Origin of the sequence: Nocardioides cavernae, assembly GCF_016907475.1 — a bacterium.
Taxonomy (GTDB): Bacteria; Actinomycetota; Actinomycetes; order Propionibacteriales; family Nocardioidaceae; genus Nocardioides; species Nocardioides cavernae.
This window is the reverse complement of record NZ_JAFBCA010000001.1, coordinates 623484-1532803: the sequence shown is the minus strand read 5'-3', so window position 1 is coordinate 1532803 and position 909320 is coordinate 623484. Positions and strand designations below refer to the sequence as shown.

General features: G+C 71.5%; 824 protein-coding genes, 9 tRNA genes and 1 pseudogene (2 of these 834 cut by a window edge). 379 read left to right on the top strand and 455 right to left on the bottom strand.

The genetic code is table 11. The features are described from left to right. Positions 1-846, bottom strand: the 5' portion of a protein-coding gene (gene hemE / locus JOD65_RS07100; RefSeq protein WP_307820997.1) for a uroporphyrinogen decarboxylase. It extends 207 nt beyond the left edge of the window; only the first 846 of its 1053 coding nucleotides appear in the window; its start codon is at positions 844-846; its stop codon lies beyond the left edge, outside the window. A gap of 71 nt (positions 847-917) precedes the next feature. On the opposite strand from hemE, the gene JOD65_RS07095 reads away from it, so the two are divergent. Then, complete coding sequence (locus JOD65_RS07095; protein ID WP_191193092.1) at positions 918-1538, top strand: DUF3000 domain-containing protein; 621 nt, start codon at positions 918-920, stop codon at positions 1536-1538. Between the two features lie 4 nt (positions 1539-1542). Next, entirely contained in the window at positions 1543-2886 is a 1344-nt protein-coding gene (locus tag JOD65_RS07090; RefSeq protein WP_191193093.1) for an HRDC domain-containing protein, read from the top strand. 19 nt (positions 2887-2905) lie between these two features. Here the strand turns inward: JOD65_RS07090 and JOD65_RS07085 are convergent, their stop codons facing one another. From JOD65_RS07085 to JOD65_RS07065, 5 genes are all read right to left on the bottom strand, one after another. Beyond that, positions 2906-4315, bottom strand: a complete 1410-nt coding sequence (locus JOD65_RS07085) for an ABC transporter substrate-binding protein (protein WP_191193094.1) — start codon at positions 4313-4315, stop codon at positions 2906-2908. Positions 4316-4324: 9 nt separating this feature from the next. After that, positions 4325-4795, bottom strand: coding sequence for a type II toxin-antitoxin system PemK/MazF family toxin (locus tag JOD65_RS23150; RefSeq protein ID WP_191193095.1), 471 nt, complete (start codon positions 4793-4795; stop codon positions 4325-4327). A gap of 149 nt (positions 4796-4944) precedes the next feature. After that, complete coding sequence (locus JOD65_RS07075) at positions 4945-5541, bottom strand: hypothetical protein (RefSeq protein WP_307820996.1); 597 nt, start codon at positions 5539-5541, stop codon at positions 4945-4947. A gap of 55 nt (positions 5542-5596) precedes the next feature. Then, positions 5597-9403 carry an ATP-dependent RNA helicase HrpA gene (hrpA, locus tag JOD65_RS07070; protein ID WP_191193096.1) on the bottom strand — a complete coding sequence of 1269 codons (3807 nt, stop codon included), beginning with the start codon at positions 9401-9403 and terminating at the stop codon, positions 5597-5599. A gap of 184 nt (positions 9404-9587) precedes the next feature. Next, on the bottom strand, positions 9588-10031 hold the full coding sequence (locus JOD65_RS07065; protein ID WP_191193097.1) for a hypothetical protein: 444 nt from the start codon (positions 10029-10031) through the stop codon (positions 9588-9590). 143 nt (positions 10032-10174) lie between these two features. Here JOD65_RS07065 and JOD65_RS07060 point away from each other — a divergent pair, with 143 nt between their 5' ends. The 6 genes from JOD65_RS07060 to JOD65_RS07035 all read left to right on the top strand — a co-directional run bounded on the left by JOD65_RS07060 (position 10175) and on the right by JOD65_RS07035 (position 15530). Then, the gene (locus JOD65_RS07060; protein WP_204811000.1) at positions 10175-10579 is read left to right on the top strand and encodes a YciI family protein; all 405 of its coding nucleotides are present in this window, start codon (positions 10175-10177) and stop codon (positions 10577-10579) included. A gap of 4 nt (positions 10580-10583) precedes the next feature. Then, complete coding sequence (locus JOD65_RS07055) at positions 10584-11795, top strand: RNA polymerase sigma factor (RefSeq protein ID WP_191193099.1); 1212 nt, start codon at positions 10584-10586, stop codon at positions 11793-11795. 39 nt (positions 11796-11834) lie between these two features. Further along, positions 11835-12560 carry a response regulator transcription factor gene (locus tag JOD65_RS07050; protein ID WP_191193100.1) on the top strand — a complete coding sequence of 242 codons (726 nt, stop codon included), beginning with the start codon at positions 11835-11837 and terminating at the stop codon, positions 12558-12560. Continuing rightward, positions 12557-13981 carry a sensor histidine kinase gene (locus JOD65_RS07045; RefSeq protein ID WP_191193101.1) on the top strand — a complete coding sequence of 475 codons (1425 nt, stop codon included), beginning with the start codon at positions 12557-12559 and terminating at the stop codon, positions 13979-13981. The genes JOD65_RS07050 and JOD65_RS07045 overlap by 4 nt, the downstream gene beginning before the upstream one ends. Before the next feature lie 20 nt (positions 13982-14001). Beyond that, positions 14002-14829 carry an SDR family NAD(P)-dependent oxidoreductase gene (locus JOD65_RS07040; RefSeq protein ID WP_191193102.1) on the top strand — a complete coding sequence of 276 codons (828 nt, stop codon included), beginning with the start codon at positions 14002-14004 and terminating at the stop codon, positions 14827-14829. Between the two features lie 131 nt (positions 14830-14960). After that, the gene (locus JOD65_RS07035) at positions 14961-15530 is read left to right on the top strand and encodes a ribonuclease FAU-1 family protein (protein ID WP_191193103.1); all 570 of its coding nucleotides are present in this window, start codon (positions 14961-14963) and stop codon (positions 15528-15530) included. Here JOD65_RS07035 and JOD65_RS07030 read toward each other — a convergent pair. Then, positions 15508-16929 carry a threonine/serine exporter family protein gene (locus JOD65_RS07030; RefSeq protein ID WP_307820995.1) on the bottom strand — a complete coding sequence of 474 codons (1422 nt, stop codon included), beginning with the start codon at positions 16927-16929 and terminating at the stop codon, positions 15508-15510. The genes JOD65_RS07035 and JOD65_RS07030 overlap by 23 nt on opposite strands. 79 nt (positions 16930-17008) lie before the next feature. Between JOD65_RS07030 and JOD65_RS07025 the strand changes: the two genes are divergently transcribed. Then, on the top strand, positions 17009-18142 hold the full coding sequence (locus tag JOD65_RS07025; RefSeq protein WP_191193104.1) for a glutamate--cysteine ligase: 1134 nt from the start codon (positions 17009-17011) through the stop codon (positions 18140-18142). Between the two features lie 115 nt (positions 18143-18257). Continuing rightward, complete coding sequence (locus tag JOD65_RS07020) at positions 18258-19661, top strand: WS/DGAT/MGAT family O-acyltransferase (RefSeq protein ID WP_204810990.1); 1404 nt, start codon at positions 18258-18260, stop codon at positions 19659-19661. 71 nt (positions 19662-19732) lie between these two features. Here the strand turns inward: JOD65_RS07020 and JOD65_RS07015 are convergent, their stop codons facing one another. After that, entirely contained in the window at positions 19733-20965 is a 1233-nt protein-coding gene (locus JOD65_RS07015; protein ID WP_307820994.1) for a site-specific DNA-methyltransferase, read from the bottom strand. Between the two features lie 104 nt (positions 20966-21069). Between JOD65_RS07015 and JOD65_RS07010 the strand changes: the two genes are divergently transcribed. Further along, entirely contained in the window at positions 21070-22518 is a 1449-nt protein-coding gene (locus JOD65_RS07010; protein ID WP_191193106.1) for a phosphodiester glycosidase family protein, read from the top strand. 13 nt (positions 22519-22531) lie between these two features. Here JOD65_RS07010 and JOD65_RS07005 read toward each other — a convergent pair whose 3' ends face one another. Then, the gene (locus JOD65_RS07005) at positions 22532-23119 is read right to left on the bottom strand and encodes a hypothetical protein (RefSeq protein WP_191193107.1); all 588 of its coding nucleotides are present in this window, start codon (positions 23117-23119) and stop codon (positions 22532-22534) included. Positions 23120-23218: 99 nt separating this feature from the next. Here JOD65_RS07005 and JOD65_RS07000 point away from each other — a divergent pair, with 99 nt between their 5' ends. Together JOD65_RS07000 and JOD65_RS06995 are read left to right on the top strand one after the other, a co-directional pair. Continuing rightward, the gene (locus JOD65_RS07000; RefSeq protein ID WP_191193108.1) at positions 23219-24217 is read left to right on the top strand and encodes a GTP pyrophosphokinase; all 999 of its coding nucleotides are present in this window, start codon (positions 23219-23221) and stop codon (positions 24215-24217) included. 46 nt (positions 24218-24263) lie between these two features. Then, positions 24264-25436, top strand: coding sequence for a calcium:cation antiporter (locus JOD65_RS06995; RefSeq protein ID WP_191193109.1), 1173 nt, complete (start codon positions 24264-24266; stop codon positions 25434-25436). A gap of 56 nt (positions 25437-25492) precedes the next feature. Here the strand turns inward: JOD65_RS06995 and JOD65_RS06990 are convergent, their stop codons facing one another. The 6 genes from JOD65_RS06990 to JOD65_RS06965 form a co-directional block, all read right to left on the bottom strand. Continuing rightward, positions 25493-26308, bottom strand: coding sequence for an ABC transporter substrate-binding protein (locus JOD65_RS06990; RefSeq protein ID WP_191193110.1), 816 nt, complete (start codon positions 26306-26308; stop codon positions 25493-25495). Between the two features lie 4 nt (positions 26309-26312). Further along, positions 26313-26909 carry a GTP-binding protein gene (locus JOD65_RS06985; protein ID WP_307820992.1) on the bottom strand — a complete coding sequence of 199 codons (597 nt, stop codon included), beginning with the start codon at positions 26907-26909 and terminating at the stop codon, positions 26313-26315. Next, complete coding sequence (locus JOD65_RS06980) at positions 26890-27258, bottom strand: DUF742 domain-containing protein (protein ID WP_191193112.1); 369 nt, start codon at positions 27256-27258, stop codon at positions 26890-26892. Before JOD65_RS06980 ends, JOD65_RS06985 begins: the two co-directional genes overlap by 20 nt. A 14-nt stretch (positions 27259-27272) precedes the next feature. Continuing rightward, the gene (locus JOD65_RS06975; RefSeq protein WP_191193113.1) at positions 27273-27710 is read right to left on the bottom strand and encodes a roadblock/LC7 domain-containing protein; all 438 of its coding nucleotides are present in this window, start codon (positions 27708-27710) and stop codon (positions 27273-27275) included. Then, a complete protein-coding gene (locus tag JOD65_RS06970) occupies positions 27707-31093 on the bottom strand; it encodes an ATP-binding protein (protein WP_191193114.1) in 3387 nt (1128 codons plus the stop codon). Before JOD65_RS06970 ends, JOD65_RS06975 begins: the two co-directional genes overlap by 4 nt. A 318-nt stretch (positions 31094-31411) precedes the next feature. Continuing rightward, on the bottom strand, positions 31412-31972 hold the full coding sequence (locus tag JOD65_RS06965) for a helix-turn-helix domain-containing protein (RefSeq protein WP_191193115.1): 561 nt from the start codon (positions 31970-31972) through the stop codon (positions 31412-31414). Between the two features lie 66 nt (positions 31973-32038). On the opposite strand from JOD65_RS06965, the gene JOD65_RS23145 reads away from it, so the two are divergent. After that, positions 32039-33610: a bifunctional NAD(P)/FAD-dependent oxidoreductase/class I SAM-dependent methyltransferase gene (locus tag JOD65_RS23145; protein ID WP_191193116.1), complete on the top strand. Its 1572-nt coding sequence runs from the start codon at positions 32039-32041 to the stop codon at positions 33608-33610. Between the two features lie 12 nt (positions 33611-33622). Here JOD65_RS23145 and JOD65_RS06955 read toward each other — a convergent pair whose 3' ends face one another. Together JOD65_RS06955 and JOD65_RS06950 are read right to left on the bottom strand one after the other, a co-directional pair. Continuing rightward, complete coding sequence (locus JOD65_RS06955; RefSeq protein WP_191193117.1) at positions 33623-34138, bottom strand: gluconokinase; 516 nt, start codon at positions 34136-34138, stop codon at positions 33623-33625. 70 nt (positions 34139-34208) lie between these two features. After that, positions 34209-35576, bottom strand: coding sequence for a GntP family permease (locus JOD65_RS06950; RefSeq protein WP_224747232.1), 1368 nt, complete (start codon positions 35574-35576; stop codon positions 34209-34211). A 167-nt stretch (positions 35577-35743) separates the two neighbouring features. On the opposite strand from JOD65_RS06950, the gene JOD65_RS06945 reads away from it, so the two are divergent. Next, entirely contained in the window at positions 35744-36064 is a 321-nt protein-coding gene (locus JOD65_RS06945; protein WP_191193119.1) for a hypothetical protein, read from the top strand. A 9-nt stretch (positions 36065-36073) separates the two neighbouring features. On the opposite strand, the gene JOD65_RS06940 is transcribed toward JOD65_RS06945, so the two are convergent. The 4 genes from JOD65_RS06940 to JOD65_RS06925 are packed head-to-tail and all read right to left on the bottom strand — an operon-like array spanning position 36074 to position 40387. Next, positions 36074-36832, bottom strand: coding sequence for an MOSC domain-containing protein (locus JOD65_RS06940; RefSeq protein WP_191193120.1), 759 nt, complete (start codon positions 36830-36832; stop codon positions 36074-36076). A 26-nt stretch (positions 36833-36858) separates the two neighbouring features. Further along, positions 36859-38424, bottom strand: coding sequence for an acyl-CoA synthetase (locus JOD65_RS06935; protein WP_191193121.1), 1566 nt, complete (start codon positions 38422-38424; stop codon positions 36859-36861). Between the two features lie 12 nt (positions 38425-38436). Continuing rightward, the gene (locus tag JOD65_RS06930; protein WP_191193122.1) at positions 38437-39564 is read right to left on the bottom strand and encodes a DUF5938 domain-containing protein; all 1128 of its coding nucleotides are present in this window, start codon (positions 39562-39564) and stop codon (positions 38437-38439) included. Positions 39565-39595: 31 nt separating this feature from the next. Continuing rightward, entirely contained in the window at positions 39596-40387 is a 792-nt protein-coding gene (locus tag JOD65_RS06925; RefSeq protein WP_191193123.1) for an SDR family NAD(P)-dependent oxidoreductase, read from the bottom strand. Between the two features lie 147 nt (positions 40388-40534). Here JOD65_RS06925 and JOD65_RS06920 point away from each other — a divergent pair, with 147 nt between their 5' ends. Both JOD65_RS06920 and JOD65_RS06915 read left to right on the top strand, forming a co-directional pair. Next, positions 40535-41185 (top strand): TetR/AcrR family transcriptional regulator, encoded by a 651-nt coding sequence (locus tag JOD65_RS06920; protein ID WP_307820990.1) that lies wholly within the window; start codon positions 40535-40537, stop codon positions 41183-41185. Between the two features lie 73 nt (positions 41186-41258). Then, positions 41259-41990: a matrixin family metalloprotease gene (locus JOD65_RS06915; RefSeq protein ID WP_191193124.1), complete on the top strand. Its 732-nt coding sequence runs from the start codon at positions 41259-41261 to the stop codon at positions 41988-41990. A gap of 290 nt (positions 41991-42280) precedes the next feature. Here JOD65_RS06915 and JOD65_RS06910 read toward each other — a convergent pair whose 3' ends face one another. From JOD65_RS06910 to JOD65_RS06875, 8 genes are all read right to left on the bottom strand, one after another. Further along, positions 42281-43756, bottom strand: a complete 1476-nt coding sequence (locus tag JOD65_RS06910; RefSeq protein WP_191193125.1) for a cryptochrome/photolyase family protein — start codon at positions 43754-43756, stop codon at positions 42281-42283. Between the two features lie 40 nt (positions 43757-43796). Beyond that, a complete protein-coding gene (locus tag JOD65_RS06905) occupies positions 43797-44018 on the bottom strand; it encodes a hypothetical protein (protein WP_191193126.1) in 222 nt (73 codons plus the stop codon). Between the two features lie 58 nt (positions 44019-44076). Further along, positions 44077-44577, bottom strand: coding sequence for a mycothiol transferase (locus JOD65_RS06900; protein WP_191193127.1), 501 nt, complete (start codon positions 44575-44577; stop codon positions 44077-44079). Between the two features lie 4 nt (positions 44578-44581). Next, positions 44582-44821 (bottom strand): hypothetical protein, encoded by a 240-nt coding sequence (locus JOD65_RS06895; protein WP_191193128.1) that lies wholly within the window; start codon positions 44819-44821, stop codon positions 44582-44584. A 93-nt stretch (positions 44822-44914) separates the two neighbouring features. Beyond that, complete coding sequence (locus JOD65_RS06890; RefSeq protein WP_191193129.1) at positions 44915-46078, bottom strand: ABC transporter permease; 1164 nt, start codon at positions 46076-46078, stop codon at positions 44915-44917. Beyond that, positions 46075-47250, bottom strand: a complete 1176-nt coding sequence (locus tag JOD65_RS06885; RefSeq protein WP_191193130.1) for an ABC transporter permease — start codon at positions 47248-47250, stop codon at positions 46075-46077. The genes JOD65_RS06890 and JOD65_RS06885 overlap by 4 nt, the downstream gene beginning before the upstream one ends. A 4-nt stretch (positions 47251-47254) precedes the next feature. Beyond that, a complete protein-coding gene (locus JOD65_RS06880; protein WP_191193131.1) occupies positions 47255-48199 on the bottom strand; it encodes an ABC transporter ATP-binding protein in 945 nt (314 codons plus the stop codon). Between the two features lie 59 nt (positions 48200-48258). Then, a complete protein-coding gene (locus JOD65_RS06875; RefSeq protein WP_191193132.1) occupies positions 48259-49377 on the bottom strand; it encodes a serine hydrolase domain-containing protein in 1119 nt (372 codons plus the stop codon). 22 nt (positions 49378-49399) lie between these two features. On the opposite strand from JOD65_RS06875, the gene JOD65_RS06870 reads away from it, so the two are divergent. Beyond that, complete coding sequence (locus JOD65_RS06870) at positions 49400-50227, top strand: oxidoreductase (RefSeq protein ID WP_191193133.1); 828 nt, start codon at positions 49400-49402, stop codon at positions 50225-50227. A 10-nt stretch (positions 50228-50237) separates the two neighbouring features. On the opposite strand, the gene JOD65_RS06865 is transcribed toward JOD65_RS06870, so the two are convergent. Beyond that, positions 50238-51407, bottom strand: coding sequence for a hypothetical protein (locus tag JOD65_RS06865; RefSeq protein ID WP_191193134.1), 1170 nt, complete (start codon positions 51405-51407; stop codon positions 50238-50240). Positions 51408-51527: 120 nt separating this feature from the next. On the opposite strand from JOD65_RS06865, the gene JOD65_RS06860 reads away from it, so the two are divergent. From JOD65_RS06860 to JOD65_RS06830, 7 genes are all read left to right on the top strand, one after another. Beyond that, the gene (locus JOD65_RS06860; RefSeq protein ID WP_191193135.1) at positions 51528-51935 is read left to right on the top strand and encodes a hypothetical protein; all 408 of its coding nucleotides are present in this window, start codon (positions 51528-51530) and stop codon (positions 51933-51935) included. A gap of 72 nt (positions 51936-52007) precedes the next feature. Continuing rightward, a complete protein-coding gene (locus tag JOD65_RS06855) occupies positions 52008-52649 on the top strand; it encodes a nucleoside/nucleotide kinase family protein (protein ID WP_191193136.1) in 642 nt (213 codons plus the stop codon). 141 nt (positions 52650-52790) lie between these two features. Then, positions 52791-53915: a flavin-containing monooxygenase gene (locus tag JOD65_RS06850; RefSeq protein ID WP_191193137.1), complete on the top strand. Its 1125-nt coding sequence runs from the start codon at positions 52791-52793 to the stop codon at positions 53913-53915. 19 nt (positions 53916-53934) lie between these two features. After that, positions 53935-55545: a helix-turn-helix transcriptional regulator gene (locus JOD65_RS23935; RefSeq protein WP_191193138.1), complete on the top strand. Its 1611-nt coding sequence runs from the start codon at positions 53935-53937 to the stop codon at positions 55543-55545. 92 nt (positions 55546-55637) lie between these two features. After that, positions 55638-55937, top strand: coding sequence for a hypothetical protein (locus JOD65_RS06840; protein WP_191193139.1), 300 nt, complete (start codon positions 55638-55640; stop codon positions 55935-55937). Continuing rightward, on the top strand, positions 55934-56383 hold the full coding sequence (locus tag JOD65_RS06835) for a methyltransferase family protein (RefSeq protein ID WP_191193140.1): 450 nt from the start codon (positions 55934-55936) through the stop codon (positions 56381-56383). Before JOD65_RS06840 ends, JOD65_RS06835 begins: the two co-directional genes overlap by 4 nt. Positions 56384-56438: 55 nt before the next feature. Continuing rightward, positions 56439-57089, top strand: coding sequence for an endonuclease/exonuclease/phosphatase family protein (locus JOD65_RS06830; protein ID WP_191193141.1), 651 nt, complete (start codon positions 56439-56441; stop codon positions 57087-57089). 28 nt (positions 57090-57117) lie between these two features. Here JOD65_RS06830 and JOD65_RS06825 read toward each other — a convergent pair whose 3' ends face one another. Further along, positions 57118-58782, bottom strand: coding sequence for a nuclease-related domain-containing DEAD/DEAH box helicase (locus tag JOD65_RS06825; RefSeq protein WP_191193142.1), 1665 nt, complete (start codon positions 58780-58782; stop codon positions 57118-57120). 46 nt (positions 58783-58828) lie between these two features. Further along, positions 58829-60103, bottom strand: coding sequence for a TY-Chap domain-containing protein (locus JOD65_RS06820; protein WP_191193143.1), 1275 nt, complete (start codon positions 60101-60103; stop codon positions 58829-58831). Positions 60104-60308: 205 nt separating this feature from the next. Between JOD65_RS06820 and JOD65_RS06815 the strand changes: the two genes are divergently transcribed. Continuing rightward, complete coding sequence (locus tag JOD65_RS06815; protein WP_191193144.1) at positions 60309-60902, top strand: hypothetical protein; 594 nt, start codon at positions 60309-60311, stop codon at positions 60900-60902. 44 nt (positions 60903-60946) lie between these two features. Here JOD65_RS06815 and JOD65_RS06810 read toward each other — a convergent pair whose 3' ends face one another. Both JOD65_RS06810 and JOD65_RS06805 read right to left on the bottom strand, forming a co-directional pair. Continuing rightward, positions 60947-61570 carry a VC0807 family protein gene (locus tag JOD65_RS06810; protein WP_191193145.1) on the bottom strand — a complete coding sequence of 208 codons (624 nt, stop codon included), beginning with the start codon at positions 61568-61570 and terminating at the stop codon, positions 60947-60949. Further along, complete coding sequence (locus JOD65_RS06805) at positions 61567-62157, bottom strand: TetR/AcrR family transcriptional regulator (RefSeq protein ID WP_191193146.1); 591 nt, start codon at positions 62155-62157, stop codon at positions 61567-61569. Before JOD65_RS06805 ends, JOD65_RS06810 begins: the two co-directional genes overlap by 4 nt. Positions 62158-62273: 116 nt before the next feature. On the opposite strand from JOD65_RS06805, the gene JOD65_RS06800 reads away from it, so the two are divergent. Together JOD65_RS06800 and JOD65_RS06795 are read left to right on the top strand one after the other, a co-directional pair. Then, positions 62274-63212, top strand: coding sequence for an acyl-ACP desaturase (locus JOD65_RS06800; protein WP_191193147.1), 939 nt, complete (start codon positions 62274-62276; stop codon positions 63210-63212). 83 nt (positions 63213-63295) lie between these two features. Continuing rightward, on the top strand, positions 63296-63868 hold the full coding sequence (locus JOD65_RS06795) for a cupin domain-containing protein (RefSeq protein WP_191193148.1): 573 nt from the start codon (positions 63296-63298) through the stop codon (positions 63866-63868). 33 nt (positions 63869-63901) lie between these two features. Here the strand turns inward: JOD65_RS06795 and JOD65_RS06790 are convergent, their stop codons facing one another. Both JOD65_RS06790 and JOD65_RS06785 read right to left on the bottom strand, forming a co-directional pair. Then, on the bottom strand, positions 63902-64609 hold the full coding sequence (locus JOD65_RS06790) for a hypothetical protein (protein WP_191193149.1): 708 nt from the start codon (positions 64607-64609) through the stop codon (positions 63902-63904). A 12-nt stretch (positions 64610-64621) separates the two neighbouring features. Then, the gene (locus JOD65_RS06785; protein WP_191193150.1) at positions 64622-65350 is read right to left on the bottom strand and encodes a hemerythrin domain-containing protein; all 729 of its coding nucleotides are present in this window, start codon (positions 65348-65350) and stop codon (positions 64622-64624) included. 96 nt (positions 65351-65446) lie between these two features. Here JOD65_RS06785 and JOD65_RS06780 point away from each other — a divergent pair, with 96 nt between their 5' ends. From JOD65_RS06780 to JOD65_RS06770, 3 genes are all read left to right on the top strand, one after another. After that, the gene (locus JOD65_RS06780) at positions 65447-68872 is read left to right on the top strand and encodes an ATP-binding protein (RefSeq protein ID WP_191193151.1); all 3426 of its coding nucleotides are present in this window, start codon (positions 65447-65449) and stop codon (positions 68870-68872) included. Positions 68873-68993: 121 nt separating this feature from the next. Continuing rightward, entirely contained in the window at positions 68994-71105 is a 2112-nt protein-coding gene (locus JOD65_RS06775) for an MMPL family transporter (RefSeq protein ID WP_191193152.1), read from the top strand. Positions 71106-71173: 68 nt separating this feature from the next. Continuing rightward, positions 71174-71563 (top strand): DUF2237 family protein, encoded by a 390-nt coding sequence (locus JOD65_RS06770; RefSeq protein ID WP_191193153.1) that lies wholly within the window; start codon positions 71174-71176, stop codon positions 71561-71563. Positions 71564-71576: 13 nt separating this feature from the next. On the opposite strand, the gene JOD65_RS06765 is transcribed toward JOD65_RS06770, so the two are convergent. From JOD65_RS06765 to JOD65_RS06745, 5 genes are all read right to left on the bottom strand, one after another. After that, entirely contained in the window at positions 71577-71765 is a 189-nt protein-coding gene (locus JOD65_RS06765) for a DUF1918 domain-containing protein (RefSeq protein ID WP_191193154.1), read from the bottom strand. A gap of 6 nt (positions 71766-71771) precedes the next feature. Beyond that, a complete protein-coding gene (locus tag JOD65_RS06760; RefSeq protein ID WP_204810988.1) occupies positions 71772-72038 on the bottom strand; it encodes a DUF8691 family protein in 267 nt (88 codons plus the stop codon). Further along, positions 72035-72694: a DUF2306 domain-containing protein gene (locus JOD65_RS06755; protein ID WP_191193155.1), complete on the bottom strand. Its 660-nt coding sequence runs from the start codon at positions 72692-72694 to the stop codon at positions 72035-72037. Before JOD65_RS06755 ends, JOD65_RS06760 begins: the two co-directional genes overlap by 4 nt. Further along, a complete protein-coding gene (locus tag JOD65_RS06750; RefSeq protein ID WP_191193156.1) occupies positions 72691-73374 on the bottom strand; it encodes a hypothetical protein in 684 nt (227 codons plus the stop codon). Before JOD65_RS06750 ends, JOD65_RS06755 begins: the two co-directional genes overlap by 4 nt. Before the next feature lie 109 nt (positions 73375-73483). Continuing rightward, positions 73484-76150 carry a winged helix-turn-helix domain-containing protein gene (locus tag JOD65_RS06745; RefSeq protein ID WP_191193157.1) on the bottom strand — a complete coding sequence of 889 codons (2667 nt, stop codon included), beginning with the start codon at positions 76148-76150 and terminating at the stop codon, positions 73484-73486. An 89-nt stretch (positions 76151-76239) separates the two neighbouring features. Here JOD65_RS06745 and JOD65_RS06740 point away from each other — a divergent pair, with 89 nt between their 5' ends. From JOD65_RS06740 to JOD65_RS06730, 3 genes are all read left to right on the top strand, one after another. Further along, on the top strand, positions 76240-76428 hold the full coding sequence (locus JOD65_RS06740; protein ID WP_191193158.1) for a hypothetical protein: 189 nt from the start codon (positions 76240-76242) through the stop codon (positions 76426-76428). A 185-nt stretch (positions 76429-76613) separates the two neighbouring features. Beyond that, the gene (locus tag JOD65_RS06735; protein WP_191193159.1) at positions 76614-79958 is read left to right on the top strand and encodes an Ig-like domain-containing protein; all 3345 of its coding nucleotides are present in this window, start codon (positions 76614-76616) and stop codon (positions 79956-79958) included. 12 nt (positions 79959-79970) lie between these two features. Beyond that, positions 79971-80351 carry a hypothetical protein gene (locus JOD65_RS06730; RefSeq protein WP_191193160.1) on the top strand — a complete coding sequence of 127 codons (381 nt, stop codon included), beginning with the start codon at positions 79971-79973 and terminating at the stop codon, positions 80349-80351. Positions 80352-80403: 52 nt separating this feature from the next. Here the strand turns inward: JOD65_RS06730 and JOD65_RS06725 are convergent, their stop codons facing one another. From JOD65_RS06725 to JOD65_RS06715, 3 genes are all read right to left on the bottom strand, one after another. Continuing rightward, positions 80404-81771: an FAD-binding oxidoreductase gene (locus JOD65_RS06725; RefSeq protein ID WP_191193161.1), complete on the bottom strand. Its 1368-nt coding sequence runs from the start codon at positions 81769-81771 to the stop codon at positions 80404-80406. A gap of 90 nt (positions 81772-81861) precedes the next feature. Next, positions 81862-83226, bottom strand: coding sequence for an FAD-binding oxidoreductase (locus JOD65_RS06720; protein ID WP_204810986.1), 1365 nt, complete (start codon positions 83224-83226; stop codon positions 81862-81864). A 4-nt stretch (positions 83227-83230) separates the two neighbouring features. Beyond that, the gene (locus tag JOD65_RS06715) at positions 83231-85108 is read right to left on the bottom strand and encodes an ATP-binding protein (protein WP_191193163.1); all 1878 of its coding nucleotides are present in this window, start codon (positions 85106-85108) and stop codon (positions 83231-83233) included. A gap of 162 nt (positions 85109-85270) precedes the next feature. Here JOD65_RS06715 and JOD65_RS06710 point away from each other — a divergent pair, with 162 nt between their 5' ends. Next, complete coding sequence (locus JOD65_RS06710; RefSeq protein WP_191193164.1) at positions 85271-85750, top strand: hypothetical protein; 480 nt, start codon at positions 85271-85273, stop codon at positions 85748-85750. A 6-nt stretch (positions 85751-85756) separates the two neighbouring features. On the opposite strand, the gene JOD65_RS23930 is transcribed toward JOD65_RS06710, so the two are convergent. Both JOD65_RS23930 and JOD65_RS06700 read right to left on the bottom strand, forming a co-directional pair. Beyond that, entirely contained in the window at positions 85757-86719 is a 963-nt protein-coding gene (locus tag JOD65_RS23930; protein WP_307820987.1) for a LuxR C-terminal-related transcriptional regulator, read from the bottom strand. Further along, a complete protein-coding gene (locus tag JOD65_RS06700; protein WP_191193165.1) occupies positions 86716-87441 on the bottom strand; it encodes a hypothetical protein in 726 nt (241 codons plus the stop codon). Before JOD65_RS06700 ends, JOD65_RS23930 begins: the two co-directional genes overlap by 4 nt. A gap of 90 nt (positions 87442-87531) precedes the next feature. On the opposite strand from JOD65_RS06700, the gene JOD65_RS06695 reads away from it, so the two are divergent. After that, the gene (locus tag JOD65_RS06695) at positions 87532-88365 is read left to right on the top strand and encodes an alpha/beta hydrolase (RefSeq protein WP_191193166.1); all 834 of its coding nucleotides are present in this window, start codon (positions 87532-87534) and stop codon (positions 88363-88365) included. A gap of 75 nt (positions 88366-88440) precedes the next feature. On the opposite strand, the gene JOD65_RS06690 is transcribed toward JOD65_RS06695, so the two are convergent. Then, the gene (locus tag JOD65_RS06690) at positions 88441-92127 is read right to left on the bottom strand and encodes a S8 family serine peptidase (RefSeq protein WP_191193167.1); all 3687 of its coding nucleotides are present in this window, start codon (positions 92125-92127) and stop codon (positions 88441-88443) included. A gap of 133 nt (positions 92128-92260) precedes the next feature. Here JOD65_RS06690 and JOD65_RS06685 point away from each other — a divergent pair, with 133 nt between their 5' ends. Together JOD65_RS06685 and JOD65_RS06680 are read left to right on the top strand one after the other, a co-directional pair. Beyond that, entirely contained in the window at positions 92261-93247 is a 987-nt protein-coding gene (locus tag JOD65_RS06685; protein WP_191193168.1) for a helix-turn-helix domain-containing protein, read from the top strand. A gap of 84 nt (positions 93248-93331) precedes the next feature. Continuing rightward, positions 93332-94882 carry a TIR domain-containing protein gene (locus tag JOD65_RS06680; protein WP_191193169.1) on the top strand — a complete coding sequence of 517 codons (1551 nt, stop codon included), beginning with the start codon at positions 93332-93334 and terminating at the stop codon, positions 94880-94882. On the opposite strand, the gene JOD65_RS06675 is transcribed toward JOD65_RS06680, so the two are convergent. The 9 genes from JOD65_RS06675 to JOD65_RS06635 form a co-directional block, all read right to left on the bottom strand. After that, positions 94879-96510, bottom strand: coding sequence for an NAD-binding protein (locus tag JOD65_RS06675; RefSeq protein WP_191193170.1), 1632 nt, complete (start codon positions 96508-96510; stop codon positions 94879-94881). The two genes, JOD65_RS06680 and JOD65_RS06675, sit on opposite strands and share 4 nt — an antisense overlap. A gap of 393 nt (positions 96511-96903) precedes the next feature. After that, positions 96904-97530: a hypothetical protein gene (locus JOD65_RS06670; protein WP_191193171.1), complete on the bottom strand. Its 627-nt coding sequence runs from the start codon at positions 97528-97530 to the stop codon at positions 96904-96906. 12 nt (positions 97531-97542) lie between these two features. Then, on the bottom strand, positions 97543-97815 hold the full coding sequence (locus JOD65_RS06665; protein WP_191193172.1) for a hypothetical protein: 273 nt from the start codon (positions 97813-97815) through the stop codon (positions 97543-97545). A gap of 73 nt (positions 97816-97888) precedes the next feature. Then, positions 97889-98377 carry a hypothetical protein gene (locus JOD65_RS06660; protein WP_191193173.1) on the bottom strand — a complete coding sequence of 163 codons (489 nt, stop codon included), beginning with the start codon at positions 98375-98377 and terminating at the stop codon, positions 97889-97891. Next, the gene (locus JOD65_RS06655) at positions 98370-100367 is read right to left on the bottom strand and encodes a PGN_0703 family putative restriction endonuclease (RefSeq protein WP_191193174.1); all 1998 of its coding nucleotides are present in this window, start codon (positions 100365-100367) and stop codon (positions 98370-98372) included. Before JOD65_RS06655 ends, JOD65_RS06660 begins: the two co-directional genes overlap by 8 nt. 100 nt (positions 100368-100467) lie before the next feature. Then, entirely contained in the window at positions 100468-101949 is a 1482-nt protein-coding gene (locus tag JOD65_RS06650; RefSeq protein WP_191193175.1) for an ADP-ribosylglycohydrolase family protein, read from the bottom strand. 142 nt (positions 101950-102091) lie between these two features. After that, positions 102092-102967 (bottom strand): ARPP-1 family domain-containing protein, encoded by an 876-nt coding sequence (locus JOD65_RS06645; protein WP_191193176.1) that lies wholly within the window; start codon positions 102965-102967, stop codon positions 102092-102094. A gap of 70 nt (positions 102968-103037) precedes the next feature. Further along, on the bottom strand, positions 103038-103754 hold the full coding sequence (locus JOD65_RS06640; protein ID WP_191193177.1) for a hypothetical protein: 717 nt from the start codon (positions 103752-103754) through the stop codon (positions 103038-103040). 4 nt (positions 103755-103758) lie between these two features. Then, positions 103759-104625: a ScoMcrA-related endonuclease gene (locus tag JOD65_RS06635; protein ID WP_191193178.1), complete on the bottom strand. Its 867-nt coding sequence runs from the start codon at positions 104623-104625 to the stop codon at positions 103759-103761. Positions 104626-104974: 349 nt separating this feature from the next. Here JOD65_RS06635 and JOD65_RS06630 point away from each other — a divergent pair, with 349 nt between their 5' ends. The 5 genes from JOD65_RS06630 to JOD65_RS06610 all read left to right on the top strand — a co-directional run bounded on the left by JOD65_RS06630 (position 104975) and on the right by JOD65_RS06610 (position 112971). Then, positions 104975-107350 (top strand): DUF262 domain-containing HNH endonuclease family protein, encoded by a 2376-nt coding sequence (locus tag JOD65_RS06630; protein ID WP_191193179.1) that lies wholly within the window; start codon positions 104975-104977, stop codon positions 107348-107350. A 516-nt stretch (positions 107351-107866) separates the two neighbouring features. Then, positions 107867-109231, top strand: a complete 1365-nt coding sequence (locus JOD65_RS06625) for a DEAD/DEAH box helicase (protein ID WP_204810983.1) — start codon at positions 107867-107869, stop codon at positions 109229-109231. Between the two features lie 2 nt (positions 109232-109233). Then, on the top strand, positions 109234-111051 hold the full coding sequence (locus JOD65_RS06620; protein ID WP_191193180.1) for an ATP-binding protein: 1818 nt from the start codon (positions 109234-109236) through the stop codon (positions 111049-111051). Between the two features lie 760 nt (positions 111052-111811). Beyond that, the gene (locus JOD65_RS06615) at positions 111812-112564 is read left to right on the top strand and encodes a phospholipase D-like domain-containing protein (protein WP_191193181.1); all 753 of its coding nucleotides are present in this window, start codon (positions 111812-111814) and stop codon (positions 112562-112564) included. A 20-nt stretch (positions 112565-112584) separates the two neighbouring features. Next, the gene (locus tag JOD65_RS06610) at positions 112585-112971 is read left to right on the top strand and encodes a T3SS (YopN, CesT) and YbjN peptide-binding chaperone 1 (protein ID WP_191193182.1); all 387 of its coding nucleotides are present in this window, start codon (positions 112585-112587) and stop codon (positions 112969-112971) included. On the opposite strand, the gene JOD65_RS06605 is transcribed toward JOD65_RS06610, so the two are convergent. The 6 genes from JOD65_RS06605 to nrdR form a co-directional block, all read right to left on the bottom strand. After that, the gene (locus JOD65_RS06605; RefSeq protein ID WP_191193183.1) at positions 112972-113823 is read right to left on the bottom strand and encodes a phosphoadenosine phosphosulfate reductase domain-containing protein; all 852 of its coding nucleotides are present in this window, start codon (positions 113821-113823) and stop codon (positions 112972-112974) included. It lies immediately after the preceding gene. After that, the gene (locus JOD65_RS06600) at positions 113820-117314 is read right to left on the bottom strand and encodes a hypothetical protein (protein WP_191193184.1); all 3495 of its coding nucleotides are present in this window, start codon (positions 117312-117314) and stop codon (positions 113820-113822) included. Before JOD65_RS06600 ends, JOD65_RS06605 begins: the two co-directional genes overlap by 4 nt. Then, positions 117311-118273, bottom strand: coding sequence for a DUF4007 family protein (locus JOD65_RS06595; protein ID WP_191193185.1), 963 nt, complete (start codon positions 118271-118273; stop codon positions 117311-117313). The genes JOD65_RS06600 and JOD65_RS06595 overlap by 4 nt, the downstream gene beginning before the upstream one ends. A gap of 12 nt (positions 118274-118285) precedes the next feature. Next, positions 118286-119437 carry a cysteine desulfurase family protein gene (locus JOD65_RS06590; RefSeq protein ID WP_204810981.1) on the bottom strand — a complete coding sequence of 384 codons (1152 nt, stop codon included), beginning with the start codon at positions 119435-119437 and terminating at the stop codon, positions 118286-118288. 109 nt (positions 119438-119546) lie between these two features. Beyond that, positions 119547-122414 (bottom strand): vitamin B12-dependent ribonucleotide reductase, encoded by a 2868-nt coding sequence (locus tag JOD65_RS06585; RefSeq protein ID WP_191193186.1) that lies wholly within the window; start codon positions 122412-122414, stop codon positions 119547-119549. 107 nt (positions 122415-122521) lie between these two features. Continuing rightward, positions 122522-122998, bottom strand: a complete 477-nt coding sequence (nrdR, locus tag JOD65_RS06580) for a transcriptional regulator NrdR (RefSeq protein ID WP_191193187.1) — start codon at positions 122996-122998, stop codon at positions 122522-122524. Positions 122999-123388: 390 nt separating this feature from the next. On the opposite strand from nrdR, the gene JOD65_RS06575 reads away from it, so the two are divergent. Further along, positions 123389-123670 (top strand): hypothetical protein, encoded by a 282-nt coding sequence (locus JOD65_RS06575; RefSeq protein ID WP_191193188.1) that lies wholly within the window; start codon positions 123389-123391, stop codon positions 123668-123670. 55 nt (positions 123671-123725) lie between these two features. Here the strand turns inward: JOD65_RS06575 and JOD65_RS06570 are convergent, their stop codons facing one another. From JOD65_RS06570 to JOD65_RS06555, 4 genes are all read right to left on the bottom strand, one after another. Further along, on the bottom strand, positions 123726-124490 hold the full coding sequence (locus JOD65_RS06570; RefSeq protein ID WP_191193189.1) for a hypothetical protein: 765 nt from the start codon (positions 124488-124490) through the stop codon (positions 123726-123728). Further along, complete coding sequence (locus tag JOD65_RS06565; protein ID WP_191193190.1) at positions 124490-125008, bottom strand: hypothetical protein; 519 nt, start codon at positions 125006-125008, stop codon at positions 124490-124492. The genes JOD65_RS06570 and JOD65_RS06565 overlap by 1 nt, the downstream gene beginning before the upstream one ends. Before the next feature lie 320 nt (positions 125009-125328). Next, positions 125329-125679 (bottom strand): LysM peptidoglycan-binding domain-containing protein, encoded by a 351-nt coding sequence (locus tag JOD65_RS06560; RefSeq protein ID WP_191193191.1) that lies wholly within the window; start codon positions 125677-125679, stop codon positions 125329-125331. A 189-nt stretch (positions 125680-125868) separates the two neighbouring features. After that, positions 125869-126663 (bottom strand): SDR family NAD(P)-dependent oxidoreductase, encoded by a 795-nt coding sequence (locus JOD65_RS06555; protein WP_191193192.1) that lies wholly within the window; start codon positions 126661-126663, stop codon positions 125869-125871. Between the two features lie 128 nt (positions 126664-126791). Between JOD65_RS06555 and lexA the strand changes: the two genes are divergently transcribed. Genes lexA through JOD65_RS06540 form a run of 3 tightly spaced genes read left to right on the top strand, consistent with a single transcriptional unit; the run spans position 126792 to position 129542 of the window. Further along, positions 126792-127514 (top strand): transcriptional repressor LexA, encoded by a 723-nt coding sequence (gene lexA / locus JOD65_RS06550; protein WP_224747113.1) that lies wholly within the window; start codon positions 126792-126794, stop codon positions 127512-127514. Between the two features lie 46 nt (positions 127515-127560). After that, positions 127561-128778 carry an NAD(P)/FAD-dependent oxidoreductase gene (locus JOD65_RS06545; RefSeq protein WP_191193193.1) on the top strand — a complete coding sequence of 406 codons (1218 nt, stop codon included), beginning with the start codon at positions 127561-127563 and terminating at the stop codon, positions 128776-128778. A 32-nt stretch (positions 128779-128810) separates the two neighbouring features. Beyond that, positions 128811-129542, top strand: coding sequence for a sulfotransferase family 2 domain-containing protein (locus JOD65_RS06540; RefSeq protein ID WP_191193194.1), 732 nt, complete (start codon positions 128811-128813; stop codon positions 129540-129542). A 140-nt stretch (positions 129543-129682) separates the two neighbouring features. Here JOD65_RS06540 and JOD65_RS06535 read toward each other — a convergent pair whose 3' ends face one another. The 3 genes from JOD65_RS06535 to secD form a co-directional block, all read right to left on the bottom strand. Beyond that, positions 129683-131686, bottom strand: a complete 2004-nt coding sequence (locus tag JOD65_RS06535) for an ATP-dependent DNA helicase (RefSeq protein WP_372440148.1) — start codon at positions 131684-131686, stop codon at positions 129683-129685. A 65-nt stretch (positions 131687-131751) separates the two neighbouring features. Next, on the bottom strand, positions 131752-131883 hold the full coding sequence (locus JOD65_RS23660; protein ID WP_263575278.1) for a hypothetical protein: 132 nt from the start codon (positions 131881-131883) through the stop codon (positions 131752-131754). A gap of 134 nt (positions 131884-132017) precedes the next feature. Further along, positions 132018-134303: a protein translocase subunit SecD gene (gene secD, locus JOD65_RS06530; protein WP_191193195.1), complete on the bottom strand. Its 2286-nt coding sequence runs from the start codon at positions 134301-134303 to the stop codon at positions 132018-132020. 211 nt (positions 134304-134514) lie between these two features. On the opposite strand from secD, the gene JOD65_RS06525 reads away from it, so the two are divergent. Next, on the top strand, positions 134515-136656 hold the full coding sequence (locus JOD65_RS06525; protein ID WP_191193196.1) for a M14 family metallopeptidase: 2142 nt from the start codon (positions 134515-134517) through the stop codon (positions 136654-136656). A gap of 114 nt (positions 136657-136770) precedes the next feature. On the opposite strand, the gene hflX is transcribed toward JOD65_RS06525, so the two are convergent. The 7 genes from hflX to JOD65_RS06490 all read right to left on the bottom strand — a co-directional run bounded on the left by hflX (position 136771) and on the right by JOD65_RS06490 (position 144053). Next, positions 136771-138294: a GTPase HflX gene (hflX, locus tag JOD65_RS06520; protein ID WP_191193197.1), complete on the bottom strand. Its 1524-nt coding sequence runs from the start codon at positions 138292-138294 to the stop codon at positions 136771-136773. 72 nt (positions 138295-138366) lie between these two features. After that, positions 138367-139074, bottom strand: a complete 708-nt coding sequence (locus tag JOD65_RS06515; protein WP_191193198.1) for an NYN domain-containing protein — start codon at positions 139072-139074, stop codon at positions 138367-138369. A 136-nt stretch (positions 139075-139210) separates the two neighbouring features. Next, complete coding sequence (locus JOD65_RS06510) at positions 139211-139987, bottom strand: SDR family oxidoreductase (protein WP_191193199.1); 777 nt, start codon at positions 139985-139987, stop codon at positions 139211-139213. Positions 139988-140149: 162 nt separating this feature from the next. Further along, positions 140150-140935: a diaminopimelate epimerase gene (gene dapF / locus JOD65_RS06505; RefSeq protein WP_191193200.1), complete on the bottom strand. Its 786-nt coding sequence runs from the start codon at positions 140933-140935 to the stop codon at positions 140150-140152. A 28-nt stretch (positions 140936-140963) separates the two neighbouring features. Next, positions 140964-142832 (bottom strand): gamma-glutamyltransferase, encoded by a 1869-nt coding sequence (gene ggt, locus JOD65_RS06500; protein WP_191193201.1) that lies wholly within the window; start codon positions 142830-142832, stop codon positions 140964-140966. 78 nt (positions 142833-142910) lie between these two features. Then, the gene (locus JOD65_RS06495) at positions 142911-143429 is read right to left on the bottom strand and encodes a dihydrofolate reductase family protein (protein WP_191193202.1); all 519 of its coding nucleotides are present in this window, start codon (positions 143427-143429) and stop codon (positions 142911-142913) included. 48 nt (positions 143430-143477) lie between these two features. Further along, the gene (locus JOD65_RS06490; RefSeq protein WP_191193203.1) at positions 143478-144053 is read right to left on the bottom strand and encodes a TetR/AcrR family transcriptional regulator; all 576 of its coding nucleotides are present in this window, start codon (positions 144051-144053) and stop codon (positions 143478-143480) included. A 66-nt stretch (positions 144054-144119) separates the two neighbouring features. On the opposite strand from JOD65_RS06490, the gene JOD65_RS06485 reads away from it, so the two are divergent. Continuing rightward, positions 144120-144749 carry an NAD(P)H-dependent oxidoreductase gene (locus JOD65_RS06485; RefSeq protein ID WP_191193204.1) on the top strand — a complete coding sequence of 210 codons (630 nt, stop codon included), beginning with the start codon at positions 144120-144122 and terminating at the stop codon, positions 144747-144749. 1 nt (position 144750) lies between these two features. Here JOD65_RS06485 and miaA read toward each other — a convergent pair whose 3' ends face one another. Then, on the bottom strand, positions 144751-145665 hold the full coding sequence (gene miaA, locus JOD65_RS06480) for a tRNA (adenosine(37)-N6)-dimethylallyltransferase MiaA (RefSeq protein ID WP_191193205.1): 915 nt from the start codon (positions 145663-145665) through the stop codon (positions 144751-144753). Between the two features lie 85 nt (positions 145666-145750). Between miaA and JOD65_RS06475 the strand changes: the two genes are divergently transcribed. Genes JOD65_RS06475 through JOD65_RS06465 form a run of 3 tightly spaced genes read left to right on the top strand, consistent with a single transcriptional unit; the run spans position 145751 to position 146827 of the window. Then, positions 145751-145969, top strand: coding sequence for an antitoxin (locus tag JOD65_RS06475; RefSeq protein WP_191193206.1), 219 nt, complete (start codon positions 145751-145753; stop codon positions 145967-145969). A 20-nt stretch (positions 145970-145989) separates the two neighbouring features. Continuing rightward, a complete protein-coding gene (locus JOD65_RS06470) occupies positions 145990-146499 on the top strand; it encodes an NUDIX domain-containing protein (protein WP_191193207.1) in 510 nt (169 codons plus the stop codon). A 16-nt stretch (positions 146500-146515) separates the two neighbouring features. After that, the gene (locus tag JOD65_RS06465) at positions 146516-146827 is read left to right on the top strand and encodes a hypothetical protein (RefSeq protein ID WP_191193208.1); all 312 of its coding nucleotides are present in this window, start codon (positions 146516-146518) and stop codon (positions 146825-146827) included. 48 nt (positions 146828-146875) lie between these two features. Here JOD65_RS06465 and JOD65_RS06460 read toward each other — a convergent pair whose 3' ends face one another. After that, positions 146876-147853, bottom strand: coding sequence for a putative endonuclease domain-containing protein (locus JOD65_RS06460; RefSeq protein WP_191193209.1), 978 nt, complete (start codon positions 147851-147853; stop codon positions 146876-146878). A gap of 144 nt (positions 147854-147997) precedes the next feature. Beyond that, positions 147998-149503: a tRNA (N6-isopentenyl adenosine(37)-C2)-methylthiotransferase MiaB gene (miaB, locus tag JOD65_RS06455; RefSeq protein ID WP_191193210.1), complete on the bottom strand. Its 1506-nt coding sequence runs from the start codon at positions 149501-149503 to the stop codon at positions 147998-148000. Positions 149504-149790: 287 nt separating this feature from the next. On the opposite strand from miaB, the gene JOD65_RS06450 reads away from it, so the two are divergent. The 6 genes from JOD65_RS06450 (at position 149791) to JOD65_RS06425 (ending at position 154883) form a co-directional block, all read left to right on the top strand. Continuing rightward, positions 149791-150906 (top strand): glycoside hydrolase family 16 protein, encoded by a 1116-nt coding sequence (locus tag JOD65_RS06450; protein ID WP_191193211.1) that lies wholly within the window; start codon positions 149791-149793, stop codon positions 150904-150906. 43 nt (positions 150907-150949) lie between these two features. Then, a complete protein-coding gene (locus JOD65_RS06445) occupies positions 150950-151447 on the top strand; it encodes a 2'-5' RNA ligase family protein (RefSeq protein ID WP_191193212.1) in 498 nt (165 codons plus the stop codon). A 59-nt stretch (positions 151448-151506) separates the two neighbouring features. Beyond that, positions 151507-152283, top strand: a complete 777-nt coding sequence (locus tag JOD65_RS06440; RefSeq protein ID WP_191193213.1) for an amino acid ABC transporter ATP-binding protein — start codon at positions 151507-151509, stop codon at positions 152281-152283. Positions 152284-152334: 51 nt separating this feature from the next. Continuing rightward, positions 152335-153225, top strand: a complete 891-nt coding sequence (locus tag JOD65_RS06435; RefSeq protein WP_191193214.1) for a glutamate ABC transporter substrate-binding protein — start codon at positions 152335-152337, stop codon at positions 153223-153225. Between the two features lie 102 nt (positions 153226-153327). Then, positions 153328-154017, top strand: a complete 690-nt coding sequence (locus JOD65_RS06430; protein WP_191193215.1) for an amino acid ABC transporter permease — start codon at positions 153328-153330, stop codon at positions 154015-154017. Next, positions 154014-154883, top strand: a complete 870-nt coding sequence (locus JOD65_RS06425; protein WP_191193216.1) for an amino acid ABC transporter permease — start codon at positions 154014-154016, stop codon at positions 154881-154883. Before JOD65_RS06430 ends, JOD65_RS06425 begins: the two co-directional genes overlap by 4 nt. A gap of 61 nt (positions 154884-154944) precedes the next feature. Here JOD65_RS06425 and JOD65_RS06420 read toward each other — a convergent pair whose 3' ends face one another. The 5 genes from JOD65_RS06420 to JOD65_RS06400 all read right to left on the bottom strand — a co-directional run bounded on the left by JOD65_RS06420 (position 154945) and on the right by JOD65_RS06400 (position 158461). Further along, positions 154945-155421 (bottom strand): hotdog fold domain-containing protein, encoded by a 477-nt coding sequence (locus JOD65_RS06420; RefSeq protein ID WP_191193217.1) that lies wholly within the window; start codon positions 155419-155421, stop codon positions 154945-154947. A 33-nt stretch (positions 155422-155454) separates the two neighbouring features. Continuing rightward, positions 155455-156363, bottom strand: a complete 909-nt coding sequence (locus JOD65_RS06415) for a N5-glutamine methyltransferase family protein (protein ID WP_191193218.1) — start codon at positions 156361-156363, stop codon at positions 155455-155457. Beyond that, positions 156360-157208 carry an SGNH/GDSL hydrolase family protein gene (locus JOD65_RS06410; RefSeq protein WP_191193219.1) on the bottom strand — a complete coding sequence of 283 codons (849 nt, stop codon included), beginning with the start codon at positions 157206-157208 and terminating at the stop codon, positions 156360-156362. Before JOD65_RS06410 ends, JOD65_RS06415 begins: the two co-directional genes overlap by 4 nt. 75 nt (positions 157209-157283) lie before the next feature. Continuing rightward, positions 157284-157646 carry a VOC family protein gene (locus tag JOD65_RS06405; protein ID WP_307820978.1) on the bottom strand — a complete coding sequence of 121 codons (363 nt, stop codon included), beginning with the start codon at positions 157644-157646 and terminating at the stop codon, positions 157284-157286. 11 nt (positions 157647-157657) lie between these two features. Further along, a complete protein-coding gene (locus JOD65_RS06400; protein WP_191193221.1) occupies positions 157658-158461 on the bottom strand; it encodes a trans-aconitate 2-methyltransferase in 804 nt (267 codons plus the stop codon). 221 nt (positions 158462-158682) lie between these two features. On the opposite strand from JOD65_RS06400, the gene JOD65_RS06395 reads away from it, so the two are divergent. Then, a complete protein-coding gene (locus JOD65_RS06395; protein WP_191193222.1) occupies positions 158683-159168 on the top strand; it encodes a MarR family winged helix-turn-helix transcriptional regulator in 486 nt (161 codons plus the stop codon). Between the two features lie 29 nt (positions 159169-159197). Here JOD65_RS06395 and JOD65_RS06390 read toward each other — a convergent pair whose 3' ends face one another. From JOD65_RS06390 to rsmI, 8 genes are all read right to left on the bottom strand, one after another. Next, a complete protein-coding gene (locus JOD65_RS06390) occupies positions 159198-161069 on the bottom strand; it encodes an ABC-F family ATP-binding cassette domain-containing protein (RefSeq protein WP_191193223.1) in 1872 nt (623 codons plus the stop codon). Between the two features lie 217 nt (positions 161070-161286). Then, positions 161287-162828 carry a flotillin family protein gene (locus JOD65_RS06385; protein WP_191193224.1) on the bottom strand — a complete coding sequence of 514 codons (1542 nt, stop codon included), beginning with the start codon at positions 162826-162828 and terminating at the stop codon, positions 161287-161289. Positions 162829-162868: 40 nt separating this feature from the next. Further along, the gene (locus JOD65_RS06380; protein WP_191193225.1) at positions 162869-163369 is read right to left on the bottom strand and encodes an NfeD C-terminal domain-containing protein; all 501 of its coding nucleotides are present in this window, start codon (positions 163367-163369) and stop codon (positions 162869-162871) included. 111 nt (positions 163370-163480) lie between these two features. Continuing rightward, the gene (locus tag JOD65_RS06375) at positions 163481-164392 is read right to left on the bottom strand and encodes a 4-(cytidine 5'-diphospho)-2-C-methyl-D-erythritol kinase (protein ID WP_191193226.1); all 912 of its coding nucleotides are present in this window, start codon (positions 164390-164392) and stop codon (positions 163481-163483) included. Then, positions 164389-165285, bottom strand: a complete 897-nt coding sequence (gene rsmA / locus JOD65_RS06370; RefSeq protein WP_191193227.1) for a 16S rRNA (adenine(1518)-N(6)/adenine(1519)-N(6))-dimethyltransferase RsmA — start codon at positions 165283-165285, stop codon at positions 164389-164391. Before rsmA ends, JOD65_RS06375 begins: the two co-directional genes overlap by 4 nt. A gap of 30 nt (positions 165286-165315) precedes the next feature. Beyond that, a complete protein-coding gene (locus JOD65_RS23655) occupies positions 165316-166455 on the bottom strand; it encodes a resuscitation-promoting factor (RefSeq protein WP_307820977.1) in 1140 nt (379 codons plus the stop codon). A 266-nt stretch (positions 166456-166721) separates the two neighbouring features. After that, the gene (locus tag JOD65_RS06360) at positions 166722-167627 is read right to left on the bottom strand and encodes a TatD family hydrolase (RefSeq protein ID WP_191193228.1); all 906 of its coding nucleotides are present in this window, start codon (positions 167625-167627) and stop codon (positions 166722-166724) included. Then, positions 167614-168444: a 16S rRNA (cytidine(1402)-2'-O)-methyltransferase gene (gene rsmI / locus JOD65_RS06355; protein ID WP_191193229.1), complete on the bottom strand. Its 831-nt coding sequence runs from the start codon at positions 168442-168444 to the stop codon at positions 167614-167616. Before rsmI ends, JOD65_RS06360 begins: the two co-directional genes overlap by 14 nt. 65 nt (positions 168445-168509) lie before the next feature. Here rsmI and JOD65_RS06350 point away from each other — a divergent pair, with 65 nt between their 5' ends. Continuing rightward, positions 168510-170081: a dolichyl-phosphate-mannose--protein mannosyltransferase gene (locus tag JOD65_RS06350; RefSeq protein ID WP_307820974.1), complete on the top strand. Its 1572-nt coding sequence runs from the start codon at positions 168510-168512 to the stop codon at positions 170079-170081. 180 nt (positions 170082-170261) lie between these two features. Beyond that, complete coding sequence (locus JOD65_RS06345) at positions 170262-170489, top strand: hypothetical protein (RefSeq protein WP_191193230.1); 228 nt, start codon at positions 170262-170264, stop codon at positions 170487-170489. 16 nt (positions 170490-170505) lie between these two features. Here JOD65_RS06345 and JOD65_RS06340 read toward each other — a convergent pair whose 3' ends face one another. After that, entirely contained in the window at positions 170506-171378 is an 873-nt protein-coding gene (locus JOD65_RS06340; RefSeq protein WP_191193231.1) for a LysR family transcriptional regulator, read from the bottom strand. A gap of 70 nt (positions 171379-171448) precedes the next feature. Here JOD65_RS06340 and JOD65_RS06335 point away from each other — a divergent pair, with 70 nt between their 5' ends. Beyond that, on the top strand, positions 171449-172699 hold the full coding sequence (locus JOD65_RS06335) for an MFS transporter (protein WP_307820973.1): 1251 nt from the start codon (positions 171449-171451) through the stop codon (positions 172697-172699). A 26-nt stretch (positions 172700-172725) separates the two neighbouring features. Here JOD65_RS06335 and JOD65_RS06330 read toward each other — a convergent pair whose 3' ends face one another. Then, positions 172726-173337: a hypothetical protein gene (locus tag JOD65_RS06330; protein WP_191193232.1), complete on the bottom strand. Its 612-nt coding sequence runs from the start codon at positions 173335-173337 to the stop codon at positions 172726-172728. Positions 173338-173378: 41 nt separating this feature from the next. Here JOD65_RS06330 and JOD65_RS06325 point away from each other — a divergent pair, with 41 nt between their 5' ends. The 3 genes from JOD65_RS06325 to JOD65_RS06315 all read left to right on the top strand — a co-directional run bounded on the left by JOD65_RS06325 (position 173379) and on the right by JOD65_RS06315 (position 175413). Next, complete coding sequence (locus tag JOD65_RS06325; RefSeq protein WP_191193233.1) at positions 173379-174035, top strand: Type 1 glutamine amidotransferase-like domain-containing protein; 657 nt, start codon at positions 173379-173381, stop codon at positions 174033-174035. A 63-nt stretch (positions 174036-174098) separates the two neighbouring features. Further along, the gene (locus tag JOD65_RS06320) at positions 174099-174710 is read left to right on the top strand and encodes a sulfite oxidase-like oxidoreductase (protein WP_191193234.1); all 612 of its coding nucleotides are present in this window, start codon (positions 174099-174101) and stop codon (positions 174708-174710) included. Continuing rightward, positions 174700-175413: an FAD-binding oxidoreductase gene (locus JOD65_RS06315; protein WP_307820972.1), complete on the top strand. Its 714-nt coding sequence runs from the start codon at positions 174700-174702 to the stop codon at positions 175411-175413. Before JOD65_RS06320 ends, JOD65_RS06315 begins: the two co-directional genes overlap by 11 nt. 240 nt (positions 175414-175653) lie before the next feature. Here JOD65_RS06315 and JOD65_RS06310 read toward each other — a convergent pair whose 3' ends face one another. Then, entirely contained in the window at positions 175654-176784 is a 1131-nt protein-coding gene (locus JOD65_RS06310; RefSeq protein WP_191195528.1) for a hypothetical protein, read from the bottom strand. Positions 176785-177242: 458 nt separating this feature from the next. Here JOD65_RS06310 and JOD65_RS23925 point away from each other — a divergent pair, with 458 nt between their 5' ends. Next, positions 177243-179399: a DUF5005 domain-containing protein gene (locus JOD65_RS23925; RefSeq protein WP_191193235.1), complete on the top strand. Its 2157-nt coding sequence runs from the start codon at positions 177243-177245 to the stop codon at positions 179397-179399. On the opposite strand, the gene JOD65_RS06300 is transcribed toward JOD65_RS23925, so the two are convergent. Together JOD65_RS06300 and JOD65_RS06295 are read right to left on the bottom strand one after the other, a co-directional pair. Further along, positions 179341-182424 (bottom strand): MMPL family transporter, encoded by a 3084-nt coding sequence (locus JOD65_RS06300; RefSeq protein WP_191193236.1) that lies wholly within the window; start codon positions 182422-182424, stop codon positions 179341-179343. The genes JOD65_RS23925 and JOD65_RS06300 overlap by 59 nt on opposite strands. A gap of 173 nt (positions 182425-182597) precedes the next feature. Continuing rightward, entirely contained in the window at positions 182598-183698 is a 1101-nt protein-coding gene (locus JOD65_RS06295; protein ID WP_191193237.1) for a hypothetical protein, read from the bottom strand. Positions 183699-184204: 506 nt separating this feature from the next. Between JOD65_RS06295 and JOD65_RS06290 the strand changes: the two genes are divergently transcribed. After that, positions 184205-185398, top strand: coding sequence for a cation:proton antiporter (locus tag JOD65_RS06290; RefSeq protein ID WP_191193238.1), 1194 nt, complete (start codon positions 184205-184207; stop codon positions 185396-185398). Between the two features lie 21 nt (positions 185399-185419). Here JOD65_RS06290 and JOD65_RS06285 read toward each other — a convergent pair whose 3' ends face one another. Genes JOD65_RS06285 through JOD65_RS06270 form a run of 4 tightly spaced genes read right to left on the bottom strand, consistent with a single transcriptional unit; the run spans position 185420 to position 190869 of the window. Continuing rightward, entirely contained in the window at positions 185420-186454 is a 1035-nt protein-coding gene (locus JOD65_RS06285; RefSeq protein ID WP_191193239.1) for a cytochrome d ubiquinol oxidase subunit II, read from the bottom strand. Next, positions 186454-187884 carry a cytochrome ubiquinol oxidase subunit I gene (locus JOD65_RS06280; RefSeq protein ID WP_191193240.1) on the bottom strand — a complete coding sequence of 477 codons (1431 nt, stop codon included), beginning with the start codon at positions 187882-187884 and terminating at the stop codon, positions 186454-186456. The genes JOD65_RS06285 and JOD65_RS06280 overlap by 1 nt, the downstream gene beginning before the upstream one ends. Then, positions 187881-189278: an NAD(P)/FAD-dependent oxidoreductase gene (locus JOD65_RS06275; protein WP_191193241.1), complete on the bottom strand. Its 1398-nt coding sequence runs from the start codon at positions 189276-189278 to the stop codon at positions 187881-187883. The genes JOD65_RS06280 and JOD65_RS06275 overlap by 4 nt, the downstream gene beginning before the upstream one ends. Before the next feature lie 10 nt (positions 189279-189288). Continuing rightward, positions 189289-190869, bottom strand: coding sequence for a GMC oxidoreductase (locus JOD65_RS06270; protein WP_191193242.1), 1581 nt, complete (start codon positions 190867-190869; stop codon positions 189289-189291). Positions 190870-191060: 191 nt separating this feature from the next. On the opposite strand from JOD65_RS06270, the gene zwf reads away from it, so the two are divergent. The 3 genes from zwf to JOD65_RS06255 are packed head-to-tail and all read left to right on the top strand — an operon-like array spanning position 191061 to position 195352. Continuing rightward, complete coding sequence (gene zwf / locus JOD65_RS06265; RefSeq protein WP_204810979.1) at positions 191061-192467, top strand: glucose-6-phosphate dehydrogenase; 1407 nt, start codon at positions 191061-191063, stop codon at positions 192465-192467. Next, a complete protein-coding gene (locus tag JOD65_RS06260; protein ID WP_224747114.1) occupies positions 192464-194344 on the top strand; it encodes a glycoside hydrolase family 15 protein in 1881 nt (626 codons plus the stop codon). Before zwf ends, JOD65_RS06260 begins: the two co-directional genes overlap by 4 nt. A 60-nt stretch (positions 194345-194404) precedes the next feature. Next, on the top strand, positions 194405-195352 hold the full coding sequence (locus JOD65_RS06255; protein WP_191193244.1) for an aldose 1-epimerase family protein: 948 nt from the start codon (positions 194405-194407) through the stop codon (positions 195350-195352). A 15-nt stretch (positions 195353-195367) separates the two neighbouring features. Here the strand turns inward: JOD65_RS06255 and JOD65_RS06250 are convergent, their stop codons facing one another. From JOD65_RS06250 to JOD65_RS06210, 9 genes are all read right to left on the bottom strand, one after another. After that, positions 195368-195796 (bottom strand): hypothetical protein, encoded by a 429-nt coding sequence (locus JOD65_RS06250; RefSeq protein ID WP_191193245.1) that lies wholly within the window; start codon positions 195794-195796, stop codon positions 195368-195370. An 86-nt stretch (positions 195797-195882) separates the two neighbouring features. After that, positions 195883-197187: a DUF2254 domain-containing protein gene (locus JOD65_RS06245; RefSeq protein WP_191193246.1), complete on the bottom strand. Its 1305-nt coding sequence runs from the start codon at positions 197185-197187 to the stop codon at positions 195883-195885. Positions 197188-197372: 185 nt separating this feature from the next. Then, a tRNA-Ala gene (locus JOD65_RS06240) sits at positions 197373-197448 on the bottom strand. An 80-nt stretch (positions 197449-197528) separates the two neighbouring features. Then, on the bottom strand, positions 197529-198458 hold the full coding sequence (sepX, locus tag JOD65_RS06235; RefSeq protein WP_191193247.1) for a divisome protein SepX/GlpR: 930 nt from the start codon (positions 198456-198458) through the stop codon (positions 197529-197531). Positions 198459-198518: 60 nt separating this feature from the next. Continuing rightward, complete coding sequence (locus tag JOD65_RS06230) at positions 198519-199139, bottom strand: GNAT family N-acetyltransferase (protein ID WP_224747115.1); 621 nt, start codon at positions 199137-199139, stop codon at positions 198519-198521. Next, positions 199136-199612: a MogA/MoaB family molybdenum cofactor biosynthesis protein gene (locus JOD65_RS06225; RefSeq protein ID WP_191193248.1), complete on the bottom strand. Its 477-nt coding sequence runs from the start codon at positions 199610-199612 to the stop codon at positions 199136-199138. Before JOD65_RS06225 ends, JOD65_RS06230 begins: the two co-directional genes overlap by 4 nt. Positions 199613-199625: 13 nt before the next feature. Beyond that, positions 199626-200105, bottom strand: a complete 480-nt coding sequence (gene moaC / locus JOD65_RS06220) for a cyclic pyranopterin monophosphate synthase MoaC (protein ID WP_191193249.1) — start codon at positions 200103-200105, stop codon at positions 199626-199628. Next, positions 200105-201334, bottom strand: coding sequence for a molybdotransferase-like divisome protein Glp (gene glp, locus JOD65_RS06215; protein ID WP_191193250.1), 1230 nt, complete (start codon positions 201332-201334; stop codon positions 200105-200107). Before glp ends, moaC begins: the two co-directional genes overlap by 1 nt. Continuing rightward, positions 201327-202742: a UTP--glucose-1-phosphate uridylyltransferase gene (locus JOD65_RS06210; protein WP_191193251.1), complete on the bottom strand. Its 1416-nt coding sequence runs from the start codon at positions 202740-202742 to the stop codon at positions 201327-201329. Before JOD65_RS06210 ends, glp begins: the two co-directional genes overlap by 8 nt. Positions 202743-202764: 22 nt before the next feature. On the opposite strand from JOD65_RS06210, the gene JOD65_RS06205 reads away from it, so the two are divergent. Then, positions 202765-203367, top strand: coding sequence for a 5-formyltetrahydrofolate cyclo-ligase (locus tag JOD65_RS06205; RefSeq protein WP_191193252.1), 603 nt, complete (start codon positions 202765-202767; stop codon positions 203365-203367). A gap of 81 nt (positions 203368-203448) precedes the next feature. Here the strand turns inward: JOD65_RS06205 and JOD65_RS06200 are convergent, their stop codons facing one another. After that, positions 203449-206118, bottom strand: a complete 2670-nt coding sequence (locus JOD65_RS06200; RefSeq protein WP_191193253.1) for a penicillin acylase family protein — start codon at positions 206116-206118, stop codon at positions 203449-203451. Positions 206119-206222: 104 nt separating this feature from the next. Between JOD65_RS06200 and JOD65_RS06195 the strand changes: the two genes are divergently transcribed. The 3 genes from JOD65_RS06195 (at position 206223) to JOD65_RS06185 (ending at position 207693) form a co-directional block, all read left to right on the top strand. Next, positions 206223-206552, top strand: coding sequence for an FmdB family zinc ribbon protein (locus tag JOD65_RS06195; RefSeq protein WP_191193254.1), 330 nt, complete (start codon positions 206223-206225; stop codon positions 206550-206552). A 102-nt stretch (positions 206553-206654) separates the two neighbouring features. Continuing rightward, a complete protein-coding gene (locus tag JOD65_RS06190; RefSeq protein ID WP_191193255.1) occupies positions 206655-207287 on the top strand; it encodes an SAF domain-containing protein in 633 nt (210 codons plus the stop codon). A gap of 55 nt (positions 207288-207342) precedes the next feature. After that, positions 207343-207693: an MscL family protein gene (locus JOD65_RS06185; RefSeq protein WP_191193256.1), complete on the top strand. Its 351-nt coding sequence runs from the start codon at positions 207343-207345 to the stop codon at positions 207691-207693. 147 nt (positions 207694-207840) lie between these two features. Here JOD65_RS06185 and JOD65_RS06180 read toward each other — a convergent pair whose 3' ends face one another. Beyond that, a complete protein-coding gene (locus JOD65_RS06180) occupies positions 207841-208101 on the bottom strand; it encodes a hypothetical protein (RefSeq protein WP_191195529.1) in 261 nt (86 codons plus the stop codon). Between the two features lie 8 nt (positions 208102-208109). Further along, the gene (locus JOD65_RS06175; RefSeq protein WP_191193257.1) at positions 208110-209390 is read right to left on the bottom strand and encodes an LCP family glycopolymer transferase; all 1281 of its coding nucleotides are present in this window, start codon (positions 209388-209390) and stop codon (positions 208110-208112) included. Positions 209391-209568: 178 nt separating this feature from the next. Here JOD65_RS06175 and JOD65_RS06170 point away from each other — a divergent pair. Next, a tRNA-Arg gene (locus JOD65_RS06170) sits at positions 209569-209644 on the top strand. Between the two features lie 27 nt (positions 209645-209671). Here the strand turns inward: JOD65_RS06170 and JOD65_RS06165 are convergent. Both JOD65_RS06165 and JOD65_RS06160 read right to left on the bottom strand, forming a co-directional pair. Then, positions 209672-210571 (bottom strand): CHAD domain-containing protein, encoded by a 900-nt coding sequence (locus JOD65_RS06165; RefSeq protein WP_191193258.1) that lies wholly within the window; start codon positions 210569-210571, stop codon positions 209672-209674. Positions 210572-210593: 22 nt separating this feature from the next. Then, the gene (locus tag JOD65_RS06160) at positions 210594-211784 is read right to left on the bottom strand and encodes a saccharopine dehydrogenase family protein (RefSeq protein WP_191193259.1); all 1191 of its coding nucleotides are present in this window, start codon (positions 211782-211784) and stop codon (positions 210594-210596) included. A 52-nt stretch (positions 211785-211836) separates the two neighbouring features. Here JOD65_RS06160 and JOD65_RS06155 point away from each other — a divergent pair, with 52 nt between their 5' ends. Genes JOD65_RS06155 through JOD65_RS06145 form a run of 3 tightly spaced genes read left to right on the top strand, consistent with a single transcriptional unit; the run spans position 211837 to position 214897 of the window. Beyond that, positions 211837-213708, top strand: a complete 1872-nt coding sequence (locus JOD65_RS06155) for a beta-propeller domain-containing protein (protein ID WP_191193260.1) — start codon at positions 211837-211839, stop codon at positions 213706-213708. 41 nt (positions 213709-213749) lie between these two features. After that, entirely contained in the window at positions 213750-214016 is a 267-nt protein-coding gene (locus tag JOD65_RS06150) for a DUF2277 domain-containing protein (protein ID WP_191193261.1), read from the top strand. Beyond that, the gene (locus JOD65_RS06145) at positions 214013-214897 is read left to right on the top strand and encodes a Sir2 family NAD-dependent protein deacetylase (protein ID WP_191193262.1); all 885 of its coding nucleotides are present in this window, start codon (positions 214013-214015) and stop codon (positions 214895-214897) included. The genes JOD65_RS06150 and JOD65_RS06145 overlap by 4 nt, the downstream gene beginning before the upstream one ends. A 28-nt stretch (positions 214898-214925) precedes the next feature. On the opposite strand, the gene JOD65_RS06140 is transcribed toward JOD65_RS06145, so the two are convergent. Then, positions 214926-215606 carry an iron-dependent transcriptional repressor DtxR gene (locus JOD65_RS06140; protein WP_191193263.1) on the bottom strand — a complete coding sequence of 227 codons (681 nt, stop codon included), beginning with the start codon at positions 215604-215606 and terminating at the stop codon, positions 214926-214928. Positions 215607-215668: 62 nt separating this feature from the next. Between JOD65_RS06140 and JOD65_RS06135 the strand changes: the two genes are divergently transcribed. After that, positions 215669-216460, top strand: a complete 792-nt coding sequence (locus JOD65_RS06135; protein ID WP_191193264.1) for a hotdog family protein — start codon at positions 215669-215671, stop codon at positions 216458-216460. A gap of 27 nt (positions 216461-216487) precedes the next feature. Beyond that, positions 216488-218086 carry a glycoside hydrolase family 13 protein gene (locus JOD65_RS06130; RefSeq protein ID WP_443678554.1) on the top strand — a complete coding sequence of 533 codons (1599 nt, stop codon included), beginning with the start codon at positions 216488-216490 and terminating at the stop codon, positions 218084-218086. Between the two features lie 106 nt (positions 218087-218192). On the opposite strand, the gene JOD65_RS06125 is transcribed toward JOD65_RS06130, so the two are convergent. The 5 genes from JOD65_RS06125 to JOD65_RS06105 form a co-directional block, all read right to left on the bottom strand. Further along, positions 218193-218639, bottom strand: a complete 447-nt coding sequence (locus tag JOD65_RS06125) for a MarR family winged helix-turn-helix transcriptional regulator (RefSeq protein WP_307820969.1) — start codon at positions 218637-218639, stop codon at positions 218193-218195. An 8-nt stretch (positions 218640-218647) separates the two neighbouring features. Beyond that, complete coding sequence (locus tag JOD65_RS06120) at positions 218648-220216, bottom strand: MDR family MFS transporter (RefSeq protein ID WP_307820968.1); 1569 nt, start codon at positions 220214-220216, stop codon at positions 218648-218650. Between the two features lie 717 nt (positions 220217-220933). Next, positions 220934-222946 (bottom strand): ABC transporter ATP-binding protein, encoded by a 2013-nt coding sequence (locus JOD65_RS06115; protein ID WP_191193267.1) that lies wholly within the window; start codon positions 222944-222946, stop codon positions 220934-220936. Next, complete coding sequence (locus JOD65_RS06110) at positions 222943-224676, bottom strand: ABC transporter ATP-binding protein (RefSeq protein ID WP_191193268.1); 1734 nt, start codon at positions 224674-224676, stop codon at positions 222943-222945. The genes JOD65_RS06115 and JOD65_RS06110 overlap by 4 nt, the downstream gene beginning before the upstream one ends. After that, on the bottom strand, positions 224676-225251 hold the full coding sequence (locus JOD65_RS06105; protein ID WP_191193269.1) for a TetR/AcrR family transcriptional regulator: 576 nt from the start codon (positions 225249-225251) through the stop codon (positions 224676-224678). Before JOD65_RS06105 ends, JOD65_RS06110 begins: the two co-directional genes overlap by 1 nt. 174 nt (positions 225252-225425) lie before the next feature. Between JOD65_RS06105 and JOD65_RS06100 the strand changes: the two genes are divergently transcribed. Next, complete coding sequence (locus JOD65_RS06100) at positions 225426-228356, top strand: hypothetical protein (protein WP_191193270.1); 2931 nt, start codon at positions 225426-225428, stop codon at positions 228354-228356. 6 nt (positions 228357-228362) lie between these two features. Here the strand turns inward: JOD65_RS06100 and JOD65_RS06095 are convergent, their stop codons facing one another. Further along, positions 228363-229322, bottom strand: coding sequence for an ATP-binding protein (locus JOD65_RS06095; protein WP_191193271.1), 960 nt, complete (start codon positions 229320-229322; stop codon positions 228363-228365). Between the two features lie 103 nt (positions 229323-229425). Beyond that, positions 229426-230064 carry a pyridoxamine 5'-phosphate oxidase gene (gene pdxH, locus JOD65_RS06090; protein WP_191193272.1) on the bottom strand — a complete coding sequence of 213 codons (639 nt, stop codon included), beginning with the start codon at positions 230062-230064 and terminating at the stop codon, positions 229426-229428. A 156-nt stretch (positions 230065-230220) separates the two neighbouring features. Between pdxH and JOD65_RS06085 the strand changes: the two genes are divergently transcribed. Further along, positions 230221-231327, top strand: a complete 1107-nt coding sequence (locus tag JOD65_RS06085) for a citrate synthase 2 (protein WP_191193273.1) — start codon at positions 230221-230223, stop codon at positions 231325-231327. A gap of 1 nt (position 231328) precedes the next feature. On the opposite strand, the gene JOD65_RS06080 is transcribed toward JOD65_RS06085, so the two are convergent. From JOD65_RS06080 to JOD65_RS06070, 3 genes are all read right to left on the bottom strand, one after another. Further along, the gene (locus JOD65_RS06080) at positions 231329-231967 is read right to left on the bottom strand and encodes a VldE C-terminal domain-containing protein (protein ID WP_191193274.1); all 639 of its coding nucleotides are present in this window, start codon (positions 231965-231967) and stop codon (positions 231329-231331) included. An 87-nt stretch (positions 231968-232054) separates the two neighbouring features. Next, on the bottom strand, positions 232055-232420 hold the full coding sequence (locus JOD65_RS06075) for a thiol-disulfide oxidoreductase DCC family protein (RefSeq protein ID WP_191193275.1): 366 nt from the start codon (positions 232418-232420) through the stop codon (positions 232055-232057). A gap of 26 nt (positions 232421-232446) precedes the next feature. Beyond that, complete coding sequence (locus tag JOD65_RS06070; protein WP_307820966.1) at positions 232447-232950, bottom strand: GNAT family N-acetyltransferase; 504 nt, start codon at positions 232948-232950, stop codon at positions 232447-232449. A gap of 105 nt (positions 232951-233055) precedes the next feature. On the opposite strand from JOD65_RS06070, the gene serC reads away from it, so the two are divergent. Next, on the top strand, positions 233056-234192 hold the full coding sequence (gene serC / locus JOD65_RS06065) for a phosphoserine transaminase (RefSeq protein WP_191193276.1): 1137 nt from the start codon (positions 233056-233058) through the stop codon (positions 234190-234192). Between the two features lie 217 nt (positions 234193-234409). On the opposite strand, the gene JOD65_RS06060 is transcribed toward serC, so the two are convergent. Genes JOD65_RS06060 through JOD65_RS06045 form a run of 4 tightly spaced genes read right to left on the bottom strand, consistent with a single transcriptional unit; the run spans position 234410 to position 238118 of the window. After that, complete coding sequence (locus JOD65_RS06060; RefSeq protein ID WP_191193277.1) at positions 234410-235405, bottom strand: DNA topoisomerase IB; 996 nt, start codon at positions 235403-235405, stop codon at positions 234410-234412. A gap of 35 nt (positions 235406-235440) precedes the next feature. Continuing rightward, the gene (locus JOD65_RS06055; protein WP_191193278.1) at positions 235441-235953 is read right to left on the bottom strand and encodes an O-acetyl-ADP-ribose deacetylase; all 513 of its coding nucleotides are present in this window, start codon (positions 235951-235953) and stop codon (positions 235441-235443) included. 3 nt (positions 235954-235956) lie between these two features. After that, the gene (locus tag JOD65_RS06050) at positions 235957-237327 is read right to left on the bottom strand and encodes a protealysin inhibitor emfourin (RefSeq protein ID WP_191193279.1); all 1371 of its coding nucleotides are present in this window, start codon (positions 237325-237327) and stop codon (positions 235957-235959) included. Positions 237328-237377: 50 nt separating this feature from the next. Further along, entirely contained in the window at positions 237378-238118 is a 741-nt protein-coding gene (locus JOD65_RS06045; protein WP_191193280.1) for a hypothetical protein, read from the bottom strand. Between the two features lie 284 nt (positions 238119-238402). On the opposite strand from JOD65_RS06045, the gene typA reads away from it, so the two are divergent. Next, positions 238403-240295 (top strand): translational GTPase TypA, encoded by a 1893-nt coding sequence (gene typA / locus JOD65_RS06040; protein WP_191193281.1) that lies wholly within the window; start codon positions 238403-238405, stop codon positions 240293-240295. Between the two features lie 7 nt (positions 240296-240302). Further along, positions 240303-240956: a hypothetical protein gene (locus JOD65_RS06035; RefSeq protein ID WP_191193282.1), complete on the top strand. Its 654-nt coding sequence runs from the start codon at positions 240303-240305 to the stop codon at positions 240954-240956. Between the two features lie 17 nt (positions 240957-240973). Here the strand turns inward: JOD65_RS06035 and JOD65_RS06030 are convergent, their stop codons facing one another. Together JOD65_RS06030 and JOD65_RS06025 are read right to left on the bottom strand one after the other, a co-directional pair. Next, the gene (locus JOD65_RS06030; protein ID WP_307820965.1) at positions 240974-244189 is read right to left on the bottom strand and encodes a reprolysin-like metallopeptidase; all 3216 of its coding nucleotides are present in this window, start codon (positions 244187-244189) and stop codon (positions 240974-240976) included. Positions 244190-244269: 80 nt separating this feature from the next. Continuing rightward, positions 244270-245622, bottom strand: coding sequence for an MFS transporter (locus tag JOD65_RS06025; RefSeq protein WP_191193283.1), 1353 nt, complete (start codon positions 245620-245622; stop codon positions 244270-244272). Between the two features lie 94 nt (positions 245623-245716). Between JOD65_RS06025 and JOD65_RS06020 the strand changes: the two genes are divergently transcribed. From JOD65_RS06020 to JOD65_RS06010, 3 genes are read left to right on the top strand one after another with little or no spacing between them, the layout of a single operon-like run. Beyond that, on the top strand, positions 245717-246199 hold the full coding sequence (locus tag JOD65_RS06020) for a DUF1707 SHOCT-like domain-containing protein (protein WP_191193284.1): 483 nt from the start codon (positions 245717-245719) through the stop codon (positions 246197-246199). Positions 246200-246241: 42 nt separating this feature from the next. Beyond that, positions 246242-247402: an acyl-CoA dehydrogenase family protein gene (locus JOD65_RS06015; RefSeq protein ID WP_191193285.1), complete on the top strand. Its 1161-nt coding sequence runs from the start codon at positions 246242-246244 to the stop codon at positions 247400-247402. A 57-nt stretch (positions 247403-247459) separates the two neighbouring features. Next, positions 247460-247984, top strand: a complete 525-nt coding sequence (locus tag JOD65_RS06010; RefSeq protein WP_191193286.1) for a type 1 glutamine amidotransferase domain-containing protein — start codon at positions 247460-247462, stop codon at positions 247982-247984. A gap of 3 nt (positions 247985-247987) precedes the next feature. On the opposite strand, the gene JOD65_RS06005 is transcribed toward JOD65_RS06010, so the two are convergent. After that, positions 247988-248665, bottom strand: coding sequence for a dihydrofolate reductase family protein (locus JOD65_RS06005; RefSeq protein ID WP_307820964.1), 678 nt, complete (start codon positions 248663-248665; stop codon positions 247988-247990). A gap of 31 nt (positions 248666-248696) precedes the next feature. Here JOD65_RS06005 and JOD65_RS06000 point away from each other — a divergent pair, with 31 nt between their 5' ends. Next, positions 248697-249599, top strand: coding sequence for a dihydropteroate synthase (locus JOD65_RS06000; protein WP_191193288.1), 903 nt, complete (start codon positions 248697-248699; stop codon positions 249597-249599). Between the two features lie 46 nt (positions 249600-249645). Here the strand turns inward: JOD65_RS06000 and JOD65_RS05995 are convergent, their stop codons facing one another. The 3 genes from JOD65_RS05995 to galE form a co-directional block, all read right to left on the bottom strand. Then, positions 249646-250518 (bottom strand): PDDEXK family nuclease, encoded by an 873-nt coding sequence (locus JOD65_RS05995; RefSeq protein WP_191193289.1) that lies wholly within the window; start codon positions 250516-250518, stop codon positions 249646-249648. Positions 250519-250650: 132 nt separating this feature from the next. Beyond that, positions 250651-251439 (bottom strand): N-acetylmuramoyl-L-alanine amidase family protein, encoded by a 789-nt coding sequence (locus tag JOD65_RS05990; protein WP_191193290.1) that lies wholly within the window; start codon positions 251437-251439, stop codon positions 250651-250653. Continuing rightward, positions 251439-252452, bottom strand: a complete 1014-nt coding sequence (galE, locus tag JOD65_RS05985) for a UDP-glucose 4-epimerase GalE (protein WP_191193291.1) — start codon at positions 252450-252452, stop codon at positions 251439-251441. The genes JOD65_RS05990 and galE overlap by 1 nt, the downstream gene beginning before the upstream one ends. Before the next feature lie 42 nt (positions 252453-252494). Between galE and gmd the strand changes: the two genes are divergently transcribed. Next, positions 252495-253475 (top strand): GDP-mannose 4,6-dehydratase, encoded by a 981-nt coding sequence (gmd, locus tag JOD65_RS05980; protein ID WP_191193292.1) that lies wholly within the window; start codon positions 252495-252497, stop codon positions 253473-253475. Beyond that, positions 253472-254407: a GDP-mannose 4,6-dehydratase gene (locus JOD65_RS05975; RefSeq protein WP_307820962.1), complete on the top strand. Its 936-nt coding sequence runs from the start codon at positions 253472-253474 to the stop codon at positions 254405-254407. Before gmd ends, JOD65_RS05975 begins: the two co-directional genes overlap by 4 nt. Before the next feature lie 7 nt (positions 254408-254414). Here the strand turns inward: JOD65_RS05975 and JOD65_RS05970 are convergent, their stop codons facing one another. The 5 genes from JOD65_RS05970 to rfbA all read right to left on the bottom strand — a co-directional run bounded on the left by JOD65_RS05970 (position 254415) and on the right by rfbA (position 258545). Next, on the bottom strand, positions 254415-254930 hold the full coding sequence (locus JOD65_RS05970; RefSeq protein WP_191193293.1) for a hypothetical protein: 516 nt from the start codon (positions 254928-254930) through the stop codon (positions 254415-254417). A gap of 11 nt (positions 254931-254941) precedes the next feature. Next, positions 254942-256717 (bottom strand): alpha/beta hydrolase, encoded by a 1776-nt coding sequence (locus JOD65_RS23650; protein WP_191193294.1) that lies wholly within the window; start codon positions 256715-256717, stop codon positions 254942-254944. Further along, positions 256714-257025: a hypothetical protein gene (locus JOD65_RS05960; protein WP_191193295.1), complete on the bottom strand. Its 312-nt coding sequence runs from the start codon at positions 257023-257025 to the stop codon at positions 256714-256716. Before JOD65_RS05960 ends, JOD65_RS23650 begins: the two co-directional genes overlap by 4 nt. Then, positions 257022-257600, bottom strand: coding sequence for a hypothetical protein (locus JOD65_RS05955; RefSeq protein WP_191193296.1), 579 nt, complete (start codon positions 257598-257600; stop codon positions 257022-257024). Before JOD65_RS05955 ends, JOD65_RS05960 begins: the two co-directional genes overlap by 4 nt. Before the next feature lie 78 nt (positions 257601-257678). Then, complete coding sequence (gene rfbA, locus JOD65_RS05950; protein WP_191193297.1) at positions 257679-258545, bottom strand: glucose-1-phosphate thymidylyltransferase RfbA; 867 nt, start codon at positions 258543-258545, stop codon at positions 257679-257681. Positions 258546-258608: 63 nt separating this feature from the next. On the opposite strand from rfbA, the gene JOD65_RS05945 reads away from it, so the two are divergent. The 4 genes from JOD65_RS05945 to JOD65_RS05930 all read left to right on the top strand — a co-directional run bounded on the left by JOD65_RS05945 (position 258609) and on the right by JOD65_RS05930 (position 263707). After that, positions 258609-260507 (top strand): DUF4012 domain-containing protein, encoded by a 1899-nt coding sequence (locus JOD65_RS05945; protein ID WP_191193298.1) that lies wholly within the window; start codon positions 258609-258611, stop codon positions 260505-260507. Between the two features lie 10 nt (positions 260508-260517). Continuing rightward, complete coding sequence (rfbB, locus tag JOD65_RS05940) at positions 260518-261516, top strand: dTDP-glucose 4,6-dehydratase (RefSeq protein ID WP_191193299.1); 999 nt, start codon at positions 260518-260520, stop codon at positions 261514-261516. Beyond that, positions 261513-262928 (top strand): sugar nucleotide-binding protein, encoded by a 1416-nt coding sequence (locus JOD65_RS05935; protein WP_191193300.1) that lies wholly within the window; start codon positions 261513-261515, stop codon positions 262926-262928. The genes rfbB and JOD65_RS05935 overlap by 4 nt, the downstream gene beginning before the upstream one ends. A gap of 146 nt (positions 262929-263074) precedes the next feature. Next, positions 263075-263707: a TetR/AcrR family transcriptional regulator gene (locus JOD65_RS05930; RefSeq protein ID WP_191193301.1), complete on the top strand. Its 633-nt coding sequence runs from the start codon at positions 263075-263077 to the stop codon at positions 263705-263707. On the opposite strand, the gene JOD65_RS05925 is transcribed toward JOD65_RS05930, so the two are convergent. The 4 genes from JOD65_RS05925 to JOD65_RS05910 form a co-directional block, all read right to left on the bottom strand. After that, entirely contained in the window at positions 263691-263984 is a 294-nt protein-coding gene (locus JOD65_RS05925; RefSeq protein WP_191193302.1) for a DUF2516 family protein, read from the bottom strand. The genes JOD65_RS05930 and JOD65_RS05925 overlap by 17 nt on opposite strands. A 50-nt stretch (positions 263985-264034) precedes the next feature. Further along, complete coding sequence (locus JOD65_RS05920; RefSeq protein ID WP_191193303.1) at positions 264035-266575, bottom strand: hypothetical protein; 2541 nt, start codon at positions 266573-266575, stop codon at positions 264035-264037. Between the two features lie 188 nt (positions 266576-266763). Then, the gene (locus JOD65_RS05915) at positions 266764-267486 is read right to left on the bottom strand and encodes a hypothetical protein (RefSeq protein ID WP_191193304.1); all 723 of its coding nucleotides are present in this window, start codon (positions 267484-267486) and stop codon (positions 266764-266766) included. 57 nt (positions 267487-267543) lie between these two features. Next, the gene (locus JOD65_RS05910) at positions 267544-268038 is read right to left on the bottom strand and encodes a helix-turn-helix domain-containing protein (protein ID WP_224747117.1); all 495 of its coding nucleotides are present in this window, start codon (positions 268036-268038) and stop codon (positions 267544-267546) included. A gap of 143 nt (positions 268039-268181) precedes the next feature. Here JOD65_RS05910 and JOD65_RS23115 point away from each other — a divergent pair, with 143 nt between their 5' ends. Further along, positions 268182-268691 (top strand): VanZ family protein, encoded by a 510-nt coding sequence (locus JOD65_RS23115; protein ID WP_191193305.1) that lies wholly within the window; start codon positions 268182-268184, stop codon positions 268689-268691. Here JOD65_RS23115 and JOD65_RS05900 read toward each other — a convergent pair. Beyond that, the gene (locus JOD65_RS05900) at positions 268626-269612 is read right to left on the bottom strand and encodes an asparaginase (protein ID WP_191193306.1); all 987 of its coding nucleotides are present in this window, start codon (positions 269610-269612) and stop codon (positions 268626-268628) included. The two genes, JOD65_RS23115 and JOD65_RS05900, sit on opposite strands and share 66 nt — an antisense overlap. 40 nt (positions 269613-269652) lie before the next feature. Here JOD65_RS05900 and cysC point away from each other — a divergent pair, with 40 nt between their 5' ends. The 4 genes from cysC to JOD65_RS05885 all read left to right on the top strand — a co-directional run bounded on the left by cysC (position 269653) and on the right by JOD65_RS05885 (position 273879). Beyond that, the gene (cysC, locus tag JOD65_RS23110) at positions 269653-270846 is read left to right on the top strand and encodes an adenylyl-sulfate kinase (protein WP_307820961.1); all 1194 of its coding nucleotides are present in this window, start codon (positions 269653-269655) and stop codon (positions 270844-270846) included. Next, complete coding sequence (locus JOD65_RS23105) at positions 270839-271375, top strand: arsenate reductase/protein-tyrosine-phosphatase family protein (RefSeq protein ID WP_191193307.1); 537 nt, start codon at positions 270839-270841, stop codon at positions 271373-271375. Before cysC ends, JOD65_RS23105 begins: the two co-directional genes overlap by 8 nt. After that, on the top strand, positions 271368-272378 hold the full coding sequence (locus JOD65_RS05890; protein WP_191193308.1) for a sulfite exporter TauE/SafE family protein: 1011 nt from the start codon (positions 271368-271370) through the stop codon (positions 272376-272378). The genes JOD65_RS23105 and JOD65_RS05890 overlap by 8 nt, the downstream gene beginning before the upstream one ends. A 109-nt stretch (positions 272379-272487) precedes the next feature. Further along, entirely contained in the window at positions 272488-273879 is a 1392-nt protein-coding gene (locus JOD65_RS05885; RefSeq protein ID WP_191193309.1) for a tyrosine-protein kinase domain-containing protein, read from the top strand. 15 nt (positions 273880-273894) lie between these two features. On the opposite strand, the gene JOD65_RS05880 is transcribed toward JOD65_RS05885, so the two are convergent. Continuing rightward, positions 273895-274716, bottom strand: coding sequence for a beta-keto acid cleavage family enzyme (locus JOD65_RS05880; protein WP_191193310.1), 822 nt, complete (start codon positions 274714-274716; stop codon positions 273895-273897). 23 nt (positions 274717-274739) lie between these two features. Here JOD65_RS05880 and JOD65_RS05875 point away from each other — a divergent pair, with 23 nt between their 5' ends. Both JOD65_RS05875 and dtd read left to right on the top strand, forming a co-directional pair. Next, on the top strand, positions 274740-275894 hold the full coding sequence (locus tag JOD65_RS05875) for an ATP-binding protein (RefSeq protein ID WP_191193311.1): 1155 nt from the start codon (positions 274740-274742) through the stop codon (positions 275892-275894). Positions 275895-275913: 19 nt separating this feature from the next. Continuing rightward, positions 275914-276357, top strand: coding sequence for a D-aminoacyl-tRNA deacylase (gene dtd / locus JOD65_RS05870; protein WP_191193312.1), 444 nt, complete (start codon positions 275914-275916; stop codon positions 276355-276357). 386 nt (positions 276358-276743) lie between these two features. Here dtd and JOD65_RS05865 read toward each other — a convergent pair whose 3' ends face one another. Together JOD65_RS05865 and JOD65_RS05860 are read right to left on the bottom strand one after the other, a co-directional pair. After that, positions 276744-278117 (bottom strand): hypothetical protein, encoded by a 1374-nt coding sequence (locus tag JOD65_RS05865; RefSeq protein WP_191193313.1) that lies wholly within the window; start codon positions 278115-278117, stop codon positions 276744-276746. Positions 278118-278219: 102 nt separating this feature from the next. Beyond that, a complete protein-coding gene (locus tag JOD65_RS05860) occupies positions 278220-279365 on the bottom strand; it encodes a glycoside hydrolase family 16 protein (RefSeq protein WP_191193314.1) in 1146 nt (381 codons plus the stop codon). Between the two features lie 512 nt (positions 279366-279877). Here JOD65_RS05860 and cysD point away from each other — a divergent pair. From cysD to JOD65_RS05820, 8 genes are all read left to right on the top strand, one after another. Beyond that, the gene (gene cysD / locus JOD65_RS05855; protein WP_191193315.1) at positions 279878-280792 is read left to right on the top strand and encodes a sulfate adenylyltransferase subunit CysD; all 915 of its coding nucleotides are present in this window, start codon (positions 279878-279880) and stop codon (positions 280790-280792) included. Further along, positions 280792-282084, top strand: a complete 1293-nt coding sequence (gene cysN, locus JOD65_RS05850; RefSeq protein ID WP_191193316.1) for a sulfate adenylyltransferase subunit CysN — start codon at positions 280792-280794, stop codon at positions 282082-282084. Before cysD ends, cysN begins: the two co-directional genes overlap by 1 nt. 131 nt (positions 282085-282215) lie before the next feature. After that, entirely contained in the window at positions 282216-283154 is a 939-nt protein-coding gene (locus JOD65_RS05845) for a glycosyltransferase (RefSeq protein WP_191193317.1), read from the top strand. A 180-nt stretch (positions 283155-283334) separates the two neighbouring features. Beyond that, positions 283335-283994, top strand: a complete 660-nt coding sequence (locus JOD65_RS05840) for a hypothetical protein (RefSeq protein ID WP_191193318.1) — start codon at positions 283335-283337, stop codon at positions 283992-283994. A 72-nt stretch (positions 283995-284066) separates the two neighbouring features. Next, positions 284067-284612 (top strand): DapH/DapD/GlmU-related protein, encoded by a 546-nt coding sequence (locus JOD65_RS23645; RefSeq protein WP_191193319.1) that lies wholly within the window; start codon positions 284067-284069, stop codon positions 284610-284612. A gap of 17 nt (positions 284613-284629) precedes the next feature. Continuing rightward, positions 284630-285925 carry a hypothetical protein gene (locus JOD65_RS05830; RefSeq protein WP_191193320.1) on the top strand — a complete coding sequence of 432 codons (1296 nt, stop codon included), beginning with the start codon at positions 284630-284632 and terminating at the stop codon, positions 285923-285925. 194 nt (positions 285926-286119) lie between these two features. Then, complete coding sequence (locus JOD65_RS05825) at positions 286120-286824, top strand: hypothetical protein (protein WP_191193321.1); 705 nt, start codon at positions 286120-286122, stop codon at positions 286822-286824. Next, entirely contained in the window at positions 286821-288155 is a 1335-nt protein-coding gene (locus JOD65_RS05820; protein WP_224747118.1) for a lipopolysaccharide biosynthesis protein, read from the top strand. The genes JOD65_RS05825 and JOD65_RS05820 overlap by 4 nt, the downstream gene beginning before the upstream one ends. A 305-nt stretch (positions 288156-288460) precedes the next feature. Here JOD65_RS05820 and JOD65_RS05815 read toward each other — a convergent pair whose 3' ends face one another. Continuing rightward, positions 288461-290062 carry a sugar transferase gene (locus JOD65_RS05815; protein ID WP_224747261.1) on the bottom strand — a complete coding sequence of 534 codons (1602 nt, stop codon included), beginning with the start codon at positions 290060-290062 and terminating at the stop codon, positions 288461-288463. A 167-nt stretch (positions 290063-290229) separates the two neighbouring features. On the opposite strand from JOD65_RS05815, the gene JOD65_RS05810 reads away from it, so the two are divergent. Next, positions 290230-291669 (top strand): helix-turn-helix domain-containing protein, encoded by a 1440-nt coding sequence (locus JOD65_RS05810; protein ID WP_191193324.1) that lies wholly within the window; start codon positions 290230-290232, stop codon positions 291667-291669. A gap of 10 nt (positions 291670-291679) precedes the next feature. Here the strand turns inward: JOD65_RS05810 and JOD65_RS23640 are convergent, their stop codons facing one another. Further along, complete coding sequence (locus JOD65_RS23640; protein WP_263575279.1) at positions 291680-291805, bottom strand: hypothetical protein; 126 nt, start codon at positions 291803-291805, stop codon at positions 291680-291682. 288 nt (positions 291806-292093) lie between these two features. Between JOD65_RS23640 and JOD65_RS05805 the strand changes: the two genes are divergently transcribed. Both JOD65_RS05805 and JOD65_RS05800 read left to right on the top strand, forming a co-directional pair. Beyond that, positions 292094-292855, top strand: coding sequence for a hypothetical protein (locus JOD65_RS05805; protein WP_191193325.1), 762 nt, complete (start codon positions 292094-292096; stop codon positions 292853-292855). Beyond that, positions 292852-294324, top strand: a complete 1473-nt coding sequence (locus tag JOD65_RS05800) for a nucleotidyltransferase domain-containing protein (protein ID WP_191193326.1) — start codon at positions 292852-292854, stop codon at positions 294322-294324. The genes JOD65_RS05805 and JOD65_RS05800 overlap by 4 nt, the downstream gene beginning before the upstream one ends. A gap of 15 nt (positions 294325-294339) precedes the next feature. Here JOD65_RS05800 and JOD65_RS05795 read toward each other — a convergent pair whose 3' ends face one another. Next, the gene (locus JOD65_RS05795; RefSeq protein ID WP_191193327.1) at positions 294340-294822 is read right to left on the bottom strand and encodes a hypothetical protein; all 483 of its coding nucleotides are present in this window, start codon (positions 294820-294822) and stop codon (positions 294340-294342) included. 237 nt (positions 294823-295059) lie between these two features. Here JOD65_RS05795 and JOD65_RS23095 point away from each other — a divergent pair, with 237 nt between their 5' ends. Next, positions 295060-296457, top strand: a complete 1398-nt coding sequence (locus JOD65_RS23095; RefSeq protein ID WP_191193328.1) for a tyrosine-protein kinase domain-containing protein — start codon at positions 295060-295062, stop codon at positions 296455-296457. Between the two features lie 165 nt (positions 296458-296622). Next, the gene (locus JOD65_RS05785; RefSeq protein WP_191193329.1) at positions 296623-297558 is read left to right on the top strand and encodes a hypothetical protein; all 936 of its coding nucleotides are present in this window, start codon (positions 296623-296625) and stop codon (positions 297556-297558) included. A gap of 18 nt (positions 297559-297576) precedes the next feature. On the opposite strand, the gene JOD65_RS05780 is transcribed toward JOD65_RS05785, so the two are convergent. The 7 genes from JOD65_RS05780 to JOD65_RS05750 form a co-directional block, all read right to left on the bottom strand. After that, positions 297577-299052: a sensor histidine kinase gene (locus tag JOD65_RS05780; protein WP_191193330.1), complete on the bottom strand. Its 1476-nt coding sequence runs from the start codon at positions 299050-299052 to the stop codon at positions 297577-297579. A gap of 199 nt (positions 299053-299251) precedes the next feature. Then, positions 299252-299557: a DUF1416 domain-containing protein gene (locus tag JOD65_RS05775; RefSeq protein ID WP_191193331.1), complete on the bottom strand. Its 306-nt coding sequence runs from the start codon at positions 299555-299557 to the stop codon at positions 299252-299254. A 1-nt stretch (position 299558) separates the two neighbouring features. Beyond that, the gene (locus JOD65_RS05770; protein WP_191193332.1) at positions 299559-300422 is read right to left on the bottom strand and encodes a sulfurtransferase; all 864 of its coding nucleotides are present in this window, start codon (positions 300420-300422) and stop codon (positions 299559-299561) included. A 28-nt stretch (positions 300423-300450) separates the two neighbouring features. Continuing rightward, positions 300451-300933: a DUF4395 domain-containing protein gene (locus tag JOD65_RS05765; protein ID WP_191193333.1), complete on the bottom strand. Its 483-nt coding sequence runs from the start codon at positions 300931-300933 to the stop codon at positions 300451-300453. Positions 300934-301220: 287 nt separating this feature from the next. Beyond that, positions 301221-301691, bottom strand: coding sequence for a TlpA family protein disulfide reductase (locus tag JOD65_RS05760; protein WP_191193334.1), 471 nt, complete (start codon positions 301689-301691; stop codon positions 301221-301223). Positions 301692-301807: 116 nt separating this feature from the next. After that, positions 301808-304006, bottom strand: a complete 2199-nt coding sequence (locus JOD65_RS05755; RefSeq protein WP_191193335.1) for a carboxypeptidase regulatory-like domain-containing protein — start codon at positions 304004-304006, stop codon at positions 301808-301810. Positions 304007-304116: 110 nt separating this feature from the next. Then, complete coding sequence (locus tag JOD65_RS05750) at positions 304117-304425, bottom strand: MoaD/ThiS family protein (RefSeq protein ID WP_191193336.1); 309 nt, start codon at positions 304423-304425, stop codon at positions 304117-304119. Positions 304426-304504: 79 nt separating this feature from the next. Here JOD65_RS05750 and JOD65_RS05745 point away from each other — a divergent pair, with 79 nt between their 5' ends. Further along, positions 304505-305224, top strand: coding sequence for a winged helix-turn-helix transcriptional regulator (locus JOD65_RS05745; protein WP_191193337.1), 720 nt, complete (start codon positions 304505-304507; stop codon positions 305222-305224). 143 nt (positions 305225-305367) lie between these two features. Beyond that, positions 305368-306186, top strand: coding sequence for a mycothiol synthase (gene mshD / locus JOD65_RS05740; protein ID WP_191193338.1), 819 nt, complete (start codon positions 305368-305370; stop codon positions 306184-306186). Between the two features lie 131 nt (positions 306187-306317). Here the strand turns inward: mshD and ygfZ are convergent, their stop codons facing one another. The 5 genes from ygfZ to JOD65_RS05715 form a co-directional block, all read right to left on the bottom strand. Beyond that, positions 306318-307253, bottom strand: a complete 936-nt coding sequence (gene ygfZ, locus JOD65_RS05735) for a CAF17-like 4Fe-4S cluster assembly/insertion protein YgfZ (protein ID WP_191193339.1) — start codon at positions 307251-307253, stop codon at positions 306318-306320. A gap of 62 nt (positions 307254-307315) precedes the next feature. Continuing rightward, positions 307316-308563: an MFS transporter gene (locus JOD65_RS05730; RefSeq protein ID WP_191193340.1), complete on the bottom strand. Its 1248-nt coding sequence runs from the start codon at positions 308561-308563 to the stop codon at positions 307316-307318. After that, positions 308560-309123, bottom strand: a complete 564-nt coding sequence (locus JOD65_RS05725) for a winged helix-turn-helix domain-containing protein (protein WP_191193341.1) — start codon at positions 309121-309123, stop codon at positions 308560-308562. Before JOD65_RS05725 ends, JOD65_RS05730 begins: the two co-directional genes overlap by 4 nt. A gap of 152 nt (positions 309124-309275) precedes the next feature. Next, on the bottom strand, positions 309276-309695 hold the full coding sequence (locus JOD65_RS05720) for a Fur family transcriptional regulator (protein WP_191193342.1): 420 nt from the start codon (positions 309693-309695) through the stop codon (positions 309276-309278). Between the two features lie 6 nt (positions 309696-309701). Then, positions 309702-310196, bottom strand: a complete 495-nt coding sequence (locus JOD65_RS05715; RefSeq protein WP_191193343.1) for a heme-binding beta-barrel domain-containing protein — start codon at positions 310194-310196, stop codon at positions 309702-309704. Between the two features lie 23 nt (positions 310197-310219). On the opposite strand from JOD65_RS05715, the gene JOD65_RS05710 reads away from it, so the two are divergent. The 4 genes from JOD65_RS05710 (at position 310220) to JOD65_RS05695 (ending at position 314575) form a co-directional block, all read left to right on the top strand. Continuing rightward, the gene (locus tag JOD65_RS05710) at positions 310220-310582 is read left to right on the top strand and encodes a DsrE family protein (RefSeq protein ID WP_191193344.1); all 363 of its coding nucleotides are present in this window, start codon (positions 310220-310222) and stop codon (positions 310580-310582) included. A 46-nt stretch (positions 310583-310628) separates the two neighbouring features. Further along, complete coding sequence (locus JOD65_RS05705) at positions 310629-312806, top strand: RNA degradosome polyphosphate kinase (RefSeq protein ID WP_191193345.1); 2178 nt, start codon at positions 310629-310631, stop codon at positions 312804-312806. A gap of 106 nt (positions 312807-312912) precedes the next feature. After that, positions 312913-313530, top strand: coding sequence for a DUF47 domain-containing protein (locus tag JOD65_RS05700; protein ID WP_191193346.1), 618 nt, complete (start codon positions 312913-312915; stop codon positions 313528-313530). A 49-nt stretch (positions 313531-313579) separates the two neighbouring features. Then, entirely contained in the window at positions 313580-314575 is a 996-nt protein-coding gene (locus JOD65_RS05695) for an inorganic phosphate transporter (protein WP_191193347.1), read from the top strand. A gap of 124 nt (positions 314576-314699) precedes the next feature. Here JOD65_RS05695 and JOD65_RS05690 read toward each other — a convergent pair whose 3' ends face one another. From JOD65_RS05690 to JOD65_RS05665, 6 genes are all read right to left on the bottom strand, one after another. Continuing rightward, positions 314700-315806 (bottom strand): hypothetical protein, encoded by a 1107-nt coding sequence (locus JOD65_RS05690; protein WP_191193348.1) that lies wholly within the window; start codon positions 315804-315806, stop codon positions 314700-314702. A 235-nt stretch (positions 315807-316041) separates the two neighbouring features. Then, a complete protein-coding gene (gene pstB, locus JOD65_RS05685; RefSeq protein ID WP_191193349.1) occupies positions 316042-316821 on the bottom strand; it encodes a phosphate ABC transporter ATP-binding protein PstB in 780 nt (259 codons plus the stop codon). A 31-nt stretch (positions 316822-316852) separates the two neighbouring features. Then, a complete protein-coding gene (pstA, locus tag JOD65_RS05680) occupies positions 316853-317944 on the bottom strand; it encodes a phosphate ABC transporter permease PstA (protein ID WP_191193350.1) in 1092 nt (363 codons plus the stop codon). Next, positions 317941-318876: a phosphate ABC transporter permease subunit PstC gene (gene pstC, locus JOD65_RS05675; protein WP_191193351.1), complete on the bottom strand. Its 936-nt coding sequence runs from the start codon at positions 318874-318876 to the stop codon at positions 317941-317943. Before pstC ends, pstA begins: the two co-directional genes overlap by 4 nt. 104 nt (positions 318877-318980) lie before the next feature. Next, positions 318981-320099 (bottom strand): phosphate ABC transporter substrate-binding protein PstS, encoded by a 1119-nt coding sequence (locus JOD65_RS05670; protein WP_191193352.1) that lies wholly within the window; start codon positions 320097-320099, stop codon positions 318981-318983. A 203-nt stretch (positions 320100-320302) separates the two neighbouring features. Further along, positions 320303-321169: an NUDIX hydrolase gene (locus JOD65_RS05665; protein ID WP_191193353.1), complete on the bottom strand. Its 867-nt coding sequence runs from the start codon at positions 321167-321169 to the stop codon at positions 320303-320305. Between the two features lie 40 nt (positions 321170-321209). Between JOD65_RS05665 and JOD65_RS05660 the strand changes: the two genes are divergently transcribed. After that, positions 321210-322295 (top strand): hypothetical protein, encoded by a 1086-nt coding sequence (locus JOD65_RS05660; protein ID WP_191193354.1) that lies wholly within the window; start codon positions 321210-321212, stop codon positions 322293-322295. A gap of 15 nt (positions 322296-322310) precedes the next feature. Here the strand turns inward: JOD65_RS05660 and JOD65_RS05655 are convergent, their stop codons facing one another. Next, positions 322311-322472: a hypothetical protein gene (locus JOD65_RS05655; RefSeq protein WP_191193355.1), complete on the bottom strand. Its 162-nt coding sequence runs from the start codon at positions 322470-322472 to the stop codon at positions 322311-322313. A 197-nt stretch (positions 322473-322669) separates the two neighbouring features. Next, complete coding sequence (locus JOD65_RS05650) at positions 322670-322873, bottom strand: cold-shock protein (protein ID WP_056598399.1); 204 nt, start codon at positions 322871-322873, stop codon at positions 322670-322672. A 284-nt stretch (positions 322874-323157) separates the two neighbouring features. On the opposite strand from JOD65_RS05650, the gene JOD65_RS23920 reads away from it, so the two are divergent. Next, the gene (locus JOD65_RS23920; RefSeq protein WP_307820958.1) at positions 323158-324687 is read left to right on the top strand and encodes a M81 family metallopeptidase; all 1530 of its coding nucleotides are present in this window, start codon (positions 323158-323160) and stop codon (positions 324685-324687) included. Here the strand turns inward: JOD65_RS23920 and JOD65_RS05640 are convergent. Beyond that, positions 324670-325398 carry a copper homeostasis protein CutC gene (locus tag JOD65_RS05640; protein ID WP_191193356.1) on the bottom strand — a complete coding sequence of 243 codons (729 nt, stop codon included), beginning with the start codon at positions 325396-325398 and terminating at the stop codon, positions 324670-324672. The genes JOD65_RS23920 and JOD65_RS05640 overlap by 18 nt on opposite strands. Positions 325399-325432: 34 nt before the next feature. Continuing rightward, positions 325433-326599, bottom strand: a complete 1167-nt coding sequence (locus JOD65_RS05635) for an enolase C-terminal domain-like protein (RefSeq protein WP_191193357.1) — start codon at positions 326597-326599, stop codon at positions 325433-325435. A gap of 89 nt (positions 326600-326688) precedes the next feature. Between JOD65_RS05635 and JOD65_RS23915 the strand changes: the two genes are divergently transcribed. Then, positions 326689-327354 (top strand): GntR family transcriptional regulator, encoded by a 666-nt coding sequence (locus JOD65_RS23915; protein ID WP_191193358.1) that lies wholly within the window; start codon positions 326689-326691, stop codon positions 327352-327354. A 28-nt stretch (positions 327355-327382) separates the two neighbouring features. On the opposite strand, the gene JOD65_RS05625 is transcribed toward JOD65_RS23915, so the two are convergent. The 6 genes from JOD65_RS05625 to JOD65_RS05600 form a co-directional block, all read right to left on the bottom strand. After that, positions 327383-334960, bottom strand: coding sequence for an SdrD B-like domain-containing protein (locus JOD65_RS05625; RefSeq protein ID WP_191193359.1), 7578 nt, complete (start codon positions 334958-334960; stop codon positions 327383-327385). Positions 334961-335077: 117 nt separating this feature from the next. Then, positions 335078-335734, bottom strand: a complete 657-nt coding sequence (locus JOD65_RS05620) for a class E sortase (RefSeq protein ID WP_372440103.1) — start codon at positions 335732-335734, stop codon at positions 335078-335080. A gap of 177 nt (positions 335735-335911) precedes the next feature. Then, on the bottom strand, positions 335912-337702 hold the full coding sequence (locus JOD65_RS05615) for a histidine kinase N-terminal 7TM domain-containing protein (RefSeq protein ID WP_191193361.1): 1791 nt from the start codon (positions 337700-337702) through the stop codon (positions 335912-335914). 533 nt (positions 337703-338235) lie between these two features. After that, entirely contained in the window at positions 338236-338631 is a 396-nt protein-coding gene (locus tag JOD65_RS05610; protein WP_191193362.1) for an ATP-binding protein, read from the bottom strand. Between the two features lie 150 nt (positions 338632-338781). Next, positions 338782-339264 (bottom strand): DUF305 domain-containing protein, encoded by a 483-nt coding sequence (locus JOD65_RS05605; RefSeq protein WP_191193363.1) that lies wholly within the window; start codon positions 339262-339264, stop codon positions 338782-338784. Continuing rightward, positions 339261-340352, bottom strand: a complete 1092-nt coding sequence (locus JOD65_RS05600; RefSeq protein WP_191193364.1) for a glycosyltransferase family 4 protein — start codon at positions 340350-340352, stop codon at positions 339261-339263. Before JOD65_RS05600 ends, JOD65_RS05605 begins: the two co-directional genes overlap by 4 nt. 504 nt (positions 340353-340856) lie before the next feature. Between JOD65_RS05600 and JOD65_RS05595 the strand changes: the two genes are divergently transcribed. After that, a tRNA-Lys gene (locus tag JOD65_RS05595) sits at positions 340857-340932 on the top strand. Here the strand turns inward: JOD65_RS05595 and JOD65_RS05590 are convergent. Then, a complete protein-coding gene (locus JOD65_RS05590; RefSeq protein ID WP_191193365.1) occupies positions 340927-343551 on the bottom strand; it encodes a hypothetical protein in 2625 nt (874 codons plus the stop codon). The genes JOD65_RS05595 and JOD65_RS05590 overlap by 6 nt on opposite strands. Before the next feature lie 226 nt (positions 343552-343777). Between JOD65_RS05590 and JOD65_RS05585 the strand changes: the two genes are divergently transcribed. Continuing rightward, positions 343778-344866 (top strand): phosphatase PAP2 family protein, encoded by a 1089-nt coding sequence (locus JOD65_RS05585; RefSeq protein ID WP_191193366.1) that lies wholly within the window; start codon positions 343778-343780, stop codon positions 344864-344866. Positions 344867-344902: 36 nt separating this feature from the next. Here the strand turns inward: JOD65_RS05585 and JOD65_RS05580 are convergent, their stop codons facing one another. Further along, positions 344903-346390 (bottom strand): NAD(P)/FAD-dependent oxidoreductase, encoded by a 1488-nt coding sequence (locus tag JOD65_RS05580; RefSeq protein ID WP_191193367.1) that lies wholly within the window; start codon positions 346388-346390, stop codon positions 344903-344905. A gap of 226 nt (positions 346391-346616) precedes the next feature. Here JOD65_RS05580 and JOD65_RS05575 point away from each other — a divergent pair, with 226 nt between their 5' ends. The 3 genes from JOD65_RS05575 to JOD65_RS05565 all read left to right on the top strand — a co-directional run bounded on the left by JOD65_RS05575 (position 346617) and on the right by JOD65_RS05565 (position 348338). Beyond that, positions 346617-347546 (top strand): ATP-binding protein, encoded by a 930-nt coding sequence (locus tag JOD65_RS05575; protein WP_204810976.1) that lies wholly within the window; start codon positions 346617-346619, stop codon positions 347544-347546. Beyond that, positions 347543-347944, top strand: coding sequence for a fluoride efflux transporter FluC (locus JOD65_RS05570; RefSeq protein ID WP_204810974.1), 402 nt, complete (start codon positions 347543-347545; stop codon positions 347942-347944). The genes JOD65_RS05575 and JOD65_RS05570 overlap by 4 nt, the downstream gene beginning before the upstream one ends. 61 nt (positions 347945-348005) lie before the next feature. Then, entirely contained in the window at positions 348006-348338 is a 333-nt protein-coding gene (locus tag JOD65_RS05565) for a fluoride efflux transporter FluC (protein ID WP_191193368.1), read from the top strand. Between the two features lie 7 nt (positions 348339-348345). On the opposite strand, the gene JOD65_RS05560 is transcribed toward JOD65_RS05565, so the two are convergent. The 3 genes from JOD65_RS05560 to JOD65_RS05550 form a co-directional block, all read right to left on the bottom strand. After that, on the bottom strand, positions 348346-348699 hold the full coding sequence (locus JOD65_RS05560) for a metallopeptidase family protein (protein WP_191193369.1): 354 nt from the start codon (positions 348697-348699) through the stop codon (positions 348346-348348). Positions 348700-348801: 102 nt separating this feature from the next. Beyond that, a tRNA-Asp gene (locus JOD65_RS05555) sits at positions 348802-348878 on the bottom strand. A 99-nt stretch (positions 348879-348977) separates the two neighbouring features. Beyond that, a tRNA-Glu gene (locus JOD65_RS05550) sits at positions 348978-349050 on the bottom strand. Between the two features lie 171 nt (positions 349051-349221). Here JOD65_RS05550 and JOD65_RS05545 point away from each other — a divergent pair. The 7 genes from JOD65_RS05545 to JOD65_RS05515 all read left to right on the top strand — a co-directional run bounded on the left by JOD65_RS05545 (position 349222) and on the right by JOD65_RS05515 (position 355859). Next, entirely contained in the window at positions 349222-349611 is a 390-nt protein-coding gene (locus JOD65_RS05545; RefSeq protein ID WP_191193370.1) for a response regulator, read from the top strand. Positions 349612-350174: 563 nt separating this feature from the next. Then, positions 350175-350945, top strand: coding sequence for a cytochrome P450 (locus JOD65_RS05540; RefSeq protein ID WP_204810966.1), 771 nt, complete (start codon positions 350175-350177; stop codon positions 350943-350945). Continuing rightward, positions 350942-352273: a sensor histidine kinase gene (locus tag JOD65_RS05535; RefSeq protein ID WP_191193372.1), complete on the top strand. Its 1332-nt coding sequence runs from the start codon at positions 350942-350944 to the stop codon at positions 352271-352273. The genes JOD65_RS05540 and JOD65_RS05535 overlap by 4 nt, the downstream gene beginning before the upstream one ends. A gap of 47 nt (positions 352274-352320) precedes the next feature. Beyond that, positions 352321-352394: transfer RNA gene (locus tag JOD65_RS05530), tRNA-Phe, on the top strand. Between the two features lie 106 nt (positions 352395-352500). Further along, a complete protein-coding gene (locus tag JOD65_RS05525) occupies positions 352501-353295 on the top strand; it encodes an alpha/beta fold hydrolase (protein ID WP_191193373.1) in 795 nt (264 codons plus the stop codon). Positions 353296-353314: 19 nt separating this feature from the next. Continuing rightward, the gene (locus tag JOD65_RS05520) at positions 353315-354649 is read left to right on the top strand and encodes a hypothetical protein (RefSeq protein ID WP_191193374.1); all 1335 of its coding nucleotides are present in this window, start codon (positions 353315-353317) and stop codon (positions 354647-354649) included. 112 nt (positions 354650-354761) lie between these two features. Next, positions 354762-355859: a Glu/Leu/Phe/Val family dehydrogenase gene (locus JOD65_RS05515; RefSeq protein WP_224747121.1), complete on the top strand. Its 1098-nt coding sequence runs from the start codon at positions 354762-354764 to the stop codon at positions 355857-355859. A gap of 184 nt (positions 355860-356043) precedes the next feature. Here the strand turns inward: JOD65_RS05515 and JOD65_RS05510 are convergent, their stop codons facing one another. The 11 genes from JOD65_RS05510 to JOD65_RS05460 all read right to left on the bottom strand — a co-directional run bounded on the left by JOD65_RS05510 (position 356044) and on the right by JOD65_RS05460 (position 367241). After that, the gene (locus JOD65_RS05510; protein WP_191193375.1) at positions 356044-356232 is read right to left on the bottom strand and encodes a DUF3073 domain-containing protein; all 189 of its coding nucleotides are present in this window, start codon (positions 356230-356232) and stop codon (positions 356044-356046) included. Between the two features lie 156 nt (positions 356233-356388). After that, entirely contained in the window at positions 356389-357471 is a 1083-nt protein-coding gene (gene purM / locus JOD65_RS05505) for a phosphoribosylformylglycinamidine cyclo-ligase (RefSeq protein ID WP_191193376.1), read from the bottom strand. Between the two features lie 41 nt (positions 357472-357512). Continuing rightward, on the bottom strand, positions 357513-359051 hold the full coding sequence (gene purF / locus JOD65_RS05500) for an amidophosphoribosyltransferase (RefSeq protein WP_307820955.1): 1539 nt from the start codon (positions 359049-359051) through the stop codon (positions 357513-357515). 57 nt (positions 359052-359108) lie between these two features. Continuing rightward, on the bottom strand, positions 359109-360149 hold the full coding sequence (locus JOD65_RS05495; protein WP_191193377.1) for an NAD(P)H-binding protein: 1041 nt from the start codon (positions 360147-360149) through the stop codon (positions 359109-359111). Next, complete coding sequence (locus JOD65_RS05490; protein ID WP_191193378.1) at positions 360146-360613, bottom strand: SRPBCC family protein; 468 nt, start codon at positions 360611-360613, stop codon at positions 360146-360148. Before JOD65_RS05490 ends, JOD65_RS05495 begins: the two co-directional genes overlap by 4 nt. A gap of 107 nt (positions 360614-360720) precedes the next feature. Further along, the gene (locus JOD65_RS05485; protein ID WP_191193379.1) at positions 360721-362070 is read right to left on the bottom strand and encodes a dipeptidase; all 1350 of its coding nucleotides are present in this window, start codon (positions 362068-362070) and stop codon (positions 360721-360723) included. Positions 362071-362093: 23 nt separating this feature from the next. Beyond that, positions 362094-362900: a GNAT family N-acetyltransferase gene (locus JOD65_RS05480; RefSeq protein WP_191193380.1), complete on the bottom strand. Its 807-nt coding sequence runs from the start codon at positions 362898-362900 to the stop codon at positions 362094-362096. Between the two features lie 10 nt (positions 362901-362910). Continuing rightward, entirely contained in the window at positions 362911-365328 is a 2418-nt protein-coding gene (locus JOD65_RS05475; protein ID WP_191193381.1) for a phosphoketolase family protein, read from the bottom strand. A 64-nt stretch (positions 365329-365392) separates the two neighbouring features. Continuing rightward, positions 365393-365725, bottom strand: coding sequence for a sterol carrier family protein (locus JOD65_RS05470; protein ID WP_191193382.1), 333 nt, complete (start codon positions 365723-365725; stop codon positions 365393-365395). Between the two features lie 101 nt (positions 365726-365826). Beyond that, positions 365827-366660 carry an alpha/beta hydrolase gene (locus JOD65_RS05465; protein WP_204810964.1) on the bottom strand — a complete coding sequence of 278 codons (834 nt, stop codon included), beginning with the start codon at positions 366658-366660 and terminating at the stop codon, positions 365827-365829. After that, the gene (locus tag JOD65_RS05460) at positions 366657-367241 is read right to left on the bottom strand and encodes an ArsR/SmtB family transcription factor (RefSeq protein WP_191193383.1); all 585 of its coding nucleotides are present in this window, start codon (positions 367239-367241) and stop codon (positions 366657-366659) included. The genes JOD65_RS05465 and JOD65_RS05460 overlap by 4 nt, the downstream gene beginning before the upstream one ends. Before the next feature lie 68 nt (positions 367242-367309). Between JOD65_RS05460 and JOD65_RS05455 the strand changes: the two genes are divergently transcribed. Then, positions 367310-368566 (top strand): MFS transporter, encoded by a 1257-nt coding sequence (locus JOD65_RS05455; RefSeq protein ID WP_191193384.1) that lies wholly within the window; start codon positions 367310-367312, stop codon positions 368564-368566. A 117-nt stretch (positions 368567-368683) separates the two neighbouring features. On the opposite strand, the gene JOD65_RS05450 is transcribed toward JOD65_RS05455, so the two are convergent. Further along, positions 368684-369631: a helix-turn-helix transcriptional regulator gene (locus JOD65_RS05450; RefSeq protein WP_204810963.1), complete on the bottom strand. Its 948-nt coding sequence runs from the start codon at positions 369629-369631 to the stop codon at positions 368684-368686. Between the two features lie 62 nt (positions 369632-369693). On the opposite strand from JOD65_RS05450, the gene JOD65_RS05445 reads away from it, so the two are divergent. Both JOD65_RS05445 and JOD65_RS05440 read left to right on the top strand, forming a co-directional pair. After that, entirely contained in the window at positions 369694-370731 is a 1038-nt protein-coding gene (locus tag JOD65_RS05445; protein ID WP_191193385.1) for an ATP-binding cassette domain-containing protein, read from the top strand. Continuing rightward, on the top strand, positions 370728-371474 hold the full coding sequence (locus tag JOD65_RS05440; RefSeq protein WP_191193386.1) for an ABC transporter permease: 747 nt from the start codon (positions 370728-370730) through the stop codon (positions 371472-371474). The genes JOD65_RS05445 and JOD65_RS05440 overlap by 4 nt, the downstream gene beginning before the upstream one ends. Before the next feature lie 103 nt (positions 371475-371577). Here the strand turns inward: JOD65_RS05440 and purL are convergent, their stop codons facing one another. Beyond that, positions 371578-373824, bottom strand: coding sequence for a phosphoribosylformylglycinamidine synthase subunit PurL (gene purL, locus JOD65_RS05435; RefSeq protein WP_204811428.1), 2247 nt, complete (start codon positions 373822-373824; stop codon positions 371578-371580). A gap of 155 nt (positions 373825-373979) precedes the next feature. Next, on the bottom strand, positions 373980-374528 hold the full coding sequence (locus JOD65_RS05430; protein WP_191193388.1) for a TetR/AcrR family transcriptional regulator: 549 nt from the start codon (positions 374526-374528) through the stop codon (positions 373980-373982). 121 nt (positions 374529-374649) lie between these two features. Between JOD65_RS05430 and JOD65_RS05425 the strand changes: the two genes are divergently transcribed. Next, the gene (locus JOD65_RS05425; protein ID WP_191193389.1) at positions 374650-376128 is read left to right on the top strand and encodes an MFS transporter; all 1479 of its coding nucleotides are present in this window, start codon (positions 374650-374652) and stop codon (positions 376126-376128) included. Between the two features lie 33 nt (positions 376129-376161). Here JOD65_RS05425 and JOD65_RS05420 read toward each other — a convergent pair whose 3' ends face one another. Beyond that, positions 376162-377385, bottom strand: a complete 1224-nt coding sequence (locus JOD65_RS05420; RefSeq protein ID WP_191193390.1) for a hypothetical protein — start codon at positions 377383-377385, stop codon at positions 376162-376164. Positions 377386-377387: 2 nt separating this feature from the next. Further along, positions 377388-377741 carry a hypothetical protein gene (locus JOD65_RS05415; RefSeq protein ID WP_191193391.1) on the bottom strand — a complete coding sequence of 118 codons (354 nt, stop codon included), beginning with the start codon at positions 377739-377741 and terminating at the stop codon, positions 377388-377390. A gap of 171 nt (positions 377742-377912) precedes the next feature. On the opposite strand from JOD65_RS05415, the gene JOD65_RS05410 reads away from it, so the two are divergent. The 3 genes from JOD65_RS05410 (at position 377913) to JOD65_RS05400 (ending at position 380897) form a co-directional block, all read left to right on the top strand. Beyond that, a complete protein-coding gene (locus JOD65_RS05410) occupies positions 377913-378992 on the top strand; it encodes a type VII secretion target (RefSeq protein WP_191193392.1) in 1080 nt (359 codons plus the stop codon). 9 nt (positions 378993-379001) lie between these two features. Next, a complete protein-coding gene (locus tag JOD65_RS05405; RefSeq protein ID WP_191193393.1) occupies positions 379002-379397 on the top strand; it encodes a hypothetical protein in 396 nt (131 codons plus the stop codon). Between the two features lie 162 nt (positions 379398-379559). Then, positions 379560-380897, top strand: coding sequence for a glycoside hydrolase domain-containing protein (locus JOD65_RS05400; RefSeq protein ID WP_191193394.1), 1338 nt, complete (start codon positions 379560-379562; stop codon positions 380895-380897). A gap of 53 nt (positions 380898-380950) precedes the next feature. Here the strand turns inward: JOD65_RS05400 and JOD65_RS05395 are convergent, their stop codons facing one another. The 5 genes from JOD65_RS05395 to JOD65_RS05375 form a co-directional block, all read right to left on the bottom strand. Beyond that, positions 380951-381394, bottom strand: coding sequence for a DUF3817 domain-containing protein (locus tag JOD65_RS05395; protein WP_191193395.1), 444 nt, complete (start codon positions 381392-381394; stop codon positions 380951-380953). Then, positions 381391-382059: a phosphoribosylformylglycinamidine synthase subunit PurQ gene (purQ, locus tag JOD65_RS05390; RefSeq protein WP_191193396.1), complete on the bottom strand. Its 669-nt coding sequence runs from the start codon at positions 382057-382059 to the stop codon at positions 381391-381393. Before purQ ends, JOD65_RS05395 begins: the two co-directional genes overlap by 4 nt. After that, complete coding sequence (gene purS, locus JOD65_RS05385) at positions 382056-382340, bottom strand: phosphoribosylformylglycinamidine synthase subunit PurS (protein ID WP_191193397.1); 285 nt, start codon at positions 382338-382340, stop codon at positions 382056-382058. The genes purQ and purS overlap by 4 nt, the downstream gene beginning before the upstream one ends. A 218-nt stretch (positions 382341-382558) precedes the next feature. Further along, complete coding sequence (locus JOD65_RS05380) at positions 382559-382744, bottom strand: hypothetical protein (protein WP_191193398.1); 186 nt, start codon at positions 382742-382744, stop codon at positions 382559-382561. Further along, positions 382744-384309, bottom strand: a complete 1566-nt coding sequence (locus JOD65_RS05375) for a long-chain-fatty-acid--CoA ligase (protein WP_191193399.1) — start codon at positions 384307-384309, stop codon at positions 382744-382746. Before JOD65_RS05375 ends, JOD65_RS05380 begins: the two co-directional genes overlap by 1 nt. A 259-nt stretch (positions 384310-384568) precedes the next feature. On the opposite strand from JOD65_RS05375, the gene JOD65_RS05370 reads away from it, so the two are divergent. Further along, complete coding sequence (locus tag JOD65_RS05370; protein WP_191193400.1) at positions 384569-384733, top strand: hypothetical protein; 165 nt, start codon at positions 384569-384571, stop codon at positions 384731-384733. 5 nt (positions 384734-384738) lie between these two features. Here JOD65_RS05370 and JOD65_RS05365 read toward each other — a convergent pair whose 3' ends face one another. From JOD65_RS05365 to JOD65_RS05355, 3 genes are read right to left on the bottom strand one after another with little or no spacing between them, the layout of a single operon-like run. Beyond that, positions 384739-385176 (bottom strand): SRPBCC family protein, encoded by a 438-nt coding sequence (locus JOD65_RS05365; RefSeq protein ID WP_224747283.1) that lies wholly within the window; start codon positions 385174-385176, stop codon positions 384739-384741. Beyond that, the gene (locus JOD65_RS05360) at positions 385173-386066 is read right to left on the bottom strand and encodes a phosphoribosylaminoimidazolesuccinocarboxamide synthase (protein WP_191193401.1); all 894 of its coding nucleotides are present in this window, start codon (positions 386064-386066) and stop codon (positions 385173-385175) included. Before JOD65_RS05360 ends, JOD65_RS05365 begins: the two co-directional genes overlap by 4 nt. A gap of 16 nt (positions 386067-386082) precedes the next feature. After that, complete coding sequence (locus tag JOD65_RS05355; RefSeq protein WP_191193402.1) at positions 386083-386634, bottom strand: antibiotic biosynthesis monooxygenase; 552 nt, start codon at positions 386632-386634, stop codon at positions 386083-386085. A 187-nt stretch (positions 386635-386821) separates the two neighbouring features. On the opposite strand from JOD65_RS05355, the gene JOD65_RS05350 reads away from it, so the two are divergent. From JOD65_RS05350 to JOD65_RS05340, 3 genes are all read left to right on the top strand, one after another. Further along, positions 386822-387013, top strand: coding sequence for a hypothetical protein (locus JOD65_RS05350; RefSeq protein WP_191193403.1), 192 nt, complete (start codon positions 386822-386824; stop codon positions 387011-387013). A gap of 65 nt (positions 387014-387078) precedes the next feature. Further along, positions 387079-389919, top strand: a complete 2841-nt coding sequence (locus JOD65_RS05345; RefSeq protein WP_191193404.1) for a helix-turn-helix transcriptional regulator — start codon at positions 387079-387081, stop codon at positions 389917-389919. Between the two features lie 119 nt (positions 389920-390038). Further along, positions 390039-391091 carry a sulfotransferase family protein gene (locus JOD65_RS05340; protein ID WP_191193405.1) on the top strand — a complete coding sequence of 351 codons (1053 nt, stop codon included), beginning with the start codon at positions 390039-390041 and terminating at the stop codon, positions 391089-391091. On the opposite strand, the gene JOD65_RS05335 is transcribed toward JOD65_RS05340, so the two are convergent. Further along, positions 391075-391953 carry a hypothetical protein gene (locus JOD65_RS05335; protein ID WP_191193406.1) on the bottom strand — a complete coding sequence of 293 codons (879 nt, stop codon included), beginning with the start codon at positions 391951-391953 and terminating at the stop codon, positions 391075-391077. The two genes, JOD65_RS05340 and JOD65_RS05335, sit on opposite strands and share 17 nt — an antisense overlap. A 53-nt stretch (positions 391954-392006) precedes the next feature. Next, positions 392007-392276 (bottom strand): acylphosphatase, encoded by a 270-nt coding sequence (locus tag JOD65_RS05330; protein WP_191193407.1) that lies wholly within the window; start codon positions 392274-392276, stop codon positions 392007-392009. Positions 392277-392341: 65 nt separating this feature from the next. Between JOD65_RS05330 and JOD65_RS05325 the strand changes: the two genes are divergently transcribed. Beyond that, positions 392342-393793: an MFS transporter gene (locus tag JOD65_RS05325; protein WP_191193408.1), complete on the top strand. Its 1452-nt coding sequence runs from the start codon at positions 392342-392344 to the stop codon at positions 393791-393793. Between the two features lie 124 nt (positions 393794-393917). On the opposite strand, the gene purB is transcribed toward JOD65_RS05325, so the two are convergent. The 4 genes from purB to JOD65_RS05305 form a co-directional block, all read right to left on the bottom strand. After that, complete coding sequence (gene purB, locus JOD65_RS05320; protein WP_443678553.1) at positions 393918-395336, bottom strand: adenylosuccinate lyase; 1419 nt, start codon at positions 395334-395336, stop codon at positions 393918-393920. 101 nt (positions 395337-395437) lie between these two features. Then, on the bottom strand, positions 395438-395983 hold the full coding sequence (locus tag JOD65_RS05315; RefSeq protein WP_191193410.1) for a ribonuclease FAU-1 family protein: 546 nt from the start codon (positions 395981-395983) through the stop codon (positions 395438-395440). Continuing rightward, on the bottom strand, positions 395976-397244 hold the full coding sequence (gene purD / locus JOD65_RS05310) for a phosphoribosylamine--glycine ligase (RefSeq protein WP_191193411.1): 1269 nt from the start codon (positions 397242-397244) through the stop codon (positions 395976-395978). Before purD ends, JOD65_RS05315 begins: the two co-directional genes overlap by 8 nt. Next, complete coding sequence (locus tag JOD65_RS05305; RefSeq protein WP_191193412.1) at positions 397241-398524, bottom strand: adenylosuccinate synthase; 1284 nt, start codon at positions 398522-398524, stop codon at positions 397241-397243. Before JOD65_RS05305 ends, purD begins: the two co-directional genes overlap by 4 nt. 126 nt (positions 398525-398650) lie before the next feature. Between JOD65_RS05305 and JOD65_RS05300 the strand changes: the two genes are divergently transcribed. After that, entirely contained in the window at positions 398651-399565 is a 915-nt protein-coding gene (locus tag JOD65_RS05300; RefSeq protein WP_191193413.1) for a diacylglycerol/lipid kinase family protein, read from the top strand. Positions 399566-399594: 29 nt separating this feature from the next. Here JOD65_RS05300 and JOD65_RS05295 read toward each other — a convergent pair whose 3' ends face one another. Next, the gene (locus JOD65_RS05295; protein WP_191193414.1) at positions 399595-400584 is read right to left on the bottom strand and encodes a helix-turn-helix transcriptional regulator; all 990 of its coding nucleotides are present in this window, start codon (positions 400582-400584) and stop codon (positions 399595-399597) included. Between the two features lie 175 nt (positions 400585-400759). Here JOD65_RS05295 and lysS point away from each other — a divergent pair, with 175 nt between their 5' ends. Continuing rightward, entirely contained in the window at positions 400760-402484 is a 1725-nt protein-coding gene (gene lysS, locus JOD65_RS05290) for a lysine--tRNA ligase (protein WP_191193415.1), read from the top strand. 104 nt (positions 402485-402588) lie between these two features. Then, the gene (locus tag JOD65_RS05285; RefSeq protein WP_191193416.1) at positions 402589-403113 is read left to right on the top strand and encodes a hypothetical protein; all 525 of its coding nucleotides are present in this window, start codon (positions 402589-402591) and stop codon (positions 403111-403113) included. Between the two features lie 74 nt (positions 403114-403187). Here the strand turns inward: JOD65_RS05285 and JOD65_RS05280 are convergent, their stop codons facing one another. Then, positions 403188-403652 carry an acyl-CoA thioesterase gene (locus tag JOD65_RS05280; protein WP_191193417.1) on the bottom strand — a complete coding sequence of 155 codons (465 nt, stop codon included), beginning with the start codon at positions 403650-403652 and terminating at the stop codon, positions 403188-403190. Positions 403653-403689: 37 nt separating this feature from the next. On the opposite strand from JOD65_RS05280, the gene JOD65_RS05275 reads away from it, so the two are divergent. From JOD65_RS05275 to mctP, 3 genes are all read left to right on the top strand, one after another. After that, on the top strand, positions 403690-404115 hold the full coding sequence (locus JOD65_RS05275; RefSeq protein ID WP_191193418.1) for a DUF3151 domain-containing protein: 426 nt from the start codon (positions 403690-403692) through the stop codon (positions 404113-404115). Positions 404116-404206: 91 nt separating this feature from the next. Beyond that, positions 404207-404491, top strand: a complete 285-nt coding sequence (locus JOD65_RS23070) for a DUF3311 domain-containing protein (RefSeq protein ID WP_204810961.1) — start codon at positions 404207-404209, stop codon at positions 404489-404491. Then, positions 404488-406206, top strand: coding sequence for a monocarboxylate uptake permease MctP (mctP, locus tag JOD65_RS05265; RefSeq protein ID WP_191193419.1), 1719 nt, complete (start codon positions 404488-404490; stop codon positions 406204-406206). Before JOD65_RS23070 ends, mctP begins: the two co-directional genes overlap by 4 nt. Before the next feature lie 171 nt (positions 406207-406377). Here mctP and fbaA read toward each other — a convergent pair whose 3' ends face one another. Beyond that, the gene (gene fbaA, locus JOD65_RS05260) at positions 406378-407412 is read right to left on the bottom strand and encodes a class II fructose-bisphosphate aldolase (RefSeq protein WP_191193420.1); all 1035 of its coding nucleotides are present in this window, start codon (positions 407410-407412) and stop codon (positions 406378-406380) included. Positions 407413-407592: 180 nt separating this feature from the next. On the opposite strand from fbaA, the gene JOD65_RS05255 reads away from it, so the two are divergent. From JOD65_RS05255 to JOD65_RS05245, 3 genes are all read left to right on the top strand, one after another. Next, on the top strand, positions 407593-408516 hold the full coding sequence (locus JOD65_RS05255; protein ID WP_191193421.1) for a P1/P2 acidic ribosomal protein: 924 nt from the start codon (positions 407593-407595) through the stop codon (positions 408514-408516). Beyond that, the gene (locus tag JOD65_RS05250; RefSeq protein ID WP_191193422.1) at positions 408513-409004 is read left to right on the top strand and encodes a SigE family RNA polymerase sigma factor; all 492 of its coding nucleotides are present in this window, start codon (positions 408513-408515) and stop codon (positions 409002-409004) included. The genes JOD65_RS05255 and JOD65_RS05250 overlap by 4 nt, the downstream gene beginning before the upstream one ends. A gap of 73 nt (positions 409005-409077) precedes the next feature. Further along, entirely contained in the window at positions 409078-409815 is a 738-nt protein-coding gene (locus JOD65_RS05245; protein ID WP_191193423.1) for a septum formation family protein, read from the top strand. Positions 409816-409890: 75 nt separating this feature from the next. Here JOD65_RS05245 and JOD65_RS05240 read toward each other — a convergent pair whose 3' ends face one another. Further along, positions 409891-410547, bottom strand: coding sequence for a TrmH family RNA methyltransferase (locus JOD65_RS05240; protein WP_191195333.1), 657 nt, complete (start codon positions 410545-410547; stop codon positions 409891-409893). A gap of 157 nt (positions 410548-410704) precedes the next feature. Here JOD65_RS05240 and JOD65_RS05235 point away from each other — a divergent pair, with 157 nt between their 5' ends. Then, positions 410705-411463, top strand: coding sequence for a DedA family protein (locus JOD65_RS05235; RefSeq protein ID WP_307820950.1), 759 nt, complete (start codon positions 410705-410707; stop codon positions 411461-411463). A gap of 167 nt (positions 411464-411630) precedes the next feature. On the opposite strand, the gene pyrE is transcribed toward JOD65_RS05235, so the two are convergent. Next, the gene (gene pyrE / locus JOD65_RS05230) at positions 411631-412161 is read right to left on the bottom strand and encodes an orotate phosphoribosyltransferase (RefSeq protein ID WP_191193424.1); all 531 of its coding nucleotides are present in this window, start codon (positions 412159-412161) and stop codon (positions 411631-411633) included. Between the two features lie 54 nt (positions 412162-412215). Here pyrE and JOD65_RS05225 point away from each other — a divergent pair, with 54 nt between their 5' ends. Further along, the gene (locus tag JOD65_RS05225; RefSeq protein ID WP_191193425.1) at positions 412216-413400 is read left to right on the top strand and encodes a pyridoxal phosphate-dependent aminotransferase; all 1185 of its coding nucleotides are present in this window, start codon (positions 412216-412218) and stop codon (positions 413398-413400) included. Between the two features lie 66 nt (positions 413401-413466). Here JOD65_RS05225 and JOD65_RS05220 read toward each other — a convergent pair whose 3' ends face one another. Next, positions 413467-414315, bottom strand: a complete 849-nt coding sequence (locus JOD65_RS05220) for a DUF4064 domain-containing protein (protein WP_191195531.1) — start codon at positions 414313-414315, stop codon at positions 413467-413469. A gap of 61 nt (positions 414316-414376) precedes the next feature. After that, positions 414377-415570 (bottom strand): hypothetical protein, encoded by a 1194-nt coding sequence (locus tag JOD65_RS05215; protein ID WP_191193426.1) that lies wholly within the window; start codon positions 415568-415570, stop codon positions 414377-414379. A gap of 143 nt (positions 415571-415713) precedes the next feature. Between JOD65_RS05215 and JOD65_RS05210 the strand changes: the two genes are divergently transcribed. From JOD65_RS05210 to JOD65_RS05190, 5 genes are all read left to right on the top strand, one after another. Beyond that, positions 415714-416619 (top strand): ABC transporter ATP-binding protein, encoded by a 906-nt coding sequence (locus tag JOD65_RS05210; RefSeq protein ID WP_191193427.1) that lies wholly within the window; start codon positions 415714-415716, stop codon positions 416617-416619. Beyond that, complete coding sequence (locus JOD65_RS05205) at positions 416616-417452, top strand: ABC transporter permease (RefSeq protein ID WP_224747122.1); 837 nt, start codon at positions 416616-416618, stop codon at positions 417450-417452. Before JOD65_RS05210 ends, JOD65_RS05205 begins: the two co-directional genes overlap by 4 nt. 187 nt (positions 417453-417639) lie before the next feature. Then, complete coding sequence (locus JOD65_RS05200; protein ID WP_191193428.1) at positions 417640-418182, top strand: cysteine hydrolase family protein; 543 nt, start codon at positions 417640-417642, stop codon at positions 418180-418182. Positions 418183-418187: 5 nt separating this feature from the next. Further along, complete coding sequence (locus tag JOD65_RS05195; protein ID WP_307821366.1) at positions 418188-419117, top strand: PfkB family carbohydrate kinase; 930 nt, start codon at positions 418188-418190, stop codon at positions 419115-419117. Between the two features lie 45 nt (positions 419118-419162). Next, positions 419163-419750: a hypothetical protein gene (locus JOD65_RS05190; RefSeq protein ID WP_191193430.1), complete on the top strand. Its 588-nt coding sequence runs from the start codon at positions 419163-419165 to the stop codon at positions 419748-419750. Between the two features lie 15 nt (positions 419751-419765). Here the strand turns inward: JOD65_RS05190 and JOD65_RS05185 are convergent, their stop codons facing one another. The 7 genes from JOD65_RS05185 to JOD65_RS05155 all read right to left on the bottom strand — a co-directional run bounded on the left by JOD65_RS05185 (position 419766) and on the right by JOD65_RS05155 (position 427574). After that, a complete protein-coding gene (locus JOD65_RS05185) occupies positions 419766-420845 on the bottom strand; it encodes a YihY/virulence factor BrkB family protein (RefSeq protein ID WP_191193431.1) in 1080 nt (359 codons plus the stop codon). A gap of 1 nt (position 420846) precedes the next feature. Continuing rightward, complete coding sequence (locus JOD65_RS05180) at positions 420847-422106, bottom strand: cytochrome P450 (RefSeq protein WP_191193432.1); 1260 nt, start codon at positions 422104-422106, stop codon at positions 420847-420849. 145 nt (positions 422107-422251) lie between these two features. Continuing rightward, on the bottom strand, positions 422252-423190 hold the full coding sequence (locus JOD65_RS05175; RefSeq protein WP_204810959.1) for an alpha/beta hydrolase: 939 nt from the start codon (positions 423188-423190) through the stop codon (positions 422252-422254). Between the two features lie 12 nt (positions 423191-423202). Then, a complete protein-coding gene (locus tag JOD65_RS05170; protein WP_191193433.1) occupies positions 423203-424531 on the bottom strand; it encodes an enolase C-terminal domain-like protein in 1329 nt (442 codons plus the stop codon). After that, positions 424528-426027: an aldehyde dehydrogenase (NADP(+)) gene (locus JOD65_RS05165; protein ID WP_191193434.1), complete on the bottom strand. Its 1500-nt coding sequence runs from the start codon at positions 426025-426027 to the stop codon at positions 424528-424530. Before JOD65_RS05165 ends, JOD65_RS05170 begins: the two co-directional genes overlap by 4 nt. 36 nt (positions 426028-426063) lie before the next feature. Then, positions 426064-426990: a 5-dehydro-4-deoxyglucarate dehydratase gene (gene kdgD / locus JOD65_RS05160; protein WP_191193435.1), complete on the bottom strand. Its 927-nt coding sequence runs from the start codon at positions 426988-426990 to the stop codon at positions 426064-426066. Between the two features lie 122 nt (positions 426991-427112). Further along, on the bottom strand, positions 427113-427574 hold the full coding sequence (locus tag JOD65_RS05155; protein ID WP_191193436.1) for a methyltransferase family protein: 462 nt from the start codon (positions 427572-427574) through the stop codon (positions 427113-427115). A gap of 64 nt (positions 427575-427638) precedes the next feature. Here JOD65_RS05155 and JOD65_RS05150 point away from each other — a divergent pair, with 64 nt between their 5' ends. From JOD65_RS05150 to JOD65_RS05140, 3 genes are all read left to right on the top strand, one after another. Then, positions 427639-428457 (top strand): Rossmann-fold NAD(P)-binding domain-containing protein, encoded by an 819-nt coding sequence (locus JOD65_RS05150; protein ID WP_191193437.1) that lies wholly within the window; start codon positions 427639-427641, stop codon positions 428455-428457. A 70-nt stretch (positions 428458-428527) separates the two neighbouring features. After that, positions 428528-428962, top strand: a complete 435-nt coding sequence (locus JOD65_RS05145) for a hypothetical protein (RefSeq protein WP_191193438.1) — start codon at positions 428528-428530, stop codon at positions 428960-428962. 152 nt (positions 428963-429114) lie between these two features. After that, complete coding sequence (locus JOD65_RS05140) at positions 429115-430284, top strand: M14 family zinc carboxypeptidase (RefSeq protein WP_191193439.1); 1170 nt, start codon at positions 429115-429117, stop codon at positions 430282-430284. Between the two features lie 88 nt (positions 430285-430372). Here the strand turns inward: JOD65_RS05140 and JOD65_RS05135 are convergent, their stop codons facing one another. Beyond that, positions 430373-431746: an NAD(P)-binding protein gene (locus JOD65_RS05135; RefSeq protein ID WP_191193440.1), complete on the bottom strand. Its 1374-nt coding sequence runs from the start codon at positions 431744-431746 to the stop codon at positions 430373-430375. A 97-nt stretch (positions 431747-431843) separates the two neighbouring features. Between JOD65_RS05135 and JOD65_RS05130 the strand changes: the two genes are divergently transcribed. Then, positions 431844-432308, top strand: a complete 465-nt coding sequence (locus tag JOD65_RS05130; RefSeq protein WP_204810957.1) for a GNAT family N-acetyltransferase — start codon at positions 431844-431846, stop codon at positions 432306-432308. Here JOD65_RS05130 and JOD65_RS05125 read toward each other — a convergent pair. Beyond that, a complete protein-coding gene (locus tag JOD65_RS05125; protein ID WP_191193442.1) occupies positions 432280-434085 on the bottom strand; it encodes a GAF domain-containing sensor histidine kinase in 1806 nt (601 codons plus the stop codon). The two genes, JOD65_RS05130 and JOD65_RS05125, sit on opposite strands and share 29 nt — an antisense overlap. A 109-nt stretch (positions 434086-434194) precedes the next feature. After that, positions 434195-435106: a LysR substrate-binding domain-containing protein gene (locus tag JOD65_RS05120; RefSeq protein WP_191193443.1), complete on the bottom strand. Its 912-nt coding sequence runs from the start codon at positions 435104-435106 to the stop codon at positions 434195-434197. Between the two features lie 112 nt (positions 435107-435218). On the opposite strand from JOD65_RS05120, the gene JOD65_RS05115 reads away from it, so the two are divergent. The 7 genes from JOD65_RS05115 to JOD65_RS05085 all read left to right on the top strand — a co-directional run bounded on the left by JOD65_RS05115 (position 435219) and on the right by JOD65_RS05085 (position 441058). Beyond that, on the top strand, positions 435219-436211 hold the full coding sequence (locus JOD65_RS05115; RefSeq protein WP_191193444.1) for a Bug family tripartite tricarboxylate transporter substrate binding protein: 993 nt from the start codon (positions 435219-435221) through the stop codon (positions 436209-436211). Between the two features lie 40 nt (positions 436212-436251). Further along, positions 436252-436788, top strand: coding sequence for a tripartite tricarboxylate transporter TctB family protein (locus tag JOD65_RS05110; protein WP_191193445.1), 537 nt, complete (start codon positions 436252-436254; stop codon positions 436786-436788). A gap of 11 nt (positions 436789-436799) precedes the next feature. Beyond that, the gene (locus JOD65_RS05105; RefSeq protein ID WP_191193446.1) at positions 436800-438317 is read left to right on the top strand and encodes a tripartite tricarboxylate transporter permease; all 1518 of its coding nucleotides are present in this window, start codon (positions 436800-436802) and stop codon (positions 438315-438317) included. Continuing rightward, positions 438314-438721, top strand: a complete 408-nt coding sequence (locus JOD65_RS05100; protein WP_191193447.1) for a universal stress protein — start codon at positions 438314-438316, stop codon at positions 438719-438721. The genes JOD65_RS05105 and JOD65_RS05100 overlap by 4 nt, the downstream gene beginning before the upstream one ends. Before the next feature lie 7 nt (positions 438722-438728). Continuing rightward, on the top strand, positions 438729-439994 hold the full coding sequence (locus JOD65_RS05095) for a glucarate dehydratase family protein (RefSeq protein WP_191193448.1): 1266 nt from the start codon (positions 438729-438731) through the stop codon (positions 439992-439994). Positions 439995-440087: 93 nt separating this feature from the next. Further along, positions 440088-440729 (top strand): SRPBCC family protein, encoded by a 642-nt coding sequence (locus JOD65_RS05090; protein WP_191193449.1) that lies wholly within the window; start codon positions 440088-440090, stop codon positions 440727-440729. Positions 440730-440731: 2 nt separating this feature from the next. After that, positions 440732-441058 carry an ArsR/SmtB family transcription factor gene (locus tag JOD65_RS05085; RefSeq protein WP_191193450.1) on the top strand — a complete coding sequence of 109 codons (327 nt, stop codon included), beginning with the start codon at positions 440732-440734 and terminating at the stop codon, positions 441056-441058. A gap of 34 nt (positions 441059-441092) precedes the next feature. Here the strand turns inward: JOD65_RS05085 and JOD65_RS05080 are convergent, their stop codons facing one another. After that, positions 441093-441764: a FadR/GntR family transcriptional regulator gene (locus JOD65_RS05080; protein ID WP_191193451.1), complete on the bottom strand. Its 672-nt coding sequence runs from the start codon at positions 441762-441764 to the stop codon at positions 441093-441095. Continuing rightward, positions 441761-442924 (bottom strand): L-talarate/galactarate dehydratase, encoded by a 1164-nt coding sequence (locus JOD65_RS05075; RefSeq protein ID WP_191193452.1) that lies wholly within the window; start codon positions 442922-442924, stop codon positions 441761-441763. Before JOD65_RS05075 ends, JOD65_RS05080 begins: the two co-directional genes overlap by 4 nt. 87 nt (positions 442925-443011) lie before the next feature. On the opposite strand from JOD65_RS05075, the gene JOD65_RS05070 reads away from it, so the two are divergent. Further along, complete coding sequence (locus tag JOD65_RS05070; RefSeq protein WP_191193453.1) at positions 443012-444244, top strand: alpha-hydroxy acid oxidase; 1233 nt, start codon at positions 443012-443014, stop codon at positions 444242-444244. A gap of 74 nt (positions 444245-444318) precedes the next feature. Here JOD65_RS05070 and JOD65_RS05065 read toward each other — a convergent pair whose 3' ends face one another. After that, positions 444319-445251, bottom strand: coding sequence for a 2-hydroxyacid dehydrogenase (locus tag JOD65_RS05065; RefSeq protein ID WP_307820947.1), 933 nt, complete (start codon positions 445249-445251; stop codon positions 444319-444321). Between the two features lie 95 nt (positions 445252-445346). On the opposite strand from JOD65_RS05065, the gene JOD65_RS05060 reads away from it, so the two are divergent. The 4 genes from JOD65_RS05060 (at position 445347) to JOD65_RS05045 (ending at position 450122) form a co-directional block, all read left to right on the top strand. After that, complete coding sequence (locus tag JOD65_RS05060; RefSeq protein WP_191193454.1) at positions 445347-446258, top strand: AEC family transporter; 912 nt, start codon at positions 445347-445349, stop codon at positions 446256-446258. A 32-nt stretch (positions 446259-446290) separates the two neighbouring features. Next, entirely contained in the window at positions 446291-447718 is a 1428-nt protein-coding gene (locus JOD65_RS05055) for an FAD-binding oxidoreductase (protein ID WP_191193455.1), read from the top strand. A 22-nt stretch (positions 447719-447740) separates the two neighbouring features. Continuing rightward, positions 447741-448178: a DoxX family protein gene (locus tag JOD65_RS05050; RefSeq protein WP_191193456.1), complete on the top strand. Its 438-nt coding sequence runs from the start codon at positions 447741-447743 to the stop codon at positions 448176-448178. A 66-nt stretch (positions 448179-448244) separates the two neighbouring features. Further along, positions 448245-450122, top strand: a complete 1878-nt coding sequence (locus JOD65_RS05045) for a reprolysin-like metallopeptidase (protein WP_191193457.1) — start codon at positions 448245-448247, stop codon at positions 450120-450122. 19 nt (positions 450123-450141) lie between these two features. Here JOD65_RS05045 and JOD65_RS05040 read toward each other — a convergent pair whose 3' ends face one another. Next, a complete protein-coding gene (locus JOD65_RS05040) occupies positions 450142-450975 on the bottom strand; it encodes a CPBP family intramembrane glutamic endopeptidase (RefSeq protein ID WP_307820945.1) in 834 nt (277 codons plus the stop codon). Positions 450976-451055: 80 nt separating this feature from the next. On the opposite strand from JOD65_RS05040, the gene JOD65_RS05035 reads away from it, so the two are divergent. After that, positions 451056-451514: a globin domain-containing protein gene (locus JOD65_RS05035; RefSeq protein WP_191193458.1), complete on the top strand. Its 459-nt coding sequence runs from the start codon at positions 451056-451058 to the stop codon at positions 451512-451514. Here the strand turns inward: JOD65_RS05035 and clpB are convergent. Continuing rightward, positions 451507-454089 (bottom strand): ATP-dependent chaperone ClpB, encoded by a 2583-nt coding sequence (gene clpB / locus JOD65_RS05030; protein ID WP_191193459.1) that lies wholly within the window; start codon positions 454087-454089, stop codon positions 451507-451509. The genes JOD65_RS05035 and clpB overlap by 8 nt on opposite strands. 349 nt (positions 454090-454438) lie before the next feature. Here clpB and JOD65_RS05025 point away from each other — a divergent pair, with 349 nt between their 5' ends. The 3 genes from JOD65_RS05025 to JOD65_RS05015 all read left to right on the top strand — a co-directional run bounded on the left by JOD65_RS05025 (position 454439) and on the right by JOD65_RS05015 (position 457056). Beyond that, a complete protein-coding gene (locus JOD65_RS05025; protein WP_191193460.1) occupies positions 454439-455224 on the top strand; it encodes a pentapeptide repeat-containing protein in 786 nt (261 codons plus the stop codon). 41 nt (positions 455225-455265) lie between these two features. Continuing rightward, the gene (locus JOD65_RS05020) at positions 455266-456111 is read left to right on the top strand and encodes an aldo/keto reductase (protein WP_191193461.1); all 846 of its coding nucleotides are present in this window, start codon (positions 455266-455268) and stop codon (positions 456109-456111) included. 177 nt (positions 456112-456288) lie between these two features. Continuing rightward, the gene (locus JOD65_RS05015; RefSeq protein WP_191193462.1) at positions 456289-457056 is read left to right on the top strand and encodes a lysophospholipid acyltransferase family protein; all 768 of its coding nucleotides are present in this window, start codon (positions 456289-456291) and stop codon (positions 457054-457056) included. An 18-nt stretch (positions 457057-457074) separates the two neighbouring features. On the opposite strand, the gene JOD65_RS05010 is transcribed toward JOD65_RS05015, so the two are convergent. From JOD65_RS05010 to dnaK, 7 genes are all read right to left on the bottom strand, one after another. Next, positions 457075-457335 carry a hypothetical protein gene (locus JOD65_RS05010; protein WP_191193463.1) on the bottom strand — a complete coding sequence of 87 codons (261 nt, stop codon included), beginning with the start codon at positions 457333-457335 and terminating at the stop codon, positions 457075-457077. 55 nt (positions 457336-457390) lie between these two features. Beyond that, on the bottom strand, positions 457391-458701 hold the full coding sequence (locus JOD65_RS05005; protein ID WP_191193464.1) for a reverse transcriptase family protein: 1311 nt from the start codon (positions 458699-458701) through the stop codon (positions 457391-457393). A gap of 252 nt (positions 458702-458953) precedes the next feature. Beyond that, positions 458954-459415: an SRPBCC domain-containing protein gene (locus JOD65_RS05000; RefSeq protein WP_191193465.1), complete on the bottom strand. Its 462-nt coding sequence runs from the start codon at positions 459413-459415 to the stop codon at positions 458954-458956. Position 459416: 1 nt separating this feature from the next. Continuing rightward, positions 459417-459830, bottom strand: a complete 414-nt coding sequence (locus JOD65_RS04995; protein ID WP_191193466.1) for a heat shock protein transcriptional repressor HspR — start codon at positions 459828-459830, stop codon at positions 459417-459419. Between the two features lie 7 nt (positions 459831-459837). Beyond that, the gene (dnaJ, locus tag JOD65_RS04990) at positions 459838-461016 is read right to left on the bottom strand and encodes a molecular chaperone DnaJ (RefSeq protein ID WP_191193467.1); all 1179 of its coding nucleotides are present in this window, start codon (positions 461014-461016) and stop codon (positions 459838-459840) included. Positions 461017-461067: 51 nt separating this feature from the next. Beyond that, complete coding sequence (gene grpE / locus JOD65_RS04985; RefSeq protein ID WP_307820944.1) at positions 461068-461703, bottom strand: nucleotide exchange factor GrpE; 636 nt, start codon at positions 461701-461703, stop codon at positions 461068-461070. Continuing rightward, a complete protein-coding gene (gene dnaK, locus JOD65_RS04980) occupies positions 461700-463592 on the bottom strand; it encodes a molecular chaperone DnaK (protein ID WP_191193468.1) in 1893 nt (630 codons plus the stop codon). Before dnaK ends, grpE begins: the two co-directional genes overlap by 4 nt. 187 nt (positions 463593-463779) lie before the next feature. On the opposite strand from dnaK, the gene JOD65_RS04975 reads away from it, so the two are divergent. Then, complete coding sequence (locus JOD65_RS04975) at positions 463780-464070, top strand: Dabb family protein (RefSeq protein ID WP_191193469.1); 291 nt, start codon at positions 463780-463782, stop codon at positions 464068-464070. A 105-nt stretch (positions 464071-464175) separates the two neighbouring features. On the opposite strand, the gene JOD65_RS04970 is transcribed toward JOD65_RS04975, so the two are convergent. Beyond that, positions 464176-464976 carry a GNAT family N-acetyltransferase gene (locus JOD65_RS04970; RefSeq protein ID WP_191193470.1) on the bottom strand — a complete coding sequence of 267 codons (801 nt, stop codon included), beginning with the start codon at positions 464974-464976 and terminating at the stop codon, positions 464176-464178. 84 nt (positions 464977-465060) lie between these two features. Between JOD65_RS04970 and JOD65_RS04965 the strand changes: the two genes are divergently transcribed. Both JOD65_RS04965 and JOD65_RS04960 read left to right on the top strand, forming a co-directional pair. Next, positions 465061-465771 (top strand): SGNH/GDSL hydrolase family protein, encoded by a 711-nt coding sequence (locus JOD65_RS04965; protein ID WP_191193471.1) that lies wholly within the window; start codon positions 465061-465063, stop codon positions 465769-465771. A gap of 231 nt (positions 465772-466002) precedes the next feature. Then, positions 466003-468009 (top strand): M4 family metallopeptidase, encoded by a 2007-nt coding sequence (locus tag JOD65_RS04960; RefSeq protein WP_191193472.1) that lies wholly within the window; start codon positions 466003-466005, stop codon positions 468007-468009. 57 nt (positions 468010-468066) lie between these two features. Here JOD65_RS04960 and JOD65_RS04955 read toward each other — a convergent pair whose 3' ends face one another. Next, positions 468067-470010 (bottom strand): M3 family metallopeptidase, encoded by a 1944-nt coding sequence (locus tag JOD65_RS04955; protein WP_191193473.1) that lies wholly within the window; start codon positions 470008-470010, stop codon positions 468067-468069. Positions 470011-470119: 109 nt separating this feature from the next. Here JOD65_RS04955 and JOD65_RS04950 point away from each other — a divergent pair, with 109 nt between their 5' ends. Further along, positions 470120-471334, top strand: coding sequence for an MFS transporter (locus JOD65_RS04950; RefSeq protein ID WP_307820943.1), 1215 nt, complete (start codon positions 470120-470122; stop codon positions 471332-471334). On the opposite strand, the gene JOD65_RS04945 is transcribed toward JOD65_RS04950, so the two are convergent. Next, positions 471321-471848, bottom strand: coding sequence for a hypothetical protein (locus tag JOD65_RS04945; protein WP_191193475.1), 528 nt, complete (start codon positions 471846-471848; stop codon positions 471321-471323). The two genes, JOD65_RS04950 and JOD65_RS04945, sit on opposite strands and share 14 nt — an antisense overlap. 127 nt (positions 471849-471975) lie before the next feature. Between JOD65_RS04945 and JOD65_RS04940 the strand changes: the two genes are divergently transcribed. The 3 genes from JOD65_RS04940 (at position 471976) to JOD65_RS04930 (ending at position 474283) form a co-directional block, all read left to right on the top strand. Next, positions 471976-472764 (top strand): hypothetical protein, encoded by a 789-nt coding sequence (locus JOD65_RS04940; protein ID WP_191193476.1) that lies wholly within the window; start codon positions 471976-471978, stop codon positions 472762-472764. 209 nt (positions 472765-472973) lie between these two features. Continuing rightward, on the top strand, positions 472974-473273 hold the full coding sequence (locus JOD65_RS04935) for a hypothetical protein (RefSeq protein WP_191193477.1): 300 nt from the start codon (positions 472974-472976) through the stop codon (positions 473271-473273). Continuing rightward, positions 473270-474283 carry a hypothetical protein gene (locus JOD65_RS04930; protein ID WP_191193478.1) on the top strand — a complete coding sequence of 338 codons (1014 nt, stop codon included), beginning with the start codon at positions 473270-473272 and terminating at the stop codon, positions 474281-474283. The genes JOD65_RS04935 and JOD65_RS04930 overlap by 4 nt, the downstream gene beginning before the upstream one ends. Positions 474284-474296: 13 nt before the next feature. Here JOD65_RS04930 and JOD65_RS04925 read toward each other — a convergent pair whose 3' ends face one another. The 9 genes from JOD65_RS04925 to JOD65_RS04885 form a co-directional block, all read right to left on the bottom strand. Beyond that, complete coding sequence (locus JOD65_RS04925) at positions 474297-475592, bottom strand: MFS transporter (protein ID WP_307820941.1); 1296 nt, start codon at positions 475590-475592, stop codon at positions 474297-474299. A gap of 46 nt (positions 475593-475638) precedes the next feature. Further along, on the bottom strand, positions 475639-476538 hold the full coding sequence (locus tag JOD65_RS04920) for a ferredoxin family protein (RefSeq protein ID WP_191193479.1): 900 nt from the start codon (positions 476536-476538) through the stop codon (positions 475639-475641). Continuing rightward, a complete protein-coding gene (locus tag JOD65_RS04915) occupies positions 476538-477554 on the bottom strand; it encodes a JmjC domain-containing protein (RefSeq protein WP_307820940.1) in 1017 nt (338 codons plus the stop codon). Before JOD65_RS04915 ends, JOD65_RS04920 begins: the two co-directional genes overlap by 1 nt. A 101-nt stretch (positions 477555-477655) precedes the next feature. Continuing rightward, positions 477656-477907, bottom strand: coding sequence for a hypothetical protein (locus JOD65_RS04910; RefSeq protein WP_191193480.1), 252 nt, complete (start codon positions 477905-477907; stop codon positions 477656-477658). Between the two features lie 98 nt (positions 477908-478005). Then, a complete protein-coding gene (locus tag JOD65_RS04905) occupies positions 478006-478776 on the bottom strand; it encodes a sucrase ferredoxin (protein WP_191193481.1) in 771 nt (256 codons plus the stop codon). 71 nt (positions 478777-478847) lie between these two features. Then, positions 478848-481796, bottom strand: coding sequence for a helix-turn-helix transcriptional regulator (locus tag JOD65_RS23625; protein ID WP_191193482.1), 2949 nt, complete (start codon positions 481794-481796; stop codon positions 478848-478850). A gap of 389 nt (positions 481797-482185) precedes the next feature. After that, positions 482186-483358, bottom strand: a complete 1173-nt coding sequence (gene hutI, locus JOD65_RS04895) for an imidazolonepropionase (RefSeq protein WP_191193483.1) — start codon at positions 483356-483358, stop codon at positions 482186-482188. Further along, entirely contained in the window at positions 483355-484683 is a 1329-nt protein-coding gene (locus JOD65_RS04890; protein WP_191193484.1) for a formimidoylglutamate deiminase, read from the bottom strand. The genes hutI and JOD65_RS04890 overlap by 4 nt, the downstream gene beginning before the upstream one ends. 256 nt (positions 484684-484939) lie before the next feature. Further along, the gene (locus JOD65_RS04885; RefSeq protein WP_204810955.1) at positions 484940-486157 is read right to left on the bottom strand and encodes an allantoate amidohydrolase; all 1218 of its coding nucleotides are present in this window, start codon (positions 486155-486157) and stop codon (positions 484940-484942) included. Between the two features lie 199 nt (positions 486158-486356). Here JOD65_RS04885 and JOD65_RS04880 point away from each other — a divergent pair, with 199 nt between their 5' ends. Then, entirely contained in the window at positions 486357-486953 is a 597-nt protein-coding gene (locus JOD65_RS04880; protein ID WP_191193485.1) for a nitroreductase family protein, read from the top strand. On the opposite strand, the gene JOD65_RS04875 is transcribed toward JOD65_RS04880, so the two are convergent. From JOD65_RS04875 to JOD65_RS04865, 3 genes are all read right to left on the bottom strand, one after another. Next, positions 486900-487754 (bottom strand): serine/threonine-protein kinase, encoded by an 855-nt coding sequence (locus tag JOD65_RS04875; protein WP_191193486.1) that lies wholly within the window; start codon positions 487752-487754, stop codon positions 486900-486902. The genes JOD65_RS04880 and JOD65_RS04875 overlap by 54 nt on opposite strands. Further along, positions 487751-489505 (bottom strand): ABC transporter ATP-binding protein, encoded by a 1755-nt coding sequence (locus JOD65_RS04870; RefSeq protein ID WP_191193487.1) that lies wholly within the window; start codon positions 489503-489505, stop codon positions 487751-487753. Before JOD65_RS04870 ends, JOD65_RS04875 begins: the two co-directional genes overlap by 4 nt. Positions 489506-489600: 95 nt before the next feature. Next, the gene (locus tag JOD65_RS04865) at positions 489601-489738 is read right to left on the bottom strand and encodes a hypothetical protein (RefSeq protein ID WP_191193488.1); all 138 of its coding nucleotides are present in this window, start codon (positions 489736-489738) and stop codon (positions 489601-489603) included. 133 nt (positions 489739-489871) lie between these two features. Between JOD65_RS04865 and JOD65_RS04860 the strand changes: the two genes are divergently transcribed. From JOD65_RS04860 to JOD65_RS04850, 3 genes are all read left to right on the top strand, one after another. Then, the gene (locus JOD65_RS04860) at positions 489872-491206 is read left to right on the top strand and encodes a M20/M25/M40 family metallo-hydrolase (protein WP_191193489.1); all 1335 of its coding nucleotides are present in this window, start codon (positions 489872-489874) and stop codon (positions 491204-491206) included. Next, complete coding sequence (locus JOD65_RS04855; RefSeq protein WP_191193490.1) at positions 491203-492666, top strand: MFS transporter; 1464 nt, start codon at positions 491203-491205, stop codon at positions 492664-492666. The genes JOD65_RS04860 and JOD65_RS04855 overlap by 4 nt, the downstream gene beginning before the upstream one ends. A gap of 75 nt (positions 492667-492741) precedes the next feature. Next, positions 492742-493092 carry a hypothetical protein gene (locus tag JOD65_RS04850; protein ID WP_191193491.1) on the top strand — a complete coding sequence of 117 codons (351 nt, stop codon included), beginning with the start codon at positions 492742-492744 and terminating at the stop codon, positions 493090-493092. 204 nt (positions 493093-493296) lie between these two features. On the opposite strand, the gene JOD65_RS04845 is transcribed toward JOD65_RS04850, so the two are convergent. The 3 genes from JOD65_RS04845 to JOD65_RS04835 all read right to left on the bottom strand — a co-directional run bounded on the left by JOD65_RS04845 (position 493297) and on the right by JOD65_RS04835 (position 495082). Next, entirely contained in the window at positions 493297-494073 is a 777-nt protein-coding gene (locus tag JOD65_RS04845; protein WP_204810953.1) for a DUF427 domain-containing protein, read from the bottom strand. 67 nt (positions 494074-494140) lie between these two features. Then, positions 494141-494770: a maleylpyruvate isomerase family mycothiol-dependent enzyme gene (locus JOD65_RS04840; RefSeq protein ID WP_191193492.1), complete on the bottom strand. Its 630-nt coding sequence runs from the start codon at positions 494768-494770 to the stop codon at positions 494141-494143. A 60-nt stretch (positions 494771-494830) separates the two neighbouring features. Next, positions 494831-495082, bottom strand: coding sequence for a PspC domain-containing protein (locus JOD65_RS04835; RefSeq protein WP_191193493.1), 252 nt, complete (start codon positions 495080-495082; stop codon positions 494831-494833). Between the two features lie 122 nt (positions 495083-495204). Between JOD65_RS04835 and JOD65_RS04830 the strand changes: the two genes are divergently transcribed. Next, complete coding sequence (locus JOD65_RS04830; RefSeq protein WP_191193494.1) at positions 495205-495765, top strand: DnaJ family domain-containing protein; 561 nt, start codon at positions 495205-495207, stop codon at positions 495763-495765. Positions 495766-495881: 116 nt separating this feature from the next. Then, the gene (locus tag JOD65_RS04825; RefSeq protein ID WP_191193495.1) at positions 495882-501392 is read left to right on the top strand and encodes an Ig-like domain repeat protein; all 5511 of its coding nucleotides are present in this window, start codon (positions 495882-495884) and stop codon (positions 501390-501392) included. Positions 501393-501400: 8 nt separating this feature from the next. Here the strand turns inward: JOD65_RS04825 and JOD65_RS04820 are convergent, their stop codons facing one another. After that, a complete protein-coding gene (locus tag JOD65_RS04820) occupies positions 501401-501763 on the bottom strand; it encodes an NADH-quinone oxidoreductase subunit A (RefSeq protein WP_191193496.1) in 363 nt (120 codons plus the stop codon). Positions 501764-501866: 103 nt separating this feature from the next. On the opposite strand from JOD65_RS04820, the gene JOD65_RS04815 reads away from it, so the two are divergent. From JOD65_RS04815 to JOD65_RS04790, 6 genes are all read left to right on the top strand, one after another. Continuing rightward, the gene (locus JOD65_RS04815; RefSeq protein WP_191193497.1) at positions 501867-503477 is read left to right on the top strand and encodes a helix-turn-helix domain-containing protein; all 1611 of its coding nucleotides are present in this window, start codon (positions 501867-501869) and stop codon (positions 503475-503477) included. 108 nt (positions 503478-503585) lie between these two features. Further along, positions 503586-504668, top strand: coding sequence for a class I SAM-dependent methyltransferase (locus JOD65_RS04810; protein ID WP_191193498.1), 1083 nt, complete (start codon positions 503586-503588; stop codon positions 504666-504668). Between the two features lie 59 nt (positions 504669-504727). Next, entirely contained in the window at positions 504728-505822 is a 1095-nt protein-coding gene (locus tag JOD65_RS04805; RefSeq protein ID WP_191193499.1) for an HpcH/HpaI aldolase/citrate lyase family protein, read from the top strand. Next, positions 505819-506688, top strand: a complete 870-nt coding sequence (locus tag JOD65_RS04800) for an HpcH/HpaI aldolase/citrate lyase family protein (protein ID WP_191193500.1) — start codon at positions 505819-505821, stop codon at positions 506686-506688. Before JOD65_RS04805 ends, JOD65_RS04800 begins: the two co-directional genes overlap by 4 nt. A 150-nt stretch (positions 506689-506838) precedes the next feature. Beyond that, positions 506839-506982 (top strand): hypothetical protein, encoded by a 144-nt coding sequence (locus JOD65_RS04795; RefSeq protein WP_191193501.1) that lies wholly within the window; start codon positions 506839-506841, stop codon positions 506980-506982. Positions 506983-507094: 112 nt separating this feature from the next. Further along, a complete protein-coding gene (locus JOD65_RS04790; RefSeq protein WP_191193502.1) occupies positions 507095-508411 on the top strand; it encodes a phosphotransferase family protein in 1317 nt (438 codons plus the stop codon). A 29-nt stretch (positions 508412-508440) separates the two neighbouring features. On the opposite strand, the gene JOD65_RS04785 is transcribed toward JOD65_RS04790, so the two are convergent. The 5 genes from JOD65_RS04785 to hutH form a co-directional block, all read right to left on the bottom strand. Next, on the bottom strand, positions 508441-509469 hold the full coding sequence (locus JOD65_RS04785; RefSeq protein ID WP_191193503.1) for a M48 family metallopeptidase: 1029 nt from the start codon (positions 509467-509469) through the stop codon (positions 508441-508443). Positions 509470-509528: 59 nt separating this feature from the next. Next, positions 509529-510110 carry a DinB family protein gene (locus JOD65_RS04780; RefSeq protein ID WP_191193504.1) on the bottom strand — a complete coding sequence of 194 codons (582 nt, stop codon included), beginning with the start codon at positions 510108-510110 and terminating at the stop codon, positions 509529-509531. A gap of 39 nt (positions 510111-510149) precedes the next feature. Beyond that, positions 510150-511289: a M14 family zinc carboxypeptidase gene (locus JOD65_RS04775; protein ID WP_191193505.1), complete on the bottom strand. Its 1140-nt coding sequence runs from the start codon at positions 511287-511289 to the stop codon at positions 510150-510152. 102 nt (positions 511290-511391) lie between these two features. Next, positions 511392-513110 carry a urocanate hydratase gene (hutU, locus tag JOD65_RS04770; protein WP_191193506.1) on the bottom strand — a complete coding sequence of 573 codons (1719 nt, stop codon included), beginning with the start codon at positions 513108-513110 and terminating at the stop codon, positions 511392-511394. A 475-nt stretch (positions 513111-513585) separates the two neighbouring features. Beyond that, on the bottom strand, positions 513586-515124 hold the full coding sequence (hutH, locus tag JOD65_RS04765; RefSeq protein ID WP_191193507.1) for a histidine ammonia-lyase: 1539 nt from the start codon (positions 515122-515124) through the stop codon (positions 513586-513588). Between the two features lie 182 nt (positions 515125-515306). Between hutH and JOD65_RS04760 the strand changes: the two genes are divergently transcribed. The 5 genes from JOD65_RS04760 (at position 515307) to JOD65_RS04740 (ending at position 519394) form a co-directional block, all read left to right on the top strand. Further along, entirely contained in the window at positions 515307-515759 is a 453-nt protein-coding gene (locus tag JOD65_RS04760) for a hypothetical protein (protein WP_191193508.1), read from the top strand. Positions 515760-515843: 84 nt separating this feature from the next. Then, positions 515844-516485, top strand: a complete 642-nt coding sequence (locus JOD65_RS04755; RefSeq protein ID WP_191193509.1) for a hypothetical protein — start codon at positions 515844-515846, stop codon at positions 516483-516485. A 71-nt stretch (positions 516486-516556) separates the two neighbouring features. Continuing rightward, on the top strand, positions 516557-517264 hold the full coding sequence (locus JOD65_RS04750) for a helix-turn-helix transcriptional regulator (RefSeq protein WP_191193510.1): 708 nt from the start codon (positions 516557-516559) through the stop codon (positions 517262-517264). 85 nt (positions 517265-517349) lie between these two features. Then, positions 517350-518603, top strand: coding sequence for a vanadium-dependent haloperoxidase (locus JOD65_RS04745; protein ID WP_191193511.1), 1254 nt, complete (start codon positions 517350-517352; stop codon positions 518601-518603). A 26-nt stretch (positions 518604-518629) separates the two neighbouring features. After that, positions 518630-519394 carry an IclR family transcriptional regulator gene (locus tag JOD65_RS04740; RefSeq protein WP_191193512.1) on the top strand — a complete coding sequence of 255 codons (765 nt, stop codon included), beginning with the start codon at positions 518630-518632 and terminating at the stop codon, positions 519392-519394. On the opposite strand, the gene JOD65_RS04735 is transcribed toward JOD65_RS04740, so the two are convergent. Then, positions 519366-519899 (bottom strand): class F sortase, encoded by a 534-nt coding sequence (locus tag JOD65_RS04735; RefSeq protein ID WP_191193513.1) that lies wholly within the window; start codon positions 519897-519899, stop codon positions 519366-519368. The two genes, JOD65_RS04740 and JOD65_RS04735, sit on opposite strands and share 29 nt — an antisense overlap. Before the next feature lie 199 nt (positions 519900-520098). Between JOD65_RS04735 and JOD65_RS04730 the strand changes: the two genes are divergently transcribed. Further along, on the top strand, positions 520099-522684 hold the full coding sequence (locus JOD65_RS04730; RefSeq protein WP_191193514.1) for an amidohydrolase family protein: 2586 nt from the start codon (positions 520099-520101) through the stop codon (positions 522682-522684). Between the two features lie 3 nt (positions 522685-522687). Here the strand turns inward: JOD65_RS04730 and JOD65_RS04725 are convergent, their stop codons facing one another. From JOD65_RS04725 to JOD65_RS04705, 5 genes are read right to left on the bottom strand one after another with little or no spacing between them, the layout of a single operon-like run. Beyond that, positions 522688-524001, bottom strand: coding sequence for an ADP-ribosylglycohydrolase family protein (locus JOD65_RS04725; RefSeq protein ID WP_191193515.1), 1314 nt, complete (start codon positions 523999-524001; stop codon positions 522688-522690). An 8-nt stretch (positions 524002-524009) separates the two neighbouring features. Continuing rightward, positions 524010-524843 (bottom strand): hypothetical protein, encoded by an 834-nt coding sequence (locus JOD65_RS04720; RefSeq protein WP_191193516.1) that lies wholly within the window; start codon positions 524841-524843, stop codon positions 524010-524012. Next, entirely contained in the window at positions 524836-525234 is a 399-nt protein-coding gene (locus tag JOD65_RS04715) for a hypothetical protein (protein ID WP_191193517.1), read from the bottom strand. Before JOD65_RS04715 ends, JOD65_RS04720 begins: the two co-directional genes overlap by 8 nt. 2 nt (positions 525235-525236) lie before the next feature. Continuing rightward, entirely contained in the window at positions 525237-526979 is a 1743-nt protein-coding gene (locus JOD65_RS04710) for a putative T7SS-secreted protein (RefSeq protein WP_191193518.1), read from the bottom strand. A 1-nt stretch (position 526980) separates the two neighbouring features. Next, positions 526981-527304: a hypothetical protein gene (locus JOD65_RS04705; RefSeq protein ID WP_191193519.1), complete on the bottom strand. Its 324-nt coding sequence runs from the start codon at positions 527302-527304 to the stop codon at positions 526981-526983. Between the two features lie 122 nt (positions 527305-527426). On the opposite strand from JOD65_RS04705, the gene JOD65_RS04700 reads away from it, so the two are divergent. The 5 genes from JOD65_RS04700 to JOD65_RS04680 all read left to right on the top strand — a co-directional run bounded on the left by JOD65_RS04700 (position 527427) and on the right by JOD65_RS04680 (position 533623). Next, positions 527427-527747 (top strand): WXG100 family type VII secretion target, encoded by a 321-nt coding sequence (locus tag JOD65_RS04700; RefSeq protein ID WP_191193520.1) that lies wholly within the window; start codon positions 527427-527429, stop codon positions 527745-527747. Further along, positions 527744-528043 carry a hypothetical protein gene (locus JOD65_RS04695; protein WP_191193521.1) on the top strand — a complete coding sequence of 100 codons (300 nt, stop codon included), beginning with the start codon at positions 527744-527746 and terminating at the stop codon, positions 528041-528043. The genes JOD65_RS04700 and JOD65_RS04695 overlap by 4 nt, the downstream gene beginning before the upstream one ends. A 128-nt stretch (positions 528044-528171) precedes the next feature. Further along, entirely contained in the window at positions 528172-531966 is a 3795-nt protein-coding gene (locus JOD65_RS04690) for a (Fe-S)-binding protein (RefSeq protein WP_191193522.1), read from the top strand. A gap of 173 nt (positions 531967-532139) precedes the next feature. Beyond that, positions 532140-532688 (top strand): toxin-antitoxin system HicB family antitoxin, encoded by a 549-nt coding sequence (locus tag JOD65_RS04685; RefSeq protein ID WP_191193523.1) that lies wholly within the window; start codon positions 532140-532142, stop codon positions 532686-532688. A gap of 101 nt (positions 532689-532789) precedes the next feature. Beyond that, positions 532790-533623 (top strand): DUF4097 family beta strand repeat-containing protein, encoded by an 834-nt coding sequence (locus JOD65_RS04680; RefSeq protein ID WP_191193524.1) that lies wholly within the window; start codon positions 532790-532792, stop codon positions 533621-533623. A gap of 165 nt (positions 533624-533788) precedes the next feature. Here the strand turns inward: JOD65_RS04680 and JOD65_RS04675 are convergent, their stop codons facing one another. The 6 genes from JOD65_RS04675 to dcd all read right to left on the bottom strand — a co-directional run bounded on the left by JOD65_RS04675 (position 533789) and on the right by dcd (position 539434). Then, entirely contained in the window at positions 533789-534739 is a 951-nt protein-coding gene (locus tag JOD65_RS04675) for a siderophore-interacting protein (RefSeq protein ID WP_224747125.1), read from the bottom strand. Further along, entirely contained in the window at positions 534736-535599 is an 864-nt protein-coding gene (locus tag JOD65_RS04670) for an ABC transporter ATP-binding protein (protein WP_191193525.1), read from the bottom strand. The genes JOD65_RS04675 and JOD65_RS04670 overlap by 4 nt, the downstream gene beginning before the upstream one ends. Further along, positions 535596-536681: a FecCD family ABC transporter permease gene (locus tag JOD65_RS04665; protein ID WP_307820936.1), complete on the bottom strand. Its 1086-nt coding sequence runs from the start codon at positions 536679-536681 to the stop codon at positions 535596-535598. Before JOD65_RS04665 ends, JOD65_RS04670 begins: the two co-directional genes overlap by 4 nt. Then, positions 536678-537712, bottom strand: a complete 1035-nt coding sequence (locus JOD65_RS04660) for a FecCD family ABC transporter permease (RefSeq protein WP_191193526.1) — start codon at positions 537710-537712, stop codon at positions 536678-536680. The genes JOD65_RS04665 and JOD65_RS04660 overlap by 4 nt, the downstream gene beginning before the upstream one ends. Continuing rightward, positions 537712-538746, bottom strand: coding sequence for an iron-siderophore ABC transporter substrate-binding protein (locus JOD65_RS04655; RefSeq protein WP_191193527.1), 1035 nt, complete (start codon positions 538744-538746; stop codon positions 537712-537714). The genes JOD65_RS04660 and JOD65_RS04655 overlap by 1 nt, the downstream gene beginning before the upstream one ends. A gap of 112 nt (positions 538747-538858) precedes the next feature. Continuing rightward, a complete protein-coding gene (dcd, locus tag JOD65_RS04650; protein ID WP_191193528.1) occupies positions 538859-539434 on the bottom strand; it encodes a dCTP deaminase in 576 nt (191 codons plus the stop codon). A 56-nt stretch (positions 539435-539490) separates the two neighbouring features. Between dcd and JOD65_RS04645 the strand changes: the two genes are divergently transcribed. The 5 genes from JOD65_RS04645 (at position 539491) to JOD65_RS04625 (ending at position 543946) form a co-directional block, all read left to right on the top strand. Further along, entirely contained in the window at positions 539491-540264 is a 774-nt protein-coding gene (locus tag JOD65_RS04645; RefSeq protein ID WP_191193529.1) for an SGNH/GDSL hydrolase family protein, read from the top strand. A 42-nt stretch (positions 540265-540306) separates the two neighbouring features. Next, positions 540307-540382, top strand: a tRNA-Gly gene (locus JOD65_RS04640). Positions 540383-540944: 562 nt separating this feature from the next. Next, a complete protein-coding gene (locus tag JOD65_RS04635; protein WP_191193530.1) occupies positions 540945-542174 on the top strand; it encodes a C39 family peptidase in 1230 nt (409 codons plus the stop codon). 1 nt (position 542175) lies between these two features. Beyond that, positions 542176-543312 carry a hypothetical protein gene (locus JOD65_RS04630; RefSeq protein ID WP_191193531.1) on the top strand — a complete coding sequence of 379 codons (1137 nt, stop codon included), beginning with the start codon at positions 542176-542178 and terminating at the stop codon, positions 543310-543312. Between the two features lies 1 nt (position 543313). After that, positions 543314-543946, top strand: a complete 633-nt coding sequence (locus JOD65_RS04625) for a DUF2461 domain-containing protein (RefSeq protein WP_191193532.1) — start codon at positions 543314-543316, stop codon at positions 543944-543946. A gap of 3 nt (positions 543947-543949) precedes the next feature. Here the strand turns inward: JOD65_RS04625 and JOD65_RS04620 are convergent, their stop codons facing one another. Both JOD65_RS04620 and JOD65_RS04615 read right to left on the bottom strand, forming a co-directional pair. Further along, positions 543950-544729 (bottom strand): hypothetical protein, encoded by a 780-nt coding sequence (locus tag JOD65_RS04620; RefSeq protein WP_191193533.1) that lies wholly within the window; start codon positions 544727-544729, stop codon positions 543950-543952. Between the two features lie 8 nt (positions 544730-544737). Further along, entirely contained in the window at positions 544738-545244 is a 507-nt protein-coding gene (locus JOD65_RS04615; protein ID WP_191193534.1) for a SigE family RNA polymerase sigma factor, read from the bottom strand. 155 nt (positions 545245-545399) lie between these two features. On the opposite strand from JOD65_RS04615, the gene JOD65_RS04610 reads away from it, so the two are divergent. After that, the gene (locus JOD65_RS04610) at positions 545400-545933 is read left to right on the top strand and encodes a hypothetical protein (RefSeq protein WP_191193535.1); all 534 of its coding nucleotides are present in this window, start codon (positions 545400-545402) and stop codon (positions 545931-545933) included. A gap of 9 nt (positions 545934-545942) precedes the next feature. Here the strand turns inward: JOD65_RS04610 and JOD65_RS04605 are convergent, their stop codons facing one another. Next, on the bottom strand, positions 545943-546401 hold the full coding sequence (locus tag JOD65_RS04605) for an RrF2 family transcriptional regulator (RefSeq protein WP_191193536.1): 459 nt from the start codon (positions 546399-546401) through the stop codon (positions 545943-545945). Between the two features lie 121 nt (positions 546402-546522). After that, positions 546523-547428, bottom strand: a complete 906-nt coding sequence (locus JOD65_RS04600; protein ID WP_191193537.1) for a sulfite exporter TauE/SafE family protein — start codon at positions 547426-547428, stop codon at positions 546523-546525. A 295-nt stretch (positions 547429-547723) separates the two neighbouring features. Here JOD65_RS04600 and JOD65_RS04595 point away from each other — a divergent pair, with 295 nt between their 5' ends. From JOD65_RS04595 to JOD65_RS04570, 6 genes are all read left to right on the top strand, one after another. Beyond that, positions 547724-549598 carry an acyl-CoA dehydrogenase gene (locus JOD65_RS04595; RefSeq protein WP_191193538.1) on the top strand — a complete coding sequence of 625 codons (1875 nt, stop codon included), beginning with the start codon at positions 547724-547726 and terminating at the stop codon, positions 549596-549598. Positions 549599-549780: 182 nt separating this feature from the next. Continuing rightward, positions 549781-550650: an ABC transporter ATP-binding protein gene (locus tag JOD65_RS04590; protein WP_191193539.1), complete on the top strand. Its 870-nt coding sequence runs from the start codon at positions 549781-549783 to the stop codon at positions 550648-550650. Then, the gene (locus tag JOD65_RS04585) at positions 550647-551465 is read left to right on the top strand and encodes an ABC transporter permease (RefSeq protein WP_224747126.1); all 819 of its coding nucleotides are present in this window, start codon (positions 550647-550649) and stop codon (positions 551463-551465) included. The genes JOD65_RS04590 and JOD65_RS04585 overlap by 4 nt, the downstream gene beginning before the upstream one ends. After that, positions 551402-552508 (top strand): sensor histidine kinase, encoded by a 1107-nt coding sequence (locus JOD65_RS23910; protein ID WP_191193540.1) that lies wholly within the window; start codon positions 551402-551404, stop codon positions 552506-552508. The genes JOD65_RS04585 and JOD65_RS23910 overlap by 64 nt, the downstream gene beginning before the upstream one ends. Continuing rightward, positions 552505-553110, top strand: a complete 606-nt coding sequence (locus JOD65_RS04575; RefSeq protein WP_191193541.1) for a response regulator transcription factor — start codon at positions 552505-552507, stop codon at positions 553108-553110. The genes JOD65_RS23910 and JOD65_RS04575 overlap by 4 nt, the downstream gene beginning before the upstream one ends. A gap of 73 nt (positions 553111-553183) precedes the next feature. After that, the gene (locus tag JOD65_RS04570) at positions 553184-553330 is read left to right on the top strand and encodes a hypothetical protein (RefSeq protein WP_191193542.1); all 147 of its coding nucleotides are present in this window, start codon (positions 553184-553186) and stop codon (positions 553328-553330) included. Between the two features lie 5 nt (positions 553331-553335). Here JOD65_RS04570 and JOD65_RS04565 read toward each other — a convergent pair whose 3' ends face one another. Beyond that, the gene (locus tag JOD65_RS04565; RefSeq protein ID WP_191193543.1) at positions 553336-553548 is read right to left on the bottom strand and encodes a DUF6458 family protein; all 213 of its coding nucleotides are present in this window, start codon (positions 553546-553548) and stop codon (positions 553336-553338) included. A 135-nt stretch (positions 553549-553683) separates the two neighbouring features. On the opposite strand from JOD65_RS04565, the gene JOD65_RS04560 reads away from it, so the two are divergent. Both JOD65_RS04560 and JOD65_RS04555 read left to right on the top strand, forming a co-directional pair. Then, positions 553684-554547: a maleylpyruvate isomerase family mycothiol-dependent enzyme gene (locus JOD65_RS04560; protein WP_191193544.1), complete on the top strand. Its 864-nt coding sequence runs from the start codon at positions 553684-553686 to the stop codon at positions 554545-554547. After that, on the top strand, positions 554544-555482 hold the full coding sequence (locus tag JOD65_RS04555; protein WP_191193545.1) for an oxidoreductase: 939 nt from the start codon (positions 554544-554546) through the stop codon (positions 555480-555482). Before JOD65_RS04560 ends, JOD65_RS04555 begins: the two co-directional genes overlap by 4 nt. Here the strand turns inward: JOD65_RS04555 and JOD65_RS04550 are convergent. From JOD65_RS04550 to JOD65_RS04530, 5 genes are all read right to left on the bottom strand, one after another. Beyond that, positions 555479-556981: an NHL repeat-containing protein gene (locus tag JOD65_RS04550; RefSeq protein ID WP_191193546.1), complete on the bottom strand. Its 1503-nt coding sequence runs from the start codon at positions 556979-556981 to the stop codon at positions 555479-555481. The two genes, JOD65_RS04555 and JOD65_RS04550, sit on opposite strands and share 4 nt — an antisense overlap. A gap of 75 nt (positions 556982-557056) precedes the next feature. Beyond that, positions 557057-557320 carry a hypothetical protein gene (locus JOD65_RS04545; RefSeq protein WP_191193547.1) on the bottom strand — a complete coding sequence of 88 codons (264 nt, stop codon included), beginning with the start codon at positions 557318-557320 and terminating at the stop codon, positions 557057-557059. Positions 557321-558040: 720 nt separating this feature from the next. Next, complete coding sequence (locus tag JOD65_RS04540) at positions 558041-560026, bottom strand: carboxypeptidase regulatory-like domain-containing protein (RefSeq protein ID WP_191193548.1); 1986 nt, start codon at positions 560024-560026, stop codon at positions 558041-558043. A gap of 175 nt (positions 560027-560201) precedes the next feature. Continuing rightward, the gene (locus JOD65_RS04535; protein ID WP_191193549.1) at positions 560202-561434 is read right to left on the bottom strand and encodes a fatty acid desaturase family protein; all 1233 of its coding nucleotides are present in this window, start codon (positions 561432-561434) and stop codon (positions 560202-560204) included. A 33-nt stretch (positions 561435-561467) separates the two neighbouring features. Then, positions 561468-562598, bottom strand: coding sequence for a ferredoxin reductase (locus JOD65_RS04530; RefSeq protein ID WP_191193550.1), 1131 nt, complete (start codon positions 562596-562598; stop codon positions 561468-561470). A 102-nt stretch (positions 562599-562700) separates the two neighbouring features. Here JOD65_RS04530 and JOD65_RS04525 point away from each other — a divergent pair, with 102 nt between their 5' ends. After that, a complete protein-coding gene (locus JOD65_RS04525; RefSeq protein WP_191193551.1) occupies positions 562701-563885 on the top strand; it encodes a PucR family transcriptional regulator in 1185 nt (394 codons plus the stop codon). A gap of 77 nt (positions 563886-563962) precedes the next feature. Here the strand turns inward: JOD65_RS04525 and JOD65_RS04520 are convergent, their stop codons facing one another. Together JOD65_RS04520 and JOD65_RS04515 are read right to left on the bottom strand one after the other, a co-directional pair. Further along, a complete protein-coding gene (locus JOD65_RS04520; RefSeq protein WP_191193552.1) occupies positions 563963-565444 on the bottom strand; it encodes an amidohydrolase in 1482 nt (493 codons plus the stop codon). Between the two features lie 49 nt (positions 565445-565493). After that, positions 565494-566747, bottom strand: a complete 1254-nt coding sequence (locus JOD65_RS04515; protein WP_191193553.1) for an amidohydrolase family protein — start codon at positions 566745-566747, stop codon at positions 565494-565496. An 87-nt stretch (positions 566748-566834) separates the two neighbouring features. Between JOD65_RS04515 and JOD65_RS04510 the strand changes: the two genes are divergently transcribed. Both JOD65_RS04510 and JOD65_RS04505 read left to right on the top strand, forming a co-directional pair. Next, positions 566835-567488, top strand: a complete 654-nt coding sequence (locus JOD65_RS04510) for a hypothetical protein (RefSeq protein ID WP_191193554.1) — start codon at positions 566835-566837, stop codon at positions 567486-567488. A gap of 28 nt (positions 567489-567516) precedes the next feature. Further along, on the top strand, positions 567517-568146 hold the full coding sequence (locus JOD65_RS04505) for a hypothetical protein (protein WP_191193555.1): 630 nt from the start codon (positions 567517-567519) through the stop codon (positions 568144-568146). Positions 568147-568156: 10 nt separating this feature from the next. On the opposite strand, the gene JOD65_RS04500 is transcribed toward JOD65_RS04505, so the two are convergent. Then, a complete protein-coding gene (locus tag JOD65_RS04500) occupies positions 568157-569611 on the bottom strand; it encodes a serine/threonine-protein kinase (RefSeq protein WP_191193556.1) in 1455 nt (484 codons plus the stop codon). Between the two features lie 20 nt (positions 569612-569631). Between JOD65_RS04500 and JOD65_RS04495 the strand changes: the two genes are divergently transcribed. Next, positions 569632-570210, top strand: a complete 579-nt coding sequence (locus tag JOD65_RS04495) for an RNA polymerase sigma factor (protein WP_191193557.1) — start codon at positions 569632-569634, stop codon at positions 570208-570210. Then, positions 570207-571736: a M1 family metallopeptidase gene (locus JOD65_RS04490; protein WP_191193558.1), complete on the top strand. Its 1530-nt coding sequence runs from the start codon at positions 570207-570209 to the stop codon at positions 571734-571736. The genes JOD65_RS04495 and JOD65_RS04490 overlap by 4 nt, the downstream gene beginning before the upstream one ends. Positions 571737-571747: 11 nt before the next feature. On the opposite strand, the gene JOD65_RS04485 is transcribed toward JOD65_RS04490, so the two are convergent. After that, a complete protein-coding gene (locus tag JOD65_RS04485) occupies positions 571748-577534 on the bottom strand; it encodes a carboxypeptidase regulatory-like domain-containing protein (protein ID WP_191193559.1) in 5787 nt (1928 codons plus the stop codon). 178 nt (positions 577535-577712) lie between these two features. On the opposite strand from JOD65_RS04485, the gene JOD65_RS04480 reads away from it, so the two are divergent. After that, positions 577713-579188 (top strand): carboxyl transferase domain-containing protein, encoded by a 1476-nt coding sequence (locus JOD65_RS04480; RefSeq protein WP_191193560.1) that lies wholly within the window; start codon positions 577713-577715, stop codon positions 579186-579188. 97 nt (positions 579189-579285) lie between these two features. Here JOD65_RS04480 and JOD65_RS04475 read toward each other — a convergent pair whose 3' ends face one another. Both JOD65_RS04475 and JOD65_RS04470 read right to left on the bottom strand, forming a co-directional pair. Beyond that, a complete protein-coding gene (locus JOD65_RS04475; RefSeq protein ID WP_191193561.1) occupies positions 579286-580329 on the bottom strand; it encodes a coiled-coil domain-containing protein in 1044 nt (347 codons plus the stop codon). Continuing rightward, complete coding sequence (locus JOD65_RS04470; protein WP_191193562.1) at positions 580322-581797, bottom strand: coiled-coil domain-containing protein; 1476 nt, start codon at positions 581795-581797, stop codon at positions 580322-580324. Before JOD65_RS04470 ends, JOD65_RS04475 begins: the two co-directional genes overlap by 8 nt. 136 nt (positions 581798-581933) lie before the next feature. Between JOD65_RS04470 and JOD65_RS04465 the strand changes: the two genes are divergently transcribed. Next, entirely contained in the window at positions 581934-582884 is a 951-nt protein-coding gene (locus tag JOD65_RS04465; RefSeq protein WP_191193563.1) for an NAD-dependent epimerase/dehydratase family protein, read from the top strand. A gap of 103 nt (positions 582885-582987) precedes the next feature. Here the strand turns inward: JOD65_RS04465 and JOD65_RS04460 are convergent, their stop codons facing one another. The 5 genes from JOD65_RS04460 to JOD65_RS04440 form a co-directional block, all read right to left on the bottom strand. Next, positions 582988-584523: a dihydrolipoamide acetyltransferase family protein gene (locus JOD65_RS04460; protein ID WP_191193564.1), complete on the bottom strand. Its 1536-nt coding sequence runs from the start codon at positions 584521-584523 to the stop codon at positions 582988-582990. A gap of 14 nt (positions 584524-584537) precedes the next feature. Then, a complete protein-coding gene (locus tag JOD65_RS04455; protein WP_191193565.1) occupies positions 584538-585524 on the bottom strand; it encodes an alpha-ketoacid dehydrogenase subunit beta in 987 nt (328 codons plus the stop codon). Between the two features lies 1 nt (position 585525). Continuing rightward, the gene (gene pdhA, locus JOD65_RS04450; protein WP_191193566.1) at positions 585526-586680 is read right to left on the bottom strand and encodes a pyruvate dehydrogenase (acetyl-transferring) E1 component subunit alpha; all 1155 of its coding nucleotides are present in this window, start codon (positions 586678-586680) and stop codon (positions 585526-585528) included. 289 nt (positions 586681-586969) lie between these two features. Further along, positions 586970-592036 (bottom strand): prealbumin-like fold domain-containing protein, encoded by a 5067-nt coding sequence (locus tag JOD65_RS04445; protein WP_191193567.1) that lies wholly within the window; start codon positions 592034-592036, stop codon positions 586970-586972. A 355-nt stretch (positions 592037-592391) separates the two neighbouring features. After that, a complete protein-coding gene (locus JOD65_RS04440) occupies positions 592392-593381 on the bottom strand; it encodes a glutathione S-transferase family protein (RefSeq protein ID WP_307820932.1) in 990 nt (329 codons plus the stop codon). 45 nt (positions 593382-593426) lie between these two features. Here JOD65_RS04440 and JOD65_RS04435 point away from each other — a divergent pair, with 45 nt between their 5' ends. Continuing rightward, on the top strand, positions 593427-594212 hold the full coding sequence (locus JOD65_RS04435) for a metallophosphoesterase (protein ID WP_191193568.1): 786 nt from the start codon (positions 593427-593429) through the stop codon (positions 594210-594212). 83 nt (positions 594213-594295) lie between these two features. Here the strand turns inward: JOD65_RS04435 and hisC are convergent, their stop codons facing one another. Together hisC and JOD65_RS04425 are read right to left on the bottom strand one after the other, a co-directional pair. Next, entirely contained in the window at positions 594296-595387 is a 1092-nt protein-coding gene (gene hisC, locus JOD65_RS04430; protein WP_191193569.1) for a histidinol-phosphate transaminase, read from the bottom strand. A gap of 10 nt (positions 595388-595397) precedes the next feature. After that, a complete protein-coding gene (locus JOD65_RS04425; RefSeq protein ID WP_191193570.1) occupies positions 595398-595973 on the bottom strand; it encodes a VanZ family protein in 576 nt (191 codons plus the stop codon). Between the two features lie 152 nt (positions 595974-596125). On the opposite strand from JOD65_RS04425, the gene JOD65_RS04420 reads away from it, so the two are divergent. Genes JOD65_RS04420 through JOD65_RS04410 form a run of 3 tightly spaced genes read left to right on the top strand, consistent with a single transcriptional unit; the run spans position 596126 to position 597905 of the window. After that, positions 596126-596515, top strand: coding sequence for a phage holin family protein (locus tag JOD65_RS04420; protein WP_191193571.1), 390 nt, complete (start codon positions 596126-596128; stop codon positions 596513-596515). Beyond that, positions 596515-597042 carry a low molecular weight protein-tyrosine-phosphatase gene (locus tag JOD65_RS04415; RefSeq protein WP_191193572.1) on the top strand — a complete coding sequence of 176 codons (528 nt, stop codon included), beginning with the start codon at positions 596515-596517 and terminating at the stop codon, positions 597040-597042. The genes JOD65_RS04420 and JOD65_RS04415 overlap by 1 nt, the downstream gene beginning before the upstream one ends. Beyond that, positions 597042-597905 carry a fructosamine kinase family protein gene (locus JOD65_RS04410; protein WP_191193573.1) on the top strand — a complete coding sequence of 288 codons (864 nt, stop codon included), beginning with the start codon at positions 597042-597044 and terminating at the stop codon, positions 597903-597905. Before JOD65_RS04415 ends, JOD65_RS04410 begins: the two co-directional genes overlap by 1 nt. A 16-nt stretch (positions 597906-597921) precedes the next feature. Here JOD65_RS04410 and JOD65_RS04405 read toward each other — a convergent pair whose 3' ends face one another. Beyond that, complete coding sequence (locus tag JOD65_RS04405) at positions 597922-599049, bottom strand: hypothetical protein (protein WP_191193574.1); 1128 nt, start codon at positions 599047-599049, stop codon at positions 597922-597924. Positions 599050-599153: 104 nt separating this feature from the next. Between JOD65_RS04405 and JOD65_RS04400 the strand changes: the two genes are divergently transcribed. Next, the gene (locus JOD65_RS04400) at positions 599154-599849 is read left to right on the top strand and encodes a response regulator transcription factor (RefSeq protein WP_191193575.1); all 696 of its coding nucleotides are present in this window, start codon (positions 599154-599156) and stop codon (positions 599847-599849) included. Beyond that, the gene (locus JOD65_RS04395; protein ID WP_191193576.1) at positions 599846-601240 is read left to right on the top strand and encodes a sensor histidine kinase; all 1395 of its coding nucleotides are present in this window, start codon (positions 599846-599848) and stop codon (positions 601238-601240) included. The genes JOD65_RS04400 and JOD65_RS04395 overlap by 4 nt, the downstream gene beginning before the upstream one ends. Positions 601241-601291: 51 nt before the next feature. Here the strand turns inward: JOD65_RS04395 and JOD65_RS04390 are convergent, their stop codons facing one another. The 5 genes from JOD65_RS04390 to JOD65_RS04370 all read right to left on the bottom strand — a co-directional run bounded on the left by JOD65_RS04390 (position 601292) and on the right by JOD65_RS04370 (position 608160). Beyond that, positions 601292-602572, bottom strand: coding sequence for an anthranilate synthase component I family protein (locus JOD65_RS04390; RefSeq protein WP_191193577.1), 1281 nt, complete (start codon positions 602570-602572; stop codon positions 601292-601294). Beyond that, positions 602569-603192 carry an anthranilate synthase component II gene (locus tag JOD65_RS04385; RefSeq protein ID WP_191193578.1) on the bottom strand — a complete coding sequence of 208 codons (624 nt, stop codon included), beginning with the start codon at positions 603190-603192 and terminating at the stop codon, positions 602569-602571. Before JOD65_RS04385 ends, JOD65_RS04390 begins: the two co-directional genes overlap by 4 nt. 25 nt (positions 603193-603217) lie before the next feature. After that, on the bottom strand, positions 603218-604990 hold the full coding sequence (locus JOD65_RS04380; protein ID WP_191193579.1) for a sulfatase-like hydrolase/transferase: 1773 nt from the start codon (positions 604988-604990) through the stop codon (positions 603218-603220). Between the two features lie 156 nt (positions 604991-605146). Further along, positions 605147-607039 (bottom strand): anthranilate synthase family protein, encoded by a 1893-nt coding sequence (locus JOD65_RS04375; RefSeq protein ID WP_191193580.1) that lies wholly within the window; start codon positions 607037-607039, stop codon positions 605147-605149. 44 nt (positions 607040-607083) lie between these two features. Next, positions 607084-608160 (bottom strand): NAD-dependent epimerase/dehydratase family protein, encoded by a 1077-nt coding sequence (locus JOD65_RS04370; RefSeq protein ID WP_191193581.1) that lies wholly within the window; start codon positions 608158-608160, stop codon positions 607084-607086. 174 nt (positions 608161-608334) lie between these two features. On the opposite strand from JOD65_RS04370, the gene JOD65_RS04365 reads away from it, so the two are divergent. Then, a complete protein-coding gene (locus JOD65_RS04365; protein ID WP_191193582.1) occupies positions 608335-609285 on the top strand; it encodes a DMT family transporter in 951 nt (316 codons plus the stop codon). Here JOD65_RS04365 and JOD65_RS04360 read toward each other — a convergent pair. The 9 genes from JOD65_RS04360 to JOD65_RS04320 all read right to left on the bottom strand — a co-directional run bounded on the left by JOD65_RS04360 (position 609276) and on the right by JOD65_RS04320 (position 619701). Beyond that, entirely contained in the window at positions 609276-610154 is an 879-nt protein-coding gene (locus JOD65_RS04360; protein WP_191193583.1) for a hypothetical protein, read from the bottom strand. The two genes, JOD65_RS04365 and JOD65_RS04360, sit on opposite strands and share 10 nt — an antisense overlap. 345 nt (positions 610155-610499) lie before the next feature. Beyond that, positions 610500-611105 (bottom strand): class I SAM-dependent methyltransferase, encoded by a 606-nt coding sequence (locus JOD65_RS04355; protein WP_239557992.1) that lies wholly within the window; start codon positions 611103-611105, stop codon positions 610500-610502. Positions 611106-611167: 62 nt separating this feature from the next. Beyond that, positions 611168-612202 carry an NAD-dependent epimerase/dehydratase family protein gene (locus JOD65_RS04350; protein ID WP_191193584.1) on the bottom strand — a complete coding sequence of 345 codons (1035 nt, stop codon included), beginning with the start codon at positions 612200-612202 and terminating at the stop codon, positions 611168-611170. Then, on the bottom strand, positions 612195-612968 hold the full coding sequence (locus JOD65_RS04345) for a glycosyltransferase family 2 protein (RefSeq protein WP_191193585.1): 774 nt from the start codon (positions 612966-612968) through the stop codon (positions 612195-612197). Before JOD65_RS04345 ends, JOD65_RS04350 begins: the two co-directional genes overlap by 8 nt. Further along, positions 612965-614182: a nucleotide sugar dehydrogenase gene (locus JOD65_RS04340; protein ID WP_204810949.1), complete on the bottom strand. Its 1218-nt coding sequence runs from the start codon at positions 614180-614182 to the stop codon at positions 612965-612967. Before JOD65_RS04340 ends, JOD65_RS04345 begins: the two co-directional genes overlap by 4 nt. Before the next feature lie 117 nt (positions 614183-614299). Next, positions 614300-615970, bottom strand: a complete 1671-nt coding sequence (locus JOD65_RS04335) for a hypothetical protein (RefSeq protein WP_191193586.1) — start codon at positions 615968-615970, stop codon at positions 614300-614302. A gap of 169 nt (positions 615971-616139) precedes the next feature. Next, complete coding sequence (locus tag JOD65_RS04330; RefSeq protein WP_191193587.1) at positions 616140-618317, bottom strand: HelD family protein; 2178 nt, start codon at positions 618315-618317, stop codon at positions 616140-616142. Between the two features lie 115 nt (positions 618318-618432). Next, the gene (locus JOD65_RS04325) at positions 618433-618873 is read right to left on the bottom strand and encodes a DUF1772 domain-containing protein (protein ID WP_191193588.1); all 441 of its coding nucleotides are present in this window, start codon (positions 618871-618873) and stop codon (positions 618433-618435) included. A 69-nt stretch (positions 618874-618942) separates the two neighbouring features. Next, positions 618943-619701 (bottom strand): enoyl-CoA hydratase-related protein, encoded by a 759-nt coding sequence (locus JOD65_RS04320; protein ID WP_307820931.1) that lies wholly within the window; start codon positions 619699-619701, stop codon positions 618943-618945. 352 nt (positions 619702-620053) lie between these two features. On the opposite strand from JOD65_RS04320, the gene JOD65_RS04315 reads away from it, so the two are divergent. From JOD65_RS04315 to JOD65_RS04300, 4 genes are read left to right on the top strand one after another with little or no spacing between them, the layout of a single operon-like run. Next, positions 620054-622027, top strand: a complete 1974-nt coding sequence (locus tag JOD65_RS04315) for a glycosyltransferase family 4 protein (RefSeq protein ID WP_191193590.1) — start codon at positions 620054-620056, stop codon at positions 622025-622027. Positions 622028-622031: 4 nt separating this feature from the next. After that, positions 622032-623000: an NAD-dependent epimerase/dehydratase family protein gene (locus JOD65_RS04310; protein ID WP_191193591.1), complete on the top strand. Its 969-nt coding sequence runs from the start codon at positions 622032-622034 to the stop codon at positions 622998-623000. After that, on the top strand, positions 622993-623706 hold the full coding sequence (locus JOD65_RS04305) for a class I SAM-dependent methyltransferase (RefSeq protein ID WP_191193592.1): 714 nt from the start codon (positions 622993-622995) through the stop codon (positions 623704-623706). The genes JOD65_RS04310 and JOD65_RS04305 overlap by 8 nt, the downstream gene beginning before the upstream one ends. Continuing rightward, positions 623703-626366, top strand: coding sequence for a glycosyltransferase (locus JOD65_RS04300; protein WP_191193593.1), 2664 nt, complete (start codon positions 623703-623705; stop codon positions 626364-626366). Before JOD65_RS04305 ends, JOD65_RS04300 begins: the two co-directional genes overlap by 4 nt. Here the strand turns inward: JOD65_RS04300 and JOD65_RS23905 are convergent. Beyond that, entirely contained in the window at positions 626354-628477 is a 2124-nt protein-coding gene (locus JOD65_RS23905) for an acyltransferase family protein (RefSeq protein ID WP_191193594.1), read from the bottom strand. The genes JOD65_RS04300 and JOD65_RS23905 overlap by 13 nt on opposite strands. Positions 628478-628556: 79 nt before the next feature. Here JOD65_RS23905 and JOD65_RS04290 point away from each other — a divergent pair, with 79 nt between their 5' ends. The 14 genes from JOD65_RS04290 to JOD65_RS04225 all read left to right on the top strand — a co-directional run bounded on the left by JOD65_RS04290 (position 628557) and on the right by JOD65_RS04225 (position 641816). Then, entirely contained in the window at positions 628557-630098 is a 1542-nt protein-coding gene (locus tag JOD65_RS04290) for a molybdopterin-dependent oxidoreductase (protein ID WP_191193595.1), read from the top strand. Between the two features lie 227 nt (positions 630099-630325). Next, positions 630326-630988 carry a fasciclin domain-containing protein gene (locus tag JOD65_RS04285; RefSeq protein ID WP_191193596.1) on the top strand — a complete coding sequence of 221 codons (663 nt, stop codon included), beginning with the start codon at positions 630326-630328 and terminating at the stop codon, positions 630986-630988. 27 nt (positions 630989-631015) lie between these two features. Then, positions 631016-631630 carry an ECF RNA polymerase sigma factor SigK gene (gene sigK, locus JOD65_RS04280; RefSeq protein WP_191193597.1) on the top strand — a complete coding sequence of 205 codons (615 nt, stop codon included), beginning with the start codon at positions 631016-631018 and terminating at the stop codon, positions 631628-631630. Beyond that, on the top strand, positions 631627-632364 hold the full coding sequence (locus tag JOD65_RS04275) for an anti-sigma factor (RefSeq protein WP_191193598.1): 738 nt from the start codon (positions 631627-631629) through the stop codon (positions 632362-632364). Before sigK ends, JOD65_RS04275 begins: the two co-directional genes overlap by 4 nt. Beyond that, a complete protein-coding gene (locus JOD65_RS04270) occupies positions 632361-634394 on the top strand; it encodes an FAD-dependent oxidoreductase (protein WP_191193599.1) in 2034 nt (677 codons plus the stop codon). The genes JOD65_RS04275 and JOD65_RS04270 overlap by 4 nt, the downstream gene beginning before the upstream one ends. Continuing rightward, entirely contained in the window at positions 634391-635779 is a 1389-nt protein-coding gene (locus JOD65_RS04265; protein WP_224747127.1) for an SAM-dependent methyltransferase, read from the top strand. The genes JOD65_RS04270 and JOD65_RS04265 overlap by 4 nt, the downstream gene beginning before the upstream one ends. Before the next feature lie 5 nt (positions 635780-635784). Next, on the top strand, positions 635785-637101 hold the full coding sequence (locus JOD65_RS04260; protein ID WP_191193600.1) for a class I SAM-dependent methyltransferase: 1317 nt from the start codon (positions 635785-635787) through the stop codon (positions 637099-637101). Then, on the top strand, positions 637095-637871 hold the full coding sequence (locus tag JOD65_RS04255; protein ID WP_307820928.1) for a DUF1295 domain-containing protein: 777 nt from the start codon (positions 637095-637097) through the stop codon (positions 637869-637871). The genes JOD65_RS04260 and JOD65_RS04255 overlap by 7 nt, the downstream gene beginning before the upstream one ends. A gap of 76 nt (positions 637872-637947) precedes the next feature. Then, positions 637948-638499 carry an RNA polymerase sigma factor gene (locus JOD65_RS04250; RefSeq protein WP_204810946.1) on the top strand — a complete coding sequence of 184 codons (552 nt, stop codon included), beginning with the start codon at positions 637948-637950 and terminating at the stop codon, positions 638497-638499. A 34-nt stretch (positions 638500-638533) separates the two neighbouring features. Further along, complete coding sequence (locus tag JOD65_RS04245) at positions 638534-639640, top strand: hypothetical protein (RefSeq protein WP_191193601.1); 1107 nt, start codon at positions 638534-638536, stop codon at positions 639638-639640. Between the two features lie 202 nt (positions 639641-639842). Continuing rightward, positions 639843-640334, top strand: a complete 492-nt coding sequence (locus tag JOD65_RS04240) for a helix-turn-helix domain-containing protein (RefSeq protein ID WP_191193602.1) — start codon at positions 639843-639845, stop codon at positions 640332-640334. Between the two features lie 10 nt (positions 640335-640344). Further along, positions 640345-640764, top strand: coding sequence for a VOC family protein (locus JOD65_RS04235; RefSeq protein WP_191193603.1), 420 nt, complete (start codon positions 640345-640347; stop codon positions 640762-640764). 10 nt (positions 640765-640774) lie between these two features. Beyond that, positions 640775-641254: a cupin domain-containing protein gene (locus JOD65_RS04230; protein WP_191193604.1), complete on the top strand. Its 480-nt coding sequence runs from the start codon at positions 640775-640777 to the stop codon at positions 641252-641254. A 10-nt stretch (positions 641255-641264) separates the two neighbouring features. Continuing rightward, positions 641265-641816 (top strand): protein-L-isoaspartate O-methyltransferase family protein, encoded by a 552-nt coding sequence (locus tag JOD65_RS04225; RefSeq protein ID WP_191193605.1) that lies wholly within the window; start codon positions 641265-641267, stop codon positions 641814-641816. Here JOD65_RS04225 and JOD65_RS04220 read toward each other — a convergent pair. The 15 genes from JOD65_RS04220 to JOD65_RS04150 all read right to left on the bottom strand — a co-directional run bounded on the left by JOD65_RS04220 (position 641792) and on the right by JOD65_RS04150 (position 662016). Continuing rightward, positions 641792-642922 (bottom strand): heparan-alpha-glucosaminide N-acetyltransferase domain-containing protein, encoded by a 1131-nt coding sequence (locus JOD65_RS04220; protein ID WP_191193606.1) that lies wholly within the window; start codon positions 642920-642922, stop codon positions 641792-641794. The two genes, JOD65_RS04225 and JOD65_RS04220, sit on opposite strands and share 25 nt — an antisense overlap. 42 nt (positions 642923-642964) lie before the next feature. Continuing rightward, positions 642965-643342, bottom strand: coding sequence for an MmcQ/YjbR family DNA-binding protein (locus JOD65_RS04215; protein ID WP_307820926.1), 378 nt, complete (start codon positions 643340-643342; stop codon positions 642965-642967). A 214-nt stretch (positions 643343-643556) separates the two neighbouring features. Beyond that, positions 643557-646010 carry an Ig-like domain-containing protein gene (locus JOD65_RS04210; protein ID WP_191193607.1) on the bottom strand — a complete coding sequence of 818 codons (2454 nt, stop codon included), beginning with the start codon at positions 646008-646010 and terminating at the stop codon, positions 643557-643559. A 107-nt stretch (positions 646011-646117) separates the two neighbouring features. Then, positions 646118-647533: a fibronectin type III domain-containing protein gene (locus tag JOD65_RS04205; protein ID WP_204810944.1), complete on the bottom strand. Its 1416-nt coding sequence runs from the start codon at positions 647531-647533 to the stop codon at positions 646118-646120. Positions 647534-647564: 31 nt separating this feature from the next. Next, complete coding sequence (locus JOD65_RS04200) at positions 647565-649022, bottom strand: dicarboxylate/amino acid:cation symporter (protein ID WP_191193609.1); 1458 nt, start codon at positions 649020-649022, stop codon at positions 647565-647567. A 211-nt stretch (positions 649023-649233) separates the two neighbouring features. Then, entirely contained in the window at positions 649234-650394 is a 1161-nt protein-coding gene (locus JOD65_RS04195; protein ID WP_191193610.1) for an acyl-CoA dehydrogenase family protein, read from the bottom strand. Then, positions 650391-652382, bottom strand: a complete 1992-nt coding sequence (locus tag JOD65_RS04190; protein WP_191193611.1) for an ATP-binding protein — start codon at positions 652380-652382, stop codon at positions 650391-650393. The genes JOD65_RS04195 and JOD65_RS04190 overlap by 4 nt, the downstream gene beginning before the upstream one ends. Then, the gene (locus JOD65_RS04185; protein ID WP_191193612.1) at positions 652379-654022 is read right to left on the bottom strand and encodes an acyl-CoA carboxylase subunit beta; all 1644 of its coding nucleotides are present in this window, start codon (positions 654020-654022) and stop codon (positions 652379-652381) included. Before JOD65_RS04185 ends, JOD65_RS04190 begins: the two co-directional genes overlap by 4 nt. Next, positions 654019-654489, bottom strand: a complete 471-nt coding sequence (locus JOD65_RS04180) for an SRPBCC family protein (protein WP_224747128.1) — start codon at positions 654487-654489, stop codon at positions 654019-654021. The genes JOD65_RS04185 and JOD65_RS04180 overlap by 4 nt, the downstream gene beginning before the upstream one ends. A gap of 11 nt (positions 654490-654500) precedes the next feature. Next, entirely contained in the window at positions 654501-655634 is a 1134-nt protein-coding gene (locus JOD65_RS04175) for an acyl-CoA dehydrogenase family protein (protein ID WP_191193613.1), read from the bottom strand. Next, positions 655631-657367, bottom strand: coding sequence for an acyclic terpene utilization AtuA family protein (locus tag JOD65_RS04170; RefSeq protein WP_307820925.1), 1737 nt, complete (start codon positions 657365-657367; stop codon positions 655631-655633). The genes JOD65_RS04175 and JOD65_RS04170 overlap by 4 nt, the downstream gene beginning before the upstream one ends. Then, the gene (locus JOD65_RS04165; protein ID WP_191193614.1) at positions 657364-658143 is read right to left on the bottom strand and encodes a TIGR03084 family metal-binding protein; all 780 of its coding nucleotides are present in this window, start codon (positions 658141-658143) and stop codon (positions 657364-657366) included. Before JOD65_RS04165 ends, JOD65_RS04170 begins: the two co-directional genes overlap by 4 nt. Continuing rightward, on the bottom strand, positions 658140-658787 hold the full coding sequence (locus JOD65_RS04160; RefSeq protein WP_307820924.1) for a TetR/AcrR family transcriptional regulator: 648 nt from the start codon (positions 658785-658787) through the stop codon (positions 658140-658142). Before JOD65_RS04160 ends, JOD65_RS04165 begins: the two co-directional genes overlap by 4 nt. Before the next feature lie 46 nt (positions 658788-658833). Then, positions 658834-660387, bottom strand: coding sequence for an Ig-like domain-containing protein (locus tag JOD65_RS04155; RefSeq protein WP_191193615.1), 1554 nt, complete (start codon positions 660385-660387; stop codon positions 658834-658836). 12 nt (positions 660388-660399) lie between these two features. Continuing rightward, on the bottom strand, positions 660400-662016 hold the full coding sequence (locus JOD65_RS04150; protein WP_191193616.1) for an AfsR/SARP family transcriptional regulator: 1617 nt from the start codon (positions 662014-662016) through the stop codon (positions 660400-660402). Positions 662017-662268: 252 nt separating this feature from the next. Here JOD65_RS04150 and JOD65_RS04145 point away from each other — a divergent pair, with 252 nt between their 5' ends. The 5 genes from JOD65_RS04145 to JOD65_RS04125 all read left to right on the top strand — a co-directional run bounded on the left by JOD65_RS04145 (position 662269) and on the right by JOD65_RS04125 (position 666899). Then, positions 662269-662463 carry a hypothetical protein gene (locus JOD65_RS04145; protein ID WP_191193617.1) on the top strand — a complete coding sequence of 65 codons (195 nt, stop codon included), beginning with the start codon at positions 662269-662271 and terminating at the stop codon, positions 662461-662463. Between the two features lie 86 nt (positions 662464-662549). Further along, positions 662550-662765: a hypothetical protein gene (locus JOD65_RS04140; RefSeq protein ID WP_191193618.1), complete on the top strand. Its 216-nt coding sequence runs from the start codon at positions 662550-662552 to the stop codon at positions 662763-662765. Between the two features lie 84 nt (positions 662766-662849). Next, positions 662850-665129, top strand: a complete 2280-nt coding sequence (locus tag JOD65_RS04135; protein WP_191193619.1) for a MinD/ParA family ATP-binding protein — start codon at positions 662850-662852, stop codon at positions 665127-665129. Further along, entirely contained in the window at positions 665126-665821 is a 696-nt protein-coding gene (locus JOD65_RS04130) for a hypothetical protein (protein ID WP_191193620.1), read from the top strand. Before JOD65_RS04135 ends, JOD65_RS04130 begins: the two co-directional genes overlap by 4 nt. A 130-nt stretch (positions 665822-665951) precedes the next feature. Next, entirely contained in the window at positions 665952-666899 is a 948-nt protein-coding gene (locus JOD65_RS04125; RefSeq protein ID WP_191193621.1) for a GNAT family N-acetyltransferase, read from the top strand. 75 nt (positions 666900-666974) lie between these two features. Here JOD65_RS04125 and JOD65_RS04120 read toward each other — a convergent pair whose 3' ends face one another. The 7 genes from JOD65_RS04120 to JOD65_RS04090 form a co-directional block, all read right to left on the bottom strand. Then, positions 666975-669641, bottom strand: coding sequence for an FtsX-like permease family protein (locus JOD65_RS04120; RefSeq protein WP_191193622.1), 2667 nt, complete (start codon positions 669639-669641; stop codon positions 666975-666977). A 43-nt stretch (positions 669642-669684) separates the two neighbouring features. Then, positions 669685-670407, bottom strand: a complete 723-nt coding sequence (locus JOD65_RS04115; protein ID WP_191193623.1) for an ABC transporter ATP-binding protein — start codon at positions 670405-670407, stop codon at positions 669685-669687. Beyond that, positions 670404-671039, bottom strand: a complete 636-nt coding sequence (locus tag JOD65_RS04110) for a PadR family transcriptional regulator (RefSeq protein ID WP_191193624.1) — start codon at positions 671037-671039, stop codon at positions 670404-670406. Before JOD65_RS04110 ends, JOD65_RS04115 begins: the two co-directional genes overlap by 4 nt. A gap of 209 nt (positions 671040-671248) precedes the next feature. Then, entirely contained in the window at positions 671249-672799 is a 1551-nt protein-coding gene (locus JOD65_RS04105) for a hypothetical protein (RefSeq protein ID WP_191193625.1), read from the bottom strand. Further along, positions 672783-673481 (bottom strand): ABC transporter ATP-binding protein, encoded by a 699-nt coding sequence (locus tag JOD65_RS04100; protein WP_307820923.1) that lies wholly within the window; start codon positions 673479-673481, stop codon positions 672783-672785. The genes JOD65_RS04105 and JOD65_RS04100 overlap by 17 nt, the downstream gene beginning before the upstream one ends. Positions 673482-673668: 187 nt before the next feature. Then, positions 673669-675891 (bottom strand): 3-hydroxyacyl-CoA dehydrogenase NAD-binding domain-containing protein, encoded by a 2223-nt coding sequence (locus JOD65_RS04095; protein WP_191193627.1) that lies wholly within the window; start codon positions 675889-675891, stop codon positions 673669-673671. Positions 675892-676057: 166 nt separating this feature from the next. Further along, positions 676058-677269, bottom strand: a complete 1212-nt coding sequence (locus JOD65_RS04090) for an acetyl-CoA C-acetyltransferase (protein ID WP_191193628.1) — start codon at positions 677267-677269, stop codon at positions 676058-676060. 106 nt (positions 677270-677375) lie between these two features. On the opposite strand from JOD65_RS04090, the gene JOD65_RS04085 reads away from it, so the two are divergent. Genes JOD65_RS04085 through JOD65_RS04075 form a run of 3 tightly spaced genes read left to right on the top strand, consistent with a single transcriptional unit; the run spans position 677376 to position 680272 of the window. Further along, positions 677376-677984: a helix-turn-helix domain-containing protein gene (locus JOD65_RS04085; protein ID WP_204810940.1), complete on the top strand. Its 609-nt coding sequence runs from the start codon at positions 677376-677378 to the stop codon at positions 677982-677984. Beyond that, the gene (locus JOD65_RS04080) at positions 677981-679312 is read left to right on the top strand and encodes a cation:proton antiporter domain-containing protein (RefSeq protein ID WP_191193629.1); all 1332 of its coding nucleotides are present in this window, start codon (positions 677981-677983) and stop codon (positions 679310-679312) included. Before JOD65_RS04085 ends, JOD65_RS04080 begins: the two co-directional genes overlap by 4 nt. Positions 679313-679357: 45 nt before the next feature. Further along, the gene (locus JOD65_RS04075; RefSeq protein ID WP_191193630.1) at positions 679358-680272 is read left to right on the top strand and encodes an NAD(P)H-binding protein; all 915 of its coding nucleotides are present in this window, start codon (positions 679358-679360) and stop codon (positions 680270-680272) included. Here the strand turns inward: JOD65_RS04075 and JOD65_RS04070 are convergent. The 11 genes from JOD65_RS04070 to JOD65_RS04020 form a co-directional block, all read right to left on the bottom strand. Beyond that, entirely contained in the window at positions 680255-680941 is a 687-nt protein-coding gene (locus tag JOD65_RS04070; RefSeq protein WP_191193631.1) for a CPBP family intramembrane glutamic endopeptidase, read from the bottom strand. The two genes, JOD65_RS04075 and JOD65_RS04070, sit on opposite strands and share 18 nt — an antisense overlap. Positions 680942-680965: 24 nt before the next feature. After that, entirely contained in the window at positions 680966-682033 is a 1068-nt protein-coding gene (locus JOD65_RS04065) for an LLM class flavin-dependent oxidoreductase (RefSeq protein ID WP_191193632.1), read from the bottom strand. 241 nt (positions 682034-682274) lie between these two features. After that, complete coding sequence (locus JOD65_RS04060) at positions 682275-683798, bottom strand: DEAD/DEAH box helicase (protein WP_191193633.1); 1524 nt, start codon at positions 683796-683798, stop codon at positions 682275-682277. 199 nt (positions 683799-683997) lie between these two features. Further along, positions 683998-685032 carry a LacI family DNA-binding transcriptional regulator gene (locus JOD65_RS04055; RefSeq protein WP_307820922.1) on the bottom strand — a complete coding sequence of 345 codons (1035 nt, stop codon included), beginning with the start codon at positions 685030-685032 and terminating at the stop codon, positions 683998-684000. Positions 685033-685042: 10 nt separating this feature from the next. Further along, on the bottom strand, positions 685043-686515 hold the full coding sequence (locus tag JOD65_RS04050; protein WP_191193634.1) for a GH1 family beta-glucosidase: 1473 nt from the start codon (positions 686513-686515) through the stop codon (positions 685043-685045). Beyond that, the gene (locus JOD65_RS04045; protein WP_191193635.1) at positions 686512-687330 is read right to left on the bottom strand and encodes a carbohydrate ABC transporter permease; all 819 of its coding nucleotides are present in this window, start codon (positions 687328-687330) and stop codon (positions 686512-686514) included. Before JOD65_RS04045 ends, JOD65_RS04050 begins: the two co-directional genes overlap by 4 nt. Beyond that, a complete protein-coding gene (locus JOD65_RS04040; protein ID WP_307820920.1) occupies positions 687327-688346 on the bottom strand; it encodes a carbohydrate ABC transporter permease in 1020 nt (339 codons plus the stop codon). Before JOD65_RS04040 ends, JOD65_RS04045 begins: the two co-directional genes overlap by 4 nt. Positions 688347-688365: 19 nt before the next feature. Continuing rightward, entirely contained in the window at positions 688366-689646 is a 1281-nt protein-coding gene (locus JOD65_RS04035; RefSeq protein WP_191193636.1) for an ABC transporter substrate-binding protein, read from the bottom strand. A gap of 179 nt (positions 689647-689825) precedes the next feature. After that, positions 689826-691274 carry a flavin-containing monooxygenase gene (locus JOD65_RS04030; RefSeq protein WP_191193637.1) on the bottom strand — a complete coding sequence of 483 codons (1449 nt, stop codon included), beginning with the start codon at positions 691272-691274 and terminating at the stop codon, positions 689826-689828. Then, positions 691271-692011 carry a glutamine amidotransferase gene (locus JOD65_RS04025; protein ID WP_191193638.1) on the bottom strand — a complete coding sequence of 247 codons (741 nt, stop codon included), beginning with the start codon at positions 692009-692011 and terminating at the stop codon, positions 691271-691273. The genes JOD65_RS04030 and JOD65_RS04025 overlap by 4 nt, the downstream gene beginning before the upstream one ends. 91 nt (positions 692012-692102) lie before the next feature. Continuing rightward, a complete protein-coding gene (locus tag JOD65_RS04020; RefSeq protein ID WP_191193639.1) occupies positions 692103-693251 on the bottom strand; it encodes a CaiB/BaiF CoA transferase family protein in 1149 nt (382 codons plus the stop codon). Between the two features lie 202 nt (positions 693252-693453). Between JOD65_RS04020 and JOD65_RS04015 the strand changes: the two genes are divergently transcribed. The 5 genes from JOD65_RS04015 (at position 693454) to JOD65_RS03995 (ending at position 699181) form a co-directional block, all read left to right on the top strand. Next, the gene (locus JOD65_RS04015; protein WP_191193640.1) at positions 693454-693990 is read left to right on the top strand and encodes a PadR family transcriptional regulator; all 537 of its coding nucleotides are present in this window, start codon (positions 693454-693456) and stop codon (positions 693988-693990) included. A 1-nt stretch (position 693991) separates the two neighbouring features. Further along, entirely contained in the window at positions 693992-696004 is a 2013-nt protein-coding gene (locus tag JOD65_RS04010) for an NADPH-dependent 2,4-dienoyl-CoA reductase (protein WP_191193641.1), read from the top strand. Between the two features lie 58 nt (positions 696005-696062). Further along, a complete protein-coding gene (locus tag JOD65_RS04005) occupies positions 696063-697760 on the top strand; it encodes a long-chain-fatty-acid--CoA ligase (protein ID WP_307820918.1) in 1698 nt (565 codons plus the stop codon). Positions 697761-697797: 37 nt separating this feature from the next. Then, entirely contained in the window at positions 697798-698562 is a 765-nt protein-coding gene (gene ddaH / locus JOD65_RS04000) for a dimethylargininase (protein WP_191193643.1), read from the top strand. 97 nt (positions 698563-698659) lie between these two features. After that, the gene (locus tag JOD65_RS03995; protein ID WP_191193644.1) at positions 698660-699181 is read left to right on the top strand and encodes a nucleotidyltransferase domain-containing protein; all 522 of its coding nucleotides are present in this window, start codon (positions 698660-698662) and stop codon (positions 699179-699181) included. Positions 699182-699497: 316 nt separating this feature from the next. Here JOD65_RS03995 and JOD65_RS03990 read toward each other — a convergent pair whose 3' ends face one another. From JOD65_RS03990 to JOD65_RS03980, 3 genes are read right to left on the bottom strand one after another with little or no spacing between them, the layout of a single operon-like run. Then, positions 699498-699983 carry an SRPBCC family protein gene (locus tag JOD65_RS03990; protein WP_191193645.1) on the bottom strand — a complete coding sequence of 162 codons (486 nt, stop codon included), beginning with the start codon at positions 699981-699983 and terminating at the stop codon, positions 699498-699500. A 41-nt stretch (positions 699984-700024) separates the two neighbouring features. Beyond that, positions 700025-700363, bottom strand: coding sequence for an ArsR/SmtB family transcription factor (locus JOD65_RS03985; protein WP_191193646.1), 339 nt, complete (start codon positions 700361-700363; stop codon positions 700025-700027). Next, a complete protein-coding gene (locus JOD65_RS03980; RefSeq protein WP_191193647.1) occupies positions 700360-700818 on the bottom strand; it encodes an SRPBCC domain-containing protein in 459 nt (152 codons plus the stop codon). Before JOD65_RS03980 ends, JOD65_RS03985 begins: the two co-directional genes overlap by 4 nt. A 112-nt stretch (positions 700819-700930) precedes the next feature. Here JOD65_RS03980 and JOD65_RS03975 point away from each other — a divergent pair, with 112 nt between their 5' ends. Then, complete coding sequence (locus tag JOD65_RS03975) at positions 700931-701722, top strand: alpha/beta fold hydrolase (protein ID WP_191193648.1); 792 nt, start codon at positions 700931-700933, stop codon at positions 701720-701722. 6 nt (positions 701723-701728) lie between these two features. Here JOD65_RS03975 and JOD65_RS03970 read toward each other — a convergent pair whose 3' ends face one another. Genes JOD65_RS03970 through JOD65_RS23605 form a run of 3 tightly spaced genes read right to left on the bottom strand, consistent with a single transcriptional unit; the run spans position 701729 to position 703898 of the window. Continuing rightward, positions 701729-702658: an NADP-dependent oxidoreductase gene (locus JOD65_RS03970; RefSeq protein ID WP_191193649.1), complete on the bottom strand. Its 930-nt coding sequence runs from the start codon at positions 702656-702658 to the stop codon at positions 701729-701731. A gap of 60 nt (positions 702659-702718) precedes the next feature. Continuing rightward, entirely contained in the window at positions 702719-703732 is a 1014-nt protein-coding gene (locus JOD65_RS03965) for a beta-ketoacyl-ACP synthase III (protein ID WP_191193650.1), read from the bottom strand. 31 nt (positions 703733-703763) lie between these two features. After that, complete coding sequence (locus JOD65_RS23605) at positions 703764-703898, bottom strand: hypothetical protein (protein WP_263575283.1); 135 nt, start codon at positions 703896-703898, stop codon at positions 703764-703766. An 81-nt stretch (positions 703899-703979) separates the two neighbouring features. On the opposite strand from JOD65_RS23605, the gene JOD65_RS03960 reads away from it, so the two are divergent. Beyond that, complete coding sequence (locus tag JOD65_RS03960; RefSeq protein WP_191193651.1) at positions 703980-704606, top strand: DUF998 domain-containing protein; 627 nt, start codon at positions 703980-703982, stop codon at positions 704604-704606. Here the strand turns inward: JOD65_RS03960 and JOD65_RS03955 are convergent. Continuing rightward, entirely contained in the window at positions 704600-704737 is a 138-nt protein-coding gene (locus JOD65_RS03955) for a hypothetical protein (RefSeq protein WP_191193652.1), read from the bottom strand. The genes JOD65_RS03960 and JOD65_RS03955 overlap by 7 nt on opposite strands. 141 nt (positions 704738-704878) lie before the next feature. Here JOD65_RS03955 and JOD65_RS03950 point away from each other — a divergent pair, with 141 nt between their 5' ends. From JOD65_RS03950 to JOD65_RS03940, 3 genes are read left to right on the top strand one after another with little or no spacing between them, the layout of a single operon-like run. Beyond that, positions 704879-705613, top strand: coding sequence for a hypothetical protein (locus tag JOD65_RS03950; protein ID WP_191193653.1), 735 nt, complete (start codon positions 704879-704881; stop codon positions 705611-705613). Between the two features lie 35 nt (positions 705614-705648). Further along, on the top strand, positions 705649-706362 hold the full coding sequence (locus tag JOD65_RS03945) for a hypothetical protein (RefSeq protein WP_191193654.1): 714 nt from the start codon (positions 705649-705651) through the stop codon (positions 706360-706362). A 46-nt stretch (positions 706363-706408) separates the two neighbouring features. Beyond that, the gene (locus tag JOD65_RS03940; protein ID WP_224747339.1) at positions 706409-707539 is read left to right on the top strand and encodes a nucleotide sugar dehydrogenase; all 1131 of its coding nucleotides are present in this window, start codon (positions 706409-706411) and stop codon (positions 707537-707539) included. 24 nt (positions 707540-707563) lie between these two features. On the opposite strand, the gene JOD65_RS03935 is transcribed toward JOD65_RS03940, so the two are convergent. The 6 genes from JOD65_RS03935 to JOD65_RS03910 form a co-directional block, all read right to left on the bottom strand. Continuing rightward, on the bottom strand, positions 707564-709150 hold the full coding sequence (locus tag JOD65_RS03935; protein ID WP_191193655.1) for a glycosyltransferase family A protein: 1587 nt from the start codon (positions 709148-709150) through the stop codon (positions 707564-707566). Positions 709151-709153: 3 nt separating this feature from the next. Beyond that, the gene (locus JOD65_RS03930; RefSeq protein WP_191193656.1) at positions 709154-710932 is read right to left on the bottom strand and encodes a glycosyltransferase family protein; all 1779 of its coding nucleotides are present in this window, start codon (positions 710930-710932) and stop codon (positions 709154-709156) included. Further along, positions 710929-711882, bottom strand: coding sequence for a glycosyltransferase family protein (locus JOD65_RS03925; RefSeq protein WP_191193657.1), 954 nt, complete (start codon positions 711880-711882; stop codon positions 710929-710931). Before JOD65_RS03925 ends, JOD65_RS03930 begins: the two co-directional genes overlap by 4 nt. Then, positions 711882-712955 (bottom strand): sulfotransferase family protein, encoded by a 1074-nt coding sequence (locus tag JOD65_RS03920; RefSeq protein ID WP_191193658.1) that lies wholly within the window; start codon positions 712953-712955, stop codon positions 711882-711884. The genes JOD65_RS03925 and JOD65_RS03920 overlap by 1 nt, the downstream gene beginning before the upstream one ends. A gap of 101 nt (positions 712956-713056) precedes the next feature. After that, complete coding sequence (locus JOD65_RS03915) at positions 713057-713566, bottom strand: hypothetical protein (RefSeq protein WP_191193659.1); 510 nt, start codon at positions 713564-713566, stop codon at positions 713057-713059. An 81-nt stretch (positions 713567-713647) separates the two neighbouring features. Further along, a complete protein-coding gene (locus JOD65_RS03910; protein ID WP_307820915.1) occupies positions 713648-714997 on the bottom strand; it encodes a GH1 family beta-glucosidase in 1350 nt (449 codons plus the stop codon). A gap of 18 nt (positions 714998-715015) precedes the next feature. Between JOD65_RS03910 and JOD65_RS03905 the strand changes: the two genes are divergently transcribed. Next, positions 715016-715711 (top strand): pirin family protein, encoded by a 696-nt coding sequence (locus JOD65_RS03905; RefSeq protein ID WP_191193661.1) that lies wholly within the window; start codon positions 715016-715018, stop codon positions 715709-715711. Positions 715712-715810: 99 nt separating this feature from the next. Here JOD65_RS03905 and JOD65_RS03900 read toward each other — a convergent pair whose 3' ends face one another. After that, the gene (locus JOD65_RS03900) at positions 715811-717376 is read right to left on the bottom strand and encodes an FAD-binding oxidoreductase (RefSeq protein WP_191193662.1); all 1566 of its coding nucleotides are present in this window, start codon (positions 717374-717376) and stop codon (positions 715811-715813) included. Positions 717377-717393: 17 nt separating this feature from the next. Here JOD65_RS03900 and JOD65_RS03895 point away from each other — a divergent pair, with 17 nt between their 5' ends. Both JOD65_RS03895 and JOD65_RS03890 read left to right on the top strand, forming a co-directional pair. Further along, positions 717394-717996 (top strand): TetR/AcrR family transcriptional regulator, encoded by a 603-nt coding sequence (locus JOD65_RS03895; RefSeq protein ID WP_191193663.1) that lies wholly within the window; start codon positions 717394-717396, stop codon positions 717994-717996. Continuing rightward, positions 717996-719543, top strand: coding sequence for a glycerol-3-phosphate dehydrogenase/oxidase (locus tag JOD65_RS03890; protein WP_191195361.1), 1548 nt, complete (start codon positions 717996-717998; stop codon positions 719541-719543). Before JOD65_RS03895 ends, JOD65_RS03890 begins: the two co-directional genes overlap by 1 nt. 150 nt (positions 719544-719693) lie before the next feature. Here the strand turns inward: JOD65_RS03890 and glmS are convergent, their stop codons facing one another. Then, positions 719694-721517, bottom strand: coding sequence for a glutamine--fructose-6-phosphate transaminase (isomerizing) (glmS, locus tag JOD65_RS03885; RefSeq protein WP_191193664.1), 1824 nt, complete (start codon positions 721515-721517; stop codon positions 719694-719696). 11 nt (positions 721518-721528) lie between these two features. Next, positions 721529-721789 carry a hypothetical protein gene (locus JOD65_RS03880; protein WP_191193665.1) on the bottom strand — a complete coding sequence of 87 codons (261 nt, stop codon included), beginning with the start codon at positions 721787-721789 and terminating at the stop codon, positions 721529-721531. Positions 721790-722036: 247 nt separating this feature from the next. Here JOD65_RS03880 and JOD65_RS23600 point away from each other — a divergent pair, with 247 nt between their 5' ends. Both JOD65_RS23600 and JOD65_RS03875 read left to right on the top strand, forming a co-directional pair. Next, positions 722037-722162, top strand: coding sequence for a hypothetical protein (locus JOD65_RS23600; RefSeq protein ID WP_263575284.1), 126 nt, complete (start codon positions 722037-722039; stop codon positions 722160-722162). A 171-nt stretch (positions 722163-722333) separates the two neighbouring features. After that, positions 722334-722903, top strand: a complete 570-nt coding sequence (locus JOD65_RS03875) for a YceI family protein (protein WP_191193666.1) — start codon at positions 722334-722336, stop codon at positions 722901-722903. Between the two features lie 305 nt (positions 722904-723208). Here the strand turns inward: JOD65_RS03875 and JOD65_RS03870 are convergent, their stop codons facing one another. After that, positions 723209-724942 (bottom strand): DEAD/DEAH box helicase, encoded by a 1734-nt coding sequence (locus JOD65_RS03870; RefSeq protein WP_307820914.1) that lies wholly within the window; start codon positions 724940-724942, stop codon positions 723209-723211. A gap of 93 nt (positions 724943-725035) precedes the next feature. On the opposite strand from JOD65_RS03870, the gene JOD65_RS03865 reads away from it, so the two are divergent. From JOD65_RS03865 to JOD65_RS03845, 5 genes are all read left to right on the top strand, one after another. Beyond that, on the top strand, positions 725036-725953 hold the full coding sequence (locus JOD65_RS03865) for a GNAT family N-acetyltransferase (RefSeq protein WP_224747130.1): 918 nt from the start codon (positions 725036-725038) through the stop codon (positions 725951-725953). 178 nt (positions 725954-726131) lie between these two features. After that, positions 726132-726983, top strand: a complete 852-nt coding sequence (locus tag JOD65_RS03860; RefSeq protein WP_191193668.1) for a response regulator transcription factor — start codon at positions 726132-726134, stop codon at positions 726981-726983. A 195-nt stretch (positions 726984-727178) separates the two neighbouring features. Further along, positions 727179-727928, top strand: coding sequence for a response regulator transcription factor (locus JOD65_RS03855; protein WP_191193669.1), 750 nt, complete (start codon positions 727179-727181; stop codon positions 727926-727928). A 127-nt stretch (positions 727929-728055) separates the two neighbouring features. After that, positions 728056-728706: a response regulator transcription factor gene (locus JOD65_RS03850; RefSeq protein WP_191193670.1), complete on the top strand. Its 651-nt coding sequence runs from the start codon at positions 728056-728058 to the stop codon at positions 728704-728706. 68 nt (positions 728707-728774) lie between these two features. Next, positions 728775-730271: an SDR family NAD(P)-dependent oxidoreductase gene (locus JOD65_RS03845; RefSeq protein ID WP_307820913.1), complete on the top strand. Its 1497-nt coding sequence runs from the start codon at positions 728775-728777 to the stop codon at positions 730269-730271. A gap of 9 nt (positions 730272-730280) precedes the next feature. On the opposite strand, the gene JOD65_RS03840 is transcribed toward JOD65_RS03845, so the two are convergent. After that, the gene (locus JOD65_RS03840; RefSeq protein ID WP_191193672.1) at positions 730281-730745 is read right to left on the bottom strand and encodes an SRPBCC family protein; all 465 of its coding nucleotides are present in this window, start codon (positions 730743-730745) and stop codon (positions 730281-730283) included. 71 nt (positions 730746-730816) lie between these two features. Here JOD65_RS03840 and JOD65_RS03835 point away from each other — a divergent pair, with 71 nt between their 5' ends. Then, on the top strand, positions 730817-731455 hold the full coding sequence (locus JOD65_RS03835; RefSeq protein WP_191193673.1) for a hypothetical protein: 639 nt from the start codon (positions 730817-730819) through the stop codon (positions 731453-731455). A gap of 27 nt (positions 731456-731482) precedes the next feature. On the opposite strand, the gene JOD65_RS03830 is transcribed toward JOD65_RS03835, so the two are convergent. The 5 genes from JOD65_RS03830 to JOD65_RS03810 form a co-directional block, all read right to left on the bottom strand. Further along, positions 731483-731902, bottom strand: a complete 420-nt coding sequence (locus JOD65_RS03830; RefSeq protein WP_224747131.1) for a VOC family protein — start codon at positions 731900-731902, stop codon at positions 731483-731485. 130 nt (positions 731903-732032) lie between these two features. Continuing rightward, on the bottom strand, positions 732033-732377 hold the full coding sequence (locus JOD65_RS03825) for a PRC-barrel domain-containing protein (protein ID WP_191193675.1): 345 nt from the start codon (positions 732375-732377) through the stop codon (positions 732033-732035). Between the two features lie 138 nt (positions 732378-732515). Then, positions 732516-734585 carry a catalase gene (locus tag JOD65_RS03820; RefSeq protein WP_191193676.1) on the bottom strand — a complete coding sequence of 690 codons (2070 nt, stop codon included), beginning with the start codon at positions 734583-734585 and terminating at the stop codon, positions 732516-732518. Positions 734586-734713: 128 nt separating this feature from the next. Beyond that, positions 734714-735352: a LuxR C-terminal-related transcriptional regulator gene (locus JOD65_RS03815; protein ID WP_191193677.1), complete on the bottom strand. Its 639-nt coding sequence runs from the start codon at positions 735350-735352 to the stop codon at positions 734714-734716. Next, positions 735304-736452 carry a sensor histidine kinase gene (locus JOD65_RS03810; protein ID WP_191193678.1) on the bottom strand — a complete coding sequence of 383 codons (1149 nt, stop codon included), beginning with the start codon at positions 736450-736452 and terminating at the stop codon, positions 735304-735306. Before JOD65_RS03810 ends, JOD65_RS03815 begins: the two co-directional genes overlap by 49 nt. Positions 736453-736590: 138 nt before the next feature. Between JOD65_RS03810 and JOD65_RS03805 the strand changes: the two genes are divergently transcribed. Continuing rightward, positions 736591-738759, top strand: a complete 2169-nt coding sequence (locus JOD65_RS03805; protein ID WP_191193679.1) for an MMPL family transporter — start codon at positions 736591-736593, stop codon at positions 738757-738759. Positions 738760-738792: 33 nt separating this feature from the next. On the opposite strand, the gene JOD65_RS03800 is transcribed toward JOD65_RS03805, so the two are convergent. Both JOD65_RS03800 and JOD65_RS03795 read right to left on the bottom strand, forming a co-directional pair. After that, a complete protein-coding gene (locus JOD65_RS03800; protein ID WP_191193680.1) occupies positions 738793-739455 on the bottom strand; it encodes an FMN reductase in 663 nt (220 codons plus the stop codon). Continuing rightward, positions 739452-740603, bottom strand: a complete 1152-nt coding sequence (locus tag JOD65_RS03795; RefSeq protein ID WP_191193681.1) for an LLM class flavin-dependent oxidoreductase — start codon at positions 740601-740603, stop codon at positions 739452-739454. Before JOD65_RS03795 ends, JOD65_RS03800 begins: the two co-directional genes overlap by 4 nt. Before the next feature lie 208 nt (positions 740604-740811). Between JOD65_RS03795 and JOD65_RS03790 the strand changes: the two genes are divergently transcribed. Continuing rightward, positions 740812-741198 carry a tetratricopeptide repeat protein gene (locus tag JOD65_RS03790; protein ID WP_191193682.1) on the top strand — a complete coding sequence of 129 codons (387 nt, stop codon included), beginning with the start codon at positions 740812-740814 and terminating at the stop codon, positions 741196-741198. A 3-nt stretch (positions 741199-741201) separates the two neighbouring features. On the opposite strand, the gene JOD65_RS03785 is transcribed toward JOD65_RS03790, so the two are convergent. Next, entirely contained in the window at positions 741202-742017 is an 816-nt protein-coding gene (locus JOD65_RS03785; RefSeq protein WP_191193683.1) for a DUF1963 domain-containing protein, read from the bottom strand. 159 nt (positions 742018-742176) lie between these two features. On the opposite strand from JOD65_RS03785, the gene JOD65_RS03780 reads away from it, so the two are divergent. Further along, positions 742177-743001 (top strand): glycerophosphodiester phosphodiesterase family protein, encoded by an 825-nt coding sequence (locus JOD65_RS03780; RefSeq protein ID WP_204810938.1) that lies wholly within the window; start codon positions 742177-742179, stop codon positions 742999-743001. A 9-nt stretch (positions 743002-743010) separates the two neighbouring features. Here the strand turns inward: JOD65_RS03780 and JOD65_RS03775 are convergent, their stop codons facing one another. Further along, positions 743011-743628 carry a response regulator transcription factor gene (locus tag JOD65_RS03775; protein ID WP_191193684.1) on the bottom strand — a complete coding sequence of 206 codons (618 nt, stop codon included), beginning with the start codon at positions 743626-743628 and terminating at the stop codon, positions 743011-743013. Positions 743629-743814: 186 nt separating this feature from the next. On the opposite strand from JOD65_RS03775, the gene JOD65_RS03770 reads away from it, so the two are divergent. The 7 genes from JOD65_RS03770 (at position 743815) to JOD65_RS03740 (ending at position 751011) form a co-directional block, all read left to right on the top strand. Continuing rightward, positions 743815-744117 (top strand): metal-sensitive transcriptional regulator, encoded by a 303-nt coding sequence (locus JOD65_RS03770; RefSeq protein ID WP_129477404.1) that lies wholly within the window; start codon positions 743815-743817, stop codon positions 744115-744117. A 33-nt stretch (positions 744118-744150) separates the two neighbouring features. Continuing rightward, positions 744151-744357, top strand: a complete 207-nt coding sequence (locus tag JOD65_RS03765) for a heavy-metal-associated domain-containing protein (protein ID WP_191193685.1) — start codon at positions 744151-744153, stop codon at positions 744355-744357. Positions 744358-744443: 86 nt separating this feature from the next. Beyond that, positions 744444-745388, top strand: coding sequence for a DUF8832 domain-containing protein (locus JOD65_RS03760; protein WP_191193686.1), 945 nt, complete (start codon positions 744444-744446; stop codon positions 745386-745388). After that, the gene (locus JOD65_RS03755; RefSeq protein ID WP_191193687.1) at positions 745378-747681 is read left to right on the top strand and encodes a heavy metal translocating P-type ATPase; all 2304 of its coding nucleotides are present in this window, start codon (positions 745378-745380) and stop codon (positions 747679-747681) included. The genes JOD65_RS03760 and JOD65_RS03755 overlap by 11 nt, the downstream gene beginning before the upstream one ends. Positions 747682-748011: 330 nt before the next feature. Next, positions 748012-749004, top strand: coding sequence for a tripartite tricarboxylate transporter substrate-binding protein (locus JOD65_RS03750; RefSeq protein WP_191193688.1), 993 nt, complete (start codon positions 748012-748014; stop codon positions 749002-749004). Further along, positions 749001-749510: a tripartite tricarboxylate transporter TctB family protein gene (locus JOD65_RS03745; protein ID WP_191193689.1), complete on the top strand. Its 510-nt coding sequence runs from the start codon at positions 749001-749003 to the stop codon at positions 749508-749510. Before JOD65_RS03750 ends, JOD65_RS03745 begins: the two co-directional genes overlap by 4 nt. A 1-nt stretch (position 749511) precedes the next feature. After that, positions 749512-751011, top strand: a complete 1500-nt coding sequence (locus JOD65_RS03740) for a tripartite tricarboxylate transporter permease (RefSeq protein ID WP_191193690.1) — start codon at positions 749512-749514, stop codon at positions 751009-751011. Between the two features lie 84 nt (positions 751012-751095). Here JOD65_RS03740 and JOD65_RS03735 read toward each other — a convergent pair whose 3' ends face one another. The 3 genes from JOD65_RS03735 to JOD65_RS03725 are packed head-to-tail and all read right to left on the bottom strand — an operon-like array spanning position 751096 to position 754918. Continuing rightward, positions 751096-751776 carry a response regulator gene (locus tag JOD65_RS03735; RefSeq protein WP_191193691.1) on the bottom strand — a complete coding sequence of 227 codons (681 nt, stop codon included), beginning with the start codon at positions 751774-751776 and terminating at the stop codon, positions 751096-751098. Beyond that, the gene (locus tag JOD65_RS03730; protein WP_307820910.1) at positions 751773-753455 is read right to left on the bottom strand and encodes a sensor histidine kinase; all 1683 of its coding nucleotides are present in this window, start codon (positions 753453-753455) and stop codon (positions 751773-751775) included. The genes JOD65_RS03735 and JOD65_RS03730 overlap by 4 nt, the downstream gene beginning before the upstream one ends. A 50-nt stretch (positions 753456-753505) precedes the next feature. Beyond that, positions 753506-754918: an alpha/beta hydrolase family protein gene (locus JOD65_RS03725; protein ID WP_191193693.1), complete on the bottom strand. Its 1413-nt coding sequence runs from the start codon at positions 754916-754918 to the stop codon at positions 753506-753508. 104 nt (positions 754919-755022) lie between these two features. Between JOD65_RS03725 and JOD65_RS03720 the strand changes: the two genes are divergently transcribed. Continuing rightward, a complete protein-coding gene (locus JOD65_RS03720) occupies positions 755023-755730 on the top strand; it encodes an EcsC family protein (protein WP_191193694.1) in 708 nt (235 codons plus the stop codon). On the opposite strand, the gene JOD65_RS03715 is transcribed toward JOD65_RS03720, so the two are convergent. The 3 genes from JOD65_RS03715 to JOD65_RS03705 form a co-directional block, all read right to left on the bottom strand. Beyond that, positions 755651-756817 (bottom strand): glycosyltransferase 87 family protein, encoded by a 1167-nt coding sequence (locus tag JOD65_RS03715; protein WP_191193695.1) that lies wholly within the window; start codon positions 756815-756817, stop codon positions 755651-755653. The two genes, JOD65_RS03720 and JOD65_RS03715, sit on opposite strands and share 80 nt — an antisense overlap. A 204-nt stretch (positions 756818-757021) precedes the next feature. Beyond that, positions 757022-757807 (bottom strand): VTC domain-containing protein, encoded by a 786-nt coding sequence (locus tag JOD65_RS03710; RefSeq protein ID WP_191193696.1) that lies wholly within the window; start codon positions 757805-757807, stop codon positions 757022-757024. Next, a complete protein-coding gene (locus JOD65_RS03705) occupies positions 757804-758403 on the bottom strand; it encodes a DUF4956 domain-containing protein (RefSeq protein ID WP_191193697.1) in 600 nt (199 codons plus the stop codon). Before JOD65_RS03705 ends, JOD65_RS03710 begins: the two co-directional genes overlap by 4 nt. Before the next feature lie 113 nt (positions 758404-758516). Here JOD65_RS03705 and JOD65_RS03700 point away from each other — a divergent pair, with 113 nt between their 5' ends. Then, positions 758517-758876 carry a hypothetical protein gene (locus JOD65_RS03700; protein ID WP_191193698.1) on the top strand — a complete coding sequence of 120 codons (360 nt, stop codon included), beginning with the start codon at positions 758517-758519 and terminating at the stop codon, positions 758874-758876. After that, complete coding sequence (locus tag JOD65_RS03695; RefSeq protein WP_191193699.1) at positions 758873-759277, top strand: hypothetical protein; 405 nt, start codon at positions 758873-758875, stop codon at positions 759275-759277. Before JOD65_RS03700 ends, JOD65_RS03695 begins: the two co-directional genes overlap by 4 nt. A 37-nt stretch (positions 759278-759314) precedes the next feature. Here JOD65_RS03695 and JOD65_RS03690 read toward each other — a convergent pair whose 3' ends face one another. Then, complete coding sequence (locus JOD65_RS03690) at positions 759315-760523, bottom strand: DUF1963 domain-containing protein (RefSeq protein WP_191193700.1); 1209 nt, start codon at positions 760521-760523, stop codon at positions 759315-759317. Between the two features lie 94 nt (positions 760524-760617). Between JOD65_RS03690 and JOD65_RS03685 the strand changes: the two genes are divergently transcribed. Then, a complete protein-coding gene (locus tag JOD65_RS03685) occupies positions 760618-761640 on the top strand; it encodes a GNAT family N-acetyltransferase (RefSeq protein WP_191193701.1) in 1023 nt (340 codons plus the stop codon). A 7-nt stretch (positions 761641-761647) separates the two neighbouring features. Here the strand turns inward: JOD65_RS03685 and JOD65_RS03680 are convergent, their stop codons facing one another. Both JOD65_RS03680 and JOD65_RS03675 read right to left on the bottom strand, forming a co-directional pair. After that, the gene (locus JOD65_RS03680) at positions 761648-762136 is read right to left on the bottom strand and encodes a nitroreductase/quinone reductase family protein (RefSeq protein WP_191193702.1); all 489 of its coding nucleotides are present in this window, start codon (positions 762134-762136) and stop codon (positions 761648-761650) included. Between the two features lie 212 nt (positions 762137-762348). After that, positions 762349-763875, bottom strand: coding sequence for an LVIVD repeat-containing protein (locus JOD65_RS03675; protein WP_204810936.1), 1527 nt, complete (start codon positions 763873-763875; stop codon positions 762349-762351). 182 nt (positions 763876-764057) lie between these two features. Here JOD65_RS03675 and JOD65_RS23595 point away from each other — a divergent pair, with 182 nt between their 5' ends. Continuing rightward, entirely contained in the window at positions 764058-764753 is a 696-nt protein-coding gene (locus JOD65_RS23595) for a DUF305 domain-containing protein (RefSeq protein WP_191193703.1), read from the top strand. A 2-nt stretch (positions 764754-764755) separates the two neighbouring features. On the opposite strand, the gene serA is transcribed toward JOD65_RS23595, so the two are convergent. The 3 genes from serA to JOD65_RS03655 form a co-directional block, all read right to left on the bottom strand. Continuing rightward, positions 764756-765949 carry a phosphoglycerate dehydrogenase gene (serA, locus tag JOD65_RS03665; protein WP_191193704.1) on the bottom strand — a complete coding sequence of 398 codons (1194 nt, stop codon included), beginning with the start codon at positions 765947-765949 and terminating at the stop codon, positions 764756-764758. Positions 765950-766033: 84 nt separating this feature from the next. After that, on the bottom strand, positions 766034-766606 hold the full coding sequence (locus JOD65_RS03660; RefSeq protein ID WP_191193705.1) for a CGNR zinc finger domain-containing protein: 573 nt from the start codon (positions 766604-766606) through the stop codon (positions 766034-766036). Positions 766607-766823: 217 nt separating this feature from the next. Further along, entirely contained in the window at positions 766824-767465 is a 642-nt protein-coding gene (locus JOD65_RS03655) for a M23 family metallopeptidase (RefSeq protein ID WP_191193706.1), read from the bottom strand. 135 nt (positions 767466-767600) lie between these two features. On the opposite strand from JOD65_RS03655, the gene JOD65_RS03650 reads away from it, so the two are divergent. Further along, positions 767601-767999, top strand: a complete 399-nt coding sequence (locus JOD65_RS03650; RefSeq protein WP_191193707.1) for a SpoIIAA family protein — start codon at positions 767601-767603, stop codon at positions 767997-767999. A 291-nt stretch (positions 768000-768290) separates the two neighbouring features. Here the strand turns inward: JOD65_RS03650 and JOD65_RS03645 are convergent, their stop codons facing one another. Both JOD65_RS03645 and JOD65_RS03640 read right to left on the bottom strand, forming a co-directional pair. Then, on the bottom strand, positions 768291-769106 hold the full coding sequence (locus tag JOD65_RS03645) for an ABC transporter permease (RefSeq protein WP_191193708.1): 816 nt from the start codon (positions 769104-769106) through the stop codon (positions 768291-768293). Continuing rightward, positions 769103-770002 (bottom strand): ABC transporter ATP-binding protein, encoded by a 900-nt coding sequence (locus JOD65_RS03640; RefSeq protein ID WP_191193709.1) that lies wholly within the window; start codon positions 770000-770002, stop codon positions 769103-769105. The genes JOD65_RS03645 and JOD65_RS03640 overlap by 4 nt, the downstream gene beginning before the upstream one ends. 943 nt (positions 770003-770945) lie before the next feature. Here JOD65_RS03640 and JOD65_RS03635 point away from each other — a divergent pair. The 5 genes from JOD65_RS03635 to JOD65_RS03615 all read left to right on the top strand — a co-directional run bounded on the left by JOD65_RS03635 (position 770946) and on the right by JOD65_RS03615 (position 774601). Then, complete coding sequence (locus tag JOD65_RS03635) at positions 770946-771383, top strand: hypothetical protein (protein ID WP_191193710.1); 438 nt, start codon at positions 770946-770948, stop codon at positions 771381-771383. Positions 771384-771389: 6 nt separating this feature from the next. Continuing rightward, positions 771390-772589 (top strand): collagen-like domain-containing protein, encoded by a 1200-nt coding sequence (locus tag JOD65_RS03630; RefSeq protein ID WP_204810934.1) that lies wholly within the window; start codon positions 771390-771392, stop codon positions 772587-772589. A 956-nt stretch (positions 772590-773545) separates the two neighbouring features. After that, the gene (locus JOD65_RS03625) at positions 773546-773743 is read left to right on the top strand and encodes a hypothetical protein (protein ID WP_191193711.1); all 198 of its coding nucleotides are present in this window, start codon (positions 773546-773548) and stop codon (positions 773741-773743) included. 70 nt (positions 773744-773813) lie between these two features. Next, positions 773814-774029 carry a hypothetical protein gene (locus tag JOD65_RS03620; RefSeq protein WP_191193712.1) on the top strand — a complete coding sequence of 72 codons (216 nt, stop codon included), beginning with the start codon at positions 773814-773816 and terminating at the stop codon, positions 774027-774029. Continuing rightward, positions 774026-774601: a hypothetical protein gene (locus tag JOD65_RS03615; RefSeq protein WP_191193713.1), complete on the top strand. Its 576-nt coding sequence runs from the start codon at positions 774026-774028 to the stop codon at positions 774599-774601. Before JOD65_RS03620 ends, JOD65_RS03615 begins: the two co-directional genes overlap by 4 nt. A 569-nt stretch (positions 774602-775170) precedes the next feature. On the opposite strand, the gene JOD65_RS03610 is transcribed toward JOD65_RS03615, so the two are convergent. From JOD65_RS03610 to JOD65_RS03595, 4 genes are all read right to left on the bottom strand, one after another. Then, positions 775171-776394 carry an HNH endonuclease signature motif containing protein gene (locus tag JOD65_RS03610; protein WP_191193714.1) on the bottom strand — a complete coding sequence of 408 codons (1224 nt, stop codon included), beginning with the start codon at positions 776392-776394 and terminating at the stop codon, positions 775171-775173. A gap of 250 nt (positions 776395-776644) precedes the next feature. Continuing rightward, positions 776645-778225 carry an MFS transporter gene (locus JOD65_RS03605; RefSeq protein WP_191193715.1) on the bottom strand — a complete coding sequence of 527 codons (1581 nt, stop codon included), beginning with the start codon at positions 778223-778225 and terminating at the stop codon, positions 776645-776647. Positions 778226-778404: 179 nt separating this feature from the next. Next, on the bottom strand, positions 778405-784194 hold the full coding sequence (locus JOD65_RS03600; protein WP_191193716.1) for a CLIPPER-2 domain-containing protein: 5790 nt from the start codon (positions 784192-784194) through the stop codon (positions 778405-778407). Positions 784195-784246: 52 nt separating this feature from the next. Further along, the gene (locus JOD65_RS03595) at positions 784247-785437 is read right to left on the bottom strand and encodes a RimK family alpha-L-glutamate ligase (protein WP_191193717.1); all 1191 of its coding nucleotides are present in this window, start codon (positions 785435-785437) and stop codon (positions 784247-784249) included. Positions 785438-785489: 52 nt separating this feature from the next. On the opposite strand from JOD65_RS03595, the gene JOD65_RS03590 reads away from it, so the two are divergent. Continuing rightward, on the top strand, positions 785490-785984 hold the full coding sequence (locus tag JOD65_RS03590) for an ATP-dependent zinc protease family protein (protein WP_307820909.1): 495 nt from the start codon (positions 785490-785492) through the stop codon (positions 785982-785984). On the opposite strand, the gene JOD65_RS03585 is transcribed toward JOD65_RS03590, so the two are convergent. Beyond that, positions 785981-787321: a hypothetical protein gene (locus tag JOD65_RS03585; protein WP_191193719.1), complete on the bottom strand. Its 1341-nt coding sequence runs from the start codon at positions 787319-787321 to the stop codon at positions 785981-785983. The two genes, JOD65_RS03590 and JOD65_RS03585, sit on opposite strands and share 4 nt — an antisense overlap. Positions 787322-787444: 123 nt before the next feature. Here JOD65_RS03585 and JOD65_RS03580 point away from each other — a divergent pair, with 123 nt between their 5' ends. The 7 genes from JOD65_RS03580 to JOD65_RS03550 all read left to right on the top strand — a co-directional run bounded on the left by JOD65_RS03580 (position 787445) and on the right by JOD65_RS03550 (position 793912). Continuing rightward, a complete protein-coding gene (locus JOD65_RS03580) occupies positions 787445-788956 on the top strand; it encodes a carbohydrate-binding domain-containing protein (RefSeq protein WP_191193720.1) in 1512 nt (503 codons plus the stop codon). 42 nt (positions 788957-788998) lie between these two features. Beyond that, positions 788999-789439: a hypothetical protein gene (locus JOD65_RS03575; protein WP_191193721.1), complete on the top strand. Its 441-nt coding sequence runs from the start codon at positions 788999-789001 to the stop codon at positions 789437-789439. Positions 789440-789580: 141 nt separating this feature from the next. Beyond that, complete coding sequence (locus JOD65_RS03570) at positions 789581-790498, top strand: succinylglutamate desuccinylase/aspartoacylase family protein (RefSeq protein WP_204810932.1); 918 nt, start codon at positions 789581-789583, stop codon at positions 790496-790498. A 20-nt stretch (positions 790499-790518) separates the two neighbouring features. Next, positions 790519-791733 (top strand): cysteine desulfurase-like protein, encoded by a 1215-nt coding sequence (locus JOD65_RS03565; protein WP_191193723.1) that lies wholly within the window; start codon positions 790519-790521, stop codon positions 791731-791733. A 106-nt stretch (positions 791734-791839) separates the two neighbouring features. Then, positions 791840-792469 carry a hypothetical protein gene (locus JOD65_RS03560; RefSeq protein WP_191193724.1) on the top strand — a complete coding sequence of 210 codons (630 nt, stop codon included), beginning with the start codon at positions 791840-791842 and terminating at the stop codon, positions 792467-792469. Positions 792470-792548: 79 nt separating this feature from the next. Next, positions 792549-793070, top strand: a complete 522-nt coding sequence (locus JOD65_RS03555; RefSeq protein WP_191193725.1) for a SigE family RNA polymerase sigma factor — start codon at positions 792549-792551, stop codon at positions 793068-793070. Beyond that, positions 793067-793912, top strand: coding sequence for a hypothetical protein (locus tag JOD65_RS03550; protein WP_191193726.1), 846 nt, complete (start codon positions 793067-793069; stop codon positions 793910-793912). Before JOD65_RS03555 ends, JOD65_RS03550 begins: the two co-directional genes overlap by 4 nt. Before the next feature lie 104 nt (positions 793913-794016). Here JOD65_RS03550 and JOD65_RS03545 read toward each other — a convergent pair whose 3' ends face one another. Then, entirely contained in the window at positions 794017-794262 is a 246-nt protein-coding gene (locus JOD65_RS03545) for a hypothetical protein (RefSeq protein WP_191193727.1), read from the bottom strand. A 151-nt stretch (positions 794263-794413) separates the two neighbouring features. Between JOD65_RS03545 and JOD65_RS03540 the strand changes: the two genes are divergently transcribed. Beyond that, positions 794414-795457, top strand: a complete 1044-nt coding sequence (locus JOD65_RS03540) for a DNA polymerase IV (protein ID WP_191193728.1) — start codon at positions 794414-794416, stop codon at positions 795455-795457. 48 nt (positions 795458-795505) lie between these two features. Here JOD65_RS03540 and JOD65_RS03535 read toward each other — a convergent pair whose 3' ends face one another. From JOD65_RS03535 to JOD65_RS03525, 3 genes are all read right to left on the bottom strand, one after another. Continuing rightward, complete coding sequence (locus tag JOD65_RS03535; RefSeq protein ID WP_191193729.1) at positions 795506-796216, bottom strand: ZIP family metal transporter; 711 nt, start codon at positions 796214-796216, stop codon at positions 795506-795508. Positions 796217-796397: 181 nt separating this feature from the next. Continuing rightward, on the bottom strand, positions 796398-798941 hold the full coding sequence (locus tag JOD65_RS03530) for an ABC transporter permease (protein ID WP_191193730.1): 2544 nt from the start codon (positions 798939-798941) through the stop codon (positions 796398-796400). Between the two features lie 3 nt (positions 798942-798944). After that, positions 798945-799721, bottom strand: a complete 777-nt coding sequence (locus JOD65_RS03525) for an ABC transporter ATP-binding protein (RefSeq protein WP_191193731.1) — start codon at positions 799719-799721, stop codon at positions 798945-798947. Between the two features lie 115 nt (positions 799722-799836). On the opposite strand from JOD65_RS03525, the gene JOD65_RS03520 reads away from it, so the two are divergent. After that, positions 799837-800439 (top strand): LysE/ArgO family amino acid transporter, encoded by a 603-nt coding sequence (locus tag JOD65_RS03520; protein WP_307820908.1) that lies wholly within the window; start codon positions 799837-799839, stop codon positions 800437-800439. Positions 800440-800500: 61 nt separating this feature from the next. Next, entirely contained in the window at positions 800501-800914 is a 414-nt protein-coding gene (locus tag JOD65_RS03515) for a DUF1801 domain-containing protein (RefSeq protein ID WP_191193733.1), read from the top strand. 2 nt (positions 800915-800916) lie between these two features. On the opposite strand, the gene JOD65_RS03510 is transcribed toward JOD65_RS03515, so the two are convergent. After that, positions 800917-801099, bottom strand: coding sequence for a hypothetical protein (locus JOD65_RS03510; protein WP_191193734.1), 183 nt, complete (start codon positions 801097-801099; stop codon positions 800917-800919). A 47-nt stretch (positions 801100-801146) separates the two neighbouring features. On the opposite strand from JOD65_RS03510, the gene JOD65_RS03505 reads away from it, so the two are divergent. Continuing rightward, a complete protein-coding gene (locus tag JOD65_RS03505; RefSeq protein WP_191193735.1) occupies positions 801147-801773 on the top strand; it encodes a hypothetical protein in 627 nt (208 codons plus the stop codon). Between the two features lie 55 nt (positions 801774-801828). Here JOD65_RS03505 and JOD65_RS03500 read toward each other — a convergent pair whose 3' ends face one another. Beyond that, positions 801829-802782, bottom strand: a complete 954-nt coding sequence (locus tag JOD65_RS03500; RefSeq protein ID WP_191193736.1) for a helix-turn-helix transcriptional regulator — start codon at positions 802780-802782, stop codon at positions 801829-801831. A 94-nt stretch (positions 802783-802876) separates the two neighbouring features. Here JOD65_RS03500 and JOD65_RS03495 point away from each other — a divergent pair, with 94 nt between their 5' ends. After that, positions 802877-803560 (top strand): alpha/beta fold hydrolase, encoded by a 684-nt coding sequence (locus JOD65_RS03495; protein ID WP_191193737.1) that lies wholly within the window; start codon positions 802877-802879, stop codon positions 803558-803560. Between the two features lie 178 nt (positions 803561-803738). On the opposite strand, the gene JOD65_RS03490 is transcribed toward JOD65_RS03495, so the two are convergent. Beyond that, complete coding sequence (locus JOD65_RS03490) at positions 803739-804716, bottom strand: serine/threonine-protein kinase (RefSeq protein ID WP_204810930.1); 978 nt, start codon at positions 804714-804716, stop codon at positions 803739-803741. Positions 804717-804886: 170 nt separating this feature from the next. Here JOD65_RS03490 and JOD65_RS03485 point away from each other — a divergent pair, with 170 nt between their 5' ends. From JOD65_RS03485 to JOD65_RS03450, 8 genes are all read left to right on the top strand, one after another. Continuing rightward, positions 804887-805252: an ArsR/SmtB family transcription factor gene (locus JOD65_RS03485; protein WP_191193739.1), complete on the top strand. Its 366-nt coding sequence runs from the start codon at positions 804887-804889 to the stop codon at positions 805250-805252. Between the two features lie 12 nt (positions 805253-805264). Then, positions 805265-805753 (top strand): SRPBCC family protein, encoded by a 489-nt coding sequence (locus tag JOD65_RS03480; protein WP_191193740.1) that lies wholly within the window; start codon positions 805265-805267, stop codon positions 805751-805753. Positions 805754-805796: 43 nt separating this feature from the next. After that, complete coding sequence (locus tag JOD65_RS03475) at positions 805797-806360, top strand: dihydrofolate reductase family protein (RefSeq protein ID WP_191193741.1); 564 nt, start codon at positions 805797-805799, stop codon at positions 806358-806360. 69 nt (positions 806361-806429) lie between these two features. Continuing rightward, positions 806430-808268: a Na+/H+ antiporter gene (locus JOD65_RS03470; RefSeq protein ID WP_191193742.1), complete on the top strand. Its 1839-nt coding sequence runs from the start codon at positions 806430-806432 to the stop codon at positions 808266-808268. Positions 808269-808391: 123 nt separating this feature from the next. Then, entirely contained in the window at positions 808392-810053 is a 1662-nt protein-coding gene (locus JOD65_RS03465) for an NAD(P)/FAD-dependent oxidoreductase (protein WP_191193743.1), read from the top strand. 76 nt (positions 810054-810129) lie between these two features. Beyond that, the gene (locus JOD65_RS03460) at positions 810130-810675 is read left to right on the top strand and encodes an RNA polymerase sigma factor (RefSeq protein ID WP_191193744.1); all 546 of its coding nucleotides are present in this window, start codon (positions 810130-810132) and stop codon (positions 810673-810675) included. Then, positions 810672-811364 carry a hypothetical protein gene (locus JOD65_RS03455; RefSeq protein WP_191193745.1) on the top strand — a complete coding sequence of 231 codons (693 nt, stop codon included), beginning with the start codon at positions 810672-810674 and terminating at the stop codon, positions 811362-811364. Before JOD65_RS03460 ends, JOD65_RS03455 begins: the two co-directional genes overlap by 4 nt. Next, on the top strand, positions 811361-812305 hold the full coding sequence (locus JOD65_RS03450; protein ID WP_191193746.1) for an alpha/beta fold hydrolase: 945 nt from the start codon (positions 811361-811363) through the stop codon (positions 812303-812305). The genes JOD65_RS03455 and JOD65_RS03450 overlap by 4 nt, the downstream gene beginning before the upstream one ends. Position 812306: 1 nt before the next feature. On the opposite strand, the gene JOD65_RS03445 is transcribed toward JOD65_RS03450, so the two are convergent. Next, positions 812307-812684 carry a DUF1304 domain-containing protein gene (locus JOD65_RS03445; RefSeq protein ID WP_191193747.1) on the bottom strand — a complete coding sequence of 126 codons (378 nt, stop codon included), beginning with the start codon at positions 812682-812684 and terminating at the stop codon, positions 812307-812309. A 108-nt stretch (positions 812685-812792) separates the two neighbouring features. On the opposite strand from JOD65_RS03445, the gene JOD65_RS03440 reads away from it, so the two are divergent. After that, positions 812793-813008: a hypothetical protein gene (locus tag JOD65_RS03440; RefSeq protein WP_191193748.1), complete on the top strand. Its 216-nt coding sequence runs from the start codon at positions 812793-812795 to the stop codon at positions 813006-813008. Here the strand turns inward: JOD65_RS03440 and JOD65_RS03435 are convergent, their stop codons facing one another. The 6 genes from JOD65_RS03435 to JOD65_RS03410 form a co-directional block, all read right to left on the bottom strand. Beyond that, positions 813009-813230, bottom strand: a complete 222-nt coding sequence (locus JOD65_RS03435) for a hypothetical protein (RefSeq protein WP_191193749.1) — start codon at positions 813228-813230, stop codon at positions 813009-813011. A 1-nt stretch (position 813231) separates the two neighbouring features. Then, positions 813232-814269, bottom strand: a complete 1038-nt coding sequence (locus JOD65_RS03430) for a WD40 repeat domain-containing protein (protein WP_191193750.1) — start codon at positions 814267-814269, stop codon at positions 813232-813234. Continuing rightward, positions 814266-814796, bottom strand: coding sequence for a DUF4919 domain-containing protein (locus tag JOD65_RS03425; RefSeq protein WP_191193751.1), 531 nt, complete (start codon positions 814794-814796; stop codon positions 814266-814268). Before JOD65_RS03425 ends, JOD65_RS03430 begins: the two co-directional genes overlap by 4 nt. Next, positions 814793-815854: a hypothetical protein gene (locus JOD65_RS03420; protein ID WP_191193752.1), complete on the bottom strand. Its 1062-nt coding sequence runs from the start codon at positions 815852-815854 to the stop codon at positions 814793-814795. The genes JOD65_RS03425 and JOD65_RS03420 overlap by 4 nt, the downstream gene beginning before the upstream one ends. Further along, the gene (locus tag JOD65_RS03415; protein ID WP_191193753.1) at positions 815851-816165 is read right to left on the bottom strand and encodes a hypothetical protein; all 315 of its coding nucleotides are present in this window, start codon (positions 816163-816165) and stop codon (positions 815851-815853) included. Before JOD65_RS03415 ends, JOD65_RS03420 begins: the two co-directional genes overlap by 4 nt. A 74-nt stretch (positions 816166-816239) precedes the next feature. Further along, entirely contained in the window at positions 816240-816824 is a 585-nt protein-coding gene (locus JOD65_RS03410) for a mycothiol transferase (RefSeq protein WP_191193754.1), read from the bottom strand. A gap of 106 nt (positions 816825-816930) precedes the next feature. Here JOD65_RS03410 and JOD65_RS03405 point away from each other — a divergent pair, with 106 nt between their 5' ends. Together JOD65_RS03405 and JOD65_RS03400 are read left to right on the top strand one after the other, a co-directional pair. Then, entirely contained in the window at positions 816931-818019 is a 1089-nt protein-coding gene (locus JOD65_RS03405) for a beta propeller repeat protein (protein WP_191193755.1), read from the top strand. Positions 818020-818039: 20 nt separating this feature from the next. Then, positions 818040-818354 (top strand): hypothetical protein, encoded by a 315-nt coding sequence (locus tag JOD65_RS03400; protein WP_191193756.1) that lies wholly within the window; start codon positions 818040-818042, stop codon positions 818352-818354. Positions 818355-818373: 19 nt separating this feature from the next. Here the strand turns inward: JOD65_RS03400 and JOD65_RS03395 are convergent, their stop codons facing one another. Beyond that, the gene (locus JOD65_RS03395) at positions 818374-818610 is read right to left on the bottom strand and encodes a DUF1059 domain-containing protein (protein ID WP_191193757.1); all 237 of its coding nucleotides are present in this window, start codon (positions 818608-818610) and stop codon (positions 818374-818376) included. 163 nt (positions 818611-818773) lie between these two features. Further along, a complete protein-coding gene (locus JOD65_RS03390) occupies positions 818774-819640 on the bottom strand; it encodes a sigma-70 family RNA polymerase sigma factor (protein WP_191193758.1) in 867 nt (288 codons plus the stop codon). Between the two features lie 109 nt (positions 819641-819749). Here JOD65_RS03390 and JOD65_RS03385 point away from each other — a divergent pair, with 109 nt between their 5' ends. Then, a complete protein-coding gene (locus JOD65_RS03385) occupies positions 819750-820871 on the top strand; it encodes a prolyl oligopeptidase family serine peptidase (RefSeq protein WP_224747133.1) in 1122 nt (373 codons plus the stop codon). 16 nt (positions 820872-820887) lie between these two features. Here JOD65_RS03385 and JOD65_RS03380 read toward each other — a convergent pair whose 3' ends face one another. Both JOD65_RS03380 and JOD65_RS03375 read right to left on the bottom strand, forming a co-directional pair. Continuing rightward, entirely contained in the window at positions 820888-822300 is a 1413-nt protein-coding gene (locus JOD65_RS03380) for an MFS transporter (protein WP_224747362.1), read from the bottom strand. Between the two features lie 110 nt (positions 822301-822410). Beyond that, positions 822411-823007 carry a DinB family protein gene (locus JOD65_RS03375; RefSeq protein ID WP_191193759.1) on the bottom strand — a complete coding sequence of 199 codons (597 nt, stop codon included), beginning with the start codon at positions 823005-823007 and terminating at the stop codon, positions 822411-822413. 122 nt (positions 823008-823129) lie between these two features. Between JOD65_RS03375 and JOD65_RS03370 the strand changes: the two genes are divergently transcribed. Next, entirely contained in the window at positions 823130-823579 is a 450-nt protein-coding gene (locus tag JOD65_RS03370) for an MOSC domain-containing protein (RefSeq protein ID WP_204810928.1), read from the top strand. Here JOD65_RS03370 and JOD65_RS03365 read toward each other — a convergent pair. The 12 genes from JOD65_RS03365 to JOD65_RS03315 all read right to left on the bottom strand — a co-directional run bounded on the left by JOD65_RS03365 (position 823576) and on the right by JOD65_RS03315 (position 833344). Further along, positions 823576-823938 (bottom strand): bleomycin resistance protein, encoded by a 363-nt coding sequence (locus JOD65_RS03365; protein ID WP_191193761.1) that lies wholly within the window; start codon positions 823936-823938, stop codon positions 823576-823578. The genes JOD65_RS03370 and JOD65_RS03365 overlap by 4 nt on opposite strands. Positions 823939-823947: 9 nt before the next feature. Continuing rightward, complete coding sequence (locus JOD65_RS03360; RefSeq protein ID WP_191193762.1) at positions 823948-824418, bottom strand: hemerythrin domain-containing protein; 471 nt, start codon at positions 824416-824418, stop codon at positions 823948-823950. 12 nt (positions 824419-824430) lie between these two features. Then, positions 824431-825315 (bottom strand): RNA polymerase sigma-70 factor, encoded by an 885-nt coding sequence (locus JOD65_RS03355; protein WP_191193763.1) that lies wholly within the window; start codon positions 825313-825315, stop codon positions 824431-824433. Beyond that, positions 825312-825899 (bottom strand): carboxymuconolactone decarboxylase family protein, encoded by a 588-nt coding sequence (locus JOD65_RS03350; RefSeq protein WP_191193764.1) that lies wholly within the window; start codon positions 825897-825899, stop codon positions 825312-825314. The genes JOD65_RS03355 and JOD65_RS03350 overlap by 4 nt, the downstream gene beginning before the upstream one ends. A gap of 143 nt (positions 825900-826042) precedes the next feature. Continuing rightward, the gene (gene katG / locus JOD65_RS03345) at positions 826043-828220 is read right to left on the bottom strand and encodes a catalase/peroxidase HPI (protein WP_191195367.1); all 2178 of its coding nucleotides are present in this window, start codon (positions 828218-828220) and stop codon (positions 826043-826045) included. A gap of 104 nt (positions 828221-828324) precedes the next feature. Then, positions 828325-828771: a Fur family transcriptional regulator gene (locus JOD65_RS03340; protein ID WP_191193765.1), complete on the bottom strand. Its 447-nt coding sequence runs from the start codon at positions 828769-828771 to the stop codon at positions 828325-828327. A 33-nt stretch (positions 828772-828804) separates the two neighbouring features. Beyond that, a complete protein-coding gene (locus JOD65_RS03335) occupies positions 828805-829353 on the bottom strand; it encodes a GNAT family N-acetyltransferase (RefSeq protein WP_191193766.1) in 549 nt (182 codons plus the stop codon). 10 nt (positions 829354-829363) lie between these two features. Beyond that, complete coding sequence (locus JOD65_RS03330; protein ID WP_191193767.1) at positions 829364-830341, bottom strand: SDR family NAD(P)-dependent oxidoreductase; 978 nt, start codon at positions 830339-830341, stop codon at positions 829364-829366. 26 nt (positions 830342-830367) lie between these two features. Then, positions 830368-831237, bottom strand: a complete 870-nt coding sequence (locus JOD65_RS03325; RefSeq protein ID WP_191193768.1) for an aldo/keto reductase — start codon at positions 831235-831237, stop codon at positions 830368-830370. A gap of 25 nt (positions 831238-831262) precedes the next feature. Further along, positions 831263-831766: an LLM class flavin-dependent oxidoreductase gene (locus tag JOD65_RS23590; RefSeq protein ID WP_263575306.1), complete on the bottom strand. Its 504-nt coding sequence runs from the start codon at positions 831764-831766 to the stop codon at positions 831263-831265. 2 nt (positions 831767-831768) lie between these two features. Beyond that, positions 831769-832716: an LLM class flavin-dependent oxidoreductase gene (locus tag JOD65_RS23900; protein WP_307820906.1), complete on the bottom strand. Its 948-nt coding sequence runs from the start codon at positions 832714-832716 to the stop codon at positions 831769-831771. A gap of 178 nt (positions 832717-832894) precedes the next feature. Next, positions 832895-833344, bottom strand: coding sequence for a BLUF domain-containing protein (locus JOD65_RS03315; protein WP_191193769.1), 450 nt, complete (start codon positions 833342-833344; stop codon positions 832895-832897). A gap of 112 nt (positions 833345-833456) precedes the next feature. Between JOD65_RS03315 and JOD65_RS03310 the strand changes: the two genes are divergently transcribed. Beyond that, entirely contained in the window at positions 833457-833813 is a 357-nt protein-coding gene (locus tag JOD65_RS03310; RefSeq protein WP_191193770.1) for an MmcQ/YjbR family DNA-binding protein, read from the top strand. Positions 833814-833929: 116 nt separating this feature from the next. Further along, positions 833930-836134: an acyltransferase family protein gene (locus tag JOD65_RS03305; RefSeq protein WP_191193771.1), complete on the top strand. Its 2205-nt coding sequence runs from the start codon at positions 833930-833932 to the stop codon at positions 836132-836134. A 7-nt stretch (positions 836135-836141) separates the two neighbouring features. Here the strand turns inward: JOD65_RS03305 and JOD65_RS03300 are convergent, their stop codons facing one another. Both JOD65_RS03300 and JOD65_RS03295 read right to left on the bottom strand, forming a co-directional pair. Beyond that, on the bottom strand, positions 836142-836531 hold the full coding sequence (locus JOD65_RS03300) for a DUF6069 family protein (RefSeq protein ID WP_191193772.1): 390 nt from the start codon (positions 836529-836531) through the stop codon (positions 836142-836144). Continuing rightward, positions 836528-837541: an RNA polymerase subunit sigma-70 gene (locus JOD65_RS03295; protein WP_191193773.1), complete on the bottom strand. Its 1014-nt coding sequence runs from the start codon at positions 837539-837541 to the stop codon at positions 836528-836530. The genes JOD65_RS03300 and JOD65_RS03295 overlap by 4 nt, the downstream gene beginning before the upstream one ends. 174 nt (positions 837542-837715) lie before the next feature. Here JOD65_RS03295 and JOD65_RS03290 point away from each other — a divergent pair, with 174 nt between their 5' ends. Then, positions 837716-838276: a DUF4203 domain-containing protein gene (locus JOD65_RS03290; RefSeq protein WP_191193774.1), complete on the top strand. Its 561-nt coding sequence runs from the start codon at positions 837716-837718 to the stop codon at positions 838274-838276. 86 nt (positions 838277-838362) lie between these two features. Then, positions 838363-839343: a lysylphosphatidylglycerol synthase domain-containing protein gene (locus tag JOD65_RS03285; RefSeq protein ID WP_191193775.1), complete on the top strand. Its 981-nt coding sequence runs from the start codon at positions 838363-838365 to the stop codon at positions 839341-839343. A 6-nt stretch (positions 839344-839349) separates the two neighbouring features. On the opposite strand, the gene JOD65_RS03280 is transcribed toward JOD65_RS03285, so the two are convergent. Continuing rightward, positions 839350-840192 (bottom strand): META domain-containing protein, encoded by an 843-nt coding sequence (locus tag JOD65_RS03280; RefSeq protein WP_191193776.1) that lies wholly within the window; start codon positions 840190-840192, stop codon positions 839350-839352. Between the two features lie 125 nt (positions 840193-840317). On the opposite strand from JOD65_RS03280, the gene nhaC reads away from it, so the two are divergent. Genes nhaC through JOD65_RS03260 form a run of 4 tightly spaced genes read left to right on the top strand, consistent with a single transcriptional unit; the run spans position 840318 to position 846237 of the window. Beyond that, the gene (nhaC, locus tag JOD65_RS03275) at positions 840318-841793 is read left to right on the top strand and encodes a Na+/H+ antiporter NhaC (protein WP_191193777.1); all 1476 of its coding nucleotides are present in this window, start codon (positions 840318-840320) and stop codon (positions 841791-841793) included. Further along, the gene (locus JOD65_RS03270; RefSeq protein ID WP_191193778.1) at positions 841790-843250 is read left to right on the top strand and encodes a basic amino acid/polyamine antiporter; all 1461 of its coding nucleotides are present in this window, start codon (positions 841790-841792) and stop codon (positions 843248-843250) included. The genes nhaC and JOD65_RS03270 overlap by 4 nt, the downstream gene beginning before the upstream one ends. A gap of 25 nt (positions 843251-843275) precedes the next feature. Next, on the top strand, positions 843276-844562 hold the full coding sequence (locus tag JOD65_RS03265) for an arginine deiminase (protein ID WP_191193779.1): 1287 nt from the start codon (positions 843276-843278) through the stop codon (positions 844560-844562). Positions 844563-844581: 19 nt separating this feature from the next. Beyond that, positions 844582-846237 (top strand): alpha/beta hydrolase, encoded by a 1656-nt coding sequence (locus JOD65_RS03260; RefSeq protein ID WP_204810926.1) that lies wholly within the window; start codon positions 844582-844584, stop codon positions 846235-846237. A 71-nt stretch (positions 846238-846308) separates the two neighbouring features. On the opposite strand, the gene JOD65_RS03255 is transcribed toward JOD65_RS03260, so the two are convergent. From JOD65_RS03255 to dnaB, 4 genes are all read right to left on the bottom strand, one after another. After that, the gene (locus JOD65_RS03255) at positions 846309-847163 is read right to left on the bottom strand and encodes a CPBP family intramembrane glutamic endopeptidase (protein ID WP_191193780.1); all 855 of its coding nucleotides are present in this window, start codon (positions 847161-847163) and stop codon (positions 846309-846311) included. A gap of 112 nt (positions 847164-847275) precedes the next feature. Further along, a complete protein-coding gene (locus JOD65_RS03250; RefSeq protein ID WP_191193781.1) occupies positions 847276-847935 on the bottom strand; it encodes a response regulator in 660 nt (219 codons plus the stop codon). Next, on the bottom strand, positions 847932-849158 hold the full coding sequence (locus tag JOD65_RS03245; protein ID WP_191193782.1) for a sensor histidine kinase: 1227 nt from the start codon (positions 849156-849158) through the stop codon (positions 847932-847934). Before JOD65_RS03245 ends, JOD65_RS03250 begins: the two co-directional genes overlap by 4 nt. 107 nt (positions 849159-849265) lie before the next feature. Beyond that, positions 849266-850669, bottom strand: a complete 1404-nt coding sequence (gene dnaB, locus JOD65_RS03240) for a replicative DNA helicase (RefSeq protein WP_307820904.1) — start codon at positions 850667-850669, stop codon at positions 849266-849268. 526 nt (positions 850670-851195) lie between these two features. Here dnaB and JOD65_RS03235 point away from each other — a divergent pair. The 4 genes from JOD65_RS03235 to JOD65_RS03220 all read left to right on the top strand — a co-directional run bounded on the left by JOD65_RS03235 (position 851196) and on the right by JOD65_RS03220 (position 859177). Then, positions 851196-852533: an MATE family efflux transporter gene (locus JOD65_RS03235; protein ID WP_191193783.1), complete on the top strand. Its 1338-nt coding sequence runs from the start codon at positions 851196-851198 to the stop codon at positions 852531-852533. Between the two features lie 46 nt (positions 852534-852579). Beyond that, positions 852580-853740, top strand: a complete 1161-nt coding sequence (locus JOD65_RS03230; RefSeq protein ID WP_191193784.1) for a hypothetical protein — start codon at positions 852580-852582, stop codon at positions 853738-853740. 189 nt (positions 853741-853929) lie between these two features. Beyond that, entirely contained in the window at positions 853930-858660 is a 4731-nt protein-coding gene (locus JOD65_RS03225; protein WP_191193785.1) for a S8 family serine peptidase, read from the top strand. A gap of 106 nt (positions 858661-858766) precedes the next feature. Next, positions 858767-859177, top strand: coding sequence for a DUF8738 domain-containing protein (locus tag JOD65_RS03220; RefSeq protein ID WP_191193786.1), 411 nt, complete (start codon positions 858767-858769; stop codon positions 859175-859177). A 70-nt stretch (positions 859178-859247) separates the two neighbouring features. Here JOD65_RS03220 and rplI read toward each other — a convergent pair whose 3' ends face one another. The 4 genes from rplI to rpsF form a co-directional block, all read right to left on the bottom strand. Then, a complete protein-coding gene (gene rplI / locus JOD65_RS03215) occupies positions 859248-859694 on the bottom strand; it encodes a 50S ribosomal protein L9 (RefSeq protein WP_191193787.1) in 447 nt (148 codons plus the stop codon). 14 nt (positions 859695-859708) lie between these two features. Next, a complete protein-coding gene (gene rpsR, locus JOD65_RS03210) occupies positions 859709-859945 on the bottom strand; it encodes a 30S ribosomal protein S18 (RefSeq protein WP_056603689.1) in 237 nt (78 codons plus the stop codon). A 193-nt stretch (positions 859946-860138) separates the two neighbouring features. Next, positions 860139-860753: a single-stranded DNA-binding protein gene (locus tag JOD65_RS03205; protein WP_191193788.1), complete on the bottom strand. Its 615-nt coding sequence runs from the start codon at positions 860751-860753 to the stop codon at positions 860139-860141. Positions 860754-860876: 123 nt separating this feature from the next. Beyond that, positions 860877-861167: a 30S ribosomal protein S6 gene (gene rpsF, locus JOD65_RS03200; protein WP_129456612.1), complete on the bottom strand. Its 291-nt coding sequence runs from the start codon at positions 861165-861167 to the stop codon at positions 860877-860879. Positions 861168-861381: 214 nt separating this feature from the next. Between rpsF and JOD65_RS03195 the strand changes: the two genes are divergently transcribed. Beyond that, positions 861382-862341, top strand: coding sequence for a serine/threonine-protein kinase (locus JOD65_RS03195; RefSeq protein WP_191193789.1), 960 nt, complete (start codon positions 861382-861384; stop codon positions 862339-862341). Continuing rightward, positions 862338-863138, top strand: a complete 801-nt coding sequence (locus JOD65_RS03190) for a deoxyribonuclease IV (RefSeq protein WP_191193790.1) — start codon at positions 862338-862340, stop codon at positions 863136-863138. Before JOD65_RS03195 ends, JOD65_RS03190 begins: the two co-directional genes overlap by 4 nt. Here JOD65_RS03190 and JOD65_RS23575 read toward each other — a convergent pair whose 3' ends face one another. Both JOD65_RS23575 and JOD65_RS03180 read right to left on the bottom strand, forming a co-directional pair. After that, on the bottom strand, positions 863139-863816 hold the full coding sequence (locus JOD65_RS23575) for a class F sortase (RefSeq protein WP_307820901.1): 678 nt from the start codon (positions 863814-863816) through the stop codon (positions 863139-863141). Next, positions 863809-864777, bottom strand: coding sequence for a hypothetical protein (locus JOD65_RS03180; protein ID WP_191193791.1), 969 nt, complete (start codon positions 864775-864777; stop codon positions 863809-863811). The genes JOD65_RS23575 and JOD65_RS03180 overlap by 8 nt, the downstream gene beginning before the upstream one ends. 376 nt (positions 864778-865153) lie before the next feature. Between JOD65_RS03180 and JOD65_RS03175 the strand changes: the two genes are divergently transcribed. Together JOD65_RS03175 and JOD65_RS03170 are read left to right on the top strand one after the other, a co-directional pair. Continuing rightward, on the top strand, positions 865154-866290 hold the full coding sequence (locus tag JOD65_RS03175) for a lipid II:glycine glycyltransferase FemX (protein ID WP_307820900.1): 1137 nt from the start codon (positions 865154-865156) through the stop codon (positions 866288-866290). Between the two features lie 84 nt (positions 866291-866374). Then, entirely contained in the window at positions 866375-867454 is a 1080-nt protein-coding gene (locus tag JOD65_RS03170; protein WP_191193793.1) for an alanine racemase, read from the top strand. On the opposite strand, the gene JOD65_RS03165 is transcribed toward JOD65_RS03170, so the two are convergent. Together JOD65_RS03165 and JOD65_RS03160 are read right to left on the bottom strand one after the other, a co-directional pair. Beyond that, positions 867365-868636 carry a glycosyltransferase family protein gene (locus JOD65_RS03165; RefSeq protein ID WP_191193794.1) on the bottom strand — a complete coding sequence of 424 codons (1272 nt, stop codon included), beginning with the start codon at positions 868634-868636 and terminating at the stop codon, positions 867365-867367. The genes JOD65_RS03170 and JOD65_RS03165 overlap by 90 nt on opposite strands. An 8-nt stretch (positions 868637-868644) precedes the next feature. Beyond that, positions 868645-870996 carry a transglycosylase domain-containing protein gene (locus JOD65_RS03160; RefSeq protein WP_191193795.1) on the bottom strand — a complete coding sequence of 784 codons (2352 nt, stop codon included), beginning with the start codon at positions 870994-870996 and terminating at the stop codon, positions 868645-868647. Between the two features lie 74 nt (positions 870997-871070). On the opposite strand from JOD65_RS03160, the gene JOD65_RS03155 reads away from it, so the two are divergent. The 3 genes from JOD65_RS03155 (at position 871071) to JOD65_RS03145 (ending at position 873542) form a co-directional block, all read left to right on the top strand. Continuing rightward, on the top strand, positions 871071-871658 hold the full coding sequence (locus JOD65_RS03155) for a PadR family transcriptional regulator (RefSeq protein WP_191193796.1): 588 nt from the start codon (positions 871071-871073) through the stop codon (positions 871656-871658). Between the two features lie 73 nt (positions 871659-871731). After that, complete coding sequence (locus JOD65_RS03150; RefSeq protein ID WP_191193797.1) at positions 871732-872814, top strand: inositol-3-phosphate synthase; 1083 nt, start codon at positions 871732-871734, stop codon at positions 872812-872814. Between the two features lie 98 nt (positions 872815-872912). Then, complete coding sequence (locus tag JOD65_RS03145; protein WP_191193798.1) at positions 872913-873542, top strand: HAD family hydrolase; 630 nt, start codon at positions 872913-872915, stop codon at positions 873540-873542. Positions 873543-873548: 6 nt separating this feature from the next. Here the strand turns inward: JOD65_RS03145 and JOD65_RS03140 are convergent, their stop codons facing one another. Continuing rightward, a complete protein-coding gene (locus JOD65_RS03140; RefSeq protein WP_443678559.1) occupies positions 873549-874958 on the bottom strand; it encodes a CCA tRNA nucleotidyltransferase in 1410 nt (469 codons plus the stop codon). Between the two features lie 92 nt (positions 874959-875050). Between JOD65_RS03140 and JOD65_RS23035 the strand changes: the two genes are divergently transcribed. From JOD65_RS23035 to trxB, 6 genes are all read left to right on the top strand, one after another. Beyond that, the gene (locus JOD65_RS23035; RefSeq protein ID WP_191193800.1) at positions 875051-877345 is read left to right on the top strand and encodes a DUF6049 family protein; all 2295 of its coding nucleotides are present in this window, start codon (positions 875051-875053) and stop codon (positions 877343-877345) included. Further along, positions 877342-878979, top strand: a complete 1638-nt coding sequence (gene murJ / locus JOD65_RS23030) for a murein biosynthesis integral membrane protein MurJ (protein ID WP_307820898.1) — start codon at positions 877342-877344, stop codon at positions 878977-878979. Before JOD65_RS23035 ends, murJ begins: the two co-directional genes overlap by 4 nt. A gap of 59 nt (positions 878980-879038) precedes the next feature. Then, positions 879039-881015 (top strand): protein kinase family protein, encoded by a 1977-nt coding sequence (locus tag JOD65_RS03130; protein ID WP_191193801.1) that lies wholly within the window; start codon positions 879039-879041, stop codon positions 881013-881015. Beyond that, the gene (gene sigM / locus JOD65_RS03125) at positions 881012-881683 is read left to right on the top strand and encodes an RNA polymerase sigma factor SigM (RefSeq protein ID WP_191193802.1); all 672 of its coding nucleotides are present in this window, start codon (positions 881012-881014) and stop codon (positions 881681-881683) included. Before JOD65_RS03130 ends, sigM begins: the two co-directional genes overlap by 4 nt. 101 nt (positions 881684-881784) lie before the next feature. Continuing rightward, a complete protein-coding gene (locus tag JOD65_RS03120) occupies positions 881785-882576 on the top strand; it encodes a hypothetical protein (RefSeq protein WP_191193803.1) in 792 nt (263 codons plus the stop codon). A gap of 100 nt (positions 882577-882676) precedes the next feature. Next, positions 882677-883690: a thioredoxin-disulfide reductase gene (gene trxB, locus JOD65_RS03115; RefSeq protein WP_191193804.1), complete on the top strand. Its 1014-nt coding sequence runs from the start codon at positions 882677-882679 to the stop codon at positions 883688-883690. On the opposite strand, the gene JOD65_RS03110 is transcribed toward trxB, so the two are convergent. Further along, positions 883659-884282, bottom strand: a complete 624-nt coding sequence (locus JOD65_RS03110) for a hypothetical protein (RefSeq protein WP_191193805.1) — start codon at positions 884280-884282, stop codon at positions 883659-883661. The genes trxB and JOD65_RS03110 overlap by 32 nt on opposite strands. Next, a complete protein-coding gene (locus JOD65_RS03105; RefSeq protein ID WP_191193806.1) occupies positions 884279-884731 on the bottom strand; it encodes a MarR family winged helix-turn-helix transcriptional regulator in 453 nt (150 codons plus the stop codon). The genes JOD65_RS03110 and JOD65_RS03105 overlap by 4 nt, the downstream gene beginning before the upstream one ends. Before the next feature lie 179 nt (positions 884732-884910). Here JOD65_RS03105 and trxA point away from each other — a divergent pair, with 179 nt between their 5' ends. Further along, on the top strand, positions 884911-885252 hold the full coding sequence (gene trxA / locus JOD65_RS03100) for a thioredoxin (RefSeq protein WP_204810924.1): 342 nt from the start codon (positions 884911-884913) through the stop codon (positions 885250-885252). A 155-nt stretch (positions 885253-885407) separates the two neighbouring features. Here trxA and JOD65_RS03095 read toward each other — a convergent pair whose 3' ends face one another. Beyond that, positions 885408-886052, bottom strand: coding sequence for a GNAT family N-acetyltransferase (locus JOD65_RS03095; protein ID WP_191193807.1), 645 nt, complete (start codon positions 886050-886052; stop codon positions 885408-885410). A 41-nt stretch (positions 886053-886093) separates the two neighbouring features. Here JOD65_RS03095 and JOD65_RS03090 point away from each other — a divergent pair, with 41 nt between their 5' ends. Next, positions 886094-887308, top strand: a complete 1215-nt coding sequence (locus tag JOD65_RS03090) for a pyridoxal phosphate-dependent aminotransferase (RefSeq protein WP_191193808.1) — start codon at positions 886094-886096, stop codon at positions 887306-887308. 47 nt (positions 887309-887355) lie between these two features. Beyond that, the gene (locus JOD65_RS03085; protein WP_191193809.1) at positions 887356-888132 is read left to right on the top strand and encodes a lysophospholipid acyltransferase family protein; all 777 of its coding nucleotides are present in this window, start codon (positions 887356-887358) and stop codon (positions 888130-888132) included. Positions 888133-888339: 207 nt separating this feature from the next. Here the strand turns inward: JOD65_RS03085 and JOD65_RS03080 are convergent, their stop codons facing one another. From JOD65_RS03080 to rpmH, 8 genes are all read right to left on the bottom strand, one after another. Beyond that, on the bottom strand, positions 888340-889335 hold the full coding sequence (locus JOD65_RS03080) for a ParB/RepB/Spo0J family partition protein (RefSeq protein ID WP_191193810.1): 996 nt from the start codon (positions 889333-889335) through the stop codon (positions 888340-888342). Between the two features lie 13 nt (positions 889336-889348). Next, positions 889349-890287: a ParA family protein gene (locus JOD65_RS03075; protein WP_307820897.1), complete on the bottom strand. Its 939-nt coding sequence runs from the start codon at positions 890285-890287 to the stop codon at positions 889349-889351. 202 nt (positions 890288-890489) lie between these two features. Next, complete coding sequence (gene rsmG, locus JOD65_RS03070; protein ID WP_191193812.1) at positions 890490-891173, bottom strand: 16S rRNA (guanine(527)-N(7))-methyltransferase RsmG; 684 nt, start codon at positions 891171-891173, stop codon at positions 890490-890492. Between the two features lie 89 nt (positions 891174-891262). Continuing rightward, the gene (locus tag JOD65_RS03065; protein WP_443678552.1) at positions 891263-891814 is read right to left on the bottom strand and encodes a Jag family protein; all 552 of its coding nucleotides are present in this window, start codon (positions 891812-891814) and stop codon (positions 891263-891265) included. 65 nt (positions 891815-891879) lie between these two features. Further along, a complete protein-coding gene (yidC, locus tag JOD65_RS03060) occupies positions 891880-892851 on the bottom strand; it encodes a membrane protein insertase YidC (RefSeq protein WP_191193813.1) in 972 nt (323 codons plus the stop codon). Further along, positions 892852-893112, bottom strand: a complete 261-nt coding sequence (yidD, locus tag JOD65_RS03055) for a membrane protein insertion efficiency factor YidD (protein ID WP_191193814.1) — start codon at positions 893110-893112, stop codon at positions 892852-892854. After that, complete coding sequence (gene rnpA / locus JOD65_RS03050) at positions 893109-893549, bottom strand: ribonuclease P protein component (RefSeq protein WP_307820896.1); 441 nt, start codon at positions 893547-893549, stop codon at positions 893109-893111. Before rnpA ends, yidD begins: the two co-directional genes overlap by 4 nt. Continuing rightward, positions 893488-893625 carry a 50S ribosomal protein L34 gene (gene rpmH / locus JOD65_RS03045; RefSeq protein WP_300048438.1) on the bottom strand — a complete coding sequence of 46 codons (138 nt, stop codon included), beginning with the start codon at positions 893623-893625 and terminating at the stop codon, positions 893488-893490. Before rpmH ends, rnpA begins: the two co-directional genes overlap by 62 nt. A gap of 504 nt (positions 893626-894129) precedes the next feature. Between rpmH and dnaA the strand changes: the two genes are divergently transcribed. From dnaA to JOD65_RS02975, 15 genes and pseudogenes are all read left to right on the top strand, one after another. Beyond that, positions 894130-895593 carry a chromosomal replication initiator protein DnaA gene (gene dnaA, locus JOD65_RS03040; protein ID WP_191193816.1) on the top strand — a complete coding sequence of 488 codons (1464 nt, stop codon included), beginning with the start codon at positions 894130-894132 and terminating at the stop codon, positions 895591-895593. Between the two features lie 406 nt (positions 895594-895999). Further along, positions 896000-897136 carry a DNA polymerase III subunit beta gene (dnaN, locus tag JOD65_RS03035; protein ID WP_191193817.1) on the top strand — a complete coding sequence of 379 codons (1137 nt, stop codon included), beginning with the start codon at positions 896000-896002 and terminating at the stop codon, positions 897134-897136. A 103-nt stretch (positions 897137-897239) separates the two neighbouring features. Next, positions 897240-898226, top strand: a pseudogene (gnd, locus tag JOD65_RS03030) (phosphogluconate dehydrogenase (NAD(+)-dependent, decarboxylating)); the annotation flags it as partial. A gap of 7 nt (positions 898227-898233) precedes the next feature. Then, positions 898234-899400, top strand: a complete 1167-nt coding sequence (gene recF, locus JOD65_RS03025) for a DNA replication/repair protein RecF (protein WP_191193819.1) — start codon at positions 898234-898236, stop codon at positions 899398-899400. Then, positions 899390-899965: a DciA family protein gene (locus JOD65_RS03020; RefSeq protein ID WP_191193820.1), complete on the top strand. Its 576-nt coding sequence runs from the start codon at positions 899390-899392 to the stop codon at positions 899963-899965. Before recF ends, JOD65_RS03020 begins: the two co-directional genes overlap by 11 nt. Before the next feature lie 392 nt (positions 899966-900357). Continuing rightward, positions 900358-902448 (top strand): DNA topoisomerase (ATP-hydrolyzing) subunit B, encoded by a 2091-nt coding sequence (gene gyrB, locus JOD65_RS03015; RefSeq protein ID WP_307821362.1) that lies wholly within the window; start codon positions 900358-900360, stop codon positions 902446-902448. 61 nt (positions 902449-902509) lie between these two features. Next, entirely contained in the window at positions 902510-905239 is a 2730-nt protein-coding gene (gene gyrA / locus JOD65_RS03010; RefSeq protein WP_191193821.1) for a DNA gyrase subunit A, read from the top strand. Between the two features lie 7 nt (positions 905240-905246). After that, positions 905247-905792 (top strand): DUF3566 domain-containing protein, encoded by a 546-nt coding sequence (locus tag JOD65_RS03005; RefSeq protein WP_191193822.1) that lies wholly within the window; start codon positions 905247-905249, stop codon positions 905790-905792. A gap of 83 nt (positions 905793-905875) precedes the next feature. Continuing rightward, positions 905876-905949, top strand: a tRNA-Ile gene (locus JOD65_RS03000). 35 nt (positions 905950-905984) lie between these two features. Beyond that, complete coding sequence (locus JOD65_RS23025; RefSeq protein WP_224747136.1) at positions 905985-906110, top strand: DLW-39 family protein; 126 nt, start codon at positions 905985-905987, stop codon at positions 906108-906110. A 33-nt stretch (positions 906111-906143) separates the two neighbouring features. Next, positions 906144-906219 (top strand) — tRNA-Ala (locus JOD65_RS02995). Positions 906220-906384: 165 nt separating this feature from the next. After that, positions 906385-907056, top strand: a complete 672-nt coding sequence (leuE, locus tag JOD65_RS02990; RefSeq protein ID WP_191193823.1) for a leucine efflux protein LeuE — start codon at positions 906385-906387, stop codon at positions 907054-907056. 122 nt (positions 907057-907178) lie between these two features. Beyond that, positions 907179-907511: a YciI family protein gene (locus JOD65_RS02985; protein ID WP_191193824.1), complete on the top strand. Its 333-nt coding sequence runs from the start codon at positions 907179-907181 to the stop codon at positions 907509-907511. 4 nt (positions 907512-907515) lie between these two features. Beyond that, a complete protein-coding gene (locus tag JOD65_RS02980; protein WP_191193825.1) occupies positions 907516-908793 on the top strand; it encodes an RNA polymerase sigma factor in 1278 nt (425 codons plus the stop codon). A gap of 25 nt (positions 908794-908818) precedes the next feature. Beyond that, positions 908819-909320, top strand: partial view of an SURF1 family protein gene (locus JOD65_RS02975; RefSeq protein ID WP_191193826.1) — the 5' portion only. The gene runs 239 nt beyond the window's last position; only the first 502 of its 741 coding nucleotides appear in the window; the start codon lies at positions 908819-908821; its stop codon lies off the right edge, out of view.

Here is a 909320-nt window from a genome sequence, read left to right as displayed (position 1 = left end):
CAGCGGGATCGCGTGCTCCAGCGGCGTACGCCAGTCGACACCGACCACGTCGGCGCCGGCCTCGCCCATCAGGCCGAGCAGGTTGCTGGTGCCGACGCCGAAGTGGATCCGCGGCACGCCGAGCTCACCCGCCGCAGCGAGCACCCGGTCGGAGTGCGGCATGACGGAGGCGCGGTAGTCGGCCGCGGTGAGGGCGCCGGCCCACGAGTCGAAGAGCTGCACGGCCGAGGCCCCGGCCTCGACCTGGATGCGGAGGTAGGCCGCGGCGATGCCGGCGATCTTGCGCATCAGCGCGTCCCACACGTCGGGGGCGCCGAACATCATCGCCTTGGTCTTCGCGTGCTCCTTCGACGGCCCGCCCTCGACGAGGTACGACGCCACGGTGAAGGGCGCGCCGGCGAAGCCGATCAGCGGCGTGGCACCGAGCTCGGCCACGAGCTGGCGCACGGCCTGCGAGATGTAGGGGACGTGCTCGGGCGTCAGGTCGGGGATGGCCTCGACGTCGGCGAGGGTGCGCACCGGTGAAGCCACGACCGGGCCGACGCCCGGCTTGATGTCGAGGTCGACGCCGACCGCCTTGAGCGGCAGCACGATGTCGGAGAAGAAGATGGCCGCGTCCACGCCGTAGCGACGTACGGGCTGCAGGGTGATCTCGGTGACCAGGTCGGCGTCCATGCAGGACTCCAGCATCCCGATGCCCTCGCGCACCTTGAGGTACTCCGGCAGGGAGCGACCGGCCTGACGCATGAACCAGACCGGGGTGTGGGACGGCGTCTCGCCGCGCGCCGCCGCGAGGAAGGGGCTCCGGGCCAGTCCGGGATGGGGCGTGCGCACAGCGTCGGTCACCCGCGAATCTTCGCAGGTCAGGCGGCGTGGCGGCACATCGGCGAAGCCGGGCGCTGGCCTACTCTGACCTCATGGTGGCCCGTCACGAGACCCACCCGGGCAACGCTGCCGCGGCTGGGCCCGCGGAGTTCCGCGCGGCTGTGGAGTCGATGCGTCGGGCCTCGCTGCGCCCTGAGGTCTTCTGCGAGGAGATGCCCGCGCCCCAGCGGATCGCGCCGTGGTCGTCGGCGCTGAGCGGCGACGTCACGGTCGACGAGGAGGACCTCGGCACCGGGCGGCTGATCCTGCTGCACGACCCCGCCGGCAACGACGCGTGGGACGGCACCTTCCGCTGCGTGGCCTACGCCCGCGCCGACATCGACCCCGAGCTCGGCTCCGACCCGATGCTGGCCGCCGTCGGTTGGTCGTGGCTGGTCGAGGCGCTCGACGCCCACGGGGCCGGCCACCACGCCGCGTCCGGGACGGTCACGTGCGTCACCACCGAGAGCTTCGGCGGGATGGCCGACGAGGCCGGCACCGCCCAGGTCGAGATCCGCGCCTCGTGGACCCCCGACGTCGACGAGGACGGAGGGCTCGACATGAGCGCGCACGTCGAGGCGTGGGGCGAGCTGATGTGCACCGCGGTCGGGCTGCCGCCGGTGCCCGAGGGCGTGACGGCCATCCCCAGCCGGCGCGGGCAGCGCGGCACCTGACCTGATGCCCGACAACGCGGACCACTCCCCCGCCGGAGCCCGACTCGAGGGCGAGCCGGACGACCCCGTCGACACCGGCACCGGACCCGATACCGGGCTGGACGGGACGCCCGTCGAGGACGACACCCCGCCCCCGCCGCCTGCTCCGCTGCTCGAGCTGCGCGACGGCCTCCCCGACGTGGTCGACACCGACGAGGGCCTGCTGGAGGCGTGCGCCGCGCTGGCCGCGGCGACCGGTCCGGTCGCCATCGACGCCGAACGGGCGTCCGGCTACCGCTACTCCAACCGCGCCTACCTCATCCAGCTGCGCCGCGAGGGGGCCAGCACGTGGCTCGTCGACCCGATCGGGATGACGACCCTGGCCCCGCTCCAGGAGGCCCTCGAGGGCACCGAGTGGATCCTGCACGCCGCGACGCAGGACCTGCCGTGCCTGCGTGAGGTGGGCCTCACCCCGACCAGCCTCTTCGACACCGAGCTCGCCGGCCGCCTCCTCGGCTACCCCCGCGTCGGTCTCGCCACCCTGGTGGAGACGGTGCTGGGGCAGCGGATGCGCAAGGAGCACTCCGCGGCCGACTGGTCGACGCGCCCGCTGCCCACGCCGTGGCTCGAGTACGCCGCTCTCGACGTCGAGGTCCTCGTCGAGCTCCGCGACCACATGGCCACCGAGCTCGAGCGGGCCGGCAAGGCGGAGTGGGCGCGCCAGGAGTTCGACCACCTGCTGGGCTTCGAGCCGGCCGTCCGGGTCGACGCGTGGCGTCGTACGTCCGGGGTGCACCGGCTGCGCGGGCGGCGCGCCCTCGGTGCGGCGCGGGCGCTGTGGGAGGCCCGCGACTCCATCGCCGCTGAGCGCGACGTGACCCCCGGGCGGATCCTGCCCGACTCGGCCATCGTGGTCGCGGCGACGGCGATGCCGACCGACCGTCGGGAACTGCTGGCGACGCAGGGCTTCCACGGCCGAGGGGCGAGCCGCTACGCGCCCGCCTGGGTCGAGGCGCTGCGCCAGGTCCGCGAGATGGAGGAGGACGACCTCCCCACCCGCGCACCGCGCGGCGACGGCCCGCCGCACCCGCGCACCTGGGCCGAGCGCGAGCCGGTCGCCGACCGCCGCTTCAAGGCCGCGCGCGAGGCGATGCTCAACCTCGCCGAGGTGCACCACCTGCCGGTGGAGAACCTCCTCACCCCCGACTACCTCCGCCGGCTCATGTGGGCGCCTCCGGCGACCCGGGAGCCGGCCGAGCTGGCCGAGGCCGTCCGCGCCCAGCTGGCGTCGTACGGCGCCCGGCCCTGGCAGGCCGGGCTGGTCACCGGCGCGCTGGTCGGCGCGATCCTCGGCGCCGAGCGCGACTAGGGACACGCCCTAGCGCCGTCTACTCCGACGGGGACTCGCTCGGGTCCTCCGTGGGCTCGGGCGTCTCGGTCTCCTCGGGCGAGAGGATCTCCTGGGAGGCCAGGTCGATCTCCTCGGTCGTCGCCTCGAGGTCCAGCGGGCCGGGGGCCGTGACGAGCTGCTCGAGCAACGGCGTGACCGCCTCGATGAGCTCCTCGCGCTGGTCGATGAACGGCGGCACCACCATGTAGCGGATGCTCTGGTTGTAGACCTCGGCGCTGGCCGGCTCGTCGTCGGGCGCGAGGAACTCCGGCGAGGCGGCGACCGAGGTGTTGGCCGGGACGATGTAGCCGGTCGAGGCGACGGTCGCGATCGCCGCGTCGGAGACGGCGTAGGCGATGAAGTCGGCGGCGTCGCCGGTCACCTCGGAGTCCGCCGAGATGCACAGCCCGCTGATGTCGCCGACGGTGGCGCGCGTGTCGATGGTCGGCATCGGCAGCACGTCGAAGTCGAGGTCGTCGGCCTCGCGCATCTCCGGGACGAGGTTGCGGAAGCCGGCGACCATTGCGAGCTCGCCGCGCTTGAAGAGCTGGACGGGCGTCGCCCGGGCGAGCTGGGCGTTGGTCGGCGTCAGCGACGAGTCGCGGAGGATGAAGAGCGTCTGGCTCAGCGCTTCGCGCGTGTTGTCGTCGGAGAAGGCCAGGGACGTCGGCTCCTGGTCGTCGTCGAAGACCTGGCCGTCGCCGGAGTAGATGAACGGCGCCAGCCCCTGCAGCGTCGGGTCGATCCAGACGCCGCGCGGGTCGCCGCGCCGCGACGCGAAGCGGGCGGCCGCCTCGAACTCGGCCAGCGTCCAGCGCTCGCGCTTGCCCTCGTCGGTGACGCTCGGGACGTCGAGCCCCCGCCGCTCCATCTTGTCGAAGTCGACGAGGTCGGTGTTGTAGTAGACGACCATCGGGGAGACCGAGTAGGCCATGCACTGGAGCTCGTCGTCCATCGCGAAGGCGTCGACGGCGTCGCGGGAGAACCGGTCGCCGAAGTCGACGCCGCGCTCGTCGAGCAGCAGGCTCACCGGCTGCAGCGCCTCGCCGTCGACGAGCTCGTCGAGGTCGATGCGCGAGGTGAGGAAGGCGTCGGGCGCGTTGCCGGCGAGCACGTCGGCGAGCGCGGACTCGTGGTCCGGCCACGACTGCAGGGTGACCTTGCGGGTCGTGGAGGAGGCATTGAACGAGTCCACGACGCTCTGGAAGGCCGCGACCTCCTCGTCGGTGCCGTAGGCGCCGAAGGTGACCTCGCGCGGCTTCTCCGTCGGCTTGCCGGACTGCCCGTTGCTCGGCGACCGGGTCGGCTCGGGGTCGGGCTCGGCGTCACCGGAGCACGCAGCCGTCGTCAGGGCGACCGTGAGGGCCGTCGCGAGCAGGGCACTGCGGCGGAAGGAGGGGCGAGACACGCGCAGACCCTATCCGGACAGACCACGCCTGGCCTCGACGACGGCAGTGAAGATCGTCTCGTCCAGCGCGGCTCCCTCCCGTCGTACGCCGTCGCGCTCGAGGCGGATCAGCCGGTCGAGGCGCACCTCGCTGGGCCGGCCCTGGGAGTCCCACCCGCCGGTGCCGACGTCCATCCAGTGCCGACCCCAGCGGGCCTCGTCCTCGGCGTCGCGGTCGTGGTCCTGGCTGCTGAGCATCAGCCCGACCCAGCCGTCCCCGTCGGTGTCGAGGACCAGGACGGGCCGGTCCTTGCCCTGGCTCGGGTCGTCCTCGTAGGGCACCCAGGCCCACACCACCTCGCCGGGGTCGGGCTCGCCGTCGCGCTCGGGGGCGTACGTCGCGCCGGGACCGGACGCCGGGGCGGGCGTGGTGCCGGTGGCGGTCGTGCCAGTCCGGGAGATGCCCGAGAGGAAGGCGCCGATGCGCTTGCCGATGCTCACCCCGGGAGCCTAGACCGGACGCCGACATCACCTGGGGTGAGTGAGTGCGCCGGACCGGGAGCGCCTCACGGCGCGTGGCCGCTCGTAGCGGCTAATTTTGGGACCCGGGGCTGCCACAGCCCGACGCACTCAGGGGATATTTTAACGCCTCAGGCGAGCTTGTCCCTGATTTCCACGTGTCCGGCGGCCTCGAGCTGCTCCGACAGGGCCAGCATCCGGGTGATCTCCCCGTGCGAGGCGGAGCCGAGGGCGGCACGGCCGGCGGCGACGATGCGGGCGAAGGCGGCGGCGCGGAAGAGGGTGACCGCGAAGTCGCCGCGGGTGATCCCGCGCAGCACCTCGTCGACCATCCGGCGCAGCTCGTCGGGGCCGGGCGGGTCGGCGACCCCCGCGACGACGCGAGCGACGTCGACGCGACGCTGCCCGGCCTCGTAGTCCCGGACCACCCGGTCGGGGTCGGCGTGCACCCACGAGCGGAGCAGGAACAGCCGCCAGAGGCTCCCCGCGAGCGTGTCGGCGGGAGCACCCGACCACACCTCCGCGAGCGTCTCGAGTCCCTCGGTGTCGGCGAGGTGGACCACGCGCTCGGCCAGCTCGGGGTCGTCGGACTCACGGGCGCCCCGCACGAGGACGGTCGCGGCCAGGTCTCCGGCCTCGCGCACCTGCGCGGGGTCGGCTCCTCCCACGATGTCGGCGAAGAACCCGTCGCCGGGCGTCATCGGGCGGTGGTGCGTGCGGCCGGTCACCGGTCCAGCCTAGGTCGAGTGCGCAGTCTCGGTGCGACTACTACCTCGAGCGCACTCAACCGGTGCGCGCCATCACCTTGCGGATGCGCTGGTCGCTGACCTTCTCGCGGGTGCCGAGCTGCTGGGCGAAGAGGGAGACGCGGTACTCCTCGAGCATCCACCGCGCGTCGCGCAGGTGCTGCGGCACCGGCTGGCCGTCGGGCAGGGCCGCGACGGCGTGCAGCCACGCCTCCTGGAGGCCCGCGAGCTGGTCCATCAGCTGGCGGTCGCGCGCGACCTGCCCGTCGAGGCGCTCGCGGCGGTGGGTCACGGCACCGAGATAGCGCGGGTAGTCGCGCAGCCGGCGGACGCCCGCGTCCCCCACGAAGCCGGTCGCCATCAGCCGGGAGACCTGCGCGCGCATGTCGGTGAGGGCTGGGAGCGTCATCAGGTCGGCGCGCCCGGAGATCGCCTTGTCGGTGGTGCGCCACGCCTCCAGCACCCGCATCACGTCGTGCACGGCCGGGCCGAGCCCCGACGCGACGGCCTCACGGGAGGCGGCCACCACGGCGTCGTACGCCGTCTCGTCACGCACGGTGGGGTGCTGGTCGACGACCTCGCCGACGATGCCGGCGCGCACGTCGGCGAGGAGGTCGGCCACCGACGGGTAGGGCGACCCGACGAGGGCGAGCTTGGCGCGCTGGTCGAGGCCGGCCCCGGCGAGCACCTCGTCGACGGGGTCGGCCGGGCCGAGCGCGAGGAGCACGAGGCGTCGTACGCCGAGTCGGTGGTGCGCCGCGGCCTCGTCGGCCGTGGCGAGCACCTGCAGGCCGACGGTCGCCCCCTCGTCGACGAGGGCCGGGAAGCCCCGGACCTCGTGGCCCGCGCGGCGCTGGACGAACGACTCCTCGACCGTGCCGAAGGTCCATGCCGTCTGGCCGGTGGCGGTCACGCCGGAGTCGGACGCGACGTCGGCCATCGCCTGCTCGAAGGTGGGCCGCAGCGGCTCCTTGAGCGCGTCGAGGTCCTTGCCGCGACCGGCCTCGGCGCCCTTCTCGGTCATCACCCGGTAGGTCGGTCGCAGGTGGGCCGGGACCTTGGACCAGTCCCACGCCTCGCGCGGGATGACGAGGCTCCGGGTGCTCCGCGCGAACCGCTCGAGTGCGTCGAGCAGCGGCTCGGCCCCCGGTGGCGTCGCGTCGAGGAACTCGCGGGCGGTGTTGGGTGCGGGCACCATCGCGACGCGGAGGTTCTTGGGCAGCGAGCGGATCAGCTCGGTGACCAGCTCCTCACGGAGCCCCGGCACCAGCCACGAGAAGTCGTCGGCCTCGATGCGGTTGAGGGTGGCGACCGGGACGTCGATGGTGAGCCCGTCGTCGGCGGCGCCGGGCTCGAAGTGGTAGCTGATCGGGAACGTCAGCCCGGCCTCGTCGCTGTCGTGCCACTGGGTCGGGAAGTCGTGGGCGCGCACCTCGCCGGCCGTGTCGTGGGTGAGCATCTCGGGGTCGAAGGTGAGCAGGTCGGGCTTCTTCTGCCGCGCGCGCTTCCACCACTGGTCGAAGTGCTGCCCGCTGACGACGTCGGCGCCGACGCGGGCGTCGTAGAACTCGAAGAGGGTCTCCTCGTCGACGACGATGTCGCGGCGTCGGGCCCGGTGCTCGAGCTCCTCGGCCTCCTCGAGGAGGCGGGTGTTCTCGGCGAGGAACCGGTGCCGGGAGTCCCACTCCCGCTGGACGAGGGCGTGCCGGATGAAGAGCTCGCGGGCCAGCGGCGCGTCGATCCGGCCGTACTGCACGAGGCGGTCGGCGACCAGCGGGACGCCGTACAGCGTGACTCGCTCGCGGGCCATCACCGCCGCGCGCTTGCGGGACCAGTGCGGCTCCGAGTAGGTCCGCTTGACCAGGTGGGCGCCGAGACGCTCGGCCCACTCGGCCTTGATGGCGGCGTTCTGCCGGGCCCAGAGGCGCGAGGTCTCGACCAGCTCGGCGCTCATCAGGAAGTCGGGGTTGCGGCCCTTCAGCACGCTGCCGGGGAAGACCGCGAAGCGGGCGTTGCGGGCACCGAGGTACTCCCGCATCGGGCGCCGCTCCCCCGGCTTGCCCTTCTCACGCTCCTCGAGCGCGCCGATGTGGCTGAGCAGGCCGGACAGCAGCGCCTGGTGGATGCCGTCCTCGTCGGGGGTGTCCGACGGGTGGCCCACGTCGAGCTTCATTTCTTTCGCCACCTGGCGCAGCTGGGACTCGTAGTCCTGCCACTCGCGGATGCGCATGTAGTTGAGGTGCTCGCGCTTGCACATCCGGCGGAACGCGCTCGAGGACAGCTCGCGCTGCTGCTGCTTGATGTGGCGCCAGAGGTTGAGCCAGGTGAGGAAGTCGCTGGACTCGTGCTTGAAGCGGGCGTGCTGCTGGTCGGCCTGCGCCCGCTGCTCCTCCGGGCGCTCGCGCGGGTCCTGGATGGACAGCGCGGCGGCGATGACGAGGACGTCGCGCAGGCAGCCGAGGCGCTCGGCCTCGAGGATCATCCGGCCGAGGCGCGGGTCGATCGGAAGCCGGGCAAGCCGACGACCGACGTCGGTCAGGCGGACGCCCTTCCCGCGGTCGTCGGGCTGGGCGGTCACCGCGCCGAGCTCCTCGAGGAGGTCGGTGCCGGCCTTGACGTTGCGGCGGTCGGGCGGCTCGACGAACGGGAAGCGGGCGATGTCACCGAGCCGGAGGGAGGCCATCTGGAGGATGACGCTGGCGAGGTTGGTCCGCAGGATCTCGGGGTCGGTGAACTCCGGGCGCGCCTCGAAGTCCTCCTCGGAGTACAGCCGGATCGCGATGCCCTCCGAGACGCGGCCGCAGCGCCCGGACCGCTGGTTGGCCGAGGCCTGGCTGATCGGCTCGATCGGCAACCGCTGCACCTTGGTACGCACCGAGTAGCGGCTGATCCGCGCGACGCCGGTGTCGACGACGTACCGGATGCCGGGAACGGTCAGCGACGTCTCGGCGACGTTGGTGGCGAGCACGACGCGGCGCACGATCGAGGAGTGGCTGGAGAAGACCTTGTGCTGGTCGGCGGCGCTGAGGCGGGAGTAGAGCGGCACGATCTCGAGGCGGTCGCTCTTGAGCGCGTCGAACGCGTCGGCGGTGTCCCGGATCTCCCGCTCACCCGGCAGGAAGACGAGCACGTCGCCCGGTCCCTCGGCGGACAGCTCGCGGACCGCGTCGAGGATCGCCTCGGTCTGGTCGCGCTGGACCGGGTCGCCCTCCTCGTCCTCCTCCGGCAGCTCGAGGAGCGGGCGGTAGCGGACCTCGACGGGGTACGTACGACCCGAGACCTCGACCACCGGGGCCTTGAAGTGAGCGGCGAAGCGGTCGACGTCGATCGTGGCGCTGGTGATGATCACCTTGAGGTCGGGCCGGCGCGGCAGCAGGCGCCTGAGGTAGCCGAGCAGGAAGTCGATGTTGAGGCTGCGCTCGTGGGCCTCGTCGATGATGATCGTGTCGTACCTGCGCAGGTCGCGGTCGCGCTGCAGCTCCGCCAGCAGGATGCCGTCCGTCATCAGCTTGACCCGGCTCGCGCGGCTGGTGCGGTCAGTGAAGCGCACCTGGTAGCCGACGACGTCGCCGAGCTCGGTGCCGAGCTCCTCGGCGATCCGCTCCGCCACCGACCGGGCGGCGATGCGGCGCGGCTGGGTGTGGCCGATCAGCTGGCCGCCCTCGGCCGACCCGAGGCCGCGACCCAGCTCGAGGCAGATCTTGGGCAGCTGGGTGGTCTTCCCCGAGCCGGTCTCGCCGGCGACGATGACGACCTGGTGGTCGCGGATGGCAGCGGCGATGTCGTCGCGGCGCGCGGAGACCGGGAGCTCGGCCGGGTAGGTGATCTTCACAACGGGCGCCATTCTCGCCCACGGGTGGAAGCGGTTTTCCGACTGCCCATGCTGACGCCTCGAAGGTGGCGGCAGATTGCACCAACCGGACGCCCTCACCTGCGAGGTGCCGCCACCCCCAGGTGACGCGACGCGGAGGTGGCGGCAGATGGCGCCGACCGGGGCCTTTCACCAGCGATGTGCCGCCACCTCGGGCTCAGGAGGCGGAGCCGTCCTCGTCCTCCGGCGCAGTGGTGGGCGGCAGCTGACCCGGTACGCCGCGGGGCCCGCCGTGCATGCCGCCACGGCCGCCCGGGCCGCGGTCGTCGTCGCGCTGGACCCAGCCGTCGCGCCCCGGTCCGTGGTCGTCACCGGTGGCCGCGTCGACAGCGGCGAAGCCGAGACCGCCGACGATGACGCCGGCGAGGGCCGACGCGATCAGCGCCGCGAGCCCGAACGTGCGTCCGCCCTCCCCTCGCGAGCCCCGCCAGGTGCGGAACCGCTCGCGGAGGCCGCGCCTCGCGACCGGCGCCTCCGCTGGGGCGGCCGCGGCCGCTTCCGCCACGGGTGGGGCGGTGGGGATGGCCCCGGCTGCGGGCGGCGTCGCGGCGCTGTCCGGACGGACCGGCTGGGTCTCGTCCTGCTTGTCGTTCTCGCTCATGTCAGGAGCGTCCGCCCCGAACCTGTGACGGGGCTGTGCCTCGGCCGTGAGAAATCTGCCGGAGCATGTCGAGAAGCCCCGCACGGCTCCGTCCCCGGGGTGGACGCAGCCACAATGGGCCGCACCTGACAAGGAGCACCGACATGCCGAAGTACCTGATCCTCAAGCACTACCGCGGCGCGCCCGCCACCGTGAACGACGTCTCGATGGACCAGTGGGCACCCGAGGAGGTCGACGCGCACATGCAGTTCATGGCCGACTTCGGCAAGCGGCTGGAGGAGAGCGGCGAGTACGTCGACGCGCAGGCCCTCTCGCCCGAGGGCGCCTGGGTGCGGGCCGACGAGCAGCGCCAGCCGGCCACCGACGGCCCGTTCGCCGAGACCAAGGACCTCATCGCCGGGTGGTACGTCGTCGACGTCGACGGCTGGGACCGTGCCGTCACGCTGGCCGGCGAGCTGTCGCTGGCCCCGGGCAAGGACGGCAAGCCGATCCACGAGTGGCTCGAGGTGCGTCCCTTCTACGGCGCCCCCTCCGCGACCGACGCCTGAGCCGGTGACCCCCGCCGACGCGCCCGATGCCCCCGGGGCCCTCGACGGGGCTTTCGACACGGCCACGCTGCGACCGCTCGTGCCGGCGGTCATCGGCGTCCTCGTCCGCCGCGGAGCCGACTTCGCGACGGCCGAGGACGCCGTGCAGGAGGCGCTCGTCGAGGCCTGGCGCACCTTCGGCGCCGGGTCCGCGGAGCCGCCGCGCGACCTCAAGGGCTGGCTGGTCACCGTCGCCTGGCGGCGCTTCCTCGACGTCGTACGGTCCGAGACCGCGCGGCAGCGGCGTGAGGTCGCGGTGGACCTCGAGCCGGAGCGGGGTCCGGCGGAGACGGCCGACGAGACGTTGCGCATCTTCTTCCTCTGCGCGCACCCGGCGCTGACGCCGGCCTCGGCCGTCGCGCTGACCCTGCGCGCCGTCGCCGGACTGACCACCCGGCAGGTCGCCGAGGCCTACCTGGTGCCCGAGGCGACGATGGCGCAACGCATCAGCCGGGCGAAGCGGACCGTCTCGGGCGAGGCGTTCGACCGGCCGGGGGACCTCGCCACGGTGCGGCGCGTGCTCTACCTCGTCTTCAACGAGGGCTACTCCGGCGACGTCGACCTGGCCGCCGAGGCGATCCGGCTCACCCGCCAGCTGGCCGCGCTGGCCGGCCCCGACGGACAGGACCCGGAGACCGACGGGCTGCTCGCGCTGATGCTGCTCCACCACGCGCGACGCCCGGCGCGCCGGCGCGACGACGGGACGCTCGTCCCCCTCGCCGACCAGGACCGCTCCCGGTGGGACACCGGGCTAATCGAGGAGGGCGTCACCGTCCTGCAGGCCGCGCTCGCCCAGCAGCGACGCGGCGAGTACCAGCTCCAGGCGGCCATCGCCGCCCTGCACGCCGACGCCCCCAGCGCCGCGGAGACCGACTGGGTGCAGGTGGTGCAGTGGTACGACGAGCTGCTGGCGCTCACCGGCAGCCCGGTCGTGCGGCTCAACCGGGCCGTGGCGGTGGGCGAGGCCGACGGCGCCCGGGCCGGACTCGCGGCGCTCGCCGAGGTCGACCCCGCCCTGCCCCGCCACCGAGCCGCATCGGCGTACCTCCACGAGAAGGACGGCGACCTCGTCACGGCGGCGCGGCTCTACGCCGAGGCCGCCGGGCTCGCGACCAACCTCGCCGAGCGGACCCACCTGACCCGGGAGGCCGCCCGGCTCAACCGGGCAGCCCGCTGACAGGCGCCGCACAGCAACCTCACAGGTTGTCCCGGCAGGATGCTGCCCGTGCAGCAGCTCACCCGCCCCGACGGCTCCCCCGTGCGTGTCCTTGTCGTCGACGACGAGGTCAACATCGCCGAGCTCCTCGCGATGGCCCTGCGCTACGAGGGCTGGGACCTCCGGATGGCGCACAGCGGGGGCGACGCGGTCGCCACGGCGCGCGACTTCCGGCCCGACGCCGTGGTGCTCGACATCATGCTCCCGGACTTCGACGGCCTCGAGGTGCTGCGCCGGATGCGCGCCGACGGCAGCGACGTCCCCGTCCTCTTCCTGACCGCGAAGGACGCCGTCGAGGACCGCATCGCCGGTCTCACGGCGGGCGGCGACGACTACGTCACCAAGCCGTTCTCGCTGGAGGAGGTCGTGGCCCGGCTGCGCGGGCTGATCCGGCGCGGCGGCACGGCGGCGCAGGCCGAGGCCGGCAACGTGCTGGTCGTCGGCGACCTCACCCTCGACGAGGACAGCCACGAGGTGCACCGCGCCGGCGACGAGATCGCCCTGACCGCCACCGAGTTCGAGCTGCTGCGCTTCCTCATGCGCAACCCACGACGGGTGCTGAGCAAGGCGCAGATCCTCGACCGCGTCTGGCAGTACGACTTCGGCGGCCAGGCCAACGTCGTCGAGCTCTACATCTCCTACCTGCGCAAGAAGGTCGACGCCGGCCGCGAGCCGATGATCCACACGATGCGCGGCGCCGGGTACGTCCTGAAGCCGGCGGCATGACCCTCCGACCGCGGCGGCCGCTCACCCTCACCGCCCGGCTGGTGGCGGTGGTCGTGCTGCTGGTCGCGGTGTCCGCGCTCCTCATCGGCACCGCGACGACGCTGGCCATGCAGCAGAACCTGGACCGGCGCCTCGATGCGGACGTGCGCGACGCGGCCCGCTTCGCTGCCGGCCCCCGTCACCCGGACCGCGACGGCGACGACTTCGGCCCCGGGCAGCAGTTCGGCTCGTTGCAGGCCTACTACCCCGATGCGGGCGCGTCCCGGGGGCTCGTGCTCTCCGAGCAGGAGGGCGACGGATGGTCGGCGTCCACCGCGCTCGACGAGGCCGAGCTCGCCGCCATGGAGGCCCTCGGCGCCGCCCGCGACCCCCAGACCGTCGACCTGCCCGACCTCGGCAGCTACCGGGTGTTGGTGACCGACGTGCCCGGGGGGACGTTCGTCGCCGGTCTCCCACGCAGCGAGGTGGAGGAGACGGTCGAACGACTCGTCCAGCTGGAGCTGCTGACCGGGCTGCTCGGCGTGCTCGCCGCGGCGGGCGTGGGCATGGTCGTCGTACGCCGTCAGCTCTCGCCGCTGCGCGAGGTCGCCGCCACGGCGCACCGGGTCGCCGAGCTGCCGCTGGCGTCCGGGGAGATCGAGATGGCCGACCGCGTGCCGGAACGGCTGACCGACGAGCGCACCGAGGTCGGCCAGGTCGGCTCGGCGCTCAACGCCATGCTCGACCACGTCGAGCACTCGCTCGGCCAGCGCCACCGGAGCGAGCAGCAGGTGCGGCAGTTCGTCGCCGACGCGTCCCACGAGCTGCGGACGCCGCTCGCGACGATCGCCGGCTACACCGAGCTGGCCCGGCACCGTCCCGAGACCGGCGGCACCGCCCTCGCCAAGGTCGAGACGGAGTCGGCGCGGATGACCGCCCTCGTCGAGGACCTGCTCCTCCTGGCACGCCTCGACTCGGGCCGCCCGCTGGAGCGGCGGGCCGTCGACCTCTCCCGGCTGCTGCTCGAGGCGGTCGACGACGCCCGCGTGGTCGACCCCGACCGGTCCTGGCGCCTCTCGCTGCCCGACGAGCCCATCACGGTCACCGGCGACGAGGCCCGTCTGCACCAGGTCGTGAGCAACCTGCTCGCCAACGCCCGCAAGCACACGCCGCCGGGCAGCACGGTGACGATCACCGGCACGGCTGGTGCCGCCGGAGCCGGATTCACCGTGCACGACGACGGCCCGGGCTTCGCGCCCGACCTCGCCCCCCGCGCGTTCGAGCGCTTCACCCGCGGCGACGCGGCCCGCACCCGGGGCGGCGCCGGTCTGGGGTTGTCCCTCGTGGAGGCGATCGTCGGCGCCCACGGTGGTGCCGTGACGCTCGACAGCCGGCCCGGCGACACCACGATCACCGTCGTCCTGCCCTCCCCGTCGGCGTAGACGCCAATTACGGTGGCGACATGAGCCTGACCACCCTCACGGACAAGGTCGTCGTCATCACCGGTGCCGGATCGGGGATCGGCCGGGCGCTCGCGCTCCGCAGCGCACGGGCGGGCGCCCTGCTCGCCCTGTCCGACTGGGACCGCGACGGCCTCGCCGAGACGGTCGCGCTCGCCGAGCAGGCCGGCGCGGCGAAGGTCCGCCAGGACGTCGTCGACGTGTCGGACCGGGCAGCGGTCGCGACGTGGGCGGCCGGCGTGGTCGAGGAGCTCGGTCGCGTCAACCTCGTCGTCAACAACGCCGGCGTGAGCGCCACCGGCGACTTCTCCGACCTCACCTACGACGACCTCGACTGGATCGTCGGCATCAACTTCTGGGGCGTGGTCCACGGCTCCAAGGAGTTCCTGCCCCACCTCGTCGCGAGCGGCGACGGCGCCCTGGTCAACATCTCCTCGCTCTTCGGGCTGGTGTCCGTGCCCGGCCAGTCGGCGTACAACGCCACGAAGTACGCCGTTCGCGGGCTGACCGAGGCGATCCGCGAGGAGATGCTCGTCAACCGCCACCCGGTGACGGTCACCTGCGTCCACCCCGGCGGCATCCGCACCGGCATCAGCCGCCACGGCCGCAAGGCGGCCGGCCTCGACGCCGCCCGCATCGACGCGCTCTTCGAGAAGAAGCTCGCCAGGATGTCGCCCGACCGTGCCGCCGAGATCATCCTCGACGGCGCCCTCGCCGGGAAGCCGCGCGTCCTCGTCGGCCTCGACGCGCACCTGATCCACCAGTTCGGCCGGATCGCGGGTGCCCGCTACCAGGACGTCGTCGCCCGCCTCGCCGCTCGCACCCGCTGACCGGGCACTTCCTCGCGCATCACACCGCCGACCGGGCACTTCCTCGCGCTGATCTGTCCCTGTTCCGCGAGGAACTGCCCGGTGGACGCCTGCTGGCGCGAGGAAGTGCCCGATCACCTAGGTTGAGGCCCATGGAGCCCGGGACCGCCATCCGCTGCGAGACGAGCAAGTGGGGCGACCGGCCGCACTGGCAGTTCGAGGGGGTCTTCCTCGGCTCCGACGAGCACGGCGACTGGATCGGTGTCCCGCAGGGCACCCACCACCACCGCCCCGGGTTCGAGTTCCACTCGGACGTCGACGCGGTGACGCTCGTGCCGACCGACGGGTGGTACGCCGCCACCTTCCACCGGCCGGGGATCTGGTGCCACCTCTACATCGACGTCGCCACGCCGGGCCGCTGGGACGGCACCGTGCTGCGGATGGTCGACCTCGACCTCGACGTGGTGCAGATGTCCGACCCACTGCCGGCGGCACTCCACGCCGCGGCGGAGGAGGCGGGGCGCGCCGCCGGTGAGATCTTCGTGGACGACGAGGACGAGTTCGTAGAGCACCAGGTGCTCTACGGCTACCCCGCCGAGGTCGTCTCCGGCGCGCAGGCCAGCTGCGACGCCCTGGTCCCCGCCGTCCACGCAGGCCTGCCGCCGTACGACGGCACCCACCAGCGCTGGTTGGCGGAGCTCACTCGTCTGACGTCCGTCTGAGGGCACGCCGCTCGGCGCGGGTCATCGCCCGGAACGGTCCGACCAGGCGGGGGCCGGCCAGCCGGCTCTCCAGCTTGCGCGCCTCGCGCTTGAGCGGCTGGGCGACGTACTCACCCAGGATCACGCCCGAGGCCAGCGCGATGGCGACCGAGATCGCCGTCATCAGCGCGAGGATGCCCTGGGAGACGAAGAAGCCGCCCTCGGCGAGGAACGTGAGGCCGCGGTAGATCGATAGGCCGGGCAGGAACGGCACGATCGCCGGCACCGCCACGACCAGCGGCGGCACCCGCACCCGGCCGGCGACGGCGTACGCCACGAGACCGATGAAGAAGGCCGCCGCGCCCGCCGACATCACCCGGCCGAAGCCCAGCAGCGCCACCCCTTGCGAGATCGACGCCGCGACAGCGGTGGTGAGGGCGATCGGAACGACCGCGCGCCGCGGGGCGTACGACGCGATGCTGAACGCGGCCGCCGACACCGCTGCACCGCCGAGGACCGCCGGGAGCTCCGAGACACCGAGCGCGCCCGGGACGAGCTGGCCCAGCTCGAGGCCGATCCCGTCGGCCACCGCGATGCCGATCGCGACGCCGGCAATGATGCCGGCGGTCGCCATCATCGCCTCGATGAGGCGGGCGCTGGAGGTCAGGTAGAAGCCGGTGAGCGCGTCCTGCACGGCTCCCATCAGGCCGATCCCGGCGAGCAGCAGGATGATGTTGGCGGTCACGACCAGCGACGGGTCGACCTCGATCGGTGTCGCGGCCACCGCGCCGGCCAGCAGCGTCGCGATCGCACCTCCGGCGACCTGCAGGTAGAAGTACGGCAGCCGCCGTCGGGCCAGCACGATCTGCACGCGGTCGATGAGGCCGGCCGCCACCGCGGCGGTGACCGACACCACCGGCCCACCGCCGAGGAAGACGCCGACGGCCGCGGCCATCACCATCCACGCGAGGGTCACGGCCCAGCGCGGGAAGGCGTGGCCGAGCGAGACGATGGTGGCCATCCGCGACCGGGCGAGGTAGAGGTCGGCCTCGTCGGTGAGGACGTCGCGGACGAGGTGGTCGACCGCGGTGAGGTCCTCGTAGTCGATGTCGCGCTGCTGCACGTGGCGCAGCATGAGCGTCGGTACGTCGTCCAGCGAGCGCTGGTGGCTCATCGACAGGGCCGTGAACGTCACGTCGATCTCGGCTGCGCGCAGGCCGAGGTGGTCGGCCACCGAGCGCATCGTCGCGGTCACGTCCGCGGCGCCTGCGCCCGACGACAGGAGCATCTCCCCGATGCGCAGGCAGAGGTCCATCGTCAGGTGGACCTCGCGGGCCCGTTCGGCCTCGAGGCGGGCCTCCAGATCGACCTGGGGATCGTCCTCGTCGGGCGTGCGCGCTCGTCCGTCCTGCTGGTCCACCCGGCCATGGTGACAAAGGCCGAATCCCACCCGGCACAGGGGTGAGCCTTGGACGCTGGGTCGTCCTTAGACTCGTGGCATGCGCATCGACTTCCACGCGTCGCCGGAGCCGACGCTCGGCGTGGAGTGGGAGCTGGCGCTCGTCGACCGGGCCAGCCGCGACCTCGTCAGCATCGCCTCGGAGGTGCACGAGCTCGCTGGCGGTCGGCTCGAGCGACCCGAGCGGCTGCACAAGGAGCTGCTGCGCAACACCGTCGAGGTCGTCACCGGCATCTGCGACACCGTCGGGGAGGCCGTCACCGACCTGCGGGACACCCTCGCCGTCGTCGCCCCCGCTGCGGCCGAGCTCGGGGTGGACCTCCTCGGCGCCGGGTCACACCCCTTCGCCGACTGGTCGCACCAGCAGCTCACCGAGGGCCACCGCTACGCCGAGCTGATCAACCGCACGCAGTGGTGGGGCCGCCAGATGCTGATCTGGGGCGTCCACGTCCACGTGGGGATGCCCGAGCGCGACCGGGTGATGCCGGTCCTGGCGTCGATGCTGACGACGTACCCCCACCTCCTCGCGCTCTCGGCGAGCTCCCCGATCTGGGCCGGCCAGGACACCGGCTACGCGTCCAACCGGGCCCTGATGTTCCAGCAGCTGCCGACCGCGGGACTGCCCTTCGCCTTCGACACGTGGTCCGAGTTCGAGAAGTGCATCGCCGACCAGACCACGACCGGGATCATCGACTCGATGTCCGACGTCCGCTGGGACCTGCGCCCCGCGCCGCACCTCGGCACCCTCGAGCACCGGGTCTGCGACGGCATGTCCGACCTGGGCGAGCTCGCCGCCCTCACCGCGCTCGTCCACTGCCTCGTCGTCGACCTCGACACGCGGCTCGCGGCCGGCGAGGACCTGCCGACGCTGCCGCCGTGGCAGGTGCAGGAGAACAAGTGGCGCGCCGCGCGCTACGGCCTCGACGCGATCATCATCCTCGACGACCACAACCGCGAGCGGCTCGTCACCGAGGACCTCGACGACCTGCTCGAGCGGCTCACCCCCGTGGCCAAGCGGCTCGACTGCGAGGCCGAGCTGCGCAGCGTCGCCGACATCCCCGTCCGCGGGGCGTCCTACCAGCGCCAGCGGGCCGTCGCCCGCGAGTCGGGTGGCGACCTCGTCGCGGTCGTCGACGCGCTCGTCGCGGAGCTCGCCCACTCGCTGGAGTCCTGACGCCGCTTCGGCCGCCCGCCCTTGTGGCGGGTCACCGCGGGGCGAGAGGATGCCCGGACCTCCCCGCCTCGCTCGGCGTCGAGGCCGACGGAGGATCCGAACCGAGGAGCAGCCAGTGGTGGACCCGATCGATCCGACCGCGACCGGCTTCCTCCTCGCCGAGAACCGCAACATGCCGATGCACGTCGGCGGCCTCCAGCTCTTCGAGAAGCCCGCCGGCGCCGGCCGCGGCTACGTCCGCGAGATGTACGAGCAGATGCGCGACGTCGAGCAGGTCGCACCGCTCTTCCTGAAGCACCCGCACCGCTCGACGCGTACGGCGGGCCAGCTGGTGTGGGTGCCCGACGAGCAGTTCGACATCGAGCACCACGTCCGGCACAGCGCGCTGCCCAAGCCGGGCCGCGTGCGCGAGCTGCTCGAGCTCTGCTCGCGGCTGCACAGCACCCGCCTGGCGTGGGAGCGACCGCTCTGGGAGGCCACGGTCATCGAGGGCCTGCGCGACGGGCGCGTGGCGATGTACACCAAGACCCACCACGCCCTCGTCGACGGCGTCTCCGCGATGCGCCTGCTGGCGAGCGTGCTGTCGACCGATCCCGACGAGCGCGGCATGCCCGCCCCCTGGGCGATGCGTCCGCGCCCGCCGCGCGAGGAGCCCGCGAGCACGGGTGGCGCGTCGCTGTCCGGCGTCACCACCGCCACGGTGCGTACGGCGCTCGCGATCGCGTCGGAGGCCGCCGGCATGCCCGGCGCGCTGGTCCGCACCCTCAACAAGAGCGTGCGCAACGAGACGTCCGCGTTGTCGCTCTACGCCCCGCGCACCATGCTCAACCAGAACATCACCGGCTCGCGGCGCTTCGCCGCCCAGGACTGGCCTGTCGAGCGGCTGCGGGCTGTGGGTCGTGCGAGCGGCACCACCATCAACGACGTGGTGCTCGCGATGGTCAGCGGCGCGATGCGGACCTACCTGCTCGACCTCGACGCGCTGCCCGACACCTCCCTGATCTCGATGGTGCCGGTCGGCCTCAACGCCAAGCAGTCCCAGCTCGCCTCGGGCGACGGGGGCAACGCGGTCGGCTCGGTGATGGTGCAGCTCGGCACCCACCTGCCCGACCCCGCCGACCGCCTCGCGGCGATCCACCGCTCGATGGTGGACGGCAAGGACAGCCTGTCGGCGATGACGCCGACGCAGATCCTGGCGATGAGCGCGCTCGGGCAGGCTCCCGCCATCCTGGGTCCGATCTTCCGGATGCAGGGCATCGTGCGCCCGCCCTACAACCTCGTCGTCAGCAACGTCCCGGGCCCGCGCACCACCCACTACTGGAACGGCGCCAGGCTCACCGGCACCTACCCGCTGTCGATCCCGATCAACGGGATGGCGCTCAACATCACGTGCACGTCCTACGACGGCAAGATGTGCTTCGGCCTCACCGGCTGCCGCCGCACCGTCCCCCACCTCCAGGTCCTGCTCCAGTACCTCGACGAGGAGCTGACCGCCCTCGAACGGGCCGCCGGCGTCTGACCGCGAAAGTCCCCGGATATCCGGGGAGTTTCACACTGTGCACCCGAGATCTGGTGTGACAAGTGTGAGAGTCACCGGATATCCGGGGACTTCACGACGACCTCGAGGCCGCCGCCGACGAGCTCGGCGACGGCGGCGAGGCGGGCGCGGGTGATGTCGGCGACCGTGGCGAGGCCGGCGAGCTGCGCGTTGGAGCCCGCGCGGGTGGGCTCGGCGGAGTTGATGCTGATGCAACGGCGGGCGCCGCCGTCGGCGGCGTTGGCGAGCGCGACGGCGTGACCGGTGGTGCCGCTGCCGGCGAAGGGGTCGAGCACGACGACGTCGGCGGGCAGCGTGGACAGGATCCGGCGGACCAGGCCGGTGGGCTTGGGCGACTCGAACACGTGGCCGACCACCGCCTTGAGCTCGGCGACCGCGGTGTCGGTCGAGCCGATCTCCTCAGCCAGCCAGATGGTGCGCAGCTTCTTGCGGCGCCCGCCCTCGCGGTGCAGCCAGTCGCGCTGGAAGATGTCGGCGCGCTCACCGCTGCGGCCGCGGATCACTCGGCACTCGAGGTCGTCGGGGCGCTCCTCCACGCGCGGCCGCGACCACCGCCACACCGCGGGGCGGCCGTCGCCGAAGACGGGGGTCAGCGCCGTGCTGCCGTCGAACTCGCTGACCGAGACCCGACCGGTCGCCGGGTCGCCGTGCAGCGGGTAGTGGAGCGTCGGCGTGCTGACCGGGTTGAACTTCTTGTTGGTGTTGCGCAGGGGCAGGTAGCGGAACCGGCGCCCGTCGGGAGTGGTCAGCGGGAAGTCGGCCTCGTCGACGGCCTCGGTCGACGCCCCGTCCACCGCGCAGGACGGCAGGTGGCGGGCGTACGCCAGGACGTACTCGTGGCTGGTCGCGAACCCGCGGCCGAGCTGACGGCCCTTCGGGTTGAGGTTGACCACGACCTGGGCGAGGAAGTTGGCCTCCCCGAAGACCTCGTCCATCAGCAGTCGCAGGTGGGCGGCCTCGTTGTCGTCGATGCTGACGAACACCGCTCCGTGCGGCGCCAGCACCTCGCGGACGGCCTCGAGGCGCGGACGCATCATCGCCGTCCACGCGGCGTGCCGACCGGCGTACGGGTCGGCGTGGGAGCCGTCGCGGAAGCGGTCGGCGTACGCGAAGTCGTTGCCCGTGTTGTAGGGCGGGTCGGTGTAGACGACGTCGACCGATGCCGCCGGGAGCAGCGGCAGCACGTCGAGGTTGTCCCCGACGTGGAGCGTGTTCCACACCGGGCCTCGCGCACCACCGGCAGCGGACGCGGGCTCGTCGGGCACGCGCGCCAGCCTAGGCGCTGGCCGGGCGTCGGCACCGGGTCACGTCGCAAACTGCTGATCCCAATATTCCCACCAGCCCCACTACGTCCTTTACTGTGGACGGCGTGTCTTCCTCCACGCGCCGCTCACGCCTCTCCCCACGCCGCTCCGCCCCCGCTCGCGGGCGGGCGCTGACGGTCGCCACCGCCGGCGTCCTGATCGCGGGCCTCGCCCTCAACGCAGGCGTCAGTCCCTCGGTGGCCGACGACGGCGACCGGACGGACAAGGCGCAGAGCCGCGGACTGTCCTACGGCGGCGACAGCGGCTACCGGGGCCGCAACCAGACCTCCGACGGCAAGCCCGGCCTTGTCGTCGGTCCGCCGATCAACGCCCGCGGACGCGCGGTCACCGTGTTGAACGACGTCAGCTACGAGATCGCGCCCGGAGTTGTGCTCCGGGAGTGGGACCAGGTCGACGGTCGCCAGCCGATCGGGCAGGTCCGGATGAACCTGCTCTCCGTCAGCCTCGACGCCCCCAACATCTCCTTCGAGGAGTTCTCCCCCACCTACGTCACCAGCCGCAAGAAGGTCAGCCAGCTCGGCGGGTGGAACGACGCCCTCGGCGCGGTCAACGGCGACTTCTTCGACATCGGCAGCACCGACGCCCCGCTCGGCGTGACGATCAACCGCGAGAAGGGCGTCCTCGGCGGGTCGCGCGAGGGCTGGATCCCCGGCGTCAACTCGTCCCTCTGGTTCGACGACTCCGGCCCGCACGTCAGCCCGCTGGCCCTCGAGTGGACGATCCGCCAGCGCAGGGCGTGGACCGTCAGCGGGGTCAACCACCCGCGCGTCCCGTCGGGCCAGATCGGCGTCTTCACCTCCGACTGGCACCGCACGTCGGGCTACAAGGTGACGGCGGGCAAGAAGCGCGCCCGCGAGGTCGTGCTCCGCAAGAACCGCGTCATCTCCAACAAGCCGAAGCTCTCCACCGGCCGCAAGATCAAGCAGAAGGAGCGGGTGCTGATCGGCACCGGTCCCGCCGCCGCCAAGCTGAAGAACCTCAAGCGGGGCAAGAGGATCACGCTGTCGCAGCGCATAGCAGGCGGCAAGCCGACGGTCGCGATCAGCGGCGACCGCCCGCTGCTCACGAACGGCGTCCGCACCGTCGTCAACAACACCATCGCCCACCCGCGTACGGCGGTCGGCATCGACGCCGACGGCCGCAAGCTGCTCATCCTCGTGGTCGACGGACGCTCCGCGGTCAGCCGCGGCTACACGATGGTCGAGCTCGCCGACATCATGACCGCCCTCGGCGCGGAGAACGCGATCAACCTCGACGGCGGCGGCTCCTCGGCGATGTACACCCGCACCGGCACCGGCGCCTTCGGCATCGTGAACGAGCCGTCCGACGGCAACGAACGACTGGTGCCGAACTCGTTCGGCCTCGTCTACCACGGCGAGCTGCCGCCGGTGGTGCCGATCCTGCCGCCCACCCCGACGCCCACCCCGACGCCCACTCCGACGGTGCCGCCGACCACGCCCCCGACCACTCCGCCGACGACGCCGGCTCCCTGACCGGAGAGGCGGCTCAGGCGTCGGGCGCGGCGAAGACCACGACGTACGTCACCGGCGCGAGGCACTGCACGGTGCTCTTCGGCAGGGCGGGAACGACCTGGAAGCCGGCCTCGCCGGCGTCGATCGCGACGCTGCGCGGGGGCTCGCACCCGGTCGCGACGACGGCACCGTAGGGGGTCGTGCCCGGCGCGCGGAGGTCCTCCACCGCGGCGGCGACCTCGTCCGGGAGACCGCTCTGGAGCCCCACGACGAAGTCGGCGACGGCCTGGTCGGTGTCGAGCGCGAAGGCCATCTCCGACGGCGAGCCGCCGCCCTCGGTGGCGTCGACCAGCACGGCGTCGGTGACACCGGCGGACCCTTCGACGCGGATCGGCGCGGCGTCGCCGCCCGGGGACGGGTCCTCCGACGGGCTCTCGGACGGAGACGGGGTCTCGCTCGGGGTGTCGGACGGGCTCGGTGTGCTCGTCGTCGCTGCCGGGTCGGTCGCCGTCCCGCCGTCGTCGTCCCCGCACGCCGAGAACCCTCCTGCCAGGGCGAGGGCGGCGAGGAGGGCGGAGGCGGACCGGGTGCGGGCGCCCGAGCGGCGCGGTGAGGGGCTCATGGTGCTTCGACGATATCGACGGGCGCCCGGCTCCGCCGGAAGGCTCGCACGCGGGACGTCGCGTCGACGCCGTGCGGTCCGCACTGGCAGGCTGGCGCCATGAGTGACCCCGAGAACCAGGCCGAGCCGGTCCGCCAGGCCGTCCGCGCCTACGCGGCGCTCCAGCCGCAGCTGGCCTCGGCCACCCAGGCTTATGTCGCCCTCATCCAGGTGCTCCTCGACGACGCCGGCATCGACTACCTCAGCGTCACCGGGCGTACGAAGAGCGTCGCGTCGTTCGCCGCGAAGGCCAACCGCACCGAGGGTGACGGTCCGCTCTACCCCGACCCGTTGGAGCAGATCACCGACCAGATCGGCGTCCGCGTCATCACCTACGTCCACAGCGACGTCGCGGCGGTCGCGGAGGTCCTCGACGACGAGCTGTCGATGCTCGACGACCGCGACCTGGGCGAGGAGACCGCCAGGTCGGGTCGCTTCGGCTACGCCAGCCGGCACCTACTGGTCCAGACCCACCCGGGCGCCGAGCTCCCGACGCTGGAGGGGCACCGGGCCAGCGTGCAGGTGCGCACCGTGCTGCAGCACGCCTGGGCGGAGTTCGAGCACGACATCCGCTACAAGGGCAACGTCCCGGAGGACGCCGCCGCCGACCTCGACCGCCGCTTCACCCTCGCCGCCGGGCTCATCGAGCTGGCCGACCGCGAGTTCGCCACCATCCGTGAGCGCATCCAGGCGGCCGCACCCGGCAGCCTGGCGGAGCTCGACGCCGACCACATCGTCGGGCAGGAGCTGGCCACCTTCCTGGCCGGCCACTACAGCGACGCCGGCTGGTCGCACACCGACCACTACGACTGGATCGCCGGCCTGCTCACCCAGCTCGGCATCGACTCGGTCGACGACCTCGCCGACCTGCTCACCTCGGTCGACGCCGACGCGGTGATCCGGCGGATGGGCTACCGCTACCCCGCCGGTGCCGTACGACGCCTCGACGACGCGCTGCTGGCGATCTTCGGCGAGCAGTACGTCACCCTCGAGGGCAACAGCCACCGGGTCCCGCTGCTGCGCGCCCGGCTGGAGAAGCTCAGCACGCCCGAGGGCTGACGGGCAGGCGTCGGTCGGCTGCCGGGGGCGCCCCTAGGGTTGTGCCATGCCCCGGCTGTCGTGGACCACCGTCACTCCTCTGCTGGCCGCTGTGGCGCTGGCCGTCGCCTGGCCCCTGCACCCGGACAGCGCACCCGTGCTCGGCGTCCTCTCGATCCTGCTGGTCGGCGTCGTGCTCGCCGCCGTGCACCACGCGGAGGTCGTCGCCCACCGGGTCGGCGAGCCCTACGGCTCGCTGGTGCTGGCGGTCGCGGTGACGATCATCGAGGTCGGGCTCATCGTCACGCTGATGGTCACCACCGACAAGGACACCGCCGGGCTGGCGCGCGACACCGTCTTCGCGGCGGTGATGATCACCCTCAACGGCATCGTGGGCATCTCGCTGCTCGTCGGCGCCCTCAAGCACCACCTCGCGGTCTTCAACCCCGAGGGCACCGGCGCCGCGCTGGCCACCGTCATCGCCCTCGCCGTGCTCTGCCTCGTCGTGCCGTCGGTGACCACGTCCCAGCCCGGGCCGGAGTTCACCGGCGCGCAGCTGGCCTTCGCGGCGATCGCGTCGCTCGCGCTCTACGGGATGTTCGTCTTCACCCAGGCCATCCGGCACCGTGACTTCTTCCTCCCGGTGACCCAGGACGCCCACTCTCCGCTCGTCACCTCCCAGGCCGCGACGGACGCCGCCGCCGCCCGCGCGGCCGCCGACGCCGGCTCCTTCGAGCACGAGCCGGTCGACCTCGACCAGGACGGGCACGCCGACCCGCCCACCGACCGGGCCGCCCTCACCAGCCTCGGCCTGCTCGTCGTCTCGCTGGTGGCCGTCGTCGGCCTGGCCAAGATCGAGTCGCCGGCCATCGAGTCCGGCGTGGCAGCGCTCGGCTTCCCGCCGGCGGTCGTCGGCGTCGTGATCGCGCTCCTCGTCCTCGCACCCGAGACGATCGCGGCCGTCCGGGCCGCGACCCTCAACCGGGTCCAGGTCAGCCTCAACCTCGCGCTCGGCTCGGCGATGGCGTCCATCGGCCTCACCATCCCCGCAATCGCGATCGCCAGCATCTGGCTGGACGGGCCGCTCGAGCTCGGCCTCAACCAGCTCCAGGTCGTGCTGCTGACCCTCACCGCGGCGGTCGCGATCCTCACCGTCGTACCGGGTCGCGCCAAGCCGCTCCAGGGCGGCGTGCACCTCGTCCTGCTCGCGGCGTTCCTGTTCCTCACCGTCGCGCCGTAGTACGGAAATGCGCCGCGGCCCGGCAGGAGTCCTGCCGGGCCGCGTGCGCGTGTGGATCAGCCGAAGTACGTGGCGTAGATCTTGTCGTAGGTGCCGTCCTCGCGGAGGTCGGCAAGCGTGCTGTTGATGGCGCGCAGGAGCGGGATGTTGCCGTCCTTCTTCACCGCCATGCCGTACTGCTCACCGGTGTCGAACTCCCGGGCCAGCTTGAGCTTGCGGTTCTCGGAGACGAACTGGCCGGACACGGTGTTGTCGAGCATCGCCGCGTCGAGCTGGCCCGCCGCGAGCGCGGCCTGCAGACCCGCCGCGTCCTCGTACGCCGTCACCTGCGTGGTCTCCGGGGCGAAGTCGCTCAGGTAGGTCTCGCCGGTGGTCTCCTTCTGGACGCCGACCCGCTTGCCGGCGAGCTCGGGGAGCTGGTCCAGGCCCGAGCCGCGCGGCGTGATGAGCGCCTGCTTGGCGTCGAAGTAGGGGCTCGAGAAGTCGAGGACGCGGGCCCGCTCGCCGGTGATGGTCATCGCCGAGATGGCGAGGTCGCACACGTCGTTGTTGAGCGAGTTGCCCGAGGTGATGTCGTCGAACGACACGTCGATCACGTCGAGGTCGGCGTCGAGGCTGTCCGCGACCTTGCGCACCAGGTCGATGTCGAAGCCGGTGGGCTTGCCACCCTCCTCGTACTCGAACGGTGCATAGGGCATGTCGGTGCAGACGGTGAGAGCGCCGCTGAAGACCAGCGACACCTCGCTCAGGGCGTCGGCCTCGTCGGCGCTGGCGCTGCCGCCGCAGGCGCTCAGCGTGGCCATCAGGGCCACGGAGGACAGGGCGGCGAGGGCCGTGCGGGCAGGGCCGGGCCGTCGGACGGTGCGGGTCATGGCGTCAGTTCGCATTCACGGTGAGCGACTCACGCAGTCGCGTGAGGGCGTATTCGGTGATCTTCACGAGCGCACCCTTGGCCTGCTCGCGGTCGCGGGCGTCGAGGCTGATGATCGGTACGTCGGCGGGCAGGGCCAGCGCGGCGGCGATCTCCTCGGCGGGGTAGCGCGGGACGCCGTCGAACTCGTTGACGGCGACGATGAAGGGGATGCCCTTGGACTCGAAGTAGTCCAGCGGCGAGAACGACTCGTCGAGGCGCGCCACGTCGACCAGCACGATGGCGCCGATGGCGCCGCGGCACAGGTCGTCCCACATGAACCAGAAACGACGCTGCCCGGGCGTGCCGAAGAGGTAGAGCACGAGGTCCTCGGCCAGTGTCAGGCGGCCGAAGTCCATCGCCACGGTCGTGGTGGCCTTGGTGGGCACGGCGGCGAGATCGTCGACGCCCTCGGACTCGTTGGTGACGAGTGCCTCGGTGCGCAGCGGGTCGATCTCCGACACGGCGCCGACGAGCGTCGACTTGCCGACGCCGAAGCCGCCTGCGATGACGATCTTCGTCGACGCGGCCGCGCGCTGTGCCTTAGTAGTTTCGAAGTCCACGGAGGGTCCTTTCGATGAGCTCGAGCCGCTCATCTGTCGACGTGCTGTCGGTGATGGTGGCCTGGATGCGTACCAGGCCCTGCTCGATCAGGTCACCCAGCAGCACCCGGGTGACGCCGATCGGCATCTTGGTGAGGGCCGACACCTCGGCCACGGAACGCCGATCGCAGACCTCGAGAACCTGCGCAGCAGACGGAGAGAGCACGGGGGCTTCCGCACCCGCCTGCAGGCGGAGCGTGGCCTCCAGGGCCAGCTCGACCTTCGCGGCCGTCCGACCTGCGGTGAGGGTGTAGGACCGGATCAGTCGAGGGCGGTAGCCCTCGTCCTCCGGCTCGGGTGGCGGCGTCATGGCGCGAAGTCCGGTCAGCCGCCCGTACCGACGCGGGCCTGAGCCTCGACGGTACGTCCCACGCGGTCCACCAGCAGGGCCATCTCGTAGCCCACCTGGCCGATGTCGGCCTCCTCGGTCGTGAGCACGGTGAGGTTGGAGCCGTCACCGACGCTCATGAGCATCAGGAAGCCCATCTCCATCTCGACGATGGTCTGCATCACCGAGCCGCCCTCGAAGAGGCGGGCGGCGCCGACCGCGAGGCTGGCCAGACCGGAGGAGACGGCCGCGACCTGCTCGGCGCGCTCTCCCGGGATGCTGGTGCTCGAGGCCATGAGGAGACCGTCCGCGGACACGAGGATCGCGTGCGCCGCGTCGGGTACGTCGTCGACGAATCGCGACATCACCCAGTCGAGGTCTCGGTCGTCACCAGCCGTGCTGGCGACGGGGGCGGCGGAGGTGTCGTGAATCATGAGGGGCCTGCTTCCGTGTGCTGGGTGGAACTCTGGGCTGCTCGGCGACCGCGGGAGACTCCTGCGGTGTGAGCCTGGAGACGGCGTCGGATTGCTTCGGGGTCACGCGTCTTGGCGGCCGTGGGCGGGGTCACGCTACCGGGCACGAGACGCTCACCGGGGGCACGTCGCGGAAGTCCGACCGGCGTGGACTCGACGACCGGCGCCGGCTCCGAGACGTGCTCGGCGATCTCCCAGCCACGGTCGACCTCGGTCTCGTGCCACTCGCCCTTGCCCTCGCCGTCGAGCCAGCCGGAGCGCATCGACTTGAAGATCGGGGACTCGCCACCGGCGCGGGCCGGTTCGGCAGCGTGCGACAGGCCGTTCGAGCCGTGACCGTTCGAGCCGTGGCCGTTCGAGCCGTGGCCGTTCGTGCCGTTGGTACCGTGGCCGTTGAGGCCGTGGCCGTCGGTGAGCAGCGCGGCGGCGTCGTACGACGGCACCGGCTCGAGCTCGGGCTCGGCGTGCTCCTCGAGCTGGGGCTCGGGCTCGGCCACGGGCTCGGCCGCGACCTCGCTGACGGGCTCCGGCTCGGGCTGGTCGACCGTCTGGTCGGCCGGCTGGTCGGCCGGCTGGTCGACGGGCTCCGCCGGACGGGCAGGGGCTCCGAGACCCAGCGGGTCGTCGGCGTCGACCTCGACCTCGTCCTGCACCTCGACCTCGTCGGCCTGGGCCGCGGGCTCGGGCTGGACGTCGGCCTCGGGCTGGACGTCGACCTCGGCGATGGGCTCGGACTGCACGGCGGCAGCGGGCTCGTCGAAGGCGTCGGCGGGCAGCGGGTCGGACAACGGGTCGGACAGCGGGTCGTGGGCCCGGGCGGGCTGCTCGACGGACTGCTCGACCGGCTGCTCGGGCTGCTCGACGGACTGCTCGACCGGCGGCTCGGACGGCTCCTCGGCGGGAGTCTCGGCGGAGGCCTCGGCGCTCCGCGCCTCCTGCTCGGCCTGCGCTCGCTGGCGCGAGGCCAGGGCGGTGATCGGGACGACGCGGGCGACCTTCTCGGCGCGCTCGGTCGGCGCGGCCTCGTCACCGGCGGCGTCCGCCTCGGCGGCGGGTGCGGCGGTGTCGGCACGCTTGCCGAAGAGCGGGCCCGTGGCGCCGGAGGTCTCCGGCGGCAGGAATGCGTCGGCACCCGTGCGGGGCATGTTGGCGCCGGGGTCGCGGCGCGGCAGGAGGCTGCCGAGCGGCGGACGGTCCGGGGTCGGCTCCGACGAGGACGCGGCAGCGGCCGGCGCGCTCGACGCGTCGTCCGCGGCGGTCGTCGTACCGGTCGCGGCCGGCAGCGGCTCCAGGTCGGCCTCCGCCTTGGCGGACTTGGCCTTGGCCTTGGCCTCGGAGGCGGCGGCGCGCTCGGCGGCCTTCGCCTCGGCCTTCTCGGCGCGGGCCCGGTTGCGCGCCTCCCGCTTGGAGACGACCGGGCCGGCTGCCGCGGCACCGACGAGCTCGGCCGAGCCCGTCGACGTGGTGGCCGGGGCCGATGGAGCAGCCGTGGTGGTCGCGACCGGGGCGGCGGGCGCACCGGACTGCGACACGTCGGGGAGCACGGACAGCGGGAGCAGGACGCTGGCCGTCATGCCGCCACCCGGGTTGCGGGCCAGGTGGGCGGTGATGTCGTGGCGCTCGGCGAGGCGCGACACCACGAACAGGCCCATGCGGCGGGCGGTGTCGGGCGTGGCCTCGGCACCGTGCTGGAGGTCGCCGTTGAGCTGCTCGAGCTCGGCCGGGGGCACGCCCAGGCCGGAGTCGGTGATCGTGATGGTGACGCCCTCGGGGCCCTGCTTGGCGGCCAGGCGCACCGGCTCGGCCGGCGGCGAGAAGCTGAGCGCGTTGTCGACCAGCTCGGTGAGCAGGTGGACGACGTCGGGCGCGGCCTCGTCACCGACGCGGGTGTTGAGGTTGGAGAGGATCTGCACGCGCTGGTAGTCCTGCACACCGGACGTCGCGGCCTGCAGCGCCTCGCCGACGGTGAGGCTGAACTGGCCGGCGGCACGGTTCGGGGCGTCGGCCAGGATCAGCAGGGAGTCGGCCGTACGACGCATGCGCGAGGCGAGGTGGTCGAGGCGGAACAGCGACTCGAGGCGCTTGGGGTCCTCTTCGTCGTGCTCGAGGCGCTCGATCTGCGCGAGCTGCTGGTTGACCAGCGAGGTCGAGCGGCGCGACAGCGTCACGAACATCGCGTTGACGGTCTGGCGGAGCTGGGCCTCGCCCGAGGCGAGGTGGATGGCCTGGCGGTGGAGGTCGTCGACCGCTCGCGCGACCTGGCCGATCTCCTCGTTGGTGTGGACGTCGATCGTCTTGATCGGCTCCGGCTCCTGGCCGGCGCGGATCCGGGCGACCGCGTCGGGCAGGCGGTGGCGGGCCACCGCGAGGGCGCCGTCGCGGACCTTGCCGATCGGGCCGAGGAGGCTGCGGGCGATGAAGAACGCGAGGGCGATCGCCGCGGCGAGCGCGAGGAGCGTGAGCACGGCGCCGATGAGGGCGTTGCGCTGGGCGACACCGGCCGCGTCGTCGAGGGTCTTGGTCACACCGCTGACGAGCGTCTCGGTGATCTCGTCGTACGGCGCGTAGGCGTCGCGTCCGTCGAGGTCGGTGGCGGCGTCGTCGCGGATCTGCCCGGCGTGGCGGGTGTTCTGCTGGCGCAGGAGGGCGGTCTGGTCGTCCGCGCCCTCGACGGATCCGGCGAGACGGTCGATGGCCGCGGCCTCGACGCCGATCTCGGAGAAGAGCTCCTGCGAGCTGGACTGCGACAGCGTGGTCGCGAGCAGGCCCTGCTGGAGGGCGAGGGACAGGCGACCGCTCATGGCCTGGGAGAGCTGCTCGAGACGGGGCTCGGGCGTCTCCTGGGCGGCGTTCACGGTGGTGATGAGCTGGGAGACGCTGGACTCGAGCTGACGCACGAGGGCGATCCAGGTGGCCGGGCCGAGCGTCTCGGCACCCTCGCCGCGCATGGCCTGGCTGAGGTCGAGCAGCGCGTTGACGTGGGCGGTCTGCAGCTCGTCGAGCTCGGCCCCGTCGCGGGCCTGGACCAGCGCCTCGGCGTTCGTGGAGATGTCGCTGATCGCGTCGATCAGGTCGCCCTGGCTGGCGGCGCTGTCGGACTGCGCGGCCACCATCGCGGTCTCGGACGCGGTCAGGTAGTCCACCGCGGGCTGGATGATCGTGACCTGCTGGGCGCTCCGCGCAGCCTGGCGCGAGTCGCCGTAGTCGCCGGCCACGCGCAGGCCACCGAGGACGGCAGCGAGCAGCAGCGGGATCGCCAGTGCCAGGGCCATCTTCCGGCCCAGTGGCCAACCGGCGACCGAGAGTCCCGCGCCCTTCCGGGCCTGGGCTGCATCCTGAGTCATGTGTGCCTCGCGTGAGTGTGAGCGACTACGTCGTAAGTGCAGAACACCGATCGGGGACCGGCGCAGGCTCAACCTAAGGAGTTCGGCGACATTCCGTGGCGTTTTCCGAGAACTCGGGTCACGGCGGTGTAAGGAGCAATTCGGGGCCTCTGCCCTTCCGCCCCGGCGCGCTCAGGCCCGCTCGGACCAGACCCGGCGCGTCGGACGACCAGAAGTCGGGTACGCCGCCATCTGTCCCGCTCAGATCACGGCCGCTCGCTGACTTGTGGTCGTCCGACGCGCCGCGCGTACGTCGTTGGCGTACCCCGGGCCCACCCCTCAGGAGCGGACATGCATCCGTTCGCCCTGGGGGCCGAAGATCGCCAGCACCTCGGCGGGCGTCGGCCCCGGGTTGCCGATCCAGTGGGGCGTGCGGGTGTCGAACTCGGCCACCTCGCCGGGCTCGAGCACCAGGTCGCGGGTCCCGAGCACCAGCCGGACCTTGCCGCTGAGGACGTAGAGCCACTCGTAGCCCTCGTGGGTCTGCAACGTCGGGCGCGGGTCCTTCTCGACCGGCATCACCATCTTGAAGGACTGCAGCCCCCCGGGCCGGCGGGTCAGCGAGATGAAGGTGCGTCCGTGCCGCACCACCGGCTTGGAGCGGATCCGCGGGTCACCGGTCTCGGGCGCGTCGACCAGCTCGTCGAGGGCGACGCGGTGGGCCCGGGCCAGCGGCAGCAGCAGCTCGAGGGTGGGCTTGCGCTGGCCGGACTCCAGCCGCGACAGGGTGCTCACCGAGATGCCGGTCTCCTCGGCGAGGTCGGTCAGGGTCGCCTCCCGCTCGAGCCGCAGCTGGCGCAGCCGCGGACCGACGGCGCGCAGCACTCCTTCGTCGTCCATGCCCCCAGTTTGCCACTCCAGCAAGATTGTTTGTCAATCGCGCACGGCCCCTGCATGCTCGGTGACATGAGTGAGAACGAGACGTACGACGTGGTGGTCATCGGTGGTGGCGCGGCCGGGCTGAGCGGTGCGATGGCGCTGGGCAGGTCGAGGCGTTCGGTGCTGGTCATCGACGCCGGCGAGCCCCGCAACGCCCCCGCCGCCCACGCCCACAACTACCTGGGCCGCGAGGGCGTCCCCCCGCTGCAGCTGCTCGAGGACGGCCGCGCCGAGGTGGCGGCGTACGGCGTCGAGGTGCTGACCGACCGGGTGGTCGGTCTGTCCGGCGCTGCCGACTCCTTCCTGGTCACCACGGAGGGTGGTCGGAGGTACGGCGCCCGGCGGGTGCTGGTCACCGGCGGCGTCGTCGACGAGCTGCCCGACGTGCCGGGGCTGGCCGAGCGGTGGGGCGTCGACGTGCTGCACTGCCCCTACTGCCACGGCTGGGAGGTGCGCGACCAGGCGATCGCCGTCCTCGCGACGACCCCGATGGCCGCACACCAGGCGCTGCTGTTCCGTCAGCTGTCAGACGACGTCGTGGTGGTCGTCCACGACGGCGTCGAGCTGCCCCCGGAGGAGACGGAGAAGCTCGGCGCGATCGGCGTGCGCTTCGCCCACGGCACCCCGCAGGAGGTCGTCACCGACGGCGACGACCTCGTCGGGCTGCGACTGGCGGACGGAACGGTCCTCGAGCGGGACGCGATCGTCGTCGCGTCGAAGCCCCACGTGCGTGCCGACTTCCTCGGCCCGGTGGGCATCGAGCCCAAGCCCTTCGAGATGAACGGCATCGCCTTCGGGTCGGTGATCGAGGTCGAGCCGAGCACGGGAGCGACCACGGTCCCCGGCATCTTCGCTGCCGGCAACGCCACGGACATCGCGATGATCCTGGTCGCCTCCGCGGCCCACGGAACCCGTGTCGGCGCGTGGATCAACGCCGAGCTCGCCAACGCGGACGCGACGACGGCGGTGCAGACGCTCCGCGACGACTTCTTCGAGCAGCCCGCCTGGGAGGGCCGCTACTCGGGTGACCGCGTCTGGAGCGGCCGGGTCAACGTCCAGCTCGAGGCCGAGGCCGCCGACCTCGAGCCGGGACGCGCGCTCGACGTCGGGTGCGGTGAGGGCGGCGACGCCCTGTGGCTGGCGCAGCACGGCTGGCAGGTGACGGCGTCCGACTTCGCCGACGCGGCGCTGGAACGGGTCGCCGAGCACGCCGTGGATGCCGGCGTCGGCGACCGGGTCGAGACCAGGCGCATCGACGTCCGCACCTTCGAGCCCGGCGGCGAGACGTGGGACCTCGTCACCTCACACTTCGTGCACCTGCCCGACGGCGGCATGGTCGATGTCGTACGCCGCCTGGCCTCGGCGGTGGCGCCCGGCGGGACGCTCCTCGTGGTCGGCCACGCGCCGAGCGACGTCCACACCGGCCTGCGGCACGGCCACCACTCGTTCATGCACACCGCCGACCAGCTGATCCCGGCCCTCGACGACTCGTGGGAGGTCGAGGTGTGCGAGTCGCGACCGAGGTCGCAGGCCCATCCGGAGACCGGTGAGGAGATCGACATCGAGGACGCGGTGCTGCGCGCACGACGCGTGCGCTGACCCGACGAGCGGTCAGGCCAGGCCGAGCCGGGCGAGCACCATCGCGGCGAGGCGGTCGACCGGCAGCGCCGGGTCGACGTCCATCCCGTGCTCGTCCGGCTCGAGCGCCTCGAGGGTGTCGAGCTGCGACTCCAGCAGGCTCGGCGGCATGAAGTGGTCGCGGGCGCTCATCCGCTCCAGCAGCAGGTGCTTGTCGCCGGTGGAGTGCACGAAGAACGTGCCCTCGCCCCCGCGCCTCAGCACGTCACGGTAGGCCTTGCGAAGGGCGCTGCAGGCGATGAGCGTCGGCTCGCCGCGGGCGTCGCGCTCGGCGGTCCACTCCGCGAGCGACTCCAGCCACCCCCAGCGGTCGGCGTCCTTGAGCGGGATGCCCTCCCGCATCTTCGCGACGTTCTCCGGCGGGTGGAAGTCGTCGCCCTCGGCGAGCTCCCAGCCCAGCCGCTCCTGGACCGCCCGCGCCACGGTGGACTTCCCCGAGCCGGAGACTCCCATGAAGACGAGGTGGAGCGGCGCGTCGGGTGTTGTCATTTCGGGGTCCCCGCGGCGTTGTTCGCAGGAGGAGCGAAGCGGGGGAGGCGAAGAACGTCGTGGGGTGTTCTCATCCGACGGCCCAGATGCCGAGGGAGAGCACGAAGATCGTGACGCCGAGCGTGGTCTCCATGACGGTCCAGGTCCGCAGGGTCGTCTTGACGTCCATCCCGAAGAACCGGCTGACCAGCCAGAAGCCGGAGTCGTTGACGTGCGAGAGCACGGTCGCGCCGGCCGCGATCGCCAGCACGAGGGCGACGAGCTGGAGGCTGGACGGGTCGGCGGCAGCGACGCCGGCGGAGATCAGGCCGGCCGTGGTGGTCAGCGCGACGGTCGCCGAGCCCTGCGCGACCCGCAGGATCGTGGCGATGACGAACGCGCTCACGATGAGCGGCAGGCCGAGGTCGGCGAGGGAGTCGGAGAGCGCGTCGCCGATGCCGCTGTAGCGGAGCACGCCGCCGAACATGCCGCCGGCGCCGGTGATGAGGATGATCGCGCAGATCGGGCCCAGCGCGTCGTTGAGCAGCGTCTCGACCTCCTCGCGCGAGTAGCGGCGGATCGCGAGGGTGTAGGTCGCGACGAGCAGCGCGATCAGCAGCGCGACCGGGGTCTGGCCGACGAAGATCACGATGTCGGCCAGCGTGCCCTCCGCGGGGATGCTGCCGTTGGTCCGCAGCGTCGTGAGGACGGTGTTCGCACCGATCAGCACCAGGGGCAGCAGCAGGATCGAGAGGACGTGGGCGAACGCCGGCGGGTTGCTCGTGTCGGGCTCGCGCCCGCCGGTCAGGACCGAGTCGTCGATCGGGACGTAGATCTTGCCGAGCCACCCGACCGTGACGGCGTACACGCCGATGAACCACGCGACGACGGCGACCACCACGCCCACGACCAGGGTGAGGCCGATGCTGGCGCCGATCTCGGTGGCCGCGGTGACGGGCCCCGGGTGCGGAGGCACGATGGCGTGCATGCTGGCGAACGCGCCGGCGGCAGGGAGCGCGTACATCAGGACGGAGCCGCCGAACCGCTTGGCGACCGAGAAGATGATCGGGAGGAAGACGACCAGGCCGGCGTCGAAGAAGATCGGCAGGCCGAAGAGCAGGGCGGCGATGCCCAGCGCCATCGGCGCGCGCTTCTCGCCGAAGCGGCTCACCAGGGTGTCGGCGAGCACCTGCGCGCCGCCCGTCACCTCCAGCAGGCGACCGATCATCACGCCGAGCCCCACGAGCAGGGCCACGGTGCCGAGCGTGGTGCTGAAGGCGGCGATCGCGATGACCGGTACTTCCGGGAGGGGCACGCCGGCAGCGATCGCGGTGCCGAAGCTGACGAGCACGAGCGCCACGAAGGCGTGCATGCGCAGCACGATGATCAGGACGAGCAGGGCGGCGACGGCGGCTGCGGCGATCAGCAGCAGGGTGGCCGAGCCGTAGACGGGGGTCATGGTGTCCACGTAGGAGCCTCCGAGATAGGCGGGGGTGGTCGCACCACCCTAGGTCCCCCACCGGGCCGACCTCCGCGGCGCTCCGCAGGTGCAAGGAGCACTCTCGATCGTCTCCAGATCTCGTCAAGCGCGTGTAGGCCCACCCGGGGCGTGGGTAGTGGACATCCATGATCATCTCCGGCCACCTCCAGCACGATCTTTCGGGCCGCGCAGTGGTCTCCTCCTTCGCGGCCGCCCGCGTCGCCGAGGTCGACGTCCGCCGGCGCGCCGCCGAGGCGAGCATCGACGCCCTCGTCGTGGCCTGGCAGGGCGGCACCGCACGGCACCAGGGCTCGGGCTGGCAGGAGTGGGACAACGCTGCCCACGACGCCATCGACGCGCTGGCGGCGCTCCTCGGGTCGCTGGACCTCGCGCGCCAGGAGCTCGCGGAGCTCGAACAGCGGCCGATGGTCCCGCGCCAGGTCGACAGACGCGAGCTCGACCGCTGACGAGCGGCGTCAGCTACTCACGGCGACCCGCCCGGGTCGGGTGCACGTCGCGTAGACCCCCAGCACCGGCTCACCGGCCCGGTTGGTCGGGCGCTCGCGCACCAGGGCCCTCAGCAGTCGGAGGTCCTTCGCGCCGGTCTCCGGGTGGTGGTCGAGGACGGCGCACCGCGGGACCGGTCCGCCGATCCGCACCGTGGCCTCCCCCACCACCACGTCGCGTCCCGCCCACGAGTCCTCGACGTAGGGCGTGTCGGTCTCGACGACCAGCGTCGACCGGAAGCGCGCAGCCTGGTCGGCGAGCGCCTCGTGGCCCGTACGCCGGGCCAGCTCGTGCAGCGACGCCGTGCCGACGACGGTGAGCGGGTCGCCGAACACCACCCCGCCGCGAGGCGCGACCGCGAGCTGCACGCGCCGACCCAGCCAGGCGGAGAGGAGCGCGGCGTGCGGACCGTCGGTGAGCTCGAGGTCGACGCGACGGCCCCAGTAGTCACAGGTGATCGTCCGGCCGATCCTGTCGGCTCGCGCGACCACGGACGCTCCGGTCGGGAGCGTCAGTCCGAGGACGTCCCCGTCCGCCCGCGCCACCACGCCGATCAGCACCGGGTGCTGCACCGTCCTCAGGACGCGCGCGGCGTCGACGTCGACCAGGCAGTAGGACCGGTCGCCGATGGCGCCCCGCTCGTCGAGGTCGACCGCGTCGAGGGCGAGGTGCCGCATGCCCTTGACCGGTGCGAACCCGGCCTGGCGTACGACGAGCTCGGCCGGCATACGGCCATGGTTCCACGCACCGTCGGTCAGGACGGTTCGCGCTCCCCGATCCGCTCCTTGATCTCGGTCTTGAGGACCTTGCCGACCTTCGAGCGCGGCAGGTCGGGCCAGACGTGCACCTCCTTGGGCGCCTTCACCGACCCGATCCGCTGCTTGACGAAGGCCGTCAGGTCGTCGGGGTCGACCGTCGCGCCCGCGTAGGGCTGCACGACGACCACGACGCGCTCGCCCCACTTGTCGTCCGGTCGTCCGACCACCGCGCAGTCCTGCACGGACTCGTGCGCCAGCACCGCCTGCTCGACCTCGGTGGAGTACACGTTGAAGCCGCCCGTGATGATCATGTCCTTGGCCCTGTCGACGATGTGGAGGAAGCCCTCCTCGTCCAGGAACCCGATGTCGCCGGTGTGCAGCCAGCCGTTGCGCAGGGTGCGTGCGGTCTCGTCGGCGTTCTCCCAGTAGCCCGTCATCACCAGCGACGACCGGGCACAGATCTCGCCCCGCTCCCCCGCAGGCACCGGCCGGTCGTCCTTGTCGAGGATCGCGACGATGACCAGGGGCGCCGGGCGGCCGGCGCTGGCGAGACGCTCGGTGGCCACCGACCCGTCCGCACGGAAGTGGTCGGCCGGCGGCATCATCGAGATCATCATCGGCGCCTCGGTCTGCCCGAACAGCTGGGCCATCACCGGCCCGATGCGGGTCAACGCCTCCTCGAGGCGGGACGCCGACATGGGGGCGGCGCCGTACCAGAAGCACTGGAGGCTGCTCAGGTCCGTCGCGTCGAGGTCGGGGCTGCCGAGCACCATGTAGATCAGCGTCGGTGGCAGGAACGTGTGCGTGACGCGGTGCTCGTGCACCAGCCGCAGGAAGCCGGTGACGTCGGGCGCACGCATGATCACCACCTCGCCACCGAGCGAGAGCACCGGGAAGCACAGCACGCCCGCGGCATGGGTGAGCGGAGCGAGCGCGAGATAGACCGGCGGGCCGTCGAAGGGATAGCCCATCAGCGTCAGCGCCGTCATGGTCTCGAGGTTGCCCGGGGTGAGCATCACGCCCTTCGGCCGACCGGTCGTGCCGCCGGTGCCGACGAGCATCGCGAGCTCGTCGGCACCGGGGCGTCCGGGGCGCTCGGGCACCGGCGCGGTGGCACCCGAGGTGAGGAGCTCGGCGAACGACAGCGAGCCGTCGTCCGCCGAGTCCGGGTCGGAGTCGAGGCAGACCCACGTGTGGACCGCCGGCAGCTGGTCGCGGATCGCCGCCACCAGCGGCGCGAAGCCCGACTGGTAGAGCACGACCTCCGCGCCGAAGAGCTCGAGGAGCTCCTGGTTCTCCGCGGCCTCGTTGCGCGGGTTGATCGGGCACCACACGCCTCCCGCCCGGCTGATCCCGAAGACGCAGGTGAACGCGACCGGGTCGTTGGCCGAGAGGATCGCGACGCGCGCCCCCACCCTGAGGCCGCGTCCGACCAGGGCCGCGGCGACCTGGTGCGACAGCCCCACCACGTCGGCGTACGACATCGTGGTGCCGTCGGTGGTCAGGCACGGTCGGTCCGGGCCCAGGCTCGCGCCCTTGTCGAGGTAGTCGTGCAGCCGCATGTCGGTCCCGGCCTAGTCCTGGGTCGTGAGCACCGGCGGGGAGACCAGGCCGAAGGTCCGCAGCACCCCGAGCAGCTCGTGGTGGCCGAACGCCTGGCACCCGGACGCGAAGCCGACGCGGCGCGGAGGCTGCTGCAGGAGCGAGTACGCGGCGTACGCCTGCATGAGTCCGGTCTGCTTGTAGTTGGAGTTGCCGTGGATCACGCAGTGCGCGCGCCCGAGGGGCCCGGAGGCGTGCACGGAGTCGAGGGACTTGTTGACGCGCGGGTTCTCGCGCGGCGGCATCTGGTCCATCACCTGGCGCGCGGTGGCGGTGAGAGCGGCCGCCTTGTCCTCCGCGCTCATCTCCTTGGTGGCCTCGAGCGCGCCGGCGACGATCTGGGGCACGCCGTTCATCAGGGCTGCGTTGAACACGCCGCCCTGCGCCTTGCAGTTGGCCACCCGCGGGTCGCGCTTGAACCACACGGGGTGCGACGTGCCGCCCCACGGCAGCGACAGCGCGAGGTCGTGCTGGCCGGGCACCACGAGCGACACGAGGCCCTGACCGGGGTCCCAGGGGACGTACGCGTTCTGGTCGAGGAAGTGCGCGGCCGAGTTCGCGGCGTTGACGAGGATCGTCTCGGTCGACGCGATGGTCGGCGAGCCGCCCCAGAAGACCGCGATGTCGAGGGTGTCGAGGCCGGGCTTCTCCAGGCAGAGCTGCGCGGCGATCTCGCCGGTGGTGTACATCTGAGCGATGCCCGGCGAGAGCAGCAGGCCCGCCTCGGCGTACTTGTCACCCCACTGGTCGTCGCAGTCCATCAACCAGTCCTGCTCGCCGGTGGTGTCGGTGTAGTGGACGCCGGCCTTCAGCGCCGCCTCGACGACGGTGGGGCCGAGGGTGCTGAACGGGCCGACGGTGTTGCACACGACCGAGGCGCCGTCGAACAGCTCGGCGAGGCTCTCGACGTCGTGGTCGACGGTGCGGATCTCGTAGTCGGCGGTCTCGATGCCGGCGACGTTGGTGGCCAGGGACGACTCGAGCTTCTCCTGGCTGCGGCCGGCCGCGATGAACGGCACGTGGTACTCGCGGAGGTACTCGCAGATCAGGCGGCCGGTGTAGCCCGACGCTCCGTAGACGACGACCTTCTTCTCGCTCATGACTGTGCTCTCCTGGTCTCGGGTGGTCCGGTCACATGCCCATGCCGCCGTCGACAGGGATGCCGGCGCCGTTGATGAATCGGGACTGGTCGGAGGCGAGGAAGACGACGGCGTCGGCCATGTCCTCGACCTCGCCGAGGCGGCCTGACGGGGTCAGCTCGATGACCGCGCCGACCGCCTCCTCGGGGCTGCCGTAGAGCCCGAGGCTCGCCATGTCGTTGGCGAGGCCGGCACCCATGGCGGTGGGGACGAGGCCCGGGTAGATGCAGTTGACGCGTACGCCGTAGCCGAGCTTGCCGGACTCCATCGCCGCCACCCGGGTCATCCGGTCCACCGCGGACTTGGTGCCGGAGTAGATGGAGATCGCCGGGAACGCGATGGTCGCGGCGACCGACGAGATGTTGATGATCGAGCCGCCCGTGCCGGCCGCGCCGCCCGGCCGCATGGTGCGCAGCCCGTGCTTCAGGCCGAGGGCCGTGCCGAGCACGTTGACGTCGAGCATCTTGCGGATGTCGTCGACCTGCACCTCGGTGATGAGGCTGCTGATCTCGATGCCGGCGTTGTTGACGAGGACGTCGAGGCCGCCGAGCTGCTCGACGGTCGACGCGGTGGCCGACTCCCAGCCGGCGTCGTCGCTGACGTCGAGGCGTACGAACCCGTGCCCGTCGCCGAGGCTCGCGGCCGTGTCGGCACCCGCCTCGTTGACGTCGGCGATCATCACCTTCGCCCCGGCTGCGGCCAGCGCGCGGGCCATGCCCTCCCCGAGGCCCTGGGCACCTCCCGTCACGAGTGCGACGCGTCCGGTCAGGTCGGTTGCGGTCATCGAGGTCTCCTCGGGTAGCGGTGCGGTCGGGTGATGGCGATCACACTGACGCGAGTTCTTGACAACTGTCAAGGAAATCTTTGGTCACATGTCAAGACGAATGCGAGTCCCCGGTTCCACGCACCGTGCGGCGCGTACGATGCGGGCGTGCCTGCCTCGTCCTCTGCCTCCGTCGCCGACCCGATGGCGTCGGCGGCTGCGCGCGTCAGCAAGCACGAGGACCGCCGCGACCAGCTCGCGGAGTCGGCCCTGGTCACCCTCGGCAAGCTGGGCTACGCGAAGACCTCGCTGCGCGAGATCGCGCAGCACTCGCCGTTCTCGCACGGCGTCGTGCACTACTACTTCTCCAACAAGGAGGAGCTGATCACCTACTGCGTGCGCTACTACAAGCGCACGTGCGTGACGCGCTACGACGCGATCGTGGCTTCGTCGACGTCCGCCGACGAGCTCCAGGAGCGGTTCGCCGCGAAGCTGGCCGAGACCATCCGCGAGGAGGGTCCGATGCACCAGCTCTGGTACGACCTGCGCAACCAGTCGATGTTCGAGCCGGCGCTGCGCGAGGTGGTCCTCGAGATCGACGGCCAGCTCGAGCAGATGATCTGGCGCGTGGTGACCCGCTACTCCGAGCTCGCCGGCAGGCGGGCGGCACTCGACCCGGCGACGACCTACGGCATGCTCGACGGCCTGTTCGCCCAGGCGCTGCTGCTCTGGGCGACCGGCCCGACCGAGGACCGCGAGGACGTGCTGTCGGTGCTCACCAACCGCGTCGATGCGCTGATGCCGTCGCTCCTGGCCTGACCGGGACGCCTGCACCTCGCGCACAGATCGCATTGCCCGTCTGCGGCGCCCGAGTGTCGGCCACACTGTCCCGGTGCCCCGTTCCGCGACGACCGTGACGATCGCAGCCACCGCCGCGATGCTGGCTGCGGTCGTGGCGTGGCACCCGGCCGAGCAGCTCGACCCCGTGCGGCGTGCGGTGGGACTGGGGCCTGACCGGCCGCTGCCGGCGCCCAGCGTCGTACGACAGGGCGGGACCTTCGCCTGGGCGATGACCCAGCCGGGCAGCGACGAGCCGGTCGGCTGGGACCCGTGCGAGCAGGTCCGCTACCGGATCAACCCGGCCGGCGAGCCGCCCGGCGGGAGCGAGCTGGTCCGCCGGGCACTGGACCGGGCGAGCGCGGCGACGGGGCTGGAGTTCACCGACGAGGGCGAGACCGACGACCGGCCGTTCCCCGGCGGCGTGAAGCTCTTCGGGCGCCCGGACCCGGTCGTCATCGGCTGGGCCGACGCCGCGGAGTACCCCGACCTCGCCGGCCAGGTCGCCGGAGTGGGCGGTGCCGTCGCCGAGCGCGGCAGCAGTGGGCGGCTCCGGTTCGTCAGCGGAGGCATCGTCCTCGACGTCGAGGCGTTCACCGCCTCGGCCGTCGCGCAGCAGCCACGGGTGATGGAGGGGATCGTCCTCCACGAGGTCGCCCACGTCGTCGGGCTCGGTCACGTCAGCGAGCCGATGGAGCTGATGTACGCCTCCAACATCGGGCAGGTCGAGCTCGGGCCCGGCGACCGGGAGGGCCTCGCCCGCCTCGGCTCCCTCCCCTGCCGCTGAGGATCTCGGCCCGTCCCGAGACCCGACCAGCGTAGGCAGTTGGGACCGCTGCCCGCGGCCACCACGCTCGGCCCGCTGCCCCGAACGGCGAACTGCCTACGTTGCTCGCCCAGGAGCGCGCACGTGCGGCGGCCGTGGCCCTCAAACGCGCTCGACGGGGGCCCACATCCACCGCACGTGCGAGCTCAGGGCGTGCACCATGCAGGCAGTTCGCGCGTCCGGCTCCGGGTCCCACGCTCAGTCGGCCGCCGCGAGTCACGAACTGCCTGCACGGTGCTGGCCCGCGGACGTCAGGGCGCTCGGTTGCCCCGCGCGTCCTCCTGCTCGACGAGCTCGGAGAGGTCCTTGAGCCGGTCGAGCCCGCGGACCGCACGCGACATGCGGTGGTTGCCCTCGAACGTCTCGCGGTGCCGGTCGAGGAACCACCAGTAGCCCGCGCTGAACGGGCACGCGTCCTCCCCCACCCGCACCTTGGGGTCGAAGCGGCACGACCCGCAGTGGTCGCTCATCGTGTTGATGTAGGCGCCGCCCGACGTGTAGGGCTTCGTCATCATCTGGCCACCGTCGGCGTGCTGCGACATCCCGACGATGTTGGGCACCATCACCCAGTCGTAGCCGTCGACGAACGCCCGGTGGAACCAGTCGGTGACCTGCGTCGGCGCCCACCCGCGCTGCAGAGCGTACGACCCCAGCACCATGAGCCGCGGGATGTGGTGCACCCAGCCGTGCTCCGCGACCTGGTCGAGGGTGTGGGAGAGGCAGCGCGCGTCGGTCGCCGCCCCGTCGAGCTCGGCGAACCACTGCGGGATCCGCTCCTGGGCGGCCAGCGAGTTCTCGCGGCGGTAGCCGTCGCCCATGTGCCAGTAGACGTGCCAGACGTAGTCGCGCCACCCGATGACCTGGCGGACGAAGCCCTCGACGCTCTCGATCGGCGCCGCGCCGCTGCGGTAGGCCTCCTCCGCCCGTTCGACGACCTCGAGCGGGTCGAGCAGGCCGAGGTTCATCGGCGCGCTGATCAGGCTGTGCGCCATCCACGGGTCGCCCTCGAGGATCGCGTCCTCGTGCGCCCCGAACTCCGGCAGCCGGTGCTCCACGAAGTGCTCGAGCGCCGCCAGCGCCTGGCGCCGGGTGGCCGGGAAGATCCGCGGCCCGTCACGTCCGATGAACGACACCTCGCCGTCGCGCTCCCAGCGGTCGAGGTCCTCGCGCACCTGCGCGTCGATGTCGTCCTCGCTCGGCCACCAGGGCTCGGTGACCCCGAGCGTGTCGGCGCCCTTCGGTGGCGGCTGCCGGTTGTCGTGGTCGAAGTTCCACTGGCCGCCGGCCGGCTCGCCGGCGTCGAGGAGCACGCCGTGCGCCTGGCGCGCCCGCCGGTAGAAGTCCTCCATCAGCAGCCGCTTGCCGCGACGTCCCTCGGCCCAGCGCTCGAAGTCCTCCCGCGCGGTGGCGAAGCCGCGAGGTGGCAGGACGGTGCAGCCGAGCCGCTCGACCAGCCCCAGCGCGGCGTACGACGTCGGGTGCACGACCTCGACGTCACCGCCGACCTCGCGCACCACCTCGGCGTACGTCTCCGCCTGCACGTAGGTCAGCCGGTCGCCGAGCTCGGCGGCACGGTGCCGCATCGCGCTCAGCACGAGGTGCGCCTTGGCCCGGTGGAAGCGGCGACGACGGAGGACACCGATCGACTCCACCATCAGCAGCGGGCCGCGGTGGTCGTCGACGAAGTGCGGTCCGAGCTGGTCGCCGAAGAGCCACCGCGTCGTCATGCGGCCAGCCTAGGCAGCCGCCCGAGCGGGCGGCAGCGCCTCAGAGGTGGTGCAGCTTGGGGTAGGGGTGCGCGATCCGCACGTTCTTCGACCCGAAGTCCGCGGTCACCGCGTGGCTGTCGACGTGGGTCACCTGACCGAGGCCGTAGATGTCGTGGGTGACGCGGTCGCCAACCTCGAACACCTCGACGACCGGCTCAACCGCCGGCTTGAACGGACTGCTGGCAAGGTGCTTCGGCCGTCGGCCGCTCGGAGTGGTCATCACCCCCAAGTATGGCCCTCTCGAGCCGTTTGTGGGGCATCCGGGCGGAAACGATGCGTCAGCCCCCGAGAAGTCCCTTCACGTAGGCAGCCTGCCCCAGGTGCTGCAGGCAGTCGCCCTGGATGCTGATCAGCCGCTGTCCCGCGGTCACCGGCGGGTCCCACCGCTGGTCGACCTCGCGCTCGAGCTCCGCCTCGTCGACGGTCTGCAGGTAGCGCGCGGTGGCGAGCGTGACCTCGTGGTGGTACTCCGCGAGCAGCGCCGGGTCGTCGATCCGCAGCGCGTCGACCTGCTCGCTGGTGTGGCCGTAGCCGATGTCGCCGGTGCCGTTGGGCAGGCCGAAGCGGTCCTGGAACCGCTCCCAGACCTGCGGCTCCCCGGCGAGGTCGGCGACGTGGTCGTCCTGCACCCGCGCCAGGTGCCACAGCAGCCACCCGACCGGGTTGCCGGTGCCGCCGGGACGGTGGTGGAGGGTCTCGTCGTCGAGGTCCTCGGCGATGCCGGCGTACAGCTCGGTGATGCGGCCGAAGCCCTCGGTCAGCAGCCCGCGCACGTCCATGACGTCACTCCGCCGGCGCCGCGGACCGGACCTGCGGAGCGGAGGACTTCTCGTCCTTCATGCCGTCGATCTCCGCGAGGATGCGGGTGCGCTCGTCGCCGCTCACCGACACCTTCGCCTTGGTCAGGCCCTCGTCGAGCTGCTCGGCGATGGTGCTGTCCTCGGCGCTGTACTGCAAGGAGGAGACCTCGTCGACCACTCGCTGTGCGGCCTCGATCGCTGCCTGCTTCACCTCGTCAGTCATGCATCCACGGTAGTGAGCCTCGAGGTGGGGACAACCGTCCAACGGGGTGTGCTCCCCATCGGTGTCGAACGGGGGCGAGGCACGAGCGTCGGCTCACATCGCCCGCGCCAGGCTGCGCCGCAGCGACCAGCTGCCGAGCGTGACGAGCACGGCGGCCATCGCCGCGAGCACCCCGAGCTCCGGCAGCACCTCCACGAACCCGGCGCCTCGGCGCTGGACGTCGGCGAGCGCCTCGTAGGCCCACGAGTGCGGGGTCAAGCGGGAGATCGTGCGCATGGTGTCGGGGAAGAGCTCGAGGGGGAACATCGAACCCCCCAGAGCGGCCAGCACCAAGCCGGCCCCGATCCCCGCCCCCGCGGCCGCGCCCTCGTTCTCCAGCAGGGTGCCGAGCAGGATCGCGGCCCCGGCGGCGACGAGGCTGAACAGCAGCAGGACGAGGAGCGCGAGCGGGACGCTGCCCCAGCCGACACCGAAGAGCAGGCTGCTCGCGACCATGAGGTAGGCGCCCTGGAAGAGCCCGATCGCCCACCGACCCAGCACCTGTCCGGCGACCAGCTCCTCCGCCGCCACCGGACCCGCGAGCATGCGCGACACCACACCGAGCCGTCGGGCCTGGATCAGCGTGGCCGACCCGCCGAGGCACGCGAGGAAGACGAACAGCAGCAGCTGTCCCGCGGCTCCGAACTCGAACTGCCCCATCCCCTCGAACTCCTGGCTGAGCCGGTCGACGCTCGTCACCTCGAGCCGTGGTGCGCTGACCTCGCCCTCGGCGGTGGCGAGCGCTTCCTGCGCGCGGTCGGTCGGCACGCCGCGCGTCTCCAGCGCCAGGACGCGGCTGCGCTCAGAGCGCAGGGCCTCGACGGCGACGCGGACATCCTGCTCGACGACCTGCGCGTCGCCCAACGGGCCGCGCACCACCTCGAGCGTCACCGCCTCCCCGGCCTCGTACGCCGCCGCGGCCGCCGCGTCGACGCGCACGGCAACGTCGAGCCGCCCGCGCGCGAGCAGGGCCAGCGCGTCGTCCCACGCGGGGTCACTGACGACGACGTCGTCTGCCTCGAGCCGCTCGACGAGCCCGGACTGCAGCGAGGACTCCCCACCGCTCACCGCGACGCGACCGGACGTCGCGCCCTCGCCGAACTGCAGGCCGATCATCAGCACCAGCAGCAGCGGGAAGACGAAGACGAAGAACAGGTTGGAGCGGTCGCGCAGGAAGAGCCGCAGCTCGGCACCGGCGATCGTGAGGGCGTTCCTCATGACAGCACTCCCCGGTCCGGGACCAGACGCGAGACGAGCAGCATCACGACGGCGAAGCCGAGCATGATCGCGACCGGGGGGCCGATGTCGGTCAGCCCGCCGCCACCCGACGTGGTGCCGAGCCCCCGCAGCAGCGCGGCGACGGGGTTGAGGTCGAGCACTCCCGACAGGGCACCGGTCGCGCTCACGGGGAAGAACGCGCCACCGCCGATGCCCAGCACCAGCGCCACGATCGACGTCACGATGCCGGCCTGCTCACTCGTGCGGGCGACGCGGACGACCAGGAACATCACCGACGTGCCGGCGGCGGCCGCGCACAGCACGAGCACCGCCACAGCGGGGACGGAGCCGAAGTCGGCGTCGAACAGGTAGCTCCCGACCGTCAGCAGCACGCCGGTCGCCACCACGCCGAGGACGAAGCTGACCAGAGCCTTCGCCGCGACGATCACCCACCCGGGGATCGGCATGGACCGCAGCCGGGCCAGCGTGCCGGACTCGCGGTCGATGAGCAGCCCGGTCACGCCGAAGCTGACGGTGAAGAGGAGGAACAGTCCTGCCTGCCCGGCGACGAGCGCCGCACCCGCACCCAGCTGCTCGTCGGAGGCCTGCCCGGTCTCGACGTCGTACGCCGGTCCGCCGGACGTGGCCTGCTCGACGAGCGCCCCGATGTCGGCCGGCGCGACTCCCTCGGCCAGGCCGGCCCGGGCGGTGACCGCGCCGGAGGCGACCTGGTCGAGCACACCGTCAACCACCGAGAGCACGATGTCGGCGCCGATGCCGGCCTCGTCCCCGCGCACGGCGTCGACGGTGACCGGCTCGCCGGCGCGCGCTGCCTCGCCGAAGCCAGCCGGCACCACGAGGGCGAGGGCCGCGTCCCCGTCCCGGACCTGCCGGCGACCGGCGCTCCCGTCGGTCTCGACGACGGTGACGTCGAGCTCGTCGGTGCCGTCGAGCGCCCGCACGACGCCGGTCAGCGCCTGCGCGAGGTCGTCGTCCGCGGGTGCGCTGATCACGACGGTGACGGGGTCGATCTCGAGGTCGTCGGCGGCGCCGAAGACCAGGTTGAAGACGGTCATCAGCGCCAGAGGCACGAGCAGCGCGAAGATCAGCACCGACTTGTCGCGCATCCGCTGCAGCAGGTCGGAGCTGGTGAGGGCCAGGAGCTGGCGCATCGCGCTAGTCCCTCAGGCCCTTGCCGGTGAGGTGCAGGAAGACCGACTCGAGGTCGGGGCGCGAGATCTCGACGTCGGAGAGGGTCACGCCGTGGTCTGCGGCCGTGCCGACCACCTGCGCCACCAGCGCGGGGGCGTCCTTGACGGTCAGGGTCGCCGACCGGCGATCGACCTGAACCCGTTCGACACCGGGGATCTGGCGGAGCTCCTCTGCTGCCGCGGCCAGGTCGCCGCCCGTGGCGCCGAGCCGGATGGTGTCGACGCCGCCGGTCAGCCGGATCAGGTCGTCGCGCGTGCCCTCGGCCTGCAGGCGCCCGGAGTCGATGATGCCGATGCGGTCGCAGAGCCGCTCGGCCTCCTCCATGTAGTGCGTCGTGTAGAGCACCGCCATCCCCTCACCCGACAGCGCCTCGACCGACTCCAGGATCGCGTGCCGCGACTGCGGGTCGACCCCGACCGTCGGCTCGTCGAGGATCAGCAGCGTGGGCCGGTTGAGCAGGCCGATGCCGATGTTGAGTCGGCGCTTCATCCCGCCGCTGTACTCCTTGCTGCGGTCCTTCGCGCGGTCCGCGAGCCCGATCAGGCTGAGCACCTCGTCGACACGACTCCTGAGCTCGGAGCCGCGCAGGCCCTGCAGCCTGCCGAAGAGGGTCAGGTTCTCCCGGCCCGTCAGGTCCGGGTAGATCGCGAGCTCCTGCGGCACGAGCCCGAGGTGCCGCTTCGGCTCGGTCGTCCGCGGCGTCATCGGCTCGCCCGCGACCGTCACGGTGCCCGCGTCCGCGGCGATGAGTCCGGCGACCATCGAGATCGTCGTCGTCTTGCCCGCCCCGTTCGGCCCGAGCAGCCCGTACGTCTCCCCCGGCGCGATGCGGAACGACACCTCGTCCACCGCGGTCAGGTCCCCGAACCGGCGGACCAGCGAGTCCACCACCAGCACGTCGTCCGTCATCGGCGTCCCTCCCACCCCTCACGCTAGGGAGCGACGCGCGGGCCCAGCAGGGCCGAACGTCACCGGGTGGACGTCCAGAACGCCTTCAACAGGTCCTCGACACCGGGCGAGCCGATCACGACCTGCGTCAGGAGTATCCCGACGACGCCGTCGGGATGGACGTACGCCGACGTGCCGGTGCCGCCGACCCAGCCGTAGCGGCCGACCACGTTCCACGGGTCGATCACCTCGGTGTCGACCCCACCACCGAACCCCCACCCCTGGCCGTCGAGGAAGAAGCCGCCCGTCTCCCGGAGCCGCGGCGTCGTGTGGTCGGTCGTCATCTGGCGCACCGACGCCTCGCTCAGCACGTCGCCGCCCCCGGCGAGCAGCATCCGGCCGAAGGCCAGCCAGTCGTCCGCGGTGGTGACGAGCCCGCCGGACCCGGACGGAAACGCCGGCGGGCGTGTGAAGAACCCGTCCGGCTCGTCCCGCACGACCAGTCCGCCGTCGCCGGCGCCGTACATCGTGGTGAGACGGTCGACCTTGCCGGCGGGCACGTGGAAGCCCGTGTCCGCCATGCCGAGCGGGTCGAGCAGCCGCTCGGCCATCACGTCGGCCAGGTCCTGCCCGGCAGCGCGCGCGACGAGGACGCCGAGCACGTCGTAGGAGGCGTTGTAGGTCCAGGCATCGCCCGGCTGGTGCATCAGCGGGATCGTCGAGAGCCGGCTCATCCACTCGTCCGGCGCCGGGACCTCGTGGATGTCGTCCGCCGCCTGGTGCAGCCGCTCCATCAGCAGCGGCGTGACCGCGGAGTCCCAGGTGCTGAAGCCGTGCCCCGCCGTCCCGGTGAGGAGGTGCCGGGCGGTGATCGGCCGCTCGCACGCGACCGTGTCCTCGAGCGGGCTCCCCAGTGTCCGGAGCACTCGCGGCTCCGCGAGCTCGGGGAGCAGGTCGGCGACGGGGGCGTCGAGGTCGATGCGGCCGTCCTCGACCAGCGCCATCGTCAGCGCCGCCGTCACCGGCTTGGCGATCGAGGCCCCGCGGAACAGCGAGTCGCGCCGCATCGGCGTACCGCTCGAGTCGCGGGTGCCGAGGGCGACGACCTCGACGTCCTCGCCCCGCGCCACCAGGGCGACCAGGCCCGGGATGTCACCGGAGTCCACGAACGGGTGCAGCGTCTCCTCGAGGTCCGCCATGTGCCGACCGTACGCTCGCTCCATGACCTCCCCCGTCGCCCTCGTCACAGGTGGCTCGTCCGGTATCGGCGAGAGCACCGCACGCGCCCTGCTGGCCAAGGGTTTCGTCGTGTACGCCGTCGCGCGCCGCGTCGACCGGATGGCCTCCCTGTCCGACCTCGGCGTGCACACGTTCGCGATGGACGTCACCGACGACGCCTCGATGGTCGCCGGCATCGACCGGATCATCGACGAGCAGGGGCGCATCGACCTCCTCGTCAACAACGCCGGCTACGGCTCGTACGGCGCCGTCGAGGACGTGCCGATCGACGAGGCGCGGCGGCAGTTCGAGGTCAACGTCTTCGGCCTCGCCCGCCTCGTCCAGCTCGTCACCCCGCACATGCGCGTCCAGGAGTCGGGGCGGATCATCAACATCTCCTCGATCGGCGGGAAGTTCTACGAGCCGTTCGGCGCGTGGTACCACGCCACCAAGTTCGCCGTGGAGGGCTTCAGCGACAGCCTCCGCATGGAGCTGCGGCCCTTCGGCATCCAGGTCGTGCTGATCGAGCCCGGCCCGATCCGCACCGAGTGGAACGAGATCGCCCGCGACTCGCTGCTCGAGCGGTCCGGCGACGGCCCCTACGCGTCGTACGCCCGTCACGCCCACGGCGTCATGGAGCGCTTCGACGAGCCGTCTCGTGCGTCGACGCCCGAGGAGGTGGCGGACAAGATCGTGAAGGCCGCGCTGGCGAAGCGTCCGGCCGCGCGCTACCCCGTCGGCCGCGGCGCGCGGACGATCACGACATCGCGCGACCTGCTGCCCGACCGGGTCTTCGACGAGGTCGTCAGTCGGACCTACGGGACGCGGTAGCCACCGGCTGTCATCCGGCGGCCCGGCACGCCTCGGCGAAGTCGAGGAGCAGACCACGCGCCGGCTCGTGCACCAGCGCCGCCCACCGCGCCCAGACGTCGTACTGGCCCTCGCGGACCAGCATCCTGCGCGCGTCGGCACGCGCACGTGGCTGGAGGACCGCCGCCGCCACGTGCGAAGCGTCGGACTGCAACATGTCGCCGTCGGCGGCTCGCCGCAGGATGCGGAACGCCGCCCGTGGGATCTCGTCACGCCCCGATCGCAGCTGCGCGGTGACCCGCTCGAGGTCCGTGGGCGCCGTACCGATCCGGAGCAGGTCGATCGACAGCACGTCGGTCACCAGCTCGTGGTCGGCCCGCATGAAGCGACGCTCCACGAGCCTGCCCTCGTCGAGCGCCTCCTTGATGCGCATCCACGGTTGCGGCGATTCCGCCACGTCCCGGGCCACGGTCTCGGGCACCGAGATGGGTGGGGTGTCGAACATGAGGAGGTCGTCGACCGCGCTCGGCACCAGGCGCCCGAGGACCCACCCCTCGTCGCCGGCGTCGGACCGGGCACCGAGATCGAGGACCTCGAGCCAGGAGCCGGCGGCCGGATCGTGGACGCGCAGCCGCCCGCTGGGCAGGCTCGCTCCGACCTGGTAGCCGCCCAGCCGTGCGCCCACCCAGGACCGCGCCAGCTCGGCGTGCTCGGCGAGACGACCGGTCGCGAGCTCGTCGACGAAGCGCTCCAGCCCGCCCAGCTCGTGGACGAGGACCTGGTGGAACAACCACGACTCCGACGCCACCCACGCGACCACCCTGACCGGGTCGCCCCCGTCGGCGTGGCAGTCGGCGAGCTGGTCGCCGTGGAAGGTCTCGATGGCGTACTTGAGTGCGAGCCGTTGGGCCTGTCCCGTCTCCGAGCCCGGGTCCTCGCAGCGAATGGCCTGGTAGGCCATCCAGCGCGCCCACACCCATTCGGGGACGTGGTCGCCGAGCGCGGCGAGCTGGGCCAGCAGGACGTGGTGGCGGCTCCGGAGGTTGAGCGCCGGGACGCTGGAGTGCAGCTCGAGGGCACGGGCGGCATCACCGCTCCGCTCGGCGGCGAGGGACTGCTTGACGAGGTCGAAGTGGGCCGCGGTCATCCGGTCGGCGACGCGTGGCAGCCGGCGAAAGCCGGGAGTGGGGTTCCGAGACATGCCTCCACCCAAGGCCCGCGCGGATCGCCGCCACAAGCCGTTCGAACGGATCTGTGGACAACCGCTGACCCTGTGGAGACGCGTTCGCCACGCGCCGCTTCCGGGGGCAGTCTCGACGCCATGTACGAACCAGTCCTCACCACCCAGTCGCAGCTGGAGGACGCGTGGCGCGAGCTGATGGGCCCGTGGAGCTACGGCGGCCACAGCGTCTGGATGATGCTCATCGTCGACGACCGCCCGCTGCCCCAGCTGACCGAGATCGCAGACGCCGCGCACCCACCCGGCACCGAGGAGCTCGACGGCCTCGCGAAGCTCCTGGTCATGCTCGAGCGCGAGGTCGCGCCCGGCCTTCGGGTCGCGTTCCTCCGCTCCCGGCCGGGCAAGGGAACGATCACCGACACCGACCGCGCTTGGGCGACAAGCCTCTACGCCGCCGCACGCCGCGCCGCCGTGCCGTGCGAGGTCGTCCACCTCGCCACCCGTGGTGCGATCCGTCCGATCCCGGCCGACGTCGTCGGGATCCGGTAGTCGGCCCAGGCGGTGTGACTACCCTCGCGACATGCGCACACCGGAGATCCCGACCGAGGGCGCACCAGCCCAGTGACCCTCTCCTTGGCCGCGCTCGTCGACCGCGCGACGTCGCTCCTCGACCGGCCGGGTCGCGTCCTGCTCGGCGTCACCGGCGCACCGGGTGCCGGCAAGTCGACCCTCACCGAGACGCTGATGTCGCACCTGCGCGCGGAGATGGGCCCGGACGCGGTCGGCCACCTCCCGATGGACGGCTTCCACCTCGCGGACGTCCAGCTCGACCGGCTGGGACGCCGCAGTCGCAAGGGTGCTCCGGACACCTTCGACGTCGACGGCTACGTCGCCGCGCTGCGCCGTCTGCACGACGAACCCGACCGCACGCTCTTCGCCCCCGGCTTCGAGCGCGACCTCGAGCAACCCATCGCCGCCGCCATGGCGATCCCACCGTCGGCACGGCTCGTGGTCACGGAGGGCAACTACCTCCTCCTGCCCGACCGCGGTTGGGAGCGCGTACGCCCGCTGCTGACCGAGGTCTGGCACGTCGAGGTCCACGACGACGTACGCCGTGAGCGGCTGGTGCGCCGTCACGAGCAGTACGGCAAGTCACCCGAGGCCGCTCGGGCCTGGGTCGACCAGGTCGACCAACCCAACGCACGACTCATCAGCGCCACCCGCGACGCGGCCGACCTGATCGTTGCTGTCGACGTCCCCTGAACCCGCCACCGGCCCGGCAGACGAGACCGGCCGGTAGTCCGCCGCGGACTGCGAAGTGGGTGCATCCACCCATCGGGCGGGCGTCCGAGATGGGCATCGCGCCCGACGCGGACCGGGGCCCGCGCGAAATATCGTCGCGGCATGGACACCGACGACACCACCACAGACATCGACACCGTGATCATCGGCGCCGGCCAGGCCGGCCTCTCGACCGCTTACCACCTTCAGCGCCGCGGCATCCCGTGCGTCGTCCTCGACGCCGCAGCCCGCGTCGGCGACGGCTGGCGCCGGCAGTGGGACAGCCTCAAGCTCTACTCACCCGCCCACGTCGACGGCCTCCCGGGCCTGCCGTTCCCCGCACCACGCTGGACCTTCCCGGGCAAGGACGCGGTGGGCGACTACCTCGAGACCTACGCCCGGACGTTCGGCCTGCCGGTACGCCTCGGGACGCGGGTGCAGGCCCTCGACGGCGACGGCGACGGCTACGTCGTCTCGACCGACCGCGGGCGCTACACCTGCCGCAGCGTCGTCGTCTGCACGGGGACCTTCGGCCGCACCGGCGCGGTCCCCGACATCGCGGCGGTGCTCGACCCGGCCATCCTGCAGCTGCACTCCAGCGAGTACCGCCGCCCCGGTCAGGTCAACGACGGACCGGTGCTGGTCGTCGGCGCAAGCCACTCCGGCACCGACATCGCCTTCGAGCTGGCCGAGACGCACCCGACGATCCTGGCCGGACGCGACTGCGGCGAGATCCCACCCCGGCTGGGGTCGCCGGCGTTCCGCGTCGTCTTCCCCGTCCTGCTCTTCGCCTGGAAGCACGTGCTCACCCGGCGCAGCCCGATGCGCGCCAAACTGATGGGCGAGCTGCGCAACCACGGCGGACCGATGCTCCGCGTCAAGCGCCGCGACCTCCTCGCGCGTGGCGTCGAGCGCGTGACCAGCCGGGTCGAGGAGGTCCGCGACGGCCGTCCGGTGGTCGGCGGGACTCCCCGCGACGTCACCACCGTCGTGTGGGCCACGGGCTTCCGGCAGGTCTTCGACTGGATCCACCTGCCGATCCTCGGCGAGGACGGGTGGCCGAGGGAGATGCGCGGCGTCGTCGACGACGCGCCGGGACTGTTCTTCTGCGGTCTGTGCTTCCAGTACGCGTTCAGCTCGATGGTCCTGCCCGGTGTCGGCCGGGACGCGGCGTACGTCGCCGACCGGATCGCGGCCCGCTCCCACACGCTGGGGAAGGCCACGACGAGCCTGCCCACGGCGGCCTGACCCGCCGTACCCTCGAACCGTGAGTCGGGCCACTGACCACTTCGCGCGCGGCGACTGGCAGGCCGCGTACGACGCGTGGTCCCGAGACGGGCTCGACGACCTGACCGCCACCGAGCTCGACCGGTTCAGCACGGCCGTCGAGCTCGTGGGCCACCACGACGAGGTGGTGCGGGTGCTGCAGCTCGCCTTCCTGGCCCACCGGGACGCGGGGGACCTCAACGGCGCCGTGGGATGTGCCTTCCGGCTCGCGATGAGCACAGCCGCCCACGGCGAACCCGCGCTCGCCGGCGGCTGGGCGGCTCGCGCTGGCGAGCTGGTCGAGGAGATCGGCGAGGACTGCGTCGAGCGCGGGTGGCTCGCGTTCCTGACGATGTTCCGCGCGCTCGGTGAGGGGGACCTGGCAACGGCCGGCAGCCTCGCGGACGAGGCCCACGACGCGGGCCGCCGCTTCCACGACGCCGACCTGCTCGCGATGAGCACCTGCGCGCAGGGCCGGGTCTCGATCATGGCCGGTCGCTTCGGCGAGGGCCTGGCGCAGCTCGACGACGCCATGGTCCGGGTCGTGTCCGGCGAGACATCCCCGTTCATCGCCGGGCACGTCTACTGCACCGCCATCGAGGGCGTGCAGGAGATCAGCGACTTCGGCCGGGCCGCCGAGTGGACGACGGCCCTCGAGCGCTGGTGCGCCGCCCAGCCAGGACTCCTCGCCTTCACCGGCCAGTGCGCGGTGCATCGTGGCCAGCTCATGCGGCTCAGGGGTGCGTGGGACGACGCGCTGCGCGAGTACGCCAGCGCCGCCGACCGCTACCTCGCAGCAGGCACACCCGCCGCCATCGGGCTGACCGCGATCGAGACCGGCGACCTGATGCGGCTGCGCGGCTCGCTCGAGGAGGCGGACGCGGCCTACCAGCGAGCCGCCGACCTCGGCGTGGACCCGCAGCCCGGCCTGGCGCTGCTGTGGCTCGCCGGCGGCCGGGGCACGGCAGCGCTCGCCGCGGTGGAGCGACTGCTCGCCCCGCCCGACGGACCCGTGCAGCGGTGCCGGCTGCTGCCGGCAGCCATCGAGGTGCTGCTCGCCACGGGCGACGTCGACCGGGCCCGCTCCCTGGCGCTCGAGCTGTCGTCGTTGGCCTCCTCCGTGGGTGCCACCGCGCTCGCTGCTGCCGCAGCACAGGCACTGGGTGCCGTCGAGCTGGAGGCGGGCGACGCCGCCGGCGCACTCCCCTACCTGCGCAAGGCCCACCAGCTGTGGGCGCAGTCGTCCGCGCAGTACGACGCTGCCGTCGCGCGTCTGCTCATCGGCCGCTGCCTCCTCGCGCTCTCGGACAGGTCGTCGGCCGAGCGCGAGCTCACCGCGGCCCGGGCGTCGTTCCGGCACGTCGGCGCCCAGCCCATGGCGGACCTGGCCTCGTCGCTGCTGGCGCCCGCGTCGCTGCCCGCCGGACTCACCGCCCGCGAGCTCGAGGTCCTCCGCCTGGTCGCGTCCGGTCGCAGCAACTCGCAGATCGCGGCTGAGCTGGTGCTGAGCGAGAAGACCGTCGCCCGGCACCTCTCCAACATCTTCGGCAAGCTCGAGGTGGGCTCGCGCACGGCCGCCGCGGCGTACGCGTTCGAGCACGGGCTCGTGTGACGCCGATGGGTCGTCCTTCCCACCTGGCGCCCCAGCTGGGATGCGTGTTTCGCTCGATGCCGCCAGCAGGGTCGCGCGCCTAGCGTTGGCACATGGACGCGACGCTGCCGATGCTCGCGGGGACAGTCTCCACGATCGTCTTCGCCGGCAGTGTCGTGCCGATGCTCCGCAAGGCGCTCAGGACGCGTGAGCTGTCGTCCTACAGCTTCGGCAACATCGCCTTGGCCAACCTCGGCAACGCGGTGCACTCCGTCTACGTCTTCAACCTGCCACCCGGTCCGATCTGGGTGCTGCACACGTTCTACGTGGGCAGCTCTGCGCTGATGCTGTACTGGTACCTCCGCAACCGTCAGGCCCACCGCGAAGCGCCGGTGTCAGCGGGTGCGCCATGACCGCCTCGTGGCGCCTCGCTGCGGTGGTCGACAGCATCCCGTTGCCCGGCGACACACTCGGTGGCGTGGCGGTGGGCATGCTCGCGCAGCGGGTGCGGCCGCTGCGGCTCCCGGCTCCAGCCCGTCTGGTCGGCCGCGCGTGCGTGGCAGGCGGCCTCCTCCTGGTTGCGGCCGCCTGGCGAGAGCGCGGCCCCGGCTCCCTGGAGGACCCCTCGTCGCTCGTGTCGACCGGCGTGCACGGGCTCTCGCGCAACCCGCTGTACGTCGGCTTCACGACGTTCCACCTGGGCCTCGCTGGGGCAACCCGCAACGGCTGGATGCTCGCCACCGTCCCGATCAGCGCGGCCCTCGTGCACCGCTGGGTGCTGCGCGAGGAACGCTGGCTGGCCGACCGGTTCGGCGCCGAGTACGCCGACTACCTGGACAGGGTCCCGCGCTACCTGTGACTCGTAGGTCGAGCCCTGTGCGCGCGGCGTGAGGTCCGTCCGCCATGATGCCGCCGTGCGCATCGGGACGTGGAACCTCGCCGGACGCTGGTCGGACGAGCACCGGGGACTGATGCTCGATGCCGACTGCGACGTGTGGTTGCTGACCGAGGTCAACGAACGGACGAGCCTTCCCCGCTACGCCGTCAGCCCGTCGCTGGCACTGATGGCCCGGCGACGGCGCTGGGCGGCGGTCGCCAGCAGGCTGCCCCTGACCTCGAGCCCGGACCCGCACCCGGCGAGCGCCGCGGCGCAGATCCGCGCGACGACGTACGTCAGCTCGGTGCTGCCGTGGACGTCCTGCGGATCGCGGCATCCATGGGTCGGGGACCGTCACGCCGACAAGACCAGGCACGCTGTCGACGACCTCCTCCTGCGCCTTCGCGCAGCCGACTCGCTCATCTGGGGAGGCGATTGGAACCACGCCCTGGACGGGCGTGAGCACGCCGGGTCGCAGGGCGGTCGCCGCGAGATCGCGCGGGCTCTCGACGAGCTCGGGCTGGTGGTCCCGACTGCCGAGCTGCCGCACCCGATCGAGGGCCTGCTCAGCATCGACCACGTCGCCGTCCCAAGAGGCACGGCGGCGACGGCCAGACGGGTTGAAGCCACGCACGAGGGCAAGCGCCTGTCCGACCACGACGCCTACGTCGTCGACACCGACCTCTGAGCATCCGAGACGCCTCGGGACGCGCAGCTCACAACCCCAACCTCCGCGCCACGTCCTCGCCCGCCACCCAGCGAACGGTGTCGGGATCTCCGACGACCACCAGCTCGTCGGTGGCACGCGACATCCCTACATAGAGCCGCTCGCGGGCACGGTCGCGTGATCCGTCCTCGTTGAGGCAGAGCACGACTGCCCGGCGTTCGAGTCCCTTGCAGCCGAGCACGTGGCCGTAGAACACGTCGTCGTCCCAGTAGGTGCGCCAGTAGCCCTTCTGGTCGTGGAAGTCGGTCCGCTCGACCTGGACCGGGTGGCGATGACCGGTGGTGAGGAGGGCGACGTTGCGTGGCTCCCAGCCGGACTCGAGGAGCGAGTCGACGGCGTCATCGGCCGCCTCGACGGCGTCCTCCTGAGTGGAAGGGACGAACCGGACTGCCGGACCGTGGCCACCCCGCGAGTACATCCGGCTGGGCGCGAGGGGTCCGAAGGAGTCGTGGATCTGCTGGGTGTTGCGGAGGTTGTGGTCGAGCACGAGCGGCACGAGGGCAACCGGGGGACGGCCGAAGCGCGCGAAGATCCGTTGGTTCTCGTCTGAGTAGACGTAGAGACCGCCCTGCTCCTCGTCGCGCAGCGACCGGAGCACCGGCGTCCACCACGAGTCCGCGAAGTCCTGCGCCTCGTCGACGATCACCGCGTCGTACTTGTGCTTGTCGGGCAGCTCCGCGGCCAGCTCGGCCATCTCGGCCGGCAGCCGCTCCTCCCAGAACTCGCTGTCCGTGCGATCGCCCTCGGCTGCGCCCCACTGCTGGCCGAACGCGTGGAAGGTGCCCACGAACGCCGGCCGGTGGCGCCGGTCCCACGTCGCGACCTGGCGGCGGAGGTGCTCCGCGAGCCCAATCGAGTAGCAGAGCAGCGCGACGCGCTGCGACTTGCGGCCCTGACCGCCACGAGCCAGCTCCTTGGCTTGCTGGAGGGCGAGCACGGTCTTGCCGCTGCCGGCACCGCCGCGCACCTCGACGCGGGTCAGCAGGCGGGTCACGCGCAGGATCGAGGCCTGCTCCATGGTGAGCCGGTCGAACTCGGCCGCGCGGTCGTCCGACTCCGCGTTGACGTCGTAGGGCGTCGGGAACCGCCCGGTCAGGATGTCGGTGAGCACCTCGACGTCGTCGTGCGTCGGCGGGCGGTCGCCGTGCTGCATCCACCACGCCGCGTCGCGGACCCGCTCCGCGAGCACCAACTGGTCGTCCTTGTCGTGGAGCGACCAGCGCGGCAGCTCAGGGACGCTGAAGTCCGCGTCGAACCGCGCGTAGGGAACGACCACCCCGTGTCCCCACGCCACCCGGCGGGTGGTCCCGCCGCGCGCGTGCTGGTCGACGTAGCGGCGCAGTGCGTGCTTGGTGCCGCGCGCCTGGTCGACGGGGCGGATCTGCCGGCGCCCGCCCCCGCTCTGGGTCCACCACCGGTGTCCCTCGGCGTCGTCCGGCTCGACTGTGACACTGCCGCCCTTCACCTCCAGCACGAGCACGCCGATGTCGGGCATGAGCACGACGATGTCGGCCTCGTGATCCTTGTCGCCGTCAGTGAGGCGGAGGTTGGCCAGCAGCACGTCGTCGTCGGCGAGTGTGTCGCGCAGCCGCTCCCACACCTCCTTCTCGGAGCCAGTGGTGAAGGTCGGGCTCTCCGGGATCAGGCGCGGCATGAGACCACCCCACCATCGATCCGATCCGCACGTGGGCCGAACGCGGTCACCGGGTGGTCCCGGCCTCGTCCTCGTCGAAGAGCGCGAGCTGGTCGAGCTGCACCTTGCGCACGGGCGCGTCGACCATCAGTCGCAGCCCGGCCCGCATCCGCGCGGCCAGGTCGCGGAGGTAGTCGTGCCGCGCCTGGAGCACCTTCTCCTTGCTGCGCTGTCCCGCTGCCCGTGCCTCCCGGATCCGCGTGCGCGTCTCGCGGCGGCGCTTCTCGGTGATCCGGACCGCCTTGAGCAGGAGGCCGGTGTCGTTGCCGTAGATGCGCACCATCGCGGCCGGACCCACCGACCCGCGGTCGTCGCGCTCGAGCTCGGCCATCACGGCGTACGCCGTCTCGAACCGGCTGCCCGGCCGCTCGCCCGCAGGCTCAGGCGCCGTGCGGACGCGCTCGGCGAGGTCGCGGGCCCACCCGTCGACCTGCGACAGCATCCGGAGGACCTCGATCCGGACGGCGGCGGGCTCGGCCACCTCGAGCCCGAGCTCGCGCGTGACGCTGATGCGCTGGTCGCTGAGGTGGAACGTCAGGCCGAACTCGGTGCGGTTGAGCCGGTTGACCTCGACCAGCGCGGCCTGGCGGTCCGCCACGTCGTCGACCAGCAGGCAGGACAGCAGGGCACGTGGAGCGTTCTTGTTGACCGACACCCACACGAGGTGGTCCTCCGTCGGCAGCGGGAGGTCACCGTCGTCGTCCCACTCCGGCGCCTCGTCGAAGATGTCGGCGACCGCGAGGTCGATGACCGCCCGCACCTCCTCGACCGACGACGGTCGGACGACCTCGTCCGGGTCGGGCTCGGCGCGCTGCGGCTTCGGCGGCAGAGGGCGTACGGCACCCTCCGGCTCCAGCCCGTCGGCGTCGAGGTAGACGGGGTGGAGCACGCCGTAGACCTCGCGCAGCGCACGGACCACCACCACGGCTGCCCGGTCGGCCTCCCGCAGCTCGAGGTCGAGCCAGAAGTTGGTCTCGCCCTCGGACCAGTCCTCGGCCTCGGGTCGCTGGAAGCCGAGCCCCTCGAGGGCACGCTCCTGCTCCTCGTCGAGCTCGGACCCGGCGGCGAGGTAGACGTTGCTCACCGCCTCGACCCGCACCATCGCTTCGCCGCCTGCCACCTGGCAGTAGGGGGCCGCTCCGGCCTCCTGCTGCTGCGGCACCTCGACGACGATCGAGTCGTCCTCACCCAACCCCGCGACGTGGTCGGCCAGGCGCTGGCGGAACTCCCGCCAGGCCCCCTCCACCGCGTCGTCCCACCGACGCTCCAGCTCTCCGCCCATGCTTCGACCCCTCACCGGATCGCCCCCGCGATCCCCACGAGGACGACTCTAGGGACGACCACCGACAGTGGTCCCCGGTGCGGATCGAGGCGGTCCAGACCGATCCGGCGTTCCTGTCACCGGCCCGCCCATCGGCGTAGATTCGAGGACTGCCCTCCCACCCCCCATTCCCGAGAGGTGGGTGACCACACCGAGGAGGGGCAGCGTGTTCATCCAGATCATCCAAGGCACATGCACGCGCCAGCAGGAGCTCCACGAGCACCTGGACACGTGGCGCAACGAGCTCAGCTCCGGAGCACAGGGCTGGCTCGGAGGGACCTACGGGTTCACCGACGACGACACGTTCGTGGGCGTCGTCCGATTCGATTCGCGGGACTCCGCGATGTCCAACTCCGGCAGGCCCGAGCAGGACGCCTGGGCCGCCCGCATGATGGAGCTCTTCGACGGTCCGGTCGAGTTCCACGACTGCGACGACGTCACCCTCCTGATGGACGGCGGGTCCGACAGCGCGGGCTTCGTCCAGATCATCCGGGGCAGGGTCGACGACGTCGACCGGCTCAAGTCGATGATGACCTCCGACACCGACTCGCTGCACCAGATGCGGCCCGACATCATCGGCGGCACGCTCGCCGTCGAGCCGGACGGCACCTTCACGGAGACCGTCGCGTTCACCAGCGAGGCCGACGCGCGGCAGGGCGAGCAGGTCGAGCCGCCGCCCGAGGTGCGGTCCGACCTCGAGTACGCCATGGCGGACGCACAGTTCTACGACCTGCACCGCCCCTGGTTCGCGTCGCGCTGAGACGCCACGTGGGTGCACCGGGGCGCTCGGGAGCCCCGGGCAGCTCACCCCGCCACCGGCGTCCGCCGACGCCGCCCCAGGGCACCTGCCCGGACGTAGACGACGGTCGTCACCACGTTGAGCACGACGGCGGTCGCGACGTACATCGCCAGGTTGAGCCCGGGCACCACGTCGGGCGGCAGGGTGTACGCCATGACGACCCGCGCGACGGCGTCGAGCAGCGTGCCGATCGCCCAGAGCGTGCTCGACGTACGCCACATCTGGCGGAACCACGGCTCGCGTTCCCAGAGCCCTTCCCAGTCGCCGGGCCAGCCGAGCCGGCCCTCGGCCATCGGCCTGGCGAACTGGTAGGCCAGCGGCCGGTCGGCCCACCGCAGGCTGGCGAGGAACCACAGGCCGACGCCGCTGGTGACCAGCGCGTCCTTGGCGAGCAGGAACCGCTCGTCGCCGGGGAGCAGGGAGATCGCGAAGCTCGCGAAGAGCAGGACGGTGAAGAATGCCTCGAGCCCGCTGGGGCGGTTGCCGCGGAGCATCGACACGCACGCCGGGACCAGGGACAGCACTGCGCCGACGACCAGCGCGGCGTACACGCTGACGCCGAGGTGACGCATCAGGTAGTAGAGCGCCGTCGACCCGACGATGCCGAGGAGCGGTCGAATCAGCGTCACTGATCGGCCCTCGTCGCGCGGTCGAAGAGCTCCACCAGCTCGGCGGCGTACGCCGTGCAGTCGAGGTCGGCGTCGGCCTCCAGCTGGAAGGGCACTGCCTCGACGGCTCGCTGGATCGTGCTGGCCATGACGTGGGTGTCGAACTCCCGCATCGCGCCGGAGCGCTGACCGTCGGCGAGGATCCTCTCGAGGTGGCTCACGTCGCTCGGCGCCGGCCTGCCGTCGCCCCAGGCGCCGGACATCACCACCTGGAGCAAGGCCGACATCGGCGCGCGGTGCGTGTCGGCGTACCCCACGACGCCCTCGATGTAGGCCCGGAGCCGCTCGCCCGGCGTCTCCGCCGCCATGACCAGGGCGCCGACGTGGTCGCCGATCCCGGCGACGACGTGCTCGACCAACGCCGCCACAAGCTCGGCCTTGCCGGCGAAGTGGTAGCTGATCAGCCGGGTGCTGGACAGGCCCGCCCGCTCGCAGATCCGGGCGAACGACGCCTTGGCGAAGCCGTCCTCCGCGACGACGTCGATCGTCGCCTCGAGGACCTGGGCCCGCCGCGCGGTCGCCGCCGCCGAGCGCTCCGTTACTTGCACAAGTAAGAGACTAGCCCCGTCGGATACGACCGGCGAGCCTTTCCACCGGACCGCCCTCGGGTGTAGGCAAGGAGCGTGAGGCGCCCGTCCTCGCGACCGCCCGGTGAGGAGACCCCATGGCCGCACTCGAGAGCACCCAGCTGCTGACCGAGCTCGAGCCGGTGGTCGAGGAGAACCTCAACCGGCACCTGTCGATCGCCGACGAGTGGATGCCCCACGAGTACGTCCCGTGGAGCCTGGGCCGCGACTTCGCCGACCTCGGCGGCGATCCCTGGGAGGTGGCGCAGTCCCAGCTGTCGTCCATCGCGCGCACCGCGCTCGAGGTCAACCTGCTCACCGAGGACAACCTGCCGAGCTACCACCGTGAGATCGACCGCGCCTTCGGCCGCGACAGCGCGTGGGGCACCTGGGTGAACCGGTGGACCGCCGAGGAGGGTCGGCACGCGTTCTGCATCCGCGACTACCTCCTCGTCACCCGAGGCGTCGACCCCGTCGAGCTCGAGCGCGCGCGGATGGAGACGATGGAGACGGGCTACGAGGCGATGGACAAGTCGCTGCTCAACGTCTGCGCGTACGTCTCGTTCCAGGAGCTCGCCACCCGCGTCTCGCACCGCAACACCGGCCGCTACACCGAGGAGCCGATCGCCGACAAGCTGCTCGCCCGCGTGGCCAAGGACGAGAACCTCCACATGATCTTCTACCGCAACCTCGTCAGCGCGGCCCTCGAGCTGTCGCCCAGCCAGACGATGCGCGCGATCACCGAGGAGGTCGTCGGGTTCGAGATGCCGGGCAGCGTGATCCCGGGCTTCTCACGCAAGGCGGTGCAGATGGCCAAGGCCGGCATCTACGACCTCCGCATCCACCACGACGACATCGTCACCCCGCTGCTGCGGCAGTGGGGGGTGTGGGAGCTGTCCGACCTGGATGCCGACGGCGAGGCGGCCCGCGACGAGCTGGCCGCCGCCGTCGCTGCGCTCGACGGCGAGGCGACGCGGTTCGTCGAGCGGCGGGACGAGGCGGCAGCAAAGAAGGCGGCGCGCCAGGCAGCTGGTTGAGGATGCGGGCTTGACCCCCTCCACTTGGTGATGACGCGTCGGCAGCGGCCGTCCTACAGTCGACTGTCGGCTGGAGGTGTGCCATGGCCAGGGCAGGTGACGTGCTGGAGCACCCGCGAACGGGCGAGATGGTCGTGTGGCTCAGGGTCGCGGGCGACACCGACGGTCGGCTCCTCGAGGGCGACATCTTCGCCAAGCCCGGCGGGCACCCGGCCGCCGCCCACGTGCACCCGCACCAGGAGGAGCGCTTCCGGGTCGTCCACGGCACCGTGAGGTTCGAGGTCGACGGCGACGAACGGGTCCTCGGAGCCGGGGAGACGACCGCCGTCCCTCCGGGCCGGGCCCACACCTGGGCCAACGTCGGCGACGACGAGGCGTGCGTGCGGGTCGAGTTCGCGCCGGCCCTGCGCACGGAGATGTTCTTCGAGACCTTCTTCGGGCTGGCCAAGGACGGCAGGACGAACAGCAAGGGACTGCCCAACCCGCTGAGCATGGCGGTGCTCCTGCGGGAGTACGACGCCGAGGTGCAGCTCGCTCGCCCGCCCGCCGTCGTCCAGCGAGCCGTCTTCACCCCCCTCGCGCTGCTCGGCCGGACGCTCGGTTACCGGGGCTGGTACCCGCGCTACACCTCCGAGCCGATGCCGCGGCCTCGGTGACCGCAGCGCCGGAGCGAGCACCGGGCATGGTCGTCAGACGGAGGTGCGCTCCGAGCGGAGCCAGTGCCAGGCGACAGCCCCGACCCACAGCTCGTACCCGAGGGTGCTCAGCGCGAGCAGCGGGAAGAGCGCGTCGGTGAGCAGGGTCGCGCTGCCGAGCAGGCTCAGGGGCAGCAGCACGAGGCCGGTCCGGTGCAGCCAGGGCGACCTCCCGGCCGACCGGAGGCCCAGCACGATCGCACCGACGAAGAAGATCCGCGGGAACACGGAGAAGGCGAGCGAGTACGGCGCGATCGCGTCCCACCCGGCCAGGAGGCGTACGTCGGTACGGTCGGCGGCGGCGCGCAGCGCGACGTCGTGCAGCACGCCCGCGAGCGGCCAGACCAGCGCCAGCATCGTGCCGGCAGCGACGGCGACGGTGGCCAGGACGCCGCTGGGATCGACCCGGCGGAGGCGGACGTGCACGGCGCCGAGGAACCCCAGCAACAACGTCCCGGCGACCATGAAGGCGTAGTTGCTCACGCGGTAGGCGGTCTCGACGTCGAGGATGGCCTGCCCGCGCTCTGCCGCCGGATCGCCGGGCGTGCCGACGCCCGGCAGGACGAAGGCCGCCATCGCGATCATCACCAGCAGCTGGCAGGCGGTGAACGCGATGCCGAAGCGGGCACTCAGCCGGGTCAGGTCGTGTTCGGACGCGACAGGGGTGCCGGGGACGGTCCCTCGGTCGACGGTGGTGGTCATGTCGGTGTCCTCTCAGGCGAACCGGAAGGCGAGACGTTCGACGCGCTCGTAGCGGCGTCGGAAGACCCGCAGGAGCAGGCCGTAGCCGGGCGGGGTGGACTCGAGCAGGCGATCGCGGGCGTCGGACGGCACCCCGTCCATCGCCCACGGGAGGAGGAACGGGATCGATCGCAGCGGGTAGCGCTTCTCGACCGCCTTCTCGAAGGCCGTGTTCTCCTCCTCGCTCAGGCTCCGCTGCAGCATCGGCAGGGCGTGCTGCTCCTCGTGGGCCAGGTGCGACAGCAGGAGCTCGTGGGCGGCGCCGAGCCGGATCTCCAGTGCGTTGCGGTGATCGGTGCACGGGTGCACGCCCATCGAGGCGAAGGCGTCACGGACGTTCTCGAGCGCGGGGTCGATGTCGTCGTGCTCGTCGTCCATGTCGGCGAGCACCCGGAGGCCGGCCGTGTCGCCGGCGGCCTCCGCGTGCTGCTGCAGCAGCGGCCACAGCTCGTCGTCCTCGGCGGAGTGGTGGTGGTGCAGCACGTCGGCCATCGCGACCCAGCGCCGCTCCAGCGCGGCCCACACCTCGTGCTCCACGATCGGCGTGCCCTCCACGGCGGCGGCGAACCTGTCGAAGTCGCGCCGCAGCGCGTGGTGCATCACGTACATCCCCGTCTGGTCGTGCGGACCCTCGGCGGTGTGCGCCTGCCCGGGCAGGGTCAGCTGTGGGCGGTACGACGGGGTGGTCCCGGTGTGCTTCATCGGCTCTCCTCGGCTGGTGGTGCAAGCACGATCTCCCCCGAGTCTTGAGCCGCACTCCAGCGCGACTTGGGCCGCTTTCCCGCTACGTTGCTGCGCGTGTGGGTCCGCGTGCTCGGAACGAGCCAGGTGGCGCTCGCCGACGATCCGGCAGCCACCGTGGACGTCGGCGCCCGCAAGCCGCGCTCGGTCCTGGCCGCACTCGCTCTCCGGCTCGGCAGCGACGTCCCGCCCGACGCGCTGGTCCGGCTGGTCTGGGGCGAGGACGCGCCCCGCGGCGCCCACGGCACCCTGCACTCCTACCTCTCCGGCGTACGTCGTGTCCTCGAGCCGGGGCTCGGCCCCCGGGAGAAGCCCCGCGTCCTGCTGACCAGCGACCACGGCTACCGGCTGGCGCTCGGCCGCGAGCACGTCGATGCGCACCGCTTCGCCGACGAGGTCCGCACCCTCCACCGGTCGCTCTCTCCCCTCGCCGCACACCTCACCACCGGGCCGAGCGCCGACTGGCCGACCCGCGCGGAGATCTCGCGCAGCGTGGACCGGATCGAGGAGCTGCTCGCCCTGTGGACGGGTGACGCGTACGCCGACCTCCCCGACGAGCCCGAGGTCGTCCTCGAGCGGACGTCGCTCGACCAGCTCCGGCTCGACGCCGAGGAGGCGCGCGTCCTGGGCCTGCTCGCGCTCGGCGACCACGCGGTGGTCGTGGCCGCCACCGAGGAGGCGACCGCGAGGTACCCGCTCCGCGAACGCGTCTGGGCGCTGCACGCGCTCGCCCTGACCCGCACCGGCCGGCAGGCCGAGGCGCTGGCCGCGCTGCGCCAGATCCGGTCCGTCCTGGCCGACGAGCTCGGCCTCGACCCGGGGCACGAGCTGCGCGAGCTCGAGCAGGCCGTGCTCGTCCAGGACCCCGCGCTGCACCAGTGGTTGCGTGCCCCCGCTCCCGTCACCTCCGGGTCCGCGCCCGGTCCTTCGCCAGCCGCGGCGCCTGCCACGGCCCCGGCTCCGGTCGGTACGACGACCGGCTGGCCGACGGTCGGCCGCGAGGTCGAGGAGGCCGCGCTGCTGGACGTGCTGGCCCGCGCCGAGGCGGGCACGCCGGCGACCGCCCTGCTCGTCGGCGAGCCCGGCATCGGCAAGTCGCGGCTGGTCGCCAGGGTCATGGCCGTGGCGCGCGAGCGCGGCTTCCGGGTGGCGACCGGAAGGTGCTCGCAGGACGACGGCGCCCCCAGCCTGTGGCCCTGGAGCCAGGCCCTGCGCGAGCTCGCCGACGGCTGCGAGCTCGACACGCACGTCGAGGAGCTGCTGACCGGCGCACCGTCGGGCACCGGCGAGAGCGCCGAGCGCGAGGCGTTCCGCGCCCGGGAGACCTTGGCGCACGAGCTCACCTCCCGGTCGTCGTCCGAGCCGGTCCTCCTGGTGCTCGACGACCTGCACTGGGCCGACACCGCCTCCCTCAAGGTGCTGCGACACCTCGTCGCGAGCGCCGCACCCGGACACCGGCTGGCGGTCGTCGCCACGCGACGGAGGCTGCCCGAGCCGACCGGCGACCTGGCCGAGGTCGGTGAGGAGCTGGCGCGCCACCACGTGACCCGGCTGGACCTGTCCGGCCTGACGCCGGCGGAGGCCCGGAGCCTGGTGGATGCCGTGACCGGCACCGTCGTGCCCGACGAGGTGGTGGACGACTGGCACCGACGGTCCGACGGCAACCCCTACTTCCTCGTCGAGCTCGCCCGGCTCGACGCCCGTGACAGCACGACGCTGCCCGCGACCGTCCGGGACGTCATCGTCCGGCGCCTGCAGGGCCTGCCCGAGCCGACTCGCGAGCTGCTCCTCCTCGCCGCTGTCCTGGGCCGGCGCTTCTCGCTGGACCTGCTGGCAGCGGTCGCCGGCGAGCCGGCGGAGGACGTCGACGACGCCCTGACCCCGGCGCGCGAGGCGGGGCTGGTGGAGGACCCCGAGGCCGGGACCGCGGCCTTCACCCACGCCCTCACCCGCGACGCCGTCCTGACGACCGCGAGCCCGTCACGGCTCGCACGGCTCCACGCGCAGGCGGCCCATACCCTCGCCGACGACGCCGCGGTCGGCGGGATGGTCGGCCGCGAGGAGCGGGTCGCCGAGCTCGCCCGGCACTGGCTCGCCGCCGGACCCACCCACGTCGGCCGGGCCTGGCGGGCCGCGGCGGACGCGGCCGCGCAGGCGCGCCGTACCTTCTCGTGGGTCGAGGCCGAGCGGCTCGTCGCGGCGGCGATCGACGCGCACCGACGCGACCCACTCGGCACGACCACCGAGCGGATCGACCTGCTGCTGACCCGGGCCGGCGACTGCCGCCCCAACGCGGAGTGGGACCAGGTGCTGCCTTGCGCGGAGGAGGCGATCGCGCTGGCCCGGCGCGAGGACGACCTGCCCCGGCTCGCGGCGGCGGCAGCGGCGTCCACCGACGGGTCGGTCTGGATGCCCCAGCAGTGGAACGAGGTGCCGGAGGACGCGGTCGAGGACCTGCGCTGGGCGATGGCCGAGCTGCCCCACGGCGACTCGACGGAGCGCTGCCAGGTGATGCTCGCGCTCGCGGTGCTGCTCTACTACGAGCCCTCGGCCCGGGCCGAGGTGAGGGCGCTCGCCGAGGAGGGCGTCGCCATGGCCCGCCGGATCGGCGATCCCGCCCTCCTGGCCTGGGCGGCGTCGAACGCCTGGAAGGCCCTCTGGACACCGGTCCATGCAGACCTCCGGCTCGAGCTGGCGCAGGAGGGGCTCCGCGCCACCCGGGAGGCAGCGGACCCGGATGCCGAGGTCGTCGCGTCGGTCCTGCTGACGGGCAGCCTGATCGAGGTGGGCGACCGGACGGCGTACGTCGACACCGCTGCGGCCACCGCCCGGCTCGCATCGCGCCGCCGCAACTCGTACGCGCGGGTGGCGCTGGGGTGGATCGACCTCAGCCTCGCCTCCCTGCGGAGCGACGAGGCGGCCGTGGACCGGCTCGCGGCCGAGCTGCACGCCCTGCGGCCGCGGCTGAACCCCGGCAACGAGGCACTGCACCTGATGGGCATCCACTACATGTCGCACCTGTGGGACGAGCGCATCGGCGAGCTGATCGAGCCGATCGCTGCGGCCATCGCGGTCGCCGACAACGACCTGGCCGCGGACGTCCTGCTCCTCGCGATCGCCCGTGCGGGCGACCCCGACCGGTTGCGCGCGCAGCTGCTCACCCCCATCACGCACCGGGTGGACAACTGGAGCAGCACCAGCACGTGGTGCGGCGTGGCCGAGGCCGCCGCGGTCGCGGGCGACGTACCCCTGGCCGAGCAGATGGCCGCTCACCTGGCGCCGCTCCACGGGCGGATGGCGATCAGCGGGATCTCTACCGTGATGGGTCCGGTCGACGGCTACCTCGCGCTGGCCCTGGCCGCCACCGGCCGGCAGCGCGAGGCGGCCGACGCGGCGGCGCGCGCGACCGACCAGTGCGACTCTTGGGGCTTCACGGCGTACGCCGACTGGCTCGGCGCACACCGCGCGCGACTCGGGTTCTGAGGGTCTCGGGGCGGCTCGTGGGCCTGCTCTTGGGTCGACCACCCAAGCGGCGCCCAAGTGCGCCCGAAGGTGGGGGCCGCAAGGTCATCGGGTCAGCCCGACCCGCACCCAGGAGACCGCCATGTCGTCGTACCTCTACCGTCTCGGCCGCTCGTCCGCCGCCCATCCCTGGCGGGTGATCAGCGCCTGGATCCTGCTCGTGGCCACCGCCGCGGCGCTCGCCTCGTCGTTCGGCGCACCGATGCGCGACGACTGGGACGTCCCCGGCGCCCGGGCACAGCAGGGCATCGACCTGCTCCGCGAGCACGGGGTCGGCGGCTTCGCCAGCGCCCGCGTCGTGGTCCACGACCGCGAGGGCGACCCCCTCCCCTCCGCCGAGATCGGCACGTTGACCGAGCGGCTGCGCGGCCTCGAGCACGTCGCCGACGTCGGGCCCGCCCGGCTCAGCGGCGACCGCGACACCGCCGTGCTGACGGTGCAGTACGCCGAGCCCATCACGCACCCCGACCTGATGGGCAACATCGAGCCGCTCGGGGGCGCGATCTCCGGGACGGTCGACTCGGGCCTGCAGGTGGAGCTCGGCGGCGAGGTCCCCGACACCGCGGGCGAGGCCTTCGGGGGCACCGGTGAGCTCGTCGGCGTGGGCATCGCCCTGCTGATCCTCGTCATCGCCCTCGGCTCCGCCGTCGGCGCGGGGCTGCCGATCGCCGCTGCCGTGGCCGGCCTGGCAGCGGGCAGCTCCGGCATCGCCCTGCTCGCCGCCACCATGACGGTCAGCACGTCCGCGCCGATGGTCGCCTCGATGGTCGGGCTCGGCGTGGGGATCGACTACGCGCTGCTCCTGGTCACCCGCCACGTGGAGCACCTCCGGCTCGGGCATGACGCCGTCGAGTCCGCGGGGCGCGCGGTCGCGACGTCCGGACGGTCGGTGGTGTTCGCCGCGGTGACCGTGCTGGTCTCGCTGATGGGCCTGCGCCTCGCCGGCCTGTCGACGTACGACTCGTTCGGCCTGGCCACCGCCATCGCCGTCGTGTTCGTCGCTGCGGCCGCCCTCACCCTGGTGCCGGCGCTGTGCCGGCTGGGTGGTCGCAAGCTGCTCCCCCGTGCCGTACGTCGCAACCGTCCGCTGCGCACCCGGGAGCCGCTCACCGCCCGCTGGGCCGCCCGCGTCGGCCGCAAGCCGCTCGTCTGGGCGCTGGTCAGCCTCGGCGCCCTGCTGGTGCTCGCCGCGCCCGTGCTCGACCTGCGCACCTGGCCCGGCGACGCGAGCAGCCAGCCGGCGGGCAACACCACGCGCCAGGCGTACGACCTGGTCGCCGCCGAGCTCGGTCCCGGCGCGAACGGGCCGCTGACCGTGGTGGTGCCGACCTCCGCCACGGGTGCCGCGGACGAGGCGGTGGCGACGCTGCGTGCGGACGACCGCATCGCAGGCCTCGAACCCGTGGTGACGACGCCGGACGGCGCGCTCTCGATCATCACCGCCGAGCCCGCCTTCAGGCCCACCGACGAGCGGACCCCGGACCTGATCGACGACCTGCGCGCCGCGCTCCCGGCGAGTGCGGAGGTGACCGGTTGGACGCCGTTCTTCTCCGACATCTCCGACATGCTGCAGGAGCGCCTGTGGTTGGTGATCGCGTTCGTCGTCGGCGTCTCGGTCCTGCTGCTCGCGCTGATGTTCAGGTCGGTGCTGGTGCCCCTCAAGGCCGCGGCGATGAACCTGCTCTCCATCACCGCCGCCTACGGCGTGCTCGTCGCGGTCTTCCAGTGGGGCTGGGCCGCGGAGCTGATCGGCGTCGACCAGCCGATGCCGATCTCGAGCTGGATGCCGATCCTGCAGTTCGCGATCCTGTTCGGCCTGTCGATGGACTACGAGGTGTTCCTGCTGTCGCGGATCCGGGAGGACTACCTGCGCACCGGCGACCCGCGCGGCAGCGTGGTCCGCGGCCTCTCGGCCACCGGCCGGGTGATCACCTCCGCCGCCGCGATCATGGTGGTCGTGTTCCTCGGCTTCGCCACCGAGGGCGACGTGGTCGTCAAGCAGCTCGGGCTCGGAATGGCCGTCGCGATCGTCCTGGACGCGACCCTCGTCCGGATGGTGCTCGTCCCGGCCACGATGTCGCTGCTGGGCCACTGGAACTGGTGGCTCCCGGGCTGGCTGGACCGGCTGCTGCCCACCGTGCGCGTCGAGGTCGAGGACGAGCCGGCTCCCGAGCGCGAGCTGGTCGGGGTCTGACCGTCGTGATCGGCCGGGCCGGCGCCCCCTGCGGGGGTGCCGGTCCGGCCACGCGCGATGATCGACCCATGACGGAGCGCAACGTCCTCGGCGGCGACCTGGACCCGTGTGGCACCGACCCGCTGACCGGCTTCCACCGCGACGGCACCTGCACGGTCGGGCCGCAGGACGTCGGCCTGCACGCCGTCTGCGCGGTGATGACCGAGGAGTTCCTGGCTCACCAGGCCTCGGTGGGCAACGACCTGTCCACCCCGCGCCCGGAGTGGCACTTCCCCGGCCTCGTCCCGGGTGACCGCTGGTGCGTGGTCGCGGTCCGCTGGCTCCAGGCGTACGACGACGGGGTGGCGGCGCCCGTCGTGCTGGCGGCCACGTCGGAGCGCGCGCTCGACGTCGTACCGCTCGAGGTGCTGCGGACGCACGCCGTGGACGTGCCCCCGGACCTCAGCACCCTGGACTGACCCGGCTTTCTCCTCAGAGTCCGGCCGGCACCACGTGGGCGTCGTCGCCGGGGTAGACGAGTCCTTCGTGGCCGTCGCCCCACCGGACGACGTACGGCGGGCCGCCGTCCGTCCCGCGGACCTCGACGATCTGGCCCTCGCGTCTGGGCGCGTCGACCCTGTTGCTCTCGGCCACCAGCCGGTCACCGACCTGCGCGTGCATCGCTGCTCACCACCCCTGTCCTGGTTCCTGTTCCCACGATGCGCCCGGGACGTCGGCGTCGGCAAGGGGCATCAGGTCTACAGACCGCAACGCGGCGCCGATGTCGCGCAGCCCCGACAGCACGCCGTACAGCTCGGCCTGGTCGGCCAGCGGGCCGGTGAGGGTGGTGGTGCCGTCGGCGTTGCGCGTGATCGCCAGGCCGCCGAGCCGGTCGGACCAGTGGTCGTCGAGGTGGCCCGCGACGCGGATCTCGTACGTCGCCGCGCCGGTCATCGCGACCCGACCTCCACGGGCACCGCGCGAGGCGTACGACGCCGGGCGGGCCGTCGGATCACCCACTCGGCAACGGCCAGGTTGATCGCCCAGCCGGCCGCCTTGAGCAGGTCGCCGCGCAGCTCGCCGTCGCCGACGACGGCCTCGCCGAAGCCCTGCGTGAAGACCTGGGTGCCGGCGGCGACGGCGAGCGCGTAGGCGCGGATCATCCACGCTCGGTGCGTGGCGAAGTCGCGGCGGCGGGCGGCGGCGACGCCAACGACGAGGCAGCCGACCATTGCCGACGCGACGACGAGGCGCAGGACGAAGAGCAGCGGACCGGTGCCGGGCTGCGGGTCGTAGAAGAGCGTGAGCCACAGCGCCGAGCCGGCGACCATCAGGCCGGCCACGGCGAGCACCCGGCCCGCCCGCCGGTGCCAGCGCGGGTGCCGGCGACGGATGCCCGCGACGAGCTGGAACGCGCCGACCAGGGCGAAGACCGCTGCGCCCACGATGTGCACGACCAGCGCGACCGGCCAGCCGGCCCACCGGTCGTCGGCCGGCATGATCTCGGGGCCTCCGGCCAGCTGGACCAGCCGGAGGCTTCCCGACATCACGGGCACGAAGCAGAGGGCGAACAGGGCGACGGGGATCGCCCAGCCGGTGCGGCGGCTCATCGGACCGAGGGCGAGAGCACCGCTGCGGCGGGCTCGGCGGTGCGGGCGTGGACGTCGACGGGGTTGCGCCACAGGGCGACGCCCAGGCCGATCAGCGCGATGCCCTCGGGAACGGCGAACGGCCGGTTGAAGGCCCCAGGCAGGAAGGCGAGAGCTGCGGTGCTGACGGTGCTGACGGCGAGCAGCGCCGAGGCCCAGCGGGGCAGGATGCCCGTGCGGAAGAGGGCGATGCCGAAGAGCAGACCGCCGAGGATGTAGCCGGCGCCGGCGATGTTGAGGACGACCTGCATGCCGCCGATGTCACCGTCCGGGGTGCCTCCGGCGGCGGCGCTCACGACGTCCATGACGTAGACCGGGTCGCTGTCGAGCAGCGTCGGGAGGACCGCGGCAGCGATGACCTCGACGCTGAGCAGCGTCAGGTAGCCGAGCGCGAAGACGGCGTAGCCGACGAGCCCGAGCGGCCCGGCCTGCCGGTGCTGGCGGAGGTACATGCCGGTGATGCCCGCGAGGGCGAGCACCGCCATCAGGGCCTTGGCGGTGCACCGCACGACCCACTCGGTGGTCTCGGTGTCGAAGGCGGCCTCGGCGGGGTGGTTGACCTGGACGGCGATGAAGATGCTCCCGGCGACCGCGGCGGCGACGCCGGCGGCCTTGGTCAGGCCGCTACTGGTGACGTTCATGGTGGGCTCCTGGACTCGTGGTGGCCGGAGGTTCCGGCGATGTCCAGGACGCTAGGAAGCGATGGGGTGACCCCACATCACATGACGATGTGACTCGGGTGGTGATCCCTCAGAGGAGCTCGCGCTCGGCAGCCCGTCGTACGGCTGCCCGGCGGGTGTTGACGTCGAGCTTGGTGAAGATGTGCTTGGTATGGGTGCGCAGGGTGTTGAGCGAGACGAAGAGCCGCTGCGCGATCTCGGGTCCGGTCAGCTCTGTGGCGAGGAGGCGCAGCACCTCCAGCTCGCGCTCGCTGAGCCCGTCGGGCTGCGGCGACCGGGGCGGGGGCTCCTCCCGCGCGGCAGCCGCGAGCACGGTGGTCGCGTGCTCGCCCCCGTGCGCCGCCAGCAGCTCGACCATCGCCGCACCCTCGTCGAGGTAGAGCCGGCGATACCCGGCCGGCACCCCGCGCTCGAGCGCCTCCCCCAACGCCGAGAGGGCTGCGTCGCGGTCACCCTTCGCGTGGTGGGCGAGGGCTCGTACGACGTGCGCGTCGACCACGCTGCCTCCGCGCCCGGCGGCCCCGGCCTCGGTCGCGATCCGCTCGGTCGCGGCGACGACGTCGTCGAGACGATCGACCTCCGCCACCAGCAGCCGGGCGAGGGTCAACCGGTCGACCTCCCCGAGGTAGGTGGCGTCGCCGAGGTCGACGCGGTGCTCGGACGCCCACGTGCGGGCGTCGTCGAGCCGATCCTGAGCGATGCGGATCCGCGCCCCCAATGCGGGGATCGGGCGCACGTCGGGGAAGTACCCGGGCAGGAGGAGCGCCTGCGCCTCGCCCAGCGCAGTAACGGCCGCGTCGAGGTCGCCGCGCGCCCGGAGCAGCGCGGCTCGCGCGACGTGGACGCGGTGCCGGTTCTCGATCAGCGACGCCCGCTCACCCAGCTCCACGACCGTCCGCAGGTGCGACTCGGCCTCGGCCAGCGACCCCTGCTCGACCAGCACCTCGGCGAGCGCCACGTGCAGGTCGCCGGTCGTCGACAGCGGCGGGCCCGGGGTCGACTCCGCGGCCGCGAGCGCGTGCTCGAGGAGGCGCCTCGCCTCGTCGGGCCGACCTCGCCCGCGAACGATCTCGGCCAGCACGACGGTCATCCCGAGCCCGTCGGCGACGTTCCCCGCGGCCCGGATGTGGTTCGCCGCCTCGCCGAACGTGTCGGCGGCGGCCGCCAGGTCCCCGGCGGCCCAGGCCGCCAGCCCGAGGAAGCCCGACGACGCCCCGAGCACGAAGTGGTCGTCGGGCCCGACGAGGTCGCGGGCCCGGCTCGCGTGGGCCGTCGTCGCGGCGACGTCGCCGCGGGCCTGGGCGACGGTCGCCCGGTAGACCTCGACCATCGCCGGCAGGGTGGCCAGGTCCTGGTCGCGAGCTGCCCTCGCGGTCGCCGGGCCCGTCGACGGCGGGGGCGCCTCCTGCGACTCCAACGCTGCCTCGGCGACGTCGAGCCACCGGTCGAGCCCGTCGAGGTCGCCCTCGGAGAGCCGCGCCCACGCGAGGTGCATCGCCAGCAGCGGGCGGTGTCGTACGACGTCCTCCGGCAGGGCCCGCAGCCACTCGCGCATCGCCCGGTCCTCGCGGCGCTGACGCATCCCGGGCACGGCGAGCTCCACCAGGTCGGCGGCCTGGTGGACGTAGCCGCCGGCGAGGGCGTGCCGGACGGCGTCGGGCAGGCGGTCGTGCTCGGCGTACCAGTCGGCGGCGTGCTGGTGCAGGCGCCCGACGTGCTCGGCGCCCCCGGCCGTGAGTCGCGCGCGCAGCGCCTCGCCGAAGAGGTGGTGGTAGCGCCACCACTGCCGCTCGTCGTCGAGCGGGACCACGAAGAGGTTGGCCCGCTCGAGCGCCTCCAGCACCTGCTGCCCGTCGGAGCGACCGGTGACCGCGTCGCACAGCGGCCCGCAGAGGTCGTCGAGGACGGAGGTGTCGAGCAGGAACGACCGGACGTCGGCGGGCTGGCCGGCGAGCACCTCGTCGACGAGGTAGTCGAGGACGAACCGGTGGCTGCCGGCGAACGCGTCGACGAACCCGTCCGGGTCGGCGGTGCCGGCAGCGGAGAGGGCGGCGAGCTGCAGTCCGGTGGCCCAGCCCTCGGTCCGGCGCTCGAGCGCGGCGACGTGCTCCGGCTCCAGGCCGAGACCCATGACGTCGTTGAGGAACGCCGTCGCCTCGGCGGTGGTGAACCGAAGGTCGGCAGCCCTGACCTCGAGCAGCTCCCCGCGGGCCCGGAGCCGCGACAGGGCCAGCGGCGGATCGGCCCGCGTCGTCATCGCCACGCTGACCTGCGGTGGCAGGTTGTCGAGCAGGAAGGCGACCGCCTCGTGCACCTCGGCGCCGTCGATCACGTGGTAGTCGTCGAGCGCGATGACCGTCGGTCCGGACAGCGCGTCGAGCTCGTCGACCAGGACGGCCAGCACGTCCTCCGCCCGCACCGTCCGCTCGTCCTCGAGCAGCGCCGTCTCCTCAACGCCGACCTCCGGGCTGGCGACGCGGACGGACGCCACGAGGTGCGTGAGGAACCGCCGCAGGTCGTCGTCTGCGACGTCGAGCGACAGCCAGGCGGTCCGGACGTCACCGGCCGCCAGCCACTGGGTCAGCAGCGTCGTCTTCCCGGACCCGGCCGGCGCCGCCACCAGCACCAGCCGCGGCATCTGGCCACGGCCAGTGGGCAGCCGGTCCGTGAGGCGGCTGCGGTCCACGAGCTGCCGGCGCGACAGCGGGACGCGCAGCTTCGTGCCGAGCACCGCCATGGCGTCAGGTTAGTGGCGGGGACGGGCCGAAGGACCCTGCCGGGCAGGTCGTCCCCCGGCCTAGCGTGGCCGGCGAAGGGAGCACCACCATGAGCGATCGCACCAGCACGGCCTCCGGTCAGGCCGGCAACGCCATCTACGGTCTCGGCATCTTCGGCGCCTGGGTCTACTTCTGGATGGAGGCGGACGGCCTCTGGCAGCACCTGCTCGCCATCCTGGAGGGCCTCGTCTGGCCGGCCTTCGCCGTCTACTACGGCCTCGACGCGCTGGGCGCGTGACACGACTCCTGGCCGCCACCAACCTGGGGCCACGAGCCGCAGGGGAGCCGGAACGGTAAAGGAATGCGCGAACCACTGGCGGCACCTGTGGAGGACCCCTAGCGTCGCGGCAACATCCAGCAAAGACGGGGGACGTCAGCATGCTCGGAAGGAATCGTGGTGCCCGCTCAAGGCGGGCCTTCGGCGTGATCGTGACCTTGGGACTCGGGGTGGCCAGCCTGGCGGCGACGGCCCCGGCCAGCGCCCAGACGACCGTGGTCACGGCACCGATCAACCAGGGCGGGACGGTCGCCGTGCCCGCCGGCAAGACCAAGAAGCCCGACAAGCCCTGCCCCAACGCCGGGCGCCCGGCGCCTCCGTCGGAGCTCGGCCCGAGCGTCCCGGCGGGGAAGCTCGCTGCAGGGCTGAAGGACGGGGCTGCGCCCGGTCACTGCCGGTTCGCCTACACGGCCGTGCTCGACGTCCAGCTCCCGCCCCCTCCCGCGAACAGCTCGCTGGTGGCGGCCAAGCTCCGCATGACGGTGTCCGAGGTGCCGTCCCCCACCGACCTGGCGGTCTTCGCGACGACGACCGAGGCACCGCAGGGCACTGTCCTCTCCGAGACGGCGCCATCGGTGGATTCACCCGCGGCGACCACCTCCGTCGCTTCTCCCGGTGCGGTCGTCCTCGACGCCCTCCCGGCCGTCGAGTCGCTGCTCGGAGGGAGCACGTCCTCTCTCGCCGTGTCCGGGCTCCCCGCCCGCGCGCTGTTCGCGGCGCCGGGCACGGCCGGCGCGCCCACCCTCGAGCTGACCTACGAGGGCAGCGAGACCGATGACACCACCGCGCCCACCGTCAAGATCACCGCGCCCACGTTCGGCGAGAGCGTGTTCGGTGACGTGATCGTCGACGTGGACGCGGCCGACGACACCGCCGTCGCCGCCGTGACGGTCACCCTCGGCGGTCGCCTCGTCGGCACCGACGAGCAGGCGCCGTTCTCGGTCGTGGTCGACACCTCCGGCCTGCCCAACGGCGAGCAGCCGCTGGCCGTGGAGGCCGTCGACGCCGCCGGCAACACCGCGCGCGACCTGATCCCCGTCGTCGTCGACAACTCGGGAGGTCCGTTGCGCCGACTCGACCTGGACTACCGGGCGGGCCGAATCGACGTCGACACCTACGTGCTGCAGTCGATGTACGCCGTGCTGGGCCAGCCCGAGCTGAACCCCCGCTACCTCGGCCAGCTCCCCGACGAGGTCTCCTCGTGGACGTGGCTGGTGCTCCAGCACCGGCACCTGATGTCCACCGGCGCGCGTGCCCGGCTGGACGCGATGCTGACCCCGGTGGACGAGGTCCCGGCGCAGCCCATGGCCCGCGCCGCTGGCCCCAGCACCCTCGAGCTCGCCAGCACCGACGACGTGTCCGACCCCGACTGCAGCCGCCTGCGGAGCCTGCTCAATGACGGCTACGACTGCGTCGGCAAGGTCGGCGAGGTCACGCTGTGGTGGGACAGCGAGGACTACAGCGAGCCCAAGGGGGACGTTCCGGCCGAGGTGGCCGAGGCCGCAGCGGGCTTGGCGAACGCGCAGTCCTACTTCGACTCCCGCTCCTGGCAGTCCATCTCCCGGGTAGACGCCTACATGGCGCAGGGCGGATATCAGGGACGTGCAGTCTCGCTGCCCTACGTCAAGCAGATCTTCCTCAACCGCGACGACGCCGACCTGGCGGCAACCGCGGGTCACGAGCTGTTCCACCAGTACGAGTACGAGTACCTCAACGCCATCGACGTGCTCGACCCGCGCGACACCCTGGAGTTCCAGGACATCACGTGGATGCTCGAGGCCTCGGCCGAGTGGGCGAGCCACCAGCTGGTGGCGGCGTACCCGAGTGACTACAACGACTCCGACAAGACCGAGTACTACCGCAACATCGACCTGTTCCTCGAGGAGCCGCAGCGCGACCTGCTCGCCTGGGACTCGTCCACCAACCGGCAGTACGGCGCCTTCCCCGTCATCGAGTGGATCGAGGCGCAGGACGGTGCGGACGGCGTGCGCGAGCTCTGGGAGTCGATCGACGACAGCGGCAAGGTCCGCGACGAGCTCGCCACCGCCATCTCGCCGCTCGGCGACCTGATGTGGCGCGACCTCTACATGCTGGACATCGACATCCCCGGCCGGGTGGACCGCGCAGTGACGGACAACTGGCGCGGCGAGCTCGTTGACAACTCGAACGACGCACCGTATGCCTCGTCCGGGCGACGGCCGGTGGAGACGAGCCTCAGCCTCGGCAACGGCGACAGCGCCAGCGTCCCCGTGTCGCTGGGAGCCGGGGGCGCGACCTTCATCGAGGTCGACGTCGACCTCGACCAGCGCAGCGTGATCCGGCTGTCTCCGTCCATGGACGAGGGCGACGTCTCGATCGGGGCGTTCCCGCTCACCGACTACGACCTTGACCCGACGACGGCTCCCCCGACCTGCGCCACGCCCGTCCCGGACGGGGACGACTGGGTCATCGAGTACGACCCCGACACCTGCAAGGGCGTGAGCATCGTGGTGTCGAACCCCGACTTCCACGGCAGCGCGAGCGGGTCGCTGAACGTCGCGGTCGGCGACCGCGTCGACACCACCATCACCAACGGGCTGATCCGGATGGGCGTGCACGCCGAGGGTCACCTGAACGTCCCCGGTTACGACGCCTCGTCCGGCACCGGGACGACGACGGTCGGACTGCGGTGGGTGCCGACCAACGCCGACGCGCTGGCACCGGGTTGCGTGTGCGAAGGATGGGGCATCGCGGACGTGGACGCCGGCGTCGGCGGCTGGGCCAACGCGGACTGGGGCGGCACCCAGGACCTCACCCTCCGCAACGCGGCGTTCGACTCCGCGTCGGGCACCTCGGAGGTCGGCGCAGGCGCCGGTTCCCCCTTCGTGGTCGAGCACGACTTCTCCGTCGCCCGGGAGACGGCGAACCTGTTCCAGGTCGACGTCACCATCACCAACAACACCACGGCGCTCGGCGAGCTGCTCGGGTTCTACGACTACGGCCCGCTCACGCCCACCTACCGCCGGGTCATGGACTGGGACGTCGAGCCCACCGCGTTCAGCGAGTACGTCACGATCGGGGCCAAGGGCGGGCAGCTGCCCGCAGAGGTGGTGAACGCAACCAACGACGGGTTCGCCAGCCCCGACCCGCGGGACGCCGCGACCGACCTGGGGGCCCGTGGCCTCTTCGAGGACTTCGGACCGGACGACCACGGCACGCTGTTCGACGTACAGCTGCCGGAGATCGACCCGGGCGAGTCCGTGACGTTCACGCTGTTCTACGGCGCTGGAGCCACCTCCGCGATGGCCAAGGACGCGCTGCGCCTGGTCGACGCCGAGGCCTGGAGCCTCGCCGAGCCGGACGTGGCGGATGGCGCCACCACGGGCGAGCCGAACACCTTCGCCTTCGGGTTGCGGTTCGACCGGCCCATCCCCGCCCTGGCACGTGGGCTGGTGGCGGAGCCTGCTCCGGAGCTCGAACCCGCGCGGAACGACGGACAGGTGCGGCAGTAGGAGGATGAGGTCATGACCGTTCGTCGCCGCCTCGTCCCCGCGCTGGCGCTCGCCGGCCTGCTTTCGGGCGCGCTGGTCGGCTGCACCGGGGGCGAGGCGAGCGACGACGGCACGGCGCTGCTCACCAACACGTCGGACCGGGACGACCTGCGCGTCGTCGTGCTCGACGGGGACGGCCAGCCGTTCAGGGAGGCCGCCCTGGACCCGGCGTTCCGGTTCGACACGCAGTTCACCGACCGCGAGCGGCAGTGCCTGGTGGCCGGGGACGGCTCGTTCGAGGTGCGCGATGCCGCCGGCACGGTGATCGTCCGGCACGACTTCGCGGACCGCGAGATCTGCGAGCACCAGGAGCTCGAGATCACCGACGACCTCGAGCTGGAGTGGGTCGACTGACCGCCAACGGCCCGTGGCCCCACCAACCAGGGGGCCACGGGTCGTAGGGGTTTCACGCCAGCACGCCGCCGATCATCAGCACGCCGGCCGGGTCGTACGTCCGCCGCGCCCGTCGCAGCCGGGCGAGGGTGACCTCGTCGTACGCGTCGGCGTACTCCTCCGGCGTGAACGTGAAGTTCGGCAGCCGGTGCCCACCCACCCACGGCGCCATCGCGTCGAGGATCGCGGCGGCATGGTCCTCCACGCCCGGGACCTCCGAGATCCCGACGACGAGCAGCGAGTACGCCGCGTCGCGCGAGGCGAAGGCGGCCGGGTGCTCACCCGGCCGGGCGTAGGCGCCGCCGAGCTGGCGTACCTCCACCAGGATCTGCGGCGACACGACACCGGGACCGGTGAGCGCGAGCAGCGCGTCGGCGGCCTCCGCGGGGAACTCGGCGAGCACGTCGGCCGCCTCGTGGGCGGGGGTCGGGTCGAGCGGGTCGGTGTGGACCGAGTCGATCGCGGTGTAGGGCTTGTCGGCCACGTCGTCGAGGATCGCCGGGGCAGCGGCCCGCATCGCGGCGAACCAGCGCTCCCCCTCCTCGGCGGAGCCCGTCCAGACGAAGCGCACGGACAGCGTCAGGCGACCGGCGAGCATCGGCGGCACGCCCTCCATGTCGGGCAGCTGGAAGAGCGCGAACGACGTGGTGCCCTCCTCGGGCAGCTCCGCCGACCACGTGCGCCAGGCGTCGATGACCGCCGGGGCGTCCGCACCGTCGAACCACGTCGAGCCGCCGTAGAAGCTCGGCTGGTCGACCAGGTCGAACTCGATCGCCGTGACGATGCCGAGCATCCCCTTCGCGCCGCGCAGGGCGAAGAAGAGCTCCGGGTGCTCGGTCGGCGTCGCGCGCCGGAGAACGCCGTCGCCGGTGACGACCTCGATGGCGCGGACCTTGTCGATGGCGAGGCCGTGGGTGCGGGCCATCGGCCCGAGGCCACCGCCGGTGGTGTAGCCGACGATCCCGACGTCGGTGATCGAGCCCGAGAGCGGCGCCAGGCCGTACGGCGCGGCGGCCTCCACGACCTTCAGCCACTTCACGCCGGCTCCGGCGCGGGCCCAGCCCTCCTCAGGGTGGATGACCACCTCGTCGAGGTCCTTGGTGGTGACGAGCAGCTCGGTGGTCAGCTCCGCCATCGGGCCGTGGCCGGTGGCCTGCGGGGTGACGCGGAGGCCGTGGCGGGCCGCGAACTGCACGGCCTCGACGACGTCCTGGGCGTCGAAGGCGGCCAGGACGGCGGCCGGCTGGACCGGGACGGCGAGGTTCCACGGCGAGACGAGGGCGTCGTACGCCCTGTCGCCGGGCACCGCGACGGTGCCGATCGTGAGTGCGTCCAGCTCCGCGAACGGTACGGCTGCGGGGCTGGTCTGGGCGATGGTCATTGCTTCCTCCGTTGGGTCGTTGTTGACCCTCCGAAGGTGCACCCGAGCACTTGCGGGCAACTTGAGGGCAACTTGAGCCCTGTCGCGGATTCAGTCGTTCGAGGACGCGCGTGGTGCCACAAACACGCGATTCGGGTCCACAGACTCACGAATCCGCACCAGCCGCTCGTACGCCTCCGGCGCGAATCCCCGTCGCGCGGCGGCCTCGTAGGCCATCGAGAGGTACGACGCGCGCGAGGACCAGGGCGCGAGCGAGTCGAGGATCCGCATGGCGTCCGCGCGGACGGCGTCCCACCCGGTGCCCACGTCGAGCCCGACGCCGAGCACGAGGAACGCGGCGGGCAGGTGGTCGAGCGCACCGCCTCGGGGCGAGGGCCGCGCGAGGGCGCCGCCCAGCTGGCGCAGCTCCACGAAGAGCAGGTTGCTGCCCGACTCGGGGCCGGCGGCCTCGACGAGCGCGTCGACCGCGCCGGCGGGAAAGCCCTCGACGAGGACGCTGTTGGCGTAGACGGCCGTGGGCTCCTGCGGGTCGAGCTGCAGGTGGGCGATGTCAGGCGCGGACATCTCCGCGAACGTGTCGATCTCGGGCTTCAGCGCGCGCAGCGGGGCGATCGAGCGGGCGCCGGTCTCGGGGTCGCCGAGCGCCACGGCGTCGATCATCACCATCTTCCGACCGCGCAGCTGGTCGGGCAGCCACTCGATGTCGGGCACCTGGAAGATCCGCGCGACGCTCGTGACCGACTCGGGCGCGTCGGCCGTCCACTCGCCCCAGCCGGTGAGGACGCGCTGCGCGTGCCGCCAGTCCCACGCGAGCATGCCGGCGTACGCCGTCCGGACCGGCAGCAGGTCGAACTCGAGCGCGGTGACGACCCCGAAGCCGCCGCTGCCGCCGCGGGCCGCCCAGAGCAGGTCGGGGTCCTGGTCGTCGGTGGCCCGCACGAAGGTGCCGTCGGCGAGCACCAGCTCGACGGCGGTGATCGCGCTGCACTGCAGGCCGTGCTGACGGGAGTACCAGCTCACCCCGCCGCCGAGCGATGAGCCGACGACGCCGACACCAGGGCTGGACATGTGCTGTCCGGCCAGCCCGACGCGGCCGGCGCGGGCGACGACGTCGCCCCACAGCACGCCGGCCTCGGCGCGGGCCGTACGGCCGGCGGCGTCGACGCGCAGCCCGGTCATGGCCGAGGTGCGCAGCAGGACGGCGTCGCCGAGCCGGCCCGCGAGCGGCGGGGCTCCGTGGCCGGTGCCCTGCGGCGCGACGCGGAGGCCGGCCGCCGCGGCGGCGCGGACGATCCGGGCGACCTCGTGGGGGTCGGCCGGGTAGGCGACCGCGGCGGGGTGCTCGTCGACCTGGAGGTTCCACGGCATCCGCGCCTCGTCGTAGAGGGGGTCGCCGGGCAGGTGGACAGCACCGCCCGCCAGTGGGCGTAGACCCTCGGCCTGCTGCACCGTCACCACCTCACGATCTCGGCGCTTCAGCATGGTCAGCGGAACTTGAGGATGACTTGAGCCGCCGGTTCAGCCGCTCGACGAGGAGGGCGCGCTCGCCCGTCGGTACGTCGGCGTGGATGGCGTCGCGGACGAGCGGGTTCACGAAGTCCAGCGGGTGCCCGTCGCGGAGGATCTCGCTGCGGGCGAGCAGGTCGAGGGCGCTCGCGACGTCTTCCTCCGAGTGCTGCGAGAGGTCGGCGACGCTCCGCAGGTCGGCCATCGGACCGAGCATCGCGACCGCTCGCGCGACCGTCGTCACCGCTTTGGGCATCCGGCGCAGGCGAAGGGTGACGAGCGAAGTGACCGCGCGCGAGCCCACCGCCCGGACGGTGTCCACGTGGGCCGCGTCCGGCGGGACGCCCTGGTCCGCCAAAGCGCGGAGCAGCTGGCGCAGCAGCAGCGGGTTGCCCGACGTCATCCGGTGGCAGGTCGCGACGAACGCGTCGGCACCGCGACCGAGCCGGTCGGTCACCAGCGCGGCGGTCCCCTGCTCGGTGAGCGGCTCGGGGCGTACGACGGTCACCGTCTCGTCCGCGACCAGCTCGGCGAGGTCGTCGGCTTGCTGCTGCTCGCCGGTGCGCATCGCCAGGACGATGAGGACGGGAAGTCCCTCGAGGCGCCGGACCAGGTAGGCGAGGAACTGCAGCGACGCCTCGTCGCACCGCTGGACGTCGTCGACGCACAACACGAACGGCGCCTCCTCGGCCAGCTGGGTCGTCAGCTCGCACAGCCCTCGGAGCACTGCGAAGCGCTCCTCGCGTTCCAGTAGGTCGTCCACGCCCGCGCCGAACAGCTGCCGGGCCACTCCCCACTCGAAGTCCTGCTCCAGCGCGCTGCTCCTCGCGGACCGCACGAAGACGCCTCTACTGACCGCCAGCCGTCGTAGCTCCTCGAGCAGGCGGGTCTTGCCGATGCCGGCGGGGCCCTCGACAAGCAGGCACCCGGAGGTCCCGTCGGCCAGGTCGTCGAGCTTCTGCCTCAGGAGGGCCATCTCGTCGTCCCGATCGACGAGCCCGTCGGGGGTCCGGGGGCGCGGGAGCAGCGTCACAGGGGGCGTGGTCGGTGCGGGTCTCGGCCCGTCGAGGTCTGGCGACTGGGCGAGGACCTCCGCCTCAAGCGCGCGCAGGGCAGGGCCGGGGTCGACGCCGAGCTCGTCGGCGAGCACCGCTCGCGCCCGGCGCAGCGCCTCGAGCGCGGAGGCCTGGCGATGTGCCCGGTAGAGCGCGAGCGTCAGCAGCCGCCAGCGCTCCTCGCGCAGCGGGTCCTCCTTGACCAGCGCCTCGAGGTCGCCGATGACGAGCTGCGCCTCGCCGAGCTCGAGCCGCGTCGCGAGCAGCCGCTCGCGGGCGACCCCGCGCAGCTCGGTGAGCCGGGCGGCCTCCGCCTCGGCCCACGCCTCCCCGGCGTAGTCGGCGTACGCCGGTCCGCGCCAGGTCCGCAGTGACGTCTCCAGCGTGCACACCGCGTCCCCCGGCGCCTGGCCGGCGGCGGACTCGACGGCCGCCTCGAAGGCCCACGCGTCGACGGCGTCAGGTGGGAGCCGCAGCACGTATCCCGGCCCGGCACGGGCGATGACACCCCCGCGCTGCCGGGCGGTCGCGTCGGGCTCGAGCCGCCGGCGCAGGTGGCTGACGTACGCCTGCAGCGCCCCGGTCGCATTGGCGGGCGGGTGGTCGCCCCAGACGCAGTCGACGAGGTGGTCCACCGTCACGACCTGGTCGCGCTGCATGGCCAGGCCCGCCAGCACGGCGCGCTGCCGTCGCCCGCCGAGATCCACGACCGCGCCATCCCGGGTGGCCGTGAGCTCGCCGAGCACGTGCAGGTTGAGTTCCGGCTGTCCGTCCACCCCATTCCTCGCGTCGCCTCAGTCGAGCGTAGGGCGTCGCTTCGCGGTGTGCCGCCCCGAAATTGGGCACGTGTCCCCCGACCCCTCAAGTCACCCCCAAGTCGTCGTCAAGCCACCCGGGGCAAGGTCGTCTCCTCGACCGAACACCTCAGGAGCCCATCGATGAACCGCATCACCCAGACCATCACCCTGGCCGTCGCCGCCCTCGCCGTGCCGGCCATCGCCTCCCCCGCCGTCGCCGCGCCCAAGCCCCTCGTGGACCTCCGCGGCGCCGACGTCGGCACGTACTCGCTGGACGCGACCGGCACCGCCCACCTGTCCGGCTCCGTGATCGGCGATCCGTTCGACGGCACGTACGTCGCCACGCTGTCCGCCGACGACGGCTCGCTGCCGGCACCCGGATCCTGCGAGCCCGCCACCGGCACCCTCGACGTGACCTCACCCAAGCGGACGCTGCGTCTCGACGCCGTCGGCGAGGTGTGTGGCGAGTACGCGGATGCCACGTACGTCGTCACCCACCGGTTCGTCGGTGGCTACGTCGTCACCGACGCCACGCACCGGAAGCTGCGCGGCACCGACGGCTGGATCTCGCTGATCCTGGCCACCGAGGGACGGGCCAACGTGGAGGCGTTCGACTCCTGAGGCCGACTAGCGCTGCGAGCGCGCCAGCCATGCGGCGGCCTGCGTCCGGTTGTCCAGCCCGAGCTTGCCGAGGATCCGGCTGACGTGGTTGCGCGCGGTGACCGGGGAGATGACCAGTCGTTCGGCGATCTGGCGGTTGGTCAGGCCCTGCGCGACGAGGTCCAGGACCTCGCGCTCGCGCGCCGACAGCGCCGCGAGCCGCGCGTCGTCGTACGCGCCGGCCGGCTCGTCCGGCTTCTCCGGCGCCGGGGTCGGGCGGTGCAGGAGCGTCACCGTCAGGCCCGCGCCGAGGATGACGGCGCCGAGCACGTCCAGGGCGTCCGCCGCCGCCGGCACCATCGAGTGCCCGACGAGGGCGAGGACGGCGAAGCCGAGCGCTCCGGCCAACACCCAGCTCAGGCCCGCCCGATCGGCGGGTCGCCGGAGCCGTACGGCGATCGCGGCAGCTGCCAGCAGCAGCGGCGCCTGCAGCAGCCAGTCGGCCGCTGCGTCCACCCCGCCCGACCAGGACGCCGGCAGCACGCCGAGCGGGTTCGAGTCCCCCTCGACGAGGCTCCATGCGAGGACGCACGCCACCTGTACGCCGAACGCCGCCGCCACGACGGGACGCCACCTCGGGCCCGGCAGGTGGCCATCAGGCAGCAGGACGAGCGCGAGGAACATCAGCGGTACGACGATCGCGCCCGCCCGGTCGACCAGCCACGACGCCCACTCCCCCGCAGACCCCGCCGGCGAGGCCTGCCCGGCCAGCCCCATCGCCGACAGGACGCACGCCGTGGCGAGGAGCAGCCAGCCGACGGGGTTGCGCGGGTGCTCGGTGGCCGCGAGGGCACCCGGCAACCCGAGGGCCAGCGCGACGAGCAGCATCTTCCACAGCGAGCCCTCCGAGCTCGAGGCAAGGGCCGTCAGCACCGCTCCCAGCGTCACCGCCGCAGCGGCCACGACCAGGGCTGGGTGGCGGAGCCTCACCCGGCCAGTATCGGTCCGGCCGCGGTCTCGTGTCCCGGATCTGCCCACTCGGCCTGCGGCATCCGCACCAGCGCGACACCGAGCCACACCAGCGCGACGGCGAGCAGCAGGTGCGGCTCCAGCGGCCCGACCGAGGGCAGCAGGAAGTCCCACACGAGGAAGGCGATGAGCAGCACCAGCGGGGCCCGCGGCAGCGACACGCTGCGCAGCCCGGCGATCGCGAGCAGCATCAGGCCGAGGAAGGAGCCGAGCAGGTGCGGCAGCAGGGCCGTGACCGTCGTGCCGAGATGGTCGAGGAAGCCCTCGTTGAGCGCGACCGCGGAGTCGGTCCCGATCGCGCCCGGACCGACGGTTCCGGCGGCGTACCCCAGCGCGACGACGTTGTGGAACCCCCACATGCCCCACAGCGTGAGCACGATGCCCACCGCGGTCAGCCGCGGTGCCGCCCACCGGGTCACGTTGGCCAGGCCGAGGAGGCCGAGCGGGAGCGCGAGCATGCTGACGAGCAGAGCCGTCTGCTCGGCGGTGTGCACCGCGGGGTGATCGGCGCCCCAGCGGATCTGGGCGCTGAAGTCCGCGAGGTCGGGCGTCAGGAGCTCGCCGACGTACTGGCCCAGGCCGTTGGTGAGTCCCGCCGCGATCAGGCAGGCACCGGCTCCGAGGCGGGCAGCTCGGGAGAGCGGCGGCGACGAGGTGGTCGTGTGTCCATGGGTGAGTGTCATGCCCCGAGGGTGGGCGTCACGACGGCTCCCCCGCATGGTGCATGTGCACCAATTGATGTGCTGACGGGCGCACGATGCCACGATGAGGTGATGGCGCGGTCCCGCATCAGGAGGCTCGTCGTGACGCTCGTGGTCGTCCTGCTCGTCGCCGGGCTGGCCCTGGTCGCCGTCTGGGGTGTGCAGCGGCAGCTGATCTACTTCCCCGACGCGAGCGACGTACCACCTGCCGGGGAGGTGCTCCCGGGCGCTCGCGACGTGACCCTGGAGACGGCTGACGGGCTCGAGCTGGGCGCGTGGTACCTGCCTGCCGACGCCGAGCGTGACACCGGCATGGCCGTCCTGATGGCTCCGGGCAACGGTGGCAACCGTGCCGGCCGGGCCGACCTCGCCCACGCGCTCGGCGACCGGGGGTTCGCAGTGCTGGTCATGGACTACCGCGGCTACGGCGGCAATCCCGGCAGCCCCAGCGAGGACGGGCTCGCCGCCGACGCCGATGCAGCCGTACGTGCGTTGGTCGACCTCGGCCATCCCCTCGACCGCACGATCTACTTCGGCGAGTCATTGGGGACCGGCGTCGTCGCCGGCCTCCAGCAGCGGCACCCTCCGGCCGGGATCGTGCTGAGGTCACCGTTCACCAACCTCGCCGACGTCGGTCGTCATCACTATCCGTGGCTGCCCGTGCGCACGCTCCTCCGCGACCGTCTCCCGGTGCTCGACCCGATCGCCGCCAGCGACGTACCCGTCACCGTGATCTACGGCGACAGCGACGACGTGGTGCCGACCGAGCTCAGCGTGCGGGTCGCCGACGGCGCGCCGGCGCTCGTCGAGCGCGTCGTGCTCGAGGGTGCCGGCCACAACGACGCGGTCATGTTCGGTCCGCGGGTCGCCGATGCTGTCGTACGCCTTGCGCGCGCGGTGGGCTGACGACGGTCGAGGTCATCAGGAGCGCGCGGACGCCCGCCGGAGGTGGGGTCTCCGGCGGGCGTCCTCAGGTCGTGGTCAGCGCACCCCAGCGGCGCGGACCACCTCCTGCGTGACGCGGTTGCCCGCGTCGTCCGAGGCCGTGGCGCGCAGCGAGAGGTGGGCGACCCTCGCTGGGATGCGCACCGTCGCCGACCATGCGCCGACCTTCTCGCGGACGAGCTCGGCCCGCTTCCACGTGGCCCCGTCGTCGTACGACACCTCGAGCGTCGCGTCCGCGACCCTGCCGGCACCCTCGACGGAGGGCGGCTGGAAGGCACGCAGCCCGACCTCCTGCGTACGACCCGTCAAGCGGCCGCCCAGGTCGGTGTCGAGGTCGTAGTCGAGCTGGAGCAGCGGCAGGTTGACCCAGTCGCCCGACTCGCTCGTCTGCGCCCGGAAGTCCCACACCGTCGACGTACGCGTCGCGAGGCGCCAGCCATCGGGGCGGGTCGTGTCCATCTCGAACCGGTAGTCGGACCAGCCGTCGGTGGCCGGCACCTCGCGCTGCACCGCCTGGAAGGGACTCTCGTCGATGAGATCGTCACCGGCGTAGAGACGCGTCACGACGGTCGATCCGTCCTCCATCGAGCCGGTGACACCATCGTCACCGGTGCTCGCGAACGGCACGTTGACGGCGAAGAAGTTACCGCTGCGCCTGGGCTGCCAGTAACCCGGGCCGGTCCGCGGCCGGGCGACCGGCTCGAACCAGCCGAGCGTGCGCTCCTCGCCACGACGGTAGGGCCGCTCCTCGCCGCGCTGCTCCCACCCGCGGACGTCGCGCACGCCCTCGTACCAGGTCGAGCCGGCCTGCGTGCTGACGTAGTCCGTGCGCTCGGTGCCGAGGTGGACCGGCTCGAAGTACTCCATGCACGGCGGCCAGTTCCAGTCCCGGCAGTCCGCCCGGCTCTCGATCGCGAGCCGGCCCTCCTCACCAATGAAGCGGCTGGTGACGGTCGCCAGGTCGCGCTTGGCCGGCGCCCACGCCAGACCGGCGGGGATCTCCCCGTCGAAGGAGCGGACGAGGTCGTAGACGTAGTCTGCCTGCTCGGTGCCGTCGAGCGTGAGGGTCACCGTGCGACCGCGGGCGAGCTTGTCGAGCAGCGGCTGCCCCTCGGCCTGCGTCAGCGTCACGACCGGTAGGTCGGTGCCCCCTGCGTAGGCGACGTAGCGTCCGGACCGGTCGTTGACCACGACCACGAGCCGGGCACCGGCGCGGGCCGCGGTCTCGGCGATCTCGTAGGCCGGCACGGCGTCGGAGCGTCGCACCAGGACCGCCTTGCCACGGACGTCGCGGCCGGTGAAGTCGTCCGGGGTGCCGGTGCCGGCTGCCACGGCATCGAGCCTCGCCACGCCGTCCCAGCGCCGAGCCGAGGGCATGTTGCGCGCGTCGAGCTCGGTGCCGCCGGTGCTCATCGAGAGCAACGGGGCCGTGCGCCGCCAGCGCATGAGGAACTCGTAGCGGGCGCCGGCGACCTCACCGGTCGGCGCGGCATAGACATGGTCCACGGCAGGCGAGACGTCGTACTGGTTGACGAACGCCGAGAACGGGCTGTCGATGCCGGAGTCGTGGACGTAGCCGGGCCGGCGTGCGCCGTCGATGCTCGGCCGCGGGGTGCGCACCGAGATCTCGTTGGCCTTCCGAGCGTCCAGGGTGATCGACCGGTCGGCCTCACCCACGACGACGTGCGGGTCGCCGACGAGCGCGACACCGCTGGCGTCGGCGTCCACGGGAAGCCAGCTGGTGACGTTGTAGATGCCGGGGCGGAGGCGCTGGGTCGGGATCGTGCCGGTCGCCGGGTCGAGCTCGAGGGTGCTGACGAACTGGTCGCCGTAGCGGTACATCGTCACGTAGCCGGCGGCCGGCTTGCCGCCCCGGTCGAGCGCATTGATGTCGAGGTCGTAGCGCTCCTCCTCCTTGACGAGGCCGACGGCGGTCTGGGCGACCTGCTCGCCGGCGAGCGAGGCGACGACGGTGCCGGAGTAGGTCGTCCCCGGCGCGCCGGCGGTCGGCGTGCCGGTCACCGTCACGTCGGCCGTGCCGCCCGCGGGGACGGTGACCTGCTCGGCGGACAGGGTGACCAGACCGTCGGGTGCCGGCGCGAGCGCGTCGTCGGTGACGGCCTCGGAGAGGTCGACCGTGACGTCGGCGTCGGTGAGGTTGGTGTAGGTGATCGTCCGGTCGACCGGGGCATCGTCGTCGGACGGCCACGCGTGGTAGCCGAGCTCGACGCTCGCGGTGGCGACGACATCGCCGAAGGCCGCGGACGGTACGTCGAGGCGACCACCGCCGACCTGGTAGGCCGTCTGGCCGTTGAGCGGCTTGGCCGTGCTGACGAGGGCGTCGCGGATCTGCTCTCCCGTCCAGTCGGGGTGCTGCTGGGCCAGGATCGCGGCGGCGCCGGCGACGTGGGGCGTTGCCATCGACGTGCCCGACAGCGAGACGTACGACCCCTCACCCGGCGAGGCTGACGACCGGGCGGCGAGCACGTCGACGCCGGGCGCGACGATCTCGGGCTTGACGACGGCGTCACCGAGGCGCGGGCCCATGTCCTGGAAGTACGCCCGCTCGTCGGCGCCGTCGACGGCGCCGACGGTGAGCGCGGACTGCGCTGCGCCGGGTGAGCCGATGCCGCTGACCCGGCCGTAGTTGCCGGCGGCGATCACGAAGAGCGCGTCGGTCGACTCGCTGAGCGCGTCGACGGCGAGCGCCATCGGGTCGGTGCCGTCGCTGGCCTCTTGGCTGCCGAGGCTCATCGAGACCACGTCGGCGACCGAGGCGCCCCACTCCATCCCCTCGATGATCCAGGAGGCGGCGCCGGAGCCGCCGTTGTCCAGCACCTTGCCGATCGCCAGGTCGGCGCCGGGCGCGACGCCCTTCTCGCGTCCGTCGGACGCGGCACCCGTACCGGCGACGGTGGACGCGACGTGCGTGCCGTGGCCGTCGACGTCGGTGACCGTCTCGCCGGGGACGAAGCTGCGGGTCTGGGTGACCTGCTCGGCGAGGTCGGGGTGCGTCTGGTCGACGCCGGTGTCGAGGACGGCGACCGTCACACCGGTGCCGTCGAGACCCTCCGCCCAGGCGTCGGGGGCGCCGACCTGCGCGACGGTGTCGGCGAGGCTCGCCTCGACCTTCTCGTCGAGGTGGATCTTCGCGATGCCGCCGGAGAACCGGGCCCTCGACTCGTTGGCGAGGTCGGCCCAGAAGTCGGTCGCGTCCTCCTTGCTGGCGGCGATGGCGGCGCCGTGGATGCTGGTGAGCACGACGCTCTTCTCCGAGTGCTCAGGAGCGGCGGCACTCGCCGCGCGGACGCCGGGCCCGTACTGGACGATCAGCGGGATCGACGAAACCGAGGCGTCGTCGTACCCCTGCTCGACGAGCTCGGTGACGTTGAAGAGGTCGGCGTCGACGCGCCCGTTGGCGAGGAACGGGAGCGCGGCGTCGGGTACGACGTGGAGGTCGCCGCCGATCGTGTGGGTCTGGACGCCGCCGGTGCTGCCCGGCGCACGGTCGATGGAGACTGTGTCCCGGCCGGCGGCCGTGCTGGTCAGGGTGACGACGTCACCGGTGAGGAGCGTGACCGTCGTGGTCTTCGCGATGGCCGGCGCGGCCGTGGCGGGTGCCTCGGCGGCTGGGCCGGCTGCGGCGCTCGGCATCGTGAGCACGGCGGCGGTGACCGCGAGCGTCGCGAGGCCGGCGGCGGCGCCGGGGAGGGAGGGGGACATGTCGTGGGGTCCTTTCCGAGAGGTGAGCAGGCATGAACCTGCCACCGATGAGTACGCTGCTCAATGGCGGAGATACGCCATGACGCATCCCCGCCCCGCTCGCCCCTCACCTCTGCGTCGGAAGGACGGCAGCATGCTCGACGTGCTGGGACTCGATGCGACGGAGGAGGGCGCCTACCGGCGCCTCGTGACGCTCCCCTCGGCTTCCGCGGAGGACCTGGCCGAGGTGATGACGTCCTCGGTCTCGGCCCTGGCCACGGCACTGTCTGCCCTCGAGTCGAAGGGGCTCGTCGCGCGGTCGACCGGCCAGCCCGGCCACTTCGTCGCCTCTCCCCCGTCCCTGGCGTTGGGGTCGCTCATCGTGCAACGCGAGGAGGAGATCCGCCGCGCACAGCTCGAGCTCGGCCGACTCACCGAGCAGTACCGCGGCTCCGTCGCCGACCGCACCGGCGCCGACGTCGTCGACGTCGTCCGCGGTTCGCAGGCGGTGGCCGACCGGTTCGCCCAGATGCAGCGCGGAGCGACTTCGGAGGTCGTCGCCCTCGTGAAGACGTCGGTCGCGGTGGTTACCGCGGAGGAGAACACCGCTTCCGAGGACGTAGCCGTCGCGCGAGGCGTCGCCTACCGGGTCGTGCTCGAACGGTCGGCCTTCGAGCAGCCGGGTTTCATGGGCCGGGTGGTCGACTCGATCTCCGCCGGGGAGAAGGTGCGGGTGACGGACTCACTCCCGCTGCGGCTGGTCATCGCCGACCGGTCGCTCGCGCTCCTGCCCCTCGCTCCGACGGCGTCGAACTCCGGCGGTGGTGCGCTGCTCGTGCACGAGTCCGGGCTGCTGGACGCGCTGCTCCACCTCTTCGACCTGGTCTGGGCCTCGTCCAACGAGGTCGTGCCGTCGTCCTCGGGTGTCTCGTTCCTGGACGCCGACCGCATCGAGGACGTCGACGCGCAGATCCTCACCCTCCTGCTCGCCGGCCTCACCGATCAGGCGATCGGCGGTCAGCTGGGGATGTCCCTGCGTACGGTCCAGCGCCGGGTGTCGGGGTTGATGGACCGGGCCGCTGTCGTGACGCGGTTTCAGCTCGGGCACGAGGCTTGCCGGCGGGGGTGGGTGGGGGTGTGAGGTCACCCGTGCATGTCGTGCCCGACGACATCACCATCCGATTTCCGGACGATTGAAGGGTGCGATCCCGCGTCTTGGGTGACAATGCGAGGCATCCACGATGGTGGGCCAAAGCCGCAACACGTAAACGGGGAACTCATGAGCGCCGCAGCTGAGCAACGCATCTTCATCTCCTACCGGCGAAGCGATTGCCAGTCCCAGGCCAATGGCTTGAACGATGGGCTGCGGCACCGCCTGCCGGAGGCCCGGGTGTTCATGGACATCGACTCGATCCCCATCGGTGCCGATTTCGAGGAGCACATCCGAGGGGAGATCGAGCAGTGCCACGTCGCCCTGATCCTCATCGGGGACAATTGGCTCGACGCACGGCCCGGGTCTGACCTCCGGCGAATCGACGAAGCCAACGACTTCGTCCGCCTGGAGGTCGAGTCCTCGCTCGCAGCCAAGCACCTCCGGGTCATCCCTGTCCTGGTCGAAGGCGCCACGATGCCGACTCCGGACGAGCTGCCCGAGAGCATCCAGCGCCTGGCTCGACTGAACGCATTCGAGATGTCCGACCAGCGGTGGAGCACCGACATCGAGCGTCTGACGCAGCAGCTGCAACAGCTGACCGGCGCCGCCACCACACTCGCTGCCGAGAGCGCCCCAACCATGTCGTTCGCCGACGTGGATGACGCCGCCATCCGCTACGCGATGTCGACGTTGCCTGACAGGTTCAAGACGAAAGACCTGTCCGAGCATCCGGCTGTGCTGGCGACACACACCGAGGTGTCCGAGCTCCGGAACTACCACACCATCATCGGGCGGTACCTGATGAAGCACCGTGCAGCCCTCGGTCTGGATGAGCCGGGGAAGCCGGTCGACAAGCGCGGATCTGTGTGGACCAAGACCAACAGCAGGTCGGACTACGCACCGCCTCCCCCTCGGACCCCGTCTCCGCAGACCTCCACCGCCCCCCCGCCCCGTACCTCCTATCCCGAGCCGCCCGTGCCCGCAAAGAAGGGCCGGAAGGCGCGAACCATGATCCTCTGGTGCGTCCTGACGATGGGGCTCGCCTCGTGGGCCGCCCCGCTGTGGGCGGCGAACCGGCGCCCGTACGACAAGGCGTTCCGCAAGCGCATGCAGGTGCTCGCCGCCATCCTCGGAATCGCCGCGCTGGCCGCATTCGTGCTCGTCGGTTCGGGACCTGAGGACGCCACCGGCACGCCCACCGGGGCCGCTTCTGACGCCGGTGGCACCTTGCTCCTCCTCACCATCGCGGCTGGGGTCGCCGTCGTCCTGATCTTCAGGAAGCCGCAGGTCGCCCTTGCCGGCATGGAGTCCGTCCTGGCCCGCCGCGACAGCCGCGAGCGCTATCGACAGCTGGTCGAGAAGGACCGTCCCCTGGCCAGGTCGATGAACGTCGGCAGACCGGACGTCTCGCGCGACTACGACGACGGCGGACTCGTCGACGTGAACAGCGCGCCCGTGCACACGCTCTCGCAGCACGGTGGACTGGACCACGCCGAGGCTGCCCGGATCGTCGAGCTCCGCGGCCAGCTGGGTCGCTTCGTGAGCATGGACGAGCTGCTGGCGTACGTCGACCTGCCCGAGTCGACTGCCACCCGGTTGCGGGACGTCGCGGTCTTCGTCTAGCGGCCGGCGGGCACGTCGAGGGCATAGCCCACGCGAGCGAGCATCCGCGGGATCGCCCGGATCGCGTCGCGGTCCTTCTCGCGCTCGGGCTCGTCGAGATCGTCCCAGCCGATGATCAACGGGTGGGTCTTGAGCTCCGGATCCTTGGGACCGGACGAATAGGTCCACCCGTCGCGGACCAGGTCGTTCATCCACCGGTCGTGCTCCCGCTTCGCGAGCGTCTCCATTCGCGCGCTGCTGACGGGGATCGCGTCGGCGTCCAGCGGACGCCCCAGGGGCACCAGTCCGGCTCCGAGCTCATTGAGGACCGACCCGACGGCGACGGCGAAGCTGCGATTGGAGTCCTTCAGGCTCTCGGGCAGGTCGTCCCAGCTGACCAGGGACGGGTTGTCCCGGCTTGTGATGCCGCGTAGACGCTCCGCCGCGCAGTAGTCCTCGTGTCGGGCCATGGCCATGAGCTCGATCCAGGAGTGGCCGAAGAAGGACTCCGGCTCCCGGAAGGCAGATCCCGCCGGGACCAGGTGGATCTTGTCGGACACGCCCTTCAGGTCCAGCACAGCCCGCCCTCGGGGAAGGGTCGAGCACACGAACACGTCGGTCACATGACGTTCTCCTGCGACGGCCAGTGCCGCGCTCAGCGCCGTGCCGTCCGAGCCCTCCCGGCATACCAGACCAACGGCGCACGAAGCGGGGACGTTCGCCGCGGTGCTGATGAGCGACTCCAGCCACGGTTGCGTGGCGAGCAGTGGGTCCACCACGGCGGAGTACGTGGCCGGGCTGACGTGCACGATCGCGCGTGCCCCCTCTGCGAGTCGTCTCTGGCACCACCGTACGAGGACCCGTTGAGCGAGACCGCCCTCACCGGAGAGGTGCACGACCGGGGCCATCATCTCGAGCGACCGGTCCACGACGTCGATGAAGGCCAGGGCTTTGCGGTCGTCGGCGTGGAAGAAGTCGAACGAGCCGGAGTCGCTGGCCTCCTCCACCTGGACCCGTCCCAGCACCGACCAGAGCGACTCGTCATCGATCGCCGCATGGACCGTCGTTGCGTCGCTGACCATGTGTGTGAGCACTTCGCAGACTTCGACGTTGATCGAGTCGTGTCCCGTGGTGACCACCACTTGCTGGGCGGTGTCGACTCGACACCGCCGCAGCTGACCGGGTTGGCGGGCATCTCCGATGATGACCACCGCACCGCGGCTCTGCACCTCGGCAAGCGCTGGGTGCGCCGGGTCCGCCTCGAGCACTACGACCTTCTGGTCTCGCTCGCGCAGGGCACGAGCGAGCTCGGTCCCGGTCTCGCTGAGGCCGATGAGCACGACGTGGTCCCGGCCGCGCCACCGGAGGATGGCCCGGCGGATCTGCTGCCCGGCCACCGCCAGGACTGCCGCGAGCGTTGCGGCTGCGAGCGAGAGTGGTGCGGTGAACCGGGCAATGTTGAGGGCCACGGGCGGGTCGTCGAGATCTGTCTGCGTCTCCATGAAGAACAGCTGGATCGCCCCGAAGGCGGCGTCGGTCCGTGACATCGACGCGTCGGCAAGGCTCCGGTACCCGACGTAGCCGAGCAACAACGACAACGGGATGAGGATGACTCCCAGCCACACGCTGACTCGGTTGAGCGTTCCCATCAAGTCCCCCTCGTCGAGCCACTGGCCGGCTGCGTGATCACCCTAGAAGCACTGGGACCGGCAGCGGGGGCGATCCAGAGGAGCCGTGCGTGCGGGTCGTGCCCGCTGGCCGAGGCGAGCCGTCCCTCCCAGCACCCGGGACACATTCACCGGCCGTCAGCCGACCTGGAACCGGATGGGCGCGTGGTCGGAGATTGCTCCCTGGGCGACGCCGTCCTCGGTCCAGGAGTCATCCACGGCAGCTGAGCGGACGAGTCGAGCGACAGCCGGCGTCGCCAGGGCGTGGTCCAGCTGGAACGACGCGCCGCCGGGAGCGAACTACGTACGCCGTTCTCCGCTCCACCCGCGGTGGAATGGGAGCTCGAGAATGCCTCCTGCCCGGACCCGCTCGTGTCACCTGGCGCCCCACTGACCGCTGTGGGTGTCATCCCACGCGAGGCACTCGTTGAAGTCGCCGACGGCGAGCACCTCGTAGTCGCCCGCCAGCAACCGACAGGTTGCGACAACCATGTCCGAGTCCCACAGCGTGCCTTCGCTCCGACCTGCTCGGGCGTCGCGCGCAATCGGCAACACACCATGCCCAGGAGACGTCGTGGGCCTCCTGGAGGACCGGCCGACCCACGTCGACTTGTCCGCATCGGAGACCGGGGACGGGCTCGCATGGACACTCAGAACAGCGACTTCCCTCTCGAGCCCACGAATGGCCAGCTTCCGGCCAGCGACGTAGGACCCGTGATAGTCCGCAGTGGGCAGGTCCAGCGGGCCGAGATCTTCCACCTCGCGCCAGAGCAACGCCGAACGCACGCGGTATCTCGGCCCTTCCGTCACCGAGACATCCCAGCCTTCGGTCCTCCATGCATCCAGCCACTGGTCGTTCGGTACCTCCTGGGCGAACACGAGGTGCGGCTCTTCTAGACGACGCACTCGCTCGGCCCACTCGACCGCAGCAGCCTGTCGGGCTGGGAGGACGCGTGAGGGAGACGCGCATCCGAGGTTTGCAGAAACGGCTCTCAACTCCATGGCCGGCTCCTTCTACTCGTCGTCGTCCAGCTCGACCTCGTCCGACGCCTCGGCGTGCAGCTCGTCGAGCGTCTCCCAGAACGCATCGATCCTGATCGGGAACTCGAACCCGACGCCTCGTGTCCCGAAACGCACGGTCAGCTGCTTGCCGTCGAGCAGCGCTTCTGCGTCGAGCTCGTAGTCCTCCGAGATCAAGTCACTGAGCTGCTCGAGCGTCGTGGTGTCGGCCGCCGACATGAGGGTGGCGAGGTCGGCGAACTCCTCCAGCTCGCGCTCGCCGGTCACATTCGCGTGGCCCTCAGCGCAGCGACGGCTGGCATCGTCAGCGGACGGCGAGACCCCCACGGGAGCGAACGGGTCATTCGCAGGCATCACAGCGTCCACCCACCATCGCAAGGAAGTGCGTCGAGCAGAGCTCGTTCGTCTGAGCCTGGGTGGCCTTGGGCCGGCCGCCCTCGTATGCAGTGCCTGCCTCGCTCTTGTCGACGGCTGCGAGGAGAGTCTGCACCGCGAGGTCGCGGGTCCCCATGTCGCTGAGGGCGTCAGCATCGATCCGGACGAAGCCGGTCTCACCGTTGGTCTTGACCAGCTTCCAGCCACGGGAGCGGTGCAGCTTCTCAGCCATGCCCGGACTGACTGCGACGTCCACGTACGTCTTGTGGAAGTAGGCCGACACGTTTCCCCACACGGCGGGCCGCACGGCGACGTACCCCTTGCCCGGCGGGTCCGCGGTGATCGATCGTTGTGAGGCGACTTCCCGCACCAGGCGTCGCATAGGCTCCAGGACCGCGTAGTGATCGAGGCCGACGACGATCTCGGCCGGGGTGAAGTCCTGTGCCTCAGTCATCGATGCCTCCGTACCGGAGCACGTACTCCTCGCTCGTCACGTGCGGGTCGAGGAAGACGGCCGGGTCGAGGCTCACGAACCTTCCGGGCACCCGCAGCAAGGACTGCCAGACTTCGCTGACGGTTGCCCCACGACCCCGAAGAGACGGCGAGACGTAGGACCGCTGGTACGCCGCATTCTCCGGAGAGAGCACGTGCACGACCGTGACGACGTCCGCCTTGACCCTGACGTCGCGCTCCATCTCCCGAGCGAGAAGCTGTTGCCGCACGAGCTGGTAGATGGGCTCGTGGAAGAGATCGGTCAGCTCGACGCCGTCAACGGCGATCGGACCGTCCTCGCTCTGCAAGGCTCTGGTGTAGCGACTCGAGCGGGTGGCCTTCTTGCGGTCTGCACCGCCGTCGGCCGTCGGGTAGGTCTCGGTGAACTTCCACTCGACAAGAGCGAGCGCGTCGCGGCCGTTGCCGTCGACATACGCGAACGCAGCGTCGACACTCGTCGACTGCGAGCCGCGCGTCAGTACGCCCGCCTTGCCCTCCCCGAAGTAGTCATGCAGTCCGACGAACTCGAAGGTGAGGCATCTACCCTTTTCAGCCGGGTCGATCTCGCCGAAGTCACGAACCTCGCCGATTTCGAGCACGCGGCCGAAGGCCGTCCTGATCCGATCCGGGTCCGCCATCATCTGACCGAGCGCGTTGACGCACTGGACCTGCGACGACCGCAGGTGGTTGGTCGGCCCTCCGTGGATGGACTGGTGCCAGGCGATCTCGTGCTTCTCGAACAGCTCGAGGGCCATGTCCCTCACCTCCGGCAGCAGGTTGTGGCTGGCGTACGCCTCCGGCAGGGCGTAGTCCACGTCGTACGTCCCTCCCCACCCACGGACCGCGCCTGGTCCCCGCGCCTCGTCAGGCAGCGCAGACGTGTTGTGCTTCCAGTGGACCGCCCGCTCGTTCGACTCGCGCGCATAGTTGCGCCGAGCGACCGGTCGGCCGTCAGGGAGTCGGGACTCGTCGAGCGGGATCCACTCGCCGATCAGGTTCACCTCGTAGATCTCCACCGGCTCGACGCCCATGTCGGCCGCGCTGAGGACGTCGCGCACCTTCAGCATGCGGCGCACCATCTCCGGCGAGGCGCCTCGCTGCAAGGCCACGACAGGGGTCACCCGCAGCTGGTCAGGGAGTGCGACCTCGAGCGGAGGCGCCAACCGCACCGCGTGGCGCTGGGCCAGCATGCCCCGCAGGACGTGGGCGGGTCCGTCGGCGCCCGTGTCGTCGAGGTCGATCCACCGCTGCAGGATGCGGGCGTACATGACCGCCTGAGCCGCGACCCAGGCGATGCTGCCGACCGCGAGCGGCTTGACCTCGACTGCCAGGACTCGCCCGGCGTGGTCGATCGCGAGGGCATCGCACTCGTTGCCGAGCTTCGCAGGCACCCCGCCGAACCCCAGGTCCGCTTTCGCGAGCGCTTCCAGGATCGGGCGCTGGCACTCCTCCATGAACTGCTTCTTGAACGCCGCGTCTCGGAACGAAGGAGTGACCTCGCGATCCAGGACGATCCGCTCACGCGACCGGTGGGCGGCGACTGCGGCCTGGACTGCACCCTCCTTCGTGCCGTGGGACCGCGCAGCCATGGGGATGACCCGATCGAGGTAGAGCTCGACGTCCGGCCAGATCGCGGCCAGCTCGTCAGGCGTCCTCAGGGCGCTCCAGCCCGGGTCGAACTTGCCGTTCTGCTGGTGCGTCTGGTGGACCTTGAGCCTCAGCTTGCCGGACTTGGCGTGGTGGACATCAAGGACCGACGTCAGTCCCACGTAGAGCGACACGTGTTCGGCCTGCGTCTTCACGTCCCTGCGGAAGCGGAGGTCGAGCGGAAACAAGGCGCTCTTGGCATAGACCGCCAGGGAGGCGAGCACGCCCCCCGGCAGCAGATGCGCCAAGAACCCTTCCGACAGGCGCCGGTCGTATCGCACGTCGAAGGCACTGGTCTTGCTCACGGTGTTTCCCCTGTGTCGTCATCACTCGCCGGCGCTTTCGCAAAGCGTGACCGGTCAGTCCGGCTCACGGTGACGGATTGATGAAATCTGTGGCGCAATCTCATCTCGAGTCGCCTTCGGCCGCCGCGCGATCGTTCCTGTCCAAGGTTCTGAGCGCGTCGATGAGGAACGCCCGGGGCCTCGCCGCAGGCAGGGCCGCTACCACGGCGGTCACGGACTCCTCGAGCGAGTGGCCGTCGAGCATCGCGATGCGCGCGGCCACGGTCGGCGTACGACTGTGGGCCGCAACGCAGTGCAGGAACACCCGCTTGCCCTCGTTCCTCAGCCGCAGCACGGTCCTTGCGGCGTCGTCGATGACGAAGGCGACGTTGGGGTTGTCCTCCGCGACTGTGTCCAGGAGACGTACGGCGTGACTTGCGACATGGTCGGGGACCTGCCTGGTCCCCACACGACACAGGCTGACCACCGCGTCGATGTCCTCGGGCAGGTCGTCGAGCGGCAGCGCGCCGCCAATCCAGACACCGTCCACCAGCGGGTGCGTGACATACGTCGACTCGCCTCCGTAGCCGCGGTAGTCCATGCGCTCGCAGAGCGGCCAGTCGTCGCGGCCGCGCGTGCGACCGCCCTGGACCGTGGTGGTCGCCAGGGCGACCAGCGAGACGGCACCTTGGTCGACGCCCCATCCGTGGAGCGGCGCCTGCCACTCCTGGGGTACGGCGCTCGCTCCCCAGCGTGCCCCGAGCAGCGCCCCTGCGATCGCGGCCACCGTGTCGGTGTCGTTGCCGATCCCGATCGCTGTGGCGAGCCCCTCCTGTAGGTGTCGGCACGGCATGTCCTGCGGCTCGGGCGTGTGCCGGATCGCCGACCAGGCGGCTTGCAGAGCGCCGACGACCCATCCGTTCTGGTGGAAGTGGCCCGGCTCCTTCGCGTCGGCTTCGGCGAGCACAGCAGCCCAGTCGTGGACAGTGTCGCCGAGCATGGGCAGGACGTCGCTGGCGTCGGGGAACCGCCCGTCCAGCACGGCGTGCCGGATCGCCAGACACCAGAGTGCAGCACCTTCCCCGGCGATCGGGTCGTGGTGGGTCAGTGCGCTGACCGCATTCGCCGCGGCGACGAGCGCCACGGGGTCATCGAGGTGTGCCAGCGCGACCGTGACAGTCCGCATCAGCGACCCGTTTCCCGCCGACCGTCCACCGAGCTGAGCGTGGACGAACCTGGCCGCGTCGGACATCGTGCGCCCCGTGGCGTCGCGGCCGGCGCGGCGCAGCACGGTGCCGGTCTGGACGCCCACGTCGTCCGGCCCGCCGGCGTACCATTCGGCGAAGCCGGCTGCGATCGCGTCGAGGGCCTCCTCGGACCGCAGGTCCGCTCCCGTCGCCGCGACCCGAGCGATCGCGACGGCCTGGGCGGTGTCGTCCGTCCACTCGCCAGGAGCGAAGCCGCCGAGGCCACCACCGATCATCGCGGGCCACCCGCCGTACGGCGCCGACCCGAACTCGTAGCCGGCCCCCAACGCGTCGCCCACCGCGGAGCCCAGGAGCGCACCGACCGCGCGGTCGAGCTGGGCATTGTCGAGTCTCATTGCGCACCTCCCAGGAGGGATGCCCGCCTCAGCCCCTCCACCTCGGCCGCATTGTGAGGGCCGGCCGCCGCGACGAGGCGCGCGATCTCTGGCGCAGCGTCCTCGACCGAGACCAGGCCGTCACGCACCTGACTCAGCTCGTTCACCGTAGTCGTGACTCCCCCTGACATCCCGCTACCAGCATCGGGTGGCGCACGTTGGACAGGCGGGTGTGGACGTCGCGTCCCTCCCACGTCAGGCTGGTCGCGTCGACGTACGCCGAGCGACCTCGCACCTCCTCGCCGATCCCGGCGGGTCCCACGAGCTCGGTGCGCAGCGCCCCACAGCGCTCGGCGAATCGGCGTGCCCGCCGACCGGGCGTCTCGACGCCCGGTGCCCATTGCGCGTCGAGGGCGGCCGCCTCGACGATTGCGGCGAACTGCCGGCGCAACGTCTGCGGCGAATCGAAGACCTCGGCTACGTACGGCTGGCCCCCGATGCCGATCAGCACACCGGACTGCCCCGGCAACGGTCGCAGGTCCGACCAGACGGTGAGGCCGCCCGCGGCCCTGTCGAGGTGCTCCACGAGCGACCCGGTGAGGTTGGGGGTGCCGTTCGTGTGCCGTGCGACGCGGTTCCACACCTCGCCCTGGACGTCGCCACCCCCGCGAGCGGCGTCCCTGACGTACGGCGTCGCACGGCGTCCCCGCGACGGCTGCTGTCGCTCCCCGGACCAACGACCTTGCTCGACGCAGGCGACCTCGACCGGGATCCGCTCGTGCACGCCCACCATCAGCGACCGCATCGACATCCGGTGCTGCCACCCGCCCTCGAACAGCTGCCCCTCCAGCACCAGAGCCGGACGCTTGCCCAGGTTGCCGACCATCAAGGTGCCCACGTCGGGACCGCTGTCCACCTCGCTCACATCCAGGTGCTTGGCCAGCGTCGTGTACCGGCCGACGCCGCCTGAGGTGGTCCACAGCGGGAACACCGTCATCGCCCCGCGGGTAGTGCCGCGGCCCACGTGCAGATCCATCATTTTCTCTCTCCTCCCGGCCCCACGCGGGCCGACACCGAAGAGGATGCAGAAGCAGGCCGACAGAACGGGGTTACCCGGGCAATCCCACGTCGCGGAGCTGCGGCGGCAGGTCGTCCCATGTGACGTTGCGCGTCAGTCGCACCAGGTAGTGGCCGAGCTGGTCCGTGGTCTGCAGGTTCAGCCACCGCTCGGCGTTGACCTTCTTGCGGACGCTCACCATCACGTTCTTGACCGCCTGCTCACTCTTGCCCAGTCGCTGAGCGGCCGCGAGTGCGACGTTGGCTGGAGGCGCTTGATCTCGGACCATCAAGTGCCGGAACGCAACGGCAAGGATCAGCCTGTGCGAGCCCGGCATGTCGATCCTCTCCCCGGCGTACTGCGTACGTCGCCTCGGCTCGACGTCGAGATCAGCGCCGTCCTGGAGCACAGGAAGACCCTCCGCCTGTCCCGCACCGATCACTACCCCCAGCCCACAGAAGTCGTCGAGCTCCGGGAAGTGGAGGCCAGTACGACCGGGTTGCAGCGCCACGACTGACCGCGCCGGGAAGACCACCCTGCCCAAGTACTTGTTCCGCACCTCGACGCGAGCTCGTCCGACCTGCACCAGCCAGCCAAGCTCGTACGGCATGAACCGGCACAGGCGAATTGGCACCCAGGACTCGCGGATGTGAAGCCCGGCCGCAGGGAGCCGGCCGACGGACACGTTCTCCCACTTGGGCAAGGCCCAAGTCCCGCGGACGGTGTCGGCGACCTTGAGGGTCAGGCGTCCGTCGAAGATGGGCTCCACCTGATCACTCGTCACACATGGGGCAGACGCCCGTCACAGACTTCTGAAGGAAGTGAACGTCGCATAGCTCGATGGGCTTCGTTGAGCTTGCAGACGCCCTTACCAACGACGGCTGCGCGACGGGACGTTGCGGGTAGCCAAGTACCTCGGCCGCCAAGAGGCGGAAGACCAGGACCTTTCGAAGGTCTCCAGCAGTGTCGGGCGCGTCCTCGCGCACGTACGGCGCCTCCGGGTCGACAGCGAAGGCCCCGACGTACCGGTGGAGCTTTCCACCTGGCTGCTGCTTGCCATCCACCGCGGCCCACAGGCGGAGTACGCGTCCCGAATCGTCGTGCTCGAGGATCGCACGGTTTCCGTGGGTCAGCTCCTGGTCGCCGAACCGTCCCTCACCCGTGTAGTAGAAAACGCCCGGCTCGCCGACCGCCCACTCGTCGAACTTGTACCCATGAGAAACACCTTCACTCGGGTCCGTGTACAGCATGACGTTGGGAGACGTGTTGGAAGGCTCGATGCCTCCATAGATGCTGCCCCCATACAGGCTCGTGATCTCCGCCTTCGTCATCACCGCGCCGATCGGTGTGGTCCAGCGTCGATCGGGTTGGGTCACGTAGAACCCGAGTCCAGTGAGCTTGCGCGCCACGGTGTCATGCCCCCCGCTGAACTCTTCAGACCTAAGCGGTCGAGCGTGCTGCTTGCCGTAGGCCACTCCAGCGATCGCCTTGCTGTCGTAGCGGCGTCCGCCGTACTCGAGGAAGTACGTACGGGCCTCGCCGAACCCGTAGCGGTCGAGGAAGGCATCGCGGCCCAGCTTGTCGCACTCCTCTATGGCTGCGAGCACGGCTTCGGTCGAGGTCAAGTCCTGGAGAGACACGGTCCGAGGGTATGCCTACGCCCGCGCCTCAGCGGGAGGTTCCGCTGCGTTCTCCGAGCTCGTTGGATCGGCGCCCCTATGCGCCATCAGTCACGCGCGAGCCTCCAGCGGGGAATGCGGTTCTTGGCGGTGTCAACCAAATTGATAGCAACGGTCTCGTGGTCACTCTGCTGGCTCTGCCGGAGTTGGGGTTTGATCGAGTTGCGGTTGACGCCGTACTCGCCAAGCTGGCAGAGCGCCCGGCATCCGCTGTGCGCTGCCGCAAGAAACCAGGTACACCTCGCACCTACCCCACTAGGAGCCGATACGTGGATGCGATGAAGCATTCGCCCGCATCAGACAGCTCCAGATGGCAGGATCGCGCACAGCCAACCGGAAGGTCCTTGTGACTACAACAGACGTCGACGCGCTCTTCAAACCCACCTCCGCCTCTGTCCGTCAACTCCTTTCGGATCTCGTCGGTGGGTTCAGCATTCCCTCCTATCAGCGGCCCTATAGATGGATGCCGGCGGATATGCGCAGACTTTGCGAGGACCTTATTGCCGGACTGGACAGACTGGTAAAGGACCCTTCTGCAGTTGCGTTTGTTGGAGCGATCATCACCGTTAGTGGTGCGGGTGACGAACATCCCACGGCACCGTCGGACGCCCGGCAAATAATTGATGGACAGCAGCGGCTCACTACGATCGTGATGCTTGCCATCGCGTTACATGAACAATTGGGAAACGTGCATGACAAACTGAGCACGTCGAGGTCAATACCCTCGGAAGAGGCGGAGTGGTTCGACGAGCACATTTCCGAGGTGCGCGGACAGCTCTTCCTTTGCCTCAGCGATCAAAAAAACTATGGGGATGAAGCCTTCAAAAAGCTCCCGAAGATTACACGGGGGATCACGGATCTATGGGGAAATCGCGCGTCCACAGCTCGCTACCTGTCCCCGATAGCCAATCTCATTCACGGCTACCTGGTGCACACTGATGGCGTGCTTTACACACCAGAACGACCCGCGCTAGAAATCAAACCCGAATCAACTGGAAGCTCCCCCGCCGACTTCGACTACCTACATCTGCGATACCAACAACTGCGCAGGATGACGCGGGACATCGCGAAGGGATCAGAAGGCGACCTCGCTGACAGCATAGACCTGCAAAGCGTTCTCGGAAGCGGTTCTGCCGTCCTGAAGTCGCTCTTTAAGACATCGTCAGATACCGCGCCCGCACTGCGTGCACTCGCCTCTACCAACGAGGACGTTGCGCACGCACTCAGACTATTGCTTTTTGCGCGCTTCCTTCTAGAGCGCGTCGCAGTAACTCAAATCAATGCAAAAGACGAGTCCTACGCATTCGATTTGTTCGATTCCTTGAATACGACGGGCGAGCCTCTCACGGCTTTCGAGACATTCGTCCCGCTTGTGGTACAGGCGGAGGGATTTGAGGACTACGCATCGTCTGACAGCTTTGAGCATATTGCGCTGACGAGCCGACTCCTCAGCGCCGACGAAGGCAATGTGCAACGCCAGACCGAACGACTAATGACCAGCTTCATACTCGCTGACGCCGGCGTGAAGGTTGCGAGCAAACACAATGAGCAGCGTCGAGAGCTTACGAGGCTCTATCGGACAGCGGAGAACGATGCACAGCGCAGAGCGATGACGAGGCAACTTGCCGATTGCGCCCTCTGCTACTTCCACCTATGGCAACGATTGGAACTTGCGCGCGGGGCGACCGGAGTTGAGGGATCGCTTGGCGAAGAATCGCTCTTCTCGTTGCGCTTTCTAGCGAAACTGAACCACACAATCGTCCTAGCGCCGCTGTCGCGCTACTACTCCCGATGGGTCATGGACCCGACGGCTGCATCCGTTGCGCAGCTGGAAGTAGTAATCAAGGCATCCACAGCATTTTCAGTGCTGTGGCGAACTGCTCACGGCGGTACAGATGGCATCGACGGTGTTTATCGCAGGTTGATGTCCCAAGGTTGCGGCATCATCAGTGCACCGCTTGCGCGCACAGATGGCCAGACTCACGACATACGCTCGCTTCCTCCTGCGCAGGACGTAGTCGATGCCTACCGACACCTTCTGGCCAACTCGAACACTTTCGCCGTGTCATCTATCGAAGATTGGCTCGGTCACGCAGCTGCGCGGCCGATCTATGACGACCAGGCAGAGCTGTCGCGATTCCTTCTTCTGGTTGCGGGCCATCACGCAGTAGCTGACGGTTCGACCGGGTTGACGAAGGACGGGCAGGAAGCTGACCACACAGCAATGCTTCGCGCGGAGCGTTATACGTCTGACGACAGACTTGCCACCGTCGAACATGTCGCGCCGCAAACCCGGGGAGACAATGGCTGGAATGCTGACATATACATGTCGCCAAGCGCGGTGTCCATGCTCGGAAATCTAACGCTGCTTCCGATCGACGACAACAGCTTTATCAGCAATCGGCCCTGGTGCGAAAAGAAGGCGATATATGGCGCGCTCTCTGCGGACGCCCCTGACGAGACTAAAAATATCCTCGAGACAGCCGTGTCCGCAGGCCTGGGCCTGACGCCCGAGAAGCAAGAGTATCTGGTTGAGCGTCGACAACACCTGCCGATGTTGCGAGCAATTAGCCAGTACGACGGTGAGTGGACTCGCGAATTCATTCAAGCGCGCACTCTTCATTTGCTTGGGCGTGCGTGGTCAAAATTGGATGCCTGGTTGCCCGATGAAGAACAGGAAGTATAGAGGAAAGATCTCACATGCCTTTGCGTGACGCAGTAACATTCTCAAGTTGCTCCTCGATCGAGATTTTGACGGTCGAGGGGCTTCGCGTTCGGCCGCGCGTCGGAACGGTTCTGCCACGTATGGACGCTATTCGCGGCCTCCCAAGACCCAGCCAGACCTCATGGGATGCGCGGCGCGCGCGGCGTTGGATGGTGAGCGTCGGCAGTTTTTCCACGAGGCACGACCCGCGTGTACTAGTCTCCCTCGAAACTTTGCGAGTGGGGGCGCTGCCGCATGATCACGTTTGAAGACTTGCTAGCGCGAGCTTCGGACACCCTCCTACAGGCCCTTGTAGGACGCCGAGTCGTTCGCCTGTTGGCAAGACTGGACCCAGATCTCGCGAGCCCGGACCGGTTACGCGAGGTACTGACTGACTTGCGCTCTCCGGCGGCATTGCTGCTAGATCCCGCAACCAGAGCAGAACTGCTCCAGCTCCTCCCCTTCGAACAAGCGCGTTCGCTTGCCATCGACCTAGGCGTGGATGCGGACCAGCCGTACGACGCACTCGCAGCGCTTGCCATACGACGCTCGACAGCTCGTGGTGCGGCGCTCTTGGACTTCTTTTCGGTTGCCGATGACGAGCCCACAGGGGATGAGCAGAAGCCATCACTCGAGCTGGTCGAAGGCAGACATGGCTTGTTTGCGCACCAGCGAGTCGCCGCTCGGGCAGTCCTCCGTGACTTGGAGGTGGAACCACATCGCGTGTTGCTCCACATGCCCACAGGTTCGGGCAAGACACGAACCGCGATGAATGCCATATGTGAGCTGCTTAATCGGCATGAGCCATTTCTCGTAGTCTGGCTCGCGCATTCGGAGGAACTCTGCGAGCAAGCCGCCTCCGAGTTCGCCGTAGCCTGGCGGAGCCTGGGAAATCGACAACTCCCCGTGCAACGCTGGTGGGGTCGGCACACCCTCGCCCCGGACGGGCAGAAGGATGGAATTATCATCGCCGGTCTTCCCAAGGCCTTCGCGTCCGCCAAACGTGAATGGCGCGAACTCGGCGGCCTGGCCGGCCGCGTCGGGCTAGTGGTGATGGACGAGGCGCACCAAGCAGTTGCACCGAGCTACCAGCTAGTTCTTGACCTGCTTTCGCAGGCCGGGTCAGCTACTCCCCTTCTTGGACTCAGTGCCACTCCGGGTCGCACGTGGAACGATGTGGACGAGGACCAGCGACTGGCGGACTTCTTCTTCCACCGTAAGGTGAAGCTGACGGTTCCCGGGTACGACAACCCAGTGGACTATTTGGTGGATGAAGGATACCTAGCGGACTCCCAGTTTGAGAGTCTGCACTCTGCAGTAGGCATCGAACTGAGCCCGAAAGACGTCAGCGACCTCGCCGACGGGCTCGATATTCCCGCTCGCGTTTTACAGCAACTTGCCGAGGATGAACAGCGAAACCTTCTCATCGTGCACCGCACAGAGGCGATGGCACGAACTCATCCGCGGATCATCATCTTCGCTGCAACCGTAGAGCACGCAGTGGTCTTGGCTACTGTCTTGCGCTCGCGTGGAATTCGGGCGCGCGCAGTTACGGGCACGACCCCGGAGGGAGAACGAGCGAGGGCCATCCGTGACTTTCGTGATCCCTCGATGGAAACACGAATACTCGTCAATTACGGCGTACTGACCACTGGCTTCGATGCGCCTACAACGAGCGCCGCGATTATTGCGCGCCCGACCGCGAGCCTTGTCCTCTACAGCCAGATGGTCGGACGCGCAATCAGAGGGCCTCGAGCGGGTGGAAACGCGACAGCAACTATCGCGACGGTCGTCGATCCCGGCCTTGAAGGTTTCGCATCGCCAGCCGACGCATTTATCAATTGGGAAGACGTGTGGGAGTGAACATGACTGATTACGACATCGTGCCAACCTCGCTCGCTGTGAAGGCGATGCGCGACAACGGCTACAAGAACGCCGCTTACGCTTTGGCCGAGCTGATGGACAACTCGATTCAAGCGGGGGCAGGGCAGGTCTCGGTGCTGTGCGCAGACCAGGAGGGCATGGTCGACCAGCGTATGCGCCGGCGGCTCAGCTCTGTCGCGGTGCTCGATGACGGTAGTGGCATGGATGAGGCCACACTCCAGATCGCCTTGCAATTCGGCAACGGAACTCGTCTCTCCGACGAGAATGCTGCGAAAGGCATGGGGCGCTTTGGCATGGGTCTTCCCAGCGCTTCAATCTCACAGTGTCGGCGAGTCGACGTGTGGAGCTGGCAGGCAGGTCCCGAGTCAGCCCTGCATAGCTACATCGATCTCGCTGAGATTGAGTCCGGTGATCTCAAGACCGTGCCCCGGCCGGAGCTCAAAGCAATACCGAGAATTTGGACTGCGGGATCCGGGCGGCGCGACCTCGGCGAGTCCGGAACGCTAGTCGTGTGGAGCAAGATCGATCGGTCCCTCTGGCGAACCTCCAAGGCACTGATCGACAACTCCGAAGAGTTGATCGGGCGCATGTACCGCTACTGGATCGACCGCGGTGATGTCCAGATTCACTTACGCAGCTTCCTCGATGACAACCCCCAAGCGCCGGTCATCGAGAAGCGCGCCCGGCCCAACGACCCGCTGTACCTCATGAGCGATACGACGTGCCCCTCCCCGTTCGACAACAAGCCGATGTTCGAGCCATTCCCGTCCGCAGATGCATACGAGATCGAAACGAAGATTCGTTTCCAAGGACAGGACCATGTCGTCAAGACAAGACTCGCCCTGGCCACTGAGGAGGCTCGTGCGGGCGACAACGCCGGAAGTCGCGCGCACGGCCGACACGCCGCGCGAAACGTCGGAGTGTCGGTGGTCCGTGCGGGTCGCGAGCTTGAGCTCGATCCTGCCTGGACCACGACCTATGATCCACGCGAGCGCTGGTGGGGCGTCGAGGTCAGCTTCGAGCCCGGCCTTGACGAACTGTTCGGCGTTGCCAACAACAAGCAGTCAGCACGCAACTTCGCAGAAGCAGCCAGGATCGACACGGCGGCAATGGTGAAGGAGCACGGCGGCTCGATAAGCAGAGCTCGTCAGGCCCTCGCCGATGACGAGGACCCCCTCGAGCCCCTCCTCGAACTCGTCCATCGCATTCAGACCAACATCCGCGAGATGCGCAAGCTCATCGGCGTACAGGCCGAAGGACGCAGGCGGAAGCGACACCAGAATCAGACGGCTGAGGCCCAGGCCACCGAAGCGGTCCGCAAGCGCCAAGAAGCCGGGCATCGAGGTCAGAGCGATGCGGATGAATCCAAACCCGCGGATGAACGGGCAACCGAACTCGCGGAACAGCTCGAGGCCTCCGGACATTCGCATGAAGCAGCCAAAGCTCTTGCCGCTGAGACGATCGACAAGGGCTTGAAGTACCGCATGGACGTCTCGTCTCTCGAAGGGGGCGCGTTCTTCTCCGTGCAGCCAAGGGGTGGAGTACTCCTTGTCACGCTCAACACAGACCACCCTGCGTACAGCCTGCTGCTCGGCGCGCAGGACCCCGCCGCGCTGCCAGAGGACCCCGAAGCCCTAAAAGCGAAGCTCCTTGCCTCCCAAGCTGGGCTGGAGATGATGCTCTTCGCGTGGGCACGCTACGAGGATGAGCAAACCTCGCCCGACCAGCGTAGGGCTGCGCAGAATGTGCGGCATGACTGGGGTCGCATGGCCGAAGGCTTCTTGGATAACCGGGCGTAGAGGTGGAACCTCCAGAGCAGGTCAAGCACGCCTTGTCCGAGTCGGCCACGCCACTCTCGGTCTCGCAGGTTGCGGCAGCGACCGGTCTACCCGACCGGGAGGTCGACGCCATTCTTTGGGGCCGGCCCGGGGACTTCGTCTGGCAGCCAGGTCATCGGTGGTCGTTGAAGACTTCGAAGCAACGTCGGGAGTCCTCTACAACACACAGTGCTGTAGCGGACTCCAAGCCTGAGCTCTTGTCGTCGAAGCCCGCGAAGGAGCTCGGAGCGCTAACGCTTTCCAATGGGCTAACTATAAGAATGCAGCGTCGCGCCCTCGACACTGACGCATTCTTCACAGTGAGGTCCTCCGGCAACACGATCGAGCTTGTCTTGAACTCCGTGCATGAGGTCTTCGCACGACTTCCAACCCCTTTTGATTCAGACGACTCCGACGCATCGTCTCCCTATAAGGAGCTCGTGGAAATCCTTTTGGCGTCTTGGGCTCTGTACGAGGATGGGGCTTCGGGCGCCGGAGCGAGGCGCAGCCTTGAGGACGCACGCCTGTTCTGGGGTCGCCGAGCTATCGAACTGATGCGCGAATGAACGACTCAACGCATGGCGACGACCTCGCGCGCTTGGTCAGCACTTCCGAGCGGGAACTCGTGCTTTGTGCCCCTTTTGTCAAACGCCCGAGCGTCGAGCGGCTTTTTGCTCGCCTTGACAGAACCCCAGACATCACTCTCATAACGCGCTGGCGTCCAGAGGAGGTGGCTGCCGGGGTGACTGACTTGGAGGTCCTCGAGGTTGTAGAAAGCCGAGGAGGCAGAGTGGTTCTGCACGATAGACTTCATGCAAAGTACTATCGCAATGATTCCGAAGTGCTTCTCGGCTCAGCCAACCTGACGGCCACCGCCCTCGGCTGGGCAACGTGCAGCAATCTTGAACTCCTCATTCCTGCCAAGCGTCAGCATGTGCGCGCGCTAGAGCAGCGCCTGCTGGCCGAGGGCATCCGAGCCAGTGCCAGCCTCGCCTCCGAGATCGCAGCCCTGGCGCTCCGGCTGCAGCCGCTGCCGCCAGCGGCCGAATCGTTGGCGCACGACGAGTCGACGACAGACTGGTCCCGGTGGACTCCTGGATTACGCCATCCATCGGACCTATACCGCGCCTACTCGCTGGGACCCGACATCCTCACGAGCGGTTCACGAGAGACAGCTCGCGCGGACTTGTCTTGGTTAGATCTTCCTCAGGGCCTGGACTCTGGCGACTTCACGGTGCTAACTGGGGGACGACTGCTTCAGCATCCATTGATTCATGAGGTTGATGAATTGCTCGTGCGCGGCCAGAGATTCGGCGCAATGCGCGATCTCCTTCGCGATCGTCTCGCGCTGGATCCGCAGGCGGCCGATCTCGCCTGGCAAACACTCATGCGTTGGCTGATGGAGTTTCTCCCCAGTAGGTACGTGGTCAGGACGCCTAACCGAAGTGAGGTCATGTTTCGCGTCGCAGCTCTCAAAGAAGGGGAAGAACGATGATCCAACGAGCGCGCGCACACGTGGAATCCATCCTCGAAGGAAACGGCCTTAGCTGGACCGGAGCCGCCGATGCTCTAACTTTTCGATTCTCCAGTGCACTTGTGAGCGTTTCTTTCCGATCCTGGGGCTCACAGTCCCTTATCGAGATTAGATCGGATGTCTTGCGCCACGTAGAGGCGGAGGACGGTCGTGTACTGACTCGTCTAAACGAGCTCAACTGCCGGGAAGTCTTCGGTCGCTGGGCCTATTACTCACGCGAGCGGGTGATCGCTTTGGAGTACGACATGCTGGGCGACCACCTTCAGGAGCCCGAGTTGATGGCTGCCTTCACGTCGATGGCTCAACTCGCCGACTATCATGATGACCTTCTCCAGGCCGAGTTGGGCGGATCGCGCGGCGTTGACTAGCTATAGCGCGCAGACCACGCACGCGTCGCTATCGTCATCCTCGTCGAGGGCGCCGGAGAGGACCTCGATCAGGGGAAGATTGCGTCGGCTCTTCGCCGCCCTTGCCATTGCCTCTGCGTGCTTCTTCAGGATCTCCTCACGGCGATCAAGAAGTTCGCTAAGGGTCTCTCCGTTCGACCAAGTGTAGTCGCGTCCCTGCATCGCCTGGCCCTGGTAGCTGACGTCGCCGGAAGCGCCCCCATCCTTGAGCACTTTCTGCTCGATCGCCACTGCGCGCTCGAACAGCTCCGGGTGACGGTCGGCAAGCCCGACCCACTCCGCCTTGCGCTGGTAGAAGCAGAAGTAGCAACCACTTCGTGTGCGCCATTCGTAGTAGGCCGGCAAACCGACGCCCGCTTCGTCCAAAATGCGAAGGACGCCCTCATGATCGACCTCTTCCTCCACGAAAGGGAAGACCGCACTTATGTTGGGCTTGGTGGACACATAGCCCTTACGGTTCTTTTCGTCGGCGCGGATTGCCACATAGCTGATGGCTTCGTCGTCGCCGAGCCACGCCTCGAGGGGCTTGATCTTCACAAGCTTGGTACACCACCGCATCTGTGGCGACGGGAGTGTCCCGCGGTACACCTCGAACCAATGGTCAAAGCCCTTGTCCGCATTGAGGCGAGCGATCGGCTTGCCCAAGACGACCTCGAGCTTGTTGAGGTACTCGTACGTCTCAGGCAGCTCAGCACCGGTGTCGCAGAAGAAGTACTCCATCTCTGGAACTCGATCACGAAGGTAGATGGCCAGAGCACTGGAGTCCTTACCCCCCGATATCCCGCATACGTGCCTAACCTGGTTCGCGCTCATGCGTGCCGCTCCTCGCTTTGGGTCTTTCCCTCACCGTACGTGGCGAGACGGACATCGGCCTGATCCCGGGCAGTCGAGAGCTCCGCCTCCAGTAGATGCGCCAGAATCCATTCGCGAGCCTCGGTCTCACTCACCCCGGTGTTGATGAGCTTCAGCATCGCGGGTTCGAGCGCTGCAGCCACTACGTCCGCTCGTTGATCGTCGAGCTGCACGAGACGGACGAGGTCACCGCCACGCGACGAGTTGACAGCGATGCGCAATGCCTCGAAGTCGCCGGACCCGGCGCGCATATCAGCGGTAAGTGCTTCGATGCGCAGGAACGCCATGCCGAGGTCACGTATCGACATGTGGAACCGCTCGGCCTCGTCATCCCCCCAGCTGTCGGGAGGTGACCCGACAACCTGCATGGCCACGTAATCCAGCCATTCGGGTCCGTCCATGTCCGCCTGGAGCGCGGTCGAAAGTCCCTTCAAACGCGGGTCCAAAATCTTTTCGTGAACCTGCTGGCTGCGCACCGACAACGCCTCCTGCGGATCGCCAACCACCTTCAGCTCCACTGCGAGCGAGCTCGCTAGGGAGTCCGAGAGGCGGGCGCGCGCCGCGGACAACTCCCCTAGCGAGGAGGCGATGCTCCTTGCTAGTGCCTCTAGTTCGGCAATCTCCCGCTCGTCCCGAGCACCGACAGGGGCCGCAGCGACGGCGGTTGGGAGGCGCCCGAAGAGCAATTCATCCGGCTCGGTCGCCTCGAGGATTGCCAAGCGGACTGCCATTGCATGCTCGCTGAGCCGTTTCGTCTTCTTGGCGTATTGAGTCAGCATATTAAGTTGCGCGACCATGGAAGAAACGACCGACACCACGCTTGCAGGCCGACCATCTCGCGTGGGGTCGAGAGCTTGCGCAACGGCCTCGATGAACTCACGCCGAGGCTTGCTTCGCGTGCCGAAACACTTGACCTCGAAGTTTCCCGGGTTGCGCAGCAGACGTTCGACCAGGTCAGCACCGAGTCGGGGTCGGAAGGTGCCGTGTTCGTACATGGCGAACTCATCAGAATGGGCGCATAGGACTGCGATCAAGACGAGTGGAGCGACGCCTGCTCGAAGGCCAAACGGCGGTAGAGAAAGCGATTCGAAGAGGCTTCCCACGTTGAGCCGAGCGCCCGTCGCCTGTCGAAGCTCCGCCACGAAGGCGTCCCACACTGGGTAGGCCGGGTTCGACTTCTCTGGCGAGGCAAACATCCACTGCCCGCCGCGCTGCTGATGGATACCGAACTCAGACAGCAGGGATAGATACAGCGTCCGGTCCGGGCCGAAGCCTTCCAGACCCAAGGCCGGCAAGTGCTGCCGAGCTTGCATGATCTCCGCTACCTCGCGTCTTGCCTTTGCAGCCTGCGAGGAGAGTTCGTGCCGATTGATCAGGTCGTTGCGTAGGGGAAGGGCGGACGAGTAGCTCTGGTCGGCGATCACTGAGGCCACAGCCGGGAGCGAACCGTATAGGCGCTTCCTCCTGGAGTGCTCGCTGTTGACCCACGACCAGGACACGTCCGCAAGCGGGCCGTACGCCGCTTCGAACTGGCGCTTAGTCTCGACCAGCGAGACAACGAGGCGTTCGTTCAGTTCCTTCCGGACGACCCAATCATGAGGCGCTACTTCCTCACTAGTAAGGAGCTCTCGCAGCGCCAGTACCTCGCGCGCCGCGTCTGCGAGCCGAGTCGAATCAGCTTCCCCCAGGACAATGGGCTTGTCCCTCGTACCACTGGCAACGCTGCCGGCGAACTGCCCTCCGACTACGTAAGCGACAAGTCCGTCTCCCCGATCAGTCGCCGTCAAGGGAGACACAGCCGCACGAGCGTCGATCCACGTGCGTTCGAATGCTCGCAGGGTGCCGCGCTGATGCGAATGCCTCGCTGCGACCACAGGCGATAGCGGAAGAACAGCGGTCAGGACCTCGTTGTCAGGCATGTCACGGAGGCGCCGACGGGCATTCTCAACAGCTGTCTTGATGTCGAAGTCGCTGCCCTGCCAGACGCGGTACTCGTCGGCAAAGTCCCGATATGTGATAAGTCCTTGACGAATCAGCCGCCGCAGCGACTTCTTGAGATGCTCTGGCGAGGTGTCGCAATTCGAATCGGCGTACTCCAGTATGTGCTCGCTCGCCCGGAGCGATCCGCCAGTCGAAGTGAGGTTAAGCACTCCAATTGTTTTCAACAATCGACGGTCATCATCAGTTACATCGCGTGCGTCGCGAATACGTGTGTCGATCTCAATCCAGCGCGACGCGTCCGCGGAGATGCCGACCATGTTGGAGGCCGAATCGATGAAGTAGTCATACAAACGGTCGAGACCGACCGCGGGAAGCGACTGGGACGTCTCCCAGGTCGTCTCCTGAAGAAAGCGCCCTACGCTCATCGGCTCACGGCTAGCCAGGAACGAGAACATGGTCCGTTCGTTCTGCCCGTAACGATTGCAGAGAGCAGGGAGCACTGCGAGGGCAAGCGGGTGCAACGGCCAGCTGCGGCTCAGGATATCTGGGCTCTCCGCGAGATCACTTAGTCCGATCTCCCGCAAACGAGCACTGTGCGTGTCGGCCCAGCCAGACAAGGAATTGGCCAACTCCGCCTGCGGGGCGTCAAATGCGGCCGCGATGAGAGCGCGCGTCTGCGTCGGCGTATCAACGAAGGGAATGTCTTCGAACCGACCTTGGATCTTCATCCATTCGCGACGCTGAACACCACTCGTGCCAACTGCGTAGTCGCCAAAGGCCATGTGCTGCATCGTGACCAGAGCCACGGGGTGCCGGCCGGGAGCTGACCTCGTCCACTCCGCGAGCTCCTGGAGTAAGAACAGATCGCTGTTTCCGGGGTTCTCTACGAATGCCTCAAGGTTCTTCCCGAACTCATCGATGATGATGAGCAGAGGCGCAACCGCACTCGCCTGGCGAATGAGATCTCGGACTTGGCGAGTTTCGACTATCGACCCGGCTGATCCAACAAGCTCCCTCAGCTGTGATACCTGGTTAGTCAGCTCCGCCAGCGCCTTCCTTCGGTTCGACGGCGCGGAGTATCGACTGAGTCCGTGCTCAAGGGCGCGGAGCACAGTGTTGGCGATTGGTTCCCGCTGCGCCGTGACGACAGCGCGGACGAAGCCGTGCTGCTCAGCGCTCGCCTTGGACCGAGCGGCAGCGACGCTCTCCATCACCTTGGGCGCTGCTGCCGTGAGTGCTGCCTCGGCCGACTTTCTACCGGCATAGTTAGATGGAGCAAAGAGGCAGTCGAGCCACAGGGCAAGCGACGACTTGCCCGTGCCGTACGGACCCGTGACTGAGAGCGCTACCTCGCCTTGCCCCAACATTGCCGTGGCGAGGCGGTCGACGCTGTCGATCGCGCGTCCAACCGGGAGATACCCATCGATGGCATGAGAACCCGAGTCCCGTTCGACGTTCACCGAACGGGCAAACCTTTCGCGGGGAGCCTTGAGGTCGATAAGAGCTGTCATGCCACACCACTCACAGCATTCGACCCCACATCGAATGTCGCGCCGAACTGTCCGTAGTGGTCACTTAGGAGGCGGTGCATTACGTCACGCGGGTGCTCGGACATCGAGAGCTGCGGCATTCCATTGGACATTCGAAGCTGCACGGCGTTCGACGTCACCGCTGCCTCCTCCAGCAGTTCATGCGCTGCACTATCGGTCAGGCGGAAGGCACGTCCCGGCGAACCAGGCTCAACCAAAGCGCGACTCATGCTGACAATTCGATCCTCGCTGCCAGCACGAAGCGTGAAGTCGATGACCGCCGCAGCGAAGATCAGTGGCGGCAGAGTGGCTTTCGGACCCACAAGGAAGCGGTAGGCACCGGAGTTGCTAGTGCTGGGCTGGATGAGTGAGAGCTCTCGGAATGGACTATCGATCTTATCCTCGAATGTCGCGCGTGTTGCGTGCCCTGACGAGTACATACGGAGCAGCACGCTCACGTCCTTCTTCAACGAGGAAGCGTTCGGCTTACCGAAGCCCTCGAGGCGATCCGAGATGAACGCAACCAACTCCTCTTCAGTGAACTCGATGCCAGCGAACTCATTGAACGTCACCCACCAGACAGGGGCTTGACTTAGGGGCGCCAGCAGCCACCAGTGAAGCAGCCAGCTCGTTCCAGGCAACTCCATGTAGGGGTCGGCGCCTACTTCGTCGTCGAAGAGTGCCGCACCGATGCTTGTTGGCTGCAGGATCGGAGTCCGCTGACCGTTCACCCTCAACGCCTGTAGAATCTTGAACGCGAGGCTCCAGTGGCGGATGGACTTCACCATGTTCTTTCCGACCCCCATGCGTACGACGGCCGCGTCCTTGGTGAAGATGTTCGGGTCGCTCGACGCATCGAATCCCTTCTTCACCCAGCCATAGCGCGGATGGAAGGTCTCGTGGCGGGCGAACACTGGCTCGCACGACTCGTCAAGCCTCACAGGCACTCCTTCTCACGACAGTTCTCTAACCCTCTCGACGGCAGACGCAACACAATCAGCTGCCACCGACATCTCCTCAGCGGTGGTCTCTCGCCCAACACTGAAGCGGAGGCACTCGTACGCCTCCTCCTGGCTACGTCCCATCGCCTGGAGGACATGAGACGCGTCGGGCACGCGGGACGTACAAGCGGATCCTGTCGACATCAAGACGTTAGGTGCGTTCACCATGACTGCCTCGCCGTCAGCGCCCGGGAAGCGCAGATTGACGGTGTTTGGAAGCCGCTTCGCGGTCCCCGTCACAACTTCCGCTCCGGGGAGCTTCTCATTGATGCAACCGATGAGCAGATCGATGAGCCGCTGGCTTTGCTCCACACTCTTGGCCAGGTTCTGTTGGGCCAGAGTCGATGCCGCCCCCATCCCGACGACCCCGGGAACGTTCGTCGTCCCACTTCGCAATCCAGCCTCGTGACCGCCGCCCAGCTGCTGTGGACTCAGGCTCACGCCGCGCCTCACGTAAAGCGCCCCCACACCCTTCGGACCGTAGAACTTGTGCGCGGAGAAGGACGCCAGATCCAGGCCGAGCTCCTGCACATCGATCTGCATACGCCCGGGCGCTTGAGTAGCGTCAGAGTGCACCAGCGCGCCGGAGTGATGCGCCAACCGAGCGATCTGATCGATCGGCTGGATTACGCCTGTCTCGTTATTGGCCAGCATGACCGACACCAGCGCAACGTCGCCCCCGAGTGCGGTCGATAGGTACTCCAGGTCCACCAGACCGTCACGATGAACCGGGAGCATCTCTACCTTTACGCCAGACGCGGTGAGGGCCTCTGCCGTCTCAAGCACAGCCTTGTGTTCAGTAGCTGCCACCAGCACTCGACGTCGGTCCGTCGCGGTATCCAGGCTTCCTCGGATCGCGAGGTTGTTCGCTTCCGTGGAGCCGGAGGTAAAGACGATCTCTTTCGGTCGTGCGCCGATCAGGTCGGCCACCTCTCCGCGAGCCGTCTCAACAGCTCCCAGCGCAATACGCCCTCCCACGTGCGCGGACGCGGCATTCCATGGCTTCTCGATCATCCAGGGGATCATGAGCTCGAGGACTTCGGGCGCGAGCGGCGTCGTAGCGTTGTAGTCGAGATAGACCAACTCAGACACTTCAACCTCCACTCACAACCGTAGGCGCCGGGAGTCGCGTTTTGGCGAACATCCACAGCCTTTCGAACAGGCGTGTGGCGCCGACAGGATCCCCGGACGGCGCCACACTCCGTTTAGCTCATCAACTGCAGCCGCTGGTGCTTCCGCAGCCCTCACACACGTAGCAGGACCCAGCGGGCCGCATCTTCGTGCCGCAGGTCATGCAGAGCGGGGAGTCGACGGCGGTGCCGGTGAGCTTCTCGAAGAGCTCGGCCGTGGTCTTGGCCTCGGCGGGCGCCGGCTTGGCTGTGGCCTCGACGACGTCCTGGGCAGCAGCCGGAGCAGCACGCGTTGAGACGACCTCGGCCTCGACGAGCTCGGCGGCCGAGCCGGTCTCCTCCACGAGCGGCTCGTAGGAGCCGGTCTCGAGGTGGCGCTGGCGCTCCTCGGCGGAGTAGATGCCGAGCATCGAGCGGTCCTCGAAGGTCAGGTAGTCCAGCGCCAGGCGGCGGAAGATGTAGTCCATGATCGACTGCGACATCCGCACGTCGGGGTCGTCGGTGAGGCCGGCGGGCTCGAAGCGCAGGTTGGTGAACTTCGAGACGTAGGTCTCCAGCGGGACGCCGTACTGCAGGCCGATCGACACCGCGATCGAGAAGGCGTCCATCACGCCGGCCAGGGTCGAGCCCTGCTTGCCGAGCTTGAGGAAGACCTCGCCGAGCTGGCCGTCGTCGTGGGCGCCGGAGGTCATGTAGCCCTCGGCACCGCCGACGGTGAACGACGTCGTGCGGGAGACGCGCGACTTCGGCAGGCGCTTGCGGACCGGGGCGTAGACGACCTTCTCGACGACCTTGGTCTCGACCGCAGCCGAGGCGGCAGCCTTGTCGGCCTCGTCCTTCTTGGCCTTGCCACCACCGTCGGACAGCGGCTGGCCGACCTTGCAGTTGTCGCGGTAGACCGCGGTCGCCTTGAGGCCGAGCTTCCAGGACTGCAGGTAGACGTCCTCGATCTCCTCGACCGTGGCGTCCTCGGGCAGGTTGACCGTCTTCGAGATCGCGCCGGAGAGGAACGGCTGCGCGGCCGCCATCATCCGCACGTGGCCCATCGGCTTGAGCGAGCGGGCGCCCATCGCGGTGTCGAAGATCTCGTAGTGCTCGGTCTTCAGGCCCGGGGCGTCGACCACGTGGCCGTGCTCGGCGATGTAGGCGACGATCGCCTCGATCTGCTCGGGCTGGTAGCCCATCTTCTTCAGCGCCCGCGGGATCGTCTGGTTGACGATCTGCATCGAACCGCCGCCGACGAGCTTCTTGAACTTCACCAGCGAGAAGTCGGGCTCGATGCCGGTGGTGTCGCAGTCCATCATGAAGCCGATGGTGCCGGTGGGCGCGAGGACCGAGGCCTGCGCGTTGCGGAAGCCGTTCTTCTCGCCGGTCTTGATCACGTCGGCCCACGCCTTGGTGGCCAGCTTGTGCACTCGGCCGTCCTCGGTGTGCAGCACGCGGACGACGTCGTTGGCCGCCTGGTGCTTGCGCATCACGCGCTTGTGGGCGTCGGCGTTGCGGGCGTAGCCGGCGTAGGGGCCGACGATCCCGGCGAGCTCGGCGCTGCGCTTGTACGACGTACCGGTCATGAGCGACGTGATCGCGGCAGCCATCGAGCGGCCACCCTCGGAGTCGTAGCCCAGGCCCATCGCCATCAGCAGCGCGCCGAGGTTGGCGTAGCCGATGCCGAGCTGGCGGTAGTCGACGGTGGTCTTGCCGATCGCCTCGGTCGGGAAGTCGGCGAAGCAGATCGAGATGTCCATCGCGGTGATGATGAACTCGACGGCCTTCGCGAAGAGCGCGGCGTCGAAGGTGTCGTCGTCCTTGAGGAACTTCAGCAGGTTGAGCGACGCCAGGTTGCACGAGGAGTTGTCGAGCGACATGTACTCCGAGCACGGGTTGGACGCGGTGATGCGGCCGGTCTCGGGGTTGGTGTGCCAGTCGTTGATCGTGTCGTCGTACTGCAGGCCCGGGTCGGCGCACTCCCACGCGGCCGTGCTGATCTTGCGGAACAGGTCGCGGGCGTCGACGGTCTCGATGACCTCGCCGGTGCCGCGCGAGCGCAGGCCGAACTCGGTGCCGTCCTCGACCGCACGCATGAACTCGTCGCTGACGCGGACCGAGTTGTTGGCGTTCTGGTACTGGACGGAGGTGATGTCGGCGCCGCCGAGGTCCATGTCGAAGCCGGCGTCACGGAGGGCGCGGATCTTGTCCTCCTCGCGCGCCTTCGTCATCACGAACTCCTCGATGTCCGGGTGGTCGACGTCGAGGACGACCATCTTGGCCGCACGACGCGTGGCGCCGCCCGACTTGATGGTGCCCGCGGACGCGTCGGCGCCGCGCATGAAGGAGACGGGGCCGGACGCCGTACCGCCGGAGGAGAGGAGCTCCTTGGAGGAGCGGATGCGGGAGAGGTTGAGGCCGGCACCGGAGCCGCCCTTGAAGATGAAGCCCTCCTCCTTGTACCAGTTGAGGATCGAGTCCATCGAGTCGTCGACCGAGAGGATGAAGCAGGCCGAGACCTGCTGCGGCGACGGGGTGCCGACGTTGAACCACACCGGGGAGTTGAAGGAGAAGTACTGGTTGACCAGCAGCCAGGTCAGCTCGTGCTCGAAGACCTCGGCGTCGGCGTCACCGGCGAAGTAGCCGTGGTCGATGCCGGCCTTGGTGTAGGTCTTCACGACCCGGTCGATGAGCTCCTTGAGGCTCCACTCGCGTACGTCGGTGCCGACCGCGCCGCGGAAGTACTTGGTGGTGACGATGGTGGAGGCGTTGACCGACCAGAAGTCGGGGAACTCCACGCCGCGCTGCTCGAAGACGGTCTCGCCGGTCTTCCAGTTCTGCTGGACGACGTCGCGACGCTCCCACGTGATGGCGTCGTAGGGGTGGGTGCCCTCGGTGCTGAAGACGCGCTCCATCTTGAGGCCCCTGCCCTTCGCCTTGGCGCGGGTGCTCACCGTCTCGGTCATGCCGTCTCCTGTGGTGGTGGTGTTGGTTTCAACGTCGCGAGTCGTCTCGCGGGTGCTTGGTGAGCCCGGCAGACCGCTTCCCCACGGTCTGCCGGGCCGTATGTGGGTCAGCCCGTCTGGACGGGCTGAACAATGGCGGCTCGTTCGAGCCGCAGCATCTTGATCTCGGCGTCGAAGTCGTCAGCCGACTCGAACGCGCGGTAGACGCTCGCGAAGCGGAGGTAGGCCACCTCGTCGAGCGCGCGGAGCGGGGCCAGGATCGCGAGCCCGACCTCGTTGGCGTCGAACTCGGCTTGGCCACTGAGACGCAGGGCGTCCTCGACGTCCTGGCCGAGGCACGCGAGCTGGGCGTCGGTGACCGGGCGGCCCTTGCAGGCCTTGCGGACGCCGGCGATCGCCTTGTCACGGTTGAACGGCTCGGTGGCGCCGGAGCGCTTGAGCACCGTGAGCTGCATCTTCTCGACCGTGGTGAAGCGACGGTCGCAGGCGGCGCACGTACGACGCCGACGGATCGAACCGCCGTCGTCGGCGACCCGGGAGTCGAGAACCTTGGTGTCCTCGTTCTTGCAGTTCGGACAGTGCATGGCGGTCCTCCTCTCGGGCGCGCTCCACACACCCGTGCAACAGGGTGTGGGTTGGGGATGTTCCTGTGGACAACTAGCCTGTAGCTGTGGGGTTCGCCCTCTGGCCTGTGCACCAGATGTGGATAACTACAGCGGTGTAACTACTAGATGTAGTGGTAACCGTACGCCCCGACCACTAGGTCTGACAAGCGAACGGATGAGTTCCTCCGAGGTTTTTGCCGGGGTCGGTAAAACCGCAGGTCAGTGGCGTTTGGGGACTCCGGGGCGGCGTGTCGGCAGGCTTCTCCTGGCATGTTCGACTGCCCCACTCAGGCCACATCGGCCACAATGATCTCCGTGTCCACGGGGAAGAGAGCAGGGTCGCGCCGGGCGGCTCCGGCGCCCCGGAAAATGAACAAGGCCGCCCTCGTCCTGGGCGCCGCGATCACCCTCTGCATGGTCGCCTGGGGCTACCTCGTCTACGCGGCCATCGACTTCGGTACGGCGGCGCGCAGCGGCTCCGGCGGATCGGCCTGGAGCTTCATGGCCCTGGCCTGCCTCGGCGCGATCGCCTGCCTCTTCGTCGGGCTGCTGCTCGTCGCCCGCCTGATGCGGGCGCTGGGGATCTCCCAACCCCCGCCCTCGGACGACGCTCCCCCGCGTCCGGTCGGCGGTAAGCGCGCCGCGCGCTGATCGCGGAGTCTCTGAGTCACCTGGTGACCTTGGAACTCCGCGTTGTCGCCTTGGACTACTCGAGGACCAGCTGCGGGAGCGCCTCGACGATCCCGAGGTCCTGCCCGGCACCTTCGACGGTCAGGGTGTCCGGGATGGACGTCCATTCTCCCTGGCCAATCCGATACTCGCCGGAATAGGTCGTGTCCACCCGTACGACGACGTCGCCGGTCCGCGCGTACGCGTGGGTGATCTCGAGGTCGGGGTGCGGGCTGCCGGGGCTCGCGGTCGTCGTGCTGTCGTCGTCGCCGAAGTAGTAGGTGTACGAGACGGGGACCGCGCGGATCACCACCGACTGTCCGGCGACGGTGACGGACTGGTCGATCGACCGGTGGTCGGGTGTGTAGAAGTTGGTCTCGAAGTTCACCAGGGTGCGCCCGCCCCGCGGTTGCACGACCAGCTTGGACGACGGCCAGGCGATCCGTTTGAACTCGCGGATGATCAGCATGGCGAGGTCGACCTGCTGGACCGCGTTCTGTGGCACGCAGACATCACCCACGTCGGACCCGTCCATGTAGACGTCGTGGACGTAGCCCTCCTGCCCGCCCTCCACGCATTCGACGTACTCCGTGCAGATGCCGCCGTTGTCGCACTGGATGGAGACCACCCAGGTGTGCCCGTCGCCGGAGCCGGAGGAGCTCTGGTAGTCCGAGTAGCTCCAGACACACTCTGCTGACACGCCGTCCATCCCGACCGCGAGGCATCCCTCGGCCTGCGCAGCGGAAGGTCCCGCCAAAACGCCGGCCACAGCCATCGCGACCGCAAGGACGACTCGAAGCATCAGAGGATCCCGTAGTAGGAGATAGCCCACCCATCCGGCTTGGGTTTCAGGATGACGAGAAGCGTGGTCCGTCCTGACGGCAGGACCTCGGGATCTGAACCCTTCTCTCGACGGATGACCGTTTCCGGGAGGGTCTTCGTTAGCGCGAAGGTAGGCGGCTTGCGCTCTCGTCTCTTGATGCTGTTGACCTTGGAGCCCGCGAACTCGACCGAACCTCCATTGCCGTAGACGTCCTTCACTGAGTCGACGAATGACGCGCAGGCCTTGCATGTCCCATCGACGAGGCTCGAGTACTCAGCCGTCTCCCCCGTCACCTGCATCTCGTCCCCAGCCTTGACCCAGCGTCGAATGAAGTCCTCCGGACTCTCCGCCTCCGGCGTCTCGGACTCGGTGGGAGTCGGCGTGGGCGACGAGGTGGTGGTCTCCGGGATCTTCGGCTTCGGCTCGGGGTCGTCGGAGCACCCGGCCAGCAGGACGGGGACCGCGAGGGTCAGCGCGAGTGCGCGGCGTACGTGCATGAGGTGCCTCCCGAGAACAACGTCAGCACGCTGAAACTACCCATCCGGGCGACCGCGGAACCAGACCGACGGCAAAACCTGTGGAGAACCGACCCCAAGGTGGCGGCAGACGACAGCATTCCGGACGCCACCGGCGCAATGTGCCGCCACCTCCCCAAGCGCCACCCCCGGCGCCCGGTCTCGATACGTCCGCTCGTTCCTCGCGGACTACTCGACCAACAATCTGAAATGCGCCGAGGGGCGGGCCACTGGGCCCGCCCCTCGGTCTTCCCCTTGGTTCCACCAGCCGGGGTCGAAGCGGCTGATGGAGGCCTCACACGTCAGTCGGAGACGACTGGGACGCGGAGCTTCTGGCCGGCCGCGAGGCCGGCGGACTCGAGGGCGTTGAGCCGCTCGATCTCGCTCATCATGGAGCGGACGTCGCCGTCGGTGGCGATCTCGCTGGCGATCCCCCACAGCGTGTCGCCGGGCGCGACCTGGACGATCTCGGTGGGGGCCGGCTGGCCGGCCTCGCCGGTGCCGACCGCGCCACCGGCGAGCATGAACGCCACGCCGAGGACGAGGAACAGCGACGTCAGGAAGACCGCCAGGCGGCCGCGACGGGTCAGACGGACCGTCGAGCGGGCACGCGGGATGGCGGTGAAAGCGGGGGCAAGGCTGAGGGTGCTCATGGTGGCCTCCTGGGGAAGTTCAGCCGGTCGTGTTCTGTCGAGCGAATGTCTAGTCGGACCCACCGACAGTGGCCTTGGCCACCGGGTGTCGATCAGATGTTCGATCGAACGTGTGTACGACGTTAGAGCACGTGTTCGAACAACTCAAGCACCTTGTCGAACAAATGTTCGGCGTGTTCGAACGGACCGTCAGCGGCGCTTCATGGCCCGTCGCCCCTGGGCAGCGAAGAGCCCGGCCGCGTGCTGCATCAACCCGGGCGCGAGCGCCGAGCCGCGGACGACTCCCCCGCGCCAGCCCGGCACCGCCCGTACGACGCGCCGAGATCCGACCAGTGCGACAGCCGCGGCCGCGACGTCGGACACGTCAAGGATCGGGCCGCCGGAGTACACCAGCTGCGAGCCGAGGCCGGACGGGTCCTGGGCGGCGAGCATCGCGGTGTCGACCCCGTCGGGGCACAGGGCGTGGACCCGCACGCGACGCGGGGTCTCGGCGTTGACGGAGGTGGAGAGCGAGACGACCGCGGCCTTCGTGGCGGCGTACATGCTGTAGCCCGGCACGGGCCCGAGGCCCGCGAGCGAGGCGATGTTGACGACGTCCCCGCCGGCTGCGCCGAACGCCGCGAGCGCCGCGCGGGTGCCCCACGTCGTACCCAGCAGGTTGACCTCGACCAGCCGGCGCACCTGCTCCTCCGAGAGGTCGGCGAGAGCTCCGTCGTCACCGACACCGGCGTTGTTGAACCACGCGCTCAGCTCGCCGTGCCGCACAGCCTCCTCGACGACAAGACGGTGAGACGAGGGATCGCGTACGTCCTGGGCGAGGCCGGCGACCGCGCCGATCTCCGCCGCCGTCGCGGCGGCCGCCCGGCCGTCGAGGTCACCAATGACGACGCGGTGCCCGCGGGCGACCATCAGCTCGGCGATCCCGCGCCCGATCCCACGGGCCCCACCCGTCACGACACAAGAGGAAGGAGAGTTGGTCGACATGCCCGGACACTAGCGACACGCGGCTTCGAACAGGTGTTTGATCCTGTGGCGTCCCGAGGTCTACGGTGGGCGCACCAGATCCTCCCTGTCCAGCCGCGGACGGAGGGGTCGACGCAAGTGGAGGACGCATGGCCAAGCAGGACGACAAGAACGTCATCGAGATGCCCGACGGCCCCCCGGACGCCACCGGCCTGACCCCGCGCCAGCAGCGGGTGCTCGCCACGATCAAGGACTCGATCGAGACCAAGGGCTACCCGCCCTCGATGCGTGAGATCGGCCAGGCCGTCGGCCTCACCTCGTCGTCCAGCGTCGCCCACCAGCTCCGCGTGCTCGAGGGCAAGGGCTTCCTCAAGCGCGACCCCAACCGCCCCCGCGCCCTCGAGGTGTTCCTGCCCGAGGTGATGGCTGCGCGGCGCAGCATGTCGAGCAACGACGAGACGTCCTACGACGAGACCGGCATCGGCGACGCCAACCCCGTCGCCACCAACGTCCCGGTCGTCGGCCGCATCGCCGCCGGTGGCCCGATCCTCGCCGAGGAGCAGGTCACCGACGTGTTCCCGCTGCCCAAGCAGCTCGTCGGCGAGGGCACCCTCTTCCTCCTCGAGGTCTCCGGTGACTCGATGGTCGACGCGGCGATCTGCAACGGCGACTACGTCGTCATCCGCCAGGAGCAGACCGCCGAGAACGGCCAGATCGTCGCGGCGATGATCGAGGGCGAGGCGACCGTCAAGACGTTCCAGCGCAAGGACGGCCACGTGTGGCTGCTCCCCCACAACGACGCCTACGACCCGATCCCGGGCGACAACGCCACGATCCTCGGCGTCGTGACGGCGGTGCTCCGCAGCCTCTGACGAGCAGCGAGAGGCGCGCCGACCAGCCAGGGTGCACGATGGCGGCATGAGCAACGTCGAGCAGTCCTATGACTACGTCATCGTCGGTGCGGGGGTAGCTGCGGCAAGCGCCGTGAAGGGCATCCGTTCGCAGGACGGGGCCGGCCGCATCGCCGTCCTCGGCTCCGAGCCCGACAAGCCGGTCTACCGGCCCGTCCTGACCAAGGACCTCTGGCTCAAGGACGACGAGACCCTCGAGGGTTCCTCGCTCGCTGGCGACCTCGACGACGACGCCGCCGTCGACCTGGTCACCGACACCACGGTGACCGAGATCGACCCCGGCGCGCACGTCGTACGCCTCGCCGACGGCAGCAGCGTCGGCTACGGCAAGCTGCTGCTCGCCACCGGCGCCGAGCCCCGCGTGCTCGCCGTCGACCCCGGACCGCGGGTCATCTACTACCGCACCGCCGCCGACTACCAGCGGCTGCGCGCCGTCGCCACCGAGGGCAGCCACGTCGCGGTCATCGGCGGTGGCTACATCGGCTCGGAGATCACCTCCGCCCTCGTGCAGAACGGCGTGCAGGTCACCCTCGTGCTCGACCTCGAGGACGTGCAGGAGCAGATGTTCCCCCGCGCCCTCGCCGCCACCCTCACCAAGGCGTTCGCCGACCGCGGCGTGACCGTCGTGCACGGCTCGGTGGAGGGCGGCCAGGAGGACGACGGCGGCGTACGGATCCGCCTCGGCGACGGCACCTCCATCACCGCCGACGCAGCCGTGATCGGCGTCGGCGTCCTCCCGCGCACGGGCCTCGCCGAGGCCGCCGGGCTCGAGGTCGACAACGGCGTCGTGGTGGACGAGCACCTGCGCACCAGCGACGCGGACGTGTACGCCGCGGGCGACGTCGCGTCGTACCCCGACGCCCTCCTCGGGCGCCGCCGCGTCGAGCACGTCGACCACGCCGAGAAGTCCGGCGAGCACGCCGGCAAGGTGATGGCCGGCGCCGACGAGGCCTACGGCTACACGCCCTTCTTCTGGTCCGACATCCTCGACTACGGCTACGAGGCCGTCGGCGAGACCAGCAGCCGGCTCGACATGGTGGAGGACTGGAAGGACGGCGAGATCGGCACCGGCGTCGTCTACTACCTGAAGTCGGGGCAGGTCCGCGGCGTGCTGCTGTGGAACGTCTGGGACAGCGTCGACAAGGCCCGCGCGCTCATCGAGGAGACCAGCGAGACCCCCATCCCCGACCCGGAGTCGCTGCGGGGGCGCATCCCGTTCGGGTGAGGGAGGGGCGCGGTCCGTGTAGCCTCGCGGCGATGTCTGCCGCCGGCCCCGACGCTCCGCCTCCGGAGCTCTTCCGCACCCGTCCGGGCAACCGGCGCCGGCTGACTCCTGACGCCCAGGCCGAGGTCGACCGGCTGGCCGCAGCAGGCGAGGCGTCCGCGTGGCTCAGCCCGCTGGCGTACAACCTCACGATCAGCCACAGCCATCGGTTCGTCTGGTACCGCGTGGCCAAGGTCGCGACGCGCACGATCCGCCACCACTGCGAAACGCACGGCATGAGCATGGACGTCGACCACGCGATGCGGGTGCGCTACCCGCTGGCGAGCTTCGCCGACTACTTCACCTTCGCCTTCGTGCGCGACCCGCTGGATCGCTTCGTCTCCGCGTGGCACGACAAGGTCATCGACAACAACTACTACGACTTCGACCCGGCCACCCACGAGCGGATGCAGGTGGTCGAGGAGTTCGCGCGCTGGACCGCAGCGCAGGACCTGTCCGCCGTTCCCGGCACCGACCAGCACCTCACCCTGCAGAGCCGGATGATCGACCTCAACCGGGTCGACTTCGTGGGTCGGCTGGAGACGTTCGACCGGGACTTCGCCGAGGTGTGCGAGCGCATCGGAGCACCCGCCGTGCCGTCGGCGCCGAAGAACCAGACCGCCCCCGGCGGCCGCGACCGGCAGGTCTCCGCCGAGCTCCGGGAGCTGGTGGCCACGATGTACCGACGCGACTACCAGGTCCTCGGCTACGAGCCGCCCGCCTGACTCCGTCCGTACGTCATGGGCACCGGTTGCTGCGACGACCGCATGCCATGACGTCGTCGGCGTACGTCATGGGGCGTGGCCGTCCGGACGACCCCGCACCATGACGTCCGGGCGCAGACGGACGGGGTCGAGACGCGCGCCTACTGACCGAGCCGCTTGAGGGCCTGGCGGACGAGCGCCGGATCGGTGGTCGACCACATCGGCGGAAGTGACGCCTTGAGGAAGCGGCCGTAGCGCGCGGTCTCGAGGCGCGGGTCGAGCACGGCGACGATGCCGCGGTCGGAGGTCGTGCGGATGAGCCGGCCGGCGCCCTGGGCGAGCAGGAGCGCGGCGTGGGTGGCGGCGACCTGCATGAAGCCGTTGCCGCCCGCCTGGTCGGCGGCCTTCTGGCGCGCGGACATCAGCGGGTCGTCGGGCCGCGGGAACGGGATCCGGTCGATGATCACCAGCTGGCAGGTGTCGCCGGGGACGTCGAGGCCCTGCCACAGCGAGAGCGTGCCGAAGAGGCAGGTGTGCGGGTCCTCGACGAACTGCTTGGCGAGCTCCGGCAGCTGTGCGTCGCCCTGGGCGAGCGTGGTCAGGTGGGGCAGGCGCGCGCGCACGGCCTCGGCCGCGGTCTCCGCGGCCCGCCGGGACGAGAAGAGGCCGAGCGTGCGGCCGTCGAGGGAATCGACGAGGTCGCAGATCTCGTCGAGCTGGGCGGGGCCGAGGCCGTCACGGCCGGGCTGCGGCAGGTGGCGGGCGACGTAGAGGATCGACTGCTGGCCGTAGTCGAAGGGCGAGCCGACGTCGATGCCCTTCCACGGCAACGCGTCGTCGGCGTCGGTGGTGGCGACCTGGTGGCCGACCCGCTCGGTGGGCTTGAGGCCGAGCGAGGTGGCGACGGCGCCGAACTCGCCGCCGAGCATCAGCGTCGCGCTGGTGAAGACGACGGTCTTGTCGGTGAGCAGCTTGTCGCGCATCGGGCCCCACACCTGCAGGGGCGCGACGTGCAGCCGAGCCGGGAAGCGGTCGCGGGCCTCGCCCAGCCACAGCACGTCGGCCTGGGAGCCGGCCGCCATCCGCTCGGCGTTGACGAAGACCTCCTGCACCATGCCCTTGGCCTGGGTGCGGCCGGCGTCGGCCTCGCCCTCGCCCCCGGACTCGCGCGGGAACGCCGACAGGCACCCGCGCGCCGCGTCGCGGACGAGCACGAGGGCGTCGGAGAGCTGGGTCGACACCTGGTCGATGCGGCCGGGCGGCGTCGCCTCGATCGCCTCGGCCAGCTGCTGAGCGGCGTCCTCGAGGTCGCCGGCGGGGTCGCCGTCACCGTCGGTCCAGCGCAGGGCGCGGCGGGCGGCCCGCTCGATGTCGGACACCCCGAGCTCGTCGGTCGCCGCCTGCGTGACGCGCGCGGTCAGCTCGTGGGCCTCGTCGATGACGACCGTGTCGTAGTCGGGGATCATCGGCACGTCCTCGATCGCGTCGATCGCGAGGAGGGAGTGGTTGGTGACGATCAGGTGGCTGCGGTGCGCCTTCTCGCGGGCGAGCTCGGCGAAGCACTCCGCGCCGAACGGGCACTTGCTCGCACCGAGGCACTCGCGGTGGTTGACCGAGACCTGCCGCCACTCGCGGTCGGTGTGGCGCGGGGCGTTGTCGCGCTCGCCGCTGCCGCCCTGCTCGGTCTCCTCCTCGGCCCACGCCCGCAGCTCGAGGACCTTCTCGGCCATGGCGCCGAGCGGCACGTCGACGAGCGTGCCCTGGTCGTCGGGGACGCCGGCGCGGATCCGGTGGAGGCAGGCGTAGTTGGAGCGCCCCTTGAGGACGGCGTACGACGTGTCGAGGCCGGGCACGTCCTTCACCGCCTCGACCAGCCGCGGCAGGTCGCGCTCGACGAGCTGGTGCTGGAGGGCGAGGGTCGCGGTGGCGACCACGACGCGCTTGTCGTGGAGCATCGCCGGGACGAGGTAGCCCAGCGACTTGCCGGTGCCGGTGCCGGCCTGCACGAGGAGGTGGCGGCCCTCCTCCATCGCCTCGGCGACCTCGGTCGCCATCTGCACCTGGCCGTCGCGCTGCTGCCCGCCGAGGGCGGCGACCGCCGTGCTCAGCACCTCGCTGACGGGCGTCCCGACGGAGGGAGCGGCGGTGGCGGTCTCGGGCACCAGAGCACCCTACGTGGCGGCGCCGACGCTCCGTCGTACGCCGTCCACAGCCGACGTCAGGATGTCGGTCAGTAGTTCTTCTTGCGGCCGATCTGACGCTCGATGCGGCGCTCGGGCTGGCCGAGCACGCGGGCGAGGATCTTGACCCGGTAGCGGTAGGCGACCACGCCCAGGACGACGATCAACAGGATCCACAACATGCAGCGATCCTACGCGGCGCCGACAACGCCGACATGTAGGCGAAGTCCGACACCTGGAGGGGGTTGCAACCCCCTACACGCGACGAAGTCCCCGCACGAGCGGGGACTTCGACACGGACAAGGGACAGGAGGGGTCAGACGACGGCGCCGGAGTCCTCGGGCGTCCGCTCGACCTTCTCCTTCTTCACCCGGCTCATCGGCCACTTCTGGTGGAAGTAGGTGAGGAGCGGGGTGGCGACCACGACCGAGGAGAACGTGCCGACCACGAGGCCGACGAGCAGCGCGATCGCGAAGTCCTGGAGCGAGTCACCGCCGAGGACGACGAGCGCGGCCAGGATGAACATCGAGCCGAGACCCGTGTTGACCGTGCGCGGGATGGTCTCGACGGCGGCCCGGTTCGAGACGTCCATGAAGTCGTCGTCGGGCTTGGAGCCCCACCAGCGTTCGCGGATGCGGTCGAAGACGACGACGGTGTCGTTGACCGACAGACCGACGATCGTCATCGCCGCGGCGAGGAAGATGCCGTCGATCGGCTTCTGCAGCCACGCGAAGAGGCCGACGACGAGGATCACGTCGTGCGCCATCGCCAGCACGGCGGCGACACCGAAGGTCCACTTGAAGCGGATGGCGAGGTAGAGCAGCTGGGCCAGGAACGCGACACCGAAGGCGATGAGCGCGTTGTTGCGCAGCTGGTCGCCGAGCGAGGCACCGATCGTCTGGTCGTCGACCTTGTCGACCGTGCCACCGACCGCGGCTAGCTCCTCCTCGATCCGCTGCTCCTCGTCGTTCGAGATCTCGCCGGTGCGGACGGTGAAGTCGGCGGTGTCGGCGGTCTGCACGACGGCCTCGGGGAAGCCCGCGGCCGCGACGGCCTCACGCGCCTGGTCGACCGAGATGTCCTTGCTCAGCGAGTAGTCGAGCTGGCGGCCACCGGTGAACTCGACACCGAGCTGCAGGCCCTGGGTGGCGATGCCGGCGATGGCGACCACGAGCGCCGCGGCCGAGATGCCCAGCCACGTCCTGCGACGCGCCATGAGCTGTGGGTCCTTGCGGTCCAGCCAGGTGCGGACCTTGCCCAGGTGGCTCAGGCCGCTGATGGCGGGATGGTTTGCGACAGGCTTGTTGGACACGGCGATGTCACACAGGACGCGGGCGACGATCAGCGCCGAGACCATCGAGGCGATGACACCGATCGACAGCGTGACACCGAATCCCTTGATCGGGCCGGAGCCGAGGAAGAACAGCAGGCCGGCGGCGAGCAGGGTGGTGACGTTGGAGTCGATGATCGCGCTCCACGCCTTGTTGAAGCCGACGGTGAGCGCGCGCCTCAGCCCCGCGGACGGGTAGGCGACGTACTCCTCCCTGGCTCTCTCGAAGACGAGGACGTTGGCGTCGATCGCCATGCCGATCGCGAGCACGAATCCCGCGAGGCCGGGCAATGTCAGCGTCGAGCCGAGGCCCACGAGCATGGCGTAGGCGAGCAGGGCGTACGACGCCAGTGCGACCGTGGCGGCGAAGCCGACGAGCCGGTAGACGAAGATGATGAAGAGGCCGGTCAGCGCGATACCGATGATGCCGGCCTCGATGGACGCGTCGATGGCCGCGGCACCCAGCGAGGGGCCGACGAGGCGGTCGGAGATCGCCTTCAGCTCGAGCGGCAGCGCGCCGCCCTCGATCAGCGCGGCCAGGTCCTTGGCCTCGGTCGTGGTGAAGTTGCCGGTGATGTCGGTGGAGCCGCCGCGGATGCCGACGTCACAGCCGACGTCGGTGTTGACCTCGGGCGAGGAGATGACCTCGCCGTCGAGGACGATCGCGATGCGGCGCTTGGGGTCGCCGGACGGGTTGCAGGCGGCCTTGCCGGTGATGTCGGCCCAGGTGTTGCCGCCCTTGCCGTTGAAGTCGATCGACACGACCCACTCGACGCTCTGGTCGCGCTGCACGGCGCTCGCGCCGCTGATCTCCTCACCCTGGATGACGGTGGGGCCGACCTCGATCGTGTCGCCCTGGTCGGACGGCAGGACCTGGTTGTCCTTCTTCGCGGGCTTGGCGTCCGGCTGGGCGGTGCCGATCACCTCGTGGATGGTCAGCTTGGCGGTGCTGCCGATCCGCTCCTCGGCCTGCTGCGCCTCCTCGTCGTTGGTGACACCGGGGAGCTCGACGAGGATCCGGTTCTCACCCTGGCGGGCCAGCGTCGACTCGGCGACACCGAGGGCGTCGACGCGGCCGCGGAGCACCTCGAGGGTCTTGTCGACGTTCTCCGAGCTGGCGGGCGTCTGGTCGGTGCCCTCGGCCTCGAAGATGAACTGTGCTCCGCCGCGGAGGTCGAGGCCCAGGTTGGGCTTGACGTTGACAGCGAGTGCCAGGCACCCGACCAGGAGGCCGAGGACGAGGAAGAAGCGGACCCAGACACCACGTGACATGCGCGACATCCTCCCTGACAAGACTTCGAACGCCCGAATCCGGGCACGGACGGGTCAACGGGTGGCCGCAGCGGAAGGTTCCGGAAGGTTCCGTGACACAAAACGCGAGTGACTGTACGCCGTCGTAGGTATCGACACGGCAACAGCCCGCAGTGTTGTGTGGGTCACACTCGCGAATCCCCCCTCGCGGGACAACCTTCCGGGAGCACACATGTCACCACGCATTCCACTTCCACGTGCCAGCGCCACCAGGCTGGCCACCGTCACCGCCCTCGTCGCCGCAGGACTCGCCGCCACCGCGGCGGGCGCCACTGGCAGCGCCGGGCGCGACGACGCACCACGCGACCTGGCCCGCACCGCTGACGGCGACGCGACCCAGATCGTGATGGTGCAGGCACCGACCGTCGACGACCGCAACGAGGTGATCGCCCTCGGTCTCGACGTGACCGAGCACGCCAACCAGCGCGGCATCGAGGTCGTCCTCCACGACGCGCAGGACGCCCAGACCCTGCGCGACGCGGGCTTCACCTGGCGGGTCACCGTCAAGGACCTCGAGGCGCTGACGAAGAAGAACCGCAAGGCCGACAAGGTGTACGCCGCCTCGGTGGCCGCGTCGGGGCTGCCCAGCGGCCGCACGTCCTACCGCACCTACGCCGACTACCTCAGCGACATGGACCAGCTCGCTCGGGACTACCCGTCCATGACCCGCCCGCTGACGCTGGCCAACAAGACCGTCCTCGGGGAGGACATCCGCGGCATCGAGGTCACCGTCGACGCCGACAACGTCAAGGACGGCAAGCCGACCTTCCTGCTCATGGGCGCCCACCACGCCCGCGAGTGGCCCAGCGCCGAGCACACCATGGAGTTCGCCTTCGACCTCCTCCAGTCCTACCAGGCCGGCGACGCGCGGGCTCGTGACCTGCTGTCCCGCTCGCGGGTCATCCTGGTGCCCGTCGTCAACGTCGACGGCTTCAAGATCTCGCGCGCGGCCACCCCGCTCGGCAACTTCAGCACCTTCGACTACGAGATGAAGCGCAAGAACTGCTCGATCTCGGCCGCCACCCCGGCGCAGTTCCGCACCGGCACGTGCGCCAACAACCCTGCGGGCCGCCTGCGCGGCACCGACCTCAACCGCAACTACCCCGGCTTCTGGGGCGGCGGCGGCGCCAGCCCGAACTGGTCGAACGACACCTTCCGCGGCGACGGACCCGGGAGCGAGCCGGAGAGCGACGCGGTCCGCAAGCTCATCTCCGAGCGCGCGGTCACGATGATGATCTCCAACCACACCTTCAGCAACCTGGTGCTGCGTCCCCCGGCCATCGCCGCCACGGGCCTCGCGATCGACGAGCCCGAGCTGAAGGCCCTCGGTGACGCGATGGCCTCGAAGAACGACTACACGAGCCAGGCGTCCTACCAGCTCTACGACACGTCCGGCTCGACCGAGGACTGGAGCTACTGGATCACCGGCGGCTTCGGCTACACCTTCGAGATCGGCGATGAGGGCTTCCACCCGGCCTACGAGGAGGCGGTGGTCGGCGAGTACCTCGGCCTGGCACCCGCCGACGGCGCCGGTCTCGGCGGCAACCGCGAGGCGTACTGGCTCGCGACGCAGGCAGCGGCCGACCGCAACCTGCACTCGGTCATCAGCGGCACCGCCCCGGCCAAGCACACGATCAGCGTGTCCAAGACGGTGACGTCGGAGACCTCGCCGGTCATCCAGCTCGACGGCACGACCGGAGAGCCGCTGCTCTACACCGACACCCTGACCACCGACTACACCTCCAAGGGAGGCCAGTTCGACTTCGACGTCAACCCCTCGACCCGGCCGCTCGTGATGGGTCGATCCGGTCGCGACGCCCTGGCACCGCCGCAGGCGCCGATCACGCTGACCAACCCCGCCGGCGTCCCGGCGGTCGGAGCCAGCGAGTCCACCACCTTCACGGTGCAGGGCCTTCCGGCCGTCGACAACGGCTGGATGGAGGTGTCGGTCGGCTGGCCGGCCACCGCCGACCCGGAGGCGCAGGACTGGGACTACACGCTCTACGGTCCTGACGGCGCGGCCGTGGGCTCGGGCGCCACGTTGGCCAATCCCGAGGTCATCACGATCCCCGACCCGCAGCCGGGCACGTACACCCTCGTGGCCGACAACTACCTCGGCGGATCGGCGCAGTACGACTGGTCGGGCACGGTGACCTTCAGGAACCCGAACCCGCCCAGCCCGACCGGCACCAAGGAGGCCTGGCTGCTGAGCTGCGCCGACAAGCGCGGCAACGTGCTGGCCACCCGCGAGGTGGTCGTCGACCGCGGTGAGACCGTCGACGTCGGCAACGCCTGCAAGAGGGTCAAGAGCTAGTCATCGACAAGTTCAGGGATCCCCGGTCAGCCGGGGATCCCTGAACTTGTCGGCCCGTGCAACGCCTGACACGTTCAGCGATCCCCGGTCAGCCGGGATCGCTGAAAGGCAGGTTCAGCGGGCGTACGCCTCGAGCTCGCCGGCGAGGTCGGCGTTGGCGCGGCCGACCACGAGCGTGCCGTCGCCGGTGTGCTCCATCGAGCCGATCTCGGCCTCCTGGTGGATCCGGTTGACGAGGTCGCCGCGCTCGTAGGGCAGGAGCACGTCGAACTCGACCTGCGGCCGGGGCAGCTCGGACTCGATCGTCCGCACCGCCTCCTCGATGCCCTCGCCGGTCCTGGCGCTCACCACCACGCTGTGCGGCTCGCGCGCCCTGAGCCGGCTGATCGCCAGCGGATCGGCGGCGTCGGCCTTGTTGATCACGATGATCTCGGGGACCTTGGTCGCGCCGATCTCGGCGAGCACCTCACGCACCGCGGCGATCTGGCCCTCGGGGTCGGGGTGCGACCCGTCGACGACGTGCAGCAGCAGGTCGGAGTCGGCGACCTCCTCCAGCGTCGAGCGGAACGCCTCGACGAGGCCGTGCGGGAGGTGGCGGACGAAGCCGACGGTGTCGGACATCGTGTAGACCCGGCCGTCACTGGTCGTCGTACGACGCGTCGTGGGGTCGAGGGTCGCGAACAGGGAGTCCTCCACCAGCACGCCGGCGTCGGTCAGCCGGTTGAGCAGCGAGGACTTGCCGGCGTTGGTGTAGCCGGCGATCGCGACGCTGGGGATGTGGTTGCGGCGCCGCGACTGGCGCTTGACGTCGCGGGTGCCGCGCATCTCCTTGAGCTCGCGGCGCAGCTTGGCGATCTTGGTGTTGATGCGGCGCCGGTCGGTCTCGATCTTGGTCTCACCGGGGCCGCGGCCACCGATGCCGTCACCGCCGGCAGCACGGCCACCGGCCTGGCGGGAGAGGTTGCCACCCCAGCCGCGGAGGCGCTGCTTCATGTACTGCAGCTGGGCCAGCTCGACCTGCGCCTGGCCCTCCTTGGACTTCGCGTGCTGGGCGAAGATGTCGAGGATCAGGGCGGTGCGGTCGACGACCTTGACCTTGATCTTGTCCTCGAGGTTGCGCAGCTGGCTGGGCGCGAGCTCGCCGTCGCAGATCACGGTGTCGGCGCCGGTCGCCTGGACGATCTCGCGGATCGCCTCGACCTTGCCGCGACCGATGAAGGTCGCCGGGTCGGGCGACTGGCGGCGCTGGAAGACGGCCTCCAGCACCTCGGAGCCGGCGGTCTCGGCGAGCAGCGCGAGCTCGGCCATCGAGTTCTCGGCGTCGGTCACGGTGCCGCCGGTCCACACGCCGACGAGCACGACCTTCTCCAGCCGGAGCTGGCGGTACTCGACCTCGGTGATGTCCTCGAGCTCGGTGCGCAGGCTCGCCACGCGCCGCAGGGCATGCCGCTCGGCCAGCTCCTGGGCGCCGACCGTCAGCTCCTCGGGGTCGGCGTCGTCGTAGTCGACGTCGTCGGCGTAGCCGGACTCGAAGTCGTCGCCCTCGAGCAGCTCGTCGTCGAGCTGGATCGTGTCGTCGTCCCAGGCGCGGGTGGCGTCGAGGGCGTCACGCAGGTTGAAGTCAGGTGCGTTCGTCATATGTCGACAAGGGTAGGTCGCCCGGGCTCACCTGCGCGAACGGTTTCGCGCAGGGCTGACGCGCGCCCGGTCTCAGGCGCGGTGTCGCCCGACCGCGACCGCGGGCTCGCCCACGAGCGAGCCGTCGTCCACGAACTCATCGCACGCCGCCCGCACGTCGTGCGGCGTGTGCCCGGGACCCACCACCACGACGCGTACGCCGGCCGCGTGCAGGCGGTGCAGCAGCGGCAGCATCGAGGTCATGTCGCCGGCCAGGACCACCTCGTCGACGGATGCCTCACGAGCGATGTCGACGGCGTCGATGGCCAGCGCCACACGCGCCTGCTCGTCGTCGTCGGCGACCTGGTGGAACGAGTGCAGCCCCTGCCGACGCAGGTGCTCGACCCACGACCCGAGGTCGGAGGACGTCCAGTCGGCGTAGGCGCGGCACACGGTGACCGAGCCGCGCCCCGGCAGGCGGTCCAGCAGCCCGGCGGCGGCGTCGGCCGAGATACGGCGGGCGTCGATCAGCACGGCCACGCGCCTCGCCTGCTCGGGCTCGTCGCCGACCGGCCGGCGCGGAAGCGGGCGGACTGCGGCCGGTGGCGGTCGCTCGGTCACGCCGAGCGACGCCGCCGGCTCGGGCGCGGGTCCTGGTCGTGCCGACTCCGTGCGGGCAGGCTTCTCGGGCGCGACCCGCAGGGCACCACCGCGGCGCACCCCCATCCACCGTCGTACGAGCGTCGCCAGCTCGCTGTCGTCGCTGTCAGCCGCTGCGCGCGGCTCCACCACGTTCGTCATCGTTCGCCCCCCACAGGCAGTGATGCATTGTTCCCTCCCGCACCATCCACCCTTTCGGGCGTCCCGTGCCCGGGATCGCCCGAATCGTGGACGACGGTCTGGACCAGTCAGCCGGCGGCAGGCGTGGGGCCGGACCTCACTTGGGTGGCATCCGGATGCCGCCGTCGACGCGGATCGTCTCGCCGTTCATGTAGGAGTTGGTCAGGCACTCCACGACCATGCTGGCGAGCTCCTCGGCGTGACCGAGGCGCTTGGGGAAGAGCACGTTCTGGCCGAGGTTGGCCTTGAACTCGTCGGGGTTGGGGAACGCGTCGTAGATCGGGGTGTCGATCAGCCCGGGCGCCACCGTGTTGAGCCGGATGCCGGCCGCGGACAGGTCGCGCGCGACCGGGAGGGTCATGCCGACGACGCCGCCCTTGGAGGCGGAGTACGACGCCTGGCCGATCTGACCGTCGAAGGCGGCGACCGAGGCGAGGTTGACGATCGCGCCGCGCTGGCCGTCGGCGTCGGGCTCGTTGCGGCTCATCACGGTCGCGGCCTGGCGGGTCATGTCGAAGGTGCCGATGAGGTTGATCTCGACGACCTTGCGGAAGGCGTCGAGGTCGTGCGCCTGCTCCAGCAGCCCGTCGCGGCCGATGGTGCGCTGGGCCCAGCCGATGCCGGCTGAGTTCACGCACGCGCGCAGCGGGGCGATCTCGGCAGCGGCCTCGACGGCGGCGGCGACCTGGTCGGTCTTCGTCACGTCCACGGAGGCGAAGACGCCGCCGATCTCGGCGGCCAGCGCCTCGCCCTTCTCGGCGTTGAGGTCGGCGACGACGACCACCGCGCCCTTCGCAGCGAGGGCGCGGGCGACGGCGGCACCGATGCCGCTCGCGCCGCCGGTGACGATGGCGGTGGATCCGGTGATGTCCATGGCCGGGATGCTATGAGACGGGCAGCGACGACCGACGCAGGAGGTCGGCACGTGGGGCGGGGTCTCGGTACAGCCGTGCGCGCCTTCGTTCCTCAGACGCGCGGCCACTCGACCTGGTCGAGCCCACCCGTCGACCTCGTCCCTCGGTCGACGCTGCTCGCCTCACAAGTCGGTGACGCCCTCGGCGACGAGCAGGGCGGGGCCGGTCATCAGCACCCGGTCGTCCTCGGTCCACACCACGTGCAGCGTCCCGCCGGGGACGTCCACGCGGTACGTCGTCCCGCGGGGCGCGTCGTCGGCAAGTGCCGTGGCGACGGCCACCGCGCACGCGCCGGTGCCGCACGAGCGGGTCTCCCCCGACCCGCGCTCGTGGACGCGCATGGCGACGTGGCGCTCGCCGCGGCGCACCACGAACTCGACGTTGACACCCTCGGGGTAGATCGAGTCGTCGTGCTCCGGCGGCTCGAGCAGCGGGCCCGGCTCGGCCAGGTTGTCGACGTACGCCACGGCGTGGGGGTTGCCCATCGAGACGTGGAGCGCCGGCCACGACCGGCCCATCACCGACACCTCGGTCTCGCCCAGCACCTCGGGTCGGCCCATGTCGGCCGTGAACTCCTCGCCGGACCGGTCGAGGACCTTCACCCCGGCGCGGGTCCGGATGTTCATCGGGAAGGCCTCGCCCTCGCGCTCGTGGAGGTAGCGAGCGAAGACCCGGATGCCGTTGCCGCACATCTCGCTGACCGACCCGTCGGCATTGCGGTAGTCCATGAACCACCCGTCGCCCTCACGGACCGCCCGCAGCACCCCGTCACCGCCGATGCCGGAGCGCCGGTCACACAGGGCCCGCACCCGCTCTTCGGACAGGTCGCCGTGCACGGTGCCGTCGGCGTCGGGCAGCACGACGAAGTCGTTCTCCGTGCCGTGGCCCTTGAGGAAGGGGTAGCTCACGCCGAGAGTGTCCCACCCCGACCGGCAGCTAGCGCGCGTCGACCACCTTCGCCGAACCCTTGCCGCGACGGCTCGGCTCGGCCACCGCGGTCATCCGGTTGCGCGGACCGAGCTCGATCGCCGTCGCCGCGCCGATCTCTGCGGCACTGGTGAACGCGTCGCCCGCCGGGACGAGGGTGTGACCGAGGGCGGTCAGCGCCGGCCCGTAGGTCGCGATGAACGCCGGCTCGGCGGTCACGTTGGCGGAGTTGCGCTGGGTGGCGCGCGGCGCCGCGATGGCCTCCTCGATCGTCATGCCGAGGTCGATGCGGTTGACCAGCATCTGCAGCACGGTCGTGATGATCGTCGAGCCGCCGGGCGAGCCGAGCGCCAGGAACGCCTTGCCGTCCTTCAGCACGATCGTCGGCGACATCGAGCTGCGCGGGCGCTTGCCCGGCTGGATGCGGTTGGGGTCGGCGGCGTCGTACACCGTCGAGAAGTCGGTGAGCTCGTTGTTCAGCAGGAAGCCGTGACCCGGCACGACCATGCCCGAGCCGCCGGTCTGCTCGATGGTGAGGGTGTACTCGACGACGTTGCCCCACTGGTCGGCGACCGTGAGGTTGGTGGTCGAGATGTTCTCGGTGTCGGCGTCGGTCGTGCCCTTCGCGGACGACGCGGCGGTGCACACGCCGTCGTACGACGTCACGTCGCCGGCCGGGACCGGCTTGGTCGCCGCCTTCGTCGGGTTGAGGGAGCAGGCCCGCTCGGCAGCGAACTTGTCGTCGAGGAGCCGCTTGGTCGGGACGTCGACGAAGGCCGGGTCGCCGAGGTACTTGCCGCGGTCGGCGTAGGCCAGCGCGCTGGCCTCGAGGTAGTGGTGGAGCGCCTGCTCGGGGGTCATCGCCGAGAGGTCGTAGCGCTCGAGGATGTTGAGCGCCTCCCCGACGGTCGTGCCGCCCGACGACGACGGCGCCATGCCGTAGACGTCGTGGCCGCGGTAGCTCGTCTTCGCGGCGCGCTGCGAGCGGACCTTGTAGTCGCGCAGGTCGCGCGCGGTGAGCCATCCGGCGGGCACGGGGAGGTCGGTGTTCTTGGACGTGCGCGGCTTGCGCACCACCTCCGACATGAGCCGCGCCAGCGTCCCGCGGTAGAACGCCTTGGTGCCGCGCTGGGCGATCAGGTCGTAGGTGTCGGCGAGCTCGGGGTTGCGGAAGATCGATCCGATCTTCGGTGCGTCGCCCTGGGGCAGGAACAGCTTCTTCGTGTCCTTGAACGCCGCGAAGCGCTCCTCGTTGTCGAGGGTCTGCTGGCGGAACGTCTCGTCGACCTTGAACCCGCGGCGCGCGACCTTGGTGGCGGGCGCGAGGGCGTCGCCGAGCGACAGCGTGCCCCAGTTGCCGAGCGCCTTGTCCCAGGTCGCGAGGGTGCCGGGCGTGCCGACGCTCGCACCGCTGGTGACCAGGTCGGGGGTGAACGTGTAGGGCTTGCCGGTCGCGTCGTCGATGAACGCGTCCTGCGGCATCTTCATCGGCGCGGTCTCGCGGCCGTCGAGGGTGCGGACCTTGCCGGACTTGGCGTTGTAGTAGACGAAGTAGCCGCCACCGCCGATGCCCGCGCTGTAGGGCTCGGTGACGCCGAGCGTCGCCGCTGCCGCCACCGCGGCGTCGACGGCGTTGCCGCCCGCCTTGAGCACCTTGAGCCCGGCCGCGCTGGCCTCGGGGTCGACCGTGCTGATCGCGCCGCCCTTGCCGACCGCGGTCGGGTCCTTGACGGTCGGGCGCTCAGACGTGGTCGACGGCGCCGGCGCGGCCTGCGCTGCGGGCTGGGCGGGCACCGGTGTGGCGACGAGGGCTGCGGCGACGGCCAGTCCACTGGCAGCCGAGACGCCGGCGGTGACGCGGCGGGCGAGGTGGGGCATGGGGATCCTCCCGAGAGTCGATGTCCCCACCCTGCCGCTGCCCCTGCGGGTTGTCCAACACCCCCGGGGGTGCGTCGGTCAGCGGACGACCGAGTAGCGCCCGCACATGAAGTCGCGGTTGCGAGCGACCTCCTCGAGGCGCAGCTCGACGTGTCGCGGCAGCACGGGAGCACCGCTGCCGACGGTCACCGGCGCGTACTGGATCCACACCTCGTCGAGCAGGCCAGCGTCGTGGAACTGCCCGACCAGCTCGCCGCCGCCCACGACCCACAGGTCCTTGCCGTCGGCGGCCTCGGTCATCTCGGCGTGGACCCGCTGGACGTCGTCACGGTCGAACCGCACGCTCGGCGGCGCCTCCGGGAAGGTGCGGTGGGTCAGCACCCACGTCGGCAGCGGGCCCCACGGGTCGTCGTCGTGGTCGAGGATCCACTGCCACGTGGTCGCGCCCATCACGCACGCCCCGAGCCGCTCACGGAACCCCGGGTAGCCCATCGGGCCCTCCATGTCGATGTCGCGCGAGGTGAGCCAGTCGAGCGAGTGGTCGTCGGTCGCGATGAAGCCGTCGAGCGTGCAGCCGGTGTAGTAGATCGTCGCCATCGGACCACCATGGCACCGACCACCGACACCGCGCTTGATCGAGCGTGCCTATCGGACGAGGGCGTCGAGCGCGGGCTGGGCCGCCTCGACCGGGAGGTGCCCGAGGGTGATCAGCTGCGCCATCCCGTGCACGGTCGACCACAGCGCGGCCGAGAGGGCCATCGGGTCGCGCCCCTCGTAGCCGGGCTCCTGCACCAGCTCGCCGACCAGGGAGCCGAGCAGCTCCTCGTTGCGGGTGATCAGCGGCGCCATCTCCGCACTGGGCGCACCGGCGGCGCAGTAGTCGGGGTCGAAGACGAGCGCGAACGCCTGCGGGTGGGCGGCGGCGTAGCTCACGTAGGCCAGCCCGAGCGCCCGCACCTTCTCGACCGTCCCGTCCGCCGCAGCGACCGCCTCCTCCTGGGCGGCCAGCAGCGCCGCCATGCCGCGTACGCCGAGCGCGCTGAGCAGCGCGGCCCGGTCGCCGAAGTGGTGGTAGGGCGCGTTGTGGCTCACGCCGGCCCGGCGCGCGACCTCACGCAGGCTGATCTTCGCCGCGGACGTGGTCTCGAGCAGGTCGAGCGCGGCGTCCTCGAGCGCGGCCTGGAGATTGCCGTGGTGGTATCCGCTCGCAGATCTTGACATGAGCAACATCCTACTCCAATGTGGACGTTGTCCAGATTCTTGTCACTGTCCAGATAGGAGCCCGCCATGGGCAACGTCCTCGTCATCGACGGCCACCCCGACCCCGCCTCGCTCACCGCGCACCTCGCCACGTCGTACGCCGCCGGCGCCGCCGCGTCCGCCACCTCGCTCGTGCTGCGCGACCTCGACTTCGACCTCACCTTGCGCACCGGCTACCGCACCCCGCAGGTGCTCGAGCCCGACCTCGCCCGCGCCCAGGCGCTGCTCGAGTGGGCCGACCACGTCGCCGTCTTCACCCCGCTCTGGTGGGGCTCGGTGCCCGCCCTCCTCAAGGGCTTCTTCGACCGCACGCTCGAGCGCGGCTGGGCCTTCCGCTACAAGGACAACGGCATGCCGGAAGGCCTCCTCGCCGGGCGCACCGGGCGGCTCGCGGTCACCTCCGACTCGCCGCGGTGGTACCTCCCGCTCGTCGGCGACAGCACCGTCAAGCAGGTCCGCGGCCGCACCATGGAGTTCTGCGGCATCAAGCCCACCAGGCTGACCCGGTACGCCGACGTCCGCGGTCGCACGGAGGAGCAGCTCGCCACCTGGATCCGGGACGCGGCCGACCTCGGGGCCGCCGACGCTGCTCGACCGGGTCGCCCCGACCGACCGGGCCACCCCGACGTCGTACGACCGGAGCCGGCCGCGGCCTGATTCAGCCGCCGAGCCGCTCGACCGCCCCGACCGCCTTCTCCACGCGGTCGGGGTCGTCGTGCGCGACCCACACGATGCGCGGGTCCTTGCGGAACCACGAGTCCTGGCGGCGCGCGAAGCGGCGGGTGGCGACGGTCGTCTGCTCGATCGCCGCGGCGAGGGTGCGGTCGCCGTCGAGGTAGCCCATCACCTCCCGGTAGCCGATGGCCCGCGACGCGGTGCGCGCGTCGGCGAGGCCGCGGGAGAGCAGCGCCTCGACCTCCTCGACGAACCCGCCCGAGAACATCTCCTCGACCCGCCGGGCGATCCGCGCGTCGAGCGTCGGCCGGTCGATGTCGACGCCGACCTGCACGGTCAGCGGGTCGACGTACTCGAGCTGCGGGAGGCTCGCGCTGTACGGCCTCCCGGTGAGCGCGACGACCTCCAGTGCACGGACGACGCGGCGTCCGTTGTCGGGCACGATCTGCGCGGCCGCCTCGGGGTCGACCCCCGCCAGTCGCTGGTGCAGCGCGTGGCTGCCGACCCGCTCGAGCTCGACCTCGAGCTCGCGCCGCAGCGACTCGTCGGTGCCCGGGAACTCGAAGCGGTCGACGATCGCGCGGGTGTAGAGCGCCGATCCGCCGACCAGCACGGGGGTGGCGTCGCGGCCGCGGATGTCGGCGATCGCGTCGCGCGCCCAGCCCTGGAAGAGCGCGACGGTCGCCGGGGCGGTGACCTCGTAGAGGTCGAGCAGGTGGTGCGGGATCCCGCGGCGCTCCGAGGCGGGCAGCTTGGCAGTGCCGACGTCCATCCCGCGGTAGACCTGCATCGCATCGGTGTTGACGACCTCTCCCCCGAGCCGCTCGGCGAGGTCGAGGCTCAGGCCCGTCTTGCCCGACGCCGTGGCACCGACGAGGGCGACGACCGGACGAGGCATGCCCCGATTGTCGCAGCGTGGCTAGGGTCGACAGTGCCGGAGTCCTCACCCGCCGTGGTGGGCCGGCCCGTCCCGAGGAGGACCCATGAGTTTCCTGGACAAGGCGAAGGCAAAGCTCACCGACGCCGTCGACCAGCACGGCGACAGGATCGCGCAAGGCATCGACAAGGCCGGCAGCGTCGTCAACGAGAAGACCGGCGGCAAGCACGCCGACAAGATCGACCAGGCCACCGGCAAGGCGCGCGACGCCCTCGACTCCCTCGACGGCAAGAACGACGACATCCCGCCCGGCACCACCCGCTGACCGACCCCTACGGTGGCCGCGTGACCGACCGCTTCGCCCTCGTCCCGGCGTCCTACGTCTACCTGCTGCGCGACGGGGCGGACGGCGCGGAGGTGCTCCTCCAGCGACGGGGGCCCGTCCCCTACATGGCCGGCCACTGGGCGGCCGCGGCCGCCGGGCACGTCGAGCCCGGCGAGACGGCGTACGACGCGGCGCATCGCGAGGCGCTCGAGGAGCTCGGCATCACCGACCTCGACCTCGACTTCGTGCTCACGATGCAGCGCAGCCAGTTCGGCCCCGCCGTCGAGGAGCGGGTCGACTGGTTCTTCACCGCGCGCTCGTGGACCGGCGAGCCGCGGATCGTGGAGCCCGAGAAGGCGGCGTCGCTGGGGTGGTTCGCGCTGGACGCCCTCCCGGAGCCGATGGTGCCGCACGAGGCGCACGCCCTCGCGCACCTCTTCTCCGGGGTCCGCTACCTCACCTTCGGGTGGGACGCTCCCCCGAGCGGGGGTGGCCCGAGCGCGCCGGCCGCGACAGGATCGAACGAGTGACCCAGGGAGGGAATGCATGGCCAACGATGAACTGAGCCCGATGCCCGAGCCGTACGCCGAGGAGCCCCAGCTGGTGCCCGGCGGCGTCGACGCGCTGGAGGAGGACCCGGCTGACGCGGGCCTCCCGCGTGACCTCGACCCGGACGACAACCCCGCCGTCGACGACGTCCTGCCCGACGAGATCGCCGAGCCGGACGAGAAGTCCCAGGCGCCCGAGGGCGAGGCGGAGGACGCGGAGTCCGACACTCCGCGCAGCGGCTCCGACTCCGACGACAGCCCCAGCGCCGGCCAGGAGGCGGAGGACGGCTCGCCCGAGCCTCCCGCCTGACCGGTTCGTGGAGGATCCGGGTCACCTGGTGACCCGGATCCTCCACGATCACGCCGCCCGGGTGAACGCGCAGTCGCCGCCGCACGCCCGGCCCGGAGGCCAGCCGTCCCGCTCCAGCAGGGCCGAGACCTTGACGGCCGTCGAGCACGGCCGGCCGACGACCTGGCCCCAGGTGAGCCGCACGGTGTCGTGTCCCTCGACAGCGGCATCCAGGTCTCGCTCGAAGTCCCGGTCCCGCTGCTCGGCGGTGTCGTGCCAGAACCGGCCGTCCAGCTCGATGACCCGTTCGTCGATCACCGCGTCGCGGTAGACGACGCCCGTGGCCGTGCCGGCCCGCTGTTGCCGCTCGGCGCGCGGCAGCCCGTGCGGCCGCTCGATCCGGGTGAGATAGGCGTGCTCGAGCACTGAGCACGTCCCCTGCGCCACGTCGCGCAGCACGGCGTCGAGGAACTCGCGACGGGGCGCCTTCTTCCGTGAGGCGAGTGCCTGCTGCATGCGTACGGCGGTGGTGTGGCGACCTTGGACCGCTCGGGCAACCGCTCCCACGGCGGCGAAATCTCCGCTGGCGAGGAGGGCGACATCGAGCGCGGCCTCGTCGTAGCGCAGCCGCGGCGGCCCGAGGTTCCAGTGCACCCTGTCGCGCAGGAGGAAGGTGCGCGTCACCGTGACACCTCGCGGTGCCACCACCCGACGACTACGTGGCACGACCACCTGGATCGGCCCGCCGTCGGCACCGGGTCGGCCGGGACCGTCGGCGGCCCGCATGGCGGAGGCGCCGGCGAGTGCCGCTCCGAGGTCGACACCTGCCAGCCCACGTGGGCTCGAGCAGACCAGCACCGCACCCCAGGCGCGCTGCACCCAGGACGGCTCGCCGGTGTGATCGACGTACACGCCGGGAAGAAGCAGCGCGAGCTCACGACGGCGCACGAACCGGCGTAGGTCGTGGGCCTGCAGACCCACCTGCAAGGCCTGGGCTCGTGAGACGACGCCGCACTGGGCGAGGAGGAGTGCGTCGAGATCCGTCACCGCACCACGATCACCGGGCTCCGGCCCGGGGCGCGACCCGTCCGGACGGATCTGTGGACAACGAGATGGTGGAGGAATCGAGTCAGCCGGTGGCTCGGATCCTCCCCGATCCGTCGGAAGTCACCGGATATCCGGGGACTTCATTCAGCTGCAGGCGTTGACCGCGGGCGGGAGAGGCGCCGGTACGCCGACCGACGGCATGCCGAGCCCGACGGCGGACGCGGCGGGCGGGGCGGATGTACGACGCTCCCAGGCGTCGCCGGCGCGGGTGCGGCGGACCGACTGGATCGCGCCGTCGGCGACGAGGTGGTGGGGGGCGGCGTAGGTGATCTCGACCGTCACCATGTCGCCCGGACGCACCGAGTCGGCGTCCACGAGGGAGAAGTCGGCGGCGAAGTGCACGAGCCGGTTGTCGCGCGCCCGGCCGGACAGGCGCTTGGTCTCGGCGTTCTTGCGGCCCTCGCCCTCCGCGACCATCAGCTCGACGGTGCGGCCGACGAGCGCCTTGTTCTCCGACCACGCGATCTCGTCGACGACGGCGGCGAGGCGGAGATAGCGGTCCTTGACCACGTCGGGCGCGATCTGGTCGTCGAGCACGGCTGCCGGGGTGCCGGGGCGCTTGGAGTACTGGAAGGTGAAGGCCGACGAGAAGCGCGCGGCCCGGACGACGTCGAGCGTCGCCTGGAAGTCCTCCTCGGTCTCGCCCGGGAAGCCCACGATGATGTCGGTGGTGATCGCGGCGTCGGGGATCGCGGCCCGCACCCGCTCGATGATCCCGAGGTACTTCGACTGGCGGTAGGACCGGCGCATCGCACGCAGGACCGCATCCGATCCCGACTGCAGCGGCATGTGCAGCGACGGCATCACGTTGGGCGTCTCGGCCATCGCCTCGATGACGTCGTCGGTGAACTCCGCGGGGTGCGGGGAGGTGAAGCGCACACGCTCCAGCCCCTCGATCGAACCGCACGCGCGCAGCAGCTTGGAGAACGCCTGGCGGTCGCCGAACTCGACGCCGTAGGCGTTGACGTTCTGCCCGAGCAGGGTGATCTCGGTGACGCCCTCGGCGACGAGCGCCTCGACCTCGGCGAGGATCTCGCCGGGCCGGCGGTCCTTCTCCTTGCCGCGCAGCGCCGGCACGATGCAGAACGTGCACGTGTTGTTGCACCCGACCGAGATCGACACCCAGGCGGCGTACGCCGACTCGCGCTTGGTGGGCAGCGTCGAGGGGAAGACCGACAGCGACTCGAGGATCTCGACCTGCGCCTCCTCGGCCACCCGCGCGCGCTCGAGCAGTACCGGCAGCGAGCCGATGTTGTGGGTGCCGAAGACGACGTCGACGTAGGGCGCCTTCTCGGTGATCGTCGCGCGGTCCTTCTGCGCGAGGCAGCCGCCGACGGCGATCTGCATCCCCGGGCGGGCGGCCTTCACCGGCGCGAGGTGGCTGAGGTTGCCGTAGAGCTTGTTGTCCGCGTTCTCCCGGACCGCGCAGGTGTTGAAGACGACGACGTCGGCCTGCTCGTCCGTGTCGGCGCGGACGTAGCCCGCGTCCTCCAGCAGGCCGCTGAGCCGCTCGGAGTCGTGGACGTTCATCTGGCACCCGTGGGTCTTGACCTCGTAGGTGCGTGCGGGGGTCTCTGCGACGGCGCTCATCTCGGGGTCAAGGGTACGGCGGCCGGCGGGGGCCCGGGAATCGCGAGGCCGCGCTAGTCCACTCCGCGCCCGGCTGGGGTAATACCGGCCGGTGACTGGCGGCCCGCCGCGGCGAGGAGCACACTCGGGGATAATCCACAGATGGGTAACAACGAGACCTGTGAGCGACTGTCTCGGGAGGCCCCGTGCAGACATCGTCCGTCCCCACCGCGCCGCGCCAGCAGCGCCATCACCTGAGCGCCAGGCCCGCCTGCGGTGTTGTTACCGTCCTGTTGATCACGGCGTCGATGCAGCTCCTGGCGACCGGCGCACCCGCCTCGGCCGATCAGGGCCGGCGCCACGACGTACGGGTGACGGTCGACGTGCTGCCACCCATCGCGCAGCCCGGCACGGAGCCGGAAGACCCGGTCCGCGGAGCAGCCCTGGTCGCGCAGTTCGCTCCTGCGTCACCGGGCAGCGACGTCGCGTTCGAGCGGGCGGTGCGCGGGGGCGGCTGGCGCGTGGTCGGACGTGACGTCCAGGACAGCGCCGGCACCGCGACCCTCGCCGTACGCCGAGGCCGCTACCGCGTGAGCACCGAGGCGGGCGGGCGCGCCTGGTCGTCGCGCCCCGTGCGGGCGCGCCGATGGACACCCGACTTCGAGGACACCTTCCCCGGCAGCCGGCTGGACACGTCGGTGTGGAACGACCAGGAGCGCGAGCACGAGTCCGTCCTCGCGCCGCGGACGTGCGCCCTCGTCGACGCGGGTGCGCGATCGGTCGGCGGCGGCGTCCTCCACCTGGGGGTGGCGCTGGACCCCGCGCGTGCGGGCCAGCCCTGCGACTACGAGTGGAAGGGGAGCGCCGGCCGCAGCCCCTACCTGCTCACCACGCAGGTCGCGACCGAGCACACGTACCTCACCCAGTACGGCATCGCTGCCGCGCGGATCAAGCTGCAGCGCGCCGACGGCATGCACTCGGCGTTCTGGATGCTTCCCGAGCACAGCGCGTTCTACGACGACGACCCCGCCCGGGGCGCCGAGATCGACGTCATGGAGTTCTGGGGCGACACGGGCCGCGGCGCGGAGACCATCGGATCGTTCGTGACCTGGCACGGGCCAGGCTGGTCGTCCCGGAGCCTCGGCGGGAAGTTCCCTGACGCGCGGCGCGCCCTGGGCGCCGACCGGGAGTGGTGGCAGGAGTTCCACGTGTTCTCGGTCGAGTGGACCCCGGAGGAGTACGTCTTCCGCGTCGACGGCCGCGAGTACTACCGCGAGAGCCAGGCGGTGTCCCACGTGCCGGGCTACCTCGTGCTGTCGATGCTGGCCGCGGACTACGAGCTCGACGACCTCGGCGCCGGCGACCTCCACGACACCGCCGAGGTGGACTGGGTCCAGGTCTACGAGGGGGCGTCGTCCCCCTAGACACGGACGCCGCCACCAGAGGCCGCCGACCTAGGCTCGCGGCATGCCCCGCATGCACGCGCTCGAGCTGCTGCCCGACGACGCCGGCTGCGACGTCGTACGCCGTGACTGGCAGGTGCTGCGCGACGCCGGCCTGCCCTCCCAGCTCGACCACCGCGGCGCCACCAACAGCCCGCACGTCACGGCGCTGGCCGCGCCGGCAATCGGCGCGGCCGACGAGCAACGCGCCGCGGAGCTGGTGGCGAGGCTGCTGCCGGTGCAGGTCCGGGCGTCGGGGATCGCGCTCCTCGGCGGTCGTCGCGTCTCCGTGGTCCGCGTCCTCGACGTGCCCGACGAGCTGGCGCGCGCCGTGCTGCGCCTCCGGTCGCAGGTGCGCGACGTGCAGCACCTCGGGTGGCTGCCGCACGTCACCCTCGCCCGGCGGATGGACCGCGCCGACGTGGGCCGCGCCGTGGAGGCGCTGGGGCACGAGGACGCGGTCCTGACGCTCACGTCGCTGCGCCGCTGGGATCCCGACGCGGGAATCGTCACCACTCTGTAATAGTCCGAACAGGCCATGCGTGATGGCCCTTGCGGTCCACGTGCCGATAGGTTGCGCCTATGACCGCGCAGGAAACGGGCACCGTCAGCGCCGGCCGGGGTGAGCCCCTCGTCGTGCTGGACGGCGTCCAGAAGCACTTCGGGCAGCTCCACGCACTCAAGGACATCGAGCTCACCGTCAAGCGCGGCGAGGTCGTGGTCGTGATCGGGCCGTCCGGCTCGGGCAAGTCCACCCTGTGCCGCACCATCAACCGGCTGGAGACCATCGACGAGGGCACGATCACCCTCGACGGCAAGGACCTCCCCCAGGAGGGCAAGGCGCTCGCCGCGCTGCGCGCCGAGGTCGGCATGGTCTTCCAGAGCTTCAACCTCTTCGCCCACAAGACGATCCTCGAGAACGTCACGCTCGGCCCGATCAAGGTCCGCGGCATGGGCAAGGCCGAGGCCGAGAAGAAGGCACGCGAGCTCCTCGACCGCGTCGGTGTCGGCCACCAGGCCGAGAAGTACCCCGCCCAGCTCTCCGGCGGCCAGCAGCAGCGCGTGGCCATCGCCCGTGCGCTGGCGATGGAGCCGAAGGTGATGCTCTTCGACGAGCCGACCTCCGCGCTCGACCCGGAGATGATCAAGGAGGTCCTCGACGTCATGGTCGACCTCGCCAAGCAGGGCATGACGATGGTCGTCGTCACCCACGAGATGGGCTTCGCCCGCACGGCCGCCGACCGCGTCGTCTTCATGGCCGACGGCGCGATCATCGAGGAGAACACCCCGGAGGAGTTCTTCACCCACCCCCGCTCGGACCGCGCCAAGGACTTCCTCGGCAAGATCCTCAAGCACTGAGGCATCGCGTCCGGCCACGAGTTCCCGCACCACAGACATAGGGAGAAGCAGATGCGATTCATCCGTACCAAGGCCGTCATCGCGACGGTCGGGCTCGCCCTCTCGCTCGCTGCCTGCGGCGACGCAGGTGACGACGGCGGCGAGACCACCGACGTCGAGGTCCAGGAGAACGCCGGCGACGAGTTCGACGACGGGACGGCGATGAAGGAGTTCGCCGACTCGGGCGAGATCACCATCGGCGTGAAGTACGACCAGCCCGGTATCGGCTTCAAGGGCGCCACGGACGACATGCCGGTGGGCTTCGACCCCGAGATCGGCAAGATCCTCGCCGCGTCGCTCGGCATCGCCGCCGAGGACATCACCTGGAAGGAGACGATCTCCGACAACCGCGAGCCGTTCCTCCAGGAGGGCGAGGTCGACCTCGTCATCGCGTCGTACTCCATCACCGACGAGCGTCGCCAGGTCGTGGGCCAGGCCGGCCCCTACTACGTCACGGGCCAGCAGCTGCTGGTGAAGTCCGACAGCGACATCGCGTCCCTCGACGACGTCAAGGGCACCGAGGTCTGCTCCGTGACCGGCTCCACGTCGCTGGAGAACATCAAGGCCGAGGGCGCCAAGCCGCGCGGCTTCGACACCTACTCCGAGTGCGTCGACCAGGTCCTCAGCGGGACCGTGGACGCGATGACCACCGACGGCGCGATCCTGCTCGGCTACGCCGCGGAGAACCCCGACGAGCTCAAGGTCGTCGTGGACCCGTTCTCCGAGGAGCGCTACGGCGTCGGCTACAGCCTGGACAAGCCCGAGATGTGCCAGTGGATCGTGGACACGATCACCCAGGCGCAGGAGGACGGCGACTGGGGCTCGGCCTTCGAGGCCACCCTGGGCCAGTCGGGCGTCGACACGCCCGAGCCGCCGGCCATGGACGAGTGCCCGGCTGCCTGACGCAGCACCAATCACCACCTGAATCACCACTGAACCACCACTGATCGGACGCCGGCGGGCCACGAGGCCCGCCGGCGTCCCACAGAGAGGAGCCCGCAGCCCATGGACGCGGTGATCTCGAACTTCGACGAGTACCTCAAGGCGTTCGGCCTGACGATCGGGCTGTTCGTCGTCTCAGGCATCGCCTCGCTGGTGTTCGGCACCATCCTCGCCGTCCTCCGGGTCGGCCCGGTGTCGATCCTCAACAAGGCGGCGGCCCTCTACGTCACGCTGTTCCGCAACACGCCGCTGCTGATGATCTTCGTCTTCATCTTCATCGCGATGCCGGTGCTGGGCTACAACTTCAAGGTCGTCGAGAACGTCGAGATCGCGGGCTACAACGTCTCGGCCTTCTTCTTCCGCGCCTGCCTGGCGCTCACCCTCTACACCGCCGCCTTCGTCTGCGAGGCGATGCGCTCGGGCGTCAACGCCGTCCCCCTCGGACAGGCCGAGGCCGGCCGTGCGATCGGCCTCACGTTCTCCCAGTCGATGACCCTCGTCATCCTTCCCCAGGCGACGCGCGCGGTGATCCCGCCGATGACCAGCGTCATGATCGCCCTGGCCAAGAACACCTCCATCGCGGCAGCCTTCGGCCTCGCCGAGGCGACGGCCACGATGCGCGCCTTCACCAACAACAACGCCGACCAGCGGATCGGGATCTTCCTCGCGTTCGCGATCGGCTACATCATCGTCGTCGAGGTCATCTCGCTGTCGTCCTACCTCGTCGAGCGAAAGGTGAGGGTGGCCCGATGAGCGCATCAGTCCTCTTCGACGCGCCCGGTCCCAGGACCGTCGCCCGGCACCGCATCTACACCGTCATCAGCATCGCCGTGCTGGTCGCGATGGTCGGCTTCGCCGTCTGGACGCTCTACGACGCCGGGCAGCTCGAGTACGCGCTCTGGGAGCCGTTCGTCACTCCCGAGTACGTCGAGTACATCCTCGTCGACGGCCTCCTCGAGACCCTCAAGATGGCCTTCTTCTCGATCATCTTCGCGGTGGTCTTCGGCCTCGTCTTCGGTGTCGCCAAGCTCTCCGACCGCGACTGGGTGCGCTGGCCGGCGTGGCTCGTCGTGGAGTTCTTCCGCGCCGTGCCCGTCCTGCTCCTGATGGTCTTCACGTTCTTCCTGCTGGCCATCGGCAACGGGCCGCTGACGTCGTTCTGGTGCGTCGTGATCGCGCTGACCCTCTACAACGGGTCGGTGCTCGCCGAGGTGTTCCGCGCCGGCATCAACGCCGTGCCGCGCGGCCAGGCCGAGGCGGCGTACGCCATCGGCATGCGCAAGTCGCAGGTGATGACGACGGTGCTGCTGCCGCAGGCGGTGAAGATCATGCTGCCGGCCATCATCAGCCAGATGGTCGTCGCGCTGAAGGACACCAGCCTCGGCTACTACATCCTCGCCCCCGGCCTGACGGCGGTGGCCAAGCCGATCTACCTCGAGTTCTCCAACCAGGTGCCGACGGCCATCGTCATCACCGGCATCTACGTCGCGGTCAACCTGGTCCTCACCTGGATCGCGACCATCGTGCAGAAGCGCCTGGTCGGCGAGAAGAAGGTGCTCGACGTGCCGATGGTGGGCGCCCCGACCGGGCCCAACGCCGGCAACGCGACGGCGCTCTAGCGCTTCTCGAACGGTTGCGCCCTCGCCAGCCCGGCCACATTGAAGACGTCGAAGCGCGTCGCTACGCTCCGCGCTTCTCAGTCAACCAGAGCCGGATCTCGCCCTCGATCACCACGGTGCCGTCGGTGCGTACGCCCCGCACGCGCACCGGCAGGTCGTACCCCTCCCCCACCTCCGCCGTCCACTGCCCGGGGTCGGTCTCGGCGATGCACGTGATGTCGGTCGTGGCCTTGGCGGTGTAGGCCACCTCCATGCCCTTGGGGATCCAGCGCCGGTCGCGCGGGATCGTCGACTCGGCCAGCGCGCCCATGGCGGCCTCGAGGCCGTTGCACAGGGCGATGGCGTGCACCGTCCCGATGTGGTTGTGCACCCCGCGGCGCTTGGGGATCACCAGCTCGACGTGGTCCGGCTCGACCACGGTGAACCGCGGCCGGATGGAGGCGAAGTAGGGCGCCTTCTGGCTGAAGGCGATCGAGAAGATCCGGTTGCCCAGCGGGAGCGCAGAGGTCTTCTTCCAGAGGTCCAGGACGGTAGCCATGCCGCGATGCTACCAGCGGGTAACTTCGGGGCGTCAGGTCCGGCGGGCCGTGATCACCCGGATGTTGCCCTCGTCGTCCTCCACCGGCTCCACGACCTCCCAGCCGGGGAACCGAGGGATCCGCTTCTGCCAGTACGCCCCCTGGCCCAGGCCGATCTCGAAGCACAGCCAGCCACCCGGCCGCAGCCAGTCGGGCGCCTCCTGGACGAGCCGGCTGACGATCGAGAGCCCGAGGCTGCCGCCGTCGAACGCCATCCGGGGCTCGTGCTCGGAGATCTCCGCGGCCATCTCCCCCACCCGCGCCGACGAGATGTAGGGCGGGTTGCAGATCAGCACGTCGACGCTGCCCTCGAGGTCGGCGGGCAGGGCGTCGAAGAGGTCGCCGTCGGACAGGGTCACGCGGTCGGCGACGCCGGTGAAGACCATGTTGGCCCGGGCCAGCCCGACGGCGGACGTCGAGAGGTCGGCGGCGTGCAGCGTGACCTGGGGTGCCGCCACGGCGACGGCCGCTGCGAGGTTGCCCGCACCCGTGCAGAGGTCGACGACGAGGGACCCGTCGGTGGAGCGGACCAGGTCGAGGGCTGTGCGGCCGAGGATCTCGGTCTCCACGCGGGGTACGAGCGCCTCCGGGCCGGCCAGCAGCTCGACACCCATGAAGCTCTGCCGACCAGTCAGGTGACCCAGCGGCGAACCGGCGACCCGACGCTCGACCAGGGCGCCGAGCAGGCGCTCACCCTCCTCTGTCAGCGGGGCGAGAGGCACGGCGGCCGCGGCCGTCACCGAGAGGGGGTGACCTGCAGCAGCCGCCCACAGCGCACGGAGCGTCGACTCGGGCGTCTCCTCTGGATGGTCCGGAAGAATCTCGGCCTCGGCCTCGAGACGGGCCAGGTGGCGAGCGAAGAGGGGCGGTGCGTCGACTACGGCGGTGGAGGTGGCGGTCATGCGGGTGCTCCCTGCGTGAGGAGGTCGAGGAATCGGGCCGCCAGCACGGCGGAGCCGGTGGCGTTGAGGTGCTCGCGGTCGGCATCGGCCCATCCGGGAGCGAGCGTGGCGAGCCGGGTCCCGTCGGCGGTGGTGCTCTCGACGGCGGCGATGTCGAAGAGGTCGTCGTCGGCGTAGGCCTCGCGCACGAGGTCGTTGAACTGCTCGCGGGCGGCGTTGTCGTCGCCGCGCAGGAGGACCTTGAGGTGCTGCTTGATGCCGGACGGCGCCGCGGTCAGCGGCACCGTCGCGTGGACGAACCTGACGTCCGGGAAGTCGCGCTGCAGGCCGTCGAGCGTCTCCTGGTAGGCGGCGAAGACCTGCTCGACGTCCGTCCTCGCCGTCACGTCGGTGAAGCAGAGCTTGACCATGGCGACGTCGACCTCGTCGGCGAGACCGGAGCGCATGGCCGTGTCGAAGTTGGCGAGCTTGCCCAGCGGGTCGCCGTTGACGCCGATCTCCGTGTGGACGACGGCCCCCTGACCCTCCGGCAGGTCCGGCGGCGGGTCGCCGACCGACACCTGCACGACCTCCGCCTCGGGGACGTCCGCGTCGGCGTACAGGCGCTGGAGGCCGTCGAGCATGTTCCAGCCGATCGACATGTGGCCGATGAAGACCCGCTGCCCAGCGGCCGCGCCGAGCTCGGCCGGAGTGACGGCCGGGGTGACGGCGTCCGGCGACGGCTCCGGCTCGCGCGGCCCCCAGAAACGGACCAGCACGACGGCGCCGACCGCCAGGACGACGGCAGCGCCCAGCAGCACCCGCCCGACGGCGCGTGCCCGCGTCCCCCTGCGCTCCCTCAGCACCCGGCCACCGTAGGGAGGGCTCAGCCGACCTCGCCCCCGATCCGGTCGAGGTGCCCCCATTCTGGGGACGGCCCGTCAGACCGGCTGCAGCACCTCGACCCGGTTGCCGTGGCCGTCGAAGGCGTGGAGGCGGACGTGACCGGGGAACGAGTCCCGCTGGCTCTCGTCGACCTCGTAGCCGAGGGTGCGCAGCCGACCGGCCACCGCGGCCAGGTCGTCGACGACGAAGGCCGGGTGTGCCTTGCGGGCCGGTGCGAACGGGTCCTCGACGCCGACGTGCAGCTCGGCCGCCACGGAGCCGGTGTCGTCGTACGCCCGGAACCAGCACCCGCCGCGCGCCACCAGGTCGGCCGGCTTGTCGACCTCGGTCATGCCGAGCGCCTCGGCGTAGAAGCGGCGGGCCTCGTCCTCGCCCCCGCGCGGGCACGCGACCTGCACGTGGTGGAGCCTCACGGGACCGGCACGCCCTGCGGCTTGCGCGCCACCACGAAGATGCGTCGGAAGGGCAGGACCACGCGGCCGGCGGCGTCGGCCGGGTAGGCCTCGCGCAGCAGCGACTTGAACTCGTCCTCGAAGAGCGGACGCAGGTCGTCCGGCAGCGCCTGCAGCGTCGGACGGGCTCCAGTCCCGGAGACCCAGTCGAAGACGGGGTCCTCACCGGTGAGGACGTGGAGGTACGTCGTCTCCCACGCGTCGACCTCGCACCCGAGGTCGAGCAGGACCCGGGCGTAGTCCGCCGGGTCGTGGCTCGTCGGGACGCGGGCGTCGCGCACGTGCTCGGCGTACGGCTCGCGCGCGGCGAGGTCGGTGCGGGTGGTGTGGCTGGGCTCGTCGAAGTTGCCGGGCACCTGGAAGGCGAACCAGCCACCGGGCTGCAGCCGGTCGACCAGGCCCGGCAGCAGCTCGAGGTGCTCCGGTATCCACTGGAGGGTGGCGTTGGAGACCAGCACGTCGATCGGCGCGCGCATGGCCAGCGGGTCGGGGCGCGCCCACTCGCGCAGGTCGCCGACCTCCCAGTGGACGCCGTCGACGGCGCGCGCAGCCTCGATCATCTCGGGGCTGCTGTCGACGCCCGTCACGTCGGCGCCGCGCCAGCGGTCGGCCAGCAGTGCGGTGAGGTTGCCGGGGCCGCAGCCGAGGTCGACGACCACGCGCGGATTCTCGGCGGGCACCCGGGCGAGCAGGTCGACGAACGGCCTGCCGCGCTCGTCGGCGTACGCGAGGTAGCGGTCGGGGTCCCAGGTGTGGCTCATGGCGTCCTCCACGGGTGTTCGGTCGTCGGTCGCGGCGCCTTCACGTCTCCCCCATGGGATATCTAGGGACGGGTTGGTAGGTCAATCGGTCGTTTCGCCTACCAGAACGTCCCTAGATACCGAGAGGGGCGCGCGAAGATGTCTTGATATCGAGATACTCCCACCCTCGACCGAAACAGTCTCGATGTCAAGATTCTCGACCAATCTGGCACGATGTCGTCATGCGTGACGAGGTGGACGACCTGGTCGAGGCGTGGGGCCGCGAGCGCGGCGACCTGGACCTCGCGCCCGTCGCGGTGTTCTCCCGCATCAGCCGGCTGGCCCGCCACCTCGACCTCGCCCGGCGCGTCGCGTTCACCGCCCAGGGCATCGAGTCGTGGGAGTTCGACGTCCTCGCGGCGCTGCGCCGGGCCGGACAGCCGTACGAGCTCTCCCCCGGCCGGCTGCTCCGGGAGACCCTCGTGACCAGCGGCACGATGACCAACCGGGTGGACCGGCTGACCGCGCGCGGTCTCGTCGAGCGGCTCCCCGACCCCCACGACCGCCGCGGCGTGCTGGTGCGGCTGACCGCCGACGGCAAGGCCGCGGTCGACGGCGCCTTCGAGGCGCTGCTGGCGGCGGAGGCCGACCTGCTCGCCGACCTCTCCGACCGCGACCGCACCCAGCTCGCCGGCCTGCTGCGCTCGCTGCTCGCGCCCTTCAGCTGACCTGGCTGGGCGAGTTCGGCGCAGGGCGTCTAGTCGACGACCTCGGAGGCCTCGAGCCACTCCATCTCCAGCTCCTCCTTCTCCGCCGCGAGCTCGCCGAGCTGCCCGCCGACCCGCGCGAGCAGGTCGTAGTCGGTGAGGTTGGCCTCCATCTCCGCGTGCAGCTCCGCCTCGCGTACGGCGATGCGCTCGAGCTGCTTCTCGACCCGGGCGAGCACCTTGCGGGCGGCGCGGTCCTCCGCGCTTCCGGCCCGCGCCTTCTGTGAGGGTGGCGGCAGATCGCTTCCGTCGGCGGTCGCCACCTGCGATGTGCCGCCACCACCGGGCGAGGGTGGCGGCAGATCGCGCACGGGAGCGCCCGACGTATGCGATGTGCCGCCACCACCGGCGCCCAGGGACGCGGACGAGGCGGACGCGGCCCGTCGCTCGAGGTACTCGTCCACCCCGCGAGGCAGCATCGAGACCTGGCCGTCGCCGAGGAGCGCCCAGACGGAGTCGGTGACCCGCTCGAGGAAGTAGCGGTCGTGCGAGACCACGATGAGCGTGCCGGGCCAGGAGTCGAGGAAGTCCTCGAGGACGTTGAGGGTGTCGATGTCGAGGTCGTTGGTCGGCTCGTCGAGGAGCAGCACGTTGGGCTCGATCAGCAGCAGCTTGAGCAGCTGGAAGCGTCGTCGCTCGCCGCCGGACAGGTCGCCGAGCCGCGCGGTGAGCCGGTCGCCGGTGAAGCCGAAGCGCTCCAGCAGCGAGGTGGCGGTGACCTCCTGGCCGTCGAGGGTCTTGCTGACCCGCCGGATCGACTCGACCGTCGGCAGCACCCGCGCCTCGGGGTCGATCTCGTCGAGCGCCTGCGTGAGGTGCTGCATCTCGACCGTCCGGCCCTGCTTCACTCGGCCGACGTCGGGCGCGAGCGTCCCGGCGATCAGCGACAGCAGCGACGTCTTGCCGGCGCCGTTGACGCCGACGATCCCGATCCGGTCGCCCGGGCCGATGCGCCAGGTCGCGTGGTCGAGCAGGACGCGCTCGCCGCGCTTGAGGTCCACGTCCTCGATGTCGATGACGTCCTTGCCGAGCCGCTGGCTGGCGAACCGCTGGAGCTCGAGCCGGTCACGCGGGTCGGGCACGTCGTCGATCAGGGCGTTGGCCGCGTCGATGCGGAACTTCGGCTTCGACGTACGCGCCGGGGCGCCGCGCCGCAGCCAGGCGAGCTCCTTGCGGGCGAGGTTCTGCCGCCGCGTCTCGGTGGCGGCCGCCTGCCGCTGACGCTCGGCCTTGGCGAGGACGTACGCCGCATAGCCGCCCTCGTAGGAGTCGACCGCGCCGTCGTGCACCTCCCACGTCGTCTGGCAGACCGCGTCGAGGAACCACCGGTCGTGGGTCACCACGATCAGCGCGCTCGGGAGGCCGACGAGGTGTCCGGCCAGCCAGGCCACGGCCTCGACGTCGAGGTGGTTGGTGGGCTCGTCGAGCACGATCAGGTCGTGACGCGAGAGCAGCAGCGCGGCGAGCGCGCAGCGACGTCGCTCGCCACCGGACAGGCCGACGACCGCGCGGTCGAGGGTCACCCCGGCGAGCAGCTCCTCGACGACCTGTCGCGTGGTGGGGTCGGCGGCCCACTCGTGGTCCTGCCGCCCACCGAGCACCGCCTCGCGGACGGAGTGGCTGTCGACGAGCTCGTCGCCCTGGTGGAGGTAGCCGATCTCGACACCACGGGTGCGGGAGACGCGGCCGGTGTCGGGCTGCTCGATGCCGGTCATCACCTCGAGCAGGGTCGTCTTGCCGTCACCGTTGCGGCCCACGACGCCGACGCGCTCACCCAGCGAGATGCCGAGCGAGACGTTGTCGAGCAGGGGCCGTACGCCGTAGGACTTCGAGACGCGCTCGAGGTTGATCAGGTTCGCCATGTCCGGGCGATCCTCTCAGGTGCACCCCAGCGGCGACGGATCGGCGTACGCCCCCTCACGGGCGGTGCGTGAGCCACATCTCGCCGCCGCTCGGAGGTGGCTGGCACACCGCCCGCCCGGTGCGTCCCGCACGACACGCCGACGGGCGGTGACCCAGCCACATCCACGGGCTCCGGAATGTGGCTGGCGCACCGCCCACGGCGGCGTCCCGAGGAGGTCAGGAAGCAGGCGAGCCGTCCGCCGGGGCCTGGGCTGCCGGGTCGAGCTGCGGCGTGGACCCGTTGGTGCCGGAGTACTTCTTGATCAGCGACTCGACGTCGAGCCCGGTGGTGGTCTTGAGCAGCTCCATCGTCTGCACGAAGTTGTTGGTCACCTGCTTGGGCAGCTCGCCTGCGCCGTCGGACGAGATGACCGTCAGCTTGTCGATCTGGCCCATCGGGCGGGCCAGCTCGGCGGCCACCTTGGGCATCACCTCGATCAGCATCTGGAGCACGGCTGCCTCGTTGTAGCCGGCGAAGGCCGCGGCCTTCTTGTCCATGGCCTCCGCCTCGGCCTGGCCGGCCGCGAGGATGGCGGCGCCCTGGGCCTCGCCCTCCGCGCGGAGGGCGTCGGCCTCGGCGACGCGGCGGGCCTTCTCGGCCTCACCCCGCTTGGCGCCCTCGATGGCCTCCGCCTCGGCGAGCGCGGAACGTCGTGACTTCTCACCCTCACCGGTCAGGCGGGCCTTCTCGGCCTCCGCCTCGGCGTTGGCGATCGACGCGGCCTTGCGGGCCTCGGCCTCGAGGATCGCGGAGCTGCGGCGGCCCTGCGCCTCGGTCTCGACGCGGTAGCGCTCGGCGTCGGCGGGCTTGCGGACCTCGGTGTCGAGCTGGCGCTCCTTGAGGGCGGCCTGCCGGACGGCGACCTTCTCCTGCTCGAGGAGGATCGCCTGGTCGCGGTCGGCCTGGGCGAGCGGCCCGGCGGCCGCGGCCTGCGCGTTGGCGGCGTCGGTCTCCGCCTTGATCTCGGCGCTCTTGAGGGCGAGGGCGCGCTGGGTGACCGCGATCTCCTGCTCCGCGGCGATGCGGGCCTGCTCGGCCGCCTGGCGGGCGTTGGCCTCGGCGATGGAGGCGAGCTGGTTGAGCTTGGCGGCCTCGGGGCGACCGAGGTCGGCGAGGTAGGAGCCGTCGTCGGTGATGTCCTGGATCTGGAACGTGTCGAGCACCAGGCCCTGGCCGGTGAGCGAGGACTCGGACTCCTCGGCCACCCGCTGGGCGAAGGCGGCGCGGTCGCGGATGATCTGCTCGACGGACATGGAGCCGACGATCGAGCGCAGCGCACCGGCGAGGACCTCCTGGGTGAAGGTCTCGATGTCGGCCTGCTGGCTGAGGAAGCGCTGGCCGGCCGCGCGGATGGAGTCCTCGTTGCCGCCGACCTTGACCAGCGCGACGCCGTCGAGGTTGAGCTTGATGCCCTGCCCGGAGACCGCCCCGCGGATCTGCACCGAGATGCGGCGCGAGGAGAGGTCGAGGGTGGCGAGGCGCTGCACGAACGGGATGACGAACACGCCGCCGCCCATGACGACCTTCTGGCCGGACAGGTCGGTGGAGATCTCGCCGGTCTCCGGGTTGCGCACCTCGCCCTTGCCCTTGCGGCCGGTGATGATGAACGACTCGTTGGGGCCGGCCACCTTGTAGCGCGTGGTCACCAGCAGCGCGAGCAGCACCAGCAGGAGGACGAAGCCGGCCACAGCAGTGACGACCGGGGACAGAGTGAACATGGGCAGTGCTCCTTGTGTGGTGCGACGTGGGGCGGTGGGGTCAGGGAAGGAAGAGGGGCTCGACCTGGACGGCGGTGGGCGAGATGACCTGCGTGACGCTCACCTGGGTGCCGGCGGGCACGGCGACGCTCGAGCGGGCGTTGAGGCGCGTGATGTGGCCGCCGACGCTGAGCGAGACCACGCCGAAGCCGCCCCCGTCGGGGATCGCGCTGACCACCGAGCCGATCTTCTCGAGCATGTCGGCGGTGCGCACCGTGTCGCCCTTGCCGTCGCCGTGCAGGTACGCCGAGGCCCGGACCGCGAGCCAGCCGAGCAGGACGCCGAGCACCAGGCCGACGACGACCGCCAGCGAGGTCGAGCCGGTCACCTCCAGGGCGATCGCGCCGCCGAAGCCGAGGGCGCCGAGGAAACCGGCGAGCGCCTCGGTCGAGAAGAACCCGGCGCTGAGGCCTTCGAGGGCACCGTCGAGGACGTCGCCGACGACCAGCGCCACGAGCAGCAGCAGGACGCCGACGGCGCCCACCACCAAGAACACGGTCACGATGCCTCCCCCAGGCGATCAGCGCGACGTCGTCGACGCCGCGCACAACATAACGGCATGCTTCCCCGCCCGCTGCGGTTCACACCACCCGGTCCGGACCCCATCCGGGACCTATCGCAGGTCCCACTCCGCTTCGCGGGTGCTGACGACGTGGGCGCCGGCAACGGGACCGATCGCGGAGAGCACGACGTCGTACGACGCCGACAGGGCGGTGACCACCTCCATGGAGCCGACCTGGGAGTCGCAGAGGAAGACGCAGGTCGGGCCCGAGCCGCTCACCATGCCGCGGAGGGCACCCTCGGCCTCCCCGAGCGCGATCAGGTCGCCGAGCTCGGGTCGCAGGTCGATGGCCGGCTCCTGCAGGTCGTTGTGGAGCGCGCGCGCCAGCCGGACGGGCTCGCCGCTCGCCAGCGCGGCCAGCAGCTCCGTCGGCTCGGCGGGCTGCGCCGGGGCGTCGGGGTGCAGCCGGTCGAAGTGGCGGTAGACCTCCGGCGTCGAGAGCCCGACGGCGGCCGGCACGACGACCCACCACCACGTGCCGTGGTCGACGATCGGCTCGACGACCTCGCCGCGGCCCCGGCCCCGCGCCGTACCTCCCACGAGCGAGAACGGGACGTCGCTGCCGAGCCGGGCGGCCTGCGCGAGGAGCACGTCGTCCGGCTGGCCCAGGTCGTGCAGCCGGTCGTGCGCGAGCAGGGCGGCCGCGCCGTCGGCGGAGCCACCCGCCATCCCGCCTGCGACGGGGATCTGCTTGGTGATCTGGACGTGGTGCGGCCCCCCGCACGGCGCCTCGGCGAGGGCGCGCACAGCGATGTTGGTGGCGTCGGTCGGCACGCCGGACACGTCGATGTGGGGAGTGCCGGACACGGCGATCGTGTCCTCGCCGGCGTCGGAGACGGTGACGTCGTCGTAGAGCGAGATGGCCTGGTAGACCGTGTCGAGCGGGTGGAAGCCGTCCTCGCGGGGCGCGCCGACCCCGAGGTGGAGGTTGATCTTCGCGGCCGCGCGGACCGTGGTGCTCACTCGGCGCCCTGGTCCGGCGCCGCGGCCCGGGTGGCCGCCAGGCCCTCGGCGATGCGTGAGAAGTCGTGCACGTCGAGCACCTCGCCGCGGGCCGTCGGGTCGACGCCTGCGGCCTCGAGCGCGGCGGTCGCCGTCTCCGCCGAGCCGGCCAGCCCGCGCAGGGCGGCGCGCACCTGCTTGCGGCGCTGGGCGAAGGCCGCGTCGACGACCGCGAAGACCTGCTGGCGGGTCGCGGTGGTGTCCGGGGGTTCGCGCCGGGTCCAGGCGACGAGACCGGAGTCGACGTTGGGGGCCGGCCAGAAGACGTTGCGACCGATCGCGCCGGCACGGCGTACGTCGGCGAACCACGCGGCCTTCACGCTCGGCACGCCGTAGGTCTTCGACCCGGGCGGCGCGGCGAGGCGGTCGGCGACCTCCGCCTGCACCATCACCAGCCCGCGCTCGAGCGACGGCAGCAGCGTGAGGAGGTGGATGAGCACCGGCACCGAGACGTTGTAGGGCAGGTTGGCGACCAGCGCGGTCGGCGGCGGGCCGGGCACGGAGTCCACGCGCATCGCGTCGGCCAGCACCACCTCGAAGCGGTCGACCTGCCCCGGGGCGTACGCCGCGATCGTGGCGGGCAACCGCTCGGCCAGGAGCGGGTCGACCTCGATCGCGATGACCCGACGGGCGACCTCGAGCAGCGCGAGGGTCAGCGACCCGAGCCCGGGTCCGACCTCGACGACCACGTCGTCGCCGGTGATGCCGGACTCGCGGACGATCCGGCGCACGGTGTTGGCGTCGATGACGAAGTTCTGCCCGCGCTGCTTGGTGGGTCGCAGGTCGAGCTCGGCGGCCAGCTGACGCACCTCGGCCGGCCCGAGGAGTCTCGGGCCGGCCGGGTTCGTGGTCATGGGGGTGAAGCCTAGGTGGTCAGCGTTCGATCAGCGGGGCAGGCCGAGCTTGGCCGCGCACCCGGGCCACGAGCCGTAGCCACCGGTGGCGTCACGCAGGCGGGTGGCCACGGCGATCTGGGTCTCGCGGGAGGCCTGGTGCGGGTAGCCCGTGCCGCCGTAGGCACGCCAGGTGCCGACGTTGAACTGGAGGCCGCCGTAGTAGCCGTTGCCGGTGTTGATGGCCCAGTTGCCGCCTGACTCGCACTGCGCGAGCGAGTCCCACACGGTGCTGCCGCCGGAGAAGTCGGCAGCCGGCTCCTCGGGCTTCTCCTTGGTGCCGACCGCGACGACGCGGGGCACGGCCTTGCGGCGCACGTCGGACCGGACGACCTTGCGGGCCGCGAGGTCGCCGTTGACGAAGCGGAGCTGGTAGGTCACGTTGCGGACGCCGTCGCGACCGGCGCGCACGACCTCCTGCTCGCCCTCGAACATCGAGGAGTCCTCGCGCTCGACGACGGGGGCGTCGACGACCTCGCGCTGCACCTTCTTGGTGGCCACGCGGATGTCGGTGACGACGATCTTGTCGCCGTCCGCGATCTCGGTCGTCAGCGAGGGACGCACCTTGTCGTGCCTGTCGACGTCGAAGCCGGCCGACTTGAGCACGTCGGCGACCGTCAGTGCGGTCATCTTGCGCTTCTTGAGCTGCTTGGCGCCGAGCTTGAGGTGGACGACCTTCGGCGTGACGACGTCGAGGGTCAACCCGCTGCGTCCGATCGAGGAGCCGCGGCTGGCCGACAGGTCGGCGCCCTCGAAGCGGCGCCCGATCTCGCCGAGCGCGCTCGCGACGTTGGTCGAGTTCACCCAGTAGGTGTGCGACTCGCCGTCGACGGCGAGCTCGAGCGGTCGCCCGAACTGCACGGCGATGGCCGAGCCGTCGGTGACGGCCTCGTCGACCGCCGGGGCGACCAGGTCCTTGTCGGTGACCTCGATGCCCTCGGCCGCGAGCACGTCAGCGACGGTGCCGCCGATGGCGCTGACCTGACGGGTCTCCCCGTCGAGGGTGAGGGTCACGTCCTTGCTGAGGGCGGCATAGCCGACCGTCGTACCTCCGACGGCCGCCACGACCAGCGCCACGAGGGTCGCCAGGACGGTCTTGGACCTGCTGAGCTGCGCGAGACGAGAGCGCACGATTCTCCGAACGTCGTACTTTCCGGTTCTCGGGGGCAGCACCCCCCCGGCCGAGCGTTGCGCGGCATCCACGACCAGGTCGCGGGAGCCGTACGACGTGCGAGCGGGGGTCTCGCAGGACCGGCCCGAACCGGTCCTCGTGCTGCCGGTATTCGCTCCCGATCCCGGCCAACAATCACAAGACGATAACGATGACCGGCGATGACGCAAACTCCTGACGGCAAAATCCGGCGTGTGACCGCTCACGGTTCTACCTGTCAGCCGACCTACCAGGGGCCTCCGAAGGCGCGCTCGGTGCTGGTGTCGATCGCCCGGCACAGCTCCTCGAGGTCGACCCTCAGCACCTCTGCCATGGCCCGCACAGTGTGCGGCACGAGGTAGGAGGCGTTGGGCCGACCGCGCCACGGCGTGGGCGTCAGGTAGGGCGCGTCGGTCTCGACCAGCACCCGGTCGAGGGGCGTGACGGCGAGCGCGTCGCGCAGCGGTTGCGCGTTCTTGAAGGTCACGGTCCCGGCGAAGCTGAGGAAGGCCCCGCGGTCGAGGCAGCGACGGGCGAAGGCCTCGTCGCCCGAGAAGCAGTGCATCACCCAGCGCTCGGGCGCTCCCTCGGAGTCGACGATGCGCAGCACGTCGTCGTGGGCGTCTCGGTCGTGGATGACGAGCGTCTTGTCGAGACGCTTGGCCAGGTCTATGTGACGCCGGAAGCTCTCCTCCTGCGCCGCCCGACCGTCCTCGCCGGTGCGGAAGGCGTCGAGCCCGGTCTCGCCGACGGCCCGCACCTTGTCGTGGGCCTGCGCGAGCTGCTCGATCTCCGCGAGCGCCTCCTCGAGGCGACCGGCCTCGGCGAGGCGGGGCGCCTCGTTCGGGTGGAGCGCGACGCCTGCGACGAGCGCGTCGTGCTCGGCCGCCGCGGCCACCGCCCAGCGGGCGCCGGGGAGGTCGCAGCCGATCTGCACGATCCGCGGCACGCCGACGGCAGCCGCGGCCGCGACGGCGTCCGCCGTGTCGAGCCAGTCGCCGTCGGCGATGTCGAGGTGGCAGTGGTTGTCGACGACGGGGTGCGGCAGCGGCTCGGGTGCGGGCGGGCGCTCGCGGTCGCGCCGGGCGCCCGACGTCTCCTCCGTCGCCGCGCGGCTGCGGGTCGGCCCGGCTCCGCCCTCAGCGGTGGACAACGTCGTACACCTCCCGCTTGGGCAGGCCGGCCCGCTTGGCGACCTCGGCGATCGCCTCCTTGCGGGTGGAGCCGGCGGCCTCGAGGTCGGCGACGGCCGCGCGCAGGGTGCCGGGGTCGGTGTCGAGGGCCGGGGCTCCGCCCGAGCCCTCGACGACGATGGTGACCTCGCCGCGCACGCCGTCGGCCGCCCACGCGACCAGCTCGGCCAGCGGTCCTCGGCGCACCTCCTCGTACGTCTTCGTCAGCTCGCGGCAGACCGCCGCCGGGCGGTCCCCGCCCAGCGCCTCGGCCATCGCCGCCAGCGCCGCCTCGGTGCGGTGCGGCGCCTCGAAGAAGACCATCGTGCGCTCCTCCGCGGCCAGGGCGGCGAGCCGCCGCCCGCGCTCGCCCGCCTTGCGCGGCAGGAAGCCCTCGAAGCAGAACCGGTCGACCGGCAGCCCGCTGACGGCCAGCGCGGTCAGCACGGCGCTGGGTCCGGGCACAGCCGTGACGCGTACGTCGTGCTCGACCGCGGCCGTGACCAGCCGGTAGCCCGGGTCGGACACGCTCGGCATCCCCGCATCGGTCACCAGCACGACCCGCTCGCCGGCCAGCAGCGCCTCGAGCAGGACAGGTGTGCGGGCCTGCTCGTTGCCCTCGAAGTAGGACACGACCCGACCGGACAGGGTGATCCCGAGGTCGGCGCACAGCCGCTTGAGCCGTCGGGTGTCCTCGGCCGCGACGACGTCGGCACCCGAGAGCTCGGCGGCCAGCCGCGGTGGTGCGTCGCCGGCCTGCCCGATCGGGGTGCCCGCGAGGACGAGGACGCCAGTCATGGGGTTCACCGTAGAGGCTCGCGGGGAGGGCCGAGTCGTCGGTGGCGTCTGGCTAGAGTGCCCGCGTGAGCCCGACTGCCGCCGAGCGGAATCGTCCGCGTTGGCGGTCGGAGGACCCGATGTTCGGGTGGGCCGGCGCGCTCTGCCTCGCCAGCCTGGCGTTCTTCCTGCGCCGCTGGCACCTCGGCACGCCGCACGCGTTCTCCTTCGACGAGACCTACTACGCCAAGGACGCGTGGTCGCTGCTCCACCACGGCTACGTGCGCGGCTACGTCGAGGACGCCGACAAGACGATCCTCAACGGCAACCTGACCGGGCTGTTCCAGGACGGTCCGTCGATGATCGTCCATCCCGAGGTCGGCAAGTGGCTGATCGCCGCCGGGATCAAGGTGTTCGGGATGGACCCCACCGGCTGGCGGACGGCGTCGGCGGTGGTGGGCGCGCTGATGGTCCTGCTCATGTGCCGCTTCGCCCGGCGCGTCACCGGCTCGACGGTCCTCGGGCTCGTCGCGGGCCTCCTGCTGTCCGTCGACGGTCTCCAGCTCGTGCTCTCGCGGCTCGCGCTGCTCGACATCTTCCTGGCGTTCTTCACCCTCTGCGGTGTGCACTGCGTGGTCGCCGACCGCCAGTGGCTGCGCGACCGGCTGGCCGCCGGCGCGACACGGACGTGGTGGCGTCCCTGGCTGGTCCTCGGCGGGGTCAGCTTCGGCCTGGCGTGCGGCACGAAGTGGTCCGCGGTCTACGCGCTGGCCGTCTTCGGCCTCCTCGCCTGGCTGTGGAGCGCCGGGGCGCGGCGGGCGTTCGGCCAGCGTCGGCCGCTGCTCCGCTCGATCGTCCTCGACGGGGCGCCGGCGTTCGTCGCGCTGGTGGGCGTCGCGCTGGCGACGTACGTCGCGTCGTGGACGGGCTGGCTGGTGCACGCCGACGTCTACGAGGACGCGTTCAACAACACGCAGTACACGTCCTACGGTGGCGGGAAGCCGTGGCCGACCGCGAGCGAGCCGGACGCCGACGGCCTCGGGGAGGTGACGCAGTCGCTGCGATCGCTGTGGTCGTACCACCAGGACGTCTACACCTTCCACAGCCACTTCCTCAACGACTCGACGCACGTCTACGCCTCCAAGCCGTCGACGTGGCTGGTCATGGGCCGCCCGGTCGGCGTCGACGCCCAGACCGACATCCAGCCCGGCTCACAGGGGTGCGCGGCCCCCTCGGGCTCGAGCTGCATCCGGCAGGTCCTGCTCCTCGGCAACCCGGTGATCTGGTGGGGCGGCAGCCTCGCGGCGGTGGCCTCGCTGCTGCTGTGGGCCGGGGCCCGCGACTGGCGCCACGGCGTCGTGGTCGCCGGTCTCGCCAGCACGTGGCTCCCCTGGTTCGCGTTCGACGACCGACCGATCTTCTTCTTCTACGCGATCACCGCCCTGCCGTTCCTCGTGCTGTCGGTCGCGCTGGTCATGGGGCACCTGATCGGGACGTCCGACGTGCCGACGCCGCGGCGCACCTTCGGCGTGGTCGTCGCGGGCAGCTACACCGTGCTCGCCCTCATCGCCTTCGCGTGGTTCTGGCCGATCTGGACCGACGTCCTGCTCACGAAGTCGGAGTGGGACGCGCGCATCTGGTTCCAGCGCTGGATCTGACCCCTCGAGGCCACTCCGGCACTCGATCCGGTGAACCCGGCATGAACGACCGAGGTTTCCTCAAGATGGGCCGCAGTTCGACTCCCACCCATTCTCTTTCCGCGAGGTCCCCACGACGATGGTCGAACCAGGCACACACGGGGGTTTGTGCCCGGGCTCGACGCGAGGGAGGGAGCGTTGATGGACTCGACGATGATCCACGTCTGCCTGCAGACCGAGGGAGCACCGACCGGCGAGCACCACGAGGTGGGTGAGCGCTGGGTCTGCTCGTGCGGCGACAACTTCGTCTACCGCGAGGGCTTCAACCGCGCCGGCCACCCGAGCCTCGAGTGGTGGCCCGCCCCGGCGATCCCGCAGCCGCGCAAGACCGCACGCCGCGGGCTGCTCTTCGGCCCGCGCAAGGGCTGACCAACCCCGTCCGGCGTCAGCCGGCCCACGTCCGGCCGCGCACGAACGCCAGGAACCGCTCGGCCGGCGGCGCGAGCGGCCTGTCGGTGCGCCAGGTGAGACCGATCGTGCGCGTCGCCGACGGGGACGACAGCGCGAGCCCCACCGACCCCGACTGACCGGCGAACGCCTCCGGCACGATCGCCACCCCGAGCCCGGCGGCCACCAGACCCTCGATCGTGGCCAGGTCGGCGCTCTCGAAGGAGATCCGGGGGCTCACGCCGGCCTCGGCGAGCAGGGCCTGCACGAGCGCGCTGTGGCCGAAGCCCGGCGGTGTCGTGACCAGCTCGTCGTCGGCCAGTGCGGCGAGGTCGATGCGCGTGCGGCCGCGGAAGCGGTGTGTGGGCGGCACCACCACCACGAGCCGCTCACGCTGCACCGCCAGCCAGCCGAGGTCCTCGGCCCGGTCCATGGTGAGCCCGAGCTCGACGGCACCGCGGTCCAGGTCGCTGCGGATGTCGTGCGCGGGCTCCTGGCTCAGCACGACCTTCACGGCCGGCGCCTCGGCGTGGAAGGCACGCAGCAGCTTGGGGACCAGCGTGGTGGCCATCGAGTCCAGGAACGCGAGCCGGACGATCCCGGTGTCCGGGTCGAGCCGGTTGGCCAGGTCGGCGCGCAGCTGCTGGTGGCGTACGACGAGGTCGCGGGCGGCGTCGAGGACCACCCGCCCGTCAGGAGTGACCTCGAGACCGGCCGGCGTCCGCTCGAAGACGCGCACCCCGAGCTCCGCCTCGATCCGGGCGAGCGAACGCGACAGCGTGGGCTGGCTCGTGCCGAGCGACGCCGCCGTCTCGGTGACGTGGCCGAGGTCGCCGAGCTCCACCAGCCAGCCGAGGTCACGGAGCATCATGCGCAGATCGTATCGCCATGCCCGCTTTCCGACATTGGACGCATGAGCCGGGAGGGCGGACCATCGACGGGTGCACACCGCCCAGCTCTCACCCGTCGACGCCGGCCCGACGCCGTACCTCCCGGGCACCGCCGGCTACCGCCGCGTGATGGTGGCGGTGTTCGCCGCCGGGATGGCGACGTTCGTGCTGCTGTACGACGTCCAGGCGCTGCTGCCCGAGCTCGTCGAGGCGTACGACGTCTCCCCCACGCGCGCGACCCTGGCGATGTCACTGACGACCGCGTCCCTCGCCGTGGCGCTGCTCGTCGCGGGACCGGTGTCGGAGGCGGTCGGCCGCACGCCCTTGATCCACCTCGCCCTGTGGTCCGCGGCGGTCGTGGGCGTCCTGTGCGCCCTGGCGCCGTCGTGGGAGGCGTTGCTCGGCCTCCGGATGCTGCAGGGCGTGACCCTCGCCGGGCTGCCGGCCGTCGCCACGGCGTACCTCCGCGAGGAGCTGCACCCCTCCGCGCACGGTCGGGCGTTCGGCCTCTACATCGCCGGCACCGCCCTGGGCGGCATGGCCGGCCGGGTGGTCACCGCGCCGGTCGCCGACGCCGCGGGCTGGCGCTGGGGGATGGCGGCCGCCGCGCTCGCCGCGCTCGCGTGCGCGGCCGTCGTGGCGTGGCTGCTGCCGGCGTCGCGACACTTCGTGCGCCGGCCGGCCGACCTGCGGTCGGTGCTCGACGGCGCCCGCGCAGCGGTGCGCGACCGGGCCCTGCTGGCGCTCTACGTCCTGGGCGCCTGCGGGATCGGCACGATGGTGGCGGTCTTCAACGCGCTCGGCTTCCGGCTCAGCTCGGCGCCCTACGGGCTCTCGGTCGGCACGATCAGCCTGGTCTACCTCGTCTACGCCCTGGGCTCCGTCAGCTCGGCGACGTCCGGCCGGATCGCCGACCGCATCGGCCGTCGCGCCACCATCCCGGTCGGCTGCGCGTTCGCGCTGGTGGGGGTGTGGCTGACCCTGGCCGACGCCCTGCCGGTCGTCGTCCTGGGCATGGCGGCGCTCACCGTCGGCTTCTTCTGCATCCACGGCCTGGCGAGCGGGTGGGTCACCGCGCGTGCCCACCTCGCGGGCGTCCGCACCGGGCAGGCGGCGGCGTTCTACCTCTTCGCCTACTACCTGGGCGCGTCGGTCTTCGGCAACCTTGGCAGCGCCGCCTGGAGCCACGCCGGCTGGCCGGGCGTGGTCGCCCTCGCCTCGACGCTGCTGCTCACCGTCTGCGCGATGGTCGTCGTGCTGCGGCGCACGCCCGCCCTGGCCGCACCGGGCGCCCCCGCCTGACGTCCGACGCCCGACGGGCCGAGGCCTCACCAGGCGCCGGGGAACCTCGCCGATCCGGCGATGGCGAGCAGCGAGACGCCGAGCGCCACCGCGACCGCGATGAGCACCGACAGGCCGAGCCAGCGACGCGTAGGCAGCGTCAGCAACCCGAGCCCGACCACGGCCGCCAGCGCGGGCAGCGACCAGACCGGCACCACCGCGGACAGCAGGAACACCAGCAGGGCGAGGGCCACCCCCGCAGCGGCCGCGCGACCGAGCGGCACCGGCCGCGGCCCCCGCGGGAGGCCGACCTCGGTGACGGGGCCGGAGGTGGGCAGCTGGTCGGGCGCCAGCACCCGCAGCAGGAGGGTGATGGTGGACGGGTCGGCCACCACCACGACGTCACGGAACCGGTCGGCGACCGCGTGGCGTCGCACGACCTCGTCGAGCCGGTGACCGCGGTCCACGTCGGGGAAGCGGACCGGTGCCAGCACCACCTCCGGGTGGGCGGTGTGACCGAGCCCCTGCACGATGCGCTTGCCGTCGGCGGTCGGGGCGGTGATGACGACCGCGGACGACCCGATGCCGGCCCGAACCCGCGCGACCTCCGCCGCGTCAGCCCGTGTGCTGACCACGAGGATCCGCTGGTAGTCGCTCACGGGACGACCGTAGCGCCGGGCCACCCTGCGACGATGCAGGGATGAAGCTCCTGCTCACCTCCGGCGGCGTGACCAACGACAGCATCCGCGCGGCCCTCGTCGACCTGCTCGGCAAACCGGTCGAGGAGTCGAGCGCGCTGTGCATCCCGACGGCCCAGTGGGGTCACCCGATGTGTGGGCCGGAGTCGCTGCGGCGCTTCGTCACCGACGGGTCGCCGCCGACGATGACCGGCCTCGGCTGGCGGTCCGTCGGGTTCCTCGAGCTGACGGCGCTCCCCACGATCAGCACCGACCGCTGGGTGCCGTGGGTGCGCGCGGCCGACGTGCTGCTCGTCGACGGCGGCGAGGCGACGTACCTCGCCCACTGGCTGCGGGAGTCCGGGCTCGCGGACCTGTTGCCCGAGCTGACCGACACCGTCTGGGTCGGCGTCAGCGCCGGCAGCATGGCGCTCACCCCGCGCATCGGCGACCTGTTCGTCGAGTGGCGGCCCGAGGAGGGCGACCGGACCCTCGGCCTCGTCGACTTCTCGCTGTTCCCGCACGTCGGCCTGTTCCCGGGCAACACCCTGGAGGTGGCCGGGCAGTGGGCCGCCGAGCTCGGCAACCCGGCGTACGCCCTCGACGAGCAGTCCGCTGTCCTCGTGGACGGCGACCGGGTCGAGGTCGTCTCGGAAGGCGAGTGGAGACACTTCGCGTAGGCGTCCCGCCACGGCAGACTGGCCCTCGTCCGGTCGAGCACGAGCCGACTCCCAGGAGCATCGATGCCTGTCACCCGAGGATTCCACCGCCGCCGCCCCGAGCCGGAGCGCGGTCGGCTCCCACCCGGGCAGTACGACACCGGCTCGTCGTGGCCGGTGCTGAGCGCCGAGGCGACGCCCCACCAGCCCGAGGAGTCGTGGACGTTCAGCATCGACGGCCTCGTCGAGTCGCCGCACACGTGGACCTGGCAGGAGCTGCACGCCCTCCCGGGCTCGACCTACTTCGGCGACATCCACTGCGTGACCACGTGGTCCAAGCTCGACACCACCTTCAGCGGGGTCAGCGTCGACGACCTGCTCGCGGTCGCCGAGCCGGACACCTCGGCGGCGTACGTCCTGGCGCACTCGGTGACCGGCTACACGACCAACCTGCCGCTGGCCGACGTCACCGGCGGCCGCGCCTGGGTGGTGTGGAGCTTCGACGGCAAGCCGCTCCCCCGCCAGCACGGTGGTCCGCTCCGGCTGCTGGTGCCGCACCTGTACTTCTGGAAGTCGGCCAAGTGGCTCTCCCGCCTCGAGCTGATGACCGAGGACCGGCCGGGCTTCTGGGAGCAGAACGGCTACCACGACCGCGGCGACCCGTGGCGCGAGCAGCGCTACCAGGGTGACGACTGACGTGGCCCCGGCTCCCATGGCGGCCTGGAGCGACGGCCGCATCATCGAGAAGGACCAGCCCACCACGAACACGGTCCGGCTGCGGCTGCACGTGGACGACCGGCCCCACCACCTGCCCGGTCAGCACTACATCCTCAGGCTGCGCGCACCCGACGGCTACACCGCCCAGCGCTCGTACTCCCTGGCCTCCGACAGCGACGACCCACTGCTCGAGCTGCTCGTCGAGCGGCAGCCGGACGGTGAGGTCTCGGAGTTCCTCGCCGACGTCGCCGAGGTCGGCGACGTGCTCGAGCTGCGCGGACCGATCGGTCGCTGGTTCGTCTGGGACACCAGGTCCCGTGTCCTGTGCCTCGTCGGCGGCACCGGGGTCGTGCCCGCTGTCGCCATGGCCCGCACGGCACGCCGGCTCGGGCGCACCGACCTGCTGCGCATCGCCGCGATGGGCCGCACCCCCGACGAGCTCGCCTACGCCCCCGAGCTCCGGCGCTATGGAGCGACCCTCGCGTTCACGCGGACCGACGTCGGAGACCGGCCGGCCGGTCCGTTCACGACCGAGGAGCTGGGCCCGCTGCTCGAGGGCGTCGACCTCGGCTACGTCTGCGGCTCGGCCCGCTTCGCTTCCTACGCCGAGGACCTGCTCGTCGCGGCCGGCCTCGACCCCGCGGCCATCCGCGTCGAGCGCTTCGGACCGACGGGCGACTGAGGCCGCCCAGGCCGCCGCGGAAGATCAGCGGCGGGCCCGGGTGCTCAGGATGTGAGCACCCGGGCCGCCACCAGGCAGTCCATCCCCCCGGATCGAACGCCTTCGGTCCACGGTACAGCCCGGGGGGCCGCGCACGACAGGGGAACAGCGGCGCGACCTCGATCCGGGGGGAAATGGTCGCGCCGCTGCCCTCTTCACTTCAGCGCCGTGAAGGTCGAGCGTGTTACGGGTCGGGGACGGTCAGGGGGTCAGGGGCTCGCCGGAGTCCCAGGTGTTGCCCGTCCACTCGTTGCCGGTCGCGGTGGACTGGAACGACGTGACGGGCCCGTAGACGCCACACCGGCGGTTGGTGCCGCGCTCGAAGACGTTGCCGATGAACCGGATGCCGGTGGCGATCGGGTACCGCTTGCTGGGCTGGTAGCCGCCGTACGCGCAGTACGAGATCGACGAGGCGTTGGCCTTCAGCAGGTTCCGCTCCACGAGCACGTCGGAGACGGGACCGAAGTCGCCGAACAAGGACACGTCGGCGGTGCACCCGCCGTCGGTGCTGTTCAGGATCGAGTCGCAGTGCAGCGTGTTGTGCCGGAGCACGATGCCGCTGCCGCCGTTCGTGAGGAAGGCGTTGGTGTGGTACGACCCGCCGGCGGGGTTGTACTGGCCGTGGAGCCAGGAGTCCACGATGGTGCAGTCGTCCTCGCAGTGCACGGAGTGCTGGCCGCCGGTGACCTCGACGCGGGTGGCCGTGATGTTCGATCCCCACAGCGCGCCGTCGGACCAGGCGCCCGCGACGACCTCGCTGTCCCTGATGTCGAGGCTCTGGCCGCTGTTGGTGACCTCGATGCGGGGCACCCGGCTGTTGCGGACGGTCAAGGCGAACGGGTGGTAGGCCAACAGCTCGCCGCACTTCGCCCGGACGTCCTTGCCGTCGATCACCGCTGAGGAGCCGTTGGACTCGCGGAAGATGCACGGCCCGGTGTAGGGCTCGAGGGTGACGCCGGCCGGCACACCGGTGGTCGCGGCGTTGGGGAAGCCGCCCGCAGGCGTCGGGGTGGGCGTGGGCGTCGGGGTCGGCGTGGGCGTCGGGGTCGGCGTGGGCGTCGGGGTCGGCGTGGGCGTCGGGGTCGGGGTGGGCGTCGGGGTCGGGGTGGGCGTCGGGGTGGGGGTGGGCGTCGGGGTGGGGGTGGGCGTCGGCGTCGGCCGGTCCTCCTCGAGCGCGGTCACCCGTCGCTCGAGCGCCGTGACGCGGCTCTCGAGCGTGGGATCGTCCGTGCCCGAGCCCGGGGCGGACTGGGCGCCGACAGCGATGGCGAGTGTGGCGATGCATCCGAGAGCGAGCCCGGCGGGCCCGTATCGGCGAAGGTGGTGGTTCATGGGGGTTCCCTTCTGGGGGCGGTGTAACAGCTGGACATCACGTGGCAGTGCGTCGCTCGCGACGGGATCCGCGCTGGCGCGCGGGGAGCCGGCAGCGGGCGTGGGCGAATGCCACGGACGACGCGGTGGGCGGCGCACGGGTGCGGAGGACGGCCCTGGAGGGCCGTGGTGAGCCGCGTCGGCTGCGGTGGGCAGCGGGCCGGGTCGCGGGCCGCTGGCCGAGGGGGTGTCGCATGATGCGCCCGTCCGATGAGGGAACCCCCGACGTGTCGCCGTACCCCGTCCGATCAGGTCCATGCATGCGAGCACGAAGACGTCGGGCACCGGGCCCGTCACCGGCTGCTCGACAGCTCGGCATCTCGAAGGACGTCGAGGCCGAGCACGTCTAGTCGACCATGGTCCGACCAGCGAACCTCTGGGACACTCTCACCACCTGATCGACCGTCGGACGGTGTGGTGTGGCATCGAGGCAGCCCGCGCGTCGCTGGACGGTGGCGGCGTGCCTGGTCGTCATCGTCGCCCAGGGCGTCGCCCTGGCAACGATCACCCTGCGCGGTGACGCCCGGGAGCCGCACCGGGTCCCGCTGCTGATCGCCGCGCCGGCCGTGGTGGCGCTGTCGCTCTCCCACGACGCCGACGCGATGTCGGGCACGCCGTTCGATGCCACCTGGACCGATGACGAGGACGAGGCCCGCTCCGAGGTCCTCGACGGCACCGTGGTGGCGGCCGTGCTCGTCGACCTGCGCAAGACGCAGGACGTCGTGCTCGTCAACGCGCGCACGGATGGCAAGCTCAACGACGCGGTCGTCGACCGGGTCACGGCGATCTCCGCCTCGCACGACCGGACCGTCACGGTCCAGGAGGTCGCCGGGTCGGGCTCGGCCCGTGCGGCCAGCCGCGTCCGCTGGTTCGTCATCCTGAGCGGCCTGCTGGGGTTCGGCTTCGTGCTCGGGATCTCCTTGGTCAGGGGGCCTGTCGCAGGGGCCGCGCGGCTCGGCATGCTGCGGGTCCTCGGCCTCGGCGTGGTCGCGGTCGCTGGTGCCTTCCTGCTGCAGCTGCTCCCGTGGACGCGACTGCCCGGCGACGACCTCACCATCATCGGGCTGGGCGCTCTCTACGTCTTCACGATGGGTGCGATCACCCTCGCAGTCGAGGCGCTGGCCGGGCTCGTCGGACTGGCGGCCGCGGCGGCGACCTACCTCGTCCTGGCCACCCCCTTGCTGACCGGCACCAGCCACTACCTGCTACCAGCGCCCTGGCCGGCCGTGACGCCGTGGATGCCGACCGGCGCTGCCCAGGCCACGCTGGCCGACGTGGCCTACTTCGGTCGCGGTGTCGATCGCCCGCAGCTGCTGGTGGTCACCGCCGGCGCGCTGGTGGCCGTGGTCACCCTGGTGCTCGCCCGCCGGCTGAGCGGGCTCTCCCAGGGTTCAGGGAAGGTGGAGGCGGTGCCCGTGCGGCACTGGCAGCTGCGGGTGCTCGGTGCGGTCCTGCCGCTCGCGGTGCTTGCGGGGCTGGTGGTCGCCTTCGTGCCGACGGACGTCGTCGCCACGCCCGCGTTGCCGAGCGTGGCCACGCAGACGACGTGCGTCGATCGCGGCGGTCGCCCCAGGACGGTGACCGAGCTGAACGACCAGATCGCCCACCTCCAGGGGACCCCGGCATTCCAGGGCGCCGACGTCGGTGCCGACGCCGAGCTCGGGGACGGTCGGTTCCTCGTCGTGTTCGGCGACACGCTGCGCAGCGAGGACTTCGACGGACCTCTGTTCGCGCGCAACTCGATGCTGCTGTGGGACACCGACTGCGTGTCGGTGGTGCTGCCGCCCTCCCAGGGCGCCCTCATCCCCGACCGCAGGGACGGTGTCGGCTACTGGCCGATGTCGACCGCCGTGGCCCACCGACCCGGCTACGACCTCGTGCTGGTCTCGGCCCAGCGGGTGAGGGCCACCGGCGCCGGCTCGTTCGACTTCGCCAACCTCGGGCCGTCGCTGGCGGTGTTCGTGGTGGCCCAGGGTGGGACACCGCAGCTGATCTCCGTCAGGGACATCGGACCTGACGACCCGAAGCGGAGCCGGCCGGAGTGGGGCGCGGCGATGGCCGTCGACGACAACTGGCTCTACCTCTACGGGACCGCCAACCCGGACACCGAGGGTGTCTTCGGGTTCTCCCTCCAGGTCGCGCGGGTGCGGCCGGACCACGTGCTCGACGCCTCGGCGTGGCGCTTCTGGGACGGCAGCACGTGGCAGCGCGACGCCCGCGAATCGGCCCAGCTGGTGGCGGCCGTCGAGGGTGTGTCGCAGACGCTGAGCGTCTTCCACCGCGGCGACCGCTGGTACGCGCTGAGCAAGAAGGACGGAGACCTCGGCGACCAGATGGCCTTCTGGACCGCCCCGCGAGCAACCGGACCCTTCACGCCCACCGAGCCGGTCGCGGATCTACCCGCCGACCAGGACACCGGCGCGATCACCTACATGCCGCTCGCGCACCCACAGATCTTCCCCCAGCCGGGGACCATGGTGACGTCGTACAGCAACAACAACACCGACCCCCAGAAGATCAAGGAAGATCCGACGCTCTACCGTCCGACGTTCCTGCGGGTTCCGCTGCCGAGGTGACGGCGGGCTCGCCCTCGATCGAGACGTGCGGCAGGATCCGGTCCAGCCAGCGCGGGAGCCACCACGCCGCCCGCCCGAAGAGCACGAGGATCGCGGGCGCCAGTGTCACGACCAGGATGCCGGCGAGCAGCACCGCCACCGACAGACCGACGCCGAACTGCTTGATGGTCGGGTCGATGTTGAGGATGAAGCTGGCGAAGACCGACGCCATGATCAACGCCGCGGCGGTCGTGATGCGCGCGCTCGACGCCAGCGCCGCCTGCACCGCCTCGCGCGCCTCCTCGCCGGCGTGGTGGTGCTGCTGCACGTGGCTGACGAGGAACACCTCGTAGTCCATCGACAGCCCGAAGAGCCCGGCGAACATCATCAGCGGCACGTAGCTGGCGATCGGCACGGACCCGTCGGCGGTGTCGATTCCCAGCAACGAGATCCCCCAGCCCCACTGGAAGGCGGCGGTCAGCACCCCGAACGCGGCGGCGGCCGAGAGGAGGTTGGTGATCGCCGCCTGCAGCGGGATCAGCAGCGAGCGGAACGCGACCATCAGCAGGAGGAAGCCCAGCAGGATGACCGTCCCGATCACCAGGAGCAGCCGCGCGGAGATCAACGAGGCCAGGTCGACGTACGACGCCGTGTAGCCGCCGACGTGCGACGTGATGCCCCCTTCCTCGTTGGTGTCCGGGAGCACCGTGTCGCGCACGTGCACGACGAGGTCGGCGGTGTCGTCGGAGGCCGGCGAGGTCTCCGGGACGGCCGAGAGGAGCACGACGTCACCCTTCTTGTTCAGCTGCGGCGGGGTCAGCGCCACCACTCCTGCCGTGGCCGACAGGCCCTTCTGGAGGCGCACGACGCGCGGGTCGGTGCCGCGCTCGTCGCCTCCGGCCGTGGTGACCATGTCGGTGAGCTGCTGCTTGAGCTTCTCGGCCTGGGCCTGCTCCTGCTGGGCCTGCTTCTGCTGGGGCTTGAGGTCATCGGCCTGCTGCTGCAGCTCAGTCGCCTGCTGCTGGAGCTCGTCGCCCTGCCGGCGCAGCGAGTCCGCCTGCTGCTGGAGCTGGTCGCCCTCGCGCTGGAGCTCTGCGGCCTGCTGCTCCAGCGAGGTCTTCTGCCGCTGGAGGCCGTCGGCCCGGCGCTGCAGCGCGTCGGCCTGCTGCTTGAGCCGGGCTGCCTCGGATCGCAGCCGCCGGGCCTGCTCCGCGAGCCGCCGGGCCTCCGCGGTGAGAGGGCGCAGCCGAGCTCGCACCTCGACCTGGCGCTCGCGGACCTCGACCAGACGGGCGCGCAGCCGCGCGACCCGGACCGGGTTGCCCTCGGCACGCTGGATGCGACGCTGGAGCACGCGCTCGCGCAGGCCGAGCCGGGCGAGCTCGCGGGTCAACGACCTGATCCGGCCGGCGACCGCACGGGCCCTTCGCTCGAGGGCTGATGCCTGGGCCTCCAGCCCTGTCTGCTCGGCCTCGAGACGGCGTTGCTCGGCCTGCAGGGCCGCGGCCTGGCGCTCGAGGCCCGCCTGCTCCCCCTGGAGCTGGTCGGCCCGCGCCTCCAGCGAGGCCTGGTCGCTCTCGAGCCCTGCCTGCTGGTCCTCGAGGGACTGCTGCTGGGCCTCCAGCTGCTGCTGCTGCCGCTGGAGCTGCTTCTTCTGCGCAGTCAGGTCCTTCTGCTTCTGCTGGAGATCTGCCTTCAGCGACTGCGCCTTGTCGTACTTCCGGGTGTAGGTGGCGCTCGGTGCGGCCACCGGGTCGAGGGCGGACGCGACCTGGAGGGGGCCGTTGTAGCCCACTCCGAACCCGTCGGTGACCAGGTCGTACGCCTGTCGCTCGGTCGTCTCCGGAGACGTCGCACCGACGTCCTCCTGGCCGAGCTCGAGGCTGAGGGCCGGGATGACCAGCGGCACCAGCGCTGCCAGCGACACGGCTGCGACGACGGCGGGGTGTCGGCGTACGACACCGGCCCAACGGGCCCACAGGCCGGCGCGGCGACTGCTCCGCGGACGCATGAACGCCGGCAGCGAAAGCCAGGCGATCCGGTGACCGAGCAGGCCCAGGAATGCGGGGAGCAGGGTGATGGCGACCAGCACGGCCGCGACGACGGCGATCGCGGAGGCCAGGCCCAGCGCGCTGACCAGCGGGATGCCCGCGACTCCCAGCGAGAGCAGGGCGATGACGACGGTGCAGCCCGCGAACACGATGGCGCTGCCCGATGTCGCGACGGCCTGCGCGGCGGACTCGACCGTCGACAGGCCGTCGCGGAGGTTCTCCTGGTGGCGGGTGATCAGGAAGAGGGCGTAGTCGATGCCGACGCCGAGCCCGATCATCGTGGCGAGCGTCGGACCGCTGGACGGGATGGCGACGGCGTGCCCCAGCAGCCCGACGACACCCAGGGCCACGGCGAGCCCCACCACGGCGGTGACGATCGGCAGCCCCATCGCCACCAGGCTGCCCAGCACCAGGGTCAGGATGATCATCGCGGCCACGATGCCGACGACCTCGCTGATCTCGGAGTCGTCGGTCGACAGCGTGGAGCCCACCGAGCCGCCGGCGGCCACGGTGATGCCGGCCCTGGTGGCGGGCGCCGTCGCGTCCACCACCTGCTGGGCCAGCTCGGGCGTCAGGTCTCCGGATCCGATGTCGAGGAGCACCGGCGCGAAGGCCGTCTGGCCGTCGTCGGCCAGCAGTCCTGCGGTCTGGCCGTCGCTGCTGACCGGGTCGGTGACGCTCGCGACATGGGGCACGGCAGCGATCGCCTTGACCGACTCGGAGACCGCCTTCTTCGCGTCGTCGTCGGTCAGCTTGCCGGTCGACACGTCGAAGACGATCGGGTTGACGCCGTTCTGCTGCGGCGGGAAGCGTTCCTGCAGGAGGTCCTTGGCCGCCTGGCTGTCCGTGCCGGGCAGGGAGAGGTCGTTGTTGGTCTGCGCGCCGAAGGTCGTCACCGCGGCACCGACACCGATGCCGATCAGCGCCCAGATCGCGATGACCACGAAACCGTGGCGGGCGCACCACGAGCCCAGCGAGCGCAGGAGGCGAGCCACGTCCCGAGGATCCCTAGGTCACCCGAAAGGGTGCAAGCGGGCAGGGACGATATCCCCGATCTGGGGTGGGTGCGCACGGGTCCGGGACCAGGTGGTCTCGACCACCTCGTGCCTGTCATCGGGCGGCCTGTCTCCCGGACGCCAGGGGAGACGGGGTCATGGCGGCGCCGCCCCTAGCGGGCATCGACCGGAACCGACTCTCCTTCTGGCGGCGCAGCCACGGCGGTGTCCTTGCCTGCACCGACGAGCACCTGGACGACGCACAGGCCCAGGACCACCGTCGCGAGGGACCACCAGAACCGCTCCATGGTGATCTCGTTGCCCCAGATCAGGACCAGCACCCCCACGAGGACGGCGAGGACGCGCAGCCAGCCCTGGTTCCCCGTCACCCAACGCCCTGCGCTCCCCACATGGTCGCCGCCCACCCGTGCCCCGAGGCTCTCGAGTCCCGAGCCCAGGCTCGTGCGGACCGCTGTGCCGTACCTGTTGGCGCCGGCGAAGCACCCTGCGACGACCAGCAGCAGCCCGAGCGCGAGGAGGACGCCCCGCCCGCGCTCGAGGTAGGCGAGCAGGGTGTCGTAGAAGACCTTGCTCGCGGGGCCGAAGACCGTGCCCGAGAGCTGGTTGACGAACAGCTGGCGCCCGATGCTGAGGCACAGGGCCAGCAGGACGGCATTGGCGGCGAGAACTGCTCCGATCAGCACACCCATCCGCGGGCGGCGTCGGGCCAGCACGAAGGCGAGGAGGTAGAGCACCGCCACGACGGGGAGCATCCAGATGGCCAGCGGGTTCCCGAAGGCATAGATGGTGCGGAGCTGCTCGAGCTCGTCGGACTGCACCAGCACGATCTGACGGTCGGTGGCCGGGATCGGGACGTTCTCGACCAAGGTCAGCCCGCGGGCGACGAGCCGCTCCTTCACCGCCTTGATGACCTCGTCGACATCGAGCACGAGCTGGTCGCCCTGGACCGTGACAGCGCCCGTGCCCTCGCCCGTCAGGACGCGCTGCAGCGCCTGCTGCGCCCTGATGTTGACCTGCAGCCACAGCTCGGCGAACTCGTCGGAGGCGATGAAGGCGCGGACCTCCCGCTCCACCAGACTGTTGATCGCTGCCGACAGGGGCCCGACCAGCTGCTCCAGTCGCGGCCTCTCGGTGATCACGCCCTCGAAGACGTTGTTGAGGACGGCCTCGATGTCGACCTGCTTCTCGATGGCGGCTGTCACCGTGGTGGCGATGGCGTCCTGCACCTCGGGCGAGTCGATCAACGGATCCACGGTCGCGACGTACCGCTCGGTGTCGTTCAGGGTGCGTTGACCCCAGTACGCGACCCCCGCGGGTGTGGTCAGGAGCCCGGCCAGCACCAGGCAGATGACCGCCGCTATCGAGCGGCCCCGAGACGGTTTCTCGGGTGCAGGCACTGTCTCCGTCGGGGTGGTGGGCGTGATCGGTGGCGAGAGTTGCGACATGGCTTCTCCGTCGAGAGTGAGGGAGGGAGGGCGCGACCGTGGTCGAGCCGCCTCGGTCCCGAACGTAGATCGACCGCCCCGCCCGTCACCTCCCCCGAGTCGGGTGAGGGCCGGCCGTCACGAGAGCACGGACGAGGCTGGTCAGGCATGGGGCGTTCGACGCGTGTCTCACCCACGGCGGAGGATGCCGCTCCGCGCGCGGTCGGCCACGATCGGCCACCTCGGCGTCTCTGCGGTGCGTGCCTGGCGCGAGGTGTTCCGACCTCTGACGGGACGCCGGCTCCAGTCGGTCGTGAGCGTCGAGAGGTGGGCGGATGGACGTCGAGACGGAGCTGCAGGCGCTGTTGGTCGTCTCCGTCGTCTCGTTCGCCGCGCCTTTCATCAGCGCGTTCCTGGCGCGGTTGCTGGTGCCGCAGGTGGTGGTGCTGATCGCGGGCGGCGTGCTGATCGGACCGCAGGTCGGCGGGCTGGCGCAGGCGGAGTCCGTGGAGCTGGTCGCCAACGTCGGGCTGGGCTTCCTGTTCCTGCTCGCTGGCTACGAGCTGGAGCTCGACCACTTCCGGGAGCGGTCCGGACGACTCGCCATCGCGGGCTGGACGGTCAGCGCGGTCCTCTCGATCGGCGTGACCGGGGCGTTGTCGGCAGCCGGCCTGGTGAACGCCTTCGTTCCAGTCGCGCTGGCCCTCACCACGACGGCACTGGGGACACTGCTGCCGATCCTGCGCGACAACGACATGCTGGACGGCCCCCTGGGACGGTTCATCATGCCTGCCGGGGCCGTGGGCGAGTTCCTGCCCATTGCCGGCATCGCGATCTTCCTGGGCTCGCAGGGTCGCCTGGTCGGCCTGATCTCCCTCGTGGCGATGTGCGCGGTCGCGCTCGGTCTCGCGTGGCTCCCACGGCTGGGCCGGCTGCCCCGGATCGAGGCGATCTCCCGTGAGGGCGAGCACGCGACGTCGCAGATCACGCTCCGACTCACCCTGATGCTCCTCTTCGGCCTGCTCGTGCTCGCCAGCGACGTCGGCCTCGACGTGGTGCTCGGCGCGTTCCTCGCCGGCGTGATCCTGCGCCACTGGGCTCCCGGCGACGTGGCGGCCCTGGAGGAAAAGCTCGATGCCGTCGGGTACGGGTTCTTCATCCCCGTCTTCTTCGTCTCCTCCGGCATGAGCCTGGACCTGGCCTCGATCCGGGAGGCTCCGCTGCGTCTGGTCGCCTTCTTCGTGCTGCTGCTGGCGGTGCGTGGACTTCCCTCGTTCGTCCTCTACCGCCGCGACCTGGACGTGCGGCAACGCGCTCAGATGATGCTGCTCACCGCGACCTCGCTCCCCCTGCTGGTGGCGCTCGCCACGGTGGGCCTGGACACCGGGCACATGCTCCCGGAGAACGCCGCCGCGCTCATCGGCGCCGGCGTCCTGTCGGTGATGTTCTTCCCTGGCCTGGCCGTCGCCCTCGACCGCAGCACGCCACGGCCACACCGCGGTGACGAAGAACCGTCGGACCGGCGCTGACGTGGCCATCCCGGCTCCGGCTCACGGGGACGTCGGTCCGGGCACGGGCTCGGGCACGCCCTCCTCGGGCAGCAGTGACTTCTGGTCCAGGACGTACAGCAGCACGAAGGCCGGAACGATCAGCACCACCGCGAGGCCCGTGGCGACCAGCACCGCCGTGATCGTGCCTGTCGGCGCGGCCGCCGCCGAGACGGTCAGTGACTCGGGGAGCACGTAGTCCCACTGGGCCACGCCCCAGGCGAGGACCACGCCGACGACCGCCCCGACCGCGGCCAGGCGCGCGCCCCGACGGATGCGACGCGCGACCAGCACGAGCGCGGCCACGCCCGACGCTGCGGACAGGACCACCAACGCCAGGGCTCGCGAGGTGAGGCCGTCGAAGAGGTACTCGGCATCCCGTTGCATCACGACGATCCCGACCGCGGCTGCCACGCCGGCTGCGACCGCCGCGACGGTCGCCCGGCGGCGGAAGTAGGCGATCATCGTCTCGTCGGAGAGCCGGTCCGCGTCGCGGACCAGGAAGAACGCGGCCAGGTAGGCGTCCAGGCACACCACCAGGAGCCCGACGACCACGGACGTCGGGTTGACCCAGCTGTCCCACGGGTCACCGGCCTTGCCTCCTGCCGGGACCCGGCCCGAAGCGATGCCGCCGACCACGGCACCGAAGCAGTAGGGCACGAGCACCGACGAGACCGCGAACGCTGCGCCGAAGTTGCGACGGTCCCGGGTCGCGAACACCGCCTTGCGGAACGCGAAGCTCGCTCCCCGCAGCACGATGCCGAGCGCGGCGAGGGTGAGCGGGACGAACATCGTCAGGGTGATGGACGCGTACGCCTCCGGGAAGCAGGTCCACAGCAGCACGAAGACGAAGATCAGCCAGACGTGGTTGGCCTCCCAGACCGGAGCGATGGCGTGGTCGATGACCTCGCGAGGCCGTCGCCCGCGCCTGCTGCCCCCGGCCACGAGGTCCCAGAACCCGGCTCCGAAGTCAGCACCTCCGAGGACGGCGTACGCGATGACCGCGACGAACAGGATCACGGCAGCCGTCGTGGCCATCACACCGGGACCTTCTCGTCGTCCGCGGGGGAGGACGGGTCCGGGTCGTTCGGCCCGTACGGCACGTCGGCCTCGCCGTTGCGGTCACCCTCCCGGAACCTGCGGCTCATCTGCCGCAGCACGAGGATCGTGGTCACGCCCAGGCCGACGTAGAGCAGCACCACGCCGATGAACGTGATCCAGATCCCGGTGTTGCCGGTGGCGGCGTCCTCGACCTTCATCTTCTCGTAGACGATCCACGGCTGCCGTCCGACCTCACTGACGACCCAGCCCGCCTCCATGGTGATCACCGCGAGCACCCCGGAGGCTGCCGAGGCCCGGAGGAACCACCTGCTCCGGGGCATGTCCCGCCGGAAGATCCAGGCCGCCCACCACCACAGGGTCAGCAGGAACAACATCGTGCCCAGGCCGATCATCAGGTCCCAGGCGAGGTGGGTCACGTTCACCTGGTGGTTGGTGGGGCGGTCCGCGGCGGGGGTCTCCTCGAGGCCCTGGATCTCGGTCGACGTCCCCTTGCCGGGGTCGGACAGGATCGATGCCAGCCCCGGGATGGGGATCCCGCCGACCACCTCACCCTCCGAGTCGAGGTGTCCGAGCAGCACCTCCGGCACGTCGCTGCTGGTCTTGGGCACCATCTCGATCGCCGCGAACTTGGTGGGCTGGTTGTTGTAGACCCAACGCGCGAGTCCGTCACCGACGCCCATCTGCACGGGCGTCGCGATCGCCGCCACCGTGAAGGCGATGACGAAGCCGGTCCGGTGGTAGTGGTCGGCGCGCCCGCGCAGCATTCCCACCGCGTACACCGAGGCGACCATGAAGCCGCCCACCAGGTAGGCAGCCACCACCATGTGGGCCGCCATCAACGGCATCGCGTCGTTGAAGATGACCCTCATCGGGTCGACATCGGTGACCTTGCCCGACGCGTCGAGCGTCACGCCCTGGGGCGAGTTCATCCACGCGTTGGCCGACACCACCGCGATGCTGCCGAAGATGCCGGCGACCGCGATGGGCACACCCGTCCAGAAGTGGGTCCACGGCTTCAGGCGCCGCCACCCGAAGATGTAGATCGAGATGAACACGGCCTCGGCGAAGAAGAAGATCCCTTCGAACGCGAACGGCACGCCGAAGGCCGCACCCCACTGCCCCATGAACTTCGGCCACAGCAGGCCGAACTCGAAGGACAGCACCGTCCCCGTCACGGCGCCCACCGCGAAGGTGACCGCCATGTACTTCGACCATCGCTGCGCGAGCAGCAGGGCGTCCGCGTCGTCGTGCTTGATCCCCCGGTAGTTGGCGATCAGGGCCATCACGGACCACGACACCCCCAGCGGGACGAGGATGATGTGGAAGGCCAGCGTGAACGCCATCTGCGACCGTGCCCACGGCACCGGGTCGACGGCGAGGGGGACGCTCGTCAGGACCTCGATCATGGCGGCGGATGTCCGTCGTCCGGGGCTGCGTCGCCGGCGTCGTCGTGTCGCACGAACGGTGGCACCACTCGAGCGATGTCACCCTCGCCGGCCTGCTCGAGGACGACCCGACCGACCGTCTGCCGCACCGTGATGGTGCGTTCGGCGCGCCCGCCCGCCGCGAACGTCCCGGTCCAGTGGAACATCGCGGAGAGCCGGTTCCTGAAGCCGGTGAGGAAGGTGATGTGCACCAGGAGCCACATCAGCCAGCCGAGGAAGCCGGACAGCCGGAGCTTCCTGAAGCTGACCACGGCGTGGAACCGGGAGATGGTGGCCATGCTGCCGAGGTCCCGGTAGGTGAACATCGCCGCTTCCTCGCCGTGCAGCCGGCGCTTGATCGTGTTGGCGGCGTGGATGCCTGACTGCATGGCCACCTCGGCGACACCGGGAAGGTCGCGGAGCGCCATCATGTCGCCGATCGCGAAGACCTCCGGGTGGCCGGGAAGCGTGCAGTCGTCGTTCACGACGATGCGACCGGCACGGTCGCACGTGGCCCCGCCGGCCTCGGCGAGCAGTCGGGCCAGCGGCGACGCCTGCACGCCGGCGGCCCAGATCTTCGTGCGACACACGATCCGCTCGGTCGTCCCGTCGGCGCCGCGGACCTCGACCCCGAACGGGTCGACGTCCGTGACGACGGACTTGCTGCGGATCGTGACCCCGAGCCGGCGCAGCTCGGCGGCCGCCTTCGCCGAGAGGCGGTCGCCGAACGTCGCCAGGACCTCCTTGCCGCCGTCGACGAGCAGGACCTCGGCCTCCGAGGGGTCGATCCGGCGGAAGTTGCCCTGGAGCCCCGTGCGGGCCAGCTCCGCGATCTGGCCCGCGATCTCGACCCCGGTCGGTCCCCCACCGACCACGACGAAGGTGAGCCAGGCGCGACGCGCCTCCGGGTCCGGCTCGTTCTCCGCCATCTCGAAGGCACCGAAGATCCGGCCACGCAGCTCGAGGGCGTCGTCGATCGTCTTCATCCCCGGCGCGTAGCGGGAGAACTCGTCGTGGCCGAAGTACGACTGCGCTGCTCCGGCGGCGACGACCAGGCTGTCGTACGGGTAGGTGCGGACCGTGCCGTCGGGCCGCTGCGCCGTGACGGTCCGGGCGGCCAGGTCGAAGCCCTCGACCGTGGCCATCTCGACGGTGACGTTCGCGTGCCGCCGCAGGATCTCCCGCAGCGGGGGCGCGACCTCGCCCTCGGACAGGATCCCGGTCGCCAGCTGGTAGAGCAGCGGCTGGAAGAGGTGGTAGTTCCTCGCGTCGACGAGCGTCACCTCCACAGGCGCCCGGCGCAAGAACTTGGCAGCGAACAGCCCGCCGAAGCCACCTCCGACGATGACGACCTGGTGAACCGGGGAGTCGGCCATCGCGCCGCGGTCAGGCCAGCCGCTCGGCCAGGTGGTCGCCGACACGTAGCGCGTTGGCGATGGCGGTCAGGGAGGGGTTCACGGCGCCGATGCTGGGGAAGAAGCTGGTGTCGACCACGTAGAGGTTGTCCAGGTCGTGGGCCTTGCAGTTCACGTCGAGTGCGCTCGAGACGGGGTCGCGGCCGAACCTGACGGTGCCGGCCTGGTGGGCCGTCGCACCGATGGGCATGCTCTTGTGCAGGTAGAGGCTGCGGTCCAGCAGGTGGTGTCGCCGCATGCCCAGCTTGTCGAGCATCCCGTCGAGCTTGTGGCGCAGGCGCTTGACGCCCTCGACGTTGTTCTTCTCCTCGACGTTCAGGTGGATGGCGCCGTCGCGGTCGAGCGTCACCCGGCTCTCCGGCAGCGGCAGGTCCTCCCCGCAGAGCCAGAAGTCGACCGCGTGGTGCGCCAGGACCTCGAAGGGCAGGTCCGGTGAGAGCCGGCCGGCCCAGCGCGGCGCCTGGGCGTGGATCTCCTCGTCGTCGGACTTGCCGAGCATCTGCATGCCGCCGAGGGGGAAGTCCCAGTCGTCCGCACCCAGGTACCAGTCGTTCATCGCGAGCGTCTTCTGGAACCTGGTGGGGTTGGGCTCGCGCGAGACGGCCATCAGGGCGACGTTGTTGTGCCTCATGTAGTGACGGCCGACCACGCCCGAGCCGTTGGCCAGGCCGGTCGGGTAGCGATCGTTGTGAGACCTCAGCAGGAGGGCCGCGGAGTTCACCGCGCCACACGCGACCACGACGAGGTCACCGGTGAACGTGGTGACCGTGCCGTCGTCCAGGGTGGCGACGACACCGGTGACCGTGTGGCCGGACGCGTCGGTCTCGAGGCGCTGCACGTGCGCGCCGGTCACGAGGGTGACGTTGTCCTGGGCGAGGACCGGGTCGACGCAGATGACCTGCGCGTCCGACTTGGCGTCGAGCAGGCACGGGAAGCCGTCCACCCGGTCGCAGCGGATGCACGCGCTCGCATGTGCTGCGACGCCGGGCGCCGCCTCCTGGAGGTTCACGCCGATGGGCAGGTGGAACGGGTGGAGACCCTGCTTCTCCAGATCGTCGCTCAGCTGCTGGATGCGGGGCTCGTGGGAGACCGGCGGGTGGAGGTACTGCTCGCTGGCATGGCCCTCGCTCGGGTCCTCGCCGTGATGGCCGTGCACGAGGTACAGGTGCTCGGCCTGGGTGTAGAAGGGTTCGAGGTCGTCGTACGAGATGGGCCAGGCCGGCGAGATGCCGCCGTGGTGGCGCACCTGTCCGAAGTCCTCCGGTCGCAGCCGGAAGAGGGCCGCTCCGTAGAACTTCGTGTTGCCACCGACGTAGTAGTTGACCTCGGGCTGGAAGTCGTGGCCGTGCCCGTCGTACCAGACCTCTGGTGCGAGGTACTTGCCGCGGACGAACACCGCCTGCGTCTCCCAGTTGTCACGCTCCCTGGGCAGGAAGTCCCCGCGCTCGAGCCAGAGCACCTTCACGCCCCGTGTGGCGAGCCGGTGCCCGAGGGTCCCTCCCCCGGCTCCTGTCCCGATGATCACCACGTCGTAGTGCTGGTCGTCTGCCATGGTCGAACACCTCTTCTGGCAAGCGGTTCCGCCGAACGTGGCGCACCTACCCAGATTTGGCATCACCCCCTCCGGGTGATGTCCCTCTCGGCCTCGCGTCGGATCATCCGACGGAGCGGGGAGGCGCTGCGGTCACGGTGCTGTCCCGCCCCCATGTGGGGATGCGTGAGCAGAGGCTGAGGGGAAAGACGGTGGCACCGACGCAGAGCTCCGACCAGCGCCCGGCAGACGTCCTCGTGGTCTTCGGGATCACCGGAGACCTGGCGAGGGTGATGACGTTCCGGTCGTTGTACCGGCTGGAGGCCCGGGGGCTGCTCGACTGTCCCGTCGTGGGCGTCGCCGCCGACGACTGGAGCCTCGACCAGCTCGTCGCGCGCGCCCGCGAGTCGATCGAGGGCACGGGCGAGGTGATCGACCCGGCGGTGTTCGACCGTTTCACCGGGAGGCTGTCGTACGTGCACGGCGACTTCACCGACCCCGCCACCTACCAGCGGGTCGCTGACGCGATCAAGGGCGCTGAGTGCCCGGTGTTCTACCTCGAGATCCCGCCCTTCCTCTTCGGGAGGGTGGTGCACGGCCTCGCCGAGGCCGACCTGACCGGCTCGGCTCGCGTGGTCGTGGAGAAGCCGTTCGGGCACGACCAGGCATCTGCCGGGGAGCTCGCAGACGAGCTGCACCAGTACATCGACGAGTCGCAGCTGTTCCGCATCGACCACTACCTCGGGAAGATGGGGATCGACGAGATCCTGCACCTGCGCTTCGCGAACACGATCCTCGAGCCGGTCTGGAACCGGAACTACGTCTCGCACGTGCAGATCAACATGTCGGAGGACTTCGGCGTCGAGGACCGTGGCCACTTCTACGACCCCGTCGGGGCGATGCGCGACGTCGTGGTCAACCACCTGATGCAGGTCGTGTCGGCGGCGGCGATGGAGGCGCCCTCGCGCGGTGACCTGACGTCGATCAAGGATGCGCAGGTGGCCCTCTTCAAGGCGGTCGTCGCGGCGGACCCGGCTCACTACGTCCGGGGGCAGTACGCCGGGTATCTCGACATCGACGGGGTGGCACCGGACTCGGCCACGGAGACCTACGCAGCGATGCGGCTCGAGGTCGAGAACTGGCGGTGGTCGGGTGTCCCGTTCTTCATCCGGACCGGCAAGCGGCTCCCCGTCACCCAGACCGAGCTGCGGCTCGTCTTCAAACGTCCGCCACCGTTGGGCTTCGGCGTCATGGGGCCGCAGACGGAAGCGAACCAGGTCGTCGTCAAGCTGGACCCGTCGACGGGGATCCGCGTGATCCTGGACGCCCGCCGCAGCGACCTCTCGGCCGTCGGGAGGATCGACCTCGACATGGAGTTCGCCGACCAGGGCGGTGAGGGCGCCACGCCCTACGAGGTCCTCCTGCATGCGGCGCTGCGCGGGGACAGCACCCGGTTCACCCGGCAGGACGGGGTCGACGAGACCTGGCGGATCATGCAGCCGCTGCTCGACGCACCACCTCCGGTCCATGCGTACGCCCCGGGATCCTGGGGACCGGCGGAGGCAGACCGGCTGACGGCCGACTACGGCGGCTGGCACGACCCGTGGAACGCGCGATGAGCGACACGATGCCCCAGAGCGCCGCCGCGCCGTCGCCGTTCCCACCCATCGCCGACTACGCGTTCCTGTCCGACTGCCACACCGGCGCCCTGGTGGCGCCCGACGGGGCGATCGACTGGTTGTGCCTCCCGGGCTTCGACTCGCCCAGCGTGTTCGGCACCCTCCTCGACCGACAGGCGGGCTACTTCCGGCTCGGGCCCTTCGGGATCAACCACCCGACGTCACGCGCGTACGTGCCCGGCACGAACGTCCTCGAGACGACGTGGAAGACGCCGTCCGGCTGGGTGCTGGTCCGCGATGCGCTGACGATGGGCCCGCGGACGACCGACGACGTGGTGACGCCCCACACCCGGCCTCCGGCGGACGACGACGCCGACCACCTCCTGGTGCGGACGGTCCGCTGCCTGTCGGGGACCGTCGAGCTGGACCTCGTCTGCGAGCCGGCCTTCGACTACGGGCGTACGACGGCGGACTGGACGCTGGTCGACGACGAGCGGCACGCCGCCGACGCGACAGCCGACGGCCAGACCATGCGGTTGCGCACCGACCTCGCGCTCGGGGTGGAGGGCAACCGGGTCCGGGCACGGCACGTGCTCACCGCCGGCGAGGAGTGCTTCTGCGCCCTGTCGTGGGCCGACGGGCTGGCCGCGCCGGCCGATGTCGACGAGGCGAACGCCCGGATCGAGGCCACGGTCCGGTTCTGGCGCGCGTGGCTCGGACGGGCGCGGATGCCCGACCATCGCTGGCGCGACCCGATCCAGCGGTCGGCCCTGGCCATCAAGGGCCTCACGTACATGCCGACCGGTGCCACCGTGGCGGCCCTCACGACCTCGCTGCCCGAGACGCCTGGCGGCGAACGGAACTGGGACTACCGCTACACCTGGATGCGCGACAGCACCTTCACGTTGCAGGCACTGCACTACCTCAACCTGGACTGGGAGGCCGACGAGTTCATGCAGTTCGTCGCCGACCTCGAGCCGACCGAGTCGGGGGCCCTGCAGATCATGTACGGCATCGACGGCCGGCGCGACCTGACGGAGTCCACCCGCGACGACCTGTCGGGCTACGCGGGCGCTCGACCGGTGCGGGTCGGGAACGGGGCGTTCGACCAACGCCAGAACGACGTGTTCGGCGCGGTGCTGGACTCCGTCCTGCTGCACACCCGCCGCAGCCAACGCCTCCCGCGAAGGCTGTGGCCGATCGTCCAGTCACAGGCCCGATGTGCCAGTGAGGTGTGGCGTGAGCCCGACCAGGGGATCTGGGAGGCCCGCGGCGCCCCGCAGCACTACGTGTCGTCGAAGCTGATGGGCTGGGTCGCGCTGGACCGTGCGTCGAAGCTCGCGGAGATCCGGGGCGACGCGGAGCTCACGGTGACGTGGCGGGAGACCGCCGACGAGATCAAGGCCGACATCCTGGCGAACGGTGTCGACCACCGCGGCGTCCTGCGTCAGCACTACGGGACGGACGCACTGGACGCATCGACCCTGCTGGCGGCGCTCTTCGGCTTCCTTCCCGCCACCGACGAGCGGCTGCGCGCCAGCGTGCTCGCGATCGCCGACGAGCTCACCGAGCACGGCTTCGTGCTGCGCTACCGCACCGACGAGACCGACGACGGACTGTCCGGCAAGGAGGGAACCTTCCTCATCTGCTCCTTCTGGCTGGTGTCCGCACTGTCGATCATCGGCGAGGAGCAGCGGGCCCAGGACCTGATGGAGCGGCTCCTCCGGGTCGCCTCACCGCTGGGGCTCTTCGCCGAGGAGTTCGACGTCGAGACCGGTCGACACCTCGGGAACTTCCCGCAGGCGTTCTCACACCTCGCCCTCATCGAGGCCGCCGGACGCATCATCGCCGCCGAGATCGTCAGTGAGCTCACGTGAGTGCGCCTGCGTCGCGCTCTCCCCGACCGACGGAGACCTCGGACGTGGAAGGGGCGACGCATGCGGGCCCCGCCGTCGGGTGAGCAGTACGGCATCGCGCACCGCGACTCGGAAGCGGTCGTCACACAGGTCGGTGCGACCCTCCGCCACTACAGCGTGGGCGCGATGGACGTGGTCGACGGCTTCGGAGCCGGCAGGCGCGCCACCGACGGCCGGGGACAGGTGCTCGCACCCTGGCCCAACAGGCTGACCGACGGGCACTACGAGTATCGCGGCCGTCCTTGTCAGGCGCCGCTGAACGAGATCGGTCGACACGACGCCATCCACGGACTGGTGCGCTGGCTCGACTGGACCCTCGTCGAGCGGGACGCCGCTGCGGTCACCCTGGCCTGCGCCGTTCGCCCGCAACCCGGGTACGAGTGGCACCTCCACCTCCAGGTCACCTACGCGCTGGACGAGTCGGGGTTGACGGTGACCCTCGAGGCGGTCAATGCCGATCGTGACCCAGCACCGTTCGGGGTCGGCTTCCATCCCTACCTCACGCTCGGCACGGCGTCGATCGACGGACTCGACCTGACCGTCCCTGCTGCCGCCTTCGTCGATCCGGACGGTCCGGCCGGCGTGACGACGTCGACCGGCGTGGCCGGGACCCCGCACGACTTCCGGCAGCCGCGCAGGATCGGACCGATCGAGCTGGACACGGCGTTCAGCGACCTCGTCGTCGGCCGCGACGGACGTGCGGTGGCTCGTCTGGGCGACCCGGCTGACGGACGGTCCGTCGAGCTGTGGGTCGACCACGCCTTTCGTCACCTCATGGTCTACACCGCAGACCAGGTGAGCGAGCCGCACCGACGGCGCACAGCCGTTGCCATCGAGCCGATGACCTGTCCTCCGGACGCCTTCCGCACCGGCGTGGACCTCCTCGAGCTGGAGCCGGGAACACCGTGGCGGTGCTCGTGGGGGCTGCGTCCGGTCGTCGATCCGACGCGCCTGAGCGACGCGCGCTGACAACCGGGGCGGGCGTCAGCAGGTGCTGTCGACCGCGTCGACCAGCGCGCTGATCGACGTACCCAGGGCCTGGGACGCCGCGCCCACCGCGGCGATGTTCGGAGCAGTCGGTCCTGAGACGGCTGCGTCGAGGCTCGTGCCGAGGTCGGACATGGCCTCCTCGACGGTGTCCACCTCGTCCGCGTACTCGCGCTTGGCGTCCTTCACCACTGTGCTCAGGTTCGACCTCACCTTGTCGAAGGCCTTCTGGAACGTGTCCAGTGCGCCTCGCTCGACCTGCACGTCGGTCAGGGCTGTGACAGAGGACCGCAGGGCATCGACGCTGGAGCAGACGGCGGGGGTGTCGTCCTCACCGGATCCGGATCCACAGCCGGCAAGCGTCGCCACCAGCACCACGAGCGCGCCCGCCCACCAGAGGCGGAGGCGCGCGGCGATCAGGTCCATGATCGTCACGCTGCTCGATGGAGCGGCAGGCAGCATCCTCCACGGCGGGTGAACCGGGTGCCTCCTCGCACGAAGGTGATCAGACGCTACTCCCCGTCAGCGACGTGGGCCACGGGCGGCGCCTGGGAGGCCCCGCCGATTCCCTGCCGGTCCCGTCCGAGCGCGAACGCCTGGTCGGGGCCCTCGATGAAGGAGAGCCGTACGGTCCGGTCCAGCACCTCGAGCTCGCGTCGGACCGCGGGCCGATTGACGGGCAGGACGGTGTCCTCGAGGTCTGCGAGCATCGCCCTCAGGCGACGGCACACCTGCGGAGAACCCCGCCCGTACTCCCGGATCTCCGAGACACCGAGGTGGAGGTAGTCGTCCCAGGTGCGCATGCGAAAGGCGAGCCTCAGATGTCCCTCCGCGTCGAACAGGTACCCGTGCCTGCCCAGCTCCCGCTCTCCGACGTCAGTGAGCACGGCGCCCAGGTAGTTGATCATCTGCGTTGCTGTGGTGGGGTCGTTCACAGCGGGCGAGAGTGCCCGGATGGCGATGTCGACGATGATCCGCAGCGCGTACGCGGGGTCCTGGTCGATCGTTCGTTCGTGCCCCAACGCGATCTTCCCGCGGAGCCGTCGCAGCACGCGGCGGTCCGGTGAGCCGTAGACGTCCATGACCACCGAGCCGGCGTTCACGAAGTCGCCGACGGAGCACGTGAGCACGCACGTGAGGTCGTGCCGGGTGGCGACGGCGACCATCCCGCGCGCGTCCATCGCCTGGATCGCGCCCGACTTCCTCGACCGGACCTGGGCCCTGCGGCCCTGCACCTCCCGGGGACTCTGGTTCCCGGCCTGCAGGTCGATCCCGGCGTCATCGACCTCGGCGACGACAGCTCGACCCGACCGCGCCACCGCTGCGGCGACCGCGACCGGACGCAGCGCGTGCACGAAACGGTCCAGGTACAACAACAGCAGCACCAGGTCGACGGCGACGGCGAAGCCGGCCATGGTCACCCCGAGATCCGGTACTGACCCAGCCTCGATGGTGCCGAGCAGCGCGAACGAGAAGGCGAAGGTCGCGGTGAACGCAGCGAGCACCAGCTTTTGCAGGCGGTCGCGATACCAAAGTCGCATGAAGCGCGGCGAGAGGGTGCCGGTGGCCATCTGGACGACGAGGACGCCGACCGTGACGACGAGGCCCAGGAGCCCGACCATCGCCCCGGACACCGTCGTCAGCACGCTGATCGCGGTCGACGGCGAGTAGGACCACGATCCAGGCATCGTGACCCGAGCCTCCACACCCAGGTCGATGACGGCGAGTCCCGCGCCGGCGATCGCACCCAGCAGGGGCACTGCCCACAGGCTCTGGCGGAAGTGCTGCCGCAGCTGGAAACGGGCGGCCCAGCTCATCCGCCTCGTCTCCGCCCTGCAGGTCTGGACATCACTGCTCCCTCCTGTCCGCGCTGCACCTTGCTCTCAGGCTGGGACGACCGGCCGACTTGCACCTCACGCAGGGTGGGTGAGAGCGGTGGGGCCACTGCGCCGAAATGCGAGAAACCCGCAGGTCATGTCGACCTACGGGTTCTTCGGCGTGCTGGTGGAGCTGAGGGGATTCGAACCCCTGACCTTCTCATTGCGAACGAGACGCGCTACCAACTGCGCCACAGCCCCATGCGCCCGGAGGCGCGACGCCAAGATACACGAGCGGTTCGACGCCCACCCAATCGCCCTGGCGTCCGGCGGAGCAGGGCTCAGGCGCCGCTGGCGCGGCGGGTCTCGCCGGCCTCGCGCGCCGCCTTGGCGGACTGCTCGGCCGAGCGCGCGAGGGCGGAGTCGCCGTCGTTGTGGCCGCTCGACCAGACGCCTGTGGAGTCGAGGTCGATCGTGGAGACCGTACGCCGCTGGGCGGCCGGCTTGCTCACGTAGGTCGGCAGCGTGGTGGGCACCATGTCCCAGGCGCCGACGACCTGGACCTCGCCGGTGACCACGGCGGGGGCGTCGGCCGCGGGCGAGGCCGGGGCGTCGGGCACGCGGGGTTGGGGCGGGGTCACCGTGATCTCGCCGGTGTGGTCGGAGTCGTCGAGCTCCTCCTCGACGATCGGCGGCATGCCGATCTCGATCGCGGAGCGGGCGGCGCGCTGGCGGCGCTCTGCGCGCACCGACACCCGGCAGGCCACCAACCAGGCGACCAGGACGGCGACCGGCGCGGCGACCCACGGCCAGCCGACGACCTTCGCGACAGCGAGGCCGACCACGACGGCGTTGGCGAGCAGGACGAGCGCGAGGACGTTGCGGCGGCGCTTCGCGGCCCGGCGGGCGGACGCCCGCTCGGCGACCGGCGACAGGGCACGCGACGGCTGGCTCGTCGGCGTACGGCCCGCGGTGACGGTGGTGGTGACCTCACGGGTCACCTCGGTGGTGACCGACGCGGCGACGACCTCGGGCTCGGCGTGGGCCTTGGTCTCGACCGGCGGGCGCAGCGCGGCGCGGATCGGCGAGACGACCAGGCGCGCGTTGCGGCGGTCGACGGGCTCGCGTCGGGCGAGGACGCGCATCGTGTGGGAGAACTTCTCGACGGAACGGCTGCGGACGACCTCGTCATGGTGCTTGAGGGCCTTGGGGATCAGGTAGACGGCCCACGCCACGGCAAGGGCGACGAAGATGAGAGCGCTCAGGTCCACGTTCGAAGCGTAGGAGCGGGGAGCGTGAGCGAGGCGGATGTCAAGTGGTGTGTCGCAGAACTACTGGTGTGACTGGTGTGTCTCGAGCCGCGTGACCACACCCTCAGGGGCCTCCTCAGCCGTGACCGCGAAGATCCGGTGGTCGCGCCACGCCCCGTCGATGTGCAGGAAGCGTGGGGCGTACCCCACCTGCTCGAGACCCAGCTTCTCCACCACGCGCAGGGAGTTGGTGTTCTCTGGACGGACGCAGATCTCGACGCGGTGCAGCCCGACGGGGCCGAGGCAGTGGTCGATCACCATGCCCACTGCGCGGGGCGCGATCCCGCGGCCGGCGACCTCGGCGGCGACCCAGTAGCCGATCGACCCCCACTGCGCCGAGCCGCGCGCGACGTTGCTCACCGTGACCTGGCCGGCGAAGCTGCCCCCTACCTCGATGACGAAGGGCAGGCACTGCCCCAGCTTGGCCTGGTGGAGCAGGGAACGGGTGACCACCTTGTACGACGACGGGCGCGGCGATGCGCCCGGCGGCACGGTGGCGTCCCACGGCCGCAGCCAGTCGTGGTTGCGGGCGCGCACGGCCTGCCACTCGTCGGCGTCGGACCTGCGAAGGGCGCGCACGACCAGGCCCTGCGACTCCAGCCGGGCGGGCCACCCGGGAGAGGTGACGGACAGGCCGCTCAATGGTCGCTCCCGACGACCTGCTCCACGGCGTGGCGGACGACGGGCTCGAGGACGCCCAGGCCGTCCTTCACCCCGCCGCGGGAGCCGGGGAGGTTGACGACCAGGCAGTCGCCGGTGATCCCGGCGAGGCCACGCGAGAGCATCGCCGTCGGCACGCCCTTGGCCACCCCGGCCGCGCGGATCGCCTCGGCGATCCCGGGCACCTCGCGGTCGAGCAGCGGCGCGGTTGCCTCCGGTGTGCGGTCGGTGGGCGTGAGACCGGTGCCACCGGTGGTGAGGACCAGCCGGGCGCCGGCGGCCACGGCCGCGGCAATCGCCTCGCGCACCGGGTCGCCGTCGGGGACGACGGCGGGGTCGCCGCACTCGAAGCCCTGCTCGCGCAGCCAGCCGGCGATCAGCGGCCCGGTCTCGTCGGCGTACGTCCCGGCCGCGGCGCGGTTGGACGCGACGACCACCGCCGCCTGGAGGCTCATCGCTGCCACGGTGTCACCGCTTCCAGGGGCCCGAGCGACCGCCGCTCTTGCTCTCGACCTGGATGTCGGTGATGGTCGCGGCCTTGTCGACCGCCTTGACCATGTCGACGACGGTCAGCGCGGCCACCGAGACGGCGGTCAGCGCCTCCATCTCGACGCCGGTGCGGTCGGTGGTGCGGACGGTCGCGGTGATGTCGACGGACTCGTCGGTGACCTCGAGGTCGACGGTCACGCCGGAGATCGCCAGCGGGTGGCACAGCGGGATCAACGCGGGCGTCTGCTTGGCACCCATGATCCCGGCGATGCGGGCCACCGCCAGCGCGTCGCCCTTGGGCACGCCCTCGCCGCGCAGCAGCTCGATCACGGCCGGACTGACGAGCACGCGGCCGGTGGCGGACGCCGTACGGGTCGTGACGGGCTTGTCACCCACGTCGACCATGCGAGCGGCACCGTGCTCGTCCACGTGGGTCAGCCGACCCTGCTGGTCCCCCATCAGAACTCCTCGTCGAGCTTGCGGATGGCGACCATCTCGCCGGCCGGGATCGCGGTCGTGTCGGCGGGCACCTCGATGAGGCAGTTGGCCGCAGCGAGGTCGCCGATGAGGTGCGAGCCGTGACCGCCGACGGGCGACACGAAGGTGCCGCCACGGTCGGTCTCGTAGTGGCCGCGGACGAGCTGCACCTTGCCCTCCGGCGACGACAGGCCGTGGGTGAGCCGGGCGCGCCCGGCGGGCCGGGCGTAGGGCAGCTTGCCCATCATCCGGCGGATCGCGGGCAGCACGAACATCTCGAACGAGACGTAGGACGAGACCGGGTTGCCGGGGAGGGTGAAGACCGGAGTGTCGTCCTCGCCGACGGTGCCGAAGCCCTGCGGCTTGCCGGGCTGCATGCCGACGCCGCCGAACCACATCGAGCCGTGGTGCGACAACGACTCCTTGACGACGTCGAAGTCGCCCTCGCTCACGCCGCCGCTCGTGACGACGATGTCGGCACGGACGAGCTGGTCGCTCAGCGCCTCGGAGAAGGCGTGCGTCTCGTCGGGAACGATGCCGACGCGGTAGGCGATCGCACCGGCCGCGCGGGCGGCGGCGGCCAGGAGGTAGGAGTTGCCGTCGTAGATCGAGTCGCGGCCCAGCGGCGTACCGGGGTCGCGGAGCTCGGAGCCGGTGGAGATGACGACGACGCGCGGGCGGGGCCGGGTGCGGACGGTCGCGCGACCCACGGCGGCGAGCATGCCGAGGTGGCGCGGCCCCAGGACCGTGCCCTCCTCCAGCAGCATGTCGCCCTCGGTGATGTCGTCGCCGGTCGGCCGGATGTGCTGGCCGGGCGTGGCGGCGCGGCCGATCCGCACGTTGGCGACGCCGCGGTCGGTCCACTCGTAGGGCACGACCGTCGTCGCGCCGGCCGGCACTGGGGCGCCGGTCATGATCTTGACCGCGGTGCCCGGCGACAGGGCCAGGATCGAGGACTGGCCGGCACCGATCTCACCGACGACAGGGAGGGTGACCGGGGCGTCCTCGCTCGCGCCGGCGACGTCCTCGGCGACCACGGCGTAGCCGTCCATCGCGGAGTTGTCGAAGCTCGGCAGCGAGATCGGTGCGACCACGTCCTCGGCCAGGGCGAGCCCGAGGGCCTCCATCAGGGGCTGCGGGAAGGCCGGCAGCGGGGAGACCGTGGCGAGGATGCGCTCGACGTAGTCGGCAACGGGCAGCAGGTCAGCCATCGGTGCCCTGGGCCGGGTCCGGCTCGCTCAGGACGGTGCCGCCCTCGATGCGCTGGGCGGAGGAGGCCCCGAGCGCGACGTCGCCCACGACGCGCACGCCCTTGCCGAAGGTCCAGTCGCCCTCGACGGTGAACGACTCGGCCTCCCGCAGCGACGGGGCGCCCTCGGGGAAGCGCTTGTCGAAGTCACCGACCAGCTTGTAGAAGTCGCCGTCCAGCGACACGAACGGCACCTCGTCGCCCGTCTGGTCGAGCACGAAGTCGCGGCCGAGGTCGTAGACGTCGGAGCGCAGCACGAGCAGGTCGTCGGTCGTCTTCACGGGGACGAAGCGGTCGCGGCCGACCTCGATCGTGAGCGCGCCCTCGAACACCTCGATCGCGGCGCCCATCGCCGTCTCGATCTGGATGACCTCGGGCGTCGAGCTGTCGGCCGGGTCGAGGTGCTTGACGTTCTTGATCAGCGGCAGGCCGAGGATGCCGCCGCGGGCGTCGAGCGCGTCGACCATCGCCTGCAGGTCGAACCACAGGTTGTTGGTCGAGCAGTACTTGTGGCGGGTGAGGTCGGCCAGCGCGTCCTTGTCGGCGTCGAGCGTCTGCGCGGACTCGCGCAGCACGATGCGGCCGTCGGCCTTCCGGCGGGCGAAGTGGCCGCCCTTGCGGTCCGAGGGCGTACGACGCACGGCCTCGATGGCGAACGGCGCCCCGCTCTGGGCGAACCAGCCGGCCACCCGCGCGTCGGGCACCGCGCCGAGGTTGTCGGAGTTGGAGACGAAGACGTAGCGGTAGCCGGCGTCGAGCAGCCGCGCCAGCAGGCCGGTGCCGCGCAGCGCGGTGTAGATGTCGCCGTGGCCGGGCGGGCACCACTCGAGGTCGGGCTGCTTCGGGTAGGCCGCGGGCATCAGGTCGGCGGCGAGGAGCTTGGGCTCCTTGTTCTGCAGGAACTCCAGCGGCAGGCCCTCGACCGGAAGGTCCTCGTAGCGCGCGAGCGCGGCCATGGTGTCGGACGAGGTGCGGAAGGAGTTCATGAACAGCAGCGGCAGCGTGGCGTCGTACTCCTTGCGGAGGTGCAGCACCTGCCGGGCGATGATGTCGAGGAAGCTCAGGCCGCGGCGCACGCACAGCAGCGACTTCGCTCGCTCCATGCCCATCGACGTGCCGAGGCCGCCGTTGAGCTTGATGACCGCGGTCTTGCGGACGGCCTCGGCGGCGTCGCCCTCGGCGACCTCGACGTCGGCCAGCGACTCCATGTCGAGGGGCTCGATCGAGCCCTCGGCGATCATGCCGGTCTCACCGTGCTCGAGGAGCCGGTAGTAGTGCGCGAACGTGTCGATCGCGACGTCGTCCACGCCGGCCTGGCGCATCTTCTCGCGCGCGAGCGCGAGGCCCTGCGGGTTGCCCTTGCTTGCCATGCTTCGATCGTAGGCTGCCGGTGTGGGACCAGGACACTCGGCGGCCAAGACCGCACTGCGCGACCAGGTGCTGGCTGCCCGCAAGCGGCGCCCGCTCGAGGCCGCCGGCGGGTTCGCGGCGTCCGTCGCCGACGCGGCGCTGGCGTGGGAGCCGGTCCGGTCCGCCGCCACCGTCGCGGCGTACGTCTCGGTCGGCAGCGAGCCCGGCACCGGCCTCCTGCTCGACGTGCTCGCCGCAGCCGGCAAGCGGGTGCTGCTGCCGGTGGTGCTGCCGGGGCTCGACCTCGACTGGGCCGAGTACACCGGTCGGGAGGGCCTCGCCCCCGCGGTGCGCGGCCTCCTCGAGCCGACCGCGCCACGACTCGGGCGCGAGGCGATCGCGCAGGCCGACGTCGTCCTCGTGCCGGGCACCGGGGTCTCGCTGTCCGGAGCGCGGCTCGGCCAGGGCGGCGGGTGCTACGACCGCGCCCTGCCCCGCGTCTCCCCCGGCACCCCCGTCGCCGTGGTGCTGTACGACGACGAGGTCGGCCTCGCCGTGCCCGCCGAGCCCCACGACGTGCGGGTCGGCTTCGCCCTGACGTCGCACGGGGTCAGGGCCCTGCTGGAGTCACCGGATATCCGGTGAGACTCACACTTTGCACCCGGGATCTTGGGTGCAAAGTGTGAAAGTCACCGGATATCCGGTGACTCCCGGGACGGGTGGGACTCACTCCGCAGGCGTGAGCACCAGGGTGTCCTCGGCCGCCGCCTGGACGGCGCCACGGGTGAAGGCCCAGGGCAGCGTCTCGCCGTCGACGTAGAGCTCGGTCTGGTCGGAGAAGTGCGACGAGGCCGGGTGCCCGGAGACGCCGGTGAGGTTGATCCACCGCGAGTCGTCCCAGTCGGCGAGCGAGACGACCATCCGCATCGACGGTGCGGCGGTGACCTCGAAGCCCTCGACGGCGTTCCACGACGTGGCGTCGACGATGGACGAGCCGCCGCCCACCTCCCAGTCGTTGCGGTTGAAGAGGCGCTCGACCGGCGCGACGCCCGACTCGCCGAGCGTGGGGTTGCGGAGGTTCATGCGGTGCAGGTGCCCCCACTCCCACAGGCGCGGGTCGCGGGACTGACGGCGCGTCATCTCGTCGCGGGCGTCGATGAGCGAGGCCCGCAGGATGTCGTCACGGGTCTCCACCGTGTCGTCGGTGCGTACGTCGTCCCACCACGGCCCGGCGGGCTCCGACAGCAGCTGGCTGACCACGCGGAACCACCGGTCGCCGCCGTCGGGCCAGGTGCGCTGCCGCAGCTCGTCGTGGAAGGTCTTGTCGAGGATCGTGCGCCACACGACGTTGAAGTAGGCGGCGGCCGGACTGTCGACCGGCGAGGAGAAGTCCCAGTCGCGCAGCAGGTTCTGGGCGTTGCGGTAGTAGGGGGACGGCAGCGCCTCGACGTCGAGGAGGTAGGGCACCAGCGTCTCGGCCATCGGGTTGGTGGAGTCGAGCTGGAGCCCGGCCATCTCCGAGACGGACAGCTCGCCCTCGCTCTCGAGCACCTCGCGGATGCGCGTCGAGCGGTAGCCGTAGTCCCAGTCCTTGGTGAGGAGGTAGGGGTAGCGCTCGTCGATGACGGCCTGGTTGGCCGTCGCGATGAAGCCCTCCTCCGGGTCCAGCACGCCCGGCAGCCCGTCGAAGGGGATGTACTCGCCGGTCCAGTCGTTGGCGCTGACCCAGCCCTCCACCGGCATGGTGCCGTCGTTGCCGGCCCGGCGGATCGGGATCCGGCCGGGCGACTGGTAGCCGATGTGGCCCTCCCGGTCGGCGTAGACGAGGTTCTGCGCAGGCACCGAGAAGTCGGCGGCGGCCGCACGGAACGAGTCCCAGTCCGAGGCGCGGTTGAGGGCGAGGATCGCGTCGGCGGTCGGCGCCGGCTCGAGGGCGGTCCATGCCAGCGCGACGGCGTACCCGCTCCCCCGCTCGCCCGGCTCATCGGTGGGTGCGTTGGCGCCGACGGTCGCGAACTCCGTCGAGACGTCGCTGATCAGCGGCCCGTGGACCGTCTCGCGCACGCGCATCTCGACGTCGTCCCCGCCGCGCACCTTGATCGTCTCGGTGTGCACCTCCATCGCCTCGGTCGCGCCGTCGCGGACGTAGCGGTCGTCGCCCTCGGTCTGCTCGAGGAAGAGGTCGGTGACGTCGGGGCCGAGGTTGGTCATCCCCCACGCGATGTCGGCGTTGTGGCCGATGATGACGCCCGGCACCCCGGAGAACGTGAAGCCCGACGTGTCGAGCGTGCAGTCGGCCGTCCGCGCGCGGCAGTGCAGACCCATCTGCATCCAGATGCCGGGCTGGCTGATGCCGAGGTGGGGGTCGTTGGCCAGGATCGGCTTGCCGGTCGCGCTGTGCTCCCCGTCGACGACCCACGAGTTGCTGCCGATCCCGCGGCCCTTGCCGATCAGCTCGGGCATCGCGTCGAGCCGGTCGCGCACCCGCTCGAGGGCGGCGACGACACCCGGGGCGTACGCCGGCCGGCGGGGGTTGCGGGTCGCGTTGCCCGAGGCGTTCTGCTCGAAGACCCCGTCGACGACCCCGCCGCCGCTGACGATCGGCGGGTGCTCGTCGAAGGGGTAGGCGGGCCACAGCGAGGCGATCTCGTCCTCGGTGTGGTCGAGCGAGAGCAGCACCCGGTCGACCTCGGCGTCCATGTTGCCGCGCAGGTCCCACGCCATCGCCTTGAGCCAGGCGAGCGAGTCGATCGGGTCCCACTCCGCCGGGGAGTAGTCGAGGCCGGTGAGCCCCAGCACGCTGTACTCAGCCGCCAGCTGCGACGGGCTGCGGTCGGCGATGTAGGCGTTGACCCCGGCGGCGTACGCCGTCAGCGCGTCACGCGTCGCCGGCTCCAGCAGCGCCCACTCGCGCTCGGCGACGCGGCGCCAGCCCATCGTGCGGATGAAGCGGTCGGTCTCGAGGGTGTCGGAACCGAAGATCTCCGAGAGCCGACCCGCGGTCACGTGGCGGCGGAAGTCCATCTCGAAGAAGCGTTCCTGCGCGTGCACGAAGCCCTGCGCGAACATCAGGTCGGCGTCGGTGTCGGCGTAGACCTGCGCGATGCCCTGCTCGTCGCGGACCACCTCGACGCTCGCCGACAGGCCGGGGACCTCGATCTCGCCGTCGGTCTGCGGCAGCGGCCGGCGTACGACGACCACGGCCGCCGCGGCGAGCACCAGGAGCAGCACCACGAGGCCCAGCGCCGTCCAGGCCGTCCATCGCACCGCCCGGGGCGCACGCTTGAAGGCCTGCCAGCGCGAGCCGCGACCGGAGTCGCTGGCGGGCTCGGTGGTCTGCTCGGTCGCGGGGGTGGAGTCGGGGGTGGAGTCGGGGGTGTCGGCAGGCTCGGTCATCGCTCGACCATTGTGCCGTACCATTGGCAGTCGAAGGGCCCGAGTGCCAGCGCGTCGCGCCGGCCCGGCCGATCCCGCACCACCGTCGCTGCCAGAGGACCCACATGCCGACCTACCAGTACGCCTGCACCGAGTGCGGCCACTCGTTCGAGCAGTTCCAGAGCTTCAGCGAGGACGCCCTGACCGTCTGCCCGGAGTGCGACGGCCGGCTGCGCAAGCTCTTCAACGCCGTGGGCGTGGTGTTCAAGGGCTCGGGCTTCTACCGCACCGACAGCCGCTCGGACTCCGGCTCCTCGACGCCGGCTTCGTCGTCCACCGGCTCCAGCTCCTCGTCGTCCTCGACCCCGTCGACCAGCTCGTCGAGCCCGTCCTCCGGCTCGTCCTCCTCGAGCTCGTCGTCGGGGTCGTCCTCCAGCTCGTCCTCCTCGGACTGACCGACCGCCCCGCCGCTGGTCGAGGAGGTCGCGCAGCGGCCGTCACCAGACCCCCTGTGGAGAGGCCGAGCGGGCGTCGTCGCCCCGGCCTAGCGTCAACGCATGTTCCCGGGACTCCCGCCGGCCAGGCGCCGGCTGCGCGCCGTACGACACCAGCTGCGGCGTCGCCGTCGCCTGATCGCCGCCGCGCTCACCGCCGTCGCCGCCCTCGGCGCGCTGCGCACCCTGGCGCCGCCCCCGGCCGAGACCGTCGAGGTGCTGGTCGCCGCGCGCGACCTGCCCTCCGGCTCGCTCCTGGCGGAGGACGACCTCGTCCCCCGCGACTGGCCGGCCGACCTCGTCCCGGGCCGGGCCGCGGCAGCCCCGGCCGGGCGGGTGCTGGCCGCGGCAATCGGCCGCGGCGAGGTGGTGACCGACGTACGCCTCGTCGGGCCGGGTCTGGCACTCGCCCAGCCCGGAGAGACGATCGTGCCGGTGCGGCTTCCCGACGCCGGCATGGCCGCCCTGCTGCGCCCGGGCGACGAGGTCGACCTCCTCGCCACCGACCCGGGCACCGGCGAGGCGGCCCTCGTGGCGCGCGACGTCACCATTCTCGCCACCCCGACCGGCGTGCCCGACGGGCCCGCGGGCGGGACCGGTGGTGCGCTGGTCGTGGTCGGGGCGAGCGCCGAGGAGGCGGTCACGCTGGCCGGTGCAGCGCTGACGCGATACCTCACGGTGTCGTGGAACCGCTAGCGTGAGGTGCGTTCACCGTCGCGGCCTCTCGGGGCCCCACCAGAGGAGATCCAGCATGAGCGGCTTCAAGGCATTCGTCCTCAAGGGCAACCTGATCGAGATCGCCACCGGCCTGATCATGGCGCTTGCCTTCGCGGCGGTCGTCACCACGTTCACCGCGTGGCTCACCGGCCTGCTGCCGAACACCGAGGACTTCTTCAGTGACGAGACGGGCAGCTTCGGCGCCTTCCTCAACGCCCTGATCGCGTTCCTCATCATGGGCGCGGTCGTCTACTTCTTCATCGTGGTGCCCTACACCAAGGCCCGCGAGCGCTTCTACCCGACCGAGGAGGCCGGTGCGGCGCCCGACGTCGCCCTCCTCGAGGAGATCCGCGACCTGCTCCGCGCCCGCGGCGGGGCCGTCTGACCTTCGTCCGGCAGGACTTCGTGCGGCCCGTCCCCGACCGGGGGCGGGCCGTTCGTCGTCCCGCCGATGACGCGTCCTGCTGAGCGGTCGCTGGGCCACATTCCGCGGCGTACGAAGGTGGCTGGGACACCGCTCGGCGGAGGCTGGTCAGCCGTGGTGGGGCGGCACCTGGTCGCGGTACCAGTCGTCGCCCTTGCCCGAGCGGTCCTCACCCGGGTCGCGGTCGTCGCTCGTCTGGTCGGGACCGCTGTCACCGAACACCGCCGCCAGTCGGCGGCGGCGCTTCCACTCCGGCTCGCGCTCGTCCGGCCCGTCCGGCGCCGCCGCCTCGGCGGGCGACGAGTCGGGCGTCGAGTCGGACGTCGAGTCAGCCTCGGCGTCCGGCTCGACCGGGGTGTCAGGATCCACGGGACTGGTCAGGCGCAGATGCCCGGGACGGGGTCGGGCTCGGTGGTCGCGGGCGCCTCGGGAGTGGCGGTCTCGCTGGCCGTCTCGGACGGGGTCTCCGACGGAGTCTCGGACGGGGTCTCGGAGGGAGTCTCGGACGGGGTCTCCGACGGGCTCTCTCCGTCGGCGCTCGGCGACGGCGTCTCGGAGGATCCGGGCGGGCCTTCGGCGCTCACCGAGTTGCCACCGAGCAGCCGCGGCGGGATCACCTTGTCCTCGTTGACCAGCTTCCAGATCTCCTCCGCCTCCGGCGTCCAGTAGACCTTGCCCCAGAACTCGGAGTCGCGCGGGTAGTACTCGGTCGGCAGCGTGACGAACTTGACCTTGTCGAGGCCGATGTTCTGCAGCTGCATCGCCACCTTGCCGAGGCGGGTGACCGAGGCGAACTCCTCGTCGGTGGTCAGCGACTTGGTGGCCGCGTCGAGGAACTTCACGACCTTGTCGAGCCGGGTCAGCGTGCCCGCCGACTGCACCTCGCGGACGAGGGCGCCGATGAACTCCTGCTGGCGTCGGATCCGGGAGATGTCGTTCTGCTGGAGCTGCTCGCCCACGTAGCGCGCGCGGACGTAGTCGAGGGCCTCGTCGCCCGAGAGGACCGACGGATTGCCCTTGGGGACGAAGATCTGGTGCTCGCGGTCGACGATGTCCTCGGGCACGCAGACCGGGACGCCGCCGACGGCGTCGACCATGTCGCCGAAGCTGGCGAAGTCCACGACGATGAAGTGGTCGACGTAGATGTCGGTGTTGAACTCGAGCTGGTCGAGCGTGCAGACGGGGCCGCCCACGCCGTAGGCGGCGTTCCACATCACGTCGGTCGCAGCGGCGGAGTCGCCGGCGTTGCACTCGGGTCGGTCGATGATCGAGTCACGCGGGATCGAGACGGCGTACGCCCGGCTGCGGTCCGCGGACAGGTGCACGAGGATGGTGGTGTCGGAGCCGCCGCCGCCCTCCTTGTCGATGCCGCAGCCCTCGCAGTCGCGCGAGTCGGAGCCCATCACCAGGATGTTGAGCGGCTCGCCGTTGCCGGTGTAGACCTTCTCGGGACGCTCGTCGTCGCCGAGCGCGTCCAGGGAGAGCCCCTCGATGTTGCCGTTGAGGTGGCGGATGAAGTAGACGGTGCCCAGCCCGGTGATGAGTGCGAGCACGAGCGCGCTGATCAGGACCACGCGGCCGACGGTGTGCTTGCGGGCCACCTTCCCGCGGCGTTTGGGTGCGCCGTCGGACGGCTCAGGGCGCGGCTCGTCCGACACGGGCTCACCTTCGTTGGGGTGGGGAGGGGCTGACCGGACTGAACCTACTTCACCGCGACAAGATTTCCGCTCCCGCCGAGCGGCGGCCACGCCGGGCCAGGCACCCTGCTGATGCCCGAGGGCGTACGACGTCGTGGCAGGATGCTTCCCGCCGCGCCACCTCGGGTGCCGCAGCGCCGCCCCAGTAGCTCAGTGGATAGAGCAGCCGCCTCCTAAGCGAAAGGTCGCAAGTTCGACTCTTGCCTGGGGCACCAGCACCGCGCGACCAGCCTCCTCCGGGACTAGCTGGCCCTGCGTGTCCGGATCCTGCAGGCCTCCACGTGGGCCCACGCGTGCTCGAAGTCCTCGGTCGCCGCTGCGGCACGAGCCTCCTCGATCACGTGCAGCCGGCCGAGGGTGAACCCGTTCATCCCGTCGAGGTGCGTGCGTGCCCCTAGCTCGCGCAGGAACCTCCGCGACATCACCGTGTCCTGGTGCTCCCCCAGTGCCTCCTGCACCTCCTCGGCGGCAGAGGCCAGCTTCTCCGCCGGCTCTCCCAGGGCCGGGACCGCCAGCTCGGCGGCGTACCGCAGCCGCTTCGCCTTCTTGCGCGCGTTGTGCAGTGCCGCATCGTGCGCCTCGCCGGACTCGACCTCCCGAGCGGCCCGGACCGCGCGACGCAGCCGCTTGGTGTCGCGGCGGAGCAGGCCGGGGAACACGTCGCCCGCAGGCCTGGCTCCCTCCCCCGTCATCGGGAGGTCGCGCACGAGGGCGTCGAGGTCGTCCAGCAGGCGGCGGTACCGCGAGTCCCCCAACACCACGAGCGCGTGTGCGCGCCCGCGCTGCTCGGCGGCGCTGAGCTCGTCGTCGATCAGGACGTCCACCGGGCCCATCACCAGGTCCGGCGGTTGGGCCGACACGAGGTCTCGGAGTCGCTCCCGAAGCACCTGGGCGTCGCGGGCGACGCTCAGCGCGCGACCGAGCCAGCGCAGCTCGTCGCTGAGGGCGTCGGTGCTCTGCTCGAACAGCGGCTGACACGTCCGGAGCGACGTTCGAAGGCGTCGTGCGGCGATGCGCATCTTGTGGACGCCGCTCGTCTCCCCCGAACGGACTCGTGCCTCCTCCTCGTGCAACCTCGCGACGTTCTCGGCCAGGTGGGCGCGCACGACGTCAGCAGCCGTCGGGTGCCGTTCGACCGTCATCACCCCATCATCCGGCAGAGGGTCAGCCGGCGAGCGTCTCGAACCGGATCCCGGCTTTCTGCAACCGTTCGAGCAACGCATCGCCCATGGCCTGGGCCGGCGTGACCTGGCCCGCCGCGTCGGGGTTGTCGTCGAGGGCGAGGCACAGCGCGGCCTCGCTGAGCATCTTGGCGGTCTCGGTGTAGCCCGGATCGCCGCCCGAGACGCGGGTACGGACCGTTCGCTCGCCGGCCTCGCCGAGGAAGTCGACGGTGAACCACGACTTCGCGCGCTTGGCGTCGTCGGGCCCGGAACCCTTCGGCACCTTGGACGTGATGAGCTCGCGCAGCGGCTTGACCTGGGCGGCCAGCGTCAGCGCTCCCACCCCCACCGCGCCGCCGGCGGCGTAGCGCAGGGTCTTGGTGCCGACCCAGTGGGAGTAACGGAACTTCGGACCGTACGACGCCAGCGCGGCGCCGGTGCGGGCCACGATGATCGGGTCGATCGTCGGCAGCGGGAGCAGCCAGTAGCCGAGCACCGGGTCGCGGTGGGGCTTGCCGCGCACCGCGCGCGACGACCGTCCCTCGGGTCGCGCCTCGGCGCGCCGGCGGGCGGCGTACGTCGCGCGCATCTGCTTGGCCCGGGCGAACTGCTCCATCGCCGAATGGAAGGTGCCGCCGGAGAAGGCGCCGCCGGACCGGACGACGCCTCGCACGGTGATCGGCTCGTCGTCGGGCAGCTGCTGCACGGTGTAGTAGGCGCCCAGGTCGTGCGGGATCGAGTCGAAGCCGCAGGCGTGGACGAGGCGGGCGCCGGTGCGCACCGCGGTCTGGTGGTGCTCGAGGAACATCCGGTCCACGAACTCCGGCTCGCCGGTGAGGTCGAGGTAGTCGGTGCCGGCCTCCGCGCAGGCGGCGACCAGCGGGGCGCCGTGCTCGAGGTAGGGCCCGATCGTGGTGGCGACCACGCGGGCGCGGCGGGCGATGTCGGACAGGGCCGCGGCGTCGGTCGACTCGGCGACCAGCACCTCGACGTCGCTCGCCCCGGCCTCGGCGAGCCGCCGTCGTACGGCCTCGAGCTTGTCGGCGTTGCGGCCGGCGATCGCCCAGCGCAGCCCGGCCGGCGCGGCGGCGGCGAGGTAGTCGGCGGTGAGCCCGCCGGTGAACCCGGTGGCGCCGAAGAGGACGAGGTCCAGGTCGCGGTCGGGGCGGCTGTCGGCGCGGCGGTCGCTCATCGCGCCATCGTGTCACGCGGAACCGCGCCCACGGAGGGCCCGTCCCACCGCCATGCCCACTGCGCAGCGCGTTCGCAACCTCGTCACTGGTGCCACGGTCGTCACCAGCCTCGCCGCAGCCGTCGGCGTCGGCTACGCGCTCGGCAACGACCCCGACGGCGGTCGTCCGCCCGCCTCGCCGCCGATCGTCCTCGCCAACGCCGACCTCACGGTCGCCGCGGGGTGCGACGAGCTCCTCGCCTCCTACGTCGACCGGGCGCTCGAAGCGGTCGGCCCCTACGGCTGGGGCGGCGATGTCATGTACGACGTCATGACCAGTGAAGACGCCGGTGCCGCGGCCGCTCCGAGCTCGGAGGCCGCCCGGTCGACCGTGTCGACCTCCCGCAGCACCAGCAACGAGTCCGGCACCAACGTCCAGGAGGCCGGCGTCGACGAGGCCGACGTGGTGAAGGTGGCCGGCAGCCTGCTGCTACGGCTGCGTGACGGCGAGCTGCTGGCGTACGACGTCTCGGGCGACGAGCCGCGCCTGCTGTCCTCCACCCGCCTCGAGGACGCCCGCGGCAGCAGCGGGTGGGTCGGCGATCCCGGCGGGGAGATGGTCCTCGTCGACGGGCGCGCGGTGGTCCTCGGAACCTCGACGGACGGGATGTCGACGACGATCACCACGGTCGACCTCGCCGACCCCACCTCGCCCGCAGTCGTCGACACGACCGAGGTCCGAGGCCGCGCGTCGGCGGTGCGCCTGCACGGCGACGTCGTGCGTGTCGTGCTGCAGAACGGTCTGCCCGAGCTCGACTTCACCGCCCCCGACGGGACCCTCGGCCAGCTGCGGGCGCGGCTGAGCAACCGCGCGCTCGTGCGCGACACCACCCTGGCCGACTGGCTCCCCACGGTCGACGGCGCACCGGTCGTCGACTGCGAGGACGTCGCCATCCCGGACGACGACCTGGCCCTGGGCACCACCACCTTGCTGGCCTTCGACCCCGCCGAGCCGACCGCGCTCACGACCACCGCGGTGGCCACCGACTCCGCCATCTCCTACTTCTCGACCGACCGGTTCTACCTCGCCGCGTCCGCACCCCAGTGGGGCTGGGTCGACTGCATGAACTGCCGCCCGACCGGCTTCCCCGGCACCGACGGCACGACCCCCCTGTTCGCCTTCGGACTCGACGGGACAGAGGCGACGTACGTCGCCTCGGGCGAGGTGGAGGGCAGCATCGCGGACCGCTGGTCGATGGACGCCGTGGGCGGTTCGCTCCGCGTCGCGGTCGGGCCGAGCAGCGAGACCGGCAACTTCAACTCGGTGCTGACGCTCCGCGAGGAGGGCTCGGACCTCGTCGAGGACGGACGGGTCGACCAGCTCGGCGTCGGAGAGGAGATCAAGTCCGTGCGGTGGTTCGACGACCTCGCGATCGTGGTCACCTTCCGCCAGACCGACCCGCTCTACGCGATCGACCTCAGCGACCCGACCGCCCCGCGGCTGGTGGGCGAGCTGAAGATCCCCGGCTTCTCCGAGTACCTCCACCCGCTCGGCGAGCAGCGGCTCATCGGGATGGGCCAGGACGCCACGCTCGACGGCGTCACCCGCGGCGCACAGGCGGCGCTCTTCGACGTCACCGACCTCGCCGACCCGCGCCAGCTCGACGTCGTCCGCTACGACGAGGGCACGCAGGCCGGAGCGGCGACCGACCCGCGCCAGTTCACCTGGCTGCCCGAGCAGCGCACGGTCCTCACCGTCGTCAGCCAGGGGTGGACCGGCACCACGGGCTGGGTCTCGGTCCTCTCGCTGGCCGACGGGTCGATGAGCAACCGGATGGTCGAGGTGGAGCACGGCACCGACGTCGCCGACGTACGCCTCGTGCCCCTCGCCTCGGGCAAGGTCGCGCTCGTGACGGGCGAGGACGTCACGTTCTTCGCGCTCTGAGCCCCCTCGGCGGGCGAGGATTCCGGCGTACCCTCGACGCCATGTGCCGCAACATCCGCCCGCTCAACAACTTCGAGCCGCCCGCGACGCGTGACGAGGTCACCGCGGCTGCCCTGCAGTACGTGCGCAAGGTGGCCGGCACGACGAAGCCGTCGCAGGCCAACGAGGAGGTCTTCTACGCCGCGGTGAAGGAGATCGCCCACATCACCGAGCACCTGCTCGACGACCTCGTCACTGCCGCGCCGCCGAAGAACCGCGACGTCGAGGCAGCGAAGGCCCGAGCCCGCGCCCAGGCGCGCTACGCGTGACCCTCACGGCCCGCCTCTCCGCCGAGGACGAGGCCCTCGACCTGCTCGCCTCGCGGCCGCTGGTCGTGCTCACCGGCGCCGGGCTGTCCACCGACTCCGGGATACCCGACTACCGCGGCCCGGGCGCGCCGACGCGTGCGCCGATGACCTACCAGGAGTTCGTCGCCACGCCTGAGGCGCAGCAGCGCTACTGGGCGCGCAGCCACCTCGGGTGGCAGCGGATGGGCCGCGCCGAGCCCAACGCCGGTCACCAGGCCCTCGCCGCCCTCGACCCCGAGCTCCTCATCACCCAGAACGTCGACGGCCTGCACGAGGCCGCCGGGTCACGTCACCTCGTCGCCCTCCACGGCCGCGTGGCCGAGGTCGTCTGCCTCACCTGCCGTACGACGTCCTCCCGCGCCGCGCTCGAGCGCGAGCTGGACGCCCTCAACCCCGGCTGGCTCGAGCGGCACGGCTGGGTGGAGTCGCGTCCCGACGGTGACGTCGACCTCGACGACACCCACGACTTCGTGGTGCCGCGGTGCCCGTGCGGCGGACCGCTCAAGCCCGACGTGGTCTTCTTCGGCGAGAACGTGCCGCCCGACCGGGTGGCACGCTGCTACGCCGCCGTCGAGGCGCTCGGCACGTCGGGGGCGCTGCTCGTCGCCGGGTCGTCACTGACGGTGATGAGCGGGCTGCGGTTCGTCAAGCGGGCGGCCCAGGGCAGGACGCCGGTCGTCATCGTGAACCGTGGTGTGACCCGCGGCGACGCGCTGGCGTCGTACAAGCTCGAGGTGGGGTGCAGCGAGTTCCTCGCCGGACTTGTCAGGCGTTCGCTGAACTTGTCAGGCCGTGCACGGGCCGACAAGTTCAGTGATCCCCGGTCAGCCGGGGATCACTGAGACGACGACCTCGACGACCTCAGCGACCTCAGCGCCGGACGAAGATGTGCTCGGCCGCCTCGACGACGAGCTCGGCGGTCTCGCCGCCGGACCCGATGAGGATGCCCTCCTCGGTGCGGGCGATCGTGACGGTCTTGCCGGGGAGCGCGCCGACGCGGCGGAGCAGGCCCATCAGCTCCTCGTCCTTCTGCATCTCCTCGGAGATCCGCTTGACGTGGACCCGCTGGTCCTCCGCGACCGCGGCGCCCGAGAGCGGCTCGACGTTGTCCATGAAGTCCTCGCCGCCGACGTCGCCCAGCTCGTCGAGCCCCGGGATGGGGTTGCCGTAGGGCGACTCGGTCGGGTGGTCGAGCAGCTCGAGGAGCCGGCGCTCGACGGTCTCCGACATCACGTGCTCCCAGCGGCACGCCTCGGCGTGGACGAGCTCCCAGTCGAGGCCGATGACGTCGGTCAGCAGCCTCTCGGCGAGCCGGTGCTTGCGCATGACGCGGGTGGCCAGGAGCTGGCCCTCACCGGTGAGCTCGAGGTGTCGATCGCCCTGCACGGTGAGCAGTCCGTCGCGCTCCATCCGGGCCACGGTCTGCGACACCGTCGGGCCCGACTGGTGCAGCCGCTCGGCGATGCGGGCACGCAGCGGCACGATGCCCTCCTCCACGAGCTCGTAGATCGTGCGGAGGTACATCTCGGTGGTGTCGATCAGGTCACTCACGGTGGTCATTGTGTCCCATCCGGCAACTGCGAGCCGCATGTGCGTCGTGGGACAGTGAACCGGTGACCGAGCTCATCGTGCCCCGACGCTTCTGCGGACCTCCCGACTCCGGCAACGGTGGCTGGACCGCCGGCGCGCTGGCCGCCCTCGACGACGCCGACGCGCCGGACGACCACTGCGGCAGCTGGCCGCCGATCGAGGTGTCGCTGCGCCAGCCGCCGCCGCTCGACACCCCGCTCGACGTCACCGCCGAGGCCGGCGTCACGACCGCGTCGTTCGGCGGCGCTCCGATCGCCACGGCGCACCGCGTCGACCGGGCGCTCGCCGAGGTGGACCCGGTCGACCCGGACGCCGCCGCGGCCGCCTCGTCGTCGTACCCGGGCCACACGTTCCACCCCTTCCCCACCTGCTTCGCGTGCGGCACGGCGCGCGAGGAGGCCGACGGCCTGCGGATCTTTCCCGGCCCGGTCGGCGAGGGCGCCGACGGCGAGCGCGTCGCAGCACCCTGGACGCCGCACCCGAGCCTCCACGAGGACTGGCACACCTACGTCGACGAGCACCCACGCGCGTCGGTCGCCGTCACCTGGGCGGCGCTCGACTGCATCGGCGGCTGGGCGGGCGACCTGACGGAGCGGCTCATGGTGCTCGGGCGGATGACCGCGCGCATCGACGACCTGCCGGTGATCGGCGAGCCGCACGTCGTGGTCGGCGAGGGCCGCGGCCGGGACGGGCGCAAGACCTTCACCGCCTCGACGCTGTACGACGCCGACGGCCGCGTCGTGGCCACTGCCGAGCACACCTGGATCGCCGTCGACCCGGCGCTGTTCGGCGGCCGTGCCCCGTCCTCGGATTGACCGGCCCCGCCGGCGGTTTGAGAGGATATGGCCATGGCTGATTTGAACGATCCAAAGACCTACTGGTGGCGCAACGCGGTCATCTACCAGGTCTACGTCCGGAGCTTCGCCGACAGCGACGGCGACGGCATCGGCGACCTGCCGGGCATCACCTCGCGCCTGCCGCACCTCGCCGACCTGGGCGTCGACGCCCTGTGGATCACGCCGTTCTACACCTCGCCGCAGCACGACCACGGCTACGACGTCGCCGACTACCGCGACGTCGACCCGCTCTTCGGCTCGCTGTCCGACGCCGACGACCTGGTCGCGCGCGCCCACGAGCTCGGCCTGCGCGTCGTGGTCGACCTGGTGCCCAACCACACGTCCGACCAGCACGAGTGGTTCCAGGCGGCCCTGGCCGCCGGTCCGGGCAGCCCGGAGCGCGGCCGCTACCTGTTCCGGGACGACGTGGACGGCACCCCGCCCAACAACTGGGAGTCGGTCTTCGGCGGCCCGGCGTGGACGCAGGTCGACGACGGCCAGTGGTACCTCCACCTCTTCGACTCCACGCAGCCTGACCTCGACTGGCGCAACCCCGAGGTGCCGGCGATGTTCGAGGACGTCCTGCGCTTCTGGCTCGACCGAGGCGTCGACGGGTTCCGCGTGGACGTGGCGCACGGCCTGTTCAAGGAGGCCAGCCTGCGCGACCAGGTGGTCGCCGAGGGCGGCCGGGCCAGCTCCGGCCAGGTCAACACCGACCACTCGATGGTCTCGCGCGACCTCAAGGACGAGCCCATGTGGGACCAGCCGGAGGTCCACGACGTCTACCGCGCGTGGCACCGCGTCCTGGACGAGGCGGGCCCGGACCGGATGGCCGTGGCCGAGGCCTGGACCCAGACCCCCGAGTCGATGGCAGCGTTCGTGCGACCCGACGAGCTCGACCAGGCGTTCAACTTCGCCTGGCTGCTCGCCGACTGGTCGGCCGAGTCCTTCGCGACCGTCATCACCGACACGCTTTCCGCGGTCGAGCCGGTCGGTGCCTCGCCGACCTGGGTGCTCAGCAACCACGACGTCGTACGCCATGTGACCCGCTACGGCGGCGGCGCGAAGGGTCTCGCCCGCGGCCGCGCCGCGACGCTCGCGATGCTCGCGCTCCCCGGCTCCAGCTACCTCTACCAGGGCGAGGAGCTCGGCCTCGAGCAGGTCGACGTCGCCCCGGAGGACCGCCAGGACCCGTCGTACCTCCGCACCGGCGAGGTCGGCCGCGACGGCTGCCGCGTCCCGATCCCGTGGGGCGGCGGCGAGGCGCCGTACGCCTTCGGGCCGGGCGACGGCCAGCCGTGGATCCCGCAGCCGGCCGACTGGGCCTCGCTCACCGTCGACGCCCAGACCGGGGCCGAGGGCTCGACGCTCGAGTTCTACCGCGCCGCGCTCGGGGCCCGGCGCGAGTTCGCCTGGACCGCCGGCGAGGAGGTCGAGCTGCTCGACCTCGGCACCGACGTGATGGCGTTCCGACGCGGCCCCGTCACGGTCGTGCTCAACTGCGGCGAGGCCGCGGTCGAGCTCCCCGCGGGCGAGCTGCTGCTGGCCAGCGGGCCGGTCGACGGCGGCAAGCTGCCGGGCGACACCGCGGCCTGGCTGCGCTGATCGCCTGCATCTGAGGACGACGCTGCCTCCGGTGCTGCGTCATACGAATCGCCACCCATGGGTGCGGGTCCGTATGACGCAGGCGCCGGAGGCGGATTGTCCCTGGTCAGTCGTCGCTGAGGGCGCGGTTGTACGCCGCCAGCTGGTCGCTGAACCCGGCGAGCTCCTCGTCGCTCCAGGCTGAGAGCCGCTCGTCGAACCTGTTGCTGCGATTGAGGGTCATCGCCTCCAGCCGGCTGCGGCCCTCGTCGCTGGCGTCCAGCAGGATGGCGCGACGGTCCTCGGCTGCGGGTCGGCGCTCGACGAGACCGAGGTCGACCAGCGTCTGCACCTGCCGGCTGACGCCGCCCTTGTCCATGCCGAACGCGTCGGACAGGTCAGCGGCGCGCAGCGGACCGTGCTGCGCCAGGTGGGTGAGGATGAAGTACGTCATCGGGTGCAGGTCGGGGTGGACCTCTCGGGCCCGCTCCCCCATGACCCGCTTGACGCGGCGGATCAGCGTCCCGACCTCGGCCTCGATGCGGCGCAGGTCGTCGTACCTCGTGGTGGTCACGGAGGAGATCATGCCTGCGTGGCCTCCGCCATGAGCTCGTCCTCGCGCTTCACCGACGTGCGCAGGGGCACCTCCTTGATGAACAGGACGGCGATCAGCGCGCCCACCGCGAACGGCAGGGCCACCAGGAAGATGTGACCGGTCGCGTCGCCGAAGGCGCTCTCGAAGATCGCCCGGACCGGCGCCGGCATGCCGGACACGTCCGGGATGCCGCCGGTGTCGTGGGAGACGGCCGAGGCGTACTCCGGGTGGATCGTCAGCAGCTTCGTCAGGCCGGACTGGACCGCGTCGGCGACCTGGTGGGCCAGCACGGCACCCAGGGCGGCGATGCCGACCGAGCCGCCGAGGGACCGGAAGAACGCGACGACCGAGGAGCCCGCGCCCATGTCGGACAGGGCGATGGTGTTCTGCACGGCGAGGACGAGGTTCTGCATCGTGGCGCCGAGGCCGAGGCCGAGGACGGCCATGAAGATGCCGGTGTGCCACAGCGGGGTGCCCGCGTCGATCGTGGACAGCAGCGCGATGCCGGCGATGACGGCGACCATGCCGCCGACGAGCCAGCGCTTCCAGACACCCGTGTTGGAGATGACCCGGCCGCTGACGATGCTCGAGACGAGCAGGCCGCCCACCATGCAGATCGACATCAGGCCGGCCTCGGTGGGGCTCATGTCCTTGGCGCGCTGGAAGTAGAGGCTCAGGTAGACCGTCGAGCCGAACATCGCCACACCGATGAGCACCGAGGCGACCGTGGCGAGGGTGAGGGTGCGGTCCTTGAACAGGCGCAGCGGGATGACCGGGTCCTTGGCGACGTTGGCCTCGACGTGGATGGCCGCACCGACGACGGCGACGGCGCCGACGACGAGCAGCGCGCTGGTCCAGGAGACCCACTCGAAGTTCTGGCCGCCGAGCGAGACCCAGACCAGCAGGATCGAGACGCCGCCGACGAGCAGGAAGGCGCCGAGGTAGTCGATCGAGACGTCATCGCGCTTCACCACCGGGAGGCGCAGCGTCTTCTGCAGCACGACGAAGGCGAGGGCCGCGACCGGGAGACCGGCGAAGAAGCACCAGCGCCAGCCGACGGTGTCCACGAGGACGCCACCGACGAGCGGTCCGCTGACCGTGGCGAGCGCGAAGACGGCGCCGATGTAGCCGCTGTAGCGGCCGCGCTCCCGCGGGGAGACCATCGAGGCGATGACGACCTGGACGAGCGCCGTCAGGCCGCCGACGCCGAGGCCCTGCACGACGCGGGCCCCGATCAGCACCTCCATCGACGGCGCGAAGCCGGCGATGAGCGAGCCGATCGAGAAGATGATCAGGGCCGTCTGCACGAGCAGCTTCTTGTCGAAGAGGTCGGCGAACTTGCCCCAGATCGGCGTGGTCGCGGTCATCGCGAGCATGGTGGCGACGACGACCCAGGTGTAGCCGGTCTGGCTGCCCTGCAGGTCGTCGACGATGGTCGGCAGCGCGTTGCTGACGATCGTGCTGGACAGCATCGCGACGAACATCGCGAGGAGGAGGCCGCTGAGGGCCTCGAGCACCTGGCGGTGCGTCATCTCGCCGCTCTGCTCGGCGGTCACGGGGGGAGCCTGGGTCACTGCAGTCCTTCGTTCGGTTGCGATCAGCAATAGTTGCTCACCACAACCATACGTGCGCAGAGTTTGTTCCGCCATCCGGCGGCGACGAGACCTGGATCACCCGGGGGCTCCCCCGCTCAGGCGTACGACGGCGTCATGCGAAGGCGTACTCACAGACGCCGGTCCGCGTGACGCTCACGCGCGGAGCCGGACGGCCACTGGACAGTGAGTCGCTGGGAGACGCAACGGGCATCCCGGGCGTGTCGGCGGTCGCCAGACGCGGGCCGAGAGAGTGTGCGGGCGGAGCCGGGAAATGCAGCGACCCGCAGGCCAGCTGCCCCTCGAAGAGGGGCCCCGGGGGATGACACCGGGAGCCTGCGGGTCGGGTGGCTGCGATGGATTCGCCGGCAGCTGTCGGCGGACCGGGCTGCCTTAGCGGGCAGCCACCTCACTCATCCGAAAAGAACTCATTCTTCGGATCACCTCCCTTCTGTGTGCCCCAACCGTACGTCGGAGCGCGGAGGTGCTCAATGGATTAAGCGACCGAACCTCGGACGGTGGCGGCACCTCGCACCCCGATGCACCGCCAGCGTGCAATGTGCCGCCACCCCCACCACCCGTCGCACCGGGGTGGCGGCACATCGCAGTTACCGGGCCTCCCCGACTGCAATGTGCCGCCACCATCGAGGGCACCGATCACTGGACAGCGGACGCCGGACCTCAGACCACGACGTCCTCGACGGCCGCCTCGAACTGCGAGCGGTAGAGCCGGGCGTAGGCGCCGTCCACCTCGAGCAGCTGCTCGTGCGAGCCCTGCTCGACGATCGAGCCGTCCTCCATGACGAGGATCAGGTCGGCGTCGCGGATCGTGGAGAGGCGGTGCGCGATCACGAACGACGTCCGGTCCGAGCGCAGCGCCGCCATCGCCTGCTGGAGCAGCAGCTCGGTGCGGGTGTCGACCGACGAGGTGGCCTCGTCGAGGATCAGCAGCGCCGGGTCGGACAGGAAGGCGCGCGCGATCGTCACCAGCTGGCGCTCGCCCGCCGACAGGTTCGAGCCGTCCTCGTCGATGACGGTGTCGTAGCCGTCGGGCAGCGAGTGCACGAAGCGGTCGACGAAGGTGGCCCTCGCTGCCTCGAGGATCTGCTCCTCGGAGGCGTCGGGCCGGCCGTAGGCGATGTTGTCGCGGATCGTGCCGGCGAAGAGCCAGGTGTCCTGGAGCACCATCCCGATCCGGCCGCGCAGCACGCCGCGCGGGATCGAGGTGATGTCGACGCCGTCGATGAGGATGCGGCCCGACTGCGGGTCGTAGAAGCGCATCACCAGGTTGACCATCGTCGTCTTGCCCGCGCCCGTCGGGCCGACGATCGCGACCGTGTGGCCGGGTTCGGCCACGAGCGACAGGTGCTCGATGAGCGGCCGCTCCGGGTCGTAGGCGAACGACACGTCGTCGAAGCGCACCTCGCCCCGAGCATCCGCGGCAGAGGCCGGGCGGCCGGTCGCGTCGGCCGACTCCTCCTCGGCGTCGAGCAGCTCGAAGACGCGCTCCGCGGACGCGACGCCCGACTGCAGCAGGTTGAGCATCGAGGCCACCTGCGTCAAGGGCTGGGTGAACTGGCGCGAGTACTGGATGAAGGCCTGCACGTCACCGAGCGACATCGTCCCGCTGGCGACCCGGAGACCGCCGAGGACGGCGATGACGACGTAGTTCAGGTTCCCGACGAACATCATGATCGGCATGATCAGGCCGCTGACGAACTGAGCGCCGTACGACGCCTGGTAGAGGTCGTCGTTCTGCTCGGCGAACACCCGCTCGGCCTCGTGCTGCCGGCCGAAGACCTTGACGATCGCGTGCCCGGAGAAGGTCTCCTCGATGTGGGCGTTGAGGGTGCCCGTGCGCCGCCACTGCTGGATGAACATCCCCTGCGAGCGCTTCATCACCGCACCGGTGATGAACATCGCGATCGGCACCGAGACCAGCGCGACCGCCGCCAGCAGCGGCGAGATCCAGAACATCATCGCCAGCACCGCGAAGACGGTGAGCAGCGAGTTGAGCATCTGGCTCATCGTCTGCTGCAGGGTCTGGCTGACGTTGTCGATGTCGTTGGTGACGCGGCTGAGCAGCTCGCCGCGCGGCTGCTTGTCGAAGTAGCCCAGCGGCAGCCGGTGCACCTTGTCCTCGACCTCGGACCGCATCCGCAGGACGGTGCCCTGCACGACGTCGTTGAGGAGGTAGCCGCCGAGCCACGCCAGCAGCGACGCGGCGACGTACACGGCCAGCACGACCAGCAGGACGTCGGCGACAGCCGAGAAGTCGACGCCGTCGGTGAGGTCCATCGACGCGAGCATGTCAGCCTGGTTGTCCTCGCCACGGGCGCGCAGCGCCTCGATGGCCTGCTCCTGAGTCGCTCCGGTCGCGAGCACGTCCCGGCCGATCAGCCCCGCGAAGATCAGGTCGGTCGCCCGGCCGAGGATCCACGGACCGACGGCGGTGGCGATGACGCTGAGCAGCGTCAGCACCAGGACGGCGTACGCCTTGTGGCGCTCCGGGTGCAGCCGGGCGAGCAGCCGCTTGAGCGAGGGCCAGAACGTGTCGGCCTTCTGCCCGATCATGCCGCCGCCCATCGGGCCGCGGCCGGGACCACCCGGTCCGGTCTGGACGCGCTCGGTCTCCTTGAGCTGGCCGTCCTTGGCCGGGGCTTCTGTCGTGGTCTGGCTGGTGCTCGTGTTCATGCCACCTCCTCGGCGGTCAGCTGGGACTCGACGATCTCCCGGTAGGTCGTGCAGGTCTCGAGCAGCTCGTCATGGGTGCCGCTGCCGACGACGGCGCCGTCCTCCATCACCACGATCCGGTCGGCGTGACGGATGGTCGCGACGCGCTGGGCCACGATCACCACCGTCGAGTCCCGCGTCACCGGCCTCAGCGCCGCCCGCAGCCGGGCGTCGGTGGTGAGGTCGAGCGCCGAGAACGAGTCGTCGAACAGGTAGATCTCGGGGCGGCGGATCACCGCGCGCGCGATCGCCATGCGCTGGCGCTGTCCGCCGCTGAGGCTGGTCCCGCCCTGGGCCACCTCGGACTCCAGCCCGTCGGGCATCGCCTCGACGAACTCCCGCGCCTGGGAGATCTCGAGCGCCGCCCACATCTCCTCCTCGGTCGCGTCGGGCTTGCCGTAGCGCAGGTTGTCGGCGATGGTCCCGCGGAAGAGGAAGGCCTTCTGCGGCACCAGGCCGAGCCGGGACCACAGCGTCTCGGGGTCGATGTCGCGTACGTCGACCCCGCCGACGCGCACCGCTCCCCCGGTCGCGTCGAACAGGCGCGGGACGAGGTTGACGAGCGTCGACTTGCCGGCGCCGGTCGACCCGACGATCGCCACCGTCTCCCCGGGTCGGGCCGTCATCGTGACCTCGCGCAGCACCGGCTCGTCGGCGCCGGGGTAGGCGAAGGTGACCGCGTCGAGGTCGAGGGCGAGGCGCTCGGGCAGCTCGGTGACCGCGTCGGCCGGCGGGACGACCGACGACTCGGTGTCGAGGACGTCGGTGATCCGGTCGGCGCACACCGCGGCGCGCGGGACCATCATCAGCATGAACATCGCCATCATCACCGACATGACGATCTGCATCAGGTAGGAGATGTAGGCGGTGAGCGCCCCGACCTCCATGTGACCGGCCTCGACGCGGTGCCCGCCGAACCACAGCACCCCGACGGTCGCGACGTTGGCCACGACCATCACCGTCGGGAACATCGCGGCCTGCCAGCGGCCGGCGCGGATCGCGACCTCGGTCAGCTGCGCGTTGGCGTCGGCGAACCGGGCGGTCTCGTGCTCCTCGCGCACGAACGCCCGCACGACGCGGACGCCGGTGATCTGCTCGCGCAGCAACCGGTTGACCTCGTCGATGCGCTCCTGCATCAGCCGGAAGCTCGGCACCATCTGGCGGATGATGAGGCCGATGGAGACGCCGAGGACCGGTACGACGGCGAGGACCAGCCAGGACAGGCCGATGTCCTCACGCGCGGCCATGATGATGCCGCCGACCATCATGATCGGGGCCGCCACCATGAGCGTGCCGCCCATCAGCACGAGCATCTGCACCTGCTGCACGTCGTTGGTCTCGCGGGTGATCAGCGACGGGGCGCCGAAGTGCTGCACCTCGCGGGTGGAGAAGGAGCCGACGCGACGGAAGATGGCGGCCCGTAGGTCGCGGCCGAAGCCCATCGCGTTGCGCGCGGAGAACCACACCGCCGCGATCGAGCAGACGACCTGCACCAGCGAGACCGCGAGCATCAGCCCGCCGTGGCGCACGATGTAGCCCGTGTCGCCGGTGACGACGCCGTTGTCGATGATGTCGGCATTCAGGCTGGGCAGGTAGAGCGCGGCCATCGTGCCGACGAACTGGAGCGCGACGACGGCGGCCAGCGGGGCGGCGTACGGCTTGAGGTAGGTGCGGACGAGTCGCAGCAGCATCAGGAGTCCTTCTTGAGCACGCCGTTGAGGACGGTGTCGACGATCTCCTCGGCGGACAGCGGGTTGCCGTCGGAGATGTGGGGATGGGTTCCGGAGAAGGTCAGCAGCCTGACCACGTGCATCAGCTGGCCCGGCGGGACGCGCAGGGAGTCGCGGTGCCGCTCGGCGAGCCCCTCGAGGATCACGGCCACCTTCTCGCGCTCGGCCTCCATGTGCCGGTGGGCCTTGGGCGGTCCGACCATGCCCATCCGGGTCATCAGCTGGAACACCCGGGAGAAGCGCCGCTGGAAGAGCTCGACGACCTCCAGCAGCATGGCTCCGAGCTCCTGGTCGGGCTCGACCTGCTGGAGCTGGGCGATGAACGGGTCGAGGTCGAGCGCGTGCTCGAGGGCCGCCATGACCAGGTCGTCCTTGGAGTCGAAGACCCGGAAGATCGTCCCCTCGGCGATGCCGGCGGCGTCGGCGATCTGCCGGGTGGTCACGCTGCGCCCGTGCTCGAGCAGCAGCGGGACGGTGGCGTCGACGAGGGCGGCGCGGCGGTCGTCGGGCGAGAGGGGTTTGGCGCGAGGTGGCACGCCCTCCACTGTAAGTGAGTGAGCACTCACTCACAAGTCGGTTTGCCGAGCGGGCACTTCCTCGCGCTCAGGCACGCTGACCGGGCAGTTCCTCGCGCACCTGTCGCGAGGAACTGCCCGGTCGGCGCGCTCAAGCGCGAGGAAGTGCCCGGTCGATCTCACTAGAGTGCGGCCGTGACGACCAGACGGGGGCTGCAAGTCGTCGTCACCCTGCTCGTCCTCGCCCTCCTCGGCGGGCTGGTCGCGACCGGCATCTCCAGCGCGCTCGGCATCCGGGTCGAGCCCAAGGAGGTCCCCGTCGAGGAGCTGGCCGCGGCACCGCCGCGGGAGACGGTCCCTCCCCCGCGTGTCCGCGTCACCGCACCCGACGGCGTACGCCTCGACGCCGCGCGGGCCGAGCTGCGCGACGCGACCGCCGACGGCGAGGGGACGGCGACCCTGAGGGTCCGCTTCGGGGACGGCGACCCCGACGACGACTCGTACCGCCTGGCGGGCACCGCCGACCGGCTGCGGATCAGCGCGGCGTCCGAGACCGGGGCGGTCCGGGGCGTCTACGACCTCGCCCAGGCGGCGTGGGCGCACCGGCCGCTCACCGAGCGGCTGGGCGAGACGGTCACCTCCCGGCTGCCGTTCCGGATGGTCGACCTCGGCGCGGCGGGAGTCGACCCCGACCCCGAGCAGTGGCGCGGCGGCACCGACTACTCGCACTACTCCCGAGCGTTCGAGGACGTCCTGCTGCCCAAGGAGCCGTGGATCGACGAGGCGGCTCTCGCCGACGCGCGCGAGGACCTCCGCGACTTCGCCGAGCACGTGCTGGCGCAGGGCTACAACGCCGTCACCGTGCCCGGCTTCCTGGAGTACGTCACCTTCGCCGAGGTGCCGGAGGTCTACGCCGACGACCCGGAGTACGTCGCCCGGGCGGAGGCGGTGCGGGACGCGTTCGGCCCGCTCTGGGCCGAGCTCGACGAGCTGGGCCTCGACGTCTACCTCCGCACCGACATGCTCGTGCTCAGCACCCCGCTGGAGCGCCACCTCACCGAGCGGTTCGACCTCGACCCCACCGACCCCGGGCTCTGGGACGTCTACGAGGCGGCGCTCGACGAGCTCTACGCCGAGCTCCCGCAGCTGTCCGGGGTCGTGCTGCGGATCGGCGAGGGCGGGTCGATCTACAACACCCCGGGCATCGACTACTTCTCCGAGATCACGGTGACCACGGCGCCCGCCGTCCGGGCGATGCTCGACGCCTTCACCGGTCAGGCGGAGCGCGCCGGCAAGGACGTCGTCTTCCGGACATGGAGCGTCGGCGTGGGTGCGGTGGGTGACATGCACACCAACCCCGAGTCGTACGACGAGGTGCTCGCGGGCGTCGACTCCCCGCGGCTGGTGGTCTCGACGAAGTACAGCCTCGGCGACTTCTACTCGTGGCTCCCGCTCAACGAGACGCTCGAGCAGGGCACCCAGCGGCGCATCGTCGAGCTGCAGAGCCGGCGCGAGTTCGAGTCGTTCGGGACGGTCCCCAACGACCTCGGTGTGCTCCACCAGCTCGCGTTGCGCCGCTTCCTCGCCGCCAACCCGCACGTGGAGGGGGTCTGGGCGTGGACCCAGGACGGCGGTCCGTGGCGTGCCGGGCCCAGGTCGCTGCTGCTGACCACCGGCTTCTGGCAGCTCTACGACCTCAACACCGAGGTCGCCGGTCGGCTGGCGCGCGACCCGGACGCCGACCCCGCCGAGCTCACCGCCGACTGGGTGCGGCGCTGGCTCTCCACCGACCCCGACACGGTCGCGCAGGTCACCGAGGCCCTCGCCCTCTCCCGCGAGGCGGTCACCCACGGGCAGTACGTCCCGCAGTTCGCCGAGGTGCGCGCCTACGCCCTCGGCCTCGAGCCACCGCCGCAGATGCTGCTGTTCGAGTGGGACATCCTCACCGGTGACAGCGCGGTGCTCGACGTCCTCTACGCCGTCACCCGCGACTCCTCCCCCGCGAACGGCGCCGTGGACGGGGTGACGGAGGCGATCGACGACGGGCAGCACGCGATCGACGTCGCCATGACCATGCGCGACCTCGTCGCCGGCACCGACGCGACGACCTACCGCGACCCGGCGCTGCGCGAGCAGCTGCTCGCCTCGCTCGACTATCAGGTCGACCTGCACGCCCTGCTCGGCGCCTACCGCGAGATGGTGCTGCGCCACGCGCAGTGGCTCGACACCGGCGAGGGCCGCCACGTCTGGGAGTCCGCCCGTCAGCGGTTCGACGCGGCCGCGGCACAGCACGAGGAGACGTACGGCGACGACCTGGCACTGCCGGCCTACAACCTCACCGCCGCCCGGATCGGCGAGGAGCGCGCGGCCCGCGACCTCCCGATGGCGTGGCTGGCCCGCGGCGGCCTGCTTGCCCTGCTGCTCGGGCTCGGCCTGACCCGCACCGGCCGCACGCTCGTCCGCACCGCGGTCACGCCGTGGCGCGACCCCGGCCCGGTGTCGCGGTGGCTGGTGGTGGCGCTGCCGGTGGTCGCGGTGGCGTGGAGCCGCCTGGTGCTGACCTGGTTCCTGGCGCCGAGCCACCTGATCGCCGTCGGCCTCGGGTGGGGCGTGCTCGCCGCGGTCGTCGCCGTCGCGACGTGGCGCACCCGCTCGTGGCACGTCGCGACCGCGGTCGGCGGCGCGGTGGTCCTCCGCTCGCTGCTGCTCCTCGCTGTCCTGGCGTGGCGGGGTCCGGGTGGCTACTGGTTCGTCTTCTGGACCGAGCCGCGCGTGCGGACGGCGTACGTCGTGGTGGCGGTCGTCCTGGCCGGCTGGGTCCTCGCCGCACTGGTGTGGTCGCTGGCCGCTCGGTCCGTGGGCCGGCGGGCCGTGGCGACGGCCGCCGGAACCGTCGGTGCCGTGATGCTCGCGCTGGGGGCCCTGCTCGCGGCGGTCGGCCTCGAGGACGCGTTGACCGTCTGGAACGACCAGCTCGCGCTGCTCCCGTGGGGCATGGCGCGCATCCTCGGGATCACGACGTTCCTCGGCATCCCCGCCGGCCTGCCCACCTGGCTCGCAGCGGCTGGCGCCGGGGTGGGGTTCGTTGCGCTCGCGCTGGGCCTGCCGCGCCGGCGCGACGCCTGATCGACCTCAGGCCGACGAGGTGGCGGCGACCCACTCCGGCCAGGACATCGGCGCCGATCCGCTGCTCGTCTGCGCCACCACCTCGTGGGTCATCCAGGCCCGCAGCGCGCGCACCTCGGGCGGGGACGCCAGGGTCAGCAGCACGCCCTCCTCGCACAGCCGGTCGGCCCGGTCGACGGCCTGTTGCAGCTGCTCGACCATCACGCCGAACTCGCGCGGCATGGCCAGCTCGACGTCGACGAGGTCGAGGCCCTCGTCTCGTGCCTGCTCGACGGCCCGGCGAGCGGTGAGCCGGGCGTGTGCCGGCGAGACCAGGAGCTCCTGGATCTCCTCGGCCAGGGCAGCCGACTCGCTGTCGTGCTCGTCGACCGCAAGCAGCTGCAGCTCACGGACCAGCTCGTCGAGGTGGCTGTCCTGCCGCAGGCTCAGCGCGACCGGGGACTGCACGTGGCGGACGAGCGTCCAGCCGGGCGGCAGCTCGCCGTCCGACGGTCCCGCGTCGGTCTCGGCGCGTTCGGGGTCGAGCGCCTCGTGGACCGGCTCGGGGTCCACCAGGTCGGCCCACACCCGCTTGCCGCGCCGCGTCTCGTCGACGCCCCAGCGTCCGGCCAGCAGGGCGACGATGGTCAGCCCGCGGCCCGTGGCGTCGAGCTCGTCCCAGTCGAGGTCGTCGCCTGCCCGTGTCCGCGGCAGCACGGCCTCGACCCCCACCGGCCCGTCGTCCTCGACCGCGACCCGTACGCCGTCGGCGACGTCGGCAGGGCGCTCGAGCGTGACGTGCATGAACTCCGCCATCGCGTGCAGGGCGGCGTTGCTCGACAGCTCGCTCGCCACCAGCTCGGCGGCGTCGACCAGCCGGCCCTCGCCCCACGCGGTCAGGCCGTCGGCGACGAAGCGGCGCACGGCCGGGACGCTGGCGGCGTCGGCGGCCAGTCGCACCTGCAACCTGCTCGGCGCGCCCTGCATGGCTCAGAACCTAGCCCCATGAGCCGCTGTCCACACGCGAGAAACCGGCGGTGTTCCGCCGAGATTTGCCGCGCTCCCGGCGCGGCTCCCGGCCCGTCGTGGTTCAGGGGGCGAGTCGTTCGGTGGTCCAGCCGTCGTCCGTGCGCCGGTAGACCAGGCGGTCGTGCATCCGGCTCGGGCGTCCCTGCCAGAACTCCACGACCTCGGGACGCACCCGGTAGCCGCCCCACTCCGGAGGCACCGGCACCGGGCCGTCGTCGCCGAAGCGCTCCTGCACCCGGGCGTACGACGCCGCCAGCGCGGAGCGCGAGGCGACCGGCCGCGACTGGTCCGAGGCCCACGCCCCGAGCTGGGCGCCGCGCGGGCGGGAGCGGAAGTAGGCCTCGACCTCGGCCTCGGGGATCACCGATGCGGCACCCTCGACGCGGACCTGCCGCTCGAGCGGGTGCCAGGGGAACAGGAGCGCACACCGCGGGTCTGCGGCGAGCTCCGCGCCCTTGCGGGAGGCGCGGTTGGTGTAGAAGACGAAACCGTCGGACCCGACACCCTTGAGCAGCACCATGCGGCTCGAAGGCCCACCCTCGGGCGTCGCCGTGGACAGCACCATCGCGTTGGGCTCGTGCATCCCGGCCTCGACCGACTGTCGCAGCCAGCGCTCGAACATCTCGATCGGATCGGCGGTCAGGTCGGGAAGGTCCAGCCCGCCGCGGCCGTACTCCTCGCGCAGTCCGGACAGGTCCATGTCACGACCCTAGTGGGGCGCGAGGCACGAGCGCCGGGCGTGGGGAGGGAGATCGAGTGGCCCCGCGGTCGAGCTCGCGAGGCCGCGACGGGGCGTATCGAGATCCGCGGGTCCTGTGGGGCGCGAGGAACGAGAGCCGGGTGCAGAATGACGGCCATGACCGAGATCCAGCACGGCCTCGAAGGTGTCGTCGCGTTCGAGACGCAGATCGCCGAGCCCGACAAGGAGGGCTCGGCCCTCCGCTACCGCGGCGTCGACATCGAGGAGCTGGTGGGCCGCGTCCCCTTCGAGAACGTCTGGGGCCTGCTTGTCGACGGCGCCTACAGGCCCGGCCTCCCGCCGGCCGAGCCCTACAACATCTCGATCCACACCGGCGACGTCCGGGCCGACGTGCAGGCCGCAGTCGCGATGCTCGCGCCGATGCTCGGCATGGGCCAGACCTACGACATCTCCGACGAGCAGGCGCGCCTCGACCTGTCGCGCGTGGCCGTCATGGTGCTGTCGTACGCCGCCCAGTCGGCGCGCGGCCTCGGCAAGCCGGTCGTCACCCAGGCCGAGGTCGACCGGGGCAGGACCCTCGCCGAGCGGTTCCTGATCCGGTGGCGCGGCGAGGCGGACCCCCAGCACGCCCACGCGATCGACGCCTACTGGTCGTCCGCGGCCGAGCACGGGATGAACGCCTCCACCTTCACCGCCCGCGTCATCACCTCGACCGGCGCCGACGTGGCGGCCGCGTTCTCCGGTGCCATCGGCGCGATGTCGGGTCCGCTCCACGGCGGCGCGCCGTCGCGGGTGCTCGGGATGATCGAGGAGGTCGAGAGGCGCGACGGCGACGCGTCGTCGTACGTCAAGGAGCTGCTCGACAACGGCGAGCGGCTGATGGGCTTCGGCCACCGCGTCTACCGCGCCGAGGACCCGCGAGCGCGCGTGCTGCGGCGCACGGCCCGCGAGCTCGACGCCCCGCGCTACGAGGTCGCCGAGGCGCTGGAAAAGGCCGCGCTGGAGGAGCTGCGCTCGCGTCGACCCGACCGGGTGCTGGAGACCAACGTCGAGTTCTGGGCGGCCATCGTCCTCGACTTCGCCGAGGTGCCGGCGCACATGTTCACCTCGATGTTCACCTGCGCGCGCACCGGTGGGTGGTCGGCGCACATCCTCGAGCAGAAGACCACGGGGCGGCTGATCCGGCCGTCCGCGGTCTACGCGGGCCCGACCACGCGCCCGGCCGACGAGATCGAGGGCTGGGACGCGGGCTGGAGCGCCTGAGTCAGACGGTGGGCGGCACCTGCGCGTAGTACCAGGACGTGATGCCCTTCGCCCCCTGGCGGGTCAGCGAGACGTGCAGGTGGTCGCGGTGCCGCAGCGTCGGCGAGCAGGTACGACGATTGCGGCAGCCGGAGCTCAGGTAGCGCTTCTCGACGAACCCGTCGTAGGACGCCCACATCCGGTCGTTCCAGATGATGTACATGATCCCCATCCGGCGCGCGAGCGCGTGCGGCTGGCCGGTGTCGTCGGGGGCGAGGACCTCGTCGAGCAGGGCGGCGGCGAGCGCGGCGTCGGCGGGATCGGTCGCGTCGAGGAGCCAGTCGAACGCCCGGGACTCCTTGTGCTCGCTGCGGCTCGAGCCGGCGCACGTCCGACTGATCGGGCCGTAGCCGCCGCCGCGTGCGACGAGCCAGTCGGCCAGCATCAGCACGCCCGGCTTCGGCGTGCGCCGGCACGACGTCTGCGGCTGGTAGCCGGCGTACGGCTCCATCGGCATGAGGAACGGCGCCGACGCCGTGACGGTCCCGCGGCGACTGCTGATCTCGTCGGCCGAGGCCGCGGTGAGACTGCCCGCGAGCAGGCCGAGGAGCAGGGTGCTGATCCCCGCAACGAGTGCGGCAGCGCGCAGCGACGCTCGCATCGAGTAGTCCCACCTTCCCCTGAGATCACATGTGGCACAGGGACCGTAAGCGGCCCCACGAGCCACCGTCAGGGGATCGTCAGAACATCAACGCTGTAGTTCGCAGGCGGCCGTCCCGCCGGGCAGGCGGTGCCGGTTGGCGGCCACCCAGGCGTACGTGCGGCGGGCGATCGGCTCGACCGGACGGGACTCGATCAGCCGTCCGACGACCCGCCAGGGCAGCGGCCCGGTGCGGAGGATCGAGGCGAAGGCGCGGTGGCCGTAGTCGACCCGGCCGTCGGGGTGGACGTACGGCATCTCGACGACCGCGCGCACCGGGTCGACGCCCAGCGCCTCGAGGTCGGCGGCCTGGACGGTCGAGCTGTCGACGTCGACTCCGAGCCTCGGCACCAGGCGGCCGGTGCGCATGCAGAAGCCGCAATCGGCGTCGTTCAGCATCAGTCCGCGGGTCACGCGGGCAAGGCTACGTCGGTCGAACCTCAGGCGCTGTCGATCCGGCGGGCGAAGCAGCGGCTGAGGTCGGAGTCGCTGTAGTAGCCGAAGCCGGGGATCGGCTCGTAGCCCGACGACAGGTAGAGCTCGATGGCCTCCGGCTGCTTCATCCCCGTCTCGAGGACGAGCGCCTGGATGCCGGCGCCCCTTGCCGTCGCCTCGAGGTGGGCCAGCATCCGCCTGGCCACCCCGCGACGCTGCGCCGCGGGGACGACGTACATCCGCTTGACCTCCGCGGTGACGTCGGCGCCGAGCGCGGTGACCGACGACCGTCGCCATGCGCCGGTCGCGACCGGGACGCCGTCGAGGTAGCCGACGAAGAACTGCCCGAGCGGGTCCTCGAAGTCGCGCGGGTCGACCGGCGACTCGTCGCGTCCGCCGTAGCGGGCGACGTACTCCTCCTGCACGGCCTCGACCAGGAGCTGGGCGTCGGGGTGCGTGATCTGGAGTCGCTCGATGCGCGGTGCAGTGACGGACAGGCGGTCAGGCACGCGTGGAATCCCCCGATGTGAGATGAGGTCGAGCAGGTGACAGGATAGGACTCGCTGACAGCGTCGTCAGGACCCACCGTTCCGCATCCCACGTGAGGCCATTCGATGACCGACGCCCAGACCGACCACACGCTGAAGATCCCCGCGGACCTTCTTCCCGCCGACGGCCGCTTCGGCGCCGGCCCGTCCAAGATCCAGACCAGCCACCTCGACGCGCTCGCCGCGACCGGCTCGACGCTGATGGGCACGTCCCACCGGCAGGCCCCGGTGAAGAAGACGGTCGGTCGGGTACGCGAGGGTCTGGCGGCGCTGTTCGACCTGCCCGACGGCTACGAGGTCGTGCTCGGCAACGGTGGCGCGACCGCATTCTGGGACATCGCCTGCTTCGGCCTCATCCGCGAGAAGAGCCAGCACCTGGCGTTCGGTGAGTTCTCCTCCAAGTTCGCCACGTCGGCCAAGAAGGCGCCGTGGCTCGCGGACCCGACGGTCATCAGCAGCGAGCCGGGCTCGCGTCCCGACCCGGTCGCCGAGGACGGCGTCGACGCCTACGCGTGGGCACACAACGAGACCTCGACCGCGGTCATGGCGCCGGTGCTCCGCCCCGCCGGCGTGGCCGACGACGCGCTCGTGCTGGTCGACGCCACCTCCGGTGCCGGGGGCCTGCCCGTCGACCTCGACCAGGTCGACGCCTACTACTTCGCCCCGCAGAAGTCGTTCGCCTCCGACGGTGGCCTCTGGATCGCCCTGATGTCGCCGCGGGCGCTGGCGCGCGCCGAGGAGATCGCGGCGAGCGACCGCTACGTGCCGCCCTTCTTCGACCTGCCGACCGCGATCGACAACTCCTCGAAGAACCAGACCTACAACACCCCGTCGGTGGCCACGCTCTTCCTGATGGCCGAGCAGCTCGACTGGATGAACAGCCAGGGCGGGCTCAAGGGCATGGTCGAGCGCACGACCGCCAGCTCGGACGCGCTCTACGGCTGGGCGGAGCGCACCTCCTACACGACGCCCTACGTCGCCGAGCCGGCCGACCGGTCACTGGTGATCGGCACCATCGACTTCGACGACTCGATCGACGCCGCCGCGATCGCCGCCACCCTGCGGGCCAACGGCATCGTCGACACCGAGCCCTACCGCAAGCTCGGCCGCAACCAGCTGCGGATCGCGATGTACCCCGCGATCGACCCGGCCGACGTCGAGAAGCTCACCGCCGCGATCGATCACGTCGTCGCCAACAGCTGAGTTGCTGGTCGAGGAGGGCGCCCTGGCGCCCGTCACGAGACCCCGCGCCGTGCTCAGCCTCGATCCAGCGATCGACGCCGTCGCGAGCGGCCCCAGGCGGGTGTGATGGCAAGGCGGAGTGCCGAAGGCGGGCCGCCAGGCCCGTCGAGTGTGCGACAACGCAGCCAGTGCGCCTGCATGGTGACGCGCAGCAGGCGAGAGGTCGGTGGATCGAGGCTCAGGCTGCCAGCAGCTTGAGCACGGCTCGCTCGAGCGCCGCCTGCCGGGCGTCGTCGGTGTCGTACTTGCCCCGCACCTTGATCGTCCGGCCCCGCTCGTAGGCCTCGACGACCCGCGGGTCGACGTAGGCCGTGCGGGCCAGGGTGGGCGTGTTGCCGAGGAACTCCGAGACCTCCTTCATGGCAGTGGTGACAGCGCGCTTACGGGAGGCCTTCGTCTTGCCCGGCTCATCGGTCTCGGCGAGCACGGACGCGGCGATCACCGTCGCGTGCCAGGTGCGGAAGTCCTTTGCCGTCGCCTCGATGCCGAAGCAGCCGCGGATGTAGTCGTTGACGTCGGCGGACGACAGGTCCCGCCAGGTGCGGCCGTCCTTCCAGGCCAGCAGCTCGTCGCCGCCACCGCGCCGGCGACGCATCACGTCGAGCGCGCTGACCGCCGCGGGGTCGTCGATGTCGATGCAGTGCTCGACGCCCGACTTGCCCGTGAAGCAGAAGCGCAGCCCGCCCCGGTGCCGCGACACGTGCTCCTTGAGCATCGTGGTGAGGCCGAAGGAGCCGTTGGTGTCGGTGTAGACGTCGTTGCCGATGCGGAAGTAGCCGAGGTCGAGCAGGCGTACGGCGACGGCGCAGGCGCGCTCCTGCGACATGCCCTCCGCGCCGATGTCGGCCAGCACCCGCTCGCGGGCCTTCGACAGCGCCTTGCCGAAGCCGAGGATCCGGTCGAACTTCGCGGCGTCGCGGCTGGTGCGCCACTGCGGGTGGTAGAGGTACTGGCGGCGCCCGGCGTCGTCGGTGCCGACGGCCTGCAGGTGGCCGTTGGGGTGGGGCGTGATCCACACGTCCTTCCACGCCGGCGGGATGACGAGGTCCTTGCAGCGCTGCACCTGGTCGGCATCGAGGCGGTTGCCGTGCTCGTCGAGGTAGGTGAAACCCGAGCCGGACCGGCGGCGGGTCCAGCCGGGCTGGTCGGGGAACGTACGCCTCAGTCGCGGCATGCGGTGAACCTAGCGAAAGGTTCCGCCCCCCGCCGTCACCCTGAGGGAGGTCTGCTCGAGAGGGCTGCCGCGATCTCGTCGAAGGCCTGACGGCCGAACGCGATCAGCCGGGCCTCCTCCACCGACGTCGACGTCGAGCGCAACGTGTCGACCGCCGCTGCGATCGCGTCGTCCTTCGGCCACCCGTAGATGCCTGCGCTGACGAGTGGGAACGCCACCGTGCGCGCGCCGATCTCGTCGGCCACCGCGAGCGCTCCGGAGTAGCACGACTCCAGCAGCGACCGGTCGCGCTCGCCGGCGGTCCAGTTGGGACCGACCACGTGGATCACCCACCGGGCCGGCATCCGGCCGGCGGTGGTCCACCCGGCGGCCCCGGTGGCGAGGCCGTCGGGGAAGCGTCGCCGGCAGTCCTCGAGGACCTCGGGACCGCCGGCCGCGTGGATCGCGCCGTCGACCCCGCCGCCGCCGCGCATCCGGCGGTTGGCGGCATTGACCACGGCGTCGACGTCCTGCGTGGTGATGTCGCCCTCGACGACCGTGACCTCCACGACTCAGGCCTCCCAGCCGGAGGTCGATCCCGTCGCCGGGTCGGGGCGCAGGATCCGCCGCGCCAGCTCGGCCTGGCTGGCCGTCAGCAGGTGCTCGGGCACGCGCACCGGGTCACCGTCGTCGACGGTGAAGGTGTAGACGAACATGTCGGGCCGGGGCGGGCCGTCCGAGGTCGCGGACGCCAGCACCGCCTCCGTCACCAGCTGCCCGAGGTCGGGGTCGTCGACCTGGCCGAGGTCGACCTCGGCGGTCTCCGTGCGGCCGGCGAAGCCGCCGCTGCGCTCCACGCGCAGCCGGCCGCCCGGTTGCGGCGACGGGGGCTGGGGCGTCGGGAGCGGCTGCTGGTCGGTCTCCCCCGCCGCTGCGTCGATCTCGACACCGACCTGGGCCCACGCGTCCTGGACGGCGTCGGCGTGGTCGCCGGCGGCCGCGACGGTCGCCGCTGCGAAGGTGGCGAAGGTGGCGCCCGAGGGCACGTCGCCGCCCACCAGGGCGTCGTACCAGATCCGGCCGGCACCGGAGATCGACGTGCCACCGATCGCGACCGCGGCGAGCTGGAACGCCTTGTTGGGGATGCCGGAGTTGAGGTGGACGCCGCCGTTGTCGGCCGTGGTCTCGACGTAGTCGTCCATGTGGCCGACCTGCGGGTCGGCGCCGATCTCGGGGTCGTCGTAGGCCGTGCCGGGCGCGGCCATGTCGCGCAGGGCGCGGGCCTGGATGGACGGGGTGAAGATGCCCTGCCCGATCAGCCAGTCGCCCTCGCCGGCGTCCTGGCCGAGGAGCCGCTGCTTGAGGCAGGAGGCGAACGCGTCGGCGACCGACTCGTTGAGCGCGCCGGACTGGCCCCGGTAGGTGAGGTCGGCCGTGTGCTCGACGACTGCGTGGGAGAACTCGTGGGCCAGGACGTCGACGGGCTTGGTGAACCGCTCGAAGACGCGGCCGTCGCCGTCACCGAAGACGAGCTGGGTGCCGTCCCAGAACGCGTTGTTGTAGCGCGAGCCGTAGTGGACGGTCAGGCTGACCGGGCCACCTCTGCCGTCGTACGAGTCGCGCGCGAGGTCGTCGAGGAACATCTGCAGGGTCGCCTCGATGCCGGTCGCGGCCTCGTCCACCGCCACGTCACCGGTCGCGGGGTCCCCGGCGCTGCGGGCGGGCTGGCCGGGCAGCGTGGTGCGTGACTCCGCGTCGTGGACCGTCCAGTCCGGCGCGGCGACGACACCCTCGGCCGACGGGGGCGTCGGCCGAGGGGCGCGTCCCCGGAGGGAGCGCTCGCGTCGGAGCTCGTCGTCGCGAGCCGCCCGCTCGGGGCCGTCGACCCGCTCCACCAGCCATGGTGGGATGAAGGTGCAGCGGGTCGCCCGAGGTGTCGTCATGCCACCTGTCTACTCCCCGGCACCGACAGGGCACCAGAGAGCAGAAGACGTCAGCAGGACGACGAGGTGAAGGAGAAGTTGCTCAGCCAGATGCGCTGGTTGCTGCCTCCGACCGAGGTCCAGTAGACGAGGGAGATCGAGCTCACAGCTTCGGTGTACGTCACGGTCACGGTCCCGCGGCTGTCACCACTGTTCGGCAGGACCGTGTTGCCGTCGTAGTAGTACCAAGGAGCACCCTGGACCCCCGATCCGAGGACGTGAGTGTTCCGTCGGCCTCTCGGCGCCACCTCGAACTTCCGCGCACCACTGAGCTCGACACGGTCCCACCAGCCACCCTGGCTGCTGTCGACGTCCTTGATCGAGAACGTCAGCCCAGAGACCTGGCGCGAGAAGTTGAAGGTCACCGTCTGCCGGTGTTCGCGACCAGCTGAGATCGGGCTGGCGTGGTGGAGCTCCAGTCCCTGCGCAGAGCCGAGCAGGTTCTGGGCCGTCCGCACCACCCGACTGCTGCTGACGCTGCTGGTGACGACGACGTTGACCGGCTGCGCACCGATCGCGGCGCCCGGGACGACTGCCGCGCCGGAGGCGGCGCTGGACCGCGTGTAGACCCCGGAACCCCAGCTGAGCGCGTAGGACGAGGGCTTGGCGCTGGCCGGCGAGCACGCGGCGTACGCCGGGACGGCCACGGCGACGGAGACTGCGGGTGCGGTCCAGGCGGCTGCGCGGAGCACGGTGCGCCGGCTCGGGACGTACGAGTCGGGTCTGGCAGGTCGTGACGACGTGATGGTCATGCGGATCATCCCTCCCGGATGACAGTGCGACACCGGGCTCGGCCACATCCCCACGCGGCCCCTCCCGGTCTGTGACCACGACGCTATTGACGGGTACTTCGACATCGAGACGCTTTTGCCGTGCAGTTGCCGTCCCGTACGCGATCTGTCTCCCCGCCGTGGCGGTCGCCGTCGGGATTGAGTGCCTCACCGGTGCCGCCGGTAACCTTGACCAGCGATCTGTGCCCTCGTGCGTTCGGCTCTCAGCCGCGTCGCCACCTCATCTCCGCCCGGAAGGCCCCTGCATGCCCACCCAGTCCCGCTCCGACCTGCGCAACGTCGCGATCGTCGCCCACGTCGACCACGGCAAGACCACGCTGGTCGACGCGATGCTCCGCCAGGCCGGCGCCTTCACCGCGCACCAGGCCGAGAGCGTGGCCGACCGCGTCATGGACTCCGGCGACCTCGAGCGCGAGAAGGGCATCACGATCCTCGCGAAGAACACCGCGGTCCACTACGCCGGTCCGGCCGGCGGCGGCCAGCCGATGGTCATCAACATCATCGACACCCCCGGCCACGCCGACTTCGGCGGCGAGGTCGAGCGCGGCCTGTCCATGGTCGACGGCATCGTGCTCCTGGTGGACGCCTCCGAGGGCCCGCTCCCCCAGACCCGCTTCGTGCTGCGCAAGGCGCTCAACGCCGACATGCCGGTGATCCTGGTCGTCAACAAGACCGACCGCAGCGACGCCCGCATCACCGAGGTCGTCGACGAGTCCTACGAGCTCTTCATGGACCTCCTCGACGAGTCGCACAGCCAGGACGCCCTCGACTTCCCGGTCGTCTACGCCTCCGGCAAGGCCGGCATCGCCTCGCTCGAGCAGCCCGAGAACGGCACGATGCCCGAGGGCACCGACCTCGAGCCGCTCTTCAAGACGATCCTCGAGACGATCCCGGCCCCGCAGTACGACGAGGGCGCGCCGCTGCAGGCCCACGTGACCAACCTCGACTCGTCGCCGTTCCTCGGCCGGCTCGCGCTCCTCCGCGTCCACCAGGGCACCCTGAGGAAGGGCCAGACCGTGGCCTGGATGCGTCGTGACGGCGAGGTCAAGAACGTCCGCATCACCGAGCTCCTCGTCACCGAGGGCCTCGAGCGCAAGCCCGGCGAGTCCGCCGGTCCCGGCGACATCGTCGCCATCGCCGGCATCCCGGAGATCACCATCGGCGAGACCCTCGCCGACGCGGAGAACCCGATCGCGCTGCCGCTCATCCACGTCGACGACCCGGCCATCTCGATGACCATCGGCACCAACACCTCGCCGATGGTCGGCAAGGTCAAGGGCGCCAAGGTCACCGCCCGCCTGGTCAAGGACCGCCTCGACTCCGAGCTCATCGGCAACGTGTCGCTCCGCGTGCTGCCGACCGAGCGGCCCGACGCCTGGGAGGTGCAGGGCCGCGGCGAGCTGGCGCTCGCGATCCTCGTCGAGCAGATGCGCCGCGAGGGCTTCGAGCTCACCGTCGGCAAGCCGCAGGTCGTCACCAGGGAGGTCGACGGCAAGATGCACGAGCCCTTCGAGCGGCTCACCATCGACGCCCCGGAGGAGTACCTCGGCACCATCACCGAGCTCCTCGCGACCCGCAAGGGCCGCATGGAGGGCATGACCAACCACGGCACCGGCTGGGTCCGGATGGACTTCGTCGTCCCCTCGCGCGGCCTGATCGGCTTCCGCACCGAGTTCCTCACCGAGACCCGCGGCACCGGCATCGCCCACCACATCTCCGAGGGCTACCACCCGTGGGCAGGCGAGATCCGCTCGCGCAACAACGGCTCGCTGGTGGCCGACCGCTCCGGTGCGGCGACGGCGTACGCCATGACGTCGCTGCAGGAGCGCGGCGTGCTCTTCGTCGAGCCCACCACCGAGGTCTACGAGGGCATGATCGTCGGCGAGAACTCCCGCGCCGACGACATGGACGTCAACATCACCAAGGAGAAGCAGCAGACCAACATCCGGTCCGCCACCTCCGACAACTTCGAGAAGCTGATCCCGCCGAAGCGGCTCTCGCTCGAGCAGTGCCTGGAGTTCTGCCGCGAGGACGAGTGCGTCGAGGTCACGCCCGAGATGGTGCGCATCCGCAAGGTCGTGCTCGACGCCAACGCCCGCGCCAAGACCGCGTCGCGGGCGCGCAAGGCCAACAAGTAGTCGCCGCGTGGCCGAGGTGCCCGACGTCCAGCCCGCGCTCGCAGCAGAGCTCGCGGGCTGGCTCGAGCACCTCGGCCTGAGCGGCCAGCTCGCCGCGGCCGGGCTGCCGACGTTTGACCGCGATGGCGACGTGGTGCGCTGGCGCGACCCGGCGACCGGTGAGGAGCTCGATGCCGAGCGGCTCACCGAGCTCGACCGGGCCCTCCGCTCGATGGGTGACGACCCCGCGCACGGCGTGCCCGTCGAGCTCGTGCGGCTACGACGCGACGCCGACGTGCGGCAGTCCCTCCTCGACGGCGGCTGGCTGGACTACACCGGCGTCGGCCGCCTGCGCGGCACCTCGGAGAACGCCGCGCGCTTCGCCCTGCACAAGGCCGCCCAGCGCCGGACCGTGCTCCTCGTCCAGCACGAGGGCGGCACCCTCGTCCCGGCCTTCCAGCTCGACGACACAGGCGAGGTGCGCGAGGAGCTGCTGGCCGTGCTGGAGCCGCTGCTCGCCGCCGGCGTCGACCCCTGGCGCGCCTGGATCTGGCTGACCACGCCGGCCGCACTGCTCGGTGGAGCGGTGCCGCACGTGGCGGCACGCGACCCCGAGGAGCTGTCCGTCGTGCAGCACGCCGCGGTCGCCCTGGCCGAGCGGACTCGCTCGGCGCAGGGCTGACCCGGCGTCCTCCTGCGTCAGCCGGTCTTCTTGGTGGTCACGACCGCGACACCCTCGATCCGGACCGGCTTGTTCTTCGCCACGACGACGCGCAGCTTGCCCTTGCGGGCCCGGGGCAGCTCGAAGGTGCGGAGCTGGCTGAACTTCTGCTTGCCCGCGAACTTCACGACTCCCAGCTTGCGCTTGCCGAGGAACACGCGCGCCGTGCCGCCGTTCTTCACCTTGCCGATGACGAGCACGATGCGCTCGGTGGTCGGCACGCGGGTGACGAGCTCGGAGCCCTTGCGCCGCGAGGTGACGTAGTCGCCGTACAGGGCCCGCTTGTCCTTCGTACGGTTCCAGGTGCCCTTCCTCGCGAAGGTGCTCTCGTCGCGCGGCACCGTGAACGACACGGTCGCGGGCGTCGGGTCGGCGACACCGGCGGCGTTGACCGCGGCGACGCCGAACGTGTGCGTGCCCGCCCGGAAGCGGCTGGTCACGCCGAAGGCGTCGCACGGCAGCATCTCCTCGTCGACCGTGCACCTGAAGGTCGCAGGGGTGACGCTCGAGGAGTAGGTGAACTTCTGGCGCCGCTCCAGCACGATCGAGTCGTTCGCGGGTCCGGACGTGATCGTCGTCTCGGGGGCGGACGAGGGCGGCGTCGTCGGCGAGGCCGCCAGGGCGAACGACGCGTCATTGACGGCGAAGAAGTAGTTGTCGACCGCCTCGATCTTGATGCGTACGTCGCCCGCGGTGACGTTGGGCATGGCGAGGGTCTCCGACCCGTCGTTGGGCGTGGACGCCGCCAGCACGGTGCCGAACGTCGTGCCGCCGTCAGTCGACAGCGAGATCCTGACCGACGGGGCGAGCCGCCGCGAGCCGTTGACCTCCCACGTCACCGGCGCCGATGACCCGCCGGCGAGGGTCGTCCCCCGCGCGGCCTGCGAGGTGACCAGGAAGGGCCCGGCGCTCCTGTCCACGGTGAGCGCGACGTCACCGTGGGCCACGCCGCCGCCGCTGGGGAACAAGTCCCGGGCGGTCAGTCGGAAGTTCAGGACGCTCCCGGCTCCGTCGGAGCCACCCACGTAGTCGATGGTCGGCAGGAACTCCGAGTAGCAGTCGAGGGCCTTGTCGGGGAGCTGTTCGTCGGCGGGCCACGGCTCGCCCTCGGGCGTGCGCGGCTTCGGGCAGGTGCCGGTGGCGGCGTTGGTGTTGCCCGCCAGCACCTGCGCCATGTCGGGGAAGACCCGCGTCGGACTGCCGTCGGCGAGGTTGATGCCCGGCGAGGGCGACTTCAGGGAGTCGGCGGGGCTGACGACCGCGTCGTCGCCGAACACCCGGAACAGCGGACCGTTGAACTTGCGGTTGTCCGCCAGTCGCGTGCCCTCGCCACGGTCGGTCTGTTCCCACAGGTAGGTCAGCGAGTCACCGTCGGTGTCCGTGCCCGACCCGGTCAGGGCGAACGGTGTGCGGACCGGGATGGTCTTCGGCTCGGGCGGTGTCACCGCGGGAGCGCGGTTGTCAGCGACCTCGCTGATCGCCGGGTCGTCGATGCCGTTGGTGCTGGCCGGCCCGCCCCGCTCGGTCTCGCCGACAAAGCCGGTGACGTCGCCGGACCCGGTGACCTCGAGGGAGGGCAGGTCGACGTCGTCGGCGTCGCCGACGGTGAAGGCGACCGGCTCCTCGTTGAAGATCACCTGGAAGCCGGTGTCGTCGATCGGGCTGACGACGGGGTTGCCGTCGTCGTCGGAGTTGAAGACCTCGTCGAAGCCCCACTGCGCGATCGAGACGTCGCGCCCGGTGATCGCCTCGACGGCCGCCTCGACGCCCGCGTTGGTGTAGTCGACGCCACGGGTGATCGTCGCGGTGTCGCCCTCGTAGCCGAGGGTGATGGTCTCGCCGTCGGTGTCGAAGTCGCGCAGCGAGACCGTCTGCACCTCGACCACGTTGTAGGGGGTGGCCTGGACGGCCTCCACCTCGTCGATCGTCAGGAAGGAGAAGTAGGGGTCGGTGTGCGGCTGGAGGTCGTCCTCGCCGCAGATGCCGGCGTAGGCCATCACCGAGGAGCCCGAGCCCGGCTCGACCGACGCTTCGGAGATGTTGCCCCCACAATTGCCGGAGGCGCCGTTGAAGGTGTGGTTGCCGCCGAACTGGTGGCCGATCTCGTGGGCGACGTAGTCGATGGCGAAGAAGTCACCCTTGGGCTGCGGGAGGCCGGTGCAGCCGCCACCCTTGTAGGCACCGCCGACGACACCGAGGTAGGCGACGCCACCGCCGTTCTTGCCGAGGGCGATGTGGCCGACGTCGTAGCTGGAGGCCCCGATCAACTGGCCGAGGACGGTGCGATTCTGGGAGAGCGTCAGGATGCTGCAGAAGTCGAGGTCGCCGGGGAGGCCCCCGGCTGCCACGTCGAAGCAGGGAGCGGCGCCGCACGGACCGTTGGCACCGGTCGCCTCCGCCTGGGTGTCCAGATTGAGCTTGTCGGTGTCGTTGACGAGCCGCAGCTCCGTGCCGAGGTCGGCGTTGTAGATCTGGTTGACCCGGTTGATCAGGGTGACCTTCTCGGCCAGCACGTTGTCCGTGCCGAAGTAGGCGGCGTAGGACGGGTCGCTGGTCAGCGCCAGCCGGTAGAAGTGGCGCTGGACGGGCTGGCCCGCTTCCGGGTCCCTGTCGGCGGCCCTGGCCTGCGTGACGGTGTCACGCAGCGCGGTGACCTCACCCTCCTGGCGCCGCCTCTCCGGTGCAGGAAGGTCCGTGGAGCGATAGCTGAGGTGGGCGGTGGTCCCGCGGCGGTTGTAGGCCGGGTCGACGTACCAGTCGGCCTGCGCACCGGGCTCGCGGACGAAGGCGTGGAAGCCCATCGGCGTGATGTCGAGGGCGATCGAGACGCGCGGGTCATCGACGCCGCGTCCCGACCACGTCGCGATCTCCGGGTGGGCCGCAGCGAGCTCGGACTCCATGGTCTGGGTGCGCTGGACGCGGAAGGCCTGCAGCCGACCCTCAGGGTCGGGGACCTCGACGACGGACCACTCGGAGCCGCGCGGCAGCTCGCCTTGCAGCGCACCGAGGTCGGCGCGGGTGGCGGCGTAGTCCGTGGGCTCGACGCGGACCTTCGCGCCGGACGGCTCGAAGCCGCGCAGGGGTGCAAATGCCTGGTCGTCGGGGGCGGCGGCGACCGGAGCGATCGAGCTCAGCGCACCTGCTCCCGCGACCAGGGCCAGACAAGCGGCAAGACGGCGAGAGCGAGACGGCACACGAGCTCCTTCGAAGACGGAACTCGCAGCCTAGGTAGGCCCACCGACACGCGCCATACCTCTTTGGTAGCGATTGGGGCTCAGGCCTCGACCGGCGCCTCGCGCAGCGTCGGGGCAAGCACGACGAGCCCGAGCAGCGGGAGCGCGGCGAGCACGAGCAGCGCCGCGGGCATCCCCAGTGGCCCGCTGATGCCGGCCACCACAGCCGAGCCGACGCTTCCGCCGATCAGGAACAGGAGCGTCGAGACACCCATCGCCACACCGCGTACGTCGTCGTGCACGGCGTCGTTGACAACGGCGCTGAGGGCCGGCTGGCCGAGGCCGAAGGCGAAGGTCACCAGGATGATGCCGGCGACCAGCACGGGCGCGCTCGCCCAGAGGGCGCCCACGGTGGCGACCAGCAGCGCCGCCGAGGCGACCAGCCCGGCGATCGCCAGGGACCGGCTCGGGCCGACGCGGGTCAGCATCGGACCGGCGACCTGCGGCACGAGCAGCGCGACCGCGGCGCTCGGCACCATGGCCAGGCCGACCTGCCACGCCTCCCAGCCCTCGGCCAGCAGCACCGCGGGCAGCGCGATGAGCATCGCGAACCAGGCCGCCGGGACCGCCGAGGCGGCGACGGCGCTGCGCACGACGGTCGCGTTGCGGATCACCTCGACCGGCAGGAAGCCGTCGGGGCGACGTCGTACGCTCGCACGGACCGCCGGCACGCCGAGCACGAGCAGGCTCGCGCCGACCGCGGCGACCAGCAGCCCCGCCGAGGGTGACTGCACCAGCAGCACCATGCCGGACGCCGTGAGGGCGACCACGATCGCGCCGACGACGTCGAGGCGGGCCCCGCTGCCGCCCGTGGGCAGCGCGCGCCACAGCAGCGGCACGACGAGCGCGCCGAGGATGGGCAGCGCCATGACGGCGCGCCAGCCCCACACCGCCTCGACGAGGCCGCCGATCAGGGGGCCGAGGCAGCTGACGGCGGCCGCGACGCCGGCGAGGCGGCCGAAGGCGAAGCCGCGGACCTCGCCGGAGTACTTGGCGGACAGGATGGTGACGCCGAGCGTCGGCACGGCGGCAGCGCCCGCGCCCTGCAGCATGCGCGCTCCGAGCAGCACCTCGAAGGTCGGCGCGAGCGCCGCGACCAGCGCGCCGACCGACATCAGCACGAGCCCGGCGAGCAGTGGGGCGCGGACGCCGACCAGGTCGGAGATCCGCCCGTAGAGCGCCGTGGTGACCGCCAGCATCAGGACGTAGAGGCTGATCGCCCAGGCGGCCAGCCCGGCGCTCACCCCGAGGTCCTCGGCGAGGAGAGCGAGCGCCACGGCGGCGCTCGAGGAACCCATTCCGGCGAGGCCGAACAGCAGGCCCAGGAGCATCGAGACCCGTCGCGAGTCGTCCGGGGCGTCGGTGCGGCCGGTGGCCGGGCTCGGTGTCGTCATCGACGTGCGACAACAGCGAGCGCCCCTGGGCCATTCCCCGCGGATCCGCCCAACACCGCCTCGCGGCCCGGGCCGGCGCCGTACCCTGTGGCGCATGAGCATGCCGTACGACGCCCCGTCGGGACCGGGCGACGAGGCCTATCGGCGGTGGCGGCTGCTCCAGGAGCGGGCCGACGCCGAGCACGACTCGCTGCTCGTCTCCGACGCCGAGCGCGACGGGGTGTGCCGGCGGCTGTCCGCCGCCTTCAGCGAAGGTCGCATCACCTCACCCGAGCTCGACGAGCGCACGTCCCGTGCCCTCGCCGCGCGCACCTACGGCGACCTCGAGGACGTGATGGCCGGGCTGGAACCCCCCGCCACGACGTCGTACCGCCCCGTGATGCAGGGCCACGTGCCGCCCGAGCGCAGCGTCGTGCCGCGGCTGCTCTTCTGGTTGGTCGGGCTCGTCACCGCTCCCTTCATCCTCGTCGGCGCCCTGCTCACGCTCTCCGGTGAGTCGGTCTTCGGCGTGGTCCTGCTCCTGCTGTTCCTGCCCGGGCTCATCGCCCTCTACCGGTGGGCCCACCCGCGCACCTGACCGATCGGTCGGTCTCGACCCGTCGCGGGTAACGTGCGCGACATGACCGCTCGCCGCCAGCTGCCCACCGACGAGTCCCGCGACCTGCTCGCCCTCACCCGCGAGATCGCGACCAAGGAGCTCGCGCCGCGGTCGGCGGAGGCGGAGGCCACCGAGACCTTCCCGCGCGACGTCTTCCGGATGCTCGGCCAGGCCGGCCTGCTGTCGCTGCCCTACCCCGAGGAGCACGGCGGCGGCGACCAGCCCTACGAGGTCTACCTCCAGGTCCTCGAGGAGATCGGCGCCGTGTGGTCCTCGGTCGGCGTCGGGGTGTCGGTGCACGCGCTCTCCTGCTTCGGCCTGGCCTACTACGGCACCGACGAGCAGCGCGCCGAGTGGCTGCCCGGCATGCTGAGCGGCGACCTGCTCGGCGCCTACTGCCTCTCCGAGGCGCACGCCGGCTCCGACCCCGCCGCGATGCGTACGACGGCCCGCCGCGACGGCGACTCCTACGTCCTCAACGGCGCCAAGGCCTGGACGACGCACGGCGGCCACGCCGACTTCTACAAGGTCATGGCCCGCACGTCCGACGACCGCAACGGGATCTCCTGCTTCCTCGTCCCGGCCTCCGCCGAGGGCCTCAGCGCCGACCCGCCGGAGCGCAAGATGGGCCTCACCGGCTCGGCCACCGCCACGATGCGCTTCGACAACGTGCGCGTCGACGCCTCCCGCCGGCTCGGCGCGGAGGGCGAGGGGCTGCGCATCGCGCTGGCCGGGCTCGACTCCGGCCGCCTCGGCATCGCCGCCGTCGCGGTGGGCCTCGCCCAGGGCGCCCTCGACTCCGCCGTCGCCTATGCCCGCGAGCGCGAGACCTTCGGCACCCGCATCATCGACCACCAGGGCCTGGCCTTCGTGCTCGCCGACATGGAGGCCGCCATCGTCTCGGCCCGCGCCACGATGCTCCACGCCGCACGGCTGCGCGACGCCGGGCTGCCCTTCTCGCGGGAGGCGTCGGTCGCCAAGCTGGTCGCCACCGACAACGCCATGAAGGTCACCACCGACGCCGTCCAGGTGCTCGGCGGCTACGGCTACACCCGCGACTTCCCGGTCGAGCGCTACATGCGCGAGGCCAAGGTCATGCAGATCTTCGAGGGCACCAACCAGATCCAGCGGATGGTCATCTCGCGCTCGCTCGCGAAGGACAACGCCGGGGTCATCGGGTAGGTCGCTCCACCCCTTGGTGTGTTGTCCGCCTCCCGAGGCCGAGCGACGGTGGAACGCATGTCCAAGCGCATCGCATTCCTGACCGCATCCGAAGGCGTCGAGGAGGTCGAGCTCACCAAGCCCTGGCAGGCAGCCGTCGACGCCGGCCACACCGCGGAGCTGCTCTCCATCGACGAGGGCGAGGTGCAGCTGTTCGAGCACCTCGACAAGTCCAGCACCCAGCGGGTCGACCGGCGGGTGTCCGACGTCGCCGTCGCCGACTACGACGCCCTCGTCCTGCCGGGTGGCGTCGCCAACCCCGACGCCCTTCGCACGGACGTGGAGGCGGTCGCGTTCATCCGCGACTTCGTCGACTCCGGCAAGCCCGTCGCCGCCATCTGCCACGCATCCTGGACCCTCGTCGAGGCCGACCGCGTGAAGGGCAAGCGCCTGGCCAGCTGGCCGAGCCTGCAGACCGACATCCGCAACGGTGGCGGCGAGTGGGTGGACGAGGAGGTCGTCGTCGACGGCAACCTCATCACCAGCCGCAACCCCGACGACATCCCGGCCTTCTCGAAGGCCCTGCTCGACGCGCTGGGCTGAGCCTCACTCCACCAGCCAGCGCCCCAGCAACGTCCCGTCCTGCTCGAGCAGCAGGGCGGGACGCAGCGCGACGTCAACATCGGCGCCCGTGGCGATGCGTACGGCGTCGCCGCCGGTCAGCCTCGGCACGAGGGTCCAACACAGCTCATCGACGACGCCCGCCGCGAGCATGTCGGCGAAGAGCGACGGCCCGCCCTCGCACAGCTGCTCGGTCCAGCCGCGTTCGGCCAGCGCGGCCTTGAGCGCGGCGAGGTCGATCTGCTCCTCGCCGAGGACCAGCACGTTGTCCTCGCCCAGCCTGTCGCGCGCCTCCGCGAGACCGTCCGAGGTCGCGACCGTCGCCATCAGCACCCGCCCGGGCGGCGCCTCGGCCAACGTCGGCGGTACGTCGGCGGACCGGCTCACCACGACGATCGGCACCCGCGGGACGTCGTACTCCTCCTCGCGGATCGTGCCCGCCCCGACCACCAGGCAGTGCGCCCGCCGGCGGAGGGTGTCGAAGACCCGCTTGTCGGCGTCGTTGTTGATCGTGCCGCTCAGCCCGTCCGACCCCGTGGCTGCCCCGTCGACGGTGCTGACGAAGTTGACCCGCAGCCACGGCTCGCGCTCCGGCGTGTAGGCGGCCGCGAGCTCGTCGTCGGACAGGTCGGCGAGGTGCTGCAGCTCGAGGGGGTCGCTCACGACCTTCATCCTGCCGCCTACGCTGGAAGGCGTGATCACCCTTGCGGATCTGGCGGCCCTGCACGCCCAGCACGGCGCGTCGTGGGACAGCCCCGTCACCCCGGTCGTCCTCGACGGACCCCTGGGTCCGGTGTCGATCGGCGACGGGGCGGTGACGCTCATGGGCTGCATCAACCTCTCGCGCGACTCGACCTACCGCGAGAGCGTGGCCACCGGCCCCGCCGACGCCGTGCGCATGGGCCGCGTCCAGGCCGCGCAGGGTGCCGCGCTGATCGACCTCGGCGCCGAGTCGAGCAACGCCCGGGCGGCGCGCGTGTCGGCTGCCGACCAGATCGCCACCCTCGTGCCCGCCGTGAAGCAGCTCGCCGCCGAGGCCATCGTGTCGGTCGAGACCTACGAGCCGGAGGTGGTCCGCGCCTGCCTCGACGCCGGTGCCCGCGTGCTCAACATGACCGGCCGCCAGCACGAGGACGACATGCTCGCCCTCGCTGCGGAGTACGACGCCGCAGTCGTCATGTGCTTCGGCACCACCGCCAACGTCCGCGAGATCGCCGACGTGCCGCCCGACGCCGACCCGATGCCGGTGCTGCTCGACCACTTCGGTCCCCGGCTCGAGCACGCCCGATCCCTCGGCGTGCACAAGGTCGTCGTCGACCCCGGCATGGGCTTCTACTACGGCAACCTCGTCGACCCGATGACCCGCGCCCGCCACCAGTCCCGCGTGCTCGCCCAGACCTTCCAGCTGCGCCCCCTCGGCGTACCCGTCTGCAACGTGCTCCCCCACACCTACGACATCTTCGGCGACGAGTTCCGCAAGGCCGAGGGCTTCTACGGCGTCCTCGCCGCGCTCGGTGGCTCCCACCTGCTCCGGATCCACGAGGTCGCGCACCTCCGCGTCGTCCTCCGCGCCATGGCGGAGCTCGAGGTCCGCTGACCGGCACCATGAAGGCAGTTCGTGGCGCTGCCCCGGTGTCGCACGCTCAGGCGACCAGTCCGTGGCGCCCAACTGCCTGCATGGTGCGCCAGCGGACGACGTCCTCGATGGCCGCACGCACGTCGTCGGGTCGGAACATGACGTCCATCCAGGAGAACCGGAGCACCACCAGTCCGAGCCGAGCGGCCTTCGTGTAGCGGTCGACGTCTCGCTGGAGGCCCGCCTTGGTCCAGTGGTGCTCCAGCGACTCCGCCTCGATCACCATCCCCAAGGCCCGGTCGAGCAGGTCCACGCGACCCACGCCAGGGACCTCGCCCTGGGGAACGACGTCGAGGCCCGGCACCGACATCGCGATCACGTGGAGGCAGGTCTCGAACGGGTTGGCCCGCAACGGGGAGGCAGCCCGGGCGACCCTCAGTGCCTTGGCTCGGCCCGTGCGTGGGCTACGCGCAGCGGCGATGACGAGGTCGTCGGCGTCGAGGATGCCCTCACGCAAGGCCGAGTCGGCCACACACAGCGCCACGTCGAAGTCGTACGCCCGCGCGCAGTCGATGACCGTGCGCGTCCGGGAGGTGACGTCGCGTCGCAGCTCGCGCTCGGACAGATCGGCCCAGTGCAGCTCGTACGCGCCCTCCGGCTTGCGGGCACTGCGCGGCAGCGTGATGCAGGGCCGCACCGGGTCGTGCTTGAGCTTCCACCCGAACTCCAGCGCGGCGCTGAGGTGTGAAGCGGTTCCTCCGGTCCGGGCCACTGCGCGCATCGAGCCGTCGAGGTCGGCGAGGCAGTACCTGTTGTGGCGCGGTTTGTGGATCCGGCCGGCGGCGAGCGCGGCGGAGAGCTGCGACCGGTTCGTGTACGCCAGCAGCTCGCGCAGCGTGCCCACGCCACCGAGCTCTCGGAGCGCCACCGCCGGGTCCATGGTCCGACACTGGCACCGGTCAGCTGTCGGCCGCTCCGCCAATCCACAGGCACCATGCATGCAGTTCGAGCCGGCGCTGGTCCCGGCCACGCTCAGCCGACCGCATCCGCGGTCGAACTGCCTGCATGGTGCTCAGCTCAGGAAGCGGCGGACCCCGGAGACCAGGCCGTGGGCGTAACGCGCGCGGCCTGCGGGCGAGGTCATCACCCGCGCCTCGGACGCGCGGCGCATGTTGCCGAGCTCGACCATCACGGTGGGGACGTCGGAGAGGTTGAGGGTGGCGAGGTCGGAGCGTACGTCGATCCCGTCCCCGCCAGCGGTGTAGGTCGCGACGCCGAAGCGCCGGGACTGCAGGCCCGCCTTCACCGAGCTCGCCAGCCGCATCGACGGCCGGTGGATGTCGGCGGTCCACGGCGCCCGGTCGGGTGGGGCGATGACGTGGAAGCCGCGCGCGCCGGCGGCGTACGACCCGTCGGCGTGGACCGACAGCTTGAGGTCCGCACCGGGACGGGACGAGGTGGCGTTCCCGGCCCGGCCACGCTCGTCGACGCACGGACCCCAGCGGTCCTGGCGGTTGCTCTGCCGGGTCAGGTGCACCGTCGCCCCCAGCTCGCGCAGCCGCGCGGCGACGAGTCGCGACACCTGCCAGGCAAGGGTGGCCTCCGGGTAGCCGCCGTCGGTCGCCGTGCCGGTGGTGTTGCACGGCTTGGTGAAGCCGCCGGCAGGCACCGGTCGGTTGATGCGGCGCGGGAAGTTGTGGTTGCCGAGCTGGTGGCCGGGGTCGATGACGACCACCCGGCCGGCGAGGGGTTCGGCCGATACCTGAGGACGCGGATCCGGCGTTCCGGCGACCGCCAGGTCCTCAGATACTCCGAGCAGAGGGAGCAGCAGGAGGAGGACGACCGCGGCCCGGCGAGGCATCAGCCGGCGAAGCCCCGGGGGTTCTGCGACTGCCAGCGCCACGTGTCGGCGGCCATGTCGTCGACCGTCTTGACGGTGCTCCAGCCGAGCTCGCGGTTGGCCTTGGAGGGGTCGGCGTACGACGTCGCGACGTCGCCGGCGCGGCGGTCGACGATCTCGTAGGGGATCTCGCGGCCGACGGCCTTCTCGAACGCCCGCACCATCTCGAGCACGCTGGTGCCGTGACCGGAGCCGAGGTTCCAGGTGTGGACCGCCTCGTCGGTGTCGGCAAGCGCCTTCAGCGCAGCGATGTGACCGGCGGCGAGGTCCTCGACGTGGATGTAGTCGCGCACGCCGGTGCCGTCGACCGTGTCGTAGTCGCCGCCGAAGACCATGAGCTTCTCGCGCTTGCCGACCGCCACCTGGGCGATGTAGGGCACGAGGTTGTTGGGGATGCCCGACGGGTCCTCGCCGATCGTGCCGGAGGGGTGCGCGCCGACCGGGTTGAAGTAGCGCAGCAGCCCGAACCGCATCCGGGGACGAGCGATCGCGACGTCGCGCAGGATCTGCTCCTGCATGACCTTGGTCCAGCCGTAGGGGTTGGTGGCGTAGGTGCGGCGGTCCTCGGTCGCAGCGGCCTGGTCCTCGCCGTAGACCGTCGCGCTGGAGGAGAAGACGAGCTTGTCGACGTCGTAGCGCTGCATCGCGCGCACCAGCGCGAAGGTGGAGACCAGGTTGTTCTCGTAGTACTCCAGCGGCTTCTCGACGCTCTCCCCGACCGCCTTGTGCCCGGCGAAGTGGATCACGCCGTCGAAGTGCTCGGTCGCGAAGAGGTGCTCGGTCTTGTCGTGGTCGGTGAGGTCGAAGGAGTGCAGCGGGATCCGCGTCCCGGTCAGCGCTTCGAGCCGCCCCGTCACCGTCGGGTGCGAGTTGCTGAAGTTGTCGACGATGACGACGTCAAAACCGGCGGCGACGAGCTGGACGACGGTGTGCGAGCCGATGTAGCCGGCACCGCCGCTCACGAGGATCTTCATGCGGCCACCCTAACGATGAGGCGCCCTGACAGAATGCCTCGCATGCCCAGCGCACTCATCACCGGAATCACCGGCCAGGACGGTCTCTACCTCGCCGAGCTCCTGCTCGAGAAGGGATACGACGTCCACGGACTGATCCGCGGCCAGAACAACCCCCGCCGAGCGCTCGTCGAGGACCTCGTCCCGGACGTCACGCTGCACAACGGTGACCTCACCGATCTGTCCAGCCTGATGCGGGCGATGCGCGACTCGCAGCCCGACGAGGTCTACAACCTCGGAGCGATCTCCTTCGTCGCCTACTCCTGGGAGAACGCCTTCGTGACCAGCGACGTCACCGGCATGGGCGTGCTCAACATGCTCGAGTCCGTACGCCTCCACGCCGGCGACGACCCGTCGTCCATCCGGTTCTACCAGGCCTCGAGCTCGGAGATGTTCGGCAAGGTGCAGGAGGTCCCCCAGTCGGAGAGCACCCTGCTGTGGCCCCGCTCGCCCTACGGCGTGAGCAAGGTCTACGGCCACTACATGACCATCAACTACCGCGAGTCCTACGGCATGCACGCCTCCTCCGGCATCCTGTTCAACCACGAGTCGCCGCGTCGCGGGCCGGAGTTCGTCACCCGCAAGATCAGCCAGGCGGTCGCCCGCATCCACCTCGGCCAGCAGGACTCCATGGCACTGGGCAACCTCGACGCCCGACGCGACTGGGGTTACGCCGGCGACTACGTCGAGGCGATGTGGCGGATGCTGCAGCAGGACGAGGCCGACGACTACGTCATCTCCACCGGTGAGACCTGGTCGATCCGCGACTTCCTCGACCTCGCGTTCGCCCACGTCGGTGTCGACGACTGGGCCAAGCACGTCACCCAGGACCCGCGCTTCATGCGCCCCGCCGAGGTCGAGCTCCTCATCGGCGACGCGAGCAAGGCGAAGGACAAGCTCGGCTGGACGCCCACGGTCTCCTTCGCCGAGCTGGTGGCGATGATGGTCGACGCCGACATCGCGGCAGCCAAGGCGGGCTGGTGACCGCAGCCGCGTTCATCACCGGCATCGGCGGCCAGGACGGCACCTACCTCGCCGAGCGGCTGGTGGCCGAGGGCATGGAGGTGCACGCGCTCGTCCTCGAGGCCGACGGCCACCCGGCCCACTGCCCGGAGCAGGTCGTGCTCCACGCCGGTGACCTCGGCGACGTCGAGGCGACCCGAGGGCTCGTACGCGAGATCGCGCCGCGCGAGGTCTACAACCTCGCCGCGATCAGCTCGGTCGCCCAGTCGTGGGACGAGCCCGACCGCACCGCGCACGTCAACGGCCTGGCAGCGGTGGCCCTGATGGAGTCGGCGCGCCACGTCGACGGCGTACGTCTCGTGCAGGCCTCGAGCGCGGAGATCTTCGGCGAGGCGAGCACCTCGCCCCAGGACGAGGACACCCCGATCGCGCCGGTCAACCCGTACGGCGCCGCGAAGGCCTTCGCCCACCTGTCCGCCCGCGTCTTCCGCCAGCGCGACCTGCACGTGTCGAGCGCGATCCTCTACAACCACGAGTCGCCGCGCCGGCACCCGCGCTTCGTGACCCGCAAGATCACCTCGACGGTCGCCGCCATCGCCCGCGGCGAGGCCGACGAGCTGGTCCTCGGCAACATCGACGTCCGCCGCGACTGGGGGTGGGCCCCCGACTACGTCGACGCGATGGTGCGCGCCGCCCGCGCGGACGAGCCGGGCGACTACGTCATCGCGACCGGCACCGCCCACTCGGTGCGCGACTTCGTGGCCGCCGCCTTCGCCGCCGCCGGCGTCGACGACTGGGAGCACCTCGTGCGGCAGGACGCGGCGTTCTTCCGGCCGGCCGACCCGACCGAGCTGGTCGGCGACGCGAGCCGCGCCCGCGATGAGCTGGGCTGGGCGCCCACGGTGGACTTCGCCGAGATCGTGCGGCGCATGGTCGCCACCGACCTCGCCTGAACGACCGTCAGTCGAGGGGGATGTCCTCGGAGTTGTCCCGCTCGACCGGCTCGGAGTCCTTGGGCACCTCGACCTCGCCCTCCTGGTCGAGGGTGAGCACGAGCTCGCGCTCGCCGACCTTGGTCCAGCCGATGGTGGTGCGGAAGTCGTCGCGCTCGAGCTGGGCCCACGGCTCGGAGGCGTCGAGGCCGTCGGACGTCCGCGACCACCCGGCCTCCTCGAGCGCCGTCGCCGCCTGGTCGACCTGCTCGCCCTCGGCGCCCTCGCCGACGACGACCGCCGACGCCTTGTAGTCCTCGGCGCGGTAGGTCGACATGCCCTCGCTCTCGACCCGGCCCTGCGCGCGCTCGACGGCGAGCCCGGTGCCGGTGATCGCGGCGGCCATGTCGCGGAGCTCGGCGTTGACCGCCTGCTTCATCGACGCCAGGTCGTCGGCAGCCTGCTCGGGGTCGGGGTCGCCGCACGACCCCAGCCCCACGGCGAGCGCGAGGGCCAGGAGGAGCCGGAGCGGGAGGAGTCTCATGCGCTCCATCCTCACCGGTCGGGGCTCGTGTCGGAACGACCGGGCTGGTTGGCGGTGGGGTCGCGGTCCCACTCGGGGTCCTGGGGCGGGCCCCACCACGGGTCGTAGCTCTGCTCCGCGGCGTTGATGTCGTCGCCGTGGCCGTCGACGATGCGGCCGATGTTGTAGAGCGACTCGGTGTCCTGGTCGAGGTAGGAGCTGTGCGCGTCGCCGGTGTTGCGGTGCCAGCTGCGGTCGACGTCCTCGGCCTCGAAGCGGTTGGCGTCGAAGTCCTCCGACGACGGGTCGGTGCCCAACCCGATGCCGAACTTGCCGACCCACCCCTCGTCGCCCAGCACGGCCACGAAGTCGCGGCTGTCGCGACCGACGTAGACGTGGTCGGCGCCGGGCCCGAGGTCGCTGGCGTGGTCGGCCGGACCCGCGCCGGGGCTGCCGATGAGGACCACCTCGTCGACGTCGGACGTGTCCCCGTGGGTGGCGTACGACGTCGTGGTCGAGCCGTAGCTGTGGCCGACGGCGGTCAGGTGGGCGGGGTCGTCGGGCCGGGAGGCACGCAGTCCGTCGATGGCATCGGCGAGGTTGCGACCGCCCTCCTCGGCGCGTCCCTCGCTGGCCGTCGCGAGGTCGGTCGGTCCGTGAGGTGCGTCGTAGCCGAGCCAGAACATGGTGGCGACGCTGGAGCCGTCGCCGTTGTAGCGCGTCGACTCGTAGAGGTTCATCATCCGGTCGGTGTAGTAGGTGGTGTCGCCCATGTCGGTGTTGATGCCCGGCGTGAAGACCGCGACGTCGGTCGCGTGGTCGAGGTCGCCGACCGCGACGGCGACGCGGCCGTCGCCCTCGTAGTCAGCGGGGTCGTAGAGCCACAGCACGCCGCCGGGCTTCAGGTCGGGGTCGAGCGGGTCGGTGTAGGCGTCGGCGTTGGCGAGGGCGTCGCGTGCCTGCCCGGCGTTGGCGAACACCTTGCGCTCGAGCGGGGAGATGGTGCCGTCCTCGTCCTTGGCGGCGAGCCGCGCGAGGTCGTCGTCGAGCAGCACCCGGTTGGCCTGGTCGCGCGCGCCTGCCGGCAGCCCGTCACCCTGGCCGATCCGCTCGGGGTAGGCCGCGATCACGGCCTCGCGCTCGGCCTCGGTGAGGTTCTCCCACCAGCGCTGCACCTCCTCGGGCGTCGCGCCGCTGCCGGGCGCGCCGGGACGGTTCATCGCCGACTCCGCCATCGGCGGGATGCCGCCGTCGGACGACAAGGACTCCGGCAGGGTGTCGGCGGCCTGGAAGACCTGGCGCAGCAGCGTCTCGTTGTCACGGACGCGTCGCTGCAGGTCGTCGTCTGCGGTGACCAGCTCGGAGTAGTCGATGCGCAGCTCGACCGCCCGCTCGCGGAAGGCGGCGATCTCGTTGTCGGTGGCCTCGGTGGCGGCGTTGATGTCGGCGACAAGTGCGGTGCGCCGGTCGTCGAGGCCGCGCTTGCGCTCGACGAGGTCCTCGTGGTCGCGCAGCAGGTCGCGCAGGGTGTCGGCGAAGGCGGTCACGCCCCGCCCGACGCGGCGTACGGTCGTGGCCATCGCTGAGTGCTCGGTCGACGCCTCACCGGAGGCCTTCTTGTAGGACTGGTAGGCGATGCCGGCCCAGCTGCCGAGCTCCTGCAGCTCGCGGCAGCGGTCGGCGAACTCCTCGTAGCGCCCGGCCGCGGCGTAGACGGTCGTGGCGAGCCCGTCGGCCCCGCCCGCGTCGCCCTCGGGCTTCTTGATCTGCGCCGGGACCGACGCCGGGATCTCGATCGTGACCGTCATCGGGCCGACCCCAGTCGTCCGTCGAGGTCGCTGAACTGCCGGTCGGTGGCATCGTCGGTGGTCGAGTAGTCGTCGGCGGTCGCGTGCAGCGCCCCCACGAAGCCCTGCGCGATGGCGGCGCTCTCCCCGGCGTAGCCGGCCCACCGCGTCAGGAACGTCGTCGCCGCGCCCTGCACGCTCGGCGGCAGCGACGAGGCGGAGGCGGCGCCGAGCTCGCGCGCCGAGCTCTCCATCAGCGTCTCCTGCGACTCCCACCCCTGGGTGCCGCGGCGGAGGGTCTCCATCTGCCAGACCAGCGGGTCGCTCATCGCGCGCCCCCGCCGATCGCCTCGGCCGCGGCGGCCTCGCCGACGACGACGAGAGCGGAGCGGATCCTCAGCACCACCCGGCCGGCGGCCGGGGCCAGGACCTGCACGTCCTCACGGCCGATCGTCCCGGGGCGTCCGGCCAGGACACGGGGTACGCCGTCGGGCGGAGCCAGCACGCGCCACCCGTCGGCCTCGTCGAGCAGCTCCTGCGCCCGCTGGAGGGCGCCGGACGCGACGACCGGATCGAGGTCGTCGAAGGTCGCGGTGCCCTGCCACCGGAGGGTGCCGGGCGCGGACCCGGCGAACCACACGTCGTCGAGGCGGGTCGGCTCGACGTCGAGGCCGAGGGCCGCCCAGAGCCCGGCCATCCGGGCCCGCAGCTCCTGACGCGCCGCGTCGGGCTCGACGGTCGGCTCGCCGGCCGGGACCTCGGTGCGGTCGGGCGCCTCGGGCGGGAGCACCACGAGGTCGACGTCGTCATGGCGTCGCAGCACCGTCGCCCAGAACGGGTCCTGCAGCACCTGTCGGGCCGCGGGCGCACCCGAGACGAGGTCGAGCGAGGTCGGATCGGGCACAGGGTCTCCTTCAGGATGCGGCTGGGGTGCTCTCCGCTACTCCTGACCCTCCCCCGCCGGAGACCCGCCCAAACGCGGTCAGCCGTGCTTGAGGAGACCCAGCAGGTACTCGCCGTAGCCGCTCTTGCGCAGCGGCTCGGCGCGGGCGACGAGCTCGTCGTCGGAGAGGAAGCCCATCCGCCAGGCGACCTCCTCGGGCGCGCCGACCTTGAAGCCCTGCCGACCCTCGATGGTGCGGACGAAGTTGGAGGCGTCGTTCAGCGAGTCGAAGGTGCCGGTGTCGAGCCACGCGGTGCCGCGCGGCAGCACCTCGACGTGGAGGCGACCCTCCTCGAGGTAGCGCCGGTTGAGGTCGGTGATCTCCAGCTCGCCGCGCGCGGACGGCGCCAGCTCGGCGGCGTACTGCACCACGTCGTTGTCGTAGAAGTAGAGGCCCGGCACCGCGAAGTCGCTCTTCGGGTGCTCCGGCTTCTCCTCCAGCGACAGCGCCCGGCCCTGGTCGTCGAACTCCACCACGCCGTAGGCGCGGGGGTCGGCGACGTGGTAGCCGAAGACCGCGGCGCCGTCGAGCTCGGAGAAGCGCAGCAGCTGCTGGCCGAGGCCGGAGCCGTAGAAGATGTTGTCGCCGAGGACGAGGGCCGACCGCTCTGCGCCGATGTGGTCGGCACCGATGATGAAGGCCTGCGCGAGGCCGTCGGGGCTCGGCTGCACCGCGAAGGTCAGGTTGATGCCGAACTGCGACCCGTCGCCGAGCAGCCGGTGGAAGGCGTCGGCCTCGTGGGGCGTCGTGATGATCAGGACGTCCCGGATCCCCGCCAGCATCAGCGTGGAGAGCGGGTAGTAGATCATCGGCTTGTCGTAGACCGGCACCAGCTGCTTGCTGATTCCCTGGGTGATCGGGTGCAGTCGCGAACCGGTGCCACCGGCCAGGATGATTCCACGCATGGGTGAACCCTAGGGTGCGTCCGGGATTCTCGTGGGTTCGAGCCCCTTTGGCACCATGTGCGCATGCCGTCCACCCGTCGCGCCGCACCGCGACGGCTGATCCGGCCCGCGACCGTCATCGGGGGGCTGCTCCTGCTGCTGGTGGTCCTGGTCCTGCTGGCCATCCCGTTCCTCTCGGCCCCGGGCCACGCCGAGGACGCGCGCGCCGAGCTCACCGCCGCCAAGGACGCGCTGGACGCCGGTGACACCGACGCCGCGGTCGCGGCCGTGGAGCGGGCCCGCTCGGAGACCGACGACCTGCAGGGATCCGTCCAGGGGATCGGCGGCGACGTGTGGAGCTGGGTGCCGGTCGCCGGCGGCCCGGTGCGCGACGTACGACGGCTCGGCAACGCCCTCGACCAGCTCGTCGCCGTGGCGGAGACCGGCGTACGCATCCTGCCGCAGGTGCGCGGCGAGGAGTCGACCCTCGTCGACGACGGCAACGTCGACATCGACGTGCTGGAGGACGTGATCGACGACCTGCGCGAGGTGTCGACGCGGCTGGCCGACGCGCAGGCCGAGCTCGCCGACGTCGCCGACTCCCGTGCCGTGGTCGGCCACCGGCTCGCCGAGGCCCGCGACCAGGCGCAGAACGAGGTGGACCCCCTGGCCGAGGGCCTCGAGACGATCGACCCGTTGCTCGACCAGCTGCCCAAGGTCCTCGGCCGCGACGCCAGCCGGCAGTACCTCGTGGCCCTGCTCAACCCCGCCGAGATGCTCTACTCCGGCGGCACCCCGCAGACGTTCGTGCCCGTCGACCTCGACCGGGGCCGGCTGTCGATGGGCGAGACGGTCGACCTGTCGACCGCCCCCGGCGCGGCCCAGCCCCGCTACTGGAGGAAGGTCAGCGGGAACCCGCTCCACCGCGGGCAGATGAAGCCGGCGCTGGCCACCATGGCCCCCGACTGGGAGGTCTCGGGCAACGAGCTGGCCAACGCCTGGCGCAGCCTGCGCGGCCGCCGGCTCGCCGGCGTGGTCGTGATCGACGTGGTCGCGCTGTCCAAGCTGCTCGAGGTCTCCGGCCCGATCGAGGTGCCGACCCTCGGCACCCTGACCGGTGACAACCTGGTCGAGAAGCTCATCGGCAGCTACGACGACTACCCCGACCCCGCCGCGCGCAAGGCGGTCAACCGTGCACTCGCCCCGGTCTTCGTCGAGCGCCTGCTCTCCGGCAACGACCCGGTCGGCACCGGCCGAGTGCTGGGCGAGGCCGCCGACGAGCGGCGCTTCGCCCTCTACTTCCGCGACCCCGACGAGCAGGCGGCCTTCGACGGGCTCGGCCTCACCGGCCGGCTGTCCGACAGCGAGCACGACTACATCGGTGTCTTCACGCAGAACAAGGTGCCCAGCAAGTCCGACTACTGGCAGCGCCGCACGGTCAGCACCGACGTCGCGCTGCGGGAGGACGGCAGCGCGCGCGTGCGGATGGAGGTCGAGGTCCACAACGACTCCCCGCCCTACGTCCAGCCGGTGCCCGACCCGCGCAACGGCTACTTCACCCGCTGGAACACCCTCAGCGTCGCGCCGTTCCTGCCCACCGGCGCCACCTTCGAATCCGTGGAGGTCGACGGCGAGCCCGTCGAGACGTCGCCGCGCAACTTCTTCGGTCGCTACTTCATCCGCCCCGAGATCGAGTTCGCGCCGCAGGCCCGCCACACCCTCACGGTGACGTACGACGTCCCTGCCGCCGCCGTGCGCGACGGCGACGGGCTCGCCTACCGGCTGGCGCTCGACCCGCAGGGCATGGTCGATCCGCAGGACGTCCGGGTCCGGGTCAGCTTCCCGCGCGGCTACGCGGTCGATGCCAGCCCGTCCGGCACCAGCCTGCCCGACGGCTGGTCGACGCGCGGTGGGCGCGTGGCGACCTACACCACCGACGCGCTCGAGGTGGTCGAGTCGTTCGAGATCGTCGCTCGCCCCTAGACTCCGCGGCATGGAACGCCTTCTCGTGACCGGGGGCGCGGGGTTCATCGGGTCGAACTTCGTGCACCACCTCGTCGACCACACCGACCTGAAGATCACCGTCCTCGACAAGCTGACCTACGCCGCCTCCCAGGAGTCGCTGGCGGGTCTGCCCGAGGACCGGGTGCAGCTGGTGGTCGGCGACATCGCCGACGAGGACGTCGTCGACCCTCTGGTGGCGGCCCACGACGCGGTCGTCCACTACGCGGCCGAGTCGCACAACGACAACTCGCTCAACGACCCGAGCCCGTTCATCCGCACCAACATCCTCGGGACCTACACGATCCTCGAGGCGGTGCGGAAGCACGACAAGCGCCTGCACCACGTCTCGACCGACGAGGTCTACGGCGACCTCGAGCTCGACGACCCCAAGCGCTTCACCGAGGACACCCCCTACAACCCGTCCTCCCCCTACTCCGCCTCCAAGGCCGGGTCCGACCACCTGGTGCGCGCCTGGGTCCGCAGCTTCGGCGTGCGGGCGACGGTCTCGAACTGCTCGAACAACTACGGGCCGTGGCAGCACATCGAGAAGTTCATCCCGCGCCAGATCACCAACGTCATCGACGGCGTGCGCCCCAAGCTCTACGGCTCGGGCGAGAACGTCCGCGACTGGATCCACGCCGACGACCACTCCTCGGCCGTGCTCACGATCCTCGAGAAGGGCCGCATCGGCGAGACCTACCTCATCGGCGCCGACGGCGAGAAGAACAACCTCGAGGTCGTCCGCCTGATCCTCACGCTGATGGGCAGGTCGGAGGACGACTTCGACCACGTCAACGACCGTGCCGGCCACGACATGCGCTACGCCATCGAGTCGGGCAAGCTGCGCCAGGAGCTCGGCTGGCAGCCGCAGTTCCAGGACTTCGAGGCGGGCCTGGCGAACACGATCGAGTGGTACCAGACCCACGAGGACTGGTGGCGGCCGCACAAGGACGCGACGGAGGCGAAGTACGCGGAGAAGGGTCAGTGACCCTCTCCCCCCAGAGTCTGCCGAGCCTCGAGACGTCGCCGATCCCGGGCCTCGTCGTCGTACGGCTCGACCGCCGCGACGACTCTCGCGGGTTCTTCAAGGAGAACTGGCAGCGCGAGAAGATGCTCGCGATCGGCCTGCCCGACTTCGGGCCGGTGCAGAACAACGTCTCCTTCAACGCCGACCGCGGCGTGACGCGCGGCATCCACACCGAGCCGTGGGACAAGTTCGTCTCGCTGGCCACCGGCCGGATCTTCGGCGCCTGGGTCGACATGCGCGAGGGCGACAGCTTCGGCGCGACCTTCACCCTCGAGATGGACACCTCGGTCGCGGTCTTCGTGCCGCGCGGCGTCGGCAACAGCTACCAGGTGCTCGAGGACGCCACGGCCTACACCTACCTGGTCAACGCGCACTGGCGCCCCGGCATCGCCTACCCGGCGCTGGCCCTCGACGACAGCACGGTGGCGATCGACTGGCCGATCCCGCTGGGCGAGGCCATCATCAGCGAGAAGGACCAGAACAACCCCGGCCTCGACCCGTCGACGGCGATCCCCGCCAAGAAGACGCTCGTCCTCGGCGGCGGCGGCCAGCTCGGCCTCGCCCTCGCGGACGCCTTCCCGGGCTGCGACACGGCCACCCGCGCGGAGCTCGACGTCACCGACGCCGACGCCGTCGCCGCCTGGCCCTGGCACGAGTACGCCGTCGTGCTCAACGCCGCGGCCTACACCGCCGTCGACGCCGCGGAGACGCCCGAGGGGCGGGTCGCCGCGTGGGCGGCCAACACCACCGGCCCTGCCACCCTCGCCGGCCTCGCCCGCGAGCACGGGTTCACCCTCGTCCACTACTCCTCGGACTACGTCTTCGACGGCACCGCGCCCCTCGACCCCGGCCACACCGAGGACGAACCGCTCTCGCCGCTCGGCGTCTACGCGCAGACCAAGGCGGCCGGCGACGTCGCCGTCTCGCTGGCCCCGCGCCACTACGTCCTGCGCACGTCGTGGGTGATCGGCGAGGGCAAGAACTTCGTCCGCACCATGCAGTCGCTCGCCGAGAAGGGCGTCTCCCCCAGCGTGGTCGACGACCAGGTCGGCCGGCTCACCTTCACCGACGAGCTGGTCCGGGCCACCCGCCACCTCCTCGACAGCGACGCCACGTTCGGCACGTACCACGTGTCCAACGGCGGCCCCGCCATGTCGTGGCGTGAGATCGCGCAGGCCGTCTTCGAGCGCTCCGGCCGCAGCGCCGCCGACGTGTCGGGCACGAGCACCGAGTCGTACGCCGAGGGGGTGCTGGCGCAGGGCAACCCGTTCGCCCCGCGTCCGCTCAACTCCGCGATGTCGCTCGAGAAGCTCCGCGCGACCGGGTTCGAGCCCGAGGACGCGATGTCCGCCCTCGACCGCTACCTGGCGTGAGTCACCGGGGCACCCCGGGTCCTGAGGCACGACATCGCGAACTGAATTGACGTCAGTTCAGAACTCGAGTGCGTCTCGCGTCGGGGATGCCTGACCCTGTGGATGATCACTGCGGGCAGGGCCGACGATCTGGTGTGCTGCCGACCATGGACGACGAGATCCGCTACATCCCGCGCTCGGGCCCGATGTTCTCCGGCGGCAGCGTCGCGAAAGCAGACATGGCGACCAACCTCGCCATCCCGCTCCTCGCGGAGGGGGGCTGGTCCGCTCTCACCCTGCGCAACGTGGCGCGGGCCAGCAACGTGACGCCCCAAGCCATCGCAGCCTGGTTCCCTTCCGTGGATGCGATGCGCGCGGCTGTGGCGGGAAGGTACGGGCAACGGTGGATCCGCGAGCGAGGCTTTCTGGCCCGCCGGAGGATCCTGCAGTGGCGGATCGCCGAGCAGTCCGTCTCACTTCCTCAGGTCGCGCTCGCCCTGCTGCCACAGACGTGGCTGGAGCAGGTGTACGACGGCGTGTGGCTCACCCTGGTCGAGGCTGCCCGCTGGGACGAGGCGCTCAGTCGCGAAGTGTCGACGACAGAGGAGGCGGAGCGTGACCTGGTTGCCGATCTGCTGCACGACCTGGGCGAGCGTGACGCGGACCGGCTCGAGCGCCACGTGGACCTGGTGCTGGCGTTCGTCCGTGGAATGCGGATGGCCCTCACCTCACCGCGCGACCCGATGTCGCCGGAGCGCGCCGCCGAGGTGCTGGTCGACTCGCTCAGCGGCGTGACGTGACCTCGGCAAGAGCCGGGCGCACGTCGGCGATGTAGACGAGCGAGGCGATGGTGAAGACGAGGTGGATCAGCCCGAGGGGCGAGGAGCCGATGAGGATCAGCTGGGCGGCGAAGCCGAGGCCGGTGATCGCGCACCACGCCTGCTTGGTCAGCTTGCCGGCCGCCTCGTAGGCCTCGGCCGAGTAGGTCAGCGAGTTGATGAACGCGAATCCCTTGACCGCGAGCAGCACGACGAGCACCACCAGCATGAGAGTGCTCTGGAACGCGTAGATGTTCACGGAACGAGCGTAGCCGGACACGCGCGACGTGGGGAGCCGTCGCCGACCGCTCAGTCGTGGGCCTGGTAGTCGACCGGGCCCATCATCTCGCCCGCGTCGTCGGTCGCGTCGGCGGTCGCGGCGCCGGACTCCGGGCGTACGTCCTCGCGCGGGGTCGGCACCGACGGGGTGCGGCCCGAGGTCGTGTCCAGGGTCCGGGTGGCCAGCCACTCGACGGCGTCGTCCCAGTCCGGGGACAGCGCGAAGTGGCTGTGCTGCATCATCGACGTGAGGGGTTCGGCGTGCAGCTCGCGGTCAGGAGGGCTCGGGTCCAGAAGCCGCCAGTCGCGTCCGCACTCGCGTCGCCCGGTGCGGATGGCGGGCAGGAGGTCGGGCACCAACGGCCACGGGTCCTCCGTACGCGCCGGCGGGCCCAGCCGGCGTGAGCGCAGCACCTGCTGCGTCTCCTCACCGGTGTGCGCCCAGCTGAGCACCGGGCCCGCGATGGGGTCGGTGTCGCGGAAGAGGTTGATCCAGCGACCTTCGAGCGCGCGGTCGAGCGCCGTGAGCACGTGGTAGCTCGCGTACGCCGGGAACGCGCGCGGGAAGATCACCTGCAGCTGGGAGCCGAAGGTGAGGAAGCCGACGCGCGAGAGCTCGTACGGGTTCAGCCACAGCAGCGCGGCGACCGAGATGAAGCTGCCCTGGCTGTGCGCCTCCACGACGACCGCGTCGGCGACCTCGGTGGTCGACGGCTCCGCCTCCGTGCAGGTGCCGAGGTGGTGGCGGATCCGGTCGCGCAGCGACTGCACCGCGAACTGTGAGTACGGCGGCGGCACGAAGGGGTGCACCGACCGCGGCCAGAACGACACGACGTCCCACACGACGTTGACGACCCGCTGCCGGTCGCGGGCACGCAGGGACTGGCGCGCCGTGGTCATGAGCAGGCCGGCCAGCGCGATCAGCGTGAGGGCGCCGAGCCGGGAGATCACCTCCACCCACTCGTCGGGCAGTGCGTCGCGCGGGGCGCCCACGCCGGTCATCAGGTCGATGGCGAGCAGCACCGCGAGCACCATGCCGAGGAACGAGAAGCAGACGAGCACGACGGGCAGCCCGAGCTTGACCCGCGCGATCGCGCTCGCCGTCGCGATCCGGCGCACGCGCTCGTCCGTGAGCCACGTCGGCTCGTCGGACCCGCCCGACCCGCCCGACCCGTAGACCAGGCCGTAGCTGCGCCGTACCCGCTCGGTACGCCAGGCGCGGTCCGTCCACGTGCGAAACCCGAGCACGAGGCCGACGGCCACGAGGAGCAGCACGGAGACGCCCCAGGTGAAGGTGACGCCCTCGACCAGCTTGGGCATCGCGGCGTCGTCGACCAGCAGCTCGGCGCTGGCCAGCAGCAGCGCCGCCGAGTAGCCGACGGCGAGGAAGCCGCCGAGGGCGGCGACGACCGGCGCCGCCATCCCGGCGGCGTAGCGGCGGAAGGGTCGCGGCACCTCCGCGTCGAGGTGCCGGGTCGCGTGCGCGAGGCCCGCGGAGGCGGCGAACAGGACCAGCAGGGTGGCCGTCAGGACCACCACGAGCGTGTTGGACACCCCGTCCACGGCGGCGAGCGGGTTGTCGGGGTTGACCCCGCGCAGCACCAGCATCACCACCGACGACAGCAGGACCGCGAGCGCCAGGGACGCGGCCGTCAGGCCCACCGCCGGTCGCTGGAGGACCCGGTTCCAGTTCTCCAGCACCGAGTCGCGCTCCCACGACCGGGGAGCGCTGTGCTCGGGGTCGCCGAGCACTGCCACCAGCACGGCGAGGGCGGCCAGCAGCCCCGCGCTGGCGGCGTACACGAACGAGCTCAGGCTGGTGGCGAGCTGCGCGTCGCCGTCGGTGAGGCTGCCGACGAGGGCCACCGTCGCCCAGCCGCCCGCGAGGTGGAGGCGTCCGAGGCTGGTGGCGTCGGGGTCGCCGGCGTAGAAGTTCTCCCGGGTCAGGCCGGACGTCTCGCCCAGCGAGCGGCCCAGGGTGTCGGCGGCGTCGGGTGGATGGCGCACGGTCGTGTTGCGCCGCCCCAGCCGGTAGAGCACCAGCACGGCACCGGCCGCGACCAGCGCGCCGGCCGCCAGGAGCGTGCCCTCCCCCAGCGCCTCACCGAGTCGGGTGGTGGCGAGCCGTTGCCGCGCGACCAGGTCGATGCTGATCGACGACGCGGCCAGGGCGAACGTCGCGGTCAGCCCGAGGGCGAGCAGCCGCAGCGCCCCGCCGACGAGGGTGTGGAAGAACCGCTCGCGGAACGACGAGGGCGGGCTGAGCATGAACTGCGCGGCGTTGACCATGCCGAACGGGACCAGCGCCAGCCAGAGCGCCTGCCGCCAGTTGCCCGAGGTGTAGCGGCCCCAGTGGAAGCCCTCGAGCCTCGTCGACCGCACGTGCGGACCGTTGCCGTCCTCGATCGGATCGGGCGGCTTGTCGCCGAAGCAGTCGACCGCGACGAAGAACCGCGAGTACTCGTCGCCGGCCTCCTGCCGGGCATGGTGCGTCTCGAGCATCTCCTCCGGCGGCGTCCCGCTGACGCCGTGGACCCGCAGCTCCACGATCTTCGCGCTCGTGACATCCATGGCCAGCCTCCGCGGCCCCCGCGGCGGGTCGAGAACTCACCGCTGCCGCCCCTCCCATTGGAGCGGAGTTGCCCACAGTTGTCCACGCCGGGCAAAGGCGGGCAACGACAGAGGGCCCCCGCCCTGACGGACGGAGGCCCACGGCCGTGTCAGAACAGCATCAGCTGCTGCTCATCGGCTGGTGCTCTTCAGTCGCCGACCTTCTCGGCGGCGTCGGCGACGGCCTGGACCGCGTTGGTCGCGGTGGCGGTGGCGGCGCTGGCGGTGGCCTTGGCGCTGCTCTGCGCGGTGGCGGTCTTCTTCGCCGCGGTCTTGCGGGCGGTGGTCGCGGCGGCCTTCTTGCCCGCGGCCTTCTGGGTGGCCTTCTTGGCGGTCGGCTTCGGCTTGGGGGCGACCTTGGTGGCGGCCGTCTTGTCGGCGGCGGCGGTGGTGGCCTCAGCAGCCTTCTTGGCCTGGGTCGCGGTGGTCTTCGCCTTCGTCACGGTGGTCTTGGCGGAGGTCACGGCGGCCTTGGTCGACTCCTGGCGGCGGATGCGACCCACGAGGGACTCGCCGCGCTTGACGAGGTCGGTGTAGGTGGCGTTGGCCGCGGAGACGTTGCCGTCGACGAGCGCGGAGAACTGCGTGGTCACCTTGGCCGGGTACGCCCGGGCCTCGGTCTGCAGCTCGGCGACGCGGGCCTCGATGGCGGCGCGACGGGCCTGGGCCTGCTTGCGCAGCGCCTTCGGGTCGGTTGCGGTCTTCTGCACGTCGCTCACGCGGGTGGTGACGTCCTTCTGCACGGCGGCGACGCGCTTCTGCACGTCGGCCACGGCCTCACGGACGGCCTCGACGGCCAGGTCGGTGACGCCGACGCCGGCGAGGACGGGCTTGAGGGCTTCGGTCTTGAGGTCGCGCTTGGTGGTGGCCATGGGGTTCTCCTTCAGGTGGGGGGTGGTGCTGACGGTGTTCTGGTGGTCGGTGTGCGGCTAGAGCTCGTCGGCGGGCTCGACGATCTCGACCGGCTCGACGGGTAGTGCCGGCGCCACGTCACGCTCGTTGAGCGCGAGAAAGGAGGCGTACACGTCGAGCAGCGAGTGCTTCTGGCGCTCGGTGAGCGTGGTGTCGGCGAGGATCGCGAGCTCCACCGATCCGGGCTGCCCGGGGTCGGGGTGGACGATGCCGGCGCGGACATAGAGCTGCTCGGCGCTGACGCGCAGGGCGCGGGCCAGCTGCTGGAGCACCTCGGCCGACGGCTTGCGCAGGCCGCGCTCGATCTGGCTCAGGTAAGGGTTGCTCACCCCGACCTGGTCGGCGAGCTGTCGTAGGGAGAGCTGCGCGCCGAGGCGCTGCTCCTTGAGGTAGTCCCCCAGCGTGCCGAGCGAGCCGACGACCGCCTTGCTGGTCTTGCCGCTGGCCTTGGAAGCCGCCTTCGACGCCTTCTTCGAGCTCACCCTGGCCGGGGTCATCTTGTCCTTGGCCATGTCCCCATTGTGCTAACAAGTGTTAGCAGAATTCAAATCGAGCGCGGGTGAGTCCTCTCACAAGTCCTTTGCCGAAGCCCGGTTCAGCGCTAGCAGACGGTTCGCACAGGGTGTCGAAAGCGGTGCCGACCTAGGATCCACCCGTGTCCGTCCGTCCCCTGAGCCGCAGAGCGCGTACGGCGCTGGGCGCCGCCCTGGTCGCCTGGGTCGTGCTGCTGTCGGTCGTCCTGCTGGCGCCGTCGTCGAGCGGCCCGGACTGGGTGATCCTCCACCTGACGGAGGTGCTGCAGCGGCTCGGCCTCCCGGAGGTCCTGACCTCCTTCGGGCGCGTGGAGTCGATGCTCAACGTGGTGGCGTTCGTGCCGCTGAGCCTGCTGGGCAGCCTGCTCTGGACGCGACCCACCTGGCGGGACTGGACGGCGGTCGGCTTCGTGGTGTCGTTCGCCGTCGAGGTGGTGCAGGCCGTGGCGCTCGACGCGCGGCAGGCGACCAACGCCGATGTCGTCGCCAACACCCTCGGCATGCTGGTCGGCGCGCTCCTGGGGCTGCTGGTGCTGAGGCTCCTGGACCGACGGGACCGAGGGGCCTCAGAAGGCGGCGCGGATCTCGCCGACCGGCAGTCCCCCGCCGAGGAGCTCGAACCGCCCCGTTGAGCGGACCGCGTCGGCGTCGACGCCGTCCTCGTCGAGCACGCCCGAGCGACGCAGCGCCTCGGCCATCAGCACAGGGCGCACGCGCGGGGCTCCGTCGTCGGTCTTGAGCGCCCAGGCGCGTCCGTCGGGAAGCGCGACGGCGTAGCAGGACTCGGCGCCGGCCTTGCCGATCAGCCCGGGGACGGCCCGGTGCAGGGCGAGCTCGTCGCGTGTGGTGCCGCTGACGTACTCGGGGTGGCGCCGGATCGCGTCGGCGACGCGGCGCTCCGGACCGTCGGTCGCGGTGGCGAGGGACGAGAACGCCCGCGCCAGCCCGGTGAGCGACGTGGACAGCAGCGGCGCACCGCACCCGTCGACGGCGACCGCGTCGATCGGCTCCCCGGTGAGCCGGGCGAAGGTGTCGGCGATCGCGACCTGGAGCGGGTGGGCGGGGTCGAGGTAGGTGGCGGTGTCCCAGCCCCGCAGCACGCACGTCGCGAGCATCGCCGCGTGCTTGCCGGAGCAGTTCATCAGGACCGGCGACTTCGCACCCCCGGCCCGTACGACGGCCTCGCGGGCGTCGTCGTCGAGGGGATAGTCGGCGGGCGTCTGGAGCGCCGACTCGTCGAGGCCGGCGGAGGCCAGCGTGCGGCGTACGCCCTCGATGTGGAACGGCTCGCCGGAGTGCGAGGCGCACGCCAGGGCGAGCAGGTCGTCGGGCAGGTCGAGGCCGAGCTCGACCATCGCGAGGGCCTGGACGGGCTTGTTGCTCGACCGCGGCAGCAGCTGGGCCGCGACCTCGCCGACCGACCACTCGACGGACCCGTCGGCGGCCAGGGCCACGACAGAGCCGTAGTGGTGCCCCTCGACGAACCCGGAGCGGACGATCTCGGCGACGACGGGGAGACCGACAGACACAGCAACAGACCCAGCGACAGACATGGCGGCAGGCTACTCACCGCAGTTCTGAGAGGATGCGCGGGTGATCCAGCACTGCCCGACGCCGACCGAGCTCGACGACCTGGAGCTCCTGGTCTCCGGCGCCTACGCCCCGCTCACCCGATTCAACGAGGACGGGAGCGTCGTCACCCTCGACCTGCCCGACGGGGCCACCGATGCCGAGCTCGTCGACCCCGAGGGCCTGCCGCTGGCCCGGGTCGCCGCCGACGGCTCGCTGGAGCCCCTCACGCACGCGCAGTACGGCCCCTTCCGCCGGCTGCACCTCACTCCCACGCAGGCGCGCGAGCAGCACGCCGGCGCCACCTTCGTCCCCGTCGTCGACGCGCTCACCGACGCCGACCTCGAGGAGCTGCGCGGGCTCGGCCGGGTCGTGCTCCTGGCCCTGATGGGCACCGGCACCTCGTCGCTGTCCCCCGTCGCGCTGGTGCGCGCCACGCTGGGGGCCGCCGACCTGCTCGACGACGCGTCCGTCGTGGCTGTCCCGCTCCCCGCCCACGGTGACGCCGACGCCGACCACGCCCTCGGCGCCCAGGTGGTCGAGACCTACGCCGGCGGCGACCCGGTCCACGCCCTGGCGGACTCCTCTTCGTCCGGTGACCCGGTGGGCCACCCCGCGGCCATCGCAGCGATCGTCGACGCGGACCAGCCGGAGCCCGAGGAGCAGGGCCTCGTGCTCTTCTTCACCGGCCTGTCCGGGAGCGGCAAGTCGACGCTCGCCCGCGCGCTGATGGACCTGGTGCTGGAGCAGGGCGGCCGCACGGTGACCAGCCTCGACGGCGACGTCGTACGACGTCACCTGTCCGCGGGGCTGACCTTCAGCAAGGCCGACCGCGAGACCAACATCCGTCGCATCGGCTGGGTGGCCGCGGAGATCGCCCGCCACGGTGGGGTCGCGGTCTGCTCGCCGATCGCGCCGTTCGCCGAGACCCGCGAGCAGGTGCAGGAGATGGTCGAGGCCGCCGGGGGCGCGTTCTTCCTCGTCCACGTCGCCACCCCGCTGGAGGAGTGCGAACGCCGCGACCGCAAGGGCCTCTACGCCAAGGCGCGCGCCGGCGAGATCCCCGAGTTCACCGGCATCTCCTCGCCCTACGAGGAGCCCGTCGACCCGGCGGTGCGCGTCGACACGACCGGCCGCACGATCGAGGACGCGCTCGACGACGTCCTGGTCGCGCTCGACGAGGCCGGCTACCTCCACCTGCGGGGCACCGATGACTGAGCCGCTCGCGGTGCTCTTCGTCTGCACCGCCAACATCTGCCGCTCGCCCTTCCTCGAGCTCACCGCGCGCCGCCTGTCCGGCCCCGACTCGGGGGTCGAGTTCTCCAGCGCGGGCACCCACGGCTTCGACAGCCACGCGATGGACGACGCCATGGTCGCCACGCTCGCCGAGGACACCTCGTCCGGCTTCGCCAGCCGCCGCCTCACCGGGCCGATCCTCGCCGAGGCCGACCTGGTGCTGACCGCGGAGGCCACGCACCGCAGCTTCATCCTGGAGGAGTTCCCCCAGCACCTGCGCAAGGTCTTCACCGTCGGCCAGTTCGCCGCAGCGGCGGAGGAGCACCCCGACCTGCGCGGGCGCGAGCTGGTCGCCGCGGTCGGCGCACGTCGTACGGCGGCGCGCCGCGAGCACGACATCGCCGACCCCTACCGGCGCGGGGAATCGGCTGCGGCCACGGCAGCAGACACAATGTCGCGAATGTTGGGTGTGATCGTCCCTCGGCTCGCTCCAGGAGGCTCCGGTGGCTGAGCTGCTGACCGTCACGTTCTTCTCGATCCTCGCTGCCGGCTTCCTCGTCGGCATCGTCGTCGGCCTGACCGGCATGGGCGGTGGCGCCCTGATGACCCCGGCGCTGCTGTTCCTCGGCGTCGGGGAGGCCGCCACCGTCGTGACCGCCGACCTCACCGCGGCCGCGGTCTACAAGTCCGGCGGCGCGATCGTGCACAAGCGCGAGGGCTCGCCCAACATGCGGCTCGCGATGTGGCTGATGATCGGCTCCATCCCGATGGCGCTGCTCGGGCCCCACCTGGTCGCGTGGTTCACCGACGACACCGAAGAGCTCAACCACGTGCTGGTCATCAGCATCGGCTTCGCGCTCCTGCTCGCCGCGGCGACGTACGCCCTGCGCCTCTACGTCAACCTCCGCCGCGTCCGCGCGGGCACCCACGTCCACGACGACAACCCCGCCATCCGGATCGTGCCGACGCTGCTCGTCGGCATGCTTGGCGGCCTGCTCGTGGGCATCACCAGCGTCGGCTCCGGCTCGGTCATCATGATCGCCCTGCTGATGCTCTACCCCGGCCTGTCGGCCGTGCGGCTCGTCGGCACCGACCTCGTGCAGGCCGTGCCGCTGGTCCTGGCCGCGGCGATCTCCAACATCGCCCTCCACGGCATCGACTGGACGATCCTGATCCCCCTCCTCATCGGCTCGGTGCCCGGCACGATCCTCGGGTCCAGCCTCGCCCCGCGCGTGCCGCAGTCCTTCATCCGCCGCGGCATCGTGGTCGTGCTGACGATGAGCGGCGTCGCGCTGCTCGACAAGTCGGGCTGGGCGCCCCTCGGCGTCGAGGAGACCCACCCCATGCTCATCGCCGGCATCGGCCTCGTCGTGCTGGTGGTCCTGCCCATCGTCTGGGGCTTCCTGCGCAAGCAGCAGGGCCTGCCGATGTTCGGCTCGCCGACCATCGCCCAGCTCGAGGACCCGGACTACCAGCCCGGGCTCGTGGGGATGAAGAAGGTCGACCGGCCCTAGCCGAATTCCCCGCGCCCGGCCCCGTTCCGCCCCGCCCGCGAGGATGAAGGAGGAGGGCGACCGAGCGCTTACTCTTGTCAAAGTTTCGTTGACAAGCAGAGGAAAAAGCGTGGAGCTGCAGGACTACTGGCGCACCGTTCGACGGCGGTGGCGGCTGGTTCTCGGGAGTGTCCTGGTGGTCCTGGCGGTCGCCGCGGTGTGGACCTGGTCGGTGACCCCGACCTACGCCTCCACCACCCGGATCTTCGTCTCGACCAGCCAGACCGACGAGAACTCCGCCTACACCGGCAACCTGTTCGCCACCCAGCGCGTGGCGTCGTACGCCGACCTGGTGACCAGCAACCAGCTCGCCGAGCGCGTGGCCGACGACCTCGGCGACACCGACGCGATGGACCTGCGCGAGCAGGTCACCGCCTCGGCCGTCCCGGAGACGGTGCTCCTCGAGATCCAGGCCACTGACGCCGACGCGGAGCGCGCCCGCGACATCGCGCAGGCCTACGCCGAGCAGCTGCAGCTCCTCGTGGAGGAGCTCGAGACGCCCCGCGGCGAGACCACTGCCGTCGTCAAGGCCACCCTCATCGACGACGCCCAGGTCGCCCGCACGCCCGTCGCGCCGCAACCGCTGCGCAACCTCGCGCTCGCCGGCATCCTCGGGCTCCTGCTGGGCGTCGGCCTGGCCGTGGCACGCGAGCTCCTCGACACCAGCGTCAAGACCGCCGACGACATCGCCGAGATCACCTCGGCCCCGGTCCTCGGCAACATCTTCCAGGACACCGACGCCAAGCGCGCCCCGAGCGAGGTGCTCTTCACCGCGACCCCGTGGGCCGAGGCGTTCCGCGTGCTGCGCACCAGCATGCAGTACGTCGACATCGACAACGCCCAGAAGGTCATCGTCATCACCAGCTCGCTGCCCGGCGAGGGCAAGAGCACGACCGCGGTGAACCTCGCGGTCACCCTCACCCAGGCCGGCCAGAAGGTCGCCCTGGTCGAGTGCGACCTCCGCCGTCCGCTCATCGCCGACCGCCTCGAGCTCGACGGCGCGATCGGCACCACCAGCGTGCTGATCGGCAAGGTCAGCGCCCAGGACGTCATGCAGCAGTACGCCGACACGTCGCTCGACGTCATGGTCTGCGGCCAGATCCCGCCCAACCCGTCGGAGCTCCTGCAGTCGCAGGCGATGGAGATGCTGCTGCTCGACCTGCGGCAGCGCTACGACGTCGTCATCCTCGACGCGCCGCCGCTGCTGCCGGTGACCGACGCCGCACTGCTCGCCACCCGCGCCGACGGTGCGGTCGTCGTGGTCAGCCACGGGCGTACGACGCGCGACCAGCTGTCGACGGCCATCGAGCGGCTCGGCTCCGTCGACGCCACCACGCTGGGCGTGGTGGTCAACCAGGCGCCTGCCAAGAAGTCCGCGAGCGGCTACGGCTATGGCTACGGCTACGCCCCGCTCGAGGACGAGGCCGTGACGGCCGGGGGCGGCAAGCGCCGCCGTCGCTGAACCAGCCCAGCAGGCTCAGGCCAGCCCGAGCAGCTCGCGGCACTGCGCAGGCTTCATCGGCGTACGCTGCGCGATCCGTCCCAGCTCGACCGCGCGCTCGACGAGCTGGGCGTTGGACTCGACCGGCACGCCGCGGCTGATGGTGAGCACGTCCTCCATGCCGACGCGCAGGTGGCCGCCCATCGACAGCGAGGCCATCGCGACCGACAGCGTGGAGCGGCCGATGCCGGTGGCCGACCACGAGGTCACCTCGGGCGGGAGCGCGGCGACGCCGGCGACGAGCGCGGGGGCGGTGCCGGGCATGCCGCCGGGGACGCCCATCACGAAGTCGACGTGCACCTTGCCGCCGGCCGGGACGCCGTACTGCCGGATGAGGCGGCCGAGCGCGTGCACCTGCCCGAGGTCGAAGAGCTCGAACTCCGGCGCCACACCGCGCTCCAGGGCGAGCTGGTAGAGGTCCTTCACGAAGGGCCACGGGTTGAGGAAGACGTCGTCGCCGAAGTTGGTCGTGCCCATGGTGAGCGAGCACGAGTCGGGCTCGGCGTCGAGCACCTTGAGCCGCTCGTCGAGCGGGTCGTGCACCGAGCCGCCGGTGGAGAGCTGGACGACGAGCGAGGACGACTCGCGCACCGCGGCGACCCACTCGCGCAGCAGGCCCTGGTCGAGGGTGGGCTGGTGGGAGGTGTCGCGCACGTGGATGTGGATCATCGCCGCGCCGGCCGCTTCGCAGTCGGCCGCCGTGCGGGCCACCTCCTCCGGGGTGGTCGGGAGCTGCGGGCAGTCGGCCTTCGCCGTCTCGGCGCCCGTCGGTGCCACCGTGATGAGGAGTTCGTCCATGCGCGCACCTTAGACTCCCGCGAGTGACTCTCTCGGCCAGCCCTCACCACGTCGTCGCCGTGACAGCTCTCGGGACCCAGGTGCATGTCGAGGTCGCCGGGGGCAACGCCGGCAGCGTCGCCGCCGACCTGCTCCGCGCGTGGTCACGCTGTGACGCCCGGCAGGTCGACGATGTGCAGGGCCGAAGCGTGCGCGTGCTGGTCGACGACGACCCCGCCGCGGTCGAGGACGCCGCGGCGCGAGGCGCCATCGCAGGTCCCAGCGGGTCGGTCGTCGGCGACCAGGTCGCCCTGGCCGTCACCCTCCAGGCGATGGAGGCCAACGAGGGCGACCTCCTGATGCTGCGTGCCGCGGCCGTCGCCGACCCGGAGACGGGCCGATGCGTCGTGCTGGTCGGCCCCGCCGGCAGTGGGCGGTCGACCGCAGCCCGGACGCTCGCGCGCCACTTCGGCTACGTCACCGACGACACCGTCGCCTTCACCGCGGCACTCGACCTGCTGCCCTACAGCAAGCCGCTGCTCGCGACCGACGACCCGGCGCAGGGCCTGCAGTCCCCCGACGACCTCGGCCTGCGCCAGGCACCGGGCGACCTCCGCCCGGCGGCGGTGCTCCTGCTCGAGCGCCACGCCGAGGGCTTCGTCCCGCCCGTGCTCACCGAGGTCCCCACCGCGGAGGCGATCGCCCACCTGTCGGGCAACGCGTCCTACCTGCGCTCGCTCGACAAGCCCCTGCACCGCCTGGCAGCGCTCGTCGAGGAGGTCGGCGGCGTGCAACGGGTCGACTACCGCGAGGCCGACGACCTGGTCGCCGTCACCCAGCAGCTGCTCAACCGCCCGACGCCGCGCGACGTCGAGACGGAGTCGGCGCCCGAGCCGACCGTCGTCGAGCTCCTCGGACCCGACACCGCCGACGGCGGCGGGCGCGTACGCCGCAGCGACTTCGTCGACTTCCACGTCAGCGACGGCATCGGCTGCGTGATGCTCGGCGAGACCGTCGTCGCGCTGTCCTTCCTGGCCACCCGCGTCCTCACCCTGCTCGGAGAGGGGTCGGCCACCCTCGACCGGCTCGCCGAGGCGCTCCTCGTCGAGCTCGGCGAGCCCGAGTCCGGCGACGCCAAGTCGCTGGTGCAGACCCACGTCGACGACCTCGTCGAGGTCGGCGTCCTCACCCGCGTCTGACGCGGGCGGGAGCCACGACATGCGTGCCGTCATCCAGCGGGTGCTGTCCGCCAGCGTGCGGGTCGACGGCGAGGTCGTCGGCGAGCTCGACCGCCCGGGGCTCCTCGTCTACCTAGGCGTCACCCATGACGACGCCGCGACCGAGGTCGCATGGACGGCCCGCAAGATCTGGGACCTGCGCCTTCTGCGCGACGAGCAGAGCGCCAGCGACGTCCGCGCGCCCGTGCTGGTCGTCAGCCAGTTCACGCTGTACGGCGACGCGCGCAAGGGCCGCCGCCCGACGTGGCAGGCGGCCGCACCCGGCCCGGTGAGCGAGCCGCTCTACGACGCTGTCTGCACCGAGCTCGAGCGCCTCGGCGCCCACGTGGAGCGCGGCCGCTTCGGCGCCGACATGCGCGTCGAGAGCGTCAACGACGGCCCGATCACCCTCGTCCTCGACACTCCGCCCTCGCTGGTCGAGTAGCCCACGCAGCGAGCGCTTCCTCGCTGGTCGAGTAGCCCGCGAGGAACGAGCGGGCGTATCGAGACCCGAGACCCGACTCAGTAGGGCAGCTGCGTCGCCAGCCACCCCGCCATGAACCACGCGACGACTGCCACGGCCCAGAACAGCACAGCCCCCCGGTGCGTCATCGGACTGCCTACTCGTCCGAGAACCGGTGGTAGTAGCTGTTGTGCGGGCACGCTCGCCCGTATCTGACCCTGCATCGTCCCCAGCGCATCGCGCCGACCCCCAGTCGCTTCACGCGACGAGTCTGCGCGGCCGGCGACCTCGGGGCTGCCACAGGAGGCCCACATGTCGTCCACGACCACCGGTGGCCGAGGGGGCGCGCCAACGCCTTTGCTCTCGCCCTACGAAACCGACGGTGGCCAGGACCAGGCCGAGATCCGTTTCCCGTCGTACCAAAGGACCATTCCGCCACCGCCGGGATGAACCGTTCCGACCGGGACCACGCCAGCTGCTTCCGGCGGCAGGTCGGTTGGGACTGACCACGGTCCGTCATCTCCAGACCGATAGGAAACTGATGAAGCCGCCTCGAGGTCGAGATACCGCTCCCAGACCGCCATGGCAGCCCCGTCGTCGTTCGCCCAGAGGCCCAACGGTGTCAGGCTCCCACCCTCAGCGATCGATAGCGGAGCGCCGTAATCCTCACCCTCGGCCCTGGTGATGACGTGCAGGAGACACGTACACGCGCCCCGGCCACCGACGAGAATGGTGGCGGTGTGGTCGTTCATCACGTGACCAGGTGTGTCGTAGTACGTGTCCTCCTGCGCTGGGGGCGACACCCGGACCGGCACCGACCACGCTCCGTTTTCGCGGTGGGCAGCGAAGATCACGGACCCGCCACCCTGGCGCACCATCTTGCTCAGCAGGACGCTCGTGGTGGTGCCGTCGGGGGACAGGGCTGCATCCACGATCCCGCTGCCGAGCGGCCAGTCCTCGGGGAGCCGCTTGCCCTTGACGCAGGTTGCGCTGTCGCAACGCATCAGCCGCTGCGCCCGGTCCTTGTACGTCACGAGCACGGCCGCGCCGTTGTCGTCGACGTCCGCGACAGAACCTCCGTCCTGGATGGACGGTAGGTGGACGGGCCGCCAGTGACCCTCAGGCGGTCGGTACGCCGCGTGGAGCCGACTACTCGACTCGCTTCCCTCGTCGGAAGGGTCTGTGAGGTCGACAACCCAGGACAGCACCGTCGATCCGTCCCCGCCCATAACCAGGCTCGGGGTCGAGATGGCGTTCCACTCGTAGCGAGAGACGAATTCGTCCATCACCTTCGGCGTGGACCATTCACCGTTCGGGAGTCGTCTGGCGGTCACGAGCCACGACGTGCCCAGCCCCGTCCTGACCACCCAAGCGGCCGTGATCCGACCGTGGCCGTCGCTGGTCACCGACACGGAGTCGGACTGCCCTCGTACGCGCCCCCGGGGGAAAGCCGCCCTGGGCTGCCAGACGCCGCCGACGGGCATGACCCTGTGTTCGAGGGTCGGCCCGCGAGGCCATACCGCCACCGTGCCGACCACGGGATCGGAGACAACCGCTGGCGTGCCCAAGGAAGATCCCTTCCTCAGCGACACGACAGTGGGTTGTGAGGTGGTGACGGACGGTCCCTCGGCGACGGAGTGCCTCTGCGGCTCCGCTCGGCTGTCGGGTTGTGCGACGTCAACGACGGCGAGGGCCATGGCCGCGACGAAGGCGCCGATCAGATACACGCGGAGAGCGGCCATGCTCGTTGCTCCAGCTCGACGATGCACACCAGCATGCGCGCATCGTCGGTGCAGAGAAAGGCCGGTCTAGCAGCAATCCCGACGGGCGACCTCTGCGGTCCGCTACTTCGGCCCCGTCTCCCACACCCGCGCCCAGTCGACCTCCATGGTCTGGGGCAGCTTGCCGTTGAAGCGCGGCAGCTCGTAGTCCGACGACAGCAGGCTGAGGATGAGGAACTCCGGACGCCCGGAGGTCACGCCCTTGAGGCGCTGGGTGACCTTGTCGTCGATGCGGAAGACGTACTCCTTGGGCGTCCACTCGACGGAGAAGACGTGGTACTGCTCAGCCCAGTCGTCACCCAGCTCGTCGGCGTTGGGGAGCCAACCGCCGACGGTCTGCTTCTTGCCGTTCTTGTCGAGGAAGTAGGTGAAGCTGGTCAGCCCACCTTCGGGGTGGTCGTCGCCGAAGTACTCGATGACGTCGATCTCGGCGCCACCCTTCTTCGGACCGCCGGTCCCCTGTCCGCCGACCGCCTGCATCCAGAAGGCGGCGTGCTGACCGCGGGCAGCCTGGGTCTTGATGCGCGCGGCCGCGAAGCCGTAGGTGAAGGCCAGACGGCCCTCCGTCCCGACGTGGCCGTTGACGCGGTACGGGAACTTCTTGCGCTTCCCGGGGAGCTGGCACTCGTCGCCCTCGCGGTCGGGATCCTCCGCCACGCTCAGTCGCAGCACCCCATCGGTGACCTCGACCGCATCCGCGCTGGCCTTGGAGCACGTTCGGACGCCGGTGTAGCCCTGGTCACGGGTGTGCCAGAAGGCGTCGGGGCCGTCGACGCTGTCCTCGTCGTCGAAGTCGTCGGTGAAGGTCGCCTCGGGGGCGTCGTCGGTCGAGACCTTCGCGCCGATGGCGTCGTCGCCGTCGCCGACCACCACGTGGAGGTCGCCGGAGTCGCGACTGGTGAGCGAGACGCGGCCCTTGGCGTCGGTCTCCTGCTCGTCGACCTCGGACCAGCCGTCGTCATCCTTCGCGACCAGGGTGACCGAGGTCCCCTCCTCCGCGTCGGCGATCGTGGCGTCCACGACCCAGGCGGCGTCGGCGGCGGACTCGACCTCTTCGCCGTTGGCAGCGAGCTGGGGCAGCACCTGCGCCCGCACGCTGCCGCTCTTCTCGTACGACGGCGGGGTGGGGTCACCGTCGTCCGAGCTGCAGCCGGTGACGAGGAGGGCGCCTGCGAGAACGGCCGCAAGGGCCCGGGGGGTGGTCCGCATGCGCGCCATTGTGGCCAAGGGACCGTGACCGCGACCAATCGTCCCGGCACCCGTCTGACCGTCAGGGGTGAGCTTCACCCGGTGATGCGTGCAGCGCTCCCGGCCGTCACTGCCACCCGTCGGCGCGACGTGGCGAGCGCCCGTGCCTCGTGTGCCCATCGCGAGGCCTCGCCGCGGCGGCACTCGACGCGTGAGAGGTGTGCCACTCGGTCCACGACGACGGACGGCACCTGGACGGGCACGGCCACGCTGTGGGGACGGGCCGCAAACATCCGGCCGACAACCATGGCCACGGGCAAAGACAGCAGGATCCACGCTGCGAGGATCAGAGCCGCCCAGAGAAGCATGCCGATCTAGTACCCCCTGTGCCGGGCGCCAAACCTCCAGGAATGTTTCGGTCTGGACCGGACCCCGCGGTCACGGGCTGACCACGCCCGGGAGTGCGAATCGTCCGAGGCGCTGCCCGTCGCTACGATGATGGCTGCTGTCCCTAGAGAGGTCCTTGCAACGCCATGACCAACACCCATGTCGACTACCAGCTGAGTCAGCTGGACCAGCTCGAGGCAGAGTCGATCCACATCTTCCGCGAGGTCGCCGCCGAGTTCGAGAAGCCGGTGCTGATGTTCTCCGGCGGCAAGGACTCCATCGTCATGCTCCGCCTGGCGGAGAAGGCGTTCTTCCCGGCCAAGCTCCCGTTCCCGCTGCTCCAGGTCGACACCGGCCTCGACTTCGACGAGGTGCTGACCACCCGCGACTCCTGGGTCGAGCGGCTGGGTGCGCGGATGATCGTGGCCACGATCGATGAGGCGATTGCTGCGGGCCACGTGGTCGATGACGGCAAGACCAGCCGCAACCGCATGCAGATCGGCACGTTGCTCGGCGCGATCGAGGAGAACGGCTTCACCGCCGCGTTCGGTGGCGGTCGCCGCGACGAGGAGAAGGCCCGCGCCAAGGAGCGCGTCTACTCCCACCGCGACGACTTCGGCCAGTGGGACCCGAAGATGCAGCGCCCCGAGCTGTGGAGCCTCTACAACGGCCGTATCCACGCCGGCGAGCACATGCGCATCTTCCCGCTGTCCAACTGGACCGAGCTCGACATCTGGCACTACATCCACCGCGAGGAGATCGAGATCCCCTCCATCTACTTCGCCCACGAGCGCGAGGTCGTCGAGCGCGACGGCATGCTGCTCTCCATCGGCCAGGAGATCCAGCCCAAGGGTGGCGAGAAGGTCGAGAAGAAGATGGTGCGCTTCCGCACCGTGGGTGACCGCACGCAGACCGGCTGCGTGGAGTCGGTGGCCACCGACACCGCAGCCATCATCGACGAGATCGCCATCGCCCGAGTGACGGAGCGAGGCGCCACGCGAGGCGACGACCGCTTCTCCGAGGCAGCCATGGAAGACCGCAAGAAGGAAGGCTACTTCTGATGGCCAGCACCACTGACGCCCACACCGCCGCCCAGGGCGAGATGGACCTGCTCCGCTTCGCGACCGCCGGCTCGGTCGACGACGGCAAGTCCACGCTCATCGGCCGCCTGCTGCTGGACTCGAAGTCGATCTTCGAGGACCAGCTCGAGGCGGTGGAGTCGACCAGCCAGTCCAAGGGCTACGACTACACCGACCTGGCGCTGCTGACCGACGGCCTGCGCTCCGAGCGCGAGCAGGGCATCACCATCGACGTGGCCTACCGCTACTTCGCCACTCCAGCGCGCAAGTTCATCATCGCCGACACCCCGGGCCACATCCAGTACACCCGCAACATGGTGACCGGCGCCTCGACGGCCGACCTGGGCCTTGTCCTCGTCGACGCCCGCCAGGGCCTCACCGAGCAGTCCCGCCGCCACGCGGTCCTGCTCTCGCTGCTGCGCGTGCCGCACCTCGTGCTGGCCATCAACAAGATGGACCTCGTCGACTGGTCGCAGGAGGTCTACGAGAAGATCCACAAGGAGTTCTCGTCGTTCGCGACCAAGCTCAACATCCCTGACCTCGAGGTCATCCCGATCTCGGCGCTGCAGGGCGACAACGTCGTCAACCGGTCCGAGAACACCCCGTGGTACTCCGGCCCGACGCTCATGCACCACCTCGAGCACGTCCACGTCGCCTCCGACCGCGACCTCGTGGACACCCGCTTCCCGGTGCAGTACGTCATCCGCCCCAAGTCCGACCAGTACCACGACTTCCGCGGGTACGCCGGTCAGGTGGCCGGCGGCGTGCTCAAGAAGGGCGACGAGGTCGTCGTTCTGCCGAGTGGCATGACATCGACCATCTCCAAGGTCGAGCTCTTCGACCAGGAGATCCCCGAGGCATTCCCGCCCATGTCGGTGACGATCCACCTCGAGGACGACGTCGACGTCTCCCGCGGCGACATGATCGCCCGCCCGAAGAACGCCCCCAAGCCCAGCCAGGACATCGACGCGATGATCTGCTGGATGACCAACGAGCCGCTGCGTCCGCGCCAGAAGCTCGCCATCAAGCACACGACCCGCATGGGCCGCGCGATGGTCAAGGACATCCAGTACCGCCTCGACGTGAACTCGCTGCACCGCGACCAGGAGGCCGGCGAGCTCTCGCTCAACGAGATCGGCCGCGTCCAGCTGCGCACCACCGTGCCGCTGCTGTGCGACCCGTACTCGAAGAACCGCACCACGGGCTCGTTCATCCTGATCGACGAGGCCACCGGGGTCACCGTCGGCGCCGGCATGATCAACACCGCCAGCTGAGGCTTGTGTGGATCGTTCGCTCCGAGTTCTTCGGCGCCGACCATTCGCACAATCGAGACCACGCGCGCAGGAACAGAGTCAGGTCAACCCGACGGGCTCGCCAGGGACTCGTCGCAACGGGGGAATACAGCATGACGTCCATCGCACCCACGCCTGATGCGATCGCGGCAGGCATCGTGGCGTTTGAACCAGATGTCGATCTACTGCTCCGCAATGTCTCGGCCATCAAGGATCAAGTGACGACCGTCTGGGTCTATGACAACGGATCATCAAACGTGGAGGCCGCAGCTGAGGCGCTGCGTCCGATCTCGGGCGTGCGATTGGTTCGTAGCGGCTCAAACGACGGCATTGCCGCAGCATTCAATGCCGTCGCCCGCATGGCTCGCGACGCTGGTTTCAAATGGCTGGTGACTTTGGATCAAGACAGCGTGGCGCCGGCTGGCATGGTCGCGGCTCTTGCTTCTAAAGCCAAACCGGGCACGCCACTCATCGCGCCGCACATTGTTGACCGGAACAAGACAACCGTTGCCGCCGTACAAGCCACTGCCCTCCCACCCGTCGAATACTTCTCCAGAGCCGCGAGCAAAGGAGCGATAACTTCTGGAGCCCTCCTCGATCTGGGCGTCCTCGAAGAAGTCGGAGGTTTCGATGAGACGTTTTTCATTGACTACGTCGACTACGACCTAAACATGCGTCTCATGCGAGCGGGTTACAAGATTGCGCGGGCGAACGATACACATCTATCGCACGCCGTCGGCGAAGCTCGCCAAACCTGGCTCTTTACGCCTCGGCGCGGCGTTGATGGCCGCTGGCGAATCGAACGCTTCTACGCTTTCGGGCACAGCCCCACAAGGTGCTACTACAAGGCACGCAACAGGGTTCTCTACTCGAGGAAACATTGGCGAAGCGTGGGGCTCCGCAACGAGGGAATTGTTCAGATCCCGCAGCAAATTGCGCTTACGCTGTTGTTCGAAGACCAAAAGATCGCGAAATTGAGGGCGTTCGCAAGGGGCACCTATGAGGGTTTCCGCGCGCCGCTAGACAATGGCCGCCAGGCGAGGAAGGCCTAAACGATGTCCTCCGGCGATACTCCCGCGCCTTCGACCCCAAAGCGCGTGGTCTACTCGGCACTTCTTGGCAACTACGAGAAGCCAATTCGGCGGCCCGTCAGTTGCGACAACGGGTCGATTGACTTCGTCTTTCTGACTGACGCTGCAGACGCGGATCCTGGTCCAGGATGGCGAGTCGTCGTGATCGAGCCGCACTTTCCACACGACCAGGTCCGAAGTGCACGAAGATTGAAGATCTTAGGTCACCCGGCGGTCAATGGTTACGAACAGACGTTATGGATCGACAACCGGATCGTGCTGAAGGATCGCGGATTGCGCCTCTTTGACCTTCTCGACGACGCCGACATCGTCGTTCCGAAACACTCCTACCGGGAGACGGTTCACGACGAATTTGTCGAGGTAATCGCATCGGGCTACGACGACCCCGTCGCAGTACGACGCATGCACGCGATCAGCCGGGATAATGGCGTCCTAGAAGATGAACCACTCTGGACAGGTCTGCTGCTTCGAAATAATTCCGCGACCGTCCGGGCGGCAATGGAACGTTGGTTCGACTACCTCCTATTGACCACAAGGCGTGACCAACTCTCAGTGAATGCAGCTCTAGCGGGGCGGCCCAGCGTCACTATTCACCGCCTTTCGATCGACAACGGAGAGTCCGAGTATCACGAGTGGCTCAACTTGAACAATCTCCTGCGCAATCGGTCAGTTCAAATGTGGCGACCCCCTTATCGCAGGCCACTCCTCGTCATCGCGGACATGATCAGGGCGCGGCCGTACGGACGCAAGCTTGCGCGCCTCCTGACCCGATTGGGCGTGCGCGTGCCCACGCTGACCTAACGCCCGTAAAGGTCCGCGTAACCGTCGCGCATGCCCTAGTGTTGCGAACACGATGCCTAGGAAGGCGTAGTCATGTTTCTTGTAACCATTGCCAAACGCATCCTCTTCAACCGACTGCCTGAGACGAAGCGGGTGCGGATGTGGCCGTCGCTCGGGCAGGTGGGCAGCGACGTGCGACTAACTGGTTATCCGAATTTTGGGTCGGAACCCTTTCTCATTGAAATCGGTTCACATGTGACAATTTCGGCAAACGTTGCCTTCGTCAACCACGATGGTGGCGCCAGAGTGTTTCGCGACGCGAGCCCCAATCTGCACGTATATAACCGCATCTCGGTCGGCAGCCACGTGTTCATAGGAATGGGCACGATTATTCTCCCTGGTGTAACGATCGGTGATCGTTGCGTCATCGGAGCCGGGAGCGTAGTCACACGCGACATCCCAGATGGTTCCGTGGCGGTAGGCGTCCCGTGCAGAGTGATCAAGTCGATTGACGAGTACGAGACCGGCGTTCGTCTGAAGGGAATAGATTGGCCGATTGGTCAGTACGACGAGTCGTGGCGCCGCAAACTTCTCTCTCTTTACCCATCCCCGGCCGTTTCTAAACAGCGCCACACATAGCACAGAGGTACCAAAAGGTGTTTCCGGAGCCGCTCACAATCGGCATCTGCGCGCTGTTGGCGCTGGTGTTGCGGCGACGACCGCTCGAACTGCTTGTTCTTGTTCAAGTATTGGTTCTACTGGTCCCGATTTCCGTTCAGGAGTATTACTTCCCGGGAATCCACCCAGCAGCCGTACTGATTGTGTTGTATTACGTAATCGCTCCGCGCCCCAGCGCCAACGAGCAACTGCGCGGCGTTACGCCAGGCCGAGGACTTCACGTCGCTGCACTTGTGCTGGCCCTTTTCAGCTCGGACCTGCCGGGCGAGCTGACATCGCTGACGAAGATCGCTGTCACCGTCCTGCTCGCACCTCTCGCATACGTCCTCATAGCGTGGAGGACAATCGCGTCCCGACCGGAGGGTGTGAAGCGTTTGCGCTGGGCACTCTTCGGACTGTTGGGGTTTAACGTCGCCTTTGCCGCACTGCAGCAGGCATTCTCGTCGCCCGTCGTGTTCGAGGACATCAATACCGCTTACTACAACTGGGGCGTCGTAACGTCGGGACGCCGAGCTGGCCTAATGGGCACGCCGCTCGACCTCGGACTGCTATGTGCGGTCTGCACGCCCTTGGTCGCCGCGGTGCGGTCACCAACTGCGCGGTATGTCTTAGTTGCGACGTGCACCGCCGGGGCCGTACTGGCGCAATCGCGCACCGCCTTGATTGTAGTTGTTCTTGTCGCATTCTATGTCGTATTGAGCGATACACGCCGGCTAGTAGGCAACGTAATTGCGGGAGCGGTTATTCTGGCGGGCGGCGCGTATCTGGCCAACGAGTTGGGTCTCTTCGAATCGATCGGGAGCCGATTTAGTGGGGGATACGGCGATGCGTACAGACTTAGCGCTTACGGTTGGTTCGTCGATAACTACCAGAGTTTCCTAATCTTCGGCAATGGTCCTTTCTCCGATCCCCGCAGCACTGGGGCAATTACAAGTAGTCTCGAGAACACCTATCTGGTGTATGCCTATAACTTTGGCGTTCTATTCGCACTGGCTCTTTTCGCCATTCACCTTTCCTACGCACATCGCGCGGGGCAGTCCAGGGAACACCGGTCCGCGCTCGTGGTTGCGTGCCTGGTCTTTATCCTCATGATCTGTTCATACTCGGGCGTGGCCGCCTCCCCTCAACTTGCTCTGATTCTCGCAATGGTCGCCGGCCAGGCGCTTCTGGGGCATAGATTTGTGACCACGTCAGGCACCACGATCCGGACAGTCACGGGCCGACGGGACAGCAGCGCAGGGTACCGCCGAGTTTCGAAACCAAAGGACGGTTGAGTTTGTTTTCGCAGACGGCGCTCTATCGAGACGTTGAATCGCCCGGTCCGTTTCGCCGAGGCATCCGCAAGGTAGCTGGATACGCGGGCTGCGTTGCCATGCAGGCTCGGTCCATATTCAGCCGGCAGAGACTTGTGGATCCACACAACGAGGCAGTGGTTTCGCTTACGTCCTACGGTTCGCGGATTCGATCGGTGCATCTCACGATCGAGTCAATCGGCGCTGGAAAGGTCAAACCCAGCCGGATCGTCCTATGGCTCGATGAATTCGAGGCCCTGGAGAGGCTACCGCGCGGTCTCAAGCGAGCCAGTAGGCGCGGGCTAGAGATACGCAACTGCGAGAATCTCGGGCCGCACAAGAAGTACTACCCCTACGTTTCTGAGGCGGTCCACGAGACGTCAACTGTCCTTGTTACCGCGGACGACGACGTTCTCTACCCGCGAGGTTGGATGTCCGACCTGTCGGACGCGCATAGCCAGTGGCCGAACGACGTGTTGTGCTTCCGTGCCCACCGGATCCGGCTCGCCAATGATGGGATCGCTCCCTACCTCGAATGGGGCCGGGAATCGTCGACGGTTGCGTCGCATACGGTCTTCGCGACCGGTGTCTCCGGGGTCCTGTATCCGTCCGAGATGGTGCGGCAATTGCGCGCGGCCGGACGCGCCTTTGATCCAGTGGCGCGGTCAACAGACGACATCTGGTTGCATCGAGTTGCGCTACGCAGCGGGATCAAGGCGCGGCAGGTTGTAGCGCCAGCACGCCTGTTCCTCTCCATCCCATCAACCAATAGGGTGCAGTTGGCATCAGACAACGTTGCGGGCGGCAAGAACGACGCCATCATTTCCGAGCTTTACGAGCCAAGCGACGTACGCACCATCCAGAACGAGATTCGCAGTTGAGCGAGTCTTCTAGCCCAGCAAGCGACTCAGGGGCTGGATCCTCGGCACGAGGTATCAAGTCCACGCTCATCGGCGTGGCGGCGCCCCCTATTGCAACACTTGTCGCCTACAGCGTCTTGGCACAACTTCTCGGCCCCGAGGGTCGTGGCTTCGCGGCCGCGGCAACCGCTCCGCTTCTTCTGATCACGTCGGCACTGACGCTTGGGTTGCCAGAAGCCCTAACCTACTTCGAGTCCCAGACGGCCGTGCGCCGCCGCGTCTCGGCGGGCGCCATCGCCGCCCTGCTTTTCGCGGGAATGGTGGGCACAGCCCTCACCTACTGGGCTAGCGACTCCCTCAGCGGTGGCGATGCTGATCTGGCGCAGACGATGACCTGGGTGGCCGCCTTTTCTGCGCCGGCGCTCTTAGTTGCCGGCCTCCGCGGTATCGCACTCGCAAGGCAGCGTTGGTCCCTGGTTGCGACAGAGCGCATCTTGAGTGCCCTACTTCGACTCACATCGATCTTGGTCCTCGCTCTAGTCCTTGGGCTTACACCCACGAACGCTGCGCTGGCGCTGGGCGCCACGCTAGCGGTTGGCGGCGTGGTGTACGTTCGCCTACTTCGTCGAGAGCCGAGGCGCCAGGAGCTCGCGCGCGAGGCCCAGGGACCGACGTACCGGCAACTTCACGGCTACGGCCTTCGTGCGTGGCTCGGATCGATTGCCGGCATCTTGCTCATGCGGCTTGACCAGCTCCTCCTCACGCCGCTCGCCGGGCTCCAGCAACTGGGGTTCTACGTGGTCGCAGTCAACGTCGCGGAGGCAGCGTTGATCTTCAACGCGGCGGTGCGAGAAGTGGTCTTCTCAAAGCAGTCGTCACGGGGTGACGTGCGCCAGCTCGCACGGGCCTCGCGGATGTCGACTGTTGTGACCCTGGCTCTGGTCATTGCGTTAGCTTCGTTGGCGCCAGTGGCTATCCCGATCGTTTTCGGTGACGCCTTTAGCCCCTCGATTGGGCCGACCATGATCTTGCTCGCCGCCGTTCTGCTCGGGAACCCCGGGTCAGTCGTGGGGGCTGGACTAGCTGCGTCTGGACGTCCGGAGCTGCGCAGTTTCAGCCTTCTTGCCGGGCTTGTGGTGAACGTCGTCATAATCGTCACGTTGGCTCCGCAGTGGGGCGCAGCGGGAGCAGCCCTCGCCACCCTGGCAGGCAACGTCGTTTCGGCCGGCCTTAACATCCGGTGGTACTGCCGGATCGCCGAAGCGCGCCCGCGCGACTTCCTCGTTCTTCGGGCATCCGATTTTCGAGACACCGTCGCCGTGGCTAGGACGACACTTCGTCGTCACCGCTAGCCGGGCTGAAGCCTCGCTCTAAGAGCGGCGGTTCCCCGGTACACGGTGGTCCGGAGCGGAAGAGACGCGTCGCGAGCCCGAGACTGAGACCTGCGCGCCAGCCCGAGTCCAAGCTGGACCACGAGTCATGCGCCCCAGCGAGGGCCGAGAGGCACCCGCTGTGCCGAGCCAACGCACCTGAGTCAAGGCCCCGGCCGCGGCCGCCGCGTCTCCCACGTGAAGACCTCGCGCGATGGGCATGGCGGCACCGCGCAATCGTGGGGGGCCTCTCCCCAAGCGCTCCCGCGCGTAACGGCAGCGTTACGTTAGTAGGCGCCGTCCGAACCAACGACAGCTCGGGCGGTACGCCAGAGAATTGAGAGGTCGGTCATCATCGACCAGTTCTCGACATAGTGGACATCGAGGCTGATTGCTTCGCTGTACGCGAGGTCAGACCGTCCAGAGACCTGCCACAGTCCAGTCATGCCCGGTCGCACGGTCAGACGCCTGTGCGCAACGTGGTCGTACTGCGCAACCTCGAAGTCGCGCTGCGGTCGCGGTCCCACCAGGCTCATGTCGCCCTTGATGACGTTGAGAAGTTGCGGGAGCTCGTCGATGGAGAACCGCCTGATGAACGCGCCGACCGGCGTAACGCGAGGGTCCTTGGTCAACTTCGGAAGCTCGGACAACGACTTGCCCTCGGCCGCGAGTAGCGACGCCAACTGACTGTCTGCGTCCGACCGCATCGATCGGAACTTGATCATTCCGAAGCTGTCGCCGCGTCGACCGATGCGCTCCTGGCGGTAGAAGACTGACCCGGGGCTCGAGAGCCTGATCGCCAGCGCCGTAGCCACGAACAAGGGAGTCGCCACAACCAGGATCGCGGTAGCGCCAACAATGTCGAAGAGCCGCTTCGTGAGGCGGGCGGCGCCGGCGTACTGCGGCTCGCTGACGTGAAGCATCGGCATGCCCGACACGTCCTGGAGGTACAGGCGAGACGACGACACGTTGAGGACGTTCGGGGACAGGATCAGGTCGATGTTCGACCCTTCGAGCTGCCAGGCCAGGTCACGAAGAGACTCGTGGCCGAGGTGTTCGGTGTCTGTGACTACCACTGTCGTAGCGCCGGAGATGGCTAGAGCCTCGGCGAAGTCCGTGTGAGATGACATCACGGGCACGCTCGCGATTGCGCCCTCCTGGACGATTGCGAGCGGCATGCTCTCGTCTGGCACCCACACGCCACAAACTTCATAGCCCGCCGTCTTGTGCTTCGCGAACCACTTCGCCAACTCAGTGGCTGTGCGCTCTCCGCCCACGACCAGTACTCGGACGGTGGCCATGCCCTGCTTGCGCGCTCGGTGCAGCCCCACTCGAGCGAGCTTGCGCTCGACGAGCAGGCCGACAAGGCCGAGCGGAAAAGCCGTGGCGAAGTAGAGGCGGGAGGCGTCAATCTTGAGAACGAGTGAGACCATCGCCAGCACCGCAAACACGCGGAATGTCGCCACGATGACGCGCCGGTACTCTTCCGATCCGTGTCCGACCACCAGCGGGTTGCGCGACTGGTTCATCTGCAGAGACGCCCACCACACCACGGCCAGCGCCAGACCGAGACCGGCGTAGGTGATCCCCAGCCCGTCTACCTCGGGAGCGGCCATGAACCCGAACTTGGCGATCTGGGCGGTGCCGAGCGCCAGCGCCAGCACGATAAGGTCGCCCAGCAGGAGTGCACGCGCATGACGTCGACGCCAGACAGATGCGTCGACCTCCCTCTCACGGGTGCCGACAACTTGAAGCGAGCGATGCTTGACATCGCCGCTGGGTCGTTCCAACTCTGGCGCACGACTGACTACGGACATTGCATCCCCCACGGATGACTTAAACCCGAGGCTCAACCCCGAGAACGACGTCAACCAACCCCTGACTGACATGTACACGCTAAGCGACTACCGGTTGGATCGTGGAAAGTTGGACGAACATGAACCGTTTTTGAGGTGTGCTGTTGCTCACGGCTTACTCATCGACCCCCCTTACGGGTGGTGCCTCCTCGAAAGCAGCCGCCATCCGGCTGAGCCACCTCGCGGTTCCGAAGTGACCATTGTCGGCGAATCTGACGGTCAGTTTTGCCAGAATTCAACAACTCCGCTCGCCGGACCCTCACAATGGCCGGATGGACGCACGTCAGGCCGAACTGCTCGCCCAGGCCGATGCCCACGAGCTGGGTCGCCGGCTTCGCTCGATCCGTGTCGCCCGGGGGCTGACCCAGGGCGAGGTGGTCGGCGACACAATGTCGGTTGCCTATCTCTCCCGCCTGGAGACCGGCGCGCGTAAGCCGACGGTGAAGGCGCTCAGCGCGCTCGCCGCGCGACTCGACGTGACGATCGATGCATTGCTCGCGGTCGAGCCGGGTCAGGATCCTGACGAGGTGCGGCTGGCGCTGGACTATGCAGAGCTTGCCCTCGAGTCCGGCGAACCCGCCGAAGCCGCACAGCACCTCGACGCAGCCATGAGCCGGGTGGGCGACGTGGCCGGGACCGGCCTGCGGGAGCGCGCCAAGCTTCTGCACGCTCGCTCGCTGGAGGCCAGCGGCCAAGAGGACGAGGCCATCATCGAGCTCGAGACGCTCCTGGAGGACAGCACCGTGAGCGAGGTCAGCCGCATCAAGGCTGGCATCGCCCTCAGCCGTATCCACCGGGAGACCGGCGACCTGGGCCGAGCGATCACCTGCGGCGAGGAGGTGCTGTCACAGTTGCGCACCGCCGGCCTCGACGCGAGCGACGAAGCCGTGCAGCTCTCCGTCACGGTGGCGGCGGCCTATTTCGAGCGCGGCGACACGGCCCATGCGGTTCGACTCTGCGCCAAGGCGATCACCCAGGCCGAGACCCTCGACTCGCCCCGGGCCCGGGCGTCGGCGTACTGGAACGCCAGCGTGATGCAGGCCAACCGGGGCGACATCACTGCGGCAGTCCCGCTCGCCGAGCGCGCCCTTGCCCTGCTCGGGGAGGGGCAGGACGCCCGCAACCTGGCGCGCCTGCGCGCCGAGGTCGGGCGCCTCCAGCTCGAGCTGGAGCCTCCTGCAGTGGACGACGCACGCAGCAACCTGCAGCAGGCGGTCACTGAGATGGAGTGGAGCAGCGCGACCCCGGTGGACCGGGCGTGGACGCTGCTGGGCCTAGCCCGTGCAGCATTCCTCAGCGACGACCACGACGAGTGCCGCCGCCTGCTCGCGGACGTCCACGCCACGTCCGACGGCCAGTCACCGCTGGCCGAGGCCGAGGCGCTCGCCCTCGAGGGACGCATCAGTGCCGCCCGAGCGGACACCAACGAAGCGGCTCGCTGCTACCAGGCTGCTGTCCTGAAGCTCTCGAGCATCGGCGCCGACAAGAGCGCGGCGCAGTTGTGGTTCGACCTTGCAGCTCTCCTGGAGAGCGTCGGCCTGATCGAGGCCGCGACCGACGCCTACCGTCGCGCCGCAGCCTCGACCGGCCTTCGTGCTCGCACGACCGCGCCTGCGGTCACGCGTGAGCTGACGTCGTAGGGGACGGGGCTCAGCAGCACCAGATGTTGCGCTGCTGGACGTCCTTCGGGGCCGCGGTGGCCGGAGCTGCCATGCCGGAGATGCTGACCATGACGATGGCGGTGGTGGCAACGACGAGGCGGGCGATGTTCTTCATGGGGTGACTCCTTGTGGGGTGTGGGCTGACCGAGCGACCCGGGCAAACGGGTCGCTCGCGGCGATTGTGTCAAAAATGCTGCGCGGACGCGCCGTGTCTGGCAAACTCAGTCAAGACAGATTGGCAAACGCCCCCGCCGAGACGTCTGCTCATCAAGTGCCCCCCACTTCGAGCCAAGTAGATGCGCTTCACCCCACGGAGCGCCCGGAGCCCCCCGCACCCCACGCGGGGGGCCCATTCTTTTCCATCCCGGATGGGGCCGGGTCGATCGGCTCTAGGGTTGCGGGCATGTCCAGCACCGACAAGATCGAGTCCGAGCGAGACGTGGTTGCCCACGTCTCGGCCTTCGGCGTCGTGGTGCCGGTCCGAGCCTCTCCAGCACTGCGCGGGCCCGTGCTGGAGGCGTGGCGCGACGCGCTGACGGACGCCGAGCCGACCACCGCTGTGGTGGACGCCGTCGGGCAAGACGTCGCGAGCGCCCTTCACCACCTGTCCCCAGCCGTCACCACCGCCGCGATCGACGCTCGGGCGGGGGACCTCGTCATGCTGCACGCTGCGGCCCTCGCCGATCCTGCGACCGGCCGGACCGCGGTGCTCGTCGCGGCGTCGGGCACCGGCAAGACCACCGCGTCGGTGACATTGGGGAGGACGTTCGCGTACCTCACCGACGAGACGTCAGCCATCACCCCGGACGGAGTCGTGCTGACCTACCGCAAGCCACTGTCCATCATCGACGGCGGGCACCTGAAGAAGCAGGTCGCCCCGTCCGAGCTCGGACTGCTCGCAACCGAGCGCGAGTGCCGGCTGGCCGCCCTGCTCGTGATCGAGCGGGATCCACAGCACCGGGGCGGGCCGACCGTCGAGCCACTCGAGACCGTGGACGCCATCGCCGCCATCGCGCCGCAGTCGTCCTACCTGCCCAGCATGGACAAGCCGCTCCACCGCCTGGCCGAGCTGATCCACCTCGTGGGCGGCGCTCGGCATGTTCGCTACGCCGAGTCGGCGGACCTCGAACCCGTGCTGACCGAGCTCCTGGCCGTGCCGTCGTGATCGTCAGGCGTGGCGCGCTCACCGACCACTACGTCGAGGACGAACGCAGCGTGGTCATGGTCGACGAGAGCGTCCTCGGTCTGTCGCCGGTCGCCACGGCAATTCTCGAAGCCGTCCCCGAGGGCGTCGACGTCGGCCTCCCGGCCGTGACGAAGCACGTCGTTGCCACGTTCGGGCCGCCTGCGGGGACCGAGTCGGCGGAGGCCCTCACCGAGCAACAGATCTGGGACCTCGTGGCGCACCGAGTCCTGGTGGTGGTCGAGGGCGACGACCACCCGGCACGCGAGGCGTCACCGCACGGGACGGAGCGCCGGCCCGGCCCGGTCGGCGACGACCCCGAAGGTGCAGTCACAGCGCTGCGGGACGCGCTACGGCACCTGCGCTCCGACGACAACGGGCGGTGGGCGGCGCCCGATTCACTGACCCCTCGAGGACTCGTGGTCGCAGCGCGCCAGCATCACGTCGTTCCCTACCTGGCAGCCAATCTCGACCGTCTCGACATCCCGGGACAGGCGAGGTCAGAGCTGGAAGCCGCGGCCGGGCGTCAGCACGCGGGGGCAGTGATGCTGGCGGCCGACCTGGCATTGGCAATCGAGACACTTCGCGAAGCGAACGTTCGAGCTCTGGCATTCAAAGGCGTGACGCTTGCTGCTCAGGCGTACGGGGACTTCAGGACGCGCGGCACCGGAGACCTCGACCTCTTGGTAGCCCCGCAGGATCTCGCCCGAGCGCACCTAGCGCTCACGAAGTCCGGTTGGCATCCCGCCAGCGGTTACCCGGCGCCGGGTCCCTCATGGGCTTGGCGCCACTTCGGGCGCACAGGGAACGAGCTGACCTTCCTCGGCACCCACTCCGATATTGATCTCCACTGGCACCTGGTGCCAACCCGCGGCACGTTCCCGGACTTCGACACTCTGTGGTCCCGGCGTGCGGCTGCCGTGGTCGCCGGTCATCCGACGCCCACCCTCTCCCCCTACGACGCGCTGGCTCACTCGGCTGGGCACGCTGCCAAGGATGGGTGGCGGTGGTTGCGGAGCCTGCTCGATGTGCACCATCTGGCCAGTCAGCCCTCGACCTGGTCGTCCGTCGATCGGCCACTCCGCGGGGACCAGATGCTCAGCCTCGGACTGGCTGTTCGAATGTTCGGCCCGACGAACAGCAGCCCAGCTGACCTCGAGAAGGCATGCGTCATGCTCACCAACCGGGTCTGGGATTCCGTGATGCGCCAGCAGGTGGCCACTGGCGAAGCACACCGCGCATTCCGAGTGGCTGGGCCGGCCTTCGTTCACAATCTGCGCGGGCTTGTCCGCACAGGCGCGCCCATCCGGGAAACGGCGAGGTTGATCAGCCGGAGCGTCTTCCCGGTGTGGCACACGTCCGAAGAGCTTTCACCGCACGCCGTCGTCGCCGCACCCAGAGCACTGGCTAGAAGAGCGTCAGAGGTGGCGCACAGACTGCGCCACCTCTGAATGGCGTTTTGCGCGTCACTTGACGAGAGTGAACTCCTGGCTAGGACCGATGCTGAACTGCACCGTCGCTTTCACCGTCTTGTCGTCGTTGCTGCCGAGGATCACAACCGGGTTGAACGACACGGTCGCGGGGAGAGGGTTCGTCGGCCCGGCGTAGGTGTAAGTGGCCGTGCGACGGTTGGGGGAGATGACACCAGCCGACCATCCCGCCGGCGCATTCGCCGAGGAAATCGAGTTCTTGTCGACAGTGACACTGACAGTCCCGAAGGTCGTGGTCGACCCTCGCGTAAGCGTCGTCATGATGTGGAGCTCTTTACCAGCACGGTAGGTGCCGCTGCTCGTCATCGCAGGCGGCGTCGTCACCGATGCCGCCGCGATGTTCGGCGTCGCCACGACGACCGTGACCGCCGATGCGGACCACGCTGCCCCACGCAGCGCGGTCCGACGGGTGATGCCGCTCTCGTTCGAGCGTGACTGACTGGTGAGCTGATCGCTCATTGTTGGTGCCCCCACCTAGGAAGTTGTGAGTGGTCGCCCCCGACCACTGCCGGTCGACTCGTGCCGTCCGGGTGATCGGAAGGCTATACATCGGAATCCGGGGTTCCGTCGAGTTTTACCGGAATGAGGGTTTCCTCGATGAATGTTGTACTTCCCCACGGACCACCCGATTCGCGGGACGTCCCACGCGGCGGCACCTACGCTTCTCAAGACATTCGGGAAAGTAAAGGGGATCCGGTGGAGCTCGCCGACTACCTGCGCATCTTGCGCAACCACTGGATCGCCGTGACGGCGTTCATCCTCGTGGCCGCGCTGGCCGCCTTCGGGTGGAGCAGCATCCAGCCCAAGGTCTACGCCGCGAGCTCGTCGGGCTTCGTCACCTCCGGTGGCGGCGGCGACCCGGGCCTCGACAGCCTCAACGACTCGCTGTCCAAGTCGCGCGCTGCCTCGTACGTCGTGCTGGCGAAGGACCGCGAGACCGCGTCGATCGTCATCGACGACCTCGGGCTCGACACCTCGCCCGAGGGCCTGGTCGGCAGCATCGACGCCGCCCAGACGCCCGACACCGTCGTCATCTCCATCACCGCACGCGCCGGCACGCCCGAAGCGGCGCAGCAGCTCGCCGACGCGTGGGTGGGCGCGCTCGCGCAGCGGGTCAAGAGCGTCGAGGCCGGCAAGTCCAGCGGCAACCAGGGCATGCGCATCGAGGTGTCGGAGTCGGCACAGCTGCCAACGAGCCCGGTGTCACCGCAGGTCGAGCGCAACGTGCTCCTCGGCGCCGTGCTCGGCGCCCTGCTCGGGCTCGGCTACGCCGTCGTCCGCAGCCTGCTCGACCGCCGCATCCGCTCGAGCGAGGACGTCGAGCGCGACACCGGCGTCCCGGTCGTGGGTTCGGTGCCCGACGTCGGCAAGACGCCCGGCATCTTCGTCGGCACGGCCACCGGCAACGCGGCCCTCGCGGCGGAGGGCGTACGCCGCCTGCGCACCAACCTGTCCTACATGGACGTCGACAACCCGCCACGCGCGATCGTCGTCACCAGCCCCAAGCAGGGCGACGGCAAGTCGACCGTCGCGGCCAACCTCGCCGCCGCCATCGCCAGCTCCGGGCAGTCCGTGACCCTTGTCGACGCCGACCTGCGCCGGCCCACCGTCGCGGCTGCGGCCGGGGTCGACGACACCGTCGGCCTCACCGACGTGCTGACCGGGCGCCTCGAGCTGGCCGACGCCCTCCAGTCGCACCCGACCATCGAGGGCCTCAGCGTGCTCACCTCGGGATCGCGGCCGCCCAACCCGAGCGAGATCCTGGGGTCGCAGGCCATGCGCGGCGTCATCGCCGACCTGACCGCCAAGGGGATGCTGATCATCGACGCTCCTCCCCTGCTGCCCGTGACCGATGCTGCTGTCGTCGCGCACGCCGCCGACGGTGCGTTCATCGTGGTCTCGGCAGGCCGGACCCTCGACACGGAGCTCGACAACGCCCTGGGCCACCTGCGCACGGTCAACGCCCGTCCGCTCGGCATCATCCTCAACCGGGTCTCGAAGCGGACCGTGGGAGCCGGCAACTACGGCCACTACGGCTACGGCACCGACGACTACGTCGAGAGCACCAGCGGGCGGCGCAAGAACCGACGCTGACCCGGGGAAGGTCGAAGGTCTGTACCAGCGGACCAGACCGCTCGGTGGCCAGGTCAAGGTTTCCCGCACGTTCCGTCCAGCCCGGCTGCAACAGCCTGAAGTCGACCTACGCTCGCCGAACCAGCCCGTGGGGGCGCTGGTTTCGTCGAAACGTGGGGGTACACCGTGTCCGATCAGGCACGCATGGGGTCGACCGTGCTCAGCAGGCGCGCAGCCGTCCGCGGAGCCGTGTGGGCGCTGCCCGCGGTCACCGTCGCGACGACCGCGCCCGCCTTCGCCAACACCTCGGGCCGGCCCGCAGTCACGGAGCTCGTCGCCTCCTACGTGCCGGGCCAACCCGAAGAGCTCACTGTGTCGGCGACCGTCACCGGCTTCGACGCCAGCTATCAGCTGGCGCTCACGCTCCCAGCTGGTGTCTTCGACAGCGTCGGCTCGGAGGCCGCGTCCGGGCCGGCCAGCACCGGCTTGGACACGAGCCACACCCTGCTCTTCACCGGCACCACGTCCCAGTTCCAGGCAACCCTCCACCTCGGGTCGCAGACCCAGATCCCCTGGCGAGGGTTCCGTGGTTCGGCCTTCACCCTCAGCGCGATCGCCATGTCGGGCGCCCAGCAGTCCGACCCCAGGCCGGCAGCCGTCCCGCCCTGCGACATGCCCAACACTCCACTCAGCTTCGAGCCCATCGCAGCCGCCAGCCTCCGGCGCCTCTCCGCCTACGACATCGCTGCGCACCCTGAATACGCGGGCGTGATCGGCAAGATCGTCCTCGTCATCGCTGTCCCCAAGGTCGCCGGCGCAGACATGCCCGAGACTGCAGCCATCCACAGCGCGTGGACGCGCACCGAGGTCGTCGACGGGTCGGACAAGTGGCTCTACCGATTCACGACGACGCAGTCACACCACACGTCCAGGACCGGTCCGCAAGGCGGCAACTCGGACCGCGGCCCCGCCCCTGACTCCTCCGGCGGCAACCACTACGAGTTCTGGGCCGACATGCAGGGCATGCCGCCCTCGCTGGTCGACAGCGACGCTGTGTTCAACTTCTCCGTCGAGGGTGACGCTGACGCGCGGTTCTGGCGACTGGGGACCATCACGGCCTGAGGGGTCGCCAGGCACCGCTCAGCGGGGCAGCAGCACGCAGACGCTGGTGCCCTCGCCGGGCGTGCTCTCGAGCGACACCACGCCGCCGTGCGCCTCGACGATGCTGCGCACGATCGTGAGGCCCAGGCCCGTGCCGGGCACCTGGAGCCGGCGGGCGTTCTCACCTCGGTAGAAGCGGCCGAACACCTGCTCCAGCTCGGCGGGGTCGATGCCGGTGCCCTCGTCGGTGATCGTCAGCACCACGTGTTCATCACGCGCCGCCAGGTCGACCGTCACGAAGCAGCCCTCGCGGCTGTAGGCGATCGCGTTGTCGAGCAGGTTGTCGAAGACCTGGCGCAGGCGCATCCCGTCGACGACGGCGAGCAGGGAGCCAGGCATCCGACTGGTGATGCGCACGCCCCGGCTGTCGGCGGCGAGCGAGGCCGCGTCGACCGCCTCGCACAGGATCACGGCGAGGTCGACCCGGTAGGGGTCCACCAGCGGCGAGCCGGCCGAGACGCGCGTGGTGAAGAGGAGGTCGGCGACCAGGTGCGAGAGCCGCAGCATGTTGCGCCTCGCGGCGGTCACCTGCTGGTGGCCCTCGGGCGTGACGTCGGTCGACTCGTCGAGCAGCTCGAGGTAGGCCAGCGCCGCCGTGAGCGGCGTACGCAGCTCGTGGGAGATCGTCGAGACGAACTCGTCCTTCACGCCCATCGCGCGGACCAGGTCGGTGACGTCGTGGTAGGCGAGGACGGCACCCGCGAGCGCACCCGAGCGGTCGAGCACCCGGCGCGCGGAGACGGACAGCGCCCGGCGCGAGTGGGGGTCCTCCCCCACCCACAGTCGTACGTCGTCGAACTCCTCGCCGCGTGACGCGCGCACCGACGGCATGTCGTCGTGCTCCAGCGGCCGCTGGTCGACGTCGTAGGCGAAGCCGGTCTGCCCGGCCTGGCCGAGGTGACCCTCGGGGAAGGCGAGGTCGAGGAACTCGCGGTGCCGGCTGTTGGTGGCGAGGTAGCGGCCCTGGGCGTCGATCCGGAGCAGTCCGACCGCGACGCCCTCGAAGATCGCCTGGGCCGTACGACGATCCGCGTCCGCCGCGGCCTCAGCGGCGTCGAGCCGGTCGACGAACGCCTGGCGCTCGCTGAGGTCGACGATCTGGGAGATGAAGTGGATCGGGGTGCCCAGCTGGTCGCGCAGGAGGGCGACGGACAGGTCGCCGACCAGGATGCTGCCGTCGGCGCGGAGATAGCGCTTGGTGATCCGGTAGGAGCTGATCTCGCCCGCGAGCGTCTGCTCGAACAGGCGCAGGTCGGCGTCGAGGTCGTCGGGGTGGGTGATGTCCTGGAAGGACTTCGTGACGAGCACGTCGGACTCGTGGCCGAGCATCTCGCACAGCGCGACGTTGGCCGTCACGAAGCCGCCCGTCGGGGACACGATCGCCATCCCGACCGGCGAGTGCTCCATCGTCAGGCGCCAGAGCTCGTCCGTCTCGGGCGCGTGTGGAGGCGCCATCTCAGCGACCATCACCACCTCCGCTCCTCCCGACACGACCCAAGACAAGGCACGCGGCCTGAACCGCAACGGTAGGACTCGCGCGACCGCGTCGACCGGGGTGTGGGGGAACAGTGGCGAAAATGAGAGGAACGCCCCACGCTCAGTGCGCGAGACGTCCCTCTCGTGGTCTGGACCAGTCGTGGTCCCAGGGGTCGTTTCAGGCGGTGACGAGCACCTGCACCTCGGCGACCGAGCCCGTCGCGGCGACGACGCGGGTGTCGACCGGCTGGGCCTTCGGCGCCAGCGTCCGCAGGGTCCACTCGCCGTCGCCGGCGAAGAAGCGGAAGTGCCCCGTCGCGGACGTCGGCACCTCGGCGGTGAACTCGCCGGTGCGGTCGAGCAGCCGGACGTACGCGTTGGCGACGGGCTCGTCACCGCTGCGCAGCACCTGGCCCTGGATCACGGCTTCCTTGGCGACGTTGACGCCGTCGAGCGACAGGCCGCCTTCCTTGGCTCCGCACATGTCAGTTGCCCTTCCCGTCGGCGCTGCCGGGCTCGTCGCCGAGGGCGACCGGGACGCCGACGAGCGAGCCGTACTCGGTCCAGGAGCCGTCGTAGTTCTTCACGTTCTTGCGGCCGAGGAGCTCGGTCAGCACGAACCACGTCAGCGAGGAGCGCTCACCGATGCGGCACAGCGCGATCGTGTCCTTGCCGGTGTCGAAGCCGACCTCGTCGTAGAGCGCGGTCAGCTCCTCGTCGGACTTGAAGGTGCCGTCGTCGTTGGCGTTCTTGCTCCACGGCACGTTGACCGACGTCGGGATGTGGCCGGCACGCTGGGCCTGCTCCTGCGGGAGGTGGGCCGGGGCGAGCAGCCGGCCGGCGTACTCGTCGGGGCTGCGCACGTCGACGAGGTTCTGCGTGCCGATCGCGGCGACGACCTCGTCGCGGAACGCGCGGATCGAGGGGTCCTGCTCCTGCGCGGTGTAGGACGCCTTCGCGCGGGTCGGGAGCTCGTCGGTCAGCTCGCGGGAGTCGAGCTCCCACTTCTTGCGGCCGCCGTCGAGGAGCTTGACGTCCTCGTGGCCGTAGAGCTTGAAGTACCAGTAGGCGTAGGCGGCGAACCAGTTGTTGTTGCCGCCGTAGAGCACGACGGTGTCGTCGTTGGAGACGCCGCGCCCGGACAGCAGGGCCTCGAACTGCTCCTTGTTGACGAAGTCGCGGCGGACCTGGTCCTGGAGGTCGGTGGTCCAGTCGAGCTTGATGGCGCCCCGGATGTGGCCCTTGTCGTAGGCGGTGGTGTCCTCGTCGACCTCGATGAGGACGACGCCGTCGGTGTCGAGGTTGTCCTCGACCCACTGGGCGGTGACGAGCGAGTTCTCGCGGCTCATGGTTGGTGTGCTCCTTGTGTTTTCTGGATCAGACGGTGGCGATGAAGCGGCGGACGAGCAGGTAGACCTCGCATCCCAGGCAGAAGGCGAAGACGGCGTTGAGGAGGGCGGCGACGAGCGCGAAGCCGACCGCCACCTGGGCGACGACGGTGGCGCCGGCCGCGAAGGCGACCAGCCCGACGAGCGCGAACGCGAGGCCCACGGCCTGGGCGAAGCGCGGCGGCTCGGGGGCCTCCCACTCGGTGGGCGGGGCCAGTCGCGGGCGGACGAGCGTGCGGAACAGCCAGGCGTGCGGCGTCGATTGCACCCCGCGCACCGCACCCACGGCGAACAGCACCGCCTGCACGGCGAGCAGCGCGACGGCGTACGGCGTGGGGAGCAGCAGCACGGCCACCAGGACGACGGCGGTCAGGGCGGCGGCGAGCTGCGGGCCGCGGGGGTCGATCGCCCCCTCCGGACGGAGGGCGGCATCGGGACCCTGGGCAGGTCTGGGCGTGGCGGTGGCGGTCATGTCTCTCCTGAGGTCGGTCGGCACGGCGGGGCCGGGCACGCCGGGGCAGGGCCCGGCATGCGGGTCCCACCGACCGAGCACGGTCCGGCGACGTCAGGCCGGACGGAGGGGCTCAGGCGAGCGGTGGGACCGCTACGACATTCGACACAGCGCCGAGCGCACGCGGCAGTGGTCCACTGCGCGGCGCTTCGTGAGCATGGTCGAGGACATGACGACGACCCTAGGCGCTCCGACCATCTCGACCCCGCTTCGTCTCACGATGTGACCCACGCATCCATATCGTGAGATCACACGCGCGCCAAGGCGGTCAGGACCTGGTCGCGGGTGGGTGCCCCGGTCGCGCGGGTCACCTCGGCGCCGGCGGCGTCGAGCACGAGGGTGGTGGGCGTGCGGAGGATGCCGAGGGTCCGCGTGGCCTCGAGGTGGTGCTCGGCGTCGATCTCCACGTGGGCGACGCCGTCGACCAGCCCGGTCACCTCGCCCAGCACCCGCCGGGTGGCCCGGCACGGGGCGCAGAACGCGCTGGAGAACTGCAGCAGCGTCGCCCGCTCCCCCAGCTGCTGGCCCACGGCGGCGACCAGCTCGGCGCCGGGTCTCGTGTCGGGCGCCTCGTCGGTCGCGACGTCGGGCGCGACGTCGGTTCCGGGACGGCGTACGAGCCTGGTGCCGCGGAAGCGGCCGTCGGTCGCGAGCCGCCGCAGGCCGAACGACAGCGCCAGCACGACGGCGACGACGACGATCCAGGCTCCGGTGGTCACACCCGCCCAACGACGGCGCGCGACGGATTTGTTCCGCGCTCCGGGCCGCCGGAAATGGAGCGAGGCCCCGGGACGGATCCCGGGGCCTCGCGTGGTGGTGCAGGTGGAGCAGGTGGTCAGCGCTTGAGCTTGATCTTCTTCTCGATGTCGCCCGAGCCGACCTTGCCCTTGCCCTTCACTGTGAAGACGAGCTTGTGCTTGCCCTTGCCGAGCGCCTTCTTGAAGGTGACCTTGCCGGTGCCCTTCTTGATCTTGCCCTTGCCGAGCTTCTTGAGCTTGTCGTCGCCGTTCTTCTTCGTGCCGACGATCTCGAACACGGTGATCGTGGCCTTGACCTTCTTGGCCTTGAGCGGCTTCACCTTGAGGGTGATGGCGGCGGACTTCTTGGAGACCTTCGCCTTCACCTTCGGCTTGTAGCCGACCTTGTAGGTGGCCTTCGTGACGGCCTGACCCTGCGTGAAGCCGAGGTCGTTGGTGACGCGGCCGGTGACCTTGTCGCCGAGATTCTTCTTGGTGAGCTTGAGCGAGGGACCGGTCGCAACGACCGCGCCCTTGACCAGCCACTCGTAGGTGAACTCGTTGTCGGCCATCTGGGTCCACACGCCCTTGTCGAGGCGCAGGGTCTTGCCGACCCAGGCGTCGCCCGTGACGGTCGGGCGCTCAACGGCCTTGACGTCCTTCGCCAGGGCGGCGGAGATGCCCGTCACCACCTCGCCGGGCTTGACCGTGACGGTCTTCGCCTCGGCGGCGACAGCGTTGTCCCACCACTCCGACACGTGGTAGTCGGCGCGGAGCTGGACGGTGTAGTCGCCGGGCCACAGGTTGCGGTTCTCGTAGGTGCCGTCGGCCTTGTGCTCGTCGGCGTTGTCCGCGTAGTTGCGGTCGGCGTCGTAGAACGCGACCTGCGGGTTGTCCGGGATGCCACCGGCCTCGCTGGTGATCGCACCGGAGACACCACCCGCGACCGGCTGGACGAAGTCGACGACCCGGGGGGCCGCGGTGACCGCGGCGGCGGTCTCGTAGCCGTACTTCTGACCGGTCCAGACGGTGCGGCGGGCGAAGTCGCCGTCCTCACGGGCCGGCTCACCGACCACCTCGATCTTGAACTCGGTCTCGCCACCCACGCGGTCGAGCGTGGTGAACGCGTAGCCGCCGGCACGGTTGGAGATGGTCGTGGCGACGACCTCCTTGTCGACCGGGTTGGCGGGAGTGTTGTAGGCGCGGACCGTGTAGCCCACACCGACGCCGCCGAGCTGGTCGCGGACGGTGCCGCTGAGGTCGACGCCCGTCGGGGCGGGCTTGCCGGTGGGCGCGAGGCCGGCGTCGACGCCGGCCACGGCCTGACCGGGGGCAACGGTGACGACGGTCGGAGGCGACACCGGGCTGCCGTACTGGTCGACGCCGACGTTGTTGTAGTACTCGGTGCGGAACTCGCCGATCGGGTCGGAGAAGCTCACCTGGTGGGCACCGGTGGTCACGTTCTCGATCAGGTAGAGGCCGGTGGCGTCGGTGAAGTCGCAGTTGGAGTTCGAGCAGACCTCGACCCGGTGCAGTGCCGCGCCGGCGTCGCTGGTGACGCGACCCGCGATCGAGCCGCCGGGAGCGAGGGTGACGGTGCCGACGCTGGTGCCGGGGGCGACCGCGTCGGCGGACGCGATGTCGGCCTTGTCGGAGTAGTACTCCATCGCCAGCGACTTCTTGGTCTTCGGGTCGTAGCCGGAGAACTGCAGCTTGACCGCCTCGGTCGCGCCGATGCGGAACCCGCCCGTGGAGTTGGTCGTGTAGGTGGCGAGGGTCGCGTTGTCGTCAGCGGCGTAGGCCACCACTGAGGCGTTGTCGACCGGACGGCCGTCGGTGGTCGTGACCGTGCCGGTCACGGTCGGGATCGCGTCGATCGTCCACGCCGGGAGCGTCTGGGCGGCGCCGGCCACCGTGATGAAGTCGGCGGACACGAGGGCGGCCTTGTCGCGGTAGTACTCGCTGACGAACTCGGAGCTGTCGAAGTCCGGTCGGAACTGGAGCTTGTAGAGGCCGTCCTCGAGGTTGAGGTCGAAGGCACCCCCCTCGGTCTGCACCGATGGCAAGGAGTCGTACTCGAACTCCTCGACTGTGCCGTCGCCGTCCTCGTCGGAGAACTTGTAGATCGAGACGAAGCCGTCGACGTAGTTGCCCGCGGCGTCGATGGTGCTGCCGCTGATCGTGACTGCGGCGTGGGCCGGCGCTGCCAACCCGATCGTGAAGCCAGCCAGCGCCGTCGCGGCGGCGGCGCCACCTGCGACGAGGCGCGCGAAGGCTCCCCCGTTAGTGCTCATCATGCTTGTGTCCCCCTTGGACTCATGTCTGCACGCACGTGCACGACACGCAAGCCATCCCCCGTAGGAGGCCTGTCGGGACGTAGTTCTATCGCATGTCTGTGTGGTTGCGCTCACCCTCCCGCAAACGGGGGCAGGAGCTCGACGACGTCACCCGGGCGTACGACGACCGCGTCCGGGTCCTGCGTGCGGACCGGCCGGTCGCCGAGGAGCACCGAGCAGACGCCGACCGTACGGGCCATCTGCTCACCCGGGTGACGCTCGAGGACGCGGGCGACGACGTCGGCGAGACTGAGCTCGCCCGTCGTCTCGTCGGTCTCCCAGACGTCCTCCGCGGTCCCCGCCGCGGCCCGGGCGCCTGCCCAGTAGCGCACGGTGATCGCTGTCTCACGACTCCGCTCAGCGTCCGTCGGGTGGCTCATGCGGGATATCCTTCCTCATCCCCGGCTGACGCCTCCGGCTGACGCCCCGGCTGATCCCCCGCACGAGGAGGGCCCCGCGATGAGCGCACTGCTGCTGCTCACGAGCGCGCTGCAGCCCTCCGCCGAGGTGCTCCCCGGGCTCGCGCTGCTGTCGCACACCGTGAAGATCGTCCCGGCCCAGGGCAGCGCGCTGCTCGACGCGCCCGAGTCCGATCTCGTCCTCGTCGACGGGCGCCAGGACCTCGCCGCGGCCCGTGACCTGTGCCGGCTGATCCGCACCACCGGCACCGACGCCCCGGTCCTGCTCATCGTCACCGAGGGCGGCCTCGCCGTCGTCGCCCACGACTGGGGCATGGACGACGTCGTCCTCCACACCTGCGGCCCGGCCGAGCTCGACGCCCGGATCCGCCTCGCGATCGGCCGCGCGAGCGCCGCCGCGCCCGACGACCCTGCCGCCCACGTGATCCACCGCGGCGAGGTCGTCGTCGACGACGCCACCTACACCGCCCGCATCGGCGGGCGCCCCCTCGACCTGACCTACAAGGAGTTCGAGCTCCTGAAGTACCTCGCCCAGCACCCGGGCCGGGTCTTCAGCCGCGAGCAGCTGCTCCAGGAGGTCTGGGGCTACGACTACTTCGGCGGCACCCGCACCGTCGACGTCCACGTCCGCCGCCTCCGCGCCAAGCTCGGCACCGAGCACGAGCACCACATCGGCACCGTCCGCAACGTCGGCTACCGCTTCGTCGTGCCCACCCGCGACCCCGCTCCGGAGACCGCTCCCTCCTCGACGTCCTCCTGATCCCGGTCTCTTCCCCGGTCTCCCCCTGGGGGTATCTAGGGACGAAATGGTCGTCGACGTGCGCGATCCACGACCATTTCGTCCCTAGATACCCGGGTTCGGCCCCGGGCGACGGGCTGGCGGGCGCCGCTAGGGTCGACCGCATGCAGGCCCCCGTCCCAGGAAGAGTCGCGCAGATCGCCGGCGAGGCCGCGGCCGCAGACGGGGCCGACCCGCTCGACGAGGCGGCCCGCATCGCCCTCGCCGACGGTGCCGCGTCCGTCATCGCGGAGGACGACGCCTTCGCCCTCCTCCATGCCGGCGACCTGTCACTCGTCGTCCGCCCGACGGCCCGCGGCCGCGGCCTCGGGTCCGCGCTGCTCACGCGCGCCGAGTCGTCGTACGGCACCGGGCTGACGGCGTGGTCGCACGGCAACCACCCGGCCGCTGCCAGGCTCGCCGCCCGCCACGAATGGGAGCGGGTGCGCGACCTCTGGGTGATGCGCCGGCCGACCTCCCTCCCCCTGCCCGCCCTCGAGGTGCCGGACGGCGTGACGATCCGGTCCTACCGCGACTCCGACGCCGCCGACGTGGTCGCGGTCAACGCTGCCGCGTTCGCCGACCACCCCGAACAGGGCGCGATGGACCTCGACAACCTCAGCCGACGGATGGCGGAGCCGTGGTTCGACCCGGCCGGGCTGCTCGTCGCGGAGGACGAGTCGGGGATGCTCGGCTTCCACTGGACCAAGCAGCACGACGCCCGCCTCGGTGAGGTGTACGTCGTCGGCGTCGCGCCGGCCGCACAGGGCCGCGGGCTCGGCAAGGTGCTCACCCTGGCCGGGCTGCACCACCTCGCCGGACTAGGCGTGGACGAGGTGCTGCTCTACGTCGAGTCCGACAACGCGCCCGCCGTCGCCGTCTACTCCCGCCTCGGCTTCGGGCACGCCGACACCGACACGCACGTGCAGTACCGCCGCCCCTGATCGGGCGGGCCCAGCTGCGTCATACGAAGTCGCACCGATAACTGCCGATCCGTATGACGCTCAGCCCGTGCCAGCCCGCTGCGTCATACGAAGCCGCACCGATATGTGCGGGTTCGTATGACGCGGGCGCGTCAGCGGAGAGGGCGGACGTGCAGGCCGACCTCGGGGTCGACGACGACCTCCTGCGCGGCCGGCATCTCGTCGACCGTCAGGGCAGCGTCGACCGGCACGTTGCGCTTGACCAGCGCAAGCGCGATCGGGCCGAGCTCGTGGTGGCGGGCGCTGGAGCCGACGAAGCCGACGTCACGACCCTCGTAGGACACCGGGGACCCGACGGGCGGCAGGCGGTTCTCCGACCCGTCGAGGTGCAGCAGCACCAGCCGGCGGGGCGGACGGCCGAGCGTGTGGACCCGCGCGACGGTCTCCTGGCCGCGGTAGCAGCCCTTGTCGAGGTGCACCGCGGCGCCGATCCAGCCGACCTCGTTGGGGATGGTGCGGTGGTCGGTGTCGAGGCCGAGCCGCGGCTCGCCGCGCTCGATGCGCAGCGCCTCGAAGGCCCAGAGCCCGCACGCCGGCCCGGCCGCTTCGGCGTACGCCTCGAGGCGGTCGCGGGGCACGAGGTCGTAGCGACCGATCCCCTCGCCCGGGCGCCACATCACGGCGACGTCGTCGACGAGGGAGACCTCGACGCGGGTCATGAACTTCATCCGCTCGAGCCACTCCGCCAGCGCCGCACCGGCGCCCGGCTCGGTGTGGGCGGTGAACGCCTCGCCGTCGTCGACGCCGGTGAAGGCGTGCTCGACGTGGCCCTGCGGGCTCAGCACGAGCGCCTGCGTCCAGGTGCCGGGGGCGAGGCCGTCGAAGTACTGCGTGGTCAGGTTGTGCAGCCACGACAGCCGCTCGGGTCCGGAGATGCGTACGACGTCGCGGTGCGAGAGGTCGACGAACCCGTCGCCGCGCGCGAGGCTGCGCTGCTCGGTGTTGAAGGAGCCGTAGTGGGCGGCGACCGGGGCGTCGATCCCGTCGCCCGCGACGGCACCGGGCAGGGCGAGGAGCGGGGACTGCATGCCACGAGTCTAGGCGCCGACACCATGAAGGCAGTTGGGCTGCCGCATGCCGTTCACCACGCTCAGCCCGGGCCCACGAGGTCCGAACTGCCTTCATGGTGCTCGACGGAGTCCGGCTCGGCATCGCGTCGCACCAGCTGGTCGCGCAGCCAGAAGGCGACGTGCCCAGCGCCGGCCAGCGTCGCGACGCCGATGACGAGGAAGATCCACCGCCAGTCGACGACGGTCACCAGTGCGGCACCGAGGGCGAGCGAGACCGCGCTCGGCACGGTCATCACGACCTCGGCGGCCGTCGAGACGCGACCCATCAGCCGCTGCGGCGTACGACGCTGCAGCAGCGTCATGTAGGCGACGACCAGCAGCGGGAGCGAGACGCCGAAGAACACGATGCTCACCAGCACGCCCGCCATCACCGGGGATGCCGCGATGCCGAGTGCGCTGACCCCGAGGAGCACCAGCCCCAGCACGCTCGTCGCGACCTCGCCGAGACGTCGTACGCACCGGGCGGAGGCGATGCCGCCGACGACCGCGCCGATGCCCTGCACCGACACGATCACGCTGACGTAGGTGGCGGGGCGGTCGAAGTGGTCGGTGAGCGCGAAGATCGCCGACTCCGTGAAGCCGAGGACGAGCATGGACAGGCCGAACCCGATCAGGAGGTGGCCGAGCACCCGGTCGTGCACGAGGTGGCGCAGGCCGTCGGTGAGCTGGTTCCAGTAGGCGGCCTGCTCGTGCTCGGGCGTCTCCTCCTCGACCCGGATCGTCGAGATGATGGCGGCCGCGACGAGGAAGGACGCGGCGTCGACGAGGGCGACCGCCCAGCCGCCGAGCCAGGCGAAGAGCGCGGCGCCGAGCAGCGGGCCGAAGAGCCGGTAGGACTCCTTGACGGTCTGGATGCTCGAGTTGGCGTCGACGAGCATCCGCTCGGGCATCAGCTCCTTGAGCAGGCCGTTGAGGCCGGCGGGCAGGACGACGAAGCTGACGCCGTAGAGCCCGGCGACCGTCCAGATGATCCAGACGTCGCCGGCGTCGCGGACCAGCAGCAGCAGCAGGACGGCGACGGCCGAGAGGACGTTGCCCCACACCAGCATCGGCTTGCGCTTGATCCGGTCGAGCCAGACGCCGACGAACGGCGCGAAGATCGCCGGGATGCACATGAAGAAGAACGTGAAGCCGGCCATCGCGCTCGAGCCGGTGAGGGTCTTCACCCAGATGCTCAGCACCAGCAGCATGATCGAGTCGCCGAGCATCGACGTCGTCAGGCCGGCGAAGAGCCGCGTGAAGCCCGGCTGGGCGAAGGCGGCCCTCATCGCTCGATCTCCACGGCCGCGCCCCAGGCGACGATCTCGCACAGGCGGGCGCCCTCGGGACGCTCGCCGGTGCCGAGGCGGTCGTCGTACGTGCCCGCCAGCTCGGCCAGCCGGCCGGTCAGGTCGCCGAGCTCCTCGGGCGTGAGCCACGCGACGTGCTGGGTCAGCCCGGCGCTGTCGCGCCAGCCCGGGTCCGTCTCGCGCTCGCTCGCGCCGAGGAACCGGTCGACCCACCGCTCGAGCAGCATCCGGCTCAGCGCCTGCCCGGCGCGCAGCTCGTCACGACCGACGTCGTCGTCCTCGGCCCACGACATCCCGATGTGCCGCATCTGCCACGGCCGCTGGCGTCCGGTGCCGCCGGCCGCCTCTTCGATGAAGTCGTGCTCGGCGAGCTTGCGCAGGTGCCACGAGCAGTTGGCCGGGGTCTCGTCGAGCTGGTCGGCGAGCTCCGTGGCGGTCATCGGCCCGTGGACCGACAGCAGCTCGATGATCCCCATCCGGACCGGGTGGGCGACGGCGGCGAGGGCTCGGGGATCGCGGAGGCGGCGAGGGTTGGACATCTGTCGAAAGTAGTCTTTCGAAAGAGTTCTTGCAATAGGTCGGCACCGCCGAAAGTCACCGGATATCCGGTGACCTCCCCGCTTTGCACCCGAGATCTCGGCCGCGAAGTGTGAGTCTCGGGTGCGAGGTTGGGCTTGAGTCGCTCAGAGACTCAGGACCCAGCAGCCGAGCAGTCGGCGCAGGTGCCGAAGATCGCGAGGTGCCCGACGTCCACGGAGAAGCCGTCCTCCCCCAGCGCCGCGACGAGCGACGCCACGATCTCGGGGTCGTACGAGCGCACGGAGCCGCAGCCGCGGCACACGACGTGGATGTGCTCGTGCTCGCGGGTCGAGTGGTACGTCGGCGCGCGGTCGCTGAGGTGCGTGTGGCGCACCAGCCCGAGCTCCTCGAGCACCTCGAGCGTGCGGTAGACGGTGGAGGCGTTGACCGAGCTCACCTGGCCGCGCACGTGGGCCAGCACCTCGTCGGGCGTGGCGTGGCGCAGCTCCTCGACGGCCCGCAGGATCAGCTCGCGCTGCGGGGTGAGCCGCAGCCCCTGCTCCCGCAGCCGCGCCGCCAGGTCGTCGCTCATGACCGTTCAGGCACGCTGGAGGCGCGCCCAGGTGTGGGGCTGGAGCTCCTGGCCCACAGCCGCCATGTCGAAGGCGTAGAGCAGGTCGCCCTCGACGTTGCCGTACATCCGGGAGCCGGCCGTGACCTCCTTGGCCGTCTCGGTGAAGGAGACGCCGGCGGTGTGCATCTCGACCTTGCCGCCGTCGGCCGCGCCGTACCAGATCTCCGAGAAGCCGATGTTGTGCGAGAGCAGGAACTCGACCTTCCCGGGCTCGGGGCAACGCAGGAAGCCGGTCTCCATGGCGGCGTCGCGGACGAACTCGCCCTCCTCGTCGACGATCCACGCGCGCGACATGTAGTGGAAGAACGGACGGCCGTCGTGGGTGAAGATCAGCTCCTGGCCGAACTGGAACGACTCGATCGTCGGGTAGGTCCCGTGGCCGTTGCCGCGCCAGGTGCCGAGCAGCCACGCGACGGGGCCGCAGTTGGGGTGCAGGTTGTCCGGCAGCTCGAAAGGCATGGACCCGACTCTAGTCTGGGCGCATGCCTCGCTCACTGGTCGTCAAGGTCACCTGCGGCGCCGAGGAGCCCGAGCGCCTCAACCAGGGCTTCACCGTCGCCGCCGCCGCCGCGGCGTCCGGCGCCGAGGTGTCGCTGTGGCTGACCGGCGACGCCGCCTGGTTCGGCGTACCGGGTCGCGCCGAGGAGTTCGAGCTCGAGCTCGCCACGCCCCTCGACCAGCTGATCGCAGCGGTCCTCACGAGCGGGACGATCACCGTCTGCTCGCAGTGCGCAGCCCGCCGCGGCATCGTCGCCGGCGACCTCCGCGAGGGCGTCACCATCGCCGGCGCGGCCGTCTTCGCCGAGCAGGTCCTGGGCGAGGGCGTCCAGGCGTTGGTCTACTGAGACGACGGTCATCCGGCGTTCACCTTCCGATGCCACACTGAGTGGCATGTCCGACCCGGCCACCCTCACCAGCGCAGCCTCCCCGTCGGTGGACGAAGGGCCGGTCGCCGAGCCCTTCGGGCACCCCACCGACACCTTCGACGTCGAGCCGCCCTACCAGCCCGACGCCGAGGCCATCGCGGGCGTGGAGAAGTACGAGGACCGCTTCATCGACCGGGAGATCTCCTGGGTCCGCTTCAACCAGCGGGTCCTCGAGCTCGCCGAGGACCCGACGCTCCCGCTGCTGGAGCGGGCACGGTTCCTGGCGATCTTCGCCAGCAACCTCGACGAGTTCTTCATGGTCCGCGTCGCCGGCCTCAAGCGACGCATCGCCGCGGGGGTCGCCGTGCGGGCGGCCAGCGGACTGATGCCGCGCGAGCAGCTCGAGACGCTGTGGACCGAGAGCCGCGCCTTGATGGAGCGGCACGCGCAGGCACTGGTCGACCTGCTGCCCGAGCTGGGCGGCCAGGGCATCGAGATCGTCCGGTGGGCCGAGCTCGACCGCGAGGAGCAGAAGATCTGCAAGAAGCTCTTCAAGGACCGGATCTTCCCGGTCCTCACCCCCCTCGCCGTCGACCCCGCGCACCCGTTCCCCTACATCTCCGGGCTGTCGCTCAACCTCGCGGTCGTCGTACGCCACCCGCAGACCGGCACCGAGCACTTCGCGCGAGTCAAGGTGCCGCCGACGTTCGGCCGCTTCGTCGGGGTCGGCAACCAGCGCTTCGTACCGATCGAGGACGTCATCGGCGAGCACCTGAAGAAGCTCTTCACCGGCATGGACGTGCTGGCCTCCCACACCTTCCGGGTCACCCGCAACGAGGACCTCGAGGTGGAGGAGGACGACGCGGAGAACCTCCTCAAGGCGCTCGAGAAGGAGCTGCAGCGGCGCCGCTTCGGCCCGCCGGTGCGGCTCGAGGTCGAGGAGTCGATGGACCCGAAGGTGCTCGAGCTGCTCGTCTCCGAGCTCGGCGTCGGGCGCGACGAGGTCGTCTCGCTGCCCGGCCCGCTCGACCTGACCGGCCTCCACTCGATCGCCGACCTGCCGCGCGACGACCTCAAGTACGCCGCCTTCCTCCCGTCGACGCACCCGAGCCTGGCGGAGGTCGAGTCGTCGTCGCCGGTCGACGTCTTCGACTCCGTGTCGCGCCACGACGTGCTGCTGCACCACCCCTACGACTCCTTCGCCACGTCGGTGCAGCGCTTCCTCGAGCAGGCCGCCGCCGACCCGCACGTGCTGGCGATCAAGCAGACGCTCTACCGCACCTCCGGCGACAGCCCGATCATCGAGGCGCTCATCGACGCCGCCGAGGCCGGCAAGCAGGTGCTGGTGATCGTGGAGATCAAGGCCCGCTTCGACGAGCAGGCCAACATCCGCTGGGCGCGCAAGCTCGAGCAGGCCGGCTGCCACGTCGTCTACGGCCTCGTCGGGCTCAAGACCCACTGCAAGCTGTCGATGGTCGTGCGCGACGAGCCCGAGGGCATCCGCCGCTACGTCCACCTCGGCACCGGCAACTACAACCCCAAGACCGCGCGCCTCTACGAGGACCTCGGCCTGCTGACGGCCAACCCCGAGATCGGCGAGGACGTCGCGCTGCTCTTCAACAACCTCTCGGGCGTCAGCCGCAACCGCACCTACGACCACCTCCTCGTCGCGCCCCACAGCGTGCGCGAGGGCCTGGTCGCACAGATCCACCAGGAGATCGCCCACCACCAGGCCGGCCGGCCCGCAGGGATCCGGATCAAGGCGAACTCGGTGGTCGACGAGGCGGTGATCGACGCGCTCTACCTCGCCTCGCAGGAGGGCGTACGCATCGAGCTGCTCATCCGCGGCATCTGCGCGATGCGACCCGGCGTACAAGGCCTGTCCGAGACGGTCCGGGTGCGCTCGATCCTGGGGCGCTTCCTCGAGCACAGCCGGATCTTCTGGTTCGACAACGGCGGCGACCCGGCCGCGTGGATCGGGTCGGCCGACATGATGCACCGCAACCTCGACCGCCGCGTGGAGGTGCTCGTACGCCTGCGCGACCCGCACGTCGTCGAGGAGGTCGGGGCCCTCCTCGACCTGGCGCTCGACCCGGGGACGACGGCGTGGGAGCTGGGGTCGGACGGCGAGTGGCGGATGCACCGCGGCGAGCGGCACCTGCAGGACGAGCTGATCGTCCGCCAGCGCGTACGCCGCCGCTGAGCGCCGCGTCACACGGGCACCCGGACGGGGCCCCGGTTTTGCGTCGATGGGCCGATCACCCCCTACCATGAACCACGGTTCATCCGCCCCCCGTTCGGAGTTCACCGTGCGTTTGAAGTTCCGCCCTGTCGACAGCTCGTTCTACGACCTGTTCGCCGAAGCCGCCAACCACCTCGTCGTCGGCGCGCAGCTCCTCAGCGAGATGCTGTCGGCCGGCAACTCCAAGGCCGAGATCGCCCAGCGCATGCGCGAGGCCGAGCACGCTGCCGACGAGACGACCCACTCGATCATCCGACGGGTGAACAGCACGTTCGTCACCCCGTTCGACCGTGAGGACATCTACTCCCTCGCCTCGGCGCTCGACGACGTCATGGACATGATGGACGAGGCCGTCGACCTGGTCCTCCTCTACGAGGTCACGTCGCTGCCGCCGGAGACCACCCAGCAGGTCGAGGTGCTGCAGCGCTGCGCCGAGCTGACCGCTGCCGCGATGCCGCAGCTGGAGTCGATGGGCTCGCTCGACGAGTACTGGATCGAGATCAACCGTCTCGAGAACACCGGCGACAAGTCCTACCGCCGCATCCTGGCCAACCTCTTCAGCGGCGAGCACGAGGCCCTCGAGGTCCTGAAGCTCAAGGACATCGTCGAGTCCCTCGAGGGGGCGATCGACGCGTTCGAGAAGGTCGCCAACATCGTGGAGCAGATCGCGGTCAAGGAGTCCTGATCCTGATGCCTGCCATCACCTCGATCTTGCGCGCCCGGAGCGTGGCCTGATGGAGATCGCGATCATCATCGCGGTCGTCCTCGTCGCCCTGGTGTTCGACTACACCAACGGCTTCCACGACGCGGCCAACGCGATCGCGACGTCCGTCTCGACGGGCGCCCTCAAGCCCCGCGTGGCGCTCGCCATGGCGGCGATCATGAACTTCGTCGGCGCCTTCCTCGGCCAGAAGGTCGCGCACACGGTGTCCGACACGATCAATCCGGGGTCGGGCAGCCACGGGCTCGTGATCGTGATGTGCGGCCTCCTCGGCGCCATCACGTGGAACCTGGTCACCTGGTGGCTCGGGCTTCCCTCCTCGTCCTCCCAGGCCTTGATCGGCGGCCTCGTCGGCGCCGCGATCGCGGCCGGCACGACCGCCAACTGGGACGTCGTGGTCGAGAAGGTCGTCCTCCCGATGCTGATCTCCCCGGTGATCGCCTTCACCCTGGGCTTCGCCCTGATGGTCGCGATCATGTGGATCTTCCGCCGGGCCAACCCGGGCCGCGCCAACCGCGGCTTCAAGATGGCCCAGACCGTCTCGGCCGCCGCGATGGCGCTCGGCCACGGCCTGCAGGACGCCCAGAAGACGATGGGCGTGATCTTCCTGGCGCTGCTCACCGGCGGCTACGTCGCCGAGGGCGACCCGCTCCCGCTGTGGGTCATCTTCACCTCGGCCGCCGCGATCTCGCTCGGCACCTGGTCCGGCGGCTGGCGCATCATGCGCACCCTCGGACGCCGGATCATCCACCTCGACCCCGCCCGCGGCTTCGCCGCCGAGTCGGTGGCGTCGGGCGTGCTCTACACCACCGCCTACGTCTTCGAGGCGCCGATCTCGACCACCCACACCATCACCTCCGCGGTCATGGGCGTCGGCGCGACCAAGCGCCTCTCCGCCGTCCGCTGGGGTGTGGCACGGTCGATCCTGATCGCCTGGGTGCTCACCTTCCCAGCGGCCGCCTCCGTTGCCGCCATCTGCTACTGGGTCGCCCGCGTCTTCCTCCCCTGATCGTCCTTCCGACCCGGCCGTCCTCAGACCCTCTCGATCCCGCCTCGGCTCCTCCGGCGTCCCGCGCGGGGTATCTAGGGATGATCTGGTAGTCGAAATGCGCCTTCGGCCTACCAATTCGTCCCTAGATACATTTGCTGGACAGGGGCAGGGTCAGGCAGCCCGGCGATACCGCAGCAGTCGTGCGCGGTCGTACGCCGACAGCGCGCGGCGCTGCGCCACGGTCGCGGTCGGCACCCACCAGCCAGGCGGCTCGGGCAGCCACAGGCGGGTGTCCGCAGGCCGTCGGCTCCGCGCGGGCGTACGCCTCACCCAGCCGGACCTCGAAGGCACTGCTGTCGTTCAGGTCGCCGGACATCATGGTGGCGCCTTCCAGCCCCAGCCGCCGGTAGGCCGCCTCCTTGGCGACGTCGGCGTGCCGCACCTCACCGACCAGATGCAGTCCGCCGTCGTACATCCCATAGACGCCGGCTATCGGGTCAAGCAGGTCAGGAGTGCCGACGAAACGGCCCGACAGGTCGAACACCGGCGCATTCGCTCGAGGTCGTGGAGCCCCCGAGCGCATCCATGCCAGCCGCATGAGGGGCTCCATGGGAGACCACGAGTTCTCCTCGAGGAGGGTCAGGATCTCACGGACCCGCGGGACGCCCTGCCGGATCCAGAGCGCCGACCGGGTGAAGGACGTCAGCTCGGCGACGGACACCAGGTCGTCGTACGCAGCCATCTCGAAGGCCACCACCGCGGCCTCGACGGTCGAGGCCTTCCGCATCTCGAAGGCCACGCTCCAGCACGAGCTCGTCACGCGGAGGCCCCGAAGACGGTGGATGTCACCTGGCGGCACGTGCTCCTGGCTCACCCGCACCTGGCCTCCCGGTCGCAGCGTGTGCCGTGTGCCGAGCGCAAGGGTGACCGGAATCGGAGCGCCCTGCGACCCGATCCCGTCGAACCAGCGGGCACCAGCCCAGCGCAGCGCGGCCCAGCCCGTCACGGCGCCGTGCGCCGGCAGCCGCGCGGCGGCCTCGACGGTCCGCTGGCCCGCAGAGGACGGCACCTCCGTCGGCACCCAGTTGCCGCCGCCCGAGCTGCGGAAGGCGCCGGACCGGGTCTGCCACTGCGTCGGCCCTCCAGCCTCGCCGCGCCTGCTCGGCCACACGAGGCCGGGAGGCAGGCCCTCCCGCGGTCCGATCCCGCGCAGCGGTCCAGCACCTGCCGTCCAGTCGTCGTACTCCATCGCCCGAACGTCCCCCGACGGGACACTTCATGGCGGCGGTCGTCCCCAACCACCGCGAGCGGGCGGCTTCGGCCGACGTTGTGGACGATTGGCGGCCACCGACGGGGCACTCCCGCACTCTCTGTCTGGGTATCTAGGGACGATCTGGTTGGCCAAACCCCCGATCGACCAACCAGATCGTCCCTAGATACCCACACGAGGCAGGCGGGCATGAGCCCCGGGGCAGGGAGGGAGCTCAGCCGAAGCGGCCGGAGATGTAGGCCTCGGTGGACTCGTTGTCCGGGTTGGCGAACATCTTCTGGGTGGAGTTGAACTCGACGAGGTGGCCGGGCTGGCCGGCGGCCTTGAGGTTGAAGAAGCCGGTCTCGTCGGAGACACGGGCGGCCTGCTGCATGTTGTGGGTGACGATGACGATCGTGTAGTCGGACTTCAGCTCGTGGATGAGGTCCTCGATCGCGGAGGTCGAGATCGGGTCGAGCGCGGAGCACGGCTCGTCCATCAGCAGCACCTGCGGCTCGACGGCGATCGCCCGGGCGATGCAGAGGCGCTGCTGCTGGCCGCCGGAGAGACCCATGCCGGGCTTGTTCAGGCGATCCTTCACCTCGTTCCAGAGGTTCGCGCCCTTGAGGGAGCGCTCGACGATGTTGTCGGCCTCTGCCTTCTTCATCTTCTTGGAGTTGAGGCGATTGCCGGCAAGGACGTTCTCGTAGATCGACATCGTCGGGAACGGGTTCGGCCGCTGGAAGACCATGCCGATCTGGCGACGTACGGCGACCGGGTCGACGGCGCTGTCGTAGAGCGACTGCCCGTCGACCATCACCTTGCCCTCGACGCGTGCGCCGGGGATGACCTCGTGCATGCGGTTGAGCGAGCGCAGGAACGTGGACTTGCCGCATCCGGACGGACCGATGAAGGCGGTGACCGAGCGCGCCTTGATGGTCATGTTGACGCCCTGCACGGCGAGGAAGTCGCCGTAGTAGATGTCGAGGTCGCCGACGGTGATGCTCTTGGCCATGGGGTGAGTCTCTCTGGTATCTGTTCGGGGCCTAGTGGCCGGTCTTGGGGGCGAAGATCGCGCCGATGATGCGCGCCACGAGGTTCAGCATCATGACGATCAGGATCAGCACCAGCGCGCCGCCCCAGGCGATCTCGATGCCGGGCGGCGTGCCACCCGGAGTCTCGGCGATCCCGGGGTTGGCGTTCTGGGTGTAGATCAGCACCGGCAGGGTGGTCATCCGCTCCGAGAACACGTTGAAGTTCGTGCGGGTCGTCAGGCCGGCGATCAGGAGCAGCGGGGCGGTCTCGCCGACGACGCGGGCGATGGCCAACGTGACGCCCGTGACGATGCCGCCGAGGGCCGTCGGGAGGACGACCTTGACGATCGTGCGCCACTTCGGCACGCCCAGGGCGTACGACGCCTCGCGCAGGTCGGCTGGAACCAGCCGCAGCATCTCCTCGGTCGAGCGGACCACCACCGGGATCATCAGCAGCGACAGCGCCACCGAGCCGCCGATCCCGACTCTGGTGGACGGACCGAAGATGAGGATGAACAGCGAGAACGCGAACAGACCGGCCACGATCGACGGGATGCCGGTCATCACGTCCACCAGGAACGTGATCCAGCGGGCGAGGCGGCTGCCCTTGCCGTACTCGATGAGGTAGATCGCCGCCATGATGCCGATCGGCACCGAGATGACGGCGGCTCCCAGGGTGATCAGGAGGGTGCCGATCAGCGCGTGATAGATGCCCACCTCCTGATCGAGCTCGGTCCGGTACATCGAGTAGGTCAGGAAGGTCGAGTTGATCGCGGGGAGACCCCGGTCGACGACCGTGTAGAGCAGCGAGACCAGCGGCACGATGGCGACGAGGCACGCCCCCCACACGAGCCCGGTGACCATCCGGTCCGCAGCTCCGCGCCGTCCCTCCACGACCCGCGCCCAGGCGGGCAGCGCGACGAGGTAGGTGACACCGGCGACGAGGGCCCACGCGATCAGGCCCCAGTCGAGCAGGAGCACAGGCAGGGCCGCCGCGGCGATGGCCACGACGCCGACGAGGACGGGCGCCACGCGAGGCAGCTTGGCCTGCGTGAACGCGACCGGCTCCGAGGTGGGCCGGGCGGGGGCTGTGGCGACGGTCATCTGGCCAGCTTCCTCTCGTTGCGGGTGACGACCCACCGGGCGGCGAAGTTGACCAGGAACGTCACGAGGAAGAGCACCAGACCGGTCGCGATCAGCACCTGGATCTTGCCCGGGGTGCCCTCCTTGTAGTTGGAGGCGATGTTGGACGCGATCGAGGCCGGGTTGCTGCTCGAGATCAGGTTGAAGGAGATGCCGCCGCCAGCAGAGAGCACCATGGCCACGGCCATCGTCTCGCCGAGCGCGCGGCCGAGGCCGAGCATCACCGCGGAGACCATGCCGGAGCGGGCGTAGGGGAAGACCGCCATCCGGATCATCTCCCAGCGGGTGGCGCCCAGCGCGAGGGCGGCCTCCTCGTGCAGTCGCGGCGTCTGCGAGAACACCTCGCGCGAGATGGCGGTGATGATCGGGAGGATCATGATCGCCAGCACCAGGCCCGCGGTGAGGATGGTACGACCCGTGCCGGAGGCCGGACCGGCGAAGAAGGGCACCCAGCCCATGTTCTCGTCCAGCCAGACGTAACCCGGCTGCAGGTGGCGCGCCAGGACGCTGATGCCCCAGAGACCGAAGACCACCGAGGGCACCGCGGCGAGCAGGTCGATGACGTAGGCGATCGGGGTGGCGATCGACTTCGGCGCGTAGTGGCTCACCACCAGCGCGATGCCCCAGGCGAGCGGGACTGCCACGATCAGCGCGATCACGGCGGCGAGGACGGTGCCGAACAGCAGCGGGGCGACGTAGCCCCAGAAGTTGGTCGCCTCGCCGTAGAACTCAGCCGGCTTGGCCAGACCCGGGACGCCCTCGATCGCCAGGAAGATGAAGACGCCTGCCAGGGCGAGAAGGATCGCGATCCCGGCGGCCAGGGCGGTGGCGGAGAAGACCCGGTCGCCCAGCCTCGCCGGGCCTGTCTCCTGATCAGCGGCGATGGTTGCCACGTGCTACCTCATTCATTCGGTTCATGCGTCGGTGCGGCGGGCCGGATGTCCGACCCGCCGCACGCGGCGATGGGTGGCCGGGGCAGCTGGCCCCGGCCGTGGGATCAGCCCGCGGAGATGGCGTCCACGATGCTCTGCGCCTGCTCGGCGACCGAGGCGGAGAGCGGCGCGGAGCCGGCCTCCTGCGAAGCGGCCGCCTGGCCCTCGTCGGAGACGATGTAGGACAGGTAGCCGCTGACGAGGTCGGCCTCGGCCTGGTCCTCGTAGGTCTGGCAGGCGATCAGGTAGCTGAGCAGGACGACCGGGTAGGCGCCCGACTCGGTGGTGGTGCGGTCGATGTCGACGGCCATGTCGACGTCGGCCCGACCCTCGGCGGCCGGCGAGGTCTCGACGACCTTGGCGGCACCCTCGGCGGACGGAGCGACGTACTCCTCGCCCACCTTGACCGAGACGACGGACAGGTCGCCGACCTGGCTCTCGTCGGCGTAGCCGATCGTGCCCTTGCCGCCGGAGACGGCGGAGATCACACCGGACGTGCCCTCGGCGGCCTCGCCCCCCTTGACCGGGAAGGCGTCCTCGGCCTCGTAGGACCACGAGCCGCTGGCCTTGCCGAGGTAGTCGGTGAAGTTCTTCGTGGTGCCCGAGTCGTCGGAGCGGTGCACGGGCGTGATGGCCAGGTCGGGCAGCGTCGCGTCAGGGTTCTGGTCGGCGATCGCCTTGTCGTTCCAGTTCGTGATCTTGTTGTCGAAGATCATCGCGATCGTGTCGGCGTCGAGGTTGAGCGCGTCGACACCGTCGAGGTTGAACGCCACGGCGATCGGCGAGACGTAGGCCGGGACCTCGATCGGGTCCTCGCCACCGCAGCGCTCCTTGGCGGCGCTGAGCTCGCCCTCGTCGTCGTTGAGGTAGGAGTCGGAGCCGGCGAAGCTGACGCCGCCCTCGATGAAGTTGGTGCGCCCGTCACCGGAGCCGACGGGGTCGTAGTTGACCGTCACGTTGCCGTCGTTCATGCCCTGGAAGCCGGTGGACCAGGCGCCCTGCGCCTTCTCCTGCGAGGACGCGCCGGCGCCGTTCAGGTCACCGGACAGGCCGCCGGCCTCAGAGGTGTCGCCGCCCGACTCGGCGCCGGCCTCGTTGGAGGCACCGCACGCGGTGAGGGAGATCGAGAGGGCAAGCACAGCGACGCTCGGGGCGAGCAGCTTGCGGAAGGAAGTGCGATTCACTTCGGGTGCTCCTGATGGAAGTCTGATGAGTGCTGACGATCAGGAAGGTAGGCACCGCAGGAGAACGACCACGGCGCCGTCGGTGAACGCGGGGTGAACTCGACCAGACCGGTTGGCATCACCTGTTCGGGTGTGAGACGACGATCACATGAACTCGTCCCGGCGCGCTTGACGAGCGGCCGTCGAGAGCAATAGAGGGACGCTCAGGGCTCCACGTGCTGGGTCGCCACGACGCGGCCCTTGCGGTGGTGCACCACGAGCATCGACCCGGGCTCGAGCTCGACGTCGGGCACCTGCAGCGCGTCGAGCACGGTCGGGAGCACCGGCCGGTGGGTGCACAGCACCGCGCTGCCGGCGTCGAGGTCGCCGTCGAGGAACCCATCGACGAGGTCGACGACGCCCTCGACGGTCGCGCCCTCCTCGCTCAGCTCGTCGTAGACCTTCACCGGCCAGCCGGTCACGTCGGCGTACGGCACCACCGTCTGCACGCAGCGGGTGCTGGTGGAGGTGTGCGCGGCCGTGACGTCGAAGGCGGCCAAGAGCGGCACGAGCCGCTGGGCCTGGGTCTCCCCGAGCCGGACCAGCGGTCGTCGCCGGTCGTCCTTCTTCCACCCGTTGCGGGAGCGCGCCTCGGCGTGGCGCAGCACCGCCAGCGCCCGGGTACGCCGTCGCAGCGGGCGTGCCTCGGCCAGGGTGGCGCGGTCGTAGGAGTAGGTGAGCCGCTGCTGCGCGTCCTTCCAGTCCACCCACTCGACCGCGTCGACCTCGTCATTGGGGCGGTAGCGGCTCACGTCGTCGCTGCCGGCGACCCGGGCGGTCCAGTAGTCCACGGCCTTCCAGCGGCCGTTGGACATCCGGTAGCGCTGCCTCGACAGCGCCGGCCCGAGGTGCACGTCGAGCCCGGTCTCCTCGGCCACCTCGCGCACCGCGGCGGTGATCACGTGCTCCCCGCGGTCGAGCTTGCCCTTGGGGAAGGACCAGTCGTCGTACTTGGGCCGGTGCACCAGGAGCACCTCGCCGCCCTTGCGGGTCACCACGGCACCAGCAGCGCGCACGTCGCGGGGCTCCATGGAAGTAGTCTCACATCCACCCCGACCCGCGAGGAGCCCCGTGCCACATCGTGACGTCCCGCGCGCCGGGACCCGCGGCCGGAGCCGGGGCCGGACCCGCGCCGCGCTGGCCGTCGTCGCGGTGCTCGTCGTGGCAGCCGCCGGGATCGTCGTGTGGCGCGCCCTCACGCCCTCGACGCCCCTCCAGCAGGCGATGGAGCTGGCGCCGGCCGACGCGACCCGCTTCTCCTGGACCGACTGGGACGGCGTACGCCGCGAGCTGGACGCCGGCGTCGGCGCGGACTCGTCGGCCGAGGAGGTCGACGCCTTCCTGGTCGAGGCCTTCGCCGCCGACCTGTCGTCCACGTCGGCGCTCGGGACGTCAGCCGGTGTGATGCAGGAGGAGCTGGGCTTCTCCCCCGCCACCGTCTCGTGGGAGCTGCTCGCCCAGTCGGGCGCGGGAGCGGTCGACGTGCTGAAGGTCGACGACGACGTCGACCTGGACGCGGTCGCGGACCGCCTGGCCGACCTGGGCTGGACCGAGCCCGACGAGGAGGACGGCGTGTGGGTCGGTGGTCCCGACGTGCTGGCCGGGGTCGGCTCGATGCTGACCCCCGAGCTGCAGCACGTCGCCCTGCTCGCCGACGACAACCTCGTGCTGACCTCCGACCAGGCCCCCTTCCTGGAGCAGGTGTTGGAGGGGGACGGCGCGCCCGACGACCTGGCCGACCTCGCCGCGTCGCTGGACGAACCGCTGGCCGCGGCGGTTTACGACGGCGCGTACGCCTGCGAGCACCTCGCCATGGCGCAGGCCGACGAGGACGCGCAGGCCGAGGCCGACCAGCTCGTCGAGGCGGCGGGCGAGGTCCACCCGCTGACCGGGTTCGCCATGGGCGTACTGCCGGGGGGCGACGTACGCGCGGTGCTGCAGGTCGAGGACGCGGACGACGCCGCCGATGACGCGGAGGCGCGTGCGCGGCTGGCGGCGGGACCGGCGCCCGGGCAGGGCGGGGAGTTCGCCGACAGGTTCTCGGTGGAGCGGGCCGGCGCCGAGGGGCGCGAGGTGGTGCTCGACCTGCGCCCGGTCGAGGGCAGCTACGTGCTCTCGGACCTCACGAGCGGCCCGGTGCTGTTCGCCACCTGCTGAGCCAGGGCGGCGCTGTCAGTCCTGCGGCTTGCGGGGCGTGACCCCGAGGAGGCGGTCGATCTCCTCCTGCGACAAGTGGTCGTCGGACTCGCTTGCCGCGATGATCAGCGTGGTCGTGAGCTCGACCTCGCCGAGGAGGTCACCATCCTCGAGGGTCACGTCGAACTGGTCATGCATCGTCACCCTCCTGACGTCCTCGACTGTTTGTTGGGCCACACGACTTTATGCGTCCGAGCCAAGTCTGACCGACCCGGAAGCGGCGCAACATGACCCGAATGAGTCAAGTGTGCCCCGAAATCGAGTCTGGCCCCACCCCACTGAGGGGGAGGAGCCAGACTCTTGATCAGATCTGGAACAGGTCCAGCGTCAGCCGATCAGAGCGGACGGACGTTCTCCGCCTGCGGGCCCTTCGGGCCCTGGGTGACGTCGAACTCGACCTTCTGGTTCTCATCCAGCGACTTGTAGCCGTTGGACTGGATGGCCGAGTAGTGCACGAAGACGTCGTCGCCGCCGTCCTCCTGCGCAATGAAGCCGAAACCCTTCTCGGCGTTGAACCACTTCACGGTGCCTTGAGCCATGTGCTCGGTACTCCTGTTATCGGAACGAGAAGCCATCACGTCGACGGCTCCGCATCAAGTGCGGTGACACGTCGCTCCGACTTACAAGCTGGAAAGGCCCGAAGAGGGAAACGCCGTTGGATCACAAACTCCGCGGGCGTCAACCTGCTGGAACTTGCACCTGTTGCAGGACCAACCCTACCAACAAATCGCCCGACGTCACCGGTCGCGGACCACCTACTGGTGAACAGTCGACCAACGGACCTGCCGACCGGCCTCCCGGACGCCCCTGACACCATCCAGAAGTGACCAGCGACGTCGTCCTTCCGCACCTTCCGCGCGTCGCTGTGTGCGGCATCAGCCTCGAGGCGTCGACGTTCTCCCCCGCCCTCACGACGGCGGCGATGCTGGCCCCCCGGCGGGGCCGCGAGGTGCTCGACGCGTGGGAGTTCTGGCGGCCCGGCGGTGCCCTGGCGGACCGTGCTCGGTGGCTCGGCGTCCTCCAGGCGCGCAGCATCGCGGGTGGCGCCATCCCGGCCGACGACTACGTCCTGCTCAAGGCCGAGATCCTCGCCGGGCTCGTCGCGGCCGTGGCCGACGCGCCCCTCGACGGCGTGGTGCTCGACATCCACGGAGCCGCGAGCGTCGCCGGCCTCGTCGACATGGAGGGCGACCTGGCGGTCGCCGTGCGCGACGTGGTGGGGCCGGCCTGCCTGATCAGCAGCGGGATGGACCTCCACGGCAATGTGTCGCGCACCCTCGCGGAGACGGTCGACCTGCTGACGACGTACCGCACCGCGCCGCACGTCGACTGGCAGGAGACGAAGGAGCGGGCCGCCCGCAACCTCCTCGACCGGCTCGCGCTGCCGCCGGGGCGTCGCCGCCCGGCGAAGGCCTGGGTGCCGGTGCCGATCCTGCTGCCCGGCGAGATGACCAGCACCCGCCAGGAGCCGGCGACGAGCCTGTACGCCCGCGTGCCGGAGATCGAGGCGCTCGACGGGATCCTCGACGCGGGGATCTGGATCGGCTACCCGTGGGCCGACGAGCCGCGCAACGGGGCGGTCGTGATGGTCGTCGGCGACGACGCCGACCTGGCGATGACCGAGGCGACCGCGCTGGCCAGCGACCTGTGGGAGCGGCGCGAGGAGTTCGGCTTCGTCGCGCCGACCGGGTCGTTCGACGAGGTGATGGCAGCCGCCCTCGCGTCACCCGTCACGCCCTACTTCGTGTCCGACTCCGGCGACAACCCCACCGCCGGCGGCGCCGGCGACGTGACCTGGACGCTCACCGAGCTGCTGGCCAGCGAGGAGCTGGCGGCGAGCGGCAGGCGCGCGATCTACGCCTCCATCCCCGACGCCATGGGCGCGCTGGCGGCCGCGGAGGCCGGGGTCGGCGCCGACGTGCGCCTCACGCTGGGCGCTCGGGTCGACGCCCGCCCGGCCCCGCCGGTGGAGGTCGCCGGCGAGGTGGTGGCGGTCGTGCCGTCCGACGACAACCTGGAGGTCGTCGTGCGCACGGCGACGGTCGACGTCATCGTCACCCGCCGGCGCCGGCCGTACCACCTCGAGCAGGACTTCACCCGGCTCGGCCTGGACCCGCGCAGCGCCGACGTCGTCGTGGTCAAGATCGGCTACCTCGAGCCCGAGCTCTTCGACATGGCCGCCGACTGGATGCTGGCGCTCACCCCGGGCGGCGTGGACCAGGACCTGGTGCGGCTCGGTCACCGGCGGGTCCGGCGCCCGATGTTCCCGCTCGACGACGTCAGCGGCGTCGACCCGCTCGCGGACGCCGAGCTGTTCCCCGGCGACACCGCCCGGCTATCTCCCGAGGGCTGACATCACCTCGGCGAGCACCTCGGCGCTGGTCACGCTGCGACGCCCGTCGTCGTAGCCGGCGGACGACCCCGCCGCCACGACCGTGCCCGGGGCGCGCAGGTGCACCTCGCGGGCGCCGGTCTCCGCGACGATGCGCGCTGCGTTCGCCGGTCGTACGCCACCCCCGACCGCGATGCGCACGTCCTCGCCGCCGCGGCGCACCAGGTCGGCGAGCTCCGGGAGGTGGTCGAGCGCCGCGCCGGGGCCGCCCGAGGTCAGCACGCGGGAGACGCCGAGGTCGGCCAACAGCGCCAGCGCGGACGGCTGGTCCGGCACGGAGTCGAAGGCCTTGTGGAAGGTGACCGGTGCGTCGCCGCTCGCGGCCACGAGTCGTCGTACGGCACCCGCGTCGACGTCGCCGTCGGGTGTCAGGGTGCCGACGACGAACCCGAGCCGCGCCGACCCCGCGAGCGCCCCGCGCACCGCCTCGATGTCGGCGACCATGACCTCGACCTCCTCCGGGGAGTGGACGAAGTCGCCTGGCCGGGCGCGCACGAGCACCCGGATCTCGAGCCCGGGGGCCGCGGCCGCGCAGTGCCGCACGAAGCCGAGCGTCGGCGTCGTGCCGCCGTCGGCCAGCCCGGCGCACACCTCCAGGGCGTCCGCGCCCGCCGCAGCGGCGAGCGCGGCCCCACCGACGTCCTCCAGGCAGATCTCGACCAGGGTGTGCATGGACCCACGCTAGGGCGTGTCCCTGGGCGTGCGGTCACGCGTGCAGGTCGCGGAGCACGCGGTGGAAGGCGGCCTTGCCCTCGAAGCCGATGCCGGGGCGGTCGTCGAGCCGCACCCGTCCGCCCTCCACGACGGCGTCGTCGGCGAATCCGCCGGTCGGCTGGAACTCGCCCGGGTAGGACTCGTTGCCGCCGAGCCGCAGGGCGGCGGCGATGTGGAGGGAGAACTGGTGGCCGCCGTGCGGGATGCAGCGTCGCGAGGACCAGCCGTGCTGGGTGAGCATGTCCTGGATGCGGCGGTACTCCACGAGGCCGTAGCTCAGGGCCGGGTCCACCTGGATCCAGTCGCGGTCGGGCCGCAGTCCGCCGTAGCGGACGAGGTTGCGGGCGTCCTGGAGGGAGAACAGGTTCTCCCCCGTGGCGATCGGGCCGCGGTAGTGCTCGGCGAGGGTCGCGTTGAGCCGGTAGTCCAGCGGGTCGCCGACCTCCTCGTACCAGAACAGCCCGTAGGGGTCGATCGCCCGGCCGTAGGCCAGCGCGGTGTCGAGGTCGAAGCGTCCGTTGACGTCCACCGCGAGCCGCGACCCGTCGCCGCCCAGCACCTCGATCACGGCTTCGATGCGACGCAGGTCCTCGGCCAGGTCAGCTCCGCCGATCTTCATCTTGACCACCTCGTAGCCCGCGTCGAGGAAGCGGCGCATCTCGTCCCGCAGGTCGCCCAGCGTCTTGCCGGGCGCGTAGTAGCCGCCCGCGGCGTAGACGAACACCGACTCGTCGGACCCGCCGTCGCCGTAGTGCTCGGCGATCCAGCGGTGCAGCGGCACGCCCGCGACCTTGGCCGCGAGGTCGTGCAGCGCCATGTCGACGACGCCGACGGCGACCGACCGCTCCCCGTGGCCGCCGGGCTTCTCGTTGCGCATCATCACGTCCCAGGCCGCGCTCGGCGACAGGCCGCCCGTCTCGTCGAGGAGGCTCTCGGGGTCGGCCTCGAGGAGTCGCGGCAGGATGCGGCGGCGCAGGATCTCGCCCGCGGAGTAGCGGCCGTTGGAGTTGAAGCCGTAGCCGACGACCGGCTCGCCGTCGACCAGGACGTCGCTCACCAGCGCGAGGACCGAGCAGTCCATCGTCGAGAAGTCGATGAAGGCGTTGCTCATCGACGAGCTGATCGGGATGACGCCCTCGTGGGCGGAGACGATCCTCATGGCATGGCTCCCAGTTCTTATAAGATGCGAGATCTGCACCCTACGCACACGCCGCCACTACTCGCGAATCGGTCTTATAAGATCAGCGCGTGGCCGATCCCCTCTTCACCAGCAAGGCCGACGTCGCCTACGCGCGCATCCGCCAGCAGATCCTCGACGGCTCGCTCGAGGCCGGCTCGCCCCTCGCGCAGTACGAGCTCGCCGCCGAGCTGGGCATCAGCATCACGCCGCTCCGCGAGGCCGTACGACGACTCAGCGGGGAGGGCTGGATCCGGCTCGACACCCACCGCAACGCCCGCGTCGCCGAGCTCGACCTCCACGAGGCCCGGCAGCTGCTCGAGGCCCGGCGTGCCCTCGAGCCGGCAGCCGTCGCGCTGGCCGCCGAGCGCCGCACGGACGAGGACGTCGTACGGATGCAGGCGGCGCTCAAGCGGCTCAAGCCCGTCACCCGGAAGTGGGGCGAGACGGCGCTCGCCGCGCACCGCGACGTCCACCGCGCCCTCTACTCCGCCTCGCACAACGACGTCGTCGTCCGCATGCTCGACGACCTCTGGGACAAGTCGGACCGCTACCGGCGCGTCGGGCTGCAGCTGCCACCGGGCGGGGAGGACCGCACCCGCGACTTCGAGGAGCACCACGAGCTCGTCCGGCTCGTCGTGGACGGGGACGCCGCTGCCGCGGCCGAGCTGATGGCCGCCCACATCGACCACAGCCTCGCCGCGGCCGTGCTCACGGCGGACGCCGACCACAGCTGAGTGCGCCAGGTGCCGCGAGAGTGACCGGTCAGGAGCGACGTCGGGCCAGCAGCATCGCAAGCCCCGCCAGCACGAGTCCCAGCCCGAGCAGGATCCACCACGGGCGGACGGTGCTCCCCGTGTCCGGGAGAGCCCCCGTGTCCGGCAGAGCCTCGCACTCGCCCGTGACCTGCACGTCGCGCGTCACGGTGACGGTTCCGCCCCGGTCGTCGGTGACCTGCCAGCTGATCGTGACGTCGGTGGCAGCCAGCGCCTCGACCAGCAGGTCGCCGGAGTCGGTGATCGTCACGTCGACGCCGTTCGGTGCCTGCACCGAACCGGGGACGAGCCGGAGCTCGTCACCGTTGGCGTCCGTGACCCCCTCGATCGGATCGAGGGTGACACCATCGTCGCAGTCGACGAGGACCGCCTCGGCCGGCGCCACCTCGGGGGCGACGTTGCGGAACACGCCGAAGTCGGCATCGGTCACCGGCTCGGTCGTCAGCCGGACCAGGGTCTCGGCCGGGTCCCCGCCGTCGCGGTCGGACAAGGGAGTCGTCCGGTCCGGCAGGGTCGTGGGGTCGAGCTCCACGAGGTACGCGCCGGGCACCAGGCCGGGCACCAGGTAGAACGGCTCTCCCGGTCGGGGCTCGCCACCGGTGAACGCCGCGCGGACCCGGCGGCCCTGTCGTGGCGTGAACGATCCGCCGGACGGGGTGGTCCTGGTGGCCAGCGCGACGTCGTCGCCACCACCCACGGCACCGTCAGGCCCCAGGTAGGTGACGGTCACACCTACGTCACCGAGGGCGGGCTCGGACCGCTGACGCGCCTCGTCACGGTTGACGTCGCCCCACACGAGATCTCCCACGGCGAGTCCGCCGGCGTACCCGAAGTCGAGGTCGAGGTTGGTGGCTCCGATGGCAAGGGTGAACGACGCGGCGGAGTCGCGGGTGCCGTCGGGGTCGAAGGTCTGGGCCATGCCTGCGCGGAGGGTGTCGGTGGCGACGGCGACCCGGAACTCCCCGGCCGGCAGTCCGGTGAACAGGTAACCGCCGGAGGCGTCGGTGACCTGCACCAGCTGGCCGTCGTCGGCGTTGCCCAGGACGCCGTCCGACCCGGCCCAGCGCAGCGTCAACCGCGTGCCCGGGAGCCCGGGCTCGTCCTCGTCCTGGACGCCGTCGGCGTCGAGGTCCCACCACACCCGGTCGCCGGCCCTGCCGGTGCCGCGATAGCCGAAGTCGACGTCGCGGGCGTCCTCGCCCCGGGCGAGTGTCCGGTCTGCGGTCTGGTCCAGTCCCCCGTCGAGGTCGAAGGTGGGGACGAGCCCGGCCGGGACCGTGGCTCGGTCGACGGTCACGCGCACGCCGCCGGGCGGCAGGTTCCGGGCCACGTACAGGCCACCGGTGCCGGTCGTGACCGTCCCGAAGCCGACGTCGTCGGCCGTGCCGAGGTCGCCGTCGAAGCCGGCCCAGGTGACGCGCAGCCCGACGCCCGGGATCGGCGGCTCGCCTGCCTCTGGTACGCCGTCGGCGTCGAGGTCGACCCACACCAGGTCGCCCACCGACCCGGTGCCGGCGAGGCCGAAGTCGATGTCGAGGTCGTCGCCGGTGATGGTGCGGTCGGTGGTGCCGTCCAGCGTGCTGTCGGGGTCGGCGGTGACGGCCAGGGTGGTCGCAGGAGCACCGGCGAGCGCCACCCTGACCTCGCCGTCCGGGACCCCGGTGACCGACCAGCGGCCATCGGCGCCGGTCCTCCCGGCCGGGAGCGCCACGTCGTCGGCCGTGCCGAAGTCGCCGTCGGCACCCGCCCACAGCACCGTCACGCGCTGGCCCGGCACCCCTGGTTCGGCCGGGTCACCCGTGTCGGGGCCGAGCCCGTCGGCGTCGACGTCGAGCCAGACCAGGTCGCCGATCTCGTGGATGCCGCGGTAGCCGAAGTCCGCCCCGCGGTCATCGAGACCGGTGACGAGCACCCTGGTCGTCTCGTCGTCCAGCGTGCCGTCCGGGTCGAAGGTCTGGCTCGTGCCCGGCGCGAGGGTCGCGGAGACGACCGTGACGCGCACCTGTCCCGCCGGGAGGTTCCGCACGAGGTACAACCCGTCGGCATCGGTGGTCCGGGACACCGGGATGTCGTCGGCGGTGTCGAGGTCGCCGTCGAAGCCGGCCCAGACGACGTCCAGGTCGACGCCCGCGAGGCCCGGCTCGAGGAGGTCCTGGACGCCGTCGCCGTTGCTGTCGAACCACACCCGGTCGCCGACGCTGGCGGTGCCGGCGTACCCGAAGTCGACGTCGTCGGCGTCCTCCGCGGGCCCCAGGTCCCGGACGGCTCGTCCGTCGGGATCGTCGGTGCCGCCGTCGAGGTCGTACGTCGGCACGACGCCCACGGGCAGGCTCCCGGGGTCGACGACGACGCGGGTCCGGCCCGGCGGCAGCCCGGTGACCAGGTATCCACCGGCCGGCCCCGTGGTCACCGTGCCGAGGTCGACGTCATCGTCGGTGCCGAACTCGTCGTCGAAGCCGACCCACGTGATCTCGAGGTCGACCCCGGGGATGCCCGGCTCGCCGGCTTGCTGGGAGCCGTCGGCATCGAGGTCCAGCCACACGGTGTCCCCGAGGCTGCGGGTACCGGTGTAGCCGAAGTCCTGGGTGAGGTCGACCTCGTTGTCGGCGAGCTGCGTTTGCGCCGTGGAATCGTTGCCCCCGTCGGGGTCGGCGGTGTTGGCCAGCCCGGCCGGCGGGGCCACGGTGATGGTGTAGGCACCCGGGGGCAGCCAGTCCGAGGCGATGTCCGGGTCGTCGGTCGACCAGCGTCCGTCGGCAGCGGTGACGCGGGTCAGTGTGCGTCCGCCGGGTCCTTCGATCGTCACCCTCACGCCCGGGATCCCCGGCTCGTCGGAGTCGCCGGTGTCGGGTCCGAGTCCGTCTTCGTCGACGTCGAGCCACACCAGGTCGCCGAGGACACCTCCGGCCAGGTCCACGTGCCCCTCGTCGGTGATCGGGGGGTCGTCGGGCCCCAGGTAGTCGCGCACGTCCGGGTTGCCCTCGCGGTCGGCGGCGACCAGCCCGTGGAAGTCCGTGACCTCCGCGACGTTGACGAACTCGGGACCCGCGATGAGCTCCGAGCGGGGGAAGTCAGGCGGCACCAGCAGCTGGTAGGTGATCCGGATGGTGTCGCCGGGCAGCAGCGCCGGGACCAGGAAGCCCAGGCACGCGTCACCCGGCCCCAGGGTCCGGTCGGTGGCCTCCCAGCCCGGACCGCTGGTCACGCTCGCCACGGTCAGCCGGGCGTCGCCGGTGCAGCTGCCGCCCGAGCTCACGCTGTCCGGCTCGTCGACGACCTCCACGTCGTACGCCGTCCAGTCGCCGTCGTTGGTCACTGCCACCTCATAGGTGACCGTGCCACCACGGACCCCGAGCTTGGGCGTGGTCGGTGTCGTCTGCTCGAAGCCTCCGTCCGCCGCGGTCTGCACCCGCTTGACCATCGACACGTCCGGCTCGGCGATGTCGATGGTCGCGTCGTCGGTCAGGGTGTCGTTGGTGTAGTCGAGGGTGGCGGTGTTGGTCAGGCTGTCACCCGCCCCGAGTGCCGGGTCGTCCTCGACCCGGACGCGGTAGGTGATGAACACGCGCCGCGGCACGTCGCTTGCGTCGAGGACGGCGAGGTCCCAGCGCGGGGTGTCGGTGCCGGCGGTGCCGTTCTCCTCAGGTGTCGCGTACTGCGCGCGCTCGGCGTCGCTGCATCCGGTGCAGGTGGCCGTCACGGTCTCCAGGAAGGTCGTCGCACCGCCGGAGAGGTCGTCGGTGAACGTGACCACGTCGGGCCCGAAGTCGAGGTGGGCGGGGAAGAAGAGCTCGACGGTGTAGGTCGCCTGGTCGCCGATGGTGTGCAGGACGGGTTCGACGCTCTTGGCGATGGACGGCCCGCCGACCGTGATCGAGGCGGAGTCGGTCGCGACGTAGCCCGGGCAGCCGGCGGGCGAGCACGGCGAGGCCGCGGAGCGTTCGCCGTCCTGGGCGCCTTGCAGCGAGCTGGTCGTGACCCGGGCGGTGTTGGTCAGGGTGGCGCCGGCCTGGAGGTCGTCCTCGAGCCGCACGGTGTAGCCGAGCGTGAACGACGCGCCGGGGGCCAGGCCGGGTCGGCCATCGCCGTCGGGGTCGGGCGGGAGCGTCCAGGTGATGGTGTCGCCTGCGACGGTGCCGCCGTCGGGGTTGTCGACGATCTCGGCAACGGCGGAGCCGCTAAAGTCGTCGGTCACGGTCAGGTCGTGGGCGGTGGACACCTGGGTGCCGGACAGGTTGGTGACGACGAGCTGGTAGCCGACCTCGGTGCCGGGCAGCACGGTCTCCGTGGTCGAGGCTCGCTTGTCGATCGCGATGTTCGGCTCCACCAGCTGGGTGTCGACCTGCCGGCTGACCGTGCGGGTGGCCGTGCCAGCTCCCGTGTCGATGTCGAAGCTCAGCTGTGCCACGTTGCGCACGAACCCCGGGCGGCGGTTCAACGGCTCACCGCCACCGGACGGCACGTCCTCGACGACGGCGTCGAACCTCAGGACCGCGCACCCGTCCTGGCTACCCAGGACCACCTCGTCGATGGTGTAGGTGATGAGGTCCCCGGCCACGATCAGGGGGCCGCCCGGGGTGGGCGTGATGGGAGGGTCGGCGTAGGCGCAGGGGGCACCGACGGCTACTTCCGCGGTCTGCACCTGCACCGTGGCCGGCAGGAGTCGCAGACCACGGTCGGCGAGGTTGTCGGTCAGCACGTAGTCGGTGGCCGTGGTGTTGGCCGACTGGCGGCCCTCGACGGTGAAGGAGATCACCTCACCGATCGTCGCCTGGTTCGTCCGCGCGTTGCCCGGTTCGGTGCCGTTCGGCGGGGGGACGGACGTCACTCGCGTCTTGGTGAGCGCGATGCCCGGCGAGAACACGTGGGCGTCGTCGCGCGCCGGGTCGGTGTTGGCGTCGGGGTTGCGGCTCGGGTCGATGTTGTCGCGCGGGACGTACTCGAAGTCGGCGCCGGTGTTGGTGGTCGAGTGGTACTCGACGACTCCCGCCTGGTTGGTCCAGCTGACGGCGACCGGGACCGGGTTGGGCATGGTCCACACGTAGGACAGCGTGATCGTCTCCCCCGCGGGGATCGTGAGCCCGGTCCAGACGATGTCGTTGCCGGAGCACCCACCGCCGCTGCTGATGTCACTGACCTGGCTGTCGCAGTCGGCGTCCAGCCCCCCGAGGCCCTGGTCGTCGACTGGCAGCAGGTCACGCACCTCGATGTCGACCGCGTCGCTGGTGCCGTCGTTGGTCACCTCGAGGGCATAGGTGACCTGGGTGCCACCAGCGACGTTGGTGACGGTGTCGGCCGGCGGGTCGAAGGTGGTGCCCGGGTCGGTCTCGGCGATCCCCTTGACCAGGTCGAGGTGCGCCTCGGTGAGCTCGACGACCGCATCGTCGGGGACCACGAAGATCTCGCCGCTGGTGTTCTGGTACTGGACGCGGGCGCTGTTCGTGAGCGTGCCCCCGGACTCGATCAGATCCGGTGGCACGCCGCCGTCGAGCACCGCTCCGAACACCACCTGGGCGGTCTGCGCCGGCTCTACCGAGTTGGGTGGGAGCAGCGTCCAGTCGATCCGCTGTCCGGTGGCCGGCGTGCCGGAGACGTCGGCCGGCTCGACGTTGTCGGGCGGGACCTCGTTGTCCGGTCCGGGCACGGCCCCGGGCGGGTCCTCGTATCGCAGACCAGGGGGCAGGAAGTCGGTCATCGTGGCTTCGATCGTGTCCAGCCCGTCGGGGGGATCGGCGGTCAGCCGGAAGCAGACCCGGTCCCCCGGACCGGTGCTGGCGACGCTGTCGGGGTTCCAGTCGACATCCGCGCCGTCCCCGCACTCCTCACCGTCCGGGGCCCGACCGACGTCCTTGCGGAACGACACGCCAGAACCCGACTGCTCGGCGGCGGAGTCGTCGACGACCTCGTTGGTGTCGAACCCGGCCGGCTCGTCCGGACCCTCCGACCCGAAGGTGGTGACGTCCGCCGCCAGGTCGACGGTGTTGGTCCAGGTGTCGTTGGCCGACACCGGCGCGCCGTTCGCGTACGACGTCAGCGCCTCGGTGGCGAAGCTGACGATGAACGTCTCCGACGGGCCGAAGGTCTCAGTCAGGTCCCACTCGAGGGTGGTCTGCCCGGGACCGGGCACGTTGTAGGTGGTGGCGGTGTAGGGCGGCACCGGGTCCGGCTGCGTCACCGTGCACCGCGGGTTGGCGCTGCCGATCGGGCAGACGCCGTCGGGCGCGACATCGACCAGGGTGAGGCCCGCGACGCCGCCGTCCACGACGTACTCCGAGGTCTCGAGGTAGAGCTGCCAGCTCGAGACCGCTCCCTGGTCGATCTGGGGGCTGTCGACGAACTTGTGCACCGACAGGTCGACCGCCTGCACGGTCTCGGAGTCCTCGACGGTGGTCGAGGTGCCCTCGAAGACGGTGTCCAGCCGGATGCTGTTGGTGTACGACGTCCCCTCACCGACCTGCGTCGTGAACGGGCCGGTGTTGTTGTCGAGGTTGGACCCCTGGTTGCCCGACTCCGGTGTGGGCTCGCCGTTGGGCCACTGCAGGGTGTTCTCCCGCTGCGGGATGCCGGCGACGTACGAGCGTCGGATGATGGTGTCCGGTGGCACGGCGGTGCCGATGTCCCACACGACGTGCGTGTACACCCCGGCGGGCAGGCCTGGAGGGAGCCCGCTCGCGACGGTCTCCACCAGCGTCGGCTCGACGCAGCCTCCGGGGAGGGCCGGTGCGTTGCCCGGGTTCAGTGGGCCCGAGCCCGGGTACTCCTCGGTCAGCGAGTTGTCCTCGTCGCCGCAGCCGAGAAACTCCAGGCCCGCGGGGATCCAGTCATCCACCTGCTCGATCGCGACGCCGGACTCCGCGGAGCCGGTCTCGACCTCGACGGTGTACACGGTCTGGTGGTCGTGCACGCCACGCAGCAGCTCGCCCTCGGTGGAGGGCTCGGACTTCGTGAGCAGCAGCGGCACGAGGGTCGTCGATCCGCCGGCCGAGCCGGTCTGGGTGAAGTCGGTGACCACGACGGTGACCGGGTCGCCGCCGGTCGAGGCGTCGATCTGTGGAACCACGGCGTCCTGGTCGTTGACGAACGCCTCCACGTCCGTGTCGATCGTCTCCCCGACCGCCCACAGGTCCGGGCCGTCCCCCTGGTCGTGCGCCAGGGAGTACCGGAACCGGAACCGGCCACCGGGCACGATGTCGACGATGTTCTCCCACGCCACCACCGTGGCGACCACGTCACCCGCGGCGTTCGTCTCGGTGATGACCTGGGACGGCGACTGGTCCGACGAGGAGACCGACACGCCGGGCGGCAGCCGGACGAAGAAGCCGAGGTTGTAGGCGGTGTCGTCGCCCGGGTTGGTGAAGGTCAGCTCGACCGAGGTCTCACGGCCGATGAGCGTCTGGGCCGGGATGCTCTGCGACACCTCGATCGCAGGCGCGGCCGACGCGGGCACGTTCCACCCGGTGACGTACTGCAGGCACGCGGCGATGAGGCACGCAGCGATCAGCGTGCCTGCGAGCCGAGATCCGCGCCCCCGCAGGGGGGCCCCTCCCAGGCGTGACCGTCGCTCCATCTGCCTCCTCGGTGGAGGCCCGCGGTCCGGCGACCCCGAGCGCCTACCCATGCTACGGCGAGCCGAGCCTCACGCGGGAGACCGAACGGTGCCTCACCCGTCCCGGGTGACGCGCGGTCAGCGAGGCACGCTCGAGACGAGGTGACCGAACGCGACCAGCCTGTCGTCGGTATGGAACAGCTCTGCGCACGTCGTCAGCGTCAACAGCCGCTGTCCTGGGCGCTGCCGTGGCTGCGTCTCCCCGGCCGGGTTCGTGGGCAGGCGACCCAGCACCCACGTCTCGTCGAACCCGACCGTCAGGTCGTCCCCGCCTGTGTCGAGGACGTAGGTGTGGACGGCCTCGGCGGTCTCCACGAGCACCTGGTCCCCCGGTTGCAGGTCCGGCATGTCGGCGAGCGGTTCACCGTGCGTCACCCGGTGCCCGGCGATCGCGACGTTCCCCACCTCGCCCGGTTGTGCCGTGCCCTCGACGTGCCCGAACCCTGCGGCCAGCGCCTCGTCCGAGGTGCCCTCGACAAGAGGGACGGCGTAGTCGTCCCCGAACGCCGGGATCCTGACGAGCGCCGTCACCTCACCCTCGTCCACCGTCGTCACCGGCTGGCCGACCTCCCACTCCTGCCGGAGCTCGTCGGCGATCGCGGCATGCCGGCGCTCGGACACCCATGTGGTGCCCCAGAACTGCCACGCGACCCAGCCGAGGACCGCCACGCCCGCGAGGATGAGCAGCGCACCCGCCGCGAGCCGAAAGCGTCCTCGGGATCCCGACCTGGCCACGACCCAGTGTGACAGGTTGGCGCGCTGGCCAGTCTGGGATGAGCGCCGCAGGCAAGGGGTCCTCCGCCTTCGTCCACGGGCGCGTGAAGTACGCACGTGCGCCCGCGCCCACAGACACGAAGCGCCCATCCCGATCGTCGGGCCCGTCATCCCCGACTGAGGACGACGCCGCGGGGCCTACGACGGAGCCTGCGGACTCAGCACCGTTCGCACGAGCAGAATGGCGAGGTCGTCGGCGAGCTGGTCGCCGTGGAAGTCGTGGACCGCGTCGACGAGGCGGGTCGAGATCTCGGCCGCAGTACCCGCGGCGGCACATCGAAGGACGGCGGTGACGCGCTCGACCCCGAACATCTCGCGTTCCCGACGTGCCTCGACGAGGCCGTCGGTGAAGACGCACAGGAGGTCCGCAGGGCCCAGGTGGACGGTGGTGTCGTGGAGCTCGGGATCGTCGAACAACGCGAGCGCGGTCCCCAAGGCACCTACCTCCTCGGCCTCACCGGCGGCCCGGAGCACGATCGGAGGGTGGTGCCCGGCCAAGGTGAACACCACGGTGGCCCCCTCGTGCTCCGGGCGCACCTGCCCGTACACAAGCGTGCAGTGACGCTCGAGGCCGGCGTGGCCCAGCAGGCTGGTGTTCACCTTCCGCACCGTCTCGCTGGGCAAGGCGTCGGCGGCCGCCAGGGCACGAAGTGTGTACCTCGTGGCCGCACTCACCGTCGCCGCCTCCGCGCCCTTCCCGCTCACGTCGCCCAGCACGAAGCCCCACGTGTCCTGGCCCAGGTCGAACACGTCCAGGAAGTCACCACCCACCTCCCGACCGTCCCCCGCAGGCAGGTACTGGCTCGCGAGCTCGATGCCCCGGACGTCGGGAAGCGTCGGCGGCACCATGCTGGCCTGCAAGGCCGCCGCCACCCGCGACTGGTCCTCCAGGATGCGCTCGAGGCGCTGTCGGTCGTGGACCCGCTCGGTGATCTCGTGCAGCACCACCACGACACCCGCCGGACGGCCTGCCCCGTCGCTGAGCTGCTGGCGGGAGACGTCGAACGTCCGGCGGTGCACGGCTCCATCGAGACCGGGCAGGTCCAGCTCCACCGTCCCTTCGTCCGAGGCGTCGGTCGGCACGACGTCCTCCAGCCACCGGCCCAGCGACGCGGTGCGGCTCGTTCCGAGCAGCTCGATGGCTGCCGGGTTGTGGTCGACGATGCGCCCATAGGGGTCGGTGACGAAGACGGCGTCGGCCATCCTCTCGAGCACGGCGCTGCGGGCGAGGGGCCCGAGGTCGACCAGCCGCTCGTGGAAGAGCCCCCAGACCAGCACCGCCCCGGTGAGGGTGAACGCGAACGGGGTGAGGTCGATGGACGCGAACCACCCGACGTTGGTGTTGTACAGCGCGTTCACCGCCAGGGGGACGAGCGCGGCGACGACGAGCACCACGGCCATCCGACGGTAGGTGCGTGCCAGGCGCCCCGTGGTGACGACGAACAGCACGGTGGCGCCGACGAGGACGAGGTAGTTGTAGCCGAAGAACGTGTTGAACAACGGCCCCGCCTGGACCTCGGGGACCTCGCCGTCCGCGGCCGGGGGGTACGACCTCATCAGGTCGTGCGTCGCTGGGACCGCGAGCAGCAGCGTCGTGACCACTGGTACGACGGCGAGGGCGCACAGCAGCCGCCACGTCACCCACCGCTGCCGGCCGACGTACTGCAGCACGAACACCAGCCACGCCGGCGCGAGGATGACGATGCCGAGGTACTTGAGGTCACCCACCCTGCTCTTCAGCGCGATGTCGTCGACGCCCAGCTCGACCGCGTAGGCGAGCCCCCACCAGGCCCCCGCCAGGAGCAGGACGGCCAGGCTCCAGCCCATGCGCGCGTCCCGGCGCCAGGCGACGTACGCCGCCAGGCAGGCCAGAGCGATCCCCGCCGTCGCCATGACCGTCGCGAAGGACGTCAGCACCCCGAGTCCCATTCCGCCCCCTCAAGCGGCACAACTCCCGACCACCGCCCCCCACGAAACCGCGACGGGAGCAGCTGGCCGCGATCCGTTCATTGTCGTGACACGCCAACACCTACTGTCACGACCTCGTCCACCTCCCCAGTTTTGGGGTCATGTCCAGTACCGGACTCGACACCACAGCAGTCGCGCACGGGATCTCGGGGCGCTTGCGAGCCGACGGCCGCGATCACGCGGGTCCGTCGAGAGGCACGCTGGCGAACCGGCCTCAGGCGGACCTCTCGCTGGGTCTCGGCAGGCTGACACTGACCAAGAAGTCGCCGGTTCAACCATGGTTGTGCCAACGCGATGCCCGGGATAGACCTAGTCCTGCTCACGGGGTTCCCGACGATGCTCGCTCACGCAGCGAGCGCCGGCGGGCACCTCGTGAGACCAGCTCGCGACACGACCGAGCTCGCAACAACCTCGATCGCCACCCCCACCTACATCTTGGTTGCCTTCACGGCCTCAGCAACGTGACGACCGCACATGTCGATGAGCGGGCTCACTCACTGATGCCGCTCGGGGAAGGTCGCCCACACCGACTTGAACCCGCGATCGTCGGTGCTGAAGCCCCATGCGCTGCTGAGCGACTCCACGATCACCAGTCCACGGCCGTGGACGTCCATGCAGCCCGACGCGGATCGAACTGGGATCGCATCCGAGCCGTCCTGTACGCCGAGCAGGACTGTCCCGCCCGCCATCGACAGGGTTACGACGAACGGTGTCCGAGCATGATCCATGGCGTTGGTTGCAAGTTCGCTGGCGACCAGGCGGATGTCCTCCACGAGATGCGGGAGGCGGTGCGCCGCGAGGTGACGGCACACGAAGTCACGTGCCCGACCAGCGCTCACGGCCTCGCATTCAAGGACGACCTGGTGCGACCAGTCCGGCGGACTCGCCATGCCAGACCCTCCATCGCCTCACAGTCACGGGCCGGGCAAGGGCAGGCGCTACGCGCGAATGCGGGGCAGGACCTTCAATGTATGCCTTGCCAACGCGCGTGCACCATCACAGCGGCTGGCATCCATGGACCCGACGCCAGGAGCGACGAGTCACTTGCGCAGGTCTCCCGCGGAGGCTGCGACGAGAAGCAGACCCTGCAGCGCCGCGAGCTGTCGATCGCCCGCGTGGATGGCGTGCTCGGCCAGGTGCCGCGTCGACCTACTCGCGCCGGCGATCAGCTCGGCACGGGAGCTCAGTATGGAGGCGCGAGCATGAGCGGCCAGCCGGTCCACGAACAACTTGTCCAGCGCCTCCCCGTCGAGCCCGACGAGAGTCTCGGCGACCGGTGGACTGGTCCTCTCGGCCCTTCCCCAGTCGCGCAGCAGGGCCGAGATGGCGTCGAAGCGCTCGGTCTGGACCGACAAGGTTTCACGGGCCAGGGCTCGGACTTTCGGGCTCGAGCTGCGGGCCGCGTCCGCACAGATCGCCATGATCGGCTCCAGCGCCGCCACGGCGTACTCCAGGTAGCGGAGGTCGGTGGCGTTGCCCTCCGGCTTCGCGTGACCCTCCGGTCGTCCGGCCCAGATGATCACGGTGACCCCACTGCTCGTACCGGCAACGCCGAGCGGACGGTCTCGCTCTGGATGCCTGGGGACTGGACGGCGGGACGGATGTGCGGCTCGGCCGCGGACGGGAGCGCCACCAGCTCCTCGAGCGCCTGGATGACCTCCATGGGGGTCGGACCCGTCACACCCTCGATGACCGCCAGCAGCGCCGTGACGGAGTCGGCGACCGTGAAGTCCCGGCAGGCGTCCAGGCGTTCGTGCTCGAGGACCGGTCCCAAGCGGCGAGCGGTCACGATGCCCTGGGCCAGCGCCTCGGCGTCGTCGGCATCCACGAGCACCAGCGCGCCGCAGTCGGTCTCCGGCAACCCGCCATCGCGCGAGGCGACCACTCGGCAGCCGGCGTGCTGGGCCTCGATCGACAGTATCCCGAAGGTCTCGTGCCAGTACTGCGCGTTCGAAGGCATCACGACCACGTCGTGCTCGACGAGCAACGACGCCATGTCGGCGGGCGTGCGCCGGGCGGGAACGAGAGCGATGTCGGGGTGCGATCGCAGCAACCGTTCGATGATCGCGCCCTGCGGCTTGTCAGCGCCGGCCGACGTCACCGTGACGGAGACGGAGTCAGGATCGAACAAGTCGGTGTGCAGCGCCGAGAGCAGGGTGTAGATCCCCTTCTCGGGCGTGAGCCGCCCGGCGTACAGGACGCGGGTCACCTCGTCGTTCCTGTCCGCCCGAGGCCGGGTCGCGAACTCCGGTTCGGCGAACGGGTAGACCACATGGATCGTGTCGAGTCCTACGTCGAGGAAGTCCGCCCAGAGTGCGGCTGCGTAGCGGCTGGTCGCGATGAGCGTGCGGTCCCGTGTCCCGGCCACCACGGATGCTTGCGCCTGCTGTCGCAGCGGTGGGGGCACGTGGAGGACCTGGTAGGCGGGGTGCATGGTGGTCGTCGGAGGGGCCTCGCTGACGAACACGAGAGTGTCGTCCAGACTCCCCAGGGCGCCGAGGGCGGCGACCGAGTGGAAGGGGACGTCGTCGAACTCGTCACGGCCGTCGGCCGTCCCCAGTCCGATGGTGACCACGCGAGCCTCGATCCCGCGCCGGGTGAGTTCGCGCACCTGACCCACCGTGTAGTTCTCCGACCCACCCGTGCCGGCCGGCAGACGCTCTCCGGGTGACCAGACGAACGAGATCACTCGACACCTGACCTGCGTAGGTGATCCGCGTGCTCGAGGGGCCGTGCCGTGCTGAGCTGCGAGGTCATCTCGCTACCGCCTGGGATTGCTGCCTACGTCAGAGCCCGCACGCCTCGTGACCGTGGCACGGACCTGACACTGGCAGTCGACCTCCAACCTAGCGCGGTCCTCCCGACGCCGAGGACGGGTCTCACCGCCCGTGGTCCGAGATCCGGCTGGTCTCTGCGAGGACGGCGTCGCCACACAGTCCCCCCGCACTGCTGGGCCCTGCTCAGAAGCCGTGGCGGTGAAGGGCCACACGGATCACACACGTGTCCTGAGGTTTGTTCCTACCCGACGTGTCCGGGTAGCCGGCCGCCTCTGAGAGGATCCGCAGCAGGAGCATGGGTTGTCTGAGGGTTCATCGGATTGAAGTCCCCATGTCCCGGGCCTCTAGCTCAATTGGTAGAGCAGCGGACTTTTAATCCGTTGGTTCAGGGTTCGAGCCCCTGGAGGCCTACCAGTCGTACCGCTCCACCCGCAGGGTCGCTGTGCCCGTCGCCCGGGGGCCGGCGTAGACGAAGAAGGTCGCCTCGTCCCACAGGAATGTCGTCGACAGCCAGAAGTCGGCGGCGGTGCCCGGATGACCTCCGGTGGATCCCGCCGAGTCGCCGCGGGACCAGCCGACGTGGAACAACGTGTCGGCCGCGAAGGACGAGTCGGCGAACGACACGTCGACGCGGTCGCTCGTCACGGAGGGGCCGGCGTCGTAGGGGACGACGGTGACCTGGCCCGGCGTCGACACCGCGATGTCGACGTCGGTGGTCCAGAGCGTGTCGTCGTCACCCAGCGGCGTGGGGACCGGTGTCATCTCGGGGGCGACCACCGCTGTCACGACGCGGATCCTGCCGGTGTCGTCGCACGGGTTGACCGACATCACCAGGTCACCGGTGCGGTAGGTCCACAGCACGGGTGGGTACTGAGGGCTCACGACGTTCTGCGAGACCATCGTCCACAGAGGGCCTTCGTCCACGAAGCCGATGCGCCGGCCGCACAGCTCGCCGTCCGCGTCGAGCACCTCGACGGAGAAGACCTGCTCGGCCGTCGTGATGGGCACCCGAACGAGCGTGGACGCGTCGGGGACTCCGCCCAGGTCGTACGTCACCAGGGGTCCGTCGACGGTCGCCGTCAGGGTGCCGGGTGCGGAGGCGAAGTAGCGGGCACCTGTCGGGCCGAAGGGGTAGGACACCAGCTGGGTGTAGGTGCCGGCGACGGTCGGCGAGACCTTCGGCGACGTCGTGTAGGTGTCGATCGGCTCGCCGTCGGGACCGAAGAGCTCCTCGAGGAGGTGCGCCGGGCCGTCGTCGGACAACGTCACCGTCAGCCCGGCCGGGACCGTGGTCCGCACGACGGCCACCCGTCCGGGTTGCTCGAGCGAGATGCGGTCGGTCCGGTCGAGGGACACGTCGGCGACCCGCGCCGAGAGCACCACCTGACCGGGTCGGTCAACCACGTCGTGGGGCCCAGGCGTGAAGCGCAGGGTGTACGCACCGGTCTCGGGCAGCCGCCAGACGTGGCCCTCCCGCTGCAGCCGCCCCCAGCGGGGTACGACGTCGCCGGACGGCGCGATCAGCGTCGGGGTGCTGCGCGGGAGTGCGCCGGTCTCGGGCGGTCGCGCGTACTCCGAGACGACGGATCCGGCGTCGCCGTCGAAGGCCATCTCCACCAGCTGTCCGGGCAGCGAGCTGACCAGGTCTCGTGCCGGCTCGTCGACCTCGGCGGGGACCACCCGGGGCGTGGACAGGGTGATGCTGCCGGTCGCCTCCGACCACAGGTCCTCGCGCGTCAGCCGGATCGTGTGGTCGCCGGACCGGTCAGCGGTCCGGGTGACGGCGTCGCCACTGAGCAGCACCGGCTCCCCCGTCGGCGGCACCAGGGTGGCTGACGCCACCGGCGTGCCCACCCAGGTCCAGCGCTGACCGGCCTGCAGGTCGACGACGAGGTCGAGGACGCGCTGCCCGGGCTGGAAGGTCACGGACGTGGTCGCGTCGAGGGGGACGCTCCGCGGGCCGGGCGAGGCGAAGCCGAAGCTGTCGGACACCGCGCCGGCGCGCTCGCCCGCCGCCGGGACGACGTACCGGTAGGACAGCCCGAGCTCGATGCGGAACACGTCGGAGAACCGGCCGTCGGCCTCGACCCCGACGGGGGCACCTTCAGGCGTCCACCCGCCGTCCCGCTGCACCTCGCGCTGCACCTGGTCGTCGCTCGTCAGACCGGTGCTCGTGCCGACGACCTGGGCGAAGCCGGACGACGGGTAGTGGGTCGCGATCGCGGTGAGGGTGGGCGCGACATCCGGATCGGGGTCGGGCGTCGGGTCGGGCGTCGGACTCGGGTCCGGCGTGGGCTGGGGGGCCGGATCCGGGTCCGGCGCGGGAGGCGTCGGCAGGGCAGCGACTGTGACGTCGCTGGTGGCCGCCGCCTGCCGGGCACCGCCCGCGGGCGCCACCCAGCGCAGCTGCCACCCGGGCTCGCTGGTCACCGTGTCGGCCCAGGAGCCGTCGCCGGACACGAGCGCCGAACCCGCAGCCGCCCAGGCTCCGTCGACCGGCCGTCGCTGCCGCTCGAGGAGGACGCCGCCCAGCTCGGGCGCGGCACCCACCACCCGGGTGACCACGCCACCACCGGCAGCAGCGTCGTACGACACCGCGGTGAGCGTCAGCGCCGGGGTCCACGTCGCGCGGACGGTCACGAGCTGCGACCGCGCCCGGGACTGCCCCGTGCGGCGCGGGAGGAGGACCCGGAAGGTGCTGTCCCCGCGCGGCGGCACGGTGCGGAAGCCGTAGCCCCCGAACCGGTTCGTCCGGTCGACGCCGACCCGGCGCCATCCGCCAGCGGTCCTGATCTCCAGCCGCACCTGCGACCGCGGCGCGACGTGACGCACCATGCCCGTGAGCGCGACCGGCCTCCCGGCGTCGACGATCGACGGCCGCACCCTGATCCCCACCGACGGCGGGACGGCGTGCGTGCGCTCGGAGGACGACCCGCTCGGCCCGCTCGGCCCGGGCACCGGGGCGGCGTACGACGGCACGGCGACCGCAGCAGCCACCAGCGTGGTCACCCACCACGTCGCCAGTCGTCCCACCGCACACCCCCGAGTCGGGCGCACCAGACCGGGTCCCCGATCGTCGGGCCGGTGGGCGCTGGCTGATTCCAGCACGCGCGCGGGTCGTCGACAAGCCTCCCCAGAGGGGGGTCGAAGCGGGCCTCGCGCGCCCGTCAGCCCGAGATCACACCCGCGCCGACTGGGAGGGTTTGGCCCGGCTGGCGAGAATGGCTCCTCACGCCCGCCCCTGCACCACCGGAGTCACATGTCCGCGCCATCGCCTGCTGTCCTCGACGCAACGACCGGGATCCGGGACAGCGAGCGTCAGCCCTACGCGTTCCTGGTGGCCAACGCAGCGCTCATCGGTGCCGTCACGTTCGTCGCCAGCTGGATGCTGGACCGGCCGGTGGCCGACCCCGAGGGCAGCTTCCTGGGGCCGTCGTGGGTCCGCCTTCCGGTGCTGTGCCTGACGGCGATCGTCCTCGACGTGCTCCCGCGCGCGCTGTGGCAGGGACGGCTCGACCCGGCCCGCACGGTCGCGGCGGTGCGGCACCGCGTGCGCACGCACTGGACCCGCGCACGCCTGCAGCTGGTGGTCGTCGGGATCTCGTGCTTCTACGTGGTCTACGTCGCCTACCGCAACCTCAAGTCCCTGCTGCCGCTGGTGCGGGACATGAAGTACGACAGCGAGCTGCGCGTGCTGGACCGCCTCCTGCTCCTGGGGCACGACCCCGCGACCCTGACGCAGGACCTCTTCGGGACCGGCTTCTCGGCGCACGTGCTGTCCGCGGTCTACCTCGCCTACATCCCACTCGTCGCGATCCTGGTGACCGTCTGGCTGGTCTGGTCACGCAACATCGGCCACGGCTGGTGGTTCGTCACCGCGCAGGGGATCGCGTGGACGCTCGGCACGGTGTCCTACTACCTGCTGCCGACGCTGGGCCCGGGGATCATGTACCCCTGGCTGACCAGCGACCTCATCCCCAACGGCACGTCCGACCTGATGGACTCGCTCGTCTACTCGCGCCACGGGTTCCTCTGGGGCGAGGGCGACTACCAGGGCGTCGCCGGCTTCGCCAGCCTGCACACCGCGATCGCCCTGCTCTGGGCGCTCATGGCGCAGCACACGGTCCGCAGCCAGGTGATCCGCACCGTCTTCTGGGTCAACTTCGCGCTGACGGTCGTCGCGACGCTCTACTTCGGCTGGCACTACATCGCCGACGACCTGGCCGGCGCCGCCATCGCGATCGTCGCGTTCCGGCTCGCGGCCCGGGTCACCGGCAACCGCCTCCCGTCCCGGCGGCGCTCATCAGAGGTCACCGAGCACGGCCCTCGACCTGCGGTGGCGGACTGACGACCCATCTGGCCGTCAGCCGACGGGCGTACGACGTCAGGCGCCGCCGACGCGGTCGGCCGGAACGCCGCGAGCGCCGGAGTCGGTGAGCTCCGCCTCGCGGGCCGCTGCGGCCTCCAGCTCCTGGCGACGGGTCTCCTCCATCATCACGCGAGAGGCGTCGTAGATCCCCGGGTCGGAGACCAGGTCGGCCGCGCCACGACGCAGCCGCGCGAGCGCTGCGCGAGCGAAGACCTGCTGCTCGGTGGTGGTGCGCTCCGAGCGGTTGTTGCTGGCGAAGGTGATCGCCCAGCGCATCAGCGCGGAGACCTGGTTCTTGAAGCCGGTGAGGTAGACGAGGTGGACCCCGAGCCACATCAGCCAGGCGACGATGCCGGTGAGCCGGAGCTTGCCGACCATCGCGACGGCGTCGAACCGGCTGATGATCGCCATCGAGCCCTTGTCGAAGTACTTGAACGGCGGCTGGGGCTGCTTGCCCTCGATCCGGTTGCGGATCTCCTTGGAGGCGTACTTCGCACCCTGGATCGCCACCTGCGCCACACCCGGGAGGTTGTCGAGGGCGATCATGTCGCCGACGACGAACACCTCGGGGTGGCCGGGCAGCGTGAGGTCGGGGTTGACCGCGATGCGACCGGCGCGGTCGAGCGGGGCGCCGGTCTGCTCGGACAGGGTCTTGCCGAGCGGATTGGCCTGCACGCCCGCGGCCCAGATCTTCGCGACGGAGTTGATCCGCTCGGTGCGGCCGTCCTTGAACTTGACCTCGAGACCGCGTTCGTCGACCTCGGTCACCATCCCACCGAGCATCACCTCGACGCCGAGCTTCTCCAGCTCGCCCTTGGCCTTCTCGCCGAGCTTGGCGCCGAACGGCGGCAGCACCTGGCCGGCGGCGTCGATGAGGACCACGCGTGCAGTGCGGGTGTTGATGGCGCGGAAGTCCTTGCGGAGCGTGCGGTGCGCGAGCTCGGCGATCTGGCCGGCCATCTCCACACCGGTGGGGCCGGCGCCGACGACCACGAAGGTCAGGAGGTGGTCGACGTCGTCACCGCGCGTCGCGCCCAGCTCGGCCATCTCGAAGGCGCCGAAGATGCGGCCGCGCAGCTCGAGGGCGTCGTCGATGCTCTTCATGCCGGGCGCGAACTCGGCGAAGTGGTCGTTGCCGAAGTAGGACTGGCCGGCGCCCGCGGCGACCAGCAGCGAGTCGTACGACGTCACGGTGTCGCGGCCCAGCACCTGCGAGGTGACCGTCTTGGCGGTGAGGTCGATGTCGGTGACCTCGCCCAGGATCACCGTGGCGTTGTCCTGCGAGCTGAGAACCTCGCGGGTGGGCGGGGCGATCTCGCCCTCCGACAGGATGCCGGTCGCGACCTGGTAGAGCAGCGGCTGGAACAGGTGGTGCGTGGTCTTCGCGATGACGGTGACGTCGACGTCCGCGTGGCGGAGCGCCTTCGTGCCGAAGAGACCGCCGAAGCCGGACCCGATCACCACGACCTTGTGTCGGGGGGATTGCGTCGCGGGCGAGGTCATGGAAGCTCCTGGGGTCGAAGGTGCGTCGTGCCGTCCACTGCCACGTCCATTCTCCTCCTCGGCCGTGCGCCGCGCGAAACGCCGGGCGCGTCGCCTTGCTCACACCACTACCCACACTCGCGAAGAACTATGGTGACGTCGAGGTTTGAACCACCCGCTCCTGGGCAATCATGGCTCCACTGGACTGTCCACCCCCGGCCCTCACCCCCCGTTGAAAAGAGTCCCAGTGCCGCTGACCTCCGAGTTGACGCTGGCGTCCTCGCCGCGCGCTGCGGCCGACGCGCGTCGCTGGGTGGGCGACGTCTGCGAGCGCCTCGACCGGTCCGACCTCGTCGAGTGCGCCGAGCTGGGGGTCTCCGAGCTGGTGGCCAACGCGATCCTGCATGCGGCCGCCCCCTACAAGGTCCGCGTGCGGGGCACCGCCTCGCACCCGCGCATCGAGGTGGTCGACGGCTCGCCCCGGCCCCCGGTGCCGCCCATCCCGGTCGAGGGCGACGACCTCGACCTGCTGCTCACCTTCGGTCGCGGGTTGTCGATGGTCGCCCAGTGCGCCGTGGCCTGGGGCGCGACGATCGAGTCCGACGGCAAGATCGTCTGGTTCGAGCCGGCGCCCGAGATGACCGACGCCGGGTCGGTCGAGTGGGTCATCGACCACCACGACCGCACTGCGCCCGAGCCGACCAGCGAGGGCGCGGTCGACGTACGCCTGCTCCGCATCGACGTCCCGCTCTACACCTCGCTCAAGCAGCAGTACCACGAGCTGCGCCGCGAGCTGCGCCTGCTGTCGCTCTCGCACCAGTCCGACTACCCGCTCGCCGGGGACCTGACGTCGATGTTCGCCAACTTCGAGCGGCAGTTCCCCGACACCTTCCGCGAGCAGATCGCCGTGGCGGAGACGCGCGGGCTCCCCCGCGTGGACGTCGCGTTCCCGATGGTTCGCGAGGCCGGCCCCATCTTCGTGACCATGACCGAGATGTTCGACGTCGCCGACGCGTTCTGCCGGGCCGAGCGACTGCTGTCCATGGCCCGCACGCCGCGCCAGCGCGCGCTGCACAACTGGCTGCTCGCCGAGCTGGTCCACCAGCTCGACGGTGCGTCCGCCCGGCCGTGGGACGGCAGCCCGGGCTCGGCGTCCTCCACGAGCCGGGTCGGGTGACGCGCCGCCCCCTCCGGGCCGTCGACGTCCTGCTCGTCGCTGCCGGCGGTGCCGTCGGCGCGGTGCTGCGCCACCTCGTCGACGTCGCCGCTCCCGACACGTTGTTCCCCTGGCCCACGCTGGCCATCAACGTCGTCGGGGCGTTCGTCCTCGGGGCGCTGCCCATCCTGGCCGTCGTACGCCGATCGCCTCGGGTCGCGGCGACCCTCGGCCCGGGCCTCCTGGGTGGCTTCACGACGGTGTCGGCCTGGGCCGGGCAGACGCGCGACCTCGCCGCCGGTGGCCACGTCGTCGTCGCCGGCGCCTACCTCGCCCTCACCCTCGCCGCCGGGCTGTCCGCCGCCGCGCTCGGCCAGCACCTGTCCGGCCGCCCCGAGCCCGAGGAGGCCGTGGCATGAGCACCCCCCGACGTTCTTCTCCTCCGCTTCGCTCCCCCGAACGACGCCGCGGGGACCCCGCATGACGGTGCTCCTCGTCGCCCTCGGCGCCGCGGTGGGCGCTCCGCTGCGCTACGTCGTCGCGCGGCTCGACGGCTACGTCCCGCGCGGGATGCTCGCGGTCAACACCGTCGGGTCGGGTTTGTTCGGGCTGTTCGCCGCGCTGTCGCTCGGCGAGGCCGCGTGGGCGCTGCTGGCGACGGGCTTCTGCGGTGGCTTCACGTCGTTCTCGACCTTCGCCGTGCAGGCCGTCGAGCGTCCGGCGCGTGCGGCCGCGGGCTACGTCGTCGCCACGACCGTGCTCGCGGTGGCGGCCTGCGCCCTCGGCTACGCGGTCGGCGCCGGCCTGTCCTGACGGACCGCTAGCCCCAGCCGAGCTCGTGGAGGCGCCCGTCGTCGAGCCCGAAGTGGTGCGCGACCTCGTGGACGACGGTGATGCGCACCTCCTCCTCGAGGTCCTCGACGGTGTCGGCCATGTCGAGCAGCGGGCCACGGAAGAGCAGGATCCGGTCGGGCAGCATGCCAGCGTGGTTGGCCGGCCGCTCGGTGAGCGCCAGCCCGTCGTAGAGGCCGAGCAGGTCGGGGTCGTCCGCCGGCGCCTCCGGCTCGACGAGCACCACGACGTTGTCCACGAGCCGCGCGAGGTCGTCGGGGAGGCCGTCGAGGGCCCGCTCCACCATGGCGTCGAACGCGGCGGGGTCGAGGTCGATCGGCATGCCACCACCCTAGGAGCGGCGTCGAAACGGCCACCCGCGTCGTCGTACGGCGCCGAAATGACCGAAAGGGTGAGCCTGTGGCTCACCCTTTCGGTCATGCGTTGGCGACCCCGACGGGACTCGAACCCGCGGCCTCCGCCGTGACAGGGCGGCGCGCTAACCAACTGCGCTACGGGGCCAGGATGCTGCTGCTTCTCCGGTCGTGCTGGTGAAGCGGGTGGAACTCTAACCCATGCTCTTCGGTGACACCCAATCGGCGTCGAACCCCGGCCGGATCGCACCCCCAACCGGATTCGAACCGGCGCTACCGCCGTGAAAGGGCGGGGTCCTGGGCCGCTAGACGATGGGGGCCAGCTCGTCCGGGACGGACCCGATCGAGCAGCGCCCAGCATAGGGGCAGCGGCCTCCGGGCTCCCAACCATTGCCGATCCGTGGCCCGAACGACGCGGATCACTGCCCGACCCGCGGACAAGTTTTGGCAGACGCCACACGACTTGCCAAACGTTTGACTAATCTTGCCTCGTGAGCAACGAGCGGCAGCTGCGTTTCCTCGTGGTCGATGACAACGAGGACATTCGCGACGTCTTCTGCCGCCTGGTCGAGCGAGCCGGTCACGTCGCCTCCACGGCGTACGACGGCCAGGACGCAGTGGAGACCCTGGAGCGCGACCGCTTCGACGTCATGCTGCTCGACCTGACCATGCCTCGGATGACGGGCGTCGAGGTGGTGCGCTGGCTGCGCGACCGGCCCGACGTGGCGCCTGCGCTGCGCATCGTCGTCATCTCCGCCTGGGCCGGCGAGAACCGCGCGGTCCTCCAAGAACTCGGCATCACGACAGTCATGCAGAAGCCGCTTCGCATCCAGCAGCTGACCGACCTGATCGCCGAGACGCTGCGCGACCTGGAGTCCTGACCCCGACCCCTGTCATCACCACGGGAGACGAGCTCCGCGTAGTACCCCAGTACGCCGACCCCGGCGTGCACCGTCCACCCCACCCTGGAGAAACAACATGATGAACCGCATCCGCACCGCCATCGAGCGCAAGCGCATCGTCAGCGCGATGCCCTACGGCTGGCGTCCCGGCCCGCCGCGCAGCTGAAGCATCGGTGCTCGGGAGCAATCACGACACCGTGGTGAACATGGACAGCGTCGAGTTGGCCGGTGGCCAGCTCGGCGCTGTCCTCACTGCACCCCGAGGTGGGATGGCGCCCTTGGCCCCCGGGGGGCCCTGGCTCGCCACCACTCCCGCCTTGGTCAAGGAAGTCCTCACCGACCCGGAGCGATTCGACTTCCCCGGAGACGTCAGCCGAGGGAGCGACCTGTCCGGCAGTCGTGGCGAGACGCGGACGGGCCACACGCTCTACTCGCCGGTTCCTGCTGCTGCGGTGTCTCGAGGTTCCGACGTCTTCGGCTCCGAGTGGCGCACCGCTCTGGCCGAGCACGAGCACGTCCGAGCGGACGAGCCGTACGACGCGATGCAGCTGCTCCGCCGACCAGTCGCCCGCTCCACCACGTCGGCCGTACTGCCGCACCTGGACACAGCGACCCGCGACGCCGTCGGTGACCTCGTGCTGGACTGGATCGACGCGCTTGCCCCGGTCATCGCTTCGCACCGGCCGCCACGCCGCTGGACCCGCATCCGCCGTGCCGAGACCGCCGCACGGGTGGCCCTCGAGGACTTTCTGGCCTCGGTGCGCGGCCTCGAACAGACGCCCCAACAGGTCGCCACCATGTTGGCGGCAGGCATCCAGGTACCCATCGCAGCCGGGGCCTTCCTGCTCGCTTGGTCGGGCGCACATCGAGACGAGCCGGACGCCGATCCTGTTCACGTCGTGTGGGAGACCCTGCGCCTGACCTCTCCCTCCTGGATCACGGCGCGGGTCACCACACGCAGAGTGGAGATCGGCGGGGCCACGATCCCGGCCGGCCGGGTGGTGTTCGCCAGCCCGCTGCTCCTGGGTCGGTTCCCTGAGCTGGTCCCTGGCGACCCATCGGAGATCGCGTCATTCGATCCCACCCGCTGGCAGACGCACGAGCAGCGGCCGGGAGCGTGGCTACCCTTCGGGGCAGGCCCCCACATGTGCCCCGGGCGCAACCTGGGCATCGCTCAGCTCACGACCGTGGCACAGTGGGCATCAGCTTTTGAGATCAGTCTGAGCGAGCACGTCTCGATCGACCAGAGTCGTGGCATCGCACCGTCCCCGTGCCGCTTCACCGTCACCCCCCGGAGGAGTTCGTCGCCGTGATCGAGCACGCCTCGCTGCAGGCCGTCTCTTCACGCGAACCCGCCTCCCCGGAGGCCGTTGACCTGGCGATGACGATCCTTGCCGGCGAGATCAGCGTCGACGACGCCATCGCCCGCGCGGCAGACCACCTCCTGACCATCGACCGTGTCGAAGCCGTCGTGATCGCGCTGACCACGTTCCTGCCCACTGACCAAACGGGCTGGACCGTCCTCGGGGGCCGCGCCTGGTTGCGGGAGTGGGTGCGAGATGGTGCGCCCGGAAAGATCGTCCCGCCACCGGGGGCGGGGCCGGAGCAGGCCCTGAGCATGCCTTGGCTCTCCCAAGTCGGTCGCCGCGGCGTCGCCGTGCTCCCCGACCGCGAGCTGCTACCCCCCGAGGCGGCGCAGGACCGCACCGAGCTGGCAGCCGTGGGCGTGGCGGCTCTGGGCATGACCGCCTTCCTGGCCGACGGTCGCATGTTCGGCAGCGTCGCCATCACGAGCTCCGTCGCGGGCGCATGGCAGCAGGCCACGGTCCAGGACTTCCGGCTCCTGGCGTCCGCCATCAAGGTCCGGCTCACCCTCGAGCAGTCCCGCCGCTCGCTGGCCGAGGCCATCGAGGCGGGCGCAGAGGCACAGCTGGCCACCCAGCAGCTCTTCGGTGCGGTGGGGCACGAGCTGCGTACGCCACTGTCCGCAATCCTCGGCTACACCGAGGTCCTGCTCGACGACGCCGAGCACGGGTCCGCCGACGACGTCTCCTCCGGCATGAAGCGCGACGGACCGGTCATCGTGCGCTCCTGCGAGCGGCTGCTCACCATCGTCGACAGCCTCCTCGGGGCGGGCCGCGCCCTGTCGACCGACGACCAGCGCCAGGAGATCTCGTTGGCCGACGCGGTCGCCGACGTCATCCACTGGCACCGCACCCCCGCGCGCACGGCCGGCGTCGACATGCAGGCGGTGGTCGACCCGTCCCTCGCGGCGTGGGGCCACCCCTCCGCCGTGCGACAGGTCCTCGCCAACCTCCTGGGCAACGCGATCGCCCACCACCGCCCCACCGGCGGCTCCGTGCACCTCACCGCCGAGGCGCTCGTGGGCGAGAGCGCCAAGCCGATGGTGCGCATCGTCGTCCGCGACGACGGCCCGGGGCTCACGCCCGAGCAGCTCCAGCACGCCTTCGAGCCGTTCGTCCGCTTCGCCGCGCCGACCACCCAGGGCAGCGGGCTGGGCCTGTCGCTGTCCCGCACCATCGCCGAGCGCGAGGGCGGCGCGGTCCGTGGCGAGTCGACCCTGGGCACCGGTTCGTCGTTCTGGCTCGAGCTGCCCGCCTACGTCCCGCGGAGCGACTGAGCCGATTGCCGTCCGCCCGCGGGGCTCATGTATCCTCGTCCCCGCTTGGGCAGGTAGCTCAGTTGGTACGAGCGATCGCCTGAAAAGTGATAGGTCGGCGGTTCGACCCCGCCCCTGCCCACAAGCACAGAAGGGCCCCGGTCACGTCCCGACCGGGGCCCTTCTGCGTGTCCTCGCCCGGTCTGGTCCGGGCGGACGGATCGGCACCCGCGGCCTACCGTGGTGTGGTGCCGCAGGTCGAGGAAGGCACCTTCAGCAACGGAGTGCCCTACCTGAGGACCGGCCGCGGGCCGGTGCTCCTGGTGGCGGCCGGGCTCACGACCGAGCACGCCACGCCGAAGGGGACCGCCCGACGGGCGTCGCTCGCGTGGGCAGCGCCGTTCGCCGCCCACTTCACCGTCTACCTCGTCAACCGGCGCCCGGGCCTTTCCGCCGGGACCTCGATGTCCGACCTGGCCGCGGACTACGCGTCGGTCATCGAGGACGACCTCGGCGAGCCGGTCCTCCTCCACGGGACGTCGACGGGCGGGTCGGTCGCGCTCCAGCTCGCGGTGGACCGGCCCGCGCTCGTACGCCGTCTCGTGGTCGCCGCCGCCGCGTGCCGGCTCTCGCCCGTGGGGAGGTCGGTGATGGTGGAGGTGGCACGGCTGACCGAGGTGGGTGACACCCGTGCCGCGACCGCTGCCATGGTGGCCGCCGGCACGCCTCCCCGGCTGCGCCTCCTGACCCGTCCGGCCGGTTGGGTGATGGGGCAGTTCACCGCCAAGGACCAGAGCGACATGCTCGTCGTGATCGCCGCCGAGGACGTCTTCGACACCGAGCCGCACCTCGACCGGGTCACGGCGCCGACCCTGGTGCTGGGCGGGACGGCCGACGGCTTCTACTCCCGCGACCTCTTCGAACGGACGGCCGCAGGCATCCCCCGAGGACGGGCGGTCGTGTGGGAGGGCCGGTCGCACGTCGGCGTGGCGGGCGGACGGGTGCCGGCCGCGGTGGGACTGGGCTACCTGCTGGCCGAGTGAGGTCCGGCAGGATGGGCCGGTGCTCCCCCGCCTCGAGATCGTCCGCCGGCTGCGCCCGGTCGACCTGGTCGCACCCGGTTCCGTGCAGGTCGACACCGACCGGGCGGGCGAGGTCGCGATGCCGGCCGTGGCGCCGTACGTCGCAGCGACCACGGCCGGTCTCGACGGACCGGTGGCGCTGCACCTCGGCGAGCACCGCTTCGCGGCGTCCCTGACCGACGGATCGGTGTCCCTCGACGTCCCCGGCGCCGGGACGCTCCGGAGCCGTCGGTTCCACCGGGCCGAGGAGCCGACCGGCCTCGGCGTGAGCCTGACCGGCACCCACGTGACGGCCTGGAGCCGCGAGGCGGCGGGGTGGGTCGCCCGGGCCCGGCACGACCTGCGGGAGGTCGCGAGCGGCACCGGCCCGCAGGTCGACACCCGCGACGAGGACGCCCTGGCGGGGATGGGGGTCGAGCTCCCCGTCGGCGGCGGCACCGCCGGACGGTTCGGCCAGCTAGGACTGCGCGACACCCGCTTCGTCACCGGCGACGACGGCCGCCCGGTCCGGGACGACGGCGCGCTGTGGCTGACGGCGACGTCGGCGGGTCCCGGGTTCTTCGACACCGCCCACACCAGCGTGTGGCGCTTCGACCCCGAGGCCCTGGAGGTCACGCACTCCGCCGACCTGTTCTTCCGCAGGCCCGACCGGCCGGGGGTCTTCGGCGACCACGCCACCCACCTCGTCCGCGCTGACGGTGGCTGGCTGGTGGCGACCAGCACGTGGGGCGACTTCGAGGCGCCGACGACCCGGGCGGGGCGGCGTACGTCGGCGGGGTTGCGGGTCACCCTCGCCGAGTCCGACACCGACCTCCTGCGAGGCGCGCACGTCCTCGACACCCGCGAGCTCCCCCTGCCCGTCGACGGACTGGGCTCGATCGCCACGTGGGACCCCCACCTCGTCCGGCGCGACGGCGAGTGGCTCGTCGGCTTCGTCAGCGCGCGCCGGTTCTTCGACTTCCACCCGGCCGTCGCCGCCGGACCGACGCTCGACGACCTGCGGCTGCTGGGCGCGGCGAGCGACCGTACGTCGACCGAGGGCACGACGCTCGTCGAGGTCGACGGCCGGATGGCGGTGCTCGCCAGCGACGGACGCGACTCCCGACGCGGCCGGCGCGCTCGCTTCCCGGCGTACGACCTCACGATGACCGAGACGGGGACGCTGGACGCGCCCTACCCCACCAACCTGCCGTGGCCCACGGTCGCCGAGGTCGACGGCCGGTGGCTGATGGTCACCTTCAACGGCCGGGCCGCGGGCGGGAAGCTGCTCGGCTACGGCACCCACGGCGACCTCGTCGTGATGCGGTCGTCCTGATGCGGTCCGCGCGTTCTCGCCGGACTATTCTGGAGGTGACGGCGGTCACCACCCCTCGACCGCGCTGACCAGGTCCGCACACCCCGCGGCCGCACCCACCAGAAAAGGACCCATGAGCATGTCTGGAGTACCCAGTTCCGGCGTCGACGTCTTCGAGCTCGGCAGCGAGCACGAGCAGGTCGTCTTCTGCAACGATCGCGCGACCGGCCTGCGGGCCATCATCGCCATCCACTCCACTGCACTGGGCCCGGCCCTCGGCGGGACGCGGTTCTACCCCTACGCCAGCACCGACGACGCGATCGTCGACGTCCTCAACCTCTCGCGCGGGATGTCGTACAAGAACGCGCTCGCCGGCCTCGACCTGGGCGGCGGCAAGGCCGTCATCATCGGCGACCCGGCCGAGCTGAAGACCGAGGCCCTGCTGCGCGCCTACGGCCGCTTCGTGCAGTCGCTCGACGGGCGCTACTTCACCGCCTGCGACGTGGGCACCTTCAGCGAGGACATGGACCACATCGCGCGCGAGTGCGACTTCGTCACCGGCCGCACCGTCGCCCACGGGGGCGCGGGCGACAGCTCGGTGCTCACGGCGTTCGGCACCTTCCAGGGCATGCGCGCCGCTGCCGAGCAGGCGTGGGGCGAGCCCACCCTCGCCGGACGCACCGTCGGTGTCGCCGGCGTCGGCAAGGTCGGTCGCCACCTGGTCCGCCACCTGATCGAGGACGGCGCCAGCGTCGTCGTCACCGACGTCCACGCGCCGTCGGTCGAGGCGATCCGCGAGCAGTTCCCGCAGGTCACCGCGGTCGCCACCACCGAGGAGCTTGTCGCGAGCGAGATCGACGTCTACGCCCCGTGCGCCATGGGCGGCGCGATCAGCGACGAGGTGCTCGACGTGCTCAGCGCCACGATCATCTGCGGCGCGGCCAACAACCAGCTCGCGCACCCCGGCGTCGAGAAGACGATCGAGGAGCGCGGCGTCCTCTACGCACCCGACTACTGCGTGAACTCCGGCGGCGTCATCCAGGTCGCCGACGAGCTCGAGGGCTTCTCCTTCGAGCGCGCGCAGCAGCGCGCGACCGGCATCTTCGAGACGACCCGCAAGGTGTTCGAGCTCGCCAAGGCCGACGGGGTCACCACGGCCGAGGCCGCCGACCGGCTCGCCGAGCGTCGCATGCGCGAGGTCGGCCGCCTGCGCGGCATCCACCTCGGCTGACGCCGATCGGGCACTTCCTCGCGGACCAGCACGCCGACCGGGCGGTTCCTCGCGCAGCCAGCGCGAGGACCTGCCTGGTCACTGCGTTCCAGCGCGAGGAACTGCCCGGTCACCTGACCGTCCCAGGGCGCGGCCGTACGCCGCACCACCCGGTCGCCCGGATGGGGTGATCAGGTGCGATCAGTCAGTCTGCGCGACGACGCGGGTCGGCATAGTCCGACCACTCGTCGCCATCGGTATCGACCTCACTGGTGGGGTGAGTGTCTTCTCCGTGCAGCTCCTTCGCCAGCGCGCCGAAGTCCGTCTCGTGAGTCCGGTACTTCAGGTCGCGGGCAACCTTCGTCTGCTTTGCCTTCGCTCGGCCGCGCCCCATAGGGTCGACCCCCTCGCACACTTGGCCGGGGCTGTCGGAGAGCCTCCCGACGCGCCCGGTCTGATCGGTTACATATCGTGGGGACAACGCTACCTGAGCCGTGGGTGTTCCCGCACACCAAGACCGGGCATTTCGTGCTCGAAGTGCCGAATCTCATCACCAGCCGGGGTGCTGGCCCTCCAGGACGACCTTGCCGCCGTTCTCGGCGTCCGCCCGGGCCTCGCCCGCGACCCAGGCCCGGATGCCGTGGCCGGCAAGCACTGAGATGGCCGTGTCGACCGATTCCGGGGCGGTCAGCGACACCATGCCGACGCCGCAGTTGAGGGTCGCCTCGAGGTCGGCCTGGGCCACCCCGCCCACCCGGCGGACGACGTCGAAGACCGGCTGCGGGGTCCACGTCGAGCGGTCGATGCGCACCGACAGCTCCTCGGGGAGCACCCGCTCGAGGTTGGCGGCGAGACCGCCGCCGGTCACGTGGGACATGGCGTGCGTCTCGGTGCGGTCGGCGAGGTCGAGGCACGCCTTGGCGTAGATGCGGGTGGGCTCGAGCAGCTCCTCGCCCAGCGTGCGACCGAAGTCGTCGACCTGACGCTCGACGGTCCAGCCTGCCTTCTCGAGCAGGACGTGGCGGACGAGGGAGTAGCCGTTGGAGTGCAGGCCGCTGGCCTCCATGGCGATCACGACGTCGCCGGGACGGACGCGGCCGGGGCCGAGGAGCTTGCTGGCCTCCACGACACCGGTGGTGGCGCCCGCGACGTCGTAGTCGTCGGGGTCGAGCAGGCCGGGGTGCTCGGCGGTCTCGCCGCCGATGAGCGCGCAGCCGGCGACCACGCAGGCCTCGGCGATGCCCTTGACGATCGCCGCGATGCGCTCGGGCACCACCCGGCCGCAGGCGATGTAGTCGGTCATGAACAGCGGCTCGGCACCGCACACGACGAGGTCGTCGACGACCATGCCGACGAGGTCGAACCCGATGGTGTCGTGGACGTCCATCAGCTGCGCGATGGCGACCTTGGTGCCGACGCCGTCGGTCGAGGTCGCGAGGAGCGGGCGCTCGTAGCGGGTCAGCGCGGAGGCGTCGAAGAGCCCGGCGAAGCCACCGAGGCCGCCGATCATCTCGGGACGGCGGGCCTTCTCCACCCAGCCCTTCATCAGGTCGATCGCCCGGTCGGCCGCCTCGATCGAGACCCCGGCGGCGGCGTATGCCCCAGAAGTGGTGTCAGTGGGCTGGTCGGTCACACGGAGCTCCTCGGGTGGCGGCGCGCGGATCGGGGTGCGGGTCAGGGGTTGTTGAGGACCGGCAGGGCCCGCCCCATGGTGGGCGACTGGAGCGTCGCCTCGAGCAGGTGCTTGCCGAGCAGGCTCTCGTCGGGCAGCTCGATGGGGTACTCCCCGGTGAAGCACGCCTGGCAGAGGCGCTCGGCCGGCTGGTCGGTCGCCTCGATCATGCCCTCGAGCGAGATGTAGCCGAGCGTGTCGGCTCCGACGCTGGCGGCGATCTCCTCGGGGGTCAGGCCGTTGGCGATCAGCTCCGCTCGGGTGGCGAAGTCGATGCCGTAGAAGCACGGCCACTTGACCGGCGGGCTGGAGATCCGCACGTGCACCTCGAGGGCGCCCGCCTCGCGGAGCATCCGCACCTGCGCACGCTGGGTGTTGCCCCGCACGATCGAGTCGTCGACCACGACGATCCGCTTGCCGCGGATCATGTGCTCGAGGGCGTTGAGCTTGAGCCGGATGCCGAGCTGGCGCAGCGTCTGGCTGGGCTGGATGAACGTGCGGCCGACGTAGGCGTTCTTGACGAAGCCCTGCCCGAACGGGATGCCCGACTCGGCGGCGTACCCGGACGCCGCGGGTGTGCCGGACTCCGGCACGGGCATGACCAGGTCGGCATCGACCGGGAACTCGCGGGCCAGCCGGCGTCCCATCTCGACGCGCGCCTCGTGGACGTTGCGGCCGCTGATGGTGGCGTCGGGTCGCGCCAGGTAGACGTACTCGAAGACACAGCCCTTGCGGGCCGGCTCGGCGAACGTGTGGGAGCGCAGGCCGTTCTCGTCGATGACGATCATCTCACCGGGCTCGACCTCGCGGACCACGCTGGCGCCGATGGTGGCCAGCGCGGCGTCCTCGCTGGCGACGACCCAGCCGCGGTCGAGGCGGCCGAGCACGAGCGGTCGGATGCCCTGCGGGTCCCGGGCGGCGTAGAGGGTGTGCTCGTTCATCCAGACGAAGCAGTAGGCGCCGCGCAGCTGCGGGAGGACCTCCAGCGCGCGCTGCTCGAGCGAGGTGTCGGGGTGGTGGGCGAGCAGGGCGGTGACGAGGCTGGTGTCGTTGGTCGCGCCCTCGACGCCCTTGATCTCGAGCTCACCGGCGGGGCCGGGGAGGTCGGTGACCATCTCGCGCAGCTCGTGGGTGTTGATCAGGTTGCCGTTGTGGCCGAGCGCGATGGAGCCGTCCGCGGTGGGCCGGAAGGTCGGCTGGGCGTTGTGCCAGGTGCTGGCGCCCGTCGTGGAGTAGCGGGAGTGGCCGATCGCGAGATGGCCCTTGAGCGAGTCGAGGGTCGGCTCGTCGAAGACCTGCGAGACCAGGCCCATGTCCTTGTAGACCAGGATCTGCCGCCCGTTGCTGACCGCGATGCCCGCCGACTCCTGGCCGCGGTGCTGCAGGGCGTAGAGCCCGAAGTAGGTCAGCTTGGCGACGTCCTCACCGGGGGCCCAGACGCCGAAGACACCGCAGGCATCCTGCGGGCCCTGGTCGTGGGGGTCGATTGCCGTGGTCAGACGGCCGTCGCCGCCCTTCCGCTTGCTGATCGGCTGGGGCACGGCCCCGAGTCTACGGGCGAAAGCGCCCAGCGCCGCACCGACGCCGTACGCCGGTCATCATCCGCCGGTGAGGATCGAGCGGACGCGGTGGAAGGCCAGGTGTGCGGCAGCCTTGCCGACGGCCGGGAGCGGTACGACGGCGAGCAGGGCGTGCGTGCGTGTCCAGGACGGGTCCGAGGGGAGCGCGCCCTCCGGGCCGGCGTACATCGGCGTCATCGCACGCCCGACCGCATCCTCGAGCCCGATCGGCGGCGTGCCGTGGCTCGGCTTCCACGTGTGGCCGGGGCGGCAGACCATGTCGTGGCGGAGCGACTCGATCAGCGACGTGACGGTGTGGAAGGGCGCGGTCGTGGTGAGGGCGGCCGCGAGCCCGACGAGTCCGGGTGGCGCGACCGGCACCGGGACGCGGAGCCGGGCCAGGCCCGCCGCGCGGCCGCACACCTGCAGCAGGTCGGGATAGGCGATGACGTCCGGTCCGCCGAGGTCGATGGCACCGCTCAGGGACTCGTCGGTCAGCGCGTCGTCGACCGCCCTCAGGACGTCGGAGACGGCGACGGGCTGGACCGAGCTCTGCATCCACTTCGGCACCGGCTGCACGAGGAACAGGGTCGCGACCTGCCGGATGATCTCGAACGACGTCGACCCCGCCCCGATCACGACGCCGGCACGCAGCGCGACGGACCCGTCGATGGCCGCCAGCAGGATCCGTTCGACCTCCAGCCGGGAGGCTATGTGGGTCGACAGCTCCGCCTCCGGCACGTCGGGGACGAGTCCCGAAAGGTAGACGAGGCGTCGTACGCCGCTCGCGGCCACCGCGGCCGCGACGGTCTCGGCAGCCACCCGGTCGCGGTCGCTGAAGTCGCTGCGGTCGAGGGAGTGGACGAGGTAGACGACGGCGTCGACGTCCTCGACCGCCTCCCCGACTGCGGCGGGGTCGGTGACGTCGCACCGGATCGCACGGACCCGGTCGTCCCAGCCGAAGCGGTCGGGCCGCGGCGGCGACGACGACGCGGCCACGACGTCGTACCCGTGCTCGAGCAGGTGGGGCACGAGGCGCGAACCGATGTAGCCGGTGGCGCCGAGGACGAGGACCCTCACGCTTCGCCCAGGTGCTTGAGGAGGTTGCGGGAGAAGACGGTGCCCATGTGCTTCACGACGCCGGCCATGACGCGCTCGACCGCGGGCCGGGCCAGGCCGGGCAGCGGGAGGTTGCAGGCGATCTGCAGGTCGATGCTCACGTCGGTGCCGCCGTCGGCACGGTCGCTGAGGTCATAGGTGCCGTTGACGGCGGTCATCTCGTCGGGCCGGTCCGGGTCGTGCGTGAAGACGATCCGGTCCTGGGGCTGCAGCTCCATCACCTCGGTGAACTTCGGCGCCACGGAGAGGCCCAGCACCGGGATGGTGCCCATCCGCCAGGTCCACCGGTCGCCCTCCACGTCGATGCTCGTGACGTAGGGCGTGATCTTCGCGATCAGGTCGGCATCGGTGAGAGCGGCCCACACCTCGCTGCGCGGTGAGCGGAGCACGGCCGAGGAGCGGTCGCGGGCACGGAAGGTCGCCATGGCCGCCACGCTACCGACGGCGGCCACACGCGGGACCACCCTGTCAGCGGTGTCCCATCCACGTCCCGGCGCTTCGGGACGTGGGTGGGCCACCGCTCACTGGACGGTCAGCCTCGGGGCAGCTCCCCGAGGTTGCGGAGCAGGAGCGCCTCGGCCTTGACGACCTTCTCGAACTCGGCGAGGTGGAGTCCCTCGTTGGCGCCGTGGGCGCGGGTGTCGGGGTCCTCGACGCCGGTGACCAGCACGCTGGCCTGCGGGAACGTCTCGAGGAACTCGGCGATGAAGGGGATCGAGCCGCCGACGCCCATGTCGACCGGGGCGGTGCCGTCCCAGGCCTCGGCGAACGCAGCGCGCGCGGCGTCGTACGCCGGACCGCTGGCGTCGATCTGCGTCGCCTCACCGGTGTCGACGACGGTCGTCGTGAGGGTCGCGCCCCAGGGGGTGTGCTTCTCGAGGTGGGCCTGGAGGCACTGGACGGCGTTGGCGGTCGTGTCGCCGGGGGCGATCCGCATGCTGATGCGGCAGCGGGCGGCGGGGACGAGGGTGTTGGAGGCGCCCTCGACCTTGGGGGCGTCGAGGCCGGTGATGCTGATCGACGGCTTGGTCCACAGGCGCTCGACGACCGAGCCGGAGCCGATCCACTCGATGCCCTCGGCGGCGCCGGACTCGGCGCGGAGGCGGGCCTCGGGGTACTCCACGTCGGCGGCGGGGCCGGCGTGGAGGCCCTCCACCGCGACGTTGCCGGCGTCGTCGTTGAGCGAGGCGATGACCCGGCTCAGCGTCATGATCGAGTCGGGGACGAGGCCGCCCCACATGCCACTGTGGACGGCGTGGGTCAGTGTGCGGATCTCGACGTCCATCCGGACCAGGCCGCGCAGCGACGTGGTGAGGGCGGGCTCGCCGATGTCCCAGTTGCCGGAGTCGGCGATGACGATGACGTCGGCGGCGAGGCGCTCCTTGTTGGCCTCGAGCAGCTCGACGAGGGTGTCGGAACCGACCTCCTCCTCGCCCTCGATGAACATCACCAGGTTGACCGGCAGGTCGTCGCCGAAGACCCGGACCGCGCCGAGGTGGGCGGCGATGCCGGCCTTGTCGTCGGCCGCGCCGCGGCCGTACAGCCGGTCGCCGCGCTCGGTGGGCTCCCACGGCGGGGAGTCCCAGTCGGCGTGGTCGTTCTCGGGCTGGACGTCGTGGTGGGCGTAGAGCAGAACCGTCGGGGCGCCCTCGGGGCCGGCCTTCTTCGCGATCACGGCGGGCGGCGCGCCGTCGTGGGCGCGCACGATCTCGCACTCGAAGCCCTCCGCCGCGAACAGGTCGCGAGTGGCCTCGGCGCTGCGCTCGACCTCGCCGGCGCGGGCCGGGTCGGCGGACACGGACTGGATGCGGACGAGGTCCTCGAGGTCACGGCGGATGCCGGGCATGACCTCGGCGAGGCGGGCAGAGATGTCGACAGTCATCCCGACACCCTAGGTCCCCTCGTTCACCCGTCGAGAGACGCCCGGTCGCCGTGGCGCCGCTCCAGCATCAGCTGGCGCTCGGTGTCGGCGAAGCCGAGCCGGCGGTAGATGCCGATGGCCTCGCCGTCGTCGTCCGCGACGATCACGAGCGTCCGCGCGCCGAGGTGCTCGAGGGCGTAGCGACCCGCCGCGTGCACGGCGGCAGCGGCCAGTCCCTTGCGCCGGTGCTGGAGGTGCGTCTCCACGCTCTGGAAGCGCGCGACCCCGTCTTCGGTGGTGAAGACAGCAGCGGTGCTGACGACCTCTCCGTCGACGAGGACGCCGAACCGGGTGCCGCGACCGGCTGCGACCAGGGACTGCTCCTGCACGTTGCGCCCGCGAGCGAAGCGCATGTGCGACTCCTCGTCGTCGCGCTCCTCGATCGCGACACTCAGCCGCGCCCGGCTCTCCCAGTCGGCCTCGGACTCCAGCGCCCGGACCTCGCCCTCGACCTCGCGGGGAGGCTTCAGCTCGGAGGCGGTGAGAACTGACGCCACGTCGACCACGAGCCCGGCCGCCTCGAAGGCCGCGCGTGCCTCGGGGGTGAGGTCGGGGGTGTCGATGCCGATGCTGACGTGGCCGGCCTCGGGGAACTCGGTGTGGAAGGCGCCCACCACCTCCCGCTCACCGCCGGGCACGGGCGGCCCGGCGAGGAGGATGAAGTTGCCCCAGTAGTACGTCGGGTTGTCCGGCGTACGGACCACGAGGTGGGTGCCGCGGTCCTCCACGACACTGCCGGAGGCGGTCAGCAGGGCGAGGTCGGTGCGGAAGCCGAGCGAGGTCACATTCATGGGGCGCACGCTAGAGGTTGTCGGCGCCCGTGTCGGGGTCGGCCGTCGTGGAGGGCGAATCACCGCGCTCCGGATCGGCCCCGGCGTCCCACTGCCAGTCGCGCACCTCGGGGAGGTCGTCGCCGTGGTCGCGCGTCCACTGACGGGCCCGACGCCGTGTGTCGACCATCAGCTGGCGGACGGCGGCGGCGCGCGGCCCGAGGTCGGGCACGCGGTCGATGACGTCCATCACCAGGTGGTAGCGGTCGGTGTCGTTCATCATCACCATGTCGAACGGCGTGGTCGTCGTGCCCTCCTCCTTGTAGCCGCGAACGTGAAGGTTGTCGTGGTTGGTGCGCCGGTAGGTCAACCGGTGGATCAGCCAGGGATAGCCGTGGTAGGCGAAGACCACCGGCTTGTCGGTGGTGAAGACGGCGTCGAACTCCCGGTCGCCCAGGCCGTGCGGGTGCTCGCGCTCGTCCTGGAGCCGCATCAGGTCGACGACGTTGACGAAGCGCACCCGCAGCTCGGGCAGGTGCTCGCGCAGCAGGGACACCGCGGCGAGCGCCTCCAGGGTGGGTACGTCGCCCGCTGCCGCCACCACCACGTCGGGATCCCCGTCGTCGTTCGAGGCCCAGTCCCAGATGCCGAGGCCGCGGGCGCAGTGCAGGTCGGCCTGCTGGGCGTCGAGCCAGTCGAAGCTCGGCTGCTTGCCGGACACCACGACGTTGACGTAGTGCTCGCTCTGCAGGCAGTGGGCCATCGTGGACAGCAGGGTGTTGGCGTCCGGCGGCAGGTAGACGCGCACGACCTCGGCCTTCTTGTTGAGCACGTGGTCGATGAAGCCGGGGTCCTGGTGGGAGAAGCCGTTGTGGTCCTGGCGCCACACGTGCGAGCTCAGCAGGTAGTTGAGGCTCGCGATGCGCGGACGCCACCCGATCTCGCGAGTGGTCTTGAGCCACTTGGCGTGCTGGTTGAGCATCGAGTCGACGAGGTGGATGAAGGCCTCGTAGCAGCTGAAGAGCCCGTGCCGCCCGGTGAGGAGGTAGCCCTCGAGCCAGCCCTGGCAGGTGTGCTCGGAGAGGATCTCCACCACCCGACCGGACCGGGCGAGGTGCTCGTCGACGTCGGTGAGCTCGCCCGCCCAGACCTTGTCGGTCACCTCGTAGACCGCGTCCAGTCGGTTGGACGCGGTCTCGTCGGGCCCGAAGATGCGGAAGTTCGTGTCGTTGTCGCGGACGACCCCGACGAGCCACTGGCCCAGCACGCGGGTCGGCTCGTGGATGGACGCTCCCGGCCGCACCACCTCGACGGCGCTCTCCCGCCAGTCGGGCAGGCGCAGCGGCCGCTTGAGCAGGCCGCCGTTGGCGTGCGGGTTGGCGCTCATCCGCCGGGTGCCGGCCGGCGCCTGCCGGCGTACCGCCTCCACCGGCCGGCCGTCGTCGCCGAAGAGCTCGTCGGGGGCGTACGAGCGCAGCCACTCCTCGAGCTGCGCGCGGTGCTCGTCGTTGTCCCGGGTCCCGGCCAGCGGCACCTGGTGGGCCCGCCACGTGCCCTCGACCGGCTTGCCGTCGACCTCCGCCGGGCCGGTCCACCCCTTCGGCGTGACGAGCAGGATCATCGGCCACGGCCGGCGCTCCAGGTCGCCGTCCTCCCGGGCGGCGCGCCAGGTCTCGCGGATCATGTCGTGGGCCTCGTCGAGCGCCGCGGCCATCTGCCGGTGCACGTCGGCGGGGTCGTCGCCCTCCACGGTGATCACGTGGTGGCCGTAGCCGCGCAGCAGGCTCTCGAGCTCCTCGCGCGGGATCCGGGCCGGGATGGTCGGGTTGGCGATCTTCCAGCCGTTGAGGGCCAGGATCGGCAGCACCGCACCGTCGTTGACCGGGTCGACGAACTTGTTGCCGTGCCAGCTCGCGGCCAGCGGGCCGGTCTCGAACTCGCCGTCGCCGACCACCGCGGTCACGACGAGGTCGGGGTTGTCCATCGCGGCGCCGTAGGCGTGCGACAGCACGTAGCCGAGCTCGCCGCCCTCGTGGATGGAGCCGGGGGTCTCCGGGGCGACGTGGCTCGGGATGCCGCCGGGGAAGGAGAACTGGCGGAACAGCCTCGACATCCCGTCGCGGTCGTCGCCGATCGCGGGGTACACCTCCGAGTACGTGCCCTCGAGCCACGCGTTGGCCACGGCAGCCGGCCCGCCGTGGCCCGGTCCGCACAGGATGATCGCGTCGACGTCGCGCTCGCGGATCAGCCGGTTGAGGTGCGTCCAGACCAGGTTGAGGCCCGGCGTGGTGCCCCAGTGGCCGAGCAGCCTGGGCTTGATGTCCTCGCGCTCGAGCGGGCGCTCGAGGAGAGGGTTGTCGAGCAGGTAGATCTGCCCGACGGAGAGATAGTTGGCCGCACGGAACCAGAGGTCGAGCTCGCGGACCTGGTCATCGGTGAGGGACGCCATGCTCCTTGGTACCGGAATCCGGCGCCGGTGAACATCACCTGTCCCGGGTCTTGCCCGTCCGGGCCTAGAGCGGGAGGTACGCCGAGAGGTCGGTGCGCTCGCCGCTCGCGACGACCAGCCCTGCGTCGACCGCCTCGCTCCACGTCGTACGACCCGTGGCGAGGGCCAGCCAGGTCTCGCCGTCGGTCTCCACGACGGCCGGCGGGGTGCCTCGGGTGTGCCGCACGCCGGGCACGACCTGGACGGCGGCGAAGGGCGGCACCCGGACCTCGACCGACCGTCCGGGGGCGAGCACCTCGAGGCGCGCGAGGTAGTGCTTGACCAGCGCCCGGGTGTCACCGTCGGCGTGGGCCGTCGCGAGCTGGTCGGGGGTGAGGACCTTGAGTCGGGCAGGCACGCCCCGAGGCTAGACCGACACCAGGAAGGCAGTTCGCGCCAGGTCGGTGCTCGCTGGGCGTGGCCGTTCGACGCCGGCGTGCGAACTGCCTTCCTGGTGCCTCACCCGATCGAGTCGAGGACCTCCATGCACGCCGCCCACGCGGCGCTGTCGGTCTCGATCACGCCGAAGTGGCCGCCGGTGACCTCGACGAGCGTGGCCTCGGCGCCCGCGGCGGTCGCGGCGTCGACGTAGGTCTCGGCCTGGCTGAACGGGACGGTGTCGTCGTCGCGGGCGTGCACCGCCCAGACTGGGACGTCGAGGGGCACCTGGGTGAGCGGGTCGGCCTGCTCGTACGTCGCTGCGTCGGGGTCGCCGAGGAAGGCCAGCGCGGCCCCGTCCCCGAGGTCGTCCGCGACCGCCGCCCGCAGGTCGAGCACCCCGGCCTGGCTGACGACGTGGGTGAGGGCCGGGCCGTCGGCCCAGCGATCGAGGCGCAGCCGCGCGCCCGCCCAGGTGGCGAGGTGCCCGCCTGCCGAGTGGCCCAGCGTGACGACCGGCCCGGTGGCGTCGGCGGCGACCGCACCGATCGCGGCGTGGACGTCGTCGAGGGTCGCAGGGAAGCCGCCGCCGTTGCCGACCCGGCGGTACTCCACGTTGGCCGCCGTCCAGCCGCGCGCCACCAGGTCCTCGGCGAGCGGAGCGCCGTAGTCAGCGCCGTACTGCGCCTTCCAGAACCCGCCGTGGAGGACGACGACCAACCCCCGGCTGGCGCCCTCGGGGACGTGGAGGTCGACCCACTGGCTCGGGTCGTCGCCGTAGGTGATCCGCTCGGTGCCCGTTGCGTCCGCCACGTCCCCCACCCTGCCCGACGGGTCGTCCGAGCAGGCCGCGAGGGCAGGCGCCACGCCGAGGGCGCCGGTGGCGGCGATCGCCATCCGGCGGGAGAGCCTCACTCCCGCTCGCCGTCCTCGTCGCCGTCCGGGTAGGGCTGCACGACCTGCAGCAGGAGGTAGGTGCGACGCCCGGGGTCGCGGCCCCGGGTGCGCTCGGCCCACGAGTCGACGAGGTCGTCGATCTCCTGCCGGAGCTCGTTCGCCTCGTCGTCGGTGAGCTTGAGGGCGTGGTCGGAGGTCGCGAAGACGCCACTGCCCTCGGGCCGGTCCATCCTGAAGGTGCGGTCGATGACTCCGTGCAGACGGGCGAGCTGGCTGGCGCGGAACACGTCGACCGCAGCCCGGCCACCGGGGACGTCCGCGAGCTGCTTGAGGTTGACCGTGAAGCCCTCGCGCGCGGTCGCCCGCCAGACCCGGTCGCGCTTGTCGCGGGCCTCCTCGGGGGCCTCCTCGACCAGGCCGTACTTCGCGAGCTGGCGCAGGTGGAAGCTCGCCTGGTTGGCCGGGATGCCGAGCTCGCGGGCCACGTCGGCAGCTCGGACAGGTCCCGACGCGGAGAGCTCTTCGAGGATCCGGGTGCGCACCGGGTGCGCGATGGCACGCAGGACGCGGGGGTCGCTCAACGGTTGCGGCTCGGGCATGCGACCACCCTAGCGGAATTGCGCACGCACTATTGCGCAACATCACGTGCGCAACATATGGTGCGGACATGCCCGGATACCGACAGCTCTCGAAGAACCGCGACTTCACCGTGCTCTGGATCGGCGACACCGTGAGCGAGCTCGGCAGCGCGCTGTCGATGTTCGCCTTCCCCCTCATCGCCTACGCCCTCAGCGGCTCGGCGCTCACCGCCGCCATGGTCGAGGCCGCCTATCTCGGCGGCCTGTGCGCCACCCTGCTGCCGGCCGGCGTGCTCGCCGACCGCGTCGACCGCAAGCGGATCATGCTCGTGTCCAGCGCCACCGGCTGTGCGGCGTACACCTCGCTCGCGGTCGCAGGGGCGACCGGCAGCCTCACGCTCCCGCACCTCGTCGTGGTCGCGCTGGTCGCTGGCGTGGCGGCCGGAGCCTTCAACCCCGCGCAGCTCTCGGCGATCCGGTCGGTCGTCGCCACCGACGACCTGCCGACCGCCCTCAGCCAGAACCAGGCCCGCCAGCACGTCGCCTCGCTGCTCGGCGGACCGCTCGGGGGTGCGTTGTACGCCGTCACGCGGTGGCTGCCGTTCGCCGTCGACGCGATCACCTTCGCGGTCGCGTGCGCGACGGTCAGTCGCGTGCGCACCGACCTGTCAGCACCGCACCGTCGGCGCGAGCCGCTGCGCCGACAGCTCGGCGAGGGCTTCCGGTTCATCTGGCAGCGCCCGTTCTTCCGCACCTTGATGCTCTGGGCCTCACTGTCCAACCTGGTGACCAACGCGATCTTCTTCGTCGTCCTCCTGCGCATGATCGCCGAGGGCGTGCCCGCCGCCCAGATCGGCCTGGTCTCGATGGCCGCGGGCCTCGGCGGCATCCTCGGCGCGGCGCTGGCACCGAGCCTGATCCACCGGATGCCGACCGGTCGCCTGACCGTCCTCATCGGCTGGATGTGCTGCCTGCCCCTCGTGCCGCTCACGGTGTCGTCGAGCGTGTGGACCGCGTGCGCGTGCACGTTCTTCCTGCTGCTGCTCAGCCCGGTCGCCAACGCCGGCATCAGCTCCTACCGGATGGCCGTCACCCCGGCCCACCTGCAGGGCCGGATCGGCTCGACCAGCCAGTTCACGTCGATGTCGGTGATGCCGCTGGCACCGCTGCTCGGCGGCTACCTGCTCGAGCACCAGGGCGGCGCCACCGCGATCACCGCTCTGGTCGTGGCGTCCGCGCTGCTGGCCGTGCTGCTCACCTCGAGCCGGTCGATCCGGTCGGTGCCCCGTCCTTCGGAGTGGGCCACCCACGAGGAGTCGGCGCCCGAGCCCGTGTTGGCCGCCTGACCCGGCTGGAGTCACCGGATATCCGGTGACTCTCCCGCTTGTCACACCAGATCTGGGTCGCGAAGCGGGAGACTCGGGTGCACAGTACGTCGGTCCGCGCCGGTCGTGGCGCCCTCCTCAACCCACCCGCGAGAAGCGGGCGCCGACCTCGGCGACCTTGTCCGCCAGCTCGGGCGGCGACTCGACGACGAAGTCCGCACCTGAGCCGGCCAGCACCATCACCGGCCAGTCGAGGTCGTCGACGTTCATCTCGAGCACGCAGCCGGTGCCGTCCGCGCTGACGGTCCCCCAGCGGCCCACCTGCGCGGCGAGGTCCTCGGCCGGCATCGCGAGCCGGACGCGTACGGCGTGGCGCTGGGGCATCCGGCGGATGCCCTGATGCACGAACGCGAGGGCGTCGTCGGCCGGGAGCTCGCGCGGGCGGAAGCGCTGGCCGGTCGGCTCGGGGTCGGTGACCCGGTCCAGCCGGAAGCTGCGCCAGTCCGTCCGGTCGCGGTCCCAGGCCACGAGGTACCACCGGCGGCCGAGGGAGACGAGTCGCAGCGGCTCGACGCGGCGATGGCTCACCTCGGCCTCACGGGCGGTGTAGTCGAAGCGGAGCAGCTCGCTGTCGCGGCAGGCCTGCGCCAACGTCGTCAGCACCGTCGCGTCGACGACGGGTGCGCCCTCCCACGGGCCGGGGGCGTCGGTCTGGGACGCGACGGCGTCCATCTGGCGACGCAGCCGCGGCGGCATCAGGGACAGCACCTTGGACAGCGCCTGCACCGACCGGTCGTCGGTCCCTCCGACCGCGCCGACCGCCGCGGTGCGCAGGCCGACGGCGATCGCGACGGCCTCCTCGTCCTCGAGCAGCAGCGGCGGGAGCGAGCCGCCGGCGCGCAGCTGGTAGCCGCCGGCAGCGCCCCGCACGGCGTCCACGGTGTAGCCGAGGTCGCGCAGCCGGTCGACGTCGCGACGGAGCGTGCGGGGGCTCACCTCGAGTCGGTCCGACAGCTCCGGGCCCGGCCAGTAGCGGTGGGTCTGGAGCAGGGACAGCAGCCGCAACATCCGCTCGCTCGTGCTCATGGATCCAGATTAGATGGCAATGCGGACAAGAACTGACCGCATTGCTCCCTAGCGTCGGGGACATGACCTACCACCACCACACCGGACCGGCGATCGTGACGCGTGGCCTGACCCGCCACTTCACCTCGCGCAAGCAGACGGTCGAGGCCGTGCAGGGCCTCGACCTCGAGATCGGGCAGGGCGAGCTGGTCGCCTTCCTCGGACCCAACGGGGCAGGGAAGTCGACGACCCTGCGCATGCTGACCACCCTGATCGCCCCCACCTCGGGCTCGGCGAGCGTCGCCGGCCACGACGTCGTCAGCGCCCAGCGCGACGTACGCCGGGCGATCGGCTTCGTCGGGCAGGGCAACGGCGCCGGGCACCGCCAGCTCGGCCGCGACGAGCTGATCAGCCAGGGCCGTGCCCACGGCCTGTCCCGCGCCGACGCGCGGCGCCGCGCCGCCGAGCTGGTCGAGGACCTCGACCTCACCGCCGTCGCCGACCGCAAGGTCTCCTCCCTCTCCGGCGGCCAGCGCCGCCGGCTCGACATCGCGATGGGGCTGGTCCACCTGCCGCGGGTGCTCTTCCTCGACGAGCCCTCCACCGGCCTCGACCCGCAGAACCGCGCCAACCTCCAGGAGCTGATCCGGCGGCTCCACGCCGAGAGCGGCAGCACCGTCGTGCTCACCACGCACTACCTCGAGGAGGCCGACGCCCTCGCCGGTCGCGTCGTGGTCGTCGACCACGGCCGGGTGATCGCCGACGACACCGCGGCCCGGCTCAAGAGCGGGCTCGGCGACCTGGTCCGGCTCGGCTTCGGCTCGCCGGGCGACTCCGCCCGGGCCGCCGCCCGGCTGGAGCGGGTGCCCGACTCCCGCGTCGAGGTCGACGGCTCCTCGCTCGACCTGCGGGTCATGGACGGCTCCGCGATGGTCGGTGAGCTGCTCGCCGACCTGGCCGCGGACGGCGTACCCCCGACGCGGGTGGAGGTCGCGCGACCCACGCTCGACGACGTCTTCCTCGACCTCACCGGTCGCAGCCTGCGCGAGACCCAGTCCACCGACACCACCGGATCCACCACCTCCACCACCACCGAGACCGAGAGCGAGGTCGCAGCATGAGCACCTTCGTCGCCGACACCTGGAACGTGATGAACCGCGAGCTCAAGCCCGTGTGGCGCGAGCCGATGGCGGTGGTCTTCGCGATGATCCAGCCGCTGGTCTTCCTCGGCCTCTTCGCGCCGCTGCTCCCCGAGATGGCCGACGGCTCGGCGCTGCAGTGGTTCGTGCCGGGCATCGTCGCGATGACCGCGCTGATGGGGGCGTCGTTCACCGGAGCCAACCTGATGGAGGAGATGCAGTCCGGCTCGCACGAGCGGCAGCTGGTCTCGCCGCTGGGCCGCCCGGCGCTGCTGGTCGGCCGCGCACTGAAGGAGGTCGTGCCGATGTTGATGCAGGTCGCGATCATCGTCGCGGTCGTCACGCCGTTCGCCTTCGACCTGCACCTGGGCGGGGTGCTCGTGGCCACGCTGGTGCTGTCGGTCTTCAGCGTCGGGGTCGGCGCGCTGTCGTTCGCGCTGGCGCTCGCGTCGAAGGGCCAGGACTGGATGTTCTGGACGATCCAGCAGACGCTGCTGTTCCCGACCCTCCTGACCGCCGGCGTGCTGCTGCCGGTCGACGGGGCGCCGCGCTGGCTCGAGGTCATCTCGATGCTCAACCCGATGACGTACGTCGTCGACGCGACGCGCGCGCTCTTCGCCGGCACCTTCCCGGCCGACGTCGTCCTGCAGGGCGTGCTCGGCGCCGGGGTCGTCGCGGCCCTCGGGCTCGTCGTCGGGGTGCGGGCGATGCGTCGCTCGAACTGACGCTCCTGCGGGAAAGTCCCCGGATATCCGGGGACTTTCCCACTGGGCACCCCAGATCTCGGGTGCAAGGCGGGAGACTCGGGTGCGAAGTCCCTCCAGAGCTTCAGGAGCCGAGGGCCGCCGGAAGGGTCGCGCGCCAGGCCGCCTTGGCCTCGGCGACGGGGAGGTCGAAGGCACCCTCGACCGAGATCGCGTCGCCGCCGGTGCGCCCGATCGGCGTGACGGGCACGCCGTGCTGCTGTGCCAGCGCGACCAGTGCGTCGGCCTGCTCGTCGGTCACCGTCACCAGCGCGCGGGCGGTGGACTCGGAGAAGAGCGCCACGAACGCGTCGTCAGCCACCGAGGCCAGCGACACGGCAACGCCGATGTCGCGGGAGAACGTCGACTCGGCGAGCGCCTGGGCCAGGCCTCCGTCGGAGAGGTCGTGGGCGCTGGTGACGACGCCGTCGCGAGCGGCGTCCTGCAGCAGCGCGGCGAGCGCCTGCTCGGCCGCGAGGTCGAGCGCCGGCGGCATCCCGCCGAGGTGGCCGTGCACGACGTGCGCCCACTCGGAGCCGGAGAGCTCGTCCCGGGTCTCGCCGAGCAGGAACACCCGCTCCCCCGCGGCGCCGAAGCCGGTCGGCGTACGACGCGTGACGTCGTCGATGACGCCGAGGACCGCCACGACCGGGGTCGGCAGGATCGCCGTCTCGCCGGTCTGGTTGTAGAGGCTGACGTTGCCGCCGGTGACCGGGATGCCGAGCTCGAGGCAGGCGTCCTTGAGTCCGCGGCACGCCTCGGCGAACTGCCACATCACGTCCGGGTCCTCGGGCGAGCCGAAGTTGAGGCAGTCGGAGACGGCGAGCGGGCGGGCGCCGCCGGTGGCGACGTTGCGGTAGGACTCGGCCAGCGCGAGCTGCGCGCCGGTGTAGGGGTCGAGCTTGGCGAAGCGACCGTTGCAGTCGGTGGACACCGAGACGCCGAGGTTGGTGTCGGGGTCGACGCGCACCATGCCGGAGTCGGCCGGCTGGGCGAGGACGGTGTTGCCCTGCACGTAGCGGTCGTACTGGTCGGTGATCCACGACTTGTCGCAGAGGTTGGGCGAGGCGACGAGCTGGAGCAGGGTGTCGCGCAGCTCGGCGCCGGACGACGGACGGGACAGCGACTCGGCACCGTCGGCCTGGAGGGCGTCCTGCCAGGAGGGGCGGGCGAACGGCCGCTGGTAGGTCGGGCCGTCGTGTGCGACGGACCGCGGGGGTACGTCGACGACGCGCTCGCCGTGCCAGTCGATGTGCAGGCGGCCGGAGTCGGTCACCTCACCGACGACGACGGCCTCGACGTCCCACTTCTCGCAGATCGCCATGAACGCGTCGACGTCGTCGGGCTCGACGACCGCCATCATCCGCTCCTGCGACTCGCTCATGAGGATCTCCTCGGGAGCAAGGGTGGAGTCGCGCAGGGGCACGCGGTCGAGCTCGACGTGCATGCCGCCGTCGCCGGCCGAGGCGAGCTCGGAGGTGGCGCACGAGAGCCCGGCGCCGCCGAGGTCCTGGATGCCGGCGATCACGCCGGCCGCGAAGAGCTCGAGCGTGCACTCGATGAGCAGCTTCTCCATGAACGGGTCGCCGACCTGCACGCTCGGCCGCTTGGCCGGGCCGGTCTCGTCGAAGGTCTCGCTGGCGAGCACGGAGACACCGCCGATGCCGTCGCCACCGGTGCGCGCGCCGTAGAGCACGACCTGGTTGCCGGTGCCGGTCGCGTTGGCGAGGTGGAGGTCCTCGTGGCGGAGCACGCCCACGCAGAGCGCGTTGACCAGCGGGTTGCCGGCGTAGGTCTCGTCGAAGACGGCCTCGCCGCCGATGTTGGGCAGGCCGAGGCAGTTGCCGTAGCCGCCGACGCCGGCCACGATCCCGGGCAGCACGCGCGCGGTGTCGGGGGCGTCGAGCGGGCCGAAGCGGAGCGGGTCCATCACCGCGACCGGGCGGGCGCCCATCGCGAGGATGTCGCGGACGATGCCGCCGACGCCGGTGGCCGCGCCCTGGTAGGGCTCGACGAACGACGGGTGGTTGTGGCTCTCGACCTTGAACGTCACGGCGTAGCCCTGACCGATGTCGAGCACGCCGGCGTTCTCGCCGATGCCGGCGAGCATCTTGCCGACCGGCGTCTCCTGCGGGATCTCGCCGAACTGCTTGAGGTGCACCTTGGTGGACTTGTACGAGCAGTGCTCGCTCCACATCACGCTGTACATCGCGAGCTCGGAGCTCGTCGGACGACGGCCCAGGATCTCGCGGATCCGGGCGTATTCGTCGGCCTTGAGGCCGAGGTCGGCCCACGGCTGCTCGCGCTCGGCGTCGGTGGCCGCCAGGGCCACTGTGTCGAGGGTGCCGGTCGCGCCGGACGTCGTGAGACTGGCGTTCGTGGCGGGGCGGGACTGCGGGGCGGCGCTCGTGTCGGGCACGGCGCCAATCTACCGGCGCCGCGGACCAGGTCGGCCGCCGGTCCACCAGGTCGCGACCGGCCCCGAGGTCAGGTCAGCAGCCCGTCGGCGATGACCTCGAGCATCGGACGCACGGTCGCGACCTCGAGGCCGGAGGTGTCGGCGACGGTGGCGACGCCGCCGACGAGGCGCGCGACCTGGAGGGGTGTGACGTCCTCGCGTACGGCGCCCTCCGCCCGCAGCTCGTCGAGCACCCGTCCGCTCGCCGCCTGCAGCACCTCGCACTTGCTGCGGATCGGCGAGCTCTCGTCGCCCATGGCTCCGGTGATCTTGGCCGGGCCGCCCTTGTGCACGCTGATCAGCCGGACGTACTCCTCGAACCAGTTGAGGAGGAGGTCGCGTGGCGCTCCCTCGTGGGCGAGCGCCTTGTCGGCCGTGTCCTGCACGTGGTCGACCCAGGCCTGCATGACCGCGTCGATGAGGTCGTCACGGGTCGGGAAGTGCCGGTAGAGCGTGCCCGGCCCCACACCGGACTGCTTGGCGATGAGGTCGAGGGACGCGTCGTAGCCCTGCTCGCGGAACACCTGTCGGGCCACCTCGACGATGCGGTCACGGTTGCGCTGGGCGTCGGCACGCACGGAGCTTTCCCTTTCGGTCTTGCTAAACGGAGACAGTCTCCGTATTGTCGTTCAGGAAGCGGAGTCATCCTCCGGATCTACTGTACCTCGGCTCCACAGAGTCAGAACAGGACTGCACCTCATGTCATCCACCACCTCCCTGCTCCCCCAGGGATCCCGGCACGAGCTCCCGACCGACCTGCCACCGCAGGCCGGTCGCGCCGCAGCCGGCATCGCGATCGTCCTGGTCGCCCAGCTGATGATCGTGCTCGACGCCACGGTCGTGAACGTCGCGCTCCCGCGCATCGACGCCGACCTCGCCTTCGGCCCCGCGTCCCTGTCGTGGGTCCTCAACGCCTACACGCTCGCCTTCGGCGGGCTCCTGCTCCTCGGCGGGCGCCTCGGCGACGTCCTCGGCCGCCGTCGTACCTTCGAGGTCGGGCTCGCCGTCTTCACGGTCGCCTCCGCGCTCGGCGGACTCGCCCAGACACCTGACCAGCTCGTGGCGACCCGCGCGCTCCAGGGCGTCGGTGCAGCCCTGGCCGCACCGAGCGTGCTGGCCCTCCTGACCACGAGCGCACCCGACGAGGCGGCACGCAACCGCGCCCTCGCGCTCTTCGGCGCGGTCTCCTCGGGCGGCGCCTCCATCGGTCTCGTCCTGGGCGGCCTGCTCACCGACGTCGGGTCGTGGCGGTGGACGCTCTTCATCAACGTGCCCCTCGGCATCGCCGTGCTGCTGCTCGTGGGCCGGTTCGTCGACGAGACCGCGCGTCGCCCCGGGCGCTTCGACCTCGTCGGCGCCGCGAGCGCGACGGTCGGCGCCGTGTCCCTCGTCTGGGCCCTCATCGGAGCTCCCGAGCACGGCTGGGGCTCGGCGCGCACCATCGGCGGCTTCGTCCTCGGCGCGGCGCTGCTCCTGCTGCTCGCCCGGACCGAGACCCGGCACCCGCACCCGATGGTGCAGCCACACCTGGTCCGCAACCGGCGCCGTGTCGGTGCCCTCGCCGCGATGGCACTGGTCGTCGGCGCGAACCTGTCGATGTTCTTCCTCGTCGTCCAGTACGCCCAGACCGTGCTCGGCTTCGGACCGCTGATGTCGGGCGTCGCCTTCCTGCCCTTCAGCCTCGGCATCTTCGCGATGTCGCGAGTCACTCCGTGGCTCATCGGCAGGGTGGGGCCGCGCGCGATGGTGATGACCGGCACGGGCGCGCTCACGCTCGGCTACGCCTGGCTCAGCGCCGCGGGCGCGGACGGCACCTACCTCGGCACCGTCTTCGGCCCGATGGTGATCGCCGGTCTGGCCACCGGCCTGGTGTTCATGCCGATCACGGTCACCGTCCTCGCCGGGGTGGAGCCCGAGCACGCCGGAGCGGCGTCCGGTCTCCTGCAGACCACCCAGCAGCTCGGCAGTGCGATCGGCGTGGCCGTCATCGTCTCGGTGTACGCCGCCGGCGCGGTGCCCGGCCAGCTCGTCCCCGGCCTGCAGGCGGCCTTCCTCACCTCGGCCGGCTTCGCCGCGGTGGCACTGCTGGTGACGGCGGCGCTGCTCCGGGCGCCCGCGCCGCAGGTCGTGGAGCTGGTCGACGAGCGTGAGCCGGAGGCCGTCGCCGAGGCGGCCTGACCTCGGAGGAGCCCCGCCGGGTCGGCCGCGCGCCTACCGGCGGGGCCCCTCCGCGTGACCGCCCGGGGTCGGCTCGTGGACGACCCGCACGGCCTGACGCCGCTCGCCGCCGTCCGCCTGCTCGCCGTCGGCGTCGGCCCCCGCCTCCGGGACGGCGACCTCGGCCAGTTCGTCGGCCTCGTCCGCCTCCTCGCGCTCGTCGTCCCGCCGCGACTCCTTGCCGCCGGCGCGGACCCCCGCCTCGCGCGCCGCCTCCCGCTCGGCCTTGCGGGCCGCGCGCTCGGCACGCTTCTCCTCGAGGGCCGCACGCTTGGCCTCGCGCACCGCTTCCTTCTCCCGGGCGGCGCGGGCGGCCGTCTCCTCCGACGCCGTGCGCTCCAGACGCGGGGTCTGCATCCGGGCCGGCCCGCCACGACCGCTCACCATGCCGCGCGACATGGACCCGGCGCGTGCGGCCATGCCGCCCGCGCCCATCCCGCCGGTGGGTGGCGTGCCGGTGACCGGCCGCTTCGTCCCGCCCCCGCGCCGGGCGAGCAGTCCGCCCGCCGCGGCGGCGGACTGCGACGTCAGCCCTGCCGCGGAGAGTCCCGTCAGGTCGGGGACGGACACCGAGATCGGGGCCACCGGCGGCAGCGCGGAGACGCCGGTCTGGGCTGCGCCCGGCACCGAGGTGGACGGAGGCGCGATCGTGCCGACTCCCGACTCCTCTCCCCCGGGCCCGCCGAACCCCGCGAAGCTGCCCCCGGTGAGCGACAGCAGCTCGGTGCGCACGGTGACCAGCTCGGCGCGGGCCGACCGGAGCCGGGCGCTCTCCTGGTCGAGCGCCACCGTGAGCCGGTGGCGGATGTCGTCGGTCTCGGCCTGGCCTCGGGTGACCTTGCCGCGGTCCTCGTCCTCGGAGGGCTTGAAGACCAGGTGTCGCGACTCCCCGACCACCTCGTGCGGCACCGCCGCGACGGTCGTCCAGGCGCGGTCGAGGTCCTTCTGCGACGACGTCATCAGCGTGGCGGACGCGCGGAGGCAGTCGGCGATCCGGTCGGCCAGAGAGGTGAAGCGGTCGAGGTGGGCGAGCACCTGCCTGCGGTGCTGCTCGTAGCTCTCGGCGGACGCCGCGTCCCACCCCTCGGTGGCGCGCCGCGCGGCGTCGACGAGCTCGTCACCGCGACGTGACACCAGCGCGCTGACCTCGGTCCACCGCTGGGCGGCGGCCTCGAGCGGCCGGACGTCGGCGCGCAGCTCCCACGGGTTGGCCGGCACGGTCAGCGACCTCCCGGTCCCGGCATGATCCCGAACGGCCCCTCGCCCAGCAGGTGGGTGGCGCGCTCGAGCTCGGCGGCGACCGTGTCGTCGGCGCGCAGGGCGTCGCGAGCGGCGTCGACGAGCCCGGCGACGCCCAGCTCGAGCGCGCCGGCGAGCGAGGTCAGGACCTCGTCGGCGTCGCCCAGCGCATCGGCGTACGACGCTGCGAGGTTGGCCGTGCCGGTCGCGTCGCCGAGCGCCACGCACGCCTCGGCGAGCTCCTCGACGGCGTCCGCCCAGTCCTGCCGCATCGCGTCGAGGACGCGCTCGGACGAGCCCGCCAGCTCGACCAGCCGGGCCGGCTCGACCTGCATCAGGGATCGTCTGCCGCTTGCGCTCACCTCAGCGGAATACCCCCGACGGCGGGAGCCAAACACGGTCGCTGTCGACCTGTGGGCAAACATTCCGGGAGGGCCGGTTTCGCGGCGCCGCGTTCGGGGAAGACGATCGAGCACGACCCGCCCCCGCCCGCTCCAGGAGCCGCGATGAACGCCGTGATGACCGTCGACCTCTCCGAGCTCGACGCCTGGTCCGCGCAGGTCCAGCGCGCCGGCGACGACCTCTCCGGCATCGCCCGCAACGGCGGCAACGCGCTCGTCCAGACCGACTTCGGCCCCATCCTCGAGACCATGATGGGCGCCTACAACGCCCTGCTGCCCTCGGTGCACCAGTCGCTGGAGGACAACGGCGCCGGGATGCGCGACCACGCCGAGGCGCTGCGGGCCACTGCCCGCGACTTCACGCTCACCGAGGACGGCGTCGTACGCCGCCACAACGCCGCCGGCGTCGACGGCCGCGACGGGTCGAGCCGCTTCTGGGACGTCGCCGACACCACCATCCGGCGGGCCGGCCCCACCGAGAGCAGCCTGCCCCAGATCAGCTTCGGCTTCCCGTACGACACCGTCTGCGACCTGGTGCGGATGCTGACCGGCTTCGACATCCGCGCCGAGCTCGCGGAGAAGATCGGCGGCGACGTCGTCGGTGCGTCGACCCAGGGCTCGTCCTTCGGCGCGCTCGGCCAGTCGATGCGCGGCGTCGCGTCCAACCTCGAGAGCGGGAGCTCGACGATCTCGCAGACGTGGCAGGGCGGCGCGTCCGACGCGGCGGTCAAGCAGATCGTCACGTGGGTCGGCTCGCTCGACGCCCAGGCCGGCCAGCTCGTCCAGATGGGCCAGACCGTCGTGCAGATCTGCCGCGACGCCTGGCAGACCGCCCTCTCGGTGGTGCAGTGCGTGAAGGCGGCGGTGCAGACCGTCTCCTCCGCGCTGGCGACGATGAGCATCCCCGGCGTCGGCTGGGCCCGCGTCGTGCAGGCCGTCTTCCAGGCCTTCCAGGCGGTGATGAAGGCCTACAAGGTGCTGATGAAGCTCATCAACATCCTCCAGCAGGTCAAGTCGCTCATCACGACGGTGAAGAGCTTCTTCGACGGCGACAAGGCGCCCGTCTCGACGCCCGGCGCCCCCGTCTCCACTGGCGCGCCGAGCAGCGTCACGCGCGACCCGAGCACCGTCACCACCCCGACGGTCGGCCAGCGCCCCGTGCCGGTCGCACCTTCTCTGGCATAGCCTCCCGCCATGAGCGACCCCCGCAGCCAGGCGGAGATCCTGGCGGCGATCAGCGAGGCGCGCGAGGACCTGACCGCGAGCCTGGCCGACCTCCGATCGACCGTCGACCAGCTCAACGCGCGCCCGCTGCTCACCGATGAGGAGAAGCAGGCGCTCGAGGAGCAGGCCGAGTCCGGCGAGCTCGGCGAGGACATGAAGACGCTCGTGGAGAAGATCCGCGGCGGCGAGGACACCTGGGAACAGGTCTTCTCCGGCCAGTCCTCCAACGGCGCGCTGCTCCAGGGACACCTGACGCGGATGGTCGAGGAGCACCAGGACGACATCGCGCTGGCGTTCGAGGAGCTCGTCGAGGAGGAAGAGGCCAAGGGCAACTTCCTCCTCGACGACGTGCCGACCGCCGACTGACCACGGCGAACTACAGATCTGTAGTTCTGCCGAACGACTGTTACGCGTGTGACTCATGTGGTTCTCTGGGTGCGCCTGCCCCGCGACACACCCTTCCCCGCCTGCCTGGAGTCACCCATGCGCCGCGCCCGCCAGACCCGACCTCGTACGCTCGTCCGGACCGTGACGGCCGCCCTTGCGCTGGTGCTCGTCGCACCGCTCGTCGGGTCGACGACCGCGACCGCCGACGAGCCCGCACCGCAGGCCCGCAAGCTCGCCTCGCAGCGCCAGGTCGCGCTCGCCACCCCGGGCGACTTCACCGGCTACGGCTTCGACCAGTGCGTCGCGCCGACCCAGTCGGCGATGGACGCGTGGTGGAAGAAGTCACCGTTCACCGCGGTCGGCATCTACATCTCCGGCGACTCCCGCGCCTGCCGCACCCAGCCCAACCTCAGCCCCACCTGGGTCGCCGCCCAGGTCGCCCGCGGCTGGCGACTGCTGCCCATCGCCCTCGGACCGCAGGCGTCGTGCCAGCCACGCTTCCCGCGCTACAAGGACGACTTCAAGATCTCGCCGAGCCCCACCGGCGGCTACGCCACGGCGGCCGCGCAGGGTGCGGCCGAGGCCGACAAGAACGCCGCCGACGCAGCGACGTACGGCATCGGCGCGGGCAGCACGATCTGGTACGACCTCGAGGGCTTCGACCTCACCAACACCCACTGCCGCGAGTCGGCGCTCGTCTTCACGTCCGCGTGGGTCACCCGGATCAAGGCGCTCGGCTACACCGCCGGCTTCTACTCCAGCGCGAGCTCGGGCATCAAGATGCTCGACGACGCCCGCACCCAGCGCCCCGGCCAGTTCGCTCTGCCGGACCGCATCTGGATCGCCCGCTGGGACGGGGCCGCCAACACCTCCACGACCTACATCCCGGAGGACGGCTGGCGTCCCGGCGGTCGGATGAAGCAGTACCTCGGCGGCCACAACGAGACGTGGGGCGGCGTCACGATCAACATCGACAGCAACTTCATCGACCTCGGCGCCGGCTCCCAGCCGCGGCCGGAGGGGCGTTGCCCCGGCACCCGGCTCGGCTTCTGGAAGTACCCCGCGCTCTCGCCGTCCTCCGCGAAGTCCACGCGCGTCAAGGCGCTGCAGTGCCTCCTCGCTGAGCAGGGCACCTACTCGGGTCCGGTCAACGGCTCGTACGACGCCGCCACGATCGCCGGCGCGCGCGCCTGGCAGGCCGCCCGCAAGTTCACCCCGAGCAACACCTTCGAGAAGCGGCACTGGACGGCGCTGCTCGCCGCCGGTGCCCGTACGACGGTCAAGCGCGGGTCGGTCGACGAGTCGGTGCACCGGCTCCAGCGGGCGCTCAACGCGGCCGGCGCGGGGCGCTTCCGGGCGACCGGTGTGTTCGACGCCAAGACCGAGGCGGCCGTGCGGACCTACCAGTCACGCCTGAAGATCGGCGTCTCGGGCGTCGCCACGCGGCAGACCTGGAACAAGCTGCAGCAGGGTCGCTGACCCCAGGGGTGGCCGCGTTTTCGTGATCCCCGGCTGACCGGGGATCACTGACGTCAGGCAGGCGGGCCGACGACGAGCGCGACGCCCGTCAGGCCGGCCACGGCGACGAGGCCTACCAGCGCACCCTGGGCCGGTCGGCGGACCAGCCAGCCGGTGAGCCGCTCGAGGAGGCCGTGCGGAGCCTCGGAGCGCAGGCGCCAGGAGTCACCCAGCAGCCCCGCGCGCTCGGCGTACCGCTCGAAGGGCACCGTCGCGAACGGCGGCACGGCAGCGCCGAGGCCCATCGCCAGCCGGCTGACCGGCCACTTCTGGTCGACGAAAAGGAGCGCGGTCACCAGGCAGTAGGCGATGAACACGACCCCGTGGACCATGCCGAAGACCTGGACGCCGAGCTCGGTGGTCTCGGTGACGTACTTGAGGAACATGCCCGTCAGCAGCAGCGCCCAGGTGACGGCCTCGGCGCGTGCGACGAGACGGTAGAGACGGGTCGGGCTCATGCAAAGGCCTTCTCGACGAGGGAGGTGAAGAACCCGAGCCCGTCGGTGCCGGGACCGGTGAGGTCCTCGACCGCGTGCTCGGGGTGCGGCATGAGGCCGACGACGTTGCCGCGCTCGTTGGAGATGCCGGCGATGTCACGGAGCGAGCCGTTGGGGTTGTCGTCGAGGTAGCGCGCGACCACCCGGCCCTCGCCCTCGAGCATGTCGAGCGTCGGCTCGTCGGCGACGAAGCCGCCCTCGCCGTTCTTCAGCACGATCGTGACCTCAGCACCCTCGGCGTAGGCCGACGTCCACGGGGTGTCGACACGCTCGATGCGCAGCCGCTGGTCACGACAGACGAACTTGCGGTGGTCGTTGCGGATCAGCGCGCCCGGCAGCAGGTGCGACTCGCAGAGGATCTGGAAGCCGTTGCAGATGCCGAGCACGGGCAGGCCCTTGCCGGCCGCCTCGATCACCGACGTCATCACCGGGGCGAAGCGGGAGATGGCGCCGCAGCGGAGGTAGTCGCCGTAGGAGAAGCCGCCGGGGAGCACGATCGCGTCGACGCCCTTGAGGTCGTCGTCGCCGTGCCACAGCGCGACCGCCTCGTTGCCGCCGATCGTGACGGCGCGGCGGGCATCGACGTCGTCGAGCGAGCCGGGGAAGGTGACGACACCGACCTTCATGCGCGACCGGCCTCGTGGGCGACCTCGGCCACCGAGTGCTCCTCGACGTGGACCTCGAAGTCCTCGATCACCGGGTTGGACAGCAGCGTCCCGGCGACCTCCTCGATCTGGGCGAGCACCTCGGGGGTGATCTCGCCGTCGACCTGGAGCTCGAACCGCTTGCCCTGCCGGACGTCGGTGACGAGGTCGAACCCGAGCCGGGGCAGCGCACCGAGCACCGCCTTGCCCTGGGGGTCGAGGATCTCGGGCTTGGGCATGACGTCGACGACGACTCGGGCCACGGGGATGCTCCTGGGTGACAGGGTGGGACGGGCGGTGCCGATTCTACGGAGCCGCCGCGCGGGCGCGCCCGGCGGGCGTGACGGTGGACGCAGCGGGTACGTGTCGATCCGCCCGCGCGCGAACACTGTGCAGGCAGTTCAGGCCATGAGCACCGGCGCCGAGCGTGAGAACGGGGCCGATCGACGCGAACTGCCTTCATGGTGCACGCGCAAGCCCCTCACTCCCGCCGGCGGGCGGCGACGATCACCAGGGCGACCCCGAGGCCGGCGACGAGGGGTCCGAGGATCGCCCAGATGCTCTGGTCGGTCATCGGGCTGCCCTCGAGGTAGCCGAGGCCCTGGAGGGTCCAGACGGCGCCGGTGATCACCATCACCGCACCGAGCGCGATGCCGAGGGCGCGCATCAGCCGAGCTCGCGCTTGAGGATCTTGCCGGTCGCGGTCATCGGGAGCGCGTCGACGAACTCGACGATGCGGGGGTACTTGTAGCCCGCCATCTGCTCCTTGCCCCACGCGACGAGCTCGTCCTCGGTCACCGTGGCGCCGTCCTTGCGGATGACGACGGCCTTGATCTCCTCGCCGTGGCTCTCGTGGGGTACGCCGATGACGGCGGCGAGCGAGACGTCGGGGTGCGTGAGGAGGACCTCCTCGATCTCGCGCGGGTACACGTTGTAGCCGCCGCGGATGATCATGTCCTTGGACCGGTCGACGATGTAGTACCAGCCGTCGGCGTCCTTGCGGCCGAGGTCGCCGGAGCGGAACCAGCCGTCGACGATCGCCTCGGCGGTCGCGTCGGGGCGACCGTAGTAGCCCTTCATGATGTTGGGGCCCTTGATCGCGATCTCGCCGATCACGTCCTCCGCGTCCTCGACGTCCTCGCGCACCCCGGGCTCGGAGCTGATCAGCTTCATCTCGACACCGGGGATCGGCTTGCCGATGGAGCCGACCCGCACGGGCTCGCCCCAGACGGAGAAGCTCGCGACCGGGGAGGTCTCCGAGAGCCCGTAGCCCTCCAGGATCGTGACGCCGAAGCGACGCTCGAACTCGTGGTGCACCTCGACCGGCAGCGCGGACCCGCCCGCGACCGCGACCCGCACCTGGTCGGCGACCTTCTTCACGTCGACGCCGGAGTCGTCGAGCGCGCCGAGCAAGCCCCAGTACATCGTCGGGACGCCGGCGAAGAACGTCACGCCCTCCTGCTCCATCAGCGTCAGCGCCGGGCCGGCCTCGAAGCGCGGCAGCAGCACCACGGTGCCGCCGAAGGCGAAGCCGGCGTTCATGATCACGGTCTGGCCGAAGGAGTGGAACAGCGGCAGCACGCACAGCAGCGTGTCGGGGTTGTCGGCGTCGGCCCCGAAGAGCGCGTCGCTGGCGAGCGCGTTGCTGATCATGTTGCGGTGCATCAGCTCGGCACCCTTGGGCTGACCGGTGGTGCCGGACGTGTAGAGGATGACGGCGGTGTCGTCGGCGCCGACCTCACGCGCCTCGAAGACCGGGGCCTGCCCCCTGAGCGCCTGGCCGAGCGTCTCGGCGCCCTCGATCGGCGAGTCCGCGGCCGGGTCGGCAGTGATCACGAAGAAGTGCTCGCACGAGTCGGTCTGCTCGAAGCCGGCGTGGCCCTCGGCGCCGATCGGCAGCTCCGGGGTGCCCTGGAAGCAGAAGTACGCCTTCGCGTCCGAGTCGTCGAGGTGGTAGGCGACCTCGCGTCCCTTGAGCAGCACGTTGAGCGGCACGACGGTCGCCCCGGCCTTGAGGATGCCGTAGTAGACGATCGGGAAGTACGGCAGGTTCGGGCAGCTCAGCGCGACCTTGTCGCCCGGCTCGATGCCGCGCGAGACCAGCAGGTTGGCGACCTGGTTGGCGGCGGCGTCGACCTGGGCGTACGTCAGGCGGGTGCCGCCCAGCACGACGGCCGTACGGTCCGGGTGGGCCTCGGCGGAGCCTTCGAGCAGCGAGGAGAGGTTCGGCATGGCGCCAACCTACTCAGGGGTGGTCGATCGGTCGACGGCGTCGCACTGCGGGACTTACCGTCCGCCATGGACTTTCTCGCCAGCACGGCCATCGTCATCGTCGGCGCCGTCGTGTTCCTCCCGTTCGTCGCGGTGGGCTTCTTCGGGGCGCTGGCGACGTCGCCGGGCTGGCGCTTCGGCGTGATGGCGTTCGGCGTCGTCCTGCTGGTGCTGGTGTGGTGGCTCGCATCGGGGGCGTGGCGACGGGCAGCCGGCGGTGGTGTTCGGCGGACGCACCGGGGGCAGCGACGAGCTCGCCGACACCGACGGGGCACTCGGGGGCCTCTGGCTGCGCTCGATGCTCCTCCACGCGGGCACCGGGGTGGTCGTCGCGTGGCTGCTCGTCACGCTCATCAACCTGCGCAACAAGACGCGCTCGGCCTGAGGGACTCAGTCGGTGCGCTGCGCGATCCGGTGACCGGCGGTGCGGAGGTCGGCGGCGATCGCCCGCTTGGCCAGCAGCCCCGAGCTGCCCGCCGCGACGGCGTACAACCCCGAGCCGGAGACCTCGCCCTCGCCGACCACACGGCAGCCGTCGCGGGTGCCGATGAAGCGCAGCCGCAGCGTCGCCTCGACCCCGCGCCACGCGCCGCGCTCGGCCCACGACCGGAACGGCTCGAACTCGACGACCTCCAGGCTCGGCCGTACGCCGACCACGGTCAGCTCCGTCCAGGTCTGCCCCAGGTGGGGCTCCTCGTCCTCGGGCACGTCGACCGACAGCAGGCTCGACTGCCACTCGGGACGGCGACGCGGGTCGACGAGGTAGGCGAACGCCTGCTCCGCCGAGTGCGGCAGCTCGACGGTCGCGGTGAACTGCCTCGACGTCAGAACGTCTCCCCGGTCAGCAGCTCGTAGGCCTCGAGGTAGCGCGCCCGGGTGCGGTCGACGACGGCCTCGGGCAGCGGCGGCGGCGCGTCGCCGGACGTGCGGTCCCAGCCGGACTCCCCGGTGAGCCAGTCCCGCACGATCTGCTTGTCGTACGACGACTGGGCGCGGCCGGGCTGCCACTCGTCGGCGGGCCAGAAGCGGGAGCTGTCGGGGGTGAGCACCTCGTCGGCGAGGATCGTCGTGCCGTCCGGTCGCCGGCCGAACTCGAGCTTGGTGTCGGCCAGGATGATGCCGCGCTCGCGGGCGATCGCGTGCGCCTTGTCGTAGACCTCCATGGTGAGCATCCGCAGCTCGGCGGCCGAGTCGTCACCGATCGCCTCGACGACGGCCTCGTAGTCGACGTTCTCGTCGTGGTCGCCGAGGTCGGCCTTGGTGGCGGGCGTGAAGATCGGCTCGGGCAGCCGGCTGCCGTCCTGCAGCCCGGCGGGGAGCGGGATGCCGCAGACCTCGCCGGTGCGGGCGTAGTCGAGCAGGCCGGAGCCCGTGAGGTAGCCACGGGCCACGCACTCGACGGGGAACATCTCGAGCCGCTCGCACACCACCGCGCGGCCGGCGACGGCTGCGGGGACCTCGGTCGAGACCACATGGTTGCCGACCAGTCCGGCGAGCTGGTCGAACCACCACAGCGACATCCGGGTGAGGATCTCGCCCTTGTCGGGGATCGTGGTGTCGAGGACGAAGTCGTAGGCGGAGATGCGGTCGCTGGCGACCATCAGCAGCCGGCCCTCGTGCTCGCCTGCGTCGACCCGGTAGAGGTCGCGGACCTTGCCGGAATGGAGGTGGGTGGTGCCCTCGATCAAAGGGGCTGCGGGAATGTTCAGCTCGGCCACGCGCCGAGCCTAGCCGTCACGCGCGGTGCAGCCACCAGCTCATCCGGCGCGTCATCCACGGCAGGAAGACGTACGTCATGAGCGGGGTCATCACCGACGTCACCAGCACCACGCGCGGCACCAGCGGCCAGCCCGAGATGGTGCGCGAGGCGATGAAGTTGGCGAGCAGGCTGAGCGGCAGGAAGACCATGAAGATGACGACCATCTGCTTCCACCGCGGCGGCGGGACGGGAGCGGCGCTCAACGCCTCGACCGTGGCGGGCTCGTCGAACCACCCCTCGATGCCCGTACGCCGCTCGCGGCGCCGCTCCTCGACGCTGCCGTGCGCCGCCTCGAGCCACCACTCGCGCTGCGGGGAGGCCTCCCACGAGGAGAGGGAGTCGGTGTCGGAGAAGCGGTAGAGCATGTGCCACTCGGTCGAGTCCTCGCTGGGCCGCACCCACCCGGAGCCGAGGAAGCCGTCGAACTTCTCCGCGAGCGACGTCCCGGCCTGCACCCACGCCAGCATCTCCGTCGTGCGGGAGGGGTCGACGTGACGGGTGACGGACACGGTCACGGGGGCGCTCATGCTTCCAGTGTCGGGCGCAGTGGCCGCGGGGCGAAGCCGGGAGCGACGAGATCCCGGCCACGCCGGCCGGGCCTGAGGCACCTCGGGCGCCGCCGGCCGCTGGAGATAGGGCGTCTGCCCGATGTGGGGCAGGGGGCCTTAGCCGGAGCGTGGAGGCATCCACCAGCACCCCAGCCAGGAGCCCACCATGAACAACTCAGCCATCGACGCCACAGCCCGCATCGCCACCTTCCACCGCGCCGACGTCGCCCGCGAGGTCGCCGCGGCCCGAACCGCACGTCGTACCCGCCAGCCCGTCGAGCCGGTCGTCACCGAGGTCCCGTCGCGGCGCCGCAACGGGTGGAGCCGCTGGCTCCCGGCGCCCCGCCCGGCCCACTGATGCCGGTCGCACGTGCCGAACGTCCACCCGTGGTCAACGGCCTCGTCGCCTGCGACCATCGGCAGATGGTCGGGAGGCTCGTCGGCCGCGAGGCCGAGCTGGACCGGATCGCCGGGGCTGTCGTGAACGCCCGCGGCGGCACCAGCCGCTGCCTGCTCGTCACCGGCGAGGCTGGCATCGGGAAGAGCCGACTCGTCGCCGAGGCCGTGGGGAGCCTCGGCGACGCGCTCGTGCTGACCGGGCACGCCGCAGACATGACGACGGGCGAGATCCCGTTCGGCGTCGTCGCCGACACGCTGCGTGACCTCGTGCGGGTCGCCGGCGTCGACGTGCTGCTGCCGGCCGAGCGGGACGCGCTCGCACCCCTGCTCCCCGGCGCAGCCCCGCGGCTGCAGGTCGAGCGGGTGCAGCTGCTCTCGACCTTTCTCGACCTGCTCGAGCGGCTGGCCTGCGAACGGTTGGTCGTGTGGGTCGTCGAAGACCTGCACTGGGCCGACTCGGCGACGCGGGACCTGGTCGGGCTCGCGGCGCGGACCCTGCCGGCAGGTCTGCTGATCGTGGCCACAGTGCGCACCGACGACCCCGAGCGCACGCCGGCCGCCGAGGCCGCCCTGACGTCGTACGTCGCCGGGCTGGCGAGGACTCCCGGGTGTGAGGTGCTGCCGCTGTCGCGCCTGGGCTCGGACGCGGTCCAGCGCCAGCTCCGGGACCTGCTCGGATCGCGACCGTCGGCCGAGGTCGCCAGCCGCGTCGAGCGGCTCAGTGACGGCATCCCCTTCGTGGTGGAGGAGCTGGTGGCCGCTGCCGGGCGGCCGGAGCTGACCACCGCGGCGGCGGTCGCGGCCGGACGGCTGGGCACCCTCACCCCCGAGACGCGGCGGCTGGTGGAGGCCGCGGCGGTCGGCGACGGCCACCTGCGGATCAGCCTGCTCGAGCAGGTCCTCGACGTCACGCCCGAGGAGCTCGACACGGCGCTGGTCGAGGCGCTGCGCGCCGGGATCCTCACGACCGACCACGAGCACGACGCAGTGGGGTTCCGGCACGCGCTGCTGCGCGAGGCGACGAGCCGGGAGACCGGACCGGGCGCGCGGCGCGCGTGGCACCGTCGGTGGGCCGAGGTGCTGGAGGACAACCCGGGCGTGCTGGCGGGCGACCCGGCGCTGCTGGCCGTCGCGGAGCACTGGCACCAGGCGCGGGACGTACGCCGTTCGCTGGCGGCCGCAGTGGCCGCACTCCCCTCGGCGGAGCGGATCGCCGACCCGCACCGCGAGACGCTGTTGTGGAGGCGGGTGCTGTCGGCGTGGGCCTCGCTCCGAGACCCGGAAGCCGTCGCCGGGCTCACGCTGCGCGAAGTCGTGGCGCAGTCCGTGCTCGCCGCGCAGTCGACGGGAATGGCCAGCTTCCTCGCAGTTCTGGATGCGGTGCCAGTTCACCTGCTGGACGAGTCGGAGCGTGCGACTCTCGCCGTCATCCGCGCGATCACCGGCGAGGCCAAGGGCGACATCGATCCCCGCTTTCGCGAGATGACACAGGACCTGTTCGACAGGTTCGACCTCTTCTCCGGCCCGCGCGATCTCTTCTCGCTGTTGGCGCTCAGCCTCGCATTGCGCCTGCCAGCAAGCGACGAGCGCTCAGTCACCGGCATGGACGCGGCTGCCGACATCGCCGCCGAGCTCGCGTCGCCACGCGGTCGCGTGGAGCACGTGGTGCTGCGCTCCCACTCGCGTCAGTTCCGGGGCGACCCCCACGGCGCCGCCGACTACCTCGAGGAACAGCTGGCACAACTGCGCGACCTCCCCGGCCATTACGTGCTGTTCGCCGACGGCAACGTCGTGTGGTGCCGGAGCGTGTGTGGCGAGCACCGCAGGGCGCAGGAGATCGGCGAGGCGGCGCTCGCGCAGCTCCGCCACCCCGAGCTCTCCGTCGGCCTCTGGGAGCACCTGGTCGAGAACCATGCCTTCAGCCTGACCTGCACCGGCGACTGGGCCCGAGCCCGGCAGCTCCTCGAGGAGTCGGCGCCGTGGTGGGAGGACGACCTCCGCACCAGCAACGCGCGCTTGGCGCTCCTCGACGTGGCCCAGCGGGGCGCCACGGACGCGAGCCGATGGACGTCGCTCAGCAGGGAGGTGGTCCCCAGCGGTGCCCACCCGGTCATCGTGCGCCACCTGGTTGCCGCTGCCAGCGCCGCCAGCGGCGACCTGGCGGCAGCACGGTCCGAGTACCGCGCATTGTGGGCCGACGACGGGTCCTTCGTGGCCGACGACTGTCTCTGGTGCGTACTCCGCGACGCGGCCCGTGCAGAGGCCGATGCGGCGACCAACAACCCGGACCGGGACGACCGCGACGAGGCATCCGTCCACATGGACGAGATTGCCGCGGCGGTGGAGCGGTGCCGCCGCTACGGTCGGCTCGGTGAGGTCTGGCCCCTCGACCTCGCCGCCCAGCTCGACCGCTTCCACGGCCGCGACGCCCGCCCGGCGCTGCGGGAGGCCCTGGCGGGCTGGGAACGGATCGGGCACGTCCCCGACGTCGCAGTCACGCACCTGTCGCTGGCGGAGCAGGAGGCGGTCCACGGCGACCGCGATGCGGCCCGGCGCCACCTGGCGGCCGGCCGAGAGGTCGCCGAGCGGCTGGAGGCCGCGCCCCTGCTGGCGCGCGCCGACGCGCTGGCGGAGAGGTGGGCGATCGGCCCGCGAGAGCGTCGTACGGACGGCGTGCTGACCGAGCGCGAGGTCGAGGTGCTGCGACTGGTGGCCGAGGGGATGACCAACGGGCAGATCGGCACGACGCTCTTCATGTCGCCCAAGACGGCGAGCGTCCACGTCTCGCACATCCTCGCGAAGCTCGGGGCGGCCAACCGCACGGAGGCCGCGGCGACGGCGCGTCGGCAGGGGCTGCTCGGCTGACGGCGGGCCACCGGTCCGGTGCGGCCGATGGGTTGTCCAGACACTCCCGGAAGGGTCTGGCGGAGCATTGTCTAGTGACTTAGTCTACTAATGACAGCACCTCACCCCCGGGAGGGAACGTGCCCCGAGCACCACGCCCCGACTTCCTCGTGATCGGCGCCCCCAAGGCCGGCACGACGGCGCTCCACGCCGCACTCGCGCAGCACCCGGACGTCTTCGTGTCGGACCCGAAGGAACCGAAGTACTGGCTGTGCGACGGCGCGCCGCCGCCGGCCTGGCGGGGGCCGGGCGACAAGCACTCCCAGCAGGAGTGGATCTGGCGCGCCGACCGCTACTTCCCGCTCTTCGCCCCGGCGGCGCAGCACCAGGCGCGCGGCGAGAGCACGCCGTTCTACCTGTGGAGCCGCGGCGCCCACCGCCGCATCGCCGAGGACCTGCCCGACGTACGTCTCGTCGCCGTGGTCCGCGACCCGGTGGACCGCGCCTACAGCAACTGGATGCACCTGTGGTCAGACGGCCTCGAGCCGGAGGCGGACTTCGTGTCGGCGTTCGGTCGCGAGGACGAGCGGGTCCGCGCCGGCTGGGCGCCCTTCTGGCGCTACCGCGAGCTCGGGAGGTACGGCGAGCAGCTGGCGCACCTGCACCGCTACGTCGACCCCGAGCGCATCCTCGTCATCCGCTACCGCGACCTCGTCGACGCGCCCGGCGCGACGGTCGACCGGGTGAGCCGGTTCCTCGGGATCCGGGAGGGCCAGGTCGACTCGATCCCGCGCGACAACTCGCGCAGCTTCGTCCCGCCGGGCTGGCGGCCGCGGCTGTTCGGGCCGGTCGTGCGCGGCGGCGCGCGGCTTGGTCAGTTCGCGCCTCCGCAGGTGTGGCGGGCGGTCCACCCGCTGTCGCTCGGCCTGCTGGGCGACCACCGGGACGCGCACCGTCCCCGCCTCGACGCGATCAGCCGGCAGCGTCTGATCGAGAGCTACGCCGACGACGTCCGGCTGCTCGGCGAGCTCACCGGGCAGGACTTCGGCGACTGGCTCAACCCGGAGAGCCGCGGCTCGTTCGCCCAGCGCTCCGCGACGGTGACCCGCCTCGTGGACCGCGACGCCGACCCGGTGCGCCACGCCGAGAACGTGAACGGGGCGGCGCCCCGCGGGGTCAGCGCACGCAGGTGACGAGGTCGTGCGCGCCGTCGGGACGCGCGGCCTCGACGTAGTAGCGCACCCGGCCGTCCGGCAGGGGCACGGCAGTGGCGTAGCGGAAGGCGCCATCGGCGTGCGGGGAGGCGATCGGCGGCTGTGCGGCGCGGGTCAGGACCGTGCCGTCCCAGGTCGCCACCCCGGTGGTCTCGAACCAGTTGGACTCGGCGTCCGGCCGGCCGTCGTACAGCACCGTGCCGTCGGGCAGCACCGCGCTGACCCGCGCGCCGCGGGCGTCCCACTGGCCCTCGCGGCCGGCGAGCACCTCGCCGTGGTCGTCCCACTCCAGGCCGTCGGCGCTGGTGAGCCGCCGCGTGGTCATCCGGTCCTCGTGACCGGGCTCGTCGAGGGGGTGGCAGCACAGCCACATCTCGTAGCCGTCCTCGCCCACCGTGATCACCGGGTCCTTGACGCCGGTGTCGCGGTCGCCCTCGTGGACACGGCGTCGTACGCCGCCGGGCAGGCCCTCGACCGTGTCGGCGGTCAGGCTGTCCACCCACCAGTGCTTGGAGCCGGGGGTCGCGCAGGACAGGTAGAGCCGCCACCCGCCCTCACGGAGCGGCACGAGCACGGGCCGCTCGAAGGACTCGGCGCCGAACGCCTCGCGCGCCACCTCGGTGACCGGCTCGAAGGTGACGCCGTCGTCGGAGCGGGCGACCACCACCGACACGCCCCGTCCGTCGGTCAGCGGCCGGCGGACCCGCCAGGTCAGCCAGAACACTCCGTCGACGAGGACGGCGCTCGCGGCCCCGGCCCAGTTGCCGGCGCCGGGACCCGGGGCGGGCACCACGACCTGGACGTCGTCGTAGGTCGGCGGTGCTGCTGTCACGGTCGTCATTCCCCCACGATAGTCGACAAGATCACTACAGTTCGAGAACGCGGCCGGCGCGGTCAGCCGGTGACCTCGAAGGAGGAGGCCCCGCTCGGCGCCGCAGCGCGGGCGGCGAGGTCGCGCACCCGCGCGGACGGCGGTCCGTGGCGGCACCACTCCACGAGCGCGTCGACGGCGTCGTCCTCCCCCTCGGCGTGCACCAGGACGCTGCCGTCGACCTCGTTGCGCACCCACCCGACGACGCCGAGCCGCTGGGCCTGCTCCTGGGTGTGCCACCGGAACGCCACGCCCTGCACCTGACCGGTCACCCGCGCCTGGATCGCCTTCATGGACCCATCCTGCCCCTCCCGTAGGGCGGTCCTCGGTGCTGGCACCGGGTGAGAGGCTGGCGCGGATGACCCAGGACGAGCAGGCCGAGCGCACGAGCGGCGACGAGGCCGCGTACGAGCCCGACCCCCGCCGCTGGCGGGTGCTCGCCGTGTCCCTCGTCGTCGGCTTCATGTCGCTGCTCGACGTCACCATCGTCAACGTCGCCGTGCCGTCCATCCGGGCCGGGCTCGACACGTCGGCCGCGACCATCCAGTGGGTGGTGTCCGGCTACGCGCTCGCCTTCGGCATGACCCTCGTCGCCGGCGGCCGGCTCGGCGACGCGCACGGCCGGCGCCGGATGATGACGATCGGGCTCATCGGCTTCATCGTCTCGAGCGCCGCCGTGGGCCTGGCCCCCAACGCGGCGGCCATCGTGCTCGCCCGCCTCGCGCAGGGCGCCAGCGCGGGCCTGCTCACCCCGCAGAACTCCGGCCTCATCCAGCAGCTCTTCCGCGGCGCCGAGCGCGGCCGCGCCTTCGGGATGTTCGGCTTCACCGTCGCCGTCGCGTCGGCCACCGGGCCGCTCATCGGCGGCCTGTTGATCGGCGTGCTCGGCGAGGAGAACGGCTGGCGTTCCCTCTTCCTCATCAACGTGCCCATCGGCCTCGTGGCCCTGGTGCTGATCCGTCGGCTGGTGCCCGACAACCACGTCGGCGCCGGGCCGGAGGGCGCGCCGAAGGACCCCCGCATCGACCTCGTCGGCGCGGTGCTGCTGGGCCTCGCCGTGCTGGCGGTGCTGTTCCCGCTGATCAGCCTCGAGGGCGGGGCCGGCCTGCCGCTGGTGGTGCTGGTGGCCTTCCCGCTGCTGGCGTGGGGGTTCGTGCGCTGGGAGGCGCGCACCGTCCGGCTGGGCCGACCGCCGCTGCTCGACGTGTCGCTGCTGCGCGGCCTGCCCGGCTACGCCAACGGCCTGCTCGTCGGCACCCTCTACTTCACCGGCTTCACCGGGATCTTCCTCGTGCTGTCGGTGCACCTGCAGGAGGGCGAGGGGTTCTCGCCGCTGCAGGCCGCCCTGCTGATGACGCCGTTCGCCGTCGGCGCCGCCACCACCTCGCCGCTCGCCGGGCGGCTCGTCGGCACCCTCGGCCGACGGGTGACCCTGGTCGCGCTCGGGGTGATGATGACCGGCACCGCGCTCGCCGCGTGGCTGGTGACCTCGCCGACCGACACCCTGTGGTGGACCCTCGCGCCCGCGATGTTCCTCGCCGGCGTCGGCGGCGGCGGGGTCATCTCCCCCAACTTCACCCTCACCCTCGCCGAGGTGCCGCCCACGATGGGCGGCGCGGCGGGCGGCGCCCTCCAGACCGGCCAGCGGATCGGCTCCGCCCTCGGCGCCGCGCTGCTGATGACCGTCTACCAGGCCGTCGGCACGGTGACCTCAGCCCCCGTGGCGGCCCGGGCGGCCCTGCTCGCGGCCCTCGCCGTCCTGACGCTCGCCTTCGCCGCCGCCGTACGATCCTGGCGGCTCGGTGACTGAGGTGCCGTTCGCCGCTCCAGTGATCCCCGGCTGACCGGGATCGCTGAACTTGTCGGCCCGTGCACGGCCTGACACGTTCAGCGAGAGCCTGACAACCCCCGGGGAGACGGAGGTCGCGGCCCGGTCAGAGGATCGCGCCCGGCACGTACGCCGCTGCGCCGGGGTGGGCGGCCGCGAGGGCCTCGACCCGGGCGACGACCGCGCGGGTCTGGGCCACGGCCGCACCGGTGAACTCGATCGGGTCGGCGACGAGCGCGTCGATCTGCTCGCGCGTCAGGCCCAGCCGCTCGTCGGCGGCGAGCTTGGCGAACACGTCGTTGTCGGCCTGGCCGGCGCGCATCGCGAGCGCGGTGCCGACGGCGGCCTCCTTGATCGCCTCGTGCGCGGCCTCGCGGCCGACCCCGTTGCGGACCGCCGCCATCAGCACCTTGGTCGTGGTGAGGAAGGGCAGGTAGCGGTCGAGCTCGCGCTGGATAACCGCCGGGAACGCACCGAACTCGTCGAGCACGGTGAGGAAGGTCTGGAAGAGCCCGTCGGTGGCGAAGAACGCGTCGGGCAGCGCGACGCGACGTACGACGGAGCAGGAGACGTCGCCCTCGTTCCACTGGTCGCCGGCGAGCTCGCTGACCATCGAGAGGTGGCCGCGGATGATGACGGCGAGGCCGTTGACCCGCTCGCACGAACGGGTGTTCATCTTGTGCGGCATCGCGGACGAGCCGACCTGCCCCTCCTTGAACCCCTCCGTCACCAGCTCGTGGCCGGCCATCAGCCGCACCGTGGTGGCGAGGTTGGACGGGCCGCTGACCAGCTGCACCAGCGCGGAGACGACCTCGAAGTCGAGCGAGCGGGGGTAGACCTGGCCCACGCTCGTCAGCACCCGCTCGAAGCCCAGGTGGCGGGCGACCCGCTCCTCGAGCTCATCGAGGCGCGAGGCGTCGCCGTCGAGCAGGTCGAGCATGTCCTGCGAGGTGCCCATCGGCCCCTTGATGCCGCGCAGCGGGTAGCGCGCGAGCAGCTCCTCGATCCGCTGGACGGCGATCAGCATCTCGTCGGCGATCGTCGCGAAGCGCTTGCCGAGCGTCGTCGCCTGCGCGGCCACGTTGTGCGAGCGGCCGGCCATCACGGTGGCCTCGTGCTCGGCGGCGAGCCGGCCCAGGCGGACCAGGGTGGCGACGGCGCGGTCGCGCACCACCTCGAGCGAGCGGCGCAGCTGCAGCTGCTCGACGTTCTCGGTGAGGTCTCGCGAGGTCATGCCCTTGTGGATGTGCTCGTGCCCGGCGAGCGCGGAGAACTCCTCGATGCGCGCCTTGACGTCGTGGCGGGTGACCCGCTCACGCGCGGCGATCGAGTCGAGGTCGACCTGGTCGACGACCGCCTCGTAGGCCTCGACGACGCCCTCGGGCACCGCGATGCCCAGGTCGCGTTGAGCCCTGAGCACCGCGATCCAGAGCTGCCGCTCGAGGACGATCTTGTGCTCGGGCGACCAGATCTCGGCGAGATCGGCACCGGCATAACGGGTGGCCAGGACGTTGGGGACGCTCACGGGCACCCATCCTCCCATCCGCGGGCGCGCGACGTGACCGCGCGGGACGTCATGAGAAGCGGTCGTCCTGACAGGCGGGCACCATGACGTCGTACGACGGGTCAGCCGGGGCTGTCGGAGGGGACCCAGCCGTCCCACGCGGACCACCAGCGGTCGCCGCGATCGAGCAGGTCCGCGACCTCGGCGGCGGCGGCGAGCGTCGCCAGCAGCTCGTCGTGGGTGATGCGCCCGGACGCCAGGCTGGGGGCGAGGTCCTGCACGTCCTTCCACCGCCACGCGCCATCCGGGGCGATCACGATGTCGAGCTGGAGGTCGTTGACGTCGACGCCGTCGGCGGTGCGCACGACGGGCGTCTCGAAGTTGACGTACCAGGAGAGCAGGCCGGAGGCGTCGAAGAACTTCCACACCGAGTACCAGTCGCCGCTCCGGCGCAGCTTGAGCACCGTCGTGCCGGTCCAGGCCTCGAGGTGCCCCCACGGGTGCGGCACCGGGTGCGGCGGGAAGACCATCGGGGTGCCGTCGGCCTTCACCGTGGCGAGCACCGTCCCGTCGTCGCCGACGACGCGCTCGTCCCACGACGCCCACTCGGCGCCGTGCAGCACCTCACGGACGCGCACGTCCGACCCGCCCGCGAACGGCTCAGCCACGGGACGCGGCGCCCTCGACGACGCCGAGCGGCTCGGCGGCGATGTCGCGGCGCCACTGCGCGCCCGGGAAGCTGATGCTCGAGATGCCCTCGTACGCCTTGGCGCGGGCGTCGGCGACGTCCGACCCGGTCGCCCGGACGGCGAGCACCCGGCCGCCGGCGGTCACCAGCCCGGCGTCGGTCCGCGCGGTGCCGGCGTGGACCACGTCGACGTCGTCCTCGACGGCCAGGGTCTCGGTGCCGACGATCACGTCGCCCGTGCTGGATCCCTCGGGGTAACCCGCGCTGGCCATCACCACCGAGACCGACGCCCCGTCGGCGAAGGTCGGCGCCGGGACGGCCGCGAGGTCGCCGTCGGCGGCCGCGCGCAGCAGGGTGCCGAGCGGGGAGGTCAGCAGGGCGAGCACCGGCTGCACGTCGGGGTCACCGAAGCGGCAGTTGAACTCGATGACCTTCGGGCCGGCCGCGGTCAGGGCGAGCCCGACGTAGAGGCAGCCGACGAACGGCGCACCGCGCCGCTCCATCTCGGCCAGCGTCGGCGCGACGACCTCGGCCACCACGGTGTCGACGATGCCGTCGGGCAGCCAGGTGAGCGGGGCGTAGGAGCCCATGCCGCCCGTGTTGGGCCCGCGGCCGCCGTCGAAGATGCGCTTGAAGTCCTGCGCCGGCAGCAGCGGTCGCCCGACGGTGCCGTCGCAGACGACGAAGAGGGAGAACTCCGGTCCGTCGAGGAACTCCTCGACCACGACCCGGCCGCACCCGGCCGCGTGGGCCAGCGCCTCGTCGCGGTCGGTGGTGACGACGACGCCCTTGCCCGCGGCGAGCGCGTCGTCCTTGACGACGTAGGGCGCCCCGAACGCGTCGAGCGCCGCGGCGACCTCGTCGGGCGTCGTGCAGGTGTGGGAGCCGGCGGTCGGCACGCCGGCGGCGGCCATGACCTCCTTGGAGAAGGCCTTGGACCCCTCGAGCCGGGCCGCGTCACGGGAGGGACCGAACACCGCGACCCCGGCCGCGCGCACGTCGTCGGCGACACCGGCGACGAGCGGGGCCTCGGGGCCGATGACCACCAGGTCCGCCCCGATCGACGTGGCGAGCGCGGCGACGGCCGGACCGTCCATCGGGTCGACCGGGTGCAGGGTGGCGACCTCGCCGATGCCGGGGTTGCCGGGCGCGGCGTGCACCTCGGTCACCGTCGGGTCGGCGGCGAGGGCGAGGACGAGAGCGTGCTCGCGGCCGCCGGTCCCGACGACGAGGGTCCTCACCCGTGCACCACCACGGTCTGCTCGCGCCCCGGTCCGACCCCGACGCCCCAGATCTTCGCGCCCGACATCTCCTCGAGCGCCTGCACGTAGATCTGCGCGTTCTTGGGGAGCTCCTCGAAGGAGCGGCAGCCCGAGATGTCGCTGTTCCAGCCGTCGAAGTACTCGTAGACCGGCTTCGCGTGGTGGAACTCGGTCTGCGTCATCGGCATCTCCTCGACCCGCTGCCCGTCGATCTCGTAGGCCACGCAGACCGGGATCCGGTCCCAGGAGCCGAGGATGTCGAGCTTGGTGAGGAAGAACTCGGTGAGGCCGTTGACCCGGCTGGCGTAGCGCGCGACGACGGCGTCGTACCAGCCGCAGCGGCGGGTGCGTCCGGTGGAGACGCCGATCTCGCCACCGAGGGTCTGGAGCTGGATCCCGTCCTCGTCGAAGAGCTCGGTCGGGAACGGCCCGGAGCCCACACGGGTCGTGTAGGCCTTGATCACGCCGATCACCCGGTCGACGCGGGTGGGGCCGATGCCCGCGCCCACGCACACACCGCCGGCGACCGGGTTGGAGGACGTGACGAACGGGTACGTGCCGTGGTCGACGTCGAGCATCGTGGCCTGGGCGCCCTCGAACAGCACCGTCTGGCCGGCGTCGAGCGCCTGGTTGAGCAGCAGCGAGGTGTCGCACACCATCGGCTCGAGCCGGTCGGCGTACGACAGCAGCTCCTCGACGACCGCGTCGACCTCGATGGCGCGCCGGTTGTAGACCTTGGTGAGCAGGTGGTTGCGCACGTCGAGCGCGGCGTCGATCTTCTCGCGCAGGATCTTCTCGTCGAAGAGGTCGGCGATCCGGACGCCGACGCGGTTGATCTTGTCGGCGTAGGCCGGGCCGATGCCGCGGCCCGTGGTGCCGATCTGGTTCTTGCCGAGGAAGCGCTCGGTGACCTTGTCGATGGTGGCGTGGTAGCTCGCGATGACGTGGGCGTTGGCGCTCACCTTCAGGTCGGCCACCTCCACCCCGCGGGCGAGGAGCCCGTCGAGCTCACGGAACAGCGCCTCCGGGGAGACCACCACGCCGTTGGCGATCACCGAGGTGGCCCCCGGTGTGAGGATGCCGCTCGGCAGCAGGTGGGTGGCGTACTTCTCACCGTCGATCACGATGGTGTGGCCGGCGTTGTGGCCACCACTGGTGCGGACCACGAAGTCGATCGGGTCCGTGGTGGCCAGCAGGTCGGTGGCCTTGCCCTTGCCCTCGTCGCCCCACTGGGCGCCGAGCACGACGATCGCGGGCATCTCAGCCCTCCCTCTGTCATTCGGCAGAAAACGGTCGGTGCGGGAAAAATGCGAAGGGCCCCGGCACAAGGCACCGGGGCTCTTGCGACGCCACGCTATCGCACAGGGGTCGGCTAGGGTCCGGACGTGCGCTCCCTGCTGGTCATCACCAACGCCGACGCCGGCACCTCCGACGAGGAGCGGCTCGCCGAGGCCCTCGTCGTCCTCCGCGAGAAGGCCTCCGTCGAGGTCGCCAAGACCTCCAACCCCGGCGAGCTCGACGGCGTGCTCCACCGCGCCGGCGGCCGTACGGTCGTGGTGGCCGGAGGCGACGGCAGCCTGCACGCGGTCGTGACCGCGCTGCACAAGCGCCGCGAGCTCGACCAGACGACCCTCGCCCTGCTGCCGATGGGCACCGGCAACGACTTCGCTCGCGGCAACGACATCCCGCTCGAGGTCGAGGACGCGGCCCGGCTCGTGCTGTCGGGCGAGCCCCGCAAGGTCGACCTCATCGTCGACGAGACCGGCAACGTCGTGGTCAACAACGTGCACGTCGGTGTCGGAGCGCAGGCCAGCCGCAAGGGCGCGAAGTGGAAGACCCGGCTGGGCGCCGTCGGCGTCGGCAAGGTCAACCTCGGCAAGCTCGGCTACCCCATCGGCGCCGTCCTGTCCGCCTTCCACCCGCCCAGCTGGCGCCTGCGCGTCGAGCTCGACGGCGGGGTCGTCAACGACGTCGACCGGCCGGTGCTGATGGTGGCCATCGGCAACGGCGGCAACGTCGGCGGCGGCACCGAGCTCAACCCCGACGCCGACACCGAGGACGGGCTGCTCGACGTGATGATCAGCCGTGCGGTGAAGCCGGCCGCCAAGCTCGGCTACGTCATGCGCCTGCGCAAGGGCGAGCACGACCAGCGCGACGACGTCGTCACCCTGCGCGGTACGTCGGTGAAGGTGAGCGGCGACGAGTTCTGGCTGTCGGCCGACGGCGAGATCTCCGGGCCCGAGCGCAGCCGCAGCTGGCGCCTCGAGCGGGCGGCGTACGAGATGATCCTGCCCCGCTGACTGAGTCTGCCCCGCGGACTGCCCCGCGGTCAGAGCCAGCCGCGCCGGGCCGCCTCCACGCCCGCCTGGAAGCGGGTGTCCACGCCAAGCTCGGTCATGAGGGCCGCGATGCGTCGCCGGACGGTGCGCAGGCCGATGCCCAGCTGGCGGGCGATGACCTCGTCGGTCGTCCCGGCCATCAGCTGCTCGAGCAGGAACTGCCGTCCGTCGGGGCTCACCCGCCCGGCCTCGGGCTCGGGCATCGGCGCGGCCCGGTCCCACAGCGACTCGAACCACATCGTCAGGGCCGCGACGATCGAGCGCTGGCGCACGTGCACCCGCGGCTCGTCGGTGAAGCCGATGGGCTCGGGGATCACTGCGTGGGTGTCGCCGAGGATGAACATCCGGGTGCGCACCTCCGAGATGATCCGCACCTGCTCCCCCAACCCGGCGCGCACGCGCAGGGCCTCGGGTGCCTCGGTCAGCGCCCGGGCGGGGTAGATCGCTCGGGAGCGTCGACCGGTCGCCATCGCCTCGGCGACCAGCTCGCTGACCTTCGACTCGCGCGGCATCGCCCACGCGTCGGGGCGCAGCCACAGCATGTCGCCGCGGCTGGTGCGCAGCATCAGCTGCAGGAGCTCCAGCGGGTTGCCGCCCGAGCTCAGCTCGCCGTCGAGGGGATGGACCTCGGTGACGTGGCGCGGGTCGGGGCGCGTCGTCGAGGCCACGAGGTGCGGCACCGCGCTCGACAGCTCGGCCAGCATGGCCGCGGACGACGCCGCCGACCGCGCCTGGCGCAGCACGAGCTCGGAGACCGCCTCGGCCAGCGCCGGGACCACGATCCGGTCCTCGGACACCACCACCAGTCCGCGCTCCAGCAGCGGGGCGAGGCTGCGCATCAGCTGGTCGGGCCGCTGCCGCACCAGCTGCGCGACCCCGGTGACGGTGTGACCGGACACGGGGGCCAGACGGAAGTAGAGCTGTTCGGTCCGCCGGTCGAGGCCGAGGGCCGCGAGGACGGAGGACGGGTCGCCGGGCATGGTGGCAGTTTAGTGCCACCGGCACTCAGGATCCGCGTGGCAACGAACGGCCAGTCGATACTGTCTGCGCCGGTCGCCGCGGGGGTGTGCGGCTGGCCCGCTCCTCGGAGCACGGCGTCGGAGCCGCCACGGGGGTCGGCTCCGGCGCCATACGGCGTCCCCTAGCCTTGCCTGCATGGCGCGAGGACGGCAGGGGCAGGGCGATCCGGTCGACTGGGTGACGCGGGCGGCGGACGACGCCGTACGTCACGCGGGCGAGGGCAACCTGGTGACCGTCGCGTCCGGTGCCTCCCCCAGCGGGCCGATCCACCTGGGCAACCTGCGCGAGTTCATCACCCCGCACTTCGTGGCCGAGGAGCTGCGACGCCGCGGCGTCCCGGTTCGACACCTCCACTCGTGGGACGACTTCGACCGGTTCCGCAAGGTGCCGGCCGGCGTGCCGGCCGAGTGGGCCGACCACATCGGGCGCCCGCTGACCGCCGTGCCCGACCCGTGGAAGTGCCACGCCAGCTGGGCCGACCACTTCAAGGCTCCGCTCCAGGACGCGCTGCGCGAGCTCGGCGTGGAGATGGAGGAGATCTCCCAGACGCAGATGTACACCTCCGGCGCCTATCGCGAGCAGGTCCTCGAGTCCGTCGCCCGCCGCGACGAGATCGAGGCGGTGCTCGCCAAGCACCGCACCAGGAAGGTGGCCCCCGCCGAGGACGCGTCCGAGCAGGAGGCCGCCGACCTCGCTGACTCGGTCGCCAACGAGGACGACGAGGAGGGCGACCCGTCGGCGACCTCCTCCGCCGACGCGATCGCCCGCTTCCCCTACCGCCCCTACTGCCGCCGGTGCGGTCGCGACACCGTCACCACGACGGCGTACGACGACGCCACCACGACGCTTTCCTACACCTGCTCCTCGTGCGGATTCGAGGGCACGACCAACCTGTCCACCGACAACGACGGCAAGCTCGTCTGGAAGGTCGACTGGCCGATGCGGTGGGCCTACGAGAAGGTCAACTTCGAGCCCGCCGGTCGCGACCACATGACGCCCGGTTCGTCCTACACCGTCGGCACCGAGATCGTGTCGTCGATCTTCGACTGGCGCGCCCCGGCCCGGGTCATCTACGCGTTCGTCGGCTTCGCCGGCGTGCAGAAGATGTCCTCGTCGGCGGGCGGCGTGCCGACGGCCACGGACGCGCTCCGCATCCTCGAGGCGCCGATGCTGCGGTGGCTCTACGTCCGCCGCGCTCCCACGCAGGCCTTCGACATCGACTTCGGCGCCTCCGTCGTGCGGTTGTACGACGAGTGGGACGCGCTCGGCCGCAAGGCCGCCGACCCGGCCAAGTCCGACGTCGCGACGCTCGCCTGGCACCGCGCCTCCGAGACGGCGTCCACCGGCCGGCTCCCCTCTCCCGCGGTGCCGGTCCCGTTCCGGACGCTGTCGTCGGTCGCCGACGTGACAGCGGGATCGGCCGACCTCATCTCGCGGATCATCGAGTCCTCGGGCTTCCCGCACGACTCGGTCGCCGACCTCGAGCCCCGGCTGTCCAAGGCGATGCAGTGGACGGCCGAGCACGTGCCCGCCGACGAGCGCACCACCGTGCGCGAGGCGCCGGACACCGAGCGGCTGTCCTCGCTCAGCGAGGACGAGGAGCTGTGGCTGCGGATCTTCCTCGATCGGCTCCCCGACGACGGCGACCTCGACGCCGTCACGTCGGTCGTCTACGGGGTGCCCAAGGTCGCGCGCGGCCTCGGCTTCGACGACGCCCCCACCGACCAGGTGAAGGCGGACCAGAAGGACTTCTTCCGGCTGCTCTACAACCTGCTGGTCGACGCCGACCGCGGTCCGCGCCTGCCCACGCTCGTGCTGGCGCTCGGCCCGGCGAAGGTGCGGCAGCTGCTCGGCGCCTGAGCCGTGTGCCGAAAATTCGGGTAAATCTCTTTACCTTTCCTTGTCCTCCGCTCGGGGGGTGGTGCCATGCAGCAAAAGGCTCCAAACCCCCCTCGGAGGAAGACATGCTCACCAACGCACTCGGCTCCGTTCGACGCAGCCTCCCGACCATCGCCATCGCCAGCGTGCTCGTCGCCGCCTCGGCCACCAGTGGCGCCACCGCCGCCCTCGTCATCACCGGCAACGACATCAAGAACGGCACGGTGACCACCAAGGACATCAAGAAGAACAACCTGACGTCCAAGGTCATCAAGAACGGCACGCTCAAGACAGACGACCTCTCGTCGGGCGCCGTCTCGTCGCTCCGCGGCGCGACCGGTCCCGCCGGCGCCGCGGGCGCCCCCGGGGTCTCCGGCTACCAGGTCGTCACCGCGACCACCTCGGTCCCTTCCGGCGCCGGAGCCAGGTTGACCAACGGCTGTCCCGCCGGCAAGCGCGTCCTCGGTGCTGCAGCCGAGCTGAGCGGCTCGTTCGACGGCACCGGTGTCGACATCAACGACGGCGGCACTGGGGCGACGGCGTCCACCTGGAACTACGAGGCGACCGCCGGCACACTCTCTCTCGACCTCATCTGCGCCAACGTCACCTGACACGGCACAGCAAGCACCGGCAGGCGGCTCTCAGGAGCGGCCTGCCGGTCGCCGGCGTCACCTCGGCGTCAGCGTCAGCGGCGGAAGCCGACGGGGTCGCCCAGGTAGCGCTCGAGGTCGGCGCGCACGGCGTCGCCGATCGTCCACGCCGTCTGGGCACGGTGGTCCCACAGCACGTTGACGCACTCCCAGACGGCGGCCGGACGACCGCCCGCCTCCACCCGGAGCTCGGCGGCGACGGTGAAGGACGAGCGGCCGATCCGTGAGACCCACAGCGAGGCGAGGAACGGCTGGTAGGGCACGAACCGCATCTCGGAGTGGTACTCGATCGTCTGCGAGGCAACGAGCTCGGACACGCCGGGGTCGGTGCCGTGCAGCAGCCCGGTCGCCTCCGCCGGGAGGCCCGGCAGGCGGGCGAACCGGAGGAACTCGTAGCGCGCCTCGTCGAGCACCCGGACCGCCTCGACGTTGTCCACGTGACCGGCGAGGTTGATGTCGCGGTAGCGCGCCTGGATCTCGGTCGTGAACGTCTGGCCCATGGGGGAAGTCTGTCCGACCCCCGCCTAGGGTTGGCCCATGACCTCCGGTTTCAACGGCGGCGACCTGATGGCCGGTCCCCCGCCCACCCACCTGCCCGCCGACCCCGCCGACGCCGAGCTCGCCGGGGGCGACTCCCCCGCGGCCGTCGTACGCCGTCACCCGGACTCCCCGGCCGCCTGGGCGGCCCTGGCGCAGCAGGCGCAGGACGCGGGCGCCGACGACGTGACGGTCTACGCCTACTCGCGCGTCGGCTACCACCGCTCGCTCGACCGGCTGCGCCGCAACGGCTGGAAGGGCCACGGACCGGTGCCGTGGGAGCACGAGCCCAACCGCGGCTTCCTGCGCTCGCTCGCGCTCCTCGCCCTCGCCGCCCGGGCGATCGGCGAGACCGACGAGTGGGAGCGGTGCTCGACCTTCCTCCGCGACTCCAGCCCGGCCGCGGCCGACGAGCTGCTGGGCTGACGCCTGACCGCTCGTCGCGTCAGACCGACCGCTGGCCGCGCCACCCCGAAGGAGGGGTGACGGTCGTCACCGCGCGAGTAAGGTCGCGCGGGTGAATTCCGGGAACACACCACCTCAGTCGCGCCCCGAAGAGGGCGTCCCCCCGACCGACAAGGGCAAGATGGCGCTCGCCGCCGTCCTGCTCGCGATCCCCATCATCGCGCTCATGTGGGTGCCGTCCTACAGCAAGGAAGCGCCCGAGCTGTGGGGCTTCCCCTTCTTCTTCTGGTACCAGTTCCTCTGGGTCTTCATCTGCTCCGCCCTGACCTTCGCGGCCTACCGGCTCACGCTGTCGGCCCGCGGCCTGACCTCCCACAAGGTGGGTGAGGACCGATGACACCCGAGGTCACCCTCCTGGCCGCCGACACCGGTGGCGTCAACGGCGTCGCGCTCGCGGTGCTGATCGTCCTGTTCCTGATCGTGACGGTGGCCGGCTTCATGGCCAGCCGCTTCATGCGCGCCGACTCCATGGAGTCCCTCGACGAGTGGGGCCTGGGCGGTCGCAAGTTCGGCACGTGGATCACCTGGTTCCTGCTCGGCGGCGACCTCTACACGGCCTACACGTTCGTCGCGGTGCCTGCGGCGATGTTCACGACCGGCGCCGTGGCGGGCTTCTTCGCCGTGCCCTACACGATCGTGCTCTACCCGATCATCTTCATCTTCATGGCGCGGCTGTGGTCGGTGAGCCACCGGCACGGCTACGTCACGACGGCTGACTTCGTCCGGGGCAGGTACGACGACCGCGGGCTGTCGCTCGCCGTCGCGGTCACCGGCTTCGTGGCCACCATGCCCTACATCGCGCTGCAGCTCGTCGGCATCCAGGCGGTGCTCGAGGTGGCCGGCCTCGGCGGCGGCGACAGCATCCTCGCCAAGGACGCGCCGCTCTTCATCGCCTTCGCACTGCTCGCGGCCTACACCTACTCCAGCGGCCTCCGGGCGCCGGCGGTCATCGCGTTCGTCAAGGACATCCTCATCTACCTCGTCATCATCGTGGCGATCGTCTACCTGCCCGGCCAGGTCGGCGGCTGGGACGCGATCTTCGGCGCCGCGCAGGACAAGATGGAGGCCACCAACGAGGTCACCGGCAAGCCCAACGGGGCCTTCATCCCGGGCGCCGGCCAGTACTGGGCGTACGCCACCCTCGCCCTCGGGTCGGCGATGGCGCTGTTCATGTACCCGCACTCCGTGACGGCCTCGCTGTCGTCCAACTCGCGCAACACGATCCGCCGCAACGCCGCCATCCTGCCGGCGTACTCCTTCGTGCTCGGCCTGCTGGCACTGCTCGGCTGGGTCGCGATCGCAGCGGGCACGCAGCCGATCGGGCTCGACGGCGAGCCCAACGCGCAGCTGGTGATCCCGCAGCTGTTCGAGGACATGTTCCCGGCGTGGTTCGCCGGCGTGGCCTTCGCCGCCATCGCGATCGGCGCCCTGGTGCCGGCCGCGATCATGTCGATCGCAGCGGCCAACACGTTCAGCCGCAACATCTACAAGGAATGGCTGAACAAGGACGCGACGCCGGCGCAGGAGGCCAAGGTCTCCAAGCTGATGTCGCTGCTGGTGAAGGCATTCGCGTTGATCTTCGTGCTCACGCTCGACAAGCAGAACGCGATCAACTTCCAGCTCCTCGGCGGCATCTGGATCCTGCAGACGTTCCCGGCCGTGGTGTTCAGCCTCTTCACCCGCTGGTTCCACCGCTACGGCCTCCTCGTGGGCTGGGCGGCCGGCATGGTCTACGGCACGGTCGAGGCCTACCAGGTGATCAACCCGGTGACCGGCAAGCACTTCGGCGGATCGCTCGGGATGATGCCGGGCATCGGCGAGATGGGCTACATCGCGATCACGGCGTTCACCATCAACGTCGTGCTCGCGATCGTCATCAGCGCGGTCCTCAACGCGATGAAGGTGTCCAACGGGCGCGACGAGACCATCGCGTTCGACTACTTCGCCGACGCCGACGACCCGCGCGTGCAGAAGGACCTCGCGGAGCACCACACGCACGACGACCCCTACGGCGACCCGGACGACATCCCGGGCAACGCGGCGGCGCGCTAGCGGCGTACGCCACCACCGCCGTCACGCGAGCGGTGTGTGAGGGGGGCTCCCGGAGACGGGAATCCTCCTCGCGCACCGCTCGTGGTGTGTCGGCTTGGCTCGCCGGGCGACCGTTGTCCCAGCCACATTCCGAGCGGACGGAAGGTGGCTCAGGCACCGCTCACAGCAAGGTCAGCCGCCCAGCGACGTCCCGGCGGACCGGAGGTTCTGGCAGGCCTCGACGATGCGCTCGGCCATGCCGGCCTCGCCGGCCTTGCCCCAGGCGCGGGGGTCGTACTGCTTCTTGTTGCCGACCTCGCCGTCGACCTTCAGCACGCCGTCGTAGTGGGCGAACATGTGCGCCGCGACGGGGCGGGTGAAGGCGTACTGGGTGTCGGTGTCGACGTTCATCTTCACCACACCGAAGTCGACGGCGTCGCTGATCTCCTGCGCGGTCGAGCCCGAGCCGCCGTGGAAGACGAGGTCGAAGGGGCGGGCGTCGGAGCCGAGGCCGAGCTCCGAGGCGGCGGCCTCCTGCGCGAACTTGAGGATCTCGGGGCGCAGCTTGACGTTGCCCGGCTTGTAGACGCCGTGCACGTTGCCGAAGGTCAGGGCGGTCATGTAGCGACCGCGCTCGCCGGCGCCGAGCGCCTTGATGGTGGCGATGGCGTCCTCGGGGGTGGTGTAGAGCTGGTCGTTGATCTCGTTGGCGACGCCGTCCTCCTCGCCACCGACGACGCCGACCTCGATCTCGAGGACCACGTTGGCCGCGGCGCACCGGGCGAGCAGGTCCTCGGCGATCTGGAGGTTCTCATCGAGGGGCACGGCCGAGCCGTCCCACATGTGCGACTGGAACAGCGGCGCCTCGCCGCGGGCCACGCGCTCGGCGGAGATGTCGAGCAGCGGGCGGACGAAGCCGTCGAGCTTGTCCTTGGGGCAGTGGTCGGTGTGGAGCGCGATGTTGACCGGGTAGTTCTTCGCGACCTCGGCGGCGTAGGCCGCGAACGCGACGGAGCCGGTGACCATGTCCTTCACCGACGGGCCGGACAGGTACTCCGCGCCACCGGTCGAGACCTGGATGATGCCGTCGGAACCGGCGTCGGCGAAGCCCTTGAGCGCGGCGTTCAGGGTCTGGGAGGACGACACGTTGATGGCCGGGTAGGCGAAGGACTTCTCCTTCGCGGCGTCCAGCATCTGTGCGTACACCTCGGGAGTGGCGATGGGCATCTGGAGATCTCCTCTGAAGCGGTCAGGCAGGCGCTCACAACCCTAGTGGCTACCCGCGAGTCCGCCCCGGGCCGACCGGTCGTCTCACCACCTGACCGACGACTGGCAGGCGGGTGACAACCGGCACCGCCTCCGCTCCGTCTCCCGGGGTGGAACACTCACCCGCAGGGGGAACGCAGCATGAGCACCGACATCGACTGGCAGCACGAGCTCGACAGCTCGTTCGGCACCGGCCACGACGTGCCAGCGGGGCACTACGTCGCAGCGGGACGCACGGCCGTACGCCGACGGCGCGCGACCGCGGTCGTCCTCGCCGCCGTCGTGGTGATCGGCGGAGGCACCGCGTGGGCGGTGGCGCCGGGGTCCACGCTGCGCGGCTCGGCGCCCGTGGCGTCCGAGGGCCCGCGCCCGCAGCAGGAGGAGCGGGTGGACGAGAAGAAGGAACGCACCCGCGACCGCGGGCAACCGCGGTCGGTGCCGACGATGACCGTGGCGGAGCGGTTCGGCGACAACCCGGCGCTCATCGAGCCCGACGGGACGGTGAAGATCTCTCCCCTGACCGACGTGGAGCTCCAGCGGGTGGCGAACCCGATGCAGTACACACCCGAGCAGGGACGCTCCGTCGGGCTGCGGGTGATCTACCAGGGCGTCGAGACCTACTCGCTCGTCGCGATGACCGAGGACGGGACCAGCACGTCGACGCACACCAACGGCGCGACGGGCGACTTCCCCGGATGGCTCGCCGACAAGGTGAGCCTCCAGCGAGGCCTCGACGAGCTCAACGGAGTGGACTCCGGGACGAGCCCGAGGAACAGCCCGGACGAGTGGCTGACCCTCGGCCCGGAGGGCAGCCTCGAGTCCGCATCGCCCTACGTCGCGGTGATGGAGGTCCGCGAGGGCGTCGACCTCGGCGACTCCTTCGCGACGGGCGCCGATCGGAGCGGGGTGGCGCGCCTGCAGTTCGCCGGCACACCGGAGTACGTGGCGTGGCGGGTGGTCGCAGGGCGGCTCGAGGTGATCGACGGACCCGGTTCCTTCGGCTCGCTCGACGCCTTCGTCAGCTGGGCCCGCCAGCAGTACGCCTCGGGCGAGGGCATGCGATGAGGGGCACCGACCGCGACGCGGACTTCAGCGAGTTCGTCGCAGCCCGGCAGGCCCACCTGCGCCGGATCGCGTACGCCCTGTGCGGCGACTGGCACAAGGCCGACGACCTGCTCCAGACCTCTCTCACCAAGCTCTACGTCGCGTGGCCGCGCATCCGGCAGCAGGGCGGCGAGGAGGCCTACTGCCGGCAGATCATGGTGCGCGCCAACATCGACGAGTCCCGCCGGCCGTGGCGTCGCGAACGGCCCACCGAGGACCTGCCCGACCACGGCGCGCCCCAACCGACGCCCGTCGAGGAGCGGTCGGCGCTCTTCGACGCGCTCCAGGGGTTGCCGGAGCAGCAGCGCAAGGTCGTCGTGCTGCGTCACTGGCTCGGGCTGTCGGTGCGCGAGACGGCCACCGAGCTCGGCATCAACGAGGGCACCGTCAAGAGCCACAGCAGCCGCGGCCTGGCGGCCCTCGAGGCGGTGCTGGCGCCGCACCGGTAGCAAGGCAGGGGGGTGATGGTTGCACCCTCCCGGGCGCTGGCGCTCGCCCCTCGTCAGGCCTAGGTTGACGTACATGCCACGCCGTCCCGGACCCAGCGCCGCCGTCCTCGTCGGGATGCTCGCCGCTGCCGTCGGGACGGGCGCCGCGACCGCGCGAGCCGCCGACCCGATGGTGGGGGCCCCGGTCGTGGGCCAGTGCCACGACATGGGTCCCGACGAGCTGGCCGCGGCGGCGTACGACGAGGCGCCGGTCGACTGCTCGACCACCCACACCGCGACGACGATCGCGGTGGCGCAGCTTCCCGACGGGCTCGACCTCGGCAGCGGGCGGCTGGAGCGGTTCGCGCTCGAGACCTGCTTCGCGGCCCAGCGAGCCGCGCTCGGCACGACCGCGCGCGGCGTCCGGCTGACGGCATACGACATCGGCTGGTTCGCCCCGACCGCCGAGCAGCAGGCCGCCGGAGCCCGGTGGGTGCGCTGCGACCTCGTGCTCGGCGACGCCCGCGAGCTCCGACCGCTCCCCACCGACGTGCGCATCGGCAAGGGCCGGGCCGACGCGTCCGTGGCGCGGTGCCTCGCCGGACGTGCCGCGCGCGTCACCACCTGCGCGCAGCCGCACACGTTCCGGGCCACGTCCGCGCTCCGCGTCGACGTCACGCGCTACCCGGCACGCAAGGCCCGCGACCGCATCGGCGCGGACCGCTGCCGCAAGGCCGTCTCGACGCTGTCCTACCGGTTCGGCTGGCCGGCGAAGGCCGCCTGGCGGGCCGGGGACCGCACGCTGGTCTGCTACTCGAGGACCACCAGCTAGACCTTGGGAGGAGCCGGGTCCGGGGTGCCGTGGGGACATCCCGGGCCCGGTCGGGGCCCCGGGCGCGGGCGGGCCTCAGCCGCGCCAGGCGTCGTCGCCGGTCAGGTCGGCGTGCTCGCGCACCCAGCTGTGCATCGCGATCGCCGCGGCCGAGCTGGCGTTGATCGAGCGGGTCGAGCCGAACTGGGCGATCGAGAAGGTGCCGTCGCAGACCTCGCGTGCCGACTCGGACAGCCCCGGACCCTCCTGGCCGAAGAGGAAGCACACGCGACGCGGCAGCTCCATCGTCTCGAGGTGGAGCGAGCCCGGCAGGTTGTCGATGCCGAGCAGCCGCACGGGCCCGCCCTCGGCGGCCGGGATCGCGTGGAGGTACGACGCCAGGCTGGCGGCGTCGGGGTGGTGCCGCACGTGCTGGTAGCGGTCGGTCACCATCGCGCCGCGGCGGTTCCACCGGCGGTTGCCGACGATGTGCACCTCGGCCGCGAGGAAGGCGTTGGCGGTGCGCACGATCGTGCCGATGTTGAAGTCGTGCTGCCAGTTCTCGATCGCGACGTGGAAGCCGTGCCGGCGGGTGTCGAGGTCGGCGACGATCGCCGCCATCGTCCAGTAGCGGTAGCGGTCCACCACGTTGCGACGATCACCCTCGCGCAGCAGGTCGGGGTCCCACCGCTCGCCCTCGGGCCACGGCCCCTCCCACGGACCCAACCCCACCTCGGGCGGGCCGTGCGGCATCGGGTCGTACGGCGCCCGCTCCTCGCCGCGCCCGTCGACCTGCTCGTCCGCCTGCTCGTCCGCCTGCCCGCCCTCCTGCTCGCCCTCTTGCATGGCAGCACCCTAGGCAGCCGCGACGAAGCGCGGAGGCCGGGAGTCCGCAGTTAGGGTTGCCTGCGTGAGCACGTTGTGGGACCTGCAGTCCATCCTGACCTCGGGCGTCCAGCCGATGCTCCTCGGCATCGACTGGATGGACCCCAACTGGCTGCTCGACCGCTTCGGCACGGCGCTGTTCTGGATCAGCCTGCTGATCGTCTTCGTCGAGTGCGGGCTGTTCTTCCCGATCCTGCCCGGCGACACCCTCCTGTTCGCGCTCGGCCTGTTCATCGCCACGGGCCAGCTGGACCTGTTCCCCGGCCCTCCGCTCGTCGAGCTGCTGATCGCGATGGCGGCGCTGATCGTCGCCGCGTTCCTCGGCAACGTCGTCGGCTACGAGATCGGGCGCAAGATCGGGCAGCCGCTCTACGAGCGCGACGGCCGCATCATCAAGCGCAAGTACTTCGACCAGACGACCGCGTTCTTCGACCGCCACGGCAACAAGGCGCTGGTCATCGGCCGCTTCGTCCCGTTCGTGCGGACCTACATCACGGTGGTGGCCGGGGTGACCCGGATGGAGCGGCACCGGTTCTTCCTGTGGAGCCTGGTCGGCGCGGTGATGTGGGTGACGTCGATCTGCCTGCTCGGCTTCTTCCTGGGCGACGCGTTCCCGACGCTCGGCGAGAGCATCGACAAGCTGATCGTCGTGATCCTGGCGTTCTCGGTGGTCCCGGTCATCATCGAGTGGTGGCGCCACAAGCGCACCAACGCCGCCGGTGCCGAGATCGGCCCGCAGGACGGTGGGCCCGACCGCGACATCATGGGCCGCGACGTCGACTGAGCGTTCTCTCCTCCGCCCCAGCGGTGCGTGAGCCACCTTCCGCTCCGCCGGAATGTGGGTGGGGCACCGCCCGGGGTGTGTCGGCGTACGCCGCGCCGGGCGGCGGTGAGTGAGACAGGTTCGGGCGCCCGAAAACCTGCGTCACTCACCGCCCCGGGCGGTGACCCTCAGCCGCGAGCGGCGTCGAGGTCGGCCCGGGTCAGCACCGACCGGACCTCGAGACCGACGTCGGCCAGCGGGTCCTCACCCTCCGGCGAACGGTCGATCGCGCAGACGACCACCTCGACGGTCGCGCCGAGCTCCCGCAGCGCGCGCGTGGCGTCGCGGACCGCGCCACCCGTGGTGATCACGTCCTCGATGATCGTGACCCGCCGGCCGGCGACCTCGGGGCCCTCGGCGAGCTTGGCGGTGCCGTAGTCCTTGGCCTTCTTGCGCACGAAGAGGGCCGGCAGCCCCGTCTTCGCCGACACCATCGTCGCGATCGGGATGCCCCCCAGCTCGAGGCCGCCGAGCAGCTCGGTCCCCTCCGGGAGCAGGTCGACCATCCGGGCGGCCACGCGGTCGAGCAGGGCCGGCTGCGCCTCGAAGAGGTACTTGTCGAAGTACGTGTCGGCCACCTGCCCCGAGCGGAGGGTGAACTCCCCCGTGAGGCGGCAGGTCGCGTCGATGTCGGCGGCGAGGGTCGCGTCGGTGGTCACGGCACCGACCCTAGTGGGGCCCGACCGTCCGGTCGCGCTGGGTAGCGTGGGCCCGTGCCCACCGCGAAGCCTCTCGCCGCCCGCCTGGCCCACATCCCGCCGACCGTCTTCAGCGAGATGTCGGCGCTCGCGCTGCGGACCGGCGCCATCAACCTCGGCCAGGGCTTCCCCGACGTCGACGGGCCGGCGTCGGTGGTGGCGGCGGCCGAGGCGGCGCTGGAGGCGGGCGCCAACCAGTACGCCCCCGGCATCGGCGTACCCGCCCTCCGCGCCGCCATCTCGCGGCACCAGCACCGCCACTACGGGCTCGAGCCCGACCCCGACCGCGAGGTCGTCGTCACGACCGGGTGCACCGAGGCGGTCGCCGCCGCGCTGCTCGCGCTGGTCGACCCGGGTGACGAGGTCGTGGTGCTCGAGCCCTACTACGACTCCTACGTCGCGATGCTCGACATGTGCGGTGCCCGCCGGCGACCCGTGACGCTCCGGGCGCCCGACTTCCGCCCGGACCTCGACGAGCTGCGGGCCACGGTCACCGACGACACCCGGCTGATCCTGCTCAACACGCCCCACAACCCCACCGGCACCGTCCTGACCCGCGACGAGCTCCAGGTCGTCGCCGACCTCGCCATCGAGCACGACGTCATCGTGGTGACCGACGAGGTCTACGAGCACCTGGTCTTCGACGACGCGCGCTCGGCCGAGGGCCACGTCCCGATCGCGACCCTGCCGGGGATGTGGGAGCGCACGCTGACGCTGTCGAGCGCCGGCAAGTCCTACAGCTTCACCGGCTGGAAGGTCGGCTGGGCCACCGGTCCCGAGCCGCTCGTCCAGGCCGTCCTCGCGGCCAAGCAGTGGCTCACCTTCACCTCCGGCTCCCCGCTCCAGCCCGCCGTCGCGCACGCGCTCGACCACGAGCCCGACTGGCCCCGCGAGCTGGCCCGCGACCTGCAGGACCGCCGCGACCTGCTCTGCGACGGGCTCACCGCCGCCGGGCTCGTGCCGCGCGTGCCGGAGGGCACCTACTTCGCGACGACCGACGTCAGCCACCTCGGCTGGCCCGACGGACGCGCGTTCTGCCTCGCCCTGCCCGAGGTCGCCGGCGTCGTCGCGATCCCCACACAGGGGTTCTACGACGACCGGGAGGCCGGTCGCCAGCTGGTGCGGTGGGCGTTCTGCAAGGAGCGCGACGTGATCAGCGAGGGCGTACGACGACTCGCCGCCGCCGATCTGTCGCGCTGAGGCCGGTGCCGCGCGAGCTGAATTGACGTCAGTTCAGTTCACGCTCCGGGGCGCCGTGGTCAGGGGTCAGCGCCCCGGGTAGTCCCGCGGCGGGTGCTCGGAGCCGTCCTCGTCGCTCGGCCGCGGCTGGCCGTAGGGGTTGTCCTGCCCACCCTGGCCGGCCTGGCCGTAGGGGTTGTCCTGGCCGGGCTGGCCGGGCTGCCCGTAAGGGTTGTCCTGGCCGTAGGGCGGGCTGCTCGGCGGAGGCGGGTACTGCGGCGAGGACTGCTGGCCGGGCTGCGAGCCGTACTGGTTGCCGCCGTACTGGTTGCCGTACGGGTCACCCGACTGGCCCGGGTAGGCGCCGGCACCCGACGACGACAGGCCCTTGAACCAGTCGCCCGCGCCGCCGACGAAGAGCAGCACGATCACGGCGATCGCGGCGATCAGCGTGACGGCGGAGACACCACTGGTCACGCCGAGCAACGAGAACAGCGCCACGACGGCGCTGGAGATGACGAGCAGGATCCGCGCGACGTTGGAGCGCCGCATGACGAGGACCGCCAGCACGACGGCGATGATCGCCCACACGACCAGCCCCAGGATGACGGCGACCAGCACGCCCACAGCGGCGTCGGCGTCGATGTTGGCGTCCTGGAACTCGGGGACGCGCTCCATCTCGGTGATCACCTGGTCGCGCGCGATGAACAGGCCGAGCGCGGTGAACCCGAACAGCGCCGCGGTGATCGCGGAGAAGACGATGGTGATCCAGGCGGCCGCGGTCACGGTGCCGGGACGCCGGTCGCCGACCGGCGGCTGGCCGTAGGGCTGCTGGCCGTAGGGCGACTGCTGCCCGTAGGGGGAGGGCTGTCCACCCGGCTGCTGGCCGTAGGGGTCCTGGCCGTAGGGCTGGTGCGTCGGTCCGGGCTCGCTCATGCCTCTATCTCACCACGTCGGCGGTAGGCGCCGCCGACGCCGAGCGGGACGAGGGCGAGGGTCAGCGCGGGTCGAGCTGGAACCAGCGCCGCACCTCGACCCGGCGCAGGCACACGACGGTCGCCACGGCGGCCGCGGCGGGCAGCAGGACCAGCGGGGTGTTGAGCACGAGGGCGAGACAGGCACCGGCGCTGAAGGCGGCGCTGATCATCAGGCCGCGGCGCGCCCACTCGCGGCGCGCCATCGCGAAGCCGGCCAGCACCAGCGCCATGACGCACCAGACGACGAAGACACCCGCCAGCGCGAAAACGGTCGTGCGCACCTGCTCGAGGCTCAGGCCGTCGTCGAGCATCTCGGGCTGCTGCTGCTCCATGACGCTGCGCAGGAAGTCCGGGGAGAAGCCCGCGATCGCCAGCCACAGGAGCGAGAGCCCGAGCAGGCCGCCGGCGGTGACGACCGTGATGACGAACGCCGCGACCATCGCGCCCGGACGAGCCTGGAGCAGCTGGCGGCGCTGCCAGTCCGGCGCGGGGTGGGCGGCGTACGGCGCCGGGGCGGGCTGGTGCGGCGGATAGGCCTGGCCGTACGGCGACTCGGCGGGGCCGCCGACGGGGTGCTGCTGGGCGGGCGGACCGGGCTCGCCGAAGGGCCGGCTGGCCGGCGGCGGGACGGACGGCGAGTCGGACGGGGCCGAGGGCGGAGTGGACTGCGGGGTGGAGGGCTCGTCGCTCCCGGCGGGCGGCCGGCCCCACGGGTCGGCCTGTCCGGACGCGTCGCGGTCGGCGCGACCGGCGTTCTTGGACGGAGCCGGGTTCGGCGGGGTCCATCGGCCGGTGGCGAACCACTCGCGGGCGGGCTGGATCCAGAGCATCGCTGCACCCGCAGCGACGAACGACCCCGCCAGGCCGCCGGCGGGGAACCCGGCGACGAAGACGACGACCGCGAACAGCGTCAGGCCCAGGCGCGAGGAGCGGTCGGGCTTGCGGACGTACCAGCCGAGGATCGCGGTCGCGCACGCGCAGGCCGCGGCGACCATGCACGAGAGCCGCAGCAGGTCGGTCGTGCCCGACACGGTGAGCCCGAGCGAGGAGAACGGCGCGTCGGCGAGAACGTCACGGATGGCGTCCTGCGTCTCGAGCGAGCCGAGCGTGGTGACTCGCTCCCACGCGGTCAGGAGCACCACCACCGAGGAGAACATGATGATGCCCGAGGCCAGGGTGACCTGGGGCGGACGTTGCTTGGTGGGCTGGCTCACCGGGCCATTGTCCCAAGTCGCGCCCAACTCCCCCCATCCGCACCCCGGGGCCCCGCTGCGGGGTTTCTCAGGGTCGTCCTCAGGGACCGGCGGGGTGCGGTCCCCGATGTGCCGGGTGCCCGTGCGAGGCGAGGGTTGGACCCATGATCAGCGTCGAGCACCTCACCAAGCAGTACGGCCGGTTCACGGCCGTCGACAACGTCTCCTTCACGGCCGCGACCGGTCGGGTGACCGGCTTCCTCGGCCCCAACGGCGCCGGCAAGTCCACCACCATGCGCATCATGGTCGGCCTCACCCGGCCCAGCACCGGTCAGGTCACCGTCACCGGCCGCGACTACCGCGAGCTGGTCAACCCCGGCCTCGAGGTCGGCGTCCTGCTGGACGCCTCCGCGCAGCACGCCGGGCGCACCGGCCGCGAGATCCTCGCGATCGCCGCGCAGACCATGGGCCTGCCGAAGTCCCGGGTCACCGAGACCCTCGCCCGCGTCGGGCTCACCGCCGACGAGGCCGAGCGCCGGGTCCGCAACTACTCCCTCGGCATGCGCCAGCGCCTCGGCATCGCGACCGCCCTGATCGGCGACCCGCAGGTGCTGATCCTCGACGAGCCCGCCAACGGCCTCGACCCGGCCGGCATCCGCTGGATGCGCGACCTGCTCCGCGGCTTCGCCGACCAGGGCGGCACCGTGCTGCTGTCCTCGCACCTGCTCCACGAGATCGAGGTGATCGCCGACGACATCGTCGTGATCGGCCAGGGCCGCATCGTGGCCCAGGGCAGCAAGGCCGAGCTCCTCGCCGCGGCCGGCACCCTCGTCCGCGCCGCCGACCCCTCCCAGCAGGACCGCCTCGCCCGTGCCCTGCACGAGGCGTCGGTCGTCACCACCCCCATCGACGGCGGCCTGCGCGCCGACGCCGACCCCGAGCTCGTGGGCGAGACGGCACACCGTGCCGGTGTCGTCCTGCGCGAGCTGCGCGCCGCCGACGGCGCCGGCCTGGAGGAGATGTTCCTCGAGCTCACCGCCGAGACCGCTCGTGAAGGAGCAGCAGCATGACCACCCAGACCCACGAGGCCACCCCGGTCCCCGCCGTCGCCGCCACGTCCGCACCCGAGGCACCCGCCGCGCCCCGCGTCGTACGCCCCATCCCCATGACACGCCTGGTCGGCGTCGAGCTGCGCAAGATGTTCGACACCCGCGCAGGCTTCTGGATGATGGCCAGCGTCGGCATCGTGTCCGTCCTCGCCACCGCCGCCGTGATCATCTGGGCGCCCGACGAGGCGATCACCCAGAACACGTTCTCCACCGCGATCGGCATGCCCCTGTCGGTGGTCCTGCCGATCATCGCGATCCTGTCGGTCACCGGGGAGTACAGCCAGCGCACCGGCCTGACGACGTACACGCTGGTGCCGTGGCGGGGCCGCGTGATGTCCGCGAAGGTCGTCTCGACGCTGCTGGTCGGCGTGGTGGCGATGTTCCTCGCCCTCGCGGTCGGCGCGCTCGGCAACGTCGTGGGCTCCGCGATCACCGGCCTCGACGCGACGTGGGACATCTCGCTCGCGCAGTTCGGCAACATCGTGCTCGCCAACGTGCTCGGCATGCTGATGGGCTTCATGCTCGGCGTGCTGTTCCGCAGCTCGGCCGGCGCCATCGTGGGCTACTTCGTCTACTCGCTCGTCCTGCCGGTCGCCTTCGGCACGCTCGCCGCCTTCCAGGAGTGGTTCCGCGACCTGCAGCCGTGGGTCGACGTGAACTTCGCCGTCACCCGGCTCTTCGACCAGACGATGACCGCCGAGTACTGGCAGCAGCTCGGCGTCTCCACCCTGGTCTGGCTCTGGATCCCGCTGGCCATCGGCCTGCGCGCGATCCTGCGTGCCGAGGTGAAGTAGATCCCCTCTGCTTCCCTCGTGCCCATCAGCGGCTGCCGGTCGGGGGACCGGCGGCCGCTGATGTCTGTCTGCTGCAGGAGGTCGCAGAAGTCACCGGATGTCCGGTGACTTGCCCACTTGGAGGCCCAGATCTCGGCCTCGAAGCGGGAGACTGGGGTGCCAAGTCCGACTCTGACAGGCTGGCCACATGCACCCCGACGCCTGGCTGGTCGTCATCGACCCGCAGCGGATCTTCGCCTCCCCCGACAGCGAGTGGGGGTCGCCGATGTTCCCCGACATCGTGGAGCCCGTACGACGGCTCGCCGCCGCCGCGGGCGGGCGCACCGTGGTCACGCGCTGGGTGCCCGCGGCCGAGCCGCAAGGAAGCTGGCGGGCCTACCTCGATGCCTGGCCGTTCGCCGACGTGCCCCACGACGACCCGCTGCTCGACCTCGTGCCCGAGGTGCATGGGCTGACGGAGACGGTGGTCTCGCTGCCGACGTTCGGCAAGTGGGGGTACGCCCTGCAAGCCGTGACCGGGCCGACGCCGCACCTCGTGCTGGCCGGGGTGAGCACCGACTGCTGCGTCGTCTCGACGGCGCTGGCGGCTGCCGACGCGGGCGCGACCATCACCGTCGTCACCGACGCGTGCGCCGGATCGACGCCGGACAACCACCGGGCCGCGATGGACGTGATGGCGCTCTACCCGCCGCAGATCACGCTGGCCACGACGGAAGAAGTGCTCGGTTGAGCCGGGTGATCCACACCGGCCAGGCCCTGGTCGACGTGGTCGTCGAGGTCCCCGACCTCCCGGACCGCGGGCAGAACGTGATGGCCGCCTCGGCCACCGACTACGCCGGCGGCACGGTCACCGTGCTGCTGGCGGCGGCCCGGTTCGGCGCGGAGTGCGTGCAGGCCGGTGCCATCGGCACGGGGCCCCACGGGGACCTGATCCGCGCAGCACTGACCGCCGCCGGGATCGGGGTGTCGGCACCACCTGTCGAGGGCCTCGACACCGGCATCTGCGTGGTCATGGTCGAGCCGAGCGCCGAGCGCACCTTCGTGACCACGCTGGGGGCCGAGCGCCGGATCAGCGTCGAGTCGCTCGGCACCTCCGAGCCGGGCCCGGGCGACCTGGTCTGCGTCACCGGCTTCTCGCTCGCCCTCGACAGCACCCGCGACCCGCTGCTCTCGTGGCTCCCGACCCTCCATCCCGGCGTGGTCGTGGTGCTCGATCCGGGCGCCGCCTTCGCGGGCCTCGACGCCGACGTCCGGGCGGCGATGCTCGAGGTGACCGACGTCTGGTCGAGCAACACCGAGGAGGCGGAGGACCTCCTCCGCGCCGTCGGCCAGGGCGCGCCCGGCGACCTCGGGGCGATCACCACCGCGATCGTCCCGCTGCTGCGCGGCGACGCGGTCGCGATCGTCCGTGACGGGCCGGAGGGCTGCGCGGTCCACGTCGCCGGCACGACGACGTACGTCCCCGGGTTCCCGCAGACGCCCGTCGACACCAACGGTGCCGGCGACACCCACACCGGCGCGCTGCTGGCCGAGGTGGCCGCGGGTACGCCGTGGGAGGAGGGCTGTCGACGGGCCAACGCGGCGGCCGCCATCAAGGTGACCCGGCGCGGGCCGGAGTCCGCCCCGACCGCGGCCGAGGTCGACGCCTTCCTGGGCGGCCGCTGAACGAAACGCCAGCACAGGAGGCCACCGCGCCGTAGGTTGCCGGTCATGCCTCTCTTCGGTCGGTCGAAGGACGACGCTCCTCCCCTGCTCGTGGACGTGCACCTGGCCGCGCGGGTGCAGCCCGTGCACCGGGGCGAGATCTACGAGGAGCCGTTGCAGGCTGCGTTCGACCAGTTCCTCCCGGGCAGCAAGGTCGTGGGCGGTGGGTCCCAGCTCGACCCGACGCAGGGAGTCCTGTCCTGCGACCTCGAGGTCGAGCTCTGCGGCGACCGCGACAAGGGGCTGGACGTCCTGGTCAAGGTGCTGGAGCACTACGGCGCGCCGGTCGGGTCGTCGTACACCGTGGGCGACGAGGCCACCGTGCCCTTCGGACGCACCCACGGCGTCGCGCTCTCCCTCGACGGGACGTCCCTGCCGGCCGAGGTCTATGCGACCAACGACGTCAACGAACTGATCGGCGCGCTGACGACGGAGCTCGGCGAGGTCGCCACGCTCCAGTCGTGGTGGGAAGGACCCCAGCGCACGAACCTCTACTTCTACGGCAACGACGCAGCGCAGATCCGCGACGTGCTGTCGTCGGCAGCGAGCCGCTTCCCGCTCGCGCAGTCGAGCCTCGTGGAGGACATCGCCTAGCGCAGTCGGACCCTGCTAGGAGCGTCGTCCCTGCGACTCGCGCAGCTTGCGCCCACGCTCGATGTCCTCCTGCACCTTGGCGGCGGCCTTGTCGGACTTGCGGGTGTCGCGGGGAGGAAGCTGCAGCTCCTCCTCGGCCGCGATGCCGGCCTGGAGCTGGCGGCCGCGCTCGAGCTCGGCGTCGAGCTCGGCGCCAAAGAGCAGGGCCAGGTTGGTGATCCACAGCCACAGCAGGAACGCGATGACGCCCGCCAGCGAGCCGTACGTCTTGTCGTAGCTGGAGAAGTTCGCGACGTAGAAGCCGAACGCGGCCGAAGCGATCACCCACGCCACGATCGCCACGATCGCGCCAACACTGATCCAGCGGAACTTGGGCTGCTTCACGTTGGGGGTGGCGTAGTAGAGCAGGGCGACGATGAGCACCACGACGGCCAGCAGCACCGGCCACTTGGCGATGCTCCACACCGTCACGGCAGCCGACTCCAGACCGATCGCGCTCCCCACGGCCTCGGCGGCGGGGCCGGTCAGCACGAGGCCGACGGCGACAACGGCAACGAGGACGACGGTCACCAGGGTGACGAGGAGCATCGTCGGGCGGAGCTTCCAGATCGGCCGTCCCTCGTCGATCTCGTAGATGCGGTTCATCCCGCGGCCGAAGGCGCCGACGTAGCCGGACGCCGACCACAGGGCGGTCGCGAGGCCGATGACGAGGGCGAGACCCGCACCCTGGCTCGCGGCGAGGTTCGTCAGCGTGGGCTCGAGGGTGTCCGCGGCCGACGAGGCACCGATGTCGCGCAGGATCTGCAGCAGCGTGTCGACCGTCTGCTGCTGCTGGCCGACGAGCCCGACCAGCGAGAGCAGGGCGATCGCGGCCGGGAAGAGCGCGAGCACGGCGTAGTAGGTCAGCGCCGCGGCGAGGTCGGTGCACTCGTCGTCCATGAACTCGCGCACGGTCTTGCGAAGCGCGTAGACCCACGTCGGCTTCGCGATGTCGGCGGGTGAGTCGGGCTTGCCCGGCGCGTCGGGGGCGGGGGCCGTGCGCTCGCGCTCCTCGCTCCTGGACTCCCCATCGGTGGAGGTGGATCGGTTCGTCATGTCACCCCAGTGCCCGCGCGGGGGCGGCCCATGCGGGGTCGGGCCACTGCCGGGTGGGGCGCTCGACCCGGACGCGGTGGCTCCCCGCCGGCAGGGTCGGCATGCGCGTCGCGTCGGTCGCACCCGGGGTGACCTCGAGGTCCAGCCCGGCCAGCACCCGGATCGTCTCGGACAGCAGGCGCAGGGTCAGGGACTCGCCCGGGCACCGGTGGCCGGACGGGTGGCCGCCGCCCTGCGGCACGAGGTCGAAGGCGGACTCCGCCGCGACCTCGTCGTGGTCGAGGAAGCGGTCGGCGTCGAACAGGCGCGGTGCAGGCCAGCGGCTCTCGTGGTGGTCGATGCCGATGACGTCGAGCAGCAGCCGGTCGCCCTCACGCACCCGGACGCCCGAGACCTCCGCCCCGCGCACGGCGAGCGCGGTGAGCGCGGGCACGAAGGGGGACGTGCGTCGTACCTCCTGCGCGAAGGCGTACCGCTCGTGCACCGCCTCCTGCTGCACCAGGCGCGCCCGCTCCTCCGCGGGCACCGACGCCAGCGCGAGCCCGGCGAAGCAGCCCAGCCAGCTGACGGCGACCGTCGGGCGCAGCACGTTGAGCAGCTCCACCGCCGCCTCGCGGACGTCGAGGTCGGTGGCGGCGATCATCTGCAGGGCGCTGCCGGTCGCGGGGCTCGTCCGTCCCTCACGCGCGTCGCGGACTGCGGTCCGGGCCCAGCGCCCGGCCCACCGGCGAGCACGCCAGCCGCGGACGTACGCCGACCCGGCGAGGCCGAACCCGTCGACGATCTCGGCCAACCGGCGGCTGACGAGGTCGGCCTCCCGGCGGGTGACGTCGAGACCGGCCCAGTGCAGGGTCGCCGCGCCGTAGACGCTCACCAGCTCACGGTGCAGGTCGACCTGCCGCCCGACCCAGCCGCCGGCGCGGGTGACCAGGGCGCCGCGCACCTCGGCGACGAGCGAGTCGAGCCGGTCGGGGTCCAGCACGTCGAGGACCAGCCGCTTGCGGTCCCGGTGCTCGGTGCCGTCCATCCCGTGCACGGCGCCGCGGCCGAAGAGCAGCCGCGCGAGGGGCGGGGGCACCGCTCCCGTACGTCGCACGAGCGACTCGTCGTAGAACGCGCGCGCACCGTCGGGGTCACCGAGGACCACGGTGCGGCGGCCGAGCAGCCGCGAGACATAGGTGTCCGCCCCTCCGCGGGCGGTGCGGTCACGGGCGACGGCGTCGTAGCCGTGGCGCGCCAGCAGGAATCCGAGATCGGTCATCCCTGCCCGTTCCCGCGTAGTCCGCGGCACATGCGCGCCGGCCGCCGCGACCCCTTCGCCGTTCTGCCGCGCGATGGTGGCGGCAGATCGCAGCAGAACGACCCCTGGACATGCAAGGTGCCGCCACCCCAGCGCACCGGGCAGGTCACCCGTCCCGGGCGACCTCGGCGAGCAGCCGGGCGAAGCGGCGGTTGACGTCGAGGGTGGCGTCGGCCGCCACCCGGCTCACGTGGCCCTGGTCCATGAAGCCGTGGATCATCCCGTCGTAGCGGACCAAGTCGACGCGCACGCCCGCGCCGGCGAGCGCGGCGGCGTACGCCTCCCCCTCGTCGCGGAGGAGGTCGCACCCGGCGGTCGCGACCACGGCCGGCGGCAGCCCGGTCAGGTCGCCGTGGAGCGGCGAGTGCCGCCAGTCGCCCGCTGCCGGCGCCTCGCCGGAGAAGTAGAGGGTGTTGATGTGGTCGGTCATCTCCGTCGTCAGGAGGTGGCCGGTGCCGAACTCGTCCTTCGACGGGTGGTGACCGAGCAGGTCGGTGGCGGGGTAGATCAGCAGCTGCGCCGCGATCTCCACCTCGCCGCGCAGCTCCTGCGTCGCGATGGCCGCGAGGTTGCCGCCGGCCGAGTCGCCCGCGACGGCGAGCACGTCGGAGCCGCCGTACGACTCCAGTCGTGCCGCGACGGCACGGACCGCACGGACGGCGTCGTGGGTGGCGGCCGGCCACGGGTGCTCCGGCGCGAGGCGGTAGTCGACGCTGACGAAGACCGCGCCGGTGTCGCGGACCAGCCGGCGCACGACCTGGTCGTGGGTGTCGACGTCGCCGCGGAACCAGCCGCCGCCGTGGAGGTAGACGACCGTCGCGACCGGGCCCTCGACCTCGGCCGGCCGGTAGACGCGCACCGGCAGCGCGTCGACGACCTCGTCGGTCACCACCCCGATGGGTACGACGTCCTCCGGACGCACGCTGTCGACGCGCAGCGCCCGCATGCCGGCGCGCGCCTCGGGGATGGTCATCTCCGAGACGGGCCGCCCGCGCTGCCTCTCGACCTCGCCGATGAAGACGGCGAGGTCGGGGTCGAGCGGCACCTCAGCGCACCGTCATCGGACGAGGCAGGGACGCTTGGGGTCGAACGCCCAGTCGTCGACGAGGTACTGCATGGCGACCGCGTCGTCGCGCGCACCGAGGCCGTGCTCGAGGTAGAGCTCGTGCGCCTGCGCCAGCCGGTCGCGGTCGAGCGCGACGCCGAGTCCCGGGGTGTCGGGCACCTCGATCGCGCCGTCGCGGATCTGCAGCGGATCGGTCGTCAGGCCCTGGCCGTCCTGCCAGATCCAGTGCGTGTCGAGCGCGGTGATCTCGCCCGGGGCGGCCGCGCCGACCTGGGTGAACATCGCCAGCGAGACGTCGAAGTGGTTGTTGGAGTGCGAGCCCCACGTCAGGCCGAAGTCGTGGCACAGCTGGGCGACGCGGACGGAGCCCGCCATCGTCCAGAAGTGCGGGTCGGCGAGCGGGATGTCGACGGCGTTGGTGCGCACCGCGTCGGCCATCTGACGCCAGTCGGTGGCGACCATGTTGGTGGCCGTGCGCAGGCCGGTGCGGCGCTTGAACTGGGCCATCACCTCGCGCCCGGAGTAGCCGCCCTCGGCACCGCACGGGTCCTCGGCGTAGGCGAGGACGTCGTCCTTGCCCGCCAGCAGACGGACCGCGTCCTCGAGCAGCCAGCCGCCGTTGGGGTCGAGGGTGATCCGCGCGTCGGGGAAGCGCTCGTGCAGCGCGGTGACGGCCGCGACCTCCTCCTCGCCGGGCAGCACGCCGCCCTTGAGCTTGAAGTCGGTGAAGCCGTAGCGGGCCTGCGCGGCCTCGGCGAGGCGGACGACCGCCTCGGGGGTCATCGCCTCCTCGCGCCGGACCTTCTCCCAGTCGTCGGCGGCCCCCGAGGACGGGTGCTCGCGGAGGTAGGGCAGGTCGGTGCGGTCGGGGTCGCCGACGTAGAACAGGTAGCCGAGCATCGGCACGCTGTCGCGCTGCTGGCCCTCGCCGAGCAGCTCCGCCACCGGCACGCCGAGCGCCTGGCCCGAGAGGTCGAGCAGCGCCGACTCCAGCGCCGTCACCGCGTGGATGGTGGTGCGGAGGTCGAAGGTCTGCAGGCCGCGCCCGCCGGCGTCGCGGTCGGCGTACGCCGCGGCGACGCGGCGCAGCAGGGTGCGGAACATCGCGACCGGCTGGCCGACGAGGATCTCGGCCGCGTCGGCGATCGTCTGCCTGATCGCCTCGCCGCCGGGCACCTCGCCGAGGCCCTCGCGTCCCTCGGAGTCGGTGACGATCGCGATGTTGCGGGTGAAGAACGGACCGTGGGCGCCGCTCAGGTTGAGCAGCATCGAGTCGTGCCCGGCGACCGGGACGACGTCGACCTTGGCGATCGTGCTCATGCCTCGAGAGTCCCGTCGAGGCGGCGGCGCAGGCCCCAGGGGTTGTCGTCGCGGACGGCGGCGGGGAGCAGCGCGGCCGGCACGTCCTGGTAGGCGACCGGACGCTGGAAGCGCTCGATCGCGAGGCTGCCGACGCTGGTGCTGCGCGAGTCGGACGTCGCCGGGTAGGGACCGCCGTGGACCATCGCGTGGCCGACCTCGACACCGGTCGGCCAGCCGTTGAAGAGCACCCGGCCAGCCTTGAGCTCGAGGACCGGCAGCAGCGCGGACGCGTCCTCGACGTCGCCGTCGGTGGCGTGGACGGTCGCGGTGAGCTGGCCCTCGAGGGCCTCGAGCCGGGGCAGCAGGGAGGCCACGTCGTCGTACCTGACCACGACGCCGGCGGCGCCGAACACCTCGTCGGTCACGGTGCTGTCGTCGATCGCGAGCAGCTCGGCGGGTGCCTCGTAGACCACCGGCGCCGGGGCGTGCTCGCCGGCGGCGGAGCCCTCGCCGACGACGCGGATGCCGTCGGTGCCGCGCAGGCTGGCAGTGCCGCTGGCGTAGGCGTCGGCGATGCCGGGCGTGAGCATCTGCTGGCCGGAGGCTCCGCTGACGGCCTCGCCGGCTGCCAGCAGGAACGCGTCGCCGCGCTCGCCGGACGGCAGGAAGAGCAGGCCGGGGTTGGTGCAGAACTGGCCGGAGCCGAGCGTCAGGCTGCCGACGTACGCCTGGGCGAGCGCGGCGACGTCACCCTCGAGCGCGCCGGGCAGCACGACGACGGGGTTGATCGACGACATCTCGGCGTAGACCGGGATCGGCACGTCGCGCTCGGCGGCGGCACGGACGAGGGCGAGGCCGCCGCCACGCGAGCCGGTGAAGCCGACCGCGGCGATGCGCGGGTCGGCGACGAGCTCCTGGCCGGTCTCGATGCCACCGAGGACGAAGGAGAACGTGCCGGCGGGCAGGCCCGACTTCTCGACGGCGCGGGTGATCGCGCGGGCGACGAGGGTGCCCGTGTCCGGGTGGGCCGGGTGGCCCTTCACGACGACGGGGCAGCCGGCGGCGAGCGCCGACGCGGTGTCGCCGCCCGCGGTGGAGAAGGCGAGCGGGAAGTTGCTGGCCCCGAAGACCGCGACCGGGCCCAGCGGCACCATCCGCTGCCGGATGTCGGCACGCGGCAGGGGCGCACGGTCCGGCAGCGCCGGGTCGATGCGCACGCCGAGGTGGTCGCCCTGCCGGACGACGCCGGCGAACATCCGCAGCTGGCCGGTGGTGCGGCCGACCTCGCCGGTGATCCGCCCCTCGGGCAGCCCGCTCTCGCGGACCGCCTCCGGGATGATCGCGTCCTTGTCGGCCTCGATCTCGGCCGCGACCGCCTCGAGGAAGGCGCTCCGCTCCTCGGGGGTGGTGGCGCGGTAGGCCGCGAACGCCGCGACGGCGGCCGCGGTGGCGGCGGCGACGTCGGGCTGCTCGGAGTCGGTGCCGGCGATGATGGACGTGGCCTGGTCAGACATGGATTCCTTCGGGGTGGGTCGAGGGGGGTCGTGGTGTCAGGCCCTCGAGCCTGCCACCTTGTCCACGAGGGTCTGGAGCTCGTCGCGCTCGGCGTCGAGCAGGTCGGACAGCGGCGGGCGCACCGGACCAGCCGGGCGACCGACGGCGTCGAGGCCGGCCTTGACGATCGACACCGAGTAGCCCGACTCGCGGTCGCGGATCTTGGTGTAGGGGATGACGAAGTCGTTGAGCATCGCGTAGACCGCGTCCCGGTCCTGGCGGCGTACGGCGGCATAGAAGTCGAGCGCGAACTGCGGGACGAAGTTGAAGATCGCGGAGCTGTAGGTCGTCACGCCGAGCTGGAGCAGCGGCAGGGCGAAGACCTCGGCGGTGGGCAGGCCGCCGACGTAGAAGAGGCGGTCGCCGAGCTGGGCGTAGGTGCGGGTCATCTGCTCGATGCCGCCGACGCCGTCCTTGAAGCCGACGAGGTTGGCGTTGCGCTGGCAGGCCTGCTCGAGCGCATCCGTGCCGAGCACGGCGTTGGCGCGGGAGTAGTAGATGACACCGAGGTTGGTCGCAGAGCACACGGCGCTGATGTGCTCGACGAGGCCGCGCTGGCCGGCCTCGGTGAGGTACGGCGGCATGAGCAGGATGCCGTCGGCACCGGCGGCCTCCGCGGCCTTGACCTGCGCGACGGCGTTGACCGTCGAACCCGTCGCGGGGGCCAGCACGGGGACCTTCCCGCCAGCGCCGGCGATGGCGGCGCGTACGACGCGGTCGGTCTCCTCGGCGTTGAGCGAGAAGCCCTCACCCGTGCCACCGGCGGCGAACAGGCCGGCGACGTCGTAGCCGCTGAGCCACTCGAGGTGCGCGAGGTAGGCGGGCTCGTCGAACTGGAGATCGGCGTCGAAGTGGGTGACCGGGAACGACAGCAGGCCGCTGCCCAGGGTCTCGACGAGCTCGGTCGGGCTGTACTTCGTCACGCTGCGTCCTTCGGTCGGCCGTGGGTCGGTGCCCCACGGATGTGGCGGTGCTCACCAACCTAGGAAGACCTGACGATGCCTGTCCAAGCCCGTTTCTGAATCCAGTGATGCCTTGGGGGTATCTACCCGGAGAACGACCTGGTGCCCAGCCAGCGCGGGACGCTCGCGCGGTAGGCGGCGTAGTCGGCGCCGAAGCGATCGGCGAGCGCTCGCTCCTCGGCCGCGATCTGGAAGCGGTCGATCACCGCCACGAAGACGACGACCGGCAGGACGCCCGGCCAGGAGCCCCGGCGGAGCGCGTTGGCGACGAGCAGGCCGGCCATCCCGACGTACATCGGGTTGCGGGTGCGGGAGTTGGGTCCCGAGACGACCAGGGACGACGCCTTGGAGGGGTCGAACGGCTCGACCGTCGTGTGCTGCGCCCGGAAACGCATGGACGCTCCACCGGCCAGCGCGACCGACGTCGCCGCCGTGACGGCCGCGGCCGCCCGCCGTGACCCAGAGGAGGGCGGCGCCCCACGGGACAGGCCGCGCTGGGCGAGCGCGGCAACGAGCGCGAGGAGCGGCGGCGGCGGGCGCTTCATGGGACCACGGTGCCACGACCAGCGGCCCGGGCGCAGCCCTCCAGCCCTGCCGTACGGTGCGCCTGTGACCCCGGACGTCCTCCTCGTCGGCGCCGGCGACCTCGGCGCGGCGGTCGGCCTGCGCCTGGCCGACCTCGGCCACGGCGTGCTCGCCCTGCGGCGCAACGCCTCGCTGGTGCCCGCGCCGCTCGTCGGCCGCTCGGTGGACCTGACGCGCGAGGCCCCGGACCTGTCCGACGTACGTCCCCGCCTCCTCGTCGTCGCGCTGACCGCGCGGCCGCGGACCGAGGAGTCCTACCGAGCGACGTACGTCGACGGGATGGCGCGTGCCCTCGACGCGCTGCCCGAGCCGCCCGAGCGGGCCGTCCTCGTCTCGTCGACCGCCGTGCACGGCAACCGCGACCTCCCGGAGCTCGAGGACGAGACGACTCCCCCGGCCCCGAGCGACGGCCCGGGCCGGATGCTCGTCGCCGCCGAGGAGGCCTTCCACGAGCGCGTCCCGCACGGGAGCGTGCTGCGGCTGTCCGGGTTGTACGGCGGCAGCAGCACGCGGCTGCTCGACCAGGTGCGCGAGGGCCGGATCGACGACCCGCACCGCTGGACCAACCGCATCCACCGCACCGACGCCGCCGCGGCGGTCGTGCACCTGCTGACCATGGACCTCGCGCCGGAGCGGCTCTACCTCGGCACCGACGACGAACCGGCCCAGCTCGGCGACGTGGCGGCCTTCCTCGCCGACCGCCTCGGCGCCCCTGCTCCCCCGCCGGCCGACCGGGCACGTGGCCACGGAAAGCGGCTGTCCAACGCGCGGCTGCGGTCGGCGGGCTGGGCGGCGACGTACCCGTCGTACCGCGAGGGATATGCGGGCCTCGCAGCCGTCTGAGTCGTCCTCGACCTGGGGTACGTCCGGTCGTTCGGCAGCCAGCGAACCCTCACGGGCCCAGACTGCGGGCATGGCCGTGATGCCCTCGGAAGCACAGCAGCAGGCGATCCACGTCGACCGCCGCCGCCCGGGCCTGGCCCTCCTGGTCGCCCTCCTCGCGGCGGTGCCGTACGCCATCGGGCTGGTGCTGCCCTACTACGCGAACGGCATCCACCTGCGCCCGGCCGACCAGACGATCTACGCCTACGACCTGGGCACCATGTGGCCCTACGACACCGCGCTCGGCGGGGTGGTCGCGTTCGTCGCCATCGTGGGCGTGCCGACGGCGCCATTCATCTCCGGCGGCGTGGCGATGTGGTCGTTGTTCATGGTGTGGAGCTGGCGGCGGACGCTGACCGTGACCGAGGTCCTCCTCTACGCGACCGCCTTCGCGGTCGGGGTCGCGACGATCGCCTGGCTGGCCACGCCGCTGGCGAACGAGCTCCTCACGTGGTTCTGGGACTGACGCGCTTCCCGGCGTTACCCGACGCAGGAGGGGCGATGCAATCCCCCCTACGGAGTGAGCCGAAGGTCTCTGGTGCCGTGTCGGCGCGCCGACCTACCGTGCACGGACCTGTCGATCGCTCGGCTCGCCGGGCACAACTGATGTGGAGAAACATGTCTGCACGACGTTGGACGGCCGTCCTGACCGGACTGGCCCTTCCTCTCGGGATCGTCGCCACCACCACCTCGTCACCGGCGAACGCCATCCCCACCCAGTCGCACTGCGGCACCGAGGCCTCGGGCTCGGGCAACAGCGGATTCGTCAACCATGCCCAGCTCTCCCGGACCCTCGAGGGCATCGAGCGCACCACCAAGGGCGTCGTCGACGTCGAGGTCGTGGGCGAGAGCAACCAGGGCCGCGAGATCTACACCGCTCGCGTCGGCGAGGGCGACACCGTCGTCTTCGTCGAGTCGCAGATCCACGGCAACGAGAACCACGGCACCGAGGCGCTGCTCGACCTGCTCCGTCGCTGGGGCGGTTCGACGCCCGAGGCGGTGGCCCTCCGCAAGGAGGTCACGATCGTGGCGATCCCGCGGCTCAACGTCGACGGCGGCGAGCGCGACACCCGCCAGAACGAGATGATCTGGGCCGACGTCGTGGCCGCCTTCCCGCAGCTCGCGGGCGTCGCGCCGGCGTGGAACTACAACACGCGCGTCGGCGGCTTCGACGTGAACCGCGACTTCAACCCCGACCTCGACTACGTCCCGCAGCCGGCCGACTTCCCGGGCAACAGCGCCGACACCGGCTGGTACATCACGCCGGAGTCCCAGACGGTCCGCGACGTCTACCGGGGGCTGGAGGCCGAGTTCGGCACGGTCGACTACTTCGTCGACCTGCACAACCAGTGGTCCTGCTACGCCACCGAGGACCTCGAGCGCATGTCGCCGCTGTCGATCTCGGCGAAGTTCATCGAGGACCCGGCCGAGTTCGGCACGTGGCCGAAGTTCGACATGGAGGCGTCCGAGCGCGCCAACGTCGCGGTCTACGAGGCGCTCCAGGGCTACGGCAAGTCCGGCTACGGCGACGTGACGCTCTACCCGCAGGACACCAACCTCCCGGGCACCGCGCTCGGCTCGTTCGCCCTGCGCGGCAGCGCGGTGGTGCTCTTCGAGACGTCGAGCCAGACGCAGTACGACGGCATGAAGCGCAACGGCATGCTGCGCAAGCAGATCGAGATCGGGCTCGGCGGCCTGGTCGACTCCGTCGCCGACGGCTCGATCGACACGCTCGACCCGTCGGTCTACGACACCATCCCGCAGCGGGTCTACCTGCCCGCCGACTGACCGGGGAGAAGATCGTGGAGGATCCGAGCCACCTGGTGACTCGGATCTTCCGCGATCCCGGGCTCGTGACGGTCGCAGCGTCCGAGACTCAGCCGGTCGTCATCAACCGGGTCAGGGCCTCGAGCCCGGGCCCGGTCGCCGCCGCGAGCCGCTCGCGGACCCGGTCGAGCTCGGCGGAGCCGGGGTGGTCGGCCGGGATGCGGGCCGGGTTGATCGCCACGGTGTTGGACCACGCCGCGATGTCGGGCTCGGCGCCGAGGGCCATCGAGGCCCGGGTCCCGCGGACGTTCATGTCCGCCCACTGCTGCAGCGAGTTGCCGAAGCGCGACGGCGGGCACAGTCGGTTCTTCTCCGCGTCGTCACGTCGGGTCGCCTCGACGTAGCCGATCGCGGCCGCGCTGAAGCACGGGAAGCCCGCGCGCACCGGCTGGACCGTGATGTCCTCCGGGCGCCAGACGGACATGAGCGGCGGGTTCTTCAGGCCGTCGGCAGCGCAGTGCACCACCACCGCGTCGTCCGCGACCCGCACGGTGGTGCCGTCCTCGAGCTCGAGGCGACCGCGCTCCACGTTGCGCAGGTGCCCGTGGCGTACGACGTTCTCGATGGACCGCAGCAGCTCGAGCTCCCACAGGCCGAGCGTCGGGGCCTTCGCCATGGTGGGTGTGACCGACGGGTCGATGCGTAGCATGACCCCGGCGTCCTCCAGCCGGAGGAACAGCTCGTCGAGCGACGACGAGGCCGCCGCCTCCTCGAACGTCGTCGCCGGCACCCCGAGGAAGACCTCCGGGTCGGGCTGGATCAATGCACGGTTGAGCATCCACGGGTCCCGGGGCCGCACCCAGCAGATCGCGTCGGGGTCCACGCCCTGCCCGAGCAGCCACACGCAGGCATCGGTGGCCGTCTTGCCCGAGCCGACGATGACGTACTGGCTCGGGGCCTCCTCGAGCCGGACCACGTCGTTGACCGTCACGGCGCGCGCGTCGTCGGCGACCGAGAACGGTGCCGACGACTCGGCAGGGATGCTCGGCGCGAGGTAGTGGGCGTTGACGACCCGGCACGACGCCGGCACCTCCCACGTCCTCCCGGAGATGCGCGAGACGACCGTGCGGCCGACGACGTCGCACCCGGTGAGCACCTCGACCCGGCCCGTGCGGCGCAGCCGCTCGACGGCTCGCGCGTAGTAGTCCACGATCTCCGGCTGCGAGGCGCGCACGTGCAGGCCCGCCTCGGGCCCCTGCTCCTGGACGTTCCCGCCGAGCACCGTCGAGGCGACCCCGTAGAACGTCGAGGACTGGTGCAGCCGGACGAACGGGTAGTCCTCCAGCCAGTGGCCGCCCGCGCCGTGGCGGCGGTCGACGATCGCGACGCGTGCGTCGGAGTGGTCGACCAGCGCGTCGGCGAAGCCCATCCCCATCGCGCCGGCCCCCACCACGAGGTAGTCGACGTCCAGTGTGCGAGTCATGGACACACGCTGGCACACCTTCGCGGCCCGCGCCCGGGGCAACCGGTGCCGGTCCAGACGTCACCGTGCCGAAACACCAGCCCGCCACACTGACGCCGTGCACATCACCCGCGCCGACTTCAGCGACCCGCGGCTGGCGGCGTTCCTGCAGGCCCACCTCGACGACATGGAGCCGACCGCGCCGCCGGAGAGCCGGCACGCGCTCGACCTGACCGCGCTGCAGGGGGACGGCGCACGTCTCTGGGTCGGCGCCGACGGTGACGGGATCATCGGCACGGTCGCGCTGGCGGCGGTCAGCGACGGGCACGAGGAGCTGAAGAGCATGCGGACCGAGCCGCGCGTGCGGGGCACCGGGGTGGCGACGGGCCTGCTCGCCCACGCACTCGACGACGCCCGGCGACGCGGGGTGTCCCGGGTGTCCCTCGAGACCGGCTCGATGGAGTTCTTCGAGCCGGCGCGCCGGTTCTACGCGCGCTCCGGCTTCACGCCGTGCGAGCCATTCGGCTCCTACGTCGAGGACCCGCTGAGCAGGTTCATGACGCTGGAGCTGGGTCCGCGCTGACGCCCTCGACGTACGCCGGCAGGGTCAGGGTCGCCGTCGTGCCGCGCCCGCGCTCGGAGTCGATGTCGATCGAGCCGCCGTGGCGGGCGACGATGCGCGCGACGATGGCCAGGCCGAGGCCGGTGCCGGGGCGCGAGAGGGCGGCCGGGTTGGTGGAGCGGAAGAACTCGCGGAACAGCTGCTCCTGGTCGGGCGGCGAGATGCCGATCCCGGTGTCCTCGACGGTGGCGACGACCGAGCCGCCCTGCGTCGTGACGCGCACGGTCACCCGGCCGCCGGGGTCGGTGTACTTGATCGCGTTGGAGGCGAGGTTGGTGAGCAGGCGGTGCAGCTCCTCGGGCTCCCCGGGCACGAACACCGGCTCGTCGGGCAGGTCGGACTCGCAGGTGACGCCCCCCGCGGTGGCCGCCGCGTGGCACTCGTCGCAGACGTCGTGGACGACCCGCCGCAGGTCGACCGCGATGGGGTCGAACTCGCGGTGCGGGTCGGAGACCTGGGCCATGGTGAGCATGTCGTCGATGACCGCGCGCATCCGGGTGGCGCCGCGGGTCGCGGCCGCGACGGACCGGCGGCCGTCCTCGTCGAGACCCGAGGTGTCGAGGAGCTCGAGGTTGGCGCTCATCGAGAAGAGCGGGTTGCGCAGCTCGTGGCCCATCGTGTTGACCACCTCGACGCGGTAGCTGTCGAGCTTGCGGAGGCGGTCGGCGATGGCGCGCTCGAGCTCGAGCTGGCGGGCCTTGCCGACCGCCAGGCCGAGGTCACGGCCGACGTCGCGCGCCGCGTCGATCTCGATGCCGGTCCAGCGGCGGGCGTCGGAGACGCGGGTCAGGACCAGGAAGCCCACGCACTCGCGGCCGACCCCCAGCGGGACGAAGAGCACCGACCCGATGCCGATCCGGTCGAGGAAGCCCAGCAGCCGCTCGGCGTCGCCGCGGGCCAGGCCGGGCTGGTCGAGGCTGTTGCGCGAGAAGGGCGCGACGTACTGGTCGGCCCAGTAGCGGCGTGACAGACGCACGACCACGTCGTCGATCTCGGCGAAGGGCGGCGCGTCGTAGGTGTTGCCGACGGCGTAGGACGTCGTGGTGGACCCGACCCCGTCGGGGTTGAACGCCGTCAGCCACATGCCGACGGCGTCGAAGCACGACACGACCGCGGAGCGGCACGCCTCCAGCACCAGCTCGAGCGTCGGCTCGCCGAGGGCCTGGCGCACGATCGCACGCACCTCCGTGGCCATCCGCACCTGCTCGCTCAGCTCCTCGCGCTCGAGGGCGAGCAGGACGAGCGTCCGCGCCAGTCCGGCGTACTTGGTCAGCACCTTCATCTTCTCCGGCGACGGCAGCCGGCCGTCGTCGGGGATGTCGACCGACAGCAGGCCGCGCAGCCGGCCCTGGTCGTCGTGGAGCGGCGCGGCGAGGAGGTCGAGCGGGTGCCACGCGTCCTCGCCCTCGAGCGGGGTCACGTCGGGGATGTGGCTGTAGGAGAGCGCCTCCACGCTCGCCCGGTCGTGCGGCACGAAGCGCCACACGCCCCACTCGTCGGCGTCGCGGAGCTCGTTCTCGATCGACTCCGCGGGCACCTCCGTGCCGACGAACCCGTCCTCGACCCCGGCAGCGGCGACGACCTCGAAGTGGCCGTCGCGGCGCAGCGTCAGCGACGACTGCGCGAAGCCGGCGAGGGTGGCGACGCCCTCGACGAGCACCTGCAGGTGCTGTCGCGTCTGCTCGTCGGCCCACGGGGTCTCGGCATGGCGCCGTCCCGTGTCCGGTTCGTCGTGCATCTCACTCCCTGCGTCGCGTCGCCCTCGCGGCAACCCCGACTCTAAGCCTCCAGGCCTGACGAGCGCAGGGCTTCCTTGACACTGTGGATGACTCGGCGGCCGCCGGGGCTCAGTCGGCCTGGGCGGTCACGACGTCGAGCACGCGGCGTACGACGGGCGTCACGGCCTCGCGTGACCAGATGGCGTGCAGCTCGACCGGCCGGTCGGGGTCGGCGTCGACCCGCGTGTCGCCGCCGTGGTGGGCGAGCTCCTTGAAGACCACGCCGTCGACGTGCAGCGACGCCGCCGACGCCGGCGCCAGCGTCACCCCCCGCTCCGCCGAGACGAGGAGCATGGCCGTCAGCACCTGGTGCACCCGCTGGTCGATGCGCGGGTGGGCGTTGGCGAAGAAGCGGACCGACAGCTCGTGGAAGTAGCGCGACTGGTCGGGGTTGTAGCCGATGACCGTCTCACCCTCGAAGTCGTCGGAGGTCAGCGGCCGGTCGCTCGCGGCGAGCGGGTGGGCCGCCGGCACGACGGCCATGAAGGGCTCGCGCAGCACCACCCGCGAGCGCAGCAGGGAGGTGTCGAACGGCGGTCGGGCCAGGCCGATGTCGAGCTCGCCGCGGCGGATGCCGTCGACCTGCGCGTTGGTGACCCGCTCGGACAGCACGACCTCCACGTCGGGCAGCTCGGCGGTGAGGCGGCGCAGCAGCGGGCCGAGGATCGAGATCGCCGACACCGCGGTGAAGCCGAGGCGGACGACGCCGGCGGCGCCCGCGTCGACCCGCCGGGCGAGGTCACCCGCACCCTCGACGAGGTTGAGCAACCGGTGGGCCTCGTCGAGGAACGCCACGCCAGCGCCGGTCAGCTCCACCCGCCGGTTGTCGCGCTCCAGGAGACGCGCGCCCACCGACTTCTCCAGCTTCTGGATCTGCCGCGACAGCGGGGGCTGGGTCATCTGGAGCCGCTCGGCGGCCCGCCCGAAGTGCAGCTCCTCGGCCACGGCGACGAACGAGCGGACCTGGTCGAGGGTGATCACGGGGCGAGGGTACGATGCACGAGATGGATCAGTCCATGCCGAATTGGGCTTGGACCGGCATCAATGCGCAAACCTAGTGTCGGTGGTCACACCCCGAACAAGGAGCACCTCCATGCGCAAGCAGTCCCTCAGCCTGGCGGCCATCGCCGCAGGCGCTGCCCTCGCCCTGTCCGCCTGTGGCGGCGTCTCCACCAGCACCGGCGGCGACGACGGGGGCGAGTACCCGTCCGGCGCGGTCGAGATGTACGTCGGTGCCGACCCCGGCGGCTCGAGCGACCTGATCTCCCGCCAGGTCGCCACCGGCCTGACCGACGAGCTGGGCGAGACCTTCTCCGTGATCAACCGGTCCGGCTCCAACGGCGCCCTCGCGGCGGCCGAGGTCGAGCAGGCCGAGCCCAACGGCGACATCATCGCCATCCAGAACGCCTCCCTCTTCGCCATCACCCCTCTGGCCGTGGCCGAGGAGGAGGTCACCGACATCAACGACTTCGACGTCGTCGGTGGCGTCTCGCGCGACGACTACGTCCTGGTGACCAGCGCCGACAACGACTGGGCGACCATCGACGACCTCAAGAGCGCCGGCAAGAAGGTCACCTACGGCACCACCGGCGTGGGCACCGGCTCGCAGCTCTCCTGCGGGCTCACCTACTCGACCGCCGGCATCGACTCCGAGGCCGTGCCCTTCGACGGTGGTGCGCCGGCGCTGACCGCGCTGCTCGGCAACCAGGTCGACACCGCCTGCCTGCAGGTCGGCGAGGCCCGCGAGAACATCGAGAGCGGCAAGATCACCCCCCTCTCGGTCTACGCTCCCGAGCGCATCGACGCACTCCCCGACGTGCCGACGGCCACGGAGCAGGGCATCGACGTCGAGGTCTACCAGTACCGCTTCATGACCACGCCGAAGGGCACCCCGCAGGACGTCAAGGACGCCATCTGGGAGGGCATGCAGGCGACGTTCGAGACCGAGGACTACCAGGCCTTCAACGAGGCGAACAGCCTGACCCCGATGGAGGTCCCCGGTGACGAGGTCGTCGAGGCGCTCGAGAGCGACAAGCAGCGCTACGCCGACCTCGTCGAGCAGTACGACATCAACCTGGCCGAGTGACGGCCCACGCCACCTCCTGACCACGACCCGAGGAGCCGACATGAGTGACGAGCACAGCCGCCCCGGCGGCGGCCGGGGGGACATCCTGGCCGAGCTCGAGGCCGAGGTGGCCCACGAGCTGGAGGAGCAGCGCCCGCCCGCGGGCGGTCCTGCCTACCAGGTCGCGGCCGCGCTCGTGACGCTCGCCGTCGGCGTCCTCGGCGCGGTCCTCGCCTACGGCTACGGGCTCGGGTCGCTGCGGCGACCGGGCCCGGGCCTGTGGCCGTTCGTCATCTCGACGGCGATCATCGCCCTGTCGGTCGTGCTGCTGGTGGTGGGTCGCAGGCTCACCGACAGCGAGCAGTTCAGCCGCGCGAGCGTCCTGCCGCTGGTCGGCCTCGTCACGTTCGTCGGGTTCGCCTTCCTGCTCCCGGTGATCGGGTTCGAGATCCCGGCCCTGCTGCTCAGCATCGTCTGGCTGCGGTTCCTCGGCGGGGAGTCGTGGCGCTCCACCATCGCCGTGTCCGTGGGCACCGTTGCTGCGTTCTACGCCCTGTTCCTCTACGGCCTCGGCATCCCGCTGCCGCACCTGTTCTGAGAGGCACCCCGATGGACGCATTCCTCGACGGCTTCGCCGTCGTCAGCCAGCCCGAGAACCTGCTCTACTGCCTCATCGGCGTGCTCATCGGCATGCTCATCGGCGTGCTGCCCGGCCTCGGCCCGGCCGCCACGATGGCGATCCTGCTGCCGATCGTCGTCACCGTCGACCCCGTGGCCGCCGTCATCATGCTGGCCGGCATCTACTACGGCGCCCAGTACGGCGGCACCATCACCTCGGTGCTGCTCCGCCTGCCGGGCGAGGCCTCATCGGTGGTCACCGTGTTCGACGGCTTCGCACTCGCCAAGCAGGGCAAGGCCGGCACCGCCCTCGGTGTCGCCGCCATCGGCTCCTTCGTCGGCGCGACCTTCTCGATCATCCTGCTCAGCCTCAGCGCTCCGCTGGTCGCGTCCTGGGCGCTCGACTTCGGTCCGGCCGAGTACGCCGCGCTGGCCCTCCTCGGCGTGCTGCTCATCGCCACCATCGGCAGCGGTCATCCCATCAAGGCCCTGATCGCCGCCTGTGTCGGCCTGCTCTTCGCCACCGTGGGACGCGACAGCTTCAGCAACGCCCAGCGGTTCAGCTTCGACAGCATGCAGCTTGCCGACGGGCTCGACTTCGTGGTCGTCGCCATGGGGCTCTTCGGCGTCGCCGAGATCCTCTACAACCTGGAGGAGCGCCACGGCAAGGCGCACGTGCCCGCGGCCGTCAACAACATCTGGCCCTCCCGCAAGGAGCTCAAGCAGGCCAGCCCCGCCATCGGGCGCGGGTCGGTCATCGGCTTCTTCCTCGGCGTCCTCCCCGGTGGCGGTGCCGTGATGGCCTCGCTCGCGGCGTACGCCACCGAGAAGCGCATCTCCAAGACCCCCGAGCGGTTCGGCCGTGGCGCCATCGAGGGCGTCGCGGCACCGGAGAGCGCCAACAACGCGGCCGCCACCTCGTCCTTCATCCCCCTGCTCACCCTCGGCATCCCCGCCAACGCCTCGATGGCGATGCTGTTCGCGGCCCTGCTCGTCCTCGGGATCACGCCCGGTCCCCAGCTGCTCGAGGAACGCCCCGACCTCTTCTGGGGCGTCGTGAACTCCATGTACATCGGCAACGTGCTGCTGCTCGTCCTGAGCCTGCCGCTGGTCGGGATCTTCGTGCGCATCCTCCGCGTGCGGCCGGCGATCCTGGCCCCGATCACGGCGCTGATCACGATCCTGGGCGTGTACACGATCAACAACTCGACCTTCGACATCTTCGTGATGATCGCCTTCGGCATCGTGGGCTACCTGATGAAGAAGGTGGGCTTCGAGCCCGGCCCGATGGTGCTGGCGTTCGTCCTCGGGGCCCTCCTCGAGAACAACGTGCGCCGGGCCCTGCTGATCTTCGACGGCGACCCGACCGGCTTCCTCACCCGCCCCATCTCCGGCACGATCCTGGCGCTCTTCCTGGTCGCCGCCCTGTTCCCGATCGTCCAGGCCGTGCGCCACCGGCGTGCTGCCACCCCGGACGAGACCCACCATCGAGAGGACTCCCTGCGATGACCAGCCCTACGACGATCGTGATCGGCTACGTGCCCAGCCCCGTCGGCGAGGCGGCCCTGGAGGCCGGCCTGGCCGAGGCAGCCGCCCGCGGGGACGACGTCGTCATCCTCAACAGCCCGCGCCGTCGCAGCACCGTGGACGCCGAGCTCATCGACGAGACCGCGTCCGACGAGCTCGTCGCCCGGGCCGCCGCGGCCGGCGTGACCGCCCGAGTCGACCAGTCCGACCACGGCGACGACATCGTCGAGACCTTCGCCGAGGTCGCCGCCGCCGCGTCCGCGCGGCTGGTCGTCATCGGCATGCGCCGCCGCTCGCCGGTCGGCAAGCTCGTCACCGGCAGCGACGCGCAGCGCCTGCTCCTCGACCTCGACGTGCCGATCCTCGCCGTGAAGACGGCCAGGTGAGCCGCGGGTGAGCCGTAGCCGCATCTCCCGCGTCGTCGTCACGCCGGTCGCCTTCGAGGACCCGCCGCTGCTCAACGTCGTCGGCGTCCACCAGCCCTACGCCCTGCGGGCGATCGTCGAGCTGCACACCGAATCGGGCCTCCTCGGCCTCGGCGAGACGTACGCCGACGAGACGCACCTCGGTCGGCTCGAGGCCGTCGCCACCGCGCTGCCCGGCCACGACCCGTACGACCTCAACGGCCTGCGCCGGCTCGTCACCGACGTGCTCGGCCGCGAGACCGGCGGGGGCGGTGCGTCGTTCGGCGGGATGCTCGACGTCGACTCCGCCGTCGACACCGTCTACTCGCCCTTCGAGGTCGCCTGCCTCGACCTGCAGGGCCACGAGGCCGGCGTACCGGTGAGCGACCTTCTCGGCGGAGCCGTCCGCGAGTCCGTGCCGTTCAGCGGCTACCTGTTCTACAAGTGGGCCGGGCACCCCGGCTTCGCGGACGACGCGTGGGGCGAGGCGCTCACCCCCGAGCAGCTCGTCGCCCAGGCGCGCCGGATGGTCGACGGCTGGGGCTTCGGCTCGCTCAAGCTCAAGGGCGGCGTGCTGCCGCCCGAGGACGAGTGCGAGGCGATCGAGGCGCTGCGCGACGCCTTCCCGTCGATGCCGCTGCGGCTCGACCCCAACGGCGCGTGGACCCCCGAGACCTCGCTGAAGGTCGCGTCCCGCCTGGCCGGGGTGGTCGAGTACCTCGAGGACCCGACCCCGGGCATCTCGGGCATGGCCCAGGTCGCCGCGGGCACCGACGTTCCCCTCGCCACCAACATGTGCGTCATCGCGATGGAGCACCTGCCGCCCGCGATCGCGCAGGACGCCGTCCAGGTCGTGCTCTCCGACCACCACCTCTGGGGCGGGCTCAGGAAGTCGGCGCTGCTCGGCGGCATCACCGAGGTCTGGGGCATGGGGCTCTCCATGCACAGCAACTCCCACCTCGGCGTCTCGCTCGCCGCGATGGTGCACCTCGCTGCCGCGACGCCGAACCTCACCTACGCCTGCGACACCCACTTCCCCTGGAAGACCCAGGACGTGGTCACCGACGGCGTGCTGTCCTTCATCGACGGCTCGGTCGCCGTCCCGACGGGCCCCGGGCTCGGGGTCACGCTCGACCGCGACCGGCTCGGCGAGCTGCACGAGCTCTACCTCTCCTGCGGCATACGCCGGCGCGAGGACACCGTCTACATGCGCTCCATCCAGCCCGACTTCGAGGTCAACACCTCCCGCTGGTGACCGGGCACTTCGTCGCGCTACAAACCGCCGACCGGGCACTTCCTCGTAATTGCGTCTTGACTAATATAAGTGTCGAATGACAGAGTCGCGACCATGTTCGACGTAGCCAAGCACCTGGGCGCGGTGACCCGCGCCGTCGAGGACAGCACCCACGAGGGCACGCCCGTCAAGGTCGTGGTCGCCTTCCGCACCTACCCCACCGACGTCGCCGACCTCTGGTCGGCCGTCACGGACCCCGAGCGGATCCCGCGCTGGTTCGCGCCCGTCTCCGGCGACCTCCGCCTCGGCGGCCGCTTCCAGGTCGAGGGCAACGCCGGCGGCGAGGTGGTTGCGTGCGACGAGCCGAAGCACCTCGCCATCACGTGGGAGTTCGGCGGGGACACGTCGTGGGTCGACGTGCACCTCGAGCAGGACGGCGAGGGCGCCAGGCTGACGCTCCGCCACGCGGCCGACGTGTCCGGCAACGAGCACTGGCCGACGTACGGGCCGGGCGCGGTCGGCGTGGGCTGGGAGCTCGGCCTGATGGGCCTCGCCGAGCACCTCGCCACGGGGTCGTCGATCCCGCACGAGGAGGTCGAGGGCTGGGGGGCATCTGACGAGGGCCAGTCCTTCATGACCGGCTCCGCGACCAGCTGGGGCGAGGCCGACGCCGCCACCTCCGGCGACCCGGACGCCTCGCGCGCTGCTGCCGCCAGGACGGCCGCGTTCTACACCGGCGCCGAGCCTCCGGCCTGACCGTGCATGCCTTCGACGTCCTCGGTGACCCCGTACGCCGCCGCATCCTCGAGCTGCTCGCCACGGGTGAGACCAGCGCGGGCGACGTGGCGGCCCGGGTCGGCGGCGAGTTCGGGATCAGCCAGCCGGCAGTGAGCCAGCACCTCAAGGTGCTGCGCGACAACGGCTTCGCGACCGTCCGCGCCGAGGGCACCCGGCGGCTCTACGCCGTCGACCCGTCCGGCCTGCAGGAGGTCGACGCCTGGGTCGAGCAGTTCCGGGTCTTCTGGGACCAGAAGCTCGACGCGCTCGGCACCGAGATCGCCCGCGGCAAGCGAGCCCGCCGCTGACCGGGCCGTAGCGCGAGGAAGTGCCCGGTCGCGATCAACCCACGCGGCGGCGGGTGTTCCCGAGGTGCAGCCGCATGGCGGCGCGGGCGGTCTCCACGTCACCAGCGAGGACCGCGGCGGCGACGTTGTCGTGCTCGCGCTGGACCCGTTCGACGTGGGTGGCATCGGTCATGGAGTACGCGTCGCCGAGCCGGGTGCGCGGGAGCATGATCATCATCGGCCCGAGCGAGCCCAGCAGGTCGACGTAGAAGCGGTTGCCCGTCGCCCGCGCCACGGCGAGGTGGAAGGCGAAGTCGGCCTCGACGGCCCCCTCGTGCCCGGACCGCGTGAAGCCGGCCAGCGCCTCCTCGATCGCCGCCGCATCGAGCGCCGTGCGGTGCAGCGCCGCCAGCGCGGCCGCCTCGCTCTCCACGCCGATGCGGAAGTCGAGCATCGCCAGGACGTCGGCCTGGGTGCGGATCGCGGACGACTCGACGTTGAACGACGACGACTCGGGCACCGCGAGCACGAACGACCCGCGGCCCTGCTGGGTCTCCACGAGGCCCTCGGCCCGGAGCCGGGTCACCGCCTCGCGCACGACGGTGCGCGAGACGGCGTACTCCTCGATGAGCTCCGACTCCGACGGGAGCTTGGCCCCCGGGGCCAGGTCACCGGCCAGGATCTTGTCCTTGAGGCCGGCGACGACGCCCGCCGACAGGGTGGTCATGCCGAGAAGGTAGCGGTCTCCAGCGTCAGCGAGCGCATCCGCTCGGTGAGCGTGAAGCCGAGGCCCGGACGGTCCGGCACGAAGATCTGGCCGTCGCGGATGTCGATGCGCTCCTCGAAGAGCGGGTTGAGCCACTCGAAGTGCTCGACCCACGGCTCGGTGGGATACGTCGCCGCGAGGTGGAGGTGGATCTCCATCGCGTAGTGCGGCGCGAGGTCGAGGCGGTGGTGCGCCGCGAGGGTGGCGAACTTGAGGAACGGCGTGATGCCCCCGATGCGCGGGGCATCCGGCTGCACGATGCCGCGGTAGCCGGCGTCGACGAGGCCCATGTGCTCGGCCACGGAGGTCAGCATCTCGCCGGTGGCGATGGGGGTGTCGAAGGTCTGCGACAGGTCGGCGTGGCCGACGTGGTCCCACGCGTCGAGGGGCTCCTCGATCCAGACCAGGTCGAACTGCTCGAGCTCGCGGCACATCCGACGGGCGCGGGCGCGGTCCCACTGCTGGTTGGCGTCGACCATGAACGGGCCGTCACCGAGGTGCTCGCGCAGCGCGGCGACCCGGCGCAGGTCCTCGCGCCAGTCGGGCTGGCCGACCTTGATCTTGATGCCGCCGATGCCGGACTCGAGGGAGGCGGTGGCCTTCTCCTTGATCTCCTCGACGGAGGCCTGGAGGAAGCCGCCGGAGGTGTTGTAGACGCGGCACGAGTCGCGGTGCGCGCCGAGCAGCTTGGCGAGCGGCAGTCCGGCGCGGCGGGCCTTGAGGTCGTACAGCGCGACGTCGAGCGCGGCGACCGCCTGGGTGGCGACGCCGGAGCGGCCGACGGACGCACCGGCCCACATGAGCGACTCGTAGATCTTGGCGATGTCGCTCGGGTCCTGGCCGATCGCGACGTCCATGATCTCCTTGAGGTGGGCGTACTGCGCCTTGCCGCCCGCTCGCTTGGAGTAGCTGAAGCCCATGCCCTCGAAGCCGTGCTCGGTGGTGAGCTCGACGAAGAGCATCACGGTCTCGGTGAGCGGCTTCTGCCGGCCGGTGAGCACCTTGGCGTCGCTGACGGCGTAGGGCAGCGGCAGCACGACGTGCGACAGCGTGATCGTGCGGATGCGGTCGCCGGCGCTGTTGTGCACGGCCTGGGAGGGCGGGGTGGCGGTCTGCGTCATGGGGGTTCCTCGGGTCGTCACGAACTTGTATGATGAGTGTGCAACTTGTTACACAAGTACGTCAAGCCCCACTCGTGAGGAGCCGTGATGAGCCAGGTCAGCAGCAGTCGGCAGGTCCCCCGCTGGCGGGACCTCGAGCCGTTCCTGCGACCGCGTCCCGTCGAGCGCGATGCCGTACGACGTCGCCTGTCGCGCTGCCTGTCGGTCGACGACGTCGAGCGGCTGGCCCGGCGCCGCGTGCCGGGCGCGGTCTGGGACTACGTCGCCGGCGGCTCCGACTCCGAGCTCGCGATGCGCCGCAACGGCGCCGCCTTCGACCGCATCGAGCTCATGCCGACGACCTTCGGCCAGGTCGCCGCGCCCGACACCAGCGCCACCCTGCTGGGCCGATCCGCCGCGGCGCCGATCGTCCTCGCACCGACCGGCTACACGCGGCTGAGCCACCACACCGGCGAGCGCGCCGCGGCCGTCGCGGCCGAGCAGGCCGGCCTGCCGTACACCCTGTCGACCTACGCCACGACCTCCATCACCGACGTCGCGCGCGCGGCGCCGGGCGGCCGCAACTGGTTCCAGGTCTACCTGATGAAGGACCGTGCCGTGACCCGAGCGCACCTCGACGAGGCGCGCGAGCAGGGCTACGAGGCGCTGGTGCTCACCATCGACACGACCGTCACCGGCATGAAGCGCAAGGGCAAGCAGAACGGCTTCGCCATCCCGCCCCAGCTGACGGCGCGGACGATGGCCGGCATGGCCCGCCACCCCGGCTGGGTCGCCGACATCCTCACCACCCAGCCGCTGCGCTTCGCGACGTTCTCCGAGGGCTCCGCGCACGCCCGGTGGGGCATGTCCAACGAGCTGCGCGAGCAGGAGATCCGGCCCGCCGACATCACCTGGCTGCGCGAGGAGTGGGGCGGCCCGGTCGTCGTCAAGGGCGTCCAGTCCGTCGTCGACGCCGTCGCCGCGGTCGGGGCCGGCGCGGACGCGATCGTGCTGTCCAACCACGGTGGTCGACAGCTCGACCGCGCCCCGGTGCCGTTCGAGCTGCTGCCCGCCGTCGTCGAGGCGGTCGCCGGTCGCGCGGAGGTGTACGTCGACTCGGGCGTCCGCAGCGGCGGTGACGTCGTCGCGGCAGTCGCGCTCGGCGCCACCGGGGTGATGGTGGGACGTGCCTACCTCTACGGCCTCATGGTCGGCGGGCAGCGCGGCGTGACCCATGTGCTCGACGTCCTCACCGACGAGATGCGGCGCGCGATGGGCATGCTCGGCACGCCCACGCTGGCCCACCTCACCCCCGAGCACGCCCGGCTGCGGGACCGATGAGGTCCCCCGGGTCGAGTGCGCTCGCGGTAGCAGTCACGGAGGGGGTGCGCACTCGACCTCGGAACCGGGGCCGCTCAGCCGACCGGGGTCACCAGCTCGCCGCGCTCGAGGAACGCGTCGACGTTGTCGAGCACGAGCCGGCCCATCGCCTCGCGGGTCTCGACGGTCGCGCTGCCGACGTGGGGCAGCAGCACGACGTCGTCGCGCTCCAGGAGGGCCGCGGGCACGCGCGGCTCGTCGGCGAACACGTCCAGCCCGGCACCGGCGATGCGACCGGCCTCGAGCGCAGCGACCAGCGCGTCCTCGTCCACGACCGAGCCGCGGGCGACGTTCACCAGGTAGCCCTCGGGGCCGAGCGCGTCCAGGACGGCGGCGTCCACGAGCCCGTCGGTCCCGGCGCCACCCGGCGTCAGCACCACCAGCACGTCGCTCGCCGCGGCCAGGGCGACCGGGCTGTCGTGGTAGGTCCACGCGACGTCCTTGGGGCTGCGCGAGTGGTAGTGGATCTCGGCACCGAAGGCCTCGAGCCGCTCGGCCGCTGCGGTTCCGATCCGGCCCATGCCGAGCACGCCGACGACCGCGCCTCGCACGTCGCGGGTCAGCGGCATCTTCTCGCCGCGCGCCCACGCACCGCTGCGCACGAACCGGTCGGCGGCCGTGATGCCGCGCAGCACGTCGACGACCAGGAAGGCCGCCAGGTCGGCAACGGCGTCGGTGAGCACGTCGGGGGTGTTGGAGACGACGATGCCGCGGCGCTGCGCCTCGGCCACGTCGACGTTGTCGTAGCCGACGCCGAAGTTCACGATCGCCCGCAGGTCGGGCAGGGCGTCCATCTCCTCCGCGCCGGCCCGCGCACCGCCACCGACCACGGCGACCGCGACACCCGCCGGGTCTCCGAGGTCCTCCCGCTGCGGGGCGGCGTACCGCTCCGACAGCCACTCGCGCACGAAGGGCATGAGCCCGCCGAGCTGGACGACACGGACCGGGTGCTGGGTGTCGGTGGTCACCACGCCATCCTTGCCGGGCGGCGGTCGCGGCGTCCAAGTCGACCTCGCTATCGCGCGATACCCACCCACGACCGGAGCGAGAGGAGCGAGCACCCATGGGCCTGCTGATCGGCTTCACCACGATCCTCGTCGTCATCGCCGCCGGTGCAGCGCTCGCCCACGTCGGCGTGCTCGACCGTCGCTCGCAGCGCACCCTCGGCGAGATCGCGTTCTTCGTCGCCTCCCCCGCCCTCATGGTCGTCACGATCAGCCAGGTCCACCTCGAGACGGCGGCGGCCAACCTCGTCGCCTCGACCGTCTCGCTCGGGGCCTGCTTCGTCGCGTACGTCGTCATCGCGCGGCTGCGCTGGGGCCTCGACACCGGCTCGCTGCTCCTCGGCGCGCTGTCGTCGTCCTACGTCAACGCGGGCAACCTCGGCATCGCCATCGCGGCCTACGTCGTCGGCGACATCACCGTCGTCGTACCGACCCTGCTCGTGCAGATGCTCCTCGTGCAGCCGGCGGCGCTGATCATGCTCGACCGGATCACCGGCCGCGGCGAGGGTGTGGGCCCGGCGTTCCGACGGCTGGTCACCAACCCGCTCACGATCTCCGCCGTCGTCGGCCTGGTGCTCGCGACCACCGGCTGGCGGCTGCCGGCCGCGCTCCTGTCGCCGCTGGAGATGCTGGCCGGTGCGGCAATCCCGCTGATGCTGATGTCGTACGGCGCCGCGCTGAGGCTGAGCCCGCCGATCGGCCGGGCCGGCCACAACGGCGAGGTCGTCCTCGCGACGGTCCTCAAGATGGCCGTCATGCCGCTGGTCGCCTGGCTGGTCGGACTGGCCCTCGGCCTCGACGACCGTGTGCTGCTCGGCGTCGTCATCACCGCGGCCCTGCCGACCGCGCAGAACATCTTCCTGCACGCCACCCGCTACCGCGTCGGAGAGGATGTCTCGCGGGAGACCATCCTGGTGACCACCCTCGCCTCGCTGCCCGTGGCGCTGCTCGTCGCCGTGCTGCTGGGCTGACCCGCACCCCCCCACCCGATCAGAGGAGAACCATGGACGACCTGCTCGACCAGCTGCGCACGAGCATCGGCGCCGACCACGTCCTGACCGAGGACGCCGACGTCGCGGCGTACGTCGTCGACTGGACCGGCACCCACGCCGGGCGGGCCCTCGCAGTGGTGCGGCCGGGCTCGACCGAGGAGGTGGCCGCGGTCGTCGCGGCCTGTGCCGGGGCGGGCGTGGCGGTCGTGCCGCAGGGCGGCAACACCGGGCTGGTCGGCGGCGGGGTGCCCGACGCGTCGGGCAGCCAGGTCGTGCTCTCCCTCGGCCGGATGCGCCGGGTGCGCGAGGTCGACCCGGTCGCCGGCACCGTCACCGTCGACGCCGGCGTCGTGCTGGCCGACGTGCAGGCCGCGGCCGAGAAGGTCGACCGGCTCTTCCCGATGTCGCTGGGTTCCGAGGGCAGCTGCACGATCGGCGGCAACCTCTCGACCAACGCCGGCGGCACCGCGGTGCTGCGCTACGGCATGACCCGCGAGCTCGTGCTCGGCCTCGAGGTCGTGCTGCCCGACGGCCGGGTCTGGGACGGGCTGCGCGGGCTCCGCAAGGACAACACCGGCTACGACCTCACGCAGCTGTTCGTCGGCGCGGAGGGCACGCTCGGCGTCATCACCGGAGCCGTGCTGCGGCTCTTCCCGGCCACTCCGCGGCACGCCACTGCCTGGGTGGCCGTGCCGTCCGTCGACGCCGCGGTCTCCCTGCTCGGCCTGGCCCAGCAGCACGCCGGCGTGCACCTGTCGACGTTCGAGATCGCCAACCGGCAGGCCATCGACCTCGTGCTCGCCCACCTGCCCGGTGCGAGCGACCCGCTGGGCGAGCCGAGCGACTGGTACGTCCTGGTCGAGCTCGCCGGGTCCGCCTCCGACACCGGGCTCGACGAGACCCTGGAGTCGCTGCTCGGCGAGGCCGTCGAGGCCGGCACCGCCGTCGACGCGGCGATCGCCGGCAGCCCCGCGCAGCGTTCGGCCCTGTGGGCCCTGCGGGAGGGCATCTCGGAGGTGCAGAAGGTCGAGGGCGCGACGCTCAAGCACGACGTCACCCTGCCGATCGCCCGGCTCGCGGAGTGGGCGACCACGATCGGGCCGCGCCTGCAGGAGGTCTGCCCGGGCGTGCGGCTGGTGACCTACGGCCACGTCGGCGACGGCAACCTCCACTACAACCTCAACGCGCCCCTGGCCGACGACCGCAGCGACGACGACGCGCTGCGTGCCGCGGCGGCCGACCTGACCGCCGCCATCTACGACTCGGTGGCCCGCGAGGCGGGGTCGATCAGCGCGGAGCACGGGCTCGGCCGCACCAAGGTGGTGGCCGCAGCGTCGTACAAGTCCGACGTCGAGGTCGACCTCATGCGCGCCCTCAAGCACGCGCTCGACCCGGCCGGGCTGATGAACCCGGGCGTCCTCGTCCCACCCACCCAGTAGGGACCCGCCCTAGGCTGCAGGCATGAAGGCACAGACCCTCGGCCGCATCGTCCTCGGCGGCTTCATGGTGACCGCAGGTGTGCTGCACCTCACCACGCAGCGCGAGGAGTTCCGGGCCCAGGTGCCGGACTGGTTCCCGGTCGACGAGGACCTCACCGTGCTCGGCTCCGGCGTCGTGGAGGTCGCGCTGGGCGGGGCGTTCGTCGCGCTGCCGCGGCACCGGCGCACCGTCGGTGCGCTGCTGGCGGCCTTCTTCGTGGCGATCTTCCCGGGCAACATCGCGCAGTACGTCGAGGGCACCCCCGCGTTCGGCCTCGACAGCGACCGCGCCCGCCTCACCCGCCTCTTCTTCCAGCCCGTGCTCGTCCTCTGGGCGCTGTGGGCGGGCGGCCTCCTGGGCCGCCGCCGCCCGGTCCTCGCCGAGGAGCAGCAGCGCGAGGAGGTCGAGACGGGCGAGTAGTTCCCCCGTCCTGGTTTGGGCACGGCCACCCGGGGGAGGTAGGGGTCCAGAGAGAGGGGGGACTCCATGCCCATCACCGTGCCCACCAGGAGCACCAGCAGGACACTCGTCGGCGTCGCCGGCCTGTGCGTCCTCGCACTGGCCGCCACCGCGGCGCCCGTCACCATGGCCACCGCGTCGCAGGACGACCGCCGCCCCGTGGACCTGCTCAGCCCGGCATCGGCCGCCCGCACGACCGCCGACGCCGAGGCTCCCGGCGGTGAGCGATCGCGTGCCGTCGACGTCGACGCCGCCGCGCTCGACGCCGTACGCACCGGCGACCGCATCAGCCTCGCGCTGTTCGACGACACCACCGTCACCGCCGCCGTCGACCGGCGCACCGACGCCGCGGGGATCACGTCGTGGTCCGGCGGCATCATCGGCGAGAAGGGCAGCGTCACCGGTGTCGTGGTCGGCGGGGTCACCCACATCAACGTCGCCTCCGTCGAGCACGGCACCTACGAGGTGCACAGCACGCCCGAGGGCGACTACGTCGTCAACGAGGCGGGCGACCCGCCGGGCGGCGACGACGTCATCGTTCCCGAGCGTCCGGGCAAGGCCGAGTCCCACGACCACGGCACGCAGCCGCGCGCGCAGCGCGACACCGCTGGAAGCGCCGACGCACGGGCGCCGATCGCTGCCGCAGACGCGCCCGACACGGTCGACATCGCCATCGTCTACCCCGCGCAGCTGGTCGCGCAGATGGGGCAGCCCGCGATGGAGGCCCAGTTCGCGCTGGGCATCACCCAGACCAACGAGGCCTTCGCCAGCTCCGGCGTGGGCACCCGGGTGCGGCTGGTGGGCACCCGCCAGGTCGCCGCGACGCAGTCCGCCGACCTGGTCACCAACCTCAAGGCGCTCGGCACGCCAGGCGACGGCATCTTCGACGAGGCACAGGCGCTGCGCGAGGAGACCCACGCCGACCTGGTCAGCCTCTGGCTGGCCGGCAGCGTGCCGGGCGGCGCGTCGTGCGGCATCGCCTACCTCGGCGGCACGGACCCGCAGTACGACCCGCAGTACGCCGCCTGGTCGGTCGTCTACGCCGCCGCCTGCGCCACCGAGTTCCGCGCGTTCGCCCACGAGGTCGGGCACAACCTCAGCGCCCACCACGACGCCGGGGCGTTCCAGCCGCCGACCGAGGGGAAGCCCTACGCCCGCGGCTACGTCGACGTGGCCGCACAGACGATCACGGTGATGGCCTACTACGACCAGTGCGTCCGCGCCCAGGTCAACTGCACCCGGATCGGCTACTTCTCCAACCCCAACGTCGCCTACAACGGGCGCGTCCAGGGCACTGGGGCCACCAACAACGTGCAGGCGATCAACGAGCAGATGGCGGCCGTCGCTGGCTACCGCCAGTCGCAGATCTACCCGGGCACGGCCGCCATCGCCGGACGCCCCCGCTTCAAGGGCACCGCGGAGGCGACGTCGACGGCGTGGTCGCCGGCCGTCAACCTGAGCTACCAGTGGTGGCTCGACGGCGTCGCCGTCCCCGGCGCCACGGCGAGCACCTTCAAGCTGGGACGTCGTGACATCGGCAAGACCCTCACGCTGCAGGTGCTCGGCTCCGCGCCGTTCTACGCGACGGTCGCCGCTCCGGATGCGTCCGTCGTGGTCGGCAAGGCGCTGTTCCGCACGAAGCGGCCCAAGCTCCGCGGCGTGCCGCGCGCCGGCCGGGTGCTCTCGGTCAAGGTGAAGGGCTGGAAGCCCAAGCCCGCCAAGAAGAGCGTCAAGGTGCGCTACCAGTGGCTGAAGAACGGGAAGAAGATCAAGGGCGCCAAGAAGGCGACCTACCGCGTCCGCGCCAAGGACCGCGGCAAGAAGATCTCGGTCCGTGTGACGGCCAAGAAGAAGGGCTACGAGAAGGCCCGGACGAGCTCGAAGAGCATCAAGATCCGCCGCTGACCGCCCGCCGCCGGGCGGGTCACAGGGTCGGCAGCCAGTCGACCCGCCCGGCGAGCACGGCGTACCCCACGAACGCGCCCACGTCGAGCAGCGTGTGGGCGACCACGAACGGCATCACCCGCCCCCAGCGGCGGAAGAGCCAGCCGAACAGCAGCCCCATCGCGAGGTTGCCGATGAAGCCGCCGAGCCCCTGGTAGAGGTGGTAGCTGCCGCGCAGGAGGGCCGCCAGTCCGATGGCGGCGGTGTCGCCGAACCCGATCTGGCGCAACCGCACCTGCACGAAGCCGAGGACGATGAACTCCTCCAGCACGGCGTTCTGCGCGGCCGCCAGCACCAGCACCGGCACCCGCCACCACTCCCCCGGCAACGACTGGGCGACGACCGTCAGGTTGGTGCCGAGCGCGAAGGTCGCGAGGTAGAAGACCACGCCGACCGAGCCGACGCCGGCCGCCAGCAGGGCGCCGCGCCCCCAGTCGCCGAGGGTGCTCCAGCCCCCGTCACGTGCCCAGACGTCCTTGAGCCTGCTGCCGGAGCGCACCAGCAGGTACGCCGCCAATGCCACCGGCACGAGCGCAAAGGCGACCCGCAGCAGCTGGTAGGTCAGGTCGAGCCACGGCCGGTCGGGGGCGAGGGAGTTGTTCAGGTTGGCCGCCTGCGACGACAGCGGTCCCGGGGCGGTGAGTGCCGAGACGATGCTGACGATCGAGTAGACCGCGCTCCGGCCGAGCGAGACGAGCAGCACGAGCGCGAGCTCGGTCCACAGCAGCGCCTTCGCCAGGTCGGGCACGCCACCCGGGACGGGCGTGTCCCGGAGTCGCCACCACGGTCTCGTCGCCTCGGTCGTGGTGCTCACGCCCCCAGCATCCCGCAGCCGGCTGAGGTGGCGCTGAGAACCGTCTCGACCAACGGCACTCGTTGTACGACGATCGACGGGTGAGCACGATCTACGAGGCGGCCGGCGGCATGGAGGTCTTCGTCCGGCTGGCCGAGGCGACGCACCAGCGCTGCCTGGCCGACCCGTTGCTCAACCACCCCTTCTCCCACGCCGACAACCAGCCCGACCACACCGAGCGGCTGGCGGCCTACTGGGCCGAGGCACTCGGCGGCCCGCCGACCTACACCACCGCGATGGGCGGCAGCGAGTCGCACGTGCAGCGCCTGCACGCCGGCGAGGGCGACTACGCCGTCACCGCGAGCCCGCGCTTCGTCCGGTGCGTCGTCGAGTCCTTCGACGAGGCCGGTGTGCCCGACGACCCGAAGGTTCGCCGGGCGATCACCGACTACGTCACGTGGGCCGCGACCGGACCGTTCCAGGCCTGGGGACGCTCGAAGGACGACGTCCCGGACGACCTGTCGCTGACCCACTGGGACTGGGACGGCCCGATCAGGTGAGCACGAGCCCGTCGTCGCCGACGTCCACCGTCACCGCGCCACCGTCGGCGACCGTGCCGGCGATCAGCAGCCGGGCGAGCGGGTCGCCGATGGCCGACTGGATCAGTCGGCGCAGCGGCCGGGCGCCGTAGGCCGGGTCGTAGCCGGTGTCGGCGAGCCAGGCGCGGGCGGCGTCGGTCACCGAGATGGTGATCCGCCGGACCGCGAGCCGCTGCTCGAGCAGCGCGAGCTGCAGGTCGACGATGTGGGCCAGGTCGTCCTTCGACAGGGCCTCGAACAGGACGACCTCGTCGAGCCGGTTGAGGAACTCGGGCTTGAAGTGCGAGCGCACGACCCCCATCACCGACATCTTCTTCGTGTCCGGCATCAGGTTCGGGTCGACCAGGAAGTTGGACCCGAGGTTGGAGGTCAGGATCAGCAGCGTGTTGCGGAAGTCGACCGTGCGCCCCTGGCCGTCGGTGAGCCGGCCGTCGTCGAGCACCTGCAGCAGGATGTCGAAGACCTCGGGGTGCGCCTTCTCGACCTCGTCGAGGAGGACGACGCTGTAGGGGCGTCGCCGCACGGCCTCGGTCAGCTGGCCGCCCTCGTCGTAGCCGACGTAGCCGGGAGGTGCACCGACGAGCCGCGAGACCGAGTGCTTCTCGCTGTACTCGCTCATGTCGATGCGAACGATCGCCCGCTCGTCGTCGAAGAGGAAGTCCGCGAGCGCCTTGGCGAGCTCGGTCTTGCCCGTGCCGGTGGGCCCGAGGAAGAGGAACGACCCGGTCGGCCGGTTGGGGTCGGAGATGCCGGCGCGTGATCGGCGTACGGCGTCGCTGACCGCGGTGACGGCCTCGCGCTGGCCGATCAGGCGCTCACCGATGACCGACTCCATCTCGAGCAGCTTGGCGGTCTCGCCCTGCAGCATCTTGCCGGTGGGGATGCCGGTCCACGCCTCCACGACGTCGGCGATCTGCTCGGCGCCGACCTCCTCGCCGACGAGCGGCTCGAGGTCGACGGCCTCGGCCTTCTCGACCTCGTCGATCTGCTTCTCGAGCGCGGGGACCTGGCCGTACTGGATCTCCGAGGCACCGGCGAGGTCGCCCTCGCGCAGCTTCTTCTCGGCCTCGATCTTGAGCTGGTCGAGCCGGCGGCGCAGCTCACCCTCGCCCTGGAGCTGGTCCTTCTCGCGCTCCCAGCGGGTCTCGAGCTCGCGCAGCTCCTCCTCGCGGTCGGCGAGGTCCTTGCGCAGCACGGTGAGCCGGTCGGCAGAGGCGGCGTCGGTCTCCTTCGCGAGCGCGAACTCCTCCATCTTGAGCCGCTCGACCCGGCGGCGGAGCTGGTCGATCTCCTCGGGCGAGGACTCGTGCTCCATCCGCAGGCGCGACGACGCCTCGTCGATGAGGTCGATGGCCTTGTCGGGCAGCTGGCGGCCGGTGATGTAGCGGTCGGACAGCGTGGCCGCCGCGACCAGCGCGGCGTCGGTGATGCGGACGCCGTGGTGGGCCTCGTACTTCTCCTGGATGCCGCGCAGGATCTGGATGGTGTCCTCGACGCTGGGCTCGCCGACGAAGACCTGCTGGAAGCGGCGCTCCAGCGCCGGGTCCTTCTCGATGCGCTCGCGGTACTCGTCGAGCGTGGTCGCGCCGATCATGTGCAGCTCACCGCGCGCGAGCATCGGCTTGAGCATGTTGCCGGCGTCCATCGCGGAGTCGCCCCCGGCGCCCGCACCGACCACGGTGTGCAGCTCGTCGATGAAGGTGATGACCTGCCCGCCGGCGTCCTTGATCTCCTCGAGGACGGCCTTGAGCCGCTCCTCGAACTCGCCGCGGTACTTCGCGCCGGCCACCATCGCGGCCAGGTCGAGGCTGAGCACCCGCCGGCCCTTGAGCGAGTCGGGCACGTCACCGGCGACGACGCGCTGGGCGAGGCCTTCGACGACCGCGGTCTTGCCGACACCGGGCTCGCCGATGAGGACCGGGTTGTTCTTGGTGCGCCGCGACAGCACCTGGATGACGCGGCGGATCTCGGCGTCGCGGCCGATCACCGGGTCGAGCCGGCCGTCCTCGGCCGACTTCGTGAGGTCGACGGAGTACTTCTCCAGCGACTCGTACGACGCCTCGGCGCTCTCGCTGGTCACGCGCCGGTTGCCGCGGACCGCGGTGATCGCCTCCCGCAGCCCGGCCGCGGTGAGGCTCGCGTCGGTCAGCACCTTCTGCGCGCTCGACTCGACGGTCGCCGTGGCGACCAGGAGGTGGTCGGTGGCGACGTAGTCGTCCTTCATCGACGCCGCGAGGTCGAGCGCCTGCGCCAGCACGCGGGTCAGCGAGGCGGACGCGCTTGGCTGCTGCACCGTCGAGCCGGTGGCCCGGGGCAGCTGCTGCTGCACGCCCTCGGCCTGCGCGAGCAGGACGACGGGATCGACGCCCGCCTTCTGCACGAGGCTGCGGGTGGCGCCGTCCTCCTGCTTGAGCAGGGCGACGAGCAGGTGGATGGGCTCGGTGGTGGTGTTTCCGCCGGTGGTGGCGGCGAGCTGGGCAGCCTCGACGACCTCGCGGCTGCGGGTGGTGAACTTCTCGGCACCGAACTGGCTCAACTCATCTCCTCAGATGTCCGTGGGTCGAGGAGGGCGCCCTTGCGCCCGTCACGAGACCACTGTGGCCTCGCCCGGTGCAACGCACCAGAAGTTGAGTCGATTCCCCTCAACTCTGATCTGTCCCAAACTGGGCAAATCCCTGCCCGGCCCAAGGCTTTACCGTCCATCTGTTTCATTCCGCGAACAACCGGGCACAGTGGTGCTATGAGCAAGTTGATCTTCGACAACCGCTTCATCGGCGCGCTCTTCGTCTTCCTGCTCGTGGTCAACGCGCTCGCCATCCAGTACGGGTGGTACGGCGCCTGAGGATCCTCGCGGGCCCTCACCACACGCATGACACGATCCCCGGGTGTCCACGCCCGGTTTGAGCTCTGACTGCGCGAGCTGCTTCGGCCTCTGCTGCGTGCTGCTCCCCTTCTCCGCCTCGGCCGGTTTCGGCGTCGACAAGCCCGGCGGGAGCCCTTGCCTCAACCTGCTCACCGACGACAGCTGCCGCATCCACGCGACCCTGCGCGAGGACGGGTGGCCCGGATGCACGGTGTTCGAGTGCTTCGGCGCCGGCCAGCAGGTCTCCCAGGTCACCTACGGCGGGACCTCGTGGCGCGAGCAGGACAACCTCGCCGAGATGGCCGCAGTGCTGTCGGTGATGCGCCAGCTCCACGAGATGCTCGTCCACCTCGTCGAGGTCGCCCGGCGCTCGCCCGACCCGGCTGCCGATGTCGTACGCGCCGAGATCGAGCAGCTCACCAGCGCCGATCCCGAGACCCTCCTCCTCGCCGACGTCGACGCCCTGCACGAGCGGGTGGGCGCCCTGCTGTCGGAGGCCAGCGCTCGCGTACGACGGCCGTGGCCCGCCGCTCAGGACCGCACGCGCTCCGATCTCGCCGGCCGACGGCTCGTCGGCGACCACCGCGGCTGGTCGTTCCGCGGCGCGCTCCTGATCGCCGCTGACCTCCGCGGTGCCGACCTGCGTGAGGTCGACCTCCTCGGGGCCGACCTGCGCGACACCGACGTACGCGGCTGCGACCTCTCCACCGCCCTCTTCCTCACCCAGCCCCAGGTCAACGGCGCCATCGGCGACCGGGCGACCACCCTTCCGGAGGGTTTGTCGCGGCCCACACGCTGGGCGTCCTGACCGGACGGAATACCTCGCCGGAGGGTCGTGCTGTGCCTCGTATGACCGTTCCCAGCATCCAGCTCCATGACGGCACGTCCATCCCGCAGCTCGGCTTCGGCGTGTTCCAGATCGACCCGGCCGACACCGCGGAGGCGGTGACGCAGGCGCTCGAGGTCGGCTACCGCCACGTCGACACCGCGGAGATGTACGGCAACGAGAAGGAGGTCGGTGAGGCGCTTCGGTCGTCCGCGATCGCGCGGGACGAGGTCTACGTGACCTCCAAGCTCAACAACGGCTTCCACCGACCGGACGACGCGGAGCGCGCGTTCGAGAAGACCCTCACCGACCTCGGCCTCGACCGCATCGACCTGTTCCTGATCCACTGGCCGCTGCCGACGCGCTACGACGGCGACTTCGTCTCCACCTGGCGCACCATGGCGTCGTTCGTCGAGGACGGCCGCGCGGCGTCGGTGGGCGTCTCGAACTTCCAGCCGGCCCACCTGCAGCGGCTCGTCGACGAGACCGGCGTCGTCCCGGTGATCAACCAGGTCGAGGTCCACCCCTACTTCACCAACGACGACGCGCGCGCGGCCAACGCGAAGCACGGCGTCGCGACCGAGGCGTGGTCGCCGATCGCGCAGGGCCAGGTGCTCGACGACTCCGTGATCACCGAGATCGCCGAGGCGAAGGGCAGGTCGACCGCGCAGGTCACCCTCCGCTGGCACGTCGAGCGCGGCGACATCGTCTTCCCCAAGTCGGTGAACCCCGGGCGGATGAAGGAGAACTTCGAGATCTTCGACTTCTCCCTCACCGACGACGAGGTGGCGCGCATCTCGGGGCTGGACCGCGGCGAGGACGGCCGCACCGGCCCCAACCCCGACACATTCGACTACATCCCCGGCTGACCGGCAGCCGCGGGCCTCCGTCACGTGCACCATGCAGGCAGTTCGCGTCACCGGTCGACGCGCTGAGCGTGGCGCCGGGCGCGGCTGCGGCGAACTGCCTGCACGGTGTCTCCCGGATCGCCGCCTGAGTGCTCATACCCACGCGCGACCCCGCCCGGCTGGCCCAGACTCACCCGCATGGAACCCAGCACCTGGCAGCGCCCGGGCCTTCGCTCCGCCCTTCTGTACGCCGTCGCCGCCAGCCTCCTCGGCAGCATCGTCTCCGCGGTCAGCCGCCTCGAGCTCACCCGTCGTGCCGTCCCCGACGCCGAGCTCCCCGACGGGCCGGTGATCGTGGTCGCCAACCACACGAGCTTCGCCGACGGCATCCTGCTGGCGCTCGTCGGCCGTCGTCTCGGCCGCTCGCTGCGGCTGATGGCGACCGGCGGCGTCTTCCGGTCGGGCGTGGTCGGCCCGGTCGTCCGTCGGCTCGGGTTCATCCCCGTCCTCCGCGGCACCGACGCGGCCGCCGGCTCGCTCGACGCAGCGGCCACCGCGCTCGAGGCCGGCGAGGCCGTCGGCCTCTTCCCCGAGGGCCGCATCACCCGCGACCCGCAGCACTGGCCCGAGCGGTCGAAGACCGGTGCGGTCCGGCTCGCGCTCCGCACCGGCGCGCCGGTCGTCCCCGTCGCCCTGGTCGGCGCGCAGCAGGTCGTGGGCACGACAGGCATCGTCGCCCGACTGCTGCGCAACACGCTCCTGCGCCCGCGGGTGCGGGTCGCGGTCGGGGAGCCGATCGACGTACGACGCCTCGCGGGCGTCAGCGGTGACCAGCCGATCGACGACGCGACCGTGCGCCGGGTGGCCGACGAGGTGATGACCGTGCTCGTGTCGCAGGTCGCCGAGCTGCGCGGCGAGCCCGCGCCCCACCCGACCGGCGTGCCGGCCGAGGCACTCGGCGCCTGACCCGCTCGCCCGACGGCGTCAGGAGTAGCGGTGGCTCTTCGCCGAGTGGCCGCGCTCGCGGGTGCAGGTGCGACCGCTGATGTTGCGGTGGCCGCACAGCTCCTCGGTCGCCGACTGCTCGGACTCGACCTCCGGCTGCGCTGCAGTCCTGGCTGCCTTCTCCGCAGCCGGGGCCGGCGGGGCGACGGGCGCCGCTGCCTTCGGTCGCGCCGGCGCGGAGCCCGCGCGCTTCTGCGCCTCGGCGTACTTCGCCTCGCGCATGGCACGCAGGTTGTCCATCTTGCTCATCGTCCACTCACGTGATGAACCTACGCGTTGGCACCGACAGCGGTGGTCACCGGCTCCAGTCGATCGTGTCGTGGACGGCCTGCAGCCGGCGCCCGCGCACCGGGTCGTGCTGCGCGACCCATGCGATCCGGCCGCGCAGGTGCTCCTCGAAAGCGGGTACGTCGTCGTGGTTCTGGGTGCTCGGTCCGTGCCGGTGGCAGTTGTGCAGGATCGCCCGCAGGAGGTCGACCTGGTGGCGGGCCACCTTCGGCCGCTCGTTGACCACCAGCCCCCCGAGGGTCTGCCGACCGGCGCGTGGCATCACCCCGGTCTTGCGGGCGTTGAGCCGGAATCCCTCGTCCGCGACGATCGACCCGATCGCGTCGATCAGTCGCGACGTGCCCGTGCCCCATCCGCGCTCGCCCGAGAACGCCAGGTCGTCGGCGTACCTCGTGTAGCGGCCGCCCCACGACCGGGCCAGCGCAGTGAGGCGCACGTCGAGCCGGAAGGCCGCCAGGTTGGCCATCGCGGGTGACGTGGGCGCGCCCTGCGGCAGGTGCGGCGCGGCGAGCCGACGACCGAGCCGCCAGTGCGCGTCGAGCATGCCGTCGTCCGCGGGGGTCGGCACGGCCCGCCAGGCCGAGAGCGGCAGGACGCTCGTCACCAGGCCCGCCAGGCAGTGCGCGACCGGCTCGGGGTAGCCGGCGGTGCGCCAGATGCCGTAGACGCGGGAGACGGTCACGCTCGCGAAGAACGCCTCGAGGTCGAGCCGCAGGACGACGCTCCGGTCGGCGTGGGGCGCGGCGTAGGACCGCACCGAGCCTCCGGGCCGGAAGCCCCGGGCCGCGTCGTGCGGCGGGATGAGGGCGGCGAGCTCGTGGAGCAGCCGGCGCTGCACTGCCTTGAGCCGCGGCTTGGGCGCCTCGAGGACGCGGATGGCACCGCTGGACGCCACGCGGTGGGAGACGCGGTAGTGCTGGAGCGGGACGTCGGAGGCGCTGCGCGCCAGGTGTCGGGGGTCGGCGAACCAGTCGAGGTCGGAGGCGCTGAGGTGCAGGAACGACGCGACGTCCGCGAGGTCGTCGAGCACCGGCAGCCGCCACCGGTTGGTGAGCATCTGAGTTGCGACGACGGGTCGCACCAGGGGGACCGCCCGCAGCGCCTTGGCCGCCGCCGGACGCGAGGCGAGGTTGGCGGCCAGCTCGCGGGGACGGTCGACCGGTGCGCGCGGGTAGAGCGCGAGCGTCTGGCGTACGAGCGGCGGCAGCCACCGCGCTCGGCGACCCAGCACCGTCGTACCGCTCGCGACCAGGCCCGGCTGGGTCCACTCGCCGGCGAGGAAGGCGGCCGCCAGCGCGCGCGCCAGGTCGGACCTCATCCGATCGCTGACCCGAGGCGGAGAAGGGTGGCGGGGAGGGAGTGCGGCAGCGCAGCCCGACCTGTCCCGTCGTGCGCGCGATGACCTGCAGCGGAGCGCAGCGAGTCGCGCGCGGTGCCGTGCCCGAACGATCCGGTGGTCCCCGGGGTAGCCCCGGAGAAGCCGACCGGTGACGCGCACCGGTCCGCCGTCTCGAGATTGCGCTGCCGCACCCCGCGCACAGTAGCCGCAGGCCACGACACCTGTGGCCGGTTACGCCTCGAGCCAGGCCGCCAGGTTGGCCAGCGACGCGTCGAGACCCTGCTGGTGCGCCTCGACGTCGATGGCGGGAGGTACGTCGGTGGCGTCGATCGCGACGCGGGCGCCCTCGTCGCGGGCGGTGAAGGTCCACGTCATCGTCATCCGGCCGGCGGTGTCCGGGTCGTCGGAGTCGAACTCGACGCCCCAGACCACGCGCTCGGGCTCGACGAGCTCGTCGATCGCGACGCGGGAGACGTCGGTGCGTTCGGTCGTCTTGCCGCCACCCTCCGGTGCTTCGTCGTAGCGGAGCGTCATGGTGAAGCCACCCCCGACCCGCAGGTCTGCCTCGGCGATCTCGCCGGTCATCCCGTCCGGAGGGAGCCAGGCCGCCAGCGCGTCGGCGTCGACGAAGGCGGCGTACACCTCCTCCGGCGGCGCGCTGACGTCGGTGACGGCCCGGTCGATGCGTGGCACGTCAGGACCCGCGGCGCCACACGACGAGGGACTGCCCGACGGCCTGGTGCAGCACCGGCAGCTTGTTGGTGGGCTGCACCGCCGCCCGCGCGGCGAGCCCGCTCCGCAGCGCCTGGAGCTCGGCGAGGAGCTCCTCGTTGCGGGCGCGGAGCGCGTCGACCTGCAGCTCGAGGTCCATGATGCGGCGCACCCCCTCGATGCCGATGCCTGCCCTGGTGAGGTCGGCGATGTCGCGCAGCCGCTCGATGTCGCGGTGGGAGTAACGGCGACCGCCCCCGCCGGTGCGGCCGGGCTGGATCAGCCCCATCCGCTCGTAGGCGCGCAGGGTCTGCGGGTGCAGGCCGGTCAGCTCCGCGGCGACGGAGATGACGTAGACCGCAGCGTCGGGGGACGGGGGCTGGAAGACGGTGTTCACGGGGTGCTCATCCCTCGAACAGGCCCGCGCGGAGCGGCTTGCCGGCGGTGGCCGCGCGGTAGGCCTCGAGGGCCTCGCGGGCGGTCGGGTCGAGGTTGGCCGGGACCTGCACCTCGACCGTGGCGAGCAGGTCGCCCTTGCTGCCGTCGCGCTTGGTGGCGCCCTTGCCGCGGACCCGGAAGGTGCGGCCGTTGGGCGTTCCCGGTGGCAGCTTGAGGGTCACCGGCGCGCCGCCGAGCGTGGGGATCTTCACCTCGCCGCCGAGGGCCGCCTCGTCGAAGGAGACGGGGACGTCGATGGTGAGGTTGTCGTCCTTGCGGCCGAAGACGCGGTGGGGGGTGACCTTGACCTTGACGAACAGGTCTCCCGGCGGGCCGCCGTTGTCGCCGGGCGCGCCCTTGCCCTTGAGCCGGATCCTCGCGCCGTCCTTGACGCCGGCCGGGATGCGGGCCTGGATGGTGCGCGCCGAGGTGCCGCGACCGCTGCCGTGGCAGGTGGGGCAGGCCTCGTCGTAGACCAGCTGGCGCCCGCCGCAGGCGGGGCAGGTCTCGTTGATGGAGAACGCCCCGCCCGTGCCGGCCACGACGAACCCCGCGCCCTCGCACTCCGGGCAGATGTGCGGGCGGGTGCCGGGCTTGCCGCCGGTGCCCTGGCACGTCGGACAGGCCGTGTCGGAGGTCAGGCGCAGCGACACCGTCACGCCGTCGAGCGCGTCGGTGAAGCCGATGGTCGCCGTGCTCTCGACGTCGGCGCCCCGACGTGGCCGGGCCTGCTGCTGCGTGCGCCCGCGCTGGGCGCCGCCGAACAGGTCGCCGAACATGTCGCCGAGCCCGCCGCCCGCACCGGCGCGGTCGCGGAGCAGGTCGTCGAGGTTGAACCCACCGCCGCCGAAGCCACCGCCACCGCCGCCCATGCCGGGGCCGAAGCCGCCGCGCGACTGCAGCGAGCGGAACTCGTCGTACTTGGCGCGCTTGGCCTCGTCACCGACGACGTCGTAGGCCTCGGCGACGGCCTTGAACGTCTCGTGCTTGGCGTCGTCGCCGGGGTTGGAGTCGGGGTGGTTGGCCCGGGCCAGCTTGCGGTAGGCCTTCTTGATGTCGGCCGCGCTGGCGTCCTTGGCGACGCCGAGGACCTGGTAGAAGTCCTTGGTCGCCCAGTCGTTGCGGAAACCTTCGTTGTCAGCCATGGATCAACCTCCCTCCGTCGTCGACAGGGTCATCGGGTGCGTGGTGCCGCCTCAGGCGTCGACCGGGTCGACCACGAGCACCTGGGCGGCGCGGACGACACGGTCGCCCATCCGGTAGCCGCCCTTGGCGACGTGCTTGACCGTCGTCACCTCGACCTCGGCGTCGGCGCCGAGGTGGCTCAGCGCCTCGTGGAACGTCGGGTCGAACGCGTCACCCGGCTGGCCGAAGCGGACCAGGCCGGCGCTCGCCACGACACGCTCGAGCTGGTCGGCGACCGCCTTGAAGCCACCCTCGAGCTCGCCGTGCTCCTTGGCCCGGTCGATGGTGTCGAGGACCTCGATCACCGGCGTCAGCGCCTTGTAGGCGGCCGACTCGGCCACCAGCTGCCGGTCGCGGTCGACCCGCTTGCGGTAGTTGGCGTACTCGGCCTGGAGCCGCTGCAGGTCGTTGGTCAGGTCGGCGAGCGACCCCTTCATCGCAGCGAGCTCGTGCTCCTCGGTGTCGACGTCGTCGTCGTACGCCGTGTCCACGTGCGGCGGGACGTCGGCCTCGACCTCGGTCTCGTTGGCCATCTCGGCCGCGGCGTCACCGAAGCCGCCCTCGGGAGAGGGAGCCGCGGTGGGCTCCCCCTCCGGGAGGTCGGTCGCCTCGGGGCCCGGGGTGGGCTCGACGGGGCGATCGGTCACTTGGACTCACCCTCGGCGGTCGCGTCGCCGTCGGTCGAGCCGTCGGTCGAGCCGTCGGTCGGCTCGTCGACGATCTCGGCGTCGACCACGTCGTCGTCCGACTCGCCGGTCGCCCCGGTGGCACCACCCGCGGCGGCCTGGTCGGCCTCCGCAGCGGCGTACATCGCAGCGCCCATCTTCTGGCTGGACTCGCCGAGCTTGGTGATGCCGGCGGTGATGTCCTCGGAGGACGCGTCCTCCTTGGCCAGGGTCTCCTTGAGGGCGTCGACGTCGGCCTGGACCTCGGTCTTGACGTCCTCGGGGAGCTTGTCGGAGTTGTCGGTGAGGAACTTCTCGGTCGTGTAGACGAGCTGGTCGCCCTGGTTGCGGGCCTCGACGGCCTCGCGACGCTTGGCGTCCTCCTCGGCGTACTGCTCGGCCTCCTTGACCATGCGGTCGATCTCGTCCTTGCCGAGCGCCGAGCCACCGGAGATGGTCATCGACTGCTCGCGGCCGGACGCCTGGTCCTTGGCCGACACGTGCACGATGCCGTTGGCGTCGATGTCGAAGGTGACCTCGATCTTCGGGACGCCGCGCGGGGCCGGCGGGAGGCCGGTGAGCTCGAAGTTGCCGAGGGGCTGGTTCTGCGACCACATCTGGCGCTCGCCCTGGGCGACCTTGATCTCCACCGACGGCTGGTTGTCGTCGGCGGTGGTGAAGATCTCGGACCGCTTGGTGGGGATGGTGGTGTTGCGCTCGATGAGCGTGGTCATCACGCCGCCCTTGGTCTCGATGCCGAGGGAGAGCGGGGTGACGTCGAGGAGCAGCACGTCCTTGACCTCGCCCTTGAGGACACCGGCCTGGAGCGCGGCGCCCACGGCGACGACCTCGTCGGGGTTGACGCCCTTGTTGGGCTGCTTGCCGCCGAGGAGCTCGGTGACCACCTCGGTCACGGCCGGCATGCGGGTCGAGCCGCCGACGAGGACCACGTGGTCGATGTTGGCGATGGCGACGCCACCGTCCTTGAGCACCGACTGGAACGGCGCCTTGGTGCGCTCGAGCAGGTCGGCGGTGAGCTTCTGGAACTCGCTGCGGGTCAGCTTCTCCTCGAAGTGCAGCGGGCCGGACTCGCCGTGCGTGATGTAGGGCAGGTGGACCGTCGTCTCGCTGGAGGACGAGAGCTCGATCTTCGCCTTCTCCGCGGCCTCCTGCAGGCGCTGCTTGGCGATCTTGTCGGCCGCCAGGTCGACGCCGTTGGAGTCCTTGAACTTCTTGACCATCCACTCCACGACGCGGTTGTCCCAGTCGTCGCCACCGAGGTGGTTGTCGCCGGAGGTCGCCTTGACCTCGACGACGCCCTCGCCGATCTCGAGCAGGGACACGTCGAACGTGCCGCCACCGAGGTCGAAGACGAGGATGGTCTGGTCCTCGCCCTTGTCGAGGCCGTAGGCCAGCGCGGCCGCGGTGGGCTCGTTGACGATGCGGCTGACGTTGAGGCCCGCGATCTCGCCGGCCTCCTTGGTCGCCTGGCGCTGGGCGTCGGAGAAGTAGGCGGGGACGGTGATGACCGCGTCGGTCACCGTCTCGCCGAGGTAGGCCTCGGCGTCGCGCTTGAGCTTCTGCAGCACGAACGCGCTGATCTGCTGGGGGGTGAAGGTCTTGTCGTCGATGTCGACCTTCCAGTCCTCGCCCATGTGGCGCTTGACGGACCGGATGGTGCGGTCGACGTTGGTGACCGCCTGTCGCTTGGCGACCTCGCCGACGAGGACCTCGCCGGACTTGGTGAAGGCGACGACGGACGGGGTCGTCCGCGCGCCCTCGGCGTTGGCGATGACGGTGGGCTCGCCACCCTCAAGGACGGCGACGACGGAGTTCGTCGTGCCGAGGTCGATGCCGACCGCTCGAGCCATGGTGTGTTCCTCCTGCGTGTGGATGACGTGAGTCTGCGTGCCATCCTGCCGCGCTACCGCGGAGGAGGCAAAACAGTTGAGTCGATCTGACTCAAGTCTGTTCATGGGGTACAACGCAGGTCGGCGCCGGATGTTCCCCGATCCGGACAGAAATCTCGTGTGACCTGGCTCCCCCTAGCCTTGGCGCATGATCCGCCACACCGTCGCGTTCCGGCTCCACCACGACTCCGGCTCCACCGAGGAGGCCGACTTCCTCGCCGCCGCCCGGGCGCTGGCCGACATCCCGGGCGTCACGGCGTTCGAGCAGCTGCGCCAGACGAGCCCGAAGAACGACTTCGCCTTCGGCTTCTCGATGGAGTTCGCGGACCAGGTGGCGTACGACGGCTACAACGAGCACCCGGTGCACTCCGCCTTCGTCGCGGAGCGCTGGGTGCCGGAGGTCGCGGACTTCCTGGAGATCGACTACGCGCCGCTCTGACGTCGTACTTGTTGGGGGCGTCTGTCACTTGTAGGCGGTTGCAACGGCCTCCAAGTGGCGGAGTCCCCGCACGAGCGGGGACTCCAACAGGAGGACTCGGCGAGGTCAGCGGGACCAGACGTACGGGGTCGTGGTGGTCACGGCCTGCAGCCCGGAGCGCTCGAGGATCGGGCGGGACATGTCGGTGCAGTCGGAGTTGATGAACCGGATGCCGCGGGCCGTCGCCGACCGGGCGCGCGCGGCGACGAGCGCGCGGTAGATCCCGCGGCCGCGGTAGTCGGGCAGCGTCGAGCCGCCCCAGATGCCGGCGAACTCGGTGCCCGGGACCGGGGTGAGCCGGCCGCCGCAGACCACGCGGTCGCCGACCTCGGCGACCCAGAACTCCGAGTCGCCGGACTCGAGCTCGGCCAGCGACGACTCCACCGACGGCCCGCGACCCGTGCCGAAGACCGACTCCTGCGCGTCGAGCATCCGGGTGAGGTCGTCGACGACCGAGGGACCCGGCTCGAGTCGTCGTACGACGACGGGGCCCTCGGGCGTCTCGGCAAGGGGTACGTCGACGTCGAGCAGCGTGGCCTCGCCGATCATCACGGTCTCCCGGGGCTCGGCGACGAACCCGTGGGCGAGGAGCCGCTCGCCGAGGTCGGCGGGCCGGTCGTGCCCGCGCGACTTCCACTCGAACGCCGCGACGCCGGTGTCGTCGCGGTAGTGGGCGACCGTCCGCTCGATGAGCGCGTCGAGCGCCGCACCCTCGAGGCCGCCGAGGTCGCGGTAGGACACGAACCCGCCGTGGTCGAAGACGCCCCACAGGAGCGGCCCCTCGCGCACGACCTCGTGGGCCCGGGCCATCTCGGCGTCGGTGCGGAGCTGCTCGTCGTAGGCCGCCAGGAGGGCGTCGGTCGTCATGGGCGGCAGCCTAGGTCCCGAAGTCAGGGGAATCTCAGGGGTTTTCGCCTGCGCGGAACGGCCTCCAGGCCGCACACTTCTCTGGTGCTCCATCGGGGGAACCTGCGCCGGGTCGTCGGCGCCTCGACCATCGCGCTGCTGATCGCTGCCCTGATGGCGTTCTACGTCGCCGACATCGCCGACGCCGGACCCACCCGGTGCCAGCAGCACCGCCTCGACGCCCGCGAGCGCGCGGCTGTCGTGACGGGTGGCGGCGAGCGGGTCCTGGTGATCGGTGACTCGTGGTCGGTCGGCCTCGGGCAGGACGACCTGACCCGGTCGTGGGCCGGCCGGCTCCCGGGCGAGGTCCACGTCCGCGGCTTCTCCGGATCGGGCTTCAGCGCCGGGGCGAGCGGCTGCGGTCGCGTCTCCTTCCACGACCGCGCGCCGACCGCGCTCGGCGTGCAGCCCCGGCTCGTGGTGGTCGAGGGCGGCCTCAACGACTACGACCAGCCCGACCGCGCCATCAACCGCGGCTTCCGCGAGCTGATGGCCGACCTGGTCGGCCACCGCGTGGTGGTCGTCGGTCCCGCGACGGCCCCGCTCCGGGCCGGCGCCGTGCCCCGGGTCGACGACCGGCTCCAGGTGCTCGCCGACCTGTACGGCGTCCCGTACGTGCGCACGAGCGACCTCGACCTCGACTACCTCGACGACCGGCTCCACCTCACCGAGGACGGGCACCGGGAGTTCGGCGACGCCGTCGCGGACCGCCTCACGGCCGTGACACCCGCCCGGCCGGCCCTGCTCGGCCGCTGACCCGGACGGACCCCGCGCCGATCCGGTGATCGGCGGCTGAGGCCTGCCTGCCCCGGCTATCGGACACTTTTGTCCGGTCATCGGCCGAACAGTGCATCTTCTCGCGTTGCACGAATGTGCAGATCTGCGCGCATTGACGGCCCGTCCGCCGATTGCGAGTTTGTGCAGTGGTCCGCAACACCCCAATCCACCCTCGCGTCGTCCGACGCGAACTCATGATTGGAAACCCCAGTGAAATCACTCCGTCCGGCCGTCCTGGCCGGTGTCGCAGCGTCAGCCGTCGCTGCGTCCTTCCTGGTTCCGACCGTCACCTCGGCCGGCGCCGCACCCTCGGCGGGCGATCCCCGCCTCGACGCCCAGCAGGCGGCCAGCGCCTGGGTCAAGGGCCATTCGACCGCGCTGGAGCGCGCCGCCGCGGACACGTTCGTCCGCTCCGGCACGTTCGAGGGCGACAACGGCATCTACTCGATGGCCTACGAGCGGACCCACGAGGGCCTGCGCGTGGTCGGCGGCGACTTCGTCGTCCTCGCCGACGCCGACGGCCAGGTCGTCGGGTCGTCGGTGGCCCAGGAGGCACCGGTCGACATCGCCTCCACCACCGCCCAGGTGCCCGCGGCCCGCGCGGCCGCCGTCGCCAAGGGCCAGGTCGACGAGGTCAGCGACGCCTCGGCCCCGGAGCTCGTGATCTGGCACCGCGACACCGGCACCCGCCTGGCGTACGAGGTCGAGGTCCGCGGCACCGACGCCGGCGAGGTGTCGTGGCAGAAGGTCTGGGTCGACGCCAAGGACGGGAGCGTCCTCGAGGCGCGCGAGCAGATCGCCCACGGCTCCGGAACGGCTGCCTACTCCGGCCCCAACCCCCTGCCCATCGCGACCAGCGGCTCGGGAAGCAGCTACACCATGACCGACCCGACAGCGACGACGCTGCGCTGCCAGGACGCCGCGACCAACACGACGTTCTCCGGCACCGACGACCTGTGGGGCAACGGCAACGCGACCAACCGCGAGACCGGCTGCGTCGACGCCCTCTACGCCGCGCAGCAGATGAAGGCGATGATGTCGTCGTGGCTCGGCCGCAGCGGCATGAACGGCTCGGGCGGCTGGGTCCCGATCCGCGTCGGCCTCAACGACATCAACGCCTACTACGACGGCACGCAGGTCCAGATCGGCAAGAACCAGGCCGGCGCCTGGATCTCGTCGATGGACGTGGTGGCCCACGAGTTCGGCCACGGCGTCGACGACAAGACCCCCGGCGGCATCTCCGGCGGCGGCACCCAGGAGTTCATCGGCGACGCCCTCGCGGCGGCCACGGAGTACTACGACGGCCAGGTGGCGCCGTACGACTCCCCCGACCACACCGTCGGCGAGGAGGTGAACCTCGTCGGCCAGGGCCCGATCCGCGACGGCTCCAACCCCGCCAACGTGGGTGACCCCTCGTGCTACTCCAGCTCGATCCCGACCGCTGAGGTCCACGCGGCCGCCGGCCCCGGCGACCACTGGTTCTACCTGCTCTCGCGCGGCGGCGTCTCCAAGTGCAACGGCCAGTCCGTGACCGGTCTCGGCGAGCAGGCGGCCATCAAGGTCCTCTACAACGCGATGCTGATGAAGACGAGCTCGTCGAACTACCTCAAGTACCGCACCTGGACCCTCACCGCGGCCAAGAACCTGGACAGCACCTGTGCCCAGTTCAACGCCGTCAAGGCCGCCTGGAACGCCGTCAACGTGCCGGCGCAGGCCGCCGACCCGACGTGCGGTGGCACCACGACGCCCCCGCCCACCGGTGGCAACATCCTCGGCAACCCGGGCTTCGAGTCCGGCGCGACGACCTGGACCGGCACCGCCGGCCCGATCACCAACAACACCGGTCGCCCGGCCCGCACGGGCTCGTGGAAGCTCTGGCTCGGCGGCAACGGCTCCTCGGGCACCGAGACGATCAACCAGTCGGTGACCATCCCGTCCACCGCGACCGCGGCCACGCTGTCGTACTGGATCCGCACCGACACCGCCGAGAGCGGCTCCACGGCGTACGACACCATGCGGGTGCAGGTCGTGGACGGGAGCACCGCCACCACGCTGCGCAGCTTCAGCAACGTGGGCACCAACGCGACGTACACGCAGTTCTCGCACAGCCTCACCGCCTACAAGGGGAAGACGGTCACCATCCGCTTCACCATGACCGAGGACTCGTCGCTGCAGACCAGCTTCGTGGTCGACGACACCGCGCTGAACGTCTCCTGACCTCAGCCACTCCGTGACGGGGCGGGGCAGCACTGCTGCCCCGCCCCGTTCTCGGTCCTACTCCGCCAGCCAGGCAGCCCAGCTGTCGAAGGAGTAGGGCCGGCCCAGGAAGTCGGCGACCAGGTCGGCGGCGTCCTCGCGGCCCCCCATCGCGAGCACCTTGTCGCGGTAGGCGAGGGCGACGTCGGCCGCGAAGAGGTCGTCCGCGTCGAACGCCGAGTACAGGTCCTTCGCGATGACGAGCGACCACATGTAGGTGTAGTAGCCCGACGAGTAGCCGTCGAGATGGCCGAAGGCGCAGTGCATGTGGGCGCCGTCGAGCGGCGGGAACACCGAGTAGCGGCGCTGCAGCTCGTCGCCGTACGACGTGAGGTCGTCGTGCGGGCCGGCGTGGAACCAGTAGGACCGCGCGGCGTACGACATCTGCTGCACGGCGTAGAGGCCCTTGCCGAAATGCTCGGCCCGGCGCATCGCGGCGACCAGGTCGGCCGGGATGGTCTCGCCCGCCTCGTTGCGCGCGAACGTGGCCAGCACGTCGGCGTCCCAGGCCCATTCCTCCAGCATCTGGCTGGGTGCCTCGACGAAGTCCCACTCGGTGGCGACCCCGGAGAAGCGGGCCCACTGACCCTGGCCGGCGAGGACGTGGTGGACGAGGTGGCCGAACTCGTGGAAGAGGGTCACGACCTCGTCGTGCTCCATCAGGCCCCGGTTGAAGTTGCAGACCAGCACGCCCTCGGGGAGCTGCTCGCCGGCGATGCCCTTGACCATGTCGAACTGGGCCGCGTGCTTGAACTTGCCCTCGCGCGGGTGCAGATCCAGGTGGATCCGCCCGATGCGGGTGCCGTCGAGGTCGACGTCGTAGCTGGCGACCTCGTCGTGCCAGGTGCCGGCGTCCTCGCGCGCAACGGGCGTCCACCCGAGGCCGAACAGCCGGCCGGTGACGTCGAGGAGGCCCTGGCGGACCTGCTCGAACGGGAAGTAGGTGCGCACGACCTGGCCGTCGACGTCGTACTGCTCGCGTCGGACGAGCTCGGAGTAGTAGCGCGAGTCGTAGGTCGCCACGGCGTCCGCGGACGGGTCGTCGACGCGCTTGCGCTCGAGGAGGACGCCGACCTCGTCACCGGCGCGCTCCTTCGCCGCCTCGCCCACCCGGTCGATGAAGTCGGCGACGGCCTGGCCGTTGCCGATCATCTTGACCTCGGTGTCGTAGTCGGGCCACGAGTCGTAGCCGAGCAGCTCCGCGGTCTCGCGACGCACCGCCAGGAGGTCCTGGAGCACCTGGTCGTTGGCGGGCCAGGCGACGTTGTTCTGCGCCAGCGCCAGCTCGTGGCGGGCCTCGGCGTCGGACCCGAAGGTGATGAACGGGACGAGGTCGGGGTAGTCGGTGGTGATGGTGACGAGGCCGTCCTCGTCGGGCGCGTGGGCGGCGCGGTAGTCCTCGGGCAGGCCGGCCAGCCGCTCGGGCGCGACCCGGATCGACCGGACGTCGTCGCGGATGTTGCGGCCGAAGTCCTGGGACAGCTTGACGCTCCGTTCGCTGAGAGCGCGGAGCCGGTCGCGGGTGGCGTCGTCCCGGTCGACGCCGGCGCGGCGGAAGTCGCGCAGCGTGTGCTCGAGCACCCGGCGGCCGTCGGCGTCGAGGACCGAGAGGTCGGACGACGTCGCGAGCCGGTCGAAGACGGCGTACAGGTCGCGGTCCAGGCCGAGCTCGGTGACGTACTTCTGCACCTGCTGGCTGAGGTCGTCGGCGAGGTCGCGGACGGCCGAGTCGGGGTGGACCTCGGCCCACAGCGCGACGGCCTCGGCGTTGGCGATCGCGGTCTCGGCCTTGTTCCACGCGACGAGGACGACGGGGGCGTCCGAGGAGCCGGCCTTCACCAGCCCGACCTGCTGCTGCGCCTCCTCGAGCTGGTCGCGGCAGCGCTGCGACACCCACGCGAGCCAGTCACCGTCCCCGGGGAGGTCGACGGGAGCGGGCTGGGTGTCGGTCTGGGCGGCCACGTCAGGAGCCTACGGGCGCCCGGGCGTGGCAGGCAGCACCATGAGGCCGACAGGTCCGTACGACGGTCCGGCCGGGCAGGTTGCCGGACGGCGCTGCGAGGATGTGTCGGTGACCTCGGGGACCACGCAGGACTTCCGCTTCCGCGACATCCTCCTCGTGGCGTACGGGCCCTCGGTCGTCTCCGCCATCGGCCACGGCGCGATGCTGCCCGTGCTCGCACTGCGGGCCCGCGACCTCGGGGCCGACGTCAGCGTCGCGGCCGCCATCGTCGCCCTCCTCGGGGTCGGGCAGCTCCTCGCGAGCCTGCCGGCGGGCGCACTGGTGGCGCGGATCGGCGAGCGGCGGGCGCTGGTCGGCGCGGGCCTCGTCGACGCCTGCGCGATGGCCTTCGCGGCACTGACCGACTCGGTCCTGGGGCTGGCGATCGGGGTCCTGCTCAGCGGCGTGTGCTGGACGTTGTTCCTGATCGCCCGGCAGGGCTTCATGATCGACGTCGTCCCGGAGAGCCACCGGGCGCGGGCGATGTCGCTGCTGGGCGGGTCCTACCGCGTCGGGGTGCTCATCGGGCCACTCATCGGGGCCGGGCTGATCGCGGTGTCCGACCTGACGAGCGTCTTCTGGCTGGGCGCCGGGATGTCCGTGCTCGCCTCCCTGCTCGCGGCCACGATGCCCGACCTCGGCGAGGAGAAGCGCGCCGCCGCCCGAGCGACGGGTCACCTGGGCGTGTGGACGGTGATCGCCGCGCACCGTCGGCTGCTGGCCACGCTGGGGACCGCGGTGGTGATCCTCGGGGCGAGCCGCTCGCTGCGGCTCAGCCTCCTGCCGCTGTGGGCCGACCACGTCGGGTTGTCGGCGTCCACGACGTCCCTCATCTTCGCCGGCGCCGCCGCCCTCGACGTGGCGTTCATGTGGCCGGGCGGCTGGCTGATGGACACACGGGGCCGGATGGTCGTCGCCGTGCCGGTGGTGCTGTCGATGGCCGTCGCGTGCCTGCTGCTGCCGCTCGCGACCGACGCGGTGTCGGTGGCCCTCGTGATGGCGCTCATCGCGTGCGGCAACGGCCTCGGGTCGGGGATCGTGATGACCCTGGGCGCGGACGCCGCCCCCGACGACGGCAGGTCGCAGTTCCTCGGCGCGTGGCGGCTGTGCGGCGACATCGGCAACACGGGCGGGCCGCTGCTCGTCAGCGCGGTGGCCGCCGTCGCGCCGCTCGCGGTCGCGTCCGTGACCGTCGGCCTGCTCGGACTGCTCGGCGCTGGCTGGGTGGGCCACTGGACCAGGCGCGTGGACCTGGCCCGGGCGGCGGCGCTCAGCCGACGGTGATCGTGACCTCGTTGGACACGACGTCGGAGTCGGTGTCGACGACCCGGAACTCGTTGGGACCGGTGCGGCTCGTCTGGACGTACGTCGCGAAGGTGCCGCCGCTGACCGACATGGTCACCGGGAAGTCGGACCACGCGCCGTTCTCCATCCGCTGCACCTGCAGGATGGCGCCCTCGCCGGCCTGGTAGGTCCCGGTCAGGTCGATCTGCTGCATCGGGCTCACCGACTGCTGAGCCGCCGACAGCGAGATGCCCTCCGCCGGCGCCTCCGACGAGGTCTCGGTGCCCGGGCTGGGCTCCGTCTCCTCGGGCGTCGTCTCGGAGCTGGTCTCCGTGGGCTTGGGCAGCCGGAACGTCGCCGAGGACGTCGGGTCGTCGCTGGTCTCGGTGCTGTCGCCGATGCCGGCGGCCTTGACCCCGACGAGGACGGCCAGCCCGCCGAGCAGGCCGATGGCCACGGCGACGCCGACGAGGGCGACGAGGCCGGTCAGCACGGGGCGGTTCTCGGTGTCCATGACGGTGGGCAGGGACCTCTCAAGCGGGGGGGCGGGGACGACGCCATTGTCCGGGACGAGCGGTTGCGGGACCAAGTCGCCCGCCCGTCGGGCGAGCCTGCCACCGCGCGTCGGACAGGATGGGGCCATGCAGTCACCGTTGCGACACGGCAAGGCAGCCATCGGCACGACCATCGCCGGTGGCGCGCTCGCCGCGCTCTCCCAGGCCCCGGAGCGGGCCTCCCGCCTGCTGCGGCACCGCTACCCGACGGTGGCGGTGACCGGCATGACCGGCGTCGGCAAGACCCGTCTGGCCGACCGGCTCTCCCGGCGCGCGAGCGCGGAGTCGGCCGGTGGGGCGGACGTCGGCTCCGCGGTGATGGAACGTCGTACGCGTCGCAACGCGCGGCTGCGCGGCTACCGCTTCCGGGTCGTGCCGGGCGAGAACGCCGCCACCCGGCTCGGCGCGCTCGACGAGGTCTTCCACGACGAGCCCGTCGACGGCGTGCTCCACGTCGTGGCGTGGGGCCACGCGACCCCACGCCGCACGGGCGGCACCACCGGTGCGGCCCTCGCCACCCGCGAGGAGCTGCTGGCCGCCGAGCTCGAGGACTGGGCGATCACGGCACACCGGATCGCGAGCATGGCCGTACGCCGCGACCGACCGACCTGGCTGGTCGTCGCGGTCACCAAGGCCGACCTCTTCGCCGACGACGTCGACGCCGCCGTGCGCTACTACTCCCCCGGCAGCGGCACGCCGTTCGGTGACAAGCTCGACGAGCTGCGCGCGCTCGCCGGCGGCGCCAAGCTGTCGATCGACGTGCTGCCGGTGTGCGCCCGGGGTGGCGACAAGCGCTCCGCGATGCCGGAGAAGGCCTGCAACGACCTCCTCGGGCGCCTCGAGCTGCGGCTGGCGCAGCTCAGCGGCCACGTCTGACCCGTCGGGCACGACCGTCGATCGGACCGAACGACCTCGATCGCCCGGGGTCCGCGCCCAGCGGGCAGGGGCGTACGGCTTCGGTCCGCCTGACGCACGGGTAGCGGCTGGTGAGGGCGTACCGCCCGCCGGTCCAGACCGGACGACCGCATAGTTCACAGTTCCACGACTTCTGGTTTCGACGCCGTTCAGCGGGGCAGAAGGACGCCATGAGGCCGATCGCGATCAACCAGCGGGCGCTGCGCGGCGCCAAGGAGGAGCTCGACTCCGCCCGCGAGGACCTGCGGTCCGCGCTCGGTGACATCGACCACCCCGCCGACGACTTCCCCTGGCGCGACCTGATGGTCGAGGGGGTCCGCAGCCTGGTCGGCGACGCCGAGCAGGTGGCGAAGAAGTGCCGCACCCTCGCCGGGGCCGTCGACGACTCGATCATCGACTTCGACGAGCTCGACTCCATGGTCGGACAGGCCGCCACGTTCGCCGCCCAGCTCGACCAGGTGAAGCCATGACCCGGGTCGTCGTCGACCGGATCGAGACCCAGCAGGACACGCTCCAGTTCGGTGACCCGATCGGCTGCCACTACCACTGGCTCGAGCCCGGCAAGGTCGACTCCTACGGCGACTCCGTCCGCCGGCTCGCCGGCAAGGTCGAGCTCGCCGTCGACGCCTTCGAGCGCACCTCGATGCTGTCCGAGGACGTCTTCGCCGGCGAGGCCGCCGACACGCTCCGCGACCGCGCCGGCCGCCGCCACGAGGAGTCGGCGACCGTCCGCGACAACCTCCGTGGCCTCGGCCGCGCGATCAACGCCTACTCCGACGTGCTGCGCCGGCACCGCGAGGGCCTCGAGCAGCTGCGCGACTTCGCGGTCAGCAGGGGCCTCGAGGTGCGCGGCAACCGCATCTGGCCGCCGGTCGAGACGCTGCCCGGCGACGCCACCCAGAAGCAGGCCGACGCGTGGGAGAGCGACTGGAAGGCCTACCAGGCGTGCTTCGAGGCCAAGATCGAGCTGCGTGACGCCCGCCGGGTCGCCACCCGCGAGCTCGTCAAGGCGCTGGCCGAGCACGCCGGCGTCCACCCCGACAAGGACCGCGCCAAGCTCGTCCCCGCCGGGGGCCACCAGGTGAGCTTCGGTGAGCTCCGCCGCGAGGCGGCCGAGGAGGCCCTCGAGGCCGTGCAGGCGGGTGAGGAGGCCGAGGCGGCCCGCAACACGGTGGACGCGCTCCGGCGTCGGGAGCAGACCGCGCTCGGCAGGCTCGAGGAGCTGGTGATCGCCGAGGCCCCGCCCGAGGAGATCCAGGCCCAGGCCGCCAAGGTCCAGGCGCTGCACCGCGAGCTCACCGAGTCCAGGGTCGAGATGGGCGACGCCGAGGCAGTGGCCCAGCGCGAGCAGGCGCAGGCCAACCGCGCTGCCCGAGACCTCCAGGACGCCGAGGCCGGACGACCCCGCCTCGTCGTCGAGCAGGCCGAGTGGCAGCCGGCGCCGGATCGGCCGACCGACCTCCGCGACCGCTTGGGCTGAGCCTGCGGGTCCATCAGTCGACGGGCTCAGCTCCCGCTGCCCGCCGCTCACGCTCGGCGACGGCATATGGGTCGGTGCGCGAGTCGTAGGACCAGAAGTCACGCAACGCCACCGCCGTGAGCAGCACCCCGCCGACGCACGCGGCGCCACCGCTGACCATCGCACCGCGCACCGACCACGCATCCGCCACGAAGCCGGCGCGGGTCTCGCCGACCATCGGCCCGACCGAGTAGGACAGCATCTCGATGCCGGCAAGCCGGCCGCGCATGGTGTCCGGGATGGTCTGGTTCCAGACCGTCGACCGGAAGACCGCCGACACCATGTCCGCCGCGCCCGACAGCGCGAGGAAGAGGCACGCCAGCCAGAACGACGGCATCAGTCCGGCGAGTGCGATGCAGGCACCGTAGAGGCTGGCGGCGATCACGATTGCGCGGCCGTGGTGGTGCACCCGGCCGACCCAACCGCTGAGCGCTGTCGCGACGAGGGCCCCGACGGTCTCGGCCGAGTAGAGCAGGCCGAGAAGCTCGGGGCGTTCGAACACCTCGTGCGCCAGGGCGGGGAACAGCACGACCGGGATGGCCAGCATCATCGCCGCGATGTCGACGAGGTAGGTGCCGAGCAGGTCGCGGCGACGCAGCGCGTAGGTCAGGCCCTCGTGGATGCCGCGCAGGCTGGGCGGGGTGGTCTCGCCGTCGTGCGGGTAGGGCCGCATGGCCGCGAACAGCAGCGTGGCGATCGCGTAGCCGAACAAGCCGGCCAGGAAGCACCAGCCGACGCCGACGTACGCCACCAGCAGGCCGCCGATGAGAGGGCCGAGGAGGACGCCGAACTGCATGGCGAAGCTGCTCAGCGCGTTGGCCGCCGCGATCTGGTCGTGCCGTACGGTGCGCGGCTCCAGCGCCTCGCGTGACGGGCGCTGCATCGAGCTGACGGCGGCGTAGAGAGCGGCGATGACGAAGATCAGCCACACCCTCGGGTGGGCGGAGAACGCGTTCCACGCGAAGGCACCCATCAGCACGACCTGGGCGATCCCGGTGCCGACGAGCAGCCGGCGTCGGTCGACATGGTCGGCCAGCGCGCCGCCGTACAGACCGAACACGACGAGCGGCCCCAGCTCGACGAGACCGACGAGACCGACGAGGAAGTTGGAGCCGGTGAGGTCGTAGATCGCGAACGGGACGGCGACGTAGGCGACCATGCTGCCGAGGTAGAACACGCTGCCTGCGGTGAAGAGAAGCCGGAAGTCGCGCGACTCGCGCAGCGGCGTCACGTCCATCCGCATCGCGCGGAGCCGGCCGGTCCAGGTCACGAGCGCTCAGTCTCCCGCTCGCGGCCTCCACGCGCACGTGACTTTCTCAGGACACCGGTCGGACCTCGACCACCTCGTGACCCGGGATGGTGCTCGCCCGGCTGGCGGCACAGGTGAGCTGGTGTGCGTCGGCGCCGGCCACCCGGCGTACGACGACGTCGACCTCCCCGCGCCCGGCCACCGCGAACCGGGCGGTGGTGAGGTCGTGGTCGACGCGCACGGCTCCGGGGCGTACGTCGTCGAGCCCGACCAGTGCGTGCTCACGGCGCAGCGCGATGTCGGCGACCTGGACGGCCATCGGCAGGTCCGAGCGGCCCCGCAGGTGCTCGAGCAGCACCTCGCCCCTGGCCGTGGCGGCGGCGACCTCGCGGGCCGACTCCGGCTCGAGCCCGCCGTAGTAGAGGCCGCGCGGCAGCACGACGAGGTTGCCGGCGAACCGGTCGCCGCCGACGTGTGAGGCCTCCCAGACGGCGGCGGCGTGCGGGCCGGACGCCAGCTCGAGGGCGACCGGGCGGCCCAGCTCGGCGCAGCAGGCGTCGTGGCGTCCGTGGGTGCAGACGGCGAGGACGGGGGCGTCCTCCGGTTCGAGGCCGAGCGACCGGCCGGCGCCGAGCGCTGCCAGGTCGAGGTCACGCACCTCGTCGATCCGCTCGAGGTCGGCGGCCTCCGCCCACGAGGCCACGCCCGCGGCGCGCGCGGCGACCACCCGTGTCCGTCCGTCGCTCGCGCGCCTGCCGGGCCGCCGGACGAGCAGCACCCGCACGCGGTGCCGGCGCGACTGTTCCTGCAGGTGGGCGCCGAGCCCGTCGGGCAACCGGGCGTCGCGCAGGGCGTCGGTGCCCCACGGCCCTAGGTGCTCGAGGAGCAGGTAGCTGCGCACCGTCGAGGCCGTGCCCGCGAGCTCGTCGCCACGGGCCCTGCTGGCCGTCGCGCACCGGAAGGCCATCACCGGACGACCTCGAGCAGGCCCTCCCGCACCAGCCGTCGGCTCAGCACGAGCGCGCTCTCGTCGTCGAGCGGGAGGTCGTGCGGCGTCAGCTCGGCGTGGTCGGCGACGTGCTCGAGCGCGGGCCGGACCCGCGACGGCACCCGGAGGACGCGGTCGCCGATCATCACCCGGACCACGTCACCGTCGTCGACGAGGACGCACGGGTGCCCGCGCCGGCGGCGCAGGCGCGTCTGGGCACCGATCCCGGTCGCGAGCGCGTCTCGGTCGAGCAGGGCGCCGGCCAGGCGGGGCGGGCGGCCGCTGACGAAGCCCTCGACCTGGGCCTCGGCGAGCGCGGCGGGGTCGAGGCGGCGTACGGCGTCGGCGACGGCAGTGAGGTGGTCGGCGAGGCCCTCGGCCAGGCGGGCGGGGTCATCGAGGTAGCCGGCAGGCACGTGGTCGTCGGGCACCTCCGCGAGCAGGCGCCCGACCTCGCGCGTCACGAGGCTGCGCCACGTCAGCTGGTTGATGCCGATCGTGAGGTGCAGCGAGACCGACTCCTGCGCCCGGGCGGCATGGGGCGTGCCGGTGGGGAGGTAGGCCACGACCCCCGGCTCGAGCAGCAGGTCGCCCGGCCCGCCCTCGCCGTGCACCTCCCACATCTTGGTGCCGTGGGTCTGCATCACGAACACGTCGTGGGAGTCGGAGTGGACCGCGAAGCCCTGGGCCCCGGCCGGGGTGAGGTAGGCGTTGGCCTGGCAGGGATGGCCGAGCTCGAGCTCCAGCTCCGCGACCAGGTCACCGACGGGCGACCAGTAGCGCTGCAGGCCCTGCAGCACGATGGTGGCGCCCTCGTCGTGCAGGCGCATCAGCTTGACCGGGTCGACCAGCCCGGTGAGCGGCTTGCCGGCCAGGCTGCCGCCACGGGTGAACGACGACTCGGGAAGCACGGTGCCGTTGCGGGCGACCCGGACCGCCGGGGCGCGGATCGCGGTCTCGGTGAGCAGGTGGTCGACGTGGGCGAGCGAGAGCACCTCGGCGCCGTACGACGGATCGGTGCGGTGGACGTGGACCGAGGACGCCCAGACCTTGTCGAGGAAGGTCTGGGCGTCACCGGTGAGACGGTCGAGAGCGCTCAGAGCGCGGTCCCGTCGGTCCCGTCGGTCCCGTCGGCGTCAGAGCCGTCGGCGTCAGTGCCGTCGGTGCCGTCGGCGTCCGTGGAGTCACCGTCGGTGGCATCGGTCGAGTCGCCGTCCGTGCCGTCAGCGTCGGTGCCGTCAGCGTCGGTGCCGTCGGCGTCCGTGCCGGGACCGGCTGCGACGCCGGTCGGGTCGACACCTTCGGTGCTCATCTCGCCGTCGCCGAGGGGGTTGTCAGGAGTGGTCATGGATCCTCCTAGTCGCGCCGCGACGGACGGTCCGCCCCGGGTCTGGCGTCGAGTCTGGTGTTCGCCAGCTCCACCGTCCCACACCCCTGGGGACGTGGTCAGCCCCCGACGGACTCCGACTCGCGGACCTCGAAACGGGTGGTGCCCTTCACCTTGTCGTCGCCGCACGACTGCCGCCTCGGCGGGCCCGGGACGGTCACGAGCTCGTCGGCGGGATCGCCGCCGGCGAGGACGTGCAGCTCGCGGGCCTGGTCGAGCGCCGACCGGCCCGCCCGGCCCCGCGTCCACGGCAGGGGCACCTCGCCGCGCTCGACCGCGGCGCACGCGTCGACAGCGGTGTCGGTGTCGAGCCGGCCGAGCGTGATCCCGCTGGGAAGCCCCAGGAGCGTGCCGGAGAACCGGTGGCCGCCGAGGTGGGTGGTCTCCCACGTCCCCTCGGGCCACGTCTCTGCGAGCCGACCGGCGATCGGTCGGCCGATCTCGGCGCAGCAGCGGTCGCGCTTGCCGTTGGTGCAGACCAGCCACAGCATGCCGTCGTACGCCGACATGCGGGCGAGGTCGAGGTCGAGGAGGTCCTCCGGCCGGTCGAGCACCGCGGCGCGGACCTCGTATCCGGACTCGGTGGCGCGGGCGTGGAAGACGTGGGTGCCGGGCCCGGCGCTGCCGTCGGGCCGGCGGAGCAGGAAGACCTTCAGGTCCACCGAACGGAGGTGCTCGCGGACCGCCTCGGGGAGGCGGTTGTCGCTGACGGCGTCGCGCCCCCACGGGCCGGGGCTCTCCACGAGGAGGACCTCGGCGTCCGTGGGCGCCGTGCCGACCATCGGCTCGTCGTCGACGAGGCTGGCGATCGAGCACCGGAAGTCAGGCATGGCGAGAAGTCTGACCGACGGGTCCCACCCGCCCGCGCTCAGGACCGGGGAACGCCTCGCGCGGCCGCGTCTCAGAGCAGGCCGCGGCGACGGGCCACCGCGGCGGCCTCGGTGCGCGACGCGGCCTCGAGCTTGGCCAGGATGTTGGAGACGTGGACCGACACGGTCTTGGTGCTGATGAAGAGCTGCTTGCCGATCTCGCCGTTGGAGCGCCCCTCCGCGACAAGGGCCAGGATCTCCCCCTCCCGCGGTGTGAGCGTCGCCGTCTGGGCGCCGGTGGCGGGCGCGGGCGAGGACCCCTGGGCGGTGAGCTCGTCGAGCATCGGCCGGGCACCGAGCGCATGGGCCGCCTGCCGCGCCTGGTCGGCGACCGTCCGCGCGCCGGCGGCGTCGCCGACCGCGCGCAGCACCCCGGCCAACCGCACCCGGGTCTGCGCGACCTCCGGGACGGAGTCGTAGGCGACGGCGGTCTCCTCGGCGGCGCGCCACGCCGCGACGAGCTCGCCGGCCGAGGGCGGGTCGACCTGCGCGAGCCAGCGCCAGCGCAGGTGCTCGGCGGTGCGGCGCGCCACCCACATGCGGTACTCCGGGCCGTGGCTGCCGTCGTAGGGCGCATAGAAGTCGATCACCCGGGCGCCGTCGGCCATCAGGCGCTCGACGTCGTAGGCCGCCGACTCGCGCTCCTCGGTCGGCTGGCGTGGCGCCGCGGCAGCGAGCGCGGCCAGGGTCAGGGTGGCGAGCCGTAGCCTCGCCTGGAACCACTCGTGCCACAGCGGCACGACCACCGCCACCACGTCGTCGTAGACCGCCACCGCACCGGCCCCGTCGCCGGCAGCCGCGGCCCGCATGATCTCGGCTCCGCCGGAGGAGATCGCGGTCAGCCCGTCGGTGCCCCAGTAGTCGCGGAGCCGCTCGAGGGCGTGCTCCTTGCGGCGGCCCCGGATGCCGATGGTGATCAGCATCTGGTGGGCGAAGTAGAGCCATTCGTAGACCATGGGCGGGTTCTGGCCGCTGACGTCGAGTAGGTCCCACGCCTCGTCGAGCAGTCCCTGGTGGGTCAGCGCGACGGCGAGCAGCAGCCGTGCCTCGGCGGGGTAGGGCGACCAGGTCAGGCCCCCTACCTCGCTCCGCTCGATCACCTCGCGGTAGACCTCGACGGCCAGGGGCAGGTCGCCCTCGTCGTGGTGGAGCCGGCCGAGCAGGTAGAGCGCCCGCAGCTCGGGCTCGATCAGTCCGGCCCGTCGCGCACGCTCGGCCGCGGCCCGCCACCCGGCGCTCGGGCTCGTGCCGCCCTCCGGGTTGAGACCGGCGACGGTCGCGTGCAGCTCGACGGCGAGGCTGGTGAGGTCGTTGCGCTCGGCCAGCTCGAGGGCCTGGAGCGCGATGCTCCGCGCCTCGTCGGCGTGCCACCCGCCCAGGCTCTGGGCGTGGACGAGGAGCGCCCGGGCCAGCAGCTTGGGCGGGCCGCTCCGCAGCAGCTCGACGGCCTCGGCCGCGGTCTCGCGGGGCGATTCGGTGGTGTCGGTGAGCATCAGCGCCGAGGCCAGGGACGTGAGCAGCTGGCCGCGGTCGACGGCGGCACCCTCGACCGGCACGGTCGCGAGCCGCGCCCGGAGGACCTTCACCGCCTTGTGGACCCGCCCGGAGGCGATCAGCGCCTCGGCGCACCTGCGGGTCAGCGCGAAGACGTCGACGTCGGGCACCGGCTCGCGGGCGGTGTCGACGAGCTCGAGCGCGTCGAGGAAGTGGGTCGCCGCCTCCGAGGGGCCGCCGACGGCCAGCGCCTCCTCCCCCGCCTCGATGGAGGCACGGACGGCGACCGGGCGGTCGTCGGCCCGGCGGGCGTGCTGCGCGAGCTCGGCCGCGGTGCCGATGGCCCTCCCCTCACCCAGCGCAGCGACGAAGGCGGCGTGGAACCGCATCCGCTCGCCGGGCAGCAGGTCGTCGTAGACCGCCTCGCCGAGCAGCGCGTGCCGGAAGGCGTAGGTGCCGCCACGTGAGGCCACCAGGACGTGGGCGTCGACGGCGTTGCGCAGCGCGGCCTCGAGCTCGGCGGAATCGAGGTCGGAGACGGCTGCCAGCAGGTTGTGGCTGACCTGGCGACCCGCCACCGAGACCAGTCGCACGACGCGTCGGGTCGTCTCGTCGAGGCGGTCGAGGTGGACGAGCAGCACGTCGGCGAGCTCGCCGGGGACCTGGCCGGACCACGCGGCGCCGACGAGCTCCTCGATGAAGAACGGGTTGCCCTCGGCGCGGTCGACGATGGACACGTATTCCGCCTCGGACAGCGTGGACGGGTGGAGCGCGCGGACGAGGCGGCGTACGTCGTCGTCGTGGAGCGGCTCGACCGGGAGCCGCTCGACCCCGCGCAGGCGCATCCACTCCGCGACCTGGCGACGGAGCGGATGGCGGCGGTGGAGGTCGTCGGCGCGGTAGGACACGACGAGCGCGACGCCCGGCACCGGTCGGGAGAAGAGGAAGCTGAGCATGTCGCGGGTGGACTCGTCGGCCCAGTGGGCGTCCTCGACCACGACGAGGACCGGGGCGCGCTCGGCGACGGCGGCGAGGAGGTGGCCGAACGCGTCGTAGACGTTGCCGCGGTCGAGGGCCTGGTCGCCCGACGCGGTCTCGCTGCTGCGGATCCGGCGGCCGGGCTGGAGGCGGGCGAGGGTGGGGTGCACCTCGAGCACGCGGGCCGCGACGTCGGGGAGGTCGGCCATGAGGCGACCGAGGATCTCGGAGAAGGGGAGGTAGGGGAGGGAGCTGTCGGCCAGGTCGAGGCAGTGGCCGGCGACGACCTGCCAGTCGGCCTCGAGGGCCGCGTCGCGCAGGGCCATCAGGAGGCGGGTCTTGCCCACGCCGGCATCGCCGCCGACGAGCACGGCCCGGGCGGGGGCGGTGCGGGGATCACCGGCGCCGGGCCCCGAGGGGTCTCCGGACGTGCGAATGCCGAGCTGGGCGGTGAGTTGCTCCAGCTCGGCATCGCGTCCGATGAGATCGGTGGTCCGCAGGGCCGGCACGGACGACATTGTGTCGTGTCGGTCCGACACTCGCGGGTCGATCGCGGTGCGGGTCACTTCTGGGTGTCGTCGGTGCGGACACGGGTCCAGCGGTGGTGCCCGTAGTCCTTCCGGATCCTGTCCTGTCGGTAGGTGATCTCGGCTCCCAGGAAGCTGTCGGTGTTGAACATGTCCTTCTCCTCTTCTCCCCGGTCCGGTTTCGGACCGTGAGTAGAGATTCCGCCCATGAGGTAGGCCGGGACATCGGGCGCGTGCCCTATCTACGGGTGGCCAGCTACCTCAGACGCGGCCCCCGACGGCGTACGACTGGGGTCTGAGGTAGCTGCCGTGCCGGGTGGTCCACCGGAACGGTCGTCCGGGGGCCGCCTGGGTGACCGTCTGCCGGTGAACTACCCGACGACGGGGCGACCGGCCTGCCAGACCCCCGCGACGAGCGGGACGCCGGGACGGTAGGCGAGGTGGACGCACGACGGCGCGTCGAGGAGGACCAGGTCGGCCACCTTGCCGGGGGCGAGGACACCGACGTCGTCGCGGGCGAGGGCGGCCGCGCCCATGGCGGTCGCGCCGTGCAGGGCCTCGGCCGGGGTCATCCGCATCTCGCGGACGGCCAGCGCGATGCAGAGGGCCATGGAGGAGGTGAAGCAGGAGCCGGGGTTGCAGTCGCTGGCCAGTGCGACCCGTACGCCGGCGTCGAGCAGGCCGCGTGCGTCGGGGTAGGGCTGGCGGGTGGAGAACTCGACGCCCGGCAGGAGGGTCGCGATGGTCCTTGAGTCTCTCAGCGACTCGACGTCGAGGTCGCTCAGGAAGGTGCAGTGGTCGACCGCCGTGAGGCCGAGCTCGCAGGCCAGCTGCACGCCTCCGCCGTACGTCAGCTGGTTGGCGTGGAGGCGTCCGCGCAGGCCGCTGTCGGACCCCGCGGCGAGGATGGCTCGCGCCTGGTCGACGTCGAAGGCGCCGTCCTCGCAGAACACGTCGATCCACCGGGCGTGCGGTGCGGCCGCCGCGAGCATGGGGCCGGTGACGAGGTCGACGTAGTCCTCGGGGGTGGTGTCCGCGGGGACGACGTGGGCCCCGAGGAAGGTCGTGTCCTCGGTGAACTGGCGGGCCACCGCGAGGCTGCGCGCCTCGTCGTGGACCGACAGCCCGTATCCGCTCTTGATCTCGACGGAGGTGGTGCCCTGGGCCCGCATCTCGGCGACGAGCCGGGCGACGTGGGAGGTGAGCTGCTCGTCGGTGGCCGCACGGGTCCGGGCGACCGTGGTGCGGATGCCGCCGGCCGTGTAGGGCTGGCCGGTCATCCGTGCCTCGAACTCGGCGGAGCGGTCGCCGGCGAAGACGAGGTGGCTGTGCGAGTCGACGAAGCCGGGGATCACCGCGCGCCCACCGGCGTCGACCTGCACGTCGGCGGCAGGCGCGTCGGCGGCCGGACCGACCCACGCGACCCGGCTGCCCTCCACCACGAGGGCGGCGTCGTGCACCAGCCCGAGGAGTCCGCCCTCGTCGACCCGCGCCGGGTCGTTGGTGGCGAGCTCGCCGATGCCCGTGATCACCGTCGTGTTCATGTCCTGCCCTCTCCCCAGATGCGGGCGATGGCTGCCTCGAGCTCGAGCCCGATGTCGTAGCGCTCGCCCTCCTGCACGACCCACCGGCCGTCGACCATCACGCGCTGCACGTCCTCGGCGGACGCGGCGAAGACCACCGCGCCCTCGTCGCGGCCGGCTCCGGCCGTCCGCGGGCTGGCCGGATCGACGACCACGAGGTCGGCGCGCCGGCCGACGGCGATGGCGCCCGCGTCGTCCCAGCCGAGCGACGCGTGCCCGGCGGTGGTGGCGGCAGTCAGCAGCTCGGCGGCGGTCCAGTGACCGCGCTGCTGGGTGGCCAGCCGCTCGTCGAGCTCGACGGCGCGCATCTCCTCGAAGAGGTCGATCACCGCGTGGCTGTCGGAGCCGAGGGTCAGCCGCGCGCCCGCGTCGTGCAGCCGACGGCTCGGCCCGATGCCGTCGCCCAGGTCGCGCTCGGTCGTCGGGCAGAAGCTCGCGTGGGCGCCGGCTCCGCCGATCAGCTCGATGTCGTCGTCGGTCAGGTGGGTGGCGTGCACGAGGCTGGACGTCGGTCCCAGCAGGCCGTGGTCGGCGAGCAACCGCGCCGGCGTGACGCCGTACGCCTCGAGGCAGGCGGTGTTCTCGGCGACCTGCTCGGAGAGGTGGACGTGGAAGGGCCGGCCGTCGAGGCGTGCGGCCACCGCCGACAGCTCGGCGGCGGGCACCGCGCGGACGGAGTGGACCGCCATGCCGGTGACGGCGTGCGAGGCGGCCGTCACATCGGCGGTCAGGGCGTCGACGCGGTCGGCCCACGCCCCGACGCTGCCGTCGCTGTAGCGGAGCTGGGCACCCTCGGGCGGCACCCCGAAGCCGGACGAGAGGTAGAGCGTGTCGAGCAGCGTGATCCGGATGCCGGCCTGCCGGGCCGCCTCGACCAGCACGTCGCCCATCTCGTTGGGGTCGGCGTAGGTCGAGCCGTCCGGGCGGTGGTGGACGTAGTGGAACTCCCCCACGCACGTGATCCCGGCCGCCGCCATCTCGCGGTAGGTCGCGCGCGCCAGCGCGAGGTAGGTGTCCGGGTCGAGCCGCGCGGCGACGGCGTACATCTGGTCGCGCCAGGTCCAGAACGTGCCGCGCTCGCGCTGGGTGCGGCCGCGCAGCGCGCGGTGGAAGGCGTGGCTGTGGGTGTTGGCGAGTCCGGGGACGACGAGGCCGCGCACCGGGATGGCGCGCGGCGGGTCGGAGTCCGGGGTGACGGAGGTGAAGCGGCCGTCCTCGACCTCGACCAGCACGTCGTCGAGGAAGCGGTCGCCGACCCAGGCGCGCTCGAGGAGGTACGCCGTCACGCGGGGTCCCTGCGGCGTTGTTGGGAGGAGCGAAGCGGGGGACAAGAACGTCGTGGGGTGCTCATGCGGGGTCCCTGCGGCGTTGTTGGGAGGAGCGAAGCGGGGGACAAGAACGTCGTGGGGTGCTCATGCGGGGTCCCTGCGGCGTTGTTGGGAGGAGCGAAGCGGGGGACAAGAACGTCGTGGGGTGCTCATGCGGGGTCCCTGCGGCGTTGTTGGGAGGAGCGAAGCGGGGGACAAGAACGTCGTGGGGTGCTCATGCGGGCGCCCCGGGACGAGCCAGCTCGGCCAGCACGTCGGCGAGAGCCTCGACGCCGGCCAGGCAGTCGGCGGTCTCGGCGTGCTCGTCGGGCGAGTGCGAGACCCCGGTCGGGTTGCGCACGAAGACCATCGCGGTGGGGATGCCGGCGTCGGACAGGATGCCCGCGTCGTGGCCGGCCTGGGTCGGAATGACCGGCCAGCCGGCGAGGCCGGCGAGGCGGGCAGCCAGGTCCGCGTCGAAGGCGACGGAGCCCGAGACGGACTCCGCGGTGACGTCGAGCGACGTGCCGTCGCGGTCGGCGCGGTCGTGCGCCTGCCGCTCGACCGCCTCCACGAGGGTCACCAGAGCCTCGTCGGACGAGGCCCGCGCGTCGAGCCAGGCGGTCACCAGCGACGGGACGGCGTTGGTTCCGTTGGGTTCGACGGTGATGCGGCCGAAGGTGGCGCGCTGACCGGCGATCCGGGCCTGCTTGTTGGCGGCGAGCGCCGTCATGGCGTAGGTCAGCATCGGGTCGCGCCGGTCCTCCATCCGGGTGCTGCCGGCGTGGTTCGCCTGCCCCGCGAAGTCGAAGCGCCACCGTCCGTGCGGCCAGATCTCGCTGGCCAGCCCGACCGCCACGTCGCGGTCGACGAGGTCGCGGCCCTGCTCGACGTGGAGCTCGACGAAGGTGCCGACGCGGTCGAAGTCCAACAGACCCTGCGCAGGGTCGAGTCCGGCGGCGTTGATCGCGTCGGCGAGGAACACGCCGTCGCGGTCGCGCAGCTCCTTCGCCTGCTCCCACGTCGTGGCGCCGGTGACCAGCCGAGATCCGAGGCAGGCACGCCCGAACCGCGACCCCTCCTCCTCGACGAAGACGCCGATGCCGATCGGGCGGTCCGGCTCGAAGCCCCTGGCCCGCAACGTGTCGACGGCCGCGAGCGCGGACGCCACGCCGAGCGGGCCGTCGTACGCACCGCCGTCGAGGACCGAGTCGAGGTGCGAGCCGGTGAGGACCCCCTGGTCGCCGGGGCGCGCGCCGGCGGAGGGCTCCCACCAGGCGACCTGGTTGCCGATGCCGTCGGTCTCGACGGCCAGCCCGCGCGCCGCGCACTCCTCGGCGAACCACGACCTCAGCTCCGACTCGGCCGACGTCCAGGGCTGGCGGAAGTAGCCGCCCGAGGACGCCGATCGCCCGACCGGTGCCAGGTCGCGCCACATCTCCTCGAAGGCCATGCGCCCAGTCCATCGGTCGCGTGCGCGGGGGTCAACGCGAGGGCCCGGCAAGTCGTCTCGGATCCCAGACGATGCTGGCCACCCACGCCGCCGCTGTAACGCCGGGTTGGTGCAGGTACCCACTGGGGTGCTCGGGGGTGGGTACCGCCACTAACCCGGCGTTACAGCGGGAGGACGGGGCGGGTGGGAGGCTCGAGCCATGGAGTTCCGTGAGGTCGTACGCCGTCGACGGATGGTGCGCCGCTACGCCGACCGACCGGTCGACCCGGCGGCCGTCGACCGGATGCTCGAGCACGCGCAGCGCGCGCCGAACGCCGGTTTCACCCAGGGATGGGCGTTCCTGGTGCTGGACAACCCCGAGGACGTCGCGCTCTTCTGGGCGACGACCGGGGCCGACCCCGACGCCCACAACGCCTGGCTCGACGGAATGCGCACGGCCCCGGTGGTGATCGTCCCGCTGACCAGCAAGGCCGCGTACCTCGACCGCTACGCCCTGCCCGACAAGGGCTGGACGGACCGCGACGAGGCGCGCTGGCCGGTCCCCTACTGGTGGGTCGACGCGGGGATGGCGGCGCTGCTCGTCCTGCAGACCGCCGTCGACGAGGGGCTGGGCGCCTGCTTCTTCGGGATCGAGGCACGCCACCTCGACGGCTTCCGGGAGGCCTTCGGCATCCCGGAGGACCACGCGCCGGTCGGCGCGATCACGGTCGGCCACCGCGAGACCGACACCGGCGCTCCCGGGTCACCGGCCCGTCGCGAGCGACGCGGGGACGTCGTCCACCGCGGCCGGTGGTGAGCGCAGCAGCTCGAGGGCGGAGCGCACCTGCTCGAGCAGCGGGCGCGCGGCCGGGTCGAGGCTGACGCACGCGGCGAGCAGGTCGCGCACCTCGTCGGGCACCTCGTCCAGACCCTCCGGCACCAGCGGCATCCGCCGGTGCAGCAGCGGCCACCGGCGTCGGCTCTCCCAGGTGGCCTCGTCTCCGTACGGCGCGGTGCGGGCGAGCGCGTCGATGAGCGTCATGCCCAGCCCCCACACGTCGGTCGCCGCGGACAGGCCACGACCGGTCGCCTGCTCGGGGGCGAGGTAACCCCGGGTGCCCGCACCGGGCCGGCCGCTGCCCGGCCGGCCCGCGAGGCTGAGGTCGATCAGTACCGCCTTGCCGTGGTCGACCACGACGTTGTCGGGCTTGAGGTCGAGGTGCAGCCAGTCGTGGCGATGGAGGTACCCGAGCACCGAGGCGAGCTGGCAGCCCAGCTCGGCCGCGTCGGCGAGGCCGAGCGGCTCGTGCTCGACGAGCGCCGACAGCGTCGCGCCCCGCAGGGTCTCGAGGACGACGGTCGGCGGGTCGTCCAGGACGTCGTAGCCGCGCACCAGGTGCGGGTGGGCGAGCGAGGTGGCGAGGTGCCCCTCGAGCAGCACGGCCTGTCGCACCCGCGGGTCGTCCCGGCGGTCGGCGCGCAGCAGCTTGACCACGCACCGGGTGCCGCGCGCCTCGTCCCAGGCGTCCCAGGTCTCGAGCCGGCGGCCGTCGGCGAGCAGGGTCAGGGGCCGGTAGCCAGCCGGCAGGTCGCCGGTGGGCTGACGCCGCCGGGTCATGCGGGCACCTCGGCCGACGCCGACGCCGGCGCGAGCGCGAGCGCGACCACACGGTCGACGTGCTCGAGGACGACCGGGTCGTGGGTCAGCACCAGCACGGTCCGCTGCCGCTGACCGCTCGTCAGCGCGACCATCAGTCGGCGGGCCGCCTCCGCGTCCAGCCCGGTCGTCGGCTCGTCGAGCACGAGCACGCGACCGGGCCGCAGCAGGGCCCGCGCGACCGCGAGCCGCTGCCGCTGACCCCCCGACAGCGTGCGGCCGCGCTGGCCGATCCGGGTCTCGTAGCCGTGCGGCAGCGCCTCGACGAACTCGTGCGCGCCTGCGTCGCGCGCCGCGGCGCGCACCTCGGCGCGCGTGGCGTCGGGCCGGCCGAGGACGAGGTTGTCGTGCACCGACGCGTCGAGCATGAGCTGCTCCTGGTGGACGACGGTGACGGCGTCACGCACCGACGTGGCGGTGTGCGCCGCGACGTCGTGGCCGTCGATCGCGACGACGCCCGTGTCGGCGACGAGCTGGCGCGACAGGAGCCGGCCGAGGGTGGACTTGCCCGACCCGCTCGGACCGACGAGCGCCACGATCTCACCCGCCGCGACGTCGAGCGACAGCCCGTCGAGCGCAGGCCGCGGCGCACCGGGATAGGCGTACGACGCCTCGCGGACCGACAGCGCGCCCGGACCGCCCGGCAGCGGCGTGGCGCCGTCGCGGTCGCCGCCGGCGGGCTCGTCGAGCAGCTCGACGACCCGCTCGACGCCCGCGCTGGCGGAGTAGAGCGCCGGCACCAGGTCGGCCAGCGTCCGCACCGGCCCGAAGCACTGCATGAGGAGGGTGAGGAAGGCCAGCAGCCCGCCCAGCGTGAGCCGCCCCTCGGCCAGCGACCAGACGCCGAGCCCGACGACGACCAGCACGCCGACCAGCTCGGCGAGGTCGACGAGCGGGAGGAAGAGCGCGCGGATCCTGCTGGCGGCCAGCTCGGCGCCCGCGATGGCGTGGTTGTGGCCGTCGTACGACGCCACGGCCCGGTCCTCGCGGCCGTAGGACTGCACGAGCGCGGCGTTGCCCAGCGCCTCCTCGGTCACGCTGCCGAGCGAGCCGCCCCGCCGACGGCGCTCGCGCGAGACCTCGCGGGTGAGGCGGGCGAACCGCGTGGAGACCCACCAGAAGAGCGGCACCACGACGAGCGAGGCGAGCGCCAGCCGCCAGTCCATCCACACGAGTGCGCCGACCAGGACCAGCAGGCGCACGAGTGCGCCGACGCCCTCGCTGGCCTGCGTCACCATGAACCGCTCGACCGCGGCCACGTCGGACGTCAGCCTGGTGAGGGTGTCGCCGAGGCGGCGGCGGTCGTGGGTCGCCGCCGGCAGCGACAGCACGTGGGCGAAGACGTCGCGGCGCAGGTCGACGAGGAACCGCTGCGAGACGAAGGTGGCGAGGTAGTCGTCGGCGCCCGAGACGACGCCGCTGGCGAGGTTGAGGCCGATGTAGAGGAGCGCGAGCGCGAGGAGCGGCTCGAAGGCCGCCGGGACGAGCACGTCGTCGACCAGCCGCTGGTAGAGGAACGCCTCGGCGACCGCGATCGCCGGGGCAGCCGTGAGGAGCAGGAGGCCGAGCAGCAGCCAGCCACGCAGCGGCCGCAGCCGCGGCCAGAACCGGAGGGCGATGTCGGCCGGCCGGAGCCCGGCCGCGACGTCGACGAGGGCCTCCTGCTCGGGGGCGGCGCGCAGCAGGCCGGCAGCGCGGCGGCGTACGGACATGGGAGCTCCTGCGTCAGGGGCGGGTGGACGAGCGGGACGGGTGGGCGGCCCGGGGGTGGGCCACCCACCCGTCGTGGCGGTGCAGCAGGTGTCGGTCAGCTGGAGCGCGAGCGCGACCGGCTGCGGTTGCGACGACGCCGACGCCGCCGGCGGCGCCCGTCGTCGCTGGACGAGTCGCCGCGGCGGGCCTGGACGGCCGGCGTGAGGGCGGTGATGATTCCGGAGCGGGCCATGGTGGCCTCCTTCGGTTGCGATGTCCGGGTCTTCCCGGCTGACGTGGAGGACTCTCCGGTCCGCACGTGACACCGCCATGAGCTCTGGGTGAGAGCGCCCTCATGGAGCGCCGCGATGCCCTACCGTCTGCCCATGACCGACCGCGTGGTCGCCGCCCTGCAGGCGCTCGTCCGCATCCCGACCGTCTCCGACCGCGACCCCGCGCGCGTCGACACCGACGCCTTCGACCGGCTGCTGGCCGAGCTCGCTACGCAGTTCCCGCTGCTGCACGAGCGGCTGGAGCTCACGCGTGTCGGCACCCACGGCCTGCTCCTCCACTGGGCCGGAGCCAGCGCCGAGCGCCCGGTCGTGCTGATGGCACACCTCGACGTCGTGCCCGTCGACACCGGGGCCCCGTGGCAGCACGACCCGTTCGGCGGCGAGATCCACGACTCCCCCACCGGCCAGGCCATCTGGGGCCGCGGGACGCTCGACGACAAGGGCTGCGTCGCCGCCATCTGCGAGGCCGTCGAGTCCCTCCTCGAGGCCGGGCACAGCCCTGCCCAGGACGTCTGGCTGTCCTTCGGCTGCGACGAGGAGGTCAGCGGCACCGCGGCGGTCGAGGCGGTCGGCGTGCTCCGCGACCGCGGCGTCACCCCGTGGCTCGTGCTCGACGAGGGCGGCGCGATCGCGGGAGGAGCGTTCCCGGGCGTGAAGGCCCCGCTCGGCGTCATCGGCGTCACCGAGAAGGGCACCACCTCGCTCGAGCTCGTCGCCGAGGGGCGCGGCGGGCATGCCTCGACACCCGCGCGGAACGGCCCGACGGCGCGCATCGCCCGCGCCATCCTGCGGATCGAGAAGGCGCCGTTCCCGGCGTCCGCCCCGGCGCCGACGCTCGAGCTGATGCGCCGCCTCGCGCCGCACGTGCCGCTGCCGCTGCGCCCGCTGCTCGGTAGGGCCGACCGGCTGGCCCCGGTGATCACCCGGGTGCTGCTCGCTGCAGGTCCGGAGGCCGCAGCCATGACGCGTACGACGGTCGCGGCCACCACCCTCAGCGGGTCGCCGGCCCTCAACGTGATCGCGTCGACCGCGAAGGCCGGGCTCAACATCCGGGTGATGGTGGGCGACACGGTCGCCGGCGTGGTCGAGCACGTCAGGAAGGCGGTCGACGACGACTCGATCCGCATCGACCTGGTCGAGTCGGGCGAGCCGTCGCCGGTCTCGCCGATGGACGAGGCGTTCGAGCTGCTCGAGGACTGCATCGGCGAGGTCTTCCCCGATGCGGTCGCGACGCCCTACGTGATGATGGCCGCCACCGACTCGCGCCACTTCACCGCGATCAGCGAGCACGTCTACCGCTTCGCCCCCTTCCGGATGACCAAGGCCCAGCGCGAGGCCATCCACTCCTACGACGAGCACATCGGCGTCGCCGACCTCGTCGACGGCGCCCGCTGGTACACGTTGCTGATCGAGAGGCTTCCCGCATGACGACCGCCCCCGCCCCCACCGCGCAGACCGCCGTGAAGGGCCTCGCCACGATCGTCGGCTTCCTGGTGCTGGTGGAGTTCGCGAGCGGCATCCTCCAGGGCTACTACACCCCGATCTACCCGCAGATCGCCGATCACCTCTCGATCAGCGAGGGCGACATCAACTGGTTCGAGGCCGCGCAGCTCATCGTGAGCGCCCTCTGCATCCCGTTGCTCGCGCGGCTCGGGGACCTCTCCGGGCACAAGCGCGTGCTGCTCGTCTCGACCGCCGTGACCGCGCTCGGCTCGTGGTGGCTGGCGTTCGCGCCGTCCTTCACGACCTTCCTCGTGGGCTGGGCGATCCAGGGCGCGTACGTCGTGTGGCTGCCGCTGGAGATCGCGATCGTCCACCGCCGCACGCGCCAGTCCGGTCGCCAGGAGCTGCTCACCCGGCGCGGGGCCGCGATCCTCGTCGGCTCCCTCGAGCTCGCCGTGATCGTGGGTGCGGTCAGCAGCGGCCTGCTCGTCGACACGCTCGACATGAACGTCCTGCTCGCGCTCCCTGCCGTCGTGGTGACCGCGGTCTTCTTCGTGATCCTCTTCGGCATCGAGCAGGCGCCCGGCGACGACACCGGCAGCATCGACTGGACCGGCCTGGCGCTGATCACCGTCGCGCTCGGCGTGCTGATGGGCGGCCTGGTCTGGCTGCGCATCGACGGCGCCGGTTCGCTCCTCGGCTGGTCGACGATCGTGCTGTCGGTCGCGGTGTTCGCCGCGTTCTGGCGCTTCGAGCTGCGCCACCCGGACCCGATCGTCGACGTACGCCTGCTCAGCAGCCCGGCGCAGTGGCCGGTGCAGGTGACGGCGTTCCTCTTCGGCATCCCGGTGCTGGGCGGGCAGATCCCGCTGTCGACCTACGCCCAGGCCGACCCGGCCGAGCGCGGCTACGGGCTGGGCGCGGACCCGGCGTTCATCTCCACGCTGATCGGGCTCTACGTCGTGACCCTGGCGATCGGTGCGTTCACCCTGCCGCTGACGACCCGCCTGTTCGGCGGCGTACGACGCGCGCTGGTCGTCGCGTGCTGCCTCGTCGGGCTGGGCTACCTGCTGTGGCTGCCGTTCAACTCCGAGACCTGGCAGGCGTTGGTCAACATGGGTATCGCCGGCCTGGGCTCGGGCGCCCTGGTGGCCGCGCTGCCCGCCGCCGCGGCGGCCGCCGCGCCGCCCGAGCGCACCGCCATCGCCACCGGCATGACCAACGGCACCAAGACCGTCGGCGGTGCGATCGCCTCCGCGATCTTCGCGATCGCGCTCACCGCGACCGGTTCGCTCGACGCGACGTCGGAGCACGTGGCGCCGTTCAGCGGCTACCTCACCGTGTGGGCCGTCTGCGCCGGCGCGTCCTTCCTCGCCGCGCTCGCCCTCCTCGCCGCACCCCCGCACGCGTTCAGCGACGTACGCAACGACACCGTCCCGCACTGACCTCCGGCGCGTCGGCGACGGACCGCTAGTCTCGGCCCGTCCTCGGCGGCGGGCCGAGCGAGAGCGGGGGGACGCATGAGCGAGACGACGAGCACGGTTCAGGTGGTGGACGAGCAGGCGCGCTTCCGAGCCTTCACGGCTCTCGGCCTTGCGCTCAGCTCGCTGGCAGGCGGCGGGGTGTTCATGACCTCGTTCCAGTGGCTGGCCATGAAGTTCTTCAACGACAACGGGAACGACCAGCTCTACTGGATCGGCGTCGCCGTGGGGCCGCTCGTCATGGGCTGCGCCGCCCTGTGGCTCTCACTGACCGACCGGTCGTCCGCCGACATGCTCGCCCGCCCCCTCGCCCGCGCAGCGCTGGTGCTCTCGGCACTCGCGGTCGTGGGCGCGTTGCTGCTGCTGGCCCTGACCGCCGGCGGCGTCTGAGCCAGACCGCGCCCGACCTCGTCCACGGCCACAGCTACTCGCCCCAGCCGAGCCGGGAGCCCACGCTGCCGACCTGGCGACCAGGCGCGCCCTGACCCGGCGCGTCGGACGACCAGAAGTCCCTACGCCGGCTTGTGCCCGCGCGGGGGCGAAGCACGACCCAACAGGTTGTGGTCGTCCGACGCGCCGTCGTGCGAGGCCCCGTCAGGCGTTGCCGCCGGGCCGCTGCTCGCGGGAGCTGAACGGTGACTCGGGCCGCTCCTGGCGCACGCCGTCGACGGTGAGGTCCACCAGCTCGTTGTAGAACGCCACCCGGCTGGCAACGGCGCCCGCCGCCGGCGCGGGCGAAGAGTAGGTCCAAGCGAGGTTGGGCAGAGCAGGCGGACCCGGCCAGGTCCAGTAGCCGTCGGTCCGGCCCTTGTACGGGCAGTACGAGACGTTGTCGGTCGGCTCCAGCAAGTCGAGCCGTACGTCCTCGGCCGGGAGGTAGAAGCGCGTGGGAAGGTGGGTCTCGAAGAGCAGCACCGGCCGGTCGCTGCTGGCGAGCGTCACGCCGTCGACGGCCACCTCCACCCGCCGCGAGCTTGCGATCGCCTCGACCCGCTTGTGCGGGTCGCGGGGGTGGCCCGTGACCGGCTCGTCCTCCTCGGTCCACTCCAGCAGCCCGGGCTCCCAGGTGACCACCACCCGGTCGGCGAGCGTCTCGTCGGCGAGGGTCCACGCGGCCGCGGGGAGCACGCGGCCCGCTGACGCAACGTCGTACCACTGCGACACCGGGACCTGCGGGCCGAAGAAGGAGAAGCCCTCACGCACCGGCGGACCGGTGGGCGAGAGCACTCCGTCGGCGATCTCGTCGCGACGGAAGGCGTAGACCGGCGGGAACATGCCCTGCCACACGAGCAGCGGCTCGCGGGACTCGACGACCACCTCGCCGTCGAGGCGGCCCCGCACCCACTTGTCGATCGGCTCGGTCCGCACCACCTCGCCAGTGTGCTCCCGCTGCGGACGGCCACGCCACCGTCCGGCACGACCTCCCCGGAGCAGCGCCTCAGCTCGTGAGCGCTCCCTCGAGCCGGGACAGCCCGGGGCCGGTCAGGTCGTCGAGCGCCTCGGCCCGACCGGAGACGGCCATCAACAACGACACCAGCGGACCGCTGACCTCGGCGCCCTCGCCGTGGGACCAGTCGGCGTCGGTCGCCACGAGCCGGAGACCGGCCGCGCGCTGCTTGCCACCGCCCATCCCTACCGACGTCCTCAGCTGGTGGGCAAGGGCGCGCTGGACGGTCTCCGTCGGGTAGTCGCGGCGCACGCCGAGCGGGCGTCGTACGTCCTCGCCGTGGACGACCTCCTCGACGAGCCGGCTGTCGAGGGGAGCGGGAGGGGTCGTACGCCGTCCCACCACCGCCCGCAGGCGGTCGAGCGTCTCGGTCGGGGTCGCCCCCTTCTCGCGCGCGACGCCGGCGTCGTTCTGCCGGTCGAAGTCGAAGCGTGCGCGCACCATGGCGGCCACGATGCCGAGCCGGGTGGTGCGGGCGTTGTCGACGAGGTGGGCGGCGACGTCGTGGACCGTCCAGCCGCCGCACAGCGACGGCGACTCCCACTGCTCGTCGCTCAGCCCGGCCAGGTCCGCGACCAGCGCCTCGCGCTCGCGGCGCACCAGCTCCCACACGTCCGTCATGTCATCAGCCTGTCAGGACCCGGTGACACCGCACTGCCTACGGAACGAGCGGCCCCGCCGTCAACGCGGCAGGTGCGGGGCGGCCGCGGCGGCCTCGATGCTGTCCTCGGACGGCATCAGGAACCACAGCAGCGGGTAGACCAGGATCTGGCTGCCCGGCAGAACGAAGAGCGTGATGACGAACAGCAGCCGGGTCACCCACGGCGTGAGCCCGAAGCGACGGCCCACGCCGGCGCAGACGCCGCCGATGATGGCCCGGTCGGTCGAGCGGACGAGGCCCTGACGGGCGAGGGACGTGCGGATCTTTTCCATGCCTCCAGCATGCGCCGCGCGGGCGCGCCGCACCATCGGGGTCAGCCCCTGCGCCACCCCGAGTCAGGCTCGGGGGTCCGCTCGCCGGGGCGTTTAGGGTGGACGGCACGGAGGTGATCGTGATGTCCGACCTCGAGCCGTCCCAACAGGAGTCCGGCGTCGAGCCCGTACGCAGCGAGCGCGCGCGCGACGACCGCACCGGTCGCTCGGCTGCGGCTGCCCGTATCGCGCAGCAGTCCAGCTGGGTGGACCTCCAGGTGCGCCGCGCGATGGAGCGCGGCGAGTTCGACGACCTGCCCGGACGGGGCAAGCCGATCGAGGACCTCGGCGTCGACCACGACCCGGACTGGTGGGTCAAGAAGCTCGTCGAGCGCGAGAACATCGCCCTCCTGCCGCCGGCCCTCGCCCTGCGCAAGGAGGACGCCGAGCTCGACGGGCGGTTGGACGAGATCACCGCCGAGAGCGAGGTGCGGCGCGAGGTCGAGGACTTCAACAAGCGGGTGATCGAGATCCGCCGGCAGCTGCAGGGCGGCCCGCCGGTGATCACCGCACCGCGGGACGTCGACGCCGAGGTGGCCGCGTGGGGCGAGCGTCGTACGGCCCGGGTCGAGGCCCAACGCGCAGCCGTCGCCGCCGCCCGGCCCGAGCGGCCGGAACGTCGCTGGTGGCGCCGCCGCCGTTGACCGATAGGTCACCCTCCATGGCCCGAACTGACTAGTTCCGACCGATCACCGGGTGCTGTTGCCCCGGGGCACATAGCGTCCGTCAAGTTCGAGTTGACGCGATCCCCGGGGGAAGCATGTCCACGTCCTTGTCCGGCGCTGCCGTGCGCCGGTTTGCCTGCACCGCCATCACCCTCGCCGTGGCTGCGGTGACCCTCCAGGCCGCGCCCGCGAGCGCCGCACCGGCAGCTCCGGAGATCACCGGGCCATCCGGAGACACCGGTCCGTCGGTCGAGGTGACCTGGCAGCCCGTGGAGGACGCCGCTGGCTACGAGGTGCGCATCGACAACGACCCCGCCTTCGGTTCGCCGGAGTGGACGTCCTCCACCGTCAACACCGTCTCGGTGCCGACCAGGCTCCTGCCCAAGGGACAGCAGCACGTGCAGGTGCGGTCCAAGGACGCCGCAGGCGTGTGGAGCGACTGGAGTGCGAGCGGTTTCACGGTCGGGACTGTCGCCGGCCCCACGCTCACAGGCCCCGAGAACGGCATCACGTTGGCCCAGCCCGCCGATCCCCCCCTCCTGACGTGGACCCCGGTCGCCGGCGCCACCACCTACACCGTCGAGGTCGACACCGAGGACGCATTCGTCAGCCCCAGCACGTACACCACCGAAGCGACTGCACTGGTCGTGCCCGACAACCAGGCACCCGACGTCACCTACTTCTGGCGCGTGCGGGCCGACCTCACAGATGGCTACTCCACCGAGTACTCCGACATCCGGACGTACGTCGTGGCGCCCATCGCCCAGCCGGAGATCACGAGCCCGGGCTCCGACGAGGACATCACGGACGTCGTACTGGACTGGAGCCCTGTCGCAGGCGCGAAGTACTACGAGCTCCAAGTCGATGACGACGTCGACTTCGGGTCGCCGGAGTCGGTGCCCGCCAAGATCTACGGCACCCGGTTCTCGCCACGCACGACGTTCGGCAACGACCAGTACTTCTGGCGCGTGCGCGCCCGCGACCTCGACGACAACCCCACGGACTGGGTCCGGCTCGCGGAGGCGGACCACTATGCCTTCGACCGGGTCTGGCGCGAAGTCCCGAGGTCCGTCCACCCCCGTGGAACTGCCCAGGCGCCGGCGACTGTCAGCGACGACTTCTACTACGAGTGGACGCCCGTCCGGCACGCCTCACACTACGAGCTCTGGGTCAGCACCGACCCGAACTTCACCGAGCCGACCTTGGACACGGTGCAGTGTTCCGTTGCTGGGACGACGTACACGCCCGGCGAGCTGACTCCCCTCGACGTCTGCATGCCAGGGGCCGAAGGCGGCACCTACTACTGGAAGGTCCGCCCGATGGACCTGCCGTACCCGAGCGGTGTGGCCGGCATCTTCTCCGACACCCAGGCCTTCGTCTACGAGGATAGGGAGGCCTTCCGTGTCACTGCGCCCGTAAACGGTTCCACCGTCGCGGTGCCCACGCTCGACTGGGCGCCGGTCCCCGGTACTGAGGACTACCAGGTGAACCTCTACAAGGGCAATGGATCCCGGCTGCTCTCCCGCAGGACCCACTCAACGTCGTTCACCCCGATGAACGTCGTGATGAAGCCGGAGGACGGGCCGTTCCGCTACGAGCTCAGCGCCCTCGACGACGGCGGCCGGATCTCGATGACCACCGGCCGGTCCTTCTCCCTCAGCGCCGGGCTCGACACCAGCTCTCCGCTCGAGCCGGTCGGCGCTCCGGCGACGTACGACGCCCCCAACCTCCGGTGGGGAGCCCTGGCGGGCGCCGACCACTACCGGGTCGACATCGGCGACAGCGTCACCGGGAACTGGTTCGCTGACGGTGTTGCGCCCGTACTGGCCGAGAAGCTCCCCTTCCCGGCGGCCACCGACGTGTCGACCCGTTTCCTCGCCGAGGGCACCTACATGTGGCAGGTCTCGGCGTACGACGACAAGGGGGGTCACCTCGAGACAGGTCCTGTTGGCACGTTCACCGTGCTCCCGCTCGGACCGGTAAGCGGCCAGCGCCTCGCCCTTACGGGCACCAGCCTGGACCTGGACAACGCCTGCGCTATGACGCTGGCCGACGGCGCGGACCAGCTCTGTGACGACGTCCCCTCCACGCCGGTGCTCGACTGGGACCCGATTCCCTACGCGTCGGAGTACCGGGTCCACGTGTCGCGCGACGGCGACTTCACGACGCCGCTGGACCCGACTCCGCCCCGCACCGTGAACACCCGGTGGGCGCCCACCTTCACCTATCCGTTCAAGGCACTGCAGGAGAGCCAGGCGCAGACGCCGTACTACTGGTTCATCCAGCCCTGCAAGTCCGCTACCCAGTGCGGTCCTGACCCGACGTCGACCATCAACCCGGCCCGTCATGCCTTCCGCAAGTCCTCGCCGGACCTCGAGCTCCTCGCACCGGCGAAAGGCACCATGGTCACCAGCACCGAGATCACCTTCGCCTGGAGGGACTACTTCGACACGAATGTTGCGACGCCGTACGGCGCGACGGGTGAGGCGAGCTACCAGTCTGCGATGAAGTACCAGTTCCAGATCGACGACGACCCGGCCTTCGCGTCCCCCATCGAGACCGTCGAGGTGGACCAGCCGACGTACACCTCGGCGGACAGGCTCTACCCCGAGGGAACGCTCTACTGGCGGGTGCAGCCGGTTGACGTCAACGACAACAAGCTCGGCTGGTCGGGAACGAGGACGGTGGTCAAGAAGAGCCCCACGCCGGAGCTCAGCTCCCCGCTCGTGACCACCACGGGTGAGGTCCCCGAGGTCAGCGGGTCCGTCGCCTTCACGTGGCGGGCGCAGCCGTTCGCCGGCTCGTACGAGATCCAGGTGGCGGCCAACGCGGACCGCAACTTCTCCGCGACCAACCTCAAGGTGAACCGTTCCACCAAGCGCCCCGCGTACACCACGGGTCTCGCCGGTCAGGCCACTCTGCAGGCGTCTGACACGTCGTACGTCTGGCGGGTGCGCCGCGTCGACCCGACCGGCAACAAGGGTGACTGGTCGGCGGTGGGCGAGTTCAAGGTCGCCCTCGAGCAGCCCACGCCTTTGGCCCCCGACGCCGGAGCCACGGTGGGACCCCGCGGCGTCGTGCTGCGGTGGTCCGCGGTCGCCGAAGCAACCAGGTATCGGGTCGAGTTCCGCACCCAGGGCGCGACATCCGCGACGACCACGACCACCCCGGCCACCGCCTGGGCGCCCGTGACCGCCCTGAAGGTCGGCACGTCGTACCAGTGGCGGGTCGCGTCGGTCGACGTCGACGCTCGCTACTCCGACCCCGGGCCTTGGCGCACCTTCACCGTCGGCGGCGTGCCGACGGCCTCGAGCCCGGCCAGCATCGACGGCACTGGCGTGTTTGGCACGACGCTCACGGCCGTCCCACCGACGTGGAACGTCCCGGGCGTCACGAATACCTATCAGTGGCGTCGCAACGGCGCACCCGTCGATGGCGCCTCCGGCACGACCTACGCCGTCCGCGTTGAGGACATGGATGCCTCGATCACTGTGGTCGTCACCGGCACCTCGACGGAGTTCGGGACCGGCAGCTCGGCCAGTGCGGCCGTCGTGGGCAGGCGCGCTCCGGGCCCGATCGTGACCGCCGAGCCGGTCATCTCCGGCAGCGGCAAGGTCGGCAGCCAGCTGACCTCCACCGCTCCCACCTGGGACACGGCCGAGGCCACCACGACGTTGCAGTGGATGCGCAACAACACCGCGATCTCCGGGGCCACCACACCCACCTACACCGTGGCATCCGGCGACCTCAACGCCTCCATCACGCTGAAGGCGGTCGGTGAGGTTCCCGGTCGGGAGCTGACATCCTCGCTGAGCAACGCGATCATGGCGGTGGAGGGCGCAGCCGCCACGACGTCGGCCCCGCCGAGCATCCAGGGCAGCCCCCAGGTCGGCGCCAAGCTGACCAGCACCGCCCCGACGTGGGACCAGTCCGGCGTGCAGCAGAGCATCCAGTGGCTGCGCAACGGTCAGCCCATCAGCGGCCAGACGACGTCGTCCTACACCGTGCGGCCCGAAGACGTCGACGCGTCGCTGACCGTGCGCTACTCCGGCGCACTGCCGGGGCGGACCACCGCGATCGTCGCCAGCGAGCCCGTCATCGGGCTGCTCGGTGAGGCCCCACAGGCCACCTCGTCGCCGACCATCTCCGGCACGCGCAAGGTGGGCACATCGCTGACCAGCTCGCCGCCCAGCTGGAACCTCTCCGGGGTCCAGCAGTCCGTCGAGTGGCTGCGCGACGGCCAGCCGATCGACGGCCAGACCACGTCGTCCTACGTCGTGCGGCCCGAGGACCTCGAGACCTCCCTCGCCGTGCGCTACACCGGCACACTCCCCGGTCGCGCCACCGGGACCGCGACGAGCAGCGCGGTCGTTGCGCTCCTCGGAGACGCGCCCACGGCCACCACGCCCCCGAGCATCTCGGGAGCCCGCAAGGTAGGCACGGAACTCCTGGCCACCGCCCCGGCGTGGAACCTTCCGGGCGTCGAGCAGACGATCCAGTGGCTCCGCAACGGGCAGCCGATCGCGGGCGAGACCGCAGCGACCTACACCGTCCGCGCCGAGGACGTCAGCGCCTCGCTGGCCGTGCGCTACACCGGCACACTCCCCGGTCGCGCCACCGGGACCGCGACGAGCAGCGCGGTCGTTGCGCTCCTCGGAGACGCGCCCACGGCCACCACGCCCCCGAGCATCTCGGGAGCCCGCAAGGTAGGCACGGAACTCCTGGCCACCGCCCCGGTGTGGAACCTGTCGGGCGTCGAACAGACGATCCAGTGGCTCCGCAACGGCCAGCCGATCGCGGGCGAGACCGCAGCGACCTACACGGTCCGACCCGTCGACGTGAGTGCCGTTCTCACCGTGCGCTACAGCGGCACCGTCCCCGGGCGTGCCGTCGGCACGACCACCAGTGTCGGCGCCACGGGAGTCCAGGGTGACGCGCCGACCGCGCAACCCCTGTCCGCTCCTTCCGGTTCCGGCCAGGTCGGCACGACGCTCGTGGCCCCCGAGGCGACGTGGTCGCCGTCGTCGGTCCAGCAGACGCGTCAGTGGCTCGTCGACGGCCAGGCGATCGCCGGCGAGACCGGTCCGACGTACGTCGTCCGCACGTCGGACATTGGCCGGCGGGTCTCGCTACGGGTGAGTGCCACGATGCCCGGCTGCGCCACGGGCACGGTGACCTCCGCGGGGGTGCTGGTTCCGACCCCGACGCCCACGCCGACGCCCACGCCGACGCCCACGCCGACGCCGACCCCGACCCCGACGCCGACCCCGACCCCGACGCCGACCCCGACGCCGACTCCCGCCCCCACGACCGCCTCGTCGAAGACCGTCCTCAAGGCGCCGAAGTCGGTGACGGCCGGCAAGCGTGCCAAGGTCACGGTCAAGGTCTCGGCGACTGGCGTGTCATCGCCGCTGGGCCTGGTGAAGATCTACGCCGGGCGCAAGCTCGTGGGCCAGGTGAAGCTGACGGCCGGCGCCGGAGGAGGCGCGACCGTGCGTCTCGCCAAGCTCACCCCGGGCAGGTACAAGCTCAAGGCCACGTTCGTAGCGGCGACCGGTGTCGCCGGCTCGAGCTCGAAGGTGGTCGCGCTCAAGGTGGTGCGCTGACGGCCTGGTCAGTCCCAGTCGAGGCCGCCGCGCCGCCACTCGTAGGCGTAGGCGAGCGACAGGTTGAGGATGAACAGCACCACGGCGAGGTAGCCGAAGCTGCCGAGCTGGTCGAAGTGCACCGCCCACGGCACGAGGAACATGATCTCGACGTCGAAGATGATGAACGTCATCGCGACGGTGTAGTAGCGCACCGGGATCGTGCGGGCGTTGCGGCCCGGGTCGGCGACCGGATCGATGCCGCACTCATAGGAGTCGAGCCGGGCGCGGTTGTAGCGCTTCGGTCCGACGACCGAGCTCATCAGCACCGAGCCCACGGCGAACAGGCCGGCGATCGCGGACAGGACCACCACTGGGAGGTAGAGCTCCACGGGTCGCTCCTCGGTCGGGGACGAGTGCCCCAGTCCTAGCAAGACGGGGCAAACGCCCGGACCGGGCGTTGCCTGGCGCACCCGGCGGGACGACACTCGGACGATGACCTCGGACGCGGTCCCGCGAGCGGCGGGCGCGGCGCGGGGGCGGCCCGACTGGGGCGCGGTCCACGCCGACCTCGCCGACGCCCGTGACGGGTTGCCGACCACCGAGCTCGGCCTCCTGGCCGAGTCGGCCTGGTGGGTCGGCAACGCGCCGGAGTCGATGGAGGTCGAGGAGGAGGTCTACCACCGCCTCCTCGCCGAGGGGCGGACCGAGCTGGCAGCCGACCGCGCGCTGCGACTCTCGCTGCAGTGGTTCGTCCGGGGCGACGTCCCGGTGGGTACGGCGTGGCTCTCGCGGGCCCGGCGGGTGATCACCGGCCTGCCGCGAGGCGTCCTGCACGGCTACCTGCTCTACGTCGACCACGCCGTCGACCTGGACCTCACCGGCGACGCCGACGCGGGGGAGGCTGCGGCGCGAGAGATCGCCGACCTGGCGGCCGAGCTCGGCGAGCCCGCCCTCGAGAGCTTCGCCCTCGCCACACGCGGGATGGCGGCCGTGCGCCGCGGCGCGACGGGCGAGGGCTTCGCCGACCTCGACGAGGCGATGCTCCCCGTGGTGGCCGGACAGGTCGACCCCCTCTGGTCCGGCGACCTCTACTGCACGGTCGTCCACCTGTGCGACGAGCTCGGCGACCTGGCCCGGATGCGCGCCTGGACCGAGTCGATGGCCCGATGGGCAGCGCCGCAGGGCCGCACGTTCATGTACGCCCACGTCACGCGCATCCACGAGCTCCAGCTGCTCGTCGCCGAGGGATCGTGGGAGGTCGTCGAGGAGGAGCTCGGGGCGCGCAGCGCCGACCTCGTCGGGGCACACGGCTGGCTGGCCGGCGAGGGCTACTACACGCTCGGCGAGGTACGACGACTGCGCGGCGACGCCGCCGGGGCCGCGCAGGCGTACGCCACCGCGGGCGGCCTCGGCCACGACGCGCTGCCCGGCGCCGCACTCCTGGTCCGCGACGAGGGGCGACCCGCCGACGCCCTGGCCGCCCTGCGGGTCGGGCTCGCGGGCGCCACCCGCCTCGGCCGGGCGCGGATGCTGCTCGCCGCCATCGACCTGGCACTGGCGGGTGGCGAGCCGGACTATGCCCGCACGCTCGTCGACGAGCTGGCGGACACCGCGTCGTGGTTCGCGACGCCCGGGCTCCGCGCCCGGGCCGACCAGGGCCGAGCGGCGCTGCTGATGGCCGAGGGGCGCCCGGCGGACGCGATCCCGCTGCTGGAGCGGGCCGCCGGGGTGTACCGCGACCAGCGACACCGCTACGCCGGCGCCTCGGTCCACGAGGCGCTCGCACACGCCCACCGGGCCGCCGGCGAGACCGACCGCGCCGACGCAGCCGCCGCCACGGCACTCGCGATCTACCGTCGTCTGGGCGCGGCGCCCGACGTCGCCCGACTGGCCGAGGGGCGGAGTCACCCGTGCGGGCTGACCGACAGGGAGGTCGAGGTCCTGGCTGCGGTCGCGGCCGGTGCGACCAACCGCGAGGTGGCGACCAGGCTGGTGATCAGCGAGAAGACCGTCGGGCGGCACCTCAGCAACATCTTCACCAAGGTCGGCGTCCGCACCCGCACGGCCGCCGCGGCCTGGGCACGCGAGCACGACCTGGCCTGAGGCGTACGCCCCACGGGCCCGTCTCGGGATGGGGCGTCCGCCCGACGCGGCCGGCGCCCGCGCGCTCCTACCGTCCAGGGAACACCACCCCGACCCCAGGAGACCGTCATGACCACGCTCGAGTCCGCACCCACGGAAACCCCCGCGACCGCCGATCCCGAGGAGGTGGCCGGCCGGGTCGTCGCGATCCTCAACGACGGCGCGATCTGCCTCCTCGCCAGCCTCGGCCACGAGCTGGGCATCTTCGAGACACTCGCCGCGCTCCCGCCGGCGACGAGTACCCAGGTCGCAGACGCGGCGGGCCTCGACGAGAGGTACGTGCGTGAGTGGCTCGGCGGGATGGTGACCGCGGGCTTCGTGCAGTACGTCCCCGACGACCAGACCTACTACCTCTGCCCCGACCACGCGCCGTTCCTCACCGGCACCGGCCCGGACAACCTCGCCCGCACCATGCGGTTCGTCACCCTCATGGGCCAGGTGCAGCCCAAGGTCGTCGAGACGTTCCGCCACGGCGGCGGACTGTCGTACGACGACTACCCCGGCTTCCACCACCTCCAGGCCGCCGACAGCGCAGCCGTCAACGACGCCTCGCTGCTCGACACCATCATCCCGCTGGCGGGGATGACCGAACGGCTCCAGCAGGGCATCGCCGTCGCCGACATCGGCTGCGGCGAGGGACACGCGGTCAACCTCCTCGCGCGCGCCTTCCCGAGCAGCTCGTTCGTCGGCTACGACTTCAGCGCGGACGCGATCGAGGCGGCCCGTGACGAGGCTGCCGCGTGGGCACTGACCAACGCCCGCTTCGAGGTGCTCGACGTGGCACGCCTGGCCGAGGAGTCGGCGTACGACCTGGTCACGACGTTCGACGCGATCCACGACCAGGCCCACCCGGCCACCGTGCTGGCCAACGTCCGGCGCGCCCTGCGGCCCGACGGTCGCTACCTGATGGTCGACATCAAGGCGTCGAGCAACCTCGAGGAGAACCTGGACCTCCCGTGGGCCTCGTTCCTCTACGCCGCCTCGACGGTCCACTGCATGTCGGTGTCCCTCGGCCAGGGAGGTGACGGCCTCGGGACCGTCTGGGGCGTCCAGACCGCCGAGCGGATGATCCGCGAGGCAGGCTTCTCCGACGTGGTCGTGCACGACCTCGAGGCCGACCCCTTCAACGCCTACTTCGTGGCGAGCCCGTGACAGCCACAGCGAGACATGCGTCATATCCGGGTCCCGGTGCGCGGCGGTAGTTTGCGCCCATGACACGCCCCGCCAAGGACTTCTTCGCGCCCCTCGCCGTCGGTGCGCCCGCGCCGCCGCGCGAGATCCCGGCCCGCCCGAGCCGCGCCATCCACTTCTTCGACCCGGGCAACGCGAAGATGGCCGCCAAGGTGCCCGACATGGTCGGCACGGTCGACGTGCTGCTCGGCAACCTCGAGGACGCGGTCAAGGCGGAGAACAAGGAGAAGTCGCGCCAGGGCCTCGTCGACATCGGGAAGGCCACCGACTTCGGGCCCACGCAGTTCTGGACCCGGATCAACTCGCTCGACAGCCCGTGGGTGCTCGACGACCTCACCACCCTGGTGCCCGAGATCGGCGACAAGCTCGACGTGATCATGGTGCCGAAGGTGCAGGGCGCAGAGGACATCCACTACGTCGACCGCCTGCTCGCGCAGCTCGAGGCGAAGGCCGGCCTCGACCGGCCGATCCTGGTGCACGCGATCCTGGAGACGGCGCGCGGCGTGGCGAACATCGAGGAGATCTGCGCGGCCAGCCCGCGCATGCAGGGCCTGTCGCTCGGTCCGGCCGACCTGGCCGCGGACCGCCGGATGAAGACGACGCGGGTCGGCGGCGGGCACCCCGGCTACCTCGTCCGGCAGGACCCGGTGCGGGACGACCTCGGCGTGCCGCAGTACGACTCCCAGCGGACGTCGTACCAGCAGGACCTGTGGCACTACACGATCGCGCGCATGGTCGACGCGTGCGCGATGCACGGCATCTACCCCTACTACGGGCCGTTCGGCGACATCAAGGACACCGTCGCCTGCGAGGACCAGTTCCGCAACGCGTTCCTCCTGGGCTGCGTCGGCGCCTGGAGCCTGCACCCGGCGCAGATCACGATCGCCAACAAGGTCTTCTCCCCCAGCGTCGAGGACGTCGCCCACGCCCGACGGGTGATCGCCGCGATGGGCGACGGCACCGGTGCCGTGATGATCGACGGGAAGATGGAGGACGACGCCTCGGTGAAGCAGTGCCAGGTGATGGTGGCGCTCGCCGAGGAGCTCGCCGCGATCGACCCCGAGCTCAAGAAGCAGTACGACGCGATCTCGGCGGACGGGGAGGTGCAGGCATGAGCGACTTCACCCCCCTCCGCTCGGTGCTCTACATGCCGAGCTCCAACGAGCGCGCGCTCGAGAAGGCGAAGACGATCGCCTGCGACGGCCTGATCCTCGACCTCGAGGACGCCGTGGCGCCCGACGCCAAGCCGGCGGCCCGCGAGGCGGCGGCCGCCGCGGCCGCCAGCGGCGACTACGGGCGTCGTACGCTCACCATCCGCGTCAACGGTCTCGGCACCCAGTGGCACGACGACGACATCGTCGCCGCCAGCCAGGCCGGACCCGCCGCGATCGTGGTTCCCAAGGTCGACAGCGCCGAGGACGTCGGGCGGCTGGTCACGGCGATGGAGAAGGCCGGTGCGCCCGACCACACCCGGCTCTGGGCGATGGTCGAGACCCCGGTCGCGATCCTCGACGCCCTCGCCATCGCGCGGGCCTCGGAGCGGATCGGTGCCTTCGTCCTCGGCACCAACGACCTGGTCAAGGAGCTGTACGCCGAGCACGTGCCGGGGCGCGCGCCGATCCTGCCCAGCCTGCACACCGCCCTGCTCGCCGGCCGTGCCGCGGGCATCGCCGTCATCGACGGCGTCTACAACGACGTCAAGGACACCGAGGGCTTCCTGTCCGAGTGCGAGCAGGGCCGCCAGATGGGCTTCGACGGCAAGACGCTCATCCACCCCGGCCAGGTCGAGGGCGCCAACGCCGCCTTCGCCCCGAGCGTGCAGGCGGTCGAGGACGCCCGCGGCCTGATCGCGGCCTGGGAGGACGGCAAGGGGGCTGGCGTGGTGACCTTCAACGGCAAGATGGTGGAGAACCTGCACGTCGAGTCCGCACGTCGCACGCTGGCCATCGACGAGGCGATCAAGGCGCTCGGCACCGCCTGACCGGGCCACCCGACGGGGTGGACAGAGGATGGACAGTCCTTCACCCGTAGGGAGGAACCGACTTTGCGAACCGGGTCGGGGACCGCCAGAGTGATCCGGCCCGCCCATCGTGGGCCGGCCGCATCACCCCGCGTCACCTAGGAGATACCCATGATTGTCCTCGGACTGATCCTTCTCATCCTCGGGATCCTGCTTCCCCAGAACATCCTGCTGACCCTCGGCCTGATCCTGATCGTGGTCGGCCTGGTGCTCAACTTCGTTCCGATCGGCGGCTCGGCCCGACGGGTCTGGTAGCGGCTCGCCACCTGGCGACAGGGCCCCGGACACCGCTGGTGTCCGGGGCCCCGCTGCGTCACGGGACGGATATTCGCGTGCCGGGCACGGGGGGACGGGACACAATCCTCCGGTGACGACCGAGGACCAGCAGGTGCCTGCCCGCGCCAGGACCCACCACGTCGCGCTGGTCCACGACGGCGCCGTCTGGTCGGCGGACGGAGCGCTCCCCACCTTCGTGCACGCGGACGAGGACGACGGCGACCCGACCCGGACGGCGACCCGCCACGTGGCCGACGGCGTGCACGCCGCCCCGCCGGTCCGGTTGCCCAAGCCCGACGAGGACGTCAGGGCCGACATCCTCCACGTCCTGGCGCTGAGGGACGATCCCGACCGGGTCACCGGCGGCACGTGGTTGCCGATCGGCGACCTACCCGAGCCCTTCGGCGCGAAGGTCGGCACCGCGCTGGCGCAGCACACCGGCACCGCGCCACGACAGCGACCCGACTGGTTCCGCGCCGGGTGGTACGACCGGGTCGAGGCCTGGATCGACGACTTGCTGACCGTCCGCGGTCGCCGGCGAACGGGACCCGTCCGCACGCACCGCGTGTGGTCCATCTCCGCGGTGCTCGAGGTCCCCACGTCGGACGGCGTCCTCTGGTTCAAGGCGTGCTGCGACCACTTCCGCGCCGAGGCAGCGATCCTCCACCGCCTCTCGGAGCGGCTGCCCGACCTGGTGCCGATCGTGGTGGCGGCCGACGAGGCGGAGGGCTGGTTGCTGATGGAGCCGCTCGCCGGTGCGTCGGACCGTGCCGCCGGCGCGCCGCAGGCACTCGCACCGGTGTGGGCGGCAGCCCAGCTCGCGTCGCTCGACTGGCTGGACGCGCTCCGGGCCAGCGGGTGCCCGGACCGCGGCCTCGAACCCACGCTCGCAGCCTGGCGCCGCGTGCTGGCCGACGACCCGGAGATGGCACTGCTGGCCGACGACGAGCGCGTCGCTGTCCTCGGGGCGGCCGACGAGGTGGAGGCGCAGGTCCGGGAGTTCTGGGCGACCGGCCTGCCCGACACGTTGGCCCACGGCGACCTGCACCTCGGCAACGTGGCCTACGACGGACAGGCCCTCCGCCTGTTCGACTGGACCGACGCGTGCATCAGCCATCCGTTCCTCGACGGCAGCCACCTGGCGTACTTCGTGGCGTCCGACACCGCGGGCGAGGACACTGATCAGCTCGTCGGCGCGTTTGCCGAGCCCTGGCGTGAGGCGTACCCGGACGCTGACGTCGACCGCGCCCTGGCCCTCGCGCCGCTCGCCGACCTCGTCTTCCAGACCGTCACCTTCGCCGGGATCGCCGCCGCCACCGAGGAGGGTGCGGGCGACTTCACCGGAGTGGTCGCCCAGCTGGTGAGGTCCTCGGCGCGACGGGTCGGCGCCCTTCCCGCGGACACCTGACCCGCCGCCCCGGACGTACGGCAGCGCGGTCAGGCGCTCTCGGTGCCCCGGCGGAAGCGGTCGTTGATCCAGGTGCTGGCCGTGCCCATCCAGCCGGCGAGGTCGTGGACCAACCGGCCGAGGGTGTCCTGGGTGCGCTCGAACGCAACGGTGTAGCTGGCGGCCGCCTCCTGCGCGGCCGCGCTGACCGAGGCGGTGTCGTCGTCGGCCCGGCGCGGGTAGTCACCGCCGAGGATCGTCGTGTAGACGCCCGAGTCGATCCAGCGCCGCAGCTCGGTGGCCCGGACGACGGCGAAGGGGTGGCTCTGCTGCTGCAACAGCGAGAGCTTGATCAGGGACTCGCGGACGTCACCGCCCTCGTCGTACTCCGACCCCTGCTGGAGGAACGACGTGACGTCGAGCTCGTCGAGCGTCCCGCCGCTCGCGATCTTCATGTGGGTGCGAAGGGCCGCGGTCGGGTCCTGGGTGGCCAGCAGGCCGGCGCGGTCCGCGGACAGCTCGGCCTTGCGCGACCACTCCAGCAGGCCGACGGTCACCATCCGGATGCCGATCGCGCCGCCGGGCACGGCGCTGAGCAGCCCACCGAGGCCGAGGAGCCGCATCAGCAGCGTGCGGTAGACCGCGTGCCCGCTGACGGCGTGGCCGAGCTCGTGGCCGATGACGAAGCGGAGCTCCTCGTCGTCCAGGTGGTGCACCAGGCCCGACGAGAGCAGGATGATCGGCCGGTCCATCCCGATCGTGATGGCGCTCAGCGTCGGGTCGGCGTTGACGTACAGCTCGGGCAGCTCGCTGACGTCGAGGCTCTTCCCCACCTCCGCGAGAAGCCGGTGCAGCCGGGCGAACTGTCGCTCGTCGACGCGCACCGCCGACCCGAGCAGCGTCAGCCGCCCGGCCCGCTCGCGGAAGACCCCCGACATGGTCTTGAGCAGCACGTCGAAGCCCTTGAGCTTGCGCAGTGCGACGAGCGCGCCCTTGTCCGCCGGGTGTTCCCACGCGCGCGAGCTGATGTCCGTGAGCACGACGCGCGAACGCGCCGGCTTCTTCTCCCCCGATGCCATGGAGGGATCCTGACGTACCCCGCCGTGAAAGTCAGCCGTTCGGCGAGGACACCGTCAGGTCAGGCGACCGCCGCTCGCGCGGCCGCCTCGACCTGCGCCCGTCGGTCGGCCCAGAACGCCGCGTCGTGCCCCTCCGCCGCCATCGCCTCCGCGTCGGTGCCGACCGCTCCGTCGAGCTCCTCGCGGAGGATGTCGGCGTGGCCGGCGTGCCGACTGGTCTCGGCGAGCAGGTGCACCAGGACGTTGAAGAGGGGCACCTGTGCGTCGCCCCACCACTCCACCCGGCCGACTGCGTCGAGGTCGAGCGCCGCCACGGTCGCGTCGCTGTGCGCCCACACGCGCCGGTAGCGGTCGACGACGTCGCTGCGCGACTCGTCCGCGGTCGCCCACATGTCACCGAGCCGGTCCGCCTCCACGTCCCACCGCGGCAGCGGCTCGGGGAACGGGCGGTCGAAGACCTCGCCGAGGTAGCGCGCCTCCCAGGTCGCGAGGTGCTTGACCAGCCCGAGGAGGTTGGTCCCGGTGGCGGTCAGCGGGCGCCGGACGTCGTACTCCGACAGGTCGTCGAGCTTGTCGAGCACCGCCTGGCGCTCGTGCTTCAGGTACGAGTGCAGGTTGGCCTTCGCGGCGTCGGCGTCCATGGGACAGCACCCTGTCACCGACGCCGCGACGGCCGCTGCTCACCCGTGCGGGTCGGGGACGAACGGCCCGCGTTCGCGGATCGTGTCCGCGGGCACCGTGTCGCGGGTCCAGAGCGACCCGTCGGCAGCGGCCCGGAGGATCGCCGTGCCGGCCACCTCTGTCTGCTTCGCGATCATGCCGCTGCTGGCCTGGCCCATGTCGCCGCGGGCCTCGTAGAGCACCGAGGCCGAACCCAACAGGCCGTAGGCGTTGCGGGCGATGCCCGGGAACGGGGTGCTCGGGTAGCGCGTGATGTTGGCGTAGCCCTTGCCCTCCAGCGCATCGAGCATCTCCGACACCACCCGCTTGGAGTCGGTCACGACGCCGGCGAACTGCTCGCTGATGCCGAGGGCCGCCGCCTCCTCCTCCGCGTTGGGCCACATCACCGAGCCGGTGATCATCCGGCCGTCGTCGTCGACGTAGGTCCCCTGGTGGTGGAAGTCGACGACCAGCCTCGGCTGCCGCTCGTCCCACAGGAGCCGCATCGCGATCGCCTCGGGCACCGGGTTGTTCGTGTCCGGACCGGGCTGGTACGGGTGGTCGTAGGCGCTCGCGGAGTACGAGTGGTAGCGGTTGATGTCGTAGCCGCGGCCGGCCTGGTAGAACTCGCAGAAGGCCGGGCACGACGTGTCGAAGTTCTGTCGCCACGGCGTGGTGTTGCCGGCCAGGTCGGTCACGTCGGCGTCGAAGCCGTCGACGTTGACGCGCGGGACGATGGTGACGGTGAGCGCGTCCCTGATCGCCCTGGCCTCCGCGGACCCGCCGGTGAGCCCGCGGACGACGCTGATCATGGCGTTGGACACGATGTACTCGTCGCCGTGCTGGTTGGCGACGAACATGATGTCGGTGTCGCCGTCGCCGATCGTCACGACGGGGATCTCGCGGCCGGTGTTGGAGGGGAGCGGCGCCGGGCTGAGGTCGAAGCTTCCCTGCGCGCGGCCCTCGATCGACTCCAGGGTGCTCCAGAGCTGTTCATAGCTGCGGATGGCGTTGGTGTTTTCCCCGCCCTGCGGCCACGGGCCGCCCGGGGTGGTGGGCGGATCGGCGGTCGCCGGTCCCATGGTGCCTGCGGCTGCCAGCGCGACGGCCGCCGCGGCGAGGGCGCACGTCCGGGTGCGCCTGGTGATGGATGAGTGCATGAGCCTGCCTCCCGATAGGTGGTCTCGCGTCCATCCACCCATCGGGTCCGAGGGGTGTCAACGCCTACCGGCCGGTCACCCCTCTACGGGCGAAGGGCGAGCTCAGGCCTCCCGCATCGGCACCCGGACCCCACGCTCGTCGGCGACCTCGATGGCGCGGTCGTAGCCCGCGTCGACGTGGCGGATGACGCCCATGCCGGGGTCGTTGGTCAGCACCCGCTCGATCTTCTCCGCCGCGAGGTCCGTGCCGTCGGCGACGGTGACCTGGCCGGCATGGAGCGACCGACCGATGCCGACGCCGCCGCCGTGGTGGAAGGACACCCAGGTGGCGCCCGACGCGGTGTTGACGAGCGCGTTGAGGATCGCCCAGTCGGCGATGGCGTCGGACCCGTCGAGCATCGCCTCGGTCTCGCGGTAGGGCGAGGCCACCGAGCCGCAGTCGAGGTGGTCGCGGCCGATCACGATCGGCGCCTTGAGCTCGCCGCTGGCGACCATCTCGTTGAACTTCGCCCCGGCCTTCGCGCGGTCGCCGTAGCCGAGCCAGCAGATGCGGGCCGGCAGGCCCTGGAACTGCACCCGCTCGGCGGCCATGTCGAGCCACGCGTGCAGGCGCGCGTACTCCGGCTTCTCGTCGGCCGGGAAGAGCTCCTTGATGGCCCGGTCGGTGGCGTAGATGTCCTCGGGGTCACCGGACAGCGCGGCCCAGCGGAACGGCCCCTTGCCCTCGCAGAAGAGCGGTCGGATGTACGCCGGCACGAAGCCGGGGAACTCGAACGCCCGGTCGTAACCGCCCTTACGGGCCTCGTCGCGGATGGAGTTGCCGTAGTCGAAGACCTCGGCCCCCGCGTCCTGCAGCTCGACCATCGCCCGCACGTGGCGCGCCATCGACTCCTGGCTGCGCTTGGTGAAGCCACGCGGGTCCTCGGTGCGTTCGCGCTCCCAGTCGTCGTACGACGTCCCTGCCGGCAGGTAGAAGAGCGGGTCGTGCGCCGAGGTCTGGTCGGTGACGATGTCGACGAGCGGTCCGTCACCCTGCTCCTGCCGGGCGAGGTGGCGCTCGAGGATCTCGGGCAGCACCTCGGCAGCGTTGCCGAGGAGGCCGATCGACAGGCCGCGCCGCTCGGCGCGGGCCGCGAGCGCGAGCTCGAGAGCGTGGTCGAGGTCGCGCGCCTGGACGTCGAGGTAGCGGGTCTCGAGCCGGCGGTCGATGCGGTGCTGGTCGCACTCGACGCAGATGGCCACGCCGTCGTTCATCGTCACGGCCAGCGGCTGCGCGCCGCCCATGCCGCCGAGTCCGGCAGTCACCGTGATCGTCCCGGCGAGGGTGCCGCCGAACTTCTTGTCGGCGATGGCGGCGAAGGTCTCGAAGGTTCCCTGGAGGATCCCCTGGGTGCCGATGTAGATCCACGAGCCGGCCGTCATCTGGCCGTACATCGTGAGACCGAGGTCCTCGAGCCTGCGGAACTCCTCCCAGTCGGCCCAGTCGCCGACGAGGTTGGAGTTCGCGATCAGCACGCGCGGTGCCCACGCGTGGGTGCGCATCACACCGACGGGCTTGCCCGACTGCACGAGCAGCGTCTCGTCGTCCTCGAGGTCGCGCAGGGTGCGCACGAGGGCGTCGTACGCCTCCCAGCTGCGCGCAGCCTTGCCGGTGCCGCCGTAGACGACGAGGTCCTCGGGGCGCTCGGCGTTGTCGGGGTCGAGGTTGTTCATCAGCATCCGCAGCGGCGCCTCGGTCTGCCACGACTTCGCGGTCAGCTCGGTGCCGGTGGCGGCGTGGATCGGGAGGCGGTGGTTGCCGTGAGGAGCGTCCGTGGTCATGCCTTCATGAAAGCGCCGTGGCGCCGGCGGACGAAAGAGTGCGACCCGGATCGCAGTCTGTGATCCGAGACTGCGCCCCTCCGCCCAGGGTCAGCGAGCGCCGTTACGGGCCCGAGCCCAGGCCCGCGCAGATCCCATCAGCTCGGCCCGGGTGATGTAGGAGTCAGCGGGTCGCAGGTAGGGACGCACCTGGCTCACTCCGTTGGAGCACAGGGCGTCGTTGTGCCAGTTGTGGTCCATCGTGGGAGACCACCAGCACCTCCACAGGGCAGCCGCTGAGGGTGCCGATGCGGAACGCGGACTTCCAGGTCCCGGCAACGCCTGGGCTGCAGGCCCGACCCCGGCCACGCCGAGGACCACCAGGACGATCCCGCAGATGCTCCTTCTCACGACACGTGAACGTAGTACCGGCCGCGAGCTGCGTCTCCAGAACGGCACAACTGCACCGACGCAGGAAGGGATCCCGCGTGTGACCTCAGGCCAGCTCGCCGACCACGGACTCGGCGGCAGCGAGCACGGCGCCGGACTGGACGAGGTCGACGGCGGCCTCGATCTCGGGCGAGAGGTGGCGGTCGGGGCCGGGGCCGGCGATGCCGTTGCTGCGCAGGAGGTCGACGACCGCACCGGTCGCCGGTGACGGGGTGAGGGGCGCGCGGAGGTCGAGCGCGCGGGCCGCGGTCAGCACCTCGACCGCGACCACCCGCGACAGCCCGTCGACGGACCGGCGCAGCTTGCGGGCGGCGTTCCAGCCCATCGACACGTGGTCCTCCTGCATGGCGCTGGAGGGGATGGAGTCCACCGACGCCGGGACCGCGAGCCGCTTCATCTCGGAGACGATCGAGGCCTGGGTGTACTGCGCGATCATGTGCCCGCTGTCGACCCCCGGGTCGGCCGCGAGGAACGGCGGCAGCCCGTGGCTGCGCGCCCGGTCGAGGAAGCGGTCCGTACGACGCTCGCTGATCGACGCGACGTCGGCGGCGACGATCGCGAGGAAGTCGAGCACGTAGCCGACCGGGGCCCCGTGGAAGTTGCCGTTGGACTCGACGCGGTCGCCGACCACCACGGGGTTGTCGATCGCGCTGGCCAGCTCGCGGCCGGCGACGGTCGCGGCGTGCTCGACGGTGTCACGGGCAGCCCCGTGCACCTGCGGCGAGCAGCGCAGCGAGTAGGCGTCCTGGACGCGGTTGCAGTCGCCGGTGCGGTGCGAGGCGACGATCGCGGAGCCGGCCATCAGCGCGGTCAGGTTGACCGCCGACAGGGCCTGGCCGGGGTGGGGGCGGATGTCCTGCAGCTCGGCGGCGAAGACCCGGTCGGTGCCGAGCTGCGCCTCGACGCTCATCGCCGCGGCGACGTCGGCAGTGCGCAGCAGCATCCGCAGGTCGGTGATCGCCATGACGAGCATGCCCAGCATCCCGTCGGTGCCGTTGATGAGCGCGAGGCCCTCCTTGGCGACCAGCTCCACCGGCTCGAGGCCGGCGGCGGCGAGGGCGTCCGCGGCGGGGACCAGCGTGCCGTCGGCGTCGCGGACCTCGCCCTCTCCCATCAGCGCGAGCGCGCAGTGCGAGAGCGGGGCGAGGTCGCCGGAGCAGCCGAGCGAGCCGTACTCCCGCACCACCGGCGTGATGCCGTGCGACAGCAGGTCGGCCATCAGCTGCGCGGTCTCGCGGCGTACGCCGGTGCGACCCGTCGCGAGCGTCGAGAGTCGCAGCAGCATGAGCGCCCGCACCACCTCACGCTCCACCTCGGGACCGGACCCGGCAGCGTGGGACCGCACGAGGGACCGCTGCAGCTGAGCGCGCATCTCGGTGGGGATGTGGCGGGTGGCGAGGGCGCCGAAGCCGGTGCTGACGCCGTAGGTCGGCGTCTCCGCGGCGGCGAGCGCCTCGACCACCCCGCGGGCACGGTCGATCGCGGTCAGCGCGTCGTCGGCGAGGACGACGGAGGCGCCCTCGCGGGCGACGCGGACGAGGTCGTCGAACGAGACGGGGCCGACCCCGACGTGAACGGTCTGCATGCCCCTCATCCAACGCCTGTCGGCGGGTCGCCGCCAGAGGCCGTCGAGCGCCGCAGTCTCGCATCCGAGACCGGATCACTCACCCGTACGGAGGGCACCGAAACCGGCGGCGCGTGGCACGGTGGATGACGTGCGGCCCGCCCGGGCCGCGCAGGCAAGACCGATAACCTAGGAGGTCCCCGATGGACACGACGACATGGATCATCGTCCTGGTCGTGGTGCTGGTCGTGGCGGCGCTCGTCGCCTGGCTGGTCACGCAGCAGCGGAAGAAGAAGCAGCACGAGCACGCCGAGCAGCTGCGGACCGAGGCCCACGAACACGCCCGGGACATCCCGGAGACCCAGGTGCAGGCCAAGGAGGCCGAGGCCGAGGCCGAGCGCGCGCGGCTCGAGGCCGAGCGCGCGCAGACCCGTGCCCGTGAGGCCCAGGTCGCGGCGACCCAGCAGCAGGCGGTGCACGAGGACCGGCTTCGCACGGCTGACCAGGTCGACCCCCGCGTGGACACCTCGTCGGACGACTACGCCCCCGGCACGACGGCCGACGGCCGCAGCACCGCGACGCACGACCCGGACACGGTGCTCGACGCGGACGACCCGCGCCGCACGGACGGGACCGACGAAACCCGCCGCGTCTGATCCGCGCGCCTCGCGACGCAACGCAGGACAGGGACGGCCGGTGCTGGAAGACTGGCCGCCCCTGTCCCGTGAAAGAGGAAGCCCGTGACCACCCTCATCATCGTCCTCGTCATCATCGCCGTCGTGATCGCTGTCGCGGCGTTCCTCGTCCAGAGGAAGAACCGCGAGGCCAACGTCGCCCGCGCCGAGCAGCTCCGCGCCCAGGCCGCGACGCAGGCGCAGTCCACGATCGCCCCCGCCCAGGAGCGCGCGGCGGCCGCTGAGGCCGAGGCCGAGGAGGCCCGCGCCGCAGCCGCCAAGGCCGAAGCGGAGGCCCACGAGGCCCGACTGGCCGCGCAGCAGATCGAGGCGACCCACGAGGGACAGGTCCGCGCGGCCGACCGGGTCGACCCGCGCGTCGACCACAAGGCCGACGACTACGCACCCCAGGTCCCGGGAACCGCCGACCACACCCCGACCCCGCCGTCGGAGGTCAACGCCGAGCCGGCCGCCACCGAGCCGACCGCGACCGAGCCGGCCGCCACCGAGCAGCCGGTGACGGAGCCGGCCACCGAGCCGGCCACCTCGGAGACCGAGGACGGCACCCAGGACGGCACCCAGGACGGTCGGGCCCCGCTGCTCCCGCGCCGCACCCCGGGCGCCAACGAGATGCCCGGCAAGCCGATCGAGCAGACCGACACCGGCGGCGGCTGGTTCACCAAGGGATCCGGCTCCGACAAGGCCTGACCGGCGCGAGTCGTCTGGACCACCCTGACTGATCCCGCCCCCCGCCCTAGAGTCGAGGGTCGGGACCAGTCATGCCACGCCTCGACCTGAACGACCGCGAGCAGTGGGCCCTCCGGGACCTCCTGGCCACCGAGCCCTGTCCGGGGTCCCCCCTGCCGACACGCCACGTGCTGGAGCTGCTGTCGGTGCTGATCCACGCCGACGAGGTGGGCGCGATCTACCAGGACGGCAGCTACGCCGTCACCGACGGGATCTCCCTGGGCGGGATGCCCGGCGTGGACCGGACCCTGCCGCAGGCGACGCCGGGACCGCACTACCTCGGGATCCTGCACTGGGGCGCCCACCCGGTCGCCGCCCAGGCCTGCCTCGGCGGGCTCAGGGGGCGGCAGGACCGTCTCTCCATCGGCTTCCGCAACGGCGCCCACGGCGTGGTCCAGGTCGCCCTGGACCGCTGGAACGGTCCGTTCGACGACCGCGACGTCGCCATGCTGCAGATGCTGGCGCCGCTGCTCGCCCGGCTGTCGCGCGAGCGGCTCACCCCCCAGCTGCCCACGTCGCTCACGACGCAGGAGCGCCGCGTCCTGAGCCACGTGGCGGCTGGGCGGTCCAACGCGGAGATCGCCGAGGCGCTCTTCGTCGCGCCGTCGACGGTGCGCAAGCACCTCGAGAACACCTACCGCAAGCTCGGCGTGACGAACCGGGTCGCCGCCGTGGCCCGCCTCCAGGGCCGCGACCTCCCCGACATCGACCTGCGCGAGCGGCTGGCCCGGCTCAACTGAGGACGAACATTCGCCGGGATGCGAATACCCGTGGCCGCGCGGACTCTTCGACGCTGGGCACACACGCCCAGCCGAAAGGTCCGCCATGAAGAACCTCCGTTCGCGCGCCGTCCTGGTCGCCGCGGCCCTGCTCGCCACCTCGACCCTCGCCAGCTCACCCGCCGCCTCCGACGGCTCAGGTGGGAAGCACCGGCATCCCCACCACGACCCGCCCGCCTCCACCGAGAGTGCCCAGGTGGTGCTCGACTGGCAACGCACCGCGATCGCCACTGTCTATCCGGCAACGCCCATCCCGACAGGCATCCCGGTCCTCGGCTTCACCTCGCTGGCCATCGACGACGCGGTCACGACCTCGCTCAGGTGGGGGTCCAGCTCCGAGACCGCGGCTGTCGCGACAGCGGCACACGACGTGCTGCTCCACTACAACCCGGGTGCTGGCGCCGCCCTCGACGCCCAGCTCGCCACCACCCTCGCCGGCGTGCCCGACGGGGCTGCCGAGGACCGGGGGGCGCGCGCCGGTGAGCGTGCCGCAGCACGGATGATCGCAAGCCGGTCCGGCGACGGCTACGGCGACACCACGATCCACTACACCCTGCCGCCCGGCATCGGCGCGTGGCAGCCGGTCCCCCCGGCGACGGACATGCTCGGCGCGTGGCTGGGATCTGTGCGACCGCTGGTCATCAAGCACCCGGTCCGGGTCGACGGTCCCGACCGGCTCACCAGCGCGGACTACACGACGGACTACAACGAAGTGAAGCTGCTCGGGTCCATGACGTCGGCGATCCGCAGCCAGGCGCAGGCGGACACCGCTGTCTTCTTCAACACCAACCCCGCGATCATGCAGGGGGACGCGCTCATCCGGAACCTCGAGAGCAACCCCAAGAGCCTGGAGCAGACCGCACGGTTGTTCGCGGCCCTGCACGGAGCCATGGCCGACTCGGTGATCCGCTGCTGGCAGCTCAAGCGGGACGTCGGTTTCTGGCGACCCTTCCAGGCCGTCGCCGGGGCTGCCGATGACGGCAACCCGGACACGCAGCCCGAGTCCGGCTGGACGTCGTACCTGCCGACGCCCCCCTACTCCGACTACGTCACCGGGCACGGGTGCCTCACCGGATCTGCGGTCGAGGTGATCAGGACGGTCCTCGGCGAGGACACACAGCTCGAGCTGCGGTCGTTGTCGCTGACCGGCGCGGTGCGCACCTATCCCACGTTGACCGCCCTCGAGTACGACGCGCTCAACTCGCGCATCTGGGGCGGCCTGCACTTCCGCGACGCGATGAGCGACGGCTACTCCATCGGACACCAGACGGCGCGGATGGTGATGAAGAGGCTGGACTGACCCCGGGACGTGCCACGATCGGCCTCGTGAGCCAGGTCCCCGCAGCGACGCGCACCCTGCGCGTGCTGCGGTTCCTGGCCACGCAGGCCGACCCGGTCCCGCTCGACCGCATCGTGCGCGCGTGCGACCTGCCGCGCAGCACGGCGTACCACCTGCTCAACACGATGATCGACGAGGGCTTCGTCGTGCACCTGCCCGACGAGCACCGCTACGGGCTCGGCGTGGCCGCCTTCGAGGTCGGCAGCGGCTTCACCCGCCAGGAGCCGCTGGCCCGCCTCGCGCGCCGGCCGCTCGCCGAGCTCGTCGACCGGACCGGCCACGGCGCCCACCTCGCGGTGCTCCACGGACGCGACGTCCTCTACGTCATCGAGGAGCGGGCACCCGGGCAGCCGCCACTGGTCACCGACGTCGGCGTACGCCTGCCCGCCCACCTGACCGCTTCCGGCCGCACCATCCTCGCCGCGCTGCCGGCCAGCCAGGTCCGGGCGCTGTACCCCGACCGGGGCGCGTTCGTCGACCGCCACGGCAAGGGCCCGTCGTCGTTGAGCGCCCTGCGCGCCGTGCTCTCCGAGACGCGGCAGCGCGGCCACGCGACCGAGGACGGCGAGGTGACGCCCGGGCTGCAGAGCGTCGCCGCTGCCGTGCTCGACCACAACGCGCACCCGGTGGCCGGGGTGGCGGTGACGTTCCCGAGCGACGCCGGCGACGTCGACGCGATCGCGACCGCCGTGACGCTGACGGCCGCCCGGCTGACCCGGCGGGTCAGCGGGAGGGCAGCAGGCGCGCGTTGACGATGATCCGGGTGCGGTAGACCCCGGTCAGGTCGTTGCGGTCGCCGCACGTGATGAGGACCAGGCGCGGGGCGCCGCGATCGCTGAAGAGCCCGGCGACGGCCGAGCGCGTCATTCCGGTGACCCGGCGCACGCGGGTGACCTCGAAGCGGTTTCGTCCTACGACGACGTGGTTGCCGGGGCGCAGCCGGCCGAGCTCGTCGAACACGCCGGGTCCCTTGGACCACGTGTGCCCCGCGAGGACGGCGCTCCCCTGCTGGCCGGGCAGCACGCCCGAGCGCCAGCGGTAGACGTCGCGGACGCTGCGCCCGATCGCGAGGTGGCCGGCCCGCGTCACGCCGACCGGGATGATCCCGGCGTTCACGCCGATCGCCGGGATCGCGAGTCGGCCGAGCGCCGCGGATCGCTCGGTCCCGCCGGCGTCGGTCGTCACCGGACCGGCACCCGCGGGCGCACCCACGAGGACGGCCGCCGAGACCAGCACGACGACCAGCAACCTGCGCATGCCCCACATCGCTCGACACCCCTCCGTCAGCCCGCCGGACGAGCCCCCTCCTCCGGCGCTCGGAGGCTACGCCCGCGCGGGCGCCCGTGACTCGATCTTCGAACACTGTGGGGAGAGCCTTCGAGCAGCGGGCCGACCCGGCCAGCGTGACCCACGGGGCGGCGTCCTCGTTGAGCCGGGACGACGACAAGGAGCACCCGTGGAGCCGACACCCCGTCACGTGCAGCGCATCGCGATCTCCCTGCTGACCGCGGGAGGGCTGGTGGTGGGCGGATTCGTCGCCGCCGCGCCGACCGGGACCGGGCAGGCCGACCTGCCGTCGACCTACGACGCGCAGGCCCGCGAGCGGGCCGAGGTGCGTGCCGAGCAGCGGCCCCACACCCACCGCGCCGGCACGACGGGCACCTCGGCGGTCGCGGCGGTCGCCGGCGACGGTCACGGCCACGTGCACGACGACCCGTCGACCAAGAACGCCGTCAGCCGCAGCGGCGAGGCGGCCGCGGCACCGGACCGCACCACCCCACGACAGCGCGCGGCCAGCCTCGCCCGGGTCGCAGGACAGCGCACGCAGCGCGAGCCGCGACTCACCGGCGTACCCCTGCGGAGCAAGCGTCGCGCGGTCCCGGAGAGCGTCTACGCCATGGCCGGGGGCTGCTACCGCCTGGCGGGAAGCCGGCTGACGTTCCAGGCGACGGGGCTGGGCTCCTACCTGCTCTACGCCCCCGACCGCACCTTCCTCGCCGCGTCGGGGACCGACGGCGCGAGTCTCGCGACCGAGCCGTCACCGCTCGCGGACTGGACCGTGAAGAAGGTCGGCAGGGGCCGGTTCACCTTCACCCTCGCCGACGGCCGCTCGCTGCGGAGGGCGGACGGTGGCCTGGCCACGGGGCCGGCCGAGGCCTTCGCGCTGCGTCGTACGACCGGGTGCGCCGCGTTCCCCGAGGTCGACACCAACGTGCGGGGCCGCCCGTTCGGCGGCGTCTCGCCCTTCCAAGAGGTCCGCGGCTGGGTCGACCCGCACGTCCACGGTCAGACCCACGAGTTCCTCGGCGGCCGCGTCATCTGCAGCCCGCCGTTCCACCGCTACGGCGCACCCGCCGCGCTCGTCGACTGCCCGGACCACCAGGTCGCCGACGGCCGGGGCGCGGCGCTCGAGGACGTGCTCGCCGACAAGACCCCGGGCACCGGCCACGACCCGGTCGGCTGGCCGACGTTCTCCTACTGGCCCAACCCGCACTCGCTGACCCACCAGCAGGTCTACTACCGGTGGCTGGAGCGCAGCTGGCGCGCCGGCCTGCGCATCCACACCAGCCTGCTGACCGAGAACCACGTCCTCTGCACAGTCTACCCGCTCAAGAAGAACTCGTGCGACGACCGCGACTCCGTGCGCCTCCAGGCCAAGGGGATGCGCGCCATGCAGGACTACATCGACGCGCAGTACGGCGGCCCCGGCCGCGGCTGGTACCGCATCGTCACCGACCCGTTCGAGGCGCGGAAGGTCATCAACCAGGGCAAGCTCGCCGTGGTGATGGGCATGGAGACCTCCGTGCCGCTGGGGTGCAACGTCCAGCTCGGGCGGCCCACCTGCACCGAGGAGCAGATGCTCGCGGAGCTCGCCGAGATGAAGCGGCTCGGCGTCAGCCAGATGGAGCTCACCAACAAGTTCGACAACGCCTTCACCGGCGTGGCCGGCGACGCCGGGACCACCGGCACGCTGACCAACAGCGCCAACTTCCTCAGCACCGGGTCGTTCCTGCGGATGCAGCAGTGCCCCGCCGCGTACCCCGCGGGCACCGAGGACCGGCTCCAGTCGCCGAACCTGGGCGACCTCGACAGCCTGGGCGGTGGACAGCAGGCCACCCCCGACCAGGACGCGATCTTCGGCGCCATCTGGAAGCTGTTCGGCGACCTCGGTGTCCAACCGGCCCCCGTCTACCCGGCCGGCCCGCACTGCAACCAGCTCGGGCTCAGCCCGCTCGGCGAGCGGCTCATCTCGGCGATGATCGACCAGCGGATCCTCTTCGACCCCGACCACATGAGCGTCGCCGGGCGCAACGCCGCCCTGGACTACCTCGAGCAGCAGCAGGCCGCCGGGCGTCCCGTCGGCGTCGTGTCGTCCCACTCGTGGTCCACACCCGACGCCTACCCGCGGATCTACCGCCTCGGCGGCTTCGTCGCGCCCTACGCCGGCGACTCGACCGGCTTCGTGGAGAAGTGGCGCCAGCACCTCGGCTGGACCGACCGCCGCTTCTACTTCGGCTTCGGCTTCGGCTCCGACATGAACGGCTTCGGCGCGCAGGGCGACCCGCGCGGTGCCGACGCGGCCGACCCGGTGACGTACCCCTTCACCGGTCTCGCCGGCGTCCGGATCGACCGGCAGCGCAGCGGCGAGCGGGTCTACGACGTGAACACCGACGGCGTCGCGCACTACGGGCTGTACGCCGACTGGGTGGAGGACGCCGAGCACGCGGCGGGTGCCGACGGGCCGGCGCTCGGGGCCGACCTGGCCCGCGGCGCCGAGGCGTACCTCCAGACCTGGGAACGCGCGTGGGGCCTGGCCCCCGACTCGTGTCGCAACCCGGGGCTGCGGCGGTCCGTCAAGGCCTTCACGAGGGCCGCGGACACCGGCTTGGGCGCCCGCGCGTTGATGCGTCGCGTCGGCCAGCCGTGGCAGCGGCTCGGCCGCGCGTTCACCTACTGCGCGAAGAAGCCGGGGAGCAAGCGGGCGCTGATGACGGTCGAGCTCTCCCGCGCCGGCAAGGTGACGGGCGTACGCCGCGGCTGAACGTCAACGGCGTCGCCACCAGCGGGGGTGTCGTGGCGACCCGACCTGCGCCCGCCAGTCGCCGCGCCATGACGCCAGACTCTCCACCTCGTCGACGAAGCCCTGGCGCGCGACGGCCCAGTCGGGGGTCTCGACCAGGGCGCGTGGCGTGCCCCGGTCGCCGGAGTACCAGACCTCGTAGGAACCGTCGTCGAGCGCACGGATCCCGATGTACTCGCTGGAGAGGCCGCCCGGCACCGGGCGACCCTTGACGAAGAAGTGATGGCCCTCCCCCAGACCGCGGGCGACCAGGTGCTCGGCCACCTCGACGAGCTCGTCGGGGACCCGATGAGCGGCCGCGTCCGCGGCTCCGCGTTCGGCCACCCGCCGAGCGAGGTCGCGCAGGTCGTCGGCACGCAGGCCGGGCCAGCCGTGCACGAGCCCGAGCCACTCCTCGGGCAGCGACGACGCGCCGTGGACAGCGCCGAGCAGCGCTCCGGCGATCGCGGCGACCGTGTCGGTGTCGTCGCCCGCGTGCACCGCCGCGCCGAGCGACGCGACGAGCGGAGGACCGTCGCCGACCGGGTGTCGGATCGCCGACCACGCCGCCTGGAGGGCGGTGACGACGTAGCCGTTGGGCGCGAACGCGGACGGCGTACGTCGCTCGGCGTCAGCGATCCAGTCGGCCCACTGGTCCCGGCGGTCGGCCGGGAGCTCTCCGAGCACGGCCGCCAGGTCGGGCACGGCCCCGTCGAGCACGGCGCGCCGGATCGCGTGGCACCACAGCACGCACGCGTCTCCCGCGAGCGGGTCGTGGTGGGTCGCCTCCGACACCCACCGTGCGGCGAGCGTGAGCATCGCCGGGTCGTCGAGGAAGGCGAGCGCGACCGGAGCCGTGCGCATCAACGACCCGTTGCCGGCGGTCCGTCCGGTGCGGCCGTGGAGGCCGGTGGACGCCGAGGCCGCGGCCGACCACGCTCGCCGGGCTTCCTCAGCCGCCACGGCCCCGAGCACCTGCCGCGTCTGCGTGCCGACATCGGTGGCGCCCGCAGCGAGCCAGTCGACCCACCCGGTGACGATCGCATCGAGCGCGTCCACTGTCCGCAGCCCGCGGACGGCGGCCACCCGCGCGATGACGACGGCCATCTGGGTGTCGTCGCTCCACTCGCCGGGCGCATAGGGGCCGAGCCCACCCCCGATCATCCGCGGCACCTCGCCGCGACCCAGTGGCGCCGAGCCGAACTCGTACGGCACTCCGAGGGCGTCGCCGCACGCAGCGCCGAGCAGGACGCCCTGGATCCGGTCGGTCCGGGCCGCGTCCTCGGTGGCGTCGTGCACGGTCGGGGTCAGCGGCTCGGCGGGGCGAGCTCGTTGGTCACGCCCTGGACGTCGGCCAGCTCGGACCGCGCGACGGTGGCCTCGAAGACACCCGGCTCGATCGTGTCGGCGCCGAGGGCCTCGGCCCGGTCGGCGTCGTCGATGAGCAGCAGGACGCGGGCCTGCTCGGGGCCGGAGTCGATGAGCCGGACCGGGACGCCCTGCCAGGTCGCCCGGAACACCACCTCGAACAGCTCGCAGTCCTCCGCCGGAACCGCCGCGGACCACGTCTGCGGACGCACCTGCTCCCACCCCTCGGGACCGGCGTCGGCCCGCACGCTGACCAGCACGCTGTCGCCGACGACGTCGGCGGCGAGCTCGGTGCCGCGCCAGCGGGCCCGCGGCCCGACGAGCGTCGACCACGGCCGCCACCCCTTCGCCCCGCGCCAGCCGCGCGCGACACCGCCGTAGGAGGAGAGGCACTTCTGCTCGCCGTCGGCACGGATCCGCCAGAACTCGGCGCCGAAGCTGTAGCGGGTGCGGCTCAGCTCCCAGACGGGGACCACGGCCTCGTCGCGCAGGAAGCCGGTCGGGTAGAGCGGGGTGCGGCCGGCGTCGGGCGATGCGGGGTTGCTCAGGGTCGCGAGCGGCGGCAGCGCGAAGCGCACCACGTCGACGTACTCCTGGCCACCCTCGTAGCCGTAGGCGCGGAGGATCCTGTCGGGGGTGTCGAGCGCGACGGCGTCGCCGGCCAGCACCACGATCCCGCCGACCTGGTCGTAGCCGTCGTCGACGATCGCGGTCCCGAGACCGTGGGTCAGCAGCTTCTGCAGCACTGGCCGTCCGACGCTCGCCTCAGACATCGATCTCCCTCTCGCGCACGTCGACCACCGTCAGCTCTGCCACCGGCACCTTCCCACGGAACCCGTTGTACTGGTCGCCTTCGAGACCGAGCCGTTCGGCCACGACCGGGGAGCTGCCGAGGATCTCGGCCTCGTCGCCGACCACGCGGCCCAGACCGAACTCCTCGCCCTGCCAGGCCACCGTGACCTGCACGGTGAAGTAGCGCGAGAGGTCGGCCTTGCTCACCCTGGCCCACGCGTCGCCGTCGCGGCGAACGCCGGACTCGAGGTGGGGCGGCAGCGGGCCCGCCTCGCGGGGCACGCGCAGGGTGACCGCGTCGCGGGCGGCAGCGGTCACCTCGTAGGTCGTGGAGTCGACGACGGCGAACGTGCCGCGTTCGGGCAGCGACATCGTCAGTTCCCCTGCGGGATCCACGAGGGCTCACCGTCGACGGTCCGGAGGACGGCGACGAGGCGCTGCGTCCCGGAGTCGGTGACCTCCCACATCTCGGCACCCTCCCTGATCGTCACGGTGTCTCCCCTCGGCACGGCGTACTCGGGGATCACATCATCCGCGGCGCTCGTGAAGCCGTTGCCGGTGAACGGCTGCTTCCAGTCGTCGTAGGTGGTGGGCGACCCGGTCATGTCCTGGTTGCGGGGAACCTCGAAGTTGGGGTTGTCGGCCTGAAACCGGATGACGTGCGTCGAGGTGTCGCTCGTGGCGTGGTGCGTGTTGTCGTAGTCGAGGCGCAGGCCCTCGTTGATCTCGCGAGGCGTGCCGAGGTGCGCCGTGTCGTCGGCGACCGTGACCGCGCCCCTCACCTCGTTGCTGGTGTAGCGGTCGAGGATGTAGTTGTCGACGTCGCCGGGCTGGACGTCCGGACCCTTCGTCTCGTCGAAGTAGGACTGGTCGATCACCTTCTGCATCACCGTGTCGCTGGTGGGGGCCGGGAAGTCCTCACGCACCGCGTTGAGCGTCGCGCGCTCCGCATCCGTCAGGTCGGCGGACGGCTTGTTGATGAGGTCGTTGAGCTCGCTGCGCGAGATCCCGTGGGAGTCGAGGACGCCGTCGACGCGGGAGGAGCCGAGCTGGTCCGGCGAGAACGTGGTGCGGTGCGGGACGTCGTCCATCATCGAGTAGATGCGGGCGTTGTCGAGCCGGGAGAGCCCGTTCAGGTCACCGAGGTCGTCGAGGTGTCGCAGCTTGCCCATGTCGCCGAGGGCGTCGAGGCCGTCCATGGCGAACTTGGTCCCGCGCGTGGCGACCGCACCGGCTCCACCCGTCGCCACGGCGGCGACGGCGTCCGGGACGAGGTGGCCGATCGCGCGGGCCGGGTCGTCGGCCCACGTGTCCCAGTCGAGCAGCGACTTGCCGAGCTCCTTGCCGAAGCCGACAGGATCGGTGGTCAGGCCCGTGTAGATGCCCTGGGCCATCGACCACGCGTTCTCGGCCGAGAGCTCGTACTTCTTCATCAGCTCCTCGGGCGTCAGGTCACCCGTCGCGAGCTTGTAGGAGTCGATGACCATGTTGACGGGGCTGAACGGCACCATCGTCAGCAGGTCCCACACCGCCTCGCCGGCGCCCTCGAAGATGCCGCCGACGAACTTGAGGCCCGACTCCAGCCAGTTGGGCTCCTCCGGTGCGTCGGCGCAACCGGCGCGCACCTCACCCGCACACACCGACGCGGCGTTGTCGAGGTCTGCCCTCGCGGCGTTCAACGCGCCCAGCGCCTCCTGCTGGATCGGGTCGCCCCAGTCGACGAACGGCTCGGCCTGGTCGGTGCCGCCGCTGCTCCAGTAGGACCGCATCCGGCCCAGGTAGGAGTCGTACTGCGTGCGCGCGCTCGCCGACTCCCGCTCCCCGCGCTCGTGCTCGGCCTTGGCCTCGGCGGCCCGCCGCTGCGCGTCCTCGAGGGCGCCGGCGTAGGTCGTCAGGCTGGCGGCGGCCTTCTTGAACCCGTTGCCCGCCTTGACCCAGCGGTCCGGCTCGAGGTCGTGCGCCTCGCGGAACTCGTCGGCGGCGCGGCCGGTCCACCCCGACACGTCGATCTTGGCCAGCGCGTCGCCGGTGTCGTAGAAGAGCTGGCCCTTCTGCTCCATCGTGAGGGCCTTGGCCCGGACGTTGCCGGGGTTGCCCTCGATCACGAAGTCCGGCACGTCACATGACCTTGATCCCGGCGATGGTGCCCTTCAGCGCGGACAGGGCGTCGTAGCCCGCCTTGTCGGTCTCGAAGTAGTTCATCGCGATCTTGCCCAGTCGCCCGGACATCTCCTCGACGTCCTGACAGAGGTTGTTGACGCCCTCCTCCCAGCGGTTCTTGAACTCGTCGAGGGCGTCCCACACGACGTCGCTCCCGACGTCGCCCTTGCCGGGGACCAGGTCCTCGACGTCCTTGTCCTTGAACAGCTGGACGGTCTCGCTGAGCCCCTGGGCGGCCTGGCCCATGCTCTCGAGGTCGACCTCGTAGTCGTACGACGGCATGGGATCCCGATTCCCCGCAGGGCGGTCGCTCAAACCGGGAAGGACGTTCGGGCTCCGGGGTGTGTGAGCGGGCGGCGGACGGGGTAGGAAGGGGTGATCGATCCCAGCGAGAGGGGGCGGCCGTGGCCGTCGGACTTGTCTACTCCGAGATGCAGGCGGCGGCGCAGGCCGTGGCCGACGCGGTGGAGCCGCTGCAGACCACCCTGCAGGAGCTCGGCGCCACCATCGAGACCGAAGCCGGCAAGGGGTTCAAGGGCCAGGCAGCAGCCGGCTTCGGCGAGGCGATCAACGAGTGGTTCGACGTCGCCGTCACTCTCGGCCCGATCCTCGACGGTTACGCCCAGAGCCTGATGTACGTCGCCCAGGAGCACGCCACCAACGACGTGACCCAGGCCGAGCGGGCGGGCAACCTCGCAGACCGCCTGGGCGGTGGTCCCCGATGAGCGACCGCGGGCTCGTGGTCCACCAGGGCTCGCTCTCCACGCTCGAGACCGCCCTGGCCGATGCCACCACGCAGATCACCACGCAGATCGCCGAGCTCCTCGAGCGGGTCGAGTCCCTGACGCCCGGCTGGGACGAGTCGAGCGAGTCGCACATCGCGCAGCTGGAGCACCAGCAGAAGCTCCGCGACGGCGTCGAGCGGCTCACCGATGCCCTCGACCAGATCAAGGCGAAGGTCGCGACCTACCGCGAGGACGCCCGCGAGATCGAGGTCGAGAACGTCGCGATCGTGAACTGATCGCCCACCCAGCACGACGTCAAGTTACCTGCGGGTAGGATCCTTCTCACTCCGCAGGGCCCTGCCGTCGGCATGTTGGGCGGCCCTAGGCTGCGGCTCTGTACGCCCCTACCGAGGAGCAGCCCTTCATGCAGACCTTCGCGATCGTCCTGTCGTTCGCACTGACCGTCGCCGCCGTGGCCATGCTGGTCCCGGCCGTACGGCGCATGCTGGGCGTCATCCGGAGCGGCCAGCCGGCCCCCGGCCGCAGCGACAACCCGGCCGGTCGCACGGTCACGATGCTCAAGGAGACGTTCCTCCACACCCGGATGCTGCAGTGGCACTGGGTCGGCATCATGCACTGGTTCGTCTACGCGGCGTTCCTGTTCCTCAGCACCGCGGTCCTGGCGGCGTACTTCCAGCTCTTCAAGCCCGACTTCGCCTGGCCTCTCATCGGCCACTGGTACCCCTACGAGTGGTTCAGCGAGCTGATCGGCCTGCTCAGCACCGTCGGCATCGTCTACCTGATCGTCTACCGGCAGAAGCACCACCCGCGCTCCGAGGGCCGGCGCAGCCGCTTCTTCGGCTCGACCTTCTGGCAGGCCTACTTCGTCGAGGCGCTGGCGCTGCTCGAGGGCTCGGCGATCCTCTTCGTCCGCGCGGCCGAGTGGAAGCTCGACGAGGAGGTCGGGCGCGCCCACTTCCCGATCGCGTCCTGGATCGGCGACGCGATGTACCCCGTCGACGAGTCGTCGCTGCACAACCTCATCTACTTCATCGCGGCCTTCAAGATCGCGCTGGCGATGATCTGGCTGATGGTGATCGCCCGCAACATCACCATGGGCATCGCGTGGCACCGCTTCACCGCGTGGTTCAACATCTACTTCAAGCGCGAGCCCGACGGCACGACCGCGCTCGGCGCGATGAAGCCGCTCACCTCCGAGGGCAAGGCGATCACCCTCGACGACATCGACGACCTCGACGAGGACTCGGTGCTCGGCGTCGGCAAGGTCGAGGACTTCTCCTGGAAGGGCATCCTCGACTTCACCACCTGCACCGAGTGCGGTCGCTGCCAGTCGCAGTGCCCCGCCTGGAACACCGAGAAGCCGCTCTCCCCCAAGCTCCTCATCACCAGCCTCCGCGACCACGCGTACGCCAAGCACGACGGCGACGAGGCCCACGCCGAGCGCGAGCTGGTCGGCGTCGGCTCCAAGGGCGAGAGCGCCGGTGCGGGCACCGACGTGCTCGACTACTTCTACAACCCCGCCGACGGCGACTTCGTCATCGACGAGGACGTGCTGTGGAGCTGCACCTCGTGCGGCGCCTGCGTCCAGCAGTGCCCCGTCGACATCGAGCACGTCGACCACATCATGGACATGCGGCGCTACCAGCTGCTCGTGGAGTCCAACTTCCCGGCCGAGCTCAACCAGCTGTTCAAGGGTCTGGAGAACAAGGGCAACCCCTGGAACATGTCCGCCACCGCGCGGATGGACTGGGCCAAGGGCCTCGAGTTCGACGTCCCGGTCGTCGGCGAGGACCTCGAGTCCCTCGAGTCGGTCGACTGGCTGTTCTGGGTCGGCTGCGCCGGGGCGTACGAGGACCGCGCCAAGAAGACGACGCGGGCGGTCGCCGAGCTGCTGGACATGGCCGGGATCTCCTTCGGCGTGCTGGGCAACGGCGAGACCTGCACCGGCGACCCGGCTCGTCGCGCCGGCAACGAGTTCGTCTTCCAGGGCCTCGCCCAGCAGAACGTCGAGACGTTCAAGGAGTACAAGGTCAAGAAGGTCGTCTCGACCTGCGCCCACTGCTTCAACACGCTCAAGAACGAGTACAAGGACTTCGGCATCGAGCTCGAGGTCGTGCACCACACGCAGCTGCTCAACCGCCTCGTGCGCGAGGGGAAGCTGACGCCCGTCAAGGACGGCGCCGGCGCCGCGAAGCGCTCGATCACCTACCACGACCCGTGCTACCTCGGCCGCCACAACCAGGTCTACTCGCCGCCCCGCGAGCTGCTCGAGATCCTCCCGGGTGCCGAGTTCGTCGAGATGGAGCGCAACTCCGAGCGCTCCTTCTGCTGCGGCGCCGGTGGCGCGCGCATGTGGATGGAGGAGAACCTCGGCGAGCGGATCAACATGAACCGCACCAGGGAGGCCGTCGGCACCGGCGCCGACCAGATCGCCGTCGGTTGCCCGTTCTGCCGGGTGATGCTGGCCGACGGGCTGACCTCCCAGCAGGCGTCCGGCGAGGCCCGCGAGGAGGTCGAGGTCCTCGACGTCGCGCAGATGCTGCTCGCGTCGGTCAAGGGCGAGCAGGCGACCAAGGCCGCCCCGGGCTCGGCTCCTGCCGCCGCACCGGCCACCGCGTCTGCCGCTGCTGGCGCTGGTGCTGCCGCTGCAGCGACCGCCACCGATGTGGCGACCAAGGACGAGCCGGAGGCCGGTGACGTCACGGTCACCGAGGACACCGTCACCGAGACCGCCGACGTCGGTCCCGCCGCCAAGGCGTCGGGTGGCTCGTCGCTCTTCGACACCCCGGCTCCCGAGGAGACCGCGCCGGCCGCCGAGCCGGCGCCTTCCGGATCGCTGTTCGACACCCCTGCGCCCGCTGAGGCGCCGGCCGCCAAGGCGGACGAGAAGGCCCCGGAGAAGCCGGCCGAGGCGTTCTCCGGCGGGTCGCTCTTCGACACCCCGGCCCCGGAGCCGGAGGCACCGAAGGACGAGGCGCCCTCCGACGCAAAGCCCGCCGCCCAGCCGGCGACGGACCTCGGTTCCGGTGGCTCGCTCTTCGACCTCGGCACCCCCGAGCCGGAGCCCGCCGCTGCGGCAACGCCGCCGGCAGCCATGGAGGAACCCGCCGCTGTCGAGGAGAAGCCCGCTCCCGCTCCCACCGCCGACCTGGGCAGCGGAGGATCGCTCTTCGACATCGCGGCCCCCGAGCCGGCTGCCGCTGGTCCGGCCGCTGCCGAGCCGGCAGCCGCCGAGCCCGAGGCCGACGACGAGGCGACCACGGCGGCACCTGCGGAGAAGCAGCCTGCGGCCGCGGTGGCCGTTGAGTCTCCCAGCGACTCAACGCCCATCACGCCGGCCGCACCCACCCCCCAGGTGGACCTCGGCAGCGGGTCGCTCTTCGATCTCCCGGCGCCCGAGCCGGCGGCCGCCGAGCCCGCTGCAGCCGAGCCCGCTGCCGCAGTGGACCGTGAGTCTCCTGGAGACTCAGAGGCCAGCGAGCCCGCCGTGCCGGTCGCCGAGGCGGCGCCCGAGGCGGAGCCGACGGCTGCCGAGTCGGCGCCCGAGGCGGAGCCGACGGCTGCCGAGTCGGCGCCCGAGGCGGAGCCGACGGCTGCCGAGTCGGCGCCCGCGAGCGCTACGACGTCGACGCCGGCGACCGACGTCGACCTGTCGAGCCTCGGGTCGCTGTTCGACCTCGAGGCGCCCGCGACCCAGCCGGCAACACAGCCGGCAGCCAGTTCCGCGCCGGCCACGACCGAGCCCGAGCCCGAGGCCGCAGTGGACGTTGAGTCTCCCAGCGACTCAGCGCCCAGTGCGCCCGCCGAGGTGGCGGCCGAGGCCGACGCGGCAGCTGCGCCGGAGGCGACGCCCGAGCCGGAGCCGCAGGCGCCGGCTGAGTCCCCGTCTGCACCGCCGAGCGGGTCGGACCTGAGCCAGGCCGCCCTCTTCCGCGACCCCGACGACGCGACGGTACCGACTGATCCCGAGCCGGCTGAGACCGAGTCCGAGCAGGCCGAGACTGCGCCCGCGACCGACCCGGAGACCGTGCTCGACGCGGACGACGCCGACCGCGAGCCCGCAGCCGAGGAGGCGGCGGACGCGAGCGACGTACCTCCCACGTCAGGGGACGAGTCCGAGCCCGCCTCCGACGGCCCGGCTCACACGCCGCGCACGGATGTCGACATCAGCGGTTCGGGTTCGCTCTTCGACCTCTGACGTCCTTCGACTTGTCAGGCTCTCCCTGAACTTGTCGGCCCGTGCATGGGCCGACAAGTTCAGCGATCCCCGGCTGACCGGGGATCACTGAAGAGCGGGGTGATGTCACCGCGACAGCAAATGACATCACCAAGGCATTGACATGACATCACGGTGATGTCAGGGTGGTGCACATGGACATCACCCCGTACGTCGACAGCCTGCGACGCGACCTCGTGGCCGCGTCCGAGGCCGGCAGCGACGAGCTCAAGCAGGCCGCCGAGCGCCTGGCGTACGCCCTCGACCCGAGCGCCCGCCTCGCACTGATGGAGGCCATCTCCCACGCCGCGGCCGAGATCACCGCCGAGCTCCCCGACGGCAGCGTCGACGTCCGGCTGGTGGGCCGCGAGCTCGACTTCGTCGTCGAGGTCACGCCCCAGGCCGCGATGCCCGAGCCGCCCCCGCCGCCGGCACCCCCGGCGCCGCTGGAGGAGGAGGCCGGCGACCTGGCCCGCATCACCCTGCGCATCCCCGAGGGCGTCAAGGCCCGGGCCGAGGAGAAGGCGGCCGCGGCCGGGCAGAGCCTCAACACCTGGATGGTCAACGTGGTGCGCAGCGCCACCAACGACCACTCCATCAACGTCGACATCGACCTCAGCAGCGTCCCCTTCGTCGGCTACGACCCGTTCGCCGGCAACCGCAGGCAGGGGCAGGGCAACCGCCGGATGAGCGGCTGGCTCTGACCACCACGACCTGACGTCCCGGGGCCACCGCGCCCCACCACCCATCGCTCCACGGACCGGCACCGCCGGCCCGGTGGACGAGCACACCCTCAGGAGACCCGATGAGCAACCAGCTGGACCTCACCTTCGACACCCCGGAGCCGATCGGCCTCTACGTCGAGAACGGTCGCGGGAGCGTCGACGTGACCGCCACCGACACCACCGAGACGACCGTCCGGATCACCGGGGAGCGCGCCGAGGAGTTCGACGTGCGCGACCTCGGCGACCGGATCGCCATCATCGCCCCGCACCGCAGCGGCGGGTTCCTCGGCAAGGACCCCCGTGCCGAGATCGTCGTCGAGGTCCCCGTCGCCAGCGGGCTGCAGGCCAAGGTCGGCAGCAGCGACGTGGCGGCCCACGGCCGGTTCGGCGACACCCGCATCGACAGCGGCTCCGGCGACGTGTCCCTCGACGTCGTCGACGGCGACACCTTCGTCCAGACCGGCTCGGGCGACCTGGTCGCCGAGCACCTCCTCGGCGACGCGCGCATCAAGTCCGGCTCGGGCGACGTCCTCGTACGTCACGCCGAGTCCGCGCTGGTCGTCACGACCGGCAGCGGCGACGTCCGCGTCGAGTCCGCCCGCGACGAGCTCGCCGTCAAGACCGGCTCGGGCGACGCCCACGTCCTGTCGATGGGAGGCGAGGCGGTGTTCACCACCGGCTCGGGCGACCTGGTCGTCACCGAGGTCGCCTCGGGCCGCGTGACCGCCAAGACCGCGAGCGGAGACGTGCGCATCGGCGTCGTGTCGGGTACGCCGGTGTGGACCGACGTCCGGACCGCGAGCGGCCGCCTCACCTCCACCCTGCCGAGCACGGGCGAGCCCGCGCCCGACCAGCCCTACCTCGAGGTGCGTGCCACCACCGCCTCGGGCGACGTCACCCTCCACGAGAGCTGACCGCCAGCTGTCCGTTCCGTCCTCAGGACCGACGAGCCGAAAGGAGCATCGCCATGCATGACTCACTCACCGAGATCGAGCTGATCGCACGCCACCGCATCGCCGAGCGCGTGCACTACTCCCCCCGCGCGCCCCGCACCAAGCGCTGATCCCCGCCGCCGCCGGTCAGGACTTCATCGCGACGCCGCGACGCCAGTAGCCCATGAAGGCGACCTGGCTGCGGTCGAATCCGAGCTCCTTGACCAGGTGGCGGCGCAGGCCCGTGACGACCTTGGACTCACCAGCGATCCAGGCATACGTGCCGCCCGCGCCCGCCACGTCGCCCGGGACGTCCTCGCCCGAGGAGGAGTAGAACGGCGTCTCCCACAGGTCGGGGTCGACCTCGTCGGGAGCGACGTCGACGTGGGCGCCCGGGATGCCCAGGTGGGCCACCACGGCGTCGTGCAGACCGAGGCCGAGCTCGTCGCCCTCGCGGGCCAGCCACACGACCTCGACGCCCGCCGGACGACGTACGTCCAGGACGTCGGCGGCGACGGGCACCTCGAGGAACGCCGTCCCCCGGGCGTCGTCGGGCAGCTGCTCGAGCACGGTGCAGACGGCGGGCACGGCGGTCTCGTCGCCCACGAGGAGCAGGTCGGCGCCCGGGCCGGGCGTGAACTCGATGCCGCCGTAGGGGTAGCCCCGCCGGGGCGCGAGCAGCGCGATCCGGTCACCGACCGTGGCCCGCGAGGCCCAGAGCGAGCCGGGGCCGACCATGTCGCCGTCGAGGTGGAGCACCATGTCGACGACGAAGGTCGTCGCGGCCCCGGACCCGCGGACGTCGCGGATCGTGTAGGTGCGCATGTGGCCACGCTCGGCCGCCGGACGCTCGAGCCAGGTCGAGAACCAGGTGTCGTCGGCGCCCTCGGTGGAGGTGATGCCGCCCGTCTCGGGGTCGGGGAGGATGAGCTTGATGCGCTGGTCCCAGCGCGGACCGTCGACACCGAACTCGGCGAGGTCGGGGCTGCCGAGCTCGACGCGGACGAAGGTCGGCGAGAGCCGCTCGACCGCGACCACCTCGACCTCGGTGAAGAGCATGGGCAGGGCGGCCTGGTTCGAGCTGGCGGTCACGGTCATCGGATCTCCTGGCTGGCGTGGCTGGCAGGGGTGGACGGACTGGGGTGGCGCGGCTGGTGACGGCCGACGGGCACGACGAGGGGCGTGTGCGAGACCGGGTCGTCGATGACCCGGTTGTCGAGGCCGAACACCGTCCGCACGACCTCCTCGGTGACGACCTCGCGCGGACTGCCCTCGGCGACGATCTGCCCGGTGTGCAGGGCGACGAGGTGGTCGGCGTAGCGGGCCGAGAGGTTGAGGTCGTGGAGCACCATGACGATGGTGGTGCCGCGCCGGGCGTTGAGCTCGGCGAGGAGGTCGAGCATCTCGACCTGGTGCGCGACGTCGAGGTAGGTCGTGGGCTCGTCGAGCAGCAGCAGGTCGGTGCCCTGCGCGAGCGCCATCGCGATCCACACCCTCTGTCGCTGGCCGCCGGAGAGCTCGTCGACGACCCGGTCGGCGAGCCCCAGGGTGTCGGTGAGGGCGAGCGCCTCCGCGACCGCCTCGTCGTCGGCGCTGGTCCAGCGGCCGAAGGGTCCGTGGTGCGGGTGGCGGCCGCGGCCCACGAGGTCGGCGACGGTCACGCCCTCGGGCGCGACGGGGTTCTGCGGCAGCAGCCCCAGCGTGCGGGCGACCTGCTTCGTCGGCAGCCGGTGGATCGCCTCGCCGTCGAGCAGGACCGAGCCCGAGCGCGGCCGGAGCAGGCGGGCGAGCCCGCGCAGCAGCGTGGACTTGCCGCACGCGTTGGCGCCGACAATGACGGTGATGCGGCCGTGCGGGACCTGCAGGTCCAGGTCGCGCACGACGGCGGTGTCGGTGTAGCCGAGCGTGAGGCTGCTGGCCTCCAGCCGGGCGGGCTGGGTGGGCGTGGCGGTGGTCATGCCGCCCTCCTTCCACGATGTCCTCTGAGGGGGCCGCGGGCGAGCAGCCAGAGCAGGAACGGCGCACCGAAGGCGCCGGTGACGACGCCCACGGGCAGGTTGAGGTCGGCGAAGGCGTAGGCACCGGCGTAGTCGCCCACCAGCACGATCACCGCCCCGACGAGGGCCGCCGCCGGGAGCGTCGTACGGCCGCGGTTGAGCGCGCGGGCGATCGGACCCGACAGGAACGCGACGAACGCGACGGGGCCCGCCGCGGCGACCGCGACGGCCACGAGCAGCACGCCGAGGAGCATGAGCAGGTCGGTGCGGCCGCGCCCGACGCCGAGGCCGGCGGCGGTGTCGTCGCCGAGCTCGGTCGCGCGCAGGGAGCGGGCGACCCACCCGGTGGCGGGCAGCAGCACGGCCAGGGCGAGCGCCAGCAGCCCGATCGCCTGCCACGCGACGCCGTTGACGCTGCCGGTCAGCCAGCGCAGCACCAGCTGGACGTCGTACTCGTCGACGCGGGTGAAGACGTACTGGATGACCGACTGCATGGCGGCGGCGAGGCCGATGCCGGCCAGCACGAGCCGGAAGCCGCCGTGGTCGCCGGCGACCGCGCGCACGGCGAGCGCGACGGCGAGGGCACCGACGATGGCGGCGGCGGAGACCGGCCAACCGGTCCAGCCGGCCAGGGCGATCACCGTGATCGCGGCGGCGCTGGCGCCGAGGCTGATGCCGACGATGTCGGGGCTCGCGAGCGGGTTGCGCAGCGTGGTCTGGAAGATGGCGCCGCCCACGCCGAAGGCCACGCCGACCAGCACGGCCAGCACGGCCCGCGGGAGCTTGGACTCCATCACGATGTAGGTGGCGCCGGGGATCTGCTCCCCGCCGAGGATGCGCACGAAGTCGGGGACCGTGACGGTGTAGTCGCCCAGCAGCACGCGCGCGGCGAAGGCGCCGACCAGCGCGACCGCGAGGCCAGCAAGGAGGCGGCGGTGGTGGCGCACCGGCGCGCGGCGCGCACGTCGTACGACGTCCAGGGCATCCGGCGCGGACGGCGTGGGGGGCTCGGTGGTGAGGGGTCGGCCGAGGGTCACTGTCACAACGCCCTCCCGGTGCGGCGGATCAGGGCGAGGAAGACGGGGACGCCGACGACGGCGGCCATGATGCCGACCTGCACCTCCGACGGCGGCAGCACGACGCGTCCCACCGTGTCGGCGAGGACGACGAGGACAGCGCCGCCGAGCATGGAGAACGGGAGCAGCCGGCGGTGGTCGGGGCCGACGAGGGCGCGTACGACGTGGGGCACGACGAGGCCGACGAAGGCGATCGGCCCGGCCAGCGCGGTCGCCGTGCCGGCGAGCAGGACGATCGCGAGCGCGATCACGAGGCGGTCGCGGGTGGTCCGGCGGCCCAGGCCGCGGGCCAGGTCGTCACCGAGGGCGAGGGTGTTGAGCAGGCGTGCACCGGCGAGCGCCAGCACTGCTCCGAGGATCAGGAACGGGAGGCCGGCGAGGAGCACGTCGGTGCCCCGCCCGGCGACAGTGCCGACCTGCCAGAAGCGGAAGCTCTCCATCGTCTTGCGGTCGGCCAGGAGCAGGCCGGTGGTCCAGCTGGCGAGGCCGGCGCTGAGGGCCGCGCCGGTGATCGCGAGCTTCATCGGGGTCGCACCGTCGCGGCCCAGGGACGCGATGCCGTGGACCGCCGCCGCGGCGACGGCGGCACCGACGAAGGCGAGCGGGAGGAACTGGCCCATCCCGGAGAACCCGAAGGCCGTCATCCCGACGACCATCGCGAAGGTGGCGCCGGCGTTCACGCCGAGGATGCCGGGATCGGCCAGCGGGTTGCGGGTCAGGCCCTGCATGAGCGCCCCCGCCAGCCCGAGGGCGGCGCCGACGGCGAGGCCGAGCAGTGTGCGGTCGAGGCGGGCCTCGACCACGGCGTGCATGGGATGTGCGGCGTCCCAGACGGCGGCGAGCGGCACCGCTCGCGCTCCCACCAGCAGCGACAGCGCGCCGGCACCGGCCAGCGCCACGATCGAGATCGCGACGCTGGCCGGCAGTGCGGGACGACGCCTCTGGCCTCCCCCCGGAGCCCTCGAGACGTCGTCCCGCGTCGGGACGAGGGCGGTCATCAGCCCTCGATGGCCTCGACCACGTGAGGCAGGAAGTCGCTCACGATGACCGGGATGGAGAGGGGCGTGGGGTTGGTGGACGCCATCGCGTTCTGCTTGTCGGTCTCGGCGTACCAGTGGCCGTCGGCGATCGCGGGGATCTGGCCGAGCAGCTTGTCGTTCTCGATCGTCTCGACGCTGTCGGGCGAGTCGACCCAGGTGAGGAAGACGTCGGAGTCGAGGTCGGCCGACTTCTCCGCCGACACGGTGCCGTAGAACTCGCCCGGCTTGATGGCGTCGGCGACCGCCGGCGCGTCGACCATCCCGAAGTCGCGCAGGATCGACACCCGCGGGTCCGCGGGGGCGTACATGCCGACGGTGGAGAGGTCGGTGGCGGCGAGGTAGCCGTAGATCAGCTCCGCGCCCTGGAGCTCGGGGTTGGCCTCGGCGGCCTCGTCGATCGTGGCCTGGGTGTCGGCGGCGACGTCCTCGGCGAGCGCCGTACGACCGAGCGCCTCGCCGACCATCTCGAGCGAGGTCTGCCAGGGGGTGGTCCAGGGTGCCTCCGGGTAGGCGACGACCGGGGCGATCTTGGAGAGCTTGGCGTACTCCGCCTCGGTGATGCCCGAGTTGGTCGCCAGGATCAGGTCGGGCGCGAGCTCGGCGACCTCGTCGATCGGCGCGCCGTCGGCGTCGTCGTAGCGCACGGGCGCCTCGGCGCCGGCCTCCTCGACGGCCGCGTCGAACCAGTCGGTCGAGCCGCCGTCGTTGCCGCCCCACGTGATCTTGGTGGCGCCGACGGGCACGACGCCCAGCGCGAGGGCGTGGTCGTGGTCGGTCCAGCCGAGGGTGGCGACCCGGGTGGGCTCCGACTCGATGGTCGTCTCGCCGAGCGCGTGCTCGATGGTGACGGGGAAGGCGTCGGGGTCGACGGACGTGGTCGACGTCGGCTCCGCCGCCGCGTCCGTGCCGCTGGTGGACCCGGTGCTGCAGCCGGTGAGGGCTGCGGCCAGGACGGTGACCGCGGCCAGGGGCGCGGCGAGGCTTCGCTTCATCAGGACTCCGTGTGCTCGGTAAGGCAAGGCTAACTTAGGGAAGCCTAACCACACAGCACTCGATTAAGGCAACAGGGGTGTGCCGTAATCCGCGATGTGGACCTGACGAACCTCAGATGGACGTGCGGTGGAACCCCTGGAACGACCGGCTCGGGGTCGGGCCGCGCTGTCCCTGGTAGCGCGAGCCGTACTTCTCGGAGCCGTAGGGGTGCTCGCTCGGCGAGGAGAGCCGGAAGAAGCAGAACTGCCCGATCTTCATGCCGGGGTAGAGCTTGATCGGCAGCGTGGCGACGTTGGCCAGCTCGAGCGTGACGTGGCCCGAGAAGCCCGGGTCCACGAACCCCGCGGTCGCGTGGGTGAGCAGCCCGAGCCGGCCCAGCGACGACTTCCCCTCCACCCGCGCGGCGACGTCGTCGGGCAGCGACACGACCTCGTACGTCGACCCCAGCACGAACTCGCCCGGGTGCAGGATGAACGGCTCGTCCCCCTCCGGCTCGACCTCGCGCGTCAGCTCGGACTGGTCGGCCGCCGGGTCGATGTGGGGGTAGCGGTGGTTCTCGAAGACGCGGAAGTAGCGGTCGAGCCGGACGTCGATGCTCGAGGGCTGCATCATCTGCGGGTCCCAGGGCTCGAGGGCGATCCGGCCGGCGTCGATCTCGGCGGCGATGTCGCGATCAGAGAGCAGCACGCGGCCGACCCTAGCCTCAGTTTCGAGACCGCGGCCCTCGTGGCCACAATGGATCGGTGACCTTCCACCGCTACGTCGCCCTGGGCGACTCCTTCACCGAGGGTGTCGGCGACCCCGACCCTGCTCGACCCAACGGCCTGCGCGGCTGGGCCGACCGCGTCGCCGAGGTGCTCGCCCAGCAGACCGACGACTTCGGCTACGCCAACCTCGCCATCCGCGGTCGCAAGCTCGGCGCCATCGTCACCGAGCAGGTCGACGCGGCCCTCGCGCTCCAGCCCGACCTGGTCACCATCCACGGCGGCGGCAACGACGTGCTCCGCCCGCGCGTCGACATCGACGCGCTGGCCCGGACGTACGACGACGCGATCGCGCGGCTCAGCGCGAGCGGCGCGCACGTCGTCATGTTCACCATCTTCGACCCGGGCGCCGGCGGGATCTACGGCCCGATGCGCGGCCGGATGGCGATCTTCAACGAGTGGGTCCGCGAGATCGCCGACCGCCACGGCGCGAGCGTCGTCGACATGTGGCGGATGCGCGACATCGAGATCGCCGGCGTGATGGACACCGACCGGATGCACCTCAACAGCTCCGGCCACACCCACATGGCCCACGCCGTCCTCGAGGCCATCGGCGTCGAGCACGGCCTCGACCCGGTGACCGTCGGTCCGCTCCCTGTCCTCGGACGCCGCGAGACCTGGGCCGCCAACGCGCAGTGGACCCGCGAGTTCCTCGTGCCATGGGTGCACCGCCGGCTCACCGGGCGCTCGTCCGGTGACACCGTCGCGCCCAAGCATCCCGCCCTCTCCACCGTGCGACCCCCGGTCCGGTAGACCCGTCTAGTAGCATCTGGCCCGCCGTCCCCGGACGGCACTGCGGATGTAGCTCAGTTGGTAGAGCGCGACCTTCCCAAGGTCGATGTCGCGAGTTCGAATCTCGTCATCCGCTCCACGTTTGTCTCCAGGTAGGCGCACCTGTCTCTCGGTAGTCGCGCCGAGCTCGACGCTCTGCCCATCGTCGATGTCGCGAGTTCGAATCTCGTCATCCGCTCCACGTTTGTCTCCAGGTAGGCGCACCTGTCTCTCGGTAGTCGCGCCGAGCGCGACGCTCTGCCCATCGTCGATGTCGCGAGTTCGAATCTCGTCATCCGCTCCATCCACGTTTGTCTCCAGCAGGCGCACCGGGCGGTGGCCCACCCACATTCCCGGCCCGCGGAATGTCGCTCACGCACCGCCCGCCGGCGCGCCCCGGCGTGTCCCCGCCCCGGGCGGTGGCCCACCCACATTCCCGGCCCGCGGAATGTCGCTCACGCACCGCCCGCTGCCCCGGCGTGTCGTCGTACGAGCGGTGAGTGACGCACGTTCTGGGGCGCGAAAACCTGTCTCACGCACCGCTCCGACGGATCGAGCGCGTCGCCCACATCCCCCGGATGGGGCAGGAGTGAGACTTGCGACTTCTGGGGCCAAAGAGGACAGTGAGGCGTCCGTCTGTCTCGGATCGAAGGTCTTCCCCCATGCCTGCACTTCCCCGCCCGACCCTCCGCAAGGTCGCCCACCGCATCGCCGACGAGGACGCCTCGCGCCCGCTCTGGCGCCACCCCGTGACCATCGCCGCCGCGGCCCTCGCGCTCACCCTCGGCGCCGTCCCGCTCCTCCCCGACGGCGGGCAGGACGACCGCGGCGAGATCGCCCCGACCGCCGAGACGACCCGTGCTCCCGGCGCCGTCAGCCGCGGCGGAGTCACGCCCGCGATGCGGGCCGAGATCGACCGCGTGCTCGCCGAGGGGGCGGCGCTCGACCGCGCGGAGGGGCGTACGGCGATCGCGCAGGCGTCGGTGCGGTGCGCGACCTTCGAGGGCCAGCGCTACTTCGGCTTCGGCTGGACCAACCAGTCCGAAGAGGTACTCGCGGCGCGGCTGGAGACCCGCCCCACGGCCCGCGCCACCGAGCGCACCGGCGACCTGGACGCCGACGGGCTGCTGGCCCGCGCCCAGTCGCGTACGTCGACCGCACGCACGGAGGCGGAGCGCGCCGAGCTGACGATGGCGGCCCGGTCGGTCGGCAAGGTCTGGATGCTCCGCCACGAGATCCAGGGCGTGCCGCTGCCCGAGGGCTTCGCCGCGCGCCACCCCGAGGTGACGGCGGGCGTCGAGGCCCGCGGCGGCTTCGGGGAGTCCTACCCGAAGCGTTCCAAGATCCTCAGCAGCAAGGTGGCCCAGGCCCAGAACAACACCTACTGGTGCGGCCCGGCGACGATGCAGGCCATCGGCTGGGGCTCGCAGGAGAAGCGGAAGAACCAGTCCTACTGGGCCCGCCGCCTCGGCACCACCACAGCCGGCACCGCGATCTCCGACATGGTGCGCGTGGTCAACAACAAGACCGACTACGACGAGGACACCCATGCCGGTCCCTACGTCGTGCTCGACATCAGCGACTTCAGCTTCAAGCAGTGGTACCGGCTGATGATGCGCCACATCCACGACTACCAGGCGCCCGTCGTCCTCCACCCGTCGCTGCTCACGCAGTACTACCCCTACCTCGACGACGACGCGAGCGGCCACTTCCAGGTCGGCCGCGGCTTCGACCAGAACCCGGGCGGCAACCCGCAGCTCGGCTACTTCGAGCCGTGGGACCAGTCGAAGTTCGACCCCAGCGAGCCGGCGATCGGCCGCGTGCAGTGGCGCAACGCCTACCGCTCGTTCCGCGCCAACCTCGCCCACTTCCAGCACAACATCGGCGTCTGACGTGCGCGGACGTACGACGGCCACCTTGGCGCTGCTGCTCGCGCTGACCGGCTGCGCCGGGACCGACGAGCCCGGCCCGGGCGACGACCCGAGCCACGACGCGAGCCACGACCCGAGCCACACGGAGTCACCGAGCGCGAGCAGCACCGACGAGCCCGCCGACCTGCCGAGCGGTGGCCCGGTCGACGAGCCGGTCGAGGCCGAGCCCGCAGCCGCCCCGCTGGACTGGCAGGACACGGGCGTCGAGGCCGGCACCCGTTACATCAAGGGACCGGAGTGGGAGGCGCTCGGCGACGCCGGCGACACCCGGGTCGAGCTCGCGCGCGACGGCAAGGCCGTGACGGTCGTGGCCGGCCGCGGGCGCACGATCTCCGAGGTCCTGATGAGCGAGGAGTGGGCCGTCGTCGTCCGGCAGGACAAGGCCGAGACCGCTCCGAGCGAGGTGGCGGTCGTCGACCTCGCCACCGGCGAGACGGGCGAGGTCGCCACTCCCCCGGCGGCGAGCGGCGGCTCGTGGGCCCTCACGGCCGGCGACCTCCACTTCCCGACGTACGGCGACGGCGGGGCCTACTGCCTGGCCACCGCGGCCCTGGCCGACAGCAACGGCGAGGACGGCTGGTGCGCCCCCGACCGCAGCGGCTTCTCCGGGCTCACGGCGAGCGAGCACGGGGTCGGGGTGATGACCTTCGACGACACCCGCCCAGTGGCCTGTCGCACTGCCAACCTCCTCGACGGCAGCGGCGTGCCGCAGCCGCTCAAGGGGCCGGACGACTGCACGGCGTGGGACGTCGCCGCCACCGCCGACGGCGCCGTGTGGTCCGAGGTGCCCAAGCCCCGCCGGCAGGAGGAGGCCCGTTTCCACGCCTCCGCCGACGGCACCTTCTTCGACCTCGGGCCGGGTACCACCGGCACCGCCGTCCCCTGCGGCGACTCGGTCTTCTTCGTCCGCGACCCGCAGGGTCCCGACGAGCCGGCGCGGCTGATGCGCTGGACACCGCAGCGCACGCTCGAGGTCGCCTACGAGTCCCCGTCGACCGGCAACGCCTTCCTCGGCGAGCCGACCTGCGGCGGTGGCGTGCTCACGCTGGCGTCGTACGGCGAGAAGGGCGACCAGCACGTCTGGGCTAACGTATCCTGACGTGAGCTTCACCGGATTCCCCGTCGCCGCGCTCGACTTCTACGACGACCTCGAGATGGACAACACCAAGTCCTTCTGGGAGAGCCACAAGCACGTCTGGAAGGAGTCGGTCGAGGCGCCGACGAAGGCGCTGATGGCCGCCCTCGAGCCGGAGTTCGGGACGGCCAAGGTGTTCCGGCCATACCGCGACGTCCGGTTCGCCAAGGACAAGACGCCCTACAAGACCCACCAGGGGGCGTTCGTCGCCGCCGGCCCACGCACGGGCTGGTACTTCGAGATCTCGCCCCGCGGCACGCGGGTCGGTGCCGGGTTCTACGACGCCGACGGACCCACCCTCGCCGCGATCCGCGACGCGATGGCCGACGACAAGACCGGCGCAGCCCTCGACCGGCTCCTCAAGCGGCTCGAGAAGGACGGCTTCGAGGTCGGCGGCGAGCAGCTGAAGACGTCGCCACGCGGCTACGACACCGACCACCCGCGCATCCACCTGCTGCGGCGCAAGCAGCTCTTCGTCGGCCGGTCCTACGGCTTCGAGGCCGACGCGATCGACGCCGGGCTCGTCGACCGGGTGCGCGCCGACTGGAAGTCCCTGCGCCCGCTGGTCAGCTGGTTGCGGGCGGTCCCGGTCGACTGAGGCTCACTCGTACCAGGCGTCGCTGGTGGCGATGGCCTGCATCTCCTCCATCGTCAACACAGGCTGGTCCCACATGACCGAACCCTCCTTCTCTCCGGAGGTGTTGCGGGCGATGACGTCGATCTGCCAGCCATCCGCAGTGGCCAGCGTCAGCGTGCGTTCCTGAAAGGAGGTCGGCACGCCGGTGCCACCCGCGGGTCGCACCTCCTCGCGCAGCAGCCGCGAGCCGTCGGGCAGGGTGGTGCAGTCCGTGTCGGGCGCGGGGTCGCAGACGTGGCTGGGCGGGAGCGGCTCACCACCGTCCGCCACGACGAGCGGATTGTTGTACCACCGGATCCGGAACGACACCTCCGCGCCGTCGACGACGACGTGCGCGACGCGCTGGAGGTCGGCCGAGGTCGCGTCGACGGCGTAAGAGTCCAGCCGGGACGCGCCGGTCATCGCCAGCAGGGTGGTGGCCATCGCGTCCGGGTCGACCAGTGCCCGCAGCTCGTCGGCGGGTGGCGGCCGGTCAGGGTCGGCGGCGCGCGAGGTGACCGCGTCGGGGCGATCCGCCACCCCGGAGCTGGCGCTGTCGGCCTCGCCGAGTCGGGGTACGACGACCGCCACCCCGCCGACGACGCCGATCACGGCGAGCGAGGCGACCGTCGTACCGATCCGGGCGCGGCGCCGGTGAGCGCGTCCGCGGGCAATGCCGCCGCTGACGAGGCGGTCGACGTTGGGGGTGAGGCCGTCACTGGCACGGCGGAGGAGCTCGGTGACGCCGGTGTCGTCGGTGGACATGGGTTCTCCTAGATCTCGAGCAGGTCGCGGAGGGACGGACCCAGCACGGCACGGAGACGGTCGAGGGCGCGGAGCGTGCGGTTGCGCACGGCACCCGGACTGACCCCGAGGGCGTCCGCGGTGTCGGCGACCGACACGTCCTCGAGGAAGCGCATCACCAGGACCGCGCGGTCCAGTGGTGCGAGCTGGGCGAGGGCGGCCCGAAGGGCGAGCGTGGTGGCGGCGTCCCCACCCTGCTCGACCCGCTCGGGCAGGTCGTCGACCGGCGTCTCGTGGTTGCTGCGACGGCGCTGGGCGCTGATGTAGGTGCGCGTCAACGTCGTGTGTGCGTAGGCGACCGGGTGCTCGATCGGTCCGCCCAGGCGACGGTGCCACCGGACGTAGACCTTGGCCAGCGTCTCCTGGACGAGGTCCTCGGCCCGGTGGGCGTCACCGCACATCAGCCACGCGGCTCGGTAGAGCTGAGGGGTCCGCGCGACCGCGAACTCCTCGAACTCCTCCTGCGTGCGGGGCATGTCTCTCCCTGGGTTGATCGGCGTCACCCGTACAGACGCACGGGAGCCCCGTCGCGTCACACCACCGTAGGCACCGGTTCGGGCGACGGGCGGAGTTCGGCCGCCCGTGGCGCGGTGTTCACGCAGGGGTCGGGCGCGTGGCCGAGGCTCGCGCCATGGCGAAGAGACTCTTCATCCTCCACCTCGGTCCCGACCCGGTGGACGTGCAGTCGATGACCGAGGCGCTGGCGGTCGGCGGCGTCCGGACCCCCGCCGTGGACGCCGACGCCCTCGCCCACGCCCAGGTCGAGATCCTGCGCGCGCACCGGGCCGCCGGTCTCCGGCGCAAGGACGTCGAGGGATCGTGGGCACGGGTGTGCCGACGCGCCCGCAAGACCGGCACGGACTGCTTCGTGAGCATGCCGGAGTGGTTCGGGGCGACGCCCGAGCAGGCGGCACTGGCGCTCGACGGCCTCGCGGACTTCCGCGTCGTGCTCGTGGCGACCAGCGGGTTCACCGACCCGCCGCGCGCCTGGCTGTCGCTGGTGAAGGACGAGCGCTCGCACGTGCTGCCCGCCCGGCTCAGCGACGAGCAGCTGGCCGCGCAGGTGGCGCGGATCGCGCTGATGGAGGAGGAGGCGCGCCTCGACCGCCGGCTCGCCAAGGTGTCCCGGCGACGCCGGATGCTCGACCGGAGGCCGGCCGCCTGACGCTGGCGGTCAGTGCGGCTGCCAGGCGTCGTCGTCCTCAGTGAGGGCCGAGACCGCCTGCGGCAGCGTGCCGTCGGCCAGCTGCTGGATGGTGACCTGCTCGAAGACCATCCGGAGCGAGTGCCGGGCGGCGATCCACACGTGCTGGAGCACCTTCGCGCTGTCGTCGTACTCGACCGCCTCGGGGCGCAGGCCGTAGACCGACACGAGCGGCCCGTCGACCGCGCGGATCACGTCGGCGACCGTCACCGACTCGGGCTTGCGCGCGAAGCGCCAGCCGCCCGACTGGCCGCGCTGCGACACCACGATGTCGGCACGTCGGAGGTCGGCGAGGATCGCCTGGAGGAATCCGTGCGGGATGCCCTGCGCCTTGCCGAGCTGCTCGGCGCTGACCGCGGTCCCGTCGGTGCGTACCGCGATCTCGATCAGGGCCCGGAGGGCATAGTCGGCTTTGGCGGAGACGCGCATATGCCCAGTTTGTCAGATATGTCGGCAGAGTCACTGCTCTTGGTCGACACGGAGCCCGCACGCACGCGCGTACGCCGCCCCCGCGGGTGCGGAGACGGCGTACGTCGACGGGCGGAGCGGGTCAGGCGGTGACGGTCTCGAGCTCCGCCTCGTCGGCACGGACGGCGGCCCGGGACAGGCGCTCCTGCTTGACGGCCCACACGATGCCGGACACCCAGAGGACGAAGATGACCGCGGCGGTGACGGCGACGCCGACGCCCGGGACGCCGACGGCCTCGAGCAGCGTCTTGGAGTTGGTGAGGATGATCAGGCCACCGGCGGCCACACCGAGGACGCGGGCGGCGAGGTGCTTGACCAGCCACGCGGCGATCGGGGCGGCGATCACGCCACCGGCGAGCAGCGCGCCGGCGTAGCCCCAGTTGATCCCCTGGGAGCCGAGGCCGAGGAGGAAGCCGAGCGACGCACCGACGGCGACGACGAACTCGGAGGTGTCGATCGAGCCGACGACCTTGCGCGGCTCCAGCCGACCGCTGGAGAGCAGCGACGTGGTGCCGACCGGACCCCAGCCGCCGCCACCGACGGCGTCGAGCGTGCCGGCGACGAGGCCCATCGGGGCGAGGAACATCGCGGAGGGGTGGCCCTTGAAGGTCGGACGGGCGCCGCCGAGGCGCAGGAAGCGGTAGACGACGTAGAAGCCGAGGCTCAGCAGGATCACGGCGACGACCGGCTTGGCGACCGCGGCGTCCATGTTGGACAGCAGCGTCGCCCCGAGGAACGCGCCGACGAACCCGGGGACCGCGAGGATCGACACGGTGCGCCAGTCGACGTTGCCGAACTTGTGGTGCGAGGCGCCGGAGACCAGCGAGGTGCCGAGCTCGGAGAAGTGGACAGCGGCCGAGGCGGCGGCGGGCGCGACCCCGGCTGCGAGCAGCAGCGTCGAGGAGGTCACGCCGTAGGCCATGCCCAGGGAGCCGTCGATGAGCTGGGCGATGAGGCCCACCACGCCGAGAACGATGAGCTTGCGCATGGTGCAGGGTCCTTCCGGGACTGAGTGGCGACCAGTTAGTCGTGCGACTGGGGTATGTCAGGTGAAAGGGTAGACATACTTAGGGTGATAGACAAAACCGATCTAGCCCACGGCGTGTCCTTGCACCGCCGCGGTGGGCGATGTCGTACGTCGAACCCCGCCGTCCGGTCCGGGTTTTCGGCGTTCGTGTTGCGCGAACCCCGGTTGCGAGGCATCCTTTAGTTACTGGCGAGTAGAACTACTCAGTAGGGCTCGCCCCCGAGACCGCAGACCGCACACGGAACAGGTGGAAGCTGTGAGCCACTACAAGACCAATCTCCGCGACATCGAGTTCAACCTCTTCGAGGTGCTCGGCCGCGACGCCGTGCTCGGCACCGGCCCCTTCGGCGAGGTCGACGGCGAGAGCGCTCGCGAGATCCTCCGCGAGGTCGAGCGCCTCTCCCGCGAGGACCTGGCCGCCTCCTACGAGGACAGCGACCGCAACCCGCCCGTCTTCGACCCGGCCACCCACACCGCTCCGGTGCCCGAGTCGTTCAAGAAGAGCTACCAGGCGTGGATGGACTCCGAGTTCTGGCGTCTCCAGGTCTTCGAGGAGATGGGCGGCACCCCCGCCCCCTCGTCCCTGATCTGGGCGCTCGGCGAGATGGTGCTCGGCGCCAACGCGCCCGTGTGGATGTACGCCGCCGGCCCGGCGTTCGCCAACGTCGTCCACCGCAACGGCAACGAGCGCGACAAGGCCGTCGCCCAGCACATGGTCGACCGCCAGTGGGGCTGCACCATGGTCCTCACCGAGCCCGACGCCGGCTCCGACGTCGGCGCCGGCCGCGCGAAGGCCGTCGCCAACGAGGACGGCTCGTGGAACATCACCGGCGTCAAGCGCTTCATCACCAGCGCGACCCACGACATGAGCGAGAACATCATGCACCTCGTCCTCGCGCGCCCCGAGGGCGTCGAGGGCGCCGGCGGCCCCGGCACCAAGGGCCTCTCGCTCTTCTGGATGCCGGAGCACCACTTCGACCCCGAGACCGGCGAGCTGACCGGTGAGCGCAACGGCGTCTACGTCACCAACGTCGAGCACAAGATGGGCATCAAGGTCTCCAACACCTGCGAGGTCACCTTCGGCGACCCGCAGGTCGGCGGCGGCGAGCCGGCCAAGGGCTGGCTGCTCGGCGAGGTCCACAACGGCATCGCCCAGATGTTCCAGGTCATCGAGAACGCCCGCATGATGGTCGGCACGAAGGCCATCGCCACCCTCTCGGCCGGCTACCTCAACGCCCTCGACTACGCCAAGGAGCGGGTCCAGGGCGCCGACCTCACCCAGGCCGCCGACAAGACCGCGCCCCGCGTGACGATCACCCACCACCCCGACGTACGTCGCTCGCTGATGACCCAGAAGTCGTTCGCCGAGGCGATGCGCGCGCTGGTGCTCTACACGGCGACCTGGCAGGACCAGGTGATGATCGCCGAGCACGAGGGCACCACCGACTCCGACGAGGCCCGCCTCGCCGCCGCGGTCAACGACCTGCTGCTCCCGATCGTCAAGGGCTACGGCTCCGAGCGCTCGTGGGTGCTGCTGGGCACCGAGTCGCTGCAGACCTTCGGCGGCTCCGGCTTCCTGCAGGAGTACCCGATCGAGCAGTACGTCCGCGACGCCAAGATCGACACCCTCTACGAGGGCACCACCGCGATCCAGGGCCAGGACTTCTTCTTCCGCAAGATCGTCAAGGACCAGGGCCGCGCGCTCGGCCACCTCGCGAAGGAGATCGAGGGCTTCATCGCCTCCGAGGCCGGCAACGGTCGCCTCAAGAATGAGCGGGCGCTGCTCGCCACCGCGCTCGAGGACGCCAACGCGATCGTCGGCCACATGATCAACGACCTCATGTCGTCGGCCGAGGAGCTGCGCAACATCTACAAGGTGGGCCTCAACACGTCCCGCCTGCTGATGGTGCTCGGCGACGTCGTGTGCGCCTGGCTGCTCCTGCGCCAGGCCGAGGTCGCGCTGGAGAAGCTGGCCGGCGACGTGTCGGACAAGGACAAGGCGTTCTACGAGGGCAAGGTCCTCGCCGCCCAGTTCTTCGCCCAGACCAACCTGCCGAAGATCAGCGCCGAGCGCGCCATCGCCGAGGCCACCACCCTCGACCTGATGGACCTCGACGAGGCGTCCTTCTGAACCTGCTCCGCTGATCGGCGTACTGCTTGTAACGCCGGGTTGGTGCGACTACCCACTGCCTTGCACCACCGTGGGTAGGGCCACCAACCCGGCGTTACAGCGTTCGGCGGATGACAGGTGTCACGGGCAGGTCGTGACACTTCGGTCAGGGACGCGAGGCCGTACGCCGACACGCTAGGAGCATGACAACCCCAGCCATCCGCGCGACCGGGCTGCGCAAGGCCTTCCGATCCACCGACGGCGGCGCCGTGGTCGCGGTCGACGACGTCGACCTGGTCGTCCAGCCCGGGGAGATCGTGGCGTTCCTCGGCCCCAACGGTGCCGGCAAGACCACGACCGTCGACATGCTGCTCGGCCTCACCGCGCCGGACGAAGGGTCGATCGAGGTCTACGGCACGTCGCCGGCCGACGCCGTACGGCAGGGGCTGGTGTCCGCGGTCATGCAGACCGGTGGCCTGCTCAACGACTTCACCGTCGAGGAGACCGTGCGGGCGATCGCCGCCCTGCACGGCCGGTCCGACCGGGTCGAGGTGGTGCTCGACCGCGCGCGGCTCGCCGACCTGGCCGGGCGACGGGTGGAGGCCTGCTCGGGCGGTGAGCAGCAGCGGTTGAAGTTCGCCCTCGCCCTGCTGCCCGACCCGGACCTGGTCGTCCTCGACGAGCCGACCACCGGCATGGACGTCGGTGCGAGGCAGGAGTTCTGGCGGGCGATGCGCGAGGACGCCGCGCTCGGCCGCACCATCGTCTTCGCCACCCACTACCTCGCCGAGGCCGACGAGTTCGCCGAGCGCACCGTCCTGATGAACCACGGCCGCATCGTCCACGACGCCGCGACGACCGACGTGCGGGCGGCGTACGGCGGTCGCACGCTGACCTTCCGGCCACCGGCCGAGGTGGTCGACACCGACGGCATCGACGCCGACTGGCTCGCCCGGGTGCGCACCGCCCTCGAGCCGCTGGGCGTCACCGACGTCGACGTCTCGGCCGCGAGCCTCGAGGCCGCCTTCCTCGCCCTCACCGCAGACAACGAGCCGATCGGAGCCGCACGATGACCGCGACCACCGCCACCACCCAGACCACGGCAGCGACCACCCGCGTCGCGGGCGGGGCGCGCCCCACCCCCCGCCCGGCGATGGTCACCTACGCGCGCCTCGACCTGCGTCGCCAGCTGCGCGACCGGATCGGCATGTTCTTCGTCGTCGGGCTGCCGACGTTCATGTACCTCGTCTTCGGGATCGGCTCCGACGACCCCGTCGGCAGCGGCAACGTCGGGATGTACGTGATGATCTCGATGGCGGCGTACGGCGCCGTCACCGCGACCACCAGCGTCGCCGGGAGCGCTGCGACCGAGCAGGTGATGGGCTGGGGCCGCCAGCTCGGGCTCACGCCCATGCGACCGGTCGCCTTCGTGGCCGCCAAGGCCGGCGTCGCGATGACGGTGGCAGCGGTGCCGGTGCTCGCGATCTTCGCCATCGGTGCCGCCACCGGCGCTCGCGGCGACTGGTCGGACTGGGTGCTGTCGGGCGCGCTCGTCTGGCTCGGCTCCGCGCTCTTCGCGGTGTACGGCCTGGCGGTCTGCCTGGTCTTCCGCGGCAACAACGCGGCCGGCATCGCGTCCGGGATGATCGTGGTGCTGGCCTTCCTGGGCAACGTCTTCACGCCCATGAGCGGCTTCATGCTCGACCTCGGTCGGTTCACGCCCCTCTACGGCTACGTCACGCTGGCCCGCTTCCCGCTCACCGACGGGTGGCTTCCGGTGGGCGGCCGCGACCCGCTGTGGCTGCCGGTCGCTAACGTGCTCGCGTGGACGGTGATCTTCGGGCTGGTGGCGCTGTGGGGCGTACGCCGGAGCCGGGCGCGCACGTGACGGCGACGCCGCTCCCCGACAACCCCTGGGAGAAGTGGGGGTGGGCCTTCGCCGCCATCTGGCTGGTGTTCCTCGCCTTCCCGGTCATCGCCGTCGTCGAGTCCGAGGTGGGGATCCCGGCGAAGGTCGTCGCGCTGCTCTGCATCGCCGGTTTCGCGGTGGCCAACGTGCTCGGCTACTCCTCCCGCCTCAGTTCGTGGTGGGCCCTGGGCATCATGCTGGCGCTGGCGCTGGCCACCGTGCCGGTGATCGGGATCGGGGTCATCTCGTTCACGCCCTACCTCGCGATCCTCTCGGCGCTCGAGCTGCCGGCGCCGTGGTGGAAGTGGGCCGTGGGGCTCTGGGCGGCCTTCCCGTTGCTGTCCCTGCTCGACATCGACGGCTTCCCGACCTTCTTCTTCCTGATGCTCTGGCCGGTCATGATCGGGGGCGTGATGCTGCGGCTCTTCGGCGAGCGTGAGTACGTCGCCAACGCCGCCCTCCGCGAGCACGCCGTGGTCATCGAGCGCGAGCGGGTGGCCCGCGACGTGCACGACGTGCTCGGGCACTCGTTGACGGCGTTGTCGGTGAAGGCCGAGCTCGCCGCGCGGCTCATCGACATCGACCCCGAGCGTGCCAAGGAGGAGCTCGAGTCGATCCAGGCCACCGCACGCCAGGCGCTGGCCGAGGTGCGGGCGACGGTCGGCGGGCTGCGCGCCGGCAACCTCGAGGCCGAGCTCGCCGCCGCACCCCGCGTGCTCGCGGACGCTGGCATCACCACGACCGTCGAGGGATCCGTCGCCGACACCGACCCGCGCCACCGGGCGCTGCTGGCCTGGGTGCTGCGCGAGTCGGTCACCAACGTCGTACGCCACGCGCAGGCACGGTCGGTCGTGATCGAGCTCGGCCCGACCGGCATCGCCGTGACCGACGACGGCTCCGGCTGTGACGGCGCCGAGGGCAACGGCCTGCGCGGCATGCGCGAGCGCGTCACCGGGGTCGGCGGCACCCTCGCCGTCGGTCCGGCCGCTCCCGGCACCCGGGTGGAGGTGGCCCTGCCGTGATCAGGTTGCTGCTCGCCGACGACCAGGCGCTCGTGCGTGGCGCGCTCGCCGCGCTGCTCGACCTCGAGTCCGACCTCGAGGTCGTGGCCCAGGTCGGTCGCGGCGACGAGGTGGTCGACGCCGCCCGCGCCTCGGGAGCCGAGGTGTGCCTGCTCGACATCGAGATGCCCGGCCTCAACGGCATCGACGCCGCCGCGGCCGTACGACGCGAGCTCCCCGGCGTGCGGTCCCTGGTCGTCACGACCTTCGGCCGGCCGGGCTACGTCCGCCGGGCGATCGAGGCGGGGGCGTCGGGCTTCGTCGTCAAGGACACCCCGGCCCGCCAGCTCGCCGACGCCGTACGACGCGTCCACGCCGGCCTGCGGGTCATCGACCCGGACCTCGCCGCGGAGTCGCTGATCGACGGACCGAGCCCGCTCACCGGACGTGAGCGCGAGCTGCTGACCCACGCCCTCGACGGGTCCCCGGTGTCCACGATCGCCGCCCGCGTGCACCTCTCCGAGGGCACGGTCCGCAACCACCTGTCCGCGGCGATCGGGAAGACCGGCGCCACCACCCGCAGCGAGGCGGCCCGGATCGCGCAGGACCGCGGCTGGCTGTGAGGTCGTCCGATCCTGTCCGTCGCCTCGGCGTCACGGTTCGGGGGCGGCGACGTCTCCTCTTCGAGGACGCACCGTGCGGACGGACGGGCTGGACATCATGGAGATCGACCGCGTGACGCCGCACGAGCCGGGGAGCCTGTTCAGCCCCGCCTTCTGGCAGGCGTGCGAGCGCGAGGCCGCCCAGCTGCTACGCGGACTGACCGGCGCCGACGACGAGTAGCTTCGTCAGAGCTCGCGGCGCTCCTCGACGTGGGTCGTCCTCGAGCGCTGGTTGTTCATCACGAGGCCGAGCACGAGCGCCAGGACGCCGGCGATCACGAGGATCCAGCCGACCGTGGTCGGGTCGACGACCTCCTGGAGGGAGTCGGGGAACTCCTTGATCGCGAAGAGCAGGATCAGGCCGAGGACGAGCAGGAGGATGCCGAGTCCGATTCCCATGACGACTCCTTCGTGAGTGGGCGCGCGGCGGGCCGGCAGGGGCAGGACCGCTCCCGCAGCGTAGGACCGGGAGGGGCCGAACGCGGGGACCCCGCTGTGCCGGGTGACGTCGGACCGGTCCCCTACCCTCTCCCCATGACCGATCCCGCGGCCGACGCCGCGACAAGCCCCGAGGCCGAGACCGCGACGGACCGGGAGCGGCTCGCTGCGCTCGTCGCGCTCTGGTGGGGTGCCGTCGACTCCTTCACCAAGGTGCTCGAGCACGTCGCCGACGACCAGTGGTCCACCCCGACCGACCTGCCCGGCTGGGACGTCCGGGCCGTCGCCGCCCACACCGCCCACCTCGAGGCGCTGCTGGCGGGGCGCCCGCACGAGGAGGTCGAGATCGGTGAGGCGCCGCACGCGCGTGGGATGATGGGCCGGTTCACCGAGCAGGGCGTGCTGGCCCGGCGCGACGAGACGCCCGACGACCTCATCACCGAGATCCGCGAGTCGACGACCGCGCGCCACACCCAGCTGCTGGCCGACCCGCCGACGGACGCCTCGGCGCCCGCGCCCGGAGCATTCGGCGCGATCGGCTGGACGACGGGCCTGCTGCTGCGCAACCGCCCGCTCGACGTGTGGATGCACGAGCAGGACGTGCGCCGCGCGCTCGCGATGCCGGGCAACCTCGACTCCGCGGCGGCCGTCCACACCGTCGACTACCTCATGGAGAGCCTCCCCTACGTCGTCGGCAAGCGGGCGCAGGCGCCGGTCGGGTCCGTCGTACGCCTCGAGGTGGCCGGCCACGCGCCGGTGACCGTCGCCGTCGGCGAGGACGGGCGCGGTCGTCGCGCCACCTCCGACGACGGCGAGCCGACCGTCACGCTGGCCATGGACCGCGGGACCTTCGTCGTGCTGGCGGGTGGTCGCCGCGCCACTGCCGCCGACGACGTACGCGTCACCGGCGACACCGCGCTCGGCGAGCGCGTGGTCGCCTCGCTCGGCGTGACCCCGTGAGCGATGCCTGGACGACCGCCGACATCGGCGACCTGACCGGTCGCACCGCCGTCGTCACCGGGCCGACGCTCGGTGGGCTCGGCTTCCACACCGCGCTCGAGCTCGCCCGGCACGGCGCCCGGGTGGTGCTCGCGGGGCGTACGCCCGACAAGCTCGCTGCGGCGGCCGAGGCGATCGCGGTCGAGGTGCCCGCCGCCTCGACCGAGGCGCTGGTCGTCGACCTGTCCGACCTGGGGTCGGTGCGGGCGGCCGGGGAGGCGGCCGCCGGACTCGGCCCGCTGCGCCTGCTGGTCAACAACGCCGGCATCATGGCTCCGCCCCTCCGCCGCACGGGTGACGGGCTGGAGTCGCAGATGGCGACCAACCACTTCGGCCCGTTCCTGTTCACCGGCCTGCTGCTCGACCAGCTGGCCGCGTCGGGTGACGGTCGCGTCGTCACGCTGTCGTCGCAGATGCACCGCGTCGCCCGGTCCGCGCCGGTGGGTGATCCGCGAGGCAGTCACCGCTACAGCCGGTGGCACGTCTACGGGCAGACCAAGCTGGCCAACCTGCTGTTCACGTTCGAGCTCGACCGGCGGCTGCGGCAGGCCGGCACGCCGGTCCGTGCGCTGGCCGCGCACCCGGGTCTCGCCGGCACGCACCTCGCCGTCAACGGACAGCTCGGCACCACCCGCGGCCGACGCGCGGCCGTCCTCGACGGCGCGGTCAAGCTCGTCTCGCAGTCCGCCGAGGCGGGCGCCCGACCGACGCTGATGGCGGCCACCGCCGACCTCCCGGGGGCGACGTACGTCGGACCGAGCGGTCCCGGCGAGGCCGCCGGTCCGCCGCGGATCGTCGGCGCCGCACGACTGGCTCGCGACGACGTGGCGCAGCGACGGCTGTGGGAGAGCAGCGAGGAGACGGTCGGGCTCGCCTGGCCGCCGGCTCGGCCCTAGCGGCGGTCGTGCACCCGGACCAGCCCGGCCCGCGTGCCGAGGTAGGCCGAGCCGTCGCGACCGAGCGTGACGGTCGAGCCGTCGCTGCCGGCGAGCAGCCCGGTGCCGGTGCGCACGCCCCAGCGCCGGCGGCCGGAGTCGGCGTCGATCGCCGTGAGGTACCACGCGCTGACCCCGGTCAGCGACGGCCGCTTCGCCCAGACGTAGAGCAGCCCGTTGGGCCGACTGGCGACCACGCCCGAGGCCGGCGAGACGGCGTCGGTGGTCCAGGTCACCGCGCACCCGTCATCGGTGAGGTCGACCCGCGCCACGCCCGCGCCGGCGGTGAAGCCGAGCAGCGCGCGGCGTGAGGACGCGTAGCCGGCGTCGTTCGCCACCACCACACCCGCACCCAGGTCGGCGAGGGTGCTGCGGGTGCCACCCTCCCCCTTGTCGAACACGGACTGCCGGCAGACAGTGCGACCGTCGTCGCGGGCGAGGAACCGCACTCCCGGGCGGTCCTCGACCTCGTCGGTGATGGCGACCGTCCCGCGGTCGACCAGCACCGGCGCGGACCCGCTCACGCCGTCGTACTCGCTGCGCCAGGTGACCTGCGGGATGCCGTCGCCGCCCACGACCAGGCGGTGCACGGCCTCGTCGGTGACGACGTACGCCGCCCCGGGGTCGACGGCGACGTCGTGCCGGACGTCCTCGCCGAGGTCGACGACGCCGACCTGGCCGGTCGTCGGGTCGAGCGTCCCGACGAGACCGGCGTGGGAGGCAAACCAGATCCGGCCCGACCAGTCAGGTGCGACGGAGACGAGGCAGTCGCCGAAGGAGATGTAGGGCTTGAGGTCCCAGATGGCGTCGGTCTCGAGGTCGGGCTCGCCCTCGTGTGACGTCCGCACGGCCAGCACCTGGCGGTCACCGGTGCCGACCACGGCCCGTTCGGCGTCGTCGAGGTAGAGGGACTCCCCGTCGCAGGGCGAGTCCTCGGGCAGGTCGGGCAGGTCCTGCGACGCCACCGGCCGCAGCGTCTGGGGGTCGACGAGGCGCAGGGCGCGGCCCTCGCCGGCGGCGCAGAGCGCGACGAGGAGACCGGTCGCGGTCTGCTCGAGCCGGCCGCACCGCTGGAGGCCGAACCACGCCGTGTCGACCTCCGGCTGGTGGCCGAGCGGTCCCGGACGGTCTGCCGGCTCGCCGGCGGAGCGGTGGGGGTTGGGCGGGACCTCCTCGGCCGGCACCTGGTGGGGCGACGCCGGGCGACCGACGTACGACGGACCGGCCCACGCGCCCGGGGCCGGCGGGATCGGCAGCCAGCCGTCCGGGACGACCACGACCAGGAGGCCGGCGGTCGCGGCGGTCGCGGCGGTCCAGGCCACGACGCGACGGCTGACGTAGGCGCGGTCCTGGACCCACCAGCGGACACGCGGGACCGCCAGCAGCGCGGCGGCGAGGAGCAGGACCACGGGCCCCAGCGCGACCCACAGCAGCAGGAGCGCGCCGACCAGCCAGACCACCGGGCGACTCTAGGTGAGTCCCACCCGTCACACCGGGAGGCGCATCGGGGAGCACCCGATGCGTGCGTCACACGGTCAGTCGACGGCCGGGCGGGGCAGTGGCGCGGTCAGGGTGAGCTCGGCGAACGAGCCGTGCCCGCCCCCGCTGCGCAGGAAGACGCGTGAGCGGCGCGGCGTCGGCACGCGGGAGGGCGGTGCCTCGTGGATCGGGATGACGTCGGCGTCGGGTCCGTCGGTCGTCCCGGGTCCTGGCCGGGCGACGAGCGCGCCGGTGAACTGCTCGAGCGACTTGATGCGGCCGGTGAGATCGATCCCCTGGGCGTTTCGGTCGTGCTTCATCGGCGGACTCCTTCTGTCCCCACCTGACGGCCCCCCACGGACCGTCTGCAGAGGACACTAGGAGCCGCGCCGCCGGGCTTCCTTTACTCATGGAAGTCTGTGAGAAGCCTTCGGGAGACGGTCCAGACCAGACCTCCCGAGACCCGTGGAACCTTGACCGCCGCTCCGGATCCGAAAGCACGGGAGCACCCTGCAGGCAGTTCGAGCACCAGGACCTCGCCCTCGCGCTCAGCCGCGCGGCGCGAGAGGCGAACTGCCTGCATGGTGCTCGTGCGACGACGACCCACCCAGGTAGTCGGGGTCCGGACGCACGAGAGCCGGAGACCGTGCGACTCCTCGTCGTACGACCTCCGGCTCTGACCGCCAGTCCCCTGTGCTGTCGGTCTTGCGCTGTCAGGTGACCGGCTTGCGGACCGTGGACCCCCCGTCCGCGGCCGCACGCGGTCGCGGCACCAACGGCCGCGCCTCAGCGCTGACGTCGGACCCGGGCTCCCCCACGGATCCGATGCGGATCATCGGGACACGCCCGGTGTGCCGGTCACCCTGGTGGTGCTCGTGGTCATCTCGTTCTCCCCATGTCGAGTGCTCACGACAAGAAGGATGCTCCTGCAGCCGTTCTGATACATCAGTGTTTCTACCGAGGTCCAGACCAGCTTGCTTCACCCGTGGAAGGGGGTCCCGCGACCGGTCGGTCGCGGCCCCCCTTCCTTGCTTCGGCTGTCAGGCGACCTTGCCGACCTTCAGCGTGACGACCTTGGTCGTCCCGCTCGCCGACAGCGTGACCTTCACCTTCAGGACCTTGCCCTTCAGGGCCTTGGTGATCTTCAGCTTCGACGTCGTCGCCTTCTTGATCTTCGCGCTGCCGGCGTACCACTGGAACCGGTAGGCGACCGTCGTCCGCATCTGCGCGATGAGGTTGGCGACCTTGATCGTCTTGCCCACCTTCGGCTTGCCCGTGACCTCGAGGTCATCCGCCACCTGCGTCAGCTGCGACGCCACGCTCGGCGCCGGGACCGGCGCCGGAGTCGGTGCCGGGGCCTGCGTCGGCGCGGGCGCCTGCGTCGGCGTCGGGGTCGGGTTCGGCTCCGGGGTCGGCTCCGGGTTCGACGCGGGCACGTCCACGACGACATCCTTGCCAATGCCCGCCGCGTCCGGCCCGACGACGATGTCGCTCGCCGTCTGCAAGGAGGTTCCTCCGACCCAGCCGACGACCTCTTCGTCGTGCCGGAGGGCAAGTCGGTAGGTGCCGGAGAGGAGGTAGTCGAGGTTGTAGGTCCCGCTCTCGCCGGTCCAGGCGGCCCAGTCCCGCGCGCGCCACTCCCCCCGGTGCGGGATCCAGCGGTACGGAAGCACCTCGAGCCCCTCGACCGGGCTCAGGTCGGGGCGGCGCACCGTCCCGCTGATGCTGGAGCCCTTCTCCATCACCGTCGTCAGACCCGTCAGCGTCTGCCCCTCAGTGAGCTCGATCGGGGTCGCGTCCTCTTCGCGCTGCTGGTTGTCCCACATCTCCGGCATGAAGGAGGTGGAGCCGTTGTAGGCGGAGAACGACAGCAGGTAGCGACCGGGGCGGATACCGGTCAGGGAGTACTGGCCGGATGCGTTGCTGCTCTGCTGTGAGAAGGGCAGGCTGATGAACTCCCAGACCTGCTGCGTGTCGTTCCATCGCCTGACATTCACGTAAGCACCGAGGAGCGGCGTTCCCGCCGACGTCGTCACGAGCCCGGAGATGCTGGCCGGACGCTCTACCACGACGTCCTTCTCCCGGACTGTCGCCTCAGGCCCGACCTGCACGTCCGACGCGGTGGAAGACGACTCGGCGTCGGGCCAGAACTGTTCGACGTACTTGTTGCTCTCGTGCTTGAACCCGATCCGGTAGGTGCCTGCCGCGAGACGTCCGATGTCGTAGTTGCCGTTCGAGCTTGTCCTGGTCGACGAGACCGGGGTCCAGTAGCCGTAGGTCGGGTCCTTCTGGTAGGCCGAGACCACCAACCCCTCGACCGGCAGTCCAGCTCGATCTACTGCGCGACCGGTGATGTGGGACGCGGCCACGAGGTGCGCATCCCGGTTCAGCAGCTGCTGCCCACGTGTGAGCTGGACGGGCGTGGCTGCCTCACGGGTCAGCGCGTTGTCCCAGTACTCGGCGGCCAGCACACCGTTCATCGAGTCCCGGAAGCCGATGCGATAGCTGTCGGTGTCCAGCCCCCTCAGCTCGTAGGTGCCGTCCGGTCCGGTCGTGGTCGATACGGCGCTCCGCCACCACCCGGTGCCCATGCTGATGTCCCACACGTAGGCCTGAACCTCGACACCGGGAGCCGGGACGCCAGTCCCCTTGGTGACCGTGCCGGCGATGAGACCCGCGGCAGCCAGCCCAGCGTCGACATCAGGAGTCACCTGTCCGTCGACGACGGACACCCCGGTGGCGACATCGAGGAACTTCTCGTTGTCGTAGTACTCCGGGAAGTGGCTCCGTGAATCGTCGCGGAAGCCGACGTGATACGTCCCCGGGGCGAGGTTGTCGATCGAGTAGTTGCCGTCGGCGTCGGTCGGGTCGCCGGCGGCCCATGTCCAGGCGCCTGAGCTCCAGCGATAGGCAGTGACCTGGATCCCTTCGAGTGCGGGACCGCCGTCGGTCCTCACGGTGCCGGAGATACCCCCGGTCTCGACGGCGTGGACCGGCACCACGGCGATGCCGGACAAGATGACCAACAGCAGACCGACAGACGCCAGCACGGAACGGCACAACGCGCGCAAGACGAACCCCCACATAGGCAGCCCCCACGGCTGCGTCAAGACATACCTTACGAACGAACGACGACACCCTGAGTCAGAAACCGGCAAAGACCCCCCGTACGGGGGGTCTTTGCCGGTCGAGATGGATGCGTCAGGCGGCTGCCCGCGCCTCGCTCTCGAGCTTGCGGCCGAGCAGGCGCCGGGTACGGCGGTCGCCGGTGGCCATCTTGTAGAGGATCGCGAGCTGCTGCGGCGCGTTCTTCTTGTTCGTCGTCGCGAGCCAGCCGTTGGGGAGCGAGAGCCGGATGACCTTGTGCCAGGCCGAGGCGACCTGCTGCGGCATCGGACGGGCGCAGTAGGTGAGGTCGTACTTCTCGAACAGGGCCTGCACCTTGGGCGCGATCTCGCCGTAGCGGTTGGACGGCAGGTCGGGGAAGAGGTGGTGCTCGATCTGGTGCGACAGGTTGCCGGTCATCAGGTGCAGGAACTTGGAGCCGGAGATGTTGGCGCTGCCGAGCATCTGCCGGACGTACCACTCGCCCTTGCTCTCGCCCTCGATCGAGCGCTTCTCGAAGGTCTCGACGCCCTCCGGGAAGTGCCCGCAGAGGATGACGGAGTTGGACCAGAGGTTGCGCACGACGTTGGCGGTGAAGTTGGCCGCGAGGGTCGGGACGAAGGAACCGGTGGGGATCGACAGGACGGGGTGGACGACGTAGTCCTTGGTGGCCTGCTTGCGGATCTTGCCGAGGACGGCCTTCACGCGGCGGCGGAACTCGGGGTCCTTCGTCTGCTTCTTCTTGATCACCGCGCCGAGCTCGAGGTCGTAGGCGGCGATGCCGTACTCGAAGAAGACGGCGTTGATGAAGCAGAAGAGCGGCTGGGCGAGCGAGGCCGGGGTCCAGGTCTGGTCCTCGTCGACGCGCATGATGCCGTAGCCGAGGTCGTTGTCCTTGCCGATGACGTTGGTGTAGGTGTGGTGGAGCTCGTTGTGGCTGTGCTTCCACTGCTCGGCGGGCGAGGCCATGTCCCACTCCCAGGTCGAGGAGTGGATCTTCGGGTCGCGCATCCAGTCCCACTGGCCGTGCAGGATGTTGTGGCCGATCTCCATGTTGTCGAGAATCTTGGAGATGCTCAGGCCGGCGGTGCCGAGCACCCAGGCCGGCGGGAACGCACTGAAGAGCAGCACCGCGCGCGAGCCGAGCTCGATCTTGCGCTGGGTGTCGATGACGCGACGGATGTACGCCGCGTCGCTGGCGCCGCGGCTGTCGAGGACGTCCTGGCGGATGGCGTCGAGCTCGATGCCGATCTGCTCGATGTCGGCCTCGGTGAGGTGCGCGATCGGGCTGGTCTGGCCGAGGACGGCCTTCTTCTGGATCGTGGTCATGTCGATCTCCTCAGGGGTGGTGGAGGTCAGGCGTCAGTGGTCGATGTGGCACGGGCCGGCGGCGGCGTTGATGCAGGTCTGCACCTTGAGGTCGCCGGTCTCGCCGGGGACGGCGGTGGTGATCGCGCCGTTGCGCAGGTCGCGCACGCTGCCCTCGCGCAGCGGGATGACGCAGCCCATGCAGATGCCCATGCGGCAACCGCTCGGCATCAGCATCCCGGCGTCCTCGGCGGCGTCGAGGATGGGCGTCGCCCCGTCGAGGTCGAGCGTCGTGCCCGAGCTGAAGGTGACTGTGCCGCCGTCGCCGGGCTCGACACGTGCGGTGCGGAACTGCTCGGTGGTCAGGGTGATGCCGGCCGCCTCGTGGTGGGCGGCGAGGGCGTCGAGCAGGCCAGCCGGGCCACAGGCGAGGGTCTGGCGCTCGGCCAGGTCAGGCACCAGGTCGGCCAGGTCGTCGACGGCGAGGACGCCGTGCTCGTCGTCGTACCTCGCGACGAGGTGGATCGCGCCCGCGGCGTCGAGCGCCTCGAGGTCGCGGATGAAGATCGAGTGGGGGTGGCTGGGCGCGACGTGGACGACCACGATGTCGTGGTCGGCGCTGCGATCCGGCCGGAGCACGCCCTCGTCGGTGCTCGGGAAGAGGTTGCGCAGCATGCCGATCACCGGCGTGATGCCGGACCCGGCGGTGACCATGAGGAACTTGCCGCCCTCAGGCGGAAGCACGAACTCGCCGGCCGCCTGCTCGAGGTGGACCAGGGTGCCGGGTCGCGCCTCGTGGACGAGGTGGTTGCTGACCAGGCCGTCGGGAACGGCCTTGACCGTGATCGAGATGCGGCCGTCGCGTCGCGGGCCGTGGGTGAGCGAGTAGGCCCGCCACTGGCGTACGCCGTCGACGTCGATGCCGATGCGGAGGTACTGGCCGGGCACGTGGCCGGCCCAGTCGGCGCCGGGGCGGATCACGATGGTCGCGGCGTCCGCGGTCTCGGGGTGCACCGACTCGATGCGTCCGCGCAGGTCGGCACCGGAGCGCAGGGGCGCGAAGAGGTCCATGAAGTCGGCCGGCAGGTAGGGCGTGGTGGCAGCCTCGGCGACGCGGACGAGCTGGTCGCCCAGTCGCTTGCCGCGGGTGGCGCCGCGTACCGGCGGCTCGAGAGTCGTGCTCATGACACAAATGTCGTCGATCCACTGCGGATCTTCCTGCTCCTCGCACGTGAATCGGGGCTAGACTCTTGTTCGCTGCGAACAAAACTGACCTCAGGAGGCGCGATGTCTGGCCGTGACGTGCGCCCCGCCACACAAATGCAGGCCGTCGTCGGCCTCGACCCGCAGGTGGCCGAGGCGCTGCGGGCGCGGCTGGCCGAGGTCGCGGACCGGGTCGTCCTGACCATCATCGACGAGGTGCCCAGCTATGCCGGCGCGTTCAGCGGGCGGATGGGCGAGGTGATCCGCAACGCGGTGCAGCTCGCGCTCGGCGGCTTCCTCACGCTCGCGACCCGGCAGGACGGCAAGGCCCCACCCAAGGCCCCCGCGATCGAGGGCGCCTACCAGCTGGGGCGCGGCGAGGCCCGCAGCGGCCGGACTGTCGAGGCCCTGCTCGCCGCCTACCGGGTCGGCGCACGCGTGTCGTGGCGCGACATGGCGGACGCAGCCGTCGAGGCCGGGATCGGCGCCGAGCAGCTGGCGCGCTTCGCCGAGCTGGTGTTCGCCTACATCGACGAGCTCTCCGCGTCCTCGGTCGCCGGGCACACCGACGAGCTCGAGAGCAGCGGCCGGGTCCGCCAGCGCAACCTCGAACGGCTGGCCCGCGCACTGCTCACCGGCGCCCCGGCTGACGCGGTCAACGCCGCTGCCGAGCGCGCCGACTGGGAGCCACCGGGTGCGTTGACGGCCGTGGTGCTGCCGGAGTCGCAGGTCTCGCACGCGCTGACCGCGCTCGACCAGCGCACGCTGCAGCCCACCGACGACGTGGCCGGGCTGCCCGAGGGGCATGCACTCCTCCTGATGCCGGGCACCGGTTCGGCGGGCTCGCGTCCCACGTTGCTCCGCGCGCTGCGCGGCACCGACGCGGTCGTCGGCCCCGGCGTGCCGTGGCTCGAAGCGGCAGCGTCGTACCGCCGTGCCCTGCGTTGCGCGGCCCTCGGCGTCGACGGCCTCGTCGACTCCGACGAGCACCTCGCCTCGCTGGTGCTGGCCGCCGACGCCTCCGCCCGGGACGACCTGCGCGCGCGGGTGCTCGCACCGCTTGCCGACCTACGCCCCGCGACGGCCGAGAAGCTGACCGACACCCTCCGCAGCTGGCTGCTCAACCACGGTCGCCGGGACGCGGTGGCCGAGGAGCTGTTCGTCCACGCCCAGACCGTGCGCTACCGCGTCGGCCAGCTCCGGGAGATCTACGGCGACCGGCTCGAGGACCCGGCCTTCGTCCTCGACGCCACGCTCGCGCTGGCCTGACCCAGCGGCCGCCGCGGCCGCTGTAACGCCGGGTTACTGGCGGTACCCCCGGTGGAGCACCCCAGTGGGTAGTCGCACTAACCCGGCGTTACAGCGGAGCCGGCGACCCAGGTCTCGACGACGTGGTCGGCGAAGGACCGCAGCCGGCGGGCGTGCTCGCGGTCCGACGCCCCCTCGAGAGGGTCGGCGTCGAGGAGCACCAGGTCGGCGGGGTGCCCGACCGCGACCGTGCCCCAGCCGTCGGTCGAGGCGGCGAGCGCCTCGCGGGCAGTGATCGACTGCTCGGGGTGCCACGGCTCGCGGTCGTCGTCGGAGCGGTGGACCGCGCTGGCGATCGCGAGCCACGGGTCGAGCGGGGACACCGGGGCGTCGGAGCCGAGGACGACCTCGACGTCGTCGTCGAGCATCCACCGCAGCGGGAAGCACCGCTCGGCACGACCGGGCCAGAGCCGCTCGGTGACGTCGCGGTCGTCGAGGAGGTGAGCGGGCTGCACGCTGGCGCGCACGCCGAGGTGCGCCATGCGGCGTACGTCGTCGCGCGTGGTGAGCTGCACGTGCTCGATGCCGCCGCGGGCGCCGGTGTCCTCGAAGGCGGCGAGCGCCTCGGTGACCGCGCGGTCGCCGATGGCGTGCACGGCGACCTCGAGCCCGCCGGCCGCGGCGCGGGCCAGCAGCGCCCGGAGCTCGTCCGGGCTCTGGTTGGGCTGGCCCTCCTCGAAACCGGGTACGGCCTTCTCCGCGTAGGGCTCGCAGCACCAGGCGGTGCGGGTGTTGAGCGAGCCGTCGCTGATGATCTTGAGCGGACCCATCGTCAGGCGCGGGTCGTCGGCGAGCGGGTCGCCGGAGCGCAGGCCGCGGGCGAGCACGTCGTCGAGCCCGTCGGCGTAGCAGGCGTGTCGGATCCGCAGCAGGTCGGCGCCGCCGGCCCACCGCTCGGCCCAGTCGGCGACGCCGCCGCTGAACTCGAGGTCGACGAGCCCCACCACGCCCTGCGCGGCCGCCGCCTCCATCGAGCGTCGGTAGGCGTCGGGGCCAGTCCCGTCGGTGCCGAGGACGGTCGTCAGGCGCCCGTAGGCCATGAACCACTCGGCCTCGCTGACCACGCTGTCGCGGGTCGGCAGCGCGAGCATGTGCAGCGCCGTCGTGTTCAGCCAGCCATGGTGGCCGTCGCCCGCTATGAGCACGATCGGCTGGTCGGTGTCGATCGCGTCGAGGTCGGAGACCGCGGGGTTGTCGGGCCACGCGGTGGGCCGGTGACCCCACCCGATGACGGGCACGTCGGGCCACTCCTCCAGCCGCGCGCGTACCAGCGCGACCGCCTCGGCGCTGGACCGGGCGGGAGCGAGGTCGAGCCGCGCGGACGTGAGCGTCCACTGGCCGAGGTGCACGTGCTGGTCCCAGAGCCCGGGCATCAACCAGCGCCCGGCGGCGTCGTACGACGTCTCGTCGCCGCTCAGCGACGGCCCGAGCTCGACCACCCGACCCCCGTCGAGGCGTAGGTCGACGGGTCCCGGGACGGCCTCGGTGACGGCGACGAGGCGGGCGTTGCGGATCAGCACGGCACCACGCTAGGTCCAAGCGAGCGGGACCCGGCGAGCGGTCCGCTGGTCAGTGCCCTCCCGGCGGGGCCAGGGGCTCATCGATCGCCACACCGCCCACCCACACCGCGAGCGGGCGGGACAGCGCCGTGACGTCGGTCGCGAGGTCACCGTCGACGACGAGCAGGTCGGCGAGCCGGCCGGTCGCGAGACGACCGGCGTCGATGCCACAGTCCTCGGCGGCCACCGAGGTGGCGGTCGCGAGCGCCTCGTCCACCGGCCACCCGCCCCGCACCAGCTCGGCGACCGAGCGCCACAGGTGGCCGTGCGGCTTGGCGGGCATCGCTCCGGCGTCGAGCCCGGAGACGACGCGGATGCCGTGCTCGCGGAGGCGGACGGAGTTGGCGGCGACGCGGGCGAAGTGCTCGTCGCGGTCGGTGATGCCGATCCGCTCGAGCATCTCGAGGATGTGCGGCGGCATGGCCGACACCGGCGGGAGCCGCGACGGGTCGCTCCCCAGCGTCGGGCACACGGTGACACCCGCGTCCGCGACGCGGGCGAGCAGACCGGAAGGCGGGTCGGCCCCGGCCTCGCTCATGCACGTGAAGTGCTCCAGCCCGTCGATTCCGGCGTCGGTCGCGACCTCCGCCCCGGCGACCGAGTGGGTGTGGGCGACGACCCGGAGGCCGGCGTCGTGGGCGGCACCGACCATCACCCGCAGCGGCACGACGTCGAACTGGGCGCCGAGCTGGTCGCTGCCGGGGGTCAGGAAGCCGCCACTGGCCATCACCTTGACGAGGTCGACGCCGCGCTCCACCCGCTCCGCCAGGGCGCGGTGCACCGTGGGGGGGTCGTCCGGGTCGACGTCACCGCCGAGGAACCAGCAGTGCCCGAGCGGGATCGTGATCGGTGGACCGGCAGCGACCACCCGCGGCAGCCCCTCGCGCTCCCGTCCGCGGTGCTCGAGCACGCGGTAGCCGGCGTCACCGAGGTCGCGGACGCTGGTCACCCCCGCCGTGACCTGCGCCCGCAGGCTGGCCGTCACCACCTCGTCCACTGCCGCCGGGGCGGCCGTGCCGGCCCACTCGAGGCTCCCGGGCGTGCCGGGGAACGCTCCCGACGCGACGAGGTGGACGTGGCAGTCGACCAGCCCGGGCAGGAGGGTGCCGTCGACGTCGGTGACGGGTACGTCGTCCGGCGGGCGGAACGCAGCGGTCTCGACGCCGACGACCCGGTCACCCTCGACGAGCACCGTGGCGCCGTCCGGCAGGAACCGCACCCCGTCGAACGCGCGGCCCGCCCGCAACGCCCACCGGGAGCCCATCTCCCGATGGTGCGCCCGGGCGGCCGTCCGGCGCACCGGCGCGGCTCGGTGGACCAGACCAGCCACCCGGGCTGACATGATGGCGCCGTGAAGTGGCGGGGGCCGGCGGTACTGGTCGCGCTCCTGGCGGTCGGCGCCGGGGGCGGCTACGCCGCGTCCGCACAGAGCCGCGACGGATCCATCGGGTCGGGCGTCCCCGCCCCGGTGCCCGCGCAGGCACCCGAGATGCCGGTCGAGGCGCCCCAGCCTCCCGTCCCCGATCCGACCGACCCCCCGCTCGAGCCGGACATCGCGATGGCCCCGCAGAAGGTCGGCACCGGCAAGTTCGAGATCACCTTCCCCGCGCCCGTCGGGTGGAGCACCAACGCCAACGCCAGCAACGAGTGGAAGTGGAAGAAGCCGGGCACGTCCAACAACACGTACGTGATGCGGATCGAGCAGATCAACAGCCAGGACATCACGATCCAGGACGCGATCAACATCCGCATCGAGCGCCTGCGCGCCGAGCAGGACGACGTGGTCATCGTCGACCGCGGAGCGGAGACGCTGGAGTACACCTACCGCAGCAACGAGGGCAACGCCCGGCACAGCTTCATGCGCTGGCTCGACCTCGACGCCAGCGGCCAGGCCGACGTGGAGATCGTCGTGCACGGCCGTGAGAAGGACGTCCCCGGCACGCGCGACCTCATCCGCCGGGTGGCCGAGGGCATGGAAGGGGCGGGCGGCGGGCCTGTCGGCTGAGCACACCCCCACGGACTAGGTTGGCGCCGTGAACTGGCGGGGGACGGCAGTGCTCGCGCTGCTGCTCGCCATCGGGGTCGCGGCGGGGTTCGGCGCGTCCTGGGTCCTGGGCAAGAACCCGTCGGGCGACGGGACGGCCGCACCTGTGCCCGCCTCACCCAGCCTGCCGGTCGACCCGGTCCCCGAGCTGCTGCCGGATCCGCCGACCCCGGCGCTGGAGACGGGGGTCCCGCTGGTCTCCCAGTCGGTCGGCGCCGGCGACTTCCGGATGACCTTGCCGGTCCCGAAGGGCTGGACCTTCTCCGAGAACTCCCTGAACGAGTGGCAGTGGCGACCGCCCGGCCAGCCGGATTTCGGCTACGTCCTGCGGGTGGAGCAGGTGCTGAGCAACCGCCGGTCGATCGAGTGGACGCTCGACCGACGGATCGACGAGCTCCGCGAGGACGAGACCAACGTCGAAGTGCTCGACCAGACCAACGACAGCCTGCACTTCACCTTCATCACGTCCAACCACCTGCGCCACGGCTACCTGCGGTGGCTCGACCTCACGGGCTCCGACAACGCCCAGGTGGAGATCGCCGTCACCGGCCGGGAGGTCGACGACCCGGGCATGGCCGACCTGATCGCCCGGGTCGGGTCGGGCATCCGGCTCGGCTGAGCGGGCCGCCTCAGATTCCGGAGGCCCGTACGGAGTCGAGGACCCGGTTGGCGATCCCACGGTCGTCGGTGCGGATCTGGACCCAGAGCAGCTGGTTCTGGTTGACCCGGATGACGCGCTCGACGGTGAGGTCGACGCCGGGGCACCCGCTGAAGAAGACCGTCATGTAGTCGTCGTCCCCCCTCTCGTCGAAGTAGGGGCCGCGCTGGACCGAGCACTCGGGGTGGCCGGGCACGCGTGACGGCAACCGGTCGCCGGGCAGGACGCCGACGAAGACCCCCTCGCCGGGGTCGTCGTCGGAGTTCCACCCCGAGCGGGTGCCGGCGGCCACCGATGCCTGCTCGGCGCGGCCCTCGAACGGGACCCACTGCTCGGGGTCCACCTGGCGGGCCCAGGAGGACGGCACGGTGACGAAGACCGTGCCGGTCGAGTCCTTGACGGTCACCTCGGAGGCGGCGGTGCGCTCGAGCGCCCAGCCGGCGCCGGTTCCTGTGGTGAGGGCCAGGACGGCGGCCGCCACCCACGGCCATCGACGACGGCGTGAGCGAGGACCTGGTGACGGGTCGCCGGCAACCCCGGTCGCCTCGGTGCTGGCGGCGGCGCGGGTCAGGTCGGGGTCGGCCGGGACCCAGGTCGCTGGCGTCTCGTCCACCGGCTCGCCCACGGCCTCCACGAGGGCCGCAGTGAACGCCGCGACGTCCGGGAACCGGTCCTCGCGGTCCTTGGCGAGGCCGCGGAGGACCACCTCCTCCACGGCCGGCTCATCGATCTCCATCGGCGCGGGCGGAGCGGGGTTCTCGGCGGCCGCGAGGCTCGCGTGGGCGTAGGGCTGGCGACCCGTCAGCAGGTGGTAGCTCAGGGCGGCGAGCGAGAACTGGTCGGCTCGTGCGTCCAGCCCCTCGCCGAGGGCCTGCTCGGGGGCCACGTAGGAGGGGGTGCCGCCGGCCATGGTGAGCCGTGAGGACATGTCCATCGCCTTGCCGAGGCCGAGGTCGCCGAGCATCGCCACGATGTGTGCGCCGCGTCCGTTCTCCACGGTGCGGAACAGCACGTTGGCGGGCTTCACGTCGCGGTGCAGCACGCCGCGGTCGTGGAGGGCGGTGAGCCCACGGCCGACCTGCGTGATCACCGACACCGCCTGCGACCGCGTCAGTGGGGAGAGCTCGATGAGGTCGGCCAGCGTGCCCTGGTCGGCGTACGCCATCACGAGGTAGGGGCGCTCGTCCTCCAGCTCGCCGGCGTCGTAGACGGTCACGACGTGGGGCGACTCCACCTTGCGGAGGAAGCGGCCCTCCTCGAGGAAGCGCTGGCGGATGTGGTGGTCGCCGGCCCAGTTGTCGGCGAGGACCTTGATGGCGACCGCGCTGTCGAGGTGCTCGTCGTAGGCGAGCCAGACCGTCGCGAACGCTCCTGACCCGATGCGACGGCGCACCGGGTAACGACCGAGACGAGAGGGAGCGGACACCCGGGCATTATCGTGCAGGGGTGGACTATTCGGGGGACCCGGGCGACGCGCTGGCGCCAGACGACATCGACGAGCTCGCGCGGCGCGCCCAGGACGGCGACCGTGACGCGCTCGAGCTGCTGCTCGCCGCGGTGCGCCCGCGGGTGCTGAACATCTGCCGCGGGGTGCTTCCCTACTCGGGGGACGCCGAGGACGCCTGCCAGGAGGCGATGCTCAACGTCGCCACCAAGATCGCGTCGTGGGGCGGTCGCGGCCGGTTCACCACCTGGCTGCACATCGTGTCGGTCAACAGCGCGCGCACGACGTACCGCCGGCTGAAGAACCTCGCCACGCCGACCGACTTCGAGGACGGCGCGCACGACCGTCCCGATCCGCGCACCACCAGCGTCATCGCGGGCACCCGGCTCGACCTGCTCGAGGCGATGGAGACCATCGAGAAGGAGCACCCCCAGTTCGTCGAGCCGCTGCTGCTGCGCGACGTCTACGGCCTGCCGTACGACGAGATCGCCCTGCTCGTCGACGCACCGCTCGGCACCGTCAAGGCGCAGATCCACCACGGCCGCAAGCTCGCCCGGCCGCTGCTGCGCGGTGAGCGGTGACGCACCACCGCGTCCGCGGGGTGCTGGCGGCGGCCCTCTCCCTCTCCGTCCTGGCTGCGTGCTCGGGTGAGTCCGCCGGCACCGAGGAGCGGCAGGACCCGCCTCCCGCCGCCGCGTCCTCGGACAGCGAGGCGCCCGACGACGAGAGGTCGGACGGTCCCGCCTCCGGACCGGTGGTGAGCGAGCCGGAGGAGCCCGACCTCGACCTCGCCGTGTCGACGCCGCGCGAGGACAGCGTCTACCCCGCTGTCGGCGACCCGCGCGTCGACGCGCTGCACTACGAGCTCGACCTGACCTGGGAGCCCGACGCCGAGCACCTCACCGGCGAAGCGGTCATCACCTTCCGTGCGGCCCGGACGGCCCCACGGTTCCAGCTCGACCTCGGGTCGGGCCTCACCGTCGGCGAGGTCGCCCTCGATGGCGAGCCGATCCCCTTCGCCCGTCGCGGCAAGGACCTCGTGCTGCGCGCGCCGATCGAGGAGGACCAGCGCTACGAGCTCAGCCTCGACTACGTCGGCACGCCCGAGCCCGCCCCCGCCCCGACCACGCGAGGCGACTTCAGCACGATCGGCTTCACGGTGACCCGCAAGGGCGAGGTGTGGACGATGCAGGAGCCCTACGGCGCCTACACCTGGTACCCCGTCAACGACCAGCCGTCCGACAAGGCGCTCTACGACATCACCGTCCACGCCCCGTCGGAGTGGACCGGCATCTCCAACGGCGAGCTCACCGAGCTCACCAGCGACGCGGACGGCACGACCACGTCCTGGCAGCTCGACGAGCCGGCGTCGTCGTACCTCATCACGCTCGGGATCGGCGACTACGTCCACAGCAGCAACACCTCCGACGGCGGGCTGCGGGTGGACTACTGGACCCCGCGAGGCATGAAGCGTCCGCTCGACTCGATCAAGACCGCGGCCGCGACGGTCGACTGGGTCGAGACCCGGCTCGGCGACTACCCGTTCGACTCCCTCGGCCTCGTCGTCACCGACTCGCAGAGCGCGATGGAGACCCAGACGATGGTCACGCTCGGCACCAACGACTACGTCCTCTCGCCGCAGGTCATCGCCCACGAGATCGTCCACCAGTGGTACGGCGACCAGGTCTCGCCGTCGGACTGGCGCGACGTCTGGCTCAACGAGGGCATGACGATGCTGCTGCAGTGGGTCTACGAGGACGAGCACGGCCTCCGGCCGCTGCGCCAGAGCGTGCGCCTCGCCCGCTCCGCCGACCAGCAGCTGCGCGACGAGTTCGGTCCGCCCGGCGCCTACGACCCGCGCCAGTTCGGCAGCTCCAACATCTACTACACGCCCGCGCTGATGTGGAACGAGCTCCGCCAGGACCTCGGCGACGACGAGTTCTACGCCGGCGCCCGCTCGTGGCTGGCCGACCGCGACAACACCTCGGTGTCGCGCGAGCAGATCTACGACCACTGGGAGAAGGAGACCGGGCGCGAGCTGTCGGCGTTCTTCGACCGCTGGATCATGGGGCAGCGGACGCCGGCGCCCGGGGTGCCGCAGGGCTGAGCCGGCCCGGGTCAGGTCACCTTCTTTCCCGCCGAGGTCTTGACCACGGTCGCCAGGCCCGCCTTCGCATAGGTCGCCTTGACGCTGACCTTCTTGCCCTTGTCGGCCGCGGTGAGCTTGTAGGTGGCCTTGGTCGCGGCCTTGATCTTCTTGCCGTTGCGCAGCCACTGGTACGTCACGGTGACGCCCGTCGGCGAGACGGTGCCGATGACCGCCTTCAGCTTTTTGCCCACCTTGGAGGTGCCGCTCACCTTGGGCGTCGGGCATGTGATCACGGCCGGCGCGGGTGCGGGCGCGGGCGGCGTCGGGACCGGTGCCGGCGTGGGTGTCGGCGTCGGCGCAGGGGGCGGCGGGGGCGGCGGGGGCGGCGGCGGGACCACCGCCGCGGCCACGGCAGCGGTCTCCGCCGAGGTCGCGGTGGCACCCGTCCAACCCGTCTTCGACGCGGTCACCCGCACCGACAGCTTCTTCCCCACGTCACCGGCGACCGGCGTGTAGCCGCTGGTCGTCGCCCCCGCGATCGCCGATCCGTCGGCGAGCCACTGGTAGGCAAAAGTGGAGTCGGACGGCGTCCACGTGCCGCTCGTCGCCGTCAGCGCCTCGCCCACGGTCGGCGTGGTGTCGCTGATCGACGGGGCGACGGTGTTGTAGACGGTCGTGGTCTCCACGACCGCGGTGGTCTCGACCGAGGTCGCCGAGTCCGGGAGGTGCTCCGCCCGGGCCGCGGTGACCCGCACGGACAGCTTCTTGCCGAGCTGTCCGGCCGGGACCTGGAAGGTCTTGGAGACGGCGCCGCCGATGTCCGTTCCGTCCGAGCGCCACTGGTAGGCGAGCGTGACACCGCTCGGCGTCCAGGTGCCGTCACCGGCTGTCAGCACCTGGCCGACCTCCGGGGTCGTGTCGCTGATGGTGGGCAGCGCCGTGTTGGCCACCTGGGGCTGCGGGGCGACAGCCGACGTGGCTGCCGACGTCGCGCTGTCGGTGACGAAGCCGGCCTTCGAGGCCGTCACCCGGACCGACAGCACCTTGCCCTGGTCGGCTGCGACCACCGTGTACGCCGCTGTCGTTGCGCCCGCGACGGGCGCGCCGTCGGCGAGCCACTGGTAGGCGTACGTGCCGTCGGACGGCGTCCACGTGCCGGGCGTCGCGGTCAGCGACTGGGCCACGGCCGGGGTGGTGTCGCTGATCGTCGGGACCGCGGTGTTGGTCATCCTGGGCGGAGCCGGGACGGCCGCGGTGGCCGCGGACGTGGCGCTCACGCTGGTGAACCCGGCCCTGCTCGCCGTCACCCGCACCGCGAGCGTCTTGCCGATGTCACCGGCGACCACCGCGTAACTGCTGGTCGTCGCCCCGGCGACGGGGCTGCCGCCGGCGAGCCACTGGTAGGCGTAGGTGCCGTCGGCCGGCGTCCAGGTGCCCGTGGTGGCAGTGAGGGTCTGCCCCACCTCGGGGGTGGTGTCGCTGACCGTCGGCAGGCTGTTGTTGACCATCGGGGGCGCGTCTGGCGGACCGATGACGAGGTCCTGCGGGACGGCCGTGCTGGTCGCGCGGGTCGCCGACACGGCCACGGCGCTCCCGGCCGACGGTGAGACGGTGCCCGCGCCGTCGTAGTAGGCCGTCGCGGGCCCGCACCCGCCGCCGACGACCCGGAGCAGGTAGCTGCCGGTGGTCAGCCCGGGGACGACGTACGAGCCGTCGGCCGCGGAGGGACGGGAGTCGCGTCCGACCCGGGTCCCGTCACCCGAGTAGGCCGTCACGACGCAGCCGGCGACGGGGTTGGACGAGGTGTCCCGCACGCGACCGGTGAGTCGGCCACCCTCGACCAGGACCGCGCTCACCCCCGCCTGGGTCGCGGCGGCAGCGAGAGTGAACGTCTGTGAGGCGCCCACACCCAGGTGCTCCGCCTTGCCGTTGTAGAACTGCGCCTCCGCGACGTCGTAGCCCGCGTCGCGGGAGAACTCGGCGCGGTAGGTGCCAGGGACCAGGTTGCTGACGGAGTAGGCGTTGGCGTGGGCGTTCACCGCGGCGCTGGTCGCGAACGCGCCGGTCGTGGCGTCACGGATGACGACCCGGCTGTCCCAGCCGGAGAGCCGCTGCGGGAAGGTCACCGTGCCCGTGACGGTGGCTCCGTCGTCGAGGACGGCGTCGATCCCGGTCACGTCGGAGCCCGTGCCGAGCGCGACAGTGCCGGCAGCGGCCTGCGTGGCTGCGTTGTTCCACCACTCGGAGATTCGGTTGTCGTACGCCGAGAAGCTGATCTTGTAGGTGCCGGGTGGCAGGTGGGCGCGGAATACGCCGTCGGCGTCGGTGCTGTCGGAGTCGAAGAAGCTGTAACCGCCCCCGGTCTGGAGCTGGTAGAAGGTCGTGCTCGCAGTGTCGATGGCGCCGCCGACACCGGTGATCGTGCCGGTGATCGCCCGGCCCCTCGCCAGGGTCGCGTCCACGGCCACGGGTGCTGCCGTCGACAGCGTGACGAGGTTCGCCGAGGCGAGGTCGGCCTTGTCGAGGTGGAACTCCGGGATGAGCCGGTACGACTCGAAGCGGACCTTGTAGTTGCCGGGAGGCAGCGTGTCGATCACGTAGTCACCGTCGGAGCCGGCGAAGTCGCTGGCCAGGACCGGTGCCGATCCGAGGTCGGTGGCACTCGCCGGGTAGACCCTGACCTGCCCCGACACCGGTCCGTCCGGTCCGGACAGCCGTCCCCGGAGGACCGTGGCCGCGGCGAGCTGGGCGTTTATCGACCCCACGTCGGAGGCGGAGACGACCACCGGCTGCGCGGCCGCGGCAGTGGCGGCGTCGTTCCACCACTCGACGAGGTGACCGCTCTGCCGGAACTCGACCCGGTAGGTGCCCGGCGCGACGTACGTCGTCCAGGTGCCGGCGGCCGCGGTCGTCGCGTCGGAGTAGTAGTCCCAGTAGAAGCCACCCTCACCGTCGTCGTACCTGCGCTCGACGGTGACGTCGGCGTCGGCCAGGGGTGAGCCGGTGGGTCCGGTGAGCGTCCCGGAGATGGTGCGCGCGGCAGCCAGTGCGGCATTGGCGGTGGCCGTGCTGCCGATGCCGACGACGATGCGGTCCGCTGCCGCCAACGTGGCCCTGTCGTTCCAGTACTCCGTCACGAACCGGTCGGCACCGATCTCGACGACGTAGGTGCCCGGAGCGAGCGAGTCCACGGTCCATGCGCCGGTCGCGCTCGTCGAGGCGTAGTCCACGTCCTCGAAGTCGCCCGGGGCGACCTCGCGGTAGACGGTGACGTACCCGTCGGTGACCGGTCCTGCCGGCCCGGTGACGGTGCCGCTGATCGTGCCGGCCCGCGCCAGTGCGGCGTTCAGCCCCGTGCGGTTGCTGCCGCTCACGACGACGGGGGTGGCCGCGGACTCGGTCGAGGCGCCGGCGTACCACTGACCGAGGTAGCCCGTCCGGGAGAAGCGGAGCCGGTAGGTGCCGTCGGGCACGGTGGTGCTCCACGAGCCGTCGGCCGCCGTGGTCAGGTCGACGACGCTGCGCCAGCGGACGTCGTCCTGGGTCTGCACGCCGCGCTCGACGCGCACCTCGGCATCGGCGAGGGCCGCTCCGCCTGCGGCCGCGGTGACCGTGCCGGACAGCGTGCGCTGGTTGGAGGCCAGGGTGGCGTTGACGGTCGCGGTGCCGTTGAGCGCCACGGCCACGTCGTCGCCGAGGTCGACGTCGCTCTTGTCGAGGTTGAACTCCGGTGTCATCGCGGCCGCCGAGAAGCCCACCCGGTAGTTGCCGGCGTTGAGGCCGGTGAACGTGTAGGAGCCACCGGCGGTCGTCTGCACCGAGCCCGCCTGCACGAAGCTCGGGTTGGACCACCGGTAGACACGGACGGTGGCGCCGGTCAGGGCGCCCGACGGTCCGCCCACCGTGCCGCTGATCCGGCCGTAGCGGTCGAGGGCGATGTCCTTGCCCGTCTGGTCGGCGCCGGCCGCGACGACGATCCGGGTAGGCCGGGTCGAGGTCGCCGGTTCGCTGTAGAACCGCTGCTGGTGCTCATTCGCCGAGGCGGAGACGCGGTAGGTGCCCGGGGCCACGTCCAGGGAGTACGCCCCGCCCGCCGCGGGCGTCGTGGAGCTGACGAACGACCAGAACGCGCCGTCAGGACCGGTGAGCTTGCGATAGGCGGTGACGGAGGGCGCCGTGAGGGCGCCCCCGGCGCGCGAGGTCACGCTGCCAGTTATCTTCCGCGCCGCCGCCAGCACGAAGCTCGCGGTCGCGGTGCTGTTCTTGGCGGCTGTGATGGTGTCGGCGGCGAACACCTCCGGCTTGTCGTTCCAGCACTCCGGCGCGAGACCCGTTGCCGAGTCCACGCACACCCGGAAGGGGCCGGGGGCCAGACCGGTGAAGGAGTACGCGCCACCGGCGGTCGTGGTGTCCGAGTCGCTCCAGGTCCAGCCCGAGGACGAGAACCGACTAGGGGTGTAGAGCACGACGGAGGCACCCGTGACGGCACCCGACGGCCCCGTGACCGTGCCCGAGACCTGGCCGCCGACGTCGAGGACGGCGTCGGCGGTGGCGGTCGCGCCCTGGGCGACCGCGACGTCGGTGGCGGTCTCGAGGGTGTCCTTGTCCTGGTAGTACTCCGGGAGGTAGCCGCCGGCACCGAAGGTCTGGAAGCGCAGTCGGTAGCTGCCGGTGCGCAGCCCGTCGACGACGTAGCTCCCGGCGTTGTCGGTGAAGCCGCTGCCGGCCGTCTGCCACTGACCGCCGACGAGCCGGTACGCCGTGACCGACACGCTCGGGATCCCCGTGCCGCCCGAGGTCCGGACCGTCCCGGTGATCCTGCCGCCCGCCGTGAGCGCGGCGTTGACGTTCGCGACCGGGGTCTGCCCCACCTGGACCAGTTGCGCGTCGGCGGCGTCGAGGACGTTGTCGTAGTACTCCGTGAGGTAGCCCGTCGCGGCGAACGAGATGCGGGTGGGCCCGGCGGGCACCCGCAGCGTGTACGTCCCGTCCGCTGCGCTGGAGGCGAAGTCGACCTCGTCCCAGTAGGTGTCCCCGAACTCGTCGGTCACCTGTTGCTCCGCGGTCACGCTGGCGTTCGCCACGTTGGCGCCGCCGGTGCCGGTGACCCGCCCGGAGACCGGGGTACGGGCCGCCAGCAGCGCGTTCGCCTGCTGGACCTCGCCCGTCACCACCGTGACGTCGTCCGCCGTGGACACGGAGGTCTTGTCGTTCCAGTACTCCGTGATGTGATTCAGCGCACTGAACCGGAGCCGGTAGGCCTTCGGCGCGAGGCCGGCGAGCTCGTAGTGACCGGACGCATCGGTGCTGGCGAAGGCCGTCGCGAACCAGAACTCGTCGACGTCGTCGTACTCGTAGGCGGTGACGTCCGCTCCCGCGATCGGGCCGCTCGCGTTGCTCACGGTGCCGGCGATGACGGGCGGCGGGATCAGCTGGAGGTCGACGAACTCCGCCCCGAAGTCTGGGTCGACCGCGATCGCGTCGGCGTTGGCGATGGTGCCCGCACTGTCGTAGAAGACCGTGCCCACACCGGACTTGGTCGCGCCGACGTAGTAGGTGCCGTCCAGGCCGCCGAACTCGTACGTCCCGTCGGCGCCGGTGACCTGGGGGCTCCCCACCGCGACCTTCGCCGCGTTGTAGAGGGTGACCGTGGCACCGGAGGCCTCGAAGAAGTCGGGCTCGTAGACGGTGCCCGCGATGGTGCCCGGATCCCCAGGGGCTGCGGACGCCGGCGCGAGGGGCGCCAGCACCACAGCCAGGACGAGGAGGAACAGGCCGACGGGGCCTGCGACGCGACGGTTTGCTCGAGTGACCACAGCGATCTCCGTACAGGCGTGGCCCGAGCCTGATGGACAGCGGATTGCACCGTGGACCGGCCAGGGCCCTGTCAGGGATCCCCTGCTCGGGATTACCTACGCTGGTGTAGGCGCCCCTACCCCTGCGGGTGACCGGCACCGGGGCGGACCGTCGCGACGCATGGCCTAACCTCGCTCAATGAGCGAACGACTGACTGCGCGCGACCTCATCGACCTGGTCCTCGACGAGGGCTCGTGGTCCTCCTGGGACACCGCTCCGACGCGTGACGGCGTCAGCGAGGCGTACGCCGCCGAGCTGGCCGCCGCGGCCGAGAAGTCGGGCGTCGACGAGTCGGTGCTGACCGGCGAGGCGCGGATGCACGGGCGACGAATCGCCGTGCTGGTGGGCGAGTTCGGCTTCCTGGCCGGGTCGATCGGACGGGCCGCGGCCGACCGGATCGTCGCCGGCATCGAGCGGGCGACCCGCGAAGGCCTGCCCCTCGTGGCCGCGCCCGTGAGCGGCGGCACCCGCATGCAGGAGGGCACCCCGGCCTTCGTGCAGATGGTCCGGATCTCCGCGGCCGTGGCCGCGCACCGCACCGCGGGCCTGCCCTACCTCGTCTACCTGCGCCACCCCACCACCGGCGGCGTGATGGCGTCGTGGGGCTCGCTCGGCCACGTGACGGTCGCCGAGCCGGGCGCGCTTGTCGGCTTCCTCGGCCCCCGGGTCTACGAGGCGCTCTACGACCGCCCCTTCCCCGAGGGCGTGCAGACCTCGGAGAACCTCTACGCCCGCGGCATCATCGACGCCGTCCTGCCGCCCGAGGAGATCAAGGAGATCCTCGACCGCGCGCTCAGCATCCTCATGGCGGCCCGGGAGGGCGTCGCCCCGGTCGCGGACCCGGGGCAGGAGAACGTGCCGGACGTCGACGCGTGGGACTGCGTGACCCGGTCGCGGCGCCCGGATCGACCGGGCGTACGACGGCTGCTGCGCTACGCCGCCAGCGACGTCGTACCCCTCAACGGGACCGGGCAGGGCGAACGCGACGCGGGGCTCCTGATCGCGCTCGCGCGCTTCGGCGAGGCGCCGTGCGTCTTCCTCGGCCAGGACCGCCGCGGCCAGACCACCGACCACCCGATGGGACCCGAGGCGCTGCGCGAGGCCAGACGCGGGATGCGGCTGGCGTCCGAGCTCGGGCTGCCGCTCGTGACGGTCATCGACACGCAGGGGGCCGCCCTCTCCGCCGACGCCGAGAACGGCGGGCTGGCCGGTGAGATCGCCCGCTCACTGGCGGACCTCGTCACCCTCGACGCGCCCACGCTGTGCCTGATGCTGGGCGAGGGCAACGGCGGTGGCGCGCTCGCCCTGCTGCCCGCCGACCGGGTGGTTGCGGCACAGCACGCGTGGCTGTCACCGCTGCCGCCCGAAGGCGCCTCTGCGATCGTGCACCGCGACCTCGACCACGCCGCCGAGATGGCGCGGGCGCAGCAGGTGCGGGCCATCGACCTCCACCGCCGGGGCGTGGTCGACCGGATCGTGAGCGAGAAGCCCGATGCGGCCGACGAGGCCGAGGAGTTCTGCCGTCGCGTCGGCGCCGTGCTCGAGCACGAGCTCAGCGCTCTCATCACCTCCGGGCCGGGGTCGGCGGACGAGCGGGCGCGGCGCTACGTCTGACGATCCGAGGCGTGTCGTCACCCGAGCGGTGCGTCGGGGCGTGTCGCCGATCGAGCGGTGTGTGAGGCGGGTTCTCGAGCGTGAGAACCCGCCTGGCTCACCGCTCCTCGGCCGCGTCCGGCGTGTCGTCCGGCGTGTCGTCCTGCTCGTCGGCGCTCTCCGCGGCCTCGGGCTCGTCCGACTCCGCGCGAGCCGCGTCGGCGACGGGGTCGCCGTGCGGGGCGGTGGCCGAGGGGGCGGGCGCGTCGGACAGGCCGACGACCCCGGGCACGGTGCCGGTGAGGGTCGCGAGCATCTGCCGGACGTTGGACAGCTGGGCGTTGATGCTGTCGCGGCGCTGGGCGGCGGCGGCCAGCTCCCGCTCGGACTCGGCGCGTACGCGGTCGGCGGAGGTGCGGGCCTCGGACACCATGGTCGTCGACCTCTCCTCGGCGTCGGCGAGCATCCGGGCGATGCGCTCCTCGGCCTCCACCCGGTTGCGCTCGAGGGTGGCCTCGGTGTCCTTGTTGCGAGCGGCCATCGCGTCGAGCTCGGCCTGGGTCGCGGCCTGCTGGGCCTGGAACTCGGCCGTGGCCTTCTGGCGACGCTCGGCGAGCGTGGTCTCGAAGTCCGCGGCTGCCTGGGCGGCCTTCGCGCGCTGGTCCTCGTAGAGGGCCTCGGCCTCGGCGCGACGCGCGGAGGCGTCGCGCTCGGCGGCGTCCCGCTCCCCGTCGGCTGCCTTGCGCGCGTCGGCGAGGACGCGGGCGCCCTCGGCGTCGGCGTCGCGGCGCGTGTCCTCGGCGTAGCGGTCGGCGTCGGCGCGCAGGGCACCCACCTCCTGCTCGGCCTCCTTGCGCATGGTCTCGACCTCGCCGAGCACCCGGTCACGGACCTCGGCGGCCTCGGCCTCGGCGAGCGAGAGGATCTGCCCGATGCGCTCACCGAGGTGCTCGTACGACGGCGCCTCGGGCTGGTGCGACTCGCGCGCGACGAGCGCCTCGCGGGATGCCGAGGCCTCGCCCTTCGCCGAGTCGGCAGCCGCCTCGGCCGCCTCGAGCCGCTGACGCAGGTCGGCGACCTCCGCCTGGGCCTGACCCACGGCACGCTCGACCTCGCCCGGGTCGTAGCCGCGGCGCACGGTCGTGAACATCTCTTCAGGCATCGGGGGTCTCCTGGCTTGGCGGGGCTGTGGGGGGTGGCGGGGTGTGGGGGTCGCTGGGGGTCGGGTCGGTGTCGTCGGCTCCGGCCTGCGCGCGCTCGGGCACGGAGAGCGCCGCGATGACGCCGGAGAGCTGGCCGAGCTCGGCCGCGATGGTGTCGCGCTGCTCCTTGAGCTGCGCGATCTCGGCCCGGGCGCGCTCGAGCGCGCGGCGGGCGCTGTCGCGGAGCTGGTCGGCCTCGGCGCGGCCCTCGGCGACGAGCGCGACGGACTCCTCGCGTGCGCGGCGGCGGTCCTCGGCTGCGTCGGCCCGGCTGCGGGTGACCTCCTCGGCGACGAGCGCGCGCAGGCTGGCCGCACCGCTCTCGGCCTCGGACCGGCGGCGTTCGAGCCGCTCGACCGCCCGCTCGGACTCGTCGGTCGCGTCGGCGACGATCCGGGCGGCATCGGCCTCGGCCTGCTCGAGGGCGGCCCTGGCCTCGGCCTTCCGCTCGGCGGCCGTGCTGGCGGCGTCCTGGGTGATCTCCTCGGCCCGCTGCTTGGCCTCGGCGAGCTCGAGCGCCATCCGGCCGTTGACCGTGACGATGACGCCGTGGGCGCGCTGGCGGGCCAGCCGTGCGTGGTCACCGGCGTCGGCGTGGGCGGACCTGCGGATCGAGTCGGCCTCGGTGGCCGCGCCGGCGAGCACCGACTCGACGGTCTGCGTGGCCCACGCGGTCTGCTCGGCGGCGTGGCGCAGCTTCTCGTCGCTCTCGGTGCGCGCGGCGGCCAGCATCTCCTCGGCGGACCGGCGCATCTGGTCGACCTCCGCGCCGGTCGTACGGCGCAGGTCCTCGACGTGGAGCGAGGCCTCGTCGCGCATCCGGGCGGACTCGGTGGACGCGCTGGCCCGCAGCGACTCGGCCTCGGCGGTCGCAGAGTCGAGGTGCTGCTGCCCGGCGGTGCGGGCCTCCTCGACGAGGCGGGCCGCGGTCTCCTGGGCGCCGGCGAGCATGGCGTCCGCCTCGGTCCGCGCGCCCTCCAGCAGCTCGGTCTTCTCGCTGGCCGCGGTGTCGCGCAGCTCCTGCGACTCGGCGCGCAGGGAAGCCGCGTCGTCCTGCGCCTGGGCGCGGAGCTTGTCGCTCTCGGTCCGGGCCGCCTCGACCTGCTGGTCCCGGGCACCCTCGGCCGACCTCATCAGGAGCGCGGCCTGCTCGTTGGCGTCCACGACGATCGTGGCGGCCTCCTGGGAGGCGCCGGCGAGCACCTCCTCGGCCTGCGCGCGGGCGCGGCCGGCCTCGGCGCGGTCGCGCTCGGTCTCGACCTTCAGCAGGCGGGTCTGCTCACGCAGGGTGGCGAGGTCGGTCGTGAGGCGCTCGGCCTCCTCGCGTGCCTCCCTGACCAGCTGGTCGGCCACCTGCTGCGCGCGTGCCAGCAGGGCCGCGGTGGTGGGCGGCTCGCCAGGGGTAGCCGTGGCGGAGTCCTGAGCCATCCGCACACTCCTCTTCTCACCCTTACGGAGGGTCCATTGTCGCAGTTCACGGCCTCTCGTGCCAAAAGGAAGCGGCCGGTTGCGCCCACAGCGAACCGCCCTTGCCGGGGGTGGGGCGAGGCGGTGGAGTGCTCACATGTTGCTCCTCGTGCTCGGCGGCACCCGGTTCCTGTCCCGCGAGGTCGCGCTGCAGGCGGTGGCGCGCGGCTGGGACGTCACCTGCGCCTGCCGCGGCGCGTCCGGACCCGTGCCGGAGGGCGCCACCCACCTGCCGTGGGACCGCGCCGACCCGCCGCCGGCCGCAGTGGCCGACGGCGGCTGGGACGCGGTCGTCGACGTGACGCGGCTCCCGTCGCAGGCGAGCAGCGCCGTCGCCGCGACGTCGTACGCCCACTGGGTCTTCGTGTCCACCATCAGCGTCTACGCCGACAACTCATCGTCTGCGATGGAGCCGTTGCTCGAGCCGATCACCGCCGACGTGGATCTTGCGGTGGACCCGGAGGCCTACGGCGGGATGAAGGTGGCGTGCGAGCAGATCGTGCAGTCGGGCGCGACGTCGTCGGTGGTCGCGCGGCCCGGCCTCATCGTCGGGCCCGGCGACCCGACCGGGCGCTTCGCCCACTGGCCGCAGCGGCTGGCTCGTGGCGGCGAGGTGCTGGCGCCGGGGCGACCCGAGGACGTCGTGCAGGTGATCGACGTGCGCGACCTCGCCGCGTGGCTGCTCGTGCTGGCCGAGACGCGCACGACGGGGACGTACGACGCTGTGGGCGAGCCCGTGCCGCTCGGCGACCTGCTGGGGCAGGTGGCCGCCGGCGTCGGCAACACCGACCCGCGGCTCACCTGGGTCGACAGCGACTTCCTCGAAGGCCAGGGCGCCGCGCCCTGGGCCGGCAAGGACTCGCTCCCGCTGTGGCTCCCCCGGCCGGAGTACGACGGCATGCTGGCGCACGACCCGGGCCCGGCCGTCGCTACCGGGCTCCGGCTCCGGCCGCTGGCGGACACCGCTCCGGGCTGCCTCGACTCCCCCGTCACCGCGCTCACGCCCGAGCGGGAGGCCGAGGTGCTGGCGGCCTGGCACGCCCGCTGACGTCGAGGCGGCGCATCCTGACCTCGAAACACGGTCGAGTCGGCGCATCCTGCTCAGGATGCGCCGACTCGACTTTGATCGGCGTCAGGAAGTGCCCGCTCGATCAGAAGAGCAGGGCCGTGCCCGGGTCCTGCAGCATCCCGGCGACGTCGGCGAGGAAGCGCGAGCCCTTCTCGCCGTCGACGTGACGGTGGTCGAAGGACAGCGCCAACGTCGTGACGTCGCGGACCACGATCTCGCCGGTCTCCTCGTCGACCCACGGACGCTTGTTGACCGCGCCGAAGCAGAGGATCGCGGACTCGCCGGGGTTGATGATCGGCGTACCGGCGTCGACGCCGAACACGCCCACGTTGGTGATCGTGAAGGTGCCGCCCACCATCTCGGCCGGCTGCGTCTTGCCGTCGCGAGCGGTGGCGGTGAGCGCGGCGAGCGCCTGGGCCAGCTCGGTCATCGAGAGCGCGTCGGCGTCCTTGACGTTGGGCACCACGAGGCCGCGCGGCGTGGCGGCCGCGATGCCGAGGTTGACGTAGTGCTTGTAGACGACCTCCTGCGCGGCCTCGTCCCAGTAGGAGTTGATCTCCGGGGTGCGCTTCATCGCGAGGATGACGGCGCGGGCGAGGACGAGCAGCGGGCTGACCCGGGTGTCGCGGAACTCCGGGCGCTTCTTCAGCCGCGCGACGAGCTGCATCGCGGCGGTGACGTCGACGGTGATCCACTCGGTGACGTGCGGGCTGGTGAACGCCGACTGGCTCATCGCCGTCGCCATCATCTTGCGCACGCCCTTGATCGGCTCGCGGGTCTCGCGCTCGCCGGACGCGACCGCTGCGGGAGCGGGAGCGGTGACGGCGGGAGCGGTGGAGGCCGGGCCGTTGGCGGCGGACTGGACGTCGTCACGGGTGATCGAGCCCGACGGGCCGGAGCCGGTGAGGGCGCTCAGGTCGACACCCAGGTCCTTGGCGAGCTTGCGCACCGGCGGCTTCGCCAGCGCGCGTACGTCGCTGGGCTCGGCCTGCGCGGCCGCCGGGACGAGCGCCTCGGCGGGGGCGGCGGCGGGCTCGGGGCGCTGGTCGACGGCCGGGACCGGCGACTCGTCGGCCGGCAGCACGTCCTGCGACTGAGCGCCGCCGGGCGAGAACGCGCCCTGCACCTGCAGCTGCGTCTGGGCGCCGGCGTCGGTGCTCGGGGACGCCGAACCGCGACGGGCCCGGCGCATCGGGCCGCGCTCGGCCTTGATCCGGCCGACGAGGGACGCGCCCTCCATCGAGCCGGAGGCGGCCGGGTTGGACAGGTCGATGTCGGCCGGGTCGACCTGGGCCGCACCTGCCTTCTCGGCCATCCCGAGGTACGGGTCGGACTCGGTCTGCTCGGCCGGGGTCGAGGTGGGGGCCACGGGAGCGGCCTCACCCTCGGCGCCGATCGAGATGATCGGGGTGCCGACCGGCACGGTCTCGCCCTCGGCGACGAGCAGCGCCAAGACGGTGCCCTCGTACGGCGAGGGCAGCTCGACGAGCGACTTGGCGGTCTCGATCTCGACGATGACGTCGTTGATCTCGATCGTGTCGCCGACCTTGACCTTCCACGCGACGATCTCGGCCTCGGTCAGGCCCTCGCCGACATCGGGGAGGAGGAACTCAGACATCAGGAAAACCCCTCTCAGTAGGCGAAGCTGCGGTCGACGGCGTCGAGCACGCGGTCGAGGTCGGGGAGGTACTCCTCCTCGATGCGCGACGGCGGGTAGGGCGTGTCGAACGCGCCGACGCGGAGGACCGGGGCCTCGAGGGAGTAGAAGCACTCCTCGGTGACCCGGGCCGCGAGCTCCGCGCCCATGCCGAGGTTGACGTGAGCCTCGTGGGTGACCACGCAGCGACCGGTGCGACGTACGGACTCGTAGACCGGGGCCATGTCGAGCGGCGAGAGGGTGCGCAGGTCGATGACCTCGAGGCTGCGGCCCTCGGACTCGGCGGCCTCGGCGCACTTGAGCGCGGTCTTCACGGTCGGGCCGTAGGCCAGCACCGTCGCGTCGGAGCCCGGTCGGACCACGCGCGAGGTGAAGAGCGGCTCGGGCGTCGCGGTCTCGTCGAGCTCGGCCTTGTCGGCGTGGTACTGCCGCTTGGGCTCGAGGAAGATGACCGGGTCGTCGTGGGCGATCGCCTGCTGGATCATCCAGTAGCCGTCGACCGGGTTGGAGCAGGCCACCACCTTGAGGCCGGGGGTGTGCGCGAACTGCGCCTCCGGGCTCTCCGAGTGGTGCTCGACCGCGCCGATGCCGCCACCGAAGGGGATGCGGATGACGATCGGCATCTTCACCTTGCCCTGCGAGCGGTAGGTGTACTTCGCGACCTGGCACACGATCTGGTCGTAGGCCGGGTAGACGAAGCCGTCGAACTGGATCTCGACGACCGGGCGGTAGCCGCGCAGCGCCATGCCGACGGCGGTGCCGACGATGCCGGACTCCGCGAGCGGGCTGTCGATGACGCGGTCCTCGCCGAAGTCCTTCTGCAGGCCGTCGGTGATGCGGAAGACGCCGCCGAGCTTGCCGACGTCCTCACCCATGAGCAGGACCTTGTCGTCGTCCTCCATGGCCTTGCGCAGGCCCATGTTGAGGCCCTTGGCAAGCGTGATCTTCTGGTTGGCGCTCATCTCAGTGGGCTCCTTCGAACGACTCGAGGTAGGCGGCGAAGCCGTCGCGCTGGGCGGCGATCTCGTCGGTCATCTCGCTGAAGACGTAGCCGAACTGGTCGAGCGGCTTCGGGTCGGGCAGCGCCTTGCAGCCCTCGCGGAGGTGGTGGCCCAGCTCCTTGGCCTCGGCGTCGAGGTCGTCGAAGAACTGCTGGTCGACCAGGCCGTTGCGGCGCAGGTAGACCTTGAGCCGCTCGATCGGGTCCTTGAGCTTCCAGTGCTCGAGCTCGTCGTTGAGGCGGTAGCGCGTCGGGTCGTCGGTCGTGGTGTGCGCGCCCATCCGGTAGGTGTAGGCCTCGACGAACGACGGGCCGTTGCCCTCGCGCGCCCGCTGCAGCGCGGCCTTCGTGACGGCGTACGTCGCGAGCACGTCGTTGCCGTCGACGCGGATGCCCGGGAAGCCGAAGCCCAGCGCGCGCTGGTAGAGCGGGATCCGGGTCTGGCGCTCGATCGGCTCGGAGATGGCCCACTGGTTGTTCTGGCAGAAGAACACCACGGGCGCGTTGTAGGAGGCGGCGAAGATGAACGCCTCGTTGACGTCGCCCTGGGACGACGCGCCGTCGCCGAAGTGGGCGATCACGGCCGAGTCGCGCTCGGGGTCGCCGGTGCCGACGACACCGTCGCGCTGCATGCCCATCGCGTAGCCGGTGGCGTGGAGGGTCTGCGCGCCGATGACGATCGTGTAGAGGCCGAAGTTGTTCTCGTTGGGGTCCCAGCCGCCCTGGTCGACACCGCGGAACAGGCCGAGCAGCCGCAGCGGGTCGACGCCCTTGCAGTAGGCGACGCCGTGCTCGCGGTAGGTCGGGAAGACGTAGTCCTGGGGACGCAGGGCACGGCCGGCGCCGATCTGCGCGGCCTCCTGGCCGAGCAGCTGTGCCCAGATGCCGAGCTCGCCGTGGCGCTGGAGGGCCGTGGCCTCGACGTCGATGCGCCGGGTGAGGACCATGTCGCGGTAGAGCCCGCGGAGCTCCTCGGCCGAGAAGTCGTGGTCGAACTCGGGGTGGTGGACGCGCTCGCCCTCGGGCGTCAGCAGCTGGACGAGGTCGGGTCCACCGTCGGACTGGGACGGTCCGAAGACGTCCGCAAGGTCGGGGCCGAAGCTCACAGGATCGGTCAACGCACTCTCCTCACAATCAGGCAGCGGCAGTCACGGGATCGCCGGACGCCGACGCTTGCACACGTGGTCGCCGGCGTGTGTGACCCCGACCACAGGATGAGGCTCAACGTATCGGCCGGAGCCTGCCAGCACCAATCTGGGCGGGGCCCCTCGCCCCTGTCGTACGACACCCGCAGGAACGCAGATGGGCCGGCGCCGACGGGCCCGTGGGTGACCTGTCGACGCCGGCCCGCCTCCATGGGGGCTGGAGGCGCGGGCAGCAGCTGCTACCCGGTGATGAAGGCGGCCATCACCGGCTCGTGGCCCGCAGGCCGGTGTCGGGCAGGACCTCGGGGGCCACGCACAACGCCGGGATGCGGAGCTTGTCGAGCCGGGTGGAGCCGACCTTCAACGTGACCTTCGCCCGAGGACGTCCGTGGGTGACGAACTTCCTCGCGGTCTGGGACGACACGGAGATCCGGTGGACCTTCGTGCCCACGCGGAGCGTGTAGACGACCTTCTCGCCGGTGCGGTTGGCGAGCCTGGCTCGCACCGTGCCCTGGCAGCTGGCCCGCGCCGAGCCGACGGCCTTCCCGAACGCCTCCTCGGTCAGCACCTCGGGCGGGACCACCGGCGGAACCACCACGGGCGGCGGGGTGCAGACCAGGACGGCAGCGCTCGCCGTCGGGTCCGTCCCCACGGGCTGGTCGACCGTCGCCGTGTTGGTCCAGCTGCGGCAGGCACCGGGGGCGCCACCGGCAAGGGTGAGCGAGTAGGTGTAGCTCTTCACCAGTCCGGCCGCCCAGGTCAGCGCCGGGTCGAGGACGACCCGCTGCCCGGCGACCGTCTTGTCGTCGACGACCTGGACCGTCTTGTTGGTCTCCGAGCGGACGCCGAAGGTGAGGGGCTGCGTCGTGGCGGTCACCGACGCCGAGGTTGCCGCACCGGGCGGGTCCCACGTCGCGGTCACGCTGAGCGTGCCCGACTCGGCCGGCCGGGTGGCGAAGGTGCAGGCCACCGGCAGGGTCCTCGAGCTGTCCTCGGCGACCGTGACGTCCGAGCCGCCCGTCACGGTGCACACCGCGCCGCCACCGAGGTCCGTCGAGGCCGTGACGTCGGCGACGACGTCACCAGCGGCGTACTGGTTGGGGTTGGTGATCGCCACCTCGCCCTGCAGCCGCCACCCGGACTCCGTCCTTGCGCCGGCCCGGGCCGTCACCGTGTAGGTGAAGGTCGCGTTGCCGTTCGCGTCGGCCGTGCGTTGGGTGGCGTCGGCGACCTTGGTGATCGACCAGGCGTGGTCGACGGCGAGGTCGGCCTTGGCCGTGGGCGCCAGCCACAGCGGCTGCTGCACGCAGACCTCGACCGTGGCGTCGTCGGAGTCGGACTCCTTCGAGTCCGTCGCCACGACCTTGGCGGTGTTGTCGTACGTCGTGCACTCACCCGGCACGCCGTCGAACGCCTTCGTGTAGGTGAAGGTCCGCGGCCCGTCGGACGCCTGGACGACCGCCCCACCGGGCACGTCACCCAGCTGGACCTGGGTGTCGGTCACGGTCGCCGTCGCGTCGGTGACGACCACCGTCGCCTGCGCGAAGTCGAACCCGGCCGTGCCCGAGGCGGAGCCGCTGGTGCCGTGGTAGGCCGCCTTGTCCCACGACGCCGTCGCCGTGTTGGTGCCCGTCGTGCTGGCCGTCGCGCCGGGAAGCACGCACGAGTAGTGGAACGTCGACGTCCCCTTCGGGACCGACAGCGGCCCCGCGGGCTTGTCGATCGTGCAGGTCCCGCCGGGCAGCGAGTCACTCAGCTGCACCCCGGAGATCGTCGTCTGGTTGGGGTTCTGGACCGAGATCACGCCGGAGACCACGAAGGCGGTGTCCTTCGCGGCGGACGGGGTCACGACCACGTCGTAGGCGAACGAGGCCGGCGTGCCCTGCGGCACCGTCTGCGACGAGGCGCCCTTCACCGACTTCTCGATCGTCCAGTCGTAGTCCCGCGCGAACGCCGGCTTCGCGGTCTTCGTCACCACCAGGTCGTCGAGGTCCACGCAGACCTTCACCGTCTCGGTGTCGCTGTCCGACTCCTTCGAGTCCGTCGCCACGACCTTTGCGGTGTTGTCGTACGTCGTGCACTCACCCGGTACACCGTCGAACGCCTTCGTGTAGCTGAAGGTCCGCGGCCCGTCGGACGCCTTGACGACCACGCCGTCCGGCGAGGTGCCGTCGAGGTCGACCTGCGTGTCGGTCACGGTCGCCGTCGCGTCGGTGACGACCACCGTCGCCTGCGCGAAGTCGAACCCGGCCGCACCCGAGGCGCTGCCGCTGGTGCCGTAGTAGGCCGCCTTGTCCCACGACGCCGTCGCCGTGTTGGTGCCCGTCGTGCTCGCCGTCGCACCGGGAAGCACGCACGAGTAGTCGAACGTCGACGTCCCCTTCGGGACCGATACCGCCCCTGCAGGCTTGTCGATCGTGCACTGGCCACCGGGCAGCGAGTCGGTCAGCTGCACCCCGGAGATCGTCGTCTGGTTGGGGTTCTGGACCGAGATCACGCCGGTCACCACGAACTCACCGTCACCGCTGATCGACGGCGTCACCACGACGTCGTAGGCGAACGACGCCGGTGTTCCCTCGTCGACCGTCTGCGACCACGAGCCCGTGACCGACTTCTCGATCGCCCAGTCGTAGTCCCGCGCGAACGCCGGCGTCGCGGTCTTGGTCACCACCAGGTCGTCGAGGTCGACGCAGACCTTCACCGTCTCGGTGTCGCTGTCCGACTCCTTCGAGTCCGTCGCCACGACCTTGGCGGTGTTGTCGTACGTCGTGCACTCACCCGGTACGCCGTCGAACGCCTTCGTGTAGGTGAAGGTCCGCGGCCCGTCGGACGCCTTGACGACCACGCCGTCCGGCGAGGTGCCGTCGAGGTCGACCTGGGTGTCGGTCACGATCGCGGTCGCGTCGGTCACCGTCGGCTGCGCGTCGGCGAAGTCGAAGCCGGCCTGTCCGGACGCCGATCCGCTGGTCCCGTGGTAGGCGGCCTTGTCCCACGTGGCGCTCGCCGTGTTGGTGCCCGTCGTGCTCGCCGTCGCACCGGGAAGCACGCACGAGTAGTCGAACGTCGACGTCCCCTTCGGGACCGACAGCGGCCCCGCGGGCTTGTCGATCGTGCAGGTCCCGCCGGGCAGCGAGTCGGTCAGCTGCACCCCGGAGATCGTCGTCTGGTTGGGGTTCTGGACCGAGATCACGCCGGTCACCACGAACTGGCCGTCACCGCTGATCGACGGCGTCACCACGACGTCGTAGGCGAACGACGCCGGTGTTCCCTCGTCGACCGTCTGCGACGACGAGCCCGTGACCGACTTCTCGATCGTCCAGTCGTAGTCCCGCGCGAACGCCGGCTTCGCGGTCTTGGTCACCACCAGGTCGTCGAGGTCGACGCAGACCTCGACCGTCGCGCCGGAGGTGTCGAAGTCGTCGGTGTCGCTCTCGTCGACCCGGGCGACGTTGTCGTAGCTGCGGCACGCGCCGGCCGTCCCGCCCACTGCGGGGTTGGAGTAGGTGGCGACGACCACGCGGTGGTCAGGGGCGTTCCAGACGTCCGTCCACGCGTAGGTGGGCTGACCGATCGGGACCGGGGCTCCGCCGTCGAACGAGTCCGTCACCGTGGCGTGCTCGTCGATCCTGGGCTGCACCGTGATGGCGTACGTCGCCGCTGCCGCCACATTTCCGGGGTGGACGTCCTTCTGCGGGTACGTGGTCTGGTCCCAGCTGACCGTCGCGGTCGTCGTGCCACCGACGAGCGCACCAGCGCCGGGGTCGCACGCGTAGTCGTACGACGTGGTGCCGGCGGCGACGTCCACCTGGACCCCCGGGATGCCCGGGTCGACGTCGACGGCGGCGTTGCTCGGCAGGAAGTGGCACGCGAGGTCGCCGGCGATGCCGATCGTGGCGCGCATGCTCGGGTGCGTGGCGGCCGGGTTGGGGTTGGTGACCGACACCGTGCCGTGCACCTCCTTGCCCGCGGCCGGCCCCTCGGGCAGGGCCTCGAGCTCCACGCGGTACTGGAACGAGGCGGTCGCGCCCTCCTCGATCGTCTTCTTCGCGTCCCCGACGACGCTCTTGTGGACCCGCCAGTCATAGGCGACGCCGTAGGAGCCGGACGCCTGGTTGGCCACCGCGAGGGGCTTGAAGAACAGCTTGTTGGTGAACTTCACCGTGGCCACGCTCGTGCCGCTGCTCCCGACGACCACGCCCGTGTGGACGGTGGTGTCGGGCGCGTAGCCGGCGGGCGTGGCGATCTCCTCGACCGCGTAGGTGCCGGGCTTGGCGGGGTCGATCGTCACGATGCCGTCGGCGACGGTGTCGACGCCGGGCGTGCCGCCGTCCTTGACGACGAGCTCGGCCGCGGCCGCGCCTGCCGCGCCCGGGACCGGGTTCGCGGTGACCCGGAACGTGGCGCCGGGGACGAGCCGCTGGAACTGGTCGCGCTTCTCGATGACGAGCTTGCCGCAGGTGGGCGGCACCGAGATGCCGATGCCGCCGACGAAGTCCAGCAGGGACGACTTCTCCGAGTCGCCGGCGAAGGAGCGGACGTTCATCACGCCGTAGGCACCGCGGCAGTCGCCGACGGTGTCGAAGGAGCTGAGGTTGACCGCGGCCTCGGCGAAGAGCTTGCCCTCACCGGTCGCGCCGTCGAAGCCGGCGCCGGCCGTCGGGGTGGGACACCACGCCGACGGGGTCGCGTAGCCGGGGACCGTGAAGCACGCCGAGTCGAAGGTCCCGGTCGCGGACTGGGTCCACTTGTAGGCGGCGGTGAGGGCGAAGTTGCCGTTGCCGTCCTGCTCGAAGCGGAGGAGGAGGTCGTTGACGGTGCGGTCCGGCCGGAACTGGACGGAGTCACCGGCCTCCTTGGGGAGGTTGGCCTTCTGGTTGAGCTCGGCCATGAAGGTCATCGTCCCGCTCTCGGCGATGCGCCTGAATCCGAGGAACGCCCAGCTCGAGGACCCGGTGACGAAGTGCGAGTAGACGTCGGAGATGTCGCCCTGGTCGGTGGAGGTGCCGGTGCCCTCCGACCAGTCGCTCGGGTTCTCGAACTCCTTCGAGCCACCGGTGAAGTTGCTGTCGTCGGCGGTCTTCACGGGGTCGGTCGCCGGAGGCGCGACCCCCGGGCTGGTCCAGTCCGTGCCGCCGCCCTCGACGGAGGTGTTGCCGTCGATCTCGAAGCCGGCGGTGACGCCCGCCCCGGCGGACGTCGTGGTCGCGGCCTGCACCGCGACGGTCGGGACGAGCAGGAGGAGCGCGATCGTGCCCCTCAGCCGCCCCGAGCCTCCGTGCCGTCCATCGGCATGGGCCCCTCTGGCCCGTCGTCCCCACTGTGTCGTCATCGTTCGTACGCGTTGCATTGCCCGCCCCCTGGCGCGAGTAGTCCCCACTGAAGCTGATCGGTGACCGACGCCCCCCAGCGCTGTCGACCGTGGTCGCCGTGCGGCCCCAAGTGGCACGGCGGGTGTGTTCAGAGCAGAAGACTGGCGTCAGCGGAACACGACGGGAATCCACCGCGAGGAGGCACCGGGCTTCCTGCGGAGGGGCTTGACCCAACGTTGGTAAAGCGGCCCGGATAGGGGCCGCCCGGACCAGACCACGTACCCAAGTTGGGACAGGCCGGGGACGAGGAGAGCCGGCGCCGACGGGATCCGTGGGGACCCGTTGACGCCGGCTCGGTGTCGTACGCCGCTGGCGTCAGCCGCGACCGTGCGGGGTGCGCCAGCCCGACTCGTCGGGGCCGACGGGGACGATCTGCGTCGGGTTGATGTCGGTGTGGACGACGTAGTAGTGCCTCTTGATCTGGTCGAAGTCCACCTCGTCGGCGAAGCCCGGCGTCTGGAACAGGTCGCGGGCGTAGCCCCAGAGGTTCGGCATCTCGGTGAGCTTGTTGCGGTTGCACTTGAAGTGCCCGTGGTAGACCGCGTCGAAGCGCACCAGCGTGGTGAAGAGCCGGACGTCGGCCTCGGTGATCGCGTCGCCCATCAGGTAGCGCCGGTCGGCGAGCCGGTCCTCGAGCCAGTCGAGCGTCGTGAACAGGCGGTCGTACGCGTCCTCGTACGCCTCCTGCGACCCGGCGAAGCCGCAGCGGTAGACGCCGTTGTTGACCTCGGTGAAGACGCGCTTCATCACCGACACCATCTCTTCGCGGAGGTCGGCGGGCCACAGGTCGGGGGCGTCGGGCCGCTGGTGCTCGCGCCACTCGAAGGCGAGGTCGTGGGTGATCTGGGGGAAGTCGTTGGTCACGACCTGGCCCGACGCGACCTCGACGATCGCCGGCACCGTGATGCCGCGCGGGTAGTCGGACTGGCGCGCGAAGTAGGCCTCCTGCAGGCGCTCGATGCCGAGCACCGGGTCCCTACCGCCCTCGTCGAGGTCGAAGGTCCAGCTGCGTGCGTCGTGGGTCGGGCCGGGTGCGCCCCAGGAGATGACGTCCTCGAGGCCGAGCAGGGAGCGGACGATGATCGAGCGATGCGCCCACGGGCAGGCACGGGCGGCGATCAGCCGGTAGCGGCCGGGCTCGGCCTTCCAGACCGGCACGTCGCGCGGGCTGTCCTTCGACCCGCTCGGGAACTGGTCGTCGAGGGGGTCAGCCGACCGCTCGCCCGCCAGCACGCGGTCGGGCAGGTAGGACATGTCGCGCTCGAAGGGCTTGCCCTTGGTCGCGTACGTCGCCGTGTCGTTCACTCTTCAACCATACCCGCGGGCGGCCGAGGACATACCTTCTGAGGCGTGAGTGCCACCTTCGCCACCAGCGACCCCCACGGCCACCTGGCCGAGCTGACCGCCGCGCTGCAGGAGGCCGGCCTCCTCGACGAGGAGTCCCACTGGTGCGGCGGCAGCTCGACGCTGTGGGTCCTCGGCGACCTCCTCGACCGGGGTCCGGACGGGCTCGGCGTGATCGCGCTCGTACGCCGCCTCGTCGACGAGGCCGCGGCGGCCGGCGGCTCGGTGCACCCGTTGCTCGGCAACCACGAGGTCATCGCCCTGGGCACCCGGTTGTTCGGCCGCACCGAGGTGGTCCACCGCGGGGTCGTGCGGACCTTCGAGTCGATCTGGGCCCGCAACGGTGGACGCGACTCCGACCAGGACGGGATCGACGCCGAGCTCTTCGCCTGGCTGGCCGGGCTCCCGGCGGTCGGTCTCGACGGCGACCACCTCCTCATGCACTCCGACACGCTGGCCTACCTCGAGTGGGGCGACACCGTCGACGACGTCAACCGGGCCGTGCGCGAGATCCTCGCCGGGGACGACCCGGTGGCGTGGTTCGACGTGCTGGTCGGCCTCGGCCGGCGCCACGAGTACGCCGGGGCGTCCGGTCCAGCGGCCGCCCGGACCCTGCTCGACACACTCGGCGGGCGACGCATCGTCCACGGCCACAGCATCATCGGCGACTACTTCGACGAGCCGTTCGACTCCTACTCCGAGCCGCGGCTCTACGCCGACGGCCTCGCGCTCGACATCGACGGCGGGATCTACGAAGGCGGTCCGTGCCTGGTCGCCCGCCTCTCGGGGTAGCCCACCCGAGGTCTGCCGCGCTGCCGGGCGTCCGTCGGCGTCCCCCGACCGGAGGTTGTCAGGCTCTCCCTGTCAGCCGGGGATCACTGGGCAGCGGGAGCGAAGCGGGCGGCCACCTCGACGACCCGGTCGAAGGCCTCGGCCTCGCCGATGCTGACGCGGACGCCGTCGCCGGCGAACGGGCGGACCGAGATCCCCAGCTCGCCACAGGCGGCTGCGAAGTCGAGCGCGCGGTCGCCCAGCGGGAACCACACGAAGTTGCCCTGCGCGTCCGGCAGGTCCCAGCCGACCTCGCGCAGCCGCGCGACCAGGTCGGCACGGCGGGCGACGAGGTCCTCGACCCGGACGAACAGCTCGGCCTGCGCCGCGAGGGAGGCGATCGCCGCGGCCTGGGCGACGTGGCTGACACCGAACGGCAGCGAGACGGCGCGGAGGGCGGCCGCGAGCGGTGCGGGAGCGACGGCGTACCCGACCCGGAAGCCGGCGAGGCCGTAGGCCTTGGAGAAGGTGCGCGTCAGCACGACGTTGCCGTGGCGGCGGTAGGTGGCGATCCCGTCGATGGCGTCGTCCATCCGCACGAACTCGAGGTAGGCCTCGTCGACCACGACCACCACGTGCGAGGGCACCTTCGCGATGAAGGCGTCGAGCTCGGACTGCGTGACGGCCGGGCCGGTCGGGTTGTTGGGGGTGCAGACGATGACGACCTTGGTGCGGTCGGTGACCGCCGCGGCCATGGCGTCGAGGTCGTGGCGACCGTCGGCCGTGACCGGCACCTGCACGCTGCGCGCCCCGCCGGCGGTGACCGCGATCGGATAGGCCTCGAAGGAGCGCCAGGCGTAGACGACCTCGTCGCCGGGCTCACAGAAGGCGTTGACGAGCTGGTAGATCAGCGCGACCGACCCCGTCGCCGCGGCGACGTCCTCCGTCGGCACGCCCATCGTGTCGGCCAGGGCGGCGTAGAGCGCGGAGCTCCCCATGTCGGGGTAGCGGTTCATCTCCGCCGCCGCCTCGCGGGCGGCGTCGAGCACGCCCGGCAGCGGCGGGTAGGGGTTCTCGTTGGAGGAGAGCTTGTACGACGTCAGCCCGGGTCGGGCGACGGGCGGCTTGCCGGCGACGTACGCCGGGATGGCGAGCACGTTCGGCCGGGGCTGCGGGGACGCAGGGATGGAGGGCATGACCCGCACCCTAGTGAGCGACGGGCTGCTCCGGTCGTTGCCGGCTCCGCCACGGCCGGACGACCGGGAGCAGGACCAGGCCGATCGCGAAGCCGATGCCCGCACCGAGGACGTTGTCGACCAGGTCGGTGACGTCGCACGCGCGGTCCAGACGGGCGAGCTGCAGCTGGGTGAGCTCGATCGCGAGGCTGTACGCCGCCAGGGCGACGAGGCCGACCGGGGCGAGCACGAGGCCCGACCACCAGCGTCCGACGGCCAGCACGAGGAAGATGCCGGCCGGCACGAAGAGCAGCACGTTGAGGGTCCGCTGGTCGAACCCGAGGACCTCGAACGCCGCCCCCGACGGGCCGCCGTAGTCCCACGAGCACGCCTCGCTGCGGCGCTCGGCCGGCACGATCCCGACGTCCGGGCGCGTCGGGACGAGGGTCACCAGCGCGATCGCGACGAGCGACCAGAGCAGGCCGGCGACCGAGACCGCGGACGCGGTGCCGAGCCGGGGGCGCAGCACCGTCACGAGGAGCGCGGCGACGACGGCCGTCGCGAGGGCGCCGAGCACCATGACGCCCGTGCCGCCGATCGTCACCACGCGGCACACCGTAACCGCCGGCTCCCGCCGGCTGGCCGCTACATCGCGGGTCTCGATACATGCCGTCACGACCTCGCAGGCTCGGTCGCGGGGCCACTCGACCTCCCGCCACACGCGGCGATCTCGTTCCTCGGTCCCGCTAGTGTCGTGACATGAGGTTCCTGATGTGGCTGCTGACGTACGCAGCGGGCCTGGCCGTCGCGGCCTGGCTGCTGGACGGCATCTGGTTCGAGGGCGCGACGAACGGCAGTGCCGAGTTCCAGGACAAGTGGCTCGAGGTGCTGGGCGTGGCGCTCATCCTCGGCCTGGTGTCGACCTTCGTCGAGCCCGTGGTCAAGCTGCTGTCGCTGCCGTTCATCATCCTGACCCTGGGCTTCCTGCTGCTGGTGATCAATGCGGCCATGCTGCTGTTCACCGCCTGGCTCGCCGACATCTTCGACCTCGGCTTCCACGTCGACGGCTTCTGGAACGCGCTCCTCGGCTCGATCATCATCACGATCGTCGGCTGGGGCGTCCGCGTCGCGATCCCGTTCCGCGGCTGATGCCGGCCGTCCCCCCGCAGCGCGCCGAGGGTCCCTATCGGGTCGCCCTCGTCTGCCTCGGCAACATCTGCCGCTCGCCGATGGCCCACGTCGTGCTCGAGAGCCGGCTCGCCGACGCCGGCCTCGCCGACCGCGTAGAGGTGGCCTCGTCCGGCACCGGCGGCTGGCACGTCGGCAACCCGATGGACCCGCGCGCCGCGGCCACCCTGACCGCCGCCGGCTACGACGCGAGCCGGCACCGCGCCCGGCAGTACGACGCGACCTGGCCCGAGGCGTACGACCTCGTGCTCGTGATGGACGAGGTCAACCTGGCCGACGTCGGCGGACGCACCGAGCGGGTCGGCATGTTCCGCGACCTCGATCCGGCGGATCCGGGTGGCTCGGTCCCGGACCCGTACTACGGTGGGGACGACGGGTTCGAGGAGGTGCTGGCAATGGTCGAGCGCACGAGCGACGGGATCGTGGCGGCCCTGCAGGCGGCGATCGAGAGCCACCCGAGCGACCGGGCGGGCGGGGGCCGAGCCTGATGGCTCGCCAGCCGCTGGTCGCCAGGCGTGCCGAGGAGCTCCTCGGCACGGCCGTGGTCGCGACCTCTCCGGTGGCGGGCGGCGACATCGCCACGGCCACGCGGCTGCGGCTGTCCAGCGGGCAGACCGCGCTGATGAAGACGCTCCCCCACGCACCGGAGGGGTTCTTCGAGGCAGAGGCCGCCGGGCTGCGGTGGCTCGCCGAGGTCGAGGGCGGCGTCCCGGTGCCCGAGGTGCTCGCCGCCGCCAGCGACTGCGTCGTCGTCGAGTGGGTCGAGCAGAGCTCGAAGACGCCGGTCGAGGCCGCCGTCACCTTCGGCCAGCAGCTGGCCGCCACCCACGCCGCGGGCGCGGACGGGTGGGGCCTCGACCACGACGGCTTCATCGGGCGGCTGCCGCTGCCCAACAAGACCGCCGACTCGTGGCCGGAGTTCTACGCCGTGCGTCGCGTCCTGCCCTACCTCAAGCTGGCCCGCGACCGCGGCTCGATCTCGGAGACCGACGCGGCCGCCGTCGAGGCGGTGGTCGGCAAGCTGACCGGCCTGCTCCCCGACGAGGCGCCCGCCCGGCTCCACGGCGACCTCTGGAACGGCAACTGCCTCTGGGGCCAGGACCTCGCCATCCACGTCATCGACCCCGCAGCGCACGGCGGCCACCGCGAGCTCGACCTGGCGATGCTGCACCTGTTCGGCCTCACGCACCTGCCGCGGGTGATGGCGGCGTACGACGAGGCGCAGCCGCTCGCCGAGGGCTGGGAGGACCGGCTCGGGATCCACCAGCTCTTCCCGCTGCTCGTGCACGCGTGCATGTTCGGCGGCGGCTACGGCGCCCGCGCGGGGGCTGTGGCGGCGCGCTACTCGTGAGCCGGGAGGCGCGACCTCACCCGAAGTCGCCTCGCAGGCCCTTGCTCCGGATGTCGAGGAGCGCCTCGAGGTCGACGTAGTCATCGTGCACGTCGAGAAGCCAGGCGAGGAGGGCGAGCTCCTCGGCCAGCGGCAGGTGCACCCCGTCCTCCGCCTGACCGACGACCACGTTGAGGTGCGCGCCCACCGGCTCGGTGCCCTCGCCTCGGTCGAGCATCTCGACGACGCTCTTGACGTACTCGTCGATCCGCCCGAGGCGCAGCGGACCGACCGGCACCCCGCGGTCGACCAGCCACCGGAGCGCGCGTCCCGACATCACCCAAGGCCGCTGGGTGACCTCGCCAGCCGCGAGGGGGTCGAGCATGCCGCGGTGCCGGGCGGCCCATCCCGCAGACGTGCGCGAGAGCGTCTCGGCGGACTGCACGAGCTGGTCGAAGGAAAGCGGCGGATCCACGACAGTGTCGTCTGGCCCCTCGAAGGGCAACAGATCGCAGACCGGAACCTCGCACAACCGGGCAGCCGTCGAGCCGACTCGCTCGTCCCGCAGGGCCAACCGCAGATCCCTGCGGTTGAGAGCCTCGGCAAGGAAGTCGACCGGCAACGGACCGCCCAGCACGTGGCCCAGCCAGTCGAAGAGACCCACCTCGACGTCGAGGTCCAGCGTCTCGGGAACCCGGAAGCCGGCGGCCGTGCGCTCGGCCACCAACGCCGCCAAGGCGTGGAGGTCCACGGGCCGATCAGCTCCCAGGGCCGCCCGCACGTCGGGTCGGGCCAGCACGGCGACGTACGTCGACCGCAGCTCGCCTTGGACCCCGACCGCCGGAACAGCTTCGGCGACGGACCCCAGCAGCGCCTCCAGGAGGTCGTCGGCGTCCGCATCCCCCCACTGCGTGGCAGATGCGGGCGCGAGCACCATGCTCCGTCCCGAGAACACCGCATCCGACCTGGGCTCGGGGCGGTCACGGGCACCGACGCGGGTCAGCCCCGCCAGCGCGAGCCGGATCAGCGAGTCGCAGCCGATCCGCACGCCTAGGTCCCGGCCGAGCTCCTGCGCCTCGGCGACGAACTGGTCCTCGCCGCCCCGCGTGTCCCGGATCGACCGCAGTCGCGCGTCGAGCTCGGCCGCCGTGCTGATCCTCGTCACGTGCCGATCATCTCAGCGTCTCTGCCCGCGCCCACCGATCGGCCGTGCCGTGAAGGGCGACAGCTTTTCAGGATCACCTCAGGAGCCGGTGGCATCCTTGGCCTGTGAGTGAGTCCAGGCCCCGAGTACTGGTCGTCGACGACGACCGGGCCGTGCGCGACTCCCTGCGCCGGTCGCTGGAGTTCAACGGCTACGAGGTCGTGCTGGCCGCCGACGGCGCTGAGGGCCTCGTGGCGGTCGGGGCACAGCACCCCGACGTCGTGGTGGTCGACGTGATGATGCCGCGGCTCGACGGGATCGAGACGACGCGCGCGCTGCGGGCAGCGGGCAACGACGTACCGATCCTGGTCCTGACCGCGCGCGACGCGGTCGGCGACCGGGTCGAGGGACTCGACGCAGGGGCGGACGACTACCTCACCAAGCCCTTCGCGCTGGAGGAGCTGCTGGCCCGGCTGCGTGCGCTGCTGCGCCGCGTCGTGCCCGACGGCGACGGGGAGAGCGAGGTGCTCGCCTTCTCCGACCTCACCATGGACGTCGCGAGCCGTGACGTGGCCCGCGGCGGTCGGCCGATCGAGCTGACCCGCACCGAGTTCACACTGCTGGAGATGTTCCTGCGCCGCCCGCGCCGGGTGCTCGACCGCTCGTTCATCCTCGAGGAGGTCTGGGGCTACGACTTCCCCACCAGCGCCAACTCGCTCGAGGTCTACGTCGGCTACCTGCGACGCAAGACCGAGGCCGAGGGCGAGCCGCGGCTGATCCAGACCGTGCGCGGCGTCGGCTACGTGCTGAAGGAATCATGAACACCGCCACCGCCTGGCCCGACGGGCGCTGGCACTACCGCAGGTCGCTCGCGTCACGTGTCGCCGTGCTCACCACGATCGCCGTCGGCATCTCGATCGCGATCATGGCGTTCACCGCCTTCGTGGTGATGCGCCAGCAGCTGATGAGCTCGCTCGACCAGTCGTTGCTCAACCGCGCGCACAAGGCGACGGCCAACACCACGCTGTCGCGGGTCACCGCGGGCGGCGTCCCGTCGTGGATGCTGGGCGCCGCCGACGTCCGGATCATCGTCATCACCGCCGACGGCAAGGGCATGTCGGGCTCCGACATCCCCCACTTCTCGCTCGGCCAGCAGGAGTACGACGTCGTCACCGGTCAGCGCGAGTCCGTCGTGCGCACCCTCGTCACGAAGGAGGGCGAGCGGTTCCGGGTCGCCACCGTGCAGGCCGGCAGAGGCGAGGCGCTGATCCTCGCCCAGCCACTGGCGCCCAACGACCGGACGCTGGAGAAGCTCGGCGGGGTGCTGTTCGTCTTCGGCGCGCTCGGCGTGCTGGCCGCGCTGCTCGCCGGTTGGCTGGTGGCCCGCAACGGGCTGCGGCCCCTGCGCCGGCTCACCTCCAGGGTCGAGCACATCGCGATGACCGAGGACCTCCGACCGTTGCGGGTGGAGGGTGACGACGAGGTCGCCCGGCTCGCCACCGCGTTCAACCAGATGCTGCTCGCCCTCGGCGCCTCCCGCGACCGCCAGCGTCGGCTCGTCGCCGACGCCAGCCACGAGCTCCGTACGCCGCTCACCTCCCTGCGCACCAACCTCGACCTGCTGCGCCAGGCCGAGGGCAACACGGCGCTGCCGGCCGATGCCCGGCTCGAGCTCCTCGACGACGTCCGCGGCCAGATCGAGGAGCTCAGCGCGCTCGTCGGCGACCTGGTCGAGCTCGCCCGCGACGAGCCGACGACCCGGGTGGTCGCCGAGGTGGACCTCACCGACGTCGTCGAGCGGGCGGTGACGCGCGTACGACGTCGTGCGCAGGACGTGTCCTTCGACGTCGACCTCGGCCCGTGGCGGGTCGTCGGCGACTCCAACAGCCTCGAGCGGGCGGTCACCAACCTGCTCGACAACGCCGCCAAGTGGAGCCCGCCGCAGGGCACCGTCACGGTTCGGCTGTCCGACGGCGTGCTCACCGTCGACGACCAGGGCACCGGGGTCGCCGAGGCCGACCGGCCGCACGTCTTCGAGCGCTTCTACCGGGCCGAGGAGTCGCGGGCCATGCCCGGCTCGGGCCTCGGCCTGGCCATCGTGCGCCAGGTGATCGACCGCCACGGCGGCCAGCTCCAGGTGACCGAGGCCCCCGGTGGCGGGGCGCGCTTCGCGCTGTGGCTGCCCGGCGTCGCCGCTGTAACGCCGGGTTAGTGCCACTACCCACCCCCGAGCACCCCAGTGGGTAGTTGCAGTAACCCGGCGTTACAGCGCGTCCGGGAGATCGAAGACGTGGAGGAGCCGCTCGGCCTTCCACTCCGACTCGGCCCACTCCTCGGCGACGTCGGACTTCACGGTGATGCCGCCGCCGGTGCCGAGGGTCCAGGTGCCGCTGCCGTCGGTCATCAGCGACCGGATCACGACGCCGAGGTCGGCCGGGCCGTCGCCGCTGATCCAGCCGAACGCGCCGGCGTACGCCCCGCGCGGGCTCGACTCGACCTCCTCGACGATCTCCATCGTGCGCAGCTTGGGCGCGCCCGTCATGGAGCCGGCCGGGAAGAGCGCGCGCAGCGCGGCGACCGTCGACACGTCGTCGCGCAGGCGCCCGCGCACCGTCGACACGAGCTGGTGGACCGACTCGTAGGACTCGACCTCCATCAGGACCGGCACCTCGACCGACCCGACCTCGCACACCACCGACAGGTCGTTGCGGAGCAGGTCGACGATCATCAGGTTCTCCGCGCGGTTCTTCGGGTCGCGCGCGAGCCGCTCGCGGTGGTGCTCGTCCTCCTCGGCGGTCGCGCCGCGCGGGGTGGTGCCCTTGATCGGCTTGGTCTCCAGGTGCCGGTCGGCGGTGACGAGGGCGTACCTCTCCGGCGAGCTCGACAGCAGCCACGCGCGCGCGCCGTCGACGTCGTGCTGGAGGAAGCCGCTGTACGGCGCCGGGTTGAGCTCGCGCAGCCGGAGGTACGCCGTCACCGGGTCGAGGTCGGACCGGCGGGACAGCCGGTGGGTGAGGTTGACCTCGTAGGAGTTGCCGGCGTGCAGGTGCTCCTGGACGCGCGCGAAGGCATCGATGTACGAGCTTGGTGGGGAAGTCTGGCGCTCGTAGGCGGTTGCAACCCCCTCCGAGTGTTGGAGTCCCCGCACGTGCGGGGACTCCGACGGGGCCGAGGCGGGGAGGGCGTGCTCGAACACCCGCACCGCGCGCGGCCGCATCCAGATCGCGTCGGGGAGGGTCGGGTCGGGGGTGGCGGGGAGGTCGGTGCGCGAGGCGTAGCCGAGGTAGCCGAACCACTGCTCGCCCGCCGCGATGCGCTGCTCGAGCACGTCGAAGACGTCGTCACCGACGACGGTCGCGACCCCGCCTGCGTGCAGGCTGACCTCGCGCCGGGCGGCGGACCACGACAGGGACGCGTCGTTCTCGTCGAGCCAGCCGATGATCGAGCGCCGGCCCGACCACTCGCGCGCGCCACCCCCGTCGAGCCAGAAGCAGCGTGCGTGCCGTGCCGCCACGGAGCGGAAGAACGAGACGGGGTCGGTCATCCGGGGTCCCCTCGGCGTTGTCCGGAGGAGCGGAGCGGGGGAGGAGAAGGGCGTGGGGTGGTACGGAGGAAGTTCCTGACGAGGTCCTCGCCGTGCTCCGACAGGACCGACTCGGGGTGGAACTGCACGCCCTCGAGCGGCAGCGAGGCGTGGCGCACGCCCATCACGACACCGTCCTCGCTCCACGCGGTCGCCACGAGCCCGTCGGGCAGCGAGACGGCGCCCAGCGAGTGGTAGCGGACAGCGGCGAAGCCCTGCGGCAGCCCGGAGAAGACCCCTGCGCCGTCGTGCCGGACCGTCGCGACGTCGCCGTGCGCCGGGGGCAGCCGCCGCACCGTGCCGCCGTACGCCGTCACCAGTCCCTGCATGCCGAGGCACACGCCGAGCACGGGGCGGTTGCCGTCGAGCAGGACCGCGTTGCCCACCGAGAAGTCGGCGTGCACGGCAGGGTGCCCGGGGCCCGGCGACAGCACGACGTGCGAGTGGGCGAGCACTTCCTCGGCGGTGACCTCGTCGTGCTGCACCACGCGCGGCAGGACGCCGGTCACCCGGGCGACCAGGTGCACCAGGTTCCACGTGTAGGAGTCGTGGTGGTCGACCACGATCACGTCCGGGTGCACGCTGCGACAGTAGTGCCCGCGGCGGCTACTGCCGTACGACGCGGCACGCCTCCGACACCGGCTGGTCGCCGACCTCCTGGCAACCGTCGAAGGCAGTGAGCTTCGCCATCAGCGCCGCGACCTCCGGGGCCCGCTTCTTGTTCGCGAAGGTGTTGCGCTTCTCGAACCTGTCGCGCTTGTAGCTGTAGTACTCGTAGCCCCACGTGACCTTGCCCGGCCGCGGGTCGAGGTCGAACCTCGCCAGCAGCGCCGTGCGGCTCCGCACCGCGGTGTAGGACGGGATCCGGTCGAGCTCCGAGCCGCTGAACGCCGCGTCCGGGTCGTTGCCGGTCAACGTCTGCTGGGTGTGCTCGAGGAAGGCGTGGGACTGCCGCACCAGCCTCGGGTCCGCCAGGGTCGGGACGAGCGAGAGGCCGCTGCGGTTGGGCGCGGGCGCGAGCCCGGCGAGCTCCTCGAAGGTCGGGGCGAGGTCGATGTTGCTGGTGACCTCGCGGCGCGTGCCGGGCACGACGCCGGGCCCGGTGACGAGGAGCGGCACGCGGACGTCGGTGTCGTACGGCGTCCCCTTGCCGCGGCCCATGCCGTTCTGGCCGAGGTGGAACCCGTTGTCGGAGGTGAGCACGACGTAGGTGTTCGGGCCGACGGAGGAGAGGATCCGCCTCACCAGCCGGTCGGCCGACTGCGCCATCCGCGCGCGGTCGCGGAGGTCGCGGACGGCCACCGCGGCGGGCAGGGTGCGGGTGGTGTTCCACGCCCGGGCCCGCTTGCCGTTGGCCAGGCGTGGGCGGTTGTCCTTGCGCGGGTCGGCGAAGCCGGGCAGGTCGTCGACGGTCAGCTTGCCGCAGGCGACGCGGCCGCAGCTGCGCGTGCCGGTGCGGTCGCGGAACATCGGCGGGAAGAGCGGGTCGCCGGCGTAGTGGCCCTCGGGGTTGGTGCGGTTGTGCGGCGCGTAGAGCGCCACCTCGAGGAAGTACGGCGCGCCCGCGGCCTCGTTGGCGGTGACCAGGTCCGTCGCCATGTCGCCGATCACCGCGCCGGCGTACGCCTTGTCCTTGACCCCGTCGCTCGCGCTCGCCGGGGGTGCCGGGTGGTGCACCAGGCGCAGCCGCTGGTCGACGAGGGACGTGCTGGCGAAGTCCCAGCCGTCGTAGGCGGAGCCGAAGACGGTGTTGAACGTCGTCCAGCCCGGCACGACCGGCGGGAGCGCCCGGCCCGGCGACCACTCGTACTCGTTGAGGAACTTGCCGACGAAGCCGGTGTTGTAGCCGGCCTCCTGGAGCCGCACGTTGAACGCGCGCTCGGGGTTGCCGTGGGTGTCGTAGGCGGGCCAGCCGCCGAGCTTCGACGTGCCCTTGTTGGACGTGTTGGTGCGGACGCCGGTCTGGTGCGGGTACTGGCCGGTGAAGAAGCTCGACCGCGACACGCAGCACAGGGAGTCGGTGACGAACGAGTGCGGATAGCTCGCGCCGGCCTTCCGCATCTGCTGCACCGAGCGCATCGTCTGCACGAGGTCCATCGAGAAGTCGTCGAGCATCACGACGACGATGTTGGGCTGCGCGGCGCGTGATGCCGCCGGCGCGAGCTCGGCCACCGCGGACGCGCCGCTCGTCACGCGCTGCGGCGCAGCGTCGTCAGGCGTGCGCGAGCCGTCGCTCGTCCCCCCGGTCGCCCCGCATGCCATCAACGCGACCAGGCACACGCCTGCCCACGCTCCCTTGAAGTACCCCACTGCTCCCCCGTCGTGTCCCGAGCCGGCTACAAGGGTGACGTCGGACGTCCCCGATTCGTTGCCTGCCACGCCGAATTAATGTCTACACGTTCGCTCGACTTTAGCCGAGGCGGGTTTCGCGGTGGCGTCGGGGTCCGCGTATCGAGGGACGTTCTGGTGGGCGAACAGGCCCTCCGGCCTACCAGTTCGTCCCTAGATACCCACGGGTGAGGGCGGCTATCGCGGTCAGACGAGGAGGTCGCGGACCGCCGAGTGGAGCAGGTCGTAGCCGTTCTCGGTGAGGATCGACTCGGCGTGGAACTGGATGCCGCGGTAGTGCGGCCCGACGACCGCGTGGATGTCTCCGGTCGCCTCGTCCGCCTCCACGCGTACGCCCTCGGGCAGCTCAGCGCCGGAGGGGACCCGGCCGACGAAGGTGTTGTAGAAGCCCACGCGCTCGGTGCGACCGTCGAGCCGGACCGGCGACTGGGTGCCCTGGAAGACCACGTCCTTGTAGCCGAGGTCGAGGCCGAGGCGCTGGCAGAGCGTCTGGTGGCCCAGGCACACGGCGAGGAACGGCTGCTCGGAGGCGAGCAGGTCGTCGACGGCGCGGCGGAACGACGCGATCTTGGGGTGGCCGCCCTCGCGCGGGTCGCCCGGTCCGGGTCCGACGATGACCAGGTCGGCCCCGTCGAAGGCCCCGGCCGCGTAGTCCTCGTGCCGGACGACGCGGGCGGTCATGCCGAAGACCCCGAGCACGTGGACGAGCATGTTCACGAAGTCGTCCTCGCCGTGGAGGATCACCACCGACTTCCCGGCCAGCCCCGGGTCGGCCGGCTCGCCGGCCTGGTCGGTCAGCCAGAAGCGGGAGAGCCGTTGGTTGCGGGTGCCGAGGGCCAGTACGACGTCCTCGTCGCGCGCGAGCTCGGCGATGTCGGTGCCGTCGGAGGTCGCCGCCGGCGCCAGGCCGAAAGCGCTGAGGATGCCTCCGGCCTTGGCCCGCGTCTCGGCCACCTCGTAGGCGGCGTCGGAGTCGCGCACCAGCGTCGCGCCGGCCGTCACCTTGAGCTCGCCCGCGGGCGAGACGTCGGCGGTGCGGATCAGGATCGGGCTGTCCATGGTCGGGGTGCCGTCGGGCGAGCGGCCGAAGAGGGCGAGCGCGGCGCCGTAGTAGCCGCGGCCCTCGGGCTCGTAGTCGGCGATCAGCCGGCAGGCGTTCTCGACGGGCGCGCCCGTCACCGTCGCGGCGAACATCGTGTCGCGCAGGATCTCGCGGTGGTCGCGGTCGGAGCGGCCGGCGAGGAGGTACTCCGTGTGGATCAGGTGCGTCATCGGCTTGAGGAACGGCCCGAGCACCTGGCCACCCTCGTGACAGATGTCGCACATCATCTTGAGCTCCTCGTCGACCACCATGAAGAGCTCGAAGACCTCCTTCTCGTCGGCGAGGAAGTCGAGCAGCCGCTCCTTGAGCGCGTCACCGTGCCCCGCCACCCGGAACGTCCCGGAGATCGGGTTCATCCGTACGTCGCCCTTGCGGACCGAGACGTGCCGCTCCGGGCTGGCACCGATGAGGAAGCGCTCGCCGGTGAAGAAGCAGAAGGTCCAGTAGGCGCCGCGCTCCCGCTCCATCAGGCGCCGCAGCACGGTCAGCGCCTTCGCGGCGTCCCAGTCGGCGACGACGGCGCGGTAGTGGCGGCCGATGACCAGGTTGGCCCCCTCGCCCTGGCCGATCTCGTCGCGGATGATCGCCTCGACGACCTTGCCGTAGTCCTCGTCGCTGGTGGCGAACCCACCGCGGTCGGCGAACTCGACCGGCACGTCGGGCAACGCCTCGAGCAGGTCGTCGACCGACACCTCGTGCTCGGCCTCGATGTCGACGACCGTCAACGGCGTGCCGTCGTCGATGGCCGAGAAGCCGCGCTCGTGCACCTGCCGGAACGGCACGGCGACCAGCCGGTCCGCGCTCCGGCCCGGCTCCGGGGCACCGCTCTCCAGCGGGATGTCGAGCAGGCTCGCGACCTCGTGCGGCGTCCCGCCGATCAGGCCCGCCGTCGGTGACGCCTTGCGCCGGATGACCGCCCACGCGCCGTACCCCTGGATCTGCTCCAGGAGGTCTCGGACGGTTGGGGTGTGGGTCATGCGCAGCAGCCTATGGCTGCGCCTGCAGGCGCAGCCGGGGTGTCTCAGTCCAGCTGGGTCGCGATCCACTCCTGGAGCTCGGCGACGCCGTCGCGGAGGCTCCATCGGGGCTCCCACCCGAGCTGGCGCACGGTGTCCTCGACGGTGCAGGACGCGTGCCGGACGTCGCCGTCACGGTACTGACCGGTGACGTGCGGCTCAGGGGCCGAGTGGTAGCGGGCGATCTCGCGGGCGAGGTCGGCGATCGTCGTCCGCACCCCGCTGCCGACGTCGACGGTGCGCATGTGGTCGGCCGGTTTGCGGGCGATGACCGCCACCAGGGCGCTGACCACGTCGTCGATGTAGACGAAGTCGCGGGTGATGTCGCCGTCCTCGTAGAGCGGGATCGACTGCCCCTCGCGGGCCAGCCGCGAGAAGAGCGAGACGATGCCGGTGTAGGGGTTGGAGAGCGACTGGCGAGGGCCGTACACGTTCTGCAGCCGCAGAACCGAGAGCCTGGTGTCGTGCGACCCGGTCCAGGCGGCGAGGATCTGCTCCTGCGCGAGCTTGGTGGCGCCGTAGACGTTGATCGGGCTCGGGTGGGTGCCGGTCACGGAGTTGGGCACGTGGGCGGCCCGGTCGCCGTGGTCCCACCGGCCGGCCGAGAGCTGGGCGTGCGTGCGCAGCCCGGGCTGGAAGGTCGAGCCGTCGGGGTTGCGCCACAGCCCCTCGCCGTAGACCGCCCGCGAGCTCGTCAGCACGACGTGGGAGGGCACGTGGCCGGCGCGGGTGAGGGCGTCGAGGAGCTGGGTGGTGCCGACGACGTTGACCATGCCGTGGCGGGTGCTCTCGGACAAGGACTGCGCCGTGCCGGTCTCGGCGGCGAGGTGCACCACCGTGTCGGGCCGCAGGTCGGCGACGACCGCGTCGAGGTCCTCCGCGCTCGTGACGTCGCCGACGCGAAGGTCCACGGCGTCCGGGAGGTCGGCCGGCGGCTCGGAGCCCGGGTGCACCTGCGGGTGCAGGTTGTCGACGACGACCCACTGCTCGGCGGAGTCCGCGATCTCGCGGGCCAGCGTCGTGCCGATGAAGCCAGCGCCGCCGGTGACAAGGACGCGGCCACCTGCCTGCTGCGAGGACATGGGTCGACCCTATGAGACTCGGCGCGAAACCCGGATGTCGCTGGGCCACGGCACTGGCAGACTCGCCCCCATGACGCCGCAGCCCCGCCTGCTCCCGCCTCCGGCCGCCTGAGCCGGAGCGGTCCGCCGCTCCCCACGAGCCCCTCTCCCGACTTGCACCGGAGCGTCCCCGTCATGCCCACTTCGTCCCCGTCCCACCTGCGCGGCCTCGCCGAGGTCGCCGCCGCCAGCGTCCTGTGGGGCACCGGCGGCCTCGCGGTCCAGCTGATCCGCGAGCGCGAGGCCCTCTCCCCCGTCACGATCAGCGCCTGGCGGATGGTGATCGCCGCCGCGGTGCTGCTGGTCGCCCTCCTCCTGCTGCGCCGCGGCGGCGAGCTCGTCGACCTCGCCCGCACCCGGCCGTGGCAGCTGCTGGCCGTCGGCGTCGGCACCGCCGCCTACCAGGGGTTCTACTTCGTCTCGGTCACGCAGGTCGGCGTGGCCGTCTCGACCGTGGTCAGCCTCGGGGTCGCGCCCGTCCTGCTGACCGCAGCGGAGTCCGTACGCTACCGGCGTACGCCGACCCGCTCACGGCTGGCGGTCCTGGCCGCGGCACTCACCGGGCTGGTGCTGGTCAGCGTGGCGGGCCACGAGTCCGCCACCGGTCCCGCGCCGGTGGCGGGCGTGCTGCTCGCGCTCGCGTCGGGGACGACGTACGCGCTCACGACCGTTGCCGGAGGCTCCATCAGCAGGCAGGCCTCGCCGCTCGTGCTGACGAGCGGGATGAGCCTGGTCGGAGCCGTCACCCTGGTGCCGTGCCTGGCGCTGGTCGACGGGCCGCTCGTCACCGACGACCCCGCCGCGGTGGCGTGGCTGCTCTACCTCGGGGCGCTCACGATGGCCCTGGCCTACGTCCTGCTCTACTCCGGGCTGCGGGTGGTCGCACCGAGCACCGCCGTCACGGCGAGCCTCGTCGAGCCGGTCACCGCCGCCGTCGTCGCGGCGGTCGTGCTGTCGGAGGCCCTGGGCCCGGCCGCGGTCGTCGGCATCCTGCTGGTGCTCGGCGCGGTGGCCGGGCTCGGCCGGGCGAGCACAGCCGCCGGGCCGGTGCTGCCGGACGCCAAGGCGCCTGACGGCTACGGGTAGTCGACCTCGACGGTCACCCAGTCGACCAGCATGCTCTGCCGGGTGCCGCCGGCGACGGCGTGCTCGGGCGCGACGTCCTTGTTGGACAGGCGGACCTGGATGGGCACGGCGTTGCCTGGCACCCGGCGGGGATCCGGCGCCGAGGCGATCTCGTAGGGGCGGTTGCCGGCGGTGTCGCTCGCCGAGAACAGCACTGTGTCACCACCGACGGTGAACTCGGCGGAGTACTGCCAGAACGCGCTCCAGGGCTCGGCCCCGGCGGGGAAGAGCTGGGTCACCGGAGTCGTCACGGGCGCCCTCCCGGTGGCCGCGCAGGCGTTGACAGCGGTCTCAGGCGTGTCGTCGTAGCAGATGTGGGAGGCGAACTGGGCGCCCGCCGGCTTGAGGGGGCCGTAGCTCTCGATCACGTCGATCTCGCGCGGGTCGGTGCCGTTGGGGTGCTGCACCCAGAGGGCGGCGTAGTTGCTGCCGGTGTCGGGCACGAGAAGGCTCGCCGTCACACGCACCCGGGTGCCGGCGGGGAAGGTCCAGCCTTGGTTGGTGCGGACCTGCGAGAGATGTCCGACATCGAGCTGGCCCAGCCCGTTCTGTGCGGCCCCGTTGGCGAAGAGCATGTTGTGCCACTGCTCGGGCCACACCCCCGCCGGGCCGTCGAACCCGTCGTGGAACACGGTCTCCCACCCGGAGACCGGAGTGGGCTCAGGGGCTGGCGTGGGGGCAGGTTCGGGAACGGCAGGCGCGGGCTCGGGAGTCGGGTCCAGAGCGGCGATGACCCCCGGGCCCCCACCGAACCCGGCGGGCGCGTCGGCCACGACGAGCAGCAGGAACGCCACGACGACCGTTCCAAGCGCGCGCGCTAGCTGGGACATCACCCTCCTGGACGTGTGTGCGGGTCGGACCGGGACCTGGACGTCAGAGGCTACGTGCCGCTACCGACCGCGGGCATCTCCCGGGCTCAGCCGACGGTGGTCAGCAGCTGGGTCGCGCGGGTGAGGACGACGTGGAGGGTCGCCCGGCCGGTGGCCGACTCGTCCTCGATCGGCGTACGGCCTCGGGGAGGTCGGCGCCGAGCCCCACCCGGCGGGCGCAGCCGGCGGCGAAGGCGTAGATCTCGGCGGAGTTTGCGGTAGATGGTGGACAGGTCAGACCGCGTCTTGCGTCGCTGGGCGGTCACAGAATCTTCAGCACCGACTCGGGGACGCGCGGGCAGGTGCTCACAAGGACTGTGGCCGTCCGACCAAGAACGCCTGCGCCCCCAACACCTTCCAGGCCAGGGGCACCTTGAGGTAGATCGCGACCAGGCGCGGACCCGACGGAAGGCGCGACTTCGTCGTGTACGGCAGGAAGCGCGGGATATTGAGCTCGACGTCGAGGCCTGCAGCGGTGAAGGCCTCAACGAGTGCTCGGTCGTCTACGGGGGTGATGTGGTCGAAGAACATCCAGTAGTCACGTGCGCAGTAGCGGACGTTGGGCTGCAGCACGAGAAGCTTGCCGTCGGGCCGCAACACCCGTCGTGCCTCGACGAGGGTTGACAGGATCACCTCTCGCGGGACGTGCTCAAAGAAGTTGCTGATGAACACGCGGTCGACGCTGTGGTCGGCGAGGTGGTGCAACGCATCGGAACGCGACACAGTGGCCTCGACGTCGGCGGCCGCGTGGTTGATCAGGTCGGGATTGAGGTCAACCGCGAGCTTGCGGCCGGCGACGATGTTGTTGATGAACTCGCAGTGCCCTGCCGCGATGTCGAGCACGGTGCTGGTCTCCGGCACCCAGCGCTGGAAGTAGTCGCGGCACAGCACGGTCCACAGGTCCCCGCGCATCTCGCCCTGCTGGGCGAAGCGGTTGCGGTACAGCCGGTTGAGCTCGGCGGGGTCAGTCGTCATTACAGCCGGCCGTCCTCGACCGCGTGGGTGACCCACGGGATGACCTCGTCGAGCATCTCGTCGAGGGGGGTCGTGCACTCGAAACCGAGCACGTCCCTGGCCTTCCGCACATCCGGCACGCGCCTCTGGACGTCGTACTCGTACGCCTCGTCTTTCACTATCGTCAGCGGTGCGTCGCCCTTCATCTTTCGCCAGATCACCTCGGCGAGCTCGCGCACGCTGGTCGACTCCGGCGTTGAAAGGTTGAAGTCATTGTTGTAGGCGGCCTCTTGCTCCATGCACTCCACGATGCCCCGTGCCAGATCGCCGCCGTAGGTGTAGTGACGGATCTGGTTGCCCTCACCGAGGATATGGAGCGGGTCCTGGCCCTTGGCGATCTTCTGCACCAGATCCGGTACGACGTGACTCATAGCGAGCTTGACGTTGCCCGAGTCGACCTCGACGTCGCCGAGCGCACGGCCCTCACCGATTCCGACGCAGTTGAAGGGCCGCACGATCGTGTAGGGGAGCTGGTACTGATCCCAGGCGGCCTTGGCGAAGTATTCAACGGCCAGCTTCTGAAAGCCGTAGGACGACAGAGGCGGCGGAATCTTCCGCTCGTCCCCCTCCTTGGACGGCCAGTGCATCGTGGACTCGAAGACCATCGAGGACGACAAGTAGGTGACCTTCTTGAGCTTGCCGTGGCGGAACGCCTCGATGGCCGCGTCGCACTGGCTTGCGATGATCCGCTCGTTTTGCGCGAGCAAATCGTAGGCGTAGGCGTGGAAGTATGAGATGCCGCCAATGAGTGCCGCTCCAGCGATGAAGTGGTCGCAGTCCGAGAGCAGCTTCTTCATGGCCTCGACGTTGCGGGCGTCGTCCTCATAGAAGTGGTAGTTGGGGTGGTTGTCGTAGGACTTTTCCACCTTTCCGTACTTGGAGTAGTTGTCGATACCGACGACCGAGTAGCCGCGCGACAGCAACTCCTCGACAACGTAGCCCCCGATGAAGCCGGCTGAGCCGGAGACCAGGACCTTCTGCGTGGATTCAGTCATGACTGCTCCTCGTTGCGTTGTTGATGGCGGCAATGCGCTCCGCCTCGGCGACGACCTGCTCCAGCGAGAGCTTGGGACCGAACGCGAAGCGGTACCAGCGCAGGTAGAGCGGGATCCAGGCTTTGAGCTGGAAGTTGGAGTCGCCGACGGTGCGGTCGAGCCAGATCGTCGAGATCTCGGCGACGGGCAACCGCAGGCGCCGTGCCTTGGCGGTGAGCTCAATGCCCATCTCGAAGCCGCTGCGTGAGTGAATGCCGACCGCGCGGACGAAGTCGCGATTGTAGGCCTTGAAGCTGTTTGTTGCGTCGCGGGTCCCGACGCGGGCCAAGACGCCGAGCGAGACGCCCGCCCCACGCGACATCATCGACTTGAGAAGGGGGCCACCGACTTGCTGGCCGCCGGGCGCGTAGCGGGACGCGACTGCCACCACGACGCCGCGGTCCACCAACCGGGCCAGCGCGTCGATCTGCCGCGGGTCATCGGACCCGTCGGCCATAGTTACTGCGACGATGCCCTGGGACGCTTGGTCGACGCCGTAACGGATCGCATTGGCAGGGCCGCGGCCGTAGGAAGACACCACCAGCCGTAGTCGCTCGCCGTGCTCGGGGTGGGCCTCGACCGGGGCGACGGTGGTGTCGTCCGCAAAGTCGACGACGACCAGGACTTCTAGCTCGGACTCGACCGAGGCCAGGATCCGGTCGAGGACGGGGAGGATGGCGTCGCCCTCCTGGTAGGCGGGGACGACGACGGAGACGCCAATGCTCATACCGTCGTGCCGTTGCCGAGCATGTTCCACACGTCAACGACCGGTTGGGTCGGTGTGAGCTCTGCGTAGACCTTGTGGGGCGTGGCGATGATCAGCAAGTCGCTGGTCGCCTGGACGGTCTCTAGGTCGACGAGCGAGTCGTCGACCGTGACGTAAGGATCGGTGCACACGACCTCGCGTGCTCGAAACTCCAAGATCCGCTTGAGCTTGTAGGACAGACTCGAGCGGATGTCGTCGCTCTCCCCCTTGAAGGCCATACCAAGGATGCCGACGCGCATCTGCGCGAGGTCGTGCTTGCGTTCGAGCTGCGTCACGACGTAGAGGGGTAGACCTTCGTTGACGAGCATGGCTGAGTGCCCCAGAACGTAGGCGTTGTCGGTGAACGCTGCGAGCTGCATCGTGTCCTTGAACAGGCACGGTCCGGCGGCAAAGCCAGCGCCCGGCATGTCGGCCGCCCGCGGGTAGTCCTGGGCAAGGGCGCGCCGGATCTTGTCGTAGTCGAGCCCGTGGTCGTTGGCCATCACGAAGAACTGGTTGGCCGCCGCGAATTTGATGTAGCGCCAGTTGTTGGTCAGAAGCTTGGCGAGCTCGGCCTCTTCGGGTTCGAGTTCCACGATCTGCCCGGTGAGGTGGCCGAACAACTTGGCTGCACGGTCGCGGACACCTTGGCTGCGGCCGGCCACGATCTGCGGGAGGCTGAACAGCTCCTCCATCGCCCTGCCCTCGACGATCCGTTCGGGACAGAACGCCACATCGACGTCGAGACCTTGGTCAGCGAAGAGGCGCTCGACATTGCGCGTCACGCCTGGGTAGACCGTGGAGCGCAGCACGAGCATCTGACCGTCACGGAAGTGCTCGCGCGATGAGCGAAGAGCGCGGGCGACCGCGTGCGGGTTGGGGTTGAGGTGCTCGTCAACGGGCGTGCCGATCACCACTACGACGTTGTCGGCCCTCGCGATGATCTCCGGGTCGGTCGTCGCGGCCAGCGTTCCCGCGTCGAGGGCACGACGAAGCATCGGCTGCGCGTCCTTCTCCAGGAAGGGCAACTGGCCCGCCGACACGACCTCAACGGCATGCGAATCGATGTCATAGATTCCGACCTCGAGGCCGCGGTCGGCGAAGGCGATGGCCAGCGGTAGACCAACGTGGCCGCACCCACCCATCACCACCACGTCGAGGTCGCGCGAGTCATCGGGTTTCCCCCGTACGTGCATAACCGTCCACCTCCTCCACTCGTTGGCCCAGTTGGGCCCCTTGCAGCGAACGACTTCTACATGTCTCGGCGACCTTAACCGACCAGTCGTTGTTCGGCGGCTGCCTTTGCAGGTGCGTCAACGACCCGCCGTGCAGAGCCCGATCAGGGACCCGGCCGGGACCAGTACCCGCATGGAGGCATCGGGAGCGACGCTCGCAACGTAGCTCAGGGTGTTGGCAGGGAGCACGAGGAAGTTGGTGTCGCTCTGCAGACCTCCGCGGAACAGTGTCGTCTGAATCTCGTAGCCCCCGGCGGCGATCAGGCCGACCTGACCGCCTTTTGAGGAAGCCGGAAGGTCGATCCATCCTCCGACAGGCACCACTCGGTTCGGCATGGGCGCCGCGGAACAGGGCGCGAGGCGGGCGGGGCCTGAAACCTGCGTCAATGACGCCTTCGTGGGCGAGGGTGCGTCAATGGGCTCGCTGACGAGGGCGACCTGGAGATGGGCAGCAGCGTCGAGACGACCTTGGTCGGTGACCGGGATGCGCGGCAGGGCCGCACGAATGTCATCGTCGACGATGCGGTCCTTGTGCATGTCGGTCGCCCACCGCGAATCCAGACTGGCGCTCAGGGTCGGCGCGCCTGAGTCGAGGAGGTCGACAGCGGCGACGAGGCGTTGCTCCAGTCCGAGCGTGTCGGCGCTGCGCTGCACCGTGTAGCGATCCATCGCCAAGGTCCCGTTCACGATCAAGATCCCGATTACTGCAGCGAGCGCCGCAGTGGCCTCCAACATGCGACGCGTGAATTGCCGCGACAGCACCTCGAGGGCACAGGCGACAGCCGGCAGGGTGAGCACGACCCCGAAGTAGACGTAGCGAGAAGCCGCACCGAACTGGGGTCCGTATTGGCCTCTCGAGTGCCCGATGAGGACGAATGCTGCGGCGACAACGAGCAGTCCGGACCACGCCAGCGTGCGCAAGACATATGGTGCCTTCTGGTCAGCGAGCGAGACGAGCAACAGGCATGCCAAGACCATCAACCCCAGGCCAGGCAGGCCGAGACCCTTGTCCCAGATGGCTGCCAAGCCGACCCAGGCGAAGTCCCATGCCTGTGCCCAAGTAGCGCTTGCTGGCGCGGTTGCGTCTGATCCCCACACGACGTACCACGTCAGGTAGACCACAACAGGCGCCGAGACGACCATCACCACCTCGCGGACTCCTCGGACGAGCGCCAGGACCAGGGCGATCCAGCCGACCAGCACCAGAGAGAGCCCCATGGTCGTCAAGGAGAGAGTGAGCAGGAACGACGCCAGCGCTCTCCTCGACAGCGTCTGAGCCTCCTCGCCGAGCAGGACGACCAAGGCGGCGAGCGTAAGGGTGTGAGCCCCGATCGAACCGATCTGCGAGGCCCACAAGGGATTCTCGGCGCCGGCACCGAGGAAGGCGAGGGCAAGGGCGGTCACTACAGAAGGCCACGGTCCCGCGCCCGCCCGGCGCACCAGTGCGTAGACCAAGAGGCTCGTGATGAGGTGGAGGAGCACCGCCAGCATGGCCCACGGGAGGTAGTGCTGGAGGCCCACCACGTTGAACATGGCGCGCAGGACCAGTGTGGGTAGGGCGACCCAATGCTCGTTGTGGGGCTCCATCAGCCCTACCTGGCCCCCGAAGACACCGCGCCAGATGATGTAGGTCCAGTCGTCCATGAAGAACCAGAGCTGCCGGGCGTAGTAAGTCCACAGAACTGACGCTGTGGCCAGGCCGACGCCGAGAACGATCAGGTGCAGGGCGGGACGCTTCGGGCGCCTCACGCCGCCATCGCCACGTCGCACTTTCGTCTCCACCTCAACGGTCCCCCGTCCTGTTGGCAATCTGAATGTTGTGAGGACGGGTTCGTTGCGACATTAGCCGAACGCAAAGCGCCTCTGCCGCAACCACGGGTCGGGCGACAGCTGCCTCACGGTGCGTGACGCGGAACGTTCAGCCGACGGTGGTCAGCAGCTGCGTGGCGCGGGTGAGCACGACGTAGAGGGTCGCCCGGCCGGTGGCCGACTCGTCCTCGATCTCCTGCGGCGAGACGACCACGATGCCGTCGAACTCCAGCCCCTTGGTGTCGAGGCCCGTCAGCACGACGACGCGGTCCTCACCGCTCGGCGTGACGCTCGAGTCGACGGCGGCGCGTGCCCCGGCGGCGTCGTCGGCCAGCTCGGGCCACGACGCCAGCCAGGCGTTGACCTCCGAGCGGCGGGCGACGGGTACGACGATGCCGACGGTGCCCTCGACGCGAGCGGCGGTCGAGGTGACCGCCTCACGCACGGCGGCCTCGAGGTCCTGGACGTGGTCGACGACCCGCGGTTCCTCGCCCGTGCGGCGTACGGCCTCGGGGAGGTCGGCGTCGAGCCCCACCCGGCGGGCGTAGTCGGCGGCGAAGGCGTAGATCTCGGCGGAGTTGCGGTAGTTGGTGGACAGGTGGAACTCGTGGAGCTCCTTGCCCTCGAGCGCCTCGCCCCGGGCGGCGGCAGCCTCCGGGGCGTCGGGCCACGACGACTGCGCCGGGTCGCCGACGATGGTCCAGCTCGCGGTGCGGCCGCGGCGACCGACCATGCGCCACTGCATCGGGGTGAGGTCCTGCGCCTCGTCGATGAGGACGTGGGCGTAGCCGTCGTCCTCGATGCGGTGGGTCGGTGCGGACCAGGCAAGCCCGCCAGGGGCGTACTCGCGCTCGGAGATGGTCGTCAGCTCCTGGAGGTCCACGCCACCCTCGAGCAGGCCGGTCTCGTCGAGGTCGCGCTCGTCGTCGGTGCGCTGCGGGACGTCGCCGAGGGCGTAGCGGAGCTCGTCGACGAGCGGGACGTCCTCGATCGACAGGTCGCCGGCCGCCCACGACTTGAGGAGCACCAGCTGCTCCTCGCGGCTGACCACGCCCTCGCCCACCCGGGCGAGGAAGTCGGGCTCGCGGAGCCAGCCGAAGACCGTCCGGGCGTCGAGCGGCGGCCACCAGGCCGACGCGAACTCCACGAAGCCCTCGTGGCCCAGCATGTCGTCCTCGAACGCCTCACGCCCACGCTCGCGCCCACGCTCGCCGCCGACCTGGCGCCACATGGCGTCGAGCAGCGTCTTGGCCACCCGCGGCAGCTGGCGGTTGCGGCGGCCCTGCGACATCAGCTGCCGACGCAGCCGCCCGAGCAGGCCGGGGTCGAGCACGAGGGTCTCGTCGCGCCAGTAGATCCGGAAGCTCGTCGGCGCACCGGGAGCGTGCTGGCGGGCGGTGCGGCGCAGCAGCTCGGCCATCCGGGTCGCGCCCTTGACGTCGGCGACCGCCGGCTCGTCGTGGCGCGTGGCACGGATGCCGCCGACCACCTCGCCGAGCGAACGCAGCGCGACCGCGGTCTCGCCGAGGCTCGGCAGGACGCGCTCGATGTAGCGCATGAACACCCCGCTGGGACCCACGACCAGCACGCCGCCGCCTTCGTAGCGGCGTCGGTCGGAGTAGAGGAGGAACGCGGCGCGGTGCAGGGCGACGACCGTCTTGCCCGTGCCGGGACCGCCGGAGATCGACACGACGCCCTTGCCGGGCGCGCGGATCGCCTTGTCCTGCTCGGCCTGGATGGTGGCGACGATCGAGTGCATCGAGCGGTCGCGGGCCCGCGAGAGCTGCGCCATCAGGGCGCCCTCGCCGACGATCGGGAGGTCGGTCCCGGCTTCCTGGTCGAGGAGCTCGTCCTCGACGCCGATGACGGTGCGGTGCAGCGAGCGCAGCACGCGTCGGCGGACGACACCGGACGGGGTGGCGGCGGTGGCCTGGTAGAACACGCCGGCGGCCGGGGCGCGCCAGTCGATGAGGAGCACGTCGCGGTCCTCGTTGCGTACGCCGATGCGGCCGATGTAGCGCGGCGCGCGGTCGATGTCAGGGTCGAGGTCGAGGCGACCGAAGACCAGTCCCTCGTGGGCGGCGTCGAGCTGGGCGATCCGCTTGGCGGCCTGGAAGACCATCGCGTCGCGCTCGACGAGGCCGCCCTCGTGCTCCAGCTTGCCGCGGCTGTGACCCTCGGCGGCCAACGCCCGCGCGCTGCGCGCCGACGCCTCCAGCTGCACGTAGACCTCGTCGACGTACGTCTGCTCCGCCGCGATCTCCCGCGCCTCGAGATCCTCGCTCAAGCTCCCGCTCCTCATCCCCCGTGAATCACTGCCCAACGGTCCCGGGCAGGCGGACAAGCGTACCGGCGAGCACCGACGACCACCGACTTCCCGACGATCATGGACTGCTCGACCCTCACGCCAGGAGCAGCACGGCCCCCAGCAGGCACACCACGGCGCCGACCGTGCGGATCAGGTCCACGCGACCGAGGTCGCCGAGCAGCTCCGTGCGCTCCCCTGCCGGGACGGTGGCCAGCCGCCCGTGCAGGGGCGCGGCGATGGCTGCCGTGCTGACCACCGACAGCGCCCCGCCGACCAGGGCCAGCCACGTGCCCGCCGCCTGCGGCTCCGTCGCGGCCGTCCAGGCCAGGACGAGGACGAGCGGGACGTAGAGCGCGCCGACGAGCGGGGCGATCCGACGCGAGTGCCGCTCGTGCGCCACCGGCCACGCCTCGTCCCCGACCTCACCCAGCGCGGGGTAGACGACCAGCGACACGGTCAGCTGGAAGCCGAGGTGTCCTGCCGCGACGAGGAGGAGCGTGACGAGGGCGAGCGGTCGATCGTCGATGACGTCCACGGGCGGCCTCCTTCGACGTGGGTCCTCCCACTTCTCCGACCGGGTGCCGCCCGTGGATGCAGTCCGGGGCTACTTCTTGCGGGAGAGGAAGGCGGTCATCGCCTCGCGCGCCTCGTCGGAGGCGAACAGCCGGGTGCTGGTCTCGGCCATCTCCTCGCCGAGCGCGTCGATCCGCGCGACGAGGTCGCGGTTGAGGATGCGCTTGGACTCGCGGAGGCCCTGGGCCGCCCCGGTCGCCAGGCTGGCGCAGACGGCGGCGACCTCGGCGGCGAGGTCGTCGGCCGGCACCGCCTTCGTCACGAGCCCGTACGCCGCCGCCTCGGCGCCGGTGAAGACCTCGCCGCCGAGCGTGGTCAGGGCTGCGGCGCGCGGAGACATCCGGTGGTGGACGGTGAGGCTGATGATCGCGGCCGCCAGTCCGAGCTTCACCTCGGTGAGCGCGAAGGTGGCGTCCTCGGCGCTGATGGCGATGTCGGCCGCGGCGACGATGCCGATGCCTCCGGCACGGACGGCACCGAGGTTCTTGGTCACGACCGGCTTGTCGAGGGTGGCGATCAGCCGCTGCAGGTCGACGATGCGGCGGGTGCCGGCCTCCATGCCCTCGGTCGACGCCTCGGTGAGGTCGGCACCGGAGCAGAAGACCTTGCCCGAGCTCTCGACCAGCACGGCCCGCACGTCGGGGTCCGCGCCGGCGCGCTCGAGGTGGGCGAAGAGCTCGGTGACGAGCTGCCGGCTCAGCGCGTTGCGGTTGGCGGGGCTGTCGAGGGTGATCGTGGCGACGGCGTCGGCCACGGCGTAGTGCACCAGCTCTGCGGGGGCGTCGGTCATGGCGGTCATCCTGCCGCACCGGATCACTCGTGCGTCCGGTGCTGATCGTCCGGGCCGCCCACATCTCTGGACCTCGGCCGGTCTCGCGGCCCAGCTCGCGAGCGCGCGGGCTGCCGCGAGGCGGTGCCGCGAGCACCTCCGGATACCATCGATGCCGTCGTCCTGCTCGTCGTCGTGCGCCGCCCTCGTCAGCCTGCGCCGGGACGAGTCCAAGCCAGCCTCATCGAGTCGGCTCTCGACGGTGACCGTCGCGACGGCTCCCGCCCATCATGGTGAACCGCTCTGCGGGTGCGCCGGCGCGAAGCGGCCTGCTGGAGGCGGATTGAGGCGGCCGGCTGGCATGATGCGCCCCGTGCCACCCCCACCTGCCGCCGACGGTCCCGACAAGGGCGCACGGCCTGCGCGCGGTCTCCACGGCAGGCTGGATGTCCCGGCCGGGGCAGTAGAGCTCGGGACCGAACTGCTGATCGGTGGCTGGGTGGTCCACGAGCGCCTGCGCATCGACCGGGTGCTGGTGACGGTCGACGACGAGATCGTCGGCCACGCCCGCGTCGACGTGGCCCGCCCCGACGTTTGCGACCGCTGGCCCGACGTCGTAGGGGCGACTCACCGCGGCTGGTCGGTCATCGTGCCGCCGGTCGCCAGCGAGGAGGTGACCGTCCGCGCCTATGCCCACGTGGAAGGCGGGGACGGCGACCCTGCGCGGCTCGGCCCGTGGATCCGCTTCGCTGAGGCGACTCTGCCCGTCGTCGCGACCGGCGAGTCGTTCGGGCGAATCGACGATCCCGGCGAGATACGCCCCGGCGTGCTCCGCGTGTCGGGCGCCGCCCGCGCGCCCGGGGGCCTCACCCGGGTCGAGTTGTCGACCGTGGCAGGCGACGCCGCTTGGGTGCGTGCCCGGCACACGCTCCCGTACGCCCAGCCGCCGTGGGCGACAGACGCAGAGGAGCGGCTCGCAGGTTTCGCAGGCTATGTGCGCGTCCCCTCCGAGGGCACCCTCACGATCCGAGCGGTGGCCGTCGGCACCGACGGCCGCCGCCATGAGCTCACGCCGATAACCGCCGTGGTGGTCGAGCCCGACGTGAGTACCGCGGCGCCTGAGCGTCTCACTACGCTCCTCGACCGGTTCGAGCAGCGCCTGGGCCGCCTCGCCCGGCCAGCATCCCCGGCCCGCATCCTGGTCGCCACTCACGCCCTCGACCTCGGCGGCGCGCAGCTCTACCTCCTCCTCCTTCTGGAGCGTCTCCGCGAGCGCGGCCTGGAATTCTGCATAGTCTCCCGAGCGACCGGCCCCCTCCAGGTCGAGCTCGAGACAGCCGACGTTCCGGTTCTCGTCTTTGGCACCACGCCGAGCGACCGCGAGGTCCTGGAGGGCCAGGTGCTCGCAATCGCCGAGTTCGCCGCCGAGCACGGCGTCGTCGGCTGCCTGGCCAACTCCTTGCCGACCTTCCCGGCCGTGATCGCCGCCCAGCGACTGGGGCTGCCCACCGCGTGGGCGATCCACGAGAGCTTCGACCTCGACGTGTTCTGGACGGAGGCCTACGGACACCTGCCGGCCGACGTCACCGGCGTCGCGGAGGAGGCGCTGGCCAGATGCGACGAGGTGGTCTTCGAGGCCGAGTCGACCCGGCAGCTCTATGCCGACCGCGTACCTGCGGACCGCCGCATCCTGGTGCCTTATGGCGTCGATGCGACCGCGATCGACGCCTACCTCTCCGACAACTCCCAGGCGGCCGCACGGGCCACACTCGGCTTGGCTCCGGACGCACTCGTGCTCGCGTGCGTCGGCACGGTCGAGGCACGCAAGGCCCAGCTGTCGCTGGTCCGGGCATTCGCTCGGATCCCTCCGGACCGGCGCCGCGGCGTCCAGCTCGTGGTCGTCGGCATGAACGCCTCGTCGTACGCCCAATCTCTGCGACTGTTCGTCGCCGACGCCGGAATTGCCGACGCCATCGTGCTTGTCGAGGTCACCCGCGACATCTACCCGTGGTATCTCGCCGCCGACGTGCTGATGTCCGCGTCCGACGTCGAGTCGGTGCCGCGGACCATGCTCGAGGCGATGCTGCTCGGCCGACCCGTCGCCGCGACCGCCGCGTTCGGCGTCGGTGAGCTCGTCACTGACGGCGGCACCGGGTTCCTCTGCGACCCGCTCGACCTCGCCGCGCTGCAGTCGATGCTGGAGCGAGTGATGGCTACACCGCGAGTCGACTTGGCAGCGATGGGGGGCGCAGCGCGTAAGCACGTCGCCGCCACGCACGACCCGTCGGTCTACGTCGACCACTTCGAGGCCCGGTTCTCGACCTGGCTCCGGCGGTGGGCACAATGACGCGATGGGGACTCCAGCAGAGCGGCCCGCCGACGGCCCGGACGCGATGAGCCAGGCCGGGCAGGCGCCCGACGGTGGTCGGACGATGGCGATCGTCGGATACGGCTTCATCGGCCGCCGGATCGGTCGGGCGGCGCTGGCACGTGGATGGCGTGTGCGGGCGCTCAACCTCGAAGACGTGCCAGGCGATCCGATCGAGGTGGTCGTGGGTTCGGCCCAGGACGTCACCGCTATCGAGCGGGTCCTCGACGGGGCCGACCACGTCGTCTACGCGGCCGGCACCGCCAAGCCCGCCGACTCCAACCTCGACCCGATCGGCGATGCCGTCCGCAACCTCGAGCCGCTCATCTCGGTGCTGAGCGCGGCGCGCTCGCGCGACGTCACGGGCGTCAGCTTCCTGTCCTCCGGAGGCACGGTCTACGGCCCCGACGCACCGGTCCCGACGCGGGAGGACGCCCCGCTCTGGCCGATCAGCTCCTACGGGATCATGAAGATCGCCGCCGAGCGCTACGTCGCCATGTACGCACGTCAGATCGGCTTCTCCGCCGACCTGCTCCGCTGCGCCAACGTCTTCGGGCCTGGCGAGCCCACGGCCGGGAGCCAGGGCCTGATTGGCATCGCGCGCGCCCGTCTACTGGCCGCCCAGCCGATCACCGTGTTCGGCGACGGCAGCGCGCGACGCGACTACATTCACGTGGACGACCTGTCCGAGGTCGTCGTACGCCTGGCCGAGCAGCCCGACGGTGTCAGGGTGCTGAACGTAGGTAGCGGGGCCGCGACCTCGATCAGCGAGATCATCGCCGCCCTGAGCCACGCGCACGGCGTCGAGCCTGTGCTCGACGAGCGGCCGGCACGCCCCTCCGACAGCCCTGTCGCGGAGCTCGACGTGTCGAGGCTCCACGAGGTGCTGGACTTCCGTCCGCGCCCCACGGTGGACTGGTTGGCCCAGCCTCCGGGGGAGTCCCATGAGTGATCAGCTCTCGCCCGAGCTCGCCGCTTTCGTCGCCCAGGCACCTGCGGCGCGCGAGCCGCACGTGCCGTTCCTCCGAGCAGCCGTCGAAGGCCTGGCCCCCGGGTCCTTGGTCCTTGACGTGGGCGCCGGCGAGGCGCCCTACCGCGAGCTCTTCAGCGCCTTCGACTACCGCACGACGGACTGGGCCGGGTCCTTCTACACGCCGAGCCACGGGGTCGACTACGTCGCCCCGGCGCACGACATGCCCCTCGACGACGACAGCGTCGACGCCGTGGTCTGCACCCAGGTGCTCGAGCACGTGGCCGAGCCGGTCGAGGTGCTGGTGGAGCTGCGCCGCGTCCTCAGGCCGGGCGGTCGGCTGATCGTGACCGCGCCGCTGACGTGGTACCTCCACGAGCTGCCGCACGACTACTACCGCTACACCGCTTACGGCCTGCGCCACGTGCTCGCGAAGGCCGGCTTCGCCGAGATCGACATCCACCCCATGAACGACTCCCCCAGCACCATCGGTGCGCTGCTCCGCGAGGCGCGGTGGCTCCTGGGATCCGCCGAGACGGACGGCCTCGACGAGCGGCGCGTGGCGGCCGGCGATTTGCTGGCGCAGGCCGCGACCATGGTCGAGTCCATCGGGTGGCTGGACACCCAGTGGTTGATGCCGATCAGCTTCTCCGCGACCGCTCGCAACCCCCAGGAGACCGCCGGATGACCATGCCCGACCTGACCGTCATCCTCAACGGGCATCGAGAGGGCATCCTCGCGCACCACACGCTTCGCACGCTCCACCGCTCGGTCTCTCACGCCCACAAGGCCGGGTTGGCGATCGAGGTCCTCGCCGTCCTCGACAACGCGGACGACGTCACCCGTACGGTGATCGGCGAGGCGGCCGGACCGAACGGGTACCTCCAAGAGGTGGCCGACGCCCGGGTGATCGAGGTGTCCGTCGCCGACCTCGGGCTGGCGCGCAACCATGGAGTGCGCGAGGCCAGCGCTCCCTACATCGCGGTGCTGGACGCCGACAACCTGCCGTCGCTGACTTGGCTCCTCGAGGCGCACCGCACCGCGTCCGACCATGGAGAGCCGTGCGTGGTCCATCCCGAGTCACTCGTGATCTTCGAGGGCCGCGCCGTCGTGTGGCCCCAGTGGTCCACGCGCGACCCGCGATTCCGTGCGGAGAACTTCTACGACCAGAACTACTGGGATGCCTGCTGCCTCGCCTCGCGCGAGGTCTTCGAGCGGCACCCGTACGACGCAACAGGACGCGACAGCGGGTTTGGGCCGGAGGACTGGCATTGGAACACCGAGGTGGTCGCCGCCGGGACGCCCCACCTCGTCGCCAAGGGCACGGTGCTCTTCTACCGCGCCAAGACCGTCGGATCGCTCATGAGTGCACACCGCGCGGGCGGCAGCCTGATCCACCAGACCCCGTTCCTGACCGACCCCGAGATCGCGGCGGCGACCTTGGACGAGGCTCGCAGCCACGGCCGGGACGAGGCGCCCCGCCGCTCGCGACTCCTGAAGCGCCTAGTGCGCGAGACGAGCGGCAAGCAGGCGCGGCGACGCCTCTTGGACGCCGAGGTGCCGCCTGCTCCGCTGACGCCGACCCAGGAGCGCCTGGCGCGTCTGCGGCCCGGCTTCGTCGACCCTGCCCACTACCGATACCTATACAACGCCCCCGGCCTCTCCGACGACGAGGCCGTCGAGCACTTCCGCACCGTGGGCCGGGAAGCAGGGCGTCGTGGGTGGCTCAGCCGGGAGGAGCTCGACTGGCTGCGCCCGGACCGCTTCCGGGTGCACCACTACCGAGCGCTGCACCACGACGTCGTCGGCCTCTCGGCCGAGCAAGCCCGCATCCACTACCTGACAACCGGGCACGCGGAGGGGCGTCGGGCGGTCCTGAGGAAGGGCGAGTTGAAGGACCTGGCGACGCTGGTCCTGGACGACTACCGCGATCGCTACCCGGACCTGGCGCAGCACAACGACAACCAACTCGTGCAGCACTACCTCGAGTGGGGACGCGACGAGAAGAGAATCACCCGGTTCACCGTGACCGAGCGCAGGTGGGCCGAGGCCGTGACCGTTTCCGACGAGGTCGAGGCCGAGTGGCGAGAGATGCACGGCTACGAGCCGTGGGTGCCGGTGCCGACGGCGAGCGTCCTCGAGAACTACCACTACGTCGGCCCCCCCTACGACGGATCGCTCACCGCTGGCAGCGCTGTCTGGTGGCAGGCGATCGCCGCGCTCGACGGCGCGCGACCCGACGTCATCTTCTTCGCCCCGTGGGTGAGGATGGGGGGCGGAGACCTCCTGCTGGCGCGCTACGCGACTGCGATGACGCGTGCGCGCCCGGACCTGACGGTAGCCGTCATCACCACTCACGGCCGGTCGACGCACCCGGAGCTGCTCGGCGACGACGTCACCCTGGTCGACCTCCACTCCATGGCGGGCTACTCGGAGATGGACCTGCCGGAGCGGCAGCGCATGGCGGCGATGCTGGTCGGCCAGTTCCGCCCCCGGGTCGTGCACATCTTCAACTCCCCCGAGGCCTACGACGCGGTCCAGCACTACAAGCGGTCGGTCTCCGCTCACAGCCGCATCTTCCTGTCCACCTTCGCGATCGACTACGGTGCGGACGGCGAGATCTACAGCCAGTTGGCGCGACGGCCGGCCGACTACCTCGACGTGGTCGACCGGGTGATCGTCGACAACCACGCGATCGTCGACCAGTTCCACACAATCTTCGGGATGCCGCGATCACGCTTCGCGGTCCACCACCAGCCCGTCGAACTGCCTCCGCGGCGAGCCTGGACGGCCCGGCAGCCCGACGCCCCGCTCCAGGTGCTGTGGGCGGCGCGTTTCGACCGGCAGAAGCGCCTCGACGTGCTCGCAGATGTCGCGGAGGCTGCCGCCGGCCGCGGACTGCCCGTGGACTGGCACGTGTACGGCGCGCCGGTCATCGCGTCGGCCGCTGACAATGCCGAGGCGATCGCACGGCTCGAGCAGGCCGGGGCCACTTTTCATGGCACCTATTCCTCGCTCGACGACCTGCCGCTTGACGACATCGACGCGTTCCTTCTGACGTCCGAGAACGAGGGGATCCCGCTCACCCTCCTCGACATTGTGGCCCGCCGCGTCCCCGTGGTGGCGCCGCTGGTCGGGGGGATCGGCGAGCTCGTCAGCGAGAACACCGGCTGGCCGGTCGGGCGCTTCGACGACGCGGACGCCTACATCGATGTCCTCGAACGCCTGAGGGCGGACCGGGAGGAGGCGGACCGGCGAGCGGACGCCGGCTACCTCCTGCTTGCCGACGACTTTTCCTGGGACGCATACCACCGCCGTCTACAGGAGATTCCGGGCTACCTGCCCTGAGGCTGATCTAGCCCGGGGACCGTGGCAAGCCGTTTGGCGACCAGTGGGGCCATGGTGCGCGCGAAGTACTGCAGCAGATGGTTCTGGTCGCCGTACACCGGCATGCCACCGACGACGGCGTGGCACCGACGGTGGTCGCACACCACGTCTGTGAGGTCCACGACGGTGACCCCGTCCTGGCCGGCGGCTGCAACCACGAGCGGGTCCGGGGTCCGCACCACGGCGGCGAGCGCGGCGCACGGGTCGGGCCTCGTCGAGGCCTCGGCGAGGCACTCCGGCACCGGACCGCGGCCCAGGTAGGGCGGATCGGCCATCACCACAACCTGCTTGCCAGCCTCGACCCAGCCGGCCCACAGCTCACGAAGCTGCTCCACGACCCCGTCGGGATCCGCGCTCGCATAGTCGCGAGCGATGCCCGACATCACGATCACGTCGATGTCCGGGTCGTCGGCGAGTGCCGTCCTGACCTGATGGCTCCACGCCCGACAGCTCGCGATCATCGGCTCGGTGCCCCACGAGGCGTGCACGTCGCCCGTCGTGGGCAAGCAGGATGACTTCACCTGCATCTCGACATTCCAACCGCGCTCTCGAGCGATCGTGTCGAGCGTCGAGGCCCATTGACCCGCGTGTGAGTCGCCAACGAGCGCGAGCCGCTGGACGGCCTCTTGCTTCGGCACGCCGAACTCGCACGGGCTGGGGTCCGGGTCCTCCGGCTCAACCTGGCAGGTAGTGCCCCACGTCGGGGTGTAGGGCGAGTTGACGATCGTCAGCAGGGACGACCCAGCGACGGCGAGCTCGTGGGAGTCAGGACAGCCCGACGCGGTCGCGGCGGCGCCGACGCATGGTCCCCCGTCGGCGACGAGCTCCTCCATCTCGGCCTGGACCGCCTGGAGGTCATCCTCGACGGTCGTGGGAATGTAGATTGCAACGCCGGCGACTGCCGCCATCGAGATCGCGGCACCTGAGAGGGTCATCGCCGCCGGTCGTGCCGTGAGCCACCGGGCACGGCGGAGCGGGTCCTCGACGAACCTGGTGCTCAGCTGGGCGGTCAGCAGCGTGACGAGCAGGATGGCCAGGCCGAGCCCGGGTGTCATCGGCCGCTGGAGCGCGATGGGAGCGAACACGATGAGCGGCCAGTGCCATAGGTACACCGAGTAGGAGATGTCACCCAGCCATACCGGCCCGCGCAATGCTCGGGGGGCGGGACGACCCGCCGAGCCCGTCCCGGCCCAGATCACGAGCGCGCACCCAGCCACCGGCAGCAGCGTCGACAGTCCGGGCACGCCCGAGTCGTCGCCGAACAGGCAGATGCTGCCGACCATCAGCAACCACCCCGGGATCGCGACCCACCGGGGACGTACGGCGCCCTGTGCGGCCGCGAGGGCGGCGAGCACGCCGCCGGCGGCAAACTCCCAGACGCGACCAGGCGTGATGAAGTAGGCGGCATCGGGGTGCGCCTCGACGCTCCAGACGGCGAAGGCCAAGGACGCCACGCCGAGGATGGCGAGTCCGGTGCCGACCGTCCGGCGTGGCGTGAGGCCTCGTGGGCGGAGTGCTCCTGAGGCGCCTCCGCGCCGCAAGGCCAGCCACCACGTGCCCAGCACCAGCAACGGCCACACGAGATAGAACTGCTCCTCGACCGAGAGGGACCAGAAGTGCGTGACCGGTGAGGCGGTCTGCGCCGAGGTGAAGTAGTCCTGCGCGGAGCGGGCAAGCTGCCAGTTCTCGAAGTAGAGCGCGCTCGCGAGTACCTCCGACATTACCTGGGGCCAGCGAGTCTGCGGCAGCCATGCGACCGTGGCCGCCGCGCACACAGCGAGCACGGTCAGAGAGGCGGGCAGAAGCCTGCGGGCCCGCCGGGCCCAGAAGCGGGCGAGCGAGATGCGGCCCTCACGCTCGAGCTCGCCAAGGAGGTGGGCCGTGATCAGGAAGCCCGAGATGACGAAGAAGATGTCGACGCCCAGGTAGCCGCCGGTGAGCCTGTTCGGGAAGAGATGGTTGAGCACGACAGCCATGACGGCGAGGGCTCGCAGGAACTGGATGTCGGTCCGGACACCAGCACGGGCGGGGAGAGCAGCGGCGCGTCGAGCGCCTTCGTCCGGTCCAGGCACCCGCACAGGCTAGGTGGCCCCGGCCCCGCACAGCCAAACGCCAGCCAATCCGTTCGCCGTTGCGCACCGAACACCGCCCATGCACTCCCCCGACCAGCGCTCCCGGCCGCGCACCCTGCGCCACGCGGCGTACGGCGTGCTCGCCACCGTCGTCGGTCTCGCCGCCGCCCACCTGGTCGCGGCGCTGACCGTCCCCGCGGCGTCTCCGGTGCTTGCGGTCGGCTCGACCGTCATCGACCTCACGCCCACGCCGCTCAAGGAGTGGGCCATCCGCCAGTTCGGCAGCGCCGACAAGCTGGTCCTGGTCGGCTCGGTGACGCTGGTCGTGCTGCTGCTGGCCGCGGTCGCCGGCATCGTCACCGCCCGCTGGGAGACGCCCGGACTGCTCGTCCTGGTGGGCCTCGCCGGCGTCGCGGGAGTGCTGGCCGTCCTGCGCCCGGGTTCCGGGCCGCTGGACCTCGTACCTGCCCTGGTCGCCGCCGCGGTCGGAGCCACCTCGTTGTGGTGGCTGCACCGTGTCGACGACCGGGGTCACCCGGAACCGTCGCCGGGGGGCGACGGTCCCACTCGACGCGGGGTCGTGCTGGCCTCCGGCGCACTCGCTGCGGCTGCAGTGGCCATGGGGGGCCTCGGTCGCTGGGTGACGTCGTACCGCCTCGGCGGGACGGACGTCGCCCTGCCGGTGGCCACCGACCCCGCGTCGTCCTTCCCCACCGGTCTCGAGGAGAGGTACGACGGCATCACCCCGCTGCGCACCCCGACCGGGGACTTCTACCGGGTCGACACCCGGCTCACGCTCCCCGCTGTGGACGTCGAGTCGTGGACGCTCACCATCGACGGCGACGTCGACCAGGAGGTCACGCTGACCTTCGACGACCTCGCCGCGATGGACACCGTCGAGCGCGACATCACCCTCACCTGCGTCTCCAACGAGGTCGGCGGACCCTACGTCGGCGGCGCCCGCTGGCTCGGCGTACCGCTCGCCGCCGTGCTCGCCCGGGCCGGCATCGACGCGACGAAGGCCGACCAGATCCTGTCCACCGACGTCGACGGGATGACGATCTCCACGCCGCTCGACGTGGCGCTGGACGGGCGCGACGCGATCATCGCGATCGGCATGAACGGCGGCCCCCTGCCGCGCACCCACGGCTTCCCCGCGCGGATGGTCGTCCCCGGGCTCTACGGCTTCGTCAGCGCGTGCAAGTGGATCACCCGCATGACGCTGACGACGTACGACGCCGAGCAGGCGTACTGGACCGAGCGTGACTGGGTCGTCGACGCGCCGATCAAGATCTCGAGCCGCATCGACACGCCCAAGCCGCTGTCGGAGACCGATGCCGGCACCGTGGTCGTCGGCGGCATCGCCTGGGCCCAGGGCGTCGGCATCGACAAGGTCGAGGTGCGCGTCGACGGTGGCCCCTGGCAGCCCGCGAAGCTCGGGCCCCAGGTCAACGACGACTACTGGCGCCAGTGGTACCTCGAGTGGGACGCCGAGCCTGGCCGGCACCTCATCGCCTCTCGCGCCACCAACAAGGACGGCGACGTGCAGACCGACGTCCGGATGCGGCCCTTCCCCGAGGGATCGAGCGGCCTGCAGGAGATCTCGGTCCTCATCGCCTGATCCGCCTGATCCCCTCCGGGGCGTCGTCTGGCGGTGAGTGAGACAGGTTCCGCGCCTCCGGAACCTGTCTCACTCACCGCCCGGCGCCGCCCACGTCGGCGTGTCCAAGGATTGTCCAAAGTTTTTCGAGGAATCACCCATCCACCCACGACGCGGCCCCGAACACCTCTCGACAGCGGGCCCCCCACGGCCCACCGATCAAAGGCTTCCAACCGAAAGGCAGTGTCATGAACACCAAGCTCCGCACCCGCTCCATGGGCCTCGCCGCCCTCGCGCTGACCGCGTCCATGGGCCTGGCTGCCTGTGGCAGCGAGAGCGACACCGACAGCGCTTCCGAGCCCACCACGTCCGAGTCGAGCTCCGAGACCCCCATGGAGGAGTCCGAGTCGCCGATGGAGTCCGAGGAGCCGATGGCCGCCGACGCACCGTTCGGTCCCGGCTGCGCCGGCGTCCCGACGTCCGGTGAGGGATCCGTCGAGGGCATGGCCGACGACCCGGTCGCGACCGCCGCGTCGAACAACCCGCTCCTCAAGACGCTGGTCGCCGCCGTCACCGAGGCAGACCTCGTCGACACGCTCAACTCCGCCGAGAACCTCACGGTCTTCGCGCCCACCGACGACGCGTTCGCCGCGATCCCGAAGAAGGACCTCAACGCCCTCCTGAAGGACAAGGAGATGCTGACCACCGTCCTGACCCACCACGTGGTCGGCGAGAGCCTCACCCCCGAGAACCTCGCGGGCGAGCACGAGACCCTGGCCGGCGACATGCTCACCGTCGAGGGCGAGGGCGAGGACTTCACCATCGGTGAGGCCAGCGTCGTGTGCGGCAACGTGCAGACCGCCAACGCGACCGTCTACGTGGTCGACCAGGTCCTGATGCCGCAGATGTGATCGTCGGCTGACGATCACTACGTAAGGATGACTGACGTGGACCACGTGAGGCCCGTACCGGACGGGGTGCCCGAGGGCGCCCCGTCCGGGGGCGACCCGGCTCGGCTGTCCGACCTGCTCCGGCAGGCAGCGCGGGGCGACGAAGCGGCCTTCGCCGCGTTCTACGACGCGACGTCGGCGCGGGCCTACGGCCTGGCGCTGCGCGTGGTCCGCAACCCGGCGCACGCCGAGGAGGTCGCCCAGGAGGCCTACCTCGACGCCTGGCGGTCCAGCACGAGGTACGACGCCGAGCGCGGCAGCGCGGTCGGCTGGTTGCTGACCATCGTCCACCGCAAGGCCGTCGACCGGGTCCGCTCGGTCGAGGCCGCCACGTCCCGCGACGAGACGTGGAACCGCGAGGCCGCGCCGACCGACCACGACCAGACCTCCGAGGCCGCACACGCCTCGCTCGACGCAGCCCGCGTGCGCGGCGCGGTCGCCACCCTGACCGACGTGCAGCGCCAGGCCGTCGAGCTCACCTACTTCGGCGGCTACACGCACACCGAAGTGGCTACCTTGCTGGACGTCCCGCTCGGGACGGCCAAGACACGAATACGCGACGGACTGATCCGCCTGCGGGACCTGATGGGAGTGGCGTCATGAGTGAGATGGACATCCACAAGCTCACGGGCGCCTACGCCATGGACGCTCTCGACGAGCTCGAGCGTGCGCGGTTCGAGCAGCACCTCGCCACGTGCGAGGACTGCCGCGCCGAGGTCGCCGAGCTCCGCGAGACGGCTGCCCTGCTGTCCGAGACCGTCGCGGTCACGCCGCCGGCGGCGCTGCGCGACTCGGTCCTCGCCGGCATCTCCCAGATCCGCCCGCTCGCCCCTGAGGTGACCGCGTCCCCGTCGCGCCACGCCGACCGACCGGCAGCACGGGGGCGGGGCTGGGTGCCCTTTCTGGTCGCGGCGGCACTCGCGCTCATCGTCGGGGTCGGCGCCCTGGTGACGCAGCCCTGGGCCCCGTCCGACGAGGTCGAGCGGCTGACCGCGGCCGAGCAGGTCCTCCAGGCCCCCGACGCGCAGGCGGTCTCCGTCGACCTCGGCGAAGCAGGCAACGCGACCGTCACCCGGTCGAAGTCCCAGGACCGTGCGGTGATCACCACCGAGGACATGGTCTCCGCCCCTTCGGGCAAGGACTACGAGCTGTGGTTCATCGATGGTGACCAGTTCGTCTCGGCCGGGTTGATGCCCGACGAGCCGGACCAGACCGTCGTCCTCGACGGGTCCGCTGGGGCGGCCGCCGCCGTCGGCATCACGGTCGAGCCGGACGGAGGCTCCACGCAGCCCACCAGCGACCCGATCGCCGTCTTCGACCTGACCCAGGCGGCATGACCGCCCACGCACCACGCCGGATCGCCGTCGTCGGCTCCGGCGTGGCGGGTCTCACCGCGGCCTGGATCGCCTCGCGCACCGCCCACGTGACCCTCTACGAGGCCGACGACCGCCTCGGCGGCCACGCCGACACCCACCGCGTCGCGACCCCCGACGGCGCGCTGGCCATCGACACCGGATTCATCGTCCACAACCGCCGGACCTACCCCACCCTGCTGCGGCTCTTCGCCGAGCTGGGTGTGGCGACCCAGCCCTCGGAGATGTCCCTGTCGGTCAGCGACGCCGGCACGGGCGTCGAGTACGCCGGTGCGCTCGGCGTTCGCGGCCTGTTCGCCCAGCGGTCCTCGCTCCGATCGCGCGAGCACTGGCGGATGCTGCTGGAGATCCCCCGCTTCCACCGCCGGGCGAAGGCCCTGCTCGCCGAGGGCGCTGCGTCATCCGGATCGTCACCCACCGGTGCGGGTTCGTATGACGCCGGGGCCGACCAGACGCTGCGCGACTTCCTGCGCGACGGCGGCTTCTCCCCCGGGTTCGTCCGACACTTCATGGAGCCGCTGGTGGCGGCCGTCTGGTCGTGCGACCCGGCGACGTCCCTGGACTACCCCGCCCGCTACCTCTTCACCTTCCTCGAGCACCACGGGATGCTCGGCGTCTTCGGCTCGCCGGAGTGGCGCACGGTCACCGGCGGCTCAGCGACGTACGTCGCCGCGGTGGCCGCCGGCCTGCAGGAGGTCCGGCTGGAGACCAAGGTGACGTCGGTGCACGAGCTCGCCGACGGCGTCGAGGTCACCGACGGCAGCGGCGCGACCACCCGCTTCGACGCGGTCGTGGTCGCCACGCACCCCTCCCACGCGCTCGCGATGCTCGAGTCGCCGACCGACCTCCAGCGCGAGGTCCTCGCCGCGCTGCCCTACAGCAGCAACCCCGCGCTCCTCCACACCGACGCCTCGCTGCTGCCGACCGCGCCCGGCGCCCGGGCATCGTGGAACTACCGGAGGCCGGAGGACGAGGGCCGGGGAGTCACCGTCACCTACGACCTCACCCGCCTCCAGCGGCTGCCCACCGACACCCACTACCTCGTCACCCTGGGCGGCGAGGGCCTCGTCGACCCGGCGAGCGTCATCGACCGGATGGAGTACGAGCACCCGCTCTACACGCCCGCGTCGGTGGCCGCATCGCGCCGGCTCCCCGCGATCAACACGACGCGGATCGTCTTCGCCGGGGCCTACCACGGCTGGGGCTTCCACGAGGACGGCGCACGCTCGGGTCTCGCGGCCGCCACCCACCTCGGCCTGCCCTGGGTCCGCACCACCCCGACGCTGCCGCGGCCGGGCCGCTTCGAGACCACCATCCGCCACACCCGGCGCACCCCGTTCCGGCGCACCTTCGAGCACCGCTCGACCTTCTGGCTCGTCGACCTCGACGACCTGCCCGACCACGGCGTGCTGGCGCGGTTCGAGGCACGCGACCACCTCGGTGCGCCCGACGCCACGCTGCGCGACAACGTCGAGTCGTTCCTCGCCGACAACGGCGTCTCGCTCGGCGACGGCGACCGTCCCGGCACGATCCTGATGGCGGCGCACCCGCGCTCGCTCGGCCACTGCTTCAACCCGATCAGCGTGTTCTGGTGCTTCGACGACCGGGCGCGCCAGGCGGGCGTGGTCGTCGAGGTGCACAACACCTACGGCGACCGGCACGCCTACCTCGTCCACCCCGACGAGCAGGGCCGCGCCCGCACCGACAAGGCGCTCTACGTCTCGCCCTTCCACGGCGTCGACGGCACGTACGACGTCGCCGTGCCCGTCCCGACCGACCGCCTCGACATCGCGATCACGCTGCGTGGTCACGACGACGGGTCCGCGCCCTTCAGCGCGAGCCTCACCGGCACCCGCAGCGACGTACCCGTCCGCCGGACCCTCGGCGCGGCGCTGCGCGGCAGCGCGCTCATCCGCGCGCACGGCATCTGGCTGTGGACCCGCCGGCTGCCGGTCCGTCCCCGACCGACCCATCGACAGGAGGGAGTCCGATGACCCTCGAGAAGAACCACGAAGACCAGTCTCGTGACGGGCACCAGGGTGCCTTCCTCGACCACCGCGAGGGCACGCAGGGCATGCCCGCCCTCGAGCAGCTGCCTTCCGGGCCCCGCACCGCCGTCTCGGCCGCCGTCGCGCGGCGCCTCTTCCGCGCCGCCGTCGCCCGCCTGGACGTCACGGTCGTGGAGGCGCCGTCCGGCCGCACCTACGGGCGCGGTGGACCGCGGATGCGCCTGCACCGGCCCGAGGAGTTCTACGCCCGGGTGGGTCGCGACGGCCTGATCGGCTTCGGCGAGGCCTACCTGACCGGCGCCTGGGACGCCGACGACCTGGCCGGCTTCCTCACCGTGCCGGCGGCCCGGATGGCGACGTTGGTCCCGGAGCCGCTGCAACGGCTCCGTGCCCTCGTCACGCCCCGGCTGCCCAGCCACCAGCGCAGCACCGAGGCCAACAGCCAGGCCAACGTCTCGCACCACTACGACCTGTCCAACGAGCTCTTCGCGCTCTTCCTCGATGAGACGCTGAGCTATTCGTCCGCGCTCTTCGACACCTCCGTCCTCCCGGCCGGCAAGGGCCCCGGCTCCGTCGGTGACCACCTGGTCGCCACGCCACCAGAGCCCACCGACGACCGGGACCCGACCGTCCACAAACCCGACCTCGCGGACGCGCAGGGCCGCAAGGTCGAGCGCCTCCTCGACGAGGCCGGCGTCACCGCGGGCACCCGGGTCCTCGAGATCGGGACCGGGTGGGGCGAGCTCGCCATCCGTGCCGCCCGGCGGGGCGCGCGCGTCCACACGATCACGCTGTCGGTCGAGCAGCTCGAGCTCGCCGAGGAGCGGATCGCCGCGGCCGGGTTCGCCGACCGCGTCCACGTCGAGCTGATGGACTACCGCGCGCTCGCCGCCACCGGGGCGACGTACGACGCTGTGCTGTCCGTGGAGATGGTCGAGGCCGTCGGCCACGAGTTCTGGGGCACCTACTTCAGCACCATCGACCGCGTGCTGGCGCCCGGCGGCCGAGTCGCGATCCAGGCGATCACGATGCCGCACGACCGGATGCTCGCCACCCGCGACGGCCACACCTGGATCAACAAGTACATCTTCCCCGGCGGCTTCCTCCCCAGCGTCGAGGTCATCGACCAGGTCACCCGCGGCGAGACAACCCTCCGGCTGACAGGGCAGCTCGCGATGGGCGACCACTACGCCGAGACGCTGCGCCGCTGGGACCGCCGGTTCCTCGCCCAGCGGGACGCCGTCCTCGCCCTCGGCTTCGACGACCTCTTCATGCGGGTCTGGCACTTCTACCTCGCCTACTCGCAAGCCGGTTTCGCGAGCGGCTACCTCGACGTCTCGCAGCTCACCTTCACCCGGGAGGACCGGTGACACCCGTGACCCGGACCGCACCGTCCGACACCACGCTCACGTCCGCGGGCGTCGCGGACCGCCTCGCCGCAGCGGTCCGGCCGTTCATCGGGGGCGACCTGCCGGTGCGCCTGCAGGCGTGGGACGGCTCGGTCGCCGGACCCGCCGGCGCCCCGCTGGTGGTGCTGCGGTCCCCCGACGCGCTGCGCCGGCTGCTGTGGCACCCGGGCGAGCTCGGCGCCGCGCAGGCCTACGTGACCGGCGAGCTCGACGTGCCCGAGCAGGACGGCTGGGACCTCGGCTCCGCCCTCACCCACGCCTTCGCGGTCGGCGCCGAACGCGGCCTGTCCGGCGTACGCCTCTCGCCGCGCGCCCTGGTCGACGCGGTCCGCACCGCCGCCGACCTCGGCGCGCTCGGCCGGCCGCCGGCACCGCCGGCGTCGCAGGCGCAGATCAAGGGCCGGCTGCACAGCCTCGCCCGCGACCGGTCGTCGATCAGCCACCACTACGACCTCTCCAACGAGTTCTACTCCCTCGTCCTCGAGCCGCAGATGGCCTACAGCTGCGGCTACCACGCGACGCCGGACACCCCGCTCGAGGAGGCGCAGCGCGCCAAGCTCGACCTCGTCTGCACCAAGCTCGGGCTCGAGCCGGGGACGAGGATGCTGGACGTCGGCTGCGGCTGGGGCTCGCTCTCGCTGCACGCGGCCGAGCACTTCGGGGCACAGGTCACCGGGGTGACGATCTCGGCGGAGCAGAAGGCGTTCATCGACGCCCGGATCGCTGAGCGCGGGCTGCAGGACCGGGTCGAGATCCGGCTGCAGGACTACCGCGAGGTCCCCGAGCGCGACCACTTCGACGCGGTCGGCTCGCTGGAGATGGGCGAGCACGTCGGTGCGCGCAACTACGCGACGTACGTCGAGGTGCTGCGCCGCGCGGTCCGGCCGGGTGGGCGGGTGCTGGTCCAGCAGATGTCGCGCCAGGGCGCCGGTGGCGGCAAGCACCCGGGCGGCGGCCCGTTCATCGAGTCGTTCATCGCCCCCGACATGACGATGCGGCCGGTCGGCGAGACCGTCGGCCTGATCGAGGCGGGCGGGCTCGAGGTGCGTGACGTGCACGCGATGCGCGAGCACTACGTGCACACCGTCGCGGGCTGGACGGCCAACTTCGAGGCCAACCTGCCGCGCCTGCGCGAGCTCGTCGGCGAGGAGGTCGTCCGCGTGTGGCGGCTCTACCTCGTCGGCGGCGCGCTCGCGTTCCGCGACGGTCGGATGGGCGTCGACCAGGTCCTGGCCGTCCGCCCCGGCGGTCCCCACACCCTGCCGGCGGTCCGCGCGTGGTGAGTGCCGCGCTGGTCGCGCTCCTCGCGGCAGCCGTCGTCATGGGGTCGACGGCGGCGGTGAGCCGTCGCCTGGACAGGGTCGCCGTGGTCGACGTGGCCTGGGGGCTGGCGTTCGTCGCGATCGCCCTCGCCCTGGCGCTCGTGTGGCCCGATGCCCACTCCTGGCTCCTCGCCGCCCTCGTCACCGCGTGGGGCGGCCGACTCGCGTGGCACATCGGGCGCCGCTCGCGCGGGCACGGCGAGGACCCGCGCTACGAGAAGATGCTCGGCGGGCCGGGCTGGTCCTCCGGCGCGGGCCGCGTCGTCACCAAGGTCTTCCTGACGCAGGCCGTCGTCGCGTTCCTCATCTCCGCGCCGGTCCAGGTCGCGGCGGCGTACGACGTCCGCTGGTGGACCGTGGTGTGGGCGGGTGTCGTGGTCTGGGCGGTGGGGGTGTTCTTCGAGGTCGTCGGCGACGCGCAGCTCGAGGCCTACAAGGCCCAGCCGCGCGAGTCGCGACCGATGATCCTCGACACCGGCCTGTGGGGCTGGAGCCGGCACCCCAACTACTTCGGCGACGCCTGCGTGTGGTGGGGACTCTGGATCGCCGGCGCACTGGCGCTGGGCTGGCTTCCGGGCCTGCTCACCGTGTGGGCGCCCGCCGCGATGACGTACTTCGTGCGCAACGTGACCGGCGCCAAGCTGCTCGAGCGGACGATGTCGCAGCGCGAGGGGTGGGACGAGTACGCCGCCCGAGTGCCGCTCTTCGTCCCGCGTCCCCCGCGAGGCTGAGGTCGAACCGGGATCTCCGGGGCACCGGCCGGGGGTTCTGTGGGCCTGACGACCGTCTTCGGGTGACAATGCGCCCGTGGGTGAGCAGGAGGGGCTCGACTGCGCCATCGAGGCGATGCAGGCGGGGGACGAGGCGGCGTTCCGCGTCGTCTACCGTCATGTCCAGCCACCGCTCCTGCGCTACCTCACCGTCCTGGTCGGCCCCTCCGAGGCCGAGGACGTCGCCAGCGAGGCCTGGGCGCAGGCCTTCCGCGACCTCGACCGGTTCAGCGGCGACGCCGACGGCTTCCGCGGGTGGATCACCACCATCGGCCGCAACCGTGCCCTCGACCACCTGCGCCACGCCCGGCGCCGGCCGGTCGCCGACGAGTCGGTCGAGGACCTCGTGGACCTGCCGGACGACATCGACCTCGAGGCCGACATCATCGGCAAGGTCAACTCCGATGCCGTGATCCGGCTGATCGGCACCCTGCCCCGCGACCAGGCCGAGGCCATCATGCTGCGCACGGTTCTCGGCTTCGACGCACCCACCGCGGCCCGCATCCTCGGCAAGCGCCCCGGCGCCGTGCGCGCGGCGGCCCACCGCGGCCTCAAGCAGCTGGCCAAGCGAATCTCCGAGGAGCCGTAACACCTGTGACTGCCGTGACGCTGAAGGGAGTGAGATGAGCACCCCGGACCCCCGCCTGTCCCGCCGTGATGCCGAGCGCCTGCTCGACGCCCCCGCGGAGCACGACAACGTCCTCGGGTGGGCCCTCACCGCCGCCAGTGCTCCGGCGCACCCGAGCGAGCTCCACGGCGAGGACGCAGCGGCAGCGGCCTTCCAGTCCGCCCGACTCTCGCCCGCACCGTCGACGAGGAGCGGGTACGTCTCGCCCTCGCGACTCGGGGGCCGCGCCGCCACCCGGGCCGTCATCGCGACCGGCGCCGTCGTCGCCCTGACCTCCGGTGGCTTCGCCCTCGCCAGCTCCACCGACCTACCGGGCCTGCCCGGGTTCCCGGGCCTGCCCGGCCTCCCCGGCCAGGCGTCCGACCGGGCCAGCGACTCCACGGCCGATGCACCACGCGGCGCGGCCGGCTCCGTCACCCCGGGTGACAGCGGCAGCGCGGACGGAAGTCCTTCCGGGTCCGCCAGCGGCTCACCCGGAGCCTCCGGTTCGAGCGGCTCCTCCACCTCGACGACGTCGCCCGGGTCCCCGTCCGCCACTCCGTCCGAGTCCCCGTCAGGGACCACCGACGGTCCGGCCACCCCGTCGCCCAGCTTCGAGGGACTGTGCCGGGCCTTCCAGGCCACCGACCGCTCCGACGCCGGCTCGTCGCTCGACAGCGCCGCCTTCCTCGCGCTCGCGACCCAGGCCGGCGGCGCCGACCGGATCGCCACCTACTGCGTCGACCTCATCGGCCCGCCGAAGCAGACCGGCAAGCCGACCCCGTCTCCCTCTCCCGGCAAGCCCACCGACCAGCCGACGAACGGCAACCAGGGGAACCAGAACAACTCGGGGAACCAGGGCAACCAGGGCAACCAGAACTCCGGCAACAACAACGCCGGCAGCCAGAACAACAGCTCCACGAACCAGCCGAACCCGAACAGCCAGAGCAACAACGGCAACGGGAACGGGAACGGGCCGGGGAAGTCCGGCAGCTCGTCGAACCCGAGCCCGGCGACCACGCCGGCCACCCCCACCAGTCCAGCCAGCCCCACCACCAGTCCGACCGACCCCGGCAAGCCGGGGAACCCGGACAAGGGGGGCGGCGCACACACGTCCGGGTGACCCCCGGCGGCGGCCGCGTTCCGCAGGACCGGCTCTCGCACCCCGCACGTCGACCTCCCGCCGACGTACGGGATCCCCCCAGAACCGCGAGATCCACGTCCTACCAACGCACAGACAACGGCATGGCCCTCCCCCGGGGTCATGCCGTTGTCGCGTCCCCGCCGGCCCCGCCCTGTCCGCGGCACGCGTTAGGTTCGTCGGCATGGGCCGGCCGGTCTCCGCGCAGGAGGACACCAACCGACGGATGCTGCGCGCCCGCGACGAGATGGACCGCCGCTACGCCGAGCCCCTCGACGTACCCACCCTCGCCGCCATCGCGCACCTGTCGGTGTCGCAGTTCGGGCGGGTGTTCAAGGAGGTCTACGGCGAGACCCCGCACCGCTACCTCCAGCGGCGCCGGGTGGAGCGGGCGATGACGCTGCTGCGCCAGACCGACCGACCGGTGACGGACGTGGCATGGGACGTCGGGTTCGCCAGTCTCGGCACCTTCAGCCGCACCTTCAGCAACGTCGTCGGGTGCTCACCCACGGAGTTCCGCGCGGGCCACACCCCGGTCGCGGTGCCGTCGTGCTTCATCGCCGCGTGGACGCGGCCCCGCGAGCGGGAGGCGCCGGCCGGGCCCGACCGGGCCGTGGCGAGGGCCGGCCCGAGGACAGTGGTTTCGGAGAAGCGGGAGGGGGTCGTCGCTGGCTAGCGTCGTCGTCATGAACACCAACCACATCACCAGCCTCCACATCCGCAGCGTGCCGGTCCTCGACCAGGACGAGGCGCTCGACTTCTACACCACCCACCTCGGCTTCGAGGTGCGCGACGACATCGACCTCGGATTCATGCGCTGGCTGACCGTCGGCGTCCCGGGCCAGGACACCTCGATCCTGCTCGAGCTCGTCGGGGCGCCCATGCACGACGAGACGACCGCCGCACAGGTGCGCGAGCTCGTGGCCAAGGGCGCGCTCGGCGGGGTCTTCCTGCTCAGCGACGACGTGCACGCGACCTACGCCGCGCTCCGCGACGCCGGTGTCGAGATCACCCAGGAGCCGGTCGAGCAGCCCTACGGCACCGACTTCGGCATCCGCGACCCGTTCGGCAACCACGTCCGCATCAACCAGCCGGCCACGGCCTGAAGGGACCTCGATGAGCTACCCACCGCCGATCTACCACGGCGACTCCGGCGAGGTGTCGGCCCACGTCGTGCCGGCGGACGTCGAGCCCGCCGTGGTCTACCCCAACGGCAACAAGGTCTTCTACCTCGCCCAGGGCACAGCCACCCAGGGCACCTTCGGCCTCTACCGGTGGGAGTTCGCCGGACCCGAGAGCGGCCCGGGCGCCCACTTCCACCGCACCATCACCGAGTCGTTCTACGTCCTCGAGGGCACCGTCACGATCTACGACGGGACCGACTGGGTGACGTGCCACGCCGGCGACTTCGCCCACGTCCCCGCAGGCGGGATCCACGGCTTCCGCAACCAGGACGGGGCCGCCAAGATGCTCCTCCACTTCGCGCCGGGCGCACCGCGCGAGGCCTACTTCGAGGGGCTGGCCGCCGGGATGGGCAACCTCGACGGCGACGCCTACGACCGGTTCATGCGAGAGCACGACAACCACTGGGTCTGAGCGAGGTCGGATGGATCAGGTCACTGCGGCGTTCGACGCCACCCCGCGCCGGGACTTCCTCCCGCGCGCGGTGCGGCGTCGGGCGTCGTACGACGGTCCGCTGGGGATCGCGGCGGGCCAGACCAACTCCCAGCCCCGCACGGTCGACGACATGCTGCGGCTGCTCGACGTCCGCGCCGGGCAGCGGGTGCTCGACGTCGGGGCGGGGAGCGGGTGGACGACCGCGCTGCTGGCGCACCTGGTCGGGCCGGCCGGGTCCGTGCTCGGCGTCGAGCTGGAGCCGGAGCTGGTGTCGTTCGGCTCCGGCAACCTGGCGCGCACCGACCGCCCGTGGGCGTCGATCCGACAGGCCGAGCCCGGCGTGCTCGGCGACGCCGACGGAGCGCCGTACGACCGCATCCTCGTCTCCGCGATGGCCGACGCGCTGCCCGTCGCCCTGGTCGACCAGCTCGCCGACGACGGCGTCCTGGTGGTGCCGGTGGACGGGACGATGCTGCGGGTGACCAACCCGGGGGCCGTCGTCACCGCGCACGGGCGCTATCGGTTCGTGCCGCTGCGCTGAGGCGCTGCGCGGCCCGACTGCCTGGCCAGCCGGACCGGCAGGCTCGCCGCCGCCTCGAGGGGGCCGCGGACCCGGAGCAGCCGGAGCCCCGCCCCGATCGCCAGGAGCACCACGACGTGGGTGAGGTAGGTCGTGGGCTCCTCCGGCGGCCACACCGCCTCGGTGCGCATCACGACGTGCAGCGAGTAGAGCGTGAGCGTCGCGGCGCCGGCACCGAAGAGGACGGCGAGCACGGCGGTCGCCGGCCGGGGCAGCAGGCGTTCCACGAGCAGGCAGAGCGCGATCACCAGGACCGCGCTGCCGATGGTCTGGGCGAGGTCGAACGGCGTCGCCGAGTGGGGCGCGACGAGCAACAGCCAGCTCCAGTCGCCGTCGGCGGGCGTCGTGCCGAACATCCCGGTCGCGTTCTCCGACGCCACCGCCGGGTCGACGAGCGTCCGCGAGACCTGCGTCGCGAGCACCGCCACCGACAGTCCGCCGAGGGCCAGGCCGCCGAGCAGCGAGGTGTCGCGCAGGTCGAGGCGACCGAGCACCAGACCGGCGAGGAGGTAGGCCAGCCACGGCACGACCGGGTAGTAGCCGGTGAACAGCAGCTCGCTCGCCAGCTGCCCGGGGTCGGCCAGCTGTTGGAACGTCGGGCTGTCGAACCCCCGCTCCGGCAGGCGCGGCCGCACCAGGTGCGAGACCACCGGCGCGAGGGCGACCCACGCGACGGTGAGCGGCAGGAGCGAGCGGACGCCCAGGAGCGTGAACGGCAGGCCCAGGACGAACAGCACGCCGTAGTAGGTGAGGATGATCGCGATGCCGGTGTCCAGGCCGCCCAGCAGCAGCCCGAGCGTCCCGATCAGCAGCGCCCGGACGGCGATGCCGAGGGTGCGCAGCGCGAGCGGCCGACCCCGCAGTGGCTCGCGGGTCATCAGCGCGAGGCTCACCCCGGCGAGCACCGCGAAGAGCGCCGACGCCCGTCCCCCTGCCAGCCACTGGGCGGTGGTGAGGTCCCCCGCGGGCGTGCGCTCGTCGAGCACGTGGGTGGCGACCATGCCGAGCAGAGCGAGGCACCGGGCGACGTCCAGCCCGACGAGGCGGCCGCCCTGCGTCCCGGTCATGGGCCCCATCCTGCCGGGAGGCTCGCGAACAAGCTGAGGCACTCAGACGCCGGGGCGGGCGACCTGCTCGGCGAGGCGTGCGGGCGCCTGGAGGCAGTAGGAGTCGGTGAGCAGCTCGGCGAGCTCGTCCCAGTCGGTGTCGTCGTCGAGGAGCAGCCCGATGTAGTTGTCGCCCCAACCGGAGCGGAAGTAGGGGCCACCCATGTGCTCGAAGGCGGCCACCTCGTCGGACTCGCCGCGGAAGGTGATCCGGAAGAGCTGGTCCTCCCCTCCGAAGACGTGGGCCACCGTCGCACCTCCCACGCGCCACCGCGTGCCGGTCCACGCCGACTCCTGCCGGCAGCTCGGGAGCGCGCCGAGCACCGCGTCGATGCGCAGCACCCACTCCTCGGGCACGAGGGGACGGTCGGCGAGGGCCACGGTGCGATCCTGCCACCGCGCACCGACACCATGAAGGCAGTTCGCCTCCCTGTCACCGTCGGTCACGCTCGGCACCGCGCCGTCGCGCTCGAACTGCCTTCATGGCGCTCGTGCGGCGGGGACCAGCGGCGTCAGCGGAGCGGGCGCACCACGGCTGAGCAAACGGACAGGGGTGGTGCCCGGCTCGGCCGGACACCACCCCTCTGTCGCTGCGTCAGGCCAGGCGACCGAGCTTGACCACCCGCGCCGAGCGGGCGTCGTAGTTGGCGTCACCGCGGTAGGTGGCAGCCAGCTTCCACGAGCCGCGGGGCACCTTGGGCAGCGCCACGACGGCCTTGCCGCGGACCAGGGTGGCCCGGACCTTCTTGGTGACCTTGCCCGAGGTGAGCTTGACCAGCACCTTGCCGGTGGGAGCGACGCCGGTGGCGACACCGACGACCTTGACGACAGCCTTGCCGGCCTTCGTGGTCGTCGGCTTCCTCTTCACCGTGACCTTGACGGACGTCGCCCTGGCCTTGCCGACCACGAGGGTGCCCGTGCCGGTCGAGGTCCGCACCGACGCGTCCCCGGCGTAGCTCGCCGTCAGCGTCCGCGTGCCGGTGCCCAACGACGACGGCAGGGTGAAGACCGCCTTGCCGCCGCTGAGCGACGCGGTGAGGTCGGACCCCGTCCCGGTGAGGGTGACCGCCCCAGTGGGCTGGGCACCGGTCGCGGCGACGGAGACGGTGACGGTGGCGGCCTTGCCGTAGGTCGTGGAGGCGGCGCTGACCGTGGTGGTCGACACAGCCTTGTCCGCAGGCGCGGGTGCGGTCGCGGTCACCGACCGGGTGGCGGTGGACTCGCGGACGATGCCGTCGGCGGAGCCGCTGTAGTGGAACGTCAGCGAGTGGCTGCCGGCCGCCAGTGCCGGGAGGCTGACAGCGGCCGCCCCGTCCACGAGGTCCGCGGAGGTGAGGACGGTCGCACCCTCGCGGACCTCGATCCGACCCGTCGGCTTGTCGACCGTGCTCGCCGGCGCGGTGCCGGCGTTCGCCGTGTTGAGCGAGCGGAAGCCGCTGTAGTCGGGAGCGGTGACGCTCACCTGCACCGGCGTGACGACCCCGGGCGCGACCGACTCCGCGAACGTCGCCGACACGGTGCTGGCGTGTCCGCCGCCGAGGACGGCGAGCACGTCCCGGACGCGACCGATCCCCTCCTTGGCGAACGCGCGCTGGTTCTCCATCGCGTTGAGGTTGGCCTCGGAGGCACTCGGCGCGTTGCCGATGAGGGTCGTGTTGGTCCGCGGGAGGTCCTGTCCCTGGACGTACCACCACTCGGTCATGTACTCGGTGAAGGTCCCGTCGGCGTTCTTGCGGATCGCCTGGTCGAGGACCGGCGCCGGGTTGCCCTGGGCGTCCTTGTGGTCCTTGTTGTACGTCAGGAGGTGGCCCACCTGGATCTTGCGGGCCTCGGCGAGGGTGCCCGAGGGGTCCCCGCCGGGGTAGTAGCGCACCGGGTTGACGTTCGCCGTGCCCGGGTCGCCGGTCTTGCGGTACTGGGTGAAGGCGTTGGAGAGATAGGTGTTGACCAGGTCGCCGTAGAGGTACGACGGGCGGCTGTTGACGGCCTCCGCGCCGACGAGCGCGTTGTCGCGGATGTGCAGCAGGTTGCCGCTGCCGTTGGACGCCGTCGGGTCGTTGGTGTTCAGCACGAAGTCGAAGGCGTACACGGTCTTGATGCCGTTCTGCTGCGCGGCCTTGTTGGTGGCCTTGATGATCGCGGCCGTGTTGTGGCACCAGGTGCCGCCGAAGAGCAGGGCGAAGTCACCGGGGCTCTGCAGGATGTGCAGCAGCTCGGGGTAGGTCACCGACTGCACGCGGAACCCGTCCGCTGCGTCCGAGGCGTCGAAGATGTCGCCGCCGAACTTGGTGTCGTCGGGGTAGCGCACGTCGTGGCGTCGGTTGTGCTCACCGCCGAGGAAGTCGAACTGCGTGTCGACGCCGAGCGTGCCGGCCGAGGTGAGCACCTCGGCGACGTCCTCGCGGTAGGCGGTGACCTCGGCGGGCGTGTCCAGGTCGCCCGTCGCGACCGGGGCGGTGAGGGCGGCCGTGATCCTGTTGGTGTCGCCACCGGACCCGTCGTAGACGAACAGGTAGGGATCCTGGGCGTGGGCCTGGGTGAACGGCGTCTCGGCGTCCTTGCCGAGGTAGTTGTCGACCAGCGCGGTGCCGTACTTGCCGACGAAGGCCTTGCCCGCGTCGGAGAGCTCGAGGCGGCTGGGGTCGAAGACGTCGAGGTCCTTGCCGTCGAGGCGGGGGTCGAAGTTGTAGACCTTCGTGATCCCGTTCGCCTTGGCCACCGCGTCGATGTGGCCGAGCGCGTTCTGCAGCGTGGCGTCCTGGGGGCCACCGATGACGAAGGCGAACTTGCCGGGCTTCTTCAGCAGGTACTCGAAGCGCTCGAGGGTGGCGGTCTCGAACACCGACCCGGGGGCGACGGACGCGTACTTGGCGTCGAACCAGTCGATCGTCGCGCCCTTGGTCGCCGGAGGTACGGCGGAGGTGGCCGCCTCTGCGGTCTGACCGGCGGCCGTCGACGGCAGCGCGCCGGCGAAGGTGGCGCCGACGGCCAGGGACAGCGCTGGCACGAGGGCGCCGAGCACCCGGCGTACGTTGCGTGGTCTGGACATGGATGTTTTCCTGTTCTCGAATGAGTCGTGTCGATGTGGATCGGCAGATGTGTTCGCTCGGGAGGCCCGGTGTTGCCGCACCGGGCCACCCGTCCTTCGTGCGGAGGTCAGGCCCGGGCGGGCTCGACCTCGGTGTCGGCCAGGGCCGAGCTGCCACGACGGCGCTTGGTGACCGCGTGGCCCCCGAGGGCCACCGCCGTCGCGCCGACGAGCCCGAGCAGGAGGAGCAGGCCGCCTCGGCTGGACGAGCCGGGGGCCGTAGCGGCGACCTCGTCGGTCGGCGCCTCGGACGCCGCGGCGGGCGTGACGGCTGCAGCGACCGTGACGGGGTTGCTGCTCAGCTCGACCCCGTCGTAGAGCACGACCACGTGGTGGTCACCGGCCTCGACGGTCTCCGGCACCAGGGCCTCCACCTCGAAGCGTCCCTTGCCGTCGGTCTGGACCTGGGCGAGCAGGACCGGGTCGGAGTGGAGCTCGACGCTCAGGTCCGGGACGTTGCGGGCGAAGCCGCGACCGGCGACGACGACCCGCTCGCCCGCGGTGAGGTCACCGGTGACCGTGACGGTGCCGCGCACCAGGGTGGGGTCCTGACCGATCGTCACCTTGTCGGAGGGGCCCGACGTCTCGGGGCTCCCCGACCCGTAGACCGCGCTGACCGTGGCCCGGTAGACGCCGTCGCGGACGTCGGTGAAGGTGTGGGTCATGGTGGTGGCGGCCACGGTGGCCCGGGGTCCGCGCTGCAGGGCGACCCGGTACTCGACGAGCCCGGTGCGCGCGCCGGTGGGCGGTTGCCAGGCCACGGTCACGTCCGTGCCGTCGACGGTGACTGTGGGCGGAGCCAGCAGCGCGGAGACCTGCTCGGCCTGCTCCTCCGCGGTCTCCTCGGCCGTCGGGGTCGATGACGGGGTCGCGGTCGACGCGGGTGAGCTGCTGTCCGTGCTGTCGTCTCCGACGTTCGTCGAGCCGCTGCTGCCGTTCTTGCCACCACCGGTGCCGGTGTTGCCGCTACCGCTGCTGCCGGTGCTGCCGCTGTTCCCGGAGCTGCCGGTGTTGCCGCTGCTGCCGGTGCCCGGGGACGGTGTGGCGCTCGGGCTGTTCGTGGTCGGCTGCGCGGTCGGGCTCGACGTCGTCGGCTGCGCGGTGGGCGACTGCGTCGGGGTCGGCGTCGGCGTCGGGGTCGGCGTCGGCGTCGGGGTGGGTGTCTGCTGGTCGGCGTAGCTGTGCGGACCGCCGCCGACGTGTGTGCCGTTGCGGTTGGGGTAGACCGGGTTGTTGTTGCCGTCGAGGATGCAGCCCGAGATCCACAGGCAGGTCTCGTCGTCGACGCAGGGCAGGTCGTCGCCGCCGTCGATCCAGCGATCGCCGGCCATCTTGGCCGAGACGGGCGTCTCGGCGGACGGCGCGGACGGGGCGGACGGGGCGGCGTGTGCAGGACTCAGCACGGCCGGCAGCAACGCGGCCGAGCCAGCGATGGCGAGGCCCGCGAGCAGGCGGGACGAGCGTCGTCGAGGCATGGGTGGCATGGGTCGGGACCTTTCGGTGGTGGGATCGGGCTCAGGGGGCCAGCGCCGGGCGGCGCGGCTCGGTGTCGGACTCGTGCTCGGTGTCGGACTCGTGCTCGTGCTCGTGCTCGGACTCGTGCTCGGGGAGGGGTTCGCGGTGCCCGTCCTGGTCGGTCGGCACCTCGGTCGTCGTGACCACGCCCCGGCTGAGGAAGACGGCGTCGTCCAGGCGGCCCTCGCGTCGGGCCACGATCGTGGTCGCCACGCCGGCGGCGGTGACGTTGGTCAGGGTGCGGGCCATGTCGGCGACGGTGCTGATGGGCAGGGTCAGCGCGAGGAACTCGAGCGGCAGACCGGCTGCCGCGAGCACCGTCGTGGTGGTGATCGTCGCGGTGCCGGGAACCCCTGCGGTGCCGAGCGAGACCAGCAGGCACAGCACGGCCAGCACCGCGTAGTCGGCGGCGCCGTACGCCATGCCTGTGGCGTTGATCCCCCAGATCGCCACCAGGAGCGGCCAGATCGCGGCACAGCCGGGCATGCCGAGGTTGGCGCCCAGCGGGGCGGTGAAGCCGGCGATCTCACGCGGGACGCCGATGCGGTGCGTGAGCACGTCGGTCGTCACCGGGAGGGTGCCGATGCTGCTCTGGGTGGTGAAGGCAGTGGTCTGTGCGGGCAGGAACGACCGGAACCACGTCAGGGGGTTGACGTCGGCCGCGACGCGGAGCAGCACGCCGTTGACGAGGTAGGCGTCGACGAAGCAGAGCAGGTAGCTGATGCCGAGCAGGCCGATCAACGACCACAGGGCCGCACGGTTGCCCGCGGCGTCGGAGACCGCGACCGTGGTCAGGCCGAGCACGGCGTACGGCGTGAGGGCGATGACGTAGCCCACGACGCGGTAGATGATCACCCGGGCGGCCTCGATCAACCGGGTCACCGGCTCGACGACCTGGGGCTCGCGACCGGCGACGGCCGCGTAGGCGACCGCGATCAGCAGCGTGAAGATGATGACCGGGATCACCTTGCCGTCGGCGAGGTCCCCGACGATGTTCTTCGGGAAGAAGTCGACCACCACGTCCGGCACCGGCCGCACGATGCGGCTGAGCGACTCGGTGTCGACGTCGCTGCCCCCACCGAGCTCGGCGCCGCGTCCGACGCCGAGGCTGAGCGCGACGCCGAGAGTGAGGACGATCGCGATCCCGGTGGTGAGGACCAGCCAGCCGACCGACCGAAGGCCCACCCGGCGCAGGGTCCCTGCCGTGCCGAACCCCGTCACGCTGGAGAGGATCGAGACGATGATGAGCGGCCCCACGAGGGCCATGAGCCCGTTGACGTAGATGCTGCCGATCGGCTCGACGTACTCGACGTGCCCCTGGAAGCCCACGCCGACCGCGACGCCGAGCGGGATCGCGAGGAGGGTGCGGGCGGTGAAGCCGATGCGGCGACGGGCGAGATGCAGGCCGAGGATGAGCATGGCGACGACCGCAAGGGCCGCCAGGTCGTACCAGTTCACGGGCGTGTGCTTTCTTCGGGCGGCCTGGGCGACTGCCCGGCACTATTGTCTAGTTAGTTACTGGAGAATAGGCCGAAGTCGCTCGCCCGAGAGCAGAAAGTCGCCCGCGGGTGGCAGGAACTGCCGAGGGATGCGACACGAAGTGCCGACCACCACGCAGAGCAGCACCCCGAGCACGGGGCTCGAGGTGCTGCTGCGTAGGTCGTGCGCGTCAGTAGGACTTCGGCAGCCCCAGGCTGTGCATCGCGACGAAGTTGAGGATCATCTCCCGGCTGACCGGGGCGATCCGGCCGGCGCGGGCGGCGACCAGCAGACCGGCCATGCCGTACTCCTGCGTGATGCCGTTGCCGCCGTGGGTCTGCACTGCCGCGTCGACCGCGTGCACGGCGGCCTCGGCAGCGGCGTACTTCGCCATGTTGGCGGCCTCGCCGGCCGCCATGTCGTCGCCGGCGTCGACCAGCGCGGACGCCTTCTGGGTCATCAGCCGGGCGAGCTCGTTCTCGATGTGGGCCGTCGCGAGCGGGTGGGCGATGGCCTGGTGGGAGCCGATCGGGGCCTTGAAGACGGTGCGCTCCTTGGCGTACGACGACGCCTTGGCGAGGGCGTGGCGGGCCAGGCCGGTCGAGAAGGAGGCCGCCATGATCCGCTCTGGGTTGAGGCCTGCGAACAGCTGCACCAGGCCGCCGTCCTCGTCGCCGACCAGCGCCTCGCGCGGGAGCCGGACGTCGTCGATGAAGACCTGGAACTGCTTCTCGGGGCTGACGATCTCCATCGGGATCGCGGTGTACTCGAGACCGGCCGCGTCGGTCGGCACGACGAAGAGGCAGGGCTTGAGCTTGCCCGTCCTCGCGTCCTCCGCGCGCGCCACGACGAGCACGTTGGCGGCCTCGTCGACGCCGGAGATGTAGATCTTCTGGCCCTTGAGCACCCACTCGTCGCCGTCACGGCGGGCGGTGGTCGTGATGTTGTGCGAGTTCGTGCCGGCGTCGGGCTCGGTGATCGCGAAGGCCATCGTGGCGGTGCCGTCGCAGATCCCTGGCAGCCACTGCTGCTTCTGCTCCTCGGTGCCGTAGCGGGCGATGACGGTGCCGCAGATCGCCGGGCTGACGACCATCATCAGCAGCGGGCAGCCCTGCGCGGCGAGCTCCTCGCAGACCGCGGCCACGTCGCCGATGCCGCCGCCCCCGCCGCCGTACTCCTCCGGGATGTTGATGCCGAGGTAGCCCGCCTTGGCGATCTCGAGCCACAGCTCGGTGGTCTTCTCGCCCGAGCGGGCGCGCTCGACGAACCAGTCGCGTCCGTAGCCGCTCGCCAGCCGTGCCACCTGGCGGCGCAGCTCCTGACGCTCCTCGGTCTCGGTGAAGTTGCTCATGCAGGCTCCTCGACTTCCTTCGTGGCCACTACTGCCAGGACCTCCCCGGACGCGACCTGCGACCCGGGCTCGACGTTGATCTCGGTGACGGTGCCGTCATGGGGCGCCGTCACGGTGTGCTGCATCTTCATCGCCTCCAGCACGAGGACGACGTCGCCCGCGGCCACCTCGGCGCCGGTCTCCACCTTGACCGCCACGACCGTGCCGGGCATCGGGGCGAGCAGCGAGCCGCTCGCCACTGCGTCGTCGGGGTCGGTGAAGCGCGGCACCTCGCGTAGGCGCGCGGACCCAACCGGGCTGTCGACCCAGACCTCACGCGGGGCGCCGGGGCGTACGGACGAGATGTGTCCGCGCGTCTCCGTGACGACCCCGTCGACCTCGAGCCGGGCGTGGGTCGGCGACACCTCCAGGACGGTCGCGCCGTCCACGGCGAACCCGTCGCGCGTGCCCCACCACTCGACCGGGTCGTGCCCCTCGAACGTCGTCCGCTGCGGCTCGCTGACGACGTTGCGCCAGGCGGCGGGGACGCCCTGCTGGACCCTGCGCCTCGCCGCGTCGTCGGCGGCCAGCATGAGGGCGCCAGCGACGAGCGCGGTGCGGTCGATGGACGGTGAGTCTCCGGGAGACTCAGCGGAGATCGGACGCGACTCCAGCCACGTCGTCGTCATCTCGCCGGCCACGAACACCGGGTCGGTGAGGATCTCGACGAGCTGGTCGCGGTTGGTCGTCACGCCGTGGATGCGGGCCCGGCGGAGTGCCGCGACGAGCATCCGGATCGCCTGTTCGCGGGTCGGCGCCCACGCCATCACCTTGGCCAGCATGGCGTCGTAGAACGTCGACACCTCGTCGCCCGACGCGAAGCCGCTGTCCACGCGGATGCCGGAGGACGCCAGTCGATCGAACGCCCCGTCGGCGGGCAGGTCGAAGGTGAGCAGTCGACCGCTCTGCGGGACGTACGACGCGTCCTCGGCGTAGAGCCGGACCTCGATCGCGTGCCCCTGGTCGTACGCCGCAAGGGCGCGATCGCCACGGACGGTGCGCGCCAGTCCGCGGCCCTCGGCGACGGCGATCTGGAGCGCGACGAGGTCCTCGTCGCGCACGAGCTCGGTCACCGGGTGCTCGACCTGGAGCCGGGTGTTCATCTCGAGGAAGAAGAACCGGTCGGTCGCAGGGTCGTGGAGGAACTCCACGGTGCCGGCGCCGCGATAGCCGATGCGCTGCGCCAGGCTGGCGGCTGCCTCCTCCATCGTCACGCGCGAGCGTGGGGACAGGGCGGGTGCCGGCGCCTCCTCCACGACCTTCTGGTGGCGGCGCTGCACCGAGCAGTCGCGGGTGCCGAAGACCTCGACGACGGTGCCGACGTCGGGGTCCTCGGCCGCGACGAGCTGCACCTCGACGTGGCGCCCGGCCTCGACGTAGGGCTCGACGAAGACCGTCCCGTCACCGAAGGCAGACTCGGCCTCCGCCCGCGCCGCCTCGATCTCGGCCTCGAGCCGGTCCAGGGTGCGTACGACGCGCATGCCGCGCCCGCCGCCACCGGCCGACGCCTTCACCAGCAGCGGGAGGTCGGCCTCGGTCGGGTCCTCGGGTGCGGTGAGGACGGGGACGCCGGCCTTCTCGGCGATCTCCTTGGCGCGGACCTTGTCGCCCATGGCCTCGATGGCCTCGGGCGGCGGTCCGACCCAGGTCAGGCCGGCGTCGATGACGGCCTGTGCGAAGGCGGCGTTCTCGGACAGGAAGCCGTAGCCGGGATGGATCGCGTCGGCACCGGACCTGCGTGCCGCCTCGATGACCAGGTCGGCGCGGAGGTAGGTGTCGGCGGGCGTGTTGCCGGGGAGGCGTACGGCCCGGTCGGCCTCGGCCACGAACGGCATCCCGGCATCGGCGTCGGAGTGGACCGCGACGGTCTCGATGCCGAGCCGTCGGCAGGTGGCGAAGACGCGTCGGGCGATCTCGCCGCGGTTGGCGACCAGGAGTCTCTGGATCATGGTCGGAACACCCCGAATCCCTCGGCACCCTTGATCGGCGCGTTCTCGATGACGCTGAGGCAGATGGCCAGCACGGTGCGGGTGTCGCGGGGGTCGATGACGCCGTCGTCGTAGAGCATCCCGGACAGCACGTAGGGCAGCGACTGCTCCTCGACCATCTGCTCGACCATCGCGCGCATGCCGGCGTCGCCCTCCTCGTCGTACGCCTGTCCCTTGCCCTCGGCCGCCGCGCGGGCGACGATCGACAGCACGCCGGCGAGCTGGGCCGGGCCCATCACGGCCGACTTGGCGCTGGGCCAGGTGAAGAGGAAGCGCGGGTCGTAGGCGCGGCCGTTCATGCCGTAGTTGCCGGCCCCGTAGGACGCACCCATGATCACGCTGAGGTGGGGCACGGTGCTGTTGGAGACGGCGTTGATCATCATCGCGCCGTGCTTGATGATCCCGCCCTGCTCGTACTCCTTGCCGACCATGTAGCCGGTCGTGTTGTGGAGGAAGAGCAGCGGGGTGTCGGCCTGGTTGGCGAGCTGGATGAACTGGGTCGCCTTCTGCGCCTCCTCGGAGAACAGCACGCCCTGGGCGTTGGCGAGGATGCCGATCGGGCGGCCGTGCAGCTGCGCCCACCCGGTGACGAGCGAGGTGCCGTAGAGCGGCTTGAACTCGTCGAACGGACGCCCGTTGCGCTCGCTCGTCCCGTCGACGACCCGGAGGATGACCTCGCGCGGGTCGAACGGCTCCTTGAGGTCCGTCGGGACCAGGTCGAGCAGGCCCTCGGGGTCGGCGTCGGGCTCGGCGAACCCGCCCGTGAAGTCCCCGGATATCCGGGGACTTTCACACTGAGCACCCGAGATCTGGGGGGCGAAGTGGGAAACCTGGGTGCGAAGTGCCGGCTTCCGCCGGTTCAGCCGGGCCACGATCCGGCGCCCGATGCGGATCGCGTCGTGCTCGTCCTCGGCGAGGTAGTCGGCGAGGCCGGAGACCCGGGCGTGCATCTCCGCGCCGCCGAGCGACTCGTCGTCGGACTCCTCGCCGGTCGCCATCTTCACCAGCGGCGGACCGCCGAGGAAGACCTTGGCGCCGCCGCGGACGAAGACGGTGTAGTCGCTCATGCCGGGGACGTACGCCCCGCCGGCGGTCGAGTTGCCGAAGACCAGCGCGATCGTCGGCTGCCGCCGGGCGGAGGCGCGGGTCAGGTCGCGGAAGAGCCGCCCCCCGGGGATGAAGATCTCCTTCTGCGTCGGCAGGTCCGCGCCGCCCGACTCGACGAGGGAGATCGTCGGGAGGTTGTTCTCCTCGGCGATCTGCGAGGCGCGGAAGATCTTCTTCACCGTCCACGGGTTGGAGGCGCCGCCCTTGACGGTGGGGTCGTTGGCGCTGATCAGGCACTCCACGCCCTCGACGACACCGATGCCGGTGACGACCGACGCGCCGACGGTGAAGTCCGAGCCCCACCCGGCCAGCGGCGAGAGCTCCAGGAACGCCGACCCGGGGTCGAGGAGCAGCTCGATCCGCTCGCGTGCGGTGAGCTTGCCGCGGGCGTGGTGGCGGTCGACGTACTTCTCCCCGCCGCCCGCCACCGCGACCGCGTGCTGCGCGTCGAGGTCGGCGAGCTTCTCCAGCATCGCGGTCCGGTTGCTGTTCATGCTTCGACCACCGCCTTCATCCGCTCGAGCGTCGTACGCATGCCGTTCCGGTTCGTGCGTCGGCGCAGCGGCCCGAGCACCAGCCAGTAGACCCGCGTCGGAAGGTTGCTGCCGAGCCTGAAGTACTCCGTGACCAGCGTCCCGCCGTCCTTCGGCTCGAGCCGGTAGCCCCAGTTGTTGACGTTCAGGTCATCGGTGCCGACGGCGAACTCGAAGACCTCCTCGACCTCACACTGCGTGACCTTGCACAGGCTCCAGTAGGTGGGCCCGACGCCGTTGCGCTTCACGTGGCCCTTGAAGTACGCCCCGACCTCGGGCCCGGCGGAACCGCGGGTCCACCTCGCCTCGAACGTCTCCGGGCTGAACTCCCCGATCCGGGTCACGTCGCTGACGAGGTCCCAGACCTCCGCGGGTGGGGCGTCCATCCAGACCGAGACCTGGTCCCCCAGCGACGGCAGCTTGATCATCGACATTCCTCTCATGACGCATAGCCCAACAGCTTGGCCGTCAGGTCGCGCAGCACCTCGTCGGCGCCACCCCCGATCGGCAGGAGCCGGGCGTCGCGGTAGTGCCGCTCCACCTCGGTGCCGTGCATGTAGCCGGTGCCGCCGAAGAGCTGCACCGCTCGGTCACAGACGTACGCCGCGCAGTCCACCGCGGTCTGCTTGGCCAGGCAGGCCTCCGCGACGACGAACTCGCCAGCGGCGTGCCGCGCGGCGACGTCGCGGGTGTAGGTGCGGGCGACCTCGACCTGGCGCCGCATCTCGACCAGCGTGTGCTGGACGGACTGGTTGGCCGACAGCGGTCGGCCGAACGTCTCGCGCTCTCGGGCGTACGCCGCCGCGAGGTCGAGCGAACGGGCGGCGATGCCGTAGCCGTGGACCGCCAGCGCGATCCGCTCGACGACGAACTGCTCCGCGATCTGGCCGAACCCCGAGTCCTGCGCGCCGACGAGGTTGGCCGCCGGCACCCGCACGTCGACGTACGACAGCTCGGCGGTGTCGGAGCAGTGCCACCCCATCTTCTGCAGCGATCGGGAGACCGTGAAGCCCGGCGTCCCCCTCTCGACGACCAGCAGCGAGATGCCGCCGTGCCCGGGGCCTCCCGTGCGGACCGCGGTGGTCACGAAGTCGGCGCGGACGCCGGAGGTGATGAAGGTCTTGGCGCCGTTGACGACGTAGTGGTCACCGTCGCGCACGGCCGTGGTGGTGATGCGCGCGACGTCGGAGCCGCCGCCGGGCTCGGTGATGGCGAGCGACCCGATCGTGTCGCCGGCCAGCGTCGGGCGGACGAACCGGTCGACGAGGTCGGCGTTGCCGCTGGCGGCGATGTGGGGCAGCGCGATGCCGGCAGTGAACAGCCCGGCCATCAGGCCGCTCGACGCGCCCGCCTCGAACATCGCCTCCTGCAGCACGACGCTGTCCACCAGGTCACCGCCACCGCCGCCGACCTCCTCGGGGAACGCGGCGCCGATCAGGCCGAGGTCCCCGGCCGTGCGGTGCAGCGCGCGCGGGATCTCGCCGGCGTCCTCCCACTCCTGCAGGTGCGGCACGACCTCCCGGCGGACGAACTCCGCCGCGGAGGCGCGGAGCGCCTCGTGCTCCGTGGTCATACGAGACTCTCCTCGATCGAGACCAACCGCGAGCGCAGCCACTCACCGAGCGCCTTGGCCTGCGGGTCGAACCGGGTGGACGCGGCGACGCCCTGGCCGAGCAGGCCGTGCACGACGAGGTTGACCGCACCCAGGTGCGGCAGCAGCCAGACGTCGACGTCGAGGTCGGCCGCCTCGGGCAGCAGCGTGGGGATGCCGCGCGGCGACATGAGCTTGAACAGCCACTGCACGCGGGCGTCGTACGTCGCCGGGTCGGCGCCGTCGTGGGCGACCCAGAGACCGATGTTGGCGTCGCCGCCCTTGTCGCCGGAGCGCGCGTGGACGAACGTCCCCAGCGGCAGGCGTCGGGTCAGGGTGTCGGCGTGCGCCGGGTAGGGCGACGGGCGCCGGCCGGGCACCTCGACCTCGGTGGTGTACGCCGTCGGGTCGGCGACGACCTCCCGGCGACCGTCGGCGTGGACGACGGTGTGCGTGACGTCCGAACGGTCGACGTACTCGGCGCGGTAGACGCCGAACGGCGTGGCCGGCGCGGGCGGTGCCGTCAGGGTGAAGCCGGGGTAGGAGCCGAGGGCGAGCTCGACGGCGGCGGCTGTGAAGGCGCGGCCGACGGGGTCGGGTGATGGGTCCTTCACGGTGCAGCGCAGGAGCGTGGAGGCAGCCTCCTGGGTGTCGGCGTCGGCGGTCGGCTCGCTGGCCTCCGACCAGGTCACCTCGGCCGCCGTGAGCCGGGGCCCGAGCTGCTCACGCACCCAGGCAGCCTTGGCCTCGACGTCGAGGCCTGTGAGGACGAGCTCCACCTGGTTGCGCCAGCCGCCGAGCTCGTTGACGCACACCTTGAGCCGCTCGGGCGGGGCCTCGCCGGTGACGCCGAGGATCGCGACCCGGTCCTCGCCCTCCTGCTCGAGCCGGACGGAGTCGAGATGCGCGGTGACGTCGGGCCCGACGTAGCGCGTCGACTGGATCTCGTAGACGAGCTGCGCAGTGACGGTGTCGACGGTGACGGCGCCGCCGGTGCCGGCGTGCTTGGTGATCACGCTCGACCCGTCGGCCGCGACCTCCGCGACCGGGAAGCCGAGCGGCCGGTCGCGGTGGGGCAGGTCGAGGAAGCCGCTGAAGTTGCCGCCGGTCGCCTGGGTGCCGCACTCGATGACGTGGCCGGCGACGACCGCGCCCGCCAGCTCGTCGTACGACGTCGGGGTCCAGCCGTGGTGTGCGACGGCCGGACCGACGACGAGCGAGGCGTCGGTGACCCGGCCGGTGACGACGACGTCCGCGCCCGCAGACAGCGCCGCGGCGATGCCGAAGCCGCCGAGGTAGGCGTTGGCGGTGAGCGCGCCCTCGAAGGAGAGGTGGCGCACGTCGTCGCCCTCGACGTGGGCGACCTGCGGGTCGAGACCCAGACCTGCGGCGACCTCGCGCACCTTGTCGGCCAGGCCGGCCGGGTTGAGGCCGCCGGAGTTGGCGACGATCCGCACGCCCTTCTCCAGCGCGAGCCCGAAGCAGTCCTCGAGCTGGCGGACGAAGGTGCGGGCGTAGCCGAGCGAGGGATCCTTGAGCTGGTCCTTGCCGAGGATGAGCATCGTCAGCTCGGCGAGGTAGTCGCCGGTCAGCACGTCCAGGCTCTGCCCGTCCTCGTTGGCGCCCTCCAGCATCTCGCGCATCGCGCTCAGCCGGTCGCCGTAGAAGCCGGAGCAGTTGCCGATGCGGATCACGCCGCTGGTCGGCCCGGTCACCTCGGGCTCCGTCCCTCGCCCGGCTGGCCGGCGAAGGCCTGGGCGATGTCGAGCCACCGGTCGACGTCGGCGCCGGTGGCGACGAGGTCGGTGTCGGCGCGGTGGAGACGCTGGGTGACCAGCCGGCAGAAGTCGCCCGCGCTGCCGGTGAGCGTCTGCGCGGCGTCCTCCGGTCCCCACGACCACACGTCGCCGGACGGCGCGGCGAGGTCGACGCGGAACTCCTCGGCGGGTGCGTCGAGGCCGTGCACGGCAAACGCGAAGCCGCGGGTGCGGACGCCGAGGTGGGCGACGTGGCGGATGCGGTCAGTGTCGTCGACCGGGGCGCCGAGGCCCTCGTGCACGTCGAGGCCGTGGGCCCACGTCTCCATCAACCGGGCGGTCGCCATCGAGGTCGGCGACATCGGCGGACCGAACCACGGCATCTTCTCGCCCCGCGGCATCGCGACGAGCGTCGCCCGGAGGTCGGCCCGCGCGCGGTGCCAGCGCTCGAGGAGTCCGGGCTCCCGGGCGATGGCGAGCGCCTGCGCGTCGACGTAGCCCGTCGGGTCGGCGATGGCGCCGAGGACGACCTCGTCCCACGCCTCCTTGTCGGTCGCCGCCTTGACCGCGACCTCGTCGGTCCACGCGAGGTGGGCGACCTGGTTCGCGACGTCCCAGCCGGGGGCGGGCGTCGGCGTACGCCACCCGTCCTCATCGAGGCCGGCGACCAGCTGCTCGAGCCGGTCGCCCTCGGCCTCGAGGTCGGCGAGCACCTGCGTCAGTACGTCCGTCACTCCTGGGTCCCCTCGTCGTCGTCGCGGTCGAGCTCGCGGTCGAGCACGTCGGCCCACTCCCGCAGGATCCGACGACGCCGCGCGGAGTCGTCGGTGATCGTGGAGGCCAGGCCCAGCCCGCGCACCAGGTCGAGGGTCGCCTGCACCAGCTCGCGCACGCCCGGCCGCGACTCGTCGACGCCGAGCGCGGCGACCGTCATCCGGTGTGCCTCGCGGCCGACCCGCTGCTCCAGCGGGCCGACGGCGGCGAGCAGGGCGTCGTCAGTGCGGGCCGCGACCCAGAGCTCGAGCGCGGCGGCGAAGACCGGCGAGGCGAAGTGGTCGCCGAGCATCTCGACGACCGCACGCGTACGCCGTCCGCCGGTCGGCAGGTGTGCCACCGCCTCGGCCAGCTCGGCACCGCGGCGCTCGGTGAGGTGCTCGACGGCAGCGACGACGAGGTCGTTCTTGGTCGGGAAGTGGTGCAGCTGCGCGCCGCGGCTCACGCCCGCCCGGTCCGAGACGAGGGTCGTCGAGGTGCCCGCGAAGCCGCGCTCGACCAGCAGCTCGACCGTCGCCTCCAGCAGCCGTGCCCGCATCGCCCGGGTCCGGTCGGCCTGCGGCACGCGCGCGGCTGCCGTCGAGGACGCGGAGGGGGAGGTCACGCACGCAAGACTGCCGTTCGACAAACAAACAGTCAAGCCTGACTTTTTATGGGACTTGGGTCAGCGTCCCCACCGCTCCACAGATGGAGGTCGCTCCCAACCACAGGTCGCCCTCCGGGACCGAGGCGCGCCAGGCGTACCAGCCGCTCTCGTCCACCTGGAAGCTGATCGACGTGAACGTGCCGTTGCCCGGTCGGCGCTGGACAACGTCGCGATGGTTGCCGGTGCAGGCCTCGGTGGCCGTGCCGTAGGGCCCGTAGAGCGACGTGGTGACGTCGATCGGCCCGCCGAAGGGCAGCCCGGCGACGGTGACCTGGGCCGAGACGACGTCGGACGGGGCCGCGCTGCTCGGGGCCGTGAGACTCACCGTCGCTCGGGCGCGCACGCGCACCGGCGCGCCGCACGAGGCCACCGGCACGCTGGTGTCGGTGCCGTCGACGGCGACGCGCCACAGGTAGTAGCCCCCCGCCGACGGCGCGATGGCGGGCGAGGCGTAGGCGCCGTCGCCGACCACCGGCATCGACACCGTCGCGACGGCGGCACCACTGCAGCTGGCAGCCGACGCCGACGCGAACGGTCCGTGCAGGGACGCCGTGGCCGTGCGGCTGGAACCGTCACCGCCGATCGTGGCCACGACCCTGGCCGGGGAGCCGGCCACGAGCACGGCCGGGTCCGCCGCCAATGTCAGCGACTGCGGGCCGCGGACCGCGACCCGCGCGCTGGCCACGATCGTGCGCCGCACACCGCCCTCCGCCGCGGAGGCCTGCCGCTTGCGGTCCCCACGGCGCACCCGCAGCCAGTGCAGGGGTACCTGGCCCACCTCGGCGACGACCGTCCGCCACCCGGCGAGCGGCGCGGCCAGTCGCACCACCGCCCGTCCGTCGTCACCGGTCACGGTGTCGATCGGCCCCGCCGCCGGCTGGGACGGCCCGCCGTCGGGCGAGGTCACGCGCACCGGCAGCCCGGCGACCGGCCCTCCGTGACCGTCGGTCACGCGAACCGTCACGCCGGTCACCCCGCCGACATCCGCGGTGCTGGCGACCACGGCGACCTGGTGCGGCCCGGCGCTGGCTCGCGAGCCGCGCAGCATCAGGCGTACGTAGCGGCGCACCGTGGCCGGGTCACCGGAGGCCCGGATCCGGGCGGCCCCTCGGGGCGCACCGAACCGCCAGGCGCGGCCCCCGAGCAGGTGCAGCACCGCCGCGTCGACGGCAGCGGCCTGCACGGCGTCCTTGTGGCCGCCGTACTTCGACAGGATCCAGGCGGCGCGCTCGGTGGCGGCGCCCGAGGGGCCCTTCGGCCCGCGCAGGTTGGAGGTGGCGTCGGCCGGGCGGAAGCCGGCCCGGTTGGGGCGACGCCCCGGCGTGATCACGAAGACGGGGGTTCCGTCGACGCGGTAGCCACCGATCCAGCCACCCGCAGCGTGGCCGGTCTTCGGGATGCGGAAGCCGGCCCAGTGCCTGCCGCGGTCGTCGGCGCCGGCCGCACGAGGCGCCGGCAGCGCCACGAGGGCGGTGGCTGCCGCCAGCAGGACAGCGAGAAGCGCGGCGGTGGCGCGGCGGCGTACGGCGCGGGCGGTCGGTGTCGTGGTGGTGGACATTGCGCTGGCTCCTCACCCCAGGGGTCCGGGGTCCTGTGTCCCCGGATCGGTGGGTGCGCCGGACGGGCTCGGGTGCCGCGTCGGGCTGGGCTGGGGGGTCTGGCTGGGCGTCTGGCTGGGCGTCTGGCTGGGGCTGGGGTGGTGGGTCGGCGTCGACGTGGGAGTCGGGGTCGGGGTGGGAGTCGGGGTGGGAGTCGGGGTGTACGTCGGCGTGGAGGTGGGCGTGGCTGTCGGGCTGGGCGTGGAGGTGGGGGTGGGAGACGGCCCGCCGCTCGGCTCCGCTGCCGCGGCGAGGGCGGGAGCCTCGACCTCGGCGACGCGGACCTCGCCGGCGACGGGCGCGGCCGTGGGAGAGGTCGCCGACCACTCGTAGGTGCCGCCGTCGAGCCCGTCGAGGACGAGCCGGTTGCCGTCGCGGCTGCGGACGACGACGCTGCGTACGACGTTGCTGCCGGACGGGCCGGCGACCTCGAACCGCACCCGGGCCGGCCGCTGGGTGGCACGGACGACGAAGGCCGCAGCTCCCTGCGCGGCGGCGACCGGACGCACCAGGACCTCCCGGGCGGCGGGCACCCGACGGTTGCCGTCCGGCTCGGCGGCCGTCCCCGTCGGCTGGTCCGCGGTGCCGCCGGCGGGGGCCGGGGCGGGCTGCGCGCCGTCGGGGCCGAGGTTGGCGATCGACAGCGAGGCTGCCAGGACGAGGGCCGCCCCCACCGCCAGCCGGGCGGCGGTCGCCCGCCAGGACAAGCCGGCCGGCCCCGTGGGGGACAGGGGGATCGGTGGGGGCGGCGGATCGAGGGGCCGGGCGCGGCGCGGGGCGGGCACGGCGACGGGTGGAGCGGGCCGCGCCCCGGGGCCCGGGACGGCGACCGGTACAGCGACGGGGACGACGGGCGTCCGGACCGGGGCGGGGGCATGGACCACGACCGGAGCGGCCTCGACGAGCGTCACGAGCGCGGGCGACGGCACGACCCCGAGCTCGGTGCGGACGACCTCGCGGTAGCGATCGAGCTCGCGCACCGCCCCGGCCCGGTCGTCACGTCCGAGGAGGGCGCGGATGAGCAGCTCGCTCGCCGACTCGCGCAGCGGCTCGAGGCGGGCCACGGCGCGGGCGGCGTCCTCGGCGAGCCCGGTGTCACCATGCTCGAGCGCCCGGCGGGAGAGGCGCTCGAGTGCGCCGACCCGCTCGCGCTCGAGGTCGTCGCGCTGCTCCTCGACCCATCCGTCGTACCAGCCGGGCAGCAGCTCCTCCCCCGCCAGCGTGACGAGCAGCGACCGGTCGACCCCCGGGTCGGTCACGGCCGCCCGGAGGGCGTCGACGTCCACCACCACGTCGGCCGCGAGCCCGATGCTGGTCCGGTCGGCGGCGAGCAGACCGGCGCACCGCTGGTGGGTCTGCGCCACCGCCCGCCGGAGGCTGGCCAGCGCACGCGTGTCGGTGCTGTCCGGCCAGAGCGTGCCGGCGACCTGGGCACGGGCCCGCGTGCCGCCGAGCGCGAGCAGCGCACACAGGCGCTGCTCGCGGCCGCCGAGCACGACGACGTCGCCGTCCACGACGAGCTGCCACCCGCCGAGGAGGCTCAGGCCACGGCTAGTGGCAGATCTGGTCGCGCGACTGGTCTCCCGCATGGTCGATCACCGAGACATCCCTCTCCCCCACCGCTCTCGCTTGCCCGAGGCGCGGTGATCCCTTGCGAGCAGCCTGACGGGGCCCCACCCGTAGGGGCGAACGACCGAAAGGATTTCCCCACGATTGGGGTCGACGTCTGGACCGGTCACGGTGCAGGTGGCGGGCGTATGGCGCGGTCACGCAGGAGTCACGCGAGGTCGTGTCGGATGTGCCCGCCAGAGAACACCGCACAGAGGGGGGAGGTGAACATCATGCGGGAACTGTCATTCGCCGAGCTCGACACCGAGCGCACCGAGCTTCTTCCGACCCGGGAGACGCTGACCTTCGGCAACACCAACTTCGCCAACATCGTGGCGAACAACTCGTCCATGGCCCTCAACGCCGCCACTTTCGCGTCCCTCGCACACAGCGAGGCGTGGCAGGCGATCACGGTCTACCAGGGCTGACGGCCTCGCGTGGCCTCCCTGCGGAGGGGGAGGCCACGCAGGTCACCGTCCTTCGCCCCGACCAGCACGAGAGGAGGTGAACCGGCATGGTCCGACCCGAGATCGCCATGGCCGACCTCGACGCCGAGACGGCCACGCCGCTGCCTCGTCGGGAGACGTTGAGCTGCCAGTTCGCGTGCGTCAACGTCACCAACGTCGTGGGTGTCAATCTCGCCCTCGCCGTCAACGCAGCGACCATCGGCTCCCAGGCCAATGCACTGGCGCTGCAGTACCTAGCCTCGGTGCAGATGCACATGCCGTGAGACCCGGCGGCGGGTGCGTTTGCTCTGGCGCGCCCGCCGCCGTCACCGGATCCACCCACCAGAGCAGACAGAGCACCCAGAGCGATGGACCTGACGACCGCAGAGCACATGACGACCGCTCCACCACCTGCCACCGGGCAGCGGTGGCGGCAGGCGCGCGGCCTGGAGTTCCTGGGCCCCGTCCAGGGCTCGGGCCTCAAGGACCCGGCCTTCCTGGTGCGACGGGTGGACGACCAGGTGGTGCAGCTGTCCGAGCTGCTCCACCTGGTGGTGCGCGCCGTCGAGCCGCCCCGGCCCGCCGAGCAGGTGGCCGACGACGTGAGTGCGGCGTACGGCCGGACGTTGAGCGTCGACGGCCTTGCCCACCTGGTCACCACCCGGCTCGAGCCGCTCGGGCTGGTGATCCCCGACGAGTCGCCCGAACCGACGCGGTCGGTGCGGGCGCGGCCGCTCCTGGCGCTGACCGCGAAGGGCACGTTGGTGCCGGCCCGGATCGTCGACAAGCTGGCCCGGGTCCTGGCTCCGGTCTTCTGGCCGCCGCTGGTGGCGCTGGTGCTCGCCGCCCTCGTCGTCGCGGACGTCGTCCTCGTGATGCGGGGCGACATCTGGGCGGCGATCGGCGAGCTCTTCGCCACCCCGACGATCGCCCTGCTGATCTACGGCATGCTCACGACCGCGGCCGTCGTCCACGAGCTTGGGCACGCGGCCGCCTGCCGCTACGGCGGTGCGACTCCGGGCGAGATCGGCTTCGGGCTCTACCTCGTCTTCCCCGCCTTCTACACCGACGTGACCGACTCCTACCGCCTCGGCCGGGTCGGCCGGGTGCGCACCGACCTCGGCGGGCTGCACTTCAACGCGCTCACGGTGCTGGTGCTCGCGGCGGCGTACGTCTCGACCGGCAGCGGCGTGCTGCTCCTGACCGCGCTGGTCCTGCAGTTCCAGATGCTCCAGCAGCTCATCCCGGTGGTCCGCTTCGACGGCTACTACGTGCTCTCCGACCTGGCCGGCGTGCCGGACCTGTTCGCCCGGGTCGGACCGGTGATGCGGAGCCTGCGTCCGGGGCACCCCGTCGACCCGCGCGTGACCGAGCTGCGTCCGCGCTCGCGGCGGTTCGTGACCGGCTGGGTGGTGGTCGTCGTGCCGCTCCTGGTCGGCGCGTTCGCCTGGGCGATCTGGTACCTGCCGGAGTTCGTCGAACGGGGTCGCGACGGGGTCCGGTTGCAGCAGCTGGTCTTCGACCTCGCCTGGGAACGACGCGACTGGGCGGTCATGGCGCTGGCGGTGGTCTCGATCGCCCTCCTGCTGCTGCCGATCCTGGGCGTCGTGCTGGCGCTGTGGCGGGTCGCGGTGAGCCTGGTCCTGCTGGTCCGGAGCAGGCTCGCGGCGCGGCCGCCCGAGGCGTACGAGCCGAGCGTCGTGCCCGACCCGCCACGGGTCGTCTCCGCGGCCGACTTCACCGACGAGGTGATGTACGCCGCCCCGGTGCCCGTCCCGACGCAAGGCTGGCGCAGCGCGGTCTACCGCGGCAGCGGCCACGTGCTCAACCCCGGGCCGAGCCTCCCCGAGCAGCGGCGCCGCGAGCTCGAGCACCGCCTGCGTACGCCGATCGACGGCTCGAGGCGGGTGGTGGTGATGAGCCGCAAGGGCGGCGTCGGCAAGACCACGATCACGCTCGCCCTGGGCAGCACCTTCGCGCTGCTCCGCGGCGATCGCGTGATCGCCGTCGACGCCAACCCCGACGCGGGCAACCTCGCCCACCGGGTGGCGCCGCCGCACGACCGCACCGTGACCGACGTGCTGCGCGACCTCGACCTGATCACGACGTACGCCGCGCTGCGGCGCTACACCTCGCAGGGCCTCGAGTCGCGGCTCGAGGTGCTCGCCTCCGACGACGACCCCGGCATCGGGCTGGCCCTGGCGCGCGACGACTACCACCGGCTGATCGGGCTGCTCGACCGCTTCTACAACCTGATCCTGCTCGACACCGGCACCGGCATCCTCGACAGCGCCAACCAGGGCCTGCTCACCGAGGCCGACCAGGTCGTGCTCGTGGTGCGGGCCGGGCTGGACGGTGGTCGGGCCGGGGCGCTCACGCTGGACTGGATGGACCAGCACGGGTTCGACGACCTCGTCGCGCGGACGGTCGTCGTGGTCAACGCGGAGCGGCGCGGGAGCGAGCCTCCGGAGCCGATGCGGCGGCACTTCGAGAAGCGGTGTGCCCGCGTCGTGACGGTCCCGTGGGACGACGCCCTCGAGCCGGGCGCGCTGACCGACATGTCCGCGCTCCACCGTCGGACGCGCGACGCGCTGGTCGACATCGCGGCTGCGGTCGCCGACAACTTCGTCGTCGAGGACCAGGCATGAGGGCGCGCGCCGTTGTCGCGCACGCCGTCGTGGCGACCCTGCTGCTGGCCGGCGCCGCCCAGGCGACCTCGCGGGGGCCGGCCGACGAGCGGCGCCACCTCGACCTCGTCGCCAGCGCCCAGCCGAGCGACCAGCGCCGCGACGACCGCGACGTCGTCGTCGACGAGGTCGTGGTCCGCGAGGGCGACCTGAAGGCCGATGCGGTGGCGACCAGCGTGACCGCCTGCCACGGGTGCCGTGGGGAGAGCGCGGTGCTGCAGGTGATCTACGTGCCCGGCCCGGCCGCGGCGCGCTTCGACAACGTCGCCACCGCCTGGACCCAGGACTGCTGGGACTGCCGGGCGACGGCGCTCGCGGTGCAGGTCATCGTGATCGGGCCCGGCACCCGGGCGCGGCCGACCAACCGCGCGCTGTCCGTCGGGGGCTCGTGCGCCACCTGCGTCACCGCGACGGCGGCGTTCCAGGTCGTCGCGCAGGTGGACGCGGTGGGGCCGCTCCCCGACCCGGTCCTCGCCGAGATCACCGCGTGGTTCGACGCGCAGGCGGCCGCCCTCCGGTCCGCGGTCGTGGCCCCGCCGGCACCACGTCGCGCGGAGCGAGCCGCGACCCGCTCGCTCGGCGACCTCCGCCGGGTCGTCGTACGCGCCCTCGACGGGCGCACTCGGTCGGCGCGGGTGACCGTCACCCGCTGAGCCCGAAGCCTGACCACCCGCTCGACGTGCCGCGACCGTGGGACGCTTGTCAGGTGTCCGAGCATGCATCACGCGACCCCGGCGAGCGTCGCATCCTCGTCTCCAGGACGAGCGTGGAAGGGGGTGGCGGATGAGAGTCCGCCGAGCCACCCCCGCTGATGTCGACGCCCTCGTCGACTTCCCCCACGACCCTGGCGTGATCGGACTGCCAGACGGGCAGGTGCGTGCAGACTTCGAGACGGGACGCATGCGGCCGGAGTGGTCCTGGGTGCTCGAGGAGGAAGGGCGCCTGCTGGGTCGTGCCTTGTGGTGGGGTCGTGGCGACACCGTGCCGAGTGTGCTCGACGCGTTGGACGTCCTGCCCGAGGTGCACGATCCGCGGGCGGCCGCGGTCGAGCTGCTGCGTGGCGGCCACGCCGATCTTGCAGCGTCCGGGAAGCAGCAGCTGCCTCCGTACACCCTTCGGCTGCCCGCAGGATGGCGTGCGGACGCGAGAGCGACTCGAGCGGCCACGTGGCCACGTGAGGCCACGTCGGACGTCGGGTTGACCGCGTCGCTCGAGCGGCGCCAGTACGCCTGGACGCCCGCGAACGGGGTTCCTGGGATCAGCACACGGGCCGCGTTCCGGCGGGGGTCGAACGACGAGTTCGTCGAGCTCTTCCGCGAGGCTGCTCGGGGCAGCCTGGACGTCGGGACGCGTCAGGCGCTGGAGTCCACGGACGAGCTCAGCCAGGCCAAGGAAGATCTCGAGTTCTACGAGAGCTGCCCCGGCGAGCGCGACTGGTGGCGAGTCGCGACCGACCGCGACGGCGTGCCGGTGGGTTTCATCGTGCCGTCAGCGACGCCGTACCACCGCAACGTGGGCTACCTCGCCGTGCTGCCGAGCCATCGCGGGCAGGGCCTCGTCGACGACCTGCTGGGCGAGGTGACACGGATCCATGCGGAGGCCGGGGCCGAACGGATCACCGCGACCACCGACATGACGAACCTTCCGATGGCCGCCGCGTTCGATCGCGCGTCCTACCAGGTCACGGAGGTCAGACTCGTGCTGGAAGCGGCGCCCTCCCGGGCAACCTGACCCGGCGAGCTGGTGCGCGACATCACCTCGCCCTGCTCACCGCCGCCGTGGGCACGACACCCCGTCAGACGTCCGTCAGTCGAGGCGGGCGACCAGGGGCAGCCGCGACCGGGCCGTGAGCCCGACGACGGCCGCGGTCAGCAGCGGCAGGGCGAGCACGATCGTGACGACCAGCAGCCAGGGGATGTCGAGGTAGGACGCGGGGTCGCCGACCAGCGCACCGGTCGTGTCGGTCGCATAGCCGCCGCGGCGCGCGGTCAGCGGTTGCGCGATCGCCACGCCCGGGATGAAGCCCACGGCGGCGCCCAGGATCGCGCCGACGAAGCCGACGACGAGGGCGTACGACGCCGCGACCCGTCGCCGGGTGCGCGGAGCCGCGCCGACCGCTGACAGCGTGGCCAGGTCCGGCCGGGCGTCCGAGAGGGCGAGGAAGGTGGCGGTGAGGGTGCCGCCGAGCATCAGGACGCCGCCGAGCGCGCCGAGGACGAGCAGCACCACGACGACCTCGGGGGGGCGCTCGTAGCCACGCTCGACGTAGATGTAGGCATCGTCCGCGATGCCCCGCACCGACTCGGAGATGCGCGTCTCGGCGGCGGGGTCCAGGTCGCCGGCGAGGCGCAGCTGGAGGGTCGACACCTCGATGCCCAGGGCCTCGGCGACGGAGGTCGGCAGCACGGCCGACGTCGGGGCCGGCAGCCGGTCCGACGGTCCCCAGGCCACCAGCTCGGCCGGCACCGTCTCGGCGAGGGTGACCTCGGCCTCGTCGTTGCCCTCGCGCCACGTCTCGGTGCGCACGGTGACGTCGTCGCGACCCTCCACGCTCTCGGTGAGCACCACCGCCCGACCGGCCGCGAGCGCGCGGTCGACGGTTGCGGCCATCGCCTCGTCGAGGCCGAGCCCGGCCGAGGTGTCGGCGACCACCACCTGCGGGCCCCAGGTGGACAGGCAGCAGGCCGCTGCAGGGTTGGCCGACTGGACGGTGGTCGAGGTCCAGCCGCCACCGGACGCGAGGCTCTCGGACGGTCCGCGGAGCTCGCTCGTGTCCACCCCGGGCGCGGCCTCGGCCACGGCTGCCTCGATCCGGTCCCAGACCGGAGCCGGGTCCGGCGCCTCCTCCCCGGGCAGCACGGCGGCCGTCCAGGCGAGGACGCCGGTGCCCATCGGCGCCTGCGCGCTGTAGGTCTTCTCGTCGGCGAGCTCCTGGCTCTCGGTGGCGATGCCGAGCGCCACGACGCCGGCGACGGTCGCGGCCACGGCGGCGACGGCCGGCACCGTGCGCGTGCGGTGGCGCGCGGCGTCGCGGGCGGCGTACCTCGGTGTCAGCGGCAGCCGACGGGCGAGCCGGGCGACGGTCGACACCACGACCGGCACCACCAGGATCATGCCGAGCACCGACACGATGGCGGACGCGCCGATCCAGTAGGCGCCGGCGCTGCTGTCGTCGGAGGTCGCCGCGCCGTAGACGGACGTCGCGATCCCGGCGCCCAGCATCGCCAGGCCGACGACCGGGGTCGATGCGCGCGGCTTGCGGTCGCCGCGCCGCCCGGCCAGCACGGCGACGACGTCCTGCCGGCTTGCCAGCCACGCGGGCACGACCGAGGCGAGGACCGCGGACACGATGCCGAAGGCGACGATGGCGGCCAGGTAGCGCCACGGCAGCTCGAACGGCCCGAACCACTCGTTGTTGAAGCGCTGCACGAGCGGCAGGACCGCCCACCCGACCACGAGGCCCAGCACGAGACCGATGGCGGACGCGACCAGCCCCAGCACGACGCCGCTGCCCAGGATGACGCGACGCGCCTGGGCAGGCGTGCCGCCGGAGGCGGCGATCAGGGCGAGCGTGCGGGCGTGCCGGCGCGCGCCGACGGCGAACGCAGGTCCGGCCAGCAGGACGACCTCGATCAGGGCCATCACGACGATCAGGGTGGCCACCGCGAGCAGCTCGTCGCGGCCGGTGTCGTACCCCATCTGCTCGGCCGTCGAGGCGACGTCGGGCGGGTCGGCCAGCACGGACCGCGAGGTGACGATCGCCCCGAGCGCGTTGAGGTCCAGCACGGTCGACCACGGCACCGGCCCGGCCTCGACGAGCCACTCGCCCACGTTGTCGCCGGGTGACGGGAGGTCGTCGGGGGCTCCGATCAGGACCGGGGTGTCGCGGATCGTGGCGTCCACGCCGACCCCGACGAGCGTGAGCGTCGTCCCGTCGACATCGAGCGTGTCGCCGAGCGCGAGGCCCTTGGCGAGCATCGCCGCGTTGGTCACCACCTCGCCGGGCGCGTCGGGCAGGCGGCCGGTCTCCAGCTCGAACAGCCCCTCGGCCATCGGGTCGGTCAGGTCGACGCCGGTGGTCGAGAAGTCGATGAGGCGGTCGTCCAGCCGGGCGCGGGACCAGCCGCTGGTGATCGGCAGCAGCCGGGCGTCGGCGGGCAGGAGGGCGCGTACGTCGTCGTCGGTCGGAGGTGCGTCGGTGTCGATCTCCTCGAGCTGTCCCCACATGCCGCCCATGGGGTCGGGGCTCTGGAACACGCGCCCGCGGCCCTCGGTGCGGATCCGGGCGTCGGCCGCGCCCAGCCGGCGGTCCGCGCCCTCGACGCCGCTCACGTCGGCGGTCTGGATGACCACCGCGGCGGCGCTGACGGCGAGCACCGGCAGGCTGATCATCACCAGCACGAGCGCGCTGCGCCCCCGGTGGCGCAGGGCGTCGCGCCAGGCGATGAGCAGGGCCGGTCGCCAGCCCTTCATACGGGGTTCCCGCGGCGACGTCCGGGGGCGCGCGTCGGGGTGTTCATCGACCCGCTTCCTCGGCGAGGAGCGTCTCCGGCTCGTCGGCGCCGGTCTCGTCGACCACGACGCCGTCGCGCAGGAAGACCACCCGGTCCGCCCACGCCGCGTGCCGGGCCTCGTGTGTCACCATCACCCCGGCCGCGCCGGCGTCGCACCGGGCGCGGAGCAGCCGCAGGATCTCCTCGCCGGTGTCGGTGTCGAGGGCACCGGTGGGCTCGTCGGCGAGGATCAGCCGGCGGTCGCCGACGATCGCGCGGGCGATCGCGACGCGCTGCTGCTGGCCGCCCGACATCTCGTCGGGGAAGCGGTCGGCGAGGTCGACGATGCCGACCTCCTCCAGCGCCGCGAGGGCGAGCCGGCGCGCGACACGACCCTTCTCGCCGTCGAGCTCACGCGGGAGGGCGACGTTCTCGGCGGCGGTGAGCGCGGGGATGAGGTTGAAGTCCTGGAAGACGTAGCCCACCGACGTACGCCGCATCCGGGCGCGCCCGGCGTTGTCGAGCGAGGCCAGGTCGGTGCCCTCGATCCAGACCGAGCCGGAGGTCGGGGCGTCGAGCCCGCCGGCCAGGGTGAGCAGGGTCGACTTGCCGGAGCCGGACGGCCCCATCACGGCGACGAGCTCGCCGGGGTGCGCGCGGAAGGTCACCCCGCGCAGCGCGTGGACCTCGGTGGCGCCCTCGCCGTGGACGCGGGTGACGGCGGCGAGGTGGAGGACGGCGTTCACCGGGCGGCCCCCTCGGTGCTCGTCGCGGCGGGCGCGTCACGGCGTACGACCTCGCGCTCGGTCGCGGCGCGCCGCAGCCTCGCCTCGCAGTGGTCGAGCCAGCGCACCTCGGCCTCGGCGTCGAAGACGAGCGAGTCGAGGACCAGGCTCCAGGCGAGGTCGGCGGGCTCCTCCGGCCGGGCGGCGCGGCCCGAGCGCTTGAGCCGGGTGTAGTCCTGCAGCGAGGCCATGGTGGCGCTGCGCTGGCGCTGGATGATCGTGCCGACGTCCGTGCCGGGCAGGGTCACCGCGATCGCGAGCTTGATCGCCAGCTCGTCGCGCGGGGGCTGGGTGCGAGGCACCGGGGTGGCGAACCACTCCGACACCTCGCCCCGTCCCGCCTCGGTGGCGCGGTAGCTGACGTGCTGACGGTCGCTGCTGGCCTGGTCGGCGGGCTCGTCTCCTTCGTCGGCACCCCCGTGCCCGACGACCTCGACCAGTCCGTCGCGCTCGAGCCGGGTCAGGGTCGTGTAGACCTGCCCGATGTTGAGCGGCCAGGTCTCCCCCGTCCGCTGCTCGAACTCCGCCCGCAGCTGGTAGCCGTACATCGGCCCCTGCTCCAGGATCGCCAGCATCGCCTGCCGGATCGACATCCGCGCCTCCGTGGTCCCTCCACCGCCCCCGTCGGTCGATGGATACCGGGTATATATACCACGTATGCATGCGCGTGTTGGACTGCGGCCGCTGCGTCATACGAAGTCGCACATATGGGTGCGGGTCGGTATGACGCAGACCCGAGCCACGGGGGCAACGTCATGCGAAGCAAGACCCATTGGTGCAGATCCGTATGACGCAGTACGCCTCAGACGGCGGCGACCGTCAGCACCACCCGTGCGCGCTCGTCCTCGGCCAGCCAGCGACGGCGGGCGCGGAGGAGGCGGCGGGTCGACCAGGCGAGGAAGGGCAGGGCCACCACGGCGGGCGCCCAGGCCCACGGCAGCGCGGTGAGGCCGGTGAACAGCATCGCGGTCAGGGTCGTGACGAGCGAGAGCCGCCCGGCGTAGCCGGCCATCGCCGCGTGCGGCGCGGGGGTCGCGCGGGGCGAGGACAGGTCGACGGAGTAGGGCGAGCGGACCGACCAGGTCATCACGATCGCGAGCACCTGCACCAGGACCACCAGCCAGCACGACGCGACGGCGACGCCGGTCACGAGCGGCGGCAGGCCGTTGCGCAGCAGCGCGAGCACGACGGTCACCCCCGACACGGCCGCCATGCACTCGGCGACGACCAGGGCGCGTACGTCGAACACGTCGGCGGGCGACACTGGCAGGGTCTCGCGCCAGACCATGCCCGTGCCGTCGAGGCACCAGGCGTTGACGCCGAAGAGCAGCGCGGCGCCGCTCGCGGTCAGGCCGGGGAGCAGCAGCACCGTCCCCCACTCGAGTCCGGCGACGAGCGCGACCAGGCCGGGGCCGATCCCGAGGACCATCAGTCCGCGGCGCATGCCCACCGAGCGCCACACCGACCCGCGGTCGAGGCGCCGCAGGAGGGCACGGTCGGCGGAGCCCCAGCGCGGCTCGGGCACGTGGCGTGCCTCGTGCACACCCGACTGCACCCGCAGCTCCTCGCGCGGCGGCAGCCCGAGTGCCCAGGCGGCGGGTCGCGCGCCGAGCACGAGCCCGGTCACCGTGAGCAGGAGGAGCGCCCCGAGGGCCAACGGCCAGCGCCCCGTCTGCGCGGTGTCCGCGAGCCACGTGGTGGGGAGCGACCTCGCGAGCGGTGCGAGCAGGCCGGCGAGGTGGAGCGCGGCGAGGACGACGACGATCGCACCGGCGCCGATGCGTACGACGAGCACGCCGCGGGTGGTGCGTCGTACGCCCTCCACGGCCCAGCCGGCGGCCTGCCCGAGGGCCGTCGCGGCGAGGACCCAGGCCAGGACGACCAGCTGGGCGCCGACGAGGTGCCCGGGCGGCGTGACCAGCGCGGTGACGGCGAGGAGGCTCCACGCCTGGACCATCCAGGCGAGGTTGACCGGGGCGAGCAGCAGGGCGCCGAGGTGCTCGGTGACGGGGCTGATCGGGTGGACGGACGCCTCGCTCCGCGACAGCAGCTCGCGGCCGCCGCCGCTGCCCATGGCGGCGCCGACCGCCAGCAGCAGGAAGCCGGCGAAGGCGGCGCCGAGGTTGCTCTCGAGTGCGGCGAGCGCCCGCTCGAGCGGGGCCGAGCCGCTGGACCGCAGGTCCACCCGCGAGGGCGTCACCGCGAAGACCGCGGTCAGCACGACCACGACGGCCAGGCCGAGGAAGGCGGCACCGCGACGGCGTACGGTCCGCGCGCGGAACGCCATCAGGTGGCGGGTGTCGCGAGCCGCCTCCAGCCAGGCGTGCGGCCCGGTGTCAGTCGAGGAGGGCACGGTAGGCCTCGCCGGTGAGGTCGCCGGCCTGCATCGCGGCGACCCGGTTGCCGCCGCGGAGCACGACCGCCTCGCCGCAGGCCTCGAGCGCGAGGTCGCGCAGGTGGGTGGAGAGCAGGACGCAGGCCCCCCGGGCGCGGGCGTCTGCGACGACCTCCAGGGTCGCCTCGACACCGAGCGGGTCGACGCCGTCGAAGGGCTCGTCCAGGAGCAGCACGTCCGGCTCGTGGAGTGCCGCCAGTACGACGCTGAGCCGGCGGCTCATGCCGTGGCTGAAGCCGCCGACCACCCGGTGCGCGACGTCGCCGAGCTCGAAGCGCTCGAGCAGGTCGCGTCCGCGCTCCTCCCAGTCGTCCATCCGCCGCAGGCGCGCGCTGAGCTGCAGGTGCTCCCACGGCGTGGCCCGCGGGACCAGGCCGCCGACGTCGGGGCAGTAGCCGACGGCGCGCTTGACGCCGAGGGCGTCGGTGGCGGCGTCGTGGCCGGCGACGGTGACCGCGCCGGAGGTGGGTGGCACGACTCCGGCCAGGACCTTCATGGTCGTCGACTTGCCGGCGCCGTTGCGCCCGAGGAGGGCGGTGGCGCGGCCGCTGTCGGCGGTCAGGTCGACGCCCGAGACGGCCTCGACGTCGCCGAAACGGACGTGCAGGTCGCGGACGACGACGGCGGGGGTCTGGCTCACCGCACGATTCTCGCCGAGTCGGCGCATCCTCGCCCCGGAAACGCGTCGAGTCGGCGCATCCTCGTCAGGATGCGCCGACTCGGTACCGCTGGGCGCTCAGGATGCGCCGACTCGGTACCGCTGGGCGCTCAGGATGCGCCGCCTCGACACTGCTGGGCGGTCAGCTTGCGCCGCCTCGACCTGCGGGTCAGGCGGGGAAGGTCTCGCCCTTCGCCGCGAGGTCACGGAGGTACGCCGTCGGGCGGAAGCGCTCGCCGTAGGCCTCGGCCAGCTCGTCGGCGCGGTCGAGGAAGGCCTGCAGGCCGACCGGGCCGACGCCGTGGCCGGTCTCGTCGAGCGCCTGCCAGCCGGTCATGAACTGCGCCGCGCCACCGGTGAGCGCCGGGAAGCCGATGCCCATGATCGAGCCGATGTTGGCCGCCGCGGCGGAGGTGATCACGCCCTCCTCGAAGCACTTCGCCGTCTCGATCGCCTCGATGAACAGCATCCGGTCGCGCACGTCGCGGATCGGGACCTGCTGCTCCGCGACCGGGAACTGCTCGGCGAGCCCGGGCCACAGCGTCGTACGACGTCCGTTGTCGTCGTAGTCGTAGAAGCCGGCGCCCTTGAGCCGCGAAGGCCGGCCGAGGCCGATCATCGTGGAGATGACCTCGCCCGCCGGGTAGTCGCCGAGGTCGATGCCCTCGCGGGACGCGGCGTCCTCGGTGGCCTTGCGGATCTTGGCCATCAGCTCCATGTTGAGCTCGTCGCTGATCTGCAGCGGCCCGACCGGGAAGCCGGACGACGTCGCGGCGCGCTCCAGCGAGACCGGGTGGACGCCCTCGGCGAGCATCGCCAGGCCTTCGTTGATCTGGGTGCCGATGACGCGCGAGGTGTAGAAGCCGCGCGAGTCGTTCACGACGATCGGCGTCTTGCGGATCTGCTGCACGACGTCGTACGCCTTCGCCAGCGCGGCGTCGGACGTCTCCTTGCCGCGGATGATCTCGACCAGCGGCATCTTGTCGACGGGGCTGAAGAAGTGCAGCCCGATGAAGTCGGCCGGGCGGTCGACACCCGTCGCGAGCCCGGTGATCGGCAGCGTCGAGGTGTTGGAGCACAGCAGCGCGTCGTCGTCGACGTACGGCGCCACCTCGGCGAAGACCTTCGCCTTGAGGGACGGGTCCTCGAAGACGGCCTCGATGACGAGGTCGCACCCGGCGAGGTCCTCGGGCGAGGCAGTGGGCGTGATGCGGCCGAGGAGCTCGTCGGCCTTGTCCTGCGTGAGCTTGCCGCGCTCGACGCCCTTGGCGTTGAGCTTGGCGGTGTAGGCCTTGCCCTTCTCGGCCGCCTCGAGCGTGACGTCCTTGAGGACGACCTGCATGCCGGCGCGGGCGCAGGAGTAGGCGATGCCGGCGCCCATCATCCCGGCGCCGAGGACGGCGACCTTCGTCGCCTGCCAGCGCTCGATGCCCTGGGGACGGAGCGAGCCGGAGTTGATCGCCTGGAGGTCGAAGAAGAAGGCCTGGATCATGTTCTTGGCCTGCTGGTTGACGACCAGGTTGGTGAAGTAGCGGCTCTCGATGCGCGAGGCGGTGTCGAAGTCCACCTGCGCGCCCTCGACCGCGGCACTCATGATCGCGCGCGGCGCGGGGTAGACGGCGCCCTTGGTCTGCTTGCGGAGCAGGGCTGGGAACGCCGGCAGGAACTGCGCGAGCGCCGGGGTCTTGGGGGTGCCGCCGGGCATCTTGTAGCCCGCGCGGTCCCAGGGGTTCCTCGCCGCGTCCTCGTCGTCGCGGTGCTCGAGGATCCACGTCTTCGCGGCAGGGACGAGCTCCTCGCGGGTCGGCAGCACCTCGTCGACGAGGCCCTTGCCCAGGGCACCCTGCGGGTCGAACTGGGTGCCGGGCATGAGGACGTCCATCAGCGCGGACTGGAGCCCGAGCATGCGTACGACGCGCGTGACCCCGCCGCCGCCGGGCAGCAGGCCGAGCGTGGCCTCGGGCAGCCCGATCTTCACCGAGCGGTCGTCGACGGCGATCCGGCGGTTGGCGGCCAGCGCGATCTCGAGGCCGCCGCCCAGCGCGGCGCCGTTGATGGCAGCCACGACGGGACGGGGGAAGGTCTCGAGGCGGCGGAGGCTGGCCTTGACGGCCTCGCCCATCGCGAAGATCTCCTCGGCGTCGTCGGGCGTCGCCTTCATCATGCTCTTGAGGTTGCCGCCGGCGAAGAAGGTCTTCTTGGCGCTGGTGAGCACGACGCCGGTGACGTCGGCCTGCTCGTCGTACAACCGCTGGACGGCGGCCTCCATCGACGACTGGTAGAGCTCGTTCATCGTGTTGGCGCTGGCCGTCGGGTCGTCGAGCGTCAGGGTGACGATGCCGTCGCTGTCGCGGTCGTAGCGGACGGCGGTCTGGGTGTCGGTGGTGCTCATGCTCTGGGTTCTCCTTCGCGCCACTCATGGTGGCGGCACATTGCACGTCTAGAGGGGAGTCGGCTGCTATCTGCCGCCACCATCGGCGGGCCGCTGGCGGGGGTGGCGGCACATGGCAGGACCAGCCGTCCTGCAGATGCGATCTGCCGCCACCCAGCGGGAGACGTCAGACCAGCTCGACGATCGTCGCGATACCCATGCCACCGCCGACGCAGAGCGTGGCGAGGCCGCGCTTCTGGTCGCGGCGGGCGAGCTCGTCGACGAGGGTGCCGAGGATCATCGCGCCGGTGGCGCCGAGCGGGTGGCCCATGGCGATCGCGCCGCCGTTGACGTTGGTGACGTCGTGGCTGATGCCCATGTCGCGCATGAAGCGCATCGCGACGGCGGCGAACGCCTCGTTGATCTCCCACAGGTCGATGTCGTCGACCTCGAGGCCGGCGCGGGCGAGCGCCTTGCGCGCGGCGGGGGCGGGGCCGGTGAGCATGATCGTCGGGTCGGCGCCCGAGACGGCGGTCGAGATGATCCGCGCTCGCGGCGTCAGGCCCAGCGACGTACCGACCTCCTCGGTGCCGATCGCCATCACGGCCGCGCCGTCGACGATGCCCGAGGAGTTGCCGGCGTGGTGGACGTGGTCGATCGCGGGGATCCAGTGGTACTTCTCGAGCGCCACGTCGTCGAAGCCCGCGTCGCGCCCGATCTGCGCGAACGACGGCTTGAGCCCGGCGAGGCCCTCGACGGACGTGTCCGGGCGGACGGTCTCGTCGCGGTCGAGGACGGTGACCCCGCTGATGTCGCGAACCGGGATCACGGCGCCGTCGAAGTAGCCGTTGGCCCACGCCTTGGCGGCACGGTGGTGCGACTCGGCGGCGTACGCGTCGACGTCCTCGCGGTTCCAGCCCTCGATCGTCGCGATCAGGTCGGCGCCGATGCCCTGCGGCACGAAGCCGGTCTGCAGCGCGGTGGCCGGGTCCATCGCCCAGGCGCCGCCGTCGCTGCCCATCGGCACCCGGCTCATCGACTCGACGCCGCCGGCGATGACGAGGTCCTCGAAGCCCGAGCGCACCCGCTGGGCGGCCTGGTTGACGGCCTCGAGGCCCGAGGCGCAGAAGCGGTTGAGCTGCACACCGGCGACGGTCTCGGGGTAGCCGGCCTTGAGCGCGGCCGTCTTGGCGATGTCTCCGCCCTGGTCGCCGATCGGGGTCACGACGCCGAGCACGACGTCGTCGACGCGGGCCGGGTCGAGCGTGGGGTTGCGGGTCTTGAGCTCGTCGAGGAGTCCGACGACCAGGTCCACCGGCTTCACCTCGTGCAGCGAGCCGACGGTCTTGCCGCGGCCGCGAGGTGTGCGGATGTGGTCGTAGACGAATGCTTCTGCCATGTGGCTGATTGTGACACCATTACTGTCACAGTCCAACAGGTGTGGCGCGCGTCACCCACCCGACGGGGTCTCCAGCGGGAGGGGCTGCTGAGGAGAGGATGGTCCGGTGGAGACCGAGCTGCATGCCGACCTGCCGGAGGGGCACGACGCCGACCTGCTGACCCTGGACGAGCTGACCGAGCGCACCGGCGTGAGCGCGCGCAACGTGCGGTTCTACGCCTCGCGCGGCCTGGTGCCCTCGCCCGTACGACGCGGCCGCTCGGGCTACTACGGCCCCGACCACGTCGCCCGCCTCGAGCTGGTCCGCGAGCTGCAGGGCCACGGCTTCACGCTGTCGGCGATCGAGAAGTACGTCGAGCAGATCCCGGCCACCGCCACGCCGTCCGACATCGCCCGCCACCTCTCGCTCCTCGCCCCCGTCACCGGGGACCGCGACGTCGACGTCCCGGGCGGCCTGTCCGGGATGGGCATCTCCCCCGATGCCGCGCAGGCGGTCGCGGAGGTCTACGCCGAGCACGGCCGCCAGGTCGCCGAGGAGCTCTCGGAGATCGTGCGCACCAAGGTGTGGCCGCAGTTCCGCGAGGCCGGCTACACCGCCGAGCAGCTGCGCGAGTTCATCCACCGCCTGAAGCCGCTGACCATCGCCGGCCTGGTGACGGCCTACGAGCAGGCGATCGACGACAGCCAGGCGTCGTACGACGGCAGGCGGAGATGACCGGGGGTGCGATCTACCTCCTGCTCGGCCTCTCCCTCCTGCTCGCGATCGTCCTGCCCCAGCTCGTCCACCGCATCCCGGTCTCACCGCCGATGGTGCTCGTCGCCCTCGGCATGGCGATCGGGCTGCTCCCGCTCGACGATGCGGTCAGCCTCGATCCGCAGGACCACCACGCGCTGATCACCCACGTCACCGAGTTCACCGTGCTGGTCTCGCTGATGGGCGTCGGGCTCGCGATCGACCGCACCCTCGACCCGCGGTCGTGGCGCTCGTGGCGCACCTGGTCACCGGTGTGGCGGCTGCTGCTGGTCACGATGCCGCTGACCATCCTGGGCGTGGCACTCGTCGGCTGGTGGGTGGCCGGGCTGGCGCCGGCGGTCGCGCTGCTGCTGGGCGCCGCCCTTGCACCGACCGACCCGGTGCTCGCCTCCGACGTGCAGGTGGGCGAGCCGCTGACCGAGGACGTCGACGACGGCGAGGGCACCGGTGACGCCGGTCGCCGCGACGAGGACGACGACATCCGGTTCTCGCTGACCGCCGAGGCCGGGCTCAACGACGGGCTCGCCTTCCCCTTCGTGCACCTGGCGCTGCTCCTCCTCGCCGGCGGCTTCGGCCTCGCCGACGCGGGCGCCTGGCTGGGCTGGTACGTCGTCGGCAAGATCGTCATCGGCGTCCTGGTGGGACTGACCCTCGGCTGGTTGCTCGGCCGACAGGCCTTCCGCTCCCGCAGCGACAAGCTCCGCCTGGCCGACCACGGCGAGCCGATGCTGGCGCTCGCCGCGCTGCTGGCGGCGTACGGCGCCGCGGAGGTCGTCAGCGGCTACGGCTTCCTCGCGGTCTTCGTGTGCGCGATGAGCCTGCGGGCCTCGCACCACGGCCACTCCTACCAGCGCGCGATGCACGGAGTCGTCGAGCGGCTCGAGCGGCTGATGACCCTGCTCGTGCTGCTGGTCCTCGGCATGGCGATGACCCGCGGCCTCCTCGAGCACCTCGACTGGCGCGGCGTGGTCGTCGCGCTGTCCCTCGTCCTCGTCGTACGTCCGCTGGCAGGCTGGATCGCGGTGGGCGTGCTGCCCCGCGACGAACGCCTCGACGGCGGACTCGACCGCGGCGAGATGGCGGCCGTGGCGTTCTTCGGCGTCCGCGGCGTGGGCTCGCTGTTCTACCTCGCGTACGCCGTCAGCCACGAGCACGTCCCCGGCGAGGCCTGGCTGTGGTCGACGGTCGCCTTCACCGTGGTGGTCTCCGTCCTGTTGCACGGGGCGACGGCGACGCCCACGATGGCGCGCCTCGACGCCCGCAGGAAGACCGCCTCCCGGTCCGGATGAGCCGGGACGAGGCCCGCGTGCAGGGTCGGCTGACAGAGTGGAGGCATGGTCACCGTCCTCGTCACCGGCGCCACCGGCTTCATCGGCCGCCGCCTCGTCCCCGCCCTGCTCGACGCCGGGCACGACGTCCGGGCGATGACCCGGCGCCCGGAGTCGTACGACGGCCAGGGTGAGCCGGTCGGCGCCGACGTGTCGGACCGGTCCTCGCTCGACGAGGCGCTGCGCGGCGTCGACGTGGCGATCTACCTCGTCCACTCGCTCGACGACCCCGACTTCGAGCGCAAGGACGCGGACGCCGCGCGCACCTTCAGCGCCGCGGCGGCCGCGGCCGGGGTGAAGCAGATCGTCTACATGGGCGGGCTCGGCGACGACGACCAGGACCTGTCGGCCCACCTGCGCTCGCGGCGTGAGGTGGAGGAGCTCCTGGGCGGCGACGGGGTGCCGGTCACGGTCCTGCGCGCGGCGATCGTCGTCGGCCACGGCGGCATCTCGTGGGAGCTCACCCGACAGCTGGTCAAGAACCTGCCGGCGATGGTCGTGCCCAAGTGGGTCGGCACGCGCACCCAGCCCATCTCGATCGACGACGTGGTGCGCTACCTCGCCGGGGTCGTCGACCACCCCGACGCCCTCGGCCGGGTCTTCGAGATCGGCGGGCCCGACCAGCTCACCTACCGGGAGATGCTCCTGGTCGCCAACGAGGAGAGCGACGGACGCCAGATCCCGATCGTGGTCGTGCCGCTGCTCACGCCTCGCCTGTCGTCGTACTGGCTGGCGCTGGTCACCGACGTCGACGTGACGACCGGGCGCAACCTGATCGACTCGATGTCCACCGAGGTGGTCGTGCGCGACACCTCGATCCGCGACGTCGTGCCGGGCGAGCCGCTGACCTACCGCGAGTCCGTGCGCCGCGCGCTGGCCGACCGGGCGGCGGCCGAGCGCGGGTCAGAAGAGCAGCGGTAGCAGGAAGAGCATCGACAGCGACCAGGTGATGTGGGTCAGGATCGGCGCGAGGATCCCGCCGCTGGCCCGTCGCTCGAGACCGCAGACGGTGCCGAGCAGGATCGCGGCGAAGGCGAGCATGACGTTGCCGGTCGCGAGCGTGGCGACGACGTAGGCGAGCGTCGTCCAGAGCACCGGGTGGCGCGGGATCGCGGCGTACATCGCGCCGCGGAAGAACAGCTCCTCGGCGATGCCGTTGACGAAGGTGATGGCCGCGAGGATCGTCAGCGAGCCCTGGTCGGCGTACTCCAGGACGCTGCTGACGTAGTCCGCGAGGGGATCGATCTCGCGGACCACGAGGGAGCCGAGGACGAAGGCTCCGACGAGCAGCAGGCCGAGCATGATCGGCGCCAGGATCGGCCGGATGAAGACCTCGCCGTCCCCGGCGATGCGGCCGAGGTGGAGCCGACCCGAGAGGAACGCGCCCGCGGCCCAGACCCCGGCCAGCACGACGGCCGCGACGTAGAAGAGGTTGCCGCCCGGCTCGAGCCGCAGCGACCAGCCGAGGACACCCGCACCGACGAGCACGACGACCGCCGCGACGACCTGGCGACGACGGAAGGCCTCCGGGGTGTCTCGTTGGTCGCGCGGGACGACGTCCCACAGCGATCGCTGGATCCAGGCGCGCATGCGGGTCAGCCTAGGAGGACGCCTCTAGGAGTCCGCCCGCAGGAGCTCGCGGACCCGCGGGATGACTTCCTCGCCGTAGAGCCGCACCGACTCCAACCGCTGGTCGTGCGGCAGCGAGCCGACGGAGTACTTCAGCTGGAAGCGGCTCAGGCCGAGGGTCCGGGCCGCCCACGCGATCTTCTGCGCGACCGTCTCCGGCGAACCGACGAACAGCGCGCCCTCCCGGGAGGCCGCCTGCTCGAACTGGATGCGGGAGTACGGCGGCCAGCCGCGCTCGCGACCGATGCGGGTGTAGAGCTCGGCCTGGTTCGGGTAGAGCTGCTCGCGGGCCTGTTCGTCGGTGGCTGCCACGTGTCCCGGGGAGTGCATGCCGATCGGCAGCTCGGGCAGCTCCATCCGGCCGAGCGCCTCGCGGTAGAGGTCGGCGAGCTGGACGAAGCCCGCCGGCGAGCCGCCGATGACGGCGAGCATCAGCGGCATGCCGTACTGCGCGGCGCGCACGACCGACTGCGGTGTGCCGCCGACGCCGATCCAGGCGGGCAGGCGGCCGGCGGCGGTGGTCGGGTAGACCCGCTGGTCGACCAGCGGCGGGCGGACGGTGCCCTCCCACGTCACGGGGCCCTCGTCCTGGAGCGCGGCGAAGAGGTCGAGCTTCTCGGCGAAGAGCCGGTCGTAGTCGGACAGCTCGAGCCCGAAGAGGCCGAACGACTCGATGAACGACCCCCGGCCCAGCTGCACCTCCGCGCGGCCGTTGCTCACCGCGTCGAGGGTGGCGAAGCGCTGGTAGACCCGGATCGGGTCGTCGGAGGACAGCACGGTGACGCCGGTGCCGAGCCGGATCCGCTCGGTCTGCCCGGCGATCGCGGCGAGCACGACGTCGGGCGCCGAGATGGCGTAGTCGGGGCGGTGGTGCTCGCCGAGACCGATGTAGTCGACGCCGACGCGGTCCGCGAGCACCGCCTCCGCGACGGTCTGCCGCAGCGTCTCGGCATGGTTCGCCGGCGCGCCGTCGAGCGGGGCGTCGCCGAACGTGTCGAGGCCCAGCGTGGGGTGCTCGCGCGTGCCGAGCACGGAGAAGTCGAAGTCAGGCATCGGTCCCGCCCTCCTGGTTGGTTGAAGGGTGAACCATTGTCGGGGGTGCGGCATTCCACCCCGTCCCGCCCGCTCCAGTGATCCCCGGCTGACCGGGGATCACTGAACTTGTCAGGCTTTGCACGGGCCGACAACTTCAGCGATCCCCGGCTGGCCGGGGATCGCTGAGGGTGTGGTCGGGCGCGCGACACGCCCGGGATGCACGTTGAGTCTCTCGGAGACTCAGTGGCGAGTACGCCGGTCAGCGACTACGGCTGAACGACGCGGCGCTGTGGCCGCCGCTGCGGGACTGGCCACCCTGGCCGCCACCCTGGCCGCCACCCTGACCACCGCGACGACGACGGTTGCCGCCGCCACCCTGGCCGCCGGAGCCGCCCTGGCCGCCGCCCTGGCCGCCGCCCTGGCCGCCGCCGGAGCGACGACGCTGGCCGCCACCGGTGGGCGAGCCGCTGGGGGTCTCGCTGGTGTAGCTCGTCGGGTTGCCACGACGCGACTGGCCGTTGGTCTGGCCGGTGCTGCGGGCTCGCTTGCGCTGGGCGTTGGCACCGGTCGAGCGACCGCCGCCACCGGTGGCAGGCGCCTCGATGACGAGGCCACCGGGGGTGCTGCGCTCACCGGGGGCGAGCTGCGTGAGCATCGCGTGACCCGGGCCGCTGACCTTGGTGGTGGTCGGCTTGATGCCGGCCAGACGCGTCAGGTCGCGCACGTCGCGCTGCTGCTCGTCGGTCATCAGGGTGATCACGGTGCCTTCGGCGCCGGCGCGGGCCGTACGACCGGAGCGGTGCAGGTAGGCCTTGTGCTCGGTCGGCGGGTCGGCGTGGATCACCAGGGCGACGTCGTCGACGTGGATGCCGCGGGCGGCGATGTCGGTCGCGACCAGCGTCGTGGCCTTGCCGGAGTGGAACATCTCCATGTTGCGCGTACGCGCGTTCTGGCTGAGGTTGCCGTGGAGGTCGACCGAGGGTACGCCGCTCTTGTTGAGCTGGCGGGCCAGCGCCTTGGCGCCGTGCTTGGTGCGGGTGAAGACCACCGTGCGACCGGGCGCGCTCGTCAGGTCGACGAGCACCGGCACGCGCTGGTCACGCGAGACGTGCAGCACGTGGTGCGACATCGTGGATACCGGCGACTGCGCCGAGTCGGCCTCGTGGGTGACCGCGTTGGTCAGGAACCGCTTGACGAGGACGTCGATCGCCTTGTCGAGCGTGGCGGAGAAGAGCATCCGCTGACCGGACTGCGGGGTCTTGTCCATGATGCGGCGCACGCCGGGCAGGAAGCCCAGGTCGGCCATGTGGTCGGCCTCGTCGAGGATGGTGATCTCGACCGCGGACAGGTCGGCGTAGCCCTGGCCCATGAGGTCCTCGAGCCGGCCCGGGCAGGCGAGGACGATGTCGACGCCCTTCTTGAGCGCCGTGACCTGCGGGTTCTGGCCGACGCCGCCGTAGACGACGACGGTCGACAGGCCGGCGGCCTTGGCCAGCGGCAGGAGGGCGGCGTGGATCTGGCCGACCAGCTCGCGGGTCGGCGCCAGGATCAGCGCGCGCGGCTTGCGCGGCATCGCCGGGAGCTTGGACGCGTCGAGGCGGGCGACCAGCGGGAGGAGGAAGGCGTACGTCTTGCCGGAGCCGGTGCGGCCACGGCCGAGGACGTCGCGGCCGGCGAGGCTGTCGGGCAGCGTCGCGGCCTGGATCGGGGTGGGAGTGGTGATGCCCTGCTGCTCCAGGATCTGGGCGAGCGAGGACGGTACGCCGAGGTCGGCGAAGGTCATGTGACTGCTTTCGGTTGGCGTCTCGCCACCGTGAGCCGCGCTGGTCGTTCTGGGATTTCGCGGCGTACGTGCCTCAGTTGTGAGGGAGGGTCCCCGTGAGGGAACCTGCGTCCGGGGCAAGACCGGCCGGACGTCTGTGGACCCAACGCTAGTGGGACTGGTGGTGTTCCCGCGAATCGATTGACGTGTGAGTCGCGACTCAGGCGCTGGCGCGACGGACCAGCGTCGGCGGGATGATCACCCGCATCGGGCGGCTGGAGTGGGGCTCGTCGACGCGCTCGAGGAGCAGCCGGGTCGCCCGCTCGGCCATCTCGTCGACCGGCTGCCGGACGGTGGTCAGGGCCGGGGAGGTGCGCTCGGCGACGCCGAGGTCGTCGAAGCCGACGACGGCGATGTCGGCGGGCACGCGGCGACCGAGCTCGGCGAGCACCTTCAGTGCGCCGGCGGCCATCAGGTCGGAGGCGACCACGAGGCCGTCGATGTCGGGGTGGCGCTCCATGAGCGCCCGGGCCGCGGCCTCGCCGCTGGCCTCGGTGAAGTCGCCGTGCTCGACCGCGTCGGCGGCGAGCCCGGCCGTCGACATCGCCTGGCGCCAGCCGGCGAGCCGGTCCTCGGAGGCCGTCATGTCAGCAGGCCCGGCGATGGTGCCGATCCGCGTGCAGCCGCGGTCGATGAGGGCCTCGGTCGCCTCGCGCTCGCCCGCCACGTTGTCCACGTCGACGTACGCCACCCGGTCGCCGCCGGTCCACGGACGACCGCCGAAGACGCAGGGCAGGCCGATGTCGGCGAGGTGCTCGGCGAGCCGGTCGTCGCGGTGGTGCGACACGACCAGGGCGCCGTCGACGTGGCGGTTGGTGAGGTAGCGCAGCGTCCGCGCCGTCGACGCGCCGGGACGGGCCAGCAGCAGCACCAGCTGGATGTCGCGCTCTCCCAACACCCGGGTCACGCCGCGCAGCGTGCCGGCGAAGAACGGGTCGGAGAAGACGCGGTCGTCGGGCTCGGGGACGACGACGGCGATCGAGTCCGTACGTCGCGTGACGAGGCTGCGGGCCGCGGGGTTGGGGATGTAGCCCAGGGTGCGCACGGCCGTGTCGACGGCCGACTGGGCGCGCGCGCTGACGCGCTGGCCGCCGTTGATCGCACGCGACGCCGTGGCGCGAGAGACGCCCGCAACCCGGGCCACCTCGTCGAGGGTGGGCTGACCCGCGCTCACAGGGCTGCGCGGGGTGGTCACTCGCGCCACGCTAGTGGTCCACGGCCGGTGGCGCGGGCAGGGTCCCGGTGCGGGCGAGCTCGGCGTACCAGTGGGCGCTCGACTTCGGCGTACGACGCTGCGTCGCGTAGTCGACGTGGACGAGCCCGAAGCGCTTGGCGTAGCCGAAGGCCCACTCGAAGTTGTCGTAGAACGACCACTGGAAGAACCCCCGGACGTCGACGCCCTCGTCGATCGCCCGGTGCACCGCACGCAGGTAGGAGTCGAGGAACGCGATCCGGTCGGGGTCGTGCACCCGGCCGTGCTCGTCGAGCCGGTCGTCGAAGGCCGCGCCGGTCTCGGTGAGGTAGATCGGCAGGTGGGGGTAGTCGTCGTGGAGGCGGCGGAGCAGCCGGTGGAGGCCCTCGGGCTGGATCTCCCACCCCATCGCGGTCAGCGGCAGCCCGCGGCTGGGGAAGGTGACGTGCTCGGAGCCGGGGTACGGCGAGAGCGCGGCCCGGGCGGGGTGGTCGGCGCCGATGCCGACGACGTCCGTGCGCGGGTGACCCGAGACCTCGTTGCCGTGGTAGTAGTTCACGCCCAGCACGTCGATCGGGGTCGAGATCACGTCGAGGTCGCCGTCGCGCACCACGTCGAGCCAGGGCCGGTCCTGCCACGTCCGGTCGGCGGTGTCCTCGAGCACGTCGGCGGGGTAGGAGCCGCGGAAGATCGGGTCGAGGAAGAACCGGTTGTGCATCCCGTCGATGCGGCGGGCGGCGTCGACGTCGACCGGGTCTCCTGCGTCGCTCGGGTCGGGCACCGTCAGGTTGAGGCTCAGCCCGAGCCGCTCGGCGCCGCGGCTGCGCAGCTCCTGCGTCGCGAGGCCGTGCGCGAGCAGCAGGTGGTGACCGGCGACGAGACCGGCGGCCCCCTCCTGGCGACCGGGCGCGTGGTGGCCCGCGGAGTAGCCGAGGAAGGCCGAGCACCACGGCTCGTTGAGCGTGGTCCACGTCGGCACCCGGTCGCCGAGCGCCTCGTGCACCGAGACGGCGTAGTCCACGAACCGGTGGACGGTGTCGCGGTTGGTCCAGCCGCCGGCGTCCTCGAGCACCTGCGGCAGGTCCCAGTGGTAGAGCGTGAGCCACGGCGCGATCCCGTGGGAGAGCAGCTCGTCGACGAGTCGGTCGTAGAACGCGAGGCCGGTCGCGTTGACCGGCCCCGCGTCCGGCCGAACCCGCGGCCACGCCACCGAGAAGCGGTACGACGTGGCGCCGAGGTCGGCGAGGAGTTCCACATCGGCCGGCATCCGGTGGTAGTGGTCGCAGGCGACCTCTCCGGTGTCCCCGCCCAGGATCGCTCCGGGGACCCGCGAGAAGGTGTCCCAGATCGAGGGGGTGCGCCCGTCCTCGGTGACGGCGCCCTCGATCTGGTAGGAGGCGGTCGCCATCCCCCACACGAAGTCGTGCGGGAAGTGCGCGCGAGGCGTCGACTCGACGGTGGAGGCGGACGCGGTGTGGGTGGTCATCCCTTGACGGCTCCTTGCATGATGCCTGCCACGAGCTGGCGGCCGGCGACGACGAACAGGACGAGGAGCGGGATCGTGGCCAGCGTGGTGCCGGCCAGGACGAGGCTGTAGTCCTTGAAGAACCCGCTCTGGAGCTGGTTGAGCGCCACCTGGATGGTGGGGTTGCTGTGCGGCAGGGCGATGAGCGGCCAGAAGAAGTCCGTCCACACCTGCATGAAGGTGAAGAGCCACAGGATGGCGGCCGCGGGTCGGGCGGCGGGCGCGGCGACGTGCCAGAAGATGCGGATCTGGGAGCACCCGTCCATGCGGGCGGCCTCGACCAGCTCGTCCGGCACCGCATCGACCAGGTACTGCCGCATGAAGAAGACGCCGAAGGCGGTCACCAGCCACGGGATGATCACCGACGTGATGCTGCCGGTCCAGCCGAACTCCGACATCAGGATGAAGAGCGGTACGACGCCGAGCTGGGTCGGGATTGCCATGGTGGCGATCACGAAGACCAGTAGCGGACCGCGACCACGGAAGCGCAGCTTCGCGAAGGCGTAGCCCGCCAAGGTGCAGAAGAACACCACCGAGCAGGCCGTCACCGTGGACACCAGCAGACTGTTGCCGATGGCCTTCCAGAAGGGGATCGTCGCGATCGCACGCTCGGCGTTGGACCAGAAGTGACCGCCCGGCAGCAGCGGCGGGACGCCCTGGGCGGCGATCTCCTTCGTGTGCGAGCCGAGCAGGAACGACCAGTAGAGCGGAGCGGCCGAGCCGACCAGGAAGGCGGCGAGGAGCCCGTAGACGAGGAACCCCGGACGGCGCGTCATCGGTCTCCTCCCAAGGCTCCGATCCTGCGGATGAGCAGGAAGTTGGCGATGCCGAAGGCGCAGATCACGACGAAGAGCAGCCAGGCCGTGGCCGAGGCCCGGCCCAGGTCGCGCAGCTGCCAGCCGAAGTCGTAGATCAGCATGGTGATGGTGCCGAACTGGCGATCGCTGCCGCCGTTGCGTGCGTTGGTCTCGTCGAAGAGCCGGGGCTCGGCGAAGATCTGGAGGCCGCCGATCGTGGAGGTGATGACGACGAAGATCATCGTCGGGCGGATCATCGGCAGCGTGATGCTGACGAACTGCCGCACCCGGCCGGCGCCGTCGATCGCCGCCGCCTCGTAGAGCTCGCGCGGCACCGCCTGCATGGCGGCGAGGCAGATGAGGGCGTTGTAGCCGGTCCAGCGCCAGTTCACCATGGTCGCAATAGCGACGTGGCTGGCCCACCGCTCGGTGTGCCAGCCGATGGGGTCGATGCCGACGTACCCGAGCAGCTCGTTGATGAGGCCGTAGCGGTCGCCGTACAGGCTGCCGAAGATGATCGCGACGGCGACCGGGGAGACGACGAACGGCAGCAGGATGCTCATCCGCCAGAGCGTGCGGCCGCGGAGCTGGTTGTCGAGCAGCGCCGCCAGCACCACGGCGATGACGATCTGCGGCACGGAGGAGAGCAGGAAGATGCTGATCGTGTTGACCAGCTGCTTGGTGAAGTAGGGGTTGCCGAGGACCTCGCGGAAGTTGTCGAGGCCGACGAACTCGCCCTTGCCGCCGATCAGGCTCCAGTCGTGCACCGACACCCACGCCGTGTAGCCCAGCGGGAACATCCCGACCACCAGGAAGAGCAGGAAGAAGGGCGAGATGTAGAGGTACGGCGAGAGCCGGACGTCGAGCCGGGTCAGTCGTTGGCGCCACTCGGGTCGGGGCGCTCGTCCGGTGGGTCCGGACGCGGAGGGGGAGCCCTCCCGGGGCGAGGACACCGTCTGGGTGCCTCCGCCCCGGGAGGTGGTGGAGTTGCTCACGAGGAGTCCGTCGGTCCGATCAGCCGAGCGCTTCGACGTCGGTCAGGAACTGGTCCCACGACTGGGCAGCGTCCTGGGATCCGTCGTCGACGCGAAGGACCGCGGCCTGGAAGGCCTGGAGGATGTCGGAGTACTTCGGGCCCTTGTAAGGCTGCACCGTCACCGCCTGGGCGCGCTCCGCGAGGATCTCACCGGTGGGCGCATCGTTGAAGAACGCGTTCGTCGCGCTGGTCACCTCGCCCGACTCCAGGGCCTCGACCTGACTGGGGAAGGTGCCCTTGGCGGCGAACGCCTTGACCTGCTGCTCCGGCGCGGTCAGCCAGGCAGCGACCTCCTTGGCCTCCTCGATGTTCTCGCCCTGGGCCGGGACGGTGAGGAACGAGCCTCCCCAGTTGCCGCCGCCGCCGGGGAAGACGTTGGCGATGTCCCAGCCCTTCACGCCCTCGGCGTTGCCCTCGACGACGCCGAGCATCCAGCCCGGGCACGCCATGGTGGCGAAGCCGTCGTTCTGGAACGAGGCGGTCCAGTCGTCGCTCCACTGCGGGAGCTTGGTGGACAGGCCCTTCTCGATGTTGCCGGTGACGTCGGCCCAGACGGCCTCGAGCTCGTCGTTCTCCACCTCGACCGTGTTGTCGTCGGTCTCGAAGGGGTTCTCGACCTGGTTGAGCATGGCCTGCGCAAGCCCGCCGGACGAGTCGTACCACGCGGTGTCGGGGACCTTCTTGATGAACTCCTCGCCGAGGGCGAAGTAGTCGTCCCAGGTGCCCATGAGCCCCGCGACCTCCTCGCGGTCGGTGGGAAGGCCGGCCTTCTCGAACAGGTCGGACCGGTAGCAGATGCCCTCCGGGCCGATGTCGGTGGCGTAGCCGATCATCTGGCCGTCGGCGTTGAGGGTCTTCTCCTCGACCCACGGAAGCCAGCGGCCGTCGACCTCGTCGTCGGTGAGGTCCTCGAAGGCACCTTCCTCGGCGAGGATCGCGGGCATTGCGTCACCCTCGATCGCCTCGATGTCCGACAGGCCGGAGCCTGCCGCGAGCTTGGTGTAGAGGTTGGCCTTCGCGTCGTCCCACGTGCCGACCTTGACCTGCTCGATCTTGATGTCGTCGTTGGCGGCGTTCCACTCGTCGATGAGTCCCTCGTAGCCGAACTCGTTGAACGTCGCCACGGTGATCGTGGTGACGCCGTCTGCGGTCGTCCCGTCGTCGTCACCGCCGCCGCACGCGGCCGCGGTCGTCGCGAGGGTGAGCGCCACCAACGCGCTCGAGGCGAGTCGGTATCGCCGGGTCTTCGATGTCTTCACCACTGCACTCCTGCCGTCCTGGGCCGCCGGGCTCCCTGCCCGGCTGGAAGGTGGACGCGAGTGGTGTGAGAGCGCTTCCACTTCCGTCCGGCAATCACTATGACGCCGGTCACATCAGGTGTCAACGATCGCGAGAGAACGTGTGCGCAAAATGTGGGAGCGCTTCCATTCCTCGGCGTTCACGACCACCGCAGCACCCCGTCGTCGAGCCGCGCCCGCCGGATGGTCCGGGCGTCGTGGAGGTAGTTCTGCCTGAGCGACCACGGGGCCCGCGTGCCCTGCCGGGGAAGCGTGTGGACGACCCGCTGCACGTAGCCGGCGTCGAAGTCCATCAGCGGCACCTCCTCGACCTCCGGGTCGCGCACCGGGACGACCGATCGGGTGCCGGTCGACCGCAGCCGCTCCAGCAGCCGGACGACGTACTCCCCGACGAGGTCGGCCTTGAGCGTCCACGAGGCGTTGGTGTAGCCGATCGTGAAGGCGAAGTTGGGCACGCCCGAGAGCATCATCGCGCGGTAGGCCATGGTCCGGCTCGGCTCGACCCGCTCGCCGTCCACGCTCAGCTCTGCGCCGCCGAACACCTGCAGGTTGAGGCCGGTCGCGGTGACGACGACGTCGGCCTCGAGCCGCTCCCCCGACTCGAGCTCGAGGCCGGTCTCGGTGAAGGTGGCGATGCGGTCGGTCACCACGTCGGCCCGGCCGCGCCTGATGGCCCGGAACAGGTCGCCGTCCGGCACCAGGCACATCCGCTGGTCCCACGGGTCGTAGCTCGGGTTGAAGTGGGTGTCGACCGCGTAGCCGGGCGGGAGCTGGGCGACGTTCGTCCTGCGGACGAGGCGGCGCACGAGGTCCGGGCGCCGCCGGCTCACGCGGTAGAGCGCGGACTGCAGCGCGATGTTCTTCCACCGCGTCGCCACGAACGACCACTCCTCGCCGACGAGCCGCGTCAGCCGACCCTTCACCGCGTCCCTGGCCGGCACCGGGAGGACGTACGTCGGTGAGCGCTGCAGCATCGTGACGTGCGCGGCGCCGCCCGCGGCGAGGGCGGGCACGAGCGTGACCGCGGTCGCGCCCGAGCCGATGACGACGATGCGCTTCCCCGCGAGGTCGAGGTCGTCGGGCCAGTGCTGCGGGTGGACCACCTGGCCGCCGAAGCGCTCCTGGCCCTGGAAGTGCGGCGTGTAGCCCGCGTCGTAGTCGTAGTAGCCGCTGCAGGCCCACAGGAAGTCGGCGGTCATCGTGCGCCGCTCCCCGCCGACCTCGGACGTCACCGTCCACCGCGCGGTGCTCGAGTCCCAGTCGGCCGCGGCGACGCGGTGGCCGTAGCGGACGTGCTGGTCCACGCCGTACTCGCGCGCCGTGTCGCGGAGGTAGTCGAGGATCGAGGCGCCGTCGGCCAGGGCGGTGTCGCCGCGCCACGGCCGGAACCGGTAGCCGAGCGTGTGCATGTCGGAGTCGGAGCGCACGCCCGGGTAGCGGAACAGGTCCCACGTCCCGCCGCTGACCTCGCGCCGCTCCAGGACGGCGTACGACGTCGCGGGCAGGTCCTTGGCGAGGTGGGCCGCCGCGCCGATGCCCGACAGGCCGGCTCCGATGATCAGCACGTCGACGTGCTCGGCAGTCGTCATGCTGACTCCCGCGCGTACAGCTCCACGAAGCGGCCGAGCAGCCGCACCGGCTCGGTCACCATCGCCTCGCGGGCGGCGGTCTTGAGGTGCTCCTGCTCGTGCGGCTCGTAGTAGCCGTGGGCGCTGTAGGCGTCGATCCGGTCGCAGATCGCGACGGCGTCGAGCTCGGGGTGGAACTGGGTGGCGTAGACGTTGCGGCCGATCCGGAAGGCGTGGACCGGGCAGGTGTCGGTGGAGGCGAGCAGCACCGCGCCATCGGGTAGCCGCGCGACCGCCTCCTTGTGGCCGAGGTAGGCCGTGAACTCGGCCGGCAGCATGCCGAAGAGCGGGTCGTCCCGCCCCGCGTCGGTGAGCCGGACGGGCAGCGCGCAGATGGGCTCGCCGAAGGTCCGGTCGACGACACCGCCGAACAAGGTGCCGAGCACGCCGATGCCGTAGCAGGCGCCGAGGAACGGGACGTCCGCCGCGACCACCCGTGCCGCGAGGGCCTCGAGCTCGGCCTCGGCCCGGCGCTGCGCCGGAGACTTCGCGTCCTCCGGGTCCGACATGTTGTAGGGCCCGCCGCCGAGGATGATCCCGGACCAGTCGTCGAGGTCCACCTCCCCGAGCGGTCCTGCCTCGAGGCGGACGCGCACCAGCTCGTCGGACCGCAGGCCGCAGCCGGCGAGCACGGCGTCGTACTCCTGCTGGGCGATGTCGTCCTCGGCGCGGGTGCCGAGGAAGAGGAAGGGCCTCACGGTCTCGATACACCGCCGTCCCGGCTTCGTGCCTCAGCCGCGGGCGGCACTCGACCACCATCGCGTGCGCCGAGCTCGTTCCCCACTCCGCTCACGCCTGCACCGCCGCCCCGCAGGCGATCAGGCCGTCGACATCGGCGATGCCCCAGGCGGCGAGCGCCTCGCGGGTGTGCTCCCCCGGCAGCGCGGGCGGGCTGCTGATGGTGGACGCGGTCCGCGAGAAGCGCGGCGCGGGCGCCGGCTGGGTGACGCCGTCGCGCTCGACGAAGGTGCCGCGCGCCGCGAGGTGCGGGTGGGCGGGCGCCTCGGCGAGGGGTACGACGGGCGCGACGCAGGCGTCCGTGCCGTCGAAGACCTCGGCCCACTCGGCCTGCGTCCTCTCCTTGAACCGCCTGATCAGGGCGCCGCGGATGGTGGCGTGGTTGGCCGGGTCGTCGCGGTCGGGCAGCTCGACGCCGACGCGCTCGACGAGCGCGGCCCAGAACTGCGGCTCGAGCGCCCCGACGCTCACGTGCCGGCCGTCGGCGGTCTCGTAGACGTCGTACCAGGGCGTGCCGCCGTCGAGCAGCCCCGAGCGGCGGGTGCCGGTGTCGAGGCCGAGGGCGGCGAAGGTCGAGGCCATCGCGTTGAGGTGGGCCGTGCCGTCGACGATGGCGGCGTCGACGACCTGGCCCCTTCCGCTCGTGCGCGCCTCGAGGAGCGCGGCGAGGATGCCGATGACGAGGTAGGTCGAGCCGCCGCCGAAGTCGCCGAGGAGGTTGCCCGGGAAGTGCGGCCGGTCGCGGTCCTGGCCGAGGCCGTGGAGGGCGCCGGTGATCCCGATGTAGTTCATGTCGTGGCCCGCGGCCTGGCTCCACGGCCCGCCCTGGCCCCAGCCGGTCATCCGGCCGATGACCAGGCGTTCGTTGCGGGCGTGGCAGGCGTCCGGCCCGAGCCCGAGCCGCTCCATCGCCCCGGGACGCATCCCCTCGACGAGGACGTCGGCCCGCTCGACGAGGTCGAGCACGGCCCCGATCGCCTCCGGTCGCTTGAGGTCGAGCGCGACGCTCGGCCGGCCGCGGTTGAGCACGTCGGCCCGCCCGCTGGCGAACATCCCGCCGCCCGGCCGGTCGATCCGCACCACGTCGGCGCCGAGGTCGGCCAGCAGCATGCACGCGTGCGGCCCCGGGCCGATACCCGCCACCTCGACCACCCGCACGCCCCGCAGCGGCCCGGTCCCCTGCCCCAGCTCGTACGTCATGCGCCCGATCATGACACCGCCGCTGTCAGCGTCGCGACGGTCGTCTCGCGGCCAGCAAGTCCCCGGATATCCGGGGAGGTTCACACTTGGCGCCCCAGATCTCGGGTGCGAAGTGTGAAAGTCACCGGATATCCGGGGACTTCGGCGACCTCGGTCACGGCGGGCTTGCAACTCGTTGCATAGGTCAGGCACCATGGCCCGCATGGCCCTCGAGCACGCCCTCCTCGTCGCGCTCAGCGAGCGCCCGGCGAGCGGGCTCGAGCTGACCCGGCGGTTCGAGAGGTCGCTGGGGTTCTTCTGGCACGCCACCCACCAGCAGATCTACCGCGTGCTGGCGCGGATGGAGGCCGACGGCTGGGTGGGCGTCGAGGTCGTCGAGCAGGAGGGCCGGCCCGACAAGCGGGTCCACACACCGTCGACCGAGGGGCGGCGGGTGCTGGCCGAGTGGCTGGCCACGCCGATGCCGATGGAGACGTTCCGCAGCGAGCTGGCGGTCAAGCTGCGCGGGGCGTCGTACGGCGACCGCGCCGCGCTGGCCTCCAACCTCCTGGCCGCCCGGGCCGACCACGCCACCCGGCTCGCGCACTACGAGGAGCTCGAGCGCGAGCAGTTCCCCGACCCGGCCGACCTCGACGGCGCCGGGCTCGACCAGTGGCTGGTGCTGCGCGGCGGCATCCGCCTCGAACGCTTCTGGATCGACTGGATCACCGACTACCTGCACGCCCACGCGAAGGACTGACATGACGCACCCCCGCTACCCCCACCTGCTCGAGCCGATCACCCTCGGCACCGGTCCGGACGCGCTGATGCTCCGCAACCGCGTCGTCATGGGCTCGATGCACACCGGGCTCGAGGACCACCCGTGGGACATCGACAAGCTCGCGGCGTTCTTCGAGGAGCGGGCGCGCGGGGGCGTCGGCCTGATCATCACCGGCGGCTACGCGCCGACCAAGCGCGGCTGGCTCAAGCCGTTCGCGTCGGAGATGACCAACCGCCTCCACGCCAAGCGGCACGAGCGGATCACCGGCGCCGTCCACGACGCGGGCGGCGCGATCGCGCTGCAGGTCCTGCACGCCGGCCGCTACGGCTACCACCCGCTGTCGCAGAGCGCGTCGGACAAGAAGTCGCCGATCACGCCCTTCAAGCCGAGCGCCATGTCGAGCAAGGAGGTCGACCACACCGCGACCGCCTTCGCCAAGAGCGTCGCGCTCGCCCGCAAGGCCGGCTACGACGCGGTCGAGATCATGGGCTCCGAGGGCTACCTCATCAACCAGTTCCTCGCCGCGCGCACCAACGACCGCGACGACCAGTGGGGCGGCTCGCCCGCGCGCCGCATGCACTTCGCCGTCGAGGTCGTACGCCGCTCGCGTGAGCTGGTCGGCCCGGACTTCCCGATCGTCTACCGGATCTCCCTGCTCGACCTCGTCGAGGGCGGGCAGACCTGGGAGGAGACCGCCGAGCTCGCGCTGCACCTGCAGGCCGCCGGCGTCACCGTCTTCAACACCGGCATCGGCTGGCACGAGGCACGGGTGCCGACGATCATCACGCAGGTGCCGCGCGGCGCCTGGCGCTCCCACACCGCGCGCCTCAAGGAGATCGTCGACGTCCCCGTCTGCGCCTCCAACCGGATCAACACCCCCGAGCTGGCCGAGGACATCCTCGCCGCCGGCGAGGCCGACCTCGTCTCGATGGCGCGGCCGTTGCTGGCCGACGCGGCCTTCGTCGCGAAGGCGATGGACGAGCGCGCCGACGAGATCAACACCTGCATCGCCTGCAACCAGGCCTGCCTCGACCACGTCTTCAGCAACGAGCGCGCCTCCTGCCTGGTCAACCCGCGCGCCTGCCACGAGACCGAGCTCGTGCTGATGCCCACGCTCCGCAAGCAGACCGTCGCGGTGGTCGGAGCCGGCCCGGCCGGCCTCGCCGCCGCCACGTCGGCGGCCGAGCGCGGCTTCGCGGTGACGCTCTTCGAGAAGTCACCCGAGCTCGGCGGCCAGTTCCGCCTCGCGATGGCGGTCCCCGGCAAGGAGGACTTCGCCGACACGCTGCGCTACTTCACCCGTCGCCTCGAGGTCCTCGGCGTCGACGTACGCCTCGCGACGGCCGCGACCGCCGACGACCTCGCCGGCTTCGACCAGGTGGTCGTCGCGACCGGCGTCACCCCGCGACTCCCGGAAATCGCCGGAATCGACCACCCGACCGTGGCGTCGTACGCCGACGTGCTGAGCGGCGCGGTGGTCCCGGGCAAGCGGGTCGCGGTGATCGGCGCGGGCGGCATCGGCGTCGACGTGAGCGTCTTCCTCACCCACGAGGAGGAGGACCTCGACGACTGGATGGCCCACTGGGGCGTCGGCGACCCGGCACTCCACGAGGGCGGTCTCACCGAGGCCAAGCCGCGCACGCCCGCCCGCGAGGTGACGCTGGTGCAGCGCAAGACCACGCCCATCGGCATCGGGCTCGGCAAGACCTCCGGCTGGGCGCACCGCGCGGTGCTCAAGCAGTCCCGGGTGACCCTGGTCAGCGGCGCGACGTACGACCGCATCGACGACGCGGGCCTCCACGTCACCGTCGACGGCGCCACGCGCGTGATCGAGGCCGACACGATCGTCGTGTGCGCCGGCCAGGACTCCGTGCGCGACCTCTACGACGGCCTCGGCCGCGAGGCGCACCTCATCGGCGGTGCCGACGTCGCCGCCGAGCTCGACGCCAAGCGCGCGATCAAGCAGGGCACGGAGGTCGTCGCGGGGCTGTGAGCCCGGACGTCACCTGGCGATACCGTGGGAGCGTCGCGGCTCTCCCGCGACGATGGACGTGAGGAACACCGTGCCGGCTCAGCAGCCCCCGTGGGCAGACTCCTACGCGCCGGGCGTGCCCCTGCACCTCGACTACGGCGACACCACGGTGCTCGACCTGTGGGACGACGCGGTGCGCCACCACCCCGATCGCCCCGCGGTCGACTTCCTGGGCCGGGTGTCGACCTACGCCGAGGTCGACCAGGAGGTACGCCGCGTGGCGGGCGGCCTGCACGCGCTCGGCGTACGTCCCAGTGACAACGTCGCCCTGGTGATGCCGAACTGTCCGCAGAACGTCATCACCTTCTTCGCAGTGCTCCGCCTCGGCGCCGCCGTCGTCGAGCACAACCCGCTCTACACCGCGGCGGAGCTGCGTCGCCCGTTCGTCGACCACGGCGCCCGGGTCGCGATCGTGTGGGACAAGGTCGTGCCGGTCGTCGAAGAGCTCGTCGCCGGCTCGGCCCTCGAGCACGTGGTCGCCGTCGACATGACCACCCGGCTCCCGTGGCGCAAGCGGCTCGCGCTGCGCCTGCCGATCGCGAAGGCGCGCGCCGCCCGGGAGCAGCTGACGGCCCCGGCGCCCCAGGCCGTGCAGTGGGCCGACCTGGCCTCCGCCGCTCCGCTGGACGACTCGCACCCGCGACCGCACCGCGACGACGTCGCGCTCCTGCTCTACACCTCCGGCACGACCGGCGTGCCGAAGGGCGTGCCGCTGCTGCACCGCAACCTCGTCGCCAACGTGATGCAGGGTCGCGCCTGGGTACCGGGACTGAAGGAGGGCGAGGAGTCCTTCCTGGTGGCGCTGCCGTTGTTCCACGCCTACGGCGTGACGGTGAGCGTGCTGCTCGGCGTGGCCCTCGCCGCCAAGCTGGTGCTGCTGCCCAAGCCCGAGATCGGCCTGATCATGGACGCCGTCGCACGTGAGGTGCCGAGCTTCGTGCCGGCGGTGCCGCCGCTCTACCAGCGCATCGTCGACGAGTCGCAGCGCCGCAACGTCTCGATCAAGGGCATCCGCTACGGCCTCTCGGGGGCGATGCCCCTGCCCGCTCCGCTCGTCGAGCGGTGGGAGGCCGTCACGGGCGGGCTGCTCGTGGAGGGCTACGGCCTCACCGAGACGTCACCGGTGATCGTCGGCAACCCGATGACCGGCGCGCGCCGGCCGGGTGCGATCGGGGTGCCGTTCCCCGACGTGGAGATCCGCATCGCTGACCCGGACGACCTCGACCGCGCGGTGCCGCAGGGCGAGCGCGGCGAGCTGCTGGTGCGGGGCCCGCAGGTCTTCGCGGGGTATCGCGGCCTGCCGGACGAGACCGCGGCCGCGTTCCACGACGGGTGGTTCCGCACCGGCGACGTGGTGACCATGTCGCCCGACGGGTTCCTGACGATCGTGGACCGGATCAAGGAGGTCATCATCACCGGAGGGTTCAACGTCTACCCGTCCGAGGTGGAGGCCGTGCTCCGCACGCACGCCGGGGTCGTGGACGTGGCGGTCGTCGGCCTGCCGCACGAGGACGGCGGCGAGGAGGTCGTCGCCGCGGTCGTGCTCGTGGAGGGCGTACCGGTGCAGCCGGACGAGCTGCGGGCGCACACCCGGCAGGGACTCACGCCCTACAAGGTGCCGCGCCGGGTGGTGTTCGTCGAGGAGCTGCCGACCAACCCGATGGGCAAGGTCCTGCGGCGCGAGGTCGTGGCCCGGCTGCAGGACCCGCGCGACTGACGTCGACCGTCCCGCACGGGGCTGGGAGGATCTGCGGGTGAACCGTCGCGCCCTCGTCCGCCGCCCCAGCCCCCGCCTCGCCGAAGGCCTGCTGACCCACCTCGACCGCGTCCCGGTCGACGTCGACCTCGCGCAGCGCCAGTGGGAGGCGTACGTCGCCGCGCTGCAGGCCGAGGGCTGGGAGACGATCGAGGTCCCGCCGGCACCGGACTGCCCCGACTCGGTCTTCGTCGAGGACACCGTGGTGATGTACGGCGACCTCGCCGTCCTCACGCGCCCCGGCGCGGACGAGCGCAAGGCCGAGGTCGAGGGCACCGAGCAGACGCTGCGCGACCTGGGCTTCCGGATCGCCCGCATCGAGTCGCCCGGCACCCTGGACGGCGGGGACGTCCTCAAGCACGACGGCACGGTCTGGGTCGGTCTCGGCGGACGCACCAACCAGGCCGGCATCGACCAGCTCGCCGCGCACCTCGCACCGCTCGGCGCCTCCGTGGTGGCCGTCCCCCTGACCAAGGCGCTGCACCTCAAGTCGGCGGTCACCGCGCTGCCCGACGGCACCGTCGTCGGGTGGGACGAGGTCGTCGACGACCCGTCCGTGTGGGACTCGTTCCTCGCCGTCCCGGAGGAGCCGGGCTCGCACGTCGTGCTGCTCGACGAGGCGACCGTGCTGATGTCCTCGGCTGCCCCCCGGACGCGTGCCCTGTACGAGGAGCGCGGACTGCGCGTGGTGGCCGTCGACGTCACCGAGTACGAGAAGCTCGAGGGCTGCGTCACCTGCCTGTCCGTGCGTCTGCGCGGCTGACGTCCTCCCGGTCCGGACCGGCGGTCCGCCCCCTTGCCAGCGCCTCGTGGCGCGGAGGACTCTGGCCGAAGACACGGACCGAGGAAGCGGGACACGGATGGGTGAGCCGTCGCTGGAGCTGACGCCGCAAACGGCTGCGCTCGCCGGCGCCGCCGACGCCCTGGACTCGGCCGGCCTCGAGCACTGGTTCTTCGGCGGGTGGGCCGTGGACCTGTGGGTCGGTCGCGTCACCCGCGCGCACGAGGACATCGACGTCCTCGTCCAGCGCGCTGACGAGGCCGGGGTCGACGCAGCGCTCACCGCGGCCGGCTGGGTCCACACGCCCCGTGACGACGACCTGGTCGGCACCGAGTACGCCGGGGACGGGTACGCCCTGCAGCTGACGTTCGTCGAGACCGACGACCAGGGCCGGGTCGTCGTACCCGTGCCGGGACAGCCGATCGTGCTGTCCACCGGACCGCTGGACCACGTCCGCCGCCCGCTCGGCCACCTCCGGGTCCGCGTGCTGACGCTGGAGAAGATGCTCGAGGGCAAGGGCGTCCCGCGGCCCGACGACGCGGGCGGCGAGAAGGACCGGGCGGACCTCGCCGCGCTCCGGGCCGTCGCCGCGACGATGTGAGCGGACGCTCGCCGATCTCGTACGGGCCACGACCGCCACACGTGTCCGGGATGTTGCCCCCGGACGTCACGATCGAGGGCCACAACCGCCACACGTGTGCGGATCGGGCGCCCGGCACCGACGGGCCGGGTCGGAGACCCGGCCGCCGGGCAACCCCTGCCGATGTGGTCGGACCACTGTTCACGGATCACGGTCGCCGCGCAGGTCGAGCCTGCGGAGCCCGTCCGCCCCAGGGGTGGGGCGAGGACTCGAGGCTAGCCCGCGCACGCGGCGACGTGCACCCGACTTGTGCGGCCCGGGCCCCGTCCCAGTGCCCCTACTGCCGAGCCCCGGCGTGCTGGCCCACGGCCGCCAGGTCCTCCTCGCGGGTACGCATCGTGCCGTGGCCGGTCAGGATCCGCTGACGGAGGCTGTCGGTGATGTAGTGCCGCCAGGCGTCGTGACAGACGTCGAAGCACTGGTCGCCCGCCGCAAGACCCTCGTGCGTGAACGTCACCCGCGTCCGGCCGTCGTCGGCGGCGATGTCGAAGCGGGCCGTCGTCCCGATCCACTCGCCCTTGTCGGCGATGAATCCGAGGTGTCCGTCGGTGAACTCCCACACCACCCGCTCGCCGGGGACGAGCTCGGCGGTGTGCTGCTTGGAGTAGTGGAGGTCCGGCACCAGGTAGAACCAGTCGGCTCCCAGCTGGTCGGTGGCGCCGACGATGTTGGTCGCGCCCCACCAGGAGCGGACGTCGATGATGGCCTCGTAGGCAGCCTGCGGCGTCGCGTCCACGGTGAAGGTGTGGGTCAGGTCGTTCATGTCGATCCTTTCGTGTGGGGGCGGAGGGTCCGCCGGAGGATTCAGTCCTCGCGCTCCTCCTGAAGCGCCTCGGCGAGGCGCTTGATCCGGCGGAGCCGGCCGTCCCAGGCCGTGCTCACGGCCTCGAGCTGCGCCAGCGCGCGGGACAGCTGCTCCTCGTCGATCCGGTAGTGCCGTTCCCGGCCGGCCGTCTGCCCGTGCACGAGGCCGACCCGATCGAGCACGACCAGGTGCTTCGCGACCGCCTGCCGGCTGACCGGGAGCCGTTCGCTCAACGACGTCGACGTGGCCGACCCGGCCGCGAGGAGCAGGTCGATCATCTGGCGCCGGGTGGGGTCGCCGATCGCCGACCAGAGCGCGTCGTCGACTGCCTCCGTCATGGCCGGGCGTCCAGCGCTGCGGCGTGCGTGACGAGGCGCGGCAGGAAGTAGTCCCACCCGTGGACGTGGTCCTCGTAGGTCGCCTGCTGCACGGCGGCGGTCCAGCCCCGCTCGCGGAAGCCGGTCTCCCGGAAGCGCACCAGCGTGCCCGCGCCCTGGGCGACGAGCTCGAAGGTGACGAGCAGCGAGTTGCCCTCCACCGCCTCCTCCCCCGCCGGGTGGGTCCAGCGGAAGGAGAAGCGGGTGGGCGGCTGCACCTCCACGACGGTGAACGCCTCGACCTTCCCGCCATCAGCGTCGGCGAACAGGATCTCGCCCTCCGACCCGACGACGGTCTCGTAGCGCGCGTCGTCGGACCACCACTGCTTCACGTGGGCCGGGTCGCTCACCACCTCGAAGACGACCGCGGGGGTCGCCTCGACGTAGAGCTCCCGCTCGATCGTTCCCAGCTCCATGACAGCCTCCCGCAACTCTTGGTTGCTCGTCAGCGTACGCCCGTCGACGAAGGATGCGCAACCATCGATTGCGCGACCATCGACCGCCACCCGTCGACGTACAGTCCCCGACATGCCCTCCCGCACCTGGCCCGCCGGCGCGTCCGTGCTCTCCGCCACCGGCCTCCGGTCCCGTGCCAGGGCCCGCGACGACGCCCGTGACCTCGCCCGCCCCGACGGCCCGCCGACGCCGTGGACGATGGTCGGCGAGCTCGCGGCGCCGCTCGACGCGGCCCGCCTGGTCGCGGCCCTCCCCCGGCTCGCGGCGGCGCCCCGCGGCGACGGCCACCTCGTGGTCGACATCCCCGGCTGGAAGGCCCCCGAGCTCACGGGCGCGCCGCTGCGGGCCTACCTCACCCGGCTCGGGTACGACGCCCGCGGCTGGGGCTTCGGCACCAACACCGGCGACCCGCGCCGCGACGTCGAGCGGCTGTCGACCCGTGTGCTCGAGCTCGTCGACGAGACCGGCGAGCCGGCCTCGCTGGTCGGGTGGAGCCTCGGGGGCGTCATCGCGCGGGAGGTGGCGCGACGCCACCCGGACGCCGTACGACGCGTCGTCACCTACGGCACGCCGGTGGCCGGCGGCGCCCGTCACACGAGCGTCGCTCGCTCCTCGAACGCCGGGGCCGACGCGGACGCCGACCGCGTCGCCCGCCGGCTCGACGCCTCCTCCCCGATCCGGGTGCCGCTCACGGTGCTCTTCTCCCGCCGCGACGGCGTCGTCTCGTGGCAGGCGTGCATCGACCGCGCGACGCCGTCGGCCGAGCACGTCGAGGTGTCGTCGACGCACCTCGGGATGGGGTTCGACCCGGACGTGTGGACGGTCGTGGCGGACCGCCTCGCCCGTCCGGACCTCTCGGGCTGAGTCGCGTCAGGGCACGAGCACGAGCTTTCCACCCGGGTGCTGGCCCATCAGCAGCTCGGTCGCGGCGAGGGCGTCGGCCAGCGGGAACGAGCGGGCCACGGGCACGACGAGCTCGCCGGCTCCCGCCCGCTGCACCAGGTCGGCCCGCACGGACGCGCGGAAGTCACGGCTCGCGGGCCGCGCACCCGCGATGGCCAGGAAGCCCTCGTCACGCGCCCGGTCCGCGGCCGCGATCGTGACGATGCGACCGCGGTCGGCAACCAGGGCCAGGGACACCGCGACTGCTTCCTCGGTGCCCACGCAGTCGAGCGCCGCGGCGACGCCCTCCGGTGCGGCGGCGCGCACGCGCTCCGCGAGTCCTTCCCCGTAGGCGACCGGGTCGCCGCCGAAGCGGAGTACGACGTCGTGGTTGGACGGGCTGGCCGTGCCGATCACCCGGGCGCCGAGCCACGCGGCCTGCTGCAGCACGCTGACGCCGACGGCACCGGACGCACCGTGCACCACGATCGTGTCGCCGCGCGAGACGCCGACCACGTGCAGCATCTCGGCGGCGGTCGTGCCGGCGAGCAGCAGGTTGGCGGCCTCGCCGAAGGACAGGGATGGCGGCTTGGCGAAGACGTCCTGCGCCGGCACGGTCACCTCGGTCGCCCAGCCGCCGCTGATGCGGAAGGCGAGGACCTCGTCCCCCACCGCCACCGGACCCGAGCCGATCTCGGCCCCCGGTCCGACCGCGGTGACGACCCCAGCGACCTCGTACCCGATCGCCCTCGGGAAGTCGCCGGCGCCGGTGGCCACGTGCTTGGCGTCCGCTGGGTTCATCCCGGCGGCGCGGACGGAGATCGTGACCTCTCCCGCCTGCGGGACTGGGACGTCGTGCTCCTCGAACACGAAGACGTCGAGGCCGCCAGGACGGGTCGCGATCCACCGATGTGCCATCGCCCGAACCTAGCCGGGACCCCGTGACCGCCTGGTGGCAGGACCAGCCCGGACCAGGACCTACCCCTGGGCGAGCGGCGGGACCGTGACGACCTGGCCGGCGTAGCTCAGCCCGGCACCGAACGCGATCAGGAGCGCGGTGTCGCCGGCCGCCGCCTCGCCCTTGCGCAGCATCGCCTCCATGGCGAGCGGCACCGAGGCGGCCGAGGTGTTGCCCGAGTCGACCACGTCGGTGGCGATGGCGACGGAGTCGGGGAGCTGGATGTTCTTGGCGAGGGTCTGGGTGATCCGCAGGTTGGCCTGGTGCGGGATGAAGGCGTCGAGTTCGTCGACCGAGACGCCGGCCAGGTCGAGCGCCTCGTGCGCGACCTTCGCCATCGCGAACGGCGCCCAGCGGAAGACCGCGGTGCCCTCCATCTGGACCACCGGGTGGTCGGCGCCCTCGCGCCCCGAGTGGCCGCCGAGGCAGCTCGGCGTCTGGGTGATGACGTGGGCCTGCGAGCCGTCGGAGCCCCAGGCCGTGGGCCCGATCCCGGCCGCCTCGGACGGACCCACCACGACCGCACCGGCACCGTCGGCGAAGATGAACGCGGTGCCCCGGTCGGTCGGGTCCATGAAGCGGCTCAGCTGCTCCACGCCGATGACCAGCACGTGGCTCTCGGCGCCGGCGCGCACCATCGACGCAGCCAGGTTGAGCGCGTGGCAGAAGCCCGCGCACCCCGCGGAGATGTCGAACGCCGCCGCCGTGATGCCGAGCGCGGAGGCGACCTGGGGGGCCGAGGCGGGGGTGTGCTCGGGGTGGGTCGAGGTCGCGACGATGACGCAGCCGACCTGCTCCGCACCCACCCCGGCGGCCTGCAGCGCCTTCTCGGCCGCCGAGATCGACATGCCGATGAGGGTCTCGTCCTCGGCGGCGAAGCGGCGGGTCCGGATGCCCGACCGGGTCTGGATCCACTCGTCGGAGGAGTCCAGGACCTCGCAGACCTCGGCGTTGGTCACGACCCGCGCGGGCCGGTGCACGCCCAGCCCCAGCATCGCGGCGTGGGTGAGGTCGGTCGACTGCTGGATGGTCATGGGGCGAGCATAAGCAGGACTGCGACGACCGTCACAGGTCGCCGGCGGGCTGGGTCTCGGGGATGGGCGAGTCGGGTACCTCGCCCGGGTCGATCGGGTCGAGGGCCGGGTCGCCGGAGGGCACGATCTCGGGGTCGGAGTCGGGCTCGACTGGTGTGGTGGTCATCCTCCAGTCCTACGCCGACCACCGGGACGTGGCAACGCCCTCCCACCCTGAGTGATGGGCTCGTGCCCGTACGTTGGCCGCGTGCCCGCCACCCCGTCGCGCGCCGCCCTGCTCGGCGCGCTCGTCCTCCTGCTGCGGCCCACCTACATCGCTGCCGAGGTCGTCACGGCCGCCGCCACGACGGGCGGCTACAGCTTCGTCGCCGACTCGGTCAGCCGGCTCGGCGAGGTCGGGTGCACGGCGGCGTACTGCTCGCCGCGCCACGAGGTGATGAACGGCGCCTTCATGGTCTACGGCGTCGCGCTGGCCGGCGGCGCACTGCTGCTCACGAAGCAGCTCGGGCCGTGGGTGACCGGACTGCTCGTGGTGTCGGGACTGAGCTCGTACGCCACGGGGCTGGCGCCGCTCGACCAGGACGCCACGCTGCACGCGCTCGCCGCGACGCCGCTGTTCGTCGCCCAGCCGCTGGCGCTGGTGCTGCTCGGCCGTCAGGTGCGCCGGGAGCGGCCGCGACTCGGCAACGCCCTGCTGGCCACCGGTGTGCTCACGGCCTCGGCGGCGGTGGGGTTCGTGGCCTCCGGCGAGGGCCGGGCGGCAGGAGCGCTCGAGCGGGCAGCACTGTGGCCCGTGCTCCTCGGCCTGGCGGCGTACGCCTGGGACGCCGGCCTGCGCCGGCGCCCACGAGGCTCAGCTGCGGCCGCTCAGTAGCGCTTGCCGCCGCGGCGCTCCTGCACCTTCTGCACGGCCTGCTTGATCTTGGCCTGGTTGTGAGGCTTGCGCGCCTCGTCGTAGACCTTCTTGGCGATGCCGAAGGCCGCGATCTTCTTTGCCATACCCATGGATCAGACCCTGCCAGTGCGGCCCAAGCCCTTCCGTGAGAGGCAGATGAGAGGACTCTCATCAATCCGTGACCCGGCTCACTCCGAACACAGGAGGAGCCGCCGGTCCCGGCGGACATCTCGACGAAGGGTCCCAGACCGATGCGCTTCCCCTCTCTCCGCCGCCCCTCCCCCTCCATGGCCGTCTCCGTGATGGCGCTCGTCGTGGCGTCCACCGGGACGTCGTACGCAGCGGGGCTGATCGGCTCCGACGACATCCGCAACAACTCGATCCAGTCCAAGGACATCAAGAACAAGACCATCCAGGGCAAGGACATCAAGAACAGCACGATCGGGGCCCGTCAGGTCAAGGACGGATCGCTCCGCTCCCGGGACTTCAAGGAGGGCCAGCTGCCTGCCGGTCCGAAGGGCGATCAGGGCCCCGCCGGGGTCGGGCGGTGGGCGCTCGTCGACGCGACCGGCGCCATCGTCGCGCAGTCTGGCGGCTTCTCCGTGACCGCCGCCTACCCGACCCTCGCCGCGGCCGGCCCCGACACCACCGGGCTCCGTGCCAACGGCAACGTCTACATCGACGCCGGTGAGAACCTCACCAACAACGGCGTCCTGGCCGTCGTCGCCCTGCAGAACACCGTGGACCAGAACGGCGACGCCGTCACCAACGGCCGTGCGACGGGTGCGGACGCCAACCCGGAGTTCGCCGGCGAGATCTCGGCCGCGATGTGCCAGCCCGGCGTCGTCAACTGCGCACCCCCCGGCACCGGCAACACCAACCACCTGGTGGTCAGCCCGCGCAACAGCGACGGCACCGTCACCGCCGACGGCACCCGCAAGCGGTTCTACGTCGTCGTCACCGGGGACTCCTCCGAACGCGGCTGACCCTCCCGCCCGGGCAGGCCCGGTAGACATGCCTCATGCGCCTGCTCGAGCACCTGCTGGTCGGCACAGTCGACCTGGTGCGGGCCGCCATCGTTCGGCGGCCCCACCAGGTCGTCGCGCCTGCCCCGCTCGCTTCCACCCGTCGCGACCTCCACGCCGGGCTCGTCCAGCCCGACCGCACCACGTGCGGCTCGGCGTGCCTCGTCGTGGCGCGCATGCTGGGCGACCACGACTACGCCCGGTGGCTCGAGACCGGCGAGGTCGCCGGCCGCACGCGTGACCCACGGCCGCGCCGGCGCCGCTTCGCCGACGAGGTGCTCGCCACGCACGTGCGCACCAGCCGCTGGTACGGCGCCTCCGGCGCGCTGCAGGTCGGGTGGCCGCGGGCCCTCGGCACGGCCCCCTGGGCGCTCGCCCACGAGCTCACCGTCACCGGCGGGACGTCCGCCCCGGGCACCCGCCACCGCGTGCTCGCCGTCTCGCCGCGGCACCGCGCTGAGGCGTACGACGACGTGGTGCACGCCGTCGGGCTGGGTCACGCCGTGCCGCTCTACGTCGGCAACCGGACGCTGCCGCGCCACGTCGTCCTGGTCGTCGGCGGGGACCACGCGGCTCTGGCGGCGTACGACCCCGCGAGCGGAGGTCCGGTGACGATCACGCGCGCCGCCTTCGACCGCGGCGCCCTGCGAGTCGCGGGCTGGTCGGAGCCGTGGTTCGCGGTCCTGCCGGCCGGACGTACGGCACACTGACCGCGTGACCACGAAGATCTCCGTCGCGGGCCTCGGCTACGTCGGCCTGTCCATGGCCGTGCTGCTCGCCCGGCACAACACCGTCGTCGGCCTCGACCTCGACGCCCCGCGGATCGACAGGCTGCGCCGGGGCGAGAGCCCGATCCACGACGACGACATCTCGCGCTTCCTGGCCGAGGAGGAGCTGGACGTCACCTTCACGACCGATGCGGAGGAGGCCCACACCGGCGCCGACTTCGTGATCATCGCGACGCCGACCAACTACGACCCGGTCACCAACTACTTCGACACCAGCTCGATCGAAGCCGTCATGCGCGACGTCCACCGGATCGAGCCCGGCGCCACGATGGTCGTGAAGTCGACCGTGCCGGTGGGCTACATCGAGGACGTGCGCGAGCGGCTGGGGATCCCGGACGTGATCTTCTCCCCCGAGTTCCTGCGCGAGGGGCGCGCGCTGCACGACAACCTCCACCCCGCGCGGATCGTGGTCGGCGAGGACTCCGAGCGGGCGCGAGCGTTCGCCGAGCTGCTCGTCAAGGGCGCCGACGCCGACGACGTACCCGTCCTCTTCACCGAGCCCACCGAGGCCGAGGCGATCAAGCTCTTCGCCAACACCTACCTCGCGATGCGGGTCGCCTACTTCAACGAGCTCGACTCCTTCGCCCTCTCCCGCGGCCTCGACAGCCGGCAGATCATCGACGGCGTCGGCCTCGACCCGCGGATCGGCACCCACTACAACAACCCGTCCTTCGGCTACGGCGGCTACTGCCTGCCCAAGGACACCAAGCAGCTGCTGGCCAACTACTCCGACGTCCCGCAGACGCTGATCTCCGCGATCGTCGACGCCAACACGACGCGCAAGGACTTCATCGCCTTCGACATCCTCGACCGCGCCCCGGAGGTCGTGGGAATCCACCGGCTGATCATGAAGGCCGGGTCGGACAACTTCCGCGAGTCGTCGGTGCAGGGGATCATGAAGCGGCTCAAGGGCAAGGGCGTCGAGGTCGTCGTCTACGAGCCCGAGCTCCAGGTCGACTCGTGGTTCGGGTCGGAGGTCACCGCCGACCTCGCCGCCTTCAAGGAGCGCGCCGACGTCATCGTCGCCAACCGGATGGTCGACGAGCTCCGCGACGTGGCCGACAAGGTCTACACCCGCGACCTCTTCGGCGCCGACTGACCGGGCACTTCCTCGCTCGGCGGGTCAGCGGCGGCGGCCGAAGAGCCCGCGCCGGTGCTCCTCCTCGACCGGAGCGACGGCCGGCCCGGGCGCGTCGACCGATCGCTCGTCGACCGATCGTTCGGCGGCTTTGTCGAGGGACTTGTGGAGGCGCTTCTCCGACTTGTCGGGGTCCATCGCGGGGCGGGCACCGAGGACGAAGCGCTCGACCACGCGATCGGCGACGGGCACCCAGCCGACCGACGTCGCGGGATAGGTCTTCACGCCGAACGACTCGTCGAGCAGCGCCTCGCGGTCGTCGTCGGGACCGGCGAGACGCCTGACGCGAGCCAGCGCGGAGGTGCGCTCGAGCCGCGCGGCCGCGCCCGAGTCGTACGACAGCACGCGGACGCCGTGGTGGGTGCGCTCGAGGTCGTCGAGGAGGGCGGCCACGGCGGCGGGCTGCGGGGCGAGCGAGGCGTCGGGGAGAGTGAGCACGAACTCCGCGTCTGAGCGTGACGGCGCCTGCTGGACGAGGCGCACCCGCGGCTCGTGGAGGAAGGACCGGTGCACCAGGCGGGTCTCCAGCACCGGGTCCTCGACCGGCTGCACGCGGTCCTCGTGCACGGTCGACCAGGGCCCGACGACCGTCACCCGCAGGTCGGGGACGTCGCCGTCGAGCAGCGAGTCGACGAGGTGGATCGTCTCGTCGGCGGGACCGGCCTCGAGGACGACCTCGAGGTAGGGCACCTGGTAGGCGCGCCCGTGGCGGTTGCGCTTGGGACGCATCGTCGGCACGAGGTCGGCGAGGTAGGGGTCGTTGAACCGGTTGACCTGCTCGGCGCGGCGCAGCACCTGCGAGCGGCCGAGGTGCCAGCTGCGCGCCTCGCGGTCGACCACGAACACGCCGCCGGCCTGGGCGAGCGAGTGTCCGAGGTGCATGTCCTCGCCGAGGCGCAGGGTGCGGTCGAAGCCGTCGGAGTCGAGGTAGAGCGCCTTGGTCACCGAGCCGGTCATGCCGATGTGGAAGCGTTGGGCGCGCGGCCCGGCCTCGCGGAGGTCGTGGGTCTTGGCCCAGTAGTCCTCGACCCACTGGTGCGGCTCGTGCTCCTGCCCCGGGAACAGCTCGCCCGCCTCTCCGGCGGCCACCCGGTCGCGCACGACGGCGGGGTCGACCTCCAGCAGGGAGGCCGGGTCGACGAAGAGCTTGTGCCCGCCCGGGACGGCGTAGTCCACGAGGTGGTGCCAGCGCGCGTGGGCCTCGACCTCCTCGCGGTGGGCGAGCATGTCGGCGTCGTACCAGTGCAGGACGTCGCCGTCGGCCGCGAGCGCGCCGAGGTGGCACGCGTTGGCGCGCCCCCAGCCCTCCTCGACCCGGATCAGCCGCGTGTTGTCGGGTCGTACGTCGGGCAGCTCCTGCGGCGGCGAGCTCTGGTCGTCGACGACGAGCACCTCGAGCAGGTGCGAGGGGTAGGACTGTCCGGCGAGCGCGGCGAGGACGTAGGGCAACGTGCGCTGGTAGTTGAACGTCGGCACGACGACCGTCACCGACAGCGTCGGCTCCCACCCGCCGAGGGTCGGCGGGGTGAGCGACCCCCAGTCGTTGTGGCGCACCACCGGCTGCCGTGCCATGTCCTACCTCCCCCCGTCAGGCCGGTCGAGCGGGTCGACCTCGAGCGCCAGGCTCGGCTGGAAGCCCTCCCACTCGGAGGCCACGATGTCAGGTCGGCGGAACTCCTCGTCGTCACGCTGCCAGGTGTGTCCCGCTCCGGTGCGCCGCAGGACGTAGCCGAGGCCGTGGGTGCGGTAGATCCGGCCGCCGGACGCCTCGACCCCGGCGAGCAGCTGGGCGTCGACGTACTTCCGCACGCGGCGGAAGTCGCCGAGCGAATGGAGCAGCCCGCGGTCGAGCAGGAGCGTGCCGCCGGCGACGAAGCGGGCGAAGAGCTCCGAGGGGTGGTTGCGCCGGATGGTGAGGTCGTCACGCTCGTTGTTCGCGTGGAGGTAGACGAACTCCGACGGCATCCCGACCACGTCCGCGCCGGAGAACCGGCGCGCCATCAGCAGGTCGTGCACGGCGTCGGGCGAGTACCAGTCGTCGTCGTCGACCTTGAGCAGCACCTCGCTCGACGCGGCCTGCGCCGCGGCGGTGAGGACGTCTCCGAAGAACGTCGACGCATCGAAGGTCAGCACCTGGTGCGGCCGGTCGCCGAGCGCACGGCGTACGGCGTCGCGGTCGGGCTCGAAGCCGTGCGCGGCCAGCACCAGCTCGACCTCCGCGCCCCGCTGCCGCGCGACCTGCCGCAGCGCGAAGTCGAGCATCTCGGGCCGCTTGGTCGACAGCAGCGCGCTGACCGCCGGCAGGCCGACGTGGCGGACGCCGGCGCGCGAGGCGAGCGCCGAGCGCCACGCCAGGGTGGAGTGGTGGTCGAAGGCGACGCGACGCACGGCGAGGCTGTGCTCCTCGCGGCGCAGCGCGTCGTCGAGGTCGACCGTCGCGTCGAGCGCGGCGGCGAGCGGCGGAGCCACGTCGAGCACGCCCTCGGTGACCACCGGCACCCCGGACATCGCCAGCGCGAGCAGGTCGGCGGTGCTCGTGTCGGCCGGCAGGCGTACGCCCTGGAAGGCGCGGGCCGCGGCGACGACGTCCTCGGTGACCGGGCCGCGACCCGAACCGGCGACCAGCCGGGCGAGGTCGACGACGGGGTGGTCCCAGTCCTTGCGGAAGCCGATCGGGTTGAAGACCAGCTCGTCGACGGGCTCGGGGCCGGGGTCGGTGACGACGGTCGGCGCGCGGTCGATGACGTGGTGCTCAGCCACGTCCCCGCCGCGGCGTGCGACGACCACGTCGGGCGGCACGTCGCGCTCGGCGTCGCCGGCACCCGAGACGTCGGGCAGCAGCACCGCCCGGGCGTCGAGACCGGGGGCGGCTGGGCGACCGGCGTACGACACGACGAGGCCGCCGTGGGTGGTGTCGCCGGGGCCGGCTGCCTGGCGGGCCATTTCCATGACGACGTGCTGCGCCCGGGCGCCGGAGGCGAACCGGGCGACGGTGAGCACCCCACGGTCGTCGGCCTCACGGGCGGCGAGGTGGACGAGTCGCGGCCATTCCGGGCGCGGCACCAGCACCCAGGGCGTGGGTGCGTCGGTGAGCCAGCAGGCGACGGCCTTGCACTGGCCGAGGAGGGGTACGGCGCTGGCCATCCGCCGCAGGCGAGCCCGGTCGGCCGCGACGACGAGCACCGAGCCCCAGCCCTTGCGGGGACCGTCGAGCGTGGACAGCGGCACGATGGTCGGCTCGATGCCGGGCAGGTCCTCGATGCCCTGCAGCGCGTCGAGCGCGAGGCTGTCGGAGTCGTCGACCAGGACCAGCGTGGGGCCGGGCAGCCGGAGGTCGTGGAGGGGATGCGTCACGGTCGTGCGCGCTCCTTGAGGTCTCGGTGCTTCAGAGTGGCAGGCAGCGAGTGCTGCACGAGCGGTCGGGGCTGGCGCCAGAGCCAGTCGCGGCTGACGTGGTCGATGATGTGGACGCCCTCGGGCGCGGTGACCCTGACCAGCCCGCCCAGCGCCTCGGGGTCGCCGTTGCGGATGGCCTCGTCGACCTCGAACTCCCGCAGCTTGCGGTAGAGCCGGGTGTTGGTGAAGTCGACGCCGTCGCGCCGCCAGTGGGCGTACTCGTCGGCGTCGAGCCACTTCACCTCGAGCACGAGGCCCTGCTGGAGCACGATGCGCTCGACGCCCGGCGGGAACTCCCGGAGCTCCCAGTCGAAGGCCTTCACGAACGTGAAGTCCGGTCCCATGGGATAGATCCACGGCTCGAGGAACCGCAGCGACAGGTCGAGCCAGCCGGTCGACTCGTCGACGACGGTCAGCGGGTGGCGCGGCATCGCGACGATCGCGCGCGTGGACTGCAGCTGCCACGACAGGTCGCGCAGGATGCCCGCGCCCTCCGGCGTGAGCACCATGTCGCCGTCCCACTTCATCGAGTAGGTCGTGCGGACGTGGGAGAAGCACCAGTTGTAGAAGTGGGTCAGCGAGTGGACGCTCGTCGCGGGGGTCGCGAGGTGCTCGCCGCCGGCGCGCGAGACGCGGTGGGGGTAGTCGAGGACGGTCAGCCGGTCGGCGGCGCCGCACTCCTCGGCCACTGCGCGCGCGACGTCGGCCGTGCCGTCGTCCGAGCCGTTGTCGACGAGCAGCACGTGCTGCACGGCCGCGAAGATCGGCGGCAGCACCCACGGCAGGTTGCGCGCCTCGTTGCGGACCCGGAAGACGCAGGTCAGCCCGGGGACCAGCGGTTCGCCGGACGTCCAGGGCCACGTCACGTCGTATGCCGGGTCCCCCTCGAGGGAGGCGATGTCGGGCATCAGGTCCGATCCTGCTGGGACGAGCGCTCCCGGCCGATCGCCTTGCGCAGCTTCTGCCGGGCCGCGGGCGGCACCATCGCGCGGACGGCGTGGGGCAGGCGGTCGGCGCCGCTGCGGGGCTCGCCCGCCGCCCCGGCCTCGCGCCGGGCCTCCACCGCGGCCGCGCGCCGCTGGGAGACGACCGTCGAGTGCGCGAACGCCTCCGCCTCGGCGTACTGCTCGGAGTAGGCAGCCCGCAGCTGGTCGCACCGCTCCTGGTGGGCGGTCGAGTCGTCGAGGGCGATCGCGTCGAGCACCTCCCAGGTCTCGTCGGCGAGCTCCCGGAGCCGCGCGGGCACGCCGATGTCGTCCCACGTCATCGTCACCCGCCGCAGCGACGGGTCGATGAAGCGGTGCACCTCGGCGATGTCGACGGCCATCGCGGTCTTCACCGCGGCGAGGTCGAAGGCCTCGCCGAGCGCGAACACCGGCTGCGTCCAGTCCTCGAGCAGGTCGCCGTAGTGGACGAACGCCCGCTGCTGGCCGCGCGTGGCCCGCTCGGTGTGGAGCATGATGTTGATCCACGCGGCGGTGCGGGTGACCGCGCCCTGGTCGGAACCGGCTCCCATCCGGCCGTAGTAGGTCTGCTTGGAGCCGACGACCTCGGTCACCGGGCGCAGCATGGTGACGTACGACGACGTGGCGCCGCAGCGGTCGGCGGCCGCCCGCCACAGGCCGAGGAACCAGGCCGCGCGGGGGTCCTTGATGACGAGCTCGTCCCCGAGGTCGAACTGCCGGTCCAGCCACGCGGTGACGCGCTCCCGGGTGGCGTGGTCGCCGCTGGTCGTGCCGGTGTCGAGCCACGCACGGGGCCGGGCGTCGGAGACCTGGACGTTGCTCCGGGCCAGCAGCTCGGCATGCAGGTCGACCACCCAGCGTGGCTCGCCGAAGCCCTTGGGGTTGGTCGCGTCGGCGACCACCTCCGGCTGGGGCACGTGCAGGCCCAGGGTGCGCAGGGTGCCGGCCATCGTGCTCGTGCCGCTGCGCCCCGAGCCGACGACGAACACGACGCGGCGGCTGGTGGGCTCGGTCATGATCGGAGCCTATCGGGGGCGTCGGGCACCGATCGGTGCTCGGGGGTGGCCCGCTCCTGCTGGGCCCGGGCGGCGGCACGCCCTGAACCCGGAAACCCGCGTCAGACGGGCGATTCGTCCTTCTTCGCCCTCGACCTCACCCGGAACCAGCCGGCGACCAGTGCGAGCAGGGCGACCATCCCGAGGGCCCACCCGAGCGTCGAGCCCCACGCCCGCTCCACCGTCGTACGCCACTCGCCGCCCTGCTCGTAGACGGTGATCTCGTCGCCCTTCTCGACGTCGCCGAGGCGGCGCAGCTCGTAGAGGGCGGAGGCCTGCTCGCCGTCGGGCAGCTCGAAGACGATCGAGGAGTACTCCGTCGACTCCTGGCCGGCCCGGCTGGGACCGAGCTCCTCGAAGCCGACGACCGTCGCCTGCTGGGTGTCGACGCCGGACGGCGGCTGCCGGCTGTCCCAGAAGTCGAAGAGCCGCCACCCGACCACGACGACCATCAGCAGCAGCAGGGCGAGCGCCACCCAGGTCATGCCGTGGTTGCTCGACCGGCCACCCGAGAAGCCGCCGTCGCTGCCTGGGGCACCCGGCCGGTCGGGGACGGGTCGGTCGTCGGCCATGCCCGGAAGTCAACCACCGATGTCTGAGGACGCGGTGAACGGGTTCGGGCCTCCGTGACGTGCGCGGCGTCCTCAGATGTCTCAGAGGTGCTGGGGCTGGGCCTTGATCAGGTCGGCGTACCAGTGGAAGGACTTCTTGCGCGTCCGCTGGAGGGTGTCGTAGTCGACGTGCACGAGGCCGAAGCGCTGGGTGTAGCCCTCGGCCCACTCGAAGTTGTCCATCAGCGACCAGCAGTAGTAGCCACGGACGTCGACGCCGCGCTGGACGGCCTCGGAGACGGCGTTCACGTGGGCGCGGAGGTAGTCGATACGCGCCTGGTCGTCGACGACGCCGTCCGCGTCGGGGCCGACGTTGTAGCTGCAGCCGGACTCGGTGATCACGATCGGCGGCAGCGCGGCGCGGAAGCGGGCGCGGAACATGACCAGCCACTCGCGCAGCGCGTCGGGCACGATCGGCCAGCCGAAGTCGGTGGTCGGGTAGCCGACGACCTCGCGCAGGTCGAAGGGGATCTCGGCATCCTCGTCGGCCGCGGCGACCTTCATCGGGTTGTAGTAGTTGACGCCGTAGAAGTCGAGCGGCTGGCGGATCGTGGCGAGGTCGCCGTCCGCCATCACGTCCTCGAAGAGCGGCATCAGGTCGACCGGGTAGCGCCCGAGCAGCATCGGCTCGAGGAACGTGCCGTTCCACAGCGCGTCGAAGATCTTGCTCATCCCGACGTCGGCGTCGTCGTCGCTGGCGGGCCAGATCGGGGCGTGGTTGTTGGCGCACCCGACCGACGTCGCACCGGCCTTGCGCAGCTCGATGGCCGCGCGACCGTGGGCCAGGAGCAGGTGGTGGGCGGCCGGCAGGCAGTCGAACAGCATCGCCTTGCCGGGGGCGTGGGTGCCGAGCCCGTAGCCGAGGATCGAGGCGACGTTGGGCTCGTTGACCGGGATCCAGTGCGCGACGCGGTCGGCGAACCGCTCGCCCACGATCGCGGCGTAGTCGGCGAAGCGATCCACCGTGTCGCGGTTGAGCCAGCCGCCGTCGTCCTCCAGCGCCTGCGGCAGGTCCCAGTGGTAGAGCGTGACCATCGGCTCCTGGCCGTTGGCGAGCAGGGTGTCGATGAGCCGGTCGTAGAACGCCAGGCCCTTCTCGTTGGCCTGCCCGCGACCGGTCGGCTGGATGCGCGGCCAGGCGATCGAGAAGCGGTAGCCGCCCGTGCCCAGCTCCTTCATCAGCGCGACGTCCTCGTCGACACGGTGGTAGTGGTCGCACGCGACCTCGCCGGTGGCGCCGCCGGCGACGCGCCCAGGCTCCGCGGCGAAGGTGTCCCAGATGCTCGGGCCACGGCCGTCCTCGGCCACCGCGCCCTCGATCTGGTAGCTCGCCGTGCTCGTGCCGAAGCGGAAGCCGGGAGGGAGCAGGGGGAAGTCGTGCGGGGAAGCCACATCCGCGAAGATATCGGCATGAGCATGGCCCTGTACGCCGGTTCGGACAGGTCGTCGGAGACTGTCAAGGGGCGCTTGACCAGCCATTCCTTCTCCTTCGGGCCCCACTACGACCCGGCCAACCTCGGCTTCGGACCGCTCGTCTGCCACAACGACGACCTGCTCGATCCGTCGGCGTCCGCGGTCGCGGGCTACCCCGAGCACCCGCACACCGAGCTCGAGATCGTGACCTGGGTGCTCGAGGGGGCGCTCGTGCACACCGACTCGTCGGGCCACCGGCACGTCGTCGAGGCCGGCCGCGCCCAGGTGCTCTCCGCCGGCACCGGCGTCCGCCACAGCGAGGTCGCCGACGCGCGGTCGGGGCGCTGCCGGTTCGTCCAGGCCTGGCTCACCCCGTCGGCGCCGGGGGCCGAGCCGTCGTACGCGCTGGGCGAGGCGCCGCCGCCGTCGTCGGACCTGGTGGCCGTGGCCGGTGACGACGGCCTGCCGATCGGGACGACCGGCGCCCGCCTCCTCGTGGCGCGCCTGTCCGCCGGCGAGTCGGTCGCGCTCCCCGGCGACCCGCGCCAGCACGTCTTCGCCGCGACCGGGGCCGTCTCGCTCGACGGTCTCGACCTGCACCTCGGTGACGCCGTACGCCTCACCGACGAGCCGGGTCGCGTCGTCACGGCGACCGCGCCGACCGAGCTCCTGGTCTGGTCCTTCAGCGCCTGACCCCGCCCCGGGGTATCTAGGGACGAACTGGTAGGTGATTCGGCCCGCAGACCTACTAGATCGTCCCTAGATACCGGGAAGCGGAGGCGGGGCGCGGGGTCAGGGGATGAGCACCCCGGGGTTGAGGACGCCGGTCGGGTCGAGCTCGGCCTTGACCGCGCGGAGCACGCGCACCCCGACGTCCCCGATCTCCCGGGCGAACCACGGCTTGTGGTCGGTGCCGATCGCGTGGTGGTGGGTGATCGTCGCGCCCGCCGCGATGATGGCGTCGCTGGCCACGGCCTTGGCGGCCTGCCACTGGGCGACCGGGTCGTCGCCCTGCCGCGCGGCGACGGTGAAGTAGAGCGAGCACCCCGTCTCGTAGACGTGCGAGACGTGGCACAGCACGAGAGATCCCTCGCCGAGCGATGCGGTGAGTGCGGCCCTGACGTCGGCGTACAACCGCTGGCGGTTCGACCAGAAGGTCGCGGTCTCGAGCGTCTCGACGAGCACACCGTGGTCGAGGAGCGCGTCGCGGAGGTAGGGACCGTCGAAGCGCCCGTGGGCCCACCTCTCCCCCGGCTCGGTGCCGAGCGCGGTCCCACCGAGACCGGCCAGGACGGCCGTGACCGCCGCGCGCCGGGCCGCGACCTGCTCGTCGGTGCCCTCGTAGCCGGTGACCATCAGGCAGCCGGGGTCCTCGGCGCCGCCGATGGACGAGGGGTCGGCGAGGTTGATCGCCGTCTCGGACTCGTCCGACAGCCGCAGCACGGTCGGCATCAGCCCGGCCTGCGCGAGGGTGCGCATCGCATCGGAGCCGGCGTCGAAGGACGGCCACCGCCAGCCCTCGTACGACGTCACGGCGGGCGCGCGCCGCACGCGCACCGTGACGGAGGTGATGACGCCGAAGGCTCCCTCCGAGCCCAGCAGCAGCTGACGCAGGTCTGGCCCGGCGGCGTTGGCCGGCGCGGAGCCGAGGCGCAGCGTCCCGGTCGGCGTCGCGGCGGTGAGTCCCACGACCATCGCGTCGAAGCGTCCGTAGCCGGCGCTGGACTGCCCGCTCGAGCGCGTGGCCGCGAAGCCGCCGATCGAGGCGTGCCGGAAGGACTGCGGGTAGTGGCCGAGCGTCAGCCCGTGCTCGGCGAGGAGCGCTTCGGCCTCGGGGCCGCGCAGCCCCGGCTCGAGGGTCGCGGTCATCGAGACCTCGTCGACGGCGAGCAGCCGCTTCATCCGCACCAGGTCCAGGCTGACCACCCCCGCGAACCCGTCGCGGCGCGCGGCCAGGCCGCCGGTGACCGAGGTGCCGCCACCGAAGGGGACGACCGCCACCTGGTGCTCCACGGCCCAGGCCAGGACGGCCTCCACGCCGTCGTGCCCGTCGGGTCGGACGACGGCGTCCGGTGCGTCGTCGAGGTCGCCGGCGCGGGCGCGCAGCAGGTCGGGGGTGGACTTGCCCCGCGTGCGGATGGTGCGCGTCGCGTCGTCGGTCAGCACGTGCTCGGCGCCGACGGCCGCCCGGAGGTCGTCGAGCAGCGCGTCGTCCAGCGCGGACGGCGGCGGCGTGGCCCCACTGACCGGCGGACGGTCCTGAAGCCCGAAGGCGAGCTCGACGAGCCCGAGCGCGGAGTCGGGCAGGACGGTGGCGGCCGCGGGGTCGCCCCAGCGCTGCGGGTGCATCTCGGTCATGCGTTACAGTGTGACATATGACGTCACTTCGTCACACCACCCGCGCAACCGCCGACCCGCGACTCGACGGCTACCTCGACGCCGCGCGCGCCTGCATCCTCGACGTCGGATGGCGGCGTACGACGCTCACCGAGGTCGCGAAGCGGGCCGGCGTCTCCCGGATGACGATCTACCGCGCGTGGCCCGACATGGGCTCGCTGCTCGGCGACCTGATGACCCGCGAGTGGGTCGGCATCGCCGCCGCGACGCAGGTCGCCGCCGCCGACACCACGACCCCCGAGGGCATCGCCGAGGCCGCGCTCGCGACCGTCAGGGCGCTGCGCGACAACGAGCTCTTCGTCCGGATCGTCGAGCTCGACCCCGACCTGATGCTGCCCTACCTGCTCCACCGTCGCGGGCGCTCGCAGGAGGCGCTCGTGGAGATCCTCGCGGCCGAGATCGCCAGCGGCCAGGCCGACGGCGCCATCCGGGCCGGCGACCCGGTGCTGATGGCACGGTCGCTGACCCTCGCGGCGCACGGGTTCGTCTTCTCGGCGCTGACGATGACCGACGACCGGATCGGGCTGGACGACCTGGACGCGGAGTACGCCCGCGGCGTCGCCCGCGCCCTGGAGCCGTGATGCAGCCGGCCCGCCGCATCACCCCCGGCCTCGCCGGCGTCCCCGACGAGGTGGACGTCGTGGTGGTCGGCCTCGGCATCACCGGCGCCGGTGTCGCCCTGGACGCCGTCACTCGCGGCCTGACCGTGCTCGCGGTCGACGCGCACGACCTGGCGTTCGGCACGTCGCGCTGGTCGTCCAAGCTCGTGCACGGCGGCCTGCGCTACCTCGCGCAGGGACAGCTCGCCATCGCCCGCGAGAGCGCCGTCGAGCGCGGCATCCTCATGGAGGTCACCGCGCCCCACCTGGTCCACCCGCTGCCGATGCTGACCCCGGTCAACGACGCGATGCCGCGCAGCCGGACGGCCTTCACGTGGGGCGGGCTGCAAGCGGGCGACGCGCTGCGCCGCAGCGCCCACACCACCACCCGGACGCTCCCGCGCCCCCGCCGGCTCAACGCCACCGAGACCCTCGGCCTCGCCCCCGCCCTGCGCGCCGACACGCTCCGCGGCGGGCTGCTCGCGTGGGACGGGCAGCTCGAGGACGACGCACGCCTCGTCGTCACCGTGGCCCGCACCGCGGCGTCCCACGGCGCCCACGTGCGCACCCGTGCCCGCGTCACCTCCGCGACCGGCGCCGGCGTCACGGTGCGCGACGAGCTCACCGGGACGACGTACGACGTCCGCGCGAGGGCGGTCGTCAACGCGACCGGCGTCTGGGCGGGCGGCCTCGACGAGCAGGTGAAGCTGCGGCCCAGCCGCGGCACCCACCTCGTCCTGCGCGGGTCGGCGCTGCCGCACACCCGGGTCGCGGTGATGGTGCCGATCCCGGACACGACGTCGCGCTTCGCGATGGTGCTCCCGCAGCCCGACGGCACGATCTACGTCGGCCTCACCGACGAGCCCGTGACCGGACCGGTGCCCGACGTGCCCGAGCCCAGCGAGGCCGAGATCGACTTCCTGCTGGGTGTCGTGGCCACGGCGTTCACCACGCCGCCGACGAGGAACGACGTCGTCGGCGCCTTCGCCGGCCTGCGGCCGCTGCTCGAGGTCTCCGGCACGGACGCGACGTCCGACCTGTCCCGCCGCCACGCCATCCTCACGTCCGCCACCGGCGTGACGACCGTGGTGGGCGGCAAGCTGACGACCTACCGACGGATGGCGCAGGACACCCTCGACGCGCTCGTCGCGGCTGGGCGCGTGGAAGCGGGTCCGTGCCGCACGGCGTCGCTGCCCCTGCTCGGCGCCGCTTCACCGGGCGACCTGCGCCGGACGACGGCGCCAGCCCGGCTCGTACGACGCTTCGGCACCGACGCCGAGCTGGTCCTCGCCACCGCCCGCGAGGTGACCGGCCTGGCCGACGACGAGCTGGTCGCCCCGGTGTCGGAGGTCGTCCCGGTGACGCTCGCCGAGCTGGTCTTCGGCGTCACCCACGAGGGCGCGCACGACGTGGCCGACCTGCTCGACCGGCGTACCCGCGTGGGCCTCGTCGCAGTCGACCGGACGGCCGCAGAGCCGCTTGCCCGGCGGGCGCTGGCGCTCGCCGGAAGCGCCGCCGACGCCACGTGATGCAGCCGACAGCAAAATCCGTCGGCACTTCCACCGATCCACGGACAGGGCGCGGACCCGGTGGGAAGGTTCTCCACGGCGCGCCCCTTGCCGACCCCATGCGGCAAGGGGCGCCCAGTCCATTTCAGGCCTGGGCTGCGGGTTTTCCGGTCATTCGACCGTGACCGACTTCGCGAGGTTGCGCGGCTTGTCGATGTCGTGACCGAGGTGCTGGGCCGCGTGGTAGGCGAGCAGCTGGAGCGGGACGTTGAGCAGGATCGGGTCGAGCTCGGGCTCGTTGCGGGGCACGACGATCCGGCGGGCACTGACCTCACCGAGGTCGACCCCTTCGTGGGTGATGACGACGAGCGGGCCCTTGCGCGCCTCGATCTCGTGCAGCGCACCGACGTTGCGCTCGGCCAGCTCGTCGTGCGGCACCAGCGCGACGGTCGGCACGTCGGGGTCGATGAGGGCGAGCGGACCGTGCTTGAGCTCGGAGGTCTGGTAGGCCTCGGCGTGCCGGTAGCTGATCTCCTTGAACTTCTGCGCGCCCTCGCGGGCCACCGGGAAGCCGCGCACGCGACCGATGAAGAACAGGCTCTTTGCCTCAGCGAGGTCCTTCGCGACCTCGACCAGCTCGGCCTCGCCGGCCAGGACCTCCTCGATCTGGCCGGGCAGCCGCTCCAGGCCGGCGACCAGGCGCTTGCCGTCGGCGATCGACAGGTCCCGCACCCGGCCCAGCTGGAGGGCGAGCAGCGCGAAGGCGAGGAACATGTTGGTGAGGGCCTTGGTGCTGGCGACGGCGACCTCGGGTCCGGCGTGCAGGTAGATCCCGCCGTCGCACTCGCGGGCGATCGCCGACCCGACGACGTTGACCAGGCCGACACAGCGCCCGCCCTTGCGGCGTACCTCCTGGACGGCCAGCAGGGTGTCGATGGTCTCGCCGGACTGGCTCACCGCGACGTAGAGGGTGTCGGGCTCGATCACCGGGTTGCGGTAGCGGAACTCGCTGGCCGCCTCCGCGTCCGCGGGGATGCGGGCCAGCTCCTCGATGAGCGCGGCGCCCATCTGGCCGACGTAGTAGGCCGAGCCGCAGCCGAGGATCTTGACCCGGCGCACGGCCCGCAGCTCGCGGGCGTCCATGTCGAGGCCGCCGAGGTGGGCGGTGCCGAAGCGCTCGTCGAGGCGACCGCGCAGCACGGCCTGCGCCGTCGTCGGCTGCTCGAGGATCTCCTTGCGCATGAACGACTCGTGCTCGCCTGCCTCGTACGCCGACGCGTCGACGTCGACCTCGGCCGCGGTCTTGCCGGTGGCGACGAGGTCGCTGTGCCGCATGGTGCTGAACCCGGCAGCGGTGACGGTGGCCATCTCGCCGTCGTCCAGGACCGCCACCGTGGTCGTGTGCCGCACGATCGCGGCCAGGTCGGAGGCGACGTACATCTCCTTGTCGCCCACGCCGACCACCAAGGGGCTGCCGTTGCGGGCCACCACGATGCGGTCCGGGAAGTCGGCGTGGAGCACGGCGAGGCCGTAGGTCCCGACCACCGCGCCCAGCGCGTCACGGACCTTGCCCTCGAGCGTGTCCGCGTCGCTGCGGGCGACCAGGTGGGCGAGCACCTCGGTGTCGGTGTCGCTGGCGAGGGTGGTGCCCGCGTCGGCCAGCTCGGCACGCAGTGCGGCCGAGTTGTCGATGATCCCGTTGTGCACGACCGCGACCCGGCCGGCCTCGTCGGTGTGGGGATGGGCGTTGGCGTCGGTCGCCGGCCCGTGCGTCGCCCAGCGGGTGTGGCCGATCCCCGTGGCGCCGGCGAAGCGCTTGGGCAGGGCGTCCGCCAGGTCGCGCACCCGCCCGGCCTGCTTGGCCACCCGGATCCCCCGGTTGCCGAGGACGGCCACCCCCGCGGAGTCGTAGCCGCGGTGCTCCAGCCGGGTCAGGCCCTCGAGGACGACCGGGGCCGCCTCCTGGCGGCCGATGTAGCCGACGATTCCACACATGTCGTTGCGTCCTATCCGTAGATGATGCGTCGCAGCTGCCGCTCGGAGAGCTCGGGGGCGGCCACGACTCGCTGGGTGAGCTCCTCGGCGATTCGCGCGAAGATCTCGGGGTTCTTGGCGCCGTACGTCTTGAGGCTCGCGTGGCGAGCCCGGACGTAGTCCTCCACCGGCTGGGCGTGGAAGGCGATGACGTCCTCGACGACCCGGGCGGCCTCGCCCGGCGTCAACGACGTGGTGGCGACGACATGGGCGACGAGGACGGGGTCCGGCACCGGACGATCATCCGCCCCAGGTGACACGACTGACAACTTCCTGCCCGAAATCGGGCAGAAAGAGGACTTTGCTTCTCGGTGAGTCCTCCACAGACTCGTCTCACCAGTCACAGGTGGGGCACTGGCCCGCCATCCTCCGACCTGAGGGTGCGCGAGTGGGGGACGTACGCCCGTTGTGAGCGAAACCGTGGTGCGTGGGTGGGGACGTGCTACTCTAGGTGAACACAAGGTGAACGGGAGGTGTCACATGAGCAAGCAGTCGATGACCGACAGGCCGGTCTGCGCCTGGGTCGCCGTCACGGACGCGTCGGGCCGCACCCACATGGAGGCACGCTGGTCGACCGTCGAGACGGTCGCCACCCACGCCGCCTGACCGGCTCCCGACCCAGCTCGCACGCACGAGCCACGCTCCACCTGGAGCGTGGCTCGTCGTCATTTCCATGGGGATCGGGAATTCCTTGCGTCGCCCGGGAATGAACAGGCGGGGTTGCCCGTTATGGTCGTTGAAAGTTCTACCAACTACCGTCTTCCTCGAGGAGCACCCATGACCACCGGCTTCGACGCCCCCACCACCGCCATCGACGACATCACCGGCGACTACACGATCGACACCAGCCACAGCCGGCTCGGCTTCGTCGCCCGCCACGCCATGGTGACCAAGGTCCGCGGCCAGTTCGGCGCCTTCGAGGGCACCGCCCGCATCGACGAGGCGAACCCGTCCGCGTCCAAGGTCGACCTCACCATCCAGGTCGCCTCCGTCGACACCGGCAGCGCCGACCGCGACGGCCACCTCAAGTCCGGCGACTTCTTCGACGTCGAGACCTACCCCACGATCACCTTCACCTCCACGGACGTGAAGCGCGACGGCTCCGACTGGGCCATCACCGGCGACCTGACCATCAAGGACGTCACCAAGCCCGTCACCATCGAGTTCGAGCAGACCGGCTCCGCGGTCGACCCGTTCGGCAACACCCGCGTCGGCTTCGAGGGCGCGACCACCATCAACCGCAAGGACTGGGGCCTCACCTGGAACGCCGCGCTCGAGACCGGCGGCGTCCTCGTCTCCGAGAAGATCAAGCTCGAGTTCGACGTCTCGGCGATCCGCAACGCCTGACCCGCGAGTCGGCGCATCCTGATGCGCCACAGCCGTCGAGTCGGCGCATCCTGCTCAGGATGCGCCGACTCGCTGCATTTCCGGCGTCAGGAGCTCGGCCTGGTCCTTGCGGGCACCGGTGCTGGCCGGCTCTCGGTCGACGCACTGCTCACGCGCAGGCGTACGACGACGCGCGAGCGGGAGCCCGTCGCCGCCTGACGCACCGACTGTGCACCCGGGTTTCCCGCTTGTCGGCCCAGATCTGGGTCGACAAGTGGGAAAGTCCCCGGATATCCGGGGACTTCCGGCGCCCCCGGCCCCTGAGGTCAGGAGCGGGGGTTCTTGCCGTTGTAGCCGCCACCCTTGCCGCCGTGGCCGCCACCGGGGCGACCGCGGAACGGGCCGTTGTCGGGCTTGATCTCGATGAGCTTGCCGGAGATGCGCGTGCCGGAGAGCCGGTCGAGCGTGCCGGCCGGGAGGTCGGCGGGGAGCTCGACGACGGAGAAGTCCGGCTTGATCGAGATGTAGCCGAAGTCGCCGCGCGACAGACCGCCCTCGTTGGCCAGGGCGCCGACGATCTGGCGCGGCTCGACCTTGTGGCGCTTGCCCACCTCGATGCGGTACGCCGCCATCGGCTGGCCGCTGCGCGACTCGCGCGGCGCCCGGTCGGCCTTGCCGCCGTGGCTCGAGCGCTCCTCGAAGGACCGACCGCGCGGCTCGGGCTCGGGGTCGAGCAGGAGCGGCTGCTCGCCGTGCATCACCGCGGCGAGGGCGGCAGCCACGTCGACCTCGGAGACGTCGTGCTCGCTGACGTAGTGGGACACGACGTCGCGGAAGAAGTCGATCCGCTCCGGCTGGGTCAGCGCCTGGGTGATCTGGTCGTCGAAGCGCGTCAGGCGGGTGGCGTTGACGTCGTCGACGGTCGGCAGCTGCATCTGGGTCAGCGGCTGACGGGTGGCCTTCTCGATGGCGCGGAGCAGGTGGCGCTCGCGCGGGGTGACGAAGGCGATCGAGTCGCCCGAGCGGCCCGCGCGGCCGGTGCGGCCGATGCGGTGCACGTAGGACTCGGTGTCGGTCGGGATGTCGTAGTTGACGACGTGGCTGATCCGCTCGACGTCGAGGCCGCGGGCCGCGACGTCCGTGGCGACGAGGATGTCGAGCTTGCCGGCCTTGAGCTGGTTGATGGTGCGCTCGCGCTGCACCTGCGCGACGTCGCCGTTGATCGCCATCGCTGAGTAGCCGCGGGCGCGCAGCTTCTCGGCCAGGGTCTCGGTCTCGTTCTTGGTGCGGACGAAGACGATCATCCCCTCGAAGTTCTCCACCTCGAGGATGCGCGTGAGGGCGTCGACCTTCTGGGGGTAGGACACGATGAGGTAGCGCTGGGTGATCGAGGAGACCGTCGAGGTCTTGCTCTTGACGGTGATCTCGACCGGGTCCGCGAGGTACTTCTTCGAGATCCGGCGGATCTGCGCCGGCATCGTCGCGGAGAACAGCGCCACGTGCTTGCTGTCGGGGGTGTCGGCGAGGATCGTCTCGACGTCCTCGGCGAAGCCCATCTTCAGCATCTCGTCGGCCTCGTCGAGGACGAGGAAGCGCAGCTCGCTCAGGTCGAGCGTGCCCTTCTCGAGGTGGTCCATGATCCGGCCCGGCGTGCCGACGACGACGTGCACGCCGCGACGCAGTGCGGACAGCTGGACGCCGTAGCCCTGGCCGCCGTAGATCGGCAGCACCTTGACGCCCTTCATGTGGGCGGCGTACTTCTCGAAGGCCTCCGAGACCTGGAGCGCGAGCTCACGGGTCGGGGCGAGGACGAGTGCCTGCGGCGTCTTCTGCGAGAAGTCGAGCTGCGACAGGATCGGCAGCGCGAACGCGGCCGTCTTGCCGGTGCCGGTCTGGGCGAGACCGACGACGTGGCGCCCCTCGAGGAGCGGCGGGATGGTCAGGGCCTGGATCTGCGAGGGGGTCTCGTAGCCGACGTCCGCCAACGCCTTGAGGACCTCCGGCGCGAGGCCGAGGTCGGAGAAGGTCTGTTCGGGTGCTACAAGCTGGTCGTCACTCACCCTCCAACGGTAGGGCCTCAGGCGTGAACGCGACATTCCCCGATGCCCGATAAGGACGCGACAACCCCGCACGTGAGCAAGCACACTCCCCCCATGCGAGATGCGATGCCCGACCTGCCCGAGGGACTCACCACGCGGCCGCTGCAGAAGTCCGACGCCCACGACGTCTTCGTGCTGATGGCTGCCCAGGAGCAGGAGGACATCGGGCACGTCGCGATCGAGGAGGCCGACATCGTCAGCGACTGGGCCAAGCCCAGCCACGACCTGGGCGCCCGCTCGGTCGGCGTGTGGGACGGCGACACCCTGGTGGCGTACGCCGAGCTGATGGGCGCCGACCGCGCCGACACCTCCGTCCTGCCGAGCCACCGGGGCCGCGGCATCGGCACCTGGCTGGCCCACTGGCTCGTCGACCTCGGCCGCGGCGTCGGCTCGTCGGTCCTCGGGATGCCGGTGCCACAGGGCTCGCCGGGCGACCGGCTGCTGGAGGAGCTCGGCTTCCGGGTCCGCTGGACGAGCTGGGTGCTCAAGCTGCCCGAGGGCGCCACCATCCCCGAGCGCACCCTGCCGGAGGGCTACGTCGTCCGCACCGCTGGTGCCGACGAGCTGCGCGCGGCCCACGACGTCCTGGAGGACGCCTTCCTCGAGTGGTCGGTGCGCGACCGGGAGACCTTCGAGGACTTCGCCGCCGCGACGAGCGGCCGACCCGGGTTCGAGCCGTGGAACCTGCGGGTGGCCCTCGACCCGGACGGTGCCGTCGTCGGCGTCTCGCTGGTCCTCGTGTCGGACGACGGGGCCACGGCGTACGTCGACCGGCTCGCCGTACGGCGCGACCAGCGCAACCGCGGGATCGCCCAGGCGCTGCTCGTCGACTCCTTCGCCCGGGGGCGCCAGCACGGCACGCGGACCTCCGAGCTGAGCACGGACTCACGCACGGGAGCACTCCCGATGTACGAGCGCGTGGGCATGGTGGTGGACCACGTGTGGGTCAATCGCGGGATCGACCTCGCCTGAACCACGGAAAGCGCACCTCGACACCGGTTCTCACCGCAGATTCCGTCAAAATGATGTGGTCTAGACAGCCCGTTCATCCCTCAGACCTCTCCTAGTTCTCCGCCGTCGATGGCACTAGCATCGAGCGACATCGTCCGGGCGGTGTCACGGCGAGGGCGTGGGGCCCTTGCCTACGCATATGTGGGGGTTTGACGTGCAAGAACTACATGCATTGGTCGTCGAGGACGATCCGGACATCTCGTCAGCGCTGGTGGAGACTCTCGAGGGGGCGGGCTTCCGCGTCACCTCGGCGCTCGACGGACGCCAGGCGGTGAGCGCGGCGGCAGCCGACCCGCCCGACCTGGTGACGCTCGACCTGACGCTGCCGCACATGGACGGCATCGAGGTCTGTCGCCGCATCCGGGAGACCAGCGACTGCTACATCGTGATCGTGTCGGCGCGCTCCGACGAGGTGGACAAGCTGATCGGCCTCGAGGTCGGGGCGGACGACTTCGTCCTCAAGCCGTTCTCGCCGCGCGAGCTGCGCGCGCGGGTGGCGGCGCTGTTCCGACGACCTCGGACCGGGACGGTCGCCGAGGAGCCCGTGAACGGCCGCAGCCCCCAGGTGCCGAGCCCGGCGCAGCCGGTGGACGAGCCGTCCACGATCTCCGCCGGAGCGGGCCTGGTGATCAACTCCGCGCGCCGCGAGGTGCAGATCGACGGCTCGATCGTGGAGCTGACCCGCATCGAGTACGACGTCCTCGAGTACCTCGCGACGCACCTGTCGCGGGTGTGCACCCGTGAGGAGATGGTGCTGGCGATCTGGAGCAGCGCGCTGACCCACGACCACCACCTCGTCGACGTGCACGTGGCCAACCTGCGCGGCAAGCTGCGGCGCCACACCGACGCCACCTGGATCCACACCATCCGCGGCATCGGCTACCGGATGGACCGCGAGGGGGACGAGCAGCAGGAGCGCCGCGCCGGCGGAGGCCCCTACCTCGTCGCCCGGATCGACTCGGAGGACTGGGCCCGCGGCCTGGACTTCTGACCGGACACCCGTCGGGGCTACCCGACGGGTTCTGCCGACCCCCCTCCCAGGGGGGTGCTTGCACCCCGATCGACCACGCACCCCACCCCCTGCCGCCTAGCATCGACGGCGGGCGGGGAGCACCGACCGCGCCCGCCCGGTTTCAGGCCGGGTAGAGCAGGGTAGGTGAACGATCAACTGGGGAGCAGACGGATGATGAACGCACGGACAGCCGTGGTCGTCGAGGACGACCACGATGTCGGCGACGCCATCTCCAAGCTCCTCGACCAGGCCGGCTTCGACGTCGTCGTGGCCAGGACCGGGACCGAGGCGCTCACGCTCGTGGCCGAGAGCCGTCCCGACCTGGTCACGCTCGACCTCACCCTGCCCGACATCGACGGCGTGGAGGTCTGCCGCCAGATCCGCACGGTCACCGACTGCTACGTGATCGTCGTGAGCGGCCGCGCGTCCGAGGTCGACCGGCTCGTCGGGCTCGAGGTCGGCGCCGACGACTACCTGGTCAAGCCGTTCTCGATGCGCGAGCTGCAGGCGCGCGTCGCTGCCCTCTTCCGACGTCCGCGCAGCAGCGACCCCGCCCCGGGGGCTGCCGCACCGCAGCTCGCCGTCGACCCGGGGCCCGACGCGGACCCGACGAGCTTCGAGGGCTGCAGCGACCTCACCCTCAACCGCGGGGCGCGGGAGGTGCGGGTGTCGGGCCGGGAGGTCGACCTGACCCGCACCGAGTTCGACCTGCTGGCCCACCTCGTCGGCAACCCCGGCGTCGTGGTCCCCCGCGAGCAGCTCATGCGCGCGGTGTGGGCCAGCGACTTCGTCCCCGACAGCACCCATGTCGTCGACGTCCACCTCGCCAACCTGCGCCGCAAGCTGCGCGGGGCTGCCTCCGGCAACCAGTGGATCCGCACGATCCGCGGCGTCGGATTCCGGTTCGACCCCTGCTGCCCCTGACGGCACCTCCCGTCCCTGGGCACGACCGGCCCGTAGGGGTGGGATCGCCGCGGGCCGTTGACCGCAGGTTCGCCCCGAGTCGCCCATCCGGGGGTTCAACGGCGGCAAACAGCAGTACCTTGACCCCATGGTGATTCGAGTCGCGCTGGTCAACGACGACGAGGTCGTCGTCCGTGGCCTCGACGCGATGATGCGCAGCTACGGCCACCGCGTCGAGGTGGTGGAGCTGGTGGCGGGCAAGCCCGTCGCCCAGCCGGTCGACGTCGCCCTCTACGACACGTTCGGGATGGGTCAGGGCAACGGTCCCGCCGTACGCCACCTCGTCGACAGCACGCAGGTGCGCGCGGTCGCGGTCTACACGTGGAACTTCCAGCCCTGGCTCACCCGCGACACCCTCAGCCAGGGCGTGCGCGGCTACCTCTCCAAGAGCCTGCCGGCGGCCCGCCTCGTCGACGCCGTCGCCGCCATCTCGTCGGGGCAGCTCGTGGTCTCGCCGTCGCGGGGGCGTTCGCCGCTCGTCGGCGGCGACTGGCCCGGCCGCGAGGAGGGACTCACCGCGCGCGAGGCCGAGGTGCTGTCGCTGATCACGATGGGCCTGAGCAACCAGGAGATCGCCGAGCGCACCCTGCTGTCGCTCAACTCGATCAAGTCCTACATCCGCTCGGCCTACCGCAAGATCGACGTCGACTCGCGGTCGCGGGCGGTGCTCTGGGGCGTCGAGCACGGGATGCGTGCCGACCGCGTGCGGATCAACGGCTCGCCGGCCCGCGAGGGCTGACCCGACGTCGTACGCCCGCGGTTTCCCGGATGACCGGGGATCCCCGGAGGCGCCGTAACCTCCTCCTCGTGACACAGCAGCAACCCGGCATCGACCCCGAGGACCTCGCGACGACGCTCCGGGTGCTCGCGTCGCTCCACCACCTGCCCGGGGACCACCCCGACCACGTGACGGTCAAGCGTGCTGCGTCGCACATGTACAAGTCGATCAAGGCCGAGCGCAAGCTCGCCAAGCGCGCCGCCGAGCTGGCCCACGACCGCGACATCATCGAGCGGACCGCGACCGGGTCGCCGATGCGCATCGACGACGAGACCGCGGGCATCCCACTGGTGTCGAGCGCGGCCGGGGCGTTCGCCGGCGAGCTGCTCGTCGCCCGCGGCTGCTACATCTGCAAGCAGGACTTCACCCTGGTCGACGCGTTCTACCACTGGCTCTGCCCCTCGTGCGCGGCGATGAGCCACGCCAAGCGCGACCAGCGCACCGACCTCACCGGCAAGCGGGCACTGCTCACCGGCGGGCGCGCGAAGATCGGCATGTACATCGCGCTCCGTCTGCTCCGCGACGGCGCCCACACCACCATCACCACCCGCTTCCCCAAGGATGCGGTGCGTCGCTTCAGCTCACTGCCCGACAGCGAGGACTGGATCCACCGGCTCAAGGTGGTCGGCATCGACCTGCGCGACCCCACGCAGGTCATCTCGCTCGCAGACGACGTCGCGGCGGCCGGCCAGCTCGACATCCTGATCAACAACGCCTGCCAGACCGTACGCCGCACACCGGGCGCCTACGCCCCGCTCGTCGAGGCCGAGTCGCTGCCGCTGCCGGACGACTCGGTCCCGGAGCTGGTGACGTTCGACCACATCTCCGAGGCCCACCCGGCCGCGATCGCCGGCGCCCTCGCGCCGACCGCCGTCGCGCACCACGAGGGTGAGTCGGAGGAGCACGCGGTGGCGGTGCACAACGCCGCGACCCTCACCGCGCTCGCGCTCAAGGCCGGGCACGCCTCCCTCGACGCGCACCTGGCCGGCACCGCCGTCGACGCCGGCGGCCTGCTGCCGGACGTGCAGACCAACAACTCGTGGACCCAGACCGTCGGCGAGGTCGACCCGCTGGAGCTGCTCGAGGTGCAGCTGTGCAACTCGATCGCGCCGTTCCTGCTGGTCTCCCGGCTGCGCCCGGCCCTCGCGGCCGCCGCGTCGGCAGCGACCTCGCGGCGGGCGTACGTCGTCAACGTCTCCGCCATGGAGGGCCAGTTCTCGCGGCGCTACAAGGGCTCCGGGCACCCGCACACCAACATGGCCAAGGCCGCGCTCAACATGATGACCCGGACGTCGTCGGGCGAGATGTTCGAGACCGACGGGATCCTGATGACCGCCGTCGACACCGGCTGGATCACCGACGAGCGTCCGCACCACGAGAAGCTGCGGATCGCGGCCGAGGGCTGGCACGCGCCGCTCGACCTCGTGGACGGCGCCGCCCGCGTCTACGACCCGATCGTGCTCGGGGAGGACGGCACCGACCTGTTCGGCTGCTTCGTCAAGGACTACCAGCCGTCCCCCTGGTGACGCCGCGGGTCAGGACCCGGTGACGGCCTGGCTCAGGTTGTCGAGGGACTCCTCGAGCTGGGCCTCGGTGACCAGCGGGAAGCCGACCTTCTTCAGCAGCGCCTCGTCGGTGACGTTGCTCCAGTCGTAGGTGTGGCGCACGCGCGTCGAGTCGGATCCCTCCGACTCCAGCTCCCACACCCACTGCCACCCGGGAGGCTCCTGGCCGGCCGGCGCGGTCTGCCACGCCAGCAGCTGGTTCTGCGAGTAGCCGGTGACGTGGTTCTCGGTCTGGTAGTCGCCGCCCATGTGGTCCCCGGTCATGTTCATGGTGAACACGTCGCCGGTGCCCTGGATCCGGTCGGTCTTCTCGTCGCTGATGACGAAGCCGGACCCGTCGAGCTGCACGTGGCGCTCGGGGTTGCTGAGCACGTCGAACACGTCGGCGCTCGAGGCCTGGATGGTGCGCTGCACGGTGATCTTGTTGTCGCTCATGCCCTCGACACTGCCTCGCGGGGGGTGAGGCAAACACCCCACAAGGGGTGGGCGCTGGTTGGATGACGACCATGAGCGAACCGGAGTCGATCGAGGACTACTACGCCCGGATCGCCGCGGCGACCGACGACGAGGGCCGTCTGGCGGTGGCGATCGAGGAGATGCCCGGCTGGGACATCTTCCCGTTCGAGCTCGACGGGCTGCGGATCAAGCCGCTCGAGCCGCTGCAGGACGTCGAGCCGCCCCGCGAGGGCGAGGACCCGGCCGACTGCTCCTGCCAGGAGCCGCTGCCGCCCGAGCGTGCGGCACAGGTGGCCTGGCGCAACGAGCGCTGGCTGCTCGTCGCACTCGACATGAAGCTGCCCGTCTCCCTCATCCTGCGACCCGTCGAGCACTTCGACATCGCCGACCTGCCCGACGACATGGCCGCCGAGATGGGCCTGCTGATGGTGCGGGTCACCGCCGCGGTCGAGGAGCTGCCCAGCGTCGGTCGATGCCACATCGGGCGCTACGGCGACGGCGGCGCCCACGCCCACCCCTTCTTCTTCGGCCGCCCGGCCCGGATGGGCCAGCTGCGCGGGTCCTGCCTGCTCGACTGGGAGGAGAACCTCCCCGCCGTGCCCGAGGACGTACGCCGCGCCAACGCCGGCCAGGTCGGCCGCCGCCTCGTCGAGCGGCTCGGGGGTCAGGGTCCGGCCTGGGAGCAGTGACCGGCGTTCACGGCGGACGCGCCGGCGTCAGGACACGGCGCCGGCGATGTTGAACATCCAGCTGATCCCGAAGCGGTCGACGAACATGCCGAACTCGTCACCCCACGGCGCTGCCTCCAGGGGCTGGCGCACCTCGCCGCCCTCGGACAGCGCGGAGAACCAGCCGCGCAGCTGCTCGGCCTCCTCGTTCGACCCGGAGATGCTGATCGACACGTTGTCGCCGAAGGTCACCTGCACCATCTCCGGCGGTGCGTCGGCACCCATCAGCGTGAAGCCGGAAGGCGTCTCAAGCTGTCCGTGCATGACCTGCGTGGCCATCGGCCCCTCGGTGCCCATGTCACCGAAGGTCATCACGTTGAGGTCGCCACCCAGGACCGAGGCGTAGAACTCCATCGCCTCGCGCGCTCTGGCATCGGCGAAGTTGAGGTAGGGGTTCAGGGTGGCCATCACGTGCTCCTTCGAGTCCGGGTGTCCCCAACCTAGTGACGCGGCGCGGGCCGGGGAAGGCGCGCGACGGGACACGCGACGCCCCGGACGAGCGTGTCGTCCGGGGCGTCGTCGCGGGGGGTGCGGTGGGTCAGCGGCCGGAGTACGGCGTGTAGTAGTCCGTGTGATGACCCCGGGAGTCGTCGTTCCACTCGTCCTTGTCGTAGTCCGGGGCGGACTTGATCTGGTCCTTGGAGAGGTTGACCATCACGGTCTTGTCCTCGTGGTCGATCCCGGTGACGGCGCCGGCGGGGACGAGCCGCTTCTTGCCGAAGATCCAGAAGCCGGTGTCCACGACGAGCCACTGGCCACTGGCCTCGTTGCTGGCCTCGTCGATCTTGCCGATCGAACCGTCGCTCGCCTCGACGTCGTAGCCGACGAGGTCGCTGTCCTGGCTCCACGTGGTGTCGCGGTAGCTCCACACTGTGTCACTCATGGTTCCCTCCCAAGGGTTCGGTTGTGCCGAACCGTCGACGCAACCACCAGTCCGGGGAGGCAGACACACCCGTGGGGCGGTGTCACCGTCGTTCACCGCCCTACGGATACGTCCGCAGGGGTACGACGACCGCGTCCGTCAGTCCTGGACGGGCCGCTCCCAGTGGCGCAGCGCCGCGCACTGCTCCAGGAAGTCGGTCACCGAGCCGGTGGTTAGCTCCGGGCAGCCGTCGTCCGGGGTCACCCCGGCCGCGTCGAGGAGCGCCTGCGCGTCGGCGGACCACCCGAGGAACTTCTGGTGGGCGAACGCGTCGTCGACGAAGTCGCGGGCCGTCTTGCGCTCCGCGAGCTGCTGCGCGCCGTCGGCGGAGGGCACGACCGCCACCGCGTCGAACAGCACCGACGGCGCTCCGACGACCGCGTGGTCGGGGACCAGCTTGCGCCCGCCCTTGAGCTTCAGCGGCCCGGCGGCAGGAGCGACGTACTCGACGAGGGCGCCGGCCTCCGTGAACGCCTCCTCGAGCGCCTTGACCAGCGCGCCGTCGGACCCGGCGGTCACCAGGACGCCCAGCTTGCGGCCGGCGAAGGAGTCGGGACCGTTGAGCAGGATGCTGAGCGCGGGCGACTCGGGCAGGTCGGTGCGCGGCTCGACGGCCGCCGGGTTGGCCTCGGGAAGCGGCATGCCGAGCTCGTCGGCGACGCCCTGCGCGAGGTCCTCGTGGACGTTGCGGAGGTTGCCGAGCATGCGGGTGCGGATGGCCGGCAGCTCGCACTTGCCGAGCTCGAAGGCGTAGGCCGCGACGATGTGCTGCTGCTCGACGTCGGTCTGGCTGATCCAGAACTGGCGCGCCTGGCTGTAGTGGTCGGCGAAGGTCTCCGAGCGGACGCGACGTACCTGCCCACCCTCCTCCCGCGGCACCGAGGTGTAGCCGTTGTCGACGTCGGCGCGCGGGCCGCGCTCGTCGCCGCTGAGGGAGTTGGGCTCGTAGTTGGCACGCCCCTCCTGCCGCGACATCTGCATGTGGCCGTCGCGCTGGAAGTGCGCGACCGGGCAGCGCGGTGCGTTGATCGGGATCTGCGTGAAGTTGGGGCCGCCGAGCCGCTTCAGCTGGGTGTCGAGGTAGGAGAAGTTGCGGCCCTGGAGCAGCGGGTCGTCGCTGAAGTCGATGCCCGGCACGATGTTCTGGGTGCAGAAGGCGACCTGCTCGGTCTCGGCGAAGACGTTGCTCGCCACCCGGTCCAGGGTCAGCCGGGCGATGGTCCGCACCGGCACCTGCTCCTCGGGGATGATCTTGGTCGCGTCGAGGACGTCGAACTCGAACTCCTCGGCGAACGCCTCGTCGAAGACCTGCACGCCGAGGTCCCACTGCGGGAAGTCGCCGGCCTCGATCGCGGCGTAGAGGTCGCGCCGGTGGAAGTCCGGGTCGGCGCCGTTGATCTTCACCGCCTCGTTCCACACCACCGACTGCAGGCCCTGCCGCGGCTTCCAGTGGAACTTCACGAACGTCGACTCGCCGTCGGCGTTCACGAAGCGGAAGGTGTGGACGCCGAAGCCCTCCATGAAGCGGAACGAGCGCGGGATGGCCCGGTCCGACATCTGCCACAGGGTCATGTGGGTCGACTCCGGCATCAGGGAGATGAAGTCCCAGAACGTGTCGTGGGCGCTCTGCGCCTGTGGCCAGCCACGGTCCTGCTCCTCCTTGACCGCGTGGACGAGGTCGGGGAACTTCATCGCGTCCTGGATGAAGAACACCGGGATGTTGTTGCCGACGAGGTCCCAGTTGCCCTCGTCGGTGTAGAGCTTCACCGCGAAGCCGCGCACGTCGCGGGCGAGGTCGAAGGAGCCCAGGTTGCCGGCGACGGTGGAGAAGCGGACGAACGCCTCGGTGCGCTTGCCCTTCCGCGCGAACGGCGCGGCCCGGGTCAGGTCGGTGACCGGGTCGAGGCACTCGAGGTAGCCGTGCGCGCCGTAGCCGCGGGCGTGGACCACCCGCTCCGGGATCCGCTCGTGGTCGAAGTGGAAGATCTTCTCCCGCATCGCGAAGTCCTCGAGCAGGGTCGGGCCCCGCTCGCCGACCTTCAGCGAGTTCTGGTCGTCGCCCATCGGGACGCCCTGGGCGGTGGTCATCACCTGGCCCTTGGTCGGCGCCTGGTGGAGCTCACCACCCTCGCCGGTCCGGTCCTTCGACGTGGTCGTCCTGCGCGCCATGGGCACGTCCTTCCGAGAGGTCTTTGCGGGAGTCCGAGGAGGTCTTCCTCGACGCTAGGCGGCTCCCACGCCCCGCGGCTCACCCGCCGGGGTCGGCGCCGGGGACGGGCGCCCACCCCTCCGGGCGGTCAGTCCAACCAGGCCAGCACCGCGAGCACCCGACGGTTGTCGTCGGGCGCGAGCGGCAGGTCGAGCTTGGTGAAGATCCCGCTGGCGTGCTTGTCGACGGACTTCTCGGTGATCACCAGCCGCGCCGCGATGGCGGCGTTGGACCGGCCCTCGGCCATCAGCGCGAGCACCTCCCGCTCGCGCGGCGAGAGGCGGTCGACGGCCCGGGCGCGCGGCCGGGCCATGAGCGCGGCGACCACCTCGGGGTCCAGGACGGTGCCGCCACCGGCGACCCGTCGTACGGCGTCGACGAAGTCACGGATGTCGCCGACCCGGTCCTTCAGGAGGTAGCCCACCCCACCCTCGCCGCTGGCCAGCAGCTCGCGGGCGTAGAGGTGCTCGACCCACTGGGAGAGCACCAGGACGGGGAAGCCGGGACGAGCGGCGCGCACCGCGATGGCGGCGCGCAGGCCCTCGTCGGTCAGCGTCGGAGGCAGGCGTACGTCGACGACCGCGGCGTCGACCTCCGGGTCCGCCAGCGCGACCTCGAGCTCGGGCGCGTTGGCGACGGAGTGCCGGATCGTGAGGTCGTGCGCCTCGAGGATCCGGGTCAGGCCGTCCCGGAGGAGGGCGTTGTCCTCGGCGAGGACGAGCTGCACGGCACCTCCAGGGTCACGAGCGTCGGTCCACCCGACGGGCTCGAGACTCTCACGGTGCCGTCGAGCGCCGCCAGCCGCCGCGCGACCCCGCGCAGGCCCGACCCGGCGGCCGGGTCGGCGCCGCCCCGGCCGTCGTCGCCGACCACCACGGTGAGCAGGTCGTCGACGTGGCGGAGCTCCACCCAGGCGTGCTCGGCGTCGGCGTGCTTGCCGACGTTGGCCAGGCACTCCACGACCGCGAAGTAGGCCGCCGACTCCACCGGCGCGGGCAGGCGGGCCGGGAGGTCCGGGGTGACCTGGACGGGCACCGCGAGGTCCAGGGCGATCGCCTCCACGGCACCCGCGAGGCCGCGGTCGGCCAGCACCGGCGGGTGGATGCCGCGGACGACGTCGCGGATGTCGCCGAGCGCGGCACCGGTCGTGGCCGCTGCCTCGGCGAGCAGCGTCCGTGCGGCCGTCGGGTCCGTCTCCACGAGCTCCTGGGCGAGGCCGAGGTGCATCCGCAGGGCCACCAGCCGGGCCTGGGCGCCGTCGTGGAGGTCGCGCTCGATGCGCCTCAGCTCGGCGGCGGAGTCCTCGACGCGCTCGGCCCGGGTCTCGGTCAGCACGGCGACCCGCTCCTCGAGCAGCTGGTGGCTGCCCCGGCTCAGCAGGCGGGCGTCGAGCCGGCTGCGGAGCATCATCAGCTGCGGCGTCGCGAACCACCACAGCACCAGCGTCACGATGAGCACCGCCAGCAGCACCACGGTCAGCGAGATCGCGAACCCGACCGTCGTCGAGACGACGGCCCACGCGAGCTCCCGCCACGACATCGGGTCGGCGGCCCAGGTCCGCAGGCGGCGCAGCACTGGCTGCCCGTCCACCGGACGGCGCTCGGCCGGGACAGGGTGCCCGAGGGCCTCGGCGGCCATCGAGCGGTGCCGGTCGGCGATCCAGCGCAGCATCGGCAGCCCCACGAGAACGATCGGGATCCCCACCACCAGCAGCGCCGTCGCCCCACCGACGACCGTGAGCACCAGGGCCAGCAGCGTCGGGACGGCGAGCAGCACCTGGAGCAGTGCGTTGCGCGTCAGCCGCGCAGGTCCCGCCGTGCTTGCCATGTCCCCATCCTCACGGATCCGCGGGCTCCGCACGGTGGGGTTGACCCCACTCCGGCTCGGGAGGTGCCCCCGCTGTGCCGTACGCCGAGCGGCGCGAGGTTGGAGGACGACCCACCACCCACCGAACGGAGCACGGCCATGGCCGCCGACCTGATCACCCGGATCCCGCAGCGGGCCGCGCGCTGGAGCGCCGAGCACCCCTGGCGCGCGATCCTCACCTGGCTGGTCCTCGTGGTGGCTGCCACGAGCCTGGCCGTCCTCGTCCCCACCCAGCAGGCAGAGGAGGCCGACTACCGCATCGGGCAGTCCGGGCGGGCCGACGCGATGGCCGAGCAGGCGGGCCTGTCGGCGCCACCGGGCGAGGTGGTGCTGCTCCAGGGCGACCGGGGCGACCGGGCCGAGCTGCCGCGCGCGGCGAAAGAGGTCGCCACCGGGATGGCCGACGCCGACGGGGTCGCCGAGGTGGACGCCCCGGTGTGGAACGACGCCCGGACCGCGATGCTCGTCGCGGTGTCGCTCGACGAGGGCGTCGAGGACCCCGCGCCGCTCGAGGCCGTGACGGCCACGGTCGCCGCGGACCACCCGGACCTCACCGTCCGGCAGGCGGGCGACCTCACCACCGACCGGGACATCAACGACCAGGTCGCCGAGGACCTGTCCTCGGCGGAGGGGATCAGCCTGCCGGTGACCCTGGTGCTCATGCTGCTGGCCTTCGGTGCCCTCATCGCGGCCGGCATCCCGGTCCTCCTGGCGCTCGGCAGCGTGGCGGCGACGATGGGCATCGCCGCGGCGGCCTCCCACGTCGTGCCGGCCGAGCCCACCGTGAACTCGATGATCGTGCTGATCGGGATGGCCGTCGGGGTCGACTACTCGCTCTTCTACCTCAAGCGCGAGCGCGAGGAACGCGCCCGCGGCCGCACCACGCTCGACGCCGTCGAGATCGCCGCCCAGACCTCGGGCCACTCGATCGTGGTCTCCGGTCTCGCGGTCGCGGCGTCCATGTCGGGCCTCTACCTGGTCGGCTCCGTCACCTTCGACTCCCTCGCCCTCGGCGCGATCGTCGTGGTCGCGGTGGCGGTCGTCGGGTCGATCACGGTGCTCCCCGCGCTGCTGGTCGCGCTCGGCCGCTGGGTCGACCGGCCGCGGGTCCCGCTGCTCTGGCGGCTCAACCGACGTATCGGCGCCGGCGGGATCAGCAGCCGCGTCCTCGCGCCGGTCGTACGCCGTCCGGCGGCCGCACTGGCGGCGTCCGTCGCGGTCGTCGGCGTCCTCGCCGTGCCGGCCCTGGGCATGACGATGCACGCCTCGAGCCTCGAGACGCTGCCCCGCGGCATCCCGGCCGCCGACACCCTCCGCGCGGTGGCCGAGGAGTTCCCCAGCGAGGGCACGACCGTCACCGTCGTCGCCCGCGGCGACGACGCCCGCAGTGCGCTCGCCACGCTGGAGGCGGCTGCTGGACGCGCCGACTTCGAGACGGTCCCCGACGGTCTCGTCGACGCCGAGGACGGCGCCACGTCCGCGTTGACCATGGCGCTGCCCTGGCCGGAGTCCGACGAGCGCAGCGCCGCCGCGATCCACGACCTGCGCGACGACCTCGCCCCGGCGGCGTTCACCGACTCGGGCACCGAATGGGCCGTGGGCGGGGACGCCGCGTCCAACCTCGACTTCGACGACCACCTGCGGGCGTGGATGCCGGGGGTGATCGGGTTCGTGCTCCTGCTGACCCTGGTGATGATGGGGACGGCGTTCCGCAGCGTGCCGGTCGCGCTGCTGTCCACCTTCCTCAACCTGGTCTCGGTCGGCGTCGCCTTCGGCGTGCTCACGCTGGTGTTCCAGCACGGCTGGCTCGAGGGCCTGCTCGACTTCACCAGCCCGGGGTTCGTCATCGACTGGATCCCGCTCTTCGTGCTCGTGGTGCTGGTCGGGCTGTCCATGGACTACCACGTGTTCGTGATGAGCCGGATCCGCGAGCTGGTCGGGCGCGGCCTCCCGACCCGCCTCGCCGTCGAGCAGGGCATCCGCGACAGCGCATCCGTCGTGACCAGCGCCGCTGCGGTGATGGTGTCGGTCTTCGCCATCTTCGCGACGCTGAGCATGCTCGAGATGAAGATGATGGGAGTCGCGCTGGCGACCGCGATCCTCGTCGACGCCACCCTGATCCGGCTGGTGATGCTGCCGGCCGCGCTCGTGCTGCTGGGCGAGCGGGTGTGGTGGCCGCGACGCCCGGCAGCGCCCCTCGGCGAGGTCGTCGACGAGGACGACGCCCGTGGAGCCGGTGCCGAGCCGGAGCTCGCGTCGGCGCGCTGAGCGCCCGAGTGGCCTGGGGCGCGCCGGTGGGGCTCAGGCCTCGCCGGCGTGCCCCCGGAGCAGGTCGCCGAACGGCGTCACGTCGGCCGCGACCTTCGTGCCGGACGTACGCCGCGGGCGCGCGGCGAGGTCAGGGGCGAACCCGCCGACGCCGTAGCCGCCCTGGCTCAGCACCAGCGCGGCGAGCTCGGCCGCAGCGCGGGTGATCCGGTCGGAGAGGCCGTGGCTGCCGAAGTCCTCGGTCGCGGCGAAGATCCCGGTGGGTACGACCACCGCGCGGAGGTAGGCGAACAGCGGCCGCAGCGCGTGGTCGAGGACCAGCGAGTGCCTGGCACTGCCGGCGGTCGCGGCGATCAGCACCGGCGTACCGGCCAGCGAGTCCTTGTCGAGGGCGTCGAAGAACATCTTGAACAGCCCGCTGTAGCTGCCGTTGAAGACCGGCGTCACGACGATCATCCCGTCGGCCGCGGCGACCTGCTCGCGCAGCTCGGTCAGCCGCGGCGTCGGGATGCCGCCGGTGACCATGAAGGTGGCCAGCTCACCGGCGACCTCGCGCAGCTCGATGAACTCCATGTCCGCCGACTCGCCGCGGGCGGTGACCTGCGCGGTCGTCGCCTCGGCGAGCTGGTCGGCCAGCAGCCGGGTGGACGACGGGACGGTCAGCCCCGCCGTCACCACGACGATGCGACGGCTCATGCGGTGACCTCGGCCTGCTGCGCGAGCTCCTCGGCGCGGGCCCGGGCGGGCTCGACGAGGTGGTGCGGCGCGTCGGGACCGGCGGCGACGAGGGACGCGTGGGTGGGCGGGTCGCTGGGCACGTGGGCCGGGCGACGGCGCTCGAACTCCGTGCGCAGCACCGGCACGACCTCGGTGCCGAGCATCTCGATCTGCTCGAGCGCCAGCGAGGTGGGCAGACCGGCGTGGTCCATCAGGAACAGCTGCCGCTGGTAGTCGCCCACGTAGTCGGCGAATCCGAGGGTGCGCTCGATGACCTGCTCGGGGGTGCCGACGGTCAGCGGCGTCATCTCGGTGAAGTCCTCCATCGACGGGCCGTGGCCGTAGACCGGGGCGTTGTCGAAGTAGGGCCGGAAGACGCGCTTGGCCTCGGCCTCGGTGGAGGCCATGAAGGCCTGGCCGCCCAGGCCGACGTAGGCCTGGTCGGCGGCACCGTGGCCGTAGTGCTCGAAGCGGCGGCGGTAGAGCTTCACCATCTGCTCGGTGTGCTCCTTGTTCCAGAAGATGTGGTTGTGGAAGAAGCCGTCACCGTAGTAGGCCGCCTGCTCGGCGATCTCGGTGCTGCGGATCGACCCGTGCCACACGAAGGGCGGCGTGCCGTCGAGCGGCGCGGGCGTCGAGGTGTAGCCCTGCAGCGGCGTGCGGAACTGACCCTGCCAGTTGACGACCGGCTCGCGCCAGAGCTTGCGCAGCAGGTGGTAGTTCTCGACCGCCAGCTTGATGCCGTCGCGGATGTCCTTGCCGAACCACGGGTACACCGGGCCGGTGTTTCCGCGGCCCATCATCAGGTCGACGCGGCCGCCGGAGACGTGCTGCAGGAACGCGTAGTCCTCGGCGATCTTCACCGGGTCGTTGGTGGTGATCAGCGTCGTGCTCGTCGAGAGCAGCAGCTTCTCGGTCTGCGCCGCGATGAAGCCGAGGTGGGTGGTCGGGGACGACACGACGAACGGCGGGTTGTGGTGCTCGCCGGTCGCGAAGACGTCGAGGCCGACCTCCTCCGCCTTGAGGGCGTACTGCGTCATCGCCGAGATGCGCTCGGCCTCGGACGGGGTGCGTCCGTCGGTCGGGTCCGTCGTGACGTCACCGACGCTGAAGATGCCGAACTGCATGAGGTCCTCCTGCGATTGGGTCCAACCGGTGGTTGAAGTTTGTACCACCTCCAACGGGACTGCCTCGCCCAGTATTCCTCGCGACCGGCCGTGGAATCGCCGGGGCACCTGCGGCGTTGGACCGGCATCCGGGCGCACGCTCGGACCAAGCCCCCCGGCGGCCTGTCCTCCGGACACCCGGGGGACGTGCTCTTCGAGAGGAGCGACGATGACCGACTTCACCCCCTTCGAGGACCTGCTGCGCGGACACGCGGGGCTGCTCGAGGACACCACCCACGACCGCTGGCTGCGGGCGCAGGCGCTCTTCGAGGAGCGCGGCTACCGCGAGGCGGCGGTCCTCCTGGCCGAGCTTCTCGACGACCCCGGTGACGTGGGGCACGAGCTCACCGACGTACGCCTGCTGCTGGCGCGCTCGCTGTTCCACTCGGCCCAGCTCGACGGCACCATCCGGGTCGCGACCGAGCTGCTCGAGCACGACCCCAACGAGCCCTACGCCCACCTGCTGGTCGGGCGCGCCCTGCAGCGCAAGGGGCTCAAGGACGAGGCGCAGCCGCACCTGCGCCTGGCCGAGCTGCTCGGCGGCTACCGCACCTGATCGTCAGCACTGCCAGGTGAAGCCGACGTCGTCGGGCACCTGGAACGGGACTGCGCCGTCGGTGCGGGCGAGCCAGTAGAGGCAGTCCGCCGGCTCCCACGCCGTCCCGTCGGCCCAGTCGCTGTCGATCTGCAGGAGGGGGCGCCACCGGAGCGCCTCCTCCCGGTGGACGTCGTCGTACGTCGCAGCGCCGAGGCGGAGCTCGGCGGTCTCGAGCTCGACGGAGGCCTGCACGGGATCGGCCCAACCGCCCACCTGACGACCCCACGAGTCGGACCCGAGGTCCTCCTCGCGCAGGTCGCCGAGCTCGTCCCAGAAAGGGTCCGGCAGCTCCTCGAGGCCCTCGTCCTCCAGGGCCGGGTGCTCGTCGTCCGGCCAGGTGAGGGTCTGCATCGCAGTGAGCTCGGCGGCCGGGTCGGCCGCCGGCCCGGTGCCGGTCACGTGGAGCAGCCGCGAGCCCGGCACCGTGTCGGGGTCTCCGGACAGGACCACGCGGCCGTCCCCGTCGGGCTCGAAGTAGAACCCGAGCAGGCGGCCCTCCGCCGGCAGGGTGATCCCTGCGTCCGCCCCCGTCGCGGCCAGCGCCGCCAGGTCGAGCTCGACCACGAACGACAGCCGACCCTGACCGGGCCACTGCGGCCACTCGATCCCGGGCGGCAGGTCGGGCGTGCCGCCGAGGCGGGCGACGACCGGGTCGCCGGGGCCGGCCGGGACGAGCTGCACTGCCGGACGCAGGAGGGCGAGCCAGCGGCGCGCGGCGTCGGGGTCGAGGTGGTCGGCGGCGATCTCGGTGAGACGGGTGGCGGTCCGGGTCGTCATGAGCGCAGTCTCCCAAGGCCGCCCGATGTCAGTTCCCGCGGGCGTCCGGGGGACGTCGTACGACGTCCTCCGGGCGCGCGTGCGAAGCCTCGGTGAACACTCGCCCGGACGTCGCCACCCGGGGCGACAGGAGTCCGCGGAGCCGCACATGCTGGGCGCGTGACCAGCTACGGCGACCACACCGGACCACTCGCCATCGCCCACCGCGGAGGCATGGGGCTCGCCCCTGAGAACACCCTCGCCGCCTTCGGGCGGGCCACCGCGCTGGGCCTGACGCATCTCGAGACCGACGTCCGCACGACCCGCGACGGACACGTCGTGTGCTTCCACGACCCCACGCTGCGCCGGGTCACCGGTCATCCCGGACGGGTCACCGACCTGGACCTGGCCGCCCTGCGCCGACTGCGCGTCGGGGGCACCGACCGGATCCCGACGCTGGTCGAGGCGATGGCGTCCTTCCCGGATGCGAGGTTCGCGATCGACCTCAAGGACGAGGCGTCGATCGGGGCGATGGCACGGCTGCTGCGGGCCAACCCCGGGTGGGCGGAGCGGGTCCTCGTGGCGGGGGCGTGGTCCCGCTGGCTGGACCGTCTCCGCGACGAGGCGCCGGGGGTGACGACGGCGCTCGGCTGGCGCTCGCTCACCACGCTCATCGCCTGCTCGCGCGGTGGCGTACGCCCTCCGGGGCTGCGGACCGACGTCCTCGCGGGCGGCGCGTTCGCGCACGTGCCGATCCGGCTCGGACGGCTTCCCGTGCACTCCGAGCGGGTGATCCGACGCGCCCACGAGCTCGGCATCCGGGTGGTCGTGTGGACCGTCGACGACCCGGCCGCGATGCGCGCACTGCTCGACATGGGCGTGGACGGCACAATCACCGACCGCCCCGACCTGCTGCGCGAGGTGCTGATCAGCCGCGGCGAGTGGCCGCGCGCGTCCGGCGTACGTCCCGCGGCACCGGCGCCGGCGCCCGCGAGCGCCGGGTAGACCCGAGGGTCAGACGCGCTCGAAGACCTCGGCCGCCAGGCCGTGCGAGACGGCCCAGAGGACCGCCTGGCTGCGGCTCTGGACGCCGGTCTTGCGGTAGGCGCTGCGGATGTAGGACTTCACGGAGTTGAGCGAGATCTGCATCTGCCGCGCGATGTCGTCGTTGCTCTTGCCGGTGGCGATGTGGGCGAGGGTCTCGCGCTCACGCGCGGTCAGGAAGTCGATCTGGGTGGTCGAGCGCAGGTCCTTGGTCGGCAGCACCGGCAGGAGCGGGGCGACGACGGTCTCGCCGAGGTGGATCGCTCGCAGGGCGCGGCCGAGCTGCTGGGCGTTGAGGCTCTTGGCCAGGTAGCCGGTGACGCCGTCGCCGAGCGGCTCGTGGGCCAGCCCGGGCTGGTGGTTCCACGTGTAGACCGCGACCCGGCGGATGTACGGGTCGGTGACCGCGCGCTGCAGCGTGGTGTCGCCGCGCGCCGTCCCGAACGTCTCGACCAGCGCGATGTCGATGGGCAGGCGCGAACGGTCCTTGATCGTCCCGAGCTCGAAGCCGCCCAGCGTCTTCAGCATGCTGTCGAGGCCTCGCCTCACGAGCTCATCGCCGCCGAGCAGCGCGACACGGATGTCCATGGTGGGTCCTAGGGATCGCCTCGGAGAGATGGACCGCCCACCTCCCGACGACCCCCCGACCGTCACTCTGGACAGTAGCCCGGGGTGGTGCCATACATCCCCTCCGGTGGTGCCAGCACGACCTTTTTCACCCCCTGGGGTGGGCCTCAACTTGATCTAGATACCCCCTAGGGGTATCTTCGGAGCATGAGCGAGCAGCACGGCCACCTCGAGGGCAACGACGAAGCCGTCCAGGCGCACCTCAAGCGCCTCCGCCGGATCGAGGGGCAGGTCCGCGGGATCCAGCGGATGGTCGAGGAGGAGAAGTACTGCATCGACATCCTCACCCAGGTGTCCGCGGCGACGAAGGCGCTCCAGGCGCTTGCGCTCAGCCTGCTCGACGACCACATGGCGCACTGCCTGGTCGACGCCGCCCGGCAGGGCGGGGCCGAGCAGGAGCAGAAGCTCAAGGAGGCCTCCGAGGCCATCGCCCGCCTCGTGAAGTCCTGACCCCACGCACTTTCCACGTTCCGAGGAGCACCCATGAGCGAGACCACCACCTACACCGTCACCGGGATGACCTGCGGCCACTGCGCCGCGTCGGTCACCGAGGAGATCTCCGAGATCGCGGGCGTCGAGGACGTCGCCGTCGTCGTCGAGACCGGAGCCGTCACGGTCACCAGCGCGACCCCCCTCGACGAGTCGGCCGTCCGCGCCGCCGTCGAGGAGGCCGGCTACGCAGTCGTCTGACATGAGAGCGGTGACCTGTCAGTGAGCGCCAGCGAGCCGACAGGGCGCCGCATCGAGTTCTTGAACCTCAACCACAGGAGTTCCTGATGAGCACGCCGCTGCGTGTCCTCGCGTTCGTGTCGGCCCTGGCCGCCGCGTTCGCGCTGGCGTGGGGCGGGGGCCGGCTCGTCGGCCCGCTCGACACCGAGCCCGTCGCGCACGAGGGCGAGGCGACCCACGGTGACGAGGCCGAGGCTGGGTCGCACGACGACCACTCCGCCGCGGTCGCCGAGGCGACCGGGCTCACCGCTCGCGCCGACGGCTTCACGCTCGCGCTCGCCGACCGGACGCCGGCCGCAGGGCGCACCCGCCTCGACTTCCAGGTGCTCACCTCCAGTGGGCGCCCCCTGCTCGACTACACGCGCGAGCACGAGAAGGACCTGCACCTCATCGTCGTACGCCGCGACCTGACCGGCTTCCAGCACGTCCACCCGCGACTCGACCGCGACACCGGCACCTGGTCGGTGGACGTGCGGCTCACGCCCGGCGTGTGGCGCGTCGTCGCCGACCTCGTGCCCGAGGGCTGGGAGGGCATCACGCTGGCCGACGACGTGTCGGTCGCCGGCGACTTCACGCCCGCCGCGCTGCCCGCCGACGACAGGGTCGCGACGGTCGAGACCGACGCCGGCACCTACACCGCGACGCTGGAGGGCGACACCGCGCCGGGGGCATCGACCGTCCTCACGACGCGGATCGAGCTCGACGGCGAGCCGGTCACCGACCTCGAGCCCTACCTCGGCGCCTACGGCCACCTCGTCGCAATGCGCGCCGGCGACCTGGGCTACCTCCACGTCCACCCGGAGGAGGGGCCGGCCGGACCGGGCATCGACTTCGCGACGGCGTTCCCCGAGCCGGCGACGTACCGCCTGTTCCTGGACTTCCAGCACCGCGGCCAGGTGCACACCGCGGCGTTCACGGTCGAGTCGGGCGGAGCGCCGTCGGGCGACCCGAGCTCGTCGGACCACGCGGAGGGAGGGGACCATGACCACTGAATCGAGCACTGAGGCCCAGCCCCTGAGCGACGTCGAGCTGGCGATCACCGGCATGACGTGCGCGTCGTGCGCCAACCGCATCGAGCGCAAGCTCAACAAGCTCGACGGCGTCTCGGCCACCGTCAACTACGCCACCGAGAAGGCCAAGGTCTCCTTCCCCGTCACCGTCTCCACCGACGACCTGCTGCGGACCGTCGAGGCCGCGGGCTACGCCGCCGCGCTGCCGACGCAGCCCGACGAGGTCGCCGCGGCCGAGCCGGAGCGCGACCCGCTGCTGCAGCGGCTGCTGGTCAGCGCCGCCCTCAGCATCCCGGTCGTCGCGATGGCGATGGTCCCGGCCTGGCAGTTCACCTACTGGCAGTGGGCCTCGCTGGCCCTGGCCGCCCCCGTCGTCGTGTGGGGCGCGTGGCCCTTCCACCGCGCGGCGTGGACCAACCTGCGCCACGGCGCGACCACGATGGACACGCTGGTGTCGGTCGGCGTGCTGGCGGCGTTCGGCTGGTCCCTGTGGGCGCTCTTCCTCGGCACCGCGGGCGAGCCCGGCATGACGCACCCGTTCCGGATCTCGATCGACCGCACCGACGGCGCGGGCAACATCTACCTCGAGGCCGCGGCCGGGGTGACGACGTTCCTCCTCGCCGGGCGCTGGCTGGAGCACCGCTCCAAGCGACGCGCGGGTGCGGCGCTCCGGGCGCTGCTCGAGCTCGGCGTGCGCGACGTGGCGGTGCTGCGCGACGACGCTTCTGGTGGGCGCAGCGAGACCCGGATCCCGGTCGACCAGCTCGCGGTGGGCGACCTGTTCGTCGTACGCCCCGGCGAGAAGGTCGCCACCGACGGCGAGGTCGTCGAGGGCAGCTCCGCGGTCGACGCCTCGATGCTCACCGGGGAGTCGGTGCCGGTCGAGGTGAAGCCCGGCGACGCCGTCGTTGGCGCCACGGTCAACGCCGGCGGTCGGCTCGTCGTCCGCGCCACCCGCGTCGGCGCCGACACCCAGCTCGCGCAGATGGCGCGGCTGGTCGAGGACGCGCAGAACGGCAAGGCCGAGGTGCAGCGCCTCGCCGACCGCGTGTCGGGCGTCTTCGTGCCGATCGTGATCGGCCTGTCCGTCGCGACCCTGGGCTTCTGGCTCGGCGCCGGGGCGGGTGCCACGGCGGCCTTCACCGCCGCGGTCGCCGTCCTGATCATCGCCTGCCCCTGCGCCCTCGGCCTGGCCACGCCGACCGCGCTGATGGTCGGCACCGGCCGTGGCGCCCAGCTCGGCATCCTCATCAAGGGACCCGAGGTCCTCGAGTCGACCCGGCGTGTGGACACGATCGTGCTCGACAAGACCGGCACCGTGACCACCGGTGAGATGACCGTCCACGACGTGGTGGTCGCCGAGGGCGAGTCCGTCGACGACGTACGACGCCTCGCAGCCGCGCTCGAGTCGGCGTCCGAGCACCCGATCGGCCGCGCGATCGCCGCCGCCGCCGGTGTACCTGAGGACGCCGCGTACGTGATCGAGCCCGGATCCCGTCCACCACGTCCTCAGCTACCGGTCGTCGAGGACTTCGCCAACCGCGAGGGGCTGGGCGTCCAGGGCGTCGTCGAGGGCCACGCCGTCGTCGTGGGCCGGCCGAGCCTGCTGGCCGACTGGGCGCAGCACCTCCCGCCGTCGCTGGACGCCGCCGTCCAGCGCGCGCAGGGCGAGGGCCGTACCGCCGTCGCCGTCGGCTGGGACGGCCGCGCGCGGGGCGTCATCGTCGTCGGCGACACCGTGAAGCCGACGTCCGCGCAGGCCGTTGCCGAGCTGCGCGACCTCGGCCTGACTCCGATCCTGCTCACCGGCGACAACGAGGCCGCCGCCCGCCACGTCGCCGACCAGGTCGGGATCGAGACGGTCGTGGCCGACGTACTGCCGGCCGACAAGGTCGCCGAGGTGCAGCGGCTGCAGGCCGCCGGCAAGGTCGTCGCGATGGTGGGCGACGGGGTGAACGACGCCGCCGCCCTCGCCCAGGCCGACCTCGGGCTGTCGATGGGCACCGGCACCGACGTGGCCATCGAGGCCGGCGACCTGACCCTCGTGCGTGGCGACCTGCTCGTCGCGGTCGACGCCATCCGGCTCTCCCGCCGCACCCTCGGCACGATCAAGGGCAACCTGTTCTGGGCCTTCGCCTACAACGTCGCCGCGCTCCCCCTCGCCGCCGCCGGGCTGCTGAACCCGATGCTCGCCGGCGCCGCGATGGCGTTCTCCAGCGTGTTCGTCGTGACCAACAGCCTCCGGCTGCGCGGGTTCCGCTCCTCCGTCGCGTGAGCTATCTAGGGACGACCTGGTAGGCCATTGGGCCATCTGAACGACCAGATCGTCCCTAGATACCTCGCCACGGGCCCCCTATCCCGCCGCCGAGCGGTGGCCCAGCCACCTTCCGCCAGGCGCGAAGGTGGCTCACGCACCGCCCACCCGCGCGTCGTACGACGACACGCCCGCGAGCGGTGGCTGAGCGACATACCGCCCGCCCGAAATGTGGCTGACGCACCGCCCGGGGCCGTGAACACAACCGTGAACACAAGGTGCACAACGGTGACCCGGGGCCTGCGGGTGGGGAGTGTGACCGGCGACACACTCCCCGATCTAGGAGCTCCCATGCACCGGCGCACCCCCCTGGCCACCCTCGCCTGCCTGTCGATGTTGACACTCGCTGCGTGTGGTGGCGGCGAGGCCGACCCGGCCGCCTACCCCGACGACGACATCACCCTCGTGGTGCCGTTCGCGGCCGGTGGACCGACCGACACCGTCACCCGCCTCATCGCCGAGCCGATGTCCGAGGAGCTCGGCGCCGAGATCATCGTGCAGAACGTCGAGGGCGCGGGCGGCACCGTCGCGGCGGGCCAGGTCGCCGACGCGGACCCCGACGGCTACGAGGTGCTGATCCACCACATCGGCATGTCGACGGCCCCGGGCCTCTACCCCGACCTGGCCTACGACCCGGTGGAGGACTTCAAGACCGTCGGCCTGGTCACCGACGTGCCGATGACGATCGTCGCGCGCAAGGACTTCGAGCCCGAGACGCTCGATGAGCTCGCGACCTACGTCGAGGAGAACGCCGACACGGTCACCCTCGCCAACGCCGGCGTCGGCGCCGCCTCCCAGCTCTGCGGCCTCCTCATCGAGCAGCAGCTCGGCGTCGACCTCACCGAGGTGCCGTACGACGGCACCGGTCCGGCGCTGACCGACCTCGTCGGTGGCCAGGTCGACTTCATGTGCGACCAGACGACCAACACGGCCGCGCAGATCCAGTCCGGTGACATCAAGGCGTACGCCGTCACCACGCCGGAGCCGATCGAGGCGCTGCCCGACCTCCCGACGACCGCCGAGGAGGGCTGGACCGACGTCGAGGTCGGCGTGTGGCACGGGCTCTACGTCCCGTCCGAGACGCCCGACGAGATCGTCGAGAAGCTGACGGCGGCCCTCGAGGTGGCGCTGCAGGACCAGAACGTCATCGACAGCATGGCCGACCTCGGCACCACCCCCGCGGTGGCCGAGGACGTCACCCCCGACGCCCACACGGCCAAGCTCCAGGAGCAGATCGACCTGTGGACCCCGATCATCGAGGAGTCCGGAGTCACCGGCGGATGAGCACCGACCACACCGTCGTGGACGGCGCCGGGCACCGCCCGGCGCCGTTCCGGCCGGACCTCTACGCGGGTGCCGCGTTCGTCGTGCTGGGCCTCGCGTTCGCCATCGGCGGCTCGCGGTACGACGTCGGCTCGGCGCTACGGATGGGCTCGGGCTACGTCCCGCTGGTGCTCGGTGGGCTGCTGGTCGTGCTCGGGGTCCTCATCGTCGCGATGGGGTTCCGCGGCGGCGACCCGTCGATCCGCGACGTCCAGCGGGAGCCGATCCCGTGGCGACGCGGCGGGCTGCTCGTGGCGGCGATCATGTTCTTCGGGTTCTTCGTCTCCGGACTCGGGCTCGGCCCGACGCTGTTCGTGACCACGTTCATCGCCGCGATGGCCGGCCACGGCACCAGCCCCCTCAAGGCCGCGCTGACGGCCGCGGGCATCACGGCGCTGTGCCTGGTCGTCTTCGTGGCGCTGCTGCAGCTGCGGCTGCCGCTGCTCGGCGACTGGTTGGGAGGCTGACGTGGACGGCATCCTCCTCGGCCTCGAGACCGCGCTCCAGCCGACCAACATCCTGATCTGCCTGCTGGGCGTCACGCTCGGCACCGCGGTCGGCGTGCTGCCCGGCATCGGCCCCACGGCGACGGTGGCGCTGCTGCTGCCGATCACCTTCGAGTTCGACCCGGTCGCCTCGCTGATCATGCTCGCCGGCATCTACTACGGCGCGCAGTACGGCGGCTCCACGACGGCCATCCTGCTCAACCTGCCAGGTGAGTCGTCATCGGTGGTGACGGCGCTGGACGGGCACCAGATGGCCCGACAGGGGCGGGCCGGACCGGCCCTTGCGACGGCGGCCCTCGGGTCGTTCTTCGCCGGGACCGTGGGCACCATCGTGCTCGCCCTGTTCGCCCCGCCGCTGGCGCAGCTGGCGCTGAAGTTCGGCCCGGCGGACTACTTCGCGATCGTCGTCCTGGGCCTGATCGCGAGCATCGCGCTCGCCAGCGGGTCGGCGGTCAAGGCACTCGCCATGATCGTGCTGGGCCTGCTGCTCGGCACGATCGGCCAGGACCAGTTCACCGGTGTCCCGCGCTTCACCTTCGGGGTGCGCGAGCTCTACGGCGGCCTGGACTTCGTCTCGCTCGCGGTCGGCCTCTTCGGCCTCGCGGAGATCATCCGCAACCTCGAGACGAAGAACTCGTCCTCGATCGTGACGAAGAAGGTCGAGGGCCTCTGGCTGAGCAGGGACGACTTCCGGCGCATCCGAATGCCCGTCCTGCGCGGCACGGCCCTCGGGTCGGTGCTCGGCGTGCTGCCCGGCGGGGGGCACGTGCTGGCCAGCTTCACGTCGTACTCCGTGGAGAAGAACCTCTCGAAGGAACCGAAGAAGTTCGGCACCGGCGTCATCGAGGGGGTCGCGGCGCCCGAATCGGCCAACAATGCGGCAGCGCAGACGTCGTTCATCCCGCTGCTCTCGCTCGGCCTGCCGGCGCACCCGGTGATGGCGTTGCTCGTCGGCGCCTTCATCATCCAGGGCATCACCCCCGGCCCCAACGTCATCAACGACGAGCCCGAGCTGGTGTGGGGCCTGATCGCCTCGATGTGGGTGGGCAACCTGCTGCTGGTGGCGCTCAACCTGCCGCTCATCGGCATCTGGGTGAAGATGCTGTCGGTGCCCTACGAGGTGATGTTCCCGGCGATCATCGCCTTCGCCTCGATCGGCTGCTACTCCCTCGGCCTCAATTCGTGGGACGTGTTCGCCATCGCCGCCGCCGGTGTCGTGGGCTACTTCCTCATCCGGTGGGGCTGCGAGGCCGCGCCGCTGCTGCTCGGCTTCGTGCTCGGGCCGCTGCTCGAGGAGAACCTCCGCCGCGCGATGATCATCAGCCGGGGCGACCCGACGGTCTTCCTGACCCGGCCGATCTCGGCGTCGCTGCTGATCCTCGCCGCGCTGATCATCATCATCGCGGTGCTGCCGTCCGTACGCCGCAAGCGCGAGGTCGTCTTCCAGGGCGAGGACGACTGATCTACGCACCAAGCGGTGAGTGAGACATGTTCTGGTCGCCAGGAACCTGTCTCACTCACCGCTCGTACGTCACCGTGTGGAGCGCTAGTGCTGCCAGCGGTACTCGACCTCGGGCCGCCCGCTCCCCCCGTAGCGCAGCGACCGGGCGACGACACCGATGTCGGCGAGGTGCTCCAGGTAGCGCCGGGCGGTGACGCGCGAGCTGGCGAGCTTCTCGGCGAGCTCGCGGGCGGACAGCACGCTGGGGGGCGTGCGGAGGTGGTCCATCGCCTCGTTGAGCCGCTCCGCGGTGAGCCCCTTGGGCAGGGCGCCGTCGGAGGTGGCGACGCGCAGCGAGCCGAGCATCCGGTCGACCTCGTCCTGCATCACCTGCTCGGGGGCGTCGCCGAGCTGTCGGCGGTAGTCGGCGTACTGCTCGAGCTTGGCGCGGAACATCGGGAACGTGAACGGCTTGATCAGGTAGAGCACGACCCCGTGCGCGACGGCACGGCGCACCATCTCGGCGTCGCGCGCCGACGTGACCGCGATGACGTCGCACATGGTGCCGCCGGCGCGCAGGTTGCGGAGCAGGCCGAGCCCGTGGCCGTCGGGGAGGTACATGTCGAGCAGCACCAGGTCGACCTCGCGATCGCCCAGCATGCGGGCGGCCTCGGTCGCGGAGTTGGCGACGCCGACGACGTCGAAGCCCGCGACGCGGCGGGTGTACTCCGCGTGCGCCTCCGCGACGAGCGGCTCGTCCTCGACGACCAGGACCCGGACGCTCACGCCTGCACCTCCGCGCTCGTCGACGTGCTCGGCGACGTGCTCGTCGACGTGCTCGCCGGCGTGCTCGCCGGCTCGGGCGCCCTGCCCAGTACGACGACCATCTCGGCGCCGCCGAGCTCGGACCGGCCGATCCGCACCCCGCCGCCGAGGCGCCGGGCGACCTGCGAGACGAGGGCGAGACCCACGCCGTGCGCGTCGCCGGCGTCGACCTTGGAGGTCCAGCCGCGCTCGAGGGCGTGCGCGGCCTCCTCGGGGGTGAGCCCGGGTCCGCTGTCGCCGACGACGAGCCGCGCGTGGCCGGGCGACCCCTCGAGGTGCACGACGATGCGGCGATCGGCGGTGCCGGCGACGGCGTCGATCGCGTTGTCGACGAGGTTGCCGAGGACGGTGACGAGGTCGCGCGGCGAGCCGACGGCGAACGACGCCGGCAGCTCGCCGGTGACGGTGAGCGAGATACCGCGCTCCGCGGCCTCCGCGGACTTGCCGAGCAGCAGTGCCGCGACGACCGGGTTGCCCACCGCGCCGACGACGCGGTCGGTCAGCATCTGCGCGACCTTGAGCTCGTCGGTGACGAAGTCGATCGCCTCCTCGGTGCGCCCGATCTCGATGAGGGAGACCACGGTGTGCAACCGGTTGGCGGCCTCGTGGGTCTGCGCGCGCAGCGACTCGGTGAGGCCGCGGACGACGTCGAGCTCGCCGGTCACGGCCTGCAGCTCGGTGTGGTCGCGCAGGGTGACCACCGCGCCGACCTCCTTGCCGTCCCAGAAGGCAGCGCTGGAGCTGGCGACCAGGACGTGGTCGCCGGTCACGTAGACCTCGTCGGCGCCGCGCTCGCCGGACGCCGCCTCGACGAGCGCCGGCGGCAGGCCGAGGTCGTCGAGCGACCGACCGACCACGTCGCCGGGCAGGTTGAGCAGCCGGCGGGCCTCGTCGTTGACGAGCTGGACCCGGCCGTCGAGGTCGATCAGCAGCAGTCCCTCGCGAACGGCGTGCAGGACGGCGCTGTAGTACTCGTACATCCGGGTGATCTCGCGCTCGCCCATGCCGTGGGTCTGGCGCCGCAGCCGCTGCGCGATCAGCCACGCCCCGACGATCCCGACGATGAGGACGGCGAGTGCGGCGACGACGATGTCGGCGAACTCGTCGACGAGCAGGTCGTCGAGCTGGGTCAGCGTGATCCCGACCGCGACCAGCGCCACCACGGGCGCGCCGTTGCTGGTGTCGGAGGCCGAGCTCTGCCCGAAGACCGGCACGATCGCCCGGATCGACGGCCCCAGCGTGCCGACGTACTCCTCGGTGAAGACGTCCCCGTCGGGCGCCCCGCCGAGGTTGCCGATGAAGGCCTTGCCGAGCTGCTCGGGGCTGGGGTGCGACCAGCGGGTGCGGTCGCGGTCCATCACCACGATGAAGTCGACGCCCGTGTCGACACGGACCGCCTCGGCGTAGGGCTGGAGCAGAGCGGTCGGCTCGCTGGTCGCCATCGCCTCACGGACCACCGGCGAGCGCGCCACCGCCCTCGCGACCGACACCGCCTCACCGCGGGCGCTGGCCCGGATGTCGTTGCGCGCGTCGTACGTCGCGAGGCCGAGCGCGGTCACGACCAGGACCAGCACCACGATGAGCTGCAGCACCAGCACCTGGCGAGCCACGGACTGCTCGTGGCGAGGTCGCGTCAGCACCGGCACATCGTAGGTCCCGGCGTGACGCCCCTCACCCGCTCAGCCACGGGTCACGGCTCGATCCCGATGCCCGGGGTCCGCGACCAGGCCCGCTCCTGCGCGGCGCTCATCGTGGGCCACCGGTGGCCGCCCGGGCGCGCCTCGACGCGGCTGTCGTACGACGCCGGCTCGAAGGCCGGGTCGAGGAAGCAGCCGCTGCCGTACGTCGTGTCGAATCCCCCGCACGTGGCCGCGACGCCGGTGGGCGTCGGCTCAATGCCGGTGTCGACCCACGTGTCGAGCGCGTCGAGCACGGCGGCGTACCCGCTGTTGCTCAGCGAGCTGTGCTCGGACTCGCGGCTGAAGACCTGCACGAGCGTGTCGGCGGTGCCGGCGCCCTCGCGGGTCGCACGGTAGGCAGACTCGTGCTCGACGAAGGCGGTCGGGTCGTCGATGGCGTGGAGCGTCACGGTCGGGATGGTCACTGCGCCGGTGAGGTCGCTGTCCCAGGTGAGGTCCCGCCTGGCGTCCGGGTCGGCGGAGAACCGCTCGACACCCTGGTTGAGCGCCTTGTCGTCGTGGCTGCCGGAGTAGTGCACACCCCTGTTGCTGAAGGGGTTCCGCCCGTCGAGGCGGTTGTGGACGATGTCGCGGAAGGTGAAGGTGGCGAAGCGCAGGTGCGACTCAAGGGTCCGCTCGGGCACCTTCGTGACGGCGAGGATGTCGTCGAGGTTGCGCTGCTGCAGCGCGGTGCGGTCGGCTGGCGCGGACTGGTTGCCGGTGCACTCCTGCAGGCGCGAGCGGAGACCAGCCGAGGTCATCGTCGAGTCCTCCCGCAGCCCCATCCAGAGCGGGTACTGCGGCTCGGTCGGGCGCGGGTGGTTGCCGCAGTAGTACTGGTAGACCGTGCGCAGGTCGACGCGGTAGTCGTAACCGCGGGAGGCGCCGGCCAGCACGCCGTTGGTGAGCAGCACGCCGTCGTACGACGTCGGGTGCACCTCGACGAGCTTGGCGGCGACGTCACCGCCCCACGACTGGCCGTGGGCGAGCGTCGTGCCGGGCACGCCGAACGTCTCCTCGAAGACCTGGCGGGCGCTCTCGGTGTCGGCGACCGCCATCCGGGTGCCGTATCCGCCGCGGCGGTAGGCCGAGCCGACCCAGGCATAGCCCTCGCGGGCCATCACCGCCCAGCGGTCGAGGTCCTCGACGCTGCGGGCGGGGTCGGACGCGTCGCCGAGGTCGGGGCCGCCGTGGGCGTGGACGACGAGGTCGCCGTTCCAGTCGTGCGGGACGGCGATGGCGTAGTAGGCGCCGTTGTCGTCCTGGCCGGTCCAGCAGTCGGCGACGTCGGCGACCCCGGCCGGGCAGGACGACGGCGTCGGGCCGGTGGCGGCCGACGCGGGCACGGGGGCGAGCAGGGCGCCGGCCAGCAGGGCCGAGCCGGCCGCGGTGGCAGCGCGAGCAAGAGGAGAACGGTGGGGCATGACGAGCCTCCGGGGTGGGGGGACGGACGACCGAGTGCGTCCGGACCCCTGACGCTAGGAGGGTGTGACGGGCGTCTCACCGTTGTGTTCGTAGTGTTTGCCGCATGGGACTCAAGGACCTCGTCACCCGCGACCGCTCCGAGCCGGCGAAGAGCACGTCCGCGCTCGAGGCCTCGGGTCACCCGCAGCACGACCCCGGGGCCATCGACCGGATGGTCACCATGCTCCTCGACGTCGGCCTCGACGGGCGCGGCCCGCTGGACTCCGTCCGGGAGGTGGCCGACGAGGCGCTGCGCAAGTCCGGCGGCGACCGCGAGAAGGCGATCGCCGCGGTGGCCCGGCGCACCACCGTCACCGGAGGCATCGGCGGCTTCGTCACGGGCGTCGGCGGCTACGTCACGATGCCGGTCGCGCTGCCGGTCAACGTCGCGGAGTTCTACCTCCAGGCGGTCCGGATGGTCGGCACCGTCGCGGTGCTGCGCGGCTACGACGTCGACGACCAGCGGATCCGCAGCGCGATCCTGCTGGTGCTCGTCGGCGCGGAGTCAGACGAGGTCCTCAAGAAGGTCGGCATGTCGAGCGTCAGCGGCCGCGCGACGTCGTACGCCCTCGGCGGCCTGCCGCCCGCGGCGCTGATGATGGTCAACAAGGCGGTCGGCTTCCGGCTCATGCGCGGGGTCAGCGAGAAGACGCTCGCCGGCTTCGGCCGCGGCATCCCCCTGGCCGGCGGTTTCATCGGCGCCGGGCTCGACGGCTACATGATGAAGAAGATCGCCGACCACGCGATGAAGGAGCTCCCGCTCGCGCCGTGACGGCGAGCCAGGCCACGATCCCGAGCGAGGCGAGGACGTAGGCGTTGCCGGGGACGTGCTCCCACCAGCGCCAGTCGAGCTCGCGGCCCTCCGCCCACGGCAGCCACAGCATCGGCCGGGCGACGAACACCGCCGTCCAGAGCAGGGCCGCGACCCGGCTGCGCTGCCACAGCGCCAGCGCCATGGGCATCGCCCAGACCCAGTGGTGCGACCACGACACCGGCGAGGCGAGCAGCATCGCCAGCGCACCGAGGCAGGCCGCGATCACGCGGTCGCCGCGGCGCCACCACGCCCGCGCCACCAGCAGGACGCCCGCCGTGAGCGGGACCGCGACGGCCAACCAGAGGACCGCCGGCGGTGGTGCGCCAAGCACCCGGGTGAGCGCGCCGGACACCGATTGGTTGTGGGCCAGGGCCGGCGGGCCGACGCGGCCGGGGTCGAGCAGCCCGTCGGTCCAGTACGACGCGGCGCCGGGGAACGCGACCAGTCCGACGACGACCGTGGCCGCGAACGCCGCCGCAGCACGGGCGGCAGCAGCCCGCTGTCCGACCACCAGGAGGAGCACCACGAACACCAGCGGCGCGAGCTTCACCCCGGCAGCGATGCCGACGAGCACCCCCGACCACCGGCGCTCCGGGCGCAGCACGTCGACGAGCACGAGGAGCATCAGGATCGCGTTGACCTGCCCGAAGGCGTAGTTCTGCCACACCGGCTCCAGGGCGAGAGCGGCGAGCGATGCCGCAGGCACCCACGCCCAGGGGACGGGCCGACCCTGCTCGCGTCGCACGAGGACGACGACCGCTGCCAGGCAGCCCGCCGAGAGGCCCGTCCACAGCCCGGCCGCCGCCCAGCCGGGCAGCAACGCGACCGGCACCATCAGGAGCGCCGCGAAGGGCGGGTAGGTCAGCGGGTAGCCGGTGACCGGGTCGTCGTACCGGTAGGCCGGCCACTGGTCGAGCACGGACTGACCGGCGTACCGGTAGACGTGCAGGTCGGGGAACCCGCCGACCAGCGCGCCCACGGTCGCCGCGACGACGACGACCGCCGCGACGGAGGCCACGAGCTGTCTCCCGGGCGGTGACGCCACCGCATCAGGCTATCGGCCGCTGGACGAACCCCGCTGGTCGAGGAGGTCGCGCAGCGACCGTCACGAGACCCGGCGCCTCCGGCCCGGACGTCATGGGGAGCGGTCGTCAGGGCGACCGGGTGCCATGACATCGGCGTACGACGTCATGGCGGGCGGCTGCCCGCGCGACCACCTGCCATGACGTCCGCAGCCGGCAGGCGGCCATCATGCGAGGGCTCCTTCGCGGAGGGTGAGGTGGCCGGCGAGGTGGCGGCTGGTGACGCGGTGCCAGTGGTTGCCGGGGAGGTCGGGGGTGAGCAGCGCCAGCCCGGTGCCGTACTTGGAGATCCGGACCGGCCGGTGGCCGAGCTCCCAGAGCCGCCGGTCCAGCGGGCCGGGGCGCGGGGTGCCCGACTTGGTCTCGACGACGAGCACGTCGCCGACCTCGGCGGTGCCGTGGCCCGAGACCCAGCGCAGGTCGCGGTCGATCGTGGCGCGGCCGGCACCGCCGGGGAGGAGGAGCGTCGTCCGCCGGTAGCTGGTGTGCAGCGTCGCGACGAGGCCGGACGGGTCGACGTCGTGGACGCGCGCGGCACCGAGCCGGTCGCGGACCCACGCGTCGGCGTGGCCGGAGACGTCCGGCCCGTCGTGCGGCAGCCGCTCCTTGACGGTCGCGCCGCGCAGCCCTCGCGTCTTCACCTCGAGCCACCGCTCGCCGGTGTCGGCGTACACGCGGCTGCGGACCTTCCACCGGCGTCGCCGACTGGTCGCTGCGCCGGTCCAGCTGTCGAGGTCGACGGTGTCGAGGTACGTCGACTCGTAGCGCGAGCTGCGACGCCCGTCGACCTCCAACACCCGCAGCCCGGCCCTCCCGGTGGGATACAGCCCGGTGACGACGTCGTCGAGCTCGGCCGCCGGGACGACGTACTTGCGGTCGGTGCGGGTCAGCAGCTCCGCGACGTCGTTGAGCTCGTCGAGGGAGACGGCGGGAAGACGGTCGACGGCGTTCATCGGGTGACCGCCGCGACCTCGTGGCGCTCGGCCGCGGGGAGGGCCGGGCGGGGAGCGGCGGCGTAGTGCACCTCGACGGTCGTGGTGTCGTTGACGAGGTCCACACGGATCGGCGTGACCCGGGTGACGCGGGCGTCGAGGAGCATCTCGAGGCGGGCGACGAGATCGCGCTCGTCGGTGACCGCGCTGTCCAGTACGACCACCTGGCGCAGCCCGGTGGCGTGCAGCAGGCGGCTGTCCGCGAGGGCGAGGACGAGGACCAGGCCGACCATGAGCGCGGCCGAGAGGGCCACGTCGCCGGTGCCGAGGCCGCCGAGCAGGCCGATGGCGAGGGCGGCGAAGTAGTAGGCGATCTCGTGCTGGCCGAGCTCGTCGGAGCGCAGCCGGATGATGGAGAGCACGCCGAACAGCCCGAGGCCGAGCCCGACGGTCGCGGCGCTGCTCGCCAGCACGATCGTCACCGACAGCACGCCGACGTTGACCGCGACGAACGCGGTGACCAGGTCGGCGCGGCGGTGGCGCGGGTAGTAGACGGCGAGGGCGAGCACCAGCACGGCGACGAGGTCGACGGCGGCGAGCAGGTAGGTGGGGTTCATCGGGATCCTTCGTCAACGGTTCGGGAGCCCCGAGGTTGTCCGGCTCACCTGTCGACGGGCTGCCGCGATGCTGTGACGGATCTGTGAGGACGGTCCTGCGACAATCGACCCTCGTGGACGGACCCCTGCCCCTCGTGCTGCTCGTCGCCTCGCTTCTGTTCGCGGTGGTGGTGCTGGTCTACGTCGTGCTCGACCGCACCCCCGATTGGGGACTGCTCGGCTTCGCCGCCGTGATCGAGGCGCTCACGCTCGTCCTGCTCGTCGTCGCCGCGGTCCAGGTCGGCGACGTGGACCTGTCCGGCGGCCGGCTCGTCACGCTGTTCGGCTACCTGGTCGCCGGGCTCGTGCTGCTGCCGCTCGGCTTCGTCTGGTCCCTGGCCGAGCGCAGCCGCGGCGCCACCGCCGTGCTGATGGTCGCCGGCCTGGCGCAGGCCTTCGTCGTCGTACGCGTCCTGCAGGTGTGGCCCTCGTGAGCCGCGCCGCCACGTCCACCTCGTCGGGCCTCGGCCGCGCCCTCGTCGCGGTGTACGGCGTCTTCGCCCTCGCCGCGACCGCCCGCTCGCTGGTGCAGCTGGCCACCAAGGCCGGCGAGGCGCCGCTGGCGTACGCCCTCTCCGCCGTCGCCGCGCTGGTCTACATCGCCGCCACCCTCGGCCTCGCCGAGATCGGACCGAACCCCCGCCGCATGGCCTGGGCGGCCGTCGGGTTCGAGCTCGTCGGCGTGCTCACCGTCGGCACCCTGACCGTGCTCGACCCCGAGCTGTTCCCCGACGCGACCGTGTGGTCGGACTTCGGCGCCGGCTACGGGTGGCTGCCGTTGGTGCTGCCGTTCGTCGGGATCGCGTGGCTCTGGCACACGCGGGCGCGGGACTGAGCAGACCGGAGCCTTCCGGCGCGGCCGTCGTACCGCCCTAGCCGCACTGCATGGTGAGGAGCGCCTCCGTGGGTTCGACCGGGCTCCGGGCAAGGAAGTAGAGCTGGCCGACGTCGCCCCACATCATCTGGGCACCGTCATCAGAGGCCACCTGGAGCAGCAGCTGCCAGCCGGCGGCCGCGGCCTGGACGTCCGGGTCGGTCCAGTCGAAGGGCTCACCCGTGAGTCCGCGGTGCAGCTGCTCCACCTCCATCTCCACAGCGTTCTGCTGGGGGCAGGCGTACCCACCGACCTGGTGGGTGTCGTACCCACCGTGGGGAAGCGCGTGAAGAGCGTCGTAGAGCGCCGCCACGGCCGGCGACGGCACGCCGGGGCGGGGACCGACCATCCCGGCCTCGACCCAGAGCGACTCGGCGACGGGTGACTCGTGAGCCGGCCAGGTCAAGGTCCGGACCGCGGTCAGCGCGACAGCAGGAAAGGCGGTGAGGCCGGGCGGGGTCGGGGTCGCGAGATCCATGCGGTCGTGAGGTGCGGCCCGGTCGGGGTGGAGGTGCAGCACCCGGAACCCGGGGCGCGTCGTCGGGTCCCAGGTGCCGACCGGGCTGGCGAGGTCGTCGAAGGTGCCGTCGAAGTAGAAGAACGCGAGGCGTCCTGTCGCAGGGATCCCGAGCTCGGGCTGCAGCGCCCCGACGGGTTCGCACGCGAGGGTGAGCACGTGGCTCAGTGGTCCGTGACCGTCCCACACGGGCCACGAGTTGATCGGCAGGCTCGGCAGCCCGCCGAGCTGGGCCACCACCGGCTCCCCCTCGCCAGCGTGCTCGAGCCGGAGCGCCGGCCGCAGGAGCGCGACGAAGTCCTGCGCGGCGTCGGCCGGCAGGTGCGTCTCCGCCAGCGCCGTGACGACAGCGAGCCGCTCCGCGGTCTCGTCGCGAGTGCGCGACGGCCCATCCGTGTCGGTTTCCGCCCCGGCCGCGGCGACGTGCTCCACCACATCGCCGTGCGGGTCCGCCCGCAGCACCACGGTCGAGGTTCCGCCGTGGACGTCCCGCAGCTCCAGGGTCGCGTCCAGCGAGCCGTCCCGCGCCAGGCGGATGCCGTTGGTGTGGCTGCCGAACCCCTGTGACGAGCCGCCCAGGAGCGCCATCAGGGGCACCATCTCCTCCTGGTGCTGGCGCATCCGCTCCTGGAGCTCTCGTGCGAGGGCGGCGTGCCGCGCCATCAGCTCGTCGTACCGATCGGCTGCCACAGGGCGTTCCTACCACTGTCCGGAGGCGTGCGCGGTGGAGTTGCGCGGCCCACCACGCATTGCCCGCGGCCGCGGTGGACGGGACTCTTGCGTCATGAGCCAGTCGCCCTACCCGATGCGTACCGAGCGGCTGACGCTGCGCTTCCCCCGTGCCGACGACGCGCCGGCGCTCGCGGCGTACCGCAACGACCCCGAGGTGGCCGCGCTGCAGGACTGGGAGCTGCCCTACACCGAGGAACGTGCGCGGGACCTCGTCGCGCGGCTCGGGGGCGTCAGCGACCTCGAGAACGGCGGCCGGCACCAGGTCATGATCGAGCAGGACGGACAGATCGTCGGCGACGTCTTCGTCGGGCTGCACGAGCACGGCGGGATCGCCGACCTCGGTTTCACCCTGGTCAGGTCGGCGCAGGGGCAGGGGATCGCCCACGAGGCGGCGAGCGCCGTCGTCGGCGACCTCGTCGAACGGCTCGGTGTGCACCGGGTCGTCGCGGAGCTGTCGCCCCGCAACCTCGCCTCAGCGAGGCTGCTCGAGCGGCTCGGGATGACGTTCGAGGCCCACACGCGGCGGTCGTTCTGGTGGCGTGGGGAGTGGGACGACAACCTCGTCTACTCGATGAGCGGCGAGGAGTGGAGAGCCTGGCGCGGTCGGACGCTCACGCCGCCGACCGAGCTGCGGCTCGTGGAGATCACCGACGACACCTTCCGCACGTGGACGTCGATGGACGTCCACCACACGCAGCTACGGTTCGTCGCGACGGTGGAGCAGTCCTTCGTCGACGCGGTGTTCCACGGCACCCGCTACGGCGTACCCCTGGTCCCTGAGTTCCGGGGCATCGAGGCCGACGGTGAGCCTGTCGGGTTCCTCATGTGGTCCGAGGCCAAGCCGCGTCCCTACCTGTGGCGGTTCCTCGTGGACCGGCGCCACCAGGGACGGGGCATCGGACGCCGGGCGCTCGAGCTCTGGGTGCGTGCGATGCGGGACCACGGGCACACCGAGGCCGAGACGAGCTGGGTGCAGTCGAAGGGCGGGCCGGAACCCTTCTACCTGTCGTTCGGGTTCGTCCCCACGGGCGAGTACGACGACGGCGAGGCCCTCGCCCGAATGGGTCTGCGGTGAGGACGACCTACGGCTGGGCGGCCGGGTTCGCCGGGTCCCGCGGCTCGAGCACGACCACTGCGGTCTCGTGGGGCCGGCGGGCGGCATAGGCGTCGAGGTCCTTGTCGATCTCCGACCAGCGCGCCCACAGCCGCTCGCGCTCGGGTCCCTGCGCTCGGCGGCCGCGAACGGGTCGGGCGCCGTCCTTGGTCTGGGCGGTGGCGTCGGGATGGGCCTGCAGGTTCAGCCACCAGCCGGGCTCGGCCGCACCCCAGCCGTTCATCGCCATCGTGACGAGGTTGTCGCCGTCCTCGACGTAGCCGACCACGACCTCGCGAGGTTGTCCGGTGCGCCTGCCCGTGGTGGTGAGCCGGAGCGCTCCCCAGCCGTTCTGCCTCGGCCGCCACAGCCCGGCACGGCCCCTCGTCATCCGCACGATCGCGCGGTGGGCGTGCCAGAACGCGACGATGAACCAGCGCGGCGGAAGCTTGGCCTTGCCGCGTTGCGCGGTTGTCATGGCGGTCCTCCTAGCAGGCGTGTCCCACCTCCCGGTCTATCAGCCGCGCTCACCGGTCCCCAGAGTCCTTGGTCCTCTGCGACCACGCCTCGGGCCCGGGTGATGGGGGGACACCTGCCCCCCAGCACTGGCGAGGGCGTACGCGGACACCGCCGAACATGACGGACCCCGGGACCGTAGGGCCCCGGGGTCCGACATGCGAGCTTCGCAGGTCAGCCGTTGTAGGACGGCTGGGACTGCGGGTTGAAGACGTCCATCGGGTTCTTCGACGCGCGGTTGATGACCTTGTCATCGACCTTGATCACGTCGAAGCCCTTCTGGATGTCGTTGGAGTAGATGTAGCCGTTGTAGTAGTACGCCGACCACGAGCCGCCGATCTGGCCGGCGGGGAGCGGACCCCGGTCGAACCAGGCGATCTCCCGCGGCTTCTTGGAGTTGGTGAAGTCGAACACCGAGATGCCGCCCTGGTACCAGGCCTGCACCATGATGTCCTTGCCGTTCACCGGGATCAGCGAGCCGTTGTGGGCCACGCAGTTCTCGGTGGACTGCTGGGTGCGAGAGATCTTGTAGTAGCTCTTGAACGCCAGCTGGCCGTCCTCGATGTCGTAGATCCCGTCCGCGCCGCGGGTGGGGCCGACCTCGGGGTTGCACGTCGCCGCGCCACCGCCGCCGAGCTCGTCGGTGAACAGCACCTTGGTGCCGTCGTTGTTGAACGTGGCGGAGTGCCAGAAGGCGAAGTTGGTGGTGTCGCGCACCTGCTCGGTCACCACCGGGTTCTCCCGGTCGGCGATGTCGAGCAGGATGCCATCACCCATGCAGGCGCCCGCGGCGATGTCCTTCGACGGGTACGCCGTGATGTCGTGGCAGCCGCTGGTCGTGCTGGACCCGTTGCCGCCCGGGTTGCCACCGTCCGCGAAGAGCGCGGGCTCGGAGACCACCGCGGCGGTCTGCGGCGCTGCCACCGGGATCTTCACGACCGAGATGGAGTCGTGCGGCGGCTGGCAGTCGGGGAACGCCGCGTTGGGGCTGTAGGACGAGACGTAGGCGTAGAGGTTCGCGCCGTCCTTGCTCGGGGCGAGGGTGTGCGTGTGCGAACCGCAGTCGGTCTCGACCGCCGCGACGTACTGCGGGCTGGCCGGGTTGCTGATGTCGAAGACCCGGATGCCCTCCCACGACTCCTTGATCGTCGCGGACTGCGCGACGTTGTCGCAGGTGTTGTTGCTGCGGCTGGAGTCGACGCTCAGCACGAGCAGGTTGCCCGAGACCGAGATGTCGTTCTGCGAGCCGGGGCAGACGACCTGGCTGACGACCTTCGGCGCCTCGGGCGTCGAGATGTCGTAGACCATGAAGCCCTCGTAGTTGCCCGCGTAGGCGTAGGTGCCCTGGAACGCCAGGTCACTGTTGAGGGCGCTGGTCGTGTCGAACCGGCCCTGCTTGGGCAGGTTGGCGACCAGCCTGGTGTTGGGACTCGAGGCGACCTCGCCCTCGGCGAGGTCGGATTCGAAGCCCTTCGTCTGCGCGAGGTCCTGGCCGGGGAGGCAGGCCTGGGCGAAGTTGTCGCCCGCCGCCTCGAGGCGGTCCTCACGGGCGTCGGTGCAGAGATCCTTGGCGCCGGCTTCCTCCCGGGCGTCGGTCGAGCTGTGGTCGTGGTTGCCGCCGTGCGCGAGCACCGGTGCCGCGGACAGGGTGAGTCCGAGAGCAAGGGCGCCTGCTGCGGCGACACGGGCACGTCGGGGCATGGACGTGCGTCTCCGAGATGAGTACATGAAACCCGAGACCTTTCATGAGTCGACGAACGCTCCGGGGTTTCCGAAACGGTCGACACCGTCGTACCGTGCCCGGGACGAACAAGTAAAGACTTTTGCATCGAAATGAACGAAAGAGACCGTCGAATCATCGACGGTCACACAGAAGGAGAACCGTGCTCGGACGACTCTCCCGCCCCCTGGCCGCCGTGGCCACCGGGCTGGCCCTCGCCCTGTCCCTGTCCGCCTGTACGTCGGATGAGCCCGACGCGACGGCCGCCGCGAGCCGGGGCGACGACGGGTCGCCTGACGTGCTCCAGCCCGGCGGTCCGGGCGAGGGGAACGAGACGATCTCGCCCGAGGACGCCGAGAAGGCCGTCGAGCCGGAGTTCAACGAGGCCGACGTGGCCTACATGCAGATGATGGTGCCGCACCACGCCCAAGCGATCGTGATGGCCGAGCTGGCCGAGAAGCACGCCCGCAGCGACCGGGTCCGCGAGCTCGCCGCGCGCATCCGGGCGGCGCAGGGCCCGGAGATCCTAATGATGGCCGCCTGGCTCGAGGAGCGCGACATGGACGTGCCGACGGCCGCGGAGGATCCGAGCGAGTGGGACCACAGCGAGCACGGTCACAACGGGATGGTCGGCATGCTCACCGACGCGCAGATGGAGAGGCTCACGCGGGCTCGGGGCGCCGCGTTCGACCGGCTGTTCCTCCAGCGCATGATCCAGCACCACCAGGGTGCGATCGACATGGCTGACGACGTCGCCGTCGACGGCATCGACATCATGGTCAGCGAGGTCGCGGCCGACGTCGCGCTCACGCAGACGGCCGAGATCGGCCGCATGCAGGACATGATCGGCTCCGCCTGATCTCACCAGGTGCGTAGCCACACGCAGTGCTCAGAGCGCCGCAGCTCGTCGACGGCCGCGGCGGAGAGGGGCTCCGACGCGTCGGTGACGACGTACCCGAGGTGGTCCCGGGTCGACAGGTGCTGGCCGATCACGTTGTCGCCGGCCTCGGCGAACACCGCGTTGAGGTTGGCGAGCACACCGGGAACGTTGTGGTGGAGGAAGCCCAGCCGGTGCTCACCGTCCAGCGCGGGCGTCAGGACCTGCGGGAGGTTGACCGACAACGCCGTGCTCCCCTGGAGGGTGAACCCGGCGAGCTTCTCCGCCACGAACCGCCCGATCTCCTCCTGCGCCTCTTGGGTCGATCCGCCGACGTGGGGCGTCAGGATGACGTTGTCGAGGCCACGCAGCACGGACTCGAACGCCTCGCCCTGGGCCTTCGGCTCGACCGGGAACACGTCGACCGCCGCACCCGCGATGTGCCCCGACAGGACGTGGCTGCGCAACGAGTCGTAGTCCACGACCATGCCGCGCGAGGCGTTGATGAACAGGGCTCGTGGCTTCATGGCCGCGAACTCGGCAGCACCGAAGAGGCCCGCGTTCCCGGGTCGGCCGTCGACGTGGAGGCTGACCACGTCGGCGGTCTCGAGCAGCTCGCCGAGCGACGCCATGCGGCGAGCGTTGCCGTGGGCCGGCCGGTCCGCCTTGTCGTAGAAGACCACCCGCATCCCGAGCGCCTCGGCGACGTTCGACAGCTGCGTGCCGATGTTGCCGTACCCGACGATCCCGAGCGTCCGCCCGCGCACCTCGTGGCTGCCCCGTGCTGACTTGTCCCACACGCCGTCGTGCATCCGCTGGGTCTTCTCCGGCAGCCTCCGGGCCAGCGCGATGATCTCGCCGATCACGAGCTCGACGACGCTGCGCGTGTTGGAGTACGGCGCGTTGAACACGCCGACGCCCCGCTCGGCAGCCGCGACCAGGTCGACCTGGTTGGTGCCGATGCAGAAGCAGCCGATCGCCTGCAGGTCGGGAGCGGACTTCAGGACCCGTTCGGTCACCGTCGTGTTGGACCGGATCCCCAGCAGCTGGACGCCGTCGAGCGACTCGACCAGCTCGTCCTCGGGCAGGGCTCCCGAGCGGAGCTCCACCTCGTAGCCGCGGGACCTCAGGACATCCACGGCCGTCGGGTGGATGTTTTCGAGAACCAGAGCCTTCATGTCGCCACCGTAGGCCAGCGCCGGCGAGCCGTTGAGCGCTGGCTTCCGGGTGGACTACTGGCCGAGGACGGCGCAGGATCTGCTCTACGTCGCAGCCCGGCGACGGGCACGCAACGCCCGGCTCTTGGCGCGGTTGCCGCAGCCGTACTCGCACCACCGGCGCGACTGGTTCTTCGAGTGGTCGAAGTAGGCCCACTCGCAGGCGTCGGACGAGCAGATCTTCAGCCTCGGCCAGGTCCCGTCGCGCGCCGCCTCGTGGGCAGCGATGCCGATCCGGGCCAGTGCCGCCTGCACGCCCGGGCGGCGCGGCTCGAGCCGGGGCCCGTCCTCGCTCCAGGTCAGGTGCACCTCGAGACGCTCAACGGCGGCGCCGAGCCCGGTGATCGGGTCGCTGCGACCGTCGTGGTGGGCCACCAGTGCCGCGCGGAGTACGGCGCGCAGCTCGAGCGCCTGGTCGAGGTCGCGTCTGCTGGCCCGCACCGACCCCTGGAGCAGCCCCTCCTCCTGCAGGTAGGCCGTCAGGCCAGCCGCCGTCACGAGCCGGTCGACCCCCGTCTCGCGGTCGTCGGTGTTGACGAAGTCGCGCACCACCGCGATCGGTCCGGGCGCGTCCGGGCGTGGCAGGTCAGGGAAGCGGGAGATCACGACGTCAGCCACGACACCAGCATAACCATTTTGGTGGTTGCGCCTCACGCCGTTACCGGCGTAAGGTCTTTGCCAGTAACGCGACGGAAGGAGTCGTGATGAGACTGCCGATGACACGTGAGGTCGCCGAGACGCTGACCGAGGTCGCCTCGACGCCGCTGCTCCCACGAGGACGGAGCCGCGCGGAGGGGCCCCGGCGGTGGGTGAGGCTCCGTCGGCCCCAGTCGCGCTAGCGCCGACTCGAGCCGTCGGCCGGCCCGACCTCGACGATCTCGCCGTTGCGGGGCAAGCGACCGCCGAAGGTGATCGGCACGGCGGCGGCGTACCGGACGTCGGGGCGGTCGATGGCCTGGAGATGGACATGGGGTTCGGTGCTGTTGCCCGAGTTGCCGCACCGCCCGAGCACCTCGCCCACCCGCACCCTCCGGCCCACCTGCACCTGGACGCTGTCGAGCTGCAGGTGGCACACCGCGACCACCGGCCCGTCACCCAGCTCGATCAGGACGTGATTGCCGGCCAACGCCTCCAAGCCCGCCGCGGCTCGGCGACGCTGGGTGAGCGCATAGCCCACGGACGGCAGTCCGCGGAACGACGGGTGGTCGACCACCGTGTGGTGCACGCCGACGACCACTCCGTCGACAGGGGCGAGGACGGGCCGCCCGAATCCGGGGAACCGCTCGGCCGGCTCGGGGCGAAGCAGCGACGCCACAGTGAACGGTGCCGTCCGCCCTCGCTCGTCGACGGGGACGAAGTCGATGGCGTACGACGATGCGAACAGCGCGGTGCCGTGGCTGGGCACCCGGTTGGCGGGACTGTTCTGCGTCAACCACCGTCCCTCGAACGGGAACTCCAGATCGACTGCCGTCGTCATTCGTCCTCCCTAGCACGCGTCTCGCGGCGGTAGGACGACCAACGGGGCCGCGGGTCACCGGCCATCTCGTCCGCAAGGGGTGATTCGGGGCCATGCTGGCGCAGCTAGCGTCGCCCGTGAAAGGAGAGTGATCACGTGATTCGGGTTCTCAGTGACTTGCCCGCCGGCGTTCTCGGGCTCGAGGCGATCGATGACGTCGAGGAGCAGGACTACCGCGATGTCCTGGTTCCCGCCGTTGAGGAGGCGATCGCGGAGCACGGCAAGGTGCGCCTCGTCTACGTCCTCGGCCCGGAGTTCGACGAGTACGAAAAGGAAGCGGTGTGGGAGGACCTCAAACTCGGTGCGCGCCACGCGTCATCCTTCGAACGCATCGCAGTCGTCACCGACGCACCGTGGGTAGGTCCGGCGATGAGGGTGTTCAGCATCCTGTTTCCAGGCCAGGCGCGGGCCTTTCCTCTCGCCCAGCGGGAGGCCGCAACGCAATGGGCGGCAACGGGGGACGTGCCCGGATCAACCAACGAAGGGAGCCGCTGACGGGGTCATCCGCTTGGCGAGTCGACATGCACGGACAAGCCAGCGCGTCCCAAGCGGCGGAACTACGCGGATATCGGGCGGTGTCTCACTCGATGCCCAGACGTGCGTCTGGTCCTGAACGAGATTGACTCAGCGAACCTGTAGGGGCGTGCAGGGGTGATGTCGCAGATGCACTCGCGCGAGCAATCTTCGCTCCAGCAGGGTGAACTGTTCCCGGGTGGGCAGATCGACCCCGAAACGGGGGTATCCGGCGCTCGGGTGCGCGCCGGACACCGTCGTCTGTGTGCGTGGCTACTTGATCTCGGAGCGGCGCAGGGAGAGCAGCCCGACGACGAGGGGAACGACGATCCAGATGATCGTGGTCGAGCCAAGCATCGCCCACTCCTCACCTGTGTCCATGGCGCCCTCGAGGAGCGCCACCTGCGTCTCGTTCCAGTCGATCCACGGCTGCAGGTCCTCGAACCACGAGCGCACCTGGGCCAGGAGGACGAGGATGCCCGGCAAGACCAGCGAGACGACGAAGTAACCCACGATCGCGGCTGCAGAGTTGCGCAGCACGACACCGAGGGTGAAGCCGATGGCCATGCCGATCAGGTTGAAGAGCACGAGCTGGGGCGCCATGACCCATGAGATGTCCCACACGGTGTCGACGCCGGCGAGTGCGGAACCGGCCACGTTGGCGAGGGCGCCCACCGCGAATGCGAGGGCCACGGAGCCCAGGCCCACCAGGAGGGTCGCGGTCGCCTTGGCGCCGATCACGCGTCCGCGGCTCGGCACCAGCGTGAACGTGGTGAGTCCGCTGCGCTGGCTCCACTCACTGGTGACGGCCAGGATCGCGATCATCGGCAAGATCACCGACATCGGAAACCCGCTCGCCCTCGTGAAGCTTTCGTAGGTGACGTCGCCGTCGGGAGCAAAGATGATGACCGACCCGGCCGAAATGGGCGTGAGGACGCCGATACTGACCAGCAGCCAGAACCCCGAGCGGGTGGTGAACATCTTGCGCAGCTCGACCTTGACGAGCCGGGTGGCCGGGACGGGACGGGCAGCCCGGCGGACCGGTGCGGCATCCGCCGTGAAGGTCGCAGGGGCGATCATGGAGGTCATGCCGCAACTCCTTCGCGTTGTGTGTCGGCAGTGAGCGACAGGAACATGTCTTCGAGCCCGGCGCGCTCGGCGGACCGGAGTTCGGTGAGGGCGATGCCCGCGGTCAGGGCCACGGCTCCGACCCGAGTGGCATCAGCATCGGTGCGGACCGACCCGTCCCCGGCGAGCGTGCTGGGGATCCCGGCCTGCTCCAAGGCGTGGGCGAGGTCGCGCGGTGACGTCGAGCGGGCGAGGGTCCCGGCGGCGGCCAGGAGCTCCTCCTTGGTACCGGCCGCGACAATCTTGCCGTTGCCGATAACGATCAGGTCGTCGGCGATGACCTCGACCTCGTGGAGCAGATGTGAAGACAGCAGCACCGTGCCGCCCTGGCTGGCGAAGCCGGTCAGCAGGTCGCGCATCCACCGGATCCCCGCAGGATCGAGCCCGTTGGCGGGCTCGTCGAGGATCAGCGCATTCGGGCCCCCGAGCAGTGCGGTGGCAATGCCTAGCCGCTGGCGCATGCCGAGGGAGTAGTCGCGCACGCGGCGCTTGGCCTCGGTGGGGGTCAGGCTCACCAGCTCGATCATCTCGTCGACCCGGCTGCGGGGCAGGCCCATGGTGTCGGAGGCGATGACGAGGATCTCGCGTCCGGTGCGACCGGCGTGCTGGGCCGAGGCGTCGAGAAGGACGCCGACCTCGAGGCCGGGGTTGGGGAGGTCGGCGAACCGTTCCCCGTTGATGGTGGCCGAGCCGGACGTCGGGGCGGTCAGACCCACCATGACGCGCATCGTGGTGGACTTTCCGGCACCGTTCGGGCCGAGAAAACCGGTCACGCGGCCGGGCTTGGCGGTGAAGGAGACGTCTTCGACGGCCGTGAAACCGGCGTACCTCCGGGTCAGGGACTCAACTGTGATCATGGCTCAACCCTCGCGACATCGCGTCGAGCGCGTATCGGTTGGATGGCCAGTCTTGTCCTGACCGAAAGTACGAGGCCGGGACCGTGTCCAGGCCGCTAGTGCTGACATTGTCGACTCTCGAAGCGCACCGGTTGGCCGCCCGGATCTGTTCGGTCCTTGCAGCAGCGAGCTCCGCCATCGATCGCCACACACCCTTACCCCGCTGGAGTGTGTGCCGAGAACAGAGAGATGGTCTGGCTCAACGCGGCGGACCGAGCGCTCCGCCGCAACGCCGCAACGCCGCAACGCCGCAACGCCGAGCATTGAAGTACCTGTACACCTTGACCGCCATAGGCCGGGCGAGGCCGACTGGCTACGGCCGCGATACCTTGCCAACACCTTCGGTTACCGCTGTGGCGGAACCCCGAAGCGGCTGCTCGGAGCGGAGCAACTCAGTCCTGGGAACGGAATTCCGGCGTATGCGTGGAACGGTGAACGCAGCTTCGAGCCGATGTGTTGCGTTGACCGCCTGAGCCCGCGGCAGATCCGGTTGTCGGCTCGCGCGCGGATAGGCGGCGGAATGACCGTGTTGAAGATGATCCCCGGCGCACCTCGCTGCACCTCGCACGCGCTCATCACGTTCGGACACGACGCGACGAGGCACAAGACAGTCTTGGCAGCCGCCTTTCTCGCGTGATCCAGCCGCAAGGCACGCCAACTCCGTAAGCGGGAAGAGCCACGTGGGAGGAGTCCGATCTTGATATGCGCGAACCTCCGAAACTCGGTGTGATCGCGGGCGGGGTCGGTGCTCCCGTGCATCGCCGAACCGGGCCGAGGCCAATCTGGACGGTGCACTCCGCCGACGCCTAGAATGACCGGTCACCCGACTAGGTGCGGGAGTTCCCGAACATCTGTCGATTGGGTGTCTTTGGATGCTGCATTTTCGTCTAAGGGTGGATAAGGGATGACTGTGCACCGTGCCTCCTCAATGAGCCGCGCAACGGTAGTTCTGCGCTACCGCGTCCCCATTGCGCAGCAACGTGACTTCGCCGAGCGGATGGGGGAGATTGCCCGCGCAACGCTGAACGAAAGGCACAATCGACGCCTGAGCGATGTATCCATGACCCTTCTGCAACCCGTCTTTGGCACCGAACCGCCCACGTGGGAGTTGCATATCGACTTTCCGTCGCTCCAGGTGGCGGGATTCTGGGTAGACCACCTCCACGCGGTGACTTTGCCCCCACAGGTGGGCGCTGAGATGCCAGCGCAGCATATTTTTGCCGCCCTGCGTTCACCGGTTCTTCAGGTGGAGTTGGTGACCTCAGAGGCTTTGCCGATCTATCGGTCAATCGAGCTCGCAGTCACGGACAAGTCCCCGGACGCTGGCGTCGGCAGGACCTGACTGGTCGTGAGCTTCCACGTCCCCTATAACGCCCCAAGTTCGGGGCCTAGCACCGAGCCAGACCCTCCCAGCTCGTGGGCCCGCCGGGCGCTGGACCGGCTTCCCGAAACGGCAGATGTCGCGCGTTGGTCGGCGGTCGCCTTCGTGGTGTACCTAGGTTTACGCATCTTTGCTTTCTCCGGCTTTGACCGCGAGACGGCTCTCGAGGTGATCCGGCAGCAGGGAGTCAGCGGCATCGCTGAGGCTGCTGTGAGTGCCCTAGCCATCGAGTTGATGGCCCTCGTGATGATCGCAGGGATCGTCCTTGCACTTCACGGCTTGGCGTCGGAGTCGAGCTGGGTCACCGCCGCAGGGGCGGTCGTCGCAGTTGTAGGCCTCATGCTGTCGCCGCTGACCTTGACCGCGCTGGTGGCCATAGCCGTTGTGTTGGCAATCCTCGCCCTGGGCCGGATGGCAGCGATTCCCAAGGCGTGGGCATGGCTGGCGGTGCTCTCGGCTTCGGTCGTGGCAGCGCTCGTGCTCACTCCCCTCGTGACCAGCCCTTGGCTACCGCACGAACGACTCTTGACCGCAGAGGGTGCGGCCTACGACGGGTACGTCGTCGGCCAGGAAGGAGAGTTCACGGCCGTGCGGCTATCGACGCCGAGCGTCCCCTATGAGGAGGGCGCAGTGGCCCTCGTCGATACGGTGCGGTTCAGACTGCTGTGTCGGCTGGGCAACGACTGGAGGGATTTCCGATTCGACGCTCCTTCCCCGATACAGCTGGTGTTCGGCAAGTCAAGGACCCAAGAGTGCGTAGACCTCCCCTCCTCCGATCGATCCCCCGAGGTCTTCCCAGGCGGCGCCCTGGCGTGTGTCGGACAGAGTGGAGGCCTAAGGTTCGTCGCGCTCGAGGATCGCTGCGGTGCGCGGGAATTCACGGTCAACCTAGTTGACGGCGAGGCGGGTTCGCAGGGAGCAACCGGTGACAGAGGCCCCGACGGAGACCGGGGCCCTCGGGGTGACAAAGGCCCCGACGGAGACCGGGGCCCTCAGGGTGACAAGGGACCGCGGGGTGACCGAGGGGAGTCCGGCCCCCGCGGACCTCGTGGCCCGCAGGGCGACCGCGGAGAACCAGGTCCGCGGGGCCCTCGCGGTTTCCCTAGCGATCCGGCAACTTCGCCTCCCACGTCCTGTTCCGGTGCTTCCCGGACGGCTGGCTGCTAAGTCGGCCCGGCCCGAGGCGCCGGCGTTCGCGTGTGGTCGTCGATCTGCTGTCAAGGAGCCCTTCCGTTTGGTGAGCCGTCCCAGCACGTCCCGCGAGAGACACTTCGTCGAAGAAGCCAGACTCCCCGGGCGACCGCACCACGACAGGGACTTCGTAGACCTGGCATGTGCCGACGATTCAACTCGGCTCGCAGGCGGCGGTGTGACGCGGGTCGGATGCTGATCAGGCGCGCCGAAGACGATCGACGCAGGAAGTAGACCGGCCTAGTCGAGCACGTCCTTGAGTCCGGTGCCGATCCGGCGGTATCCTAGGGCCAGACGGAGCGTTCTGAGCCGTCGCAGAACCCGCGATATGTAGTCTCGGGTACTCGCCTAAGCCGGAGTGTTAGGCCCGAGGGTTCTGCAGGGGACAAAATTTCATAAGTCCGTTTCATTCAACTAGCACAACCCCGGCCAGTGCTAGGACTCTGGATGGAGCGTACCTATGAACGTTCTAGTTGTCGTAATGGCCGCGCTGAGCCTCAGCGTCCCCTTCATCGCCTGGCTGACCTTTTGCGCTTGGGTGATTCGAACTCGTCCCGATGATGGGGCGCGGCTCATCGAAGCCTCGGGACGAGCTTTCCCCGGGACGCTCCGACGCCGCATCGAGCGGCCGGCGATCACAGAACTCCTGCCTTCGCAGCGTTCGCGGCGCCAAACTTTGGCCACTGAATCGCCTCCCGTCGAGGATCCCGAACGCGAACGTGCTTCATGATGCCGCTCGCCAGCGATGACTTCCGGAGTCGTGGCGGTTTGACGCACCTTGATCGCGGCGACCACCCGAACTGCGGCAAGTCGACCTGCGCGCGGCAATCGCCGCTGGCGGCGCTTGACGGGCTCAAGGACCAGTTCGCATCGCTCTCCCAGTCGGTTGCCAGCGCGTTCAAAAGGACGTCTTCGACGGCACGCTCGCCGAGATGTTTGCTGGGCTGGCCGGCAACAACGGCACCCTGCAGAAGCTCCTCGGCGCCTTCCAGACACTGAAGGACGCTGGCGCTTCCGAGGGGTTCATGTCGAGCCTGTTCCAGTCCCGCAACAACGAGATCGCCTTCGGACTCGCCGCCTCAGGCGCACCGGCCATGCAGGCCAAGGCGGGCCAGCACGTGAAATCCTGAAGGGGGTATGCGATGATTATCAGGCAGGGACGACTCTCACCTTGGTCTCTGCCGGGGGTAGGAGGCATCCATGAGTTTCGCGTTTCAGGCATCGTTTGAGTTGAGCAGCGGTCACTCGCGCACGCGTTCAATGAGTCACTCTGATGCTGAACTGCTGCTGTTTGAACTGGAAGCCAAGCGTGCATACGGGGCTCGAATCGGAGCCGATCAGTCCCTTGAGGAGCGATCGGCACGCGCCCGACGCAATGCGGACAAGACGCCGCTCACCAGCACCAAGCCCTGGTGAGCCCACTCGCCGACTGGCGGGTTGCGCAGCACTCTGATCGAGGCGCCCTCGGCGTTTTTGAGTGCGCCATACCGCCTAAGCCGATCAAGAATGCCGCGACTGGCTACAAGTTGGACCACCCGCGGATGTGGGAGTACGAGGTCCAATCCTGGATTAGAGGCCTTTCCTCCAAGGTTCCCTGCCGCCCGCCGATGCGCGTGTACGTACTCGAAGACGAAGTCGGCCTCGCTGCTGTCATCTGTTGGACAGAGCTGGAAGGGCCGGCGTGGGTCCACGTTGACGTGATCGGAGTTGCGTTGCGACACCGCCGGAGCGGCGGGGACGTGGCTCGAGCTGTGATGAGGGCCGCGTTCCAGGAAATGGAATCGGCGGCGCTCGACATCGGGGCAGGCGAGCTTTACATCGAAGGCGAGATCTGGCACGAGAACGATGCGAGCCAAGCACTCGCAAGCGACGGCAAGTTGCAGATGGTGGTGAAGCACGAGACGGGAGCGCAGACTTGGTCCTTGCGCGTCGCCTTGGAGGGTGCTGAGTTCGATGGCGAAGGCGAACTCGACGCTGCTAGAAACTGACCAGTCGTAGGCACGTCGGCGCAACGTAATTGGGACCTGCCGCATTGAGCTCACTCTGGCATCGGAAAGTTCTCGTTCGTCAGCCCACCCTCTGGCATCTGAAGCTTGGTTCGATTGACCCCGCGACCGGTGCGCGTTCCAGGCCCTGATCGTGAGCGCCAGCCCCTCGGTTTCCGCCACTGATGCGCAGCCGTGTGACTCTGGCAAATGGTCCGTCAGCGAATATCGGGGCGGCCGCGTTGTGGAAAAATATTGAAGCGTCGGCCATGAGTGAGACGGCTCTTCGGAGCGGGCCAGGTGAGGCCGGCGTTGCGTAAGTCAGGAACGTCTTCAAGCGAACCTTCAAAGGAGCTTCAGTCGGTTGAGCCGCGCAACCCGCGCCTCGAACTTGTGGGATCCGCGGCTCCGACGCACCCCGCGTCAGACCCGCATCTCAGCGGGGTGCGCTCGTCAGGGTTGCGGGTGGCTCATGGACTCCCATGCCGGACGGCACCGGCATGCGCGGCGGTTCGCAGCGCCTCTGAGACGCGCCCATTCTGGGCGCTTTGAACCACCTGCCCCGCGTCGGCTTACGTCCGCCTGGCGAAGGTGACCTTGTTGTCGGCGTGGATGGTCATCGCGTAGCGGGAGTCGTGGGCGAGACGGTGGTGGCGGGGGCAGAGGAGCCGGCCGTTGGTCAGGTCAGTGAGGCCGAGGCGGGACCAGGGGTCGTCGTGGTGGGCGTGGCAACCGGACGCCGAGGTCTCGCAGCCCTTCGCGGTGCACCCGCCGTCGCGGAGGCCCAGAGCGATGCGCTGGGCCTTGGTGAAGAGCCGCGCAGTGCGTCCGAGATCGAGCGTTTGCGACGAAGTGCCGAGCACGGCGGGGATGATCCCGGCCTCGCACGCCAGCCGGCGCGCCTGGCCGGCGGACATCCGTGAGCCGTCGTCGAGCACTGCCGTGGCGTGCTCGGTCAGCAGCTGCTCCAATGTCATGGTCACCACGACCGTGGCGTTGACCCCGGCGGTCTGCGGGGTGGCGGCGATCGGGTAGCGCTCGACGTACTCCACGAACGCGTCGCCGAGCCGCCTGCGCAGGGGCTTCCAGTCGCCCGACTCGTCGCGCAGGCCGGCTTCGGTGTGGCGGGCCGGGTTGGCCAGCGCCAGTAGGTGCCGCTTGAGCATCGCGCCCACGTGGGAGGGCACCGTGAAGCGACCGTGGCAACGCCCCTTCCCGTCGTCGACCATCGTGAGCTCGACGCCGGCAGCAGACCGGGCCTCCTCCGCGGCCAGCACGGACTCCTCCTGGCACTCCCCCACCTCGGGGGCTACGACGTCCAGGATGCGCTTGCCGATCTGTCGCAGGTCGCGGGCGTCGTGCTGTCCGGCGAGCTGCAGCATCGTCGTCTCTGCGAGCCCACGCGTCTCTGCGTCGATGTGTGACGGGAGGGCGTCGACCGCCTCCCCGATGACCCGTGCCTGCTCCGTGCGCAGCTCACCCGACGTGAGCGCGGTGGCGACCGCCGGGTGCTGCTCGAGAGTCCGGCCGAGCGCCAGGTCGCGTCGCGCCTCGCGCTGGGTCGCCCGCGTCTGCATCGCCAGCCACGCCGCGGCGTCGCGGAGCCCGTGCTGCTCACCCAGGTCGTCCGACGCGGAGAGCACCCGCGCACTCAGCGCGTCGAGCTGCGAACGGGCCTCGGCCAGCGCCACCAGCGCCGACTCCTTCTCCGTCACTGCCATGAACGTGGGCTCGATCGAGGCGACACTCTTGAGCGCGGCCTGGAGGTCAGCGGCACACCCGATGATGGGATGCACTGGGGCCACCTCCTCGCACGCGCTCACTGGACACCGCCCGGGTCCGGGGCGGAGCGGTGAGGCATGACTGGTGGCACCGTTGCCAGGTCGTCACCCGAGAGCCGCACGGCATCCCGTCAGCACCAAGACGGGTTCTATGGGCGACTGTCCTGGTCCCGGGATCCCCGTCACCTCAGACTGGGGATCCGTTCCGGACCAGCGTGCTAGCACGATCGTACACCTGTTCGAATACGACCGCAAGGGTCCAGGCTCAACTCAGCCCCACGTCCTGATCCGTCGCCGACGGCTCGGGATCCGGCAGCCGCATCATCCGGAACGAGACGACGACGCCGACGAGAGCGGCGAGAAGCGCGACGAGGAGTGCGACCTGGAGTGCGAGGTCCCGGGCGTCGTCGTTGATGGCGAGGACCTCGTCCTGGATGTCCTCGGGCTGGCCGGCGAGGAGCTCCTCGAGCTGCGCGTCGCTCATCACCTGCGCGTCGTCCTCGAGCACCGTGGCGACCCGCTCCTGGTCTTCCGGCGGCAGGACAGTGCTCGACTCCGCCATGTTCGTGAAGGAGGTCGACAGGGTGGCGAGCATGATCGCGCCGGCGAAGGCGAGACCGAACGACAGGCCGAACGACCCGGTCGCCGACGTCACGCCCGCGGCCTCGCCGACCCGTTCCTCCGAGAGCGGGGCGAGGGCGTAGTTGTTGAGCTGTGAGGCCAGGAGGCCCAGGCCGGCACCCGCGAGCATGAGCGGGACCGCCAGGTGCCAGCCGGAGTCCGCCCGCGGCACCAGGAGGATGAGGCCGGCGATCGCCGCAGCGAGCAGCATGAAGCCCGCTCGGATGGTGCTGCTCGCCCGCCGCCGCCCCGCCTGCTTCCCGGCGAGCAGCGCGACGCCGAACATCGTGAGCGACAGCGGCGCGAGCGTGATGCCCGCCTGCAGCGCGTTGTAGCCCCAGACCAGCTGCAGGAAGATCGGCAACGCGATGAGCAGCCCGCCCAGTGCGACCTGCTGCAGGAAGATCTGGGTCACGCCGGTGCTGAACAGCTTGGACGAGAAGAGGCCGGGATCGAGCAGCGCCGGCCGGCCGGACCGCTTGCGTCGGCGCAGCCACCACACGAGGCCGGCCATCGCCACGACGCCGATCGCGAGGAGCAGCAGGACGTACTCGCCGCCCTCCTGCCACGCGAGGACGCCGATCACGAGGCCGCCCATGCCGACCACCGAGAGGGCCGCACCGGGGAGGTCGACCGACCGGTCCCCGGTGTACGGCACGTCCCGGATGCCGCGGCTCCCCAGGAGCACGGCCCCGATGATGAGCGCCTCCAGCAGGAACCCGACGCGCCAGGACAGGACCGTCGTGACGAAGCCTCCGAGCAGGGGACCGATCGCGGCGGCGATCGCCCCCGACGCACCGACCAGGGCGAACACCTTGGCGCGGGTCTTCCCCTCGAAGTTCCCGTGGATCAACGACTGCATCGCCGGGAGGTAGAGGGAGGCGCCGAGTCCGCCGAGGATCGCCCAGAAGACGATGATCGCCGCCAGGCCCTGCGCGAAGACCATCGCGATCGCCCCGACGGCGTAGAACACCATGCCGAGGACGAACGCGCGCTTCCGCCCGAACAGGTCACCGACCTTGCTGCTGATGAGGATGAACGCGGCGGACACGAGCGCCTCGATCGCCACGGCTGACTGGACGCCGCTCACGGTCGTGTCGAGGTCCTCCACGACGGCCGAGATCGACACGTTCATGAACGACGTGTCGATGACGAAGACGAACATCGCCGCCGCCAGCAGGATGCCCTGTCGGGGCGTGCCGCCAGCGTCTTCTGCAGGAGCCATGGGATCACCACGCCGTCGGTGCCGTGGCGACGTCCGAGCATCGCCGAGGAGATCAGTCGCACCCATCGTGGAGCGGGCACGCGCTCCCCGGCATCACCCGCAGCGAAGGACCGCCGGCTACGCGCTCGTCGGCGTGCTCCCCGTCCGCACGCTGCGTGATCGCTCCGAGGGCACACCTGTCATCGGGCGTGGCGGCGGGATCGGGCCACGATCGTCGCCCCTGCCGCGATCAGGCTCAGTGCGAGGAGGAGCAGCCCGAGGGGCGGCCCTCCGGTGTCGGGCAGGGTCCCGTCGCCTCCGGTGGCGCTGTCGTCCGCCTCGCTGGTCCCGCCGTCGTCCTGTCCGCCCGGAGCTCCGGGGTCCGGCTCCGCCACACCGGTGCCGTCCCCTCCGTCGTCCCCTCCGTCGTCCGAGGGTGGCGGCGGGTCGGACGGTGGCGGGCCCGGCGAGGAGGACGGCGAGGAGGACGGCGAGGAGGACGGCGACGGCGACGACGACGGATCGACCCTGAGCAGCGTCACCTCGACGGTGTCCTCGTTGTCGGCAGGCACCTCGTCCAGTCCACCGGAGCCGCTGTAGCCCGTGTTGCGCACCGACGTGAGCGTCGGGTCGGTGGCCAGGGTGAGCCTCGCCGTCACCGACTCACCGGACCGGAGCGGGGCGAGGACGCACGACGCTGCGGGCACTGCCTCGACCTCGTCGAGCCGGCACTCGCCGCCGGGGGCCGTGAAGGAGATGAAGCTCGTGCCGGGCGGCAGCGCGTCGGAGATGCTCGGGCTCGGGGCGATCGTGGGTCCCCGGTTGGTGACCGTGAACTCGAACACCACCGGCTCGCCGGCGATCGCCGGTGAGGTGACGACTCGCTTGTCCAGCACGACGTCGGCCAGCGCGACGGCCTCGACGGTGGCCGTGACCTCGTCGTTGTCGGCATCGGGGTCCTCCGTCGCCGACGCGACCCGGGCCGTGTTGTCCAACGGTCCGACGGGGGTGGACTCGGGCACGTCCAGGACGATCTCCAGGGTGCGCGTCTCGCCGGCCGGGAGGTCACCGAGGGCGCAGGTGACCGGCCCGGTGCCGCTGCACCCCGGCGGCAGGGGCGGCTCGACCTCGGTGCCGGGAGGCAGCGAGTCGACCAGCTCCACGGCCGCGGCGTCGGAGGGGCCGTCGTTGGTGACCACGACCGCGTAGGCGATCGTCTCCCCGAGCAGGACACCGTCCGCTGCGGGGGTCTTGAGGACCGACAGGTCCGCCTGCTGGACCACTCGGACGTCCGCGCTGTCGGAGTTGTCGGCGCGGCTGGGGTCGGGGACAGGAGAGTCGACCGTGACGGTGTTGCGGAGCGTGGCCGGTGCGGCGCTGGCCGGCAACCGGCCCGCGATGGCAAGCGTGACCAGGTCTCCGGGGGCGACCGAGCCGAGGTCGCACACCACCTCGCCGCCGGACAGCTCGCACCGGGAGTCGGAGTCGTCGGGCAGGAAGACGTACGGCGCGGGCAGCAGGTCCCTGACCTGCACGCCGGTCGCGTCGGACGGCCCGGCGTTGCTCACGGTGACGGAGAAGACCGTGGTGCCGCCGGCGGCGACGACGGGCTGGTCTGCCGACTTCGTGACGGCGAGGTCGGCGGAGCGCTGCAGCGGTGTCGTGGTCGTGTCGGCGACCTGATCCTCGCCGCCGAGCAGCGGCGTGGACGTGGTGGCCACCGCGGTGTTGGCGACCTCGTTGCCGGTGAGACCCGGCGACACCGTGCCCGTGACCGTGACGAGGACGGGCTGCACGGGCTCGAGGGTGACGCCGGCGCGCACGGTGCCGAGCTCGCAGCGGACCTCCTGCCCGACCAGCGTGCAGTCGCCCTGGGACGACGCGACGTCCGTCGGTTCGAGGCCCGGCGGCAGGCTGTCGGTGACGACCACGTCCTCCGCGTTCGAGCTCAGCCGGATCACCTGGTCCTCGACAGAGATCCGTCCTGCGGAGACAGCGATCTGGTAGCTGAAGGTGCCGCCGGCCACCAGCGGAGTGGTCAGGGCCTCCTTCTCGACGATGACGTCGGCGACCGGCTCGACGATCTCGACGTCGCGGGTGTCGACGTTGTCGTCGAGATCGGTCTCGTTGGCCGACGTCGTCACCCGCGCGGAGTTGGTGTAGACGCCCTGAGGCGTCTCGGGCGACGGGAGCGAGGCCAGCTGCGTGAAGAACTGCTCGCCCGGGCCGAGAGGTCCGTCGGTCTTCGAGCACACCACGTCGCCGGTGAGGATCGTGCAGTCGCCGACCGGGAAGCTGCCGCCCTCCCACGGCAGCGTGTCGATCACCTGCACGTCGGTGGCCGCCGACGGGCCGTCGTTGGTCACCAGCAGCCCGAAGAAGACGGCCCGTCCCGGTGGCACCCCGAGTGGGTCCTGGTCCTCGGGGACGGGAGGGAGGATCGGGTTGCCACCGGCGTCGACCGCGACGACGAGCTTCTCGAGCCGCAGGTCCACCCGGGTCCGCACCGACGCCGACACGACCGACGTGTTGTTGCCCGGGTTGCCGTCGACGATGCCGGAGGCGACCCTCGCCTCGTTCTCGAGCAGCGTCCCGTCGGCCAGGGTCGGCTCGAGGCTCACCTCGATGCCGATCCGGGTGCCGACGAACGCGGGGAAGCCGCCGACCGGATCGACGTACGGGCCGAAGTCACAGGTCACCGTCTCCCGCGGCGCGGCGCCGTCGCTGGCGCAGAGGCCGTCGGGGATCGGGTCTCCCGTCGGATCGAAGACCCTGACGAAGCTGGTCCCGGGCGGCAACAGGTCGGTGACCACCAGCTCCGGAGCCGCCGACGGACCGAAGTTGACGATCTCCAGCACGTACGACGTCGTGGCGCCCGCCACGGGTGGCTCCTCGGGAGCCAGCTTGCGCACCGACACGTCCGCGCGGGGCGCGCCCCCGGCGATGAACGTGCTCTCGTTGTCGGCGGGGTTGGGGTCGGCGGTGGACGAGGTCGCCCGGGCCGTGTTGGCGGATCCGTCGACCGGCACCTGGTAGTCGGACGGGACGTCCACGTCGAGCTCGAGCTCCACGACAGTTCCGGGCGGCAGGTCCCCGAGGGCACAGGTCGCCGCAGCCACGTCACAGGTGGGTGAGGGTCCGGGCGGCTCCACCGAGGCGACGCGGAAGGTCGCCGGCTGCAGGCCGGGGGGCAGTGCGTCCGCGACCGACACGCCGGCCGCATTCGACGGTCCGTCGTTGGCGACCCGGATCCGGTAGGTCTCGGTCGTGCCCGGGGTCAGCTCGCCGTCCACGGATCCCTGGGGGAACGACTTCACCACCGACACGTCCGCCCGGTTGACCACGTCGACGGTCGCGGGCGAGGACCCGGTCGGTGGAGCGCCCGGGACGGTCGCCGTGGCCGTGTTGGGATAGCTGCCCGGTGCGACGCCGGGCGGGACCGCGGCCACGATGGTCACCTCAGCGCGAGCGCCGGGACGCCCCAGGAACGGCGCCGTGAGGACGCCCAGGTCGCACGCCACCTCGTCGCGCCCGGGTCCGGCGGCCACGTCGCAGGTGCCTCGGTCGCTGGTCGCCGAGACCGCGGAGAAGCCCGGTGGGAGCAGGTCGGTCAGGGTGACCGGGTCCGCATCGGTGGGGCCGGTGCTCGTCACCACGACCGTGTAGCGGACCTCGCCTGCGCCGGCCACCAGGGGGTCGGGGGCATCGGCCGTCTTGGTGACCTCGAGGGAGGGTCGCACCGGACCGACCGTCACGGTGGCCTCGGCGTCGTTGTCACCCGGGTAGGGATCGGGTGTCGCGGAGGTCACCTGCGCGCTGTTGCCGAGCTCGGAGCCGGGCACCGCGTTGGGTTCGAGCCTGGCGGTGACCGTCATGGCCACGGAGCCGCCGGGTGGAAGAGCGGCGACGTCGCAGCGGGCTCCGGTCGCGTCGGAGGAGCACCGGGCACCCGGCGCGGACGCGCCGGTCACCACGAGTCCCGGGTCCACGTCGGCGTCGGTGACGGAGACGTTACGGGCGGTCGAGGGACCGGCGTTGGTCGCCGTGAGCGTGTAGGTCACCGCCTCGCCGGGTGCGGCGCTCGCCGGGGCGACGCTCTTGGTGACCGACACGTCGGCCTCGCGCTCGACGACGCTGGCGGCTCCTGCGCTGTTGTCGTCGGGGTCGGGGTCGGCGGTTTCGGAGGTGACGCTCGCGACGTCGGGAACCGAGGTGCCGCTCGACCCGGGCGGCACAGCAGCGGTGACGGTGACCGTGACCGCCGCGCCGACGGGCACCGTCCCGAGCTCGCACCGCACGGCGGCGGTGCACGTGCCCTGGCTGCTGGTGGCTGTCACCTGCCCGAGGCCGTCGGCGAGCTCGTCGGTCACCACCACGTTGCTCGCCGGGCTCGGTCCGTCGTTGCGGACCGTGATCGTCGAGGTCACCACCTCCCCGGCCAGCACCGGGTCCGGGGTCGACGTCTTGGTCACGACGAGGTCGGCGGTCGGGACGACGGCGATGGTCGCCGCCCGCGTGGCGAAGACGAGGTCCTCGAACTCGGGGACGGTGGCGCCGTCGTAGGTGATGGTGGCCTGGTTGACCAGGTCCGAGCCGGCGGCCGCGGGTCCGACGTCGACGTCGAAGCCGAACCGTACGGACCGGCCGATCGGGAAGTCGCCGGGCGAGACCCGCACCTCGCGCGACCCGGCGTCGTAGGCCCCAGTGACGCCGGCAGGGAGGACGAGCGAGCCCGGCACGAACGTCGTACCGGGTGGCAGGGGGTCGGTCACGGAGGTGTCGACCGCCGGGTCCTGGCCGCCGTTGACGAACGTGACGGTGTAGCGGAGCCGGTCGCCCACCTGTGCCGGCGTCGCACCGGTGAGGTTCTCGACGGTCTTGGTCGAGGGGGAGAAATCGGGCGCGAAGACGTCGATGGCCGTGGTCACGACCCCGGGGAAGTAGCGCTCGCTCGTGCTGGCCAGGTCGAGCTGGGCGGAGGAGGAGCTGTTGCCGAGGATCCCGGGACCGTCGAAGTTCTTGATGTCGAAGCCGAGCATGTTGCGGTCGGCCGGCGTGCGCCCGGCGACGAGGCGCCCGTTGTCGTCGTTGGCGCCGTTGAAGAAGTTGGTGCCCTGGGACAGCCGGGTGCCCAGGAGGGTGCCGTCCGGGTTGGTCGCGTCGCGCAGGATCGCGCGGTCACCGCTCGAGCCGTTGTCGCCCTCGTAGGCCACCAGTCCGATGCGGGCATTGACGAGGCCGCTCACCGGGGTGCGGAAGCCACTGATCGCGACGACCTGCGGGTCGTCGCGGCCGACGTCCGCGAGGCCGTCGAAGACGGTGAGGTTGCGTAGGGGCAGGGACGGCGAGCGGTAGACGACGACGAGCGACCACCCGGCGTAGCGGTCCTCGCCGGTGGCAGCCGGCACGTCAGCGCCGGTGTAGGCACCCTGACCAGCCTGGCGCACCAGCCCCGTGACGTCGGCGAACGCCTGGTAGGCGCGGTCCGGCGTGGCTGACGGCCCGAACACCTCGGTCGCGGTCACGGTCCGGTAGGCCGCGGACCCCGGCAGGCCCAGTCTCATGGTGCTGCCGTCCCCGACGGCGGGGACTCCCCGGGCACCGGCGCCCAGTCGGGCTCCCCAGTAGAGCCCGGCCCAGCGCACCTCGGCGTCGTCGGGGAGCGTGACCTCGGCGCGGGAGGACGAGTACGTCGAGGGGTCGCCGTCCACGTCGAGGTGGGCCATGGCGAAGGCGTTGTTGTTCCGGCTGTTGGTGCCCGCCCGGGCGCCCGCGCAGTCCGCCGCCGACGCCGGGCAGGTCATCAGGTTGTTCCCGAAGACGGCGACGGACCCGTTGTCGTTGGCCGAGAACCGAGGCGCGAAGGGCACGATCGAGGACGCCTCCGCCGGCGTCGTGGTCCCGACCGGCCAGGTCACCGCCACGACGGCGAGGAGCAGCGCGGCGACCACGCGCACCGTCACCCGGGGCCCCGAATGCCTCCGTCCCATCCATGGATGCTGACAGAGGTGCCGCGTTCCCGCACCCCAGGGACCGGGTCGTTCACAGACTCTCGGGCGGCAGGTGCTTCTTCATCAGTCGCCGGACGCGCTTCTGCTTGCGGTCGGGGATCATCGAGCGCATCTCCTCGAGCTTGCCGAAGCAGAGGAGACGGTCCTCGCCCTCGAGCACGGTCTTGTTGCGCGGGTTGGGGATGACCTGCGGTCCGCGGTGGAGCGTCAGGACGGTGATGTCGCGCTCGTCGAGACCGGAGTCGCCGAGCTTCTTGCCCACCATGTCGGAGCCGGCGTGGACGACGATCTCGGCCACGCCGTAGCCGGTCGAGACCGTGAGCCGCTGGCGTACGTCGATGTCGGGGAACGCCACCTGGTTGGCCATGTAGTCCACGATCGCGCCGGCCACGTCGAGCTTGGTCGCGCGCTCGATCCCCTCGAGCCCGGGCGAGGAGTTGACCTCCATCACCTGCGGGCCGCGACGGCCCTCGAGCATGTCGACACCGGCGACGCGCAGGCCCATGATCTGCGCGGACCGGACGGCCACCCGTTCGAACTCCTCGTCGAGCTCGACCGGCTCGACGCTGCCGCCGCGGTGCACGTTGGAGCGGAACTCGTCGCCCTGGGCGACCCGTCGCATCGCCGCGACGACGCGGTCCCCGACGACGAGGGCGCGGATGTCGCGGCCCTTGCTCTCCTTGACGAAGCGCTGGATCAGGACGTTCTGCCGGGTGCTCTGCAGCGTCTCGATGATCGCCTCCGCCACCTTGATGGTCGGGGCCAGGATCACGCCGATGCCCTGCGTGCCCTCCAGCAGCTTGATCACGACCGGCGCCCCGCCGACGCGCTCGATCGCCGGGATCACGTCGGCCCGGTCCTGCACGAAGGTCGTCGCCGGCATCGGGATCTTGTGGCGCGACAGGATCTGCGTCGCGCGCAGCTTGTCGCGGCTGTTGGCGATGCCGTAGCTCGTGTTGGGCGTGTAGACGTCCATCTGCTCGAACTGGCGCACGACGGCCGTGCCGAAGTAGGTGATCGAGTTGCCGATGCGCGGCAGCACGGCGTCGTACGTCGACAGCTGCTTGCCGCGGAAGAGCAGGTCCGGCTCGTCGCCGGTGAGGTCGATGCCGAAGCGCAGGGTGTTGAGCACCTTCACGTCGTGGCCGCGGTCCAGGGCGGCGGTGCGGAGCCGCTGCGTGCTGTAGGACCGCGGGGCCCGGGACAGGATGGCGAGCTTCATGGGACGTCATCCAACCACCTGCCCGGAGGCCGCTACCTGCCAAGATGGCCCCGTGGACCCCGCCCCCGAGCCGACCGAACCCGGGAAGGTCGTCGTCGGCTGGCGCGAGTGGGTGGCGCTGCCCCAGGCCGACGTGCCGTGGGTGAAGGCCAAGGTCGACACGGGCGCGCGGTCGTCGTCGATCCACGCCTTCGACCTCGAGGTGTACGAGGAGGACGGCCACGAGCGGGTGCGCTTCTCCATCCACCCGTGGCAGCGCTCCGACGAGGACCACGTCGAGCTCAGCCTGCCGGTGCTCGACATGCGCGAGGTGCGCTCCAGCAACGGCCAGGTCGAGAAGAGGTACGCCGTCTCCCTCGACGTCACGCTCGCCGGTCGCACCATCACGACCGTGATGACGCTGAGCAACCGCGACGAGATGGGCTTCCGGATGCTGATCGGCCGCGAGGCGCTCGAGCGCGGGTTCCTCGTCGACTCGTCGTTGTCGTACGCCGGCGGCAAGCCGCGCCGCGCCGTGCGCCGCAAGAACTGGGGCAAGCAGCCCTAGCGCAGCTTGATCTCGCAGCTCGTGAGCTTCTCGCCGCTGCACCGGTCGCGGTTCGCCTTGCCGCTCACCGTGTCGCGGCCCTTGCCGCCGACCAGCAGGTCCCTGCCACGGCTGCCGTTGATCGTGTCCCGGCCGCCGTCGCCGTAGATCGCGATCCGCGACTTCCGGGCGTCGCAGTCGAGCAGGTAGCCGTCGTCGCCCTTGCGGTAGGACTCCAGGGTGTCCTTGCCCGCACGGCCGCGGACGGTGGCCGTGCAGGCTGAGATGCGGATGTTGTCGGCCTTCTTCGTGCCCAGGACGGTCATCCGCTTCGCCCCGACCCGTACGTCGTCCCAGCCGCGGAAGGTGCTGCGCTGGGTCCTGCCGAAGAAGCGGTTCTCGAGTCGACCTCTGGCCAGGTCGAGGTCGAGGCGCTTGCCGGCCCACAGGTCGATCGAGTCCTCGCCCGGGCCGCCGAGGTACTCGCTGCCCCGCCAGCCGGTGCCGTCCGGCGCGTCCAGGGTGTCGTCACCGCCACCGAGGGCGAACCGCAGGACCGTCCTGGCGCCGCGGTTGAGGTAGACGCGGGCGTACTCGTCGCGGTCACTGCCGGTGAAGGACAACGAGCGCGGCGCGCCCGGGCCCAGCTCGAAGCGGGCGACCTCGCCCGTCCAGGTGAGCACCGGTGCACCGTCCTCGGTCCACGATCGCCGGGCTGCGTCGATGGCCACGTCGCCGACGCCGAGGCTCGGTCGCAGCTCGGCCGAGGTGCCCACCGCCACCCGTGACCCCGGGGCCTGGATCCCGTACCAGTACACGACGTGCCCGTCGCCGGAGAGGTCCAGGACGTCGGGGTTGGGCACGTCGAGCATCCCGCTGAAGTACTGGTCGCCGGACTGGCTCGCGTTCCCGCCAGTCGTGGCGACGACGGTGTCGGCCTCCAGGTCGACCGGTCCACCGTCGTTGGACCCGAGCACCACGTAGTCCCGGCCGGCCGAGGCGGTGTAGTGGTCGGACCCGGTGCCCAGCTCGGCGTCGATCGACGACCCGGACGCGGAGGCGTCCACCACGTCGTTGCCTTCACCACTCCGCAGCGTCAGGACGCCGGGCCGGGTGGCATCGGTGACGCAGACCAGGTCGTCGCCACCGCGGGTGTCGACCTGGATGGCGCCGTTGGTCACCACCACGTCCGGACCCTCCGTGCCCACGAGGCCGGTCTGGTTCGGCGTGCCCACGATCGTCGCGGGCCTCCCCTGGCAGGTCTCCCCCGCTGCGTACGCAGGCGCGGCGGCGGGCAGCAGGGTGGCGGCGAGGAGGCCGGTGGCCAAGCCGGTCGTGAGGAGCGGCAGCGGGCGCATGGGAGTCCTTCGGTCTGAAGCAGGTGTCCGACAGGAGACGCGGACGACGGCCCCGAAGTTGTCACACCCGATCCGGGGCTGTGTCACAGGGCGCGGACAGGTACGCCGACCATCTTCGGTCACATGAGACTCCCGAAGACACGCCAGGCCGTCGCCGGCGCCCTCGCCACCTTGCTGCTCGCCGGCTGCGGTGCCTCGGTCGCGAGCGACAGCACGGCCACCACGACCAGCACCACGGGTTCGAGCAGCGCGGCCGCCGCCACCGTCTCCGGCACGACCGTCGAGGACGTGCTCGACGGCGACGTCGAGGTCGAGACCGGCGACACCGCCTACGACGAGGCCGACGCCACCGCGATCACGCTGTCCGGCTCGACCGCCGACTCCGACAGCGACGCGGTCACCGTCCAGGACGGCACCGTCACCATCTCAGCCGCCGGCACCTACGTCCTGAGTGGCGAGCTGACCGGGCAGGTCGTCGTCGACAGCGCCGGCGCCGGCGTCGTACGCCTCGTGCTCGACGACGCGACGATCACCTCCGCGACCACCGCCGCGATCGACGTCGTCGACGCGCAGTCGGTCGTGGTCGTCCTCGCCGACGGCAGCACCAACACCCTCGCGGACGCGGCGACGTACGCCGACACGTCGGAGGACGCGCCCACCGGCACCCTCTACTCGACGGCCGACCTGACCATCGGCGGCACCGGGTCGCTGACGGTCACCGGCAACAGCAACAACGGCATCGTCGGCAAGGACGGCCTGGTCATCACCGGCGGCACCATCGACGTGACGTCGGTCGACGACGGCATCCTCGGCAAGGACTACCTCGTCCTCACTGACGGCACCGTCACCGTCGACGCCGTCGGCGACACCTTCAAGTCCGACAACACCGAGGACGCCGGCTCAGGCTTCGTGCTGATCGAGGGCGGAGAGCTCACCCTCGCCTCGCAGGACGACGGCATCAAGGGCGTGCAGGTCCTCATCGGCGGCGGCACGGTCGACGTGGCCGGTTCCAACGAGGCGCTCGAGGGCTCGCTGATCGTCATCGACGACGGCGACGTCGAGCTGCACTCCGCCGACGACGGCGTCAACGCCGCCTCCTCCGACGACAGCGCCTCCACGGACGGGCAGCCCGGCGGCGGGATGGCGGCGGACGACTCGCTCGCCCTGTACGTCAACGGCGGCACGCTCGAGGTGTGGGCGAGCGGTGACGGCCTCGACTCCAACGGGAGCGCCACGATCACCGGCGGTGAGGTCACCGTCTACGGCCCGACCACCGACGGCAACGGCGCGCTCGACGTCAACGGCACCTTCGACGTCAGCGGCGGCACCCTGGTCGCCACCGGCAGCGCCGGGATGATGGTCGCCCCGTCGACCGACTCCGCCCAGGGCTGGATCGCCACCGCCCTCGGCGCCACCGCCGCGGCCGGCTCGGAGGTGGTCATCACTGACGCCGACGGCGCCGACGTGGCGGCGTACACGATCGCGAAGGACTTCGCGTCCGTCGTCCTCTCGTCCGCCGACATCACCTCCGGCGAGACCTACACGGTCACCGTCGACGGCACCGCGACGACCGTCACCGCGGACGAGGCGCCCGCCGGTGGCCAGATGGGTGCACCTGGCGGACCCATGGGCTGACGCCCGCCCCTGACCACTCCACTCCCTCACGAAGGAACCCAGATGAACGACAGCCAGCTCCCGCCCGCCCCCGCCACCCCGCCGGCCGAGCCCGCGCCGGCGTACGCCCCGACCGCTCCCGCCCGCCGCACCTGGCGCGACCGCCTCCCCCGCCGGTTCCCCTCGGGTCGCAGGGCGGTCGCCGCGGGCGCCGTCGTCGCGGGCCTGGCGATCGGGGGTGCCGGCTTCGGAGCCGGGTACGCCGTCGGCGACGACGGCTCGGCCGACACCGCCACCACCCAGACGACCGACGGGTGGGGCGACCGGCAGCCGCCCGGCGGTGATCGCGGGCCCATGGGCGAGATGGGCGGCCCTCCCGGCGACCTGACGCAGGGCGAGGGCGGCACGACCGACCAGGCGCCCGACTTCGACGGCGACGGCCAGCCCGACACGGACAGCGACACCGACAGCGGGTCATCCGACTCCACGGCACAGAACAGCTGACCCCCGATCCGCTCGCCCCGACCCCTCCGATCCCCCGGGGAGGCGGTCGGGGCGGGCTCGTGCGCGCACTACCCTGAGCGTCGTGACCGCAGCCGACCGGAGAGCCGCCTAGTGCCGCGGGAGTCCTTTGCCATCGGCGGCGTGCGGATCCGCTCCGGCACGGTGCGCGCCCTCGAGCTGCCGATCACCCGGCTCGTCACCGGCGCCGACGTCACCCTCCCGGTGCGCGTGGTGCACGGACGCGAGGACGGCCCCCGCATCTGGATCGACGCCGCGATCCACGGCGACGAGGTGGCCGGCGTCGAGGTGGTCCGCCAGGTGATGGCCGGCCTCGACCCCAAGACGTTCCGCGGCACCCTCGTCGCGGTGCCGATCGTCAACGTCCTCGGCTTCATGACCGGCGACCGCTACCTGCCTGACCGCCGCGACCTCAACCGCTCCTTCCCCGGCTCGTCGCGCGGGTCGCTCGCCAGCCGGATCGCCCACCTCTTCATGCGCGAGATCGTCGCCGGCTGCGAGGTGGGCATCGACCTGCACACCGGCTCCGACCGCCGCAGCAACCTCCCCCAGGTCCGCGCCGACCTCGACGACCCCCGCACCCGCGAGCTCGCCGCCGCCTTCGGCGCGCCCGTGATGCTGCACGCCCGGATCCGCGACGGGTCGCTGCGCCACGCCGCCGGCGAGCACGGGGCGAAGGTGCTGCTCTACGAGGCGGGCGAGCCGCTGCGGTTCGACGACTACGCCGTCTCGGCCGGCGTGATCGGCGTACGTCGCGTGCTGGCCGCGCTCGGCATGACCGAGCCCGTCGACGAGCCCCCGGTCGAGCCGAGCCTGGAGTGCCGGTCCAGCGGCTGGGTCCGCGCCCGCCGCACGGGCATCCTGCACCTCGACGCGCACCTCGGCCAGAAGGTCAGCGACGGTGAGCGGCTCGGCACGCTCTTCGACTCGTTCGGCAAGACCCTGCGGGCGGTCTACTCCAACCGCGACGGCATCGTGATCGGCCGGACCGAGGCCCCCCTGGTCAACTCCGGTGACGCCGTGGTGCACATCGCCAGCTGAGCGTCTGGTTGAGTGCGGGGGTGCCCGCCTCCGACACTGCTGCCTTCGACGTCGGCGCCTTCCGCGCCGGGTTCCCCTCGCTCGAGTCGGGCATCGCCCACTTCGACAACCCCGGCGGGACCCAGACCCCGCGGGTGGTCGGCGACGCGATCGTCCGCACGCTCACGGGCCCGCTGTCCCAGCGCGGCTCGGCCCTGGCCAGCCAGCGCAACGCCGAGGACGCGGTCGCCGGCTACCGCGCCGCCGTGGCCGACCTCGTCGACGGTGACCCGCGTGGCGTGGTCCACGGCCGCAGCGCCACCGCACTGACGTACGACGTCTCGCGCACGCTGGCGCGCACGTGGTCGCCCGGCGACGAGATCGTCCTCTGCGAGCTCGACCACGACTCCAACGTGCGCCCGTGGGTCCAGGCCGCCGAGCGGGCCGGCGTGACCGTGCGGTGGCTTCGCCTCGACCCGGCGACCGCCGAGCTCGACCTGTCCTCGCTCGACGAGATCACCTCGCGGACGCGCCTCGTCGCGCTCACCGCGGCCTCCAACCTCCTCGGCACCCGTCCCCCGGTCGCGACCGTCGCCGCGCGGGCGCACGAGGTCGGCGCTCTCGTGTACGTCGACGCGGTGCACCACACCGCGCACGCTGCGCCCGACATCTCCGCGATGGGCGCGGACTTCCTGGTGTGCTCGGCCTACAAGTTCTTCGGCCCGCACTGCGGGTCGCTGGTCGCGGACCCCGCCCTGCTCGAGACGCTGCGGCCCGACAAGCTGCTTCCCTCGACCGACGTGGTGCCCGAGCGGTTCGAGCTCGGCACGCTGCCGTACGAGCTGCTGGCCGGCGTCACCGCCGCGATCGACCTGATCGCCTCGGTCGGGTCGGGCGACTCCCGCCGCTCGCGGCTGGTCTCGGCGGCTGGGCTGATCGCCGACCACGAGCTGCGGCTGCGGACCCGGATCGAGGAGGGGCTCGCGTCCCTCGGCGACCGGCTCACCCTCCACTCCCGGGCGGCCGAGCGGACCTCGACGCTGTTCCTCACCCTGCGCGACCGCTCGCCGCTGGACGTCTTCGAGCACCTCGCCAAGCGCGACGTGCTCGTGCCGGCCGGCACGTTCTACGCGCACGAGACCTTCCGCGCCCTCGGCCTCTCCGTCGACTCCGGGCTCCGGATCGGGCTGGCGGCCTACAACGACGACTCGGACGTCGACCGACTGCTCGAGGGGTTGGCGGAGGCGCTCGGCTGACCCGCGCCCCACCTCCGTCGCCGCATCGACCGAACCGACCAGCGCGCCCACAGCGTTGAAGGTCGGGAACGGTTCCCGATGGACGAGCCCCGGAAGAGGTGGCGAGATGACGCGTCCCAGGATGCAGATCGGCTGGAAGACCTGGCTCGGGATCGGGCTCGTCGGGCCGTTGGTCGCGGGGGTGGCGATGATCCCCTCCAACGCCTCCGACGTGGGCGACCCCGCCCAGCGCGACGGGGACCACGACCACGCGTCGATGACCGCGGGCCTGCAGGACGACCTGGCCCGGGTCCGCAGGGCCACCGCGAGGTACCACCGGGTGGAGGCTGCCGAGGCGGCCGGCTACCGGCTCGGGTGGGTCAACGGCGCAGGCCGGCTGATCGTCAACACCTGCATCGCCCGACCGGCCGCTGCCGGCGGCGGCGCGATGGGCTTCCACTACTTCAACGCCGACCTGATGGCGACCGACGAGGTCGACGTCCTCCGCCCGGAGGTCCTGGTCTACGCACCGGACGACGACGGGCGCCTGCACCTGGCCGCCGTCGAGTGGGTCGCCCGGAGCGCCACGTCGAACCCTCCCGGGGTCTCCACCGCGCCGTCGGTGCTCGGGATGCAGATGCACATCATCGCTCCCGCGCCCACCGGGCCGGCGTTCTACCTGACCCACGCGTGGATCTGGAAGGAGAACCCCGCCGGGATGTTCGCCGACTGGAATCCGGACGTGAGCTGCGACTGATCCCTCTGGCGCCGACGAACCGGATCGCAGGACCATCGCGTTAGGGGGTTGATACCCACGACGCGCGAGGGGGTGACCGGTGGACCTCGACAGGGACCTCGACCAGGACTTCGCCGAGTTCGTCGGCGCCTGCTGGACCTCGCTCTACCGCCTGGCCTACCTGTTGGCGGCCTCGCCCGCGGGCGCGGAGGACCTGTTGCAGACGGCCTTGGAGAAGGCCTACATGAGCTGGGGGCGGATCAGCACGATGGAGTATCCCGAGGCCTACGTGCGCCGGATCATCACCACCACGCTGGTGTCCAGCCGACGCCGCGCCTGGAACCGGGAACGCCCCACGGAGCGACTTCCCGAGACCGGCGCCGACTCCGGCGAGATCGGTGCCCTCGACCGGTCCCTCCTCTGGCCGCTGGTCTGCGCGCTCCCGGAGCGGCAGCGTGCCGTGATCGTGCTCCGCTACTACGAGGACATGTCGGAGGCGCAGATCGCGCAGACGATGGGCTGCGCGCCCGGCACGGTGAAGTCGCAGTCCTCGGCGGCCATGGCAGCGCTGCGCCGGGCGCTCGCGGCGTCGGGCGTCGTCCAGGAAGCGAGGGGGACATGAGCCTCGACGAGGAGCTGCGGGCGACCCTCGGTCTGGAGGCCGAGCTGCGGACCGCGCCGCCGCCCGACGTGACGGGCCTGATCCACCGCGGACGTGCCCGACGTCGTCGGCGTACCCTCCGGCGAGCCGGGGTCGCCGCTGTCGCGGTCGTGGCCTTCGCCGCCACGGCGTTCGGCGTCGTCACCCTCGACCCTCGCGCCGACGGGGAGCTCGCGTCGAACCCGAGCCCCTCCCCCCGGGCCGACCTCGAGACGCGCTCCGAGGACGGTCGCGCGACGCTGGCGCCCGGCACCTACGGGATGTTCGTCGGCCACGACGCGGCAGGCGCGCCGATCGGGGTCGACGTGACGGTCGGCGGACCGCACTGGGAGCACGGTGACTTCCCGATCGTGTCGGAGCAGGGCGAGACGACGTACGCCGGCTTCGGGGTCTACCAGCCAAGGTCCCTGGCGTCGGGCAACGGGTGCGAGACCGGCCCGACGCTCGGCCCCCTGGCCAGGACCCGCTCCGGGCTGGCCGCCCAGCTCGCCGACCTGCCCCGCAGCACCGTCCTCCTGGCACCCGAGCGGGCCAGGGTGGTGGGCCTCGCCGCCATCCACCTCCGCCTGCGCATCGAGGTCGACTGCCCCGGCTACTACCGGGTGGCACACGCCACCGGCGGCACGCGCGGCATCACCTACTCCCCGCCCGGGCTCCCGCATCCGGACGTCGTCATCGACTTCTGGGTCATCGACGTCAACGGCGCGGTGGTCGTCATCGACGAGTGGCACAACACCGACGCGCCAGCCGACGTCGTGGCGCAGGCCCGAGACGCCCGGAGGTCGATCACCTTCAAGGGCTGATCCACGTCTTGCTGATCCTGTCCTCGTCACGCCGGCGCCCGGCGTCCCGGCGCGCCAGCTCGAAGTTCGCTCGCAGCATCTACGAGTGAACGTCGAGCATCCGGTCAGTCGACCCGGTGGCCGCCGTCGACCTGCTCGGAGAACTCCTCCGCGCCAGCGCCTGCATCGTGCGCGCGGGAGTCGACGTCGTCCGTGTCCACCGTGTCGCCGACGGTGGCGTTGCCCGCGGGCTCGGCGTCGAGCGCGCGCTGCCGGTCGGCGTCGCTGACCCGCTCGCCCGCCCCGGGGAAGACCGACTCCTCGGGGTGCTCGGCGTAGGGATCGGGCCCGGCCTGCTCGTCGCTCGTCATGGCTTCGACCGTACGCCGACGGCGTACCGCCGCACCCCTCCCCAGGGGTGGCGGCAGATCGCACCTCCGAGACGCCGTTTCCTGCAAGGTGCCGCCACCCCCAGGCGGCGACGCCAGCGCCGCTGTCGGAACCCCGGGCCAGAATGGTCGGATGCCGCAGCACTGGGTGCTCCACGTCGACATGGACCAGTTCCTGGTCGCCGTCGAGCTGCTGCGCCGCCCGGAGCTCGTCGGGCTGCCGGTGGTGGTCGGCGGGCGGGGCGACCCGACCGAGCGGGCGGTGGTGTCGACGGCGTCCTACGAGGCGCGAGCGCACGGCGTCCGCAGCGGGCTGGCGCTCAAGCTGGCGAAGCGGCGCTCGCCCGACGCGGTGTTCCTGCCGGTGGACTTCCCGGTCTACGAGGAGGCGTCGGTCCGGGTGATGGAGACGCTGCGCGCCACGCCGGGGGCCGTGGTCGAGGTGCTCGGCTGGGACGAGGCGTTCGTGGGTGTGGAGACCGACGACCCGGTCGCCACCGCCCGGCAGGTGCAGGCGGCGGTGCTCGAGGCGACCGGCCTCCACTGCTCGGTCGGCATCGGCGACACGTTGGTCCGGGCCAAGATCGCGACCGACTTCGGCAAGCCGCAGGGCGTCTTCGAGCTCACCTGCGACAACTGGATGGAGGTCATGGGCGCGCGGCCGACGACCGCGCTGTGGGGCGTCGGCTCGAAGATCTCCGGTCGGCTCGAGCAGATCGGCATCCGCACCGTCGCCGACCTCGCCGGCACCGACGACGAGCCGCTGGTCGCGGCGTTCGGGCCGACCAACGGCCCTCACCTCGGACGGCTGGGCCGCGGCGGCGGCCGCTCCCGCCCCGATGACACCCCGTGGGTGGCGCGCGCCCACGGTCGCGAGACGACCTACCAGGCCGACCTGCTCACCCCCGACGACGTACGCGCCGCGCTGCGCGAGCTCGCATCGCGAGTCGTCGACGACGTGCGCAAGGAGGAGCGCGCGGTGCAGCGGGTGCACCTCAAGATCCGCTTCGCGCCGTTCTTCACCTTCACCCGCATCCGCAAGCTGCCCGAGGCGACGTACGACGTCGAGGTGATCGCGCGGACGGCCTTCGACCTCTACCTCGCCCTGGCCGACGACCGGCCGGTGCGGCTGCTCGGGGTGCGCGGCGAGATGGTCCCGCCCGAGGGCGGCTACTGACGCCGGCGCGGAGTCCTGGGGTCACCGGATGACATCGGGACTCCGCGATCACCCACCGAGCAGCGACAGCCCCGCGGCCAGCGCGAAGCCGGCGACGGTCGCGAGGCCCGCCCAGTCCTTCGCCTTCTCCTTGGCCTCGGGCACCATCGAGTCGATCAGCATCGTCAGCAGCGCCCCCGCGGCGAACCCGTCGACGAACGCCTGCGCGTCGCTGGAGACCGTGTCGGCGAGTGCGGTGCCGCCGAGGGTCGCGAGGGTGCAGCAGACGGCGACCGCCGTCCACAGCACGATCACCGAGCGCCGCGACCGGCCGGCGGACCGCATGTCGGCTGCCGAGCCGATCGCCTCGGGCAGGTTGGAGGCGAAGATCGCGACCACCAGCGCGGCGCTCACGCCCTCCCCCGACGCGATGCCGATGCCCAGCACGGCCTGCTCCGGGATCCCGTCGAGGAACGCCCCCACGGCCAGCGGCGCTCCGGCCGACGAGCCGCCGGAGCGTCCGCCCCACCGCTCGACCAGCCGGTCGGCGATGAAGTAGGTCACCCCGCCGAGCGCCAGCCCGGCCGCGACGGCGTACCCGCTGCCGATCCGCAGGCCCTCCTCGGCCAGCTCGAACGAGACGCTGGCGATCAGCGCGCCGGCACCGAAGCCGAGCACCAGCCCGACGACGGTCGCCGACCACGTGCGTACGAGCGCGAGGACGGCGCCGACCACCAGCGAGCTGGCGGCCAGCGCACCCCACCCGAGCGCCTCGAGCACGTCAGTCGACGCCCGCCACGAGCCGGTGGATCGGCTTCGACGCGAGCATCACGACGACGCCTCTGCCAGCTGCATCGCGCGCTTCCTCGGCGCCAGGTCACTCACCGCTCCACGGTGCCACCGTTCCCCGGGTGTGTCAGCACCCGGGGTCCGGAGGGGTGAGCCGGTTCACGAGCAGCGGCTACTCCGTGGCGATCGCGTCGAGCACCTTCATCCGGGACGCCCGGATGGCCGGGACGATCGCGGCGAGCACGCCGAACACGACGGCGATGACCAGGAAGACCAGGAGCGAGACGAGCGGCAGCGAGAGCACGGTGAGGTCCTCCGACAGCGACTGCCGCAGTGCGATCCCGATGAGGAGTCCGACCGCCAGGCCGAGGACCGCGCCCAGCACCGCGATGGCGATCGACTCCAGGGTGATCATCCGGCGCAGCCGTCGACGCGAGAGCCCGACCGCCCGGAGCAGGCCCACCTCGCGGGTCCGCTCGATCACGCTGAGGCCGAGGGTGTTGACGATGCCGATGACCGCGATGATCACCGCCAGCGCCAGCAGGCCGTAGATCATGAAGAGCAGCTGGTTGACCTGCTGCTTGATCAGGTCGGCGAAGCCCTCCTTGTCCTGCACCGTCACGATCGGCAGGTCCTCCACGACCGCGTCGAGCGCGTCGTGCACCTCGTCGACATCGGCACCCTCGGCGACGTTGATGCTGAGCATGCTGTCGTTGCGGCGCAGGCCGGCATCCTCCAGGACCTTGATCGGCAACGTGACGCCCTGGGTGATCGGGGTGTCCTCGAAGATGCCGACGACCTCGAGGTCGACGGTCTGCCCACCGGGGAACGCCAGCGGCAGCGTCGTACCGACGTCGGCGTCCAGGTCGCCGGCCGTCGACTCGTTGAGGATGACCTGGTCGCCGCTCATCTGCTGCGTGCCGCGGCGCATGTCGAGCTCGTAGATGTCGCCGAACGCGTCGTCGACACCCATCACGAAGCTCTGGTCCTTCTTCACCAGCGCGACCGAGCCCTGCATCCGCGACACCGTTCCGACGCCGTCGACCTCGGCCATCTCGTCGCCCACCTTGGTGGGGAAGCCCTGGAAGCTCGGGGACTGGACCAGGAAGTCGCTGCGGAACTCGCGGTCGACCAGCTCGTCGTTGGTGGCGCTGAGCGACGAGGCGAGCACGCCGACGGCCGAGACCACGGCCAGGCCGATCATCAGCGCCGACGCGGTGGCACCCGTACGTCGCGGGTTGCGAAGCGCGTTCTCGCCGGCGAGCTTGCCCGTGGTGCCGAACAGCTTGCCGAACACCGCCCGGCAGGCGAGCAGGACCGGCCGCCCGAGGATCGGTGCCATGACGGCGACGGTGATCACCCAGATCACCGCGCCCGCGCCGATCCACGCCGCGTCGGCACCGGGGGCGCCGACCAGGCCGGCGGCCATGAGCGCCGCGCCGACGAGCAGGGCGATCGTGCCGAGCACCAGCCGGCGCCGGCCGAGCGCCTTCTCCTGCACCGTCAGGTCGTCGCGCAGGGCGGCGACCGGCGGCACCTTGGCGGCGCGTCGGGCCGGCACGAAGGCAGCGACCATGGTGACGGAGATGCCGACGACGTAGGCGGCGATGACCGTCGCGGGCGTCAGCACCAGCACCTCGCCGGCGATGTCGAGCCCCTGTGAGCGGAAGACGGCGGCGAGGCCGCGGGACAGGCCGAGCCCGACCAGGAGCCCGAGGGTCGAGCCCAGCAGCGCCATCAGGAACGCCTCGATGAGGACGGACCGGGTCACCTGGCGACGGCTGGCGCCGAGCGCGCGCAGCAGGGCCGACTCGCGAACGCGCTGCGAGACCAGGATGGAGAAGGTGTTGAAGATGATGAAGGCGCCGACGACGATCGCGATCACCGCGAAGGCGATCAGGAAGTAGCCGATGACGTCGAGGAACTGACCGATCTGCTCGTCGGACTCGTCGATCACCTCCTGGCCGGTGACGGCGGTGAAGCCGTCGGGCAGGACGGTCTTGGCGGCGTCGGCGAGCTCCCTCTGGCTCACGCCCTCCGCGGCCGTCAGGGTGACGGTCGTGAAGGCGTCCTGGCCGTCGAGGAAGACGTCCTGCGCCTGGCTGGTCTCGAGGAGCGCGAGGGTGGCGCCGGCGGTGCCGCCGCCGTTGAAGTTGGAGGTGCCGACGAGCTCGAACGTCTGGCGCAGCTCGCCGGTCGGCAGCAGGAGGGTGACCTCGTCGCCCAGCTCGTAGCCGCCGCGCTCGGCGGACGAGGCGTCGAGGTTGATCTGACCGGGCGCGTCGGGCCACTCGCCCGACTCCAGGATCAGGATCGGGTCGCCTGCGGCGTTGACGCTGTCGTAGTAGTTGAACACCAGGGTGGGTGCGCCGGTGCCGCCGACGAGCTTGCCGTCCTCGCCGAGGAGGTAGGCGCCCACGCCGTCGACCGATCCGTCGGCCGCGGCCACCTCGGGCAGCTCACCCAGCCGCTCGACGACCGCCGGCTCCACCAGCTTGGTCGTGCCGGCACCGGAGGCCTGGAACGACACCTCGCCCTCGGTGCGCACGGTCGCGTCGGAGGTGGACCCCTCGATGATGTTGTCGAAGGTCGCGCCCAGGCCGTGGCTGAAGGTCAGGACACCGGCGAGGAAGCCGATGCCGAGCACGATGGCCAGCGTGCTCATGACCAGGCGGACCTTGCGGGCCACCAGGTTGCGCCAGGTGAGTCGGAACACCGCTCAGCCCGCCTTGCGCGCGGCGGCGGCGGACAGGGCGCCCATCCGCTCGAGGATCGCGTCGCGGTCGGGGTTGCGCAGCTCGTCGACGACCTTGCCGTCGGCGAGGAAGAGGACCCGGTCGCTGTAGGACGCCGCGACGGGGTCGTGCGTGACCATGACGACCGTCTGGCCGAACTCGTCGACGCTGCGGCGCAGGAAGCCCAGCACCTCGGCCGAGCTGGTCGAGTCGAGGTTGCCGGTGGGCTCGTCGGCGAAGACGATCGAGGGGCGGCTCACGAGCGCCCGGGCGCAGGCCACCCGCTGCTGCTGCCCGCCCGACATCTCGCTGGGCCGGTGGCTCAGGCGGGGGCGCAGGCCGACGGCGTCGATGACCTGGTCGAACCACTGCTGGTCGGCCTTCTTCCCGGCCAGGTCGAGCGGCAGGAGGATGTTCTCCTTCGCCGTCAGGGTCGGCACGAGGTTGAACGCCTGGAAGACGAAGCCGATGCGGTCGCGGCGCAGGTTGGTCAGCGCCTTGTCCTTGAGCTTGCCCAGCGCGGTGCCGTCGACGACGGCCTCGCCCGAGGTCGGCGTGTCCAGCGCCGCCAGGCAGTGCATCAGCGTGGACTTGCCGGATCCCGAGGGACCCATGATGGCGGTGAACTCCCCCTTCATCAGGTCCACGGTCACCCCGTCGAGGGCCCGGACCTCCGCCTCCTCCGTGCCGTAGACCTTCACCAGGTCCAGTGCGCTTGCCGCGACGCCCTGCGGCGCCCCTCCCGTGGGCTGCTCAGTCATGGGGGAAGTCTGGCAGGGGCCTCCGACGTGCTGCCATGGGATAACACCCGCAGACGACCCTGACATCTGTCAGGGGTCGCCCGGGGTCTGGACCAGTGGCCCTAGGTTGTCCCGCGTGGGAGACGTCGTCGCGGGGCTGCTGACCGGCCTGTCCCTCATCGTGGCGATCGGCGCGCAGAACGCGTTCGTGCTCCGGCAGGGACTGCGGCGCAGCCACGTCGGGCTGGTCGTCGCGATCTGTGCGCTGTCCGACGTCGTGCTGATCGTCGCGGGCGTCGCCGGCATCGGCGTCCTGGTCGACCGCGCGCCCTGGGCGGTCGAGGTGGTCCGCTGGCTCGGCGTCGTCTTCCTCACCGTCTACGGCGTGGCCTCGCTGCTGCGCGCACGACGCCCGCAGGTCCTCGACGCGGGCGACGGCGTGGTCGAGGCGCGGCGCGGGGTGGTGGGTCGCGCGGTCGCCCTCACCTGGCTCAACCCGCACGTCTACCTCGACACCGTGCTCCTGCTCGGGTCGATCGCCGGGACCCACGGCACGCCCGGGCGCTGGTGGTTCGCGCTCGGCGCGTGCGTGGCGAGCATCGCGTGGTTCGCCGGCCTCGGGTACGGCGCGCGGCTGGCCGCCCCGCGCCTGGCCAGCCCCCGCGCCTGGCAGGTGCTCGACGTGCTGGTCGGCCTGGTGATGCTGGCGATCGCCGTACGCCTCGCGCTCGGGTCCTGAGCGGCGTACGCCCGGTGCCACTGGACTACCGAGGGGGGCGGCGGGGGTCGATGATGTCGGCATGAGCGACCGCAAGACCCAGCCGAACGACACCTCCGTCGAGGAGGTCATCGACCGCGCGGTCGACGAGCGTCGGCGCGACGACGCGCGCGACGTGCTCGACCTCATGCAGGAGGTGACCGGCGCCGAACCGGTGGTGTGGGGGCCGTCGATGATCGGGTTCGGTCGCCAGCCCTACACGACGGCCGACGGCAAGGAGCACGAGTGGTTCGCCGTCGGCCTCGCGCCGCGCAAGGCCGCGCTCACCCTCTACGGCCTGACGTTCTACGGCTCCAACGAGGACCTGCTCAAGCGGCTGGGGCCGCACACGACCGGCAAGGGGTGCGTGTACGTCAAGCGCGTCGGCGACCTCGACCGCACGGTGCTCACCGAGATGATCGACCGCGCCTGGCGGGAGAACCACCAGCCCGGGTGAGGTCAGTCCGACGCGTCGCCCTCGGTCGCCTGGCGGGCGACGGCCTCGTCATGGCGGGCGTGGAGCCGGTCCCGGACCTCGGACGGCTCGTAGTGGCGACGCTCCCGCTCGTCGCGGGCGACGGCGGCGCCGGTGGCGACGCCGGCCAGGATCCCGGCCAGTCCGATCCACTTCCACACGCGCATGGCGGGAGCCTAGTGGTCGGCGGGTGTCGATCGTGCAGACTGCGCGCATGACCCTGAGCCTCGACCAGGCGGTTGACCTCACCCGCAGCGGCGACATCTGGTTGTTCCGCGGTCGTCGGGCACCGGACCGGGCGATCCGCGCGGTCACCAACTCGCCGGTCAACCACGTCGGCATGGCGGTGGTCGTCGACGATCTGCCGCCGCTGATCTTCCACGCAGAGCTCGGCAAGAAGCAGCTCGACATGTGGACCGGCGACCACCACCGCGGCGTGCAGCTGCACGACCTGCGCGAGGCCGTGACGCGGTGGCAGGCCGAGTACGACCAGGACGCCTGGGTCCGCCAGCTCGACCCCCAGATCGGCCAGTCCGAGGAGGACGGGATGCTGCGCACCGTCGCGCGGCTCGACGGGGTCTCCTTCCCCAGCCTGACCCGGCTGGGCGCCCGGTGGCTCCGCGGTCGCGACGCCTACGTCCCGCAACGCAAACGTGGTCAGCGCGTCACGCCGGAGGCGGCGTTCTGCGCCGAGATCGTGGCCAGCTGCTACATCGAGATGGGCATCCTGCGCGACGACCGGCGCGCGACCTGGTACGACCCGGGCAAGTTCTGGAGCGGCGACTACCTGCCGATCTCGCCGGGCTGGACGCTCGGCAAGGAGGTCGCGGTCAGCCGCTGATGCCCCCGGTCGAGTGCGCTCGCGGTCGTAGTCGCCATGGAGCTGCGCACTCGACTCATTCGACCGACCGCGCCAGCCGGTCCGCGACCACCGCCACCGCGGCCCGGAGCTCGGGGCCGCCCACCACCGTGAACGGGAGCGGGACGTGGGCGAGCCACTCACCGGCGTACGCCTCCGGGTTGCTGGTGCTGCCGACCAGCTCGCACCGGCCGTCGGGGAGCTCGCGCAGGTCGCCCAGCGTGGGCCGGATCCACGGCCGCACCTCGGCCAACGGGAGGTCGAAGACGAGGTGGGTCTCGTGCTCCCAGCCCTTGCCGAGGTTGGCCTCGAGCGCGGCGGCCGGGTCGAGGTCGGCCGGCACCTCGAAGGTGCCCTCGAGCAGCTCCACCTCGGTGATCCGGTCGATGCGGAACGTCCGCAGAGCGTCGGCGTGGTGCGAGTGGCACAGCAGGTACCACCGGCCGTAGCGCACCACCACCGACCACGGGTCCACCTCGAAGGTCCGGGCGTTGCCGGCGGCCGTGCGGTAGCCGACGCGTACCTGCCGCTGGGCAGCGACCGCGGCGACCAGCCCGCTCGTGACCTCCGGGTCGGGCCGGACCGACGACCTCTCGGGCACGGTGCGCGCGGTCTCCCGCACCGCGGCCGCCTGCCGCGCGACGTTGGTCGGCAGGACCCGGAGGATCTTGCCCAGCGCGGAGCCCACGGGGTCGGCGGGGTCGGCGACCGCGTGCTGGGAGTCGAGGGCGGCCATCACCAGCCCGAGCGCCTCCGTCGCCGAGAACACCAGCGGCGGCAGCCGGAGACCGCGCCCCAGCGTGTAGCCGCCGTAGGGACCGCGCGTGGACTCGATCGGGATGTCGGCCTCGCGCAGGATCGCGACGTAGCGCCGCGCGGCGCGCTCGGTGACACCGAGGCGGTCGGCCAGCTCCGCGGCGGTGACCCCCGGCCGGGCCTGGAGGACGTCCAGCGCCCGCAGCGCCCGCGCGGTCGGGCTGATCTCGCTCATGGGGCCATCGTTGCACCGGTTCCGGACGTGGAGCGTCCGGAATGGGCCCTACCGTGGGCTGCGAGGGTCGACCACACCGATCAAGGAGAACTTCATGGACATCGTGCTCATCGCCGGACTCTGGCTCGACGGCTCGGCCTGGGACGACGTGCTGCCCGAGCTCGAGCGGCTCGGCCATCGCGGCATCCCGGTGACGCTGCCCGGTCAGGGCGACGGCGCCGGCTCGGCGACGTACGACGACCAGGCCGACGCGGTCGCCGCAGCCGTCGACGCGGCCGACGGGTCACCGCTCGTCGTGGGCCACTCCGCCGCGTCGACGCTGGCATGGGTCGCGGCCGACCGACGCCCGGACGCCGTGACCGGGGTCGTCCTGATCGGCGGCTTCCCGACGACCGGCGGCAACGCCTACGCCGACTTCTTCGACGCCGACGGCGACGCAGTGCCGTTCCCCGGCTGGGAACCGTTCGCCGGCCCGGACTCCGACGACATGTCGCCCGAGCTCAAGGCGGAGGTGGCCGCCTCCACCCACCCGGTGCCCGTGGGCGTCACCAAGGGAACGGTGCTCTGGACCGACGAGCGTCGCCACGGCGTACCGCTCACGCTGGTGTGCCCGGAGTTCAGCCCCGCCCAGGCGCAGGAGTGGATCGACTCCGGCGACGTGCCCGAGCTGGCCGACGCCACCGCGCTGGAGCTCGTCGACATCGAGTCCGGCCACTGGCCGATGTTCACCCAGCCGGCCGCCCTGGCCGGGCTGCTCGACGCGGCGACCAAGCGCTGACCCGGCTGGGCGGTGCGTGAGCCACATCCGGACGGCATGGAACGTGGCTGGGCCACCGCCCGGTCGCGTGTCGCCGTACGACGCGCCCGTGGGCGGTGCGTGAGCCACATTCCAACGACATCGAATGTGGCTGGGCCACCGCCCGGCGGGCCGCCCACAGGCTGCGCCACGGGGGTCCTCAGTCGAGGAGCTCCTCGGGCGCGGCGGCCATGGTGGGGATGTCGGCGGGCGCGCGGTCGGCCGGCGTGACGGCCTCGAGGGGCGTCGACGGCGTCAGCGGCGTGACCGGCAGGACGAGGTAACCGCCGCTCGGGACGCCGGAGGCGAGGTCGACGTCGAGGTCGGCGAGCTCGGCTGGGGCCACGCCCAGGAGAACGGCGACGGCGAGGGCGTTCTCCGGCCGGTCGGCGGGGTCCTTCTCCAGCAGGCTCGCCACGACGTCGCGCAGGTCCTCGGGCACCTCGTCGCCCAGCGGCGGCGGGGGCTCGTTGACGTGGCACATCGCGGTCGCGATCGGGGTGCCGCGGTCGAACGGCCGCTTGCCGGTGAGCATCTCGTGGGCCACCACGCCGAGGGCGTAGAGGTCGCTGGCACCGGTGGCCTGCTGCCCGATCGCCTGCTCGGGGCTGATGTAGTTGGGCGTGCCGAGCATCTCGCCGACGCGGGTGTGGCCGATGGAGTCGATCGCGCGGGCGATGCCGAAGTCGGTGAGCTTCACCAGGCCGTCCTCGCGGACGAGGATGTTGGCGGGCTTCACGTCGCGGTGGACGACACCGGCCTCGTGGGCGGTGCCGAGCGCGAGCGCGGCCTGACCGAGGATCGACCGCACCGCCTCGGGCTGCATCGCGCCGTGCTCGCGGATGATCGCCGACAGGGGCAGCCCCGGGACGAGCTCCATCACGAGGTAGGTGAGGTGGTCGTCCTCGCCGTAGTCGAAGACGGTGGTGATGTTGGAGTGCAGGAGGGCGGCGGAGTGGAGGGCCTCGTCGCGGAACCGCTCCGCGAAGATCTCCTCGTTGTCGGGGTCGGCGCGCATGATCTTGACCGCGACGTCGCGCTTGAGCACGTCGTCCAGCCCGCGCCACACGTCGGCCATGCCGCCGGAGGCGATGCGCTCCTGCAGGACGTAGCGGTCTCCGAGACGGAGTCCTTCCACGAGCCTCTGCATCGGGCGGCGCCCCACTTCTCTCGGGAGAGGTGCGCAGCGGCGCACCGGCGGCCGAGATTACTCCGACTTCCGCCTGATCCCTCCTTTTCTGCTCCGGAGCACACCCGCGTGGGTGATTCCCTTGACAACGTACAACCATGTGGTTGTAGGTTGGTTCCATGAACGAGAAGGACGAGGACCGGGCGGACGCCTGGTTCCACGCGCTCTCCGACCGGACGCGCCGCGACATCCTGCGCCGCGTGCTGGCCGGGGAGCACTCCGTCTCGGCGCTGGCGCGCAGCTACGACATGAGCTTCGCCGCCGTCCAGAAGCACGTCGCGGTCCTCGAGCGCGCCGGTCTGCTCACCAAGCGTCGGCAGGGTCGTGAGGCCCTGGCCAGCGGCGACGTGGAGGCCGTGCGAGCGGTGGGCGTGATGCTCACCGACCTCGAGGCCCTCTGGCGCGGCCGCATCTCGCGGATGGACGAGCTGTTCGCCTCGGATCCCCAGCACGACACGACCGACAACCCGACCCACCTCACCTGAAGGACACGACCCATGCCTGTCACCGACGTCCAGCACGACCTCGACGCCCTCACCCTGACCATCACCGCCGACTTCGCCGCGCCCGTGGAGCGCGTGTGGGAGGTGTACGCCGACCCGCGCCAGCTCGAGCGCGTGTGGGGTCCTCCGGGCTACCCCGCCACCTTCGTCGACCACGACCTCGTCCCGGGTGGGCGGATGAACTACTTCATGACCAGCCCCGACGGCGACAAGTTCTACGCCTACTGGGACGTCGCCACGGTCGACCAGCCGAAGAGCTTCACCTTCAAGGACGGCTTCGCCGTCGACGAGTCCTTCGCCGCCAACCCCGAGATGCCGGAGTCGACCCAGGTCTACGAGTTCGCCGAGGTGGACGGCGCCACGCGCGCCACCTTCGTGGCGACCTACGCCGACGCCGCGTCCCTGCAGAAGGTGCTCGACATGGGTGCCGTGGAGGGGTCGACACTGGCCATCAACCAGATCGACGACCTGCTCGCCGCCTGACCTGCACACCCACCTCCGACACCGGAAGCGAAGAGGACCACCCATGCGACCCATCGTCATCACCACCTTCCTGTCCCTCGACGGCGTCATGGAGGCCCCCGGAGGCGGCGACCACCCGCACGCCGGGTGGACCTTCAAGGACGTCCCCTTCGACGAGGCCGCCTACGAGATCAAGGGCCGGGAGATCGGGGAGGCCAGCGCGTTGATGTTCGGCCGGCAGTCCTACGACGAGTTCGCCCCGGTGTGGCCGTCGATGGACGAGTTCGAGACCTACAACGCGATGCCCAAGTACGTCGTCTCCACCACGCTGGCCGGCGATACCGTGCCGTGGGGCGAGGGCACCGTGCAGGTCCTGCGGTCCCTCGACGACGTGGCGGCGCTCAAGGAGACCGACGGCGGCGAGATCCACGTCCACGGCAGCGCCCGGCTGGCCCAGGGCCTGGCGCGGGCCGGCCTCGTCGACCGCTACACGCTGCTGGTCTTCCCCCTCCTGCTCGGCAGCGGCAAGCGGCTCTTCGCCGAGGGCGACAAGACCAAGCTGGAGCTCGTCGAGCACGCCGCCTACTCCAACGGCATCACCTTGCAGCGCTACGACGTCGTGCACTGAGGCGTCCACCCGCTGGTCGAGGGAGTCGACCTCCTCGACCAGCGGGTCACGAGGGGCAAGAATCGCCCGGTGGAACTCGCCCTGCTGCTCGTCTCCATGGCAGCCGTCGTGCTCGCCGCCACCGCTGTCAGCGAGCGGCTGCGCGTCCCGGCGCCGCTCCTGCTGGTCGTCGTGGGCGCTGCGGCGGCGTACGTCCCCGGCGTCCCGACGATCCACCTCGAGTCGGAGGTCGTGCTGCTGGGGCTGCTGCCGCCCCTGCTCTACGCGGCGGCGATCCAGACCTCGCTGGTCGACTTCAACGCCAACCGCGGCACGATCCTCCGGCTCTCGGTGCTGCTCGTCCTCGTCACGGCGTTCGCCGTCGCGGTGGTCGTGGAGTGGCTGGTGCCCGACCTGGGCTGGGCGGCGGCGATCGCGATCGGCGCGGTCGTCGCGCCCCCGGACGCCGTCGCCGCGACGGCGGTGGCGAGGCGCATCGGGCTGCCCAGACGGGTCGTGACGATCCTCGAGGGTGAGTCGCTGCTCAACGACGCGACCGCCCTCGTCACCCTCCGGACCGCCACTGCTGCGCTCGCGGGCGGTGTGGCGGCCACGCAGGTCGGGCTCGACTTCGTGGTCGCGGCCGGTGGCGGCGTCCTGGTCGGCGTCGCATTCTTCCTCCTCGTCGCCAAGCTGCGCCACCGGATCCGCGACCCGCTGATGGACACCGCGATCTCGTTCCTGACGCCGTTCGCGGCGTTCGTGGCGGCGGAGGAGATCCACGCCTCCGGCGTCATCTCGGTCGTCGTCGCCGGCCTGCTGCTCGGCCACAAGGCGCCGATCATCCAGACCGCGCAGTCGCGCATCACCGAGCGGATCACCTGGCGCACGGTCGCCTTCGTGCTGGAGAACACCGTCTTCCTCCTCATCGGCCTCCAGCTCGACTGGATCCTGCAGGACGTCCACGAGTCGAGCCTCCCCAACAGCCGGATCGCCCTCGTCTGCCTCGCGACCCTCCTGACCGTCGTCGTCGTACGCCTCGTCTACATGCAGGCCACCGGCTTCCTCCGGCGTCGCGACCCCCTCCCGGCGTCGTGGAGCTTCCTCATCGGCTGGGCAGGGATGCGCGGCGTCGTCACGCTCGCTGCGGCATTCGTGATCCCCGAGGACGCGCCCCACCGCGAGGTGCTGCTCCTCGTCGCGTTCACCGTCGTGGCCGGCACGCTGCTCGTCCAGGGCCTGACCCTGCCGCTCATGACCCGGCTGCTCGACGTGCCCGCCCCCGACCCGGCCGAGGACGCCCTCGCCCGCGCCGGCCTGCTCCAGCAGGCCGCGGACGCTGGCTTCAAGCGCCTCGACGAGCTCGAGTACGTCGACCACCACGGGGTGGCCGAGCAGGTGCGGGCCCGCGTCGACCAGCGCACCTTCGCGGCGTGGGAGCAGCTGGCGACCACCGACGGCGAGGAGACGCCCTCGGAGCTCTACGCCCGGATCCGGGGCGAGATGATCGAGGCCGAGCGCGCCAAGGTGCTGCTGGTCCGGGGCAAGGGCAAGGTGCCGTCGGAGGTCGTGAGCCAGGTGCTCGGCATGCTCGACATCGAGGAGTCGATGCTCGACGCCGGCTCCGCGGCGCGCGCCGGCGTACGCTCCGGGAGCCTCGCCTTCGCCGGCGGCCGCACCTGCGACGACCTCGACGAGCACCCCGCGATCGAGACGGTCGACGAGCCGGCCTGCGCCACGTGCCTGGCCGACGGCACCCGCTGGGTGTCGCTGCGGCAGTGCCTCACCTGCGGCAACGTGGGCTGCTGCGACTCCTCCGTCGGCAAGCACGCCACCGCCCACTTCCACGACAGCCTGCACCCCGTGGTGGAGTCCGCCGAGCCGGACGAGTCCTGGCGGTGGTGCTACAAGCACAACCTGACCGGCTGAGGGCGACCGCGCCCCCGCCCGGGTATCTAGGGACGTTGTGGTTGCTCGGACAGCCATCTCACCTACCAGAACGTCCCTAGATACCGAGAGGTACGGCTTCCTGCCCGCCACTAGGCTCGACGCATGGGAGCGCCCGCGATCGTCATTGCCTCCACCCACCACACGACCGAGCTGGGCGAGGCGTTCGCCCGCTACGAGCGCGAGTACGACGTCCGCATGGCGACCGACGAGGCCACCGCCAAGGCCTGCGCCAAGGAGCTGCTCACGACCGGGCACCAGGTGGCGCTCTTCGTCGTCGACAGCGACCAGGACCAGGACCGGCTCTACCAGCTGATCGGCGGCACCCGGCAGGCCGTCCCGACCGCGCGGCGGCTGATCGTCACGCACGTCAGCCGGTTCCGCGAGGACAACCAGACCTTCCGCCACGCCGTCGCCGCAGGCAAGGTCGACGCGCTGCTGCTCATGCCGCAGGGGCCGCGCGACGAGGAGTTCCACCTCGCCGTCGGTGAGCTGCTCAACGAGTGGAACGCGACCGTCGCCACGCCGGTGGTGGAGAACGTCCGCATCATCGCGCCCGAGAAGGACGGGCTGACGCGCGACCTGCTCGACTACCTGGCCCGGGTCGGGATGCCGGCCGGCGTGCACCACCCCGACAGCGAGGTGGGCCGCGAGGTGATGGCGAGCTGCCCCGAGGACGAGGGCCGGTGGCCGGTCGTGTCCTCCCTGGCCGGGTGGTGCGGCCACTGCCCAGACGTGCGGTCGCTCGCCAACCAGCTCTACGGCCGACCCGACGACATCGACGTCGACGAGGTCGTCGACCTCGTCGTGGTCGGCGCGGGCCCGGCCGGGCTGGCCGCCAGCGTGTACGCCTCCAGCGAGGGCCTGACCACCGTCTGCCTCGAGGCCGAGGCGATCGGCGGCCAGGCCGGCACCAGCTCGATGATCCGCAACTACCTCGGCTTCCCGCGCGGCATCTCCGGCATGCGCCTGGCGCAGCGCGCCCGCGGGCAGGCGCTGCGGTTCGGCACCCGCTTCTTCACCGGCTGGCCGGCGACCGGCATCTCACGCTGCGCGGACGGCGACCACCACGTCGTGCACACCGACGGCGGCGACGTGCACGCCCGGACCGTGCTCGTCTCGACCGGGGTCGACTACCGACGGCTGGGCGTCGAGTCCCTCGAGGAGCTGGTCGGACGCGGGGTCTACTACGGCGCGGCGATGGCGGCCGCCCGCGAGCTCGCCGGCGACCACGTCGTGGTCGTGGGGGGCGGCAACTCCGCCGGTCAGGCGGCGATCCACGCCGCCCGCTTCGCCTCCTCGGTCACGATCGTGGCGCGCCGGCCGGACCTCACCGCCACCATGTCGTCGTACCTCATCAACGAGATCGAGTGGAACCCGCGCATCACCGTGCGTCCCTGCACCCGTGTGGTCGACGGCGGCCCCGACGACGTCGGTCAGCTCGCCTGGCTCGACATGGAGGACGTCGACACCGGCGCGCAGGAGCGGGTCGAGGCGCGCGGTCTGTTCCTGCTCCTCGGTGCCGCCCCCGAGTGCGGCTGGCTGCCCGACACCGTCCTGCGCGACGAGCGCGGCTTCGTCCTCACCGGGCGCGACGTGCCGACCGAGCACTGGGTCGACGGCGTGCCGCCGGAGGAGCTGGCCACCACGGTCCCGGGGATCTTCGCCGGGGGCGACATCCGCGCCGGGTCGATGAAGCGGGTCGCGTCGGCGACCGGCGAGGGCGCCTCGGTGGTGTCCTCGGTCCACACCTGGCTCGGCCAGTAGCGCCAGGCCGCGGTCCGACGGTCTAGACCGTTCGGGCTGGCGTCATCCGTGGCGCTCGGCGGCGCGACGATAGGTCATGGGACAGGTCGCCGAGGTCGCTGCACCGGACGTGGCTGAGCCTGCGCCCGGAACGGCGGTGGCCATGGGACACGAGGGTTTCGCCGACTTCTACCGTGCGGAGCTTCCGGGTCTCGTCGCGCTCGCCCGCGGCCTCTGCGGTTCCGTCGTCGCCGACGACATCGCCCAGGAGGCGATGCTCGCGGCCTACCGGCGTTGGAGCGAGGTCGAGGGCTTCGACCAACCCCAGGCGTGGGTCCGGCGCACCTGCGCCAACCTGGCGATCTCATCGTTCCGGCGTCGCATGGTGGAGGTTCGCGCCCTCGCGCGGATGACGGCACGATCCGCGCCCGCACCCCTCGACGAGGACGCCGAGGAGTTCTGGACCGCGGTGCGCAGTCTCCCGCGACGGCAGGCGCAGTGCGCTGCCCTGCGCTACGTGTACGAGATGGGCGGTGCCGAGATCGGGCGCACCCTCTCGATCACCGAGGGGTCGGTGAAGGTCCACCTGGCGCGGGCGCGGACCACCCTCGCCGCCCGTCTCGAGCTGGTGGTGGAGCGATGACCGAGGTCGACCTCAGGGGTCAGCGTGCGGCAGAGGCACTCCGACGTGCCACGCAGGTCGACCCGGAGACGAGGCTGGTAGACCTCCACCGGATCCGTCGACACCGCGCCCGGGGCCGGAACGCTGCGATCGTCGCCAGCGTCGCCTTGGTCGCCGCGACAACCTGGGCCTACCGGACCCACGACCAGGCGGAACGCATCGGGCGCGACGAAGCCCCCCTGGCGGTCGACCCGAGCCTCGCCCCCGGCGAGACCGAGATCGACTCCGACCGGTCGCCGTCCGGCACGACCGACGCCGTCGCCGTCCTCCGCACGGGCCAGCCGGCCGTGGTCCGCGTCGGTGCCGTCGGATCCGCCGACCACCACGTCGTCTGGAGCGCGCCCACACCGCACGAGCTCGGTGATCGCAACCTGCTGCGGCCGGCCGCGGTCGCGTGGGCGCCCAACGCGTCCGAGCTCGCCATCGTCGTCGCCCAGGAACGTGGCCGCATCGACGACACCGACGACCTGGTCGAGCTCACGCTCGTCACCGTCGGTGCCGACGGTTCCGGTCGTCGTGTCGACGGCGTGATCGGCACCTGCCTGTGTCGTACCACCCGACCAACGCTGTCGTGGACCAGCGCCGACCAGCTGGAGGTGCTGATCCCGGACGGCCCCGACCGAGGAGTCCAGAGGAGGACCCTGCGATGAGACACCATTCCCACCCGCGCCGCCGCACGTTGGCGCTCACCGGCGCCTGCCTGGTGCTCGCCGCTGTGTCGGCCGCGTGCGGCGAGCGATCGGACGCGGGGGCCGAGCCGGCCCCGCGCTCCACGAGCTCCGCACCGGCCACCCAGACATCGGGCACCTCCGAGACCGGGACCGCACCTGTCGCGACGACCTCCGACATGTACGACGTCGGCGGACACAAGCTCTACATGACGTGCTCGGGCGAGGGCCCGGTCACGGTGGTGTTCGTGCACGGCTGGGTCAACGACGCCGGGTTCGTGCCCCATGCCTTCACCAGCGGCGTCACCTACATCCTTCAGGACGACTACCGCGTGTGTGCCTATGACCGCCGCAACGTCGGCTCGAGCGAGACCGTGGACGACGTGCAAACCCCCGCCGACGTCGTCCAGGACATGGAGCGGGTCCTCGCCGCGGGCGGGGTGGAACCGCCGTACATCTTGTGGGCAGGGTCGTTCGGAGGCCTCGTGGCCACCGCCTACCTCGAGAAGCACCCTGACGACGTAGTCGGGATGGTGCTGGTCGACAGCATGTTCCCCGACGAGCTGCGGCTCGACCGGTTCCTGCCCGAGCGCTACCGGTTCCGCCACTTCACGAAGGAGGACAAGTGCTGCACCATCGAGCGCATCTCGCAGTACGACCTCGTCCGGTCGCTCCAGAAGGGGATCGGCGAGGAGCCCGACATCCCCGCGGTCTACCTCGCCTCCGAGCAGGAACCGCGCGACCAGAACGACTTCGAATCGCCGCGCTACGACGCCCGGATCCTCGACGCCCAGGCGGCGTACGTCGACCGGTTCTCGCCCGGCATCCTGCGGTGGGTGGACGCCCCACACTGGATGGAGCCGGTCGTGCCGGACGTCGTCGCCGACGCCGTGCGTGAGGTCGACGCAATGCGACAGCAGTGAGTCACATCGACAGCAGCAGGAAGAGGACGGCCAGCGCCGGCAGGGTGCCCTGGGTGATCGCGGCGCGCGCCATCGACCGGTCGTGGGTCACCAGCACCAGCGCGGCGCCGAGCATCGACCCGGTGCCGGCCAGCGCCAGCGCCCGGCCGACGTCCTCCTGCTCGCCCAGCAGGGCCACGCCGACGATCGTGATGATCGCGAGGAAGAGGTTGTAGAAGCCCTGGTTGTAGGCCATCGGCGCCAGGACCGGGGCGTCGGTCTCGGAGACGCCGAAGGTCTTGCGGGTCGCCGGCTCGGTCCACCGGAAGGCCTCGAGCACCCAGATGTAGACGTGCAGCAGTGCGGCTGCGAGCGCGAACACCACAGCGAGGATGGTCATGCGGCCACCCTAGGGCCGCCTACCCCTGGGAGGGTGGCAGGACGGACGCCGTTCGGCGCACACTTCGCGACGAACGGCCACCCGGCCGTCAGGATCGAGGAGGTCCCCGTGGGACGACTGATCGGCATCCTGCTGGTGGTCTGGCTCGTCATCGGTGCGTTCGCCGCCTTCCAGCGGGACTACTTCGAGGACGCGACGACCAACTGCTCCGAGGCCGGCGACATCGCGCTCACCGTCGTCGCCGGACCGCTGAACTACTTCGGCGTCAACCCCAAGGTCGACTGCGCCGACGTCGACGTCGACATCCCGGAGCCCAGCGAGTAGTCAGCGGCCCGCGTTGCGCGGATGGTTCTTGGCCGTCCGCTCGTTGCCGCGGCGGTAGTTGCCCGTGACCCGGGCCATCAGCTCCTGCTCGTCGTCGTCCTCGACGTCGGCCAGGAAGCGGGCAGCGGCTGCACCGCGCAGCACCGTCGCGCGGCGGCCGTGGTGGGAGATCACGACCTCGCCGCCGCGCACCTCGTAGTCGAAGCCCTCCGGTCCCGGCACGTCACTCCTCCGGCTTCACGAACACGGTCGCCTCGCCACCTCGTGCGGGCCACGCGAGGACGCCGTCGCGAGGACTCAGAGCGTAGACGCGCGAGCCGTCGGGCGCGACGAGCACGGCACGCGGGGTGTCGGTGGCGCCGGCGAGCGAGCGCACGCCGTCGGTGCGCCAGTCCCAGACCCGCACGTCGGGATCGTCCTTGACGCTCGCCACGACGGTGTCGGAGCCCAGCCAGGCCAGGTGGTCGCCGGCGACCGGCGACGACGCCTGCTCCTCGTAGGTCTCGCCGTCCCAGACCGTCAGTGCCGCCTGCTCGTCGAGGGCGAACGACGACGTCGCGAGGGTGGCGTCGTCCGGCCCCCAGGCGACGTGCCCCTGGGGTGGGGCGTCGAGCTGGCCGAGGGCGTCCCCGGACCCGGTGTCGAAGACGGTGACCGGGGCGTCGGAGGACGCGACGGCGACCGATGACCCGTCGGAGCTGAAGGCGACGGCCACCGGCGCCTCACCCTCCGGGTCGAGCTCGGTCACCTCCGTCGGGTCGTCCACGGACCAGAGGCGTACGACGCCGTCGGCACCCGCACCGGCGAGCGTCTCGCCGTCGGGCGAGAACTCGAGGTCGCGCATCCCGGCGCCCGGGCCGTCCTGCACGACCTCGGCGTCGTAGGCCTCGACCGTGCCGGCTTCGTCGCCGGTGGCGTCGTCCAGGAGGACGACCGAGACGGTCCCGCCGTCGACCCGGTCGGTCGCGACGAGCCCGCCTGCGCCCCAGGCGACCACGCCACCCCCGTCCCACCGGTCGTCGAGGGTGCCCTCGGCCGTGGACCACAGGCAGAGCTCGCCGTCGCACGGGACCGCGATCCGCGACCCGTCGGGGCTCAGCGCCGCGGAGTCGCCGGTGAAGGGCACGCCCGGCACCTCGACGACGTCTCCCGCGCCGGTGTCGCCCCCGTCGGTCACGGCGCCTCCGGAGTCGTCCGAGCACCCGGCGAGCGCCAGCGACGCGACAGCCAGCCCCACCGACAGCGAGCGCGCACGCCTCATGCGCGCACCAGCCGGCTGACGTCGAACCACGCCTCGCTGCCGTCGTCGCACACGTGGCGGTCGAGCGACCCGCCGTCGGCGGCGACCAGGGTCTGCTGCTGCGAGGTGCGGCGCCCGGCGCGCAGCACGTCGTACTCGTCGCTGATGCGCAGCACGCTCCACGGGTGCTCGCGGGTGCCGTCGCCGGTGCTGCGGATCGACTCGATCGCCAGCGCCTGCAGGCCCCGCTCCGCCCGGGCGCGGGCGTCGTCACCGAGCCCGGCGTGGGCGGCGGCGAGCGCCGCGTGGGCGGACGGGGAGAAGAAGGCACCGGGCATCAGGTGCTGCACGACCGAGGCCGCCTCGGCGTGGTCGCCGCGCGCGAGGGCGGGCGCGACGGCGTCGACGACGTCGAGGCCGGGGTCGAAGCCGGGCGAGCGGCGTACGGCGTCACGCAGCGCCGCGAGGTCCGCGGACGACCGGGTGCGGGCCCAGACGAGGGCGAGGTCGGACAGCGCGGGTCCGCCGGGCTCGATGTGGGTGCTCATCGCGCCTCCTCCCTGATCCGGTCGAGGTCGTCCCCGTCGAGGTCGTCGAGGTAGGCGCCGCCGGTCTCGCGGGCGTCCTTCTCGACAGGCTGGTCACGATAGGCGTCGTAGCCGTCGTCCTTCGTGGTCTGGTAGTCGTCGAAGTTGTCGCGCCACTCCTCGACCTCCGCCTGGCTGACCCCGGGCGGACCGTCGTAGTCCTCCCACCACCACCAGGGCAGGTCGTCGACCTCCTTGCGCTGCTGGGCGTGCCGGACCTCGTGGGCCACGGTGCCGAGGATGGTCGGGTCGGAGAGGTTGCCCTCGTCGATGCGCAGCACGCGGTCGCCCTCGCTCCAGCTGCCGCGGGAGTCGGTGGTCGGGTCGTCGTCCTTGCCGTCGCCGTCGGCGTCCTCGAGGTCCTCGACGCGGACCTCGAAGTCGTCGACCCCCGCGTCGCGGGCCTGCTGCTCCGCGATGTGCTCGAGCACCCTGCGGCGCTCGTCGTCGGACATCGAGGCCCAGTCGCGCTCGACCTCCGGGTCGACGACGTAGTCGGGTCCGTCGTCGCTGAACGACCCCTGCGGCCGCGCGGCGATGAGCGCCGAGTCGACGGCGTAGGCGTCGTCGAGGACGTCGCCCACCCGTGCGGCCAGGGCATTGACGGCGTGCTGCCGGCTCGCCTGGTGCTCCTGCGCCTCGAAGCGGTTGTCGAAGGTCGGCCTCGGGGCGACGTCGCTGACGGTGCCGGACGCGTCGACCTCCAGCTGCTGGGCAGCGGCGTCGGTGAGGATGTCCTGCACGGCCTGCTCGATCGCGGTGACCGGGCCGATCTGGGCGTAGACCTGGCGCTCGAAGTCGGCCAGTCCCTCGATGTGGCGCGTCATCTGGGCGACCAGCGCCGCCTGGCGCGCGGAAGCCGCCCACCGGCCGAGGCCGGTCCACCCGTCGGGGACCGCATCGGACTCCACGACGTCGCGGGCCTTCTCCAGCGCCAGCACGTCGACCCGCAGCTCGTCGCTCGCCACCTTCACTCCCGCCGAGCGCCAGGACCGGAGCCGGCCGAAGGTGATGCTCACGACCCGCCTCCGAGGAACGTCCGCAGCCACTCCTGGAACGCCTGCGCCCGCGCGTCGGCCGCCTCGGCGTCGGCAGCGGCCGCGTCGAGCCCGTCGGCGAAGTCGCCGACCGACGAGGCCCACGCCGTGATGCCCTCGTCCCACGCGGTCGCGAACTCCGGCATCACGCTCGCGGTGCTGCTGCCCGGGAGGGCGCCGGCGAGCTCGTCGACGGCATCCTTGGCGTCGGCGTCGCGGGCGTCCTTGGCGGCGGACCGCAGGTCGCTCGCCGTGGTGCGGAGCTCATCGGGCTCCACCTGGTAGGTCGACATGTGAGGTGGATGCCCCGCCGCGACGCCCGCCAAACCGCGGCGCTCGGCGTCTGTGGACAACTACGAGGACACAGTCAGGCAAGCCAGGCAGGGGTCCAGTCCTCGGGCGGGTCCTCGCCGACGCGCCCGTCGACGGCCTCGCGGAGCAGGTCGGCGTGGCCGGTGTGCCGGGCGTACTCCTCGAGCAGGTCGACGAGGAGCCGCCTCAGCCGCGGGTGGTTGCCGCTGCCGTCGTCGATGTGGGCCACCAGGTCGAGACCGCCCTCGGCGAGGGCGTCGTCGATGCGCCGGGTGTTGCGGACGACCGCCTCGTCGAAGACGGCGTACGTCTCGGCGGCCGTGAAGTGGTCGGCCTCGAACTCCCACTCGTCGGTGTCGTCGTGCCCGAGCGAGCGCCACGGCTCGACGAGCTCCTCACCGCGCAGCTTGGTGGTCAGGTAGTAGTCCTCGGCCAGCGCGAGGTGGCGCAGCAGGCCGCCGAGGGACAGCGAGGACGAGGGCAGTCGGTGCCGGAGGCCGGCCTCGTCGAGGCCGTCGGCCTTCCACCGCAGCGTCGCCCGCATCCGGCCGAGCGCACCGGTCAGGTGCTCGGCCTCGGTGCCGTCGATGGGCGGCTCCCACGGCGGCGGGACCCAGATCTCGTGGTCGGGAGTGCTCATGCCCCGACGCTAGACCGGGTTCCGGACGATCCGCTGCCGCAAGGCGCGTCCTTGCAGGTGGCGACGGGTCTGGACACGGTCGGCGCGACGGGTGGAAGGTGACCGGATGCGACGACTCGGAGTCCCTGCCCTCATCCCTGCCCTCCTCACGATCCCCGCCCTGGCGCTCACCCTTCCCGCAAGCACGGCGGCCCAGCCGGAGGCCGCCGGACCGAACCCGTTCCGCGACGGCTGGAGCGAGACGGTCGTCGACGCCGACCAGAACCTCCGCGGCCTCGAGGCCGTGAGCAGGCGCGAGGCCTGGGTCACCGGCGAGAGCCTCACCGACGACGGGCCGGCCCGCGTCTTCCGCACGACCGACCGGGGCCGGACCTGGACCGACGTCAGCCCCGACGACACCGAGGGCCTGTCCTTCCGCGACGTCGAGGTGCACGGCTCGGTCGCGCACGTGCTCGCGATCGGCCCCGGCGAGGCGTCCCGCATCTACCGCTCGACAGACGGCGGCGCGTCGTGGGACGAGTCGTTCCGCAACACCGACGAGAAGGCGTTCTACGACTGCATGGCCTTCTACGGCAAGGGCAGGCACGGACTGGCGGTGAGCGACCCGGTCGACGGCAAGCTCCGCATCCTCGCCACCGACGACCGGGGCCGCTCGTGGTCGGTGCTGCCGGACAAGGGCATGCCCCGCTCGAAGGACGAGTTCGGCTTCGCCGCCAGCGGCGACTGCCTCGTCACCTCCGGCAGGTCGGCGTTCCTGGTCACCGGAGGCAAGAAGTCACGCGTCCTCCGCTCCGACGACCGGGGTCGCACCTGGACCGCCGTCGCCTCGGGGATCCCGGCCGGTGAGGCAGCCGGCGGCTTCGCGGGCGCCTTCGCCTCTCCCCGCGTGGGCATCGCGGTCGGCGGCGACTTCGCGGAGGCCGACGACACCGAGGACACGACGGCCTACACCCGCGACGGCCGGACCTGGACCACCGGCGGCGACCTCTCCCACGTCGGCGAGGACGTCGCCTTCCTGCGCGGCACGAGGTACGCCGTCGCGACCGGCGACTACGACGGGTCGGTCGGGTCGAGCATCACCACCGACGGCGGGCGCACGTGGAAGCGCGCGAGCAGGAAGGGCTACCACGCCATCGACTGCGTCGACACGGTCTGCTGGGCCGCCGGCAGCAAGGGCCGCGTGGGCCACAACTGAGCGCTGGCTAGGCTCGTGAGGTGCCTGACCTGACGCGCGTCCCGACCGCTCCCCTGCTCGCCGCCGGCCTCGTCGGCGGCTTCGCAGCCGCCCAGCAGACCGGCGTACGCCCCCTCGGCGGCGCCGCGATGCTCGGCGCCAACGTGGTCGCAGCCCGGCAGTGGTACGCCGTCGGCGGCGCGCCGCTGGCCGTCGGGCTGAGCGCCGCCTACTGGACCGCGATGGGCGTCTCGCACCCGCTGGCGAAGAAGGTCGGCACCTGGCCGTCGGTGCTCGGCGTCACCGCGGTGGCGTCGGGTGCCGCCTGGCTGCTGGCGGACCGCCGCTCACGCTGACCCCAGGCTTCGCCGCCGTTCAGTCCTCGGGGAGCGCGGCGAAGTCGGTCTGCATCTGTCGGTACCAGCCGAGCGACTTCTTCGGGTGTCGCCAGCGACCCTTCATCTCCTTGCGGGCCGGCAGGTGCGCCTCGTCGCCGTCCTTCTCGGCCTGCTTGAGGTGCTGGTCCTGCGCGTTGATCACGTCGTCGTGGGTCTCGCCACGGTGGGCGAGGTCGCAGGGTCCGCCCAGCTGGCGGCAGGTCATGGTCTTCATCTCGCTTCTCCTCCTGGTGTGTTCACTCCACTGACGTACGACGCCGCGCAGGTGTGACCGGTGAGCGTCGCGGCACCCACATGGTGGCGGCAGGTTGCACGTGGAACGGCCCATGGCGCGCGATGTGCCGCCACCCCCACGGCCCGACCCGTCACGCGGCTGCTCATCGGACCTCGGGTCCCTCGCGGCGCACGACCTGCTCGAGCACGGCCGGCTCGGCGCGGAAGGTGATCGCACGGACCTTGCCGTCGGCGACCTCGAAGTCGAAGACGACCGCCGCCGCTCCACGGTGGAACCACGCGGACGCCGGTCGGTCGCCGACGAAGACGGCCATCGCGGCCTGGGCGCTGCCGTTGAAGAACGTGGCGACCTCGTCGCGACCCTCGATGGAGGCGGGCGTGCCGGCCAGGACCGCGGCCTCGTCGGCGCCGACCACCGCGTCGGGCGCGAGCAGCTGCAGGAGCCGCTCGAAGTCGCCGCCGCGGGCGGCGGCCATGAACGCGTCGACGACCTCCCAGTCGGCCAGCGCGTCCTCGGGTGCCGGCTGCGCGACCTTGGCCCGGGCCCGCGACGCGAGCTTGCGGGCCGCGACGGGCGAGGTGTCGAGGACCGCGCCGATGGTCGCGAAGTCGAAGCCGAAGCTGTCGTGCAGGACGAAGGCCACCCGCTCGCGCGGCGACAGCCGGTCGATGACCGCCTGGAGCGCGATACCGACCGTGTCGGCCAGCGCGACGTCGTCAGCGGGGTCGGTCACCGGCTCGGACCACGGCTCCAGCGTGTCCTCGAGGTGCGGGTCCTCCACCGGCACCGGCGTGCGGGCCCGCAGCCGGTCGAGGCAGAGCCGGGTGGTGACGGTGGTCAGCCACGCGGGGAGGTTGTCGATGTCGGTGCCGTCGCGGGTGACCGCGCGGTCGAGGCGCAGCCAGGCCTGCTGCACCACGTCCTCCGCCTCGGCATGGTCGCCCAGCACGCGGGTCGCGATGCCGAGCAGTCGGGGCCGCTCGGCCTCGAAGCTCTCCGTCCGGTCCATGGGTCCACCCTTCCGCGTGCGCGTCGTCTCGACCAGTCGACGTCCCGCGGGCCGCAGACGTGACCAGACGTGGACCATGCGTTTCCAGCCGTGCCGCAGACTGGTCGACATGCCTGCCCTCCGGCCCCGAGCCGCCGGCCATGTCGCGACCGTCACCGCGGTCCTGGTGCTGCTCGCCGGGTGCTCGAGCGGGGCCGACGAGCCCGGCTCCGCCGACCCGCAGGACACCCCCAGCGCCACCCCGACCAGCGAGTCGACCAGCGAGCCGACGGAGCAGCCCTCCGAGGAGCCGACCGAGCCGCCCTCCGAGCAACCGGCCGAGGAGCCCGAGCCGGCACACCCGATCTCGATGGCCGCCCTCGCGCAGGCCGACCTGACCGGCGGTGACCTGCGGCTCGGGACGGTGCGCGAGCGGACCCCCGCCTACACGTCGTACGACGTCACCTTCGCGTCGACGACGATGGGCCGGGGCACCGAGCCGCTGCGGATCAGCGGCGTGCTCAACGTGCCGACCGGGCGCGGTCCGTTCCCCGCGGTCGTGCTGGCGCACGGCTACATCGACCCGGCCTACTACGTCCGCGGCCAGGGCATGACGCGCGAGCGCGGGTTCCTGGCCCAGCGCGGCTACGTCGCGCTGCACGTCGACTACCGCAACCATGCCGAGTCGACCGACGACCCGCGCGTCGAGCAGGCGGTCCGGCTCGGCTACGCCGCCGACGCGGTCGCCGCGCTCCACGCGCTCCGGACGTCCGACGACGTGCGGGTCGACCCCGACCGGATCGCGCTCTTCGGGCGCTCGATGGGAGGTGGCGTGATGATGAAGGCGCTCGCCGCCGAGCCCGGCCTCTTCGCCGCCGGCGTCGGCTGGGCGTCGGTCTCGAGCCTCGAGGCGGACAACTTCGCCCAGTTCCAGCGCCCCGACGCGCCCCTCGCCGAGCTGAAAGCCGGCTTCCGGGGGCGCCACGGGCTCCCCGCCGAGGACCCGGAGTTCTGGCGGGGCGTCTCTCCGCGACCGCTCTTCGGCGACATCACGGAGCCGGTGCTGATGGTGCACGGTCGCGTCGACGACACCTGCCCGCCCCCGTGGGCCCGGGCCACCCAGCGCGCCATGACGGAGGCCGGAGTCGACGCCACCCTGGAGTGGTACGACGACGGGCACGCGTTCGGGCCGGCCTTCATCGCGGCGATGGACCGGACCGTCCGCTTCCTCGACGCCCGGATGCCCGCCTGAGCCACCCGCCGGCGGGTCAGTCGCTGGCCGCGCCCTCGAGCTGCTGTGGCGGCGCATCGGCGTAGGCCGCGGAGAGCCGGCGATAGGGCGCGGACGTCAGCGCGACGAGCACGGTGACGAACATGATCGCGCCGGCGATCATGAAGACCAGCGCGATGCCCCGGGCGTCGCCGTCGCCGAGCAGCCAGCGCCACGAGTCGCGGCCCTCCTCGGACTCCATGTAGGGGATCAGCGCGAACTCCGCGATCGGGCCGATGAGGAACGCCGAGATCGGGCTGGCGGCCAGCTCGACGCTCTGGGCGAAGCCGAACACCCGACCCTGGGTGCGGAACGGGACGACCCGCTGCATGATCGTCTGCTCGGCTGCCTCGGCGGCCGGGATCACGGCCATGAAGAGGAAGATGCCGAGGACGTAGAGCCAGGCCCACTCACGGACGGTGAAGGTCATCCCGAGCAGGGCGATGGCGAGGTTGACGAGCAGGAGGGTGCGGACCGGGTTGCGGCCGAGGCCGAACCTGGCGACGAGCCCGCCGCCGACGACGAACCCGAGACCGGTGACGCCGAGGACGATGCCCCACGCCTCGACGCTGAAGAGCTCCAGGCCGTAGGGGTCCATCAGGGCGATGTAGACGCCGGAGACCAGGTTGTTGAACGTCGTGAAGAGGATCAGCGCGACCAGCCCCGGGACGGCGGTGATCGCGGTGATCGCACCGCGGAAGTCGAAGTGCGGCCCGCCCTCCTCCGGCTCGGGATCGAGCTCGGGGACCGTGATCGGCAGCAGGTGCAGCAGCGCGACGCCGGTCAGCGCCATCGCGATCGCGAGGGTCCACCCCATGCCGAGGAGCCCGACGCTCAGGCCGCTGAAGACGCTCGTGATCATGAACGAGATGCCCTGGACGGTGCCGACCAGGCCGTTGGCCTTGTCGCGGCCGTCTTCGGGGACGAGCAGGGTCACGGTCGTGGAGAGCGCGATGTTGCGCAGGCTCTCGACGACGCCGCCGACCAGGATGACGCCGGTGAACAGCCAGAACCACGCGCTGCCCCAGTCGGCCAGCCGGTCCTCGCCGAGCAGCAGCCACAGTCCGCCCGAGCCGGCGTAGGCCACCAGGGTGACGGTCGAGGACATGACCATCACCTGCTTCTTGCGGTGGCGGTCGACGAGCGTGCCGAAGAACGTGCCGAACACCGCCGTGAAGAGCATGTAGCCGCCGCCGATGATCGCCGTGGCCATCACCGATCGCGTCTCGAGGTAGGCCCAGAAGGTGAGGGCGAACCACAGGTAGCTGGAGGTCACGTTGGCGACGAGCGTGTTGCCGAGGACCTGCCGGAAGGCGCGCACGGTCTCCGGGCCGCGGGTCACCCCGGGCGGGAGGTGGGCCTCGACCTGCGGTGCGGCGGGGTCGGCCGGGACCGGGTCGGGCTCGTCCATGGGCACCTGACGACCCTAGGCGCAGCCACCGACAGTCCGCCTCCGACTTGTGGCGCGGTCGCTGTCGTGATCCCCGGCTGACCGGGGATCGCTGAGAGCCTGACAACCCCTCACCGCGCGTGCTTGTCAGCCTCGCGGGTCAGCTTGTCGACGTACGCCGGCCAGTCCACGTCGGGCATGTTGGTCGCGACGACCTTCAGGCCGGCGGCCCCGTCGATGTCCTCGCGCAGGATGTCGGCGTGCCCGGCGTGCCGGGTGAGGTCGGCGAGGACGTGGACGAGCACCCGGTGGAGCGTGACGTCGCGGTGTGCGGCCGACCACCACGGGACCGCCCCGGCAGCGTCGAGCGGGAGCTCGGCCACCGTCGCGTCGCTGAACGCCCACACCGCCCGGTAGAAGTCGACGACCTCCGCCGCCGGGACCGAGGCGGGTACCCACCAGTCGGCCTGCGGGTCGGCGTCGTAGTCCGGGTCCGACACGAAGAGCGGGTGGTCGGGGTCGTGCCACTCGCGCCCGAAGGTCGGTCCGAAGTAGCCGATCTCCACGTTGGCGACGTGCCGGACGATGCCGAGCAGGTTGGTCCCGGTGGGCGTGCGCGGGAGCCGCAGGTCGCGCTCGCCGAGCCCCTCGAGCTTCCAGAGCAGGGCGTCTCGCGCGTCCTGGAGGTAGCGGAGGAGGGCCGCCTTCGGGTCACGGAGATCGCTCATGGGAAACGATCATGCCGCTAGCGACGCCACACAAGTCACCGGATATCCGGTGACTTGCCCACTTCGCCACCCAGATCCCGGGTGCACAGCAGGAAACTCGGGTGCGAAGTACCGTCCCACCCGTGACCTCGCGCGTGCACGCCATCCACCTCGCCCCCGGGCGGAAGATCCCCACGAAGTCGGTGGACTCCGTCGAGGCGGAGGCGGGCGTCGGCCTGGTCGGCGACCGTTACCACGGGGCGAAGCACCGGCACGTGACCGTGCAGTCGCTCGACGACCTGGAGGCGGCGGCCGAGGTGCTCGGGCGGCCGGTCGACCCGGGCCTCACCCGCCGCAACATCACGCTGACGACCGGGCCGATCCCGACGCGACCGGGAGAGCGGATGCGGATCGCGGACGTCGACCTCGAGGTGGTGCGCATCGCGGCTCCCTGCCGCCTCCTCGACGACTGGCTCGGCCCCGGCGCCATGCAGGCGCTGCGCTCACCGCGCGGCGGCACGGTGTTCCGGCTGCTGGGATCGGGCACGATCCGCGTCGGTGACGAGGCGGTGGCGGGACCCGTCCCGGGCTAAGGGTTCTGCACGAGCCGGAGCAGGTTGCCGTCGGCGTCCACGAGGTAGCCGATCCTCATCCCCGAGTCCTCGACGCGCGGCGGGTGGAGCCGCGGCCACCCGAGGTGGGTCGCGGGCAGCCCGGCCGCCACGCACACGTCGTACAACCCATCGACGTCGTCGACCCGCAGGCAGCAGCTCGAGGCGGTCGAGGCCGGGTCCATGCCGGGGTCGGGGAAGAACTCGAGCACCAGGGTGCCGCGCTCCAGGATCAGCCAGCCCGGGTCGTGGTACGCCGTCGCGAACCCGAGCGCGGCGTAGAAGCCGGCCGTCGCGTCGAGGTCACGCGACGGGAGGTTGGGCGTGGCGTGGTCGACCATGCCGCCACGCTAGAGCGGGCCGAGGACGTCCGCCACCGTCGCGTCCAGCTCCAACCGGTCGAGGATCGCGACGAGGGTGCGTTCCTCGAAGCCGAAGTGAGACTCCATGATCGCTGCGAGGCCATCGAGGTGCTGGCCGAGCACCTCGGGCGATGCCGTCCGGGAGACCGCCGACTGCAGCCCCGCCAGGAGCGTGCCGATCATCGCGTGGTCCTGCTCGAGCTTGCGCAGCTGCACCGACAGGTCGGCGTGCGTGGCTTCGATCGCCGGGAAGAGCAGCGCGTCCTCACCCCGGTGGTGGCCGTCGAGGGCCGAGCAGAAGCCGTGGCAGAACAGCAGCAGCTCTCGGCCCGGGTCGGGCAGCTCGCGCCCCGCGACGACAGCCTCCTGCGACAACCGCAGTGCCCCGCGCAAGCGGTCGTGCACCGCCCGCATCTCTCGACCCCAGGCGACCAGCCTGGCCTTCTCCCCGTCACCCACGTCGACGGAAGGCTAGCGGGTGACTCCCACCGCAGCGCCGACCGCAGAGAGCTTCTCGGGGTTGCGCACCGTGTAGACCGCGGTGACCAGGCCCTCCTCGACTCGCACCGTGAGGACGGAGTCCACCTCGCCGTCGAGCCGTAGCAGCAGGCCGGGCCACCCGTTGACCTCCACCACCTCGGCGGTGAGCCGGCCGGCGACGGTGCGCATGCCGTGGCTGAGCAGCTTGGCGACCTTCTCGGCGCCCGCGACCGGGCGGGGCAGGGCCTGCTTGACGCCGCCTCCGTCGCCGAAGGCGACGACGTCGGGAGCGAGGAGGTCGGCGAGCTCCTGGAGATCCCCCGTCTCGATCGCCCGGGTGAACGCCGCCAGCGCCCGCGCAGTGTCGGACCGGGAGACCACGCCGCGAGGCCGCCGCTCGGCGACGTGCGTCCGGGCGCGGTGGGCGATCTGGCGCACGGCCGCCGGGGTCCGGCCGACCGCCTCGGCGAGGTCGTCGTAGGGGACGTCGAACACCTCGCGCAGCACGAAGACCGCGCGCTCGGTGGGCTCCAGCGTCTCGAGCACCATCAGCATGGCGGTCGACAGCGAGTCGGCCAGCTCGACGTCGGCGGCCACGTCGGGCGCGGTGAGCAACGGCTCGGGGAGCCACGGCCCGATGTAGTCCTCGCGGCGTCGGGCCACGGTCCGGAGCCGGTCGAGGGCGCTCCGCGCGACGATACGTACCGCGTACGCCCGCGGGTCGCGTACCCCCGTCCGGTCGACCCGCTCCCACTTCAGCCAGGACTCCTGCACGACGTCCTCGGCGTCGGCGGCCGAGCCGAGCAGCTCGTAGGCGACGGTGAAGAGGAGGTTGCGGTGCTCCACGAACGGGTCGTCGACCGGCGCCTCGATCATGACGTCGAGGCTACGTCGGTGCGCTCGGCCATCGGTGGCAGGCCGCACGCGTCCGAGTAGTGCTCGGAGCGGATGCCGAGGGCGACGTTGCCGCGGGCGGTCATGTTCATCACGCCGACCCGGGCGGTCAGCTCCACGAGCCCGTCCGGCCCGAGGTCGTCCAGCAGCGCAGCGGACATCTCGTCGGTCACCTCCACGGGCGTCTGGCACATCGCCGCGGCGTACGCCATCACGCGCCGCTCGACCGGTGTGTAGACCGTCGAGTCACGCCAGCGCGGCACCTCGCGGGCCTTCTCCTCGCCGAGCCCCTTGTCCTGCGACAGGAAGTAGTGGAAGTCGAGGCAGAAGCTGCAGCCGACCTCGGCTGCGGCCGTCATCGTCGCGAGCGTGGCGAGGGTGTGGTCGAGCCGGTCCCACCTCTCCGAGCGCCGGCCGAACTTCATGGTGTCGCGGAGGACGTCCCGGTGGTGCCACATCACCTGCAGGCCGGCCGGCACGCCGCCGAGCTTCTTGCGGATCGCGGCCTTCACCAGGGCGGCGTACGCACCGGTCATCTCCGCGGGCGGGACTCGGGTCTCGCTCATGTCCGTCTCCTTCTCCTGAACGGGTGTCGGACATGGGACGCCGTCCGCCACCGAGTTGTGACACGGCGGCCGGAAGCAGCGACTGGAAATGGCAGCAGCCCGGCCCCAACGGGGACCGGGCTGCCGGCGTGTGACGGGAGGCGTCAGGCCTTCACGTCGTAGCGGTCGTTGTCCATGACCTTCGCCCACGCAGCGACGAAGTCGTGCACGAACCTCTCCTCGGCACCGTCCTGGGCGTAGACCTCCGCGACCGCGCGCAGCTCGGAGTTCGACGCGAACACCAGGTCGGCGCGCGTGCCGGTCCACGCGTTGCCGCCCGTGCTGGCCTCGAAGCGGTCGTTGGAGCCCGCAGGCGACCAGACCGTGCCGAGGTCGAGCAGGTTGACGAAGAAGTCGTTGGTCAGCTGGCCGGGACGCTCGGTGAGCACGCCGTCGGTCGAGGCCGCGGTGTTGGCGCCCAGCACGCGGAGGCCACCGACCAGCACCGTCAGCTCAGGAGCGCTGAGGTTGAGCAGGTTGGCCTTGTCGACGAGGAGGTACTCCGCCGGCAGCTTGGCGTCGGACCGCACGTAGTTGCGGAAGCCGTCAGCCTTCGGCTCGAGCCAGGCGAACGACTCGACGTCGGTCTGCTCCTGGGTCGCGTCGCCGCGACCCGGGGTGAACGGCACCTCGACGGTGACGCCGGCCGCGGCCGCCGCCTGCTCGACACCGACGTTGCCGGCCAGCACCACGGTGTCGGCGAAGGTGATGTCAGCACCCGCGGCGATGCCCTCCAGCACCGAGACGACGCCGGCGAGCTGCTTCGGGTCGTTGACCTCCCAGCTGCGCTGCGGCTCGAGGCGGATGCGACCACCGTTGGCGCCACCGCGCTTGTCGGAGCCGCGGTACGACGACGCTGCGGCCCAGGCGGTCGACACCAGCTGGCTGACCGGGAGGCCGGCATCGGCGATCTTCTGCTTGACCGCGGCGATGGTCTCGGCGGACGCGGTGTGCGCCGGCGCCGGGATCGGGTCCTGCCAGAGGAGCTCCTCGGAGGGGACCTCGGGGCCGAGGTAGCGGGCGACGGGGCCCATGTCGCGGTGGGTCAGCTTGAACCAGGCACGGGCGAAGGCGTCGGCGAAGTCGTCGGGGTTCTCCAGGAACCGGCGCGAGATCGCCTCGTAGGCCGGGTCCATCCGCAGCGCCAGGTCCGTCGTGAGCATCGTCGGCTTGCGCTTGGCACCGCCCTCGTCGGGCGCCGGGATGATCGCCTCGGCGTCCTTGGCGACCCACTGGCTGGCGCCGGCCGGTGACGTCTCGAGCTCCCACTCGTGCTCGAAGAGGATCTCGAAGAAGCGGTTGCTCCACTGGGTCGGCACGTCGGTCCAGGTGACCTCGAGGCCGGATGTGATGGCGTCCTTCCCGACACCGGACCCGTACTTGCTCAGCCAGCCGAGACCACCGGTCTCGATCGGCGCGGCCTCGGGCTCGGGGCCGACGTACTCACCGGGGTCGGCCGCGCCGTGGGTCTTGCCGAAGGTGTGACCGCCGGCGATGAGCGCGACGGTCTCCTCGTCGTTCATCGCCATCCGGCCGAAGGTGTCGCGGATGTCGTGCGCGGCGAGGATCGGGTCGGGGTTGCCCTCCGGGCCCTCCGGGTTGACGTAGATCAGGCCCATCTGGACCGCGGCGAGCGGGTTGTCGAGCTCGCGGTCGCCGGAGTAGCGCTGCTCGCCACCGCGGTCGCCGCCGAGCCACTCGGTCTCGGGGCCCCAGTAGACGTCGTCGTCCGGCTCCCACGCGTCGACGCGGCCGCCCGCGAAGCCGAAGGTCTCGAAGCCCATGTCCTCGAGCGCGACGTTTCCGGTGAGGATCATCAGGTCGGCCCACGAGAGGGCGTTGCCGTACTTCTTCTTGACCGGCCACAGCAGGCGTCGGGCCTTGTCGAGGTTGCCGTTGTCGGGCCACGAGTTGAGCGGGGCGAAGCGCTGCTGGCCGGTGCCACCGCCGCCGCGACCGTCCTGGACGCGGTAGGTGCCGGCGCTGTGCCAGGCCATCCGGATCATCAGCGGGCCGTAGTGGCCGAAGTCGGCGGGCCACCAGTCCTGGCTGTCCTTGAGGACCGCGGCGATGTCGGACTTCACGGCACCCAGGTCGAGGGTGGCGAAGGCGGCGGCGTAGTCGAACTCCTCGCCGAGCGGGTTCACCACGGGCTGGTTCTTCGCGAGGATCCGGAGGTTGAGCCGCTCGGGCCACCACGCGCTGTTGGCGTCACCCTGGGTCGGGTGGACGCCACCGTCGTGCAGCACGGGGCACTTGCCCGCGGGGGCGTCCTCGTTCATCTCGCCGACCTCGGCGTTGGCCTGGTTGCTGTCGGAGGTGTCGACAGCGCGCGCGGAGTCGTTGGGCAGGTCGTCGGTCAGGTCGTCGGGCATGGTGTTCCCCTTCAGTTGCTGCGGACAGTGGACGGATCTGGAGCTGAGGCGCACTGGGGGCACATCCCCCAGTAGGTGACCTCGGCCTCGTCGATGACGAAGCCGTTGGTCTCGGAGGCGTGGAGGCAGGGGCGTACGCCGACGGCGCAGTCGACATCGGCGACGACGCCGCACGAGCGGCAGACCGCGTGGTGGTGGTTGTCGCCGACGCGCAGCTCGTAGCGCGCGACCGACCCGGCAGGCTGGATCCGGCGGACCAGGCCGGAGTCGGTGAGGGCGCCGAGGACGTCGTAGACGGCCTGGTGGGAGACGGTCGGCTCCTCGGTGCGCACCGCGGCGAGGACGCTGCCGGTGTCGGCGTGCGGCTGGCGGCGTACGGCCCTCAGCACGGCGAGTCGCGGTCGGGTGACCCGCAGGTCAGCGCTACGCAGCAGGTGCTCGAAGTTGTGGTCCTCCATCACCGACCACCCTGCCCCCTTCTCTTGAACGAGTCAAGTTTTTGGGAGGCCGGACCAGTCGCGAGCCAGGAGCGCCCAGACCTCGAGGTCCTGCCGCTCCTCGCGCACGGGGAACACCTCGCGCAGCGTGCCCTCGTGGGTGAAGCCGAGCCGCTCGGCGACACGCCGGCTGGCCTGGTTGCCCGGGGCGCATCGCCACTCGACGCGGTGCAGCCCGCGCTCGACGAACGCCCAGTCGAGCATCGCCGCCACCGCCCGGGTGACGATGCCGCGCCCGCGGGCCGAGGCCGCCAGGAAGACGCCCGCCTCGGCGATCCGCGAGCGGGCGTTGATGCTCGGGAAGAGCGTGCCGCCGACCAGCTCGTCGTCGACCCAGATGCCGTAGAGCCGGCGGGTGCCCTCGCCGCGCCCCTTGGCGAAGGACTCGAGGAAGCCGCGAGCTCCTTCGACGTCCTCGAAGCCCTCCCACGGCAGCCAGTCGTAGAAGTCGGCGCCGTGCGCCTGGAACAGGCCGGCGAGCTGCTCGGCGTGCCACGGCTCGAGGTCGGACAGGCGGGCGTCGTCGATCTGCAGGCTCAGCACCCGCGCCACCCTAGGGTGCGGCGGCCTCGTCCAGCCCGGCCGCCTCGCGGAGCCAGGCCCACGCGCGGGCCCGGTCGCGGTCGCTCCCGCGCGTCGTCGGCAGGAGGTGGGTCGGGCGCTCGACCCGGTCGTGCCAGAAGCGACCGGTCGGCGGGGCGGGCTCGACCGCCGTCAGCCACACACTCGTGTCGGCACCTTGCGCGTCGTCGCGCAGCACCGGCCGGGTGAGCCTGCGGAAGGTCGGCAGCGACTCCTGCACGCCGGGGGTGTCGGCCCAGCCGGGGTGCATGGTCGCGACGGTGGTGCCGTCGGCTGCCCACCGGTCGGCGAGCATCGGGGCGAGCTCCACCTGCCAGCGCTTCGAGCGGGCGTACGACGTCGTGGGCGAGTAGTCGCCGGCGGTGTAGCCCGGGTCATCGGCGTGCAGCGGCTGGGCGTACATCCCGCCGCTGCTGACCAGCACCACGCGACCGCCGGCGAGCGGGCCTCGCAACGACTCGGTCATCACCACCGGGCCGACGAGGTGCACGGCCATGCTGAGCTCGAGGCCCTGCGGCGACTCGGTGCGCTCGGGGGGCATCACGCCCGCGTTGTGCACCACCGCGTGGAGGTCGGGGACCTCGGCGGCGAAGCCGGCCGCGAAGCGTCGTACGTCGTCGAGGTCGGCCACGTCGCAGCGCCACAGCCGCAGCTCCGCACCGGGGTGCGTGGCGCGGATCCGGTCGGCGACCCCGGCCCCCTTGGCCTCGTCGCGCACGAGCAGGTGCACGACCGCGCCGAGTCCGGCCAGCCCCGCGACCGTCGCGGCCCCGAGCCCGGAGCTCGCTCCGGTGACGAGCACGTGGCGACCCTCCAGCGACCGCGGCAGCGGGTCGGCCGGCCAGCCCGGCAGCGCCCGCCGCACCGCGAGGCCGATCGTCGTGTAGCCGAGGACCACCGAACGGTCCATGGCCGTGTCGACCACGCGGGTGAGGATCGGGCGGGGCATCGCGGGGTCCTGTCCTGTCCTCGGTGTCAGCTCGCGTCGAGGCGCGCCAGCTCGTCGGCGGTGAGCTCGATCTCGGCCGCGGCGGCCGAGTCGGTGATCGAGGTGGGCCGCTTGGCGCCCGGGATCGGGATGACGACCGGGGACTGGGCGAGCTCCCAGGCCAGCGCCACCTGCTGCGCACTGACGCCGCGCTCCCGGGCGATCTCGGCGAAGGCAGGGTGCTTGTCGGCGAGCTCCTTGGCGTCGGAGAGGCCGCCGAGCGGGCTCCACGGCAGGAAGGCCAGGCCGAGCTCCTCGCAGACGTCGATCTCGGGCCGGCTGGAGCGGAACTTGGGGCTGAACTGGTTCTGCACGCTGGCGAGCGCGTCGCCGAGGACCGCGTGGGCGTCGCGGATCTGCTGCGGGTCGGCGTTGGAGAGGCCCACGTGGGCGACCTTGCCGCTGTCGGCGATCTCCTTCAGCGTGCCGATGACCTCGTCGTAGGAGACCTTCGGGTCGGGCCGGTGGTGCTGCCAGAGCGCGATCTGCTCCACCCCGAGGCGCTGCAGGCTCGCGTCGACCGCCGATTTGAGGTGGGCCGCCGACGAGTCGACGTCCCAGCCGCCGCCCTCGGTGCGGACGTGGCCGCCCTTGGTGGCGAGCACGACCCGGTCGCGGGCGCCGAGCTCGTCGAGGATCGAGGCGATGAGCCGCTCGTTCTCACCCTGCGCACCGGCACCCTTCTCGTCGCCGGGGCCGTAGGCGTCGGCGGTGTCGAGGAGCGTGACGCCCGCATCGAGGGCCGCGGACACGGTGTCGAGGAGCTGCTGGCGGGGCTGGGTCCCGGTCTGGTCGAAGGTCATGAGGCCGAGCCCGATGGCGCCGACCTTGTGCTGTCCGAGGGTGCGCGTCTGCATGTCCTCGACACTACGACCCGCGAGGTCAGGCGTTCAGCCCCCGAAGGGCGAGAACGTCGTCGGGACCTCCGAGGTCGGGGGTGGCGATGAAGATCGTCGACACGCCGAGCCCCGCGAGCCGGGCCCACCGGTCGCGGTGACCGGCGACGGTCGCGGCGTGCGTGCGGGCGGCGTACGTCGCTGCCGGCGTGCGCCCGCGGAGCGTCTCGACGCGCGCCCACACGTCGTCGCGGTCGGCACCCACGACGGGCAGGTCGAGCACCGTCACCGCCACCTCGGAGCGGTCGCGACCGACGTCGTCGCAGTGCGCGTGCAGGACGCCGACCAGCCGCTCGAGCTCGCCCTCGTCGGTCGTGCGGAGGTTGCAGGCGTCGCCGTGCTGCGCCGCGATGCGCAGGGTGCGGCGCTCACCCGAGCCGCCGACCACGACCGGGATCGGGCCGGCCGGACGGGGGTAGGAGGTCGTCTCTGGCAGCACGACGCCGTGGTCGTCGTACGCCTTGGTGCCGGCCGCCCAGAGGGCCTTCATCGTCACCACGGCCCGCTCGAGGTCGTCGAGGCGCTCACGGGCCGGCGGAAGGGGATGCCGTACGCAGCGTGCTCCCGCTCGAACCACCCGGCGCCGACGCCGACGAAGGCACGGCCGTCGGTCAGCGCCGACAGGGTGGCGGCGGCCTTCGCCGTGACGCCCGCCGGACGGAAGGTCACGGGCGTGCAGAGGGTGCCGAGCTCCAGCCCGGTGCCGGCCGCGGCGATCGCGCCGAGGGTCACCCACGGCTCCGGTATCGGGTCCCACGCCCGGCCGACCTGGGGCACCTGGATGAGGTGGTCCATCAGCGCCAGCCCGGCGAAGCCCGCCTCGTCCGCGGCGCGGGCCACGTCGGTCAGCCAGGCCAGCGGGTCCTCGCCCCACGGGAAGCGCGACACCTGCAGGACGGACCGCAGCCCGAGGCTCGACGTCCGCTGCTCGCGGGATCGGGGTGCGGCCGCGGGGACGGGCGGGGGTGCCGCGTCGTCCGCGGCGACCGTGACCACGAGGTCCCACCCCTCGGCGTCCAGCAGGGGGCGTACGTCGCGCACCGAGCGCAGCTGGCCGGCGAGCACCGGAGCCGGGACCGGTCGGTCGCGGGCGCCGTTGCGGCGGCGGCACTCGGCGTCCGGGGTGTCGAGGACGACGGCGACCGCCGGCAGTCCGCACGCGCGGGCCGCGTCGAGCCAGGCACGTCGCTTCGTCGCTTCCAGCCCGAGGGTGTCGACCACGGTGGTCAGACGGCGGCCGAGCCGCGCGGCGACGATCGTCTCGAGGACCGCGAACGCGTCGGTCGAGGCGTCGAGGTCGTGCGGACCGCTGCCCAGGACCCCGCGGAGGGCGTCGGAGGAGACGACCTCCTCGCCGCGGTAGTGGGCCGCGGCCCAGGTCGACTTCCCGGCCCCCGAGGCGCCGACGAGCACCACGAGGGCCGGGTCGGGAAGTCGCACCCGCACAGTGTGGGCCTTCGCCGTGCCTGCCGCCCGCTCCCGGGTGAGTCACCGGATATCCGGGGACCGCGTCGACACCGTGGAACAACATCCGAGCCACCAGGTGGCTCGGATCTTCCACGTTCCCGGCGTCCCCAGGGCGCCACAGGGGCGCCGACCGGGCACCGGCGGGTGCGGATCAGGCGGTGTTGACCCGGAAGGTCCCGAGCAGCTCGAAGGCCGAGGCGGCGTGGTCGACGAGGTCATGTCCCACCGACTGCCGGGCGAACTCGTTGAAGTCCTGCAGGTCGGCGACCTCGCGGGCCGAGACGTTGCGGAAGCCCATCGACCAGGTGCCGAAGGACCGGTCACCCACGTAGCGCCGGTCGAGGAGGCGTACGTCGCCGTGGCGGGTGTCGGCGCGGATCGCGTCGAACACCTGGTAGACGGCGTACGACGTCCCCTCGAGCGTCTGGATGACGTTGCCGCCGCTGTAGAGCAGCAGGCCGGTGACCCCGAGACGCTCGTTCTTGGAGCGGATCTGCTCGATCAGCTCGACGAGCTGGGTCACCGACAACAGGTCGGTGACCGAGCTCGTGTAGGTCAGCGTGAGGATCCGGGGATCGCCGCTGGGGTCGTCACTGCGCATGATCGACCGAGACACTAGTCAGCGCGCGAGGGTGGTCGGCTCACCCCCAGGGGTCGGGTGACGCGCCCCCCGACAACGGGTCCCGGTCGACCGTGGCGGCGATACTTGCGGCATGGCTGTGGTCGACGACGTCCTCGCGCTCGGCTCAGGGCTGGACAGGTCCTACGTGGTCACCGTCCGGGGGCGTCTGAAGTTCCGGGTGGGCTCCATCGTCTACACGGCGTTCTCGGAGGACGAGTCGGTGATGGGGTTCGCGTTCCCCAAGGAGGAGCGCGCCGCGCTGGTCGACAGCGATCCCCGGTTCCACCTGCCGGGCGAGTCGGACATGCGGTTCAACTGGGTGCACACCACGCTCGCGGACCTCGACGCGGCGGAGGCGCGCGAGCTGGTCGTCGACGCCTGGCGGATGGTCGTCCCGCAGAAGCTTGCCCGTGCGTACGACGTCGCGCACCCCTCCGGGCCGGGCTGAGGCGAGGATGTCCTGTCCGGACGCCCCGCCCGACGATCTGGGGTCCGGACCCCATCGGACGCCCCGTGCTGCGCAGTTAGCGTGACGGAGACCTGCTTTCGTCCGTGAGGATCCTCGTGACCCCCGCACCTCCCGACCGGGCCGTGAGCACGAAGGCCGTACCCCGTGGCTTCCGCGACGACATCCAGGGCATGCGTGCCCTGGCCGTCCTCGGCATCCTGGTCTTCCACGCCGGCATCGCCCCCTATCCGGGCGGGTTCGTCACCCTCGACGTCTTCTTCGTGCTCTCCGGCTTCCTCATCACCACCCTCCTGCTGCGGGAGGTGGCGAGGACTGGGACCATCGACCTCGTCGGCTTCTACGTCCGCCGCGCGCGACGGATCCTGCCGGCCGCCACCGTCGCGATCATCGGCACCGTCGTCGCGTCGTGGCTGTGGCTGAACCCGCTCGACGCGCGTGACGCCTCCGTCGACGGCGTGTGGGCGGCCCTCTTCGGGGCCAACATCCGCTTCGCCATCGAGGAGATCGACTACTTCACGGCGACCGACCCGCCGTCACCGCTCCAGCACTTCTGGTCGCTGTCGGTGGAGGAGCAGTTCTACCTCGTCATGCCGCTCGCGCTGCTCGCGTCGATCGTGGTCGCCACCCTCGTGCTCCGCCGCCGCGACGTAGGCGCCCACCGGGCGGGCATCGTCACCGTCCTGGCCCTGGCGACCGCGGCCAGCCTGGCGTGGTCGGTGCACGCGTCGACCGCCTCGCCGGAGAGCGCCTACTTCTCCACCTTCACCCGCGTGTGGGAGTTCGCTGCCGGCGGCCTGCTCGCCGTCTTCGCGCCCCGCCTCGCCCGCGGCCTCGGCCACCTGGCGCGCAACGTCGTCGCGGTCGCGGGCCTCGGACTGATCGGCGTCGCGCTGTTCGTCGTGACCGAGGCGTCGCCGTTCCCCGGCTGGCTCGCGCTGCTGCCGGTCCTCGGGACGAGCGCGGTGATCCTCGCGGGCACGGGTCTCGACGACGGCCCGCTGCCGCTCGCCCAACGCGCCCTCGGGGTGCGCCCGATGCGGGTCGTCGGCGACGCGTCCTACTCGCTCTACCTGTGGCACTGGCCGGTGCTCGTCGTCGCCGAGCAGCGCGTCGGTCGCGACCTGCGGCCCGTCGAGCTGGTGGTGGCGCTCGCCGTGACCGCGATGATGACGTGGGCGTCGTACCGCCTCGTCGAGACGCCGTTCCGCACGGTGAGTACGGCGAAGCGCCCCCGCGGCATGCTGCTCTACCCGGCTGCCGTGTCGGTCGCCGTGGCCTGCTGCCTGGCCGCCACCAGCCTCATCGACCGCCAGCTGGTGGGGCAGGACGCCCCGATCTCGGCCGACGACTACGAGCGGACCGTCGACGGCTCCCGGATCTCGGACGACCCGTGGGTCGGCCTCGTGCAGGCGTCCGTACGGGCCGCGGCCGCCGAGCGGCGGATCCCCCGCGACATCCGACCGGAGCTGCGCGACCTGAAGGACGACCGGGCCGACCTCGGCGACTGCGAGTACATCGGGACTCCGGCAGACCTGTGCCCGTCCGGCGACCTCGACGCGGACCGCACCATGGTGGTGCTCGGCAACTCGCACGGCCGGCACTGGATCCCGGCCTTCGACCGGATCGCGGAGCAGGCGGGCTGGCGCACCTACTACCTGGTGAAGTCGCAGTGCACCCCCGCGCGCGTGCAGATGGTGCGCGGCGGCGGACGGGTCAAGCCGTGGCAGGGCTGCCTCGACTTCAACGCCTGGGCGGAGGACCGGATCCGTGAGCTCGACCCGGAGCTCGTCGTCGTGTCGACGTCGGGTGCGCCCAACGTCGAGGTGGACGGCGAGGTGGAGCGCAGCACCGACGGCGTCGTCGCGGAGCTGGAGAAGGGCTTCGACCGGCTCTTCGCCGACCTGCTCCCGCTGACGAAGCGTCTCGTGCTGCTCGAGGACGTGCCCCGGCGCACGATCTCGCCCGAGCGGTGCCTGGCCGAGAAGGACGCCCACCTCGGCAGCTGCCTCAGTGGCACCGCCGAGCGGGCCGACCGGGTCACCCGCACGAGCATCGACGCCGCCGACCGCGCCGGCGTCGAGGTGGTTCCGACGCGTCAGTGGTTCTGCGACGACGGCCGCTGCCCGGCGGTGGTCGCCGACATGGTGGCGCAGCGCGACGAGGGCCACGTGACGACGACGTACGCCCGCTCGCTCGCGACGCCGCTCGGCCGCGCCCTCGGCCTGCTGCCGGAGGCGAGGGGCGGCGGGAAGGGGTCGAACGGCGGCGGCGGCCGGGACCGGGACCGCGGCGGGCGCTGAGGCCGGGTCAGGCCGGGGTGCGTAGGGTCCGCGCGACGGTCGGGACCACGACCGCTGCGGCGAGCAGGTGGAGCGTGACGAGCGTCGCTGCCGTGGCCGCGTCGGCGGCGGCCAGGAAGGGCGGCACCAGCGACACCGCCGTCAGCACCACCGTCGTCCGCAGCCACCACTGGACCGGGCTGTCGCTCCACCGCGACAGGGCCGCGGCGATGAGCAGCCCGAGGACCGAGAAGACGACCGTGACGAAGGCGATGCCCGACACGGGGATCGCCTCGCCGCCCGTGACCTCGAGGTCGACGCCGGCAGCCCGGGCGAGGGCCGCGACGACGGCGTTGAGCGCCGCGGCCGCGACCGCGGCACCGAGCCCGGTGACGGCGAGGCGCCTGCCCCGGCTCATCGCTCGCCGCCCTCGGCCGGCAGGCGCTCGGGCAGGCCCAGCGAGTCGAACCGTTCGGCGCCGAAGATGGTCACCTCGGTGACCAGGTCGCCGGAGACGCGCAGCACGTCGATCGTCAGCGGCAGGTGCGCCGCCTGCTCCTCGTTCCAGAGGTAGTAGGCGACCGCGGGCTGGCGGTTCACCGCCGTCGGGACCGCCCGCAGGCCGGTCATCTCCGGGTAGCCGTTGGCGGTCCAGTCCGCGACGACCGCGTCCCGGCCGACGAGCAGGCCCTCCCACGGCGGCATCGAGTAGCGGACGTCGTGCCGCAGCATGGTGGCCACGGTGTCGATGTCGGCGGCCACGCTGGCGTCGGTGAAGCGGCGCACGAGCTCGCGGCTCTCGACGTCCCCGTCGTCACCGGTCCACTCCTGCCGCTCGCTGGGCAGGTGCTCGCGCATCCCCGCGCGGGCCCGCTGCAGCGCGCTGTTGACGGAGTTCACCGAGTCGCCGAGCAGGTCGGCGACGTCCTTGGCCGGCCAGCCCATCACGTCGCGCAGGATCAGCGCGGCGCGGGGGCGCGGGGCGAGGTGCTGCACCGCGACGACGTACGCCAGCTCGATGGTCTCCCGCTCGAGCGCCTTGCTCTCCGGGTCGTCGGCACCGTCAGTGGGCAGCTCGTCGAGGAGGCTGTCGGGGTAGGGCTGCAGCCACCTCACCTCACCGCCACGCGCCGGCTCGGGACGGCGGCGCGCGATCAGGTCGAGGCAGGTGTTGGTGGCGATGCGGTAGAGCCAGGCCCGCACCGTCGAGCGTCCCTCGTACGTCTCCCGGGCGCGCCAGGCCTTGAGGAACGTCTCCTGCACCGCGTCCTCGGCGTCCTGGAACGACCCGAGCATCCGGTAGCAGTGGACGTGCAGCTCGCGGCGGTGGCGCTCGGCCAGGTCCGCGAACGCGCCCTCGTCCATGTCCTGGAGCGTGCCCATGACGACCGCCTCCCCCGTTCGTTCCGTCCACGTGTCGATGGTCATCGTTCATCCTTCCGTCCGTCGTGTCCTGTCGCCATGTGTGACGGAGGTAGGCGCGCGAACTCATCACTCGGACGGAAACTTCTTCGGGGCTGCCGCGCAGGCCTCACGTTGGACGACCTCGTGTCGCCCGCTTCGGGTGATCCTCTCGGCTCTCCCGGCCGCGACGATCGCCCGATGGAAGCACTGGTGCTGGTCCTCGTCGGTGTGCTGCTCGCGGTCGGAGGCATCTGGTCGATTCGCCTGGTGCTGGTGTGCGCCGGTGCGGGGGCGGCCTGGCTGGTGGCCGACGCCTTCGGGGCGAGCGCGGGCACCTCGGCGCTGATCGCGGCCGCCAGCGGCCTGCTCGCCCTGCTCGTCGGAATCCTCGCAGCGAGGGTGCTCTTCTTCGTCGTGGGACTGGTGGTGGGCGCGGTCGTCGGGGCGCGCCTCTTCACCATCCTCGACACCGGTGATGCGAGCGTCCTGCTGGCCGTCGTCTTCGTGCCCGCCGTCGCCGTCGTCGGCGGGGTGGCGCTCGAGCGCTGGCGGGAGCGGTTGGTCGGGTGGGTGACTGCCATCGGCGGCTCCGCCCTCGTCCTGGCCGGCCTGGGTCGCGTCGACTCCGACGTCCGGTTCGTCAGCGATCCGGGGGACTACGGCGAGCAGGCGATCTCCGTCGCGGCCTGGGTCCTGCTGGCGGTCCTGGCCCGCGTCGTCCAGAGAAGGGTCGGTGGGTCACGCGGCAGGTCGTCGTGACCCCGGACGGGTCCACGGCCGGCGGCCGGCCCCATGGGGCACACGCCGGCACGTCCGAGCGCCATCGGCCACCGTGGCTCCGGCCGGTGGTCATCGTGGTCATCGTCCTGGTCTGCGGGTGGCTGGCCTCCACGTTCCTGGGCGCCATCGACTGGTCGTCGGTGGGAGAGGCGCTCGGCAGGCTGACGGTTTGGCAGCTGCTCGCGCTCGGGGCGGTGCTGCTCGTGCGCCAGACGCTCAATGCCCTCCCGCTTGCGTTGTTCATCGACGGCCTGGGCGCGGGACGCGCCCTGCTCAGCGACCTCGTCGCGTCGGTCACGGCTGTCGTGGCGCCCCCTCCGGGCGACATGGTCGTCCGCGTGGCCATGTTCCGCGGCTGGGGGATCGAGGCCTCACGGGGCCTCGCCGGAGCCACGATGAACATGGTCGTCTTCTACGTCAACCGCTTCGCCGCTCCTCTCATCGGCCTTGCCGTCCTGACGGTCCTGGGCAGTGGCACGTCGCAGGTGGCGGGCGCCCTGGTGAGCGTGGCGATCGCCATCGCCCTCGCCGTGCTCGTCTCGCTCGCCGTCCGCCGTGAGCAGTTCGCCGCCCGCCTGGGACGGAGGGCCGCGACCATCGTGCGGCGCGCGCGCTCCTCGGTCGACCCCGACGCGTGGGTCCGCTCGTCGACCGGGTTCCAGCAGCACATCGTGGCCGACTACCGCCGGTCCTTCCCGCGGTCGCTGCTCGCGCTGAGCGCCATGGTGCTCGCGGACGCCTGCATCCTGCTGCTGGCCATCCGGTTCGTGGGCATCCCCGCGGAGGCCGTGCCGGCGTACGAGGTGATCGGCATCTTCTTCCTGGCCTACCCCCTGACCCTGCCGCCGATGATGGGCCTGGGCATCTACGACGTGGTCCTGCTCGGGGCGTTCATGGAGGTCGGGGGTGACGCGCTCGAGCCCGAGCTGGTGGCGGCGCTCACGGTGTGGCGAGCCGTGACGATCCTCGGCCCGGTCGCTCTCGGTGGGGTCGTCGCCCTCGTGTGGCGGGGACGTCTGGGCGAGGCGACCGGGGACACCTCGTGACCTGGGTCAGCGCACCTCGAAGAAGAGGCCCTCGCCGCCCTTGGTGACGACGAGGAGGTGGTCGTGGAGCTCGGCGTTGTCGCTGGCGCCGTCGAGCAGTGCCAGCACCGCCCGCTCGGTCCGACGTGCGGGGCCCGTGCACCGCCCGCGCTGGAGCGTCACGTTGGAGAAGACCAGCGCCGTCTCCTCGACGTGCACGGTGACGCGACCGCTCCGGCACCCGGTGAAGAGGCGCGACAGTCCGTCCGCTCCGACGTCGAGCCGCGGACGACGGGTGTCGACCGGCAGTCGCGACACGGCGCCGTCGGACACGGTGCCGACAGCCGTCCAGGTGCGCCCGAGCAGGCTCGTGAGGTCGTCGGGGGTGTCCGGCTCCAGCTCGATCGTGACCCCGCCGGCCTGCAGCGTCAGGGCGTCGCCCTCGACCGTGGCGTCGACACCGGCGCGGAAGAACTCGGTGAGCCAGCGGTCCTGCTCGACGAGGTCGGGGTCGCACATCATCATCGTGGCGGCCGGTTCGGACGTCCACGTGATGGTCGTGCCGTCGACCTCGAACGGCCCGAACATGGTGTTGCACCCTGCGTTGACCGACATGGTGTCGTCCTCGAACCCGACCTCGATGGTCGTCCCCTCCACCAGCTCGGCGCCCTCGACGGAGGTCGAGGAGTACGACGCCCCGTCCAGCGTGCTGGCGTCGACCGTCGTGGCGGACGTGGCCTCCGCGGTGGACGGTGACGGCGAGTCCGCCGGGTCGCCGTCGGAGTCGGAGTCGGCGCACCCGGCCAGGACGGCCGCGAGCAGCAGTGCCGTGCCACCACGCGTGACCGAGCTCAAGCCTTGGTGAAGCACGTCCCACGGCTCCTCTCCTGGGTCCCCGTCCGTCCCGGTGCCGAGTCTGCTCACGGTCCGCGAGCGATCGCCTCCCCCAAAATGGGGGACCCGGTGGGGGGTCTTGGTGTCGGAATATCTGATCCATGCGTCACCGCCCTCGGCAGCCACGGCAACCGTCGCTGGCCGACGCCCTGATCCCCCTGGCGACCCTGGCGCTGCTCATCGGCGGGTCGCTCGCGCTGTTCGGCCTCGACGCCCTGGACGGCCCCATCCAGGTGGCACTCGTCCTGTGCGCGGGCGTCGCGGCGCTCGTCGCCGTCAAGAACGGTCACGAGTGGTCGGAGGTCCAGACAGCCGGGCAGGGGGCGCTGGCGTCGGTCACCAGCGCCGTCTTCATCCTCCTGGCGGTGGGTGCCCTCATCGGGACCTGGAACCTGTCGGGCACGATCCCCACCCTCGTGTACTACGGGATCCAGGTGCTCTCACCGGGGTGGTACTACGCCGCGACCGCGCTCATCTGCGGCGTCGTGGCACTGAGCATCGGCAGCTCGTGGACGACGGCCGCCACGATCGGCGTCGGCCTCGTCGGCATCGCGACGATGCTCGGCGTCTCGCCGGCGATCACGGCCGGTGCGGTCATCTCCGGTGCGTACCTCGGCGACAAGACCTCACCGCTGTCGGAGACCACGATCCTGACCGCGCAGATGGTGAAGGTGGACGTCTACGAGCACATCCGGCGCCAGGTCTGGACGTCCGTGCCGGCGTACGTCATCGCGGTCGCCGTGTTCTTCGTGATGGGTCTCGCCCATGTCGGCGAGACCGACGACACCGTCTCGACGGCGACCGAGCTCGACGCGCTGTCCGACGTCTTCTGGATCAGCCCGGTCAACCTGCTGCCCCTGGTCCTGCTGGCCTACCTCTCGATCCGGAAGGTGCCGGCGTCGCTCGCCTTGATCGCCTCTGCATTGTTCGCAGGAGTGCTGGCCGCGTTCACCCAGGCCGAGGTGGTGGCCGCCTTCGTCAGTGGCACGGGCAACGTCGTGGTGGAGTCGATCAAGGCCGTGTGGCAGGCGATGGCGACGGGGTTCGACATCGACACCGGCCTCTCCGAGGTCGACCGGTTGGTGTCCCGCGGCGGCATGGACTCCATGCTGCTCACGCTCTGGCTGATCTTCGGCGCGGTGACCTTCGGCGCCCTGCTGGAGCACTTCGGCCTGATCTCACGCCTCGTCGATCCGATGATCGCCTCGGCCGCCAGCACCGGTCGGCTCTTCCTGACGGTCTTCGCGTGCGGGTTCGGCCTCAACGTGGTGGCCGGGGACCAGTACATCGCGCTGGTGCTTCCGTCCCGCGTGTTCCGCCTCGAGTTCGCCCGGCGCGGCCTCGCCCCGACCAACCTGTCGCGGCTGGCCGCCGACAGCGGCACCGTCACCTCGCCCCTCGTGCCGTGGAACTCGTGCGGGGCCTTCATGGGAGCCACTCTCGGCGTCTCCACCCTCCTCTACGCCCCGTACGCCATCTTCTGCTACGCCAGTCCGCTGCTGAGCGTCCTGTACGGCTACACGGGGTTCCGCATCGAGAAGACCGAGCCGCTCGACGCGGCGAAGGAGCGCACATGACCGCGAGCGAGCAGACCACCACGACGGAGCCGGGCGCGGTTCAGAAGATGACGTTGCCGACCCTGACCGCCATGGTCATCGGCGGCATGGTCGGGGCGGGGGTGTTCTCGCTGCCGGCGCGGTTCGGCGTCGCCACCGGGATCCTTGGTTCGCTGATCGCCTGGGCGATCGCCGGCGCGGGCATGCTCATGCTGGCCTTCGTCTTCCAGAACCTCGCGCTCCGCAAGCCCGACCTGGACTCCGGTGTGTTCATCTACGCCAAGGCCGGCTTCGGCGACTACGCCGGCTTCAACTCCGCGATCGGTTTCTGGGCGAGCGCGGTCGCGGGCAACGCCTTCTACTGGGTGTTCATCACTGCGACGCTGGGGGCCTTCTTCGACAGCTTCGGGGACGGCGACACGGTCGTGGCGCTGGTCCTGTCCACGATCGGTGTGTGGGCCTTCCACGTCCTCATCGCCCGCGGAGTGAGGGACGCCGCGGTGATCAACCGCATCGTCACGATCTTCAAGGTCCTGCCGATCCTCGTGTTCATCGTGGTCCTCCTCGTCAACCTCGACGCAGGCGTGTTCGCGGACAACTGGACCGCCTACGGCTACGGCGACCTCGGCTCACTCGACGAGCAGGTGCGCAACACGATGATCATCACCACCTTCGTGTTCTTGGGCATCGAGGGGGCCAGCGTCTACTCCCGCTACGCTCAGAAGCGCGAGGACGTCGGTCGGGCCACCGTCATGGGCCTCCTCAGCGTGCTGTCGATCTTCTCGCTCGTGACGCTGTCGAGCTACGCCGTCATGCCGCAGCCCGAGATCGCCGACACGCGGCAGCCGTCGATGGTCGGCCTCTTCGCCCACGTCGTGGGCGACTGGGGCGAGGCGTTCATCAGCATCGCCGTCATCGTGTCGGTGCTCGGCGCCTACCTCGCCTGGACGTTGATGGCAGCCGAGGTGATGTACATCCCGGCGCGCAACGAGGACCTCCCCGCGTTCCTGGGCCGCGAGAACGACAAGGGCACGCCGATCACGGCTCTCGTCGTCACCTCGATTGCCGTGCAGTCCGTGCTGCTGCTGACGCTGGTGGTCTCCGACGCGCTCAACTTCCTCCTCGACCTCTGCACCAGCCTGGCCCTGGTCCCCTACTTCCTGGCTGCGGCGTACTCACTGAAGCTCGCCCTGACCGGGGAGTCGTACGAGGGCGAGTCGCCGAGCGCGCAGCGCAAGGAGGGAGTCATCGCAGGCATCGCCTGCGTCTACACGCTGTTCCTCTTCGATGCCGCCGGCCTCGAGTTCCTGCTGCTGTCCGCCGTCCTGCTCGCGCCGGCCTCGCTCCTCTACGTCAAGGCGCGCAGCGAGCGCGGACGACGCATCTTCACACCGGCCGAGATCGGGCTCTTCCTGATCATCCTGGCCGCCGGGATCTTCGGCGTCGTGAGCCTGTGGACCGGCCGGATCGCCCTCTGACCAACCGCACGGAAAGGAACGACACATGACCAGTGACCAGAACCCAGGACCCGAGGCCGCCGGTGGCGGCACCGCGTCGGCGTACGGCGTGCACTCGGAGGTGGGCCGGTTGCGCAAGGTCCTCGTGTGCTCGCCCGGCCTCGCGCACCGGCGGCTCACGCCGACGAACTCCGACTCGTTGCTCTTCGACGACGTCATGTGGGTCGACAACGCCGAGAAGGACCACGCGGCCTTCGTGTCGGAGCTCGAGGCACGCGGGGTGGAGGTGGTCGAGCTCCACGACCTCCTCGCGCAGACGATGGCCGTGCCGGGGGCCAAGGACTGGCTGCTGGAGCGGAAGATCAGCCTGAACCAGGTGGGCTACGGGCTCGTGGACGAGACGCTGTCCTTCCTGCGCACGCTGGACGAGGCCAGGCTCGCGGAGCTGCTCATCGGCGGACTCGCCACGAACGACCTCCCCGACGACTTCCGGTCCGGCTTCGTCGCCCTGGCCCGCGAGTCCACCGGCGCCCGGGAGTACCTGATGCAGCCGCTCCCCAACACCCTCTACACCCGCGACACCACGTGCTGGCTCTACGGCGGCCTGACCATGAACCCGCTCTACTGGCCGGCCCGCCACGACGAGACGCTGCTCTACAAGGCGATCTACGAGTTCCACCCCGACTACGCCGGGTCGACCGTGTGGTGGGGCGACCCCGAGCTCGACTGGGGGCTGGCCACCATCGAGGGCGGGGACGTGATGCCGATCGGCAACGCCACGGTCCTGGTCGGGATGAGCGAGCGGACGTCACGTCAGGCCATCACCCAGGTCGCGCGGGCCCTCTTCGAGCAGGGAGCCGCCGAGCGCGTCGTGGTCGCCGGGATGCCCAGCCTGCGCGCCGCCATGCACCTCGACACCGTGTTCACCTTCGCCGACCGCGACGTCGTCACCTACTACCCGGGCATCGTCGACGGCATCCACTCGTTCTCCCTGCGCCCCGGGGACAACGCGCACGGGATCGACGTCACCGACGAGGGCGACCGGGCGTTCGTCGACGTCGTCGCCGAGTCCCTGGGCCTCTCCGAGCTCCGGGCGCTGGAGACGGGCGGCGACGTCTACGCGTCCGAGCGCCAGCAGTGGGACAGCGGCAACAACGCCGTAGCGGTGGAGCCGGGGGTGGTGTTCACCTACGATCGCAACACGTACACCAACGCGCTGCTGCGCGACGCCGGCGTCGAGGTGATCCCGATCGTCGGCGCCGAGCTCGGCCGGGGCCGAGGTGGCGGGCACTGCATGACCTGCCCCATCGCCCGCGACCCTGTCGACTACTGACATCACTGAGGGGGGTGCGGTGCCCGGGTGGCTCGAGCGAGCGGTGGAGCTGGTCCGTCGCTCCCGCCTGCTCCCGGCCGGGCTGGCGTTCGCGATCGGCTTCGCCTGCCTCTCCCTGACCCCCTCGCTGCTGCCCCGGTCCCCGCTGGCCCAGGGCGTGGTCACCGGCGCTGCCGCAGCCTCGGGGTACGGCGTCGGGGTCTCCCTCGCGTGGTGCTGGCGCGGACTGCGCGACCGGCCCCGCGAACCCTGGCCGGACCGGGCCCGATCGGTCCTCCTCGTGGGAGGGGTCGCGGCCCTGCTCACCAGCCTCGCCGTCGGCGTCCGGTGGCAGGGCGAGGCCCACGACCTCGCCGGGACGGAGGCGACGCCCGTCGCGTTCGTGCTCCTCGTGCCACTGGTGACGGTGGTCGTCGCCGCGCTCTTCCTCGGCCTGGCGCGTGGCGCCCGAGCCGTCTCGCGGCGGGTGGCCAGGCTGCTCGAACGCCGCCTCAAGCCCTCGGTGGCACGGGTCCTGGGAGTCGTGTCGGTGGGTTTCGTGGCGTGGGCCCTGCTCAGCGGGGTGGCCGCTGACGCCGGGCTGCGCGCGCTCGACGCGTCGTTCGCCCTCGGCGACCTCCAGACGCCGGAGGGGGTCCAACGACCGTCGACGCCGCTGCGCTCGGGCAGCGCCGAGTCGCTGGTCGACTGGGACGGCATGGGCGTGGAGGGGCGGACCTTCGTGGGCAGGGGTCCGACGGCAGCGCAGATCGGCGAGCTGACCGGACGCCCGTCGATCGAGCCGATCCGCATCTTCACGGGGCTGGGCAACGCGGAGGACACGGAGCAGCAGGCCGCGCTCGCGGTGGCCGACCTCGAGCGGGCCGGCGGCTTCGAGCGGCAGCACCTCCTGGTGGTCACCACCACCGGGACCGGCTGGGTGGAGCCGAGCGCGGCGAGCGGCTTCGAGTACGTCACCGGTGGGGACTCCGCGATCGTCGGAATGCAGTACTCGCACCTCCCCTCCTGGCTGTCCTTCGTCGTCGACTCGGCCCGGGCCCGCGACGCCGGGAGGGCGCTGTTCGACGCCGTCTACGCGCGCTGGTCCAGCCTGCCGTTCGACGAGCGGCCGGAGCTCTACGTCTTCGGCGAGAGCCTCGGGTCCTTCGGCGCCGAGGCCGCCTTCAGCGGCGAGTTCGACCTCAACAACCGGACGTCGGGGGCGCTCCTCGTGGGTCCGCCCAACTTCAACCCGCTCTACCGCAGCTTCATCGAGGACCGGGACGCCGGCTCGCGCGAGGTCGAGCCGGTCTACCGGGAGGGACGGATCATCCGCTTCACCACGAAGGCCGAGCGTCCCCAGCCGGAGGACGAGCCGTGGACGGGGAGCCGGGTGCTCTACCTGCAGCACGCGTCCGACCCCGTCACCTGGTGGAGCCCCGACCTGCTGCTGACCCGGCCCGACTGGCTCGAGGAGACGCACGGCGACGACGTGCCCGGCGCCATGCAGTGGATGCCTTGGATCACCTTCCTGCAGGTGTCGGCGGACCTCGCCGCGGCCTTCTCGACCCAGCCCGCCCACGGGCACAACTTCTCGGGCGAGCACGCCGCCGGCTGGGTCAACGTGCTGCAGCCGGAGGGCTGGACGCCGGACATCACCGAGCGGCTGCGGCAGGAGCTCGCCCGCTACCCGTGACCGACGCTCGAGGAGCTGGTGATGCCCGGTCAGGCACCACCAGCTCCCCGTCCCTGCAGCGGTTGCTGGACCTAGGCGGCCCGGACCAGCTCGGGCTCGGGCACGTCCACCGCGCCCGTGTCGGTCCGCCACACCCTGGCCCGGGCCAGGAAGAGCGCCCCGACCACGGCCACCGCCACGAAGGTGGCGATGCCGCTCTCGCCGGCGACGTAGGCCAGGTCGGCCTCCGACCTCGCCACCACGGCCCCCGCGCCGATGGCGAACGCGGTGTTGACCGCGCCGTGGGCCATCGAGACGGGCCAGACACTGTGGGTGCGGTCCCACAGGTAGGCGTAGAAGACGCCGCCCATGGTGATCGTGGCGACCACGACCGGCGCCACGAGCCAGCGGCTGCCGTGCTCGTCGTACGTCGTCGCGATCAGGATCAGCGGCAGGTGGAAGCAGCCGTGGATGAAGCCGGTGACGACGGCAGCCCGACGACGGCTGGTGAGCTGCTGGATCCTCGGCAGGAGGTAGCCCCGCCAGCCGATCTCCTCGGCCAGGAAGAGGACGGTCATGAAGGCCAGCGTGCTCGCCAGGTTCAGGCTCCACGACGTGACGCCCGACGACGTGAGGTCGATCGAGCGCAGGTCCGCGACGCCCAGCACCAGCGCGGCGCCGTACGCACTGCCGGCGAGGAGCATCGGGACGAGCAGCGCGAACGCCCACAGTCGCTTGCCCGAGCGGTTCAGCCCGAACTCGCCCCAGAGGGCCCGTCGCCTGCCGCGGGGGGTGACGGTGAACGTGATGATGACCAGCGCCGCGACGGGCGCGAACGCGCTGAGCAACGTGTTGATGCCGGCGTGGGGCAGCGCGGTGGCGATGCCGATGGCCAGTGAGAAGGCGAGCACGAGATAGGTCGTGGCCTCGCGAAGTGGTCGTGACATGTGAACCTCCGATGGCTGGGCCGGCCTGTCTGGCCGCTCCACCAATCTCGCCGCCGGGGAGGGTGCCGCACATCTGTCCGGGGTCCTCACGCGTCGAGACCCGAGGCAGACGTCAGCTGCTCCCGGGGACGGTCAGCCCCGACTCGTAGGCGTGCATCACCAGCTGCGCCCGGTCGCGGCACTCCAGCTTGGTGAGGAGGTGGCTCACGTGGGTCTTCACGGTGCCGTAGCCCATGTGCAGCGTGTCGGCGATCTCCTGGTTCGACAGGCCGCGCGAGACGGCGACCAGCACCTCGCGCTCACGATCGGTCAGGCCGTCGTCGGCGGGGGACGCCGGGCGGCTCGGGAGGGTCGCGAACTGCTCGATCAGGCGACGCGTGACCGACGGCGCGAGCAGCGCGTCGCCCGCGGCCACCACCGAGATGGCGTCGAGCAGCTGGGTCGGCCTGGTGTCCTTGAGCAGGAACCCGCTGGCACCGGCGCGCAGGGCCTCGTGGACGAGCTCGTCCTCGTCGAACGTGGTCAGCACGAGCACGTGCGTGCCCGCACACCGCGGGTCGGCCATGATCCGGCGCGTGGCCTCCAGGCCGTCCATCCGGGGCATCCGGACGTCCATCAGGACCACGTCCGGCGTCGTACGGCGGCACAGCTCCCAGGCCGCGGCGCCGTCGCCCGCCTCGCCGACGACCTCGATGTCGGAGCTGGAGCCCAGGAGCACGACGAACCCGGAACGGACCAGCTCCTGGTCGTCGACGACCGCCACCCGGATCACGGCGCCACCGCCATCGACGAGGGCAGGTGCGCCGCCACCCTGAACCCGGCTCCGTCGAGCGCGCCGTAGTCGAGCGTGCCACCCAGCAGCCGGGTGCGCTCGCGCAGTCCCACCAGCCCGTGCCCGCCCGGCGGGTCCACGACACCGGCCGGAGCCCGTGACCCGCCGCGACCGTGGTCCCTGACCTCGACGTCGACCCCGTCGTGCACGTAGGTCACCGTCACCTGCGCCAGGCTCGCGCCGGAGTGCTTGAGCACGTTGGTCAGGGACTCCTGGACGATGCGGTAGGCGGTCAGCTCGATCGCGGTGTCGAGCGTGCGCACCGGACCGCTGACGGTCAGGGCGACGTCGACGCCGGCCTCACGCACGTCGTGGACGAGGTCCTCGAGGTCGTCGATGCTCTGCAGGGGGGCGACCGCCGGGTCCGCGTCCTCGGCCCGGAGCAGGCCCAGCATCGAGCGGGTCTGGGCCAGCGCCTTCCGGCTGGTCTCGGCGATGATCTCGAGCGCGCGCTCGGCAGCGGCGACGTCGGTCCGGATCACGTGCCCGCCGACGCCGGCCTGCACGGCGATCAGGGACATGCTGTGCGCGACGACGTCGTGCAGCTCCCGTGCGATCCGCAGCCGCTCCTCGACGACGGCGCGCGCCGCCAGCTCCCGGGCCGCGGCCGCCTCCTGCTCCGCGATCCGCAGACGCTCCGACTGGTGCATGCGTCGCGAGCGGATCGCATCGCCGAGGGCCCACGCCGTGAGGAGGAGGGCGCAGGCCTGCAGGAGGTCGGAGGTGCCCAGGTCGGGGACGTCCAGCACGGCGAGGCCGATGAAGACGAGCAGGCAGAGGACCAGGCCGGCCACGCCGTTCCTCCGTCGGCTGTGCGCGGCGAGGGAGTAGAGGCTGAACAGCAGCAGGACCGAGAGCAGGCCGATGTAGTGGTCGGTCAAGGTCACGACGAGGCAGCACGTGACGAACACGGCGAACGCGGTCACTGGACGGCGACGACGCCAGATCAGTGACAGCCCCGCCACGAGAGTGGCTGCCACCGACAACGGGTCGGCGGGCTCGAGCCGGGGGTCGATGCTGGCCACGTCGGTGCTCAGCAACGACGCGACGGACATGGCTGCGGCGGCGAGCCCGATCGCGAGGTCCAGGTAGGGCGACAGCCGCCGGGCCAGCATCGCCCATGCTCCGCGGTCGTGCGCCTGCTCGGCATCGCGACCCGTCATCCCGGCAGGCTACGCCCGGTCAATGGTCCCGGACCTCTGTCTGCAGACGCACCCGCCTCTGTCCTCGGGCAGAGGAGGGTGGTGCGGCGGAACGCCGTCAGCGCCTCTCAGCCCTGGGCCATGTCCACGAAGCGGGAGTAGTGGCCCTGGAAGGCGACGGTGAGGTCGCGGGTGGGGCCGTTGCGGTGCTTGGCGACGATGAGGTCGGCCTCGCCGGGGCGGGTCGACTCCTTCTCGTAGACGTCGTCGCGGTGGAGCAGGATCACCATGTCGGCGTCCTGCTCGAGCGAGCCGGACTCACGCAGGTCGCTCATCATCGGGCGCTTGTCGCCGCGCTGCTCGGGACCACGGTTGAGCTGGGACAGCGCGATGATCGGCAGCTCGAGCTCCTTGGCGAGGAGCTTGATGTTGCGGGAGAACTCCGAGACCTCGAGCTGGCGGGACTCGACCTTCTTGCCCGAGCTCATCAGCTGCATGTAGTCGATGACGATGAGCTTGAGGTCGTGGCGCTGCTTGAGCCGCCGGGCCTTGGCCCGGATCTCCATCATCGTCATGTTGGGGCTGTCGTCGATGAACATCGGCGCCCCGGACACCTGGCCCATCTTGCGGGCGAGCTTCTCCCAGTCGTCGTCGCGCATCGTGCCGTTGCGGATGTGGTTGAGCGGCACCTTCGCCTCGGCCGAGAGCAGGCGCATCATGATCTCCGAGCGCGTCATCTCGAGGCTGAAGAAGCAGCTCGTCAGGTTGTTGTGGATCGACGCCGCGCGGCAGAAGTCCAGGGCGAGCGTCGACTTCCCCATGGCGGGACGCGCCGCCACGATGATCATCTGGCCGGAGTGGAGACCGTTGGTCAGGTCGTCGAGGTCGGCGAAACCGGTCGGCACGCCGTAGAGGCCGGCCTCGCGGTTGCCGATCGCCTCGATCTCGTCGAGGACGCCGCTCATGATGTCGCTCAACGGTGCGTAGTCGACGGCCGCGCGTCGGTCGGTGACCTTGTAGACCTCGGCCTGCGCGTTGTCGACGACGTCGTCGATCTCGCCCTCGCCGGAGTAGCCGAGGGCGGCGATGCGGGTGCCGGCCTCGACCAGGCGGCGCAGGATCGCCTTGTCGCGCACGATCTCGGCGTAGTAGCCGGCGTTGGCCGCGATCGGCACGTTGGCCGACAGGGTGTGGAGGTAGGGGGCGCCACCGATGCGCACCAGCTCGCCGCGCTTCACCAGCTCGGCGGCCACCGTGATCGGGTCGGCGGGCTCGCCACGACCGTAGAGGTCGATGATCGCGTCGTGGATGACCTCGTGGGCCGGACGGTAGTAGTCGACGCCCTTGATCACGTCGACGACGTCGGCGATCGCGTCCTTCGACAGCAGCATCGAGCCGAGCACGCTCTGCTCCGCCGCGTTGTCCTGCGGAGGCGTCCGGTCACCCGGGGAGCGCGGCGAGCTGCCGGGCTCGTAGGCCGCCGGTCCGTCGCCCCATGCCTCGTCGGTGTCCCCCTCGAAGGTGACGCTCACCGGTGCTCCCTCCATCTCGCTCGGGTCCACTGACCACGACGTTAGGGACGACCACCGACATCGCTGCCGGCTCCGCTCGCACCCGAGTCCACCAGCCGTTTCCATCACTGGTTCGCGCAGGACCGTACGTGCTCGCACGGCCTCGTGGGAAGCCGACGGCGCCGAGTTGTCCACAGGGTCTGTGGACAAGCTGGGCACACACGTGGACGACACGCTGCCTCAGGTGCACATGCCGTGGACGACCCTGTGGAGGCAGCCGGAACCTTTGTGCCGTACAGGCCGCTGACCTGCGCAAACGCATCCCACACCCTGTGGACAAAAAATACCCAGCCCCTGGGTCCGTTCACCTGTCCGCCATCTGGAGGATGCTCGCCGCTCGCCCCCTCCCCTGCCTCGACCAGCGTTGGACACGCGTCATCCACACGGCCATACACAGGTAGTCCCATCGGGCTATGTACGTCGAGGCACAGCCGTCGCTATGTCGCCCCGCAATCGACGAAGTCTGCGGGGTTCCTAGGGTGAACCTGTGAAGGCCGACCACCGCGAGACAGACCGCGAGATCCTCCGCCTGGCCGTCCCGGCCTTCCTCGCGCTCGTCGCCGAACCGCTCTTCCTGCTGTCCGACGCCGCCATCGTCGGCCACCTCGGCACGCCCGAGCTCGCGGGCCTCGGCGTCGCCGCGGTCGTCCTCCAGACGGTCGTCGGGCTGTGCGTCTTCCTCGCCTACGGCACCACCGCCAGCGTCGCCCGCCACCTGGGCGCGGGCGACCTCCGAGCCGCCCTCGCCCAGGGGGTCGACGGCGTGTGGCTCGCCGTCATCATCGGGGTGGTCGCCACCGTCGGCGGCATCGCGCTCACCCCGGCGCTGGTCGGCGTCTTCGACACCGGGGCCGAGGTCGCCGACCACGCCGAGACCTACCTCGGCATCGCCTTCCTCGGCACCACCCCGCTGCTGGTCATGCTGGCCGCGACCGGGGTGCTGCGCGGGCTGCAGGACACACGTACGCCGCTGCTGGTCGCGGTCGTGGGCAACGGCCTCAACATCCTCTTCAACGTCGTGCTCGTCTACGGCCTCGACCTCGGGATCGCCGGGTCCGCCATCGGCTCGGTCCTCGCCCAGGTGATCAGCGCGCTGTGGTTCCTCGTCGTCGTGGTCCGCGCCGCCCGGGAGCACGACGCTCCCCTGAGCCCGGACCGCGCCGGCATCGCGGCCGCCGCGCACGCCGCCGTCGCGCTCGTCGTCCGCACCCTCGCACTGCGGGCCTGCCTCCTCGTCGGGACGTACGCCGTGACCCGCGTCGGCACCGGAGCCACCGACGTCAACATCGCCACCCACCAGATCGCGATCACCCTCTGGAGCTTCCTCGCCTTCGGCCTCGACGCGATCGCGATCGCCGCCCAGGCCCTCACCGGCCGGGCGCTGGGCAGCGGCGACGTCGAGGGCACCCGCCGCCTCACCCGCCGGATGGTGCAGTGGGGCTGGGGCAGCGGGATCGTCGCCGGGCTCGCCCTGGCCGCCGTGTCCCCGTTCATCGGCGCGCTCTTCACCACCGACCCCGCGGTGCGCGACCTGCTCGTGCCGGTGCTGCTCGTCGCCGCGATCGGGCAACCGGTCGCCGGGATGGTCTTCGTCCTCGACGGGGTGCTCATCGGCGCCGGCGACGGCGCCTACCTCGCGTGGGCCGGCCTGGTCGTGCTGGCGGCGTACGCACCAGCCGCGCTCTGGGCGGCCACGCTCCCCCACGGGCTGGTCGCGGTCTGGGTCGCGATGACCATCGTGTTCATGGGCGCCCGCGGCGTGCTGCTCTCGTGGCGCGCACGCGGCGACCGGTGGCTCGTGACCGGAGCCACCGCCGCTCGTTGACCCGGTGAGGGCGCCCCGGGAGCGCGCCGGACACGAGGGAGGACCCATGCTTCGACACCGCACCGCGAGCCGGCTGGCCGTGCTGGCACTGCTGGGCAGTGGCCTGGTGCCGCTGGCCGCGGCCCCGGCCGGCGCCACCCCGGGCTGCGTCGACGAGACCGCGCCGAGCGTCCTGCAGAACGGCTGTGACGACAGCTTGCCCCCCGAGACCACGCTGACGGCCTCCCCCGCACCCAACGCCGCCGGGCTGGTGACCGTGTCGTCGATGACCTTCACCCTCGGGTGGCAGGTCACCGACGGCGACCAGGGCCCCTTCGGGCTCGAGTGCCGGCTGACCGGCGGGCCGCAGGCCCACGACTGGCGCGCCTGCACCAGCCCGGTGACGTACGCCGACCTGCCCGACGCCGCGGCCGGGGGCTACGTCCTCGAGGCCCGCGCCGCCGACCTCGGCGACCGCGGCCGCACCCCCGACACCGCCCCGCTGCTGCCGCCCACCGTGGCGGACACCCCCGACGAGGACCCCACGCCGGCGACCTTCACCTGGGGACAGGACACCCGCGCGCCCTTCGTCTTCGTCACCGGCACCTCCTACGACGAGATCACCCCGACCCAGCCGGTCGTCAATGGCGCGGGCGTGCCGATCCGGCTCAACAGCAGCGAGGCGGGCTCGGGCTTCGAGTGCACCGACAACGACCGGCCCGTTGCGTGCACGGGCGGCGGCCGCTGGGAGCTGCCCGACCCCACCGCCGGGCGGCACCGCTTCTCCGCGCGCACCGTCGACCCCGCCGGCAACGCGAGCGCCTGGTCGGAGCCCATCGAGTTCTTCGTGCCGCGGAACCTGACCCGGCAGCGCGGCTGGGCGAAGGTGACCGGCCCCGGCTACTTCCGCGGCGACGCGATCAAGGCGTCCCGACGCGGCGCGCGCCTCGTGCTGCCCCGGACGACGGTGGGCGAGCTCCGGCTGCTCGCCGCCACCGGCCGTGGCCACGGCAAGGTGCGGGTGCGCGTCGGCAAGCGCGACTGGCACGTCGTGGACCTCGCCGGCCCGAAGGCGGCGATGAAGCAGCTCGTCGTCATCGACCGCTACTCCGGCCTCCGCGCCGGACGGATCGTCATCGAGTCGCTGAGCGCCAGGCCGGTCGTCCTGGACGGCGTCGTCGCACGTCCCAACCGGTTCCCCGCCGCCAACCGCACCGGCCGACGCTGACCACCGCCGGACGCCCTCCCGCGTTACGTCTCGGTTAACGCAGGAACTTCGGTAGATCTTTTCGTTGACAGGTACGGCTCCTGTGACTTCAGATACACCTGTTCACTCTCTGCCCGCACGCCGTACGCATTCATTTTGGGGGCGCGTCGTCGTGCAGTGGGCCCACTTCATTCCGAACGGGAGATCCGTGTGATCCGTCGTACCGTTGCGGCCGGCGCTGCCACCAGCGTCGCTGCCGCACTACTCGTGCCGTGGGGGACGGCTGCCAACGCAGCCGACATCGACCCCGGCCAGCTCAAGCCGGCCAAGGCATCGCCGGCCCAGGCCCTCGACAAGGGGACCGTGCTCGAGCTGGGCACCGGCAGCAAGGCCGAGACCTACATCGTCCAGCTCGAGGCCCCGGCCGTGCCCACGCGCGACCAGGCCCAGGACCGCAGCCTCACCGCCGCATCCGGCTCCGAGTCCGGCTACCGCAAGGAGCTGAAGGCCGAGCAGGCCGACCTCGTCTCCTCGATCTCCCGGGTGACGGGCGGTTCGGCCAAGGTGCTCTACCGCTACACCGAGGCGATCAACGGCATCGCCGTGCAGCTGACCCGCACGCAGGCCCAGGAGGTCGCGCGGATCGACGGCGTCTCGGCCGTCCAGGTCGACTTCGAGCGCCAGCTCACGACCGACAAGGGGCCCGAGTGGATCGGTGCGCCGACGGTCTGGGACGGCTCGAACGTGCCGGCGGGTTTCGAGGGGAACAAGGGTGAGGGCGTCATCGTCGGCATCCTCGACTCCGGCCTGAACCCGGCCAACCCGTCCTTCGCGGACACGGTTCCCGTCGAGGACGGTGGCGACGGCTACGACCACACCAACCCCCTCGGCGCCGGCAAGTACCTCGGCATGTGCGACCCGGCCAACACCGCGCAGTACGTCGCGAACTGGGGCTGCAACGACAAGCTGATCGGCTACTACAACTTCGAGAACCCCGCCACCAGCGGCAACCCGAAGGACGACCCGTACGACGACGACGGCCACGGCAGCCACACCGGCAGCACGACCGCCGGCAACCAGGTCGAGGCCACGGCGTACTCCGCGAAGGGCACCGAGCACGAGTTCTCGGTGACCTCCACCATCAAGGGCGTCGCGCCCCACGCCAACATCATCGGCTACGACGTCTGCGACGGCGGCTGCCAGGGCTACTCGATCCTCGCCTCCATCAACCAGGCGATCCTCGACGGCGTCGACGTGATCAACTACTCCATCGGCTCCAGCGCCGCGTCCAGCCCGTGGTCCGACGCCGACGCCGTGGGCTTCCTCAACGCCCGCGCCGCCGGGATCCACGTCGCCACCTCCGCCGGCAACGACGGCCCCGGTGCCGCCACGCTCGGCAGCCCCGGAGACGTCCCGTGGATGACGACGGTCGGTGCCACCACGCACGACCGCAAGTACGTCGCCTCCGTCACCGGCATCACCGCCACCGACGCGGCCACCATGCCCGACATCGCCGGTGCCGGACTGGCCGGCGCCACCGACGGCGCGTTCCCGGTCGTCTACGCGGGCTCCGCGCCCTACAACAACGCCCGGTGCAGCCAGCCCGACGACGAGACTCCTGTCGGCGCCTTCCCGGCGGGCACGGACCTGTCGGGCCTCATCGTCATCTGCGACCGCGGTGGCAACGGCCGCGTGGAGAAGGGCGAGAACCTCGCCGAGCTCGGCGCCGAGGGCATGATCCTGGCCAACGACCAGGCCAGCGGCACCTCCCTCAACGGTGACGCGCACGCCCTCCCGGCCGCGCACATCACCTACGCCGACGGCGTCGCGCTGAAGGCGTTCATCGTCGCCCACGCGGGCACGAAGGCAGCCCTGTCCGGCTCCCTCGCGGACGTCAAGGACGCCAACGGCGACATCATGGCCGCCTTCTCCAGCCGCGGACCCAACCGTGCGGTGTCCTCGATCAGCCCGTCGGTCTCGGCGCCGGGCGTGGACATCCTCGCCGCCGCCGGCACGAAGAACAGCGTCGAGTGGCACTTCATCTCCGGCACCTCGATGGCCAGCCCGCACACCGCAGGCGCCCTGGCGCTCCTGAAGGGCATGCAGCTCGACGTGCCGGCAGCCGAGCAGTGGAGCCCGGCCGAGGCCCAGTCCGCCCTCATGACGACCGCGGAGCGGGACATCACCGACTCCGACGGCACCGTCGCCGACTGGTTCGACATGGGCTCGGGCCGCATCGAGCTGCGCCGCGCCGCCAAGGCGGGCCTCGTCCTCGACGAGGACCTCGCGGGCTACCAGGGCGCCGACCCGGCCAAGGGCGGCGACGTCCGCGACCTCAACACGGCCAGCATGGCCGACGACGAGTGCCTGCAGACCTGTGACTGGACGCGCACCTTCACCGGCACCTCGACCGGTGCCGGCACCTGGACCGTCTCGGTGGAGGACATCTCGGAGGGCATCACCCTCGACGCCGACGTGGACTCGATCGAGCTGACCGATGGCGGCACGGCTGACGTCGCCGTCACTGCGACGCTCGACTCCGGTGTCGCGACCGACGAGTGGCTCTTCGGCACCCTGGTGCTCACCCCGCCCGCCGGTTCCGAGGCCCCGGTCGCCCACCTCCCCGTGGGCGTGCTGCCCTCGGCCGGTGTGCTCCCGTCCGCGATCGACATCACGACACGTCGTGACGCCGGGTCGCAGGTGACCGAGGACCTTGAGGCGATCGCCATCACCGACCTGCAGGTCGACGCGAGCGGCCTGGTTCCCGAGGCCAGCACCACGCTGTCGATCGTGGAGGACACCACCAACACCGACGCCTACGACGGCAACGGCACGCACGTCGAGATGATCGAGGTCCCCGCCGGCGCCACCAGCCTCATCGCGAAGCTGGAGAACCCGACTGCCCCCGACTTCGACATGTACGTCGGGACGGGCGCCGTGTCCGCGGCCAACGAGATCGCCATGAGCGCCAGCGCGGGCTCGAACGAGGCGGTCGAGATCGCGAACCCGGAGCCGGGCACCTACTGGGTCCTCGTGCAGAACTGGGAGGCGTCGGCGGCCGGTGCTGCTGACACCACCGACCTGGTGACCGCGGTCGTCGCAGGCGACCAGGGCAACCTCCGGGCCGAAGGCCCCGAGGGCGCCGTTCCTGCGGCCACCCCGTTCGAGATCCGCACCTTCTGGGACGAGAGCGAGATGGACGCCGGCGAGGTCTGGCACGGCACGCTGACCCTGGGCACCTCCCCGGCCACCAAGGGCGACATCGGGGTCGTCCCCGTGACCGTCACCCGGGTCGCCGACGACGTGACCAAGTCCGCGGACGTGGAGGAGGCGGCTCCCGGTGACACGATCACCTACACCGTCGACGTCGCGCCCAACGTCTCCCAGGAGGACCTGACCTACTCCATCACCGACGCACTGCCGGAAGGCACGACGTACGTCGAGGGCTCCGCCACCGACGACGCCACCTTCGCCGACGGTGTGGTGTCGTGGAGCGGCACCCTGGGGTCGACCTACGGCGAGGAGGGCAACTACACGCTGACCACGAGCAAGCAGGACCCCTCGTGCCAGACGCCGTTCGGCCCCGGCTACGTCGACCTCTACGAGGTCAGCGACGGCGCCATCACGACGGACCCGGAGATCGGGTTCGACGAGGAGACCGGTGACACGGTCAGCTACACGGCCTTCGGGACCCGCCAGTACGGCTTCTACGGCGAGGCCTACAACGGCCTGCGGTTCAGCGACGACGGGTTCCTGGCCTACGGCTCCGGCTACGCCGGCCGCCCGTGGGCACCGCAGGCCGTGCCTGACGCCCTTGCGCCGAACAACCTCGCCGCCCTGCTGTGGCAGGACATGCAGATCTTCTACGACGAGGACGCCAACACCGGCATCTCCCTGGCAACCGCCGGCGCCCAGGTCGCTGTTGTCGAGTACGACGGCATGCGCCTGTACGACGACGAGACCGGGGCGGAGGGGTCGCTGGACATGGAGGTCTTCGCCTTCACCGGCAGCAACGACCTCGTGTTCGCCTACGACAACGTCGAGGCGGGTGCCATCCTGGACGGCGCCACGATCGGCACGGAGAACGCCCAGGGCACCGTCGGTGCTTCCCTGGTCAACAAGGGTGACGCGAGCGCCGTCCTCGAGGACGGACTCAACGTCTGCGCCACCTACTCCGAGCCGCAGGCCGAGGGTGCGAGCTTCAGCTACCAGGTGACGGTCGACCCGACGGTCGGTGACAAGGCGCTGACCAACAAGGTCGTCCACACGACCGACGACCCCGGCGCCAAGCCGGTGTCGGCGACCCACACCGTGAAGATCAAGGGCTCGGCCGTCAGCACCAACGTGGCGCTCTCGCTCGACCCGACGACGATCGAGACCGGCGGCTCGACCACCGCCTCGGCGCAGGTCTTCAGCACGGGTCCGGTCACGCCGGAGGGCAGGGTCGAGTTCTGGGCCGGTGACCGCATGGTCACCAGCGCGCCGCTCGACGCCGCCGGCAAGGCCACGGCCTCGCTCACCGGCTTCGCCACCGCCGGGACCTACCCGGTGACGGCGACGTACCTCGGCAACACCACCAGCGCCGCAGCCACCTCGGCTCCGACCAACCTCGTGGTGAAGGCGCCCCAGGCGCCCGCACCGAAGGTGAAGTCTCGTCTCGAGGTGGACGCTCCGAAGGTGGTCGAGCAGGGCAAGAAGGCCAAGCTCAAGATCGCCGTGTCCGCCCCGAAGGTGACGCCCACCGGCACGGTGGAGGTCACCGTCAAGGGCGCGCTGGAGAAGCAGACCTGGACGCTGACGCTCAACCGGTTCGGCAAGGCGCAGCTCGTGCTGCCGAAGGCCCGGAAGATCGGCAACATCAAGGTCAAGGTCGAGTACCTCGGTGACGCCGCGGTGCTCGGGTCCAAGGACCGGCTGAAGATCAAGGTCGCGAAGAAGTGACCTGATCCTCACCTCTCTACATGACGAGGGGCCGGCGGTGGCGACACCGTCGGCCCCTTCGTCATGTCCGGAACATCCATGTCGACCGTGCCGTCACACTGCCATGATGACCACGAGCCGTCGCCTCGCCCTGCTGCTCACGTCGAGCGCCCTGCTCGCGTCGTGCGGCGCACCCGACGAGGGTGCCGGCCGGCCGACGACCGACCCGCCCGTCGCGGAGGAGACGACCGTGCACCCCACCACCAGCCCGTCGGGCACCCCCGCCCCGCGCGACGTCGAACGCGCGGTGGACGACCTGGCCGCCGGCCTCGGCATCGATGCCGGCGAGGTCGAGGTGGTCTCGGTGGAGGAGGTCACCTGGCGCGACGGCAGCCGGGGCTGCGCCCAACCCGGGATGGCCTACACGCAGGCGCTGATCGACGGATCACGGATCACGCTGCGCGCCGGGGGCCGGACCTACGAGTACCACTCCGGCGGCAGCCAGCCACCCGCGCGCTGCGACAAGCCGACCCAGTAGGCCCCAGTAGACGCAGCACGGCCCGCCACCCCTCAGGGGCGGCGGGCCGTGGTGTCGTACGTCGGTCGCGTCAGGCGGGGACGACGTTGAGGGCCACCGTGGCGGACACCTCGTCGTGCAGCTTGACGGACACCTCGTGGGCGCCGAGCGACTTGATCGGGTTGACCACCACGATGGTGCGGCGGTCGACCTTCTCGCCGGAGACGGCCGCGATGGCGTCGGCGATCTCGGTGGTGGTGACGGCGCCGAACAGGCGACCGCCCTCACCGGCACGGACCTTCACCATGACCGCGTTGGCCTCGAGCTTGGCCTTGACGTCCTTGGCGTGGTCCTCGTCGCGCACCGCGCGAGCGGTGCGGGCGGCCTTAATCGACTCGACGGTCTTCTCGCCGCCGCGGCTCCAGCGGATGCCGAGGCCACGCGGGACGAGGTAGTTGCGGCCGTAGCCGTCCTTGACCTCGACCACGTCACCGGGGGCACCGAGGCCGTCGACCTCCTGAGTGAGGATGAGCTTCATGTTCCGTGCTCCTCTCAGCGACCGGTGGACGTGTAGGGCAGCAGCGCCAGCTCGCGCGCGTTCTTGACGGCGATGGCCACGTCGCGCTGGTGCTGGACGCAGTTGCCGGTCACGCGACGGGCGCGGATCTTGCCGCGGTCGGAGATGAACTTGCGGAGCAGGGTGGTGTCCTTGTAGTCGACACCGGTCGCCTTCTCCTTGCAGAACTGGCAAACCTTCTTCTTGGGCTTGCGCAGAATTGCCTTGGCCATTGTGGTGCTCCCTTTCAGTGAGCCCGGCCCTGAAGGCAATCAGGGACGGAATGGAATGTGGAGGTGTTGCTTGATGTGTCGGATCACGGTTGCCGGGTTTCGATACGCCCTGGTCACGGCTTCGCGAGCTCAGCCGTGCGGGCTACTCAACCTGGCGACCTGACACGGCTTCGCAGGCTCAGCCGAGGGTCGCTCAGAACGGGGGCTCGTCGTTGCCGCCGTTGACCCCGGGCGTGGCCCACGGGTCGTTGGCCGGCGCGGCCTGACCGCCACCCTGGGGCTGGGCGCCCTGGGACTGACCGCCCCAGCCGCTGCCACCCTGGCCACCCTGCGAGGGAGCCGGGCTGGCCCACGGGTCGTCGGCCGGTGCGGACTGCTGCCCGCCACCGCCCGAGTAGCCGCCGCCACTGCCGCCACCGGAGTAGCCGCCACCGCCGCCGGACCGGGTCGTCTTGGTGACCTTGGCCGATGCGGAACGCAGCGACGGGCCGACCTCCTCGACGTCGATCTCGAAGACGGTGCGCTTCTCACCCTCGCGGGTCTCGTACTGACGGGACTTCAGGCGACCCTGGACGATCACGCGCATGCCCCGCTGGAGGGACTCGGCGACGTTCTCCGCGGCCTGGCGCCAGACAGCGCAGGAGAGGAACAGCGTGTCGCCGTCCTTCCACTCGTTGGTCTGGCGGTCGAAGGTGCGCGGCGTCGACGCGATCCGGAAGTTGGCCACGGGGGCCCCCGAGGGGGTGAACCGCAGCTCCGGGTCGTCGACGAGGTTGCCGATCACGGTGATGGTGGTCTCGCCTGCCATGAGGTCTCCTCAGAAAGTCCTGCTGCTGTGCCGGTTGATCCGGGGTGCTCCCGGTGATGCGCCCATCAAACAGGCACTCACCGACAGCGGGAAGGGTGTTTCCACAGATGCCCGGGAGGGCGATCAGTGGGCGTCGGGACGCATGACCTTCGTGCGCAGGATCGACTCGTTCAGCGTGAGCTGGCGGTCGAACTCCTTGACCGTCGCGGGCTCGGCCGTCAGCGAGATGACGGCGTAGATGCCCTCGGCGTTCTTCTTGATCTCGTACGCCATCCGGCGACGACCCCACACGTCGAGCGACTCGATCGAGCCACCGTCCTTGCGGATCACGTTGAGGTACTTGTCGAGCGACGGCTCGATGGTGCGCTCGTCGAGACTCGGGTCGAGGATGACCATCACTTCATAGGCACGCATAGCGGTCTCCACCTCCTCTGGGCTAGAGCGGCCACGGGCTTTCCGTGGCAGGAGGGACTGTGCGTTCGCGGCGCGTGTACGACGTGGGTCGTGCACCGCGGTCACCCGGGGGCAACCGCAGAAGATTATCAGCGACGGCCCCCGCGGCTGGAATCCTCGTGGTCCGCCTGTGGAGGAGGGTCCCGCGACCGCCGGGCCGGTCTAGCGTCGGAGCGTGCGAACCACCTCCTCGCGCACCTCCTCGCGCACCGCCACCTGGACCGATCTGGTGGTGGCGGGCCGCTACCGACTGCTCGACCAGGTCGGCTCCGGCGGGATGGGTTCGGTGTGGCGCGCGCACGACCTGCGGACCGGTCAGGACGTCGCTCTCAAGGTGCTCGGGCGCCACAGCTCGACGCTGCTGGCCCGGTTCGTGCGCGAGCAGGCCGTCCGGGTGAGCCACCCGCACGTGGTGGCGCCGCACGGCTGGGCCGCGGAGGACGACCTCGTCGTGCTCGCCATGGAGCTCGTGGCCGGCGGGTCGGTCGCCGACCTGCTGCGCGAGCACGGCCCGCTCGACGCCGGTACCTGCGCCCTGCTGGTCGAGCAGCTGCTGCTGGGCCTGGCGGCGGTCCACGGGGCCGGGCTGGTGCACCGCGACGTCAAGCCGGCCAACCTCCTCCTCGAGGCGACGGGCGACGGGCCGCCCCACCTGCGCCTCGGCGACTTCGGGGTGGCCGCCCCGGTCGCCGACCGCCGCTTCACCACGGTGCCCGGCGCGATCGGCACCGACGGCTACATGGCGCCCGAGCAGGCGCGGGGTGCACCGCCGGAGCCGACCCAGGACCTCTACGCGGTGGGTCGGGTGGCGCTCGAGCTGGTCACCGGTGAGCCGCCCGGCCGCCAGGACGTCGTCCCGTCGCACCCGCTGCGCCCGCTCGTCGAGCGGCTGCTGGTCCCCGACCCCGAGCAGCGCATCGCGACCGCCGAGGCGGCGCTGCGACTGCTCCGGCGGTTGCCGGTCCCGCCGCCCGCCGGGCCGCCGGTGCCCGACCGGCTGGGCCCGCCCCCGCGTGGACGGCGTACGACGGCGGGGCCGGGAGCAGTCGTCGACTGGCTCGGCTGGGCCGCGGTCGCCGGCCTGGCCGGCGTGGTCGTCGGGTGTCTGTGGGTGCTCCTAGGCTGGACCGCATGAGCCCCTCCCTCTCCATCGGCGCCCACGTCGAGCAGACCGACCCGATCGCCGAGGCGCTGGCGCGGGAGACGTCGCTCGTGCAGTTCTTCCTCGGTGACCCGCAGGGCTACAAGGGGCCGGAGATCCGCTTCGCCGGCGGGGCGGAGGCGTTGCGGGCAGCGGCCGAGGACGCCGGGGTCGACCTCTACGTCCACGCCCCCTACGTGGTCAACGTCGCCACGACCAACAACCGCATCCGGATCCCGAGCCGCAAGCTGCTCCAGCAGCACATGGACGCCGCGGCGGAGATCGGGGCGAAGGGCCTCATCGTCCACGGCGGCCACGTCAACAAGACCGACGACCCGTCCGTCGGGTTCGACAACTGGCGCAAGGCCGTCGAGGCGACCGACATCAAGGTCCCGCTGCTCATCGAGAACACCGCGGGCGGCGACAACGCCATGGCCCGCCACCTCGACCGCATCGCGGGCGTGTGGGACGCGATCTCCGCGGCCGAGGGCGCCGACGACGTCGGGTTCTGCCTCGACACCTGCCACGCCTGGGCCGGCGGCATCGAGCTCGGCGACGCGGTGGAGAAGGTCCGGGGCATCACCGGCCGCATCGACCTCGTCCACGCAAACGACTCGCGCGACACGTTCGGCTCCGGCGCCGACCGCCACACCAACTTCGGGCAGGGGCACCTGCCCGCCGACGAGTTCGCGGGCGTGGTGCGCGAGGCCGGCGCCCCCGTCATCTGCGAGACGCCGGGCGGCGCGACGGAGCACCAGGCCGACTTCGCCTGGCTCCGCGAGCACCTCTGATCAGTCGACCGGCTCGGCCGTGACCACCACGTTGCTGCGGTAGGCGGTGCCGTCCCAGTCCTCGCAGGTGATGAGGACGAGCCGCGGCGGCCCGGTCCGACCGAACACGTCGGCACTGCGCCGGGCCAGCTCGGCGCGGCTCAGCACCTCGACCGACGCCACCCGGTAGGCCAGGCCGCCGGACGCCGAGCGCGCCAGCACCCGGTCACCCGGAGCCAGGGTGTCGAGGTCGTCGAACGCTCCGCCCCCGGTGTGCACGGTGTGCCCTGTGACGACGGCGGCACCCTCGGCGGCCCCGGGTCGCGCGCCGCCCGACCACCAGCCGACCTGCTGCGGGTCCGACGGCGGGGTCAGCGCCCCGTCCTCGGTCCGGATGGGCGTCACCGGCGCCTGCACCCCGATCGCCGGTACGACGAGCACCTCGGGTCGTACGCCGGGTGCGGGCGCCCCCGAGGTGGACGGAGCGTCCGACGGGGCGGGCGGAGGACCGTGCACCGAGGTCCCGGACGGTCCGGCGACCCGGATCGCCGGTGGGGGCGCGGCCTGCGCCCCCGTGTCCGTCGCGGGCGACGTCGCCTCGAGCGCGCCGCCTGCCAGGAACAGCCCACCCACGACCAGCGCGGATGCAGCTGCTCCCAGCAGGAGCGACGTCAGGCGACGTCGGCGAGGGTCAGCCACGGAGGCGGTGCCACCCCAGCCGGGCAGCCGCCCCACCGATCAGGACCATCAGCTGGCCGAGCAGCACCTGCACGGGGCTGGGTCCGACAGGTGTCGAGCCCTCGGCTCCCGCGTTGACCGCCGTCGGGACCTGCTGCGACTGCGGAGCCGAGGAGGCCGGGCCGGTCCCACCCTGGTCGGCGCCCGGACCTGCGTCGTCACCGCCGCTGGAGGCCTGGACCCCCAGCACCTCGGGCGCTTCGGTGTCCTCGGACTCCTGCGGCTGCTGCGTCGGCGGGGTCGTCGGCGGGGTCGTCGGCGGGGTCGTCGGCGGAGTGGTCGGCGGGGTCGTCGGCGGGGTCGTCGGCGGGGTCGTCGGCAGAGTGGTCGGCGGGGTCGTCGGCGGGGTCGTCGGCGGGGTCGTCGGCGGAGTGGTCGGCGGAGTGGTCGGCGGAGTGGTCGGCGGGGTCGTCGGCGGAGTCGTGGGGGGCGGGGTGCCGCAGCCCTGGACCCAGAAGACCTTGTGCTTGACGGTCGCGCCGTTGGACTCGGGCGTGTTGATGGTGAGCTTCACGTGGTAGCCCTGCTGCGGGTGCGGCGCACCGGCGAAGGACAGCGTGTAGGCCTGCGACCCGTCGATCCCGTCGTTGCCGGCCCCGGCTCCGGGGTCGTTGTCGAGCTGGACGGTGGTGTTGCCCGCGACGGTCATGCCGACGCCGGTGGTCGGCGCCTGCTCCTCGAAGAGGACCGTCGAGACCACGTTGGCGTCGAAGCCGTACCACTCGAGCTGGAAGGTGCAGCCGACGTGCGGGTGGTTGTTGGGGATGCTGTCGATGTCGCCGTCGGGGGCGACCTTCACGGTGCCGTTGTTGCCCGGGGGGGCGGCGGCGTTGGCGAGGGGGGAGCCGGAAACGGCTCCGAGGCAGACGAGGGCGGCGAGCCCGAGTCGTGGAGCGAGGTGGTGTCGCTGGATCGTGGTCATGCTGGTGGCCCCCAAAAGGATCGGTTGCGGCGCCAGGTGCGCCGTCGGTGACAGGAGGGCGAAACGCTCGCGGTCTCCCACAGACCGCGTCACTCCCGTACTTCTTCAACGCTGTCCGCTCACCGAGGGGTACGGCTTGCTGCCACAATCGGTCCAACCTTGCGCTGGTCTTGACGGTCTGCTGACGATCTGCAGAGCAACTCGGGCCGGGCCCCACCCACGCGGGTGGACCACGGCACGAGCCCCTCGTGTCGTCGTGGCCGATGTCAGAAACTTCTTGACGCCACGCAACCAAACTGGTGTGGCGCGCGTCTCTACCGACGAAGGGACCAGACGCGTACGGGGGTCGTGTCTGGTCCCTTGTAGCCTTTCCGGGGTGACGACCCCCCTGACGCTGCGACCGATCTCCACCCAGCAGCACCGCGACCTGATCGCGAGCCGGTCGTCCGCAAGCTTCCTGCAGACGCCCGGCTGGGCCAGCGTGAAGGCCGAGTGGCGGGCCGAGTCCATCGGCTGGTTCCGCGGCGACGAGGTCGTCGGCGCCGCCCTGGTCCTCTACCGCCAGCTGCCCAAGGTCCGGCGCTACCTGGCCTACCTCCCCGAAGGACCGGTCATCGACTGGTCCGACGACGACCTCGGCTCGTGGCTCGCACCGATGGTCGCCCACCTCAAGCAGCAGGGCGCCTTCGCCGTGCGAATGGGCCCGCCCGTGGTCACCCGGCGATGGTCGGCCGAGCAGGTCAAGGCCGGCATCGCCGACGAGTCGGTGCGCCGCCTCGGCGACGTACCTCCCCTCGATCGGACCCAGGACGGCGCCCGCGTCATCGCGCAGCTGCACGAGCTGGGGTGGCAGCAGCAGTCCGCGGAGGGCGGCTTCACCGCGGGGCAGCCGCAGTTCAACTTCCAGGTCCCGCTGGTCGACGAGAACGGGCAGCCGCGCTCGGAGGCCGACGTCCTCGCCGGGATGAACCAGCTCTGGCGGCGCAACATCAAGAAGGCCGACAAGGCCGGCGTCGAGGTCGCGCTCGGCGACCGCACCGACCTCAAGTCGTTCCACGACCTCTACGTCCACACCGCCGAGCGCGACCACTTCACCCCGCGCCCGCTGTCCTACTTCGAGACGATGTACGACGCCCTCGCCGCCGAGGACCCCGGCCGCATCCAGGTGTGGCTCGCCCGCCACGAGGGCGACCTCGTCGCGGCCACGATCGGGATCCGCGTCGGCACGCACGCCTGGTACTCCTACGGCGCGTCGTCCACCGAGAAGCGCGAGGTCCGCGGCTCCAACGCCGTGCAGTGGGCGATGATCCGCCACGCCCTCGACGCCGGGGCCCACGTCTACGACCTGCGCGGCATCACCGAGACCCTCGACTCCGACGACTCCCACGTCGGGCTGATCCAGTTCAAGGTCGGCACCGGCGGTCAGGCCGTCGAGTACGCCGGCGAGTGGGACCTGCCGGTCAACCGTGCCATCTACAAGGCGTTCCAGCTCTACCTGGCCCGGCGCGGGTGAGGGCATGAGTGAGCGCAGCGAGCGAGTCATCGGGCACAGCGTCATTCGTGCCTCGTGCGCGCACGGAGCGAAGCGAGTACGCGCATGAGCCTCAGCCTCACGGTGGACGGCGAGCGCTGGCGCTCGCACCTGCTCCGGACCGTCCGCACCCATCCCGGGATCGTGCCGGTCGCCAAGGGCAACGGCTACGGCCTGTCGGTCGCCCGCCTCGCCCGGCGGGCGCAGTGGCTCGCCGACCACGTCGACGACACCGGCGCAGCGGTCGACATGATCGCGGTCGGCACGTACGACGAGGTGGCGGAGGCCGCGAGCCGCTATGCGGGCGACCTCCTCGTGCTCACCCCGTGGCGCCCGTTCGGGGCGGCGCTCGACCTCGACGCCCGGATCTCGTCCCGGGTCGTGCACACCGTCAGCCGCCCGGACGACCTGACCGCACTGCGCGAGCACGACCCCGACGCCCGGTTCGTGCTCGAGCAGCTGACCTCGATGCTGCGCCACGGGATGACGCGCCGCGACCTCGCCGCCGCGGCCACGGCGCTCGGGCCCGGACGCAGCGGCCTGCGCGGCGTGGCGATGCACCTCCCGCTCAACACCACCTCGCACCTGGGCGAGGTGAGCCGGCTGATCAACGACGTCGTGGCCTCCGGCCTGCCGACCCGCACCGTCTTCGTCTCCCACCTCACCGAGGCCGAGCTGGGGCGGCTCGCGACCACCTACCCGGACTTCACGGTCCGTCCCCGCATCGGCACCGACCTGTGGCTCGGCGACCGCGGCGCCCTGTCGGTGACCGCGACGGTCCTCGACGTGCACGAGGTCGAGCGCGGCGACACCTTCGGCTACCGCGGTCGCAGTGCTCCCAAGCAGGGGCACATCGTCGTGGTGAGCGGCGGCACCGCCCACGGCATCGGCCTCGAGGCACCGACCGGCGACCAGTCCCTCAAGGCGCGCGCCGCGACCCTGGCCCGCGGCGGACTGGACGCCGTCGGCTTCGTGCGCTCGCCGTTCTCGATCGACGGCAAGCAGCGGCTCTTCGCCGAGCCGCCCCACATGCAGGCCTCGATGCTGTTCGTCCCGTCAGGGGCGCGGGTCCCGCGCGTCGGCGAGGACATCGAGGTCCGGGTCCGCTTCACCGCGACCGACTTCGACCGCGTCGTGATCGCCTGACCGGGCGTCCCGCAGCACGGCCACCACGAGCCAGACCAGCCCGACGACCCGCAGCAGGACCGCCAGCCAGTAGGCGCGCGAGTCGTCGGAGACGGTCGGCACGAGGGCCTGGCCGACGTACCAACCGGTGAGCACCCAGCTGATCAGGTGCAGCGCCTGCCACACCAGCAGGTCGCGCCAGCGACGTACGGCGATCGCGGCGAGCGGCAGCACCAGCAGCGCGGTCTCGGGCGGGGCCGCCGGCGCCACGACGAGTGCCGCGGCGATCAGGACCAGGCCCGCGCGGGCGGTCGTGAGCGGGGTGGGACGCCCGGACCGCCGGACCAGCCACCACACGGCGCCAGCAGCCAGGGCGAGGACGACGACCTGGACGACGGTGCGTGTCGTGGTGGACGCACCGGGGCCCGTCCGGGCGAGGAGGAACCAGACGGAGCCGATGTCGGGGGTGTCCGCGGTCGCCCGGCCGGGAAGGGTGACGACGACGTAGGCCGCGGCGGCGGCGAGCAGCGCGTCGACGCGGCCGCGGAGGCGGCCGCCCACGGCGACCACGCCCACGAAGGCGACGGCGACCGGCAGCGCGAACGCCGCCCCCACCCCGGCTCCGACGCCGGCGAGCCAGGGGCGGCCCGTGGTCCAGCCCCACAGCAGCACGGCCACGCCCACGGCCGCCACCAGCTCCCACGACAGCCAGTGGACGAGGAGCACGGGTGCGATCGCCCACCCGGCCGCCGCCCAGGGTCGGCGCGCGTCGACCCGGACGAGCAGCGCGGTGGCCAGCAGTGCGAGGGCCGCGAGGAGGATGGCGAGGACGGCCGTGGTCGCCACGACGCCGCCGGGCAGCCACTCGGCCGCATGCTGCAGCCACGTGGCCACCCGCGGAGGAGCCCCGGCGTCGACCGACGTGCCGGCGAGGTCGGTCCAGCACAGCTCGGCGTAGGGCTGGTCCTGGTTGCCCCACCCGGTCGGCACGCACGCCGTCTTGCTGACCATGCCGGCGGCGAGGGTGAGCGCCGTGGCGCCGGTCAGCACGCGCGCGGCGCTCCACCACCGGTGCCCGCCGGCGTGGTCACCCAGGGGGCCGCCGACGACCTCCGACATCGCCGCGGCGACCGGGTCGGTGCGCGTGGGCGCGTCGTGGTCGCCGGTGTCGACCTCGGGCGAGGGGCGGTCGCGGCGGTCCACCGGCGTGCTCAGCGGCGGAGGTCGGCCAGCGGCTGGCGCTGCTGGAAGCGCCCGCTCGGCGGCGGGGTGGTCGGCGCCGGGATCGTCTCGGTCGGCGGGGGCGGGGGCGGCGTCGTGGGGGGCGGCGTCGTCGGGACGGGCGTCGTCGGGACGGGCGTCTCGGTCGGCACCGGCGTCTCGGTCGGGGTCTCCGTGGGAGTCTCCGTCGGCGTCTCGGTGGGCGGGCCCGCGGACTCCGTCGGCGTGTTGGACGGCTGCGGGGCGGACGAGGACGGCGGCGGGGGCGGCGGGGGCGGGGTGTAGTCGTGGCCCTCGTCCGGCGCGTCACCGTCGACGTAGACAGGCTCCGGGAAGTCCTCGACGTCCATGCCCTCCATCACCCGTCCCATGATCGAGGTCCAGGTCTTGGCGGGGTAGTTGCCGCCGAAGTACCCGGACTTGCCGTCGGAGCTGGTGGGCAGCCACAGGTCGGCACCGTCGGGCCGAGGCTCGTCCAGCGACTCACGCCCGCGGCCGCGGACGTACATGACGGCTGTCGAGACCTGGGGCGTGAAGCCGACGAACCAGGACGACGACACGCCACCGTCGTCGTTGGTGGCAGTGCCGGTCTTTCCGGCAGCGGGCCGCTCGATGGCGAGGGCCTCCGTGCCGGAGCCGTTCTCGACCACCTGCTGCAGGGCGTAGCCGACGTCCGCTGTGATGTCCGGGTCGACCGTCTGCTTGCTGCGGTCCTTGGCCTCGTAGAGGACCTCGCCGGTCTTGTCGACGACCTTCTGCACGACGTGGACCTCGTGACGGGTGCCGCCGTTGGCCAGGGTGGCGTAGGCGTTGGCCATGTTGATCGGGCTGACCTGGGCGGTGCCGAGGGTGACTCCGACGTTCTCCTGCATGTCGCCGGACTTCCGCGGGATGCCCCACCTCTCGCCCTCGCTGCCGGGGATGCCCATGTCCTCGGCAGCCTGGATGACCTTCTGCGGGCCGTCGTCCATCGAGTCGACCATGTCGACGAACGCGGTGTTGATGGAGTTCTCCGTGGCGGTGACCATCGAGACGGCCGAGCCGTAGTCGGTGTCGCCCTGGTTCTCGAACTCGGTGCCGGCGATGTCGATGGGGCTGTTGCCCTCGAAGGTGTCGTTGAGCGAGAAACCATCACGGATGGCGGCCACGTCGGTGGCCGCCTTCATCGTCGAGCCCGCCATGCCGCCCGCGACGGCCCAGTTGATCTGGGAGTCCAGGTAGTCCTGTCCGCCGTAGAAGCCGAGCAGGTCACCCGTCGAGGAGTCGACCGTGGCGGCACCGATGTGCAGGTCCTTGTTGCCCGCCGCACCGGGCATGCCGGCGTCCGGGCGCTGCTCCTCGACCGCCTCCTCGACGTCGGCCATCACAGCCTGGTCGAACGTGGTGGTGATCCGCAGCCCCCCGCCGTCGATCTCCTCCTCGGAGGCGATGCCCTTGGCGAGGATCTCCTGCTTGACGAGCGCGAGCATGTGGCCCTTCTGGCCGCCGAACTGGCTCTGCACGGCGATCTTGGGGAACTTCGGCAGCTTCTTCAGCGCCTTGTCACGCTGCTCGGGTGTGATCGTCTCCATCTCGGCCATGCTGTCGAGCACGTAGGCGTAGCGGCCCTTGAGGTCTTCCTTGGCCTCCTTGCCGTTGGCCGGGTCGTACTTCGAGGGGTTGTTGAGCACGGTGGCGAGGACCGCGGACTCTCGCAGGTTGAGGTCCTTGGCCGGGTGGTCGAAGTAGGCCTCGGAGGCCGCCTCGATGCCGTACGCGCCGCGACCGAAGTAGATGGTGTTGAGGTAGCCCTCGAGCACCTCTTCCTTGCTCAGCTCCTGCTGGATCTTGAGCGAGACGACCGCTTCCTTGATCTTGCGCTTGTAGCTCTGCTCGCTGGTCAGGTAGAGGATCTTGACGTACTGCTGGGTGATCGTGGACGCGCCCTGACGGGAGTTCCCCCGGGCGTTGGAGAAGAGGGCACGCAGGATGCCCTTGGGGTCGATGCCCTTGTCGGTCCAGAAGGTCTGGTTCTCGGCGGCGACCACCGCGTCCTGCATGGACTCGGGCATGTCGCCCAGCGGGATCGAGACCCGGTTCTGGTCCTCGTAGTAGGTGCCGAGCTGCTGCTCACCGTCGCGGTAGTAGACGAAGGTGGTCTGCGCCTCGAAGTCCTCGTTGGGCTCCGGGATGCTGATCGCCTGGTAGAGGACCACGACGACACCGCCGAGGACCAGGGCACCGACGACGCCGACGATCGCGAGGATCTTGGCGACGCGGGCCGCCCGCTGCTTGCCCGTACGCCTCGCCTTGGGCCGTCGTGTCTGGGCCTTGCCGTCGGCCCGCCGCTTCTTAGCACTCACGGGGAAAGAGGGTACGGGGAGGGGTACGACAACCCCGATTCGTCGTGGCCGGATATATCGGTACGATAGGTCACATGGCACGTCGTGGCGACACCATCGAGCTCGCAGTCCTCGGACTGCTGCACGAGGGACCCATGCACGGCTACGAGCTGCGCAAGCGGCTCAACCTCATGCTCGGATGGGGTCGCGTGCTGTCCTACGGCTCGCTCTACCCCGCGCTGAAGAAGATGCTCCGCGCCAACCTCATCACCGAGGTCGCGGCCGCCGCCACGGCGTCCACCCGACGCCCGCGCATCACGTACGAGGTCACCCCCGCCGGCAACGAGCACTTCCAGCGACTCATGACCGAGGTCGGCCCCACCGCGTGGGAGGACGACAACTTCGACATCCGGTTCGCGTTCTTCTCCTCCACCGACATGGAGATCCGGCTCCGTGTCCTGGAGGGACGCCGCTCGCGGCTGCAGGAGCGGCTCGCCCGCGTGCAGGGCGAGCTCGAGCGCACCCAGGCCGAGGTCAACCGCTACGCCGCCGAGCTCCAGCGCCACGGAGTGGAGTCGGTCGAGCGCGAGGTGCGGTGGCTCTCGGACCTGATCCAGGCCGAGCGCGGCGGCGAGGTCCGACCCGCCCCGGCACCGGCACCGGCACCGGCACCGAACGACTGAGCACCTTTCACCAGCCACACCAGCCAGCACGACCAGCGATGAGAACACGACCAGAGATGAGAAGGAGAGCCCCATGGGTTCGGTACGAGTAGGGATCGTGGGAGTCGGCAACTGCGCCACCTCCCTCATCCAGGGCGTTGAGTACTACAAGGACGCGGACCCGACCGGGACCGTCCCCGGGCTCATGCACGTCGTCTTCGGTGACTACCACGTCAAGGACGTCGAGTTCGTCGTCGCCTTCGACGTCGACGACAAGAAGGTCGGCAAGGACCTGTCCGAGGCCATCAACGCCTCGGAGAACAACACCATCAAGATCGCCGACGTCCCGACCCTCGGCGTCGAGGTCAAGCGCGGCCCGACGCTCGACGGCCTCGGCAAGTACTACCGCCAGACCATCGAGGAGTCCGGCGCCGAGCCGGTCGACGTGGTCCAGGCGCTCAAGGACGCCGAGGTCGACGTCCTCGTCTCCTACCTCCCGGTGGGCTCCGAGGAGGCCGACAAGTTCTACGCCCAGTGCGCGATCGACGCCGGCGTGGGCTTCGTCAACGCCCTGCCCGTCTTCATCGCCTCCGACCCCGAGTGGGCCAAGAAGTTCGAGGACGCCGGCGTCCCGATCGTCGGGGACGACATCAAGAGCCAGGTCGGTGCCACCATCACCCACCGCGTGATGGCGAAGCTGTTCGAGGACCGCGGCGTCGCGCTGGACCGCACCTACCAGCTCAACGTCGGCGGCAACATGGACTTCAAGAACATGCTCGAGCGCGAGCGCCTGGAGTCCAAGAAGGTCTCCAAGACCCAGGCCGTGACGTCGAACCTCACCGGCGAGCTCGCCGACAAGGTCAGCGACCGCAACGTCCACATCGGTCCGTCCGACTACGTGGCGTGGCTCGACGACCGCAAGTGGGCCTACGTCCGCCTCGAGGGTCGCGCGTTCGGTGACGTCCCCCTCAACCTCGAGTACAAGCTCGAGGTCTGGGACTCCCCCAACTCGGCCGGCATCATCATCGACGCCGTCCGTGCGGCCAAGATCGCCAAGGACCGTGGCATCGGCGGCCCGATCCTCCCCGCCTCGGCCTACCTCATGAAGTCCCCGCCGGTGCAGATGCCCGACGAGATCGGTCGCGCCGAGCTGGAGAAGTTCATCGCGGGCGAGTGACCCCACCCCTGGCCCGGCGCCAGGTCGACGCAGGCCCCGTCCCCTCCGTGGGGGCGGGGCCTGCGTGCTGCGGGAGGGTGGTGCGTACGCTCGCCGCCGTGACCGCACGCACCCCTCTCGTGGTCGGCTTCGACCTCGACCTCACCCTGATCGACACCGCGGCCGGGTTCCGCCAGGTGCTGCTCGCGCTCGGCGCCGAGCTCGGCGTGGACTTCCCGGTCGAGGAGATGACGGCGCGGCTCGGCCCGCCCCTCGACCACCTCCTCGCACCCCACCTGCCGCCGCACCAGGTCGGCCCGGCGGGTGACCGGTTCCGCGCGCTCTACCCCGACCACGCGATCACGACGGTGCCCGCCCTGGCCGGGGCCCACGAGGCGTTCGCGGCGGTGCGCGCCCACGGGGGCAGGGTGCTCGTCGTCACCGGGAAGTACGGCCCCAACGCGCAGCTGCACCTCGACCACCTCGGCCTCGAGGCCGACCACCTCGAGAGCTGGGTGTGGGGCGTGGGCAAGGCCGAGGTCCTGCGCCGCGAGGGGGCCCTCGCCTACGTCGGCGACCACGTGCACGACGTCGAAGGCGCCCGCGCCGCCGACGTGCTCAGCGTGTCGGTGCTGACCGGCGGGTGCACGCGGGCCGAGCTCGAGGCGGCCGGCACCGACGTCGTCCTCGACGACCTGTCGGCCTTCCCGGCCTGGCTCGACGCCGCGGTCCGCGACCGCAGCGCCTGAGACCGCTCAGGAACGAGCGGCCCACCAGGCGCGCAGCGCGGCCTCGGCCTGCTCGGGGGTCTGCGGGCCCTCGTCCATCCGGAGCTCGAGGAGGAAGGCGTAGGCCTGGCCCACCTCGCGACCGGGGCCGATGTCGAGGAGCTGCATGATCTGGTTGCCGTCGAGGTCGGGCCGGATCGAGGCCAGCTCCTCCTGCTCCGACAGCCGGGCGATCCGCTCCTCGAGCGAGTCGTACGTCCGCCGCAGGCGGTCGGCCTTGCGCTGGTTGCGGGTGGTGCAGTCGGCGCGGGTGAGGATGTGCAGCCGCTCGAGCTGGTCGCCGGCGTCGCGGACGTAGCGGCGTACGGCGCTGTCGGTCCACTCCCCCGAGCCGTAGCCGTGGAAGCGCAGGTGCAGCTCGACCAGGCGCGAGACCGCCTCGATGTCGTGGTTGGAGAAGCGGAGCGCCTTCATCCGCTTGCGGGTCAGCTTGGCCCCGACGACGTCGTGGTGGTGGAACGTCACGACGCCGCCGGTCTCGAAGCGGCGGGTCCGCGGCTTGCCGACGTCGTGCATCAGCGCGGCGAAGCGGGCGACGAAGTCGGGTCCGCCGCCCAGGCGGTGCTCGAGGTCGATCGACTGCTCGAGGACCGTGAGGGTGTGCTCGTAGACGTCCTTGTGACGGTGGTGCTCGTCGCGCTCGAGGGCGAGGGCGGGCAGCTCGGGCAGGACGTACGACGCCAGGCCGGTCTCGACGAGCAGCGTGAGCCCGAGGCGCGGATGCGGGGCGCACACCAGCTTCACCAGCTCGTCGCGGACCCGCTCGGCCGAGATGATCTCGATCCGGCCGGCCATCGAGGTCATCGCCTCGACGACCTCGGGGGCGACGGCGAAGCCCAGCTGGGCCGCGAAGCGGGCCGCGCGCATCATCCGCAGCGGGTCGTCGGAGAAGGAGTCCTCGGGGGTGCCGGGGGTGCGCAGCACCCGCTCGGCCAGGTCGACGATCCCGCCGAACGGGTCGACGAACTCGCGGCCCGGCACCCGCACCGCCATCGAGTTGACGCTGAAGTCGCGGCGACCGAGGTCGCCCTCGAGGGAGTCACCGAAGTCGACGTCGGGCTTGCGCGAGGAGGGGTCGTAGCTCTCGGAGCGGTAGGTGGTGATCTCGACCTGCCACGGTCCCTTGCGGCAACCGATCGTGCCGAAGTCGCGGCCCATGTCCCACACGGCGTCGGCCCAGTCGGAGACGAGGCGCTCGGTGACGTCGGGCCGCGCGGAGGTGGTGAAGTCGAGGTCGTTCTGGAGCCGCCCGATCATCGCGTCGCGGACCGGTCCGCCGACCAGCGCCAGCTCCTCACCGGCGTCGGTGAACAGGGTGCCGAGCTCGTCGATGACCGACCCGATGCGGTCCAGCTCCTCGCCGACCCGGCGCTGGATCTCGACGATCGTGAGGGGTTGCAGTGCGGCGTCGGACACGACAGGCCACTCTACGTGCCGGCCCGGTGGTGCCGAACAACTAGCATCGGTGCGTGCCCCGCTCGTCGTCGTTCCGTGCTGCCCTGGCGGGGCTCCTCACCTTCGGCGTCGCGAGCGCGGGTCTCCTCGCGCCCGGTGCGGGAGCACTCGCACCCGCCGCGGCCCCCGCTCCGGCCAAGGACGGCGACCCGCTCCTCGTCCACATCGACGCCATGACCCCGGTCCTGCCGGTCAGCGGCGACGTGGACATCGCCGGGACCGTCACCAACGTCAGCGACGACACCTTCACCCGGGTCAACCTGCACGCCTTCTCCTCCGAGCAGCCGATCCTCGACCCGCTCAGCCTCTCGCAGTCCGCCCTGATCGACCCCAACCTGTTCGTCGGCGACCGGGTGACGGTGCCCGGCACCTTCGACACGATCGACGAGCTGGCGCCGGGCGCCTCAGCCACGTTCACCGACTCCGTCCCCGTCGAGCTCCTGGCCACCTCCGGCGAGCCGGGCGTCTACTGGATCGGCATCCACGCGATCGGCGACAGCTCGGTGCCGCGCGACTTCGTCGCCGACGGCCGGGCCCGCACGTTCATCCCCCGCGTGCCGTCCGGCGGCGCCCAGGCGCGGGAGGCGTCGGTGATCCTGCCGATCCGCAGCCGCGTGTGGTTCGACGAGGACGGCTCCGTGGCCGGAACCGAGCGCTGGGCCCGACGGCTCGAGGAGGGAGGCAGCCTCGACGGCGTGCTCGACATGGCCGACTCCGCCGGCTCCGCGCCGTACAGCTGGCTGGTCGACCCCGCCGTCCTCCACGCGCTGGCGCGCCTGGCGAAGGGCAACCCGCCGCGCACCCTCACCCCCGACCCCAACGTGCCCGGCCAGGAGCCGGCACCCGTCGAGCCGTCGGAGGACGGCGACGAGACGCCGACCACGCCGGGCGAGACGCTCACCCCGACCCAGCCGGTCCCCACCGAGGAGCCCACGGACGAGGAGGCGCAGCTGGCCGCCTCCGCCTCCGCGTGGCTGGAGCGGTTCCGGTTGCTCGTGGGCGCGACACCGGTGCTCACGCTGCCCTACGGCGACATCGACGTCTCCGCATCGATCCGCAACGACCGCACCCGCTTCGACCAGGCGGTCGCGCGCAGCGCCGAGGTGATGGTCGCCCTCACGCTGCCGTCCCAGCCGACCGTCGCGCCGGAGAACGACCTGCTCAGCCCCGAAGCCATCACCGCCGTGCCGCTGGGCACGACGATCCTGCTGGGGGACAACGCCTTCGCCATCCCGCCCACCAGTCCGACGTCCGTCGTCAAGCTGCTCGGGCACGAGGTGGTGATCACCAGCACCGGCGCGGAGGCGGGCGGTCCCGGCCCGACCGCGTCGAACGACCCCCTCGCGCTGCGGCAGCGGCTGCTCAGCGAGGCGGCCCTCCGCCTGGAGGCCGACGACACCGCGCCGCTGGTCGTCACGCTGCCCACGGTGTGGCGCGGCGAGGACGCCGCGTCGTTCTTCACCGACCTCGAGCAGTCGTGGCTCGACCTGGTCCCCCTCGGGGACATCGCCGCCCGCACGCCCAAGGGCGTCCCGGCCGCGAACCTGTCCTACACCGACGACGACATCGCCGAAGAGCTCGGTCCCGAGGCCTTCTCCGCGGCCAACCGCGCCGGCGAGGCGGCCACGCTGCTGGAGCAGGTGGTGATCCCGGTGACGACAATCGAGGCGCAGGTGCGCGACGAGCTGCTGGTCACCCTGTCCGAGCAGCACCGCGAGCGACCCGGGCTCGCCGTGGGCGCGGCCGAGCGGGTCGAGGAGTCGATGCGGGCCGACCTCGGCAGGATCGAGATCGAGGCGCCCCCCGCGGTGACCCTGTCCAGCGACTCCGGCCCCCTGGGGGTCACGCTTGTCAACGGCCTCGACCAGCCGGTGGAGGTGCAGGTGCAGGTGCGGACCGACGGCGAGCTGACGCTCAGCGGTGGCGGCGTACGACGTCTCGGTCCCGGCGCGCGCAGCGTCGTCCGGTTCGAGGCCACCACCAGCCGAGCGGGCGTGCACAACGTCCGGCTCGCGGTCACCAGCCTCGACGGCGTGCCGCTCGGGTCCTTCGACTCGCTGCCCATCCGGGCCGCCCGGGTGAGCGCGATCATCTGGATCGTGATGGCCCTCGGTGCACTCGTGCTGTTCGGGATGATCGGCTACCGCCTGCCGGGCCAGATCCGGGCCCGTCGCGCCCAGCTCGCCGCCGCCGACAGCGAGCCGGAGCCCGAGATCGACCCCGAGCAAGACGCCGCGACCGACCGCGTGACCGACCCCGAGCCGGCGGACGGGCCGGCAGCGGGGAGCCCGGCGGTGGAGCGCTCGTGAGCGACCAGAAGGTCCTGGCCTCGTCGGCGGTCATGGCGGCGGGCACCGTCCTGTCCCGCGCGTCGGGCTACGTGCGCGCCACGCTGCTGGTGGTCGCCCTCGGCTCCGGGCTGCGGGGCGACCTCTTCGCGATCGCCAACACGCTGCCCAACATGGTCTACATCCTCCTGGCCGGAGGGATCTTCAACGCGGTGCTGGTGCCGCAGCTGGTCCGGCGGATCAAGGAGGACGACGACGGCGGCGACGCCTACGCCAGCCGGGTCATCACCCTCTCGGCGATCTTCCTGGGGATCGTGACGATCATCCTCGTCGTCGCTGCACCGCTGCTGCTGCGCCTCTACCTCGACAGTCGCTACCTCGACCCGGACCGGGTCACCCAGCTCGAGTCGATCGTCAACCTGACTCGCTGGTGCCTGCCGCAGGTCTTCTTCTACGGCATGTACGTCCTCGTCGGGCAGATCCTCAACGCGCGCGAGCGCTTCGGTCCGATGATGTGGGCGCCGATCGCCAACAACCTGCTGTCGGTCCTGATGCTGGTCACCTACCTCATCGTCTTCGGACCGACCGGGGACGGCCCGGCCCGGACCGAGGCGCTCAGCACCAGCCAGGAGGTCATGCTCGGCCTCGGCTCGACGCTGGGGATCGTGGTCCAGTTCCTCGTCCTCGTGCCCTACCTGCGCGCCTCGGGATTCAGGTACCGGCCCCGCTTCGACTTCCGTGATCCCGAGCTGGCGAAGACGCTGTCCCTGGGCAGCTGGACGGTGCTGTTCGTGGTCGTCACCCAGGCGGCGTACCTCGTCGTGGTCAAGCTGGCGTCGGGCGGCACCGTCGACGGCGGCAACGGCACCGGCTACCTCGTCTACTCCAACAGCCTGCTGATCATGATGGTGCCGCACGCCATCGTCACGGTCTCGCTGGCGACCGCGATCCTGCCGCAGATCTCGTCCTATGCCCACGAGGGACGGCTGCCCGAGCTGGGCCGCACCGTCGGGTCGACGCTCCGCACGGCGCTCGCCCTGGTGCTGCCGTTCGCGTTGCTGCTGCCGATCACGGCGGGCGACGTCGCCGGCTTCGCCTTCGGTTGGGACAACCCGGAGGAGGCAGCCGCCTTCGCCCCGACGCTGGCGGTCTTCGGACCCGCGCTGGTCGTCTTCACCATCCACTACTTCATGCTCCGCGGCTTCTACGCCATGGAGATGACGCGACTGGTCTTCTTCATCCAGCTTGCGGTGTCGGCGACCAACGTCGTCGTCGCCCTCCTGCTGGTGCCCTCCCGGCCGCCGGAGGACACGGCGCCCATGCTCGTCGTCGCCTACCTGGCGTCGTACACCGTCGGCGCGGTCGTGAGCTTCGTGCTCCTGCGCCGCACGGTCGGCGGCCTGGAGACCCCGCAGCTGCTCCGGTTCCTGGTGCGGATGGCGCTGGTGCTGGCGTTCACCGGCGCCGCCGCCTGGGGGGTGGAGCGCGCCCTCGCCGGGATGGGCGAGTACCCCGGACCGTTCCCGTCTCTGCTGCGCGGCGGCCTGAGCGCTGCGGCCGGGCTGCTGATCTTCCTCGCCGGGGCCCGCCTGCTGCGGGTGCGCGAGGTCACCAGCCTGGTCGACACCGTCGCGGCGCGCCTCCGGCGCGGGTGAGACTCCTTAGAGTGGCCTCAGCAGTGGGACAGGCGAGGAAGGTGGGGTGAGCGGTGCCGATGTCGATGCAGGCGGGTGACGTGCTCGCCGGGCGCTACCGCCTCGACGACCTCCTCGCCGAGTCCGGGGCGGGTCGGTTCTGGCGCGCGCACGACCTCGTCCTCCACCGCCCGGTGGCCGTGCACATCCTCGCCGCGGACGACGACCGCGCCCAGCCGCTCCTCGAGGCGGCGCGCCGCACCGGGCCCGTCATCGACCGGCGGCTGCTGCGGGTCCTCGACGCCGAGGCCGCCGACGGGCGCTGCTTCGTCGTCAACGAGTGGGGTCAGGGCGACTCCCTCGACATCCTGCTCACCCGCGAGGGACCGCTCGCCCCCCGTCGTGCGGCCTGGCTGGTGGCCGAGGTCGCCGACAGCCTCGTCGAGGCCCATGACGCCGGCCTCGCCCACGGCTGCCTGACCCCCGAGCACGTGCTGATCGACCAGCACGGGCAAGTGCGGATCATCGGCTTCGGCGTCGAGGCGGCGCTCCGCGGCCTGCCCGCGGGCCGGGTCAACGTCGACGAGATCGACCTCGCCGGCCTCCTCTACTGCGCGCTCACCGGCAAGTGGGCCGGGGTCTCGCCGTCGGCGTTGCCGCCCGCCCCCGAGGTGCACGGCGAGGTGCTGCGCCCGCGTCGGGTCCGGGCCGGCATCCCGCGCGTGCTCGACGCCCTGTGCGACCAGGTGCTCAACCCGCAGCGGGAGTCCGACCGCCCGCACCCGTCCGCGCGCAGCATCCGCGACCTCCTCCTCGAGCACGTCGGCGAGATGACCGGCACCCACGTCGTGGTCCCGGGCGCGCGGCCGAACCACCAGCCGAACCACCAGCCGGCCCCCTCCCTCGCCACCCCGCCGCCCACCTCGTCCGTCGCCCCCACCACGGTGGTGCCGGTCGTGCCGGCGGCCGACCTCGAGCCGGGAGCCGACGCAGAGGTGCCCGACCTGCCCCCCGACTCGCCGGGCGAGCCAGAGCCCGAGGTGACGACCGCCGTCCGGGCCGAGGAGCCGCCCGCCGACGACCCGGCGCCGCCGAGCACCGACCTGCCCACGCAGGCCGGGATGCCGGTCTTCCACGACGACGACGAGGTCGACTGGCTCCGCGCGCGCACCGAGAAGCCGGCCCCGCCGCCGCCCTTCGCCGACCCGACGCCCAAGCCGCTCTTCGCGCCCGACCCGCCGGAGGGCGAGCCCGTACGCCGTCCCCGCCCGGGCAGCCGCGCCGTCACCAACCCGGAGTACTGGCCATGGGACTCCAGCCACGACTCCGGCGTGGACCCGAACCGCGACTCGGGGGTGCGCCCGGCGGGCCGCGACACCGGGTCGTGGTCCTCCGGCTCGTGGTCGGAGGACCGGTGGGACACCGGCGACGGGTTCGACGACACGGGCGACCAGGTGCCGGGACGCACCTGGATCCGGCTGGCGATCATCGTGGGGATCTGCCTGCTCGTCGGCGTGGCGGCGGTCGCGGCGTACCAGCTCGGACTGAAGCCACCGACGCCCGGCTCCAGCGAGGAGCCCACGTCCACGACCACCCCGAGCGTCGCCGCGCCGACGCCGTTCGCCGACCTGACCGCCGACGACTTCGACCCGCAGGGAGCGGCTCCGCGGGAGGAGAACCCGGACTCGGTGCCCAACGTCCTCGACGGCGATCCCGCGACCTCGTGGTCCACCTCGACCTACGAGCAGAACTTCGGTCCCGGCGGGCTCAAGACCGGCGTCGGTCTCGTCATCGACCTCGGCACGACCAAGGCCGTCCGCCAGGTCCTGGTCACCACGGCGGGTGGCCAGACCTCCCTGGCGGCGTACGTCACCTCGGAGCCCCCCGCGGGGGTGTCCGGGCTGACCCCCGTCGGGACCGCCTCCGGCGACGGCGAGCTGACGATCGACCTCACGGAGCCGGTGTCGGGCCAGTTCGTCACCGTCTGGTTGACGCTGCTGCCGCAGGTGGCTGACGGGTTCCGCGGCACGATCACCGAGGTGCAGGTGCTCGGGTGAGCCACACCCCGACGAGCGACGAGCGCTCCGACCGGGACCTGCTCCAGGCCCACGTCGACGGCGACGCCGCCGCCTTCGGCGAGCTGTTCGCCCGCCACCGCGACCGGTTGTGGGCGGTCGCGCTCCGCACGATGGGCAACCCCGAGGACGCCGCCGACGGGCTCCAGGACGGCATGATCGCCGCCTTCCGGCGGGCGGGCTCCTTCCGCGGTGACGCCGCCGTGACCACGTGGCTGCACCGCGTCGTCGTCAACGCCTGCCTCGACCGCCTCCGGGCCGCGAAGATCCGCCGCTTCGAGTCCATGCCGGACGACGTCGAGGACCGCGGCACCGTGGTGGCGACCGCCGTGCACGACGACCAGCCCGAGGCGGTCGCGGAGGAGGTCGAGCAGCGCCGTCGGGTGCTCGACGCGCTCGCCACGCTGCCCGCCGAGCAGCGTGCCGCGCTCGTCCTCGTCGACATGGAGGGCTACCCCGTCGCCGAGGTGGCCGAGATGCTGGGCTGCGCGGAGGGAACCGTGAAGTCGCGATGCTCCCGCGGTCGCACCAAGCTCGCCGCGCTGCTCGCCGACCTGCGCCACCCGGCCGGTGACCCGCCTCACGGGAACCCGCCCCCTGACGGACCCGTCCAACCCACCGTGCGGCCACGAGGTCCTCCCGCGCCCTGAGCAACCCCCCACCCCCACCCCCACCCCCCGCCCCCACCCCCGCCCCCACCCGTCCCCCGCGCACGTCCCCCGCAGCCTGACACCCGAGGAGGTGACCGCGGATGCCCGAGTCCTCCGGACTCCCACCCGAGCAGGAGGCCGTACGCCGCCTGCTCGCGGACGCCCGTCACGACGGGCCACCGCCTCCCGACGTCGTCGCCCGCCTCGACGAGACCCTCGCCTCCCTCATGTCCGAACGGGTGGCCGAGCGCGCGTCCGAGCGCACTGCCGGGCCCGCGACCGAGCACGACGACCGCTCGCCGGGACGCGTGGTCGACCTCGGCTCCCGCCGACGCCGCGTGGCGAGCATCGGCCTGCTGGCCGCCGCCTCCGTCGTCGTCGCGGGTGTCGCGATCGGCCAGGTCCTCCCCCGCGGCGGCGATGACGCCGGCGAGTCGAGTGCCGGCTCTCAGTCCGACTCCTCGCTCGCCGAGTCGCCCGACTCATCCGAGGCCGGGGGCGCCAACGGCGACTCGAGCACCAGCTCCGGCTCCGACCAGGGCGGTGACTCCGGTGCCGCCTCCGAGCCCGCGCCGGAGTCGTTGAAGAGCTCTCCCGCCACACCCTTCGCCGGCCTGCCGAGCCTGTCCACGGCGGACGCCGGCCTCGACGACCAGCTCCTCGACCTGCGGGCGGAGGGCACCACTCGTCGCCAGCAGCTCGCCACGCTCGACGCACTCCGTGACTGTGCCGTCCCGCGGCCGGGCCGGGCCGCCGCCCTGGTCGCCGCGGAGGTCGACGGCCGCAGCGGGGTGGTCGTGTTCCGTCGCCCCGTCGGCGAGGCGCAGGGCGTCGAGCTCTACGTGTGCGGCGAGGCCGTTCCGGTGCGTACGATCACGCTGCCCGCGCCCTGAGCGGTGCGGGTGGGTGTGGAACAACGGTCGCCTACGATCGGTTGAGGACGACGTACCGCACCAGCCCGTTCCAGCAAGCCAGCAGGAGTCACTGACCCACATGAGCACCAGCACCGAGACGCGCAACGTCATCATCATCGGCTCGGGGCCCTCGGGCTACACAGCCGCCGTCTACGCGGCTCGCGCCTCGCTCAACCCGCTCGTCTTCGAGGGCTCGGTCACCGCCGGCGGCGCGCTGATGAACACCACCGAGGTGGAGAACTTCCCCGGCTTCCGCGACGGCATCATGGGCCCGGCCCTGATGGACGAGATGCGCGCCCAGGCCGAGCGGTTCGGCGCCGAGCTGGTCTCCGACGACATCGTCGAGGTCGACCTGACCGGCGACGTGAAGGTCGTGAAGACCGCCACCGACACCTACACCGCGCGCTCGGTGATCCTCGCCACCGGTTCGGGCTACCGCAAGCTCGGCCTGCCCCGCGAGGAGGAGCTCTCCGGTCGGGGAGTCTCGTGGTGTGCCACCTGCGACGGCTTCTTCTTCCGCGAGCAGGCCATCGCCGTCGTCGGCGGCGGCGACTCCGCCATCGAGGAGGCCACCTTCCTCACCCGCTTCGGGTCCAAGGTCTACCTGATCCACCGTCGCGACGAGCTGCGCGCCTCCAAGATCATGCAGGAGCGCGCCTTCGCCGACCCCAAGCTCGAGATGGTCTGGAACTCCGAGGTCGCCGCCATCAACGGCGCCGACAAGCTCGAGTCGATCACGCTGCGCGACACCGTGACGGGTGACGAGCGCCAGCTCGACATCACCGGGCTCTTCATCGCCATCGGCCACGACCCGCGTTCGGAGCTGCTGACCGGGCAGGTCGACCTCGACGACGACGGCTACGTCCTGGTGCACCACCCGTCCACCCGGACGAACCTTCCCGGCGTCTTCGCCGCGGGCGACCTGGTCGACCACCACTACCGGCAGGCCATCACGGCCGCCGGCACCGGCTGCGCCGCAGCCCTCGACGCGGAGCGCTTCATCGCCGCGCTCGACCACGCGGCGTCCACCGCCGGTGACGCTGCGGCGACGGTCCAGGAGATCAGCGAGCAGGTGCAGACAGCCGGCGCCTGAGCGCCACCGCCGCCTCGCGCGGCTCGTCGACCCACAGCCCCACGCGGCTGACCGTGCGCGGCCCCGCCGACGTCGCCAGCGTCGTCGGTGCCGAGAGGACCAGCTCGAGGTTGGTCTCCGACCCGAGGCCGACGAGCAGCAGGCCGTCGTCCTCGTGCAGCGAGCGCACCGTGCCGGGCAGCGCGTGGTTCACCACCCGTGTCCCCTCCAGCGCTGCCAGGGGTACGGCGACACGCGTGCGCGCCCCGCTGCGCACCACCAGCTCCGTGTCACCGAGCAGGTGCGGACGCACGCGCGTCGACGCGAGCAGGCCGAGCATCCACAGCACGCCCCACACCCCCAGCACGAGGAACGGGAGCCGCAGCGACGGGACCCATCGGTGCAGGACGAGGTCGAGGACGAGCACCTCGACCGCCGAGCCGAAGATCCACAGCCACAGCATCGGCCCCGCCAGCTGGCCATGACCGATGGGGGTGGTGCCGGCCGGCACGTCGGGGCGCCGGACGACCCAGCGCGCCAGGGCGCGGTAGAGCGCCAGCTCGACGAGCAGCACCTGCCACGCGTGGCCCGGCAGCCGGCGTACGAGGCTCATCGCCCAGCCTCGCCCTCTGCCGCCATGAGCGCGGCGAACCGTTCGACGGTCGCGCCGAGCACGTCGTCGAACACGGCCAGCCGGTCGCTGTCGACATCGGCGAACAGCCGCTCGGCGAGCTCCTGGTGCCCGGCCACCAGGTCGTCGATCGCGCGCGCACCCTGCTCGGTGGGCGTGACGAGGGTGGCGCGACGGTCCGCCGGGTGCGGTTCGCGGGTGACGTGGCCGCTGCTCACGAGTCCGTCGACCAGCCCGGTGACGTTGCGTGGGGTGACGTCGAGCGCGACGGCCAGTGCCTGCTGCGTGCTGGGCCCGGACGCGCCGAGGAGCCACAACAGGTGCACCCGCGCCGAGGTCAGCCCGCCTCGCTCCTCGAAGCGCGCGAGGTCGGCCCGCACGAGGCTCGCGAGGTGGAGGATCCGGTCGAGCACGACGGTGTGATCGGTCATGTCGTGAATTGACTACACAATGTTGTTGCTTCTCTATTGCGCGGGGTACTCCACCGGCTTCGGTCGTCGTACCGGCCGTTGCGCAGCCGGTTCCCGGTGGACTACCCCGGTCGGACCGGGCGGGAACAAAGTGTCGGAGCAGTGGTGTTGACTCAGGACATCCCCACCAGACGACTCCCATGAAAGGGGCACAAACCGTGGCCAACATCGCCGCCGTGACCGACGCCGAGTTCGAGGCGCAGGTCCTCAAGTCCGACAAGCCCGTCCTGGTCGACTTCTGGGCTGAGTGGTGCGGTCCGTGCCGCCAGGTCGCCCCGATCCTCGACGAGCTCAACGCCGAGCACGGTGACAAGCTCACGTTCCTCAAGATGAACGTCGACGAGAACCCGGTGACCCCCTCGTCCTACCGCGTCACCGGCATCCCGACGATCAACGTCTACCAGGGTGGCGAGGTCGTGAAGTCCATCGTGGGCGCCAAGCCCAAGGCTGCGCTCCTCAAGGAGCTCGACGGCATCATCTGATGTGACGCGCAGTCGTGCGCGCTGGCGCGCACGACGTCGTGCGGCCAGATCGAGTAGGCCCGCGACTGAGGCACGAAGTCGCGGAACAGCCGTATCGAGATCCGAGGGTCTCGATACGCCGCTCGTTCCTCGCGGCTACTCGACCAGCGAGGGCACTAGTCGCGAGAGGCGACCCGCACCGATCCGATCGGGCGGGTCGCCTTCTGCGTGGGGCGCACGACGCCCCAGACCTTCTCGAGGGCGAGCTCGACCTCGTCCTTCCAGCTCAGCGCCGTCCGCAGCTCCATCCGCATCCGCGGGGTGGTGGGGTGCGCGCGCTGGGTCTTGAAGCCCACGCCGCCGAGGAACTCGGCCGGCAGCACGCATCCCGTCGTCTGCCCCCGCGTGTCGCCGTACGCCTCGATCGCGGAGTGACCGCGCTCGACCAGGTCGGCGGCCATCGCCTGCACCAGCAGCCGGCCGAGGCCGCCCCTCCGCAGGCCCGGCTCGACCCACGCGGTCGCCGCGATGATGGCGTCGGGCGAGCCCGGGGCCGTCGGCAGGGTGGCCGCACCGGGCAGTCGCGCCGCCGGGGCGTAGACGATGTGCCCGACGGTGCGCCCGTCGAGGCGTACGACCCGCCCGCACGAGCCCCAGTCGCGCAGCACCGTCGAGAGCCAGCTCTCCTTCTCCGCGATCCGCTCGTCGTGGTCGAGCCGCGCCCGGTCGACGGGCGAGAGCTCCCAGAACAGGCACGACCGCACCGGGTCGGCCAGCTCCGCGAGGTGGTCGACGGTCAGGCGCGCGGTCTTGCGGGACACGCTCTCGATGTTAGTCCCGGAACGGCCTGAGAGGATGAAGCGTGCGCCCGATCCGACAGAGCAAGAAGCTGCAAGGTGTCCGCTACGACGTGCGCGGGCCGATCCTGGTCGAGGCACAGCGGCTCGAGGCCGAGGGCCACCGGATCCTCAAGCTCAACATCGGCAACACGGCGCCGTTCGGCTTCGAGGCCCCGGAGCAGATCCTCGCCGACATGATCCACCACCTGCCGCAGTCGCAGGGGTACGCCGACAGCCAGGGCATCTGGTCGGCGCGCACCGCGGTCATGCACTACTACCAGTCGCACGGCCTGCGCGACGTCGGTGTCGAGGACATCTTCATCGGCAACGGCGTCTCCGAGCTGATCTCGATGGTGCTGCAGGCCTTCGTCGACGACGGCAACGAGATCCTGGTGCCGGCGCCCGACTACCCCCTCTGGACGGGAGCCGTGACGCTCGCCGGCGGGATCCCGGTGCACTACCGGTGCGACGAGGAGGCCGACTGGAACCCCGACCTCGCCGACATCGAGTCGAAGATCACCGAGAACACGCACGCCATCGTCATCATCAACCCCAACAACCCCACGGGCGCGGTCTACAGCGACAGCACGGTCAAGGCGCTCGTCGACATCGCCCGGCGGCACCACCTCGTCGTCATGGCCGACGAGATCTACGAGAAGATCCTGTTCGAGGACGCGCAGCACCACCATGCGGCGACGTACGGCGGCAACGACGTGCTGTGCCTGACGTTCTCCGGCCTCTCGAAGGCCTACCGCGTGTGCGGCTACCGCGCGGGCTGGGTGATGATCTCCGGTCCGAAGGAGATCGCCACCGACTTCCTGGAGGGCCTCACGCTGATCGCCAACATGCGGATGTGCGCCAACGTGCCCGCCCAGCACGCCATCCAGACAGCCCTGGGCGGCTACCAGTCCATCGAGGAGCTGATCGGGCCCGGTGGCCGCTTCTACGAGCAGTCGATGCTCGCCCACCGGCTGCTCAACGAGATCCCCGGTGTCACCAACGTCAAGCCCCGCGGCGCCCTCTACTGCTTCCCGCGCCTCGATCCGGACGTCTACGCCATCGACGACGACCAGGACTTCGTCATCGAGCTCCTGCGCGCCAAGAAGATCCTCGTCACGCACGGGACGGGCTTCAACTGGCCCGACACCGACCACTTCAGGCTCGTCACGCTCCCCGAGGCGTCGGTCCTCGAGGAGGCCATCGGCCGGATCGCCGACTTCCTCGCCACGCGACGCTGATCACGAAGGGTCGCGGCCACCCGTCGGCTGACCCTAGGCTCCTCGGCATGCGCGATGTGACCTACCCCCCGATCATCGTCACCGCCAAGGCGGCCTTCAAGGCCCTCGGCCAGAGCTTCCGGATGAGCGGCACCGAGCACGTCCCCCGCGAGGGTGGTGTCCTGCTTGCCTACAACCACATCGGCTACGTCGACTTCATCTACGGCGGGCTTGCGGCCAACCCCTCGGGCCGGCTGGTGCGCTTCATGGCCAAGCGCGAGCTGTTCGACCACCGGTGGGTCGGCCCGCTCATGCGCTCCCTGCACCACATCGAGGTCGACCGGGGCGAGGGGATCGCCAGCTTCCACGCCGCTGTCGACCACCTGCGCCAGGGCGAGGCCGTCGGCATCTTCCCGGAGGCCACCATCTCGCGGGCCATGGAGCTCAAGGAGTTCAAGACCGGGGCCGTACGCATCGCTGCGGAGGCCGGCGTACCCGTCGTGCCGGTCATCCTGTGGGGCACGCAGCGGATGATGACCAAGGACCACCCCCGTGACTTCTCCCGCGGCAAGACGATCGCCATCACGGTCGGCGAGCCGATGCACCCGACCGGCGACGACCCCGTCGGCGACACCGCCCGCCTCCACGCCCAGATGTCGCAGATGCTGCGCGACACCATCGCCGGCTACCCCGCCGACGAGCAGCCTCCTGGCTCGTGGTGGGTGCCAGCCTCGATGGGCGGCTCCGCCCCCACGCTCGAGGAGGCCGCTCGCCTCGACGCCGAGGAGAAGCGCGAGCGCGCTCGCAAGCGGGCGGAGAAGCGGGCGAAGAAGACAAAGCGCTAGGTTGCTTCGTCGATTCATCGACAGGTCGATGTGTGGCTTTGTCGACAATGAGCGTGGATGCCGTGATCCACGCGTCGCCCTCAGGGGTTCTTCCCGCCCCAGGGGGTTTCGACGCGCTCGTACGGCCTCGCTTCGCTCCGCCGTGTCGCTTGCACTACCTGGCCGCGCCCACACCGACCGCTCGTGCCTCGCGGTCGGCTGCGCGGCTCAGATGGGGCGGTCGTTGCGGTTGCGCGGGTCCATGATGTCGACGATCCGACGTAGGTCGTCGAGGCTGGCGAACTCGACCGTGATCTTGCCCTTCGCCTTGCCGAGGTCGACCTTGACGCGAGTCTCGAAGCGGTCGGAGAGACGCTCTCCCAGCTCGTCGAGGCCGGGGGCGACGGGCTTCCGGCGCAGGACGCGCGGAGCTGACTCCTCCTCGGTGCGCAGCGAGACGATCTCTTCCAGTCCACGTACGGAGATGCCCTCCGCGGTGACCCGGGCCGCGAGCTTGTCCTGGAGACCGGCGTCGTCGACGGACAGGAGCGCACGGGCGTGCCCGGCGGAGAGGACGCCGGCTGCAACGCGACGCTGGACGGCGGGGGACAGCTTCAGCAGCCGCAGCGTGTTGGAGATCTGCGGCCGCGAGCGGCCGATGCGCTGGGCCAGCTCGTCGTGGGTGCAGCCGAAGTCCTCGAGCAGCTGGCCGTAGGCGGCGGCCTCCTCGAGCGGGTTGAGCTGCGAGCGGTGGAGGTTCTCCAGCAGCGCGTCGCGGAGCATGTCGTCGTCATCGGTCTCGCGCACGATCGCGGGGATCGTGTCGCGACCGGCCTGCTGGGAGGCGCGCCACCGACGCTCGCCCATGATCAGCTCGTACGCGTCCTCGCCGGTGCGGCGTACGACGACGGGCTGCAGGAGGCCGACCTCCTGGATCGAGTGCACCAGCTCGGCGAGCGCCTCCTCCTCGAAGACCTGCCGCGGCTGGCGGGCGTTCGGACGGACCTGCGCGATGGGCAGCTCCGCGAAGTAGGCGCCGGCGCCGGTGCCGTCCACGGCCTGCGACCCGTTTGCAGAGGCGGCAATCGTGGCCGGGTCGTTCGGGCCATCCGGGGACGGGGCCGGGCCCGCCGCGGCCGGCGGCGGGAGAGGCTGGCTGGGAGCGGTCGGGATCAGCGACCCGAGGCCGCGCCCCAGGCCGCGCCGCGGTGCGTTGCTGCTCATGCCATGACCTCGTTCATGCGGGCGCTCCCTTGCTGGCGATCTCGCGGGCGGCCTCCAGGTAGGAGAGCGCTCCCGCCGACGCCGGATCGTAGGTCATCACGGTCTGGCCGTAGGACGGCGCCTCCGAGACACGGACCGACCGCGGCACCGCCGTCTTGAGGACCTGGTCACCGAAGTGGCCACGGACCTCGTCGGCCACGCCGGCGGCGAGACGGGTGCGGGCGTCGTACATCGTGAGCAGGATCGTGGAGATGACCAGGCGTGGGTTGAGGTGCTGGCGCACCATCTCGACGGTCTCGAGGAGCATGCCGAGTCCCTCGAGGGCGTAGTACTCCGCCTGGATCGGGATGAACATCTCGCGACCGGCGACCAGCGCGTTGAGCGTGAGGAGCCCGAGCGACGGGGGGCAGTCGACGAGGACGTAGTCGAAGCGGTCCTCACCGATCTCAGCCGCGCTGCCGACGAGAGGGTGGGCGGCGATCGCACGGTCGAGCCGCTGCTCGCGCGCGACCACGCTGACGAGCTCGATCTCGGCGCCGGCCAGGTCGATCGTCGCCGGGACCACCCACAGGCCCGGGAGGTCGGCCGACTCGGTCATCACGTCCGCGAGGGGAGCGCCCTCGACGAGCATGTCGTACGTCGACGGCACCCCGCGGTGGTGCTCGATCCCGAGGGCCGTCGAGGCGTTGCCCTGCGGGTCGAGGTCGATGACCAGGACTTTCTGGCCGAGCTGCGCCAGGCCGGCAGCCACGTTGACCGTCGAGGTGGTCTTGCCGACGCCGCCCTTCTGGTTGGCGACGACGAGCACCCTCGTGCCGTCCGGACGGGGTACGCCCTGCCTCCGCAGGCCGCCGGTGCGCGCCAGGACCGAGTGCTGGGCTGCCTGCGCCAGGGGCGTGCCCTGGTCGGCGAAGTCGTTGTCCTGACCTGCGAGCTCGCCGGCGGTTCGCACCTGCCAGGCGGGTCGAGTTTCACGTGAAACATCGCCAGTCGGTGTTTCACGTGAAACAGCTGCGCGCTCCCCGTCCTGTGGATGAAGCGGTCCATCCTGTGGATATCCCCGCTCAGGGGTGCCCTCCTGAGCGGTGGAAAACGGGTACGGGTCACTACCCGTGCTGCGCCAACCCATGTCGTCACTAGGGCCCTGGCTCAACTCAGCTCACCTCTCGCTCGACCGCAGAACGGTCCCGACGCCCGGGGCGCCGCTTGGGATTCCGGGCAAGGGGCCAACCTATCCGGGATGGGTCGGCCCACGGCACCCGCACCACCGTGGTGGGGGGATCAAGCAGTCCGGCGCCCACTTCGAAGACCTCGGGCTCGCCGCAACGCCACGTGGACAAGAAGCCCCGCGTCTCCGCGATCTCGTCGTGGACCGAGCGACCCTTCATGGCCACCGTCGCGCCAGTGGGGGACACGAGCGGCATCGACCAGCCGAGCAGCCGCTCGAGAGGGGCGACGGCACGCGAGGTGACGATGTCGAAGGTCGCCGTGCCGTGCAGGTCCTCGGCACGACCGCGCACGACCGTCACGTGGCTGAGCTCCAGCTCCGCCACGACCTCGTCGAGGAACGTCGTACGTCGCAGAAGCGGCTCCACCAGTGTCACCGCGAGGTCCGGCCGGGCGATCGCCAGCACCAGGCCCGGGAGACCGGCGCCGGTGCCGACGTCGCAGACAGAAGCACCGTCCGGCACCGCCTCACCGAGCACTGCCGAGTTGAGGACGTGGCGCTCCCACAGCCGCGGGGCCTCGCGGGGACCGATCAGCCCGCGGAGGACGCCTTCGGTGGCCAGCAGCTCGGTGTAGCGCTCGGCTAGCGCGAGGCGGTCGGACGCGAACACCCTCCGCGCCTCGGGCGGCACGGAGGGTGGTCTCGATACGGGCCCGGGGGGCCCACTCGACCCACCGGTTTCACGTGAAACGTCGTCGCTCACGCCGGGAGGATCACCACGTGACGCTTGGGCTCGGCGCCCTCGGACTCCGACGTCAGGCCGGCAGCCGACACCGCGTCGTGGACGACCTTGCGCTCGAACGCACTCATCGGCTCCAGCGACACGGACTCGCCGGACTCCTTCACCTCGGCGATCGACGTCTCGGCCAGGGCAACGAGCCGCTCACGCTGCTGCGCGCGGTGCCCGTCGACGTCCAGCATGAGGCGCGACCGCTCGCCGGTCTCGCGGTAGACCGCGAGCCGGGTGAGCTCCTGGAGCGCCTCCAGCACCTCGCCGTTGCGACCGACGAGCTGGCTCAGGTCGGCGCCGCCGATCTGCACGCTCGCTCGATCACCCTCCACGTCCATGTCGAGGTCACCATCGAGGTCCGCGATGTCGAGGAGCTCCTCGAGGTAGTCCGCCGCGATGTCGCCCTCGTGCTCGAGGCGCTGCACCTTGGAAGGTCGTGCCGCGCCGGTGGACTCGCTGGTCGGCTCGTCGTTCTCGGTCGTCTCGGCGACGGTCTCGCCGTCTGTCAACTGCTCACTCACGTGCGTCTCCTGCTTCTCGATCAGGTGCGACGACACCCTTGCGAGCGTCGTCAGGGAGGTCTGGGTCAGCGCTTCTTCTTGCTGCGCTGGGACTTGGACTGCCGCTGGGGCTGCTGGCGGGTGTCCGACTTCTCCGCGCGGCGGGCCTCGGCCTCGGCGGCGAGGCGCTCCTCCTCGATCTGCGCGGGAGTCTTCTGCCCCTTGCGAGCGGCCTTCGCCCGGTCTCGGTCCTCCTTGGCCGCAGCCGCGGGGGTGCCGGGAGCCGGGTTGTTGCGGATGACGTAGAACTGCTGGCCCATGGTCCAGAGGTTCGACGTGGTCCAGTAGAAGAGGACACCGATCGGGAAGGCGATACCACCGACGGCGAAGACGACCGGGAGGACGTAGAGCAGCATCTTCTGCTGCTGGGCGTAGGGGCCGGAGAGGGCATCGGCCGGCATGTTCTTGCTCATCAGCTGGCGCTGGGTGAGGAACGTCGTCGCCGTCATGGCGAGCACCAGCACGGCGGCGAGCACCCGCACGCCGATGTCGTCGGTGTTGAGGAACGTGTCGGAGATCTTCGCGCCGAGGAACACCGCGTCGCCGAACTGCTCGTTGAGCGTGACCGTCATCAGGCCCTTGGGATCCTGAGGGTTCTTCGCGGCCTGGTCGATCAGGCGGAACAGCGCCAGGAAGATCGGCATCTGCAGGAGGATCGGCAGGCAGGACGCAAACGGGTTGGTGCCCGAGTCCTTGTAGAGCTTCATCGTCTCCTGCGCGAGACGCTCACGGTCGTGGCCGTACTTCTTCTGCAGCTCGCGCACCTTGGGCTGGATGAGCTGCATGTTGCGGCTGGACTTGATCTGCTTGACGAACAACGGGATCAACGCCATGCGGATCACGAGCGTCAGCCCGATGATCGACAGCACCCACGCGATCCCGGTCTCCGGGCCGAACACCGAGCCGAACAGCTTGTGGAAGCCGACCAGCACCGCCGAGATGACGTAGTAGAGCGGCGCCATGATCGCGCCGCCGATGGTGCTGAAGAAGTCGAGCACTCATGCTCCTCGAGTTGCAGTGGACGTGGACTGGCCGGCCGATCCGGCGCGGGGGGGAACGGGGTCGTAGCCGCCGGCGGCCCACGGGTGGCAGCGGGAGAGACGGCGTACGGCGAGCCAGGTGCCGCGGATCGAGCCGTGCTCGGTGACGGCCTCGAGGGCGTACGCCGAGCAGCTCGGGTGGTAACGGCAGACCTGGCCGTAGAGCGGGCTGATCGCGAAGCGCCACGCGCGGATGAAGCCGATGAGGAGGTGTTTCATGGCGAGCTCACCCTGCTCAGGGTACGGGCGAGGTCGGCACCGAGGGAGGCGTACGACGCCTCGGATGCGGCCGGCAGGGCACGAACCACGAGCGCAGCACGACCCGGGAGCTCCTCGAGTGCAGCGAGGTGTTCCCGGGTCAGGTGCCGAAGTCGTCTCTTCACACGGTTTCGCGTGGCGGCGTTGCCGACAGCCTTGCCGACCGTGAACCCCACCTGCGCCGGCGCCGGTGCCGCGTCCCGGTCCACCCACAGGTGGACCACGAGGGTCGTCGAACCGGCGCGTCGCCCCTGACGCACCGTGCGGCGGAAACCGTCAGCGGTGGTGAGGCGGTGGACAGCGGAGAGCAACGGCGTGTGCCGCGGGCTCTGGCCGTCAGACGGCCAGGCTCTTGCGGCCCTTGCGGCGTCGGCCCGACAGGATGGCGCGGCCGGCACGGGTCCGCATGCGCAGGCGGAAGCCGTGCACCTTGTGACGGCGACGGTTGTTCGGCTGGTACGTACGCTTGCTCACGGCTATTTCTCCGAAGGTTTCGAGGGATGTCCACTCCACACGGCGTCAGTGCTGGTCGTTCAACCGGGACCGCCCGTCCGCGCGGCCGCCAGGCGGCGGATCGTGGACATGCGGCACCCGTCGACGGGGAGCGACCGGCCAACGGTACGCGGCGGGCGAAGTGGGGGTCAAACCCACGAGCCGCCCCTGCTGGCCTGCCTGTGGATGACATCTTGCTCCACGCCTCCACCGGTTGTTACGTTCAAGGCCTCCGCGGTCCGTCCCGACCCCGGTCCGACCAGGGTCCAGCACGCCATGTGATCTGGGTCACAGACCGCTCGAATCGGTCTCTGACCTGCGGAAACGCTGGAAGGATCACCAGCCGTTGCGGCCGTGGGGGTCTGATCCCACGGATCGGGCCCGGCAGTTCACAGCTTGTGGACAACTCTGTGGAAGCCTCACCGGTCACATCGGTGGCGCCGCCCCTGCGAGGCCGGATCCAGAGCAGCACACGAGCACGACGACATGGTGGAAGCGAAGGCGGTCCGGGTGGACGATCAGCAGGTAGATCTCGGGACGGCGTGGCAGCAGATCGTCGAGGACCTCCAGCCCAACCAGCGGGCCTGGCTGCGACCGAGCGTCCCGATGACCTTGCACGAGAACACGGCGATCATCGCCGTGCCCAACGACTTCACCCGCAACCAGCTCGAGGGCCGGCTGCGCAACCACATCGAGGACGCGCTGACCGAGGGCTTCGGTCGCGAGATCCGGATGCTCGTGACGGTCAACCCGGCGCTCGAGGCGGAGGCCCAGCCGCACATCGACGAATCGACAGATCGATCTGTCTCTTTGTCGACAAACATCCAGACGGCGTACGAGCCCCCCGCTCCGGTCACGATCGAGCCGCACGAGCCGGTCGGCGTCAGCGGCGAGCGCCGGCCCTCGGCCCTGGAGACCCGCCTCAACCCGAAGTACACCTTCGAGACCTTCGTCATCGGCTCGTCCAACCGGTTCCCGCACGCCGCTGCCGTGGCCGTCGCCGAGGCACCGGGCAAGGCCTACAACCCGCTCCTGGTCTACGGGGAGTCAGGCCTGGGCAAGACCCACCTCCTGCACGCGATCGGCCACTACGTGCGCAGCCTCTACAGCAACGCCAAGGTGCGCTACGTCTCCAGCGAGGAGTTCACCAACGAGTTCATCAACGCGATCCGCGACGACCGGCAGGACCGGTTCAAGCGCCGCTACCGCGATGTCGACGTCCTGCTGATCGACGACATCCAGTTCCTCGAGGGCAAGACGCAGACCCAGGAGGAGTTCTTCCACACGTTCAACACCCTCCACAACGCCAACAAGCAGATCGTGCTGACCTCCGACCGCGCGCCCAAGCGGCTCGAGGCGCTGGAGGACCGGCTGCGCAACCGGTTCGAGTGGGGCCTCATCACCGACGTCCAGCCGCCGGACCTCGAGACCCGCATCGCGATCCTGCGCAAGAAGGCCGCGATGGACCGGCTCACGGCGCCGCCGGACGTGCTCGAGTTCATCGCGTCGAAGATCCAGACCAACATCCGCGAGCTCGAGGGCGCGCTGATCCGGGTGACGGCGTTCGCCAACCTCAACCGCCAGGAGGTCGACATGACCCTGGCCGAGATCGTGCTCAAGGACCTGATCCCCGAGGGCGGCGAGCCCGAGATCACGCACGCGCTGATCATCGCCCAGACCGCCGCCTACTTCGGCGTCTCGCTCGAGGACCTCACCGGCCCCTCCCGCGGGCGGCACCTGGTGATGGCCCGCCAGATCGGCATGTACCTGTGTCGCGAGCTCACCTCGATGTCGCTCCCGCAGATCGGACGCGAGTTCGGCGGCCGCGACCACACGACGGTGATGTACGCCGACCGCAAGATCCGCCAGCTTCTCGCCGAGCGCCGCGCAGTCTTCAACCAGGTCAGCGAGCTCACCAACCGCGTGAAGATGCAGGCCCGCCAGGCCTGACGTCCGAACCGCCGGCGAGGTGCTCGGTGTGTGGAGAACTTGTGGTTCGGTCCGCCGCGTCGTCCCCAGCCCCTGTGCACTCATCGGGACGAACGACACGAACCGCGACGCCGTCCACACCTCACGCCAGTGGCGTCGATCAGTGTCCACACCTGTCATCCACAGGCTTACCGGCCGCTGACCTGCGCAAACGTTCCTTGTCCACACTTTCCACGGACCCTACGACGACTATGAACCTCAACACTGGTCCGATCTCCCGCAAACACCTGACCGCCCTCACTCTGGGGAGAACCCTGCCGCGGGCTCGACAGCGCGTGGCAGGATGCACTTCCCACGTGCACGCGTGTGGTTCCCGCCCGCGTGCAGCCGCTCGTTGCCCGCACCACCTCTCGTCGAGGAGACCCTTGTGAAGTTCCGCGTCGAACGCGACGTCTTCGCCGATGCCGTTGCCTGGGCTGCCCGCAGCCTGCCGGTCCGCCCCAGCTCGCCGGTCCTGGCCGGTCTGCTGATCGAGGCGAACGACGCCGGGCTGGTGCTCTCGACGTTCGACTACGAGACCTCGGCCCGCGCCACGCTCTCCGCCGAGGTCAACGACGAGGGCAAGGCGCTGGTGAGCGGACGCCTCCTCGCTGACATCTGCCGCAGCCTGCCGGCCAAGCCGGTCGAGCTGACCCTCGACGGTCCGCGCGTCTCGCTCACCTGCGGGTCCGCGCGCTTCAGCCTGCAGACCATGCCGGTCTCCGACTACCCGACGCTGCCGGAGATGCCCTCGGCCACCGGCACCGTCTCCAGCGCCGACTTCGCCCACGCCGTCGCGCAGGCCGTGACCGCGGCCGGCCGCGACGACATGCTGCCGGTGCTCACCGGCGTACGGATCGAGATCGACGGCTCGACCATGGCGCTCCTCGCCACCGACCGCTTCCGCCTCTCGCACCGCGAGCTCACCTGGAACCCCCAGTCCCCCGACGAGTCGGTCGCCGCTCTCGTGCCGGCCAAGGTGCTCGGCGACACCGCCAAGTCGCTCACCTCCGGCGCCGAGGTGACGATCGCACTGAGCTCGAGCGGCACCGGCGAGGGCCTGATCGGGTTCGAGGGCACCGGCCTGGGCGGCGTACGTCGCACCACCACGCGGCTGCTCGACGGCGAGTTCCCCAAGGTGCGCTCGCTCTTCCCGGCCGAGCACCTCACCGTGGCCAAGGTCAGCAAGGCCGACCTGATCGAGACCGTCAAGCGCGTCGCGCTGGTCGCCGAGCGCAACACCGCGGTGCAGATGAAGTTCGGCGACAACCAGATCGTGCTCGACGCCGGCTCCGGCGACGAGGCGATGGCGACCGAGGCCGTGGACGCCGACATCAACGGCGACGACCTCACCACCGGCTTCAACCCGCAGTTCCTGCTCGACGGCCTCACTGCCATCGACGGGGAGATGGTCGACCTCGCCTTCACCCAGGCGACCAAGCCCGTGGTCATCTCGGGCACTGATGCCGACGACACCACGGGGTCGTTCCGCTACTTGCTGATGCCGCGAAGGCTCCTGTCGTAATCGGTGGGTCTCGGTACAGCACGTCGCGAGCTCGCAGGCTCACTCGCGGTGCCACTCGACCTCCCTCGACACGCCGTGCGCTCGTTCCTCGCTCACGGCTAGTCTCGTGACCATGGACATCGGACTCGTCGGACTCGGCAAGATGGGCGGCAACATGCGCGAGCGCATGCGCCGCGCGGGAATCACGGTCGTGGGCTACGACCGCAACCCCGACGTCAGCGACGTCGACTCGCTCGAGGCGCTCGTCGAGGCACTGCCGAGCCCCAAGGTCGTGTGGATCATGGTCCCCGCAGGCGATCCGACCCGCGCGACCGTCAAGGAGCTCGCCGCCCTGCTGGGCGAGGGCGACGTGGTGGTCGACGGCGGCAACTCGCGCTGGACCGACGACATCGCCAACGCCGAGCTCCTGGCGGAGAAGAAGGTCGGCTACGTCGACTGCGGCGTCTCCGGTGGCGTGTGGGGCCTTGAGAACGGCTACGCCCTGATGTACGGCGGCGACGGCGACGACATCGCGAAGGTGCAGCCGGCCTTCGACGCGCTCAAGCCCGAGGGCGACTACGGCTCGGTCCACGCCGGCAAGGTCGGCGCCGGGCACTTCTCCAAGATGGTCCACAACGGCATCGAGTACGCGATCATGCAGGCGTACGCCGAGGGCTGGGAGCTGCTCGAGGCGGCCGAGCTCACCGACAACGTCACCGAGGTCTTCCGCTCCTGGCGCGAGGGCACGGTCATCCGCTCGTGGCTGCTCGACCTCATGGTCTCCGCGCTCGACGACGACCCGGGCCTGTCGAAGGTCGCCGGCTACGCCGAGGACTCCGGCGAAGGACGCTGGACCGTCGAGGCCGGCATCGAGCACGCCGTCGCGACCCCGGCCATCACCGCCGCGCTCTACGCCCGCTTCGTCTCCCGCCAGGACGACTCGCCGACGATGAAGGCCGTCGCGGCGATGCGCAACCAGTTCGGCGGCCACGCGGTCCGCTCCGCGGCACCCAAGGGCGGCGACGCCGAGGGCAGCAGCTCCGGTGCCGAGCAGTCGGAGACGGCGAAGAAGGCCGGTGCGGGCAGCGGCCAGGAGCCCGGCGAGAGCTGATGTCCCTGTGCACGTCGCGCACCTGACCCTGCACGACTTCCGCTCCTACGCCGACATCGACGTCGCGCTGGAGCCGGGGGCGACGGCGTTCATCGGTCGCAACGGCCAGGGCAAGACCAACCTGGTCGAGGCGATCGACTACCTCTCGCGGCTCTCGTCGCACCGCGTCGCGACCGACGCGCCGCTGGTCCGGGCCGGCGCGGACCAGGCGATCGTCCGCGCGTCCGTGGTGAAGGAGGGACGTCCGGCGCTGATCGAGGTCGAGCTCAACCCCGGGCGGGCCAACCGCGCGCGGATCAACCGCTCGCCCCTCCCCCGTCCTCGCGAGATCGTCGGCCTCGTGCGCACGGTGGTCTTCTCCCCCGACGACCTGACGCTCGTGAAGGGCGACCCGTCGGACCGGCGCAAGTTCCTGGACGACCTGCTGATCCTGCGCTCGCCGCGGCTGGCCGGCGTGCGGGCCGACTACGACCGGGTGCTCAAGCAGCGCAACAGCCTCCTCAAGACGGCCGGCGTCGCCCGTGGCTCGTCGCGCGACGCGGCGATGTCCACGCTCGAGATCTGGGACGACAACCTGGCCCGCGTCGGCGCCGAGATCCTCGGCGCCCGGCTGCGGCTGGTCGAGGACCTGCGCCCCTACGTCGGCAAGGCCTACGAGGCGGTCGCCCGCGGTGCGAGCCGCGACGACGCCGACATCGACTACCGCGCGAGCGTCGACCTGGGTGAACCGCCGGTCGAGGAGGTCGCGCAGCCGGGGTCACGCGACCCGCTCGAGGCTGCGCTTCTCGACGCGATCGCCGCCCGGCGCAAGGAGGAGCTCGACCGCGGCATCTCCCTCGTCGGTCCGCACCGCGACGAGCTGCTGCTCTCCCTCGGCGACCCGCAGCTGCGGCTGCCTGTCAAGGGCTACGCCTCCCACGGGGAGTCGTGGTCGTTCGCGCTCGCGCTTCGACTGGCGTCGTACGACCTGCTGCGCGCCGACGGCGACGACCCGATCCTGGTCCTCGACGACGTCTTCGCCGAGCTCGACGCCGAGCGACGCCAGCAGCTGGCGGAGCTCGTCGCTGGTGCCGAGCAGGTGCTGGTGACGGCCGCGGTCGCCGCGGACGTGCCCGCCTCCCTCCAGGGCGTCCGCTACCTGGTCGCGGACGGCACGGTGACCCGTGACGACTGACGACCGCCCCACGGACCCCACCCCCGAAGGGGTGTCCGACGAGCCCGCGCCGGGCGACGCGGCTGCCGAGCACCAGCCCGACGGGCTCGACCTGGCGCGCGCGGCGGCCCGGGCAGCGGGCGCCACGCCGGGCGGCAAACCACGGAAGAAGTCCTCGACCTTCCGCCGTCGTACGTTCACGAAGTCCTCCGGCGCGCGACCCGACGACCGCGACCCGCAGCTGCTCGACCAGGCGATGGGGCGGCTCATCGCCAACCACGGCTGGGAGCTCGACCTCAAGGTCCAAGGGGTCTTCGGGCGGTGGGCCGAGCTGGTCGGCGACGAGGTGGCCGACCACTGCACGCCGGAGTCGTTCGACGACGGCCGGCTGGTGGTGCGCACCGACTCGACCGCCTGGGCCACCCAGCTCAAGCTGCTCGCGCCCACCGTCGTACGACGTCTCAACGAGGAGCTCGGGCACGGCACCGTGACCCTGATCGAGGTGCTCGGACCCCACCTGCCGAGCTGGACCAAGGGGCGGCTGTCGAGCCGCGACGGTCGCGGTCCGCGCGATACCTACGGCTGAGCCGCGTTCTGCCGATCTGCGAGCCTCCGGACCACATGGGGACCCACCGACCCCCCTGTTCGACCGGCTGACAGGCCTCCACAGGCCCGCTGAGGGCACATTTTCCCCTGGATCCATCCCCAAGCGGGGGTTGGTGCTTCGGTTCAGGCGCCCTGACAGGTAATATGACGGTCACGAGTCGCACGCCGTGTTGCCCCGCAACCGCCGCGACTCGACTCATGTCGAACGCACCCGGATCTCGTCCGGGTCGATGAGCAGAAGGCTGTGCCTTGAGCGAAGAGAACCACGAGTCCACTCCGGCCACCACCGACGCCGCTCCCGGTTCCGCTCCTGATCCACAGCCTGCCGACGGTCCGAGCGAGACCGAGCGCGCCGAGGCGCTGGCCGCAGCCGTGGAGGAGGCTGTCGAGGAGAAGCGGTCCACGACGGCCGTCGACGGCAGCGTGGAGTACGACGCCTCCGCGATCCAGGTGCTCGAGGGTCTCGAGGCGGTGCGCAAGCGCCCCGGCATGTACATCGGCTCCACCGGCGAGCGCGGCCTGCACCACCTGATCTGGGAGATCGTGGACAACGGTGTCGACGAGGCGCTCGCCGGCTACGCGACCCGGATCGTGCTGACGCTCCAGTCCGACGGCGGGGTCCGGGTCGAGGACAACGGTCGCGGCATCCCGACCGACACGGCCCCAGGCCAGGACATGCCCGCGCTGACGATGGCCCTGACGATGCTCCACGCCGGCGGCAAGTTCGGCGGCGGCGGCTACAAGGTCTCCGGCGGTCTCCACGGCGTGGGCGTCTCGGTGGTCAACGCGCTGTCCTCGCGCCTGGTCGCCGAGGTGAAGAACCGCGGTCACCTGTGGCGCCAGGCCTTCCAGCTCGGCGTCCCCGACGCCGACCTCGCGCAGGTGCGCCCGCTCGAGGCGGGCGAGGGCACCGGCACGACGGTGACCTGGTACGCCTCGGAGGACATCTTCGAGGCCACCAACTACAACCTCGAGACCATCACCTCGCGCCTGCGCGAGATGGCGTTCCTCAACAAGGGCGTCGAGTTCGTCGTGCGTGACGAGCGGGCCGACGCCGAGTCGCGCGTCGACGCGGTGCAGGACGACACCGTCGATGCCGGCATCGACAGCGCCGGGCACGACGCCATCAAGCGCGCCGAGTCGGGCGGCCTCGAGCAGGTCTTCAAGTACGACCGCGGCCTCGTCGACTACGTCGAGCACCTCAACCGCCGCAAGGACAAGGCCAACGCCACGGTCATCTCCTTCGAGGCCGAGACGGCCGAGGGTGCCTCGGGCCAGCACATGAGCCTCGAGGTCGCGATGCAGTGGAACACCTCCTACACCGAGTCGGTCCACACGTTCGCCAACAACATCAACACCCACGAGGGTGGCACGCACGAGGAGGGCTTCCGGTCCTCGCTGACCTCCCTGGTCAACAACTGGGGCGAGGAGTGGGGCCTGATCAAGAAGAAGGAGGACCGCGTCTCGGGCGACGACATCCGCGAGGGCCTCACGGCGATCGTCTCCATCAAGCTCGGCGAGCCGCAGTTCGAGGGCCAGACCAAGACCAAGCTCGGCAACACCGAGGCCAAGGGCTTCACCCAGCGGATCATGAACGACCAGCTGGGTGCCTGGTTCGAGGAGAACCCGGCCGAGGGTCGCGACATCGTCCGCAAGTCCCAGGCCGCCGCCAACGCCCGGATCGCCGCCCGCAAGGCCCGCGAGCTCGCGCGCGGACGCAAGGGCCTCCTCGGCGGCGGCGGTCTCCCCGGCAAGCTCAGCGACTGCCAGTCGACCAACCCGGTCGAGTGCGAGGTCTTCATCGTCGAGGGCGACTCGGCCGGCGGCTCCGCGCGCCAGGGCCGCGACCCGCGCATCCAGGCGATCCTCCCGATCCGCGGCAAGATCCTCAACGTCGAGAAGGCCCGCATCGACAAGGTGCTCGCCAACACCGAGGTCCAGGCGATCATCTCCGCCCTCGGCACCGGCATCCACGAGGAGTTCAACCTCGACAAGCTGCGCTACCACAAGGTCGTGATGATGGCCGACGCCGACGTCGACGGCCACCACATCAACACCCTGCTGCTGACGCTCCTCTTCCGCTTCATGAAGCCGCTGATCGAGCACGGCTACGTCTACATGGCGCAGCCGCCGCTCTACCGCCTGCGCTGGAACAAGCCGGCCGAGCACGAGTTCGTCTACTCCGACGCCGAGCGCGACGCTCTCCAGGCCGACGGGCTGGCCCAGGGCAAGAAGCTGCCCAAGGAGAACCCGGTCCAGCGCTACAAGGGTCTCGGCGAGATGAACGCCGACGAGCTGTGGGAGACCACGATGGACCCCGACGCCCGCCTGATGAAGCAGGTGACCCTCGAGGACGCCGCCCAGGCCGACGAGATCTTCTCGATCCTCATGGGCGAGGACGTCGAGCAGCGCCGCTCCTTCATCCAGCGCAACGCCAAGGACGTCCGTTTCCTCGATATCTAGGCCGCTAGTCGCATCTACGACCAGCCCTAGACATTCCTAGAACGCCAGAGAGAAGCGAATCATGACTGAGACCCCCACCGACAGCACCGGCGCCGGCGGCTTCGGCTTCGGCGACGACCGCATCCAGCCGATCGAGCTGCAGACCCTGATGCAGCAGTCCTACATCGACTACGCGATGACGGTGATCGTCGGGCGCGCGCTGCCCGACGTGCGCGACGGGCTCAAGCCGGTGCACCGACGGATCCTCTACGCGATGTACGACGGCGGCTACCGCCCCGACCGCGGCTTCTCGAAGTGCTCGCGCGTCGTCGGTGACGTGATGGGTCAGTACCACCCGCACGGCGACACCGCGATCTACGACACCATGGTCCGCCTCGCGCAGCCGTGGGTGCTGCGCGCGCCGCTGATCAACGGCCAGGGCAACTTCGGCTCGCCGGGCAACGACTCCGCCGCCGCCATGCGATACACCGAGTGCCGGATGGCGCCCCTGGCGATGGAGATGGTGCGCGACATCGACGAGGACACCGTCGACTTCCGCCCCAACTACGACGGCCGCTCGCAGGAGCCGACCATCCTGCCCGCGCGCTTCCCCAACCTGCTGGTCAACGGCTCGGCCGGCATCGCGGTCGGCATGGCGACCAACATCCCGCCGCACAACCTGCGCGAGGTCTCCGAGGGTGCGATCTGGGCGCTCGAGCACCCCGACGCCAGCCGTGAGGAGCTCCAGGACGCGCTGGTCGAGCGGATCAAGGGCCCCGACTTCCCCAACGGCGCCCTCATCGTGGGCCGCCAGGGCATCGAGCAGGCCTACCGCACCGGCCGCGGGTCGATCGCGCAGCGCGCGGTGGTCGAGATCGACGAGGACGCCAAGGGGCGCACGATGCTCGTCATCAGCGAGCTCCCCTACATGGTCAACCCCGACAACCTGGCGCTCAAGATCGCCGAGCTCGCCGACTCCGGTCGCATCCAGGGCATCTCCGACGTCCGCGACGACACCAGCTCCCGCACCGGCCAGCGCCTGGTCATCATCCTCAAGCGCGACGCCGTCGCCCGCGTGGTGCTCAACAACCTGTTCAAGCACACAGAGCTGCAGACCAACTTCTCGGCCAACATGCTGGCCCTCGTCGACGGCGTGCCGCGCACGCTGCCGATCGACCAGTTCATCTCCAACTGGGTGACCCACCAGATCGAGGTCATCCAGCGGCGTACGCGCTTCCGCCTCGCCGAGGCCGAGCGCCAGGCCCACATCTACCGCGGTCTCGCCAAGGCGCTCGACGCGCTCGACGAGGTCATCGCCCTCATTCGGCGCAGCCCCGACGTCGAGGAGGCGCGCAGCGGGCTCATCGCGCTGCTCGACATCGACGAGGTGCAGGCCAACGCGATCCTCGAGATGCAGCTGCGGCGCCTGGCGGCCCTCGAGCGGCAGAAGATCATGGACCGCCTCGCCGACCTCGAGCTCGTCATCGCCGACCTCGAGGACATCCTCGCCAACGAGCCGCGCCAGCGGAAGATCGTCTCTGACGAGCTGCAGGAGATCACCGACAAGTACGGCAACGACCGGCGTACGCAGATCATCGCCGCCGACGGCGACCTGTCGATGGAGGACCTGATCCCCGACGAGGACCTCGTCGTCTCCATCACCCGCGGCGGCTACGCCAAGCGCACGCGTGCCGACCAGTACCGGCTGCAGAAGCGCGGCGGCAAGGGCGTGCGCGGTGCGACGCTGCGCGGCGACGACGTCGTGCAGCACTTCATCGCCACGACCAACCACCACTGGCTGCTGTTCTTCACGACCGCCGGTCGCGTCTACCGCACCAAGGCCTACAACCTGCCCGAGGCCGCACGCGACGCCAAGGGCGGCCACGTCGCCGGCCTGCTGAGCTTCCAGCCCGACGAGGACATCGCCCAGGTGCTGGCGATCCGCGACTACGAGCAGGCCCCCTACCTCGTGCTCGCCACCCGCGCCGGCCTGGTCAAGAAGACCAAGCTCGGCGACTACAACAGCCCGCGCCAGGCGGGCGTCATCGCGATCAACTTCCGCGAGGACGACGACGAGCTGATCGGCGCCGAGCTGGTCAACGCCGACGACGAGATCCTGCTCGTGTCCCGCAAGGGCCAGGCGATCCGCTTCCAGGCCAGCGACGACCAGCTGCGTCCGATGGGTCGCGCCACGGGCGGCGTGCGCGGCATGAAGTTCAAGCACGACGACGACGCGGTGCTCTCCCTCTCCGTGATCCGGGCCGCCCAGGTCGCGGCCGAGGAGGCGGTCGAGGAGGCCGGTGCGTCGGTCGAGGACAGCGAGGTGAAGGAGCAGTACGTCTTCACCATCACCGACGGCGGCTTCGCGAAGCGCTCGCGCATCACCGACTACCGCACCACCAACCGCGGCGGTGTCGGCATCCGCGCGGTCAAGCTCACCAACGAGGACCGCGGCGGCCTGGTCGGCGCGTTCATCGTCGAGGAGGGTGACGAGGTGCTCTCGATCACCAGCGGCGGGCAGGTCGTCCGCAGCCCGATCGACACCAACTTCCGGGCCACCGGCCGCGACAGCCAGGGCGTGAAGTTCGTGACGCCCAAGAAGGGCGACACGGTCGCCGTGGTGGCCCGCTCGGTCGAGGCGCGTGAGGACGAGGAGGTCGAGGAGCAGGCCGCCGAGGCCGCCTCCGAGGTCGAGGCGGGCGCCCGTGAGGCCGCCGCCGAATCGCCCGACGTGGTCGACGATGCAACAATCGATGGTCAGGACGCTGTCGAAGCGCCTGCCGATGCCCCCGTCGACGACACCGAGGAGTGAGTGACCCATGTCGGAGCGCACCGCGACTCCCCGCCGTACCTCAGGGGGCGAGCCCAGCAAGCGGTCCCTGACCGAGCGGCTCCAGGACACGCTGTCCAGCGCCGCTGAGGAGCACCGCGCCAACGCCGGACCGGCCGCGTCGCGCGGCAGCCGCGTGCGTCGGTCGGCCGGCCGCCAGCCGCGTCGGGCCCGGCTGCGGCTGACCCGGGTGGACCCGTGGTCGGTGATGAAGACGTCGTTCCTGCTCTCCGTTGCGTTCGGTGTCGTCACCTTCGTCGCCATCTTCATGGTGTGGTCGGTGCTCGGCGCTGCCGGCGTGTGGGACTCGATCAACTCGGCCGTGGCGAGCATCGTCGAGGGCGACAGCGGCAACTCCACCTTCGACGTCACCAACTACGTCGGGATGTCGCGCGTGCTCGGCTTCACGCTCCTCGTCTCGGTCGTCGACGTCATCCTGATCACCGCGATCGCGACCCTCACGGCGTTCCTCTACAACCTCGCGGCCGCCCTCCTCGGCGGCATCGAGGTGACCCTCGCCGAGGACGAGAAGTGAGCCCGGCCTGAACGACGCCGGGCCGATTGGCACCGCCTGACCGAGGTCAGGTAACCTTCGGCGTCGCCGCTTGCGGCGTGCACGGGCCTATAGCTCAGACGGTTAGAGCGCTTCCCTGATAAGGAAGAGGTCGGAGGTTCAAGTCCTCCTAGGCCCACTCCATCCCCTTCGCTCCGATCCCGAGGAGAGTCCATGAAGAAGCTCCTGCTGGTCGCACTCGCCGCCGCCGGTGCGGTCGTCGCGAAGAAGAAGATGGACGAGGGCAAGAACGAGCAGGCCCTCTGGGCCGAGGCCACCGACACCGTCGAGAAGGCCTGAGCCCGTTCCCTCCACCGAGCGCCTCGCGCTCACGGGGCCTTGGCGCAATTGGTAGCGCACCTGCTTTGCAAGCAGGGGGTTAGGGGTTCGAGTCCCCTAGGCTCCACCACTATTCCTTTCGTGTCGAAGTCCCCGCACGTGCGGGGACTTCGTCGCCAGTAGGCCGTTGTAACGGCCTACAGGCGCACAACTTCCCCAACAAGTCCGTGTGACGTCCGGCCCATCCCTCGGAATCGGTGATCCGCGCCCCACGACCGGCCGCACACTGGGACGCGTGCTGGGCATCACCGACCTCCCGACCTACCTCGTCGGTCTCGTCCTGATCATCCTGCTGCCGGGCCCGAACTCGCTCTACGTCCTCTCCGTCGCCGCGCGGCGGGGGGTCCGGAGCGGGTACGCCGGCGCGGCGGGCGTGTGGACCGGCGACGCGGTGCTGATGACCCTGTCCGCAGCCGGCGTCGCGTCGCTGCTGCAGGCCAACCCGGCGGCGTTCGCCGTCGTGAAGTGGGTGGGCGCGTCCTACCTGCTGTGGCTCGCCATCGGCATGCTCCGCGCGGCCTGGGGCATGTGGCGCTCGCGCGTCCCCGTCGCCGACCAGATCGCCGACGCCGCAGTGGAGGCCGGCGTGGAGCCCCGGGCGCGTGGTGAGCGGCCCTACCGGCGCGCGCTGGTGATCAGCCTGCTCAACCCCAAGGCGATCCTCTTCTTCGTCGCCTTCTTCGTGCAGTTCGTCGACCCGGCCTACGCCCACCCGGTCGTCTCGTTCCTGCTGCTCGGCACTCTTGCGACCCTGGCCAGCGCGGCGTACCTCAGCGTCCTGATCTTCGGCGGCACGCACCTCGCGGCCGCCTTCCGACGGCGCAAGGCGCTGTCGGCGGGGGCTACCTCGGCGGTCGGTGCGATCTTCGTCGGCTTCGCGGTGAAGCTGGCCCTGGCCTCGGCCTGACCGACGCCCGCCGACAACGCGCAAGAACTCGTCGGCCGTCGTTGTCGTATCCGCGGCGTCCCGTTCGTGGTAGGGGTGAGAGGTCGCCCGACAGGGGTGGCCGCCGACCACTGGAGACCGACATGCACTACCTCCTCACCGTCATCGGGGACACCGACAACTCCGCCGACGACTCCGCGCCCGGCGCGATCGACGCGTTCAACGACCGCCTCAAGGACGAGGGCCGCTGGGTCTTCGGCGGCGGCCTCACCGACCCGCAGGACGCCACCGTCACCGACAGCCGCAACGGCGAGCCGGTCTTCACCGACGGACCGTTCGTGGAGTCCAAGGAGTTCCTCGCCGGCTTCTGGGTCGTCACCGCGGACGACCTCGACGTCGCGCTCGCGCTGTCAGCTGACGCCTCGCGCGCCTGCCACCGGAAGGTCGAGATCCGCCCCTTCGGCGGCGTCGCCTGACGCCATGACCGACGCAGAGACCGACGTCGGGGCCGCAGCAGGCCTCGACGAGGTCCTGGCCCGGGTCCACCGCGAGGAGTGGGCCCGGGTCGTGGCCACCCTCGCCCGGCGCTTCGGCGACCTCGACGTCGCCGAGGACGCCACTGCCGAGGCGTTCGCCGTCGCCGTCGAGCGGTGGCGCACTCACGGCGTACCCCCCAACCCGGGCGCCTGGCTGACCACCACCGCGGGCAACAAGGCGCTCGACCGCGTACGCCGCGAGAGCGGGCGCGACGCCAAGCAAAGGCAGGCCCACATGCTCACCGACCAGCTCGCGGGACCACCGGAGCCAGCCGGCGCCGTCGAGGACGAACGACTCCGGCTGCTCTTCACCTGTGCCCACCCGGCCCTCGCCGTGGAGGCGCGGGTAGCGCTCACGCTGCGCATGGTCGGCGGCCTCACCGTCGCCGAGATCGCGCACGCGTTCCTCGTGCAGGAGACGACCATGGCACAGCGGGTCACCCGCGCCAAGGCGAAGATCAAGGCCGCCGGAATCCCGTGGCGCGTCCCGGCCGCAGCGGACCTCCCGGCCCGGATCGACGGCGTCCTGACCGTGCTCTACCTCGTCTTCAACGAGGGCTACCTCGCCAGCGGTGCCGACACCGACCCGGTGCGTGCCGAGCTGACGGGCGAGGCAATCCGTCTCACGCGCCTGGTACGCGAGCTGCTGCCGGAGGACGGGGAGGCAGCGGGCCTGCTCGCCCTGATGCTGCTCACGGAGGCCCGACGCACGGCACGGGTGTCCGCGGACGGCGAGCTGGTCACCCTCGACCAGCAGGACCGCGGGGCGTGGGACCGCACGCTCGTCGCCGAGGGCCACGCCCTCGTCCGCGAGCGGCTGGCCTCGGGCCGACCGCCCGGCCGCTACCAGGTGCTCGCCGCGATCAACGCCGTCCACACCGATGCCGCCGACGCCCGGGACACCGACTGGTCGCAGGTCGCGGCGCTGTACGACCAGCTCGTGCGGCTCGACCCGTCGCCGGTCGTGGCCCTCAACCGCGCGATCGCCGTCGCCGAGCTCGACGGCCCGCACGTCGCCCTCGCCCAGGTCGACGCGCTGGCCACGCCCCTCGCCGGCTACCACGCGTTCCACGCCACCCGCGCCGACCTGCTGCGCCGGCTGGGCCGCAGCGCGGAGGCGCGCGGGGCCTACGACCGGGCGATCGAGCTGTCCGGCAACTCCGCCGAGATGGCGTACCTCACTCGTCGGCGGGACCAGCTCGGATCCGCCGGAGGACGGTGACCGGGCGGCTGGGACAATCGAGGCCGTGACCGCCCCCCGCCGACCCGGCCTGTTGACCGACCTCGGGGCGGCGGCCCTGGCGCTCGTGCTGGTGGGGATCGCCGGGATGCTCGGGAAGTGGCAGTACGACGCCTGGCAGGCGCACCGCGACGCCGAGGCGCGCGACCTGACCGGCATCACGCCGGTGCCGCTGGACGACGTGATGGGCAACGACGACCCGTTCCCCGCCCCCGACCTCGGTCGGCCGGTGGAGGTGGCGGGCGAGTGGCTCGACGGCGGCTTCTGGGTCGCGGACCGGTCGCGGGCCGGCGAGCCGGGCTACTGGGCCGTGACCCCGCTGCAGACCGGTGACGCCGCGGTGCTCGTCGTACGCGGCTGGGCGCCCGAGCCCGACGCCGACCTGCTGGCCGCCTCGGGGGAAGCAGAGGTGACCGGCTGGCTGCAGCCCCCCGAGGGCACCCTGGTCGTCGACGACGACCCGACCGACGACGTGTTCCCGGAGATCCGGGTCGCCGACGCGGTGCAGC

What these genes read in the sequence shown, in the direction of transcription:
- JOD65_RS07095 (WP_191193092.1), top strand. Translation starts at nt 918, where the DNA reads ATGGTGGCCCGTCACGAGACCCACCCGGGCAACGCTGCCGCGGCTGGG.
- JOD65_RS07090 (WP_191193093.1), top strand. Translation starts at nt 1,543, where the DNA reads ATGCCCGACAACGCGGACCACTCCCCCGCCGGAGCCCGACTCGAGGGC.
- hrpA (WP_191193096.1), bottom strand. Translation starts at nt 9,403, where the DNA reads ATGGCGCCCGTTGTGAAGATCACCTACCCGGCCGAGCTCCCGGTCTCC.
- JOD65_RS07065 (WP_191193097.1), bottom strand. Translation starts at nt 10,031, where the DNA reads ATGAGCGAGAACGACAAGCAGGACGAGACCCAGCCGGTCCGTCCGGAC.
- JOD65_RS07060 (WP_204811000.1), top strand. Translation starts at nt 10,175, where the DNA reads ATGCCGAAGTACCTGATCCTCAAGCACTACCGCGGCGCGCCCGCCACC.
- JOD65_RS07050 (WP_191193100.1), top strand. Translation starts at nt 11,835, where the DNA reads ATGCTGCCCGTGCAGCAGCTCACCCGCCCCGACGGCTCCCCCGTGCGT.
- JOD65_RS07045 (WP_191193101.1), top strand. Translation starts at nt 12,557, where the DNA reads ATGACCCTCCGACCGCGGCGGCCGCTCACCCTCACCGCCCGGCTGGTG.
- JOD65_RS07040 (WP_191193102.1), top strand. Translation starts at nt 14,002, where the DNA reads ATGAGCCTGACCACCCTCACGGACAAGGTCGTCGTCATCACCGGTGCC.
- JOD65_RS07035 (WP_191193103.1), top strand. Translation starts at nt 14,961, where the DNA reads ATGGAGCCCGGGACCGCCATCCGCTGCGAGACGAGCAAGTGGGGCGAC.
- JOD65_RS07025 (WP_191193104.1), top strand. Translation starts at nt 17,009, where the DNA reads ATGCGCATCGACTTCCACGCGTCGCCGGAGCCGACGCTCGGCGTGGAG.
- JOD65_RS07005 (WP_191193107.1), bottom strand. Translation starts at nt 23,119, where the DNA reads ATGAGCCCCTCACCGCGCCGCTCGGGCGCCCGCACCCGGTCCGCCTCC.
- JOD65_RS07000 (WP_191193108.1), top strand. Translation starts at nt 23,219, where the DNA reads ATGAGTGACCCCGAGAACCAGGCCGAGCCGGTCCGCCAGGCCGTCCGC.
- JOD65_RS06995 (WP_191193109.1), top strand. Translation starts at nt 24,264, where the DNA reads ATGCCCCGGCTGTCGTGGACCACCGTCACTCCTCTGCTGGCCGCTGTG.
- JOD65_RS06990 (WP_191193110.1), bottom strand. Translation starts at nt 26,308, where the DNA reads ATGACCCGCACCGTCCGACGGCCCGGCCCTGCCCGCACGGCCCTCGCC.
- JOD65_RS06980 (WP_191193112.1), bottom strand. Translation starts at nt 27,258, where the DNA reads ATGACGCCGCCACCCGAGCCGGAGGACGAGGGCTACCGCCCTCGACTG.
- JOD65_RS06975 (WP_191193113.1), bottom strand. Translation starts at nt 27,710, where the DNA reads ATGATTCACGACACCTCCGCCGCCCCCGTCGCCAGCACGGCTGGTGAC.
- JOD65_RS06970 (WP_191193114.1), bottom strand. Translation starts at nt 31,093, where the DNA reads ATGACTCAGGATGCAGCCCAGGCCCGGAAGGGCGCGGGACTCTCGGTC.
- JOD65_RS06965 (WP_191193115.1), bottom strand. Translation starts at nt 31,972, where the DNA reads ATGGACGACGAAGGAGTGCTGCGCGCCGTCGGTCCGCGGCTGCGCCAG.
- JOD65_RS23145 (WP_191193116.1), top strand. Translation starts at nt 32,039, where the DNA reads ATGAGTGAGAACGAGACGTACGACGTGGTGGTCATCGGTGGTGGCGCG.
- JOD65_RS06955 (WP_191193117.1), bottom strand. Translation starts at nt 34,138, where the DNA reads ATGACAACACCCGACGCGCCGCTCCACCTCGTCTTCATGGGAGTCTCC.
- JOD65_RS06950 (WP_224747232.1), bottom strand. Translation starts at nt 35,576, where the DNA reads ATGACCCCCGTCTACGGCTCGGCCACCCTGCTGCTGATCGCCGCAGCC.
- JOD65_RS06945 (WP_191193119.1), top strand. Translation starts at nt 35,744, where the DNA reads ATGATCATCTCCGGCCACCTCCAGCACGATCTTTCGGGCCGCGCAGTG.
- JOD65_RS06940 (WP_191193120.1), bottom strand. Translation starts at nt 36,832, where the DNA reads ATGCCGGCCGAGCTCGTCGTACGCCAGGCCGGGTTCGCACCGGTCAAG.
- JOD65_RS06935 (WP_191193121.1), bottom strand. Translation starts at nt 38,424, where the DNA reads ATGCGGCTGCACGACTACCTCGACAAGGGCGCGAGCCTGGGCCCGGAC.
- JOD65_RS06930 (WP_191193122.1), bottom strand. Translation starts at nt 39,564, where the DNA reads ATGAGCGAGAAGAAGGTCGTCGTCTACGGAGCGTCGGGCTACACCGGC.
- JOD65_RS06925 (WP_191193123.1), bottom strand. Translation starts at nt 40,387, where the DNA reads ATGACCGCAACCGACCTGACCGGACGCGTCGCACTCGTGACGGGAGGT.
- JOD65_RS06910 (WP_191193125.1), bottom strand. Translation starts at nt 43,756, where the DNA reads ATGACGACGCGGTGGCTCTTCGGCGACCAGCTCGGACCGCACTTCGTC.
- JOD65_RS06905 (WP_191193126.1), bottom strand. Translation starts at nt 44,018, where the DNA reads ATGACCACTCCGAGCGGCCGACGGCCGAAGCACCTTGCCAGCAGTCCG.
- JOD65_RS06900 (WP_191193127.1), bottom strand. Translation starts at nt 44,577, where the DNA reads ATGGACGTGCGCGGGCTGCTGACCGAGGGCTTCGGCCGCATCACCGAG.
- JOD65_RS06895 (WP_191193128.1), bottom strand. Translation starts at nt 44,821, where the DNA reads ATGACTGACGAGGTGAAGCAGGCAGCGATCGAGGCCGCACAGCGAGTG.
- JOD65_RS06890 (WP_191193129.1), bottom strand. Translation starts at nt 46,078, where the DNA reads ATGAGGAACGCCCTCACGATCGCCGGTGCCGAGCTGCGGCTCTTCCTG.
- JOD65_RS06885 (WP_191193130.1), bottom strand. Translation starts at nt 47,250, where the DNA reads ATGCGCCAGCTCCTGGCCCTCACCAGCTCCGACCTGCTGCAGCGGATG.
- JOD65_RS06880 (WP_191193131.1), bottom strand. Translation starts at nt 48,199, where the DNA reads ATGACGGACGACGTGCTGGTGGTGGACTCGCTGGTCCGCCGGTTCGGG.
- JOD65_RS06875 (WP_191193132.1), bottom strand. Translation starts at nt 49,377, where the DNA reads ATGGCGGACCTCGAGGAGACGCTGCACCCGTTCGTGGACTCCGGTGAC.
- JOD65_RS06870 (WP_191193133.1), top strand. Translation starts at nt 49,400, where the DNA reads ATGACCTCCCCCGTCGCCCTCGTCACAGGTGGCTCGTCCGGTATCGGC.
- JOD65_RS06865 (WP_191193134.1), bottom strand. Translation starts at nt 51,407, where the DNA reads ATGTCTCGGAACCCCACTCCCGGCTTTCGCCGGCTGCCACGCGTCGCC.
- JOD65_RS06860 (WP_191193135.1), top strand. Translation starts at nt 51,528, where the DNA reads ATGTACGAACCAGTCCTCACCACCCAGTCGCAGCTGGAGGACGCGTGG.
- JOD65_RS06850 (WP_191193137.1), top strand. Translation starts at nt 52,791, where the DNA reads ATGGACACCGACGACACCACCACAGACATCGACACCGTGATCATCGGC.
- JOD65_RS06840 (WP_191193139.1), top strand. Translation starts at nt 55,638, where the DNA reads ATGGACGCGACGCTGCCGATGCTCGCGGGGACAGTCTCCACGATCGTC.
- JOD65_RS06835 (WP_191193140.1), top strand. Translation starts at nt 55,934, where the DNA reads ATGACCGCCTCGTGGCGCCTCGCTGCGGTGGTCGACAGCATCCCGTTG.
- JOD65_RS06825 (WP_191193142.1), bottom strand. Translation starts at nt 58,782, where the DNA reads ATGCCGCGCCTGATCCCGGAGAGCCCGACCTTCACCACTGGCTCCGAG.
- JOD65_RS06820 (WP_191193143.1), bottom strand. Translation starts at nt 60,103, where the DNA reads ATGGGCGGAGAGCTGGAGCGTCGGTGGGACGACGCGGTGGAGGGGGCC.
- JOD65_RS06800 (WP_191193147.1), top strand. Translation starts at nt 62,274, where the DNA reads ATGGCCGCACTCGAGAGCACCCAGCTGCTGACCGAGCTCGAGCCGGTG.
- JOD65_RS06795 (WP_191193148.1), top strand. Translation starts at nt 63,296, where the DNA reads ATGGCCAGGGCAGGTGACGTGCTGGAGCACCCGCGAACGGGCGAGATG.
- JOD65_RS06790 (WP_191193149.1), bottom strand. Translation starts at nt 64,609, where the DNA reads ATGACCACCACCGTCGACCGAGGGACCGTCCCCGGCACCCCTGTCGCG.
- JOD65_RS06785 (WP_191193150.1), bottom strand. Translation starts at nt 65,350, where the DNA reads ATGAAGCACACCGGGACCACCCCGTCGTACCGCCCACAGCTGACCCTG.
- JOD65_RS06775 (WP_191193152.1), top strand. Translation starts at nt 68,994, where the DNA reads ATGTCGTCGTACCTCTACCGTCTCGGCCGCTCGTCCGCCGCCCATCCC.
- JOD65_RS06770 (WP_191193153.1), top strand. Translation starts at nt 71,174, where the DNA reads ATGACGGAGCGCAACGTCCTCGGCGGCGACCTGGACCCGTGTGGCACC.
- JOD65_RS06765 (WP_191193154.1), bottom strand. Translation starts at nt 71,765, where the DNA reads ATGCACGCGCAGGTCGGTGACCGGCTGGTGGCCGAGAGCAACAGGGTC.
- JOD65_RS06760 (WP_204810988.1), bottom strand. Translation starts at nt 72,038, where the DNA reads ATGACCGGCGCGGCGACGTACGAGATCCGCGTCGCGGGCCACCTCGAC.
- JOD65_RS06755 (WP_191193155.1), bottom strand. Translation starts at nt 72,694, where the DNA reads ATGAGCCGCCGCACCGGCTGGGCGATCCCCGTCGCCCTGTTCGCCCTC.
- JOD65_RS06750 (WP_191193156.1), bottom strand. Translation starts at nt 73,374, where the DNA reads ATGAACGTCACCAGTAGCGGCCTGACCAAGGCCGCCGGCGTCGCCGCC.
- JOD65_RS06745 (WP_191193157.1), bottom strand. Translation starts at nt 76,150, where the DNA reads ATGGCGGTGCTCGGCACGAAGCTGCGCGTCCCGCTGTCGCGCCGGCAG.
- JOD65_RS06740 (WP_191193158.1), top strand. Translation starts at nt 76,240, where the DNA reads ATGAGCGATCGCACCAGCACGGCCTCCGGTCAGGCCGGCAACGCCATC.
- JOD65_RS06730 (WP_191193160.1), top strand. Translation starts at nt 79,971, where the DNA reads ATGACCGTTCGTCGCCGCCTCGTCCCCGCGCTGGCGCTCGCCGGCCTG.
- JOD65_RS06725 (WP_191193161.1), bottom strand. Translation starts at nt 81,771, where the DNA reads ATGACCATCGCCCAGACCAGCCCCGCAGCCGTACCGTTCGCGGAGCTG.
- JOD65_RS06710 (WP_191193164.1), top strand. Translation starts at nt 85,271, where the DNA reads ATGAACCGCATCACCCAGACCATCACCCTGGCCGTCGCCGCCCTCGCC.
- JOD65_RS06700 (WP_191193165.1), bottom strand. Translation starts at nt 87,441, where the DNA reads ATGACACTCACCCATGGACACACGACCACCTCGTCGCCGCCGCTCTCC.
- JOD65_RS06695 (WP_191193166.1), top strand. Translation starts at nt 87,532, where the DNA reads ATGGCGCGGTCCCGCATCAGGAGGCTCGTCGTGACGCTCGTGGTCGTC.
- JOD65_RS06690 (WP_191193167.1), bottom strand. Translation starts at nt 92,127, where the DNA reads ATGTCCCCCTCCCTCCCCGGCGCCGCCGCCGGCCTCGCGACGCTCGCG.
- JOD65_RS06685 (WP_191193168.1), top strand. Translation starts at nt 92,261, where the DNA reads ATGCTCGACGTGCTGGGACTCGATGCGACGGAGGAGGGCGCCTACCGG.
- JOD65_RS06680 (WP_191193169.1), top strand. Translation starts at nt 93,332, where the DNA reads ATGCGAGGCATCCACGATGGTGGGCCAAAGCCGCAACACGTAAACGGG.
- JOD65_RS06675 (WP_191193170.1), bottom strand. Translation starts at nt 96,510, where the DNA reads ATGGGAACGCTCAACCGAGTCAGCGTGTGGCTGGGAGTCATCCTCATC.
- JOD65_RS06670 (WP_191193171.1), bottom strand. Translation starts at nt 97,530, where the DNA reads ATGGAGTTGAGAGCCGTTTCTGCAAACCTCGGATGCGCGTCTCCCTCA.
- JOD65_RS06660 (WP_191193173.1), bottom strand. Translation starts at nt 98,377, where the DNA reads ATGACTGAGGCACAGGACTTCACCCCGGCCGAGATCGTCGTCGGCCTC.
- JOD65_RS06650 (WP_191193175.1), bottom strand. Translation starts at nt 101,949, where the DNA reads ATGAGACTCGACAATGCCCAGCTCGACCGCGCGGTCGGTGCGCTCCTG.
- JOD65_RS06645 (WP_191193176.1), bottom strand. Translation starts at nt 102,967, where the DNA reads ATGATGGATCTGCACGTGGGCCGCGGCACTACCCGCGGGGCGATGACG.
- JOD65_RS06630 (WP_191193179.1), top strand. Translation starts at nt 104,975, where the DNA reads ATGGCAGGATCGCGCACAGCCAACCGGAAGGTCCTTGTGACTACAACA.
- JOD65_RS06620 (WP_191193180.1), top strand. Translation starts at nt 109,234, where the DNA reads ATGACTGATTACGACATCGTGCCAACCTCGCTCGCTGTGAAGGCGATG.
- JOD65_RS06605 (WP_191193183.1), bottom strand. Translation starts at nt 113,823, where the DNA reads ATGAGCGCGAACCAGGTTAGGCACGTATGCGGGATATCGGGGGGTAAG.
- JOD65_RS06600 (WP_191193184.1), bottom strand. Translation starts at nt 117,314, where the DNA reads ATGACAGCTCTTATCGACCTCAAGGCTCCCCGCGAAAGGTTTGCCCGT.
- JOD65_RS06585 (WP_191193186.1), bottom strand. Translation starts at nt 122,414, where the DNA reads ATGACCGAGACGGTGAGCACCCGCGCCAAGGCGAAGGGCAGGGGCCTC.
- nrdR (WP_191193187.1), bottom strand. Translation starts at nt 122,998, where the DNA reads ATGCACTGTCCGAACTGCAAGAACGAGGACACCAAGGTTCTCGACTCC.
- JOD65_RS06575 (WP_191193188.1), top strand. Translation starts at nt 123,389, where the DNA reads ATGAACAAGGCCGCCCTCGTCCTGGGCGCCGCGATCACCCTCTGCATG.
- JOD65_RS06570 (WP_191193189.1), bottom strand. Translation starts at nt 124,490, where the DNA reads ATGCTTCGAGTCGTCCTTGCGGTCGCGATGGCTGTGGCCGGCGTTTTG.
- JOD65_RS06565 (WP_191193190.1), bottom strand. Translation starts at nt 125,008, where the DNA reads ATGCACGTACGCCGCGCACTCGCGCTGACCCTCGCGGTCCCCGTCCTG.
- JOD65_RS06560 (WP_191193191.1), bottom strand. Translation starts at nt 125,679, where the DNA reads ATGAGCACCCTCAGCCTTGCCCCCGCTTTCACCGCCATCCCGCGTGCC.
- JOD65_RS06555 (WP_191193192.1), bottom strand. Translation starts at nt 126,663, where the DNA reads ATGTCGACCAACTCTCCTTCCTCTTGTGTCGTGACGGGTGGGGCCCGT.
- lexA (WP_224747113.1), top strand. Translation starts at nt 126,792, where the DNA reads ATGGCCAAGCAGGACGACAAGAACGTCATCGAGATGCCCGACGGCCCC.
- JOD65_RS06545 (WP_191193193.1), top strand. Translation starts at nt 127,561, where the DNA reads ATGAGCAACGTCGAGCAGTCCTATGACTACGTCATCGTCGGTGCGGGG.
- JOD65_RS06540 (WP_191193194.1), top strand. Translation starts at nt 128,811, where the DNA reads ATGTCTGCCGCCGGCCCCGACGCTCCGCCTCCGGAGCTCTTCCGCACC.
- JOD65_RS23660 (WP_263575278.1), bottom strand. Translation starts at nt 131,883, where the DNA reads ATGTTGTGGATCCTGTTGATCGTCGTCCTGGGCGTGGTCGCCTACCGC.
- secD (WP_191193195.1), bottom strand. Translation starts at nt 134,303, where the DNA reads ATGTCACGTGGTGTCTGGGTCCGCTTCTTCCTCGTCCTCGGCCTCCTG.
- JOD65_RS06525 (WP_191193196.1), top strand. Translation starts at nt 134,515, where the DNA reads ATGTCACCACGCATTCCACTTCCACGTGCCAGCGCCACCAGGCTGGCC.
- hflX (WP_191193197.1), bottom strand. Translation starts at nt 138,294, where the DNA reads ATGACGAACGCACCTGACTTCAACCTGCGTGACGCCCTCGACGCCACC.
- JOD65_RS06515 (WP_191193198.1), bottom strand. Translation starts at nt 139,074, where the DNA reads ATGACGAACGTGGTGGAGCCGCGCGCAGCGGCTGACAGCGACGACAGC.
- JOD65_RS06510 (WP_191193199.1), bottom strand. Translation starts at nt 139,987, where the DNA reads ATGGACATCACCGGATCCACCGCCATCGTCACCGGCGGCGCGAGCGGC.
- ggt (WP_191193201.1), bottom strand. Translation starts at nt 142,832, where the DNA reads ATGCCCCACCTCGCCCGCCGCGTCACCGCCGGCGTCTCGGCTGCCAGT.
- JOD65_RS06495 (WP_191193202.1), bottom strand. Translation starts at nt 143,429, where the DNA reads ATGGCGACGATCTACTACACCGGCTGCACGCTCGACGGCTTCATCGCG.
- JOD65_RS06490 (WP_191193203.1), bottom strand. Translation starts at nt 144,053, where the DNA reads ATGTCAAGATCTGCGAGCGGATACCACCACGGCAATCTCCAGGCCGCG.
- JOD65_RS06485 (WP_191193204.1), top strand. Translation starts at nt 144,120, where the DNA reads ATGGGCAACGTCCTCGTCATCGACGGCCACCCCGACCCCGCCTCGCTC.
- miaA (WP_191193205.1), bottom strand. Translation starts at nt 145,665, where the DNA reads ATGCCTCGTCCGGTCGTCGCCCTCGTCGGTGCCACGGCGTCGGGCAAG.
- JOD65_RS06475 (WP_191193206.1), top strand. Translation starts at nt 145,751, where the DNA reads ATGAGTTTCCTGGACAAGGCGAAGGCAAAGCTCACCGACGCCGTCGAC.
- JOD65_RS06465 (WP_191193208.1), top strand. Translation starts at nt 146,516, where the DNA reads ATGGCCAACGATGAACTGAGCCCGATGCCCGAGCCGTACGCCGAGGAG.
- miaB (WP_191193210.1), bottom strand. Translation starts at nt 149,503, where the DNA reads ATGAGCGCCGTCGCAGAGACCCCCGCACGCACCTACGAGGTCAAGACC.
- JOD65_RS06450 (WP_191193211.1), top strand. Translation starts at nt 149,791, where the DNA reads ATGCAGCTCCTGGCGACCGGCGCACCCGCCTCGGCCGATCAGGGCCGG.
- JOD65_RS06445 (WP_191193212.1), top strand. Translation starts at nt 150,950, where the DNA reads ATGCCCCGCATGCACGCGCTCGAGCTGCTGCCCGACGACGCCGGCTGC.
- JOD65_RS06440 (WP_191193213.1), top strand. Translation starts at nt 151,507, where the DNA reads ATGACCGCGCAGGAAACGGGCACCGTCAGCGCCGGCCGGGGTGAGCCC.
- JOD65_RS06435 (WP_191193214.1), top strand. Translation starts at nt 152,335, where the DNA reads ATGCGATTCATCCGTACCAAGGCCGTCATCGCGACGGTCGGGCTCGCC.
- JOD65_RS06430 (WP_191193215.1), top strand. Translation starts at nt 153,328, where the DNA reads ATGGACGCGGTGATCTCGAACTTCGACGAGTACCTCAAGGCGTTCGGC.
- JOD65_RS06425 (WP_191193216.1), top strand. Translation starts at nt 154,014, where the DNA reads ATGAGCGCATCAGTCCTCTTCGACGCGCCCGGTCCCAGGACCGTCGCC.
- JOD65_RS06420 (WP_191193217.1), bottom strand. Translation starts at nt 155,421, where the DNA reads ATGGCTACCGTCCTGGACCTCTGGAAGAAGACCTCTGCGCTCCCGCTG.
- JOD65_RS06415 (WP_191193218.1), bottom strand. Translation starts at nt 156,363, where the DNA reads ATGACCGCCACCTCCACCGCCGTAGTCGACGCACCGCCCCTCTTCGCT.
- JOD65_RS06400 (WP_191193221.1), bottom strand. Translation starts at nt 158,461, where the DNA reads ATGAGCCACACCTGGGACCCCGACCGCTACCTCGCGTACGCCGACGAG.
- JOD65_RS06395 (WP_191193222.1), top strand. Translation starts at nt 158,683, where the DNA reads ATGCGTGACGAGGTGGACGACCTGGTCGAGGCGTGGGGCCGCGAGCGC.
- JOD65_RS06390 (WP_191193223.1), bottom strand. Translation starts at nt 161,069, where the DNA reads ATGGCGAACCTGATCAACCTCGAGCGCGTCTCGAAGTCCTACGGCGTA.
- JOD65_RS06385 (WP_191193224.1), bottom strand. Translation starts at nt 162,828, where the DNA reads ATGTTCACTCTGTCCCCGGTCGTCACTGCTGTGGCCGGCTTCGTCCTC.
- rsmA (WP_191193227.1), bottom strand. Translation starts at nt 165,285, where the DNA reads ATGACCACGAACCCGGCCGGCCCGAGACTCCTCGGGCCGGCCGAGGTG.
- rsmI (WP_191193229.1), bottom strand. Translation starts at nt 168,444, where the DNA reads ATGACTGGCGTCCTCGTCCTCGCGGGCACCCCGATCGGGCAGGCCGGC.
- JOD65_RS06345 (WP_191193230.1), top strand. Translation starts at nt 170,262, where the DNA reads ATGGACTCGACGATGATCCACGTCTGCCTGCAGACCGAGGGAGCACCG.
- JOD65_RS06340 (WP_191193231.1), bottom strand. Translation starts at nt 171,378, where the DNA reads ATGATGCTCCGTGACCTCGGCTGGCTGGTGGAGCTCGGCGACCTCGGC.
- JOD65_RS06325 (WP_191193233.1), top strand. Translation starts at nt 173,379, where the DNA reads ATGAAGCTCCTGCTCACCTCCGGCGGCGTGACCAACGACAGCATCCGC.
- JOD65_RS06320 (WP_191193234.1), top strand. Translation starts at nt 174,099, where the DNA reads ATGCCTGTCACCCGAGGATTCCACCGCCGCCGCCCCGAGCCGGAGCGC.
- JOD65_RS06310 (WP_191195528.1), bottom strand. Translation starts at nt 176,784, where the DNA reads ATGAACCACCACCTTCGCCGATACGGGCCCGCCGGGCTCGCTCTCGGA.
- JOD65_RS06290 (WP_191193238.1), top strand. Translation starts at nt 184,205, where the DNA reads ATGGACGTCGAGACGGAGCTGCAGGCGCTGTTGGTCGTCTCCGTCGTC.
- JOD65_RS06285 (WP_191193239.1), bottom strand. Translation starts at nt 186,454, where the DNA reads ATGGCCACGACGGCTGCCGTGATCCTGTTCGTCGCGGTCATCGCGTAC.
- JOD65_RS06280 (WP_191193240.1), bottom strand. Translation starts at nt 187,884, where the DNA reads ATGATCGAGGTCCTGACGAGCGTCCCCCTCGCCGTCGACCCGGTGCCG.
- JOD65_RS06275 (WP_191193241.1), bottom strand. Translation starts at nt 189,278, where the DNA reads ATGGCCGACTCCCCGGTTCACCAGGTCGTCATCGTCGGAGGTGGCTTC.
- JOD65_RS06270 (WP_191193242.1), bottom strand. Translation starts at nt 190,869, where the DNA reads ATGGCAGACGACCAGCACTACGACGTGGTGATCATCGGGACAGGAGCC.
- JOD65_RS06260 (WP_224747114.1), top strand. Translation starts at nt 192,464, where the DNA reads ATGAGCGACACGATGCCCCAGAGCGCCGCCGCGCCGTCGCCGTTCCCA.
- JOD65_RS06255 (WP_191193244.1), top strand. Translation starts at nt 194,405, where the DNA reads ATGCGGGCCCCGCCGTCGGGTGAGCAGTACGGCATCGCGCACCGCGAC.
- JOD65_RS06250 (WP_191193245.1), bottom strand. Translation starts at nt 195,796, where the DNA reads ATGGACCTGATCGCCGCGCGCCTCCGCCTCTGGTGGGCGGGCGCGCTC.
- JOD65_RS06245 (WP_191193246.1), bottom strand. Translation starts at nt 197,187, where the DNA reads ATGAGCTGGGCCGCCCGTTTCCAGCTGCGGCAGCACTTCCGCCAGAGC.
- JOD65_RS06225 (WP_191193248.1), bottom strand. Translation starts at nt 199,612, where the DNA reads ATGAGCCTCCAGGCGGCGGTGGTCGTCGCGTCCAACCGCGCCGCGGCC.
- moaC (WP_191193249.1), bottom strand. Translation starts at nt 200,105, where the DNA reads ATGGGGGACCAGCAGGGTCGGCTGACCCACGTGGACGAGCACGGTGCC.
- glp (WP_191193250.1), bottom strand. Translation starts at nt 201,334, where the DNA reads ATGGCTGACCTGCTGCCCGTTGCCGACTACGTCGAGCGCATCCTCGCC.
- JOD65_RS06210 (WP_191193251.1), bottom strand. Translation starts at nt 202,742, where the DNA reads ATGGCAAGCAAGGGCAACCCGCAGGGCCTCGCGCTCGCGCGCGAGAAG.
- JOD65_RS06200 (WP_191193253.1), bottom strand. Translation starts at nt 206,118, where the DNA reads ATGACCGAGCCTGCCGACACCCCCGACTCCACCCCCGACTCCACCCCC.
- JOD65_RS06195 (WP_191193254.1), top strand. Translation starts at nt 206,223, where the DNA reads ATGCCGACCTACCAGTACGCCTGCACCGAGTGCGGCCACTCGTTCGAG.
- JOD65_RS06190 (WP_191193255.1), top strand. Translation starts at nt 206,655, where the DNA reads ATGTTCCCGGGACTCCCGCCGGCCAGGCGCCGGCTGCGCGCCGTACGA.
- JOD65_RS06185 (WP_191193256.1), top strand. Translation starts at nt 207,343, where the DNA reads ATGAGCGGCTTCAAGGCATTCGTCCTCAAGGGCAACCTGATCGAGATC.
- JOD65_RS06165 (WP_191193258.1), bottom strand. Translation starts at nt 210,571, where the DNA reads ATGACGGTCGAACGGCACCCGACGGCTGCTGACGTCGTGCGCGCCCAC.
- JOD65_RS06160 (WP_191193259.1), bottom strand. Translation starts at nt 211,784, where the DNA reads ATGAGCGACCGCCGCGCCGACAGCCGCCCCGACCGCGACCTGGACCTC.
- JOD65_RS06155 (WP_191193260.1), top strand. Translation starts at nt 211,837, where the DNA reads ATGCCCACTGCGCAGCGCGTTCGCAACCTCGTCACTGGTGCCACGGTC.
- JOD65_RS06150 (WP_191193261.1), top strand. Translation starts at nt 213,750, where the DNA reads ATGTGCCGCAACATCCGCCCGCTCAACAACTTCGAGCCGCCCGCGACG.
- JOD65_RS06130 (WP_443678554.1), top strand. Translation starts at nt 216,488, where the DNA reads ATGGCCATGGCTGATTTGAACGATCCAAAGACCTACTGGTGGCGCAAC.
- JOD65_RS06115 (WP_191193267.1), bottom strand. Translation starts at nt 222,946, where the DNA reads ATGAACACGAGCACCAGCCAGACCACGACAGAAGCCCCGGCCAAGGAC.
- JOD65_RS06110 (WP_191193268.1), bottom strand. Translation starts at nt 224,676, where the DNA reads ATGCTGCTGCGACTCGTCCGCACCTACCTCAAGCCGTACGCCGCCCCG.
- JOD65_RS06095 (WP_191193271.1), bottom strand. Translation starts at nt 229,322, where the DNA reads ATGCAGGGCGCGCCGAGCAGGTTGCAGGTGCGACTGGCCGCCGACGCC.
- pdxH (WP_191193272.1), bottom strand. Translation starts at nt 230,064, where the DNA reads ATGGACCTGTCCGGACTGCGCGAGGAGTACGGCCGCGGCGGGCTGGAC.
- JOD65_RS06085 (WP_191193273.1), top strand. Translation starts at nt 230,221, where the DNA reads ATGACCGAGATCCAGCACGGCCTCGAAGGTGTCGTCGCGTTCGAGACG.
- JOD65_RS06080 (WP_191193274.1), bottom strand. Translation starts at nt 231,967, where the DNA reads ATGCGAGCGTCGCTGCGCGCTGCCGCACTCGTTGCGGGGATCAGCACC.
- serC (WP_191193276.1), top strand. Translation starts at nt 233,056, where the DNA reads ATGACCGACGCCCAGACCGACCACACGCTGAAGATCCCCGCGGACCTT.
- JOD65_RS06060 (WP_191193277.1), bottom strand. Translation starts at nt 235,405, where the DNA reads ATGCCGCGACTGAGGCGTACGTTCCCCGACCAGCCCGGCTGGACCCGC.
- JOD65_RS06050 (WP_191193279.1), bottom strand. Translation starts at nt 237,327, where the DNA reads ATGACGACACCTCGGGCGACCCGCTGCACCTTCATCCCACCATGGCTG.
- JOD65_RS06045 (WP_191193280.1), bottom strand. Translation starts at nt 238,118, where the DNA reads ATGACCATCACGTCGTCACGACCTGCCAGACCCGACTCGTACGTCCCG.
- typA (WP_191193281.1), top strand. Translation starts at nt 238,403, where the DNA reads ATGCCCACCCAGTCCCGCTCCGACCTGCGCAACGTCGCGATCGTCGCC.
- JOD65_RS06025 (WP_191193283.1), bottom strand. Translation starts at nt 245,622, where the DNA reads ATGACGACACCGAGCCCGGCCACCGGCCGCACCGACGCCCCGGACGAC.
- JOD65_RS06020 (WP_191193284.1), top strand. Translation starts at nt 245,717, where the DNA reads ATGAGCATGCCGTACGACGCCCCGTCGGGACCGGGCGACGAGGCCTAT.
- JOD65_RS06015 (WP_191193285.1), top strand. Translation starts at nt 246,242, where the DNA reads ATGACCGCTCGCCGCCAGCTGCCCACCGACGAGTCCCGCGACCTGCTC.
- JOD65_RS06010 (WP_191193286.1), top strand. Translation starts at nt 247,460, where the DNA reads ATGTCCAAGCGCATCGCATTCCTGACCGCATCCGAAGGCGTCGAGGAG.
- JOD65_RS05995 (WP_191193289.1), bottom strand. Translation starts at nt 250,518, where the DNA reads ATGGACCCGGCGGTGGCGCTCCGAGAGCTCGGTGGCGTGGGCACGCTG.
- JOD65_RS05990 (WP_191193290.1), bottom strand. Translation starts at nt 251,439, where the DNA reads ATGCCTCGCCGGGCCGCGGTCGTCCTCCTCCTGCTGCTCCCTCTGCTC.
- galE (WP_191193291.1), bottom strand. Translation starts at nt 252,452, where the DNA reads ATGAAGATCCTCGTGAGCGGCGGTGCCGGCTACATCGGCTCGCACACC.
- gmd (WP_191193292.1), top strand. Translation starts at nt 252,495, where the DNA reads ATGCCCAGCGCACTCATCACCGGAATCACCGGCCAGGACGGTCTCTAC.
- JOD65_RS05970 (WP_191193293.1), bottom strand. Translation starts at nt 254,930, where the DNA reads ATGAGACTCCTCCCGCTCCGGCTCCTCCTGGCCCTCGCGCTCGCCGTG.
- JOD65_RS23650 (WP_191193294.1), bottom strand. Translation starts at nt 256,717, where the DNA reads ATGACGGTCACGATCGAGATCCCGGCGTCGGTCCCGGCGCAGATCAAG.
- JOD65_RS05960 (WP_191193295.1), bottom strand. Translation starts at nt 257,025, where the DNA reads ATGAGCGACCCGCTGGTCTGGCAGATGGAGACCCTCCGCCGCGGCACC.
- rfbA (WP_191193297.1), bottom strand. Translation starts at nt 258,545, where the DNA reads ATGCGTGGAATCATCCTGGCCGGTGGCACCGGTTCGCGACTGCACCCG.
- JOD65_RS05945 (WP_191193298.1), top strand. Translation starts at nt 258,609, where the DNA reads ATGCCGTCCACCCGTCGCGCCGCACCGCGACGGCTGATCCGGCCCGCG.
- rfbB (WP_191193299.1), top strand. Translation starts at nt 260,518, where the DNA reads ATGGAACGCCTTCTCGTGACCGGGGGCGCGGGGTTCATCGGGTCGAAC.
- JOD65_RS05930 (WP_191193301.1), top strand. Translation starts at nt 263,075, where the DNA reads ATGGACGACGAGATCCGCTACATCCCGCGCTCGGGCCCGATGTTCTCC.
- JOD65_RS05920 (WP_191193303.1), bottom strand. Translation starts at nt 266,575, where the DNA reads ATGGATGTCACGAGCGCGAAGATCGTGGAGCTGCGGGTCCACGGCGTC.
- JOD65_RS05915 (WP_191193304.1), bottom strand. Translation starts at nt 267,486, where the DNA reads ATGGCCACCACCAAGCGCGACCTCAAGACCGAAGCCCTCAAGCCCGTC.
- JOD65_RS05910 (WP_224747117.1), bottom strand. Translation starts at nt 268,038, where the DNA reads ATGGCCAAGGACAAGATGACCCCGGCCAGGGTGAGCTCGAAGAAGGCG.
- JOD65_RS05900 (WP_191193306.1), bottom strand. Translation starts at nt 269,612, where the DNA reads ATGTCTGTCGCTGGGTCTGTTGCTGTGTCTGTCGGTCTCCCCGTCGTC.
- JOD65_RS23105 (WP_191193307.1), top strand. Translation starts at nt 270,839, where the DNA reads ATGACTGAGCCGCTCGCGGTGCTCTTCGTCTGCACCGCCAACATCTGC.
- JOD65_RS05880 (WP_191193310.1), bottom strand. Translation starts at nt 274,716, where the DNA reads ATGGACGAACTCCTCATCACGGTGGCACCGACGGGCGCCGAGACGGCG.
- dtd (WP_191193312.1), top strand. Translation starts at nt 275,914, where the DNA reads ATGCGTGCCGTCATCCAGCGGGTGCTGTCCGCCAGCGTGCGGGTCGAC.
- JOD65_RS05865 (WP_191193313.1), bottom strand. Translation starts at nt 278,117, where the DNA reads ATGGCCGCTCTCCGCGTGTATCTGATCGGCGCCTTCGTCGCGGCCATG.
- JOD65_RS05860 (WP_191193314.1), bottom strand. Translation starts at nt 279,365, where the DNA reads ATGCGGACCACCCCCCGGGCCCTTGCGGCCGTTCTCGCAGGCGCCCTC.
- cysD (WP_191193315.1), top strand. Translation starts at nt 279,878, where the DNA reads ATGACCAACACCCATGTCGACTACCAGCTGAGTCAGCTGGACCAGCTC.
- cysN (WP_191193316.1), top strand. Translation starts at nt 280,792, where the DNA reads ATGGCCAGCACCACTGACGCCCACACCGCCGCCCAGGGCGAGATGGAC.
- JOD65_RS05845 (WP_191193317.1), top strand. Translation starts at nt 282,216, where the DNA reads ATGACGTCCATCGCACCCACGCCTGATGCGATCGCGGCAGGCATCGTG.
- JOD65_RS23645 (WP_191193319.1), top strand. Translation starts at nt 284,067, where the DNA reads ATGTTTCTTGTAACCATTGCCAAACGCATCCTCTTCAACCGACTGCCT.
- JOD65_RS05815 (WP_224747261.1), bottom strand. Translation starts at nt 290,062, where the DNA reads ATGTCAGTCAGGGGTTGGTTGACGTCGTTCTCGGGGTTGAGCCTCGGG.
- JOD65_RS23640 (WP_263575279.1), bottom strand. Translation starts at nt 291,805, where the DNA reads ATGAAGAACATCGCCCGCCTCGTCGTTGCCACCACCGCCATCGTCATG.
- JOD65_RS05805 (WP_191193325.1), top strand. Translation starts at nt 292,094, where the DNA reads ATGTCCAGCACCGACAAGATCGAGTCCGAGCGAGACGTGGTTGCCCAC.
- JOD65_RS05795 (WP_191193327.1), bottom strand. Translation starts at nt 294,822, where the DNA reads ATGAGCGATCAGCTCACCAGTCAGTCACGCTCGAACGAGAGCGGCATC.
- JOD65_RS05780 (WP_191193330.1), bottom strand. Translation starts at nt 299,052, where the DNA reads ATGGCGCCTCCACACGCGCCCGAGACGGACGAGCTCTGGCGCCTGACG.
- JOD65_RS05775 (WP_191193331.1), bottom strand. Translation starts at nt 299,557, where the DNA reads ATGTGCGGAGCCAAGGAAGGCGGCCTGTCGCTCGACGGCGTCAACGTC.
- JOD65_RS05770 (WP_191193332.1), bottom strand. Translation starts at nt 300,422, where the DNA reads ATGAGCCGCGAGAACTCGCTCGTCACCGCCCAGTGGGTCGAGGACAAC.
- JOD65_RS05765 (WP_191193333.1), bottom strand. Translation starts at nt 300,933, where the DNA reads ATGACCGCCACCGCCACGCCCAGACCTGCCCAGGGTCCCGATGCCGCC.
- JOD65_RS05755 (WP_191193335.1), bottom strand. Translation starts at nt 304,006, where the DNA reads ATGATGAGCACTAACGGGGGAGCCTTCGCGCGCCTCGTCGCAGGTGGC.
- JOD65_RS05750 (WP_191193336.1), bottom strand. Translation starts at nt 304,425, where the DNA reads ATGAGCCACCCGACGGACGCTGAGCGGAGTCGTGAGACAGCGATCACC.
- JOD65_RS05745 (WP_191193337.1), top strand. Translation starts at nt 304,505, where the DNA reads ATGAGCGCACTGCTGCTGCTCACGAGCGCGCTGCAGCCCTCCGCCGAG.
- mshD (WP_191193338.1), top strand. Translation starts at nt 305,368, where the DNA reads ATGCAGGCCCCCGTCCCAGGAAGAGTCGCGCAGATCGCCGGCGAGGCC.
- ygfZ (WP_191193339.1), bottom strand. Translation starts at nt 307,253, where the DNA reads ATGCAGTCCCCGCTCCTCGCCCTGCCCGGTGCCGTCGCGGGCGACGGG.
- JOD65_RS05730 (WP_191193340.1), bottom strand. Translation starts at nt 308,563, where the DNA reads ATGAGGGCCGCCTTCGCCCAGCCGGGCTTCACGCGGCTCTTCGCCGGC.
- JOD65_RS05725 (WP_191193341.1), bottom strand. Translation starts at nt 309,123, where the DNA reads ATGTCCAACCCTCGCCGCCTCCGCGATCCCCGAGCCCTCGCCGCCGTC.
- JOD65_RS05720 (WP_191193342.1), bottom strand. Translation starts at nt 309,695, where the DNA reads ATGAGCGACGACCTGGCGGCGCGGCTGCGGGAGCAGGGGCTGCGGCTC.
- JOD65_RS05715 (WP_191193343.1), bottom strand. Translation starts at nt 310,196, where the DNA reads ATGCCTTTCGAGCTGCCGGACAACCTGCACCCCAACTGCGGCCCCGTC.
- JOD65_RS05710 (WP_191193344.1), top strand. Translation starts at nt 310,220, where the DNA reads ATGCCTCGCTCACTGGTCGTCAAGGTCACCTGCGGCGCCGAGGAGCCC.
- JOD65_RS05705 (WP_191193345.1), top strand. Translation starts at nt 310,629, where the DNA reads ATGTCCGACCCGGCCACCCTCACCAGCGCAGCCTCCCCGTCGGTGGAC.
- JOD65_RS05695 (WP_191193347.1), top strand. Translation starts at nt 313,580, where the DNA reads ATGGAGATCGCGATCATCATCGCGGTCGTCCTCGTCGCCCTGGTGTTC.
- JOD65_RS05690 (WP_191193348.1), bottom strand. Translation starts at nt 315,806, where the DNA reads ATGGAGTACGACGACTGGACGGCAGGTGCTGGACCGCTGCGCGGGATC.
- pstB (WP_191193349.1), bottom strand. Translation starts at nt 316,821, where the DNA reads ATGGCCAAGAGCATCACCGTCGGCGACCTCGACATCTACTACGGCGAC.
- pstA (WP_191193350.1), bottom strand. Translation starts at nt 317,944, where the DNA reads ATGACCGTCGCCACAGCCCCCGCCCGGCCCACCTCGGAGCCGGTCGCG.
- JOD65_RS05665 (WP_191193353.1), bottom strand. Translation starts at nt 321,169, where the DNA reads ATGGAGCCCCGCGACGTGCGCGCTGCTGGTGCCGTGGTGACCCGCAAG.
- JOD65_RS05655 (WP_191193355.1), bottom strand. Translation starts at nt 322,472, where the DNA reads ATGCATGACCAGTTCGACGTGACCCTCGAGGATGGTGACCTCCTCGGC.
- JOD65_RS05650 (WP_056598399.1), bottom strand. Translation starts at nt 322,873, where the DNA reads ATGGCTCAAGGCACCGTGAAGTGGTTCAACGCCGAGAAGGGTTTCGGC.
- JOD65_RS05640 (WP_191193356.1), bottom strand. Translation starts at nt 325,398, where the DNA reads ATGCACACCCTGGTCGAGATCTGCCTGGAGGACGTCGGTGGGGCCGCG.
- JOD65_RS05635 (WP_191193357.1), bottom strand. Translation starts at nt 326,599, where the DNA reads ATGAGGATCGTCTCCGCCCACGAGGGCGTCATCCCGATCAGCTCGTCG.
- JOD65_RS05625 (WP_191193359.1), bottom strand. Translation starts at nt 334,960, where the DNA reads ATGGAGCGACGGTCACGCCTGGGAGGGGCCCCCCTGCGGGGGCGCGGA.
- JOD65_RS05615 (WP_191193361.1), bottom strand. Translation starts at nt 337,702, where the DNA reads ATGGGACTCGGGGTGCTGACGTCCTTCGCGACGGTCATGGCGACGGCG.
- JOD65_RS05610 (WP_191193362.1), bottom strand. Translation starts at nt 338,631, where the DNA reads ATGGCGAGTCCGCCGGACTGGTCGCACCAGGTCGTCCTTGAATGCGAG.
- JOD65_RS05585 (WP_191193366.1), top strand. Translation starts at nt 343,778, where the DNA reads ATGTCCGCGCCATCGCCTGCTGTCCTCGACGCAACGACCGGGATCCGG.
- JOD65_RS05580 (WP_191193367.1), bottom strand. Translation starts at nt 346,390, where the DNA reads ATGACCTCGCCCGCGACGCAATCCCCCCGACACAAGGTCGTGGTGATC.
- JOD65_RS05565 (WP_191193368.1), top strand. Translation starts at nt 348,006, where the DNA reads ATGACGGTGCTCCTCGTCGCCCTCGGCGCCGCGGTGGGCGCTCCGCTG.
- JOD65_RS05560 (WP_191193369.1), bottom strand. Translation starts at nt 348,699, where the DNA reads ATGCCGATCGACCTCGACCCCGCCGCGTTCGACGCCATGGTGGAGCGG.
- JOD65_RS05540 (WP_204810966.1), top strand. Translation starts at nt 350,175, where the DNA reads ATGCAGCTGCTCCGCCGACCAGTCGCCCGCTCCACCACGTCGGCCGTA.
- JOD65_RS05515 (WP_224747121.1), top strand. Translation starts at nt 354,762, where the DNA reads ATGAGCATGTCTGGAGTACCCAGTTCCGGCGTCGACGTCTTCGAGCTC.
- JOD65_RS05510 (WP_191193375.1), bottom strand. Translation starts at nt 356,232, where the DNA reads ATGGGGCGCGGCCGAGCGAAGGCAAAGCAGACGAAGGTTGCCCGCGAC.
- JOD65_RS05490 (WP_191193378.1), bottom strand. Translation starts at nt 360,613, where the DNA reads ATGGCGACCTTCCGTGCCCGCGACCGCTCCTCGGCCGTGCTCCGCTCA.
- JOD65_RS05485 (WP_191193379.1), bottom strand. Translation starts at nt 362,070, where the DNA reads ATGACTGTCGACATCTCTGCCCGCCTCGCCGAGGTCATGCCCGGCATC.
- JOD65_RS05480 (WP_191193380.1), bottom strand. Translation starts at nt 362,900, where the DNA reads ATGAATGTGACCTCGCTCGGCTTCCGCACCGACCTCGCCCTGCTGACC.
- JOD65_RS05475 (WP_191193381.1), bottom strand. Translation starts at nt 365,328, where the DNA reads ATGGCGTCCCTCACCGATGACCAGGTCCGCGAGCTCGACCTCTGGTTC.
- JOD65_RS05460 (WP_191193383.1), bottom strand. Translation starts at nt 367,241, where the DNA reads ATGCCCGAGCCGCAACCGTTGAGCGACCCCCGCGTCCTGCGTGCCATC.
- JOD65_RS05455 (WP_191193384.1), top strand. Translation starts at nt 367,310, where the DNA reads ATGCCCGGATACCGACAGCTCTCGAAGAACCGCGACTTCACCGTGCTC.
- JOD65_RS05450 (WP_204810963.1), bottom strand. Translation starts at nt 369,631, where the DNA reads ATGAGCACGAGCGAGCGGATGTTGCGGCTGCTGTCCCTGCTCCAGACC.
- JOD65_RS05445 (WP_191193385.1), top strand. Translation starts at nt 369,694, where the DNA reads ATGACCTACCACCACCACACCGGACCGGCGATCGTGACGCGTGGCCTG.
- JOD65_RS05440 (WP_191193386.1), top strand. Translation starts at nt 370,728, where the DNA reads ATGAGCACCTTCGTCGCCGACACCTGGAACGTGATGAACCGCGAGCTC.
- JOD65_RS05425 (WP_191193389.1), top strand. Translation starts at nt 374,650, where the DNA reads ATGTCATCCACCACCTCCCTGCTCCCCCAGGGATCCCGGCACGAGCTC.
- JOD65_RS05415 (WP_191193391.1), bottom strand. Translation starts at nt 377,741, where the DNA reads ATGCAGGTCGAGCCGGCCCGGCTGGTCGAGCTGGCGGGCTCGTCCGAG.
- JOD65_RS05410 (WP_191193392.1), top strand. Translation starts at nt 377,913, where the DNA reads ATGAACGCCGTGATGACCGTCGACCTCTCCGAGCTCGACGCCTGGTCC.
- JOD65_RS05405 (WP_191193393.1), top strand. Translation starts at nt 379,002, where the DNA reads ATGAGCGACCCCCGCAGCCAGGCGGAGATCCTGGCGGCGATCAGCGAG.
- JOD65_RS05395 (WP_191193395.1), bottom strand. Translation starts at nt 381,394, where the DNA reads ATGAGCCCGACCCGTCTCTACCGTCTCGTCGCACGCGCCGAGGCCGTC.
- purQ (WP_191193396.1), bottom strand. Translation starts at nt 382,059, where the DNA reads ATGAAGGTCGGTGTCGTCACCTTCCCCGGCTCGCTCGACGACGTCGAT.
- JOD65_RS05380 (WP_191193398.1), bottom strand. Translation starts at nt 382,744, where the DNA reads ATGCGCGCCCTCGGCATCGCGCTCGGTGCGGTGATGGTGATCACCGGC.
- JOD65_RS05375 (WP_191193399.1), bottom strand. Translation starts at nt 384,309, where the DNA reads ATGCCGAACCTCTCCTCGCTGCTCGAAGGCTCCGCCGAGGCCCACCCG.
- JOD65_RS05355 (WP_191193402.1), bottom strand. Translation starts at nt 386,634, where the DNA reads ATGAGCGCCCCCGTGACCGTGTCCGTCACCCGTCACGTCGACCCCTCC.
- JOD65_RS05350 (WP_191193403.1), top strand. Translation starts at nt 386,822, where the DNA reads ATGAACAACTCAGCCATCGACGCCACAGCCCGCATCGCCACCTTCCAC.
- JOD65_RS05345 (WP_191193404.1), top strand. Translation starts at nt 387,079, where the DNA reads ATGGTCGGGAGGCTCGTCGGCCGCGAGGCCGAGCTGGACCGGATCGCC.
- JOD65_RS05335 (WP_191193406.1), bottom strand. Translation starts at nt 391,953, where the DNA reads ATGACGACCGTGACAGCAGCACCGCCGACCTACGACGACGTCCAGGTC.
- JOD65_RS05330 (WP_191193407.1), bottom strand. Translation starts at nt 392,276, where the DNA reads ATGAAGGCGATCCAGGCGCGGGTGACCGGTCAGGTGCAGGGCGTGGCG.
- JOD65_RS05325 (WP_191193408.1), top strand. Translation starts at nt 392,342, where the DNA reads ATGACCCAGGACGAGCAGGCCGAGCGCACGAGCGGCGACGAGGCCGCG.
- JOD65_RS05305 (WP_191193412.1), bottom strand. Translation starts at nt 398,524, where the DNA reads ATGCCCGCGATCGTCGTGCTCGGCGCCCAGTGGGGCGACGAGGGCAAG.
- JOD65_RS05295 (WP_191193414.1), bottom strand. Translation starts at nt 400,584, where the DNA reads ATGCCCGGCGACCCGTCCTCCGTCCTCGCGGCCCTCGGCCTCGACCGG.
- lysS (WP_191193415.1), top strand. Translation starts at nt 400,760, where the DNA reads ATGGCGCGAGGACGGCAGGGGCAGGGCGATCCGGTCGACTGGGTGACG.
- JOD65_RS05285 (WP_191193416.1), top strand. Translation starts at nt 402,589, where the DNA reads ATGCTCACCAACGCACTCGGCTCCGTTCGACGCAGCCTCCCGACCATC.
- JOD65_RS05280 (WP_191193417.1), bottom strand. Translation starts at nt 403,652, where the DNA reads ATGGGCCAGACGTTCACGACCGAGATCCAGGCGCGCTACCGCGACATC.
- JOD65_RS05275 (WP_191193418.1), top strand. Translation starts at nt 403,690, where the DNA reads ATGACCTCCGGTTTCAACGGCGGCGACCTGATGGCCGGTCCCCCGCCC.
- mctP (WP_191193419.1), top strand. Translation starts at nt 404,488, where the DNA reads ATGACACCCGAGGTCACCCTCCTGGCCGCCGACACCGGTGGCGTCAAC.
- fbaA (WP_191193420.1), bottom strand. Translation starts at nt 407,412, where the DNA reads ATGCCCATCGCCACTCCCGAGGTGTACGCACAGATGCTGGACGCCGCG.
- JOD65_RS05255 (WP_191193421.1), top strand. Translation starts at nt 407,593, where the DNA reads ATGAGCACCGACATCGACTGGCAGCACGAGCTCGACAGCTCGTTCGGC.
- JOD65_RS05250 (WP_191193422.1), top strand. Translation starts at nt 408,513, where the DNA reads ATGAGGGGCACCGACCGCGACGCGGACTTCAGCGAGTTCGTCGCAGCC.
- JOD65_RS05245 (WP_191193423.1), top strand. Translation starts at nt 409,078, where the DNA reads ATGCCACGCCGTCCCGGACCCAGCGCCGCCGTCCTCGTCGGGATGCTC.
- JOD65_RS05240 (WP_191195333.1), bottom strand. Translation starts at nt 410,547, where the DNA reads ATGCCGCACGGCCCGCCCGAGGTGGGGTTGGGTCCGTGGGAGGGGCCG.
- JOD65_RS05220 (WP_191195531.1), bottom strand. Translation starts at nt 414,315, where the DNA reads ATGAGCGAGCCCGGACCGACGCACCAGCCCTACGGCCAGGACCCCTAC.
- JOD65_RS05210 (WP_191193427.1), top strand. Translation starts at nt 415,714, where the DNA reads ATGATCAGCGTCGAGCACCTCACCAAGCAGTACGGCCGGTTCACGGCC.
- JOD65_RS05205 (WP_224747122.1), top strand. Translation starts at nt 416,616, where the DNA reads ATGACCACCCAGACCCACGAGGCCACCCCGGTCCCCGCCGTCGCCGCC.
- JOD65_RS05200 (WP_191193428.1), top strand. Translation starts at nt 417,640, where the DNA reads ATGCACCCCGACGCCTGGCTGGTCGTCATCGACCCGCAGCGGATCTTC.
- JOD65_RS05190 (WP_191193430.1), top strand. Translation starts at nt 419,163, where the DNA reads ATGCCTCTCTTCGGTCGGTCGAAGGACGACGCTCCTCCCCTGCTCGTG.
- JOD65_RS05185 (WP_191193431.1), bottom strand. Translation starts at nt 420,845, where the DNA reads ATGACGAACCGATCCACCTCCACCGATGGGGAGTCCAGGAGCGAGGAG.
- JOD65_RS05180 (WP_191193432.1), bottom strand. Translation starts at nt 422,106, where the DNA reads ATGACCGATCTCGGATTCCTGCTGGCGCGCCACGGCTACGACGCCGTC.
- JOD65_RS05170 (WP_191193433.1), bottom strand. Translation starts at nt 424,531, where the DNA reads ATGAGCACGATCGCCAAGGTCGACGTCGTCCCGGTCGCCGGGCACGAC.
- JOD65_RS05165 (WP_191193434.1), bottom strand. Translation starts at nt 426,027, where the DNA reads ATGTCTGACCAGGCCACGTCCATCATCGCCGGCACCGACTCCGAGCAG.
- JOD65_RS05155 (WP_191193436.1), bottom strand. Translation starts at nt 427,574, where the DNA reads ATGAAGCGCCCGCCGCCGCCGCTCCTCGCGCTCGTTGCCGCGCTCGCC.
- JOD65_RS05145 (WP_191193438.1), top strand. Translation starts at nt 428,528, where the DNA reads ATGGCCGTGATGCCCTCGGAAGCACAGCAGCAGGCGATCCACGTCGAC.
- JOD65_RS05140 (WP_191193439.1), top strand. Translation starts at nt 429,115, where the DNA reads ATGTCTGCACGACGTTGGACGGCCGTCCTGACCGGACTGGCCCTTCCT.
- JOD65_RS05135 (WP_191193440.1), bottom strand. Translation starts at nt 431,746, where the DNA reads ATGACTCGCACACTGGACGTCGACTACCTCGTGGTGGGGGCCGGCGCG.
- JOD65_RS05125 (WP_191193442.1), bottom strand. Translation starts at nt 434,085, where the DNA reads ATGCACGACGAACCGGACACGGGACGGCGCCATGCCGAGACCCCGTGG.
- JOD65_RS05115 (WP_191193444.1), top strand. Translation starts at nt 435,219, where the DNA reads ATGCGCAAGCAGTCCCTCAGCCTGGCGGCCATCGCCGCAGGCGCTGCC.
- JOD65_RS05110 (WP_191193445.1), top strand. Translation starts at nt 436,252, where the DNA reads ATGAGTGACGAGCACAGCCGCCCCGGCGGCGGCCGGGGGGACATCCTG.
- JOD65_RS05105 (WP_191193446.1), top strand. Translation starts at nt 436,800, where the DNA reads ATGGACGCATTCCTCGACGGCTTCGCCGTCGTCAGCCAGCCCGAGAAC.
- JOD65_RS05100 (WP_191193447.1), top strand. Translation starts at nt 438,314, where the DNA reads ATGACCAGCCCTACGACGATCGTGATCGGCTACGTGCCCAGCCCCGTC.
- JOD65_RS05090 (WP_191193449.1), top strand. Translation starts at nt 440,088, where the DNA reads ATGTTCGACGTAGCCAAGCACCTGGGCGCGGTGACCCGCGCCGTCGAG.
- JOD65_RS05080 (WP_191193451.1), bottom strand. Translation starts at nt 441,764, where the DNA reads ATGACCACCCTGTCGGCGGGCGTCGTCGCCGGCCTCAAGGACAAGATC.
- JOD65_RS05075 (WP_191193452.1), bottom strand. Translation starts at nt 442,924, where the DNA reads ATGACGCAGACCGCCACCCCGCCCTCCCAGGCCGTGCACAACAGCGCC.
- JOD65_RS05070 (WP_191193453.1), top strand. Translation starts at nt 443,012, where the DNA reads ATGAGCCAGGTCAGCAGCAGTCGGCAGGTCCCCCGCTGGCGGGACCTC.
- JOD65_RS05060 (WP_191193454.1), top strand. Translation starts at nt 445,347, where the DNA reads ATGGGCCTGCTGATCGGCTTCACCACGATCCTCGTCGTCATCGCCGCC.
- JOD65_RS05055 (WP_191193455.1), top strand. Translation starts at nt 446,291, where the DNA reads ATGGACGACCTGCTCGACCAGCTGCGCACGAGCATCGGCGCCGACCAC.
- JOD65_RS05050 (WP_191193456.1), top strand. Translation starts at nt 447,741, where the DNA reads ATGAAGGCACAGACCCTCGGCCGCATCGTCCTCGGCGGCTTCATGGTG.
- JOD65_RS05045 (WP_191193457.1), top strand. Translation starts at nt 448,245, where the DNA reads ATGCCCATCACCGTGCCCACCAGGAGCACCAGCAGGACACTCGTCGGC.
- JOD65_RS05020 (WP_191193461.1), top strand. Translation starts at nt 455,266, where the DNA reads ATGACCGTTCCCAGCATCCAGCTCCATGACGGCACGTCCATCCCGCAG.
- JOD65_RS05015 (WP_191193462.1), top strand. Translation starts at nt 456,289, where the DNA reads ATGGAACCCAGCACCTGGCAGCGCCCGGGCCTTCGCTCCGCCCTTCTG.
- JOD65_RS05010 (WP_191193463.1), bottom strand. Translation starts at nt 457,335, where the DNA reads ATGGACAACCTGCGTGCCATGCGCGAGGCGAAGTACGCCGAGGCGCAG.
- JOD65_RS05005 (WP_191193464.1), bottom strand. Translation starts at nt 458,701, where the DNA reads ATGAGGTCCGACCTGGCGCGCGCGCTGGCGGCCGCCTTCCTCGCCGGC.
- dnaJ (WP_191193467.1), bottom strand. Translation starts at nt 461,016, where the DNA reads ATGGCTGACAACGAAGGTTTCCGCAACGACTGGGCGACCAAGGACTTC.
- dnaK (WP_191193468.1), bottom strand. Translation starts at nt 463,592, where the DNA reads ATGGCTCGAGCGGTCGGCATCGACCTCGGCACGACGAACTCCGTCGTC.
- JOD65_RS04975 (WP_191193469.1), top strand. Translation starts at nt 463,780, where the DNA reads ATGATCCGCCACACCGTCGCGTTCCGGCTCCACCACGACTCCGGCTCC.
- JOD65_RS04970 (WP_191193470.1), bottom strand. Translation starts at nt 464,976, where the DNA reads ATGACGACCGACGCCCTCCTGGCGGCCTACGACGAGCAGCTCCGCACC.
- JOD65_RS04945 (WP_191193475.1), bottom strand. Translation starts at nt 471,848, where the DNA reads ATGGACACCGAGAACCGCCCCGTGCTGACCGGCCTCGTCGCCCTCGTC.
- JOD65_RS04940 (WP_191193476.1), top strand. Translation starts at nt 471,976, where the DNA reads ATGCAGTCACCGTTGCGACACGGCAAGGCAGCCATCGGCACGACCATC.
- JOD65_RS04935 (WP_191193477.1), top strand. Translation starts at nt 472,974, where the DNA reads ATGAGGCCGATCGCGATCAACCAGCGGGCGCTGCGCGGCGCCAAGGAG.
- JOD65_RS04930 (WP_191193478.1), top strand. Translation starts at nt 473,270, where the DNA reads ATGACCCGGGTCGTCGTCGACCGGATCGAGACCCAGCAGGACACGCTC.
- JOD65_RS04920 (WP_191193479.1), bottom strand. Translation starts at nt 476,538, where the DNA reads ATGGCCTTCCGGTGCGCGACGGCCAGCAGGGCCCGTGGCGACGAGCTC.
- JOD65_RS04910 (WP_191193480.1), bottom strand. Translation starts at nt 477,907, where the DNA reads ATGACCACTCCTGACAACCCCCTCGGCGACGGCGAGATGAGCACCGAA.
- JOD65_RS04905 (WP_191193481.1), bottom strand. Translation starts at nt 478,776, where the DNA reads ATGCCTGACTTCCGGTGCTCGATCGCCAGCCTCGTCGACGACGAGCCG.
- hutI (WP_191193483.1), bottom strand. Translation starts at nt 483,358, where the DNA reads ATGAACACGACGGTGATCACGGGCATCGGCGAGCTCGCCACCAACGAC.
- JOD65_RS04885 (WP_204810955.1), bottom strand. Translation starts at nt 486,157, where the DNA reads ATGGCCTTCGAGGAGATGTGGCGCGACCTGGCACCGGTCGGGCGATCG.
- JOD65_RS04880 (WP_191193485.1), top strand. Translation starts at nt 486,357, where the DNA reads ATGGAGTTCCGTGAGGTCGTACGCCGTCGACGGATGGTGCGCCGCTAC.
- JOD65_RS04875 (WP_191193486.1), bottom strand. Translation starts at nt 487,754, where the DNA reads ATGACCCGGCGGCGTCAGCCCACCGGCGACCTGCCGGCTGGCTACCGG.
- JOD65_RS04870 (WP_191193487.1), bottom strand. Translation starts at nt 489,505, where the DNA reads ATGTCCGTACGCCGCCGCGCTGCCGGCCTGCTGCGCGCCGCCCCCGAG.
- JOD65_RS04865 (WP_191193488.1), bottom strand. Translation starts at nt 489,738, where the DNA reads ATGGCCCGCTCCGGAATCATCACCGCCCTCACGCCGGCCGTCCAGGCC.
- JOD65_RS04860 (WP_191193489.1), top strand. Translation starts at nt 489,872, where the DNA reads ATGACCGACCGCGTGGTCGCCGCCCTGCAGGCGCTCGTCCGCATCCCG.
- JOD65_RS04855 (WP_191193490.1), top strand. Translation starts at nt 491,203, where the DNA reads ATGACGACCGCCCCCGCCCCCACCGCGCAGACCGCCGTGAAGGGCCTC.
- JOD65_RS04850 (WP_191193491.1), top strand. Translation starts at nt 492,742, where the DNA reads ATGAGCGAGACGACGAGCACGGTTCAGGTGGTGGACGAGCAGGCGCGC.
- JOD65_RS04840 (WP_191193492.1), bottom strand. Translation starts at nt 494,770, where the DNA reads ATGACGGACGTGTGGGAGCTGGTGCGCCGCGAGCGCGAGGCGCTGGTC.
- JOD65_RS04835 (WP_191193493.1), bottom strand. Translation starts at nt 495,082, where the DNA reads ATGGAAAAGATCCGCACGTCCCTCGCCCGTCAGGGCCTCGTCCGCTCG.
- JOD65_RS04830 (WP_191193494.1), top strand. Translation starts at nt 495,205, where the DNA reads ATGTCCGACCTCGAGCCGTCCCAACAGGAGTCCGGCGTCGAGCCCGTA.
- JOD65_RS04825 (WP_191193495.1), top strand. Translation starts at nt 495,882, where the DNA reads ATGTCCACGTCCTTGTCCGGCGCTGCCGTGCGCCGGTTTGCCTGCACC.
- JOD65_RS04815 (WP_191193497.1), top strand. Translation starts at nt 501,867, where the DNA reads ATGACCTCGGACGCGGTCCCGCGAGCGGCGGGCGCGGCGCGGGGGCGG.
- JOD65_RS04810 (WP_191193498.1), top strand. Translation starts at nt 503,586, where the DNA reads ATGACCACGCTCGAGTCCGCACCCACGGAAACCCCCGCGACCGCCGAT.
- JOD65_RS04805 (WP_191193499.1), top strand. Translation starts at nt 504,728, where the DNA reads ATGACACGCCCCGCCAAGGACTTCTTCGCGCCCCTCGCCGTCGGTGCG.
- JOD65_RS04800 (WP_191193500.1), top strand. Translation starts at nt 505,819, where the DNA reads ATGAGCGACTTCACCCCCCTCCGCTCGGTGCTCTACATGCCGAGCTCC.
- JOD65_RS04795 (WP_191193501.1), top strand. Translation starts at nt 506,839, where the DNA reads ATGATTGTCCTCGGACTGATCCTTCTCATCCTCGGGATCCTGCTTCCC.
- JOD65_RS04785 (WP_191193503.1), bottom strand. Translation starts at nt 509,469, where the DNA reads ATGGCATCGGGGGAGAAGAAGCCGGCGCGTTCGCGCGTCGTGCTCACG.
- JOD65_RS04780 (WP_191193504.1), bottom strand. Translation starts at nt 510,110, where the DNA reads ATGGACGCCGACGCCGCGAAGGCCAACCTGCACTCGTACCTGAAGCAC.
- JOD65_RS04775 (WP_191193505.1), bottom strand. Translation starts at nt 511,289, where the DNA reads ATGCACTCATCCATCACCAGGCGCACCCGGACGTGCGCCCTCGCCGCG.
- hutU (WP_191193506.1), bottom strand. Translation starts at nt 513,110, where the DNA reads ATGACCACGGACGCTCCTCACGGCAACCACCGCCTCCCGATCCACGCC.
- hutH (WP_191193507.1), bottom strand. Translation starts at nt 515,124, where the DNA reads ATGCAGACCGTTCACGTCGGGGTCGGCCCCGTCTCGTTCGACGACCTC.
- JOD65_RS04760 (WP_191193508.1), top strand. Translation starts at nt 515,307, where the DNA reads ATGGACACGACGACATGGATCATCGTCCTGGTCGTGGTGCTGGTCGTG.
- JOD65_RS04750 (WP_191193510.1), top strand. Translation starts at nt 516,557, where the DNA reads ATGCCACGCCTCGACCTGAACGACCGCGAGCAGTGGGCCCTCCGGGAC.
- JOD65_RS04745 (WP_191193511.1), top strand. Translation starts at nt 517,350, where the DNA reads ATGAAGAACCTCCGTTCGCGCGCCGTCCTGGTCGCCGCGGCCCTGCTC.
- JOD65_RS04735 (WP_191193513.1), bottom strand. Translation starts at nt 519,899, where the DNA reads ATGCGCAGGTTGCTGGTCGTCGTGCTGGTCTCGGCGGCCGTCCTCGTG.
- JOD65_RS04720 (WP_191193516.1), bottom strand. Translation starts at nt 524,843, where the DNA reads ATGTCTGAGGCGAGCGTCGGACGGCCAGTGCTGCAGAAGCTGCTGACC.
- JOD65_RS04715 (WP_191193517.1), bottom strand. Translation starts at nt 525,234, where the DNA reads ATGTCGCTGCCCGAACGCGGCACGTTCGCCGTCGTCGACTCCACGACC.
- JOD65_RS04705 (WP_191193519.1), bottom strand. Translation starts at nt 527,304, where the DNA reads ATGCCGTCGTACGACTACGAGGTCGACCTCGAGAGCATGGGCCAGGCC.
- JOD65_RS04695 (WP_191193521.1), top strand. Translation starts at nt 527,744, where the DNA reads ATGAGCGACCGCGGGCTCGTGGTCCACCAGGGCTCGCTCTCCACGCTC.
- JOD65_RS04690 (WP_191193522.1), top strand. Translation starts at nt 528,172, where the DNA reads ATGCAGACCTTCGCGATCGTCCTGTCGTTCGCACTGACCGTCGCCGCC.
- JOD65_RS04685 (WP_191193523.1), top strand. Translation starts at nt 532,140, where the DNA reads ATGGACATCACCCCGTACGTCGACAGCCTGCGACGCGACCTCGTGGCC.
- JOD65_RS04680 (WP_191193524.1), top strand. Translation starts at nt 532,790, where the DNA reads ATGAGCAACCAGCTGGACCTCACCTTCGACACCCCGGAGCCGATCGGC.
- JOD65_RS04675 (WP_224747125.1), bottom strand. Translation starts at nt 534,739, where the DNA reads ATGACCGTGACCGCCAGCTCGAACCAGGCCGCCCTGCCCATGCTCTTC.
- JOD65_RS04670 (WP_191193525.1), bottom strand. Translation starts at nt 535,599, where the DNA reads ATGACCACCGCCACGCCCACCCAGCCCGCCCGGCTGGAGGCCAGCAGC.
- JOD65_RS04660 (WP_191193526.1), bottom strand. Translation starts at nt 537,712, where the DNA reads ATGACCGCCCTCGTCCCGACGCGGGACGACGTCTCGAGGGCTCCGGGG.
- JOD65_RS04655 (WP_191193527.1), bottom strand. Translation starts at nt 538,746, where the DNA reads ATGAAGCGAAGCCTCGCCGCGCCCCTGGCCGCGGTCACCGTCCTGGCC.
- JOD65_RS04635 (WP_191193530.1), top strand. Translation starts at nt 540,945, where the DNA reads ATGCCTGCACTTCCCCGCCCGACCCTCCGCAAGGTCGCCCACCGCATC.
- JOD65_RS04620 (WP_191193533.1), bottom strand. Translation starts at nt 544,729, where the DNA reads ATGTCCACCGACGACACCGGCGTCACCGAGCTCCTCCGCCGTGCCAGT.
- JOD65_RS04615 (WP_191193534.1), bottom strand. Translation starts at nt 545,244, where the DNA reads ATGCCCCGCACGCAGGAGGAGTTCGAGGAGTTCGCGGTCGCGCGGACC.
- JOD65_RS04610 (WP_191193535.1), top strand. Translation starts at nt 545,400, where the DNA reads ATGGCGAAGAGACTCTTCATCCTCCACCTCGGTCCCGACCCGGTGGAC.
- JOD65_RS04605 (WP_191193536.1), bottom strand. Translation starts at nt 546,401, where the DNA reads ATGCGCGTCTCCGCCAAAGCCGACTATGCCCTCCGGGCCCTGATCGAG.
- JOD65_RS04600 (WP_191193537.1), bottom strand. Translation starts at nt 547,428, where the DNA reads ATGCGCAAGCTCATCGTTCTCGGCGTGGTGGGCCTCATCGCCCAGCTC.
- JOD65_RS04590 (WP_191193539.1), top strand. Translation starts at nt 549,781, where the DNA reads ATGACAACCCCAGCCATCCGCGCGACCGGGCTGCGCAAGGCCTTCCGA.
- JOD65_RS04585 (WP_224747126.1), top strand. Translation starts at nt 550,647, where the DNA reads ATGACCGCGACCACCGCCACCACCCAGACCACGGCAGCGACCACCCGC.
- JOD65_RS04565 (WP_191193543.1), bottom strand. Translation starts at nt 553,548, where the DNA reads ATGGGAATCGGACTCGGCATCCTCCTGCTCGTCCTCGGCCTGATCCTG.
- JOD65_RS04560 (WP_191193544.1), top strand. Translation starts at nt 553,684, where the DNA reads ATGACCGATCCCGCGGCCGACGCCGCGACAAGCCCCGAGGCCGAGACC.
- JOD65_RS04545 (WP_191193547.1), bottom strand. Translation starts at nt 557,320, where the DNA reads ATGAAGCACGACCGAAACGCCCAGGGGATCGATCTCACCGGCCGCATC.
- JOD65_RS04535 (WP_191193549.1), bottom strand. Translation starts at nt 561,434, where the DNA reads ATGACCACGATCCAGAAGAAGGCCGTCCTCGGCCAGACCAGCCCGATC.
- JOD65_RS04530 (WP_191193550.1), bottom strand. Translation starts at nt 562,598, where the DNA reads ATGAGCACGACTCTCGAGCCGCCGGTACGCGGCGCCACCCGCGGCAAG.
- JOD65_RS04525 (WP_191193551.1), top strand. Translation starts at nt 562,701, where the DNA reads ATGTCTGGCCGTGACGTGCGCCCCGCCACACAAATGCAGGCCGTCGTC.
- JOD65_RS04515 (WP_191193553.1), bottom strand. Translation starts at nt 566,747, where the DNA reads ATGGGCTCCCGGTGGGCGTTGCGGGCGGGCCGCGCGTTCGACGGGGTG.
- JOD65_RS04480 (WP_191193560.1), top strand. Translation starts at nt 577,713, where the DNA reads ATGAGCGAACGACTGACTGCGCGCGACCTCATCGACCTGGTCCTCGAC.
- JOD65_RS04475 (WP_191193561.1), bottom strand. Translation starts at nt 580,329, where the DNA reads ATGCCTGAAGAGATGTTCACGACCGTGCGCCGCGGCTACGACCCGGGC.
- JOD65_RS04470 (WP_191193562.1), bottom strand. Translation starts at nt 581,797, where the DNA reads ATGGCTCAGGACTCCGCCACGGCTACCCCTGGCGAGCCGCCCACCACC.
- JOD65_RS04465 (WP_191193563.1), top strand. Translation starts at nt 581,934, where the DNA reads ATGTTGCTCCTCGTGCTCGGCGGCACCCGGTTCCTGTCCCGCGAGGTC.
- JOD65_RS04460 (WP_191193564.1), bottom strand. Translation starts at nt 584,523, where the DNA reads ATGTCTGAGTTCCTCCTCCCCGATGTCGGCGAGGGCCTGACCGAGGCC.
- JOD65_RS04455 (WP_191193565.1), bottom strand. Translation starts at nt 585,524, where the DNA reads ATGAGCGCCAACCAGAAGATCACGCTTGCCAAGGGCCTCAACATGGGC.
- JOD65_RS04445 (WP_191193567.1), bottom strand. Translation starts at nt 592,036, where the DNA reads ATGACGACACAGTGGGGACGACGGGCCAGAGGGGCCCATGCCGATGGA.
- hisC (WP_191193569.1), bottom strand. Translation starts at nt 595,387, where the DNA reads ATGCCCTCCATCCCTGCGTCCCCGCAGCCCCGGCCGAACGTGCTCGCC.
- JOD65_RS04420 (WP_191193571.1), top strand. Translation starts at nt 596,126, where the DNA reads ATGAGGTTCCTGATGTGGCTGCTGACGTACGCAGCGGGCCTGGCCGTC.
- JOD65_RS04415 (WP_191193572.1), top strand. Translation starts at nt 596,515, where the DNA reads ATGCCGGCCGTCCCCCCGCAGCGCGCCGAGGGTCCCTATCGGGTCGCC.
- JOD65_RS04410 (WP_191193573.1), top strand. Translation starts at nt 597,042, where the DNA reads ATGGCTCGCCAGCCGCTGGTCGCCAGGCGTGCCGAGGAGCTCCTCGGC.
- JOD65_RS04395 (WP_191193576.1), top strand. Translation starts at nt 599,846, where the DNA reads ATGAACACCGCCACCGCCTGGCCCGACGGGCGCTGGCACTACCGCAGG.
- JOD65_RS04390 (WP_191193577.1), bottom strand. Translation starts at nt 602,572, where the DNA reads ATGACCGACCCCGTCTCGTTCTTCCGCTCCGTGGCGGCACGGCACGCA.
- JOD65_RS04375 (WP_191193580.1), bottom strand. Translation starts at nt 607,039, where the DNA reads ATGACCCACACCCCAACCGTCCGAGACCTCCTGGAGCAGATCCAGGGG.
- JOD65_RS04370 (WP_191193581.1), bottom strand. Translation starts at nt 608,160, where the DNA reads ATGTCCTCGCAGCAGGCAGGTGGCCGCGTCCTTGTCACCGGCGGCGCT.
- JOD65_RS04365 (WP_191193582.1), top strand. Translation starts at nt 608,335, where the DNA reads ATGCCCACTTCGTCCCCGTCCCACCTGCGCGGCCTCGCCGAGGTCGCC.
- JOD65_RS04360 (WP_191193583.1), bottom strand. Translation starts at nt 610,154, where the DNA reads ATGTCCCAGCTAGCGCGCGCGCTTGGAACGGTCGTCGTGGCGTTCCTG.
- JOD65_RS04355 (WP_239557992.1), bottom strand. Translation starts at nt 611,105, where the DNA reads ATGCGCGGGGACCTGTGGACCGTGCTGTGCCGCGACTACTTCCAGCGC.
- JOD65_RS04350 (WP_191193584.1), bottom strand. Translation starts at nt 612,202, where the DNA reads ATGACTGAATCCACGCAGAAGGTCCTGGTCTCCGGCTCAGCCGGCTTC.
- JOD65_RS04345 (WP_191193585.1), bottom strand. Translation starts at nt 612,968, where the DNA reads ATGAGCATTGGCGTCTCCGTCGTCGTCCCCGCCTACCAGGAGGGCGAC.
- JOD65_RS04340 (WP_204810949.1), bottom strand. Translation starts at nt 614,182, where the DNA reads ATGCACGTACGGGGGAAACCCGATGACTCGCGCGACCTCGACGTGGTG.
- JOD65_RS04320 (WP_307820931.1), bottom strand. Translation starts at nt 619,701, where the DNA reads ATGACCGACGCCCCCGCAGAGCTGGTGCACTACGCCGTGGCCGACGCC.
- JOD65_RS04310 (WP_191193591.1), top strand. Translation starts at nt 622,032, where the DNA reads ATGGGGACTCCAGCAGAGCGGCCCGCCGACGGCCCGGACGCGATGAGC.
- JOD65_RS04305 (WP_191193592.1), top strand. Translation starts at nt 622,993, where the DNA reads ATGAGTGATCAGCTCTCGCCCGAGCTCGCCGCTTTCGTCGCCCAGGCA.
- JOD65_RS04300 (WP_191193593.1), top strand. Translation starts at nt 623,703, where the DNA reads ATGACCATGCCCGACCTGACCGTCATCCTCAACGGGCATCGAGAGGGC.
- JOD65_RS04290 (WP_191193595.1), top strand. Translation starts at nt 628,557, where the DNA reads ATGCACTCCCCCGACCAGCGCTCCCGGCCGCGCACCCTGCGCCACGCG.
- JOD65_RS04285 (WP_191193596.1), top strand. Translation starts at nt 630,326, where the DNA reads ATGAACACCAAGCTCCGCACCCGCTCCATGGGCCTCGCCGCCCTCGCG.
- sigK (WP_191193597.1), top strand. Translation starts at nt 631,016, where the DNA reads ATGACTGACGTGGACCACGTGAGGCCCGTACCGGACGGGGTGCCCGAG.
- JOD65_RS04275 (WP_191193598.1), top strand. Translation starts at nt 631,627, where the DNA reads ATGAGTGAGATGGACATCCACAAGCTCACGGGCGCCTACGCCATGGAC.
- JOD65_RS04270 (WP_191193599.1), top strand. Translation starts at nt 632,361, where the DNA reads ATGACCGCCCACGCACCACGCCGGATCGCCGTCGTCGGCTCCGGCGTG.
- JOD65_RS04265 (WP_224747127.1), top strand. Translation starts at nt 634,391, where the DNA reads ATGACCCTCGAGAAGAACCACGAAGACCAGTCTCGTGACGGGCACCAG.
- JOD65_RS04245 (WP_191193601.1), top strand. Translation starts at nt 638,534, where the DNA reads ATGAGCACCCCGGACCCCCGCCTGTCCCGCCGTGATGCCGAGCGCCTG.
- JOD65_RS04240 (WP_191193602.1), top strand. Translation starts at nt 639,843, where the DNA reads ATGGGCCGGCCGGTCTCCGCGCAGGAGGACACCAACCGACGGATGCTG.
- JOD65_RS04235 (WP_191193603.1), top strand. Translation starts at nt 640,345, where the DNA reads ATGAACACCAACCACATCACCAGCCTCCACATCCGCAGCGTGCCGGTC.
- JOD65_RS04230 (WP_191193604.1), top strand. Translation starts at nt 640,775, where the DNA reads ATGAGCTACCCACCGCCGATCTACCACGGCGACTCCGGCGAGGTGTCG.
- JOD65_RS04225 (WP_191193605.1), top strand. Translation starts at nt 641,265, where the DNA reads ATGGATCAGGTCACTGCGGCGTTCGACGCCACCCCGCGCCGGGACTTC.
- JOD65_RS04220 (WP_191193606.1), bottom strand. Translation starts at nt 642,922, where the DNA reads ATGACCGGGACGCAGGGCGGCCGCCTCGTCGGGCTGGACGTCGCCCGG.
- JOD65_RS04210 (WP_191193607.1), bottom strand. Translation starts at nt 646,010, where the DNA reads ATGTCCAGACCACGCAACGTACGCCGGGTGCTCGGCGCCCTCGTGCCA.
- JOD65_RS04205 (WP_204810944.1), bottom strand. Translation starts at nt 647,533, where the DNA reads ATGCCACCCATGCCTCGACGACGCTCGTCCCGCCTGCTCGCGGGCCTC.
- JOD65_RS04195 (WP_191193610.1), bottom strand. Translation starts at nt 650,394, where the DNA reads ATGAGCAACTTCACCGAGACCGAGGAGCGTCAGGAGCTGCGCCGCCAG.
- JOD65_RS04190 (WP_191193611.1), bottom strand. Translation starts at nt 652,382, where the DNA reads ATGATCCAGAGACTCCTGGTCGCCAACCGCGGCGAGATCGCCCGACGC.
- JOD65_RS04185 (WP_191193612.1), bottom strand. Translation starts at nt 654,022, where the DNA reads ATGAACAGCAACCGGACCGCGATGCTGGAGAAGCTCGCCGACCTCGAC.
- JOD65_RS04180 (WP_224747128.1), bottom strand. Translation starts at nt 654,489, where the DNA reads ATGATCAAGCTGCCGTCGCTGGGGGACCAGGTCTCGGTCTGGATGGAC.
- JOD65_RS04175 (WP_191193613.1), bottom strand. Translation starts at nt 655,634, where the DNA reads ATGACCACGGAGCACGAGGCGCTCCGCGCCTCCGCGGCGGAGTTCGTC.
- JOD65_RS04155 (WP_191193615.1), bottom strand. Translation starts at nt 660,387, where the DNA reads ATGTCCACCACCACGACACCGACCGCCCGCGCCGTACGCCGCCGCGCC.
- JOD65_RS04150 (WP_191193616.1), bottom strand. Translation starts at nt 662,016, where the DNA reads ATGCGGGAGACCAGTCGCGCGACCAGATCTGCCACTAGCCGTGGCCTG.
- JOD65_RS04145 (WP_191193617.1), top strand. Translation starts at nt 662,269, where the DNA reads ATGCGGGAACTGTCATTCGCCGAGCTCGACACCGAGCGCACCGAGCTT.
- JOD65_RS04140 (WP_191193618.1), top strand. Translation starts at nt 662,550, where the DNA reads ATGGTCCGACCCGAGATCGCCATGGCCGACCTCGACGCCGAGACGGCC.
- JOD65_RS04135 (WP_191193619.1), top strand. Translation starts at nt 662,850, where the DNA reads ATGGACCTGACGACCGCAGAGCACATGACGACCGCTCCACCACCTGCC.
- JOD65_RS04130 (WP_191193620.1), top strand. Translation starts at nt 665,126, where the DNA reads ATGAGGGCGCGCGCCGTTGTCGCGCACGCCGTCGTGGCGACCCTGCTG.
- JOD65_RS04125 (WP_191193621.1), top strand. Translation starts at nt 665,952, where the DNA reads ATGAGAGTCCGCCGAGCCACCCCCGCTGATGTCGACGCCCTCGTCGAC.
- JOD65_RS04120 (WP_191193622.1), bottom strand. Translation starts at nt 669,641, where the DNA reads ATGAAGGGCTGGCGACCGGCCCTGCTCATCGCCTGGCGCGACGCCCTG.
- JOD65_RS04110 (WP_191193624.1), bottom strand. Translation starts at nt 671,039, where the DNA reads ATGTCGATCCGGCAGGCGATGCTGGCGATCCTGGAGCAGGGGCCGATG.
- JOD65_RS04095 (WP_191193627.1), bottom strand. Translation starts at nt 675,891, where the DNA reads ATGAGCACCACCGACACCCAGACCGCCGTCCGCTACGACCGCGACAGC.
- JOD65_RS04090 (WP_191193628.1), bottom strand. Translation starts at nt 677,269, where the DNA reads ATGGCAGAAGCATTCGTCTACGACCACATCCGCACACCTCGCGGCCGC.
- JOD65_RS04080 (WP_191193629.1), top strand. Translation starts at nt 677,981, where the DNA reads ATGACCGGGGGTGCGATCTACCTCCTGCTCGGCCTCTCCCTCCTGCTC.
- JOD65_RS04075 (WP_191193630.1), top strand. Translation starts at nt 679,358, where the DNA reads ATGGTCACCGTCCTCGTCACCGGCGCCACCGGCTTCATCGGCCGCCGC.
- JOD65_RS04070 (WP_191193631.1), bottom strand. Translation starts at nt 680,941, where the DNA reads ATGCGCGCCTGGATCCAGCGATCGCTGTGGGACGTCGTCCCGCGCGAC.
- JOD65_RS04065 (WP_191193632.1), bottom strand. Translation starts at nt 682,033, where the DNA reads ATGCCTGACTTCGACTTCTCCGTGCTCGGCACGCGCGAGCACCCCACG.
- JOD65_RS04060 (WP_191193633.1), bottom strand. Translation starts at nt 683,798, where the DNA reads ATGACCTTCGCCGACCTCGGCGTACCGTCCTCGCTCGCCCAGATCCTG.
- JOD65_RS04050 (WP_191193634.1), bottom strand. Translation starts at nt 686,515, where the DNA reads ATGACCACCCACACCGCGTCCGCCTCCACCGTCGAGTCGACGCCTCGC.
- JOD65_RS04045 (WP_191193635.1), bottom strand. Translation starts at nt 687,330, where the DNA reads ATGACGCGCCGTCCGGGGTTCCTCGTCTACGGGCTCCTCGCCGCCTTC.
- JOD65_RS04030 (WP_191193637.1), bottom strand. Translation starts at nt 691,274, where the DNA reads ATGACGACTGCCGAGCACGTCGACGTGCTGATCATCGGAGCCGGCCTG.
- JOD65_RS04020 (WP_191193639.1), bottom strand. Translation starts at nt 693,251, where the DNA reads ATGACGTACGAGCTGGGGCAGGGGACCGGGCCGCTGCGGGGCGTGCGG.
- JOD65_RS04015 (WP_191193640.1), top strand. Translation starts at nt 693,454, where the DNA reads ATGGCCCTCGAGCACGCCCTCCTCGTCGCGCTCAGCGAGCGCCCGGCG.
- JOD65_RS04010 (WP_191193641.1), top strand. Translation starts at nt 693,992, where the DNA reads ATGACGCACCCCCGCTACCCCCACCTGCTCGAGCCGATCACCCTCGGC.
- JOD65_RS03995 (WP_191193644.1), top strand. Translation starts at nt 698,660, where the DNA reads ATGGGTGAGCCGTCGCTGGAGCTGACGCCGCAAACGGCTGCGCTCGCC.
- JOD65_RS03990 (WP_191193645.1), bottom strand. Translation starts at nt 699,983, where the DNA reads ATGAACGACCTGACCCACACCTTCACCGTGGACGCGACGCCGCAGGCT.
- JOD65_RS03985 (WP_191193646.1), bottom strand. Translation starts at nt 700,363, where the DNA reads ATGACGGAGGCAGTCGACGACGCGCTCTGGTCGGCGATCGGCGACCCC.
- JOD65_RS03980 (WP_191193647.1), bottom strand. Translation starts at nt 700,818, where the DNA reads ATGGAGCTGGGAACGATCGAGCGGGAGCTCTACGTCGAGGCGACCCCC.
- JOD65_RS03975 (WP_191193648.1), top strand. Translation starts at nt 700,931, where the DNA reads ATGCCCTCCCGCACCTGGCCCGCCGGCGCGTCCGTGCTCTCCGCCACC.
- JOD65_RS03970 (WP_191193649.1), bottom strand. Translation starts at nt 702,658, where the DNA reads ATGGCACATCGGTGGATCGCGACCCGTCCTGGCGGCCTCGACGTCTTC.
- JOD65_RS03965 (WP_191193650.1), bottom strand. Translation starts at nt 703,732, where the DNA reads ATGACCATCCAGCAGTCGACCGACCTCACCCACGCCGCGATGCTGGGG.
- JOD65_RS23605 (WP_263575283.1), bottom strand. Translation starts at nt 703,898, where the DNA reads ATGACCACCACACCAGTCGAGCCCGACTCCGACCCCGAGATCGTGCCC.
- JOD65_RS03955 (WP_191193652.1), bottom strand. Translation starts at nt 704,737, where the DNA reads ATGGGTATGGCAAAGAAGATCGCGGCCTTCGGCATCGCCAAGAAGGTC.
- JOD65_RS03950 (WP_191193653.1), top strand. Translation starts at nt 704,879, where the DNA reads ATGCGCTTCCCCTCTCTCCGCCGCCCCTCCCCCTCCATGGCCGTCTCC.
- JOD65_RS03945 (WP_191193654.1), top strand. Translation starts at nt 705,649, where the DNA reads ATGCGCCTGCTCGAGCACCTGCTGGTCGGCACAGTCGACCTGGTGCGG.
- JOD65_RS03935 (WP_191193655.1), bottom strand. Translation starts at nt 709,150, where the DNA reads ATGGCACGGCAGCCGGTGGTGCGCCACAACGACTGGGGGTCGCTCACC.
- JOD65_RS03925 (WP_191193657.1), bottom strand. Translation starts at nt 711,882, where the DNA reads ATGCCCGACATCGCCTCCCTCGAGGGGGACCCGGCATACGACGTGACG.
- JOD65_RS03920 (WP_191193658.1), bottom strand. Translation starts at nt 712,955, where the DNA reads ATGACCGAGCCCACCAGCCGCCGCGTCGTGTTCGTCGTCGGCTCGGGG.
- JOD65_RS03915 (WP_191193659.1), bottom strand. Translation starts at nt 713,566, where the DNA reads ATGGCCGACGACCGACCCGTCCCCGACCGGCCGGGTGCCCCAGGCAGC.
- JOD65_RS03905 (WP_191193661.1), top strand. Translation starts at nt 715,016, where the DNA reads ATGAGCATGGCCCTGTACGCCGGTTCGGACAGGTCGTCGGAGACTGTC.
- JOD65_RS03900 (WP_191193662.1), bottom strand. Translation starts at nt 717,376, where the DNA reads ATGACCGAGATGCACCCGCAGCGCTGGGGCGACCCCGCGGCCGCCACC.
- JOD65_RS03895 (WP_191193663.1), top strand. Translation starts at nt 717,394, where the DNA reads ATGACGTCACTTCGTCACACCACCCGCGCAACCGCCGACCCGCGACTC.
- JOD65_RS03890 (WP_191195361.1), top strand. Translation starts at nt 717,996, where the DNA reads ATGCAGCCGGCCCGCCGCATCACCCCCGGCCTCGCCGGCGTCCCCGAC.
- glmS (WP_191193664.1), bottom strand. Translation starts at nt 721,517, where the DNA reads ATGTGTGGAATCGTCGGCTACATCGGCCGCCAGGAGGCGGCCCCGGTC.
- JOD65_RS23600 (WP_263575284.1), top strand. Translation starts at nt 722,037, where the DNA reads ATGAGCAAGCAGTCGATGACCGACAGGCCGGTCTGCGCCTGGGTCGCC.
- JOD65_RS03875 (WP_191193666.1), top strand. Translation starts at nt 722,334, where the DNA reads ATGACCACCGGCTTCGACGCCCCCACCACCGCCATCGACGACATCACC.
- JOD65_RS03865 (WP_224747130.1), top strand. Translation starts at nt 725,036, where the DNA reads ATGCGAGATGCGATGCCCGACCTGCCCGAGGGACTCACCACGCGGCCG.
- JOD65_RS03860 (WP_191193668.1), top strand. Translation starts at nt 726,132, where the DNA reads ATGTGGGGGTTTGACGTGCAAGAACTACATGCATTGGTCGTCGAGGAC.
- JOD65_RS03855 (WP_191193669.1), top strand. Translation starts at nt 727,179, where the DNA reads ATGAACGCACGGACAGCCGTGGTCGTCGAGGACGACCACGATGTCGGC.
- JOD65_RS03850 (WP_191193670.1), top strand. Translation starts at nt 728,056, where the DNA reads ATGGTGATTCGAGTCGCGCTGGTCAACGACGACGAGGTCGTCGTCCGT.
- JOD65_RS03840 (WP_191193672.1), bottom strand. Translation starts at nt 730,745, where the DNA reads ATGAGCGACAACAAGATCACCGTGCAGCGCACCATCCAGGCCTCGAGC.
- JOD65_RS03835 (WP_191193673.1), top strand. Translation starts at nt 730,817, where the DNA reads ATGAGCGAACCGGAGTCGATCGAGGACTACTACGCCCGGATCGCCGCG.
- JOD65_RS03830 (WP_224747131.1), bottom strand. Translation starts at nt 731,902, where the DNA reads ATGGCCACCCTGAACCCCTACCTCAACTTCGCCGATGCCAGAGCGCGC.
- JOD65_RS03825 (WP_191193675.1), bottom strand. Translation starts at nt 732,377, where the DNA reads ATGAGTGACACAGTGTGGAGCTACCGCGACACCACGTGGAGCCAGGAC.
- JOD65_RS03820 (WP_191193676.1), bottom strand. Translation starts at nt 734,585, where the DNA reads ATGGCGCGCAGGACGACCACGTCGAAGGACCGGACCGGCGAGGGTGGT.
- JOD65_RS03810 (WP_191193678.1), bottom strand. Translation starts at nt 736,452, where the DNA reads ATGGCAAGCACGGCGGGACCTGCGCGGCTGACGCGCAACGCACTGCTC.
- JOD65_RS03805 (WP_191193679.1), top strand. Translation starts at nt 736,591, where the DNA reads ATGGCCGCCGACCTGATCACCCGGATCCCGCAGCGGGCCGCGCGCTGG.
- JOD65_RS03800 (WP_191193680.1), bottom strand. Translation starts at nt 739,455, where the DNA reads ATGAGCCGTCGCATCGTCGTGGTGACGGCGGGGCTGACCGTCCCGTCG.
- JOD65_RS03795 (WP_191193681.1), bottom strand. Translation starts at nt 740,603, where the DNA reads ATGCAGTTCGGCATCTTCAGCGTCGGTGACGTCACGACGGACCCGACC.
- JOD65_RS03790 (WP_191193682.1), top strand. Translation starts at nt 740,812, where the DNA reads ATGACCGACTTCACCCCCTTCGAGGACCTGCTGCGCGGACACGCGGGG.
- JOD65_RS03785 (WP_191193683.1), bottom strand. Translation starts at nt 742,017, where the DNA reads ATGACGACCCGGACCGCCACCCGTCTCACCGAGATCGCCGCCGACCAC.
- JOD65_RS03775 (WP_191193684.1), bottom strand. Translation starts at nt 743,628, where the DNA reads ATGGACATCCGTGTCGCGCTGCTCGGCGGCGATGAGCTCGTGAGGCGA.
- JOD65_RS03770 (WP_129477404.1), top strand. Translation starts at nt 743,815, where the DNA reads ATGAGCGAGCAGCACGGCCACCTCGAGGGCAACGACGAAGCCGTCCAG.
- JOD65_RS03765 (WP_191193685.1), top strand. Translation starts at nt 744,151, where the DNA reads ATGAGCGAGACCACCACCTACACCGTCACCGGGATGACCTGCGGCCAC.
- JOD65_RS03760 (WP_191193686.1), top strand. Translation starts at nt 744,444, where the DNA reads ATGAGCACGCCGCTGCGTGTCCTCGCGTTCGTGTCGGCCCTGGCCGCC.
- JOD65_RS03755 (WP_191193687.1), top strand. Translation starts at nt 745,378, where the DNA reads ATGACCACTGAATCGAGCACTGAGGCCCAGCCCCTGAGCGACGTCGAG.
- JOD65_RS03750 (WP_191193688.1), top strand. Translation starts at nt 748,012, where the DNA reads ATGCACCGGCGCACCCCCCTGGCCACCCTCGCCTGCCTGTCGATGTTG.
- JOD65_RS03745 (WP_191193689.1), top strand. Translation starts at nt 749,001, where the DNA reads ATGAGCACCGACCACACCGTCGTGGACGGCGCCGGGCACCGCCCGGCG.
- JOD65_RS03725 (WP_191193693.1), bottom strand. Translation starts at nt 754,918, where the DNA reads ATGCCCCACCGTTCTCCTCTTGCTCGCGCTGCCACCGCGGCCGGCTCG.
- JOD65_RS03720 (WP_191193694.1), top strand. Translation starts at nt 755,023, where the DNA reads ATGGGACTCAAGGACCTCGTCACCCGCGACCGCTCCGAGCCGGCGAAG.
- JOD65_RS03710 (WP_191193696.1), bottom strand. Translation starts at nt 757,807, where the DNA reads ATGAACGCCGTCGACCGTCTTCCCGCCGTCTCCCTCGACGAGCTCAAC.
- JOD65_RS03705 (WP_191193697.1), bottom strand. Translation starts at nt 758,403, where the DNA reads ATGAACCCCACCTACCTGCTCGCCGCCGTCGACCTCGTCGCCGTGCTG.
- JOD65_RS03685 (WP_191193701.1), top strand. Translation starts at nt 760,618, where the DNA reads ATGAGCCAGTCGCCCTACCCGATGCGTACCGAGCGGCTGACGCTGCGC.
- JOD65_RS03680 (WP_191193702.1), bottom strand. Translation starts at nt 762,136, where the DNA reads ATGACAACCGCGCAACGCGGCAAGGCCAAGCTTCCGCCGCGCTGGTTC.
- JOD65_RS03675 (WP_204810936.1), bottom strand. Translation starts at nt 763,875, where the DNA reads ATGCCCCGACGTGCCCGTGTCGCCGCAGCAGGCGCCCTTGCTCTCGGA.
- serA (WP_191193704.1), bottom strand. Translation starts at nt 765,949, where the DNA reads ATGAAGGCTCTGGTTCTCGAAAACATCCACCCGACGGCCGTGGATGTC.
- JOD65_RS03655 (WP_191193706.1), bottom strand. Translation starts at nt 767,465, where the DNA reads ATGACGACGGCAGTCGATCTGGAGTTCCCGTTCGAGGGACGGTGGTTG.
- JOD65_RS03645 (WP_191193708.1), bottom strand. Translation starts at nt 769,106, where the DNA reads ATGACCTCCATGATCGCCCCTGCGACCTTCACGGCGGATGCCGCACCG.
- JOD65_RS03640 (WP_191193709.1), bottom strand. Translation starts at nt 770,002, where the DNA reads ATGATCACAGTTGAGTCCCTGACCCGGAGGTACGCCGGTTTCACGGCC.
- JOD65_RS03635 (WP_191193710.1), top strand. Translation starts at nt 770,946, where the DNA reads ATGACTGTGCACCGTGCCTCCTCAATGAGCCGCGCAACGGTAGTTCTG.
- JOD65_RS03625 (WP_191193711.1), top strand. Translation starts at nt 773,546, where the DNA reads ATGTTTGCTGGGCTGGCCGGCAACAACGGCACCCTGCAGAAGCTCCTC.
- JOD65_RS03620 (WP_191193712.1), top strand. Translation starts at nt 773,814, where the DNA reads ATGAGTTTCGCGTTTCAGGCATCGTTTGAGTTGAGCAGCGGTCACTCG.
- JOD65_RS03605 (WP_191193715.1), bottom strand. Translation starts at nt 778,225, where the DNA reads ATGGCTCCTGCAGAAGACGCTGGCGGCACGCCCCGACAGGGCATCCTG.
- JOD65_RS03600 (WP_191193716.1), bottom strand. Translation starts at nt 784,194, where the DNA reads ATGGGACGGAGGCATTCGGGGCCCCGGGTGACGGTGCGCGTGGTCGCC.
- JOD65_RS03595 (WP_191193717.1), bottom strand. Translation starts at nt 785,437, where the DNA reads ATGAAGCTCGCCATCCTGTCCCGGGCCCCGCGGTCCTACAGCACGCAG.
- JOD65_RS03585 (WP_191193719.1), bottom strand. Translation starts at nt 787,321, where the DNA reads ATGCGCCCGCTGCCGCTCCTCACGACCGGCTTGGCCACCGGCCTCCTC.
- JOD65_RS03580 (WP_191193720.1), top strand. Translation starts at nt 787,445, where the DNA reads ATGAGACTCCCGAAGACACGCCAGGCCGTCGCCGGCGCCCTCGCCACC.
- JOD65_RS03575 (WP_191193721.1), top strand. Translation starts at nt 788,999, where the DNA reads ATGAACGACAGCCAGCTCCCGCCCGCCCCCGCCACCCCGCCGGCCGAG.
- JOD65_RS03560 (WP_191193724.1), top strand. Translation starts at nt 791,840, where the DNA reads ATGACGCGTCCCAGGATGCAGATCGGCTGGAAGACCTGGCTCGGGATC.
- JOD65_RS03550 (WP_191193726.1), top strand. Translation starts at nt 793,067, where the DNA reads ATGAGCCTCGACGAGGAGCTGCGGGCGACCCTCGGTCTGGAGGCCGAG.
- JOD65_RS03545 (WP_191193727.1), bottom strand. Translation starts at nt 794,262, where the DNA reads ATGACGAGCGACGAGCAGGCCGGGCCCGATCCCTACGCCGAGCACCCC.
- JOD65_RS03540 (WP_191193728.1), top strand. Translation starts at nt 794,414, where the DNA reads ATGCCGCAGCACTGGGTGCTCCACGTCGACATGGACCAGTTCCTGGTC.
- JOD65_RS03525 (WP_191193731.1), bottom strand. Translation starts at nt 799,721, where the DNA reads ATGACTGAGCAGCCCACGGGAGGGGCGCCGCAGGGCGTCGCGGCAAGC.
- JOD65_RS03515 (WP_191193733.1), top strand. Translation starts at nt 800,501, where the DNA reads ATGAGCGACCGCAAGACCCAGCCGAACGACACCTCCGTCGAGGAGGTC.
- JOD65_RS03510 (WP_191193734.1), bottom strand. Translation starts at nt 801,099, where the DNA reads ATGCGCGTGTGGAAGTGGATCGGACTGGCCGGGATCCTGGCCGGCGTC.
- JOD65_RS03505 (WP_191193735.1), top strand. Translation starts at nt 801,147, where the DNA reads ATGACCCTGAGCCTCGACCAGGCGGTTGACCTCACCCGCAGCGGCGAC.
- JOD65_RS03500 (WP_191193736.1), bottom strand. Translation starts at nt 802,782, where the DNA reads ATGAGCGAGATCAGCCCGACCGCGCGGGCGCTGCGGGCGCTGGACGTC.
- JOD65_RS03495 (WP_191193737.1), top strand. Translation starts at nt 802,877, where the DNA reads ATGGACATCGTGCTCATCGCCGGACTCTGGCTCGACGGCTCGGCCTGG.
- JOD65_RS03485 (WP_191193739.1), top strand. Translation starts at nt 804,887, where the DNA reads ATGAACGAGAAGGACGAGGACCGGGCGGACGCCTGGTTCCACGCGCTC.
- JOD65_RS03480 (WP_191193740.1), top strand. Translation starts at nt 805,265, where the DNA reads ATGCCTGTCACCGACGTCCAGCACGACCTCGACGCCCTCACCCTGACC.
- JOD65_RS03475 (WP_191193741.1), top strand. Translation starts at nt 805,797, where the DNA reads ATGCGACCCATCGTCATCACCACCTTCCTGTCCCTCGACGGCGTCATG.
- JOD65_RS03465 (WP_191193743.1), top strand. Translation starts at nt 808,392, where the DNA reads ATGGGAGCGCCCGCGATCGTCATTGCCTCCACCCACCACACGACCGAG.
- JOD65_RS03460 (WP_191193744.1), top strand. Translation starts at nt 810,130, where the DNA reads ATGGGACAGGTCGCCGAGGTCGCTGCACCGGACGTGGCTGAGCCTGCG.
- JOD65_RS03455 (WP_191193745.1), top strand. Translation starts at nt 810,672, where the DNA reads ATGACCGAGGTCGACCTCAGGGGTCAGCGTGCGGCAGAGGCACTCCGA.
- JOD65_RS03450 (WP_191193746.1), top strand. Translation starts at nt 811,361, where the DNA reads ATGAGACACCATTCCCACCCGCGCCGCCGCACGTTGGCGCTCACCGGC.
- JOD65_RS03445 (WP_191193747.1), bottom strand. Translation starts at nt 812,684, where the DNA reads ATGACCATCCTCGCTGTGGTGTTCGCGCTCGCAGCCGCACTGCTGCAC.
- JOD65_RS03430 (WP_191193750.1), bottom strand. Translation starts at nt 814,269, where the DNA reads ATGAGGCGTGCGCGCTCGCTGTCGGTGGGGCTGGCTGTCGCGTCGCTG.
- JOD65_RS03425 (WP_191193751.1), bottom strand. Translation starts at nt 814,796, where the DNA reads ATGAGCACCCACATCGAGCCCGGCGGACCCGCGCTGTCCGACCTCGCC.
- JOD65_RS03415 (WP_191193753.1), bottom strand. Translation starts at nt 816,165, where the DNA reads ATGTCGACCTACCAGGTGGAGCCCGATGAGCTCCGCACCACGGCGAGC.
- JOD65_RS03410 (WP_191193754.1), bottom strand. Translation starts at nt 816,824, where the DNA reads ATGAGCACTCCCGACCACGAGATCTGGGTCCCGCCGCCGTGGGAGCCG.
- JOD65_RS03405 (WP_191193755.1), top strand. Translation starts at nt 816,931, where the DNA reads ATGCGACGACTCGGAGTCCCTGCCCTCATCCCTGCCCTCCTCACGATC.
- JOD65_RS03395 (WP_191193757.1), bottom strand. Translation starts at nt 818,610, where the DNA reads ATGAAGACCATGACCTGCCGCCAGCTGGGCGGACCCTGCGACCTCGCC.
- JOD65_RS03390 (WP_191193758.1), bottom strand. Translation starts at nt 819,640, where the DNA reads ATGGACCGGACGGAGAGCTTCGAGGCCGAGCGGCCCCGACTGCTCGGC.
- JOD65_RS03385 (WP_224747133.1), top strand. Translation starts at nt 819,750, where the DNA reads ATGCCTGCCCTCCGGCCCCGAGCCGCCGGCCATGTCGCGACCGTCACC.
- JOD65_RS03380 (WP_224747362.1), bottom strand. Translation starts at nt 822,300, where the DNA reads ATGGACGAGCCCGACCCGGTCCCGGCCGACCCCGCCGCACCGCAGGTC.
- JOD65_RS03375 (WP_191193759.1), bottom strand. Translation starts at nt 823,007, where the DNA reads ATGAGCGATCTCCGTGACCCGAAGGCGGCCCTCCTCCGCTACCTCCAG.
- JOD65_RS03365 (WP_191193761.1), bottom strand. Translation starts at nt 823,938, where the DNA reads ATGGTCGACCACGCCACGCCCAACCTCCCGTCGCGTGACCTCGACGCG.
- JOD65_RS03355 (WP_191193763.1), bottom strand. Translation starts at nt 825,315, where the DNA reads ATGATCGAGGCGCCGGTCGACGACCCGTTCGTGGAGCACCGCAACCTC.
- JOD65_RS03350 (WP_191193764.1), bottom strand. Translation starts at nt 825,899, where the DNA reads ATGAGCGAGACCCGAGTCCCGCCCGCGGAGATGACCGGTGCGTACGCC.
- katG (WP_191195367.1), bottom strand. Translation starts at nt 828,220, where the DNA reads ATGAACGAGGACGCCCCCGCGGGCAAGTGCCCCGTGCTGCACGACGGT.
- JOD65_RS03340 (WP_191193765.1), bottom strand. Translation starts at nt 828,771, where the DNA reads ATGGAGGACCACAACTTCGAGCACCTGCTGCGTAGCGCTGACCTGCGG.
- JOD65_RS03330 (WP_191193767.1), bottom strand. Translation starts at nt 830,341, where the DNA reads ATGCCCCGCCCGATCCTCACCCGCGTGGTCGACACGGCCATGGACCGT.
- JOD65_RS03325 (WP_191193768.1), bottom strand. Translation starts at nt 831,237, where the DNA reads ATGCAGACGCGCACCCTCGGACAGCACAAGGTCGGCGCCATCGGGCTC.
- JOD65_RS23590 (WP_263575306.1), bottom strand. Translation starts at nt 831,766, where the DNA reads ATGAAGGCCCTCTGGGCGGCCGGCACCAAGGCGTACGACGACCACGGC.
- JOD65_RS03315 (WP_191193769.1), bottom strand. Translation starts at nt 833,344, where the DNA reads ATGCGCAGTGACGACCCCAGCGGCGATCCCCGGATCCTCACGCTGACC.
- JOD65_RS03310 (WP_191193770.1), top strand. Translation starts at nt 833,457, where the DNA reads ATGGCTGTGGTCGACGACGTCCTCGCGCTCGGCTCAGGGCTGGACAGG.
- JOD65_RS03300 (WP_191193772.1), bottom strand. Translation starts at nt 836,531, where the DNA reads ATGAGCCGGGGCAGGCGCCTCGCCGTCACCGGGCTCGGTGCCGCGGTC.
- JOD65_RS03295 (WP_191193773.1), bottom strand. Translation starts at nt 837,541, where the DNA reads ATGACCATCGACACGTGGACGGAACGAACGGGGGAGGCGGTCGTCATG.
- JOD65_RS03290 (WP_191193774.1), top strand. Translation starts at nt 837,716, where the DNA reads ATGGAAGCACTGGTGCTGGTCCTCGTCGGTGTGCTGCTCGCGGTCGGA.
- nhaC (WP_191193777.1), top strand. Translation starts at nt 840,318, where the DNA reads ATGCGTCACCGCCCTCGGCAGCCACGGCAACCGTCGCTGGCCGACGCC.
- JOD65_RS03270 (WP_191193778.1), top strand. Translation starts at nt 841,790, where the DNA reads ATGACCGCGAGCGAGCAGACCACCACGACGGAGCCGGGCGCGGTTCAG.
- JOD65_RS03265 (WP_191193779.1), top strand. Translation starts at nt 843,276, where the DNA reads ATGACCAGTGACCAGAACCCAGGACCCGAGGCCGCCGGTGGCGGCACC.
- JOD65_RS03255 (WP_191193780.1), bottom strand. Translation starts at nt 847,163, where the DNA reads ATGTCACGACCACTTCGCGAGGCCACGACCTATCTCGTGCTCGCCTTC.
- JOD65_RS03245 (WP_191193782.1), bottom strand. Translation starts at nt 849,158, where the DNA reads ATGACGGGTCGCGATGCCGAGCAGGCGCACGACCGCGGAGCATGGGCG.
- JOD65_RS03230 (WP_191193784.1), top strand. Translation starts at nt 852,580, where the DNA reads ATGCTTCGACACCGCACCGCGAGCCGGCTGGCCGTGCTGGCACTGCTG.
- JOD65_RS03220 (WP_191193786.1), top strand. Translation starts at nt 858,767, where the DNA reads ATGACCACGAGCCGTCGCCTCGCCCTGCTGCTCACGTCGAGCGCCCTG.
- rplI (WP_191193787.1), bottom strand. Translation starts at nt 859,694, where the DNA reads ATGAAGCTCATCCTCACTCAGGAGGTCGACGGCCTCGGTGCCCCCGGT.
- rpsR (WP_056603689.1), bottom strand. Translation starts at nt 859,945, where the DNA reads ATGGCCAAGGCAATTCTGCGCAAGCCCAAGAAGAAGGTTTGCCAGTTC.
- JOD65_RS03205 (WP_191193788.1), bottom strand. Translation starts at nt 860,753, where the DNA reads ATGGCAGGCGAGACCACCATCACCGTGATCGGCAACCTCGTCGACGAC.
- rpsF (WP_129456612.1), bottom strand. Translation starts at nt 861,167, where the DNA reads ATGCGTGCCTATGAAGTGATGGTCATCCTCGACCCGAGTCTCGACGAG.
- JOD65_RS03190 (WP_191193790.1), top strand. Translation starts at nt 862,338, where the DNA reads ATGAGCCCCTCCCTCTCCATCGGCGCCCACGTCGAGCAGACCGACCCG.
- JOD65_RS03180 (WP_191193791.1), bottom strand. Translation starts at nt 864,777, where the DNA reads ATGACCACGATCCAGCGACACCACCTCGCTCCACGACTCGGGCTCGCC.
- JOD65_RS03170 (WP_191193793.1), top strand. Translation starts at nt 866,375, where the DNA reads ATGAGCCTCAGCCTCACGGTGGACGGCGAGCGCTGGCGCTCGCACCTG.
- JOD65_RS03155 (WP_191193796.1), top strand. Translation starts at nt 871,071, where the DNA reads ATGGCACGTCGTGGCGACACCATCGAGCTCGCAGTCCTCGGACTGCTG.
- JOD65_RS03150 (WP_191193797.1), top strand. Translation starts at nt 871,732, where the DNA reads ATGGGTTCGGTACGAGTAGGGATCGTGGGAGTCGGCAACTGCGCCACC.
- JOD65_RS03130 (WP_191193801.1), top strand. Translation starts at nt 879,039, where the DNA reads ATGTCGATGCAGGCGGGTGACGTGCTCGCCGGGCGCTACCGCCTCGAC.
- JOD65_RS03120 (WP_191193803.1), top strand. Translation starts at nt 881,785, where the DNA reads ATGCCCGAGTCCTCCGGACTCCCACCCGAGCAGGAGGCCGTACGCCGC.
- trxB (WP_191193804.1), top strand. Translation starts at nt 882,677, where the DNA reads ATGAGCACCAGCACCGAGACGCGCAACGTCATCATCATCGGCTCGGGG.
- JOD65_RS03110 (WP_191193805.1), bottom strand. Translation starts at nt 884,282, where the DNA reads ATGAGCCTCGTACGCCGGCTGCCGGGCCACGCGTGGCAGGTGCTGCTC.
- JOD65_RS03105 (WP_191193806.1), bottom strand. Translation starts at nt 884,731, where the DNA reads ATGACCGATCACACCGTCGTGCTCGACCGGATCCTCCACCTCGCGAGC.
- trxA (WP_204810924.1), top strand. Translation starts at nt 884,911, where the DNA reads ATGAAAGGGGCACAAACCGTGGCCAACATCGCCGCCGTGACCGACGCC.
- JOD65_RS03085 (WP_191193809.1), top strand. Translation starts at nt 887,356, where the DNA reads ATGCGCGATGTGACCTACCCCCCGATCATCGTCACCGCCAAGGCGGCC.
- JOD65_RS03080 (WP_191193810.1), bottom strand. Translation starts at nt 889,335, where the DNA reads ATGAGCAGCAACGCACCGCGGCGCGGCCTGGGGCGCGGCCTCGGGTCG.
- yidD (WP_191193814.1), bottom strand. Translation starts at nt 893,112, where the DNA reads ATGAAACACCTCCTCATCGGCTTCATCCGCGCGTGGCGCTTCGCGATC.
- dnaA (WP_191193816.1), top strand. Translation starts at nt 894,130, where the DNA reads ATGGTGGAAGCGAAGGCGGTCCGGGTGGACGATCAGCAGGTAGATCTC.
- gyrA (WP_191193821.1), top strand. Translation starts at nt 902,510, where the DNA reads ATGACTGAGACCCCCACCGACAGCACCGGCGCCGGCGGCTTCGGCTTC.
- JOD65_RS03005 (WP_191193822.1), top strand. Translation starts at nt 905,247, where the DNA reads ATGTCGGAGCGCACCGCGACTCCCCGCCGTACCTCAGGGGGCGAGCCC.
- JOD65_RS23025 (WP_224747136.1), top strand. Translation starts at nt 905,985, where the DNA reads ATGAAGAAGCTCCTGCTGGTCGCACTCGCCGCCGCCGGTGCGGTCGTC.
- JOD65_RS02985 (WP_191193824.1), top strand. Translation starts at nt 907,179, where the DNA reads ATGCACTACCTCCTCACCGTCATCGGGGACACCGACAACTCCGCCGAC.
- JOD65_RS02980 (WP_191193825.1), top strand. Translation starts at nt 907,516, where the DNA reads ATGACCGACGCAGAGACCGACGTCGGGGCCGCAGCAGGCCTCGACGAG.